Raw genomic sequence first — 922746 nt, forward strand, 5'->3', positions numbered from 1 at the left:
GGGCCAGACCGGCATCGGCGGACGCTCCTCCTCGGGCAGATCACCGAGGAAGACCCAGACAAAACCATATTTTTCCCGTACGGGATAGGAGTCCACCCGAGCCTTGCGCGGGATGGCCCGTCCCGGCAGGTTGGCCGGGATCCGCGTGCACTGACCGTCCGGCTCGTACTCCCAGCCGTGGTACGGGCAGACGATCTTGTCGTCCTTGAGGGTGCCGCCGGAGAGTGCGGCGCCCCGGTGCACGCACAGGTCGCTGAGCACGACGACCCGGCCCTGCTTCGGGGTGCGGTAGATCGCCAGGTACTGCCCGAGCACGGTGATCCGGGCCGGTTTCGTGGTGACCCGGTCGGAGAACTCCACCGCGTACCAGAAGTTCTTGAGCATGGCTTACCTCCGCCGGATCGCGGCGATGTCGGATGACTGGAGTGCCTTGTCGAGCGCGTCGCCGGTGGCGTCGCGCAGGTGGACGTCGAGGAACGCGGCCAGCACGTCGGTCAGCGCCGCGCGGGTCACCGCCGGGTCGGTCGACGCGGGCCGGTCGAGGAACGCGCGGGCGGCCGTCTCGTCGACCGGGTGCACGATGCCGAAGTGGTTCGCCCCGGCGAAGGTGACCTGCAGGTTCGCCCCGTCGAGATCTGGAAGAGCCTCATCGAACGTACGGGAGATGGGGTCTTTTCGGGTTTCCGCGTCCTCGCCGTAGCGGTCGGCCGATCCGTTGATCACGCCGTCCTGCGACCCGGCCATGAGCAGCACCGGCGAGTCGACCTGGGCCGGCAGGACGGTCCCGGCCGGCCAGCCGAGCATCGTCGCCACCATGGTGTGCGTGCCGTAGGCGGCCACCGCTCTGACGGTCGGGAAGAATCGCGCACTCTGCAGGACGACCGTGCCGCCGGCCGAGTGACCGACAAGTCCGACCTTGTCGAGATCCATCACCTCGGCCAGCGGCGAGGCGGCGAGTGCTTCCAGGACCGCGGGCACCGACGGTGTGGTCGGCCGGGTGCCGTAGGAGTCCGGTTTGGCCGCGTCGAGGATGACTCCCGGCGTGATCCCTTTCAGCCCGCCGAACAGCTCGCCGACCCAGTCGTAGGTGACCGCGATGAAGCCGCGCCCGGCCAGTTCGGTCGCCAGCCAGCGGTAGGCCTCCTGGCCGACGTTGACGCCGGAGACGATCAGCGCGACCGGGTAGGGCGCCTGGGCCGGGTCGGCGGCGAAGACCCCGGTGAGCCGTTCCTGATCCGAACCGGTCGCGACGGCCGGGTAGTAGATCCGGATGTGCGCGGTGCCGAACGGCTCGGCCGCGCCGGGGATCGTGGCCGCCCACCAGATCGAGCGGATCATCCCGCCACCCCGGGCCGGGGCAGCTCGCGGTCCCCGCCCCACAGGGCCCGGACCAGCTTGTTCGTGGTCTCCTCGCCGAAGAACCGGACGCCCATCACGTTGGCCGGGTCCCGCTCGGCGATGTTGCGCCGGATCGTCAGGTCGGTCTCGGCCAGCGCGGCCCGCTCGTCCTCGGGGACCGGTGACGCCTCGTCGACCCAGCGCAGCCAGCGGTCGACGTGCGCGTGCGCCCGGGCCGCGACGATCTCCAGGTTGCGCTCGTTGCGCTCGAACGAGTAGCAGTACGCGGTCGGGGACAGGCTGGCCCGGATGAAACCGGCCCGGCTCACGAAGTACTCGAACGCGGGGTCGGCCCGCAGCGCCAGCCACTCCTCGTCGAGCGGGGCGTAGTACTTGTCGAAGTACTCGCCGTTCTCGACCAGGTTGGTCCGCGGCACCGAGTCCAGGTAGAACCAGCCGCCCGGCCAGACCAGCAGCGCGATGCCCAGGTGCGGCACCTTCACCTGCGGGCCGAGCCAGCAGGTCAGGTGCAGGTTGGCGAAGCTCGCGCCCGGGTTGCCGAGCCAGGAGTGGACCATCCAGTCGACCTCGGGACCGGAGTAGGCCTCCAGCGAACCGCCGGGACCGTCCGGGTACCCGCCGTACGTCTGCAGCTCCAGCGTGGACGGGTCGCGGGTGGTCTCGAACCGGGCGTCGATCTTCGCCTTCAGGTCGGCGAGCAGTTGCCGGTAGAAGTTGAACGTGTCGTGCACGTCGACAACCGGTGAGTTGTCGACCATGTCCTCCACGTGCTGCAGGGTCTCCGCCATCAGGACTTCCTTGTCTTATCGAGTTAACGCGCCGGCCAGGCGCCAGGGCCGGCCGTCGACGAGATCGGTCTGCCGCGACACCATCCGGTTCGCGGCCTGGGCGGGAGCGACGGTCGCCGTGCCCACGGGCACGCCGGCCGGGACGTCGGTGCGGACCGGCGTGGAGATGCGGCCGGTGAACGGGCCCTGCCACGCGGTCCACAGGGTGAAGTCGGGACTCATCGCCAGGATCGCCGCGGGCTGGTCGAGCGGGGTCGCGACGACCACGTTGAGCCGGTTCTCGGCGGCGCGTTCGGGCAGCCCGAGCGCCATCTCCCACGGCTCGCCGGCCCGGTAGGGGACGGCGACCACGTCCACGTCGGCCAGTGCGGCCAGCCGGAACGTCTCCGGGTAGAGCGCGTCGTCACCGACGACGACGGCCAGCCGGCCCCACTCCAGATCGATCGGCGCGATCCGTTTCCCGGCGCGGCCTCCGGCGTGCAGCTGTGGCTGCCGCGCCACGACGCCGCTCTCCGAGATGACCAGGCCGAGGTGTACGTCGTTCTCCACCACCGTGGTGACGACGTGGCTCCCGGTGTCCTTCACCGCGGCCGACAGTTCCGCCGGATCGCCGGTGAGCTCGGGCAGGACGATCAGCCGCGCGCCCTGCTCGGCCGCCACGCGGATCAGGGCCGGATCGCGGACCACGGCGACCGGCAGCTCGGCGGCGCCCGGCGGCCGCTGCCGGCCCACCGGCGGGTCGGTGATCGGCGTGTACAGCTCGGGACGGCGGGTGGCCAGGATGTCGGTGCCGTCCGGGCGGCGCTTGTCGTCGGCCCGGTCCGGTTCGATGTCGGCGACGATCACGTGCTCGCCGGTGCGCGGGGCCTTGGCCACGACCGTGCCGTCCGGGGCGACGATCTGCGACTCGCCGGCCCCGTGCAGCCACTCCGGCGGAACACCCAGCCGCTCGGCGATGGCCGGCAGCTCGGCCCGGGGCAGCAGCGGGCCGACCTTGTTGGCGGCGACCACCCACACCTTGTTCTCCGCGGCGCGGACCGGGATGTGCAGGTCGGCCTCGTCCAGGGCGAAACTGTTCAGGCTGTTGAGCAGTACCTGGGCGCCGCGCAGGGTGAGCCCGCGGGCGACCTCGCTGATCACGCCCTCCATGCACGCGTACATGCCGAGGCGGCCGAGCGGGGTCCCGACGACCGGGCCGATGTGCGTGGCCGGCTCCAGGAAGTCGTTCTCGGCGCCCATCAGGGTCTGTTTGTCGCACTGGGCGACGATCGCGCCGGTGGGGTCGAACAGCAGATTCGTGCCCCCGGTGCGGCCGTCGCCGTACGCGAAAGTGACGTTGATCTTGATCCAGATCCGGTGCTCGGCGGCCCGCGTCGCGATCGCGGTCAGGAACGGGTCGCCCGGGCGGGTGGCCAGCTCACGCGCCTGCGCGCGCGAGGAGTACCAGGACAGGTGATTGCAGAACTCCGGCAGGACGACCAGCTCGGCCCCCAGCGCCGCGGCGGCGTCGATGACGCGCAGGCAGGCGGCGAGGTTGGCGGCCACGTCCTGGCCGGCTTCGATCTGGGCGGCGGCCACACGTACGGCTCCGGGCATCCGGTTCCCCCTAGCGAAACGGCGTTTCCCAAAACTACACTCGGGTGCCACATTCGCAACAGAGGTTTCGTCTGCGGTTTTGTCACTTCTCCAGGAGGATCGATTGCTGGTCCATGTCGTACTCATGAAATTCGCCGATGCCGGCGATGCTGCCAAGGCCAAGTTGCGTCTGGAAGACCTGGCCGATGTCGTTCCGGCGATCCGATCCATCGAGGTCGCCGTCGACGAGCTCGCCACCGAAGTCTCCTGGCACCTGCATATGCGCACCACCCACCGAGACGTCGAGGATCTGCTGGCCTATCAGTCCGATCCGGCGCACAAGGAGTTCGGCGCCTGGGTTCGTCCCCTACTCGTTTCCCGCGCGGTCGTCGACTACACCGCCTGACGACAAAAAAGCCGCGGACCGTGCGGAATGTGGCGGCCGCCCTCTCACCGGCGCCGGACATGCCGCACGGTCCGCGGCGTCCTATCCGGGCGGGTAGGCCGACGGGCCGGCGGCGGGGGCCTCGGCGCCGGGCCGGAACGCCGCCGGGGCGTGGATCACGCAGGTCTGCACGTATTCGAGCAGGCCCTCGCCGGCGTACTCACGACCCCAGCCGGAACGCTTCACGCCACCGAACGGCGCCCGCAGCGACATCCCGGTCCGGTTGTGGGTGTTCACGAACGTGAAACCGGCCTCGAACCGCCGGGCCAGCGCGAACGCCCGATCCTCGTCGGCACTCCACACCGAGGCGCCCAGGCCCAGCTCACCGGCGTTGGCCGCGGCCAGCACGGACTCCTCGTCGCGGTAGCCGAGGACCGGGACGACCGGCCCGAACTGCTCGGTGACGACCAGCGGCGAACCCGGGTCGGGGGAGACGACCAGGCCCGGCCGGACGAAGTAGCCGATCTCCGGGTCCGCCTCGAACCGCCCCAGGTCGAGGACGTCGCCGTCGCGGAACGCGTTCGCCGACCGCTGCGCGCCGGCCGAGATGACCGGGCCCATGCTCACGCCCGGGGTCAGCGGATCGCCGGTCACCAGGACACGGCCGGCGGCGGCGCGATAGGCGGCGACGAAGTCGTCGAGGCGGGACCGCGGGACGTAGAGCCGTTTCGCGGCCATGCAGACCTGGCCGCTCGTCGCGAACGTGGCCATGACCAGGCGGTCCATCGACGCGTCGTCGAACGGGGCGTCGTCCAGGAACACCGCCGGGTCGTTGCCGCCGAGCTCCAGGACCGACGGGGTCAGGCGGTCGCCGGCCAGGGCGGCCACCGCGCGCCCGCCGGCCGGGCCGCCGGTGAAGGCGACCTTGCGGATCAGGTCGTGACCGACCAGGGCGGCGCCGGTCCCGGCATCGCCGTGGACCACGGTCAGCGGTGCCTCCAACAGTGCGGCGACCGCGGTGATGGTCAGCGGGGCCAGCGGGGACGGCTTGACCACGACGGCGTTGCCGGCCGCCAGGGCCGGGCCGATCTTCAGCAGGGCCAGGATGATCGGGGCGTTCCAGGGGGTGATCGCCGCGACGACGCCGTACGGTTTGCGGACCAGGACGAGACGGCCGAGATCGTCGTCGACGGTGCTGTCGCCGTACGCGGAAATCGCCTTGTCGATGACCCATCGCAGGAATCGGACGGCGAAGCCCAGCTCGCCGCGGCAGTCCGGGAGGACCTTGCCGGACTCGCGGGCCAGCAGCGTCGCGAGGTCCTCGGCGGCGTCCTCGATCGCGGTCGCGGCGCGGGCCAGCACGGCGAGCCGGTCCGGCAGCGGGGTCGCCGCCCAGGTGCGCTGCTCGGCGTCGGCCCGGCGGACGACCGCGTCCACCTCGTCCGGTGTGGTCGCCGGGACCTCGCCGACGATCTCGGCGAAGCGGGCCGGGTTCTCCCGCCGGATCATGCGCCGACCGGCCGCAACGACGCGATCATCGAGCTGCGCAGCAGCGACGCGCGGGCCCGGGCCGGGTCGGCGGCGACCGCGCGCAGCGAGTCCAGGTGGGCGGCGCGGGCGGCCGGGTCGGTGGCCCGCAGACGTTCGTAGTTCTGGTGCGAGACGCTCTGCACGTAGTCCAGGGCGACCCGCCGCCGGTGCGTGGCGGCCGCCTCGACCGCGGCCGGATCGCCGGTGGCCAGGGCGTCGGCGTAGGCGACGGCGTCGTGGATCCCGGAGTTCATGCCGAGCCCGCCGAGCGGATTGTTCACGTGCGCGGCGTCCCCGGCCAGCAGGACGCGTCCGGCCCGGAAGGATGCGGCGACGCGTTGGTGGACGCGATACATCGAGGCGTGGGCGATCCGCCAGGGACGACCCGGGTCGAAGACGCCGCGCAGCCGGGCGTCGAGCCGCGCGTACTCCACGTCGTCGGGTGTCTCGGACGGCGTCGGCAGCAGGACCCGCCAGTGGTCCGGGGTGCGGAGCAGGACACACCATTCGACCGGGTCGAAGACGTAGTTGACCGAGGCCAGGTCCGGCAGCCAGCCGGTCAGCTCCTCGTCGACCGAGGCGACCAGGAACCGTTCGGGATAGGTGATGCCCTCGAACTCGACGCCGATCGCGCGGCGTGTCGAGGAGTGCGCGCCGTCCGCGCCGATCAGCCAGGACCCCTCGGCGACCTGGCCGTCCGAGGACCGCGCGGTCACCGTGTCGCCGATCTGCGTGACCGCGGCCAGATGCCAGTCGTAGCGGATCTCGCAGCCGTCGTGCCGCAGCAGGTGCTCGCGCAGGATCGGGGTGAGCTTGGACTGCTCGCACTGCAGGCGGTACGGGAACCGGGTGTCACCGGCCAGGACCGCCAGGTCGAGCCGCGCGACCAGGCCCTCGGCGCGGTCACGGTAGGCGAACGTGGGCGACAGCAGCCCGCGCTCGTGCAGCTCACCGCCGACGCCGAGCTCGTCGAGCATCTCCAGCGTCGGCGGATGGAACGTCGAGGCCCGCGACTCCGCGGCCAGGTCCGCCCCGGACTCCAGGACGGTGACCCGGAAACCTCTGCGGGCCAGCGCCAGGGCGGCGGTCAGACCGACCGGCCCGGCACCGGCGACAAGCACGTGGATCACGTCTGCAACCTCCCAGGGACGTAACGGGCGTCCAGGTCGAGGGCCTCGTCCTGGCCGACCAGCGCGGTGAACGCGGCCCACGGCATCCGCTCGACGTCGTCGGCGGCGCCGGTCTCGGCGATCGCGCGGTAGGTCACCGACGCGGCGCGCATGGCGGCCAGCAGAGCCGCCACCGGGTGCAGGACCAGGCGCACACCGACCTCCGCCAGCTCCGCGTCGGTCCAGGTGGGCGTCTTGGCGGCGGCTTCGCTGCGATTGACCACCAGGGGTACGCCGGGGAGTGCGCGCTGGATCGCGGCGAGCTCCTCGATCTCCTGCACCCCCTCGGGGAACACGGCGTCCGCACCCGCCTCGGCGTAGGCGACACAGCGGGCGATCGTGTCGGCGAGACCGTTGACCGCGTACGCGTCGGTCCGGGCGATCACCGCGAGCTCCGGCACCTGATCGGCCAGCGCCTGGACTTTCGCGGCGGCCAGACCGGTCTCGATCACTTCCTTGCCGGCCAGGTGCCCGCAGCGCTTCGGACTGACCTGATCCTCCAGGTGCAGCCCGGAGATCCCGGCCCGGCTGTAGGCCAGCCCGGTCCACACCGCGTGCACCGGGTTGCCGTACCCGGTGTCGGCGTCGGCCAGCAGCGGCGTCCCCTGCAGCGCCGGGACCAGCGTGGCGGCCCGGTCGGCGATCTGCGTGGCGTGCACGAAACCGAGGTCGGGACGGCCCAGCATGGTCGCCGAGACGGCCGCGCCGGACAGGTGGACGGCCTTGTGACCGGCCGCGACGGCGAGCGCCGCGGTCACCGGGTCGTAGACGCCGGGCACGTGGGTGACCCGGCCGGAGGCGAGGAGCGCGCGGAGCGCGGAAGCGGTCATGAGGGATTGTGCAACGCGAATCCGTTTTCCACACCGACCACACGCGGGTTGGTGAAGAACAGCAACGTCTCGGCCGTGCCCTCCACCGAGTGGCCGGAGATTCCCCAGGCCGGGCGCGGGGTGAACAGGTGCAGGCTCATCACCGAGGAACCGTTGACCTTGACCTCGCCGGCCCGCACCCGCCGGGCGACGGCGAGGGCGGCCGGCTCGTCGGTGCCGATCACGTAGCCCTCCAGGCCGTAGCGGGTGCCGTTGGCCAGGGCGATCGCCTCGTCGACGGTGGTGTACCCGTGCACGGCGGCGACCGGGCCGAAGATCTCCTCGGTCGTGCGGGCCGGGTCGGCCCCGGTGACCAGCGAGGGCGCCAGGAAGTTGCCGTCACCGGACAGCTTCGCGGTGTGCACCTCGCCGCCGAGTCCGTCGCGGGCGCGCTCGACCAGGGCCCGGTGCCCGGAATGGATCAGCGGGCCGTAGTCGGTGGCCGGGTCCGCGGGATCACCGGTGCGCAGGTCCGCGATCCGGGCCAGGACGGCGTCGGTGATCGCCTGCTCGCGGCCGGCCGGGACGATCAGGCGGCCCAGGGCGCGGCACCACTGGCCGTTCAGCGTGGTCAGCAGGTCGGCGGCGGCCCGGACGGCGACCGACTCGTCCGCGTCCGGGAGCACGATCAGCGGGTTGTTGCCGCCGAGTTCGAGCTGCACCGGCTTGATGTCGTAGGCGCAGGCCGACGCCACCGCACGACCGCCGCCCAGGCCGCCGGTGAACGACACCGCCCGGATGCGGGCGTCGCCGACCAGGTGGGCGCCGGTCGACGCACCGCCCTGCAACAGCTGGAACAGCGCCGTGGGGGCGCCGGCGGCACGCAGGGCGGAGTCGATGGCGACCGCCAGGCGTTCGGTGCCCGGGGACGCGTACTCGGACGGCTTGAGGATCGTGGGGCAACCGGCGGCGAGAGCGTTGGCGACCTTGTGGGCCGCCATCGGGGCGGGGGCGTTCCACGGGACCAGGCAGGCGGCGGGACCCCAGGGTAGGCGTTCGACCAGGACCTCGTGGCCGTCGTCGCGGGTGACCGTCGAGGTGAGCAGGCCGGTGCGGAGCTGGGCGGCGGCCAGGGCGAACGCACCGGAGAGAATCATGCCGAGCGGCGTGGTCTGGCGGATCGGGACGCCGGTGGCCCTGGCCTCCAGCAGCACGATCTCGTCGGCCGCGTCGGCGACCGCGGCGGCGATCGTGTCCAGGATGTCGGCTCGGTGGGCGGCCGGGAGATCCCATGACCCCAGCTCGTCGGCGGCCGCGATCGCCGACGACACCGCCGCCGGGGAGGAGCCCAGGGCCGGGCCGAGGACACGCCCGGTCGCGGGATCCTCCAGGTCGACGCCGACCGGGGTGGCGCAGTCGGCCCAGACGCCGTTGACGAGGTCCCTCACTTGACACTCGCGAAGAGCTCGTTGGCCTTGCTCGACGTGATCACCGACGCCGCCTCCAGACGGCCGCGCTCCGGCGGGAACGTCATGACCAGGCCCATCGACAGATCGCGCAGCGCCCGGCCGACGACCCCGTTCATCGTCGCGTTGGACGTGCCGGACGCCTTGAGCGCGTTCACCGCCACGTCGAACGCGGCCTGGCAGATCGACCCCTTGGCGATCCGCCACTGCGCGTACACCTCGGACTTCGTCGCGATCGGCGGCTCGCACGTCTCCAGCAGCAGCTGGCGGCGCAACCACAGGTACGCCGTCTCCAGGTTCTCGGTCATGTTCCCGATGATCACCTGGTGCATCGGCGACTCCGCGATGGACCGGCCGGTGTCCGCGAACGTCTTGCCGGTGAGCCGTTCCAAGGTGTCGTCGTAGACGCCCTGCGCCGCGCCGACGTAGACCGCGGTGATCGCCAGCTGGTTGCCGACGAAACTGCCCCGGCTGCACTGCAGCATCTTCACGAACGCGCCCGGCACGGTCAGCGCGTCCTCCTCCGGGATGAAAACCCGGTCCAGCTTGATGCCGTGGTTGGCGCTGCCACGCATGCCCAGCCCGTCCCAGAACGGGCGCTCGGTGACCCCCGGCGCGTCCCGCGGCACCAGGAACATGACCAGGCCGTCGGCCGTCTCGGTGCCGTCGAGCCGGGCCGTGACCAGGTAGTGGTCGGCGATGCCGGTGGCGCAGCCGAACGACTTCTCGCCGGTCAGCTCCCAGCCCCCGTCGACGGCGACCGCGGTCGTGGCGATGGCGATGTTGGCGCTGCTCGACTTCACCGACTCGCTGGCGAAGTTGGCCAGCCACGTGCCGCCCGACATCAGCCGCAGCACCTTCTCGGCGAACGCCCTCACCACCGGCACCTCGTCGTCGGCGAACAGCCCCGACTCGATCGCCTCCAGGGGCAGCAGGCCGCGGGAGGCCGACGTGTTGTGGAAGAAGAAGGCCAGCGCGGTCGAGGGACAGGCACTGCCCATCGCGTACGTGGCGGCGGCCAGGTCCCGCAGCGTGCCGCCGAGACCGCCGTACTCCTCGGGGACGATCAGCCCGAGCAGGCCGGCCTCGCGCAGGGTGTCGATGTGCTCGCGCGGGAACGCGCCGTCCCGGTCGGCCTGCTCGGCCTTGGCACGCAGCGCGGGCAGCACCTGCTCGACGAGGGCGGCGCGGGCCTTCTCCTCGACGGTCATGTCGTCGACGAGCTTCTCGCCGGTGAGTCGGTCGGCCATCGGTGTCACTCCCTGAGCTGGGCGAGGTCGGTTCGAGATTGCACAAGTTCGCTGCGGAGCCGGTCCGCTTCCGGCCGGTGGTGCGCTTCCGGCCGGCGGCCGGCCGCCGCCCCTGGGGAGCGGCCGGTCTCCGCCTCCAACTGGTGGTCAACCTCCAGCTGGTGGGCCAGGTGGAGCAGGTCGTCGATCGGCAGGCCGGCCAGGCCCGAGTCCGCGGTGACCACGTCGAAGCGCGAGACGCCGCTCTTCATCGCGACCAACGCGTTGACCAGGGCGAGGCGGTTGCGGCCGTTGAGACGTACGCGCAAATGGTTGGGCCGGACCCGGACCACCGCATCCTGGAGCACCCGGCGGACCTGGAGCGGGCTGGCGGCCGTGGTCTCCGACTCGACGCAGACGATCTCGTCGAGGCCGAGCGCGGCCAGCCGGCCGATGGTGTCGAGGACGTCGTCCTCGCGGTCCGGGTCGAACGCGTCGGGCACGCAGCCGGCATGATCCGGCGGCGGGGCGTCGACGGCCAGCCGGATGGTGGCCGGCAGCGGGTCGGCCAGCTGCCCCCAGTTGCGCGAGTGGAACAGCAGCGGCGAGATGACCCGGGGCGTCGCCGCGCCGGTCACCTCGCCCACGAAGATCGTGTGGTCGCCGCCCGGGTAGGCGTGCGCGACCCTGCAGTCCAGCCAGGCGACGGCGTCGGCCAGCACCGGGCAGCCGTTCGGCGTGGTGATCCACTCCAGGCCGGCGAACCGGTCGGTGATCTCCCGGTCCTGACCGGCGAAGCGGCGGCCGATGTGCGCCTGGTCCTTGCCGAGGAAGCTGATCGCGAACCGGCCGGCCGCGCCGAGCAGGGCGTGGCTGGGCAGGTGGTTGCCGAGGCAGACGGAGACCATCGGCGGATCCAGGCTGACCGAGGAGAATGAACTGGCGGTCATGCCGTGCACCCCGTGGGGACCGATCGTGGTCACCACGCACACGCCGCTCGGCCATTGACCGAGCACGGATCGGAACGTCGTGCTGTCCACCGGCACCTCTACAAGCTCCGTTTCGCCTTGGGAAACAGCGTTACCGCGAAGGTAACGAGGTGGCCGGGGGCCTGTCAATGCCGGATCGGTACAGCGTTTCGCGGTGCGAAATGGCAGGCTAGGCTTCGGCAAGGTTTGTTCCGTTCCTGTTCCGGGGGAGTTTCGCGATGCCAGGCCGAACCGCTTCGACGCCGTCGTCCACACCGTCCGCGCCGGCGGCTTCCTCCAGGTCGGCCGCTTCCTCCGCTTCCTCTCCGCGGGGTGCGTCCTCGGCGCCGGTCGTCGCGTCGGAGGACGAGGGGCAGTCCCGGTCCATCGCCGCGGTCGAGCGGGCCATGGACGTGCTGCTCTACTTCGGCCGGGCCGAACAGCCCGACCTCGGTGTGACCGAGATCGCCACCGCGCTCGGCCTGACCAAGGCTGCCGTGCACCGCATCCTCACCGCGCTGCGCAGCCGCGAGCTGATCACCGTCGACCCGTCCACCCGGCGGTATGCACTGGGCCACGCCGCTGTCGCCCTCGGCCGCGCCTACCTGGCCCGCACCGACGTGCGCGCGATGGCCGCGCCCGAGCTCAAGCTGCTCTCCGAACGCACCAACGAGACCGCCACGCTGTCCCTGCGCCGCGGCGACACCCGGCTCTACGTCGACCAGGTCGTCCCCGACCAGGAGCTACGCCTCGAAGTCAGCCTCGGCATCCCGTTCCCGCTGAACGCCGGCGCGTCGTCCAAGGCGTTCCTGGCCTTCCTGCCCGACTTCGAGCTGGAGGCATACATCACACGCCACCCGCTCGAAGCGGTGACCGACAAGACGATCACCGACCCGGCCAAACTGCGCAAGGACCTCGCCGCCGTCCGCAAACGCGGCTTCTCCACCTCGAACGGCGAACGCCAGGCCGGCGCCTCCTCGATCGCCGCCCCGATCTTCGACCACGACGGCCGTGCGGTCGCGGTGATCAGCGTCGCCGGCCCGGCCCTCCGCTTCAAGCCCGACGCCGACTCCACCATCGTCGCCGACTTGCTCGGCTGCGCCGCCCGCATCAGCGCCCAGCTGGGCTACGTCCCCGCCTGACCGCCACCCCTCCCGCGCGCGGCACCCGCTCACGCCTGGTTCCCGCGCGCGGGACCCCGCTCATGCCTCGTTCCTGCGCGCCGCACTTCGCCCACGCCTCGTTCCCGCGCGCCACACCCCGCTCATGCCTCGCTCCCGCGCGTGGCACTTCGCTCACCCCCGTTCCGGCGCGCGGCGCTTCGCTCACGCCTCGATCTGCCCGCGGCGGTCGCGGCGGTCTGCTCGCTCAGAGGTTGGCGAACGGCTTGGCCACGCCGAGCAGACCCGCGATCAAAACCGAGATCCAGATCATCCACACGTACGGGAGGCAGCCGTTGACACTCCTGGTCAGCGCCACCTCGGTAGCCTCGTCGGACTGCCCGGCCATCACTTTCCCGAACGCCGCCCCGAACGGCCGGAGCGTGCGCCGGATGCCCAGCCCGGCCGCGATCGCGAGGGAGTAGAACAGCACCTTCGTTCCCAGCCACTTCGGATTGGTGTCCACGCCGAACGGATGCGCGGCGACAAGGGTGTAGACGCCGGTCACCGCCATCCCGGCGATCACCGCGACCCGGATCGCCCAGTCCACCCGACGGACCAGCGGATGCTTCCCGGGCTCGTGGTGATCCAGGTACATCAGCCGCAACCAGACGAATGCCCCGATCCACGCCGGCACGAGCAGCCACCACGGCAGCAGGTGGACCCCGAGCAGCGACCCGCCGTGCTCGTCGAGCGAGATCAGCGTCAGCCCGCTCGGCAGGAAGAGGATCAGGCAGATCTTCGGCCCCAGATCCAAACCGGACATGATCTTCAGTGCGGTCAGGCGCGCGGCCGGGGTCAGCTCGGGGTTGATCACATACCGGCTGGAGTAGAAGACGCCGAGGTCGCCGCCGAGCCAGAAGACCATGAGCACGATGTGCAGGAAGAGGAACGCAGCCAACATCGCTAGATGGAAACATCTTTCCGCTGTGCGAAACAAGTGCTAGCTTCGCGGCATGCTCGGCCGCTATTACGAAGACTTCACCGTCGGTGACAACTACCGCCACCCGCTCGGCCGCACCATCTCCGAGGCCGACAACACGTGGTTCACCCTCCTGACGCTGAACACCAATCAGTCGCACTTCAACGCCGATTACGCGGCCGGGACGCCGTACAAGAAACTGCTGGTCAACTCCACTCTCACGGTCGCTGTCGTCACCGGCCTCTCGGTGCCCGACGTCAGCCAGCACGCTTTCGCGAACCTGGGCTGGGAGGAGATCCGCATGCCCAGCCCGGTCTTCGTCGGCGACACCATCTACGCCCGCTCCACGGTCCTCGACCTGCGCGAGTCGAAGTCCCGTCCGTACGCCGGCATCGTGAAGGTCTTCACCACCGGCTTCAACCAGGACAACGTCGACGTGATCACCTGGACCCGTTCCATGCTGGTGTACAAACGCGGCCACGGACCGTCCGCCACATGACCACCCCCACCCCTTCATCGCCACCCCTCGCCCGGTCGCACCTCGCGTCGCCGCGCCATTGCTGGTCGCGCCTCGTTCGGCCACGTCCCGCCCGGCTGCTGGCTTCCGCGTGGACCGGTTCGGCGTGTGACCGGCCGTCGGGTCTCGCATGATGCGCCTCGACGTGCAGCCGTGGGGCGAGACGATGGCCGAGCTGCGCCTCGCCGCCAAGGACGCCGAAGAAGCCGGCGCCGGTGTGGTCTGGGCCCCTGAATTGCATCGGAGCGCGTTCACCACGGCGGCCGCGCTGGCCACCGCGACCTCGTCCGTCGGGGTCGCCACCGGCATCGCGCTCGCCTTCGCCCGCAGCCCGATGCTGACCGCGCTCGCCGCTGCCGACCTGGACGAACTCTCCGAGGGCCGGTTCCGCCTCGGCCTCGGCACCGGCGTCGCCCGCCTCAACGAGGACTGGCACGGCGTCCCGTTCGAGCGCCCGGTACCGCGCCTGAGGGACACCGTCGCGATCGTCCGCGCTGTCCTGGCCGGCGGTGATCCGATCCTCCACAAAGGCGTCAGATCCATTCGCGTACGAGGGTGGCGCCGCCCGTACCCACCCTTGCGCCCCCGGATCCCGATCTACCTGGCCGGCGTCGGCCCGGCGATGATCGCGCTGGCCGCCGAGGTGGCGGACGGCTGGATCGCCCACGAACTGTGCCCGCCGAGCGAGATTCCCCCGCTGCGCCGGCCGGGGTTCGACGTGGTGGCCGCGGCGTGCTGCTCGGTCGACCCGGATCCCGCGGTGGCCCGGCGCCGGGCGGCCAACGTCGTCGGTTTCTACGCATCGGTGAAGTCCTACGCCGGAGGATTTGTCCGAGCCGGGTTCGGCCAGGTAGCCGCGGCCGCGGGGGAGGCTCTGCGCGCCGGTCGATCGGCCGACGATCTCGGATTCCTGATCCCGGACGAGATGATCGACTACTACACGGTCTCCGGGACACCCGCGCAGTGTGTCGCTCGCCTGTCCGATTTCGCCGACCGATCAGACGCCGTGAAACTCTCCCCGCCCTCCTACGGCCTGCCCGCCGAGGAGACGCGGGTGGCCCAGAAAAGCCTGCTCGAACTGGTGGGGGCGATGCATGAGACCTCTTGAGGACATCCGGATCGTCGCGGTCGAACAGTACGGCGCCGGCCCGTTCGGATCGGTGCACCTGGCCGACCTCGGCGCCGACGTCATCAAGATCGAGGAGCCGGGCACCGGCGGCGACGTCGGCCGTTACGTGCCGCCTTACCAGCACGGCGAGGACTCGCTCTTCTTCGAGACCTTCAACCGCGGCAAACGGTCGCTCTCGCTGGATCTCTCCAGCCCGGCCGGCCGCCAGGTCTTCGAGGATCTGGTACGGCACGCCGACGCCGTCTACTCCAACCTCCGCGGCGACGTGCCCGCCAAGATCGGGATCACGTATGACCAGCTCAAGCACGTGAACCCGAGCATCGTGTGCTGCTCGCTGACCGGTTTCGGCATGACCGGGCCACGGGCCCGCCAGCCCGGCTACGACTACATCCTGCAGGGCCTGGCCGGCTGGATGGACCTGACCGGTGAGCCCGGCGGCCCGCCGACCAAGTCCGGCCTGTCGATCGTCGACTACTCGGGCGGTTTCGTCGCGGCGATCTCCCTGCTGGCCGGCGTCCACGCGGCCCGCCGCGACGGCTACGGCATGGACTGCGACCTGAGTCTGTTCGACACCGCGATCGGCATGCTCACCTACCCGGCGGCGTGGCACCTCAACGCCGGCTTCACCCCGGTTCGCACCCATCATTCGGCCCACCCCTCGCTGGTTCCGTTCCAGTTGTTCCCGGCCGCCGACGGCTGGATCGTGGTCGGCTGCGCCAAGGAGAAGTTCTGGCAGCGCCTCGTCAGCGTCCTCGGCGATCCGGTCTTGAAGGAGCCCCGGTTCGCCACCTTCGCGGACCGACGCGAACACGCATCGTCGCTGCTCCCCATCCTCGAATCGATCTTCACCACCCGCCCGGTCGCGGACTGGCTGGCCGAGCTGGAACCGGCCGGAGTGCCGTGCGGACCGGTCAACGATGTGGAAGCGGCACTCCAGGACCCGCACACGCTCGCGCGCGGCCTGGTGGTCGAGACCGAACACCCGCATTACGGAACCGTGCGGCAAGTCGCCTCCCCGGTCCGGGTCGGCGCGCAGACACCGGAGTACCGCCGCGCGCCGCATCGCGGCGAGGACCTGCCGTACGTCGCCGACCTGCTCGGATACTCCCCGTCGGACGTCGAGACCCTGCGCCGAGCCGGCGCCTTCGGCACTCCGCCGGAAGCACATCCCGAACCCGCTTCCGGCGCTGCCGCTGGCCCCGAAGCTGCCGCTGGTCCTGAGGCCGTCGCTGGCGCCGAGGTCGTTGCTGGCCCCGAAGCTGCTGCTGGCCCCGAGGCCGAGGCGTGACCGAGCCGGCCGCTCTCGTCCTGGCCCGCTGGGCGGCCGGGCTGGACTTCGCGGCGTTGCCGGCGCCGGTGGTGGACGCGGCCCGCCGACACCTGGTGGACGCGGTCGGCTGTGCGGTCGCCGGGATCCGGCGAGACGCGGCCGGCCCGGCGCTGGTCGTGGCCGAGGGACTGGGCGGACCGCCCGAGGCCCGGCTGTTCACCGGGCAGCGGGTGGGCGCCGTCGCCGCCGCTTACGGCAACGCGGTCGCGGTACACGCCCTCGACTACGACGACACCCACGCGGATGGGCTGGTGCACGCGAGTGCCGTGTCCGTACCCCCCGCCTTGGCCGTCGGCGAGCAGACCGGAAGCCGCGGCAGCGACCTGATCACCGCCCTCGTCGCGGGTCTTGAGGTCGTCTGCCGACTCGGCGCGGCGGTACCCCACGGCTTCCACGCGCGTGGCCTGCACGCGACGTCGATGTGCGGCCCGGTCGCGGCCGCCGTCACCGCGGGAAAGCTGCTGGGGCTCTCCACCGCCGAGCTGGCCCACGCGATCGGGATCGCCGCGAGCGGGGCCAGCGGTCTGCTCGAATTCCTGCACAGCCCGGCCGGCACCAAGCAGCTGCACCCGGGCACGGCGGTGGCCAACGGCATCCTCGCCGCCCGCCTCGCCGCAGCCGGCGCGACCGGCCCGGCCGGTGCCCTCGACGGATCGTTCGGCCTGTTCCGCGCCCTGACCGGCCGCGAACCGGATATGTCGGTCCTGGTGTGCGGCCTCGGCGAGCGCTGGGAGACCACCCGGATCGCGGTGAAGCTGTATCCCGCGTGCCAACTCGTTCACGCCTCCATCGACGCGGCCAGAACGTTCGCTCACAACTCCTCCTTCTCGACCGCCTCCTCGCCCTGCGCGCCGGCCTCTGAAACCGGCGCGCAGGCGGGGAATGCGGCTCTTGCGGGCACCGTCGTCGTGACGCTGCACCCGGATGCCGTGCCGATCGTCGCCGGGACGGAGAAGCGCCGGCCGCGCAGCCCGTACGAGGCGAAGTTCAGCGTTTACTGGTGTGTCGCGGCAGCGATCGTGGACGGCCGGATCGGCCTCGACACCTTCGACCGGCTGGACCGGCCGGACGTCCTCGCTCTCGCGAACCGGATCGTGGTGAGAGTCGGTGCGTCGGACGGGCCGGCCGCCTCCGCACCCGGCATCGTCACCGCCGCCGGTCGCCAGTCCATAGTGCCCGCGCCGGGCGCTCCCGCCTCGGTACTTCCGGCCGGGTCACCCCTACTTTCGGCCGGGGTCGGCGCCGCCGCGGCGAGAGACATTCGTGCCAAGGCCATCGCCAACCTCGGACCGGCCGCGGAGGGAGTCCTCACCGCGGTGGATTCGGGAGCGAGCCCGGCCGACCTGCTCGATGCTATCGAAAGGTGCCTCAAGTGACCGTCCACCTGCCGGCCGTGCCCGGCTATCCGCAGCTCGCCAGCGCGCTCGCCGCCGCCGGTCTGACCAGTGCGGACGTGGTGCACCTGACGGAGTATGCGACCGATTTCACCGGCCTGGACGCCGCACGCGACGCCGCGCTGCCGGGTCACGCCGTGCCCGTCTCCCGGGTGCCGGTCGAGGCGATCGTGAGTCCGGCACCCTCTGTTCCGTACGCGATAGGCGTCACCGCCCATCCCGGTGGCGGCGCCCTGTTCCGTGACGGCGGCGACGTGCTGCGAGTCGCCGACGGGGTGGTCTATCTGCCCAGCGTCCACACCTCCGAGGGCGATTTCCGCGAGCAGTATCGATGGTGTCTCGACCGGATCGCCGCCCTGCTCGCCGTCGCCGGACTGGGCACCGACGCCCTGGTCCGCACGGTCGACTACACCGCCACCGCGACCCGGGCGGAGTATCCGCGCTGCGGTCGCCCGCGGAAAGAGGTGCTCGGCACCGGCCCGATCGACCCCGGCGCGGCCGGGATCCTGGTCGACGTCCCGGTCGCGCCCGGCGCCGAGGTCGCCCTCGACGCGCTGGCCCTGGCCGGGCCCCTTGAGGTGCTCAATCCCGGCTGGGCGCGGTACGACACGCTCACCTACAAGCCCGCGGTCCGTGGTGGCGACAAGATCTTCATGGCCGGGTTCGGTGCCCTCGACCCGGTGAGTCAGCTGGCCCTGCACGACGGGGACCTCGCGGCGCAGACGGCTTACGTCTACCGCAGCATCGAGACCGTCCTGGCCGAGGCCGGCGCAACCGGTCAGCACGTCACCCACCTGGTCGAATATCTGACCCCGGCCGCCGTCGCGGACTATCCGGCGACCGCTGTCCTGCGAAAACAGCACTTCCCGAACGCGGTGGTCGACGCCGTCGTGTGCTCCGCGCTGCTGCGACCGGAGTTCCTCATCGAGACCGTGCCGACGGCGGTCCTGCGGTGACCGGCGTGATCGGGACCGGTGCCGGTGCCGCGGCGACCGGCCTCGCCGGGATCCGGCCGACGGCGGCGCTGCGGTGACCGGCCTGCTGACGCCGGCCCTGGCCGCGCGGATCGGGGAGGAGATGACGTATACGGCGCCGGAGCCGCTGGGCCGGGCGTCGATCCGCTACTTCGCGCTGGCCACCGGCGACACCGATCCGGCCCACCTCGCCGGGGACGTCGCACCGCCCACCTTGATCTGCGAGACCAATCAGTACGCGGGTCTGCCCCGGGACGTCGACGGCTATGCCGGGCACGGCTGGCACCTGGAGGTGCCGGGCACCCGGCTGGTCCGTGGCGGGAACTCGTACCGGTTCGTCCGGCCGGTCGAGCCGGACACCGTGGTCACCGCCCGATGGCGGCTCGACGACATCGTCGAGCGGGTCACCGGCGGCGGGAAGCGGATGCTCGTCGTGACCTCGATCGCCGAGTACACCGACCAGCAGCGCCGGCTGCTAGCCGTGAACAAGGAGACCCTGATCTATGTATCGGTTTGAGCGAACGATCGAGCTGCCGGACATGATCGCGTATGCCGGGGCGACCTGGGATTGGCACAAGCTGCACTACGACGCCGACTACCTGGCCGAACGGGGACTGAAGAGACCGGTCGTCGACGGGCAGGTGTTCGGGGCCTACCTGGCGATCGCCCTGCGGGAGTGGTTCCCGGGCGTGACGATCTCCGAGCTGTCGTTCCGGTTCAAGAACCTGGTCTTCGCCGGCGAGACGATCCGCTGCGTCGGCTCGGTCGTCGCGGCGAAGGACGGATTCGCCCAGGTCGACCTGCGCGTGGAGGTCGTGGAGGACGGGCGGGTCGCCGTCGCTCCGGCCTCGGCGACGCTGAAACTGCCCTTCGACGCCGACGCCGACGCCGACGCCGACGCCGACGCCGACGCCGACGCCGACGCCGACGCCGACGCCGACGCCGACGCCGGTTCCGGAGGGGCGGCGACGTCATGACGGTGGCTATTGCCGGGGCGGCGGAGTGCGACCTCGGCAAGACCGGGAAGACGATCCTGGAGCTGCAGACCCAGGCGGTGACCAGAGCGCTGGCCGACGCCGGGCTGACGCTCGCCGACGTGGACGGGATCGCGACGAACGGCATCTCCCGCTTCTCGGCCACCCAGCTCGCCGACTACCTGGGGATCCAGCCGTCGTGGTGCGACTCGACGTTCGAGGGTGGCGCGGTCTTCGAGATGTATGTCGCGCGCGCCGTGCAGGCGATCAGTTCCGGTCAGTGCGAGACGGTCGTCATCTCGTACGCGAGCAATCAGCGATCTGCCCGCAGCCGCCGGCTGACCGGGGTCTACACCGACGGGACGCCGGAGGCGGAGTTCGAGGCGCCCTACCGGCCGCTGTACCCGATCTCGTACTACGCGATGGTCGCCCAGCGATACCTGCACGTGCACGGCCTGGACCGCGCGGACCTGGCGACGGTCGCGGTCGCGGCCCGGGCCCGGGCGCTGCGGAATCCCCAGGCTTGGACGTACGACCGCGGCCCGCTCACCGTCGATGACGTCCTCGCCGCCGAGATGATCTCGTCCCCGCTCGGCGCCCTGGACTGTTGCCTGGTCACCGACGGGGGCGGGGCGATCGTGATGACGTCGCTCGACCGCGCGCGGGACCTTCCGCGCCCGCCCGTGACCGTGCTCGGCCACGGCGAGGCGCTCACCCACACGTCGATGACCTCCGCGCCCGACCTGCTGCGGACCGGCGCGATCGATTCCGGACAGCGAGCGTTCGCGCGGGCCGGCCTCACGCCGGCCGACATCGACGTGGTCGAGCTGTACGACTCGTTCACGATCTCGGTGCCGGTCGGGCTGGAGGCACTGGGGTTCGCGGCGCCGGGGGAGGGGCTCGGCGCGACGATCCCGCACAACACCGGAGGCGGCGGGCTGGCCTACTGCCATCCCGGCCAGTTCGGGGTGTTGCTGCTGGTCGAGGCCGTGCGCCAGTTGCGCGGCGAGTGCGGCCAACGGCAGGTCCCGTCCGCCGCCACCGCCCTGGTCCACGGCACCGGCGGGATCTTCTCCAGCCACGCCACGGTGATCCTGGGGGTGGACCGCTGATGCGCACGATCCAGAAGTGTCTGGCCTGCGGGCGACTGCAGCACCCGGCCCGATCGATCTGCTTGACCTGCGGAAGCGCCGACCATCTCGAGAACGTGTCGACCAGCGGCAACGGGATCGTGGACAGCTTCACGGTCGTGCACCGGGCGGACGAGCCGTATGTGCTGGCCCGGATCCGGCTCGACGAGGGCCCGATCGTTCTCAGCCATCTCGTCGACGATCCGGATCCCCGGTGCGATCAGCGGGTTCACCTGATCCCGACGGAGCCACCGGTCTTCGCCCCCGGCCGCCATGTCCCGCCAGCCCACCGGAGTGAGTGATGGACTTCGAGCTCAGCGACGAGCAGCGGATGTTCCGCGACGTGCTGCGCGATTTCGTGGATCGGGAGATCCGCCCGGTCGCGCAGGAGTGGGAGGCCTCGGGGCGCTATCCCACCGAGATCGTCGAGACCATGCGGCAGATGGGCCTTTTCGGTCTCACGATCCCTGAGGCGTACGGCGGTCTGGGCGCCGACATGATCAGTTTCGCGCTGGTCTTCGAGGAGATCGCCAAGGGCTGGATGGGGATCGCCGGCATCCTCGGCAGCCACTCGCTGTCCTGCTGGCTGATCGCCCGGCACGGTACCGAGGAGCAGAAGGCGCGATACCTGCCGGACCTGGCCACCGGCAAGCGGCGTACCGGAATCGCCCTGACCGAGCCGGACGCCGGCACCGACCTGCAGGGCATCAGCACGACCGCGGTCCGGGACGGCGACTGCTACGTGCTGAACGGCCGCAAGACGTGGATCACCAACGCGCGGCACGCCGACCCGCTGCCGGTTCTCTGCAAGACCGATCCGGCCGCGGATCCGGCGCACCGGGGCATGTCGGTGATCCTCGTCGAGGCCGGGACACCCGGCTTCACGGTCGAACGGGACCTGCCGAAACTCGGCTACAAGGGCACCGAGTCGTGCGAGGTGCTCCTCGACGACGTCCGGGTTCCGGCCGCCCAGTTGCTCGGCGGGGTCGAGGGTCGCGGTATGCAGCAGGTCCTGTCCGGGCTGGAGACCGGCCGGATCAACGTCGCCGCCCGGGCGCTGGGGATCGCCCAGGCCGCCTACGACGAGGCGCTGGGGTATGCCCGGTCCCGGCACGCGTTCGGCCAGCCGATCGGCGACTTCCAGGCCGTCCAGCTGAAGATCGCCGAGATGGCGGCGCAGGTCCAGGCCGCGCGGCTGCTCGTCTACTGGGCCGCGGCCCGTTCGGACGGCGGTCACCGGGTCGACATGGAGGCCGGGATGGCCAAGGCCTTCGCTTCCGAGGCCGCGGTCGGCTGCGCGCTGAACGCCATGCAGATCCACGGCGGCTACGGCTATTCGAAGGAGTTCGTCGTCGAACGCCTCTACCGGGACGCCCCGCTGATGATGATCGGCGAGGGCACCAACGACATCCAGCGGGTCGTCATCGCCCGTTCCCTGCTCGCCGGAAAGGCGTCGATCGGATGAGGTCGTTCCTCTACGTTCCCGGCAATCGTCCGTCGATGCTGGCCACGGCCCTGACCCGGGGTGCCGACGCCCTGATCGTCGACCTGGAGGACGCCGTCCCTCCGGCGGAGAAGACTGCCACGCGGGCGGCCGTCGCCGCGTGGTTGCGCACCCTGCCACCTGGCGCCCCGGTCTGGGTACGGATCAACGCCGGCCCCGCCGGCCTCGACGACACCCGATCGCTGGTGGCCGAGCCCGGCGTGCGGGAACCTGCAGCAACACCGGGGCTGCGGGAAACTGCAGCAACACCGGGGCAGCGCGAGCACTCGGCCACACCGGGTCCGCGGCAACCGATGGCCACACCGGGTCCGCGGCAACCGATGGCCACGCCGGGTCCGCGGGGGCGGGCGGCCACATCGGGGTCGCCTACGTCGGTGACGGCATCCGGGTTGCGGGGGCTGGTGGTGGCCAAGGCCACCCTGGAGCAGGTCACCGCCCTGGGCGCGCTGCTGGACGAGTCCGATCCGGCGGGCCGGCTCGGCCTCGTACCCCTGCTGGAGACGCCGCAGGCGATCCTCGCCGCGGCCGGGATCGCCGCCGCGCCCCGGGTGACCAGGATGCAGATCGGCGAGGCCGATCTCGCCGCCGAGCTGGGCGTCAGCCCGGGCGAGGACGAGCGTGAGCTGCTGTTCGCCCGATCCGCGGTGGTGCTGGCCTCGGCCGCCGCCGGCATCGAACCTCCCGCTGCCGCCGTCACCACCGACTTCCGCGACCTGGACGCCCTGCGCCGTTCGACCCGGGCCCTGAAACGGCTCGGTTTCCGCGGTCGCGCCTGCATTCATCCGGCCCAGATCCCGATCGTCCACGAGGTCTTCACCCCGTCCGAACCGGAGGTCGCCGCCGCCCGGGATCTGGTCGCGCGCTTCGAGGCCGCCGGCGGTGGGGTCTGCCTCGACGCCCGGGGCCGCATGGTCGACCTGGCCGTGGTCCGCGACGCCCGCCGCACCCTCACCTATGCCAATTCCCCCTGATCAATGAACTGTTCCGCGGTCCACGGGGTTATCCCTGATCGAGACAATCCACTCTCGACACGGGGAGATGCGGGATGGGGGACGAACTGCACGTCGACCCGGCTGCGCTGGACCACGCGCGGCAGGTCTGCGACGACCTGGGTACGGCCTGGGCCCGCGACGAACACGGCGTCGAACCGGCCACCGAGGACGCAGCCCAGGGCCTGCCCGGCTGGGCGACCGGCGGCGAACTGGCCGACTTCGTCTGGTACTGGCAGGACGACGTCAAGAAACTCACCGGATACCTGGAACGGTTCGGCGGCGCGCTGCACCAGGCCGCGCTCACCTACGAGCACGCCGACCACGCCGGTGCCGACCTGTTCGACCTCCGGGGACGTTGACGTGGTCACGTTCGCGGAGTTGCGGGACGCGCGCATCGACCGGCTCGTCGACGCCGCCGACGTGTGGCGGCAGTTGGCCGGCAAGTGCGCCGCATTGGAGGACCGCGCCGAACTGGAACTCTCCAAGCCGCTGCGCAACGGCGCCTGGACCGGTGCGGCCGGCGTCGAGGCGCTGCGGCGGATGACGTCCCTGGAGGACGAGTTCCACCTGTACGGCCTGCGGGCCCGCGGCATCGGCCTGCTGTTCGAACGGATCGCCACCGACTTCGCCGGGCTGCAGAACCGGCTGCTGGCCACGATCGGCGCCGCGAAGCAGGTCGGGCTGCGGGTCACCGGGGACGGGCGCCTCCTGGTCGACGAGGTGCCGCTGTCCGCGCTGTCGGACCCGGGAGCGTTGGAGGCCAACCGGCTCGCCAACCAGAACGCCGAGATCTACTCCGGGCTGATCGCCACCGTTCTCAAGGAGGCCGAGCACGCCGATCTCACCTACGCCGGGATGCTGCGTGACTTCGGTCCGGACGTGCAGGGTCCGAACGAGTTCAGCTGGCAGCACACGACCGACGCCGCCCGCGAGGTCGCCGGGCTCAACGGCCTCGACGCCGGCGACATCCCGTTCGCGGGCACCGACCCGGCCACGGCCGCCGCATGGTGGCGCGCCTTGACCGCGGATCAAAGGGATCTGCTGGCCACGGCATTTCCGGCCGAGATCGGACGGCTGAACGGTCTGCCCGCGGCCGACCGGGACGCAGCGAACCGCCTGGCGTTGCACGAGCTGATCGGCGACAGCCTGAACCACGGCACCAACCCGGCCGACCCCAACCACCAGCGCCTGGTCACCCTGATGAACCGGCTCGACGATTCGGACTATCAGCACCGCAAACCGCTCTTCTTGTTGAACATCGACAACAAGGGAACCGGGCACGCGGCGGTGGCGGTGGGGGACCCCGACACGGCCCGGCACACCGCGATGCTGATCCCGGGGGTGAGCACCGACCTCGGCAGCATGACCGGCCAGATCGGCCGCGCCGATCAGATTCGCAGGGCGGCCGGCCGGATCGCCGGCGACGAGGTCTCCGTCATCGCCTGGCTCGGGTACGACCCTCCGCAACTGGACAGCACGGTCGTCACCGCTGCCGGCTCGGCGCGGGCGCAAGAGGGCGCAACGAACCTGAGCTCCTTTGTCAACGGGCTTCGCGCCAGTCACGACGCCGGGCCGGTGCACATGACTGCGATCGGTCACAGCTACGGGTCCGTAGTCGTCGGTGATGCGACCAGCGGCGGCCACCGACTGGCCGTTGACGACGTCGTCGCTGTCGGCAGTCCCGGAATGGATGTGCAGCGCGCCTCGGACCTGAGTGTCGGCGCGGGCCACGTCTGGGCGGGCGCGGCCGAGGACGATCCGATCGCCAGCCCGGACACGGCGATTCCCCGGGTGGGAAAGGACATGGAAATACTCATTGCGTTGGCGCACGGCGTCGAGCCGCACCAGGAGGCGTTCGGCGCGAACGTTTTCGTCACCGACACACCGGGGCACACTTCTTACTGGCAGGAGGGCTCCCAGAGCCTGAACAACCAGGCCAGTGTCGTCGCCGGTGACTATCAGAGTGTCACGCCACGATACGGAGAGTTCCCGCCATGACGCGTCGGTTGCTGGCCCTGCTTCTGTTCGGTGCGATTCTGCCGCTGTCGGCGTGCAGCGGCGGTGATGAGTCGGCACCCGGCGGCACGCCTTCATCCGGTCCGGCCGCGAGCGCGCGTGAAGGAGACGAACAGGTGCAGGTCATGAAGCGGCGTGATGCCGAGAAGATGCTCAGGGAACTGGCTGATCAGGCCGCCGGTGTCGTGGGGCGGCCACTCAATGACTGGGATGTGGGGGCAGCGCCGTGCGAGAACGCTGCCGGGGTCCTCGCCACCGACGGTCACTGGGTGCTCAGCGGCGCGGGCGGCGTCGGTGAGGTTGCACCCGAGAAGCAGATCGCGATGCTCAACCGGCTGCGCGACAGCTGGATCGGGTTCGGCTACGAGATCGACGAATTCCGTCTGCTGCCCGACGGCGGCACCGGTGGGCGGGTTTCCGCGCGGGTTCCCGGATCCGATCTGAGTGTCACCGTCCAGTCCACGGTCAAGCGCACCGGTATGGCGGTCCTCGTCGGATCGCCCTGCTACCTGCCCGCGCCGGGGGAGGATCCGGCAAACGATGGCTGACGAAGCCGTACGGGAAGGGGGGTTTGATCTTGGGGTTTGCGGGGGTTGCGGGAGATCGGCGGGACGGTAGGCTCACGCGATGTTCGACGAGGCGGTTGTGGTGGGGGTCACGGCGTTCTGTGAGAGCGCGCAGCCCGTGGCCGGTGACGAGATCAAGGGGAAGCTGCTCAGTGGGGGTCTTGAGCCCTGGCTGGCGGACCGGCTCGTCTACTTCCTGCCGCTGGCGTTCGGGCGCCGGGTGATCGCCGGGGTGGCCGTCGACGAGACCTTCCTGGACGGTGAGACGCGGCGGCGCCTCGATCGGGATCCGGTCTATCGGGCTGCCGCGCAGCGCGCGATGATCGCCGAGGAGGGGGAGGTCGCGCGGATCGCCGGGTACAGCAGTGAGGTCGCCGCGGTCAGCCAGGCCATGCAGGGCGGTGCGGAGCTGGAGAAGCTGAGGCTCGGGCCGATCGCGCTGGAACCACCGCTGCCGCCGGTCGGGAGCGGCAGCGGTGGCGTGCCGTCGCCGGCGACCGTTTTCGCACACTGGATGGCTGCGTACGGTGTGTCGCTCGGCGACGACCTCAAGCTGGGTGACGCCGAGTTCCGGGCGACCCTGGCCGCGCATCCGAGGCCGGCCCCGGAGCTGGTCGTGGCCCAGGTCAACTTCGCCGTGAACCATCCGGCGCTGGCCCGCCCGTGGATGGTGGAGAGTTGCGTGGGTGTGGCCGCGACCTGGAAAGAGGCGATCTTCCAGACTCTCGCGATGTTCGAGCGCGCCGTGGCCTACCCGATGATCGCCGCCCTGATCGACCGGAAGGCGGCCGCCGAGCACGTGCACGTGGAGCGCTACCGGCACCCGGCCGGCGAGTTCGAGCTGCTCCTGGGCGCGCAGGTGGATCTTTTCGCGGCCGAGCCGGTGCCGTCGGCGGAGTCGCTGTTCGACCGGTTGCTGGTGGCGCTGCAGGATGTGCCGCTGAGCCGGGCGGTGCACGCGCTGCGATTCTTCACCGCGCACCAGGACGGGCGGATGCTGACGAACGAGGTTTTTCTGGACGGTGAGCCGTGGGAGGCCGGGATGAAGGTCACCGGGTCGGCGCCGGCGCCGCTGCCCAACGGCCCGGTCGGCGTGCGGGTGTTCGCGTTCCTGGTCCCGGCCTGACCAGCGCTCGGCCTGACCGACGCCCGGCCTGACCGACGCCCGGCCTGACCGACGCCCGGCCTGACCGACGCCCGGCCTGACCGACGCCCGGCCTGACCGATGCCCGGCCCGGCCAAGGCCCGGCCTGACCGCGGTGCCGCCGGGAGGGTAGCTTCCGGGGATGGTTGAAGATCTACTCGCCGACTTCGTGCGCGCGGACCAGGAGAAGGGCCTCGGAAGCTACGGCATCCACGTGCACCGGGAGGGCGCCGAGCCGCTGAGTCACCGTTTCCGCTCCGACGATCGGGTCAACGTCTACTCGGTGGCGAAGACGTTCACCGCGGTCGCGGCCGGGCTGGCCGAGGCCGAGGGCCGCTTCGACCTGGACGATCTGTTCCTGGACCACTTCCCGGAGCTGCGCGGGCTTGCCGCCGGCGGTTTCGAGCGGGTCCGGCTGCGGCATCTGATCACGATGACCAGCGGTTCGACCCACAAGTGGCACGCGAACGAGCGGATCGACGCCGCCGACCTGCTCCACGAGTTCGTCGCCGCCCCGCTCGACGCCGAGCCGGGGACCCGGTTCGCGTACACCGGCTCGGGCCCGTACGCGATCGGTCGCCTGCTGGCCCGGACGACCGGCGCCGACGTCCGCGCCTATCTCACGCCGCGCCTGTTCCAGCCCCTTGACCTGCACAATCCGGCCTGGCACACGTGTCCGCTGGGGTTCCCGTTCGCGGAGAGCGACCTGTTCCTGCGCACCGAGGAGTTGTCCCGGTTCGCCGAGCTCCTGCTGCAGGACGGGGTGTGGGAGGGGCGCCGGGTGGTTCCGTCCGAGTTCGTGCGCCGGATGCCCGCCGAGTCCGTCGACACGACGTCGGTGACCGATTATGGTCCGGCTTTCACGCATGGGTACGGCCTCGGCGTCTGGCTCAGCGGCGACGGCACGTTCCGGATGGACGGCGCCTACGGCCAGTACGCGATCGTCGACCCGGGCCGCCGCGCCACCGTCACGGTCACCGCCCACAGCACGGATGACGTCGCCCTGCTCGACGCCATCGACACCCTCGTCCTGCAGCGCCTGTGACCTCCGGGCGCCCCTGACCGGGGCGCCGGCGAGGCACGTGTTCCGACCGGCTGCCGCCGCCCGGCCCCGAGCCGCGCGCTCCTGACCGGCCGCGGCCGCGCTCGCTGCGAGATGAGTTGAGCGCGGGCCGGCGGTCAGGGCGTCCCGCGTCGCGGCGTGACGACGCGGGACCGGGTGCCATGTCCGTACCTAATCGGCGGTTTTGGTGTGGGATTCCCAGGTGGCATACATGGTGGCGTAGCGGTTGCCGGCCGCGACCAGCGCGTCGTGCGAACCGGATTCGAGGATGCCGCCGTTGTCGACGACGATGACGCGGTCGGCGCGACGCGCGGTCGAGAGGCGATGCGCGACCAGGATCGCGGTCCGGCCTTCGAGGAGGCGCTGGATCGCGGCCTCCACCCGGAGCTCGGAGCGCAGGTCCAGGCTGGACGTCGCCTCGTCGAGGACGACGACGCGCGGTGCCGCGACGAACACGCGGGCCAGGGCGATCAGCTGGCGTTCGCCCGAGGAGACCGATTGGCCGCGTTCGTGCAGGATCGTGTCGAGGCCGTCGGGGGAGCGGTCGACCAGGTCGCGGAGTCCGACGGCGTCGACCGCGGCATCGACCTCCTCGTCCGAGGCGTCCGGCCGGGCGAAGGCGATGTTGTCGCGCAGCGTCCCGGCGAACAGGAACGGTTCCTGCGGCACCACGCCGACCTGCCGGTGCAGCGAGTCGAGCGTCACGTCGCGTAGATCGTGCCCGTCGATCAGGACGACCCCATGATCCGGGTCGTAGAGCCGCGCGACCAGCTTGGCCAGCGTCGACTTCCCGGCTCCGGTCGGCCCGACACAGGCGACGGTTTCGCCCGGAGCGATACTCAGGGTGACGTCGTGCAGGACGGGACGGTCGGCGTCGTACCCGAAGGAGACGTTGCGCAGATCGATGCCACCGCGGGCCGGCGGAAGATCAAGAGCATCAATTCTTTCCGGTACGCCGGGAGCGGTCCCCAGCAAACCGCGGAGCTTTCCGAGGGCGGCCCGGGCCTGCTGATAGTTGGTGTAGAGCTGCACGAGCTGCTGGACCGGCTGGAAGAACGCGTTGATGTAGAGCACGAACGCGGTCAGCTCGCCGATCGTCAGCTCGCCGCGCAGCACCATGCGCCCGCCGATGAGCAGCAGCGCGGCCAGCCCGAGCAGGCCGATCACCGAGCTGCCGGGTCCGTAGACGGCGTTGATCCGCCCGGTGTAGTCGTTGGCGTCGCGATACGCGCCGACCACCTCGCGATGCTCGACGACACTGCGCCGCTGCTGGTTGTGGGCGGTGATCACCCGTACCCCGTAGAGGCTCTCGGAAAGGTGCGAGAAGAGCCCGGCGATGGCGTCGCGCTGCCGGTTGTACCCCTGGTCGGCGGCGCGCCGGAACCAGATGGACAGCAGCGCGAGCGGCGGCACGACCAGCAGTAATGTGATCGCGGCGAGCTCGACGTCGTAGTGCACGAGCACGGCGGTCACCACGATCATGGTGATGCCCTGGATCAGGAACTGGGCGAAACCGTCCTGGAGCAGTTGCTGGATCGACTCGACGTCCGAGGTCATCCGGGTCATCGTGACCCCGGCCTTTTCCTTGGTGTAGAAGTCCAGGCTGAGCCGTTGCAGATGGCTGAAGACGCGGACACGAAGATCTCTGGTGACGTACGCGGCCAGCCGCCCGCTCTGCCGGATCCGCACCCCGGACGCCACCGCGGTGAGCCCGACCGCCGCCAGGAACGCCACCGAGGCCATGACCAGCACCGGGACGTTGCGCGCGACGATGCCGTGGTCGATGCCGATCTGCACGAGCAGCGGACCGGCCTGCAGCAGCAGCGCCTCGGCGAGCACCGCGACGGCGGCCGTGACCAGCACCGCGGGCCGGTTGGCGAGCAGCGTCCACAGGGTGAGTTTGCGGTTGTCGGGTTGCTGGTGGAACGGCTCGTGCGGCGGTTTCTGCACCGGCTCGGACGCTTCCAGCCGGGCGACGCCGGCCGCGAGCTCGTCCGGGATGCCGGCGAACGGTGCGCCGCCCGGCCGGTCGCGCCGGGCGCCGCTCATCCCGCCCGGCATCGCCCCGCCGGGCCCGCCGAACCCGCCTCCGAACATGCTCATGCGGCCGCCTCCGGTCGGTGTCGGCTGGCGTTCGACTCGCTCATGCCACGACCTCTTCCTCGGTGGACGCGGCCAGGACCTGCGCGTATCGCGGCTCGGTGGCCAGCAGCGACGCGTGGGTGCCGTCGGCGACCACCCGGCCGCCGTCGATCAGGACGACCCGGTCGGCCAGGCCGATCGTGGCCAGCCGGTGCGCCACCATGATCGTGGTGCGGCCGACCATCAGGGTGCGCAGCGACTCGTGGATCTCGTGCTCGACCCGGACGTCGACCGCGCTGGTCGCGTCGTCGAGGATCAGCACGGGCGGGTTGACCAGCAGCGCCCGGGCGATCGCGACGCGCTGGCGCTGACCGCCGGAGAGGGTGTAGCCGCGCTCGCCGACCACCGCGTCGTAGCCTTCGGGTAGTTCGCGGATGAACTCGTCGGCGCCGGCCGCGCTCGCCGCGTCGATCACCTGCTCACGGGTGGCGCCGGGGCGGCCGAAGGCGATGTTGTCGTGCAGCGAGACCGAGAACAGGAACGGCTCGTCCGGGACGATGCCGACGCGGTCGCGGAGCGTTTCCAGGGGATAGTCGCGGACGTCGACGCCGTCGAGCAGCACCTGGCCGTCGGTGACGTCGTAGAAGCGGGCGGCCAGGCGGCCGATCGTCGACTTCCCGGATCCGGTGGCGCCGACCAGGGCAACGGTCTCGCCGGGACGGATGTGCAGGTCCAGACCATCGAGCGCGGTGGTGCCGTCCGGATAGGCAAAGCGGACATTTCGCAACGCGAGTTCGCCGCGCGGGGCCGGGCTCATGGTGTCGGATTTGTCGATTATCTCCGCGGGTGTGTCCAGAATGTCGTAGATGCGCTGCGAGGAGGCGGCCGCCCGCTGGCCCATCATGATGATCATGCCGAGCATCCGGAACGGCGGCTGCAGCATCAGCACGTAGGAGTTGAACGCCACCACCGTCCCCACGGTCGCGTGTCCACGCAGCACCATCAGGCCGCCGACCAGCAGCACGAGCGCCAGCCCGAGCCGTGGCATGTTGTCCATCACCGGGATCCACCGGCTGCGCAGCCGCGCGTCCGTCGTGTAGGCCCAGCGGACCCGGTCGGCCGCGCTCGCCAGGGTGTCGACCTGACGCTGCTCGGCCGCGAACGCCTTCACGATCCGTACACCCTGGATGTTCTCGTCGACGACGGTGGCGATGCCGGCCAGGCGCGCCTGGATCAGCCAGGAGACCGGGAAGATCGCTTTGCGCATGCGTACGCCGAGGACCGCGATCGCCGGCATGGTCAGCATCGCGACCACGGCCAGCAGCGGGTTGATCGACACCATCAGGATGAACGCGATCACCGCGATCATGCACTGGACCAGGATCGACGGGCCGAACGTGAGGTACATCTGCACGGCCCGGATGTCCGAGGTCGCCCGGGACATCAGCTCGCCGGACTGGACGCGGTCGTAGAAGCCGTAGGACATCCGCATGAAGTGGCTGAACACGATGCTGCGCAGGTCGTACTCCAGCTCGTAGGCCGTGCGCAGCAGGTAGAGCCGGGCCAGGTAGTTGATCACGCCCTGGGCCAGGGCGAGGCCGGCGATCAGCCACACGTACCGGGCGAGCCCGGCGGTGTGGGCGACCAGGGCCCGGTCGATGCCGACCCGGACCAGGTTGGGGATCTGCACCTGGACGATCAGCCCGATGAACGAGAGCACGAGCGAGGTGATCAGCAGGGTCCGGTGGGACTTGAGCAGCGGCCAGGCGCGGCGCAGCCAGCTCTTCGTCGGATCGGGGTGGATGCCCGCCCGAGGGGCGCGGCGTGGAACGTGGGACAAGCGGCGCTCCTTACTTAGGTGCTTAGCTTAGCTAACGACCTTGGTGGAACGAAACCGCTGTGACGGGTATGAACTAGTTGTCACGAGTTCCTTGCTCACCGTGCCGTGGGCGAGCACGATGATCGGCGTGACGACCGCCGCCGAGCTCGACGACCTGGAGGACTGGGTCGGGCGCGATCCGGCCGGTCGGGCCGCCCGGGCCGCCGAGATCGAGCGGGACACGACCGACGAGGTCGCCCGGATGCGCGCCCGCCTGATCCGGGCCGACGTGGCCGAGCGCTCCGGCGAACTGCGGGCCGCCGCCGAGGCGATGTGGCTGATCAACGAATGGGCGCACGGCCACGGCAACCGCTACCTGATCGCTCGCAGTCACCTGCTGCTCGGCCGGACCTACCGCAACCTGGGCGACGTGGCCGCCCTGCTGGAGCACGCGGTGGCCGCCGTGGAGGCCCTGGAGGAGACCGTCGAGCCCCGGCGCCGGTTACCCTACGTGGTCAAATATGCCGACGCGCTCACCGAGACCGGCTCGATCGACGCCGCCCGGGAACGCTACCGGCAGGCCGAGGAGCTGGCCCGGAACAGCGCCAACGTCCGTGACCGGATCATGGTGCTGAACAATCACGCCTACGCGGAGTATCTGGCGGGCGAGCCGGAACGCGCCTGGACCGTGGTCCGCCGGATGCGCGCCATCGCCGTCGCCCACGGTCAGCGGCTCGAACCGAACGACCTCGACACGGTGGCCAGCATCCAGATCGCTCTCGGACACTACGAGGACGCCGAGGAGACCATCCTCGCCGCCGTCGTCGGCTACCCGGACGCGCCCCTGGAAGCCGACGCGCTGCCGGAATTCCTGCTCACGCTCGCGATCACCCGCCGGCTGCGCGACGACCTCACCAACGCGCAGCAGACCCTGGACGCCTGCCGCGAGCAGTGTGAGGCCCACGGCCACGGCGAGATCCTGGTCCGGGTCATGCAGGAGCAGGCCGAGCTGTACGCCGCGACCGGCGCCTTCGAGCAGGCGTTCGCCGAGCACAAGCGCTTCCACGCGGCCGAGAAGGAGGTGCTCTCGGCCGCCCGCGAGGCGCAGGCCCGCAACCGGCAGGCGCTGTTCGAGGTCAACGAGGCCCGCCAGGAGGCCGAGCAGTTCCGCGAGCAGGCCCGGCGCGACCCGCTGACCGGCCTGCGCAACCGTCGCTACGTCGACGAACAGCTCCCCGGCCTGATCGAGCAGGCCAACCGGACCGGGGTCCCGTTGTGGGCCGCGTTGCTCGACCTCGACCATTTCAAACAAATAAACGATTTGTGTACGCACGAAGCCGGCGACCGTGTCCTGGTGGAAGTCGCCCGTCTGCTCGTGGCCTCCGAGCCGGCCGGCGGCTTCGCGGCCCGTCTCGGCGGCGAGGAGTTCCTGCTCGTCGTCAACGGGCTGGACGGCGCCCGGGCCATGACGTTCCTGGACCGGGTCCGGGAGACGATCGCCGGCCACCCCTGGCGGATGGTGACCGGCGACCTGCCGGTGACGGTGAGCATCGGTGTGTCCCCGGCCCGGCCCGAGGACACCCAGTCCGAACTGCTGGCGCGGGCCGACGCCGGTCTCTACGCGGCCAAGCGCGGCGGCCGCAACCGGGTCTGCCACGGTTCGTCGGCGGCGCCGGACCCTGTCGGCTCGGGTTCGACCGGCTCGGGTTCGGCCGGCTCCTCAGCGGCGGCGCCGGCTGCTGTCGGTGACTGACGGGGGCAGGTAGCCGGCGTCGGCCGGGTTCAGGTTCGTGCCGGGCGGGACGATCTCGTCGATCCGGTCCAGCACGTCCGCGCTCAGCGTGACCTTCGCGGCTTCCAGCTGCGACTCCAGATGCTCCATGGTCCGAGGGCCGATGATCGCCGAGGTGATCGCCGGATGGTTCAGCACGAACGCCAACGCCATGTGGATCAGCGACAGCCCGGCCTCGTCGGCCAGCGCCTGCAACTTCCGGACCGCCTCGACCTTCGGCAGGTTGGCCGGGGCCGACGTGTCGTACCGGCCCGGGATCCGCTCCGCCCGCAACGACTTCCAGGCCTCCAGCCGCTGCCCGGACAGGTAGCCGCCGGCCAGCGGGCTCCACGGGATGACGGCCAGACCGTAGCGCTCGGCCACCGGCAGCATCTCGCGTTCGACACCACGAACCAGCATCGAGTACGGCGGTTGCTCGGCGACCACGCGCTCCCGGCCCCGGCGCTCGGCCAGCCACTGCCCCTCGACGATCGCCGACGGCTCGTACGTCGAAGTCCCGATGTATCTGATCTTCCCGGCCCGGACCAGGTCACTCAGCGCGCCCAGGGTCTCGTCGAAATCGGTGGCCGGATCCGGGCGGTGCACCTGATACAGGTCGATCCAGTCGGTGCGCAGACGGCGCAGGCTGCGCTCGACCTCGGTGACGATCCAGCGCCGGGAGTTGCCGCCCTGGTTGAGCTTCGTACCCATCTGCCCGTGCACCTTGGTGGCCAGGAACACGTCGTCGCGCCGGCCGTCGAGGGCCTCGCCGACGATCTCCTCGCTCTCGCCCTGCGAATAGACGTCGGCCGTGTCGATCACGTTGATGCCGGCGTCGAGAGCGCGGTGGATGATCCGGATGCCGTCCTCATGATCCGGGTTCCCGGTGCGACCGAAGTTCATCGCGCCGAGCGTGAGGTTGCTGACCTGCACGCCGGTGCGGCCGAAGGGGCGGTACTCGACCATGTCTGCGGATTCCTTCCGAACTGCCGGGCGTCTCGTGCCGCGCGGCTTTCTCTGCTCGTGCGCTTCTGCTGGGCGTTTCGTGTTCGTGCGCTTCTGATAGGCGTTTCGGTCGCGTTTGCTTCCGTCGGGCGTTTCATTCTCGTACGCCGAAATCTGCCCCTGTTTGACGAGTGCCGCAACCGGGCCGCATCCCGACCGAACTCAAACCGCGACCGGAATGTCCCGATCGTGCAGGCATGCTGCGCCGTCTCGCCTCCCTCGTCGCCTCCGTCGCCCTGATGGTCGGCGGCACGCCCGCGCCGGCGTCGGCCGCGACCGTCGCCTGCCGGCCCGGCGCCGGGAGCCCGCGCTGCTCGGTGTGGACCGGCAAGGTCGCCTGGGTGCCGGACGGCGACACGCTGATCGTGCGGGTGGGCAAGGGGAAGGCGCGGTCCATCCGGTTGATCGGGGTGCAGGCCATGGAACAGCACCGATACTCGCCGAACCCGGCCCGGCGCCGCGGCGAATGCCACGCGCTGGAGGCCACCGCGAGAGTGGAACAGCTGGTCCGGGCCGGTAACGGCGTCGTACGGCTGACCGCGGAACACGCGTCCAGTGCCAGCCGCGGGCGACCACTGCGATCCGTCGCGGTGAAGATCGGCGGACGCTGGGTGGACATCGGCTCCGACCTGGTGCGACGCGGCCATGCGCTGGCGCTGTCGTTCCCGGGGGAGGGCGCGTGGGACCTGGCCTATGAACGGGGATCGGCGGCCGCGGCACGCGAACGTCACGGGATGTGGGACGACGACTACTGCGGGTCTGGGCCGGCGGTGGGCGCGAAGCTCACCGTGACAGCCAACAGCATCGGCGACGAATGGATCCGGGTCGGGAACGGCGGGACCCGGGCGGTGAACCTGAGCGGATGGTGGGTCCGCGACTCGGGGCTGCGGCGGTACACGTTCAAGGCGGGGACCGTGGTGCCGGCCGGTGGGCGGATCTACGTGCACGTGGGGAAGGGGCGAGACAGCGCGACCGACAAGTACTGGGGACTACCGGCGCAGATCCTCACCGATGTGGACCCGGTCCACCCCGGGACCGGAGACGGGGCGTACCTCTTCGATCCGCAGGGTGACCTGCGGAAATCGTTCGTGTACCCGTGCGTGTCCGGATGCGGGAGCCCGCTGACCGGCAAGATCGAACTGAAGGTGAAGTACGGCGGGATCGAACGGATCACCCTGGTCAACATCAGCGACCGGCCGGTGGATCTGCAAGGTCACGTGGTGATCGGCGGGCGGCATCAGCACCGCTTCGACGAGCCGGCGATCCTGGCGGCGGGCGCGTCGATCGACGTGCCACTCGGTGGTGGGCGGGCGGTGCTGGACGACAGCGGTGGCTCGGTGCGGTTGCAGACCGCCGACATGTGGACCGTCACGTGCCGGTGGTGGGGGACGGGCACGTGCTAACGGTCAGGCCGGCCCGCCGTTGCGTGGCGGACCCAGGCCCGCGGTCGCGTCAGCGGCGGCTTCTCGGCCCGCGGTCTCGGGCTCGCAGTTGTGTTTTCCGAGCTTGCGGTGGCGTTTCTCGGACCGGGCGGGGCTCGCGGTGGCGTTTCTCAGACCGGGCCGGGCTCGCCGTTGCGCCAGTGGCGGCGGCACAGCACACGGTAGGAGACCGCGGACGTCTCCGTCGTGTCGCCGACCGCGACCTGCTCGCCCGCCCGGGCCACCTGGCCGTCGACGATCCGCGCATTCTGCCGTCCGGGACGTCCGCACCAGCAGGTCACCTCGACCTGCAGGGGGACGATCACGTCGGCCAGCTCGACCAGGCGCTGCGCACCCGGGAACAGCCGCGACAGGAAGTCCGTGGTGATCGCGTAGCAGTCGATGTCCACCGCCAGCTCGTCCGCGGCCCAGGCCAGCTGCTCCACCTGATCCGGACTGAGGAACTGAGCCTCGTCGGCGATCACGAACCCGCTGGCCGGCACCCGCTCGGCGACCAGCGCGGCCAGATCCATCTCCGGGTTGACCTCGATCGCGTCGGCGGTCACCCCGAGCCGCGACGACAGTATTCCCTCACCGGCCCGATCCTGGCTGGTCAGTAACACCCCGGGCCGCCCGGCCTGGCGACGGTTGAACGCGTTCTGCAGCGCCAGGGTGCTCTTGCCCGACCCCATCCGCCCGGTGAACAGGGTGAGGGTCCCGAAGACCGGGGCCAGCGCCGGTTGCCGTGGGGCCATAGCGGTCTCGGCGGTGACCGGCATCAATCGGGGCCTCTTTCCTGCGGTTGCGTGCGCTCCCCCCTTTTCCGGGCGGGGCCGGTACACGCTACCTGGTGAACGAACACCGGGTTACCGCCGGTCGACGGTCAGGTTCGAGACACCCGAGGTGAGACAGCTGCCGGAACGGCCGGTAGCGGCCCACCATCCAGCCCGTCCCACCAGCTGCGCCGCCGCCAGAAAGAAACCAACCGGCTGCGCCGCCGCCAGAGGAACCCCACCGGCTGTGCAGCCGGCAGGCGAGCCTCGCCGGCTGCACAGCCAGCAGAGGATCCTCGCCGGCTCGCTGCCAGTGGAGCGGATCCGAGCGATCGGCGCATATCGCCCTCCGTGCTGCGATGGAGCACAATCCCTGCGCCGACCCTCGTCTCGACCCGCGCCTCTACTCCCGGACGCCCGAGCGTTCCCGCTCCCGCTCGTGCTCAACCGTCCCGGCCGGGTCCAGGGCAACCCCGTCGCCTTCGTGTGTCGCCGTGCCGTCGTCTGCCTGGGCCGCCGTGCCGTCGGCCGGCTGGGCCGTCGCGGTTTCGGCCGGCTGGGCCGCCGCAGGCTCGTTCGGGTTGGGGACTGCCGATGCCGATGCCGATGCCGCTGCCGGTTCGGCCGGTTTCGTGGCGGCGGCGTTGTCGGCGAGCTCCTTCTTGTGGGCGGTGACGGCCTCCGCGCGCTCACGCTCGAACGGATCGCCATACGCCCGGATGGCCCGCCGCGCGAACGCCTGCTGCTGCGTGGCCACCCGCTCCGAGCGCCCGCGACCGATGAAGCTGACCGCCCAGTGCAGCACCGCGGTCACCCGGTTCTTGAACCCGACCAGGTAGAACAGGTGCACCGCAACCCACACCACCCAGGCCGGGAAGCCGGACAGGTGCACCTTGCCGATGCTGGCCACCGCCGAGAATCGGGAGATCGTCGCCAGGCTGCCCTTGTCGAAGTACTTGAACGGCTGACCGGTCTCCTTACCGCTGAGCCGCCGCTTGATCTGGTCGGCGGCGTGCCGGCCGCTCTGGATGGCAACCTGCGCCACCCCGGGCAGCGGCTTCCCGTCCGCGCCGGCCAGGTTCATCATGTCGCCGAGCACGAAGATCTCCGGGTGCCCGGGCAGCGTGGTGTCCTTCTCCACGAACACCCGCCCGGCCCGGTCGGTCGTCGCCCCAGCCGACTCGGCCAGCTTGCGGGCCAGCGGCGGCGCGGCGACACCGGCCGCCCAGACCTTGGTGATCGACGGGATGGTGTGCCGGCCGTTCGCGTCCTCGACCTCGATCCCGGTCGAGTCGACACCGACGACCTTGGTGTTCAGCTTCACCTCGACGCCGAGTTTCTCCAGCTGCCGCTCGGCACCGGCCGACAGGTGGTCGCCGAACGTGTTGAGCACCGCCCCGATCGCGTCGACCAGGATGATCCGGGCCTTCCGCGGGTCGATGTGCTTGTACTGCCCGGGCAGCGTGCGGTGGGCCAGCTCGGCGATCTGCCCGGCGAGCTCGGTCCCGGTCGGGCCGGCGCCGACGACCACGAAGGTCAGCCAGCGCTGGATCGTCTCCGGGTCGGTGTGCAGGTCGGCGACCTCGAACGCGCCGAAGATCCGGGCCCGCAGTTCGAGCGCGTCATCGATGCTCTTCATGCCGGGCGCGTGATCGGCGAACTGATCATTTCCGAAGTACGACTGTGAGGCGCCCGCCGCCACGATCAGCGTGTCGTACTCCACGGTGTAGTCGATGCCCGGGCCGGACACCGAGACGACCTTCTTCTCGATGTCGATGTCGGAGACCCAGCCGAGGCGTACGTCGACGTTGTCCTGCTTCTTCAACACCTCACGGATCGGCGGGGCGATCTCACCCTCGGACAGGATCCCGGTCGCCACCTGGTACAACAGCGGCTGGAAGAGGTGGTACGCCGTACCGTTGATCAGGGTGATGTCCACCGGAGCCTTGCGCAGCGCCTTGATCGCGAAGAGTCCACCGAAACCGGCCCCCACCACGACCACGCGTTGGCGGTGACTTGCTTGAGTCATTGCCTGCTCCCGTCCCAGTCTGTCCGCTTAGTACAGCGCACTTCCGCATACCCGTATGCCGTGAAAATGACCACTCACGTGCGGATTCTCACCAGGGGCCCCGGAGAACACTGTGCGCGAGTGCCGCTGAGGGGCAGCTGAGCGGGCGCTGCGAGGGTCTATCGCGACCATCGATGCCCTCCAAGATTCAGACCTGGTCGGAGTCACGATGGTCGCCGTCGTGATCTACGCGTTCAAGTCGGCGATGCTCTGGACGAAGGTCTACCACCCACTCCTACTCGTGGTCGTCTTCGCTGCTGTGGTGGCCGTCTGGACAACGACCGTCTACGCCAACCGGTACCGCCACCGCCGCCGAATGTTGCAGCGAGCCGCCGCGGCCGGACGGAGGCCACTGCACGTGCCTGGCTTGAAGTGGTCGTGGGGCGGACTCCTCCACCAGGGAAAGACCCAGGTCGAGGCGGCCTGGACCGCCGTGGTCGACGGCTTCCCGATGATCGTGGGCCGGGTCAGCCGGTCCGGCGACTGGCGCTGGTCATGAGGGCGGTCGCCAGGGGAGGACGGCACCGTCACGGACCAGCTCGCCGTAGTGTTCGGGCTTGATCGGGTCCAGTGCCAGGGACAACAGCGGACCGGCGGCCTGATCGGGCGTCGGGGCGTCGCTGACGTCCCACCACAGGGCTGAGGTCGGCGTGTTCATCATCCCCGGGCAGACCGACGCCAGCAGAATGCCGCGCTCGGCGTCGCCGTCGCGACGCTCGGCGGCCAGGGCGCGGACGGCCGCGACCTGAGCGATCTTGGACGGGATGTTCACGAAGCCGGGCCAGGCGCCGGAGCGGGCGCTGCCGTCACGGACCTGGTCACGCCAGGCCGCGGTCGCGGCGTCCACGGCGTCCAGCGAGGTCAGGTCGTCGAAGCGACTGTGCAGCACCGGGGCCAGGAACGTGAGGGTGCCGAGCGAGCTGGCCACGACGAGCAGCCGGCCGCCGTCGCGCAGCAGCGGGGTGAAGGCGCGCATCACTCGGGTGGTGCCGAAGTTGTTGACCTCCGTGTACTCCTGCACGACGGCGCGCGGGTCGTCTTCCGGGCCGACGCGCATCACCGCGTTGTTGATGACGATGTCGACCCCGCCGTGCCGGTCACTGATCTCCTCGGCGAGACGGGTGACCGAACCAGGGTCGGAAACGTCGAGCACCTCACCCCGTACCTCAGCTGAAGTGACCGGAAGGTCGGCGACCACCGTGCCCACCCGGGCCGCGTCGCGGCCCGTCAGGTAGACGATGTCGGTGGGTGCCAGACGTTGGGCCAGGCCGGCGACCAGCGCCGTACCGAGCCCCTGGGTAGCCCCGGTGACCAGGGCGATTCGCGAAGTCATGCGCCCAAGTTAGGCACGCCGGGGCCATGCGGCCAACGAGATTTACTCATACCTGGTATGAGTAGAAGTCATGGCGATCACCGATGCCTCGCTGGTAGCTTTGCGGGTGTTCCGGGAGGTGGCGGAACGCGGCACGTTCACCGCAGCCGCCGTCGCCCTGGGCTATACGCAATCGGCTGTGTCCCGGCAGATTGCGACGCTTGAGCGGGCCGTGGGGACTGACCTGCTGGAGCGGCGGCACGAGGGGGTTCGTCTCACCCCCGCTGGACGGATCGTGCTGCGCCGTGCGGTCGCGGTGGCCGAGCAGGTCGACGCGGCGGCACGGGAGCTGGCCGGGCTGCCGGGCGCGGGTGGCCGGGTTCGGCTCGGATGGTTCACCAGTGCCGGGGCTGGGCTGGTGCCATGGGCGTTGAGTGAGTTGCGGCGTACGCATCCAGCGGTGACCGTGACCAGTCGTGAGGGGTCTACGCCGGCGCTGATCCGTGCCCTGCGCGCGGGCAGCGTGGACCTGGCGGTGATCGCTACTGAGCCGCCGCATCGGCCGCCGGACACCGACGGTCCGCCGTTGCGGACACGGGTGCTGACCGACCGCAGCCTGTTGGTTGCCGTGCCGGTCACGCATCCGCTGGCCGGTGGCTCGTTCGTGGACGTGGCTGACCTGCGAGGACAGGAGTGGATCGCAGGTCAGAGCTCCGGGAACGAGCGGCTGATGGGGGTGTGGCCGGGTCTCGACGAACGGCCGGTGATCGCCCACGTCGCCCGGGACTGGCTGGCGAAACTGCACTTGGTTGCCGCCGGGTGCGGGCTCACCACGATCCCGCCGGTGCTGGCCGGGGTGGCGCCGGACGGCGTGCGGGTCCTGCCGGTGCGCGGCGGCCCGGACGAGGGGCGCCGGATGACCCTGGCCTGGCTGCACGACCCGCTGCCGGCTCCGGCTGCCCGGCTCGCGGAGGCACTCCAGGCTGCTGCCGGCCGAGAAGACTGACTGCACCAGGCTGCCGCTGCGGAAAGTCTGCCGAGCAGGCATCCGACGGCCAGGGAAATTGACCGCGGTCTGGGTCGCTTCTCGTCGAGAATGGCCGTTTACACAGAGGGGGGAGCGATGGACGCGGTTGGCAGTGACGGCTCGGTGGAGACGGCCGAGGTCCCGGAGGAGGGGAAGCAACGCTTCCTGGTGGTGCACGACTACGGGATGGGCGGCAGCTGGTGGTGGATCCGGGCGAGGTCCGTGCGGGAGATCCGGGAGACGTTCCGCGAGGTCGAGGTGGTTCATGACGCCGAGACGATGAGCCGGGCCGAGGCGGATCCCGACATCGAGGAGGCGGACGTCGACGCCGCGGTGATGCCCGACGGGCTCGACGAGTTGCGGGATGATCGGGACGCGCAGCGGGGCCGGAGCGGGTTCGGCGCGTTCGCCGAGCGCGACGTCCTGTACCTGCGGCGCCGGTGGGACGAGGACATGCCGGAGATGTTCCTGTTCGAGGTGGGCGCCGACGGGCGCCGTCGGCGGGAGGTGCTGCTCGCCGAGGACGGTCCGTGGCTGAAGAACGATGCCGACGATTGGGCGATCAACGCGCCGATCGTCGACTTCTACGATCCGGAGCTGGTCGAGCAGGAGATCGGGCGGGACGAGTTCGAGGCGGCCTGGGCGCGCGCCGAGTGGGATCCCGACCGGCAGGTATGAGAGGGGACGAGGATGGCGGAATCGCCGACGGTTCTCGCCGTGGCCTGGGGGAAGATGCAGGTCGAGGGGCTGCCCGAGGGTAAGGATTTCAAGCTGTGGCCCGGCGGCGGCCGGCCCTGGAACTGGAACGAGACCGGGACGCAGCACGACCCCGGCATCCAGCCCGCCGACGTCGCCGAGCTGCTGGACAACGGGGCTACGACGGTGGTGCTGTCGCGCGGGATGGACCTGGTGCTCCAGGTCGATCCGGCGACGCTGGCGCTGCTTCGGGAGCGGGACGTGGAGGTGCACGTCGCCGGGACGGAGGATGCGGTGCGGATCTACAACGAGCTGGCCGCGACGACTCAGGTGGGAGGTCTGTTCCACTCCACCTGCTGACTGATACGTTTCACGAGGTGACCCACGTCTGTTTCACGCTCCAGGTCGATCCCGGCAAGTTGGACGCCTACCGGGAGGCGCACGCCGCTGTCTGGCCGGACATGCTGCGCGCGCTCCACGAGACCGGCTGGCGTAACTATCGGCTGTTCCTGCGGCCGGACGGTCTGCTCGTCGGCACCCTGGAGACCGACGATTTCGCCGGCATCCAGGCGGCGATGGCCCGCACCGAGGTCAACGCCCGCTGGCAGGCCGCGATGGCCGAGTTCTTCCCGGTCCTGGGCGAACTCCGCCCCGACGAGGGCATGCTCGTCCTCGACCAGATCTTCCACCTCGAAGAACAATTGACGGCTCTGGGCTGACGCCCGGCAGACCGGAAAAATCGGGCCACGCAGGCCGGAAACAACGGGCGGGCCGGGCTGGCAACAAGGGTCCGGCCGAAAACAAAGGGCCGGCCGGAAACCACGGGCCGGCCGGAAACAACGGCGGCCGTCAGGCCACCGGGAACATCGGTGGCTCCTGCTCCGGACGCAGCGCAGTCGCCCCGAAAAGCCAATCCACATACGAGTAGTCGTAGACGTCCCGCCCCCGAAGGACCGAGTTACGCCACTCCCGCTTCGCCCCGTCGTGATGCCAGAACTCGCCCCAGGCCCGAGCCGTCGTCATCACTCGCCGGCAGTGTTCGGGCCGCACCGCGTTGTAGGCCGCGAGCGTCGCATCCCAGTCCCCGTCATGCGCCCCGAGCACCCACGCGTCCTCGATCGCCATGACCGCCCCTTGCGCCAGATACTGCAGTGGCGCGTGCGCGGCGTCCCCGGCCAGCGCCAGCCGCCCGTCGACCCAGTTCATGATCGGCTCACGGTCGTACATCCGCCACCAGCGATCCCGCCACATCAGCGGCAATCCGGCCCGCACCTGCGCACACGTGCCCTGGAAGGCGGCATCGAGTTCGTCCGGCCCGAGCACGGCCCCGGGTGATTCGAAGACGGCCACCTGATTGAACATCTCGCCGTGCCGCAACGGGTACTGCACCAGATGACATCGAGGACCGACAAAAACCACAACATCCTTGAGATGTACGTCCATCGCCGCCACCCGATCGATCGGCACGGCGCCCCGATACGCGACGTAGGCCGAGCTCACCGGTTCGTCCTCGCTGAACCGCCGCCGCGCCGTCGAGCGCAACCCGTCGGCGGCGATCACCACGTCCCCGGCGTACGAGCCGCCGCCGTGAAGTGCCGCCGCCCCCACCCCCGACGTCGAGTACCCGGTCACCGTCACGTCCGTGACCAGCGAGACCCCGGCCCGTTCGCAGGCCCGCAGCAGGACCCCGTGCAGATCACTGCGATGGATCACCAGGTAGGGGAACCCGTACCGCCGTTCCACGTCGTGCAGGTCGAGCGAGCTGAGCACACTCCCGTCCACCGCGTCCTTCATGACGATCTTCTCGGGTCGCACTCCGAGCGACATCACCTCGTCGAGCAGTCCCCATGCGTCGAGGATCCGCGTGCAGTTGGGCGCGATCTGCATCCCGGCCCCGACCTCGCCGAAGTGTGACGTCTGTTCCAGCACGATGACCTGTTGCCCGGCCCGGCTCAGCGCCAGCGCACCGGCCAGTCCGCCGATGCCCCCGCCCACCACGACCACGTTCGACGTCATGCCCGCCCTTCCGTCCGGCTGTGACCGCGCGACAAGGAGATGAAGGAAGACGGGTCACGCCAGCAGGTGACACCACGAGTCGGTCATCGCGGTCAGCGCGGCCCCGCGATCGAACGTCCAGCCGGTCCGCAACCACCGCCGGGCCAGGAACTCGAACTGCCCGAAGGCCAGCACGCAGCGGATGTTCCGGGTTTCCGGGTCGAACCGCCCGGCCCGGTCCAGCCCTTCCCGCATCGCCCCGGTGGTCGTCTTGAACCAGGCCTCCAGGGCCGCGGCGATCTCCGGTTCCATGGCCGACGCCTGGTAGGCCGCCACCAGGTACGCCCGGATCGACGCCCACTGCTCGAACTTCCGGCTGATCCACTGCTCGATCAGTTCGCGCTCGCCGCGTTCGACGACTTCGGCCAGCGACGGGTCGTCGGCGCCGGTCAGGATGTCGTCGACCTCGGTGATCAACGCCTGCATGAGCTGCGATTTCGACGGGAAGTGCAGGTAGAACGTGGTCCGGGTGGTTCCGGCGGCGGCCGCGATCTCGTCGATCGTGGTCGACGCGTACCCCTTCTCCTGGAAGAGCGTCAGCCCGTGATCCAGAAGCAGCCGCCGCGTCATCAGCTTCTGGGTTTCCCGCAGGTTCGCCACGGCAGACACCCTAGCGGCCGCTGCCGAACTGCCGCGTTTATCCGTTGTCCACAGGGTTGCGATGGGATCGAACCATGTAACAGGGGCGATGTAAGTTACGGTCGCCCGGTTCTATCTGAGGGGGATTCGTGACAACGTCCGTCGAACGGCCGCAGCCGACCGAGGCCGCGCCCGGCGTCCGCGCGTTCGCCGCGCGGGAGCGCTGGGTGCTGCTGGTCGCGAGCGCCTGGCTGGTCATCGGCCTGCAGCTGGATGCGTACGCGCATGCCACCACGCCCGAGCTCGAGACGTTCTGGACGCCGTGGCACGCGGTGCTCTACTCGGGCATCGCGGCGTCCGGCTTCACGCTGCTCTGGATCATGCGGCCGCGACTGCCGCAGATCCCGACCTATCGGAGCCTGATCGCGCTGCCCAACGCCCTGCGTATCCCGATCGCGGGCATGGCGTTCCTGCTGGTCGGCGGCGGTGTGGACACGCTCTGGCACAACATCTTCGGCATCGAGAAGAACCTTGAGATCTTCGTCAGCCCGAGCCACGAGTTCATCATTCTGGGCATGGTGCTGGTCGCGATGGGCCCGGCGCTGATGACGGCGACCCTGCCCGGGCGGGTCCTCGGTGTCGGCGGCGCGTTCCTGGTCGCGATCTCGGCGCTCTTCTCGGCCCTGCCGCTGCACATCTACTCCCTGCATGCCAGCGCGCTCGGTTTCCGCCACCTGGGCTCCGGCGCCGGCGTGCCGAACGTGTTCTCCAGCGACGGCCAGCTCGTCCACGGTTACCTGTTCAGCACGGTTCTGCTGCTGGTCCCGATCCTGATGATCGGCCGTCGCTGGCGTCTGCCGATCGGCCTGCCGACCGCGCTCGTCTCGATCCCGGCGCTGCTCATGCACCTGATGTTCGACTCCGAGGCGTCCTGGTGGCCGCAGCTGACCGTCGCCCTGGCCGCACCGGCCGTGGAACTCGTGCTGCGTGTGGCCGATCGCCTGGTCAGCCTGCCGGTGACCGGCCGCTGGATCGCTCTGGGCCTGATCGCGCCGCCGGCCGTCTGGGGTGCCGTGCTCATCGTCGGCCAGATCCGGACCGGGACCGTGGGGTGGAACATTCACATGGTCAGCGGCCTGCTCACGCTCACCGCGTTCACCGGCGCGGCGACGGTGCTGGTCACCCGCAGCGTCCAGTTCCTGCAGCCCGAGTGAGACTGCTCCAGGTGCTCCGGTGGCCGGCGTTGTTCACGCTGGTCGCCGGGGCGATCGTGCTCGGCGCCGCCTCGCCGGCGTCCGCGCACGCCGGTGGGCTCGTCGCTTCCGACGCACGCAGCCGGGTGGTGGCTGTCACACCTGAGATTCCGGGTCTCACCGTGGTCGCGATCGAGGACGGCGCCAAGCTGCGTCTCACCAACGACACCGGCGGTCCGGTCACGGTCAGCGGGATCAACCGGACCGTTGCCTCCGGTGCGGCGTTGACCTGGGCCGATGCAAGATCAACACCGGAGAACAGAAAGATCGATTTCCGACGTACGGCGGACTGGGCGCTCACCCTGGACGCCGCCGGCACCACCGTGACCGTCACCGGCGTCCTCACCGGCGAGCGCCGTCCGGACCCGCTGGTGTGGTGGGGGCTGGCTATCGTGACGGCCGTGGCCGTACCCGTGATCGCCCGCCGCCTGCACCGCGCCGACCTGCTGCTCGCCGTGGCCGGTGTCGTCGCGATGGCCGCGTCGGTCGCGCACGTCACCGGCTCCACCCTCGCCGTCGAGTCGGCGCCCCCGGTCGGCACGTTCCTCAACGCGGCCGGGATCAACCTGCTGAGCTGGCCCCTGCTGGCCGGCGGGGCCTGGGTCGCGCTCCGCGGCCGGCCCGCCGGGCTGCTCGCGGTGTGCGCGGGGGCGGCCCTGACCGCGGTCTTCGTCTTCCCGGACGTGACGTCGTTCCATCGAGCCGTCCTGCCGTTCGCCGGGCCCCCGTCGCTGGAGCGCGTCCTGGTCGTGCTCGCCCTCGGCCTGGGCGCCGGGGTGGCCGTGGCCGGCGCGTCGGTGCTGCGGACCCTCGCCCAGCGGGCCGAGGTCGCCGAGGAGGGGGTGTGAGGATGCTGGTCGGCCTCCTGCTGCTGGTGTCATCGGTCTTTCTGCTGGTGCCGGCGCTGATCGGGGTGCAGACGCTGCTGTCGGCGTCCAGCCTGCTCTCGGTCCCGTCACTGTTCGCGTCGTTCGTGCTGCTGGTGTCGTCGGCCTCGATCGCGGTCTTCCTGCAGCTGGCGGTGCTGTCCCTGACCCGCTGGTGGGAGCGTCGCCCCGGCCCGGGCACTCCCACGCTCTCGCGGACATCGCCCGCGCCCCTCCCGATCGCCTCAGCATCCGCGCCCGCCGGTCCCGCCGGTCCCGCCGCGTCGCCGCCGTCCGCGCCCGTTCTGCCGCTGTCCTCGGTGTTCGGCGGACCGCTGCCAACCGTGCCGGCACCTACCAATGCGCAGTTGGCCGTCGGGCTGGCGCCTACCAATGCGCAGCCGGCCGTCGGGCTGGCGCCTACCAATGCGCAGCCGGCCGTCGTGCCGGCCCCGGCCGGAGCCTCGGTGCCCGGTCTCTCCGGCCCTCCAGCAGGCACCCCGCGGACCGCCGATCCCCGCATTTCGGACGCGGCGGCTTCCGGCGGGTGGGGTAAGCGGTCGTTGCGGTTGATGCCGTTCGTGCTGGCCGCGCTCGCCCTGCTGCCCGGGTGCACGCAGGCGCCGGCCGCGCAGGCCGCCACCCCGGCCACGTGCGGGTCGGCCGCGCCGGACCAGGTCGTCGCGACCGCCGCCCTGCAGGACGGCAAGGCCTCGCCGGCCCCGCACCGGGTGAGCGTTCCGCTCGGCAGCCAGGTGCGTCTGGGTGTCTCGGTCGACACCGCCGCGGAGATCCACGTCCACGGCTACGACTTGGAGTACCAGGTGGCGCCCGGCCAGCCCACGTGCATCGTATTCGTCGCCTCGCAGTCCGGGCTGTTCGACGTCGAGGCTCACCCGGACACGCTGTTGCTGCAGCTCGAAGTGAAGTGACGCCGCTCGCTCACGGAGTCGGCCGCTCCTCCGACCTGCCGTTGCCCCTCGACCTGGTCCTGCAGGCGGGCGCGGCCACTGTCGTGTTGTCGTTCCTGATCGCGGCCGTGTTGTGGACCCGGCCGCGGCTGGGCGGCGGACGGATCCGGCCGGTCCGGGGCGCGGGCTGGTTGCCGGTGGCGCGTGTCGCCGTACTGCTGCTGTCGCTCTATGTGGTGGGAAACGCGCTGCTCGGGCCGCGGGACTCGACGAATCCGGCGGCTCATGCGCTGTTCGTGTGGCTGTGGGTCGGGATCGTGCCGCTCAGCGTGCTTCTCGGGCCGGTGTGGCGGGCGGTCAATCCGTTGCGGACACTGTTCCGGCTGCTGCGGCTTCCGCGGGCCGGGCTGCGGCCGGGGGACGGGCTCGGCGTGTGGCCGGGCGTGCTGTGGCTGCTGGCGTTCGTCTGGTTCGAGCTGGTGGCCCGGGATCGGACCGATCCGCTGGTGATCGGGTGCTGCCTGCTCGGCTATGCGATCGTCCAGCTCGGGACGGCGGCGCTGCGGGGTGAGTCGTGGTTCGCCCGGGGTGACTGCTTCGAGGTGTACTCCGAGCTTGCCGGCCGCCTCAGTCCTCTCCGTCACCGTCCGCTGCTGAGTGGACTGGCCGCCCCGCTCCCGGCGTCGTTCGCGGTCACACCGGTCATTCCGGCCCTGGTCCACGCCGGTCCGCCGGCCGCCCCGTCTCCCGCCGGCTCCTCGGTGGCGGCGCCAGGGTGGCGTGTGACGATCACCCGGGCGGGATTCGCAGCTTTTGTCGCCGTGTGGTGGGGGTCCACGGTCTTCGACAGTGCTTCCGGGTCGCCCGCGTGGGCCGGGTTCGTGCAGCGCGCCGGGCACCCCGGGCTCTACGCGACCGGCGCACTGGTCCTGATCTGCCTCGGCGTACTGCTCGCCGTGCGCAAGGCCGCGGGCCGGCTGGACGTGACCGCTTCGCTGATCCCGATCGCGGTCGGCTACACGCTGGCCCACTACCTGTCGCTGCTGATCGTCGAGGCCCCGCGCGGGTTCCTCCTGATGATCCAGCAGTGGGGTCTGGCCCCGGGCGTGACCTGGAACGTCGTCCCGATCCCGGCGGCGATCGCCACCGCCCAGGTCACGCTGATCCTGCTCGGACACGTTCTCGGCGTGATCGTCGCCCACGACGCCGCCCTGACCGCGGCCGCCGGTGAGGTCGAACGCCCGGTGCTGGCGGTGCTGGCCGACGAACTCCCGCTGGTCCTCTTCATGATCGGCTGCACCTGGGCCGGTCTGTTCCTGCTCTTCGTGCGCTGAGCGCCGTCGGCCCGGTCGCGACCGGGGTCCCCCGAACGTGCGGTTCCGGTCACGATTCGTACATCTGATCTAATCATGGGGTAAGGTGCGGCCATGAGCGTCGATGTCGGGGACAGCGGATCGCAGCCGCGGATCACCGCGAAGCAGGAGCGCATTCTCGCGGTCATCCGCGATTCGGTGCGGGAGCGGGGCTTCCCGCCCACCGTGCGGGAGATCGGCGCGGCGGTCGGGCTCGTGTCGCCGTCGTCGGTCGCGCATCACCTCAAGGTCCTGGAGCGGCACGGGTTGCTGCGCCGGCAGCCGCACGGGTCGCGGGCGGTCGACGTCCGTGAGCCGGCCGTGTCCGATCCGGCGGTCACCATCCCGGTCCTCGGCCAGATCGCGGCCGGCGCCCCGATCCTCGCCGACGAGCACGTGCTCGACCACCTGACCGTCTCCACCGGCATGGTCGGTCACGGCAGCCTGTTCGCGCTGAACGTCAAGGGCGACTCGATGATCGAGGCCGCCATCTGCGACGGCGACGTGGTCGTGGTCCGCCAGCAGCCGGTCGCCGAGAACGGTGAGATCGTCGCCGCCATGATCGACGGCGAGGCCACGGTGAAGACCCTCCGCCTTCGCGGCGACCACATCGAGCTGGTCCCGCAGAACCCGGCCTACCCGGTCATCCCCGGCGACAACGCCACCATCCTCGGCAAGGTCGTCTCGGTCATCCGCCGCCTCTGACGACCCACCCCTCACCCCAGCCACCGGCCCCGGCCGGCACCCCGGAGGGCCGGCCGGTGGGGCGGAGGTTGTGACTGCGGCGGGCGGGCGCCGGCTCACCGCCGTACGGGAAAATCGGGTTCAGGCTCCCCAGCCGGCCTGGGTGCCGCCGATGCGCTCGGCGGAGATCTTCTCCAGGTAGCCGGAGCGGCGGAACGCGCCCATCGGGTCCGGGTCCAGGCCGTTCTCGGTTCGGAGGTCGGCGAGCAGCGGCCGCACGTCGGAGTTGAACGCGTCCATCAGCGCGGCGTTGGCGGCCAGGACGTCGCCGTCCCGCTGGGCCGCGCCGAGCGCCTCCCGGTCCACCAGCAGCGCCTTCGCGGTCGCCTCCTGGACGTTGAGCACGGACCGGATGATCGCCGGGATCTTGGCCTCGATGTTGTGGCACTGGTCGAGCATGAAGTTGATCCCGTAGGCCGGGTTCAGCGCGTCGCCCCGGACGATCTCGTACATGATCCGGAACAGCTGGAACGGGTCGGCCGCGCCGGCCATCAGGTCGTCGTCGGCGTAGAAGCGCGAGTTGAAGTCGAACGCGCCGAGCTTCCCCTGCCGCAGCAGGAACGCGACGATGAACTCGATGTTGGTCCCGGGCGCGTGGTGACCGGTATCGATCACGACCTGGGCCTTCGGGCCTAGTTCCAGGCAGTGCGCGTAGGCGGTGCCCCAGTCGGGCAGGTCGGTGGTGTAGAACGCGGGCTCGAACAGCTTGTACTCCACCAGCATGCGCTGGTCGTCGCCGAGCCGCCCGTAGACCTCGCGCAGGGCCGTCGCGAGCCGGTCCTGCCGGTCGCGAATATCGTCCTGACCAGGGTAGTTCGTGCCGTCGGAGAACCACAGCTTGATGTCGCGGGAGCCGGTCGCGTCCATCACGTCCACGCACTGCAGCAGGTGGTCGGTGGCCTTGCGGCGCACGCGCGGGTCGGGGTTGGTGACCGATCCGAGCTTGTAGTCCTCGTCCTGGAAGACGTTCGAGTTGACCGCGCCCAGCGTGACGCCCTGCTCCTGGGCGAATTCGGCCAGCTTGGTGAAGTCGTCGACCCGGTCCCACGGGATGTGCAGGGAGACCGTGGGGGCGATTCCGGTCAGGCGGTGGACGACGGCGGCGTCGGCGATCTTCTCGTACGGGTCGCGGGGCACGCCGGGCTGCGGGAAGACCTTGAATCGGGTGCCGGAGTTCGCGTACGCCCAGGAGGGGGTCTCGATGCGCTGGGCGCGCAGCGTCTCCTTGATCTGGTCCAGGGGGAGGCTCATCGGGCGGCCCGCTTTCTCGGTTCGTGAAACGTTTCAGGCACGGTTCAGGCTACGGACGCGGCTACTCACTCGTCAACAGTTGAAACGATCTGGCACTCCGGGAAACCGACCGGGCGGCCGGCCCCGACACTCCGGTAGGCTGCGAGACGTGACCCCTCAGGACGCCGTAGCCGCCGCGTACGCGGCCTGGGTCACGCCTGATCTCCCGCTCTACGGCCTCGACCACGATCGGGCCGACTTCGCTCCCTGAGTTGCCCGTCCGGCCGGTCTCCCCGCACGAACGCTCCGCGATCCAATGGTGTCGCGCCGGTGCGTCGTGTCCGGAACCGACCATGGTCCCCTGTTCGGAGCGAAGAGAACGAGAGAGCGCATGTCCGCACTCACGCAACTGTTGAGAACGCCGTACGTCGCCAGGCTTCTGATCGCGAGCCAGACGGGACGCCTGCCGATGGCGTCGGCCCCGCTGGCGCTGCTGCTCTTCGCCCGCGAGGCGCACAGCCTCGTCGTCGCCGGCCTGGTCGTCGGCGCGTACACCGCGGGGATGGCGGTCAGCGCGCCGATCCTGGCCCGGATCGTCGACCGCTGGCGGCAACCACCCGTGCTCTGGGCCTCGGCGGCGCTCTCCGGACTCGGGTTCCTGCTGGTCGCGGTCAGTGGGCACACGCTCGCGGCGACGGTGATCGGCGCGGTGCTGGGCGGCCTCGGCACGCCGCCGCTGGAGGCCTGCCTCCGCGCGCTCTGGCCGAATCTGGTCAGCCCGGACGCGGTCGCCGCGGCCTACTCGCTGGACATCGCCGTCCAGGAGATCATCTATGTCACGGGCCCTCTGGTAACCCTGCTCGCGGTGGCGATCGCCGGACCGCCCGCCGGACTCGTCGCCGCCGCGTTGCTGCAGCTCGCAGGCGTGGCCCTGTTCGCCTCGACGCCGGTCGTGCGGGTCTGGCGCGGCGTCGCGGCGACCCGGCACTGGGCCGGACCACTGCGCGTGGCCCGTTTCGTCGTGATCCTCCTCGGCGTCGTCTGCGCGGGCGCGGCGATCGGCAGCCTCCCGGTGGTCGTCACCGGCTACGCCGAGGCCGCCGGCAACCGCTCCCTGAGCGGCTGGCTCCTCGCCGGCCAGGCCGCCGGCGCGCTCATCGGCGGCCTCGCCTACATGCGCGTCCGCCCCGGCGGCCCGTGGCGGCTGCCGCTGGTCACCGCGATGCTGGCCGTCGGTTTTGTCCCGTTGCTCCTGGTTCCCGCGCCGGCCCCGATGGCGATCCTCCTCGCGATCGCCGGCATCTCCCTGCCGCCCGTCCTGACCGCGGTCTTCCTCACCGCCGACCGCCTCACCCCACCCGGCACCGCGGTCGAAGCATTCGCCTGGATCATCACCGCGTTCACCGTCGGCAGCGCCGCCGGCGCGGCCATCACCGGCCCGCTGGTCGGCGACTCCATCCGCGCCGGCTTCGCCTTCGCCCCGCTGGCCGGCCTCCTCGCGGTGGCCGCCATGTCCGCAGCCTCGTTCCCCCGCCGCCCGGCCCTGGTCTGACCCCTTTCAACCCCAAGATCAAATTCTTCATTGCCTCGGTCCGCAGTGGTCCCGATCGTCGCTCCCGCGGGGACCCTTCCGGGCTTCGCAGGCCGCTGGCGCGGCCAGAACGCAAAGCCCTCCAGGGCGACGTCCGCCGTTGGTCACGGTCAGAGCAAAAACCGCAAACCCGCCCCACTCCACCCCCAGCCCCGCCGCGCGGCCAGCTCTCGAGGTGTCTCGGGAGGACTGAGGCACCCCCGAAGCCCCAGCCGCGCGGCCGGAGCTGGTGCTCAGGGTTGTCTCGGGAGGGGCTGAGGCGCCCCGAGAGCCAGCCGCACGGCCCGAGCTGGTGCTCAGGGTCGTAACGGCGGGCCGGAGGCAGCCGTCAGCGCCAGCCGGCCACCGCGAGTCGCGCGGTGACCTGGTCCGGCGACAGACGCCGCGAAGGTGCTGCCACGTCGGGTGGCACGCGCCGGGAAGGTGCTCCCACGTCGGGTGGCACGCGCCGGGAAGGTGCTGCCACGTCGGGCGGCAAGCACCGCGTAGGTGCTGCCACGTCGGGCGCCGAACGCCGCGTAGGCGCTGCCACTCAAGGTCTGCAGCGGCCTCAGCCGGCTCGCGCAGCACTCAGCGCCAGCTGAAGCCCGAAAGCTGGCGTTGAGTGCTGTTCCCGGGGCTGGTGGCGACCGTGAGTGCCAGCTGGGCGTTGGTGGCTGGTGCTGGGGGCTGGGTTGGGGTGTGTGGGGGAGCCGTGGGTGCCAGCTGGGGGCTGAGGGGGCTGGGGCTGGTGGGACGGGTGGTGCGGGAGGGGCGGTTGGTTGCCGTACGGGAAAGGGGTGGGGTTGAGGGGTTGGGGTTGGGGTTGGGGGTGAGGGGCGGGTTGGCGGTGGGGAGGGCTGATTTGGGTGGGGGTCGTTCGGCGTATTCGTGGATGTCATGTCGGGGCTGCCCGGGGCTGCGAATGTCGGGGTAGCGGGAGGTGGCGATGGTGTCGCAGTACGTCGATCTGGTGGCCACCAGCCGCTGGGTGCTGGTGATCGTTCTGGCCGCGGCGATGTTCGACGTCGTGCTGCCGTTCATCCCCAGCGAGACGATCATCGTGGCGGTGAGTGTGGGGGTGGCCGAGGCCGGTCATCCGATGCTGATCTGGGTGATCCTCGCGGCGGCGAGCGGGGTGCTGGTCGGGGACGGGCTGGCGTATCTGGTCGGGCGCCGGAGCGGGCCCGCGGTGACCCGGCGCCTGCGGCGGAGCGGGCGTGGGGCGGCGATCCACGACTGGGTTCTGTCGGTGATGCGGCGACACGGGGCTCCGCTGATCGTTCTCGGACGGTATGTGCCGGGGGTGCGGTCGGCTACGGCGTTCACGGCCGGGGCGGTGGGGTATCCGGCTCGGCGGTATGCCGGGTTCACCCTGATCGGGGCGAGTGTCTGGGCGACCCAGAGTGCGCTGCTCGGCTACGCCGGTGGGGAAGTGTTCGCCAGTCGGCCGCTGCTGGGGTTCGCGGTGGCCTGGCTCGGTGCGGGCGTGGTGACCCTCGGCGCGATGCTGGTGCAGCGGCACGCGACCGCGGTGTGGGGTGCGCTGGCGCGGAGGGCAACCGGCAAGCGGTCACGGGCAGAGACCCGTCGCTGACCAGGCATCTGGCGGACGGGTATGTCGTCAACCCGTGCGGAGGCGCTTCGTTTGGTTGAGTGGTGGGCCGCATACCGGATGGTGACCCATTTATGGTGATATGGGGCGGAGGCGGCGGGAAAGGGATACCCCACCCCCGTGTCGGGTGGGGCGGGTGCGGCTAACGTTCCGGTGTGGCAAAGGGATCTCTGGCGGTGCTGGTCGGCATTCTCGTGCTCGCGTTGCACGTCGGTCTCGGGCTGTTCTCGGCGAACTGGTTGTGGAGCGACACCGACGACCCGCACCAGTGGATGTACTTCTACGGCACCGGCGGGGTCTGCATCGCGCCGGTCACCGCGACGATCGGGGCGGTGCTGTTCAACAACCCGCGATTCAAGATCATCGGGGCGGGGGCGCTGGCCGGGCTCGCGCTGGCCATGATCGGCGCCGTGGTGGCGTGGGGGGTCGGCTTCACCCCGTCCTGGGTGGCCGGCTGAGCGTCCGCCGAAGCCGGCCGCCGACGGTGAAAACACGGCGGCCGGAGGCGACCGGCCCCACCGGCGAGAACGGCGGCGGCGGACCTGATCGACGAGTGCAGCGGGGCCCCGGCCGGCGAGGACGGCGGTTTCGGCAGCGAGGCGGCGAGGCGGCGGAGTTCCGGATTCGGCAACCGGGGCGGGCTAGCATGGCGGACGTCGAGCCGAACGCATTCCCCCTGGTGCCGGTCCGTATGGGTGGTGGGGGATGCTTGCCGAGAATCGCGCCGTTCTGCTCTCCGGGCCCGACGTCGGGCCTCTGGAGCAGGAGTATGTTCTGGCCGCCCTGCGTTCCGGTTGGATCGCCCCGGCCGGCCCGGATCTCGACCTGTTCGAGCGTGAGATCGCCGACCGCACCGGTGTCCCGCACGCGGTCGCCGTCACCTCCGGGACCGCCGCGCTGCACCTGGCCCTGCTCGGGGTGGGCGCCGGCCCGGGTGACGTCGTCGTGGTGCCGACCCTGACGTTCGTGGCGACGGCGAACGCAGTCGTCTACACCGGGGCCACTCCGGTCTTCGCCGACTGTGATCCGGCCACCGGCAATCTCGACCCCGGACTGCTCGACGAGTTGCTGGGCGAGTTGAGCGCCGAGGGCACGCCGGTCCGGGCGGTCCTGACCGTGGACCTTTACGGGTCGTGCGCGGACTACGAGCGGATCCTGCCGATCTGCGAACGGTACGGCGTCCCGGTCGTCGAGGACGCCGCCGAGTCGCTCGGTGCCACCCGTGGGAGCCGGGCGGCCGGCTCGTTCGGGCGGGCGGCGGCGCTGTCGTTCAACGGCAACAAGATCATGACGACCTCGGGCGGGGGGATGCTGCTGACCCGGGACGGGGATCTGGCCGTACGCGCACGGTATCTGGCCGGTCAGGCGCGGTTGCCGGTCGAGCACTACGAGCACTCGGAGATCGGCTACAACTACCGCCTGAGCAATGTTCTGGCCGCGCTCGGCCGGGCCCAGCTGCTCCGGCTGGACGAGATGATCGAAAAACGGCGGCGCGTACGGGACGTGTACGCGAAAGTCTTCGCCCACGTCGACGGTGTGACCCTTCCGGGCGGCGACGACCCGGCCGCGAACTGCTGGCTCACCGCCGTCGTGGCCGACCCCGGCCGGACCGGCTGGCACGTCCGTGACCTGGCCGCGCATCTGGCCGCCGGGGGTGTGGAGACGCGTCCGATCTTCAAGCCGATGCATCTGCAGCCGGTTTTCGCGGGCGCCCGGACGGCCCTGAGCGGCGCCGCCGAGCACCTGTTCCGCAACGGCCTGGTCCTGCCCAGCGGCTCGGCCCTCACCGACAGCGAGGTTCAGCGGGTGCACGATGCCATCGCCGAGTTCGTGGAGGATCACCGGTGAGGCGCCGGACCACCGACGCCGTGCAGCGGGCGATCGACATCGCGGTCGCCGGCACCGGTCTGGTCGTTCTCGCGCCGGTCATCCCGGTGGTCGCCGCCGCGGTGGCGGTCGGGGTGGGTCGTCCGGTGATGTTCCGTCAGCGGCGGCCGGGGCTGCACGGGCGGCCGTTCACCCTGATCAAGTTCCGTTCGATGCGGGACGTGGACGAGCGGCGGGGTCTGGTCACCGACGCCGACCGGCTCACCCGGGTGGGCCGGGTGGTGCGCGCGTTCAGCCTGGACGAGTTGCCGACCCTGTGGAACGTCTTCCGCGGGGAGATGAGCCTGATCGGGCCGCGGCCGCTGCTCATGCACTATCTCGACCTGTACACGCCGGAGCAGGCCCGTCGCCATGACGTCCGGCCCGGGATCACCGGGCTCGCGCAGGTCAGCGGCCGGAATGCCCTGGACTGGGACGAGCGCCTGGCGGTCGACGTCTGGTACGTGGACCACCGCTCGATCGGCCTGAACCTGAAGATCTTCGCGCGGACGTTCCTGGTCCTGCTACGCCGGACCGGCATCACCGCCCCCGGCGAGGAGACGATGCACCTGTTCACCGGCTCGGTGAAGAGTGGGCCGGCGAGGGGCGTGCAGGTGATGGGCACGGACGGTGCCTGAGCCGATCGTCGTCGTCGGCTGCGGGGGCCACGGCCGGGAGATCTTCGGGATCATCGCCGCGGTCAACGACGCCGGCGGCGCCTGGAAGGTTCTCGGTTTCCTGGACGACGCCCCGGCCGAGCCGAACCTGCGTGGCCTGGACCGCCTCGGCACGGCCTGGCTGGGCCCGAATGCCCTGCTGGCCGACCTCGACACGGCGTTCGTCATCGGTATCGGCGACCCGCGGATCCGCGCCCGGGTCGCCGCCGAGCTGGATCCGCTCGGCCGCCCGGCGGCCCGGCTGGTCCACCCGGCGGCCACCGTCGGCTTGGACAGCGAGCTGGCCGGCGGGGTGGTGCTGTTCGCCGGTGCCCGGATCACCACGAACGTGACGCTGGGCCGGCACGTGCACGTGAATCAGAACGCGACGGTCGGGCATGACGCCGTGCTGGCCGATTTCGTCCAGGTCAACCCGCAGGCGGCGGTCTCCGGTGGGTGCCGGATCGGCCGGGAGGTGCTGGTCGGGACGAACGCCGCGATCCTGCAGGGCCGGACCGTGGGGGACAGTTCGACGGTGGGCGCGGGCGCCTGCGTGGTCCGCGAGGTGCCCGCCGGAAGGACCGTGAAGGGCGTTCCCGCCGCGTAGAGTGCATTTAGTGCGAATTACGTATATACATCAGTATTTCAAGACGCCGGGGATGGCCGGTGGCACACGGTCGTACGAGTTCGCCCGGCGCCTGGTCGAGCGCGGCCACGAGGTCCACGTGATCACCGGTGACCCGTCCGGTCACCACACGCGCACCAGCACCGAGGCCGGCGTCGTGGTGCACTGGTTGCCCGTTCCCTACGACAACGCCATGTCGTACCGTCGCCGCCTCTGGGCCTTTCTCGGTTTTGTCGGCCGAGCGTCGGTCGAGGCCGGTCGCCTGCGGCACGACCTGGTCTTCGCGACCAGCACGCCGCTGACCGTGGCCGTTCCCGGTGCCTACGCGGCCTGGCGCCGGCACGTCCCGATGGTGTTCGAGGTCCGTGACCTGTGGCCGGAGGTGCCGATTGCGATGGGCGCGCTGCGCTCGCCGGCCATGCGCTGGGCCGCCCGCCGGCTGGAGGCGTGGGCCTACCACCGCTCGGCGCACGTCGTCGCGCTCTCCCAGGGGATGGCCGACAGCATCCGGCGGCGGTTCCCGCAGGTGCCGGTCACCGTGGTGCCGAACAGCTCCGATCGGGCGCTGTTCGGGAACGCCGACCGGGCCGGGGCCGCGCTGCGCCGATCCCTGCCCTGGCTGCAGGACCGGCCGCTGATCCTCTACGCCGGCACCCTCGGGGTGGTCAACGGCGTCGACTACCTGGTCCGGGCGGCGGCTCATCTTTCACAAACCGATCCAGAGGTACGGATCCTGATCCTGGGCGACGGACGTATGCGGGAACAGCTCCGGAGCCTCGCCGGCGAACTGGGCGTGCTGGACCGCAACCTGTTCCTGCTCGGGCCGGTCGCCAAGGCCGAGGTGCCGGCCTACTTCGCGGCCTGCGACCTGGCCGTGGGACTGACCATCAACCGTCCCGAGCTGGGCAGCGACGCGTCGAACAAGCTGTTCGACGCGTTCGCGGCCGGACGGCCGGTCGCGGTCAACCACGGCGGGTGGATCGCCGGTCTGATCGCCGGGGCCGGGGCCGGGGTGCTGCTGCCGCCGGACGACCCGGCGGGCGCGGCCCGGGTGGCGGCCGCGTTCCTGCGCGACCCGGCGGCGGGCGCGGCGGCCCGGGCGGCGTCGGCCACGCTGGCCCGCGACCGCTTCGACCGCGACCGGCTGTTCCAGGATTTTGAGAGGGTCCTGATGAACGCGGCCGGGTCAGTGGGAGATCGGGATCCGCGCCCGCGCCGGGTGCACAGCCGCGAGTAACAGCAGGATCCACATCAGCCGGGCGTCGTAGTAGTCACCGGAGAACAGCGACGTCCCCCCGATGAAGATCCCGCAGTAGGCCGCCGTCCGCGCCTCCAGCCCCCGCTCGGCCACCGGCAGCCCGACGTACGCGTGCCACAGGATCAGCCACGCCCCGACCAGCAGCAGCAGCCCGACCGCCCCGCCCTCGGCGGCCACCGACAGGGGCAGGTTGTGCACGTACAGGTCGGGGTCGAGGCCACTGACCGAGTTGAAGCCGTTCAGTCCGGTCCCCAGCAGCGGATGCTGCATGAAGATCCGCAACGCCATCCGGAACAGCACGTCACGGTCGGACGCGTAGCCCTGCCCGACGGTCGCCTGGACGAACCGCTGCTGCACGAACCCGGCGATCACCGGCCCGCCGACGACACCCACGGCGAGGCCGACCACGACGAGCAGGCCGAGCGGCTTGCCGACCCGTTCCAGGTCGATCCTCGGCCGGATGGCGAGCAGCGCGATCACGATGGTGATGCCGAGCGCGACGAGACCACCCCGGGAGCCGGAGGCGATCGCGCCGAACAGGAACGCCGGGATCGGCACCAGCCAGATCAGTTTCTCGCCGTGGCGCAGGTACAGGTAGAGCGAGGTGATCACGCCGAGGATCATCAGGCGGACGAAGACGTTCGGGCCGCCGCCCAGGGCCGACCACCGGCCGTTGGCCTGCCGGCCCAGCCCGGCCGCGGCGGCCAGGAAGTAGACCCAGGCGGCGATGTGGAACAGCGTCAGGGTCGTCGCGGTCACCCGGTCGCGGTCCCAGGCGGCCAGGTTGAAGTAGACGACGAGCAGTCCGGCGATCGCGCACAGGTCGCCCAGCATCGGTCCGGTGACCGCCCCGGGCGGCGTCCACAGCACGGAGATCCCCTGGTAGCCGAGCAGGGCCAGGATGCCGATCAGGGCGTGGCCGCCCTCGGCGGGCTGATGCCCGGCGTGATGCGACTCCAGGGCCAGGCTCAGGATCAGAGCGAAGAACAACGGTACGCGTACGTCGTTGACCACCGGGATGTCCACGCCGGCGCGGGTCAGGGTGAACCGGCCGGCCAGCGCGACCACGAACGCGAGCACGACGACCAGTCCGGGCCGGACGGCGGGCGGCGCGATCATGGGCGGGGCAGCCGGACCGCGTACGCGGCCAGCCCGACCGCGTCGAACCCGAGCGCCGTGGCCGCCGCGGCCAGTCCCAGCACCGCGGCGTAGGCCGGCGCCAGGAACACCGTGCCGATCGCGGTCACCACGATCTCCAGGGCCAGGCACCCGAGCAGCAGCCGGCTCATGAACTTCGGTTCCAGCAGCGTGTCCATGGTGGGCCGGGCCGCGTAGAACATGGCGAGGGGGATCGCCGCGAACACCCCGAGCCGCAGCATCGGGATGGCACCGGTGAACTCGTCGCCGAGGAACCCGTGCACCAGCAGCGGCGCGAACAGGAAGATCACCAGCGTGGGCACCGCGGCCAGCACCCCGGCGACCACCGGCAGCACGGTGAGCAGCTGACGCACGACCGCGTCCTCGCCGGCCCGGTGGAACAGGCGGCTGAGCCGGGGCAGCAGCACCGGTGTGAGCATCGCGAACAGCGAGCAGATGAGCGTGACGGCCGACGTGACGAACCCGACGTAGCCGGCCTCCGGGTGACCGGGCATGGTGACCGCCACGGCGAAGGTGGGGAACGTGTACAGCGTGGGCAGCGCCACCTCACCGGGCATGCGACGTATGCCGTACGCGATAAGCGTCTTGAGGTTCGGCTCTTGATCCTCGGTCGGGAAAGCCGGGCGCCGGCGGACGACCAGGGTGCCCCAGACGCCGACCGCGGCGGCGCCGATCCCCTGGATGACCAGGAACTCCTCGATGCCGTCGGCCGAGACGAACGCGACCAGCGGGATCAGCCCGAGTCCGAGCCCGGAGATCAGGTTCGAGTCGACGACCTGGTGATTGCCGCGCAGCGCGGCCAGCCCGCAGGTGCACAGGCAGTTGCCGCCCAGCATGATCATGATGGCGGCGATCGCGTCCCGCCCGCCGTCGAGTCCGAGCCGCCCGGCGATCCACGTCCCGGCGCCGACGCCGGTCAGTCCGACGACCGTGACCAGGGCGGCCTCGACGTAGAGGGCGTGCCGCGCGAGCAGTCGCGTGGTGTGCTCGGTGCGCGGGAGATAGCGTTGCAGGCCCAGTCCGAGTCCGAGCATCAGCGCGGGCTGGAACGAGCTGACCGTGCCCCGCGCGATCTGGTAGTAGGCGAATCCGGACACGCTGCCCCGCCGCGCGACCAGGTGGAACAGGAACAGCCCGGTGCCCAGCACGAACCACTGGACGAGCAGGGTGGAGACATAGTCGCGCCGCACCGCTGCGGGCACGCTCCGCAGCAGTGAGGTCAGGCCCAGGCGTTCACCGGTGGGCATGCAGTCGGCAGTCAGACATGGCCCTTCGCCTTCAGCCTCTCGAACAGCCGCAGGGCGCGATGCACGTCGGCCGGCCGCAGGCTGCTCCGGATCGGCAGGGTGACCAGGTGATTCGCGGCCCACTCGGCGTTCGGGCAGGACCCCTTCACATACTGCGAGCGAGGCATGCGGGAGCGTCCGCCGAGCTCGACGCCGGCCTCGGCCGCCTCGCGCAGCACGGACTCCTTGCCGAAGACCGGCACCGGCAGACACAGCGGGACCGCGTCCGGGCCGGGCCGCGGGTGGTGCCGCACCCCGATCCGGTCCAGGCCTTTCTCGTACGCGGTCAGGACCTTGCGGCGTACGCCGAGGTCGCGCCGGGCCGCCGCGATCCGGCCCGGGAGCCGCAGCAGCGCGGTCCGGCTCATCCGGCGGCCGTAGTCGGTGCTCGCGGCCGGCCCGCGGCAGCGCCCCCGCCACCGCGACGGCACGGCCAGGTCGGCGGCGATCAGCAGCGCCGTCGTCAGCTCCCGATCCACCGGCGGATCGGCGTAGAGCGGATACCGGGTCTGCATCTCGGCGGCCAGCGCCGGATCGTGGACCACGGCCGCCCCGCCGGAGCCGGCCACCACCGGCTCGCCCCAGCCGTAGGAGTAGATCGCGGCCACCCCGGCCGTCCCGGCCTCGATCGAGCCCGGCCCGATGTGCGAGCAGTCCTCGACGACCGGGACCCCGGGCACGTCGGTGCGCGCCGGATAGCCGAACGTGTGCTGCGCGATCACGGCCCGGGTACGGGCGGTGACGTGCACGACCGGGTCGACCGGGCTCAGCGTCACCCGGTCGATGTCGGCCCAGACCGGCGTGACCCCGAGCCGCAGCAGCGGGTCGACCACGGCCGCGCGGGTGTAGGCGGGCACCACGACCTCGTCCCCGGCCGACACGTGCAGGGCCCGCAGCGTCGCGTGCAGCGCCACCCGCCCCCGGTCGTAGTGCAGGATCGTGCTCATCCGCGCCGCGCCGCCGGGTCGAGCACGCCCCAGATCGAGCCGATCCCGTAGGCGACGTGCGTGGTCGCGAAGACGATCGGGAGGGTCACCAGCAGCGCCGGGTCGCGGTGGCGCCAGGCCAGGCGGCCGGCCGAGGCCAGCGCGGCGGCGCCGTAGAGGCCGACGATCCCGGCCGCCGCCCAGCGCGCGTAACGGCTCTTCGGGGCCGCCGCGGCCGAGCCGCCGAGCAGGACGACGAAGCCGACCGGTACGACGTTGCGGAACGACCCGATCCAGCGGCCGACCGACCGGGACGCCCGGAACGGCCAGTACCCGGCCTCGAACGTCCACGCGCAGAACTCGCGGAAGTCGCTGCGCGCGTAGTACGTACTGCTGATGTCCGGCAGCAGCAGGACCTTGCCGCCCGCGGCCCGCAGGCGCTGGTTGAACTCGCGGTCCTGGGCGCTGGCCAGCTGCTCGTCGAAGACGCCGACCCGGTCGAACACCGTGCGCCGGTAGCAGCCGCCGTAGACGGTGTCGACCCACTGCGGGCCGCCGGCGCCGGTCCGGTACCGGGCGCCGCCCGCGCCGAACATGTCCGTGGTGGAGACCGCGATGGCCCGGCCCAGCGCGGTGTCGTCGCGCGGCAGCGGCCGCCGGATCCCGCCGACGTTGTCCGCCTCCGGGTTGCGCAGCAGCCCGTGCACGCACTTGAGCAGGTAGTCCGGCTCGTACTCGGCGTGCACGTCGAGCCGGACGACCACGTCGCCGCGGGCCTCGGCGATGCCCCGGTTCAGCGCGGCCGGTTTGCTGTGCCCGGGATTGTCGAGCAGCCGCAGATTCGGCTCGCGCAGCGCGTGATCGCGGACGATCGCGCGGGTGCCGTCGTCGCTCATCCCGTCGACCAGCAGGATCTCGACCCGGTCGGCCGGATAGGTCTGCGCCTTCACCGAGTCCAGGAAGGCGGAGACGAACCGGGCCTCGTTCCAGCACGGGATGACGATCGAGACGTAGGGCAGTTCCATCAGGGTGCTCCGATCATCAGGCCGCCGCCTGGGTCTTCCAGCCGTCCCACCGGCGCTGCGACGGCTTCGGCCCGGACAGGTAGGTGTCGTAGCTCGGCACCGCGTCCGGGCCCTTGCGGGTGACCATGTTCAGCACGCAGCCGAGCAGCGTCGCGTTGACCGCGTGCAGCGCCCGGACCGCCTGCGTGACCTGCGCCGACGTCGTCCGCCGGGCGCGCACCACGAGCAGTGTCCCGTCGGCCCGGGCAGCCACCACGGCCGCGTCGGTCACCGGCAGCAGTGGTGGGCAATCAAAGATCACAACATCAAATCTGCGGCGTACGTCGTCGACCAGCTCGGTCATCCGCGGGGAGCTGAGCAGCTCGCTCGGGTTGGGTGGGGTACGACCGCTGGCCAGCAGCCAGAGCCCGGCCCCCCACGGCTGCAGCACCTGCTCCAGCCCGGCGCTGCCGTCCAGGACCGTGCTCAGCCCGGCCGAGTCCTCCCGGCCCAGGAACGCGGCCAGCCGGGGATGGCGCAGCTCGGCGTCGACGACCAGGACCCGCTGACCGGCCTCGGCGAAGAGCAGGGCCAGCCCGCAGGCCGTGGCCGACCGGCCCTCGCCCGGGACCGCACTGGTCACGGCCAGGGTCTTCACCGAGTTGGCGGCGGCCGCGCACTGCACCTGCGTACGGACCTCGCGCAGCGCCTCGGTCCGGGCCGACGTGCTGGCCGAGACGAACGGGCCGCCCGGGTCCATCGGCACCCGGGCCAGCACCGGCGCCGAGGCGAGCACCTGCAGCGCCTCGGCCGTGCGGACGGTGTGGTCGGCCACCTCCCGGCCGACCGAGCCGGCCGCGCCCACCACCAGGCCGGCCACCGAGGCCAGGGCGAAGTTGTTGATCGTGTTCGGGGCCACCGGGTCCGGGTCCAGGGCCGGTCCGGACACGACGGTGACCTTGACCGTCGACGCCTCGGTCGGTGCCGGCCGCTCCAGCTCCTCGACCGCGTTCTCGAAGCGCTTGGTGACCCGGGTGAGCAGCAGCAACGCCCGGTTGCGGTCCCGGTCCTGCACGCTCACCTCCATCATCACCGTGTCCGCGACCGTCTCGGCCGAGATCGCGTCGCGCACCTGCTGCGGATCCAGGTCGATGCCGGGCGTACCGGCCAGCGGGGTGGCGACCTCGTCGCTGGTCAGCAGCTTGGCGTAGGTGGACAGGCGGCTGACGTTGAACATGCTGGCCGGGTACAGGTCGGTGGCGCCGACGACCGGCGTGGAGAAGAAGAACGTGACCCGGGCCGCGTACACCGGTGTGGTGTTCAGGTTCACGATCAGGGCCACGCCGAGCGCGACGATCACCGAGGCCAGCAGCAACCACCAGTGCCTTCTGGCGACACGGAGGTAATCGCGCAGGCCCACGCGGTAACGATAGGACCGGGTTCGGGGGCCTTTGCCGGTATCGAAATAGTCCGCTTTAATCCGTATTTGTCCTGCTAGAGTGCCGGACATGAGGGCCCCTCGCCTGCTGCCGCTGCTCGTCGACGGCACCGCGTGGATGGCCGGCCTGCTCGCCGCCGTCCTGGCCCGGTACGACTTCGCACCCACCCGCCGCCAGCTGGCCGGCTCCCTCGCCGTGATGCTCCTGGCCGTCGCGCTCCAGGCCACCCTCGGGCACACCCGCGGGCTGTACCGCGGGCGCTACCGGTTCGCCGGCTTCGACGACGTCCGCGCCGTCGCCTTCACCACCGTGCTGGTCACGATCGGGGTGACCGCGGTCGTGGTGCTGCTCTCCCGGCACCCGATCCCGCCCGGACTGCCGCCGATCGCCGGGGCGGTCGCGCTGGTGCTGATGCTCGGGGTCCGCTACGCGCGGCGGGTCCGGCTCTCCCGGCGCCGGCGGCCGCGCGGCGCGTCCCCGGTCATCCTGTTCGGCGCCGGATCCGCGGCCGAACTGCTCGTCGACTCGATGATGCACGACCGGTCCGGCCGGTACGTGCCGGTCGGGCTGATCGACGACGACCCCCGCAAACGCCGCCTGCGCATCCTCGGGGTGCCGGTGCTGGGCGCCCGGGACGACATCGGCGCCGTGCTCGCCCGTACGGGAGTGGAGCTCCTGGTCTTCGCGGTGGCCAACGCGGACGCCGTCCTGGTCCGGGAGATCCGCGACCGGACCCTGGCCGCCGGGGCGGCGTTCAAGGTCGTGCCGTCGGTCAGCGAGCTGATGGACTCCCCGGTCGAGGTCGGGCACATCCGCGAGGTGCAGGTCACCGACCTGCTCGGACGCCACCAGATCGACACCGACCTGTCCTCGATCGGCGGCTACCTGACCGGCAAACGGATCCTGGTGACCGGGGCCGGCGGGTCGATCGGATCCGAACTGTGCCGCCAGATCCACCACTTCCAGCCGGCCGAGCTGATGATGCTCGACCGGGACGAGACGTCCCTGCTGGCGGTCCAGCTCTCCATCGACCCCCGGGCCCACCTCGACGACCCCCGGGTGATCCTGGCCGACCTGCGCGACGGCCCGCGGATCCGGGAGATCTTCCGGACGCGACGCCCGCAGGTGGTGTTCCACGCGGCCGCCCTCAAGCACCTGGCGCTGCTGCAAAGGCACCCGGCCGAGGCGGTCAAGACCAACGTCCTGGGCACCCTCAACGTGCTGGAGGCGGCCGAGTCGGTCGAACGGTTCGTCAACATCTCGACCGACAAGGCGGCCGACCCGTCCAGCGTCCTCGGCTTCTCGAAACGGATCACCGAACGGCTCACGGCGTGGACCGCCCGGCGCCGGCCCGGCACGTTCCTCAGCGTGCGCTTCGGCAACGTGCTGGGCAGCCGCGGATCGGTGTTCACGACGTTCAGCACCCAGATCGCCGAAGGGGGACCGGTCACCGTCACCCACGCCGACGTGACCCGCTACTTCATGACCACCCAGGAGGCCGTGCACCTGGTGATCCAGGCGGCGGCGATCGGGCTGGACGGGGAGGCGCTGGTCCTGGAGATGGGCGCGCCGGTGCGGATCGCCGAAGTGGCGCGGCAGATGGTCGCGCTGTCCCGCAAGCCGATCCCGATCGAGTTCACCGGGCTGCGGCCGGGGGAGAAGCTGGCCGAGACGCTGTTCGGAGCCGGGGAGACCGACCGCCGGCCCTTCCACCCGCTGATCTCGCACGTCGAGGTGCCGCCGCTCGACCCCGTCCACCTGCGCCCCCTGTCGGCACCGGCCGACACCGCGGTCCTGATCGCCCGCCTCTCCGAAACCTGCGACACCCCCGCCCCGGCCCCCGCCCTCCACTGACCCACCGCCCGCACCCGCCTGCCCGCGAGCCCGCCCGGCTCGCTGCCGCAGCCGCGCCCGCGGAGGCCAGCTGGTGCTGAGGGCTGTCCCGAGGGCCTTGAAACAGCACTGAGCGCCAGCCGGGGGGCCGGAGCGCGGGAGCGGCGGTCGCGGGGGTCAGCTGGTGCTGAGGGCTGTCCCGAGGGCCTTGAAACAGCACTGAGCGCCAGCCGGGGAGCGGGAGCGCGGGGCGGGCTTGCGGTGGGTGGAGGTCGCGGACGGGTGGCGGCGGGCGGGGGCCATGGCCGTACGCGAAATCGGGGTTGGGTTTGGGAAAGCGACAAAGACGAAGAATGCCGTTTTCCAGCGCGAAAGGCTTTCGCACTGCTGCAATCGGGGCATGGGACCCCGCCTTGACGATGACCGGCCCGAGCCGAGGCCGGCGCGGGCCGGCGTGCACGCGGCGCTCCGGGCCTGGCGGGAGAGCCTGGTCGATCTGGGCGACGGCAACCGGCTGATCAACTTCGCCGCCGGGAACGCCGATCTGCTGGAGATCACCTCGCCGGAGCCGGACCAGATCGTCACCGCGCTGACCCGCGGCGAGCGGGCCCGTCTGGCCGGGCCGGGCGGCCGGCCGGTGACGGGACCGGGCGGCCGGGCGGCCGGCGACGGGACCGAGAGCGTCTTCCGGACCGAGGTCGCCGAGCGCTCGCTGGGACCGCTGCTGCGCCGGATGCAACGCCGTGGCCAGCAGGAATACCTCGATCGCGGGGTCTCCGTGCTGCACCTGGCGCTGGGTCTGCTGCACTGGCGGCTGGCCGCCGACGACGAGGACGCGGAGAGCGAGAGCACCAGCTACGCGAGTCCGCTGCTGCTGCTCCCGGCCGAGCTGGTCACCGGTGAACTGGGCGAACTCCCCGAGCTGCGGCTGCGTGACGAGGAACCGGTGCTGAACCCGGCGCTCGCGCTGCGGCTGCGCCAGGCCGGGATCGCGGTGAAGGGTCTGGAGCCGGGCGCCGAGGTGAACGTCGACCGATTCTGGTCAGACTTCACCGACACCGTGGCACGGCGGCACGGCTGGCACATCGAACGGTCGGTGATCCTGACCTGCCTGACCTTCCACAAGGAGGCGATCTACCGGGACCTGCAGGAGAACGAGGAACGCATCCTGGCCCACCCGGTGATCCGCGCCCTGGCCACTACTGATCATCGCCGGCAGACCGAGCAGTTCCGGTTCGTCCCGATCCGGCCGGAGGAGGTGGACCGGCTCGCGCCGCCGGAGGACGTGCCGCTGGTCCTGGATGCCGACTCGTCGCAGCGGGCCTGCGTGGCCGCCGCCCTGGCCGGGCAGAGTTTCGTGATGGACGGCCCGCCCGGCACCGGCAAGTCGCAGACCGTGGCCAACATGATCGGCGCGTTGTTGCACGCCGGGAAGCGGGTGCTGTTCGTCTCCGAGAAGGTCGCCGCGCTCGACGTCGTCCGCAACCGCCTGGCCGAGGCCGGGCTGGACCGCTACATCCTGGAGCTGCACGGGCAGCAGGCCGGGCGGCGCGAGGTGGCGACGCTGCTGGCCGCCGCGGTCGACGAGACCCCGGAGATCCCCGGCGAGGGCCCGGTGGTCGACCGCGGCTCGCTTCGCGAGCGACGCGAGAGACTGACTTCTTTCGCGTACGCGATGAACGAGACCCGCCAACCACTCGACGCCAGCCTGCACGAGGTGATCGGCCGCTGCGCCGAACTGTCCGAGGCGCCCGCCGCGCCGGTCCCCACGATCACCCCCGGCTCGCTCACGCCCGACGTCACCCGCCGGGTCCGGGAGGCCACCGACCAGCTGTCCCGGTCGTGGCGGGCGATGGTCGACGGCGACGGCCTGCTCTGGCGGGACGTGATCACCCGGGAGCCGCTCGACCCGGCCCTGAGCCGCGCCGAGAAGGCCCTGGCCGCGCTGGCCCGCTCGGCCCGGATCGCCGACGCCGCGGCCCGCGCGTTCGGGCTGACCGCGCCGGACGACGCGACGACCCTGGCCCGGCTGGCCGACCACGCCGGGAAGCGGCCGGACGGTGTGGCCGACTCCTGGCTGGCCGCGACCGACCTGGCCCCGGTGCGCAAGGCGGCCGACCGCCGCTCCGGCGAGCTGGCCGCCGCCGCGAGCGCGGCCGACGCGGTCAAGCAGCGCGCCGGGGTGCCCTGGACCGCGCTGCCGTCCGCGGCCGACCTGCCGATGCCCCCCGAACTGGACACCATGGTGGCACCGGTGCAGCTGGACACGCTCACCGCGGCCGACGCCGACGAGCTGGCCCGGTCCTTCACCAAGGCGGCCGAGCAGCTGGACAAGCATCGCCGCGCGGTCAACCGGGTCACCGCCAAGCTGGGCCTGCCGCAGGCCACCACGATCCGCGACATCTCGCGGGTGGCCGCCGTCGCCGAGCTGGGGACGCGGACGCACAAGCCGGAACGGTTCTGGTTCGGCCCGGGCGCCCTGGCCGGCGTGCAGACCGGGGCGGGCGCGCTCCGCCGGGCCCTGGAACTGCTGGTCGGGGCCGAGATCCAGGCCCGGCCGTACTTCTCCGAGGCGATCCTGGCCCAGCCGGTGGAGGAGATGGCCGAACGGTTCGCGACGACCCACCGGGGGTTCGGGCGGCTGCGCGCGGCGTACCGGCGGGACAAACGCGCGCTGGCCGGGTTCGTGCTGCCGACCGCCCACATCCGGGACGCCGTCGACCGGCTGAGCACGGCCGTCGCCTGGAAACGGGCGCGGCAGGAACTGGCCGCGGCCGAACACGCGTACGCGACCGCGCTCGGCCGCTACTGGCAGGGCCGGGGCACCGACTTCGCGGCCCTCGACGAGGCGATCTCGGTGGCCACGGCCGCGCTCGCGTCGGCCCCGCAGGCCGGGATCGAGGCGGTGCTGGCCTACGTGTGTGCGCCCGCCCCCGACCCGGAACCGATCCAGGTCGTCACCGAGGCCCGGGACACGCTGCTGCGCTGGCAGGCGACGCTGCGGCCGGCGCCCTATCCGGCGGCCCGCCCGGAACTGGTCTCGGGACCGATCGAGGACGCCATCACCTGGCTCAACGAGCACGTCACGGCGTTGCACGCGACGTCCGACACGGTACGGGCGTTCGACGCCGCCACCGGTCGCACGCTCGATTACGCCGAGGCCGGGAAGCTGGCCGGGCTGCGCGCGGCGGCGGCCGAGGCGGAGGCCGCGGTCGACGGCCGTACCGAAGAAATCGATCTTCCTTCCGGAGGGGAGGCGGTCGACTGGGCCGCCGAGACGCGCCGGCTCGCCGACGGACCGCTCAACGATGCCCAGGTCACCGCGTTGCGGGACCTGCGGCCGATCACCGGGTTGGCCGAGCGGGCCCAGGAGTGGGCCGAGGCGAGCCGGGCCGTCCTGGCCGGATTCGGCCCGTCCCGCCAGCCCGACCTGCGCGAACGGTTCGCCGACTACCGGCGCGCGGCCGCGTTCCTGCGCGACGTCCGGGACGACAGCAGCGGCCAGGAGGAGTGGTTCGCCTGCCTGGACGCCCGGGACGTGCTCACCTTCCACGGCCTCGACGCGGCCGTCGAGTTCTGCGCCGACCAGCGCGTGGACAGCGCCGACGTGCCCGCGGTGATCGAACGCGCGCTGCTGCACGGCTGGGTCGACGCGGTCGTCCGGGCCGACAACCGGCTGCGGCCGTGGCGGGCCGAGGACCGGGACCGTCTGGTCGCCGAATTCCGGTCGGCCGACGAGAAACTGGCCGCGGTCGCGGCGCGCGAGATCATCGCCGCGGTCGAGGCCCGCCGGCCTCCGGCCGACAGCACGGCGGCCGGCCTGCTGCGGCGTGAGGCAATGAAAGCCGACCGCCAATTGCCCGTACGGGAGCTGATCGCCCGCGCCCGGGACGTCGTGCTAGCCCTGCGGCCGTGCGTCCTGGCCAGCCCGCTGACCGTGAGCCAGTCGCTGCCCCCGGACATCGGCTTCGACGCCGTCATCTTCGACGAGGCCTCGCAGATCACGCCGGCCGACGCGATCAACTGCATCTACCGCGGCCAGTCCCTGATCACCGCGGGTGACGACCGGCAGCTGCCGCCGACCTCGTTCTTCGACCGGGCGTTCAGCGCCGATGCGACCGCGGACACCGAGGTGCTCGACTACCAGTCGGTGCTGGAGCTGGCCAAGGCGTGCGGCGCGTTCCCCGGGATGGGGCTGACCTGGCACTACCGCAGCCGTCACCAGGCCCTCGTGGCGTTCGCCAACGACGCGTTCTACCAGGGCCGGCTCAGCACGTTCCCGGCCCCGGGCAACGGCGGGCCGGACACCGGGGTCGAGCTGTTCCCGGTGGCCGGCGTCTACCGGCGCGCGACCAGCCGGGACAACCCGGTCGAGGCCGACCGCGTCGCCGAGCGGATCGTGCACCACTTCACCACCCGCACCGACCGTACGCTGGGCGTGGTCACGTTCTCGGTGGCGCAGGCGGAGGCGATCGAACGGGCGCTGGAGAAGATCGCGGCCGGGCATCCGGCGCTGGAACGGGCGGTCGCCGACGACCGGCTGCACGGCTTCTTCGTCAAGAGCCTGGAGTCGGTGCAGGGCGACGAGCGCGACGTGATGATCTTCTCGATCGGCTACGGGTACGACGAGTCGGGGAAGATCAGCGCCAACTTCGGCGCGCTGAACCGGCCCAACGGGTGGCGGCGGCTGAACGTGGCCATCACCCGGGCCCGGCACCGGGTCGAGCTGGTCACCTCGATCCTGTCCCGGGACGTGCCGGAGTCCGAGAACGAGGGCGTCCGGCAGCTCGCGGCCTACCTGGACTACGTCGAGCGCGGCGCCGGCGACACCAGCCTGGACCTGAACGAGGGGACCGGGGAGTTCGTCGAGTCGCTGCTGGAGACCGTCCGGTCCTGGGGTTATCCGGCGCGCACCGGACTGGGCACCGCGGGCGGGCGGGTCGACATCGCGATCCGGCACCCGAGCGACCCGGCCGGGGACTATCTGCTCGGCATCCGCTGCGACGGGCCCGGATATCGGGACTGCCCGGCCGCGCGGGACCGGGACCGGCTGACCGACCAGGTGCTCATCGACCTCGGATGGCGGCTGCACCGGGCGTGGGCGCTGGCCTGGTACCGCGATCGGGCCGGGGAGGAGGGGCGGCTACGGGCGGCGCTCGAACAGGCGGCGGGGGCGCGGCCGGGCCGTACCGGAGCGGTCGAGGGACCGGCACCGAACGCCCGGCCCCGGGTCGCGCGATACGGATCGGCCGACGCAATGGTTGCCTCCGACCGTAAAAAGTGAGCTTTTCCACGCTCATCACCCAAAAACGATCCCGGCTCGCGTCTTTGCTCTCAGACGCGGGGCGATGTGGCCACCGCATCGCGAGGGGAGAGCCGCATGCCATGGAGTCCCCGTCACCGGCTGCCCGGGCGACGATGGCTGCGGCGCCCGGTCGCGTGGGTGCGGCGGTGGCCCCGGTGGTTGCGCCGGGTCACCGCGGCCCTGATCGCGGTGCAGGTCGTGCTGATCCTCGCCGCCGCCGGGTATGTCTGGAGCGTCGACCTGCCCGGCGACCCGACCCCGCCGCAGGCGTCGGTGCTCTACTACCGCGACGGCAAGACGGTGCTCGCGCGGATCGGCACGACCGACCGCACCGACGTCCACCTGGACCGGGTGCCGCTCGGCGTGCGGCAGGCGTTCCTGGCCGCCGAGGACCGCGGCTTCTACGACCACTACGGCGTCTCGGTGCGCGGGCTGCTGCGGGCGGTGTGGTCGAACATCGTGCGCGACTCCGGCCAGGGCGCCTCCACGATCACCCAGCAGTATGTGCGTAACGCCTACCTCACCCAGGAGCGCACGGTCAGCCGCAAGGCCAAGGAGGCCGCGCTCGCGCTCAAGGTCGAGGACCGGTTCAGCAAGGACGAGATCCTTGAGCGGTATCTGAACACGATCTACTTCGGCCGCGGCGCCTACGGCATCGAGGCCGCGGCCCAGGCCTTCTTCGGCACGTCGGTGGACCACCTGAGCGCGTATCAGGGCGCGGTCCTGGCCGCGATGGTCAAGGACCCGACCCGCGGCGACCCGGCCGTCGACCCCCGCTGGACGCTGAACCGCTGGAAGTGGATCGTGCGGGCGATGAGCGAGGCCGGCTGGCTGCCGCCCGGGGCCGTCGACACCACGCCCTACCCGGCGGTCGCCCCGGCGTCGGTCACCGCCAGCACCATCGGCGGCCCGATCGGGCTGATCACCGACCGGGTCGAGGACGAGCTGGTCACGGCCGGCATCAGCCGCCAGCAGATCCGCACCGGCGGCCTGAAGGTCACCACCACGCTCGACGCGACGGTGCAGCGGGCGGCCACCACCAGCATCGAGAAGGCGCTCAAGGGCCAGCCCGACGAGCTGCGGTCGGCGCTGGTGGCGATCGACCCGCACGACGGCGGCGTGCGGGCATGGTACGGGGGCGACCGCGGCCGCGGCTTCTACGACGACGCGCTGGCCGCCCGGCCACCCGCCTCGACGTTCAAGCCACTCGTGCTGGCCGCGGCCGAGGAGCACGACATCAACTACCGGTCGTACTACAACGGGTCGTCGCCGCGCGTCTTCGCCGACCGGGGCGGGGCACCGCTGTTCAACCTGGACAACCTGCAGTGCCCGATCTGCCCGCTGGACACCGCGATGGTGTATTCGCTGAACACGCCGTTCTACGCCCTCACCGAGCAGATCGGCCCGGCCAGCGTGCGGGACGTCGCCGTCCGGCTCGGCGTCCCGGACCGCTATGACGAGCAGACCACCATGGTCGACCTCAAGGGCGAGCTGGCGCCCGGCAGGACGCGCGCCGACATCGCCATCGGGCGGTACCCGGTCACCCCGGCCGACCTGGCCGGCGTCTACTCCACCCTGGCCAACGGCGGCGAGCGGAACAACCGGCACTTCGTCGCATCGGTCGCCGGTCTCTACCGGGCCAAGGTCAAACCGGTCCGGTCGCTCGACCGCGGCATCGCCGCCGACGTCGGGGCCGTGCTGGCCGGGGTGGTCGAGCACGACGGCCGGATCCCCGGGGTGCCGGCCGCGGCCAAGACCGGCTCCCAGCAGTACGGGAACACCAGCGACTCGTCCGACGCCTGGACCGCCGGATGGGCCTCCGGCCTGGCCGCGGCGGTCTGGATCGGACGGGAGACCGCCGGCCCGATCCGGACCAGGGACGGCAAGGCGATCAACGGCGACGGCATGCCGTACGCGGTGTTCCGGGCCTTCCTGTCCGGTGCGCTCGCCGGGGAGCCGGCCCGCGCCCTGCCCGCGGCGGCGAACGTCGGCACCATGGGCAAGGGCGACCTGGAGACGCTCACCAGCGGGGCCAAGGCCGGCCCGGGGCAGGTCTTCCCCGGCCCGCAGAAGGGTGACCGGGTCGACCGGTCACTGGCCAAGGGCAGCTGGGACGAACGCGTCACGCGGCTCACCGGCGTCCTGAGCAAAATCACCACCGGCGGCCAGGATTTCTCGGTCTCGTTCGTCGATCGCAAGACCGGCCGACGGTACGACTATCAGGGCGACCGCCCGTTCGAGACCGCCAGCGTCGTCAAGGTCGAACTGCTCGCCGCGCAACTGCTCCAGGCGCAGGATGCCGGCCGCGCGCTGACCGCGGCCGAGAAGGAGCGCGCCCGCAAGATGATCGTGGCCAGCGACAACGACGCGGCCGAACAGATCTACGACGCGATCGGCGGGGCCGGCGGCCTGCGCCCGGCCCTGAAACGGCTCGGGCTGAACGACACCGTCCCGGCAGCCAACTTCGGGCTGACCACGACCACCGCCGACGACCAGACCCGGATGGTCACCGACCTGCTGGCGACCGGCAGCCCGCTCGACCTGGCCTCCCGCCAGCAGATCCTGGCCCTGATGTCCTCGGTCAACGCCGACCAGACGTGGGGGATCAGCGCCGCCTCCTTCAGCGGGGAACAGGTCGCCCTGAAGAACGGCTGGCTGGCCCGCTCCACCGAGGACAACCACTGGATCATCAACAGCACCGGGCGGATCAGCAACGACAAGGTCGACGTCGCGCTGTCGGTGCTCTCCCACGGCCACCACAGCCAGCCGGAGGGCATCGCCGCCGTCGAACAGATCGCGGCACTCACCCGCAGCTATCTGGGCTGGTGAAAAACCCGTGGCCACGCACGGCGGCGGGGGATAGCTTGACGGCCGACGACGATCTGTGGGGGATGGGACATGCCGCACCTCAACGTGCACGCGCCGGAGAACGACCTGGCCGGCAACGAGGTCGCGCTGATCGCCGGGCTGACCGAGGCGGTCGTCGCGGTCTACGGCGAGTGGGCGCGTGAGCTGGTCGTCGTCCGGCTGATCGGGCTGCCGCCGCACCGCTGGGGTGTGGGCGGCGTGCCGGCGGCGGAACCCGCGCCGGCGGTCCGGTTCGGGATCAAGGAGGGCGCGTTCCACCGGCCCGACTCGGCCGAGCTGATCGGGCGGCTGGCCGCCGGGGTGACGGACGTGCTGGCCGCGGTGATCGGGGAGCGGGTCCGCCCGGGCGCGACGATCGAGTTCGTCGCCACCCTGCCCGGCCGCACCGCCACCGGCGGCGCCCTCGACCCGGTCTAGCCGCCGGCCCCGCTGTCGCCCGGCGGTGGGTCAGGCGCTGACGCCGCGGAGGAGGGCGTCGACCAGGCGGGTCGGGAAGTCCTCCTCGGTGACGCCGGTGGCGTCGCCGAACATGCCCAGCATCATCGACGGGCCGGAGATCATCAGGACGGTCAGGTTGACGTCCAGGTCGGCGCGGAACTCGCCGGTGGCGATGCCGCGGCGCAGGATCTCGCGCATGCGTTCGCGCCGGGGCTCCATGACCGCGTGGTGCATCCGGTTCAGCTCGGGGTCGCGCTGCAGCTCGGGCAGGATGCAGGCGGTGACGATGCCGAACTCCCGGGCCCGCGACGAACGGTTCGCGGTGACCAGGGCGATCAGATCCTCCCGGGCCGAGGCACCGCCGAGTTCCGGCAGCGGGCCCTTCATGCTGCGGACCGCGTCGATGAGCAGGGCTTCCTTGTTCGGCCACCGGCGGTAGATCGTGGCCTTGCCGACGCCCGCCTTCGCGGCGACCGACTCGATGGAGACGGCCGCCGCGCTGGTTCCCTCGGCGAGCAGTGTGAGCACCGCGTCGAGGATGGCCTCGTCGGCCTGGGCGTTGCGGGGCCGGCCAGGAGCCTTGCGCTCCTGGCCGGTCGAGGTGGTGCTGGTCATGGGGTTCATTGTTACTGCTGGGTTACGCCTCGACCAGGGCCACGCCCTGCTCCTCGGCGAGAACCGGTGTGTGCTGGCCCTCCGGGCGCTTGCCCGGGAGGAACAGCGCGGCGACCAGGGCGCCGAGCAGCGCGAAGATGAGCGAGCCGCCGGCCGCCCAGTGCATCGCGGTGACGAACGACTCGTTCGCGGTGTGGATCAGGTTCCCCGCGGACGGGCCGGCCTGGGCCGCGACCGCGTAGGCGCCGGAGATCGACTCGCGGGCCGTGTCGGCCGCCGCGCCGGGCAGGCCGTCGGTGGCCGAACCCAGGTGGTCGCGGTAGACCGAGGAGAGGATGGCGCCGAGCACCGCGACGCCGAGGGCGCCGCCGAGCTGCCGGATCGTGTTGCTGACGGCCGAGCCGACGCCGGCCTTCTCCCGGGGGAGCGCCGCCATGATCGACTCGGTGGCCGGGGGCATCACGTTGGCCATGCCGACGCCCTGGACGAAGAACGCGAGGGCGACGACCACGATCGGGGTGTCCGAGCCGATGAACAGCCAGGTGGCCAGGCCGAGCGTGACCAGCAGCAGGCCGGCGGTGCTGACCAGCTTCGGGCCGAACTTCTTGACCATGTTCGAGCTGATCGGGGCGAAGACCATCTGGCCGACCGCGAACGGGACGAACAGCGCGCCGGAGGCGAGCGGACCGTAGCCACGGACCAGCTGCAGGTAGAACGCGCCGAAGAACATCGCGCCCATGGCCGCGAAGAAGACCAGGCCGATCATGCCGGTCGAGGCCGAGAACTGACGGTTGGTGAACAGCCGGACGTCGAGCGACGGGAACTCGATGCGACGCTCGTAGAGCACGAACCCGGTCAGCACCAGCACCGAACCCACGATCGGGCCCCAGGCCAGCACGTCGCCGAAACCGTCCTCGCCGCCCTTGATGACGCCGTAGGTCAGCAGGGTCAGGCCGACGATGGAGAGCAGCACGCCGACCACGTCGATGCGGCCCGGCTTCGGGTCACGCGACTCGGGGACCAGGGTGAAGACCAGCGCGATGCCGACGATCACGATCGGGACGTTGATCAGGAAGACCGAACCCCACCAGAAGTGCTCCAGCAGGAAGCCGCCCAGGATCGGGCCGAGGGCGACCGCGAGGCCGACCGCGCCGGCCCAGACGCCGATGGCGCGTCCGCGCTCCTTCGGCTCGAAGACGTTGGCGATGATCGACAGGGTGGACGGCATGACCGCCGCCGCGCCCAGGCCCATCAGCGCGCGGGCGCCGATGAGTTGATCCGGGCTGCTCGCGTAGGCCGAGACCAGCGAGGCGATGCCGAACAGGGCCAGGCCGGTGGCCAGGGTGATCCGGCGGCCGATCCGGTCGGCCAGGATGCCGGCGGTGAAGAGCAGGCCGGCGAAGACCAGTGTGTACGAGTTGATGGCCCACTCGAGCTCGCTCTGAGTGGCGCCGAGGCCGTGCTGCGGGTCGGCGATGATCCGCAGAGCCACGTTCAGCACGGTGTTGTCGAGAACCACCACGAGCAGGCTGATGACCAGCACACCCAGGATGGCCCAGCGTCGGGGGTGCCCGGCGTTCTGGGGTGTTTCTTGCGCGTTCATCCGGCGTTACTCCCCGGTTTTCGAAACGGAACTGTCTCGTATCTCAATAGGGGACAGTAGTACTCCCGGATAGGAAACGGAACGCTCTCGTATCGAAAGTGTGTTCCGTCACTGAGATGGTTGACCTGGAGCGCGCTCCAGGTCATAGCGTCGAGTCATGGAAATGATCGAACTGGGGCAAACCGGCACCCGCGTCAGCCACCTCGCGCTCGGCGCCATGCAGATGGGCAACGCCACGAGCGAGCCCGACGCGATCCGCATCCTGGACCGCTTCCGCGACGCCGGCGGCACGTTCCTGGACACCGCGGACTGCTACGAGTGGTGGGCCCGGCGCGGCAGCCGGGGCGGGGAGAGCGAGGAACTGCTCGGCCGTTACCTGAAGGGGCGGCGTGACCAGGTCTTCCTCGCGACGAAGGGCACCGCCGTCCCGGCGTACTCGGAAGAGCTCTGGAACGCCGACGGCAGCGCGAACTGGGAACTGGCACGCCGGACCTTCGCCGGGGCCGGCGGGGACACGCTGCGGCATGCGCTCGACGGCAGCCTGCGGCGGCTCGGCACCGACCACGTCGACCTCTACTACGTGCACGTCGACGACCTGGCGACGCCGCTGGAGGAGACCCTGGAAGCGCTCGACGGGCTGGTCAAGGCCGGTAAGACCCGGTACCTGGGCTGGTCCAACGTGCGCACGTGGCGGCTGGAGGCGATCCGGCAGCTGTGCGACCGGCACGGCTGGGCGGCGCCCGTCGCGCTCCAGCAGCAGCACTCCTACCTGCGGGCCAAGGCCGGCAACGCGTCCGCGTCGATCGTCGGGGCCGAGCAGCTGGACTACCTGGACGGGCATCGTGACCTGCAGCTGGTCGCGTACTCGCCGATCCTCAAGGGCGTCTACGACGACCCGGCGGCCGAGCGGACCGGCGCCTGGGCCCTGGAGAGCTACGCCGGGCCGGACACGGACGCGCGTCTCGCCGTACTCAAAGAGGTTGCCCTTGAAGTTGGTTCGACGCCGAATCGCACGGTGCTGGCCTGGCTGCTGCACCAGACCGCGCCGTCGGTGGTCCCGCTGATCGGGCCGAGGACCCCCGCGCAGCTAGACGACCTGCTCCCGGCCCTCGACGTCAAGCTCGACGCCGGTCAGCTCGCCCGCCTCGACGCGGCCGGGGCGTAACTCGACCGACTCGCGCGGCTCGACCTGGGCCAGCTCCAGGATGCCGTCGGCCGCGACCGGGTGCGACAGCAGGTAACCCTGCGCGAACTCGCAGCCCAGCCGCGCGAGAACCTGCAGGTCGGCGGCGTTGTCGACGCCCTCGGCGACGGTCACCATGCCGAGGGCGTGCGCCATCTTGACCATCGCGTCGGCCAGCGACGTGCGAGCCTGGTCCCGGTGGATGCCGGCCACGAACGCCCGGTCGATCTTCACCACGTCCCAGCCGTGGTCGGCGACCCGGGCCATCGACGAGTAGCCGGTGCCGAAGTCGTCCACGGCGATCTTCACCCCGGCCCGGCGCAGCGGGCCGAGTGCGCCCTCGACCGTCTCCGGCTCGGCCATCCCGGTCTCGGTCAGTTCCAGGGTGAGCATGTCCGGCGGCGTGCCGGTGCGTTCGAGCGCGGTCAGCACGAACTGGGCGGTGGACTGGTCGAGCTGGCGCGGCGACAGGTTGACCGCGACCGGGATCCACCGGCCGGTCCGGTCGAACCAGCCGCGCTGCTCGGTCAGGGACTGTTCGAGCACCACCGCGAAGACCTGCGCGATCGTGCCGGCCGCCTCGGCGATCGGGACGAACACCACCGGCGGCAGGACCCCGTCGACCGGGTGCTGCCAGCGGACCAGCGCCTCGACCGAGCTCAACCGGCCGTCGTCGACCCGGAACACCGGCTGGTAGACGCAGAACAGCTCGCCCGGGTGGGTCAGCGCGCGGCGCAGATCGGCGTCCAGGCGCAGCCGCTGGGCCGCCTCGGCCCGGATCTCCGCGTCGAAGCGCACCATCCGGCCCCGGCCGGCCGCCTTGGCCTGGTACATCGCCGTGTCGGCGTCCTGCACCAGGGCGTCCGGGTCGGCGTCGCGGTCGCCGGTGGTGCGTAGCCCGATCGACAGCGACGCGAAGAACTCGGTGCCGTCGGAGAGCCGCATCGGCCGGCCCAGATTGTCGGCGACCCGCCCGGCGATCTCGGCCGCCTGCTCCTCGGTCGTCTCCGGCATCAGGATCACGAACTCGTCGCCGCCGAGCCGGCACACCACGTCGGTGTCCCGGACCGCGTCCCGCAACCGGGTGCTGATCTCGGTCAGCAGCTGGTCACCGGCGTCATGACCGAGACTGTCGTTGACGTCCTTGAAGTGGTCGAGGTCGCAGAAGAGCAGCCCGACCCGGGCGTTCGGCTCGGTGTGCATCGAGCTGAGCGCCAGCGCCAGCCGGTCCATCAGCAGGCTGCGGTTGACCAGCCCGGTCAGCGGATCGTGCCCGGCCCGCCAGGACAGCTCGTGGATCGGGGCGGCCAGCCGGAACGCGACAAGCGCCATCGACATGGCCGAGCCGAGCACCAGCGGGGTGTCCGACGGCGGCTCCCAGAGCAGGTGCACGCACGGCAGCAGCAGCGCGGCGCCGAACAGGATCAGCGCCCGGGTCAGGGTCAGGGTCGTCACCGCGGAACGCCGCGGCGTGGTCGCCACCATCGACGGGTGCAGGGCGGCCGTGCCGAGCAGAATCGGCATCGCCATCCAGCCCAGATCGATCAGACCGCCTTCCTTGTACGTACCGGTCAGGCCCTGATGCGTGTAGAAGGCGTCCGACACGAACCAGGCCACCAGCCCCGACAGCAGCCAGCGCACGCCCGGGGTGCGCAGTTCCACACCGAGGGCCAGGGCGAGCGCGCAGTAGACCACGATCAGCGTGTTGACCGGGGCCGACATGGCGAAGAACCGGGCGCTCAGGCTGCCGCCGACGGTCACCGTCGGGTCCACCACCAGGATCCAGGCGAGGCTGGCCAGCGGGGACAGGATCACCGCGGCGTCGACGAAAGCGGTCCGGCCGGCGCGGGAGGCGAGCATCGCCGTACCGGCCGCGATGGTCAGGTGACCGAACAGGTACAGCACGTCGGCGCCGGACGGGAACGCCGGCTGGGCGCCCCGGGCGGTGTGCAGCGCGAAGATCACGTCGCCGCCGGCCGAGAAGGCCAGTCCGAGACCGATCACCAGCCAGCCGCCCCGGCGCTGCGGGACGTGACCGCGCAGGCCGACCCAGGTGGCGATCGGCGCGGTGCTGTTCACCACGACGTAGATCCACCGCGTCCCGGCGTTGAACGGCACGGTGACGTAGACGACCGCGAGCGCGGACGTCGTCAGCAGGTAGATCCACCACAGATGGCGTATTCCGCCCGTGGCACGACCGATCATGCGCCGTCACCGGCTTCGGGTCCGCGGGTCTGCACGCCGCTCCTATCGGCCGCGACCCGGCCGGGCGGAGAACTCCTGGTAGTGACGTGCTCGCCGTAAGGTGATCTCTCGTGGGCAACGCGGAGAACCGGCGCTGGCTCCGGCGCGCCGGACAGGCACGGCTGGAGTACGGCGCCGACTACAACCCCGAGCAGTGGCCACGAGAGGTCTGGCCCGAGGACGTACGGGCGATGCGCGCGGCCGGCGTGACCATCGTCTCGGTCGGCATCTTCTCCTGGGCACGCCTGCAACCCGGGCCCGACCGGTGGGACTTCGCCTGGCTCGACGAGGTGATGGACCTGCTGCACGGCGGGGGCATCCTGGCCGACCTGGCCACCGCGACCGCTTCGCCACCGCCGTGGCTGACCACCGCGTACCCGGAAATTCTCTTGATCGATCAGCGGGGGAACACCGTGTGGCCCGGCGGGCGGCAGCACTGGCGGCCGACCTCGCCGATCTTCCGCGAGCACGCCCTGCGCCTGGTCCGTGAGCTGGCCCTGCGCTACGCGGGGCACCCGGCGCTGGCCGCCTGGCACGTCGGCAACGAGCTCGGCGCGCACAACGGCCACGACTTCTCCGACGACGCGGCCGCGGCCTTCCGGCACTGGCTGCGCCACCGGTACGGCACCCTGACCGCCCTCAACGAGGCGTGGGGCACCGACTTCTGGTCGCAGCGCTACACCGACTGGGCGCAGATCATCCCGCCCCGGCAGGCCGCCGCCCAGATCAACCCGACCTGTCTGCTCGACTTCCAGCGGTTCTCCGACTACGCGCTGCGCGAGTACTACCGGGCCGAGCGGGCCGTGCTGCGCAAGTTCACCCCGGACGTGCCGGTGACCACGAACTTCATGGTCATGCCGGGCGTGCGACGGATGGACTACGCGGCCTGGGCCGGCGAGGTCGACTTCGTGGCCAACGACCACTACGTGGTGCCCGGCCCGCAGGCCCGCGACGAACTGTCCTTCTCCGCGAACCTGACCGGTCACCTCGCCGGCGGGCAGCCCTGGTTCCTCATGGAACACAGCACCAGCGCGGTCAACTGGCAGCCGGTCAACCCGGCCAAGAAACCCGGAGAGCTGGCCCGCGACTCGCTGACCCACGTCGCCCACGGTGCCGACGCGGTCTGCTTCTTCCAGTGGCGGCAGTCGCGCGCCGGAGCGGAGAAGTACCACTCAGCGATGCTGCCCCACGCGGGCGAGCAGAGTGCGGTCTTTCGCGCAGTGGCCGAGCTCGGTGCGCGACTTGCCGCCCTCTCCTCGGTGGCCGGGAGCGCCCGGGTGCCGGCCGACGTGGCGATCCTCTTCGACTGGGAGTCGTGGTGGGTGGCCGAGCAGGACTCGCATCCGACCGACCGGCTGCGCTACCACCAGGAGGCCCTGGACTGGTACACCGCGCTGCTCGACCTGGGGATCCGGGCCGACGTGGTACCGGTCGGAGACCCCCTCCGGCACCGGATGGTCATCGCGCCGATCCTGCACATGGTCCCGGGGAGCCTGGCCGACCGGCTCGGCGCGTACGTGGCCGAGGGCGGGCATCTCGTCACCACCTACTTCTCCGGGATCGTGGACCAGAACGACCACATCTGGCCGGGTGGATACCCCGGAGCGCTGCGGGACCTGCTCGGGATCCGGATCGAGGAATTCGGGCCGCTGCTCGACGGGGAGACGGTCGAACTGTCGAACGGGACGGTCGGGACGCTCTGGACGGATCACCTCGACGTGACCGATCCGGCGACCGAGGTGCTCGCCGAATATCGGAGCGGGGATCAGGCCGGGCGGGCGGCGATCACGCGGCGTGCGATCGGGTCAGGATCTGCGGCGTACGTCTCCACGCGTCTCGGGCCGCGCGGGTTGAGTGTGCTCCTGCCCGACCTGTTGGAGCGGGCTGCCGTCTCCAGCGAACTGGCCCCTGAGCTGCGGGGACGGGTCGAGCTGGCGATCCGGTCGGGCCACCGCTTCCTGATCAACCGCACCGACGAGCCGGTCGACCTGGGCGTCGACGGCCTCCTCCCACCCCGCGGCGTCCAGATCATCCCCCGCTGACCACCCCCACCCGGCCCAGCCGGGCTCGGCGTCCCCAGCTGGTGCTCACGGCTGTTTTTTGGCCCGGGTACAGCCGTGAGCACCAGCCGGCGTGCCGGTGGCGCGGGGCGGCCTGGTGTGGCCGCGGCGTTGCGTGCGGTCTCGGCTGGTGCTGAGGGCTGTTCTGGGGCCCCAGAACAGCCCTCAGCACCAGCCGGTGTGCTGCGGCGGCGGCGTTGCGGGCGGTTGGGGTGGGTGGTTTTTCGTCTTCTGTGACGGACTATCCGGGTGGGCGCTAACAGGTGAACAACAGGTAGCTGGGTGCGGCGTTAAACGTTGATTTCCAGGATTGACAATTTACTGCCTTGAGACGACTCTGAGACCGTCGCCACAGCCGGTGAGCCCGCAGGTCGCCGGCCCGTGGTCCCCGCGGCGATCCGGTGGTGCGCGCCTTCCCGTGCCCTAGTCCAGGGAGATACATAGATGATCATCAAAAGAGCGTTGGCGGCGTCAGCCCTGGCCATGAGCGTCGCGGTGGCCGGCTGCGGCGGCGGATCGGGCTCGGGTTCCGGGGCCACCCCGGCCGGGAAGATCGAGCTGACCGAGACCACGCCGGCCGCGACCGGGGACGTGGACAGCGTCACCTGGGCGCTGCCGTCGGGTGAGCCGGCGTCGCTCGACCCGGCCCGGACCGGCGACTACTCGGCCAACACGGTCGAGACGAACCTCTGCGAGAGCCTGCTGCGGCTGAACACCGACTACTCGACCTCGCCGGGCCTGGCCGCCGCGGTCACGCAGAAGGACGCCACCACCGTGGTGATCACGCTGCAGGACGGGGTGACGTTCTGGGACGGGTCGGCGCTGACCGCCGAGGACGTGGTCTACAGCCTCAAGCGCAACCAGGACCCGAAGCTGGCCTCCTACTCGGCGCACGTGTTCGCGAACGTCAGCTCGATCGACAAGACCGGCCCGCTCGAGGTCACGGTCACGTTCAAGGCGCCGGACATGCAGTTCATCCCCGACCTGGCCGGGGTGCCGGGCGCGATCATCCAGGAGAAGTACGCGACCAAGGCCGGCCAGGCGTTCGGCACGGCCGGTGGCGGCCTGATGTGCACCGGACCGTTCCGGCTGGACACCTGGCAGAGCGGGCAGAAGATCACCCTCAAGCGCAACGACGCGTACTGGGACACCGCGAACAAGGCCAGGGCGGCCACTTTCCAGTTCGTCTTCCTGACCGACAGCAGCACGCTGACCAGTGCACTTCTCTCCGGGGAGGTGGACGGGGTCTACGGCGCCCCGGCCGGCAGCATCGCCGCGCTGCAGAAGACCGCGGCCGGCAAGTTGTACTTCGGGCCGAGCACCGAGACGTTCAGCCTGGGCGCGGTCGCCGCCGACGGCCCGGCCGCCGACCCGCGGATCCGGCAGGCGCTCGACCTGGCGATCGACAAGACCAGCTTCGTGACCAGTGTGCTCAAGGGCGCCGGCGGTCCGCTCAAGACGTTCACCCCGCCGCTGGCCTGGGCCGGGAGCCCGGCCAAGAGCGTGTACGACGCCGGTTACGCCGCGCTGCCGGACACCTCGAAGGCCGACCTGGCCAAGGCCGAGCAGCTGGTCGCCGAGGCCGCGCCGAGCCGCAAGGACCTGGTCATCGCCCTGCCCGCCGGCGACCAGTCGCTGCTGCAGACGGCGACGATCGCGCAGGCCGCGGCCCAGCAGATCGGGCTCACCATGACGATCAAGCAGTTGCAGGCGGCCGAGTTCTCCGGACTGTTCTACGACCCCACGCTGCGCAAGGGCATCGACTTCATCGCGACCACCGGATACCTCGAAGTGCCGGGCGCCCTCTACTACGCGCCGGGGTTCGTGCTCAAGGGCGAGCTGTTCAACTGGACGAACTACGAGGACGCCGAGGTCACCAAGAACATCGTGACCGCCGTGTCGGCGACCGACCCGACCGCGTCGGCGACCGCGTTCGTGGCCGCGCAGGCGATCTTCGGGCCGGCCAAGCTGCAGATCACCCTGGCCGAGTCCTACAACCGGCTGTTCCTGAACAAGCGGATCACCGGGGCGCCCGCCTCGTTCAGCTACATCTCCTCGGCGTGGGCCGCGCGGGTCGGCAAGCCGTGATCGGGTTCGTCGCGCGCAAGGTCGGCGGCATGCTGGCCACCGTCGCGGTCGCCAGCGTGGTGATCTTCGGGGCGTTGTACCTGGCGCCCGGTGACCCGGCCAGCCTGCTGGCCGGTGGGCACCAGGTCACCCCCGAGACGATGGCCGCGATCCGCGCGCAGTACCACCTGGACGACCCGTTCTGGGCGCAGTACGGGCACTGGCTGGCCGGCCTGCTCGGCGGTGATCCGGGGACCTCGATGATCCTCAAGGAGCCGGTGACCGCGCTCATCTCGGCGCGGATCGGGACGACGGCGCTGCTGGTCGCGTACGCCTCAATTCTGATTTTGATCTTCGGGGTGGCCTTCGGGGTGCTCGCCGGGGTGGCCGGCAAGATCGTGGACGGCGTGCTGACCGTGACGACCACGGTGCTGATGGCCGCGCCGGCGTTCGTGGCCGCGATCCTGCTGATCTGGATCTTCGCGACGAAGCTGTCCTGGTTCCCGGTTTTCGGGACGGGCGACGGCGGATTCTGGGATCGGATCCACCACCTGACGCTGCCGGCACTGGCCCTGAGCGGCGGATATCTGGCCTACGTCAGCCGGATCACGCGCACCGAGGTGCGGGCCGAGCTCGCCGCCGATCACGTGGCGGCGGCCCGGGCTCGCGGGCTGCCGGGCCGGGCCGTGCTGCGCCGGCACGTGCTGCGCAACGCGGCGCCGCCGATCCTCGCGGTCTCCGGGGTGACCGTGGCCGGGCTGTTCGCCGGGACGGCGGTCGCGGAACAGGCGTTCGGCGTGAGTGGGCTCGGGTCGCTGCTGGTGCAGAGCGCGGCCCGCCAGGACCTGGTCGTCGTGCAGGTGTTGTCGTTGCTGCTGGTCAGCGCATTCGTGGTGGTGAACATGCTGGTTGATCTGCTCAACGCCGTTCTCGATCCCCGGTTGGTGAAGGCGTGACCGCTCTCGTCATGACCGGCCGGGCCTTCTCCTTGAAGATCGGGAAAATCCGATTTGTGTACGTCGGAGCGTTGCTGATCTGCGGGTCGGCCGTGCTGATCGCGCTGTTCGCACCCTGGCTCACGCCGCACGATCCGAACGCGGTCGACCCGCTCGACGCGTACGCGGCGTTCTCCGGCGCCCACCCGCTGGGCACCGACGATCTCGGGCGTGACCTGCTGTCCCGGCTGATCTCCGGCACCCGGACGAGCCTGGCCGGCCCGCTGATCGTGGTCGTCGCCGCCGGAACCATGGGCACCGTGCTCGCGGTGTCCGCGGCCTGGTTCGGCGGCTGGTTCGACGCGGCCGTGTCCCGGCTGCTCGACATCCTGTTCGCGTTCCCCGGGCTGGTCCTGGCGATCACCGTCGCCGCGATCTTCGGGGCCGGGTTCGTGGCGCCGGTGGTGGCGTTGTCACTCGCGTTCGTGCCGATGATCGCCCGGGTGATGCGGGCGGCGGCGCTGCGCGAGCGGCACCTGCCGTACATCGAAGCCCTCAAGGTCCAAGGTTTTTCGGCCTGGCACATCTGTCTCAGGCATCTCTTGCCGAACCTCGCACCCCTGCTGATGGTCCAGGCGGCCATCGGCTTCGGGTACGCCATGATCGACCTGGCCTCGATCTCGTTCCTCGGTCTGGGGCAGCAGCCCCCGGCCGCCGACTGGGGGCTCATGATCGCCAACGGTCAGCCGTCCATCCTGGCCGGATTCCCGCAACAGTCCATCGAGGCCGCGGTGGCGGTGGTGATCACCGTGGTGGCGTTCACCGTGGTCGCCGAGCGGCTGGCCCAGCGATTCGGCGGTGGTGCGTCATGACCCTTCTGTCCTTCGACAAGCTGCGGATTCAGCTCGGCGAGCGGGTGATCCTGCGCGACGTCACCCTCTCGGTGGCCGAGGGGGAGGCGGTCGGACTGGTCGGCGAGTCCGGCTCGGGCAAGTCGATGACGGTCAGGTCGGTGCTGCGCATGCTGCCGGCCGGCGCCGAGGTCACCGGCTCGATCCGCTTCGGCGGCACCGAGGTCAACGGCCTGACCGGCGCCGGGCTGCGACGCCTCCGGTCCCGTGACGTGGCGATGGTCTTTCAAGATCCAAGAGCGACCACCAATCCGGTACGGACGATCGGCGACTTCCTGACCGAGGTGCTGCGCGACCAGGGGGTCTCCCGCGCGGACGCGAACCGCCGCGCGACCGGTCTGCTCGCCGACGTCGGCGTCGACCACGTGGAACGGCGGATGCGGCAGCGCCCGCACGAACTCTCCGGCGGCCTGCTGCAGCGGGTCGTGATCGCGGCCGCGCTGGCCACCGAGCCGAAACTGATCCTGGCCGACGAGCCGACCACCGCGCTCGACGTGACCACCCAGGAGGAGGTGGTGGCCATCCTGAACGAGCAGCGGCACAAGCGCGGCACCGCCCTGCTGTTCATCTCGCACGACCTGGAACTGGCGGCCGCGGTGTGCGACCGGATCGCGGTCATGTACGCCGGGGAGATCGTCGAGATCCTGCCCGCGGACCGGCTGCACGAGGACGCCCGGCACCCGTACACGCGGGCGCTGCTGCGGTCCCGGCCGGGAGCGGTCGAGCCGGGCTCGCGGCTGGAGACCGTTCCCGGGTCGCCGCAGTCGGCGTCCGACGTGCCGGCCGGGTGCGTCTTCGCGGATCGCTGCGCCCATGTCGCCTCGCCGTGCCGGGACGAACGTCCGGTGCTGTTGCCGCTGGACACCGGGCTGGCCGCCTGCCACCTGCTCGCGAAGGAGACGCCGCATGTTGCTTGAGGTTCGTGACCTGCGCAAAGTCTTCAAGGGCGGGTTCGTGGCGGTGGACGGGGTGAGTTTCGAGATCCCGTACGGCGGGTCCCTCGCGGTGGTGGGGGAGTCGGGGTCGGGCAAGACGACGTGCGCGCGGATCGTCACCGGCCTGGAGAGGGCGACGTCCGGGTCGGTGCTGGTGGATCGCGGCGCCGTGCAGATGGTGTTCCAGGATCCCTATCAGTCGCTGGACCGTCGTCAGACGATCGCCGGCTGCCTGAACGAAGTGCTGGCGCATCACACCGATCTATCGCGGGAACAGCGAAATGTCCGTATCGCCGAGCTTCTCGCTCTTGTCGGGCTCGACGAACGGCACGCGACCGCCCTGCCCCGGGCGCTCTCCGGCGGCCAGCGCCAGCGCGTCGCCATCGCCCGGGCCCTCGCGGCCAACCCGCGGCTGCTCGTCCTCGACGAGGCGGTGGCCGCGCTCGACGTCTCGATCCAGGCCCAGATCCTGAACCTGCTGGTCGACGCCCGGGCCGCCACCGGCATCGCCTACCTGTTCATCACCCATGACCTGTCGGTCGTCCGGCACGTCTGCGACGACGTCGTGGTGATGAACCGCGGCCGGGTCGTCGAGTCCGGCAAGGTGGAACGGGTGCTCTCCGAGCCGGCCCACGACTACACGAAACGCCTGATCGCGTCCGTCCCGCGGCCCGGCTGGGTGCCCGCCCGAGGGGTCAGTCGTGCCGGCTGAGCCTCTCGATCAGCGCCTCGGCGGCCGCCCGGACCAGCCCGCCGGACGCGACCGGCAGCTGCAGCTCGGCCATCATCGAGTTGCCCATGGCCAGACACCACAATCCGTACGCGACCGAGCGTCGCGCCGCGGGCGTGGCCACCGGATACTCGGCCGCGAGCGCGTCCTCGACCGACTGGATCGCCTGCGTGTAGTGGGTCTGCATGGTGACCCGGATCCGCTCGTCGGCGATCCCGGCCGTGATCAGCTCGCGGATCACCGTGTCGTCGTCGCTGATCGGCAGGAAGCCGGTGCTGAACAGATAGTCCATCGCGATCGGCAGCTTCTCCCGGCCCGGTGCCCCGGCGATCTTGCCGATGAAGTCGGCCTCGTAACCGGTGTAGAGCCAGTCGGCGAACCGGCGCAGCAGATCGTCCCGGTTCCCGACGTAGTGCCGGACGTGGCTGCGGCTCAGCCCGGACTCCTCGGAGACGCGCTCCAGCGTCGTCCCGGCCAGACCGTTCTTCTGCAGGCAACGTGCGGTGGCCTGCATGATCTGCTCGGTCCGTTCCGCGGCCATGCTCGGGCGCCCCATCCCGGCTCCTCTCTGCCACCCATCAGCTTAATTGATTGTCATTTCAGCAAAGAAAACGAGGACCGTCATGCCTGAACTGCCCGATCCTCGGCTCGTCTTCTCCTTCGAAGCACGGGTCGACGTCGCCGAGACGCTGCACGTCGGCCGCGGTCCGGACGAGGTCCTGATGTTCACCCCGATCACCGGCGGCACGGTCTCCGGCCCCCGGCTCAACGGCGTCGTGCTGGCCGGCGGCGGCGACTGGTCGACCACCCGGGGACAGGTGACCACGCTCGAAGCCCGCTACCTGCTGCGCGCCGACGACGGCACGGTCATCGACATCCTGAACCGCGGCTTCTGGCGGGCCACGCCCGAGATCGACGCGCGGGTCGAAGCGGGCGAGGACATCCCGGAGACCGAGTACTACTACCGCACCAGCCCGGTCTTCAGCACCGACGCCCCGGCCCACCGCTGGCTGCAGGAGTCGGTCTTCGTCGGGCTGGCCCGCGGCGAGGCCGGCCAGGTGTGCATCCGCTTCTTCGAGGTGCTCTGATGACGCTCTCCGTGCACCGGACCGGGCCCGGCCCGATCTCGCCGGCCGCGACACAGCACATGGTGCGCATGCGCGACGGCGTGCGGCTGGCCACCGACGTCTACCTGCCCCGGGACCTTTCCGGACCCGGGCCGGTGATCCTGACCCGCCTTCCGTACGACAAGTGCGGCGAGTACACGTTCATGCCGCGCATCGCCGAGTACTTCACCACGCGCGGCTACACCATGGTCGTCCAGGACGTCCGCGGGAAGTTCCGCTCCGAGGGCGAGACGCTGCTCTTCGTCAACGAGGCCTACGACGGCCACGACACCCTCGACTGGATCATCCAGCAGGAGTGGTCGGACGGTGTCGTCGGGATGTGGGGCGACTCGTACTACGGCTACACCCAGTGGGCCGCCGTCTCCACCGGCCACCCGGCGCTGCGGGCCATCGCGCCGCGCGTCACCGGCACCCGCCTCGGCGAACTGCCCGGACCGATCCCCGGGCAGCGCACGCACGACGTGGAGATGGGCGTTGCCCGCTTCTATCCGCTCAGCATGTTCCACGATCAGGACATGCTGGAGTGGGAACTCGACTGGTCCCGGCGCCCGTTCGCGGCCCAGGTCGAGGAGTTCTTCGAGGCGGTCGGCAGCCGCTCGGCCTCCTACGACGTCTGGTTCCCGCACCCGGTCAACCTGCGCCGCTTCCCGGCCGGGCACCCGTTCGACGCGCCGGCCGTCCCGGTCCTGATGACGATCGGCTGGTGGGACAACTGCGCCCCCTGGTCCTGGGACGACCACCGCGAACTGCGGCGACGGCCGGCGTGGGCGCGCAACGAATACCTCCTGCTCGAAGCGATCGACCATGAGAACAACAGCCACTTCCTTCCCCGTACGGGCAACGGGGACCCGTCGTTCCTCCCGCGCTACCTCGACCCGGCGGTCGAGTTCTTCGACGTGTTCCTGAAGGGTGTGGAGAAGGAAATACCGCGTGTCCGCTGGCAGTTGGCCGGCTCCGGGGACGCCGGTCATCGGGCCGACGCCGCGTGGCCGCCGCTCACCTCGTACCAGATCGATTTCGGTCTTTCGGGTGATCGGCTGGGTGTTTCAGCTGCCCCGGGCGAGGTCGTGACCTGGACGCATGACGCCGCTGACCCGGTGCCGTCGCCGGTCGGGGACGCCTTCTCGTTCCTCGCCGAGTACCCGGACGAGCGGCACCTCGCCGACCGCCCCGACGTGCTGGTCTTCACCGGCGCGCCGGTCGGGGAACCGCTCGACCTGGCCGGGCCGATCACGCTCAGCACCGTGTTCGGCTCGGACGGGCCGGAGGCCGACCTGTTCGCCCGGCTGACCGACGTCGCGCCGGACGGCAGCGCGCGGCTGATCGCTCGCGGACAGCAGACCGTTCTCGCCCCCGGGGACGGGGTCGCGGTGACGGTCGACCTCGGGCACACCGGGTACCGCCTCGCGCCCGGTCACGCGCTGCGGCTGACGCTGGCCGGCAGTGACGCGCCCGAGTTCGTGCCCGCTCCCGGCACCGGCGAGCACCGCTGGCTGGCCGTCAAGACCATCCCCAACCAGCAGCGGATCCACCTCGCCGACACCAGCCTGACCTGCACCGTCCTCCCCGCATCGTGAAAGGCCGACCGATGACCAACCTGACCGCTGCTGAGATCGCCGACGGGGTACGGGCCGGCAAGATGACCGCCCGGTCCGTGGTGAACGACCACCTGGCCCGCATCGACGAAGTGAACCCGCAGGTCAACGCGGTGACCGTGGTCCTCGCGGACCGGGCCCGGGAAGCCGCCTCTGCGCTGGACGAGCGGATCGCCCGCGGGGAGGACCCGGGCCCGCTCGCCGGCGTACCGATCTCGGTCAAGGAGAACATCGACCTGACCTGGTCGGCGACCACCTCCGGCCTGCCGTTCGCGGCCGGCAACGTGCCGCCGGCCAACGCCACCTTCGTCGACAAGCTCCTCGCGGCCGGCGCGATCCCGGTCGCCCGCGGGAACATGCCCGACATCGGACTGCGCTGGGACACCGACAACGACCTGTTCGGGCGCACGCTGAACCCGTGGGACGCCACTCGCGTACCCGGCGGTTCCAGCGGCGGTGACGCCGTCGCGGTCGCCACCGGCATGGTCGCGGCCGGGCTCGGCAACGACTACGGCGGCTCGCTGCGCCTGCCCGCGCACGCCGCCGGGATCACCGCGCTGCGCCCGTCGGCCGGCCGGGTGCCCGGCCCGTCGCGCGGCGTCGAACCGCTGCCCCTCTCCATCCAGCACATGGCCGTGAACGGCCCGCTGGCCCGCTCGGTCGCCGACCTGGACCTGCTCTTCGGCGTGATGCACGGCGCCGACGACTTCGACCCGCTCAGCGTGACGGTCCCGCACCCGTCCGGGTACGACGGCCCGCGCCGCGTCGCGGTCACCGCCGACCCGTGCGGCTGGGGCGTCGACCCGCTCGTCGCCTCCGCCGTCCGGGACGCCGCCGCCGCACTGGCCGCCGCCGGCTGGGAGGTCGAGGAGGTCGAACCGCCCTCGATCGACCGGTGCGCGACGATCTGGCGGCAGCTCTCCTCGACCGAGAACGCGCCGATGCTGCTCACCCCGGGCGTGTTCCCCGGGCCGCTGTCGGCCGGCACGGTCCGGTACTTCAAGGACAACATCGTGGACGTCGACCTCCTCGACACGTCCGCGGCCTACCAGGGCGCGTGGGCCGAACGCTTCGTCCACGCCGCCGCCTGGCGCGCGTTCCACGCCCGCTACCCGATCGTGCTCGGACCGGTCACCACGCAGCCGATGCCGGTGATCGGCTACGACCTGTCCGGCCCGGAGGCCACCACCGAACTGTGGAAAGCCCACCGCCTGCTCGTCACGGCCAACTTCCTCGGCCTGCCCGCCGTCGCGGTGCCCACCGGGGTCTCCGGGAGCCGGCCGCTGGGCGTGCAGGTGATCGCCCGCCAGCACGGCGAGCACATCGCGCTCGCCGCGGCCCGCGACATCGAGACCGCCTTCCCGCCGATCACGCCGGTCAGGACAGGGACTGCCAGGCGCTGACCAGGCTCTGCCGGAGCTCGTCGGTCTGCGTCCCGGTCAGTTTCGCGGTCATCCGGGCCTCCAACTCCTGGACCGGATCGGCCACCGCGGCCAGCAGCGCCCGCCCTTCCTCGGTCAGGTGGATCAGCAGTTCGCGCCGGTTGCCGCGGTTGCGTTCGCGCCGGATGAGTCCGCGGGTTTCCAAGGCCCGGACCATGTCGGCGATGGATTGGGCGGTGACGAACGAGTCGCGGGCGAGTTGGGCCGCGGACAGGCCGTCGTGGCGTTCGAGGACGGTCAGGGCCGTGTATTGCAGCGCGGTGATGCCGTGGCCGCGGACCAGTTCGTCGAGGCGGGCGCGGACCGCCAGTTCGAGCTGTTTGACCAGGTAGAGCAGCGACGGCATGGGGCCCTCCGAGGTTCCGGTGAAGATGCCGCGACATTACCCCATTGACAGGAAACCTGATCGTCATCAAGACTCGGGATCAACAGGAATCCTGTTAATCGTGGGTGGCGCGCCGAGTTCGACGGGCTGCGGGGCCCGAACCCGTCGCGCCACCCACCATCTTCGTGAGAGGTTGAAACACATGGATCTGAGCGGCAAGGTCGCCGTCGTCACCGGTAGCGGCCGGGGCCTCGGCCTCGCCTACGCCACCGCGCTGGCCGCGGCCGGCGCGTCCGTCGTCGTCAACGACGTGGACCGGGCCGCGGTCGACGCGGCGGTGGCTCAGGTGCCCGGATCCGTCGGTGTCGCGGCGGCGGTCGGCGACACCGCGAGCGCCGAGCAGCTGGTCGCGGCCGCGGTGGAGGCGTTCGGCAAGCTCGACGTGCTGATCACGAACGCCGGCATCCTGCGCGACCGGGTGCTGTGGAAGATGACCGACGACGACTTCGACGCGGTGATCCGGACGCACCTGCGGGGCACGTTCACCTGCGCCCGGGCCGCCGCGATCCGGATGCGCGAGCAGGGCACGGGCGGGCGGATCATCCTGATCGGGTCGCCGGCCGGGCAGCGCGGGAACTTCGGGCAGACGAACTACGCGGCGGCCAAGGCCGGTATCGCGGCGATGGCCCGGACCTGGGCATTGGAACTGGCCCGCAGCGAGATCACGGTGAACGCGGTGGTACCGATCGCGGCCACCGAGATGACCAAGACGATCCCGGCCTTCGCGCCGGTGATCGAGGAGGCCGAGCGCACCGGCCGGCCGTATCCGGCCTGGCTGCGCCGCGACGAGGGCCTCGGAACGGTCGAGGACGTCACCGGGCTGATCACGTTCCTGGCCTCGGACGCGTCCAAGGGCATCACCGGGCAGGCGATCGGCATCGGCGGCGACAAGCTGGCGCTCTGGTCGCACCCGGCCGAGAGGGAGATCATCTACCGGGACGGCGGATGGCCGGCCGACGACATCGCCGGGTCCTGGAACTTCCAGGCGGAGACCTACGGCATCCCGGCCCCCGCCGCCCCGGGCAACTGATCATGGACACCTCGCAACTGACCGCGATCGACGTGCACACGCACGCCGAGGTGAGCCGGGACGGTCACAGTTCCCTGAGTCCCGAGCTGCTCGGCAGATCCGCGGACTACTTCAAGGCGCATGATCACCGGCAGCCGACCATCGACGAGATGGCCGCCTACTACCGCGAGCGGAAGATGGCCGCGGTCGTCTTCACCGTCGACGCCGAGCACGCCACCGGTCACCCGCGCATCGCCAACGAGGAGATCGCCGAGAGCTGCGCGGCGCACCCGGACACGCTGATCCCGTTCGCCGGCATCGACCCGCACAAGGGGAAGGCCGGCGTCCGCGAGGCCCGCCGGCTGGTCGAGCAGCACGGGGTGCGGGGCTTCAAGTTCCACCCCAGCATCCAGGGGTTCGCGCCGGACGACCGGCTCGCGTACCCGCTGTACGAGGCGATCGAGGAGCTCGGCGCGGTCGCCCTGTTCCACACCGGCCAGACCGGGATCGGCGCCGGCGTGCGCGGCGGCGGCGGGATCCGGCTCAAGTACTCCAACCCGATGCTCGTCGACGACGTGGCCGTGGACTTCCCGGATCTGCGGATCATCCTGGCCCACCCGTCGTTCCCGTGGCAGGACGAGGCACTGGCTGTCGCCACGCACAAGGAGCACGTGTACATCGACCTGTCCGGCTGGTCCCCGAAGTATTTCCCGCCCCAGCTCGTCCGCTACGCGAACAGCCTGCTGCAGGACAAGGTGCTGTTCGGCTCGGACTATCCGGTCATCACCCCGGATCGCTGGCTGGCGGACTTCGCGAAGCTGGAGCTCAAGGACGCCGTACGGGAAAAGATTTTGAAGTTGAATGCCGCTGGTCTGTTTTTTGGAGAGGACGCGAAATGACGACTGTGGTGAACGGGCTCGACGAGCTCAAGGCCCTCGCGGGCAAGGACCTCGGCGCCAGCGAGTGGCTGGAGATCACCCAGGAGCGGGTGAACACGTTCGCCGACGCGACCGGCGACCACCAGTGGATCCACGTGGACCCCGAGCGCGCCCAGGGCGGGCCGTTCGGCGGGCCGATCGCGCACGGCTACCTGACGCTGTCGCTGGTCATTCCCCTGTTCGGGGATCTCCTGAGGATCGAGGGGACCAAGATGGGCGTCAACTACGGCCTGGAGAAGGTGCGTTTCCCGCACCCGGTCCGGGTCGGCTCGAAGATCCGCCTGGCCGCCAAGGTGGTCAGCGTCGAGGACGTGCCCGGCGGCACGCAGAGCGTGTTCGACTTCACCGTGCAGATCGACGGCGTCGAGAAGCCGGCCTGCGTCGCCCGCACCGTCTACCGCCAGTACGCCTGAGGACCCACCATGCACAACGCAGGGCTGGGCTCCTGGCCGGCGCGCCGGGCGGCGATGTCGCCCGGGCGCACCGCGCTGATCTTCGGGGAGCGGCGGGTGACCTACGCCGAGCTGCACCGGCGGATCGCCCGGCTCGCCGCCGCACTCCGCGACGCCGGGGTGCGGCGGGGTGATCGGGTGGCGTATCTCGGCCCGAATCATCCGGCTTTCGTGGAGACGATGTTCGCCGCGTGGACGCTCGGGGCGATCTTCGTGCCGCTGAACTTCCGTCTCACCGCGACCGAGATTGATTACCAGTTGGCGCACAGCGGGGCGTCGGTGCTGATCCACGCGCCGGGCATGCCTCCGGTTGCCGCGCCGGTGACCTGGTCGATCGATGAACTGCCGTTTTTTGAGGCGATTTATCCGGATGAGTCAGTCGGTTTGGATGACGTCGCGGTCATCCTCTACACCTCGGGGACCACCGGCCACCCCAAGGGCGCCACGCTCACCCACGGCAACCTGATCTGGAACTGCTACAACCTGCTGGTCTGCGTCGACGTCGCCGGCGACGAGGTCACCCTGGTCAGCGCCCCGCTCTTCCACGTCGCGGCCCTCGACCAGTGCCTGCTGCCGACGTTCCTCAAGGGCGGCACCTCGGTGATCATGCCGAGCTGGGACGTCGACGGCTGTTTCGACCTGATCGCCGAGCACCGCGTCACCTGGATGTTCGGCGTTTCCACGATGTACGCCGGACTCAGCCAGTCCCCGCGGTGGGCCGACGCCGACCTCGGCTCGATCCGCAGCCTGATGACCGGCGGCGCGTCCGTCCCGGAGGCGCTGATCCACACCTACCAGGAGCGTGGCCTGCTGTTCTGTCAGGGCTACGGGATGACCGAGACGGCGCCCGGCGCGACGTTCCTGGAGGCCCGGGAGAGCCGGGAGCACGCCGGGTCGGCCGGACTGCCGGTGTTCTTCGCCGACGTGCGCTGCGTACGCCCGGATCTGACCGAAACCGATCTGGGGGAGCCCGGTGAGGTGCTGGTCCGCGGGCCGAACGTGACCCCCGGTTACTGGAACGATCCGCAGGCCACCGCGGCGGCGTTCGCCGACGGCGGCTGGTTCCGCTCCGGGGACGTCGCGGTCGTCGACGAACACGGCCACTTCCGCATCGTCGACCGGACCAAGGACATGTTCATCTCGGGCGGCGAGAACGTCTACCCGGCCGAGGTCGAGGCCGCGATCTTCGAACATCCCGAGGTCGCCGAGGTGGCCGTCGTCGGCGTGCCCGACCCGAAATGGGGCGAGGTCGGACGGGCGTTCGTCGTGCCGCGCCAGGGCTCGTCGCTCGCGCCCGGCGACGTCCCCGCGTTCCTGCGGGACCGCCTGGCCAAGTACAAGATCCCGGTCTACGTCGACGTCGTCGGCGACCTGCCCAAGACCGGCTCGAACAAGGTGCGCAAGGGACCGCTGCGGAACCTTCCGCTCCCGGGATAAACCCTCAGGCCGCGCTCACCAGGACCGATGGTCGCCGTCATGCGTCTGATCCCGGCTGCCGCGGCGGCCATCGTGCTCCTGGCCCCCGGCGCCGCATTCGCGGCAACCCCCAAAACCACCACTTCCCGCGCGTACGGCGTATCCGGCGAGGACTTCGCGAACCCGGGGCGCGGATTCTTCACCTGGTCGGAGTCCCACCTGCGGGCCGACGGCAGCGGGTGGGCGGCGCTGGACGCGGGAGCGCTGGCCGACGCCCGTACCTCACTATCGCGAAGCGTCGTCTATCGCATCATCTACCTGGAGAAATACCGCGACCTGGACACCCTGTCGGCCGCCGACCGGAAACTGATCGCGGCCGACTTCACCGCGGCCCGGCAGGCCGGGGTGAAACTGGTGCTGCGGTTCGCCTACACCGCGGACGACTCGGCCGACGCGCCGGTCACCCGGGTGGTGAAACACATCAGGCAGCTGAGTCCGATTCTGACCACCAACGCCGACCTGCTCGCGGCCGTGCAGGCGGGCTTCGTCGGGCGCTGGGGCGAGTGGTACTACACGGACAACTTCACCAGGGCCGACTGGTCCGACCGTCGCCAGGTGATCGCCGCGCTGCTGGCCGCGACCCCGGCGCCGATCCAGGTCCGCACCCCGGAGATCCGCCGGCGCCTGGTGCCCGCGGGGTCGGCCGCCCGGGTCGGCATCCACGACGACTGCTTCCTGGCCGGCACCGACGACTACGGGACGTTCCCGACCGCCGCGGACTTCTCGTGGATGGCCTCGCAGAGCGCATCGATGCTGGTCGGCGGGGAGACGTGCGATCCGTCGGCGCGGTCCGGGTGGACGTCGGCGTCGGCCGAACTGGCGGCCTACCACTGGACCTACCTGAACCCGGCGTTCAACGCCGACGTGCTCGACTCGTGGGGCGCGGACGGGCGGGCCGAGGCGTCGCGGCGGCTCGGCTACCGCCTCCGGCTCGCCGCGGCGACCGCACCGGCGACGGTCGGACCGGGCGGCTCGGTCACCGTCCGGCTGACGATCGCCAACGACGGGTACGCGGCGCCGACCCAGAGCCGGCCGGTCCGTCTCGTGCTGTCCGGCCCGTCCGCGACAACCGTCCCGATCACCACCGACGTCCGGAACTGGTCACCGTCGGCGTCGACCGCGCTGACCGTGACGTTCACGGCGCCGCGCAAGGCCGGCACGTATGCGCTGGCACTGTCACTGCCGGACCCGTCCGCGCGCCTGGCCACGACCCCGGCCTACGCCGTCCGCCTGGCCAACCCCGGCGTGTGGGACCCAGCGACCGGGACCAACGGGCTCGGGATCAGCCTGACGGTCAAGTAGCGCTCGCCTCGAGGTGGCCGAGCCCCATCCTCTCGCCCCACTTCACCTCGCCGACCGCCGGCAGCGGTCGCCGGTTGTCGCCGTCCAGGCCGAACACCACGACGTCGACCTCGTGAGAGGTGCAGTTGGCCGGGTCGTTGACGGTGCCGCTGCCCGACTTCGTCGGGGTAGTCAGCGAAGTCTCTGCATGTCGGCGGTCCGTGCGAGGCTGGTCAAGACGGATTCCTTCGCACGAGTGCGGTCGTGAGTCGCGCCCGGTCAGCCCCAGGCGGTGGTGACCAGGGCGGGGAGGATCTCGGCGGCCGGGCCGACCAGGTTGGCGGTGGCGATCGGGTCCAGCGGGGTCGGCCGGGGGTTGACCTGGATGACCGAGGCACCCGAGCGGGCGGCCAGCCGGGGAATCTCCGCCGCCGGGTAGACCAGGCCCGACGTGCCGATCGTGAGCAGGACGTCGCACTCGGAGGCGGCGCGGGCGGCGGACTCCAGGGCGGCCTCCGGGAGCTGCTCGCCGAACCAGACGACCCCGGGGCGGACCGGTCCGCCGCAGTGGACGCAGCGCGGGGGTGCGACGCGCTGACCCTCGTCCGGCTGATCCTCGGTCTCCGGGAGCGGCGCCGGGCGTGAGCAGGTGGCGCAGCGCGGGGCGAACAGGCTGCCGTGCAGGTGGACGACCGACGTCGAGCCCGCGCGTTCGTGCAGGTCGTCGACGTTCTGGGTGATCACGGTCAGCTGCGGGACGTGGGCCGCGAGTTGGGCGACAGCCCGATGGCCGTCGTTCGGGCCGACCCGCCGGACCAGCTGGCGGCGCCACTCGTACCAGCCCCAGACCAGCTCCGGATCCTCCTGGAACGCCTGCGGGGTGGCCAGCGACTGCGCGTCGAACCGGGACCAGAGGCCGGTCAGCGCGTCGCGGAACGTGGGCACGCCGCTCTCCGCGGAGATCCCGGCGCCGGTGAAGACCACGACGTGGCGGGCCTGACCCAGCAGTTTCGCGGCGTCGTTCAGGGCCATTTTCAGCGCGCTCCTCATCCGGGGCGGGAGGTTCTCGTGGTGACCAGGACCGATCAGAAGTGTGGCAGCCGGGACGGGCGGGCCGCATCACCGTTCCCGCCGTGGGTCGTTTGAGCATCAGACGGGTGTGGTGGAGGTTCGGTGATTCGAGGGCGAAACCTCTTGGTGGCCGCGGTTCTGGCCGGGATGACGCTGTCCGGCTGCGGCGAATCCGTCGAGGAGCGGGGGCTCACCCCGGTGGCCGACCGGCTGCCGGCGGTCTCGGGGAGTCCGTCGCCGGACGCTGCCCCGGGGGCCGCGCCGACCGGACGGACGGTGCTGGCGCCGGAGGATCCGATGCCGGAAGGTCCGATTCGGACCATCCTGCCGGGGGACGAGATGGTGCCGTCCGAGGACGTTCCGGAGCCCGATCCGACGGCTCGGGCGGAAGAACCGGTCGCCGGAGATGTCGGGCATGCGGCCACCCGGGCCCCGGACCCGGCGCCGGCGTCGCGACCGCGGGACGCTCACCGCCGTACGCGCAAATCGGTTCTGCCGGGAAGAACGAACCCGCCGGCGACCGTCGCCCCGGCTGCACCATCAGCGAAGCCGATCAAGAAGAAACCGAAGAAGACGCAGGTCCCGGCCCCGGCGACCGAGCCCGCGCAGACGGATCCGGGCGCGGCGGCGACGCCCGAACCGGTCCCGGAGAGAGCGTGCGGCGCCGCGGAGTGCCGTTGACACCGGCCCGGACCGCCGCGGACTGGCGCCGACGGATCGATCAGCTCGGAACCCGGGCGATGACCTCCGTCGGCGACTGGATCTCGCCCGCGCCGCGGCCCGGGCCATCCGAACCGCGGATCAGCGCCCTGGTCGCGCTCGTCGCGCTGCTCGGTGGGGTGCTTCCGATTCTGATCATGGTGATCACGTGGGCCTCCCGGCCCGAACCGGCGCACCGGGACTGCCCGGAAGCGGCGACCGCACGGTCCGGATACGTGCTCGCCGACCGGCCCGGTGAGGAGCACTACCAGCCCGCCGGGCAATGCAATTCGGCCGGATCAGAAAACCGCGTCGAGCGTACGGGCGTGGGCCGCTACCGGGTGACCTTCGGCCGGCTGGGTGCGGACGGCGGTGCCGCCGAAGTCACGCCGGTGACCGAAGACGATCGCATCTGCACGCTGCCCGACTGGCGGCCGGACGGTGACGACGAGCGGGTGGAGGTGGCCTGCTTCGACCGGTCCGGGGCGGCCGCGGACACCGGGTTCTCGGCCCGGTACTGGTATCGGCGCGGCGGCGACGAGACCGCGGCCTACCTGCGGCTGGGGGATCCGGGGCGGAGCAGTCAGGCGGTCGAGGACGCGTACAGCTACAACTCGGCCGGCGGGATCAACTCGGCGGACCGGGACGACGTCGGGTCCTACGTGATCTATCTCGGTCGTCTGGAACAGGCGTCCGGCGGAACCGTGAAGGTGACGGCGGTTGGGGACGCGGCAGCCGTGTGCGGTGTGGAGCAGTGGTTCGCGTATCCCGAAGGGAACTATCTCGTCGTGCGGGTCCGGTGCCGGGACGGGGGCGGACAGGCGGTGGACTCGCGGTTCGCGGTGTCGTTCGCGGTGGGGCTCGGGGACGGGGCGCGGGGGGCCTATCTGCGGGCGGATCGGGCTTCGGAGGCGGGGTATACCGCTACCGGGGTCTATTCGTTCAACAGCGCTGGGCAATCGAATTCGGTCACGCGGTCGGCGGTGGGGGATTATCGCGTGAGTCTGCCGGGGGTGCTCGGGGATGGCGGGAACGTGCAGGTCACGTCGTATGGCGGCGATGCCGTTTGTGTGACTACACCCCGGGATCAGAATTCTGGCGTACGGGTGGTGTGCCGTGGGCCGGGTGGGATGCCGGTTGATGCGCCGTTCGTGCTGATCTTCCGGCAGTGACCGGGAGGGATCGGCGCTCGGTGGTGACAGCGATTCGGGGCCGGCGTTGAAAGGGACTCGCGCTCGGCGTTGACCGAACGGGATTCGCGCTCTGCGGTGAGAGAGCCCCGCGTTCGGTCGTTGGCCGAAATGGATCTGTGGTGCGGTGGCCGGGTCCTGGCGTGGTCGCTCGTGGGGTCGGGCGGGTTCGAAAATTTCTGGGGGTGTGGCTTGACTCGGCCCCTGGGGCGGACCTGAGGCTTGATTCAGCGGCGCGGAGGTCACGCCGCAGCGGGGTGGTCACGTCACGGCACGGTGGTCACGTCACGGCACGGCGGGGTGGAGGAGCAGGTCGGCGCAGCGTCGAGGGGCGTCGGGGAAGGGGAGATGGCCGCAGCCCGGCAAGGGGACGTGGCGGGCGGCGGGCAGGGTGGTGCGGGCGCGGAGGGCCTGATTGCGATAGGGGAGGACGGCATCCCGGGTGCCCCAGGCGACGGTGACCGGGATGTGGGGCAGGGCGCCGAGGTCGGCCGATGACCACGGGGTGAGGTGGCGGAATGCGATGCGGGAGGCGGTGAAACCGGGGGCGTTGCCGAGCGCCCGGGCGTCGGCCAGGCAGTCGGTGGGGTCCAGGCTGCCCGGGTGGGCGTAGAAGGCCGAGCACAGAGCCGCGCGGCCGGCGCGGGAGCTCATCAGGCGTGGGAGACGGGCGTCGAGGGCGGTGGAGCCGGCCCGGGCCGCGCCCACGACGAAACGGCCCCAGCGGCCGCCGCCGGACGGCCAGAAGCCGACCGGGGAGAACGCGGTGACCGCGCTTGCCCGGCCGCGGCGGCCGAGTTCGAGGGCGATGCCGCCGCCCATCGAGCTGCCGCCCGCCTCCACCTGGTCGAGGCCGAGCGAGTCCAGGAACGACTCGACGAGGTCGGCCAGGTGCGCCACCGACCCGGGCATCGGGCTCGCGCTGGGCGCGGGGCCGGGTTTCGGCTCGCGGCCTTTGCTGGGCACAGGGCCGGACGTCGGCTCGCGGCCTGCGCTGGGCGTGGGGCCGGGCGCTGGCTCATGGTCTGTGCTGGGCGCGGTGCCGGGCGCCGGCTCATGGTCTGTGCCGGGCGTGGGAGTCGGGTGGCCGGAAGGGGTGGGTGGCGACCACATCGGGGAGGTGCCGAAGCCGGGGAGGTCGATGGCGATGACGTCTCGGTGCGGGGACAGGAGATCGAGGAGGGGGGTCCAGACCTGCCAGCGGCTGCCGATGCCGTGGATCAGGAGCAGCGGCGGGCCGGAGCCGCGGCGGTCGTGGGTGAGCGACGTCATCCGAGCACCATGCCCTGAACTGCGCGGAAAGGGGACCGCCGCACGGGTGGATTCGCGGGTTGAGCGATACCGGGAAACACGTTGTTGACATGTTGCCAATAAGGAAGTGATGCTACGGCGATGTCGTACGACTACGACGTCCTGGTGATCGGCTCCGGGTTTGGGGGCAGCGTGACCGCGCTGCGCCTGACGGAGAAGGGCTACCGTGTGGGCGTTCTCGAGGCCGGCCGCCGGTTCGCCGACGAGCAGTTCGCCAAGACGTCCTGGCGGCTGCGGGACTATGTGTACGCCCCGGCGCTCGGGTGCTACGGGATCCTGCGCCTCACCCTGCTCAAGAACGTGCTGATCATGTCCGGGGCGGGGGTCGGCGGCGGGTCGCTGGGCTACGCGAACACGCTGTACGAGCCGCCGGACGCGTTCTACGCCGATCCGCAGTGGGCCGGGATCACGGACTGGAAGTCCGAGCTCGCGCCCTACTACGACCAGGCCAAGCGGATGCTCGGTGTGACCGTCAACCCGGTGGAGACGGACTCCGACCGGGCGCTGCGGGCCGTCGCGGAGGACCTCGGGGTCGGGGACACCTATCGCCGTACGCCGGTGGGGGTCCTGTTCGGAGACGAGCCCGGCGCCGAGACGGCCGACCCGTTCTTCGGCGGGGCCGGCCCCGCTCGGCGGACGTGCACGCTGTGCGGGTCGTGCATGACCGGCTGCCGCAACAACGCCAAGAACACGCTGGTCAAGAACTATCTGTACCTGGCCGAGCGGGCCGGCGCGACAGTTCATCCGCTGACCACGGTCCGCGACGTCCGGCCGCGGCCCGGCGGTGGGTACACGGTCGACACCCGCCGGACGGGCGGCCTGGCTCGCAGGAGCTTCACCGCCGAGCAGGTGGTGTTCGCGGCCGGGGCGCTCGGCACCCAGCGCCTGCTGCACCGCCTGCGCGACCGCGGGAGCCTGCCGGGCGTCTCGCCGCGGCTGGGCGAGCTGAGCCGCACCAACTCGGAGTCGATCCTCGGCGCGCGCACCCGCCGGAAGGACCGCGACTACAGTCACGGCGTCGCGATCACCTCGTCGATCCACCCGGACGCGGTCACGCACGTCGAGCCGGTCCGCTACGGGCCGGGCAGCAACCTGCTGGCGCTGCTCTCCACGGTCATGGTCGACGACGCGGGGCGGGGTCCGCGCTGGTGGGCCGGGCTCAAACAGCTCGCGCGGGCGGGCCGTGACCTGCGGCTCTACCTGTCCCCGCGGGACTGGTCGCGGCAGACCGTGGTGCTGCTGGCGATGCAGCCGCTGGACAACTCGATCACCGTGTTCCGCAAGCGCGGGCGGCTGACCAGCCGGCCGGGGATCGGCGAGCCGAACCCGGAATGGGTGCCGGCCGCGCACGACGTGGCCCGGCGGACCGCGGAGAAGGTGGACGGGGTGCCGCTCGGGTCGTACACGGAGCTGGTCGGCAAGCCGGTGACCGGCCACTTCATCGGCGGGTGCGCGATCGGGGCGGTGGTCGATCCGTATCACCGGCTCTACGGGCATGCCGGCCTGCACGTGATCGACGGCTCGGTCGTCGCCGCGAACCTCGGGGTCAACCCGTCGCTGACCATCACGGCTCTGGCCGAGCGGGCGGTCGCGCTGTGGCCGAATGCGGGCGATGCCGAGGCCCGGCCCGAGGTTGGCGCCGACTATATCGTGATGAGTCCGATTCCTCCGCGCACTCCCGCGGTCCCGGCAACCGCCCCGGCCGCCCTCACGCTCAGCCGCCACCCGCTGGGCCCGCTGGGTCCGCTGGGCCCGGAGGCGTCCTGCGGCGTAGACCCGGCGGCGCCCGGCGACGCGGGTCCGGCGTCGGTCGGGGAGGCGGGCTCGGGGGCGAGCGCGGGTCCGGAGGCGAATGCGGGTCCCGGGGCGGTCCGTGGGGCGAGCCGGGAGACGAGCAGATGACGAGGATTCTGATCATCGGGACCGGGTTCGGCGGGGTCGCGGTGGCGAACTCGCTGGTCAAGGCCGGCTTCACCGACATCACGATGCTGGAGAAGGCGGACCGGGTCGGCGGCGTCTGGCGGGACAACCTCTATCCCGGGTGCGCGTGCGACATCCCGGCGCCGCTGTACTCGTACTCGTACGCGCAGAATCCGCTCTGGTCGCGCCGTTTCCCGCCGCAGCGGGAGATCCTGACCTACCTGGAGGACTGCGTCGCCGCATTCGGGCTTTCCGGAAAAATCCGATTCGGTACGGAGGTGGCCTCCGCGCAATGGGCCGGCACCCACTGGCGCGTCACCACCACGACCGGCGAGACCCTGGAGGCGGACGTCCTGATCCCGGCCGTGGGTCAACTGTCCCGCCCGATCGTCCCGCAGTTGCCCGGAACGTTCGACGGCCCGGCGATGCACACCGCCGACTGGGATCCGGCCGTCCCGATCGAGGGCCGCCGGGTCGCCGTCGTCGGCACCGGCGCGAGCGCGATCCAGCTGGTCCCGGCGATCGCGGGTGTCGCCGCGCACGTGACCGTCTTCCAGCGGGCCGCGCCGTGGACGCTGCCCAAACCGGACCGCCGCTACGGCCGTATCCGCAAGGGTCTCTACCGATCGATCCCCGCGCTGATGGCCCCGGCGCGCGCCGGCACCTGGCTGATGACGATCGTCACCGGCCTCGCGGTGACCGGCAACCGGGCCGCCGGCGCCCTGCTGCGGACCGTTTCGACCGTCCAGCGGCGCCTGCAGGTCCGCGATCCCGAGCTGCGCCGCAAGGTCACCCCGGACGAGCCGATGGGCTGCAAGCGGGTCCTGTTCACCAACGCGTGGCTGCCCACGCTGGCCCGGCCCGACGTCGAACTGGTCACCGAGAAGATCACCGCGGTCACCCCGGGTGGCGTCCGGACCGCCGACGGCACCGAGCATCCGATCGACGTCCTGGTCTGGGGCACCGGCTTCGCGGCCACCGAGTTCCTGGTCCCGATCAAGGTGACCGGCCGTGACGGTGAGTCCCTGGAGGAGGCCTGGGAGCACGGCGCGCACGCCTACCTCGGCCTGGCGGTGCCCGGTTTTCCCAACATGTTCCTGGTCTACGGCCCGAACACCAACACCGGCAACACCTCGGTCGTCTACTTCCACGAGTCCCAGGCCGAGTGGATCACCCAGGCCGTCCGTCATCTCGATCAACATCAAGACCCGCTTGAGGTACGACCGGAGGTCGCGGCCGCCTACGACCAGGAGCTGCAGTCCCGCCTGGCCGGCAGCGTGTGGACGTCCTGCCGGAGCTGGTACCGCACGGCCGCCGGCCGCGTGGTCACCAACTGGCCGGGCATGGCCGCCGAGTACCGCCGCCGAACCGCCCGCCTCAACCCCGCCGACTTCCTCCCCACCCACCCCCACCAGCCCAAACAGCCATAACCCCAGCCCAAGCCGCCCCTGAGAACCGTGAGCGCCAGCCGTGCCCCGGACAGCGACAACGACCATGAGCGCCAGCCGGGCCAGGGGCAGGCCGCCGCCGTGGGTGCCGCCCGGGCCTCAGCTGGCGCTCAGGGCTGTTTTTCTGCTCGGGAACGACCGTGAGTGCCAGCTGGGCCAGGGGGTGGGCCGCGGGGCGGGGCTCGGCTGGTGCTCAGGGTTGTTTTTCTGCTCGGGAACGACCGTGAGGGCCAGCCGGGCCGAGGGGTGGGGCGCGGCTGGAGGGGGAGTGGGCTGGGGGTTGCGGAGGGAGGCGTGGGGGCGGGCGGCTCACCGCCGTACCCCCGGGAAGTCAGGCGGCCGGGACCAGGGAGCCCACCGGGAGAAGCGGGACCGCCTCGGGTGGGGTCGGGCGGTTGAGGTGGTAGCCCTGCAGGAGGTCGACCCCGGCCCGGGCCAGGTCGGCCGCGGTCGGCTCGTCCTCCACGCCTTCGGCGACCACCTTCATGCCCAGGGATTTGGCGATCGCGATGACCGAGTCGATGATCGTCGCGTGGGCGGCCGACTCGTGCATCTGAACCACGAACGAGCGGTCGATCTTGAGTTCGTCGATGGGCAGGCGGGGGAGCAGGCCGAGTGAGGTGTACCCGGTCCCGAAGTCGTCGATGGCCACCCGCACGCCGCGCAGTCGCAGCTCGGAGAGCTGGGCGGCGACCTCGTCGGGCCGGGTGAGCACCGCGGTCTCGGTGATCTCGACGGTGAGCAGTTCGGCCGGTACCTGTTCCAGCTGCAGCATGGTCAGGATGGTCGGCACGGCCCGGGGCTGGGCCAGGTAGGCGGCGGGCAGGTTGACCGAGACGGGCACGTGGTGACCGGCCCGTTTCCAGACCGCGGCCTGGTGCAGGGCCTCGGCCAGCACCCAGTCGGTGAGTTCGAGGATGACGTCGGAGCGTTCCGCGTCGGGCAGGAACACGCCGGGCGGGAGCAGGCCGCGCTGCGGGTGCTGCCAGCGGACGAGCGCCTCGACGCCGTTCATCTCGCGGGTCACCGCGTCGTGCAGCGGCTGGTAGTGCAGGCGCAGGTGGCCACTCTTCAGGCCGGTGCGCAGTTCGGTGAGCTGGCGCAGGTCGACCCGCTGGGTGGTGTCCAGGCCGGGCGTCCATTCGACGACGCCGGTGCGTTCCTGTTTGGCGCGGCGCATGGCGGCGGCCGCGCGGCGCTGGATGACCTGGATGTCGTGGTGGTCGGCCGGGCTGACCCCGATGCTGACCTCGACGCCGATGGGCAGGCCGTCGATCTGGTGGGGTCCGCGGATGCCGGCGGCGATCTGCCGGCCCATGCTCTGCGCGGTGTGCCCGCCGGGCAGGTCGGTGATCAGCACCAGGAACTGGTCGCCGTCGAGCCGGGCGGCCAGGTTGCCGGTGCCGTGGGCGGCCGTCAGCGCGACCGCGACCCGGTGCAGCAGCAGGTCGGCGCCGTGGTGGCCGAGCACGTCGTTGGCGTCCTGGAACTGGTCCAGGCCGAGGTGCAGCACCGCGACCAGGTCACCGTTGTCGAGGTGACGCTGGCCCTCGGCGGCGATCATGCCGCGGTTGGGCAGGCCGGTGAGCTGGTCGGTGCGGGACAGTTTGGCGTAACGGCCGGCCATGGCGGCCAGCAGGTCCATGATCGGGGCGATGCCGCAGCGGCCGTCCGGCCACAGGACCAGGACCGGTTCCTCGCGTTCGCCGGCCGGCCGGGCCAGGGCCGCCTCGGCGGCGACGTCGATGTCGGTGTCGGCCGGCAGGGCCAGCGATCCGTCGATGACAAGATCCTTGACGGTACGGCGGACGCCCACCGGCGCCGTCGGCATCCGTTCCAGGCGGGCCCGGCTGAGCAGCCGGTGACCGGCCGCGGTCACCACGATCACGGCCGGGGTGTGTTCGTCGCGCCGCAGGATCGTCTCCGCGTCGTGCACGGTCGTGTCGCCGGCCAGCGGCGCGGTCGGCACGGCGAGTTCGCCCAGCTTGCGGGGCAGGCGCGGCGCGTTCACAGCGGCCCGCCGACGGTCCGGTCGAGCAGGATGCCGTCCCACACGGTCGCACCTCCGGGTTCGCGGTGCGGCCGGGCCATGCCGTGCAGCACTCGCCGTCCGCCGTCGCGGCGGATGATGGTGCCTCGCCAGTCCCACGGTTCCAGCGTTTCGGCCGAGTGCCGCACCGACGCCAGGTAGGACTCGCGTTCCTCCTCGGCGATCCGGTCCACGATCTCCCCGGCGGCGGCGGTGACCTCGTCCGGTTCGACGCCGTAGATGTCGCGGCAGGCGTCCGAGACGAACGTGAACCGCGAGCCCTCGGCGTCGATCCGGAACTGGTAGAGCATGCCGGGCGCGTTGTTCACGGTGTTGCGGAAGCGTTCCTCGCCGGCCGCGAGGGCGGCCTCGGTGCGGCGGCGCTCGGTGTCGTCGATGGCGATCGTGCACACGCCGTAGACCGAGCCGTCGGGGTCGGCGAGGGGGACGCGCGTGACGATGTACTCCCGGATCTCGTCGCCGAACGGCAGCTGTTCGAGGACCGTGCGCGCGTTGCCGGTGCCGGTCACCTCGACGTCGTGGGCGCGGCTGCCGGCGGCGATCGCGGCCGGCATCACGTCGTCCTCGCCGCGCCCGACCATGTCGGCCGCGCTGACGTGGAAGACCCGCTCGTACTCGCCGTTGACGAACAGGTAGCGCCCGTCCAGGTCCTTGGCCGAGATCACCGCGGTGGTGTGCTGCAGGATCGCGCTGATCAGCTGGTTGCTGCGCTGCAGGTCCTGCCGGGCCTGATGCCATTCGGTCTGGTCGGAGATGAACGCGGCGAAGCCGGACGGGCCGAGCGAGTCCAGGTTCATGGTGATGTTCAGTTCGGTGCCGTCGCGGTGCACGGCCGGCACCTCGAAACGGTGACCCATGTCCGGCCCGTCGCCGATGGCGACGCGGCGCGCGAATCCGGCGTTGTGCCCGGAGCGCAGTGACGGCGGGACGATGGTGTCGGCCAGCGAGCGGCCGATCACCTCGTCCCGCGGCCAGCCGAACAGGCGCTCGGCGGCCGGGTTCCAGTCCTGGATCAGTCCGGCGCGGTCGACCTGGACGTACGCCAGGGAGCTCGCGTCGACGGCCCGGAACCGGTCGTCGCCGGCCACCGGCTGCTCGCTGATCTGAGGGGCGCTCAACACCCCCGTTTCATCGGGCCGCCGGTGGCCGACCTGAGTGTTAGCTCAGCGTGAACACCGTCCCGCTGGTGCCGGTAGTCACCACGCCGGCCGCGACCCGCAGGTGCACGGCCGGGTCGGCGACCGTGCGGATGGTTACGCCACCACGGGCCGGTACCCGGCGGACCGGCGTGCCGGTCGGGTCGAGGACCACCGAGGTGCCGTCGATCCGTACGAAAAGTGAAGGTTGATCGACCGACTGGATGAGCCCGTCGTCGGTGAAGCGGAACTGGGTGGCCCCCAGATCCCGCGGCGCCGGAGCGACCTGGACGGCCGCGCCCACGTGGTGCACGAAGGCGTTTCCGCTGCTGAGACGCACGATTGGGCCACCGTCGCCGACCGGGACGCCGAACAGCGGGGTCCCGTCCGGGTGCCAGTAGAGCTTCTGCACCCGGGTGTGCCGGTTCGGGTCGTAGAGCGGGTCGCCGGTGATCTGCTTGTAGTCGCGGGCGTGGTAGACCAGCACGTCGGTCTTCCCGTCCTCGGCCACCGTGAACGAGTTGTGCCCGGGACCCCACCGCTTGGTGGCGTCGTTGCTGACGAAGATCGGGTCGGGGCTCTTCACCCAGCTCGCCCGGTCCAGCAGGTCCGACCCGGCGTCGGCGGTCAACAGGCCCATGCAGTAGTTGGCGTCGGTCGCGCTGGCCGAGAAGGTCAGGAACACCCGCCCGTTGCGGATGATCACGGCCGGGCCCTCGTTGACCCGGTAGCCCTGGACCTCCCAGCTCCTGGTGGGCGTGGTGAGCCGGGTCGGCTTGCTCTTGAGCGTCCACGGGTTGGCCAGCTCGGCGATGTAGACGCTGGAGTTGGCCACGATCTCCGGCTCGCTCTGCGCCCACAGCAGGTACTGCCGCCCACGATGGCTGAACACGGTGGCGTCCAGCGCGAAGCTGTCCCACTCCAGGGCGATCTCACCCTTCACCGACCAGCCGGCGGGGTCCATCGGATCATCAAGAGCCGATTCGAGTACGAACGGACGGATGTGCCAGATGTCGTTCGCGTCGCTGTTGGTGAAGTAGATGTACCACTTCCCGCCGATGCGGTGGATCTCCGGCGCCCAGACGAAGCCGCCCATCTTGCCGCTCGACGGGCGCGTCCAGACGGTGGTCTCGGCGGCGTCGGTCAGCCCGGCCAGGGTCGGCGAGCTGCGCAGCACGATCCGGTCGTACTCCGGGACCGACCCGGTGAAGTAGTACTTCCCGTTGTGGCGCTGACTGATGAACGGGTCCGCCCGCTGACTGACCAGCGGCTGGGTGGTCGGCACGCCGTAGATCTCGGCGTCGCTGCGCACCGGGTCGGCGTGCGGGGCGCCCTCGGCGCCGGCGGGCAGGACGACGGCGAGCGTGCCCAGGGCGGCGCCGCCGGTCAGCAAAGTCCGACGATTCATGATCGGGCTCCTCATCGGGTCCGGATGCGCAGGAAGGTGATCGAGTTCGCCGGGAACTCGCGGGTGAAGCTCGACGAGACGCCCTTGATCGTGCTGGTCACGGGCAGGATCGGCTCGGCCGTACGGGTGTTCTGCTCGCCCGGGTCACCGGCCAGGACGGTCATCCTCGCGGTGCTCGCGACCTTGCGCTTACCGAGGTCGATCTTCGTGACCGCGGCGGTGTCCTGCGCGTTCACGACCTTGACGATCAGCTCGCCGGTCTTCGTGTCGGTGGTCACGACCTGCGCGAACGGCTCGGTCACGGCGTTGTCGTCGAAACTGCCCCACTCGGCGCCGTCCAGGTACAGGGTGACCTTGGTGCCACGGACGGAGACCTTCAGGTCGTACGTCTGACCGGTTTTGATCGTGTTGGGTTTGGTCAGGATCTGCTCCTTGGCCGACGTGATGCCCTTCTCGACCGCACCCTGCGTGTTGTTCCAGCCGCCCAGGTTCCACCAGTAGAAGTTGCCGGTGTCCTGGATGCCGAACGCCACCAGGAAGCCCTCGGCGCCGGCCTGCTTGGTCGCCTTGAGCGTGTAGTCGTAGTCGGTGTCGGTGATAGTCGCCGCCTTGACCATGGTGTCCTCGGTGTCGGTGGTCGTCTGGGCGTAGCCACCGTTGCTGACCGTCCAGTTGCCGCGCGGCTGCACCGCGGTCCAGCCGTCGGCGTTGCCGTCGCCGAAGTCGTCGGCGAAGATCGTCGAGCCGTCCGGCCGGGTCACCTTGACGTCGTCGTAGGTGGCCGCGGTCCGCCAGGTCGAGAGCCCGATCGCGCCGGTGATCGGCTTGGGCTGGACCACGCCGCCGCCGCTGACCGTGCTCGGCACGACCCGGTCGCCGACGTTGGTCATGAACAGCTTCTGCGTCTGGTAGCTGGTCGAACCCCACGACTCGTCGTTGTCGAACCAGATCATGTCCGGTTTCCACTGGACGTTGTCGATGTTGGCCAGCAGCGGCGCGTAGGACGCCATCTTCACGACGTCGGCGTTGCGCTCCAGGCCCGTCATGTAGGCGGCCTCGGCCAGCGAGTTGGCGAACTTGGCGTCCAGAGAGGCATATTCGCCGAGGAAAACCTTCGGACCATTTCTGTCGTACGAGTCGTAACGCGCGTTGTTCTGCAGGAACCAGGACGGGCTGTTGTAGTAGTGCTCGTCCACCATGTCCGTACCGTTGGCCTTGTTCTTGGCCCACAGGTTGTCGAACGTGGTGCCCTGGTCATCCGGGCCGGAGTTGCTGACGACGGTGAAGTCCGGGTACTTCGCCTTGATCGCGGCCTCGAACTTCACGAAGTTGGCCCAGTACTGGTCGGGCAGGTTCTCCTCGTTGCCGACGGCGACCGTGGTCAGCCCGAACGGCTTCGGGTGGCCCATCTGCGCGCGGACCTTGCCCCAGGTCGAGGTGACCGGCCCGTTGGCGAACTCGATCAGGTCGAGCGCGTCCTGGACGTGCCGCTGCAGCAGCGCGTCGTCCACCGTGGCCCGGTTCTGCCCACAACCCGTGACCAGGGCGGGCAGCACCGGTAGGGGCATCGCGCCGATGTCCTCGGCGAACTGGAAGTACTCGTAGTAGCCCAGACCGTAGGACTGGTTGTAGCCCCAGAAGTTCTTGTTCGTCGCGCGGGTCTCGACCGGCCCGACGGTGTCCTTCCACTGGTAGGCCCGGGCGCGCGGGTAGTTGTCGGCCGCGTCGTAGGAGTACATGCTGCCGGTGTTGACCAGGCAGCCGCCGGGGAAGCGGACGAAGCCCGGCTTCAGGGCGGCGATCTTCTCGGCCAGGTCGTCGCGCAGGCCGTTGGCGCGGCCCTTGTAGGTGTCGCGGGGGAACAGCGAGACCTCGTCGATCTTGACCGGCGCGGCGCTCGTGACGGTGAGCCGGCCCTTGTCGGTGGTGGTGGTCGCCTTGAGGACGCCGGTGTATTTCTTCCAGGCGTCGCCGGTGGCGGCGATCGTGATCGGCTGCGCGCCGGTCAGCGTGACCGCCAGCGACGCGGTGCCCCGGATCCACACCGAGAAGTCGTATCGGTCGCCCTTCCTGGTGGCGATACCGCTGTTGTAGCCGGCGTTGGTCACGCTGCCGTTCAGCGACAGGTAGTTGCGGTTGCGGTCGTTGAGCCGCTGGTCGTCGTTCACGACGGTGGCGCTGCCGCCGGCGGTCCAGGCGGTGAGACCGGTGAAGCCGGTCGCGTCGGTGGCGTTGAACTCGAACGAGCGGTTGCGGACCAGTTCGGCGTAGAGACCGCCGTCGGCCGCGTAGTTGATGTCCTCGAAGAAGACGCCGTACTGCTGTTTCGACAGCTGGGCGCCGGTCGCGGCCGGACCGACGTTGATCGTGTAGTCCGGTTCGACGGCCTGCGCCGAGACCGGCGGCGCGACCGCCAGCGGCAGGGAGACCAGGACGGCTACCGCGCCGACCAGGCGTGATCTGTTTTTGGGCATGCGGGGTCCTCCGGTGCGGGGTGGAGACGCAACGTGGATGTATCGGGGATGTTTCGTTACGGGGCGGTAGGCAATGTGTACGCAAACATCGATAGCGCTGTCAAGAGCGCGCCGTCGATGTCCTGCCAGGCGAAACTTGAGGCCTGGTGCTCATGCCGGTCTCTTGTTAGCGTTAACGCAAGCCGTCGGCGATCGATCTATTAGGACGGTTTCCTGTCGAAGATCAGCGCTGCGCCGGAGCCGCTTTCAAGATCCGTTCCCGGCGTACGAGATCCGGGTATCGCGCCGTCCGCAGCAGCACCGTGACCTCGTCGCGCACGCGCTCGGCCCGCGCGTGGTCGCCCGCCTCGACCAGGATCGAGTAGAGCACGATCAGCGGATCGATCCGCAGGTCGTGGGAGGTGCCGTACAGCTCGGTGGCCTTCTCGCAGAGCTCGGTCGCGGCGGCCAGCTCGCCGCACGCCTGATGGAAGAGCGCCAGCTGCAGCACCGCGGTCGCCTCGCCCTGCGCGTTACCGGCCCGCCGGTGCAGCTCGGCGCTCTCCTCGAAATAGCGGCGCGCGGTCGCCCGCCCGTCCGGCTGGAAGAAGTGGTACCAGGCGATCGGGTGCAGCGCGTTGGCCAGCTCGATCCGCGCCGACACGTGCTCGACCAGGCGGTAGTTCTCCACCGCCTCCCGGGCGAACGGATACGCCAGCAGCGCGTGCTCCCGGGTCGGTATCTCGGTCGTGGAGACGTACGTGGTGGCCAGCCCGAGCAGCCCGTGCGCCAGCCGATGCCGGTCACCGGTCTCCCGGCCCACCTCGACCGTCCGCTCCAGGTAGGGCCGCGCCCGTTCGGCCTGGTTGAGCCGCAGGTACCCCCGGCCGACCAGGAACGTGAGGAAACCGACCCACCAGCGCTCGCCGGCCTGCTCGGCCCACTCCAGGGCGTACGAGCAGAGGGTGAACGAGTCCTCCACATACGACCGGACGTCCTGCTGGTAAGGGGCCACGGTCCAGATCAGCGGGCCGAGATAGCGCTGCCGGGACGCCGCCCGGCAGGTCTCGGCCAGTGCCATGATGTTCTCGTACTCGGCGTCCATCCAGGCCAGGGCGCGCTCGCCGTCCGGGAACCGGTCGACGACGACGTCCGGCGGCTTCGGGCCGACCCGGTCCGGCCGCCGGTACGACAGATACGCCTGCATCACGTGATCGGCCGTGTGCAGGTGGTACTCGACCAGCTTGCGCAGCACCGCGTCCCGCGCGGCCGGGGAATCGGCGATCCCGGCCAGCTCGACCGCGTAGCCCCGCAGCAGGTCGTGGTACGCGAACCGGCCCGGCCGCCGCTCGTTGAGCAGATGCGCGTCACACAGCTCGTGCAGCAGCGATCGCGTCACCGCCCGGTCGCGGCCGGCCACGTTCACGGCCGCGGCCAGGGCGACCTCCGGGCCCGGGTGCAGCGCCAGATGCCGGAACAACTCGGCCGCCGGGGCGGTCAGACGGCGGTACGACCAGGAGAAGATCGCCCGCACGTACGCGTCCAGGCCGTCCTCCTCGGACAGCTCCTCGGCGACCGTGGCCAGGGTGAACCCGGGCCGGCCGGCGATCCGCCCGCACACCACGGCCAGCGCCAGCGGCAGACCGCCGCAGCGGGCCACGATCGCGTCCCGGGCATCCGGCTCGCCGTCGGTCAGCTCCGCGCCCAGCCGCCGGGACAGGTAGGCCCGGGCCTCGTCGTCGCTGAACCCGTCCAGCGGCACGGCCAGCGCGCCGTCCTCGACGACCAGGCCGCCGAGCCGATGACGGCTGGTCACCACGACCACGCAACCGTCCGCGCCGGGCAGCAGCGGGCGGACCTGACCGGCATCCCGGGCGTTGTCCAGCACCAGCAGCATCCGCCGGCCGGCCAGCACACTGCGGAACAGCGCGGTGCGGTCGGGCTCGCCCGGCGGGATCTGATGATCCGGCACACCCAGCGCCCCGAGGAAGCCGAGCAGCACGTCACCGGGCGGGACCGGGGCGTCCTCCGGGCCGTAACCCCGCAGATCGGCGTAGAGCTGACCGTCCGGGTAACGGTCCGCGACCTGGTGGGCCCAGCGCACGGCCAGGGTCGTCTTGCCGACCCCGCCGACCCCGCTGATCACCACCAGCGGCGTCCCGTCCGGAGCGGCGGCGTGCCGGCCCAACTCGGCCAGCTCGGCCTCACGCGCGGCGAACGTCGCCGGGGACCGGGGAAGCTGCGCCGGACGTACGGGAAAATGGTCCTGATCGGTCTCGGGCAGACCGAAGCGCAACTCCTCGGCCAGGCGCTCGTGACACTGCTCCAGGATGGCGCGCTCCAGACCGGCCAGCGCGGGCTCCGGCTCCAGCCCCAGCTCGTCGGCGAGATGCCGGCGGTGACGGCGCAGCACGTCGAGCGCCTCGGCCGACCGCTGCGCCGCCCACAACGCCACCGCCCACAACCGCCACGCCTGCCCGCGCAACGGATCGGACTCGGCCAGCGCCTGCGCCGACGGCACCGCCTCACCGAGCCGGCCCAGCACCAGCAGACACACCACGATCCGCTGGGACAGCACGATCCGGGCCTCGGCCAGCCGGGCCGTCACCGGCCGCACCCACTGCTCGTCGGCGAACTGCTCGTACGGCGTCCCGCGCCAGACCGCGTCGGCCTCCCGCAACAACCGCAGCGCCGACTCGGCCCCCGCCCGGGACAGGCCCTGCGGGCGCATGTCCTGGATCTGCCGCAGGATCCGCTCGGCCCGCCACGCGTCGACCGACCGGGGATCCAGCCGCAGCGCATAACCGGCACCCTCACTGACCAGGACCCGGGCGGCGGCGCGAGGCGGACGGTCCGGCTCCAGGAGGCGGCGCAGCCGCGAGACGTACGCCTGCAACGAGGCCAGCGGGCGTGGCGGCGGATTGTCGCCCCACAACTGATCGACGAGCCGATCGACCGGCACGACCTGGCCCTCGGCGGCCACCAGCATGGCCAGGACGGCCTGCTGCTGATGCCCGCCCAGCGCGATCGGGCGGTCGCCGTCGAAGGCTTCCACCGGGCCGAGCACGCGGATCTCGATCATGCGAGCTGGTTTCTGTGCACGGGATCGATCACTCCACGTAATCAGTGAGCTCCCGCCTCCGGGGTGCCGGGGAAGCGCTCGGGCGGAGTTCCGGAACTGACGCAGGGTTACCGCGTTCCGGCGATCTTAAGCGTTTACCTGAGTCGAATTCGTTTCGCGGGCGGGTGTCGTCGGCAACGCGACAGACTTCCGGCCCCGGCGTTTGGCCGCCGTCAATCACCTGTCGAGGGCCATGACCGGTAATCAGGGCGAGTCTTCCGGATCGAACGGGGAGTGACGGAACAGTGGCATGGACGATGGCGCTCGCCGCCGTGGCGGCCGGGGCGTGGGGCTGCTCCGACTTCCTGGCCGGGTGGGGAGCGCGGCGATTTCCGGTACGGACCGTGCTCATCGGATCGAAGGTGACCGGGCTCGTGCTGGGGCTGTCGTTCCTGGTGTTCGCCGGATTCGGGGCCGACCGGCGGCTGCTGGGGGTCACCGCGGTGGCCGGGATCGTGGGGATTCCGGCGATGGGGCTGCTCTACTGGGCGATGCGGGACGGAACCCTGGCCGTGGTGGCGCCGGTCGCGGCCGGGGCGGCGCTGGTGCCGGTGGGGTGGGGGCTGGCGCACGGGGAACATCTGGGGGCCGGGGGAGTGGTCGGGGCGGTGGCGGCGCTGGCCGGGATCACGCTGGTGAGCTGGCCGGCCCCTCGACCCCGGCCGGCCCTCATCGGCTCACCGTCGGTCGGGGGTGGGGTGGCGGTGGTGGAACGGGCACCGGTTCGGTCGGAGAAGTCCGGGCGGGGTGCGGCGAGGTGGTGTGCGGCCGGGGCCGCCGTCGGATTCGGGGCCTATTTCGTGCTGCTCCATGAAGCGTCGGCTGCGGAACCGTATGTCGCGACGGCCTACTGCCGGGTTTTCGGTGGGCTCGCGGCCCTGGTCCTGGCCCTGCTCTGGCGCGGAACCGGGCCGGCGGCCGGGCGGGTCGCGCTCGGTGGCCGGCTTGCCGTCCCGATCGCCGTGGGCACACTGGAGAGCCTGGCCGACGGGGCATTCGCGCTGGCCGCGTCGGTCGGGGCGCTCGGGGCGGCTGCGGTGCTGGCCTCGCTCTACCCGGCGGTCACCGTGCTGCTGAACACCGCGATCCTGCGCGAACGCCTCCCGGCCGTCCACCTCTGCGGAGTCCTGAGCGCCCTGGCCGGTGTCGCCTGCCTCGCCACCTGACCCGCCCACAGCGCCCAGCCGGCACCAAGAGCCGCCTCGAACCCCCTTGAGCCACCCTCAGCCCCAGCCGCCAGGTCGCAGCTGGCGCCGAGGGTTGTCCCGGCGGCTCGGGGCAGCCGTGAGTGCCAGCTGCCAGGTCGCGGCTGGTGCTGAGGGTTGTTCCGGCGGCTTGGAGTAGCCGTGAGTGCCAGCTGCCAGGTCGCGGCTGGTGCTGAGGGTTGTTCCGGCCGCTCGGAGTAGTCGTGAGCGCCAGCTGAGACCCGTCGGCTGGTGCTGAGGGTTGTCTTCGGGGCGTTGAAACGACCCTCAGCGCCAGCCGGGAGCCGGCGGCGGGGCGCGGCCTTGGGTGGCGCGGCCTTGGGTGGCGCGGCCTCGGGTGGCGCGGCGCGGGACGGGGTGGCGCGGCCTCGGGACGGGGTGGCGCGGCGTCGGGGTGGGGTGGTGTGGTGCGGGGCTGGGTTGCGGATGCGCGGAAGGCCGGCACCGGGTGGGGCCGGCCTTCCGCGGTCGGGGTGGGGAGGTGTGCGGGGCTTCCGCGGTCGGGGGTTGGTGGGGACGGGGCGGGGGTTAGTCGCGGTCGCTCCGCTGCGCGAAGCGGAACTGATCGGGAGTAAGCAGGTCCACTTCCGGGTCAGGCGGGGACGGGGGCGCCGAGGAGGATGCGCTGGTGGAGGTGGCGGAGCTCCGGGGTGGGGTCGACGCCCAGCTCGTCGGCGAGCAGGCGGCGGACCTGGCGGTAGTGCGCCAGCGCGTCGGCCGTGCGCCCGCTGCGGTACAGGGCGGTCATCAGCAGGGCGTGGCAGCGCTCCCGCAACGGGTCCTCGGCGACCAGCGCGCGCAGTTCGGCGATGGCCTCGGCGTAGCCGCCCAGGTCGACGGTGAGGGCGACCAGGTCGAGCGTGGCACCGCGGCAGAGTTCCAGGAGGCGGGCGCGCTGGCCTTCGACGTAGCCGCCGGCCGCGCCGGCCAGCGGGGTGCCCCGGTGCAGGCCGACCGCCGCCCGTAACGCGGATGCCGCCGCCCGTTTGTCGCCGCGGCGCAATGCTTCGGTGGCGGTCACCGCGTACTGCTGGAAGATCTGCACGTCGACGGAGCCGGGCGGCGCGGTGAGCACGTATCCGCCGCCGATCCAGTCGATGCGGACGCCGTCGCGGAAGCAGAGCAGGCGGCGCAGGCGGGACAGGTACGTGCGCACGGTCGCGACCGCCGAGCTCGGCGGGTCGACCGGCCAGATCGCGTCGACGAGCTCGTCGACGGTGGTCAGCAGGCCTTCGCGGAGCAGCAGGACGGTGAGCGCGGTGCGCTGCTGCGGTGAGCCGAGCGGCACCTCACGGTCGTCGCGCCAGGCGCGGACCGGGCCCAGCAGGGCGAACGCGACCGTCACGCGGCCACCCCGCGGACCGACGCGCGCCAGTTGCGGTACTGCCTGGCGCCGATCAGTTTCCAGGCGATCCGGCCGGCCAGGGGAACCTTCTTCATGAACTCGGTGCGTTCCTCCGGGGTGGCCTCCTCGAGGATCGCGCCGAGGGCCAGGAACACCCGGTCCTTGGGCAGGCCCTCCAGGCCGTTCTTGCCGACCAGTTCCCACTCGGGAAGGCTGAGGTGCTCCTCGACCAGGGGCATGACCAGGGTTTCCTCGTCGGCCAGGTGATCCTGCAGGACCCGCTGGTGTTCGGCGAACGCGATGACCAGGTCGTCCCGGTCGACCTCGCCGGCGCCGTGCTCCCAGCGGGCCAGCAGTTCCTGGATCACGCTCAGCGTGCCGTCCAGGGCTTCGTGCTGCTTCTCCATCGTGGTCACCAGGTCGTCGTGGACCCGGGCGCGTTCGTGCAGCAGCGGCCAGATCAGTTCGTCCTCGCCGCTGTGGTGGTGATGCAGGCCGCCGATGTACTCGCGCACGACGCCGGCCAGTTGCCGCGCCCGGGCGACGTCTCCGGTCCGGACCGCGCCGACGTACTGCTGCAACTGGGCCGCTTCGCGCCGGAACACCCGATGAATCATGACCATTTCCCGGGTGTACGGCGTGCTCGTGCCAGGCAAGAGGTGCTCCTTGATCAGACTGGTGGAATGTTGCGCACGCAGTCTCCGCCCGAGCACTTGACTGTCACTTGCATCGAGATTGCCGGCCGACCCATCACAAACGTCATTGACATTCCCTGCCGAGACGAGCCGCCGTGGTGTGATCCGGGCCGCCGGCGGTCATCGTGACCTGGCGCGCCGACGGCGGCCCGGTCGGCAGTTGATCTGGCCGCTTTAATGGGCGGATGAAGGTTCTGCTGCCCGACTCCGTGGAACTCGACGTCGCGTTGCCGGCCGGCGTCACCGGTGTCACCTACGCGATCGGCGTGCCCGTCCCCGACGAGCACGCCGACGCGGAGGTGCTGGTCGTCTGGGGCAACCCGCCGGACCAGCTCGCCGACGCGGCGCGGCGACTGACCCGGCTGCGCTGGGTGCAGTCGCTGGCCGCCGGGCCGGACGCGGTGCTGCAGGCCGGCTTCGATCCGGGGATCGTGGTCACGGCCGGGCTCGGGCTGCACGACAAGACGGTCGCCGAGCACACCCTGGCCCTGCTGCTGGCCGCCGCCCGCCGGCTCAACCTGCTGGTCCGGGCCCAGATCGGGCATCGCTGGGCGGGCGAGCTGGGCGGCCTGCAACCGGTCAAGGACAACAATTGCTTCCGTACGTTGCGGGACGCGCACGTCGTGATCTGGGGCTTCGGCGGGATCGCGGCGACCCTGGCGCCGCTGTTGACGGCGCTCGGCGCTCGCGTCACCGGCGTGGCCCGCAGCGCCGGGGAGCGGCACGGCTTCCCGGTCGTGACCGACACGGAACTGCCGGAGCTGCTGCCGACCGCCGATGTGCTCGTCTCGATCCTCCCGGCGACCGCTGAGACCGTACGGAAATTGAATGAATCTGTTCTTGATCTTCTGCCGTCGCACGCCTGGGTCGTGAACGTCGGCCGGGGCAGCACGCTCGACGAGGATGCCCTGCTCAGGGCGCTGCGGTCGGGGCGGATCGCCGGGGCCGCGCTCGATGTCTTCGAGACCGAGCCGCTCCCGGCGACGTCCGGACTGTGGGACGAGGCCAACGTGATCATCACGCCGCACGCGGCCGGCGGACGTCCGCTGGGGGCGGCTGCGCTGATCGAGGAAAACCTGGCCGCGTTCCGTGAGGGTCGCTCCCTGCGGAACCGGGTCGCCTAGTTTGACCATGTAAAACAGATCGGACCTACGCGGCTGATGGGGACCGGGCCACGCGCGGCGGCCCGGCAGTCCGGCGTGCTGCTGAGCCTGGCCGCGGCGCTGGCCCTGCTGGGCATTCTGAACAGTCCGGACATGGTCCGGCGGCTGTTGCTGGTCGCCGCCTGCGACGCGGCGCTGGCTCTGGTGGCGTTCCTGTTGCCGTGGCAGCGGACCGGACGATACTCCCCGGCGGTGCTCGGGCTGGCCGGGTTCGCGGTGCTCGGGCTCTCGACCTGGTCGTTCGGTGGGGTGGCGGCCGGGACCGGGCCGTTCCTGGTGCTGCTGTACGCGTGGGCGGCGCTGCACTTCCCGCGGTGGATCCTGCTGGCCTACGTGGCGCCGGCGACGCTGGCCTACCTGCTGCCGCTGATCATTACCGGGCAGCCGCCGCTGATCCTCGGGAGCGCGGCGATCCTCATGCCGGTGGCCCTGGCGGTGGCCCTGCTGATCGAGGCGCAGGCCCGGCATCTGCGGGACGACCGGGAACGGCTGGCCCGGATCGAGCGGTGGCGGTCGGCGATGGTGAACACGCTGGCGCACGACGTGCGGGGGCCGTTGAGCTCGGTGCAGATCGTGCTGGACGAGCTGCGGGAGGATGCGTCCGGGGTGGAGGCCGGGATGCTGGACATGGCGTTGCGGCAGACGGCGCGGATCAATCGGCTGGCCGATGCGCTGCTGGACGCGCAGCGGATCGACAGTTCGGGGCGGTTGAAGCTGGATCGGCAGGAGCATCCGGCCGGGGTGCTGGTGCGGGACGCGTTGACGTATCTGCGGCCGGACGAGGACATCCGGGTCGAGGTGGATCCGTCCTTGACGATTTACGTCGACAAGCAACGCTTTGAGCAGATCTTGCTCAATTTATGCACCAACGCCCTACGGTACGGGAAAGCGCCGGTGGTGATCAGAATCGGGCGGGACGGCGGGGTCGATCGGCTCGAGGTCCGTGATCACGGGGCGGGGATCCCGGAAGGGTTGCGGGACTCGCTGTTCGGGCAGTTCGCGGTGGGCGGGCCAGAAGGGGTAGGCCTCGGCCTGTGGATCGTGCGGCAGTTCGCCCTGGCCCACGGGGGTGAGGCGGTGGCCGAACACCGCGATCCCGGGGTGGCGATGGTGGTGACCTTCCCCGTGCTCACTCGTCCTTGAAGACGGGACTGCGGCGGGCGAGGCTGGCCGCGATGCCCTCGGCCGCGTCCTTCGACGCCCAGTGCACCTTCTGCTCGGCCAGCTCATGATCGAGCGCCGCCCGCACCCGCCCGGCCAGATCCCCGCGCAGCGTCGCCCGGATCGACCGCACCGCCGCCGGTGCCGAAGCCGCGACCTCCAGCGCGAGCGCCCGTGCCGTCTCCCGGACCCGCCCCGGCTCGGCCAGCCGATCGGCCAGCCCGATCCGGAACGCCTCCTCGCCACCCACCCGCCGCGCGGTCAGCAGCATGTCGGTCGCCCGCTGCCGCCCGACCAGCTCCGGAAGCGTCACGCTGAGCCCGAACCCCTGATGGAACCCGAGCTTCGCGAAATTCGCCACGAACCGCGAACCCGCCTCGGCCACCCGGAAATCCGCCGCACAGGCCAGCCCGAGCCCACCCCCGACCGCCGTCCCCTGCACCGCCGCCACGATCGGTTTCCGCACGTCGAACAGTTGGACGGCCCGCCGGTACAGCCGCGCCGCCGCATCCACATGATCCGCCGCGAAATCCCCGCCGCCGAAATCCGCCCCGGCACAGAAATGCTTCCCCTCCGACGCCAGCAGAATCACGCGGCAGCCCGGATCCGCGTCGAACGCCCGCGCCGCATCGACGATCCCGCCGATCAGCGCCTCGTCGAAGTGGTTGGCCGGTGGCCGCCGCATCTCCAGCAGCGCCACCCCGTCGTCAACCGTCACAGAAAGATCCACAAAACCGAACCCTAAACCCCTTTGCCGTACGTGGTGAGCCCGCCGTCGCGCCGCCCGTCGCCTGTTGCCGCCCGCCGTCGCCCGCTGCCACCTGTTGCCGCCCGCCGTCGCCCGCTGCCACCTGTTGCCGCCCGCCATCGCCCGCTGCTGCCTGTTGCCGTCTGCCGCCCGCTGCCGCCCGGTCCGCCGCTGCTCCGCCGTGCTGCCCGTCGCCCGGCCCCGCGCCGCCCGCTGCCTTGGCTCGCGCTCGCGCTGCCCGCCGTCCGGGCCTGCACAACCCGGTCCGGACTCCGAGCCGTGCCGCGCCTCGCGGGCGCCCGGCTGGTGCTCACGGTTGTCGGCGGGCCCGGGCAGCGACCGTGAGCGCCAGCTGAGGCCCGCCCGTCGAGGCCCCACACACTCAAAACCCACCGCCCAAAGGGGGGCCACCTCCACGCCGATCATTCTTGCGCGGAAGGCCAAGATCATGCTGGCGGGCTGTGGATAACCGGCCACTGTGGATAACCCGAATCGGGCCTCGACGAGCCCTACGCTTTGGGTCGGGCCCGGACGTGCACCCGCTCACCCTGCGGCCCGAACAGGCTGATGATCTCGGCCGGCTCCGGACCGGGATTCAGGATCAGATGGGGGACCCGCGTGTCGAACTCAGCCGCCTCACCCGGCGTCAGGACGATGTCGTGCTCGCCGAGCCGAAGACGGATCCGCCCGCTCAGCACGTAGAGCCATTCGTACCCCTCATGGGTTTGTTGTTCGAATCCGCAGTCCGGCGCGGTCGCCGGGATGATCTGCTTGAACGCCTGCACACCACCGGGCCGGCGGGTCAGCGGGATGTACGTGTGCCCGTTGCGTTCGATCGGTCGCTGCCGCACCCGCGGGTCGCCGGTCTCCGGCGCGTCGACCAGTTCGTCGAGCGTGACCTGGTAGGCCTCGGCGAGCGGCAGCAGCAGCTCCAGGGTCGGCTTGCGGTCGCCGGATTCGAGGCGGGAGAGCGTGCTGACCGAGATCCCGGTCGTCTCGGCGAGCTGGGTGAGCGTGATGTCGCGTTTCTGCCGCAGCTCCCGCAGTCGCGGGCCGACCGAGGCCAGGGTTTTTGCCATAACAGCAAACATACTTGCCGTTCCGGGGTCGGCCGAGCGACGGTGGCGGCGACGGCGAGGAAAGGACGAGGACCATGGAGCTTACGTACGACGTGCTGGTGATCGGTGGCGGCGCGGCCGGCCTGAGCGGGGCCGTGACCCTGGCCCGCTCCCGCCGGTCGGTCCTGGTGATCGACCGTGGTGACCCGCGCAACGCCCCGGCCGGGCACGTGCACAACCTGCTGGGGCGCGAGGGCGTCCCGCCGGCCGAGCTGTACAAGGCGGGCCGGGCCGAGCTGGGGGAGTACGGCGGTGAGGTGCTCGACGGCACCGCCGAGCGGGCCGAGCGCACGGCCGACGGTTTCGTGGTGACCCTGGCCGGCGGCGAGCGGGTTCGCGGGCGGCGGCTGCTGGTCACGACCGGCCTGGTCGACGAACTGCCGGACATCCCGGGGCTGGCCGCGCGCTGGGGCGACGACGTGGCCCACTGTCCGTACTGTCACGGCTGGGAACTGCGCGGCCGGCGGATCGGGGTGCTGGCCACGGGTGCGCTCAGCCTGCACCAGGCGCAGATGTGGCGGCAGCTCAGCGACGACGTGGTGTACCTGCTCAACGGCGGGCCGGAGCCGTCGCCCGAGCAGGCCGAGCAGCTGGCGGCCCGGAAGATCCCGCTGGTGCGGGAGCCGGTCGAGGAGGTGGTGGCCGAGGACGGGCGGATCACCGCCGTACGTCTGAAGGGTGGCCGTTCTCTCGGTCTGGAGGTGATCGTGGTCGGCCCGCGGTTCGTGGCCCGGTCGGAGTTCCTCGGGTCGCTCGGGCTCGAACCGGTCCCGATGGAGATGAACGGGCACGTCATGGGCGTGCGGATCCCGGCCGAGGAGACCGGCGCGACGTCGGTGCCCGGCGTGTGGGTGGCCGGCAACGTCACCAACCTGGGCGCGACCGTGGCGGTCGCGGCGGCGGCCGGGCAGACCGCCGGCGCGATGATCAACATGGATCTGATCGCCGAGGAGACCGGGGCCGCGGTCGCCGAGTACCGCCGGCAGCAGGAGACGTTGTTCGAGGCCGACGCCTGGGAGGAACGCTACCGGGCCAAGGACTCGATCTGGAGCGGTAAGCCCAACGTGCAGCTGGTGGCCGAGGCGGCCGGGCTGCCGGCCGGGCGGGCGCTGGACGTCGGCTGCGGCGAGGGAGCCGACGCGGTCTGGCTGGCCGAGCGCGGCTGGCGGGTCACCGGGGTGGACATCTCATCGGTGGCGCTGCTGCGGGCGGCCGGGCACGCGGCGTCCGCCGGGCTGGCCGACCGGATCACGTTCACCCAGGCCGACCTGCGGGAACAGGCGCCCGAGAGGCGGGCCTACGACCTGGTGTCGGCGCACTTCATGCACCTGCCGGCGGAACCGCGGCGGGAGTTGTACGCGCGGCTGGCGGGTGCGGTCAAGCTCGGCGGGACCCTGCTGATCGTCGGGCATCACCCGGACGACCTGGCCACCGCACCGCGGCCGATGCACTTTCCGGACATGATGTTCACCGCCGAGGAGTTGGCGGCCGAACTGGACCCGGCCGAGTGGGAGGTGACGACCACCGCCAAGCGGGCGCGCGAGGGCCACGACGGCATCATCCACGACACGGTGCTGGTGGCCCGCCGCAAGTGGTGACCCCGTGAGGGGCGCCGCCCAGGACCCGGCCCGCGCCCGGAGCGAGCCGCGACCGGCGCCGAGGTGCGGTGCAGGGTTGGTCGCGCGTGGGCGGGGCCGAACGGCGGGTGAGGGCTGGGCTGCGAGTGAGGGCTGGGCCGTAGCGGGGCCGGGCCGTAGGCGATAAGGCGCAAACGCGGGTGTCTTTCGGACGAATCGCCAGCAAGGGATCGGTTGCCTTGCTGCAATGGGCACATGCGGCCGGAAGATGCAGAAGGACAGAGCGGGCCGGGCGACGACGCTCGCGCGGCCCTCGCCGGCTGGCGTGACGGGATCGCCGACCCCAGCGCCGCCGACCGGCTCATCGACCTGCCGCGGGCCGGGGCCGACCTGGTGGAGATCACCGGGCCGGGCCCCGAGGTCGTCCTCGACCGCCTGCGTCAGGGACGTGACTGGTCCTTCGGGGGCGGCGGTGACTCGCTGCGGACCGAGCCGGCCGCCGATGCGCTGCAGACCCTGCTGCGGCACCTGCGACGGCATTCGCACCAGGAGAGCCTGGACCGCGGCGAGGACGTGCTGCACCTGGCCACCGGCCTGCTGCACTGGCAGGACGCGGCCGGGGCCGCGCACGCCAGCCCGGTGCTGCTCACCCCGGTCGACCTGGTGGCGCTCGGCCCGGGCGACGTGCCGCGGCTGCGTGCCGCCACCGGCGACCCGGTGCTCAACCCGGCCCTGGCCCGCCGCCTGCGCGAACTCGGCGTCGAGCTGACCGGCGACCTCGACGCCCTGCGCGAGCTGATCGCAGGCGACCGCCCGGCAAATGCGGGCGGCGCACATCAGCGGCCGGCAAACGCGGGCGGCGCACATCAGCGGCCGGCGAGCGAGGGCGGCGCGCATCAGAAGCCCGCGAGCGCGGGCGGCGCACATCAACGGCCGGCGAGCGAGCGGATCACCAAGGGCTGGCGGGTGGCCGACACGGTGGTGCTGGCCACCTTCGACCTGGCCGCGGAGGCGATCCGGCAGGATCTGGCCGAGCATGAGGCGGAGATCCTGGAGCATCCGGTGGTGCGGGCGCTGGCCGCCGAGGACGGGAACTTCGGGTTCGAGCCGGGTGGCATCGACGACGACGTGCCGCTGCTGCTGGACGCGGACGCCGACCAGCGGGTGTGTGTCACCGCCGCGCTGGCCGGGCACAGTTTTGTGATCGACGGGCCGCCCGGGACCGGGAAGTCGCAGACCGTGGCCAACATGATCGGGGCGCTGACCCACGCCGGGAAGCGGGTGCTGTTCGTCTCCGAGACGGCGTCCGCGCTCGACGTGGTGCAGCACCGGCTGGCCGCCGCCGGGCTCGGGAACTACCTGCTCGACCTGCACGGGCGGCGGGCCGGTCGGCGTCAGGTGGCGTCGGCGCTGGCCGCGGCCCTGGAGGCGGTTCCGCTGCCGTCGCCCGGGATGGACGAACTGGACCGGGAGACGCTGCGGGAACGCCGGGAGCGGCTCACCTCGTACGCGCAGGCCTTGAACGAAATCAGGGAACCTCTGGGGCAGAGCCTCCATACGATCCTGGGTCGCCATGCTCTTCTCGACGGTGTGCCGGAGAGCCCGGCGGCGGCGCCGGCGGCGCTCGGCCTGACCGAGAATGCGCTGGAACGGATCCGGGACGCGGCCGAGCGGCTGCGGAACGCCTGGCGGCCGGCGACCGAGCGCAGCGGTTTCCGCTGGCGCGAGGTGATGGAGAGAGGTCCGCTGGACGCCGCGCTGGAGGAGGCGCAGCTCGCGCTGGACGTGCTGACCGAGGCGACCGACGCGTTCGGGCCGCTCGCGACCGCGTTCCACGTGCGGCTGCCGGTCGACGCGGCCGACCTGTCGGAGCTGGCCAAGCATGCCGCGACCCGCCCCGAGGCGGCCGCCGACCACTGGCTGACCGTGGCCACGCTGCGTCCGATCCGGGAGGCCGCGGAGACCCTGACCCGGCTGATCGACGACGTCCGGCAGGCCGAGGAGCAGGCCCGGTCCCGCACCGGGCTGAGCGCCGCCGAACTCGCCCAGCAGCAGGTCGCCGCGCTGCCCGAGCAGCCCGAGCTGGATCCGCCCGCGGTGGCGCTGGCCCCGCTGACCGCGGCCGCGGCCAAGGCCACGGCCGGGCGGTTCGCCGCCGACGCGGACGACCTGGAGCATCAGCAGAAGGCGCTGGACCGGATCACCGGCCGGCTCGGCCTGCCCGACGTGGTCACGTTCTCCGACGTCGAGTTGGTCACCGTGGTCGCCGAGCTGGGCGCCCGGGCCGACAAGCCGGAGGCGGCCTGGTTCGGGCCGGGGGCGCAGGCCAACGTGCACGCGGCGGCGGGCGCGCTGCGGCGGCACGTCGAGGCGGTCGCCGCGGCCCGGGCGCAGGCCCGCGAGTACTTCACCGAGGCCGTCCTGCACGAGCCGGTCGAGGATCTGGCCGAGCGGTTCGCAACCGTGCACCGGGGTGTGCGGAAACTGCTGGCCGGGCACCGCTGGGACAAGGAGACCGTAGTCGCGCTGGCCGAGCCGGGGGTCAGCGCCGACGAGGCGGTCGCCCACCTGCCGCTCGCGGTCGCCTGGCGGCGGGCCAACGAGGGACTGACCGCGGCCGAACGGCAGAACGCGCCGCTGCTCGGCCGCTACTGGCGGCGGCTGGACACCGACTTCCTGGCGATCGGCCGGGCGCTGGAGACGGTCGGCGAGGTGCTGCGGGTGACACCGCCCGAGGCACTCGCCGCGGTGATCGACTACGTCTGCAACCGCAGCGACACCGAGCTGTCGCGGGTGGTCGGCGAGGCCCGGGACGTGTTCCGGCACTGGCGGTCCTCGCTGCGGCCGGTGCCCGAGGCGGCGGCCCGGCCCGAGCTCGCGCACGGTCCGGTCACGGCCGCCGTCGAGTGGCTGCGGGCCCAGGTCGGACCGCTGCGGGCGGTGGCCGAGACGGTCGGTCAGCTCACCACGGTCGCGGGCCGCGAACTGGACCTGGCCACGGCGGCCGAGATCGCCGCGGCCCGGAAACGGGTGGTGGACACCGCGCGGGCGCTGGACGAGGCGTCGCCCGGACTGCAGGCGGCGCTCGGGGAGATGTTCCGCGGTCGCGACACCGACCTGCGGGCGATCGACCGGGCCCTGGACTGGGTGGCGCAGGCCCGCGCGCTGCGGACCGGCACCGACGCGGCCCTCACGGCCGACCAGGCGGCGGCGCTGCGCTGCACCCGCAACCCCGACCTGTCGGACTTCATCGAGCTGTGGCAGGAGGCCCGCCGGCGGATCATCGACGCGTTCGGGCCGGCCCGGCAGGTCCGGCTCGGCACCAGCCTGGACCGCTACGAGACCGCCCGTGACCTGCTGCGCGACCTGCGCGACGACGACACCGGCCAGCGTGAGTGGTTCGAGTACCTGGCCGCGCGTGAGGTGCTGGCCGAGCACGGCCTGGACACGGTCATCGACTACTGCGCCGACCACGGCATCCCGGCCGGCCGGCTCGGTGCGGTGATCGAGCGGACCGTGTACCGGGCCTGGGCCGACGCGGTCATCGCGGGCGACGAACGCCTGGAACCGCCGGCCGCGATCGAACGCAACGAGATGGTCGAGGAGTTCCGCCGGCTCGACGCCGACCTGGCCCAGGACGCGGCCGGCACCATCATCGAGGCCCTCAACGCGCGCCGCCCCGCGGTCACCGCCGACGGTGCGCCCGCGCTCATCCGCGCCGAGGGGTTGCGCCAGGACGGCCATCTTCCGGTCAAAGACCTTCTTGAGCGTACGTGGGAGGCCACCGCCGCTCTCAAACCGTGCTTCGTGATGCCGCCCGCCGCGGTCAGCCGCTACCTGCCGGCCGGCCGCCGGTTCGACGTCGTGATCATCGACGAGGCGTCCCGGATGACCCCGGCCGCGGCGGTCGCCTGCGCCTACCGCGGCGAGTCGCTGATCGTCATCGGCGACGACGCGCAGCTGGCCCCGGCCAACGGGCGCGAGTCGGTGCTGGTGGCCGCCAACGACTCGGCCGCGTTCACCCGGCTCGCCCTGACCCGGCACTACCGCAGCCGGCACGAGTCGCTCATCGGCTTCGCCAACCACACCTTCTACCAGGACCGGCTGGTCACGTTCCCGAGCGCGCACCCGGCCGGCCCCGACCTCGGCCTGGAACTGCTGCCGGCGGTCGACGCGCCGGTGGAGGCGGCCCTGGTCGCCGAGCGGGTCGCGCATCACTTCAGCACCCGGCCGACGTTGTCCCTGGGCGTGGTCACGCTGACCACGGGCCAGGCCGACGCGGTCGCCGACGCCGTCGAGACGGTGCTCGGCGCCCGGCCCGACCTGGAACGTTTCCTCGGCGACGACCCGCTGACCGGGTTCTTCGTCAAGCCCGCGGACGCCGTCCAGGGCGACGAGCGCGACGTGATCATCCTGTCCACCGGGCCGGACCTGGCCGCGGCCGGCGGTCCGGCCGGCGCCCGCCGCCTCGACGTGGCGATCACCCGGGCCCGCCAGCGGGTGGAGGTCGTCACCGCGATCGCCGAGGCGCGACGCGAGGAACCGGCCGACGAGGGCGAACGCCGCCTCGCCGCCTACCTGGACCTGGCCGGCGCCCCGCAGGACCCGGCCGAGCTGTCCCCGCTGGCCGCCTCGGTCGCCGCCGTCGCCGAGAAGTGGGGCTACACGGTCACGCGCCAGGTCGGCACGGGGCGATGCCGCATCGAGATCGGTGTCCGGCACGCCGGCGTCGACGCGTACGCGCTCGGGGTGCAGTGCGACGGCCCCGGCTACGCCGCGCTCGCGACCGCGCGTGACCGCGACCGGCTGCAGGAGCAGGTGCTGCACGGACTCGGCTGGCACCTGCACCGCGTCTGGAGCGTCGCCTGGTTCCGCGACCGCGCCGAGGAGGAGGGCCGGCTGCGGGCCGCCGTCGAGAACGCCCTCGCGGTCCCCGACGTGTTCGCCGAACCCGACCTCGACCTGGTCACCCGGCCCGCGCAGCCACCCGAGTGGGCGCTGCCCTACCGGCACGCGACGCTGGAGCCGCTGCCACCGGCCGCGCGGGTCAACGACGCCGTGGTGCGGGCGTTGCTCGTCCGTACCGTCGAACGAATCGCCGAGGTGGAAGGGCCCGTCCACATCGCCGTGCTGGTCCGCGGGATCCGCGAGGCGTGGGGCATCAGCCGCGTCACGCAGGCGGTCCGGCAGGCCATCGAATCGGCCGTCCAAGAATCAACGGCTTCCTTCGACGGTACGTTCGTGACGGCGGCCGACGCACCGATCCCGGCCGTGCGCGTGCCCGGCGACGGCGTGGCCCGCAAACCGGAACAGGTCGCCGAGTCCGAGCTGCAGCTGGCCCTGGAATACCTGGTGCTCGACGCCGGGCTGGTCGAGAGCGACGACCTGATCGCGGCGGCGGCGCGACTGTTCGGGTGGAGCTCGAACAAGGCCGGGTCCGCACGGCTCGCCGCGATGCTCGACGACCTGGTGGCCGGCGGGCGGCTCATCGCCCACCGCAACGGGCTGATCGCCGCCCCGGAGAACGACCTGCTCGACCTGCCCGACCCGGCCACCCTGCCCCGCCGCGAGGACACCACCCCGGTCGGCCTGGACACCCCGGAGGACGCGGCCCGCCGCTGACCCGCCCGGATCCGGGAGCGGTCAGCGGGGCAGGTCGCGGGTGACGACCTTGCCGGTGGCGTTGCGGGGCAGCGCGTCCAGGAAGATCACGTCGCGAGGGACGCTGAAACGGGCCCGGTGGTGGCGCACGTGCTCACGCACGGCCTCCGGGTCCAGGGTCTCCTCGTCGCGCAGGACCAGGTAGGCGGCGAGGCGCTGCCCGTACTCCTGGTCGGGGACGCCGATCACCGCGCACTCGCGCACCTGGGGGAGGTCGGCCAGCAGGCCCTCGACCTCGGCCGGGTACACGTTCTCACCGCCCGAGACGATCATGTCGTCCTCGCGGCCGTCCACGTAGACCCGGCCGGCGGCGTCGACGTGCCCGAGGTCGCCGGTGGCCAGAAGACCCTCGTGCATGGTTTTCGAGGCGCCGTTCGTGTAACCCTCGAAAAGCATCTCGTTGCCGACGAAAAGGCGCCCGACCGCACCGGCGGGAACCGGTTTCCCGTCGTCGCCGAGCACCGCCACCCGCGTACCGTAAGGCGGTTTTCCGGCGGTGTTCGGCGCGTGACGCAGATCGGCCGGAGTGGCGATGGACGCCCACGACGCCTCGGTCGAACCGTAGAGGTTGTAGAGAACGTCGCCGTAACGGTCCATGAAACGCGTGGCCAGGCCGCCCGGCAGTGCCGAACCGCTGACCGCGACCACCCGCAACGCCGGTTTCCGGTCCGGGTCGGGCAATTCCATGAACTGCTGGACCATGACCGGGACGGCGATCATCGCGGTGCAGGAATGGCGCACCAGATCGTCCAGAACGGCGGCCGGTTCGAACCTGCGGCGCAGAACGATCGTGGCGCGCAGGGCGAGAGCGATCTGCAGCCCGGCGAAACCCCACGTGTGGAACAGCGGGGCGGCGATCAGGACGCGTTCCCGGGCGCGCAGCGGAATGCGATCGATCACCGAGCAGAGCGGGCGGAATCCACCGGGCGTCGGGCGTCGGGCGCCTTTCGGGACGCCGGTGGTCCCGGACGTGAGCACAATGGTGCGGCCCGGCCGTTCCGGCGGTGCCGAACGCGCCACCGGCGCGCCCGCGATCAATTCCTCGAAACGGGCCTCGTCGATCTTCTCGACGCCCTCGACCAGGGCGACCCGCCCGGCGAACTCGTCGTCGAAGAGCAGCGCCCGCAAGCCCTGATCCGCGGCCGCGGTCGCCAGCTGGTTCGGCGAGAGACCGGTGTTCATCAGGACCGGATCGGCGCCGAGCGTGGTCACCCCGATCAGCGCCTCGATCATCCGGGCCGAGTTCCGGCACAGAAGACCGACCCGTTCCCCCGGCTTCACCGGAAGGCCACGGGCCAGCCTCTCGGCCCGGGCCAACAATTGCGCGTACGTGATCTGCCGCTGATCGTCGACGACCGCGATCTGCCGCGGACTGCGGGCGGCGGCCTGCCGCAATTCGCCGGCCAGCCCGAAACCCCACCGGCCGAGCGCGGCGAACTGCTGAACGATCCGGACCGGACTACCGGGGTTCAGCAGTCCGCGCCGCAGCATCGTGCCGCCGACGAAAACGGCGTCCATCAGCGGATCTGCATGCCGGAGATGGCGCGGGAGATGACCAGTCGCTGAATCTCCGAGGTGCCCTCGAAAATGGTGTAGATCTTGGCGTCCCGGAACATCCGCTCGACCGGGTGCTCGCGCAGATAACCGGCGCCGCCGAGAATCTGCACCGCTTTCTCGGTGACCGCGACCGCGACCTCGCCCGCCTTCAGTTTCGACATCGAACCCTCACCGGCGGTGAACGGCTTGTCGTTACGGCCCATCCACGCGGCCCGCCAGACGAGCAGCCGGGCGGCGTCGATCTCCATCCGCATGTCCGCGAGGGCGAACGCGATCGCCTGGTTCTCGATGATCGGACGGCCGAACGCGACCCGGTTCTTCGCGTATTCGAGCGCGTACTCATAGGCGGCGCGAGCGATGCCGATGGCCTGCGCACCGACCGCCGGGCGCGACAGTTCGAACGTACGCATAGCGGCATTCTTGTTCTTGGGAGCGGCGTTGCGAGCGCGGTCCAACCGCTCGTCGAGGGCGTCCTTGCCGCCGAGCAGGCAACTTCCCGGGATACGGACGTCGTCGAGGAAGACGTCGGCGGTGTGCGAGGCGCGCAGGCCCAGCTTCTTCAACTTCTTGGTGCCGGCCAGGCCCTTCGTGCCCGGCGGGACGACGAACGCGGCCTGGCCGCGCGAGCCCAGCGCCGGATCCACACTGGCGGTGACGACGTGGACGTCGGCGATGCCGCCGTTCGTCGCATACGCCTTCTGGCCGGTGAGCACCCACTCGTCGGTGGCCTCGTGGTAGACGGCGCGGGACTTCATGGCCGAGACGTCCGAACCGGCCTCCGGCTCGGTCGAGCAGAACGCGGCCACCTTCGGATCGTCGGCGTCCCCGAAACACTGCGGCACCCACTCGACCAGCTGCTCCGGCGTGCCCGACCCGTAGATCGCGGCCACCGCCAGCGACGTGCCCGAGATGGCCATGCCGATGCCGCCGTCACCCCAGAAGAGCTCCTCGTTGGCGATCGGCAGGGAGAGCCCGGTGTTGTCGGACCAGGTGTTGATCAGGAACTCGAAGCCGTAGAGCCCGATCTTGGCGGCCTCCTGCAGCACCGGCCAGGGCGTTTCCTCACGCTCGTCCCACTCGGCGGCGGCCGGGCGGATGACCTGCTCGGCGAAGCCGTGCACCCAGTCGCGCAGGTCCGATTGTTCCTCGTTGAGATCGAGCCAGAACTCCACAGCGGTGCCCATTCTCTTCCGGTGTGACGCTTACTTAACTCGCCAGTAACTCTATGGGCGCGTAACCCGCATCACAACCCCCCGGGGTTTTCCACTGCGGTGTCGAGGTGGAGCCGCTCGCCCGGATGTTCCAAGTAGTGCTTGAGTGCCTGATACGCCGGCAGTGCGTCGGGCCGGAGCCACTGCGCGCGAATGATCATGAGGGGGAGACCTTCGGCTTTGGGGCCGAGCGGGCCGCCATGCCGGCGTATCCGGGTTGCGCCGGCCGGGCCGGCCACAACCGCGATCCAGGGCGATGGTCCGGGTACGGGCCGAACCCCGCTGATCGCCTCCCACGGCACGAAGTGCTCGACATACAGCGACCGGTGGTAGACCCCGGTGGACGTCAGCACGACCGTGCCCGGCGCCAGACGCAGCATGACGATGAGGAGCCAGGCGAGATAGATCCCCGGGGCGGCGAAGAGCGCGGCCACCGCCCAGCCGGACGAGGTGCCGCCGAGGGCGGACGCGGACGCGGCGCCCGCGAGCCCGAGAACGGTCAGGGCGAGCGTGACCGCCAGGCAGTAGTACAACCATCGGGAGTAGGTGAAGGCCAGACCTCGTTCGCCCCGGTCGTTGACGCCCTCCACGGAGGGCCGGGCTGACGGTTCCGGCCGGCGCATGGTCATGATGCCCGGGACGGCGAGGTGAGCGAGGAGCAGGGCGCCACCTCCGAAGGCCACCGCTTCGGTGACCCCACCGTCGAGGGCGCTGCCCACCGCGAGGAATGCCGCGGTGAGTCCGAGGAGGACACACCCGGCGAGCGAGAGAATCCGGCCGACGCTCCGTCGCGCCCGAGGCCACCCGTCCGGCGGATCTTGAATCGGCAACATGTCGCATTCGCCTCTGCTGTGTCGACTAGAAGATAGAGTCCCAGACTTTCCTGGCGCTGTGCGCGACGGCGCCGCCCGCATCGGTGAGGCCATGCCCGACGGCCGCGAAACCGTCCTCGATCGCGTCCTTCGTGCCCTGCGAAAGATCGTCGTAGACAGCGTCGGCGGCCCCACTGGCCAGCATTCCCCCGACGACCCCAATGGCGGCGCCGGCCACCGTTCCGACGCCGGGGAAGACCGAACCCAGTGCCGCGCCCGCGGCCGCGGCTCCCAGCAGGCCGCTCGTACCGCTGATGATCGCCTTGCCGACCGGCTTACCGGTCTTGATGTCGTAGCCGACGTCGACCGCGGTGACGGCCAGTCCGATGAGCGGCAGTCGGGCTTCGACCTTGCTGCCCGCCCTCAGCGCGGACCGCTGCCACGTGTCCGACTCCAGGTACCTGGTCCAGGAGAGAGCATTCAGCGCCTTCGCCTCGGCACTACCACCCGGCGCCTTCAGGTATCGCGCGGCGGCCGTCCGGGATTCCTCCATCATCGCGGCACCCTGCGCCTTCAGGACGCTGACGTGCTTCTGCGCGAGTGCGCCGACGATCCCGTCGTTGACGAAGCCGGCGGCCACGAGCACGGGCTTCGACCGGAGGTCCCCGAGTACGTTCGTCAGCGTGGCCCTGGCCAGGTCAAGGCCGTTCCGGGCCCAGGCGGCCTGCTCCTCGGCCTGTGCGTAGGTCGTTAGCCTCGCCTGATGATCCTCGGTGCCGGTGGACTCCGCTTCCGCCGGCGCTTCGGCCCGGGCGGGGCCGGGGTCGAGGATCGTGTCGCCGTCGAGGTGCAGGCCGCCGTCACGCGCGATCTCCCGGGCCTGCTCCATACCGCTCCGCGCGGTGACCAGCCCATCCGCGTATGCGTGAAAGGCTGTTGCCACTCGATCGACGTCACCGCGGAGCGCGTCGGCGTCGCGCCCGCCGGTGTCCATGCGGTCGCGGAAGACCGGGCCGGCGTCGCCCCGCCAGCCTGATTCCGCTTCGTCGCGGGCCGCGAACAGACCGGTGACCGCGTTGTCGACCGCGGTCGACAACTGGCGGCCGAGCCAGTCGGCCGACGCCCGGATGCTGACGGGATCGCCCTCGACGCGGGTGTCGATCGGCATCATGGCCCCCAGAACGACTGTGCTGCGGCCTCGTCCTGGTTCTCGAACTTGCGCCGGGCCTCGGAGGCTTCCTCTCCGGCGACTTTCATGCCGAGCACGAGGTTTCCGGCGCCCTCCGTCAGATGAGCGAGAGCCGCGGCCATGAGACCGGAGACCTCGCCGGCGTCCGGTGGACCGGGCGACGCCTTGCCCACGGCGTCCAGGGCGTCGGCCACCCTGCTCAGCTGCCCGGCGATCTGCTCCAGAGTGGGCAGGTCGACCGAGGTCACCTCGGCCATCAGCGCTCCTCCTCGGTCCGGCGCAACTCCTCGGGGATGTCGACGTCGAGCAGGACGAGTGCGAAACCGGTGGCCGAGCGGACCCGATCCAGGTCGGAGGTGAGCAGGACCGTCCAGGGCTGGGCGGCTCCGCAATGCTCGATCAGCCGGTCCATCGCCGAGTAGACGAGCAGCGCGAGCAGTCCGTCGCCGGTCGCCCGCAGGTCGATCGTCAGTTCGTCCGTGTCCTGCGCCGGCGCGCAGGGCACATACACCACGGGTGGGAACATCGGCATCTCGAACCTCCCTGCTGCTCGTATCCCCGTTCGTGGATACGCCGGCAGGCCCGGTTCGGTTCGGCCCGGTCAGCCGTGGCCGAGCCGGGAACTCGGCCTGTTCCGGTCGGCCGGCGGCGGCCCGCCGGTCCACCCGATGCGCATGCCGACCACCTTGAGCCGCTGCGCAGCCTTGCTCGATCCCGTCGAGAGCTGTTCGTTCGTCCTCAACCGAGAAATAATCTTCCGAAAGTTTCGGAGGCTGCCAACTGCGGATTTGCCGGCTGAACCGGTTGAGGTTTCCGATACATGTCGGTAACGTTTCGAGCGGCTTCGATAAGGGTCGATGCCTCCAGATCCCCGACTGGAGCTTCCGATGAGACGAAAGCACGCCATCCTCACCGTCCTGACGACCGGCGCTCTCGCCGCGGCGGCCGTCCTCACCGTCACGCCCAGCGCGAATGCGGCGACCACGCTGGGCTCGGCCGCCTCGGCCAAGGGCAAGTATTTCGGCACGGCCGCCGCGGCCTACAAGTTCAGCGATTCGGTCTACACCGGGATCCTGGACCGCGAGTTCACCATGGTCACGCCCGAGAACGAGATGAAGTGGGACGCGACCGAGCCGTCGCAGAACTCGTTCAGCTACTCCAGCGCCGACACCATCGTGAACCGGGCCAAGGCCAACGGGCAGCGGGTCCGCGGGCACGCCCTGGCCTGGCACTCGCAGCAGCCGGGCTGGGTGTCGTCGCTCTCCGGCACCGCACTGCGCAACGCGATGATCAACCACATCACCAACGTCGCCACCCACTACAAGGGTCAGTTGTACGCCTGGGACGTGGTCAACGAGGCCTTCTCCGACAACGGGGACGGCTCCCGCCGCAGCTCCAACCTGCAGAACACCGGCAACGACTGGATCGAGGTCGCGTTCAAGACGGCGCGGGCGGCCGACTCCACGGCCAAGCTCTGCTACAACGACTACAACACCGACGGGGTCAACGCGAAGAGCACGGCCGTCTACAACATGGTCAAGGACTTCCTGGCCCGGGGCGTGCCGATCGACTGCGTGGGTTTCCAGTCGCACATCAACTCGGCGTCGCCGCTGCCCAGCGACTACCAGGCGAACCTGCAGCGCTTCGCCGACCTGGGCGTCGAGGTGCAGATCACCGAGCTGGACATCGCCGGGTCGGGCAGCGCGCAGGCCACCACGTACGCGAATGTGGTCAAGGCTTGTCTCGCGGTCACCAAGTGTGCCGGGATCACGGTGTGGGGGATCCGCGACTCGGACTCGTGGCGGTCCGGTGACACCCCGCTGCTCTTCGACAACAGCGGGAACCCGAAGGCCGCCTACAACTCGGTGATCTCCGCGTTCGGCGCGACCACGAGCAGCCCGTCGGCGAGCGTCAGCCCGTCGGTCAGCGTCAGCCCGTCGACCAGCACCTCACCGGGCACCGGCGGCGCCTGCACGGCGACCTTCAGCAACAACGCCTGGACCGGCGGCTTCGTCACCACGGTCACGGTCAAGGCCGGATCCAGCGTGTTGAACGGCTGGCGGGTCGGCATCACGCTGCCCTCCGGCGCCGCGATCACCAACTCGTGGAGCACCACGGCGAGCGGGTCCAGCGGCGCGGTGACGTTCAGCAACGTCAACTACAACGGGAGTGTCGCGGCCGGCGCCAGCACCAGCTTCGGCTTCCAAGGCACAGGATCAGCCCCTTCCGGTACGGCGTCCTGCAGCGCCTGACCGTCGTCCAGCGCCTGGCCGGATGCTCCCGGTCCGGCCAGGCGCGCGCCGGGTCAGCGTTCCAGGATCGCCACCACGCCCTGACCGCCCGCGGCGCAGATCGAGATCAGCCCGCGGCCCGAACCCCTGGTCGCCAGCAGCTTGGCCAGGGTCGCGACGATCCGGCCGCCGGTCGCCGCGAACGGGTGCCCGGCGGCCAGGGACGAGCCGTTGACGTTCAGCCTGCTCCGGTCGATCGAGCCCAGCGGCGCGTCCAGACCCAGCTTCTCCTTGCAGAACTGCGGCGACTCCCACGCGGCCAGCGTGGACAACACCTGCGAGGCGAACGCCTCGTGGATCTCGTAGTAGTCGAAATCCTGCAGCGTGAGCCCGTTGCGGGCGAGCATCCGGGGCACCGCGTAGGCCGGCGCCATCAGCAGACCCTCGTCACCGTGCACGTAGTCCACGGCCGCCGCCTCGGAGTCGGCGAACCAGGCCAGCACCGGCAGCGAGTGCGCCGCCGCCCACTCCTCGGAGGCCAGCAGCACCGTCGACGCGCCGTCGGTCAGCGGCGTCGAGTTGCCCGCCGTCATCGTCGCGTTCTCCTTGCCGTACACCGGCTTGAGCTTGGCCAGCTTCTCCAGGGAGCTGTCGGCCCGCAGGTTCTGATCACGGGTCAGTCCCAGATAGGGCGTCAGAAGATCATCGAAAAAGCCGCTCTCGTACGCCGCGGCCAGGTGCTGATGCGAGGCCAGCGCCAATTCGTCCTGCGCCTCGCGGCTCACGTTCCAGGTCACGGCGGTGAGCGCGGCGTGCTCGCCCATCGACAGCCCGGTGCGCGGCTCGGCGTTGCGCGGGATCTCCGGCTTGAGCGCCTGCTGCGGGCGCAGCTTGGCCACCGCCTTGAGCCGCTGCCCGAGGGTCCGGGCCCGGTTCAGCTCCAGCAGCGCCTGGCGCATGTCCTCGTTGACCTGCAGCGGCGCGTCCGAAGTGGTGTCCACGCCGCCGGCCACACCCACGTCGATCTGACCGAGCGCGATCTTGTTGGCGACCAGGATCGCCGCTTCCAGGCCGGTGCCGCAGGCCTGCTGGATGTCGTACGCCGGCGTCCGCGGGTCGAGGCGCGAACCCAGCACCACCTCGCGGGTCAGGTTGAAGTCCCGCGAGTGCTTGAGGACGGCGCCGGCCACGACCTCGCCGAGACGCTCGCCGGCCAGCCCGAACCGGGCGATCAACCCGTCCAGCGCGGCGGTCAGCATGTCCTGGTTCGAGGCGGCGGCATATTTACTGTTGGACCGGGCGAACGGGATACGGTTACCGCCCAGGACGGCGACGCGGCGCACGGTCGGCACAGCGATCCTCCACACATTGACGTCTGATTTTGTCTACAACCCTGAAGCTACTGACCGGTAGGGTACTCGCATGGCTGACAGGTACGCGAACTTCGCCAACTCCGGACTCGGCCGGACCGTGGTCAAGCGCCTCGGGCTGCCCGACCCGCCCCGGCTGCGACGCTACCGTGCCGGAGATCCGGTCGTCGCCGGTCCGGTGCTGCTCGGGGCCGCGCCCGGCGGACGCCTCGCCGCCCCCGTCGGCAAGCTGCTGGAGAGCATCGGCGCGGACGTGACCGAGACCGGCACGGCCGGCGCGAGGTACGCCGCCCTGGTCTTCGACGCGACCGGGATCACCGACTCCACCGGGCTTCGCGCCCTGTTCGACTTCTTCCATCCGTACGCGCGCAGTCTGGATCTTTCCGGAAGGGTGATCGTGCTGGGGTCGCCGCCGGAAGCGGCGGCCGGCCCGAAGGAGGCGACCGCGCAGCGGAGCCTTGAGGGTCTGACGCGCAGCATCGGCAAGGAGTTCGGCCGCGGCGTCACCGCCCAGCTCGTCTACGTGGCGCCGGGCGGCGAGCAGGCCGTCGAGTCGACGCTGCGATTCCTGCTCAGCGGGCGCTCGGCCTACGTGTCCGGTCAGGTCGTCCGGGTCGGCGCCGGCACCGCGCCCGCGCCCGCCGACTGGGAGAAACCCCTCGCCGGCAAGCTCGCCCTGGTCACCGGCGCGGCCCGGGGCATCGGCGCGTCGATCGCGGCGACCCTGGCCCGCGACGGCGCCGAGGTGATCGCGCTGGACGTGCCCGGCGCCGGCGACGCGCTGGCCGACGTGGCCAACCGGGCCCGCGGACGCGCCCTGCAACTGGACCTGACCGCCGAGGACGCGCCGTCCCGGCTGGCCGGATACCTCGCTACCGGCCCGCACGGCGGTGTCGACATCGTCGTGCACAACGCGGGCATCACCCGCGACAAGACGATCTTCAAGATGGACGAGAGTCGCTGGGACTCGGTGATCGGGGTCAACCTGACCGCGCCCGAACGGGTCAACGACCTGCTCCTCGAACAGCGGCTGATCAAACGCGGCGGCCGGATCGTCGGCGTCGCCTCGATCGCCGGCATCGCCGGGAACCGGGGACAGACCAACTACGCGACCAGCAAAGCCGGCGTGATCGGGCTCGTCCGGTCCACCGCCCCCACGCTGCTCGACCGCGACATCACGATCAACGCGGTGGCGCCCGGCTTCATCGAGACCGCGATGACCGCCAAGATGCCGATCGGGCTGCGCGAGGCCGGCCGCCGGCTCAACAGCATGTCCCAGGGCGGCCTGCCGATCGACGTGGCCGAGACGATCGCCTGGTTCGCGTCACCCGGCTCGGCGACCATCACCGGGAACGTCGTCCGGGTGTGCGGCCAGAGCCTGCTGGGAGCCTGACATGGTGGCGGTGGTCGAACTGAGCGAGGGCCCGGGCGTCGGTGCGGCGTACGCCAAAGCCGCCCTCGGCGTGCTGCGCCGCGGCGGGACGACCCTGCCGGACGTAGAACTGGTGCACCGCGGGGTGACCGTCGCCCGCACCCACCTGGCTCGGTACGACCGGGTGTGCGGGCTGCGGCTGACCGACACGCTGCCGGCCACCTACCCGCACATCCTGGCGTTCCCCCTGGCGATGCGACTCATGTCGGCGGCCGACTTCCCGCTGCCGATGATCGGGCTGGTCCACGTCACCAACCGGATCACCGTGCACCGGCCGATCGACGCGGGGGAGCGGCTCGACCTCACCGTCCGGGCCGTGGACCTGCGGGAACACCCTCGGGGGCGGCAGTTCGACATGCTCGCCGTGGCCTCGGTGGGCGGGGACGAGGTGTGGCGCGGGGTGTCGACGTACCTTCGCAAGGAAGCCGCACCCCGGCACGCCGCCGGCTCCGCCCCTAGGGCCGAACTCGCCCCGGCACCGGTCACCCCGGAGCCGGCCTCGTCCGGTGCCGCCGTCTGGCGCCTGCCGGCCCGCACCGGCACCGACTACGCCGCCGTCTCCGGCGACCGCAACCCGATCCACACCACCCGGCTGGGCGCGAAACTCTTCGGCTTTCCCCGCCCGATCGCCCACGGCATGTGGACGAAAGCCCGCTGCCTGGCCGCCCTCGAAGGGCGGCTGCCGGCGGCGTACACGGTGGAGGTCGCCTTCAAACAGCCCATCCTGCTGCCGTCGACGGTCCGCTTCACCTCGGCCCCGACCACCACCGGCCGCGACTTCGCGGTGGCGTCCAAACGCCCCCACCTGACCGGCTCGATCACCGCCGGTTAGGTCGCCGCCCGCAGGACGTCGGCCACGGCGGCAGCGGCATCCGGGGCGTCGTCGCCGGTGGCCTGGACGGTGACGGTGGCGCCTGCCGGGGCGCTCAACGACATCAGTTTGAGGGCGCTCTTGGCCGGGGCGGTGCGCTGCTCATGCCGTACCTCAACGGTGGCCCGGAAGCGGGCAGCGGCCCGGACCACCTCCCCGGCCGGCCGGGCGTGCAACGCCGCCGGCAGCACCACCGTGATCTCAGAACTTGGGGACATCGCGGGCCTCCCGCGCCGCCTCGGCGACCTCTTCGAGGCCGGCCCCGGTGGAGGCGGTGACCGCGGCCGCGACGGCGCCCTCCACGAACGGCGCGTCGACCAGCAGCGGGCCCGGCGCCTCCTCCAGGACGGCCCGGGCGGTCAGCACGGCGCTGCCCAGGTCGGCCAGGATGATCACCCCGTCGCCCGAGTCGGCGGCGGCGATGGCCTCGGCGAGGCGGTCCGGGCTGGTGCCCAGATCGCCGTCGGGAGTGCCGCCGGCCGCGATGATCGGCACCTCCGGGGTGGCCACCTGCCGCAACAGGTCGCGCAGACCTGACGCCAACTGCTCGGAGTGCGAAACCAGCACGATTCCCACGAGCCCCATGGATCTCGACTCTAGACCGCGCGAGGATGCAGTAGGTGTCGGAGAAATGGAGGCGGCCGTGAAGAAGTTCATCAACGATCCTGCCGACGTGGTGGTGCAGTCCCTGAGGGGGCTGGCCGCCGCTCACCCTGAGCTGCGGGTGGATTTCGAGGAGCAGTACATCGTCCGGGCCGATGCGCCCCGTCCCGGGAAGGTGGGTCTGGTCTCGGGCGGTGGTTCCGGGCACGAGCCGCTGCACGGCGGTTTTGTCGGGCCGGGCATGCTCGACGCGGCCGTCCCGGGTGAGGTTTTCACCTCGCCGGTGCCGGATCAGATCCTGGCCGCGACGAAGGCGGTCGACGGCGGCGCCGGGGTGGTGCACGTCGTCAAGAACTACACCGGTGACGTGATGAACTTCCAGATCGCCGCCGAGCTGGCCGCCGACGAGGGCGTCGGGGTCGAGACGGTGCTGGTGGACGACGACGTCGCGGTGGAGGACTCGACCTGGACGGCCGGCCGCCGGGGGACCGGGGCCACGCTGCTGGTCGAGAAGATCGCCGGCGCCCTCGCCGAGGAGGGCGGCAAGCTCGGCGAGATCGCCGCCCTGGGGCGCGAGGTCAATGCCGCCTCCGGCAGTTTCGCGTACGCGTTGACCGCCGGGACCACGCCGGCCGCCGGCCGCCCCGGCTTCGACCTGCCGGCCGACGAGATCGAGGCCGGTGTCGGCATTCACGGCGAGCCGGGCCGCCGCCGGGAGAAGTTGCGCCCGGCCCGTGAGCTGGTCCGGTCGGCGCTGGACGCGATCCTGGACGCGAAGTCGTTCCCGGGCCCGGTGATCGTGCTGGTCAACGGTCTCGGCGGCACGCCGCTGATCGAGCTGTACCTGATCTACGGCGAGGTCGCGACCTACCTGCAGGAGCGTGGTGTCACGATCGCCCGGCAACTCGTCGGCAACTACGTGACGAGTCTGGACATGGCCGGCATGTCGCTGACCCTGTGCGCGGCGACCGACGAGATGATCCGCCTGTGGGACGCCCCGGTGCGTACTCCCGGCCTGTGCTGGGGTGCCGGCCGGTGAACGCCACGCTCGCCCGGGACTGGATGCGGGCCGCCGCCGCCGCGATCGCGGCCGACGCCGACCGGTTGACCCGGCTCGACTCGGCGATCGGCGACGGCGACCACGGGGTGAACCTGAACCGTGGTTTCACCGCGGTCGTCGCCGTCCTGGACCAGGAGCTGCCCGGGACCGCGGCCGAGGTGCTGGTGAAGACCGGGTCGACGCTGATGTCCCGGGTGGGCGGCGCGTCCGGCCCGCTCTACGGCATGGCCCTGCGCGCGGCCGGCAAGGCGTTGCCGGCCACCCCCGAGGTGTCACCGGCCGACCTGGCAGTCGGGTTGCGGGCCGGGCTGGAGGCGGTCGGCAAGCTGGGCGGTGCCTCTCCCGGGGACAAAACCCTGATTGATGCGTACGGCCCGGCCCTGGACGCTTTCGAGAAGGCGGTCGCCGAGGGGGCCGATCTGGCCACGGCCGCCGGTGCCGCGGCGAGCGCCGCCGAGGCGGGTGCGCAGGCCACCGTGCCCTTGCGGGCGCGAAAAGGCCGCGCCTCCTACCTGGGCGAACGTAGCATCGGTCATCAGGACCCGGGGGCTGCCTCGACGAGTCTGATCTTTCGAGCGCTGGCGGAGGTTGCTTAACCGGCAGCAAGCCGTGCCGATTCAGCGGGTGTCAGACACTGTTGAGGAGAGGTACGGCCATGGGCTTGAGTGGGGCGTTCGACAATCGTTCGCTGCGGACGAAGATCGGCGCGGCAGCCCTGACCGCGACGATCGGCGGTGTTGTCGTCGGCGGAATGGCCATCTACCGCGTGCACGACCTGAACCAGAAGGCGGCCGACGCGCAGCACCACACGATCGCGATCGGCGCGGGCGTCACCGAGTTCAGCAAGAACATCGAGTCGTACTCCGGCAACAACTCGGCGCTGGCGCTCTACCCGGCCATCGCCGACTCGATCGCCACGGCCATGAAAGCCAACAAGCAGGCCGTCGACGACGCGCTGACGCTGCTCTCCCAGCAACTCCCCGGTGACCCGCTGGTCGCGAAGGCGCAGGAGGACTGGGCGGCCTACCTGAAGTTCATGGCCATCGACTGGAGCAAGGCGACCAAGGCCCAGCTGGACGGTGCACTGACCGACTACAACAAGCTGCACAATGCGCTCGGTGACGACGCGAACGCCCTACAGGCCCAGGCCGCCCAGGCGGCCGAGGCCCAGATCACCGCCGCCGATGCGGCCGCGACCCGGGCGACCTGGGCGATCAGCCTGGTGCTGGCCGCCGGCGTGCTGCTCAGCCTGCTGATCGGCTTCCGGGTGGCCGGCAACGTCCGCAAGTCGGTCCGCGGGGTGTCCCAGCTGGCCGAGGGCCTGGCCGAGGGCGACCTGACCCGCACCTCGGGCGTGACCAGCCAGGACGAGGTCGGTCAGATGGCCGCCGCCCTGGACAAGGGCATCGCCCGGCTCCGCGAGGACGTGGTGCAGCTGGCCGGCAGCGCGGCCACCCTGCAGCACGCGGCCGGGCAGCTGACCTCGGTCTCGACCGCGGTCGACGCGGCCGCCACCGAGGCGTCGGCGCAGGCCGGCACGGTCTCCGCGGCGGCCGACTCGGTCTCGCACAACCTGCAGTTCGTCTCGGCCGGCGCGCAGGAGATGGGCTCGGCCATCCGCGACATCAGCGTCTCCACCTCGGAGGCGACCCAGGTGGTGGAGCAGGCGGTGCGGGCGGCCGCGGCCACCAACCAGATCGTCGCCCGGCTCGGCGAGTCGTCGGCCGAGATCTTCACCGTGGTCAAGGTGATCACCAGCATCGCCGAGCAGACCAACCTGCTCGCGCTGAACGCCACCATCGAGGCGGCCCGCGCCGGCGAGCTGGGCAAGGGCTTCGCGGTCGTGGCCGGCGAGGTCAAGGACCTGGCCCAGGAGACCGCCAAGGCGACCGAGGACATCTCCCGGCGGGTGCAGTCGATCCAGGCCGACACCAGCGGCGCGGTCAGCGCGATCGAGGAGATCAGCGAGATCATCGAGCGGATCAACGGCCTGCAGCTGACCATCGCGTCGGCGGTCGAGGAGCAGACCGCGACCACCAACGAGATGAACCGGACGCTCACCGAGGCGGCCGGGGGCGCCGGCGACATCGCGGCGACCATCACCAGCGTCTCCAACGCGACCCGGCGCACCACCGACACGGTCGGCGACACCCGGCGGGCGGCCGACGAGCTGACCACCACCTCGGCGCAACTGCAGAGCGTGGTCTCCCGCTTCCGTTACTGACGTATCGATGCCAGTCTTAGGTCATGTACCCGCCTGAGCCCTGGCACCTGCGCGGACAGATGTATCTGTCGGTGTTCCTGGTCCCGATGCGCGCCGTGCCCCCGCTGCCCGAGGTTCTGGGCGCGGCGGTGCGGCCGCTGTCGTTCGGCGGCCGGGCGGCGATCGGCGCGGCCTGGGTCGACTACCAGCCCGGGGGTGTCCTTCACTACCGGGAGCTGCTCAGCGCGGTGCTCACGCACGAGCGCGGCCGGCCCCGGATCAGCATCACCGACATCTGGGTGGACAGTGTCGCCTCGCGCGAGGGCGGGCGCCGGCTCTGGGGCATCCCCAAGGAGCTGGCCGAGTTCACCCTCGACGCCGACGAGGACCTGGTGGACGCGACGGCCGCGGCGCCGGACGGTGCTCCGATCGCGTCCGCGCTGGTCCGGCTCAAGCGCCGGGTTCCGGGCCGCTTCCCGCTGGGCTTCACCGTCGCCCAGGAGCTGAGCGGGCACGTCAAACGGACCCCGGTGCGAGGTCGCGCCGACGTGCGTACGGCGAACGCGGCCTGGCGCCCCGACCCGCACGGCCCCCTGGCGTATCTGGCCGGGCGTCGTCCCGTACTCAATCTGGCAATTTCCGATTTCTGGTTGGTTTTCGGACGTACGGCGGAGGATCGCGCCACCACCAGAACCATGCGAGGCCCCGCCGGTTAGGGTTCGGCATGCCCGAACCGCACAGCCACAGCCATGGCCACGCGCACGGCTCGGACCTGCTCCCGCGGGCCCGCCGGCTCACGCTTCTCCTGCTCATCCCCGCGGTGCTGCTGACCGCGCTCGGCATGCTGCTGCTCTGGCCGCACGACGCGCCCAAGGCCGACTCGGCGGCCGGCCCGCCGCAGTCCAAGGCGGTGGTGCAGAGCGTCACCCGCGCCGAGTGCGCGCCCGTGCCGGCCGGGGAGACCCAGCCCACCGGCTGCGGCACCGCCGTGCTGAAACTGGCGTCGGGCGAGGTGGTGACCACCGAGCTGCCGTACGGTCCGGGCGCCCCGGAGATCGGCCAGGGCGACCGGGTGATCGTGCTGGGCCTGGAGAACGAGACCGGCGGCCTGACCTGGTCCATCTCCGATCACCAGCGCTCGCGCGAGCTGTGGCTGCTCGGCATCGCGTTCGCCCTGGCCGTGGTCGCGTTCGGCCGGTGGCGGGGGCTGACCGCGCTGGCCGGGCTGGCGGTGACGTTCGGGGTGCTGCTGTTCTTCATCGTCCCGGCCATCCTCGACGGCCGGTCCCCGATGCTGGTCGCCGTGGTCGGCTCGGCCGCGATCATGCTGACCGTGCTCTACCTGACCCACGGGTTGAACATCACCACCACCATCGCGGTCGCCGGCACCCTGGCCAGCCTGGTCATCACGACCGTGCTGGCCGAGATCAGCGTCGCCGCGGTGCACCTGACCGGCGTCGCCGACGACACCTCGAACTTCCTGTCGATCACCCAGGGCGAGGTCAACATGCAGGGCCTGCTGCTGGCCAGCATCGTGATCGGCTCGCTCGGCGTGCTCGACGACGTCACGGTCACCCAGTCGGCGACCGTCACCGAGCTGGCGATCGCCAACCCGGCGTACGGGTTCCGCCGGCTCTACGGCGCGGCCACCCGCATCGGCCGGGCCCACATCGCCTCGGTGATCAACACGATCGTGCTCGCGTACGCGGGCGCGTCCCTGCCCCTGATGCTGCTCTTCGCGACCGGTGGCACGCCGGTCGGGGAACTGCTCACCGGCCAGCTGATCGCTCAGGAGCTGGTCCGCAGCGCGGTCGGCACGATCGGCCTGATCGCCGCGGTGCCGATCACCACCGCGCTGGCCTCGTTCTTCGCCCACCGGTCCCTGCAGTCACCGGCGGCGGCGGAGCCGGCCGTCGAGGAGACGGCCGGCCGCCATCGCCCACCCGCTGAGAGCAAGTGGGCCGCATACGACAACTAGCCGCACTTGCGCCAGGCGACGTGGTAAACGGTGTTGATCGCCGCGTCGGTCGAGTCCATCGAGATGAAGCTGGTCCTGGTGCGGTCCGACGTGCCGCGGTTGACCCGCAGGTCGGTGTTGATGTTCAGGTAGCGCCGCTCGCCGCACGGCAGGTAGCTCAGCGAGGCGATGCCGATCCGGTCCCCGCGCTGCCAGTCGTCGTCGAACGGGCCCCTCAGGTTGTGCTCGGAACGGGTCGTGGTGGAATGGCCCTGGAAATAGTAGTTGGCCGATTCCTGGGCCCAGGCCCCGCGGGCCAGGCTGGCATATCCGCGGTAATCGGCGCTGGCGATCGCGAACGTGAATCCGGTCGGCACCTTCACGTCCAGGGCCAGTTGGCAATTCTTCCGGAAATCGAGCGGCGAGGCCGTCGGGCCGACCTGGGCCGTGTAATCCGAGTAGGTGACCGTGAACGCGGTGTTGTCCGGCGAGACCGTGATCTTCGCGGTCTTGTCCGGGCAGCCCGAGCCGTTGGCGTTGACCACCCGGATGGTCATCTGTTGGTCCGGTCCGGGTGCCGGCCGGGCCTGGGCCGGAACGGCCACGGCGACGGCGGCGAGCGCGGCGGCGCCGGCGGTGAGCAGACGGAACATTCGAGGTACCCCCGTTGGTTGTTGACGGAACTGCGACGGGGAAAGACTATTTCGCATTCACGGCGTGACCATTGTTTTCGACTCACCGTGTTTACCGTAATTGGCTGCCCGGCCGTCTTCCGGTGACGGCTGTTCGGCCGGTATCCGCGCATTTCCGCAACGCGCCCGCGGTATTGCTGCTAGTTCACTTCCGGGTGACCGTTTCTCAGCCCAGGCGCTCGGTCAGGGCGGTGTGCCGGCGGCCGGCGCTGACCGTGCGGACCGCCGCCGCCAGCGCTCTGCGGGAACCGACCAGGACGACGAGTTTCTTGGCCCGGGTGATCGCGGTGTAGAGCAGATTCCGTTGCAGCATCATCCACGCGCTCGTGGTGAGCGGGATGACGACGGCCGGGTACTCCGAGCCCTGCGAACGGTGGATGGTGATCGCATACGCGTGGGCCAGCTCGTCCAGCTCGTCGAAGTCGTAGTCGATGACTTCGTCCTCGTCCGTCCGTACCGTAAGCGTCTGCTCTTCGGGCGAAAGCCCGGTGACGACACCGACGGTGCCGTTGAAGACCCCGGCCACACCCTTGTCGTAGTTGTTGCGGATCTGGGTGACCTTGTCGCCGACGCGGAACACCCGGCCGCCGACCCGTCGTTCCGGGAGACCCTCCCGGCCGGGGGTGAGTTCCTGCTGCAGGAGCGTGTTGAGCGCGCCGGCGCCGGCCGGGCCGCGGTGCATCGGGGTGAGGATCTGCACGTCGCGGCGCGGGTCGAGGCCGAACTTGCGGGGGATCCGGTGGCACGCGACGTCGACCGTGAGGCCGGCCGTGGCCTCGGTGTCGTCGCACGGGAACAGGAAGAAGTCCCGCATGCCGTCGAGCAGCGGCGGCCGGCCCTGGTTGACGCGGTGCGCGTTGGTGACGACGCCGCTCTCGGCGGCCTGGCGGAAGATCTGGGTGAGGCGGACGCGTGGGATGACGTCGGCGGCCAGCAGGTCGCGCAGGACCTCGCCGGCGCCGACCGACGGGAGCTGGTCGACGTCGCCGACCAGGAGCAGGTGCGCGCCCGGCGGGATGGCCTTGACCAGCTTGTTGGCCAGGATCAGGTCGAGCATCGAGGACTCGTCGACGACCAGCAGATCGGCGTCCAGCGGGTTGTCGCGGTCGTAGGTGGCGTCGCCGCCGGGCTGGAGTTTGAGCAGGCGGTGGACGGTGGCGGCCGGGTGGCCGGTGAGCTCGGCCAGGCGTTTGGCGGCGCGGCCGGTCGGGGCGACCAGCTGGATCTTGGCTTTCTTGGCGGCGGCGAGTTCGACGATGGAACGGACGGTGAAGCTCTTCCCGCAGCCGGGGCCGCCGGTGAGGACCGCTACCTTCTCGGTCAGCGCGAGCTTGACGGCCTGTTCCTGCTCGGGCGCCAGGGTGGAGCCGGTGCGCTTGTGCAGCCAGTCGAGCGCCTTCGGCCAGTTCACGTCGTGGAAGGCCGGCATCCTGTCCGACTTGTCGCGCAACAAACTGACGAGCGACGAGGCGAGCGACATCTCCGCCCGGTGGAACGGCACGAGGTAGACGTTGTCCCCCTCGCGCACGACGCCCTCCTCGTCGACCAGATCCGCCAGACATGTCGGGATAAGCCCGGCGGGCACTTCCAGGATCTTGGCCGCGTCCTCGGTCAGCTCGGGAACCGGCAGGAAGCAGTGACCGTTGTCGGTCGCCTGCGACAACGTGTACTGCAGCCCGGCCTTCACCCGTTCGGGACTGTCGTGCGGGATCCCGACCGCCTGCGCGATCGTGTCGGCGGTCTTGAACCCGATGCCCCACACGTCCGACGCCAGCTTGTAGGGACTGTTCTTGACCACCGAGATGGACGCGTCCCCGTACTTCTTGTAGATCCGTACCGCGATCGAGGTGGAGACGCCGACCCCCTGCAGGAACAGCATCACCTCCTTGATCGCCTTCTGCTCGGCCCAGGCCGCGGTGATCTTCGCGGTGCGTTTCGGGCCGAGCCCGGTGACCTCGATCAGCCGCCCCGGCGACCCCTCGATGATGTCCAGGGTCTCCAGGCCGAAGTGGTCCACGATGCGTTCCGCGAACACCGGCCCGATGCCCTTGACCAGGCCCGATCCCAGATAACGGCGGATGCCCTGCACGGTCGCGGGCAGCACCGTGGTGTACGAGACGACCTCGAACTGCCGCCCGTACTGCGGATGCGACGACCACCAGCCGGACAGCCGCAGACTCTCCCCGGGCTGCGCGCCGAGCAGCGCGCCGACGACCGTGAGCAGGTCGGAGCCGCTCTTCGCGGTGGCCACCCGGGCCACCGTGTAGCCGGTCTCCTCGTTCACATAGGTCAGCCGTTCCAGCACCGCTTCCAGGACGTGCGGCGCCGGGCGGGAGGTCGGGGTCGCACCGGGCATGGCGACCATCGTGCACGCCGTGGTGGTTTCCGCAAACCTGAACCCCTACCGTGTCGGGCATGGCGCTTTTTGATCTCCCTCTGCCCGAACTGCGCGCGTACCGCACGGCCACCCCCGAACCGGCCGGGTTCGGCGACTTCTGGACCCGCACGCTCGACGAGGCCCGCGCGGCCGCCAAGCCGGTCGAACTCGTCCCGGTCGACTCCCCGCTGCGCGGCGTCACCACCTACGACGTGACCTTCACCGGCTTCGCCGGCCAGCCGATCAAGGCGTGGCTCAACGTCCCGGCCGGCGCCTCCGGGCCGCTGCCGATCGCGGTCGAGTTCATCGGGTACGGCGGTGGGCGCGGCCTCCCGATCGACTGGCTGATCTGGAGCGCGGCCGGCTACGCGCACCTGGTGATGGACACCCGCGGCCAGGGCGGCGGCTGGCGCGGGGGCGACACGCCCGACCGGGACCTCGACGGCGCCGGCCCGTCCACGCCGGGCCAGATGACCCGCGGCGCCCGGTCCCCGGAGACGCACTACTACCGGCGGCTGTTCACCGACGCCGCCCGGGCCGTCGAGACCGCCGCCGAACTGCCCGGGGTCGACGCGTCGAAGCTGGTCACGACCGGCAAGAGCCAGGGCGGCGCGCTGTCGATCGCGGCCGCCGGCCTGGTGCCGGACCGGGTCGCGGCCGTGGTCGCCGGGGTGCCGTTCCTGTGCGACATCCGGCGGGCGGTCACCATCTCGGACAGCTTCCCGTTCCAGGAGATCGTCCAGTTCCTGCGGGCCAACCCGTCCCGGGCGGCCGAGACGTTCGCGACGCTCGACCACTTCGACGTGGTCAACCTGGCCCGCCGGATCACCGCGCCGGCCCTGTTCTCGACCGCGCTGATGGACACGACGTGCCCGCCGTCCGGGGTCTTCGCGGCCTTCAACGAACTGGCCGGGCCCCGCGAGATCGAGATCTACGAGTGGGACGGTCACGACGGCGGCCGTACCTACTTCGACGTCAAGGCGCTGGAGTTCGCCGCCGGGCACGTCTTGTCGGACGACGGCGGCCTGTAGAACGATGGCGGCATGGTCGAGCCGGTCCGGGCCACCGCGGCGGTACGACGGGTGCTGTCCGCGTTCCTGCAGGACCCGGCGGCCGAACGGTACGGCCTCGACCTGATGCGGGCCGGCGGCTGTCCGAGCGGGACGCTCTACCCGATCCTGACCCGGCTGGAGACGGCCGGCTGGATCTCGGCCCGGTGGGAGGACCTGGACCCGGCGGTGGCCGGGCGGCCGGCGCGGCGGTACTACCGGCTCACCCCGGGTGGGCTGGCCGCCGCGCGTTCGCTCCCCGGCCCCGCCTAGCTCCCGTGCCGACCCGGGTTGCCCGCGGCCGGTTGCCGTTCTCATCCGGGGGCGGCGATTCCTCAACCGGTGCCCTCCGGAACCGACGGGACTCCTCGAACCGTCGTACCGGAGGGATCCCCCCATGCAGCCGACCCCCCGTCGTGCCCTGCGGCTGACCGCCGTGCTCGCCTCGGCGTCCGCCCTGACCGGGTGCGCCGCGTTCGCCTCGACCACCACGGCGACGCCCACCACGACCGCCACACCCGGTCCGACCAGCACGTTCGTCCAGACCGCGCCACCGGCCAACAGCTCCGCGCCCGGCCTGTCGAACACCGGCAGCACGCTGCCCACGATCGTCGCCTCGCTGATCAAGTACGGACAGTGGCTGGTCACCAACCCGGACCCGGACAAGGTCGCCATGATCGCGGCACCGGGCTGCGCGGCCAGCAACGACTTGATCCGGCAGACCCGGTCCCTGGTCGACCAGGGTGCCTACGTGACGACGACCACCCCGACCGTGACCGGCGTCCAATGGCCGTCACCGTCCCCGTCGGCCGGCGCGACCCCGCTCGGCGACCAGGCCGTGGTCAGCATCCAGGTGAGCCGCCCGGCCGAGGCGCTGACCATGCGCACCGTCGGCAAGAAGACGACCGTCCTCTCCTACCTGCCGGAACTCAAGGCCACCACGGTCCGGATCACCCTGTTCCGCGGCACCGACAAGAAGTGGCGCTTCTGCGAGGTCACCACCCCGGCCGACACCGGCCTGGCCGACTCCGTCACGGCCCTGCTCTGAAGTAGTCGCGCAGGCGAGCGATCAGCCCGTCGCGGACGCGGAAGATCTGCACCAGCGCCACCGGCACGCCGTCCACCACCGAGTCGATCTCGGCGATGAAGACGTCCGGGTCGGCGGTCTCGTGCAGCACGTACCCGGTGCGCTGCGGATCGGCCTCGCCCGGATTGTCCCGCTGGATCGCGGCGACCCCGGCCCGGATCTCCGCCCGCCCGGACCAGCGGGCCGGCATCAGCGGCGCCTCGTACACACCGTCCGGGGTGAACAGCGCGGCCACCGCATCCGGATCCCGGCTGATCGCGCCCGCGTACACGTACCGAAGGAAAATGCTCTTCTGAGAATCGGTCACTCATTCAAGTCTATGAACAAGAAGGCCGCGCACCCTCGGGGTGCGCGGCCTCTGTCGGGAGTCGGTCAGATCAGGAGATGATCTCGCGGAGGATCGTGACCGCGAAGAACACCACGATGAACGAGAGGTCGATCGACATGCCGCCCGCCCGCAACGGCGGGATCAGCCGCCGGACCGGCGCCAGGATCGGCTCGGTCACCGCGAACACACCACCGGACACCCGGGACCGGAACGACCCGGGCATCGCCGGGCCGGCCAGCACGACGCTCCAGTCCAGCACCGCCCGCGCGATCAGCAGGAACTGCACGATCAGCAGGGCCAGGCCGAGAATGCCGAGAAGACCCATCACTTACCTCCAGGGTGCGGGGGATGTGTACCTACTGTGACGCGCCTGGTTGTGAGGTTGCTGAGGGCCGTCTGTGAGCTGACTCGCGGTGCGTGACAGGTCGATTGCCGCCGGTCGCGTGCGCGGCCACGGCCACGCCTGCGCCCGGCTCGACCGGCCACCTGCTCAAAGCTGGGACGTCACGGTGCCGGCCACACCTATCGGCAGCCGCAATGGCTTTCCTCGAAGATGTGACCGACCGAAGCGCGTCCCCGCGACAACAGGGCGGAAAGTCAGTTGAAGAAGTCGGGGTGGGGGCCGGTGCGGCCGTCGCTCTCCAGCCCGTCGATCGCCGCCAGCTGATCCGCGGACAGTTCGAAGTCGAAGAGGTCCAGGTTCTCCCGGATGCGGGACGGCGTGACCGACTTCGGGATGATCACCCGGCCCTGCTGCAGGTGCCAGCGGAGCACGACCTGCGCCGGGGTGCGCCCGAGGGCGGCGGCGATCCCGGTGACGGCCGGGTCGTCGAGGACGCCGGCCTGGGCGAGCGGGCTCCACGCCTCGGTGACCACGCCCAGCGCCCGGTTGGCCTCCTGGGCGTCGCGCTGCTGCAGCGCCGGGTGGACCTCGATCTGGTTGACCGCCGGGACGGTGCCGCCGAGGCCGGCGACGGCGCGCAGGTGTTCGGGCAGGAAGTTGGAGACACCGATGGCCCGGACCTGCCCGGATTCGAGGATCTTCTCCAGGGCGCGCCAGGTGTCGAGGTACTTCTCGTGCTTCGGCGTGGGCCAGTGGATCAGGTAGAGGTCGAGGTGGTCGAGGCCGAGCCGGCCGAGGCTGGCGTCGAAGGCGCGCAGCGTGCTGTCGTACCCCTGGTCGCTGTTCCACAGCTTGGTGGTGATGAACAGCTCGTCGCGGGCGATCCCGGAGGCCTTCAGGGCGGCGCCGACGCCGGTCTCGTTGCCGTAGGCGGCCGCGGTGTCGATGCTGCGGTACCCGGCTTCGAGGGCGTTGGTCACGGCCTCGGTGGTCTCGGCCTCCGGGATCTGGAACACGCCGTAGCCGACCTGCGGCATGGCGATCCCGTTGTTCAGCTCGATGGTGGGAATGGCGGGCATGGGTCCCCCTGGAGTCGGCGTTTGCCCCAGCCTTTACCCGCGGAACCCCCGTCGCCAACCAAAGTCGATCTTGCTCACAGCGGGGAATGCGGCCGGGAACGCGATGGTGGTGGGCGGGCCGCGGCGTCCGCCGTGCGCCCGGGAGGCGGCGCGGCGCGGACCGCGCTTGCGGTTTCGCGATTTTTTGATGCGGTACGTCGGTGGCCCGGCCCCGGCGGCAGCAGGCCCGTCGTGGCGCGCGCGGGGGCGGGGGGCTCCTGGGCCGGCGCGGCAGCGGGGGTCACCCGGGCGCGGGCCGGAGCCGGTTCTTCCCGGGGCCGGGCGGTTGTCGCCGGGCCGGCGGGGGCGGTGCGGGGGGTGCGCCGGCTCGTCGGCCGGGTCGGATCGGTGCGGTTGCGGGGGCCGGGCTGGGGGTTCCGGCGTCGGGCGGGGGTTCTGCGACCGGCTGCTGGGTGGGCCACCGCGTTCATGGCGTCACCCGCCGGGCCGGGGCCGGTGGACAGGTCTCGTCGGGTGGGCGGGGTTGCGCCGCGGGGTGTGACTTGGGGCCGCGGGCTCCGCTGTCGGCGCTTCTCATGGCGCTCATTATTGATGAGTGTGCATGGATGGCAAGGCTTCCGGGCGGATGGTAACGAGCCCGAAACCACCTTCTCGGACCGGCCGACCGGTTCCGCTGGATATCTGACTATCCCTGGGCGAGACCGCGGCCCGGTACGGCGGTAGCCTGCGCCCGTGACGCACGAGATCCAGATCACCGAGCCGGTCGACCTGTGCCTGCCGGACGGCCGTCTGAACCCGGCGGCGGTCGGCTGGAGTCGCAAGCCGTTGCACCGGGCGAACCTGCGCGGCTGGGGCCGCAACAAGCGCTGGGAGTACTGGGGCGTGGTCACCCCGGCGCACATCGCCGGCGTGCTCGTCTCCCATCTCGACTATGCCGGCGTGCACGGTCTCTACCTGCTCGACCGGGTCAGCGGCCGGGAGACCGTGGTCGACGCGACGGTCCCGCTGGCCCGCGGCGCGATCCTGCCCGACCGCAGCGGCTCGGGTCGCGTCACGGCGTCCGGCGGCGGCCTGAGCATCGAGATCGATCAGAATCCGGACGGTACGGCGTTGCGCGCCCACGCCCGTGACGTCGCGCTCGACCTCACCATGCCGGCCGTCGAGGACCGGGACTCGCTGGGCGTCGTGGTCGCGTGGAGCCGCACCCGGTTCCAGTACACGGTGAAGGACGTCGGCCGCCCGGTCCACGGCACGATCACGGTCGGCGGGGTCGAGCACACCGTCCCGGCCGGCTCCCACGCGACGCTGGACCACGGGCGCGGCCGATGGCCGTACTCGGCGACCTGGAACTGGGCGGCCGGCGCCGGCCCGGGCCGGGCCGTCCAGCTCGGCGGCCAGTGGACCGACGGCACCGGCACCACCGAGAACGCGGTCTTCGAGGACGGCCGGCTTCACAAGATCGGCGCCGACCTGCGCTGGGAGTACGACCGCACCGACTGGCTCAAGCCGTGGCGGATCACCGGGCCCGGGGTCGACGTCACGTTCGAGCCGTTCCACGAGCGCGTGTCCCGGACCAACCTGGGCGTGCTGGCCGGCGAGACCCACCAGTGCTTCGGCCGGTTCTCCGGCTGGGCCCGGGGCAGCGACGGTCAGAAGATCGACGTGGACGGTCTCACCGGCTGGGCCGAGGAGGCCAGGAACCGTTGGTGAGCCCGGCGAGGGTCGTCTCGATCCGGGCGCGGTGAGCCCGCTCCCAGTCGTCCAGCGACTCCGCCGCCTCCTTGGCCAGCTTGGCCTCGGCCGCGGCCAGCACCTCGTCGTGCCGGTCGGCGGGCACCACCACGATGCCCTCCTCGTCGGCGACGACCACGTCACCGGCCCCGACCGTGACGCCGCCGCAGCGCACCGGCTCGCCGTGCGTACCCAGCCTGCTCTTCGTGCCCGGGATCGGGATGACGCCGCGGGCGAACACCGGGAAGCCGAGGTCGCGCACCTCGCCCAGGTCGCGGATCAGACCGTCGAGCACGAACGCGGCCACGCCGCGCCGGTGCGCGACCGCGCACACGTTGCCGCCGGCCAGCGCGTAGTCGAGGTCGCCGGACTCGACGACGATCACCGAACCGGGCTCGGCCCGGTAGATCGCGGCGTGCAGCATCAGGTTGTCGCCGGGCTCGCAGCGCACCGTGAACGCCGGGCCGGCCACGCGCGGGACCGGCCCCCAGAGCGGCCGGATCCCGATGTCCATCACCCGGTCGCGCCCGAGGACGTCAGCGAGGGTGGTCGGCGGGATCTCCCGGAAAGCGCTCATGGTCGCCGATCTTAACGGTCGTCCAGGCGCTCCCACGGCGGTGGAACGCGGACGCAGGCCATCCCGGCCGCCTCGGCCGCCTGGACGCCGAGCACGGTGTCCTCGAAGGCCAGGCACTTCGCCGGGTCGACGCCGAGCAGGCGGGCCCCGGTCAGGTACGGCTCCGGGTCCGGCTTGGGCCGGGCATACTCCCCGGCGCAGACCAGGACCGGGAAGTGGTCCAGCAGGCCGAGCGCCTTGAGCGACTCGACGACGGCCGGCCGGGTGCTGCCGGAGACGACGGCGAACGGGACCCGCCCGTACGCCTCAAGGATGTGGGCGAGAACCCCGGGGACCGCCTTCATCGTGGCCAGCCCGGCCCGGAACAGCGACTCCTGGCGCTCGGCGACCGCCGTGACCGGCATGTCCAGGCCCTGCTGCCGGTTCAGATCGGCCACGATGTCGACCACCGGACGGCCGCCCCACGCGTAGAACAGCTCCTCCGGGTACTCGCCGCCCCACTCGGCCAGCGCGTCCAGCCAGGCCCGGTAGTGCACCGGCATGGAGTCGGTGATGGTCCCGTCGCAGTCGAACAGGTAGGCCTGGAAGTCGCCCGGAGGAAGCGGTAGAAGCACGCCCGAACGTTACCCGGCAGCCTCCTGAGCCGGGACAATGCTGTTATGCAGATCGCTTCGGAGACCGGCGGCTGGCTGTCCATGCGGCCGTTGCGCTACGAGTTCGACGACGAGCCGGACGGCCCGCTGGACGACTGGCTCGTCGTGTCGGTCGCCGCCGCCGATCACCACGGGCACACCTGGCAGTCCGAGTCGCCGTGCCTGACCGTGGCCGAGACGATCGAGCTGGCCGACTGGCTGCGCGGCCACCGGGCGGCCGGCGAACTGGGCTTCATCGAGCCCAACGTGGCGTTCCGCCAGTTCCCGTCCGACGACGGCCAGCACCTGCTGGAGGTCGCGTTCTCGCACGAGAACCTGCCGCCCTGGCTGCCCGGGAGCGGCCTGGGCCGGGTCCACCGGATCCGCCTGGAGGTCACCGAGGGGGTGCTCAACCGGGCCGGCGTCGACTGGGCGGCCGAGATCGCGGCCTTCCCTCCGCGGGCCGACCTGGCAGATTGGTGACATGGACTTTCGTCGCACCTACCGATCGGCCGCGATCGCGTACGCCGGCCTCGTCGCCGCCATCCCCCTGGAGCGCCTGGACGAGCCCGGCCTCGGCGAGTGGACCCTGCGGGAACTGCTCGGCCACACGGTGAGTTCCGCGCTCCGGCAGGTCCCCGACGTGCTCGCCACCCGGGCCCCGGTCATCGAGGTCGCGACCCCCGAAGGCTATTTCGCGTACGCCCGGTCGGCGCCCGCCGACCTGGTCGCGGCCGCCCACGAGGCGTCGACCGAGGATGCCCGGGCCACCGCCGAGGACCTGGGGGAGCGGCCGGCCGACGAGGTCAGCACGCTGATCGGCCGGGCCACCGAGGCGCTGTCCCGGGTGGCCGACGACGACGTGATCATCAGTGCGGCCGGCGGCATGCGGGTCCGGGACTGGATCCCGACCCGCACCTTCGAGCTGGTCGTGCACGGCCTGGACGCGGCCACGGCGATCGGCCTGCCCTACGACGACCTGCCGATCGAGACCCTGGCCGAGTCCCTGGCGATGGCCTCCCGTACCGCCCTCGGCGTCGGCTCCGGAGTCCCGCTCCTGCGCGCCCTGACCGGGCGGGACGCTCTCCCGCCCGGTTTCTCGGTCGTCTAGAGGACCTCGGCGGCCATCGGGAGCGGGTTGCCGAAGCGGTGCGCGGTGATGCTGACGGCCTGCTCGTGCAGGAACGGCAGCAGCTCGACCCGACCGGCCTCGACCACCGGGCCGGCCCAGACCGCGAGGTCCGGGCGCCCGCCGGTGGCCGCCGCCAGCTCGGCCGCCGACCCGCCGATCAGACGGACCCGGTGGGCCGCGTCGAGGCCGGCCGCGAACTCGGCGTCGGACTCGACGACCGCGTCCGGGGCGAGACCCGCGGGCAGCGCGGTCGCCGACGAGACGTGGACCGGGGCGCCGGCCAGCAGGCCCGCGGCCAGGACCCGGACCAGGTCGGCGAGCGGGGCACCCTCGGACAGCCGGACGGTCACCGGGGTGGGCCGGTAACGGAGCACGTTGCGTTCGACGCCGAGCGCGGAGACGTCGGCGGCGGTGCCGAACGAGTCGGCCCAGGCGGCCGCGTCGCTGCCGGCGGCCCGGGTGACCGAGGCGATCTGCTCCTCGGTCAGGTGGCCGGCGGCGGACGCGAGCAACGACCGTACGCGCAAGTCTTTGATCTCGGCCGTGACCACCGCCGGAGCCGGCGCCCAACCGCTCAGGCCGACCAGGTAGTTGGGGCCGCCCGCCTTGGTGCCGGCGCCGACCGCGGAAAGCTTCCAGCCGCCGAACGGCTGCCGGCGCACGATCGCGCCGGTGATGCCCCGGTTGACGTAGAGATTGCCCGCCTGGACCTGGTCGAGCCAGGTGCGGACCTCGCCCGCGTCGAGCGAGTGCAGGCCCGAGGTGAGCCCGTAGTCGACGTCGTTGACCAGGTCGATCGCCTCGTCCAGGCTGTCTGCGGTCATGATCCCGAGGATCGGGCCGAAGTACTCGGTCCTGTGGTAGGCCGAGCCGCGGCGCACGCCGTCGCGGATGCCCGGGCTCCACAGCCGGCCGGCCTCGTCGAGCTTCTCGGGCTTGAGCAGCCAGCTCTCGCCGGCGCCGAGCGTGGTCAGGCCCTCCAGCAGCTTGCCGGCGGCCGGCTCGATCAGCGGGCCGACCTGGGTGCGCGGCGCGGTCGGGAGGCCGACCTCGAGCGACGACACCGCGTCGAGCAACTGGGTACGGAAACGCTCGGAGCGGGCGACCGATCCGACCAGCACGACCAGGGATGCGGCCGAGCACTTCTGGCCGGCGTGGCCGAACGCCGAGGAGACCACGTCCTTGACGGCCAGGTCGAGGTCGGCGCTCGGGGTCACGATGATCGCGTTCTTGCCGCTGGTCTCGGCCAGCAGCGGCAGGTCGGTGCGGAACGACCGGAACAGCTCGGCCGTCTCGTACGCGCCGGTCAGGATCACCCGGTCGACCAGCGGGTGGGCGATCAGCTGCTCGCCCAGCGTGCCCTCGTCGACCTGCAGCGGCGTGACCAGGCCGGGGTCGGCGCCGGCGGCGGCCAGGGCGTCGCGGACGATGCCGGCCAGCACGGTCCCGCAGCGTTCGGCCGGGCCGGCCGGCTTGATCACGACGGCCGAGCCGGCGGCCAGGGCGGCCAGCATCGAGCCGGCCGGGATGGCCACCGGGAAGTTCCACGGCGGCGTGACCAGGGTCAGCCGGGCCGGGACCGGGGTCGCGCCGTCCGGGGTTTCCGCGGACAGCTCCGCGTAGTAGTGGGCGAAGTCGATCGCCTCGGAGACCTCGGGGTCGGCCTGGTCGATGGTCTTGCCGGCCTCGGCGGCCATCACTTCGAGCAGAACGTCGCGGTTCTTCTCCAGGGCCTCGCCGACCTTGTGCAGGACCGCCCGGCGGTCCGCGCCACCCCAGGTCGCGGCCGCGGCCTTCTCCAGGGTGGTGTTGAGCTCGTCCAGCGATTCGATCTTGCGGAGGTCGGTGCCGAGAGTGGAGGCGGGCACGCGGGCGAGGAGCTCGCGCATCCGGTCGCGGTTCGCGGTGACCGCCGGGTCGGTGTCCGGGGTATTGGCGAAATGTCCGACTGTGGAGGGCTGGGTCGCGGCAAATCGGTCGACCACCCGGTTCGGCAGCGGAACGGCGTCGTCCAGGTCGCGCAGGGAGGCGAGGAAACGCTCCTTCTCCCGCTCGAACAGCGCGGCGTTGTCGTTCAGCTCGAACACCGCCGACATGAAGTTGTCCGAGCTGGCGCCCTCTTCGAGCCGCCGGATCAGGTACGCGATGGCCACGTCGAACTGCTCGGGCCGCACCACCGGCGTGTACAGCAGCAGCCCGCCGACCTCGCGCCGGACCGCCTCGGCCTGCCCCTCGGCCATGCCCAGCAGCATCTCGAACTCGATGCCGTCGCGCACCCCGCGCTGCCCGGCCAGGGTCCACGCGTAGGCGACGTCGAACAGGTTGTGCCCGGCCACCCCGAGCCGCACGTTGCGGATCCGGTCCGGGTCGAGCGCGTAGTTCAGCACCCGCTTGTAGTTGGTGTCGGTCGCCTGCTTGCTGTCACAGGTCGCGAGCGGCCAGCCGTGCAGCGCCGACTCGACCCGTTCCATCGGCAGGTTGGCCCCCTTGACCAGGCGCACCTTGATGCCGGCGCCCCCGCGCTCGCGGCGCGAGGCCGACCACACCTGCAGGCGGGTCATGGCGCTGAGCGCGTCCGGCAGGTAGGCCTGCAGCACGATGCCGGCTTCGAGGCCGAGCAGGTCGGGCCGGTCCAGCAGGCGGGTGAAGACCGCGATGGTCAGGTCGAGGTCCTTGTACTCCTCCATGTCCAGGTTCACGAACTTGCGCGTCTTGGCGGCGTGCGTGAACAGGGGGAGCAGCTTCTCGACGATGTCGTCGACGGCCTCGTCGAATGCCCACGCGTTGTGCGGGGCCACGGTCGACGACACCTTGATCGACACGTAGTCGACGTCGGCGCGGGCCAGCAGGCGTTCGGTGTCGCCGAGCCGGCGCGACGCCTCGCCGCGGCCCAGGACGGCCTCGCCCAGGAGGTTGACGTTGAGACGTACGCCGCGCTTCTTGATTTTTCGGATGGCGCGACCCAGACGGGCGTCGGTGGCATCCACGATGAGGTGGCCGACCATGTGCCGCAGCGCGCGCCGGGCCACCGGGACCACCACGCCGGGCATGATCGGGGCGAGCGCGCCGCCGACCTTGACCGCGGCCTTCAGGTGGGCCGGCAGGAAGCTCGGCACGTCGCCGGCCAGCGCGTTCAGGGCGCGGGCGCTGACCCGGCGGTCCTCCGGCCGGACCACGCCGTCCACGAAGCCGACCGCGAACGCCAGCCCCTTCGGGTCGCGCAGCAGGCCGGCCAGTTGGGCGGCGGAACCGCCGACCGGGACCGTCGACGCCTCACTCAGCCAGCGACGCACGAGAGTGATCGTCTCGTCGGCGATCTCAGACATCGGGATGCTCCTTCCGTTATGAGCGCCAGTCTGCGTCCGGTTGTCGGGTAAGGAAAAGCGAAGCTTTGTGACCGGTAATCTTCAGTTCGGCTAACGTATGCGGATGCTGGAGATCCGCCGTCTCATCCTGCTGCGCGAGCTCGCCGTCCGCGGCACCCTGGCCGCCGTCGCCGAGGCGCTGAACTTCACCCCGTCCGCGGTCAGCCAGCAGCTCAGCCAGCTGGAACGCGAGACCGGCACGGTCCTGCTGCGCAAGGCCGGCCGCCGCGTCCAGCTCACCCCGCAGGCCGAGGTCCTGGTCGCCTCGGTCGACGAGGTCCTCGACACCCTGGAACGCGCCGAGACCCGGCTGAAAGCGGCCGCGACCCGGGTCACCGGGACCGTCCGGCTCGCCGTCTTCCAGTCCGCGGCACTGGCGTTCATGCCGGCCGCCCTGCGCGCCACGGCCGCTCGCTTTCCCGACGTACGCGTCGAGATGGTCCAGCGGGAACCGGAAGAGGCCCTGCGGGAGACCTGGGCGCGCGACTTCGACATGGTTATCGCAGAGCAGTACCCGGCCCACGCCGCGCCACACCACCCCGGCCTGGATCGGCGCGACCTGACCACCGACGCGATCCGGCTGGCCCTGCCCCCGGAATCGGAGTCGTTGCACCCGGTCGACTCGCTCGACTCGGCCCGGCGGATGCCCTGGGTGATGGAGCCCCGCGGGGCGGCGTCCCGGCACTTCGCCGAGCAGCTGTGCCGGCGGGCCGGCTTCGAGCCGGACGTCCGCTACGAGACGGCCGACCTGCAGGCGCACATCCGCCTGGTCGAGACCGGGAACGCGGTGGCGCTGATCCCGGACCTGGTGTGGGCCGGGCGGTCCACCTCGTGCCGGCTGCTGGAGCTGCCCGACGCGCCGCGCCGCACGATCTTCACCGCCCAGCGGGTCGCCGGCGCGGAGTCCCCGGCCGCCCGGGCCCTCCGCGAGATCCTCGGCGAGGTCGTCTGACTACATGCGGGGCGGGGCCGGCGGCGCCGCCGTCTTCGCCGGGCACGGGGCGGCGGCGTAGTTCGGGTGGGCGCCGTCGGTGAAGCGGCAGCCGAACGAGTCGTCGGCGACCGCGCGGCGGTTCAGGATCGCGTCGCCGGCCGGGCGCCGCCCGGTGTGGACCCAGGTCGTCAGGTCGTCGAAGGCGGTGGTCAGCTCGGCCTCGGTGAAGTCGCAGTGGCCGACGCCGCGGATGGCGCGGGAGACGAACAGGTTGCCCCGGCCGTGGGCCAGGGTGCGGCGGGCGTACTCCTGCTCCATCGAGAACGGGACGAACAGGTCGCCGACGTCGTGCAGGGACAGCACCGGGATGGACGGGGTGCCGTTGACCTTCGGGATGCCGGCCAGGCCCGGGTCGGCCGTCGCGGTGTGCCGGACGCGCAGCACCTCGGCGTTGAGCCGCAGCTCGCCCAGGGTGGGCAGCGGGCGGTCGGAGAGCCGGTAGTACGTGTACTGGTTGTCGGTGACGTTGCCGGCCGCGATCCCGCCGGTGCCGCCGGTCAGGCCGGGGTAGAGGCCGAACAGGAACGGCAGGTCGTTGAGCGGGGCCAGGGAGGGCACCGCGTTCCAGTAGGCGAACGCCGACGCGAAGCCGGGACGGTCCCCGCCGGTGCGCCGCTCGACCGCCTCCGACCAGGTCTTCCCGGCCGCGGTGAGGACCGGCGCGCTGCCCGCCTTGACCCCGAGCGCGGCCGTGATCCGAGCGGTCTGGGCCCGCCACTGGGCCTGGTAGTCGGCCGGCGGCGTCAGCGGGAAGTCGATCTTCACGTCGGCCAGGGCGGCGGCGGTCACGTTGGCGTCGAGGAAGTAGTCGTAGAGCTTCGTGTCGCCGAGGACCCCGCAGTACGGCATCGCCGCGTCGAAGGCCCGCGGGAAACGCTCGATCGCGACGGCCGTGACCTGGCCGCCCATCGATGCCCCGCTCATGATCACCGAACGGGCCTTGACGCCGGTGACCTGCCGGAACGTGTCGATCATGGCGTACGAGTCGCGGACGCCCTGCCCGACGTCGTACCCGTTGGTGGCGTAGCTGGAGGCGGCCCACGCGTACCCGGTCGCGATGTAGTGCGCGCGCAGCGCCGGATTGTCGACGTAGACCACGTTGCCGGTGCCGCGGTAGCCGTGCGCGTAGACGACCAGCTTGCCGTTCCACTTCGCCGGCACCTCGACCCGATAGGCGGCGCCGTCCCGGATCCCGGTGTAGATCCGCGCGCCGGTCAGCGGCGTGAAGACCGCACCGGAGACGTCGCAGGCCGGGTCGAAGACGAGGTAACCGGGGTGGGTCGTGCTGGGCACCGGCGCGGCGCAGGTCACGGGCGCGGCCGACGCGGGTGCGCTCACCACGGTGACCAGGGCCAGTGCTGCGGCGAACACGGCGAGGCACTTGCGGCGCATGGTCATCGTGTTACCTCCCGGACACATGAAATGGCCGGGCATCGACGTTTGTCAAGGAAAACTCAACTTTATGGACAGTGCCGGACCAGCCGGCACCGCCCACAAAGTCAAGATCAAAACACGATTCAGAGGGTACGGAGACGAATCGCGACCGTGTCCCCGGACGTCACCAGCTCGGCCCGGTAACCGGGCGTGGTCACGACCACCTCGGCGAACCTTCCGCGCAGGCGACGGGCCTTGAGCACGGTGATCCGCTCGTCGCAGTGACCCTTGCGGGCCGGGTCGACCGTGACCGACAGCGTCACGTTCGCGCCCAGGGTCGCCTCCTCGACGGTCAGGGCGGTCTTGCCCTTCGGGTCGACCGTGACGGCGAGGGTGCCCGCGCTCTGCCGGTAGTCGCCGCGGACCTTCACGCCGTCCACGGCCAGGCTCAGCGTGCCGCCGGTGACGGTCACGTCGCCGGTGCCGAGCGCGGTCGGCGACGCCGCGACCAGGGTGCCCTGGGCCACGGTGGTGCCGCCGCGGTAGTCGTTGTCGCCGGACAGGGTCAGCGCGCCGCTGCCGAGCTTGACCAGACCGCCCCGGCCGTCGATGTCGTTGCGCCACGCGTCGGCCGCGTGGAAGCCGCCCCGCGCGGCGTCGAACGTGACCGCGACGGTCGCGTCGAACGCGCCGAAGCCGTCGGCCGCCGCGAACAGGTTGAGCCGGCCCCACTGCTCCGGGCCGTCCAGGATCGGGTGACCCGAGGTCAGGCCGGTGGTGCGCAGGACCTCACGGCGCTGCGCGGCGTCCAGGTAGGGCTGGCGGGTCTCCAGCAGCACCTCGGCCCCGGCCGGGACCGTCACCGGGACGCGCTTGCCGTGCGCCGGGAGGTCGTACGTGTGCTTGGGCCGGACGATCGCGGCGTTGACCTTGCGGTCGGCGGGATCGTGGACGTACGCGAAAAGGTCCTTGGTCCCGGTCTTCTCCTGGAAGAACGCGAGCGCCTGGGCCCGGGCGTCGGCCTTGACCGTGGCGTTGGCCGGGTCGCGCAGGATGGCGGCGGCGAGCGCGGTCGCCAGGATGCGGCCACCGATCACGTCGGCCGGGGAGTGCATGCCGGCCACGATCCGGGTGTGGGCCAGGTCGTAGGCGGTGGTGACCATCTCCTGGAAGCGTTCCGGCACCGCGTAGGCGTAGGCCAGCGAGGCCAGGAACAGCGCGTTCGTGTGCCCGCTGACGTAGCCGGCGTCGTCGACCGGGCTGGTGCTGCGCTGACGCAGCAGCGCCGGGGCGACGACGACCTCGGAGTCGTAGATCGGGAAGCCGAACGCGTCGACCCGGCCGGTGTCGACGACGGTGCTGTCGACGGTCGAACGCCACGGGCGCGGGTACTGGAACGAGTACTTGGCCGGGTTGCCGGACGAGTAGTTGCCGCGCAGCGTGTTGACCAGCGTCGCCACCTTGCCCAGGGCCGAGGTGGTGGAGCCGGGGCCGTTGGCCGCGCCGGCGGGCGAACCGGCCGGGACGCTGTCGTTGATCGTGGTCGCCGGGGTGGTCGCCGGGGCCGAGGTGATGCTGGTGACCGCGAGCGCGCCCGCCTTGTACAGGTCGGCGAGCGGACCCAGGCCGGCGATGACCGAGTAGCTCTGGTGCTGCCGGTCGACCAGGAACGCCTTGGCCGCCTCGGCGTCGGTGCGGTGCGTGGTGACCCTGATCGCGTACCTGATGTTGGCGCGCAGGAAGGCCTGGTCCAGCACGGTGCCGGTGTTCCAGCTGGTGCCGGTGGCCCAGACCTTCTGGAAGCCGGAGAGGATCCGGACCGCGGCGTTGGTGTCGACGGTCAGGTTGGCGATGACGTTGGTCTGGTACGCGTCGACGAAGTCGACGGTCGTCGCCGCCTTCTCCGCGGCGCCGGCCGGGGCGGCGAACAGGCTCGGACCGGCGGCGAGCCCGGCGGCTCCGGCGGCGGACGCCTTGAGCATGGTGCGGCGGGAGATCGAGGGCATGGGGACTCCGCGGGGCATGTGGGGGCAAGATCGCGGATCAGCCTTCGTGCGGGTTTCCAACTCTTCGTCAACACCCGCGGATGTGAGCGTGAACATTATGCTACTTGCGAGTAACCGACGTTCCGTTCGCCCGGTTCTGGGCCTAGCGTCCGGGTCGTGCTGACAACACGAATCCCCCTCGCGATCGCGGCCCTGACCGCCGCGCTGATCGCCGTCCCCGCATCCCCCGCGGCCGCCGCCACGAGCGGCACTTTCAAGGTTCTTTCCTATAATGTTGCCGGACTCCCGGACATCCTGTCCAGTGCCGACACCGACCGGGCCACCGCGACCACCGCGATCGGCCGGCGGATCGGCGGCTACGACCTGATCCAGGTCCAGGAGGACTTCAACTACCACGCGTACCTGTACGCCTCCGACACCCACGCCTACCGCACCCCCACCAGCGGCGGCGCCGGCATCGGCTCCGGGCTCAACACCCTTTCCGGGTACGCCTACGACACCGACGACTTCGAGCGCACCCGCTGGAACTCGTGCCAGATCGACTCCGGCGACTGCCTGACCCCCAAGGGCTTCACGTTCATGCGGGTCCGGCTGGCCGAGGGCGTCTACGTCGACTTCTACAACCTGCACACCAACGCCGGCACCAACGCCGGTGACCTGACGTCGCGGGCCGACAACCTGAGCCAGCTGACCACGTTCATCGGCAGCCACTCGAACGGCAACGCGGTCGTCGTGATGGGCGACACCAACACCCGCTACACCCGCAGCGGCGACACGATCGCCGACTTCGTGGCCGCCAACGGGCTCACCGACACGTGGGTCGAGCTGAAGCGCGGGGGAGTCGCCCCGGTCAAGGGCACCGACGCGCTGCTCTGCGACGAGTCGGCGATCACCGACACCTGCGAGGTCGTGGACAAGGTCCTCTACCGCAGCAGCAAGTTCGTCACGCTCGACGCCACCTCGTACCACAACGAGCACGCGTCGTTCCTGACCGGCGACGGCCTGATGCTCAGCGACCACGATCCGATCAGCGCCGGATTCTCCTGGACGACCAACGCCGCGTACCAGTTCAGCGAGCAGTTCGGCGGCCCGCACGGCAACTACTTCAACGACGTCGACACGGTCACCACCCCGTCCTCGTTCAGCCTGCGGGCCGGCTCGCGGGTCGACCGCGTCGGCACGCACGGCGGCACCGGCGGCACCCTCAAGACCCTGACCCTGGGCACCGGCGAGTACGTGACCAGCGCGTATCTGTGCCGCGGAAGCTACAACTCGCAAACGCGGATCTTCTACACCAAGTTCACCACCAATCTGGGCAACACCCTCGCCGGCGGCACCACCACCTCGGACTGCGTGACCCGGACCGCCCCGGCCGGCTGGCAGATCGCCGGCTTCCACGGGCGCTCGGGCGACGAGGTGGACAAACTCGGATTCATCTACACCAAGCGCTGAGCGTCACGGTTTCGGCGGCATCGGGGTCCGGGTACCCGGTGCCGTCGGCATCCGCTCGGGGCTGCGTGAACCGCGCGGCCGGGCTACTGTCCGTAGCGGACCTGCGAGGTGGGCGCATGAGTGACCGGACCGAGAAAGACCAATCAGGCATCGCGTACGGCTTCGGCCGGCACCGCGGGCTCCTCGTCGACCGCAACGGCATCGAGGAGATCGTCTACGGCCGTGTCCTGCTCTACCTCGAAAAACCCGACACCGACCTGATCCGTGGGCTGGCCCCGCGGCTGTCCGGGGTGATCGTCGAGGAACCGGTCACCCCCTACGCCCCCGAGGCACGGGCCCTCTGGTCGCTGCCGATCCCGGTGCTCACCGGCGTCCGCGTCGACGACAGCTGGCTCGGCCACGAGGTGATCGTCGACTTCGACGCCGCGACCACCGCGCCCCCGCCCTCGGCCGCCACCGAACTGCGCCTGCACGCCGAGGTCTCCAGCCTGGCCGAGGCCCACGAGGCCGGTCACCTGGCCGACGGCTGGTCCCCGCTGCGCGCCGAGGACCTGCGCGCCCTGCCCGCCTCGGAACGCGCCGAGCTCTGGCACTTCTTCGCCGAGTCGGGCCGCCCGCTCCCGGCCGTCCGCTACTTCGACGAGCCGGCCGGCGGCCCACCGGCGGCGTCCTTCGGCCGGCGCGGGGTCCGCGTGCTGCTCCCGGACGCCATCGACTATTTCCGTACGGTCGTGGCCGAGTCCCCCGACGACAACCCGCTGGTCGTCCTGCCGATGGTATCGGTGCGCGCGGAGATCGCCGCCTTCGCCGCCGCCACCGGCGCCCGATGGCGGCTGGGCCTGGACATCGCCACCCCGGCCGCCGCGCTCGGCGTCGCCGACCTGGTCGAGGGCTGTCACCTGCTGCACGTCAGCACCGGTGACCTGGCCCAGCACATCCTGGTCTGGGACCGCACCGTCCGCAACGACCTGCTCCTGCCCCCGGACCGCCTACCGCCCGTCGTCACCCAGCTCGTCGAATGGTCGGCGTCGGTCGCCGCCGCCCGGTCCATCCCGTGCCGGGTCGCCGTCGACCTGCGCCCCAGCCCCCAGCTGCACGAACAGCTGGTCACCGCCGGCGTCCGCGAGATCTCCTGCCCGGCCCCGCTGATCCGTCACTGGCGCCACCTCCTCGACCGCGCGCAGTGAGTCAACCCCGCTGGGCCCGGCCCACCAGATCGGCCGCCACCTCGCGCAGCTTGCGGTTGGACTCCTGAGAGGCGCGGGACAGGATGGCGAACGCCTCGTCGGGCGAACAGTGCCGCTGGCCCATGATGATGCCCTTGGCCTGCTCGATCACCGCACGGCTCTCCATGGCCGCCTGCATGTGGTTGGCCAGGGTGACCGTGGTGTCGTAGAGATGGGCGTTGGCCAGGGCCACCGCGGCGTAACTGGCGAACGTCTCGGCGAGCACGATCGCGTCGTCGTCGAAGTTGCTGATCGACGTGGCGTAGATGTTGAGCGCCCCCGCGACCCGCTCGCGGATGGGCAGGCCGACGCTCAGGGCGCTGTTGATGCCGACGGCCCCGGCGACCGCCTCCCAGCCGGGCCAGCGGCGTTCCGCGCCGACGTCGTCGACGAGCAGGGTGCTGCGTTCGCGGCAGGCGTCCAGGCAGGGGCCGGAGCCGCGCTCGTACTGCCACTTGTCGATGTGGTCGGCGGCCGTGCCGGTGCTGGCCACGGTGTGCGGGCCGCGGTCGCGGATCAGGGTGACCGAGACCTCGTGGGCACCGGGGACGGTCCGCTGGGCGAGGTCGGCGACGGTGGCCAGGACACCCTCCAGATCGGTCTCCCCGAGGTTGATCCGGCCGAGCTCGCGGAAGGCGGCGGTGGGGTCCATCGGCTCTGTCGTCATGTCCCTCTCATACCCCGTTCCGCGAGGTATTAGGGTCGAGACGGGTCAAGCCACGTGCCCGAACCTTCGCTCGCCGAACGGTTGGGATACCACTGTGCCCGATGGCCCTCCGCTGACCGTGTATTTCCGGCAGCTCACCCCCGAGTCGGCGCTCGTCTGCGCCCAGGGCGAGGTGGACGTCGACACGGCGGACGTGCTGGCCTCGGCGCTGGAGCACGCGATCCGGGCCTACCCGCTGGTCACCTGCGATCTGGGCGGGGTGACGTTCTTCGGCGCGGCCGGGGCCAACGTGATCGCGATCGCCCGGGACCGGGGTGACGCGCGCGGGCATCGGCTGGAGCTCGTCGGGGTGACCGGCGCGGCCCGGGACGTCCTGCTGATCGCCGGACTCGGCACCGTGCTGCGAGGGTCCGGCTGAGTTTGGGTATTATCGGCGTCCTGCGGCCGATGTCCGAGTGACAGAGGTCTGCCGGCGTCAAGCAGCGGCGCGGGTCCGAGAGCCGTCCGGCTCTCCGGGCAGCACCACCGGCAAACCACGTGCGAGTCGCCCCGAGGGCGGCCCGTGCTCCGCTGCGGGGACATTACCGACGTTGATGGCGCACGACCCGGCCGGCTCTGCCGCGGCTCTCGCGGAGCTCGGTCGTATCAAGCTCGGCGAGACCGATCTGAACGGCGTCCTGGCCACCGTCGCCGGCCTGGCCCGGCGGACCCTGCCGGGGGCCGCGCAGGTCTCCATCACCCTGATCCGGGACGGCGCCGCCTGCACGCCGGCGCACACCGGGGAGATCGCGCTGCGCCTCGACGAGCGGCAGTACGCGCGGGACGCCGGCCCGGGCCTGGAGGCCGCCGCCGAGACGACCACGGTCCACGTGACCGACACCGCGGCCGACGAGCGCTGGGACGGCTGGCCGGCCGCGGCCGCCGAGGCCGGGATGGGCAGCATGCTCTCGGTGGGGCTGCCGATCGTGGAGAACGTGAGCGGGGCGCTCAACATCTACGGGACGGCGGCGCACGCGTTCGACGACGCGGCGATCGCGCTGGCGCAGACGTTCGTCCGGTACGCCGCGGTCGCCCTGGCCAACGCGCACCTCTACGACACCACCGCCACGCTGGCCGGTCACATGCAGGCGGCGATGGAGAGCCGCGCGGTGATCGAGCAGGCCAAGGGCATCATCATGGGGGAGCGGCGGTGCACCGCGGACGAGGCGTTCGCGATTCTCACCCGGGTCTCCCAGGACACCAACCGCAAGTTGCGGGACGTCGCGGCCGCCCTGGTCGAGCGCACCCAGCGCGGCTAGGCGGTCACGTCGAGGCGGTTGCCGTCGCCGCGCTGGGAGAGATAACGCAGGGCCGGTTCGAGGTATCCGGCCACCGGGTTGCGGCCCGGCGCGGCCTGCTCCCACCGCCGGGAGAGATCCTTGAGGTACGCCGGTGTCACCTCCTGCCCGGGTGCGAGCCGCCCGGCGGTCCGGTCGGCCGCGATGGCCGCCGCGAGCGAGTTGATCCAGCCGGCGTTCGGCTGGCCGTCGCCGATCCGCTGGCCGGTGGCCTGGTAGATCAGTTCTCGGTCGCGGTCGGTCAGGGACGCGGCGTCGTCCCGGGCGTTCTGCTGGCGTTCGCGGGCGGACGGGCGGACCGGCGTCACCGAGTACGCCTGCTGGGCGCGATTCAACCGGGAAACGGACATCGGGGTTAAACCTCCTGGCACTCGTCCTACTCCCGATCGGCCACCCTCCGGAGCAACTGAGGGAGCGACCGCCGGACGCGTACGGTGGAGTTCGTCTCCCCGGAATGCACGCCCCGACATGGCCGAGCAGAAAGGGATGGACGTGACCACCTGGACCACAACGGAACGCATCGAACTGGGCGAGGTACGCCTGGAGGGCGACCTCACTCTCGCCGAGCACGCCTCGGGGGTGGTCCTGTTCGCCCACGGCAGCGGCAGCTCCCGGCACAGCCCGCGGAACCAGGCCGTGGCCCGTGAACTGAACCGGCGCGGGTTCGCCACGCTGCTGGCCGATCTGCTCGCGCCCGACGAGGACACCCGGCAGCACCGGTTCGACATCGGACTGCTGGCCGACCGGCTGGTCGGGATCGTCGACTGGCTGCGCGCCCACCCGGCGACCGCCGGGCTGCCGCTGGGGTTGTTCGGCGCCAGCACGGGCGGCGCGGCGGCGCTGGTCGCGGCCGCGGCCCGGCCCGAGGAGGTCCGGACGGTGGTGTCCCGCGGCGGCCGCCCCGACCTGGCCGGTCCGGCCCTGATCGACGTGCGCGTGCCCACGCTGCTGATCGTCGGCGAGCGCGACGACGCCGTGCTCGACCTCAACGAACAGGCCCGCAACACCATGCGGGTGCACGCCGAGCTGCGGATCATCCCGGACGCCACGCACCTGTTCGAGGAGCCGGGCGCCCTTGAGGCCGTGGCCGAGCAGGCCGGGGACTGGTTCTGGTCGTTCCTCACGCAGGTGCCGATCAAGCGGCACCCGGCTCTGGAGCATCTGGCCACCGCTCGACTCTGGGGGTAATTTGTCATGCTTTTTCGTGACCGGGCGCAGGCCGGCGCGCTGCTGGCCGAGCGGGTCGCGGAGATCGGCGGCGACGTGTCGCTGGTGCTGGCCCTGCCGCGTGGCGGGCTCCCGGTCGCGGCGCCGGTCGCCGCCCGGCTCGGCGCCGCCCTGGACATCGTGGTCGCCCGCAAGCTGGGTGCGCCGGGCCGTCCCGAGTTCGGCGTGGGCGCCATCGCCGAGGACGGGCCGCCCGTCTACGACCGGGAGAACCTGCGGTACGCCGGCGCCACCGAGGAGAGCATGGCGGCCACCCTCGCGGCCGAGCGTGACGAGCTCGGCCGCCGGGTGCGCCGTTATCGGGGCGATCGCCCCACCCCACCGGTCACCGGCCGGGCCGTCGTCCTGGTCGACGACGGCCTGGCCACCGGGGTGACCGCGCACGCCGCCCTGCGCTGGATCCGGGGCCGGCACCCGGCCCGGCTGCTGCTGGCCGTCCCGGTCGGTGCGCCGCAGGCCCGGGACCTGCTCGCGCCCGAGACCGACGGGGTGGTCTGCCTGAGCGCGCCGCCCGAGTTCGGCGCGGTCGGACGCTGGTACGAGGACTTCGAGCAGCTCACCGACGAGGACGTGGACGTCGTGATGAAGAGATTTCACCATGCGATGAAATAGTCTCTCGACTCCTCTCCGGAATTCACCTACTGTTGATTTCAACAGATGATGAGTTCTGGGGAGGAACCATGGACACCGCGATCGAGGTCACCGACCTCGTCGTCCGCCGCGGGAAGAGAGCCGTTCTCGACCGCTTCAACTGCGCCGTCGCCCGCGGCAGCGTCACCGGGCTGCTCGGCCCGAGCGGCAGCGGCAAGACCACACTGATGCGCACCGTCGTCGGCGTGCAGGTCGTCGCGTCCGGCACGGTCACCGTGCTCGGCCACCCGGCCGGCGCGCCCGCGCTGCGCAGCAAGCTGGGATACCTGACCCAGGCCCCCAGCGTCTACGCCGACCTGACCGTCCGGGAGAACGCACGCTACTTCGCCTCCCTCTACCGCCTCGGCCCGGACGCGGCCGACCGGGCCGTCGAGACCGTCGGCCTGACCCGGGCGGCCGGGCAACTCGTCGCCGACCTCTCCGGCGGCCAGCGCAGCCGCGCGTCGCTGGCCTGCGCGATCGTCAGCCGCCCGGAGGTTCTCGTCCTCGACGAGCCGACCGTCGGGCAGGACCCGGTGCTCCGCGACGAGCTGTGGGCGCACTTCCGCCGGATGGCCGCCGACGGTGCCACCGTGCTCGTGTCCAGCCACGTCATGGACGAGGCGAACCGCTGCGACCGGCTCCTGCTGATCCGCGAGGGCGTGCTGATCGCCGACGACACCCCGGCCGCGGTCAAGAAATCGGCCGGCTCCGACGACCTCGACCAGGCGTTCCTCAACCTGATCCGCGCGCACGAGAAGGTGACGGCATGATCCTGCTGAGCACGATCCGGCGGATCCTCACCCAGCTGCGCCACGACCCGCGGACCATCGCGCTGATCGTGGTCGTGCCGACGCTCCTGATCACGCTGATCTATTTCATGTACGACGGCCAGCCGCGCGTCTTCGACCGCGTCGCGCTGACCATGCTCGGCATCTTCCCGTTCATCGTGATGTTCCTGATCACCTCGATCGCCATGCTCCGGGAGCGCACCAACGGCACGCTCGAGCGTCTGTTCACCACCCCGGTCGCCAAGATGGACCTTCTCTTCGGGTACGGCATAGCGTTCGGTGCCGCCGCGGCGGTGCAGGCGGCGGTCGCGGCCGGGTTCGCGTACTGGGCGCTGGGCATGGACGCGGCCGGCGGCCTCGGCCTGGTCGTGCTCATCGCGGTCGCCAACGCCGTGCTCGGGGTCGCGCTCGGGCTGCTGTGCAGTGCCTTCGCCCGCACCGAGTTCCAGGCCGTGCAGTTCATGCCGCTCGTCGTCGCACCCCAACTGCTGCTCTGCGGGCTCTTCGTGCCGCGCGAACGCATGGTCGGCTGGCTGCAGGGGATCAGCGACGTGCTGCCGATGTCCTACTCGGTGCAGGCGCTGACCGAGGTCGGAACCCATGCCGAACCGACCGGCACGATGTGGCGTGACCTGGGGATCGTCCTCGGCGCGATCATCATCGCGCTCGCGGTGGGTGCCGCGACCCTGCGCCGCCGCACCCGATGACGATCATGGGGTACGGCCGATAGCGTTCGGTGCGTGACCGCCGTACGCGAAAGGGGTTTTTCTTGATGGCACGACGGACCGGCCGCAGACCCGGCAACCCGGAGACCCGGGAGGCGATTCTCGCCGCGTCGCGAGAGGCGTTCGCCGACAAGGGGTACGACGGCGCCTCGATCCGTGCCATCGCCGCCGGCGCCGGGGTCGACCCGGCGCTGGTGCACCACTACTTCGGCACCAAGGACAAGCTGTTCCTGGCCGCCATGCAGGCCCCGATGGACCCGGCCGAGATCATCGACGCCCTCGGCGAGGGCGACCGGGACGAGGTCGGCGCCCGCTTCGTCCGGCTCTTCCTGCGCATCTGGGACGGGCCCGGCGGCGCGGCCGGGGTGGCGCTGCTGCGCTCGGCGGTCGGCACCGAGTGGACGACCAAGCTGTTCCGGGAGTTCGTGGTCACCCAGATCCTGCGGCGGGCCGTGCCCCGGCTCGGTCTCGACGAGGACGAGCAGGGGCCGCTGCGGGTCACCCTGGCCGCCAGCCACATGGTCGGGATCGCCATGGCGCGGTACGTGATCAAGGTGGAGCCGCTGGCCTCGGTGCCGTCCGAGGTGATCGTGGCGGCGGTGGGGCCGGCCGTGCAGCGATACCTCACCGGCGACCTGTCCGTCGCGCCCGAGCCGGTCGCCTCCGCTACGCCCGAGCCGGTCGCCGAATCGCCGGAAAGTGCCGGGCCCCCGGCGTAGCGTCCGGGGCGTGATGGATGAGGACGCCTTCTGGCGTCTGGCCGGCCGGCTCGGGCGGGATCCCGCCGACGAGGACTTCGACGCACTCGTCGACCGGCTCGCCCGGCTGACCGAGCCGGAGATCACCGGGTTCGCCGACCGGCTGGCCTGGGTGCTGTGGCGCATCGACACGCCGGAGCACTACGAGGCCTCGGCAGCGGCCGGCGGCGACTGGTTCCTCTACGTCCGATGTGCCGTGGTGGCGGCCGGCCACAAGGCGTACGAGAAGGTCCTCCGAAAACCGTCGGCGCTGGCGCGCTTCGCCGACGAGGAGGCCGAACTGCTGCTCGGGGTCGCCGAGCGGGCGTTCGAACGGGCCACCGGGCGGCTGTGGGAGCACGAGACACCGGTCGGCTGGGAGATGGGCAGCAACGCCGCCGCGTGGGGGACACCGGCCCGGACCGTTCGCGAGTCGCCGTGGCTGACCCTGGTGTTCGGGTCGGCCCTGGTCGAACCCGAGGCCTACGCGGTGCTGCTGCACGACGTGGTCGCCCGGGCGGCGGCCGACCCGGTGTGGCAGCGGTGGTGGGCCGGTTCCGGGCTGCGGCAGTGCGAACTGTCGCTGGTGCTGGACACCGAGCCGGTGGCGTCGTTCCAGGCCGGGCGGGTCCGGGCCCGGCTGCACCTGACCCACGACTCCGGGCCGTTCCCGCTGCACGATCCGGCCGGACTGGCCGAGCACGCGGCCGTGGAGATCCAGAACATGCTGGCCGAGATCCGGGTGCGACTGTCGCTGCCGGAACTGCCGCCGCTGTCCTACCCGTCGGTCGACGGCCTGGACGGGGAGATGTTCGGCCCGCCCCGGCCCGGCGTGGACCTTCCGCGGGGTGTGCTCGACGAGATCTTCGACCGCGGCTATTCGTCCGGGCTCGACCCGAGCCGGGTCAGGTAGGTGTCGATCTGATTGCGGGTGACCGTCGGCAGATCCTGGAACTGCAGACCGATCTCGATCAGCCCGTCCCGCGGGGTCCGCCGCATCACCTTGGCCTCGGCCGCGCCGGCCAGCCCGTCGAACGTGAACTCGGCCCGGATCACGTCACCCACCGCCACCGGCACGTCGGCCGCCAGCGTGCAGCCCATGCCGTCCGAGCTGAGATCCACCATCCGGGCGGTGACCGGCTGCGGACGGGACACCACCCGCAGCGTCACCGTCCCCTCGATGGCCAGCCGGTCACTGCGGCGGCGCTCCAGACGTTCGGCCACGTCGGACAGATCGCCGATCTGGGCCATCGTCGCGTCCACACTGCGGTGCAGCCGCATCACGATGTCGTGCTGCTGATCGGCGATCCCGCCGAGCTGACGCATCGCGTCCTCGATGTCCCCGACGTCGTGGATGATCGCGCTGAGCGTCTGACCCATCTGCGCGACGTCGGCCTCCAACGCGGCGATCGTACTGGTGATCTGCTCGGTCGAGTGCGCGGTCGTGTCGGCCAGACTCTTCACCTCGTCCGCGACCACCGCGAAGCCGCTCCCGGCATCCCCGGCCCGGACCGCCTCGATCGTCGCGTTCAACGCCAGCAGCCGGGTCTGCGACGCGATCCCGGAGATCACACTGGCGATCCCGGCGACCTGATGCAGGCTGGTGTTGAGCGCGTTGGCCGCCTCGTCGGCGCTGTGCGCCCGCCGGACCAGCGCGTCGGCCGCGTCGTTGGTCACGGTGACCCGCTCGTGAGTCGCCGCGGCCGCGTCCCGGGCCGCGCCCACCTGCACCACGACGTCCTCCAGCTTGCCGCCGATCACCGCCGCGGTGCTGTCGATCGCCTCCTTGGCCCGGCGCCGCAACGTCTGCTGCTGCTGTTTCTGCTGCAAGGCGGTCGCCTGCACCTGAGCGACGCGGTCGGCCTGAAGGTGCTCCAGCTCGGCGTCGCGTTCCCGCAACGTCTCCTGAAGCTCGGCGATCACCCGGCGGGCCGCGGCCAGACTCCCCGGACCACCGTCGTCGGCGACGGCCTCGGCCCGGGCGCCCCGCTGCCGGAACACCACGAAGCCGGCGCCGGCCAGGACCAGGACACCGATCAGAACGACCCACACGGGCATCACGCCACGGCGTCAGCGCCGCTTTGGGCCCACCCGGGGGACGCCGACAGATTCACGGCCCCTCCCGACAAGGCTCGGTATTCGCAGATGATCTGACTTTATCGGAAATATCCCTCCGACGTACGCGGTTCGCCCCGCGCCTGCCCGGCCCCGCCGTCCCGGCGCCTGCCCAGCCCTGGTGTCCCGCGCCTGCCCGGCCCCGCTCCGCCGCGCCCGCTCCGCCGCGCCCGCCATCGGCTCCGCGTGGGCCGCACTCGCCGCGGGCCCCGGGCGGGCCGCCGCCCGCCGCCGCCCGCCGCCGCCCGCCGCCGCCCGCCGCCGCGCGGCGCTGCCTCGGCCGTCGGTTGCGGAACCGGAGCGAAAAGTGATGTGGCGAAGTCCTCAGATCGGAGATCGGCAGCCGATGGTCGGGGCCTTCACGAAGATCAAGGAGATCGAGATGAGCATCAGCATCGGCACGTCGACCCCGTCCTCGGCCTGGGAGACGCACGCCGCCTGGCTGCGGTTGCGTGGCGACTGCCAGCAGCTTTTCGACCACGTGCTGGAGGGCGCGGATCACCGCGAGCTGCACGGCGACAAGGTCGCGGTCATGGAGAGCCGCGACGTGATCGCCCGCATGGAGCAGGGCAGCGGCGTCAACATCCTGGTGTGAGCGGGGGTCAGACCGATGAGAGGTGGGGATGGGTGACGGCCGCGGGCAGCGAGAACGTGAAGCATGACCCTCCGCCGGGATCGTCCGCGGCCGAGATGTCGCCCCCGTGGCGTTCCACGATGCGTTTGCAGATGGCCAGCCCCAGCCCGGTCCCGAGGTATCCGCCGCTGGTGTGGGCCCGATGGAAGTTGCCGAAGATGGCGTCGTGCTGCCCTTCCGGGATGCCGATGCCGTTGTCGACGATCCGGACCGTGACCATCCCGCCCGACGTGTCGGCGGAGATGGCGACCCGCGGCACGACTCCGGGTGCGGTGTACTTGACGGCGTTGCCGACCAGGTTGTCCACCAGCTGCCGGACCAGCACCGGATCCGCCTGCACGGCCGGCAGCCCGGTAATGGTGAACCGCGGTTCGGGTTTCCCGGCCGCCACGGCCGAGTCCGAGCGGGCCTGCGTGATGTCGGCGACCACCTCGGCCAGGTCCACCCGGGCCGGAGCGACTGTCGCCTCCCGCGCCGTGGTGTAGGCGAGCAGCCCGTCGATGAGCCCACGCATCCGGGCCGAGGCCCGGGTCAGCCGGGCCAGGTCGGCGTGCGCCTGGTCCAGGTTGGGATGGGCGGGTACGCCGTCGAGCGAGTCCAGGGCCGCCGCCGTCCACCCTTCGATGCTGGCCAGCGGGTTGAGCAGGTCGTGGGCGACGACCCCGGCGAAGTTGGTCAGTTCGTCGCGGTGCCGGCGTTCGGCGGTGACGTCGTGGAACAGTACGACCGCGCTGCTGGTGCCGTCCGGGTGGGGCAGGGCGGTGGCGGTGACCCGCAGGATCCGGCCTTCGGGCACGCCCGGGTTGCGGACCAGCATGTCGACCCCGCGCACGTCCTCACCGGCGAGCGCCCGCAGGTGGGCCAGTTCGTCGTCGGCGTACCGGCTCCCGTCGACGCGGTAGAGCCCGTACCAGTCGGTGCCGGCCAGCACGTCGTCCGGGCTGCAGCGCCCGCCCAGCAGTTCGGTCACCGCCGGGTTGCGCATCGTGATGCGGCTGTCCGAATCGATCACCGCCAGTCCGTCCGCCATGGAGTCGATCACGGCGGTGAGCAGGTTCTTCTGGGTGTCGAGTTCGGCTTTCTCCTCGGCCAGGGCGGTGAGCAGGGTGGTCCGTTCGTCGCGGCCGAGGGCCAGGGCCAGCCCGACCAGGGCGACCAGGATGCAGAAGAGCTGCACGATCACGGCGCGCCGGCCGACGTCGTCGATGTGCGCGAACGGCCCGGTGCCGTGCAGCGTGTACTGCACCGCGATCGTGCTGATGACCGAGTTGTGCAGCAGCACCCAGGGGGTGCTCAGCCGGGTGCCGACCAGGACGGTCAGTCCCAGCAGCGCGAAGGACAGCGGCAGGCCGTGTTCGTAGGCGAACGCGCCGACGTGACCGGCGACGCTGAGCGTGAAGATCCCGGCGATCTCGGCGGTCCGCCAGAACGAGAGCCGTCGCCGCGGGGGCCGGGCCCGCCAGCGGTTCAGCCCGGCGCCGATGTAGATCCCGGCCGCCCCGATGATCAGGATGCTGGCGATGTGCCGGGCCAGCGCCATGACCGAGAACGCGATCGGGAAGGAGTGGGTGACCAGGCCGCGCCCGACCAGGCTGACGACGTGCGTGCCGACGCAGGTGAGGATCGTCACGGCGAACAGGGCCCACAGGTCCCGGGGCGAGCGCAGGGTGCCGGTGCCGCCGGCGCCCCACAGGTTCGGCCGCCATCGGCGCAGGCCCCAGAGGAACAGCCAGACCTGGACCAGGCCGGCGACCGCGGCGACCACGGCGACCGCCGGTGACGTGTCGGTGAGCCAGTTGCCCAGGCCGAGGATGACCGCGAGCAGGATCATGTCGAGGTGGCGGGTGGGTGCGTCGCGGTTCGCGCAGAACCAGACGACGCCGACTCCGGCGGCCGGCCAGACCAGGCTGACACCGTCCGCGACCATGGCGGTGCGCCGGCCGGCGTAGACGGCGGCGGCGTACACGAGGGCGAAGAGCAGAGTCCGGACCGGTGAGGACCGGTAGCCAGTCGTCACCGCCACCTCCAGCCCGACGTCCGACCTACTCCTATCGGCCGGTTCCCGTCCGCACTGAGCCCGTTCCTTGCCGGCCGACAATCAAAAGACGATTACGGTACGGACACAGCGGCCTCGATCGAGGCGAAGACCGGCCCCACCCGCAGGATGCCGTCGTCGAGCGGGACACACCGGACGCCGCCCCGCCCGCGCAGCGCCTTGAACGCGCCCGCTCCGATGCTCACGTCCATCCAGGCGCACGGGTTGGCCCGCCGCCGCACGGCCAGCCGGATCGGCCCGTCCCCGGAGTCCAGTGTGAGCGTCGACCCGACCAGGTCGTCGAGGGTCCGCTCGCCGAACCGCAGCCCGGCGACCAGGATGTTCCGCCGTGCCTGGGCGAGCCCGGCCCCGTCCGGAAGGGACTCGCGGGCGATGATCGTGATCGACGCGTCCCGGTGGGCGGCGTGGTTGAAGTACCGGTCGCCGACGATGCCGAGCCCGGCGCGGATCCGGACCTCAGGCACGAGTTCGCCGTCGGGCGCGGGGGCCGGCCCGTCGGCGGGCCGCCCCTCGAAACGGTGGATCGGCGAGGCGAGCAGTTCCACGATCTCCACCGGCCCACTCTACGAGCGCCGGTGGACGGGTCTGTTGCTCTGACCGCGACCACCCGACCACGTCGCCCTTGCGGGCTGAGCGTTCTGGGCGCGCCAGCGCCCTGCTCAGACCGGAAGGGTCCCCGCGGGAGCGACGATCTGGACCACGGCGGACCGAGGCAATGAAGAATGTGATCTTTTCAGTGAATGGTTGCGAGCGCGGAAGCCAGCGCGTCCTTGGCGTCCTGGACGTCGACCTCGAGGTTCTGCAGCGGGCCGCCGGGCTCGGTGAGGCGCGCGGCCTCGGGACCGCCGGCGAAGAACGGCGCGAAGCCGAGTTCCTGGATGATCCGGCAGGCGGCCTCGCGGGCATCGCGCTGGTTGGTGCACACGTACTCCGCGAGCAGGGGATCGTGGCCGCGGCGGCGGTCGAGGACGTCGGTCGAGATGGTGTTGAACGCCTTCACCCAGTGGGCCTCGGGGGCCCACTCGATGAGTTTCTCGAAGCCGCTGCGGGCGGTCGCGCCGAACTCGCGGGTCGTGCCGGGCGCCTCGGGGACGCGGACGAACGACGGGATGTCGAGGGCCGACGGGAAGCCCGGCGCGAACGAGCCGAGGCCGCCGGGACCGGGCGCGCCGGGTGTCATGCCGGTGATCGGCACGCTGATCTCGGCCGGGTTGGTGGCGTCGATCACCACCTTGCCGGCCATCGCGTCGTGCGCCAGCTCGATCGCCTCGCGGGCGGACTCCCAGTTCGGGGCGAAGAACAGCACCTCGCCGAAGGTCGCCGCCTCCGGGACCGTGAGCGCGCGGATGTGCCCGTCGCCGAGCTCGACCAGGTCGGTCAGCCGGTCCGGATGGCGGGACGTGACCGCGACCTCGTGTCCACTCTCGGCACACCACGTCGCGAGAGTGCCGCCGAGCTGCCCTGCTCCAATGACACCGATACGCATGCTTTTCAGGGTGCCCGGCCGATCACCCGGGCGAGTGGTGAACCGGGAAATCGCCGTAGAGCATCCGTTGCTCGACCGTGACCAGGTCGTCGACCAGGCCCTCGGGGTCGCCGGCCGAGGCGAACGCGGCCGTCCGCAGGTCGTCGATCAGGGCGGCCAGCACATGCGGGGCCGGGCCGTCCGGGGCCAGGCCGGCCGCGCGGTCGCGGGTGATCCGGGCGGCCAGGCGGTCGACGTGGGCCTCGCGCAGACCGGCCCGCCACTTCGCGATGGGCGGGCAGCCGGGGGCCGCGGCCAGCGCGCCGGCGAGCAGTCGTCCCTGGTCACGCCAGAGGGCGGCCAGCGCGGCGAGGGACTGCCGCAGGGCCGGCTCGTCCGGGCCGGTGCCGTCGAGCCACGGGCCGGAGTCGCGGCCGAGCTCGCCGGCCAGCCCGTGCAGCAGCGCGACGACGACCGCGAGCTTCGAGTCGAAGTAGAAGTAGAAGCTGCTGCGGGAGATCTCCGCGCCGGCCGCCAGCTCGTCGATGGTGATCTCGGCCAGCGGCTTGCGGCCGAGCAGCGTCCGGGCGGTGTCGAGGATCGCGCGTTCGCGCAGGTCGCCCTTGCTGGGTCCGCGTCGCCTCTGGCTCATGACGTTCACGGTAACGCGATTAACAGGGCGGAGTCGACGCGCTGTCGAGTTTTTCGACGTACTGTCGAGTAACTGTTCCGCTTCGTCCCCGGGAGTGACCCCATGCAGGAGATCCGTCTCGCCAGCCGTCCCAGCGGATGGCCGACCGCCGACAACTTCGAGCTCGTCGAGCTGCCGACCCCGGCTCCCGGGCCGGGGCAGGTGCTGGTGCGCAACCAGTTCATGTCGGTCGATCCGTACATGCGCGGGCGGATGAACGACACCGAGTCCTACGTCGCTCCGTTCGAGGTGGGCAAGGTCCTCGACGGTGCCGCGATCGGCGAGGTCGTCGCCTCCGAGGCGGCCGGCGTGCCGGTCGGCGCGACCGTGCTGCACGGGCTGGGCTGGCGCGACGTCGCCGTCCTGGACGCCGCACACGTGCGGGTCGTCGACCCGGCCGCCGCGCCCACCCCGTCGGCCTACCTCGGGCTGCTGGGCATGACCGGCCTGACCGCGTATGTGGGGCTGCTCGACATCGCCCAGTTCCGTGAGGGCGACGTGGTCTTCGTCTCCGGTGCCGCCGGTGCCGTCGGCAGCGTCGTCGGCCAGATCGCCAAGCTGCGCGGGGCCAAGCGCGTGATCGGCAGCGCCGGCTCGGCCGCGAAGGTCCGGCACCTCGTCGACGACCTGGGCTTCGACGCCGCATTCAACTACAAGGACGCTTCGGTACGAGGTCAGCTGCGCGACGCGGCGCCCGAGGGGATCGACGTGTACTTCGACAACGTCGGCGGCGACCACCTGGAGGCGGCGATCAAGTCGCTCAACAAGTACGGGCGGGTCGCCCTGTGCGGCGCGATCTCGCAGTACAACGAGACGTCCGCGCCCGCCGCCCCGCGCAACCTGGCGCTCGCCATCGGCAAGGAGCTGAACCTGCGCGGCTTCATCGTCTCCAACCACCGCGACCGGATGGCCGACTTCGTGACCGAGGTCGGCGGGTGGCTGCGCGAGGGCAAGATCTCCGCCCAGGAGACGATCGTCGACGGGCTCGCCAACGCGCCCGAGGCGTTCCTCGGCCTGATGCGCGGTGAGAACACCGGCAAGATGGTCATCAAGCTCGGCTAACGGGAGTCCGGAGGGCAAAAGCCCCGGAAGGTTGCCGGGGCTTTTCCTGAACGCTGCTTAGAGTTGATCATTCAGATACGGACCGTCCGGCTAGCGGTAGTCATCCGTACGGACGACGTGACTGACGGAAAGCAGACACTAACGTTCCCGTGTGGCAAATCGGTTCCAACTCTGGGGACAAGCGGGCTGGGCAAGCGCCGAGGTCGTCGGCGAGACGCACTACGCCAAGGCGATACGTGCGCTGTTCGGAAACGACTTCAACCCGCAGGGAACCGACATAACCGTCCCGGTCCAGCTGATACCCGACCGCAGCAACCGCCACGATCGCAACGCGGTCGGGGTCTGGGCCGACAACGCGCTGCTCGGGCACCTGCCGCGACCCGAAGCCGTCCGCTACATCGGGGTGATCACCAACCTCGCCAAGCGCAACCTGATCCCCGAGGTCAACGCCCAGATCCACGGACGCGAGTGGGGCGAGTACGACGGCCGGCCGCCGGCCTTCGTCGGCACCATCCGCCTCGACCTGGCCGAACCGCACATGCTGGTCCCGGCCAACGAGCCGCCCGTGCACGACCACCGGCTGCTCCCGACCGGCTCGGCGCTGCAGGTCAACGGACAGGAGAACCACCTCGACGCCCTCGCGCCGTTCCAGCGGCCGGAAGGCGAGTGCTGGGCGTACGTGACACTCCACGAGATGGCCGACCACCTCGTCGAGGTCCGCATCGGTGACGCCCGGGTCGGCGACCTCAGCCCGAAGATGAGCTTCGAACTGACCCCGATCCTGCGCTACCAGGCGGAGCGCGGCCTGGTGGTCGCCGCCCGCGCCATCGTCAAGAGCAATGCCAACAAGACCGAGGTTCTCCTGTACGTGGTCCGCGTCCAGGACCTCCCGGAGAGCTGGACCGGCCCGGCCGCCCGCAGCGCCGCCAGCGGTCGCGTCGCCCCGGTCTCCCCGCCGGCGGGCAACGCCCCGCCCGCCAACGTCCCGGTCTCCTCACCCGGTTCCCTGTCCGCCTCGTCGCAGGCCTTCCTGTCGGGCGCTTCGCAGGGCTCGCTGGCCGCCTCCGCGCAGGGTTCGGGTTCCCTTTCCGGGTCCGCTTCGGGCTCGCTGTCGGGCATGCCGCAGGGCTCGCCGTCAGGCATGCCGCCGGGATCCTCGGCCGGCCTGTCGCAGGGGTCCTCGGCGGGATTGTCGTCGGGTTCGTTCTCGGGCTCGCTCACGGGTCCGTCGCAGGGCTCGCAGCCGGGAACCTCGTCGGGTTCGCCGACCACCCCGGTCGTCCCCACCACGAGCGGCCCCGAACTCCCGGCCGCCGGCACCTCCGCCGTCCCCAGCTGGATGACCGGCAGCGACGCCGTGCCGAGCTGGGCCTCCACCCCCAGCGACGCCCAGCCCACCTGGATGGACCGCAGCGAACTCGTCCCCACCTGGGTCCAGCCGAGCGGCCCGGTCCCGAGCTGGGCCGCGTCGGTCAGCGGCCCGGTCCCGACCATCGCCGGCCGCCCCCAGCCCGACGACCCGATCTCACCCCCCGGCCCCGGCGCCGGCCCCGGCGGCGGCGCAGGCCTGGGCGGCGGTTTGGGCGGTGGCGCAGGCCTGGGCGGCGGCTCGGGCTTGGGCGGTGGCGCGGGCTCGGGTCTGGGTTCCTCGACCGGCTCCATCCCGGGCAGGTCGACCGGCTCGATTCCGGGCCGCCCCACCAGCGGCGCCCCCGGCCTGTCGACCGGCTCCATCTCCGGCATCCCGACCAGCGGCGTACCCGTTCCCGGCGTCCCGGCTCACCAGATCCCGGGCATCGGCACCGCCCCGCTCCCCGGCACCGTCAGCGGCATCCCGACCAGCCCCGGCCCGGCCGCCTTCGACGGCTCCCCGTCGGCCGGCTCGTTCAACGGCCCCGGCTCCTTCAACGGGACCAGCTCCCTCGACACCCCCAACTCGTTCGACCCCGGCTCGCCCCACCCCGGTTCGTTCGACGGTCCGGGTTCGTCGACGGGTTCGTTCGCGGCCGGTTCGTTCGATGGTCCCGGTTCGTCGACGGGCTCGTTCGCCGCAGGTTCGTTCGACGGTCCGGGTTCGTCGACCGGCTCGTTCACCGCCGGCTCGTTCGACAGCTCGGACTCCTCGACCGGCTCGTTCAGCAGCGCTGGTTCCTCGACCGGCTCGTTCAGCAGCACCGGCTCACCCGCCGGCCTGTTCGGCGGCGCCGGCGAGATCGCCGAGACCACGGTCATCCCGGCCCTCTCCGCCGTAGTGATGAACAAGCACCAGGCCGCCACCGCGACCGGCTCCGCCCCGGTCTCCCCGGCCCCCGAGACGAACCACCACCCGACGATCCCCCCAGCCCCCACCGGCATCAAGTTCGTGGTCCCGCCGGGCTGGCCCACCCCGCCGGACGGCTGGTACCCCCCGGAAGGCTGGCACCCGGACGCCGGCTGGCCCCTCGCCCCCGCCGGCTGGCAGTGGTGGGTCCCGACCTGGGACTGACCCCTCCCGTTCTCCCACAAACGGCCGCTCCTCCCCGGAGCGGCCGTTTCACGTCCACCCCATCGCCCCATCGCCGTCACCCGCCCCGCCGCCCCCTGCCGCAAACACCCAGCCCCGCGCCTCACCCCCGGCCGCAGCCCGCAGCCCGCAGCCCGCAGCCCGCAGCCCGCAGCCCGCAGCCCGCAGCCCGCAGCCCGCAGCCCGCAGCCCGCAGCCCGCAGCCCGCAGCCCGCAGCCCGCAGCCCGCAGCCCGCAGCCCGCAGCCCGCAGCCCGCAGCCCGCAGCCCGCAGCCCGCAGCCCGCAGCCGTCGACTCTTTGCTGCCTCGTCTTTGACCGTCCGGGGCAGGCCCCGGCGGTCCGGCTCGGTGGGCTTCTGGCCCGGCCCGCCCGGCGAGGGCCGTCGTCGGTGTCGCTGGTGGGGCTGGTGTTGCTGGTGGGATCGCCAAGTGGTCCGATCCGTGCGGAACGTCGGATTAACCCGAAAAAACGCCACCATGCGGCCCGTCGCCTTGCTGGAATGGAAAAATGCGGTGGGATCAATCGGATGGGTTGACCGGGCGGCCTGATGCCCGTGTGCGGGCGACGCTGGAAGAGTGGCGGGACGGGCTGCTCGACCTCACTGGCGCCAATCCGCTGATCGACGTGCGGACCACGGCGCCCGGGGTGGTCGAGATCGTCAGCCCGTCGCCGCGAAGTATCGTCGAGGCCCTTCAGCAGGGCCGGGAGTGCGGCTTCCTGGGCATCGAGGAACAGGCGGAGGGCCCGCGACCGCGGGCCTCCCACGTGTTCCAGACCGCGATGGCCGACGCCGAGATGGACGCGACCCTGCGGGCGTTGCGTCAGACGGCCCATCGTGACCTGCTCGAACAGGGCGTTGCCACGCTCTACCTGGGTCTCGGGACGGTCCGCTGGACGGACGGCGGGAGCGAGCACGTCAGCCCGATCCTGCTGATCCCGGTGGACCTGGTCACCCCGGACCCGCAGGACTACCCACGGCTGCGGGCCCGTGCCGAGGATCCGATCGTCAACCCGGCGCTGGACATCTGCCTGCGCCGGCACAACATCGAGCTGCCGGCCGTGGACAGCCTGGGTGCCCTGGACGTCACCGTCTTCTGGGCCCGCCTGGACGCCGCGCTCGGCGATCACCCGGACTGGCATTCGGACGAGGCGGTGATGCTCACCCGATTCGCCGTGCACCGCGAGGTGATGTACACCGACCTGCTCGACCACGAGCGGCGCATCCTCGCCCACCCGGTCGTCCGGGCCCTGGCCACCGAGCCGGAGGCGCAGCCGGACGCGTTCAAGTTCGAGGTGATCGCCGGCCGCCGGATCGACGAGGTCGCGACCCCGGACGACGTCCCGCTCGTGCTGGACGCCGACGCCGCGCAGCGGGCCTGTGTCACCGCGGCCCTGCACGGGCGCACGTTCGTGATGCGCGGCGCGCCCGGCACCGGCAAGTCGCAGACCATCGCCAACATGATCGGCGGGCTGATGCATGCCGGCCGCCGAGTGCTGCTGGTCGCCGAGAAGGCCGCCGCCCTGGACACCGTCCTCGACCGGCTCGAACCCACCGGCCTGCACGACTACCTGCTCCAGCTGCACAGCGGCCGGACCGGCCGGGACCAGGTGGCGGCGACCCTGGCCGCGGCCCTGGACTTCATCCCGCTGCCGCCGCCGGACCTCTCCACCGACGAACGTGAGGCGTTGCGCGAGCACCGCCGCCGGCTGAACGCTTACGCCGAGGCGATGAACGAGGTGCGCGAGCCGCTCGGCCATCGCCTGCACGACGTGCTCGGCATGTGCGCGCAGATGACCGATGTGGCGCAGGCGCCGGCCCCGGCCGAGCTGCCGATCCCGCTCACCACCCAGTCGCTGCAACGGGTCCGGGACGCCGCCGAGCGTCTGGGCCGGGCCTGGCGTCCGGCCCGCGAGGGCGACGACTTCCTGTGGCGTGACGTGATCGACCGCAACCGCCTGGACGCCCGGCTGCACCAGGCCCAGACCGCCCTGGACCACCTGGTCGACGCGATCGAGCGGGACCCGCTGGCCGAGGCGTTCCTGATCGGCTCGATCGGCGAGGCGATCACCCTGACCACGCTGGTCGGGCACGCCACCCGGCGCCCGCCGGAGGCCGCCGACGAGTGGCTGACCATGGCCAGCCTGGAACCGGTGGCCCGGGCCGCCGAGGGCCTGCTGCGCCATCTGAAGGCCCTGCACCAGGCCGAGGACGCGGTCCGCGCCAAGGCCGGGGTGACCTGGAGCGCGCTGCCCTCGCCGGGCAAGCTGCCGCTCATCCCGAGCCTGGCCCATCTGAAGCCGCCCGCGGTCGAGCTGCTGCCGCTCACCGCCGCGCAGGCCCGCGGGCTCGCCCGGCGCTTCGCCGACGAGGCCGACCGGATCGAACAGCACCAGCACAGCCTGGACCGGGTCACCGCCCGGCTCGGCCTGCCCAACGTGGTCGCGTTCACCGACCTGCCGCGGCTGGCCGCCATCGTCGACCTGCTGTCGCGCCCGGACAAGCCGGAGCCCGCCTGGTTCGACAGCATGGGCACGCACGCCGCGCACGCCGCGATGCGCAACCTCCGCCGCGTCGTCAGTGTGGTCAAGGCCGCCGAGGCCCGGGCCCGCGAGCACTTCAGCGAGAATGCGCTGGCCGAGCCGGTGGACGAGCTCGCCGAGCGGTTCGCCCGCCAGCACAAGGGCATCGGCAAGCTGCGGGCGCCCTACCGGCGGGACAAGAAGGCGGCCGCGGAGATCGCCCGCCCGGACGTCAAGGGTTCCCAGGCGGTCGCCAACCTGAACGCCGCCGCCGCCTGGAAACGCGCCCTGGAGGACCTGGACGAGGCCGAGCGTGAGTACGCCGGGATCCTCGGCCGGCACTGGCAACGGCAGGACACCGACTTCGAGGCGATCGAACGGGCGCTGCAGACCGCCGAGGAAACCCTGCGGGTCACCCCGCCGGAGGCGCTGCCCTCGCTGATCGAGCGGATCTGCGCCCCGACCCCGAACAGCGCGATCATCCGGATCGTCGGCGAGGCCGGCCGGGAGTTCGAACGCTGGACCGCCGCCCTGCGCCCGGCGCCCGAGCCCGCGCCCCGGCCGCAGCTCGCCAACGGCCCGATCCACGACGCGGTCACCTGGCTGCGCGCCCATGTCGAGCCGTTCACCGCCGTCGCCGAGCTGGTGCAGGCCTACAGCGTGGCCGCCGGACGGGACTTCACCCTGGCCGAGGCGGCCGCGATCGGCCTGCTGCGGGAGAGCGCGTCGGAGGCCGCCGCGGCGCTGTCCTCCAACGCCCGTGACTACGCCAAGGTCCTGGGCAACGCCTACCGCGGCACCCAGACCGACGTGGAGGCCCTGGCCACCGCGATGGCCTGGACGTCCGAGGCCCGGCGGATCCGCAACGGCGGCGACATCGCCTTCACCGCCGAGCAGGCCGAGGTGGTCGCCCGGACCCGGCCCAGTGACACCCTGCCGGCCCGGGTCGCCGAATGGCAGTCCGCCCGGGACTGGATCCTGCGTGCTTTCGCGCCCAGCCGGCACCCCGCGCTCAGCGCCGCCCTGGACGAGCGCGACACCGCCCGTGAGCTGCTCCGCGAACTTCTCGACGACAACCGGGGCCAGCAGGAGTGGTTCGACTACCAGGCCGCGCGGGTGGTGCTGGCCGAGCACGGCCTGGACGCCGTGGTCGACTTCTGCACCCGCGAGGACCTGCCGGTCGAGCAGATCCTGCCGGTGCTCGGCCGGGCCCTCTTCCAGTCCTGGGCCGACGCGATCATCCGGGAGGACGACCGGCTCGCCCCGCTGGACGCGGTCTCCCGGGACCGCCTGGTCGACGAGTTCCGGCTCTGGGACGTCCGTCTGCAGCGGGCCGCCGCGGCCGAGGTGATGAACGCGGTCGACGCGCTCCAGCCGGCCGAGGCCGCCGCCGGGGAGGCCGCATTGCTCCGCGCCTCCGCCGCCCACCTGGGCCGCCGCCTGGCGGTCCGGGATCTCTTCGCCCGCACCGCCCACGCCGCGATGGCGGTCAAGCCGTGTCTGGTGATGTCCCCGGCCGACGTGAGCCGGCTGCTCCCGGCCGACCTGCACTTCGACGTGGTGATCATCGACGAGGCGTCCCGGGTGCCGGTGCCGGACGCGATCACCTGCGCCTACCGCGGCAATGCCGTGGTGATCTGCGGTGACGACCGGCAGCTGCCGGTCGCCCCGACTCCCGGCGGCGCGACGCCGTCGATCCTGGACCTGGCCCTGAGCTGCGGCGCCTTCCGGGTCCTGGACCTGGCCACGCACTACCGCAGCCGGGACGAGTCGCTCATCGCCTTCGCCAACCACGCCTTCTACCAGGGACGGCTCAACACGTTCCCGGCGTTCGCACCGCCCGGCCCGGACGGCGGGGTGCAGCTCTACCCGGCCGGCGGCGAGATGCCGATGGCCGACCTGGTCGCCACCCGGGTCGCGCACCACCTGGTCACCCGGCCCGAGCTCAGCCTCGGGGTGGTGGTCTGCTCGGCCCAGGACGCCTACGACGTCGAGGCGGCCGTCGCGGACATGGTCGTCCCGCCCGAGGACGATCGGCTGCGCGGCTTCTTCGTCAAGAACCTGGACGCGGTCCAGGGCGACGAGCGCGACGTGGTGATCTTCGCGATCGGCCGTGAGCTGGGCGGCCTCGAGGGCCGGGACGGCTGGCGTCGCCTCAACGTGGCGACCACCCGCGCCCGTCGCCGCCTCGAAGTGATCTCCGAGGTCCGGGGCCGGGACCTGTCGGAGACCGACGAGAGCCTGCGCCACCTGGCCCACTTCCTGGAGTACGCGGCCCGGGGCATCCCCGCGCTCGACCTGGAGGAGCCGGAGGCCGGCGAGTCGCAGACCCCGTTCGAGGACTCGGTCCGCGACGTCATCCGCGGTTGGGGCTACCGGGTGCAGACCCGGGTCGGCACCGGCGCCTTCCGGATCGATCTCGGGGTCCGTCGCTCGGCCCGGCGCAACGCCCCGTTCGCGCTCGGCATCGAGTGCGACGGCACCAGTTACGACTCGGCGCCCACCGCCCGCGACCGGGACCGGATCCGTGCGCAGGTGCTCGACGCGCTGGGCTGGAAGCTGCACCGGGTCTGGGGCACCTCCTGGTACCTGGACCGGGAACGCGAGGAGACCCGGCTGCGCACCGCGATCGAGGACGCGTTCGCCGCGCTCCCCGACGAGGACCTGCCCGAACTCGCCGTCGCCCAGGTGTCCCCGGCCCCCGAGGGTGCCGCCGACCAGCTGATCGCGGACGCCGCCGAGGGATACGCCGCCGGTTACCAGGCGACGTTCACCGAGCCCGAGGTCGCCACCACCGCGCCCGAGGTCAGCGTCACCCACACCTACGCGACCGCTGAGACCGAACGGGTCGAGCGCGAGCCGCTCTCGGTCGACGATCTCGCCGCCGCGGTCGCGACCGGCACCTTCACGGCATCCGCGTTCGCCCACGTCGCGCCGGCGGCCGAAACCGTGGCCGTCCACGCCCACGCCGCACCGGCGGCCGAGTCCGTGGCCGCCTACGCCCACGCCGCGCCCGCGGCCACCGCGTTCGCTGCCGGCACGGGGTTCGCTGCTGCAGCCGAGACAGGTGAAGGGTTCGCTTCCACGACGGAGGCGAGCACCGCGTTCGCCCCCGAGAGCGAGCACACCTTCGTCGCGCCGGACGACGAGATCCCTGCGACCTTCGTCGACCCGGAGATCATCGAGCAGGAGCACCTGTACGCCTGGACGGACGCCGACGACATCGGCCTGGCCGAGGTCGAAGCCGCCGCCGAGGCCGACCTCGCCGCGGCCCACGAGACCGACGGCCTCGTCCACCACACCGCGTCCGAATCCGATCAGGACGAGGAACTCTTCGCCGAGATCGTCGAGGAGGAGTCCACCTCGCAGCCCGGGCCCCGCCACGTCATGGGACACGGCTCGCCGGTCGCGGCCTCGGTGGAGCACGGTCCGCTGTCCGGAATCGCCGCCCAGTTCGCCTTCGCTCAGGCCGGCGCCGAGGAACTCGCCGCCGCCGAGGCTTACCTCGGCGCCAACCTCGACACCGCGATCGCCCAGCTCCGGGTCGACCACGCCACCGCGGGCCGGCCGGCCGGAGCCGATGTGAAGAGTGCCGACCTGAAGCACGAACCGGCCGACCGGTCCGACGAGGCCCCGGACCTCACCGACCACCTGGCCGCCGACGGGCAACCAGACGTCGATCTGTCCACCACCGATCACGCACCTGACCTCCACGAGCCGGCCGCGACCCACGAGGACGCCGCACAGATCGGCCGGCCCTCGGCCCTGGAGGACACCGCGACGACCCGTGCAGACCGGCCCTCCGCGAGTCGCGTGGTCGAGTGGCCTCCCGCCGAGGAGGAGCCCCGTGTCAAAGCGGTGAAGTGGCCCACCACGGACGAGGAGTCCCGGGTCAAATCCGTCGAGTGGCCCACCTCCGACAAGAAGCCGGGATCCGGGGAGCCCCGGGTCAGGGCGGTCGAGTGGCCCACCGCCACCCGCGACGAGACCGGCGAGTGGGACGAGGAGGACGACCTCACCGACTGGCCCGCCGCCCCGCAGAAGTCGGTCAGCACGGTCAAGTGGCCGATCGCCGACCGCGAGCAGTCCACCACGGCCAAGCCCGCCGACCGGTCGGCCTCGGCCGTGAAGTGGCCCTCGGCCGGCCGGGAGGAACAGTCCGAACTCGCCAAGCGCCTCGTCACCCCGGCCGAGCGGCCGACCGCCAGGGCGAGCGAGGCCGCCGAACGGCGCGTCTCCCCGATCACATGGCCTTCCGCCACTCACACCGACCGGCAGGCTGCCGAGGAGATCGAGCCCGCCGAGGACTCGCCGACGGTCAGTGCCGTCGACCGGTCGCCGGCCGGCATCGACGAGCCGGTGGCGTGGACGGCCGGGACCGGCGCCGACGACACCACGGCCAGCCGTGAGGACCTGGCCGAGGTCGCCGCCCGCTTCGGCGTCGGCACCGAGGAACTCGCCGCGGCCGCGGCCCAGTTCCTGGTCGGGCTGGACGAGACGGTGGAGCCCGTGGACCGCCTGGGCGCCATCTCGCAGATCCGCGACGAGCTGACCGGGACCACCCACATCGACCCGGATCTGGCCGAGGCCGCGGCCGCAGTGGCCGAGCAGTCGATCCGCGCGGAGTCGGTCGGGCGGCACGCGTGGCGCGCCGAGATGGAGGGGCAGCCGGACTTCGCCACGGCGATCGCCGAGTTCGAGGAGACGATGGCCGCCCCGCCCGGCTGGACACACACCGAGGCGGAGACCCAGCGGGAGCTGGCGACCCGGGCGACGGAGACGGCGGCCGAGGTGGTGGCGCACACCGACGAGTGGCTCCGCCCCTACCGCAAAGCGGACCTGGCCCCGCTGCCGGACGGCGCCACGCTCACCGACCCGGCCCTGCGCGACGACCTGATCGCGGCCGTGCGGCGGCTGGCCGAGATCGAGGGCCCGGTGCACATCAGCATCGCCCTGCAGCGCATGCGGGAGGAGTGGGGCCTGGCCCGGATCACCCGCCCGGCCCGCGCCGCGATCGAAGCGGTGATCGAGGAGGCCGGGGTGGCCTGGGACGGCACCTTCCTCGGCGACCCGGACCAGGTGATCCCGCCGGTGCGGCACCGCGCCGACGGCGTGGCCCGCAAGGCCGACCAGGTCTCCGACGCGGAGCTCGCGATCGCGCTGGAGAACCTGGTGGTCGACGGGGGAGTCCTGCCGGTGGACGATCTGCTCGCCGCCGTGACCGGTCTTTACGGCTGGTCGGCACGCCGCTCGACCGAATTCGACGCCCGCCTGACCGGCCTGCTGGCCGACCTGGTCGCCGAAGGACACCTGCTGCAGCAGCCCAACGGGCTCGCCGCCGCGCACGGGCTGCCGGACGCCATCCAGCTTCCGCGTCACGACTCCGCTCGCCGCCACGCCCATCACCCCTCCCACCGCTGACGATCCGTTCCCAGCCGACCGGCCGCCCTGCCCACGCGGGGCGGCCGGTCTGTCGCTGAGCCCACCCTGAGGTCCGCCCCAGGGGCCGAGTCAAGCCGGGATCCGGCCGGATCCCGGGCCGCCTTCGGCCGGATCGCTTTTTGTCGGTGCCGCGGCGTACCTTCGCTGGCACCGACGAATCGGGGAGGGCGACATGCGGATCCACCACCTCAACTGCGGCACCATGCGAGCGCCGGGCGGCGACCTGGTCTGCCACGTGCTGCTGGCCGAGAGCGACGCGGGTCTGGTGCTCGTCGACACCGGGTTCGGCCTGGCCGACGTGGCCGATCCGAAGACCCGGCTCGGCCCGCCGCGACATGTGTTACGCCCGGCGTTGGACCGGGAGGAGACCGCCGTGGCCCAGGTCCAGCGGTTGGGTTTTCACCCTTCCGACGTACGGCATGTGATCGTGACCCACTTCGACCTGGATCACATCGGTGGGCTGGCCGACTTCCCGCACGCCCGGGTCCACGTCACCGCCGCCGAGGCCGACGGCGCCCTGCGCGCCCCGACCCGTGGCGAGCGGCGCCGTTTCCGCAGCGTGCAGTGGTCGCACGGCCCCGACGTGGTCGAGCACGGCCCGGGCGGGGAGAGCTGGCGTGGCTTCGCCGCGGCGCGGGAGCTGACCGAGATCGGTCCCGGCTTCGTGCTGGTCCCGCTGCCGGGCCATACGCGTGGTCACGCCTGCGTGGCGGTCGACGCCGGCTCGCGCTGGCTGCTGCACTGCGGTGACGCGTTCTACCACCGCGGCACCCTGACCGGCGACCGTGTGCCGCTCGGCCTGCGTCTGGCCGAGTTCGGTGTCGCCTACGACCGGGCGCTGGTCCGGGCCAACCACGCCCGTCTCGCGGCCCTCCACCAGCGCGCCGAGCCCGATCTGACGCTGCTCTCCGCGCATGATCCGGTCATCTTCGCGGCGTTGAGCGAGCCGCTCTAGAAATCAATTCCGCGGACGTGAAGGAATGATCAGCGCAAATCGTCTACCTGCGGAAATGTCTATTCGGGAAACGTCGGGTTAACGGTGAACGCGATGCTTTCAGAATTGCGGGAATGGATTACCGTGGCGGCGTGCCAGCGGTCATGGAAGCGACCAGAACCACCGCCCGTAACCTGGTCCGGAACGAAACGCCCGCCCGCCTTCGTCTGTGGTCGGCGCTGGTGGTCCTGGCGGCCACCGCCCTGCTCGTGGCGACGAGTCTGGTGATGGCCCGCGTGCAGGACCAGGTCCGGATCATCGGCCGGGAGGCGGCGCCCCAGGCGGCCACCGCGGCCGATCTCTACTTCGCCCTCAGTGACATGGACGCCCAGGTCACCCGGCTGCTGCTGACCGGTGACTCGGACGCGCTGGCCGGCACCCGGGTCGACGCGCAGGGGCAGTATCAGGCGCGTTCCCGCCAGGTCGACGCCGACCTTCAGCGTTCGCTGACGACCGCGGCGGGGGAGTCGGAGCGGGCGGTCGCGCTCGACCTGCTCGACGGCCTGGCCGTCTACCACCAGCGCGTCGGCCAGACGATCACCGCGGCCGGCAAAACCAACGGCCAGGGCACCGCAGCGAGCCAACCGGCGGCAGGCCAAACGGCAGCGAGCCAACCGGCGGCAGGCCAAACGCCAGCGAGCCAACCGGCGGCAGGCCAAACGCCAGCGAGCCAACCCGCGGCGGGCCAACCGGCAGCGGGTCAAACAGCCCCGGGCCAAACGGCTGCCACCGGACAGGGCAGCGCCGGCAAGCTCCCCCCGGACGCCCTCGGCTACTACACCCAGGCCACCAACGTCCTGCACCTGCGCCTTCTCCCGGCCGCCCAGCAGCTGCGCGACGCCGCGACGACCCGGCTCGACCAGGCCTATGCCGACAAACGCGCGAGCGAGTCCACCGGCTACACCCTGGCCGTCCTGTTCGGCGGTGCCCTCCTGTTGCTCCTGGTGTTCCTGCAGGTCTGGATGGCCCGCCGGTTCCGCCGCTCGTGGAATCCGGCGCTGCTCGCGGCCACCGCCCTCAGCCTGGTGCTGGTCTTCGCCTCGATGATCGTGCTGGGCAGTCAGGCCGGGCGGATGTCCAGCGCCCGCTCCGACGACCTGAACCCCTATCTGGCGCTGTCCCGGCTGCGCGCGGTCGGCTACGACGCCGCCGCCGACACCAGTCGTTACCTGGTCAGCGCGAACCTGGCGTTCTACAAGGACGATTTCACCGCCAAGTCGGCCTGCCTGATGTCGGGCAGTTGCGGCCCGGGCATCGATGATCTCGCCGGCCCCGAGGCGCTCCAGCGCTGGCAGGCCTACCGGCGGGACCACGAGAAGGTGGTGTCCCTGGCCGACACCGGGCGTTCCGACGCGGCTGTGGAAGCGCTGACCGGTATCCGGCGCGGCGACGCGGCGTTCGACTTCGCCTACTTCGACGCCGCGGTGGGCACCGTCACCGACGTACGCAAGCAGGGTTTTGATCGTGCCCTCAGCGGTGCGGAACGCACGCTGCGAGGCTGGGTCGTCATCCCGATCGTGGTCCTCGGGTTGATCATCCTGCTGGTTCCGATCGGCGTGCGCCGCCGCCTGGCCGAATACCGCTGAGAGGGTTGCGATGAAGAAGCTCACGGCGGCCGTCGCGATCGCCGCGCTCCTGGTCCTCACCGCCTGCGACGAGCCGGAGAAGAAGGCCGGCCCGGTCGCGTGCGCGTCCGGCTCGGCGGCCGGTCAGGGTTCGTCGGCGCAGGCCAACGCGGTCAACGAGTGGATCAAGCAGTATCAGATCGCCTGTGCCCAGGCGGCGGTGGCCTATGCGAGCGTCGGTTCCGGCGCCGGCGTGCGGTCGTTCCTGACCGGCACGGGCGATTTCGCCGGCACCGATGCCGCGCTCGGCGACGCCGATCAGGCCGCCGCGGCGACTCGGTGCGGTGGCGCCCCGGCCGTGCACCTGCCGATGGTGATCGGCCCGATCGCGCTCGCCTTCAACGTGGCCGGCGTCGGTGACCTGCGGCTCGCACCGGCCACCATCGCCAAGATCTTCAACGGCGGGATCACCGTCTGGAACGACAAGGCGATCGCCGCCGACAATCCGAACGTGGTGTTGCCGGCCACCCGGATCCAGGCCGTCCATCGCCAGGACAACTCGGGCACCACCAACAATTTCACCCGGTTCCTGGCCGGGACCGCGAAGGCGGACTGGCCCTACCCGGCGGCCAGCGCCTGGCCCGCCCCGGGCGGTGTCGCGGTGACCGGAAGTGATCGGCTGGCCTCGGCGATCGCCCGGACGGACGGGGCGATCGGTTACGTCGAGGCCTCCTATGCGCGGGTCAACGAGCTGACCACGGCCCGGGTCGGCGACTCGCGCGGTGACTTCGTGGCGCCGACCGATGCGGCGGCGGCCGATGCGGTGGCCGCGGCGAAACCGTCGTCCGGCGACGACCTGCGGCTCGACCTGAATTACGACGACTTGTACGGTGGTGCGTACCCGCTCGTGCAGGTTACCTATGAGGTGGTCTGCCGGTCGGGGGCGTCCGCGGTGGCGCGCGGCTTCCTGGCCTACGCGGCGAGTCCGCAGGGGCAGGCGGCGGCCGGCGCGGCGGGGTACGCGCCGTTGCCCGAGACTCTGCGGGAGCAGGTCTACGCGGCGGTCGCCGGACTACGCTGAGCTCGGCGTTCGCGCTGGTGGATCCGCACGCGCGGGTCTTGGTGTTTGCGCTCACAAGTGGCAAGCTCCAGCATGACGTCGGAGCTTGGGATCAAGTATGGTGAGCGCTAACATTTCGAGTGAAGGATGGGCGGCGAAGTGACGATCGGGTCGGAAGCCCTGCGCCAGGACGTCTGGCTGGCCAACCAGGTGATCCCGAAAGCCGGGCTCGCGCAGCTCACCTGGGGCAACGTCAGCGGCGTGGATCGCGACGGCGGCTACTTCCTGATCAAGCCGTCCGGCGTCTCCTACGACGACCTCACGCCCGACATGCTCGTCCCGGTCGACCTGGAGACCGGCAAGGTGCTCGGCGGCGACCTGCGCCCCTCGGTCGACACCGAGTCGCACCGCGCGTTCTACCTGGCCTGGCCCTCGATCGGCGGCATCACCCACACGCACTCGACCAACGCGGTCGCGTTCGCCCAGGCCAACCGGGACATTCCGGTCCTCGGCACGACGCACGCGGACACGTTCAACGGCCCGGTGCCGGTGACCCGCGGGCTCACCCCCGAGGAGTGCGCGACCGACTACGAGTTCAATACCGGTCAGGTGATCATCGAGCTGATCGGTGACGACGAGGCCGCGGCCGGGATGCCGGGCGCGCTGGTCGCCAATCATGGCCCGTTCACCTGGGGCGCCGGCCCGAAGAAATCGGTCGAGCACGCGATCATCGTCGAGGCCGTCGCCGAGATGGCGATCAAGACCCTGGCGTTGAATCCGGACGCGTTCACCCCGCGCCATTTGCAGGAGCGTCACTTCAAGCGCAAGCACGGCCCGGGCGCCTATTACGGAAATCCCGGCGCCACCAAGTCCTGACCTCGTAAGAACGGCGCCTGATTCACACGAATCCGGTGCCGTCGAGTCGACCCGTCCAGGGCGCATCCGTAGCCGATCGTCGCGGCAGCGAACGATCGGCACCGAACAGTACGTGATGTGTCATCGGGCGGGCCCTCTCGGGCCGCTGTTGCTCCGCCATCGCTGAGTGTGGTGGAGAAACGCGTGGCCCGCCGGCCCGGGCGTGGCTGGGAGCATCGCCCGGGCCGGCAGACTTCCCCTGCCGGCCCGTCACCTTTCCGGGTCACTTCTCCGGGCGTACGCCGTGAGGCCGCCGGACAGCGCGTCGAATGCGATCTCGGCCGTGCGGCGCGTTTCCGCCCGTACCGAATCGGGATTCTGTCCTTCGAGAACGCGTCGCCGGATTCCCGCGTGCAGTGCGGAATCCGTCGCGGTCAGCATCGCGGCGGCGATGCGCGGCATGGGGTCGTCCGCGTCCGCACCGGTCTCCTTCCGCAGCGTCTCGGCCAGAACCTCTTCGGTCCGATCCCGCATGTGACGCAGTCGTGCCTGTAATGCCGCGCTCTCGTCGACCACCCGCCAGAACGCCGCCATTCCCGAATGCAGCCCGAGCGTCGCCTCGCCCTGATCGATCTCGGCCAGGAAAGCCCGTCGCACCGCCGCCACGGCCGACTCGGTCTCCGCACGCGCCCGGACCGCCGACGGTAGCCGCTGGACCACCTCCTCCTGCCGGTCGAAGAAAAGGTCCTCCTTGGTCGGGAAGTAGTTGAAAACCGTGTTCACCGAGACCCGGACCAGCCGCGCGACATCGGCCACGGTCACCCGGTCGAACCCCCGCTCCAGGAACAACCCGAGCGCCGCGTCCGCGATCGCGGCCCGCGTGGCCTGCTTCTTCTCCTCGCGCAATCCCACGCCCGGATCATAGCGTCACTCAAAAATTGGTGTGACACCAAAATTATGCCTATGCTCGGGCCATGACGCTCACCTTCGGCATCTACCCGGGCGGCCTCGGTGTCACCGACGACGACAACGTCACCCAAGGCCCGCCCGAGGACCCCGAAAAGATCAAGATCGCGCTTGACGCGCTTCACCCCTTGCTCGTACGGGGTTACGTCCACTACGACGACGCCACGTACCGCCGCCTGACCGAAAATGCCCAGCCCCCGGCGTCGTCGGGGTCGCCGCGCGGCCCGCAAACCGACGGGGCGGCGTCACCCCGGCCGCCCTCGGAGTCCGCGCCGGCCCGGGCTGCGCGGATGGTCGAGGCGCCGCCCGATCCCTGTCAGTACGCGACCGCGGGCCGCCGCCTCGACCTCGTCGCCTGTTTCCGCGAACCCGGCCACGACCTCACCGGCTGGCTCCACTTCCTCCGCGAACAACTCCGCACACATGGCCCACGGATGGCGTCACTGCAGGTCACCGAGGAGGCCAACCATGCCGGTCCGGGCGGCGACGGGCGTTCCCCGGCGGTCCGGGAGGCGCTGGTCACCGGCGTGATCGAGGCCAAACGCGAGGCCCGGCGACTCGGCCTGGACGTGCGGATCGGCTGCAACTCGACCCTCGACTTCACCCCGGAGCAGGAGTTCTGGACCGACCTCGGCCGCCGCGGTGGCGACGAGTTCCGGGAGGCGCTCGACTACGTCGGCCTGGACTTCTTCCCGGACGTCTTCAGTCCGCTCCCGCCCGCCCGGCTGCCCGCGATCGTCGCCGGCGCCCTCACCGGTTTCCGCACGCAGAGCCTGGCCGCGGCCGGGATCCCGGACTCGGTCCCGCTGCACATCACCGAGCACGGCTGGGCCACCGGCCCGGAACGCCCCTACGAGCGGCAGGCCGAGGTGCTCGAACTGGTCGTCGGCATCATCGACGAGCATTCAAAAATCTTGAACATCTGCGCGTACGAACATTTCGCCCTGCGCGACGCCGACTCCGACAATCCGAACCCGGTCTTCCAACTCGGACTGCTCCGCTCCGACTACACCCCGAAGCCGGCCTTCGAAACCTACCGCCGCCTGATCGCCACCCTCGGCCACCCGAGCTAGACAGCGGCCACCCAGTGCGGTGGCCGCCCAGTGCGGTGCCCGCCCAGTGCGGTGCCCGCCCAGCGCCCATCCGCCCGCCCCGCCAATGCCGGCGGCCCGCGCATCGAAGTTGGCCCGGTATCGCCGACGTTTGACGCAGCCACGAGCACGAGCCACTCCCGACGCGGGCGCCACTTTCAGGTGCCAGCCCCGAGTGCCAGCCCCGAGTGCCGGGGCCGGTGCTGGCCGGGGTGAGGGGGCGCGGACCCGTGAGGGGAGGGGCTTGGTGGGCGGACTGGCTCAGCGGCGTGGGGGAAGGGCCGGGTCAGTGGCGCGGGGGGAAGGGCTGGGTCAGTGGCGTGGGGGATGGGTGATGTCGCGGACGATGGCCTGGACCCGCTGGCGGAGGTTGGGGGTTGCCGGGTGGGCGTTGGGTGCCGCCCGGGGCCGTGGCGTGCGACTGTTCCGGATCGGCCCGGGGTCACGGCCGGCTGACGGGGCGCTGTTGCCGGGCCCCCGGGGTGTGGCCGCAGTGCTCTCGCCGGTGCGGGGGTGCGGGATCTCGACCGTGGACGGTGTGGCCGCGGCCGTTGTCGGGCAGTGCCAGGTGAAGCTGGCGCCGGACAGGGTGACGGTGGCGCCGGCCGGGCAGAGGCCGGACTCGCGGTCGTCCGGGGACTCGGTGTGGCCATAGATGATCATCAGGCTGACCACCGTGGCGTCCGGGTCGGTGTGGACCGCCCAGACTTCGCCGTGGCCGGTCAGGCCGGTGCCGCCGGTGGTGAGCACGGCGGCCCGGCCGCGCAGGGGGATCGTCATGTCGTGGCCGAGGGCGTCACGGATGTGCAGGGTTCCGGAGAGGCGGGGGTTCCGGCGGCGTAGCCATCCGGGAAGACCTCCGAAGAGGCCGGAATCCGATCCCATTCTGCTCACCTGTCCTTTCAGCGACAGTTCCAGCACACAGCAAATATCATGAAATTTCCGTTTCGGGAGGGCGGCCGGTGCCACGCCGGCCCACGCGACAGCAACCAGTGCCACAACGGCCAGCGCGCGCCACACCGACCAGCGCCAGGCGTGACGGCCGCAAACATCCGGCAGCTGTGGGTAAGCCGGCCCCGGCTCGGCCACAGCCGCGACGACAGCGAAGAAAAAGCCGCTTGACCAGCAGATAATCGAGCCGCGCCACGGGCGGACGGCGCGAACGATCGACCCGCCGGCAGGAACTCCCGCGGGAAGTTGACCGTGTGTCGCCGTCGAACACCCCTCGGACTGTAACGGGCGTGAAGCCTGAGGTGCGGGTTCATTCACCGTTCAGGGTGAGTGGCCCTCACCTCACCCGCGCGCCGGCCCGGTGCTGGCCCGCAGTACCACTTCGGGTACGACCAGGACGCTCGACGGCGGCGCGATCCCGTCCTCCCGCGACATGTGGTGCAGCAGCAGTGACAGTGCCCGCCGTCCCAGTTCTCCGAAGTCCTGGTGCATGGTGGTCAGTGGCGGCAGGAAGTATCCGGAGTCCGGCATGTCGTCGAAGCCGACGACGCTGACGTCGTCCGGCACCCGGCGCCCGGCCTCGTGCAGCGCCCGCAGCACGCCCAGCGCGATCCGGTCGTTGGCGCAGAAGATCGCGGTGACCGCGTGGTCGGCGGCGAGGCGCCGGCCCTGTTCGTAGCCGGCCGCGGCGTCCCACCAGCCGGGGGAGATCGGCGGTACGACGGCCCCGGCGGCGTAGAGGGTTTCGCGCCATCCGTCGACCCGGGCCTGGGCTTCCGGCCAGTCCGGCGGGCCGGCCGCGTGGTGCACGGTGGCGTGCCCGAGGTCGAGCAGGTGCTGGGTGGCGAGGCGGGCGCCGGTGGCGTTGTCCACCCGTACCGTCGGAAATGGATCTGATCCGGAACCGGCGCCACCGACCGCGACACAGGTCAGGCCGGCCGGGGCGTGGGTGAGGGCATTGGCCACCGCGGGTTTGGGGGCGATCGCGATGATGCCGTCGACGTCGTGCTGGGCCAGCCGGTCGACCGCTTCGAGGACCGGGCGGTGGGCGAGTTCGCGCACGGTGGCGACGCTGACCAGGTATCCGGCGGCGCGGGCGGCGCTCTCGATGCCGTAGAGCATCGATTCGGGTCCGAAGAGGGTGGTCTCGAAGCCGATGATGCCGAGGGTGCGCGACTCGCGGGTGGCCAGGGTCCGGGCGGCCAGGTTGCGGCGGTAGTTGAGTGAGCGCATCGCGGCGAGCACGCGCTCGCGGGTCTCGGCCCGAACGTTGGGATGGTCGTTGATGACCCGCGAGACCGTTTGGTGGGAGACCCCGGCCAGCTTGGCGACGTCGCGCATGACGCTTCCCCGCTCCTTGCCGGATCGCGGCCGGGAGACGGCAAAGGGCGTCTGGGCAGCCGGTTCGGTGTCCGGCGCGGGGTCTGAGGTCGGCATTGGACGATGTCTACCAGGTAACCGCGTGGTGGCCGCGCGTGACATCGGACTTCTTGCAATCTGCCTGAAACAACGATCCTGATCTCTTGACGAGCACGATGAGAACGGTAACACTCACGAAACGCAAGCTGTGACGCCGGTCGCAGCGGTTCGAAGATCTCCCCGGTGCAGGCCTATGCGCGCCTGTCGCTGGTCGGTTTGTTAACGGTAACAAGTTTCTGGAGGTTATGGTGCGCGTGAAGATGATGGCGGCGGCGCTGACGGGCCTGCTGGCCGTGTCGGCACTCGCCGGTTGTGGCGGCGACAAGGACTCCGGCTCGGGTAGCTCGGGGGACGGCAAGCTCGTCCTCGGCTTCTCTCAGGTCGGTGCGGAGAGCGGTTGGCGTACGGCCAACACCAAGTCGATCCAGGACGCGGCCGCGGCCGCCGGATACGAGTTGAAGTTCTCCGATGCTCAGGGCAAGCAGGAGAAGCAGATCGAGGCGATCCGCAGCTTCATCACCCAGAAGGTCGACGTCATCGCGTTCTCGCCGGTGGTCACCTCGGGGTGGGACGCCGTGCTCAAGGAGGCCAAGGACGCCGACATCCCGGTGATCCTGACCGACCGCGCGGTGGACTCGCAGGACAAGTCGCTCTACAAGACGTTCCTCGGCTCCGACTTCGTCAAGGAGGGCAAGGAGGCCGGCGACTGGCTGGTCAAGCAGTACGAGGGCAAGACCGACCCGGTCAACGTCGTCGAGCTGCAGGGCACGGTCGGCGCGGCGCCGGCGATCGACCGGCAGAAGGGCTTCGCCGACGCCATCGCGGCCAACCCGAACATCAAGATCGTCAAGTCGCAGTCCGGTAACTTCACCCGGGCCGAGGGCAAGACGGTGATGGAGGGCATCCTCCAGTCCACGCCGAAGATCGACGTGCTCTACGCCCACAACGACGACATGGGCCTGGGTGCCATCGAGGCGATCGAGGCGGCCGGCAAGAAGCCCGGCGTCGACATCAAGATCATCACCGTCGACGCGGTCAAGGACGGCATGACCGCCCTGTCCGAGGGCAAGATCAACTACATCGTGGAGTGCAGCCCGCTCCTCGGCCCGCAGCTGATGGACCTGGCCAAGAAGGTCAAGGCCGGCGAGGCGGTCGACCCTCGGATCCTCACCGTGGAGACCACGTTCACCCAGGAGCAGGCCAAGGCCGCTCTGCCGGACCGCAAGTACTGAGTTGAGCAGGTGCGGACCACCCCGGCAGCCCGGGGTGGTCCGCACCGCGCGGAACGGAGTTCATGATGGGCGAACCCGCCACAAACCCGGTCCTCGAGATGACCGGCATTCGCAAGGTATTCCCCGGCGTCGTCGCCCTGGACGGCGTCGACTTCCGTTTGTTCCCCGGCGAGGTGCACGCCCTCATGGGCGAGAACGGCGCCGGCAAGTCAACCCTGATCAAGGTGCTCACCGGCGTCTACGAGATCGACGGCGGCGACATCCGGCTCAACGGCGAGGTGGTCCGGATCGCCGGCCCGCTCGCCGCCCAGAAGGCCGGCATCAGCACCGTGTACCAGGAGGTCAACCTCTGCACCAACCTGACGGTCGCGGAGAACATCTTCATCGGCCGGGAGCCGCGGACGTTCGGCAAGATCCGCTGGGGCGTGATGCGCAAGCGGGCGGCCGAGCTGCTCAAGCGGCTCGACCTGGACATCGACGTGTCCGAACCGCTGAGCACCTACTCGCTGGCCATCCAGCAGATGGTGGCGATCGCCCGCGCGATCGACATCAAGGCCCACGTCCTGATCCTGGACGAGCCGACCTCCAGCCTGGACGCCTCCGAGGTGGAGCAGCTGTTCCGGGTCATGCGCCGGCTCAAGGCCGACGGGGTGGCGATCCTGTTCGTGTCGCACTTCCTCGACCAGATCTACGAGATCTCCGACCGGCTCACCGTGCTGCGCAACGGCCAGCTGATCGGTGAGTACCGGACGGCTGAGCTGCCTCAGGTCCAGCTCGTCGAGAAGATGATCGGCAAAGAACTGGCCACGCTGGAGGGCCTTGAGGACAAGGCACTGCGATCCCGTACGAAATCGGCCGCCGCCGAACCGATCCTGCAGGCCAAGGGTGTGGGCCGGACGGGCGCGATCGCCCCGTTCGACCTGACCATCCACCAGGGCGAGGTCGTCGGCCTGGCCGGGCTGCTCGGTTCGGGCCGCACCGAGCTGGCCCGCCTGCTCTTCGGCGCGGACAAGGCCGACCAGGGTGAGCTGAGCATCGACGGCAAGCCGGTCTCGCTGCGTGATCCACAGGTGGCGATGAAGCGGGGGATCGCCTTCTCCTCGGAGAACCGCCGCACCGAGGGCATCATCGGCGACCTCAGTGTCCGGGAGAACATCATCCTGGCGCTGCAGGCCTCCCGCGGCTGGACCCGCCCGATCCCGCGCCGCAAGCAGGACGAGATCGTCGACAAGTACATCAAGGCGCTGTCCATCCGCCCGGCCGACCCGGAGCGCCCGGTGCGCAACCTGTCCGGCGGCAACCAGCAGAAGGTCCTGCTGGCCCGCTGGCTGATCACCGAGCCGCGGCTGCTCATCATCGACGAGCCGACCCGCGGCATCGACGTCGGCGCCAAGGCCGAGATCCAGAAGCTGGTCGCCGAGCTCTCCGACGGCGGCATGGCGGTGCTCTTCGTCAGCGCCGAGCTGGAGGAGGTGCTCCGGCTCAGCCACAAGATCGCGGTCCTGCGGGATCGTCGCCTGGTCGAGGAGCTGGACAACAGCGCCGGGGTCGACGCCGAACGCATCATGCAGACCATCGCCAGCGGAGCAACCTCATGAGCATCCTCAAGAACCGGCTGTTCTGGCCGGCCGCCATCCTGTTGGCGCTGCTGATCGTCAACGTGTTCACGTCCAACCAGTTCGTCACCCTGAAGGACGGGCACCTCTTCGGGACGCTCATCGACATCCTCCGGGGCAGCGCGCCGCTGGTCCTGGTCGCGCTCGGCATGACCCTGGTCATCTCGACCGGCGGCATCGACCTGTCGGTCGGCTCGGTGATGGCGATCTCCGGCGCGGTGGCCTGCCTGCTGATCCGGGACCTGGGCGACCAGAACGCGGTCGGCTCGGTGCTGCTGATCATGGCGATCGCGATCGCCGTCTCGGCCGCACTCGGATTGTGGAACGGGTCGCTGGTCGCGATCGTCGGCATTCAACCGATCATCGCGACCCTGATCCTGATGGTGGCCGGGCGTGGTCTGGCCCAGTTGGTCACCGACGGGCAGATCATCAACGTGCAGTCCAGCCCGTACGCGACGATCGCCACCGGCTTCTTCCTCACCCTGCCGGTCGCGTTCCTGATCGCCATGGCCGCGGTCGCCCTGATCACCGTGCTGACCCGCAGGACCGCACTCGGCCTGCTGCTCGAATCGGTCGGCGGCAGCCCGAGCGCCAGCCGGCTGGCCGGCATCCGGGCCCGGCGTCTCACGATCATGGTGTACGTCGTCTCCGGTGCCTTCTCCGGTCTGGCCGGCCTGATCTACAGCGCCAACATCAAGAGCGCGGACAGCATCTACGCCGGCAACCTGATCGAGCTCGACGCCATCCTGGCCGTCGTGATCGGCGGGACCGCGCTGATCGGTGGCCGCTTCTCGATCCTGGGCACCGTGCTCGGCGCCGTCCTGATCCAGACCCTGCAGGTCACCGTGGTCAGCGTCGGCGTCCCGTCCGACGCGACGATGCTCTTCAAGGCGGTCGTCGTCGTGGTGCTCTGCCTGTCCCAGTCCGCGACCTTCCGGGAGAAGGTCTTCGGCCGCCTCAAGCCGCGTCCCGCCCGGGCGGAGGTTCCCGCATGACCACCATCGACGCCACGCCGCCGGCCGCCGACGAGAAGGGGACGGCGGTCAACCCGCGCCGCCGCGTCTACCGGCCGAACACCAAGTACATCCCGATCCTGGCCACCCTGGCGCTGCTGATCGCCATGTACATCAGCGGTGTCGCCAACTACCGCAACTTCGACCAGCCCAGCGTCGTGGTCAACCTGTTCCGGGACAACGCGGTGCTGCTGGTGGTCGCGGTCGGGATGACCTTCGTGATCCTGACCGGCGGCATCGACCTGTCGGTCGGCGCGGTCATCTCGCTCACCACCACGCTCACCGCCACCCTGTTGCAGGGCGGCTGGCCGCCGCTGGTGGTGCTGCCGCTGGTGCTGCTCCTGGGCGCGCTGCTCGGCGCCGGGATGGGCGCGGCCATCCACTACTTCAAGGTGGAGCCGTTCATCGCCACCCTGGCCGGGCTGTTCCTGGCCCGGGGCCTGGCGCTGTTCATCAACCAGGAGTCGATCCCGATCCGGGACAAGCTCTGGACGACGCTCTCGGACATGCGCATCCCGCTCGGCGAGCACACCAAAACCACCCCGACCGCGATCGTGGCGGTCTCGGCCGTGCTCATCGCGGCCGCGATCCTGGCCTGGACCCGGTTCGGCCGCAACGTCTACGCGATCGGCGGCAGCGCCGACTCGGCCCTGCTGATGGGTCTGCCGGTGGCCCGTACCCGGATCGCCGTCTACACCGTCAGCGGGTTCTGCGCCGCGCTCGGCGGCGTGCTCTACACGATCAACTCCACGTCGGGGCACGCGCTGCAGGGCAGCGGCACCGAGCTGGACGCGATCGCCTCCTGTGTCATCGGTGGCATCCTGCTCACTGGCGGCTCCGGATACGTCATCGGAAGCCTGCTCGGCGTGCTGGTCTACGGCATGATCGGCACGATCATCAACTTCCAGGGTGACCTGAACTCGGCGTGGACCCGGATCGTCGTCGGCGTCCTGCTGTTCGGCTTCATTGTTCTGCAGCGACTGGTCACGCGGAGGGCACGATGAGCAACGGGGAAATCTGGTTCCTGACCGGCAGTCAGGGGCTGTACGGTCCGGAGACCCTGGACCAGGTCGCGGCGCAGTCCAAGGAGATCGCGGACTCCTTGAACAGGAGCCTGGACGCGGACGTGGTCTGGCAGCCGGTGCTGACCAGCCCGGAGCAGATCCTGGACGTGTGCCGCCGGGCGTCGTCCACCCCGGGCGTCCTCGGCGTGATCACCTGGATGCACACGTTCTCACCGGCCAAGATGTGGATCGCCGGCCTGGACGCGCTGCGGGCGCCGCTGCTGCACCTGCACACGCAGCACAACGTGGCCCTGCCCTGGTCCGAGATCGACATGGACTTCATGAACCTGAACCAGGCCGCGCACGGCGACCGTGAGTTCGGGTTCATCGAGGCCCGGCTCGGCGTGCCCCGCAAGACGGTGGCCGGGCACGTCAGCAACCCGGCCGTGGTCGCGCGGATCGCGACCTGGGTTCGGGCGGCCCGCGGGTATGCGGCGATGCGGTCGCTCAAGCTGGCCCGCTTCGGCGACAACATGCGGGACGTGGCGGTCACCGAGGGGGACAAGGTCGAGGCGCAGCTGCGGTTCGGCGTCTCGGTCAACACGTACGGCGTCAATGATCTGGTCGCCGTGGTTGATCAAGTGACCGACACCGAGATCGACAAGCTGGTCGTGGAGTACTCCGACGTCTACGAGATCTCGGAGCCGCTGCTCAACGAACGCCGTGACTCCCTCCGCTACGGCGCGAGGATCGAGATCGGACTCCGCCAGTTCCTGACCGAGGGCGGCTTCAAGGCGTTCACCAGCAACTTCGAGGACCTCGGGGGTCTGCGGCAGCTGCCCGGCCTGGCCGTGCAACGGCTGATGGCCGACGGGTACGGCTTCGGCGGCGAGGGCGACTGGAAGACGTCGGTCCTGGTCCACACGCTGAAGGCGATGGTCCCGGGCGGTGGCACCTCCTTCATGGAGGACTACACCTACGACCTGACTCCGGGCAACGAGGTCATCCTGGGTGCGCACATGCTGGAGGTGTGCCCGTCGATCGCCGCGTCGACGCCGAAGCTGGAGATCCACCCGCTCGGCATCGGCGGCCGGGAGGACCCGGTCCGCCTGGTCTTCGACGCCGCCCCGGGTAAGGCGATCGTGCTCGGCCTGGCCGACCTGGGGGAGCGGTTCCGCCTGGTGGCCAACGAGATCGAGGTCGTGCCGCCGACCGAGCCGCTGCCGAAGCTGCCGGTCGCGCGGGCGGTCTGGAAGCCGGCGCCGTCACTGTCCACCTCGGCCGAGTGCTGGCTGACCGCGGGGGGCCCGCACCACACCGTGCTCTCGTCGGCGGTCGGCGCCGAGGAGTTGGCCGACCTGGCCGACATGGTGGGCACCGAGTTGCTGCTCATCGACTCGGAGACCACGACCCGGCAGTTCGCCAAGGAGGTCCGCTGGAACCAGGCCTACCACCGCCTGGCCCGCGGCTTCCGCTGACCTGAAGGAAAAGGCCGGCCCGCGCAACCGCGAGCCGGCCTTTCCGCACCACGGGCGACGTCAGTTGGTCGACACGAACTTCGGGTGACTCAGCAGGAAGTTGTCGATCTCGTCCTTCTTGATCGACTTCAGCAGGTCCATCGTGTCGTCACTCAGCTTCTCGACGCTCTTCCCGTCGATGGTCGCCGAGTTCAGCCGGCCCTCGTTGGTCTTGATGGTGACCAGCTTCTCCGGCTTGAGGTTGCGCATGGCCAGCGCCCAGTCGATGAGCTCGTGCCCGCGCTTGTCCACGGTCATCGCCTTGCCGAACGCGCCGAGGATCTTCGGCAGCTTGGTCGGCGAGTCCAGCCCGTCCTTGATCGCCTGGTTGATGATCGCCTTGAAGAACTGCTGCTGGTGCCGCTGACGCCCGTAGTCCAGCGAGTGGTCCTCCAGCAGGTCGCGCTGCCGCACGAAGTCGAGCGCCTGGCTCGGGTTGAAGCAGTGGTTGCCCTTGGTGTAGACGTTCGGCTTCACGCCGCTGATCGCGTGGTTGACCGTGCCCGTCTTGTTGATCACGAACGGCTTGGCCGTCTTGCCGTCCTTGGTCTTGCCCAGGTGGATCGAGGTGGTCGTGGTGTCGACATACATACAGACCTTGCCGAGCACGTTGACCACGTCGCGGAAGCCCTGGAAGTCGATGATCGCGCCGGCGTCCGGGGTGATCCCGGTGAGCTCCTTGATCGTCATGGTGAGCAGCTCGAAGCCGTGCTGCAGCGCCTTGTCCCCGGTGAGGCCCCAGGTCCCGTACGCGAAAGCGGCGTTGATCTTGTCCTTGCCGGAGTTCCGGCTCTGCTTGCCGTTGTCGTAGGCCGGGATGGTCACGTAGCTGTCGCGCGGCAGCGAGATCATGTAACCGCTGCTGTGGTCCTTGTTGATGTGCAGCAGGATGATCGAGTCGGAGCGCAGCGGCTCACCGTTGGTCTGGTCGGGGCGCTGGTCGATGCCGACGAGCAGAATGTTCTTCGCCCCGTTGAGACTGGTGTCGACCTTTTCCGTGGGGTGCGGCTCGGCCGGGCCGATGAGGTCGACCTGGTCGATCGACTTGGTGGCCGCCTGCAGCGTCACCTTCAGGCCGATCGCTCCGCCACCGCCGGCCACCAGCAGAACCGCCCCCAGGATCGCTGTCCAGAGGGCCCAGCGGGGCGTGCGTCGTCGCTTACCGGTCGTAGCCAAGGGGGTCCCCGTTCAGTGAAGGTGTTTCCACCCTCAAAGACGGGGTCCGGACGGCAAAATGTTGAGTGAGTGCCGATGGAATATAGATGACTTTCAGATGAACGTAAGGTGAATCTCAAGCGGAGTTGATCTCGGTGTAGTCGATGTCCCCCGCGTAGTAGTCGCAGCCCACCGTCCGCTGGTCGCAGTCGAGCTTCCCGCCGATGGTCAAGGGCCAGTTGTTGCGGATGGTGCCGGTCCAGCCCTGCCGCCCGGCCACCCGCTGCCCGTCGATGGCCAGCGCGACCCCGGTGCTCACCCGGACACAGGTGACCACGTGCCAGTCCCCGTCGTTGATCGCGTACGGCGCGTCGGCCTCCAGTACCCCGTGATCGCCGCGGAACGAGCACTGCACCTTCCCGTTCGGGATCTGCAGCTTGAAGTTGCCGCCCTCGGTCGTGGACTGGCCTTTCTGGATGATGTTGCCGAAGTGGCCGGTGGTGCGCAGCCGCAGCGTCACCGCGAAGTCCCGATCGCCGGGATTCAGGGCCGGATCGTCCGGAACCACGACCAGATGGCCGGGGTGGGGTGGCGGAGTGTCCGGTTCGAGCCGGTCGAACCGGTACCCGGTCGAGCCCTGAGCGGTGACCCCGGCGCCGACCTCGTCACCGATCTGTCCGTCAAGTCCGTTCCCGCTGCTGTCGGACATCACGGTGGCCCCGGCCGGCTCGTTCATGGGCCAGTAGGCGACCGAGGTGACCTCCGACGCGCGCGCCGCCATCGGCGTACCGGTCAGCAGAATCGTCGTGACCAGCAGGGGAAACCAGCGTCGCATGGCGGTCCTCGCGGGGTGTCGGAACGGAATCCTTACGAGACTAATGGTGCGTAAGCCTATATATGTGAACAACCAGGCAAATCCCCATCCACGGGGTGCTCGCCGACCCTGGCTGAGTGCCGGTTCAGCTTGGTAGCATCCCGCCGATCATGACTGACACCCCTCGGCGGTCATGACGCTCCCGTGGGAGCGGAGACACGGACATTTCAGATAAGGATCGTGGCGAAGTGCTGCTGAACGGGACCGACGGTGAGACCTCGGAGCACAAGTTGATCGCACCCAACCCCGGCCTGCCCAATCAGGCCCTCCAGGTGCTCGCACTCGCGCAGCGCACCGCGGAGGAGCACGTCGCCAGTGCTCAGCACCACGCGGACAAGATCCGGACCGACGCGCTCGCGGCCGCCGAGCAGATCGCCCGGGACGCCCAGGCCCACGCCAACAACGTGCGCCAGGAGGCCGACCGGGTGGTCGCCGAGGCCCGCGCCGCGGCCGAGCAGATGGCCCGCGAGGCGCAGACCCGCGCCGAGGAGGCCCGCCGGGCCGCCGACAAGATCGTCGCGGACGCCCGCCAGCGGGCCGAGTCCATCGGCGCCGACGCGATGCACGGCGCCGAGCAGCTCAAGCTGCAGGCCCAGCAGCGGTACGACGACGTGGTCGGCAGCCTGGGCGCCAAGCGCGAGGCCCTCCAGCAGCAGATCGAGGCGCTGGAGAACTTCGACCGGGAGTACCGGGGCCGCCTGACCCAGTTCATGCAGGGCCAGCTGCGTGCCCTGTGGGCCGACGCGCCGCAGGTCACGGCCGAGGTCATCGACGAGGAGCCGATCGCCGAGGAGATCGAGGCCGGCCCGCGGCACGGCCACCACGCGCACCCGGCGGCCGACGAGGCTGAGGTCGCGGAGCACGACGAAGACCGCTGAGCTCAAGGTGAGCGGGAAACGGCCCGGACCGCTGTGGTCCGGGCCGTTTCGCTTGCCGGGGTACGGAGATGAACGTTCAGTGGAAGCGCTGGCGGATCTCCCCGATCCCGTCCACCCGGCTCACGAGCAGTTCACCGGGCTGCAGGTACCGCGGGGGCTCCCGCCGGTTCCCGACGCCGGCCGGCGTCCCGGTGAAGATCAGGTCCCCGGGCAGCAACGGGCACACCGCCGAGATCCGGGCCACGAGGTCGTCCACCGGGAAGATCATCTCGCTGGTCCGGCCGTACTGCACCCTCTCGTCCCCGAGGAAGCACTCGAACCCGAGGTCGTCGCGGTCCTCGAACTCGTCCGGGGTGACCGCCACCGGCCCGGTCGGCCCGAAACCGGGGAACGACTTGCCGAGCGAGAACTGCGCCGGCTTGCCCTGCAGCTGCACCGCCCGCTCGGACAGGTCCTGGCCCACGGTCAGCCCGGCCACCGCATCCCACGCGCGCTCGCGGGGGATCCGGTGCCCGCCGGTGCCGATCACCGCGACCACCTCGATCTCCCAGTCCGGCTTGCCCGGCGGCAGGGTGACCTCGGTGATCGGCCCGGTCACGCAGGACGGGAACTTGGTGAACAGCAGCGGCTCGTCCGGCGGCTGGAAACCGGCCTCGGCGGCGTGCGGGCGGTAGTTCAGTGCCACCGCGAAGACCTGCCGGGGCCGCGGTGACGGCGCGCCCAGCTCGGCCTCGGTGAACGGTTCGGCCTCGGCGAGATCCGCGCCGGCCGCCCACGCCGAGAACTCGGCGAAGTGGGCCAGGGTCGTGTTCGCGTCGGCCGAGAACCGGCCGCCGCTGTGCTTCTCGACGTCGAGCGCCCGGTCGCCGTCGACGACGACCAGCCGCCCGGCCAGGGTCCCGAACCGCATCAGCTGTTGTAGATCGAGCTGGAGTACGGCTCGGTGTCGTGCGCCGACTTCCACGGCACGACCGTGTTGCGCAGCAGGCCGACGCCCTGGATCTCGGCCTCGACCACGTCGCCCGGCTTGAGGTAGAAGTCGAACGGGTTCGGCTGCACGGCGGCCACCCCGGAGATCGTGCCGGTGGTGATGATGTCGCCCGCCGAGTAACCCTGCGGCGAGTGGAACGCGACCAGGTCCCGCAGCTTGAGCACCATGTCCGAGGTGTTGCCGGACTGCCGGACCTGCCCGTTGACCCGCAGCTCCATGCCCAGGTCGTGCGGGTCGGCGATCTCGTCGGCGGTGACGATCCACGGGCCGATCGGGCAGAACGTGTCGATGCCCTTGGAGAACGAGAACACCCCGGACTCCATCTCGCGCCGCTGGATGTCGCGGGCGGTGATGTCGTTGAACACCGTGTACCCGGCGATGTAGTCGTCGGCCTCGTCGGGCCCGAACCAGCGGCCGGACCTGCCGATGATCACGGCCAGCTCCAGCTCGTAGTCCAGCTCCTTGGTCAGCCCCTCCGGGTAGACGATGTCGTCCTCCGGGCCGATGATGGCGTCCACGTTCTGGAAGAACACGATGCCCTTGTGCACCGGGTGCGACCAGTTCACCTTGGCCAGTTCCTGGTGATGCACGGCGAAGTTGCCGGCGGTGTGGAAGAACTTCTTCGGCTGGATCGGCGCCCGCAGCCGCACACCGTCCAGGGGAAAGACCTGACGTGTCTCGTCGACCGAGCCCATGGTGCCGCCACGCTCGAAGAACTCCCGGGTCGAGCCGACCGCCAGCTCGACGACCTCGTCGCCCTCGATCCGGCCGACCCGTCCCTCGTCGAATGTCACCAGTCGCATGCTCGCCTCGTTTTCGCTCTGCTTGTTTTCACTCTGTGAAAGCTTGTTTCATTCATGAAAAATCCTCCGTCGCGGAAGCCCCACTGTCAAGGGACGCGGGTGCCTCGACGCGGAAGACCCGCAGCTGCAACGCGAGCGTGGAGTAGTAGCCGATCAGGGTCGTGAGCTCGAACAACACCGGCATCCCGAGCGCCTCCCGGGCGGCGTCGAATTCGTCGTCGGTCAGGTCGCCGCGCTCGGCCAGAGCGGTCGACAGGTCCAGGATCAAGCGATCCGCCGGGTCGGGGAAGGCCACCCCGTCGCCGGTGCGCAACGCTCGCAACTCGGAGGCGCGGAAACCGGCCACGGCGGCGACGGCCTCATGGGCGTACCTCTCGAAATCGGAACCCCAGACACGAGCGACCGTGAGAATCGCGATCTCCCGGGCCCGGGTGGTCATCGCGGTGCGGTAGCGCACCGCGCTGCCGAGTTCCTGGAGCGCGCCGCCCAGCCCGGGTTGCAGCAGCATCGCGTTGAACGGCCCCTCCAGCCCGCCGTCCGCGTCCACGAGCCGGAAGGCCGAGCCGGACGCCCGCGGGCCCCCGGCGATCGCGTCGTAGACCGCGCGCTGCTCGGCGTCGAGCTGCTCCGGAAGCAGCTTGCCGAGCCTCACCCCTGGTGTCCCAGCAGCGCCGAGATGTCCCGGCAGGCCTCGCTGACCAGCGGCTTCAGCTCCCGCACGATCCGCTGCGTCGACCAGTCGCGCGACTGCACGGCCAGGTTCGCCCCGGCGATGACGGCACCCTGGGCGTTGCGGACCGGCGCCGCCACCGAACGCAGCCCGTAGGCCAGCTCCTCGTCCTGCATCGCCCACCCGTCGGCCCGGATCTTGGTGAACTCGTCCCGCAGCTCGTCCAGGTTGACCTTGGCGTTCGGCCCGTGCAGCCGCGCGAACGAACCCTCGGTGACCCGCGACTTCAGGTCGTCCTCGTCGAGGTGGGCCAGCAGCAGCTTGCCGATCGACGTGTGCACGGCCGGCAGTGTCGAACCGACCTGGATGTTGGCCGTGACCAGGTCCGAGTTGCGCAGCCGGACCAGGTAGAGCACCTGGTCGACGGTGAGCACGGCCAGGTTCACGGTCTCGCCGGTGGCCTGCGCCAGCTGCTGCAGGCGGGGCGTGGCCAGCTCGACCAGATCCAGGCTGCGCAGCGCCGCGGTGCCGAGGGTCAGAACCCGTACCCCTGGTCGGTAGTCGCCGTTGGGCAGGTGATCCAGATAACCCTCCGCGGTCAGGGTCATCACCACCCGGTAGACCGTCGGCAGGGGCATGCCGACCGCGGGCGCGATGTCACTGACCCGCCAGGTTGGTCGCTGCTCGCTGAACAGCGAGAGGATCCGCAGGCCCTTGGCCAGGGCCTCCACCCGGTACTCGGGCTTCTCGGCGTCCTTCTTCGGGGGCATGGGCGTCCTCGTCTCCGTCCCGCGCGGCTGGACAGAGGTCCTTGCCGCGGTCTAGCGTTGGCGCAAGAAACCTACTTTCATCTAGTGAAAGTTGGCAAGTGCTTCCCGGAATGGTGAGGGCCCATGACCGACTGGTTGCAACTACGTGAGCGTCCCACCCTGGTGGTCGGCGCGGGCGGTCTTGGCGGTGCCGGCGTGCAGGCACTCGCCCTGGCCGGGGCGCGCGTGCTGCTGGCCGACGTCGACGAGGATCACCTCGAGGCGGTCCGGCTCAAGGTCAAGGAGTCCGGGGCGGAAATTCACACCATTCAAGCCGATTTGCGTACGGCGGCAGCCTGCCGCACGTTGGTCGGCGAGGCCGTGTCGCTCCTGGGCGGCCTCGACATCTTCCTCCACGCCGTCGGCCGCAACGTGCGCAAGCCGCTCGTCGAGCTGGACGACGACGACTGGGAGTCGGTGGTGAACCTGAACCTGTCGACGGCGTACTGGACCGGTCAGGCCGTCGGCCGGACGATGGTCGCCCAGGGTTACGGGCGGATGGTCTTCTGCTCGTCGGTCTCCGGGCTGCTCGCGCACGCCAACCACGCGCCCTACGCGGCCACCAAGGGCGGGCTCAACCAGCTCCTGCGGGTGATGGCCCGGGAATGGGCGCCGCACGGGGTGACCGTGAACGGGGTCGCGCCCGGCTACATCGAGACCAACCTGACCAAGGCGTACCTCGACCAGGACGGGAACCGGGAGAAACTCGAATCCCTGGTCCCGGCCGGTCGGCTCGGCCGCCCGGCCGAGGTCGCCGACGCGGTCACGTTCCTCGCCTCCGACCGCGCCGCGTTCGTCACCGGCCAGGTCCTGTACATCGACGGCGGCCGCACCCTCGTCTAGTTCCTCTTCCTAGGAGACCTCTCGTGACCAACCCTGTCATCACCCAGCGCTTCCCCGGCCGTTCCGTGCTGGTCACCGGCGCCGGAACCGGCTTCGGCGCCGAGATCGCGTTCCGCGCCGCCCAGGAGGGCGCCCGCGTCGGCGTCCACTACCGCAGCTCCAAGGACGGCGCCGAGCGGACTGCCGAGCGGATCCGCGCGATCGGCGGCGAAGCCGTCCTGTTCCAGGCCGACATCACCAGCTGGGACGACATCAAGCGGATGGCCGACGAGACGTTCGAGGCCTTCGGCGGCCTGGACGTCCTGATCAATAACGTCGGTGACGTCGCCCGCGACCAGATGTCCTGGAAGGACATCACCGAGGACTCCATCGACCACGTCCTCGAGGTCGACATCAAGGGCACGCTGCTCTGCGTCCACGAGTTCGGCGCCCGCATGCTGGAACAGGGCCACGGCAACATCGTCAACATCGGCTCCACCGTCGTGGTCCGGGGCAGTGCTCGCGCTCCGCAGTACGCGGCGGCCAAGTACGGCATCATCGGCCTCACCAAGTCCTACGCCGCCGCCTTCGCCCCGACCGTCCGCGTCAACGTCTTCGCCCCCGGCTTCATCGAGACCGAGGCGACCCTCAAGCGCGACGACTGGAAGTCCGGCCGCGGCGACAAGCTGCGCTCCATGACCCCGATGGCCCGCATCCCCGGCCCCGCCGAACTCGCCGGCGCCGCCCTGTTCCTGGCCACCGACGACGCCGCCCACATGACCGGTTCCTTCATGCTGGCCGACGGCGGCTACAACATGGTCGGCGCCTGACCCACCCCCCTCGGACTCCGCCGAACTCCGCCGCCGCAGCCCGATCCTGCTCGGCTCAGCCCTGCACGTCGGCGGCCCGGCTGGGCCGGGCTCGGCCTCTCCCCTTCGCGGCTCGGCCCGCGCACTCTGTCGCACGCCACGTCATACCTGTGAGGACCAGCCGAACTCGCGCGGCTGGTCCTCACAGGCGTTTCCGACCTGCTGAGAGGCCCCTGAGGCCCAGCCGGATCCGGCATGCGGTCGGGTCGCGGTGGCCGGCTGGTGCTGAGGGTTGTCTTTGACGGCCGGAAGCAGCCGTCAGCACCAGCTGGGACCGCGAGCTGACCGGATTGCCGAAGCCGAGGCGGCAGCCCGACAACCGGGGATGTCTTTCGGGCGGGGAACCTCGTAGGGGCCGGCGCCTGTCACGGCGTCGGCCCCTACGAGGTTCGCAATTCAGTGGAAAACGATTCGGTTCTGGCGCATCCGGCCTGGAAGTGGACCGCTTCCCGGCCGGCGGGGAGCGAACCGGCCGGCGGGGAGGGCGGGGAGTGAACCGGCGGGCGGGGAAGCGTGGGGGTCAGCGGATGCGGCGGACGAACAGGATGGTGGCGGCGGAGAGGAGGCCGAGCACGGCCAGGACCGCGAAGAACGCCGGATAGTTGCTGGAACCGCTCGCGGCCAGGACGGCGACCGCGACGATCGGAGCGCCCACGTTCGGGAGGAGGGTGGCGACCTGGTAGACGCTCATGGCCTTGCCGGCGTGGGCCTGGTCCGGCACTACTTCGGCGGCGATGGCGATGTCGACGGTCAGGTAGATGGCCTGGCCGACCGAGAGGATCAGCCACGCGGCCAGGAAGCCGTTGAGGGACTGGGTGACCGAGGCGACGACCAGACCAAGAGCCAGGATGATCGCGCCGACCGTGACGAACGCCTTGCGGCGGCCGAGCCGGTCGGACAGGTAGCCGGAGAGCAGGAAGCAGACGACCGAGACGGGCGTCGAGATGGCGGTGAACGTCGCGTACCGGGCGGTGGCGTCGTCGATCGACAGGCCGACGGTGTCGGTCAGGTAGTACGTGGCATACGTCTGCACGCCCACGTAGGCCAGCCCGATCAGGAAGCGGCTGACCCAGTTCCACGCGAAGTCGCGGTCGCCGCCGGTGCGGATCCAGTAGCTGGCGGCGAATTCCCGTACGCCGAAAGCCGGAAATTCGCCGGATGCGGGACGGTCGAGGTGGCGGATGACGTGGGCCAGGGCCAGCGCGGCGGCGACCGCGACGACGCCGGGCACGGCCAGCATGAGCAGCTGCTGGTGGACCAGTTCGGCGCCGAGGAAGACGCCGCTGAGCACGGAGAGCGCGACGACGAAACCGATCAGGCCGGAGAGCCGGGCCCGCAACCGGTCGGGGACGAATTCGGGGATCAGTGGGAGGAAGCCGGAGAACGCCGCGCTGGCCCCGAGCGACCCGATCGCCCAGCCCGCGGCCACGCCGGCGAGCGTCGGGACGCTGCCGGCGACGATCAGGCCGAGCAGAGCGGTGACCGCACCGCCGACCAGCCACGGGCGGCGACGGCCGAAACGTGACCGGGTCCGATCACTGAGCGCACCGAACAGCGGCAGCGACAGGATCGACATGATCGCGCCGACCAGGATCACGGTGGAGAGCGCGACGGTCTTGCCGTCCGGGTCGATCTCGGTGATCCGGACCGCGAGCGTGACGATCTGCGGGGTCAGGCTCGCGAAGTAGAGACCGAACGCGGCCAGGACGAGCGCCGGGACGAGGAGTTTCGTCTCAAGCCGGGCCGCGGGCGGCCGAACGTCATCGTCAGGTGGGACCACCGAAGCGGACACGAAGGCCTCCCAGCACCACTTTCACTGTGTGAAAGCGAGTTTCAATGTGATTGCCGCGACATTAAGCCCGCCGGCCGCCCGTGTCCACCGACGGGCGGCCGGTGACTTAAAGATCTTGTGGCGGTTGACACATCCGCGCGGACCGAGAAACACTCGGGTAACACACACTGGAAAGTAGTTCTCACCTAGTGAAAGTGGCAGGGACATGGCGCGCACGGTTTTCACCAACGGACTGGTCTTCGACGGCTCGGGTTCGGCCCCGGCCCCCGGTGAGGTCGTCGTCGAGGGCGACCGGGTGACCGAGGTGCGGGCCGGCTGGCGGGAAACCCACGAACCGGACGACGTGATCGTCGACGCGACCGGCTGCACCGTCATGCCCGGCATGATCGAGTCGCACTGCCACCTGACGTTCCCGTCCGCGGTCGGGCACATCGACCCCAGCTTCAACCCGCCGCTCGACGTCAGCTTCTTCCACCACATCGAGGGCCTGGAGTCCGAGCTGGCGCGGGCCGAGCGCAACGCGAAGATCCTGCTCGACCACGGGTTCACGTCGGCCTACTCGGCCGGGTCGATCCTGCCCATGCCGGTCGAGGTGATCCTGCGCGACAAGATCAAGGCGGGCGTCGTGCCCGGCCCGCGGATGCGCGCGGCCAGCATGGAGCGCGACAACCACCCGGTCCGCCCGGACGGTCACGTCGAGCCCGACTGGCAGGGCCCGGACGCGTGCCGGCGCTGGGTCCGCGACATGGCCGCGCAGGGCTACGACAGTGTGAAGTTCCTGCTCAGCAACGACGACGTGTTCGTGCCCGGCGGTTCGCAGATCACCCAGTACACGGCCGAGGAGGCGGCGGCGGCCGGCGAGCAGGCCCGCGAGTCCGGTGTCTGGCTCAACTGCCACGCGCAGTCGGCCGAATCCGTGAAGATCGCGGTGCGATCCGGGTTCCGGTCGATCTACCACTGCACGTACGCCGACGAGGAAGCCCTCGACCTGCTCGAATCGGTCAAGGACACGGTCTTCGTCTCGCCCGCGCCGGGCATCATCTACGCCAACGTGTACGAGGGCGAGGAGTTCGGCATCACCCGCGAGGTGGCCGAGAAGATGGGCTCGGTCGACGCGCTCGAAGGCATGGCCCGCGTGTACCCGGAGATCCGCAAGCGCGGCATCCGCGCGCTTCCCGGCGGCGACTACGGCTTCCCGAACAACCCGATCGGCCGCAACGCCCGCGACCTGCAGCTCTTCGTCGACGTCCTGGGCTACACCCCGATCGAGATGCTGGTCGCCGCGACCAAACTCGGCGGCGAACTCGTCGATTTCGGTGATCTGGGCATGCTCAGGCCGGGCTGGATCGCCGACGTCCTGGTGGTCCGCGGCAACCCGGCCGAGGACCTGCGGCTGCTGCAGGACACCGACAACCTGGTCGCCATCATGCAGAACGGCACGTTCCACAAGACCCCGGTTCCCGCATGACCGCCGAACCCGGCACGAGTCAGGCGGTCACGGAACATCGCGGCATCGTCTTCGCGCGGCGGCCGGGTTTCCGGCCGCTCACACTGGACCTCTACGTCCCGGAGAACCCGAAGGCCCTCTGCGTCTACCTGCACGGCGGCGGCTGGCGCCTCGGCACCCGCACCGAGGGCCCCGGCAACGTCAAAACCTGGAAACCCAACTTCTTCGCGTACGTCGCAACGACCGGCCTGGCCATCGCCACCGTCGACTATCGCCTCTCCGGCGAGGCCACCTTCCCGGCCCAGCCCGACGACGTCGCGGCGGCTCTCGACTTCCTCGCCGTGCACCGAGGCGACTTCGGCGTCACCACCGACCGCACCGTCATCTGGGGTGTCTCCGCCGGCGGCCACCTCGCCGCCCTGGCCGCCCTCACCCCACCCGCCGCCGGCGAAACCACCGGCCCCGCGGATCGCCGCCGGATCGCCGGCGAAACCATCGGGCCCGCGGATCGGCCGGATCGCCGTCGGATCGCCGCCGAGACCACCGGGCCCGCGGACCGGCCCGATCGCCGTCGGATCGCCGCCGCCGTCTGCTGGTACCCGGTCACCGACCTGGACGCCCTCTCCCAGGACATCGCAGAAGCCGGCGGTCACCCCGACCGCAGCGCCGCGTCCCGCGAGGGTGGCCTGCTCGGCGCGGACCTCGACGACGTCCCCGACCTGGTCGCCGCCGCGAGCCCGGTCAACCACGTCGGCCCGGGCGCACCCCCGTTCCTGTTCCTGCACGGCGGCGCCGACCGGGCTGTCCCGCACCGCCAGAGCGAACGCCTCGCCGACGCCCTGCGCTCGGCGGGCACCGAAGCGACGCTCGAACTGGTCCCGGGTGCCGGCCACATGTTCCCGGAGCTGGACGAGTCGGCCACCCGGGCGGTTGTCGACCGCTCCGTGCACTTCCTGCTGGATCACGCGGAGTAGACGCACCTCCCGTCGACGAAGGTCAGGTCGACCGAAGCGTCCCCGATCTCGCCGGGCGGCCCGGCGAACAGGTCGCGGTCGAGCACGACCAGGTCGGCCCGGAACCCGGGCCGGATGCTGCCGCTGTCGTCGCGCCGGTTCACGAACGCCGACCCCGCCGTGTACGCCGTCAGCGCCGTGGCGAGGTCCAGCTTCTGCCCGGGCAGGAAGGCGTCATACCCACTCCCGTGATGGGCCCGGTTCACCGCGACGTGGATGGCCTGCAGCGGGTCCGGGGTGGTCACCGGCCAGTCGCTGCCCGCGGCCAGGTGGGTGCCGGCCCGCCAGAGGTCGCCGAACGGATACTGCCGCGCGGCCAGCTCGGACGACAGGAACGGGATGGTCAGATCGTCCATCTGCGGCTCGTGCGACGCCCAATACGCCTGCAGGTTGGCCGTCGCCCCGAGCGCCCGGAACCGCGGGACGTCGTCGGGGTGGACGACCTGCAGGTGGGCCAGGTGCGGCCGGGTGTCGCGGAACCCGTTGGCCGCGCGGGCCGCCGCGACCGCGTCGAGTGCCTCGCGCACGGCCCGGTCGCCGAGCGCGTGGAAGTGCACCTGGAAGCCGTGCGCGTCGAGCGCGGTCACATGCTCCCGCAGGGCCGTCGGGTCGATGAACGACAACCCGGCGTTGGTCGTCGAGCAGCCGCACGAGTCCCGGTAGGGCTGGGTCATGGCGGCCGTGAAGTTCTCGGCGACGCCGTCCAGCATCAGTTTCACGCTGTCGGCGCGCAACCGGCCGACGGTGTGCCGCTCGCGCTTGGCCAGCAGGTCGGGGATCTGCTCGGCGCCGCGGTCACGGTCCCACCAGAGGGCGCCGACCACGCTCGCGGTGAGCTGCCCGGTGGCGGCGGCCTCGAGATAGGCGTCGGAGACGTCGGGGTAGCCGTTGGTGGCGCAGAGCATCGCGTCCTGCCAGGCGGTCACGCCCAGCGAGTGCAGCAGGGTCTGCGCGCGCAGCAGCCCGGCCAGCCGCTCGGCCGGTGTGACCTCGGGCAGCAGTTTCGCGACCAGTTGCATCGCACCCTCCTGCAGCCCGCCGGCCGGGGTGCCGTCAGGGCGGCGGTCGATGCGCCCGTCGGCCGGGTCGGGTGTGCCGGGGCCGATGCCGGCGATCTCCAGTGCGCGACTGTTCACCCAGGCGCCGTGGTGGTCGCGGTTGATCAGGTGGACCGGGCGGTCGGGGACGACGCGGTCGAGCAGCTCACGGCCGGGGACGCCGCCGGGGAAGACCTCCATGGCCCAGCCGCCGCCGTTGATCCACTCCAGGTCGGGGTGCGCGTCCGCGTAGGCCCGGACGCGGCGCAGGTATTCGTCGAGATCGGTGGTGCCGGTCAGGTCGCACTGGTTGAGCTCGACGCCGCCGAACACGGCGTGGACGTGCGCGTCCTGAAAACCGGGCAGCAGCAGCCGCCCGGCCAGGTCGATCGTCGTCGTGCCGGGGCCGGCCAGCTCCCGCACCTCGTCGGTGCCGACCGCGAGGACCCGCCCCTGCGCGACCGCCACCGTGGTGGCCGGGCCGCGCAGCGGGTCGGCGGTGAAGACGGAACCGTTGGTGAACATCAGATCGGCGACCATGCGCCCACCTAATCACGCCGCCGGTGTCACCACGGTGTCACCCGGGACCGGAACCGCCGGCCGCCGGATCTCCCCGGCGACCAGCAGCGCGACCAGCGCCACCAGGCCGGCCGCCGCGCCGGGGACCTGCCGGGTGGACAGGCCGCCGAGGACCACCAGGTAGCCCAGCAGCAGCGCGAACATCTGCCGCCGGGGCCGCTCGTCGTCGCCGAGCAGTGCGAACACCAGCACCGTGGCGACCGCGATCGGCGTCCAGTAGTAGCGCAGGCTGACCGGGTCGGTGAACAGCCGGGTCAGGCTCGCCGCGGCCGGCGCCGCCGCCCAGACGATCCGCTGCCGCCGGAAGAACCACGCGACCGCGGCGCAGGCACCCGCGACCAGCACCGCCTGGACCAGCCGCAACGGCCAGGTCACGGTCGTCAGGCCGGGCAGGAGCAGCCCGATCAGGGTGTCGTCGTCGACCGGCCACACGTGGCCGAACATGTGGAAGTTCCCGGCCAGCACGAACGGCAGGTAGAAGGCCACACCGACGGTCCCGCCGAGCACCCACGTCCGCAGTGCCGCGCGCGGCCCGGCCACCGCCAGCAGCCCGGGAAAACCCAGGATCGCCCAGGGGGCGATCGCCACCGACACCCCGAGGAGGGCGGCGGCGGTCCCGGTCCGCTTCCGGCTCTGACAAACTATTGCGTACGTCCACAGCAGCGGAACCAGGAGCTCGGCCGGGTGCCCGTCCCAGGGGACCGGTCCGGCCAGCCAGAGGATGACCAGCAGTCCCGTGGCGCTCTCGCGCAGCGCCGCCACCGGTCCGCGGCCGGTCCCGAAACGGCGGCACAGCGCCATCGCGCCCAGCGTCAGACCGGTGTTCACGGCGACCCGGGCCGCGGCGGCGGGCACACCGGTCGATCCGCCGATCATGAGCAGCCAGGTGATCACCAGCTGGACCGGCCCGGCCTGGGTCCAGCCGTCGGCGTAGACGCCGCTCAGCTGCCCGTCGAGGATCTGCCGCCCGTAGGCCGCGAAGTCGGCCATGTCGAACGGCATGTCGGTGCTGAGCAGGGCGAGCAGGGCCGCGCCGAGCGCCGCGACGACCCACCGGCCGCGCAGCATCGGTTCCACCCAGCCCGGAAGTTTCCGTTCCACCCCGGTTAGATCGGCAGCGGGCCGGCCCGGCCCGGTGTGGGTCAGGTGCCGGTCAGGTGCGGGTAGTGGCGGTCCAGGGACGCGCGGGAGTCGGGGAAGAGCGCGGCCAGCCGGTCCAGGTTGCAGTGGACCGGGCCGGACGGCTCGGTGCCGGGCGACGACGGTGGTGGCGAGGCGGCGTCCAGCGCGGTCCAGAAGCCCTCGTCGTCGCCGGTCAGCCGCTCGTACGCCTCCAGGGGCGCGAACTGGAAGGCTTCGGTCATCAGCGTGTCGCGGGGGATCGCGCCGGCCGCGATGGCGTGTACCGCCGGGTGGTCGGCCAGCTGATCAGGATCGGTCAGGACGCGGTCGTACCAATCGCGGCCGAGACCGACCAGCCCGGCCCGGAAATCGGTGAACGGATCGTCGCCGCAGCCGTTGCCGATCAGGTATGCGGCGAGGTAGACGTCCGGCCGGTCGAGCCGGCGCTGCAGCTCGGCGAAGCGGACCTCGAACGCGATCAGCTCCGGCACCGGAAGCCGCACGAGCCGCTCGACCAGCGCGTTCTCGAGGCGGTGGTCCAGGTCGGGCCAGCCCGGACCGGCTCGCTCCCGAGCCGCCTCGACGAGCTCCCAGCAGCGCGCGGTGTCCATGGCCCTCCTTCCGGCGCGGGCAGGGGGGCGGCCCGCTTTGCGGCACATCTGATCACACGACTTGCGGCGGCGGGGTGCACCCGGAGTCCGGGACCGTCCTGTTTCCCCCGGGACGACTCCCGCGACACCGGGCCTTTCCGGTCACGCCACTCCCGCGTCGGGTGACTCGCTCTGGCCCGCCCGGACCGCCGGCCACTAAGGTGGGTGGATGGCGTCGATGCCTGTCGATCTCGATCGTCGTGTGCGCAACACGCCGACCGCGGATGCCGAGCGCCTCGGCGCGGCGCTGGCCGGGACGATCCGGGCCGGCGGGGCCGGCGAGCGCGAACAGCGGGAGGCCGTGCTGCGCCTGCGCTCCGGGATGGGTGCGAATCCGGGGCTGCTCGCGTGGCTGAGCGGAGCCGAGTCCGTACGCGAAATCGATCTTCTGTTTGAAGCCGAAGGCGCCGGGCGGGCCCGGGCCGTCGCCGAGGTCGCGCGGTGTGCGGCCGATCGTGGTGAGCGGGTGCTGATCGCGGCGCCGAGCCGGGCGGCGGCCGACGCGGCCGTGGCATGCCTGCCCGGGGAGCTGACCGTGATCCGCCTGGAGGAGCCCGGTGCCGGCCCGTGCACTCTCGCGGGAGTCGCCGCTGAGCTGCGCGAACGCGCGCTTGCCGAGGCCGGGGAGGCCGGCGATCCGCTGCTGGCCGACTGGCGGGAGCGGATGGCCCGCCCGCCCGCGCAGTTGTACGGCGAACTGCTGCGGAACGCCGACGTGATCGCCGCGACCTGGCTCGGTTGCGGACGCCCGGAGTTCGCCGACCTGGAGTACGACCTGGTCGTGGTCGACGGCGCCGACCGGATGCCCCGGCCGGTGGCGCTGGTGCCGCTGGTGCGGGCCCGGCGCGCGGTCCTGATCGGGCGCCGGGGCGGGCCGGCGCGCGGGTGAGCCCGGCGCCACAGGTTCCGCTGCGTGTGATCGTGGCCCGGGTCGCCGCGCTGCCCGACGTGCGGCCGCGCCGGATCCGCCCGCTGCTGCTGCCGATGTGGCAGGTCGAGGTGGTGGCGACGGTCCGCGACGGGCAGCCCTACGACGTGCTCGACCGGTTCCTGGCCCGCGCGCTCGCCGGGACCCCGTTGCGCGGCCCGGAACGGCTGGCCGCGTACTTCGGCCTCCCGGTCGCCCTGGTGCGGCGGATCCTGGCCGGGCTGGCCGCGATCGGGCACGTCGGGCCGGACGGCGCGCTCACCGAGCTGGGCCGGCGGTCGGTCGAGGACGGGCGGCGCTACCGGGACCGGCCCGGGCGCCGGATGACGCTGTGGTTCGACGGCCTGGTCCTGGCGCCGGTGCCGCGCACGCACGGGACCGGGTCGATCTGGCTGGCCGGGCCCGAGCTGACGCTGGGGGACGGGACCCGGTTCGCGGCCGTGCCGGGGCCGGGCGTGCTGCCCGTGACCGCGGTCGGTGATCTGCTGGAACGGGCCGACGTGGCCGACTTCGCCGGGCCGGCGCGGCCGGTGCGGGCCGAGATCGCCGCGCTGCGGGCGGTGTGGCTGCCGGTCTACCTGGTCGAATGCGACGAGGAGCCGGTGCTGTTCGCGCGGGCGGTGGACGGGCCCGACCCGTACCTCAGCAAGCTTCTTGCAAAGATTCGACTCTAAACCCTTGGCAGATGTGGGGACCGCCACGGTCCCCGACGGACCAGTCTGGTCCAGAAAGGTCTACGGTGGTCCCATGCCCCGCCCCACCAAGCAGCAGATCGACGACGAGATCCTCGACGCCGCCGCCAGTCTGTTCGCGCGGCACGGCTTCAAGGAGACGTCGCTGCAGCGCATCGCCGACGCGGTGGGTTACTCGAAGACCGGGCTGCTGCACCGCTTCCCGACCAAGGAAGCCCTGCAGGAATCGGTCATCGAGCGCTGCGTGGGGCAGGTCCGGGAGGTGGCCGCGCAAGCCGCGTCACTGCCGCCCGGCCCGGAGCGCGACCGGATGGTGATCAGCGGCGTGGCCCAGCTGGCGCTGGAACAGCCCGGCGCGGTCGCGCTGCTGCTGTCCTGCCTGCTGGCCGATCGGGAGAGCGAGTTCGGGGCCGCCCTGGAGCTGATCGGTGAGGAGGTCGCGGCCGCGTTCGGCGACCAGCCGTTCACCGGGGCGGCCTTCGGCACGGCCGGTTCGCTGGCTGATCCGATCCGGTCATGCCGGGTCGTCGGGGCGCTCGGCGCGCTGGCCGTCGCCAGCGTCGCCCTGCGGGACTGCTTCACCCCCGACGCGCTCACCACCCTCGTCGACGTCGCCTACGACGCGCTCGGGCATCACCCCACCCACTGAACAAGGGAAATCTCCCATGGCAACGCTGCTGCACCGCCTCGGCCTCGGCGCCGTCCGGCATCGCATCATCGTCACCGTCGTCTGGTTGCTCGCCCTGCTGGCCGTCGCCTTCGGCGCGGTCAAGCTCTCCGGCGAGACCGTCAACACGTTCCGGATCCCCGGCCAGGAGTCGACGATCGCGCTGGACCTGATGAAGGACCGGTTCGGCGACGCGTCGGCCGGTGCGACGGTGCAGGTGGTGTTCGAAGCTCCGGCCGGGCAGAAGATCACCGACCAGGCGCTGGCCGGGACGGTCGGGCAGTCCGTGGCCGCGTTCGGCCGGCTGCCCGGCGTCGTCAAGGTGAGCAACCCGTTCGACAAGCAGAACCCGTCGGTCTCGCGCGACCTGAGCACGGCATTGACCACGATCACGTACGGGGTGCAGCCGTCCGAGGTCACCGACGACGAACGCACCGCCATCACCGACGCGCTGGCCCGGGCGCACACCGGCGGCCTGACCGTCGAAGCCCGCGGTGAGGCGCTCAGCAACCCGGCCGACATCGGCGGCGCGTCCGAACTCATCGGTGTCGTGGTCGCGCTGATCGTGCTCGCGCTCAGCTACGGTTCGCTCGTCGCCGCCGGGATGAACCTGGTGACCGCGATCGTCGGCGTCGGCATCGGCGTCGCCGGCATCACCACGCTCTCCGGCTTCGTGCAGCTGCAGTCGACCACGCCGATCCTGGCGGTGATGCTCGGCCTGGCCGTCGGCATCGACTACGCGCTGTTCATCGTCACCCGCTTCCGGCACGAACTGCGCGCCGGCAAGGACGTCGAGTCCGCCGCGGCGTACGCGGTCGGCACCGCCGGCTCCGCGGTCGTGACCGCCGGCCTGACCGTCTTCATCGCGCTGGCCGGCCTGTCCGTGGTCGGCATCCCGTTCCTCACCGAGATGGGCCTGGCCGCCTCGGCCACCATCGTCGTCGCCGTGCTGGTCGCGATCACCCTGGTCCCGGCCATCCTCGGCTTCATCGGCAAGCGGGCGCTGCCCCGCAAACTGCGCAACGCCCCGCCGACCGACAACCTGGTCGAGGACGGGCGCGGCTTCATCAAGGGCTGGGCCACCACCGTCACCCAGAAGCGCGTCACCAGCCTGATCCTGGCCGTGCTGGCGCTCGCCGTGATCGCGTTGCCGTTCTTCAAGATGGAGACCACCCTGGCCCAGCGCTCGCCCGAGGGCAGCACCCAGGCCAAGGCCGACGCGATCATCGACGAGCGGTTCGGGCCCGGCGTCAGCGGTCCGCTGCTGATCCTGGTCGACGGGCCGAACGCGGTCACCTACGCGGCCACCGTGCAGAAGCAGATCGCCACCCTGCCCGACGTCGCCCTGGCCACCCCGCCGCAGCCCGACCAGAAGCAGAGCGCCGCACTGATCACGGTCATCCCGGGCTCCGGCGCCGAGGACCAGAAGACGGTCGACCTGGTCCACAACATCCGGGACACGGTCGCCGACAGCGACGGCGCGAAGGTGTACGTCACCGGCCAGACCGCGATCAGCATCGACGTGTCGCAGAAGCTGAACGCGGCCCTCCCGGTCTACCTGGCACTCGTCGTCGGCCTGGCCTTCGTGCTGCTCGTGCTCGTGTTCCGGTCGCTGCTGGTGCCCGTCGTCGGCGTGCTCGGCTTCCTGCTCACCATCGGCGCGTCGTTCGGCGCGACCGTCGCGGTCTTCCAATGGGGCTGGCTGTCCCAGCTGGTCAACGCCGGCTCGACCGGGCCGATCATCAGCCTGGCGCCGGTCATCATCGTCGGCATCCTGTTCGGCCTGGCCATGGACTACCAGGTGTTCCTGGTGTCGCGGATGCACGAGGCGCACGCCCACGGCGCGTCCCCGCGCGACGCCATCGTCAACGGCTTCCGCCAGGCCGCCCCGGTCGTCCTGGCCGCCGCGGCGATCATGTTCGCGGTCTTCGCCGCGTTCGTCCCGCAGGGCAACGACACGGTCAAGCCGATCGCGTTCGCCCTGGCCGTGGGCATCGCCTTCGACGCGTTCGTGATCCGCATGATCGCCGTGCCGGCGGCGCTGTCGCTGCTCGGCCGCTCCGCGTGGTGGCTGCCCAGCTGGCTGCGCTGGCTCCCCGAGCTCGACGTCGAGGGCGCCGCCCTCGAACGCAAGCAGTCCCTCCCCGAGCCGGAGCCCGCCTCCGTCTGACCCCGTTCCTGACCGCGCCGCGGACCTCCCGAGGTCCGCGGCGCTTCCCATTCCCGGCCCACCCACACCCCTCCCACGCCGCCGGCCCCGTCGACTCGCGCCGCTGCCCGCACCGCTTCCGTCCGGCGGACCACCGCACCGCTTCCGTCCGCCGGACCCGCCACTCACTCCGCCGGCCGCGCCCATTTCCCGCCGCCGACCTGCCCGCGGCCGCCCGCCACGCCTCCCCGCTCCGGCCCGCGACGCGCGTCGCGCCCCCGGCTGGCGCTCACGGCTGTAAAACGGGCTGGGAGCAGCCGTCAGCGCCAGCTGGTCAGCGTGACGCCCTGGTCGGGGGCGCGAGCGGTGTGCGGTGCCGGCCCGCGACGCGCGTCGCGCCCCCGGCTGGCGCTCACGGCTGTAAAACGGGCTGGGAGCAGCCGTCAGTGCCAGCTGGTCAGCGTGACGCCCTGGTCGGGGGCGCGAGCGGTGTGCGGTGCCGGGTTGCGGTGCGGGTTCCGGGTCCGGCTGGTGCTCACGGCTGTAAAACCGGCTGGGAACAACCATGAGCGCCAGCTGGCGGGCGGGGGCGCGGCTGGGGCTGGAGTGGCAGCGGCGTCGCGTGGGGGTGTGGGCGGGGCCGGAGTGTGGGCGGGGCCGGGGTGGGGGCTGGGCCGGAGTGGGGCGGCGTCGCGTGGGGGTGGGGCTGGGGTGGGGGCGGCGTCGCCGTGGGAGGCGGGGCCGGGGAGTCTGGGGGTGGTGTGGGTGGGGTTTTTGGTTTGAGCGTGCCCAGCCGACCACGTCGCCCTGGAGGGCTGAGCGTTCTGGGCGCGCCAGCGCCCTGCTCGGCCCGGAAGGGTCCCCGCGGGAGCGACGGTCCGGACCACCGCCTACCTGGGACATGAAGAATTTGATCTTGGGTTGGAGGAACGGACCGGCCCGGCGTCGGGGAAACGCCGGGCCGGGTGTTGCCGGGGATGGGGTCAGGCGGTCCACTTGACGTTGGAGTTGAACTTGCCGGTGGCGTCGAACGTGGCCATGTTGTCCCAGCCGTCGCCCGTGCCGTTGATGTTGGCCGGGTCCCAGCCGTTGCCGGTGATGGCGTACCAGGTCGGTTCCCAGTAGAAGACGCCGATGGCGCCGGCGTTGCGGGCCGTGTTCTGGATCCAGGTGAACTCGGTGCCTTGGCCGGCCTTGGTTGCCGCCTGGCCGTCGCAGGTGGTGGTGCCGGGGATCGAGTTGGATTGGCTGTCGGCGTTGGCGGTCGTGTACATGTACGCGGTTTCGACGATCACGACCGGCTTGGCGTAGCGGGACTTGACGTCGGCGATCACGTTGTACAGGTTCGCGAGCGTGCCGTGCCACATGCAGTAGTAGGAGAGCGCGGTGATGTCCCAGGTCACACCCTGGGCCTTGATGCCGTCGTAGAACCAGCGCGCGTTGGCGTCACTGTCCGCGTCGGCCGTGTGGATCATGACCTGGGTGCTGCTGTTGCAGGCCTTGGTCGCGTTGTAGCCCTGCTTGAGCAGGCTGGCCAGCGGCGCGAAGTTCGAGGACACGACCTGGCCCTGCGGCCACAGCATGCCGACGTTGATCTCGTTGCCGATCTGGACGCTGTCCGGGGTGGTGCCCTGGGCCTTGAGCGCGGTGCAGACGTCGTAGGTGTAGTTGTAGACGTCGGTCTGCAGCGTCGCGAGCGAGTGCGAGGCCCAGGCCACCGGCGGGTACTGCTTGCCGGGGTCGGCCCAGGTGTCCGAGTAGTGGAAGTCGATCAGGAGCTTCAGGCCCTTGGCCTTGATCGACTTCGCCTGCTGGAGAACCTTGGCCTTGTTGTTGTAGCCGCTGGCCGGGTTGTTCCAGACGCGCAGGCGCATGTAGTTGGCGCCGGCGCCGGACAGGATGTCGTAGGGGTCGGCCTGCGTCCCGGCGGCGGTGTAGTACTTGCCGCCGAGGTCGAGCGTGCGCTGCAGCGACGACACGTCGGCGCCGAGCATGGTCAGGGAGGCGGCCTGTGCGGGGTTGGGGGTGAAGGCCAGCATCAGGAGGACGGCTCCGATGACGGCCACTAGGGATTTACGCATTTCGCTCCTCGGGGATAGGAACGTTACCGGCGCGGGGTTGCGCCGGAGCTTTTAGATCAAGATCAACGGCGCCAGGTGACGTACGGGTTGATCCGCCCGTTGTCGTCGAAGGTCGCCATGTTCTCCCAGGCGTTGCCCGAGTTGGCGATGTCCTCGGTGTCCCACCCGTTGCCGTCGATCGCCGTCCAGGTCGGCTCCCAGTAGAAGACGCCCAGCCCACCGGCGTTGCGCACGGTGTCCTGGACCTGCTTGAACTCGGTGGCCTGACCCTGCGGGGTGGCCGGGATCCCGTCGCACGGGGCGGCCGCCGTGATGATGTTCTCCAGGCCGTCGTAGTTGTCCGTGGTGTACGGGTACGCGGTCTCGGCGATCACGGCCGGCTTGCCGTAGCGGGTCTGCACGTCGGTGAGGACGGTCGACAGGTTGGTCAGGTCGCCGTGCCACATGCAGTAGTAGGACAGTGCGGTGATGTCCCACTTGACGCCCTGGGCGGCGATGCCGTCGTAGAACCACTGGGCCGCGCCGAGGCTGCCGGCGTCGGCGGTGTGGATCAGGACCTGGGTCTTCCGGTTGCAGGCCTTCGCCGCGTTGTACCCGGACTTGAGCAGACCGGCCAGCGGCCCGAAGTCGCTGTTGTTGACCTGACCCACGGGCCACAGCATCCCGGTGTTGATCTCGTTGCCGATCTGCACGCTGTCAGGGTTGGTGGCCTGGCAGACGTCGTAGGTGTAGTTGTAGACGTCCTTCTGCAGCTGAGCCAGGTCATGACCGGCCCAGGCGGCGGGGATGAACTGCTTGCCCGGGTCGGCCCAGGTGTCGGAGTAGTGGAAGTCGATCAGCACCTTGAGGCCGTGCCTCTTCGCCTCCCGGGCCTGCTTCACGACCTCGGCCTTGTTGTTGTAACCGCTGGTCGGGTTGTTCCAGACGCGCAGCCGGACGTAGTTGACGCCGGCCTTCTTCAGGATCTCGTACGGGTCGGCGCGGTGCCCTTTGGCGTCGTAGAACTTGGCGCCGAGGTCGAGCGCGCGCGGGAGGGTGGACACGTCGGCGCCGCGCATGTCGAGGCCTTTGGAGTGCGCGGCGGCGGGGGCGGCCGGCACCAGGAGGAGGCCGGCGGCGATCAATGCAGCTAACTTCATGATGCTCCTTTGTGGACAAAAAGGACGCACTTCGATGCCGGAGACCCCGTGCCCGGGGCCCGACAGAAATCAGGCGGGGGAGGAGCTGCGCAGGACGAGGCTGGTGGGAACGGTGATGGAGAGCGGCGTACGGCCGTTGATCACGTCCACGAGGAGCCGGACCATCTCCTCGCTGATGCGTTCCAGCGGCTGGCGAACCGTGCTCAGCGGCGGCTCGGTCGTCGCCGCCAGGCCGGAGTCGTCGAAGCCGACGACCCGCACGTCACCGGGCACGCTGCGCCCGGCGTCACGCAGCACCGGCAGGACGGCCGCGGCCATCGAGTCGGAGGCGACGAAGACCGCGTCGACGTCCGGCGCGCGTTCCAGCAGGGTGCGCATCCGGGGCGCCCCGGTCTCCCGGGTCCAGTCGCCGTGAATGATGAGGTCCTGGTCGATCGGCAGGCCGTGCGCCATCAGCGCGTCGGTGTACCCGGCCAGCCGGTCGACGCCGCCCGAGGTGTCGAGCGGCCCGGTGATCGTGGCGATCCGCCGGCGGCCGGCGGCGATCAGATGCTCGGTGGCCGATCGCGCCCCGGCCCGGTCGTCGGCCGAGACCGAACTCATCAGGTCCTCCAGGCCGAGGACCCGGCCGCAGGCCACGATCGGCACCTGGGCCTGGACCAGCTGCTGGAGCAGCGGGTCACCGGAGTGCGGGGAGACCAGCAGGACGCCGTCGACGTGGCCGCCGTTGAGGAACGCGATCGTCCGGCTGCGTTCCTCGGGCGTCGACGCGATCATCAGGATCAGGGTCAGCTCCCGGTCGGAGAGCGCCTGGGCCACACCGCGCAGCAGCACCGAGAAGTTCGGGTCCTCGAAGAGCAGGTGCTGCGGCTCGGTCAGCAGGAACGCGATCGACCCGGAGCGCCCGGTGGCCAGGGACCGGGCGTGCTGGTTGGTGGTGTACCCGGTCCGGGAGATCGCGTCCCGGACCGAGCGCACGGCTTCCGGGCTGACCCAGTCGCGCCCGTTGAGGACCCGCGAGACGGTCGCGTACGACACCCCGGCCTCGCGAGCGACGTCGCGGATCGTGGGGCGTTTGCGCGACGACACGTTCGGGATCATAGTCTTTACGCCTTCACGCCACCGGCGGCCAGGTCGACCTGCCAGTACCGCTGGAGGGTCAGGAACAGGGCGATCAGCGGGACGATCGACACCAGCGCGCCGGTCACCACCGCGGTGTACATCGAGGGCTGGCTGGCCCCCTGGTTGAGCAGGCCGTTGAGCCCCACGGTCAGTGGGTAGAGCTTGTCGTTGCCGAGCATGATGTACGGGAGCATAAAGTTGTTCCAGATCGCCACGAACTGGAACAGGAAGACGGTCACGAGGCCGGTGCGCATCATCGGGACGACGACCCGGGCGAAGGTGCGCCAGTCGCCGGCCCCGTCGATCCGGGACGCCTCCAGGATCTCCGACGGCACCGCGGCGGCCGCGAAGATGCGGGCCAGGTAGATGCCGTACGGGCTGATGAAGCTCGGCAGCAGCACCGCCCAGTACGTGTTGGTCAGGCCGATCTTGGCCAGCAGCAGGTACTGCGGGATGGCCAGGATGACGCCGGGCACCAGCACGCCGGCCAGGATCACGTTGAACACGAAACCCTTGCCCGGGAAGTCGAACTTGGCCAGGGCGTAGCCGCTCATCGCCGAGACGAACGTGGAGACGGCCGCGCCGACGCCGGCGTAGAGCGCCGTGTTGACCATCCACCGCCAGTACAGGCCGTCCCGGTAGTTGCTCAGGTCGGCCAGGTTGTCGAACAGGTGAGTGCTGGGCGCGAGCGTGAACGTGGAGAACAGCTCGCCCGAGCTCTTGCTCGACGCGATCAGCACCCAGACCACCGGGAGCAGGCAGTACGCCGCCCCCAGGAGCAGCAGGGTCGTAGCGATCTTGGAGTTTTTCATGAGTCTTCCTGATTGAACGCGCGGCGGCCCACGAGCTTCAGGAAGCCGAAGGACAGGATGAACGTCGCCACCGCGATGACCACCGAGGTCGCGGCGGCCGAGTAGATGTCGTTACGGACGAACGCGTCCCGGTAGACCTTCATCAGCGGGGTCCAGGTGAACGAGATCGTGTTGCTGAGCGGCTTGAGCGTCATCGGCTCGGCGAACACCTGCAGCGTGGCGATCATCGAGAAGACGAACGTCATGACCAGCGAGGGCATCACGATCGGGATCTTGATGCGCCAGGCGATGGCCAGCTCGGACGCGCCGTCGATCCGGGCCGACTCGTACAGGCTGGTCGGCACCGACTTCAGCGCGGTGTAGATGACGATCATGTTGAAGCCGGTACCGCCCCAGACCGCGACGTTGGCCACCGCGTAGAGCACCCACGACGAGGAGAGGAGCTCGGGCGAGCCGACCCCGAGCTTGTCCAGCACGTAGACGAACGGGCTGACCCGGGGCAGGTAGAGGAAGCCCCAGAGCAGCGAGGCGACCACGGCCGGCACCGCGTACGGCAGGAAGATCGAGATCCGGGCGAAGCCGGCCAGCCCCGGGCGGGTCCGGTTGGCGTCCAGCAGCAGGGCCATCAGCAGCGCCAGGCCGAGCATGGCCGGGACCACGACCAGGCCGTAGCCGAGGATCCGGTAGACGCTGGGCAGCCACTCCGGGTCGGTCATCGAGCGGGCGTAGTTGCTGAACCCGGCCCACACCTCGGTGCGGGACTTCGAGCCCAGGCCGAGACCGCTGACCTTCACCTTGCGCAGGCTCAGGTAGCCCGCGTAGACGATCGGAGCGGCCAGGAAGAGCGTGAACAGCAGCAGGCCGGGGGCGAGGAAGGCGTACGGGACGCCGCCGCGCCGGCTTTTCTTGACAACCGGCGCCTTGACGGCGATGGTGCCGGGTCTTGTGGTGGTCAGCGTCATCGCCGAAACCTTCCTGGGAGGAGGGCCGGGTGGGGCGGCATGAAGCCCCACCCGGCACCCGGTCATCCGGCGACGGTGAACCCGTTGTTCTTCATGTCATCCACGGTGGCCTTCTGGATGGTCGCGAGCGACTCCGTGAAGGCGGCCGCCTTCTTCGACTCCGCGGCCTTGCCGAACGCGTCGTTGAAGGCGCTGTAGGCGACGTTGACGTTCGGGCCGTACGTGAAGGACTTGGTCTCCTTGCCGGCCTCGGCGGCGATGCTGTAGAAGTCGCTCTGGTCCGAGAAGAACGCCGGCGGCGTGGTCAGCACGCTGGTCGCGTCGTTGGCGGCCGGGTACACGTTGGCCGTGCCGGCCAGCAGCTTGAGCGCGGCCGGGTCGCTGTTGAGCCACGTGATGAACTCGGCGGCCTCCTTCGGGTGCTTGCTCTGGCTGGTGACGCTGGTCGCCGAGCCACCCCAGTTGCCGGTCGCCGGGGACGCGGTGTCCCACTGCGGCATCGGCGCGGCCTTCCACTTGCCCTTGGTGTCCTTGGCGCTGCCCTCCAGCACGCCCGGCGCCCAGACGGCGGAGACCCAGCCGACCTGCGAGCCGTCGTTGAGCGCGGCGTTCCACTCCGGGGTGTACATCGGCTTGTTGTCGATGGTCCCCTTCTCCACCAGACCGCCCCAGTACGAGGCCACCTTCTGGGTCGCGGCGTCGTTGATGTTGACGGTCCACGAGTCGCCGTTCACGCCCCACCAGGACGCGCCGGCCTGCTGCGCGAGGCCCACGAACAGGCCCGCGTCGGAGGCCGAGAACGTACCCAGGTACTGCTTCGGGTCGGCCTTGTGGATCTTCTCGGCCGCCGCCGCGTAGTCGTCCCAGGTCTTCGGCGCCTGCAGGCCGTTCTTCTCGAAGACGTCGGAGCGGTAGAAGAACATCAGCGGGCCGGAGTCCTGCGGGACGCCGTAGAGCGCGTCACCGCCCAGGGTCACGCTGTTCCAGGCCGCGGCCGGGAACTTGTCCTTGAGCGAGCCGGCTTCCTTGGAGATGTCGGCGAGCGCGTCGGCGGAGACCAGAGTGGGGATCTTCTGGTACTCGGCCTGCATCACGTCCGGCGCACCGGAGCCGGCCTTGATCGCGGTGAGCAGCTTGGTGACGGCCGGGTCGCCGCCGTCCTGCTTGTTGACCGTGACCTGGATGTTCGGGTGCGTCGAGTTCCAGCCCTCGACGACCTTGTCCATGTTCGGCGCCCAGCTCCAGTAGTTCAGCGCGACCTTCTCGTTGCTGGTCGTGCTGCCGCTGTCCGTCTTGTCGTCGGAGCTGCTGCTGCAGGCGGTCATGAACAAGGTGGCGGCGGTGAGGGTCGCCAGCACAGGGGCGAATTTTTTATACATATCGATCCTCCTTGATCGCATTGATCGGGGGAGAAGAAGCAGGGGAACGGGCGCAGACTCAAGTCGGTGCCTGTGACCGGTTACAGTGCTGCTGTTACGGCCGTGTGTCAAGCCCTTGCGTCCGACCCGTTAAGCCTGTGTATCGTTCGGGCCTGCCGGCCTGTGACCGGTTACAGTCCTAACGGAAAGAGGGGTTCTCGTGCCCAACCAAACGGAGCCACTCTCCGTCCGCCACCAGCCGTGGACGACGCCGCTGCGCAGGCCGCGGATGAGCAACGCCGAGGACGTCCGGCCGGGCCTGTCGCTGACGAACCGGTACCTGACCCGGAACGGAACGCCGGTCATCCCGGTCTCCGGGGAGATGCACTACAGCCGCGTCCCGCGGCACCGCTGGGCCGAACGCCTGCGCCAGATGAAGGCCGGCGGCGTCACCGTCGTGGCCAGCTACGTCTTCTGGCTGCACCACTCGCCCGAGCCGGGCGAATACCACTTCGACGGCAACCTCGACGTCGGCGCGTTCGTCGATCTGGTCGTCGAGACCGGCCTGGACATCGTGCTGCGGATCGGCCCCTGGGTGCACGCCGAGAGCCGCAACGGCGGCTTCCCGGACTGGGTGCAGCACGCCCCGGTCCGGCACCGCACCGACGACCCCGACTACCTGCGCATGGTCGGCGAGTGGTTCGCCGAGCTCGGCGCCGCCGTCGGCGACCGGTTCGACCGCGTGCTGGGCATCCAGATCGAGAACGAGCTCTACACCCAGCCCGAGCACCTGCGCACCCTCAAGCGGATGGCCCGCGAGAACGGCATGCACGCGCCGATCTGGACCGCCACCGCCTGGGACAGCGCCGAGCTGCCCGAGGAGGAGGTCCTCCCGCTCTACGGCGGCTACGGCGACGGCTTCTGGGTCGACGCCGACGCGCCCTGGGCGCCGAACTTCCGCGACCACTACTTCTTCTCGCACGTCTGGGACGACCCGGGCATCGGCGCCGACGTGCGGCGCGCGCAGAACATCGAGGCGGCCAAGGGCGGCCCGCGGGTCCCGTCCGACGAGTTCCCGGCCGCGACCTGCGAACTCGCCGGCGGGATGGCCACCGCCTACCACCGCCGGCCGCGGCCCTCGGCGCTCGACGTCGCCACCATCGCGCACTGCAAGATCGGCAACGGGTCGGCCTGGCAGGGCTACTACATGTACACCGGCGGCACGAACCCGCGCGGCGAGTTCCAGGAGTCGCACGCCACCGGGTACCCGAATGACCTGCCGCGCCTCGGCTACGACTTCCACGCCCCGGTCGGCGAGGCCGGCGCGCTCGCCGCGAGCCACGCCGAGCTGCGCCGCCAGCACGCGTTCCTGTCCGCTTTCGGCGATCGTCTGGCCGAGATGCCGTCCAGCCTGCCCGACGTACGCCCCAACGGCGTCGAGGACAGTGAAACGTTGCGATGGGCGCTGCGCAGCGACGGGACCAGCGGATTCGTGTTCATCGCGTGGCACCAGCCGCACTTCCCGCTGGACACGTACCGCGGCGCCCGGTTCCGCCTGGTCCTGGACGGTCAGGAGACCGAGTTCCCGGCCCGGCCGGTGGACGTCCCGGCCGGCACCCTGGCCCGCTGGCCGGTCAACCTGACCGTCGGTGGCGTGCGCCTGGCCTGGGCCACCGCCTCGGCGCTGACCCTGCTGCCGGGTGCGGTCCCGACCCTGGTGCTGCTGGCCGAGGCGGGCATCCAGCCCTCGCTCCTGCTGGCCGATTCCGATCAGGGGCCGCAGGACGTCGTGCCCGGCTTCCAGCCGGTCCGCCTGGAGACCGCGAACGGCAAGCTCGACGTGCTCGTGCTCCCGGCCGACACCGCGGCGTCGGTCTGGATCTGCGAGGAGGCCGGCCGCCGGCTCCTCCTCAGCGACGACGAGCTTCAATGGGACGGTTCCGGTCGCATCCTGGTCAAGGCCGCTTCGATTGCTTCGGTACGGGTGTACGACCCGGCCGTCCGTGACTTCACCGACCTCCCGGTCGCCCCGGCCCACGCCGCGCTCACCGTCGACGTCCGCGCCGTCGAACGGCGCGCCGCCACCGCCGTCCCGGCCGAGTACGGCAAGCACGACGGCCGCCCGTCGGCCCCCGGCCGGGCCGCGTTCGACGAGCACGCCGCGGTGTGGAGCCTGGACCTGCCCGAGTGGGCGGCCGACCCCGGCCACGACGCGCTGCTGAGCATCGACTGGGCCGGTGACGCCGGTGAGCTGCGCGTCGACGGCGTCACCGTGACCGACCGGTTCTGGGACGGCTCGCAGTGGCTGGTCAACCTGGTCGACGCCGGGTACCGGACCGGCGCCGAGGTCACCCTGCACCTGCTGCCGCTGGCCACCGTCTCCCGGGTCTCGGTGCCCGAGGACGCCCGGGACCGCCTGGTCGACGCCGGTTCGCAACTGCTGGCGATCGACGCCGTCCGGGTCACCGGGCGCAGCTCCACCGCCGAACCCGCGCCGGAACACCGGGTGCGCAAGACGTCCCGGCGGATGGCCGACGGGCGGGAGATCATCTACTTCGACGACACCGAGCCGTACGTGTCCGGCGCGGCGACCCGCCAGGCCGAGGACACCCGGCCGCTGCCGCCGGCCGAGGAGGTGCTCAAGGGCGGGGCGCAGGTCCGGTACGACCCGCTGACCGGCGAGTGGATCGCCATGGCGTCGCACCGCAACGACCGCACGTTCATGCCGCCGGCCGACCAGGATCCCCTGGCCCCGACCGTGCCCGGCGGCTTCCCGACCGAGATCGCCGAGGCCGGGTACGACGTGGTGGTCTTCGAGAACCGCTTCCCGTCGTTCTCGCCCCGCAACGGGGGTTCGCCGTCCCTGGTCGACGGCGATCCGCTGTGGCCGACGGTGCCGGCCAACGGCCGTACCGAAGTGGTGTGTTTCTCGTCGGCCCCGCAGGGGTCGTTCGGCAGCCTCTCCGCGCACCGCGCGCGGACAGTGCTCGAAGCCTGGGCCGATCGCACGGTCGAGCTGGGCAAACAGACCGGCGTCGAACACGTCTTCGTGTTCGAGAACCGTGGCCAGGAGATCGGCGTGACCCTGCCCCACCCGCACGGGCAGATCTACGCGTTCCCGTTCGTCCCGCCGAAGGCCGCCCGGATGCTCACGCAGGCGCGTCTGCACCGGGAGAAGACCGGCGGCAACCTGTTCCGCGACATCCTCGACGCCGAACGCCGCGCCGGAACCCGGATCGTCGCGTCCTCACGGCACTGGACCGCCTACGTCCCGGCCGCCGCCCGCTGGCCGGTCGAGGTGCACCTGGCCCCGCACCGCGACGTCCCCGACCTGCCCGCGCTGACCGGCGCCGAACGCGACGACCTGGCCCGGATCTACCTGGACGTGCTCGGCCGCCTCGACCGGTACTTCCCCGGGCCGGAACCGCTGCCCTACATCGCCGGCGTCCACCAGGCCCCGGTCCGCGAGGGCCGCGACCTGTTCCGCCTGCACCTGCAGGTGTTCAGCGTGCTCCGGGCCCCGGGCAAGCTGAAATACCTGGCCGGGGTCGAGTCGGCGATGGCCGCCTGGATCAGCGACACCACGCCGGAGCGGATCGCCGCGCGCCTGCGCACCTGCTGACCGCATTCCGGCCGGGTCCTCGGACCCGGCCGGACCGGCACGCCGGCGGTCAGCCGATGGTGAACGTCACCTCGGCCGTCGAGCTGTTGTCGATGATGTCCTGGTCGCAGCTGAGCCGCGACGACGTGTCGCACGAGAACACGTTCGGCGAGTCGACCGGGTTGGACCAGGTGATGGTGAACTGGCCGCCGTTGGCCGTCTTGAACGTGATGTTTCCGGCGGTGCCGCCACCGTCCTCGTCCGAGACGGTCTGGAACCAGTCCGAGCTGTTGGCCTCGATGGCGTCGAACGGCCGGGTATCCCAGCCGCCCTCGGTCACTCGGTACCGTGTCCGGCTGAAGTCCCAGCTGCTGTCGTTCACGACAGTGATCCTGACCGAGTTGTCACCGGCCTGAGCGTGCGCGACGCCCGGCAGCCCGGCGGCGAGTCCCGCGGTGGCCAGCACGGCAGCGGTCGCGGTGCGCGCGATATTCATGTGTTTCTCCCATATTCCCCGTTGAATAGGTACGACGATTCGGGGCGAAACTGGGCAACCCCGGACGTACTCGTCGAGTATCGCGTACCTGAAATCTCCCACCCCGAAAACGTTTGAAACGGATCCGATGGGTTGATGGCCCCCGGGCTGAGCGGCGGATGCCCCCTACCGCGGACACTTCTTCGCGACGGTCACCGTGGACTTCTCGTCCAGCGCCAGCGACAGCGCCAGCCCGTCCTTGAGCGGCACACACGACACCTCGGCCCCGCGGCGCACCACCAGATAGTCGGTCTGCTCCGATCTCGGCACGAACCAGGTCAGCCCGACCGCCACCACCAGCGCCCCCATCGCGGCCACCACGAAGACCTTCGACCGGTTCAGCAGGATCGTCGCCGTCCTCTCCTGCTCCCGGAAAGAATCACGAACCTGCGCGTACGTCGTGAGCACCGACCCGATGCTGCCCTGCGCGGCCGCCGCGGCACACCACGTCGCGTACCCCGCGCAGCCGATCGCCGCCAGCACGCCGATCCCGGCCACCACCCGCCACCCGACCGGCAGCTGATCCACGCCTCTCGGCCCGGCCACCAGCGCGACCAGGCCCAGCAGCCCGGTCAGCGACCCGACCGTGGCCGCCCACCGCCCGGCCACCGCCCGCACGTCGTACAGCGAGTCCAGCGACAGCCGGCCGGCCCGGGACTGCCACTCCCGGTCCTCCGCGCTCACCGTCCCGGCCACCGCCCGCAGCTTCACGGCGCCACCTCCAGGTAGGCCGCGCGCCCGCAGCCGAGCTTCCCGGCCGGTCGGCCCTCGTGCTCGGCCCCGCACCGGCAGATGATCAGGACCGGGATCGGGTCCATCGGATCGGCCGTCGTCCGGCCGGGAACGGCCAGGGTCGCGTCCTCGACCCGGGTCTCGCTCGGATGCCGGCACGTCGGGCAGTCGCCGGACAACCGCAGGCCGCCCGCGACGGACTCGAGATTCCAGCCCTCGGCCACCGCCTCGGACCAGCCGGCCGGCGTCTCCTCGCGGTACGGAACGGTCATGTGACTCCCCAGGTAGTGACGACTGTGCGTCATGTTAGGCGGGGCGCTCCATTGTCGACATCGGGCCGCGCCCACCATCGAATGATCGGCGGCTTCGGGCGGGCCTCGGCATAGTAAGGTCCATTCATGGGCGACGATCGATCTCTGAGTGTCGATGATCCCGCCGCGGTTCACTATGACGATGAGGAGCGGCCGGCCCGTGAGCTGGGCGGCCGGGTCGGAATGGGCGTGGCCGTGGTCGCCGCGGGGGCCGGGGTGTTCACGCTCTGGCAGGTGTTCCGGCCGCTCGCCCAGGGCAGTCAGTTCTACCTGATCATCTTTCTGGCGGTGACGCTGCCGCTGATTTTCATTGCGTACAGAAGCAGAGGTAGGAGCAAGCCGGAGCCCACCTGGAGCGACTGGATTCTTTGCGGGGCGGCCGTCGTCGCGTGCCTTTACCCGATCAATCCGTTCGGCGGCGGATACGACGGATTCCTCGATCGGCAGGCCCTTCTCGCACCGGCCGACGTCGCCTTCGGCGCCGTCCTTCTCATCCTGGTGGTCGAGGCGGCCCGACGAACGACCGGGCTCGCTCTGCCCATTGTTTGCATCGCATTTCTGGCGTACGGATATTACGGCGGGCTGCTTCCGCAGAACTGGCCGATCGCGCACGCCGGGCTCGACTTCGCGCAGATCGTCGACGCGCTCTACAACTCGGGGAGCGGGTTCTACGGCACGCCGCTGGACGTCGCCGCGTCGTACATCGTGCTGTTCACCATCTACGGCGCGGTGCTGGACCTGTCCGGGGCGAGCCGTTTCTTCGTCGACCTGTCGGTGGCCGCGTTCCGGAAGTCGCGCAGCGCCGCCGGGCGGACCGCGGTGGCCGCCGGCTTCCTGCTCGGGACGGTCTCCGGTTCGGGGACCGCGACCGCGGTCAGCGTGGGCGCGGTGACCTGGCCGATGCTGCGGCGGGCGGGCTACCCGCCGGAGCAGGCCGGCGGCATGCTCGCCGCGGCCGGGGTCGGGGCGATCCTGTCCCCGCCGACGCTGGGCGCGGCCGCGTTCATCGTCGCCGAGTATCTCGACGTCTCCTACCTGACCGTGCTCGGCTGGGCGATGATCCCGACCCTGCTCTACTACCTGGGGATCCTGCTGGCGGTGGAGATCGACGTGCGCCGGTTCGGGGTCCGCGCCGTCGACATGCCGGCGACCAGCGCATGGCGGCTGCTGTCCCGGTTCGGGTACCACTTCTCGTCGCTGATCCTGATCGTGGTCCTGCTCGCGATCGGCGAGAGCGCGACCCGGTCGGTGGTCTGGGCGACCCTGCTCGCGGTCGCGTTGTCGTTCCTGGACCGGCGGGCCCGGCTGACCCCGGCCCGGCTGTTCAGCGCGCTCGCGGCCGGGGTGCGCGGGGTCCTGCCGGTGGTCGCGGTGTGTGCCGCGGCCGGTGTGATCACCGCGATCACGACCAAGACCGGTCTCGGCGCGCAACTGGCGTCGTTGCTGGTCAACGGCGCGCAGGCGGTCACCGGCAATCCGCGGGCGGTGCTCGCGCTGACCGTGGTGCTGGCCGCCGTCGCGCTCTCCGTGCTCGGGCTCGCGGTACCGGTCACGGCCAGTTTCATCATCGGCTGGGTGATCATCGGGCCGGCGCTGCTCGGGCTCGGCGTGGGCGCCCCGGCCGCGGCGATGTTCGTCTTCTACTACTCGGTGCTCTCCGAGGTGACGCCGCCGACCGCGCTGGCCGCGGTCGGGGCGAGCGCCATCACCGGCGGGCGGACCATCCCGACGATGTGGCAGGCCTTGAAGTACGCGCTGCCGGCGTTCCTGGCCCCGATCGCGTTCGTACTCACCGACCGCGGCGAGTACCTGCTGGCCCGCGGCCCGGTCGGCGGGATCGTGTGGACGACCGTGTCGGCCGGTCTGGCCGTTCTCGGTCTGGCCGTGGCGACCGGCGGCTGGGTGCCGGGCGTCGGACGGGCCGGCGTCGCCAGCCGGGTGCTGGGCGCGGTCGCGGGGCTGGCGTTGCTCTACCTCGACCCGGTCGCGTTCGGGATCGGTGTGGCCGCGCTCGTCGTCGCCGCGCTGCTCGCGGCCCTCTCGGGCCGGGGAAAAGGATCTGAAGAACGACCCACAGTGACCGGAGGACTTGCATGCGACGAATCCTGACCGTCACCACCATCACCGGGCTGGCCCTGGCCGCCGGAGCGTGCGGCGGCCGGCAGAACACCGCCGCCACCGACACCGGCGGCGACGTCACCTGCCAGGTCGGCTCGGACACCCGGATCGGCATCGCCACCGGGAATGCCACCGGCGTCTACTTCGCCCTCGGCAACGCCTACGCCGAGCAGGTCAACGCCTCCGGCACGAAAGTGCAGGCAACGGCGGCCGAGACCGGCGCCTCGGTGCAGAACATCCAGCAACTCGTCGCCGGCACCTACGACGTCGCGTTCTCGCTGGCCGACACCGCCGCCGACGCGATCAACGGCACGAACAGCTTCAGTACGAAACAGCCGATCGCCGCCCTGGCCCGGATCCACACCAATTACACGCAGGTGATCGTCCGCAAGGCCGCCGGCATCAAGGACGTCCCCGGCATGAAGGGCAAACGGGTCTCCACCGGCTCACCGAAATCCGGCACCGAGGTGATCGCGAACCGCGTCCTGAAAGCCGCCGGCCTGGACGCGGCCAAGGACGTCAGCGCGCAGAAACTCGACCTCACCAAAACGGTCGACGGCATCAAGGACGGCACGATCGACGCCCTGTTCTGGTCCGGCGGCCTGCCCACCCCGGGAATCACCGACCTGCTGACCACTGCGAAGGACCAGGTCGAATTCCTCGACATCACCCCACTCCTGTCCGAGATGCAGAAGATCAACGAGGTCTACCAGGAAGGAACGATCCCGGCGGCGGCCTACCGACAGCCGGCCGACGTGAGGACGATCGTCGTCCCGAACGTCCTGCTGGTCCGCGCCGACCTGGACCCGAACGTCGCCTGCGTCCTGACCCGCACCTTGTTCGACCGCAAGGCCCAGCTGGAACAGGCCAACGCCGCCGCCAAGGAGATCTCCCTGCAAACCGCCCGGAAGACCACCCCGGTCCTACTGCACCGCGGCGCGGAAAAAGCCCTGGACGATCTGAAGGCCCCGAAATGAAAACCAACCTCGACCCGGCCGAAGCCCCGGCGCATCGGACGACCTCGGACGCCGATTCACCTGCTCCTCGCCGAAATTCAGCGACTCCGCGCGAGGTAGGACTCCGGGGGCGCGGTCCAGGAAATAGTGGTGAAGGTGATGGCGTTCAAGCATTTGCGTGCGGCGGAAGCGAGCGCCGGCGCGGAAGAGGGCGCGTCATGAAGGTTCGTAACTCCCTGCGGTCGCTGAAGAGCAAGCCGGGCAGTGTTGTCACCCGGCGTCGCGGTCGTCAGGTCGTGATCAACAAGAAGAATCCTCGGTGGGGCGGCCGGCAGGGCTGATCGCCGTACCAGCATGTTCTTGAGGAAGGCCGGAGCGTCCGTCACCACGGGCTCCGGCCTTTCTCGTGAGATCGTCTTCCGGTAATCAGGTGTGGAGTACCTGAGGTGACAGGCGGCGCCGGGTCGATCGGGGCAGTGGTGGCCGAGGCGCGTCGGTGAGGATCAGGCGGTGGCGCCACCGTCGATGACCAGGTCGTGGCCGACCGTGAAGGTGGAGTCGTCCGAGGCCAGCCACAGGATCGCGTTGGTGATCTCGTCCAGGGAGCCGACGCGGCCGATCGGGAGGCCGTCGGCCAGGCGGGCCGCGCGGTCGTCCGGGGTCTCGCCCGGGTGCAGGGACATCGTGGTGTCGGCCGGCCCGGGGGAGACGGCGTTGATGCGGATGCCGTCGCGGATGTATTCGAGGGCGGTGTTGCGTGTCAGCACGCTGACCGCGGCTTTCGTCGCGGCGTAGGCGCCCAGGCCCGGGCGTCGGCCGTGCGCGCCGATGTTGGAGGCGACGTTGACGATGGTGCCGCCGCCGGACGTACGCATCAGGGCGATCTCCTGCTTCATGGCCAGGAAGACGCCGGTCAGGTTGGTGGCGACCAGGCGGTCCCATTCCGGGGTGGGCATCTCGGCCAGGGGCATGCCGCCGGCGACGACACCGGCGTTGTTGATCGCGACGTCGAGGCGGCCGAAGCGGTCGCGGATCGTGTCGATCAGGGCGGTGACGTCCTGTTCGGAGGTCACGTCGGTGACGATCGGGATGCCGCCGGTCTCGTCCAGGGCGGCCTTGTCGCGGCCGGCGACGATCACCGTGGCGCCTTCGGCGGTCAGCGCCCGGGCGGTGTTGCGTCCGATCCCGGACCCGCCACCGGTGACCAGAGCGACCCGCCCCGAGAAACGATCAGTCATCGTCATCCTCCGGATTTCTAGAACGTACGGTCGTGAATTGCTGGATGAGCGTGATCGCCTGCCCGGCCGCCCCGGTCGCCCGCCCGCTGCCGGGCCGCCCCCGGCCGATCACCCGCAGGCCCTGGAGCAGGACCAGGACGAGTCGGGCCAGCCCGGCCGGATCGGCGTCGGTGGACAGTTCGCCGCCGGCCCGCGCCCGGCTGAACGCCGCGGTGAGCGCCGCCTCCAGCGCCGACCAGCTGGCCTCGACGGTCAGTGCGGCCTGCGGATCGTCGGGCAGGCGCTCGATCGCCGCGTTGACGACGAAACAGCCGGCCCGGGCCTCGTCCGGACTGGCATACGCGTTGATCAGGGCGAACACCGCGGGCAGGGCCGGCCCGGGGACCGCCAGGCGGGCGACCACCGCCGGGTCGCGCCGGGTCGCGTACGCATCGAGGGCTTTGAGATAAAGCTCGTGCTTGCCGCCGAATGTCGCGTAGAGCCCCGCTCGGGCCACGCCGGTCGCCTCGACCAGATCGGACATCGAGGTCGCCTCGTAGCCCTTGGCCCAAAAGAGCCGCATCGCGCGGTCCAGCGCGACCTCGACATCGAACTCCTTGGTCCGTCCCACGGAAGCCACCCTACCGATTCAAGAACGCTCGATCCAGAAAAGTGAGCCATGCAACCCTGGCGGGCGGTGACCCCGTGTTTGCCGCGACCGATGAACCGATGGGGGACGGCATGAGCGATCGCGACGAGGCGTTTGCGGAGTATTTCGCGGCCCGGTCGGGGAGCATGCGCGCCACGGCCTACCTGCTCTGCGGGGACTGGCATCGTGCGCAGGACCTGGTCCAGACGACGTTCACCAAGCTCTACCTGCGGTGGGGCCGGGTGAACCGCCAGGAGTCGCTGGATCCGTACGTCCGTCAGGTGATGCTCCGCACCTTCATCGACGAGGGTCGGTGGGGCTGGTGGCGGCGGGAACGTCCGCACGAGCACGCGATCGAGGCTCCGGCGGCGCCCGGTGCCCCGATCGAGGACCGGCTCGTGCTGCTCCGGGCGCTGGCCGAGGTTCCGCCCCGGCAGCGCGCGGTGCTGGTGCTGCGCTACTGGCAGGACCTGAGCGTCGAGGAGACGGCGGCGGCGCTCGGCACCACCACCGGCACGGTCAAGAGCCAGGCCGCCCGCGGGCTGGCCACGTTGCGCGCGGTGATCGGCGTGCCGGTACCGGCCGAATGAGGGGGAACATCATGGAGGAGAACGAGTTCCGCGACGCTCTGCGCACCGTAGTGGCGCAGAGCCCCGAGCCACCGCCGATGGAGTCGGCGACGGCGGTCGCCGCCGGGAAGCGGGCCCAGCGACGACGGACGGTCCTGGCCTGCACCGGCGCGGTGGCGGCGCTGGCGGTGGTGACGATCGTCCCGGCCCGCTACCTGGGTTCCGGGCCGTCGAACGTGGGTGACATCCAGGTCGCCGCGCCGGTGGCGAGCGCCTTCACGCCGCCGCCCCCGGCGAAGGGGATCCCGCAGCCCAGCGACACCAAGCCGTCCTGGCCGGCCGAGGCGAACGGCGACGCCACGGCCGACACCGGCCCGCGCTACCAGAAAGGGAAGAAGCTGCTCGGCGACCTGCTGAAGGTGGTGCCGAGCGGCTACGGGACACCGACCGGCAAGGACGCGGACGGCGCCGAGTTCCAGGCGCACCAGGCGGCGATCGAGTATCCGGAGTGGTCCTACCTGTCCAGCGTGACGATCACCAAGGACGGGACGGCCGGGCAGATCTACGTCGAGGTGCACGAGCCGGACAACACGCTGCCGACCGAGCCGTGCGCGCTGGCCCGGTCGTTCTGGACCATCGGCGGGCCGTGCCAGGTGGTCGAGGTCGGCTCGGCCGAGGTGGGCGTCGTGACGCCGGTCGGCCGGAAACAGCGGCCCGACCAGATCGCCGCCTACCGGTACGCCGACGGGACGGTGGTCTTCGTGGCGCAGTCCAAGCAGTCCATCTTCGCGCAGCCGCCGCTCGCCGCCGACCCGTTCACCGCATCGGAGCTGGCCGCGCTGACCCTGAAGGAAGCGTTCCACGTGCGGGCGTAAATGCGTTGCCGGTCCGGGGTCGAGCGATTAGGTTCGTGCACAGCTCAAGCGATCAGGGAGATCACGAACATGCTGTGTACGAACCTTTATCTCGCCCCGGACCGGTGGCGCGGCTGACGAGTCGCCTGTGCACTTGCGCCGCCTTTCCCGCCGTACGGGAAATGGCGGTTTTTCTTTTTCTTCGGTCGGTGAAGCCCTCGTAGCCCAATTGGCAGAGGCCTGGCGTTGAGGACGCCAGTGGTGCGCGTTCGAGTCGCGCCGAGGGCACGCAAGGAAATGCGCCACGCGGGCGCGCCGACGTGGGAGAGTCGGGCCCGGCTGTAAACCGGGTGCTTCGCTGAGCAGGTTCGAATCCTGCCGCCCGCACGCTTCGACAAGCACGATCGCATGCCCGAGTGGCCAGGGGGCTGCCTGCAAAGCAGTAGACGCCGGTTCGAATCCGGCTGCGATCTCGTTGAACCGGCCCGTCCCGGCCGCGGTACACCCCGGCAACAGCAGCTCCCAGCCGGGGAGGAGATCGGGATGACCGCCGTGACCCAGCCACGAGTCCTCACCTTCCGACACTCCGTCCGCGTCGCGCGCGCCGCGATCGTGGCATTCATCGTGCTCAATTTGATGGCCGTCCAGCTCATGTTTGTCGCCGCCGGACCGGGAAAGAATTTCGCCGGTACGGTGGGACGCCTGCTCGGTCTCTACCTGGCGCTCGTGATGGCGCTGCAACTGCTGCTGGTGGCCCGCCTTTCGGCGGTCGACCGCGCGTTCGGCATGGACCGCCTCACCACGTGGCACCGCTGGACCGGGATGGCGATCTTCTGGCTGGTCCTGGCCCACCCGGCGTTCGTGCTGCTCGGCTTCGCGCAGCTGGACGGCATCTCGTTCCGGGCCGAGACGGTCAACCTGGCCAAGCAGCCTCCCGTTCTGCTCGGCATGATCGCGGCCGGCCTGATCCTGGTGATCGTCGTCCTGTCGATCCGGGTCGCCCGCCGCCGTCTGTCCTACGAGACCTGGCACGCCATCCACCTGCTGCTCTACGTGGTCGTGCTGCTCGGCGTGCTGCACCAGGTGTACGAGGGCACCGCGTTCAAGGTGAACCTGTTCACCCAGATCTACTGGTGGGGGCTGTGGGCGTTCGCCCTCGGCGCCCTGATCACCGGCCGGCTGATCGTCCCGATGATCCGCAACTCGCGGCACCGGCTGCGGGTCGCCGCGGTCGTCGAGGAATCCGACGACACCGTCTCCGTGCACGTCACCGGCCGCTCGCTCGAACGCCTGCACGCCCGGGCCGGGCAGTTCTTCCTCTGGCGTTTCCCCGGCCACAACGGATGGTGGCAGGTGAACCCGTTCTCCCTGTCGGCCGCGCCGAACAATCGCTCGCTGCGACTCACCGCGAAAGGGGTCGGGGCGACCAGCGCCGGGCTGCGCGAGCTGGCGATCGGGGCCCGGGTCTACGCGGAGGGACCCTACGGTGCGTTCACCGCCGCGCACCGCGTCCGCGCGGCGACCGTGCTGGTCGCGGGCGGGATCGGCGTCACCCCGATCCGGGCCCTGCTCGAAGACCCGGAGCTGACCGGGCACGTGGTCGTCCTCTATCGGGTGCGCGACGCGCATGACGCGGTCCTTCTGGGGGAATTGAAGAACCTTGCTGACGTACGGCATGCGCGCCTGCACCTGCTGACCGGGCGCAGCGGGCCCGACCACCGTCCGTTCGCGCCGGAACGGCTGCTGGCGCTGGTGCCGGACATCACGGCGCGCGACGTCTACGTCTGCGGCCCGGAGGCGATGACGTCGGCCGTGCTGGACAGCCTGCGGCGCCTGCGGGTGCCCGGGCGTCAGGTGCACGCCGAGCGATTCCGGCTCGCCGGGTAGAGCTGGGGTCATCCGGACGATGCCCCCGGATGATCCCTGGTAGAGGGTTCCGGGCGCTGCCTCCGTATGGGGGAGGCAGCGCCCGGAACCCCTCAATAGTTCTCGACCGCCCAGACGGCGAGCGCGTTCAGCGGGGCCAGCAGGCTCTCGCCGGTCGTCGTCAACCGGTACTCCACCTGCGGCGGGACTGTCGGACGGACGGTCCGGGCGACCAGGCCGTCGGCCTCCAGCAGCCGGAGTGTGCGGGTGAGGATCCGCTGGCTGATGCCCTCGATGCCGCGGTGCAACTCGTTGAAACGGTGCGGGCCGCGGCCGAGCATCGTGATCACCAGCAGGGTCCACTTCTCGCCCAGCCGGTGGATCGCGCGGGTGGCGGGGCAGGCGTCGTACTCGTGCGCGGGGACGGGCACATTCATGTGCGTTCTTCCCTGGTGACGGGTGGACGGGGTTGGGTCAAGGCTATGGCAGTCGTGGTTATCAGCGGTGGAAGTGATGGGATGGGGCGGGCGCTCGCCGTGGCTCTTGCCGCGCGGGGCGACACCGTGGTGGCGATCGGGCGGCGATCCACCGTTCCGGAGATCTCCGGAATAACGTATCTGCGCGCGGATCTGAGCAGCGTGGCCGAGGTGCGGCGGGTGATCGCGGAGATCGGGTCGCGGTGGCCCGTTGTGGATGCGCTGCTGTTGTTCGCCAACGCGCAGTCGCCTCGGCGCATGGAGACCGCGGAGGGTCTGGAGGCGACGTTCGCGCTCTACTACCTGAGTCGCTACCTGCTCAGTTACGGCCTTACGGAATTGATGGACCGGGCCGACCATCCGTTGATCGTCAACGTGGCCGGTGTGGGGGTGACCCGTGGTGGGGTGCACTGGGACGATCCGCAGTTGACCGGGAAGTACTCGATGATCACCGCGCAGCTTCAGGCCGGGCGCGCGAATGATCTGCTCGGCGCCGGGTTTGTCGGAAAATCTCGTTACGTCTTGTATCACCCCGGTTTCACCCGCAGTGGCAACCTCGCGCCGCTGCCGTTCCTCGTGCGCACCCTGATCCGTGTCGCCGCCCGGTTCGCCGCGCAGCCCGTCGCCGACGCGATCGGCCCGATCAGAGGCTGGATCGACAACCCGCCGAGCGCCCAGCTGACCGCGATCGATCGCGGCCGTGAACTGCCCCTGGACCTGCCGACCCTCGACCCGGCGGCGGCCGCCCGCCTGACCGAACTCACCACGACGATGCTGCGAGACATCCCCCGGCCAGGCCCGGAATCATCTCCGTGACCTTCCCGGGCACCGCGATCGACCCGGCGAGACGACCGTGGTGCCGCTCACGTCAGCGAGGCAACCGCGGTGCCGCTCACGTCAGCGAGATGACCGCGGCGATCGCCGTGGCCAGCACATACAGCCAGGTGGCGAGCCGGACCGCCCGATAACGCCGAGCCTCCTCCCAGCCGAGCCCGCGCAGTACCACGGCCAGCAGTGGAAGGACCAGGACGGCGTGCAGCGCCACCCCGTGGACCGGCTTCAGTGAACCCGCCGTCTCGTAGGCCACCTGTGGACTCTCGGTCCGGTACAGGATCGACCCCTTCGCGACCATCGCCACCCCGGTCGCGAGGGTGAGCAGCAGCAGCGCCCACCCGGCCCGCAGCCCGAGCCGCAGGTCGGACGGCCCCCGCACCCGCCCCCGGAGCGCGACGACGGCGAAGCTGACGAGCACCACCACCAGCACCGCGCCTCCGAAGGCCAGGGCCATGGCGATCACCCGGGACACCGGCGTCTCGGTGTTGAAGTGGGACGGCACCCGCCGCCAGGCCTGCACGGTGATCCCGGCGACCTCCAGAACGCAGTCGGCGGTGAAGACGCCCAGCAGCCATCCCCGGACCCGCGGGCTCATCACCAGGTAACTCGTCACCCAGGCGACCGTGATCAGGGTGAGCCCGAACGACAGCCCGAACGTCGCCGGCTTCCGCCACGAGACCGGACCCTCCCACGGCCCGCCGTCGACCAGGAAAACCCCGAGATGGAAGACGCCGGAGAGCATCAGCAGCGCCCCGACCAGGTGGGCGGCCCGCTCCACCGGCCGCAGCGCGCCGACACGGACGGCGCCGAGAACCTGCGTCATGCCGACGATCCTGCCGCGCCCGCCCGCCGCTGTCGTCGGACCAGGGGAGTACATACCAGCGACGTACGCCGAAGCCGCACCCCGGCCGTCCTCAACTTCGCCTCGGCCCGCAACCCCGGCGGCGGTTTCCGCAACGGCGCCCAGGCGCAGGAGGAGAGCCTGGCCCGAGCCTCGGCCATGTACCCGTGCCTGCTCAAGGCCGGCGCCTTCTACGACCACCACCGCGCCGATCCGAACCTGCTCTACACCGACCGGATCATCTACGCCCCGGCCGTCCCGGTCTTCCGCGACGACAAGGGCCGTCTACTCCCTACGGCGTATCCGGCCTCGTTCCTGGTCTCCGCGGCCCCGAATCGTTCCGCGATCACCCTCAACCAGCCCGAGCATCTCCCGGAGATCCGCGCGACCCTGGCCCGCCGCGCCGCCCGGGTCCTCCGGGTCGCGGCTGCTCACGACCACCGCGAGCTGGTCCTGGGCGCCTGGGGCTGCGGTGTCTTCGGCAACGACCCGGCCGAGGTCGCCCGGGTCTTCGCCGAGGCCCTGGCCGCCGGCCCACGGTTCGACCTGGTCGTTTTCGCCGTCCTGGATCGCACCGGCCACACCCGCAAAGCCTTCGAGGACGCCTTGGCCGGATGAGAGGACGCCCTAGGGTGGGGAGGCGTGGCCGACTTCGACGATCCGCTGTTCCGGCTCGGGCGCTGGGCGCTCGCCAAGGTGTGGTTCGGCTGTGTGGTCTCGGGCGGCTACACGCTGGGCCGTCACTACCACTGGCCGCAGGCCTTCCTCACGTCGGCCGCCGTGCTGGGCGCGGTCGCACTGGCGCTGGCCTGCTCTTTTCTGCCGATCTGGACCAGGCAACGCCCGAGCGGCATTCCGGTCGTCGACGTGGGTCTGCGCGTGATGGTCTGGGGCGGCCTGGTCGCGACGGTGATCGCGCTGCTGATCGGCACACCGGCGGTCGGGATGGTGGCCGCCGCGCTGTTGTTCAGCACGGCCGCCCGTACGTTCAAGGATCCTTTTGTTCCGTTCATCCGGCGCCTCCCGATCACTCCGCGGGTGAACCGGCAGCAAAAAACCAGCTAGTAAATATCCGTTTACTTAGCCATGGCGCAACCGTCGCTTCAACCGCATGCAATGCACCGGTGAAGTTGATCAACGCCTGCCTGGCCTGCGCCGTCGCCCTGAGCGCCGGCCTCACCGCCGCCCCCGCGTCCGCCCACGACCGGACCGGGCATCACGCCTCCCACCAGGACCAGTCCCAGCACCGGATCCCGTTCACCGCGGCCACGGTGACCCAGAACGCCGACGGCACGTTCACGATCACCTGGTCGGCCCCGGGTGCCCGGAACGTGACGATCTACGCCGGTAAGGCGCAGGATCGTATCGAGCACCACAAGCCGGTCGCCCGCGGCGGCGAGAAGGCCACCGTCACCGTCAAGAACCTCGGCGAGGCCGACCGCTGGTGGTTCGAGCTGGTCCCGGACCGCGGCGAGTCGCTGACCCTGGCCGACCGCTCGCTGCACCTGGCCTCGGCGCCCAACTTCCGTGACGCCGGCGGCTACCGGACCGCGGACGGCCGCTGGGTGCGGATGGGCGTCATCTACCGCTCCAACTCGCTCGCCGCGCTGACCGGCGCCGACGTGGCCGAGCTCCGGCGTCTCGGGATCAGGACCGACATCGATTTCCGTACGCCGTCGGAGATCGCGACGGGTGCCGATCGGATCCCCGCGGGCGTCACCTACCTCAACCTGAACGTGATCGGCACCAGCGACGCGAGCGGCGGCCTGGGCACGATCGATCTCACCACCGAGGCCGGTGGCGTCGCGATGATGGTGGCCGGTGAGAAGGCGTTCGTCTCCTCCGACTCCGGCCGCGCGTCGTACCGGACGCTGTTCACGACCGTGGCCGACCGCACGGCCGCCGACGTGCTCTACCACTGCACGGCCGGCAAGGACCGGACCGGCTGGGCCAGTGCCGCGCTCCTGACCGCGCTCGGTGTGCCGCGCGACACGGTGCTGCGGGACTATCTGCTCAGCAACGACTACAACGCCGCCGCCAACGCGGCCACGCTGGCCCAGGTCCCGGCCGTCATCCGGCCCGGCTACAAGGCGGTGCTCGACGTCCGCGAGGAGTACCTGCAGTCCGGGTTCGACGAGGTCAGCGCGAAGTACGGCAGCTTCGACGGCTATCTTCGCACGGGCCTGGGCCTGAGCGCCCGGGACCTCCGCGCGCTGCGCACCCAGCTGCTGGTCGGCTGAGGCACCAACCCCGGAAGATCACCACCTTCAAGATCAAGGGCCCTTTCCCGTACGGCGGGGAAGGGCCCTGGGAATGTCGACGCGAAACCGGATGGTGCGGTCGTGCGCGGTGCACCGGCACCCACACTCAGCAGTTCGTCCCCGGTGCCGACCTTTCTAGTACAGGGGTGGCACCGGGCGCGGGAGAAGACGGACGATGAAGCGGTTCTGGGCGGATCTCAGCGTGAACATCAAGGTCATGACCGCGATCTCGGTCGCCGCGGTGGTGGCGCTGGTGATCGGGGCGAACGGTCTGCGCTCGCTCAGTGAGGCCAGCGCGTCGGCCAACGAGATCTTCGAGGACAACGTGACCAGCGTCGCCGTGCTCGGCGAGGTGGAGAACGCGATCACCCAGTCCCGTCTCGACCTGACCAACCACGCCGTCTACTCGGACGCGACCAACAAGGCCAAGTACGAGAAGGAGTTCACCACCGACCTGGCCGACGTGAGCACCACCTTCAAGAACTACATCGCCACCGGCCCGGCCGGGTCGGCCACCACCATCCAGACGCTCGAGACCGACTGGGCCAAGTACGTCGACGTGGCCCGGAACCAGCTCCTCCCGCTCTCCCGGGCCAACAACCTGGCCAAGTGGCAGGAGGTCCGCACCGCCCAGATCCAGCCGCTGGTGACCACCATCAAGGCCGGCCTGGCCGAGCTCGGCGAGGCGGAGCGCGCCGACGCCGCCGCGGCCGCGGGCGAGGCCCGGTCGAGCTACCACCAGAGCCGTCTCGAGTCGGTCGTGGTCCTGGTGATCGGCATCCTGGCCGCGCTCGGCCTCGGCTTCGTGGTCGCCCGGGGCATCGTCCGATCGCTGCGCCGGGTCACCACGGTCTGCGAGGGCCTGGCGGCCGGCGACCTGACCCAGAGCACCGGCATCACCTCGGCCGACGAGCCGGGCCGGATGAGTCGCGCCCTGGACGCCGCGGTGCTGCGCCTGCGCGAGACGGTCACCACCATCGGCGATTCGGCGGTCACCCTGGCCAGCGCGTCCGAGGAGCTCAACACGGTCAGCTCACAGCTGCAGAGCGGTGCCGGGGACGTCGCCGAACAGGCCGGCTCGGCCAGCGCGGCCAGCGAGGAGGTCAACGTCGGGGTGCAGTCGATCGCGGCCGGCGCCGAGCAGATGAGCGCCTCGATCACCGAGATCGCGGCCAACGCGGCCGAGGCGGCCCGGGTCGCCAACGAGGGCATGAACGTCGCCGAGCGCACCACCCGCCAGGTCGCCGAACTGGGCACGGCCAGCGCCGAGATCAGCGACGTGGTCAAGCTGATCACCACCATCGCCGAGCAGACCAACCTGCTGGCCCTGAACGCGACCATCGAGGCGGCCCGGGCCGGCGAGCTCGGCAAGGGCTTCGCGGTGGTGGCCGGCGAGGTCAAGGAGCTGTCCCAGCAGACCGCGAAGGCGACCGAGGAGATCACCGCGCGGATCGGTGCGATCCAGGCGTCGAGCACGTCGGCGACCGCGGCGATCGGCGAGATCACCGACGTCATCCAGCGGATCGGCGACTACACCACCACCATCGCGTCGGCCGTCGAGGAGCAGACCGCGACGACCGGGGAGATGAGCCGCTCGGTGGCCGAGGCGGCGTCGAGCAGCGGCGAGGTGGCCCGTACGGTGACCGGTGTGGCGGAAGTCGCGGCCGCGACGGCCGAGGGAGCGCGCACCACACAGCAGGCCGCGGCAGACTTGACCCGGTTGGCGGGTGACCTCACCAATCTCGTCGGTGGTTTCCGTCACTGATCCTCAACTCGCGCCCTGTCGTGTCGTCGTTCCTGGTGACGGCGCTTCATCCCCCGGGGAGGTACCGATGAAGACCGATTTCTACGACCGCCTGGCCGAGCCGGCCCGGCTGACCGAGCTGGCCCGCTACGACCTCGCCGATCCCACGCTGCGCGCCGCCCTCGACGAGGTGGCCAAGCGCAGCGCCAAGCTCCTGGAGACACCGGTCTCGCTGGTGTCGGTGCTCGGCGCCGACGCTCAGCAGATCGTCGGGTCCTACGGTCTGCGCGACTGGGTCGCCACCCCGCAGGGCGCGCCGGCCGAGTGGGCGGTGTGCAGCCGCACGGTGCTCAACGGCGAGCCGTACTGCGTGGCCGACTTCAGCGACGACCCGGTGCACGCGGCCAACCCGTTCCTGGCCACCACCGGACTGCGCAGCTACCTGGGCGTCCCGCTGGTCGCACCGGGCGGCGTCATGCTCGGGGCGCACTGCGTGGTCGACAGCAAACGGCGCATCTACACCGACGTCGACCTGGCCGTGCTGTCGGACAGCGCCGACGAGGCGATGGAGGCGCTGATCCGGCACCGCCGTTAGGCGTACCAGCGCCATTTCTCCTGGCGCGGATGCCCGGGCAGCTCGGCCCGGCCGGTCGCCCAGAGCAGCGTCGGCCACGGCTCGTGACCGGCCGGCGCGTCCGGGAACAGGCGGCCGAGCACGCGGGCGCACACGTCCGGATCCGGCGACCAGGGGAACTTCAGCGTCCCGGCGACGTCGTGCAGGTGGGCCACGACCTCGACGATGCCCATCGCGGCGAAACCGGAGGCGTCCGAGACCCCGAACGGGTGATAGCCCCGCCGATCGGCCGGGCTGACCCGCACGACCGCGGCGAGCAGGCCGCCGGCCGCTTCGAGGGCCCGCAGGAGACCCGCGGTGCCGTGCTCGGGGTCCACGTGGACGGTGAGCGCGGGCGCGCCCGGACGGCTGCGCCGGTAACCCCACGGCACGTACTCGTCGGTGGGTGGACGGTCGGCGGCCAGCTGACCCGCGTACGCGAAAAGGTCGTCGGCGACGTGCTCGACCGTCTCCCAGCAGGACCAGTCCAGCCCGCCGGCCGGCACCTGCCAGTCCTGCTCGCCGACCGATCGCAGGGCGGCCACGGCCTGCTCGACCACGCTGTGCACGTCCCCGGAATCCACAAGTGAGTCGGCCATGGCGCGGAAGCTATCGCAAAACTGTCGTACCCCGCGCGCATTATCGGCGGCATGGGAGAAGCAGCCATGCCGATCCGCCGCCGGATCGAGTTGTCCATCGCCGAGACCCGCCTGCGTTTCCAGCAGCTGGTCCGTCTCACCGGGCTGACCGGCCAGGTCGTCGTCGTGGTCGACGGCGGCCGCCCGATCGCCGCGATCGTCCCCGCCGCCGACGTCCTCGACCCACCGCCGCCCCCTCCGCCGCCGGCGCCGCCCCGGGCCGGCCCGGAGAACAGCGCCGGCTGGCTGCGCCGGATCGAGAAGGTGCGGGAGGACGTGCGCCGCCAGCACGCCGGCCGGGTCACCGAGCTGTCCCAGGCTCTGGACGAGGCGTGGCAGATGCTGGACCGGCTGCACCCGCCGGGCACCGATCGTCACGTCGACACGCTGCGTGCGGCCCACGGAGACGTGCGCCGCACTCGGTGATCAATCTCCACTTGACCTATCGGGACGGAGGTAAGATCGGCCAATGGCGCGCCAGCTCGATCTGTTCGTACCCGGGGTGGTGTTCCTCGACGTCATCTTCACCGGGCTGCGTGAGCTGCCCGGGCCCGGCACCGAGGTCCGGGCCTCCGGGATGGGGTCCTGCCCGGGCGGGGTGGCCAACCTCGCCGTCGCGGCCGGCCGGCTCGGCCTGCGCACCGGTCTCGGCACGGCACTGAGCACGGACGCCTACGGCGAATTCTGCCACCAGGTGCTCAGCGGCCAGGAGGGAATCGATCTCTCCGCGTCCCGCCGGCTCGACGGCTGGCACTCGCCGGTCACCGTCTCGCTGGCCTACGACCGCGACCGCAGCATGATCACCCACGGGCATCCGCTCCCCACCGACGACGAGGGCCTGGTCAACGGGCTTCCGGCGGCCCGCGCGGCGGCCGTGAGCCTGGGCGGCTCGGGCACCGGCTGGGTGCCCCGGGCCAGCCGCAACGGCACCCTGATCTTCGCCGACGTCGGCTGGGACGAGACCGATCAATGGGACTTCGACGCGCTCTCGGTGCTGCCCGACTGCCACGCCTTCCTGCCCAACGCCGTCGAGGCGATGCGATACACGCGCACCGGCACCCCGTCGGCCGCGCTCGACAAACTGGCCGGCCTGGTCCCGATCGTGGTGGTCACCGACGGCGGTGACGGCGCCCTGGCCATCGACTCGGCGACCGGCGAGGTGGCGACCGTCCCGGGCGTGCCGGTGGAGGCGCTCGACCCGACCGGCGCCGGTGACGTGTTCACGGCCGGGTTCATCGCCGGGACTCTGGGCGGGTGGCCGCTGGCCGACCGGGTCGCCTTCGCGAATCTGGTGGCCGCGCTCTCCGTGCAGCACTTCGGCGGGTCGCTCTCCGCGCCCGGCTGGGGCGACATCGCCGACTGGTGGCAGGCCACGCTGCGCGCGGCCGAGGCACGACATCCCGAGTCCAGCGAGGGCGAGCTGGCCCGCCGGTTCGCGTTCCTGCCCGACGTGATCCCGCCCGGCAAGCGCAACGCGGTGCACCGTGCGACCGCCACGATCGCTCGCCTGTCCGACGCCCACGCCGAGCCGTGAGGGGAGGGCCGCCCACCACCGCGACGCACATGAAGAGTGGCGGGGGCGGTGAGGCGGTGACGGCGGCGCCGGGCCGTGCGCGGGCGGGCCGGCGGGACACCGCGGTGGGGTTGGCGTTTCTGGCGCCCAGCCTGGTCGGGGTCGGCGGGTTTCTGCTGGTCCCGGTCGTGGTGGTGGCCGGGATCAGCCTGTTCCGGTGGGATCTGCTCAGCCCCGCCCGCTGGGCCGGGCTGGACAATTACCGGTCGATCCTGACCGATCCCGGGTTCGGCCGTTCGCTGGCCGTCACCGCGGTCTTCGTGCTGCTGGTCATTCCGGTGCAGACCGTGCTCGGCCTGGCCGCCGCCCTGCTGCTCGACCAGCGGCTGCCGGGCGCCACCTGGTTCCGGGCGATTCTGGTGCTGCCGTGGATCAGCGCCCCGCTGGCGCTCGGCGTTGTCTGGCGTTGGCTGCTCGATCCGTCCGACGGTGCCGTCAATCAGGTGCTCGGTCAGCGCGTCGAGTGGCTGACCAGTCCGGTTCTGGCCTTGCCGTCGGTCGCCGCGGTGACCGTCTGGACCAATGTGGGTTATGTGGCGCTGTTCTTCCTGGCCGGGCTGGCCGGCGTTCCGCCGCAGTTCTCGGAGGCGGCCCGGGTCGACGGGGCCGGCCCGTGGCAGGGCCTGTGGCGGATCACGTTGCCGCTGTTGCGCCCGACCACGTTCTTCGTGCTGGCCACCGGCGTGATCAGCAGTTTCCAGGTGTTCGACACCGTGTACGCGATGACCCGGGGTGGTCCGGCCGGCCGGACCCAGGTGGTGGCCTACGCGATCTACCGCGAGGCGTTCGTCGAGTTCCGGATGGGCCGGGCCGCGGCCATGTCCGTGGCGCTGTTCCTGCTGTTGATCACGGTGACGGTCGCGCAGCAGGCCTTCTTCCGCCGCCGGTCGACGTACGAGATGGGGTGAGCCATGCGTCGTGCCGTGCTCACCTATCTCGCGCTGGGCCTCGGCGCGCTCGTGATCCTCGCGCCCTATCTGATGAGCCTGCAGACGTCGCTGAAGACGGCGCGGCAGTTCGCACAACAGCCGCCGCTGGCCCGGCCCGCCCCGCCGACCGGGGCCAACTACGCCGAGCTGATCGCCGGTGGCCACAGCCTGTTCCCGCCGCTGGTGATCACCGTGCAGGTCGTCCTGGTGGTCGTTCTCGGTCAGCTGATCTGTTCGGTGCTGGCCGCCTACGCGTTCGCGCGGCTCGATTTCCCCGGGCGGGACGCGATTTTCCGGGTCTACCTGGCGACCCTGACGGTGCCGGTGGTGGCCGTGCTCGTGCCCCGGTTCGTGCTGCTCAGCCAGGTCGGACTGGTGAACACGTTCTGGGGGATCGTGCTGCCGTCGATGTTCGGCTCGCCGTATGCGATCTTCCTGCTGCGCCAGTTCTTCCGGGCCGTCCCGCAGGAGCTTCTGGACGCCGCGCGTCTCGACGGCGCCGGCCACCTGCGGGTGCTGCGGCACGTGGTCCTGCCGTTGAGCCGTCCGGTTCTGGCCACTCTGCTGATCATCACGGCGGTCAGCCACTGGAACGACCTGCTGTGGCCGCTGGTGGTCACCAGCGGGGTGCGCTGGCAGGTGCTGACCGTGGCGGTCGCCGGCTTGCAGAGCCAGTACCAGGGCAATTGGACGCTGGTGATGGCCGCGACGACGCTCGCCACGATGCCGCTGCTCGTGCTCTTCGTGGTCTTCCAGAAGCACATCGTCCGGTCGATCGCCCTGACCGGGATGCGGTGAGCGCCCGTGCGACGACTGGTTCTGAGCATCGTGGCGGTGCTGTTGAGCGCGGGTTGCTCGATCGCCGGCGGCGACGACGTGGACGGGCGGACGACGGTGACGTTCCGCCTCTGGGACGAGCGGGTGGCTTCGGCGTACGCGCAATCTTTTTCGGTCTTCGAGAAAGCGCACCCGAAGATCCACGTCGACGTGCAGGTGGTGCCCTGGGCCGACTACTGGACCAAGCTGCCGGCCGACGTGGTCGCGGGCACGGCCGCCGACGTCTTCTGGACGAACACGTCCAACCTGGGTCTCTACGCGGACAACGGCAAGCTGCTGCCGGTCGACTTCACCGGCGACTGGACGACATCGGTCGTGGGCCTCTACACGCGCGGCGGCCGGCTGTGGGGCGTGCCGCAGCTGTGGGACTCGATCGCGCTCTTCTACAACAAGGACCTGGTCGAGCGGGCCGGGGTGGATCCGGCCGCGCTCAGCTGGGACCCGGCCGCCGCCGACGATCCGCTGCGCGCGGCGTTGCGGAAACTCACCGAGGACGGCGCGGGCCGGCACCCCGGTCAGGCCGGCTTCGACCCGGGGAACATCACGACGTACGGGTTCAACGCCGCCCTCGACCAGCAGGCCGTCCTCTGGGATTTCGTCGGCTCGAACGGCGGCACCTGGCAGTCCGGCGACACCTTCGACTTCGCCGACCGGCCGCGGACCGTGCAGGCCACGCGGTACGTCGTCGACCTGATCAATGCCGGTCACGTGGCGCCCTCGGCGGCCGACACGAACACCAACGCCGAGAAGGCGCTGCAGCTGTTCACCCGGGGCCGGCTCGCACTGTTCCAGTCGGGCCCGTTCTCGTTGACGAGCGTCCAGGACGGCGCCGGCTTCCGGTGGGGGATCGCGCCGCTGCTCCGGGGCCCGGCCGGGCGGATCGGCGTGGTGCACGGCGTGGCCGCCGTCGCCTCGGCCCGGACCCGGCATCGGGCCGCGACGGTCGAGGTGCTGAAGTGGGTCGGCTCGGCCGACGGGCAACGGCCGATCGCCGCCGGCGGGTTCGCGTTCCCGGGCGTCACCGCGGTCCAGCCGGCGTTCGTCGACTACTGGAAGCGGCGGGGCGTCGACGTGCGGCCGTTCCTCGACTCGGCCGCCGGGACGACGTTCCCGGCGCCGGTCGGTCCCCGGGTCGGCGCCGGTGGGACGGCCTACGAGCCGATCCTGCAGCAGGTGTTCCTCGGGCAGTTGGGCGTTGCGGAAGGATTGCGGAAGGCGCAGGCCGCCGGCAACGAGGCGATGAAGGGCTGATCATGCGGTTGACCATCCTGGGCGGCGGCGGTTTCCGCGTTCCGCTCGTGTACAAGGCCCTGCTCGCGGACCCGGAGTGGACCATCACCGAGGTCGTCCTGTACGACGTGGACGCGGCCCGGCTGGACGCGATCGGCCGGGTCCTGGCCGCGCTCGGCTCGCTGCCGGTGCGGACCACGACCGACCTCGACGAGGCGCTGACCGGGGCCGCGTTCGTCTTCAGCGCGATCCGCGTCGGCGGGCTGCGCGGCCGTGTCGTCGACGAGCGGGTCGCCCTGGCGGCCGGCGTGCTCGGGCAGGAGACGGTCGGGGCGGGCGGGATCGCCTACGGGCTCCGCTCGGTCCCGGAGTCGCTGCGCATCGCGGCCCGGGCCGCCGAGCTGGCGCCGGACGCCTGGCTGATCAACTTCACCAATCCGGCCGGGCTGGTCACCGAGGCGATGGCCGGGGTGCTCGGCGACCGGGTGATCGGGATCTGCGACTCGCCGACCGGCCTGGTCGACCGGGTGCTGCGGGCGCTGTCGGTCGAGGCCGGGGACGTGCGGATCGACTACGCCGGGCTCAACCACCTGGGCTGGCTCTACGGGGTGCACGACGCGACCGGGCGGGACCTGTTGCCCGGGCTGCTCGCCGACGACGAGCGGCTGCGGACGTTCGAGGAGGGGCGGATCTTCGGGAACCTGCGGGAGCTCGGGGCGGTCCCGAACGAGTACCTGCACTACTACTACGACCCGGCCGGAACCCTCGACGCCGTGCGGTCGGCGCCCCGGACGCGCGGTGCCTTCCTGCGTGAGCAGCAGGACCGCACCTATCACGAGATCGCCTCGCGGGATCCGCTGCAGGCCTGGACAGATGCGTGGCGCGAGCGCGAGGCGACCTACATGGCCGAGAACCGGGACCTGACCGGGGCCGGCGAGCGGGAGCAGGACGAGTCCCGGCCGGCCGGCTACGAGGGGGTCGCGCTGGCCGTCATGCGGGCCGTGGCCCGGGACGAGCCGGCGTCGCTGATCCTCAACGTCGCCAATCGGGGCACGCTGGAGATCCTGGACGACGCGGCGGTGGTGGAGGTGCCGTGCGCGGTCGATGCGCGCGGTGCGAAACCCCGGCCGGTCGCGGCCCTGCCCGGGCACGCCGTTGATCTCGTACGGGCGGTGAAGGCGACCGACCGCCTGATCCTGGAGGCGGTGGCCACCGGATCACGGGACACCGCCGTGCGCGCGATGGCCACCCATCCGCTGGTGGGTGACCCGGCGCTGGCCGCGCGGCTGATCGACGCCTACCGCGCGGAACTGCCCGAGCTGGCCTACCTGTCCTGAGCCCCGGCCTGCGTGACCAGGGCGTAGACCTGACTGGCGACCGCGGCGCCGAGCAGGGCCCGGATCACGTGGCCGGCCACTCCGGCGTCGGGCAGCGGGACCGTGCCGAGCCACACGACCAGGGCGGCCACCACGGCGGCGGCCCCGGCGATCCGGGCGTGCCGGTCCGGTCCGCTGTAGAGCGCGACCACGGCCCAGAGCAGGATGGTCGCGTCCACGAAGTCGCCGACCTCGTGGCCCATCAGGCTGACCAGGACACATGCCGCGCCGGCGAGCACCGCGCCGATGGCGGCCCGGCGCAGGGCCATCCCTCCGGACACGGCGGCGGTGGCCGGGGCGACATCGGAAACCATCGGTTGATCTTGGGTCCTGCGTGTTTCCGTCAGGTGACCGGAAGTTGAACAGCGCTCGCGGATGTCGCGGCGGGCTCGGCCACTGTGCTTCCGGGGGTGGGCTTGACGCCGTACGCGCACATTGCTCTTGATGTTGGCAGTTACCCCTGGCGCACGGGCGATACCGGCAAGTAACCTGCGGGGACCTTGGTGGTCGTCGATGGGCAGGGGGTGGGCCGGGTGCCGCACGTCGGGGTGTCCGCCGGGACCGTCGTCATGATGCTCGGCATGATCCTGCTGATCGTCCAGCCCGGGGCGATCCCATTCGCGTACGCGATGACCACCCGCCACGTGCGGCGCGGCGGGCAGCGGCCGACGTTCGTCGCCGTCGGGACCTACCTGCTCGGCTGCCTGTTCACGCTGATCTGCGTGAGCGCGTTCTTCTGCGCCGACTTCCCGATGATGTGGGCGGTGGTGCTCGGTTACGGGCCGATGTGGCTCTACGGATACCTGCTGTTGAGGCAGCCGGAGGCGCGCCCGGCCGGGCGGCACCTCCGGAGCTGACCCGTCAGACCGTGGCCGGCTCGGCGACCGGCATGCGCGGCGGACGCGAGTGGTCCGGCGCCGCGGTCGGCTTGCGGTTCGGGAAGGACAGGCGGATGACCTTGGCCCACGCCGACGCCACCTGGACCGGGAGCGGACCGGTCACGTAGGGCAGGTCGTACTTCTCGAAGAGCGCCCGCACCTTGACCGCGACCTCGGCATAACGGCTGCTCGGCAGGTCCGGGAAGAGGTGGTGCTCGATCTGGTGGGACAGGTTGCCGGTCATGATGTGCATCAGCTTGCTGCCTGAGATGTTGGCCGAGCCGAGCATCTGCCGCAGGTACCACTCGCCGCGGGTCTCACCCTTGATCGAGGTGCGCTCGAAGGTGGAGACGCCGTTCGGGAAGTGACCGCACATGATCACCGAGTGGCTCCACAGGTTCCGCACGATGTTGGCGGTGAAGTTCGCGGCGATCGTGTGCAGGAAGGACGGGCCGGACAGGGCCGGGTGGATGATGTAGTCCTTCAGCATCTGGCGGCGGATCTTGCGGCCGACCGCCTTGACGTTGGCCTTGAACTCGGGGTCGTTGCGGCGCTTCTTGGACTTCAGGTTGCGGCCCAGGTTCAGGTCGTAAGCCGCGATCCCGTACTCGAAGAAGAGCGCGTTGATGAAGTTCCACAACGGCTGGGCCAGGAAGAACGGGTGCCACTTCTGGTTCTCGTCGACCCGCATGATGCCGTAACCGAGGTCGTTGTCCTTGCCGACCACGTTCGTGTACTTGTGGTGGATCTCGTTGTGCGAGTGCTTCCACTGGTCGGCCGGGGTGACGTGGTCCCACTCCCAGGTCGTGGAGTGGATCTTCGGGTCACGCATGAAGTCGTACTGCCCGTGCAGGATGTTGTGGCCGACCTCCATGTTCTCCAGGATCTTGGCCACCGACAGGCCGGCCGTGCCGACGATCCAGGCCGGCGGGAAGAGCGAGAACAGCAGCACGGCCCGGCTGCCCATCTCCAGGCTGCGCTGCACCTTGATCACCTTGCGGATGTAGGCGGCGTCGCGTTCCCCCCGGACGGCGAGCACCTCATCCCGGATCGCGTCCAGCTCACGGCCGATCGCCTCGATGTCCTCGGCGGTCAGGTGGCCGATCGGGTTGACTTCCTGGCGTTGCAGCGTCGTCACGAGTTCCTCTGTTCTGTGCTCTTTTTTGGGGGGTCGTTTCTCAGCTTCGGGGGGTTTCCGGGGAAAAGTCAGGCGTCCAGGTGGCAGGGGCCGGCGGCGGCCGAGATGCAGGTCTGGACCAGGACGTTGTCGCCCTCCACGGCCGTGGTGACGGTGCCGTCACGCATGTCGCGGACGATGCCCTCGCGCATCGGCAGCACGCACGAGTAGCAGATGCCCATCCGGCAACCGGACGGCATCAGCTGCCCGGCGGCCTCGCCGGCTTCCAGGATCGACGAACCACCCGGGGCCTCGACCACGGTTCCGGATTTCTCGAACGTCACGGTGCCGCCCTCGCCGGCGACCAGCACGGTCGGCCGGAAACGCTCGACGTGCAGCCGCTCGGACGCGCCCGCCTCGGACCAGTGGTCGGCCAGCGCGTCCAGCATGTCGCCCGGGCCGCAGGCCCACGTCTCGCGCTCGAACAGATCAGGGACCAGCGTGTCCAGCTCGGCCGGCTTCAGCCGACCGTCGGCCGCGGTGTGCCGCTCGATCAGCGTGATCCGGCCCTGCTCGGCCAGCGCGCGCAGGTCGGCGCCGAAGACGACGTCCTCGCTCGACCGGGCCGAATGCACCACGATCACGTCGCTGAGCTCGTGGACCAGGCTGCGCAGGATGCCCATGACCGGCGTGATCCCGCTGCCCGCGGTCAGGAACAGGCTCTTCGCCGGCCGCTGACGCGGCACGACGAAATCGCCGGCCGGCAGATCGAGGTTCACCACCAGGCCGCGGCGGGCATGCTTCAGAAGATAAGAACTGACGACCCCATCGCGTACGGCGTTGACGGTCACGTGGATGCGCCCGGAAGGGTGACCGGCCGGGCTGCTCACCGAGTAGGAGCGCCACAGGCGGATGCCGTCCACGTCGACACCGAGACGAACATACTGCCCCGGCTCGTGGGGGCGCCACCCGCGGCCCGGCCGCAGCTCGAGGGTGACCGCGTTCGCGGTCTCCCGGTGAACCGCCTCGACACGGGCGCGCAGTACGTTCGGATTGCGCAGGGGAGCGATCACGTCGAGGTAATCGGTCGGCACCACCGGAGTGGTGATCAACTCGACGACACGCCACGCGCCGTTGCGCAATGTCTGTGTAACAGCCACCTGAACAAGACTGCTGGTTCCGGCAAACGAAAGCATGACCAGGGGAAGTGAATCGGGGGGACCATAATTGTTCGGCGGGGACAAGGGTCGGACCGAAGACGAGGGAGTTTTGTGTGATCGAGCCGCTGCGTGACGTTCGGTCGTACCGTCTGCCGCTTGAGGTCGTCAGCCCGTTGCGACACGGGCTCCCCGAGGTTGCCGTGCAGACGGTGACGGCGATCATCATGGAGGTGCCGGCGTACGCGGAGCCGTTCGCGGGCGAGCTCGGCCACAAGATCGAACGGGCCGTGCAGGCCGCCCTCGGCACCTTCCTCAGCCTGGTCTCCCGGCCCGGCACCGACCCCGGCACCCCCCTCGCCGCCGCCCTCGAAGCGGCGTACGCGCTCGGGCGCGGCGAAGCCCGGTCCGGTCGCAGCCTGGACGCGCTGCTCTCGGCGTACCGGGTGGGCGCCCGCGTCGCCTGGCGCGAACTGGCCGCGATCAGCGTCCGCTCCGGGCAGCCGGCCGGAACCATCGCCGACTTCGCCGAACTGGTCTTCGCCTACATCGACGAACTCTCCGCGGCCAGCGTCGCCGGGCACGCCGACGAACTGGCCACGACCGGCCGGCTGCGGCTGCGCTACCTGCAACAACTCGCCCAGGCGCTGGTCGCCGGCGAGCCCGCGCACGTGCTCCAGGCGGCCGCCGAGCGGGCCGAGTGGACACCGCCGCAGACGCTCACCGCGGTGCTGCTGCCGGAACGCTCGTCGCGGTCGCTGATCGACCTGCTCGACCCGCGGACACTGCCGCTGGCCGGGGCCCTGCCCGACCTCCCGGGCACGGCCGTGCTGCTCGTGCCCGACCCGCAAGGAACCTCCCGAGCGCATCTGATCAGGCTGCTGACCGGGCACAACGCGGTGATCGGGCCGGCCCGCCCGTGGCTGCGGGCGCAGTGCTCGGTCGAACGGGCGGTTCGCGTCCATCAGCTGCACACGCCGGTCAAAGGCGCGGTCGTGGACACCGAGGAGCACCTGGCCGAGCTGGTGGTGTCGGCCGACTCCGGGGCACTGGCCGACCTGCGGGACCGGGCCCTCGCACCCCTCGCCGGGGAGAAGGGGACGGCCGCCGCGAAGCTGGTGGAGACGCTGCGCAGCTGGCTGGTGCACCACGGTCGGCGGGAGGACGTGGCGGCCGAGCTGTTCGTGCATCCGCAGACGGTTCGCTATCGGATGGCGCGGCTGCGGGAGCTGTACGGGGAGAAGCTGAAGGATCCGCAGTGGGTGCTGGCATTGACGATCGCCCTCGCCGTGCCGCTGCCGGAGGCGTAGTCCGGCCCCGCCTAGACCAAAGTTTCCCGTCCCCTACTTTCGGCCGGTGGCAGCGGTTCCGGGGCGGGCTAGCGTCGGGGCATGACCAGGGAGCTCGGCTTCTCGCCACCGGATCGGGTGCTCGTCGCGGCCGGTCCGGCGGCGGTCGGGCTGCTGCTCACGGCCGTGCTGCCGATCGTCGCGCGGTGGGCGCTCGGGCTGGGCATCGCGTTGCCGTTCCGGGCGGTCATCCGGGTCATCGGGGCGGTCGACCGGCCGTGGGAGCTGGCCGTTCAGGGGGCGATCCTGGTCGCGGCGGGGCTCTTCGTGACCCTGGTGAGTCATGAGCGGCTCGTCACGATCACGGTCGGGCCCGGGGAGGCCCGGTTCGGGGAGGTGAGCGTGGCGCGGGGCGACATGGCGGCGCTCTACCTGGACGGCGAGACGCTGATCGTGCTGGACCGGGAGTCCCGGCAGGCCGCGCGATGCCTCCCACGGGCGCGGCGCAAGGTTCTGGAGGCGGCGTTCCGCGAGTGGGGGTTCCCGTGGCGCGACTCCGATCCGTACGCGGCGCTCTATCGACCCTGGAATCCCGGCGAGGACGGCCTCCCGCCGGCCGTCGACGCGGTCCTGTCGGCCCGGGCCGTCGCGGTGCGGCGCAAGGCCGCGCAGGAGGCCGGCGAGATGCTGACCACCCTGGAGAAGCTGGGATATTCGGTCCGCGACGACGGGGACAAACAGCTCTGGCGTCCCCTGGTCCGATCATGAACCGGCTCGAACGGACCCTGGCCGCGTCCGGCGAGCGGGTGTTCGACCTGGTGGCGATCGCCGCGTCCGGGTTCGCCGCGCTGGTGATCGCGTCCGAGGCCGAGGGCAGCGGGCGGATCGGCGGGGACGCGACGTTCTTCAGCCTGGTGCTGGCCATGGCCGCGGCGCTGACGCTGTGGTGGCGGCGCGCGCATCCGGTGGCCGTCGCCGCCCTGTTCGTGCCCGTCTCGGTGGTGACCGACTTCGCCGGGCTGGCCGGGGTGATCGCGCTCTACACACTGATCACCCGGCGCCGCGGGTGGGTGATCCCGGTGATGCTGGGGCTGCACCTGCTGGCCGCGGTGGCCTACAGCCTGCTCCGCCCCGACCCGGACCTGCCACCGCCCCTGGAGTTCCTGTTCACGCTGGCGTTCCTGACCGCGACCGTCGCCATCGCGATCGCCATGCGGGCCCGCCGGGATCTGGTCGACGTGCTGCGGGAACGGGCGGCCCGGGCCGAGGAGGACGCCCGGATCCGGGCCGATCGGCTGCGGGCACTCGAACGGGAACGGATCGCCCGGGAGATGCACGACGCGCTCGCCCACCGGATCTCGATGGTCAGCCTGCACGCCGGGGCGCTGGTCATCCGGCCCGACCTGACGCCGGAGGAGGTCGGCAAGGCCGCGACGACCATCCGGGACAGCGCCCACCAGGCGCTGGAGGATCTGCGGGAGATCCTCGGGGTGCTGCGGGCCGACGACGGGGACGGGTTGCGCCCGCAACCCGGCATCGAGCGCCTGGGCGAGTTGATCGACGACGCCCGCGCCGCCGGCCTGCGCGTCGAGCTGGCCGGTGACCTGGGCACGCCGGGCGGGGCCCTGGGCCGGACGGTGTATCGATTGGTTCAGGAGGGCCTGACCAATGCCTCAAAACACGCTTCGGGTACGCCGGTGAGCGTCGCGTTGACCCGGACCGGCGACGACGAGGTGCACGTCCTGATCGCCAACCCGTTGCCGAGCGGCGGAGAGGGTTCGAGTCCCCCTCCGGGCGCGGGGGCCGGGCTGGTCGGTCTCACCGAGCGGGTCGAGCTGGCCGGCGGTCGTTTCCGGCACGGGATCCACCGGGACGGGGGCGGCGCGCTCACCTTCCGGCTGGAGGCGTGGCTCCCGTGGCGGGCGTCGTGACAGGCCCGCCGGGTCCTCGCCGGGTCGGCAGAAGGTCCTCGCTGGGCTCTCGCCGGGTCCTCGCCGGGCTCTCGCCGTCGGAAGGTCCTCGCCGGGTCCTTTCCGTGGTGACGGGTGTCGTCGGGTGGAGGGGCTAGCGTGGCCGGGGTGATTCGGGTGCTGGTCGTGGATGATGACCCGCTGGTGCGGGTCGGGCTCGGGCTGGTCCTCGGGGCCGGGCCGGACCTGCAGATCGTCGGCGAGGCCGGGGACGGCGCCGAAGGCGTCGAGCTGACCCGGCGGCTGCGGCCCGACGTGGTGCTGATGGACATCCGGATGCCGCGGATGGACGGGCTCGCCGCCACCCGGGAGATCCGGCGCGACGGCCCGGAACCGGCGGTGATCGTGCTGACCACCTTCGACACCGACGAACACCTGCTCGGCGCGCTGCGGCTCGGCGCCAACGGATTCCTGCTCAAGGACATCGCGCCCGAGGCGATCCTGGACGCGGTGCGGCGGGCGGCGGCCGGGGAGTCGATCCTCGCCCCGGCGGTGGTGCCCCGCCTGATCGGCTACGCGGTCGGGCGCGAGGAAGATCCGGCGCCGCGCGGAAGCGAGACGGCCGAACGGGCCCGGGCCGCACTGGAACGGCTCAGCGAACGGGAACGAGCCGTCGCCGAAGCGGTGGCGACCGGCGGGTCGAACGCGGAGATCAGCGCGGAACTGCACATGAGCGTGGCGACCGTGAAGGCGTACGTGTCGCGGCTGCTGGAGAAACTGGGCTGCGCCAACCGGGTGCAGGTCGCGATCCTGGTGCACGAGGCGCGCTGGTGACACGATGGTGGCCATGGAAGACGAACCGATGACGGCGGAAGAGGCCGAGCTGTCCCGGGTCGCGCGCTTCGGGAAGCTGCCCGCGCGGGTGCGGCCGGACGAACTGGTGGAGCTGGCGGAGACTCGCAACGCTCAGGACGTCCCGGTCTCCGCGTTGAACGAGACCGAGCGGGCCATCCTCTACTCGGCGGGCTGACTTCTCGCGGCCGGACGGTGGGGCGGCGGGCCATCGTCATACTCGGCGGGCTGACCTCTCGCGGCCGGACGGTGGGGTGGCGACGGAGTGGCACGAAGGTGTGACGTACCGTCCTCGGAAGATTCATAGAGTCCTCGTCAGACGGGCCGCGACGGACGGCCGCGAAACAGCTCACGGGGACTGCCATCATGCGTAGCAAAATCTTTGTCTTTGCCGGTGCTGCCGCGATCGCCCTGCTCGCCACGGGTTGCACCGACAAGGGTGGTCCGGCCGCGGCTCCCGCCACTCCCGGATCGGCGCCGGTCACCGAGTCCACCACGGCCCCGGCCGGGACGCCGAGCGCCGCGCCGGTGACCTCGAAGCCGATCGTGACCCCGGTGAAGACCGTGAAGCCGACCCCGGCCGGCGACCCCGGCGACGGCGGCAACTGGTTCGCCGCGCTGGCGCCCTGCCCGAACAAGGGGCAGAAGGTCGAGGTCGAGAAGATGACGACCGGCGACCTCACCGGCGACGGCGTCGACGACGTCGCGGTGGCCCGCACCTGCACGGCGATCACGTCGTACTGGCCGAGCACCGTGGAGATCTTCGACGGTGCGGCCGGGGGCGAGAAGCCGAAGCGGATCGCGACCCTGCTCGGCGACCTCGGCTCGGCCGACGTCCCGGCGGTTCAGTCCCTGAAGGTCAACGGGCGGGTGCTGACGATCACCGCCTACGGGGTGAGTGCGAAGGCTCCGACCGCGTGCCCCGACCTGAAGTTGACCTACGAGTACAAGTACAGCGCCGGGACGGTCGCCCGGACCAGCCGCAAGGCCGTGACGTCCAAGGACTGCCTGCCCATCCAGTGACGGAACCGCGGCGGGGCCGGCGGCGCGGGGAGCGGGGCGCGGGGAGCGGGGCGCGGGGCGCGGGGAGCGGCCGAAACGAGGCGCGGTGACCTGTGGCGCGGGGCGCGGGAACGTGGCGCGGGGCGCGGGAACGTGGCGCGGGAACGTGGCGCGGGGCGCGGGAACGTGGCGCGGGAACGTGGCGCGTGGCGCGGGGCGTGGGAACGTGGCGCGGTGGCCTGGGGCGCGGGGTGCGGGAACGAGGCGCGCCCTCCGCCGCGATCACGGAGATCGATCGCGAGGGCGGAGGGCGCGCGGAACGCCGGATCAGGCCGCGAGGACCGAGCTGACGGACTCGGTGGGGAGGCCGAGCGCTGAACCGACGAGGTCGTTGATGAGGCTGCCGGCGTGCACGTTCAGGCCGAGCGCGAGCGCCGGGTCGGCCCGCAGCGCGTCCTTCCAGCCCAGGTCGGCCAGGCGCAGCACGTACGGCAGGGTGGCGTTGGTCAATGCGTACGTGGACGTGTTCGGCACCGCGCCGGGCATGTTGGCCACGCAGTAGAAGACCGAGTCGTGGACCTGGTAGACCGGGTCCTGGTGGGTCGTCGGGTGCGAGTCCTCGAAGCAGCCGCCCTGGTCGATGGCGATGTCGACGAGCACCGAGCCGGGCTTCATCCGCTTCACGAGGGCGTTGCTGACCAGGGTCGGGGCCTTCGCGCCGGGCACCAGCACGGCGCCGATCACCATGTCGGCCTCGAGAACGGACTGCTCGATCGCGTACGAGCTGGAGACGAGCGTCCGGATCCGGCCGCCGAACTGGGCGTCGATCTGCCGCAGCCGCGGGATGCTCAGATCGAGAACGGTCACCTCGGCGCCGAGGCCGAGTGCGATGGTCGCCGCGTTCACGCCGGAGACGCCGCCGCCGATCACCGTGATCTTGGCCGGGGCCACGCCGGGCACACCGCCCGGGAGGACGCCGCGGCCGCCGCTGTTACGCATCAGGCTGTACGCGCCGACCTGCGGGGCGAGCCGGCCGGCGACCTCCGACATGGGGGCCAGCAGCGGCAGCGAACCGTCGGCGAGCTGCACCGTCTCGTACGCGATGGCGGTCGTCCCGCTGTGCATCAGCGCCTTGGTGCCTTCGGCGTCGGCGGCCAGGTGCAGGTAGGTGAAGAGGACCTGCCCGGCGCGCAGCCGGTGGTACTCCTCGGCGATCGGTTCCTTCACCTTGAGGATCATGTCGGCGGCGTCCCAGACGGCGTCGGCGTCGGGCAGGATCCGGGCGCCGGCCGCCACGTAGTCGTCGTCGCTGATCGCCGAGCCCACCCCGGCGCCGGCCTGCACGAGAACCTCGTGCCCGTGGCGCACGGCCTCCACCACGCCCGCGGGCGTGATCGCCACACGGTATTCGTGGTTCTTGACCTCTTTAGGCACACCGATGTGCATGGGGATTTCCTCTCGCTCGGCGCCGAGGGGAATGACGCCGTATGCGGTTAGAGTGAAACGATGTGCAGTGAGCGGGCAAGTCGAGCGAACAAGATTCTGTTCGCAACATCCCCGGCGCATTTTCTTCAGCGGAACGGTGTGTCATGACGGATCTGCCGAAGGATGTTCGAGGCCTGGATCACATCGATCTGGAGCTGCTGAGCCTGCTCCGCGCCGACGGCCGGATGCCGAACAACGCGCTGGCCGAGCGGGTCGGCATCGCGCCGTCAACCTGTCTGACCCGGATTCGCAGGCTACGGGAGATGGGGGCGATCCGCGGCTTTCATGCCGATGTCGACCCGGCCTGGATCGGCCGCCCCATCCAGGCGATGATCGCCGTCCGCATCCGGTCGGACGCACGCGACGCGATCGGCAAGTTCGCGGAATCGCTGGCCGGCATTCCCGCGGTCCGCGACGTCTACTTCGTCTCCGGCAACTACGACTTCCTGCTGCACATCGAGGCGGCCGACGTCGACGACCTGCGCACGGTCATCACCGAACGCCTCAGCGGCACCCGCCTCATCGCCGGCACCGAGACCTACCTGATCTTCGAACACCGCCGCGGCAGCTGACGGCGCCGGGCCGCTGGGCGACTCGCGCTTTCCGGGCGCTTCGCGATTTTCCCGTACGGCGTGAAGCCGCGCTACCGAGGCCCGCCCGGCTGCCGCAGCAGTGGCCGGGACGCCCGCTTCGTCATGCCGGCCCGGGGCGGTGGACGTTGGCCAGGGTGAGGTCGCCGCCGTAGTGGGCCAGCACCCGCCTGTCCATCACGCGCCGCCACAACGGTGGGAAGAGCGCGAGCAGCAGCATCGTCGCGTACCCGGCCGGCAGTTGCGGTGACACGTCGAAGCTGCGCAGCGTCTGGTACCGCCGCAACGGGTTGGCGTGGTGGTCGCTGTGCCGCTGCAGCTGGAAGAGGAACACGTTGGTGGTGAGCCGGTCGCTGTTCCAGCTGTGCCGCGGGTCGACCTTCTCGTACCGGCCGGCCGCGTTGCGCTGCCGCAGCAGCCCGTAGTGCTCCAGGTAGTTGACCGCCTCCAGCACGGTGAACCCGACGACGGCCTGCAGGACCAGGAACGGCAGGACCACCGGCCCGAACGCGACGGTCAGCGCGGCGAACAGGATCACGGTCATCGCCCACGAGGTGAGGACGTCGTTGCGGGGGTGCCACGGGCTGCGCCCGCGCAACCGGTGCCGGCTGGTCTCCAGGTGCCAGGCCGACCGCAGGCTGCCGGCGACGGTGCGCGGCCAGAACTGCCAGAACGACTCGCCGAGCCGGGAGCTGGCCGGGTCCTCGGGGGTGGCGACCCGGACGTGGTGTCCCCGGTTGTGTTCGACGAAGAAGTGCCCGTACCCGGTCGGGGCGAGCGCGATCCGGGACAGCCGGCGCTCGGCCGATTCGCGTTTGTGGCCCAGCTCGTGGGCGGTGTTGATGGCGATGCCGTTGACCAGTCCGGCGGTCAGGACCAGTCCGGCGCCGGGGTGCGTGCGCCAGGCGGCGCAGGTGACGACCAGGGCGGCGTACTGCGCGGGCAGGAAGAGGTAGGTGATCCACCGGTAGTAGGGGGAGGCCTGCAGGGCGGGGACCGCCTCGTCGGGCGGGTTGGCGTGGTCGTCGCCGATCAGGACGTCGACGGCCGGGATGACGCCGAGGATGACGACGGGCGTGAGCCACCAGGCCCACGACGATCCGGTGGCGGTGGCGAGCAGGAGCGCGGCGAAGGGGAGGGCGGGTACGACGAGCGCGAGCGGCCAGAGCGGCCGTTTCGGGTCACGCCAGACCGCTGCGGTGACATCCATGAATGAATGCTTTACATGGGACGCCGCAGTGTCAAGAGTTTTGCTTTACATTGATGGCTCGTGTGTAAAGACGAGGAGGCGGACGAAGATGTCGGCCAGGGCCGTGGCCGACTCCTCGGGGGAGGCCGCCGGCAGCATGACGTGGCTGATGGTGAGCCGCACGACGGCGTCCGCTGCCTGGGCCAGCGCGACCGGCTCGGCCTCCGGGACGAACCGGGCGGCCCACTCCTCGATCACCGCGCCGGCGGTGGTGAGCACCGCGCCGGAGCGGGTCGTCAGGAACGGGAGCAGTTCGTCGGCCTCGGCGGTGGGCCCGGCCAGGATGGCGTGCACGAGCGGGTTGCCGGCGGCCTCCCGCAGGGTGTGCCGGATCGCCGCGTGCGCGGCCGCGCGGACGTCGCCACCCTGGGCGAACAGCTCGGTCCGGACGTCGGCGACGAAACGTTCGACCTCGTGCAGGACCAGGGCCCCGGCCAGCCCGGCGCGGCCGTCGAACTCGTTGTAGACGGTCTGCCGGCTGACGCCCGCGGCCCGCGCGACCTGGGCCATGCCGACGTTCTTCCACCCGTGCGCGACGGTCAGCTCACGGGCGGCGGCGATCAGGGCCGCGCGGAGCCGGGCCCGCCCGGTCTCCCGGTTCGTTGCGGTGGATTCCATCGGGGGCAGATTAGCCGAGCGGCGCCAGACGGTCGGTGAGCATGTGGACGGCGAACAGGTGGAAGCCGACGACCAGCGGGACGGTGACCGGGACGGCCAGGGCCAGGAAGAACGCGATCACGTTGATCAGGGCCAGGACCGCGGCGCATCTCGGCTGGTCCCAGGCCCAGCGGGCGGCCGCACGCCAGGGGAGTCCGGGGGAGCGGCCGAGGGCGGCCAGGGTCAGGGCGGCCACCCCGGAGAGCCCGATGACGACCAGCGCGGTGAGCGCGAGCAGCGGCGGCCCGCCGGGGACCCAGCCGCCGCGGACGGCGGCCAGGTCCAGCCCGAGGGCGGCGACGGCGAGCAGGATCGGGAGACCGGGCAGCAGCCCACGGCGATAGATCCGCAGCAGCGGACGCCAACCCGGGAAGCGGCCGTCGAGGTAGCGCCCGCGGACCGCCGCCGAGCCGGTGACCAGCGCCGCGGGGGCGGTGATCACCGGCAGGGCGAGGACCGTCACGGCGATGCCGATCAGGGCCAGGTCGGTGCCGAGCGCCAGCCGCTCCCGCCAGTCCACCCGGGCCGGCGGCGCGTCCTCCGCGGGCCAGGCGGGCGGGGCTTCCTCCGTACGGGAAAGGGAAGGTTTTGATCGGGAGGAGAGGGAGGACATGGTCATCCCTTCAGGCCGGTGGTGTTGATGCCCTCGACCAGCAGGCGCTGGAAGGCGACGAAGAACAGGAAGACCGGGGCCAGGGACAGCACCGACATGGCGAACATCGGGCCGACCGCGGACTGGCCGGTCGAGTCGATGAACAGGGTCAGCGCCACCGGTGCGGTGTATTTCTCCAGGTCGGAGAGGTAGACCAGCTGGCGGAAGAAGTCGTTCCAGGTCCAGATGAACGAGAAGATCGCGGTGGAGACCAGGGCCGGGCGGGACAGCGGCAGCACCACGTAACGGAAGATCGAGTAGGGGCTGCAGCCGTCGATCTTCGCCGCGTCGTCGAGTTCGCGGGGGATGCCGCGCATGAACTGGACCATGAGGAAGACGAAGAACGCGTCGGTGGCCAGCAGGTGGGGCACGATCAGCGGAAGGTACGGCCACGGGCCGCCGACCCAGCCGAACGACCGGAACATCACGAACTGCGGCACGATCAGCACGTGGCTGGGGAGCAGCAGCGTCCCGATCATGATGGCGAACCAGAAGCCGCGCATGCGGAAGCGCAGGCGGGCGAACGCATACGCCGCGAGCAGGCAGGACGTGCAGTTCGCGAGGACGGTCAGGCCGGCCACCATGAAGCTGTTCAGGAAGTACCGCCCGAAGGCGACGTCGAAGTGCGTCCAGCCGTCCGGATAGTTGGCCGGCGTCCAGTCCCGCGGCCAGATCGAGACGTTGTTGAGCACCTCGTCGGGCGCCTTGAACGAGCTGCCCAGCATCCACACCAGCGGATAGAGCACGATCCCGGTGAGGATCAGCAGGATGATCGCGCGCGGGGTGATGAACGGCCTGCGGCCGGCGGTCACGGTGACCATCAGTCGTCTCCGTCCGAGTAGTGGACCCAGAACCGGCCGGTGCGGAACAGCACCAGCGTGACCAGGCCGATCGTGAGCAGGAAGACCCAGGCCATCGCCGACGCGTAGCCCATCTCGAAGTTGGCGAAGCCGCGCAGGTACAGCTGCAACGTGTACATCAGCGTGGAGTCGACCGGGCCGCCGGTGCCGCCGGAGAGCACGAACGCCGACGTGAAGCCCTGGAAGCCGTGGATCGTCTCCAGCACCAGGTTGAAGAAGATGACCGGCGAGAGCATCGGCAGCGTGACGCTGAGGAACTTGCGGAAGTTGCCCGCGCCGTCCACCTCGGCCGCCTCGTAGAGCTCGGCCGGCACCTGCTTGAGCCCGGCCAGGAAGATCACCATCGGGGCGCCGAACTGCCAGACGGCCAGCAGGATCAGCGTGCCGAGCGCCGTGGACGGGTCGTTGACCCAGGCCTTGCCCTCGATGCCGAACCAGCCGAGGAACGCGTTGAGCGCGCCCGTCCGGTCGAAGATGCTGCGCCAGATCATCGCCACGGCGACGCTGCCGCCGAGCAGCGACGGCAGGTAGAACAGGCCGCGGAACAGCCCGGCGCCGCGGAACGACCGGTTCAGCAGCAGGGCCACGCCGAGGGCGGCGCCCAGCTTGAGGGGGGTGGCGATGAACGCGAAGATCAGCGTGACGCGGACCGCGTGCCAGTACGCCGGATCGTCGGTGAACATCTTGCGATAGTTCTCCAGTCCGATCCAGTCCACATCGGACCACGGACTGAGAATGTCGTAGTTCGTGAAGCTGAGGTACAGCGACACCAGCATCGGGATCGCCGTGACCAGCGCGAGCCCGAGCAGCCAGGGCGAGAGGAAGACGTATCCGGCGCGCCCGTCGTCGCGGTGCCGGGCGGGCCGGCCCCGCCGCTGGTGAGCGGCGGGACCGGACTGCGGCCGGGGTTGGGCCGGCCGGGTGGTGACGGACACGTCGCTCACCCGGAGACCGCGGCCTGGGCGGCGCTGAAGAACTGCTCGGCCGCCGCGGCCGGGGTGGCGGTGCCGAACTGGGCGGCCTCGGCGGCCTTGATCAGCTCGGTCTTGACCTTGCTGTGGCCCTTGGGCGGCACGCTCGGCGACGGGCCGAACTTCTTGACCAGCTCGTCCTCGAGGGCGATGGACGCCTTCATGGCCGGGTCGGTCGTGGTCGCCGCGACCTGCGCCCGGATGTCCAGGTTGGACGGCAGGCCGCGGTCGGTGCCGAGGATCTTGCCGGCCTCCGGGTCGTTGGCCAGGAAGTTGATGACGTCGACGGCGGCGTCCTTGTGCTTGCTGCCGCGGTAGACCGAGAAGTACATCGAGGCGCGGGCCCACTGCGCCGACGGGTCACCCGGGTAGGCGACCACGCCCAGCTCGTCCTTGGTGTTCTTCTGGATGTCGGGCATCTGGTTGGCCCAGACCCACGAGGTGAGCGCCTTGCCGGTGACCACCGTCTGCTTGGTGATGTCGGTGGCGTTGCCCTCGTGGATGATGTCCGCGGTCGGGGTCGCCTTCGCGTCGCGGGCGCCCTTCCACAGCTCGAACCACTTCTGCACGTCGTCCTTGGTGAAGCCGAGCTGGTTGCCGTTGTAGAACTGCTTGCCGTTCTGCCGCAGCCACACCCAGAACGCCTTGTAGTCGGCGCTCGGGTCCATGGTGCCCGGGATCTTGGTGGCGGCCCCGGCCTTCTGCGCCCAGGCGATCAGGTCTTCCCAGCTCATGCCCGTCTTCGGCAGCTCCTGCTTGGCCGCTTCCAGTTTGGTCTTGTTGAAGACCAGACCCTGGGTGTTCTCGCCGAACGCGAGGCCGGCCAGCTTGTCGTTGACGACACCGTACTTCCAGAGGCTCTCCGGGAACTTCGTGACGTCCAGCTTGCCCGAGTCCTTGTAGCTGGTGAGGTCCTCGGTGACGTTGCGGGTCGCGTACTCGGCCAGGTAGTTGTCGTCGATCTGGAAGATGTCCGGCGCGTCCGAGCCCGCGGTCAGGGTCGCGAGCTTGTCGAAGTAACCCTGGTTGGCCTGCCACGTCGTCTTGAACGTGACGTCCGGGTGCTTCGAGTGGTAGAGGTCGAGGGCCTGCTGGGTCAGCTTGGCCCGGGCCTCGCCGCCCCACCAGAAGAAGGTGAGCTCGGTCTTGCCGTCCTTGCTGCCGGAGTCGTCACCGCCGCAACCGGCCAGGGCCAGCGGCAGGACAAGGGCGGCGGCCATCAGGCCGCGCAGCAATCGGGGTGCGGTCATGGGGATGGGTCACTCCTTGGCGTATGCGGCGACCGGTCGGACGGTCGCGCCGGCCGGGGCGTACGGCCCGGGCCCGGTGGAGTTACGGATGACCAGATCGGTCCGGAGCGTGACCTGTCCGGTGGCGCCGTCGTCGCCCTGTTGAAGCAGCATGTCGACGGCGGCGCGCCCGGCGGCCGCGGTCGGGTTCGCCACGGTGGTGAGCGTGGGGCGGACCAGCGCGCTGGTCGCGATGTCGTCGAAACCGACGACGCTGATCTGCTCGGGGACGGCGACCCCGCGGTCCTGCAACGACTGGAGCAGGCCGATGGCCATCAGGTCGTTGTAGGCGAGCACCGCGGTGGCGCCGGTGGCGAGCACCGCCTCGGCCGCGTTCGCGCCGGCGTCGGAGACCGGGACGTGCGGTCCGAGGACGGTGAGTTCCGCGCCGCCGGCCCGGGCGGCAGCCCCGGCGGCTTTGCGGATCTCCCGGTTGGTCCACGACCCGCGCGGACCGGACAGGTAGACGAGCTGGCGGTGGCCCAGGTCGACGAGATGGCGGACGGCCGAGCGCGCGCCCGTGCCGACGTCCATCACCACCGCCGGAAGCCCTTCGATCAAGCGGTTCACGACGACCAGGGGCACCTCGCGGCGCATCAGTTCTATCTGGTCGTCGCTCATCCGGGGACTGCAGAGCAGGATCCCGTCGACCTGCTTGGCCAGGGCCCGGACGAGGTCGGTCTCGACGACCGGGTCCTCGTCGGTGTCGGCGACGAACACGTGGTAGTCACGACGCCGCGCGTGGGTCTCGGCCGCCTTGATCATGGGCGGGAAGAAGGGGTTGGCGATGTCGGCCACGATCAGGCCGATGTTGTGGGTCCGCCCGGTGATGAGTGCCCGTGCGGCCCGGTTCGGGCGGTAGCCCAGTTCCTCCGCGGTGGCCAGCACCCGCGTTCGAGTCTCGGGGTTGACCAGGTGCGGCGCCGAGAAGGTGCGCGACACCGTGGAGATGTGCACTCCGGACGCCTTGGCGACGTCCCGGATGGTCACAGCCACTGTGCCTCCCCCGTCTCGGAATGTGATCCGGCTCTCTCTGGTGGAGCCATTAATGCAAACGGTTGCGGTCGTGTCAACGCCCTTCGATGTCCCTTCTGTTGCCGGCGCATGACGTAGATGGGGCAAAAATGGACATTCTTGGGTCATGCATTGACTTGCATCGTCATCTGATCCCTAATCTGTTGCAAACGTTTGCCGAATGGAGGCGCCTTGACTCGCTACGCCCTCGTGGGGGCCGGCGCCCGGGCCGGGATGTTCATCCGGGCGCTCACCACCGACCACGCCGACGTCGCGGAGCTGGTGGCCCTGGCCGACACCAACCCGGCGCGACCGGCGGTCTACAAAAAACGCTTCGATCTGGACATTCCCGTGTACGACGCGAGCGACTTCACCGCGATGCTCAAGCGTGAGCGCGTCGACGTCGTGCTGGTCACCACCGTGGACCGCTATCACGAGAAGTACCTGGTCGCGGCCCTGGAAGCCGGTTGTGACGCGGTCACCGAGAAGCCCATGACGACGGACGCTCTTTCCTGTCGGCGGATCTTGGAGGCGGTGCGGAAGACCGGGCGAAATGTCCGGGTCACCTTCAACTACCGCTACAACCCGTTGCACGAAGCGGTGAAGTCCGTCCTGAAGAGCGGCGAGATCGGCGAGATCGGCTCGGTGCACTTCGAGTGGCTGCTCGACGTCCGGCACGGCGCCGACTACTTCCGCCGGTGGCACCGCGAGAAGGAGAACTCCGGCGGCCTGCTCGTGCACAAGGCCGGCCACCACTTCGACCTGGTCAACTGGTGGCTCGACGACATCCCGGACACCGTCTTCGCGGCCGGGCGGCTGTTCTTCTACGGCGATCAGGGCCGGCGCCACGGCTACGCCCGGGACTACGACCGGGCCCACGGGGCGCCCGAGGCCGAGGGCGACCCGTTCGCGCTGCGGATGGCCGACGAGCCGGCCATGCGCGAGCTGTACCTCGACGCCGAGCGGCACGACGGCTACCACCGCGATCGCAACGTGTTCGCGCCCGGCGTGACCATCGAGGACGACATGGCGGTGCTCGTCCGCTACGCCCGGGGCGCCTCGATGAGTTACCACCTCACGGCGTACGCGCCCTGGGAGGGTTACCGGGTGATGTTCAACGGCAGCCGGGGCCGTCTCGAACTGGAGGTCGTCGAGACCGACCACGTCGCGCCGTCGGCCGCCGCCGGCGTGAAGGGCGAGCCCGGCTCGGTGTCGACCGCCGAGCGCGGCTGGCGCCGCCTGCTGGTCCGCCCGTTCTGGGCGCCGCCGCGTGAGATCGAGGTGGACGGGTACTCCCGGCAGGGGCACGGTGGAGCCGATGTGCGCATGCTCGCCGACCTCATCCGGCCGGATGCGCCCGCCGATCCGCTCGGGCGCACCGCGAACGCCGTGGACGGCGCCCGTGCCCTGCTCACCGGCCTGGCCGCCAACGAAAGCCTGGCAACCGGACAGGCCGTCCGCGTGCAAGACCTCCTAGATCCCGAGGAGATCAAGTGACACTGTTCCCCGCTGAGGCGACCCAGCGAGAGATCGCGCGTGAGCTCTACGCCCACGCCCGAGATCTGCCGATCATCAGCCCCCACGGTCACGTCGACCCGGCGCTGCTCGCCGACGACCAGCCGTTCCCGGACCCGGCCCGCCTGTTCGTGGTGCCCGACCACTACGTCACCCGGATGCTGGCCAGCCAGGGCATCCCGCCGGCCCGGCTGGGCGTGCCGAGCGTCGACGGCAGTGCGGTGGAGACCGACGGGCGGGCCATCTGGCGGCTGCTCGCGGCGAACTGGCACCTGTTCCGCGGCACGCCCTCCCGGCTGTGGACGGAGAAGGTCTTCGCCGACGTCTTCGGCATCGACGACCGTTTCACCGCCGGGACCGCCGACGCGATCTACGACCGGATCTCGGCCCGGCTGGCCGAACCGGAGTACCGGCCGCGGGCACTGTTCACCCGGTTCAACATCGAGGTCCTGGCCACCACCGAGAGCCCGATCGACGACCTCGGGGTGCACGCGAAACTGGCCGCCGACGGCTGGGGCGGCCCGGGCGGACGGGTGATCACCACGTTCCGGCCGGACAACCTGGTCGACCTGGAGTGGGCCGGCTGGGCCGAACGGGTCGCCGCCCTCGGCGAGCTGACCGGCCAGGACGTGGGCACCTACGCCGGGTTCCTGTCCGCGCTGCGGGCCCGCCGCGAACTGTTCGTCGCGGCCGGCGCGACCAGCTCCGACCACGGGCATCCGACCGCGGCCACGGCCGACCTGTCCGATGCCGACGCGGCGCTGCTCTACCGCAAGGGGCTGGGCGGCGCGGCCGACGCGGGCGACGCCGAGACGTTCCGGGCGCACATGCTCGTCGAGTTCGCCCGGATGTCCCTGGACGACGGCCTGGTCATGCAGCTGCACCCGGGTTCGGTGCGCAACCACAACCGGGCCCTGCACGAGCGGCACGGACGCGACGTGGGCGGCGACATCCCGTCGGCGACCGAATACGTCCGGGCGCTGCGGCCGCTGCTGGACCGCTACGGCGACGACCCGCGCCTGCGGATCGTGCTCTACACGCTCGACGAGACCGCGTTCACCCGCGAGCTCGCCCCGCTGGCCGGTGGCTACGCCGCCCTCTACCTGGGCGCGCCCTGGTGGTTCCTGGACAGCCCGGAGGGTCTGCGCCGGTTCCGCGAGACGGTGACCGAGACGGCCGGCTTCTACAACACGGCCGGGTTCGTCGACGACACCCGCGCGTTCTGCTCGATCCCGGCCCGGCACGACGTGGCCCGGCGCATCGACGCCGGCTACTTGGCCCGGCTGGTCGCCGAGGGGCGGCTGCCGTTCGACGAGGCCGCCGAGACCATCGCCGACCTGGCCTACCACCTGCCCAAGAAGGTCTTCCGCCTGGACGGATCGGCATGACCGTGACCACCACGCTCGGCCTGGCCGCCCTGAACGGCCTCGCCCCCGAATGCCGGCCCGCGGTGCGCCCGGGCGACGTCCGGCCCGGGATCCTGCACCTCGGGCTCGGCGCCTTCCACCGCGCTCACCAGGCCGTCTACACCGAGACCGCGGTCGCGGCGGCCGGCGGGGACTGGGGGATCGTCGGCGTCGCGCCGCGCTCCCGGGACGTCGTCGACAAGCTGCGCGCGCAGGACCGGCTCTACAGCGTGCTCACCGTCGGCGGCGAGGGCGGCGACCACGCCCGCGCGGTCGGCATCCTGTCCGATCTGGGTCATGTGGCCGGGGACCCGTACGGCGTCCTGGCCGCGATCGCCGACCCCGGGATCCGGGTCGTCTCGCTGACCGTGACCGAGAAGGCCTACCGGATGGGCCCGGACGGGAAACTGCTGCTCGACGACGACCTGCGTGCGCAACTGACCGGGTCGGCGGCACCGACCAGCATCCCGGCGCTGCTGGCCCGGGCGCTGCTCGTCCGGGAGGCGCCGCTGACCGTGCTGTGCTGCGACAACCTGCAGGGCAACGGGCCGCGCATCCAGGGCATGGTCACCCAGGCCCTGGAAGTGGCCGGCGCGTCCCTTCCGGAGCACGTCGCCTTCCCGGCCACCATGGTCGACCGGATCGTGCCGGCCACCAGCGCCGATCACCTCCGGCGGGCGGCCGCCGCGCTCGGCGCCGTGGACAGCGTGCCGGTGGTGGCCGAACCGTTCCACCAGTGGGTGATCGAGGACCGCTTCCCGGGGGGCCGGCCGGACTGGGCCGCCGCCGGGGCGATCATGACCACCGACGTCGCCCCGTGGGAGAAGCTCAAGCTGCGGGCGCTGAACTCGGTGCACTCGGCCTGCGCGTACCTCGGAGCGCTGGCCGGCCGCGAGATGATCGCCGAGGCGCTCGAACTGCCCGGCATGGTGGCGTTCCTGCGCCGCTTCCTGGCCGACGACATCGCGCCCACCTTCGAACCGCCGGCCGGCGTGACGGTGCGGGACTACGGCGAGACCGCCCTGGAACGCTTCGCCAACCCGGACCTCGGGCACCGCACCATCCAGGTGGCCATGGACGGCACGCAGAAACTTCCGCACCGGCTGCTCGGCACGATCGCCGACCGCCGCCGGGCCGGGGACGTGCCGGTCTGGGCGGCGCTGGTGCTGGCCGGATGGATGCGCTTCGCCCGCGGCCAGGCCGACGACGGGTCCGTTCTGCCGCTCGACGATCCGCTGGCCGGGCGCATCCGGGAGGTCGTCGCCGGGGCCCCGGACACTCCGGAAGGGCTGGTGGACGCGCTGCTCGGACTCTCCGAGGTGTTCCCGCCGGAACTCGCCTCGGACGCCGAACTGCGGAAAGAACTGATCCGCTGGTCGGGCGAGTTGGCCCGGCACGGAGCGGCGGGGACCATCGCGGCGGTCGGGCGATGACTGCCCGGGTCGCGCTGGTCGGGGCTGGTGGGCACGGGCTGTCGCACCGCCGTACGCTCAAGGATCTTGCCGGTCGTGGGGTTCTGGAGATCGCGGCGTTCTGCGATCGCGGCCCGGTCGAGCCCGAGCCCGGTGTTCCGTTCTTCGATGATCATCAAAAGATGCTTGCCGACGTACGGCCGGACGCGGTGATCATCTGCACGCCGCCGCACACCCACCTCGGGATCGCCCTCGACTGCCTGTCCGCCGGGGCCGACCTGCTCCTGGAGAAGCCGCCGGTCACCACGCTGGCCGAGCACGCGCGGCTGCTGGAAGCGGCGAGCGGGCGCCGGGTCCAGGTCGGATTCCAGGCGCTCGGATCGGCGGCGCTCACCGCGTTCCGGGCGGCCGTCCCGTCCGGCGCGGCGCTCGTCTCCGCAGCCGGGGCGTGGTGGCGGCCGGACACCTACTATCGGCGGGCGCCGTGGGCCGGGAAGCAGGCGGCGTTCGACGGGGCGCTCGTGAACCCGTTCGCGCACGCGCTGATGCAGGCCCTGGCCGTGGCCGACGGGTTCGAGCCGGCGCTCATGGAGCTGGAGCGCTATCGGACTCGGGACATTCAGACCGACGACTGTACGTTCATGCGGCTGACCGATTCCGACGGTCGCCGGGTGGTGGCCGCGGTGTCCCTCGCGTCGGTCGTCTTCGTGGCCGGGGAGATCCGGGTCGGGGACGCGGTTCTGGAGTACCCCACGGATCGGGTTCGCTGGCCGGGGGCATCGCTGTACACCGAGATCTCCGGACGGATCGGTCTCCTCGGCAACCTCCTGAGCGACGAACCACTGATCGTCCCCCTGGAACGGACCCGAACCTTCACCGCCGTTGCCGAAGCGATCGTCGCCTCCCCGCCACCGGCCACGATCCACATCGACACCCCACACCCCGACGGCGGCGGCGCGATCCTGCCCGGCGTCGACGAACTCGTCCGGCAGGTCGCCGCCACCGGCCTCCTGCCGTCCGAAAGTGACATTCCCTGGGCGGTCCCGCCGCACCGGGTGCCCATGAAAGAGGTGACCCATGCGCAAACTGAGCATCGCCGACCTTGACGCCCACCACCGCGGGCCGACCTTCACCAGCGTTCTGCCCGGTCACGTCGTACAGAAGGGCGGTTTCCGGGTTTACGCGGAGCCGAACTTCCGAACCCATGACGAACCGGGGCGGCACGTGCACACCGTCCCCGAGATCTTCGTGATCGTGCAGGGCAGCGGTGCGATCGAGGTCGACGGGGCCGAGGTGGAGACGTTCCGCGCGGGCGAGGCGGTGCTCTTCGAACCGGGTGAGGACCACCACCTGATCAGCCGCGGTGACCAGCCGCTGATCTTCGTCTGGATGCACCTGGAACCCACTGATTCCTGAGCCCTTTGTCGCTTTTTTTGGAGTGACTCATGCCCCGAAGAACCGCTCTCGCGGTGACGTTCGGCCTCCTCCTCGCCGGCGTCGCCACCGTCCCCGCCTCCGCCGCCGTCCCCACCACACCCGCCGTCGCCCGCGAGGTCCTCCCCGCGAACGACGGCTGGGGCGACGGCACCACCGGCGGTTCGGCCGCCGCCACCGACCACGTCTACGTCGTCCGGACCCGCGACGAACTCGCCACCGCGCTCGCCCCGACCGACACCGCACCCAGGATCGTGCTGGTCAGCGGCACCCTGCGCCCCGACGGCGACTGCGCCTCGTACACCGACCCGGCCTACACGCTCACCGACTACCTGGCCGCGTACGACCCGGCCACCTGGGGCCGCACGACCAAACCGAGCGGCCCGCTGGAGGACGCCCGGGTCCGCTCGGCCAAGAACCAGGCCGCCGACGTCGCCCTGAAAGTCCCGTCCAACACCACGATCCTCGGCCTGTCGAACGCCCGCCTGGTCGGCCTCAACCTGCTCGTCTCCGCGGCCGACAACGTCATCATCCGCAACGTACGGTTCGAGGACGCGGCCGACTGCTTCCCGGTCTGGGACCCGACCGACGGCACCACCGGAAACTGGAACTCCGCCTACGACCTGATCACGCTCACCGGCGGCACCCACGTCTGGGCCGACCACAACACGTTCAGCGACGGCAACAACGTCGACGCGCTGCAGCCGCTCTACTTCGGCCGCCCCTATCAGGTGCACGACGGCGCACTCGACGTCATCCGCGCCTCCGACCTGGTGACGATCTCGTACAACGTCTTCCAGGAACACGACAAGACGATGCTGATCGGCTCCACCAACACGGTCGGCGCCGACGTCGGCAAACTGCGCGTCACCGTCCACCACAACAAGTTCGCCAACGTCGGCCAGCGCGCGCCGCGCGTCCGCTTCGGCCAGGTCGACGTCTACGACAACTACTACTACGAGACCGACGAGGACTTCTACCAGTACTCCTGGGGCGTCGGCGTCTACTCGGCCATCTACGCCGAGAACAACTTCCTCCTCCGCAGCGCCGACATCCCCCTGGATGCGGTCGTCTACAACTGGGGCGGCACCGCCATGACCGAAAAGGGCACCCTGACCCGCATCGGAACCGGCAAGACCACCGCGGTCAACCTCCTGGCCGAGTACAACGCCACCCACGACCCCGACCTCGGCACCGACGCAGGCTGGACACCCACCCTGCGCCCCGGCCCGCTGACCCCCACCGCCCAGGTCCCCACCGTGGTCAACGCCTCCTCCGGGGCCGGCCACCTCTGCCTCTCCTGACACCCCGCCCGCCCGACACCCCCACCACCAGCCACCGCGTTTCAGCTGGCACTGAGGGGTGCGTCGAGCCCGCGAAACAGCACTGAGCGCCAGCCGCGCAGCCCGCGCTGGCCCTCAGTGCTGCCTCGCGGCCGTTTTCGAGCCGCCAGCCCCAGCCGAGCAAGCCAAGCTGGTGCTCACGGCTGCCTCACGGCCGTTTTCGAGCCGCCAGCACCAGCCGGGCAGGCCGAGCTGGTGCTGGCGTCTGCCTTGCGGCCGGTTTTGAGCCGTGAGTGCCAGCTGGGCAGGCCGAGCTGGCGTTCACGGCTGTTTCGGGGCCGGTTTTGAGCCGTCTGCGCCAGCTGGGCAAGCCGGGCTGGTGCTGGTGGCTGTTTTGGGGCTGGTTTTGAGCCGTGAGTGCCAGCTGGGCGAGTCGAGCTGGTGCTCACGGCTGCGTCGGGGTCGTCGAGCGCCAGCCGGCTGGGTCCGTCACGACGGCCGCAACGGTGAGGAGAAGCGCGCGTCGTCTGGCGAGCTGGGTGAGGGAGGGCGGGTCGTGAGTGGCGGCCGTAGTGGTGAGGGGCGGCGGGGGTGGCTTGGTGAGCTGGGTGAGGGAGGGCGGGCCGTGAGTGGCGGCCGTAGTGGTGAGGGGCGGCGGGGGTGGCTTGGTGAGCCGGGTGAGGGAGAGCGAGCCGTGAACGGCCGCCGCAGCGGTGAGGGAAAGCGAGTGTTGCCTGGTGAGCCCGGCGGGGGAGAGCCGGCCGTGGGTGCCGGCCACGCGGAGGATCAGGCGACCTCGTAGGTGCGGCGCACGTTGGTCAGGATGCCGGCTCGCAGATCGGGTTCGGTGATCCAGAACGTGACGCTCACGACCTCGCCCCAGGCCGTCCCCTCCTCGGCCTGCAACTGCAGCAACGGCACATGCCCACCCACATGCGGCACATCATGATCGGGATGCCCGAGCAGTCGATGCCGCGGCGCCGGCAGCAGCGGCGCCAGGTCCTCCCACAGATCGATCATCGTCACGGTCTCCAGTCCGAGAGCGTCCCCCACCCCGGTGGTCCAGCTGGGCAGCCCGGCCAGCGGCGTCGGTACCAGCGGAAGCGGCGGGATGGTCCGCCGCCGCCCCGGCAGCGGGCTGACCGGCGAGTTCGCCACGTGCAGAACCCGGCACCCGTCATCCCCGGCCTCCCCGGAGTACGGCGCCGTGAAGTCCTCGTCGTGGAAGAACAGCAGCCGCCCTTCGTCGGTGAACGGCCACGCACCTCCGAGGATCTCGGCCGCTTCGGCGCAGTCGATCTGGGCCAGCATCAGCATCGGTTCGCCCTGGTAGGTGGGCCAGTCGAAGGCCGCCACGGACGGGTCGCCGCCGAATGCGCTCCAGCCTTCGTCGGCGGTCGCCCATCCGATCGAGGGGCGGGCCGTGTCCAGGTAGGCCGTCGCGGTTTCCTCGGCGAGACGGGTTCGGACGATCGCGCGGACCTCGGCAGGGAGATTCATGGTCGACGAGTCTGACACATAACGGCGGGAAGAAACCACGCCCGTACGGGAAAGGGTGTTAATTGATTTAAAATTGTGTTTTCCCAGCTCAGCATAGTTACCAGTGGTGCCGGTGATAAGTGGGACCTTAAGACCGCAGCCCCTTGATCCTTAAGTTTTCCTTTAGTTCGATCCGCCCTGGGAGCGTTCCCGTAAGGACGAGTTGAGAAAGGCGATCGAGCAGGAAGGCACATACAATGAAGCGCTACCGGAGCTACCGGAGTAACGCGGGCGGATCCAACGTGCGGCGCTGGCGAGTGGCCGGCATCGCGGGCGTCGCGGTGGCCCTGGTCGGTGTCGGGCTGGGTGTGGCGAACGCCGCGACCTCGTCGGCCGTGCCCACCGTGAACTGCCCGCAGGTCGCCCCCCAGCTGCCGGCGATCCCGGCCTCGGCCAAGGCCGAGGTCGAGCGGAACCTGGCGTTGCTGAACACGCAGATCCAGGAGGCCAACAAGCGTCTGGCCACCAGCCAGGGCGAGGGCGGCGCGAACTTCATCCAGAACGCGATCCTCGGCCCGCTGAAGGACAAGCGCGCCTCGACGATCGACCGGATCGTGATCTCGATCGGCCGGTCCGCGGCCAAGCCGAACCTGCCGGTCGACTCGCTCGCGACCTGCGGCCTGAACCAGAACGGCGGCGGCAACGCGGCTCCCGAGCCGACCGCTGTCGCCCAGGCGACCGCGACCGCCGCGGCCGGTGGTTCGACCGGCGCCGCGACCGGCGTCCCGACCGTGAACTGCCCGACCGTCGGGGACAAGCTCCCGGCCGTCCCGGCCTCGGCCCAGGCCGAGATCGAGCGCAACCTGGCCCTGCTCAACACCCAGATCCAGGAGGCCAACAAGCGCCTGGTCACCAGCCAGGGCGAGGGTGGCGCGAACTTCATCCAGAACGCGATCCTCGGCCCGCTGAAGGACAAGCGGTTCGCGACGATCAACCGCATGGAGACCGCGATCGGCCGGGCCGCCGCGAAGCCGGACCTGAACGCCGAGGGCCTCTCGACCTGTTCCCTGAACGCGAACGGCGGCGGTAACGCGGCGCCGGAGCAGACCTCGGTGGCGACCCAGGACCCGGCCGCCGCCGCGTCGGCCGCCGCGGCCGCCGTCGGTAAGATCGTCTGCCCGGACGTGAAGATCAACGTTGCGATCCCGGCGTCGGCCCAGGCCGAGATCGACCGCAACCTGGCCCTGCTCCAGACCCAGATCGACGAGGCCAACAAGCGCCTGGTCAGCACCGTCGGCCAGGGCGGCATCAACTTCGTGCAGAACGCGATCCTCGGCCCGCTGAAGGACAAGCGGTTCGCGACGATCAACCGCATGGAGACCGCAATCGGCCGCACCGCGGCCAAGCCGAACCTGAACGCCGAGGGCCTCTCCACCTGCACCCAGGTCAAGTAACGCAGCACTGATGGAAGGGGCCCTTCGGGGCCCCTTTTTTCATGGGCTCCGGCCGGTGGGAGCCATCGTGGACATCCTGTCCGTCGGTGAGCGCACGTATGCGGATAGCTATCGGATAGCACTGTGGCCGCGCGCCTTTTCGCGTGCGACCCCGGATACGTGATAGAAATCCGCGTTCGCAAGAATGCTCCGACGACGAGGAGGGCCCGCCGTGCCAGGCAGCACGCGCACGATCACCGGCAGCAGCGTGATCGTGTACCTCGCCGTCAGTGTGCGATCCCGGCTCCGGGCTCACGCCGCCGCGACCGGCCGCTCGCACACCCAGATCGTTTTCGATGCACTCAACGACACGCACACCCGTCTGGCCGAACTCACCGGCACCCCCATGCCCGAGGACGGCCTCTTCGTGGCCCAGCGTTCCGGCCGGCGTCAGCACCTGGAGGACCAGGTGCAGGTGTCGATCCGGCCGAACCCGGAGAACCTCGCCGTGATCGACGGACTGGCCGGACGGCACACCACCGGCAACCGGTCCGCGCTGATCGCGGCCGCACTCGACGCGTACCTTCCGGTTCCGATGAAGGGCCTCCCCGCATGAAGCAGTTGAACGAACAGATCGCCAACTTCTGGACGGACTACGCGGCCATCGCGTCGCTGGCCGGCGGTCTGCTCGGCGTCCTCCTCCTGATCAGCTTCGGGATCTGGGCGAAACGATCGGGCAAGCCGCTACGGCCGCTCGCACTGTCGTTCAGCATGAACCTGGCGCTGCTGCTCAACGCCGAGGGCATGTGGGTGATCGCCACCGAGCAGCTGCACCTGCCCCGGCTCTTCGCCGTGCTGGTCTTCGCGGTCTTCGAGATCTGCTTCCTGACCGCCACCTCGCTCGCCGCCGAGCAGTACCGGAACACCACCGTGTACGGACCCGACGGCAAGATCGAGTCGCCCGGTCACCCCGGCCCGATGCTGTGGATCGCCGCGCTCATCGCCGCGGTCTCCGGCATCATCGTGGCCAGCAACGCGGTCACCGGCACCGAGAAGCTGCTGCGTCTCGCCGTGCCCTGCGTGATCTTCCTGATGTGGTGGGCGGCGCTGACCGCGGCCGGGCAGCGGGTGCGTCGCGGCCGGTTCGCCTACAGCCCGCGGCGTCTCGCCGAGCGGTGGGGCTGGCTCATCCCGGACGACGACCCGGACCTGGAGCGGATGGCGTCCGAGCGGCAGCTGCGGCGCATGGTCGTGAACCACCACCGGGTCAGCTCCGGCCGCTGGCCGAAGTCGTGGTGGCGCAACCGGCTGCTCAAGGACGCGCGGACCGCGGGCGAGCCCGTTGTGGACGACGTGATCCAGCAGCTGGCCCGGATCCAGCGGGTCATGGACCTGCTCGTTCCCGGCACCCGGCTGGCGGTCTCACCCGCGGTGGACGCGGCTATCGCTCTGCAGGCGGCGTCGGCCGGCCCGGCCGCGATCACCGCCGGTGCCGCCGACCCGGTTGCCGCTGCCAACCCGGCCTCCGCTGCCGCGGTCGCCGCCAACGGCCGCCCGGCTGTTGCCAACGGTGTCCCGGTGGCGGCCGACGGCGAGCCCCTGGCCCGGCCGGCGCAGCCCGTGCAGCCCGTCCAGTTCGTCCCGCCGGCAACCGCTCCGGCGGCACCGGCGGCACCGGCGGCTCCCGCCGCGGCCGAGATGCCGGTCTCGCCGACGGTGGCCCAGCTCGCGGCCTGGGTGAACTCGACCGCGGAGTCGCCGGTGGTCGCCCACGGTTCGCTCGGGGAGCGCCTGGCGGCGGCGGTGACGCCGGAGGAGATGCTCGGCATGCCGGTGGCCGAGGTGCCGTCGCAGCGCCGCTCGGCCGAGGACGGTGTGGCCGCCCAGCCCGCAGGCCCGGCCAACGGCCAGCCGGCAGTGATCGCAAACGGTCAGCCCGCCGCGAACGGGAACTATTCCGCGCCCGCGAACGGCGCTCAGAACCCGGCCGCGGTGGCCGGGGCGGTCCCGGCGGTGCTCGGCTCGATCGGCGGCGTCCCCGCCCCGCGCCCGTTCATCTCGACCGCCCAGGTCCCGCAGACCCCGGGCACGCCCAACGGCGGCCAGGGAAACAACGGCATCCAGGCAACCAACGGCGCCCACGCGGCGCAGCCCAACGTCCCGTCCTGGGCGGCCACTCCCACCGGCGCCCAGCGTGCCGTCAACATCGTCGGCTCCCCGTGGTGGCGCCTGGCCGTCGAGCGCCTGGCCCGCCTGGTCGCCGCCGAGATCACCCCGGACAACCTGTCCGAGATGACCTATTCGCGGACGGCCGAGCTGGTCAAGAACCTCGCGCCGCGCGTGCCGGACCTCGGCGAGGGCGTGGTCCGCTCGTTCGTCAACGACTACGTCCGGGAGATGAACGGTGAGCCCGGCGACGCCGCCTACCCGTGGCGTGACCTGCTGCCGCTGCCGGTGACCGTGCCGATCGGGACGGCCGCCTGGATGCAGGAGATCGAGGACCTGCGGGCCGCGCTGGTCGAGGAGATGGAGAGCAGCGACGAGACGGACCCGCGGGAGCTGGCGGTGATGCTGTCGCCGAGCGTTCCGCGCCTGGACGACGAGACGATCCGCGAGTTCGTCAACGACTACGTCTCCGCGCTGGGCGGGCAGCCGACCGGGGCCGACCAGCCGTGGCAGCACCTGCTGCCCCGGCCGCAGGGCGGTCGCGGCCCGAGCGACGAGGAGATCCTCGAACAGTTCGGTCCGCAGCTGCACGAGCACCTGCGCACCAACGGGAAGTTGACCCGCTACCGGGTCACCGCGGTGACCGGCGTGAAGAGTCCGGCGCGGGCGGACCGGATCAAGGCGATCATCGAGGACCAGGCCGCCGAGATCACTCCGGCCTGACGATTCCGTACGCGAAAAGCGGTCCTGGAGAATGCTTCCGGGGCCGCTTTTCTCAATCCAGGAGCCACCGCGTCAGGTCCTCGCCGTAGGGCGTGACCGCGACGATGATCAGAATCAGCCAGATCGCGGTGAGAACGGCGAGCCGACTGAACGTGCGCCGATCGCCCAGCCGCCATGCGCGCACCAGCGTCGCGCCGCCGAAGAGCAGCATCGCGATCCCCAGTGGGTAGATGAACCAGGCGATCAGCCGGCAGATCCCGACGATCCAGACGAGGGGATTCCACACCGAGTCGGGCCCGAGGTTCATCGAGTCCTTCGGATCGCCGAGCCGTTCGAGCCCGGGATGCAGGATCGCTCCCGCGTCACCGGCGTGCGCGGCGGCCAGGATCAAAATCCCGAAACTGCCGATTACGTACGCGATGAGCAGCGCGAGTTGCGTCCAGACCACGGCCCGTCCGGTCGCCGAGGTCCGGTGCACGTGGTCGACGTCGGTCATCCGCGCAATGTACCCGCACTCCACCGATCGATGGAGTCCGTGCTCCACCGCCCGCTCGGTGGATCGGGCGAGCCGCGCGGCCCGGTCCCGCTGCGAGGCTGAGTCCTGTCAGCGGGACAACAGCGAGTGAGGTGGGCGAGATGCGCAACGTGGTTCGGTTGATCGGCCTGTACGTGGCCCTGAGCTTCTCCACCCTGGGCGCGATCGTCGCCCTGCGGGACAACGCCGCCCTGGTCACCGACGCGGTCTGGGTGCGCGGGACGATCGTCGCGGCGGCGTCGCTGCTGTCGCTGCTCTTCGCGGTGAAGGCGTTGCGCGGCAACCGCAAGGCGCTGCTGCGGTTGCGGATCGTGACCGCGATCATGTTGGTGGCGATCGTGGTGATCGTCGCCATCCCGGGGATGTTCCCGCTCTGGTTCAAGCTCGAACAGGTCGCGTGCGGCCTGCTCCTGCTGCCCGCGGTGATCCGGATCAACCGCAAGCCGGCACCGGTCCCGGCCGGGGTGTGAAGAGCCGACGTGCGAAGAGCCGGGGTGTGAAGCGCCGGGGTGTGAAGCGCCGGGCCGGGCGTGAGGAGCGGCCCGGTCAGGCCGGTGCGGCGCAGCTCTCGCGCCAGATCAGGTCGGCCGTGGCCGGCTCGCTGGCCGGGACCGCGTCGTCGCCGAGGGCGAGGGCCATCGCGCGCTCGCCCATGCCGACCAGCGGCAGCCGGACCGTGGTGAGGGTCGGGGTCATGTCCCGGGCGATCGGCATGTCGTCGAAACCGGTCACCGAGATCTGCCCGGGCACGGCGATCCCGCGTTCGCGCAGGGTGGCGAGTGTGCCGACGGCCATCGAGTCGTTGAGGGCCAGGATCGCCGTCAGGTCCGGGGCGGCGGCGAGCAGCCCGGCCGCCGCGGCGGCGCCCCCGTCGCGGGTGAAGTCGGCGTAGACGATCCGTTCCGGCGGCAGCGGAACATCCAGCTCGGCGGCGGCCCGGCGGATCCCGGAGAGACGGTCGGTGGTGGTGGTCAGGGCGCGCGGGCCGGCGATCACGCCGACCTGGCGGTGGCCCAGGCTCAGGACGCGGCAGCCCAGCTCGTACGCCCCGAGCTCGTTGGCCGGCAGGACGGCGCTGCCGACCAGCTCGTGCCGGCCGATCACCGCGACCCGGCCGCCGGCCTGCTGGTACGCGTTCAGCTCGCCGTTGAGCCGGGCGGTGAACTCGTCGTCGTGATAGCCGGAGCCGGCCAGGATCAGCGCGTGCACCTGCTGGGCGCGCAGCAGCGCGACGTAGGCCAGCTCGCGTTCGGGCTCGCGGTAGCTGTTGCAGATCACCAGCAGCCGGTCGTGGGCGGCCGCCTGCCGTTGCAGGCCCCGGGTGATCTCGGCGAAGTACGGGTCGGAGACGTCGTGCACGATCACGCCGACCGCGGACTTGCGCGGGCGGGCGACGTTCTGCGCGTGCGCGTTCGGCACGTAGTGCAACTGGGCGACGGCGGCCAGCACGCGCTCCCGGAGCTCGGGCGCGACCTTCTTCGCACTGTCGTTGATCACGCGGGAGACCGTGGCGGGGGAGACCCCGGCCAATCGGGCCACGTCTGCCAGGGTGACCGCCATCCGCACAGCATAGAGAACCGTGCAGGCGGTGACGATCTTTTCTTCGGTGCGGCGGTTCGGCCGCTGACGCCGTACGGCGAAATCGTCTTTTTATGGGGGAAAGCGCAGCCGGCGCGGCCGGGACCCCCGGGACCCGGCCGCGACGTCGCGGAAGTCAGCGGCCGAGCAGCGACAGTGTGTCGACGACCCGGTTGGCGAATCCCCACTCGTTGTCGTACCAGGCGACGACCTTGACCAGGCGCCCACTGGCGCTGGTCAGCAGTGAGTCGAAGATGGACGACGACCGGTTGCCGGTGATGTCGGAGCTGACCAGCGGATCGGCCGAGAACTCCAGGACGCCGCGCAGCGGACCGGCCGCGGCCGCCTCGAACGCGCTGTTGATCTCCTCGACCGTGACCGGTCGCTCGACGATCGCGTTCAGTTCGACCAGCGAGCCGACCGGGACCGGGACGCGCACCGCGTAACCGGTCAGCTTGCCGGCCAGGCGGGGCAGGACCAGGCCGATCGCGTTGGCCGCGCCGGTGGTCGTCGGCGCGATGTTGACCGCGGCGGCGCGGGCCCGGCGCAGGTCGCGGTGCGGGCCGTCCTGCAGGTTCTGCTCCTGGGTGTAGGCGTGGATCGTGGTCATCGAGCCGGTCTCGATCGTGGCCAGGTCGTCCAGGACCGAGGCGATCGGGGCCAGCCCGTTGGTCGTGCAGGACGCGTTGGAGACCACGTCGTGCGCGGCCGGGTCGTAGTCACCGTGGTTGAGACCGTAGGCGATGGTGATGTCGGCGCCCTTGGAGGGCGCGCTGACCAGCACCTTCCGGGCCCCGGCGGCCAGATGGGCGCGGGCGTCGGCGGCCGCGGTGAAGCGACCGGTCGACTCCAGCGCGACATCCACACCGAGATCTTTCCAGGGCAGATCCTGCGGCGTACGGACGGCGGTGACCTCGATCCGGCGGCCGTCCACGATCAGGTGGTCGTCGTGGGCCTCGACCGTCCCGGCGAACCGGCCCAGCGTGCTGTCGTAGCGCAGCAGGTGGGCCAGGGTGCCGGAATCGGTCAGGTCGTTGATCGCGACGATCTCGACGTCGCTGCCGGCGGCCGCGCGCAGGACGTTGCGGCCGATGCGTCCGAAACCGTTGATGGCGACTCTTGTTGTCATGCCTCTAGCCTGCGGTTTTGATCAGATCCCGAGCAGGTGGCTGAGCGTCAGGTTCCGCAAGCTTGCCGCCAAACGTCTTGCGGTACTCGCTCGGCGGCGTGCCCAGGATCCGCTGGAAGTGCATGCGCAGGTTCGCGCCGGTGCCCACCCCGACCCGGGCGGCGATCTGCTCGATCCCCAGATCGGTGCGCTCCAGCATCTCCCGGGCCAGGTCGACGCGGGCCCGCAGCACCCACTGCATCGGCGTGTACCCGGTGTCCTCGACGAACCGGCGCCCGAACGTGCGGGCCGACACGCCCGCGTGCCGGGCCATCGTGGTCACGGTCAGCGGCTCCTCCAGGTGGGCGAGGGCCCATTCCCGGGTCGCCGCGAAGACGTCGCCGAGCGGCTCCGGGATCGTGCGCGGCACGTACTGGGACTGGCCGCCGCTGCGGTACGGCGCCGCGACCATCACCCGGGCGATCGCGTTGGACGCCTGCACCCCGTGGTCGCGCCGGACGATGTGCAGGCACAGGTCGATGCCGGCGGCCACCCCGGCCGACGTCAGCACCTGACCCTCGTCGACGAAGAGCACCCGGCCCTCGACGGTCACCTTCGGGTGATCCCGGGCCAGCTTGGCCGCCAGCTGCCAGTGCGTGGTGGCCCGCCGGCCGTCCAGCAGACCGGCCTGGGCCAGCGCGAACGCGCCCCCGCAGATGGAGACCATGCGCGCGCCGCGGAACGCCGCCTCGCGCAGCGCGTCCAGGACCACCGGATCGATCGGGGCGCTGGAGTTCCGGAAGCCCGGCACGATGATCGTGTCGGCCGTCTCCAGGGCCTCCAGGCCCGCCTCGACGTGGAAGCCCAGGCCGTCGCCGCCCGGGACGATGCCGGCCCGGGTCGCGCACGGGACGAAGGTGTAGTTCAGGCCGTGCCGCCGGGCGAAGACCTGTGCCGGAATCCCGACATCCAGGGGAGAGGCCCCCGGCATGAGAAGCATTGCCACCGTATGTCCCCGCATAGGACCACTCTGACGGGCGCCGCGGGCCCCCGGAAGTGGCGGTCGGGCCCATGACCGCAAGGATTCAGCCATTCGTCCGGACCGAGAGCGCTCCCGCGGTCCGAAAGAGGACCACTAGAATCACTGGCCCGGCGGCTTGGCGGTTGTACCTTGTCTCCAGCCGGTGACCGTGGAAAGGACGGCTGGCGATGAGGGACAACAGCAACCGCTCGGCCGGGCGGCCGACCTTGGAGGAGGTCGCGGCCCGGGCCGGCGTCGGCCGGGGCACGGTTTCCCGGGTCGTGAACGGGTCGGCCCAGGTCAGCCCCAAGGCTCGCAAGGTGGTACAGGACGCGATCGACGAGCTTGGTTACGTTCCCAATCGGGCCGCGCGGGCGCTCGTCACCCAGCGCACCGACTCGATCGCACTCGTCGTGTTCGAGTCCGGGGAGCGTTTCTTCGCCGAGCCGTTCTTCGGCCGCATCGTCCAGTCCGTGTCGTCGGTGCTGGTCGCGCGGAACCTGCAGATGGTTCTGATGATCGCGCAGGCCCCGGAGGAGCGCCGCCAGTTGGAGGGCTATCTGACCCGCCAGCACGTGGACGGCGCTCTGCTGCTCTCGCTGCACGGGGACGACCCGCTGCCGGCGGTGCTGGAGGAGCGCGGCGTGCCGACCGTGCGGGCCGGGCGGCCGGCCCACCCCGGGCCGTCGAGCCTGGTCGACGCCGACAACCGGGGCGGGGCCCGGGCCGCCGTGACCTACCTGCAGGAGCAGGGACGGCGGTGCATCGCGACCATCACCGGGCCGATGGACACGGCGCCGGGCCTGGCGCGGTACCAGGGATATCGGGACATCGTCGGCGACGGCCCGGCCGCCACCGGGGACTTCGGTGAGATCAGCGGGGCCATGGCGATGGAGTGGCTGCTGACCAACTATCCGCAGATCGACGCGGTGTTCGCGGCGTCCGACATGATGGCGGCCGGGGCGCTGCGGGTCCTGCGCCGTTCGGGGCGCCGGGTGCCGGAGGACGTGGCCGTGGTCGGGTTCGACGACTCGGTCATCGCGCGGCACACCGATCCGCCGCTGACCAGCGTCTACCAGCCGGTCGAGCAGATGGGCCAGGAGATGGTCCGGCTGCTGCTGGCCAAGCTCGACGGCGACGAGCCGGTCGAGCACGAGACGGTCCTGCCGACCCGCCTGATCCTGCGCGGTTCGGCCTAGGCGTCGGCGCGGCTCAGGTCGGTCAGGCGGTTCTGCAGGATGGTCGCCTGGCCGGCGGTGAGGCCGCCCTCGCTGAGCCGCTGGCGGACCTTCTTGCGCAGCAGGTCCACCTGACGCCGGATGTCGGGATTGTCCTGTGTGGCCAGCTGTCCGAGGATGTTCCGGAAATCGGTGGCCACGTCCGAGCGGATCTCCCCGGACCTGGCGCCCTTGTCGATCGCGCTCCGCAGCCGGGTCAGAGCCACGTCCACGGTCAGCGTCGGCGCCGGCGGGGTGGTCGCCTTCTCCAGCGCCGGCGGCGCCGAGCTGGGCGCCACCGTCGTCGGCGCCGGACTGCTGGGCGCGATCGACGGCACCACCGGCGGCTGCGCGAGATCGTCCCCGGACTGCGAGACCACGTGCACCAGCGCCAGGAACGCGATCCCGGTCGCCCCGACCGCCGCCCCGATCGCGATCTTCCGGCTCCGGGTGTTCCGCTTCTGCGTCCCCAGGGTCGGCACCCGCGCCAGCCCGGCCGGGCGGGCCCCGGGCAGCGGCACGGTCGGTGCCTTCTTCTCCTCGGCCGACGGTGAGAGCTCGGCCAGCACCTTCCAGGCCTCGGCGGCCGACGGCCGGCGTTCCGGGTCGTCGTCCAGGCAGCGGTGGATCAGGCCGGCGAGCGGCCCGGGCAGCCCGGCCGGCAGAGGAGTGGGCCCGGACTGGCGGGCGACGGCCAGCTCCTCCCAGGTGTCCACGCTGTACGGCGGCTCCCCGGCCACCATCTCGAACAGGAGCACGCCGAGCCCGTACAGGTCGGTCGCGGGTTCGGCCGGCTTGCCGTCCAGACGTTCCGGGGCCGCGTAGGCCGGCGTCCCGAACGTCGCCCCGGTGTCGTCGTCGTCCGGCTCGCCGACGCCGGCGCTGATCCCGAAGTCGAGCAGCTTCACGCCGCCCTGGCAGAGCATCACGTTGCCGGGCTTGATGTCGCGGTGCACCACCCCGGCGGCGTGCGCGGCGGCCAGGGCCCCGGCGACGGCGGCGCCGACCGCGGCGGCGGCCGGCCACGGGATCGGCCCGTCGCAGAGCCGGGCGGCCACGGTCTCCCCGGCGAGCAGTTCCATCACGACGAACGGGACCACCGAGCCGTCCGGGCGGACCGCCTCCCGGTAGTCGTGGACGGCCGCGATGCCGGGGTGCGAGAGCCGGGCCGCCAGGCGCGCCTCCCGCCAGGCCAGGTGCGCGGCCCGGATGTCACCGGCCGGGAGCTTGACCGCGACCGGGCGGTCGAGCAGCTCGTCGGTCGCCTGCCAGACCTGCGCCATGCCGCCGGTCTCCAGCAGGGTGACGAGGCGGTACCGCGATACCAGAAGGGCACCGGGCGCCGGCCAGACATCGTGCATGCCGGAACATTCGCCCAGTGCGCCCCCGCCTGTCAACCGGAGGGGACGGCGGCGGCCGTCCCCCGGTTCCACTGTGAGCTAGTCGACGGTCCGGGGCAGAGTCTCCGCGGCCTGGCGCAGGGCGGCCGCGGCGACGGCGTACCCGTTGCTGACGTACGTCCGCGACAGTGTCCCGGGCACGGTGAAGTAGGCCTCCGACAGCTTCGCCGGGTCGGTCGCCAGTTCCCCGCGGGCCGGTACGTCGTTCCCGTCGTCCCACCCCCACGGCGCGTTGGCCGAGTTGGTCCCGCACCCGAACGTCCCGGTGCCGCAGCCCCCCGTGGTGTCCCCGGCGAACGTGCCGAGCGACGCGAACAGTGCCGGGTTGGCGCGCTGGGCCCACATCCCGCCCGCGGCGAAGATGTCGATCAGCTTGTACTGCACGTCCCGGTCGTCGGCGTTCGACGGCGCCTCGGCCACGGTCGACGGGTAGTAGACGATCCCGTCACCGACGATGTTGTACTGCGGGTACGCCTTCAGCCCGTGCCCCTTGGCCTCCTGCGCGGTGACCGGGTGGGACAGCCCGTCGTGCGGGTTGTTCTGCAGTTGCAGCGTTCCGTCGATCGTCTCGCCGCCGTTGGTCCAGGTGCTGCCGGTCGGCGTGTACGAGTAGAAGTCGCTGTGCGCCACGGTCACGGCGGCGCGCAGTTTGCCGTAGTCGGTCCCGTCCTTCTCGATCACCTCCAGGAGCCCCTCGCCGTCGTTCTCGTGCTCGGTCTCGAAGAACGGGTGGTCGACCCAGTCCCGCGGGTGGAAGAAGAAGTACGTCACGAACCAGTGGCTGCCGGTCTCGACCACCGAGTAGTACGCGTACGCGGTCACGTCCTTGCCCGCGTCGTCCCAGTTGTTGCGCCCGGTGAGGTCCCCGTCGAAGTCGTACCGGGTGATGTAGTCGGACTTGCCGCCCAGCGCGTGGTCACCGGTCTGGTCCACGTCCTGGTAGTGGATCGGCGCCCAGCGCAGCGCCAGGTCGGCGTTGCTGACCGCGGCCCGGGCCGGTGTGGTCAGGGCCGTCGCCGTCAGCACCCCGGCGAGGATCGCACCCGTACGTCGCATCGACTGTCCCCTTTGTTTAGAGATTCAGATACGTGAATCTAAGGGGCGGTTGATGACCGGCGGGCGAAGTTCTCTTCAAGGGCGGACGCGGAAACCCTAAACGCGCGGATCTCCGCGCCGAACAATGCTCGGACGGATCGCGGATCGGGAACGGCGGGGGAGGTGCGGATGACCTGGCGCGACCGGGTTCTCGCCCCGCTGATCCTGCTCGCCGTGGTGCTCTGCGGTGTCTTCGCCCTGAACCTCGGCGATGACCGGTTCCGCCTGGTCCTCTGCTGGGTCGTCGCCCCGCTCACCGACCTGGGCACCTACCTGCTGAGCCGCCCGCTGTTCCGCGACCCCGGGCTGGCCCCGGCCAACCGCCGGTTCTGGCGGGCGATGGGCGTGGCCGGCGTGCTCTTCACCGTCGGCGACGGGTTCCAGCTCGGCTGGGTGCTGAGCCACCCGCACCGGACCGACTTCGCCCTGCAGCCGGTGCAGAGCGTGCTCGGGGTGCTCGGCGTGATCCTGGTCTGCGTCGTCGGCATGCTGCACCCCAGCCGGCTGTGGTCCCGCGACACCCGCATCCGGGTCGCCCTGGACAGCGCCATCATCCTGAGCGCGGCCGGTGTGGCGATCTGGTGCCTGCTGACCCGCCCGAGCATGGCCCACTCCGGTCCGGCCGGTTACGCGGCCTCGATCTTCGGGTGCGGGATCCTGCTGATCGGGGGTTTCCTGGCCGTACGTCTCGGTCTGAGTGGTTCGAGCCCGATCGCCTGGCAGGCCGCCGTGCCCCTGATCGCCTGCTGCATGGTCCAGGCGATCGGCAACGCCCTGCTGCCCAACATGACCCTGCACGGCCTGACCGCGCCGTCCCTGCTGATCCTGATCCCGTGCCTGCTCACGGTCGTCGCGCCGCGCCTGCAGACGGTGGCCGGCCGCTCCCGCGCGGCCACGCCGGGCCGGCGCGCGGCCGCCGGTCGCCGCTACAGCCTGCTGCCCTACCTGGGCACCGTCATCTGCGTGATCGCCCTGGTCACGGTGCTGGCCACCCAGGGCCTGGGCGTCTCCGCCTGGGGTGCCCTGATCGGCCTGCTGCTCAACGTGGCGCTGGTGGTCGGGCGGCAGATGCTGGCGCTGGCCGAGAACAACACGCTGCTCGACCAGCTCGACGAGAGCCTGGCCGAGATCCGCCGCCGGGAACGCCGTCAGGAGGCGCTGCTGCGGCACGCCTCCGACATCACCGCCATCGTCGGGCCCGGCGGCATCGTCAAGTACATGAACCCGGCCGTCGAGCGGGTCATCGGCGGCACGCTCGACGAGTTCCTGAACCGCAGCATGTTCGACATGATCCACCCGGGGGACGTGGACCGGGCCGTCGCCGAGATGGACAAGGTCTTCGCCGAGCCGGGCGCCAAGGCGGCGTTCGAACTGCGCGCGCAGCACGAGGACGAGAGCTGGCGCTGGCTGTCCGTGGTCGCGGTCAACCTGGTCGAGGAGCGCGGCATCGGCGGCGTGGTGATCAACGCGCGGGACATGACCGAGGAGCGGGAGCTGCGCGAGCGGCTGCGCTTCCAGGCCGGCCACGACACGCTGACCGGGCTGGCCAACCGCCGGCAGTTCAACGACCGGGTCCGGGCGGCCGGGACCGCCGAGGTGGCGGTGCTGCTGGTCGACCTGAACGGATTCAAGCAGATCAACGACACGTACGGGCACGCCACCGGCGACGCCGTGCTCTGCCACGTCGCCGAGCAGTTGCTGGCCTGCACCGGCGCCGGGGACGTCCCGGCCCGGCTGGGCGGCGACGAGTTCGCGGTTCTGGTCGGATCCGGCGCCGACGAGGCGCGGGCCATCGCCGAGCGGCTACGCTCGGCCCTGGCCCGGCCCGCCCCGATCGGCGGGCAGAGTCTCGCGGTCGGCGCCAGCGTCGGTGTCGCCTCCGGGCGCGCGGACCAGCCGGACAACCTGCTCCACCTCGCCGACCTGCGGATGTACGCCGACAAGCAGCGCTCCCGGGAGTTCGCCTCATGACCAGGCCGTCGCGTCATGTCGTGCTCACCGGGGTGATCGTCCTGGTCAGCATCCTGTGGTACGTGATGTGGGTGGTCACCGGCCTCGGCTCGGTCGCGGTCGGCTACGTGTTCATGCCGCTGGCCACCGGCGTCGCCGTGTTCGCGGCGCGCGCCCTGCGCCGCGAGACGCCGCAGGACCCGATCGGCCGCCGGTTCTGGCGTGCCCTCGAGATCGGCTGCCTGCTGGTCACCGTCGGGTTCGCGTTCCTGGCCGGCGCGGCCGTGCTCTCGGCGCCGATCCTGCCCGACATGCCGCTGGCCGGTGCCGTGTTCGCCGGGTCCGGGCTGCTCACCGCGATCTGGGCGGTGGCCCGCGTGCCGCTCGGTGTGCAGAGCCGCCAGGAGCGGATCCGTCAGTGGCTGGACCGCACCATCGCCTTCCTCGGCTGCGTCGCCGTGCTCTGGCACTTCGGACTGCTCCCGATGGTCACCTCGGGCGAGCAGTGGACCCCGGCCGGTCTGATCATCCTGATCCTGGCGTTCGCGTTCGCCGCCGGGGCGGTCACCAAGGTCTCGTACATCGTCGGCGGCCCGGTCGACCGGATCGCGGTCCGCGCGGTCGCCTCGATGGGCCTGGCCGTGGGTGCGAACGCGCTGCTCGACGGCAAGTACGGCTACAACGGCATCCTCCCCGGGCAGACGCTGTTCCTGCCGATGGTGGCGCTGACCGTGTCGGTCGCCGCGTACCGGCAGCGCCGGGCCGCCGCGCGCCCGCCGCGCCGCCGCGCCAACGTGTGGCTGCCGTACCTGGCCGTCCTGGCCGTCGACGTCCCCCTCGCCGACGTGCTGTTCCGCCCGCCCGGCGCCGACGGCATCCCGGAGGGCCGGATCGTCGTCCTGACCGCGGCCGCCGTCACCGGCCTGGTCCTGGCCCGCCAGTTCCTGGTCAACCGGGACAACGTCCGGTTGCTGCGCGAGCGCGAGGCCTCCGAGGCCCGCCTGCAGTACGAGGCCACCCACGACGCCCTGACCGGCCTCGGCAACCGGGTCCTGTTCAAGCAGCGCCTGGAGAACGTCCTGGCCGACGGCCCGGCGACCGTGCTCCTGGTCGACCTGGACGACTTCAACACGGTCAACGACTCGCTCGGCCACGACGTCGGCGACGAACTGCTCATCGCGTTCGCCGACACGCTGCGGATCGCCACCGGCGACGACGGCGAACCGGCCCGGCTGGCCGGCGACGAGTTCGCCGTGCTGGTCACCACCCCCGGGCAGGACCGCGCGGTCGCCGAACGCATCATGACCGCGATCGCCGCCCCGATCAGCGCGCACCGGCTGCTCGTGCACGCCAGCGCCGGCATCGCGTCGGCCCCGGCCGGCACCCCGGCCAGCCACCTGCTGCGCGACGCCGACGCCGCCATGTACACGGCCAAGCAGCGCGGCAAGGCCAACTGGGTGCGCTACGCGGCCGGCATGGAGAAGCCGGCCCAGGCCCACGCCCAGCTCGGCGGTGATCTGCGCCGCGCCCTCGACGCGGGCGAGTTCAAGCTCGTCTACCAGCCGATCGTGCACCTGCGCACCGGCCGGGTGGTCGGCGTCGAGGCGCTCGTGCGCTGGTTCCACCCGGAGCGCGGCATGGTGTCCCCGATCGACTTCATCCCGGCCGCCGAACGCACCGGCCTCATCGTGCCCCTCGGCCGCTGGGTGCTGCGCGAGACGTGCCGCCAGGCCGCCGAGTGGCTGGCCGAGTTCGGCCCCGACGTCCTGGAGAAGGCCGCCCCGAACGTCTCGGTCCGCCAGCTCCACGACCCGGACTTCGTCGACGACGTCCGCGCCGCCCTGGCCGACAGCGGCCTGCCCGCCGGCCGGCTCGTCCTGGAACTCACCGAATCCGCCGTCCTGCGCGGCCACCAGGTCCTGCGCGTCCTGCACGAGGTCCACGACATGGGCGTCCGCCTCGCCCTCGACGACTTCGGCACCGGCGAGTCCTCCCTCAGCCTGCTCCGCGCCTTCCCGGCCGCCATCGTCAAACTCGACAAGTCGTTCGTCGACAACATCGAACTCGACGAACAGGGCAGCGCCCCGGCCAACGCCCGCCAGGCCGTCGCCCGCGCGGTCGCCCAGCTCGCCGACGCCCTCGGCCTGGACACGGTCGCCGAAGGCATCGAGAACCAGGAACAGGCCGACCGCCTGCTCAAACTCGGCTACACGGTCGGCCAGGGCTACCACCTGGGCCGCCCGGTCACCGCCGCCGAACTCACCGCCCGCCTCGCCGCCCAGCAGCACTCACTCCCGGCTGCCGCCTGAACCCCAAAATCACATTCTTCATTGCCCCGGTCCGCCGGGGTCCAGACCGTCGCTCCCGCGGGGACCCTTCCGACCCTCGCAGGGCGCCGGCGCGCCCAGAACGCGAGGCCCGCAAGGGCGACCTGGTCGGTTGGTCGCGGTCAACCCAACAAACCCACCCACACCGCAACCACCCACCCCGGCCCCGCCCGCCCCCGCCACGCAAAGCCGCTGCCACTCCACCCCCAGCCGCGCCCCCGCCCGCCGGCTGGCGCTCACGGCTGCAAAATCCCCGAAAAACAACCATGAGCACCAGCCGAACCCCGCGAGCGCCGCCGGGCACCGGCCCACCCCGCGGCTCGCGTTCCCAGCTGGTGCTCACGGTCGTTCAGCGGGTGTTTTGCGACCGTGAGTGCCAGCTGGGTTCTGCGAGCGCTGCCGGGCGCCGGGCGGCCGCGCGGGTCGCGGGACTCGGCTGGTGCTCATGGTTGTTCTGGGGGTGTTTTGCAGCCGTGAGCACCAGCCGGGGGGTGTGCGTGTGGCGGGGCTGGTGCGGGGGTGGGGGCGAAAGGGCCGATAGGGTGGCGGGGATGGACACCGCGGACGACGGGACGAGCACGGCGAGGTCACTGGGTGACTGGCTGGAGCAGGTGACGTTCGCGGACCTGACCGAGGCCGAGGCGACGACCCGGATCGTGGACGCGATCGAGGAGTGGGCGACCGCCCAGCAGTGGCGGGTCTACCGGCGGGCGCCGAGCGTCTTTCCGCTGCCGCCGCCGCTGCGGGGGAACTCCGTGCTGGACGTGGCCTGCGCCCGGCCGGCCGGGGCGGCGCCGATCGCGATCGAGGTGGACCGCAGCGACCGGCAGCGTACGGTCGACAAGCTCCTCGCCGAGGCCGCGGCCGGGCGGCTGGCGATCTGGGTGCGCTGGGGCGCCGGGCCCTTCCCGCCTCCGCCGCTGCCGGTGCACATGGTGACCCGGGAGGCGGCGCGGCGGTCGGGGAGGTGGCATACGGTGTCCGGGCGGCCCGCGCCCGAGCATTCCGGCTCCGCGCCCGTAGTCGCCGAAGCCGAGGAGCTGCCGTGGGAACCGTGACCGTCACCGAGAACCGCCCGTGACCGCCGCCGGGACCGAGAGCCCGTCGCGGCTGGCCTGGCGGGTGACCGAGCCGCTGCACGCGCTGGTCTACCTGGTTCCGGAGGCGTCGGAGATCTATGCGGCGGCCGGGCTCGATCCGATGGCCGGGTATTTCGCCGCGCGGGGCGCCGCGTTCGGCCGGACCGGGCCGGCGCTGGTGTCGGCGACGTTCTACAACTTCAACCCGGCCCTGGTGGCCCGGGCTCTGCCGGCCGCCTGGGACCTGGTCACGCCGGAGCGGATGATCGACGTCCGGCTGGAGATCGCCGACGCCGCGCTGACCCGGGCGCTGGGCGCGGAGAACCTGGCCACCCGGGAGATCACCGAGGCGGCCGAGCTGGCCGAGACGGCGGCGCGGCACGCGGCGACGGTGCCGCACGGCCGGCCGTTGTTCGCCGCGCACACCGAGCTGCCCTGGCCCGACGCGCCGCACCTGCGACTGTTCCACGCGCAGACGCTGCTGCGGGAGTTCCGGGGTGACGGGCACATCGCGACCCTGGTCGAGGCCGGGATCAGCGGCCTGGAGGCGATCATCCTGCACGTGGCGACCGGCGCCATCGACGGGCGGTTCCTGCGGGTCACCCGGGGCTGGCGGCGCGAGCAGTGGGCAACCGCCACCGAGGGGCTGCGGGAGCGTGGTCTGATGACCGGGGACGAGTTGTCCGAGGAGGGCCGCCGGTTGCGCGAGTCGTTGGAGGCGGCGACCGACCGGCTGGCCGAGCCGGCGTACCGGGTTCTCGGCGACGAGGGCTGCCTTCGGCTGGCCGAACTGACCCGTCCGCTGAGTCGCATCGTCGTCAAGGCCGGGATGTTGAACCCGGCCGGTCTGACCGATGCGGCCAGCGAGCGTAAACACCCAGGGTGATGCCGGAATCACTTGTTGTTGGTTAGCGGGTGGGTCACTCTTGGTTGCGTGATGCGACAGCAGCGGCACCCAGCGTCGTGGTGGGACCAGTTCCAGCAGGCCTCGGAGAAGTTCGATCTCGGCATTCTCACCGAGGGCCTGGGCGACGAGATCGTTCCGAAGATCCCGTCGCCGCTGCTGCGCCGGGAGGCCGAGATCGCCCTCGACGTGCAGGTCCGGCACCTGAACAAGCCGGCCAGCGAGGAGCTGGCCGAGCGGGCCCGCAAGGGCGTCGAGCGGCTGATCTCCACGGTCGCCCGGCTGCAGGAGCGTTCCGGTGACGGCTTCGAGCTGCGCGAGGCGCACGCCCTGATCCACCTGTTGGAGGGCAAGACGGGCGAGGCCGCGCACGAGGCCGAGGAGTTCGTGAAGACGCAGCCGATCCTGCGCTGTTTCGTCAGCGCGCTGCGGCTGGAGCGGTTCGACACGAATCTGGCCGTCAAGCTGCTGGCCGCCGGTCAGGATCCGGCGGTGGCGCTGCACTCGGGTCAGGTGATCGGGAAGTATGCGTGGTGGCCGAGCTGGCTGCTGAAGGTCGTCACCGAGCGTGCCCTGGCCGGCCGGCTGGATCAGGAGACGGTGGCCGCCCTCGACCGGTGCGCGTACGCGGAGTTGAGCCCGGCCCAGGCCCGGATCGCCCGGCGCCTGCTCGACGGGGAGGAGGCGCTGATCGACGCCTCGGCCGTGCGCCTGGAGGGCCTGGGTGAGGCCGACTCGGCGGAGAAGCTGCGTAACGGTGATCTGACGACGGTCGCGCTGGCCGCCCGCCTGATTCCGATCTGAGCGGCCGGACGGACGTACGGGAAACCGGTGTTGACCCTGGGTCTGGTTGTGAAGAACCAGACCCAGGGACCGATCAGGCGCCGCCCTCGGTCAGGGTGACGGTGGTGGGCTGGAAGCCGGAGCCGTTGACGTCGACACCGCCCGCCTTGGCCGCCGTGATCGCCTGGTTGATGTAGTCGTTGGTGTAGGCCAGCCCCTCGGGCGCCTTCTTCAGGACGGTGTCGCCGGTCTGGTTCTTGGTGGTCTGCGAGATGTCGACGGTCTGCTTCCAGGCCGCGTCGTCGATCACGCCGATCCCGCCGGTGGACGGCCAGATCAGCTTGTTGACCTCGTTCATCTGCCACAGCTGGTGGCTCTTGCCGAGCTTGGAGCCCTTGGCGACGACCAGGTCACGGCACTTCTCGGCGTTGTCGCGGCAGAACGCCCAGCCCTTGATGGTGGCGGTCAGGAACTTCACGGTCTGCTGCTGGTAGGCCGGGTCGCTGAGCTTGTCGGTGTTGGCCCAGACGGCGTCCTGCAGCATCGACGACCCTTCGGTCTTCCAGTCGATGATCGAGAAGTCGTCGGCCGTGTAGAGCTTGCCGGTGGCCGGGTTCTTGGCCTCCAGCAGCTGGGCGTATTCGTTGTAGCTCATCGCCTGGGCGGCGTCGATCTCCTTCTTGAGCAGCGCCTGCATGTCGAATTGCTGCTGGACCAGCGTGACGTCCTTGCCCGGGTCGATCCCGGCCTTGGTCATGCCCGCGAACAGTTCGAACTCGTTGCCGAAGCCCCAGTTGCCGACCTTCTTGCCCTTGAGGTCGGCGGCGGTCTTGATGCCGCTGTCCTTCCAGGCGACCTGGTACGTGCCGGAGCGCGCGAAGATCTGCCCGACGTCGGTGATCCCGGCGCCCTGCTCGCGCGAGGCCAGGGCTTTCGGCACCCAGGCGACCGCGTAGTCGGCCTTGCCCTGCGCGAGCACGGTCTGCGGAACGATGTCCACGCCGCCTTCGAGGAGCTGCACGTCGAGGCCCTGCTCCTTGTAGAAGCCCTGGTCGACGGCGGCGATGTAGCCGGCGAACTGGGCCTGGAAGAACCACTGCAGCTGCAGCTTGATCGGGGTCAGTGCGCCGCTGGCGCCGGGGGCGGGGGTGCTGGGGGAGTCCGCGGTGCCGCACGCGGTGAGCACAAGTACAGAAGCGGCAGCAATAGAGGCAAATATCCGGTTACGTCGCATTTTGTTCTCCGAGGTGGTGATGGGCGAACGGTGAGCGAGGACGAATCAGGAGCGGGCGGGGAACTCAGGCGATCAGCCGCTGACGCCACGGCATCGCCAGACGCTCCAGCAGGAGCGTCACGAGATAGAAGGTCAGCCCCAGAAGGCAGGCCCCAAAGACAAAGGCCCAGGCGCGGGGGTACGCCGTGAAGGCCGCCGCCGACGTGATCCTCGACCCGAGCCCGTCCTGCAGCCCGCCGAAGTACTCGGCCACCACGGCCGCGATCACGGCCAGGGACGACGCCTGCCGTAGCCCGGTGAACAGGTGCGACAGCGCGCCCGGCAGCCGCACCTTGACCGCGAACGTCCAGCCGCCGGCCGCGTACGTCCGCATCAGTTCCTGGTGCACCGGGTTGACCTCGCGGAGCCCGCGCAGCGTGTTCAGGAAGACCGGGAAGAACACCACGATCGCGGTGACCAGCCGGCGCGGGATGCTGCTGGTGGTCTCGAACATGTTGTTGAGGATCGGGGCCAGCGCGATGATCGGCAGCGCGTTGATCAGGGCCGCGAACGGCACCGAGATCTCGCCGAGGGCCCGGAACCGGCTGGCCGCGAGCGCCGCCAGCACCGCGGCCAGGGTGCCGCCGATCAGGCCGGTGAGCGCGTTGGCCCCGCTGGCCAGGGCTGCGTCCCAGACGTTGCCGCGCTGCTCGACCAGTTGCGCCCAGATCGCCGAGGGGGCCGGCAGGATGAACGGCGCGACCCGGCCGAGCTTGACGAACAGCTCCCAGAGGACCAGGGCGAGGATTCCCGTGATCAGCGGCGGCAGCAGGCGCCTCATCCGCGCAGCGCCTTCCGGACCTCGGTGATCTTCTCGAAGAACGCGGGGGACTGACGGCCGGTGTCGTCCCGGGAGGGGAGGTCGACGTCGATCGACGCGGTGATCCGGCCGGGGCGGGCCGACATCACCACCACCCGGTCCGAGAGGAACACCGCTTCCGAGATCGAGTGGGTGACGAAGACCGTGCTGGTCCCGGTCGTGGCGCAGATCGACAGCAGCTCGGACTGCAGGCGTTCCCGGGTCATCTCGTCGAGCGCGCCGAACGGCTCGTCCATCAGCAGCAGCGGCGGCTGTACGGCCAGGGCGCGGGCGATGGCGACGCGCTGCTGCATGCCGCCGGAGAGCTGACCGGGGTAGTGGCCGGCGAAGTCGGCCAGCCCGACCAGGGCCAGCATCTGTTCGGCGCGGGCCTTGCGCTCGGACTTGGCGACACCGCGCAGTTCCAGGGGGAGTTCGACGTTCTTGCGGACGGTGCGCCACTCGAAGAGGCCGGCCTGCTGGAAGGCGAGACCGTAGGCCTGTTCGCGCCGGGCCTGGTCGGCCGGCTTCCCGGCGACCGTGACGGTGCCGGTCGAGGCCGGGATCAGGTCGGCGATCAGCCGCAGCAGGGTGCTCTTACCGCATCCGGACGGGCCGATCAGCGACACGAACTCGCCGTCGGCGATCGTGAGGTCGACATCGGACAACGCCCGTACCTCATCGGATCTGCCTTGATTGAAGATCTTGTTGACACTGCTGATCTCAACCGCACTCACAGGGTGACCACCTCCACGTGGCGGCGGTGGCGCATCAGCGGCACCTCCAGCAGACTGACGGCGCCCGCGACGAGCAGGCCGAGCAGCGCCGCCCCGAGCATGGCCGTGTAGACCTTGGCGGGATCCGAGGTGGCCTCCCGGGAGTACTCGATGATCAGCCGGCCGATCCCGCCCCGGGTGCCGGTCGAGATCTCGCCGACCACCGCGCCGACCACGGCCGCCGCCCCGGCCAGGCGCAGCGCCGGGAACAGGTACGGCAGCGCGGCCGGGAAGCGGAGTTTGACCAGCGTGCGCCACCAGCCGGCGGCGTAGCTGCGCATCAGCTCCTCGCCACTGGCCGACGGTGACTGCAGGCCGCGCAGCATGCCGACGGCGATCGGGAAGAACGCCAGGTACGCGGCGATCACCGCGACGGTCGCCCACGGCGGCATGATGCTGCCGCCCCAGCCGGCCACCAGCGGCGCGAGCGCCACCAGCGGCACGGTCTGGGACAGAATGACGTACGGCAGAAGCCCGCGCTCGACGATCCGGAACCGCTGCATGGCCACGGCCAGGAGCAGTCCGACCACCGCACCGGCCAGGAAACCGGCGGCCGTGATGCCGAGCGTGAACAGGCAGGCGCGCAGCACCACCAGCCACACCGGGTCACCGCCGGTCAGTTCCGGACGGCTCAGGCGTTGCGCGATGGTCCACAGGTGTGGCATCGACAGGTCGTCGGCGCGCGGCAGGACCCGTACGCCGAAGAGAACCGTGCCCTCCGGGTTGCCGACCGCCTTGTAGCCCTCCCACAGCGCCGCCGCGACGAGGAGACCGGTCAGGATCGCGAGCGCGCGCCTCATGCGAACGCCGGAATGATCTTCTCGCCGTACGCGGCGAGGGTCTCCTCTTTTCCGTCGTGCTGCAGGTAGACGCCGAACTGGTCGACGCCCAGCTGCTTGAGCTCCGCCAGGCGCTTGACGTGGTTCTCGACCGGCCCGAGCACGCAGAACCGGTCGACGATCTCGTCCGGCACGAACGTGGTGTGGCTGTTGCCGGCCCGCCCGTGCTCGGCGTAGTCGTAGCTCTGCCGCGCCTTGATGTAGTCGGTCAGCGCCTGCGGCACCGCACCGGACGATCCGTAGCGGGCCACGATGTCGGCCACATGGTTGCCGACCATGCCGCCGAACCACCGGGTCTGGTCCCGTTGATGTTCCAGGTCGTCACCGACGTAGGCCGGCGCCGCGACGCAGAACTTGATGCTGTCGGGATCCCGGCCCTTCTCGGAGGCCGCCCTGCGGACCGCCTTGATCATCCACTCGGCGATGTCCGGGTCGGCCAGCTGCAGGATGTACCCGTCGCCGACCTCGCCGGTCAGGGCCAGAGCCTTCGGCCCGTACGCCGCGACCCACACCTCCAGGCGGCTCTCGGAGGCCCAGGCCAGCTGGATCTCGTTGCCGCGGACGTTCATCTTCTCACCGTTGGCCAGGCCCTTGATCACCTGCACGCTCTCGCGCAGCTGGCCCAGGGTCTGCGGGGTGAGCCCGAGGACGCGCAGCGCCGAGTCGCCGCGGCCGATGCCGCAGACGGTCCGGTTGCCGTACATCTCGTTGAGGGTCGCGAAGGTGGAGGCGGTGACCGTCCAGTCCCGGGTGCCCGGGTTGGTCACCATCGGGCCGACCACGATCCGTTCGGTCGCGGCCAGGATCGCCGAGTAGACGACGTACGGCTCCTGCCAGAGCACGTGCGAGTCGAACGTCCAGAAGTGGCTGAACCCGGCCGCCTCGGCCTTTTTGGCCCACTCGACCAGCGCGAGGGCGGGCGGGTCGTTCTGCATCACCACACCGATGTCCATGTGCGCCCCCTCTCAGAGCAGGTAGTCGGAGAGGCCGCGCGGGACGTACTTCCCGCGGCCGGGACGGCCGGTGTACTCGCCGTCCCGGGAGATGACCTCGCCACGGGACAGGACGGTGTCGACCTTGCCGTCGATCTCCCAGCCCTCCCAGGCCGAGTAGTCCATGTTCATGTGGTGCGTCTCGACGCTGATCCGGGTCCGCCCGTTCGGGTCGTAGAGCACGATGTCGGCGTCCGAGCCGGGCGCGATGATGCCCTTCTTCGGGTACATGCCGAACATCCGGGCCGGCGTGGTCGCGATCGTCTCCACCCAGCGGGCCAGGGACAGCTTGCCGTCGACGACACCCTGGTAGAGCAGGTCCACCCGGTGCTCGACGCTGCCGATGCCGTTCGGGATCTTGGAGAAGTCGCCGATGCCCATCTCCTTCTGATCCTTCATGCAGAACGGGCAGTGGTCGGTCGACACCACCGACAGGTCGTTGGTGCGCAGGCCCTGCCACAGGTCGGCCCGGTGGCTCTCCTTACCGCTGCGCAGCGGCGTCGAGCAGACCCACTTGGCGCCGTCGAAACCGGGCGCGCCGAGCTGGTCCTCCAGGGTCAGGTACAGGTACTGCGGGCAGGTCTCGGCGAACACGTTGCGGCCCAGGTCACGGGCGTTGCGGACCTGCTCCAGGGCCTTCGACGCGCTCAGGTGCACGATGTAGAGCGGACAGTCGGCGGCGACGCTGGCCAGCCAGATGGCCCGGCTGGTGGCTTCCGCCTCCAGCTCCTGAGGGCGCGTCAGACCGTGGAAGACCGGATCCGTCTCGCCACGTTCAAGAGCCTGCTTGACCAGTACGTCGATGGCCGGACCGTTCTCGGCATGCATCATGATCATGGCGCCGTTGTCGCGCGCCTTCTGCATCGCCCGCAGGATCTGCCCGTCGTCCGAGTAGAAGACGCCCGGGTAGGCCATGAACAGCTTGAAGCTGGTGATCCCCTCGCCGGCCACGAGCTGGTCCATGGCCTTGAGCGACTCGTCGTCGACCCCACCGACGATCATGTGGAAGCCGTAGTCGATGTGGCACTGGTCGGCCGTCTTGCCGTGCCAGGCGGCCAGCCCGTCCTGCACGACCTCGCCGTACCGCTGGATGGCGAAGTCGATGATCGTGGTGGTGCCGCCGATCGCCGCCGCCCTGGTGCCGGTGTCGAACGTGTCGCTGGCCTCGGTGCCGCCGAACGGCATCTGCATGTGGGTGTGCGCGTCGATCGCGCCCGGGATCACGTACTTCCCGGTCGCGTCGATGATCTCGGGCCCGTCCGGCGCCTGGCCGGGCGCGAAGAGCGCCACGATCGTCTCGCCGTCGATCAGCACGTCGGCGAGGGACGCGCCGGTCGGCCCGACGACCGTCCCGCCCTTGATCAGAATGCTCATGGTTGCACCAGCCCGTTGTAGCTGTCGGGCCGGCGGTCGCGGTAGAACTGCCAGCGCTCGCGGACCGTCTTGAGCAGGCTCAGGTCCAGGTCACGGACGATCAGCTCGGGGTTGTGGGTGTCACCGACCTCGCCCACGAACTTGCCCTCGGGGTCGACGAAGTACGTCTGCCCGTAGAAGTCGTTGTCCCCGAGATCCTCGACGCCGACCCGGTTGATCGCGCCGATGAAGTACTCGTTGGCCACCGCGCTGGCCGGCTGCTCCAGCTGCCAGAGGTACGACGACAGGCCGCGGCTGGTGGCCGACGGGTTGAAGACGATCTGCGCGCCGTTGAGGCCGAGCGCCCGCCAGCCCTCCGGGAAATGCCGGTCGTAGCAGATGTAGACGCCGACGCGGCCGACCGCGGTGTCGAAGACCGGGTAGCCGAGGTTGCCGGGACGGAAGTAGAACTTCTCCCAGAAGCCCTTGACCTGCGGGATGTGGTTCTTGCGGTACTTGCCGAGGTAGGTGCCGTCGGCGTCCAGGACGGCGGCCGTGTTGTAGAGGACGCCCTCCTGCTCCTTCTCGTACATCGGCAGGACCATCACCATGCCGAGCTCGGCGGCGAGGGCCTGGAAACGTTCGGTCGTCGGGCCGGGGATCGACTCGGCGTACTCGTAGAACTCGGCGTCCTGGACCTGGCAGAAGTACGGCCCGTAGAACAGCTCCTGGAAGCAGATGACCTTCGCGCCCTGGGCGGCGGCCTCACGGGCATAAGCCTCGTGCGCCTTGATCATGGATTCCTTGTCGCCCGTCCAATTGGTTTGGACGAGGGCGGCGCGGACGACATCGGTCGTCATTTGCGGCCCCTCTCATAGTCGATCTTGAGCACGCGCAGTGCGCCTTGAGCGCCTGTGATCGTGTGTCTACTCCCTGCAGTATCCCCAGCGCTAGAGCTAGCTGGCTCCGCTTCGCTCCGCGGCGATCGCCTTGTAACCGATGAGGAGGCAGGCGATTTCCCGCCACCCGCAAACCCCGCGTGCGTCGAAAAATCACCTGCCGCCTCATCGGCGGCGATCGCGGGGCTTGCTTCGTTGCGCCTGATGCCGTAGGACCTTAACGACACACATTCAGGCGAACAATTGCTGATACGTAACCGATTGTTTCGGAGAGGTAATTTGCTTCCGCTGATCACCGGGGCGGTCGAGGACCGCAGCGCCCGGGGAATCGCCGCGGCCGTGAGCCGATTGATCACCGCCGGTCGATTGCCGGCGGGCGAGCGGCTGCCCACCGTGCGCGCCGTCGCCGGGTCCCTCGGCGTCAGCCCGACGACGGTCAGCGAGGCCTGGCGCAACCTCACTCTGGCCGGGGCCATTCAAACCCGGGGAAGATCCGGGACGTACGTGTCCGGGCCCGCCCCGCCGCGCTTCACCCGCCTCGGCCGCGCGCCCGTCGCCCTCGCGCTGGACCTGTCCACCGGGGTCCCCGACCCGGCCCTGCTGCCCGATCTGAGCGACGCGCTGCGCGGGATCGGCGACGGCCGGTGGGCCGGCAGCTACCTCGACGAGCCGGTGCTGCCCGGGCTGGAGGAGGTGCTGCGCGAGCGGTGGCCGTTCCCGCCCGAGCGGCTCACCGTGGTCGACGGCGCCCTGGACGCGCTGGACCGGATCGTCGCCACCACCCTGCGCTACGGCGACCACGTGCTCGTCGAGAACCCGGCCTTCCCGCCCCTGCTCGACCTGCTCCAGGCCGTCGGCGCGACGGTCATCGGGGTGCCGCTGGACGACACCGGGCTCGACCCCGAGGTGCTGCGCCAGCTGGTCGCCGAGCGCCGGCCGGCCGCCCTGTTCCTGCAGCCCCGGGCCCAGAACCCGACCGGCGCCAGCATGACCGCGAAACGGGCCGCGACGATCGCCCGGATCCTGCGGGACGCGCCGCACCTGCTCGTGGTCGAGGACGACCACGCCGGGGACATCGCCGGTGCACCACCGGTCAGCCTCGGGACGTACCTGCCCAAGCGGGTCGTGCACGTGGCCGGCTTCGCCAAGTCGCACGGGCCGGACCTGCGCCTGGCCGCGATCGGGGGACCGGCCGCGGTCGTCGAGCAGGTGATCGAGCGGCGGCTGCTCGGGCCCGGCTGGTCCAGCCGGCTCCTGCAGGCCGTCCTGCTGGACCTGCTGACCTCGGAGAAGGCCGTCGACCAGGTCGCCGCGGCCCGCCGGATCTACGCGGAGCGACGGACCGCCCTGCTCGGCGCGCTGCGGGAGCGCGGGGTGACGGCGTCCGCGGCCGACGGCATCAACCTGTGGATGTCCGTTCCTGATCAGCAGAACGCGATGGTGGCGCTGGCCGCGCACGGGATCGGGGCCGCCCCCGGAGCACCGTTCTGCGTCACCCCGCTCGGCGGCGATCACCTGCGGCTCACCGCCGGGCTGGTCGCCGGCGGACACGACGACCTGGCCGACGCGCTCGCCTCGGCCGCCTTCCAGACCAGCCGCGGCAGCGGTCCCCGAGGACGCGGCCACCCCCGAGGTCTCATGTAAGGAGCTCCGATGTCTCTTCTCGACCGTCACCGCGCTGTCATGCCGGCCTGGATGCCGGTGTACTACGGCGACGACGCGCTGGAGATCGTCTCCGGCTCCGGCCGGCGGGTCACCGACGCGAACGGGCGCTCCTATCTGGACTTCTTCGGCGGCGTGCTGACCACGATGGTCGGTTACGACATCGCCGAGATCAGCGATGCCGTACGGGAGCAGCTCGGCACCGGCGTGGCCCACACCTCGACGCTCTACCTGATCCGGCGGCAGGTCGAGCTGGCCGAGAAGATCGCCCGGGTCTCCGGCATCCCGGACGCGCGGGTCTTCCTGACCAACTCCGGTTCCGAGGCCAACGAGTGCGCGCTGCTGTTCGCCACCAACGCGCGCCGGTCCAACCAGATCCTGGCGATCAAGAACGGATACCACGGACGTACGTTCGCGACGATGGCCGTCACCGGGCACCGCGGCTGGTCGTCGAGCTCGCTCAGCCCGCTCGTCGTGCACTGGCTCGCCTCGGGCGACCGGCTGCGCGGACGCATGGCCGGGATGTCCGATCAGGATCTGCTCGACGCGGCCGTCGACGACCTGCGCGAGGTGCTCGCCACGGTCACCGCGGGTGACGTGGCCGGGCTGATCGCCGAACCGATCCAGGGTGTCGGCGGGTTCGTCCGCGGCCCCGACGGGCTCCTCGGGGCGTACCGGAAAGTCCTGGCCGAACACGGCATCCTGCTCATCGCCGACGAGGTGCAGACCGGCTGGGGCCGGACCGGCGATCACTTCTGGGGCTATCAGGCCCACGGCGTGACCCCGGACCTGATCACGTTCGCCAAGGGGATCGGCAACGGCTTCGCGCTCGGCGGCGTGGTCGGCCGGGCCGAGATCATGAACGCGGTGCCGGCGACCAGCTTCTCCACGTTCGGGGGCAACCCGATCAGCGCGGCCGCCGGGAACGCGGTCCTCGACTACGTCCTCTCGCACGACCTCCAGGAGAACGCGCGGCGGGTCGGTTCCCTGCTCCTCGACGGCTTGCGCCGGCTCTCGTACGGCGTCCTGGCCGACGTCCGGGGCCGCGGCCTGATGATCGGCCTGGAGTTCGTCCGCCCGGGCACGATCGAACCCGACCCGGTGACCACCACGCGGGTCTTCGACCTGTGCCGGGTCGGCGGGCTGCTGGTCGGCAAGGGCGGCCTCTACGGCAACGTGCTGCGGCTCGGGCCGCCGCTGACCCTGACCGAGGCCGAGGCCCGCGAGGGCCTGGCCATCCTGACCGACGCCGTCGCCACCGCCGACGCCGAGTCCCGCATCGCCTGACCCTCCCGCTCCAGCTGGTGCTGAGGGCTGCCTCGCGGGGCCCGGGACAGCCGTCAGTGCCAGCCGGCCGGCTCGCGCCGGCCGGATGCCCGCGCCGGGCCTGGTGTTCAGCGCTTTCGTGGCGGCCTCGATCAAGTTTTGTCGGCGGCTCGCGAACTTTTGCTTGTTCTGAAGAAACTTGGCTTCACTCCGGACGAAACTTCTCGGTAACGTCGCTCGCGCATATCGATTTATCGATAGAGGGGGCCGCAATGAAGCCGTCACTCAGCCGCCGCCAACTTCTCGGTGCCGCCGCCGCGGCGGGCGCCGCCACGACGATCGCCGTTCCGTCCGCCGCCACCGCCCACGGGGGCGGCGCGATCCACCGAGTTCCCCAGGACCGGATCAGCGTGCAGCTCTACACGCTGCGCGACCAGCTCGGCATCAACCTGGAGGCGAGCCTCGCCGAGCTCGCCGCGATCGGCTACACCCGGGTGGAGCACGCCGGGTTCGTCGGCCGCACCGCCGCGCAGTTCCGCGCCGCCCTGGACGCGGCCGGCATCCGCGCCACCTCCGGCCACGTCGGCATCCCGCAGCCGTTCGACGCCGCCACCTGGCAGCGCGCACTGCAGGACGCCGCCGTCGTCGGCAACAAGTTCATCGTCCACCCGTTCTTCGGGCAGGGCGCCAACGGCCCGATCCGGGACGCCGCCGTCTACCGGGCGTTCGCCCGCGACCTCAACAAGGCCGGTGAGCTGGCCCGCCGGGCCGGGCTCAGCTTCGGCTACCACAACCACCAGGCCGAGTTCCTCCGTCAGGACGGGACGAACCTGACCGGCTTCGACATCCTGACCTCCGAGACCGACCCGCGGCTGGTGCACCTCGAGGTGGACCTGTTCTGGGCGTTCCGGGGCGCGCACGACCCGGTCGACCTGATCGCCGAGCACCGCGGGCGGATCAAGCAGGTGCACGTCAAGGACCTGAACGTGGCCGGCAGTTTCGCCGACCCGGGCGACGGCCTGATCGACTTCGGCCGGATCTTCCAGCGGTCCCGCGAGGCCGGCCTGGTCGAGTACATCGTGGAACGGGACGACGCCGGGACGCCCCCGCGGACTCCGGCGGAGGCGCTGGTCACGGCTCGGCGCGGATACACGTACCTCGCGGGATTGAGATTCTGATGTCTTCTTTCACCAGGAAGCTGATCGGCATTGCCGGAGTGGCCGTGCTGGCCACCCCGGCCGTGGCCGTGGCCCACCCGGGTCACGAGTTGCCGCCCTCGTCCGATTTCCAGAAGGTCACCCTGGACGACTTCCCGGGTGAGCCGATCGCGCTCGCCGTGCTGCCCGACCGCCGGGTGCTGCACACCGCCCGCTCCGGCGAGGTGCGCATCCACGAGCCGTCGACCGGCCGCAACGTGCTCGCCGCGAAGATCCCGGTCTACCTGCACGACGAGGAGGGCGTGCAGGGCGTCGCGATCGATTCCGACTTCGAGCACAACAAATGGGTCTACATCTACTACTCGCCGGTGCTGAACACGCCGGTCGACGACCCCACCACGCCGACGGTCAACGAGGGCGACGCGCCCTCGGAGGGCACCGCGGCCGACTTCGCGCCGTTCAAGGGCGTGATGCGGCTGTCCCGGTTCAAGCTGAGCGGCAACACGCTGCGGCTGACCACCGAGCAGAAGATCATCGAGGTCGCCACCGACCGCGGCATGTGCTGCCACGTCGGCGGCAAGATCGACTTCGATCGCTCGGGGAACCTGTTCCTGTCGACCGGCGACGACACCAACCCGTTCTTCTCCAGCGGGTACGCGCCGCTCGACGAACGGGCGAACCGCAACCCGGCCTTCGACTCCCAGCGGACCGCCGGCAACACCAACGACCTGCGCGGCAAACTGCTGCGGATCAAGGTCGGCAGCCACGGCGGGTACACGATCCCGCGCGGGAACCTGTTCCGGCCGGGCACCCCGAAGACCCGGCCCGAGATCTACGCGATGGGCCTGCGCAACCCGTTCCGGTTCACCCTCGCGCCCGACTCCGACACGGTCTACCTGGCCGACTACTCGCCGGACGCGCAGGCCGCCGATCCGTTGCGCGGACCGGCCGGGCAGGGGCGCTGGATGGCCATCGACAAACCGGCCAACTACGGCTGGCCGTACTGCGTGGCGCCGGACCAGCCCTACGTCGACTACGACTTCGCCACCGGCGTCTCCGGCGCGCCGTTCAACTGCGCCGCCCCGGTCAACGAATCGCCGCACAACACCGGCCTGCGCCGTCTGCCGCCGGTGGAGAAGGCCGAGATCATTTACTCGTACGGCGCCAGCTCCGCCTGGCCTGAGCTGGGCACGGGCGGCATCGGGCCGATGGGCGGGCCGGCCTACGACTACGACGCCCGTTCGCGGTCGCGGGTCAAGTGGCCGTCCTCGTTCGACGGGCTGCCGCTGTTCGCCGAGTGGACGCGCGACTACGTCAAGGCGTTCCACCTCGACCGGCGTAACCAGGTCACGCAGATCGACCCGGTGCTGCCCGAGATCGTCTTCGACAACCCGATGGACCTGGAGTTCGGGCCGGACGGCGCGCTCTACGTCCTGGAGTACGGCGACGGCTACTTCAGCGAGAACCCGGACGCCCAGCTGGCCCGGATCGACTACGTGCGCGGCAACCGCACGCCGATCCCGCGGGCCAGCGCCAACCCCGGCAACGGGCAGGCGCCGCTGACCGTGCGGTTCTCCAGCGCCGGAACCGTGGACCCGGACGGGGACGCGCTGCGGTACGCGTGGGACTTCGACGCCGACGGGCGGGTGGACTCGACCGAGCTGAACCCGGTCCACACGTACACGGTGAACGGCAATTATCGTCCGACGCTGAAGGTCACCGACAGCACCGGGCGCTCGGCCTCGGCCGAGGTGATCCTGCCCGTCGGAACGGCGGCGCCGCAGGTCACGTTCGTGACACCGGTGGCCGGGCAGCCGTTCGCGTTCGGCCAGACGGTGAACTACGAGGTCACCGTCGCCGATGACGCGCCGGTGGACTGCGCCCGGGTCACCGTGACCTACATCCTCGGTCACGACCAGCACGGGCATCCACTGTCGACGTCGTCCGGCTGCACCGGCTCGATCACCACGTTCGTCGACGCCGGTCACGCCGGGGCCGACAACCTGACGGCGGTGTTCGTCGCGTCCTACACGGACACCGGCACACCGCCCCAGACCGGATCGGCCACGGTCGTGCTCACCCCGAGCGCCTGAGATCGCCCGTCACCGGGAGGCACCGGCCGGTGTCTCCCGGTGACATGGGCGGCTACCTTGTCCTTCATGGACGTAGGGGATCTGACCGAGACCGAACGTCTGGTCTGGGACGCGTTCGCGGCCGGGGAGCGGATCGATCTCGCCGCCCGTCCGGACCGCCGGGTCCGGGCCGAGGTGCTGCGCGCGCTGGCGCTGGGCGCGCGACCGGCCGAGCCCGGGCACCTGCCGGCCCTGCGGATCGCGGGCGCCGTGGTCACCGGGTCGCTGCGGCTCACCTACGCCGACATCGGCGTCCCGATCACCATCTGCGACTCCCGGGTCGAGGAGCCGATCCTGGTCTACGGCGCCCGGCTGCGACGACTGACCCTGCACGGCACCGAGCTGCCCGGGCTGGAGGCCCAGGGCGTCACGGTGGAGAACGGGATCGACCTGAGCAGCGCCGTCGTGACCGGCCCGATCTCCCTGGTCGGCGCCCACATCGACGGTGTCCTGCTGCTCGACGGCGCCCGGGTCACCGGCGGCCCGATCGCGCTCGACGCCACCCACCTCACGGTCGACCGGTCGATCTTGGCCCGCAAGGGCTTCGAGTGCCACGGCGAGCTGCGCCTGGGCGGGGCCGAGGTCACCGGCTCGGTCCGGTTCGACGGCGCCTTCCTGGACAACCCCGGCGAGTGGGCCGTGCAGGCACAGGGCCTGCGGGTCGGCGCGGTGCTCGACTTCTCGTCCGGGGCCCGGGTGGCCGGCGGCATCCGGCTGAGCAACGCGGTGGTCGGCAGCGTCCTGGCGCTGCGGGGCACCGTGCTGACCGATCCCCGGCACGGCGAGTCCTTCGACCTGCGCAACCTGGAGGCGGCCGAGGCGATCCTGCACTTCGGTGCGCCGGTGCCGGGCCGGGTCGACCTGCGGTATGCGCGGATCGGCCTGCTCCGCGACGAACCGTCGTCCTGGCCGGCCGAGATGAACCTGGACGGCTTCCGCTACGAGATCATCGCCGGATCGGTGCCGGTCACCGAACGTCTGCGCTGGCTGCGGCTCGACCCGGGCGGTTTCCGGCCCCAGGTCTACGGCCGGTTGGCCGCCGTCTACCAGGCCGCCGGGCGCGACGACGACGCCCGGATCGTCCGGCTGGCCGGCGAGCGCCGCCGCCGCGAGTCGCTGCCCCGGACCGGCCGGCTGTGGAGCTGGCTGCAGGACCTGACCGTCGGCTACGGCTACCGGCCCCGCCGGGCCGGCGCCTGGCTGCTCGCGCTGCTCGCCCTCGGCTGGGCCGTCTTCGCGGCCGTGCCGCCCCGGGCCGCCGAGGCACCCAAGGCGCCCGAGTTCCACGCCCTGGCCTACGCCGCCGACCTGCTGATTCCCGTGGTGGACCTGGGGCAGCAGTCGGCCTACCTGCCGGTCGGCTGGACCGCGTGGATCGCCTACCTGCTGATCGGGGCCGGACTGCTCTTCGCGACCACGGCCGCGACCGGCATCGCTCGCCGCCTCCGCCGCGACTGACCTCTTTCATGACCTCGATCACAGGTGCGTTGTCGGTCAGAGTTCATGATCCCTTGGTTGACACCAACGCTCCGTAATCATTTGATTACTCAAACGGTTGTTTTAGGAAACACGGGGTTAACGAAAGCGGAAGCTTGTACACGTTGCGTTTGCTGTCTGGCCCCAGGGTGGTCCGACCATTCACGATCAGGCCGTGACTGAAACATCCGTGATCCTCGCGCTGGTGGTCGTGACGGCACTCGCCTTCGACTTCACCAACGGGTTCCACGACACGGCCAACGCGATGGCCACCTCCATCGCCACCAAGGCCCTGCGGCCACGAACCGCTGTCGCCCTCTCCGGAATCCTGAATCTGGTCGGCGCGTTCCTCTCGGTCGAGGTCGCCCTCACCGTCACCAACGCGGTCGTGAAGATCCAGGACAAGTCCGGCGCCCCCAAGGCCGAACTGCTCGCCCACGGCGGGTCCGGGCTACTGCTGATCGTGCTCGCCGGCCTGGTCGGCGGCATCGTCTGGAACCTGCTGACCTGGCTGGTCGGCCTGCCCTCGAGCTCCTCCCACGCGCTGTTCGGCGGCCTGATCGGCGCCACGGTGGCCGGGCTCGGCTGGGCCGGGGTCAACTGGAACGGCGACGGATCCAAGCTCGACGGGGTCGTCGGCAAAGTGCTGCTGCCCGCCGTGCTGTCACCGGTCATCGCCGCCCTCGTCGCGGCCGCCGGCACCTGGCTGATCTTCAAGGTCACCAACGGGATCGCGGCCCGATTCACCGACCGCGGCTTCCGCTGGGGCCAGATCGGCTCGGCGTCACTCGTCTCGCTCGCCCACGGCACCAACGACGCGCAGAAGACCATGGGCGTCATCACGCTCGCCCTGATCGCCAGCGGCGACTGGAGCGACACCAAGAACATCCCGCTCTGGGTGAAAGTGGCCTGCGCGCTGGCCATCGCCCTCGGCACCTACCTCGGCGGCTGGCGGATCATCCGCACCCTGGGCAAGGGCCTCACCGACATCAACCCGCCGCAGGGCACCGCCGCGCAGTCCGGCGCGGCCGCGGTCATCCTGGCCTCCAGCCAGCTCGGCTTCGCGCTCTCCACCACGCACGTCGCCACCGGCTCGGTGCTCGGCTCCGGCCTCGGCCGGCCCGGCGCCACCGTGCGCTGGGCGGTCGCCGGGCGGATGGTCGCCGCCTGGCTGATCACCCTGCCCGCGGCCGGCCTGATCGGCGCGGCGATGTGGTGGATCGGACACCTGATCGGCGGCCTGGCCGGGGCGATCGTGGTGTTCCTGCTGCTGGTCGCCGCGTCCGGGGCGATGTGGCTGCGCTCGCGCACCCAGCAGGTCTCGGCCGACAACGTCAACGACGACTGGGAGGCCACGCCGTCGGCGTCGACCGCCACGGCCAGCCCGGGCGTGCTGGTCACCGCGGCGGACTCCCCGGGGCACAGCGTGGACACGACGCTCCCGGAAACAGCGGACAGCAACCCGGCCCCTGTGGCCACGGCGAACTGAGCGGGGACCAGAGATGCACAACCTCGGATTCGCGCTGGACGGCGCGTGGCGGGTCCTGCTCGCCGGACTGATCCTCGGCGCCGGGCTGCCGGTGCTGTTCGCCCTCGGCATCCGGTCGCTGGCCTGGGGTGCCGGGGAGGCCTCGGTCAACACCTCCGGCGTCACGCCGGGGACCCGGCGGCCGATCGGCACGGCGGTGGGCTACCTGCTGTTCGCGGTGGTCGTGGTGGGCGTTCTGCTCGGGCTGACCTTCATCGTGGCGTCCGGCTTCGGGAACAAGCTCAGCTTCGAACACATCTACCCGACGATCGTCCCCAAGTAGGGGGTTCGGGCCGGCGGCGTCGCGGGGCCGGGCGTCCATTGTTTGAGGCGCGGGCATCTGCCGTACCCAAATCGGCATTTGACTTTGATCGTGCGACGGCCCGGCGGCGAACCGCCGGGCCGTCTCTATGTCGGATCCCGTGGGATCCGTGGCGGACGAGGAACGCCGGGGCCTCAGGCGAGGCTGCGAGCCAGCACGCCGATGTCGGACTGGTCGGTGAACAGGCCGTCGATGCCGGTGCGGAGGAAGGTGATCTGCTCGTCGATCGCCTTGCCGTACCCGTTCGGGTCGGTGCCGACCCTCAGCTCGGCCGGGAGGAACGTGTTCTCGGCGCGGAACGTGTACGGGATGACCTTGAGGCCGGCCTTGTGCGCGTCCTTGACCAGGCTGGTCGCGGTGGCCAGGGTGCCGTCCGCGTTGCGCGGGATGATCTGGCTCTTGTCCGGGCCGAGCCCGTCCACGTACTCCGACAGCTCCTTGAGACCGGCCGGGGTCAGGTAGTCGGCGTAGGTGCGGGAGTCGTTGAACGGCGTGCCGGCCGCGCTGCTCAGGAACACCAGCGGAACCTCGACCCGGTAGTGGTCGGCCAGGTTCTTCAGGTTCTTCGCCTCGAACGACTGGATGAAGACCTTCGCGCCGCGGCGGTCCAGGCCGTTACGGCGCAGGATCTTCACCAGCGGGGTCTCCAGTTCGAGCCCGATGTTGCGGAAGAACGTGGGGTGCTTCGTCTCCGGGAAGACGCCGATGTCCCGGCCCAGCTCCTTGACCAGGCGCTTACGCAGGTCCAGCAGCTCCTGGAAGGTCGGCACCTCGAACAGGCCGTCGAACAGGGTGTTGTGCTGGCGGGTGCCCGGGATCCGCTCGACGGCCCGCAGCGTCTTCAACTCGGCCAGCGTGAAATCCTGCGTCCACCAGCCGGTGACGCTGACCCCGTCGAGAACCACCGTGCGCTTGCGGTCGGCGAACTCCGGGTGCGACGCGACGTTCGTGGTGCCGCCGATCTCCGGCTCGTGGCGGCAGACCAGGACACCGTCCTTGGTGCTGACCAGGTCCGGCTCCATGTAGTCGGCGCCCATGCGGGCGGCCAGCTCGTACGACGCCAGGGTGTGCTCGGGGCGGTAACCGGACGCGCCCCGGTGGCCGACGACCAGCGTCTGCTTCGAGGAGTGGTTGCCCGGCTTGTCGTGCGCGAACGCGGGAGAGGCGACGGCCCCACCCAGCGCCGGCGCGGCGGCGGCCACCGCGCCGAAGCGCAGCACCTGACGGCGATCTGCCACGTTCTTCCTCCACGGATTCCTGATCCCGGCCCTGGTGGCCGGGCGCTTGGCGCCGGCCTGCACGGCCGGCTTCGGCACCGGCCCGAGTGGCCGGCTTGATTTCGGCCTGGCTGGCCGGCTTTGGCTTCGGCCTGGCTGGCCGGGGTTGCCCTTCCGGCCTGGATGACCGGATTCACCGAGAGGCAGTCCAGATGACGGATTCGTCGCCCGAGCGACGATCTCGTGGCGTGTCCGCGAACGCCCGGCCAATGCTGTTCACCGGGTGTCCGACATCGGCAGGTGTATATCGGTCGGCCGGTTTGTGCGGTCGTTCAGGACATGAGGACCTCGCTCAGTCGGCGGGCCTCGCGGACCAGGCGCGAACCGTTCTTCCGGCCCGCGACGGCGGCCAGTCCCGGCAGCTCGACGTGGGCTCGGGGCCCGGTGCCGGCCGGCTCCGGCAGTCCGGCGTGGGCTCGGATCGTGGCGGCGGCCCCGGTGGCGACCTCCAGCAGGTCGGGCAGGCCGCGCGGGGCGACCGGGAGCAGGATCGGCAGCGCGGCCGCGAGCACCTCCCACACCGCGGCCGCGGCGCCGGCCCGGTGCGCGTCGGCGAGCGCGGCCGCGACCCGGGGCACCTTGATGACGGCGTCCCGGCCCAGCGCGCCCAGCTCGGCGCCGACCGCCCCGGCGAACGGCTCCGGCCGCGCGGCCAGGGTCAGGAACGCGTCGACGGCCGCGACCCGGTCCGCCTCGAAGCGGGCGGCCAGCCCGTAGACCACGGCGAGCGCCATCGCCGGGCCGAACGGGCCGCCCGCCTCGGCCAGCATCGGCAGCAGGGACGCGTCCCGGTCGTCCTGGTCGGCGAGCGCGGCCAGGTCGGGCAGCGCCCAGGCCGCGGTCACCTCCCGGTGGTGCGGCAGCGTCATGACCAGGACGTCGCGCCGGTAGCCGCCGCCGGAACCCCACTGCGGCCGCGGGGAGTGGGACAGCGTGGTCAGCGGAGCCTCCAGGACCAGGCCGGGGCCGTCCGACCGGGTGGGGTCGAGGTTCGCCATCACCCGGTCGACGGCCAGGCCCTTCTGCTGGAAGCGGGTGCTGACCGGCGCGGGCAGGCCGCCCGTGGCCAGCCACTCGGCCAGCTGGCGGCCCCGCGACGAGGTCAGACGTCCGGCCCGGGGCAGCGCCGACCGGTCGATCACGACCCGCAGCAGCGCCTGCTCGAAGTCGATCGGCCACGGCTCCCAGCCCTCCGCCTCGGCCCGGGCCAGCCGGTCGGTCAGCACCGCCGCGTCCAGGCTGCCGTCGACCCGGGTCGGCGTGGCCAGCACCAGCGGAACCGGGCCGGCCGGCCAGCGCTCGGCCGCCTCGGCCAGCCGCAGGGCCAGCACGTCGCCGGGCGTGTGGATCAGGGAGGCGTCGGTGCCGTCGTAGATCGCCGCCCAGCGGACTCGGGCCGCCATCGGGGCGTCGGCGCCGTCCAGGATCGCCCGGACCGTCTCGCCGAGGAAGACCCGTCTGGTCCAGCCGAAGCCGGTCGACAGCTGGGGCAGCACCGGCCGCAGGCCCGTGGCCAGGGCCGCCCGGTCGCCCGCGCCGAAGGTGATCAGTGCGGCCAGCACCCGCTCCCAGCCGACCGAGGTCTCCTCGTGGAGCAGCCCGATGATCTCCTCGGCCAGCTCGGCCGGGCTCCCGATGGGCGGCGGCATCGGCACCGCCTCCCCGGCGACCGCGGGCAGGACCGGGACAGCACCCCCGAGCGATGCCGCGACGGCACCTCCGAGCAGGCCTGCGGCAGAACTCCCGGGCCGGGCCGTGGCGGCGGCCCCGGGCCGGGCCGGATCGGGCGTCGTTGCCGGGGTCAGGCGGCCGATCGCCGCCCGGGCCAGCTCGCGCACATCGAGCGACGGATGCCAAAGCCCGGCCGCGACCGCCTCGGCGATCTCGGCGGCGTGGGCCGGCTCGCGCCCGGCGACCCGCTCCAACCAGGAGAGTTGGGCCTGGGCCAGGGCTTTCTCCTTACGGACGAGAACCCCCGGGCTGGCCTCCAGCAGGATCGACAGGTCGAGCCGCCCGGCGTCGTCGACCGCCCGCAGCGCCCGCTGGGCCAGGCCGGCCACCGGCGACGGCGCGCCCGGCAGCAGCAGGCCGTAGTCGACGGCGTGGCCGGCCATCTCGGCCTCGGTCGGCGCCAGCTCGTCGTGCAGCAGCGCGAAGGTCCGCAGGTAGGCCGGCTTGTCGCCGTGCCTTAGCCGGTCGATCGTCGCGTCGAGAACGGTCCCGCGGTCGAGCCGGCCCTCCGCGACCAGCCGTGCGACCGCCGGGACGAACATGGGGACGGAGCCGAAGCCCTCCCCGGCCCGCCACTCGCGCCTGAGCTCGGAGGCGAGGCCGTCGAACGCGAACACGGCGGGCAGCAGATCGTCCAGCCACGGATCGTCCCGCAGCCGGTCGGTGAGCCCGGCCCCGCCGTCGTGCAACGCCCCCAGCCAGCCGCGGAGCACGCCCTCGGTGACCGGTGGCCGGACCGCGGCCTCGTGCAGCAGGGCGGCGACGAACTGCCACTCGGTGCGTTCCGGCCCGGACGGACGGATCCGCCCGGCCAGGCGCAGGCCGAGGTCGCCGAGCCAGGGGAGCTGCCGGGCGCGGGCGATGCCGAGGAACTCGGCGATCGGGACGCCCGGCCAGTCCAGCACGCCGGGGCGGCCGATCACCGTGGCGGCCCGGGCGGCGGTCGGCTGGCAGGCGATCGCGGCCAGCGCGACGACCTGGCCCGGGCGGGGCGAATCCCACCAGTCGTCCTGCTTCAACGCCTTGACCGCGGTGGTCAGGGCGGGGGCGAACGCCAGCCGATCCGCCTCCGGCGTGGCCAGCAGTAGCGGCACCAGACCGGCCGGCCGGTCGGCGTGCTCCAGGATCAGCGCCCAGTTCAATGCGGACATGCGGCCACCCTAGATTCGGGGTCCGACAAAATCCGGGGCGCCCGTACGATCGGGGCGTGCCCGGCTCCCTGAGTTCGCTTCTGGCGGAACCGCGTCCTCCCGGCGCCCCACCGGTAGGCCCGCGGGACTGGACACTGGTCGTGGTGTGCGCGCTCACCGCCGTACTGGAAGGGGTCTTTCGTCCGGATCTTCCGGGTGGGGTGGTCGCGCCGATTCTCGCCGTGGCGCTGACTCCGGCGCTGCTGATCCGGCGTGGTCGCCCGCTGCTCGCGGTGACCGTCGCGTTCGGGGCGACGCTTGTCGCGCCGATCTTCACCGGCAACGTCCCGCCGGAGGAGTATTCGCTGGTCTACCTGCTTTTCCTGCTCTACTCGCTGTTCCGCTGGGGTTCCGGTCGCGAGGCTGCGCTGGGGCTGGCCGTGATCGTCGTCAAGCAGGTCGTGTCGTTCGGGTTCGGCCAGGTCAACGCGAGTGACACGGTGGGCGGGACGGCGCTGTCGCTCGCTGTCCTGGCGATCGGTGCCGCCGTCCGTTTCCGCGGCGGCGCCCGGGCCCGCCAACTGGAGCAGGTGCGGCTGAAGGAGCGCGAGCGTCTGGCCCGTGACCTGCACGACACGGTGGCGCACCACGTCTCCGCGATGGCCATCCGCGCGCAGGCCGGCCTGGCCACGGCCGCCGCCAATCCGGAGGCGGCGATGGATGCCCTGCGCCTGATCGAGAGCGAGGCCAAGGAGGCGCTGACCGAGATGCGTACGGTGATCCGCGCGCTGCGCACCGACGATCCGGACGCGCCGAAGCTGGCCGACCTGCCCGGTCTGTCGGCCGGCGCCGGGCCCGAGGTCGCCGTCGAGGTCGGCGATGACCTGGGCACTGTTGCTCCGGCGGTGGGCGCCGCGATCTACCGGATCGCCCAGGAGGCGGTCACCAACGCGCGGCGGCACGCTCGGGGCGCCACCCGCATCCTGGTTCGCGTGATGGCCGAAAAGGATCAGGTTCGTCTGTTGGTCACCGACGACGGTGCTCCGGCCAAGGACAAACCGATCGAGGGGTACGGCGTCAGCGGCATGCACGAGCGCGCCGAACTGCTCGGCGGCACGTGCACGGCCGGCCCGGGACCCGAGCGCGGCTGGCACGTGGAGGCGGTGCTTCCGGCGTGACCGTCCGTGTGCTGGTCGCGGACGATCAGGAGATCGTCCGTACCGGATTGGCCATGATCTTGAATGCCCATCCGGACATCCGGGTGATCGGCGAGGCCGCGAACGGTCACCAGGCGGTCGAACTGGCTCGCCGCCTGCGCCCGGACGTGTGCCTGCTGGACATCCGGATGCCCGGCGTCGACGGCATCCAGGCCACCCGTGAGCTGGCCGGACCCGGCGTGACCGACCCGATCGCGGTCGTCGTGATCACCACGTTCGATCTGGACGAGCACGTGTACGCGGCGTTGCGCGCCGGGGCCCGGGGCTTCCTGCTCAAGGAGGCGGGCTCCGAGCTGCTCGGGCAGGCCGTCCGGGCGGCCGCCGCGGGGGACGCGCTGATCGCCCCGGCGGTGACCGCGCGACTGCTGCGGGCCTTCGCGCGCGCGGGGCAGGGTGGTGTGCTGCGGCAGCCGCCGGACGGCCTGACCGAGCGGGAGGAGGAGGTGCTGATGGCCGTGGCCGCCGGGCGGACCAACAGCGAGATCGCGGCCGACCTCTACATCGGCCTCAGCACCGTGAAGTCGCACGTGGCCAGCCTGATGGCCAAGCTCAAGGCCCGGAACCGGGTCGAGATCGCCATGTGGGCATACGAGACCGGGCGGCGGTAACCGGCCGAAAGTACGGTTCGGATCCCCTTCCAAAGAAGGGTGGGTACCCGTCTTCGGACCGGTGTCGCGGGCCTCGGCGGCGGCCACCATCGACGCATGACGACGAATACGGGAGCCTGGCGCATTCCGGCGGCGCTGATCGCGCTCAGCCTGGTGCCCTCGATCGCCGGGGTGTACCGATTGGACCAGCTGGCCACGAACGCACCGGTCACCACGGAGAACGCACGCTTCTTCGACATGCCGGGGCCAGTCGTCGCGCACATCCTCGCCGCGATTCTGTACTGCGTGCTCGGTGCGTTCCAGTTCCAGCCGGCGTTCCGGCGACGACGGCCCGGTTGGCATCGGGCCGCCGGGCGGATCCTGGTGGCGGCCGGGCTGATCGTGGCGGTCAGCGGTCTGTGGATGGCGGTCTTCTACGACCTGCCGCCGGTCGACGGCGTGATCGTGGAGGTCACCCGGCTGATCGTCGGGAGCGTGATGATCGTGGCGCTGGTGCTGGCCGTGGTGACGATCCGGCGGCGTGACGTCGCGAGCCATCGGGCCTGGATGATCCGGGCCTACGCGCTCGCCCAGGGCGCGGGCACGCAGGTCTTCACCCATCTGCCGTTCGCCTTCGCCGGGGTGGCGCCCGGCGTGGGCGGTCGGGCGGTCGCGATGGCCGCCGGGTGGGTCCTCAACATCGTCGTCGCCGAGTGGATCATTCGTGGCCGGCCGGGTTTCCGTGTGCTCCGCCCGGCCTGATCACGTGGGGGTCTCCGCGCGGCGGGTCCGCCCGGGAGGCTCCGCCCGGCCTGATCGCTCGGGCCGGGCGGAGCGCAGCCGGTCAGAGTCGCAGCTGGGGCCAGTCCAGGAGGCCGTCGCCGAGGTCGCGGACGGCCACCAGCAGCCCGAGCCGGGCCGCCCGGATCGCCGGGTCGTCGGCCATCACCAGCACGTCGTCGAAGAACGTGTTGACCGGCTCGACCAGCCCGCGGGTGGCGGCCACGAACTGGGTGAGGTCCGGCTCGGAGGGGAGCACGACCGCGGTGACGGCCTCGTGCAGCGCCAGCTCGGCCGGCTCCTTGAGCACGCCCACGTCATAACCGGCCGGGGTCCCGTCCGGCACGATGCGCCGCGCCCGCTGGATCGCCGCCGCCACCGCGGCGAACGCCTCGTCCTCGACCGCCACGTCGAGCTGGGCCAGCAGCGTGTCCGCGACCGACGGCCGGGCGAAGTGCGGCAGCACCGCCCGTACCCGGTCCACCGGCTGGCCCTCCTCGGTCAGCGCCTGCTCCAGGCGCTTGGCCAGGAAGTCGCCGACGGCCGCGAGCACCTCGGGCGAGACCGGCACCGGCTGGGCGGCCAGCGCCAGCGCGTCCAGCAGCGACAGGGAGGCCAGCTCGGGCGTCGACCGGTGCACCGCGAGCAGGCCGAGCACGGCCCGGCGGACGGCGAACGGGTCGCTCGACCCGGTCGGCAGCCCGACCGTCGCGGCCAGGCCGGCCACCAGGTCGAGCCGGTCGGCCAGGGACAGCAGCGCGCCCGGGACCGTGCGCGGCAGCGAGTCGCCCGTGTTGCGCGGCAGCTCGGCCTCGAACACCGCCTCGGCCACCGCCCGCGACTCGCCGGCGTGCGACGCGTACTCCCGCGCCATGACCCCGGCCAGGCTGGTCATCTCGGTCACCAGCTGGGAGCCGAGGTCGAACTTGACCAGTTCCGCGGCCCGCGCCAGGACGGGGGAGCCGAGCCCGAGCCGCTCGCCCAGCGTGATCGCCAGCGAGCCGATCCGGCCGGCCCGGTCGGCCATCGAGCCCAGCTTGTCGGTGAACGTGAGCCGGTCCAGCCGCGCCTTCATGTCGGCGAGCGGCGTGTCCAGGTCGGCGCGGTAGAAGAAGCGCGCGTCCTCGTAGCGGGCTCGCAGCACGGCCTCGTTCCCGGTGCGGACCAGCTCGACGTCGACCGGCCCGTTGGCCACCGTGACGAACATCGGCAGCAGCTTGCCGTCCTCGTCGCGCACCGGCAGGTATCGCTGGTGCTTGCGCATGACCGTGGTCAGCACCGCGTCGGGCAGCGTCAGGTAACCCTCGTCGAACGTGCCGAGCAGCGGCAGCGGCTGCTCCACCAGGTCGGTGATCTGGTCGATCAGCGCGGCCTCGCCGGTCACGTCGACCCTCCCGTCGGGGTAGACGAGATCCTGCGCGCCGACCACGATCAGCTCGCGGCGGTCCTCGTGGTCGGCGACGATGCCGTTGACCCCGAGCGTCTCCACGAACGTCTCGGCCGACGCGATGTCGACGACCGGCGGGTTCGCGGTGCGCAGCAGCCGGGTCCGGCGGCCGGCGGCCAGCGTGGAGACCGCGACCGGCACCACGTCGTCACCCCACAGCGCGGTCAGCCAGCGCAGCGGGCGGCTGAAGGCCAGCTTCGGATCGTTCCACCGCATGTTCTTGGCCGAGCGCAGGCCGCCCGTGACCTTGGCCAGCACCTCGGCCAGCACCTGGGGCGCGGGCTGCCCGGTCTCCTCCTTGTGCAGCACGTAGTGCTCCACCCCGTTGAACTCCTCGGTGGCCAGAGCACCGGGGTCGACGCCGTGGCCACGGGCGAAGCCCTCGACGGCCTTGGCCGGCGCCTGGGTCTTGGGCCCGCGCACGGTCCGCACGTGATCGTCCTCGCGGGCCGCGACCTCCGGCACCACGGCGATCAGGCGCCGCGGCGTCCCGAACACCCGGACGTCCCCGTGGGCCAGACGCGTACCGGCCAGACCCTCGGTGACCAGGCGCTGCAGCTGCTCGCGGGCGTTACGCAGCTCGGCCGGCGGCAACTCCTCGGTGCCGATCTCGAAGACCAGCGTGCGCGGCCCGTCACCGGTCTGCACGGTCGCCGGGACCGGTGCCGGCTCACGGTCCACGACCAGGCCCAGAGGGTGTTCGAGCTCGGCCCGGCGGGCCACCCACAGCTTCGCGACCTCACCGGCCAGCCGCCGCATCCTCCCGAACTCGGCGGCCCGCTCGGCGGTGGAGACCGCGCCGCGCGAGTCGAGCACGTTGAACGCCTGCGAGCACTTCAACACGTAGCTGTGCGCGGGCACCGGCAGCCCGGCGTCGATCATCCGCTGGGCCTCGCCGGCGTAGATGTCGAGCAGCTTGCGGTTGGCCTCGATGTCGGCGTCGTCGAGGTAGTAGCGGGACATCTCGTACTCGGACTGGCCGAACACCTCGCCGTAACTGACGCCCGGCGCGTACTCGATCTCCTTGAAGTGCTGCTTGTCCTGCAGCGCCATGATGATCCGCTCGATGCCGTAGGTGATCTCCACCGACACCGGGTCCAGGTTGATCCCGCCGGCCTGCTGGAAGTAGGTGAACTGGGTGATCTCCAACCCGTCCAGCCACACCTCCCAGCCCAGCCCCCAGGCGCCGAGCGCGGGCGAGGCCCAGTTGTCCTCGACGAAACGCACGTCGTGCGCGGCCACGTCGATGCCGATCGCGGCCAGGCTGCCGAGGTAGAGCTCCTGCGGGTTGCCCGGGTCCGGCTTCAGGATCACCTGCAGCTGGGTGTGCGTCTGCAGCCGGTTCGGGTTCTCGCCGTATCGCGAGTCGTCCGGCCGCACCGACGGCTCGACGTAGACGACCCGCCACGGCTCGGGACCGAGCACGCGCAGGAAGGTGGCCGGGTTCAAGGTGCCCGCTCCGACCTCGGTGTTCATCGGCTGGACGATAAGAGCGCCGTGCTCCGTCCAGTAAGCCGTCAACCGGGCCAGAGCCTCCTGCATGGTGAGCATGCCGGGAAGTCTAGGGGGCGCCCCTCGACGCAGGGTAAGCGATTACTTCCGGCGAGTCCGGAGCCACATCAAGATCTTTATTGCCTATCTCCGCCGTGGTCCCGATCGTCGCTCCCGCGGGGACCCTTCCGACCCTCGCAGGCCGCTGGCGCGGCCAGAACGCGAGGCCCGCAAGGGCGACGTGGTCGGGTGGGCACGGTTACCCCAAGATCAAGATCAGGAGCCTTAACTTTCCGCCTTCCGGGGAATGTAGGCGGTCATGCTCGCCGGAGATCTTTACGCGTTTCAGGGACTGCTGTCCGAGGACGAGGCCGCGACCGTGCACCGGGTCCGCGACTTCCTGCAGGCCGAGGTCGTGCCGATCGCCAACGACCACTGGGCCCGGGCCGAGTTCCCGGCGCACCTGATCAAGGGGTTCGCCGGGCTCGGACTGGCCGGGCGCGAACGATCGGCCCTGCTCAACGGCTGGCTCGCCCTGGAGATGGCGCGCGCCGACGCGTCGATGGCGACGTTCTACGGTGTGCACGCCGGGCTGGCCATGGGCAGCATCCAGTCCTGCGGCTCACCCGAGCAGCGGGAACGCTGGCTGCCGGCGATGACCGCGTTCGATCAGATCGGAGCGTTCGCGCTGACCGAGCCGACCGGCGGGTCCGACGTCGCCGCCGGCCTGCGCACCACCGCCCGCCGCGACGGCGACACCTGGATCCTCGACGGCCAGAAACGCTGGATCGGCAACGCCACCTTCGCCGACCTGATCGTCGTCTGGGCCCGGGACGTTGCGGACGACCAGGTCAAGGGCTTCGTGGTGCCCGGGGGCACCCCCGGCTTCACCGCCACCAAGATCGAGAACAAGATCGCGCTGCGGATCGTGCAGAACGCCGACATCACACTCACCGGCGTTCGCGTCCCCGAGTCGGACCGGCTGCAGAACGCGAACTCGTTCAAGGACACCGCCCGCATCCTGCGCCAGACCCGCAGCGGCGTGGCCTGGGAGGCGGTCGGGGTGATGCTCGCGGCCTACGAGATCGCACTGAAGTACGCCGGGGAGCGCGAACAGTTCGGCCGCCCGATCGCCAAGTTCCAGCTGGTCCAGGACCTGCTGGTGCGCATGCTGGGCAACGTCACCGGCTCGCTCGGCATGTGCGTGCGCCTGGCCCAGCTGCAGGACGACGGCCAGTACCGCGACGAGCACTCCGCGCTGGCCAAGGCCTACTGCACCACCCGCATGCGCGAGGTGGTCGGCTGGGCCCGTGAACTCCTGGCCGGCAACGGCATCGTCCTCGACTACGACATCGGCCGCTTCGTGGCCGACGCCGAAGCCCTCTACTCCTACGAGGGCACCCGCGAGATCAACACCATGATCGTCGGCCGGGCCATCACCGGCCACAGCGCCTTCGTCTGACCCACCCCACCCATCGCCGCGCACCCCAGCTCGCCCTCCCGCGGCGTGAGGGCACCCCAGGTCGCCCTCTCGCCGCGCACCCCAGCTCGCATCGTCGGCGGCCCCGGCTCGCCCTCACGCCGCGCACCTCGGCGCGGGCTGTCGGGGGCCTGGCCGGCTCCCGGCTCAGCCCGCTCGTGCGCCGTGCACCCGGGCGCGGGCCGTCGGGGCCTGGCCGGCTCACGGCCCAGCCCACCCGTTCGCCGCGCATGCGGGCTCGGGCCGTCCGGGCCCCGGGCTGACTCGCGGATCGGCCCACCTGCACGCCGTGAACGGCCGATGGACCCGGTACTGCTGACGGCCCCGGCACCGGCAGTCCGCGGCGCGAGCCGACGGCTGCTCCCGCTCATCTCGCGGCGCGCCGCTCAGCTGGCGCTGAGGGCTGTCTCGCGGGCGTTTCAACAGCCCTCAGCGCCAGCCGGCTTGGGTGAGTCGCGGGTGGGGGCTGAGTGGGCTGCTGCCTTGCGTGGGTCTTGGGTGTGGGGGTTTGTTCTGAGCTGGACCAGCGGCGGACGTCGCCCTGGAGGGGGTCGCGTTCTGGGCGCGCCAGCGCCCTGCGGGCCCCGGAAGGGTCCCCGCGGGAGCGACGGCCCGGACCACGGCGGACGTGGGACATCAGGATCTTGAATGTGATCTTGATCGGGAGGCTCGGGCGAGGACTTCGGTGAGGATCGTGGTGGCGGCGCTGGGGAAGAGGGCGTCGGCGTGGGCGTAGCGGGATTCCGGGGTGAACGGGTTGGGGATGGCTACGCAGCGTAGGCCCGCGGCCTGGGCGGCGGTGACGCCGTGCGGGCTGTCCTCGAAGGCGATCGCCTGGGACGGGGCGAGGTCGAGGCGAGCGAGGGCCAGGTGGTAGACGGCCGGGTCGGGTTTGTGGGTGGGGACCTCGTCGCCGCAGGCCAGGACTTCGAAGCGGGGGAGGTCGCCGGTTCGGGCGAGATTGGAGCGGACCCAGGCGGTGGCCGAGCTGCTGGCCACCGCGAGACGCAGGTCCCGGCGGGCGGCCTCGTCGAGCCAGCCGGCGATGCCCGAGTTGAGGCCCAGCCGGGTGTGGATCTCGGCGCGGTGGGCGGTGCGGCGGGCGTGGCTGGCGGCGCGGTCGAAGGTGGGGCCGACCGCGGCGGCCAGGGCGGCGTAGCGGGATTCGCTGGTGTCGCCGCCGTGGTCGGCGAAGAAGCCGGTTTCGTCGAGGGTGAGGCCGTGCTGCTGCCACTCCCAGCGCCAGCTCTGCAGCAGCGTGGTCTCGGTGTCCATGAGCAGACCGTCGAAGTCGAAGATCAGTGCCTCGATCGCCACCGGAGAAGTATCGCGGAGCGGATCGGGCCGGCGGGCCGGTGGGGTGGGTCGGGCCGGTGGCCCGGTGGGGTGGGTCGAGGCCGGCGGGTCAGCGGGGTGGGTCGAGGCGGCGGGGGACGCAGTGGGCGGCCGGGACGGTGGCGCACCAGGCGGTGACCGCGGCCGGGTCCGGGAAGTCACCCAGGGCGACGGTCAGCCAGGTGCCGGCGTCGCCGCTCGGGTGGTCCAGGTCGGTGCTGCGGAGCAGGATCACCGGGTGCTCGTCGCTGGCCAGGGTGCGGCGTAACCGCTGGTGTTCGGCGAGGATCGTGGCCGCGTCGGCGTGGGCGCCGGCCGAGGCCAGCTCGGCGGCGTACTGGCTGGTCAGGTTCAGGCCGGCCAGGTCGTCCCGGTGGGTGAAATCCAGTTCGGCCCGGGGGTCGGCCTCGTCGGGGTAGGCCTCCGGGCGCTGACCGAACCCGGTGTCGGGCCGGGCGGCCGGGGCGAGCGACGCGGCGGCCGGCTCGCGGTCGAACCGGGACAGGACGACGGCGGCCATGGCGGCCGAGAAGAAGAGCGCGACCGCGGCGACGGTCACGGTTTTCCGGTACGCGTACACAGGCCCTCCGGCTGCTCAGCGCGCGGGTCGCCCCTGACGGTAACCGCCCAGAAAGTCGATGACCAGGACATACGGCGTTTTCAGCCATCCGGGAAGTGGCGCCGCACCCGAACTGCGACCGCGCACACCGTCGCCGTGGCTCAACCCCGCCCCGGAGTTGCCGACCCTACAGCCATGAGCGTGGGCAGCGGATTGCACACAGCCGGACCTCTGGTGGAGGCCCCCGGTATGACGGGCGTGGAGCCGGACCGGCAGGTCCTGCTGCTGGCCGAGCTGGTCGGCTTCATGACCAAGGACACCCCTTCGGTGCAGCATGTGCTCGACCTGATGACCCCGCACCTGCGGGAGATCGCCGGGTTGACCGCGGCGACCGTTTTCGAACTGGACTCGGAGAGCGGCATGATGGCCGCGACCGCCCAGTTCGGCGAGCCGGGCCGGCGGGACCAGATGGTCGCCGGCAAGGTGTTCCGGGCCGCGGCCGGTGGCCCGCCCGTGGTCAGCGGCCAGCAGATGGCGATCCGGCTGCGCATCGGCGGCCAGACCGTCGGGGTGCTGCTGCTGACCGGGGACGCGCTGGCCGAGCTGCGGCTGGACACCATCTCGACGGTGGCGCTGCACTTCGCGACCACGCTGCAGGGGCTGTTCGCGGAGAAGGCCCGGCAGTTCGTGGCCCACACCAGCTCGACGATCCAGGAGCTGTTCGAGAAGGGCATGACCGCGGGCAGTGTCGAGGAGGCGGCCGAGCTGCTGACCCACTCGTGTGCGACGGCGTTCCGGACCGAGCACGCCAGCCTGCACCTGATCGACGGGGACGGGCGGATCCGGTACGTCTACGGCGTCGGCTGCCCCGACGAACGGCTCGACCAGCTGCGGACGAACCTGATCGGCAAGTCCGCGATCGAGTCGCCGATCTGGCGCAACACCGTCGAGTCGGGCGAGCCGATGCTGATCAGCAACGTGGCCACGGCCAAGACCCGGCCCGGCGGCATGGCCCAGACGCTCGAGCTGGCCTCGTTCATCGCGATGCCGTTGATGACCGGTTTCGGCCCGGCCGGCATGGTGATGTGCGGTGACTCGTCCGGCGCCCGGGAGTGGAGTGCCCGCGACCGCATCCTGGCCCAGCAGCTGGCCGCCGAGGGCGCGCTGATCATGGACAGTGCCCGGATGCGTGAGGCCAACCGCCAGCACATGCAGGAGCTGACCCGGCAGGCGTTCCACGACTCGCTGACCGGCCTGCCCAACCGCAAGCACCTGCTGGACCGGGGTGAGGAGGCGGTCGAGATCGCGATGGCCACCGGTACCCGGATGGGGCTGCTGATGCTCGACCTGAACGGGTTCAAGCAGGTCAACGACACGATCGGCCACCACGCCGGCGACGTGCTGCTGCAGCTGGTCGGCAAACGGCTGAGCGGGCTGATCCGGCACCCGGACATGGTGGCCCGGCTCGGCGGTGACGAGTTCTCGGTGCTGGTCACCGCCAACCCGGACGACGAGGCCGCGGTCGGCGTCGGCGAGCGGATCTGTGAGCTGCTGCGGGAGCCGTTCGAGATCGACGGCCGCGAGGTCCGGATCGGCGCGAGCATCGGGGTGGCCCTGTTCCCGCGCCACGCGATCGAGTTCGGCACGCTGATGAAGGACGCCGACGCCGCGATGTACCAGGCCAAACGCGGCGGCGGCGGTGTCCGTCTGACGTCGTAGCCGGTCAGTGACCCCAGGGCTCGGCCGGTGGCACTTCCCGGCCGGCCCGGGGTTACTCGGATCGGACAGAGGATCGCGCAGTGTGCTGACCAGCCCGACCAGGCTCATCCGAGCCGGGTCGGGCTGCGTTCGTCGGCCGAGGTGCCGTTCATCAGGACCGGCACCTCGGGGATGTCGGCCTCGGTGGGGTGGGCGACCATCGCGGCTCGCTGGGCGATGCAGTGGTCGGCGACCGCTTCCGGGGTGGGCGAGAGCTGACCCGGGCATGGTCACATGCCGTCCATGGCCGCCCCGGGGCGCGTTGTTGCACCATGAACGCCCCATTGCCCTTCTGTTTCGGGATCATTGCGCTGGGAGCGCTCCCATGTAATGCTGTCCGCGTCGGCACAACGATCCCCACCGATGCGTTGGTCGTCGCTCCCATTGGCGCTGTTCTTCGGCGTTGTCGTACGTATCGAGGAGTCCTGATGAGACCCATCCCCACTCGGGCCCGCGCCCTCACGGCAGCCGCCGTCGTGAGTGTCATGGCCGGCGCCGGCGCGGTCGCCATGTCGACCGAAGCCAGCGCGGCGGCCGGCTGTCGTGTCGACTATTCGGTCAACCAGTGGTCGACCGGCTTCACCGGCAATGTGACCGTCACCAACCTCGGCGACCCGATCTCCAGTGGCTGGAACGTCACCTGGGCCTGGTCCGGCAACCAGACGATCACCCAGGGCTGGAGTGCCACGATCACTCAGTCCGGGACGAACGTCACCGCGGCCAACCCGTCGTGGGCGGCCTCGCTCGGCACCAACGGAACGGCCAACTTCGGCTTCAACGCGAACTACTCGGGTACGAACACCGCGCCCGCCACGTTCAAGCTGAACGGCACCGCCTGCACGGGCACCGTCCCGACCGGCTCGGCGTCCCCGTCGGCCAGCACCTCGCCGTCGACCAGCACGTCCCCGTCGTCGAGCCCGTCGGCCAGCCCGTCGACCTCGACCAACCCGGGCACCAAGGCCGACAACCCGTACGCCGGGGCCAAGGGCTACGTCAACCCGGAGTGGAAGGCCAAGGCCGACGCCGAGGCCGGCGGCAGCCGCGTCTCCAACAACCCGACCGCGGTCTGGCTGGACCGGATCGCCGCCATCGAGGGCACCGACAGCAGCAGCTCGAACGGTTCGATGGGCGTCCGCGACCACCTGGACGCGGCCCTGGCCCAAGGCGCCGGTTACATCCAGTTCGTGATCTACAACCTGCCCGGCCGGGACTGCTCCGCGCTCGCCTCCAACGGTGAGCTCGGGCCGAACGACCTGCCGCGCTACAAGAGCGAGTACATCGACCCGATCGCGGCGATCGAGGGCGACGCGAAGTACAAGAACCTGCGGATCATCAACATCGTCGAGATCGACTCGCTGCCGAACATCGTCACCAACACCTCCGGCCAGGCCGGCGGCACGGCGATGTGCGACACGATGAAGGCCAACGGCGGGTACGTCCAGGGCGTCGGCTACGCGCTGAACAAGCTCGGTGCACTGAGCAACAGCTACAACTACGTGGACGCCGCCCACCACGGCTGGATCGGCTGGGACTCGAACTTCGGCCCGACCGCCGACATCATGCTCCAGGCGGCGCAGGCGTCCGGCAGCGTCAACAACGTCACCGGCTTCATCACCAACACGGCGAACTACTCGGCGCTGCAGGAGCCGTACATCCAGCCCACCGTCACCGTCGGCGGCCAGAACATCCGGCAGTCCAAGTGGCTGGACTGGAACCAGTACTCCGACGAGCTGACGTTCGCCCAGGCGTTCCGGACCAAGCTGGTCTCGATCGGCTTCAACAGCAACATCGGCATGCTGATCGACACCTCCCGCAACGGCTGGGGCGGTTCGGCCCGCCCGACCAAGGCGAGCACCTCTACGAACGTGGACACCTACGTCAACGAGTCCCGGATCGACCGTCGCATCCACGCCGGTAACTGGTGCAACCAGTCCGGTGCGGGCCTCGGCGAGCGCCCGAAGGCCGCCCCGGCGGCGGGCATCGACGCCTACGTCTGGGTCAAGCCCCCGGGCGAGTCGGACGGCTCCTCCTCGCTCATCCCGAACGACGAGGGCAAGGGCTTCGACCGGATGTGCGACCCGACCTACACCGGCAACGCCCGCAACGGCAACAGCCTGAGCGGCGCCCTGCCGAACGCGCCGATCTCCGGTGCCTGGTTCTCGGCCCAGTTCCAGCAGCTGATGGCGAACGCCTACCCGGCGCTCTGATCAGCCTCGGTTCTCGGTTCTGAAAGACCGGACCCCCGCCCCGTTCATGCCCGGGGCGGGGGTTCCTTTTTCTGCACCTGATGCTGCCGTGGGACGGGATCCGGCTGACCGCTCAGGCCCGTCCGGGCATCCGGGCCGATTTTGTCTAGGCTGGCGGCGTCTCGTTCGAGTCGGCGGCGCATTGTTCGGGCGGTAAGGGGGCGGGCGTGGACGGTGAGGTCGTCTGGCGGATCGGTGAGCGCATCGTGCGGGGCGCGGCCGGGAGCGTGACCGGCAACCACTACGACCGCAACTACGACGTGGTGCACCTCGACCCGGACCGGTCGCTCGCGATCGTCGCCGATGGGATGGGCGCGGGGGAGGGCAGCGCGGCCGCCGGTCGTCTCGCCGTCGAAACCTTCGCGAGGGAATGCGGTGGTCCCTCCCCGGCCGCGCTCCGGGCCGCTGTCGATCAAGTGCATTTCGCCGTACGGCAGGAAGCCCGCACCCTGCGTGGTCTGACCGGATGCACCCTGACCGCGCTGACCGCCGCCCCCGACGGCTCCGTGCGGATCGTGCAGCTCGGCGACTCCCGGGCGTACCGCCTCCGGGCCGGCCTCCTGGAACTGCTCACGGTCGATCACACGCTGGCCTGGCTCGGGCTGATCCACGGCTGGTACGCCGCGACCGACGCCCGCGCGCACGCCGACGGCTACCGCCTGACCCGTTACGCCGGCCACCCGGACCACCCCGATCCGGACGTCCTCGACGTCCCGCTGCGCGCCGGTGACCGTCTGCTCCTGTGTACGGACGGGGTGTCGGGTCAGCTCGACTACGAAACCCTGACCCGGCTGCTGGCCGCCCCCACCCCGGTGCCGGCCCTGCTCGACGCCACCCTCACCGCCGGCGGCCACGACAACGCCACCGCCCTAGTCCTCACCGTCACCTAGCTGGTGGTGAGGGGTGTGTCGCGGCTCCCTCGGCGCCGGCTCGCGGTGTCCGACCGGCCCCCTACGGTGTCTCAGGGAGCGGGAGGCACCTCGGGGAGCCGACCGGGGGCTCAGGGTCGTGGGGCGGGCGCCGTGGTGGGGTTTTGGGGTAACCGTGACCAACCGCGGACGTCGCCCTGGAGGGGGTCGCGTTCTGGGCGCGCCAGCGCCCTGCGGGCCCCGGAAGGGTCCCCGCGGGAGCGACGGTCTGTACCCCGGCGGAGATAGGCAATGAAAGATTTTAGGGCTATTTTTTCGTGAAAAATCGGTACACGGCGTGGTAGGGGATGGCGACCGGGTCGTCGCCGCCGCACGACGTGGCCGGGGCGGCGCCGCCCTGGGTGGCGATGCGCTGGATGTAGGTGACCGCGCCGAACAGGCCGCCGCCGCGGTTGCCGGTGGCCTTGTAGAGCAGTTGCGGGGCGTCGGCGGCGCCGGCCGACGGGGCGGTGACCGGGTCGAGGCCCTGGACCATGGAGCCGTCCTGGTCGGAGACCCAGGCCGGGCCGCGGAAGTGGACGGCGGTGACCTTCTTGACCGGGCTCATCGTGACCCCGGTGAGGGAGGCGGCCGGTTCGAGGGCCTGCCAGGTGCTGCGTCTGCACTGGTAGATCTGGACGCCGCGGGCCTTGAGCACGGCGTGCAGCTCGTTGCCGGCCGGTGGGCGCAGCGCGTCCGGGACCTGGGGGACGCCGCCCAGGAAGCTCTCCTCCTGGGTGGTGGCCGGGCGGGCCGGTGACTCGGTGGCCGGGCGGGCGGTGCCGGCGAAGGGGCCGGTGCCGGCGAAGGGGCCGGTGCCGGCGAAGGAGACGCCGGCGGGTACGGCGATGGAGGCGAGGGCGAGCGCGCCGACCGCTCCGGCGATCTTCGTGGTGCGGGTCACGGATTCCTCCCCTGTGGCGTTGTGGATCACGGTAGGAGCACCGTAGACCCCAAAGCCCCCAAAAGGGCGCAAACCACCCCGGAAATAGGCGAATAACCGGACGGATTACGGCATCGTGTAGAAACCGGTCGGCAACGTCCGGGCCTGTCGGCGCGCCTCCTTCGTCCGGGCCCGCAGGCGCAGTAGCAGCAACAGGCCGAGGAGGAAGAAGACTCCACCGACGATCAGGCCGGGGCCGAGCAGGTTGCTCTGGTCGGTGGAGGCCGGGACGAGCGCCGTCGCGCTGGTGCGGTTGATCGGCGGCTCGACGGTCGCGTCGATCGGCTCGTCCTCGTCGGTCTCGGTGGCCGACGGCTTCGGGCTGGGTGAGGCCGTGGTGCGGGTCGGCGTGGGCGACGGGGTCGGTGCGGTGGTGGCGACCTTGGTGGTCACCTCGGTGGTCGCGCTGCCGGTGGTGAGCCGCGTGTTCTGCGCGTCGTCGGCCCGGACCTCGAAGCGGACCTCGCCGCCGGTGTTGCCGCTGAACTGGACCTGCCACTTGCCGGTGACCGTACGGTTGCGGCACAGGTTGCCCGGGTCGAGCTGCTGGTCGACGATGGTCGCGGTGTCGCCCTGGACGCTGACCCGGGTCGGGAAGTCGCCGCTGTCCTCGAAGCGGGCGACCCGGATCTGGTTCAGCGCGACGTCACCGCCACGGACGACGAGCGTCCAGCGGACCTTGCGGCAGCGCGCCTGATCCGAGGTGGCGACCGCGGTCACGGTCTTCGCGCCACCGCCGGCCTGGAACGTGGCGGGCGTGGTGATGGCAACACTGAACCCCGGCACGTCGGCCCGGGCCGGCGCGGTCAGGCCGCCGGCGCCCAGTGCCGCACCGGCCAGCGTCGCCCCGAGCAGCGCGGTGAGATGCCGCACGTCGATCCCCCTTCTCGTACGTCCCCTTCACCTACTAAGTTCGCCGAGCCGGGCCGAATGGTTCACCGGGTGGCGGCGGTCACTCCATCGCGCACCTTATTTCTTGCTTAAGAACCCCGGAAAACCGTCATTCCCGCAGGTCAAGTGGCATGTGCGAAAAGTAGTGAGGCGATCACTAAAAAGAGTCGCCCAGAAATTTCGCACGCGTTCATCCGAAGCCCCGCCCGGCACGTAATCCGGGGAGGACACGGCCGGGGCAACGCAGGGGAAAGCACGCCACGGACGGGTCCGGAACAACTTGAGCACGGGGCGTTCCCCACGGACGCCGGCGTCCCACCGCCCATGGGACGTGACCGTTGCGGAAAACGAGGAGTCAATGGCCCGGTCGAAGAACAAAGAAGGCGCCGCGAGTAGGGTCGCGGTCGACATCGGCTCCACCGGCAGCCGTAACGTGCCCACAGGCGCGGTCATCCTGCTGGTGGTAAGCGTCCTGGCGGCAATCTGGGCGGTCGCGATGATGACCGCACCCGGCCGTGTGGGATACGTCTACTTCTTCATGTACGCGGAGTTCTACATGGGTGTTCTCACCCTTGTATCGCTCTCGATCACCATCATGGTCGGCCTGGTCTCCACCGACCGCCTGGTCCTCTCCATCAGGCAGCGCGTGTTCCTGCAGTCGACCCACCGGACCACCGGCGTGATGGCGATCGCGTCACTCGCGTTCCACCTGTGGACCAAGACCGTCGAGTCGCACATCCGCGTGATCGACATCTTCATCCCGTTCATCACGCCGACCAACACGCTGTTCATCGGTTTCGGTCAGATCTCCGGCTACATCATGGTGCTGGTGATGTGGAGCGGACTGGCCCGCGCCCGGTTCATCGGCCGCGGCAAGCCGTGGATGTGGCGCGCGATCCACTCGGTGTCCTACCTGATGTGGCCGATCGCCCTGGTCCACGGCCTGAGCGCCGGTCGCGCGGCGAAGACCTACGTCATCGTCAGCTATGTCATCTGCGTCCTGCTCGTGCTCATCGGCCTGGCCGTGCGGCTCTCGGTCAGCCTCAACCGCCGCAAGGACTTCTCGTCCGCGGCCGGTGTCGGCGCGGCCAAGCCGGCCACCAGCGCGGTCGTGCCGACCACGGCCGCGCCCCGCAACCGGTGGGGTGGTGGTCGTGAGCAGGCCGGCGGCGAACTGGTCCAGGCCGCCCCGGCCGTGAACAACTGGGTCCCGGCGGCGCCCCCGGCCCCGCCGGCCGCCGCTCCGGTCAGCCCGGCCGTCGCCCCGATGATCCCCGAGCCGGTCGCCGACCGCCGCGAGCTGGAGGCGCCCGCCCCGCGCCAGCGCCGGTCGGACGAGGACCGCTTCGACGAGCCGACCCGGGCCGTGTCCCGCCGCGAGTTCGAGGACGACCGGTACGAGGAGCCGGCCCCGCGGGCCCGCCGCCGCGACGACGACTACTACGACGACGGCCCGCGCCCACGCAGCCGCCGCTTCGCCGACGACGAGGAGGAGCCGCGCCCCCGCCGGTCCCGCACGTCGATGGAGGACACCGGCACCCGGCTGCGGCCCGACGAGACCGGGACCCGGATGCGCCGCGACGACCTGTCCGAGACCGGCACCCGGATGCGCCGGGACGACCCGTCCGAGACCGGCACCCGGATGCGCCGGGACGACCTGAGCGAGACCGGCACGCGGATGCGGCTGGAGGACACCCAGACCCGCATGCGCCGGTACGCCGAGGACGACGTCTACGAGGACGACCGGTCCCGGGGCCGTCGCCGCGCCGACGACGAGCCGCGCTACGAGGACGTGCCCCGCCAGCGCGCCCCGCGCTACGAGGACGACGACGAGCCCCGCAGCGGTGGCCGTCGCCGGGCCGACGACGGGCGGCACAGCCGCAGCCAGTTCGTCGACCTGGCCGAAGGGCAGTACGCGGACGACGACACCCTGGTCGACGCCCGCCGCTCCCGCCGGGCGCCGGCCGACCCGGGCGGCGCTGCCGCCCCCCGCGGCCGGGGTCGCGACGACGACGAGTCGTACTTCTCGCAGCTGCGTGGTGACCGGAATTGAGCACCGCACAGGTTCCCCCGGTCACGTCGATCGGCGTCCCGCGGATCACCGCGGGCTACGACGAGTACGGCCGTCTCGACCTGCAGGCGCACCAGGAGGTGCACGGCGGGTTCGCGGCCCTGTCCTCCGGTGAGCTGATCGGTCTCACCGACCGCATCGAGCTGCGCGGACGTGGCGGCGCGGGCTTCCCGTTCGCCCGCAAGGTGCGCGCCGTCATCGACTCCTGCAAGCGCCAGGACCTGCCCCCGGTGATCGTGGTCAACGCCACCGAGGGCGAGCCGCCGTCCTGGAAGGACAAGGCGATCCTGACCCGCAGCCCGCACCTCATCCTGGACGGCGCCGCGCTCGCGGCCGCCGCCCTGGACGCGGAGGAGATCGTCATCGGCGTGGCCGACGACGGCATCGGGCAGAACTCGCTGATGGCCGCCCTGGCCGAGCGCAAGATGCCCTGCCCGACCCGGATCGTCACGGTCCCGCACCGGTTCATCTCCGGCGAGGGCGGCGCGCTGGTCCGCGGCATCAACGGCGAGGCGCACATCCCGCCCGGCCGCAAGGTCCGGTCCAGCGACAACGGCGTGATGGGGCTGCCGACCCTGCTCTCCAACGCCGAGACGTACTCGCAGCTGGCGATCGCGGCCCGGCTCGGGCCGTGGGAGTACAACTCGGTCGGCATCCCCGAGGAGCCGGGCACGGTCATGCTCACCGTCGGCGGCGCGTCCAGCGCCCCCGCGGTGGTCGAGGCACCCAGCGGCACCCCGCTGATGGACGTGCTGACCATGTGCGGCGCCGACATCGGCCCGGGCCTGCTGGTCGGCGGTTACCACGGCAAATGGATCACCGCCGAGCAGGCGCAGACCGTGACGATCTCCCGCAAGGGGTTCGCCAAGGTCGGCGGCACGCTCGGCGCCGGCATGCTGATCCCGATCGGCTCCAAGACGTGCGCGCTCGGCGAGGTCGCCCAGGTCGTGCAGTACCTGGCCGGCGAGTCGGCCGGCCAGTGCGGCCCGTGCCGGCTCGGCCTTCCCGACCTGGCCCGCGCGGTCACCCTGGTGTCGCTCGGCGGCTCCGCCCTGGAACAGGTGCGGCAGGCGGCCGGCCTGGTCAAGGGCCGGGGCGCGTGCAGCCACCCGGACGGCACGTCGCGGTTCGCGCTGTCCGCGCTCGAGGTGTTCCACAAGGACGTCGAGGCGCACGCCAACGGCGAGGGCTGCGGCAAGCAGACCAAGGGCATCCTGCCGCTGCCGTACACGGCCGAGAAGGGCGCCAGGAAGCTGGCCCTGGACTGGTCGCGGTGCGACGGGCACGGACTCTGCTCGGCGGTCGCCCCGGAGATCATCCGGCTCGACCACAACGGCTTCCCGGCGTTCCCGCAGACGCCGCTGCCGCCGTGGCTCGAGGACGGCGCCCGCAAGGCGGTCAACGTGTGCCCGGCGCTGGCCCTGCGCCTGATCGACCCGGCGACGTCGGCGCACTGATGACGACGACCCGGCGCGGCCTGCTGACGCTCCCGTTCGCCCTGGCACTGGCCGCGTGCGGCTCGTCGCCGGCGGCGACAAGGCAGCCGGCCGCCGCCGGGTCCGCCTCGGTTCCGGATTCGCTGAATTTCTCCGGTACGACGTTGGCGGGCGCCCCCTACGACGCCTCACAGCTGGCCGGGAAGCCGGCGGTCCTCTGGTTCTGGGCTCCCTGGTGCGCGACCTGCGCCGGGGAGGCGCAGTCGGTCCGGGACTTCGAGGACGAGTACGCCGGGCGGATCGCGTTCCTGGGCATCGCCGGGATGGGCACGGCGAAGGCGATGCGCGAGTTCGTGTCGGACATGGAGGTGGGCAACGTGACCCACCTCAACGATCCGGAACTGACGATCTGGAAGAAGTTCACGATCCTCGAACAGAGCACGTACGTGCTGCTGGACGCCGCGGGCAAGATCGTCACCCGCAGCTATCTGGACGATCTGGCGCTCACCGGGGCGCTGAAGAAGCTGGTCGGCTAGAGGGGCGCCTCGACGAGGTGCAGCTTGCCGGCGGCGTCCCGCTCGACCCGGACGTGGGTGGTCAGGCCCGGCCCGAGCCGGACCGGCAACGCCGGGCCGCCGCCCGCCTGGATCGTGTGCGAGCCCGGCGCGAGCGCCAGCGTGAGCCGTTTCCCGGCCCGGACCTGGCCCTTGACCGCGCCGTCGACCGAGATCGGGACGGCGCGGGCGAGCGTGGCGAGGGACCGTGGGGGTCCCTCGACGACGAGAGTGCCGACGATCGTCATGATGCCGGGGTCACCAGGTGGTCGGCGGGGCCGGCGCGCTGTAGACGGCTTCCTCGGCCGGCATCAGGACCCAGAGCAGCGGGTAGACCAGGATCTGGCTGCCCGGGATGACGAACAGGATCAGCACGAAGAGCAGGCGGGCGATCCACGGGTCGAGCCCGAATCGGCGGCCCAGGCCCGCGCAGACGCCACCGAGCATGCGGCCGTCACGGGGGCGGACCAGGCCTTGGCGAGCCATCGTGTCGTGCACGGCGTTCATGGCGGGTCTCCCACTTTCTTGGGTCGTCCCCCTCGTCGTGAGGAGGTGATGTCCTAAGAGTGCTACCCGGGTGCCACGGTTTCCATCCGGCAAGGCCCGGATCGATCCCCGACCCCGATCTCAGGGTTGTCCATGACGGTTCGGTCGCAAGCAGGCACCGGGACTGCTGAAGAGTGAGCCGCCCCGATACAGTTCTGCGAGCGAGAACCTGGGGGGCAGGAAAAGCATGGTCGACAGCACGGTGCCGGGCGAGAGGACGCAACCGTTGCGTCCGCACGATCCGCGCGAGCTCGGCGACTACGAGGTCCTCGGGCGGCTCGGCGAGGGCGGCATGGGGACCGTCTACCTCGGCCGGAAGAAGAACAGCGAGATCCTGGTCGCGGTCAAGGTCGTGCGCGTCGACCTGGCCCACGACGACGAGTTCCGCCGCCGCTTCCGCAGCGAGGTGGAGCGGGTCCGGCAGGTGCCGCCGTTCTGCACCGCCGAGGTGCTCGATGCCGACCCGGATCACGAGCAGCCCTACCTGGTGGTCGAGTTCGTCGACGGGCCCACCCTGGCCGAGGTGGTCGAGCAGCGCGGTCCGCTGACCTCGGCCAACCTGCACAGTGTGGCGATCGGGGTGGCCACCGCGCTGACCGCGATCCACGGCGCCGGCGTGATCCACCGTGACCTCAAGCCGCGCAACGTGCTGCTCGCGCCCGGCAGCCCCAAGGTGATCGACTTCGGGATCGCCCGGGCCATGTCGGCGACCAGCGGCAACACCCGGCCGGACCAGATGGTCGGCACGGTCGCCTACATGGCCCCCGAGCGCTTCGACACCGACGCCGACGTGCCGGTGGTCACCCCGGCCGCCGACGTGTTCGCCTGGGGCGGCGTGGTGACGTACGCGGGAACCGGCCGGACCCCGTTCTACGCCGACTCGCCGACCGCCACGGCCGCCCGCATCCTGACCAAGCCGCCCCGCCTGGACGGCCTCTCCCAGCCGCTGCGCGACCTGGTCGCGCACGCCCTGGAGAAGGACCCGGCGAACCGGCCCAGCGCCCGTGAGCTGCTCGACCTGCTGATCTCCGGTGACCGCCCGGTGGCCGTCGCGGCGGCCCTGGCCGACCAGCCCGACCTGCGCGCGGCCGCGGCCGAGGCGCAGGCCGTGACCGGTTTCGCGCTGCCCTCGGACACCGGCGCCCCGTCGACCCGGGTGGCCGCCGCCGCGCTCGCGCCCGCGTCGACCCTGGACATCCCGCCCGGCCTGGTCGGCTACAGCGAGAACTCGATCGTCACCGTGCCGATCGAGGCGGTGACCGACCTCACATCGACGGGTGTGCCGGTGATCGGCCGCCCCCGCCGGCGGATCCTGCCGACACTGCTGGTCGTGCTGACCGTCCTGATCATCGCCGCCGGTGTGGCGATGATCGGCTTCCTGCTGCGCGACCGGTTCGGCGAGACGAGTGCCTCGCCGTCGGGCGGCCCGTCGGCGGTGTCGCCCTCCCTGGAGCCGACGAGCACGGCACCGGTGCCGAGGATCGCCGACAAGCTGTCCGCGGCCGGGCTCTGGCAGCCGACCTCGCTCGCCGGTGAGCAGGCCAGCTGCGCCTTCGCCCCGGATCGGCTGGTCGCCCGGCGGGAGACCGCGGGCACGTTCCGCTGCAAGGGGCCGAAGGACGTGTCGGGCGACATGAACGTCGAGGTCGGCGTGCGCCTGGACATCGCGCACAGCTGCGCCGCGATCTGGTTCCACTTCGCCGACAAGGCGTTCGACGGGCAGCCGGGCGGCTATCAGATGCGGATCTGCGAGAAGTCCGCCTACCTGAGCGTGCACACCAACGACGACCTGGTCCTCAAGGACACCCTGCAGCTGAGCAAGCCGATCGGGATCTACGCGGCGACCCCGGCCCGGATCGGGCTGCGGGTGACCGGCAACGCGGTCGAGGTGAGCCAGGACGGGCAGCGGATCGGGACGCTGGCGCTGACCGAGCCGACGCTGACCAAGGGGCGGATCGTGCTGGGCGTCTCGGACGACGAGACCGGTGGGACCGGGCCGTTCGAGGTCGCGTTCTCGGACGTCAAGATCTGGTGGTGAGGGCGGTTCCGCCCCCACCACCGATCACGCTCGTCTAGTCCTTGGCCAGGCCCGCGCGGCGCAGGGCGTCGGCCATGGCGCTGTTGCCGAAGCTGTTGCCGCCCCCGCCGCTGCCGCCGCCACGCTGGCCGCCGCCCTGACGCGGCTGGCCGCCCTGGCCACCGCCGCGCTGGCCGCCGCCACCACCCTGACCGCGCTGGCCGCCACCCTGACCGCCCCGCGGACCACCGCGCTGGCCGCCCTGGCCACCGCCCGGGCCACCCTGACCGGCCTGGCCGCCGCGCTCCTCGCGGGGCGGGCGGTTACGGTTCGGCTCGTCGGAGAGCCGCATGGTCAGCGAGATCCGCTTGCGGACCGGGTCGACCTCGAGGACGCGGACCTTCACCACGTCACCGGACTTCACGACCTCGCGCGGGTCCTGCACGAACTTCTCGGAGAGGGCCGAGACGTGGACCAGGCCGTCCTGGTGCACGCCGATGTCGACGAACGCGCCGAACGCGGCCACGTTGGTGACCTGGCCCTCCAGGATCATGCCGGGCTTGAGGTCGGCGATCTTCTCCACGCCCTCGGCGAACGTGGCCGTGGTGAACGCCGGACGCGGGTCACGACCCGGCTTCTCCAGCTCCTTGAGGATGTCGGTGATCGTCGGCAGGCCGACCGTGTCGGTGACGAACTTGTCCGGCCGGATGCCCTTGAGCAGCGGGCTGTTGCCGATCAGGGCCTTGATGTCGGCGCCGGCGTCGGCCGCGATCGTGCGGACCAGCGCGTACGACTCCGGGTGGACGCTGGAGAAGTCGAGCGGGTCCTCGCCGTCCCGGATCCGCAGGAAGCCGGCGCACTGCTCGAACGCCTTCGGGCCGAGCCGGGCGACCTTCTTGATCTCGTTGCGGTTCTTGAACGGGCCGTTCTGGTCGCGGTGCATCACGATGTTCTCGGCCAGGCCGGCGGTGATGCCGGAGACCCGGGTCAGCAGCGGGGCCGAGGCGGTGTTGACGTCGACGCCGACACCGTTCACACAGTCCTCGACGACCGCGTCGAGGGAGCGGGCCAGCTTCACCTCGGAGAGGTCGTGCTGGTACTGCCCGACACCGATCGACTTCGGGTCGATCTTGACGAGCTCGGCCAGCGGGTCCTGCAGGCGGCGGGCGATCGAGACCGCGCCGCGCAGCGACACGTCCATGCCCGGGAGCTCCTGCGACGCGTACGCCGAGGCGGAGTAGACCGAGGCACCGGCCTCGGAGACCACGACCTTGGTCAGCTTCGCGTCCGGGTGCTTCTTGATCAGCTCGGTGGCGAGCTTGTCGGTCTCCCGGGACGCGGTGCCGTTGCCGATCGCGATCAGCTCGACGTTGTGTTTGGAGGCCAGCGCGGCCAGCTTGTGGATCGACTCGTCCCACTTGTTCTGGGGCACGTGCGGGTAGATCACCGCGGTGTCGACGCACTTGCCGGTGGCGTCGACGACGGCGACCTTCACGCCCGTACGGAATCCGGGGTCCAGCCCCATCGTGGCGCGAGTCCCGGCCGGAGCCGCGAGCAGCAGGTCCCGGAGGTTGGCGGCGAACACGCGAACCGCCTCCTCCTCGGCCGACTCGCGCAGCCGGACCCGCAGGTCGGCGCCGAGGTGGATGAGGATCCGGGTGCGCCACGCCCAGCGGACCGTGTCGACCAGCCACTTGTCGCCGGGCCGCTTCAGATCGGTGATGTTGTTGCGCCCGGCGATGCGGCCCTCGAAGTAGCCCTCGTCCTCCTCCGGGTGCGGCTCCATGGTGAGGTCGAGGACCTCCTCCTTCTCGCCGCGGAGCATGGCCAGGATGCGGTGCGAGGGCAGCTTCGAGTACGGCTCACCGAACTCGAAGTAGTCCGAGAACTTCGCGCCGTCGGTCTGCTTGCCGTCGCGCACCTTGGCGACCAGCCGGCCCCGCGTCCACATCTGCTCGCGCAGTTCACCGATCAGGTCGGCGTCCTCCGCGAACCGCTCGATCAGGATGGCCCGGGCGCCGTCCAGGGCGGCCTGCCCGTCGGCGACCCCCTTCTCGGCGTCCACGAACGCCTCAGCGGCCGCTTTCGGGTCGACCGTGGGGTCGCCCAGCAGACCGTCGGCCAGCGGCTCCAGGCCGGCCTCACGGGCGATCTGCGCCTTCGTGCGGCGTTTCGGCTTGAACGGGAGGTAGATGTCCTCCAGCCGGGCCTTGGTGTCGGCCTCGAGGATCTGCTGCCGCAGCGCGTCGTCCAGCTTGCCCTGGGCCCCGATCGACTCCAGCACCGCGGCGCGGCGCTCCTCCAGCTCGCGCAGGTAACCCAGGCGCTCCTCGAGCGTGCGCAGCTGGGCGTCGTCGAGCGTGCCGGTCACCTCCTTGCGGTAGCGGGCGATGAACGGCACGGTGGCGCCGCCGTCGAGCAGTTCGACCGCGGCGGTGACCTGCCCTTCGCGGACCCCGAGCTCGGAGGCAATGCGCTGATGGATCGCTGTCGTCACGCCGACGATTGTTACCGAGGCGGCCGGGCCTTGTCGCGCCGCCCCGCACACACCGCGCCCGATGATCACTCGTAGGGCGGCCGCGACGCGCCCAGCCCCCGCGCGAACCGCCCGGCCGGGTGCACCGTCGCGACCTGCGGAAACGCTTTTGGATCAGACGCCGCACGCGTGGAGGTGGGCGTTTACTAGAGACAACCCTTTACGGCTTTGGCATTGTTGCTACATGACGCTTGCTGTCCGGGCGGTCGCCGCCACTGATCAGGGCCTGGTCCGGTCCAACAACGAAGACTCGGTTTTCGTCGGAAATCGCCTCTTCGTTGTCGCGGACGGCATGGGTGGATTGCCCGCCGGTGAACTGGCGAGCGACATCCTGGTCCAGGTCCTCGGCGAGGTCGACCAGAAGCCGGACACCGGCGAACCGTTGCAGGATCTGATCGAGGCCCTCCAGGTCGCGAACAAGCAGATCGAGAAGTCGGTCGCCGAGGACGACGCCCGCGACGGCATGGGCACGACGGTGACCGCGCTGCTGCTCTCCGGCGAGCGGCTGGCCGCCCTCAACGTCGGCGACTCCCGGTGCTACCTGCTCCGCGACGGCGAGTTCCAGCAGCTCACGCGCGATGACACGTACGTTCAGGCCTTGGTTGATCAGGGTGTTCTGACGCCCGACGACGCCCGGCGGCACCCGCAGCGGGCCCTGGTCACCCAGGCCGTGCAGGGTGGCCCGTTCCGCCCGGCCGGGCGGATGATCCCGGCCCGCGTCGCCGATCGGTACCTGCTCTGCAGCGACGGCCTCTCCGACTACGTGGAGGACGCGGTGATCGCCCAGACCCTCCGGGACAACCCCGATCGGCGTACGTGCGCGGCCGAGCTGATCAACCGGACGCTGGAGAACGGCGCCCCGGACAACGTCACCGTGATCATCGCCGATGTGGTCGAGGTCTGAGTGACCGCTGCTTGATCGACTCCCGTAGATTCTGCTCATGTCACGCAGAATCACGGGAGCTCTGACTGCCGGGGTCGTCGCGGCGGTGTCCGGCTGGATGACCTTGTCACCCGGCCCGGCCCAGGCGGCGACCTCGAACGACACGACCTGCAAGACCCCTGTCAACAGTTCGCCCACCACCGACGTCGGGCCCAGCGCCACCGGCTATGTGCTCAACGTCGGCGACCTCGGCACGGTGTTCAGCGACGGTGCCCAGGCCGCGTTCCCCAAGGTCAGCGCCCGCGACACGGTGAACGCCGACGGCAGCCCGCGCCGGACGGTGACCACCACGTTCGCCCGCGGGCAGGACGTCGGCTCCGACCGCACCCCGCCGGCCCAGGTCACCTCGGTCGACGGCGGCCAGACCTTCCCGGCCGCGACCCTGACCGGCACGCCGGGCGTGCCCACCACCCAGCTGCGCGACGGGACGCTGCTCGGCATCGACTTCATCCCGACGTCGACCACCACGAGCTCGGCGACCTTCCAGATGTACCGGTCCACCGACGGCGGCACGAACTGGGTCACCTCGCCGACCATCATCCAGCTGAGCATCCCGCTCGACGGCGGCATCCGCACCCACGGCGCCCCGTTCCAGCTCGGCGACGGCACGGTGCTGGTCAGCTACTACATCCAGTTCGGCGCGAGCCACCCCGCGCCCGGCCGCTACCAGCAGATCTCGTCGTACGTGGCGGCCAGCACCGACGGCGGTGGGAGCTTCACCACCCGGGGCACGATCGCGTACGACAGCACCGGCGCCAACAGCTACCCGGAGGCTGCCGTCGCCGCCCTGCCCAGCGGCAAACTGCTCTCGGTCGTCCGCCACCACGTGTGGAACGGCACGAACTTCAACGAACTCGACACCCCGCGCTGGACCACCTCCACCGACGGCGGCGCCACCTGGGCGGCCCTGCAGAACCTGGCCGTCTCCTTCCCGAACGGCTACGACCAGTACGACGACGCCAAGCCCAAACTGCTCGGCGTCTTCCCGCAACTGCAGCTGATGCCCAACGGTGTCATGGTGCTCAGCGCCGGCCGGCCGGACAACTGGGTGGCGATCTCCACCAACGGGCTGGGCACCGGCTGGGTCGGCCAGCTCACCTACCGCAACTGCCCGACCGACGGGTACCGCCTGCACGGCTCCACCGGCAACACCGCGCTCGCCTCGGTCGAGAGCAACCGCGTGCTGCAGGTCGGCGACAACTGCGACATCACCTGGTCCTGCCCGGTCGGGGACAGCGGCTACACCGTCGACGACGGCCGCCGGATCTGGCGCCGGTTCGCCGACGTGCTCACCCCGGACGTCGGCAAGATCGACCTGGCCACCAAGTACCGCCTCGGCCAGATCCAGGTCAGCACCGACATGGAGGCCCACCCGGACGGCCGGCCGCGCACCGGCCCGGCCGGCGCGTTCGACGGCAGCACCGACTACTGGTCCAGCGCCGTCCGGACCGACGGGCCGGGCACGTACACGATCACCCTCGACCGGGAGTACCAGCTGACCCGGCTCGGCCTGAGCCTGCGCAACGGGACACTCGCCTCCGGCCGGGTCTACGCCTCGACCGACGGCGTGAACTGGGGCACCCCGATCGTCGACGCGGCCGACCGGACCCACCTGGCGCTGGAGTACTTCACGGTCACGGCCAAGGCCCGCTACCTGAAGGTGGTCGTCGACGCCGGCGCCGACGGGGCCGCGTTCCTCAACGAGCTGGAGCTGTACTCGACCGTCAACTCGTTCGAGAACGACCCGGTCAACAACCGCCCGCGCGGCTTCACCCAGCTCTCCCAGACCTGGGTGACCCGTAGCGGCGTCGACGGCAGCAGCCGGGCCCTGCGCCTGAACGACACCGCGGCCGACGCCATGGCCAAGGCGGTGTGGCCGGTGACGGCGACCAGCCCGACCCGGACCCTGGAATTCCGGGCCGAACCGGTCACCCTGACCAACGCGTTCCTCTTCGACATCCAGGGCAAGGCCTCCGACGGTACGACCGTGGACGCCTACCACTTCGCGTCCCGCGCCGACGGCAGCCTGGCCCGCTACACCGGCTCGGCCTGGGTCGCGCTCACCGGGGCGGGCGTCGTCCCGGTCGGCAAGTGGAGCACGATCAAGGTGCAGGCGAGCACGACCAGCGCCACGGTCAGCGTCGGCGGCACCGTGATCGCCACGTCCGTCCCGCCGACCAAGGCCGGCACGACCGGGCTGCTCGGCTACTCGTTCGCCAGCAGCGGCACCGCCACCGTCGGCGACCAGATCGTCTTCGACGACGTCCTGCTCAGTTCCTGACCGATACCGATCACCTGCGGCCGGGGCGTTCGCGCCCCGGCCGCAGGCCGGTCGGGGTGAGCGGTCACGGTAGGTCGAGGAACTCGCGGACGGCCTCCTCGACGGCGGTCATGGTCGAGTGCGAGACGTAGCCGTGATTGTCGCGGAGCGCGGATCGGTCGAGGATCTGCACCACGCTGTGGATCCGCACGAAAGCGCCGGCGAGCGGATCGCCGGGTTCGAGCCGGACCGCGAGATGATTCGGGTGCGGGACCTCCCGGACCACCGCGAGTGCCCAGATCGCCAGCTCCTCGACGCTGTTGTACTCGTCGTTGCTGATCACCAGCACGCGATGCTGCGCGCCGCCGCGCAGCAGGGTCCAGATCTGGCCGCGGTTCACCACGCGGCGTCGCGCAACGCGATGTCGTTGCTGCTCTCGATCAGATCCCGGTCGGCCGCGGCCTGCTCCGGGGTGCGGGACCGGACGAACTCGCCGAAGGCCCGGGCCGCGGCCCGCCGACGGTGACGCCGGGCGTCGGGCAGCACGCGCCGGACCGCCTCGGTCACCGTCGCCGAGGCGTTTCCGCTGCTCTGCAGGTAGGCGGCCACGTCGTCGGGGACGCTGATGCTCAGCTTCACGGTCATACTTTGATCCTACCGAGGAACCTCGTATCCTCGGCAGGTGCTGTTGGCGACGGAACGACTGGTGCTGCGGCGATTCCGGGCCTCCGACGCGGCGACGCTGGCGGAGTACCGGTCGGATCCGGAGGTGGCGCGCTACCAGTCCTGGGACGCGCCCTTCCCCCTGGAGAAGGCCGAGCTCGCCGTACGGAACTTCGCCGCGAGCTCACCCGACGAGCCGGGCTGGTTCCAGTACGCGATCGAGCTGGCCGCCGAGCGCACCCTGGTCGGGGACGTGGCGGTCCGGCTGCACGACAACCTCAAGCAGGCCGAGATCGGGTTCACGCTGGCCACGCCGTACCAGAAGATGGGTTTGGCGACGGAGGCGGTGAGCGCCGTCCTGGACCGTCTGTTCCGTCTGCAGGGGTTGCACCGGGTGATGGGCGAGTGCGACGCGCGGAACACGCCGTCGGCGGCCCTGATGACGCGGCTGGGGTTCACACGCGAGGGTCTGCTGCGGCAGCAGACGTTCATCAAGGGCGAGTGGACCGACGACCTGCTCTTCGGCCTCCTCGCCCCGGAGTGGCTGTCCCGGGAGATGTCGTAGCCCCGTGACGGGATGCGCGCCATTCCGGTGACGAGGACGGCGAGGTGCCGGCCGCGGCGCTGGAGGAGCGAGGTTTCCGGCGGCGTCACGATCCGCGCCCGCCGGACTGGTCGCGGGCGGGGGAGCACCCACGGCTGCGGGTGTTGTTTCCGCGCAGCCGTGGGTGATCAGGTCACTTCTCGAGTTTGAGCCAGAGGGCGCCGAGCGGGGGGACCCGCAGGGCGGCCGAGTGGTCGAAGCCGTGCCAGGGGATGTCCTCGGCCTGGACGACGCCCATGTTGCCGACGCCCGAGCCGCCGTACAGTTCGCTGTCGGTGTTGACGGCTTCCTGCCAGCGGCCGGCGCGGGGCAGGCCGATGCGGTAGTTCTCGTGCGGGACGGCGGCGAAGTTGACGATGCAGGCCATCGGGTCGCCGTTCGGGGCGAAGCGCAGGAACGAGAACGTGTTGTGCTGCGAGTCGTCGCTGGTGATCCAGCGGAAGCCGGACGGGCTGGTGTCCTGCGTCCAGATCGCCGGCGTCTCCTTGTAGACCCGGTTCAGGTCGGTGATCAGGCCTTTGATCCCGCCGAACTGGGGGTCTTCGAGCAGCGCCCAGTCGAGGCCGCGCTCCTCGCTCCACTCGCGCAGGTCGCCCATCTCGGCGCCCATGAACAGCAGCTGTTTGCCGGTGAAGGCCCACATGAAACCGAGCAGGGCCCGGGTGTTGGCCAGTTTCTGCCACAGGTCGCCGGGCATCTTGCCGGTGAGCGAACCCTTGCCGTGCACGACCTCGTCGTGGCTGATCGGCAGGATGTAGTTCTCGCTCCAGGCGTAGACGGTCGCGAACGTCATCTGGTGGTGGTGCCACTGGCGGTAGATCGGCTCCTTGACCATGTAGTTCAAGGTGTCGTTCATCCAGCCCATGTTCCACTTGAAGCCGAACCCGAGGCCGCCCAGGTGGGTGGGGCGGGTGACGCCGGGCCAGGCGGTGGACTCCTCGGCGATGGTGACGACGCCGGGGTGGTTCTTGTAGACGGTCGCGTTCATCTCCTGCAGGAAGCTGATCGCGTCCAGGTTCTCCCGGCCGCCGTACTGGTTCGGGGTCCACTCGCCGTCCTTGCGGGAGTAGTCCAGGTACAGCATGGACGCGACGGCGTCGACGCGCAGGCCGTCGGCGTGGAACTCCTCGCACCAGTAGAGCGCGTTGGCGACCAGGAAGTTCCGGACCTCCTTGCGGCCGAAGTCGAAGACGTACGTGCCCCAGTCGGGGTGTTCGCCGCGCCGCCAGTCGCCGTGCTCGTAGAGCGGGGTGCCGTCGAAACGGGCCAGGCCCCACTCGTCCTTGGGGAAGTGGGCGGGCACCCAGTCGAGGATCACGCCGATCCCGGCTTGGTGCAGCTTGTCGACCAGGTACCGGAACTCGTCGGGGTTGCCGAACCGGGAGGTGGGGGCGAAGTACCCCGTCACCTGGTAGCCCCACGACCCGCCGAACGGGTGCTCCATCACCGGCATCAGCTCGACGTGGGTGAAGCCGGTCTCGACGACGTAGTCGACCAGCTGTTCGGCGAGCTCGACGTAGGAGAGTCCCGGGCGCCACGAGCCGAGGTGCACCTCGTAGCAGCTGACCGGCTCCTGGTGCCACGCCTTGGTCGCGCGGTCGCGCAGCCACTGCTCGTCCTGCCACTGGTATTCGGTCTGGAACACCACGGACGCGGTCGCCGGCGGGATCTCGGTGTGCTGGGCGAGCGGGTCGGCGTGCTCGCGCCACTGCCCGTCCCGGCCCAGGATCTTGAACTTGTACTTGGTGCCGGTGTGCGCGGCCGGGACGTAGATCTCCCACACCCCGCTGGAGCCGAGCGACCGCATCGGCCACCCGTCGTACGGGCCCCAGCCGGAGAAGTCGCCGACGACCTGCACGCCGCGGGCGCTCGGCGCCCACACCGCGAACGCCACCCCGGTGCCGCGCGGCTGCGCGCCCAGCACCTTCCACAGCTTCTCGTGCCGGCCCTCGCCGATCAGGTGCAGGTCCAGCTCGCCCAGGGTGGGCAGGTGACGGTACGGGTCGTCGAACTGGGTCCCGTCCACGTCGAGGCGGTAGTCGAGGACGGTCCCGGGCAGCTCGGCCGCGAAGATCCCGTCCGGGTGGACCTGGGTCGTCTCGTACCGCTGGTCCTCGTGCAGGACGGTCACCTGCTTGGCGCCCTTGCGCAGGGTACGGATGACGGTGTGCCCCCCGCCGGGGTGCGCCCCGAGGACGGCGTGCGGATCGTGCGTGTCGCCGGCGATCACGGCGTTCATGGCCCGCTCGTCGGCGGCCAGGCGAGAGGTGGTGTGCCCGATCATCTTCGCTTCCTCTGACATTAGGGGGTCAGCCGACCAGCCGGGCGATGGAGCGGAGGGGGATCCGCAGCCACCCGGGCCGATGCCGGGCTTCGTAGGCGGCCTCGTAGACCGCCTTGTCCAGTTCGTACGCCGCGAGCAGCGTCTCCTCGGCGCGGGGGTCGACGCCGGCCGCGTGCGCGTACCCGTCGCAGAAGGCGGCCCGGTTGCGGTCCACCCATTCGCGGGCGCGGGCGGCCAGGTGCTCGTCGTCGTCCTGGTCGACGAGCAGCTGGTACGCCGCGTACTCGTACGAGCGCAGCACCCCGGCCACGTCGCGCAGCGGGGAGTCGGGCAGCCGGCGCTCGTCCAGCGGCTGGCCCGGCTCGCCCTCGAAGTCGATGAGCAGCCAGGCCTCGGGGGTGCGCAGCACCTGGCCGAGGTGCAGGTCACCGTGTACGCGCTGGACGGTCACCTCCCGCCCGGTCAGGCTCTCGAACCGGGCGGTGATGGCCGGCACGTACTGCTGCAGTTCGGGCACCGCGTTGGCCGCCGTGCGCAGCCGGGCCAGTACGGCGTCGAGCGGGAACGGCGACGGGCCGGCCCCCAGTTCCTCGGCCAGGGTCAGGTGCACCGACGCGACCGCCTCGCCGAGCCGGTACGACTCGCCCTGGAAGTCCCCGCCGGCCTCGTCGGCGCGGAACTCGGCGTCGGCGAACAGGTCCCGGGCCGACGCGGTGGCCATCGCCCAGCCCTCGGCCGAGTTGGCCGCGTAGGCGGTGACCATGCCGAGCGAGCACTGCCCGGCGTCGTCGGTGGTCTCGAACGAGCCGAGCAGCTTGGCCACGTGCGGGTTCTGCGCGCGGCCGAGCACCCGGTTCAGTTCGATGTCGGGGTTGATGCCGCAGGTGACCCGGCGGAACACCTTGAGGATGGCGTCCTGCTCGAAGATCACGCTGGTGTTGCTCTGCTCGGCGTCGAACACCCGCGGCCAGAGGTCCAGCGGCAGTTCGGCGCCCGGTTCCTTCTGGAAGGTGAGGTCACCGACCGGCTCGGACGCGTCGACCAGGCCCAGCAGGTACCGGGCGGCCTCGGGGGAGTAGAGGGCGTCGTACGCCGGCCGGCCCTGCTCGTCGGTGCCGATGGTGGCCACGCTCGCGTACTCGGGCAGCAGCTCGGCGCCCCGGCCGACGATCAGTTGGTACCGCTCGGAACTGCCGTCGGTGTACGAGACGTCGAGCAGCACCAGTTCGAGATCCTCGCCCAGCGGGGTGCTGGACGCTTCTTTCAGGGAGGCGAGCACGCGACTGCGGCCCGCGTACCAGCGTTGTTTCGGTAACCACTCTGAGTAGGGCAGCGTCATTGCTTCTCCTCGGACCCGCACAACTGGAACCAATAGAAGCCGTGGCCCGGAAGGGTGAGCAGGTACGGCAACTGACCGATCCGCGGGAAGTTCACGTGGCCGGTCAGCTCCACCGGGGTGTACCCGTTCCAGTGCTGCAGATTGAGCTCGATGGGCTGCGGGAACCGCGACAGGTTGTTGACGCAGAGGACCACGTCGTCGCCGTACTCCCGCAGGTAGGCCAGCACCGAGGGGTTGGAGCCGCCGAGCTCGCGGAACGTCCCGACGGCGAACGCCTCGTGCCGCCGGCGCACCGCCAGCATCGTCCGGGTCCAGTTGAGCAGCGACGTCGCGCTGTCGCGCTGGGCCTCGACGTTGACCGCCTGGTATCCGTACACCGGATCCTGGTTGACCGGGAGGTAGAGGCGGCCGGGAGTCGCGGTCGAGAAGCCGGCGTTGCGGTCCGGCGTCCACTGCATCGGGGTGCGCACGCCGTCCCGGTCGCCCAGCCAGATGTTGTCGCCCATGCCGATCTCGTCGCCGTAGTAGAGCACCGGCGAACCGGGCAGCGACAGCAGCAGGGCGGTGAACAGCTCGATCTGGTTCCGGTCGTTCTCCAGCAGCGGGGCCAGCCGGCGGCGGATGCCGACGTTGGCCTTCATCCGCGGATCCTTGGCGTACTCCGAGTACATGTAGTCGCGCTCTTCGTCGGTGACCATCTCGAGCGTGAGCTCGTCATGGTTACGCAGGAAGATGCCCCATTGGGTGTTCTCCGGGATGGCCGGCGTCTGAGCCAGGATCTCCGAGATCGGAAAACGGGATTCCCGGCGTACGGCCATGAAGATGCGCGGCATCAGCGGGAAGTGGAACGCCATGTGGCACTCGTCGCCGCCCGACTTGGCGTCGCCGAAGTACTCCACCACGTCGGCCGGCCACTGGTTCGCCTCGGCCAGCAGCACCCGGCCCGGGAACTCGTCGTCGATCACCTTGCGGCAGTGCTTGAGGAACGCGTGCGTCTGCGGCAGGTTCTCGCAGTTGGTGCCCTCCTCCTCGAAGAGGTAGGGGACCGCGTCCAGCCGGAAGCCGTCGATGCCCAGGTCCAGCCAGAACCGGAGCACGTCCAGCATGGCCTCCTGCACCTTGGGGTTCTCGTAGTTGAGATCCGGCTGGTGCGAGAAGAACCGGTGCCAGTAGAACTGCCGCCGCACCGGGTCGAACGTCCAGTTCGACTCCTCGGTGTCGACGAAGATGATCCGCGCGTCCTGGTACTTCTCGCTGGTGTCGTTCCAGACGTAGAAGTCGCCGTACGGCCCGTCCGGCTCGTGGCGCGACGCCTGGAACCACGGGTGCGAGTCCGAGGTGTGGTTCATGACCAGGTCGGTGATGACCCGGATGCCGCGCTTGTGGGCCGCGTCGAGCAGCGCCACGAAGTCGTCGACCGTGCCGAACTCGGGCAGGACCTTGTAGAAGTCGCGGATGTCGTAGCCGCCGTCGCGCAGCGGCGAGTCGTAGAACGGCGGCAGCCACAGGCAGTCGACGCCGAGCCACTGCAGGTAGTCCAGGCGCTCGATCAGACCGCGCAGGTCGCCGCCGCCGTCCGAGCCCGAGTCGTAGAACGCGCGGACCAGCACCTCGTAGAAGACCGCGCGCTGGAACCAGGTGCGATCGGCCGGCAGTGCCCGGGCGTGACCGAAGTCGGAGGACTCCGGGTGTTCGACCACCCCGTCCTCGGTGTGACTTCCCTCGGCCGGGTCGTGCTCGCTCGTCAAGTCCATCAGGTGTTCCCCCTACCCCGCCTGCACCACGAAGATGTGCGCCGGCTCGACGTACGGGTCGATCCGGACCGCGTTGTACTGCCCCCACTCGTACGTGGCACCGCTGATCTGGTCGACCACGGTGAACTTCTCGTGCCAGTCCAGGCCCAGGGCCGGCATGTCGAGAGTGGTGTTGCCCCACTGCACGTTGGTGGAGTCGAACGAGACGATCACCAGCACGGTGTTGCCGGTGTCGGCGTCGCGCTTGGAGAAGCACAGCAGCGCGCCGTTGTCGATCTCGTGGAAGCGCAGGTTGCGGAGCCAGTGCAGGGCGGGATTCTGCTCGCGGATCCGGTTCAGCTTGGTCAGGTACGGCGCCAGGGACCGGCCGGCCCGCTCGGCGGCCGCGTAGTCGCGGGGCTTGAGCTCGAACTTCTCGTTGTCGATGTACTCCTCCGAGCCCGGCCGCGGCACGTGCTCGAACAGTTCGTACCCCGAGTACATGCCCCAGGACGGGGTGAGCATGGCGGCCAGCACCGCGCGGATCTTGAACATCGGCGGGCCGCCGTGCTGCAGCGACTCGTGCAGGATGTCCGGGGTGTTGGGCCAGAAGTTCGGCCGCATCCAGTCGATCGTGGTCAGCAGCGTCTCCATGTACTCACGCATCTCGGCCGCACTGGTGCGCCAGGTGAAGTACGTGTACGACTGCGTGAAGCCGATCTTGCCGAGCCCGTTCATCATGGCCGGCCGGGTGAACGCCTCGGCCAGGAACAGCACGTCCGGGTGGGTCTCCTTGACCTTGGGGATCAGCCACTGCCAGAAGTTGACCGCCTTGGTGTGCGGGTTGTCGACCCGGAAGATCCGCACGCCGTTGTTCACCCAGTGCATGACCACGCGGTAGACCTCGTCGCGCAGCGTGCGGTAGTCGTTGTCCCAGTTGATCGGGTAGATGTCCTGGTACTTCTTGGGCGGGTTCTCGGCGTAGGCGATCGTGCCGTCGGCCTTGGTGGTGAAGAACTCCGGGTGTTCCTTCACCCACGGGTGGTCGGGCGCGGCCTGCAGCGCGAGGTCGAGCGCGACCTCCATGCCGAGCTCCTCGGCCCGCTCGCGGAACGCGACGAAGTCCTCCAGGGTGCCCAGCTGCGGGTGGATCGCGTCGTGCCCGCCCTCGTCCGAGCCGATCGCCCAGGGCGAGCCGACGTCCTCGGGCCGGGCCACGAGCGTGTTGTTCCGGCCCTTGCGGTTGATCTTGCCGATCGGGTGGATCGGCGGCAGGTAGACGACGTTGAAGCCCATCTCGGCGACGGCCGGGAGCCGGTTCATCGCCGTACGGAAATTGCCGTGTTTGATCGGTGTGGCGTCCGGTCCGATCTCGGCGCCCTCGGAGCGCGGGAAGAACTCGTACCACGCCGAGTACAGGGCGCGCGCCCGGTCGGCCCAGACGGCGAACGAGCGGGTGGTGGTGACCAGCTGGCGCACCGGGTTGTGCCAGAGCAGCTCCTCGAGATCGAGGGCCGGGGTGACCCGGGAGAACAGTGACCGTTGCTGATCACGCAGCGCGGCGGCCGCGTCGCGGACCCGCTCCTCGTGCTCGGCCGGCACGATCTTGGTCGCCAGGTCGAGCACGTCGGCGCCCTCGGCGAGATCGTTGGCCAGGTCCTCGGCCCCCTGCCCGGCGCCGATCTTCTTCACCACGGCGTCGCGCCACGTCCGGTACGGATCGTCGAAGGCCTCCACCGTGAACGTCCAGCGGCCCACGTGGTCGGGCCGGATCGTCGCGTGCCACTGGTCCAGCCCCGGCGCGCCGGGCGTCATGCGGGTGAACGGCTGGGTCTCGCCGTCCGGGCCGCGCCATACCACGTTCACACCCAGCGCGTGGTGACCTTCGCGATAGGACACCGCGGAAACCGGTACTAGTTCGCCGACCACCGCCTTGGCGGGGTAGCGGCCACCGGACACGGCCGGCGTCACGTCTTCGATGGGGAAGCGACCGGTCATGATCTCCACCGTAGTCAGAGGGGCTCAGTAGGACCCGGCGACCGGAAAAACCACCGCCGTCGTCCTATGACTTCTCCGGAGTGGAGATTCTGAAACTTGGGGGTGCCGCGAAAACGGCCGATCGCCGATGCCTTTTCAACCTACCGGACCCGACCTATGCCTTCGCATCCGTACGGGGCCGCGCGCCGCTGGAAAACACGACAAGTTCACCTTCCCGCAACAGGCGCTCGCCGCGGCTCACCCGCAGCGAGGGAACGGCTCCGGCGAGCAAGATCAGATTGCCGGCGCGGCGTCCCTTCAGCACCGGGACCTCACCGATCAGTCCTACCTCGTCGAACGCGGCGGCCACGGTGGCCACCTGGATCCTCGTGAAGGCCATCGGGGGCACGTCGGTCACGTTCATCACGAGCAGGCCCTGCGGCCTCAGGACCCGCCGCAGATGCCGCGAGAACTCCACCGTACCGAGATGCGGCGGCATCGCGGCGCCGTCGAAAACATCCGCGACGATCACGTCATACACCCGATCGGGGGTGGCCTCGACCGCCTCCCGCGCGTCCCCGACGACGATCTCGGCCACCGGCCGCGCCGGCGGGATCGTCCGCAGGACCAGATCGACCAGATCCCGGTTGATCTCGACCACGGTCTGCGCGGCCTCCGGCCACCACCGGGCCGCCAGGCGCGGCACGGTCAGCCCGCCCCCACCCAGATGCAAAATGCTTTCCGGTACGGCGTTCCGGGCCCTCAGCGCCCGCGCGATCACCCGGACGTAGGCGAGTTCCAGGTGCTCCGGATCGGCCACGTCGACATATGACTGCGGGACGCCGTCCACCATCAGCGTCCAGCCCGTCGGCCGGGCCGGGTCGGGAACCAGCTCCACGCTCTCGGGAGTGCGTCGGTTGCCGTGCGTTGCCATCGAGGAACCCTACTCAAGGGCCCGTCCGGGCGACCGAGTTATCCCCTCGAAGCGAGCCGAACACCGGCAGCGCCTTTTCGATGAGGAGTACGTCGTGGCCGGACCGTCGACCGCACTGTCCCCGGTGATCGCCGCCAGCACCCACTGGCTGGCGCGGGCGTACCCGGGTGGGGAGTCGAACACGGTCGCGCACACGCTCTCCGAACTGCAGGCCCGGCAGGCGATCACGGTCGCCGCCTGGCTGCGCTACCCGACCGAGATCGACGCGGCGCTGGTCGCCATCGCCGGTCCGGGCGGCTCGGCGCTGCTCGACTGGAAGGCCGGCAGCGAGCCCGAGGACGAGTTCGCCGAGGGCGAGGGCTGGCGCACCTGGGTCGACGAGGTGGTCGTCAGCTGGGCCGCGTGCCTGCTGGCCGACCCGATGCTGGCCCGCCGTGGCGTGGACGCGGTGATCGCCGCGATGCCGGTGCCCGAGCCCCGCCCACGCCCGCACGCCCGCCGCCCGGGCGGCCTGCCCAGCGAGTTCCGCCGCCTGCTGCAGCCGGACGTCCGCGACCGTGAGGCCGCGACCCTGCTGCGCCACCCGGACCTGCTGGAGCCGATCGCGGCCATGCACCGCGACACGCTTCTCTACCTGCTCGACGCCGAGGTCGTCGCCGACGGCCTGGCCCCGCTGGGCGGCGACCGCGCCGCCTGAGGCGTAAGAGACCCCTCACCCACCCTCGTCGCTCGGCGTGCTGGGGCGTTCCTCGCGCCCGCCGGACAGTGCGCCTGACCCCCTGCGACAAGGGTTGGAACCGCAGGGCCGGCATCCCCTTTTCCTCCTGGGGGGATGCCGGCCCTGTGGCCTTTGCCAGTCTTTATCCGCTTTGCCGGTTGACCGTCTCGGGTCAGCTGTCGGCCAGGCGGGCCGGGAAACCGCCCGTGGCGATCGGGCCCCACGAGTCGATCGTGACGCGGATCAGGCACTTGCCCTGGTCGACCATGGCCTGCCGGTACTCGTCCCAGTTCGAGTGCTCACCGGAGATGACCCGGAAATACTCCACCAGGGGCTCGACCGCGTCGGGCAGGTCGATCACCTCGGCCGTCCCGTCGACCTGGACCCACGGGCCGTTCCACTCGTCCGAGAGCACGCAGATGGTGACCCGCGGATCCCGCCGGAGGTTGGCGACCTTGGCCCGCTCCGGATAACTGGAGATCACGATCCGGCCCTCGGTGTCGACGCCGCACGTGTTCGGCGACGACTGCGGGCGCCCGTCCTTGCGGACCGTCATCAGGATCGCGTGATGCCGCGGGCGCAGGAACTCGACCAGCTCGGCCCGGCTCGCCCGGGTGTTGGTGGCGATCGTGCGGGCCATCAGTGCGCCTCCGCCGCGTTCACCGTGTGCGCCTCGGCCGCCCCCGGCTCGCCCGCCCGGCCGGCGTCCACCGGGACCGCGCCCGGGTGCTGCCCGCCGTGACCGGTCGTGGCCTGCTCGGCCGAGACCGCCGCGCCGATGATGCCGGCGTTGTTCAGCAGCGTGGCCGCGACGACCGGGGTGTTGATGTCCAGCAGCGGGAAATACCGGTCGGCCTTCTTGCTCACGCCGCCGCCGATGATGAACAGCCGCGGGGAGAGCAGCATCTCGACGTGACGCAGGTACTTGCTGACCCGGTGCGCGTACTTCTCCCAGCTCATGTCCTCGGCCTCACGGATCCGGTCGGACGCGATCAGCTCCGCGTCCTTCCCGTCGATCTCCAGGTGGCCGAGCTCGGTGTTCGGCAGGAGCACGCCGTCCAGGAACAGGGCGGTGCCGATGCCCGTGCCCAGCGTCACCATCATGATCAGGCCGGACTGGTCGCGGCCGGCGCCGAACGCGACCTCGGCCGCCCCGGCCGCGTCGGCGTCGTTGAGCACCGTGACCGGCTTGCCCAGCCGCTCGGTGAACAGCTGCGCGGCCGGCGCGTCGATCCAGGACTTGTGCACATTCGCCGCCGTGCGGGTCACGCCGTCGACGACCACGCCGGGGAACGTGACGCCGACGCTGTCGTAGCCCTCGAACGTGGCCGCCACCTCGGCGACCGCGTCCACCACGCTCTCCACGTCGGCCGGCTGGGGGGTGGGCACGCGGAAACGCTCGGCGAGCAACTCGCCGCGCACCGTGTCGACCGGCGCCCCCTTGACGCCTGAGCCGCCGATGTCGATGCCGAGGATGGTCATCCGTGTCTTCCCGTCTTCATGCTGGTCACTCAACCGTGCTGTTTACCACGAAGGCGCGACCCCGAATCCTGCGCGCCCCGGCTCGTTCCTCCGAGTGAATCCCGCGCGTAGTTCCCTATTCACGCTGAGTCACTCATACTTTCGGCTAGGCAGAGCTAGTCTTGTCGGCTAGCGTTGCTCTTCAGGGCTGATTTACCGATAGAAGCCGGCCCTGTTGAACGGTCGCCGCGTGCGGGCACGGCTCTCTGCCCGCTGATGGAGGACCACCATGACAGTGATCGAGGTTCATGACGAGCAGCCGCTCCGCACCACCGAGACCACCGCAACCGATCTGCTGGCCGCGATGGCGGTGACCGCGCCGGGCCGGGACCGGGCGCGGCTGCGGGACCGGGCGATCGAGGCCTGGCTGCCTCTCGCGCGACACCTGGCCAACCGCTACTCCGGCCGTGGCGAACCCACCGACGACCTGGTCCAGACCGCCACCGTCGGGCTGATCAAGGCGGTCGACAAATTCGACCCCGACCGCGGCGTCGACTTCGCCGGCTACGCGATCCCGACGATCATCGGCGAGATCAAAAGACACTTCCGCGACCGTACGTGGTCCGTGCGCGTGCCCCGTCGCCTGCAGGAACTTCGCCTGGCCATCACCGAGGCCAACAGCACGCTCACGCACAAACTCGGCCGATCCCCGACCGTCCCGGACATCGCCCGGCACCTCGGCATCAGCGAGGAGGACGTGCTCGAAGGCCTGGAAGGCGCCCGCGCCTACAACGCGACGTCGCTGTCCACCCCGATCAGCGCCGACGGCTCCACCGAGCTGGGCGACACCCTCGGCGGCGAGGACCACGAATACGAGCTGGCCGAGACCCGGGTCGCCCTCGGGCCCGCCCTGGCCACCCTCGGCGACCGGGAGCAGCGCATCCTCACCCTGCGCTTCTACGGCAACCTGACCCAGTCGCAGATCGCCGACCAGATCGGCATCTCCCAGATGCACGTCTCCCGGCTGCTCACCAAGGCCCTCGCCAAGCTGCGCTCCCAGCTCGCCGCCGACCTCTGACCCACCCGCCGCCGCTCTCCCCAGCCCCGCCGGTCGGCCGCCGCGGCCTCAGCCACCGGCGCCGGCTGATCCCCGCGCCCGCCCGCCTCGCGGCGCGAGCTCTCAGCTGGCGCTGAGGGCTGTTTCCCGGCTCTTATGCAGCCGTCAGCACCAGCTGATCCCCGCTCCCGCCCACCGACGCGGCGCGCGCTCTCAGCTGGCGCTGACGGCTGTTTTCCGGCCCCTGATACAGCCGTGAGCGCCAGCTGGGGGCGTGGGTCGCGGGTGGGGGCGGGCTCGCGGGGGTGGACGCACGGAACGTGGGGTGTGGCTTCGGCTGGGGGTGGGTTTGTTGCTCTGAGCGTGACCAGAAGACCACGTCGCCCTTGCGGGCCTCGCGTTCTGGCCGCGCCAGCGGCCTGCGAGGGTCGGAAGGGTCCCCGCGGGAGCGACGGTCTGGACCACGGCGGACCGGGGCAATGAAGAAGTTGATCTTTGGGGTGGATCTTCCGGAAAGGGGAACGGGCAGACGCGGCCGGACCTGTCGGCGGCGTCTGCCCGTTCGGCCGGGGATTACTGGGCGCCGCTGGCCTGCCAGTTGAGGCGGATCAGGAGGGTTTTGGCTTCGTCGGCGACGTCGGCGTCGGCGAGGACGGCGTACTGGGCGGCCTGCAGGGAGCTGCGGGAGGTGAAGTCCCGGCGGCCGCCGGTGGCAGCGTGGGCGATGGCGCCGAAGACGGCACCCCAGACCGCGCCGATCAGGACCGTGGTGAGGATGACGGCGAACCAGTTGGAGTCGCTGAACAGGCCGAACAGGACGCCGATGAACAGGCCGAACCAGGCGCCGCTGGCGGCGCCGGCGCCGGCCGCGCGGCCGACGGTGAGGCGGCCGAGGACGTTCTCGACCAGGCGGAGGTCGGTGCCGATGATCGAGGTGCGTTCGACCGGGAACTTGTTGTCGGAGAGGTAGTCGACGGCCTGCTGGGCCAGCGCGTACTCCGGGTAGGAGCCGACGACGACCGTGGGGCCGGTGGCCCGGGCGCCGGCGCCGAGAGTCTGCGCCGGGAGCTGGGGGACGCCGGCCGGGCCGGGCGGGACGGAACCGCCGGCCGAGGGCGCGGCGGCGGCCGGGTCGTCGAGCGGCGGGGTGACGGCCGGGGTGACCGGCGCGGTCGCCGGCGCCGGGGTGAGGTCGGAGTTGTCGGGGGTGGTCATGTGGTCTTGCCTCCCTGTTCGGGCAACGGGTCACCGGTGGTGAGCCGCACCCAGAAATAGAACGTTCCGGCCGTGGCGGCCATGATCGCCGCCACACCGGTCAGGAACGCGAAACGGCCGGAAACCAGATCCGGCATCACACGCTCGGACATGGCGACCGAGGCGAGGCCGAACAGGCAAGCCGCGGTGCAGATGATGCCAACCAGGGCGAGCGGGAGCGTGGCCACCCGGGCCGGGGTCTTCGAGGCGCGTTCGCCGCCGGCGCGGCGCAGCCGGATCACCCACATGATCAGGGAACCGCAGGCCAGGACGATGAGCAGCGCCGCGATGGTGTCGCTCGGGCGGTGCCATTCGGCCCAGACGGTGGCGACCGCGACGACCGCGACGTAGGCGGCGCCGAGCAGGCCCATCGCGCCCCGCAGGGCCCGCGGGAACGCCATGACCAGGACGAACGCGACCGAGGCGGCGGCCGCCGTGTGCCCGCTGGGGAACGAGTTGGGCATACCCGCGCCGTCCAGGTCGGGGCGGTCCAGATGGGCCTTGAGCTGCTGCACGGCCAGGTTGGCGGAGACCACGAGCAGGACGACACCGATCGAGAGATCGAGGCGTTTGCGCAGTATGCCGACGATGACGGCGATCAGGCAGACGATGCCGAGGACGACGAACTGGGTGGCGTTGAGGGTGCGGCTCAGCACCTCGCTGACCTGAGGGTGGCGTATATCACCACCGTTCAGCGCGGCGCTATCTACCGTCTGGCCGAGCCCCGTACGAATGAAGACGCGATAGACCAGGAACGATCCACCGATCGCCAGAAGTGCGATGACCAGCGGGGATATCGCGTGCCATCCTCCGGTCGCCGATGAGTCCCGGACCCGTGTCCGACGTGTCGCGACCGCCGTCATCGCCTCTCCCTGATCTTGAGCGTTTCACCGAGTGTGGACACGCCCTTTCCCCGTCCCGCGATTTTCCAAGCGCGTCGGTCATCACAACCGCGCCGCAACCGCTTGTGCCCCGGATGCGCAACGGTCGGACCGCACCTTCGTACGGACGCCGACCGGAACGAAGGGGACGTTTACATGAGGCACAGCTCCCGACGACTGCTCACCGGCACCTTGCTGGTGCTTGCCGCCGGGGCCGGGCTGGGCGCTGCCCCGTCGGCCGCCCAGGCGGCCGGCGTGACCGCCGTCGTCGACGTGAACAGCCAGCTCAAGGTCCGGGCCAGGCCGTCGCTGGCGTCCGAGATCAAGGGGACTCTGCTCGACGGGCAGAAGATCGCCGTGGCTTGCTCGGTGACCGGCCAGAACGTGCGCGGCAAGCTGCGCACGACCGCGACCTGGGACCGGCTGACCAACGGCTACTACGTGTCCGACTCGTACATCACGAGCGCGACCCGGATCCCGTCCTGCGGGTCGGCCCCGGTGGCCGAGAAGGTCAAGGCCAAACCGGCGACCTCGGCGTACGTGGCCGGCAAGGTGCGGACCGCGGACGGGCCGGTGAACGTGCGGACCACGCCGTCCGCGGCCGGGGTGCCGGTGCGCAAGGTCGTCAACGGGGGAGCGGTGCAGCTGGCCTGCTCCGTGCCCGGGTCGAACGTCAAGGGTACGGTCCGGACCACCAACCTGTGGGACCAGTTGAGCGACGGGCGGTACATCTCGCACGCGTACGTCGTCTCGGCCGCGCTCCCGCCGTGCGCGCCCTCGTCGACCACCGCGCCGGCCACCCCGAGCCCGACCCAGGCCCAGTTCATCGCCGCCGCGGTGGCCGGCGCGCAGCTCGGCTGGCGCCAGTACGGCGTCCCGCCGTCAGTGACGATCGCCCAGGCCATCCTCGAGTCGGGGTGGGGGAGGAGCGGGCTGGCGGCGGCCGACCGGAACTACTTCGGGATCAAGTGCCAGAACGGCGCGTACGGGACCCTGGCCAACGGCTGCCACGTGTACGCCACGACCGAGTGCGACAAGGCCGGGAACTGCTTCCCGATGTCGGACGCGTTCCGGACGTACGCCACGATGGCCCACTCGTTCCGCGACCACGGCAACTTCCTGAAGGTCAACAAGCGGTACACGCCGGCGTTCGCGTACACGAAGGACGCGAACAACTTCATCTGGCAGGTGTGGAAGGCCGGGTACGCGACCGACCCGAACTACTACACCAAGGTCACCGGGATCATGACCGCTTACAACCTGTACCGGTACGACACCTGGAAGTGAGCACCCGGGTCCGTTTCGCGGCTTACGCTGCTTATGGTGAAGAGGTGGGACGCCCGATACACCGGCCCGGTCCTGGCGGCCGCGGTCGTGCTCTGCGGCGTGCTCGCCACCGTGCTGACCGTGGTCGGCCTCCGCGCCGGCCAGGGTGACAGCGCCCGCCGGGTGATGGACCAGCGCGCCGACATGGCGCTGGCCGCGGTCCGCTCCGAGACCGACCGCTACCGGACCCTGCTCGAGACGGTCGCGGCCGGTCTGGCCACCGACGAGCAGATCACCTGGGCCGATTTCGATCAGGCGACGTCCCCGCTGGAGACGGCCGGGCTGCTCGGCGCGGTCGCGGTCGCCTACGTCGTCCCGGTCACCACCGCGGACGTGCCCGCCGCCCAGCAGCGGTGGCGGGCGGCCGGCTCGAACGGGCTGACCCTGTCGCCCGGGCCCGGCCCGGACGAGCATTACTTCCCGGTCTTCGCCCGATCGCTGGACGACCGGGACAACCCGGGCGGCGCCGACCTGGCCACGGTGGCGCAGCCGGCCGCGGCGCTGAAGACCGCGCGGCAGACCTCGGGCGTGACCGTCTCCGACACGTACGTGCTGCTGCGCGACCGGAACCGGCCGGCCGGCGAGCGCCAGCAGTCGTTCGTCTTCGCCGCCCCGGTCCTGACCCGGGCCAACGATCCGGTGTTCCGCGGCTGGGTCGTGCTCGGACTGCGCGGCGGCGACTTCCTCTCCGGGGTGCTGGCGACGTTCAGCCAGGGCCAGCTCGACGGCAGCCTGGTCGCGGTCAACAGCGACGGCAGCCGGGCCGAGGTCGCCCAGCTGCACGTGCCCGGCGAGCCGGACCTGACCCGGCCGATGACCATCCGGGTCGCCGACCACGTGTGGGAGCTGGGTCTGCGGGCCGACTCGGACCGGCTCCCGGGCGCCGGCGGGCACCTGTGGGTGATCGTGCTGGCCGGCGGCCTGATCCTCACCGGACTGCTCGCCTGGCTGGTGTTCGTGCTGGCCACCGGCCGGACCCGGGCCCGCGACCGGGTGCTGGAGGCCACCGCCGAGCTGCGCGACGCCGAGGCCGAGAGTCGCCGGCAGGCCGGGCTGCTCGGCGCGATCATGGCCACGATCGGGGACGGGGTCAGCGTCGTCGACGCCGACGGCCGGGTGCTGATGGAGAACCCGGCCGCGAAACGGCTGATGGGCGTGGCCGAGGCCAGCCACGACCCGCAGGACTGGCAGCGGCACTACGGCGCGTTCCGGCCCGACGGGGTCACCCCGATGCCGCTGGAGGAGATGCCACTGATCCGGGCCATGCGTGGCGAGTGCGCCACCGGCGAGATGCTGCTCCGCAACGCCGGGCGTCCGGACGGGGTGCTGCTCGGCGTCGACGCGCGACCGCTGGACCCGAGCGGTGGGCTGCGCGGCGCCGTCGCGGTCACCCGGGACGTCACCGACCTGCGGCAGTACGAGAAGGACCTGGCCATCTTCGCCGGGGTGGTCGCCCACGACCTGAAGTCCCCGCTGGCCATCGCGCGCGGGCACTGCGAGCTGGCCATCGACGACCCCGGCGACGAGATCGCGGTTCAGCTCGCCCTGGACCGGATCATGCGCGCGGTGGACCGGATGGACGCGCTCATCGAGACGCTGCTGGCCTACAGCACCGCCCGGGACGCCCCGCTGAGCATCGTCGACCTGCCGCTGGAACCGCTGGTCCGGGAGGTGCTGCAGGAACGGGCGGCCGGGCTGCGGGGCACCGGCGGCCCGGCCCCGCAGTGGTCGGTCGGCCCGCTGCCCACGGTCCGGGCCGACCCGGCGATGCTGCGGCACGTGCTGGACAACCTGATCGGCAACGCCTTCAAGTACGTGCGCCCGGGCACCGTGCCGCGCGCCGACGTCACCGCCACCGAGGCCGGGCCGGGCTGTACGCGGATCCGGGTGGCCGACGCCGGCATCGGCATCCCGGAGCCGGACAAGGCCCGGGTCTTCGACTCGTTCCATCGTGCGCCGGGCTCGGCCGGATACGCCGGCACCGGTCTGGGCCTGGCCATCTGCCGTCGCGTCGTGGAGCGGCACGGCGGCGAGATCGGCGTCGAGGACAACCCGGGCGGGGGCACCCGCTTCCACTTCACCCTGCCGGCCGCCATCAACCAGGAGGAACCCGAGATGAGGCACATCCCGACCGAGCCCGCCGAGGAGGAGGACGCCCGCGTGCGCGCCGCCCTGGACCGGGCGCTGGCCGAACGGGCCGCGATGCTGGACAGCCGGCTGCCCGGGCTGACGGCGCTGCCGGCCGCCGAGCCGTCTGCCCACGACCCGGCGGCGGCGCGCCTGCGTGCCCCGGTGCCGGATCACCAGCACCAGGACTGAGTCCTACTTCTTGACGCCGTCGGCGGCGCTGTCCTGCGGCAGCAGCGCCGCCACCAGGTCGAGCAGCTGGGCCGGCACGAACGGCTTGAGCAGCGTCGCCGACGCGCCGGCGTCGCTGGCCTGCCGGTCCCCGGGCATCAGCGAGCCGCTGGCCACCACGATCGGGATGTGCCGGAGGTCGTCGTCGGCGCGGATCGCCCGGCACAGGTCGAGGCCGGTCATCTGCGGCATGTCGACGTCCGTGACCACCAGGTCCGGCCGATGCTCCCGGATCGCGGCGAGGGCGCTCGCCCCGTCGGCGGCCACCACCACCCGGTGCCCGGCGCGTTCCAGGGAACGCTTCAGCACGTACCGGATGTCGTCGTGGTCCTCTGCGACAACGATCACCCTCGACCTCGATTCGGTTATTCGTATCCCGTCATCCGGGATATCGATTCAGCCGTCGTGAGGACACGGGGTCGTGACCGTCCATCCCGCCCGCTCGGTTTGATCCGTTCGGATGATCTGTCCATCTTGACCGTTCGGCACAGTGAGCCTGGTGGATGACGAACATCAGGATCCCGCCGGGACCGAGCCTCGTGGGTGGTTCAAACGGCGGAGCGGCTGGCAGAAAGCCCTGATCATGCTCGGGGTGCTGGTGCTGATCCTGGCGTCCGGTGTGGCCGGTGGCGGCTACTACCTGGTGAGCCGCTACGAGAACAAGGTCGACCGGGCCACGCTGCTGCCCTCGGCCGCGCCCGAGGAAGCCGCGCAGAGCAAGGAGAACTGGGCTTCCGGGCCGCTGAACCTGCTGCTGCTCGGCTCCGACTCGCGGGCGCCCGAGGCGGGCGGGAAGAGTCCGATCGGCGAGCGCTCGGACACCATCATGCTGGTGCACATCGCGCGCGGCCGGGACAAGGCGACGATCATCTCGATCCCGCGCGACAGCTACGTCGAGGTGCCCGCCGGCGGACCCTGGAAGGGCGGAAAGAACAAGATCAACGCCGCTTTCGCGTACGGCGGAGCAGCGCTCACCGCCACGACGGTGAAGAAGCTGACCGGTGTCCCGCTCGACGGCGCCATGATCGCCAACTTCGCCAGCATCCGGGATCTGGTCGACGCCGTGGACGGGGTGAACGTCTGCGTGCCCTACGACGTCCGGTCCACCTTCTCCGACCGGGTGTGGAAGCAGGGCTGCCACGACATGAACGGCGACATCGCCGAGGAGTTCATGCGGCAGCGCTACGACGTGCCCGGCGGCGACTTCGGCCGGATCAAGAACCAGCAGCTCGTGGTCCAGTCCGTGATCAGGAAGGTGGCCGAGAAGAACCTGCTCTACAAGCCGCTCGAACTGGACACGCTGCTCGGCATCGCGGCCGACTCGCTGACCGTCGACCAGAACCTCGACCTGCGGGACCTGGTGCTGGCCGTGCGCGACATCCGGCCGGGCGACATCGGGTACGCGACCGTGCCGTACACGTCGGCCGACCTGAAGACCCCGGCCGGCGCGGCCGTGCAGCTGGACACCGCGGCCGCGGCCCAGATGTTCGCCGCGGTGAAGAGCGACACCATCGACCAGTGGCTGGCCGCCCACCCGCAGCACCAGCCGGGCGGCTGAGCGGCGTTAATCACCAGGCGATTCCGGCCGGATCCGCCTATCCTTGTCGGCGCCATGTCGACATCGCCTTCATCAGAGCTCCGCAGCCGGATCTCCCAGCTCCTGCCCCGTGACGAACACCGGCTCGGCCGCCGGCTCGAAGGCACCAGACGGATCCGCGACGACGACGCCAAGAGCGCCGCCCTCGCCGAGATCACCTCCGAGGTGGAGGCCGCCGAGCTGCGCCGCGAGAGCCGGGCCGCCGCCGTGCCTCCGATCACCTACCCCCAGGCCCTGCCGGTCAGCGCCCGCAAGGACGACATCGCCGCCGCGATCCGCGACCATCAGGTCGTGGTCGTGGCCGGCGAGACCGGTTCCGGCAAGACCACCCAGATCCCGAAGATCTGCCTCGAACTGGGCCGCGGCGTGCGCGGCCAGATCGGGCACACCCAGCCGCGCCGGATCGCCGCCCGCACGGTCGCCGAACGCATCGCCGAGGAGCTGGACCGGCCGCTCGGCTCCACGGTCGGCTACAAGGTGCGGTTCACCGACCAGGTCGGCGACGACACGCTGGTCAAGGTGATGACCGACGGCATCCTGCTGGCCGAGATCCAGACCGACCGGATGCTGCGGCGCTACGACACGCTGATCATCGACGAGGCCCACGAGCGCAGCCTCAACATCGATTTCATCCTGGGGTACCTGCGGGACCTGCTGCCCAAGCGGCCCGACCTCAAGCTGATCATCACGTCGGCGACGATCGAGACGCAGCGGTTCGCCGAGCACTTCGCCGACGCCCAGGGCAAGCCGGCCCCGGTGATCGAGGTCTCCGGCCGGACGTATCCGGTCGAGGTCCGCTACCGCCCGCTGGTCACCACCAGCGTGATCGACGACGACGAGATCCGCGAGGAGCCGATCGACCAGACCGAGGGCATCTCGGCCGCGGTCGACGAGCTGCCCCGCGACGGCGACATCCTGGTCTTCCTCTCCGGCGAGCGCGACATCCGCGACACCGCGGACGCGCTGGAGAAGAAGAACCTGCGCAACACCGAGATCGTCCCGCTCTACGGCCGGCTGAGCGCGGCCGAGCAGCACAAGGTCTTCGAACGGCACACCGGCCGGCGCATCGTGCTGGCCACCAACGTCGCCGAGACCTCGCTGACCGTGCCCGGCATCCGGTACGTGATCGACCCCGGCACCGCCCGCATCAGCCGGTACTCGCACCGGCTCAAGGTGCAGCGCCTGCCGATCGAGGCGGTCTCGCAGGCCAGCGCCAACCAGCGCAAGGGCCGCTGCGGGCGCACGTCCGACGGCATCTGCATCCGGCTCTACTCGGAGGAGGACTTCGAGGGCCGCCCCGAGTTCACCGAGCCGGAGATCCTGCGCACCAACCTGGCCTCGGTCATCCTGCAGATGACCAACCTGGGCCTGGGCGACCTGGCCAAGTTCCCGTTCATCGACCCGCCAGACAAGCGCAACATCACCGACGGCGTCAAGCTCCTGGAGGAGCTCGGCGCGCTCGCCGACCGCAAACTCACCCCGATGGGCCGCCAGCTGGCCCAGCTCCCGGTCGACCCGCGCCTGGCCCGCATGGTCATCGAGGCCGACAAGCAGGACTGTGTCGCCGAGGTCATGGTGATCACGGCCGCGCTGTCGATCCAGGACCCGCGCGAGCGCCCGTCCGAGAAACAGCAGCAGGCCGACGAGAAGCACGCCCGGTTCGTCGACAAGGAATCGGACTTCTTCACGTACCTGAATCTGTGGCGCTATCTGCGGGAGAAACAGAAGGAGCTGTCCGGGAACCAGTTCCGCCGGCTGTGCCGGTCCGAATTCCTGAACTACCTGCGGGTGCGGGAATGGCAGGACATCTACACGCAGTTGCGGTCGGTCGTCCGTACGCTCAATTTGTCCTTGAAAGAGGACTGGGAAGCCGGAGTCGCGCCGCAACCGGTGCACACCGCCCTGCTCGCGGGTCTTCTCAGCCACATCGGTTTCAAGGATCCGGAGAAGCGGGAGTATCTGGGTGCCCGCGGCGCCAAGTTCGCCGTCTTCCCCGGGTCGGTGCTGTTCAAGCGCCAGCCGAAATGGATGATGTCGGCCGAACTGGTCGAGACCAGCCGGCTCTGGGCCCGGGTGAATGCGCGGATCGAGCCCGAATGGGCCGAGAAACTCGCCCCGCACCTGGTCAAGAGCTCGTACAGCGAGCCCCACTGGGATCGCAAGATGGGCGCCGTGATGGCGTTCGAGAAGGTCATGCTGTACGGCCTGCCGATCGTCCCGCGGCGGCGCGTGCAGTACGGCCGGATCGACCCGGTGGTCGCGCGGGAACTGTTCATCCGGCACGCGCTGGTCGAGGGCGACTGGGAGACCCACCACAAGTTCTTCGACGCCAATCGGCGGTTGCTGCGGCAGATCACCGAGATCGAGAACCGGGCCCGGCGGCGCGACATCGCCGTCGACGACGAGACGGTGTACGCGCTCTACGACGCGCGAATACCGGCCGACGTCGTCTCCTCCCGCCATTTCGACGGGTGGTGGAAGAAAGCCGGCCGGGAGAATCCGGAACTGCTGCACTTCACCCGTGAGGACCTCGTCAACGCGGGCCGGGACACGATCGACCCGAACAATTTCCCGGACGCGTGGCTCTCCGGCGGGGTCAAACTCCCGCTGCTCTACGAGTTCGAGCCGACCTCGCACGCCGACGGCGTGACCGTCCGCGTCCCGCTCGACCTGATCAACAAGGTCGACGCCGACGACTTCGGCTGGTCCGTCCCCGGTTTCCGCAAGGACGTGGTGATCGCGCTGATCCGGGCGCTGCCCAAGGCGCTGCGCACCAGCTTCGTCCCGGTCCCGGACTGGGCCGAGGCGGTGCTGGCCCGGGTGCCGGCCCGGCGCGGCGCGCTGCCCGACGCCATCGGCGACGAACTGCGCCGGCTCACCGGCACGATCGTGCCGCGCGACACCTGGCGGCCCGATCAGGTCCCCGAGCACCTGCGGATGAACTTCCGGATCGTCAACGAGGCCGGCGAGGTGGTCGGCGAGGGCCGCGACCTGGAGGTGCTGCGCCGCCAGCTCGCCCCCAAGGTGCAGGCCACCATCTCGCGGGCGGCCGGCTCCCTGGAACGCACCGGCATCACCACCAACGACTTCGGGGCGATCCCGCACCGGGTCGTGCAGAACCGCGGCGGCTACGAGGTCAACGTCTGGCCCGCCCTGGTCGACGAAGGCACCAGCGTCGGCGTCAAGGTGTTCGAGACCGAGATCGAGCAGCGGATCGCCATGCGCGCCGGCACCCGCCGGCTCCTGCTGCTCACCCTGCCGCCGGCCGCCCGGTTCCTGCAGGGGCGCCTGGACAACCGGGCCAAGCTGGAACTGTCCCGGGCCAACCCGTACCGGTCGATCGCCGACCTGCTCGACGACTGCGCCGGCGCCGCCGTGGACAAACTGGTCGCGGACGCCGGCGGGCCGGTCTGGTCGTCGGTCGAGTTCGCCTCGCTGCGCGACACCGTCCGGGAGGACCTGGTCGACGCCGTGGCCAACGTCGTCACCCAGGTGCAGGCGGTGCTGGCCACCACGTACGACGTGGACCAGCGCCTACGGGCGTACAAGGACCCGATGCTGCTGGCCTCCCTGTCCGACATCCGCGTGCAACTCAAGGGTCTGGTCTACCCGGGGTTCGTGACCGAGACCGGGTTCAAGCAGCTGCACCACCTGCCGCGCTACCTGCGCGGCATCGCCTACCGGCTGGACCGGCTGGGCGGCGGCCTGGGCCGCGACCGGCAGCTGACCACCCAGATCCACGAGATCGAGACCGAGTACAAGGAACTGAAGGCCGAGGCGCCCGCGGGCGGTCCGGCCGCCGAGGGGCTGCGGGAGATCCGCTGGATGATCGAGGAACTGCGGGTCAACTTCTTCGCGCAGACCCTCGGCACCGCCTATCCGGTTTCCGACAAGCGCATCTTCAAGGCCATGGACGCGCTCCCGCTCTAGCAAAGTTGCAGGTCGGTGTGCCTGCGGTGCCGTTGGGTCACACCTCTGTCGTGGCCCGGCGGCGCCGTTTAGGTTTCTCCGCATGACGAACGAGAGCACCGCCTTCGCCACCGTTTCCGCCGACCTGTTCCTCGACGAGATCATGGCCAGTGTGGGTGTGGACGGCCTGACGGCCGCGTTCGCCGCCCCGGGGCTGCTGGCCCTGGTCGACCAGCACGCCGCCGCGGTCCGGGAGGCGCTGCTCGGCGCCGGGCGCCGGATCGACGTGGAGGGGCTGGCCGCGTACGCCCGCAGCATCGCGGCCGGGTCGGTCCGGATGGGCCGCCCGCTCCCGTCGCCCGGCTCGGCGCCGACCACCGTGGCCGGTTGGGCCGGGGCCGGGTGGACGCTGCTGCGACTGGTCGCGGTGTGCCTGATCGCCGAATCGGCGGGACTTCTCTGACCCGTACGATCTACTTGTCCGGGTTTAATACCCCCCAAACTGTTATTTTCAGGCATCTTCTATGACATGAGGATGTTCAAAGTCTCTGTTCTGGCTCTCCTGACGGTTCCGGTGATGGCCGCCCCCGCGGCCGCCGCACCCGCGTCACCGGGAGAGGCCCCGCCGCCGGCACTGGTGGCGCGCTACAACTTCGACGGCGGCGCGACCGCCGGAAAGATCTCCGACCTGTCCGGCAAGGGCTCCAGCCTGACCGTCCGCGGCGCCGACAACGGCACCGTCGCGATCACCACCGAGGGCGCCGGCCGCTACGCCGCGTTCCCGGTCGCGTGCGCCGCGCCGACCCCCTGCGCCCGGGCGATCCTCGAAGCGCCCAACTCGCCCGACCTCAACCCGGGCGTCCGCAACTTCCGCTGGGCGGCCACCGTGCGTGTCACCGCCGCCCAGATGAAGGGCAAGGCCAACATCATGCAGAAAGGCCTGGCCGGCACCGAAAGCGCCTGGAAGCTGCAGCTCACCGGCAAGACCGGCCGCGCCCAGTGCGCGATGACCGGCAAGGGCACGACCGAGACGTACACGGCGACGTCCAGCCGCCCGATCGCCGACGGCGCCTGGCACAAGATCGTCTGCGAGCGCTCGGCGACCAGCCTCGGCGTCTCGGTCGACGGCATCGCCGGCTCGAAGGCGACCCTGCCGGCGACCCTGTCCGTGGACAACACCATGCCGCTGCGCATCGGCGGGCCCAACTTCGGGGCGTCCAGCGACATGTACCACGGGCAGCTCGACGACGTTTACATTCAGGTGGGCTGAGGTCGCTTCGACGTTGCGGGTCGGCTTCCCTGCCGGCCCGCTTCGATTTATTTGGTACGGGGGTAGCCCGCGCTTCCCGTCCGCGCCCGGCTTCCCGCTCGCGCCCGCTTTACCTGCCTCCGCCCGCGCCTGCCTCTTCTTGCGCCGCTTTTGTCCGGCTGTGCCACCTTTTGGCCCGGCTGCTCACATCTCTGGGCCCGTCTGCCGCGCCTTCGACGCGGGTGCGGTTTATTCGGTGGCGCGGCTGTCGGCCCGGGCATAGGTTGGGTCCATGCTGTGATCCGCACCCGGGCAAACCCCGCGTCCGCCCGCCTGACATCGCTGTTTCCCCGCGATGCCCCGGGCTCCCGGCCGGTCTTCGTCGGCCTCTCGCAGGGTGTGCCTTTCCGCGCCGGTCTCCGGTCCGCCGACCGAGTCCCGCGCCGGGTGCCGACGCTTCTCCACGCGTCTCCTGGTCCGGTCCGACTCCTGTGGCGTGCCCGTTCGCCGGCTGTCCAGCCCGGTCCCCGAGCCGGGCGCCCGGAACCGAACTCACCGGAGGCACCATGCCTGCCCAGCCTTTCTCGATCCACCCGAACCTCGACGAACTGGCCCGCCAGTCCATCGCCGCGGCCCTGTCCCAGCCGGCCCGCACCGACGGCGACCCGGACCAGTCCGGTACCGCTGACACCACGCACCACGGCGCCCGCGACACCCGGCAGGCCGCCCGCCTCAACTCCGAGCGGGCCCGCTCGGGCAAGGCCGCCTCCAGTGCCGGCGGCCGCACCTACGCCTTCCGCCGCAGCTGACCCCCCACCGCGGCGCGCGGCGGTCCCACCCCGCCCGCGTCGCGCCCACCCCGCGCCCGCCCCGCCCACCCCGCGCCCGCCCCGCCCGCGTCGCGCCCACCCCGCCCGCGCCCGCCCCGCCCGCGCCCGCCCCGCCCACCCCGCGCCCACCCCGCCCGCGCCCGCCCCGCCCACCCCGCGCCCGCCCCGCCCGCGTCGCGCCCACCCCGCCCGCGCCCGCCCCGCTCGCGCCGCGCCCACCCCGCTCGCGCCCGCCCCGCTCGCGCCGCGCCCGCCGCCGGCGGCTCTCGGCTGGTGCTGAGGGCTGGTTTTTGGCTCGGGAGCAGCCGTGAGTGCCAGCTGGGGGCTGGGGCTGCTCGCCGGCCCGGGCTCGGTCTTCGGCTGGTGCTGAGGGCTGGTTTTTGGCTCGGGAACAGCCGTGAGTGCCAGCTGGGGCCGGGCTGCTTGGCGGGCCGGGGTCAGTGGGTGGTGGGGGGTGGGGGGACTGCCGGGGAGGTCAGGTCGGTGAGGGCTTCGTCGAGGGTGGTGGTGGCCTTGGGGAAGTCGATCAGTTGGTCGCGGATCAGGCGTAGGCCTGCCTTCAGGGCCGAGACCGGGACCGATCGGGACGTGAGGACGGACGCGGTCCAGGCGGTGAAGTCGCGGAAGACCTGCGGTTCGTCAATGTAGAGGGACGCGGCCAGGAAGTCGGCGATGTGGCCGAAGTCCTCCATCGTGGCTTCCCGTTGATGCTCGCTGTAGTGGTGGACGGCCGGGTAGGCCGCGGCCAGGCGCTGCATCGCGGTGTCGATCAGCTGGGGACGGGAGCGGACCAGGTGGGTGTACTCCTCGTCGCCCAGGAACTCGGTGGGGAACTCCGGGGCCGGGGGTGGGGGCCAGTCGGAGGCCAGCCGGGTGACCGCTTCCTCGGCGGTCGAGGCCCAGGCGTCGGCGCCGAGGCGTTCGGCGTAGCGGCTGCCGGGGCCGAAGCCGCGGCCGCCGGCGATGACCGGGATGCCGGCCGCGTGGCAGGCGGTGATCGCGGCGTGGGCGCGGGGGAGCCGGGTCGGGATCATGCAGCTCAGGGCGACCGCGTCCGGGCCGGTCTGGTGCAGGTGGGTGATCAGGTGCGGGCCGGGGACGCTGGCGCCGAGGAAGTCGACACGCCAGCCGTCCATGCGCAGGAGTTCGGCCAGGATGCGGGCGGGCAGTCCGTGCCATTCGCCGTCGACGCAGGCCAGGGTGATGCGGCCACGGGTCGGGCGGCTGCGGACGCGACCGGCGAGGGTGGCCAGGACCCGCTCGTTGACCGCGGTGGCGGCGTGCTCGCGGGCGATCGACCATTCGTTGGCGGCCCACAGCTCGCCGACCCGGCCTTGAGCGCCGCCGATCAGGTCCACCATGATCCGCTGGGCGGGGACCCCCTCGTCGAGCAGCGCCTCCGCGAAGTCGGTGGCGCCGTCCTCGTCACCGTCGCCGACCAGGAAAAGGTACTCCTCGATCAGGTCGGGATCGTGGAGTGAACGGTAGGCGGTCGACGAGCTCACAGGGCGGTGCACTCCTCGACCGGGTGGAGGTCGCGGAGGCGGCGGGAAGCGGTGGATGCGGTCATGCGCGCGGGCGGATCCTCCGGTCGCGACGGGCCGCCGTCAGGTACGGCGACTGGTTGGGTGCGCCGCCGCCGCGCAGGCTGAGCGGGGGCCGGGTGTGGGCGCGGATGGCCAGCATGGCGATGTCGTCGCCGGGGCCGCCGCGCACCCAGTCGGAGACGAGCTGGCGCAGGCGTTCCAGGGTGACCGCGCCGGGCAGCCCGGCGCACTCGCCGAGCGCGCGCCGCAGCCGGGCCTCGCCGAACTGCTCGGCGCCGGCCGGCCCGCCCCGGGCCTCGGTCAGCCCGTCGCTGTAGAGCAGGCACAACTCGCCGGGCGCGAGCTCGACGGTGGCCGGCCGCACGGACGTCCGGGCCATCACCCCGATCAGGGTCCCGCTGGCCGGCACCTCCTCGACCGTCCCGTCGGCCCGCAGCACCAGCGGCGGCGGGTGGCCGCCGCTGACCAGTTCGAGACGCAGACGCCCGTGGTCGGCCCGCATGATCGAGCCGATCACCAGGGTGACGAACCGCTGGCGCCGGCCGGCCTCGGTGAGCGCCTGGTTGAGCACCCGCAGCATCGTCTCCGGCCCGGCCTTGACCAGGCGCAACGCGCGCAGCGTCTGGCGCACCTTGCCGGTCATCACGGCCGCCTCGGGCCCGGTGCCGCACACGTCGCCGAGCGCGACCACCGTGTCCGCGCCGGCCTCGGACGGGCCGAACACCTCGTAGAAGTCGCCGCCGACGAGCATCGACTCGCGGGCCGCCTGATAGGACCCGGCCAGCTCGAAGCCGTCGGTCTCGGGCAGTTCGGGCGGCAGCAGGTCGGCCCGGAGCACGGCGGCGGTGTCGACCTGCTCCTGGTAGAGCATGGCGGCGGCCAGGGCGGCGCCGGCCCGGGTGGCGAAGACACGGGTGAGCGCCTCGTCCTCCGGGCTGAAGCCGGCCGTGCCGAAGGCCGAGGACGGGGTGCCGGGGCTGAAGGCGCCGGACGAGGCGTCGACGCGGGCCAGGATCAGGGCGCCGGCCGGCTCGGCGTTGCCGGGCAGCGGGGTGACCAGCAGCGCGCTGACCGGCCCGAGCGCGGCCGGGAAGAGCCAGCCGGGCACCTGGGACGCGTCCAGCCAGCGGCTCGGGATGGGCGGGAAACCGTCGATCACCTCGCGCAGGCCGGGCACCTCGGCCAGCTGGTGCTCGGCGAGCGTGCCCTCCTCGATCGCGTGGCCGGGCAGTGCGCGGGTGAAGGCGCTGTGCCGTTTCTCCGGCGGGAGGATCACCACGGCGGCGTCGGCCAGGTGCTCGGCGGCCAGCTGCACGGTGGTACGGCGTACCCGTCGCAGGTGCAACGACGCGGACAGCCGCCGACCGGCCTCGGCCAGGAACGCGGCCCGGGCCCGCTCGGCCTCCAGCGCGGTCGTCCGGTCCCGCTCGCCCGTGTCGTCGCGGACGAACCACGCGTAGTGGTCGTCGTCGAGGGGGCGGCGCAGACCGTACAGAAATCGGCCTTGATGGTGGGAGCGGAAGGAATCGCCGCCGGAAGCCGCGGCCGCCGCCAGCTCGGGAAGCGGCGCCGCGGTCAGCGGATCGCCCGGGCGCAGGCCCGGGACGAGCGCGCCGGCGGCCGGATTGGCCAGCAGAACGGTGTCGTCCGCGGTGGAGCAGAGCACCATGGCCTCACTCGCGGCCTCGAAGGCCGCGTGCATGAGCAGCGGCGAGGCCACCGGCACACGTGACACCATCGTTCCTCCCGTCCCCCCGCCGAGTCGTGCGAAACACGACCAGCCTACGGGGTCGATCGGCGGATCGGGTGGGGCGAGGGCCCGCCGGCCCCGTGATCAGCGCGTCAGGTCGACCACGACGGGCGCGTGATCGGACGGGCCCTTGCCCTTGCGCGCCTCGCGATCGACCACGGCATCCGTCACGGCGGAGGCCAGATCGGCGCTCGCGTAGACATGATCGATCCGCATCCCTTTGTTCTGGTGGAACATGCCGGCGCGGTAATCCCAATAGGTGAACGGGTGGTCGCCCTTCATGGCCCGGGCCGGTACGTCGGTGAGGCCGAGCTCGCGCAGCGCAGCGATCGCCTCCCGTTCCGGGGGCGTGACGTGCGTCGACCCGGCGAAGACGGACGGATCCCACACGTCGGCGTCGGTCGGCGCGACGTTGAAGTCACCGGCGACGACCAGGGGGCCGGCGGCCAGATCGGCGGCGAGCGTCAGGCGCAGGGCGCGCAGCCACTCCAGCTTGTAGGTGTAGTGCGGATCGTCCGGGGTCCGGCCGTTGGGTACGTACACCGAAATGAATTTGATCTTGTCGCAGACGGCGGCGATCGCGCGCGCCTCGGGATCGGGGTAGCCGGGCTCGCCGGGGAATCCGCGGCGGATCTCCTCGACACCGACCCGGGACAGGATCGCGACACCGTTCCAGCGGCCCTGACCGTAGGCGGCGGTCTCGTAGCCCAGCTCGCCGACCTCGGCCGACGGGAAACCGTCCTCGCCGACCTTGGTCTCCTGAAGGCAGACCACGTCGGGGGCGGTGTTCTCCAGCCAGTCGAGCAGGCGGGGGAGCCGGGCCTTGACCGAGTTGACGTTCCAGGTGGCGAAGCGCATCAGCCCATTATCGGCGCGGCGGCATCCCGCCGCGGGATGCGGCGAACAGCGCCGCGGCGAGGCCGGCGACCAGGGCCAGCAGGAGGGCGGCGAGCCAGAGGGCCCGGCCCTCGGCCCCGAGCAACTCGGACACGCTCTACCTCCCCGGGTCGGCCCGTGAGCGAATAATGCCGGAGTTGCCCGCGTCGCACCAGTGGGGCTGAGAGGTTTGTCGGGGAGCGGTACGACTCGACGGGGGCGCGCGATGCGGGTGGAGGTCATGCCGGTCATGCCGGTCGAGCTGCTGGACCGGGCCTGGGGTTTCTACCGCGACACGTTCGCCGAGCTCGCCGTGCTGGCGGTGAACCGGCACGTGCTGCACCAGCACGAGTTCGACGAGCTGATGGGCGACGCGCGGGCCGAGAAGTACGTGGCCCTGGACCCGGACGGCGACGTGGTCGGGCTGGCCGCGATGACCACCGAACTCAGCGCGGTGTCGCTGATCTCGCCGGAGTACTTCGAGCACCACTGGCCCGAGCTCTACGCCCAGCACCGCATCTTCTACGTCCTGTTCGTCGGCGCGGCCCGCGGCTCCCGGGGCGCCGGCGTCTTCGTCGAACTGCTGCGGGCGCTGTACCAGCCGATCGGGGCGGTCAACGGCAAGGTGTTCGTGGACATCTGCACCTACAACGAGGACCGGCACCAGATGCCCCGGCTGATCGGGGTGATCCTCAGCCGGGTCTCCGGCAAGGCCGTGCCGACCCGGCTGGACGCGCAGTCGTTCTGGCTCTACGAGTTCCCGAACAACGGCTAGTCCTCGCCGTCGCGGCGGCGATGCTTTCCGCTGGAGATCGCCGCCACCGGCAGCGGGATGTCCGGCAGCGCCGCGGTCAGGTGCCAGCGCTCGGCGAACTCGTGCGCCGGGACCGCCTTGCCCCACAACCAGCCCTGCCCGTTGACGACCCCGACGTGGTAGAGCGCCTCGCGCTGCAGCGGCGTCTCGACACCCTCGGCGATCACGCTCAGGCCGAGGGCGTGGCTCATGGCGACGACCGCCCGTACGATCTCGTCGTCCTGATCGTTCTTGCCGAGACCGGTCACGAAGGAGCGGTCGATCTTGACGCCGGTGACCGGGAACTGCCGCAGGTAGCCGAGCGCCGAGAATCCGGTGCCGAAGTCGTCGACCAGCAGTTTCGCCCCGAGCTGGCGCAGCTCGTGCAGGACCCGGGCGGTGACGCTGGAACCGTCGACCATCACCGACTCGGTCATCTCCAGGGCCACGCACTGGGCCGGGACGCCGTACCGGAAAAGTTCGCCGGAGATCACCAGCGGCAGCTCGGGTTCGCTCAGCTGGCGCGGCGACACGTTGATGGACAGGTAGAAACTCTCCGACACGATGCCCTGCGAGCGCCAGACGCCGAGCTGGCGCAGCGCCTCGGTACGGACGAACGTGCCGATCTCCGAGATCATCCCGGAGTCCTCGGCAATCGGGATGAACAGCATCGGCGGGATCGAGCCGCGCTCCGGGTGCTCCCAGCGGACCAGCGCCTCGGCGCCCACCGGCATCCCGGTCTCCAGCCGCACGATCGGCTGGTAGGCCACGTGCAGCTGGTTGTCGCCGAGCGCCTGGCGCAGTGCCACCTCCAGCTCGATGCGCTCGCGCACCTGGTCGTGCATGGAGGTGTCGAAGATGGTGGACCGGCCCGGGCCCTCGCCCTTGGCCCGGTACATGGCGGTGTCGGCGTCACGCATCAGCGCCTCGGCGGTCACCGCCGACCGGGCCGGGTCGCCGCCGGCGTGCGCGATGCCGATCGACGCGCTGATCACCACCTCGGTGTCGCGGACCGGCAGCGGCCGGGCGAAACAGCCGCGGATGTCGTCGACCAGCCGCAGCGCCCCGGCCTTGTCACCGACGAAGGCCAGCAGGAACTCGTCGCCGCCGACCCGGGCCACCGGCACCGCCTCCGGCATCGAGGCCCGCAGCCGGCGCCCGACCTCGATCACCAGCTGGTCACCGGTGTCGTGCCCCCACGAGTCGTTGACCCACTTGAAACCGTCCAGATCGAGCATGTAGACCCAGACGCGCTCCGGGCCGTGCGAGTCGACCGTGGTGACGAGACGTTCGATCGCGTACGAGATGGACTGTCGATTCGGCAGTGAGGTGAGCGGATCGTGGGTCGCCTGATGCTCGGAGTGCAACTGGGCGGCGACCTGCGCCTGCACCGCGGAGATGGCCCGGAACAGCAGCAGCACCACCATCAGCGCGCCGGACACCGCGACCAGCAGCCGGTGCGAGGCCTCGCTCGTGCCGGTGGTCAGCAGCAGCCCGAACGGCAGGAACAGGGCGGGCACGAGCACGGCCAGGCGCTGCCAGGACCAGGCCTGCACGGGCAGCCGGTCGGCCCGGCTCATCTCCACCACCGACGGATGCAGCGCGGCGACACCCAGGGCCGTGTAGGCCGGGACGTAGGGCAGGTTGAGCAGCGGGGACGCGTAGATCTGGCCACTGACGCCGACGATCGCGTACGCGGTGTCGCCGATGAACAGCCCGACCATCATCACCAGCAGCCCGATCATGCTGACCGGCCACGTCTTCGTGGTGAAGGCCAGGTTGATCACGAGCAGAGCGAGCACCACGTCGAACAGCGGGTACGTGCCCTGGATGATCGAGAGCAGCGCGGGCCGCCCGGCGATGGCCGCGGCCGGCGCGGCCAGCAGCAGTGTGCTGGTGACCCCGGCGGCGACGCAGACGATCAGCCCGTCCAGCACCGCGTGCCGTTCCAGGCTCTGGCGGGCCCGCAGCAGCATGAACAGGAACGTGCCGAGCAGCACGTAGCCGCTGAACGTGGCGACGTCGGCCAGCAGCGGCAGCGGCATCGCCAGGTTGGTGACGGTCGGCCGGATCACCAGCCCGACCAGGAAGAGCAGCGCGGCCAGGGCCATCATCAGCCAGGCGGCCGGCGGTTCGGCGCCCCAGCGCCGGGGTCCGAGGAAGCAGGCCGCCACGGTGAGCACGCCGAGCACCACCAGGCTGACCGACGCCATGTCGGACGACGAGTAGGCCGTGTAGATCGCGGTGACGACGACCCCGATCGCGGCCATGATCTGCCATTGGCGGCGGGCGATGGCGGGCGGGAGCACGGATCGCACCGGGCATTCCTCCCGTTTTGCCCTAAGACTGATCTTTTGCCCACCGTAGCAATGTGCGGGTGCTCGGGTGGCCGGGTTCCGACTTCCCGACCGGTTGCTTACGGCTGTGCGCGTAGACCACCGGGCATCCGGCGTTACGCAGCAACTCGTAGGCCACCGAGCCGAACCGGGCGGCGCCCCCGGTCCCGCGCGGCCCGAGCGCGATCAGGGCCGACCCCCGCGACGCCCGGATCAGCGCCTCGGCCGGCGCACCGGTGAGCAGCCGCCGGCGCAGCGGCGGCAGATCCGGCACGGCCGCGATCGCCTCGTCGAGCACCTGCCGCGCCCGGTAGGTGCCGCCCGCGCCGATCACGTAGGCCACGTCCAGCGGGCGGGCCCGGCGCCGGGCCATCTCGGCGGCGAACCGCAGGGCCAGCAGGGACGGCCCGGACCCGTCGACGGCGGCCAGCACCCGGCCGGCCGGTGGACGCGGCCCGCGGGCGACGATCACCGGGCACCAGGCCTGGGTCACGACCTCGAGCAGGGCCGGCCCGGCCAGGTCGGCGCCGCCGACGACCAGGACCGAGGCGGTCCGGCTGAACCGGCGCAGCACGCTCCCGGGTGGTCCATCCACGAGTTGACCACGCACGCCGACGCCGGGTATGGAACGCTTGGCGGTGGTGACCGCCTCCTCGACGAAGCGTGAGGCGGCCTGCCGGGCCTCCGCATCGTCCCAGGTGAAGGCATGTACGACCGACAGGAGAGTGCCGCGGGAGACCGCCTCGCGCGCGCCCAGGCGCACGGCGGCCAGGCCGGCCGCGGTCCCGTTGACCCCGACCACCACGGGCGGTCGATTCGGGATCAGCATCGGTTCGACCTCCGCTCCCGTAACGTTCTCGCAATATACCGATCATTATCTATGGCGCAACGGTCCATAGGGACTGGTGACCAATGCCTCAACGGGTGGCCACCTGATGACCCATTCAGGTTGAGGGTTTACGGTGAACGGCAAAATCTTTGGGACATCTGCCGGTGAAGTGAGGGAAATACATGACGGATGTCAAGCTCGACCACCCTGGTGGCCAATTGTCGATGGGTGTACGCGAGGCCGTCGACGGGCCGGGCGGCATCGACGTCAGTGCTCTGCTGAAGGAGACCGGTTTCGTCACACTCGACGTCGGTTTCGTCAACACCGCGTCGACCACGTCGGCGATCACCTACATCGATGGTGACGCCGGAATTCTCCGCTACCGCGGATATCCGATCGAGCAGCTGGCCGAGAAGTCGTCGTTCCTGGAGGTCTCGTACCTCCTGATGAACGGCGAGCTCCCGACCGCGGCCCAGCTGCGCGACTTCGGCGACAAGATCCGCGTCCACACCCTCCTGCAGGAGGAGATGCGGACGTTCTTCTCGGGCTTCCCGCGGGACGCGCACCCGATGGCGGTGCTGTCCTCGGCCGTCACCGCGCTGTCCACCTTCTACCAGGACGCGCTCGACCCGCTCGACGACGAGCAGGTGGACATCTCCGCGATCCGGCTGATGGCGAAACTTCCGACGATCGCGGCGTACGCGTACAAGAAGTCGATCGGTCACCCGCTGCCGTACCCGGACAACTCGCTCGACTACGTGGAGAACTTCCTGCGTCTGACGTTCGGCCTGCCGACCGTCAACTACGACGTCGACCCCAAGGTCGCGAAGATCCTCGACATGCTGTTCGTCCTGCACGCCGACCACGAGCAGAACTGCTCCACGTCGAGCGTCCGGATGGTCGGCTCCGCGCAGGCCAACCTGTTCGCGTCGGTCTCGGCCGGCATCAACGCCCTCTCCGGCCCGCTGCACGGCGGCGCCAACGCGGCGGTGCTCGAGATGCTCGAGCAGATCCGCAAGGACGGCGGCGACGTCAACTCCTTCGTCACGCGAGTGAAGAACAAGGAGAAGGGCGTCAAGCTGATGGGCTTCGGCCACCGGGTCTACAAGAACTACGACCCGCGCGCCGCCATCGTCAAGAAGGCCGCCCAGGAGATGCTGGCGACCCTCGACAACCCGGACCCGCTGCTGGAGATCGCGTTCAAGCTGGAGGAGATCGCCCTCCACGACGACTACTTCGTCTCCCGCAAGCTGTACCCGAACGTCGACTTCTACACCGGCCTGATCTACAAGGCCATGGGCTTCCCGACCAAGATGTTCACGGTGCTGTTCGCCATCGGACGTCTTCCCGGCTGGATCGCTCAGTACCGCGAGATGATGCACGACCCGGCCAACAAGATCGGTCGCCCGCGGCAGATCTACACCGGTGCTCCGGTTCGCGACTTCGTTCCGATGTCGCAGCGCTGAGAATTATCTGAAAGACCCGGCGCGGACTCAGAGGCGGAGTGCAAGTCGGTACTGGCGGAAAGACTTTTAAAAATTCGCCCCACCGGAATTTCCCGGTGGGGCGTTTTCCGGTTCGTAACATGCCTTGACGGTTATATAACCGGCGTAGCATGGTGGGGTCGTGGACGCCCTCGAAGTGCTGGCCGAGCCGGCCCGCCGCCGCATCGTCGATGCGCTCCTCACCCGTGAGGCGAGCGTCGGCGACCTGGTCGGCCTGCTCGGCATGAGTCAGCCGGCCGTCTCCAAACACCTGCGCGTGCTCCGCGAGGCCGGGCTGGTGACCGCCCGGGCGCAGGCTCAACAGCGGATCTATCGGCTTGAGCCGGGGCCGTTCCGGGAGCTCGACGCCTGGCTGACGCCGTACCGGAAACTGTGGAACCGCCATCTGGACGCCCTCGAAAAGCATCTGGACTCGTCGCCCACGACGCCGGATCCGTTGCTGTCGGGGTCGGATTCATCGCTTTTGCCGCACGAGGGGGAGTCATGATCGAACCGCAGGCCTCGGTGGTTGCCGACGGCGACCGCTGGACCCTGATCTTCATCCGTGAGCTGCGGCAACCGCCCGCCGAAGTGTGGCCGGCGCTGGTCGACCCGGCCCGACTCGATCGATGGGCGCCGTTCTCCGCGTCCCGGCCGCTCACCGAGCCCGGCGAGGCGACCCTGACGATGGTGGACGGCGAGGAGCGGACCGCGCTGCCCGCCGTCGTGCACCGGGTCGAGGCGCCCCACCTGCTGGAATACAGCTGGGGCGAGGACCTGCTGCGGTGGGAGCTGACCCCGTCCGGGACAGGGACGCGCCTCACCCTGCGGCACACGCTGACCGACCGGGACATGGACGCGATGGTGGCGGCCGGCTGGCACCTCTGTGCTGACGTGCTGCAACGCCTCCTCGACGGGGAGGATGTGGCGGCGATCCGGGGCCGGGACGCGATGAACCACGGATGGGAGTCGCTGCGGGATCGATACGCTGCGGCTTTTATTCGTATTTAAGACATTTTTTGCCTATCTCCGCTGGGGTACAGACCGTCGCTCCCGCGGGGACCCTTGCGGGCTTCGCAGGGCGCTGGCGCGCCCAGAACGCGAAACCCACAAGGGCGGCCTGCGTGGCGGGTCAAGGTTTACCCCAAAAACCGGCCCGTCGCGGGTTATCCACACCGGCGCTCTGTCCACAGGCCCCCGACATGATCTTGGGATTCCGAGCCACAATGACGGCAGAGGCGGTGGCCCCCCTTGGGAGCGGTGGGTTCTGTCCACCCACGCCCGGTGGGTAGGGTCGGATCATGGTCGTTGTCGGACTTCAGCGCATCATCATCTCGGTCGCGGACCTCACCCGGTCACTCGTGCTCTACCGGGACGCCCTGGGTCTCACCGTGACGAGCCGGTTCGGGGAGGTCGCCCGGCTCGACGTGCCCGGCACCACCACCGAGCTGCTGCTGCACCAGCGGCCACCGACCTCCGGGCCGGCCGGCGTCGCGGTGAGTTTCCGGGTCGACGACGTGGACGCGGCGACGGCGGCGGCCGAGAAGGCCGGGGCGGCGGTCGTGGACGCGCCGGAAGATCAGCCGTGGGGTGAGCGGCAGGCCGTGCTCACCGATCCCGACGGGCATGTGATCTGCCTGATCGCTGTTTGACGGGCGGACCGGCGGTAGGAAAGAGTGACCGTCGAGCGGTAGCGGAGGAACCCGGTGCGAGTCCGGGACGGTCCCGCCACTGTGACCGGGGAGCGATCGGCCGGAAGGCGAGCGGCGATCCGGGAGTCAGGAGACTCCGGCCGCTCGTGACGACCGACGCGCGGGCGTGGACACCCGCCGGGAGGGAACACCCTGTGACGACTCCGTACCCGTTCTCGGCCGTGGTCGGCCTGGACGACCTGCGCCTGGCCCTGCTGCTGACCTCCGTGTCGCCGGCCGTCGGCGGGGTTCTGGTCCGCGGCGAGAAGGGCACCGCCAAGAGCACCGTGGTGCGGGCGCTGGCCAGTCTGCTGCCGCCGGTGACCGTGGTCCGGGGCTGCCGGTTCGCGTGCGACCCGGCCGCGCCCGACCCGGAGTGCCCGGACGGGCCGCACCCCGCCGACACGCCGGCCGCGCATCGCCCGGCGTCGCTGGTCGAGCTGCCGGTCGGGGCGACCGAGGACCGGGTCGTCGGGACCCTCGACATCCAGCGGGCGCTGGCCGAGGGCATCAAGGCGTACGAGCCGGGGCTGCTCGCGGCCGCGCATCGGGGCGTCCTCTACGTCGACGAGGTCAACCTGCTGCCCGACCATCTCGTGGACCTGCTGCTGGACGCGGCCGCGATGGGCCGGGCGCACGTCGAACGCGACGGTGTGTCGGTCAAGCACGCGGCGCGGTTCCTGCTCGTCGGGACGATGAACCCGGAGGAGGGCGAGCCCCGGCCGCAGCTGGTGGACCGGTTCGGCCTGGTGGTCACCGTGGCCGCGCCCCGCGACGCCCGGCTGCGGGCCGAGGTGGTCCGGCGGCGGCTGGCCTACGAGCTGGACCCGGCGGCGTTCGCGACGCGTTTCGCGGCCGACGAGCGGGAGATCGCGGCGCGGATCGCGGCTGCCCGGGCCGTCCTGCCGACGGTCGTTCTGCCCGACGACGAGCTCGACCGCATCGCCCGGATCTGCTTGGCGTACGGGGTCGACGGCATGCGGGCCGACATCGTGGTCGCGCGATGCGCGGTGGCGATGGCCGCCTGGCACGGGCGTGACCGGGTGACCGCCACCGACGTCGCCGACGCCGCCCGCCTCGCGTTGCCGCACCGGCGCCGGACCGATCCGCTGGACCCGCCCGGGACCGACGAGGAGAAACTGGACCAGGCGCTGGGGGAGGCCGAGCGGCAGGCCCAGGAGGATGCCGAGCGGCAGGATCCCGACGGGGACGACGAACCGGACGGTGACGGCCCCGGTGGGGGCGGTTCCGGTCCGGTGGACGGGCCGCCGCCGACCGGTCCCCAGGGCGGTGAGCAGCCGTCCGTGGACGACAGCGCGCCCGAGGAGGCTGGGCGGGGCGGTCAGACGGCGGCGCCGGCGCGGCCCGGGGCGGCGTTCCGACCCCGTACCCTCCGGATCTCGGCCCGAGGCGAGGGTGGGCACACCGGGAAGCGCTCGCCGGCCTATGCCCGCCGGGGGCGGGTCGTCGGCTCCCGCAAGCCGGTCGGCAAGCTGGCCGGGGCGCCGCATCTCCCGGCGACGCTGCGGGCCGCGCTGCACCGCAACGCCGTGCACACCGGGACCCGGTCGACGGGCGTGGAGCCGCGCGACCTGCGCGAGGCCATCCACGTCGGACGCGAGGCCAACCTGGTGCTGTTCGTGGTGGACGCGTCCGGGTCGATGGCCGCGCGCAAGCGGATGACCCTGGTCAAGACCGCCGTGCTGTCGCTGCTGCGGGACGCCTACCAGCGGCGGGACCGGATCGGGATGATCACGTTCCGGGGCAGTGACGCCGACGTGGTGCTGCCGCCGACCTCCAGCCACGAGGTGGGGGTCATGCGCCTGGCCGCGCTGCGGACCGGTGGGCGCACGCCGCTGGCCGCCGGGCTGCGCGCCGCCGCCCGGACGATCGCGACCGAGCGCCGTCGTGACCCGCGGCGGCGTCCGCTGCTGATCGTGGTGACCGACGGGCGGGCGACCAGCGGGCCGGACCCGCTGCAGCTGGTTCCGGCGCTGGCCGGGGTGGCGAGCGTGGTCGTGGACTGCGAGTCCGGGCCGATCCGGCTGGGGCTGGCGGGGCGGCTGGCCCGGGCCCTGGGAGCCGATCTCATGCCGCTCGACCAGCTGGAAGCCGCGGCCGGGCGGGCGCGGCCGGTCGCCGCGGCCGACTCCGCGGACCGGTCCTACCGCCGGGCGGCGTGATCCGCGCTACAGCGCCGGTGCGTGCTTGACTCTGCCCCCGGGGCAGAGCCGAAGGTTGATCCAGCGGCGTTGACCGCACAGCGGGACTTCGGACGAGGGGCGGGTCCGGCCCACGTACGGGAGAGGGGTTTGGTTATGCCGCAGGGGAAAGTGACGACCGTGCCCGACGACGGCCTGACGACGCGGCAGCGACGGCGGCAGGCGGTCTTCGCCGTGCACACCGGGCCCGGCAAGGGGAAGTCGACGGCCGCATTCGGGATGGCGTTGCGCGCGTGGAGTGCGGGCTGGCCGATCGGCGTGTTCCAGTTCGTCAAGTCGCAGAAGTGGAAGGTCGGGGAGGAAACCGCCCTCAAGGCGCTCGACGGCGTCAACGGCACCCCGGTGACCTGGCACAAGATGGGCGAGGGCTGGTCCTGGATCCAGCGGGCCGGCACCGAGCGGGATCACGCCGCCGAGGCCGCCGAGGGCTGGGCGCAGATCAAGCGCGACCTGGCCGCGGAGACGTTCCGGTTCTACGTGCTGGACGAGTTCACGTACCCGATGAAGTGGGGCTGGGTCGACGTCGCCGACGTCGTCGAGACCCTGCAGAGCCGGCCCGGCACGCAGCACGTCGTGATCACCGGCCGCGACGCTCACCCCGATCTGATCGAGGCGGCCGACCTGGTCACCGAGATGACCAAGGTCAAGCATCCGATGGACGCGGGCCGCAAGGGACAGCAGGGCATCGAATGGTGACGATCCCGCGGGTGGTCATCGCCGCGCCCGCCTCCGGGCACGGCAAGACGACCGTGGCCACCGGGCTGCTGGCCGCGTTCGCCCGCCGGGGCGTGCCGGTGGCGCCGTTCAAGGTCGGGCCCGACTACATCGACCCCGGCTATCACGCGCTCGCCGCCGGGCGGCCGGGCCGGAATCTGGACCCGGTGCTGGTCGGCGAGCACCTGATCGGGCCGCTCTTCGCGCACGGCTCGCAGGGCGCCGAGCTGGCCGTCGTCGAGGGCGTCATGGGGCTCTACGACGGGCGGACGGGCGCCGGCGAGGCCGGCTCCACCGCGCAGGTCGCCGAGCTGCTGCAGGCCCCGGTGATCCTGGTCGTGGACGCCGCCGCGCAGGGGCGCTCGATCGCCGCCGTCGTCCACGGGTTCCGCAGCTTCGGCACCGTCCGGCTGGCCGGGGTGATCCTCAACCGGGTCGGCTCGGATCGGCACGAGCAGATCCTGCGCGACGCCTGCGAGGAGGTGGGCACGCCGGTGCTGGGCGCGCTGCGCCGCGCCGACGCGGTCGCCGCGCCGAGCCGCCACCTCGGGCTGGTGCCGGCCGCCGAGCGCCGCGCCGAAGCTCTGGCCTCGGTGGACGCGCTGGCCGCCCTGATCGCCGCCTCGGTCGACCTGGACGCGGTGGCCGCGGTCGCGCGGACGGCACCGCCACTGGCGGCCGACCCGTGGACCCCGGAGGAACCGGATCCGGTGCCGGGCCGGCCGATCGTCGCGCTCGCCGGTGGTCCGGCGTTCTCGTTCGCCTATGCGGAGACGGCCGAGCTGCTGACCGGCGCCGGCGCCGAGGTGGTCATCGTGGACCCGTTGCGCGACGAGTCCCTGCCCGAGGGTGCCCGCGCGCTGGTCGTCGGCGGCGGATTCCCGGAGGTGTACGCCGCCGAGCTGTCGGCCAACGAGCCGCTGCGCAAATCCGTGCTGGAGCTGGCCACGGCCGGGCATCCGATCGCCGCCGAGTGCGCCGGGCTGCTGTGGTTGTGCCGGACGCTGGACGGCGCTCCGATGTGCGGGGTCCTGGACGCGGAGGCGGCGATGACGCCGACGCTGACCCTGGGCTATCGGGACGCGGTCGCGCTGTCGGACAGTCCGCTCGCGCCGGCCGGCACCCGGGTGACCGGTCACGAGTTCCACCGGACGACCGTGCACCCGCGGTCCGGGGTGCTGCTGTCACCGGCTTCCGGCGCGGCCTGGGCCTGGCGCGGGGGTGACCCGGAGGGTTTCGCATCGGCGGGCGTCCACGCGTCGTATCTGCATCTGCACTGGGCCGGCCATCGTGGACTCGCGTCCCGGCTGGTGCGCACGGCCGCAGCGTGACCGCGGCCGGGTTCGACGCGTGATCGTCGGGTCCTGCGTGACCGCGGCCGGGTTCTGCGCGTGATCGTCGGGTTCCGGGGCGTGACAGTCGGGTTCGGGGCTCGGCCGGGCGTCGGGGCGGCGGATCTGGGCGCCGCGATCGAGGCCGCGCTGGACCTGGCCGGGGCCGACCGGTCGCTGGTCACCGCGGTGGCCACGCTGGACCGGCGGGCCGCCGAGCCGGGCCCGCGGGCTCTGGCCGCGGCGGCCGGGTGGCGCCTGCTGGCGTTCTCCGGCGAGGAGCTCGCGGCGTCCACCGCCGCGCGGCTCGCGTCGTGCACGGCTGCGCGGCTTGCATCGTGCACGACCGCGGGGCTCGCGTCGTGCACGGTCGCTCGGCTCGCGCCCGGCCCGGAGGCTGCGGCCCGGGGGCCGGCTGAGGCCCGGGTGCTGGCCGCGGTGGGGACGCCGAGTGTGGCCGAGGCGGCGGCTCTGCTCGCGGCCGGGGACGGGGCTGAGCTGATGCTGGCGAAGAGAATCATCAATGGCGTGACCGTGGCGATAGCGCGACCACTGTCGAATTCTTGCTGCCGAGCAAATTAGCAGAAAATTGTCCTGAGGCAAGTTCCAGCAGCTCAGAGCCATGGAAAACGATTTGTTCGGACAATCCGGGAAGTGAGGTTTTTTCGCTGTCCGGGTGCTGAAAATTGGCTTCGTGGTTTCTGTGCGCCCAGTCCTGGGAAAAAGAGTCTTCGCTCTGATCGTGGTAGTGGTCCTGGCCTTCACGCTCGGCGCCCACCCGTTCTCGGCGGCCGCGATCGGCAGCCTGAGCACCTCCGCGCAGGGGTTGCGGGTCGAGGTGAGCGCACTGAGCAACCTGATCCTTGCGCCGTTGAGCATCAAACGCCCCACCAGCAACACCCAGGACTGGGCGGACGGCAGCACCACGACCACGAGCCAGACCACCGCGAGTGTCAGCGCCAACCTGGGGTTGCTGCCGATCGCCGGCACCGGCGCGATCATGTCGCAGGCGGGCCCGGCGGCCAGCGGTGGTGGCCGGGCCTTCGCGAGCGTGGCCGGGCTGGGCCTGCTCGGCGCGAACGGGGTCAGCGCCGACACGGTCTCGACGACCTGCATCATCAACGCGTCCGGCATCTCCGGTTCGACCACCGTCGCGAACCTGAAGGTCGCCGGCCAGCCGGTCGTCAACCCGACCGTGAACCTGGGTCTGACTGTCCCGCAGGTGGCGAGCGTGGCGATCAACAAGCGCATCGGCCACTGGAATCCGAACACCTTCCAGTACGACTACACCGTCCGGGCGGTCGACGTGAGCCTGCTCAACGGCGGCCTGTCGGTGATCGCGAACGGCAGTGTGGTGGTCGCCGAGTCGACCTGCTCCGGCAAGATCAAGCTCGGCACGGTGACGGTGGGTCAGGTGCAGCTCGCGCCCGGGCAGTCGGGCACGCCGACGGTGACGGTGACGAACACCGGGGACGCGGCCGCGCCCGGCACCACCATCAAGATTCCGCTGCCCGGTTCGCAGTACGTGCTGGACCAGCCCACCGTCACCGGCGGCGGCACCTGCACCACGGACGCCAGCAACGTGGTCTGCACCGGCGTGACCGTCCCGGGTGGCGGCAACGTGAAGGTGTCGCTCCCGGTCAAGCTCAAGGCGTCGGCGCCGAGCAACGCGCCCGACTGGGGGCAGGCGATCGGGGACATCAAGGCCGACAGCATCCCGGTCGCCGAGGTGCCGGGCGAGACGATGGGCATCAACAACACCACCGCGACGGTGCTGGTGGACGCGGTGGGCCGCAAGTCCGACAGCGGTTCGGTCACGGTCAACCAGGTGACGCTGCCGGCCGGTAAGACGGCGACGGCCGGGGTGCGGATCACCAACGACGGCCCGTCGGACGCGAGCGCGCGGATCACCGTCCCGATCGGTAACCGGCCGGCCGGGGTCAGCGTCGACTCGGCCGACGTGGGCGGCAACCCGTGCACGGTCGACGCGGCGAGCATCGTCTGTGATCCGGTGACGGTTCCCGGGAACGACAACGTGACGGTCAACGTCCGTACGTCGGCAATCGCCTCGACCCCGGTCGGCACCAATTGGGATGTCAGCGGTATCACCGCCCCCCTGAACGGCACGGCGGTCACCGGCGGGCAGGGCCGGCTGCTGACCATCGGCAGCCCGGACGTGAACCTGGCCGGCGGCCTCACGATCACCCCGGCCACCGCCATCCCGGGTGGCGCCCAGGCCACGGCCACGGTCCAGGTGACCAACTCGGGCGCCGCGGTCGCGGGCACGACCACGATCACCGTCCCGGCCCCACCGACCGGCTACACCCTCGGGCCGGTGGTGACCACCGGCGGCGGCACCTGTGCGCCCGGCGCGACGACGATCACCTGCTCGAACGTCAGCATCGGCGCGGGCCGCTCGATCACGGTGTCGCTGCCGGTCACGGTCGGCGCCGCGGTCACTGCGCCGTGGACGGTCGGGTCGGGTACACCGATCACCGCCACCTTCGGGAACTCCACCGGCACGACCAGCGGCACCCTGGTCACCCTGACCCCGCGGCACACCCTGGGGGTCACCGCGACCGGCCCGGCCGACGGCACGGTCAGCCCCGGCCAGAGCACGACGATCACCGCGACCGTCTACAACCAGGGCCCGTCCGACGCCCGCGGTGACACGTTCAAGGTGATCGCCCCGGCCGGCACCACGTTCGGTGCGATCACCGGTACGCCCACCGGGCAGATCTGCACCGTCGCCCCGCTCAACCCGCAGCAGCTCAACTGCACCGCGGACGTGCCGGCCGGCGGCGCCGGGCTGGCGCTGACCCTGCCGCTGGCCGTCTCGCTGCTGGCCAACCCGAACACCCCGGTCACCGGCGGCTGCGTGAGCCTGGACAACGACAGCACCTGCACCGGCCCGGACGATCAGGCGCTGCCGACGATCGTGCTGCGCAGCGCGCTGTCGTCCCGGCTGACCGCGACGTTCACCCCGGCGACGATCTCCCCGGGCGCGTCCGGCACCGGCAAGCTGACGCTGAAGTCGACCCAGAACGAGACCGGCGTCGCGGTCAGCATCCCCACCTCGCAGCTGCCCACCGGGTTCACCCTGGGCCCGCCGACGGTGCCGAGCCCGGGCAGTTGCACGACCGGGGCGAGTTCGATCGACTGCACCGGCATCGCGCTGACCGCGAACACCGCCAAGGACATCTCGGTGCCGGTCACCATCGCCGGTTCGGTGCTGCCGCCCAAGGTCTGGTCGGTCACCGGCGCCACGATCACCGCCGGCAACGAGACCGCGGCCGCGTCCGGTGTGCTGGCCGGCACCGGCACCGTCTCGTACAACCTGAGCGCGACCGCCACCGCCCCGGCCGGTGGCAGCGTCGAGCCGGGCGACCCCACCTCGATGACGTTCACCGTCACCAACGGCGGGCCGTCGAACGCCCCGTCGGCCACGTTCAGCCTGATCGCGCCGACCGGCGTGAGCTTCGAGGCCCCCGCGCCCGGCATCTGCCCGATCCTCACCGCGAAGCTGATGACGTGCACGACCAGCCTGAACGGCAGCAACCCGGGCCGGTCGACCGGAACCCTGACCGTGCCGCTGCGCATCGATGCCGGCGCCGACCCGGATCAGCCGGTCACCGGCGGGTGCGTGGACGTGGACGGCATCCCGGGCTGCGGCGCCGCCCCGGACTACCCGATCCCGGCGTTCAGCCTGCGCGTGCCGTTCGCGTCCCAGGTCAGCGTCGCTGCCGACCGGGCCGACGTCGTACCCGGGCAGTCGGCGACCGCGACCCTGAAGATCACCGCGACCCACAACGATCTCTCCGGGGTGACCGTCAGCATCCCGACCGCCGGCCTGACCGTGGGGCAGCTCAGCGTCTCGGGCGTGACCTCGGCCAGTGCCACCTGTACGCCCGGCTCCGGCACGTACGACTGCACCGGCCTGAGCGTCCGCAACGGTGACACCGCGAGCATCCTGCTGACCGTCGCCGCCCCGGCCGCGGCCACCGCCGGCCATCCGTGGACCCCGGCCGTCCTGGTGTCGAACGGCACCCAGCAGCTCACGGCCAACCCGGAGCTGGCCCGGGTCGCCGCCGCCCAGCCGGTCCTGGGTGCCACCGCGGCCCTGAGCGCCGGGCAGGCGATGCCCGGCGGTGCCCTGACGCTGAACCTGAGCATCACCAACGCCGGCCCGTCGGACGCGGTCAACACCCCGATCACGGTGTACGCCCCGGCCGGCGCGACCTTCGGCGACCTGAGCAGCACCGTCTGCACGGCCGGCATCGACGCGACCAAGGCCACCTGCCGGATCACGCTCGCCGCCGGCGCGCCCGCGCTCGCCGTCAACCTGCCCCTGCAGATCAGTACGAACGTGGTGCCGGGCAAGGCCGTCGTCGGCGGCTGCGTCGACCTGAACTCGTCCTCCACCTGCACCTCGGCCGACGCGTCGATCCCGTCGATCACCGTCGGCACCCCGCTGCAGCAGCGGCTCACCATCGCCACCGCGCCGGCCCGGATCGTGCCCGGTCAGGCCGCCGACGCCACGATCACGCTGACCTCGAAGACCGGCGAGTCGAACCTGACCGTCTCCATCCCGCTGGACACCGCGCCGGGCGGGGCGAGCATCACCTCGACGCTCAAGCCGGGGGGCGGCTCGTGCTCCGGTACGACCACGCTCACCTGTGGCCCGTTCGCGCTGGGGGTCAACCAGGCGGACACCATCACCCTGCACGTGGTGTCGGCGTCCGGCGGTGCGGCCGGCACGTGGACCGCCACCGGGATCCAGGCCGCGGCCGGCGCCGAGACCGGGCGGGCCACCGCGAACGGGACCGTCGCGGTGGTCGGCCCGCCGCGCAGCACCCTCGCGGCGACGGCGACCATCGCGAGCGGGGGCGGGGGCACGCTCGTACCTCCAGGACCGGCGACGGTGAACGTGACGGTGACCAACAGTGGCCCGTCGGACGCCGCCCCGGCCGTCTTCACGGTCAGCGCGCCGAGCGGCACCACCTTCGGCACCCTGCCCGCGAACTGCATCGGCAACTCGGCCGGGACGGTCGCGACCTGCTCGTACTCGATCCTCGCGGCGCAGGGCACGGGCATCCTGGTCTTCCCGGTGAACGTGCCGGCCGGCGCCGACCCGTTCCGGCCGGTCACCGGCGGCTGCGTCGACCTGGACGGTCTGCCCGGCTGCACCGGCACCGGCGACCAGCCGATCCCGGACATCACGCTGAAGGCGTCGTTCGACCGTACGGTGTCGGTCAGCAGCACCCCGGCGACGATCGTGCCGGGCCGCACCGCCACGGCGACCCTGACCCTGACCGCGGAGAACAACACCGCGCTGAGCAATCTCACCGTGACGATCCCGCAGACCTCGCCGCCGACCGGCCTGTCCATCACGTCGGTCATCCCGGCCGTCGGCAACCCCTGCACCGCGGCCGGCGGCACCTTCACCTGCCTCGGGGTCGGGGTCAGCGCGACCACCCCGCTGACGATCGCCGTCAATCTGACCGCCACCGCCCTGGCCACCCCGGGCGCGACCTGGACACCGGCCGACCTGCGGGTGGAGCAGACCGCGAGCGACTTCGTGGTCGTCGCCCGGAAGCTGGCCACGGTCGGCGCGGCCGACGTCTCGCTCGGCGCGTCGGTCGCCCCGATCGCCTCGATCGAACCGGGCCGGACCGGCCCCGCGACGGTCACCGTGACCAACAACGGCGTCTCGAACGCGGCGAGCGTGACCTACCAGATCATCCCGCCGGCCGGAGCGACCCTGAGCCCGATCGCCGGCTGCCCCGCCATTCCCAACACCAACCGATTGACCTGTACGGCCACGAACCTGCTCCCCGGCGGCACCAGCGTCGTGGCGGTGCCGGTGACGGTCGACGCCGGAGCCACCCCGAACGCGACCCTGACCGGCGGCTGCGTCGACCTGGACAACGACGGCACCTGCCGCTACGGCCCGGATGTGCCGCTCGGCTCGATCCTGGTGGCCGTCCCGTTCAGCCGGCAGATCACCGTCGGTGTCGTCCCGGCCACCATGACCACCCCGTCCGGGACCGGCACCGCACAGATCCAGGTCGCGCTGAGCCCGGCCCCGGCCGCCCCGCTGACCGTGACCGTCACCGTCCCGGTCGGCAACCTGCCCGGCGGCTGGACCCTGGGCGCCGCCACCGCCGACCACGGCGGCGGGTCCTGCACCGGACCTACCGCAGGCGTGCTGACCTGCAGCAACATCACGTTCAGCGCGGCCGGCACGGCGATCGTGTCGCTGCCGCTCACGCTGGGCGCGAACACCCCGTCCGGTGAGGTCTGGACGATCACCGGCATCCAGGTGAAGAACAGCGCGAACGAGACGGTCAGCGGCGGCGGCGTCGCGGGTGTGGCCGGTGCGCTGCCGTACACGCTCACCGCGTCGGTCGCGCTCCCGCCCACCGACTCGGTGCTGCCCGGCACGACCGCGACGACGACCGTGACCGTCACCAACACCGGCGGCGGCACGGCGACCGCGATCCCGGTCAGCGTGATCGCCCCGACCGGCACCACCTTCGCCGACACCGGGCTGCCGGGCGCCTGCACCAAACAGTCGGTCACCTCGATCACCGTGCTGAGCTGTGTCGTCACCCTCGGGCCGGCTGGCCGGGTCGACCTGGTCCTGCCCGTGGTCGTGCCCTCGCCGGCACCGGCCAGCCCGCTCACCGGCGGGTTCGTCGACCTCAACGGCAACGGCACCCGCGACGGCAGCGAACCGTCGCTCGGCGGGCTCGCCCTGCGCACGCCGCTGGCCGGGGTCCTCAACGCCACCAGCAGCCCGGTCACCGTCGCCCCGGGCCGCTCGGGCACGGCCACCGTGACCCTCGGCGCCACCGCGACCCGCGACCACCTGGGGCTGGCGATCGGCGGGGCCGGCCGCCCGGCCGGTCTGTCGATCACCGCGGCGGCCGTCGCGGGCACGCCCTGCACGATCAACGGCGCGGCCGTGACCTGCGCGGACGTGGCCATCACGAGCGGCGGCACGGTACCGGTGAGCCTGACCGTGGCCGCCGACCCGTTCGCCAACCCGACCGACACCTGGACCCCGGCCATCGTGGTGACCCAGGGCGCCTCGGACAGCACGACCCTGGCCAAGCCGATCGCCACGGTCGGGCCGGCCGACAACGGGACCGGCGTGACCGTGACGGTGACCGTGCCGGCCAACGGCGCGGTACTGCCCGGCGGCAGCAACGTGCTGCGGGTGACCATGACCAACCCCGGCCCGTCGGCCAAGCTGAACGCCAAGGTCGCCTTCCGCGCGCCGGACGGCACCACCTTCGGCACCCTGGACACGCCCGCCTCGGACTACTGCGTGAAGGCCTCGCTGACCCTGGTGACCTGCGCGCTCGACCTGGGCGTGGAGTCCCGCCAGTTCCGGCTCCCGATCGACGTGCCGGTCACCGCCACCCCGGGCGCCACGATCGACACGGGCGGCTGCGTCGACCTGGGCAGCGACGGCCTGTGCGGCGCCGGGGACACCAGCCTCACCGCGTTCACGCTGGGCAAACCGTTCAGCTCGCAGGCCGTGCTGACCCTGGCTCCGGCGACCATCGTTCCCGGTTCGACCGGCACCAGCCAGGTCCGGGTCACCGCCGACCGCGCCCTGACCGGCCTGACCGCGACGATCCCGCTCGACCTGCCGACCGGCGTCACCCTGATCGGCGCGGCCGGCCCGCAGGGTTCGTCCTGCACGCTGACCGGCACGATCGTCTGCACCGGCGTCTCGGCCTCGACCGGGACGGCCGACCTGATCGGGGTCACCCTGAAAGCCGGCCCGGGGGTGGCCGCCGGAACCACCTGGACGCCCGGGCAGCCCATCACCCTGACCAACTCGGCCAACGCGTCCTCCCAGGTCAGCGGGGTGATGGCCCGGGTCGGCGCGCCGAGTTCGGGCATCACCTTCGCGGCGTCGGTCCCGGCCACGGTCGCGCCCGGCACGGACGCGCCGGTGACCGTCACCGTGGCCAACCCGGGACCGTCCGACGCGACCGCCGTCGTCTACCGGATCAAGGCGCCGACCGGTACGACCTTCGGCACGCCGCTGACCGGGACGGCCCTGAACGACTGCGTCACGGTCGGCGACGACCAGCTCGACTGCAAGGTCACCCTGGCCGTCGGCGCGGTGCCGGGCCAGTGGACCCTGCCGGTCCGGGTGCCGGCCAACGCCGACCCGGACACCGACCTGACCGGCGGCTGCGTCGACACCAACCACGACAACGGCTGCACGGGCGCTGACACCCCGCTGCCGGCGATCCACCTGACGCCGACGCTCACCCAGGGCGTCACCATCAACGCCACCTCGGTGGCGATCGTGCCCGGCCGCACCGGTGTCCTCACCGTCTCCCTGGCCGCCACCCGGGCCCGCACCGGCCTGGACGTCACCATCCCGCTGGCCGGCCTGCCCACCGGGCTGACGATCACCCAGGCCCAGGTGCCGGGCGGGCACTGCGACGTGCTGGCCGACTCGGTGACCTGCAGCGGCGTCGACCTCGCGGCCAACGGCACGAAGGCGATCACGCTGAACGCGGCCGTGCACGGCGCCGCCCGCCAGAACGACTCCTGGAGTCCGACGGTGACCGTCGCCCAGGGCGCCCAGTCGACGTTCCGGACCGTGCAACTGGCCAGCGTCGGCGCCCCGAACACCGTGCTCAGCGTGGGCGTCGAGGTGCCGGCGACCGGCACCCTCAAGCCGGGCGACCCCGGGACGCTGACCGCGACGATCACCAACTCGGGCAGCTCGGTGGCGCGGAACGCGACGTACACGTTCCGGGCGCCGGGCGGCGTCACCTTCCAGGCCCCGACCGGCACACTGGTCGGCAAGTGCACGCTCGGGGCGGCCGGCGCGACGATGACCTGTGTCACCGACGTCAACGGCAACGCCCGGACCCAGCTCGCGCTGCCGATCAAGGTGGCCGACAACCTGGACGTGCACACCCCGCTGACCGGCGGCTGCGTCGACACCGACAGCAGCGGCACCTGCACCGGCGTGGACGTCCCGATCGACCCGATCCGGCTGGCGCTGCCGCTGGCCGAGCGGGTGACCGTCACCACCGCGCCGGCGACGGTCACCCCGGGCGGGAGCGGCATCGCCGTCGTACATCTCCAGGCTCTCGGCCCGGTGTCGGCCGGAACCGTGACCCTACCGCTGGCCGGGCTGCCGGCCGGGGTGGCCGTCACGTCGATCGCCGGGCCGGGCGGCGCACCCTGCCTCAACAACGGCACGCAGATCGTCTGCACCCCGGCCAACCTGGTCGTCGGCGACAACCCGCTGTCGGTGACCCTGCAGGTCGGCGGCGCGGCCGCGGCCGGCGCCACGTGGACGGCGACCGGGGTCACCCTGACCGCCGGCGGCGAGACCGCGACCGGTGCCGGGAAGCTGCTCACCGTCGGCAGCGCCACCGCCCAGGTCACCTGGGACGTCACCACGCCCGGGGGTGGCACGGTCAAGCCGGGGGCCGGCCGCACGGTCACCATGACCGCGACCAACCACGGCCCGGCCAGCGCCCGCAACGGCACCGCGTCGCTGATCGCCCACCCGCACACCACCATCGGCGACCTGACCGGAACCGTCGCCCGGGATTGCCGGGTGATCGGCGACACCATCCTGACCTGCGGCTACGACCTGGAAGCGAACGAGACGGTGACCTGGACCGTGCCGCTGATCGTGGACCGCACGGTGACCGAGGGCACGGTCCTGACCGGTGGTTGCGTCTCGGCCGACGGGAACACCTCGTGCGGTGGGGGCGGCGACGTGCGGCTCACGGACTGGACCGTGGACCAGCCGCTGCGCGACAACGGCACCATCGTCCTGGGCGGCGCGGTCGTCGCGCCCGGCGCGTCCGGGACCGCCGAGGTGACGATCCAGACCACCACCGCGTTCTCCGGCCTGACCCTGACCGTCCCGCTCGGTGGCCTGCCGGACGAGATCGAGGTGACCACCGCGAGCCTCGGCGACACCCCCTGCACGGTCGGCTCCAGCTCCGTGACCTGCACCGGGATCGCCCTGACGGCGGGTACCGGGCGCACCCTGAAGCTCGGCGTGACCGTGGCCGCCTCGGCGACCGCTAGCACGGTCTGGCGGGCGGCCGGCATCACCCTGGCCGACCCGGACGACGCCGAGGACCAGATCACCGTCTCCGGGCAGCTGGTGAGCACGGTCGCGACCGGGTCGTCGGTGAGCGTCGCGGTCGGCGCCTGGTCGATCCTGGAACCGGCCCGCACCCAGACCACGCTGCTGCCGGTGACGCTGCACAACGCCGGGCCGGACAAGGCCGACCCGTACCGGTTCACCGTGGTGCTGCCCACCGACACCGCCCAGGGCCGGCCGCCGGCCGGCTGCGAGCGCGGCGCGACCTCGCGGATCCTCACCTGCGCGGTCACCCTGGCCGTCGGTGCCACCACCAGGCTGCAGTTCCCGGCGGTGGTCGACGCCGCCGCGACGCCCGGCGCGACGCTCACCGGCGGCTGCCTGCACCAGGCGGTCAGTGCGGCCCTGACCTGCGACGGCGACACCGACCTGGACGTCGCCGACCTGATCGTGGGCCGCTGGGAGGTGGACCTGGACGTGCAGTACCGCGGCGGCACGGTCGCCGCCAAGCCCGGCGCCGGCCCGGTGATCCGGCTGCCCTACCGCAACCGGGGCTCGCAGACCGCCGACAACGTGCGGTTCACCATCGTGCCGCCGGCCGGGGTCACGGTGACCAAGGCCGAGATCGTCGTCGACGCGGTGAGCAACCGGATCCGCACGGCCGCCGAGCAGACGACCATCGCGACGGTCTGCACCGCCGCCCCGGAGGTCGCCGACAACGCGTCGATCTGCGATGCGCCCGACTCGGCGGCCGACTCCGGCAGCGATCTGCTGGTCACCCTCAAGGTCGGTGGCACCGCGAAGAACGGGACGCGGGCGATGCGGGTCACGATCAGCACGACGGACCAGGACGGCTACGTCGACGACAACACGGTGGCGGTGCCGCTCAAGATCACCGGGGCGTCGTCCGGCAACGGCGGCAACGGCGGGGACGGCGACGACGGCAATGACGATCCGTCGACCATGCCGGTGACGGGTGCGCAGGTCACGGGCATGGTGCTGCTGTCCACCGTGATGATCGGGACCGGTGCCGTGCTGGTCGTCATGACCCGCAACGGCAAGCCGCTCGGCGTGGCCGGCACGGTCGTGCGACGGGAGCCGATCCGCATCAACGAGGACTTCACGACGGATCGGCCGACACGGCGGTCGATCCGCCGGCCGCGAATCCGCCGGGGTCGCTGACGTTTTCCTTCAAAGACGATTTCGCCGTACGGGAGGGAAGCGCGCTTCTCGCCGTACGGCGAAATCGTCTTGTGAATGGGGGTTTTTCACGCCCCCACGGGCCACTCGTGAACCGGAATGTTCTCGTGCATCAACGGCAGGTAGCGGCGCAGCATCTCGTGCAGCGCCCGCTGTCGGTCAGCACCCTGTTTCTCCAGCTCGTGCAGCGTGTCCACCTGCCACGAGGCGCCGTTCTGCTGGCGCAGGCAGCGCTGCTCGATGATGCCCATCAGGCGGTCGCGCTGGGCCGGCGAGACGCCCCAGCGGTCCAGCCCGTCGGCCGCCTGGGGCAGCAGCCGGCGCAGCACCAGCTCGGTCACCGGGACCGTGCCCACACCCGGCCAGAACACACTGGCGTCGATGCCGTGCCGGGCGCAGGCGTGGAAATTCTCCTCGGCCGCGCGGAAACTCAGCTGGGTCCAGACCGGTCGCTCGGCCTCGGCCAGGCTGCGCGCCAGCCCGTAGTAGAACGCCGCGTTGGCGATCGTGTCGGCCACCGTCGGACCGGCCGGCATGACCCGGTTCTCCACGCGCAGATGTGGTCGGCCGTTGACCACGTCGTAGATCGGCCGGTTCCACCGGTAGACCGTCCCGTTGTGCAGCCGCAACTCGCTCAGCGTGGGGATCTCGCCCCGTTCCAGCAGGTCGGCCGGGTCGTCCTCGTCGCAGATGGGCAACAGCGCCGGGAAGTAGCGGACGTTCTCCTCGAACAGGTCGAAGACGCTGGTGATCCAGCGCTCCCCGAACCACACCCGCGGGCGTACGCCCTGGGCCCGGATCTCCTCCGAGCGGGTGTCGGTGGCCTGCTCGAACAGCGGGATCCGGGTCTCGCGCCACAGCTCACGCCCGAACAGCAGCGGCGAGTTCGCCCCCAGCGCCACCTGGATCCCGGAGATCACCTGGGACGCGTTCCAGTACGCCGCGAACTGCGCCGGACTGACCTGCAGGTGGAACTGCGTGCTGGTGCACGCCGCCTCGGGCGCGATCGTGTCGGTGGTGACCGCCAACCGGTCCACCCCGTCGATCCGGATGTCCAGATCCTCACCCCGGGCCGCGAAGATCTGCTCGTTGAGCAGCGAATACCGCGGGTTCGCGGAGAGCGAGTCACCGGTCAGGTGCTCCCGGCGCAGCGTCGGCAGGATCCCCACCGTCACCATGTGCACGCCGACCGTGCGGGCCTTGCCCTCGGCGTGGTTGAGACTGGCCCGCAACGCCTTCTCCAGATCGGCGATGTCGTCACCGCCGAGCCGCCGGGGCGGCAGATTGATCTCGATGTTGAACTGGCCCAGTTCGGTCTGGAAGTCCGGATCGGCGATCGCGCCGAGCACCTCGGCGTTGCGGAACGCCGGGTCGGCATTGCCGTCGATCAGGTTGAGCTCGATCTCCATACCGGTCATCGGCCGCTCGAAGTCGAAACGGGACTCGCGCAACATCGTCGCGAACACGTCAAGACTGCGGCGGACCTTCTGCCGGTACCGGGACCGGTCCTCGCGGGAAAATTCGGTCTTCTCGACTTTCTCGCCCACCGGGCACCACCTTCCAGCCGTCAGCGGTGAGGGGGAACGGGCGTCGTCGCAGCGGTCCCCCCGGACTCATGATTACCGCTGTCTATGCCTGTTCTCATCCCGGCGGGGCAGCATTTACGGGTGGTGGCTAACGGTGCGTCGAACATGGACGCCCCGGTACCCGATCGTCTCGTTTCCTACGCGTTCAGTGGAAGAGAACGAACATCAGGGCGGCGACCACGACGAGACCGGCGGTGGCCTGCAGCAGCATCGCCGGACCCATGTGCGACCAGCGGGTCGGGATGCGCGGGGTGAGCGGCTGCATCGTGGTCAGATTGACCACCTGCATCAGCTTCACCGGCAGGGTACGGTCACGCTGCGGCTCGGTGCGCACCTGCACGAGATCCCCCCGGTGCAGCGCCGACTGCGGCAGCTGCCCGTGCATCTCGATCTCATAGGTCTGCCCGAGATCGTCGCGCAACCGGACCGGGGTGACCAGGAACTCCGGGCCCTTGCGCAGATCCTTCAGACTTCGCCGGGCCGGTTTCATCCGCAGCAGCGAGGCCAGCAGCTGGGCGATCCCGGCGGTCAGGAAGACCGCGATCGCCAAGGGCCGCCCGACCCGCACCTCGCGGGTGTACGAGGCCTGGTAGCCGATGAACCGGCCGGTGATGATCGGACTGACGTGCCGGAGGATCCGCTCGCGCTGCAGCTCGGTGTCGTCCATGGGGGGTCACCTCCTGGATGTTCCTCAATGTTACGGAGTGGGCTCGGATGCGCACCGTGAGTGAATCGTGAAATCTTGATCACCCTTTCCCTACCAACCCGTGACCCGGCCCGCGCCGGATACCGCCCAATTCCCGCCGACAACCCACCGATCTGCGGAAACTCGCCCTTCCGGGGTACCCGCCGGGGTGAACTGGACGACGAGTCGCGCGAAACGTGCGGGCGGGGGGCGGGGACCAGTGGCACCGACGAACTACGTCAATCCGGACAGTGTGCTGGCACGCACCGCCCGCGAGATGATCGCCGCGCACACCGTCGAAGAAGGCGTCACCCGCTGCCCGGCCTGCGGAGAAACCCCGCCGTGCCGCGCCGGGCAGGCCGCCGCCGAAGTCCTGGCCGCGGCCGGGCTGATGGAGGCGTCCGGGCTGATCGCGGCGACCCGGGTGGCCTTCGGGCCGTCATCGGACGAGCCGCCGGCCTGGTCAGCCGCATCGCCCGGGGAGTCGTGGACGGACTCGCGGCTCGGCGGTCTGCTGCGGAACTCCGGGCCCGGTTTTATTTCGCAAACAGCGAGCAATGGTACGAACGGGGCGCCGGCTGCGGGTGGATTGTCGTCGCCGGCCGGGCGCCACGCCGGGCCTGAGGTCAACGGGGCGGGCGGGGTGAACGGGGCCGGGCCGGCCTCGTTCAGCGGTGCCGCCCACTCCCTCGGCGAGCAGCCCCTCAGCGGCCTGCCCTCGTCCGACCAGCCTTTCAGCGGCCTGCCTTCGCTCGACCCGCCTTTGAGTGGCCTGCCTTCGCTCGACCAGCCTTTTAGCGGCCTGCCCTCACTCGACCAGGCTGCCGGTGGTCGGTCCTCCACGGATCAGAACTACGCGGATCAGGCCGCCGCGGACCAGTTCTTTGCCGGCCGGTCCTTCGCCGACCAGCCGGAACCGGGCAGCAGCCCGCGCCGGGGTGCCCACGCGGCGCCGTCCTCGCCTGCCCCGTGGGCGGCCGGCGCGGCGTCGAACGACTCGCGCCCCTGGTCCGCGACCGGCGCCGAAACCGACGCCCAGCCGTGGTCCGCGACAGGCAGCGCCCCCGATGCGGGCGCCCAGCGATCGTGGCCCACGGCCGGAACCAGCCCCGACGCGAGCAGCGGGCCGCTCTCCTGGTCGTCACCCGGGACTGACGCGGTCGGCGAGCGGTCGTGGTCCACCTCCGAACCCGGCGCTGAACAGCGTTCCTGGCCCCCGGCCGAGCCCTCCGGCGCCGGGTCGGCCGGCGAGAGCGCGGACGGCAGCGGCCTGCGCGCCTGGCCGCCCGCCGAAGCGCCCGCCGCATCCGGAAGCGGCCGGAAGACCTGGCCCCCGGCCGAATCGGAATCCGCCCCGGCCGGCCCTGCCGCTCCCGCCGCGCCTGCCGGTCCTGCCGCGCCTGCCGGTCTTGCCCAGGCCTGGCCGGCGACCACCGGTGAGCCACCGGCCGCGAGCGGCCTCAAGCCGTGGCCCGCCTCGGACCCGGCCCTCGGCGAACCGCCCGCCGCGAGCGGCCTCAAGCCCTGGCCGGCCGCGGAACCCACCGTCACCGAACCGCCCGCCGCGAGTGCGCTCAAGCCGTGGACGGTCACCGAGCCGCCGGCCGCGAGTGGCCTGAAGCCCTGGTCTGCGGCTGAGCCGTCAGCGGCCGAGCCGCCGGCCGCGAGTGGCTTGAAGCCGTGGCCCGCAGCCGAGCCCACCGTTACCGAACCGCCCGCCGCGAGCGGTCTCAAGGCGTGGCCGCCGGCCGACAACGCGCAAGGTGACTTCTCGGGCGGCGGGCAGCCGGGCTTTGCCGCCGGCCCAACCGGTATCGCCGGGCCGGCCGGGCCCGGCTCCCACCCGGGGATGGCGCCCGGCGTATCCGGTTTCCCCGGCCACGCCGAAGCCGTGGGCATGTCCGGACTCGCCGGCCAGCCTGCGTCCGGACTCTCACCCGCCGGACCGAGCGGCTTCGGCGACCAGCCGGGCTCGGGCCTTTCGCCCGCCGGCCCGTCCGCGGCGCCGGGTTTCACCGGTCAGGCCGGCGTCTCGCCGGCTGGTCCGAGCGGAGCTCAGGGTTTCGCGGGTCAGGCGGGTGGCTCGCCGGCTGGTCCGAGCGGAGCTCAGGGTTTCGCGGGTCAGGCGGGTGTCTCGCCGGCTGGTCCGAGCGGAGCTCAGGGTTTCGCGGGTCAGGCGGGTGTCTCGCCGGCCGGTCCGAGCGGAGTTCAAGGCTTCACCGGCCAGGTCGGTTCCGGCCTTTCGAGCGGCGGGGTGGCTGGTGCTCAGGGCTTCGCCGCCCAGGGGGAGTCGGGCCTGCCGCCCGCAGCCTTCGGCCCTCCGCCGGGGCCCGCCGGGGCCGGCATGGCGGCTGCTCCGGGCGCTGCACCGTGGCCTCCGGCCGACAGCACCCCAGGTCAGCCGGCAGGAGCCGTCCCGCCCGGCGGAGCAAGCCAGCCCAGTGGGTTCGGCCCGGCCGCTGGAGTCGGTCAGCCGGGCGAGGGGATGCCGGGTTCTCCGCCGTGGGCGGCCTCCGCCCCTGCCGAGCCCCCGGCGAATCCGGTCTGGCCGGCGCCGGGAAACGATCCGATGGTGCCGGGACCGGCCGGGCCCGGCGGGTTCGGGCAGATCCCGGAAGTACCGTCGATGACCACCCCGCCCACCGACCTCAGCGAGGGTTCCACCCCGCCGTGGGCCGCACCGCCCGCCGCGGCCGTGCCGGTCCCGGCAGCCACGTCTCCGGCCGGGCCGGTTCCGCAGATGGGCGACGCTGCTGCCGCGCCTTCGGCCGGTTCCGGTTACAGCCAGCAGAACAGCCCGCTCGACGCCCCGCGCTTCACCCGTTCCGCACGTTCGGCCGCGGGCAACCTTGCCGGGATGGCCGCGCCGGTTCCCGGGATGGCCCCGCCGGGCTACCCCGGATCGGACCAGACCCAGGTCGCCGGAGTTCCCGTCGTTCCGGGGATGGCCCCGCCGATGACCCCGGGATCCGCGCCGAGTGGCGACTTCCTGCCCTCAGCGGCCGCGATGACCGGCGCCGCACCGCAGGCTCCCGCCGGTCAGTACCCGCCCGGCCAGGCCTCTGGAATGAACCAGGCGATGCCTGGGCAAAACCCAGGTATGGCACAGGCCCAGGGTGTGGGCGGCCAGATGCCGGGTCAGGCCGCAGCTATGGGCCAGGCTCCGGGGACGGGCCAGAACCGCCCGGGCCTGCAGCCGCCCGACATGGGCCAGCACAACCCGCCGGCCGGAGCGCCGCCCACGCGTCCCGGTCTGCAGCCACCGGACATGGGCCAGCACAACCCGCCGCCCGGAACCCGTCCCGGTCTGCAGCCACCGGACATGGGCCAGCACAACCCACCGGCCGGAGCACCGCCCACGCGTCCCGGCCTGCAGCCGCCGGACATGGGCCAGCACAACCCGCCGTCCGCCCACCTGAACGCCCCGGCCGAACCCACCGGCGCCCCGGTCGACGAGACGAATGCTCCCTCCGGGCTCCCGGGACGCGGTTCCGTCCCGGTCGCCCCGCCGACGCTTCCCGCCGACAATTCCGTCCCGGACGACCACACCAACGCGCCCAGCGGCCTGCCCCACCGCCAGTAGCCGTCCCGGCGAGGGCCGTGCGAATCCCGTACGGGAAAAAGAAAGCCGCCTCAGGGGAGGGCGGGGATCAGGTGGGTCCAGACGATCTTGCCGTCGCTGACCGGGAGCACGCCCCACGTCTCGGACAGCTCCCGGACCAGCCGCAATCCGCGGCCGCCGGCGTCGGTCAGGCCGGGGTCGAGGGCTCGCGGCATGGTGCGGCTGCCGTCGCGGACGGCCATGGTGATGCGGCCGTCGCGCTGGCCGAGGGTGAATTCCATGGTCGTGTGGGCGTGGCGGACGACGTTGGCGACGAGTTCGGTGGCGATCAGCGCGGCGGTCGAGGTGAAGTCGGCCCGTTGCCAGCGGGCGCAGGCCTGGTCGACGAGGTGGCGGACCTGGCGGCAGGCTTCGGGGACCGGGCGCAGGCGGACCCGGACGCGGTCCGGCATCGGCTGGCGGCCGGCTTCGGCCAGGGCGGACGCGCAGTCGTCGGCCATCTCGACGCCGGCGCAGTCGGGGGTGGCGGCCAGGGCGGCCGTCGTGCCCGGATCGGCCCCGCAGACGACGATCGGCACGTTCGGGAATTCCGCGGTCTGGCAGACGACGGATCCGAACGTGCCGAAGGCGAACGGGTCGGCCACCTTTAATCGGGTCACGTCGAGCAGAAGTTTCACGGGTTGCACGGCCAGGCTTCGGCGTACGGCGACCCCGAGCGCGTCGCCGGTGAGGTGGTCCAGGGTGCCGGTGACGGTGAGGACGGCCACCGGGAGGTCCCGTTCCGGCCGGCAGACGAGCTGGCTGGACATCGGGTGCCTCCTTCCGGCGCGGTGGGTCGTGACAGCAGGTGCCCGGCGCCGTGGGCGGGCAAACCAACACCTGTGGGCGAATCTCGTGCGGGCGGCGCGCGGGAGTCCGGCGGATGGGCAACAGCGAAATAAAGTACCGTTGCGCGCCATGGGTGTGTCGCAGCGTTTGAAGAACCGATTCCGCAAGTTTTTGCAGCGTCCCGGCACGACTGTGGACCTCGGCCCGCTGTCGAAGCGCCTGGACGCGATCGAGGCCCGTGAGGAAGCTCTGCAGGAGCTGGACGACGCGGCGCTGACCGACGCCGCGCGCGAGGCGTCCGATTTCACGGAGATCTGCGCGGTGGGCCGGGAGGCCGCCCGCCGTGCGATCAGTCAGCGGCCGTACGACGTCCAGCTGCTCGGCGCGATGGCGCTGCTCTCCGGCCGGGTCGCCGAGATGGCCACCGGTGAGGGCAAGACGCTCACCGCCACGATCGCGGCGTACGGGCACACCCGCCTGGGCAACGGCCCGGTGCACGTGCTCACCGTCAACGACTACCTGGCCAAGCGCGACGCCGAGTGGATGGAGCCGATCTACACGCTCCTCGGCCTGACCGTCGGCTCGGTGACCGAGGCGATGACCCCGGAGGAGCGCCGGGAGGCGTACGCGGCCGACGTCACCTACGTGTCGGTCTCCGAGGCCGGCTTCGACTACCTGCGGGACCAGCTGGTCACCGACGTGGCCGACCGGGTGCAGCGCGAGCTGGCCACCGCGATCGTCGACGAGGCCGACTCGATCCTGATCGACGAGGCCCGGGTGCCGATGGTGCTGGCCGGTTCGACGGCGACCGAGAGCGACCCGGTCCACGAGGCCGCCGAGCTGGTCAAGGGCCTGCGCAACGGCAAGGACTACGAGGTCGCGGAGGACGGGCGCAGCGTCGCCTTCACCGAGACCGGCCTGAAGAACGTCGAGGAGCTGCTCGGCGGCATCGACCTGTACGCCGACGACCAGGTCGAGCACCTGTCGGCGGTGAACGTCGCGCTGCACGCGCACGCCCTGCTGCGCCGCGACGTGGACTACATCGTCCGTAACGGCGGGGTCGAGCTGATCGACGAGATGCGCGGCCGGGTGGCCCAGCGCCGCCGCTGGCCGGACGGTCTGCAGGCGGCCGTGGAGGCCAAGGAGGGCCTGTCCGCGACCGCCGAGGGCGAGGTGCTGAACACCATCACGGTGCAGGCGTACATCGCGCTGTACAAGACGGTGTGCGGCATGACCGCGACCGCGGTGCACGTCGGCGAGCAGCTCCGGGAGTACTTCAACCTCGAGGTCGCGGTCGTCCCGTCGAACACGCCGAACATCCGTGAGGACGACCCGGACCGGATCTACTCGGCGCACGACACCCGCGACGAGGCGCTGGTCGAAGAGATCAAGATCGCGCACGACAAGGGCCGCCCGGTGCTGATCGGCACCCTGGACGTGAAGGCGTCCGAGCGGCTGGCCGAGCAGCTCGAGGCCGCCGGTGTGCCGTGCCACGTGCTGAACGCGAAGAACGACGCCGAGGAGGCGACGATCATCGCCGAGGCCGGCGCGGTCGGCGCGGTCACCGTCTCCACCCAGATGGCCGGCCGTGGTGTCGACATCCGCCTGGGCGGCAGCGACGAGAAGGACCGCGATCGGGTCGTCGAGCTGGGCGGGCTGTACGTGATCGGCGCGGGCCGCCACGACAGCCGTCGTGTCGACGACCAGCTGCGGGGCCGCGCCGGTCGTCAGGGTGACCCGGGTGCCTCGGTGTTCTTCGTCAGCCTGGAGGACGAGCTGGTGACCCGGCACGCCGGCGAGATCCTGCCGGCCTCGCCGCGGATGGACATGGACGGCGTCGTGCACGACTCGCAGGTGGACTACGCGGTCGAGCACGCCCAGCGGGTCGCCGAGGGCGTCAACCACGAGATCCACCGCAACACCTGGCGCTACAGCGTCGTGATCGAGCAGCAGCGCCTGCTGATGGCCGAGCGGCGCGAGCGCCTGCTCACCTCCGAGGTGGCCGCGATCATGCTGCTGGAGAGGTCGCCCGAGAAGGCCAAGGAGACCGACGAGGACGTGCTGTCGGACTCGGCCCGGGCGATCGCGCTGTACCACCTGGACCGGCTCTGGGCCGACCACCTGGCCTACCTGTCCGAGGTCCGCGAGGGTGTGCACCTGCGGGCGCTGGGCAAGCTGGACCCGCTGGACGAGTTCCACCGGTCGGCCGTTCCGGCCTTCCAGGACCTGCTGACCAAGGTCGAGGAGCGGACCATCGAGACGTTCGACGAGGTCGACCTCACCGACGGCTGGCAGCCGGACCGGGCCGAGATCGTCCGGCCGAGCGCCACGTGGACGTACCTGGTGCACGACAACCCGTTCGGCTCGGAGCTGGACCGGCTGATCGCGGCCGTCGGCCGTCGTCTCACCTCGGGTGGCTGATTTCACTTCTGTTTACGTGAAGGGGGTGTCGCGCGAGCCGCGGCACCCCCTTCACGCTGTTCCGGCCCTGCTCAGACGCATGGGGTTCGGCAATGCTTAATGCGGCTGACAGAAAGCGTTCCCGGAATGCATTCGTGTTACCGGGAACAATATGGAACGTCTTTCTCACACTGTGGATGGAGACTTGACCAGCAAAGCGACCGACCGGAAATATCAGGCCCGCTTTAACGCACAGTGATCACTCATATTCGCTTGCCGCAACAAATTTTTGGGGGATCAATCAATGCCGGTCAGCGCATTGTCGCCGCGAGCCGATCGTCGTTCTGCCGGACCGGGCCGGGGTCCGGCCAACCGGCGCTCCGAACCGGCGCTGACCGTGACGCTCGCCATTCCGCTCACCGGGGACGCGGTCTCGCCACAGGCGCACCGCCTGCTCGCCGCCGTCCGTGAGCTGGTCGAGCTGAGCCGGGGCACGGTCACCGTGGAGTCGGCCTCGGTGCCGGCCGAGCCGGAGCCCGAGCCCCTCCCCAGCGGTCCCGAGGTGCGTCTGCTGACCGGGTCCCGCCAGGTGCTCCTGGAGGGCGAGGTGGTCCCGCTCACCCGTCTTGAGTTCGACCTGATGCTCTACCTGGCCGAGCGGCCGCGCCGGGTGTTCAGCCGGGCCCAGCTGCTGGCCGGTGTGTGGGGCTACGAGCGGGCCGGGGAGCGCACGGTCGACGTGCACGTCCGCCGGCTGCGGCTCAAGCTGGGCGCGGCGGTGCCGGCCGTCACCACCGTCTACGGGGTGGGCTACCGGCTGGCCGACGACGCCCGGATCACGATCATGCCGCACGATTGAGGTCATGCGCGTTGTTCCGATCTCGTTCGAGGTCCTCGTCCAAGATCTGACGGATCGGCTGGCCAGTCGGGAATCCGACAGTAGGATCCGGGTGGCCGTGGACGGGGCGGACGCGGCCGGACCGGGTCGTCTCGCCGATGCCCTGGTCGGCCCGCTGCGGGTGCTCGGCCGACCGGCCGTACGCATCGACACCAGGGATTTCTTGCGTCCGGCGTCGGTCCGGCTGGAGTTCGGGCGGGCGAATCCGGACTCGTTCTACAGCGGCTGGTTCGACGAGGCCGGCCTGATCCGCGAGGTGCTCGACCCGGCCGGCCCCGGCGGCTCCGGGCGCATCGTCACGCGTCTGTGGAACGCCGATGCCGACCGGGCCGCCCGGGAGCCCTACCGCGACCTCCCGGAGAACGCGATCGTGCTGGTCAGTGGGCCTCTGCTGCTCGGTTCGGGGCTGCCCTTCGACTTCACCGTCCACCTTGAGGTGTCGGCTGCGGCACTGGACCGGCGCACCCCGGCCGAGGAACGCTGGACCCTGCCGGCCTTCGCCCGATATGTGGACGAGGTCGCCCCGGAGACGTTCGCGGACGTGGTCGTTCGCCTGGACGATCCGCGGCGCCCGGCCCTGGTCACGGCCGCGGGCGGACCGGAGGGGTGATCGTCGGCACAAGACCCGTGTGCCGAGTCCGTGGCGGAACCCACCACTGACAGTTATGCTCCGGTTACTTTTTCGCGGGGGTCTCGTTTGGGACTTCCGGCGGTGGGTATCAGGCGGCTCCACGAGCCGGATCCGAGACCCGCCGGCTGGGGCTGAGGGAAGGGCAGGGGGACTGCATGCTCGTCAACGGAGCGGTTGTGGCCGGTAAGGGCGCTAGCGCGGTTAATCGACGTTCGACCGAGGAGGTCGAGCAGATCCGGGTGCTCCTGCGGACCAGGTTCGAGGAGCTCGACGCGGAGTACGAGGACGCGGTCGCGGCGAGCCACCGCCTGCGTCTGGTCGAGATCGGTGACTCGGCCGGCGACGACCAGGCGGACAGCGGGTCCAAGACGGCCGAGCGGGATGCGGCCGGGTCTCTGCTGCGGACGCTGCTCGACCGGCGGACCCAGGCGGAGTACGCGATGCAGCGGCTCGAGGACGGGACGTACGGGAACTGTGAGGGCTGTTCGAACCCGATCCCGGTGGAGCGGCTCGAAGTGTTCCCGTCGGCGACCACGTGTGTGAACTGCAAGCAGGTGCGGGAGCGTCGCGCCAGCTGAGGTCTCGGGGTGCCCGTTTCCGTGGGGGCGGGGGCGGGCACATCAGTGGGTCCAACAAGGAATGCCGGCCGGAGGTTACGGCCCGGCGACAAGTGGACGAGTGGCGACATCCAAGAGAAGTTCGGCTATCGCTATTCGTACGAGAAATCTGCAGAGCGGGTGCCGAAACCGCCGCGCCGGCGAACAATTCTCCCGGCGTTTCCGCCCGGCCGGGCGCGACGACCCGCATCGATCTGCTCGGTGACCCGGGCGTCTGACCCCGCCCGGCGCGGGAATCCCGCACGACGGGCTCCGGAAATTCGCCGGCCCTCCCTCCCGCGGGGGAGACGAAACCCTCTCGCGAGGGATCAACCGACATCGAACTCGGACGAGTCTTGACCTCGAAGGCGCCGCCACCCGGGTGGCGCCCACGGGGAAGGACCACGATGAGAAAATCGGTTCGAGGGATTGCCGCCGCGGCGACCGCGATCACGCTCGCCACCTGGGCAATTCCGGCCTCCGCGCACGACCGGGTCGCCCGGGTCGGCGGGAGCGCCGAGTTCACCCTCCCGTTCTCGCCCGACAATGACGTACGCCGATTCAGTTTCGATGTCCGGGCGGCGCCCTTCACCCGTCCGCTGCCGGGCCGCCCCCAGGGTCTGCCCATGGACGCCACCGGCACGGTCAAGGTCTCGCACTACGTCGCCGCCACCGGCGCCACGGTCACCTTGGAGGCCGCCGTCGACTGCCTGATCACCAGCCCCGGCTACGCGGCCATGACCGGCATCGTCACCCGCGCCGACAGCGACGTGCGGGACTGGATCGGCACCCGGGTCGGGTTCAGTGTCCGCGACGGCGGCCGCGACGGTCACGGCGACCGCGCCGGCTACACCTGGAACATGAGCGGCGACCAGGACGAGAACGGCACGTGGGGTCCGGCCAAGGTCGGCACCTGCCTGGCCCCGGCACCGTTCGGCCCGGTCACCCGCGGCGACTTCACCGTCCACCACGTCGACCTGCCGCTGGACCGGCCCGCAGCCGGCTGACCCGGATCCGGGCGGGGCCGCCACACAGAAGGCGGCCCGGCCCCCGAACCGGGCGGGGCCGCGACACGGGGGAGCGGCCCCGCCCCGGGCCGGCCGGGGTGAATCCTCGATGAACGGCGGTTCCGGCCCTGTTCAGGGGGTAGAACTCCAGGTATGACCGACGAGCCCGAAGCCCGCCTGCCCCAGCCGGGCGACCAGTCCGGCCCCGAGTTCAATCCCGCCGGCGATTTCGAGTACGACGAGGCCCACGGCGCCGGCGACCACCAGGACGTCCCGGAGGCCTTGGTCGAGGAGGCCGAGCGCCGCCGCGCCATGGCCACGCCGCGCTGACCGATCACCGGCGCGCGGGGGTCAGCCCCCCGCGTACTGAACGGCGGTGAACAGCAGCATCGCCGTGACCAGCCCGGTCCCCAGCACGGTGACCACGGTGCTGGTGTCCAGCCCGACCTTCCGCCGATCAGCCACCAGTTTCGCGCCCACGACGGACAGCACCGGGCAGGCCAGCAGCACGAGCAGCGCCACCACCGGCGCGGCCTGCCGCCAGTCCCCGGCCGCGGCCGAGCCGGTCTCCCGGACGACCTGGTTGCCGATCGCCCCGAGGATCCCCCCGGCCAGCCCGAAGATCGTGAACAGCACCTTGATGCCGAACGTGATCGGCCGGGCCGGCGGCGTCCACTTGACCCGTTTCTCCACCTCGGCCAGGTATTCGGCCGGGGCCCGCTCGTCCGCCCGCTGCCGGGGGATGCTGGCCGGCGGCAGTTTGCCGAACCGTTCGGCCACCGATCCGACCCGGTGCACGTACTCGGCCCAGAGCCCGGCCGCCCGCGCGTCGACCTCCTCCAACTCGCGCCGGGCGTCGCGGACCGCGCGCCGGGCGTCGCGCACCCGGTTCTCGGCCTCGCGCACCGCCTCGTCGGCCGCGGTCCGCTGGTCGGCGTGCCACTGTTCGGCCTCGGCCCGCAGCCGGGCGGCCCGCTGGTCCAGCGTGGTCAGCCGGCGCAGGACGGTCCGGTAGTCGGCCCGTTCCATGTCGGCGCGTTCCAGATCGCTCATGTGCCACCGTACGGAATGATCACTTCGGCGCCTCGGTGCACCGACCGGTCGAAGTGCAGCGCCCGCCAGGGCCGCGGATACCAGTTCGGCGCACCAGCGCCCGGGTAGTACGGCGCCAGCTCGCTCCCGTGCACGTCCAGCGCGACCCAGGCGCCGATCGGGTCGGTGCGGGCGGCCGGCCCGCCGAGCGTGTCGCGCAGCAGCCCGGCCCCGCGCCACCAGCCGAGCACGTGCAGCCGCCGTTCCGGTCCCTGCCGCAGCACGGTCCGCAGGTGATCGGCGGTCTCCTTGCCGCCGGGGAGCGCGTCGGCCGCGTACAGGAAGATGAAGTGCGGCCGGTCGGCCGGCCAGGCCGCGGTGGACTCGGCTGCCGCGTCCTCCAGGAGCCAGTCGACGTTCGACGCGTCGTACCATCCGCAGTCCGGGATCCGGGCGTGCAGCGCCTCGGCGGCGGCCCGCGCGTCCGGGTCGAAGCAGGCGATCGAGAAGCGCGCGCCGTCCCGGCTGAACTGGGCCGACAGGGACCGGCCGGCGGTGGCCAGCACCGAGCAGGCCTCCTCGACCCGGGTGCCGAGCACGGCCAGGTTGCGCCCGGGCGCGCGGCGCAGCACGGTCCGCGCCGACCGGGACATCACGTCGATCGTCTCGCCGAGCATCGCCACCGGGGCCGGCGAGTCCTCGGCGACCAGGGTCCGGAAGTCGGGGCTGTCGGCCAGTTTGGGTTGCGTGTCGCCGTCGAACAGCCGCGGCGGCAGCTCGCCCGGGGGCAGCCGGCGCCACAGCCGGTGCTGCAACGCGCTCCACTGCTCGCGGTCACCGGCGGCCGGCACCCGGACGACCTGGTTGGCCTCGGTCGCCCCGGAGTCGGAGTTGACCACCGCGTGGTACCGGGGCAGCGTCTCGGCCGCGTTGTTCTGCTCGGCCAGGATGCGCCGGGCCCGGGGCAGCGCGATGCGCAGCGTGAACTGGGCGACCAGGGCCGGCCGGCCCCACAGCGCCTCGATGCCGGAGACGTCCTGGCTGGCCAGGATCAGGTGGATGCCCTGCGAGCGGCCCCGGCGGGCCAGGTCCTCGAGCAGGTCGACGGCCTCGTTGGTGACCGCGTCCCGCCCGGCCAGCAGCACCTGGAACTCGTCGACCACGGCGACGATCCGCGGCCAGACGCCGTCCGGGTCCTCGGCGCGCAGCTCGGCCAGGTTGGTGACCTCGTGCTGTTTGGCCGCCTCGGCCCGCCGCCGCAGCTCGCCGCCGAGGAAGCGCAGCAGGGCCAGACCGAACTCGCGGTCGGTGTTGACGTTCACCCCGACCAGCCGCACGTGGGGCAGCCAGCTCTGATCCCGGCGGCCCGGCGCGAACCGCGCGAAGGACACCCCCTCCTTGAAGTCGAGCAGGTAGAACGCCAGCTCGGCGGGGGAGTAACGGGCGGCCAGGGCCCCCATCCACGCGTAGATCAGGTTGGTCTTGCCGGTGCCGGACGGCCCGGCGATGAGCGCGTGCGGCGGGTAGTCGCTGAGCGTCACCTGCACCCGGGTGCCCTGCGGGCTGTCGCCGAGCGGCGCGGTCAGCCCGGTCGCCGAGCTCTCCCGCCACTCCTGGTTCGGGTCGGGCAGCAGGCTGTCCAGCGCGATCGGGGCCGGACCGGCGGCGACCGCCTCGGCGATCTGCCGGCAGGTGGCGCTCAGCACGGTCGGCGGCGGGCCGGGGTCGAGCCGGACCGGAAGGTCGCCGCCGCTGCTCATCCGGGCGTCCTCGCCGGGCCGGGCGGTGACGCACTCGATGCCGGGCCCGGGGTCCACGCTCAGCCCGTGCACGATCAGGTGCACGCCGCAGGCGGCGCCGGTGCGCAGCAGACGTTCCAGCTGGGTGCGCTCGTGCCGGTTCAGCTCGCCGGCGCCGAGCAGCACGGCGACCCGCCACGGCTCGGGCCGCCGCTTGGTCGCCGCGTGCAGCTCGCGCAGCGAGGAATACTCCCCGGCCAGCACCGTCTCGTTGATCCGCCGCACGTGCCCGACCAGGTCGTCCAGGAGTGCGGTCAGCCCGTTGGGGGCGACGAACGTGAGCACCCGGGCCGGGGCGAGCGCGGCGAACCCGGCCAGCCCGCCGCCCAGATGCTCCGGGTCGTACCCGATGACCTGCACCGCCCCGGGCTGGCTGCTGCCGAGCGCGCGCAGCAGCAGGCCGGCCACCACGTCGTCGCCGAGCTTGCGGTCGCCCTGGACCACGACGTGCCCGTGGTCGAGCAGCTGCACCAGGGCCGGCACCTCGGGCGCGTCCTCGGCCGGGGCCGGCGGCTCCTCGTCCCACGACCAGGGGCGGGCCGGTTCGGCCGGGGCGGCCACCGGGGCCGAGGGCAGCAGCAGCTGCCCGATCCGCAGTTCGGCCGCGGCCGGCAGCGGGGTCGCCTCCCACGAGTGCCAGGGCTCGCCGGCCGGACCGGGGGCGGCCCGGTCGGCCGCGCCCGCCGCCGCCCCGGCCAGCGCGCCGAGCTCGGTGTCGTGCCACTCGTCGACCGACCGCAGGCGCTCGTCACGGGCGGCGACCAGCTTGCGCTGCCGGGTGTCGGCCGCGGCCCGGATCCGCTCCCACCGCCCGGACGCGGCGCTCTGCTCGCGCTCGGCGTCACCGAGAGCGTTCTCCGCGGCCCCGAGCGCGTGCGACAGCCCGGCCCGGATCTCCATGACCTGCTGTTTCGTGGACTCAGTCATGGCCTGCCGGAATCGTCGTCGTCATGATGGCCGCTCACCCTCGCGCGGGCGCACCGGTTCCGGCGCGGCCGGGTCGAGCGCGCCGGCGTCACGGCCCAGCCGGGCCAGCAGCACCCCGGTCAGCACGCTCGCGGTCACCGCGTTGTCGGCCGGATGCCCGGCCGGGCGGTTCCCCTGATCCTTGGCCGGGACCCGGCAGATCCGGTCCAGGAGCGTGTCCAGCACGGCCGGTGAGGTGCCCGGCAGCAGTGCCTTGACCCGGCCCTCGGCGGCCGTGCGCAGCCGGGGCACGTCCTCCGGCCGGGGCTCGTGACCGAGCAGGTCGGCGGCGAGCCGGTGCAGCACCGGCGGGGTCACCGCGGACAGCCCGAGCCCGGTCGACGCGTTCACGCCGTGCAGGTCACGGCCGAGCCGGGCGCGGTCACCGGACCGGACCCCGGCCGCGACCCGCCGCAGCAGCTCGGCCGTGTCGGTCGTCTCCGGCCGCCGGCCCTCGGCCTTGTCCGGCGCGGGCTCGCCGGTGAGCTCGGCGACGCGCGCCTGCCACCACGGGCCGAGCCGCTCCGGCGTCTCCGGGGCCGCGCCCGGCTGCTCGGCCGGAGGCCGCGGCTCGTCCGGTTTCAGCGCCTCGCGCCACTCCTGGTCACGCTGCGCGCCGGGCACCCCGCCGAGGCCGAGCACGGCCAGGTAGGACTCGATCGCGTCCTCGGCCAGGCGCAGCGCCGCGGCCGCCCGCTCGGCGTGCTCGGTCGCGTTGCCCAGCTCGGGGACGCCCATCTTCTGCTCCGAGGCCTCGCGCACCCAGTTCAGCAGCTCGGTGGCGGTGCGGAGCTTCTCCATCGCCTTGACGACCAGCCCGTCGGGCAGCTCGTCGGAGGCGGCCCGGAGCCGGGCGCCGAGATCTTCCAGGACTGACATCGCGTCAGAGCATCGCCGTGTAGTTCTGGGCGGCCTCGATCGCGACCTGGGTGGCGCTGAAGCACTCCTCGAGCTGCTGGTCGGCCTGCGACAGCGAGGCGTGCGCGGTGCCGACGGCCTCATGGGCGCCACCGTCCAGCGCCGCGGCCAGGCTCTGCTGGGCCTCCCCGAGCTTCTCCCGAGCCGCCTGTATCGCCGCCTGCCCCTCGTTCACCTGCTGGACAGCGGCATCCACGGCCGCTCTGAGCTCGGCGACACTGGCCACTCGTTCGGCCTCCTGTAACTCAACCCACTTGCGGCTCCAGCGTAACGCCAAGCCCGGTTCGTGCTTGCCTCGGCCGCGCCTTTTCGCACAACAGGGAGTAAAAAGACGCACCAGGAGTCCGACGATCGACAAGGGTGATCGCCCTGGTAGCAACCGATTTCCGGCGCGGTCCATTGTGGATCATGCCACTTTCCGGCCCGTCGCCGACCCCCACACCCCAAATCAAGATCAAATTCTTCATTGCCTCGGTCCGCCGTGGTCCCGATCGTCGCTCCCGCGGGGACCCTTCCGGTCTGAGCAGGGCGCTGGCGCGCCCAGAACGCTCAGCCCGCAAGGGCGATGTGGTCGGGTGGTTGCGGTCAGAGCAACAAACCCGTCGACACCCGAGACCGCTTCACCCGACTCCACCCCTTCACCCGCCGCCACCCCGTCACTTGCCCCACCCCTTACCCGCTGCCACCTCTTTACCCGCCGCCAAACCTTTACCCGCCGCCACACCGCAAAACCGACGCCGCCCCGAAAACCCGCCGGTGGCCCTGGCGCCTCCGGTCGGCGCTCGCGGCCCGGTCGGCGTTCGCGCGGCCCGGGGCGAGACGCGGGGGCGGGCGCGAGGTGCGGAGCGGGGGCGAGGTGCGGGGCGGCGCGGCGAGGCGCGGCGAGGTGCGGCGCGGGGCGGGCGAGGTGCGGCGCGGGGCGGGCGAGGTGCGGCGCGGGGCGGGCGAGGTGCGGCGCGGCGCGGCGTGGCGTGGCGCGGGCGAGGCGAGGCGACGTGCGGGCGGGTGAGACGCGGGGCGGGCGTGGTGCGGGTCAGCGCGGCACCGAGGACGGGCCGCGGATCTCCGCGCCCAAGGCCACGGCGCGGTCCCGCAGGCCACGGTCGGCGGTCACGACCACGATGCGGCGGGGGCGGGGCTCATCCCGTACCAAATCGATGATTTTGTCGTCGCCGGAGCCGGTGGCGCGCTCGATGCGCACGCCGGGCGGACCTTGCGGAATGTTCCGGGCCTGGCCCTCGACGACGAGGACCACCTCGACCGGCGCCGGGATCCCGGTCAGCCCGGCCGCCGGCACCGCGGCCAGGTTGTCGCGGAGGCGGACCGCGGCGCCCGCACGATCGCGCCACCAGCCGTCCGGAACCGAGCCGACCACGTTGGCGCCGTCGACGATGATCAAAGGCGGCCCGGACGCAGAGGTCGGAGGCGTGGCCGCGGTGTCGCCGGATGTCGAGGCCGGAGGCGTGGCCGCGGGATGGCCGGACGCGGAGATCAGAGGCGGAGACTCCGGTTCGCCGGACACGGCCGCCTGTGATGTGGCTCCCTGAAACGGGGACTCCGGAGACGCGGGCGCGGGTTCGGGGAAAGCGGGTTCCCGGAAGAGCGGCGCCAGAGGTTCGGAGGGGTCGGCCATGAAGTTGAGTCTACCCCTGTCAACTTTTTGCGGAAAACGGGAATCACCGTCCCGCCTCACGCGCTTCTAACCGGTGGCGGCGGGTGATTCGGCCGTCGTGGAGTACCAGGGGAAGAGAGACTGATGAGCATCGGACCGTTGGGGCCGGGTGGCCCCGGTCAGTGGGACGACCTGTTCGCGCGCTTCTTCGGTGCGGCCGAGCCGCGCCGGTCGGCGCAGCGGATCGATATCGCGCGCTACATGAGCAACGACGCACGCCAGGTGCTGGCCGACGCCGCGCGGCGGGCCGCCGACCTGGGTGCCGGTGACGGCGGCCTGGCCGACCTGGACACCGACCACCTGCTCTGGGCCGTGCTGCAGCAGGAGCCGATGAAGCAGACCGTGCGCCGGGCCGGCGTGGACCCGCAGGTCCTGATCAGCGAGCTGGACGGGCGGCTGGGCGACGACGCGTCGCGGACCGCCGCGGCCAACCGGCGTGCCGACATGGGCGCCGACCGGGACACGCCGGAGCAGGTCGCGCTGACCCCGGCGGCCAAGCGCGCGCTGCTGGACAGCCTGCAGATCTCCCGCGCGGTCAGCGCCTCCTACATCGGGCCGGAGCACATCCTGATGGCGCTCGGCCTGAACACCGACTCGGTGGCCGGGCGGCTGCTGGCCGGTCGTCTCGACCCGCGGCAGATCCCGAACCCGGAGACCCCGTCCGGCCCGGCCGGTGACGGCCGGGGCGGCTCCCGCGGTGGCGGGCGCGGCGCCGGTGCGACGCCGACGCTGGAGCAGTTCGGCGTGGACCTGACCGAGGTGGCCCGGCGCGGTGAGATCGACCCGGTGATCGGCCGGGCCGACGAGATCGAGCAGGCCGTGGAGATCCTGTCCCGGCGCACCAAGAACAACCCGGTCCTGATCGGTGAGGCCGGCGTCGGCAAGACCGCGATCGTCGAGGGCCTGGCCCAGCGGATCGTGGACGGCGACGTGCCGCTCACCCTGCAGGACAAGCGGGTCGTGCAGCTGGACCTGGCCGGTCTGGTCGCCGGCACGCGCTACCGCGGCGACTTCGAGGAGCGCATGCGGAAGATCATCGACGAGATCCAGGCATCCGGGGACGGCCTGATCGTCTTCATGGACGAGATCCACACCCTGGTCGGCGCCGGTGGCGGCGGCGAGGGCGGCGGGATGGACGCCGGCAACATGCTCAAGCCGGCCCTGGCCCGCGGGCAGCTGCGGGTGATCGGCGCGACCACCCTGGACGAGTACCGCAAGCACATCGAGAAGGACGCGGCCCTGGCCCGGCGCTTCCAGCCGGTGCTGGTCGGCGAGCCCAGCGTCGAGGACGCGGTGGCGATCCTGCGCGGGCTGCGCGACAACTACGAGGCGCACCACCAGGTGCGGATCACCGACGAGGCCCTGGACGCGGCGGCCGAGCTGTCGGACCGCTACATCACCGACCGGTTCCTGCCGGACAAGGCGATCGACCTGATCGACCAGGCCGGCGCCCGGGTGCGGCTGCGCGTCAAGACACCCGACGCGAACCTGCGCGAGCGGGAGCGGCAGCTGGAGCAGCTGTCCCGGGACCGGGACCAGGCCGTGCACGCGGAGAACTACGAGGTCGCGTCCCAGCTGCGGGACCGGATCAACGAGCTCAAGGCTCAGATCGCCGGGGCCGGGGCGGGCGCCGACGGTGTCCCGCGGGTCACCGCCGACGACATCGCCGAGGTGGTGTCCCGCGCGACCGGCATCCCGGTGGCGCAGCTGACCGAGGCCGAGCGGGACCGTCTGCTCCGGCTCGAACAGCACCTGCACGAGCACGTGATCGGCCAGGAGGACGCGGTCGCCGCGGTCGCCGAGGCGGTCCGCCGTTCGCGGGCCGGGCTGGGTGACCCGGACCGGCCGGTGGGCAGCTTCCTGTTCCTCGGGCCGACCGGTGTCGGCAAGACCGAGCTGGCCCGGTCCCTCGCCGAGGCGCTGTTCGGGGAGCCGGACCGGATGATCCGGCTCGACATGAGCGAGTTCCAGGAGCGGCACACCGTGTCGCGGCTGGTCGGGGCGCCGCCCGGATACGTCGGCTACGACGAGGCGGGGCAGCTGACCGAGGCGGTGCGGCGGCGGCCGTACAGCGTGGTCCTGCTCGACGAGATCGAGAAGGCCCACCCGGACGTGTTCAACATCCTGCTCCAGGTGCTCGACGACGGGCGGCTGACCGACAGTCAGGGCCGCACGGTGAGCTTCAAGAACACCGTGCTGATCATGACCAGCAACCTGGGGTCGGACCTGATCAACGGGTCGACCCGCAGCGTCGGGTTCGGCGGCGGGGAGGCCGGGGACGATCTGCACGACCGGATCGAGCGGCGGCTCAAGGAGCAGCTGCGGCCCGAGTTCATCAACCGCATCGACGAGATCATCGTCTTCCGGCAGCTGGAGACCGACCAGCTCCGGAAGATCACCGAGATGCTGCTGGAGTCGACCCGGCGCCGGCTGCACGCCCAGGACGTCACGCTGGAGATCACGACGGCGGCGGTGGACTGGCTCGCCGATCGGGGCTACCAGCCCGAGTTCGGGGCCCGGCCGCTGCGCCGGACGATCCAGCGGGAGCTGGACAACCGGCTGTCCAAGATGCTGCTCGCGGCCGATCTGGCGCCCGGCCAGACGGTGCGGGTGGACGCCCGGGAGGGCGCGCTGACCTTCGACGTCGAGTCGGCGTCGCTGAGCACGCGCTGACGGAGGTCACGAGAACGGCGCCGGATCCTGGTCCGGCGCCGTTTCCGCGTCTCGCCCCTCCGCGGAGAGGATGAGCTCCGGAACCCGGCCGCGGGGTTTTGTGGTTTGACCGCAACCACCCGACCACGTCGCCCTTGCGGGCCTCGCGTTCTGGGCGCGCCAGCGCCCTGCGAGGACCGGAAGGGTCCCCGCGGGAGCGACGGTCTGTACCCCGGCGGACCGAGGCAAAGAAGAATGTGATCTTTATGGGTCGGTCAGGCGGCGGCCAGGTGGGTGCGGCCGAGGTTCGGGTGGTCCTGGGTCCAGGCCACGTAGTCCTCGTTGCGGGAGATGACGTCGTGGTAGGCCTCGCGGGCCAGCTCCAGGACCTTCGGCGCCGAGCGGGCGGCCGGGGACTCCGGGTGCCAGCCCAGGATCAGGCGCCACCGCAGCGGCGCACCCTTGAGTGGTCGGGTGGTCAGGCCGGCCGGCGGCCGGAACGTGGGCTGGCACAGGCCGATCGCGACGCCCAGCTCGACCATGTCGATGCAGGCGCGCACGTCGGTCTCCAGAACCCGGCGCGGCGCGAAGCCGGCCCGGGCGCAGGCGGCGGCGAAGCAGGTCTCGAAGCAGCCGTCGCCCGGGGCGGCCGACCACTGCTCGTCGGCCAGCTCGGCCAGGTCGACCTCGGCGCCCTTGGCCTGCGGATGGTCCTCGGGCATGAGCACGCAGACCGCGTCGACCGAGATGGTGTCCCAGACCAGGCCGAAGTCGGCCGAGGGCAGGGCGTCCCCGCACACGCCGACCTGGACGAAGTCCAGCTTGCCGTTGAAGGCCATGGTGGCCAGCTCGTCGACCGAGTAGGAGGCGTAGGTCGAGATCTGCGACTCCGGCTGGGCGGCCGAGAGCCGGTGCAGCAGATGCGCGAAGACCGGCCCGCCGATCGCGCCCATCCGGTACCGCGTCATGCGCGACGATCCGCCGGATGCGAGCCGTAGGGCCTCGTCCTGCAGGCCTTTCATCGCCGGAAGCAGCACCCGGGCCCGGGACAGCACCAGCTCGCCGAGCGCCGTGGGACGGGCACCGCGCCGGTCCCGGTCGAACAGCGGGCCGCCGAGCGTGCGCTCGATCCGCTGCAGTTGGGCGGTGAGCGCTGGTTGGGCCAGGCCGAGTTGTGACGCGGCCTTGGTGACGCTGCCGGTCTCCGCGATGGCGCAGACCACCTTCAGATGCCGCAGCTCCAGGTTCATAGCGTGACGTTAGGACTAGAAAGGGATCGAAGGCTAGCCCTGAAACACGTGGGAAGATCGGTAGTTTGTGACAAACCGGTTAAGTAACGGGATCATCCGGTCTAAACGGTCGTTAAGTAAACGCACGTTTACAGATTGTGCGTGTACGTCGTCCGCCCGGTCGCCACATCACGAAGCTTGTCGATCACTCCGACGAGCGGGTCGACCACTTTGTTCCACGGCGGCGTGACCGGAGTCGACAGGTGCGGCCGGGTCGGCGCGGCCTCCTGGGCGGTCTCCACCCGGTTGCCCAGCCGGATCATGTCATCGGCCGGGACCATCTGCATCAGCAGCGGGAACAGCTCGCCCCGGTCGGCCTCGACGTGCCGGCGCACGGCCGCGGTCAGCTCGTCCAGGCGCGACCGGTCCTGCATGAGCTTGAGCAGCTCGCGGTCCTCGGCCAGCTCGCGGTCGGCGATCCGCTCGCCGTCCGGGACGGCGGTGCGGACGGCCGGGTAGAGGTACTGCTCCTCGGCCGAGAGGTGACGGGCGAGAGTGGCAATAAGGACGTCGTACGCTTTACCCGACATATCGTGGTTCAGTAGGCCGAGGATCTCCCGGTGCTGCTCGTCCAGGACATCGACGACGTTGCGTCCGGAAAGGGCGCCCTCGACCGGCGGGAGCGGGGGAAGATTCACGTCAGACATGTCCGCGGCGGTACCCGGTATGCCATTGCCCTCAAACACCGTTGACAACTTGCTGGTAAGAAGGGCGGATGAACTCCTCCGCCGTGGACGAGGTCGTCGGCCTCTGCCAGGACCTGTTGCGCATCGACACCACCAACACCGGGGACCCGCGGACCACCGTGGGTGAGCGGGTCGCCGCCGAGTACGTCGCCGGGAAACTGGCCGACGCCGGCATCGAGTCGCGCCTGCTGGAGTCGGCCCCCAAGCGCGCCAACCTGGTCGCCCGCATCCCCGGCGCCGACCGCTCGCGCGGCGCGCTGCTGGTGCACGGGCACCTCGACGTGGTGCCGGCCGACAAGAGCGAATGGTCGGTCGACCCGTTCTCCGGGGAGATCAAGGACGGCTACCTGTGGGGCCGCGGCGCGGTCGACATGAAGGACTTCGACGCCATGGTGCTCGCCGTCGTCCGCGACTGGCAGCGCACCGGCTACGTCCCGCCGCGCGACATCATCCTGGCCTACACGGCCGACGAAGAGGCCGGGATGGAGTACGGCTCCCAGTGGCTGGTGCAGAAGCACCCGGAGCTGTTCGAAGGCGCGACCGAGGCGATCGGCGAGGTCGGCGGGTACTCGTACACCGTCAACAAGGATCTGCGCCTCTACCTGGTGCAGACCGCCGAGAAGGGGCTCGACTGGCTGCGCCTGCACGCCACCGGCCGGCCCGGCCACGGCTCGTTCATCCACGACGACAACGCGGTGACCGCCCTGGCCGAGGCCGTCGCGGCCGTCGGCCGGCACCGGTTCCCGGTCGTCGTCACCCCGACCGTGCGCACCTTCCTGGAGCAGGTCGGCGAGGCGCTCGGCATCGACATCGACCCGGCCGACCCGGAACTGGCCATCGCCAAACTCGGCCCGATCGCCAACCTGATCGGCGCCACCATCCGCAACACCGCCAACCCGACCCGCCTCGAAGCCGGCTACAAGGACAACGTCATCCCCGGCCGCGCGTCCGCCACCGTGGACTGCCGCACCCTTCCCGGCCAGGCGGAGTCGTTCCTGGCCGAGCTCCGTGAGATCATCGGGCCGGACGTGGAGATCGAGCACGTGCACCAGCAACCGGCCGTGGAGACCGAGTTCGGCGGGCCGCTGGTGAACGCGATGGGCGCGGCGCTGCGGGCCGAGGACCCCGGTGCGCGTACCGTGCCGTACCTGATGTCCGGCGGAACGGACGCCAAGGCGTTCAGCACCCTCGGCATCCGATGCTTCGGGTTCGCCCCGTTGCAACTTCCGCCCGACCTGAACTTCGCCGCCCTGTTCCACGGCATCGACGAGCGGGTGCCCGTCGAGGGTCTAAAGTTCGGCGTGCGTGTTCTCGACCGATTGCTTCGGAACAGTTAGATGATTCGGGCTACAGCTTGGAAGGACCCCCAGACAGATGAGTGACCAGAACGCGGAGCTCGACGCCGCCCTCGAGCGGGTGGTAGAGGCAGCGCGGGCGCACCTCACGGCCGTCAAGGCGGCCGCGGGTCGCATTGACGACGACGACGTCTGGCAGGCGTACGTCGACCTCAACAACGCCTCCTTCGCGTACGACGAGAAGCTGCTCGACGCATTCGGCGAGGTCACGCCGTGGGACGTCGAGTCGATCGACCCGGACGAGGCCGACCAGCGCTTCCTGGCCGGCGAGGCCGGGGACACCGGCGCCGGCGACCCGTACCCGCAGGTCATCTCCGTCCGGCAGCGCCGCGACTACCGGGTGCCCAGCGTCTCCGCCCTGCTCAAGGTCGCGGAGAACGCCCGCCGCGGCTCCGTCCCGGAGGACGAGGAGGTCGGCCCGGTCGAGTCCGTCGGCGAAGCCGTGCTGGAACTCCTCCAGGCCGGCGACGGCTCGCTCGCGTCCCTCGACGTGCCCGAGCTGGAGCCGCTGGACGGCCTGCTCACGGTCACCGAGGTCGACGAGCCCCTGGACCTGGAGGCCTTCGACGACGCCGACGGCTCCGGCCCGTTCGCGCCGGTCGAGGGCGACCAGCTGGTCGGCCGCCTCGACGAGCACCCGTTCCTCCCGGACGAGGAAGACGACCACGCGGGCCACAACCACTGAACCGGAAAACCCGCTCGGCTCAGGCCGGGCGGGTTTTTTATAGGCTGAGTCCGGGCTGGGGAGTCGGCTGGATCCGCCGGCGGAGCATCACCTTGCGGCTGCCGTCCGCGAACAGCTGAACCCGGGCCAGCTCCCACCCGGAGAACTCCGCCTGTATGGCGAGCTGCGCCGCCGCGGTCAGACGATCGACATTCGAAGGCAACCGGAGCGGCGCGTATTCGTAGTCCATGCCGCCTAGAATGCCTCTCCAGCCCGATCCTCGACAAGCTCTGACCAGGGGCTATTCACTTCGAGCGGCGAGCGGAGCGAAGTGTTCGTGCGTGTACTACCGGATCTCGCCTGGTCAAGCTGCCTCCGAGCCTTGAGTCTCAAGAGGCGGGCTGCTCGCGGCGGCCCGTGATGGTGACTACACCCGCCGGGCGTTGACCGGCGGGCGACGCGTTCTGCCTCGGTGGCCTAGACCACGGTCCGGACCCAGGCGACGCCCGTCGTGAGAGCGATGAACAGCGTCACGGCGCCCATCCGTGCCCACGGCACGGCCCGGATCCGGCTGTCGGCGCCGATCGAGATGCTGATCCCGACGGCGATCGCCAGCATCAGGCACATGAATCCGGTGAGCGCACGCCGGGCGGGGTTGTCGACATCCCAGTAGAGCCAGAGCCCGCCGGCGGTGGCCGCCAGCAGCAGCAGCGTGAAAACGACGAACGGAAATGCGATCCGCCAGCGCTGAAGGACGCTCACGCCCGCTCGATCTCCCGGATCCGCAGCGCGTCCGACTCGAAGCTGCGACGCTCGTCGGACGGAAGGCCTCGACGTTCCTCTTCGGCTTTGCTCGCGGCCTCGGCCAGCCCGTTCCCGTGCCAGCTGAACGACGCTGCGGCCCGGAGCGAGGCCTCGCCGTTGAGAACGGTGCGCGCGAAGGATCCGACCGGGTCGTCCTTGCCGGGTCGGCTGTCCGCGAGATGATGCAGTAGTGCTTGCGCCAGTGGCTGGTGGAGTGTCGAACTGCTCATAAGCCTGACCTTCGATCACGAGACGGGATGCGAGTGGCGCTAGCCTAAAGCCGGATGATGATAGGCATCGATTCCTGGGAGATCCTTGACGCCGAAGTTGGCCTGGATTCCGGTGACCGTAGCGGATATGGCCTTGACCGCGTCTTCTGCAGCGCCGTAGAAATCGCTGATGACCTGGTAGAGGTCCAATGCGATCCAGCTGTAATAGGCGGCGACGCCGTACCCTGCCACCGCTCCGAAGGCTGTTTCGATGAGTGCGGTGCCCGCTGCCATTCCGCCGCTGACCATGATGAGCGCGTCGTAGAGATCCATGATCAGGCCGGCTGTCAGGTCGTACAGTTTCTTGACCACCTCAGCGGTGTCCATATACGCCTGCGAATACCTCTGGGCGGCGCCGGCGAGGCCGGCGGCATTGAGTGCCAGATTTACCTCGAAATTCTGGAAGCCTTCCGAAGCATTGCCCTGCCAGGCCGTGGGGACGTCCGTGGCACTCCCGCCGAGATTGTGGGCTATGGCATCCGCCGCGGCTCCGGCCTGTGCGACCGCGTTGCCGGCGTAGACGAACGCCTGCCATTCGCCGGCGAGTTTACTGGTCCAGAACTCGAAGGGATCCTTACCGAAAAGGCTGATGCAGACCTGGCGCAGCCAGGCCGTGGGGGACACCAGGTCGGCGAGCGGGTTCAGGCTCCACATCTCGATGGGCACCGCATACTCAGGGCTCCGAAGACAGGTCACCGGCTCCTCGACGTCGGCGAAGGCGGCTCGGGAGCTCTCCACGTCCCCGCGTGTCGGTGACGTCAGCGCTCGCAGCGCCGCCGGGTCGCTGACGCCGTTGCCGATGGTGTCGATCGCGGCGGCCGCGGCCTGATCGGTGTGCTGATACATGATCTGAGCCTTGTTGATCTCGGTTCCCGCCGATCCGGAAAGGTCACGAAGTCTCGTCAACGCGGTTTCGACCTGGTCGAGGATGTGATCCTGCGGCCCGGCGAAATACATGATCAGTCCAGCCCCCGTGAAACTGATGTGGCAGTTACTTTGCGTGTAGGCGAGCGCGTCCGAGGCGTCGGAAGATGCGCGCTGCAGTTGGTTGTACAGGCGATTCATGCCGTCTGGATCAACGTGAAGCTCAGTCATCTCTCCCCGTTTCCGGCACTGCCGCCGACAGGCTCCATAGGCAACGGTCACCGAGTGGTACAGCCGGCCGGGGAGAAAGGTTCAGATCCGGGATTGTTCGGGAAATGCGCGGTGGCCCGTCCCGCGGCTACCGTGTCAGCGCCGTGTTTCGTCGTGCCGGGCCGATCACGGGAGCTAGTGCCTCGTCATGCGGCCTTGAACGGGTAATCCGGGTGGCGGATCTTGGACTCGGTCGCGTATCCGGTTTTCGGACGGGCTCGCTGGTTGTGCCAGCGGATGTAGTCACCGATCGCCGTGTCCTGCTCGGCGTGGGTGCGGTGGTCGGTGCCGTTGAGGGCGAAGTAGCGCAGGGCGGCGAACTCGGCCTCGATCCAGTTCAGCCACGAGCTGTAGGTCGGCAGGAAGACAAGGTCGATGTCGTTGGCCTGGCACCAGGCCCGGACGGTCGGATGCTTGTGCGGGGAGAAGTTGTCCAGGATCAGGTGCAGCGTCTGTCCTGGCCAGCGGCGTCGCAGGCTCTTGAGGAAGGCGAGGAACTCGCCCGAGCGTTTCCGGTCCCTGATCCGGTAGTGGATCTTCCCGGTGGCCAGGTCGAGGCTGGCGATCATGTGCCGGACCCCGTGGTCACGGTGGTAAGTCGCCCGTAGCCGGACCGGCTTGCCCGGTGGTTTCCAGGCTTTGCCCGGCCGGGGCTGCAGGTTCAGCGGCCCGAACTCATCGACGCAGACGACCCGCCCGCCGGCCGGTGGATGGTCGTAGAGGTCGAGGACCCGGCGCATCTTGGCGGTGAAGTCCGGGTCGTTGCTGGCCTTCCACGTCTTCGACTGCTGCCAGGTCACGCCGCGTTCGTGCAGGATCCGCCGGACCGTCTCGATACTGATCGTGGCGACCCGGCCGCTCTCGATCAGGTAGTCACGCAGCTTCGACAGCGACCAGCAGGAGAACGGCTGGCCCAGGAATCGGGGGTCACATCGGGCGATCACGCAGATCCAGTCGCGGACCGGCTCACTGATCTTGTTCGGTGTGCCCCCTCTCCATTTTGGGTCCAGCGCGTCGAACCCCCGCTCGTTGAACGCGTGGATCACGTCGCGGACGTAGTCCTCGGTGGCCTTGAGCAGGTACGCGATGTCCGGCGCCGGCTGGCCCTGGCCGGACATCAGCACGACGATCGCCCGGCGCAGCTTGACCGGGTTTTTCGCAGTCCGCGTGATCTTCTGCAGCCGTTGACCTTCGGCCATCGACAGTGCCCGCACGAACACTTCCGGGCGTCGTCCCACCCGGCATCACCTCCCACACCACAACGCGAGAGGAACAGCCTGCCCGAAACGGCCTCAGAACCGACGGATTACACGGCCAACGTTCAAAGACGAGGCACTAGGGGGAGACGAAACCGGATCGGTAGGCGACGACCACCGCCTGCGTACGGTCCCTGACCCCGAGCTTGCCGAGCACATTCCCCACATACGTCTTGATCGTCTCCACCCCCAGCACGAGCCGCTCGGCGATCTCCGCGTTGGACAGCCCGTCGGCCATCAGCGCCAGCACCTCGGCCTCCCGCGCGGTCAGTCCCGCGGCTTTCAGGCTTCCGTCCGGTCGCGAGTAGGCCGCCGCCAGCTTCTTGATCGCCGCCGGGAACAGCAGGGAGTCGCCGCGTGCGACGACTCGGACGGCTTCCACGATCTGTTCCGGCCGGGCCCGTTTGAGCAGGAATCCGCTGGCCCCGGCGTGCAGCGCCTCGTACACGTACTCGTCGTTGGCGAATGTCGTCACGACGAGCACTTTCGGCGCGTCGGCCGGGAACTTGGCGAGGACCAGGCGCGTCGCCTGAATGCCGTCGAGCTTCGGCATCCGTACGTCCATGAGAATGACATCGGGCCGGAGCCGGACCGCCGCCGGGACCACGTCGCTGCCGTCCCCGACCTCGCCGAGAACGGTGAGGTCGGGCTGGGCGCCGAGGACGGCCCGCAGCCCGGCCCGCACGAGTTCGTCGTCGTCCACGATCAGCAGGCCGGTCATCGGCCCACCGGAAGACGGGCGGTGACCTGCCAGTTCTCGCCGGCCGGCCCGGCTTCGAGGGTGCCGCCGAGCAGGCGTACGCGTTCCCGCATGCCCTCGATCCCGTGCCCGCCGCCGCGCCGCCGGCCCGCCTCGGCCCGCCGGTTGATCACGTCGATCACCAGGTCCTCCTCCTGCCGGATGCGCAGCGTGACCGGCCCGGTGCCGTGCCGCGCGGCGTTGGTCAGCGATTCCTGCACGATCCGGTACGCCTCCCGGGACACGTGCGGCGGGAGGTCGATGGGCGATATATCCGCATCAATCCGGTCGGACAGAAGTCCGTTCACCGCGTCGAGCGTCGGCCCGGCCACCTCGTCCCGCAGGATGCCGAGAACCGCGTCGAGCTCACCGGCGGCCGCCCGCCCGGTCTCCTCGATCGCGGACAGCGCCCTCAACGCGAAATCGGGATCGTTCCCGAAGACCGCCCGAGCCGCCCCGGCCTGCAACGTCATCGCCGTCAACGCATGCCCGACGGAATCGTGCAGTTCCCGCGCCAGCCGATTGCGCTCGGCGAGCAACCGTTCCCGCTCGGTCTCCGACGGCCCCAGCAGCACCGGCGCCATCGTCGCGGCCAGCGACCCCAGCCCGGCCACCGCGTAGATCGCCCCGGCCAGGATCACCGGCGCGGCCGGCAGCCACCACCAGCCGCCGGTGCCCGGCACGAGCGTCTCACCGCCGGTCAGGGCGAGAATGCCGACCGGCACGACGACGAGCAGCACCGCCCCGATTGCCACCCCGGTGACCAGGTGCAATCCGAACCAGAGGGCCGCCCGCAGCCGGGTCTCGCGGGCCATCCGATGGCCACGATCATGCCCGGGCAGGTCGACCCCGAGCAGCGAGCGCGCGGCCGCGATCTCCAGCTCCCGGGTGCCGGCCAGAAACGGCGGGACCAGCGCGATCCCGGCGGCGGCGAGCACGGCCCACAGATTGCTCGGCCAGTGCTCCGGATCCTCGGCGACAGATCCGATCACCAGACCCAGACCCAGCGCGTACGGCAGAGCCAGCACCGACCCGAGCAGCAGGAACACCGCCCGCCGGTACGTGGCGGCCGTGACCAGCGGACGCAGCATCGCGTCAGAGCACCCCGTGCGGGTCGCCGGTGCCCTCGCGTTCCGGATAGCCGACGTCGATGGCCGACACGTCCTCCAGCGCGAACGCTATCTCGGCCGGCAGCGTCAGCTCCTCGCTGCGCAGCGCGCCCTGCAACTGCCCGGCGGTCCGGGCGCCCAGGATCACCGCGGCCAGTCCGGGCCGATCCCTTATCCAGGCCAGCGCCACCTCGAGCGGCGACACGCCGAGACCGCCGGCCGCGATGACCACCGCCTCGACGATGCTGGAGCTGCGCGGCTCCAGATAGGTCTGCACGAACGGCGCGTAGTGCTCGGACGCGGCCCGCGAGTCGAGCGGGCGCCCGTTGCGGTACTTCCCGGTCAGCACACCCCGCCCCAGCGGCGACCAGGCCAGCACCCCGAAGCCGAGCGCCGCCGCGGCCGGCAGCAACTCCCGCTCGATACCGCGCTCCAGCAGCGAATACTCCATCTGGGCGGCCACGATCGGCGCCCGGTTCGGGTAGGCCGACTGCCAGGTCGCGGCGCGCGCGGTCTGCCAGGCGGCGAAGTTCGACACGCCGACGTAGCGCACCTTCCCGCTGTGCACCGCGTGATCGAGAGCGGACAGCGTCTCCTCGAACGGGGTCTGCCCGTCGTAGCCGTGCACCTGCCACAGATCGACGTAGTCGGTGCCGAGCCGGCGCAGCGACGCGTCCAGGGATCGCAGCAGGTTGCCGCGCGACCCGTCCCGCGCCCGCCAGCCGTGCGGGGTCAGCCCGGCCTTGGTGGCGATCACCACCTCGTCGCGCGGGACCAGGTGATCGAGCAGGGAGCCGATCACCGCCTCGGCGTCGCCGTTGCCGTACACGTCGGCGGTGTCGATCAGAGTGCCGCCCGCCTCGAGGAACAGCTTCATCTGCTCGGCCGCGTCATCGGGGTCGGTGTCCCGTCCCCAGGTCATGGTGCCGAGGGCGAGCCGCGAGACCGCTAGCCCGCTTCGGCCGAGCGGTCGCTGGTGCATGTAGTGAACCTTATTCAGACCTGGTCGACAAAGAAATCCTCCGGCTCGACAGGGTGCGTCGGTTACCGGACGGAAACGTGACGGGTTCCCATCAGTAGGCTTGCGAGCGGATCGCCAAGATCTAGGTCTCGTCAGTGACGGAGGGCAGGGCAGTGCGGCTCGGACTCAGCCTCGGTTATCAGACGGCGTGGAGCACGCCGGCCGACCATCTCGCCATGGCCCAGGAGGCCGATCGGCTCGGCTACTCGGTGGTCTGGGCCGCCGAGGCCTACGGGTCGGACACGGTCAGCATGCTGGCCTGGCTCGCCGGGCAGACGGAGAGGATCGACATCGGCTCGGCCGTGCTGCAGATACCGGCGCGCACCCCGGCCATGACCGCGATGACCGCGGCCACCCTGGACACGCTCTCCGGCAGCCGCTTCCGGCTCGGCCTGGGCGTCTCCGGCCCGCAGGTCTCCGAGGGCTGGCACGGCGTCAAGTTCGCCAAGCCGCTCGCCCGTACCCGGGAATATGTCGACATCGTCAAGATGGCGCTGCGCCGCGACCGCGTGCAGTACGACGGCGAGCACTACCAGCTGCCGCTGCCCGGCGGCGCCGGCAAGGCGATCAAGCTCGGCTTCCACCCGCCGCGCGCCGAGGTCCCGATCTACCTGGCCGCCGTCGGCCCGAAGAACCTGGAACTGGCCGGCGAGATCGCCGACGGCTGGCTGGCCATCTTCTTCGCCCCCGACGCGGCCGACGACCAGCTGCGGCACATCGCCGCCGGCCGGGCCAAGCACGGTCAGGGGCTGGCCGGCTTCGACGTCGCCCCCAGCGTGCCGGTCGTGGTCGGTGACGACGTCGCCGCCTGCGCCGACGTCGTGCGGTGGTATGCGGCGCTCTACATCGGCGGCATGGGCAGCCGGGAGCAGAATTTCTACAACCAGTTGGCCGTACGGATGGGATACGCCGACGAGGCCAAGAAGGTCCAGGACCTGTACCTCAACAAGCAGGTCGCCGAGGCCGCCGAGGCGGTGCCGCAGGAGTTCATCGAGCGCACCTCGATCATCGGTGACAAGGCCCGCATCACCAAGCGGATCAAGGAGTACGCGGCGGCCGGCGTCGGCACCCTGTCGATCAGCCCGTACGTCGGCGACCTGGAGTCCGGCCTGGAGACGCTCCGCGTCGTCGCGAGCGCGTACGAAGAGTCCGGCGTGGCCCGCTAGTGGCAACCGTCCTCCTCCTGCGGCACGGCCGCACCACCGCGAACGCGACCGGCGAGCTGGCCGGTCGCCGTCCCGTCGAACTCGACGACACCGGGCGCACCCAGGCCGGCCGGGTCGCCGAGCGCCTGCGCGGGATCCCGCTGGCCGCCGTCGTCTCCAGCCCGCTGATCCGCTGCCGGCAGACCGTCGGACTGGCCCTGCCCGGGACCGAGCCGGCCCTCGACGACGGACTGATCGAGTGCGGGTACGGCGAATGGGAGGGCCGCCCGCTGAAAGAGCTGGCCAAGGAGCCGCTCTGGCCGGTCGTCCAGCAGCACCCGAGCGCCGTGACCTTCCCCGGCGGCGAGTCCATGGCGGCCATGTCCGCGCGCGGCATCGCGGCCGTCCGCGCCTGGGACGAGAAGGTGACCGCCGAGCACGGGCCGGAGGCCATCTGGCTCGCCTGCAGCCACGGCGATGTGATCAAGGCCATCGTCGCCGATGCCATGGGCCTGCACCTCGACCAGTTCCAGCGGATCGTCGCCGACCCGGCATCGATCACCGTGATCCGGTACACGCCGACCAGGCCGTTCCTGGTGCGCGTGAACGACACGGGTGAACTGGCCTCGCTCGTACCGAAGAAAACCGATGGTGACAAGCCCGCCGAGAGCAGCGACGCGGCCGTCGGCGGCGGCGCCGGAGGCGGCGTCTGACGACCCTCCGTGATCGGGCGATAGTCGCTGCGTGCACCCAGTTGCGCCCAGGGCGAACCGGGGTCGTCGGGCCGCGCGATGACGGCTGTGGGTGGATAGTGTTGGCTCCATGACCCACCAAGTGCATGCCTTCGAGCCGCCCGAGCGGTTCGTCGCCGGGACGGTGGGCGAGCCCGGGGACCGGACGTTCTTCCTCCAGGCGCGCGGCGGCGGCCGGGTGGTCAGCGTTGCCCTGGAGAAGGTCCAGGTGTCGTTGCTCGCCGAGAAGCTCGAAGAGCTCCTCCTGGAGGCGAACAAACGGTTCGGTGTCACGCTGCCGGAAGTCCCCCTGCTGCCCGTGCACGACAACGAGCCGCTCGACACCCCCGTCGACGAGGAGTTCCGGGTCGGCACGCTGGGGCTGGCCTTCGACGTCGACACCGCCACGGTCGTCATCGAGGCGATCGAGGCCGGCGAGGCCGAGGTCGAGATCTCCGGCGACCCGCTCGCCGAGGACGAGGACGAGACCGAGGACGACGACGAGGAGCCGGACGACGACCTCGACCGCCTCCGGGTCCGCCTGACCCCGGAGGCGACCAGGGCATTCATCGACCGGGCCCGTCGCGTGGTGGCCGCCGGCCGCCCGCCGTGCCCGCTCTGCGGCCAGCCGCTCGACCCCGGCGGCCACCTCTGTCCCCGGCACAACGGTTACCACCGGTGACGGCCGAGCCGACCGAGGTGCTCGCCGAGGCCGACGCCCTGGAGCTGCTCGGCTGCGGCCAGATCGAGATCGAGGGCCGCCTGGTCGACGCCTCGAACACGACGCTGCGCGCCGAGATCAGCCTCAACGGCGTGACCCGCCGCTGCGTCTACAAGCCGGTCCGCGGCGAGCGCCCCCTGTGGGACTTCCCGGACGGCACGCTCGCCGGCCGCGAGGTGTCGGCCTACCTGGTGTCCCGCGCCACCGGCTGGGGCCTGGTCCCCCCGACGATCCTGCGGGACGGCCCGCTCGGCCCGGGTGCGCTCCAGCTGTGGATCGACGAGCCGGAGGCCGCCGAGTCCCTGATCGGCTTCGTCCCGGCCTACGACGTCCCCCCGGGCTGGTTCCCGGTCGCCGCCGCCCGCGACGACGACGGCGACGCCTTCGCCCTGGCCCACGCCGACGACCCCCGCCTGGCCCGCCTGGCCGTCTTCGACGCCGTCATCAACAACGCCGACCGCAAGGGCGGCCACGTGCTCTACCCCGCCACCGGCTCGATCCACGGGGTGGACCACGGCGTCAGCTTCCACGTGGAGAACAAGCTCCGCACCGTCCTGTGGGGCTGGACCGGGAAGCCCTTGCCCGACGAGGCGGTCGACGTGCTCAGCGCCCTGCGGGCCGACCTCGACGGGGCGTTGGGCGAGGCCTTGGACGAGCACCTGACCATCTCCGAGGTGCAGCACGTCGGCTTGCGGGTGAAGCGGTTGCTGCGGGCGGGCCGGTTCCCCAAGCCCCCGACCGACTGGCCGGCCATTCCCTGGCCCCCTGTCTGACCCCTCCTCCGCCGTCTGGCCTCGCCCCTCCACGCTTGTTTCGGTGGCCCCTTGGGCCCTCAATGGCCTCCCGGCCCGCTTTCCCCCGGCCCGCTTTCCCCCGGCCCGCTTTCCCCCGGCCCGCTTTCCCCCGGCCCGCTTTCCCTGGCCCGTCGGCCTGCCCGCGCTCTCCTGCGCCCCTCGGCCCTCCTGGCCCGCCTCGGCCGTGTGCACTCCCGGCCCGCCTCGCTCGCCCCTCCAGCTACCTCTTCCGGCCCGCCTCGCTCGCCCCTCCAGCTATCTCTTCCGGCCCGCCTCGCCCGCCCCTCCACCTACCTCTTTCGGCCGCTTCACCCCGCCGGTGGAATCAGCCTGAGGTCTGCCCCAGGGGCCGAGTCAAGCCCGCCGGGCAGGCTTTTTCGCCGCTCGGCGATCAGCCTGACGGTCTTTCCGCGGCCTGTTACCAGAGGTTTAGGTCACGCCCCGGAGCCTCTGTGACAAGTGCTGGATAGGCTCCGAGCATGGACGCTTGGACCGGGCATGACGTGCCGACCCTGCCGGGGGACGCCCCCACGCTGAAGCTCTACGACTCGGCGCGCCGGTCGGTGCATCCGGTCACGGCGGGGGAGACCGCGACGATGTATGTCTGCGGCATCACCCCCTACGACGCGACCCATCTCGGTCACGCCGCCACGATGATCGCCTTCGACCTGGTCAACCGCCTGTGGCGGGACGCCGGCCACGGGGTGAGCTATGTGCAGAACGTGACCGACATCGACGACCCGCTGCTGGAGCGCGCCGAGCGCGACGGTGAGGACTGGGTGGTCCTGGCCATGCGCGAGACGGCCCTGTTCCGGGAGGACATGGAGGCGCTGCGGATCATCCCGCCGGCGCACTACGTGGGTGCCGTCGAGTCGATCCCGTCGATCGCCGAGCACGTCTCCACGCTCGTCGCCCGCGGTGCCGCCTACCGTCTTGAGGACGGGACGGGCGACGTCTACTTCGACATCACCGCCGCGCCGAACTGGGGCTACGAGTCGAACCTGTCCCGCCCGGAGATGACCGAGCTCTCCGCCGAGCGCGGCGGCGACCCGACCCGCGAGGGCAAGCGCGACCCGCTCGACCCGCTGCTGTGGCGCGGCGCCCGGGAGGGCGAGCCGGTGTGGGACGGCGGCGACCTGGGTCCGGGCCGTCCCGGCTGGCACATCGAGTGCGCGACCATCGCGCTGAACCTGCTCGGCGACACGATCGACGTCCAGGGCGGCGGCAGCGACCTGCTCTACCCGCATCACGAGTGCTCGGCGGCTCACGCCGAGGTCCTGACCGGCGCGGCGCCGTTCGCGGGGCACTACGTGCACGCCGGCATGATCGGTCTGCAGGGCGAGAAGATGTCGAAGTCCAAGGGCAACCTGGTCTTCGTGTCCCGCCTGCGCGCCGACGGGATCGACCCGATGGCGGTCCGGCTGGGTCTGCTGTCCGGCCACTACCGGGCCGACCGGGAGTGGACCGACGAGGTTCGCAAGGCCGGAGAGCAGCGCCTGGCCCGCTGGCGTGAGGCTGCGGCCGCGCCGTCCGGCCCATCCGGTGCCGGCTTGCTCGATGCCGTACGGGAGGCCTTGACCAGTGATCTGGACGCTCCCGCGGCTCTCGCGGTCGTGGACGCCTGGGCCGAGGCGACGCTCTCCGGTGCCGGCGATGACGAGGCCGCGCCGGCCCTGATGGCGCAGACGGTCGATGCCCTTCTCGGCGTGCGTCTCTGACCTGTAGTTCCTCAGCAGGGCGGTCCCGTCTCGGGGCCGCCCTGCTGGCGTTCGCTGTTCCGATCGGGGATTCGGCTTCGAGCGGGCGTCACGCCGTACGTCGGCAATGGTGTGGGTTTTAGGGGTCTTTGCGGCCGATTGTCGGGTGGCCGGGGGGAATCGTCGAGGCGCAGACAGCTCGCCGCTCGGAACCCTAGCCCCTGGTCAGCGGGCCTGTAGGCAATTTGCCGAAATAACGCGCCTTCCGGTGTTATTCGGTGGAAATGCGTGCATTTTGGGCGTCGGCGCGACATGCTTTCGGAGGTCAAACCAAACGTTCGAAAGGAACCAACATGCGTCGTCCGGCTATGTACGCTGCCGGCCTGTTCCTGGCCACCGGCGCGAGCCTCGCCCTCGCCGCCGGCCCGGCCGCTGCGGCCGGCACCCACTGCAAGAAGCACGCCAGTGCTGCGGCCGTCCACGCCACCGGGCACGCCTCCGGCTACGGCCACGGTGCCGCGGTCGCCGGCGACACCTGGTACCCGGTGCCGGTTCCGGTCGGCTACGGCTACGGGGGCTACCCGGGGTACGTCGGTGGCTACGGTGGCTTCGGTGGCTGCAGCACGAACATCGCGCAGCAGAACACCCAGGTCGGCCTGATCAACCTGAACGGAATCGCCGGCGGCAACAGCGGCCTCTTCGGCGGTTGCTGAACGGCTGTTCCCGCGGTAACCGCTCACCGGCCCTGACGGGCTGAGCGGTAGCAAGCCACAGGCCCGAGGTGCCATCCGGCTCCTCGGGTCTGAGCTTTTCCAGCACCTCGACGCTCGCGCGCGGGGCGCTCCAGCGATCCGCCGGCGGATCACCCGTGCACGTGGCTCAGGCCCGGCTCGGGAACCGGCATCGCGGACTCCCGCCGACCGGGCCTCAGGCCTCGACGCCGACCGGTGCGAACTCCCGCAGATACGTCTGCCCGACCAGGTCCGCCCCGAACGCCCGTTGCGGTTCCTCCTTCACCAGCTCGAACCCTCGCCGCAGGTACAGCTGCCGGGCCGCCACCAGTGGATTCGTGGTCCACAACCGCATCCGCTCATACCCGGCGTCCACCGCGAACCCGATGCACGTGTCGACCAGCCGCCGGCCCAGCCCCAGCCCGCGTCCCGACGGGTGCACCAGCAGGACTCGCAGCACCGCCGTGCCCGGCTCGTCCCCGGCCACGCAGAGCACGCACCCGACCCGCCGCCCGTCAGCCTCCGCGATCCATCCCGCCTCCCGCTCCGGATCGTGCCCGGCCGCGTAGCCGGCGACGATCCGCGCGACCATCGCCTCGAAGCTGGTGTCCCACCCGTACTCCTCGGCGTAGATCTCGCCGTGCGCCTGCACCACCCAGCCCAGGTCTCCCGGCTGCCCGAGTTGCCGAATCGTCGCCTCCATCACGCCGCCTCCGTAACTGAAACACTCGTTTCAGTCGGATACTAACCCGATGGTCGACACCACGGCAGCACCCTCGGCCCGCCGGACCGAACTCCTCGAACTCGCCTACGCTTACGTGAGCCGCCACGGCCTGACCGAGCTGTCGCTGCGCCCGCTCGCCGCCGAGATCGGCTCCAGCCCGCGGGTCCTGCTGTTCCTCTTCGGCAGCAAGGACGGCCTGGTCCGCGCTCTGCTGGCCCGCGCCCGGGAGGAGGAGCTGGCCCTGCTCCGCCACCTGCGCGAGGGGACGCCGCGGCCCGCCGGCCTGCCGGACGCCGGCGAGCGCATCTGGTCCTGGCTGAGCGATCCCGCCCATCGCCAGGTGCTGATCCTGTGGCTGGAGGCCTACGCCCGTTCGCTGGTCGACCCCGCGGGCCCGTGGTCCGACTTCGCCGCCGGCACGGTCGCCGACTGGCTCGACGTGCTGGCCGCGGCCCAGCCGGAGTCCGAGCGCGACACCCCGGACGGTCTGGCCCGCCGCACGGCCCTGCTCGCCGTCCTCCGCGGCGCGCTGATCGACCTCCTGGCCACGGCCGACGAGCCGCGAACCACCGCCGCCGTACGCCGGCACCTCCAGGACTGACCCGCCGGGATCATCGATCGCACCGCAACGGGCCGCCGCACCCGCCCGCAGTGCCGCCACCGGAGCTGTGATGCGGGGTTGACGGGAACGGCGAGCCCCCACCCAGAACATGATCATCGGAATCCCTGGCCCTCACAACAACTCGGCGTCGTGGACGAGCAGGGCGATCTGGACCCGGTTGTTCAGGCCCATCTTGGTCAGCAGCCGCGAGACGTGCCCCTTCGCCGTCGGCAGGCTCATCGTCAGCTCGGCGGCGATCTCCGCGTTCGAATGCCCCCGGCCGACCAGCACCGCCACTTCGGTCTCCCGGTCGGTGAGAGTGGCCAGCCGCGTCTTCGCCCGCGCCCGGCGGGTGCCCGCGGCCGGGTCGGCGACGTGGTCGATCAGCCGCCGGATCGCACGGGGGGAGAGGATCGCCTTGCCCGAGGCGACCGTCCGCACCGCCGCCAGGATCTCCAGCGGCGGTGTGTCCTTGAGCAGGTAGCCACTGGCCCCGCCGCGCAGCGCCTCCAGCACGTAGTCGTCCGCGTCGAACGTGGTCAGCACGATCACCTGCGGCGCGCTCGCCCGCTCCCGGATCCGCCGCGTGGCTGCCAGCCCGTCCACTCGTGGCATCCGGATGTCCATCAGCATCACGTCCGGCCAGTGCGCCTCGGCGACCCGGACCGCCTCGTCGCCGTCCCCGGCCTCGGCCACCACCTCGATGTCCGGCGAACCGCCAACCAGGATCCGCAACCCCGCCCGCACCAGCGCATCGTCGTCCACGATGGCCAGCCGGACGGGCCGCCCCGAGACCGGCCCGGCCGGGTCGCCGCCCGCCCCGAGCCGCTCGGCAACGCCCCCGCCCGCATCGCTGCCGGCCGGGCCGGGGTTGCTCGCACTCACGCCGGCCACGGCAACTCCGCCTCCAACCGGAAGACGCCGCCGTCCGCCCCGTAGCGGAAACTCCCGCCGGCCATACCGACCCGCTCCCCGATGCCGACCAGGCCGAGCCCGCTGCCGGGCGGGGCACCCGCCCTCGTACCCCGGAAGGGGTTACTGATCGTGATGCGCACGCCGTGGCCCGCGGCGCCCTCCAGAAGGACCGTGGCCGCCGCGTCCGAACCGTGCTTCCGCGCGTTGGTCAGGCCCTCCTGCACGATCCGATACACCGTCCGGCCCAGCATCACCGGTGGCCCGTCCGGCGGCAGCGCACTGTCGAACCCGATGCTCATCCCGGCCGCCCGCACGCTCGCGACCAGCTCACCCACGTCGGCGAGACCGGGCTGGGGCGGCTCGGGGCGCCCCCGCGGCACCCCGACCACCGACCGCAACTCCTCCAGCGCCTCGTGCGCACTCGTCCGGATGGCGCCGGCGGCCAGCGACAACTCCTCCGGCGGCAGCGAGCCGCGCACCTCCAGCGCCCCGGCGTGCAGGCTGATCAGCGACATCCGGTGGGCCAGCACGTCGTGCATCTCCCGGGCGATCCGTGCCCGCTCGGCGAGTCTCGCCTGGTCCTCCCGCAGGTGCTGCTCGGCCTCCAGCCGCGCCGCGTGATCACGCAGCGAGGTGGTCAATCGTCTGTAGGCCCGCACGAACGATCCCCAGCCCAGCGCGGCCGCGGTGATCACGCCCCGAACCACGAAGTCGACCCACACGTCGTAGGCCGGCCGGTCCTGCAGCAGGTAATAAACGCCTCCGGTCGCGACGTTGACCGTGCCGAGCAGCAGCAACAGCGGGAAGCGCAGCCTGATCGCGGCGGTGAACAACGCCACCAGGATCGGCCCGGTCGCGGCCACCGAGACCACCCCGAACGGCAGCAACGCCACCAGGACGGCCAGCGGATGTCGCCGGCGGACCAGCAGCGCGGCGGCACCGGCCCCGCCCAGCGCCAGATCGACCGGCCAGGGGATCGCCGCGCCCGGGCGGGTGGCGTCGCCGACCAGCATCATCGTCGTCCCGTAGAGCAGTGCGAGGACGATCGCAATGGCGTCGGCCAGCCGGTCCCGGACAGCGGCCCGGCGGCTGCCGGGCTCGGGCACCAGCAGATGGAAAAGCATGCCGCCGAGCCTAGGTCGCGGCCGGACGCCGCCGCACCCTTCCAAAGTAGGGGTCGAATCTGGTTCTCCGGACCGATGCGGCCGGCCTCCCTCATGGACCAATCTCGGCGGCATGGCGATTCCCGCACCGACCCACCCGTCACCGAACTTCCGTCTGCGCCTGGCCGCCGTGCTCCTGCTCGCCGCGGCCTGGGGCGCCGCCGCCGCGTTCTGGACCCCACGCGGCCCACTGACCAATACGCAGGCGCTCTGGTCCATCGCGATGAGCGCCGGCGTCGGCTTCGCCGCCGGGCGCCTGCTGCGCTCCCGCTGGGCAATTCCGACAACCTCGATTGCGTACGTCGTGAGCCTGGAGATCTTCCGCATGACCGTCTCCGGCCCGTCGGTCGATCCGCCGCACCCCAGCGTGCTCGGCGTCGTCGCCCTGGTCGCCGGTCGCGGCGTGCACGGCCTGCTCGCGCTGCTCCCGATGGCGCTCGCGGCAGCCTACGGGTGCGGTTTCCGTCGCCGCCGTGGCCGCGTCCTGGCCGCCGTCTGGACAGCCGTGCTCGCCCTGGTCACAGCCGCAGTTGCCGTCCCGGCCCGCACCGACGCGATCCCCGGCGGCGTCGCCGAGCTGACTCACGTCGACACCGGCGGCCATCGCCTGGGCCTGATGATCCGCGGCCGGGATCTGACCGAGCCGGTGCTGCTCTTCGTCCCGGGCGCGCCCGGCGGCTCGGAGACCGGCGCGATGCGCGCCCATCTCGCCGGCCTGGAGTCCCACTTCATCGTGGCCACACTGGACCGCCGAGGCGGCGGCGCGTCCTACGCGGCCCTCGATCCGACGTCCACGATGACACCGGAGCAGAACGTGGCCGACATCCTGGCGGTCACCGACTACCTGCGGTCCCGCTTCCGGCGCGACCGGATCGTGCTGCTGGCGCACTCCGGGGGCTCCCTGCTCGGCGCCCTGGCCGCATATCGGCATCCGGAGAAGTATTCGGCTTATGTCGGCACCGGCCAGGCCGTCGACGTCGAGGCCAGTGACCAGGTCTTCTACGACGACATCCTGGCCTGGGCCCGCCGCACCGGGAAGGCGGATGTGGTGCGCACGCTGGAGAGACAGGGCCGGCCGCCGTATCGGGGTTTCTGGCCCTACGAGACGTTCATGCTGCACGAGAACGAGGCGTATGCCCAGCGGTCCGCCCCGCTGGAGATCGCCGGATCGGAGTACACACTGCTGGAGAAGGCGCACACGCTGAACGCGATCATGGACAGCTGGGACGCCTTGTATCCCCGGGAGCAGGCCATCGACCTGCGACGGGACGTGACCGAGTTGAAGGTGCCGGCCTACTTCATCCAGGGCGGCAACGAGATGCGCGGCCTGAGCGTGCTGTTCACCGAGTGGTATGCGGGGTTGCGGGCGCCCGCCAAACAGCTGGTGACGATCCCGGGGGGAGGCCACCGCGCGATGTTCGAGGAGCCGGACCGTTTCACCGCCGCGCTCACCGATCTCCTCAGCCCGTGATGGAGACCAGTCTGTGGCAGGGATCGGCCGGTGGTGGGGGTCGGCCGGTGGCGGGGGTCGGCCGGACCGCCCGCTTCGGCCGGTGGCGAGGGCCGGCCGGTGGCGAGGGCCGGCCGGTGGCGAGGGCCGGCCCGTCATGGGGCCGGACTGTGGTGGAGGCCGGCCTGCGGCGGGGACGGCCCGTGGCGGGGGATCGGACAGTGACGGAGGTCGACCCGCGACGGGGAGAGGAGAAGCCCGGGCCGCGGCGGCTCAGGCGAGGGCGAGCCCGGGATCGGGATCGGGCTCCGGGCCGGGCCCCGGGATCTTGTACTCCTCGGTCAACGTCGTCATCGGGCCGGGCCAGGTCGCCTGGGCCACCTCGATCGGCTTGCGGGTCTCGTCGAAGGCGACGTGCAGCAGATGCAGGACGGGCGTGTCCGGCCGGATCTGCAGGATCTCCGCCTCCTCGCGGCTCGGCTGCCGGGCGGTGATCGTGTCGGTCGCGCTGGCGTAGCGGCGGCCGAGCACCTCCTCGGCCTCCTGGTACAGCGGCCGGCCGAACGACTCGGCCCGCTCCAGGCTGGTGCCGTTGGCGTCGGTCACCCGGAACCAGGAGGCGCCCAGCTCGACGGTCGCGTCGTCGGTGCGCACGATGTGCCGCCGCACCAGCATCTCGGTGCCGTCCCGGACCCCGAAGGCGTCGGTCACCTCAGGTGGCGCCGCCTCCCGGCCCACGCCGACGAGCTGCTGGCGATACCGGGCGGCCAGGTCGGCGTGGTAGCCGCGATGCGCGCCGTACCGCCCCCGCGACAGGCGGTTCAGGCGACGGCGGGTGCCGCGCACGTACGTACCGGATCCGGGTTTGGTGATCAGAACGCCCTCGACCCGGAGTTGATCGACGGCCCGCTGAACGGTCTGCTTCGCGACCCCGAACATCTCGGCGATGGCCGGGATGGAGGGCAGACGTTCCCCCGGCTGCCACTCTCCACGCCGGACACGTTCCCGCAGTTGCCCCGCGATCTGCCGATGCGGGAACTCGGCCGCACCCGGGTTGATAGTCATGGCACCTCCATAGGTTCCTAGGATGCCGCACGCGCCGTGCTCGTTCACGCATCGACACGCCGTTGTCTTCCGGCTTGCCGCCGCATGGCGGTTGACCTGCGAACAAGTGGCCGCCGGCCCCGGCCGTGACCGGGACGTGCAGGTCCGGGCGTTCCCGGCCGGCGTGAGTGAATAGGGCTATCAGCTGTACCGCAGATAGATGTCTAGCGTGTACGTCCCTTTCGGCCCATACTGGCGTCAGAAACGCGAGTCATGGGGGCTGACAAAACGAAAAGGCGGCACCCAGTTCCAGCTGAGTGCCGCCCTAGGCCTCCGTCCCACAGGGAGGGGAGGACCTTGCCATCTGTCATCTTTCGCCACATCCCCTCCCTCCTGTCAACCCCGGGAGGAGGGGAGTGTCATGCCGGTCTTCTATCGAGGGCCGCGCGCGTTGATCACCCATCGGATGATCGAGGTGCCGAGCCGTCAGAGGCAGGCCTTCGCGCTGCGGCAGTTGAGCCGGATCCAGGCCGTCGAGGAGGGGCGGGACGCCGGTACGACGAGGTACAGGGCGGTCGGCGTCTCGGCCGTGTTCACCGTCGTCTGGGCCGTGCCGGTTCTCGGGCGGACGTCGTTGCTGCTGGCCGGGGTGGTCGCGATCGCCCTGGTGGTGTGTGCCGGCGCCTGTCTGCGGGTGCGTCCCCGGTCGGCGTTCCGTCTGCTGGCGCTGGCCGGAGGGGAGTTGGTGATTCTGGTGGAAACCGACGACCGGGTGGAGTTCGATCAGATAGTGCGAGGTTTGATGCGTGCCCTGGACTACCGTGCCAACGGTTGAGGGTGTTGCGCACTTCTGATCACGTCCGAGGTGTAGAGTCCGTGCGGCTGACGGCGACAAGTCGGCCAGCCGCACCGCTATCAGCTATATAGCAGTCAGCATGCAGAGCAGCCAGGTTGAGTGCAGCCAGGATCGATCGGGGACAGGAAGCCATGCCCAGCGGGCCGGGAGAGTCACCCGCCGTCGCGCGCCGACGGGTCAGGGTGGCGCTACGCAAGGCTCGCCTGGCCACCGATCCCGGTCTCAGCCAGGGCGATGTGGCCGAGCGGCTGGGCTGGAGCCTGTCCAAGATGCAGCGCATCGAGGCCGGTGAGGTCACGGTCTCGGGCACCGACCTGCGCGCGCTGCTCGACGTCTACGGGTCGTTCTCGGCCGACGAGATCGACGATCTGATCGAGGATGCCCGGATCTCCCGCCGGCAGCGGTGGTGGACCAAGCCGGAGTTCCGGGAGCATCTCACGCCGTCGGTGCTGAAGCTGATGGCGTTCGAGGCCGAGGCCGCCGAGATCCGGGTCTTCCAGCCGGGTGTGGTGCCGGCGGTCATGCAGACGGAGGGCACCGCCGGGTTCATCGTCGACGGCTGGAACGTGAGCGGTTCGCCCGAGGCGCGGAAGGTTCGTCACGAGGTCCGCCGGCAGCGCCGGGCCGAGATCGTCGAGCGTTCGGACGGTCCGCAGTTCTATCTGATCATCGACGAGTCGGTGCTGTTGCGGGACGTGGGCGGCACGGCGCTCGCCGCCGAGCAGCTGGCGGCGCTGGCGGCCGACGCCCGGCGCCCGTCGATCCGGGTGCGGGTGCTGCCGCTGGACCGGGGGGCGATCCTGTCGCTGGTCGGCCCGTTCTTCATCATCGATCTGAACGAGCACGAGGGCCGGGACCCGCTCGACGAGAGCGATGACGACGACGCGGTTCTCTATCGGGAGAGCTGGGACGCGGACGAGCTCACCGACGACGGTAAGCAGGTGCGCCGCTTCCGTGAGTACTTCGAGGCCATGTGGAGTCAGAGTCTCGACGAAGATGTCAGCTTGTCGCTGATCACCGCCCGAGCGGCGGTGCTGCGGTCCGAGGTGGATCGCGGAAAACCCTGATTGCGCCACGGCGGTGGCGTTCGGGCGCCTCTCGTCGTTGCGTGCCGTCTCCCTTTTGGAGGGTGAGTCGATCATGAACGACACCACGACGGGGTGGTACAAGAGCAGCTTCTGCGAGTCCAGCTCGTGTCTGGAGGCTGCGTCGGCCGGTGAGCACATCCTGGTTCGTAACAACACGCAACCGGGGGAACGCCATCTGCAGATCGATCGTGGCGGTTGGAATGTTTTTTTGGACGACATCGTGAAGGGGCGCTTCAGTAACCTGTGACCGCCGTCGCGCGAGTGACAGTGAGGACTGGCGGCCGTACGCTGGGTAGCTAATCGCTCGGGAGGTGCCCACAGATGAACGAGTTCGACGATCGAGATCTGATTTGGCAGCGAAGCAGCTACTGCGACACCAGCACCTGCCTGGAGGTCGCGTTCCGCGGCGACGAGGTGCTGATCCGCACCACCGAGCGTCCCGGTGACGTCATCGTCGCCACGCGTGGTGAATGGCAGATTTTGGTCGCCGGCATCCGTGATGCCGGCGACTTCTCCCTGTAGGACTTACCAGGATCCGGCCGTCGGACCGGCCGAGCCGCCCCGCCGCCGCAGGTACTTCTCGAACTCGCTGGCGATCTCATCCCCGGTCAGCGGCGTTATCCCGGCGTCGCCGACCCGCTCCTCCAGCTCCCGCACGTATTCGCCGAGCTCGGCGTCCTGCTCGGCCGCGGCCCGCACCCGCTTCTCCCACTCGTCGGCCTGCTCGGCCAGGTCAGCCATGGGCACCGGCAGGTCGAGCACGTCCTCGATGCGGCTGAGCAGCGCGAGGGTGGCCTTGGGACAGGGCGGGTTGTTGGCGTAGTGCGGCACGTGCACCCAGAACGACAGCACGTCCAGCTCGGCGCGGCTGCCCGCCTCCTGCAGGACGCCGACGATGCCGGTCGGCCCGTCGTAGCGGGTCGGGACCACGTTGTACTTCTCGGCGATGGTGGTGTCCGAGGCGCTGCCGCTGATCGGCAGGGGCCGCGTGTACGGCACGTCGGCCAGCAGCGCGCCCAGCAGCACGATCCGGTTGACCTCGAGGCTGTGACAGATCTCCAGGACCGACTCGCAGAACGTGCGCCACCGCATGCTGGGCTCGATGCCGCGGATCAGCACCACGTCCCGGTCGCTGCCGGGCGGGCTGGCCACCATGAACCGGGTGGTCGGCCACTCGATCTTGCGGGTCTCGCCCTCGGCCATCGTTATGGTGGGGCGGCTCACCTGGAAGTCGTAGAAGTCCTCGGGGTCGATGCTGGTCACCTCACGGGCTTCCCAGACCTGCTCGAGGTGTTCCACGGCCGCGGTGGAAGCGTCCGCAGCATCGTTCCAGCCCTCGAAGGCAGCGATGGCCACGGGGGAGCGGAGCAGCGGTAGGCCGTCGAACTCAGTCATGACAGACAGCCTACGTGCGGGGCCGGAAGCGCACTCGGTGGCCGCGCCGTGGCCCTCCCCAGGTCGTGAGCGGTTTTCGCCATGAACCAGTGCATAACCCAGCATAATTTTCTGCGTGACCAGCCACGTGGATCAGGTGCTCGGGCCGTCCGACGACACCGTCCTGTTCATGCAGCCGCGCGCGATGTTCTACGTGACCGTGCTGTGGGTCGTCGCCGCCGCCTGGGTCGCGATGCTCGCCCTCTACCTGCTGTTCTCGGTGGTTTTCGGGGCGCGGCCGGGCGCCGCCGACATCGTCGTCTACGCCGAGGTGGCGATGATCGTGCCGGTGATCGCGTCCGCGGTCGTCCTGCTCGTGCTCTACCGCCGGCTGGGCTGGTTGCACACGTCCGTGCACGGCATCGACTTCGCCGCGACCGGTCGCCGGGCCGTGCATCTGCCCTGGTCGGGGATCGCCTCGGTCGGCCTGCACGGGTGGGGGCCGTTCACCGAGCTCGTCGTGACGCCGATCGGCGCCGACTACGCGCAGGTCCTGGACGGGCCGGGCTTCGCGCCGCGGACGCGCCGCCGGGGCGAGGAGCTGTCGTACGTCGTCGATGTGGGTCTGATGTCGCCCGGGCCGGACGTCCTGCTGGCTGAACTGCACCGCAGGATTCCGTCGAAGGTTTGACGTCGGCGCCACGGAAAGCTACGGTCTTAACCGCTCCGTTAATTAACGGGAGGGTTAAATGACCGACCGGCTCAGCGTGATCTTCGCGGCCCTCGCCGACCCCACGCGCCGCGCCATCCTGGCCCGGCTCGCCGAGGGCGAGGCGACCGTGACCGAGCTCGCCGAGCCGTTCGACATCAGCCTCCCGGCGATCTCCCGTCACCTCAAGGTCCTGGAGAACGCCGGCCTCATCTCACGCAGCCGATCGGCGCAGTGGCGTTCCAGCCGCCTCGAGGCGGGGCCGTTGCGCGAGGCCACCGCGTGGATGGAGCGGTACCGCCGGTTCTGGGACGAGAACTTCGCACGCCTCGACGCCCACCTCAAGCGCCTGCAGGAGGACAAACCATGACCGACCTCGTCATCACCCGCATCTTCGACGCGCCCCGCGCCCTCGTCTACCGCGCCTTCACCGACCCCGACCAGATCTCCCAGTGGTTCGGCCCGGTCGGCTGGTCGGTGCCGCGTGACACGATCGAGATCGACGCGCGCCCCGGCGGTAAGCAGGTGTTCACCATGGTCAACGACGACGACCCGTCGATGGCGTCTCCGGTCAACGCCACCTTCGTCGAGGTCGTCGAGAACGAACTGCTCGTCGGCGAGGAGGACGTCAGCCACATCCCCGCCTTCGGCGCCGACAAGCTGGTCATGCGCATCGAGCTGTTCGACGAGGAGGGCGGCCGCACCCGTCTGGTCCTGACACAGAGCCCCTTCCCGGCCGACATGGAGACCGGCGCTCGCGAAGGCTGGGGCTCCAGCTTCACCAAGCTCGACAAAATCCTCGGCGCATAGGTAAAGACGCTGCCGCCGGCCATGCGGTTCTCTCCCGCTCAAACAATTCGGCAGTACGTCCTAGCAACGCCCCGGAAGCACAGCCCACGCCCTGGTCCGATCACGCGGCCTCCGCTCCCCACCGGGCCGCCCAGCGACCGTCCGGGCTGAATCCCGGGGAGAAAACCCGAATGGGCACCGGCCAGGAGCGGCCGGTGCCCATCTCGTTCCACGGGTCAGTCGTGGGCGATCGCACCCAGCACGTTCAGCCGCGCCGCGCGGATCGCCGGGACGACCGCCGCCACGACACCGACCAGGGCGGCCAGCGCCAGATAGGTCCCCATCCGGCCCCACGGCAGGATCAGCTCGGTGATGCCGTCGTTCTTCAGGGCGCGGGTCACGGCCGTACCGATGCCGGCCCCGACGACGACGCCGAGCAGCGCGCCGAAGACCGAGATCACCACCGCCTCCACCGTGATCATGCGCATGGTCTGCGCCCGGCCCAGCCCGACGGCCCGCAGCAGCCCCAGCTCACGGGTGCGTTCGAGGACGGACAGGGCGAGCGTGTTGACCACGCCCAGGACCGCGATCAGGATGGCCAGCCCGAGCAGGATCTGGATCATCGTGATCACCTGGTCGAACTGTGCGGCCTGATCGTTGGCGAACGTCGCCGAGTCGGTCGCCGTGACCTCCGGGCTGTCCGCGACCAGCTGCTTGACCTGCGGCAGCACCGAGGAGACGGCGACACCGTCGTCGAGCCGGACGAACCCGAAGCTCGGCTGGGTGACCCCGAAGTCCTTGATCGCCGCGTTCGGCAGGACCACGCTGCCGGGCAGCGCGTTCTCGGCGAAGATCTGGCTCACGGTGTACGTGTGCGGGTCGCCCCGCGCTCCCTGGATCGTCACCGTCCGGCCGACGGTCCAGTGCTGCTCGTCGGCTTTCGCCTGGTCGACCGCGATCTGGTTGTCGGTCAGCGGTGCCGCGGTCGTCCCGTACGCCTCGGCGAGCACGCTCAGGTCCTTGGCCGCGGTCACGTACGCCGTCTTGCCGTCGATCATGACCATGTCGCTCCACAGCCCGGCCGCGGCCCGCACGCCCGGCAGGGCCGTCGCCTTGTCGATCACCGCCGGGTCGAAGGTCGGCGGCCGCGACGAGGTCTGATCCCCACTGATCAGGATCTGGGCCTTGATGGTCTCCGCGACCTGCGCCTTGAGGCTGCTCTTGGCCGAGTCCATGACCACGGTCACGCCGGTGACCAGGGCGATGCCGACCATCAGGGCGGCCGCGGTGATCGCTGTCCGCCGCGGGTTGCGGCCCGAGTTGAGCCGGCCCAGCCGGCCCGGCAGCGACCACGAGAAGAGCCGCCCGAGCAGGCTGATCACCGGCTTGCTGATCAGCGGGGTGAGCAGCGCGACGCCGATGAACGAGACGAGCACGCCGCCGAGGATCAGCCACAGCGTCGCGTTGCCGCTCAGATCGGCGAACAGGCCGGTGCCGAGCATCGCCGCGCCGGCCGACAGCACCGCGCCGCCGAACACGCTGAGCTTGGTGAGCGGCCGGTCCGGGATGCTGACCTCCTGCATCGCGGCGACCGGGGCGATCCGGGAGGCGCGCAGCGCGGGCAGCACCGCGGCGACCACGGTGACGACCAGGCCGACGACGAACGCGCTGATCACGGCCGAGAGCGGAACCCCGATCGAGGCGAGCGTCAGGTCGGCGAAGCTGCCGAACAGCGCGGCCAGGCCGGCGCCCGCGCCGACGCCCGCGGCCAGGCCCAGCACGGCCGCGATCAGGCCGATCATCACGGCCTCGACCAGCACCGAGCCGATCACCTGGCGGCGGCTGGCACCCATGGCGCGCAGCAGGGCCAGTTCCTTGGTCCGCTGGGCCACGATGATCGAGAACGTGTTGAGGATCAGGAAGATGCCGACGAACAGCGCCACCCCGGCGAAGCCGAGCAGGATCTGGTTGAAGAAGGCGAGCCCGGCCTGGATGCTGTCGGCGCTCTCCTCGGCGAGCTGCTCACCGGTCTTGACCTCGTAGTCGGCGCCGAGCGCGGCGGCCACCCGGTCGCGCAGCGCGGCCGGGGTCACCCCGTCGGGGGCCTCGACGGTCACCGACGAGAACGAGTCGGCCTGGCCGAGCATCAGCTGCTGCGCCACCGGGGTGGTGAACGCGACCTCCTGGACGCCGCCGATGCTGTCCCGGCCGCCGGTGTAGCCCCAGATGCCGACCAGCGTGAACTGCTTCTTCGGCTCCAGGGTGAGCACGCTCACCGTGTCGCCGAGCTTGAGACCGGCCAGCTCGGCGGTGTTCGCGTTCACGGCGATCTCGCCGGCCGCGGACGGGCCCCGGCCGGACCGGAGCTCCATCAGGCTGTCCGTTCCGGTCCAGTTCTCGCCCAGTCGCGGCGGGCCCTGTGAGGTGAGGACCTTGCCGTCGCTGCCGATCACGCGGGCGCCGTCGACGTCGATGCGGCCGGTCGCCGCCCGTACGCCGGAAATTGTCTTGATCTTGTCAACCGCCGAGGCGGGAAGCGGCGTCGCCACTTCCTCGCCCTCCATCTCGGACACCTCGATCTTCGGCTTGGCGCTGACCGAGACGTCGGTGGCCCCGAACGCGTCGGCGAAGATCGAGTCGAAGGTGCGGTTGAGCGTGTCGGTGACCACGAAGGACCCGGACACGAACATCACGCCCAGCACCACCGCCAGACCGGAAAGGATCAGCCGGAGCTTGCGCGCGAGCAGGCTCTTCAGCGTGGCCCGCAACATCAGAGCATCACCGGATCGCCGTGCTTGTCGAGACGCTTCATGGTGTCCAGCACCGTCTCGGCGGTCGGGTTGTGCAGCTCGTCGACGATGCTGCCGTCGGCCAGGAAGATCACCCGGTCGGCGTAGCTGGCGGCGACCGGGTCGTGGGTCACCATGACGATGGTCTGGCCGTGCTCACGCACCGACGAGCGCAGGAAACCCAGCACCTCGGCGCCCGACCGCGAGTCCAGGTTGCCGGTCGGCTCGTCCGCGAAGATCACGTCGGGGCGGCCGACCAGCGCGCGGGCACACGCGACCCGCTGCTGCTGGCCGCCGGAGAGCTGGCTGGGGCGATGGCTGAGCCGATCTCGCAGACCGACCGTGTCGATCACGACGTCCCACCACTGCGGGTCCGCCTTGCGGCCGGCGATGTCCAGCGGCAGACGGATGTTCTCGGCCGCGCTCAGCGTCGGCAGCAGGTTGAACTGCTGGAAGATGAAACCGATCCGGTCCCGCCGCAGACGGGTCAGCGCCTTGTCACCGAGCTTGCTGATCTCGGTGCCACCGATGTGCGCGGTGCCCTTGTCGACCGTGTCCAGACCGGCCAGGCAGTGCATGAGCGTCGACTTGCCGCTGCCGGACGGCCCCATGATCGCCGTGAACCGGCCCCGGCCGAACTCGGCCGTCACCCCGGCCAGCGCGGTCACCCGCGCCTCGCCGGTGCCGTAGACCTTCCAGATCTCGTCCGCGCGCGCCGCTACCGGCCCGCCGGCATTCGTCGCAGTCACCGTTCGTCTCCCCCTGAAGATGGTCTGCCGGTGCTCCGGCAGGCCAGCTCAGTGTGTCGGCGGGACCGGCGTCCGGCGTCCGTCCTGTGGAGTAGCTGAACGCTGAGATTTCGCTGGGGGAGGCCACTTAGGGATCGTCAGGGTTGCCCCTGAGTGATAGAGGGAAATGAGTTGGTCGCCGACGCCGTCTACGGTGGAACTCCCGGCCCCTCAGGAGGACCGTCATGCGTGCCCGACTCGCCGCCGTCCTGACCCTGTTGCTGATTGCCGGCTGCGGTGCGCTGCCGCCCCCGGCCGAGCCGGCCGACCCCACGACGGCCGTGACCGACTCGTCGTCGGGCCCCGAGGGCACCGACACCCCGGAAGAGTTCGCCGCCGACATAAAATCGGCCCAGACCGTCGCCGAGCGGTACTGGCAGAAGGTCTTCGACCAGCAGGGCAAACGGTTCCAGCCGGTCAGCGAGGTGTTTCCGTACGAGCGGGACGGCGAGGTGAAATGCGGGCGGGACGGGCTGCCGCGCAACAACGCCGCCTACTGCTCGGCGGGAGACTTCATCGCGTACGACGTGAATTGGGCCTTCGGGGTCTTCCAGCAGATCGGTGACGCCTTCATCTACTACCTGCTCGGCCACGAATACGCCCACGGCATCCAGGCCCGGCTCGGCATCCAGAAGGAATTCACGATCCAGCAGGAACTGCAGGCCGACTGCATGGCCGGCGCCTTCATCGGCGACTCGGCGCGCTCCCGGGACCTCAGCCTGGACAAGGGCGACACCGACGAGCTGGCCCGGGGCCTGGAGTCGGTCGGCGACGACCCCGGTCAGCCGTGGTTCGCCGAAGGGGCGCACGGGACCGCGGACCAGCGGATCAACGCGTTCGCCAACGGATACCAGGACTCCCTCCAGGCCTGTGACCTCTGAGACATTCGGTCGGCTCCGGCCGTGCGGTCGCCGGACAATGGGGTTTTGCCGCACTGACCTGGGGAGATTCTGCTGAGCGCGACACGACCGGCCGCGGTGCTCTTCGACATGGACGGCACCCTGGTCGACAGCGAGAAGTTGTGGGGGGTCGCGCTGGAGGACCTCGCGGTCCGCGCCGGAGGCCGGCTGTCGGCCGACGCCCGGCTGGCCATGGTCGGCACGAGCATGCCGGTCAGCATGGCCATCTTCCGGGAGGACATGGCCCAGCCCGACCGGCCCTCGGAACCCGACGTCGCCTGGATCACCGAACGGGTCGCCGACCTGTTCGCGGACGGGCTCGCCTGGCGTCCCGGCGCTCAGGAACTGCTGCTCGCGGTGCGCGCCGCCGGGGTGCCCACGGCACTGGTCACCTCCACCGCGCGGCGGCTGGCCGAGGTGGCACTGAAAACCCTCGGCGCGGAGAACTTCGACGTGCTCGTGTGCGGGGACGAGGTCGGGCGGCCCAAACCGGACCCGGAGCCCTACCTGACCGCGGCCGGGCTGCTCGGGGTGCCGATCGGCGAATGCGTGGCCATCGAGGACTCGCCCAGTGGGGTGGCCAGCGCGGTCGCGGCCGGGGCGCGGGTGCTCGCGGTGCCGGCCGACGTGGCGTTGCCGTCGCAGGACGGGATCCTTGTGCGATCGTCGCTGGTCGGGGTCGACCTGGCGTTCCTGGGCGCTTTGCGTTAGGCGACGGCTTATTCGGTACGGCGTTCAGCGGCGTTCCGTGGACGGCCCTCCTCGTCGCGCCCGGCGGCCGCGGACTCGGGCGGCGGTGGCCCCGGCCGGAGCTCGCCCCGCGGCTGGGTGCGTGGTGGCCTCGGCCGGGGCTCGCCCCGCGGCTGGGTGGGCGGTGGCCTCGGCCGGGGCTCGCCCCGCGGCTGGGTGGGCGGTGGCCTCGGCCCGGGCTCGCCCCGCTGCGGGGTGCGTGGTGGCCTCGGCCCGGACTTGCCCCGCTGCCGGGTGCGTGGTGGGAGAAGTGGACGGGCCAGGGCCGGCAGGAGCCGGCGGGCCACCGTGACACCGGACATCAGGCGGCGGCCGGGCCGCTGAGGTCAGAATCGGTCATGTTCGTGGACGGGCCCGGCTCTCCCGGAGCCACGACGGTCGGGCCGGCCGCCCGGTGGACGCGGATGTCGCCGCTGGCCGTGCGAACCCGGACCTCCAACGTCGCCGTGACCGGGGCACTGTCACCGTGGGACGTCAGATCGGTGACGCTGCGGCCGCTGGCCGTGTTCAGATCCAGCCAGACGCCGGTGCCGGCCGCCACGCCGACCGTGACGTGGCCGGACGCCGTACGGAATCGTGCCTTGCCCTGCGACAGCGAACCGACCGCGAGGTCACCGCTGGCGCTGCCGGCCTCCAGCGAACCGCCGACCGAACCGATGCTGATCCCACCGCTGGCCGTGCTGGCCGTGACGTCACCACTGACGTCACCGGCGCGGATCTTGCCGGAGGCACTCTTCAGGTACGCCGAGCCGGCCACCCGGCCGGTCGACAGATCCCCGCTGGCCGAACTCAGGTGCAGATTCCCGAGCACGTCACCGATGTGGGCGTCGGCCGAGGAGAGCTTGAGGTGAACATCCCGGTACAGCCCGCCGGCCCGCACCCCGGCGGCCGCGCTCTCGCCGCTCAGCGTGCTGCCCTCCGGAATCCGGACGGTGATCCGCACCGCCGGGTTACGACGCCAGAGCCAGCGCTCCGGGTTCGGCACGGCCACGACCAGGGTGTCACCGTCCAGGACGACCCGGGTGCCGTCGGCCGTCTGCTGTGCGGCCGGGTTGTCGTGCAGCGGCGTCACCTGCACCTGAATCGTCTCGTGGGGGCCGGCGTCGATCTCCACGGTGCCGGAGATGGCGCGCAGCGAGAGGGTGACCGGGTCGGTGCGTTCGAACTCGTACATCATGATTCCTCCGTGTGATTCGAGGCCGTCGCGGCCTTCAGAGTTCTGGCCTTTTCGAGCCTTTTGTCCAGGCGGCGATCGCGTTCGCCTCAGGGTTGGTCGGGTCAGGCCTGGAAGTAGCCGGTGACCCGCTTCCCGGGTCGGCCAGCACTGCCGGGCAGGGGCGGGAGCGGCGGCGGAGGCGGAGGCGGCGGCATGGGCATCCCGGACCGGCCGCTGACCGCGACCATCACCGCCCGGACCAGCCAGGCGTTGACCGAGATCCCCTCGGCCGCGGCGGTCTGCTCGACATGCGTCTTGAGCGCCTCCGGCATGCGGAGCGTGAGCCGGGCCAGATCCCCGCCGTCGACCGCCGGAGGCGGCAGGGCGGCCGTGACCGGCTCGGGCGAGGCGAACTGCGTGACCACAAGATCGGCTTCCCGCCCGCGAAGCCGGACTTCGACGGTCGCGTCACTCAGCCCGGTAGTGATCTCCGCGGCGGCGTCGGAGAGCGCCTCCAGCAGCGCCAGCCGCGCGGACGGTTCGAGGGAGTTGCTGAGCAACTCCGCGGCCCGGATGATCTCCGGCCCGCCGGGGGCTGCCGCGGACGCCAGGTCCGCTCGCAGCCCTTCGAGATACGGCGTCAGGTCCATGCCATCACTATGACGTCATTAGTGACGTCGCGCAAGGCCAATCTGACGCCAGTGGGTTGACCTGATGTTTGTCCGCTTTCGGATCGCTGGGGCTTTTCCACACTGCCGGCCTGTCCACAGGGCCCGACATGATCTTCCGTTTTCCCGCGAGAATGTCCTTGAGGCGGTCTGCCCCCTCGGGAGGGTGGGGCCCTACTCACCCACCTGCCACCGACTCAGCCGCCCGCCGCCGCCTGGCCGCCTGCCTGCCGCCGCCAGCTTGTCGCTTGACCGCCGCCAACCTGCTGCTCGGCCGCGACAGCGCGGCCGCATGCCTGTTGCTCGGCCGCCTGCCGCCGCTTGCCTGCCGCCCGCGTATTGCTGCCCGCCGGCTGTGTCGGGCCGGCGGCAGGGGCGTAGTTCGGCCGGGCCGGGTCGGGTCGGTGGTTGCCGGGTCAGTCGCCGGGTTTGACCAGGCCGGTCTCGTAGGCCAGGACCACCGCCTGGGTGCGGTCGCGCAGGCGGAGTTTGGCCAGCATGTGACCGACGTGGGTTTTCACCGTGGTGTCGCTGACCTGTAGCGCTTCGGCGATCTCGGCGTTGGTGTGGCCCCGGGCGACGTGGATCAGGACTTCGCGTTCGCGGCCGGTCAGGGCGCTCAGGTCGGCGGTGACTCCGGTGACCGGGGCGGAGGCCGCCGCCACGAAGCGGGGGAGTGCCCGGGCCAGGGCCTGCGGGGTGATCACCGCGCCGCCGGCCGCGACCGCGCGGATCGTGGCGATCAGTTCGTCCTGCGGGGTGTCCTTGCACAGGTATCCGGTGGCGCCCGCGCCGATCATCTCGATCAGTTCGTCGTCGCTGTCCTGGGCCGTCATGATCAGCACCCGGACCGGTAGGCGCGCGGTGGTGATCGCCCGGGCGACCGCGGCGCCGTCCATGCGGGGCAGGGTCGCGTCGGCGATCAGGACGTCCGGGAGCAGGCGGCGGGCCAGCTCGACGGCCTCGCCGCCGTCCCCGGTCTCGCCGGCGATGATCAGGTCGGCGCCGGCGTTCTCGGACAGGACCGCTCGCAGCCCGGCCCGCTGCAGCGCCGACGCGTCCGCGATCAACAACCGCACCGGCCTCATCGCACCCGGCCCTCACCCGCGGATTGCGGTGCGCACACCTGACGCGTGGCCGGGCGCAGGGGGCGGGCCATTGGCCGGCGGGTGCCGAGAGGGCTGGGCCGAGGGAGCGCCGGGCTGTCGGGCCGGGCAAGCGCAGCGCCGGCCCGGCGAGGGCCGGGTGAGCTGGCCGGGGCCGAGGGCGCCGGGATGTCGGGCCAGGCGTGTGCGGAGACAGCCGGGGGCGGGGTGGGTGAGCTGGCCGGTGCCGGTGCCGGTGCCGGTGCCGGTGGCAGTGCCGAGGGCAGGGGTGGTGCCGCGGCCGGGGCCGGGGGCGGCGGGTGGTCAGGCAACGGCGTCGTCCCGGACCGGAGTGGCCAGGCGGTCCGGCTCGGAGTCGGTGGGGAGGCCGGCGGTGGGGGAGGTGGGGAACGGCGGCGGGGTGCCGCCGAACTCCGGGCACAGGGCCTGGTGGCTGCACCAACCGCAGAGGCGGCTGGGCTTGGGGCGGAAGTCCTGGTCGCGCTTGGCGCGTTCGACGGCGTTGGAGAGGGCGATCAGGGTGCGTTCGAAGCGTTCCAGCTCGCCGGCGTCCGGGCTGTAGTCGAGGACCTCGGCGTCCTTCAGGTAGAGCAGGCGCAGGACCCGGGGGACGACGCCGCGGGTGCGCCACAGGACCAGGGCGTAAAACTTGAGCTGGAACAGGGCCCGGCCCTCGAAGGCCTCGCGCGGGGCGCCGCCGGTCTTGTAGTCGACGACGCGCAGGTCGCCGGCCGGGGAGATGTCGAGGCGGTCGATGTAGCCGCGGATCAGCAGCTCGTCGTCGATCATCGTGGAGATCAGGGTTTCGCGTTCGGCCGGCTCCAGGCGCTGCGGGTCCTCGACCGCGAAGTAGCCGCCGAGCAGATCCCGGGCGCTGGTGAGGAAAGCGGCCAGCCGGGCGGCCTCGGCCGCGCCCGCCGGGGCGTCGACCAGGGCGATCTGCCCGGCCGCGTCGGCCTCGGCGGCCACCGCGGCCGGGTCACGGACCAGCTCAGTGGCGTGTCCCACACCCGCGTCCTCGCCGGCCGCCCCGCCCCCGGGGACGGCTGCTGACGACGTACGCGAAAGGGGGTCGGAAGAAGACGGCGACGCGGGGACCGGGGTCGCGAAGAGAGTGCCCAGGTCGGGCTCGTTGGCGAGCAGGCGTTCCCACTCGGGCGTGACCAGGGCCACCGCCGACTCAGGGGTCCGCTCCGCGGCCGGCAGGTCGAACAGCCGCTCCAGCACCGCGTGCACCAGCGTGCCCCGCACCTGATCGGCCGACGGCTGCTCGGGCAGCTTGTCGATGGTCCGGAAGCGGAACAGCAGCGGGCAGGTCTTGAAGTCGGCGGCGCGCGACGGTGACAGCGAGGGCCCGGCCGGCCGGTCACCGAGGCCGGGGCGCCCGGCGGAGGTGGCGGGGGACGCGGAGGCACCGGGCCGGGGCTGCGGGGGAGAGAACGCCGTCATGCCAGCCAGGCTAGGCCAGGGGTACGACGAAAACGCCGGGGACACCCGCAGCGGGGAATCAAGATCCACGCGGATCCCGGCGGGTCCGTAGCATCGAAGGGATGGAGGACAGCGCGACGCGGAGGCCGGGCGGGCGCCCGGTGGGGCATGTGCTCGGCATCCCGGTGCATGCGAACGGTTCCATGGTGCTGCTCGCGCTGCTGGTCACGGTCGTCTACGGCAATTATGCGAGCGCCGAGCTGGGCTTGGGGCAGCCTTGGGCGTACTTGATCGGGTTGGGTTTCGTGGTGTGCCTGCTCGGTTCGGTGCTGCTGCACGAGCTGGGGCACGCGGTGGTGGCCCGCCGCAACGGGATCGGCGTGCGCCGCATCACTCTGGAGCTGCTCAGCGGGTGGACCGAGATGGAGCGCGACGCGCCGACCCCGCGGGTGGACGCGGCCGTCTCGCTGGCCGGGCCGCTGGTGTCGCTGCTGCTGGGCGGGGTGGCGACCGGGGCCGCGCTGGTGCTGCCGGAGGACACCGTGCCCGGGCAGATCGCCTTCCAGCTGGCGGTCAGCAACGTGCTGGTGGCGGTCTTCAACGTGCTGCCGGGTCTGCCGCTGGACGGCGGGCGGGCGTTGCGCGCGGCGATGTGGGCGCTGCTGAAGGATCGGAACCGGGCGACCGTGGTGGCCGGCTGGGCCGGTCGGGTGCTGGCCTTCGCGACCGCGTGTGCCGTGCTGGGCGCCTATCAGCTGGGTCTGCTGACGCTGTTCGGGATGTTCTTCGTGCTGCTGATCACGCTGACGTTGTGGCACGGCGCCGGGCAGTCGATCCGGCTGGGGCGGATGACCGGGCGGTTCCCGCTGATCGATCTGGGGATGCTGGCCCGTCCGCTGCTGAAGGTGCCGGCCGGTACACCGCTGGGTGAGGCGCAGCGCCGCCGCGCCGAGGACCCGCGGCCGGACGTGGTGCTGGCCGTTGCCGACTCGGGGGGTACCCTCACCGCTCTGGTCGATCCGGTCGCCGCCGAGCGGGTGCCGGTCGACCGGCGGCCCTGGGTGAGCGTGGAGAGCGTGTCCCGCTCCCGGGACGCGCTGACCAGCCTGCCGGTGAGTCTGACCGGCGAGCAGGTGGTGCGTGCGCTGCAGGCCCACCCGGGTGCGCAGTACCTGGTGACGGCAGGCGAGGATGTCGTTGGCGTCCTGCGGGTCGCCGACGTCGCGGCGGTTCTCGAGCCGCGGCGGGCGCAACGGACCTGACGTAGACCCGAAGTGAGAGAAGAGTTAGTGACCACGACCCCGGCCCCCGCTGTCGAAGAGGCTGTCGCAGAGCTCGTCCCGGCCCACCGCGGCCCGTTCCGGGTGGGTGACCGTGTCCAGCTCACCGACCCCAAGGGCCGGATGCACACGATCGTGCTGGAGCCCGGCAAGGCGTTCCACACCCACCGCGGCGCGCTGGAGCACGACGCCCTGATCGGCCTGCCGGACGGCAGCGTGATCACCGCCACCAGCGGCACGCAGTACCTGGCGCTGCGCCCGCTGCTCAGCGACTACGTGCTGTCGATGCCGCGCGGCGCGCAGGTGATCTACCCGAAGGACGCGGCGCAGATCGTCGCCATGGGTGACGTCTTCCCCGGGGCCAAGGTGCTGGAGGCGGGCGCCGGTTCGGGCGCGCTGACCTGCTCGCTGCTGCGCGCGGTGGGCGAGACCGGCGAGGTGCACAGCTACGAGCTGCGGCCGGATTTCGCGGCGATCGCCCGCAAGAACGTGGAGGCGTTCTTCGGCGGCCCGCACCCGGCCTGGCACCTGCACGAGGGTGACGTCGCCGGCAACGGCATCGACGGTTTCGACCGGATCGTGCTGGACATGCTGACCCCGTGGGAGGCGCTCGACATGGTCGAGAAGTCGCTGATCCCCGGCGGTGTCTTCATCGGGTACGTGGCCACCACGCCCCAGCTGTCCGAGCTGGTCGAGGCGCTGCGCGAGCGGGGCGGCTGGACCGAGCCGCGCGCCTGGGAGTCGCTGATCCGCGACTGGCACGCCGACGGCCTGGCCGTGCGCCCGGATCACCGGATGATCGCGCACACCGCGTTCCTGGTGTCCTCCCGCAAGCTCGCGCCCGGGGTCACCGCGCCGGCGCGCCGGCGCAAACCCAGCAAGGGCGCCGAGGCGTACGCGTTGAAGCGCGCGGCCCAGGCGGCGCTGGCCGCCCAGCACGAGGAGCAGGAGGACCCCTCCGGGGAGTGACCGTGGTCGTCGCGTCCGGTAGTTTTTCGCAGGGGCATCGAGCAGCGGCGTCGATGGGAGGACAAGGGGAGTGGGCGCGATGAGTTCTCCGCCGTTCGGCGGCAGCAACGAGATGCCGGCGGTGTTCCCGGACTGGTCGCCCTATCCGGATCTGGACTCGGCCGCCCGCGCCTACCTGCGGGATCCCGAGGTGGCCCTGGAGGCGCTGTTCGGTGTGCTGCGTGGCGCCTCGGTGCTCTGCTTCACCCTGGAGCGTTTCGTCAACGAGGTGAACGGGGTCTGGCAGGAGGTCGTCGTCTGCGACGGCAGCCGGCTGGTGCTCTGGCACGGCGAGGACGTGGCGCCCGGTGACGGCCCGGTCGGTTCGATGACCTCGTCGCTGCGGGTGGTGCCGCTCTCCACGATCACCGAGGTGGGTTGCCGGCGGCGGCTCACCCGGACCACCACCGGGCAGGCCCGGGTCGACAGCATCGACGTCTACCTGCTGCTGAGCTCGGTGGACGACGCGGTGCCGCCGCCGGGTCTGGCCGAGGAGGAGGGGCGTTCGCCGATGCGGCACGACGCGCTGCGCTTCGGCAAGACCCTGGACGACGGCGGGCCGGGTCAGATCGCCCGCCTGGAGGAATTCTCCCGGGTGGTCGCGTCGCTGGTCGGCCGGCCCACCCTGTGAGCTGAGACGAACGGTGAAGGCCGGTGCCCCGAGGGGTGCCGGCCTTCATTCATGTTCAGTCGCCGGCGTCGGGGCCGGCCACTTCGACGTCATCCTGAGTTCTCACGACGTGGATACAGTCGCCGGGACACTCCTTCGCGGAGTCGATGACCTCGAGGAGCAGATTTTTCGGCACGTAAGCACGAACGCCCGGATTTTGCAGTAACTCGCCCGAATTGTCCTTGACGTACGCGAGGCCGTCGATGTCCAGCTCGAAGACCTCCGGCGCGTATTGCACACAGAGTCCGTCACCGGTGCACAAGTCCTGATCGATCCAGACCTGCAGCTCATCAGTGTCTGACGACACCACTACCTCCCACAACTAAGTGGCGCCGACGGTACCCGAACCCTGTCCGACCGGCTCATGGGTGGTCGCACCAATCGATCAAGAGTCGGTGACGAGGGTGTTGCATGGGATGAAATCCGCCCCGCAGCCGCTAATGTTGAGCCAGGACGTTCAAGCCCCCCGGGGAGGTGGGACGTGGCACGTAGCGACGAAGCGGACTCCCGCGCCGCACGATGGGAGAAAGAGGCCAACGATCTCTCCAGTCAGGTCGCGTTCCTGCAAGAGGAACTCGCTCTGGTGCGGAGGAAGTTGACCGAGAGCCCCCGACACGTCCGGCAGCTCGAGGAACGGCTTGCGGCAACGCAGGCGCAGCTCTCCCGAGTGACCGAGAACAATGAGCGGCTCGTGGCGACCTTGAAGGAAGCCCGCGCCCAGATCGTCACTCTCAAGGAAGAGATTGACCGCCTTGCCCAGCCGCCCAGCGGCTACGGCGTTTTCCTGGCAGCCCACGAGGACGGCACGGTGGACGTGTTCACCGGCGGCCGTAAGTTGCGGGTGGCGGTCTCGCCGTCGCTCGCCGTGGAGGAGCTTCAGCGGGGCCAGGAGGTCCTGCTGAACGACGCGCTCAACGTCGTCGACGCGTTCGGGTTCGAGCGCACCGGCGAGGTCGTCCTGCTCAAGGAGGTGCTGGACAACCCGTCCGGCGGCCCCCGCGATCGGGCACTGGTGGTGTCGCACGCCGACGAGGAGCGCATCGTGTTCCTCGCCGACTCGCTGGAGATCACCAAGCTGCGCGCCGGTGACTCGCTCATGATCGAGCCCCGCTCGGCCTATGCCTACGAGCGGATCCCGAAGAGTGAGGTCGAGGAGCTCGTCCTCGAGGAGGTCCCCGACGTCGACTACACCGACATCGGCGGCCTGCACTCGCAGATCGAGCAGATCCGCGACGCGGTGGAGCTGCCCTTCCTGCACGCCGACCTGTTCCGGGAGCACCAGCTGCGCCCGCCGAAGGGCATCCTGCTCTACGGCCCGCCCGGCTGCGGCAAGACCCTGATCGCCAAGGCGGTGGCCAACTCGCTGGCCAAGAAGATCGCCGAGCGGCGTGGTGAGGAGAAGCACACCAGCTACTTCCTCAACATCAAGGGCCCGGAACTGCTGAACAAGTATGTGGGTGAGACCGAGCGGCACATCCGCCTGGTCTTCCAGCGGGCCCGGGAGAAGGCCGGCGAGGGCACTCCGGTGATCGTGTTCTTCGACGAGATGGACTCGATCTTCCGGACCCGTGGCTCGGGTGTCTCCTCCGACGTGGAGAACACGATCGTTCCTCAGCTCCTCAGCGAGATCGACGGCGTCGAGGGCCTGGAGAACGTGATCGTCATCGGCGCGTCGAACCGGGAAGACATGATCGACCCGGCGATCCTGCGCCCCGGCCGTCTCGACGTGAAGATCAAGATCGAGCGTCCGGACGCCGAGGCGGCGAAGGACATCTTCGCCAAGTACATCCTGTCCGAGCTGCCGCTCTCCGAGGACGATCTCGGCGAGCACGGTGGTAACCGGGACGCGACGGTCGCCGCGATGATCGAGGCGGTCGTCCTGCGGATGTACACGGAGTCCGAGGAGAACCGTTTCCTCGAGGTCACCTACGCCAACGGTGACAAGGAGGTCCTGTACTTCAAGGACTTCAACTCCGGCGCGATGATCCAGAACATCGTCGACCGCGGCAAGAAGATGGCGATCAAGGAGTTCCTCACCTCCGGGACGAAGGGCCTGCGACTCCAGCACCTGCTGGACAGCTGCGTCGACGAGTTCCGGGAGAACGAGGACCTGCCGAACACCACCAACCCGGACGACTGGGCCCGCATCTCCGGCAAGAAGGGTGAGCGGATCGTCTACATCCGCACGCTCGTCTCCGGTGGCAAGGGCGCCGAGGCCGGCCGGTCCATCGAGACCGCGTCGAACACCGGTCAGTACCTGTAAGCGGTCGTAGGGCGAGGGTGGCGGGGTTTCCCCGTCGCCCTCGCGCTCGTTCTGCCCTGTGTGACCCGATCCCGCCTGGCCTGGCTCGACGCGCTCCGGGGGTTCGCCGCCGCGGTGGTCGCCCTCTTCCACCTCAGCCCGACCCTGATCGGCTCGGAGCGGCACCTGGCGATCTACCGGCACTTCGACCTCGGCCGGTACGGCGTCCTGCTCTTCTTCCTGGTCAGCGGCTACGTCATCCCGATGTCGCTGGAACGGCACGGCTCGCTGCGCCGTTTCTGGGTCGGCCGGATCTTCCGGATCTACCCGGCCTACCTGCTGGCCACCGCGGCCGGCCTGCTGCTGGTCGCGACCGGCTGGCAGCGCTGGGAGAACGGCGACCCGGTCGCGGTGGTGCTGGGCCACGTCACGATGCTGCAGGACCTGCTCGGGCTCAGCGGCGTGGTCCGTCCGTTCTGGACGCTCACCTACGAGATGACGTTCTACCTGATCGTGGCCGGGCTGTTCGTGTGGCGGCGCCACCACGACAGCGCGTGGTGGGCGGGCGGTCTGGCGCTGGTCGCGCTCGTGGGCGGCCGTCATCTGCCGGACGCCCTGCTCGGCGGTTCCCGGCTGCTCGCCGTGGGGCTGGCGGTGCTGGTGGGGGGCGGCTTCATGGCGTACGTCATCGGCCGTCGGATCTTGATCTTTGGTTGTGGTCTGGCCGGGATCGGCACGGTGCTGCTGCCGATGCTCAACGGCCAGGCCGGCCGGTACGCGATGCCGGGCAGTTCGAGCTGCGCGGTGCTGCTGCTGGCGGCCATGTTCGCCGGCACGGTCGTGTTCCGCGTCCAGCACCATCAGATCCGTCCGGGCGTCGCCGTCCCGGTGCTCCTGCTGGTCCTGACCGCCACCGGGGTGAACCAGTGGCTGCTCGACGGCACCCGGCTGCTGCGTGACGTCAGCGTCGCCGTCGCGGTGGCCGGCACGTTCGCGGTGGCGTTCCTGATGCGACGGCGGGCCGTCCCGGGACTGATGACCCGGCTCGGCGAGATCAGTTTCTCGGTGTACCTCTTGCACATTCCGGTGTTGATGGTGACCGCCCGGCTGCTGCGCGGGCATCCCGCGGCGATCGGCGTGTCGTTCGTGGCCGGCACCCTGGCGGTCGCCTGGATGAGCTTTCACCTGGTGGAACGGCCCGGGCAGCGGCTCGGCGCCCGGGTGCTGGCCCGCCTCGACGCCCGATTCGGCCCGGACACGCCGGTGATCATCCCCACCACGGAAGGTGGCACGCCGCGTACGGGCAGCTTCGGAAGCGTCGTGAGAGCGTCTAGGCTCGATGCATGAGCAGGCTTGGCTTCGTGGCGGACAGGGTGGTCGCATGAGCGTTCGACGGATTATGGGGACCGAGGTCGAGTACGGCATTTCGGTTCCCGGCCAGCCCGGTGCCAATCCGATGGTGACGTCCTCCCAGGTGGTCAACGCCTATGGCGCCCGCCCCGAGCTCAACCGTAACGGCCGCGCCCGCTGGGATTACGAGGAGGAGTCCCCGCTGCGCGACGCGCGCGGGTTCACCTACTCGGGCGCCGCCTACGACCCGGCCGAGGCCCTGGCCGACGAGGATCTGGGCCTGGCCAACGTGATACTGACCAACGGCGCTCGACTCTACGTCGATCACGCGCACCCGGAGTACAGCACTCCCGAGTGCACCAACCCGCTCGACGTCGTCAAGTGGGACAAGGCCGGCGAGCGGGTGATGGCCGAGGCGTCGCGCCGGGCCGCCTCGATCCCCGGCACCCACCGCATCCAGCTCTACAAGAACAACACCGACAACAAAGGTGCCTCGTACGGGTCCCACGAGAACTATCTGATGCGCCGGCAGACCCCGTTCGCGGACATCGTCGCGCACCTCACCCCGTTCTTCGTCACCCGGCAGATCTTCACCGGGGTCGGCCGGGTCGGGCTCGGGCAGGACGGTTCCGGTTCGGGCTTCCAGATGTCCTCGCGGGCCGACTTCTTCGAGGTCGAGGTCGGGCTGGAGACCACGCTCAAGCGGCCGATCATCAACACCCGCGACGAGCCCCACGCCGACGCCGACAAGTACCGTCGCCTGCACGTCATCATCGGCGACGCCAACCTGTCGGAGATCGCGTCGTACCTGAAGATGGGCACCACCGCCCTGGTCCTCAACATGATCGAGGAGAAGGTGTTCACCGGTGAGCTCGGCATCGCCGACCCGGTGAGCGAGCTCAAGTCGGTCAGCCACGACCCCTCCCTCACGCACCTGATGCGGCTGCGCGACGGCCGCCGGCTCACCGCACTCGACCTGCAGTGGGCGTACTACGAGCGGGCCAAGGCGTTCGTCGACGAGCGCTACGGTGCGGACGCCGACGAGCAGACCACCGACGTGCTGGCCCGCTGGGAGGACGTGCTCGACAAGCTCGGGCGCGACCCGATGGTCCTCTCCGACACCCTGGACTGGGTGGCCAAGCTGCGGCTGCTGGAGGGTTACCGCGAGCGGGAGAACCTGAACTGGTCCTCGCCCAAGCTCCAGCTGGTCGATCTGCAGTATGCCGACGTCCGGCCGGAGAAGGGCCTCTACCACCGCCTGGTCGCCCGCGGGTCGATGAAGACCCTGCTCGACCCGGACGAGACCCAGCGCGCCATGTACGAGCCGCCGGACGACACCCGGGCCTACTTCCGTGGCCGCTGCCTCGCGCAGTACGCCTCCGAAGTGGTCGCCGCCAGCTGGGACTCGGTGATCTTCGACGTCGGGCGCGAGTCCCTCGTCCGGGTGCCGATGATGGAGCCCGAGCGCGGCACGAAGAAGCACGTCGGCGCCCTCTTCGACACCTGTGAGAGTGCGAAGGACCTCCTGGAAGTGATCACGAGTCGGTAATAAAACACCCGTTGCGGCGGGGTGTTTCGTCACAGGGGCGAGGTAGGTTTTTCGTACCCGATGTTGCTTCAGACTTCGGGTGGCTGAGAAGGGGGACATCCATGGCAACCCGAGACACAGGTGGTCAGTCGCAGAGCGGCCGGAGCTCCAGCGATCAGGAGATCGAGGACGTCACCGTCGAGGCCAACCCTGAGGTAGCCGAGCGGCACGCGGAGATCACCGAGGACGTCGACGATCTGCTGGACGAGATCGACTCGGTCCTGGAGGAGAACGCGGAGGAGTTCGTCCGCGGCTACGTCCAAAAGGGCGGAGAATAGACCTAATTGTCCGATTCTGAATAAGGTCGGACGATGATCTGCCGGGCGCCCATTGCGGGCGCCCGGCTCTCATAGAGGCCGGAACGACAAGAATCGGCGACACGGAAATCTAAGATCATCGCACTGGATGGGTGTGCGGGATATGGTGCATCAACCGCAGCGGCGGCCCTTCCGCGCCGGTGCGATCACGTATCTGAAAGGAACCACGTGGCGACGGGCTTTGATCCATCCGGGCGACTTCCGGATTTCTTTCTCAACACGGGGACGTCCTCCTTCACGCAGTTCCTGAGCGCGGCGCACCCCGAACTGCTGCCGGGCCGGCGCCCGCTGCCGCCCGGCCTTCACGCCGGTGACGTCGCGCCGCACGGCACCACGATCGTCGCCATCGCGACGGCCGAGGGTGTCGTGATGGCCGGTGACCGCCGGGCGACCATGGGCAACCTGATCGCCAGCCGGGACATCAAGAAGGTCCACCCCGCGGACGCCTACTCCCTGATCGGCATCGCCGGCACCGCCGGGATCGGCATCGAGCTGATCCGGCTGTTCCAGGTGGAGCTGGAGCACTACGAGAAGACCGAGGGCGCCATGCTCTCGCTCGACGGCAAGGCGAACCGGCTGGCCGCCATGGTCCGCGGCAACCTCGGCGCGGCGATGCAGGGCCTGGCCGTGGTCCCGCTCTTCGCCGGCTTCGACCTGGCTCCGGCCGAGGGCGTGCACGCCGGGCGCATCTTCAGCTTCGACGTGGCCGGCGGCCTCTACGAGGAGACCGGCTACGAGGCGATCGGCTCCGGATCGCTGTTCGCCAAGTCGGCGCTGAAGAAGAAGTACCGCATCGGCGTGAGCACCGAGGACGCCGTCCGGCTCGCCGTCGAGGCGCTCTACGACGCCGCCGACGACGACACCGCGACCGGTGGCCCCGACCTCACCCGCAAGATCTTCCCGGTGGTGATGACCGCGACGGTGAACGGCACCACCCGGCTCAGCGACGCGGACATCACTACGGTGGCCGAGCAGGTCGTCTCCGGACGCATGGAGAACCCGGGCGGTTGATCCGCACCACTGAGGCAAAGGAGTAGCCACCCGTGGCCATGCAGTTCTACGCATCGCCCGAGCAGGTCCAGCGCGACCGCTCGGAGTACGCCCGCAAGGGCATCGCCCGCGGCCGCTCGGCCGTGGTCCTGTCGTACGAGGGCGGCATCCTGCTCGTCGCCGAGAACATCACCACCCTGCGCAAGATCAGCGAGATCTACGACCGGATCGCGTTCGCCGCCGTCGGGCGGTACAACGAGTTCGAGAGCCTGCGGCGGGCCGGCGTGCGGATGGCCGACACCATCGGCCTGACCTACGACCGGCGTGACGTCACCGGGCGGGCGCTGGCCAATGCGTACACGCAGACGCTCGGCGCGATCTTCTCGGAGACCCAGAAGCCGTACGAGGTGGAGATCTGCATCGCGCAGGTCGGCGCCACCCCGGAACAGGACGAGCTGTACCGGATCATGTACGACGGCTCGGCCCTGGACGAGCCCGGCTTCATGGCCATGGGCGGCCAGGCCGAGGCGATCGCCAACGTCCTGAAGGAACGGCACGACGTCAACGCCGACCTGCCCACCGCGCTCGCCCTGGCCGCCGAGGCCCTGGGCAGCGTCGGCGGGGAGAACGGGCAGACCCGCACCCTCGCGGCCAAGCAGCTCGAGGTCGCGGTGCTGGACCGCAAGCGCACCGGGCGCACGTTCCGCCGGCTCGCCGACGCGACGCTGACGTCCCTGCTCGGTCACCAGTCGGTGGCCGACGCGGACCTCGGCGAGACCGACGCGGCCCCGCCCGCGCCGGCCGACAGCAAGCCCACCGAGTCGGCCGCCTCGGAGGACACCGAAGGCTGACGCCGACGGCAGCGGGCGCGGCTTTTGGCCGCGCCCGCTAAAAACATGTCGCGGTGTGACGATCAGCCCCGAAAAGCCGGATTACTAGGCCCCCTTGGTGGCTCCCCATGGGCCTCGGATCCGGCTAGTGTTCATTCATGGAACGGCGAATTTTCGGCCTCGAGACCGAGTACGGAGTTACGTGCACCTATCGGGGACAGCGGCGGCTGTCGCCGGACGAGGTGGCCCGCTACCTGTTCCGCCGAGTGGTGTCGTGGGGACGCAGCAGCAACGTCTTCCTCCGTAACGGCGCCCGTCTGTACCTGGATGTCGGTTCCCACCCGGAATACGCGACTCCCGAATGTGACTCCGTCACCGACCTGGTCGCCCACGACCGCGCCGGCGAACGGATTCTCGAGGGCCTGCTCGTCGACGCGGAGAAACGTCTGCACGACGAGGGCATCGCGGGGGAGATCTACCTCTTCAAGAACAACACCGACTCCGCCGGCAACTCCTACGGCTGCCACGAGAACTATCTGGTCAGCCGGCACGGTGAGTTCGGCCGCCTGGCCGACGTGCTCATTCCGTTCCTGGTCACCCGGCAACTGATCTGCGGCGCCGGCAAGGTGCTGCAGACCCCGCGCGGCGCCGTCTTCTGCCTCTCGCAGCGCGCCGAGCACATCTGGGAGGGCGTCTCCAGCGCCACCACGCGCAGCCGCCCGATCATCAACACCCGCGATGAGCCGCACGCCGACGCCGAGCGGTACCGGCGCCTGCACGTCATCGTCGGCGACTCGAACATGAACGAGGTCACCACGCTGCTGAAGGTCGGCAGTGCGGACATCGTGCTGCGCATGATCGAGGCCGGCGTCGTCATGCGCGACCTGTCGCTGGAGAACCCGATCCGCGCGATCCGTGAGGTCAGCCACGACATCACCGGCCGCCGCAAGATCCGCCTGGCCAACAACAAAGAGGTCTCCGCGCTCGAGATCCAGCGGGAGTACCTGGCCAAGGCCATCGAGTTCGTCGAGCGCCGCGGCGGCGACCCGGTCGCCAAGCGCGTCGTCGAGCTGTGGGGCCGCGTCCTCGACGCGATCGAGAGCGAGAACCTGGACCCGGTCTCCCGCGAGATCGACTGGGTCTCGAAGTACAAGCTGATCGAGCGCTACCAGGCCAAACACGAGATCCCGATGTCCCACCCGCGGATCGCCCAGCTCGACCTGGCGTACCACGACGTTCGCCGCGGCCGCGGCCTCTACGCCCTCATGGAGAAGCGCAAGCAGGTCGACCGCATCGCCAACGACCTGCAGATCTTCGAGGCCAAGGAGACCCCGCCGCAGACCACGCGGGCCCGCCTGCGCGGCGAGTTCATCAAGCACGCCCAGGAGAAGCGCCGCGACTTCACCGTCGACTGGGTCCACCTCAAGCTCAACGACCAGGCGCAGCGCACGGTCCTCTGCAAGGACCCGTTCCGCGCCTACGACGAGCGCGTGGAGAGGCTCATCGCCAGCATGTAATGGCGTCGGGGGTAGGCTGGCCGGGCTATGACGATCCATTCCGGCCAGCCCGATCCCGAAGAAGTCCGGCGGTTGAACCGCGCCGACCGCCGCCGCGAACGGATCCGCCAACAGGTCCACAACGCCCGCCACGGCCGGCAGGTGGTCCCGACCTGGCTGATGGCGACGATCCTCGGCCTGATCGTGGCCGGCTGGCTCTACCTGATCATCACGAAGTAGCGGTCACCCCCGAAGATCACCATCAAGATCTTCATTGCCTATCTCCGCGGTGGTCCAGATCGTCGCTCCCGCGGGGACCCTTCCGGGGCCCGCAGGGCGCTGGCGCGCCCAGAACGCGACCCCCTCCAGGGCGACGTCCGCCGTTGGTCCCGCTCAGAGCAACAACCCCGTCGTCGCCCGCAAGCCACCCGCCCACGCCCGGGTCTCAGCTGGTCCTGAGGGCTGTAAAAACGCCCGGACACAGCCGTGAGCACCAGCCGGGTTGCCGGCGCCGCGCTTGCCGTCGGAACTCGCGCGGTGCTGGCGTCGTGCACGGCCCGGCCGCGGCTCCGGGCTCCGGCTGGTGCTGAGGGCTGTAAAAACGCCCGAATGCAGCCGTGAGTGCCAGCTGGGATGCCGGCGCCGCGCTTGCCGGCGGAACTCGCGTGAAGTCCGCGTCACGCACGGCCGGGATCGGGGCGGCGGCGAGTGTGCGCGTCCGGTTGTCGATGACCTGGCGGATCTCGGTCGCGGCGGCGGGGCAGCATGAGGGGTGGCGTAATCCTGGCGATCCCGCCGGGTTTGGTGCAGGCTGCGTGGTATGACGGAGATTCTTGGGCCGGGTATCGAGGACTACCTGCTGGCGCACAGCGAGCCCGCGGACGACGTGCTGCGGGAGCTGGCCGCCGAGACCCGGGCCTCGCTGCCCCCGGAGTATGCCGGGATGCAGGTCGGCGCCGACGAGGGCGCCCTGCTCACGCTGCTGGTCAAGCTGACCGGGGTGCGGTACGCGGTCGAGGTCGGCGTCTTCACCGGCTATTCGTCGATCTGCATCGCCCGCGGGCTGCAGCCCGGCGGCCGGCTGCTGGCCTGTGACGTCTCGCCGGAGTGGACCAAGGTCGCCCGGGAGTACTGGGTGAAGGCGGAGCTGGCCGACCGGATCGAGCTGCGCCTGGCGCCGGCGATCGAGACGTTGCGCGCGCTCGCCCCCGACCCGGTGATCGACTTCGCGTTCGTCGACGCCGACAAGATCGGCTACCCGCAGTACTACGAGGAGCTGGTGACGCGCCTGCGCCCGGGTGGGCTGCTGGCGCTGGACAACGTGCTGCGCCGTGGCCGGGTGCTGACCCCGACCGAGCCGGCCGACCGGGCGATCGCGGAGCTCAACGACCGGATCGTCCGCGACGCCCGGGTCGAGTCGGTGATGCTGCCGGTGCGGGACGGGGTCACTCTCGTACGGAAGCGGGATTGATCCTTTTCTGCAACCGAACTGGCGTCTGCTGGATCGGTGACAAAGGGACGGTTCGCCGCGCTGGTGGCCATCGCGCTCGTGGTGTACCAGTTCCTGCCGGACTCCGGCTGGCTGATGGTCGGCTGGCAGGTGGGGATCGGCTGGTCGGCCGCGGCGGCGGTGGTGCTCGGCGCGAGCCGCCAGCCGCGCCGCGACCGGGCGCCCTGGTGGTTCCTCGCCGCCGGGGTCTTCAGCAACGCCACCGGCATCCTGGTCGCCCAGATCACCGAGGTGATGGGTGGCCGGGTCGCCCTGCCGAGCCCGGCCGACGGGTTCTGGCTGCTGCTCTACCCGGCCTGCGCGGTCGGTCTGGCCCTGCTGATCCGGCGCCGGGACGAGTGGCGTAACTGGACGGCGCTGATCGACGCGGCCACGATCACCCTCGGCTTCGGGCTGCTGGCCTGGGTCTACGTGATCGAGCCGGCACACCACGGCACGTCGATGGACCGGATGGCGTATGCCACGCAGGTCTCCTACCCGATCGGTGACCTGCTCCTGCTGGCCATGATGACCCGGCTGCTGCGCGGCGGCGGAAGCCGCGGCGCGGCGCTCTGGACGGTCGCCGCCGCCCTGATCAGCCTGCTGATCGGGGACAGCTCCTGGGTGATCCTGGACAACCTGGGTGGCGCCACGGTGTGGCTGGAGCGGCTGCCGTGGCTCGGCCATGCCCTGGAGTCGGTCTTCCTGGTGGCATTCTCGTTGTTCGGCCTGGCGGCGCTGGATCCCGGCGCGGCCCGGATGGCGCAGGCGGCCGAGCAGCGAGCCGCCCGCCCGCTCAGTCCGGGGCTTCTCGCGCTGCTCACCGGCGCCTCACTGATCGCGCCCGGCCTGCTCGCGGCCGAGCTGCACCGCGGTGCGGTGGTCAACGGCTGGAGCATCGTGCTCTGCTCGACGACGCTGTTCCTGCTGGTCGTGATGCGGATGGCCGGTCTGGTCCGGGAGGTCGAGCGGCAGGCCCGGCAGGTCCGGGAGCTGGCCCGCTCGGACGAGTTGACCGGGCTGCCGAACCGGCGGGCCTGGAACGACGAGGTGCCGCGCGCCCTGGAACGGGCCCGCCGCGATCACGAGCCGATCGCCGTGGCGATCGTCGACCTGGATCATTTCAAGCGCTTCAACGACACGTACGGGCATCCGGCCGGGGATCGCCTGCTCAAGGCCGCCAGTGCGGCCTGGCACGGGACGTTGCGCGCGGTCGATCTGATCGCCCGTTACGGCGGGGAGGAGTTCGTGGTGCTGCTGCCGGGGGCCGACGCGGCGCACGGGTACGGCGCGCTGACCCGGATGCTGGCGGCGACCCCGGAGGAGCAGACGTTCTCGGCCGGGCTGGCCGTCTGGGACGGCGAGGAGACCTCGGACGAGCTGCTGCAGCGGGCCGACCGGGCGCTCTACTCGGCCAAGGCGCGCGGGCGGAACCGGATCGAGATGCCCGACCTCACAGCAGGCTGACGGCGTGCCGCCCGGCCGCCGCCGCGGACAGGAAGTAGTTGTAGTCCTGATCCAGCTTGCGGCCCATCGTCGACAGCGGCACCGGGCAGGCCCGCAACGCCTCGTCGAGCCCGTCCACCGCGACCGGCACGACGCGATGGCGATCGCTGAGGAAGTCGAGATCGGCGGCCAGGGCCGCCTGAAGACCGTCCGGCACCGGCAGATCGGCCCGGGCCAGGGCAATTCTTCCGTACGCGGTCAGGCTGTGATGGGAAACCCCGCGGTGCCGAGCCCGCCCGTCCCCGTCGGAGATCCGCAACGACCCCACCGGACGCCCGCCGAGCACCCCGATCGCGTTGACCACCTCACCGAGCGCCACCCCGGAGAACCCCCAGGTCGTCCCGGTGCCGAGGTTGCCCGGCCCCTGCGCGACGATCGTCACGTCGGCGTGGAGCACGTGCCGGGCCGCGAGCAGCCCGGTGTGCACGGTGCCGGCCTCCAGGTCGCCGCCGAACGCCTGACCGGTCGTGACCGTCCCGGCCAGGATCCCCGCCAGCCCGTCGAGGGTGCGGGAGAACCAGGCCGGCAGCGCTCCGCCGTCGGTCATCACGTAGGCCACCCGGGCGCTGGGCCGGTCGGCGTGGATCCCGGCCAGGATCGCCGGCAGTGCCGAGTGCAGGTCGGCCGTGACCACCGGCATCCCGTCGAGCGACTCGGCCGCCTCCATCACGGCCCGGTGCGGCGACGCCTCCTCGTCGACCCCGAGCAGGATCGGCTGCAGCGGCGTGTACCGGGCCTTGACCAGGTGACCGGCGTCACGGTTGGTGCCGTCGTCGGCCGGGTCGGCCGGGAGCCGGTCGGGCAGGGCCACCACCAATGCGTACCCGCCGGTGCCGAGGCCCATCACGAGCGCGCCGACGTTGAGCAGCACCCGGTCGCCGGGGACCGGGTCGCCGACCAGCTCCGGGTAGGCCAGCGCCCGGGTCAGGCCGTCACCGGTCTCCACGTCCAGCTCGACGGCGCCGCGCCAGCCACGTCGTACCGACAGAACCGTCCCGGACCGCCACCGCACCATGAACCGGACACTATCGGTCCAGGCCACCGTCGATGTGATCGCGTCCCGGCTCGCCCCGGGTGGGGTCCAGGAACACGTACCGGATCTCCGGGAACCGCTCCCGCAGCCGCTTCTCGGCGTCGTCCGAGGCCGACTCGATCTGCTTGCCGTTCGCCTCGTCGTCGAAGTCGACCTTGGCCGCGACCAGGATGTCGCCCGGCCCGATCTGCATGGTCAGCAGCGTCGGCACCCCGGTCACGACCGGGATCGAGCGCAGGTCGGCGGCGATCTGGTTGTGGATGCGGCGCGGCACCGCCCGGCCGACCAGCAGCGTCACGTTGCTACGGGCCAGCACGAACGCGACCACCAGCAGCAGCGCGCCGATCACGATGGAGGCCAGCCCGTCCCACAGCTCCTGCCCGGTCAGCTGGGTCAGGCCGAGCCCGGCAGCGGCCACGACCAGGCCGATCAGGGCGGCCGCGTCCTCGAAGAACACCGCCTTGACGGTGGTGTCCGGGGTGAGCCGCAGGAAGCGTGAGGCCGTGATGTTCCACCGGCGCGACTGGTCGTGGACCTGGCGGCGGGCCCGCATGAACGAGGTGCCCTCGGCGACGAACGAGACGGCCAGGACGATGTACGACCACAGGTACTCACCGGCACCCTCACCGCTGATGATCGTCGCGATCCCGTGGTAGATCGAGAATCCGGCACCGCCGACGAACGTGAACAGGGCGGCGATGAACGCCCAGACGTAACTCTCCTTGCCGTACCCGAACGGGTGTTCCTCGTCCGCCGGTTTTCCCCCTCGGCGCAAGGCGATGTACAGGAAGACCTCGGTCACGGTGTCGGCGAACGAGTGGGCGGCCTCGGACAGCATGGCCGCCGAACCCGAGAGCAGGCCGGCGAAGAGCTTGGCCACGGCGATGACCAGGTTCGCGAGCAGCGCCAGGATCACCGTGCCGACGCTCTCGGTCTCGGCGCGGGGTCCGGTGTCGGGCAGACCGGTGGGCGCGGTCTCGGGCTCGGGTGCGATCGTCACGACGGCCATCGTTCCCCACGAGCGGTCACGAATAACGGTCGGGACACCCGGGCTGCTAGGTTTCCTGTCGTGTCGCGCACTCGTACCGAGCGCCTGGTGAACCTGGTGATCTGCCTGCTGTCCACGCGACGGTTCCTGACCGCCGCGCAGATCGCCCTGACCGTGCCCGGTTACGAGCACGACCCCGAGGATCCCCGGGACCACGAAGCCTTCCAGCGTAAGTTCGAGCGGGACAAGGCCGAGCTCCGTGAGCTGGGCGTTCCGCTGGAGACCGGAACCGCCAGCATCTTCGACCAGGAGCCGGGCTACCGCATCGCCCAGCGGGAGTACGCGCTGCCCGACATCCTCCTGGAACCGGACGAGGCGGCCGCGGTCGGCATCGCCGCCCGGCTCTGGCAGCACGCTGGCCTGGCCGCCGCCGCGTCCTCCGGGCTGGCCAAGTTGCGGGCCGCCGGGGTCGAGGTCGATCCGCAGGCCACCCTCGGGGTCGAGCCGGTGGTCACCGTCGACCCGGCGTTCGGCCCGCTCACCTCGGCCGCGCGGGAGCGTCGCGCGGTCAACTTCAAGTACCGGGTGCCCGAGGTCGACGAGCCCAGCGCCCGCCGCCTGGAGCCGTGGGGCGTGGTCTGCTGGCGCGGCCGGTGGTATGTGGTCGGTCACGACAAGGACCGCAACGCCACCCGCTGCTTCCGCCTGTCCCGGATCGTCGGTGACGTCCGCGCGGTCGGCCGCCCGGAGGCGTTCACCCCGCCCGAGGACGTGGACCTGATCAGTCACGTCGCCAACACGTCGGGCCCGATCGCCCGCAACGGCCGCGCCACGGTTCTCGTCCGTCATGGCCGGGCCGCCGGGCTGCGGCGACTGGCGCGCGAGGTCATCCCCGGCGAGGAAACCGACAAACTGCTTATCTCGTACGGCGATCCGGAGTGGCTCGCCTCGCGGATCGCCGGTTACGGGCCGGACGCCTTCGCGGAAGGTCCCCCGGAGCTGCGCGAGGCGGTCATCCAGCAGCTCAAGGAACTGGTCGCGCGGCACGAGCCGGCCACCCCGGCGGTGGCGTCGTGACCACGCCCCGCACCTCGGCCGACCGGCTCGGCCGCCTGCTCAACCTGGTGCCGTACCTGCTGGCCCGTCCGGGGATCCTGGTCGCCGAGGCCGCGGCCGACCTGGCCGTCACCGAGAAACAGCTGCGCGAGGACCTGGAGCTGCTCTGGGTGTGCGGCCTGCCCGGGTACGGTCCGGGCGACCTGATCGACATGGCGTTCGACGGCGACCGGGTGACGATCAGCCACGACGCCGGCATCGACAAGCCGCTACGCCTCAACCCGGACGAGGCGCTCGCCCTGGTGGTGGCCCTGCGGATGCTGGCCGAGACCCCCGGCATCGGCTCGCGGGACTCGATCGAGCGGGCCCTCGCCAAGATCGAGAGCGCGGCCGGTGACCTGGCCGGCGCCCCGGTCGCCGTGAAACTCCCGGCCAACCAGGAGAAGCTGACCAAGGTCCGGGCGGCGGTGGACTCCGGGCACGCGCTGCGGCTGACGTACTACACGGCGGCGCGGGACGAGACCACCGACCGCGTCGTCGACCCGATGCGGATGCTCACCGTCGGCACGTTCGCGTACCTGGAGGCGTGGTGCCGCCGGGCCGAGGGCACCCGCCTGTTCCGGATCGACCGGATCGACGCGTTCACCGAGCTCGACGAGCCGTCCCGGCCGCCGGTCGAGGCGGTGCCGCACGACGTCAGCGACGGCGTCTTCCGCCCCGGCCCGGAGTTGCCCCTGGTCACCCTCCGGGTCGGACGTGGCGGCCGGTGGATCACCGAGTACTACCCGGTCGAGCAGGTGGTCAAGGAACCGGGGGAGTGGCTGGTGACCATGCGGGTGACCGATCTCGTCTGGGCGCGCCGATTCCTGGTCGGCCGTCCGGACGTCACCGTGGTCGGGCCGCCCGAGCTGGTCGACCAGATCCGGGCCGCCGCGCACGCCGCGCTGGACCAGTACGCGGCGCCGTGACCGGTGTTTGGATAGGGTGACGCGGTGCTGATGTGGGTCTGGATCGCCGTCGCCGCGATCGCGCTGATCATCCTGGTGACGGCCGCCGTGCGGCTGCTGGGCCGGTTGCCCGAGCTGCGTCGTGCGGCCGGGCGGCTGCAACGCCGGCAGGAGGAGGCGATGCGCCTGCAGGCCGGCGCCGCCAAGCTCGAACAGACCCTGCTCGGCCTGCAGGAACGTGCGGAAAAAGCCCAGGAGCAGGTGGAACGGATCCAAGCGGGCCTCGTCAAGTGAACTACGTCGTTCATGCTGCGTTGTCCGGGATGTAATGGCGATCCATCAGAATCTCGCAGCTTCCTGGGTGCTACATCGCCGGAATTGACACGTACGATGGACCCCGCAACCTGATCCGACCGACTGGAGTCTCCCCATGGGCGCCCTCAAGCCATGGCACATCATCTTGCTCGTCGTTGTCCTCGTGCTGCTGTTCGGCGCGAAGCGGCTGCCTGACGCGGCGCGTTCCCTCGGGCGCTCGCTGCGGATCATCAAGGCCGAGACCAAGGGTCTCGTCGACGACAACAAGGACGACAACCTCGCGGAGAAGGCCGAGGCTCAGTACGGGCACCAGCCGCTCCAGGGTGAGGTCCAGCCCGGCGGTTACCAGCAGGGCTACCAGCAGCCCCCGCAGGGCTACCAGCCCCAGCCGGGCTACCAGCCGCAGCCGCAGCCGGGCTACCAGCAGCCGCAGCAGCCGCCGGCCCAGCCCTACGTCGACCCGGTGCAGCGCACCAACGACCGCTGACCCGGATCGATGGCACTGACCCTGCGCCGTAATCGAGGGCCGAGCAAGTTCGAGCAGGCCTCCGACGGTTCGATGACGCTCATCGAGCACGTCAGAGAGCTGCGCAACCGGCTGTTCGTCGCCTCACTGGGCGTCGTCGTCGGCCTGATCGTCGGCTTCATCATCTCGCAGTGGGTCTTCGGCATCCTGAAGGCGCCGTATTGTGCTCTGCCCAGCTCGATCAACGACACCACCGGCAGCTGTGAGTTCATCACGCTCGCGGTGACCGACCAGCTGATGCTGCGCCTGAAGATCGCGCTGTGGGTCGGCCTGCTCGTCGGTGCCCCGGTCTGGCTGTACCAGTTGTGGGCGTTCGTCGCCCCCGGCCTGCACCGCCACGAACGCAAGTGGGCGTACGTGTTCGTCGGCCTCGCGGTCCCGCTGTTCTCCGGCGGCGTCGTGCTGGCCTACCTGGTGATCGGCCACAGCCTCGCCTTCATCATGGACGCCGGTGTGCTCGGCGCGCCGACGAAACTCGAAGTCACGTCCTACGTCGGCTTCGTGATGAACATGCTGTTGCTGTTCGGCGCGGCCTTCGAGTTCCCGCTGCTGCTGCTGATGCTGAACTTCACCGGGGTCGTCACCGGCCGGCGCCTGCTCAGCTGGTGGCGGGCCGTGGTGTTCCTGGCGTTCGCGTTCGCCGCGGTCGCCACCCCCGACCCGGGCCCGTTCGGCATGGCCCTGCTCGCGGCCTGCATCAGTGCGCTGTACTTCATGGCCGTCGGCGTGGCGATCATCAACGACCGGCGCAAGGGCCGCGGCAAGGAGATCTACGCCGGCCTGTCGGACGACCAGATCTCGACGCTGGAGGAGGAGCGGGTCCCGGTCGGCGCCTCCGACCCGATCGCCGCACCGGCTCCGGTGGAGAGCCCGTCCCCGGTCGAGGCCCCGAGGCCCATCGAGCGGCGCTTCGACGACATGACTTAGCCGGATTGCTCCGCTTCGCTCCGCGGCGAAACGCCTGGTAACCGGTGAGGAGTCAGTTGATTTTCCGCCGCCCGCACACCCCGCGGGCGTCGAAAAATCAGCTGCCTCCTCACCGGCGGCGTTTCGCGGGGATGTGGTGAACGCGGGGTGCGCGGCGGGTTGAGCCGCGCGGGACGTAGGTGCGGGCGGACAGGTACCGTCTGCGGCTGTGACGACGGACTTCATCGCGGTGCTGGCCAATCCCCGGGCGGGGCGCGGCCGGCACCGCGGTTTGCTTCCCGGGGTGTTGCAGGTGCTCGGGGAGTCCGGGCGGGCGGTCCGGCTGCTGGAGGCGGACAGCGGGGTGGCCGCCGAGCAGGCCTGCCACCGGGCCGTCGACGAGGGGGCCGTCGCGCTGGTCGCGGTCGGCGGGGACGGGACCGTGCACCGGGTGCTGCAGGCCGTGGCCGGGCGGGCGGTCGGGTTCGGGGTGATCGCGGCCGGTACCGGGAACGACTTCGCGGCCGCTGTGGCCGTACCGGAAAATCCTCTGGAAGCCGCCGCCGGGATCACCGCGGCCCTGGAAGCGGACCGGGACCACCGGATCGATGCTGTTCTGGCGGCGGATGCCGCCGGACGTGAACGCTGGTTCTGCGCGGTCCTCGCGGCCGGCTTCGACGCCCTGGTCAACGAGCGCGCCAACCGGATGGTGTGGCCGCGCGGCCCGCGCCGCTACGACCTGGCGATCGGGCTGGAACTGGCCCGGCTGCGGGTCCGCACGTACACACTGGAGATCGACGGGGAGACCCGGACCGTCCCGGCCGAGATCGTCGCCGTCGGCAACGCGGCCAGCTACGGCGGCGGGATGCGCATCCTGCCCGACGCGGATCCGGCCGACGGCTTACTCGACGTGATCTACGCGGGCGGGCTCGGGCGCGGCGGACTGGCCCGGCTCAAGCCCCGGCTGAGGCACGGCACGCACGTCACCGATCCGCGGGTGCACGTGCTGCGGGCCCGGCACGTGCGGGTGCACGCCGAGGGGATCATCGGCTACGCCGACGGGGAGCGGCTCGGCCCCCTCCCGCTCGACTTGAAAATTGTGCCGGGTGCGATCCGGTTGCTCCGCTGAGCCGGCTATCAGTTTCCCCGGGAACGGCCCGAACCTGAGGGCATGGCGATGAACACGGTCTCGGCGAACACGTCCTCGGTCGCTTCCCTGGCCACCTCGGTCTTCGGTAACGCCCGCGAGGCGTTCAAGGCGATTGCCGACGCGGCCACCAACAACGCGAACGACACCATCTCGGCGAACCCGCCCGCCGCCGGCAAGGGCGCCCGCCGCGGCACCGTCCTCGACCGCTACCTGTGACCCCGCCGCCCGTCAGCGGCGTTCGCGTCCAGCCGACCCCCGCCCGTCAGCGGCGGTCGTCCCGCCCCCGGACGCCGAGAGGCCTCAGCTGGCGCTGAGGGTCGTTCCGGCGGCCCGGAGCAGCCCTGAGCGCCAGCCGAGAGGTCCCAGCTGGTGCTGAGGGTTGTCCCGGCGGTCCGGAGCAGCCCTGAGTGCCAGCTGAGACGTTTCGGCTGGTGTTGAGGGTTGTTTCGGCGGTCCGGAGCAGCCCTGAGTGCCAGCTGAGACGTTTCGGCTGGTGGTGAGGGTTGTTCTGGAGGGGTGGAGGCAGCCCTGAGCGCCAGCTGGGCGCGTGGGGCGCGGGGCGGCCTGGAGTTGAAGCGGACCTCGCGGCCGGTGGCGGCGGGACGTGGCCGGTCACGTACCGCCGAAGGGTTTCAGATGCAACCGGCCAGCGCGAGGGAAGCGCCGAGGCCGTTGGTGCGGCCCGGGTCGGCGGCGGGCAGGACGAGGGCGGCGCAGCCGGCCTTGACCGCGCCGGCGTCGGCCGGTGAGTCACCGACCATCAGTGTCCGTTCCGGATCAGCGCCGATCATGCCGCAGGCGCGCAGGAAGATCGCCGGATCGGGTTTGGTCCGGCCCACCTCGTAGCTCAGCGCGAACGCGTCGACCAGCCCGTCCAGCCCCCAGTGGGCGAAGTGCGGCCGGATGTCGAACCCGATGTTGCTGACCACCGCGATCTTGATCCCGGCGTCGTGGAGCTTGCGCAGCGTGGGCTCGGTGTCCGGATACGGCACCCAGCCGTCCGGCCGCAGCACCCGGTCGTAGAGCGCGTCGGCCAGCCCGTCGACGTCGGTGTGCACGCTCGCGGCGAGCCCGGTGTAGGCGGCGCGGTGACTGTGCTCGTACAGATCACGGTCGGCCCAGTGCTCGGCCAGCTGCGGCGGCACCCGGTGCGGAAGCGGACCACCGGCGCGACCGGCGGTGACCAGGCGATCGGCCAGAATCGTGGCCTTGCCCCGGTCGAGCTGGGCGCCGCAGGCCGCGGCGGCCGCCACGACCCAGGTCAGCGGGTCCTCGACCTGGGCCAGAGTGCCGTGGAAGTCGAACAGGACGGCTTCCACGAGCCGCGCGGACTGGGGAGGTTCGGTGGCATGCGGCACTCGTGCACCTTACCGATGCCCCGTTCGCCTCCTGACGGCCACTACCGTGTCGCAAATTGTCACACCCGCGAACTAGTCTTCTGTTCATGACTAGTCCCGCCGAACGGTATGCGGAATCCCAGCGGCGGGCGGCGCGGGTCGCCACGTTCCCGGCGCTCGACGACTTCATGCTCGACGTGGGCTTCGATCTGGACGATTTCCAGCGTGCGGCCTGCGAGGTGCTGGAGCGGGGCAACGGCGTGCTGGTCTGCGCCCCGACCGGCGCCGGCAAGACCGTGGTCGGCGAGTTCGCGGTGCACCTGGCGTTGCGTTCGGGGGAGCGCAAGTGCTTCTACACGACGCCGATCAAGGCGCTGTCCAACCAGAAGTTCCACGATCTCGTCGCTCGGTACGGTCCGGACAAGGTCGGCCTGCTCACCGGCGACAACGTGATCAACGCGGACGCTCCCGTGGTGGTGATGACCACCGAGGTCCTGCGCAACATGCTCTACTCCGGGTCCACCCAGCTGAAGAACCTCGCCTACGTGGTGATGGACGAGGTGCACTACCTGGCCGACCGCTTCCGCGGCGCGGTCTGGGAAGAGGTGATCATCCACCTCCCGGCCTCGGTGACCCTGGTCTCGCTCTCGGCCACGGTGAGCAACTACGAGGAGTTCGCCGACTGGCTGGTCACCGTCCGCGGCGAGACCGAGGTCGTGGTCAGCGAGCACCGGCCGGTCCCGCTCTGGCAGCACATGCTGGTCGGGCGGCGGATGTTCGACCTGTTCCACGACGCCGACGCGGCCAAGAAGCACGACGTCCACCCCGAGCTGCTGCGCTACTCGCGGGAGATGGAACGCCGCCTGGAGATGGGCGCGAGCGCCGGCGGGTGGAACCAGCGCGGTGGCCGCGGCAAGCGCTGGCAGCCGCCGCCGCGCGCCGAGGTGGTCGACCGGCTGGAGCGGGCCGGGCTGCTGCCGGCGATCCTGTTCATCTTCAGCCGCGCCGGGTGTGACGCCGCCGTTCAGCAGTGCCTCGGCGCCGGCCTGCGCCTGACCGACCCGGAGGAGCGCGCCGAGATCCGGCGGATCGCCCAGGCCAAGGTCGCCGGCATCCCGGCCGAGGACCTGTCCGTGCTGGGGTATTGGGAGTGGCTCGACGGCCTGGAGCGGGGCGTCGCCGCGCATCACGCCGGCATGCTGCCCGCCTTCAAGGAGGCGGTCGAGGAGTGCTTCGTCAACGGCCTGGTCAAGGCCGTCTTCGCGACCGAGACGCTGGCGCTGGGCATCAACATGCCGGCCCGGTGCGTGGTCCTGGAGCGCCTGGTCAAGTTCAACGGCGAGGCCCACGTCGACCTCACCCCGGGGGAGTACACACAGCTCACCGGCCGGGCCGGCCGCCGCGGCATCGACATCGAGGGTCACGCCGTGGTCCTCTGGAGCCCCGACGTCGACCCGCGCCACGTCGCCGGCCTGGCCTCCACGCGCACCTATCCGCTGCGGTCGTCGTTCCGGCCGTCGTACAACATGGCCGTGAACCTCGTCGGTTCGGTCGGCGCGGAGAAGTCCCGCGAGCTGCTGGAGTCCTCGTTCGCCCAGTTCCAGGCCGACCGTTCCGTCGTCGGCCTGGCGCGACAGGTCCAGCGCAACGTCGAAACCATGCAGGGGTACGGGGATGACGCCGCCTGCCACCACGGCGACTTCGACGAGTACTTCGCGATTCGCGTCTCCATCGCCGACCGGGAGAAGTCCCTGGCCCGGCAGGGGGTGGCGCAGCGTCGCTCGGCCGCCAACGACTCCCTGGCCAAGCTCCGCGTCGGCGACGTGATCCGCGTCCCGCAGGGCCGCCGGGCCGGTCTGGCCGTCGTGCTCGAACCGGCCGCCGGCGGGTTCGGCGAGCCGCGCCCGCTCGTCCTCACCCAGGACCGGTGGGCCGGCCGGGTCAGCCCGGCCGACTTCGGCGGCGACGTCGAGGTGCTCACCCGCCTGCGCGTCCCGAAGAACTTCAACCACCGTTCCCCGGGCGCCCGCCGCGACCTGGCCGCCCAGGTCAGCGGCACCGGGCTGGACCGCCACCCGGACCGTCGCCGCGGCGGGCGCAGCAAGGCCGCCCCGGGCGAGGACGCCGAGATCGCCCTGCTCAAGGTGCAGCTGCGGCAGCACCCGTGCCACGCCTGCCCGGAGCGGGAGGATCACGCCCGCTGGGCCGAGCGCCGGCACCGGCTGCAGCGCGACACGGACACGCTGCGGGACAAGGTGGCCGGGCGCACCGGGTCCCTCGCGCGCACGTTCGACCAGGTCTGCTCGGTGCTGACCGGGCGGGGCTACCTGTCCAACGACGGCGAGGTCACCGGGGCCGGCCGGATGCTCGGGCGGATCTGGTCCGAGGCCGACCTGCTGGTCACCGAGTGCGTCCGGCAGGGCGTGTGGGACGGGCTCGACCCGGAGGAGCTGGCCGCCGCGGTGTCCATGGTGCTCTACGAGTCCCGCCGCGAGGGGGAGGACCGGGCGTCGGTGCCGAAGGGCGCGATCACCGCGGCCGTCGACGCCTGCGCCAAACTGTGGGGCGAGATCGCCGCCGACGAGGCCGAGAACGGGTTGACGCTGACCCGCGAACCCGACCCGGGCTTCGTCTGGCCGATGTACCGCTGGGCCCGAGGGGAGCCGCTGGCCAAGGTCCTGGCGAGCGGGCACAACTACGACGCCGACATGCCGGCCGGAGACTTCGTCCGCTGGGCGCGGCAGGTCCTCGACCTGCTCGGCCAGATCCGCGAGGCCTCGGCGGCGTCGCCGAGCGTGAAGGAGACGGCCCGCAAGGCGATCACCGCGGTCAACCGGGGTGTGCTCGCCTACCAGGGCAGTCTGTGAGCCGTTTCGTCCACCTGACCCCGGCCCGGTTGACCGCCAAGGTCCGCCGGGCCGGGCTCGGTTCGCCGGTCTTCTGCTTCCCGGTGCTGCCCTCGCACACGCTGACCTACCAGTGGGCGCGGGAGCTGCGCCGGCGCGGGCCGCGCAATTTCGTCGCGGTGACGTTCGCGCTGCCCGACGACGAACCGGTGCAGATCGGGCACTACGGTAAGGAGCGCGAGGCGGTCACGGCGGCGCGAGCGGTCGCCATGCTGAGAAGCATGGAAAACCCGATGGGGTACGAGGTGATCGTCCCGCGCCGGGTCACCGCCCGCGATGTGCGCACGATCCGCCCCGCGCCGCGCATCACCGGCTGGCGGTACATGCCGGCCGCGCACGGGCGGAAGCCGTGCGCCTGCCCGGGCTGCCTGGGGCGCGGCGAGTTCGGCGCGGCCCGGTTGCGCCGGCGCTTCGACGAGGAGATCCAGCGGACGCCGTACGCGGAGGTGCTGGCGACCCTGCGGTCCGAGGACGAAGACGACGTCTACATGGCAGTAACGAATCTGCGGGGTCGTGGGGAGGTCGCCGATTTCGCGTTCCTGGCCGAGCATCCCGATCCTGACGTGCGTGAGGCACTCGCGGAGGCCCTGGAAAGTTACCGCGGCCCGGCGGCCCGAGTGCTGAGGGAGCGGCTGGGGCTCCAGGCTTCCCCGGAGCGGCCGGCGCCCTGAGCGAGGGGCGGCGGCCCACCGGCGCACCGGGGGCTGCGCGTTGTCCGCTGTCGGCTGAGCGGCGGCCGGCCGTCACGCTGCGCGACGACGGGGGTGGCTCGCCGGGCGATCATCGGCGCATGGTGAATCTGCGTTGACGGTGTCTTTGGGACAATTCAAGAATAGCGGGCGACAGCGATTGATGTCGTTGAGTGTGTCAGCCGGAAGAAGAGGACATGGCCGCGGACTCGCCGCATCTGATCGGGTGGTCCGGCGACGCACTGGATGAGTCGGTGATGGCCGTCATCGACCCGGATACCGCGATCATCGAAGTTACCCTGTGCGGGCCCTGGGACCGCCCGCTCTCCTGGCGTGCCCGGACCGTGCTCGACAAATGCCTGGCCGAGCACCCGACCGGCCTGATCGTCGACCTGCACCGGCTGGACGATCCGCAGGCGGTGAGCGCCCCGCTCTGGCTCACCCTGTGCGCGCAGGGCGCCGCCATGCAGCCGCCGATCGCGATCGGGGTGTGCCTGCCCGCGCCGGTCCCGCTGGCCCGCCGGTTGCGGCGGCTCGGCGCCCGGGACTGGCTGGTCATGTACGCGTCGGTCCCGCAGGCCCGGACCGCGCTCGCGCATCGCCGCCCGCTCGTCGACCGGATGCACCTGGCCCTGCCGCCCGATCCGGCCGCCGCGACCCTGGCCCGTTCGCTGGTCACCGACGCGTGCCGGGGCTGGGATCTGCCGCACCTGCTGCAACGCGGCCGGCTGGTCGCGTCCGAGCTGGTGGTGAACGCGGCCGAGCACGCCGGCACCGACATCGAGGTGATCGTGTCGCCGCGCGGCGAGGGCGCCGGCGCCGCCCTGCACCTGGCCGTCTACGACGGTGATCCGGCGCCGCCGCTGGTGCGTGATCCGGTGCCCGGACCGTTGGGGCCGTCGCTCACCGACCGCGGTCTGGGTTTGCGGATCGTGGGGGCGGCAGCCTCCGCCTGGGGTGCACTCCCGGCGCGAGGCGGGAAACTGGTATGGGCGATCGTGCGCAACCGGCCGGAGGTGCCGACATGACCCCAGACCCGACCTTCGCGGGTACGAGGATCGCCGGTGTGCGCACCGGCGACCGGCTGATGATCCGGCTGCAGGGCAGCCTGGACGCGATGTCGGTGACCGCCCTGCAGACCCAGCTCTACGATCTGACCCGGGTGTACGACGTGCTCGGCCTGGTCGTGCCGGTCCGGCAGATCCACATCGACGTGGCCGAGGTGGACTTCTGCGACGCGGCCGGGCTGCGGATGCTCGTCGCGGCGCGGTGCGTGGCCGATGCGCGGGACGCGACGTGTCATCTGCGGAATCCGCAGCCGCACCTGCGCTGGCTGCTGCGCGCGACGCGGGCCGTGGACCTGTTCCGGGTGGACTGAAGGCTCATCCCGTACCAAATCGGGATCTTGATCTTGATCTGGAGAGGCGGCCGGGGGCGAGTCGCACACCCGACGGCGGCGGGGGCGCCGTGGATCTCGCCGGGCTCCTACGGTGGGGTGATGGCGGCTTCGCAGGAACACATCACCGCCGGACTTCCGCGCGGTGCGACCCTGGTGGACGGTGGCGTGGCGTTCCGGTTCTGGGCGCCGGCCGCGCGACGGGTGTACGTCGCTCTCGACGGCGTGTTCACCTACCTTCCCGACCCGGACGACGAGCTGGTGCTCGATCCGGCGACCGGGGACTGGACCGGGTTCTTCCCCGGTGTGGAGGCGGGCACGAAGTACCGCTTCTACGTGATCGGGGCCGGCGGTGAGGGCTTCAAACGCGACCCGCAGGCCCGTGAGCTGGAACTTTACGGCTATCCGGAGTGTGACGCGCTGGTCGTGGACGAGAGCGCCTACCCGTGGCACGACGAGGACTGGACACCGCCCGCGGCCGCCGATCTGATCGTCTACCAGTTCCACGTCGGCGTGTTCGCGGCCACCGACGCGATGAGCCACGACCGGCGCCCGCACCGGACGGCGAAACTGCTCGACGCCGTGCAACGGGTGCCCTATCTGGCCGAGCTCGGAGTTACCGCCGTGCAGCCGTTGCCGGTGGTCGAATTCCAGGGGGAATGGAGTCTCGGATACAACGGGACGGATCTGTTCTCGCCCGAGATGGACTACTGCGTGGATCCTCGGGCTCTGCCGCCGTACCTCGACATCGTGAATGATCTTCTGGCCGGGAAAGGGGCCGGGCCGCTCAAATTCGAGCAGCTGGCCGGGCAGGCCAATCAGTTGCGGGCTTTCGTCGACATCTGCCACCGGTACGGGATCGCCGTCGTTTTCGACGTCGTCTACAACCATGCCGGTGGTGGGCTCGACCCGCAGAGTCTCGACTACGTCGACCTGCCCGAGCAGCCCGGACCCTACAACAATCCGTATTTCTCGGCCGAGGGATGGGCCGGTGGCCGGGTGTTCGCGTTCGACCGGGCGCCCGTGCGCGAATATCTGACCGCCAACGCGCTGATGTTCCTGCGTGAATATCATGCCGACGGGCTGCGATTCGACGAGGTCAGCGTCATCGACGCCAAGGGCGGATGGACGTTCTGCCAGGAATTGACGACGACACTGCGAGCGGCCGCACCGGAAGCCGTGCTGATCGCCGAGTACTGGGCCGAGATCCCGCGGCTGGCGGTCGAACCGCCGCCGATCGGAATGGGATTCACGCTCGCCTATTCCGACCGGCTCCGCGACGTCGTCCGCGCGGTGATCGCCGACCGCGGTGCCGGGGTCGGGCGGATCGTCGACGGGCTGAACGCCCCGAGCTGGTCCTACCACTGCCTGGAGAATCACGATCTCGTCCTCGACATGGACGATCACCGGGCGCCGAGGATCGCGCAGCTGGCCGACCCGTCGAACCCGCGCTCCTGGTACGCGCGCAGCCGCTCCCGGGTGGCGACCGGCCTCCTGCTCACCGCGCCCGGCGTGCCGATGATCTTCATGGGCCAGGAGTTCCTGGAGGACAAGCTCTGGTCCGACAGCCCCGGCCGCACCGACCGTCTGATCTGGTGGGACGGCGCCCTCGGCGGCGACCCGCACATGGCCGACTTCCTGCGCTTCAGCCGGGACCTGATCCGGATGCGCCGCGCCCTGCCCGCCCTGCGCGGCGGCGCCGTCAGCATCATCTCCGTCGACGAGACCAACCGGGTCGTCGCGTTCCACCGCTGGGTTCCCGGCGTGGGCGAGGACGTCGTGGTGGTCCTCACGTTCAGCGAATCCACCCTGCACGACTACCGGCTCGGGCTGCCGCGGCCGGGCCGGTGGCGGGAGGCCTTCAACAGCGACTACTACGACCACTTCCCGAACCCTCAGGTCTCCGGGAATGCCGGCGCGGTCGTCGCCGACGGGTCGCCGATGCACGGCCTCGGGCAGTCCGGCGCGCTGACCGTTCCGGCCAACGGCCTGATCGTTCTCCGCCTGTAGCCCGCGTCCTGGGTCAGAGCCAGGTGCCGCCGGCCGTGACGGCGAGGTCGGGGCCGAACGCGGCGGCCGGGGTGAACGCGCCCGGCTTGCCCTCACCGTTCAGCAGTCGGACGGCGACCTCGGTCTGCGGCAGTTTCCGGAACGCCTTCGCGCAATGGCGGGAGACCCGGACACCCTTCCCGGAAGCGCTGGGGTCGACCACCGCCGCCATGCGCGAAGCCCTCGCCGACCACGCCCGCCAGGCTCCGCGAGCGGGTGTGTCAGGGCCAGCTCGCGGCCTCCCGGTCGAACAGTTCCGGCGGGCTCTGCACCGGCACCACGCAGAGCAGATGCCCACCGGGTGCCCGCAGCACCTGGTGCCCGCCGTGGTCGGTGACCACGCTCGCCCCGAGGCCCAGCAGCCGATCGGTTTCCGCCGGCACGTCGTCGGTCTCGATGTCCAGGTGGTATCGCGGCTGATCGTCCACGGACTGCACGATCATCGGGAAGCCGGCCACCGGCTCGGCCACCCGCGTGTATTCCGGCTCGTCGGGTGACTGCCGGGCGACTCCGCCGAGCGCGGCCGACCAGAATTCGGCCGACTCCGACGCCGATCCGGCCGGGGTGTCGATGAGCATTCCGAACAACCGGCTTCGATGCATGGGGCCGACTTTACGCGTAGAGATCGTCCAGCACCGGACGGTAACGCTCCTCGATCACCCGCCGGCGCAGCTTCATCGACGTCGTCAGTTCGCCGTTCTCGATGCTCAGCGGTTCTTCGAGGACCGCGAACTTCTTGATCGTCTCCCAGGAGTTGAGCGTCGCGTTCAATCGATCGATATCGGACTGCAGCGCTGATCGGAGGGCGTCCGAGCCGGCGACCGACGAGACGTCCAGGCCGTGGGCCGACGCGAATGTCGCGGCCTCGTCGGGATCGAGGTCGATCAGTGCCGTGATGTACTTGCGCTTCTCCCCGTGGACCACCAGCTGCCCGGCCAGCGGACAGATCGCCTTGAACCGGGACTCGATCGCCTGCGGCGCCACGTACTTGCCGTTCGACGTCTTGATCAGGTCTTTCTTCCGGTCGGTGATCCGCAGCGACCCGCGCTCGGTGATCTCCCCGATGTCCCCGGTGTGCAGCCACCCGTCGACCAGCACCGAGCCCGAGTCGATCCCGTGGTACCCCTGCATCAGCCCGGGCCCGCGCAGCAGGATCTCGCCGTCGTCGGCGATCCGGACCGACGTGCCCGGCAGGGGCCGGCCGACCGTTCCGTACTCGGGCCGGTCCGGCCGGTTGAAGATCGTCGTCGCGCACGACTCGGTGAGCCCGTAGCCCTCCGCGATCGGCAGCCCGACGGCCCCGAACCAGCGGGCGATGTCCGGGGACAGGGCGGCCGCCCCGGAGATGAAGAACCGCATCCGCCCGCCGAACCGCGCCCGCACCCGGGCCAGCACGAGCCGGTCGGCGATCCGGAACCGCAGGCCGGATCGGCGCTGCTCAGCCACCTCAACTGCCCAATTCAGGAGCCGCTTCTGTACGCCGGTGGAGGCGCTCACCGCGGCGTAGACCTTCTCGAAGATCCGGGGCACGGCCGGCATGATCGTCGGCCGGACCTCGCCCAGCCGTTGCACGATCCGGCTCACGTCGCCGTCCACCGCGAACGGGAAGCCGACCGAGAGCTGGCAGCTCAGCAGCGCCTTGCCGAACGCGTGCGAGAGCGGCAGCCACAGGTAGCCCAGGTCCTCGGGGTGCACGATCCCCATGGCCCGGATGGCCAGGCCCTGATAGATCCAGGCGCGGTGCGCGACCCGCACGCCCTTGGGCAGTCCGGTCGTCCCGGAGGTGTAGATCAGGGTGGCCAGGTCGTCCGGGCCGACGGCGGCGACGGCCGCCTCGACGGCCTCGGGCGAGCCCGTCCCGCGCAGTTCGGCGACGGTGAGGACGCGCGGGTCGTCCGAGGTTCCGGTGAGCAGGATCGCGCGTTCCACCGCCGTACCCGGAAAGAAGATCTTGGAAAGGAGATCGGGGCTCTCGACGATCGCGAAGCGGCTGCCGGAATCGGTCAGGATGTGGGCGACCTCGTCGGCCGAGGACGATGGGTAGACGGTGGTGGTGGCGCCGCCGGCGCACATCACGCCGAAGTCGGCCTCGATCCACTCGACGCGCGTGCCGCTCGCGATGGCCACCCGGTCCTGCGGCCGCAGGCCGAGCGCGAGCAGCCCGGCGGCGATCTCGGTGACCGCCGTCGCGGTCTGCCGCCAGCTCTGGCCGACCCAGCCGTCGGGGCCGGGCCGCAGGTAGGCGACGGACTGCGGCTGCTCGGCCGCCCGCTGCAGGAACATGGCCCCGAAGGACGCCGGTTCGTGCTCCTGGAGCTTCGCCAGCGTCGCGTTCTCGGCCGCCGGGGCGGTGCAGGTCTGCGTCATGGACACCTCGATGAACCGGTTGTGAGCCGGGTGGACCCAGGCGTTGTTCGGCCAACCTTTCCACGCCGTTCCGCGTCACCGGACAAGTCCTCGCCCGGGAACCGGCAGGATGGTCGTGGTCGGCCGCGCCCGCCGCCGGGTGCGGGACACGACGGGAAGGCCGCGCCCGGCGAAGGGTGCGGGGCAAGACGGGAAGGCCGCGCCCGGCGAAGGGTGCGGGGACATGACGAGGAAGCCGCGCCCGCCGCCGGGCGCGGAGCACGACGAGGAAGGCACCGACCGTGGAGACCGATCTGGAACTGGCCCAGCGGGCCGCACTCACCGGCGCGGCCGAGGCGCTGCGCCACTTCGCGGTCATCGCCGACCTGCCGCAGGAGAGGAAGAAGGACGGCTCGGTGGTGACCGTCGCCGATCGCGCGGTCGAGCACGCGATCCGCGACGTGCTGACCGCGGCCCGGCCGGACGACGCGATCCTCGGCGAGGAGCACGGCGAGACCGCGAGCGGCAACGGCCGGCGGTGGATCATCGACCCGATCGACGGGACCGCGCTGTTCGTCCGGGGCGACAACCGGTGGCTGGTTCTGATCGCCCTCGAAGTGGACAGCCTCGTGACCGTGGGCGTGCAACTCGTCCCGGCCCAGGGGCTGGGCTGGTGGGCCGAGCGCGGCCAGGGGGCGTACACGGGAAGGGTGGTGAATGATCGTCTGGTCGGCGCCGAGCGGATCCACGTGGCGAGCGCGCGACCCGCGGTGGGTGAGGCGCGGCTCGGCGTCGTGCCGATCGACTGGGGGCGCGAGGTGGCCGAACCGCTGATCGCGGTCGCCGCCGAGGAGCCCTGGCCGGTGCATCCGCCGCTGCTGGTGGCCCAGGGCGATCTGGACGTGGCGGTGCAGACCAGCGGGCAGATCTGGGACTTCGCGGCCAGTTCGGTGATCATCCCGGAGGCCGGTGGGGTGTTCCGCGGGCTCGACGGTCAGAAGCGGCCGGGGGCGGGGCCGTTCGCGTTCGCCAGCAACGAGGTGTTGCTCGACCAGGCGTTGAGCATCCTTCGCGGACGGAACGCTCAAATCACTCTTTAAGTCGAAAAATCGGACGTACGGTGGGGCGGATTGTCATCCAGCGTGAATGGAGTGATCCGTGATCCCCTCGCCCACCCGCCGTCGCCTTCGCCGGCTCGGCGTCGTCGGCGCCGCCGTCCTGCTCCTGGGCGGGACGGCCGCCTGCGGCGACGACAAGAGCGACGAGACCGCCACCCCGGCGGTGTCGGCGACCGTCACGTCGTACGAGAAGAGCGTCGCCGGTGTCGTCGCGGCCGCCAACGCCTTCCTCGGCACGCTGACCAGCGACGAGAAGGCGGTCGCGCAGCTCGACCTCACGCAGGAGAAGGCCGTCGCGTGGTCCAACCTGCCCTGTGGGTCGAGCTGCCGGCCCGGCGTGATGTTCGGCGACCTGACCGACCTGCAGGTGGCGGCCGGCAAGAGCGTGCTGATGACGGCGCTCGGGACCGGATCGGGGACCGGGTACCAGCGGGTTCTGCAGATCTTCGCCGCCGACGGATACCTGGGTGGGGTGCAGGCGAGCCAGGGGACCGGGAGCGGTCCGGGCGGGGGCATGTCGGGCTTTCCCGGCGGCTCGGGCGGGCCTCCCGGCGGGATGCCGGGTTCCGGTGGTCCTGACGGTGGCGGGATGCCGGGGGCCTCGGGAGACAGCTCCGGCGGCGGTGGCCTGGGCGGATACGACTCCGGCAACTACTACCTGGCGTTTCTCGGCACGCCCAGCACGACCGGCACCTGGCAGCTGCACTTCGGCGGCCACCACCTGGCGGTCAACCTGACCTACAAGGACGGCAAGGTCGAGGGCGCGTCCCCGTTCCACGTCGGCGTCGAACCGACCAGCTGGACCGACACCGACGGCACCAGGCATGAGCCGCTCGTCGACATGAAGAACGCGATGGTCGCCATGCTGGCCGGCTTGAGCAGCGCCGAGCAGACCAGGGCGAAGATCTCCGGGACGTACTCCGACATCGTGCTCGGCCCCGGCGCGGACGGCAGGTTCCCGGCCACCAGGCAGGGCCTGGTCGCGAGCGGTCTGAGCGCCGGCCAGAAGACCCTGATCCTCAACGCGATCAAGCCGTGGGTGGTCAACGCCGACGACGCGACCGCGACCACGCTGATGAGCACCTACGAGTCGGAGATGGACAGGACCTACGTGGGTTGGTCCGGCCACACCACGATGACCGATCATGCCGATTACGTACGGATCGACGGGCCCAGCGTCTGGGTCGAGTTCGTCTGCCAGAACGGCGTCGTGATCCAGAACCAGATCCACTACCACACGGTCTACCGGGACCACACCCGCGACTACGGCGGCGAGTTCACGTTCTCATGACCCGTCTCGTCCTCGCGGTGACTCTGCTGGCGGCGCTCCTGACCGGGACGCCGGCGTCCGCCCATCCGATGCCGCACAGCGTTGTCATCCTCGACGTGCACGCGTCCACGGTGACGGCGACCCTGCGGGTCCCGGCGACGGACGACTTCGTCCTGGCCGGCGGCCTCGACCCGGCCGTCTCCACGGACGGGGTGCGCGACTACGTCTCGGCCCATTTCCGCCCGGCCGCGCTGGACGGGCGGCCGTGGAAGGTGGCCGTGGGGACGGTCCGTCTCGAAGGGGCCGAGCAGACCGAGACCGGCCCGTACCGCGAACTGCTCGTCACCGCCACCCTCACCCCGCCCGCGGGGGGCGACCTCCGGCATTTCCGGCTGGGCTACGACGTGGTCGTGCACCAGGTCGTCACCCACACCGTCCTGGTCTCGGTCCGGGAGGACTGGGCGGCCGGGCGCGCTCCGGAATCGGCGGCCACCCAGGTCGGGGTGATCGCGCTCGACACCCGCACGATGACCGTTCCCGATCTGACCGTCGACCTCGGCCCGGGCAGCGCGTGGCGAGGTTTCGTGGCCATGGTCCGGCTCGGCGGCCGGCACATCCTGGAGGGCACCGACCATCTGCTGTTCCTGCTGGTGCTGCTGCTCCCGGTCGCCGTGCGGGCTCGGGGCGGGCGCTGGCGCGGGTCCGTCGGAGCGCGTTCCGCGGTCCGGCGCATCGCGGGGGTGACCTGCGCGTTCACGGCCGGGCACTCGGTGGCGCTGGCCGCCTCGGCGCTCGGCCGGGTCGCCCTTCCGTCCCGGCCGGTGGAGGCCTTCATCGCCGCCAGCATCCTGGTCGGGGCGCTGCACGCGATCCGGCCGCTGTTCCCGTGCCGGGAAGCGCTGGTGGCCGCCCTGTTCGGGCTGGGACACGGCTTGGCGTTCTCGTTCACGCTGGCCGGGATGGGGTTGTCCGGGAGCCGGCTGGCGGTGAGCCTGCTCGGGTTCAACCTGGGCATCGAGGCCGTTCAGCTGCTGCTCGTCGCGGTGGCACTGCCCGCCCTGGTCGTCGCGGCCCGGCTCCCGGTTCAGCCCTACCTCCGGGTGACCGGGGCCGCCCTCGCCGCGATCGCCTCGGGCGGCTGGCTCGTGGCACGCCTCGGCCGGCCCAACCCGGTGGCGGCTCTGGCCGACCGGATCGGCGCCCACACGGTTCTGCTGCTGGCCGGGTTGACGCTGGTGGCGGTGGTGTCCGGGGCGTGGGCCGTCCTGGTGAGCCCCGGCCGGGCGCGACCGGGGCCAGGGCGCTTTCAGGGGCGGCTCACCGCCGTACGCGACATGGTGTCGGCCCGGGAAAGCGGCCGCCAGGCCGCGGCAACCACCGTGAGCATCGCGAAGGCCGCGAGCCAGAACGGTGTCGTCACGGACCAGAACTGAGTGAGGGCCGCACCGAGCAGCCAGCCGATCGCCGCCCCGCCGGTCTCCAGGAGGCCGAAGGCGCTTCCGACCCGGCCCCGGAGCTGATCGGGAACGGTCCGCTGCCGGATGCTCGCCACGAGGACACCCCACACCGTCGTGTGCACGCCGAAGATCACGATGACACTGCCGGCGACGATCGGGTTCGTCGTGACGGCGAGTGTCAGATGGGTGATGACCTCGACGATCAGGCCGGCCCGGAGAACCCGGGCGGTTCCGAAGCGGTGGGCCAGGCGGGCGGCGGAACCGGCGCCGACCAGACCGCCCACGGCGAACGTGGTCAGCAGGAAGCCGTAGCCGACATCGGACAGGCCCAGGCGCTCCCGCGCGTAGAGCACGAACACCGCGAAGGCCGCGCAGAAGGCGATGTTGGCGACGCCCATCCCCGTCGCGAGGGTCCGCAACAGTCGGTGCCGCCCGAGCCAGCGCAACCCCTCGCCGATCTCCACCCGCAGATCACGCCGATCGTGAACCGCGGGAACCGGCGGGCCGAGCCGGAGGCTCGCGATCAACCCGGCCGCGACCACGAAACTCACCGCGTCCACCCCGAAGGGAACCGCGGCCGCCACCCCGTAGAGCCAGGCCCCGACCGGTTTCCCGGCGAACTGATCGGCGATGGTGAAGGTCGCGGCGAGCCGGCCGTTGGCCCGCTCCAGATCCTGCGGCGCCACCGCGGCCGGAAGCAGGGCCCCGTAGGCGGTGTCGGCCAGCGTCTCCCCGACCCCGAGCAGGAACACCGCCGCATAGATCACCGGCACCGACACGTGTCCGGAGGCGATCACCGCGGCCAGCCCGGCCAGCACCCCGGCCCGCGCCAGGTTCACCACGACGACCACCCGGCGCCGGTCCAGGCGGTCCACGAAGGCGCCGCTGACCAGCGAGAACAACAACCAGGGAAGCTGCCCGGCGAAGGCGCCGCCGGCGATCAGCGCGGGTGAGTCGCTGACGGTGGCGAGCAGCAGGGGACCGGCCACCATGGTGACCCCGTCGCCCAGGTTCGAGACCGCGGCCGCGGTCCACAGACGTACAAAATTGGAATGGGCAGGCACAACGGCTCCTCAAGCCAAGGATGAACGGTCGATGAGGGACCGCTCGCGGCGAGGAGCTGACCGCCGGGAAATCTCAGACGGCGCGCTCTCGCGGCGAGGCGGCGACCGTGTCCAGGTGAAGGCGCATGCCCGTCCTTTCCTCGAAAAGGGAACGTGTCCCCGAAAAAGGAATGTGCGGGGAAGCTTAACGCTTCCCCGCACCGAGGAGAATCAGGCGGCGTACGTGTTCAGGAACGCCAGCAGGTCCTCGCCCAGCTGCACCTTGTGCGTCTCGGTGATGCCGTGCGGCGCACCGGCGTACACCTTCAGCTCGGCGCCCTTGATCAGCGCGGCCGACGCCTTGCCGCCGACCTCGAACGGTACGACCTGGTCGTCGTCGCCGTGGATGACCAGGGTCGGGACGTCGAACTTGGCCAGGTCACCGCGGAAGTCGGTGGCCGAGAAGGCGGCGATGCTCTCGTACGTGTTGTGGTGCCCGCCGGTCAGGCCCTGCAGCCAGAACGCGTCCTTGGCGGCCTGCGAGACCTCGATGCCGTGGTTGGCGCCGAAGAACGGGCCGGCCGCGAAGTCCTGGTAGAGCTGGCCGCGGTCCTTCAGGGAGCCCTCGCGGATGCCGTCGAAGACGGACAGCGGCAGGCCGCCCGGGTTGTCCTCGGTCTGCAGCATGAGCGGCGGCACCGAGGAGACGAGCACGGCCTGCGCGACGCGGGCGGTGCCGTAGTTGCCGATGTAGCGGGAGATCTCGCCGCCACCGGTGGAGAAACCGATCAGGGTGATGTCACGCAGGTCGAGGGTCTCGATCACGGCGGCCAGGTCGGCGGCGTACGTGTCCATCTCGTTGCCGGTCCACGTCTGGTCCGACCGGCCGTGACCGCGACGGTCGTGGGCGATGACCCGGTAGCCGTTCTGCGCCAGGAACAGCTGCTGCGCCTCCCAGCTGTCCGAGTTCAGCGGCCATCCGTGGCTGAGGACGACCGGACGGCCGGTGCCCCAGTCCTTGAAGTAGATGTTGGTGCCGTCGGACGTGGTCACGTAGCCCATGGGGTTCCTTTCGGGGAGCCGCGCCGGGTGGCGCGGCCGTACTCCCATGCAATCAGCGCGGCCGGGTCCGGACCATGCAGAACAATACGCAGAACCATTTCCGCGTACGGCGGTGTCAGGCCAGCACCTGCAGGGTCTCCCGGGCCAGGTTCTGCAGCCGGCTGTGCGGGAAGTCCTCCAGCAGCTTGTTGGCGATGTGGACGGACGGGCGAGCCGCCTCGCGGGAGCCCAGCGCGAGCCGGGCCCGGCCGATGATCAGGTGCGCCTCGGCCCGGTACCCGGGGTAGCCGAACTCGTCGGTGTCCGGCAGCAGTTCCTCCGCCTCCCGCAGCGCCTCGGCCCAGCGCCCGAGCGTGGTCAGGGCCTCGGCCCGGGTGAGGTGCGCGTTGATCCGCGCGCCGAGTTCGGGCCGGTGCGCCACCGGCCGCCGGGCGATCTCGCGCAGCACGGCCGTGCTCTCGGCGATCGCCTCCTCGATGCGGCCCAGCTCGTTGAGGGCCCGGCCGATCCCGGAGCGCAGCATGACGTAGCCGTCGTGGTCGTCGACGGAATCGGCGAGACCGGCGGCCTGCAGGTACACCGGGTAGGCCTTCTCGGGGACGCCGGCGTGCCGCCACGCGTCGCCCGCGTAGCGCAGCGCCCAGGCCTGTTCCTTGACGTCGCCCAGCTCGACGGCGACCCGGTGGGCGTCCATGGCGATCCGGGCGCCCTCGTCCGGCCGCCGGGCGCACTGGGTGGCCGCCCAGGAGAAGTAGTTGATGTGCGTGACCTCCTGCCGCCGGTCCGGCAGTTTCGCGGCGGCGGCGGCCGACAGGGCGTACACGTCGTACCAGTAGCCGGCCCGGACGTACTTGTCCGAGTACCAGTGCATCGCCTCGGCCACGTCGACGACCAGTTGGTACTGCCCGCCGCGGAAGGCCGCGTTCAGGGCGCCCAGCCAGTTGCGCCGTTCGGCCTGCAGCCAGGTGTCGGCCTCCTCGGCGGTGGCCAGCGGGATCAGCCCGGACCAGTTCTCCGGAAGGCAGCCGTAGCCGGGCTCGAACCAGCGGCCGGCGACGACCGCGGTCTCCAGCAGCCAGTCGCTCATCTTCTTGGCCGTCGCGGAGCGGGTCCCGGCCGGTTCCTCGATCCGGAGCCGTTCCTCGGCGAACAGCCGGATCAGGTCGTGGAAGCGGTACCGGTCCGGTCCGGACTGCTGCAGCAGCCCGAGGTCGACCAGTTCGTCCAGGCCGTCGGCGGCGTCGTCGGGGTGGGCGCCGGTGAGCACCGCGGCCAGGGTGGCCGCGAAGTCCACGCCGGGCGCGTGCGCGAGCCGCCGGAACAGCTCGCGGGCCGGCTTGGTGAGCTGTGCGTGCGAGAGCGCGAACGCGGTGGCCACCCCGAGGTCGCCGGTGGTCAGGTTGGCCAGCCGCCGGTCGGCGTCGGCCAGCCGGGTGACCAGGTGCTCGACCGTCCAGGCGGGGCGGGTGGCGAGGCGGGTGCCGGCGATCCGCAGGGCCAGCGGCAGGTGCCCGCAGAGCCGGGCCACGGCCTCCACCTCGGCCGCCGCACGCGGGTCGGCGGCCTGCACGGCGGTCGCCCGCAGCAGCGCGGCCGACTCGTGCGGGGCGAGCGGGGCCAGGGCGATCCGTTCCACGCCGGCCAGCCCGCCCAGGACCCGCCGGCTGGTGACCACGGCCAGGCTCTCGCCGTCGCCGGGCAGCAGTGGCCGGACCTGGGCCTCGCTGCCGGCGTTGTCGAGCACGAGCAGGCAGCGGCGTTCGCCGAGCACGGCCCGGAGCTGGCTGGACCGTTCGTCGTCGCTCTCGCCGATCTTCCGGGAGTTCACCTCGAGCACGCGCAGCAGCCGGACCAGCGCGTCGCCGACCGGCATCGGTTCCGCGTCGGTGCCCCGCAGGTCGAGGTAGAACAGGCCGTCCGGGTAGCGGTCGCGCAGCTGCTCGGCCAGCCGCACGGCCAGCGCGGTCTTGCCCAGGCCGGGCTGTCCGTGGACCACGGCCACCGGGGCCCCGCCGAGGCCGGCCAGGGCGTGCCGGCGCAGCCGGTCGAGCTCGTCGGCCCGGCCGACGAAGTCGTTGATCGCGCGGGGCAGCTCGCACAGGCGGGGCCGGCCGGCGGATCGGGTGCGCTGCTGGCGGGCGGTGTCCTCCAGGCCGGGGCCGAGCACGTCGGTGAGGGCGACCAGGGTCCGGGCCTGGGGGGCCCGGCTGTGGCCGCGTTCCATGTCGCTGATGGCCCGGGCGCTGACGCCGGACGCCTCGGCGAGCTGTTCCATGGTCAGTCCCGCGGCGCGCCGCAGTTCCCGCAGTCTGCTTCCGAACTCCGACACGGCCACACCCAAACACACCCGCACGGAAGTGCGCAGCGGCGGACATCACGTGAGTCGTAGGCATCAATCGGTATGACTCTATACATCGATATCGATCGTTGTCTTTCGTAGGGTCGGGGCATGCTGATGAAGAGAGTCGCCGCCGCCCTGGCCTTCCTGTTCGTGCTGGCCTGGGCCGTTCCGGCGCAGGCCGCGGTCCGGGTCCTGTACTACGACGCCAGCCAGGCCCAGGAGTTCGTCGCCGTCGTCAACCAGGGCGCACAGATCTGGAACAGCAAGGTCACCAACGTGCGCCTGGAACCCGTCCCGGCCGGGAAGACCCCCAACATCCGGGTGTACGCGGACAACGGCTGGCCGCGCACGTACACCTCGACGCTCGGCAACGGGTACTGGTACATGGGCCGCGAAGCGGTGAACGACGGCTACTACAAGCCGCGGATCGCCGCGCACGAGTTCGGTCACATCCTCGGGCTGCCGGACCGCCGCACCGGGCTCTGCAGTGACCTGATGTCGGGCAGCAGCGCCCCGGTGAGCTGCACGAACGCGAATCCGAGCAGCACCGAGGCGTCCACCGTCAACCGTCTGTTCGGCACCTCGGTGTCGGTGCCGGCCGCCTACTTCACGGAGCAGGCGGGGCGTGCAGCGTAAGGGTCGTCCAGACACCGACGTGGACCTGGTCGCCGTCCTTGAGGGCACGTGACTGCCCGGCGGTCAGCGGCTGGTCCTCGTCGTTGATGTACGTCCCGTTGGTCGACCCCAGGTCGGTGACCAGCCACTCCCCGTCGATGTTCAGGGTCAGCAGCGCGTGGTTGTGCGAGGCCCCGGGGTCGGAGTCGGCCAGGTCGATCTCCGGGCTGGTGCCCTTGGTCGCGCTCTTGCGCCCGATCCGCACCTGCGGCGGGGTCAGCGTGACGATCCGCTCGCCGGTGTCGGCCGGGAACGTCACACCCTCGACCTCGTTGAGCGCGAAGTAGGCGGCGTCGGCGAACATCGTCGCCGTCCACTCCCCGGCCGGGGTCTCCACCGGGGCCGGCAGCACCTCGGTGAGCTGCGGCATCTTGCCGGTGGTGTGGTCGTACCCGCAGTCCTCGCAGAACCGGGCCTGACCGGCGCGAGGGGTGCCGCAGTGCGGGCACTCCTCGCCCTTCGGCGTCGACACCGGCGGGGTGTCGACCAGGGTCGGCGCCTCGGCGGGAGCCGCGCCGCTGATGCGGGCCCCGCACGTGTCGCAGTAGTCCGCCTCGGCCGAGGCGTGCCCGTTCGGGCAGGTGAAAGTGCTCACTGCGACCGCCCGACGCGAACCGTCTTGGTGCTCTGGGTGTCCAGGGCCATCTCGTCCTCGGCGTTGACCTTGCGCCGCAGCCGGACCGTCCCGGTCGCCGCGTCCTCGATCTCCACCACCTTGGCCAGCAGTTCCTCGGTGGCGGTGTTGCCGCTGGCGTGGGCGAGCTGCGCGGCCCGGCCGAACTTGATCGTCGCGGTGGCGTCGTCGCCGGCCTCGCGGGCGACGATGCCCTCCTGGATCGCGTCGGCCAGCTCAGCCTGCCCGGTGTAGTGCGCGACCTGCCGGTTGATCCGGGTGGAGAGCGCCGTGTCCTCGGTCCACACCGCCCGGACCAGGCTCTGCGCGTGCACGGTGTCACCCTCGACCACGGAGATCCGGGCGGCCAGCATCTCGTCACCGGACTTGCCGGCCGGCACGTCGATGCAGACGTGGTAGTCGCGGCTCTCCTGACCCCACGAGCCGAGCGGGTAACGGGCCGCGCGGGGGCCGTCCTCGACCCGCTTGCCGGTCAGGTCCAGCACCTGCGGCTCGACCTGCTTGACGAACCGGACCGAGGCGTTCACCGGCGTCCAGACCTTGAGCTGCACGTCGGCGCTGGTCTTGCCCATCGCGTTGGTGATCATCTGCTCGAACGCGGCGGTCAGCCCCTCCGGGCGGGCCACGATGTCGACCGTGCCCAGCATCGCCGTGGCGATCTTGCGGAGCTCGGAGACCTTCCAGTTCGTGCCGACGCCCCGGCAGTCGCAGGCGAACCGGCCGGCGATCTGCTGGAGCACGCTCTCCAGGTAGCCGTACCGCTCGCCGTTGTCGCCGTCGGTGAGCAGGATGGCGTGCTTGATGTCGCCCGGCCGCTGGTCGAACAGCTGGTTGGCGAGCAGCAGCCAGGCCCCCATCGCGGTGCCGCCGCTGGCCTGCAGCCGGTCGACGGCCCGGATCGCGTCGGCCCGTGACTGCGGCGACGAGACGGCGAGCTCGCCCGGGGACGGGAACAGCTGCTGGGCGGTGCTGACCCCGGCGATGATGGCGAACCGGACGCCGTCGTCGATCGCGTTCACCGCCGCCTTGGCCGCCTGCCGGGCGTTCACCATCCGGCCCTCGGCCTGCATCGACCCGGACGCGTCCACGATGATGATCTCGGTGGCCTCGGCGGTCCGGCGACCGCCCTCTCCACCCGACGAGGTGACCGTGACGATCGCGTTCACCTCGCTCGCCCCCATGGCGAGATACTCGTTCTGGAAAGCCTCGGCGCTGTAGGACACAGAAGACTCCTTATGCTTCGCTGGGCTCGTCGTTCTCGGCGTCGCCGTCGGCGTCCGCCTCGGTCTGCGGTGAAACGGGCACGATGGCCACGGTGATGTTGTCGGCGCCGCCGGCCGAGTTGGCGTAGGTGACGAGCGCGCGGGCCGCCTCGAGCAACGGCCGCGACCCGGTCGCCAGTCCCAGCGCCGAACGCACGGCCTCGCCGAAGTCGACCGGGTCGGTCAGGTAGTTCCACAGTCCGTCGCTGCAGAGCACCAGGTGGCCGGGGGTGCGCGCGGTGAACGCGCCGATGTGCGGCAGGATCGGCCCGGCGTCCGCGCCCAGCCATGCGGTGATCGCGTGCGCCTTCGGGTCGTTCATCGCCACCCGCGGGTCGGCGCCCATCGCGATCACGTGCCGGGCCCACGAGTCGTCCTCGGTGAGCTGCTCGGCCGGACCGTTCTTGGTCACCCAGTAGGCGCGGCTGTCGCCGACCCAGCCGAATCCGACGTGCGGGCCGCGCACCGCGGCGGCGACGATCGTGCACGCCGGGTTGGAGGCCGTCCGCCGCGGGTCGCCGCTCTTCACCAGCTCGGCCACCGCCTGCCCGGCGCCCTGGATGGCCATCCCGACCACCTCGGCGATCGGCCGGGCCGGATCCGGCGGCTGCGCCGCATCACGATCAAGACCGGTTTCCCGTACGGGCGTGAGCCGCTCGGTCGCGTCCGCGTCGTCCCCCGCGTCCGCCTCCGGCGTCACGTCCACCGTCGTCTCGTCCGGCGCCGGCGCGGCATCCTCCGGGGCCGGCTCCTCGCGCGCGGGCCGGTCGCCCGGGTGCTGGGCGCGGGCGAGCAGCTCACCGGCCGTCTTGGCGGCGATGTCGGAGGCCACGTCCGGGTCGAACGAGGACGAGACGCCGTCGCAGACCACCACGTCGGCCGCATCCGCCCCGACGGCCAGCCACATCGCGTCCTCGTTGCGGTGGTGCCGGCGGCCCCGGTCGCTGACCGCGGCGGCCACCACGTCACCGTCGGCCTCGGTGTGGTCGCGGGGCCGGCCGGCCAGCAGGCCGCACTCCTCGCAGTACCCGTCCGGGTCGACGGCGCCGGTCGCACCGCAGTGCGGGCAGTCCCGGCCCGGGCGGCGGCCGGTTTCCGGCGCGGGGGCGGGGGCCTCGTCCGTACCGTCGATCGGGTCGGCCTCGCCCGAGGCGGAGTCGGCACCGGACGGCGCACCGTCACCGGCGGAGAATTCATCGGCGGAGCCGATGGCAGCGGTCTCGTTCAGCGGGCGCCCGCACGCCTCGCAGAACGAGGCGCCGGAGGCGCGCCCCTCGGCACAGGAGTCGCACTCGGTCAGAATCAACTTGCCTTCTCTCGGGACGGTCCCATCAGGTGCTCTTCGACTCAGGTCCGGGTCCGCGGCCGGGCCGTGTTGGCCAGGTCGACGAGACGGATCTTGTCCGGCCCGTGCGCGGCGCGGGCCATCTCCCGGTACGCGTCCTCGAGCGCGAACCGCACGTCCTTCTCCCCGGTGTCACCGGCCTGCGTACCCCCGAGCACCGCCGCCGGAATCCTCGCACCACCGCGCAACGACGCCAGCGCCTGCTCCAGCAGCTCGGCCCGGAGCTCGGCCAGCTGCGCCCGCTCCACCTCGAGACGCTCGATCAGCGCGGCCGCGTCGGTCAGCGACTTCACGTCCACCTGCGCCACCGGATGCGCCCGGACCAGCGCCCGCACGGCACCGACCTGCGAGATCGCGTACGCCGAGGAGGTGCCGGGCACCCGCTGGTAGGCCTCCACCGCACCGGCCCGGTCACCGTTGGCGAGCCGGCAACGGGCCAGCCCGGCCGCCGCCGTCGTGTACGCCGGATCGGTGCGGCTGACCACGTCGTAGTAACCGGTCGCGACCGGGTGCTTCCCGTCCAGCTCCTCGGCGAACCCGAGCGCGAGCTGCGGCGCCAGCTCGCCCGGCAGGGCCGCCCAGACCGCGTCGAACCGGGCCCGCGCGGCCGCGAAGTCCTGACCGGCCAGCGCGAGCAGCCCGTCGTACCAGGCCAGACGCCAGTCCTGACCTTCGAGGGCGGCGAACCGGTCGCGCGCCTTCCGCGCCTCGTCGAAGCTCTGGGTGCGAGCGCCCAGGTCGATCTGTGCCCGGATCGCCCGCAGCCGCACCTCGGTGGTCTCCTGCGGCGCGTGCTTGAGCAGGGCCAGCACCTCGGCCGGCTCGGTCACCGTGATCGAGGCGAGGAAACCGGCGGCCGGATCGGTCAGGTCGATCAGCGGGGTCGGCAGGTCCTGCCAGCGCGGCGCGTCCGACTTCAGATCGGTGCGCAGCTCGCCGGTGAACACCTTGGAGGCGGCCGGCTTGGGCGTGCCCTGCTCGGCCACGACCTGGCGCAGCACGCCGAGCATCTGCTCCTGCATCTCGGCCGAGTCGACGAACCGGTCGTCCGGGTGCGGGCGGGTCGCGCGGTCGACCAGCCGGTAGAACGACTCGTGCCGCTTGTAGACCTCGAACGAGTCGCGGTCGGGCAGGCTCTCCTTGAACGTGCTCTGGTAGCCGCGGAAGTCGGTGGTCAGCACGGCCAGGGTGCGGCCGATCGTGTACAGGTCGGAGGCGATCGACGGGCCGTCGGTGGCCATCTCCGGCGCCTGGAAGCCGACCGTGCCGTAGAGCGCGGCCTCCTCGTCGTCGATGTGTACGACCCCGCCGAGGTCGATCAGCTTCATCTGGTCACCGGACTGGATCACGTTGTCCGGCTTGAAGTCGCAGAAGATCAGGCCACGCTCGTGCAGGTAGGCGAAGGCCGGCATGATCTCGATCAGGTACTCCAGGGCCTGGTCGAGCGGCAGCGGATCGGCGTCCCCGCCGTTGGCGTCACGGCGCTGCTTGAGCATGTCCTTGAGCGACTTGCCGCCGACGTACTCCATCACGATGTAGCCGGCGCCGTCGTGCTCGCAGAAGTTGTAGATCTTGACGATGTTCGGGTGCTCGACCTCGGCCAGGAACCGCTGCTCGGCCAGGGCAGCGGCCAGCGCGTCCTCGTCGGCCGAGTTCAGCAGACCCTTCAGGACCACCCAGCGCTTGGACACGTTCAGGTCGATGGCCAGGTAGACCCAGCCCAGGCCGCCGTGGGCCAGGGCGCCGGCCACCTCGTACTGCCCGCCGACGATGTCGCCCTTGACCAGCTTGGGCGTGAAGTTGAAACCCTCGCCGCAGTGCGGGCAGAAACCGGAGGTGCGGCCCGGGCGGTCACCGCGGGACCGGCCGACCGGGTTGTTGCACTTGGCGCAGTAGCGCTTCGACTCCGGAACCTCCGGATCGGCCATCAGGGTGCTGGCCGGGTCGACCTTGGCGATCGGGGCGATCTCGACCAGGCCGCTGCCGAAGCGACGACTTGAGCCCGTGCGGCCGCTTCCGCGGCGACTTCCACCGGTACGGGTGGACAACGCGCCGGTGCCGGTGGTGCGCGACGAGCTCTGGGTGTTGGTCGTGTCGGTCCGCTGCTTCGGGATCGGGGCGTTGCTCGTGCTCACCGGCGTGCTGTTCCGGTTGGCCGGGGCCAGCCCGCAGGTGTCGCAGTAGCCGTCCTCGATCGTGCCGTCGCAGCCGTCGCGTCGGCAATCGGTGGTGGCGGCGATCGGCGGCGTACTTGTCGGTTGCGCGTTCTGCGCCGGTTGCGCGGCCTTGGCCGGGGCGAGCCCGCAGGTGTCGCAGTAGCCGTCTTCGATGGTCCCGGGACAGTTCCGCTGGCATTTCATGACCGGGCATCCCTTGCGATCGTGGCGGTCAGCATTTCCTGGTACGCGTTCACGGCCGCGCGAGCCTGCTCCAGCTCGCACGGCGCGGTGTGCAGAAGAGCGCGGGCCCGGTCGGCGAGCGGGGTCAGGCTCGGGTGCTCGCTCAGCCCGTGCCGCAGCGCCTTGGCCTGGTAGGCGCTCAGCCGGCCGCGCAGCTCGCCGCGGTCGGCCAGCAGCCGCTCGTTGTGGGCGCGGACGACCGCGAGCGCGGCCAGCCGCTCCTGCGCCTCCCGGCTCCAGCGGGCCAGCGGCGGACTGACCAGCGCCCACTGCCCGGCCAGGGCCAGCGCCTCGACCGCGGCCAGGTCGGGGCGCAGATTCAGCTTGCGGACACCGGCGATCTGCGACGGCGGGAAACGGCCGTCCACCCGCTCGCGGGCCTCACTGGCGGCGCGTTCGGCCTTGTCCAGCTCGTCGGCCCGGGCGCGGGCCTCGGCCAGCCGCCGGGTCAGCGAGTCGCGCAGCTCCACGGCCGAGGTGCGTTCGGCGTCGGCCCGGTCGATCAGGGCCCGGACGCGGTCGAGCACCGACGGGTCGGCGCCGAGCGGATCGCCCGCGAGAGTGCCGGTCAGGTCGCCGAGCAGCCGGTCGGCCTGATTCAGCAGCGCGGCCGGGGCGCCCGCGTCCCGGGCCCGCTTCAGCGCGGCGGCCACGTCGCCGGCCGCCGGCAACAGCCGCTGCCAGGCGTCGGCGGCCCGGGTCGCGACGTCGATGGCGACGGTGAACGAGCGCTCCATCGCGGCCAGCAACTCGGCCGGCGAGCAGGTGGTGGTCACCTGGCCGGCGCCGAGCAGCCCGCGCTGGGCCAGCGGCACGGTGGTGGTGGAGAGCAGGATCGACGGGCCGAGCACCTCGTGCACGAACTTGGCCCGGTCGCTGTCGCTGAGCCGCCGCTGGCCGCGCAACGACTGGGCCCGCGCGATCGACTCGGAGAGCAGGCGGAACCCGTCCCAGAGCGTGGCCAGCGCCGCGCTCGCGTCCGCCCACTCGGTCGCGGTGCGCCCGGTCAGCGTCTTGCTGTCCAGGTCGTGGCGGGCCGGCAGCTGGTCGAGCTCGACCAGGTTGCGCGACATCGCCTCGACCGCGGTCTCGAGGCGGGCCAGCTCGGCGTCGGCGGGGGCTACCGAGGGGGCCGTCATTGGTACTGCGCCGCCGGTGGCTTCGGGGCCGTGCCGCCCAGCCACTTCTCGTAGGTCTTCGCCCAGGTGCCGTCCTGCTGGGCCTTGGCCAGCACGGCGTTGACGAACTGGGTGAACTCCCGATGCTGCTTGTTGATGGCCATACCGTACGGCTCCTGGGTGAACCGGTCGCCGATCACCTTCGCGTACGGATCCTGGGCGGCCATCCCGGCCAGGATGGTGTCGTCGGTGGAGATGGCGTCCACCTCGTTCTGCTGGAACGCCACCAGACAGTCGCCGAAACTCGCCTTGGCCACCGCGACCGGGGGCGGATCGCTCTTCACCTCGCCGATGTTGTCGTACGACGTCGAGCCGGCCGCCGAGCAGACCTTCTGCCCGCCCAGGTCGGTGATGCTCTTGGCCGGCGAGTCCTTCTTGACCAGCGCCTTCTGGCCGGCCTCATAGTAGATCGCGGAGAAGTCGACGTCCTTCCAGCGGACGCAGTTCGCGGTCATCGTGTCGGCGACCAGGTCGACGTCGCCCTTGAGCACGGCGTTGACCCGCTGGTCGTACCCGATGACCTTGATCTGAAGTTTGTCCGGGTCGCCGAAGATCGCCTGGGCGATCATCCGGCCCATGTCGACGTCGAAACCCTCGACCTTGCCGGTGAACGGATTGCGCGAACTGAACAGCAGGGTGTCCTGGCTGGTGCCGAGGATGACCCGGCCGCGCTTCTGGATCTCGGCCATCCAGGTGCCCGCGGGCATCTTCCCGGCCGCCGGCAGCGCGCCGGTCGGACGGATGCTGGCCCGCGGATTGCAGTTGGCCGGGGTGGCCTGCGGGGTGGGGGACTGGCCCGGCGCGGCACCGGTCGCGCCCGTGGTGGGCTGGGCGTCGTAGCGCTGGGAGGAATCGCCCGAGCAGGCGGCCGTGCCGAGCAGGAGGGTCACGACGGCCGCGACCGGGACCAGGCGGCTCTTGAAGCGGGCGCTCATCGGTACTCCTCCAGGCGGGCGCGGATGCCGATCACGGCGAGGGCGCAGGCCCCCAGGGCGAGGAGCGGGCCCATCAGGGTCAGCAGGTCCAGCCAATCGCCGGCCGCCCCGATCTCCTCGGTGAAAGCGGCCTTGCGGTTGTCGATCGCGCTGTCCAGCGTCGTCGTCACCTGATTGAACTGCTGGGCCGCGTCGTCGCTGATCGCCTTGGCGACCGCGCCGTCGTAGTCACCGTCCTGGTCCAGCTTGCGCACCCCGGCGTGGATGTCCAGGTAGGCCCGGTGCTGGCCGTCGGCCCGATCGGCGAAGGACCGCACCTGGGCCAGCCGCGCGTCGTCGAAGTCGATGGCGTCACTGGCCCGCTGGAAGTCGGCCTCTTTGTCGTTCGACCCGTGCGCGGCCAGCGTCAACGCCTCGTCGGCCCGCTCGGTCAGCACCAGGATGCGGATCTCGGCCAGCGCCTCGACCGGCCGGGAACCCTTGATCGCGGCGTCGTCCAGATGGCTGCGCTGGTTGGCGAAGACCGACACGGTCATCAGGGCCAGCAGCGCGAACAGGCCGGTCGCGGCGACCAGCGGGACGTTGAACGTGCGGTGCGTGGTGCGGCTCAGATAACCCTGACTCCACAGCAGCGCGACACCCAGCGAGACGACCAGCACCAGCAACAGGATCAGCCACCAGGTGCCGCGGGCCGCGTCGTACCCCGAGTCGATCTCGTCGGAGGCGATCCGGAACAGCGCCTGCGCCTGCGGCTGCAACGTCTCCCGGTTCAGCTGGGAGGCGGCCGACAGGTACGACGCGCCGAGCGGCAGCCCCTGACGGTTGTCGGCCCGGGCGGTGGCGACCAGCGCCGCATACTTGGCCAGGCCAGTGGCGAGCGCCTCGACCGCGTGACTCGCCTCGCTATCGTCCGGGACCAGCCGGGCCGCGCTGGTCAGCGACGTGCCGGCGCGGGCCAGATCCGCGTTGTAGCGATCGGTCAGCTTCGTCGGCTCCAGGCCGCCGGCCAGGAACGCCTGAGCGGCCGTGGTGTCGGCGTCGGCCAGCGCCGAATAGATCGTCTCGGCCTCGGCCAGCAGCGGCTGGGAACGGTTGCCGAGCTCGGCCGTGCCGGTGCTCGCGGCGTGCGCCGTCAGACCGGTGACCAGGCCGGTGAGCAGGCCCAGGACGAGCAGGACGGCCAGGATCAGCTGCAGGCGGCCGGGGGAGGTGTGCCGCAGGCCGGCAACCCGGTGCAGGACGCCGCTCGGGGGCGGCGCATAGGCCGCGGCCGGTGGGGTCCTCTGCGCCAGGGCTGTGGTCACGCGTGCCTCCTGTACGCCGGGGGTGCCTGCCCGTCCACTGTGCGTCACGGACGCAAGTGATCTCGGTCGGCTCTCGGTGATCCCGCCGGACTTTCGTGGGTGCGAGTCTAAAGACCAGGGACGCCCGGCGGGATAACCGCCGGGCGTCGCTTTCGCTGCCTTTCGGGTGCTGATCAGCTCAGCTCGCGTTTGAGCAGCTTGCCGGTCGCGGTCATCGGCAGCGCCTCGACGATCTTGACGATCCGCGGGTACTTGTACGAGGCCATCTGCTCCTTGCCCCACGCGACCAGTTCGTCCTCGGTGACCGTGGCGCCCGGATTCAGGATCACGAACGCCTTGACCTCCTCGCCGTGGCTGGCGTGCGGCACCCCGATCACCGCGGCCAGCGACACCGCCTCGTGGGTGATCAGAACCTCCTCGATCTCCCGCGGGTAGACGTTGAAGCCACCCCGGATGATCATGTCCTTGGCCCGGTCGACGATGTAGTAGAAGCCGTCCTTGTCCCGTCGGGCCAGGTCACCGGTGCGGAACCAGCCGTTGCGCATCACCTCGGCGGTCGCCTCGGGCCGGTTGTAGTAGCCGTTCATGATGTTGTGCCCGCGCACCGCGACCTCGCCGATCTCGTCGACGCCGCCGACCGTGTTCCACTCCGGGTCGATCAGCTTCACCTCGACACCCCAGATCGGGATACCGATCGAACCCGGGCGCGGCTCGCCGTCCGGATCGCTGAACGTGGCCACCGGGGACGTCTCGGACAGGCCGTACCCCTCGAGAATCGTGACCCCGAAGCGCTCCTTGACCGCTTTGATGATCTCGACCGGCAGGCTCGAACCGCCGGAGACCGCGACCCGCATGTTGGCCGCGATCCGCTCCACGTCGACGTTCTCGTTCGTGCCGAGCGCGTTCAGCAGACCCCAGTACATGGTCGGGACGCCGGCGAAGAACGTCACGTTCTCGCTCTGCAACAGCTGCACGGCCGCGTTCGCGTCGAAACGCGGCAGCAGCACCAGCGTCGCCGCGACCGAGAAACCGGCGTTCATGTTGACCGTCGAACCGAACGAGTGGAACAACGGCAGCACCAGCAGATGCGTGTCGGTGGCCGGCTGCGAACTGAACAGCCGGTTGCAGGTCAGCGCGTTGAGCACCAGATTCGAGTGGGACAGCTCGGCGCCCTTGGCCTGACCGGTCGTGCCACTGGTGTACAGGATCACGGCGGCGTCCGTCTCGGCGCGCAGCACGGTCTCGAACACCGGGCCGTGACCGGCCAGCGCCTGCCCGAGCGTCTCCGCCCCGGCGATCGGGGAAACGGCCGCCGGGTCGGCGGTGACCAGGAAGAAATGCTCGCAGCCGGCCGCGCCCTCGAAACCCGCATGCCCCTCGGCGCCCATCGGCAGCTCGGGGGTGCCCTGGAAACAGAAGTACGCCTTCGCCTCGGAATCGTTCAGGTGATACGTGATCTCGCGGGCCTTGAGCAGCACGTTCAGCGGGACGACGACCGCGCCGGCCTTCAGGATCCCGTAGTAGATCACCGGGAAGTACGGCAGGTTCGGGCAGGACAACGCGACCTTGTCGCCGGGCTGGATGCCCCGGGCCACCAGCATGGCCGCCACCTGGTTCGCCGCCGCGTCCACCTGCGCGTAGGTGAGGCGCTGCGGGCCGAGCACCACCGCGGCGCGGTCCGGGTAGCGGCGGGCGCTGTCCTCCAGCAGGACGGAGAGGTTGAGCATCCGGTGGAATCCCTTCGAATGATGCCTGTGGCGGCGCTTGTCGCTCTGCTCGCGCGCTTCCGCGCACGCGCGCTGTGACGGTGGTCTCATCCCAACACGTGTTCGGGTCCGGCGGAACCCACCGTTTCGTCATCGTTTCTTCGAAGCGACAGACTGTTTTCCTGCCCGGATTCGTCAGGTCGCCGGGTTTCGCGCCGATGGCTCCGACGTGGGAATTCCGGTGATGGATGCGGTGCACGTCGGTCGTCAACCGATCTTTGACGCCTCGGGCGCCGTCGTCGCGTACGAGCTGCTCTTCCGCGGCCGCATGGACGATGTCGCGTCCGGCCGGCAGGACACATATGCCACCAGTACGGTCATGATCAACGCGTTCACCGAGTTCGGCATCGCCGAGGTGGCCGGGAATCGGCCGTGCTTCATCAACCTCACCCGCGAGTTCGTGACCGGACGGCTGCCCTTGCCGTTCGGCCCCGAGCAGGTGGTCCTCGAGGTTCTGGAAACCGTCACGGTGGACGACGAGGTGATCGAAGGGATCACCTCGCTGGCCGAGGCCGGATACCGGATCGCCCTGGACGACTTCGTCTGGGGATCCGGGCACGAGCAGCTGCTCGGGCTGGCCTCCTACGTCAAGCTCGACCTCCTCGACGGCGACCTGAGCCGGCTCGACGAGATCGTCGCCGCGTGCCGCCAGTTCGCCGGCATCCAACTGGTCGCCGAACGGCTGGAGACCGACGTCCAGATCGCGATCGCCGACAAGTACGGCATGGAACTTCGCCAGGGGTACGCGCTGAGCCGCCCCCAGGTGCTGACCGCGCCCAGCCTGTCGCCGTCCCGGCTGCGCCGCCTCGAACTGGTCGCCGCCCTGATGTCCCCGGACGTCCAACTCGAGAAGATCACCTCGATCATCGTCAGCGACCCGGCCCTGGCCATGCGGGTCCTCCGCGTCAGCAACTCGGTCGCGGCCGGCGTGGTCAGCCGCATCTCCTCGGTCCGCCAGGCCGTCATGCTGGTCGGCCTGACCCGGATCCGCCGCTGGGCCACCCTCATGGTGGTCGACGACGTCGCCGAGGCCCCGGAGGAGCAGCTGCTCACCGCCCTCACCCAGGCCCGCCTCTGCGAGAACCTGGCCGCCCGCTTCGGCGCCGACCCGGGCGCCGCCTTCGTGGCCGGCCTGGTCACCGGCATGGGCCGCCTGATGGGCTTCACGTCGGAGCAGATGGTCGAGCACCTGCCGTTGACCGCGGACGTCTCGGACGCCCTCACCCACGGCACCGGCCGCCTCGGCCAGGTCCTGAACGCGGTCCGCGCCTACGAAGCCGGCGAACCCGGTTCCGAAGACCTCGCGGTACCGGCCCTCGACGCCATGCGCTGGTCCACCCGCACCCTCACCGCCGCCCACCGCTTCAACCCCAAACGCCGCCGCTGACCCACCCCCAACCCACTCGGCCCAGCCCAGCCCAGTTCGTGCCCGGCCCAGTTCGTGCCCGGCCCAGTTCGTGCCCGGCCCGGCTCAGCCCGGCCCGGCCCGGCTCAGCCCGGCCCGGCCCGGCTCAGCCCGGCCCGGCTCAGCCCGGCCGGCCCAGCTCGCGGCCGGCCCAGCCGGGCCCAGCCAGCTTGTGCCCGTCCAGCCCCGGCCAGCCCCGGCCAGCCCCGGCCCGGCCGGTCTGTGCTCGGCTAGGCTCGTGCCAGGCCCCGCACGTCCTCAGCGTGGCCCGTGCCAGGCCCAACCCCGGCCCCGGCTCGGCCCGATCCGAGCTGCGCCGAGGGCCGGCCGTGTTCGATCCGGCCTGCCGTTATCCACCTGCCCGGTTTCGGTGAGGCGGTTCAGTGCGCCAGGGCGGTGCGGCGCAGCACCGGCACCGCCGTCGCGGCCACGGCGAGCAGCGCGCACAACGCGGCCACCCCGAGCGCCGCGCTCCACGGGATGATCAATGCCACCTCCCTCCCGAGCTCGTCCTCGACCGCGGCGCGCACCCCGAACAGCGAGAACCCGCCGACCGCGCCACCCAGCAGCGCCCCCACGAGCGTCGCGAGCAGCGCCTCCGCCGTGGTGACACGCAGCACCTGCCCGAGCCCGGCGCCGGCCAGCCGCAGCGCCCGGAACTCGGGCCGCCGCGCCGCCGTGGCCATCAGCAGCGTGTTCGACACCGCGATCGCCGTGTACCCCGCGGTCAGCCCGATCAGCACCCAGAGGAACAGGTCGACCAGATCGCCCTCCTCGGCCACCTGCTCGCGCCCGTAGTCCCGCGCCGTCATCACCCGGGCCCCGGCCACCGCCCGCGGCTCCCCGTCGAGCACGACGAGATCGGTCAGAGCGTCAGGATCGTGGCGCCGCACGAGATCCCGTGGAAGAACCACGGGTGCCGCGGCATCAGCGTCGATCTTCCGTACCTCAAGCGAAGTGACCGTGCCGTCAGCGAACCGCAATGTGATCGGCGACCCGGCCGAGGCACCGACCGTCTCGGCGGCCTCCGGTGTGAGCGTGACCAGCGCGCCGTCGACACCCACAGCCTCCTCACCGGTGATCCTCGCCCCGTCCCGGCCCAGCCCCGGTTCGCCCAGCCCCGGTTCGCCCAGCCCCCGTTCGCCCAGACCCGAATCGTCCAGCCCAGGATCGCCCAGCCCAGGATCGACCGGACCTGGCTCGCCCCGACCGTGCTCGACCAGGATGTGGGTGGACAGCCGCGAACTGCCGTGCTGAGCGCGAACGGCGGCCTCGCCCAGCCCAGGCGTGCCGTCCGGTGCCAGCACGGTCGCGGCCGGGATCGCCGCGGCCTCGTCGATCCCCTCCGCCTCGTCGATCGTCGCGGTCATCCCGGTCAGAAGTACCGTCATCCCGACTGTGACCAGCACCGGCGCCGCCGTCGAAGCGACCCGCCGAACACCGGTCAACGTGCCCTCCCGAACCACCATCCCGGTCGCCGAACCCCGCCACGGCCCGGTCACCATCCGCACCAGCGGCCCGATCACCACCGGTGCGAGCAATGCTCCCGCGGTCAGCAGCAGCATCGCGGCGCCCAGCCCGGCGGTGGTCTTGGACGCCGTCGCCATCGACGGCATCGCGGCCAGCAGCGCTGCCCCGAGCGCGACGCTGATCAGCCCGAACACCCACCGTGCGGGCGTCATCGCCCGGGTCTCGGCCGCCGCGTCCCGCAGGGCCGCCAACGGCGGAACCCGGCTGGCCCGGCGGGCCGCCACCGCCACTCCGACCAGCGCGACCACCAGGCCGAGCAGAACAGCGCCTCCGGCCGCGAGCGGTTGCCAGGTCACCTCGAACCCGGGCGGCTCCAGGCCGAGGTCGGTCATCGGCCCGGCCAGCAACGGAGCCAGCGCGGTACCCAGCGGCGCACCGACCAACCCCGCCAGCAGCGCCACGAGCGCGGTCTCGGCGTACATCATCCGGCGCACCTGCCCCGGCGTCGCACCCGCCGCCCGCAGAAGACCCAGCTCACGCCGTCGCTGCGCGGCGGTCAGCGCACACGTCGAGGCGACCACGAACACCGTGGCAAAGGCACCCAGAGTGACCATCGCGATCAGCAACTGCGCCCCGAGCCACCGGATCCGGGTGACCGCCGCCGGCTCCAGAACGGCCCGATCCGACCCGGCACGGACCGTTCCGGCCGCGCCGATCAGGGCTTGCGCCGCGTCCGCCACTTGCGCTTGATCCCCGGTCACGGTCAGACCCATGGCGCGTACGCCGGAGGCCCGCGCCAAGGCATCGCCGTCCGTCACGTAATAACCGGGGCCGTCGGTCGTCCCGGTGATCCTCCACGTCTCCGGCCCGGCCGCGGTCAGCACCGCGACGGTGTCGCCGGGGGCCAGGCCGGTCCCGGTCACGCTGAGGACCACCTCACCCCTTCTGGCGGGGGCGGTGCCCGAGGTCAGCCGGTAACCGCCGAGTGCCGCCGACGACCAGGCGTGGCCGTCCAGCCGCGCCGACCCGTGATCCTCGGTGCCCTGTCGCTGCACGTAGAAGAACGGATCGGGGATCGCAGCGGTGATCCGTGGATCCTGCCGGAGTTTCGCCGACACCTCGGCCAGCTCGGCCGGGGTCCACGAACGGATCTCCGGCTCGCCGTAGTCGTTCGTGCCCACCGACGGCGCCTGCACCGCGATCGGGGACGCCCGGTACCGCTCGGGCGGTCGAGGCTGCGAGGAGAGGTACAGCGTCACCGAGCCGGCCACCACGGCCACTCCCAGCGCAATCGCCACGAACGTGCCGGCGAAGCTCGCGAACCGGTGCCGGACCATCGCCCAGGCCGTCATCGGGCCGACTCCTCGAGCCGGGCGGTGTGGACCGCGATCTTCTCCGCCCCGACCGGGCCGGTCAGGTCGTCGACCACCCGGCCGTCGGCCAGGAACAACACCCGATCGGCGTGCGCCGCGGCCACCGGGTCATGGGTGACCATCACGATGGTCTGGCCGTGCCGGTCGACCGCGGACCGCAGCAGGCGCAGCACCTCGGCCCCGGACCGAGCGTCGAGCGCGCCGGTCGGCTCGTCTGCGAAGATCACCGCGGGCCGGGTGACCAGGGCACGGGCGATCGCCACCCGCTGCTGCTGGCCGCCGGAGAGCTCCGAGGGTCGATGGCCGGCCCGCTCGGCGAGACCCACCTCACCCAGCATCGCGGCCACCTCGCCCGGACGCGGTCTCCGGCCGGCCAGGCGCAGCGGAAGCACCACGTTCTGGGCCGCGGTCAGGGCCGGGATCAGGTTGAACGCCTGGAAGACGAAGCCGACCCGGCTGCGCCGCAACCTGGTGAGCGCCCGCTCGCCCAGGCTCCCGATCGGCACGCCGTCGATCAGAACCTCGCCGGCCGTCACCCGGTCGAGCCCGGCCGCGCAGTGAAGAAAGGTGGACTTGCCGGAGCCGGACGGGCCCATCACGGCGGTGAACGTGCCCGGGGAGAACCGTGCGTCCACGCCGTCGAGCGCGGTCACCGCGCTGTCGGCCTGGCCGTAGCGTTTGGTGACCGCACGCATCTCCACGGCGGCTGTGTCTGCTCGCGTCGTCATGGGCATCAGCCAACCGGTTCGCGAGGCCCGGCACATTCACGCAGGGGTGAGGTTCGAAGGTAACGCCAGCACTACTGTCGGCGGCCCGCCGCGGCGGTACCGTGCCCCACATGCCGGTTCGCAACCCGCTCGATGCGCTCACTCTCCGGCCGACCGAGTTCCTGCGCTCGGCCTGGCCGTGGCGCTCACTTGTCTATCTCAGCGGTGGTGCCGTCCTCGGGTTCGCCACCGTACTCGCTGCCCTCGCGCTCATCCTGGTCGGCGCGGTGCTGTCGATCGTCGCGATCGGCCTGGCCTGCTATGTGGCGATGATCCTCTCCGGCGTCGTGGTGGCCCGGATGGAGCGTCGTCGCCTGCGCCTGGTCGATCTGGACGAGCTGCCCGACCCGCATCGGCCGGTTCCCGAGCCCGGTGTCCGGGCCTGGCTGAGGACACGGCTGCGGGAGCAGGCCACCTGGCGCGAGCTGGGCTACGCGACAGTGTCGGCCGGTCTGCTCTGCTGGATGGACTCGTTGGTCGTCGGTGCCGTTTTCTACGTGGTGGGTGCGACCTTCGGGGCGCCGTTCTACATGACCGACGAACCGATGGCCAACCGGCTCGCGCTGGCCGTGGCCGGCGTGCCGCTGACGCTGGTGCTGGCCTGGCCGGTGACCGCGTGGGCCGGGGCTCGGGCCGCGATGGCCCGGGCGATCCTGGCCCCGCGGGCGCACGACGCCGCCGAGAGGCTGATCGAGGTGACCCGGTCCCGGGCCCGCCTGGTCGACGCGTTCGAGGTGGAGAGACGCCGGATCGAGCGCGATCTCCACGACGGCGCCCAGCAGCGGATGGTGGCGATGAACATCCAGCTCGGCATGGCCAGACTGGAGCTGCCACCCGGTAGTCCGGCGGAGAAATACCTGGTCGAGGCGCAGAGCTTGGCCAAACAGGCGCTGACCGAGATCCGCGAGCTGATCCGGGGTGTGCATCCCAAGGTGCTCACCGACCGGGGCCTGGCCGCGGCGGCCGGTGAGGTGGCCTCGACCGTGCCGTTGCCGGTCGACCTGACGTTCACGCTGCCCGGGCGCCTGTCGGCGGCGCTGGAGGTCACCGCGTACTTCGTGATCGTGGAGGCTCTGACGAACGTGACGAAACACAGCGGCGCCACCCGGGCGAGCGTGTCCGGCCGGGTCGACCAGGGTCGCCTGATCGTCGAGGTCCGCGACGACGGCCGTGGCGGCGCCGATCCGGCCGGGGGCTCGGGGCTGCTCGGCCTGGCTGATCGCGTTGCCGTCCTCGACGGCACGGTCGCGATCGCCAGCCCACCCGGCGGCCCCACAGCCCTGCGGGTCGAGATCCCCGTCCCACCGGACGAGTCGCCGCCGCTGACGTCGGTCCGCGCCGGCCAGACCGCAGGGGCACGCGCATGAGCAGCGAATACCGCACCCACGGACTGGGCCGGCCGGATTCCCGGCTTCCGTTCCGCGCTGATGCCAACGCCGACGCCGACGCCGACGCCGACGCCAACGCCGACGCCAACGCCCGCGCCCGCGCAGACGCCCGCGCCCGCGCAGACGCCCGCGTCGGCGTCGGCGCCCGCGAGGGCCAGATCTTGGGGGTGGGCGCATGAGCGGCGAATACGGCGCTTGGAAACCGGGTTCGGCGGATTCCGGATCTCCGGTCGGCGGGGCGGCCGGATCTCCGGCTTGGACTCCGGCCGGTGGTGCGGGCGCTGCCGATGGTGCCGGTGTGGGCGCTGCCGGTGGTGCGGGTGGTGCCGGGGTGGGCGCTGCCGGTGTGGGCGCTGCTGGTGTGGGCGCTGCTGGTGGTGCGGGGAGTGCCGTGGTGGGCGTTGCGGGCGGTGCCGGGGCGGGCGCTGCTGGTGGTGCGGGTGGTGCCGGGGCGGGCGTTGCTGGACCGGCGGGCATTGCCGGCGGGGGTCTGCGGGTGGTCATCGCGGAGGACGGGGTGATTTTCCGGGAGGGTGTCGCGGGGGTGCTGCAGCGGTTCGGGCATGAGGCGGTGGCGGCGGTCGGTGACGCCGACGAGCTGGTGAAGGCGGTCGCCGAGCACAAGCCCGACGTGGTGGTCACCGACGTGCGGATGCCGCCGGGGTACAGCGACGAGGGGCTTCAGGCGGCGCTCGCGCTGCGGACCGAGAATCCGCGGCTGCCGGTGCTGGTGCTGAGTCAGTACGTCGAGCAGACCTATGCGCGTGAGCTGCTCGACTCCGGGCAGTCGGGCGGGCTCGGATATCTGCTCAAGGACCGGGTCGGTGAGGTGACCGAGTTCATCGACGCGCTGATTGCGGTGGCGGGCGGGCGGACGGTGGTGGACCCGGAAGTGGTCCGGCAGCTGTTGTCCCGGCGGCGGGATCCGCTGAACCGGCTCACCGTTCGCGAACGGGAGGTGCTGGGGCTGATGGCCGAGGGCCGGTCGAACGCGGCGATCGCCCGGGAGCTCAGGGTCACCGACGCGGCGGTGGCCAAGCACATCAACAGCCTGCTGACCAAACTGGACCTGCCACCCGACGCGGACGATCACCGGCGGGTCCGGGCGGTTCTGGCCTACCTACGCGGTTGAGGGGGTGCTCCGGTTCACGGCTGTTTCGAGAAGACCGCCAGTTCAGGATGGCTTGTTAATTGAACAGTGACTATTGATTACGGCGGTGACGCCGGGCAGGCTGAGCCCGTTCGTTACTCGCGGGTAGGCCGCCGCGGTGTGCGGGGGAGTGTTTGCGCAGCGTTGATCCGGGCGCTGCCTGATGGCCCCTCGGGCACCGGACGGGGATGCGGAAATCCCTCGTAACGATCATCCCCGATCGATGTACGAAGGAGTTCGGCCCATGGTTTCCCCGACCAATCCCCCCGAGCCCACCCCCACCCGGTCCGGCCGGTGGGCCTTCGGCCGGGCCGCGCGGCGGTCGGCGATCGTCGCCGGCAGTGCGCTCGCCCTGGTTGTTGCCGCGGCCACGCCGGCGCTCGCCGCGCCGCCGACCAAGCTGCCCGGTAACGCCGAGGCGATCGAGACGAAGTGGCAGCCGGCGTACGACTACGACACCGACGGCTGCTACCCGACGCCGGCGATCGGACCGACCGGCACGGTCAACGGCGGGCTCAAGCCGACCGGCTCGCTCAGCGGTGACTGCCACGACACGGCCGACCTGGACAACACCAACGGCTACTCGCGGTACAAGTGCAACAACGGGTGGTGCGCCATCGCGTACGGGCTCTACTTCGAGAAGGACCAGGCCCTGGCCAACAGCTCGATCGGCGGGCACCGCCACGACTGGGAGCACGTCGTCGTCTGGACCCAGAACGACGTCGCGAAGTACGTGTCGACCTCGAATCACGGGGACTTCACGATCTACGCGGCGAGCAGCGTGATCTGGACCGGCAACCACCCGAAGATCGTCTATCACAAGGACGGCGCGAGTACGCACTGCTTCCGGCTCGCCAACTCCGGCGACGAGCCGCCGGAGAATGCGTACCACACCTGGCAGTATCCGACGCTTGTCGGCTGGAACGGGTTCCCGTCGGCGGGGATCCGCACCACGCTCAGTGACTACGACTTCGGCAGCGCCAACTTCGGACTCAAGGATGCGAACTTCGTCGGCCTGATCACCGAGGCGATGCCCTCCGGCATCACCTTCAACCCGGCGGCCTGACGAGAACGACGGGTGCGGGGCGGGCCGGACGACTCCGGCCCGCCCCGGCTTCAGGCGGTGATACTTCGGGCCGCCATGTCTGACCTGGCGACCCTTCGGGCGGTGGCGCTTGAGTTGGCGGTGGCGCCGATCGCGGTAGGGGCGTCTGAGCGGCGCTGGTCAAGGCAGCGCGCCGGTCAAGGCAGCGCGCCGGTCAAGGCAGCGCGCCGGTCAAGGTGTGAGCGCTGATCGCGGTAGGGGGTCCGGGCGGCGCGGCTCGGGGCCGGGTTTGCGTGGGGGCTTCAGGCGACGTCGGCGGTGTGCAGGGCATCGGCCTGTTCGCCGAGGAGGGTGTTGCGGCCGTTGCGCTTGGCGGCGTACATGATGCGGTCGGCCAGGGCGACCAACCGCTCGCCGGAGGCGGGCGGGTCGAGGAAGGCCACCGCGCCCACGCTGAAGCCGACCCGCGGGGAGTCGGTGGCGGTCGCCGACAGCAGCGCGGCGTGCAGGCGGCGTAGGCGGTCCATGGCGTCGTCGAGTCCGGTTCCGGGCAGGAGCACGGCGAACTCGTCGCCGCCGAGGCGGGCGACCCGGTCGGCCGGGTGCAGCGTTTCCGACATCACCCGGCCGACGGCGGCCAGGATCGCGTCGCCGGCCGCGTGGCCGTGGGCGTCGTTGACCGCTTTGAAGCCGTCGACGTCCAGGTAGGCCGCGGTCAGCGGTTCCCCGGAGTGCCACATCCGCTCGATCTCCTCGTTGGTCGCCTCGCGGAACGCGCGGCCGTTCGGCAGACCGGTCAGCGGGTCGGTGCGGGACAGGTCGCGTTCCTCGGCGAGCCGCGCCGACAGGTGACTGACCAGCGCGCCGATGACCCAGAGCACGATGAATCGGGCGATCAAATTCCAGACCGGAATAAAGGCATGGACGTACGGGCCGTGGGGGATGACCTCGATCAACGTCCACGCGGCGGCGGCCAGGGCGGCGAACGTGGTGCTGGCCCGCCGCCCGGCGGTCGCGGCCACGAACACCGGCAGCAGGTAGCCGACCGCGATCGACACGTCCTTGCCGGTCACGTAGTCGACCACGCCGATCACGGCGATCAACAGCAGCGCGCTCGTCGTCAGCCACCGCCCGGGCAGCCGGGCGAGCCGCTCGACGATCGACGCCAATGACGCCCCGCCGGGCGAGGCGCCCCGTCCCTGGTCAGGCACTCTGCTCTGCACGCCGGAAGTCATCGGCCGCACCCCGACCCACCTGAGACGGCCCTGAGTTGGCAAACGGTGAGCATCGGCCGGCCCCCGCCGTGCTCGTCTTGGCGAGCGCAGGGTCAGCGCGTCTCGGTGCAGGGCCCCGGCATGGGCCGGCATGGGGCGGCATGGGCCGGCATGGGGCGGCATGGGCCGGCATGGGCCGGCATGGGCGGGGCGGCGGATCGGCTATCGCTCGGTGACGGCGGTGATGGTGGCCAGGAGACCGGCGACCAGGTCGTAGCGGTCGCGGGGGACAACCCGCACGATCCCGGCCGGTTCCGGCGGCGGCCCCAGGGGAGCAGGGTTTCCGTGGTACGGAGGCAGGGCCGCGACCTGGGTCATCACCGGCGCGGGGAAGTGGAACCGCCCGGTGTCCCGCGAACCGGCCAGGTACAGCGTGGCGTCGATGCCGGCCGGTGTGTCCGGGGACCAGCCCGGGAACACGGTCTTGAACTCGGCGTACCCGTGCGGGTCGGTGACCTGGGCCCCGCAGACCAGCGGATCGGACGGGTCCGGCGCCAGATGGGAGATCTCCAGGACGGCACCGGGTAACGGCCGGTCGACCGCGTCCAGCATACGGATCCGCAGCATCATCGGAACGCCCGCCTCCGCGGGCGCCAACTCTCGCCGCACCGCGAAGCGCCTCTCCACCGGGCGCCCGTCCGAGCCCAGAGCCGAAGCCGAGCCTGAGCCCAGAGCCGAAGCCGAGCCCGAGATCGAGCCCGGAGCTGAGCCGGCCGAAGCCGATGCCGAGCCGGATACCGGACCCGAGGCTGCCACCGGGTCGGACGGAACCAGCGTGCAGATCGCCGGCACCGTTCCCGGAAAATCAAGCGTGATGATGGTGCGCCGGCTCATCACCGGCGCGGTGGAGCGCTCCTCGAATCCCATTTTTTGTCCCACCGTCCCCCGACACTTACGTCCCCGTAAATGATCATTCCAGGACGGAAAGGCTTTGATGCACTATTTGCCGGAAATTGTGGCGGCTCGGAGTTGGGCCAGTACCAGAGGGTCGATCGCGCCCGGAACAATCCGCATCTCCAGGTTCTCGATCCCGGCCCACGACTCCAGCGCCGCGTCCAGGTCGGCGTCCTGATGACCCAGATCGGACAGGCGCTGGAACACCTCGGCGGCCAGCGGACCCGTCAACGGCATGAGCAGGGCCGGGTCGGGCCGCTCGAAGTACAGCGAATGCATGGTGAGCAGCCGGGACAATTCGGCGACCGGATCCGGGTGATCGTCCACCCGCAGGTCGACGAGTACGTCGCTGGTGCCGCCGTACCCCAATCCCTTGGCGACCACCAGCAAGGCCGCGCTCTGCCGCCCACGCCGATCGCCGCCGGCCTGATCTCCGGCGCGCAGCGCCGTGACCAGCCTGTAGGCCAGGCGTGATTCGTCGGTGGAGCCCAGCCACGCGCTCGCCATGTCGTCGACCACGGCCGCCCCGGCGAGCATGTTGCCCTGGATCGCGTAGCCGTCACCGGCCGTCCCGCCGGCCCACGGGTGGCAGTCGTCGCCGGTGAACGTCGCGCCGTCGCCGGTCGCGCCGACGACCCCGACCTGCCGGTGCCCGACCGGGCCGTCGTCGCCCGCGACCAGTGCCTTGACGGCGTAGCCGGCCGGCACCCCGGAGGAGAGCAGCGCGAGACCTTGCGGCCGGTAGGCGAGATTCGCGTACGACTGGGTGGCGATCGCCCCCACGTCGGCCAGGGCCGCCGGCACGGCCGCGCCGACGCCGAGGAACTTGCTGGCCACCGCCACGCCCAGGGCCTTGCCGTCGGCCGAACGGCCCACGATCGAGAACGTCATGCGCGCACGCTATCGGACACCCGCCGCCCCGCACCGCGCCACCGGAAGGAATGCCCGCGACGAAGGCGGCGCCGTGGAGAGGACGGACGAAGGCGGAGCGGTGGGAAAGGACGAGCGCCGCCCCAGGGCTGAGTGCCGCCAGGACAAAGAGGCGCCGAAGGATCGGAAGCCTGCTGGTAACACCGCCGGTGCACACTGCGCCGATGGAGTGGATACCGATCGCCCGGGATGCCGAGGTCAGCACCCGCCCGCTCGCCGTGACGGCCCAGGGCGTACCTCTGATCGTGTTTCGGCCGGAACCCGGAGCGGACCCGGTCGTGTTCGCGGACCGCTGCCCGCATCGTCTGGTTCCGCTCTCGGCCGCGACGCTGGAGGCGGGACGGTTGCGGTGTGCCTATCACGGGTGGGAATTCGACGCGTCGGGCGCGTGTGTGGAATTGCCGTCGCAGGAATCGGCGCCGCCCCGGGCCAGCCTGGAACCCGGCCCACCCACAAGAATCGAAAACGGATATATCCTAGTAAAAGCGGACAAACTGCCCGGAAATGACCCGACTGAACTGCTCACCAACGAGGATCCGGCGCTACGGAAAGCGTGGCACCCGGTCGGTCTCGCCACCGAGAACCTCGACGAGGTGCGACTGCTCGGCGAGACGTTCCGGATCGCCGACAGCCGGACGCGGGAACGCTGGGGGATGATCTGGCTCGCCCCGGACGAGCCCCGCGTCGACCTGTTCCCCGACCCGGATCCGGACGACCGCGACTACGTCGGTGCCTGGCTGCCCCCGGCCCGCACGAAGGCCTCGGCCGGCCTGGTCGCCGACAACTTCCTGGACGTCGCCCACTTCCCGTTCGTGCACGCGAAGACCTTCGGCGCCGCCGAGGAGAAGATCGTCGACCGGTACGAGGTGACCGCCGAGCCGTACGGCTGCCGCAGCATCCAGGAGCAGTGGTTCGACAACCCGGAGGATCCCGGGGTGCTCGCCGGCCTGCGCCCGCTGCGCCAGCGCCGCCGCGCCACCTACGTCTACCGCGCGCCGTTCCAGCTCATGCTCCGTCTGGAGGAGGTGGACGCGGGCGCGGTCAAGACGATCCTGTTCTTCGCTCAGCCCGAGTCGGCCGAGAGCACCCGCATCTACACGAAGATGCTGTTCCACGGCATCGGCGGCGTGCCCGACCCGTCGCCCGAGGTGATCGCCCGCGAGGTCGCCTTCGAGGAGGCGGTGCTGGCCGAGGACCTGGAGCTGCAGCAGAAGTTGCGGATCACCGGCCTGCCGCTGCGGATGCGCGACGAGTTGCACGTCCGCGCCGACCTGCTCGGCGTGCACCTGCGGCGGGTCCTGGCCGCCTTCCGGGACTGAATTTCGGCGACTCCGCTTGCGGTCGGCACAGCTCACGACTAACGTACAACCACATGGTTGTAGGTGAGGGCGGCGCGGACCGGGTGTTCCACGCGCTCGCCGACGCGACCCGGCGCGACATCCTGGCCCACGTGTTCCGGGCCGGGACGTCCGTCTCCGCGCTGGCCAGGCTTTACCCGATGAGCTTCGCGGCGGTACAGAAGCACGTGGCCGTCCTGGAGCAGGCCGGCCTGGTCACCAAGGAACGGCGTGGGCGCGAGCAGATCGTCCACGGCGACCCGGTCGCGCTGCGCGGTGCGATCGACGGCCTGATGAGCGTGTACGAGCAGGTCTGGCGGCAGCGGGCCGGCCGGATCAGCGCGATCCTGGAAGAGGAGTCATGACAGTCACCGACACGATCAGGAACCTCGAAGAGTTGACCCTGACCTTCGTCACCGAGTTCGACGCGAAGGCCGAGCAGGTCTGGAAGGTCTGGGAGGACCCGCGCAAGCTGGAGCGCTGGTGGGGCCCGCCGACCTGGCCGGCCACGTTCGACCGCCACGAGTTCGTGCCGACCGGCTCCGTGCGCTACCACATGACCGGCCCGGACGGGACGAAGGCGCACGGCTGGTGGACGATCACGACGATCGAGGCGCCGTACCGGCTGGAGTTCGACGACGGCTTCGCCGACGACCAGGGCGAGCCGATCGACGCCGACCGCCCGGTGCACATCGTCGTCACCCTCGACGAGACCGGCGGGAAGACCCGGATGACCGTGATCAATCACTTCCCGGACGCGGACACGCTCGAACGGATGATCAAGATGGGCATGCAGGAGGGCATGGGACTGGCCCTGGGTCAGATCGACCAGGTTCTTTCCAACAGCTGACCCAGGGTGTTGAGTGGGGGGATGACGCCACCGTTCCGGGCGGATCATGTCGGCAGCCTGCTCCGCCCGCCCCACCTGCTCGAAGCCCGCACCAAGCGCGCGACCGGCGAGATCACCGCCGAGCAGCTGCGCGCGATCGAGGACGACGCGATCCGCGACGTCGTCCGCATGCAACGCGACGTCGGCCTGCGATCGGCGACCGACGGCGAGTTCCGCCGAACCGCCTGGCACATGGACTTCATCTACCGGCTGGGCGGGATCCGGCCGACCGACGAGAAGATCCAGGTCCATTTCCGCAACGCGGACGGCGAGCTGGACTTCGAGTCGGCGGCCCTCGCGGTCGACGCACCGATCCGTCTCACCGAGACCATTTTCGGCCAGGACTTCGCGTTCCTCGCGGAGGCCACGGATCCGGAGGTCACCGCCAAACTGACCATTCCGTCACCCAGCATGGTCCACTACCGGGGCGGCCGGGCCGCCATCGATCCGGCCGTCTACCCGGACGAGGAGCAGTTCTGGGCCGACCTGAGCGCCGCCTACGCCGACCAGGTCCGCCGGGTCGCCGCCCTGGGCTGCCGGTACCTGCAGCTCGACGACACCAGCCTGGCCTACCTCAACGACCCGGACCAGCGCCGGCAGCTCACCGAGCGCGGCGACGACGCCGACCACCAGCACCTGCGCTACATCCGCCAGATCAACGCGGCGATCGCGAACCGCCCGGCCGAGCTGCGGGTCACCACCCACATGTGCCGCGGAAACTTCCGCTCGTCCTGGGCCGCCGAGGGCGGTTACGACTTCGTCGCCGAGGCGCTGTTCAGTGAACTCGCCGTCGACGGCTTCTTCCTGGAGTACGACGACGACCGCTCCGGCGGCTTCGCCCCACTCCGCTTCGTCCCGCCCGGCAAGATGGTCGTTCTCGGTCTGGTCACCACGAAACGCGGCGATCTCGAATCGAAGGACACCCTCAAACGGCGCATCGACGAGGCCGCCCGATATGTCCCGCTGGACCAGATATGCCTGTCCCCGCAGTGCGGCTTCTCGTCAACCGTCGAGGGCAACGTCCTCACCTACGACGAACAGGTCGCCAAACTCGACCTCATCGTCGAGACCGCCGCCGAGGTCTGGGGATGAGCGCGGAGCCGGCCACACCCGGCTGACCGAAAAAGATCAAAGTCACATTCTTCATTGCCTCGGTCCGCCGGGGTACAGACCGTCGCTCCCGCGGGGACCCTTGCGGTCCTCGCAGGGCGCTGGCGCGCCCAGGACGCGAGGCCCGCAAGGGCGACGTGGTCGGGTGGTCGCGGTCAGAGCAACAAACCCGTCGACGCCTGGACCGGGAACGGGCCGCGCGGTCAGGGGAGCAGCGCGGCGTCCATGATCGACTCCAGGTGGGCCATGGGGTCGGGGAGGACGCCGCGCAGGCAGTCCTCGTACCAGACGCGGAACGCGGCGGTGGCGCAGCCGACCAGCAGGCGCCGCCGCCAGTCGTCCGGGTCCGCCCCCGGATGCCGCGCGCCGAGCAGCGCCGCGATGTTCGGGTCGGAGTCGGTCCGCACCACCACCTGTGACACCCGCAGGTGGGTCGACTGCTGCGCCACCGTCCGCAGCGCGGTGAGCAGTTCCCGCCGCTCGACCACGTACCGCGCGACCCGGGTCATCGCCTCCCGCATCACCGCCCGGTCGTCGGCTCCGGCCGGCGCCCCGCCGCTGATGTACTCGGTGACGATCGTGGTCATCTGCCGCACCGGTTCCGCGACCACGTCCTCCTTGCTGGCGAAGTACCGGTGGAACGTCCGCGGCGCGATGTCGGCCTTGGCGCAGATGTCGCTGACCGTCACGTGGTCGTAGCCACGCTCGATGAACAGCTCCCAGGCCGCCCGCACGGTCGCGATCCGGTTCTGCTCACGCTTGCGGTCCCGAAGACTGTTGATCCCCATCCGACGCATTCTCCCGTGTCGCCCGACGCCCGCGCACACCGCTCTCCTGGGGTAATTCCGGGCGCCGGGCCAAGGTCGACTTTCGGGAACGGTCCGGGATGAGTACGGTCATGCCTCGCGGGAAATCGATGCGGCCGGCGGCCAAGCGCCGGTCGCATCACCCGAGTTCCGGGGCGGGCCCGTCACGACGTACGCGAAAGGGTCTGGCCGGAAGCGGAAGCCGGCGCCGCCGCGGTGACCAACCGCCCGCGACCGAACACGAAGGCGCGTTGAATCGCGAAACCGGCGGCGAACAGGGTCAGCTCGGTGACCAGTTTCCCGGCGATCATCGAGTCGAACATTCCGCTCAGCCACCGCAGGAGCAGCACGTTCGCGCTCAACGACAGCAGCGCCAGGGCGGCGTAACGCGGCGCCGCCTGCCGATGCGGAACCCGCTCGAAGACCATCCCCCGGTTGACCGCGTAGTTCAGTGTCGCGCTCACGGTCCGGGCCAGTGTCGCCGACAGCGCCAGATGACCGGTGACGGTCATCAGGATCGCCAGCAGTCCCGCGTCGACGGCGAACGCGAGCAGCGACGACGCCGCGAACGCCAGCAGCGGCCCGTAGATCCGCGCCGAGTCGCGCAGCGGCCGGAAGTGCGACGACCGGTTCCCGTCGAGGTAGACGGTGGCGATCCCGACCTCCTCGATCGGCATCCGCTCGCGCGCGGCTCGCAGCAGCAGGCGCAGCTCGTACTCGAACCGGTCCCCGGGCACGGTCGCCAGAAAACCCAGCATCCGCGCCGGATAGCCGCGCAGCCCGGTCTGCGTGTCGGTCACCGCAACCCCGGTGACCAGCCGGAACAGCATCCGCGTGACGGTGTTGCCGAACCGGCTGCGGGCCGGCACCGGCCCGGTGAAACGCCGCACGCCGAGCACCATCGAAGCCGCGCTGACCCCGACCCGGGCCGCGACCGCCTCGATGTCGGCCGGCCGGTGCTGCCCGTCGCTGTCCGCGCAGACCACGTCGTGCCCGGGGTAGCGGGCGGCCGCGTGCGCGAACCCGGTGCGCAGGGCGAACCCCTTCCCCCGGTTGTGGACCAGGGTGATCACCTCGGCGCCGGCCATCCGGGCGTCGTCGAACATCTCCGCGTACGCGGGTCCGCTCCCGTCGTCGACCACCAGCACGTGATGCCGGCCGAGCGCCCGGACCAGGTCGGCCAGGCGGTGATCGGGCTGGTAGGCGGGGATCAGCACGAGCACGGCTCAGCCCGCCACGTAGAGGATGTCGCTGGTGCCGCGTTCCTCGCCCCGGCCGAGCGGATTGTTGACCAGCCGGTCGCGGAACACCATGGCCGACGAGCCGCCGCCGTCGATGTTGTACGCGACCGACGCGCCCCGATCCGCGAAGATCTGGGCGAACTCGGTCATCGTCACGCCGCGGCTGTATCCGCTGCTGCGCCCGTCGACGACGATCCAGAGCAGGTGATTTGCGGCGATCAGACCCACGCCCGTACGCGGCTGGTTGCCCTGAATGGAATGGTTGCCGAAATTCGTGTCCACCTCGACCTGGTCGATGCCGCTGAGAACCTTGCCGTTCTCGACGAGTCCCGGGCCGAACGACAGCGTGTTCCAGACACCGGCCGCGAGCAGTTCGTCGGCGCCGGTCGTGGTCTCGTCGTACAGTTTCGCGGTCCCGTCGGCGTAGAACGCGAGTCCCGTCCGCGCGCCGGAGTCGCGGAACTTCACCCCGTTGCGGATGACGATCCCGGTGTCCCGGAAACCGTAGTAGTCGCCGTTGATCGCCAGCACGGCATTCACGCTCTTCGCGATCGTGGACGGATTCGCGGTGATGTTCTCGCCGAACTCGTCGTTCGCGAACGCCGACCGTACGATCGTCGCGTCCTTGACCTTGATCTCCGCGACGAAGTAGGTGACCTTGTCGCTGCCGGAGCCGGTGGCGACGGTGTCGATCGCGATCGTCGCCGTGTCGCTGGTGTAGGAGGTCGCCGTCGCGGTCCCGTCGCTCGCGGCCTCGGCGGCGACGACGTTGGCGGCGGCCAGGCCGGAGGTCCTGGTGACCTCGACGTGGTCGATCACGTAGCGGTCGAGGGCCCATGCGCTCGCGCCGCCGGCGGCGGCCAGGACGCCCAGGCCACCGGCCAGGAACCCCCGTCGGGAAAGCCTGCGTTTTGGTGTGTTGTCACTGGTCACACCGCGAGTGAAGCCACCGTTGCTGTTCCGGTTCTGTGATCCGGCCGTCGAATGTCTGTTGGCACGAAAGCGGTATGTAACCAAGATCCCGGCCTTGTTACGGTCGCCCGGCACAGTGACGTATTGAGATTGAGGAATGCAGTGCGAACCATTCACGGGGTAGCAGTTATGTCATCGGTTCTGATCCTCAGCGCCCTCACGGCGTGTGACCCGGCACCCAAGACCGAGGCCGCGCCGACCGCGGCCACGGCCACGTCCGCTCCGGCGGCCACCACCGCCGCGACCTCCGCGGCGCCGACCACCGACACGGCGACCAAGAAGGCCTGCGACAAGCTGATCAAGGCGGTCGCCGACACGGCCGCGCAGGCCGCCGCGTCCGAGAAGATCGGCCCGCCGGCCGGCTACATCGCGGTGTCGACCCAGTACATCGCCGGCTCGGCCGCGATGGCCGAGTACGCCATCGGCACCAGCCCGGAGGTGAGCGCCGCGGCCAAGAAGGTCGGCGACGCCATGCACGGCCTGGACGAGGCCTGGAACGCCAACCCGAAGAAGGCGCCGAGCAAGGCGAAGCTGGACGACGCGGTCAAGGAGCTCAAGACCGCCTGCGCCGCCTGATCGATCCCGGTGCGGCCGGCCCGTCCGCGGGTCGGCCGCACCGGCGTATCCGGGGGAGGGCAGAATCGGGGCATGCAGCGGGCGCGGGTCGATCATGGTGTGGTCAGTGGGACGTTCAGCCTCGACGGGCAGACCTTCGACGTCGACAACAACGTGTGGGTGGTCGGGGACGACGCCGAGTGCGTGGTGATCGACGCACCGCACGACGTCGACGCGATCCTGGCGATCGTCGGCGACCGGCGGGTCACCGCCATCGTCTGCACCCACGCGCACGACGACCACGTCCGCGTCGCCCCGGCCCTGCGCGAGCGCACCGGCGCGCCGATCCTGCTGCACCCGGCCGAGCGGCCGCTCTGGGAACTCACCCACGGCGACGCGGTGAGCTGGGACAAGGACCTCGCCGACGGGGACCGGGTCGAGGTGGGCGGTGTCACGCTGAACGTTCTGCACACGCCGGGCCACGCGCCCGGGGGCGGTCTGCCTCTACGCGCCCGACCTGAACAGCGTCTTCACCGGTGACACCCTGTTCCAGGGCGGTCCGGGCGCGACCGGCCGCTCCTACTCCGACGCCGACCTGATCGTGGCCTCGATCCGGGCCAAGCTGTTCCCGCTGCCCGGCGCGACCGTCGTCCACACCGGCCACGGCCCGGACACCACCGTCGAGGCCGAGCGCACCGCTCTCGGCGACTGACCGTCCCTCGGCGCCGCCCGCCGGTGGTCATTTCGTAAAAGCGCCCATCGGTCCCGTTTCCGCACGTAACTTCAGTGAGCGGAAATTCGGGGCAGAGGAGGCCGCGGTGGGACGACGGGCATGGGCGTGGTTCGCGGCGGTACTGGGGTGCCTGCTGCTGGCCCCGGGCGCCCTGGCGGTCAAGCAGGCCGTGGCCGCCACGGCGATCGGCGGCCCGCTGAACCTGTTGCTGGTCGGCATCGATCCGCGCAACGACTGGACGGCCCCGCTGGCCGACTCGATCATCGTGGCCCACATCCCGGCCGACCGCAGCGGCGCCTACCTGTTCTCCGTCCCGCGCGACCTGGTCGTGCAGATCCCGGCGTTCGCCAAGTCGGGCAGTCCGACGCAGCGCACGAAGATCAACGCGGCGATGGCGCTGGGCAGCCGGATCGGGGAGCGCCGGTACGACCCGGCCCAGGGCTTCGAGCTGCTGGCGCAGGCGGTCGGGGACGTGACCGGCATCCGGCGGTTCGACGCCGGGGCGGTCCTCAACTTCGGCGGGTTCCGCAAACTGGTCGACGCGATCGGCGGGGTCAGCCTCCCGGTCGACCAGGACGTCGTCTCCGAGCACCTCAAGCCCGACGGCCACGGCCGAGACCGGCTGCCCGAGTGCCCCGGCCACGACAACTGCCACCGGCCGTACATCGGGGTGCAGAAGACGTATCCCAAGAGCGAGCAGCCGGTGCACTTCAAGGGCTGGGAGGCGCTGGACTTCTGCCGGCAGCGCTACGGGTTGCCGCACTCCGACTACGACCGGCAGCGGCACCAGCGCCAGTTCGTGGCCGCCCTGGCCAAGAAGCTGAAGCGCACGATCATCGGCGACCCGGCCAAGCTGGTGCAGGTCACGACCGCGCTCGGGAGTTCGCTGACGTTCATCGGCGGCGGGCGCGGCGTCGCCGAGTGGGCGCAGGCGCTCAAGGTCCTGCGGATCAAGGACATGACCGGGGTGGGTCTGCCCGGCTCGGCGCTCTTCGAGGGCGGTCTTTACCAGGGCGAGCAACTTCCGCGTACGGTCGGCCCGTTCTTCACCGCCGTCGTCCAGGACAGCATCCCGGCGTACCTGCGGGCCAACCCCGGCGTGGTCACCGTCGACCACTGACGCCGAACTTCCCGGCTGGTTCTCCGGGTGCCTCGGACCGCTTGAGGCACCCCGGAGAACCGGCCGACGGCGTCAGCGGGGGCCGCGACCTCCGCCTCCGCCGAAGCCGCTGCCGGCCGCGGCCTGGTCGGCGGTGACCGTGGCGACCTTGGTGGCCGAGCCGAGCGCGCCGGTCGCGGCCAGCCCACCGGTGCTGGTGCCGCTCGCGGTGCCGCCGGTGTAGATCGTGTAGGTCGCCCCGCTCGTGATCTTCGAGCTGGAGAAGACCACGTTCTGGATGGACTTGCTGCTCACGTACGTGGCGATCAGGTTCCCGTCGGCGTCGGCGATCTGGATCGTCGTGCCGGCCGCGACCGCGCCGGTCAGTGTCGCCGACAGCCAGCCCTGCGCCGAGTCGCTGCCCGGGGACACGACCATGCCGGCGCTGCCGGCCGCCAGGAGCGTCCCGCCGCTGATCGTGAACGTGCCGTTGACGTCGAGCGCGCCGTTCCCGTTGCCCTCGGGCCCGTTGACCACGACGGTCCCGCCGGTGATCTCCGCGGTCCCGTTGGAGTCGAGTCCGTCGCCGCCGGCGTCGACGACCAGCGTCCCGCCGTTCACCGTGATCTTGTACGGGCCGACCTGCTCGCCGCCGCCGCGCCCCTGATTCTCGGTGGACGTCGAGGCGCCCGAGCCGTTGACGCCGTCGTCGCTGGACACGACGTGCACGGTCCCGGAGTTGAGCACGATGTCGGCCGCCTCCAGACCCTCGTTCGACGTCGTGACGTCGACCGTGCCGCCGTCGATGACCTGCTGACCCTCGGCGTGCACGCCGTCGTCGCCGCTGGCCACGCTCACCGTCGCACCGTTCAGATGGACCGCGCCGTCACTGTGGATCGCGTCGTCGGAGGCGTCGATCGTCGCCGTGCCGCCCTCCAGGACCGTGATCACGCCGGACTTCAGGCCCTTGGCCGACTTGTCGTCCGAGGGCTGTACGGTGTGGCCGCCGCCGGCCTTCACCACCAGGTCGCCGCCGGTGACGACGATGTCGGTGGCCGCGTCGACGCCGTCCCCGGTGGTGGTCAGCGCCACGGCACCGGCGGTGATCGCGACGTACCCGGCATCGGTGTCCTCGTCGTTGTCGGCCTTCAGGCCGTCGCCGCCCGCGGTGACCGTGATCGTGCCGCCGTTGACGACGACGAAGTCCTTGCCGCGGATCCCGTCGTCCTTGGCGGTCACCGCGATCGTCCCGGACTCGACGACCAGGCCGTCCTTGCTGGTGATGCCGTCGTTGCCGGTGCCGGTCACCTTCAGCGCGCCGCTGCCGCCGATCGTCAGGTCGCCGGCGCTGAACAGGGCCGCGTTGACGTCGGCGTCCTCGGCGTAGGTCCCGGTGTCGGCGAGCGTGTTGGTGGTGCCGTCGGCCAGCACCACGACCAGCGAGTCGGCCTCGGTGGCGGCGATCGCGGCGGTGGTGGAACTGCTGATCGAGGCCTTGTCGAGGACCAGCGTGACGGTGGCGTCCGGGGCGTTCACGACGATCTGGCCGTCGCTGAGCGTGCCGGTGATCCGGTAGGTCCCGGCCGCGGTGATCGTGATCGTCGAACCGTCCACGGTGACACCCTTGGCGTCGGTGCTCGCCGACGTCCCGGACAGGGTGATCGTCGAGGCGCCGTCGGTGGAGGCGGTGACCGACGTGGCGGTCTTGTTCGCGGCCAGCACGGTCTTCGCGTCCTGGGTGCCGTCGATCGAGGTGGCGGCCACGGTGGTGGTGGCGGCCTCGGCGGCGGTGTCCCCGCTCGAACCGGAGCAGCCGGCCAGCAGGGCCGCGACCAGGGCAGCCGAACTCACGGCGGCGACGAACCTCTTGCGCAGTCTCATGGCGAACTCCTCTCAGGAGGGGAAATGGCGTCGGAGAACGGGATGCCAGCGATTCGCCGGGAGTTCCGGGCGCAGCGCGGCCAGGCCGGTGGCGTATTTGGAGATCGAGCACGGGCGGTGGTGCAGCTGCCGGAGAACGCGGTCCATCTCGGAGGCGGAACCGGACGACTTCGTCTCGACGATCACGTGATCGGGCAGCCGGATGGACGGGCCGTCCGGCAATTCCCAGCGCAGATCGCTGTCGACGGTGACGCGACTTCCGGTCGAGGGGAGAAAGAGCGTGTGGCGCCGGTAGTCGGTCGACAGGACCGGCCGGAAAGCGCGGCTGTCGGCATCGATACCGGCTGCCGACAGCAGCTCGGCCAGGGCGGTCACGTGGTCGGGACCTTTTCCCTCGTACGCGGATCGGGTCTTGATGGTCTGTCCGCGGGAACCGCGGGTCTTGATCTCGAGGAATCGCGTTGCGGAATCCAGGTAGGTCCGCAGGCGCACCTTGAATCGGCGCCGTCGCCGATGGGCCGCGCCGCGGAAGCAGTCGAGGCGGTCGTTGTCGAAATAGAGGGATCGGTAGGAGAAATCGCGCCGACCGTCGATCTCGAGTGCCCGCGTGTCGGCCGGGAGCCGGTCCAGAACCTCCGGAAGAAGCGACGCCGGCAGCAGATATTTCCGGTCGACGCGGGTGAGCAGTTCGGCCGACGCGACCAGCTCGTCCAGGGAGATCGGGGCGATCACGCGGCGGTCGGGCACGGTCGGCGCGATCATCCGGCCGTCACCCGCTCGTCCGCCGGGGCGCCCGTCGTGGCCGGCGCGAGATAGCGGACCTCGACCAGCGTGCTGTCGTTGACCAGGTCGACCTGCTTGATCGACAGGTTCACGACGGTGCCGCCGAGGAGTCGCTCGATGTGTGCGCGCAACGCCGTCTCGTCGGTGTGCGCGGCGTCGAGGCGGACGATCTGATGCCGGTAGCGTTTGAACAGGCCGGGGTGGTCGGCGAACCAGAGCGCGGCCACGATCAGCGCCATCAGCGCCCCGGTGATCACGTCGAGGCCGCCCAGGCCGGTGATCAGGCCGAGCGCGAGCGCCGCGAAGTAGTACGCGACCTCGTGCTGGGCGATCTCGTCGGAGCGCAACCGGATGATCGACAGCACGCCGAACAGTCCGAGCCCGAGGCCGGCGCCCACGTTCTCCGCACCGAGCACGGTGGAGACCGCGAGGACGCCGATGTTCACGCCCAGGAACGCGGCGACCAGGTCGCGGCGGTGATGCCGGGGAAAGTAGACGCCGAAGACCAGAACGGCGAGCGCGAGCAGGTCCGCGGCGGCGGCGAGGAGTGCGTTCACAAGGTTTCCTTCAGGCCGTGTTCACTTGGTGTTTCCCATTGAGGGTGGTGAGCCTGAGTGCGACCTGTGCGTCGTCTGTCCTGATTCTGGGAGATCGGCGTTCTTAGAGAACCCTTACGTTTCGCCTGGTCCTGGTCTTAAGGGCGATCCGGATTCTGTACGTCATGACCGCAACCGCCGTTCGCCCGCCGACCGTTTCGCCCCGGACGACCCCGCGCTGGTACGCCGATGTGGGTGGCGTCGCCGCCGGGGTCAGCCTGCTGATCGTCGTGGCGCTCTGGGTGAGCAACGGTGGCCTGCAGCAGTTCGGGATGTCCTCGCTCGGCCGGCTCACCGGACTGCTCGCCTCCGACCTGCTGCTCCTGCAGGTGCTGTTGATGGCCCGGATCCCGATGGTCGAGCGGGCGTTCGGGCAGGACCGGCTGGCGCGCTGGCACCGGTGGACCGGGTTCACGTCGTTCTGGCTGATGGTCGTGCACATCGTGACGATCACGCTCGGGTACGCGTCGGCGTCGAACGCCGACGTGTTCGCCGAGCTGTGGGACATGATCTGGACGTACCCGGGCATGCTGCTGGCCACGGCCGCGACATTGCTGCTGGTCCTGGTCGTGGTGACGTCGATCCGGGCGGCGCGGCGCAAACTCCGGTACGAGTCCTGGCACCTGCTGCACCTCTACGCGTACCTCGGCGTCGGGCTCGCCCTGCCGCACCAGATCTGGACCGGCACCGACTTCACCGGGTCGGCGGCGGCGCGGGCCTACTGGTGGACGCTCTACCTGGTGTCGGCGGGAGCAGTCCTGGCGTACCGGATCGGGCTTCCGGCCTGGCGCAACTGGCGGCACCGCCTCGTCGTCACCGCCGTCGTCCCCGAAGGGCCGGGGCTGACCTCGGTCTACCTCACCGGGCAGCGCCTCGGCGAGCTGCCGGTGCGGGCCGGGCAGTTCTTCCAATGGCGATTCCTGGACGGTACGGGGTGGACGCGGGCCAACCCGTACTCGCTCTCCTCGACACCGCACGGCGACCGGCTGCGGATCACCGTGAAGAACCTGGGCGACGGCAGCTCGCGGGTCGCCGGCCTCAAGCCGGGAACAAAAGTGCTGGTCGAGGGGCCGTACGGGAAGTTGACCGGGGAGACCTACACCGGCGGGCCGGTCGTGCTGATGGCCTGCGGGATCGGCGTCACGCCACTGCTGTCACTGCTCGGCGAACTGCCCTACGGGCCGGGTGAGGCGACCCTGATCTACCGCGCCCGCACCGAGGCCGAACTGGCCTTCCGCGACGAGCTGGAATGGTTCGCCACACACCGCGGGGTGCGCGTGGTGACCCTGCTCGGGCCGCGCGGCGAGCAGGCGTCCTGGCTGCCCGGTGAACTCGCCGGCCACCCCGACCCGCTCCGGCGCATCGTGCCCGAGATCGCCGGCGCCCACGTCTACCTGTGCGGGCCGGAGGACTGGACCGGATCGGCGCGCGCCGCCGCGCTGGCCGCCGGGGTCCGGGCCGACCGCGTGCACACCGAACTCTTCGCCTGGTGAAAGGACTCTGATGCGCCGCATCACCCTGTGGATGCTCTCCACCGTCGCCGTGCTGGTGCTGCTGTTCAGCTACCGGACCAGCACCAACAGCTCGGCCGCGGCAGCCACGACAGCCGCCGTCGCCACCGGCACCGGGGGCGGGACGACCTACACCGGGGACACCGCGTCGACCCGGTGGGGCGACGTGCAGGTGCAGATCACCGTGGCCGACGGCAAGATCACCTCGGTCTCGGTGCCGGTCTACCCGAACGAGAACGGCCGGGACCAGGAGATCAACGCCACGGCCATCCCGACCCTGGTCCAGGAAACCCTGTCGGCGCAGAGCGCGAAGATCGACACCGTCTCCGGCGCGACCGTGACCAGCGACGGATACCTGCAGTCGCTGCAGTCCGCGCTCGACGCCGCCCACCTGAGCTGACTGTCAGGGGGTGCTGGCAGGGTGGAGGGCATGCGGATTCTGGTGGTGGAGGACGACGCCGCGGTGCGTGACTCGCTCGCACGCACACTGCGCTTCGAGGGATACCAGGTGGAGATCGCCGGCGACGGGCTGCAGGCCCTCGACGCGGTCCGCGCCGGCGAGCCCGACGCGCTGATCCTCGACGTCAGCATGCCGCGGATGGACGGCCTGGAAGCCTGCCGGCGGCTGCGCGCCGACGGCGTCCTGCTGCCGGTCCTCATGCTCACCGCCCGGGACAGCGTCGGTGACCGGGTCGCCGGGCTCGACGCCGGCGCCGACGACTACCTGATCAAGCCGTTCGCGCTGCAGGAACTCCTGGCTCGCATCCGTGCGCTGCTGCGCCGGTCGGCGCTGACCGCGCCGGCCGACGCGCCGGCCGAGACCGAATGGCTGACCTTCTCCGACGTACGACTCAATCCCCGCACGCGCGAGGCCCAGCGCGGCGGGCGGTCCTTGAAATTGACGCGTACGGAGTTCGACATCCTCGAAGCGTTCCTCCGGCACCCCCGGCAGGTGTTGACCCGGGCGGCGCTGTTCGAGCAGGTGTGGGGCTACGACTTCGGCGAGCAGTCGAACAGCCTGCACGTCTACCTCGGCTACCTCCGGCGCAAGCTGGAGGCCGAGGGGGAACGGCGACTGCTGCACACCGTGCGCGGGGTCGGGTTCGTGCTGCGTGAGGAGCCGTTGTGACTTTCCTTCCGGGGCGGTGGTGGCGGGCCCGCACACTCCACGCCCGGCTGTCGCTGCTGGTCACCGGGGCGGTCGGGGCAGCCGTGCTGCTCGTCGCGGCCGGCGCCTGGATCGCCGTGCGCGAGATCCAGCAGCACCAGGTCACCCTGGAACTGAGCAGCGACGCGGCGTCGATCGCGGCCAACCCCGACCAGTGGCTGGCCACCGAGTCGTCCCGCACCCGCGGCGGCGGCGAGCACCCGGGCCCCGGATGGGGCAAGGGCGGGCCCGGCGGCCACGGGCGCGAGATCGGGCCGTGCTGGCAGATCCTCGACGCGACCGGGGCCGCGGCCGGGGGCAGCCGGACCACACTGCCGGTCACCGACACCGCCAAGAACATCGCCGCCGGCACCCTGCAACAGGCCGTGCAGGAGAAGGTGACGCTCGGCCCGGACTCGTACGTGATGCTCACCCTCCCGCTCTCCGGCGGCGGCGCGGTCCAGGTCGGCATGGACGAGAACTCCAGCTCACGGGTGCTGGGCGCGTTCGCCGTGCTGCTCGCCCTGGGCTGCGCGGCCGGCATCGCCGGGGCGGCGTTCCTCGGGCGCACTGTCGCGCGGGCCGGGCTGGCCCCGGTCGAACGGCTCACCTCGTCCGTCGAGGACGTCGCCGTCACCCAGGACCTGGACCATCCGATCGAAGTGCAGGGCGACGACGAGATCGCCCGGCTCGGCCGCTCGGTCAACGCGATGCTCGCCGCCATCGACGCGTCCCGCCGGGCCCAGCGCACCCTCGTCGAAGACGCCGGGCACGAACTGCGGACACCGCTGACCAGCATCCGGACCAACGTGGAACTGCTGCTGGAACTGGAACGCCGGCCCGAACTGGCCCACCGGCTCCCGCCCGAGGAACGCGCCAAGCTCCTCGCCGACCTCGACGCCCAGGTGCAGGAGCTGGCGACCCTCACCACCGAACTCGTCGAACTGGCCCGGGAAGAAGCCACCCGCGAGGCGGTCGAACCCGTCGACCTGTCGGACGTGGTCTCGGCGGCGCTGGACCGGGTGCGGATCCGGGCACCCGGACTGACGTACGACACCTCGCTCGACCCGGTGACCGTCTCCGGCCGGCCCGGCGAGCTGGAGCGCATGGTCGTGAACGTCCTCGACAACGCGGCCAAGTGGAGCCCGGCCGGCGGTACGGTCCAGGTCCGGCTGACGGCTTCAGAACCCGGCTGGGCGCAGCTGACCGTGACCGATCATGGCCCGGGGATCGCGGCGGAGGACCTGCCCCACGTGTTCGACCGCTTCTACCGGGCGACGGCGGCCCGCTCGATGCCCGGCTCCGGCCTCGGCCTCGCCATCGTCGCCCAGACGGCGGCCCAGCACGGCGGCACAGTCACCGCCACCCCCACCGCTACCACCCCCACCAATGCCGTCCCCACCGGCACCACCCCCACCGGCACCGCCACTCCCACCGGCACCACTCCCACCGACGCCATCTCCACTGGCACCGTCCTCACCATCCGCCTCCCTACCTGACCCCCGCGGGGTTTCGCTGGTGGGTCCGGCTTGGGTTGCGCGGCGTGCGGTGCCCGGCTGGTCCTCACGGCTGTATCCGGGCCCCGGATACAGCCGTGAGGACCAGCCGAGGGCGTGACGCGGGGCTGGGTCGTGCGTGGGGTTGGGCCCTGCGTGGGGTTAGGTCTTGCGTGGGGTTGGGCCCTGCGTGGGGTTGGGGTGGGTGCAGGGTTGGATGGTTGCGCGGGGTGGGTGGGTTTGTTGCTCTGAGCGCAACCAGAAGATCACGTCGCCCTTGCGGGCCTCGCGTTTTGGCCGCGCCAGCGGCCTGCGAGGGTCGGAAGGGTCCCCGCGGGAGCGACGGTCTGTACCCCGGCGGACATAGGCAATGAAGAATTTGATCTTGGGGTTGAGGAGCCCGGGTCACCGAAGCGATGCACGCCGTCAAAAGCGACGCCGGCCACCGAATCGGCGTGAGTCACCGAATTGGCGTGAGTGACCGAATCGGCGCAGGACGATCGGGCGGCGGGCCGTCAGGCGGGGCCGAGGTAGTCCATCGAGCGGAGGGCTTCGATGACGCTGGCGATGTGGTCGCGCATGGCGGCCTCGGCGGTCTTGCCGTCGTGGTCGCGGATGGCGGCGATGATGCGTTCGTGCTGGGGGAGGGACGTCTGGGGGCGGCCCGGGAGCAGGGACAGCATGTATTGGTGGCGGACCAGCTGACCGCGGAGGGTTTCGACGATGCGGTCGGCGGTCTGGTGGCCGGCGATGACGCGGATCAGGGCGTGGAGACGGACGTTGAGGTCGCTGTAGCGCCGGTACTCCCCGGCTTCGACGGCTCGGCGCATCAGGACGCCGATCTCGTCGAGTTCGGTGGCCTGTTCGGGGGAGACGCGTTCGGCGGCGCGGGCGGCGATGAGGCCTTCGACGACCATGCGGACCTCGGTGATCTCGACGGCCTCGGCCATCGACACCTTGCGGACCTGGGCGCCGCGGTTGCGCTGGACCTCGACCAGGCCTTCGGCCGACAGGTCCTGCAGGGCGGCGCGGACGTTGAAGCGGCTCGCCTGCAGGCGTTCGCAGAGTTGGGCCTCGACCAGGCGTTCGCCGGGCAGGTATTCGCCACGGAGGATGGCGTCACGCAGCGTGTCGCGGGCCTGGGCCGCCGTGGTCGGGGCGGACACGCGGGCCGCGCGCCGGTCGGTGTCGTGCTCGGACGCCATCTGTACTCGTCGTCTTCCTGTCGATGCCTGTTCCGGACCACTCATCATGCCTGAGCGCCGCTAGTTCTCGCAGCTCCGGGGTGGATCGATGTCCAGAAGTCTTCCCATCGCTCACAAGATTGTCAACAATCACCTCGACGGGTAACACGGGCGTGAGGGGAGTCGACATGCATGTCGCGTACGGGTCCCGGTGCTGGTGATGCGGGCCGGGGCCGCGAAGTGTGCGTACTTCCTGGCCGGGGACCTGCCCGCCGAGCCGGCGGCGTCAGCGGCGGTCGTCGACCGGTGGGAGCGCGTGGCGGTGGTCGACCGGTCCGCGGACCCCGGCATCGACGTGGACTGCCTGGTCGTGCGCGGCGACGACGCGTGGCTGGAGCTGCTCGCGGGGGTGGGGGCGTTCGCGGTGGAGCGGGACCTCGTCGGGGCGCGGGCCGGGGTGGTCCCGGTACGGGTCCGCATCCGCTTCGAGCACGGGGTCCGGGAGGCGGCCGTCCACGTGCCGGTGCGGGACGGGCGGGCCGAATATGCAGGGGACACCGCGATCACCGGGGTGCCGGGGACCGGGGCCCGGGTGCTGATCGAGTTCGCGCATGGTGCGGATTCCGTCCTGCTGCCGACCGGCCGGGTGGCCGACGACCTGGGTGGGATCCCGGCGACCCTGATCGGCGACGGCACGCCCGTGGTGGTGATCGCGGCGGAGGCGGTGGGGATCAGCGGGTACGAGACGCCGGCGCGACTGGAGTACGACGAACGGTTGTTGGCTCGGATCGGGATGCTGCGCCTGAGGGCCGGGGTGCTGCTCGGGCTCGGCGACGTGTCCGGACGGGGCGTTCCGGAGGTCTGTCTGGTCGCGCCGCCCGGGGCCGGTGGGGGACTGTGCGTCCGGGTCTTCGGGCGGGACCGGGTGGATCCGGCGATCGGGGCGTTCACGGCGATGAGCCTGGCCGCGGCGACCGGGCTGCCCGGCAGTGTCGCGGCCCGGGTCCGGCGCCCGGCGGCGGTGGGCGTGCCGCGGGACGTCCTGCGGGTGGAGCATCCGAGCGGCTTCCTCGACGTCCAGGCGGAGGTGACCGGGCGGGCCGGCGCGATCCGGAGGGGCCGGTCGGCGGTGGTGAGTACGGCCCGACTGCTGCTGGAGGGCCTCGCCTACGCGTAAAAGAGCTGCTCAGAGCCCGCACGGCAATAGTGTCGGCGTTTTTGTTGACATTATTGGCAGCTATTCGTAACGTGCCGGTTACGCCTGGCGGGCGGCACCTCGGCCGGGCCACATCTGGATCGTCGCGGCCTCGCCGGGCCGCCGGGCGGAAGTGAGGTCCGGGATGTCAGTCCTCGACCATCTGGTCCTGCGGCGAGAGGTGCTCGACCGTGACCCCGGTCTCGGTGAACGTCCGCGTGACGTGCCCGGAGCTGTAGACCCACAGGATCCGCAGGGGCGTGTCCCCCACGTTGCGGAACAGATGGGGGATCGGCGACGGGATGTACGTCGTGTCGTACCGGCTCAGCCGCGTCACCGTCCCGTCGACCACGACCTCCGCGAACCCGTCCAGGATCGTCACGTGCTCGTCGCAGTTGTGCGAGTGCATCGGCGCCCCGGTCCCGGCCGGGTAGACGCTGATCCCGCTGGTGATCCGGTTCTCGCCGCCGGCCGACGTCGTGGTGATCAGCGGCGTGGTGGCGACCGCCCCACCGCGGTCGAGCACCGGGACGAGCGCGGATTTGATGATCACGGTCATGGCCCGACTGTAGGCCGGGCCGGGCCACGCGAGATGCAGCCTTACCTTGCACTCGACGACATGTGAGGCAGTAACACCACGTTGTTACGTTCTTGCGAAACACCCAGCCCGAGTGTTCGGGATCACAAGCAACAGAGGGGTTGGTCGTCGATGAGACTTCCCGTTATTTCGCCGGATGAGATGTCCCCGCGGCAGCGGGAGGTGGCCGGACGCATCGCCGGCCGCCGGGGCGCCGTGCGGGGACCGTTCCGTGTGTGGTTGCAGAGCCCCGAGCTCTGCGACCGGGTGGAGTCGCTCGGCGCGTTCCTCCGGTTCGACTCCAGCCTGCCGCTGCGTCTGCGGGAGTTGTCGCTGCTCATCGCCGCTCGCCATTTCGACGCGCAGTACTCCTGGAACGCGCACGTCGAAAAGGCGATTCAGGAAGGCATTCCGTACGAGGCGGTCCGCGCGATCGCCGAGCGCCGGGAGCCATCCTTCGTGAACGAGGAGGACACCGCGTTCTACGAGTTCTGCACGGAGCTGCTGCGGAACCACTTCATCGCGCCGGAGACGTACAAAAAAGCGCAGGCCTTCTTCGGCGACCAGGGGCTGGTCGACACGGTCGGCTCGCTCGGCAACTTCAGCATGCTGGCGATGTGCCTGAACGCGTTCGAGGTGGACCTGCAGGCCGACCGCGAGCCGCCGTTCCCCGACATCCGTGGATACGCCCGGGTCGAGGCATGACCGCCCCGGTTCTGACCGTCCGGGACGTGACCAAGAGTTTCGGCGGCGCCGCGGCCCTGCGGGGTGTCTCGGTCGACTTCTTCCCGGGCGAGGTTCACGCCCTGATGGGGATGAACGGCGCCGGCAAGTCCACCCTGGTCCAGATCATCTGCGGGGTGCTGCACCCGGACGACGGCGCCTGCGAGATCGGCGGGGGCACGCCGCGGAACCCGCGCCAGGCCCGCAAGCTCGGCGTCTCGATCGTGCCGCAGCGCCGCGAACTGGTCATGACCCTGACCGTGGCCGAGAACATCATGCTCGGGAACCTGCCTTCCCGGGGCTCGGTGGTCCGCCGGCGGACGATCCGGGAGACCGCCGGGCAGGCGCTGCACGCGCTCGGGCTGGACATCGACGTGGACGCGGTCGCCGGCGACCTGACCGTGGCCGAGCAGACCATGGTCGAGGTGGCCCGCGAGGTGCGCCGGGGCGGCAAGGTGCTGATCCTGGACGAGCCGACCGCGTGCCTCGGCCCGGAGGCCGCCCAGCAGATCCGTGACCTGGTCGGCCGGCTGCGCGACAGCGGGGTGGCGGTGGTGTTCATCTCGCACCACATCTCCGAGGTGCTGGCCCTGGCCGACCGGATCACCGTGCTGCGCGACGGGCGGGTGACCTGGACCGGCCTCGGTAAGGAGACCGACGAGCGGGGGCTCGTGCGGGACATGGTCGGGCGGGACGTGGTGTCGCGGCGGCCGGAGCGGAACGCCGTACCCTCGCAGATCGGTCTCGACATCAAGGCGCTGCACGACGGACGCTTCCTCCAGGACTTCGATATATCCGTTAGATCCGGTGAGATCGTCGCGGTGCTCGGACCGGCCGGGGATGCGCAGTCGCGGCTCTTCGACCTGCTCTCCGGGCGGCGACGCGCCGAGCGCGGGTCGATCATCGTCGGCAAAAACACCCTCAAATCCGGAAAAATCGCGCATTCGATCAGCAGCGGCCTGCGCTGCGTCACCGGAGACCGCCGCCGACTGGGGTTGATCCCGGGCCTGACCATCGACGAGAACATCCTGCTGGCCCAGGACCGGATCGACCGCCGCAAGATGCACCGCTGGGGCCTCCTCGCCAAGCGCGCCGCCCCGCTGCGCGACAACTACCGCGTCGTCTCGCTGGTCCGCAACCCGCCGGTCGAGCAGCTCTCCGGCGGCAACCAGCAGAAGGTGCTCCTGGCGAAGTGGCTGGGCACCGGCCCGGCCGCGGTCCTGCTGGAGGACCCGACGAACGGTGTCGACGTCGCCGCCATGGCCGAGATCCACACCCTGGTCGACGCGCTGGCCGCCGAGGGTGTCGCCGTACTGCTCGCGTCCTCGTCGGCCGAGGAGGTGATGCGCCTCGCCGACCGGGTCGTGGTGGTCCGGGGCGGGCGGCGCATCGCCGAGTACGAGGTGGACGCCATCACCCGCGACGACCTGATCGCCGCCACGTTGGGGGGGACGCTGTAATGGCTGCCGACACCGCGGTCCGGCCGCTGCCGAAAGTGACGCTGCGAGGATTCCAGCATGCCGGCCTGCTCGCCGTCCTCGCCCTGATCGTCATCTACGCCGGCGTGCAGACCGACGCCTTCCTCAGCGCGAACAACCTGCTCAACGTCCTGCGTCAGGTGAGCGTCGTCGCGGTCATCGCGGCCGGGCTGACCCTGCTGATGACCGCCGGCGGCATGGACTTCTCGATGGGCGGCAACGTCGCCGTGACCACCGCGGTCGCCGCCCAGATGCTCGCGCACGGTCGGCCCACCTGGCTGACGATCCTCGCCTCGATCGGGCTGGCCGTCGTGTTCGGCCTGGTCAACGGCGCGGTGGTGACGTTCACGAGCGTGGCGCCGTTCGTGGCGACGCTGGCCACGGCGACCCTGCTGGACGGGGTGGCGCTGCTGGTGATCAACGGGATGAGCGTGTCGATCGGCGATCACCTGTCCGCGCTCGGCAACGGGCGGACGTTCGGCCTGCCCAATCTGGTCTTCGTGGCCGCACTCGTGCTCGTGCTGACCGCGCTGGTCATGCGCAGCACCACGTTCGGGCGGGACGCGTTCGCGATCGGCGGCAACGAGGACGTCGCGCGGCTGAGCGGTATCAACGTCGTACGCGACAAGCTTGTTCTCTATGGTCTCGCCGGAGCGCTCTCCGGGCTGGCCGGGATCATGCTCCTCTCCCGGCTGGCCGCCAGCAGCCCCGGCACCGGTGGCCTGCAACTGCAGCTCACGGCCGTCGCCGCGGTCGTCATCGGCGGCACGTCGCTGGCCGGCGGACGCGGCACGGTCGGCGGCACGGTCCTCGGCGTCCTGCTGCTCGGCGTGGTCGCCAACGTCCTGAACCTGCTCCAGATCTCGTCGTACTACCAGCAGATCTCGGTCGGCGCGGTGCTGCTCATCGCCGCCGTCGCCAACCTTCTCCAGCGACGCCGCTGATCTTTGCCCGCGCATCTCCGCAATTTTCGCACCCCTCGGATGGAGATATAACATGAAAAAAAGGATTTCCCGTACGGCGATAGCCGCGCTCTGCGTGATCTCCCTGGCCGCCTGCGACAAGAGCGAGGCCGCCGGTGGCGGTGACAGCGTCACCCTCGGATTCGTGAACGGCGCGACCACCGAGTTCCACACCTGCCTGGAGAAGGCGATCACCAGCGAGGCCGCGGCCGGCGGCGCCAAGGTCGTCTCGGCCAACTCGAAGCAGGACCCGGCGGCCGAGCTCAGCAACATCGAGGACATGATCTCGCGCAACGTCAGCGCCCTGATCGTGCAGACGGTGAACTCCGACGCGCTCAAGAACGACGTCGCCAAGGCCAGGTCGGCCGGCATCCCGATCTTCCTGACCTCGGTGATCACCGAGGACACCAGCGACATCCTGGGCGCCGTGGTGGTCGACCTCAAGGGCGTCGGCAAGCTCGACGCGGACTGGATCGCCCAGGACGCCGGTACCACGGCGGCCGAGGTCGGCATCATCGCCGGTGCTCCCGGCGCCGCGTCCGACCAGATGGTCGCCGGATTCACCGGCGCGCTGCCGGCCACCCTGACCGTGGTCGGCAACCAGCCGGGCATGTTCAACCGGCAGAAGGCCCAGGACGTCGCCGAGAACCTGATCCAGGCCCACCCGGACCTCAAGTACGCGTTCGTCGCCAACGAGGACATGGCGTTCGGCGCCTACCAGGCGTTCCAGGCGGCCGGCAAGGACGTCAGGATCGTGACCGTCAACGGGACCGACGAGGGTCTGGCCGCGGTCAAGGACGGCACGTTCGCCGCGACCGTGGCCAACTCGGCCAACGACATGGGCCAGTTGGCCGTGAAGAACGCGCTCGCCCTGCTCAAGTCCGGCAGCGGCGCCACGAAGATCGCGAACGTGCCCATCGCGCTCATCACCAAGGACAACCTGGACAAGGCGCCGCAGTACTGCCTGAAGGGCTGACGGCCGTACCGATCGTGGGGGAGCGGGGCCCCGTTCCCCCACGGATTTGCTGGAGGATCCATGGATCGCATTCTGGTCATGCGCAGTTTCGTGACGGTCGCGAAGGTCGGCAGTTTCAGCGGCGCCGCCAAACAGCTCGGCACCTCCGGGTCGCTGATCTCCCGGCACGTCGCCGACCTGGAGAAACAGCTCGGCGTCCACCTGGTCAACCGCACCGCGCGCTCGGTCAGCCTGACCGAGCCGGGCGTGCGGTACAGCGAGTTCGCGCAGCGCATCCTCGACGAGATCGACGCCGAGGACGCGAAGATCGCCGAGGCGCACGACCGCCCCGAGGGCCCGCTGTCGATCATCTGTCCCAAGTGGATCGGGGGGATGGACCTCGGTGACGCGATCGCCGAGTTCGCGGTCAGCCATCCGAGGATCGCCGTGCGGTACGAGCTCGGCGGCATGTCCGACCGCACGTACGACTTCCTCGACTCGGGCTTCGACGTCGCGTTCCACACCCGCGACCTGCGCGACTCCAGCGTCCGGCTCAAACGCATCGCGTCGCTGCCGTTCGTGCTCTGCGCGTCGCCCGGCTACGTCGAGAGGCACGGCCTGCTCACCGACCCCAACGACCTGGGCGACCACGACTGCCTGGTGCACGTCAACGACCCGGTCTGGCGGATCGGGCACGGCCACGCCAGCACGCTGCACAAGATCCGCAACATCGCGTTCCAGTCCAACTCGTACATCGCGCTGCTGAAGGCGGCCGTGCACGGGCGCGGCATCGCGTTGCTGCCCAGCCGGTCGGCCTACGACGATCTGGTCGACGGCCGGCTACGGGTGCTGCTGCCCGAGCTGCCGGTGCCGAGCCGTTCGCTGTACGCCATCTACGGCCCGTCGGCTCAGGTGCCCCGCAAGGTCGAGGTGTTCCTGGGCTTCCTCACGAAATGGTTCGCCGAGAATCCACTCCCGGTATTCGAGCAATGAAGGCTTGCGAATTTCGTGGGGTCGGGCGACGGAACGCGCTCCTAGGATCGATTTCGGCACACGAGAAAGGCAGGCGACGGTGGGAGTCCAGCGCATCGAGTCGGTGATTTACACCGTCGACGATCTCGCCACTAACGTTCGATTCTTCGATGATTTCGGCCTCACGCTGGAATCGGCCGACGACGTGACCGCGGTGTTCCGCACCCGGATCGGCCAGTCCCTGGTCCTGCACGCGGGCGACCGGGCCGATCTGCCACCGGCGGTCGAGCGGGGGCCGACCGCGCGGGAGATCGTCTGGGGCGTCGACACCGTTGACGAGTTGGTGCGGCTGTCGGCCAGGATCGGCGCCTCTCGCAGCGAGGACGGCGTCTTCCGCACAGTGGATCGGACAGGGTTCGGGGTCGGTCTGACGATAGCCGGCATCTCCGATTTTTCGCCCGGGCCGCCGCGGCCGGCGAACACGTCCGGCGCGGTCACGCGCGTCAACCAGGCCCTGAGCTCGGTCGGCCGGGTCCGCCCGATCCGGATGTGCCACGTCGCGCTGAACATCCCCAAGGCCGGCCAGGAGGAGGCCGTCGCGTTCTACGTCGACGGACTGGAGTTCATCCCGACCGACGTGGTCAAGCCGATGGGCACGTTCATGCGCGTCGAGGGCGACGCCGACCAGCACAACTTCCTGCTCTGCCACCGGCCCGACAAGGCCGGGATCAACCACGTCTCGTACGAGGTGGCCGGCTTCGACGACGTCATCGAGGGCGGCAACCACATGATCGAGAAGGGCTGGCCGGAGGCCCGCAAGCTCGGCCGGCACACGGTCGGCTCGAACGTCTTCCGCTTCGTCCACGCCCCCTGCGGCGGACGCGTGGAACTCGCCGCCGACATGGACCGGATCGACGACACGTACGGCACCCGCGTGCACGAGACCACGCCGCCGCACCACATCTGGACCCTGCGTAGTTCCCGGGAGACCTCATGACGGATCTGTCCCTCTACATCGACGGCGAGTGGGTGGCCACGGCGGACACCGCGCCGGTCCTCAACCCGGCGACCGAGGAGGTGATCGCCCGGGTCGCGCTGGCCACCACCGAGCACCTCGACCGGGCCATCGCCGCGGCCGAGAAGGGCTTCGCAGTCTGGAAGTCCGCCGACCGCACCTCAATCCTGCTCAAGGCCGCCGCGCTGCTCACCGAAAGGGCCGACCGCATTGGCCGCGTGATGACCCTTGAGCAGGGAAAACCGTTCGCGGAGGCGCGCGGCGAGGTCCTGCGCGTGGCCGGCGCGCTGCGCTGGGACGCCGAGGACGCCCGCCGCGCCTACGGCCGGATCATCCCCTCGGCCGCCGACACGGTGCTGAGCGTGCGCCAGGAACCGATCGGCCCGGTCGCCGCGTTCACCCCGTGGAACTTCCCGGCCGGCTCCCCGATGCGCAAGATGGCCGGCGCCCTCGCGGCCGGCTGCTCGATCGTCATCAAGGCGTCCGAGGAGACCCCGGGCACCGCCGTCGAACTGGTCCGCTGCTTCGCCGACGCCGGACTCCCGCCCGGCGTGCTCAACCTGGTCTTCGGCGACCCGGCCGAGGTGTCGAAGCACCTGATCGCCGACCCGCGGATCCGCCTGGTCGCCTTCACCGGCTCGATCCCGGTCGGCAAACTGCTGGCCGCGCAGGCCGGCGCCGCGATGAAACCGTCCCTGATGGAGCTCGGCGGCCACGCCCCGGTGATCGTCGCCGCCGACGCCGACCCGGTGCAGGCCGCCCGCAAGGCGGTCTTCGCCAAGTTCGTCAACGCGGGCCAGGTCTGCACGTCACCCAGCCGCTTCCTCGTGCACTCCTCCCTGTACGACGCGTTCGTGGCGGCGTTCGTCGAGGCCACCGACCGGGTGGTGGTCGGCGACGGCCTGGACGAGGGTGTGACCATGGGGCCCCTGGCCAACCCGCGCCGGCTCAAGGCGATGGAGGAGCTGGTGGCCGACGCGGTCAGCCGCGGCGCCACGGTCGAGCGCGGCGGCGGGCGCCTGGACCGGCCCGGATTCTTCTTCGCGCCGACCGTTCTCACCGGCGTCCCGGAGGACGCGCGCGTGATGGTCGAGGAACCGTTCGGGCCGATCGCGCCGATCGTCGCCGTCGACGATCTCGACGACGCCCTGCGGATCGCCAATTCTCTGCCGTACGGGCTCGCCGCCTACGGATTCACCCGGTCGTCGGCGACCGCCGAGAAGCTGATCCGCGGTTTCGAGGCCGGCATCCTGTCGATCAACCACTGTGGTGGGTCGGTGCCCGAGGCGCCCTCGGGCGGCGTGAAGTCCAGCGGTTTCGGCCGCGAGGGCGGGCCCGAGGGCCTGGACGCCTACCTGGTCACCAAGCGCGTCTCGCACCTGCTGGTGGACTGAGATGCGCTACAGCCGGATCAACCTGCACGGGCGGGCGGTCTTCGCGGAGATCGCCGACGGCCTGGCGCACGTCCTCGACGGCGACCCCCTCTCCGGGCCGGCGCATCGGACAGGAAGCCGTGTGCCGACGGCGAGTGTCGACTTCCTGCCGCCGGTCGTCCCCGGCGTCTTCTACGCGGTCGGCTACAACTACCGCTCGCACGTCGAGCACTACGGTGCCCGGGCCCCCGAGCGCCCCGAGGTCGGCTACCGCGCCAACAACGCCCTGACCGGTCACCGTTCGCCGATCGTCCGGCCGGCCGGGGTGACGGGTCGCTTCGAGGCCGAGGGTGAAGTGGTCGCGGTCATCGGTCGTACGCTCAAAAAGGCTTCCAGGAACGAGGCCCAGGAATCGATTTTCGGCTGGACGATCGGGAACGACGTCTCGGCCCGCGAATGGCAGCACGCCGACCGCACGTTCTGGCGCAGCAAGAACAGCGACACGTTCAAGCCGATGGGCCCCTGGATCGAGACCGGCGTCGATCCCCTCGCGCAGACCACCACGGTCCGGGTCGACGGCACGGTGAAAGCCCGGTTCGCCACCGGCGACATGATTTTCGACCCGTTCGATTTCATCGTCGAGACCAGCAAATACATCACCCTGCGCCCCGGCGACGTGCTCTGGATGGGCGCCGACAGCAACGTCCAGCTGGAACCGGGCCGCACGGTCGAGATCGAGATCAGCGGCATCGGCACGTTGTCGAACCCCGTCCTGGAGGAAAAATGAGCAACGCCCCGAAATACATCCACCACGTGAACTTCCCGACCACCGATCCCGAACGCACCAAGGAGTGGTACTCCAAGGTCTTCGGCCTCAAGGCGATCACGCCGAAGAGCAACACCAGGGTGGTCCTGATGACCCGGGGCAATTTCGACCTGCACTTCACGCCGGTCGAGGAGATGGACCGGATGGCGCCGTACCACTTCGCCATCGAAGTCGAGGACTGGGACGGCTTCCTGAAGCACCTCGCCGACCTGGGCATCCGGCACACCCGGCCGATCGAGCGGCCGGAGAACCAGTCGAAATTCTGCTACATCCACGACCCCGACCACACCATGATCGAACTGGTCTTCCACGGAAAGCGGCCCGCCTGATGCCCTTCACCACCTCCCCCGACGGGGCCAGGATCTACTACGAGCGTCACGGCGACGGCCCCGCGATCCTCTTCGTGCACGGGTCCGGCGGGCACCACGCGGCCTGGTGGCAGCAGGTCACCGCGCTGCGCGACCGCTACACGGTGGTCACCGTCGACCTGCGCGGCTTCGGCCGGTCCGACTCCTCGATGCCGGAGTTCGACGGGCAGGACTTCCCCGGTGACCTGATCGCCGTCCTCGACGCCGAGGACCTGCGCGACGTGCTGCTGGTCGGCCAGTCGATCGGCTCGGTCGCCGCGCTGCGCGCCGCCCTCCAACGCCCCGACCGGGTGGCCGGTGTCGCCCTCGGCCACTCGCTCGGCGGCCTCGACCACCCGGAACTCTCCGAGCTGGTCGCGGCCGACCGGGCCGAAGCGGTCACACTGCCGGTGATCGACCGGCTGATGAGCAAGAAGTTCCAGGCCGAGGAGCCCGCGAAGACGTTCCTCTTCCAGCAGATGGGCACGTTCAACGTGGCCAAGATGGCCGACCTGCGCAACCTGTCGACCGGCGGGCCGACCATCGAGGAGATCGTCGCCTCGGGCGTTCAGCTCTGGTTCCTGGCCGGCGAGACCGACGCGGTCCTCAGCGTCGCGACCGTGAAGCGTGCGCACGAACTGGTCAAGGGCTCGCACCTGTCGATCGTGCCGGGCGCCCCGCACTCCATGTACTGGGAGTCGCCCGACCTCTACAACGCCGCCGTCGCGGAGATCCGGGAGGCCCTCGTATGACCAGGTTGACTCTGGCCGAGGCAGAAGAAATTCTTGCGGGTACGTTGCGGCGCGGCACCGGCCTGGGCAAAGCGCTCAGCGTCGCGATCGTCGACGCCGGCGGCCACCTGATCTCGGTCAAGCGCTCGGACGGCGCCCGCGCGCTGACCCCGAGCATCGCGATCGCCAAGGCCTACAGCTCGGCGATCATGGAACGGCCCACGAACATGCTCTACGACTGGGCCACCAGCAACCCCGGCTTCTTCGCCCAGCTCTCGACCATGGCCGCGCACCCGATCGTGGCCACCGAGGGCGGCGTGACGATCAAGCGCGACGGGGAGATCCTCGGCGGACTCGGCGTCTCCGGCGGCACGCCGGCCGAGGACCAGAAGGTCTGCGAGGAGGTGCTGACCGAGCTCGGCTACGAGCTGACGTTCGCAGCCTGGGGGAAGAACCGTGGCTGACACCTTCAAGTTCCGCATCGACCACCACGGCAGCCTGGTCCGCCCGCCCGAACTGCTCGCCGCCCGCGCCGCCGACGCACCCGACCGGCGCGCGATCGAGGACGCGGCGATCGCCGAGGCCGTGCGCCGGCAGCGCCGGATCAGCCTGACCGTGGTCACCGACGGCGAGTTCCGGCGGGCCGACTTCCGCAGCGTGATCCTCGACGCGGTCGACGGGTTCGACCGCGGCGAGCTGAAGCCGCACCGGTCGCCGGTCGCCGAGGACGCGGCCGCGCTGACCACGTTGACCCGGATCCCGGCCAAGGCCACGCTGCCGTCACCGGCCTGTCTCGCGGCCGAGCTGTACACGCCCGGCGGCGCCTGGGGGAGTGCCCGCGAGCTGGGCCTGGCTCTCGCGAAGATCATCAACGACGAGATCGCGGCGATCATCGCCCGGGGCGTTCGCTATGTCCAGATCGACAATCCGGGCTACACCGGGCCGTTGACCGGTTCGGCGGCGGAAACCCTGTCGCTGGACGACGCGATCGAGATCGATGCGCTGGCCGTCACCCTGAAGGACAAGCCTTTCAACGTACGTATCGGATTGTGTCCCGTTCTTTCCGCGCCGGAGATCGTGCCCGCCGTGGCGGAGAAGCTGTTCGCGGAGATCCCCGTCGACCGCTGGAGTCTTCCGTTCGACAAGGGCACCCCGGGTGAGATCGCCCTGCTCCGGGCCGTCCCCGCGGACCGGGACGTCTGCCTCGGCATCGTCGACCCCACGATCGCCGAGCTGGAGGACATCGACACGATCATGGATCGGATGGACGTCGCCGGTGCCATCCGCGACCTGGAGGACGTCGCGGTCAGCCCGAGCGCCGGTTTCTCCCCGACCGCCGGCGGCGCCACGATCGGCGTCGAGGACCAGTGGCGCAAGCTGATCCACGTCGAGACCATCGCCCGCATGTGCTGGGGCAACGAGCTCTGACCTCGGGCCGGCCTTTGGTAAGGCCGGCCCGACAACTACAGGACCTCGGCGAACGTGACCTGACGAGCGGTCAGCAGCGGCCGCACGATTTCCACGATGTACTCGGCGAAATGGTCACTCGCCGCGTGCGCGTCGAATCCGGCCCGGTCCGCGTACACCTCGTACAGCAGGAATCCGTCCTCGGTCCGGTGCACCACGTACTCGAGGTTCCCGGGCTCCTCCCGGGTGTGCTCGCGCATCTTCAGCAGTGAATCCCGGATCAGCGACGCGTCCGACGGCTCGCACCGGTAGTGCGCGAAGACGGCGTATGCCACGAGCTTCCTCCCACGGTTTGTCAGTGCGGAGATTCCAGCAAAGAAATGGATGCGCCGGGCGCAACCAATGCATCCGCCGCAGCGCATGGTCCCACCCATTCGACGGTTCTTAACATTCGCGATACCAAGCGTTCTGGAGGGGTGGAGATGTCCGTTCGCACCATGGAGACCCTGGCCGGGGGCCGGTGGATCGGCGCCGAGAGCTGGGTCGACGTCTTCGACCCGAGTGACGTGCGAGCGCCTTTCGTCCGCGTCCCGGCGCTGACCGCCGAGCAGGTCACCGAGATCTACACGGCCGCCGAGGCCGGTTTCCAGGTCTGGCGGGCGACCTCGGCGATCGAGCGCTCGAAGATCCTCACCAAGGCGTCGGTGCTGCTGCGGGTGCGGGCGGCCGAGATCGCCGAGGCGATCACCCGGGAGAACGGCAAGACCCCGGCCGAGGCGCGCGGCGAGGCCGAGAAGGTCGCCGACTTCTTCGAGTACTACGCGGCGGCCGGCCGGGAGGAGTACGGCGGGCTGATCCACGACGCCCGCCCGGACACCCGGGCCGGTTACCAGCGCGAACCGCTCGGCGTGGTCCTGGCCGTCACCCCGTGGAACGACCCGATGATCACCCCGGCCCGCAAGCTCGCCCCGGCCCTGGCCGCCGGCAACGCGGTCGTGCTCAAGCCGGCCACCGAGACGCCGACGTCGGCGCTGCACCTGGCCCGGGCGCTGCACGACGCGGGTGTCCCGGCCGGCGTGGTCAACGTCGTCACCGGCCGTACGTCGGAAATCTCTGATGCTCTTCTCGACGACCCCCGGATCGCGGCGGTCACGTTCACCGGCGGCAACGAGGTCGGCGAGGCACTACGGGCGCGGCTGGCCGCGCGAGGCGTGCGGTTCCAGTCCGAGCTCGGCGGCAAGAACGCGTCGGTCGTCCTGGCCGACGCGCGGCTGGACCGGGCCGCGACCGCGGTCGTCGCCGCGTCGTTCGGGCAGGCCGGGCAGCGCTGCACCGCGACCAGCCGGGTGCTGGTGGATCGCGCGGTCCACGACGACTTCCTGGCCCGGCTGCGCGCGAAGGTGGCCGAACTGACGACCGGGCCGCTGGTCAGCAAGACGCATCAGAGCAGCGTGCTCGCGCACATCGCGGGCGCGGTCGAGCAGGGCGCCCGGGTCGAGCTGGGCGGCACCGAGGTGCCCGGCCACGGCTGCGGGGTCGAGCCGACGATCCTGGTCGACGTCACGCCGGACATGGACGTGTGGCGCGACGAGGTTTTCGGGCCGGTCATCGCCGTACGTCGAATCGATGGTCTTGATGAGGCGATCGAGGCGGTGAACGACTCACGGTTCGGGCTCGCCGCGGCCGTCTTCACCGAGAGCCTTGCGGCGGCGCACCGTTTCATCGCCGACGCCGATTGTGGACAGATCGCCGTCAACACCACGACGAGTGGCTGGGACGTGCATCAGCCGTTCGGTGGCTTCCGCGACTCCGGCTCGCCTTTCAAGGAGCAGGGCGCCGAGGCGGTGCGGTTCTATACCAAGGTCAAGACGTTCGCCGTCCACTTCGGCTGAACGCGCGACCTAGCGAAAGAGGCGGGACATTGATGGCTGACGAGACCATCGGCATCGTCGGGGCGGGCATCGTCGGGCTGGCGATCGGCCGGGAGATCACCCTCCGGCGACCGGGTACCCGGGTCGTGGTGCTGGAGAAGGAGAACGACGTCGCACTGCACCAGACCGGGCACAACTCCGGGGTGGTGCACGCCGGCATCTACTACACGCCGGGCAGCCTGAAAGCGGAACTCTGCACGCGCGGGCGGTCGCTGCTCAAGGAGTACTGCCAGGAACGGCAGATCGCCTACGACGAATGCGGCAAACTTGTCGTCGCGGTGCGGGCCGACGAGTTGGGGCGGCTCGACAATCTGGAGAAACGGGCGCGGGAGAACGCCGTACCCGGATTGCGTCGTGTCGATCCCGCCGGGATCCGTGAGATCGAGCCGCATGCCGCCGGGCTGGCCGCGCTGCATTCCCCGGAAACCGCGATCACCGATTTCCCCGGCGTCGCCCGCGCCTTCGCCGACGACATCATCGCGGCCGGGGGAGAGGTCCGTTTCGGCTGGCCGGTCGACGGGATCACCGACCGGTCCGGTCGCACCGAAGTCACCTCGGGGGAGAACCGGCTGGTCGTGGACCGGTTGATCATCTGCGCCGGGATCTATTCGGATCGGGTTGCCAGGCTGGCCGGCGATCAGCAAGAGCCGATCATCATCCCGTTCCGGGGCGAATACATGCGAGTCAACGACGATAAGGCGGACATGGTCCGCGGCATGATCTACCCGGTTCCGGACCCGCGCTACCCCTTCCTCGGCGTGCATTTCACGCGCCGCGTGACCGGGATCGTGGAGGTCGGCCCGAACGCGGTGCTCGCCACCGCGAAAGAGGGCTACAAGCGCTCGAACTTCTCCGTTCCGGACCTCGCCGCGCTCGCCGCGTGGCCGGGCGCCTGGCGGATGGCGAAACAGCACTGGCGCACCGGTGTCAAAGAGGTGCGCGGCTCACTGTCCAAGAGCCGTTACATGGCCGAGGCGATGCAGTACGTCCCGGAGATCGGCGCGGCCGACGTGGTCCGGGCCGGGGCGGGCGTGCGGGCCCAGGCACTCGACCGCGACGGCAGTCTCGTCGACGACTTCCGCATTCACCGGATGGGTCCGATCACGGCCGTCCGGAATGCGCCCTCACCGGCGGCGACGTCCTCTCTGGCGATCGCCGGGCACGTGGTCGGCGCGGTATTCGACTGACGCATTCATGCAAGAACCGATTGCACGCTACGGACTCCGCACCACCGGATTTGTTCCCTAGCGTCTTTCACAACCGGCTCGAAAGGAAACTCATATGTTCGTCGTCGACTCCCAGGTGCACATCTGGAAGGAAGAGACCCCGGACCGGCCCTGGGTTCCGGGCGCTCGCGAGCGGATCCGGCTCAACGGCCACCGGGAGGACCCCTTCTCGTACGAGGAGTGCCTGGCGCTGATGGACGAGGCCGGCGTCAACCGCGCCTTGATCCTGCCGCCGTCCTGGGAGGGCGACCGCATCGACTACGCGCTGGAGGCGTGCGAGGCCCACCCCGACCGGTTCGGGATCATGGCGCGGATCCCGCAGAACAAGCCGGTCGAGGGCGCGGCCATGCTGCGGGACTTCGCGCAGAACCCGTACATCAAGGGCACCCGCCTGACCTTCCACCGGCCGATCGACCGCAACTGGATGATCGACGGCACCAACGACTGGTACTGGCCGCTGGCCGAGGAGCTGAGCATCCCGACCATGGTGCACGCCCCGATCTGGAAGGCCGAGCTGGGCGCGATCGCCGGCCGGCACCCCGGCCTGAAGATCATCATCGACCACATGGGGATCATGGCCCGCTGCGTCGACGACGCCATCGGCTACTGGGTGTCGGAGACCGCCGAGCTGCACAGATACCCGAACATCTACGTGAAGGTGTCGGCGCTGCCCGGTTACTCGACGCAGCCGTTCCCGAACCTGAACATCGAGAAGTACGTCCGTGAGATGGTGGACAAGATGGGCCCGGAACGCTGCTTCTGGGGCACCGACATCACCCGCCTGCTGGGCCACGGCCTCAGCTACGTGGAGACCATCGAGCAGTTCACCAAGCACTACGACCTCACCGCCGAAGAGCTTGAGTGGATCATGGGCCGGGGCATCTGCGAGGTCCTCGGCTGGCCGATCACGCCGAACCCGACCGGGAACTGACATGGCCTCACACTCCGATGGCGGCGACGCGGTCATCAGCGCGTTCAACGCGGTCGGGGCGGACTACATCTTCTCCTCACCGGGGTCCGAATGGGCCCCGGTGTGGGAGTCGCTGGCCCGCCGCCACCGCGACGGACTGCCCTGCCCCCGGTACCTGGACCTGCTTCACGAGACCGTCGCGGTCGGGATGGCCACCGGGTACGCCCTGGTCACCCGCCGCGCCCAGGGTGTTCTCCTGCACGCCGGCCCGGGCCTGCTCCAGGGCTCGATGGCGATCCACGGCGCCCTGCTGGCCGGCGCGCCCATGGTGGTGGCCTCCTCCGAATCCATCACGTACGGCGACGGGCCGGGCCCCGACCCGGGCGGCCAGTGGTACCGCAACCTGTCGGTGGTCGGCGGCCCGCACATGATGGCCGCACCGTTCACCACATGGTCGTCGCAGGCGGCCAGCGTCCACACGCTGCCCACCATGATCACCCGGGCCTTCGAAATGGCCGGGCGCTCGCCGGCCGGCCCGGTCTACCTGAACATCCCCCTGGAGGTGCTGCTCGACCCGTGGGAAGCCGGGGAGCTCAAGCCGGTCGCGCCGCGAGGCACCACGGTCAGCACCGCCGAGGACATGCAGGCCGTTCTGTCGCTCCTGGCCGACGCGGCAAATCCGGTGATCATCACCGAGACGACCGGCCGTGAACCCGGCGGGCTGGAAGCGCTCGTCGAATTCGCCGAGACGCTGCGCATCCCGGTCGTCGAACCCAACTCGGCGGTCTGCGCGAACTTCCCGCGCGACCACGAACTGCACGTCGGCGGCGACATCGCACCGTTCGTCGACACCGCCGACGTGATCATCCTGCTCAACTGCCGCGCGCCGTTCTACCCGCCGTCGCGCCGGCCGGCCCACGCCAAGATCGTCGTGATCGACGAGCAGCCGCAGCGGCCGCACATCGTCTACCAGGTCCTCAACGCCGATCACTACCTTGAGGGCGGGGTTGCGGCGACGCTGCGGGAGCTTGCGGTTCGATTCACAGAGCAAGGCTTTCCCGTACGGCCGTCGGACCCGTCCCGCCACGACGCGGAGATCGCGGCGGTTGCTGCTGCCGAGGAACGCTTTTTTGATGGTGCGGCGATCGACCCGGTTCTGGTGGTGGCTTCGCTGCGCTCGGCTCTGGGCGATGATGCGATCGTGGTCGACGAGACGATCACGCACAGCCGCGTCGTCCAGCGCCACCTGCAGGCGACCCGGCCCGACTCGTACTTCTACGTGCAGGGCGGTCTCGGCCAGGGCATCGCGGTCGCGCTCGGCGTGAAACTGGCGGCCCCGTCCGCCCTCGTCGCGCTGACCATCGGCGACGGCGCGTTCCTCTACAACCCGATCGTCCAGTCCCTGCAGGCCGCCCGGGCCAACCGGCTCCCGCTGCTGATCGTGGTCTTCAACAACACCGAATACCGGTCGATGAAGATGAACCACCTGCGCTTCTACCCGCAGGGCGCGGCCGTCGACACCGGCGAGTTCCTCGGCCACGACCTCGCCGACCAGCCCGACCTGGCCTCGTTCGCCGAACCGTTCGGCATGCACGGCGAGACCGTCGCCGCCCCGGCCGAACTGCGGCCCGCCCTGGAACGGGCGCTCAAGGCCGTACGGTCCGGCACCACCGCGATCCTCAACGTCCGCGTCTCCCGTTAGGACCCCCGCCCATGCCCGCACCCAAGGTCCTCGTCCCCGCCGACGACCTGCGCACCTTCACCACCGCCCTGTTCACCGCGGCCGGCGTGACCGCGGACCACGCCGCCACCATCGCCGACGTCCTGACCTGGGCCAGCCTGCGCGGCGTCGACTCGCACGGAGCGTCCCGGGTCCCCCGCTACCTCGAACTGCTCGACTCCGGCGAAGCCAACCGCACACCACACCTCCGTTTCGCCTCCACCACCGCGGCCGTCGCCGTCCTCGACGCCGACCGCGCCCCCGGCCCGGTCGCCCTCAGCCTCGCCGCCGCCGAAGCCGTGACCCGCGCCCACGCCAACGGCGCCGGCATCGTCGGCGTCCGCCACACCGTCCACACCGGAGCGATCGGCTACTACACCTCCTCGATCGCCGACCGGGGACTCATCGGGATCGCCTTCGTCGCCGGAATGCCCAACATGGCCTACCCCGGCGTCAAAGGCGCCGCCGTAGCCACCAGCCCCCTGTCGATCGCCGTCCCCACCCCCGGCCACGCCCCGGCCCTGCTCGACATGGCCACCGCCGGCATCGCCCTCGGCAAGATCGCCCAGTTCCGCAACGCCGGCAAACAACTCCCACCCGGCACCGCCGCCACCGCCGACGGCACCCCCACCACCGACCCCGAACTGGCCAAACTCCCGCTACCCCTCGGCGGCATCAAAGGCGCCGGCATGTCCCTGGTCTTCGAACTCCTCACCAGCGTCCTGGTCGGCGCCCCGATCCTCAGCTCATTCCACTCAACCGACCCAGCCGGCAAGATCCACCGCCAGAACGCCTTGATCATCGCCCTCGACCCGGCCGCCTTCACCCCTGACGAGTCCCCCGCCCCGCCCGAAGCCGTCCCTCCTGGCACCGCTCCCGGCGCGGCTGCCCCCGGCGTGGCCGCCTTCGGCCAGGCCGTCGGCGCCACCCTGGACGCACTCAAGGCCCTGCCCCGAGCCGACAATGACACGGAGATCCGCTATCCAGGCGAGAACAGCGCGGCAGTCGCCGCATCCCGAGCCGCCAACGGCATCCCGGTAGCCGCCAAGGTATGGGCAGAACTACAGCTAGCGGCCGAAAAACTCGGCGTCCCTCAGCCCTCTACAGCCTGACCCGAGTTATCCACACTGACGGGTTGTCCACAGCCCATCCCACGACCCCCTCGCTTTCCCGCGATAATGGCCTGGTGGGTACGGCTTTCCCCCTCAGTGGAGGGTGGGGTCGCTCCCAGCCATGATCTTGGCGAACGGGACTCCCGACCCGCACGGCTCGGGAGCCCCTTCCCCTCCCTCTTCCCGCCGAGCCTCACCTCCCGGCCGACCTACCACCGTGCGTCGCTCACCGTGCGTCGCGCGCGATGTGGGCCCGGGCCTATTACGCCGTCATGGGCCGCAGCCGCGCCACCTGCCGCGCCACCGCCCAGCGCGCCGCGGCCCCGCCGGCCCCGCCGCCGCGCCGTGCGGGTGAGGCACCGCGGGTCGCGTATCCGCGCCGCGCTGGTCAGGCACTGCGGGCCGGGTTCCGTCACCGCGTGCCCCAGCTGGCGCTCACGGTTGTCTCGCCCAACGTGCGGCAGCCTTCAGCGCCAGCCGAGACCGTGCGGCTGGTGCTGAGGGCTGCTTCGCCCGGCGTGTTGCAGCCGTGAGCGCCAGCTGGTTGGTCCGGGCTGGTGCTGGGGGCTGTCTCGCCCGGCGTGTTGCAGCCGTGAGCGCCAGCTGGCTGATCTCGGCTGGTGCTGAGGGCTGTTTCGGGCGACTGTTGCAGCCGTGAGCGCCAGCTGGCTGGTCTGGGCTGGTGCTGAGGGTTCTTGTGACAGCTCTCAGCGCCAGCCGGCGAACTCGGGCAGGTTGCGAAGGGTTGTTGTTGCACCTCTGGGCGCCAGCCGCATGATGTCGGCTAGTGGTGAGGGGTGTGTCCGGGGACCGGAGGCATCCCTGAGGGCCAGCTGGGAGAGGGCGCGCGGCTGGGGCTTGGGTGGGGCTGGGCTCGCGGGGGCGAACGTTGCGGAACGTGTGGGGTGCGGGAAGAGCGTGGCGGGTGCGGGGGAACGCTGAGAAAAGCCCGCGCCGTCCGAAAGTGATCGGAGCGACGCGGGCCGGAGACGATCAGGCGAGCTTCTTGGACTTCTTGATCGCGGCGGTGAGGGCTTCGAGCAGCGGCGCCGCACCGTTCCAGGAGTAGATCGGGACGGCCTGCCACGGGAAGACCTGGTTGGCCTTGACCGCGGGCAGCGCGTTCCACGTCGGCTTGGCGGCCAGGTCCTTCGGCTGGAGGGTGCCGGTCCGCGCGTCCAGGAAGATGATGTCGGCCTGGTACTTGTCCGCGTTCTCCCAGCTCAGCGACTCGTAGTAGTCCTGCCCCTTGACCTCGGGCATGATCAGGTCGACGCCGAGTTCTTTGAAGTACATGAGGTCGGAGCTGACCGCGGCGCTGGAGACGTAGAAGACGTCGGCGGCGCCGGAGCCGAACAGGACCTTGATGCCGCCGGACGCCTTGGCGGCGTCGGTCAGGTCTTGCGCGGCCTTCTCGAAGCGGGCCTTGGCCGCGGCGACCGTGGGCGCGTTCAGGTCGGCGCCGAGGGACTTGGCGAATTCGGCGTAGCGCTCGATCGGCTTGTTCAGCGGGACGCGACCGACGCTGATCAGGGCGTTGTTCGGGGCGACGGCGAGGATCTTGTCCTTCGACTCGTCCGGCACGTACCACCACGCGCCCGGGTCGAACTGGTGGGTGATCAGCAGGTCGGGGGTGAGCGCGGCGTACTTCTCGACGGAGAATTCGCCCCACGCGTTGCCGACGATCTGGACTTTGTTGATGTCCAGGGAGCCGGCCTGGGCCTCGGCGGTGCCGTCGGCCTTCTTGGTCTCGCCGAAGACGCCGACGATCTTGTCCTGGAGGCCGAGGTCGACCAGGGCGGCGGCGGTGCCGGTGAACGCGACGATCTTGGTCGGCGTCTTGTCGGCCTTCAGTTCCTTGGGCTGGTCGTCGGTGAAGCTCCACGGGCCGGTGGCGGCGGCGGACGAGGCCGGCGAGGACGTGTCGTCCTCCTTACCGCCACACGCGGTCAGCATCGCGCCGGCGACGGCGGCGCCACCGGCGGCGAGCAGGCCACGCCGGGACAGGGGGAGGGAGGAAAAAGACATGCTCACATCTTTCGCAGACAACAGGCCGGTCACTCGACCGTGTAAATGGTTAGGCTAACCTAACGAGCCGAACGCGCGTCAACAGGATCCGCCGGAAGCGAACGGGAGTTCACCACTGTCCACCATCGACACCCTCTCCGAGCAGCGGGTTCGCCACGGCACGGTCCGCGCGGCCGGGCTGGTGGCCGCGCTCGTGGTGCTCGCCGTCGTGCTGATGCTGGGCATCGGCTTCGGCGCGCGCTTCCTGTCGCCCGCCGAGGTCTGGTCCGGCCTGGTCGACCCCGATTCGCAGTACTACCGGATCGTTCACGAGATGCGGCTCCCGCGGACCCTGCTGGGCCTGGTGGTGGGCCTGGCGCTGGGGCTGGCCGGCGCGATCATGCAGGCGTTGACCCGCAACCCGCTGGCCGACCCGGGTCTGCTCGGGATCAACGCCGGGGCGTCGGCCGCGGTGGCCACGTCGGCCGCGTTCCTGGGTGTGGCGACCTTCTCCGGGTACGTGTGGTTCGCGCTGGCCGGCGCCGCCGCGGTCACCGCACTGGTGTACGCGGTCGGTGGCGGTCGCGCGGCCACGCCGGCCCGGCTCGCACTGGCCGGTGCGGCTCTGAACGCGGCGCTCTACTCGTACGTGAGCGCGATTTTGCTGGCCAATACCGAATCAATCCAGAAGGTACGATTCTGGACGGTCGGATCGCTGGCCAGCGCGGACTTCGACACCCTCAGGCGGCTGACCCCGTTCATCGCGGCGGGCCTGATCATCGCCATCCTGGCCGCCCGCCCGCTGAACGCGCTCTCGCTCGGTGACGACGCGGCCCGCGCGCTCGGCGCCCGGCCCGGGCTGATCCGCGTCATGGTGATCGTGGCGGTCACCCTGCTGTGCGGCTCGGCGACCGCGGCCTGCGGCCCGATCGTCTTCGTCGGCCTGCTGATCCCGCACCTGGTCCGCCCGATCACCGGGCCCGACCTGCGCTGGATGCTGCCGTACACCGCGGTGCTGGCCCCGGTCCTGCTGGTCGGCTCGGACGTGCTCGGCCGGATCGTCGGCAGCCCCGGTGAGCTGCAGGTCGGCGTGGTCACCGCGGTGCTCGGCGGCCCTCTCTTCCTCTACCTGGTGCGAGTCGCGAAATGATCACCATCCGCTCCCGCTCGGTGGTCATCGGGACCGTCGCGCTGATCGCCATGGCCGCGACGGCCGTGCTCACGCTGGGCACCGGCGAGTTCCCGATCGCACCCGCCGACGTGGTCAAGACCCTGGTCGGCCAGGGCAACGCCGCGCAGGCGTTCATCATCAACGAGCTGCGCCTGCCCCGGGTGATCACCGCGATCCTGGTCGGCACGGCCCTGGCCGCCGGTGGTGCGGTCTTCCAGTCGATCACCCGCAACCCGCTGGGCAGCCCGGACGTGCTGGGCATCACCAGCGGCGCCGGGACCGCGGCCCTGGCCGTGGTGATCCTCGGCGGCAGCAGCACGCAGCTGTCGCTGGCCGCGGTGGCCGGCGGTCTGGCCACCGCCCTGCTGATCCAGCTGATCGGCGGGCGCCGGGGTCTGCAGGGCTACCGGTTCATCCTGATCGGCGTCGGCATGACCGCGATCCTCAACGGGATCTCCGGCTGGCTGCTGACCAAGGGCGTCCAGATGGAGAACGCGCGGGCCATGCTCTGGCTCACCGGCAGCTTCGACGGCCGGGGCTGGGAGGAGGCGCTGCCGCTGCTCGGCGTGCTGATCGTCACCGTCCCGATCCTCGCGATCGCCTGCGGGCCGGGCCTGCGGATGCTGGAGATGGGTGACGACGTCGCGGCCGGGCTGGGCGTGCCGGTCAAGCGGCTGCGCAACGGCGCGCTGCTTGTCGCGTCCCTGGTCGTGGCGTGTGCGGCCGCCGCGGCCGGCCCGGTCGCCTTCGTCGCGCTGATCGCGCCCAACATCGCGCGGCGGCTGACCCGGGCGCCGGGGCCGAACCTGCTGCCCTCGATGGCGATCGGCGCGCTGCTGACCGTCGCCGCCGACTGGCTGGCCATGCACTCCGGCTATCCGCTGCCGGTGGGCGTGGTGACCGGCGCGCTGGGCGGCGGCTACCTGGTCCGGCTGTTGATCAGCGAACGCAGGGCCGGTCGAATCTGATGATCACGACAAATTCGGGAGTACGAGAATGAGCCGTCTGAGCGGTACCGGGATGACCCTGGCGTACGACAAGCGGGTCATCGCGGAGGAGCTGAGCGTCGAGATCCCGGACGGCTCGTTCACCGTGATCATCGGCCCCAACGCGTGCGGCAAGTCCACCCTGCTGCGGGCGCTGTCCCGCCTGCTCAAGCCCACCGTCGGGACGGTCCTGCTGGACGGCGCGGACGTGCACTCGATGCCGACCCGTACCGTCGCCAAGACGCTCGGCCTACTGCCGCAGTCGTCGACCGCGCCCGACGGCATCACCGTGACCGAGCTGGTGGCCCGCGGGCGCTACCCGCACCAGGGCCTGCTGCGCCGTTGGTCGGCCGAGGACGAGCAGATCGTCACCGAGTCGATGGCCGCGACCGGCGTCGGCGACCTGGCCGACCGTAACGTCGACGAGCTCTCCGGCGGACAGCGCCAGCGCGTCTGGATCGCCATGGCCCTGGCCCAGCAGACCCCGCTGCTGCTGCTCGACGAGCCGACCACGTACCTGGACATCGCCCACCAGATCGAGGTGCTCGACCTCTGCGCCGACCTGCACGAGCAGCAGGGCCGGACCCTGGTGGCGGTGCTGCACGACCTGAACCACGCGGCCCGCTACGCGACCCACCTGATCGCCATGCGCGACGGCAAGGTCGCCAGGTCCGGGCCGCCCGCCGAGGTGCTCACGGCCGCGCTGGTCGAGGACGTCTTCGGCCTGCCCTGCCGGGTGATCGACGACCCGGAGACCGGGACACCGCTGGTCGTTCCGGCCGCACGACGGAAAACCTCAGCAACCGCTGAAGTCTGACGAAAGGGGGAGCACACCCCCCATTCGCGGACTTGGGAGCCCACCGATGTCCTCCGCAGCCGAAGCAGCCGAAGCAGCCGAAGCATCCGAACTGACCCCGACCGGTAACGTTCTGGCCCGGTGGTTCACCGACCTCCGGGTCCGGACCAAGATCCTCACCTCGGTGCTGCTCATCGCCGTGGTCGTCACCGGTGCCTGTGTGCTGGCGATCATGCGGATGGGCGACATGGACGAGCGGATGTCCACCGTCCGCAGCCAGAACATGACCAACATCGACCTGCTCGGCAAGATCCGGGGCGCGCAGGCCGAGATCGCCCATTACGCCGCGATGTCCGGATCGGCGGCGACCGATGCCGAGCGGGCCACCGCCGGGCAGGGCACGGCCAAGGCCGTGCAGGGGCTCGACGAGACGCTCAAGCAGTATCAGGCGCAGCCCAAGAGCGCCGAGGCGGCCGCCGAGACCGAGAAGCTCACCGAGTTCGTCACCACGTTCGAGCAGGCGCTCACCGACGCCCGGTCGGGCAAGCCGGTCCCCGCGGCGACCTTCAACACCTCGGTCGGCGGCATGTCGGAATCGGTCGGCGCGCTGGCCCGGGTCGAGACCGTCGGCGCGGTCGAGGCGCTGAACCAGGCGCACGACAACTACATCTCGGCCCGCCGGGACGTGGTCATCACGCTCAGCGTGGCGCTGCTCGCCGGCATCGGGTTCGCGCTGCTCATCTCCGGTTCCATCACCCGGCGGCTGCACCCGGTGGCCGAGGCGATGGAGGCGATGGCGGCCGGCAACCTCAACCAGAACGTGCCCGCCTCCGGACGCGACGAGATCGGCGCGATGGCCCGCTCGGTGAACCGGGCGACCACCTCCGTACGGGAAACGGTCTCGGCCCTCGCCGAAGGCGCGGAAATGCTCGCGCACAGCTCGAAGGAGCTGGCCCGGGTCAACGATCAGACGGTTTCCGGTTCGCGGGCCGTCACCGAGCAGGCCGAGGCGGCCAACGGGTCGGCCGCCGAGGTGTCGTTCAACCTGCAGACCGTCGCCACCGGCGCCGACGAGATGGCGATGGCCATCCAGGAGATCTCGCAGAGCGCGTCGGCCAGCGCGGGCGTCACCATGGAAGCGGTCACGGTCGTCGCCGAGACCACCGAGACCGTCAGCAAACTGGGCGCGAGCTCGCAGGAGATCGGGGCGGTGGTCAAGGTGATCACGTCGATCGCGGAGCAGACCAACCTGCTCGCCCTGAACGCGACGATCGAGGCGGCCCGGGCCGGCGAGTCCGGCAAGGGGTTCGCGGTGGTCGCCGGTGAGGTCAAGGAGTTGGCGCAGGAGACGGCCAAGGCCACCGAGGACATCTCGCAGCGGGTGCAGGCCATTCAGGCCGACACCGAGAGCGCGGTCGCCGCGATCGTCCGGATCGGCGAGGTCATCGAGAAGATCAACCAGTTCCAGACGACCATCGCGTCGGCCGTCGAGGAGCAGACCGCGACCACCGCCGAGATGAACCGGAACGTGGCCACCGCCGCGGCCGGCGCGTCCGAGATCGCCCGCAACATCAACGGCGTGTCCAGCGCGGCCGAGCAGAGCACCATGACCGTGGCGGCCGGACAGCAGGCGGCCTCCGAGCTGGCGGCGCTCGCCCACGACCTGAACCAGCTGGTGAGCCGCTTCACCTACCGCTGAGGGGCGGCCGTCACCACGTCACCGGACCAGGTCAGGGCGCCCCGGTCGGCCAGATAGCGCACGTGGGCCATGGTCTCGGCGACCGCGCCGACCCGCATCGGGCCGATCTCCTCCCACGGCCGGGACCAGGTCAGCTGCGACGCCAGCTCCCACACCCCGGGCGTGCCCAGCCGCTCGACCGTCGCCACGATCTCCTCGCAGCGGCGGTCGTGGTGCGCCCGCAGCTGCCGGGCGCGGGCCGCGATGCCCCGGAACCGGTACTCGTGGGCGGGCAGCGCCTCCAGCTCGTCGTGGGCGGCGACCTGCTCCAGGGACTCCAGGAACGCCTCCAGCGGGGACGAGCCGGGCCGCTGCAACCCGATGTTCGGACTGATCCGCGGCAGCAGGTGATCACCGGTGAGCAGCACCCCGGCCTCGGGCTCGACCAGGCAGATGTGCCCCGGCGTGTGCCCCGGGGTCCACACCGTGCGCAGGGTGCGCCCCTTGACCGGCACCGCGTCACCGTCCTCGAGCAGCACGTCGGGCCGGGCCGGCTCGGACAGCCGATGCTGCCCGATGGTGCCGGCCAGCGCCGCGATCTCCTGCTCGGGCACGTCGTGGGCCCGCAGCCAGTCGGCCGGCGAGCCGCTCGGGTTCAGCGCGTCGAGCTCGGCCGGGTGCATCGCGACCCAGGCGCCGGTCTCCTGCAGCCGCTTCGAGAGGCCGTGATGGTCGGAGTGCACGTGCGTGACGACGACCCCGAGCACGTCGCCGGGCGCGGCGCCGGCCGCTCGCAGCCCGCTCTCCAGCGCCGCCCAGCCCTCGTCGCTGTCCCAGCCCGGGTCGATGACGACCAGGCCGTCGTCGGCCGGGATCAGGTAGGACAACGTGTATCGCAGCGGGCTGCGCGGGATCGGCACCGGCACCGACCAGATCCCGCCGGCCAGCCGCTCGACCGGCGGCAGCACGCGCGCCTGCCACGCCTCGCGCTGCGCGACACCGGTCACGACGATCGCGTCGCCGGCCGCACGGGTCACCGGTGCCATCCGTACCCCACTTCCTAGACGACTCTGGTCTAGGAAACCTAGACTGATGCGCGTCCCGGCGGCAACGGAAGGCGACCCGATGTCGGCAACCCCACAAGGCCGCCCCCGTGATCCCGAGGTCGACGACCGGATCACCCGGGCCGCCGCCGAGGTCTTCGGCGAGAACGGCTGGCACCGCTTCACGGTCGACTCGGTGGCCCGCCGCGCCGGCGTCGGCAAGGCCTCGATCTACCTGCGCTGGCCCAACAAGGAGGCGCTGCTCGCGGCCGCCCTCGCCGCCCGGCTCAACGGCATCGAGGACATCGACACCGGCACCGTCCGCGACGACCTGGTCAGCCTGGCCCGGCAGATCCAGCGTTCCTACCTGGGCGAGTCCGGCCGGGCCGCCCTCCAACTGCGGGTCGACGCCCAGCGGGTCCCCGAGGTCCGCGACCACCTCCACCGCCACCAGCAGTCCCAGGTCCTGGCCGCCCGCGCGATCGTGCGCCGGGCCATCGACCGGGGTGAGCTGCGCCCCGACACCAGCGTGACCCTGCTGCTGGACTGCGTGTGCGGCGGCGTGATGAATCATGTCCTGGCCACCCCGCCGCACCTGCGCGACCGGGTGGCGGCCGGCGCCGACGAGTACGCCGGCGCCCTGGTCGACTTCGTCCTCTCCTCGACCCGCGCCTGATCACTGCGGGGCCGGGCGGTCCTTGCGGGGCAGGGCCGCGACGATCGTCTCGTACGAGGCGTCGACCGCCTCCAGGATCTCGTCCTCCGGGATCGCACCCTGCAGCCGCAGCGTGTTCCAGCCGTGCCGCCCGATGTAGGCGCTGGCCGACGCGTCCTCCGGGTACCGGGCCAGCCACTCGTCGGCCAGGTCTCGGCCCTTGCCGCACTTCACGCCGACGGTGGTGCCGGTGCTCCCGAGAAAAGCGAAGATCTTCGGGCCGACCTTGATCACGAGGTCGCCTTCCCAGGGCTCGTCCGGCCAGGCGCCGGGCTTCGCGAGACAGTGCCGCCGCAGTTTCTCCCCGTCCATACCGCCCGGCTTACGCCATCCGCCCCTCGGAAGCAACCAGCGACACGAGAACGGATCAGGCGGCCCCGGTGTAGGCCGCATACGTCGCCGCCGCCTGCTTCCCGGCCACCGCCGGGTCGGCCCCCGCGGCGACGTCCGCCCCGGCCCACGCCTCGCTGCTGAGCTTCATGAAACGTCGCCCGTCCTCGGACACCATCCACGCCATGATCGCGTCGTTGTCGCGCGGTGCGTCCGGCGCCGACAGGTGCATGGCCAGCCCGAGCAGCCCGGAGTCCCAGCCCACGCCCACCGCGCCGGGCCCGAACTGCTGCCAGTGCTCGTCGCCGTCGGCGATCAGCGCCACATGCTCCAGCGTGAACCGCGTGCGTTCCGCACCCTCGGCGGTGAGCCGGACCGTGATCCAGCTGACCTGCCCGCCGAACTCCCACGTGGCGTCGAACGAGCGCGGCCGGTCGCATGCGGTGATCGTCCCGCCGGCATTGCCCTCGAACTGGTACTTCCCGCCCTCCCGGAGCTCGCCGGAGATCGGCAGGAACCAGCGCTCGATGCGGTCGGCGACGGTCACCACGTCCCACATGTCGTCGATGCCGGTGTCGTAGACCTGGCTGATGGTCAGCACCCGGGCCTCGCCGGCCTCCACGGTCCGCCCGGCGAGCTCCCGCCGCACGCTGGTGATCTGCTCGGTCGCGTCAATCATCGAAGCTCCTCCACGTCATCGGCCGCGGCCAGTCGCCGCAGTCTTTTCCCGCGGGCCACCTCGGTGGCCATCGCGGCGAGGTGCGGCGTCCAGAACCGGCGGAACCGCCCCAGCCACTCGTCGGCCTGCCGCAGTGCGGTGTCGTCGACCGCGTAGAGCCGCCGGGCACCGACCGGCCGCACGGTGGCGAAACCGTTGTCCCGCAGCACCTTCAGATGCTGCGACACGGCGGGCTGGGAGATCCCGAACTCGGCCCGGATCACCGCGGTCACGTCGCCGGAACTCAGCTCACCGTCGGCGAGCAGTTCCAGGATGCGGCGCCGGACCGGGTCGCCGAGCACGTCGAACGCATGCACGATGAGCACCTTATCAGAGATGACTTATATAACTGGGAACTTAGAGAACCTTCAAAAGCTTTTCATTGCCTATCTCCGCCGGGGTACAGACCGTCGCTCCCGCGGGGACCCTTCCGGTCCTCGCAGGGCGCTGGCGCGCCCAGGACGCGAGGCCCGCAAGGGCGACGTGGTCGGGTGGTTGCGGTCAGAGCAACAAACCCGGCCACAGCTCCCCGCCCCGGCTTCGAGGCGGGCGTGGGGCACGGCCGAGAGTGGGTTCGGGGCGGGCCGGGGTGTAGGGCCCCGGCCCGCGGTCGACGGCCCGCGCAGGGGAGAGCAGGCCGCCGGCGTCTCATGGGTGAGCCGATCTAGAAGTCGTCGGCGGTGCGGATACGGGACCGGATCAACTGCCCGGATTCGGTGAGGACGCTCGTGCCCGCGAACGTCCCGGCCGCGCACGCGCCCGGCTTCAGGATCGAACTGCCCTCGCTCTTGTCGGCGAAGTTCCAGTTCGCGTAACTGATCTTCAACCGGTCGAGCAGATCGAGCCACGCGTTCGTGCCGGCCGTGTCCACCGCGCCGTCCCCGCTGGCGCTGACCGTACCGAACTCGGTGACGAACAGGGGCAGCGACGCGGCCGCGGTCGTGACCTCGGCCCGGTAGTTGTCCTTGTGCGACGCCGCGTAGAAGTGGAACGCGTACATGATGTTCGTCGCGTTCACCGGGTTGCTGATGATCTCGGCCGACGACGAGCCCTCGGAGACGCCGAGCGACGACCAGCCGCGGGTCCCGACCACCACGATGCCGTCCGGGTCGTTGGCGCGGATCACCGGGATGACCTGCTCGGCGTAGCTCTTGATGCCGGCCCAGCCGACCCCGTTGGGCTCGTTGGCGATCTCGTAGATCACGTTCTTCTTGGTGGCGTTGCGCGCGGCCACCGCGGCGAAGAACTCCTTGGCCCGGGCCAGGTTGTAGTTCGGGTCACCGGGGTTGAGGACGTGGAAGTCGATCAGCGCGTACATCCCGCGCGCCTCGGCCATGTCGACCAGCTGGTTGACCTGGCCGGTCAGTCCACTCGGGTCGGACTCGTAGCCGCCCTCCTGGACGTACATGGCGATCCGGAACAGGTCGGCGTTCCAGTCGGTGGCCAGCGCGTCCAACGCCGTCCCGGTGTAGCAGCTGGGGAACCAGTGGATGCCGTGACTGCTCACCCCGCGCAGCTGGATCTTCTTGCCGGCCGCGTTGCACAGGTTCGTCCCGCACACCTTGAGCTGCCCGTTGATCGCCAGCGGGGTGGTCCCGGCCGGCGCGGAGGGCGTGGGGGAAGCGGTGGCCGTGGGTGAAGCCGTAGCCGTGGCCGAGGGGGAGGGCGATGCGGTGGTGGCGGACGGCGAGGCCCCGGCCGGGGCCGCGGCACTGGTCGGAGCGCTGCCGGCCGCGCTGGTGGCGGGCGAGCCGGTGACACCCGTGCACGCCTGCCCGTTCACCGTGCACGATGTAGGCCGCCCGGCCCCGTTCACGATGAACCCGAAGCTGGTCGACGCCCCACCGGCGATCGAGGCGTTCCACCCGGCCGGCGTGAACGTGACGTTCTGCCCGGCCGTGGCCAGGGTCGCGTTCCACGCCTGGCCGACGGTGGATCCGGTGGGCAGCGTCAGCTCCACCTTCCACGTGCTGATGGCCGACGATGCCGGGTTGCTGACGGTGATCTCGGCCTGGTAGCCGGAGCTCCACGAGTTGGTCACGGTGAACGAGGCGGCCTCCGCGCCGGCCGGCAGGGCGAAGAGCGCCGCCGCAGAAACGGTGGCGACGGCGAACGCCGAGGCCAGAACGACTTTGAGGCTACGCTTCAACGCTTCGTCACCTTTGGGGATGGGCTATGGGAGCGCTCCCATGCGAGGGTGACGACTGTAACCCGCCCCGGAATACGTGTAAACAGCGGCCCCTGGATCAATCACAGCGCCACGGCCGGCGCGGCCGTGGCTGATGGGGAGCGGCGGGCACGGCGAGAGCCGCCGCGGCGAGGGCCGCGGCGGCCACTTCGGCATCCTTGAGGTCGGCCGGATCCCGGGTCACCTGGTGGCGCAGCAGCAACGACTGCCACTGCCGCCGCCAGGCCCGTACGGCCAGTTCGGTCCCGGTGTCGGCGACCAGGACCATGCAGCCGGCCGCGTCCACCAGCGCATCCCAGTCGGCGAGGTCCCCGGTGGCCTCGGCCCGTTCCTGGAGCAGGTCGAAGAGAACTCCCCACCCGATGACGAGATCGGGATGGCCCGCCGGGGCCTCGTGCAACAGCCGGTAGATCTCGTCAATGGCGTACTCGAGGCCCCGGGGGTGACCCGAGTCCGCCGTGAACGCCACGACGAGGGCCGTGTGGATGAACTCCTCGCCGTCCATAACCGAAACGGTAGACGTGGATACGCCCGGGTCAAGCCCTATGTAGATTTATTCCGTGGCGACCGGGACCGGACGCAGCTCCAGGCGCACCGCGCTGCCCGGGGTCAGCTCGGGCAGTTCGGACCCGGAGACCTGGGCCACCACCACATGATCACCGACGGTGACCGTGACCCGGCTGGTCGGGCCGAGGAAGCTGGCCGTCAGCACCCGTCCGGAACCGTCCGGATCAGGCACGACGCCCACCGACTCGGGCCGGACCAGCGCCGTGACCGGCCCACCGGCGTGCGGCGCGACCAGGGGGAGCCGGTTGCCGAGCACGTCGACCACGTCGCCCTCGACGGTGCCGGGCAGGCGGTTGCTGAGCCCGACGAAATCGGCCACGAACGCCGTCGCGGGACGCAGGTAGACCTCGGCCGGGGCGGCCAGCTGCTCCAATGTGCCGGACTTCATCACGCCGACCCGGTCGGCGACCGCGAGGGCCTCCTCCTGGTCGTGGGTGACGAACAGGGTGGTGGTGCCCACCTCGGTCTGGATCCGGCGGATCTCGTCGCGCAGCTGCACCCGCACCTTGGCGTCCAGGGCGGACAGCGGCTCGTCGAGCAACAGCACGGTCGGCTCGATGGCCAGGGCCCGGGCCAGCGCGACCCGCTGCTGCTGGCCGCCGGAGAGCTGGTTGGCGTACCGGCCGGCGTGCGTGCTGAGCCCGACCAGGTCGAGCATCTCCTGCGCGCGCCCGGCCGCCTTCTTCCGGCCGCGCAGGCGCAGCCCGAACTCGACGTTCTGCAGCGCGGTCAGGTGCGGGAACAGGCTGTAGGCCTGGAACACCATGCCCATGTCACGCTTGTTGGCCGGCAGCCGGGTGACGTCCTTGCCGTCGACCAGCACCTGCCCCTGGTCGGCCTCCTCCAGCCCGGCGAGCACCCGCAGCGCGGTGGTCTTGCCGCAGCCGGAGGGGCCGAGCAGCGCGATGAACTCGCCCGGCGCGATCTCCAGGTCGAGGTCGTCGAGGGCGTGCACGGTGCCGAACGTACGGCGAAGGCCTTTGAGGTGGACGGCGACGCCGCTCATTTCTTTCCCCTTCGGGAGGAGCCGACCAGAGACAGCAGGAGCAGGAGTACGAATGCGAGCAGCAGCGCGGTCAGCGACACCGCGACCGACATGGTGGCGCTGCTCTTGCCCAGGAACTCGATGGCGACCTGCAGGTTGGTGCGGTGCAGCAGCGACGCGATGGTGAACTCGCCGAGCACCAGCGCCACGGTCAGGAACGCCGCCGACAGCACCGCCGAGCGGATGTTCGGCAGCACGACCCGCCACATCACCGTGAACCAGCCGGATCCGAGCCCGCGGGCGGCCTCGGCCAGCGTCTTCACGTCGATGGCGGACAGTCCCGCGTCGATCGCGCGATAGGCATAGGGCAGAACCAGGATGGTGTACGCGAAGACGAGCGTCAGTGAGGATCCACCGACGAAGTAGTTGACCCAGGCGTACACCGGCGCGAGCCCGACGACCAGCACGATCGCCGGGATCGTCAGGGGCAGCAGGCACAGGAACTCGATGAGTCGCCGGATCCGGGGCAGCCGCAGCCGCACCCAGATCGCGGTCGGCACCAGCAGCACGAGCATCAGCAGCGCGGTCAGCGCGGCCTGCTCCAGCGAGGCGACGATGCCGTCGGCCAGGGCCGGGTACGTCTCGGTCAGCCGCGACCAGTTCACCAGCAACGACCAGGTGCCCGGCGTGCGGGTGCTGAACTCGACCATGGCCACCATGGGCAGCGCGAAGAAGACACCGAGCAGGGTCAGCACGATCCAGCGGAAGGCGCGCTGCTTGCGGGCCCGGCGGGCGATCACCCCAGCCACTTGGCCGTCCTTTTCTGAAGCAGGGCGTAGAGCGCCATGACGACGGCGACGATGATGACCATGCCGAGCGCCATCGCCTTGCCGAGGTTGGCCTGACCGAGCACGACCTCGCTGGTCAGGGCGCCGCGGATCTGCAGCGGGATGATCGGGCTGCCCTGGCTGACCAGGGCGGCCGCCGTCGCGTACGCGGAGAAGGCGTTGGCGAACAGCAGCAGCGCCGAACCGAGGAACGCGGGCGCGAGGAGCGGCCCGGCCACCCGGGTCCAGTACTCCCAGGTGGTGCCGCCGAGGCTCTCGGTCGCCTCACGCCACTGTGGACGGATGCCGTCCAGGGCGGGCAGGAACACGATCACCATCAGCGGGATCTGGAAGTACGTGTAGATCAGCACCAGTCCGGGCAGCTCGAACAGCCACACGCCGTTCTCGAAGATGTAGAACCCGGTGTGGTCCTGGAGCCAGACCGTGACGAAGCCGGAAAGGCCGATCGTGGCCAGGAACGCGAAGGCCAGCGTGACCCCGCCGAACTGCGCGAGCACGCCGGACAACGCGGTCACCACGCGACGCAGCACGCCGTCGGGCCGGGCGGTGCTCACGGCGTACGCCAGCAGGCCGCCCAGCACCGCGCCGAACAGGGCGCTGAGCGCGGAGAGCAGCACACTGCGGCCGAAGGCGGCGATGATGTACTCGTCGGCCAGCGCGCGCACGTTGTCCAGGGTGAAGCCGTGGCCGCCGTCGCCGGTGAACGCCCCGATCGCCACCACCAGGGTGGGGATGATCAGGAAGATCGCCACGTACGCGAAGAAGGGGACCGTGCCCAGCAGGGACGCGGCGCCCCGCAGGCGCGGCCCGGAGGCCACGCGCTGCGGAGCGGCTTCAGCGATCTCAGCCAACAGTCTTGGCCCAGCTCGCGGCCAGCTGGTCCTTCGCCTTCTTGGTCTGGTCCTCGGTCGGGAAGACCGGGGTGCCGGTGACCGCGGGCAGGGCCGCGTAGGCGGTCTTGTCGACCGTGCCGGCCTTCACCATGGCGTCGGCGCGGACCGGGCGGGCGCCACCCTTGAGCCACAGGTTCTGGCCCTCGTCGGAGTAGAGGAACTCCTCCCACAGACGCGCGGCGGCCGGGTGCGGGGCCCCCTTGTTGATCGCCTGGTTGTAGTACGAGCCGAGCACGGCGTTGGCCGGGACGACGACCTTCCAGGTCGGGACCTTGGCGGTCTGCGCGGCGTTCAGGTAGTCCCAGTCGAAGACGACCGGGGTCTGGCCGGACTGGATGGTGGCGTCGGTCGGGTCGACCGGCAGGAAGTTGCCGGCCTTCTTCAGCTGGCCGAAGAAGTCGAGCGCCTTGGTGATGTCGTCGACGGTGCCGCCCTGGGCGATCGAGACGGCCTGCACGGCGCCGAACGCGGAACCGGCCTGGGTCGGGTCGCCGTTCAGCGCGACCTTGCCCTTGTAGTCGGGCTTGAGCAGGTCGGCGACGCTCGTCGGGGCCGGGACCTTGGCGCTGTCGTAGCCGATCGACATGTAGCCGCCGTAGTCGTTCACGTAGAGGCCGGTCGCCTCCTTCTGGCCGTCGGCGATGTCACCCCAGGTCGCGACCTTGTACGGCGCGAACTTGGCGGTGTTCGCGGTGGCCACCGAGCCGCCCAGGTCGAACACGTCGGGGGCGCTGTCCTGACCCTTGAGCTGGTCGGCGGCGTTGATCTCGTCCTGGCTGGACCCGTCCGGCTGGGCCGAGTTGACCTTGATGCCGTACTTGTCGCCGAACGCCTTGATGATCTCGCCGTAGTTCGCCCATGTCGGGGGCAGCGCGATCACGTTCAGCGCACCCTCCTTCTTGGCCGCGGCGACCAGGGCGTCCAGTCCACCCAGGTCCTGGGCGCTGGTCGCGGTGGCGGCACTGGCTCCGCCGTCCGCGGTCGCGTCCGACTTCTTCTCGGGCGGCGAGCAGGCGGTGACCGCGGTTATGGTGACGGCCGCCACGGCGACGACGACCGAACGATTGAGCTTGCGCACTGTGTTCCTCCTTCTGCGGTGCCGTCATCCGGCACACGCTGGTGGATCATGAAAGTGCTTGGTGGAGGCCAGGCGTACGTCAGGAAGCCGGAGAGCGACATCTTCGCTGCTCCGGAGTCTCCTTGCGACCCCCGTCACGTCGAAGGGTTTCCCTGCACCTTCGCATGCCGAATTGCTGATCGAAAGCGGTCTTCTATTACAAGAGAGGAACGTCCATACTGTGGCCGCGCTGATCGACCTGTGACATGGGGAAACATAAAAGTGAACGAGCACGACGACCTCGACCCGCTCGCCGGCCTGCAGGACTGGGCCCGGAAAACCGAGCGGAAGGTGAGGCGCCAGCGGCGGTTCGGCGGATTCGTGTCGAAACTCCGCTATGTCGTGATGGCCGGGGTGGCCACCGCCCTGATCGTGGCCGCGGTGCCGCTGATCCGCTCGGCCTGGCCCGACCACACCGAGGCGGCGCCGGCCGCCGTCGACGGGGTGACCGCGACCACCTCGGCCAGTGCCCGGCCGACCTCGCCGTTCGAGGGGACCGCGGCCGCGACCTATCCGGTCGGGGAGAAGGGGATCACGCTGCCGCCGGCGAAGGCGGTGACCGGCTTCAGCGCGGCGGAGGTCACGGCGTCGTTGAACCAGGTGCGCAAGGCGCTCGTGGCCGCGCACCTCGACCCCGACATGACGATCCGGCACAAGCCGGACCGCTTCCTGGCCCTGCTGTCGCCGACCATGCGGGCCTCGACCGCGGGCTGGTTCAAGGACGGGACGGGACGAGCGGTCGCCACCTGGATCGACCCGGCCGTCAAGCTGGACGCGCGGAACCCGCCCCGGGTCAGCGGGCGGGTGACCTACGCGTCGGTGGCCGACGGCAGCTACCGGACGCTGCGGGTCACGACCAACTTCGTCTGGGTGTACGCGTTCGAGGGCGACTTCGCCTACAAGCCGCTGGCGGTGTCGCACAGCGAGATCGTCTGGGACTTCCCCAAGGCCGAGAACATGCGGGCCGAGGACAAGGGCATGTGGATCCAGAGCAACAACGGGTACAACGCCTGGGTCGACTGCGCCGCGATCAAGAAGGGCCTGCTGGCGCCCACCCCGAAGGGCGGGGGCGGCGGCCGGCCCGACCTCGAGGACGAGGCGGCGATGGCGAAGGCGGACCACTCCCTGGACGTCCCCGACGACTGCCCCTGAACCTCGGTACTTCCGGTGGGAAGCGTTTCCGGGTGTAATGGGAAAGGTGACTGACGGTACAGAGTGGACGGACGTCCGGCGGGGCGGCGCCGACGACGTCCCGGCCGTGATGGCGCTGCTCGACGGCGCGGTGCAGTGGCTCACCGCCCGCGGCCGGCACGGTCAGTGGGGCACCGAGCCGCTCTCCGGGAGCCGCCGCCTGACAACACTCATCTCCGAGATCGCGGCCGACGGCGGCCTGCACCTGGCCGTGCGCGGCGACACGGTGGTCGGCGCGCTCGGGGTCGGTCAGCCGCCGGCCTACGTCGGCCCGGCGCCCGAGCACGAGCTCTACGTCGTACTGCTGGTGACCGACCGGCGGCATCCGGGCGAGGGCCTCGGGCGGCGGCTGCTGTCCTACGCCCGCCGGCTCGCGGTCGCCTCCGGCGCCGGGCTGCTGCGGGTGGACTGCTACGCCGGCGACGACCGGGCGCTGGTGCGCTACTACGAGAGTCAGGGCTTCACCGCGACCCAGGCGTTCACCGTCCCGCAGGGCGAGAAGCAGTGGCCCGGCCAGGTCCTGGAGCAGCGCCTAGGCTGACGCCTCCAGGATCTGCTTGAGCGTCGCCAGGTCGGTGGCCACGGCGGCGGCGTCCCGGTCGAACTCGTCGTCGGTCATCCCGGCCGCACGGCGCACGGTCAGCACCACCTCCGCGTTCTCGCCGTCGGCGATCACCCGTACGGGGATGTAGACGATCCCGCCGTCCGGCAGGTGCACCTCGTGATCGAGCACGCCCAGGTCGTTGCGCGCGACGAAGGCCACCTCGGCCCGGCCGCCCTGGGGCACGTCGACGAACCAGCGGCCGTCCTCCCGCCGGATCGAACTGCCCAGGCCGGCGGCCCAGTGCGCGAGGTTGGCGGGCTCGGCGGCGTACTCGTACACCACCCGGGCCGGGCGGTCGATGTACTCGGTCACATGCCGGGATTCGGTAGCCATCGCCCCATCCTGCCACTTGACGGGACCCGTTCCCGCCGACATCATCCGTATCCATGAATGTGACGCTGTTCCGTTCTTGGAAACGCATCATGTCGGTGGCCGTGGTCACCGCACTCGCCGGGGTGCTCGTCGCGCCGGCTACCGCCCAGGCCGCCACCACGGCCGTCGCCAGTTACCCGACGACGATCAACGGCGACAGCGCCGACGTCTACTACCCGGTCAAGGGCAGCCGGCTTCCGGTGGCGCTGCTGCTGCAGGGCGCGAACGTCGACAAGTCGAACTACTCGGTCTACGCGTCGACGCTCGCCTCGTACGGCTTCGTCGTCGCCGTCCCCAACCACACCCGCTCGCTGTTCGGCACGAGCGGCCTCTACCCCGAGGGCGCCCAGGCCGGGTGGACGGTCAGCTGGGCCGACGCCGAGGACGACAACGCGGCGTCCCCGCTGTACAAGCGCATCGACGAGAACACCCTGGTCCTGGCCGGGCACTCGTTCGGCGCGGCCACCGCGCTCAGCCTCAGCACCGGCCTCTGCGTGATCCCGTTCTGCGCCATCGCCAACACGGCGCCGAGCGAACTGGAAGCCGTGGTCACCTACGGCGGGAACAACACGCTGTACGGCACGTCGCTGGTCCTGCCGGTGCTCAACACCGTGCCGGTCGGCTACGTCCAGGGCTCGGCCGACGGGATCGCCTCCCCGAGCGAGGGCCGGACCACCTACAACCTGACCACCGGCACGCCCAAGGCGTTCATCGAGGTGGCCGGGACCAACCACTACGGCGTCACCGACGGGCAGAACCCGGCCGGGGCGATTCCCGACACCTCCGCGCAGACCCTGAACCAGGCGACCGGCGTCGAGACGATCGCCCGCTGGTCGGCCCAGTGGCTGCTCGCGCAGCTGGGCGACTCGGCCGCCAAGAAGTACGTCTACACGACCGGCGACGCGGCCGACGCGAATGTCACGGTCACGTACGTGAAGTGAACGACGGGCGGCCGGAGCACGTCCGGTCGCCCGGTTCCCTACTCACGGGTTGGGTGCGAGGATGCGGTCATGCACGTCGTGTTCATCCGCGGCTCCACCGGATCGACCGTCGCCACCGTGCACCGCGCCGACGGCGTGTCCCTGCTCCTGCCCGGCTACGACCGTAAATATCGAGTGCCGCACGACCTCGCCCACTACGCCACCGAACTCGCGCTGGAGATGTCCGGCGGCGTCTTCGGGGCCATCGCCGGCGGGGGCGTCTTCGACAACATGCGGGTGGTCGGCGGCCGGCCCCGGCACGACGCCGCCGCGCGCAGCAAACGCCTGCTCGACGCGCACCGGCAGACCCTGGGCACGGCCGAACTGCTGGCCGGGGTCGTCCACCGCGCGGTCGAGGACGGCGCCGCCGAGCAGACCCCGGTCCTGGTCCGGCACGCCTGGGACAGCTTCGGCACCGGGCCGTTCCCGTGGACCGACGACCACGTCCAGCGGGCCGTCACCACCCTGACCGACCTGACCACCGAGTGGGAGGCGCAGGGCACCGTGAAGGTGACCTGGCCGGCCCACCTGATCGCCCAGGTCCCGGAGCCACGGGGGATCAAACGCGGTCGCCGCGGCCGGACCTAGGTGTGATGTCCGGGGACCCGGCCCGGCCACGACGCCGCCCGGCCGCATCACCGAACCCGACGGCCTAGGCGGCCCGGGTGCCGATCGCCAGCAGGTGGGCGCTGACACCGGCCACGTCCGGCTCGGCGCTGTAGACCCGGGCCAGCTCCAGCGCCGCGTCGAAGATCCGCTCGGCGTCCGGACCGGACTGCGCCGCCTCGGCGGCCGGCCACGCCGGACCCTCGACGCCGTGGATCACGACACCGGCCAGCCCGGCCTCGCGGCACTCGTCACGCAGCTCGGACACCCGATGGAAGTACGCCTGGGTGAAGCCGATCGACGTGTCGTTGACACCGTCGGTGACCAGACGCCGGGCCTCGGCCACCGTACGATCGTCGAACCGCGCGGTCGCCACGAAGTCGATCGGACCGGCGAACCGGCCGATCGCCGCGACCACGATCGGACCGCCGGGCCGGGTCACCCGGATCGCCTCCCGGATCGCGCGCACCCGATCGGCGCGTTCGTGCAGGTGGTAGAGCGGGCCGAGGAGCAGGGTGGCGTCGTGGGCGGCGTCCGGCTCGGGCAGCTCGCGGGCGTCACCGACCACCGCGTCGATCGGCGGCACACCGGCGCGGGCCTGCTCGACGTGGCTCGGCACGATGTCGATCAGCCGGACGTGGTGACCGTCGGTGATCAGCTCGCGGGCGTAGGCGCCGGGACCGCCGCCGACGTCGAGCACCCGGGCCGGGGCGGGCGGCAGCAACTCCCGCAGCAGCTCCAGCGTGCGGATCCGCTCCAGCCGGGACTGCGGCCGGCGCTGCAGGCGCGTGGCCTCCTCGTACCGATGCTCGTAGTAGCTCACGATCTCGTTGGTCACCTGGTCCATTCCGGAATCCTGGCGGTCGACCCGGCCTCCCGGCGACCGAATTAGGAGCTGGGACACGTTTCCGCTGGTCGGAAGAAACCCGGGGCTCGGCCGACGGGACGGGCCTATCGTCCGTACGGGATGAAGATCTTGAACTTGATGCCGGTGCCGGTGCGCGCGGCGGGCCCGGCCGCGCTCCGGGCCGGGGTGAGCGTCGCGGTTCCGCTGCTCGTCGTGTTCCTGGCCGGCCGGCCGGAATGGTCGATGTACGCGGCGTTCGGCGCGTTCACCTCGCTCTACGGGCGCACCCGGACCGGGCGGGCCCGGCTGGTCATGCAGGGGAGCGCGGCCGCCGCCCTGGTCGGTGCCGTGCTGCTCGGGGTGCTGGTCGGCTCGATGCCGATGCGGAACTGGCCCGCCGTCGTGGTGGTGGGCCTGGTCGCCGCGGCCGGGACGGCGATCGCGTCGGCCGAACAGTGGCATCCGCCGGGGGCGCTGTTCCTGACGTTCGCGTTCGGGGCGGTCGCCTCCGTCCCGCATCACGCCGGTGACCTGCCCGTGGCGGCCGGCGTGGTCCTGGCCAGTGCGGCGTTCTCCCTGCTGGTCGGCAACGCGTGGTGGCGACCGGCGCCGTCGGTCGCCGGGCCCCAGACGGTCGACGTGGGTCAGGCGGTCTGGTGCGGGGTGGCGGCCTCGACGGCCGGTGCCCTGGCCACGGCGATCGGAATCGGACACCCCTATTGGGCGACCGTTGCCGCGGTGGCGCCGCTGAGCGTGGCCGGCCGGTCGGCTCGGCTCCGGCGGGCCGCTCATCGGATCGGGGGAACCCTCGTCGGGCTGGCGGTCGCGGCCGCTGTTCTCGTGCTCGATCTGGATCCGTACCCGGCAATTCTGGTTCTTGCTCTTCTGCAGATCGCGACGGAACTGGTCATCGGGCGGCACTACGGCCTGGCGATGGTGTTCATCACGCCGCTCGCGCTGCTGATGAACCAGGTGGCGGCGCCGCGGGCGATCGGCGGGCTGCTCTGGGACCGAGGCGTGGAAACCGTCGTCGGTGCGGCCGTCGCCTGTGCGGTGATCCTGCTGGCGGCCGGCCCTCGCCGGGTGGGGCGAGGGCCGGGGTAGACGGACCGGGTCAGCTCGCCCGAGGATCGCCCGGGAAGGCGACGGCCGACGGGGCGGCCCGGCGGCTGCCGTCGGGGTAGAAGCCGGTCCTGGTCAGGGCCAGGGTCAGCACCGCGTGCGCGGCCCCGTCCCCCAACTCGGCCAGAGCCTTCGGGTTGAGGTTGCCGATGTCGTCGCAGGCCTGGTGGTAACACGAGTCGTACGGCGCACCGGCCACCCCGCCGTACACCGTCGCCTGCTCCGGGGTCTTCTCGCCCTCGGCGCCGCTGAACAGACCACCGGCCGGAATGCCGGCCAGGATGAACGGACCGTAGTCGCTGCGCCCGTTGAACGGGGTCGGGTCGGTGGCCAGGCCCTGACCGGCGAAGTACCCGGTGAACAGCGCCTCGATCTGGTCGGAACCGTAAGGCCCGGACGCGCCGGTGGCCGAGCCGTCACCGTCGTAGACGAAACGGACGTAGTTCGGCGAGCCCAGCATGTCGAAGTTCAGGTTCGCGAAGATCTTCGCGAGCTGCGCGTCCGGCAGGGTGGCCACGTAGTGCTCGGAGCCGAGCAGCCCGGCCTCCTCGGCCCCCCAGAACGCGAACCGCACCTTCTGCCGCGGCTTGATCTTCAGTTTGGCCAGCTGGACGGCGATCTCCAGGTCGGTGGCGGTGCCGCTGCCGTCGTCGTTGATGCCGGGACCGGCCACCACCGAGTCCAGGTGCGAGCCCACGACCAGCACCTTGTCCGGGTCGCCGCCGGGCGAGTCGGCGATGATGTTGCTGGTCACGGCGTTCGCGTTGACCTCGGTGATGGTCTGCAGCCGCACCGTCACCACCCTGGCCGAGGCGGCGTCGTCGAGCGCGCTGCCGTCCGCGAAGCTGATCCCGACGACCGGGATCGCCGACGGCCCGCCGAGAGTGCCCTGGAACACCTCGGTCCGGCCGACCTGACCCTCGTTGAAGATGATCGCCGCGTCGTACCCGGCCGCGGCCGCGTTGGCCGCCTTCACCGCGAAGTCGCAGCCACCCCGCTGGATCAGCGCGATCTGCGGCGCCGAGGCCGAGGCGGGCGTGAAGTCGCCCGCGGCGCAACCGGCGGTCGAACTCGGCGCCGGCGTCGGCGGCAGCACATTGTTCAGCGCGGGCACGACCTGGCCGGTCACATCACCGGCGGCCGAATAATCGTAGGTGACCGTCTCGTAGGCCGGGCCGGCCGGCGAGACCCGGGTGAGCTGCGCCGGAGCGAGCTCGCGGTAGAACGGGAACGTGAATTTCTGCTCGGTCACCCGGTAGCCGGCATTTTTCAAGACGCCTGAGACGTACGAGGCACTGGCCGCGAAACCCGGCGTACCCGACGCCCGGGTCCCGCCGTTCTGGGTCGCGATCCGCTGCAGCACACGCTCGTGCCCGAGAATCCCGGCGACCGTGACCGCGTCACGCAGCTTCTTCGTGCTGACCTCGTCCACCGCGCGAGCCGGCTGTGGAACCAGCGCGACGATCAGAGCGGCAGCGAGTGGGACGGCAAGTATCCGTTTCGACAACGTTCTTCCTCCACTTTCGACGACTGCGACGGCCGTGAGCCGCCGCCGGGGTCGCCGGCCGCGCCCACGGCATCGAGGGCGATCAGCGCCAGCAGATTAACCGAGATGAATGTCAGGGTGGAAGCGCCGACGTGTCACTCTGGGGAAAGTCGGAAAGCGGAGGAAATCCATGCACGACGAGAATTTTGAGTACGGCGGAGCCACCGTAACCCTCATCGACGCGTCCACCATCCTGGCCGCGGCCCGCGTCAACCCGGTCGACCTCGTACACCACGCCGACTGGCCGTCCCCGGTCCAGCGCGTCGAAGTGACCGTGACGAGCGTCGACACCACGACCGGCCCGGCCCACGTGTTCGTCGCCCGCATCCACGCCGGCGCCGAACCGATGACCACCGAGCGGATGCGGAAAATGGTGCTCGGCCGCGACCCGATCGGCGTGCTCCTGTCCAAACGCATCGCGGACGGCGACCCGGTGGCGACCCGGATCGTCGACGGTGTCGGCTCGGCGGCCGCCGCGGCGTACCGGAAACTGGGTTTCGACAAACCCGGCGGCCCGGCGGCCAACCGCGGACCCGGAGTGTTCGCCGACGCCGGCGTCGGCCTGCAGGCCGAAGTCGACTACGAGGCCGACGGCGATGTCATCCGGTTGCGCTCCGAAGTGCCGCGCGACGAGGTCACCGCCAACCACTTGCGCGCCTTCGTCACGCTGACCCTGCAGGCGGTCGCCGAACTGGCCGAACCGCAGGCCCTGGCCGGCCGTCGGTACGTCTTCAGCCGCGAAGCCACCCCGCCGCCCGCCCCGGTCACCACCCAGCAGGTCACCCTCGACATGGTCGGCGGCCTGGCCGACCTGGTCGGTGAACTGCGCCAGATCGCCGTGTCGTTCCGCCACCCCGAAGCCATGGCCCGATGGGGCGCGCGGCGCCCGCAGGGCATCCTGATGTACGGGCCGCCCGGCACCGGCAAGACGATGCTGTCCCGCGCACTGGCCAACGAGATCGGAGCCGACTTCCGGGAGATCCGCACCCCGGAGATCCTCGACAAATGGCTCGGCGGCTCCGAACGCAACATCAAACAGATCTTCCGCGACGCCCGGCGCTACCGGGTGCCCACGCTGATGCTCTTCGACGAATTCGACTCCATCGTCAGCTACGCGGGCGCGGGCGGGGACGCGGCGAGTCAGGCGCTCAACGCGGTCGCCGGCATCTTCAAGCAGGAGATGAACGACCTGTTCGAGGCCAACCCGAACGTGATCGTCGTGGCCACGACGAACTTTCCGCAACGGGTCGACGAGTCACTGATCCGATCCGGGCGCTTCGACATCAAGATCAGCGTGCCGCGGCCGGACGAAGTGAGCCGATCGGAAATCTTCCGCAAAATGATCGAAGGACTGGCGGCCGCCCACGAACGAGACGGATTCCGGATGTTCGCGCCGGAACTGGACCTGGCGGCACTCGGCGTGGCCAGCACCGGGATGACCGGGGCGGACATCAAAGAAGTACTGCGCCGCGTGCAGATGACCAAGGCGATGCAGGAGGCCCGCACGGGCGCGGCCGAGCCGATCTCCCAGCAGGAACTGCTGACCGCGGTGCGTGAGCTGCGCGGACATGTCTGAGGGGAGCTGTCAAGCTTGTCCACACTGGCGGCCTGTCCACAGGCCCCCAGCCAGATCTCGTCATTCCACGAGACAATCGACTTGGGGGGGCGCCCCATAGCCGAAGATCATCGCCAAATCCCTTTCAGTAGCTTTAGCGTCTTTCGCGGACAATTGTCGGTTCCACTCGTTGGCGCCGGCTGAATCCGGCCGGCCGGTTCCCGGGTGCTGCCTCGGGCGGTCGGGCACAACCCTGAGAACCAGCCGGACCCGATGAGCTGGTGCTGAGTGTTGTTTCCCGGCGTTTTTGCAGCCCTGAGCGCCAGCTCGGCGTGCTCGGCTGGTTCTCAGGGTCGTCTCGGGGCTTCGTTTCAGCCGTCAGCGCCAGCTCGGTGGGTGCGGCTGGCGCTGACGGCTGCTGTCCGAGCTCGGATCAGCCGTGAGCACCAGCTGGGGGAGTGCGGCCGGCGGAAACGGTCGGCCGGCGGACATGGTCCTCGGCCTGCTCGGGTTGCGGACGCGGGGCGTGGCCGGGCCGGGCCGGCTGATTCGGTTGAGCAGAGTGGGGCGGGTCGGCGCCGCCGCGTATGGCTGCGCTGGGCTGCGCTGGGCCGCGCTGGGCTGCGCTGGGCCGCGCTGGGCTGCGCTGGGCCGCGCTGGGCTGGGCTGGGCCGCATTGGGTCGCGCCGCGCCGCGCTGGGCTGGGCCGCATTGGGTCGCGCCGCGCCGCGCTGGGCTGGGCCGCGCTGGGCTGGGCCGCGCTGGGCTGGGCCGCGCTGGGCTGGGCCGCGCTGGGCTGGGCCGCGCTGGACCGCGCCGCGTCGCGCTGGACCGCGCTGCGCCGGGCTGGGTCGGGTCGGGTTGGGCGGGTGGGGTGGGTTAGGCGGTGGCGGGGTGGGGGAGGGCGGCGAACGGGTCGGGGACGGGGCGGCCGAAGTGGTAGCCCTGGGCCCGGCGGTAGCCGAGTCGGTGCAGCTCGGCGGCCTGTTCCGGGGTCTCCACGCCCTCGGCCACGGCGATCAGGCCGAGGCCGGAGGTGAGCTGGATCAGGGACGAGGCGATCACCGAGTGGCGGTCGGAGACGGTGACGTTCTCGACGAAGGACTTGTCGACTTTGAGGATTTTCACCGGGACGGTCTGGAGGACGCCGAGGGAGGAGTGGCCGGTGCCGAAGTCGTCCAGGGCGATGGCGATGCCCAGTTCGTGGAGTTCGTGGACGGCCCGGACGGCTACGCCGCCGCCGAAGACGGTGGTTTCGGTGATTTCGACGACCAGGTGGTGGGGGCTCATGCCGGTTTCGGAGAGGATCGCGGCGACCGAGTCGACGAAGCCCGGTTCGGCCAGTTGGCGGGCGGAGACGTTGACGCCGACGTGTTTGGGGGCGACCCCGCGGGACTGCCACGTGCGGTACTGGGCGCAGGCCGTACGCAAAATCCATTGACCTAATTCGATGATCAGGCCGTTGCGCTCGGCGACCGGGATGAAGTCGATCGGGCTGACGAGACCGCGGTCGGGGTGCTGCCAGCGGATCAGGCTCTCGACGGCCAGGACGGTGCCGGTCGGCAGTTCGACGATCGGCTGGTAGACCAGGTGGAACTGTCCGCCGGTGAGGGCTACGCGCAGGTCGGCGCCGAGGCGGGCCTCCTCGCCGGCCTGGGTGTCGAGGTCGGGGGCGTACCAGCGGTGGTGCCGGCCGCCGTCGGCCTTGGCCGCGTACATCGCCACGTCGGCGCGGCGCAGCATCTCGCCCTGGTCGAGGACCTGGTCGAGCGTGCGGTCGAGCGGGTCGTCGCTGCCGGCGATGCCGATGCTGGCGCCGACCAGCAGGTCCTGGCCGCCGGCGTGGACCGGGAACCGGATGGCGGTGTGCAACCGCTCGGCCAGTTGATCACAGCGGTCACGAGCCGCGGGAAGCACATCGTGGGCGCGGGCCGGGAGCAGGACGGCGAACTCGTCGCCGCCCATCCGGGCCACCAGCGCGCCTTCCGGCAGCGTGTCGGCGACCCGGTGCGCGATCACCACCAGCAACTCGTCGCCGACCGCGTGACCGAACCGGTCGTTGACCGCTTTGAAGCCGTTGAGGTCGAGCAGCAGCACGTGCGGCGCCCCGGTGGCGAGTGCGGTGGTGAGCTGCCGTTCGAAGCCGCGCCGGTTGGCCAGCCCGGTCAGTTCGTCGTGCATGGCCAGGTCTTCGAGCTTGCCCGCCTGCCGCTGCACCTGCTTGACGAAACCCCAGGTGCGGGACAGTACGAGCAGGAACAGGACGACCGCGCCGGTGCCGATGCCGGCCCAGGCGATGTCGGCCGGGTCCTTGGCGCCCTGCAGGAACAGCAGGCCGGGGGCGAGCAGCGTGCACGCGGCGAGCACGGTCAGGCGCCGGCCGCCGACCCGGTGCGGGTCGATGCCGGTCTGCGGGCGTTGCCGCATGCTCGGGTGCAGGGCCGAGGCACCCCAGCAGATGTACGCCATCAGGAATCCCGAGTCCACGAACCCGCCGGTGTACTCGGCCGTGCTGGACGCCGCCGTGTAGATCAGGTCGCAGGTCAGCATGATGCACGAGCCGAGCCCGAGCAGGCGCAGGCTCGGGGTGCGGTTCTCCGGGCGGGTGAACATCCGGGCCGCCGCCGCGGTGAGCATCACGTCGCACAGCGGGTAGCCGATCGTGACGAACCGTTCCAGGATCGGGGTGCCGGCGTCGCCCAGGGTCGGGCCGACCACGAACACCCAGTAGATCAGGCCGATCCCGGTGGAGATCACGGCCGCGTCGATGAGGCCGCCGCGGTCGCGGTCCCGGTTGCCCCGGCTGAGCCGGATCATGCCGGGGACCAGCAGGAACGGGTAGGCGCAGAGGTACATGGCGTCGGCCCAGGACGGGTACGGGTACTCGCCCAGCCGCAGTTCGGTGATGTCGTACGTGATGTCGCCGGAGACCAGCAACGCCATGCCGCACGCGAACAGCAGCCACGGCCCGCGGTGTTCGGGTCTGTTCCGGAAGATCCCGAGGAACGTCATCAGGACCGACGAGACGCCGACCGTGTTGACGTAGATCTTGGCGGGCAGCGTGTCGTCGGGGACGAGCGGGAAGCACAGGGCAGCGATGACGGCCAGGATCAGCCACACCGCCCACAGCTGGAGCCGCTTGTTCCGCACGGACCTGTGATCGGTCCGACCGGCGCCGAATTTAGGGGGCCGCGCGCTCGACGATCGCCGCGAGGTCGGTTCCGGCCGGCAGTGTCCCGAACGTGTGGCCCCAGTCGCCGTCCAGCCGGCTGGCGCAGAACGCGTCGGCGACCAGGGCCGGGGCGTGACGGACCAGCAGCGACGCCTGCAGGACGACGGCCATGCGTTCGACGACGCGCCTCGCCCGTACCTCCCAGTTGTCTTTGTCGTTGAACTGGGTTTTGAGATCGAGGACCGCGCGGTCGAGGCGCGGCTCGGAGCCGACCTCGGCGAAGAACGCCTCCAGACTTTCCGGCGCCCGCTGGACGGCGCGGAGCACGTCGAGCGCCTGCACGTTGCCCGAGCCCTCCCAGATCGAGTTGAGCGGCGCGTCCCGGTAGAGGCGCGGCAGCCCCGAGTCCTCGACGTAGCCGTTGCCGCCCAGGCATTCGAGGGCCTCACCGACCACGGCCGGCTGCCGCTTGCACACCCAGAACTTGCCGACCGGGATGGCCAGCCGGCGGAACGCCTGCTCGGTGGCGTCGCCGCGCACGGCCCGGTCGACCGACCCGGCCAGCCGCATCGCCAGCACGGTGGCCGCCTCGGACTCGATCGCCAGGTCGGCCAGGACGTTGAGCATGGCCGGCTTGGTGATCAGCGGCCCGCCGAACGCCGACCGGTGCCGCGCGTGGTGGATCGCCTGGGTGAGCGCGGCCCGCATCCCGGCCGCGGAACCGGTCACGCAGTCGAGGCGGGTCATCGACACCATCTCGATGATCGTCCGGACGCCCTGGCCCTCGCCGCCGACCAGCCAGGCGACCGTGCCGTCGAACTCGGGTTCGCTGGACGCGTTGCTCCGATTGCCGAGCTTGTCCTTGAGGCGCTGGATGCGGAACGGGTTGCGGGTGCCGTCGGGCAGCACGCGGGGGACCAGGAAGCACGACAGACCGCCCGGGGCCTGCGCCAGGACCAGGAAGACGTCGCACATCGGGGCGCTGGTGAACCACTTGTGACCGGTGAGGCGCCAGGTGCCGTCACTCTGCTCGACGGCCGCCGTCGTGTTGGCCCGGACGTCGGAGCCGCCCTGCTTCTCGGTCATGCCCATGCCGGCCAGCAGGCCGCGCTTCTCGCCGGGGGTGCGCAGGCCGGGATCGTACGAGCGGCTGGTCAGCAGCGGCTCGTAGTGGGCGGCCAGTTCCGGGTTGCCGCGCAGGGCCGGGACCACCGCGTACGTCATCGAGATCGGACATCCGTGCCCGGCCTCGGGCTGCGTCCAGACGTAGAAGCCGGCCGCCCGGGCCACGTGCGCGCCCGGCCGCGGATCGGCCCACGCGGCCCCGGCCAGGCCCTCACTCACCGCGACGTCCATGAGCCGGTGCCAGGACGGGTGGAAGTCGACCTCGTCCAGGCGGTGGCCGTACCGGTCGTGGGTGAGCAGGCGCGGCTCGTGCCGGTTCGCCTCCTCGGCCCAGCGCTGCGTCTCCTCGGAACCCGCCCGGAGTCCGAGTTTGTGCAGGTCACCGGTCGCCCAGCCGGCGCCCTCGTGCTCGACCGCGGCGAGCAGCGCGGCGTCGGCGGCGACGTCGAATCCGGCCAGTGGGGGCACCTGGTTGAACACGTCGTGGGTCACGCCCGCACCCTACTCTTCGGTAACCACATAACGTAAGGTCGTGGTGGGCTGGCTGAGGGTGCCCGGGCGACTGCCGATGTTCGGGCTGATCGTCCTGATCCTGGGCATCACGTTCCCGCCGGTCTGGGTGATCACCATCCGCGCCTTCGACAACCTGGAGCAGCGGGAGAACGTCGGCGAGGCCGAGGAGTTGCGGGTCGCGCTCGGCGCCCACTTCCAGCGGCTCGGCGACTTCGGCATGACCAACTCGATCTGGAGCAGCTCCCGCGACGACATCCGCAACGGCGACCAGAAACGGTTCGAGATCGACCTGCCGGCCCAGGTCCTCGGCCCGCGCTACGGCATCACCACGGTCATCGGCATCGACGCGAACGGCCAGGTCAAAGTCGGAGGATCAATAGCCAATTCGGCGTACGGAGATCTGCCCGCGGCCCTGCGTGACCCCGCGGCCCTGCGCGACCTGTTCACCGCGGGCGCCGGCCCGGGGGACGCGAAGTGCGGCCTGACCAGCGTGACCGGCACCCCGAACGAGTTCTGCGGCTTCATCGCCTACCCCGACCAGGGTGCACCCGGCGGCCCGGGCGGCGCGCTGCTGCTGTTCCGCGCGCTGGACGCGGCCGGGCTGGCCGACATCTCCGCGCTCGTCGCCGACCCGCTGACCCTGCGGGCCGAACCGCGCGAGGGCAAGCGGCACCCGGCGCTGCCCGGCCGCTACGGCGACATCGCGGTGACCACCGCCGTGGTCGGCGACAAGGTCGCGGTGAACGGCACGATGGTCGGCGTCGACGGCGTCCCGGTCACCCTGGAGGTGCTCGTCGACCGGCCGATCCGGGCCCTGGCCCAGCAGACGCTGCTGCTCATCGGCCTGATCCTGCTGGTCGCCATGGTCGTGCTCAAGCTGGCCTCCGGGTTCCTCATCCGGGGCGGGATCGGTGACCACGTACGGCCGTTGCAACGCGCCATGGAACGCGTCATGAAGTCCCGTGACCTGCAACTGCGCATGCCCCGCTCGGCCAACCGGGACATCGACGAGCTGGGCGGCTCGATCAACGACATGCTGGCCGCGCTGGAACGGGGCGAGCACGAACTGGCCGACTCCCGGCTGCGCCAGGAACGGGAACGCGCCGATCAACTCGCCGCCAAGGAGCGCGAGCGGGAGGAGACCCGCCGGGAGGCCCAGGCCGAGTCCGACCAGATCATCGGGAGTGTCCGGCACCAGCTCAGCGGTGCCGTCCGCGAGGTCGACGCGGTGCGCGCGTCGGTGCAGGACATCAACGCCGGGGCGGTCGCCGCGCACGGCGCCACCGAGCAGATGGCCGAGCACGCCACCCAGGCCGACACCGCGGCCGAGGCGCTCAGCGTCAGCCTGCCGGCGACCAGCGAGATGGTGAAACTCATCGCCGCGATCGCCGGGGAGACCCGGATGCTGGCCCTCAACGCGACGATCGAGGCGGCCCGGGCCGGGGAGGCCGGTCTCGGTTTCGCGGTCGTCGCCGACGAGGTGCGGAAACTGGCCGACAACACGGCCGAGAGCACCGAGCGGATCACCGCCACGCTGGGCGCGCTGACCGCGTCGGCGACCGAGGTATCCCGGGCGGTGGCGACGATGACCGACACCATCGACAACGTGCGGGTGGCGATCGGGCAGGTGCGGTCGGTGGCCGACGGTCAGCAGCACACCATCAGCGACCTGGTGAACCAGGTGCAGAACGCCATCACCCAGATCGAGAACCTGAGCTCCTAGCAGGGGCTCTTGCCCTGCTCGCCCAGGCACGGCTCGGCACCGATGGCGTCGTTGACCCGGTCGCTGATCTGCCGCAACTGCTTGAACTGGGCCTGGGTGAGCGCGTCGAACAGGACCCGGCGGACCTCGGCGACGTGCCCGGGGGCGGTGGCCACCACCTTGTCCCACCCGGCGTCGGTGAGCACGGCGAGGGTGTACCGCCCGTCGGTGGGGTCGGGTGTGCGGTAGAGCCAGCCCTTGGCCTCCAGGCGGCGGGCGGTGTGCGAGAGGCGGGACAGCGAGCTGGCGCTGAACTCGGCCAGGTCGCTCATCCGGATCTTGCGGTCGGGTTTCATGGAGAGGCCGGCGAGCACCTGATACTCGAAGAAGGAGAGGTCGGCGTGACGCTGCAGATCGGCGTCGAGCGCCGCGGGGAGCCGCGTCAACATGCGGTGCAGGGCCAGCCAGCTGGCTGACTCGTCCGCGTTCAGCCAGCGGGGCTCCTCGGTGTTCATGGCGACAACCTTAGCCTGATCGCGCCATCGTCCCGGTGATCTATTCAACTTGAATCGTCAACTCAGGCGACTTGACGCTTCAAGTCATGGCGGCCTACCTTGAGTTGACGGTTCAAGTTCGAAAGCAACGGGAGCAGTACCGATGGCTATTCTTCGTATCGACGCCAGCATCCTCGGCCCGAACTCCGCGAGCAGCGCCCTCGCCGACATCGCTGAGACCGCGTGGCTCGAGACCGCGCCGGACACCAAGATCGTCCGCCGGCACATCGGCAACGAGCCGCTGCCCTCCAACGCGTGGCAGCTCGCCGCCACCGCCGGCTGGGTCCCGGAGGCCGACCGCACCGACGCCCAGAAGCAGGCCGTCGCCCTGGCCGCCGAGCTCGCCGCCGAACTCCGCGACGCCGACGGCGCCATCCTCGCCCTGCCGTTCTACAACTACGGCGTCTCCCAGCACGTCAAGACCTGGTTCGACCTGGCCATGGCCGGCGGCGAGAACGGCGAGAAGTACCTCGACGGCAAGCCCGTCGTCGTCCTCACCACCCGCGGCGGCTCCTACGGCCCGGGCACCCCGCGCGAAGGCTGGGACCACAACACCGACTACCTGCGCCGCGTCGTCGGCGACATCTGGGGCGCCGACCTCACCCTGGTCGAGCGCGAGTTCACCCTGGTCGGCCAGAACCCGGCCCTCGACCAGTTCACCGACATCGCCGCCGGCATGAAGGACGCCGCCCACAAGGCGGCCGACGAGGCGGCCCGCAAGCACGCCGCCCGCTGACCGTCGCCCGACACCCGAGCCAGGCGGCGGCCAGCGCCGCCGCCTGACCGGCGAACTCCAGAACGTCCAGGAAAGCACTCATGCCACTGACCGTGGCGGGACGTGCGGGTTTCTCGATACGCTCGGGAAACTCGCGGAAACGTCACGGTCGGGGGCCGCCCATGCCGGGAGGACGCCCGCCGCGCGCGGTTTCCCAACCACACCCGGAGCTGGCCGAGATCGCGTCCTGGTTCCGGGACGCCCTGGCCGAGGCCGGCTATCCCAGCGTGCACGCCTTCGTGCAGCGACATTCCTTCGACAAGAACAAGGTGTACGGATTCCTCGGGGGAACCCGATTCCTGACCCTGGAATCCTGCCGGGCCCTGGCCGTCGCGCTGCGCCGTGACCCGGCCGAGGCCGACCGGCTGTGGTGGCGGGCCAAACAGGCGTCGGACCGGCAGGCGGCCGCCGAGCGGGACCGGGTCGGCAACGGGACCCCGGCCTGGGAGACCGTTCCGTGGCCGTCGGCCGCCCTCCAGGACATCCTCGAAGCACAGGCCCAGGCCGTCGAGACGTTGCCGTACCGGCTGCTCGGGGTCGAACCGCCCCCGCTGTCCGCCGTCTACGTCCGCCAGCAGGTGCGCACCCGGACAGCCGAACACGGCACCGACACCCGGCCGGAGAACCCGGACCGGGAACGCGTCGAGAGCGCGGGCGCCGAGAAACCGATCCCGGTCGTCGATGCCCTGGACCGGCACGAACATCTGGTGATCACCGGAGAGCCGGGCGCCGGGAAATCCACCTTCGGGCAGTACCTCGTGCTGCAACTGTCCCGGCTATGGCTGCGCGAATGGAACGGCGACCGGCCGCCCGTCGAGGAACCCGTGGTCCCGCTGCGGATACCGGCGCGGGCGCTGCTCGGAGCCCGGTCCTGGGCGTCCGGGCTGGCCGCGGCCACCCGTACGGCCCTCGGGCTGCGACTCGTGTCCGAACCGGCCGCGTCACTGTTCGAACACCGGATCGCCGGAGTGCGCTGGCTGGTCGTGGTCGACGGACTCGACGAGATCGTGGACCGGGCGGCCCGGACCGAGGTGATCCAGGCGCTCGCCGCCCGCTGCCGGCCCGGCGGCGACTACCGGATCGTGGTGACGACCCGGGAACTGCCCGAGGTGGAGTTCGCGCCGCTGCGCACCCAGCACGTCGGGGCGTACTCGATGGAGCCGTTCGGGCGGGAGGAACTGGGGACGTTCGCGACGCAGTGGTTCACCGCGCAGGGCAAGCCCGACCCGTCGCGCGACGCCGCCCGCTTCCTGCACCAGTCGGCCGACGGGCGGTTGCGGGAACTCGTCCGCAACCCGCTGCTGGCCACGATCGCGGCGATCACCGGGACCCTCGGGCCGGACCGGCCGCTGCCGGCCAGCCGGCTCGACCTCTACGAACGCTTCCTCGAACACCTCCTCGACGGGCGGGACACCGTCGCCGAGCTGCGCCGGGCCCACGCCGGACGGCCCGAACGCCTCCGCTTCGCCGCATGGCTGGTCGCCGAACGGCGCCCCCTGCTGCGCGAACTCGGCGTGGTCCGGCTCGCCGGTGAACAGCCGCTCCTGGACGCCGCGCAGGCCTGGGTCGTGGCCAACCTGCCGCCGAGCACGTCGTGCCCGGGCGGCTGGGAGGCGGATCTGCGCGAGGTGCTCTCCGGGACGGGCCTGCTCTCGTACGAGGGTGACCGGCTCCGCTTCCTGCATCACTCCTTCGCCGAGTACCTGGCCGCGGAGGAACACGCCGAGCGGGTCGGCCCCGAGTTCACCGATCTCGAGGACTGGATCGCCCGGGGACTGAAACCGGCCGAGCGCGAGTTCGTCCTGTTCGTCTTCGCCCGCTGGGCCCGCCGGCCCGGCCACGACCTGTCCCGGATCGTCGAACCGCTCCTGCTCGGCAATCCGCAACGAGCCCTACTGGCCGGCCGCCTGCTGGCCGACCTGCCCATCGCACCGCCACGACTCAAACGACGAGTGATCGATCGGCTGCGTGCGCTCGCGGTCTATCACTCCATCCGATCCGATCTGACCCTGACGGTCGACCAGTTGGCGGCCGACGATCTCGTTGAGACGGAACCGGACCTGGTGATGGAGGTACTCGGGGGATTCACCGACGATCCGGAGGTCGCCGAGCGGCTGACGGCACTGGCCGAGGATCCTCGGACGTACCCGAGTCTGCGGGTCAGCTCGGCTCGGGTGCTCGGCCGGGTGAGTGGACCCGAGGCGGCGCTGGCGCGACTCGAATCCTTGGCCGCCGAGCTGCGCGGCTACTGGCTTCTGCTGGCGGCGCGCGCCGCGCACGAGGTCGCACCGGCCGCACCGCTCGCCCGCCGGCTGTTCGAACAGATCTGCCGGGGGAAGGACGGTTTTTTCCAGGCGGTTCGAGCCGATGCGGCGGCCGAACTGGCTCTGCTGGGCGAGACGACGCTTGCGGGTGCTACGGCGCGCGAGGTCGTGCTCGGCGGCCGGCTCGCGGATGAAGGTCTCCGAACGGCGGTGCAGACGTGGTTCGAGTCCCTCCCGGAGGAAGCCGCGCGCGGGTCCGCCCTGATGGAGCTCCGGGACATCGCGTTGACTCCCGGTCAACGTGCCGGCGTGGCTGAGGGCCTGGTGAATGTCGGATTACGGGAGGAAGCGACGCCTTTCGTGATGGCCGCACTGAGCCGGTTGTCCGATGTGGGCCTTCCGGCGCATTCGATGGTGGCGGCCTGGGCGCGGCCCGGCGACGAGCGGTTGCCCGAGGCCATGGAACTGATCCGTCGATGCCCCCGATCGCGGGCCAGGTCGTTCGCCGCTCTCGGGATGGCCGACGCGGGCTGCCGGGATGGGGCCGTCGAACTCGCCACGGCCATCCTGGCCGATGCGCGATCCGACGGCTACACGCTCGGTTCGGCGGTGGTTGCATGGCTGACGGCCGCTCCGGAACACCTCCCGCAGGTGCTTGATGCTGTCCGGCGCTGGGATCCCCGGCGGGCGGTGTGGTTCTGGGCGGTCGTGTCCGCCCTGGCCGAAACGGGTTTCGCCGACGAGGCGGCTGACGTTGCCCGGACGAGTTTCGAGGCGGCGGTCCCGGACGTGTGGCCCCACGCGGCCGGGCAGATGGTCTCGGCATGGCTGAATGCCGGTGGACGCCGGGCAGCACCGGCGATCATGGCGCAGATCGACGAGATCGGAGGATTCGCCGTCCAGTCCCGGGCGAAGATGGCTGCGGCATTCGCCGAGAACGGCTGCCTGTCCGAGGCCGCATCGCTGCTCGGAGACGTCGTCGGCTGGCCGGGCCTGAGCGTGTGGGAGCTGATTCCCGCGGTCAAGGTGGTGGTCCTGACGCGTGGGGAATCCGGCGCGGACGAGGTGGTCCGGACAGTCACCGAGGGGGAACGGGACACGATCGTGCGGTTGGTGGCGGCCGAACATCTCGCCGCGGCCGGATATCTCGACCGGGCGCATCGAGTCTGGTTGTTCGCCCTGACCTGGCAACCGGCGCCCTACAGCTGTCAGGTGACCGCCGCGGAGCGGCTGGTCTCGACCGGTGGGGCGGAAACGGCGATCGAGGTGCTGGCCGGGCACCCGGATCCGGTGGTGGCGGGACGGCGAAGGTTGCTGTCATAAGATCCGCGACGGCGGGTAGTAGCTGCTGGTGCGGCATGAGCGGGAGATCGCCCTAGGGATCAGGACCACCGAGGCGGCGGGGTTGGCGGTGGGGCTGCTGGTGCCGTTCGGGGGGATTGCGGCGCTGGTGGCCGGGAAGGCGCGCGGGCTCCGGGGGTTGGACACCCACGTCGCGGATCGGCTGCACGAGATGGCGGCCGGTCACCCGGAGCTGGTGGACGCGATGCTGTGGTGGAGTTTCTGGTTGCATCCGAACACCTGGCGGATCGCGGCCGTGGTGCTGGCGATCTGGCTGGCCCGGCGGCGGGAGACGATGCTGGCCTGGTGGGCGGTGGCGACGATGACTGCCGGGGGAGTGCTCGGGGGTGTGCTCAAATTGTTGTTCGGGCGGCACCGGCCGGATTTTCTCGACCCGGTGGCGCGGGCGACCGGGTATTCGTTCCCGTCCGGGCACGCACTGAACGCGGCTCTCGGGGCGGCCGTGTTTCTGCTGGTCCTGCTGCCGCGGACGCGAGGGCGGGTCAAGCGGGCCGGGCTGGTCGCGGCGGCTGTGGGGCTGCCGCTGGTCACCGCGTACGCGCGAATTGCTCTTGGTGTTCATTGGACCAGTGACGTCGTCGCCGGGCTGTTGCTGGGCGTGGCGGTGCCGGCGGTGACCGTCGCGGTGTTCCAGGGACGCCGTGTTGGGGTAGAAAGCGGCGGTGTCCACATTCGTTAAGCCCGCGTTCACGCGGATCATTCTTCCGGTCGCCGGGATCCTGGTGCTGATGATCGGCATCGGGCTGCTGGTGACGCACGTGCTGGAGCACGACTGGCCGTTCAGTGTGGAGGACGGTGTGAACCGGTACTTCGCCGGCCACCGCACCCCGGACGAGACCGGTGTCTCCTGGTGGTTCAGTTTCATCGGGAACACGTCGTCGGTCATCACGGTGACCGCGGTGATGGCGGTCGTGCTGCGGCTGACCCTGCACCGCTGGCGTGAGTCGATCTTCCTGTGCCTCGTGGTGATCGCGCAGGCGCTGGTCTTCTTCTTCACCACCCTGGCCATCGACCGGCAGCGTCCGGACGTGCAGCGGCTCGACGCGTCCCCGCCGACGTCGAGTTTCCCGTCCGGGCACACCTCGGCGTCGTTCGCGCTGTACGTCGGACTGGCCGTGCTGCTCGCGTCGCTGGCCCGGCCGGGCTGGTTGAAGGCGTTGTGCTGGCTGCTGGTGCTCGTCCCGGTCGCGGTCGCGCTGGGGCGGCTCTACCGTGGCATGCACCATCCGAGCGACGTGATCTCGTCGTTCCTGAACGGGACGCTGTGCCTGATCGTGATGGTGCGGGGCGTGCTGTCCCCCCGCGAGCCGTGGAAGATCCGTAGGCTGGGGCCATGGTCCCCTTCGCATTCGTCGGCGAACCCTCGCCTAACGGGTACAGCAACGTCGTGACCATCGACTCGGGCGACCGCCTGGTGTGGACGTCCGGGCAGGTGGGCTCCGGGCCGGACGGCGTGGTGCCGTCCGGCTGGGAGGAACAGACCCGTCAGGTGTTCCGCAATCTCGAATCGGCCCTGGACAGTGCCGGGGCGGCCTGGGCCGACGTGGTGAAGCTGACGTTCTACGTGGTGGACACCGACGAGTTGCCGACGGTCCGGGCGGTGCGGGACGAGTTCGTGAACGTCGCCGCCCCGCCGACCAGCACCCTGATCAGGGTGGCCGGCCTGGTCCGCCCGGAGTTCCTCATCGAGGTGGAAGCGGTCGCCGCGATCTAGTACTGCACCTGCGGGGCGGCGATCCGCTCCCACGCGGTGCGCAGCTCGGCGACCAGCTCGGGGTGCTTGGCGGCCAGGTTGGCCTGCTCGCGCGGGTCGGCGTCCAGGTCGAAGAGCAGGTCCGCCCCGCCGGCCTGCAGATATTTCCACTTGCCGCGGCGCAGGGCGCGGGCTGCGCGGGTGCGCCAGAACAGGTCGCGTTCCGGGGCGTCCGAGCCGCGCAGCAGGTAGCCGGCGAGGCTGGCGCCGTCCAGCGGGTAGTCCGGGTGCGGCTCGGCCCCGCCGATCTCCAGCAGCGTCGCCGTCCAGTCGTGGGTGATCAGCGGTTCGTGACTGACCTGGCCGCCGCGGATCCGGGCCGGCCAGCGCACGATGTTGGGCACCCGGATGCCGCCCTCGTTCAGGCTGGCCTTGTTGCCGGAGAGCGGCCACTGGTAGGAGAAACGTTCGCCACCGTTGTCGCTGGAGAAGATCACCAGGGTGTTCTCCTCCTGGCCGGTCTGGCGGAGCACGGTCAGGACCTGGCCGATCCGGGTGTCCAGATTCTCGACCATTTTCCGGTACGTCTCCAGCGAGCCCCCGTCGGTGTGGAACAGCGCGGACGCGTCGCCGGCCTTCACCCGGGCCGTGATCTCGGCGCTGACCGCCCGGTCGCCGGGCGCCTCCCACGGCCAGTGCGGGCTGGTGAAGTTCAGGTTCAGCAGCCACGGCCGGTCGTGCTTGCGGCGCAGGTACTCCTCGGCGCGGTCGGCGATCGTGTCGGTGTAGTACTCGTCGGAGCTGACCTGGGTCTCGCCCTCGTAGAGGTCCACGCCCAGGCCGGTGATCTTCGAGTAGTAGTCGACCGCCCCGGAGTAGTTGCCGAAGAACTCGTCCCAGCCCGACTTCAGCGGGCCGAACCAGGGCAGGAAGCCGTTGTGCCACTTGCCGAACATCGCCGTGGTGTAGCCGGCCTGGCGCAGCAGCGAACCGAGCGTCGGATGCTCGGGCGGCAGGCCGTTGACCGGGCTGGGCGCGGCGATCGGCTCGGGCAGACCGCCCGGCAGTCGTCCCGGGTAGCGTCCGGTGTAGAGGGCCATCCGGGTGGGCGAGCAGACCGCGCCGGCCGAGTAGGCCTGGGTGAACCGCACACCGGCCCGGGCCAGGCGGTCCAGGTTCGGGGTCCTGATGTCCGGCGAGCCGTAGCTGCTCAGGTCGGCCCAGCCGAGGTCGTCCGCGAAGATGAACAGGATGTTCGGCCGCCGGCCCGGCCGGGTGGCCAGCGTGGCCCGGAACTCCTGCTCGGCGGCGTGCGCCTCGGCCGGCAGGGTGGTCGCGGCGGCGGCGCCGGCGAGCGCCCCGAACACCCCGCGCCGGGTGGTGCCACGGTTCGTCACATCATCTCCTATGGATCCGTCGTCGAGCGCGACATTATCCATAGGGCAGATAGGAGTAAAGGGCTATCCCGCGCCGTGGTCCCGGTCCGCCGGCCACTCACGCATGCCGATTTTTGCTTCGGTACGGCGTCAGCGGGCGATCACCGTGAACGCCGTGCTCGGCGGCGGCGGAGTGGCCCGGTGAACCGGACGGCCGCAGGCGGAGACGGCGAGCAGCAGTACGGCGAGAGCGGTGAGCAGGGTCAGGGGACGTCGTGACATCGGTGCGGCCTTCCGGGGGTGCGAGGCCCTTGACGTCGGCCGGATCGTGGCGAGGCTGAGCGGTTCGCCGGTGCGGTCGTGGTGCGGGACGGGTGCCGGGCACGACAGCATGGGGGCATGACGAAGCTGAGTGGGCGGGAGATCGCCGAGCAGGCGCCGGCCGGGTGGACATATCTGGTCGGTGGGCTGCAGACGCGGCTGCGGACCGGGGACTTCGCGACCGGGCTGGCGCTGGTGAACGCGATCGGGGCGGCCGCCGAGGAGATGGATCATCATCCGGATCTTGATCTGCGGTACGGGTTCGTGGACGTGCGCACGCGCAGTCATGACGTCGGGGCGGTGACCGGGCGGGATCTGCGGCTGGCGCGGACGATCACCGACCTCGCGGCCGAGGCCGGGGTCACGCCGGAGACGGCGGGGGTGGCGCGGATCGAGTTCGGGCTGGACACGCCGGGGGCGGCCGGGATCCGGCCGTTCTGGGCGGCGGTGCTCGGGATGCGGGCCCACGGTGACGACGAGGTGCTGGATCCGGCCGATCAGCTGCCGGCCGTGTGGTTCCAGCGGTCCGGGGACGAGGAGCCGCGGCAGCGCTGGCACCCCGATCTGTGGGTGGATCCGTCGGAGGTCCAGCCCCGGATCGACGCGGCTGTGGCGGCCGGGGGAGTGCTGGTCACCGAGGAGTACGCGCCGCGTTTCTGGGTGCTGGCCGATCCCGAGGGCAACAAGGTCTGCCTGTGCACGTGGCAGGAGCGCGGCTGATCCCGGGCGGGTGAGCGCCCCTCGCGCGGATGGAGGGGGAACCGCTCTTTGCTCTGACCGCGACCACCCGACCACGTCGCCCTTGCGGGCCTCGCGTCCTGGGCGCGCCAGCGCCCTGCGAGGGTCGCAAGGGTCCCCGCGGGAGCGACGGTCTGTACCCCGGCGGACCTGGGCAATGAAGAATGTGATCTTGATCTGGACAGCCGTCAGCCGGCGCCCCTGAGGAAGACGCCGGCTGACGGAGGATCTTGCGGTGAAGCCGGGGCAGGTCGGAGGGCTGCCCCGGCTTCACCTCACCGGATCAGGCCGCGACAGTAGCCTGAGCGATGACCGGAGCCGACCCTCCCGACAGGTGCCGTAGGTATGCCGGCAGGGTGAGGAACTCCGGGCACGTCCGTTCCGTGAGCAGGACCGTGAGCAGCGTGCGGGCCTGACCGAAGAGCAGCGCCGACTCCTCGTCGAGCGCGCCCGTCTCGCTGAGCACGTTCAGCTCCTCGCGGAGCATCCGGGTGACCATGGCCGCCGTGATCGGCACGCCGTAGTCGGTGGGGGTACCCGACGAGATCCACTGCCAGAGCTGGGCCCGGCAGATCTCGGCGGTGGCGGCGTCCTCCATGAGGCCGCCGAGCGCGACGGCGCCACGACCGCCCAGCCAGCTCGCGATGTAGCGGAGCGAGACGCTGACGTTGGTGCGCAGCGCGACCTCGCTCACCGACACCTCGGTGGCCTTGACGTCGAGCAGTTCGGCGGCACCGACCCGCACGTCGTCCCGCTTGCGGACGATCTGGTGGGGCTCGTCGCCGAGCCACTGGTCGAAGACCTCACGGCACGTCTCGACCAGGCCCGGGTGCGCCACCCAGGAACCGTCGAAGCCGTCGCCGACCTCGCGCCGCTTGTCCTGGCGGACCTGGTTGAGGGCGCGCTTGGCGGCGACCGGGTCCCGGCTGGGGACGACCGCGGCCATCCCGCCGATCGCGTGAGCGCCGCGCCGGTGGCAGGTCTTGACCAGCAGCTCGGTGTAGGCCCGCATGAACGGCGCGGTCATCGTGACCTGGGACCGCTCGGGCAGGACCACGTCCGGCCGGTTCTTGATCATGCTGAACAGGTAGTCCCAGCGGCCCGCGTTCAGGCCGGCCGAGTGCTCGCGCAGCTCGTAGAGGATCTCGTCCATCTCGAACGCCGCGTTGATCGTCTCGATCAGGACCGTGGCCCGGATCGTGCCGCGCGGGATGCCGAGCAGTTCCTGGGCGAAGACGAAGACGTCGTTCCAGAGGCGGGCCTCCAGGTGCGACTCCAGCTTCGGCAGGTAGAAGTACGGGCCGGAACCGCGGTCGATCTGCTTCTGCCCGCAGTGAAACAGGTACAGACCGAAGTCGAACAGCGAGGCCGAGACCGCGCGTCCGCCGATCCGCAGGTGGCATTCCGGCAGGTGCCAGCCGCGCGGACGGACCATGACGGTCGGCAGGTTCTCGCCGACCTTGTACTCACGGCCGTCCGGCGCGGTCCAGCCCAGGGTGCCGTCCAGCGCGTCCTTCAGGTTGACCTGGCCGAGGATCACGTTCTCCCAGGTGGGGGACGTGGAGTCCTCGAAGTCGGCCATCCAGACCTTGGCGCCGGAGTTGAGCGCGTTGATGGTCATCTTGCGCTCGGGCGGCCCGGTGATCTCGACGCGCCGGTCCATCAGGTCGGGCCGCGGGGGCGCGACCTGCCAGGTCCGGTCGTCGCGGACGTGCTCGGTGGAGGGCAGGAAGTCCAGGTCGGTGGTGCGGGTGGCCCGGCGGCGCCGGCGGCGCTCCAGCAGCTGCACCCGGCGTGCGCCGAACTCCCGGTCCAGTGCCACCACGAACGCGACAGCTTCGGGGGTCAGGATTTCGGAGTATCGGTCGGCGGTGGTTCCGGTGATGGTGATCTCTTCGGCACCCATGATCAGATCTCCCTGCCCAATCTCTTATGTGGCGCTGCGCTGGATCAGAACTGCTCGGCCTCGGTGCTGCCGGACAGCGCCGTGGTGGAGGAATCGGGGTTCAGGGCGGTGGAGACGGCGTCGAAGTAACCGGTGCCGACCTCGGCCTGGTGCTTGGTCGCGGTGTAGCCGTCGGACTCGGCCGCGAACTCGGCCTCCTGCAGCTTCACGTACGCCGTCATGCCGGACTCGGCGTAGCCCTTGGCCAGCTCGAACATCGAGTGGTTGAGAGCGTGGAAACCGGCCAGGGTGACGAACTGGAACTTGTAGCCCATCGCACCGAGCTCCTTCTGGAAGCGGGCGATGTCGCTGTCGTCCAGGTGCTTCTTCCAGTTGAACGACGGCGAGCAGTTGTAGGAGAGCAGCTTGCCCGGGTGCACCGCGTGCACGGCCTCGGCGAACTTGCGGGCGAAGTCCAGGTCCGGCTTGCCGGTCTCGACCCAGAGCATGTCGGCGTAGTCGGCGTAGGCGACACCGCGGGCGATCGCCGCGTCGTCACCCGGGGTGACCCGGAAGAAGCCCTCGGAGGTGCGCTCACCGGTCAGGAACGGCTGGTCGCGCTCGTCCACGTCGGTGGTCAGCAGGTCGGCCGCCAGGGCGTCGGTGCGGGCGATGACCAGGGTCGGGACGCCGGCCACGTCGGCCGCCAGGCGGGCCGCGTTCAGGGTGCGGATGTGCTGCTGGGTCGGGATGAGAACCTTGCCGCCCAGGTGACCGCACTTCTTCTCGGACGCGAGCTGGTCCTCCCAGTGCACGCCGGCCGCGCCGGCCGCGATCATGGCCTTCATCAGCTCGAACGCGTTGAGCGGGCCACCGAAGCCGGCCTCCGCGTCGGCGACGATCGGGGCGAACCAGTCACGCTCGTACTTGCCGTTCGAGGTGTCGATCTGGTCGGCCCGCAGCAGCGCGTTGTTGATCCGCCGGACCACCGCGGGAACCGAGTTCGCCGGGTAGAGCGACTGGTCCGGGTAGGTGTGCCCGGACAGGTTGGCGTCGGCCGCGACCTGCCAGCCGGACAGGTAGATCGCCTTCAGGCCGGCGCGCACCATCTGGGTCGCCTGGCCACCGGTCAGCGAACCGAGCGCGTTGATGTAGTCCTCGGTGTGCAGCAGCTCCCACAGCTTCGCGGCACCCCGCTCGGCCAGGGTGTGCCGCTCCTGCAGGGTGCCCCGCAGTCGGACGACGTCCTCGGCGGTGTAGGTGCGCTTCACACCCGCCCAACGAGGGTCGCTGGCCCACGCCTGAGTGAGGTCCGCAGCGGTACCGCCCCTGGTTTCGGCAAGCTCAGTCATCAGAAAATCCCTTTCGTGCCCTGTCGCGTTCTTCCGCTTGGAAGAACTTCACTCTCAGGGATCGCACCAGCCCCTCAGAAGGTGTTTGTGACAAGAAGAAACGCAAAAATTCTGTTAACGTGAAACCCGTGACCGCTTCATCTTCGGACTCTGTCGATCTCGTGACCCTTGGGCAGCGTCTGCGGCATTTGCGCCGCACCCGGGGCATGACGCTGGACCAGCTCAGCGAAGCGGTGGGCCGGGCCCCCTCCCAGCTCTCGCTCATCGAGAACGGGAAGCGGGAACCCAAGCTCTCGGTGTTGCAGGCGATCGCCGCCGCCCTCGGCGTGACGATGCAGGACCTCTTGCGGGCCGAGGCGCCGTCCCGGCGGGCCGCCCAGGAGATCGAGTTGACCCATCTGCAGAAGAACGCCGCTTATTCCGCTCTCGGTCTGCCGGTGGTCAAGGGCGGGCGGCGGCTCCCGGCCGACGCCCTGGAGTCGCTGATCGGGCTGCACCGCGAACTCAACCGGGTGCTCACCGAACAGAGCGCCACCCCCGAAGTCGCCCGCCGAGCCAACGCGCAACTGCGGGCCGACATGCGCAAACGCGACAACTACTTCGCCGAGATCGAAGCCGCGGCCAACAAGATCCTGCTTTCCGTACGGCATGCCACCGGCCCGCTCTCGCAGCGCGGCATCCTGGACATCGCGGCCCAGGTCGGGTTCAGCCTGCACTACGTGAACGACCTGCCCACCTCCACCCGGTCGGTCACCGACCTGAAGAACCGCCGAATTTATCTGCCACAGGTGGCCAGCGGTAAGGGACACGACCCGCGCGGCGTCGTCCTGCAGACGCTCGGGCACTTCGTGCTCGGGCACAACGACCCGGCCGACTACGGGGACTTCCTGCGCCAGCGGGTCGAGGTCAACTACTTCGCGGCGGCGCTGCTCATGCCCGAGAAGTTCGCCGTCGACTTCCTGACCGCCGCCAAAGCCGACCGGGCCCTGGCCATCGACGACTTCCGGGACGCGTTCGGGGTGTCCTACGAGACCGCGGCCCACCGGTTCACCAACCTCGCCACCCAGCACTTCGGGATCCCGGTGCACTTCGCGCGGGTGCACGAGAGCGGGATCGTCTACAAGGCGTACGAGAACGACAACGTCCGCTTCCCGTCGGACGTCACCGGGGCGATCGAGGGACAACCGGTGTGCCGCAAGTGGGCGTCGCGGACGGTGTTCGAGGCCGAGGACCCGTACTCGTCGTTCTACCAGTTCACCGACACCGGCGCCGGGACGTACTGGTGCACCGTGCACGTGGAGTCGACCCGGTCCGGGGAGTTCTCGGTGACGGTGGGGACGCCGTACGAGCACGCCCGCTGGTTCCGCGGCGGCGACGTCACCGGACGCACCGTCTCCACCTGCCCCGACCCGGACTGCTGCCGCCGCCCGCCGGCGCAACTGGTCGACGCGTGGGCCGGGAACGCCTGGCCGTCCGCCCGGGTCCACTCCCACCTGCTGGCCGCCCTGCCGCCGGGCACGTTCCCCGGCGTCGACAACCGCGACGTGTACGACTTCCTGGAGCGCCGAGCCTGAGACTTCTCCCAGGATCCTGGCCCGGTTCGTCATCGGCTACTGGCCGACCGCGGCCGGGCTGCGGATCCTCGCGACGGTCCCGGACCCGGCGATGCTCGACCCGTGGCCCGGCTTCACCATCCTGGCCGTGACCACGGCGGCCCTCCTGGTCGCGGCCTTCGCCGCCTTCCAAAGGCGCGATCTCTACTTCGCGGCCGACGGCGAGATCTGGTGGGACCTGGCCGGAAGAACCGAGGTCAACGGGGAGCCGCTGCGGCCGGCCCACCGGTGAGATCGGCGGGGAGCGTTCCGGCGGCCGGGCCGGTCTTCGGGGCGGTCTTCGGGGCGGTCTTCGGGGTGGGGATGAGGTCGGCGGACTGGGCGGCCAGGAGGCGGCCCCAGAGCTGGTAGGCCGGTGGGGCCGGGTGGAAGCCGTCCGGTGCGAACAGGCCCGGGTGGTCCAGCGGCAGGGTGCCGACCGGCAGGTGGTGGACATCCGGGAGGTGGGTGGCGAGGCGGGCCAGGCGGTGGTCCAGGCGGCGGGCGTGGGCGCCCAGGATCTGCCGGACCGGGGTGGGGATGGCCGGGAAACGCCCGACCGGCGGGAGGCCGGCCAGCAGGATCGGGACCGGGTGGCCGAGGTGGGCACGGACCGCGGCGATCAGGGTGGCGACGGCGCGCTGGTAGGTGGGTGGCCACCGCAGGCGGGTGGTGTCGTTGACGCCGACGACGAGCAGGACCACCTCGGGCGTTTCCAGGGCGCTGACCAGGTCGAGCGCGGTGCCGGCGGTGGCGCCGCCGCGGGCGCTGACCCGCCAGGAGACACGGCGGCCGAGGAGGGCGGCCAGGGCGGTGGCGAACTGGCCGGCCAGGGCGGAGGCGTGGTCGGGGGCGCCGAAACCGGCGGCCGACGAGTCACCGAGGACGGCCAGCCGCAGCGGCGGGCCCTCGGCGTGGACCTCGCCGGAGGTGGGACCGGGAGCGGCCGTGAGCTTCATGACGCCTCCATAACAGTTGTTATGAATAACACCCGTTATGGTAGGCGCGTGACGAACCGGAGTCGAGACCCACGGGCTGAGCTTGTCGAGGCCGGCGCGCGAGTGCTGGCCGAGCAGGGCCCGGGTGCGCTGTCGGCGCGCTCGCTGGCCAGAGCGGCCGGGACGTCCACGATGGGGGTGTACACGCATTTCGGCGGCATGCCGGCGGTCGTCCGCGCGATCATTCAGGAGGGCTTCGGGCGGTTGGCCGACGAGCTGGCCACCGTGGGGCGCACCGACGACCCGGTCGCCGACAGCGTCGCGTTGTCGCTGGCCTACCGGCGGGCGGCGCACCGGAATCCGCACCTGTACCGGGTCATGTTCGGGGCGACCGAGCCTGCCGACCGGCAGATCGGGCTCTACACGCTGCGCGTGGCGCGGGATCTCGTGCCGCGGTGCGTGGCCGCCGGGCGGTATCGGGAGACCGATCCGTGGGTGCTGACCCGGCAGGGCTGGTGCCTGATCCACGGCCTGGTCAGTCTGGAACTGGCCGGCTTCTACGACGACCTGCCGGCCGCCGACGCCGAGTTCCGGCGTTACTTCGAGAACTTCGCGATCGGCGCCGGCGACACCCCCGACCGGGCCCGCGCCTCGGTCGCGGCCGCCTTCGGCGCGAGCAGCCGGTAGCGCGGGTCGAGCCCCGCCGGCGGTGCCACCACCGAGAATTGCAGGCGGTGGCCCCGTAGTCTCGCTGGGTGAGCGACAGCGATGACTACGTGCGGCTGCGGGAAACTTTCGACGAGGACGCTGAACGGTATGACCGTGCCCGGCCCCGGTATCCGGCGCAGACGTTCGATGATCTCGCTGCGGCCGGCGCCGCGCCCGGGGCGAGGGTGTTGGAGATCGGCTGTGGCACCGGGCAGGCGACCGTGTCGCTGGCGGAACGGGGCTACCGGATCGTGGCCGTCGAGTTGGGCGCGGACCTGGCCGCTGTGGCGCGGCGAAATCTCGCCGGATTCGACTCGGTGGAGGTCGCGACGGCGGCGTTCGAGGAGTGGCCCTTGCCGGAGGAGCCGTTCGACGTGGTCTTCTCCGCGACGGCGTTTCATTGGATCGATCCGGCCGTGCGGGTGTCGAAGTCTGCTGACGCCCTGCGTCTCGGTGGTCTGCTGGCCACCGTGGGAACCCGTCACATCGCCGGTGGCTCCTGGACCGAGGCGTTCTTCGTCGAGATTCAGAAGCTTTACGAGCGCTTCGATCCGTCGACCCCGCCGGGCCTGCGACTTGAGGGTGCTCGGGACATTCCGGAGGACGATCGGGAACTGACCTCGTCGGGGCGGTTCGGGCCGGCGAGCTTCTACCGGTACGAGTGGGAGTTGTCGTACTCGACAGCGGACTACCTGGATCTGCTGTTGACCTACTCCGGCCACCGTGCGTTGCCGGACGCGCAGCAGAGCGCCTTGCTGAGCTCCATCGCCCGGCTCATCGACGTCGACTGCGGTGGCCGGGTCGTCAAGCGCTACCTGACTGAGCTGCGGCTCGCCCGGCGCGTCCGGTGAGCGCCCCGGGCGGGGGACGCCGGCCTCGACGCACAGCGCCGGGATGCGGCGGCGGATCCCCTCGGCGCGGCTGACGACCGTACGGGAAAAGTGGTTTTTGCTGGGTTTTGGGGATTGCCCTAAAGAATCCTTAACAGTGTTTACTGTTAAGACGATTTCATTTACGTTGGTGAACACGTCGTCCCCTCGTTCTCAGCAAGGAGTCCCTGATGAGACGTCGTTTCACCCTGCCCGCGCTGACCGTCGCGGCGGTCCTCGGATCGCTCTTCGTGGCGGCCAGCCCGGCATTCGCGCACGGCTACATCTCGTCCCCGCCCAGCCGTCAGGCCAACTGCGCCAGCGGCGCGGTCGCGAACTGCGGCGACATCGTCTACGAACCGCAGAGCGTCGAAGCCCCGAAGGGGTCCACGCAGTGCAACGGTGGCGGCAGCCGTTTCACTGTGCTCAACGACAACAGCAAGAGCTGGCCGGCGGCCACCGTCGGTCAATCGGTCACCTTCAACTGGGTGATCACCGCGCGGCACTCGACCGCCACCTGGGAATACTTCATCGGGAACACGCTGCTGGCGTCGTTCAACGACGGTGGGGCGCAGCCGGGGGCGACCAAGTCGCACACCGTGAGCATGAAAGGGTTCGCCGGGCGGCAGACCGTGCTCGCGCGGTGGAACATCGCGGACACGGTGAACGCGTTCTACTCGTGCGTGGACCTGAACATCACCGGCGGGTCGACGACCTCGCCGACCCCCACACCGACGGTGACCACGTCGCCGACGCCGTCACCGACCGTGACAACGCCGCCTCCGACGTCCGGGAGCACCACCTGGGCGGCCGGGGTGACCTACAAGGTCGGGGACGTCGTGACCTACGCCGGGAAGTCGTACAAGTGCCGGCAGCCGCACACCGCGCTCAACGGGTGGGAGCCGCCCAACGTGCCCGCTCTGTGGACGGCGCTGTAACAGATGTTTCCTCTGGGAAATCCGGGCGGTCCGGTTCGCCGGGCCGCTTCGGCCTTCGTGCTTTCCGCGCTGCTCGTGGTCGGTTGTTCTGCCTGCTCCTCGGGTGCTGCTTCGTCAGGCACTGTTTCTTCGGGCGACAAATCGGAAATGTCGGTTTCGGCGACCGCGGCGGTCAACGACGTGGACATCATGTTCCTGCAGATGGGGCTGACTCAGATCGCCGAAGGAGAACGGCTGGCCACGCTCGCCGGGGAACGCGCCGGAGGCGCCGAGATCCGCGAGATCGCCGGCGAACTCCGGGATCAGTGGAAGGACGAGAGCGGCACCATGCAGCGGTGGCTGCTGGCCTGGGCCGCCCCGGTCACCGCGGATCCGTCGGCCGGGGCGCACGAGGGCCACGGCGAACTGCACGCGCTGCGTGACTCGGACTTCGCCGAGCTCGAGGCCGCTCAGGGCGCCGACTTCGACCGTACGGTGGTGAGTCTGCTGCTGGGCAACCTGCACAACGGCATGGAGACCTTGCGGATGGAGTCCGCGTCCGGCGCCTACCCGCCGGCGAAGAGTCTGGCCGCGAAGATGGTCGAGACCCGGCAGGCCCAGATCCAGCGGTTGCTGAGGCTGGCCGCCTGACCGGCCCTCGTGCCCGGCCGCCGCGGATCGTGTGCGGGCGGCGCCGAGACGGGCCCACCGGTGCGGCGCCGGTTCGATAGGGTCGCGGGATGGCTGAGCTGATCGTGCCTACGACGCGACTCCGGGAGAGCTGGCTGGAGTCGCGTGAGGAGTGGGGAAAGGGCGTTCACCAGGACGGGGCCGGGCTGCGACCCGGGCTCGAACTGGACACGCAGGAGGGTTTCGCCGCCTGGGTGGACGGGCTGATCGCGGCCGAGGACCGGTCACTGCCGGCGCCCGAGGGCTGGGTGCACTGCACGTTCCGGTGGATCGTCGAGGACGATCGGTACCTGGGCGCGATCGCGCTGCGGCACGAGCTCAACGATTTCCTGCTGCGGGCCGGCGGCCACATCGGCTACGGCGTGCGACCCTCGGCCCGGCGTCGCGGGCTGGCGTCGTTCGCGCTCGGGGAGATGCTGAAGGAGGCCCGCGGGCTGGGGCTCGACCGGGTGCTGATCACCTGCAACGTGGACAACGAGGCGTCCGCCCGCACGATCGAGGGCGGCGGCGGGGTCCTCGAGGACATCCGGGACACCGAGATCGGCAAGCTCAAGCGTTACTGGACAACCCTTTAAAAGCCGATTCGGACGTACGGGTCAACGCCCGGTCAACGGGTTCGGGGGCAGGTCGGCCACCGCCTCCTGCAGCGTGCGGACGAGGGCCGTGGCCAGCGCCGACGGGCGACGCCGCGGGGTGACCACCCCGACGTAGCGGCACGGCCCCGGCGGCCGCATCGGCACCGCGACCAGCCCGGCCGGATCCGTGGTCAGCGCCACCTCGGGGATCGAGCTGATGCCGACACCGGCCCGGACCAGCGACTGCGCGAACTGGTAATCGGTCCCGCGGCAGGCGGCCCGCAGCTCGACCCCGGCCAGCGCCGCGTAATGCTCCATCATGTCGCTCTGGCCGACGCAGCCGTGCACCCAGCGTTCCCCGCCCAGCTCGCCGATCCCCAGCGAGGACGACCCGGCGAGTGGGTGATCGGCGGGCATCACGATGTACATCGGATCCTCGCGGATCGGCGTCCACACCAGACCGGAACGGTCACCCTCGGTGATCGGCGGCGGGCCGGTGAAGTGATACGCCAGCGCCAGCTCGGCCGCGCCCGAACGCACCAGCGGCAGGCTCTCCTCCGGCTCGCTCTCGATCACGGTCAGCTCGACACCCGGGTAGGCGACGGTGAACCGGGTCAGCGCGGCCGGCAGCAGCCGCTGGCCGCCACTGGTGAACGTGGCCACGGTCAGCCTCTCGGTGCGCGCGGTGGCCAGCCGGTCGATCTCGCGCTGGGCGGTGAGCAGCTCGGCACTGATCGCCTCGGCGGCGTCGATCAGGACCAGGCCGGCCTCGGTCAGCTCGACCCCGCGGGTGCTGCGCCGGACCACGGGCGTGCCCAGGCTCCGCTCCAGGGCGCTGATCTGCTGGCTGACCGCGGACGGGGTGAGACGCAGCTCGGCGGCGGCCCGGTTGAAGCTCCCGTGCCGGGCGACCTGGGAGAGCACCTGCAAACGCCGTGAGTCGATCATTAGATTCCCTTACTACGTCTTCACCAAGTCAGCACTACCGCTAACTACCGTACGCGGGAATTCTGGTGGTTGTGAATCGTCGTGCCTGGCTTCTCTTCGTCCTGGTGTCCGTGCTCTGGGGCATCCCGTACTTCCTGATCAAGATCGCCATCGACGACCTCTCGCCGCTGTTCGTGGTCGCCGGCCGGCTCGCCATCGGCGCGGCCGTCCTGCTGCCGGTCGCCGCGATCCGCGGCACGCTCACCGCCCTGCGGGGCCGGATCGGGGTGGTCATCGGGCTGGCCATGGTGCACATGGTCGGGCCGTTCCTGCTGATCACGTACGGCGAGGCGCACATCAGCTCGTCGCTCACCGGCATCCTGATCGCGATCGAACCGGTGGTCATCGCGCTGCTGATGTCCGGTTCCGAGCCGATCACCGGCATCCGCACGGCCGGCCTGATCACCGGCTTCCTCGGCGTGGTCGTACTGGTCGGGCTGGACGTCTCCGGCGACCACTGGGGGCTGATCGGCGCCGGGATGGTGCTGCTGGCCGCGCTCAGCTACGCCTTCGCGACCAAGCTCGTCCAGGACCGCCTCTCCGACGTGCCGCCGGACGCGCTGACCGCGGCCACGACCAGTGTCAGCACCCTCGTGCTGGTCCCGTTCGCCCTGTTCCGGCTCCCGTCGTCGCCGTCCACGGTCGGCGCCGACTCGTGGCTCGCGCTCGCCGGCCTCGGCCTGCTCTGCACCGCCCTGGCGATGCTGGCCTTCTACCGGCTGATCGCCCTGGCCGGCTCCAACCGCGCCGGCCTGGTCACCTACGTCAACCCGGTGGTGGCCGCGCTCCTGGGAGTGGCCCTGCTGCACGAGCCCCTCGGCGTCGCCACGGTCGCGGGCTTCCTCCTGATCGTCGCCGGTTGCTGGCTCTCCACCCGCCCCACCCGCAAACCCGCCCCCACCCTGGTCAACGCCGCCTGACACGCCCCCCGGCCGGCCCTGAGGGGTGGCTCGCCCGCTCCGGCACACCCCGGAGAGCCGACCGGCCTCCGCGAGCCCCGCGTCACCCCGGCCCCGCGGCGCGACCCGGGCTTTCGGCTGGTCCTCACGGCTGTCTCCGGGCCCCGGAGACAGCCGTGAGGACCAGCCGGGGGCGTGACGCGCGGCTGGGTCGGGCGAGGGCCGGGGCCTTGCGTGGGGTTGGGGTGGGTGCGGGGTTGGATGGTTGCGTGGGTGGGTGGGTTTGTTGCTCTGAGCGCAACCAGAAGATCACGTCGCCCTTGCGGGCCTCGCGTTCTGGCCGCGCCAGCGGCCTGCGAGGGTCGGAAGGGTCCCCGCGGGAGCGGCGGTCCGGACCCCGGCGGACGTAGGCAATGAAGAATTTGATCTTCAAGGTTTTGCGGCACAACGGTCTGCCCGCGCAGGTTCGCGGGTGAGGGGTTGTGGGGGAGAGCGACGAGCGGGCGCGGGTCAGCTGATCAGGCGGTTTTCCCAGGCCCAGGCGGCGACCTCGACGCGGTTGCGGAGGTTGATCTTGGATTGGACGCTGCCCAGGTGGGTCTTGACCGTGCCGACCGAGATGAAGAGTTCGGTGGCGATCTCGGCGTTGGTGCGGCCGCGGGCGATCAGGCGGACGACCTCGAGTTCGCGGGGGGAGAGGCCGCCGTCGTCGCCGCGAGGGGCCGGCTGGGAGAGGTGTTCGAGGAGGCGGACGGTGATGGACGGGCTGATCAGGGCGTCGCCGGAGTAGGCGGCGCGGACCGCTTCGATCAGCAGGGCCGGGCCCGAGTCCTTGAGCAGGAAGCCGGCCGCGCCGTTGCGCAGCGCCTGGTGGACGTATTCGTCGAGGTCGAACGTGGTGACCACGACGACGCGGATCGGGTCGGCGACGCCGGGGCCGGCGAGCAGGCGCAGCGCCTGGAGGCCGTCCATCTTCGGCATGCGGATGTCGAGCAGGGCGACGTCCGGGCGCAGGCGGCGCGCGGCCTCGACGGCTTCGACGCCGTCGGCCGCCTCGCCGACGACCTCCATGTCCGGCTGGGCGCCGATGATCATGCCGAAGCCGGTGCGGACCATGGCCTGATCGTCCGCGACGAGGACACGTATCACGGTGGGTGACTCCTAGGAGAGTGGGAAGACCGCGTCGACGACCCAGCCGCCGTCGACGCCCGGCCCGGACGAGATCCGGCCGCCGGCGGCGCGGACCCGCTCGGTGAGGCCGACCAGACCGTACCCCGGCCGGTCCAGCGACGGGCGCGGTGCCGGACCGTCGTTGGCGACCCGGATGAGCAGCTGATCCTTGGCCCGGCGGACCCAGACGTCGACGGCCGTGGCCTGCGGGGCGTGCTGGCGGACGTTGGTCAGCGCCTCCATCACCACCCGGAACGCCGACGTCGACACCTCGACCGGCAGCCCGTACGGGTCGCCCTCCAGGTGCAGCCGGGCCGGCGGCCCACCGGCGGCGGTGAACTGCTCGGCCAGCGGGAACAGCTCGGGCACGCCGGAGACCGGGGCGAGCGGGGCGTCCGGGCTCGACTCGGGGTCGCGCAGCACACCGACCATGCGGCGCATCGACGCCATCGTCTCCGAACCGGCCTGTTCGATCTGTTCCAGGGCGAGCAGCACCCGCTTCGGGTCCTGCTCGGCGATGAACCGGGCGCCCTGCGCCTGCACGACGATCCCGGTCACGTGGTGGGCGATGAAGTCGTGCAGGTCGCGGGCGAACTCGGCGCGCTGCTCGTGCCGGACCGAGTCGAGGGCACGCTGCCGGTTGGCCGCCATGATCCGCAGGGTGACGCCGAGCCCGATCGCGGCCGCCGCGGCCAGGGCCTGGATCAGGCAGAACGTGCCGTAGATGGTGCTGTGGCCGGCCCGCAACGGCATCACGCTGGCCGCTGCGCCGAGCGCCACCAGCGCCAGCACCGCCCAGTCGGGCCGGGCCGTACGGGCGACCACGGCCAGCAGGATCAGCAGGGCGGCCGACTCGGCGATGCCCCACAGGCCCCCGTACGGGTCGACGACCGCCAGCATCGCGGTGACCAGCAGCGACACCCCGGCGACGGCGGTGGCGACGAGCGGCAGCACGGTCGAGCCGAGCCGGTAGTGCGGGATCCAGACCGCGGCGACGGCGACGGCCAGCGCCACCTGCACGGCGAACAGGGGGCTGGAAGTCATACCGGCGGACACGTCGATCATGCCGAGCAGGGCCATCGCGCCCAGCCCGGCGACCTGCAGGACCCCCACGAGAATGCGGTTCATCGTCACCCAGCGTAGGTGCCCGGGGACCGATCTCCATCGGCCGAAAGTTAGAGGACGCGGAACCTGAACCCTGCCTGTGAGCCGATGTGCCGGCCATTGCCGATCGCACAGGATTCTGGCGTCCGATTCGCAGCTTCCTTGGAGCTTTCCATGCAGACGCAGTCCCCGCCGTCCCCCGGCCACGACGCCCTCGCGGCGGTCGCGGCCGTCGACCTGGTGAAGGTGTACGGCTCCGGCGACACCGCGGTACGCGCTCTCGACGGCGTCACGGTCGGCTTCGAGCGCGGCCGGTTCACCGCGATCATGGGCCCGTCCGGGTCCGGCAAGTCCACCCTGATGCACTGCCTGGCCGGCCTGGACACGGCCACCGGTGGCCAGGTGCTGCTCGGCGGCAGCGACCTGACCAAGCAGTCCGACAAGGTCCTGACCAAGGTACGCCGGGAGCGGATCGGCTTCGTCTTCCAGTCGTTCAACCTGCTGCCGCAGCTGACCGCGCTGCGCAACATCACCCTGCCGCTGGACCTGGGCGGCAAGAAGCCCGACGCCGAACTGCTGGACCGGCTGGTCACCACCCTCGGGCTGGCCGGCCGGCTCGGGCACCTGCCCAGCGAGCTCTCCGGTGGCCAGCAGCAGCGGGTCGCGCTGGCCCGGGCGCTGGTCTCCCGGCCCGAGGTGCTCTTCGCCGACGAGCCGACCGGCAACCTGGACTCCCGTTCCGGCGCCGAGGTGCTCGGCCTGCTGCGCGACTCGGCCCGCAACCTCGGGCAGACGATCGTGATGGTCACCCACGACGCGGGCGCGGCCGCCTACGCCGACCGGGTCGTGCTGCTGGCCGACGGCCGGCTCGCCGGGGAGATCCACAACCCGGACATCGCGTCGGTCACCGACGCACTTCAGTCACTGGCGGCGGCCCGATGAACACCGTTCTGCGTACGCAGCTGGCCGGGGTCGCCCGTCGCCCGTCGCGCCTGCTCCTCACCGGCCTGGCCGTGCTCGTCGCGTCGTTCGTGGTCTTCGCGACCGTGCTGGCCCAGCAGATCACCGAGCGCAGCGTCCTGGCCGGGCTCAGCGGCACCCCGGAGGCGGCCGACCTGGTCATCCGCAACGGGGCCATCGACGACAAGCAGCTGGCCGCGATCAACGCGATCCCCGGGGTGTCGCGCACCGCGGCCCGGCTCGGGATCGGCTCGCAGATGGGCGGGCAGTACCTGAACGTCACCTCCGACCCCGGAAGCGGGCCGCTCGCGCTGGTCAGCGTCACCGAGGGCCGCTATCCGGCCGCGAACGGGGAGATCGCGGTGACCCCGCGTACCGTCCAGCTGCTCGGGCTGAGCGTGGGCTCGACCGCGACCATTGACCCCGGCACCGGGAAGAAGGTGGCGCTCAAGGTGGTCGGCGTGGTCACACCGCCGGAGGACTTCGGGTACGACGCGTACGCCCCGGCCGCCGGCGTGCTCGCGCTGAGCACCGACCCGTACATCCAGCAGGTCGACGTCGACGTGGACGCCGGCACCGACGCCGGTCCGGTCCGCGATCGGATCACCGCGGTGTTCGCCGCCAACAAGGCGGACGAGCGGCCGGAGGTGGCCACGGGGGCCGACGTCCGGCTCGACGAGGCCCGCCGGGCCGCCACCCAGATCGACCAGCTGTTCGCCGTCGTCGGCATGTTCGTCGCGATCGCCGTCGCCGCGGCCGGGCTGATCGCCGCCAGCACCTTCCGGATCGTGTTCGCCCAGCGCATGCGGCAGCTCGCGCTGCTCCGCGCGGTCGGCGCCGGGCGGGGCGCGACGTTCCGGGCGCTGGCCGCCGAGGGTGCGCTGACCGGGCTGGTCACCGGCGTGACCGGGGTCCTGGCCGCGCTCGGGGTGGGTCATCTCGTACCGGCGGTGGCGCGGGCCTTCGGGTTCACGAGTGTGCTGAGCCCGGGCGTGCCGGTGCTGCCGGCGGTCGGCACGGTGCTGCTGGCCGTGGTGATCTCGGTGGTCGCGGTGCTCGCCCCGGCCGTCTCGGCCTCCCGCGTCGCACCCCTGGAAGCGCTGCGGACCGCGGCCGGCACCGGCGCGCGGACCGGGATCGGCGCGCTGCGCTGGATCGCCGGGCTGCTGCCGCTGGCCGCGGCGCTGGCCCTGGCCGGGTACGTGTTCGTCAACCTGCCCACCCCGAACGAGGAGAACTACGACGCCCAGACGATGCTGCTGGCCGTGGTCGCCTCCGGCGCGCTCGCCTTCGTGGCGCTGATCGCGCTCGGCCCGGTGCTGGTCCGGCCGGTGCTCGTGGTGGCCGGCTGGCCGCTGCGCCGGCTCGGCCCGGTCGGCCGGCTCGCGGTCGGCGGTGTCGGTGGCAGCGCGCGCCGGGCCGCCGCGGTGTCGGTGGTCGTCGCGCTCGGCGTCACCCTGGTCGCCGGGGTGCTGGTCGGCGGCGCGTCGATCCGGGCACTGGGCAACCGGGAACTGGCCGCGTCGGCCCCGGCCGACTTCGAGATGACCGGCAGCGAGGGCACGGTCCTGCCGGACGAGTTCATCGACCGGGCCAAGGGCAGCAAGGAACTGACCCGGGTGACGCCGTACCGGCGGCTCGGCACCGCCAAGGTCGGGCAGTTCGAGCAGGTGGCGATCACCGACCTGGACGTGAGCGCGCTGCCCCGGCTGCGTGACCTGGACGTGCGGTCCGGTTCGGTGGACGACCTGCGCCCGGGCGGCGCGGTCCTCGCCCGCTACCTGGCCGAGATGGGCAACCTCGGGGTCGGCGACAGCGTCGAGGTGCAGAACGGGAAGAAGTCGGTGAGCCTGACCGTGGTCGCGGTGCTCGGCGACGACGCCCCGCTGCACGCCGGGCTGCTGGTGAAGCCGGCCGACCTGACCGCCATGGGGGCGGGCGCGGGCTGGTCCGGGATGCTGGCCGACGCGTCGGCCGACGGGGCGAGCGCGCGGACCGAGGCGCTGCGGGCGATGCGCGCGATCAGCGGCGGCAACGGCGACTTCACCGTGAACGTGCTGGCCGACCAGCGCGACGAGCTCAACTCGGAACTGGCCGTCGTGCTGGCCATCGCGCTCGGCCTGATCGGGCTGACCGTGCTGATCGCCGTGGTCGGGGTCGGCGCCACCACCGCGCTGTCGGTGGTCGAGCGGGTCCGCGAGTCCGGTCTGCTGCGGGCGATCGGGATGTCCCGGGGCGGGCTGCGCGCCATGCTCACCTCCGAGTCGGCCCTGTACGGCGTGATCGGCGCGATCCTCGGCCTGGCCCTCGGCGTTCCCTACGCCTGGCTGGCTCTGCAGGCGATCGGCGTCAATGCCCCGCTGTCGGTCCCGGTGTGGCAGCTGGCCGGTGCGTTCCTGGTCCTGGTGGCGCTGACCGCCCTGGCCGGAGTGCTCCCGGCGCGGCGGGCGGCCAAGGTCAGTCCGGTTATCGCCCTGGGTACCGAATAGCGACATCGGTACGGTACCGTCACCGCCGCCAGATCGAAGATCATGCGGGGGTATGTGATGAATCGGCGACAGTCGTTGGTGGCGGGTACGGCGGTCGCCGTGCTCGCCGCCGCCGGGGGCGTGACCGCCCTGCTCTGGCCTGATCAGGGCGGACCACCGGCGGCCGAGGTGACCATCTCCAGCATCCCGCCGGACCCGGACGCCAAGCAGCCCGAACTGCACGCCGAGCTCGACTCGCTGGACCTGAGCGCCACTCCCGGCGGCGCCGAGCTGTCCCAGCGCACCACCCGCAAGTTCAGCATGGTCAGCGTCTCCTGGAACGACCCGGCCGACGCGCCCGCCGGCGCCATCCAGGTGCAGTCGCGCAACGCGAAGACCGGCAAGTGGTCGGCCTGGCAGACCCTGGAGGTCGCCGAGGCCGCCGCCGACCGGGCCGAGGCCGCCCGCGTGCACGGCGCCACCGACGCGATCTGGACCGGCCTGTCCGACGGGGTGGCGGCCCGGATCGCCGGCGGCGCCAAGCTGCCCGCCGCGCTCAAGCTCAACCTGATCGACCCCGACGTCAAGGGCGGCCAGGGCGGTGGCGCGGAGGACCCGAGCGCGTCGCCGTCGGTCGAGCCGTCCGAGTCGGAGAGCGCGGCCCCGGTCGACGACGACCCGATCGAGCCGAGCAACCCGGCCGTCTCCGACGTCCCGACCGAGCCGACCACCGAGCCGGTCCCGGACGAGTCGGCCGTGGCCCCGACCACCTCGGTCCCGCCGGTCACCACCACGACCAGCGCGGCCCCGGTGGCGACCAGCCCGGTGCCGGTGCCGACCTCCACCGTCCCGGTCAAGGCGCAACTGCCCGCCTACGTCTCCCGGGCCGGCTGGAACGCCGACGAGACCCTGGTCAAGTACGCCATCGACGTCGCCAGTGAGGCCAAGATGGTGTGGGTGCACCACACCGGTTTCGGCAGCGACTACACCTGCGCCCAGTCGGCCTCGGTGGTCCGCGGCATCCAGGTCAACGACGTCAAGGTCAAGGGCCTGTCCGACATGGGGTACAACTTCCTGGTCGACCAGTGCGGCACCCTCTACGAGGGCCGTAAGGGCGGCGTGACCAAGGCCGTCATCGGCGCCCACACGGTCGGCTTCAACACCGCCTCGATCGGTGTCGCGCTGCTCGGCAACTACATGGACATCAAGCCGTCGGACGCCTCGCTGACCACGATCGCCCAGGTCGCGGCCGCCCGGCTCGGGGCCTACAACTACAGCCCGACCAGCACCGCGCAGATGACCGAGGGCGTCGCCGACCGGTACTGGAAGCCGGGCTCGCTGGTCAGCTTCCCGCGGATCTCCGGCCACAAGGACGGCGAGAAGGGCACCTCGGGCGCGTTCCTGACCGAGTGCCCCGGCACCAACCTCTACTCGCAGCTCAACACCATCCGGGCCCGCTCGGTGCAGCAGATCACCGGCCTGAACGGCAAGTCACTGGCCGGTGGCCTGTCGGTCGGCGGCATCTTCTACGTCCGCACCGCGGTCACCTTCGACTGGGTGGTGTCGACACCGTCGGCCCAGATCGCCAAGTTCGAGGTGCTGCGCGACGGCAAGGTGGCCGCCACGCTGCCCGGCACCGCGCGGACCAGCGGCAGCATCGCCCTCACCCCGGGCAACCACACCATTCAGGTACGGGCCACCCACACCGCCGGGGGCACGGCGTTGACCGCTGCGTACAAGGTGACGGCGGACGTGACCGCGCCCACCCTGAGCGGCCCGACGGTCGTGCTGCGCACCGGCACCGCCTCGGCCACCTCGCTGCCGATCACGGTCGGCTACAAGGCGGCCGACAACGCCAAGCTCTACACGGTCGTCGCGACCAAGCCGCTGCGGGCGAACCTGCCGCCGACCGGCACGACCTGGTACTGGACGGCCAAGCCGGGGGCGAGCATCACGTACACGGTCACCGCCCGGGACGTGGCCGGCAACAGCCGCGTCGGCACGGTGGCCCGCAAGGTGCCGCTGGTCGCCGAGAGCTCGGCCAAGAAGACCGGCACCTGGACGACCCGCAAGTCGAGCAGCTATCTCGGTGGGCGGGCCCTGGCCGCGACGAAGAAGAACACCAAGCTGACGTACGCGTTCACCGGGCGCTCGGCGGCGCTGATGTTCTCCCGCGGGACGGCCACCGGCAAGGCCGACATCTACCTGGACGGCAAGAAGGTCGCCACCGTGGACACCAGGTCCAGCTCGACCAAGTACCGCCAGGTGCTGTGGGCCAGGTCGCTCACCGCGGGCAAGCACACCGTGGTGGTCGTGGTCGCCGGCACCAGCGGCCGGCCGACCGTGGTCGCCGACGGTCTCGCGTACGTCGCCTGACCGGTCCTATCCGGAGCGGCGGGGCTGACCTCGCCGCTCCGGCCCGGTGAACGAGTCGGCGCCGGGCAGGGTGAACCAGAACGTGGCGCCCTGCCCCTCCTCACCCTCGGCGCGGATCTCCCCGCCGTGCCGCTCGACCGCCCGGTGCACGGTGGTCAGGCCGATGCCGGTGCCCGGGAAGTCGCGGGCGTCGTGCAGCCGCGCGAACGGCCGGAACAGTTCGCCCGCCTTGCCCGCGGGGAATCCGGCGCCGTTGTCCCGTACGAAATAATCGCCCTTGTCGTTGCCGACGGTGATCACCGGTTGCTCGACCTTGCGGGTGAACTTCACCGCGTTGTTGATCAGATTCTCCAGGATGACCCGGACCAGGCCCTCGTCGGCGTCGGCGGACATGCCCTCCTGCACCCGGAACTCCACCTTGTGCCGCGGATCGCGGGCGGCCACCTCGGCGCACACCTGACGGGCCGTGTCGGACAGGTCGAACGTGGCCCGGCGCAGCTCACCCCGGCTGGCCCGGGCCAGGATCAGCAGCGACTCGACCAGGTCGGCCATCCGCAGCGCGGCCGCGTGGATCCGGGTGATCCGGTGCCGCGTCTGCTCGCCCAGGTCCTCGTCGTCGGCCTGGTCCAGCATGTGCTCGGCGAAACTGCTGATCACCTGCAGCGGGCCGCGCAGGTCGTGCGAGACCGAACCGGAGAACGCCTCCAGCTCCCGGTTGCGCCACTCCAGCTCCTCGACCATCGCGGCCCGGGTCTCGGCCAGCATCCGGGCCGCCCGCTCCTCGGCCGCGTCCAGCTCGCGGCGCATCAGCTCCTCGCGGATCCGGCGCGACTCGTCGTGCGTCTGCTTGCGGCGGATCTGCGCGCGCACGTGCACGCGCAGGCCCTCGGGGACGTCGGCGGTCTTCACGTAGTCGTCGGCGCCGGCCGCCAGGCATTCCAGCATCGCGTCCTCACCACCGGCGACGATCAGCGGCACCTCACCGACCTGCGGCACCTCCTTGATCCGCCGGCACGCCTCACGGATGTCGGGCAGGTCGAGGCCGAGAACGACGCAGTCGGCGCTCTGCTCGGCCAGCAGTTCCAGCGCGTCGCCGACGCCGGTGCAGGCGACGATGTCGTACCCGTCGGCGCGCAGCGCGTCGGCCCACTCCTCCAGCTCGTCGCGGACCGGGCTGACGGTCAGCACCTTGCCCGGCCCGTGCAGGCTCCCGATCGCCTCGATCGGCAGCTGCTCGGCCGACTGCCGCAGCACCGCGGCCAGCTTGGCCAGCACCACGGCCAGATCCTGCTGCTTACGGACGAACGCGTCGGCGCCGGCGTCGAGCATCTGCATCTCGGTCGCGTAGTCGTCGGCCGCGGTCATCAACAGGCACGGGGTGTCGCGCAGGGCCGGGTCGAGCCGGATCCGGCGGATCACCGTGGCCCCGTCGATACCCGGCATCACCCCGTCCACGATCACCGCCTGCGGGCGCCGGTCGGCCGCCATCCGCAGGCCCTCCTCGCCGCTGGCGGCCATGAGCACCGCGTACCCCTCGGGTTCCAGCAGCTCACGCAGCTGCTCCCGGAACGTCATGCTGTCGTCGATCACCAGGATCGTCGGGGTGTCCCCGGTCCGGGAGCTGTGCCGGTCACCGAGCAGCTGCCGGGTGCGGGCGACCACGTACCCGGCGTCGTACGGCTTGCCCACGTACTCGTCGGCGCCGATCCGCAGCCCGGCCAGCCGGTCGGCGACCTCGCTCTCCACCGACAGCAGCATGGTCACCACCCCGGCGTGCCCGGCCGAACCACGCAACTCGGTGAGCAGCTCCAGGCCGTCCGCGTCGGGCAGCAGCACGTCCAGGATCGCCGCGTCGAACTCGGCCGACGCGAACGCCGTCCGGGCCTCGGCGCCGGTCGCGCACAGGATCGTGGTGAACCCGTCGTCGGAGAACGCGTCGTTGAGATCCATCCGCACGGTCAGGCTGTCGTCGACGATCAGCACGGTCGGGCTCATCGGCGGGTCACCACCGGGTTCAGCTCGCCCAGCCGCTGCGCGATCCGGCCCGGCGGCAGCACGTGCACGGCCGCGCCGAGCAGCACCGCCTCCCGCGGCATCCCGTAGACCGTGCAGGTCAGCTCGTCCTGGGCGAACGTGGTGGCGCCGCGCGTGCGCATCTGCAGCAGCCCGGCCGCGCCGTCGCGGCCCATGCCGGTGAGCAGGCAGCCGGCCGCCGACCCGCCGTACTCGGCGGCGACCGACTCGAACAGCACGTCGACCGACGGCCGGCAGGAGTGCCGGGGCGGGCCGTCCGAGAGCCGCAGCACGTGGTCCCGGATGTACAGGTGCCGGTCCGGCGGGGCCAGCAGGACCTGGCCGGAGAGGGTGCGCACCGGGATGCCGTCGGTCGCGTAGCGCACGTTGCGCCCGGTCTGCCCGGCCAGCCAGTCCGAGAACGCCACCGCGAACTGCTCGCTGGCCGCGATGTGCTGCACGCACAGCACCGGGGTGCGGAAGTTCGGCGGCAGCTCCCGCAGCAGCTCGGTCAGCGCCGCCGGTCCACCCGTGGACGAGCCGACCGCGACCAGCGCCAACCCGTTCGCCGGTTCTTTCACCGGCGGGGGAGCGACCGGGGCCGGTGGCGGCGGCGCGGCCGGCCGGGCCCGGCCGTCGAGTCGAGCCCGTGGATGGGTGATCACCCGGATCCTCGAGACCATCCGGAGGGTACGGCGTAACCGGGGCGACCAGTCCGCGTCCGAGTCGTCCCCGCGCGGCTTCTCCAGCACGTCCACCGCCCCCGCGGCCAGGGCGTTGTACGTGCTGAACAGCTCCTGCCGGTCAGCCGACGAGACCACCAGGATCGGGGTCGGATGCTCGGCCATGATGTGCTCGGTCGCCTGCAACCCGCTGATCCCGGGCAGCATCATGTCCATCGTGATCACGTCCGGCCGCAGCCGCCCGGTCAATTCGACCGCCTGCTCCCCGGTCACCGCCTCACCGACGACCTGCAACTCCGGGTCCTCGGTGAGCGCGTCACGCAGGTAGTAGCGCATGGTCGCGGAGTCCTCGACCACCAGCACCCGGATCATGCGCGGACCACCAGACCGCGGATGTGGGCGAGCAACTGCTCCTGATCGAACTCGCCCTTCACGACGTACGCGCTGGCCCCGGCCCGCAGGCCGCGATCACGGTCCTCGGCGCTGGCCCGCGAGCTGACCAGGATCGCCGGCACCCCGGCCAGATCCGGATCGGCCCGGGTGCGCTCGACGAAGGTGAAGCCGTCGATGCCCGGCATGTCGATGTCGGTGAGGAACAGCCCGTACCGCCGGGACCGGGCCCGTTCCAGGCCCTCCTCACCGGACGCGGCCAGGTCGACCTGGTAGCCGGCCGACTCCAGGATGCTGCGCTCCAGCATCCGCGTGGTCAGCGAGTCGTCCACGACCAGGATCGGCAGCGGCGGCGCCATCGACGCGACCGCGGCCCGCGGACTGTCGGCGTCACCGCGCAGCATCTCCCCGGCCAGTCCCTCCGGGTCGAGCACCAGCCGCGGATTGCCGTCGGCGTCCACCGAGACACTGCCGATCGCCCGGGTCGACGGCGCCAGGTCCGGCAACGGGCGGGCGACCAGCGCGTGGGTCCCGCACAGCCGGTCCACGCCGACCGCCACCGTGCCCACCCCGGCCTCCAGCATCACCGCCGCGCCCGGCCCGGCCGTGTCCGGCACCGACCGCCCGGTGTAGAGCGTCTCCACCAGCGGCCGGAACGGCGCGGCGGTGTCCTGGTAGACCAGCTTGCCGGTGGCCGCCGCGGTCGCCGCCTCGGTCGCGCTCAGGCGCACGCACGCGCGCACCGAGTCCAGCGGCAGCGAGGCGACCGTGTCCCCGGCCTCGACCAGCAGCCCGGTCATGCTCAGCAGGGCCAGCGGCACGATCAGCTCGACCAGCGCCCCGGCCCCGGCCGTACTGCGGATCTTCACCTCGCCGTGCAGCTGGGCCGCGATGTCGCGCAGCACGTCCATCCCGATCGCCCGCCCGGACACCTCGGTCACCGCCTTCGAGGTGCTCAGCCCGCCGTGCATCACCAGCTCCAGGACCTCGGCCTCGCCGGTCGCGGTCAGACCCCGGGCCTGCGCCTTGGCCCGCAACTCGGCCACGTCGAACCCGCGCCCGTCGTCCCGGCACCGGAACGCGGCGAACCGCCCGCGCCGCTCCACCTCGAACGTGACGGTCCCCTCGACCGGCTTGCCCACGGCCCGCCGCTCCGCCTCCGGCTCGATACCGTGCACCACCGCGTTGCGGACCACGTGCAGGAACGCCGCGCTGACCGGGCCGAGCAGGTGCGAGCCCATCTTCACCTCGGCGCCCACGGTGGCGAACCGGACCCGCTTGCCGTCGCCGTCAGCCGCGTCCCGGACCGCCCGGCGCAACGCCGTGAAGATCGAACCGGCCGGCACCAGGCGCAGGCTCTCGGCCTTGGCCCGCACGTCCTCCAACTCCCGCTCGATCCGGTCGACGGCGTCGATCAGCCGCCGACCGGCCGTGCCCAGCTCGCCGGCCAGCCGCTGGGCCGACGCGCGGGTCAGGGTCGCCGAGGCCCGGCCGATCCGCATCTGCTCGGCCAGCGACTCGGCCTGCCGGTGCAGCTTCTCCAGGGTGTGAGCGCCCAGACGCAGCGGCGCCATCCGCGCGTTGGCCTCGCCGATCGAGTCCAGCAGCTCGTCCAGATCCTCGGTCGAGGCCCGCGGGGCGATCTGCTCCGACTCCTCCTCCTGCGGTGCCGCCGCGGGGGTCTCGGGCGCCGGGGGCGGCGGCTGGGAGAGCGCGGCGACCTGCGCGCTGATCTCGTCGTTGAGCCGCAGCAGCTCCCGCATCTCGTCGGCGGCCAGCCCGGCCGGGTCGTCCCGGTGCGGGACCAGGATCTCCTCGAACTCGTGGGCCCGGTCGGCGATGTCCTTCTGCCGCACCACCCGGGCCGCGCCCTTGAGCGTGTGCGCCACCCGCAGCAGCTTGGCCACCGGCTCCGGGCCGGGCCGCTGGTCCAGGTCGAGCACCCCGGAGCTGATCTGCTCGACCAGCTCCTGCGCCTCGACCCGGAAGTAGCGCAGAGGATCCCGGTTCTCCGGCATCTCAGTGGCTCCGCGTCCCGACCATGTCCAGCAGCTCGCCGGAGAGAGTGCTCAGGTGCGCCGCCGTCTGCTTGGTCTGCACCGCGCTGCTCTCGGTCTCCCGCGACACCCGGGCGGTGTCCGAGACGGCCACGTTGACCTGCTCGACCGCGGTGGTCTGCTGCTTGGTGGAGAGCTCGATCTCCCGGGTCGCGTCGTTGGTGGTGGACACCAGCTGCGCGATCTCCCGGAACGAACTGGTCGCGGCGTCGAACTGCCGGGAACCGGCGTCGACCGCCTTGGCCCCGATCTCGGTGGCCATCACCGTGGTGTTCACCGCGCCCCGGACGTCGTCGATCAGCGCCCGGATCTCCTTGGCCGACGCCGCCGTCCGGTCGGCCAGCTTCCGGATCTCCTCGGCCACCACCGCGAACCGGCGACCCCACTCACCGGCCCCACTGGCCTCGATGGTCGCGTTGATGGCCAGGATGTTCGTCTGCTCGGCGAGCTCCGACACCAGATCGACCACGCCGCCGATCTGCTGCGACTTCTCACCCAGGGCCAGCATGTGCTGCACGATCTGGTCGACCTGGGAGCGGATGGCGGTGATCGACGCCCGGGTCTCGTCGATGGTCTGGTCGCCGTTGCGGGCGGCGGCCTCGGTGTCCTCGGCAATCTTGGAAACCCGCTGGGCGCTGTCGGCGATCTGCCGGGACGTGATCAGCAGCTCGTTGATCGTGGTGGTGATCTCGTTCATCGCACTGGCCTGGTCCCGCCCGCCGTTGGCCTGCTGCGCGGCCGCGGCCTCGAGCTGCGCCGACGAACTCTGGATGTGCCCGACCGCGGCCCCCACCTCACGCCGCAGATCCCGGCTCAGCCGCCAGGCCACCAGCACCGCACTGGCCGTGGTCAGCGCACCCAGCACCACGATCACCGCGATCGCGATGTTCGCCTGCCGCGACGAATGGTTCCGGTCGGCCATCACGTCGGCCTTGACCCGGGTGATCAGGTCGGCCAGCGCGGCCTGCACCTCCTTGCGCAGCGGCACCGCCTGGGCGCTGTTCATCGTCGCCGCGACCAGGGGATTCTTGGTGCGGGCCCGCTCGGCCATCACCTTGTCGACCCACTCGGCGTGCTTGTCCTCGGCCGTCGACACCCGGTCGAGCAGGCTCCGGACCACCGCGTCGGGATTGCTCCGCAGATCGCTCAGCTGGTTGCGGAACTCGGTGCGGTCCTGCGCCGTCGCGTCGGAGAACTCCGTCGTCCCGTACAGCATGTAGGCCCGGTAGTCGCTGAGCCGCTTGTCCATCAGCCCGTTGAGGTTGACCGCGCCGGTCAGCTGCGTGGTCGCCGCCGAGATCACCCGATCCTTGGCGTGCACCACGAACAGCATGCAGACCACGGCCACGACGACCGAGAGCAGCGTCAGCAGACCGGTGATACCGACGCCGGCCGCCATCTTCCGGCCGAAAGTGTGCCCCTCCATCATGTGGTCCCCTCCAAGAGTTCGTGCCCGGCCAGCCGGTGGGCCAGGGCGCGGGTGGCCGGCACGTCGACGATCGGCCGATCCCCGCCGGGCAGCCGGACCATGCCGCGCAGACAGCCCCGCGGCGTCGACGCCGCCGCGGAACCGCTCACCACGTCGGCGGCCTGCACCCGTACGTGGTGATCGAGCTGGTGGAAAGCGAGCGCCAGCGGCGGCGAACCGGTCGCCAGCACCAGCCAGCGGGGCTCGTCGGCGATCGGATGCCCGAGCAGAGCAGCCAGGTCGTAGACCGGCACCACCACCCCGACGAAGCCGGCCAGCCCGCGCAGCGCCGCGACCGACGTCGGCAGCGGTGTCACCGGCCGGTCCGGGTAGAGCCCCGAGGTCTGCGACAACCTCAGCGCGTACGAGCGCCCGCCCACCCCGATCGCCAGCAGCTCCACCGCCTCGTCGTCGAGCGTGCGCAACGGCACCGCGAACGACTGATCGAAATCGGCCCGCAGCCGTTCGACCCGGGACCGGATACGGTCGGTCATCGCCGGCTGCCCCGCGACAACGCCGCGTCCAGCTCGGTCCGGCACAGCGAACTCAGCGTGAGCCGGCCGAACCCGCCGCCGAACATCGTGATCCGCTCCTCCGACTCACGCGGCAACAGCTCCAGCGCCGCCGACAGGTCATCGGCGGCCGCCCGCGCGTCCCCGCGCCGCCGCGCGATCAGACCCATCCGCAGCCGCGGCATGGCGAACGCCGGATCCAGAAACGCGGCCAGCCGGTACTGCCCGTGCGCCCGCTCCGGCTCGTCGACCTCCCGGCAGACACCCAGCAGCTGATGCGCGTCCGCGCTCGGGCGACCGGAATCGATCAGCCGCTGCGCCGCCTCGCGGGCCTCGTCGATCTGCCCCATCTGGGCGAGCAGAACCCCGCGGAGCAGCAGGTCGTCCCCGCCCGTGACCGCCAGCGCCTCGGCGAAACGCTCGTCGCGCAGCAACTCCAGAGTGCGGGCGCGAGGATCGGCCACCGGCTCGGACCTGACCGGATTCACCGGGCGGCTCACCGGCCGCACCGGCTTCGGCTCGGGCACCACAGCCGACCGCCGGTAGTAGACCGTGTCCCCGAAATGCTCCACCACGAACCCGGCCGGATCACTGCCCAGCGTGTCCGTGTGCCCCAGGAACAGCGCGCCGCCCTCGGCCAGCGAATCGGTGATCCGCCCCAGCAGCACGGCGACGGTCGCCCTGGTCAGATACATCAACAGGTTCCGGCAGAAGATCACGTCGTAGCGCCCCGGATGCCAGATGCGCGGCTCGTCCGGCCCGGCCACGTTGTGCTCCGAGAACTGCACCGACGCGAGCACCTCAGGGACGATCTCAAAGCCTGCTTCGGTACGGCGGAACCACCGTTCCCGTACCTCGGAAGGGGTCTCCCGCAGCGACCACTCGGAGTATTCCGCCCGCCGAGCGCGGCGCAACATCTCCTGATTCGCGTCGATCCCCAGCACCGACACGATCCAGTCCCGCGCCGGACAGGCCCGCAACGCGGCCACCGCCAGCGAATACGCCTCCTCGCCGGACGAACAGGCCACCGACAGCATCCGCAACACCCGCTGCCCGGCCCGCGCCTGAATCCGCTCCGGAAGCACCCGCTCGGACAACGCCCGGAACTGGTCACCGTGCCGGAAAAAATACGTCTCGGTGATGCTCAACCGTTCGGCCAGCACCGCCGTCTCCTCCGGCCAATCCCGCCCGGCCAGCCGATTGAGGTAATCACTCTCGGACAGGTGCCGGGCGGCGGCCCGCTCGGCGAGCACCGGCAGGATCGGCACCGCCTCGGTGTCCGAGGTGGTCCACCCGAGGCGCTGCTCCAGAATCCCCCGGAACCGTACGAGGGGCAGATCCGGCCTCACACCGCCGCCCTCGTCCCCGGCGCCGCGTCCTCGTCCGCTGCGGAAGTCCCACCCGGCCAGGTCTCCGGCGCCGCGCTCCTGGTCTCCCGGGCCGCGGCCTCCCACACCTCGTCCGGCACCGTGCGAATACTGCGCAACACCAGCAGCGGCTCCGTCCCGAACCGGCCCACCGCCGCCACCAACGACCTCGACGCCCCGGTGAACATCGTGCTCGGCCCGTCCGGCGGCATCGCGTGCACATCCTGCACCCCCAGCACCGGCCCGGTCGCGCACGCCACCGGGCCACGCCCGGCCCGCACCGCGATATACCGATCGACCTCCGAGGTCACCCCGGTCAACAGCCGCGTCACGTCGATCACCGGCGACGGCTCACCCCGCAGAATCGTCAGCCCCCGGACATAATGCGGCGTACCCGCCAACGGCCGCGTCGGCAACGGCCGCATCGACTCGATCACCTCGGCAAGGGGGAGCGCGCAGAAGAGCGGCCCGGCCCGGAAGACCAGCGCGACCACCCCAGCCCCTTGCTGCCCCACAGGATCAGGCTAGCCACCGATCTCGTCCCTTCAGCGAGCTTTGCTCGCTTTTACCAGGGCTTTTGCGGTACGACAATGACCCGGCGGTTATCCACACCGGCGCGCTGTCCACAGCCCACCCCCACGCCACCCCCGCCCCACGAGACAATCAACTTGGGGGGCGCCCCAAAGCCAAGGTCAACTTCAAACCCCCGCCCCGGGCCGGCCCCGAACCGCGCAGCAGGCGCCGCCCCGAACCCGCGCTACCCGGACCTCCTGGGCACCCCCGCCCGGGCCCACCGCCACCCGCTACCGACCGCTGCCCGTCACCCGCTACCTACCGCTGCCCGCTGCCCGCTGGCCCACCGCTGGCCACTGCCGCCCGCGCCAGCCGACGCCCGCCGCCTGCGCTCGCCGCAATCCGTTCCCGCGTGCTCCGTTCACGCCGCCCACCCTGTGCGCACCCGTCGGGTTGGCGCTGGAGGTCACTTCGAGGCCCTCGGACCTATCCCTCAGTGCCAGCTGGGCAGCGTGAGCTGGTGCTGAGCGTCGCTTTCGGGCTCCGAGACAGCCCGCATCACCAGCCGAGCTGACTGAGCTGGTGCTGACGGCTGTCTTGAGGGGTGCGAAGCAGCCGTGGGTGCCAGCTGGGCGGTGTGAGCTGGTGTTGAGGGCTGTCTTGAGGGGTGCGAAGCGACCGTCAGCGCCAGCTGGGGGGTGTGAGCTGGTGGTCAGGGTTGCTTCGGGCGGGTGGGGGGTGTGGTGGCTGGAGCGTGGTGGCGGGGCGGGGTGGGGCCGGCTCCGGCGGGCGGCCGCCCACCGCTCGCCGGAGCCGACCGGCTGAGGGGTTACTCCTTCGAGGCCCACCAGGTGGGGATCAGGGAGTTCTCGTCGCGCTTCTTGGGTTTGCCGGTCGGGGGGAGTTCCAGCTTCTCGGTAGGGGAGGAGGCCGTCTCGGTGCGGTGGCGGGCCGTGGGTGCGGGCTGGCGGCCGGCGATGGGTGAGCCTTCGCGGCCGGCTTCGCCCCAGCCGGCGTGGGGCTGGCCGTCGGGGGTCAGTTCGGGCCAGCCGGCCGGCATCGCACCGGCCGGGTCCGAGCCCGGCCACCCGGAGGGCCCGGCGTCGCGCGACCCACGCATCCCGTCGGATCCGTTGCCGCCCGGGCCGGCCGGCCAACTGTTGCCCGGGCCGCCCGGCCCGCCGCCGCCCGGCCCGCCGCCGCCGGGGCCGACGGGCCCGCGGCCGCCCGGGGCGGCGGGTTGTCCAGAGGGGTCGATGCCGGTCGTGGAGCTGGGCCAGCCGATGGTGGGGTCGGCCTCCCCGGCGCGGCCCGATGACGCGGCGCCCCCGGGCGAGCCGACGGTGCCCTGTTGGCCGGCGAAGCCGTGTGGTCCGGGGGCGCCGGGTCGGGTGGGAGTGGTTCGGGGGGTGGGTGGGGTGGTGGTGTCGGGCCAGAGTTGGGGGCGGCGGCGGGCGGCCACGTCCTCCACCCAGCCGAAGGCGACGACGGCGAGGGCGGTCAGGACCAGGGTCAGGGTGAGGGTGACCGGCTTCTCCAGGTGGCCGAGGTCGTCGACGGTGAGGAAGGTCAGGACGGGCCAGACTGCGGCGATGGCCAGGTTGTGCCAGAGGTAGACGGTGACGGCGCGGGCGTTGAGCAGGGTGACCGCGCGGTCGAGCAGGCGTAGTTGGCCGAGCCAGGCCATGCTCGGCTGCCAGCGCAGGAACAGCAGGACGAACGCGAGCGAGTACAGCGACTGGGATTCGGACACGTCGTTGAGGTCCCAGGCGTCCTCGCCCTGGTGGCCGTTCTGGTAGTAGAGGGCGGCGCCGGCCAGGACCGCGGCCAGGAAGACGACGGTGGCCGGGGCGAGTTTGCGCAGGCGGCCGTCGCGGTGCGCGAAGCCGGTGACCCAGCATGCGCCGTAGGTGACGAAGTCCCACATGACGACGTCGGCGGTCTCCGGCAGTTCGAAGCCGGACTTGTCGAGCATGGCGATGGCGACGAACGGCGCGAGCACCAGCAGCCAGCAGGCCGGCCCCATTCTCTTCCAGAGGAACCACATCACCGGGGAGAGAACGATGAACCAGACGTACGCCCGGATGTACCAGAGTGGTTCCCAGGCGTCGACGCCGAGCTCGCTGCCGGGCGGGTCCCCGAGGGGCAGGATCCAGAAGGCCAGTTTCCACACGGCGAACGGGTGCTCGCCGTCCTTCTCGGCGGCCCAGCCCAGGACGATCATCGTCGGGACGGCGAGGAGTCCGAGCAGCCACAGCGGGGGGAGCAGCCGGCGCAGTCGGGACGTCACCACCCCGGTGGCCGGGCGTTTCTCCAGCGACGCGGCGGTCAGTGACCCGGCCAGGGCGAACATGACGCCCATGGCGGGCATCACGATGGACAGCCAGGACCAGCCGAACAGGTGGTAGATGATCACCCGGACGATGGCCGCGGCACGAAGCAGGTCCAGGTATCGGTTACGCACCGAGGAACCGTAGCCACGGGGTGTGCCCCTTTGGCACGGTCAGTCGGTTTACAAGACCGCCGTACCGGATTACCCCGATAGGTAGAAGTCTGCCGGAATCCGGTGCGATTGTGCGACGCGTGTGCTGGGGCGGGTTCGACCTTTGCGCTGCTCATGCCGTACGTATAAATGGTCTTCGAATTAATGGTGGGCCGGGATCGATGCGATCGCGAAGTGACCCGCCCGCGTCTGTGACGTTGGTCAACCCCGGGAGCGTTCCGGAAGGCGGGGCGCGCGAAGGATGGGGATCGACGAAGTTATGCGTAAGTCTCTGGTTGTGCTCGGCGTCACCGCCACCGCCCTGATGGCGGGTGGGGTGGTCGCGACGCGCGCGATGGCGCAGGAGCCACCGGACGAATTCGTCGGCTTCAACATCTTCGGGATGCCGCTGGATGACGGTTCCGACGTCGAGGAGCCGTCATTCGACCCAGAAATGCCGGATATTTCGGACAGCGAGCCGGCGGTGCCAGCAACGCCGACTGCGCCGACCACGGAAACGCCCGCGGCCGAAGAACCGATGGAGAAGCCCGCCGAGAAGCCGATCGAAAAGCCCGGGAAGCCGACCGAAAAACCCACCCCGCTCACCCGCATCAAGGCCGCCCCCCAGAAACGCAGCATCGACATGGCCGCCGCGGCCGACCCGATCGCCGCCTCCCGCACCACGGTCACCGCCGACAGCGTCTCCTCCAGCCCGTCCGCCCCGTTCCAGCAGCAGATTCTCGCCCTGGTCAACCGTTTCCGGGCGAAGTCCGGCTGTTCCCCGGTGACCCTCGACCGCCGGTTGATCGACGCCGCGAACGGCCACGCCGCCGACATGGCCCGCCGTGACTATTTCCGGCACGAGTCGCCGAACGGTGAGAAGGCCGGCGAGCGGGTCAGTGACACGGGTTACCAGTGGCGCCTGTACGGCGAGAACATCGCTCGCGGCCAGGGCAGCCCGTGGGAGGCGATGGACGGCTGGATGAACAGCCCCGAGCACCGCTCCAACATCCTCGACTGCAAGCTGAACCAGATGGGTGTCGGTCTGGCGATCGACGGCGAGCGCACGCCGTACTGGGTCCAGGACTTCGCCACCCCGAAGTGAAGCGACCCCGAAGTTAAGCGACCCCGAAATGAAGCGACCCCGAAATGAAGCGACCCCGAGGTGAAGCAACCTCGCGGTAACTGACTCACAACTCCCCGGAGCGGGACAACACATCAAGCAGACAACCGGGATGCCGATCGGCATCCCGGTTTCATGTCACGGTCCCTCCCTCGATCGTTTTCGCGGGACGGTTGTGCTTCGATGTGCGGACGACACTCCTGGGGAGGATGTGATTTGGCAGTGAAACGTGTTACCGCACGCTTCGCGACGGCGGTCATGGCCGCTGTGGTGGGCGGCGGTCTCGGTGCGTTCGCATTGACGCCGGCGAGTGCCGGCGCCGCCGTGCGGACCGCGCCGGTGGCCACCACGGTGGTCACGAAGGCGGCCGCCGCGTCCTGTGCGACCGGTAAGTACCAGAAGCAGGTCGAGACGTACCTCAAGAAGATCGGTGGGTACGGGACGATCACGGTCGACGGCAAGCAGTCGGCTGCCGACTGTGCCGCGATCATCAAGTTCCAGAAGCGGTTCGGCATCCAGCCGGCCCAGGGTCTGGCCGGTCCGACCACCGTTGATGTCGCCAAGCGCCTCGCGGCGTCGAGCGTGTCCCGGTGCAAGGCCAACAAGAAGGGCCTCACCTTCTGCGTCGATCTGACCAACCAGACGACGTGGGTGATGAAGGACGGCAAGGTCTACCTCAAGCCGACGGTCACCCGCACCGGCATGGACCGGTACGAGACGCCGGCCGGCACCTTCAAGATCAACAAGCGGACGCGCAAGGAATGGTCCGACCCGTACCACGTCTGGCTGCCCTACTGGCAGCGGTTCATCGGCGGCCGCGGGTTCCACCAGACCACCACCTACATCCACGACAAGTGGCGTGGTTCGCACGGTTGCGTCAACCTGCTCCAGCAGGACGCGGCCAAGTACTACAGCATCGGCAAGATCGGTTCGACCGTGAAGGTGTTCGGGCGTCGTCCCGGCACCTGATCCATCGACGCCAGGCCCGGGCCGTCCCCCATCGGGGGCGGCCCGTTCCGCTTTTCCCGACATAGAGTGTCCTCTGTGTCTCGCATCCGCGACCGGGGCGCGCTGATCCTCGGCGGCTCCCTGGCGCTTCTCCTGCTGACCGCCGCTTCGTGCGATGAGAACGATTCGGGGGTACGGGTCGGCGCCGCGACCGTCGGCACCGTCGACGAGATCGTCGAGGCGCCCGGCTCGGTCACCGCCCGCACCGCCGCGGCCGTCTCCTCGCCCGCCGCCGGCACCGTCGACGAGTTGCGGGTCGAGCCCGGTGACCGGGTGTCCAAGGGCGACGTGCTCGCCGTCGTCGACTCGCCCGAGCTGCGGCAGCGCCGCGACGCCGCACTCAAGGCCCTGGACGCGATCCCGTCCGGGTCGTCCTTCGGCGGCGGCGCGTCCGGGTTCAGCCAGGTCAAGAACACGACCGACAAGCAGGCCACGAAGGCGTTCGAGCAGGCCGCCGACGCCGCCGAGAAGATCACCGACCCGGTGTTGCGGACGGCGTTGCAGCAGCAGATCGGCGCCGCCCGCGAGCAGTACCGGGCCGCCTCGGACGCGGCCGCCGCCGCGGTGAGCGCGGTTCAGCGCGGTGTCTCCTCGCTCGGCCAGGCGGTCTCGTCACTGTCGCGGGCCCAGCGGATCCAGGCCCAGCAGGCGTTCGACCTGGCCGATGCGGCCGTCGACGCGCTGACGCTGCGCGCCCCGGTCGCCGGGGTCGTCCAGTTCGGCGGCCCGGCCCCGGCCGCCGCCCCGGCCGACCTGTCCGCCCTGGTCGGCTCGGGCCCGACGACGACCAGTTCGGACGGGGTGGACACGTCGATCTTCAAGGGCGCCTACGTCACCCCGGGCACCGCCCTGCTGACCGTGGTCGACGTCGGCCGGCTCGGGTTGTCGGCCGAGGTCGACGAGACCGACGTGCTGCTGGTCAAGCCCGGTGTGAAGGCCGACGTCGAGCTGGACGCGGCCACCGGCGCCGCCTATCCGGCGACCGTGCGCTCGGTGGACCTGCTGCCGACGACCTCGGCCCGGGGCGGGGTGTCCTACCGGGTGCGGCTCGACCTGGGCAAGGGTGAGTACACGGACGGGAGCGGGGCGGCGCCGGTGCCCCGGCCCGGGATGAGCGCGGTGATCCGGCTCCGGGTGCGCCAGGCCGCGGACGCGGTCACCGTGCCGGCGTCGGCCGTGGTCAGCGCGGACGGGCGGGACAGCGTCTGGGCGGTGCGGGACGGGCGCTATGAGGCGGTGCCGGTGCGGCTGGGCGTGCAGGGTGAGGACACCGTACAGATAATTTCTGGTGTTTCTGCCGGTCAGCCGATCGTCGTGGCCGGCACCGACCGGGTCAAGCCCGGCGACGAGGTGCCGTGACCGCCGCGGCGATCGTCGCCACCGAGGTGACCCGCACCTATCAGCTCGACGGTTTCGCCGTGCCGGCGCTGCGCGGGGTGTCGCTCACCGTCGAGCCGGCTGACTACGTGGCCATCGTCGGCACCTCCGGCTCGGGCAAGTCGACGCTGATGCACCTGCTCGGCGGGCTGGACCGGCCGACCACCGGCACGCTGCTGATCGGTGGCCGGGACGTCGGCGCGCTCACCCCGAACGAGCTGGCCGAGCTGCGCAACACCACGATCGGTTTCGTCTTCCAGTCGTTCCACCTGCTGGCCCGGACCACCGCGCAGGACAACGTCGGCCTCCCGCTGGTCTACCGCGGGATCGGCCGCAAGGAGCGCCGGGCCCGGGCCGCCGCCATGCTCGAACGGGTCGGCCTGGCGCACCGGATCACCCACCGGCCCAACCAGCTCTCCGGCGGCGAGCAGCAGCGGGTGGCGATCGCCCGGGCGCTGGTCACCGGCCCGTCGCTGCTGCTGGCCGACGAGCCCACCGGCAACCTGGACTCGGCCACCGGCCGGTCCATCCTCGCGCTGCTCGAATCGCTCAACGACGAGGGCGTCGCGGTCGTGCTGGTCACCCACGACCGGGAGGTGGCCGCACGGGCCCGGCGGCAGATCGTGATGAGCGACGGGCTGATCGTGACGTGAGCGCCGCATGAGGGTCGCCGAGGCCTGGCGCGTCGCCCTCGACGCGCTGCGCGCCAACCGCCTGCGCAGCCTGCTCACCATGCTCGGCGTCGTCATCGGCGTCGCCGCCGTGGTCGCCCTGGTCGCGATCGGCACCGGCACCAAACAGCAGATCGAACGGCAGGTCGAGGGCCTCGGCAGCAACCTGCTGATCGTCGTGCCGGGCAAGCTGACCGCCGGCGCCGCGCCGACCAGCTCCCCGATGACCCTGGACGACGCCGACGCGGTCAGCCGGGTCGTCGGCGACCGGTCGCGGGTCGCCGTGACGATCGCCTCGGGCGAGACCGTCCGGGCCGGCAAGCAGTCGGCCTTCGCCAGCATGCAGGGTGTCCTCGAGACCACGCCGTCGGTCTTCGTCCGCAAACTGAACCGCGGCACCTACCTGACCCGCACCGACGTCAGCACCGGCCGCCGGGTCGCGGTGCTCGGCGCGGGCGTGGCCCGGGCGCTCTTCGGCGACCGGGACCCGATCGGGCGGCAGATCACCATCGGCGGCGTACGGTTCCGGGTGATCGGCACGTTCGAGCCGCTCGGGCAGAGCCTCGGCGTGGACCGGGACGGTGAGGTCCACGTACCCGTGACGGCCGCGCAGCGGCTCCTCGGCACCGACCGCATCGACGGCCTGGCGATCCGCGCGCCCGACCGCGACACCATCGACCAGCTCGGCCGCGACGTCGTCGCCACGCTCACCGACCGGCACCCGGACACCGACTTCAGTGCGGTCACCCAGGAGCAGATCCTCGGCGTGCTCGGCGACATCCTCGGCGTGCTGACCGGGGTCCTGGCCGCGATCGCCGGGATCAGCCTGCTCGTCGGCGGCGTCGGGGTGTCCAACATCATGCTGGTGTCGGTGCGCGAGCGGACCAAGGAGATCGGCCTGCGCAAGGCGGTCGGCGCCCGCCCGCGCGACATCGGCGTCCAGTTCCTGCTCGAAGCGGTGCTTCTGACCACGACCGGGGGAGTGCTCGGCATGCTCCTGGGCGCGAGCGCGGCACTGTTGGTGGACGGGCTCAGCCCGGTCCCGGCCGCGCTCACCTGGTGGTCGATGGCCCTGGCCTTCGGGGTGTCGGCCGCGGTCGGCATTATCTTCGGCGTCGTCCCAGCACAGCGGGCCGGTCGCCTGGATCCGGTGGTGGCCCTGCGAACGGAGTAACAGCATGAAACGGGTACCCGCGCCGCTCCTCGTCCTGACCGCGATCGCCTCGGTCCAGTTCGGCAGCGCGATCGCCCGTACCCTCTTCGACGACCTGGGCGCGGCCGGCGTCACGTTCCTCCGGTTGTCCCTGGCCGCCCTGATCCTCGGCCTGCTCACCCGGCCCCAGGTGTGGACCTGGTCGCTCGCCGCCTGGCGGGCCGCGGCGCTGCTCGGCCTGTTCATGGCCGGCATGAACCTGGTCTTCTACTACGCCATCCAGCGCGTCCCGCTCGGCACCGCGGTCACCGTCGAGTTCATCGGCCCGCTGCTGCTCGCCCTGGTGCAGACCCGCCGCCTGACCGACCTGTTCTGGGCGGCCACGGCCGCGACCGGCGTGGTGCTGCTCGGGTTGCACTCGGGCGGGTCGGCGCCGCTCGGCGGGCTGCTGCTGGCGCTGGCGGCCGGGCTGTGCTGGGCCGGGTACATCGTGTTCAGCGCCCGGGTCGGCGCGCTCATCCCCGGCGTCGGCGGCCTCACCGTCTCCCTGGCGATCGCCGCGCTGCTCGTCGCCCCGTTCGGGCTGGGCGGGGCGAGCGCGGTCCTCGACCACCCGCACCTGCTGATCGGGGCGGCCGGGGTCGCGCTGCTGTCGTCGGTCATCTCGTACGGCCTCGAACTGAACGCTCTTCGTCGCATCCCCACGCGCGTCTTCGGCATCCTGATGAGCCTGGAACCGGCCGGGGCCGCCCTGGCCGGTCTGCTCGTGCTCGGGCAGCGACTCGGCCCGGTCGAACTGGCCGCGCTGCTGCTGGTGACGCTGGCCAGCGTCGGCGTGACGCTCGCGCGCCGACCCACCCCGGAGCGCGAACCGGCGACGGTCTGAACACTCAGGTCTCGCCGGGCCGCGCCGAAAAGATGCGGACCCGGAGGAGATCGCTGTGCCGTTCCAGTTGCGCGACAAGCACGGTGCCACCCGTGCCGTCGCCTATCTGATGCTGGCCGGGGCGCCCTACAACGTGATCACCGGCGTCCTGATGCAGCTCGGCGCCCCACCGGCCGAACTGGTCGCGCTCGTCGTCACCTCGGTGTCGCTGTTCGTCATCGGCGTCGTCTGCTGGCGCCGCCCGGACGCCCTGCCCGAACAGTTCTGGCTGGTCGTGCCGCTGCTGGCCATCGCGGTGGTGACCGGCCTGAACTTCGCCACCCAGGACGCCACCACCGCCGCCCAGCTGTTCTACCTGTGGCCGCTGCTCTACGCCGCGACCTTCCTGAGCCGCACCATGGGATACCTCACCGCCGCGAGCATCTCCGCCGGTCATGCCGCCGTCGTGTTCAACTACGCGCCGATGAGCCAGGCGCCGACCGACTGGATCGCGATGACCGTCGCCATGGCGATGACCGCCTGGGTCGTGATCAACCTCAACGAGCGCAACGACCGGCTCCGCGCCGTCCTCGAAGTGCAGGCGAGCTCCGACTCGCTGACCGGTGCGGCCAACCGGCGGGCCTTCGACGAGGCCTTGCAGCACGCCGTGCACCAGGCCGTGGACGACGGCGACCCGGCCGCCCTGGTGCTCATCGACGTCGACCACTTCAAGGCGATCAACGACACCTGGGGGCACGCCACCGGCGACCTGGCCCTGCGGGCCGTCGCCGACGCGCTGCGCGCCGCCGGGAAAGACACCCAACATCTGGTGGCCAGGCTGGGCGGCGACGAATTCGCGGTCCTTCTCCGCTGCGGTCCGGAACAGGCTTTCGCGTACGCCGAGAGCGCGCGAGCCCGGCTCGGCGCCACCGGAGGACTGCCCGGCGGGCCGCCCGCCCTCAGCATCGGCATCGGCGTCGCGCCGCATCACGCGCACGCCGCCGAAGAACTGCAACGGGTCGCGGACGCGGCGCTCTACCAGGCCAAAGAGAACGGCCGAGGACGTACGTCGGTGGTCAGTTCCGCTTCCTGACCACCTTCTGCTCGGCGGTCGGCTCGTCGAACGCGTCCGGACCGTCCCGCTTCTCCTCGACCGGCTCCTCGTCCTTGCGACCACTCAGCGGCGCCAGGATCTCCTCCGGCCGCCGCGGATACGGACCCCAGCCGTCGCGCAGCACGTGGATGTAGACCGCCTCGAGACACACCCCGACCCGCTCCACCAGATCCGAGTCGTCCGAGGCGCCGAGCCGGATCGCCCGCGCGAAATGATCCAGCGCCTCCATGTGCCGGCCCTGATCGAACGCGCTGCGACCGGCGTTCTCGTGCACGACACTGCGCACCGCCGCCGAGACGTCCGAGTCCACCGCCCGCTGGAACAGCCGGTCGGCCTCCATCCAGTCACCGCGCAGCCGCAACACGTGCGCCAGCTCGGCCTGGGCGATCACCATCGACTGCTCGTCCTTGGCCGACTCGGCGTGCGCCAGCGCCAGCCGGCTCGCCGCCGCGGCCATACCCAGCTCACCGAGGAGCCGGTAGACCTCCGCGCGAACACTCAGCAGACCCGCCTTGACGATGTTGTCGGCCTCGTCGGCCAGCGGCCCGTCCAGGCGTTCGCCCAGCTCACGCAGCGCGTCCCGGTCATCCACGACCTCCCGCAGCGTGCCGCCGTCCAGGCGCCAGCGGATCGCGTCCAGATCCGCCGCGGACAGCGGCAGATGCTTCCCGAGATCGACCGGTTCCGGCTCCGGCGATTTTTCCTCGACCCCATTTCCCGTACGGGCGGTGTCCGGCTCCTCGGCGTCGCCCTCCTCCTCGGCCGGATTCTTGGCGACGAACCAGCCGCTGCCGAACGCGTTGTCGTTGTAGCGCCGCGGCTCCTGATCCGGACCGGACACGGCCAGGCGGCCGATCGGCTTCAGGTTGTGCAGGGTGCCGTCCGGGTCCATGTACGGGACGGGCTCGCCGTCCGGGCCCAGCGACGGCTCGTCGGCCGGGGGCCGCTGGGTGGGGACGGCGTTGGCGCCCGCGGGGCGGCCGGTCGGTCCGGCGCTGCCGCCGCCGTTGACCGGCAGGTTCGGGACCGCCGGGCTGATCGGGGCGGCTGGGCTGATCGGGACTGCCGGGCGGATCGGGGCGGCTGGGCTGATCGGGACTGCCGGGCTGATCGGGGCGGCCGGACTCGTCGGGGTGGCCGGGCCGTTCGCGATGGGCCGGGCGGGGGCGCCGCCGCTGACGGGGTGGTCGCCGGCCGGGCCGAAGCCGTGGCCGCCGGTGGCCGGGTAGCTGTCCTGCGACCGGCCGCCACCGGCCGCAGGAGCATTCGCCGAATGCGTCGGCTCGCTGCTGCCCGGGCGCGGTGCCGGAAGCCAGGTCCTCCCGGAGGAAGGCTGCCCGGAGGTGGGCGCCGCCGGATTCTGCCCTGGGGGGATTTGTCCGGCGAGGTTCGATTCCGACTTGTTTTGTCCCGGCGCGGGGGAGACCGGCCGATGCCCGGCCCGCGGACCCCAACCGTCATCCGGCTGCGCCAGCTGCGGCAACTCGCCGGTCGGCGCATCGCCACCCGGCACCGCCGGGGCGGCCTGCGCCGGGGCGCCCTGAACGTGCGCGGGGTGAGGCTGAGCCGGACGCTGCATGGGCTGGGTCGGCTGCTCGCTGAGCGGCAGAGACCCGGCGGGAGCACCCCCCGAAGTCGGTCCGGCTGCCCACGGCTCGTTCGCCGAAGGCTGGACCGGCTCCGGCCGCTCGTGCCGTCCCGGCGCCGCCGGCGGAGCCGCGACCCAGGACGGTCCGGGCGGCATCGGCGGCGGCGAACCCGGTGCCGTAGGTCCGTTGCCGGCCTGACCCGGTCCGCCCAGGTTCGCGAGCGATTCCGGACGGCCGGACGCGGGGGCCTGCGGACCCCACTGCGCCGCAGGCGAGGAAACCGGTCGCGCTGACGGCTGGCCGGCGTTCCACTGTTCCGCCGGCGCGGAGACCGGCCGCGCGGCGTCGGGCACCGGCGGCTGTCCCGGTCCCCACTGACCTCCGGGCGCGGACACCGGCCGCGCCGCGTCGGGCGCCGGTGGCTGGACCGGAGCCCACTGCGCCGCGGGCGAGACCGGACGCGCGGCGTCCGGGTGAGGTGCTGCCGGGCCCGGCACCGGACCGGCGGACTGAGCTGCCGGCTGAACCTGGCCGGGTCGCTGCCCCGGCGTGAGCTGGATCGGCCCGGACCGGTGCCCGGGAGCCGGCCGAACCGGGTCGTCGTGCTGCCCGGGCACGGGCTGAGCCGGGCCGGAGTGCTGCCCGGGAGTGGGCTGGACCGGGCCGGAGTGCTGCCCAGGGGTGGGCTGAGCGGGCTGGACCGGGTGTCCGGCGCCGGGCTGTACCGGCGCCCACTGGGCGGCGGGCGAGACAGGCCGGGTACCGGGAGCTTCGCCGGGCGCCGGGGCGGGCGCGATCGGCTGGCCCGGCGACCACCGCGGAGCGGCCGTGGGCTGGGCGGCTTCCGGCTGACCGGCACCGGCCGGCGGAACCGTCCGGCCATCGGGCACGTTCGGACCGGCCTGCGGCGTGACCGGCTGGGACGCGACCAGCCCGGGCGGCGGCGCGGCCGGCTGGGGCGGTACCCGGCCGGGCGGCGGCGTGACCGGCGACTGCTTGACCGGCTGCGGCACACCCGACTGCGGCGGTACCAGGCCGGGCGGCGGCATGACCGGCTGACCCACGGTGGGCGCAGGCGCCTGACCGGCACCGGCACCGGCACCGGCACCGGCACCCGGGATGGTCGGCCGGTCAACCGGCACGGGCCCACGCCCGTCGACCGGAACCGGACCGCGTGTGTCAACGGGAACCGGGCCGCGGCCGTCGACCGGCACGGGCCCACGGCCGTCGACCGGAACCGGGCCACGAGTGTCGATCGGAACCGGGCCGCGTGCGTCGGCCGGGACCGGGCCGCGGGGCGGGACTGCCGGGCGGGCGGTGGCCGGGGTGGGCATCGGCGGGACGTCGTCCGGGATGATCGACCACGGGCCGTCGCCGTCCGCCAGGAAGACGTGCGCGGTGCGAGGGCTGCGTCCGCCACGCTGCTGCGGGACGTTCTGAGCCGTCCCGGGTGCGCCGGCCGACCAGGGATTGCCGGTACCGGCCTGCTGGGGATCGGGGGCCTGCGGAACACCCTGCCCCTGGGGGCCGGGGGTCTGCGGGACGCCCTGTCCTTGGGGGCCTGAGACCTGCGGGACGCCGTGTCCTTGAGGGGCAGGGGCCTGGGAGGCGGCGGAGCCGGGGCGGTTCGGGCCGACCGGCGGGATGCCCGGGGGGATCTGGCCGGACTCGTTGCGGGCCGCTGAGACCGTACCCGAATCGGGGGAAAGGCCGGCCACCAGCGGCGCCGAACCGGCCGGAGGGGCCGAGGCCGACGGAGTCGGCGAGGCCGAAGCGGCCGGGACCTGCGGCGCGCCCGCACCGATGACCCGCGCCGGCGCGGTCGGCTGCGGAGCGGCGACGATCCGCGGCGCCACCGGTGGCTCGCTCTTGATGACGCGAGGCGCGGGCGGCGGCGTGGTCCGGCTCACCACCTTCGGCTGTACGGGCGGGTCGGCCCGCCGGAGCACCCGCGGCTTCTTGCCGTCGGGCGTGTCGGTCGCCTCGTCCGGCGTCTCGTAGTACTCGCCGTCCAGCACGAGCGGGTGCTCGTCCCGACCGGCGGAACGCTCGTCCCGCGACTCGGAACGCTCGTCGGCGGCCCAGTCCCCGGCGGCGCGGTCGTCGCCCGTCCAGTCCGCGTTCGCGGGCCGTTTGTGCAGGTCAACGGGCTCGTCGTCCCAGGCCTGACGCTCGTCGCGGCCCTTGACCAGCTCGTCGTCCCGGACCCGCCTCGCGGCCAGTTCGTCCCGTCCCCGGCCCGCGCCGAGCTGGCCGCGTCCGGCGGCCAGCTCTTCGCGTCCCCGGCCCGCGGCGAGTTCGTCCCGGCCCCGAGCCGTGGCCTGCTCGTCCCGGTCGAAGTCGTCGCGGACCCGCCCGTTGCCCCGGACCAGGTCCTCGTCGCGGACGCGCCCGTTGCCTCGCACCAGGTCCTCGTCGCGGACCCGGCCGTCGCCGCGCACGAGCTCGTCGTCGCGCAGTCGTCCGTTTCCGCGTGCCGCCGGTGCGTCCTGCGGCCGTCCGCGGCCGTCGAAACGCTCGTCGAAGCGCTCCTCGTCGCCCGGAACCTGGGCCCGCCCGGCCGCCGCCGGACGCGCCGGACCACGCCGCAGGTCCTCGTCCTCCCGCCGCGGCCGGCGACCGCCGACGGGACGGATCGGACCGAAGTCCTCCTCTTCCGGCCAGGACTGCGGACCGCGCTCGTCCACGTAGTCGCGCCGGGCGGCCGGCCGCTCGACGGGACCGCTGCCCCGCCGTTCCCCGGGCCGGCCACGATCGTCCTCGGCCCAGCGCCGGTCCGGCCCGATGTCAGCGGGTCGCCGATCGGGTCCGAGTTCGGAAGGCCGGCGGTCAGTTCCGAGTTCGGAGGGTCGGCGCTCGGGTCCGAGTTCCGAGGGGCGGCGCTGCGGGCCGCCTTCGGAGGGGCGTCGGCGCGGCTCGGCGCCGTCGCGACGCCGGTCGTCCTCCCAGCGGTCGTCCCGCCCGGGCCGCCGGTCCCGCAGATCGTCCCGTTCGCGCAGGTCGTCCCGCTCGCGGGGCACCTCCCGGCGACGGTCGTCGGCGTAGCTCTCCTCGCGGCGCCGCGAGGCGTACCGGTCGGGGCGCGCGTCGCCCTGCGCCCGGCGCCGCTGGCGCTCCGGGTTCTGCAGGGCGGCCGGGTCCACGATCGGGAAGTCCGGCTTGTCGAAGTCCATCCCGAGCTCGGGACGGTTGAAGTCGATGTCGTCGAAGTAGTCCCCGGACAGGTTCTCGACCGAGGTGTCGATCGGGACGAAGTTCGGGTCGTCGAGCCAGCTCGGACGCTTGTCGTCGAAGGTGGCGGCCGGGCCTCGGCGGGCACGCCGCGAATTCGGTCCGTCACTCTCCGGGGAACGGCGCGTGGGAATGACCGGATCCGGGGTTTCCCGTTTCTCGAAATGGCGTTCCTGGGCCACCGCGTACTTCGGCATGAAGGAGTATTCGTTGTACTCCTCGTCCCAGTACTCGTCGTCCTCGAAGCTCATGACGCGGCTCCGTTACGGCTGGGGAACGTCCCACTGCCCCGTCGCCGCATCTGTGCCACCGTCCTCACCTGGACCACCTCCGCGCCCCCCGGTGCCCGCCCCTCGCACACCCGGATCAACCGCCGCCACGTGGTGGATGTGGAAGGTTAATCACGGATTCGCATGGTGCGCCACCGCCCTGCGGGTCCCCCGGACCGGACTCGCGTAGGCGCCGCGGCCGGTGACCGACCCGGCGCCGCAGCCCGCCGGGTGTACTCGGTCGAACAGGGATACGTCCGCCAGTCGCTCCCGGTTCAATGTTGTGAGCAGTCACTATGCCGAGATTTCGGCGGCCGTCCAGAGGGCGCGCCGGAACATGTTCCCATCAACCCGGATGATTGCTTTCCGGTTACGCCGGGCCGCGCGATTTAAGCATTACTTAAGGTCCTTTTCAGGAGACCTAGAAACTTGCGGGTGACCCTGAACAGGTGACGGAACGTGGCGAAGGACACCCTTGCGTTCTGCGGATCATGGAGGTTGGACCTGGCACGGTTGGTGTGCGGCCGGGTCCACAGCGGACACGGCCCCGGTGAGTGAGGGCTCCGGGGCCGGGTTCGGGACGGACCGGCCGTCCTGCTGCGGAGGATGAGGTCCGCGGCAGGGGAACGGCCCACGAGCTCCCCGGCCGAGCGGTCGCCGCCCCCCCCCAGTTATTGGCGGCCGCTATCCGGTGCCCATGGACGACCCGCCCGGGGAACCGCCCCCCGACTTCCCGGGCGCTTGGCGGATCAGGGCCCACCAGGCCGGGACGAGAGGCGGCGGCGGGAGAAATCCCGCCGCCGCACTTGGGCCGCCCCAGAGCAAGCCGCTCCGGCGAGGCGCTCCCGCGCGGCGAGGCGTCCGCGCGCCGCAACCTCCCAGCGTGGCGCGGCGCTTCGGTTCAGCGCGCCGTAACCTTCCTCGCGGGCGTGGCGTGGCGTTTCGGTTCAGCGCGCCGAGACCTCCCAGCGCGGCGTGGCGTGGCGTTCCGGCGTGGCGTGGCGCTTCCGTGCCGTGACGTGGGCCGGTGAGTGCGTCGTCAGATGCGCCCGTCCGAGGTGAACGGGCAGGCGCGCGCCGGGAGGACCAGGCCGGCTGCGGCGAGGTCGGTCAGAAGGGCCGACAATTGGGTACGGGTGAGCAGCCCGCTCCCGTCCGGCCGGGGATGCGGGACGCCGAGCGCGGTCGCCGCTTCGACCGCCCGCGCGCCGATGGCGGCTTCCACCGCCCAGACCCGGTGTGCGCAGAGCGCGGGACGGGCCGAAACGGTCAGCTCTCCGTGCAACCGCAGGAGCCGGCGCAGGTCGGCCGCGAGCCGTTCGATCGGTAGCCCGTAGGGTCGCGGTTCCTCCGGCCGATGCTCCTCGACCCGGTTCGCGAGCGCGCGCCACCACCCCGGCGCCCGCTGGACGGCGACGATGACCAGCGGTGGGGTGGCGATGATCAGAGCGATCCGGCTGGCGTCCAAGAGGGTCACGGCACACTCCGTGGCGGGCTGTCCTTTCCTCGACCTTCCGCCCGAATTGGCACCTCGTCAACACCGGTTTGTGCGACTGCCACCCACCGAAATTCCCGGACCCCGGGCTGCCGCCTACCGCGTTCCGAGGACCGCGGCCACGACTACGGGCGGCGGCGCGGTCGAGGGCACGTCCAGCGGGCGGGTCACTCGCCGCCCCGGTGAGTTGATCAGCAGCAGATACCAGCCGCCGGTCTCCGACCAGCCGAGTCCGGCCTGGTCGTAGTCCCAGGTCAGCACGGACGGCCGGGCGCGGTCGAAGGGGATCCAGCCCTCACCGGGGTCGGCCCGCCAGTCGGCCACCGCCACCCCGGCCGCTTCCAGAGCCTCCGCGACGGCCCGCAGATAACTCCCGTGCGTCGTCATCGCTCAAGGGGACCACGCCCCCGGCACCGCGCAAACCACCACCACGTCCCCGGCACCGCGCAAACCACCACCATGCGGCCAGCGGCGCGCATGCCACCTCCACGTGGCCGGTGGCGCATGTCGGAGCGCGAAGCGGGCGGCGGCGGTGCGCTCGGATGTCCGCGCGGCCGGCGGTGTGTCGGATCGCCGCACGGGCCGACGGCGTCAGATGACGACGCGACGGGCGACCTCGAACAGGCCGTTGCGGTCGCCGAACGTGCGGCGAACAGCGGTGCCCATCGTCTCGAAGAGCGCCTCGCCGGCGAAGTCGCAGCCCTCGGCCTCACCGAGCAGCAGGTGAACGGCGAGTTCGTCTTCGGGCCCGCGGGGCTGGTAGCCCTCGCCGGGCAGGTCCATGCCGAACACGCGGGCGGCGACGGCCGCGTCGCCTTCGGCGGTGTCCGGTTCGGCCGAGTGCAGGTAGAGCAGCGCCGCGGTCCACGGCCGGAGCACCCGCTGGAAGACGCACGGTTCGAGGTCGGGCACGTCGGCCAACGCTCCGCCCCAGAAGTGCTCACCCACAGTGAACCCGCCGGCCGCGAGGGCCTTGGCTGCGGTCCACCCGGACGGCCCGTCGTCCCAGGTCACCGTGGGTGGAAACGCGTTGTCGGCGCGTGGGGCGAGTTCCGGAACAGCACCCAGAGTGGCCAGCAGGCGCAGGGTTCCGGGCGTCGGCGTCACCGGAGGATCATGACGATCGACGGTTCCGCAAGTAAAGCTCCGGCCGGGCGCCCGGCCCCGATTCACAGCATTTTCCCGGCAATCCGCAAGAAATGGTCCGGGCGCGCTGCGAATAGAGTCCGGTGGATGAACGATCGGCACCTCGACTGGCCCGGCTGCCTCAACGTCCGAGACCTGGGCGGCCTCCCTCTCAGTAAGGAGGCGGGCGGCAGCGGCCGCACCCGCCGCGGCGCCGTCGTCCGCGCCGACAGCCTCGACCGCCTCACCTCGCAAGGCTGGGCCGCGCTCCACGACCACGGCATCCGCACCGTCGTCGACCTGCGCGAGGACGACGAACGGGAGGCCGTGGTCACCCGTCCGCCCGGTCTCACCGTGGTCACCGTCGCGCTGGACGACAACGCCGACAGCGCGTTCTGGTACGGCGTGATCGACGACGACATCGACGGCACCCCGCTCTACTACCGCCCGTTCCTGGATCGCAAGGCGGCTCGCTGCGTCGAGGCGCTTCGCGCGGTCGCCCGGGCCGAGCCCGGCGGCGTGGTGATCCACTGTGGCATCGGCCGGGACCGTACCGGCCTGATCGCCCTGCTCCTGCTCGCTCTGGCCGGGGTGCCGGCGGACGCGATCGCCGCCGATTACGCCCTGAGCGGTGACCGTCTGCGCCGCCACTTCGGCGATGTCGACCCGGTCGTGACCCGTCTGGCCGAGCGGGGCACCACGATCGCCGAGGTCGTGACCGAGCTGTTGAACGACGACGTCGAGGCGCGTCTGCGCGCGGCCGGCCTGGGTTCCGGGGACGTCGACGCGCTGCGGACCCGCCTCCGTGAGAGCGTTCAGGAACCTTTCAGCTAAGCGCACGCAACGCAGAGACGAACATCAGTGATGTCAGCCACACTTAAACCGCGCGTCATGGGAGCGTTGCCCGCCGGTCCGGGCCTGACCTTCCCCTAGGGGGCATGCGCATCGCGCTGGTCACAGAGTCATTCATGCCGGACGTCAACGGCGTCGCCCACTCGGTGGTACGGACCGCGGAGCACCTCATCCGCACCGGCCACGAACCGATCGTCATCGCCCCGGTGCCCGCGCCGGGGCCGATGCCCCTCACGCTGCCGTATCCGGTCGTGCGGATCCCGTCGATCCCCATGCCCGGGTATCCGCAGATCCGGCTCGGCCTGCCGGTTCCCGCGCTGCGCGCGGCGATCCGGGAGCACCGGGCCGACGTGGTGCACCTGGCCAGCCCGTTCTTCCTGGGCGCCTGGGGACGCAGCGCGGCGACCTCGCTCGACCTGCCGACGGTGGCGGTCTTCCAGACGGACGTGGCCGCCTACGCCCGCGTCCGCAACCTGGGGGTGGCCGAGCAGCTGTCCTGGCAGTGGATCCGGCGCCTGCACAACGGTGCCTCGCGCACCCTGGCGCCGTCCACCGAGTCGATGGAGGCGCTGCGGATGCACGGGGTCGAGCGGGTGCACCTGTGGCGGCGCGGGGTCGACGACGTCCGGTTCCAGCCGGGCCGGCGCAGCGCCGGGGTCCGGCGCGCGCTCTGCCGCGACGGTGAGGTGCTCGTCGGGTTCGTCGGGCGGCTCGCCGTGGAGAAGGAGGTCGACCTGCTGGCCGGCGTGTCCAGGCTGCCCAACGTGCGCCTGGTGATCGTCGGGAACGGGCCGGCCGAGGCGCAGCTGCGCAAGGCGCTGCCGCAGGCCACGTTCCTCGGGGCGCGGCACGGCAGCCAGCTCGCCCGGATCTACGCCAGCCTGGACGTCTTCGCGCACACCGGGCCGTTCGAGACGTTCGGCCAGACGCTGCAGGAGGCGATGGCCAGCGGCGTCCCGGTGGTCGCGCCGGCCAAGGGCGGCCCGCGTGACCTGGTGCGCGACGGGCAGACCGGCTTCCTGGTGCCGCCGCACGAGTCGGCCGGGTTCACCGACGCGGTAGCCCGTCTCGCCGAGGACCCCGTGCTGCGGCGCCGGATGGGTGTCGCCGGCCGGGCCGCGATCGGCGGCCGGAGCTGGGCGGCGGTCGGTGACCAGTTGCTCGGCCACTACGCGGAGGTGCTGGGCGGGACGCTCACCGCCGTACCGGAAATCAATCGGCCGCGAGCCAAAGCGGCCTGAAACCGGCGGGAAAAGCAAAATTCCCGAATTCCTTTTCCCGTACGGCCGTCTCCCGCGCCACCGAAGCAGCGCGGCGCGGGAGAGGTACGCCACGCGTGGCGGTGGCCAGGCGCACCCGATCGGCCGGTCGAGGTTGACCACCACCCGGAGGTCCTTGGTAACGTGCGCGTCCGGTTCCAGGGTGGTCATCCCGATCCCGCCCCGGTGGGCCTGGAGATCGAAAGTTTCGCTGGTGGTGATGCCCGGGTACGGCGGTGAGGGTGGCGGCGAGCGCGATGCCCGCCGGCCCGGCTTGCAGTGCCATGGCAACCTCCATTCGTTGCACTCGATCCGAACCGGAGACGCTGACGGGGGCATGAGGCCAGGATGAACATTGACCGAACCGGATCGCCCCATCGCCTGTTGGACGCCTCCCGTTTCCCCCGACTCGGCCTTCTGCTCACCCGCTGCCGGGACCATCTGGCGGTGTTGAGTTCCCGGGCCCTGCGCTGGGTCGGTTTCGGCGGTTCCGTCCTGCTCCTCGTCGCGGGCCTTCTCGGTGGGGCGCTGCCTGCCAAGGGCAACCACAACATCGCGGTCACCTCGCTCTGGCTGGTGGGTACGGCGCTGATGGGGTACGCGTGGTGGACCGGCCGGGATCGCGAGTTCAGCCCCCGGTGGGCGCTCGGCACGATCGCGCTGTGGACGGCCCCGTTCCTGTTCCTGCCGCCGGTCGGCAGCCGGGACTTCTACTCCTACAGCTGCCAGGGCGAGCTGTACACGAACGGCCTGAGCCCGTACACGTCGACCGCGGAGACGCTGCCCTGCACCTGGGTCGGCGCGGTGCCGCCGATCTGGCGGGACACGGTGGCGCCCTACGGCCCGTTGTTCATCCTGCTGGCCGCCGCGATCATCGCCGTCGGGCACGCGCTGCCGCTGGCCCCGTCGGTCGTCGACGCGCTGCCCCCGCACCTCGGCTCGCTGGTCCTGCCGCTGGTGCTGTTCCGGCTGGTCGCGCTGGCCGGGGTGCTGGGCATGGCGGCCGGTCTGCCGGTGCTGGCCCGCCGGTGCGGGGTGCCGCCGGCGCGGGCGTTGTGGCTGGCGCTGGCCGGCCCGCTGATCGGGGCGCACCTGATCGGTGGCCCGCACAACGACGCCGCGATGCTCGGCCTGCTGGTCGCCGGGCTGGCCGTGATCACCCGGTTCCCGCGGCACTGGGCCGCGATCCTGGGCGGCGGCGCGCTGCTCGGCGCGTCGGTCGCGGTGAAGGCGACGTCGCTGATCGCGTTGCCGTTCGCGGTGCTGATCGTCGCCGCGGCGTACGGGAAGAACCGCACGGTCGACTTCCGTGGCCTGGTGATCGGGACGGCCGGCGTGTTCGGCGCGGCCGCCGCGACGCTGGCCGGGATCACCGTGGCCGGCGGGCTGGACTTCGGGTGGATCGCCGGGCTGCAGGACAGCGGCGAGCTGGTCCAGTTCAGCTCGATGCCGACCGCGGTCGGGATGACCTTCACGTACGTCGGGCAGCTGTTCGACCCGGACTTCGACGCGGTCCCGGCGGTCCGCGCGGTCGCCTACGGCGTGCTGGCGGTCGCGCTGGTCGTCATCTGGGTGCGGGCACTGCGGGAGCGGGTCGACCCGACCAGGGCGGCGCTGTTCGGGGCGGCGGCCGCCGTCGTCGCCACGGTCGCCCTGGCCCCGGTGTTCCTGCCCTGGTACACGCTGTGGCCGTTGACGCTGCTGGCGGCGACGAGTTTCCGGACCAAGGTGGTCATGGTGATCACCATCGTGGCGTCGTTCTCGGTGCTGCCGGACGGCTCCGGCCTGGTCCGCTCGCTCAAGTTCCCGGGCGCCCCGCTGGTCACCATCTACCTGATCTACCTGGGTGTGCGGTACCTGCGGCGGCGGCGCTCGGAGCGCGAGCTTCAGGCGATGATCGAGGCCGAGCCGAGTACCCGGGTCACCTTGACCTCGATGACCACGCGGGTCGGGTTGGGCCGGGGCGTGCGGTAACGCTCGGCGTAACGACGTTCCGCCTCGGCCACCGCGTCCGGATCGTCCCGGACGATCGCCAGGCCCTCCACGGTGCTCCAGCGCCGGCCCTCGACCTGGCAGATCGCCACCCGCTGCTGCCCGGCGAGGACGTGCCGGACCTTGGCCGACTCGCTGGACGCGATGACCCGGGCCAGCCCGGCCGCCGGGTCGAGGGTGGCGCCGACCGCGACCACGTGCGGCGAGCCGTCGGCCCGCAGCGTGGTCAGGGTGCACAGGTGACGTTCGGTCCAGAACTCGCGCAGCGCCGCGGATTCCAGGGGGACGATGCCGCTCACTCGGTCTCTCCAGTCGTGACACGCCCGGTTACGGGATCCATACGAGAATTTCTCAGGCCGATTCGGCGGCCAGGCGGCCGTCGCGGACCGCGGCCACCAGCGCCGCGTGGTCCTTCTCGACCTGGTCGGCGTAGAGGCGGGCGAATCGGGCCAGGGAGTCGTCCAGCTTGTCGCTGCCGCCGCAGTAACCCGCGATCATCGAGGCGCCGCTGGTCCGCGCGTGGGACTTGGCCAGCAGGTAACCGCAGATGCCGGCGTAGTCGGCCAGCGCGCCGGCGTTGATGTCCTCGACGAGGATCGCGCCCTTCATGTCGCGGAACTGCCGCACGTAGTACTGATGCTCGCCGATGGTCGTCCAGCCCAGCAGCGGGTCGCTGACCGTCTGCAGCGCCTGCTGGTACTCCACCACCCGCTGGCCCTGGTGCCGGTGCCAGGCCAGGTCGCCGTGCTGATGCTTGGCGATGACCGAGCGGCGGGCCTGCTTGAGCTGCAGGAACACCACGTCCTCGGGGTCGGAGCCCTCGCACAGCGCCACGTACGCCCGCAGGCCGACCGAGCCGACGCCGACGACCTTGTGGGCGACGTCGACGATCCGGTACCCACCGAGGATGCGGGCCCAGTGCGGCTTGAGCGTGTTCAGGTACCCGTCCAGGGCCTCCTCCAGCAGCTCCCGGTCGTCGGCCGAGGGCCGGGTGATCACCGGCGGCTCCTCGACCAGTCGCCGGGTGCCGTCGCGCCGCTCGGTGAACCGGGGAAGCGCCCGGTCACTGGTGCGCCGCCGCGCCCGCCGCGCCGCCCGCTCGATCTCGTCCCGGAAGCTCGCCTTGCTGGCCGCGCTGCGCATCGCGTCGACGTTGAGCTGGTCGAACGAGCGGGCCAGCAGCGGCCGGGCGGCCAGCTGGGCGATCTGCTCCCGGTACTCCTCGACGCAGTGCTGGACCGCGCCGGCGCACGCGTTCTCCCGGAAGCCGTTGACCCGGCCGGCCACGTAGACGCTGACCACCAGGCGGCGCAGGTCCCACTCCCACGGTCCGGGGTGCGCCTCGTCGAAGTCGTTGAGGTCGAAGACCAGCTCCCGCTCGGGGGAGGCGTAGAAGCCGAAATTCCCCAGGTGGGCGTCGCCGCAGATCACCGGGGTGATGCCGGTGTGCGGGAGGCGGGCGAAGTCGTCGGCCATCAGACCGGCGGTGCCGCGCAGGAACGCGTACGGACTGGTGATCATCCGGCCGATGCGGACCGGGACGAGCCAGGGGAGCCGGCCCTCGTGGGACGCGATCACCTGGTCCACCGGATCCGGACGTTCCGGACCCGGACGCCAGTGCGCCATGTCCGAACGGGGGGACCGCTCGCGCAACGAGCGGCCTATCTCGTATCGTTCGCCCCGCGGCCGTGCGGGCCGGCGCAGGGAGGTGAAGCCCTCGTCGCCCGCTGAGCCGAGCATGACGTGGCTGCTGACCGTGGGTGTCGCGTCCATCGCTGCCGAGAGTACGGGGCTTGAGGCAACCCCCGCCGCGGGGCTCGCGGCGCGGGCATTGTTATCGATAACATTTCCCATTACGGGAGACGCGCGGCCTGCCGCTACGCTCCATCAGATCCGGACCTGGCGAGGTGCGCAAGTGGAGACCAAGGGATCCCGTTCCCCGGCGATGACGGACGTGGCACGACTGGCCGGTGTTTCCCACCAGACCGTCTCCCGCGTCCTCAACGACCATCCGAACGTCAAGGAGCAGACCCGGCTCCGTGTCCGGGCCGCCATCGCCGAGCTCGGCTACCGGCCCAACCGGGCGGCCCGCGCCCTGGTCACCGGCCGGTCCCAGCTGATCGGGGTGGTTGCCCGCAACAGCATGCTCTACGGCCCGGCCTCCATGCTGACCGAGTTCGAGCAGGCCGCGGCCGACGCCGGCTTCGCGGTCAGCGTCGGCAGCGTCCGCGAGCTCGACCGTGACTCGATCTCCGCGGTGGTCGAGCGTCATCTGGACCAGCGGGTGGCCGGCCTGGTGGTGATCGCCCAGGTCGCCTCGGCCACCGAGGCCCTGGCCGAGATCCCGGCCGAGGTGCCGGTGGTCTTCATCGACGGTGACCCGGCGGCCGGGCGCTCCCTGGTCACGGTCGACCAGGTGGCCGGCGCGCGGGCAGCGGTCCGGCACCTGCTGGAGGCCGGGCACGAGACGGTCTGGCACGTCTCCGGGCCGACCGAGTGGTTCGACTCGGCCGGGCGCATCCAGGGCTGGCGACAGACGCTGCAGGAGGCCGGCCGCGAGGTGCCGCCGCTGCTGAGCGCCGACTGGTCGGCCGCCGAGGGCTATCGCGCCGGTCAGATGCTGGCCCGGATGCCGGAGGTGACCGCCATCTTCACGGCCAACGACCACCTGGCCCTGGGCGTGCTGCGGGCACTGCACGAGCGCGGCCGGCGGGTGCCGCACGACGTGAGCATCGTCGGTTTCGACGACGTGCCCGAGGCGTCGTACTTCATCCCGCCGCTGACCACGGTGCGTCAGTCCTTCGGCGACGTGGCCCGGGCCGCTCTCACGCTTCTGCTGGGCCAGATGAAGGCGGAGCCCGGGGCGGCGGACACCGTGATCGTTCCGGCACACTTGGTGGTGCGTGAGAGCGTGGCACCACCCGCCTGAGACCCTGCCAGGGCTCGGTTAAGCGGCCGTTACTTTGTTGTTGCCAAGAGCCGTTGACAGCGCAATTGTTAGCGATAACACTGGGTTTCTCCCCGCTGGGTGTGGCGCCTGCCACCACCTGGCTCCCCCTGTGGAGGTAACCCGGATGTCCGTCGAGCCGCACGTGATTCCCGCCATCGGCGAGGAACGCGAGAGCCTGAGCGGTTCCTCCGAAGCATCCTTAAGCGGTCAAGATCTACGACCGGCTCTTCGCCGGTCGCTTGGTGCTGCACGATTACTACCAGTGACGCCTGACCGGGACCGCTGAAAAAAGCACCACCATCGAGACACCCTAAGGAAACACCATGAAACCGCAGATCTGGTTTCTGACCGGCAGCCAGCACCTGTACGGGCCGGAGACGCTCCAGCAGGTGGCCGACCAGTCCGCTGAGATCCAGCGCACCCTGGCCGCCGGCCTCGGCGCCGAGCTGCTCACCCGCCCGGTGCTGACCGACTCGGGCGCGATCAAGCAGGTGATGCTCGACGCGAACGCCGACCCGAACGTCATCGGCGTGATCGCCTGGATGCACACGTTCTCGCCGGCCAAGATGTGGATCTCCGGCCTGGACGCGCTGCGCAAGCCGCTGCTGCACCTGCACACCCAGCACAACACGTCGCTGCCCTGGGAGTCCATCGACATGGACTTCATGAACCTCAACCAGGCCGCCCACGGCGACCGGGAGTTCGGGTTCATCCAGGCGCGGCTGGGCGTGCCCCGCAAGACGGTCGCCGGCCACGTGTCCGACCCGACGGTGGTGACCCGGATCAACGGCTGGGCCAAGGCCGCGGCCGGCCTGCAGCGCCTGCGCACCCTGCGGCTGGCGCGCTTCGGCGACAACATGCGCGACGTGGCCGTGACCGAGGGCGACAAGGTCGAGGCCGAGCTGCGGTTCGGCGTCTCGGTCAACACGTACGGGGTGAACGACCTGGTCGCCGTCGTCGACGCGGTCGACGAGAAGGCGATCGACGACCTGGTCGGGGAGTACGCGGAGCTCTACGAGCTGGCCCCCGAGCTGGCCGTGGGCGGCGAGCGGCACGACTCGCTGCGCTACGGCGCGCGGATCGAGGCCGGTCTGCGCCAGTTCCTCACCGAGGGCGGCTTCGGCGCCTTCACCACGAACTTCGAGGACCTCGGCGGCCTGCGGCAGCTGCCCGGCCTGGCCGTGCAGCGCCTGATGGCCGACGGCTACGGCTTCGGCGGCGAGGGCGACTGGAAGACCTCGGCCCTGCTGGCCACCGTGAAGGCGATGGGCGCGGGCGACGACCGCGGCACCTCGTTCATGGAGGACTACACGTACCACTTCGGTCCGGGCGAGCCGAAGATCCTCGGGGCACATATGCTCGAGGTCTGCCCGACCATCGCGTCCTCGCGGCCCCGGGTCGAGATCCACCCGCTCGGCATCGGCGGGCGGGAAGACCCCGTGCGTCTGGTTTTCGACGCCGCGCCCGGACCCGGCGTGGTCGTCGGTCTCGCCGACCTCGGTGACCGGTTCCGCCTGGTGGCGAACGTGATCGACGTGGTCCCGCCGGACGCGCCGCTGCCCAACTTGCCAGTGGCCCGTGCGGTGTGGAAGCCTGCGCCGTCGCTGTCGACATCGGCCGAGTGCTGGCTCACCGCTGGAGGACCGCACCACACCGTCCTCACCCAGGCCGTCGGCGCCGAGGTCCTCCGGGACTTCGCGACGATGGCCCAGACCGAGCTCCTGCTCATCGATGACCGCACCACGACCGACGACTTCGCCGATCGAGTGCGGTGGAACCAGGCGTACTACCGCCTGGCCCGCCCCCTGTAACACCGCTCTCAAAGAGGAGAACCACCGTGAAATACACCCGGCTCATGGCGGCCCTGAGCGCCGCCACGCTGGTCACGACCATGGCCGCCTGTGGCTCTTCGGAGAAGACCACGGACAAGGCGGCGACCAGCGGTGACACCGCCGGCGCGCTGATCGGCATCACGATGCCGACCAAGTCGTCGGAGCGCTGGATCCACGACGGCGACAACCTCAAGTCGCAGCTCGAGGGCCTGGGCTACAAGGTCGACCTGCAGTACGCGGAGAACGACATCCCGACGCAGACCCAGCAGCTGGACTCCCAGATCACCAAGGGTGCCAAGCTCCTGATCATCGCGTCGATCGACGGCACCGCGCTCTCCACCCAGCTGGACAACGCGAAGGCCGCGAACATCCCGGTCATCGCGTACGACCGCCTGATCCGTGACAACGCGAACGTGGACTACTACACCACGTTCGACAACTTCAAGGTCGGTGTGCAGCAGGCCACCTCGCTGCTGACCGGTCTGGGTGTGCTCAAGGCCGACGGCAGCAAGGGTGACGCCAAGGGCCCGTTCAACATCGAGCTGTTCGCCGGCTCGCCGGACGACAACAACGCGACGTTCTTCTTCAACGGGGCCAAGAGCATCCTGGACCCGTACATCAAGGACGGCACCCTGGTCGTGCAGTCCAAGCAGACCGACTTCAAGACGGTCGCCACGCTGCGCTGGGACCCGGAGACGGCTCAGAAGCGCATGGAGAACATCCTGACCGCCAACTACAAGGGCGCGGTCAAGGTCCAGGGCGTGCTCTCCCCGTACGACGGCATCTCGATCGGTATCCTCTCCGCGCTGAAGTCGGCCGGTTACGGCACCGACGGCAAGTACCCGGTCGTCACCGGCCAGGACGCCGAGCTCGCCTCGGTCAAGTCGATCATCAAGGGTGAGCAGTACAGCACCATCTACAAGGACACCCGTCAGCTGGCCAAGGTCACCGGCGAGATGGCCGATGCCATCCTGAAGGGCCAGACCCCGCAGACGAACAACACCACCGACTACGACAACGGCAAGAAGGTCGTCCCGGCCCAGCTGCTGCAGTCGGTCATCGTCGACAAGGACAACTACCAGAAGGTCATCGTCGACGGTGGTTACTACACCGCTGACCAGCTGAAGTGATCTGAGCTCCGCGCCCCGCCCGCCTCCGCGGGCGGGGCGCGGACTTCATCGGCCCATAGGAGGGTCTTCATGACCGACACGATCCTGCGGATGAGCGGCATAACCAAGACGTTCCCGGGCGTCAAGGCGCTGCAGGACGTCGACATCGAGGTGAGCAGAGGCGAGATCCACGCCATCTGCGGGGAGAACGGGGCCGGAAAGTCGACCCTGATGAAGGTGCTGTCGGGCGTCTACCCGCACGGCACCTACGAGGGCGACATCGAGTTCGAGGGTCAGCCCTGCAACTTCTCCGGTATCCGCGACAGCGAGCACCGGGGCATCGTCATCATCCACCAGGAGTTGGCGCTCGCCTCGAACCTCTCGATCGCGGAGAACATCTTTCTCGGCAACGAGCGCAGCAAGCGCGGCTGGATCAACTGGAACGAGACGAACGCGGCGGCCGACGAGCTGCTGCGCCGGGTCGGTCTGCAGGAGAAGGCTGTCACGCCGGTGGTCGAGCTCGGCGTCGGCAAGCAGCAGCTGGTGGAGATCGCCAAGGCGCTCTCCAAGGATGTGAAGCTGCTCATCCTCGACGAGCCGACGGCCGCGCTCAACGACGACGACTCGGCGCACCTGCTCAACCTGCTCCGAGGCCTGCGTGACGAGGGCATCACCTGCGTCATCATCTCGCACAAGCTGAACGAGGTGATGGGAATCTCCGATCGCGTCACCATTCTGCGTGACGGCAAGACCATCTGGACCAACGAGATCGAGAACCTCACCGAGGACAAGATCATCTCCGGCATGGTGGGCCGGGACCTCGAGCACCGGTACCCGGAGCACGAGCCGACCATCGGCGAGGAGGCGCTCCGGATCGAGGACTGGACGGTCTACAGCCCCACCCAGCCCGACCGGGCGTTGGTCCGCAAGGCGAACCTGACGCTGCGCCGCGGCGAGATCGTCGGGCTGGCCGGGCTGATGGGTGCCGGCCGCACCGAGCTCGCGATGAGCGTCTTCGGCCGCTCGTACGGGGTCAACATCTCCGGCCGCCTGATCAAGGACGGCAAGGAGATCCAGGTGCGGTCCGTGCGCGAGGCGATCGACCACGGCATCGCCTACGCCACCGAGGACCGCAAGCGGTACGGCCTGAACCTCATCGAGGACATCAAGCGCAACATCTCCGCGGCCGCGCTGCCCAAGCTGGCCAAGGGCGGCTGGGTGGACGGCAACGAGGAGTTCAAGGTCGCCAACGAGTTCCGCGCCAGCATGAACATCAAGGCGCCGGACGTCGGGGCGGTTGTCGGCAAGCTCTCCGGCGGCAACCAGCAGAAGGTCGTACTGTCCAAGTGGATCTTCACGGATCCGGACGTGCTGATCCTCGACGAGCCGACGCGGGGTATCGACGTCGGCGCGAAGTACGAGATCTACACGATCATCAACCGGCTCGCCGACGAGGGGAAGGCCGTCCTGGTCATCTCCTCGGAACTCCCGGAACTGCTCGGGATCTGCGACCGTATCTACACCCTCTCGGCCGGCCGGATCACCGGTGAGGTGCCACGCGCCGAAGCCACTCAGGAGAGCCTGATGACTCTCATGACGAAGGAAGAACAGGAGGTGGCGCCGTGACCGTCGCACCCACGAATGCCGATCTGTCACTCGACAAGGGACCGGCCGGTGCCCAGAACAAGGTGACGCGCAAGGTCAACTTCGACATCAAGTCGAGTGGCATCTACATCGCGCTGGCCCTGCTCGTGGTGGGTTTCACCGTGGCGACCGGTGGCGACCTGCTCGCGCCGCAGAACCTCAGCAACATCATCGTGCAGTACTCGTACATCCTGGTGCTCGCGATCGGCATGGTGCTGATCATCATCGCCGGCCACATCGACCTGTCGGTCGGCTCGGTCGTCGCCGCGACCGGCGCGTTCGCGGCCGTCATGATGGTCGACTGGCACCTGGCCTGGCCCCTCGCGGTGATCATCACGCTGATCTTCGGCGCGGTCATCGGCGCCTGGCAGGGTTACTGGGTTGCCTACTTCGGCATCCCCGCGTTCATCGTCACGCTGGCCGGCATGCTGCTGTTCCGGGCGATCACCTACATGATCCTCGGTAACAAGGGCATCGGCCCGTTCCCGGACGAGATCCGCACCCTGGCCAACGGCTTCACCCCCGGTTTCATGGGCAACATCGGACTCGGCGCCCTCGGCGGCGCGGACCTGTTCAGCATCATCGTCGGTGTCGTCGTCGTGGTCGCCATGGTCTTCACGCAGTGGCGGGCCCGGGCCGGCCGCGTGCGCTACAACCAGGCCGTCGACCCGATGTGGCTGTTCGTCCTCAAGGTCGCCGCCCCGGCCGCGCTGGTCATCTTCCTGGTCGTGCAGCTCGCCCGGTTCCGCAACCTGCCGTGGGTGCTCGTCCTGCTCGCCGTCCTGGTCGTGGGTTACACCTTCGTCACCAACCGGGCGGTCTTCGGCCGCCAGATCTACGCGGTCGGTGGCAACCTGCAGGCCGCGACGCTCTCCGGCGTCAAGGTCAAGTCGGTCGTGTTCTGGCTGTTCGTCAACATGGGCGTGCTGTCGGCCGTCGCCGGCGTCATCTTCGCCGGCCGGCTGAACCTGGCCGGCCCGACCGCCGGTAACAGCTTCGAGCTGGACGCCATCGCGGCCGCCTTCATCGGTGGCGCCGCGGTCCAGGGCGGTGTCGGCAAGGTCGTCGGCGCGATCACCGGTGGCCTCATCATGGGTGTCATCAACAACGGCGCCGGCCTGCTCGGCTGGGAGACCGAGAAGGTCATGCTGGCCAAGGGCGCCGTGCTCCTGGCCGCGGTCGCCTTCGACGTGTGGAGCAAGCGCCGCACCGCGGGCGCGAAGTAAGGTCGGATCACGGGGCCGCCACGTCGAGTGGCGGCCCCGTTTTCTTGTTCACCGGGCCGTGGCCAGGCCGAACCGGGTCGGCCTGACGCCCGGGAAGACGCCGCTCAGATCCCCGAAACCGCAGCGCTTCTGCAGCAACTCGCCGATCACCGAGCGGTAGTCGCTGGTCGCGGCCAGATCCCCGGCCACCAGGGCACCGGGAGAGAGGCCGGGCCAGTTCGCGTAGACCCGGCCGCCGCGGATCCCGCCGCCGAGCAGCAGCATCGCGTTGCCGTGCCCGTGGTCGGTGCCGTGCGACCCGTTCTCCTGGACCCGGCGGCCGAACTCACTGATCGTCAGCACGGTCACGTTGCGCATCGCGTCGCCCAGATCGGTCGCGAACGCGGCCAGCGCGGACGCCAGCTCGGCCAGGTTGTCGTACATCCGCTGGCCCTCGACGGCGGCGCCGAGCCCCTCGTGCAGGTCCCAGTCGCCGCAGTCCACCGCGGCCGTGACCAGACCGGCCCGGGCCTTGATGAGCCGCGCGACGTCCCGCAGGGCGGCACCCAGCTCGGTCTCGGGATAGGTGGCCCCGGCCACGTACGCCGCCTCCTTGACCGTGCCCACCGCCGAGAGTGCCCGATCGGCGGACCGCGCCGGAGCGGCCAGCGCCGCCGGCGCGTCCGCGTACATCGCCCGCAGCGCCGCCGCGATCGGCCGCCTCCCGTCGCCGGCCAGGGTGAACCCGTCGATCCCGGCCATCGACACGTCGTCGGCCGGGCCGGCCAGGATCCGCGCCGGCATCGCGTGCCCCAGCGCCACCCCGGCCAGCGGCGCGCTCGCCCCGGTCAGGCCGAGCATCCGATCCAGCCAGCCGGTGCGGACCGACGTGCCGGGCGCGGCGTTCTCCAGGGTCTCCATGGCCGCGAAGTGCGACCGCGTCGGATTCGGCTGCCCGACGGCGTGCACGGCGGCCAGCTTCCCGGACCGCCAGAACGGAAGAAGCGGTGCGAGCGCCGGATGCAGCCCGAAAGTCCCGTCCCCGGCCAGAATTCTTTCCTTGGGTACGGCGATGGCCGGGCGCGACGAGTAATACGCCGGATCGCCGACCGGGGCGATCGCCGACAGCCCGTCGAAGCCGCCGTGCAACGAGACCACGACGAGCGTGTCCCCGGAGTAGGCCTTCCTCTCGGCCGCGAACGCCATCCGGGTACTCAGCATCGACCCGCCCAGCCCGGCGAGCGCGCCGCCCAGCAGCGTCCGGCGGGAGGGGCCGCGGCAGGTTTCGGTTTCTTCCATGATCACCTCAGCTGGAAGGAGGGCGCGTCGAGGACGAGCGCGATCAGGTACGGGGCGTGCCCGGTGAGCTGCCTGTCGACAGGAGAGTTCGGCTGCTTGTCCGCGACACTGAGCACGGCCGCGGTGTGCGCGGCCGGCAGCGGGGCGCCGATCAGCCGGATCGCCAGGGCGTCGACCAGGCCGCCGTACGTCCCCGGCAGCACCGGCACCAGCGAACCCAGCAGGTCGGCCGGGCGGGTCAGCTGCTTCGGATACCAGCCGGTGGCCAGGTTCAGGTGCAGGTTGCAGCGCATCAGGAACGCCGACGGGGACGCCCAGACCGCGGCGACGTCCGGGAAGCCGTTCGGCGGGGCCCAGCGGAACGGGGCGTTGCCGGCCTGGACCAGGGCGTCGTGCAGGGCGTCCAGGCCCTTCACGCCGGAGCGGTCCGGGCCCAGGCCCAACGTCCGTACCGTCGCAATGAGGTCTTCGAAGGGAGTGCGGATCTTCTGGTGGACCGAGGCGGCGAACTCGGCCGACGTGAAGAGCGCCCGCAGGACCGGGACGATCGCGGTGTCGTTGTCCAGGTAGACCTGGGCCAGACGGGTGATCAGGGATGCCGGGGGCTCGTCGGCGACAAAACGGACACACAGCTTGCGGGCGATGGTCCGGGCGGTCGCCGGGTGCTTGGCCAGGTGATCGACGAACGCCATAGCCGCCGACTCGCCGTCCGGGCGGTCGTTGGCGTGCCGGAAACCGAGGATGTCGACCCGGCCGGTGGCGTGCCGCGAGGCGTCGTACGCGTAATTGCCCGACCGTCCGACGGTCAGGCCGGTCAGCAGCCGGGCCGCGTCCTGCACGTCCGACTCGTCGTAGACCAGGCCGACCGTGTGCAGCTCCATCAGCTCACGGGCGTAGTTCTCGTTCGGATGGGCCTTGGTCGACGACCGCTGATCCAGGTAGGTGAGCATGGCCGGGTGCCGGGCCGAGTCGCGGAGCATGTCGGCGAAACGACCGAACGTGTGCTTACGGATCACCTGGGCGTCGTAGTCGCCCCGGCTGTCCCAGACCCCGCTCGACGGCACGGCGACGTGCAGGTGGTTGGCCCAGAACGCGGCCACCGTCTCGAACAGCTGACGCTCGCTCCAGGCGGCCCGGGCGATCGTGGCCTTGGCCAGCTGGCGGAAACCCTCGTACGAGTGCTTCGCGAGCTGGGCCCGGACCGTCGCCGGGGTGGCGTTGGCCAGCGGAAGACGCCGGAGCAGGCCGTCACACGCGGCGTCGTCGATCCGGGCCGGGGCGAGCTGGCGGTCCAGCCAGGCGGCCGGGCCGAGACGGCGGGCCTCGGCCAGCGAACGCGGGGTGGCGCCGAACGTGGCGCGGCGCAGCAGATGCGCGATCGGGTCGCCCGGCGCGACCCGGGGCGTCGCCGCGGCCGGCGCCTCCACGATCAACCCGGCGGTCACGGCGGCGGCGGTTCCGGCGATGAGAGTACGTCGGGTGAGCGTCATGCACTCTGCTTCGACCCCTCCGGCCGAGGCGATCGCCGCAGCAACCATGACTAACCCGCCCGCAATCCGCGTGCACCCGTGACCGGACACCGGTGACGGACGTAGGCTTCGGATCGTGGATCAGGCTGAAGCGGTACGTACCCCGTCGTCCTGGGTCGTGGTCGGTCTCGACAATGGCGGGACCTGCAACAACGCCACCGTGCTGGACGCCACGGGGCAGTTCCTGGTGAACAACCTGGTGGAGAACCCGTCCCGGGTCCTCGACGGGCCCGAATCGGCCGTCGAGTCACTGGCCGACGCGTTCGCCAACATCCTGGAACTGACCAGCACACCGCTGTCCCTGGTCCGCGCGGTCGGCCTGGACACCCCCGGCCCGGCCAGCGCCGGCGGCGTCATCTCGTCCAAAGGCGCGACCAACTTCAACCAGGTCTCCTGGCACGGCTTCGACATCCGCGGGGCGCTCGAAGCCCGGCTCGGCCTGCCGGTGATCTACAACAACGACGCCAACGCGGCCGCGCTCTACGCCCACCACCGGCACTTCGGCGCCGCCGCACTGGAGATGTCCTCGGTCGCGGCGATCGTCGGCACCGGACTCGGCGGGGGAGTCGTCGAGAACGGTCGCGTCGTCAAAGGCACCGCCGGGATGGCGGGCGAACTCGGACACGTGCAGATCCCGCTGCACGGCGTCCTCGAGGACGATCAGCCCGTCCCCATGTGCAACTGCGGCTTCGCCGGCGACGTCGAATCCATCGCGTCGCTCACCGGGATCAAGAACAACCTGCTGCCGTACTGGATGAAGCGTTTCCCCGACCACCCACTCGCCTCGGAACCGGTCGCCAAGGCGGCCAAACTGCTGCGAGGGTACGGGGAGAAGGAGGACCCGCTGGCCATCGCGGTCTTCGGGCAGCAGGCGCGGGCCATCGGCAAACTGTTCACGATCGCGGCCAACTTCACCGACCCGGCGGCGTACTTCCTCGGCGGCGGTGTGGTCGAGGCCGCGCCGCACTTCCGGCAGTGGTTCCTCAACACGGTCCGCGAATCGACCGACCTGCGGGACGAACAGGCCAAGGCGGCGACGTTCGCCCTGGTCGCGGACCTGGACATGGCCGGCGCCCGCGGCGCGGCGGTCGCCGCCCTCGACGCCGTCTCCGCCACCCCCCGCTGACCCACCCGCCACCCCAGCTCACCCCACGAGCCAGCCCCCACCACCAGCTCGCGTCAGCCAGCTGGCGTTGAGGGCTGTATCCGGCCTGCGAAGCAGCCCTGAGCACCAGCTCGCTCGGGTCGGCTGGCGCTGGGGGCTGTGTGCGGGGCTGCGAAGCAGCCGTGAGTGCCAGCTCGCTCGGGTCGGCTGGCGTTGAGGGCTGTGTCCGGGCCTGCGAAGCAGCCCTGAGCACCAGCTCGCTCGGGCGAGCTGGCGTTGAGGGCTGTGTCCGGGCCCGCGAAGCAGCCCTGAGCACCAGCTCGCTCGGGCGAGCTGGCCCTGAGGGCTGTGTGCGGGGCTGCGAAGCAGCCGTCAGCACCAGCCGAGACCCGGACCCGCGCTGCCGGCCGGACCGAAACGCACCTCGCGTACCCGCCCGCGAGCCCCGCCGGCCACGCCAGGCCCGGCCGCGACGCACGGCTCCGGCTGGTGCTCAGGGCTGCTTTTCGGGCCTGCAACGACCGTGAGCGCCAGCTGAGGGCGGGACCGCGGCGCTGGATCGGGCGGCGCGGGGGCTCGGCGGGGGCCATGATCGACTGCTACTACCGACCCCACCCGCCACTGGGGGGGCTGACCCACGAGCAGTATGACGGGATCGGGCGTGGAGGCGTTCGGGGGCTGTGGACAACCCCCTGGTGTGGATAACGCGGATCGGTGCTGGGCTGGGTGGACGGGGGTGAGCTCAGCCAGCCGACCACGTCGCCCTGGAGGGGTTCGCGTTCTGGGCGCGCCAGCGCCCTGCGAAGCCCGGAAGGGTCCCCGCGGGAGCGACGGTCTGTACCCCGGCGGAGATAGGCAATGAAAGGTTTTCAGACCGGGACCACCCGCTCGGTCCGCAGCGCGTCGATGATCTCGTGTTCGACGCGGGCGGATTCGTCGTGGGGGACCTGGCAGGTGCCGGCGGCGATGTGGCCGCCGCCGCCGTAGCGGAGCATGACCTCGCCGATGTCGACCGGGGAGGTGCGGTCGAGAATCGATTTGCCGCAGGCGAAGACCGTGTTCAGTTTCTGGCGGCCCCAGATGATGTGGACCGAGACGCGGGCCTCGGGGTAGAGGGCGTAGACCATGAAGCGGTTGCCGGCCTCGATGACGTCCTCGTCGCGCAGGTCGACGATGATGACGTCGCCTTCGAGGTGGCTGACGCGGCGCAGTTGTTCGACGAAGCGGGCCGAGCAGTCGTGGAAGAGCTGGGCGCGTTCGGCGACGTCGGGCAGGGCGAGGATGTCGTGGACGTCGGTGTGGATGATGCAGGCGTCGATGAGCTGCATCATCAGCTGGTAGTTGGAGATCCTGAAGTTGCGGAAACGGCCGAGGCCGGTGCGGCTGTCCATCAGGAAGTTGAGCAGCGTCCAGCCGGTGGGGCTGAGGATGTCGGTGAGCGAGTAGTCGGCCGAGTCGGCCTGGTCGACGGCGAACATCAGGTCGTCGGCGACCTTCGGGAAGCGGGCTTTGCCGCCGAAGTGGTCGTATATCACCCGCGCGGCCGACGGTGCGTCGGCGTCGATGACGTGGTTGCTGCGATCGCCCTCGTTGCGCAGGGTCTCCGAGTGGTGATGGTCGTAGACCTGGTAGGCGCGGGCGTCGTACGGCAGGTTGGTGAGAATGTCCCGGTCGGTGATGTCGACGACGCCGTCCTGCACGTCCTTGGGGTGCACGAACATGATGTCGTCGATCATGTCGAGGTGCCGCAGGAGTACGGCGCAGACCAGGCCGTCGAAGTCGCTGCGGGTCACGAGCCGGTACTTCACGGGGTCCCCCTCGGTTGCCAGACCTTTGCGCCCATTTTGCCACTTTTATCGGTTAGGTCTTTGTCGCATCGAGAGAAGCGGTCGCATTGTGCTCGGCGGCACACGTAGTGATGAACCATGGAGGGGGGCCGCTGCGTAAGGTTCAAACGGACGGTAACAACCCGGTCGGAGGACACGGACAAAGATGGACCAACCTCAGCTCATCCAGGAGCGCAGCGCGCCGCCGGCCACTTTGGTGATCTTCGGCGCCTCCGGTGACCTCACCCGTCGCAAGCTGCTGCCGGCGGTCGAGAGCCTGGCCCGGCACAACCGGCTCCCCGACCAGTTCGCCCTGGTCGGCGTCGCCCGCACCCCGATGTCGGACGACCAGTTCGCGGACAGCGCACTCGGCGGCCGCAGCCTCAGCGAGAAGCGACAGCTCGCCGGCGGCGTCCGCTACGTCTCGGGCGGCTACGACGACCCGGACACCTACAAGCGTCTGGCCGAGACGCTCGACGAGCTGGACGCGCAGCGCGGCACGGCCGGTAACCGGCTGTTCTACCTGTCGACGCCGGCCAACGCGTTCGAGCCGGTCATCTGCGGCCTGGCCGACGCCGGGCTGAACCAGGCCCGCGAGGGCTCGTTCTCCCGCCTGGTGATCGAGAAGCCGTACGGGCGGGACCTGGCCACCGCTCGCGAGCTCGACGGCGTCGTGCACGCCGCGTTCGACGAGTCCAGCGTCTTCCGCATCGACCACTACCTGGGCAAGGACACGGTTCAGAACGTTCTGGCCCTGCGCTTCGCCAATTCGATCTTCCAGCCCATCTGGGACCGCTCGTGGGTCGACCACGTGCAGATCACGGTCGCCGAGACGCTCGGCGTCGGCACCCGCGGCGGGTTCTACGAGTCGGCCGGCGCGATGCGCGACATCGTGCAGAACCACGTTCTCCAGGTCCTCGCGCTCGCGCTGATGGAGCCGCCGGCCTCGTTCGAGTCCGAGGGGCTGCGCAACGAGAAGGTGAAGCTGCTCCAGGCGATCCGGCTCCCCACCGACCGCGACATCGCCGACGCCGCCGTCCGGGGTCAGTACACGCGCGGTGGCACCCGCGAGGAGCTGATGGCCGGGTACCGGGAGGAGGTCGGCGTCGACCCGCTGTCGCGCACCGAGACGTACGCGGCGCTGCGCCTCAACGTCGACAACTGGCGCTGGGCGGGCGTGCCGTTCTACGTGCGCACCGGCAAGCGGCTGCCGGCCCGGGTGACCGAAGTCGCGCTGCAGTTCCAGCGGCCCCCGCACCTGCCGATCCCGACCAGCCAGCTCACCGAGCTCGACGCCGACGCCCTGGTCCTGCGCATCCAGCCGAACGAGGGCATCTCGCTGCGCTTCGGCGCGAAGGTGCCCGGCCACTCGTTCCGGGTGCGGACGGCCAGCATGGACTTCTCCTACGACCAGACGTTCGTCGAGGAGTCCCCGGAGGCGTATGAGCGACTGCTCCTCGACGCGCTCGTCGGCGACGCGTCCCTGTTCATCCGCAGTGACGAGGTCGAGCAGTCGTGGCGGGTCGTCGACCCGATCATCGAGCACTGGACGAACGACCGGTCGCCGATCCCGACGTACGAGGCGGCCTCCTGGGGCCCGTCCGACGCCGACCGGCTGATCGGACGCAACGGCCGGAAGTGGCGCAACTCGATCTGAGTGAACTGCGGTGGTGGGCGGGCTCGCATAGGGTTACTTCAACGAGTCCGCCCCCCGACCCGAAGGTTCACAGCACAATGCAGGTATCGGTCGCGCACCATCCACCCAACACGGCCGTCCTCGTCCTGCGCGGTTCCCTCGACATCGACACCGCGCCCGCGCTCAAGGCCAACCTCGGCCGCCTGGTCGAACGCCCCGCGCCCCGCGTCGTCGTCGACGTCGCCGGCCTCGATTTCTGCGACTCCATGGGTGTCGGCGTGCTGGTCACCGCCCACGGCCGCGCCATGGAACGCGGCGGCTGGGTCCGCCTGGCGGCCCCCTCGGGTTTCCTGCGGCGCCTCTTCGACACGCTGGGCCTCAGCGACTATCTCCCGATGTTCGCCGATGTCGCGACGGCCATAAAAGACGATTAAACCCCCGATTCGGTACGTCCAAAGCAGTCCCGCCCCCACCCTCCGCCCCACACAAGCGCGTGGTCATTTGCGGCGCCCGCGCCGCGTCAGTCCCGGCTCGGGTTCGGCGGCGTAGCGTCCAGTTGGTGCTGAGGGCTGTTTTCGGCCTGCCGGACGACCGTGAGTGCCAGCCGGGACCGTGAGTCGCGGGCGGGCCGGTGCGGGCAGCTCGGCTGGTGCTGAGGGCTGTTTTTCGCCCGCGGGACGACCGTGAGTGCCAGCCGGGACCGTGAGTCGCGGGCGGGCCGGTGCGTGCAGCTCGGCTGGCGCTGAGGGCTGGAATGGGGCTCGAAAACAGCCGTGAATGCCAGCCGGCCGGCCGGGCGCATACAGACGGGTGGGGAGTCGACGACTCCCCACCCGTCCGCCGTGCGGATCACGGGCCTTGCCCGGGGCCCCACCCGCCTGTCGTGATCGGCGCCCCACGCGCCTCACACGACTGCCTCACGCCCACCCGCGTGAGGTTTCCCGCTGCAAGGACCCTGCCCTGCGTGGGAGTCTTGGTTCAGCCCTTGAGGCTCCAGCGGCCGGCGGCCACGGGCTCCTTCTCGGGGTCGGTCTCCGCGGTCGCGGTGGTCTCGTCCTCGGGGGCCGGGGATTCGTCCGGTTCCTCGGTGGCGCGGTGCCGGTTGCGCAGGACCATCCAGCCGGCGCCGGCCAGGGCCAGGGCGGCGATGACCCAACCGGCGATGCTGAACACCGATCCGCCGCGGGAGTCGTCCCGGGCCTCGGCGACGGCCTGCTGGAAGAGCGCGTCCTCGTCGGTGGCGGTGTCCGTGCCGGTCCCGGTGCCGTGGGCGGCGTGTTCGGCCGCGGCGGCGGTTCCGTCCGGGTCCGGGGTGAGGGCCAGGGTCGCGGTCATCGCGGGGGCTTCCTTGCCGTCCGGGTATTTTCCGGTCAGCGTGAACTTCAGCGAGCTGAGCGTGGGGAGCGGGCCCAGCGCGACGCTGAGGTCGGCCGCGGCGCCCGGCTGGATGGCCTTGCCGGGCATGGCGATCCAGGTGATCGACTTCGGCGCCTCGGTGACCGGGGTGCCGCCGTGGATCGTCTTCAGCGGCTCGGTGAGCTTCTGGTAGTCGATCTTCGGGGCCCAGTCGTCGACCGAGAGCGGGTACACCTCGGCGATCGGGCTGTCGGCCGGAATCTGCAGGGTGACCTGCGACAACGGCTGGGCGCCGTCGTTGACGACGTGGTAGGTCAGGTTCTGCCCACTGCCCTGCGGCACGCTGGCCGGGTTGACGGTGACATCGGCGAACGCCGGGCCGGCCGTCACGCCGAGCACCCCGGCGGCCGTCACGAGAGTGAGCGCTGTTCCCAAATACCTCACGGGAATTAGTTCGGATCACGCGCCCCGATGGTTCAACCCGTCCCAGAAAGTTTTCCAGTTCTTTTCGAGGGGCGAGGGGTGGAGGCGCGGGCGGCCCTGCTGATCGGGGGTGGCCGGCCGTGCCGGATGATGTGCCGATGCGTGACGTGCCGATCGACGGCGACATGATCCGGCTGGGACAGTTCCTGAAGCTGGCCGACCTCATCGAGACCGGGGGCGAGGGCAAGGTCCTGATCGCCTCGGGCGACGTCACCGTGAACGGTGAGGTCGACACGCGGCGGGGCCGGCAGCTGCACCCCGGCGATGTGGTCGCGGTGCTCGGCCGGGCGGCCCGGGTCGTACCGTAAGCGGATCTTGATCTTGATCTTGATCTTCTGAACAAGATCCATCCTTTCGGCGGGTTTCTGGCGGTGGCGCGGAACCGGCGGGCGGGGCGTCTCGTCGAACCGGTATGACCCGAACCCGCGGATTTCTGACCGCCGCCGCCATCCCCCTGATCATGCTGGCCGGGTGTGCCCGCCCGGGCGAGGCCGGATCGGCCGCCGAGCCGGTCACCGAGAGCGCGTCCGCCCCCGCGGCCGATCCCACCGTGCTGGTCCGGATCGGTCAGGAGGGCGGCTTCGTCCCCACCAACTTCGCCTACGGCCGGCTGCCGGACATCACCGTCTACGCCGACGGCCGGGTGATCAGCAACGGTCCGGTGACGATGATCTATCCCGGTCCGGCGCTGCCCAACCTGCTCATCTCGAAGATCACGCCGGCGCGGGCCCAGCAGTGGGCCGCCGACGCCGTCGCGGCGGGCGTGCGGACCGGCGCCGACCTCGGCATGCCCGGCGTCGCCGACATCCCGGACACGGTGATCACCGCCACCTCCGGTGGCACGACCCGGACGGTACGGGTGACCGCCCTGCACCAGGCGCAGCCCAACGACCCGAACCTGACCGCCGCGCAGCAGGCCGCCCGTAAGAAGCTGGCCGCCTACGCCGACGCGCTCACCGGTTTCGCCGCCGAGACCGGTTCCCCGGCGCCGGACGCCTACCGTCCCGCGAGCCTGGCCGCGCTGGTCGAGGAGTACGTGGCCGGCGACGTCAAGCAGCCGGAGAAGGCCTGGCCCGGCCCCGCTCTCCCGGGCGCCGAGCTCAGCCCGGGCACCAACCTGCACTGCGTCGCGCTCTCCGGCGCCGAGAAGGACACGGTCTGGGCCGCCGCCGAGAAGGCGAACCAGCTCACCCCGTGGACCTCGGGCGGCAAACAGTGGAAGGTCACCTTCCGGCCGCTGCTGCCCGACGAGACCGAGGGTTGCGCGTCCCTGAAGGGGGCCCGGTGATCCCGATCGACGAACCGTGGCCACCGTCACCTCAACCCGAGCCCGGCGACGAGCCCCCGATGTGCGTTTGATTCACGTTCGTACTAGCGTCGAGCTACGTGAGTGGAACGGGGATCGAGGCAGCGCAGATCTCGCTGGCGCTGCTGTTGTTCGCCGTGCTGGCCCTCGGCGGGATGGCCGTTTTCGCCGGCCGTCGCGCGCCCGCTCCTCCGGCGCCCGAGGTGGCGCCGGAGGTCGTGGAGCTGGAGAGCGGCGCGGGTGAGGTGTGGGCGGCGGCCCAGCGAGCGGTGGAGGCGGCCGACGCGGCGCGTGAGCGGGTGACCGAGGCGAGCGACGTGCGCGACGAGGCCGAGGAGCGTTATCAGCAGGCCCGCTGGGATGCGTGGACCGGCCCGAAGGACGAGTCGCGCACGCTCGTGGAACGGGCGGCCCTGGAGGCGTACCGGCGCGGGGACCTCTCGGTCGACCAGCTGAACCGGATCTGGCAGCACACGCGGCCCGACGAGGCCGAGGTCGAGCAGATGGACCAGGAGATCGCCCAGGCCAAGCTTCAGTACGAGCAAGCCCTGGTCCGCGGCGTCGAGGAGCGGCGCGCGGCGCACGTGGCCGAGGTGGCCGCCGAGGTGCTGGCCGAGGAGGCCCGGATCGCCGAGGACGAGGCGCTGGCCGCGCGCCTGGAGGCCGAGGCGGCCGAGGGACTGTCCGGGTTGTTGCAGAGCGAGGGGCCCGGGAGTGACCCCGGGCCCGCGCCACATCAGTGAACCTCGACCAGATCCACGACGAAGATCAGGGTCTCGTGCGGCTTGATCACGCCACCGGCACCGGCCGCACCGTAACCCAGGTGCGGCGGGATGGTGAGCTTGCGACGGCCGCCCACCTTCATGCCGGCCACGCCCTGGTCCCAGCCGGCGATGACCTGCTGGCCACCGACGCGGAAACCGAGCGCCTCGCCCCGGTTGTAGGAGGCGTCGAACTCCTTGCCCGTGGACTGGGCCACACCCACGTAGTGGACGCTGACGTACTCGCCGGGCTTGGCCTCCGGGCCGGTGCCCTCGACGATGTCCTCGATCACGAGATCGGCGGGCGCTTCGTCGGGGATGTGACCGACGTCGGGCTTGTTCATGGATCCTCCCGATTGGTGTTACCGGACCTGGTCATGCAATCACAGCCGGTCAGTGGCTGAACGAGCGGTGCCGGATCTCCGTATCCACGGGTGACCGGGAGCGTCCCGGTCGTGTGACCCGCTGGGGGATTCCCGTGTCCGTCCGCCGCCTATGCGCCGCCGCTCTGCTCACCGCGGCCGCCACAGTAGCCGTACCGGCCGCGCCCGCCTCGGCGCACGGCGCGCCGATCACGCCGATCAGTCGTTCGGCGGCGTGTGCCGGCAACGGCACCAAGACCTCCACGGCGGCGTGCAAGGCGGCCAAGGCGGCCACCAACGGGTTCATCGGCGCGTTCGACAACCTGCGGATCGCCAACGTGAACGGCGACGACCGGAACGTCGTGCCCGACGGGAAGCTCTGCAGCGGCGGTCTCGACAACTACAAGGGACTCGACCTGCCGCGCGACGACTTCCCGTCCACGACCGTCAAATCCGGACAAAAACTTCCCATTGTGTACGAGGGCACGATCCCGCACAAAGGCCAGTTCCGCATCTTCATCAGCAAGCCCACGTACGACTCGTCGAAGCGGCTGACCTGGGACGACCTCGGGTCCAAGCCGATCGGCACGTTCACCGACCCGCCGCTGACCGGCGGTTCCTACCGGATGTCGGTGACGCTGCCGCAGCGGACCGGGCGGCAGATGCTGTACGTGGTGTGGGAGACGTCGAGCACGCCGGACACCTACTACTCCTGCTCGGATCTCGTCTTCCCGGCCGCGCCCGTGGCCTCGTCGGCGCCGGCCGTCACCAAGAAGGCCGCTCCGGCGACGTCGAGCGTCCCGGTCGCCACGAAGAGCACGGCAGCCGCGCCGGTCGCCGAGGCCACCACCGGGGCGCCGGAGGAGACGACCGCCGCCGCCGTGCTCGCCGCGGCCACCTCGCCCGAGGAGAAGTCATCGATCACGGTGGGTCACTGGCTGATCGGCGGAGCGCTCATCGGGGGTGTGATCGCCCTTCTGGCCGCGCTCATCGGCCGTCGTCGTCGTTCCGGGCTCTGAGCTGCGGATAACGCCCCGATAGCGGGCCCCTGGGAAGTACCTGGAAAAAAGTTTTGAACTCCTAGATCTCGATCCACGTAATCACGGGCGTCGGCAATGAGGGTTGTTCAGGGCCTCCCTTGACCGGCGGAATGCCGCAGCAAAGCAGCAGGATCCCCACCGCCCTGAACAACGCTCATTTGCAACGCCCGTCCGGCCCCCAACAGACGAAAGGCCCAGCATGAGTCGTAGTCGCTACCGTTCCCAGGCGTTCCCGCGGTTCAACCGCCGGCGTTTGCTGGCGCTCACCGCCGCCGGCGTCGGGGTATCGGCCGTCTCCGTCGCCGGGCTGAGCCTCGCCGGTGAGAACGAGACCACGTCGTCCTCCGACAATTCCCCGCTGGTCATTTCCGTGCGCGACGCCAAGAAGGGCACGATCGACGTCTTCTCCGGCGGATCGAAGAAGACCGTGACCGACAAGAAACTCGTTGCCCAGCTGCTCAAGGCCGCTCGCTGACCCGGAGGAACGTAAAACAATGTCTTCTCACCGCGAAGCCCCGGAAATCAGCAAGGACCCGGTTGCCGACAGTTCCGACCTGTACGCGTTCGTCAGCCCCGACGATCCGGACACGGTCACGATCATCGCGAACTACGTTCCCCTGCAGATCCCGGCGAGCGGCCCGAACTTCTTCGAGTTCGGCGACGACGTGCTCTACGAAATCCACATCGACGCGAACGGTGACGCCCGCCCGGACATCACCTATCAGTTCCGCTTCGTGACCGAACTGCGCAACGACCGCACGTTCCTCTACAACACCGGCCAGATCGAATCGCTGGACAGCGAGAACTGGAACCGGCGGCAGTTCTTCTCGGTGACCAAGGTCGACAGCCACGGCAAGCAGACCGTGCTGGCCAAGAAGCTGCCGTGCCCGCCCTGCAACGTCGGCAAGATCTCCATCCCCGACTACGAGGGTCTGGCCGCCGACGCGGTGCACAAGCTGAAGAGCCGCGAGACGGTCTTCGCCGGGCAGCGCGCCGACGCGTTCTTCGTCGACCTGGGCTCGATCTTCGACCTGGGCACGCTGCGCCCGTTCCAGAACAAGCACCTGGTCGGCCAGAAGCTGTTCAACTACGCCGGCAAGGCGGTCAACGCGACCGACCAGACCAACGTGCACAGCATCGCCATCAAGATCCCGCTGGACATGGTCCGGCGCGACGGCAAGAAGCGGGTCAAGGCCGACGACGCGGCCGCCGTGATCGGCGTCTGGACCTCGGCCAGCCGCCGCCAGGTGCAGGTGCGCAACGGCGACGACAAGAACGCCGACGTGTACGTGGGCCCGCAGGTCCAGGTCTCCCGGCTCGGCAACCCGCTGTTCAACGAGGTCATCGTCCCGATGGCCCAGAAGGACAAGTGGAACAGCCTGCCGCCGAGCGAGGACAAGCGGTTCGCCGAGTTCGTCGCCACCCCGGAGCTCGGCGGCCTGCTGCCGGTGCTCTACCCGGGCCTGTTCGACAACCTGGCCGCGCAGAACAAGCTCAAGAAGGACCGGGCCGACCTGCTGGCGATCCTGCTCACCGGCATCCCGTCCGGCCTGATCGACGGCTTCCAGAACAACACCGGCAAGGTGCAGGCCGACGTGCTGCGGCTGAACACGGCGATCCCGCCGACGGCCAAGCCGAACGCGTTCGGTGTGGTCGGCGGTGACATCCAGGGCTTCCCGAACGGCCGCCGGATCGCCGACGACGTGGTCTCCATCTCGCTGCGCGCGATCGCCGGCGTCACCCTGCCGCTGGTCGACAAGGCGTTCAAGCCGGACGCCGCCGCGGCCCTCGTCGAGCAGGGCCTGAGCATCAAGGACGTCAGCTCGGGTCTGCTCAAGAAGTTCCCCTACCTGGGTACTCCCTTCGACGGATTCTCGGTGCCCTCATGAGCCACGCGCACGACCACGGTCACCCCCATCACCACCACACCCTGGCCCCCTCCGGGCAGGGCACGGTGATGCTCAACATCGGCGGCGGGATCGGCGCGCTGATCATCGACACCTCGGCCCGGTTCCACGGGCACGAGATCGAGATCAGCCCGGCCGACGCCCGTGATCAGCGGCAGCACGCCGCGGTCCGGGCCCGGTACGTGCGGGGCGGCGTCACCTACTGCGTCGTCATCGACGGTCTGGCCGAGGGGCGGTACGCGATCTGGGCCGACGGCCCGGAGCCGCTGACCGAGGTGGACGTCCGCGGTGGCGCGGTCGCCCAGTACACCTGGCCGGAGAACGCCGTACCCGGAAGGACGCTGCTCACGGTCTAGGGTGGAACGATGGCGGGTCTCCCGGTCGATGTCCCGGTTCACGTCGCACTGCGCACCACCGACGTGGAGGAGGCCCGCGCGTTCTGCCGCAAGCTCTACTACGCCCCGCTGCGGATCGAACCGGTCGGTGACCCCGGCCGGTTCGACTTCAGTGCCGACGTGGTCGAGCTCGGGCCGATCACGGTCGGCGAGGTCGGGTACGGCACCGACATAAGGGTCTCCATCGGCGGCCTGGAGACGGCGTACCACGTGCTGGTGCCGTTGACCGGGGTGCTGCGCTCCCGGCACCGCGGCACCATGGTGCTGGCCGACCCGACCCGGGCCGCCGTCTTCCGGCCCACCGGGGACATCGAACTGGAGTGGCCCGGCACGTGCCGGCTGCTCAGCGTGAAGATCGAACGTGGCGCCCTCGAACGTGAGCTGGACGCCGCCCTGGACCAGCGTGTCGTCTCCCCGCTGCTGCTCGGCGCCAGTTTCGACCTGGTCGACGGCCCCGGGCGTACCTGGGTGGCCCTGGTCCGCCTGCTCCTGGCCGAACTCCGCGGGGCCGAGGGTCTGGCCAGCCAGCCCCGGATGGCCGCCCGCTGGCGGGACATGGTGGTCAGCGGGCTGGCGTTGACGGTCGAGCATCCGTACGGGGAGGAACCGGCCGGTCTGCAGGGGCCGTACCGTCCGCGGACCCTGAAACGGGCGCTCGACGCGATGCACGCCGAGCCGTGGCGGCCGTACACGGCCGGTGATCTGGCCGGGATCGCCGGGGTCGGCGTCCGGGTCCTGCAGGACGCGTTCCGCCAGCACGTCGGCATGTCCCCGATGACGTACCTGCGGCGGTTGCGCCTCGACGGCGTGCACACCGAGCTGGCCCGTTCCGACCCGGGCACCGCCAGTGTCAGCGAGGTCGCCTACCGGTGGGGGTTCACCCACCTGGGCCGTTTCGCCGGTGCCTACCGGGCCCGCTTCGGCGTCTCCCCGTCGGCCACCCTGCGCGACCGCTCCTGACCACCCGCCACCCCCGGCCCACCCGAGCCCCCGTCGCGCGTCCGGAACTCGGCTGGTCACCAGGGGTGGGTCAACGCCCGGTCGGCCGGCGGCTTCGGGTGGTGAAGCCCGGGGTGCCTCGTGGATGGTGAGGCACCCCGCCCGGACCGGCCGGCGGCGCGGTGTCGGCCCGGAGCGGAGCGGCGTCGCGGACTGCGGGGACGGGACTTCTCCCGTCCCGTACTTATATATGGTTTAAAGCTCGACCTTCTGGCCCTTGCCGATGACGACCACGCCGTTGTCGCTGACCGTGTAGAGCTTGCGGTCGCGATCCAGGTCGACGCCGATCTGGGCGCCCTCCGGGATCGTCACGTTCTTGTCGATGATCGCGTTGCGGATGACCGCGCGGCGGCCGACCGAGACGCCCTCCATCAGGACCGCGCCGTCGACGTGGGCCCAGGAGTTGACGCGGACGTTGGGGGAGATGACCGAGCGCTCGACCAGCGCGCCGGAGACGACGACGCCGGGGGAGATCATCGAGTCGATGGCGCGGCCCTGGCGGTCGTCGTAGCCGTGGACGAACTTGGCCGGCGGCCACGAACCGTAGTTGGTGAAGATCGGCCACTCGTGGTTGTACAGGTTGAAGATCGGCAGGGTGGCGATCAGGTCCATGTGGGCCTCGTAGAACGAGTCGAGCGTGCCCACGTCACGCCAGTAGCCGAGGTCGCGCTCGGTGCTGCCGGGCACGTCGTTGTCGCGGAAGTCGTAGACGTTGGCCTCGCCGCGCTCGACCAGCATCGGGATGATGTTGCCGCCCATGTCGTGCTTGCTGTCCGGGTTCAGCGCGTCGAGCGAGACCGCCTCGCACAGGGCCCGGGTGGTGAAGACGTAGTTGCCCATCGAGGCGTAGACCTCGTCGGGGGAGTCGGGCAGGCCGACGGCATCGCGTGGCTTCTCCCGGAACGCCTTGATCCGCTTGCCGTCCTGGTCGACGTCGATCACGCCGAACTGGTCGGCCAGCGACAGCGGCTGCCGGATGCCGGCCACGGTGACCGAGGCGCCCGAGGCGATGTGGTCGTTGACCATCTGCTTCGGGTCCATGCGGTAGATGTGGTCGGCGCCGAAGACGATCACGTAGTCCGGCGACTCGTCGTTGATCAGGTTGAGGCTCTGGTAGATCGCGTCGGCCGAGCCGGCGAACCAGCGCGGGCCGAGCCGCTGCTGGGCCGGCACGGGGGTGACGTAGTTGCCGAGCAGGGTCGACATCCGCCACGTCTTGGAGATGTGCCGGTCGAGCGAGTGCGACTTGTACTGCGTCAGCACGACGATCTTGAGATAGCCGGCGTTGGCGAGGTTGGAGAGGACGAAATCGATCATCCGGTAGATGCCGCCGAACGGCACTCCGGGCTTTGCTCGGTCCGCAGTCAGGGGCATCAGGCGCTTGCCTTCTCCACCGGCCAGAACGATCGCAAGCACCTTGACAGCCATGGGAAGGACGCTAATATCCGGGCCGCTCGTTCGCCACCCAAAGTGTGGCGAAGTTTGGTTAAGCCGCCGTGGCGCTGCTCTCTCGAATCAGTGTCTCGATGACCTCCGGGTCGGCCGGCCGCCCGAAATAGTAGCCCTGCACGAGGTCGCAGCGCAGCTGCCTGAGCTGGCCCGCCTGGGCCGTCGTCTCCACGCCCTCGGCCACCGTGACCAGGCCCTGGCTGTGCGCGAGCTCCAGGATCGCCCGGGTGAAACTGACGTCGTCGATGAACGAACGGTCGATCTTGAGGATGTCGACCGGGAGGCTGCGCAGGTAGGCCAGCGACGAGTAGCCGGTGCCGAAGTCGTCGATCGCGATCCGGATCCCGTGCTCGCGCAACCGGCCGAGCACCGGGGTGTCGGCCGCGTCGATGAGCACCGACTCGGTGATCTCCAGGACCAGGCCGGCCGCCGGCATCCCGGTCTCGGCCAGGATGGCGAACACCGTGTCGGCGAACGAGGGGTCACGCAGCTGGTAGGTGGAGACGTTCACGGTCACGTAGACGCCGTCGCGCCGGAACCAGTCGCTCGCCCGGGTGCAGGCCAGCCGCAGGGCCAGGGTGCCGAGTTCGCCGATCAGGCCGGTCTGCTCGGCGACCGGGATGAACACCGCGGGCGGCACCAGCTCGCCGTCACGGCGCCAGCGCATCAGCGCCTCGACCCCGGTCATCCGGCCGCTCTCCGGGTCCACCACCGGCTGGTAGTGCAGGAACAGCGTGCCGCCGGAGAGCGCCTGGCGCAGGCCGGCGGCGATCCGGGCGCGCTCGTTCTGCTCGGCCCGCAGGGAGTCGTCGAAGATCGCGAGCCGGGCTCCGCCCGCTCGCTTGGCCTTGCGCAGCGCCAGGTCGGCGTCACCGAGCACGGCCGAGGGAGGATTTCCGGGTACGGCGTCGGCCAGTCCCGCGCTGCCGGTGAGGTGGATGCGGCGGTCGTCGACGGTGACCGGCACCCTGGCGACCGTGTCCAGAACCCGGGCGGCGAGCTCGGCCGCCCCCGCCGTGTCGGTGATCAGGATGCCGAACTCGTCGCCGCCGAGGCGCGACACCAGCACCGCCTCGGGCGCGAACAGCAGCAGCCGCCCGGCCAGCTGGCGCAGCACCTCGTCGCCCACCGGATGCCCGTACGCGTCGTTGACCTCCTTGAACCCGTCCAGCGAGCACAGGATCAGGCAGTGCGCCCGATCCCGTACGCCCGGCCCGGCCAGCTGTTCCAGCAGCAGCTCCCGGTTGGCCAGACCGGTCAGCGCGTCGTGCCCGGCCCGGTACTGCAGCCGCCGCTGCAGGGTGGCCTGCTCGTCGACGGCGACGCGCAGCTCGGCGGCCCGCCGGTCGGCGTCCCGGGCGTGCCGGCGGGCGATCCGGGCCAGCAGCCAGATCCGCAGGACCAGCAGGCCGCAGAGCGTGCAGGTGAGCGCGGCCGGGACCACCGTCGCGGCGCTGCGGACCCCGGTGAGCAGGGGAAGGATCGGGGCGAGCATCGCGATGGCCACGATCCCGGCCAGCCGGACCCGGCTGACCCGGCCGCCGGCCGCGGTACCGGTGCCCAGCCGGCCGGCCGCCGGGTGCAGCGCGGACGCGGTGGCCAGCACCCCGGCCAGCTGGAAGATCAGGAACGGGACACCGCCGGGCAGGAACGGGGCGGTCCCGGCGCTGTTCGACGCCGCGTAGACCAGGTGCGCGCCCAGCAGGCTCGCGCCGGACGCGCTGAGCAGCCACGACGGCGTACGCGCGGGGCCGGTCAGACCGCGCAGGACGGTCGCCAGAACGGTCAGGTCGAGCACCGAGAACAGGGCCGCCACCGCGTTGTCGACCTGCGCGTAGCCGGGCGAGTCCAGGTACGGCAGCACCACGAACGACCAGGCCACCATGGCCAGGCCGAGCGCGACCGCGCCCGCCTCGACGCCGACCTCGGCCAGGCTCGCGGCCCGGCGCCGCCGGGTGAGCAGTGCGGCAGCGACACCGAACAGCGCGTACTGCGGGGCCAGGCTCAGGCTGGCCTGCAGATTCGACGCCGGATAGGGCCCGAGGGCCCACCAGGCGGTCCAGACCACGCCGGCCGCCTGCGACGCGGCCAGCAGCCGCCAGGCCACACCCGGGCGGGCCCGCAGCGTGAACGCGAGCCCGGCGGTCTGGATCGCCACGAACAGCGGGCCACCGTCGACACCGGCCAGCAGGTGGGTGGCGACCACCGCCAGAACCCCGATGATCAGGGTGTACTGCCACGCCGGTCGCCTGTTCTGCACCCGGACAGTGCAGCGCGCGAGAGTTGCCGTCCGGGTGCGGGTCGAGGCCGGACGGGGTTGCGGTGGGCTATTGTGCGGGGCGTGGCTCTCCGTGTGGATCTCCTGACCCGTGAATACCCGCCGGAGGTGTACGGCGGCGCCGGTGTGCACCTGGAATACCTGACCAGGGACCTGCGCCGGCTCACCGACGTGCGGGTGCACTGCTTCGGCGCACCGCGCTCGGAGCCGGGCGTGACGGCCTACCCGGAGCCGGCCGAGCTGGCCGGTGCGAACGCCGCGCTGCGCACCATGGGGGTGAACCTGGCCATGGCCGACGGCTGCGCCGGGTCGAGCATCGTGCACAGCCACACCTGGTACGCGAACTTCGCCGGCCACACCGCGAAACTGCTGCACGGCATCCCGCACGTGCTGACCACACACAGCCTGGAGCCGCTGCGGCCGTGGAAGGCCGAGCAGCTCGGCGGTGGGTACGCGCTGTCGTCCTACTGCGAGCGTACGGCGATCGAGCACGCCGACGCGATCATCGCGGTCAGCGCCGGGATGCGGCGGGACGTGCTGAAGGCGTACCCCTCGGTGAATCCCGACAAGGTGCAGGTCGTCTACAACGGGATCGACACCGCACTCTACGCCCCTGACCACGGGACCGACGTGGTGGATCGTCTCGGTATCGACCGCGGCCGGCCGAGTGTCGTCTTCGTCGGCCGGATCACGCGCCAGAAGGGGTTGCCCTATCTGATGCGCGCGTGTCGGGATCTGCCGCCCGAGACGCAGATCATCCTCCTGGCCGGCGCGCCGGACACTCCGGAGATCGCCGCCGAGGTCGCCGGCCTGGCGAAGGAGCTGCGGGACGTCCGGGATCCGAACGGCGTCATCTGGGTGCAGGACATGCTGCCCAAGAACGAGGTCATCCAGGTCCTCACGCACGCCACGGTCTTCGTCTGCCCGTCGATCTACGAGCCGATGGGCATCGTCAACCTGGAGGCGATGGCCTGCGAGACCGCGGTCGTCGCCACCGCCACCGGCGGCATCCCCGAGGTCGTGGCCGACGGCGAGACCGGCCTGCTGGTCCCGATCGAGCAGGTCGAGGACGGCACCGGCACCCCGGTCGACCCGGAGAAGTTCGTCGCCGACCTGACCGCCACGCTCACCCGGGTCCTCAACGACCCGCAGCTGGCCGAGCGGATGGGCCAGGCCGGCCGCCGCCGCGCGGTCGAGCACTTCAGCTGGGCCCGGATAGCCGAGGACACCCTCGACGTCTACCGGTCGGTGCTGTGACCGGGGTTCAACGTCTCCGCCTCGGACTGCTCCTGTCGGTCGTGCTGATCGCCGCGCTGGCGATCGGGGCGGGACTGGTCCGGGCGGCGTTCTACCAGGCCAGCGCGGCCCCGGTGATCCAGGGCGGTGCGCCGGCGGCGGCTCTCGCGCCGGCCGGGAGCCTCGGGCAGTGCGCCGGGCAGCCCGCCCGGGCGACGCGTGAGCTGCGCGGCATGTGGCTCACCACGGTCTACAACCTGGACTTCCCGAGCCGACCGGGACTCAGCGAGGACCAGGTCAAGGCCGAGTACGAACGGTGGCTCGACCTCGCCGTCGCGCAGAACCACAACGCGATCTTCGTGCACGTACGGCCCAGCGGCGACGCGTTCTGGCCGTCGGCCTACGCGCCCTGGTCGAACTGGCTCACCGGCCGCTTCGACGGGAAATCGCCCGGATGGGACCCGATGGCGTTCATGGTCTCCGAGGCCCACGCGCGGGGGCTGGAATTCCATGCCTGGTTCAATCCGTACCGGGGCACGCAGCCGGCCCCGAGCGGCGTCGGCACCGACGCCACCAAACTCGCGCCGAACCACCCTCTTCGCCTGCACCCGGAATGGCGGATCGCCTACCCGACCGGCAAGACCGGCCGTTTCTACTTCGACCCGGGAATCCCCGAGGCCCGCAAGTTCGTCGAGGACTCGATGCTCGAAGCCGTGCAGAAGTACGACGTCGACGGCGTTCACTTCGACGACTTCTTCTATCCGTACCCGGAAGGCAGCGACGAGGATTTCCCGGACGCCGCCTCCTTCAAGAAGTACGGTGCCGGGCAGTCGAAGGCCGACTGGCGCCGCGAGAACGTGAACACCCTGGTCCGCGAGATGCACGACCGCATTCAGCAGATCAAGCCGTGGGTGAAGTTCGGGATCAGCCCGTTCGGCATCTGGCGCAACCGCACCACCGATCCGAAAGGCTCGGCCTCCAGCGGCCTGGAGAGTTACGACGCCATCTTCGCCGACACCCGGAAATGGGTGCAGAACGGCTGGCTCGACTACATCGCGCCGCAGCTGTACTGGACGATCGGATTCGACAAGGCCGACTACACCACCCTGCTGAAATGGTGGACGTCGCTGGTCAAGGGCACGAAAGTCCAGCTCTACATCGGCATGGCCGACTATCGGGTCGGCGAATCGGGCGACTGGAGCAAACCGGCGATGCTCGATCGGGAGATGACCCTGAATCGACAGTACGGCGTCCAGGGCGAGATCCATTTCAGTGCCGCCCAGGTGCGCGGCGACAAACTCGGCGCCGTCACCCGGTACCGCAAGGCGCACTACGCGTCCCCGGCCCTGCTGCCCCGCCTCGACCGGCTCGCCGCGGCCGCCCCGCCGACCCCGCAGCTGACCACGGTCCGTAAGGACGCGTCGGGCAAACTGATCTTCGCGCAGAGCGGGCTGGAGAGCACGAACTGGGCGCTCTACCGCACCACCGGCGGGCCGGCCGAGCTCGTCGCCACCGGCCGCACCGGCACCGAGATCACCGACGCCCACCCGGCCGCCACCGGCACCTACTGCCTGAGCGCGGTCGACCGCAACGGCAACGAGAGCCCGCTCAGCCCGGGGTTGACCACGCCGGTAGCTTGATCGGATGTTCGGACGCACCGTAGTCAAATACGCTGACGATCTGGTCGCGGCGCACGCCGCCCGCGACGGCGACCGCTTCGCCAAAGCCGGTCAGGGCCTGGCCCGCACCGCCGCCAAGGCCGGCCCGGAGCAACTCGCCCAGGCCGTGAACCGGCTCGCGCCGCTGCTCGCCGAGATCAAGACCGGGGTGGGCGGCAACCTCGCCGGTCTGGTGGGCGGCCTGGTCGGCCTGGACGGCGACTTCCGCCCGGTCCTGCCGGTACTCACCGACCGGGCGATCGCCGTCCTCGGCGACGCCCTGCGATTCCCCGACGTGCTCGGCGCCGAGCCGCCCGACCCCGAGGACGAGTCCGCCATCGGCCCGGTCCTGGAAGGCCTCGCCCCCGAGAACCGGCCACTGGCCGAGGCGTGGTTCACCGCCGACGACTGGGTGCAGCCGGTCCTCTTCCTCAACCAGCGCAAAGACGTCCGCGCGGCTCAGCCCCGGCGCGACGAACTGACCGCGGCGGTCGCGGCGGCCGAAGAGGTGATCGGCGCCGCGCAGTGGCTGCACGGCCTGCTCCAGGTCCTCGACGACGAGACGCTGCTGGTCGTCGACCGGGCCTCCGGGCGCGCCTTCCGCGTCGTCATCTCCGGCCTCGGCGACAACTTCCAGCTGCACACCCTGCTCGCGGCCGGCCTGCCGCCCGAGATCCTGCCCGGTGCGGCGCCCAGCCCGGTGGAGATCGCCGCCGCGACGACCGGCAACCCGCAACCGCCCGGCGGCATCAGCGGCAACGTCAACCTGGTCGACGCGTTCGGCGCGTGGATCTGGAACGAGGGGCGCCCGGCCGACATCCCCCACCTCGACGGCGTCCGCGTCGTGGTGATCGACCCGCCGCCGTACGCCCGCAGCTGGAACACCGGGCGCGGCTACCCGCTGATGGTGCCGTCGCTCCAGGTCACCGGCGAACTCCCGCCGGCCGAGGCGGCCGAGCTGGCCGCGAAGATCAAACCTTCCGGTCGCTGAGGGTGCTCAGGGCTTGAGGCCCACGGCGCAGTACACGTCGAGGGCCTCCGGTTCGGGTCCGGGCTCGGGCCGCCAGCGCGAGGTCGGGACCAGGCCGGGATCGAGCAGCTCCAGGCCCTCGAAGTAGCCGCCGATCTGCTCCGGCGTGCGAAGTTTGTACGGGTGGCCGCCCTCGTCGGCCACCCGCTGACTCTCCACACTCCGCACGCTGGTGCTCGTGCCGTCGCTCACCACCAGGTAACTGCCCGACGGCACGGCGGCGAGCAACCGCCCGACGATCGAGCGTGCCTCCGCGTAGTCGGCGACATTGCCCAGGATGCCGATCATCGTCAGCGCGACCGGCCGGCCCAGATCGAGCGTCCGGGCGGCCTCGGTCAGGATGCGTTCCGGATTTTCGACATCGGCATCGACGTACGAGGTTGTGCCCTCGGGCGAACTGGTCAGCAGCGCCCGGGCGTGGGCGAGAACGAGCGGGTCGTTGTCCACGTAGACGACCCGGGCGTCGGGCGCGGCCCGCTGCGCGACCTGGTGCGTGTTGTCGGCGGTGGGCAGGCCGGTGCCGATGTCCAGGAACTGCCGGACACCCCGCTCGGCGGCCAGCAGCGTGACCGCCTGAGCGAGAAACCTCCGCTGGGCCTGCGCGACCGCGGCGATGGCCGGGTTCGCCGAGCGGAGCGCCTCCCCCAACTCCCGATCGACGTCGAAGTTGTCCTTGCCGCCGAGCAGGTAGTTCCACACCCGGGCACTGCTCGGCCGGGTCGTGTCGATCGCAGGCTCAGTCATCGGTGTTCTCCTCACACGAGGCAGCCGTCAGCCGGTGATCCTAGAGAACATCCATCTACTTCCATGGGGTGTCGCGGTGCCGACACGCCTGCCGTCCGGCGTTGACCGTTGATCCCGGCCCGCGGTCCCTGATCTTGACGCGGCTGCGGCGATGCCGATCGCGCTGCCTCATGCGGCGGTCGCGAGAAATTCAGCGCTCGTGCAGATCGTCCAGGTAGATGGCGGTGGCGTCGTCGTGGGGTTTGGCTCGGGGCCAGCGTTCGCCGGTCGGGTCGGAGAGTTCGGCGGCGCGGGTGCGGCGCAGGACCTCCTCCGGCCCGCCCGACGCAAGCCCGCCCGACGCAAGCCCGCCCGACGCAAGCCCGCCCGACGCAAGCCCGCCCGACGCAAGCCCGCCCGACGCATGCCTGCCCTGAGCAAGGCTGGGGGAAGCAACTGTGGCCGGGTCGTGCTGGGTCGCGGCGGGGCCGGTCGAGGCGAGGGTGGCCCAGAGGCTCGACCAGGTTTCCAGGCCGAACGTGTCGACCAGGCGGGTGGCGCCGTCGCTGAGCAGGGCGATCGAGCGGGCCACGGCCGAGCCGGTGATCGCTTCGGTGGCCACTGACGGGTCGGCGGACGCCACCCAGTAGCGGCCGGGGCGGTTGCGGTGCTCCAGGGTGGCGCGGACGAACGCGCGCCGGGCCTCGGCATGTTCCGGGGTGCCGTTGCGCAGGCTGTCCATGGTGGCGCGGTAGCGGTTGCCGACGGCCTCGACGCGCGGATCGGTGAGGACTTGCGGGGACCCTGATGCCGTACTCAACAGAAGCACCGAATCGGCCAGGATCAGGTATTCCACGGCGGGACCGGTGAACCTGGTGATGATCACGGTGGCGCTGGGGGAGCCGGGATCGGTCAGGTCGCAGGTGTCCCGGTGGGCGTCGGCGGTCGCGGTGATGGCCGACGCGAGCACCGCGGGCAGCGGGTCGTCGGCCAGGCGGGCGAGGATCGCGGTGCCGAGGTGGCGGGTGAACCAGGCCACGCCGTGGCGGCAGCCGTTGGCCAGGTCGGCCGCGCCGGCGCCGTCGAGCAGCACCGCCGCGTCCGGGGTGACCGCCGCGAAGTCCTCGTTCGGGCGGTCCGGTGACGCCGGGAGCGTGGCCAGCCGCGCCCGCATGGACGGTCAGGCGACCTGGCAGTAGAGCTTGCGCCGCGACCGGGCCAGCCCCGCGACCGCGTCCAGGATTTTGCGGGCCTGGGCCGGGTCGAGGGTTTCGCCGTCCTTGGCGCGGGCGGCGACCCAGCGGCGGGTGATGTCGGCCAGACCGGCCGGGTCGGTCGCGGCCAGGGCTTTGGTCAGGGCCGGCAGGAAGCTGAGGATGATCGGCGATTCCTCGTCGTTGACCTGCTCGGGCCCGTCGATGTCGTCGAGTGATCGGTCGAGGAGCAGCGATTCCCATTCCTCGAGGGACGCGAAGACGTCGAAGTTCCCGAACTCGGCCTTGTCCCGGCCGGGCCCCTGGTCTTCCGCGGCGTCGTCGTTGGCGGCGGTGTAGAACGTGATGATCGTGCTCATGCTTCAGCCGGTGACCTTGCCGTCGGCCACCTCGAGGTGGCGGTTCGTGGCGACCGCGGACAGCATCCGGCGGTCGTGGGTGACCAGGAGCAGGGTACCGGTGTACGACGTGAGCGCCGACTCCAGCTGTTCGATCGCCACCAGGTCGAGGTGGTTGGTGGGTTCGTCGAGGACGAGCAGGTTCACCCCGCGGGCCTGGAGCAGGGCCAGCGCGGCCCGGGTGCGTTCGCCCGGGGAGAGGGATTCGGCCGGGCGGGTCACGTGGCCGGACTTGAGGCCGAACTTGGCCAGCAACGTCCGTACGTCCGCGTCGTTCCACGTCGGCACGGCGTCGCCGAACGCCCGGGCCAGCGACGACGTCCCGAGGAAGAGCCCGCGCGCCTGGTCGACCTCGCCGACCACGACGCCCGGCCCGAGGTGCTGCGAGCCGGAGTCCACCGGGAGCCGGCCGAGCAGGGCCGCGAGCAGCGTGGACTTGCCGGAGCCGTTGGCGCCGGTGATGGCCACCCGGTCACCCCAGTCGATCTGCAGGGTGACCGGCCCGAGGGTGAACGAGCCCCGGCTGATCCGCGCGTCCCGCAAGGTTGCCACGACCGCGCCGGCGCGCGGCGCGGCGGCGATCTCCATGCGCAGTTCCCACTCCTTGCGGGGTTCCTCGACCACGTCGAGGCGCTCGATCATCTTCTCGGTCTGCCGGGCCTTGGCCGCCTGCTTCTCACTGGTCTCGCCGCGCTGCGCCTTGGCGATCTTGTCGTTGTCGGGTGCTTTGCGGCGGGCGTTGCGCACGCCCTTCTCCATCCAGGCGCGCTGCATCCGGGCCCGTTCGAGCAGGTCGTCCTTCTTGTCGGCATACTCCTCGAACTGCTCGCGCGCGTGGGTTCGCGCCCGCTCCCGTTCCTCGAGGTAGGAGTCGTAGCCACCGCCGTACAGATGGATCTGTTGTTGATGAAGATCCAATTCAAGGACCTTGCTGACGGTACGGGCGAGGAACTCCCGATCGTGGCTGACCACGACGACGCCGGCGCGCAGCCCGTCGACGAACGTCTCCAGACGGGCCAGGCCGTCCAGGTCGAGATCGTTCGTCGGCTCGTCCAGCAGGTAGATGTCGTAGCGGCTGAGCAGCAGCGACGCCATGCCGGCGCGCGCCGCCTGGCCGCCGGAGAGCGCGGTCATCGGCAGGTCGAGGTCGAGCTTGAACTCGGTGGCCAGCGGCGCGGCCCGTTCGTCGAGGTCGGCGCCGCCCAGGTCGAGCCAGCGTTCCAGCGCCACCGCGTACCGGTCGTCGGCGCCCGCGGCCCCGGCCGCCAGCTCCTCGGCGGCCGCGTCCATGGCGGTCTGGGCTGCGGCGACACCGGTGCGCCGGGCCAGGAACTCCCGCACCGACTCGCCCGCGCGCCGCTCGCGTTCCTGCGGCAGGTAACCGATGTTGGCGGTGGGCGGGCTGAGCGCGACGCTTCCGCTCTCCGCCGGCAGAACCCCCGCCAAGGTACGGAGGAGCGTGGTCTTCCCGGCCCCGTTCACCCCCACCAGGCCGATCACGTCACCGGGCGCGACCACCAGGTCGAGACCGGTGAAGAGGCTGCGGTCGCCGTGCCCAGCGGCGAGTTCCCGGGCGATCAGTGTGGCGCTCATCAGGGCGCCATCCTACGCAGTGCACACACGGGAACCTTCATGACGGGCGGTCACCGGCCGATCACTCGTTCGTGACGAGGATGGCGTACGGGCGAGAGGCCGCATCCGCGATTCGCCGTGACTGGGCCATGCTCGCCGCGATCGCGGCGTTTCTGCTCTCCGGCGTGCTGCTTTTCGTCCTCGACGACCCCAACGCGCAGGTACGGATCTTCTGGCTGGCCCAGCCCCCGCTGGACCTGCTCCTGTGCTATTCGTCGTGGCGCGTCTTCCGGGTCGCCAAGCACCCGGTCCGGCGTTTCTGGCGGCTGATGGGCATCGGCTCGTCGCTGTTCCTGTTCGGCGACACCGCGCAGGCCGCGATCTCGATGACCCGTCACGACCAGTGGTCGACGGCCGGCGGCACGATCCAGTCCACCTGCTTCGCGAGCGGCCTGGCCCTGATCATCATCGGGATGCTGATCCACCCGCACCCGAGCCGCACCCGGCGCGAGTCGCTGGCGTTCTGGCTGGACTCGGCCACGGTCCTGGTCGGTGGCGTCGTGGTCGCCTGGTGTTTCCTGGTCAACCCGGCCGACACGGACCAGAGCGCCAGCCTGATCGGCGCGCTCGCCGGCGGCGCGGTCGCGCTCACCTCGTCGTTCGCGACGGTGAAGATGGTCCTGTCCGGCAACGCGCCGATGAACAAGGCGGCCGCCGCCCCGATGATCATCTCGGCCATCGCCAGCAGCCTCGGCCTGTTCGTGGCCCCGCCCGGCGCCGACGGCTCGCTGCCCGCGTTCGTCTACCTGATCCGGTTGTCCCCGTCGCTGCTGATCGCGCTCGGCCCGCGGATCCAGGAACTCATCGCCCGGTTCGACGACGCGCCGTTCGGGTCGCGGCGGCGCAAGCCGTACAGCCTGCTGCCGTACGGCTCGATCGTGGTGGTCTTCCTGACCCTGGTCTACGCACTGCCCCACGAGTCCGGCGGCCCGGGCATGAACGCGCAGCTGTGGGGCGTCGTCGCCGGCTTCGGGGCGATCATCGCGCTGGTCGTGGCCCGCCAGCTGGCCGCGTTCCACGACAACACCCGCCTGATCGACCAGCTCGACACCACGCTGACCGAGCTGCGCGAGCACGAGCAGCGGCTGCGCCACCAGGCGCTCTTCGACGAGCTGACCGGACTGGCCAACCGCACGCACTTCCGCGAGGAGACCACCTCCGCGCTGGAGGCCGCCGAGGCCCACCCGGGCAGCGTCGCGCTGCTGCTGGTCGACCTCGACGGGTTCAAGGCGGTCAACGACACCCACGGCCACCAGGCCGGTGACCTGCTGCTGGCCGGGGTCGCCGAGAAGCTGCGCCAGTCGGTGCGCTCGGGTGACCTGGTGGCCCGGCTCGGCGGCGACGAGTTCGCCGTGCTGCTGCGCGAGTGCACGGTCCGCGACGCCGAGCAGACCGCCCAGCGCATCCTGCGGTCGATGGCCGACCCGATCGACGTGGGCGGCGTCCAGGTCCGGGCCGGCGCCAGCATCGGCATCGCCTGCGCCGAGGAGCGCGACGACGTGCGCACCCTGCTGCACGACGCCGACATGGCCATGTACGCGTCCAAGCACCAGGGCAAGGGCACCTGGAACCGCTTCGAGGCCGGGATGGTCCTCAGCCCATCGGCACCGCCCGGCCGCTGACCCGGACCCCGGGCGAACCGGCGACCAGCCGCACCGTGATCCGGCTCGGGCGGCCCATGTCGTCGCCCTGCCGCAGGTGCAGCACGGCGTCGTCGGCGACCAGGCCGAGCCCGCGCAGATAGCCGCCGAACGCCGCGGCCGCCGCGCCGGTGGCCGGATCCTCGTAGACGCCGCCGACCGGGAACGGGTTCCGCACGTCGAACGTGTCCGGCCCGTCACGGAACACCAGCTGGACCGTGGTCCACCCGCGCCCGGTCATCAGGGCCTTCAACGCCGGCACGTCGTAGTCCAGGCCGGCCAGGCGCTCGCGGCTCGTCACGGCCAGCACCGGATGGTACGCACCGGCGTAGGCCACCCGCGGCGGAAGCTCCGGGTCCAGCTCGCCGGCGTCCCAGCGCAGCGCGCCCAGCAGCGCGGCCAGATCGGCCTCGGGCAGCTCCGCGACGGCCGGCGGGACACTGGTCAGCGTGGCCGTCCCGGACGTGTCGACCGTCACCGGCACCTCGCCCGCGTTGGTGACGAACAGGTGATCACCCGGGCCGAGCGCGACCGCCGTCGCCACCGTGGCGTGCCCGCAGAACGGTACCTCGGCCAGCGGGCTGAAATACCGCACCCGATACCGGTCACCGTCCCGCTCGGTGACGAACGCGGTCTCGGAGTAGCCCAGCTCAGCGGCGATCTCCAGCATGCGCGGGTCGGTCAGCTCGGAGGCGTCCAGGACCACACCGGCCGGGTTGCCTCCGGCCGGGGAATCGGTGAATGCCGCGTACCTCTCAATCATGGAACTCAGCGTGCCGCGCGGCCGCGACCGCGGGCAAAAGCCAATCTCGCGGCCCTGGCCGCGTTCCCGATCACAGTCGCCGGTTGTCACCTCCGCGGAGTAGCGTTCCAGCGGTGACAGAGGGTCCTACCGCGATCATCTTCGAACCTCCCGCCGACCTGCCGCGCACCCTGGGCGAGCTGCGAGCCTCCGGGCACGAGTTCCGCACCGTCAAGGAGGAGCTGCGCGACAACCTGCTCCAGAAGTTACGCACCGGCGAGACCCGCTTCCCCGGGATCGTCGGCTACGACGACACCGTCCTGCCCGAGGTCGAGCGGGCCCTGCTCGCCGGCCACGACATGGTCCTGCTCGGTGAGCGCGGCCAGGGCAAGACCCGCCTGATCCGCGCCCTGACCGGGCTGCTGGACGAGTGGACGCCGTTCATCACCGGGTCCGAGCTGCACGAACATCCGTACCATCCGCTCACCCCGGCCATCCGCCGGCTGGCCGCCGAGACCGGCGACCTGCTGCCGATCTCCTGGCTGCACCGCTCGGAGCGGTATGGCGAGAAGCTGGCCACCCCGGACACCAGCGTCGGCGACCTGATCGGCGACGTCGACCCGATCAAGGTGGCCGAGGGCCGGGCCCTGGGCGACCCCGAGACGATCCATTTCGGTCTCGTCCCGCGCACCAACCGGGGCATCTTCGCCGTCAACGAGCTGCCCGACCTGGCCGAGCGCATCCAGGTGTCGCTGCTCAACGTCCTGGAGGAGCGCGACATCCAGGTCCGCGGCTACCAGCTGCGCCTGCCGCTCGACATCCTCCTGGTGGCCTCGGCCAACCCGGAGGACTACACCAACCGGGGCCGGATCATCACCCCGCTCAAGGACCGTTTCGGCGCCGAGATCCGCACCCACTACCCGGTCGACCTGGAGCTGGAGACGGCCCTGGTCCGGCAGGAGGCGGCGCTCGTCGCGGCCGTCCCCGAGCACCTGATCGACGTGATCGCGCGGTACACCCGGGCCGTCCGCGAGTCGTCGTCGGTCGACTCGCGCTCGGGCGTCTCGGCCCGGTTCTCGATCGCCGCCGCCGAGACCGTGGCCGCGTCCGCGCTGCGCCGGTCCGGGCTGCGCGGCGAGCGCGAGGCGGTCGCCCGGATCTGCGACACCGTCTCGGTCACCTCCACCCTGCGCGGCAAGGTCGAGTTCGAGAGCGGGGAGGAGGGACGGGAGACCGAGGTCCTCGGGCACCTGCTGCGGGTCGCCACCGCGGAGACGTTCCGGGCCCGGCTGGCCGGCCTCGACCTGTCCGGGTTCACCGACCTGGTCGCCGAGGGCGCCATCATCGAGACCGGTGACCTGGTCAGCGCCGACGAGCTGCTGGCCCAGATCGGCACCGTGCCCGGGCTGGCCAAGGTGCTCGAACGGCTCGGGCTCGGCGACGCGCCCAGCCCCGGGCAGGCCGCCTCCGGCATCGAGTTCGTGCTGGAAGGACTGCATCTGACGCGACGGCTCGCGAAGGAGCTGACCGACGACGGCCGCACCATCTACGGGAGCTGAGAATGGCTCGTAACGTCTTCCGGTACGGCGCGTGGCGGGACGGGCCCGACCCGCTCGCGCCTCCCTACGACGTACGCGCGGCCGTCGACGAGATGGGGGAGCGGGTCATGCAGGGCGACAGCCTGCGTGACGCGCTCCGCGACCTCATCCGGCGTGGGCCGCGGGACGGGCACGGGCTCGACAGCCTGCGGGACCGGGCCCGGCGGATGCGGCGGGACGCTCTGCGCCGCGGCAATCTGGACGGGGCCGTCACGCGGGCCCAGCAGATGCTCGACCAGGCCCTGGCCACCGAGCGGGACACCCTCGCGGCCCGGGACGACATGGACGCCCGCTTCAACGAGTCCGTCCTGGACAACCTGCCCCGGTCCACCTCGCAGGCCATTTCGGAACTGTCCGAGTACAACTGGGCCTCGCCGGAAGCCCGCGACATCTACCAGCAGATCCTCGACGGCTTGAAACGCGAAGTCGTCGAGCAGCGTTTCGCCGGCATGCGCAACGCGCTGCAGAACGGTGACTTCTCGGACGTGTCGGCGATGGTCGGTGACCTCAACCAGCTGCTGGAGAAACACGCCCGCGGCGAGGACACCGACGACGCGTTCCGCGACTTCATGGACAAGCACGGCCGCTTCTTCCCGGACAACCCGCAGAACATCGACGAGCTGATCGACTCCCTGGCCCGCCAGGCCGCCGCGGCCGAACGACTGATGCGGTCCCTGAGCCCGCAGCAGCGCGAGGAACTGCAGAACCTGATGGACCAGGCCCTCGGCGACGGCCCGCTCCGGGGTCAGCTGTCCGAGCTCACCGACAATCTCAAGGCGCTGCGGCCGGGCATGAACTGGGGCCGCGGCGAGCGCATGCGCGGCGGCGAGAATCTCGGCTACGGCGATGCCGCCGAGGCACTCGGCGAGATCGGCGACCTGGACGAACTGATCGACCAGCTCGGCCAGGAACACCCGGGCGCCACCCTGGACGACGTCGACGTGGAAGCGGTGGAGCGCCAGCTCGGCCGGTCCGCCGCCGACGACCTGCGCCGGCTGCGCGAGCTGGAGCGGGAGTTGCGCCGCGAGGGCTGGGTGGAGCGCGACGACGACGGGCTCACCCTGTCGCCCAAAGCGCTGCGCCGGCTCGGCCAGACCGCCCTGTCGAGGATCTTCCACGACATCGCCGGCAAACGCGGCGAGCACGACATGCGCGACGCGGGCGCGGCCGGCGACCTGATCGGGTCGTCCCGGCGCTGGGAGTTCGGCGACGACCAGCCCCTGGACGTGGTCCGCACGCTCGGCAACGCGGTCCGCCGCCGCGCCGGCACCCCGGGCACGGCCACCCTTCCGGTGCGGCTGGCCCCGGAGGACTTCGAGGTCGCCGAGACCGAGCGGCGCGCGTCGGCGGTCGTCGCGCTCTGCGTCGACCTGTCCTACTCGATGTACGCCGACGGCCGCTGGGGCCCGATGAAACAGACCGCCCTGGCCCTGTCGCACCTGGTCGCCACCAAGTATCCGCAGGACGCGCTGCAGATCATCGGCTTCGGGAAGTACGCGGTGTCGCTCTCCCAGGGCGAACTCGCGGCGATCGAACCGACCATGGAGAAGGGCACGAACCTGCAGCACGCCCTGAAACTGGCCGGCCGGCACCTGCGCCGGCACCCCGGCGCCGAGCCGGTCGTCCTGGTCGTCACCGACGGTGAGCCGACGGCCCACCTGGAGGACGGCGGCGAGGCGATGTTCTGGTGGCCGCCGCTGCCGGAGACGGTCCAGGCCACGGTCCGCGAGGTCGACCTGCTCACCCGGTACGGCGCCACGATGAACGTGTTCATGCTCGGCGACGACCCGGGCCTGCAACGCTTCATGGACGCCGTGGCCCGGCGCAACGGCGGCCGGGTGTTCAGCCCGGACGCCGCCGAGCTCGGTCGTTACGTGATCGACGACTACGTCCGGGCCCGCCGCGGCCGGCGCTGAGTAGTCACCCCCGCAGCGTCTCCGACGGCGAGACGTTGTACCGCTCCCGGTAGGCGGCGGCGAACCGGCCCAGGTGCGTGAACCCGTAGCGGTACGCCACCTGGGCCACCGTCGTCGCCCCCGGATCAGCGGCCCGCAGACTGTCGTGGACCATCGACAGTCGCAACTGCTTGAGGTATGTCATCGGCGGCATACCGACGTACCGGGCAAAGCTCTGCTGCAGTGCCCGCGAACCCACCCCGGCGATGTCGGCCAGATCAGCCACCGTGAACGGGCGACCCGGCTGCGCGCGCATCGCATCCACCACCCGCCGGATCGCCCCCGGCGCGGCCAGCGCCGGACTCTGCCGGTCGAGCGGCCCCCGATACCGATGATCGGTCGACAGCAGCAGGCCCGTGACCAGCGCCTCCTTCATCCGGGCGCCGATCATCGGATGCGCGGTCAACCCCTCCGGCCCGCTGACGTCGTCGGTGATCAGCCGGGCCAGCCGAGCCCAGCTCGCCCCGGGACCGCGCCGGATGTCCAGCTCCGGCCCCAGATCGACCGGGCCGCGCACCGGCCGGTCCAGCAGCCGTTCCAGCTGCGTCTCCAACTCGGCCCGGCCGATCTTGACAGCCAGGATCCGGCAGTCACCGTCCCAACTGTCCACCACCGTGTCGCCGACCGGCCCGAACACCGCCGCGCTGCGCCCGGCCCGGACCCGATGCGGCTTGTCCCGCCCCTGATGGAAGGCGAGCGCGCCGGTCAGCGGCAGGTTCACGTGATAGGCGCCGAGCTCGCCGGCCCGCACCCGCACGTCCACCCCGAAATCGAGGTCGCCGAGCATGACCGCCTTGCAACCGCCGACCGCGAACCGCGCCGTCCAGCCCGGGGCCGGGCGTAACACCTCGACGTCGAGCGCGTAGAAGGCCTTCCGCAGAATGTCCCGCGCCGCGTCCACGTCGCTGATCTGATGAGTCTTCGCGTGCACGCTCAACAGCTTGACCCGTCAGTTGACACTGCGCCAACCCGTGTTGAATGTGCCTCACCGTGCCCGGCCGGGCGATTTGTCCACCGTCAAGCGGTGTATCGGGCCGCGGCCGCACCACTGAGCAGACCGGCCGGCAACCGGCGTCCACAGACCACCATCAGCAGGTCCTGGGCCCGGCCACGCACCGGCTCACCCTCACCGAACGCCCACTCCAGGTCGGTCGCCACCAGCCGTACGCCGGATAGATCGGTGCCGAAATAGCCGATGCTGCGTGGGGACATGCCGCCGAGCACCACCGACATCCGGCCGGTCGGAACCAACCGTTCCGGGAACAACGCAAGGGTGATGTCCAGGCCGTGGATCACATCGTGCGACAGCGCCCCGGCCGCCCCACCACCCGGCGGCGACCACGGATGCCCCACGTTGTCCCGCACCGCCGCGACCAGCTCGTCCCCACCCAAGCGGGCCGCATCCCGCCGCGCCGCCCGATCCGCCAGCCGATCGAAGTTCCCCCGCGCCCGCACCAACTCCAGGAAGAACCGCGGCGCCGGCGTGCGGAACGGATAGGTGATGTGCGCGACCACCTCACGCACCCGCCACCCCGCACACAACGTCCCGGCGTCCCACTGCTCCGGCGCCAGGCCGGCCAGCAGCTCACCCAACTCGGTCCGCTGGGCCTCGATCTCCGCACGCACGTCCGTCTCCATCGTCGTCCCTCCTCAGGCGCCTGCGGCGCACTTCGCAAGGAGATACGGCGCCGGGTCCGCCGATTAATCGGTCCCTTTCCCCGGTACGGCGATTCCTTCGCGCCCGCCGAGCCGCCCGCGACCCCCGGCCCACTCCCGCCGGCCCCGCGCCTCGCCCCCTCAGCTGGTGCTCACGGCTGTCCCGAGGCCTCTCAACCAGCCCTCAGCACCAGCCCACCCCGGCGACCGTCCCCTCCGGGCCGTCGTGCCCCCAGCCGCTTCCGACCGGCGGCTGCTTCCGGGCGCGGGGGCATGTGTGTCGCGGGCGGGCCGCCGTACGGGAAAGGCGGTCTTGATGGTTAGGGTCGTCGCGTGGAGGACGCGCTGGCGGGGCTGCGGACGGAGCTGACCGGCTACTGCTACCGGATGCTGGGCTCGGGCAGTGACGCCGAGGACGCCGTCCAGGAGACGTTCGAGCGGGCCTTGCGCGCCTCGGAGCGCTACGACGCCGCCCGCGGTTCGGTGCGCACGTGGGTGTACCGGATTGCCACCAATGTCTGTGTCGATCTGCTGCGTGGCGCGGCGCGTCGGGCGTTGCCGATCGATCTGACCGTCCCGGGCCGGGCCGGGACGCCGTTCGGGGAGTTGTTGCCGCCGGGGGCGGAGGTGCGCCCGGTCCCGGATCAGTTGGTGCTGGATCTCGCGCAGGATCCGGCGGCGCTGGTCGTGCAGCGGGAGAGTGTGCGCCTGGCGTTCGTCGCGGCGTTGCAGCACCTGCCGGCGCGGCAGCGGTCGGTGCTGATCCTGCGGGACGTGTTGTGCTGGCCGGCGGCCGAGGTCGCGACGTTGCTGGAGACGTCGTCGGCGTCGGTGACCAGCGCGTTGCAGCGGGCCCGGGCGACGTTGCGCACGGTGGGTCCGAGGCCCGGGGACGTGCTGGATCCGGCCGACGCGGGGCAGCGGGTTCTGCTGGCGCGGTATTGCGCGGCGTTCGAGAGTCACGACGTGGCCGGGCTGGTCGCGTTGTTGCACGAGGACGCCACCACGTCGATGCCGCCGTTCGCGTGGGGCCTGCGCGGGCGGGATCAGATCGGGCTGGCGATGGGTGCGCCGGGCGCGGCGTGTGTGGGTCACCGGATGGTGCCGGTGGCGGCGTCGGGGCAGCCGGCGTTCTGGCAGATGCGGCCGGACGGGGACGGGTTCGCACCGTTCGCCCTGGTGATGCTCGACATCGTGGACGGCCGGGTGGCCAACACCACGACCTGGCTGGAGGGGGAGTGGCCGTCGTTGTGGCCGCTGTTCACCCCGGAAACCTAGCCTCCTAGGACACATTAGCGGGTGTGGCGAGCGTGACTGCGCGGCGGCGGCCGGTAGGCAGATGGTTATAGTGCTCGGCGAGCGGCTGCGACAGGCATGTCGCACCACAGGGGGAGAGGAAGTCGTGGCGATGTCGCAGCAGCCTGCGCCGTCCATCGAGACCTCCGACCGGATCTTCACGATTCCGAACGTGATCAGTTTCATCCGGCTGCTCGGGGTCCCGCTCTTCCTCTACCTGCTGCTGGGCCCGCATCACGACGTCGCCGCGGTGATCGTTCTGGCCGTCGGTGGCACCACCGACTGGGTGGACGGCTACATCGCCCGCCGGATGAATTCGGTGTCCCGGCTGGGTGAGCTGCTCGACCCGTTCGCGGATCGGCTCTACATCCTGGCCACGCTCATCGGGTTCACCATCCGTGACGTCGTGCCGTGGTGGCTGACCGGTGCGTTGCTGCTGCGTGAGGTCGTGCTGGGCGTCGCCCTGCTGGTGCTGCGCCGGCACGGCTACGGTCCGCCGCCGGTGCACTACGTCGGCAAGACCGGCACGTTCGTGCTGCTCGCCGCGTTCCCGGTGATTCTGCTGGCCGCGGCCGTGCCGTCGATCGACGGTTGGGCGCAGCCGATCGGCTGGGGTCTGGCCTGGTGGGCGCTGGGGCTGTACTGGGCGGCGGGCGCGCTCTACCTGGCGCAGACCGCGCGCCTGCTGCGTGCCGATCGGGCCGGCCCGGGCACGCCCCGAGCGGTCGCGCCGTGAGCGCGGCGGCACCCGACGACAACCTCGAAACCGAAAAAACCGAAAAATCCGGATTTGGTACGGCGGTGACGGCGCAACCGGTGGAGTCGCAGTCCGAGAGCGCCCAGTCCGAGAGCGCGCAGTCCCAGACCGCGCAGCCGGTGACGGCGCAGCCCGTGAAGGCACAGCCGGTGACCCCGCCGACGTCCGGCGCGGGCGGCCCGGACCCGGACGGCACCGCGGCCGGCAAGCGCACCTACGGCCCCGACTTCCTCACCGCCCTGTTCCAGAACCCCCTGGATCCCGGGTACGCCGACGCCGCCGCCCGCCGGGCCACCGGTTACCGCCGCACCGGCACCCGCCGCACCGTGACCAAGGGTTTCGCCGCGCTCACCCTCATCGCGATCGGCTTCCTGCTGGTCATCGGCTACCAGCAGACGGTCGCCGACGAGCCCGGTCGCACCCAGGCCAAGGACGCCCTGATCAAGCAGGTCGAGTCCCGCCGCGAGCAGACCGAGCAGCTGCAGGTCCGGGCCGACGCGCTCGCCGACCAGGTCGACAAGCTGCGCGAGCAGGAGCTCGGCGGCGCCGCGATGGCCGGGATCGACAACCTGGAGGCGGCCGCCGGTCTGGCCGCGGTGCACGGTTCCGGTGCGCGGGTCCGGCTGGTCGACGGTCCGACGTCGGTGGACGCGGTGACCGGGGAGCGCAGCACGGAGGGCCGGGTCAAGGACACCGACCTGCAGCTGGCGGCGAACGCCTTGTGGGCGGCCGGGGCGGAGGCGATCGCGATCAACGGGCAGCGTCTGACCGCGACGTCGACGATCCGGCAGGCCGGTGAGGCGATCCTGGTCGACACGCGGCCGGTGACGACGCCGTACGAGGTGATCGCGCTCGGCCCGGATCATCTGGCCGACGATTTCCGTACGGGCTATGCCGGGAAGTTCTTCGAGAGTCTGGCGCAGACGTACGGCATGCAGTTCGATTCGGCCAAGGTCCGCAACGTCACCCTGGACGCGGCGCCGGAGCTGAAGCTGCGGTCGGCGTCGCCCAGCACCCCTCCGCCCGCTCCGTCGGGCGCCTCGTCCGTGGCCGGTTCCGGTGGGCCCTCGGGTCCGCCGTCGGCCGTCTCGTCGTCGGAAGGCGGCCGATGATCGCCGTTCTCGCCCTTGTCGCCGGTGTCCTGCTGGGCATCGTGTTCCACCCGTCGGTGCCGTTGGAGCTGGTGCCGTACCTGCCGATCGCGGTGATCGCCGCGCTGGACGCGGTCTTCGGTGGTCTGCGCGCGAAGTTGGACGGCATCTTCGACGACAAGCAGTTCGTGGTGTCGTTCATCTCGAACGTGCTGGTGTCGGCGCTGATCGTGTACGTCGGCGACCAGCTCGGCGTCGGCAGTCAGCTCTCGGTCGGTGTGGTGGTCGTGCTCGGCGTCCGGATCTTCGGTAACGTCGCCGCGATTCGCCGGCATCTGTTCCGGGCGTGACCGCCGGTACCGAGGGGCGCGGACGCTCGATTCGACCAGCCGGGCCGGACTACATGGGGACTCGATGACCGATCGCGAGGACAACGGCCGCGACCAGACGCCGCCGGGCTTCGAGCTGCCGACCGCCGGCCGCAAGCCGCCGGCCATCGACGTACCGGAGAAGGACGACAGCGGCCCGGAGGCGGACCGCCCGCGTCTGGACGCGGAGGACACTCGCCCGGGTGAAGCGGTCGTAAAGGAGATTTCGCCCACGTCACCCGTTCCGTCGATGCCCGACACGCCCGAGCCTGCTAGCCAAGATAGTGATCTTGACCGCAGCGGTGAAGAAGGCGGCGAGCCGGAGCCCAGGCCGGCCCGCAAGCGCCCGGCGCCCGCCGGCACGCTGATCTGGGTGCTGCTCGCGCTGCTCGGATTCACCCTCGTCGTGCAGCTACGCAGCAACGACGCGGACAGCGGCCTGTCCACCATGCGTCAGGAGGATCTGGTCCAGATCCTGAGTGACCTGGAGGCCCGGGACAGCCGCCTCAACACCGACATCGAAGGCCTTGAGCGTACGCGTCAGCAGCTCACGTCCGGTGTCGAAGGGCGCCAGGCGGCGCTGGAGGAGGCCGGCAAGCGCAGCCAGGAGCTGGGTCTGCTGGCCGGGACGATCGCCGGCCGCGGCCCCGGTCTGGACATCGCGCTGGACAAGGTGAAGGCGTCCGACGTGCTGAACACGGTGCAGGAGCTGCGCGGTTCGGGCGGTGAGGTGATGCAGATCAGCGGGTCGAACGGGACGTCGGTGCGGATCGTCGCGTCCACCTACTTCGTCGATGCGGCCGGTGGTGGCATCATCGCCGACGGTGACCGGCTGGCCGGGCCGTTCCGCCTGCTCGTGATCGGTTCTCCGGAGACGATGAGGACGGCGCTGCAGATCCCGGGCGGGGTGGTGGCGTCGGTGAAGAGCGACGGCGGTAGCGTGACCATGGACTCGCAAGCCATGGTCGAGGTGACCGCGGTGCGTAAGGCGACTGCGCTGCAGTACGCACGTCCGGTTTCGTGACTACGGAGGAAGTGTTGATTCCTGAGGATCTGCGGTACACCGCGGAGCACGAGTGGGTGGCCGGCGACGGCAGCGGCCCCGTGCGGGTGGGGATCACCCACTTCGCGCAGGATGCGCTCGGTGACATCGTCTACGTGCAGCTGCCCGAGGCGGGGACCGAGCTCGCCGCCGGTGAGTCGATGGGTGAGGTGGAGTCGACCAAGAGCGTGTCGGAGATCTACGCGCCGATCGCCGGCACCGTGGTCGCCGTCAACGACACGCTGGGTGACGAGCCCGAGCTGATCAACGCCGAGCCGTACGCGGCCGGCTGGCTGATCGAGATCGCCCCGGCCGACCCGGCCGCTGTCGAGGGACTCCTGGACGCCGCGGCGTACCAGGCGCTCACCGAGAGCTGAGGGCATCGACCCGGATCTTCCGGCTCACCCGCGAGTCTGGTTGCCCTGCGATATTGGCGCTGACTAGGCTCGCGGGGCACATGTAGAACTGTTATTCCTTTGAAACCGTCCAACCAACCAAGATAGTCGTGCGTCGGGCCTTATGGCCTCGGCGAGGTCGTGACATCACGACCTTGCCGGTCGAGGCGACGACCAACTGATCCGTGAGGTGGTCCGATGACGCGCCCAGACGACGAGTTCCCCCCACTCGACGTCACGTCCACGCTGAACCTTGGCGCCCTTGACGAGGTGCTCGAGGGGCCCGAGACCGACGTGGTGCCTGCCCGGATGTCCGGCAACCTGCCGCCCGGCATGGCTCTGCTGGTGGTCCGCCGCGGGCCGAACGCCGGTGCCCGGTTCCTGCTGGACCACGACGTGACGACCAGCGGACGGCACCCGGACAGTGACATCTTCCTGGATGACGTGACGGTTTCCCGCCGCCACGCCGAGTTCCACCGCGACGGGGGCGTGTTCACCGTGCGCGACGTCGGTTCGCTCAACGGTACGTACGTGAACCGTGAGCGGGTCGAGGCGGCGACGCTGAGCAACGGCGACGAGGTCCAGATCGGCAAGTTCCGTCTGGTGTTCATCGCCGGCCCGCGGCCGGAGGGCGAGGGCGGCCGGGCGTGAACCCGTCGGGGGCGGCCGCACACGACCCGGGGGCTTCGCGTCCCCAGGCCGGGCGCGAGGGTGCGCTGATGAGCATCGGGGAGGTGCTGGCCCATCTGCGCACCGAGTTCCCCGACACCACGATCTCGAAGTTGCGGTTCCTGGAGGCGGAGGGTCTGGTCGACCCGCAACGCACCGCCTCCGGGTACCGCAAGTACTCGTGGAACGACGTGGCCCGGCTGCGGTTCGTGCTGACCGCCCAGCGGGATCAGTACCTCCCCCTGCGGGTGATCCGCGAGCAGCTGGACCGGATGGAGCAGGAGCCGGTGGTTCCGCAGCGCCCGACGCTGGTGGCGGTGGGCTCGCAGCGGGCCGCCGATCCGGCCGACGCCCGTATTCCGAAGGACGATCTGGTCGAGCGGACCGGTATCGACGAGGCGCTGCTGGCCGAGCTGGAGCAGATCGGCCTGGTCGTGGCCCGTCCACCGGGCTGGTACGACCCGGATGCGGTGATCATCGTGGAGGCCGTGGTGGGTCTCACCCAGTTCGGTCTGGAGGTGCGTCACCTGCGCGCCTTCAAGAACGCGTCGGACCGTGAGGTGGGCTTGTTCACCCAGCTTCTGGCGCCGATGGTCCGCCAGCAGGACCCGGCGGCCCGGGCGCGGGCCAGCGATACGGCCCGTGAGCTGCAGGCACTGTCGCAGCGGCTGCACGCGGCGCTGGTTCGCACCGGATTGCGCGGCGAACTCGGGCGTTGAAGCCGGTCCGGCCTACCCTGTGCGGGGTGTCCCGCGCGAGGCAGCCGGGCGGGGAGTGCGTGTACCGTGCAGGGTAAGGGGCGGGCCGTCTGGGGGCGGCGACAACAACGAACACGGAGGCGGCGGTGCGCGAGCTGAGCGTGGTCGGGGTCCGGGTGGAGCTGCCCAGTAACCAGCCGATCGTGTTGCTGCGAGAGGTCGACGGCGACCGGTATCTGCCGATCTGGATCGGCGCGGTGGAGGCGACCGCGATCGCCTACGAGCAGCAGGGTGTGAAGCCGGCCCGGCCGCTTACCCACGACCTGCTGCGCGACATCCTGGCGGCGCTGCAGCAGCCGCTCAAGGCGGTCGAGATCACCGAGCTGAAGGACAACGTCTTCTACGCCGACCTGCTGATCGGGGACAACCTGCGGGTGTCGGCGCGGCCGAGCGATTCGATCGCGCTGGCGTTGCGGGTGGGTGCGCCGATCCGGTGTGCCGACCAGGTGCTCACCGAGGCCGGCATCGTCATCCCGGACGAGCAGGAGGACGAGGTCGAGAAGTTCCGCGAGTTCCTCGACCAGGTGCGTCCCGAGGACTTCGCGGGCTGAAGCAGGACCGAAGCAGGGCCGAAGCAAGGCTGAGGCAGGACCGAAGCAGGGCTGGAGCAATTTCGGGGGTTTCCGTCCCCGGCGCCGGGTTCGTGGCGTGTGCCGCGCTCGAAGACCGGCGCGCGACGCGGCAGAAGTGTCGAAAGAGGCGGAAAACCCCCGGACGCGCCGGAGAGTAACGGCGTGTCGGCGTGTCGCTCGTCCGAACGCGGCGTGTCGTGCCGTTACCTCCATGTTTCACCCGTGACTGAGATATACGCTCGTGAAGTCCAGGTGAACCGGCACCGCCCAGATTAGTTGATCATGGGCAGCGGGGAGGTAGTCGCGTGCACGAGCAGCCTCTTGAAGGCCCACTCGTCGGCGAGGACGGCTCGGTCGGCTATCGCGGAGTGACGGCTTGTCAGGCGGTGGGGATCTCCTACCGTCAACTCGACTACTGGGCGCGCACCACCCTCGTGGTCCCCAGCGTGCGGGACGCCTCCGGCTCCGGCACGTCGCGTCTCTACTCCTTCCGCGACCTGGTCGTTCTCAAGGTCGTCAAGCGACTCCTGGACGCCGGGGTCTCGCTGCAGAACATTCGCCGCGCCATCGACACGCTGCGCTCGCACGGTGTCGAGGACCTGGCCGGGATCACCCTGATCTCGGACGGCACCACGGTCTACGAGTGCCGCTCCCCGGAGGAGGTCGTCGATCTGCTGCAGGGCGGCCAGGGTGTGTTCGGCATCGCCATCGGTGGCGCGTTCAAGGAGATCCAGGGTTCGCTGTCGCACCTGCCGGGCGAGCCGGCCGCGCCGCAGCCGGTGGACGAGCAGCCCGAGGAGCCCGCGGCCGGCGACGAGCTGGCGGCCCGCCGGGCCCGGAGACGAGCCGGCTGATCCTGACCCCGGAACGACGGCCGGCGCGATCCACGAGGAACAGGCAAGGCGAGAACTGACCAGCATGCTTGCAGATCCTGATCAACACGAGGTCATCCAGGTCCGCGGGGCCCGCGAGAACAACCTTCGCGACGTCTCGCTGGACATTCCGAAGCATCAGCTCACGGTGTTCACCGGGGTCTCCGGGTCGGGCAAGTCGTCGCTGGTCTTCGGGACCATCGCGGCCGAGTCCCAGCGGCTGATCAACGAGACGTATTCGACGTTCGTCCAGTCGTTCATGGGCAGTCCGGCCCGGCCGGACGTGGACGCGCTGCACAACCTGAGCGCGGCGATCGTGGTCGACCAGGAACGGATGGGCGCCAACGCCCGTTCGACGCTGGGAACGGTCACCGACGCGTACACCATGTTGCGGATCTTGTTCTCTCGTCTTGGTCTTCCGAGTGCCGGCAGCGCGCTGGCCTACTCGTTCAACGCCGAGGGCATGTGCCCGGCGTGCGAGGGCCTGGGCCGGGTGTCCAGCATCGACGTCGACGGCCTGGTGGACCGGGACAAGTCGATCAACCAGGGCGCGATCACCGTCCCGAACTTCACCGTCGGCGGCTGGTACGTGCGCGGCTTCGCCGACTCCGGGATGTTCGACCCGGACAAGCCGCTGCGCGAGTTCACCGACCAGGAGTGGGACGACTTCCTGTACAAACCCGCGGTCAAGTTGCGGATCGCCGGGGTCAACACGACGTACGAGGGTCTGGTCCTCAAGGTCCAGCGAATGTACCTGTCGAAGGAGCGGGAGTCGGCCCAGCCACACATCCGCGCGTTCATCGACCGGATCGCCACGTTCACCACCTGCCCGGAGTGCGGCGGCGCCCGCCTCAAACCGGAGGTGCTGGAGTCCCGGGTGGCCGGGCGCAACATCGCCGAGTGCGCCGCGATGCAGGTCAGCGACCTGGTCGAGTTCCTGGCCGGTATCACGCAGCCGTCGGTGGCGCCGGTCGTGCGCAGCCTGCGGCACACCCTCGACTCGCTGGTCGAGATCGGGCTGGGCTACCTGTCCCTGGATCGCGAGTCGGCCACCCTGTCGGGTGGGGAGGCGCAGCGCGTCAAGATGGTGCGACACCTCGGGTCGTCGCTCACCGACATCACGTACGTGTTCGACGAACCGACCGTGGGCCTGCACCCGCACGACATCCAGCGGATGAACCGGCTGTTGCTGCGCCTGCGCGACAAGGGCAACACGGTCCTGGTCGTCGAGCACAAACCGGAGACGATCGCGATCGCCGACCACGTGGTCGATCTCGGTCCCGGCGCGGGGCCGGCCGGTGGCACGATCGAGTTCGAGGGCAAGCTGCAGGATCTGCGCGCGTCGGGCACGTTGACCGGCCGCTATCTGGCCCACAAGATCGGACTCAAGGCAACCTGTCGCGATAAATCCAGCACGCTGGCCATCCGCGGCGCCAACGCCCACAACCTGCGCGACGTCGACGTCGACATCCCGCTCGGCGTCCTCACCGTGGTCACCGGGGTGGCCGGCTCGGGCAAGAGCTCACTGATCTACGGCTCCCTGCCGAAACGCGACGGCGTCGTCATCGTCGACCAGTCCGCGATCCGCGGCTCCCGGCGCAGCAACCCGGCCACCTACACCGGCCTGCTCGACGCCGTCCGCACCGCGTTCGCCAAGGCCAACAAGGTCAAGCCCGCCCTGTTCAGCGCGAACTCGGAGGGCGCCTGCCCGAACTGCAAGGGCATCGGCCTGGTCTACATGGACCTGGCGATGATGGCCGGCGTCGCCAGCGTCTGCGAGGAGTGCGAGGGCCGCCGCTTCACCGCCCGCGTCCTGGAGTACGAACTGCGCGGCCGCGACATCAGCGAGGTCCTGGCCATGCCGGTCACCGAGGCCCTCGACTTCTTCACCGAGAAGACCGCGCGGACCATCCTGGACCGGCTCGCCGCGGTCGGGCTCGGCTACCTGACACTCGGGCAGCCGCTCAACACGCTCTCCGGTGGCGAGCGGCAACGTCTCAAACTGGCCGTGCGGATGGGCGGCGCCCCGGCCACCTACCTGCTGGACGAGCCGACCAGCGGCCTGCACCTGGCCGACGTCGACCAGCTGCTGTCACTGCTGGACCGGCTGGTCGACACCGGCAACACGGTGGTGGTGATCGAGCATCACCTGGCCGTGATGGCCCACGCCGACTGGATCATCGACCTCGGGCCGGGCGCCGGCCAGGACGGTGGTCAGGTCGTGTTCACCGGCACGCCGCACGAGTTGGTGGCCAAGGCGGACACCCTTACCGCGCAGCATCTCCGGGAGTACGTGAGCTGACCGTTTCCCCGGAGCCGGAGCCGGAGCCGGAGCCGGCGTCGGGACCGGGAATGCCGGCGGCTGAGTCGGCGTCGGGGCCGGGCAGCGGCGGCGCTTTCCGCACGGCCCGGCTCGCCGTTCCGGCCACGGCGGTGAGCAGCATGAACGCCGACAACGCCCAGATCGCCCCGATCGGCCCGACCCCGTCGAGCAGATACCCGGCGGCCAGCGAGCCGAGCGGCAGCACACCCCAGGACAGCGCCATGCCCGCGCTGTTCACCCGCCCCAGCAGCTCGTTCGGCACCAGGGTGACCGCGTAGGCGCCGATCACCACGTTCCACAGCGGCCCGACGAACGCGGTCGCGGCACCGATCAGACCGAGCTGCCAGGGCGCGCCGGCGACCGCGAACAGCGGCAGCAGCGCCGCCCACACCCAGTTCACCCCGATGATCACGGTGCGCGGCCGGACGTACTTGTGCAGGCGCCCGGCGGCGATCGCCCCGAGCAGCCCGCCGGTGCTGTAGACGCCCAGCATCAGGCCGATCGTCGCCGAGTCGGCGCCGCGCCGCGTGGCGAGGACCACCAGGACCAGGATGAGCGCCTGGAAGACCAGGTTGCTGGCGGCGACCAGCAGGATCCCGGCCCGGATCAGCGGAAAACGCCACACCCACCGCAGCCCTTCGGCGGCCGAACGCCACAGCGGTTCCCGCGGCGGGTTCTCGCTGTTCAGATCCCGGCGCACCCAGAGCAGCGCGACCGCCGACACCAGGTAGGTGACGGTGTCGATCAGAAACGGCCACGCGCGCCCGGCCGCGAACAGCAGGCCGCCCAGTGGGGGCCCGGCCAGGGTGGCGCCGCGGCTGCGGGCCTCGTTGTGCGCCATGGCGGTCGCCCGCTGCTCGGCCGGCACCACCCGGGGAAGGGCGGCCCGTTCGGCCAGACTGAAAAAGGCGAAGCACATTCCCTGTACGAACGTGACCGCGCACATCTGCGCCACGCTCAACCGTCCGAGCCAGATCGCCACCGGCACCGTGACCACGGCCAGGGCGGCGAGCAGTTCGCTGACGATCAGGATCCGGTGCCGGTTCCACCGGTCGACCAGTGCTCCCGCGGGCAGATTCCCGACCAGGAACGGCAGCGTCCCGGCGGCACCGACCAGTCCGGCGTCCCGGGCCGAGCCGGTCGTCGCGAGCACCAGCAGGGGCATGGCGGTGCTGGTGATCGAGGCCCCGAGCGCGGACACCATCTGCCCGGCCCACAGTGCGGTGAAGTCCCGGTTGCGCCACAGCGACACGCTCATCACCGCACCCCCGGGTTGGGGAACGCGTGGAACAGCACGGTGACGTACCGCGAGCCGGGGGAGCCCTCGCCCGGGCCGCGCTGCCACCGTTTCAGGAACTCGATGTACTCCTCGCCGAACTGCCGCAGCTCGTCCGGGGTCAGGTGCGTGCCGCCGTACGAGTGCATGACCGCCCGGCCCCACTCGCCGGACGACTCCCGGTCGCGCAGGTAGTCGTCCAGCTCCTGCCGCCCGCGGTCGAGCCACTGCCGGCCGAACTCCTCGGCGGCCGCGGCGACCGCGGGATCGTCGGTGCCGCGGGGCAGTCGCAGGTCCTGCGGGACGTCCCGCCAGAACCGGCGGCGCCCGGCCGAGCGGTCGGTGTCCTCCTCGATGAACCCGAACCGGGCCAGTTGCCGCAGGTGATAGCTGGTCGCGCCCCGGTCGGCGCCGAACTCGGCGGCCAGCTCGGCCGAGGTCGCCGGGCCCTCCCGCTGCAGCCGCGTCAGCATCTGCTGCCGCAGCGGGTGCGCGAGGGCCTTGAGCGAGTCCACGTCGAGAACCCGCGGTTTGTTCTCCGTCATACATGAGAAGATATCAATGCAAAGACTTCTTCTCAATACCGGTGTCGATATGAACGGCACCGGCGAGGGGCCGCGGGGCGGGAAAAAAGCGGCGCCGCCCGTCGGGGAGGGGGCGACGCCGCGGCTTCAGAAGGCCACCGGGATCGGCGCCGGTCGCGGGACGGTGATCGTCCGCTCCACGTTGATCGCGTGCCACAGGCAGAACATCGCCACCGTCCACACCTTGCGCGACCGGTCGGCCGTCCCGGCACGGTGCTCGGCCAGGAGGCCCCGCGCATATTCCAGGTCGAGCAGGTGGCCGGTCTGGGAGGTGGCCAGCAGATGATCCACCCAGTCGCCGATGGGGCCGCGGAGCCACAGCCGGGTCGGGGTCGGGAAGCCCAGCTTGGCCCGGTCGCGCACCGACTCGGGGACGATCCCGCGCATCGCCTCGCGCAGCGCCACCTTGGTCGACTTGGTGCCGTGCGGCAGTTTCAGCTCGGTCGCCAGGCCGGCCGCGGCCGCGTAGACCTGCTGGTCGAGGAAGGGCACTCGGAGTTCCAGGCTGTGCGCCATCGACATCCGGTCGGCCTTGACCAGGATGTCGCCGGTCAGCCAGGTGTGCAGGTCCACGTACTGCATCGAGGCGACCTCGTCCACGTCGGCGGTCTCCGCGTACAGGTGGGCGGTGATCGCGGTGTGCGGCTCGGCGGTGAAGCGCATCAGCCGCGCCTTCTCCTCCGGGTCGAAGATCCGCGCATTGCCGTAGTAGCGCTGCTCGATCGGGGTGGTGCCGCGCTCCAGGAACGAGCGGCCCTTGACCCCCTCGGGCAGCACGTGCGCGAGGTGTTTGAGGCCGCGCTTGACGCCGTCGGGCAGGCGTTCGACGCCGGCCAGCGACAGCGGCTCGCGATAGATCGTGTACCCGCCGAACAGCTCGTCGGCGCCCTCGCCGGAGAGCACCACGGTCACGAACCGGGACGCCGTGCGGGCCAGGAAGTAGAGCGGGATCAGCGACGGGTCGGCCACCGGGTCGTCGAGCAGCTGCACGATCCGCGGCAGCTCGGCCAGCACCTGCTCGTCGGTGACCACGGTCGGGGTCAGCGGGATGCCCAGCTGGTTCGCGGTGTCCTGGGCGATGTCGATCTCGGAATACCCGTCGGCGGCGAACCCGGCGGTGAACGCGTGGATGCCGGGCTGCGCCTCGGCGGCCAGTGCGGCGACCGCGGACGAGTCGACGCCGCTGGACAGGAACGTGCCGACCGGCACGTCGGCGTGCAGGTGCTTGCGGACGCTGGCCCGCAGCGCGTCCTGGATGGCCTGGTGCGCGACCTCCGGCTGCAGGCGCAGCGGCCGCAGCGACGGCCGGAACCAGCGGTGCTCGCGGACCCCGCCGCCCGGCGTCCAGATCAGCCGGTGGCCCGGCGGCAGCCGCCGGATGTGCCGGTGCAGGGTGAGCGGGTCGGGCACGTACTGAAACGTCAGGTAGTGCCCGACGGCGTCCCGGTTCAGCGCGGCGCCGGCCGGTGCGGCGAACGGGTCCAGGGCCTTGCGCTCGCTGGCCAGCCACAACCCGTCGGCGGTCTCCAGCAGGTAGAGCGGCTTGATGCCGAACGCGTCGCGGGCCGCGTGCACGGTGCCGGTCCGGTGGTCGTAGGCGACGAACGCGAACATGCCGCGCAGCCGGGGCAGCGCCGCCTCACCCCAGTAGTGGAACGCGGCGGCCAGCACCTCGGAGTCACCGTCGGTGGCGAACGTCGCGCCGTGCTCGCGGATCAGCTCGGCCCGCAGCTCCCGGTAGTTGTAGATCTCACCGTTGAACACCACCGACCAGCGGTCGGCGTAGTGCAGCGGCTGGACCGAGTGGTCACGGTCGATGATCGCGAGCCGGTTGAAGCCGAGCGCGTAACCGTCGCCGTACTCGATCTGGGTGTCGTCCGGACCCCGGTGCCGCATGCTCTCCAGCGCCGCGGCGAACGCCGCGGCCATCGACTCGTCCACCGGTCCGGCATTGGACCGGCTGCTGAAGTACGCACTCAGACCACACATCGCGGGCCCCCTCGTTCTCTGTTCGAGGAGGCGACCGTAGGTTCAGCTTGTGAAGAACCTGTGCGGATCCTGCGGGCTTCCGTTCCCGCACCGAATTCCCTGAGACTTCTTCACAAGTTCCGCATATTCGATCGAGCAAGGATCACCGAGAGTCACCGGAATTTGCTCAGGAAGCCATCTCCATAACTACCTTGTGCACGTGCAGCGACCACTCCAGATCGGCCGCGAACAGGGTCGGCGACTTCTCGGCCAGCTGGTGACGGATGGTGAGCGCCTCCTCGATCGCGCTCAGCGCCGGCGGCTTCTCGCCCAGCACCGCGTGCCGGACGGCCAGATCGGTCAGCGCCGCCGCGAGTCCGGGCAGGTGAGCGTCCGGACGCTGCTCGGCCAGCTGCCGGCGGATGGCCGCGGCCTCCTCGGCCGCCATGCGACTCTGCTCGTCCCGGTCCAGGCTGCCCAGGCTGATCCCGAGCACGCTCAGCGACGCGGCCAGGTCGGGCAGGAAGGTGTCCGGCCGCTGCCCGGCCAGGTGACCGTAGATGGCCACCGACTCCTCGATCGCGGCCAGCGCGTGCGGGAACTCCTCCAGCGCGCCGAAGCCGAGCGACACGCTCATCAGCGCCTTGGCCAGCTCCGGGAGGTACGTGCCGGGATCCCGCTCGGCCAGCCGGCGGTAGAACCCGGCCGACTCCTCGGCGGCGGTCAGCGCCGGCCCGGGCTGCTCCAGCTCACCGAGCCGGACCGACAGGTTGCCCAGCGACCGGGCCAGCTCGGACTCGAACAGCTCGGGCGCCTCGGCCGCGAGCCGGCGGTGGATCAGCACCGCCTCCTCGATCGCGGCCAGCGCCGGCCCGTGGCGCCCCAGGTCACCGAGGCGGATCGACAGGTTGTTGAGCGCGAGGGCCAGCTCCGGCATCCGGCCCGAGCGCCGGTGCCGGTCGGCGATACGCTGGGCGATCTCCATGGCCAGCGGACTGAGCCGGGGCAGCCGGTCGGCGATCAGCCCGAGGCGTTCGACCGGCACGTCCGGGTCGGCGCTGATCCGCTGCAGCGCGGTCAGCAGCGGTTCCGGCCGGGCCACGCTGATCGCGGTCTCGACCGTGGCCTGGGTGAGCCGGTCGGCGTTGCGCACGCACAGATCGGTCAGCGACGCGGCCAGCCCGGCCGCGCGGGCGTAAACGGTCAGCATGCGGCGGCGCTGGCTCTCGGTGACGACCGGTATCAACGGCTCGGGCAGGACCGGCGACTCGGCCAGTCGCCGCCCGGCGAAACGCTCGGCCAGCCGCTCCGGCTGCAGCGTGCCCCAGGGGCGGCCGCCGGCGCCCGGGTAGAGGTCGGCCAGCCAGGCGCGGACCGCGTCGCGCAGCTCACGGGGCTGCCCGGCCAGCGCCGGGACCCCGCTGAGCAGCCGGTCGGCCTGATCCGGCCCGGTCGGGCCGAACAGCGCCGCGACCGCGAGCACGTCCTGCTGGGCCGGCTCGTCCAGGGCCAGGCCGTGCCAGGCCGCGGTGAACGACCAGTAGCGCTGCTCGTGGGCCAGCACCCGGTCCTCGGGGGCCTTGCGGGCCGCCGTGGACGGGCCCGGCCAGATCGTGTCCAGCAGATCGGCCAGCGCCTGGGTGAGCACGGTCAGCGCCGACCCGCCGGTCTCGCGGGGCTCGGCGGCCAGCCGCTCGGCGACCGCCGGCCAGTTGTGCACGGCGTACCCGGGCACGTGCGGCAGCGCGGCGGCCAGCGCACGGACCGCCGCCGGGTAGAAGCCGTCGTCGTCCAGCGGCGGCAGCTCGGCCACGGTGGCGCCGTCGAGCAGCCGCTCGGCGACCGCGTCGGAACGCAGCAGCCGCCACCAGTCGCCGGCCGTACGGGCCAGCATCAGCACCCGCAGCGGCCGGGCCCCGTCGTGCCGCGCGCACGCCTGCAGCAGTGCGCGCAACTGCTCGGGGCGGCTCTCGGCGGCGTCGACCACGATCAGCAGCGGCGCCACCACGTCGGCGACCGCGGCCACCACCACGTCGGGCGCGGTCTCGTCGAGCCACAGCGTCGCCCAGCCGCCCGCGGTCAGGCGCCCGGCCAGCTCGTGGCCGATCCGGGACTTGCCCTGACCGGCCGGCCCGTGCAGCAGCAGCGCCGCGAACCCGGCCCCGGAACACCAGGCGCCCAGCTCGTCCATCAGCTCGTGCCGGCCGCGGAAACCGACCACCCGGGCGCCGGCGCGCAGCAGGCCGATCGGGGAGCGCGGCTGATCAGGTTCGGTCAGCTGGGCCTCGGCCAGCTCGACCGGCCACAGCGCCGGGCCACCGGCCGCGGCGACGAAGCCCGGCTCCCGGCACAGCGCGCCGACCGGGATCACCTCGGAGTTGTCCGCGACCACCCCGACCAGCAGATCGTGGCCGAACACGGCGGCGCCGGGCGCACCCTCGACGTCGAGCAGCAGCCGATCACCGTCGGCGGTCAGCGAACCGGTCAGCTTCCCGGTCTCGGCCGGCAGGTTCGGACGGCCGGTCACCAGGCGCCCGAACACCGGGGCGGGGCCGCCGACCGCCATCCACGCCGGATCGTCGACCCGGACCAGGGCGGCCGATCCCCGCCAGGTCACGACCCCGGTGAACGGGCGTCCCGAGGAGGCCGGGCGCACCGTCACCTCGTCGCCGACCGCGGACGCCGCGCCGGCCGAGGTCAGCACCACCCGCCCGCCGATCAGCAGGCCCGCACTCCGGCGCCCGGGCGCCTCCACACTCACCACACGTCCGGCTCGCACGTCGTCAGCGCCCCAGGTCCGCGGCCACGACAGCATGACCCAGCTCGATCTTCACGCGCTCACTGTTCCATGCCGCGGCCTTCGCCCGCACCCGCCTACCGGCCGACCTTTTCCCGGATCGGCCGCCGGGTCAGATCGTGTCCCGGGGCCCGACCTGCGCCGGCAGCCGGATGGTGAACGTCGACCCCAGCCCCGGCCGGCTGGTCGCGCTCACACTCCCGCCGTGGTCCTCCACGATCCGCCGGGTGATGGTCAGCCCCAGCCCGGACCCGCCGGTGGCCCGCTGCCGGGCCGGGTCGGCCCGCCAGAACCGGTCGAACACCCGGGACACCTCGGCCGCGCTCATCCCCACCCCGGTGTCGGTCACGGTCAGGATCGCGGTCAGCGGATCCCGGGCGACCCGCACCTCGATCTTCCCGCCGGCGTCGGTGTACCGGATCGCGTTGCTGAGCAGGTTCCCCAGGGCCTGCCGGATGCGCCCGGGGTCGGCGTGCACCTGGATCGGGCCGGGCGCGTCGACGACGATCTCCAGCCCGGCGTTGGCGGCGTTGGCCCGGTGCGCGGTGACCGCGGTGTCGGCCAGCTCGGACAGGTCCAGCGGCTCCGGGTGGTACGCCAGGTCACCGGCCTCGGCCTGCGCCAGGTACTGCAGGTCGTCGAGGATCCGGCGGGTCAGCAGCGTCTCCTCGTGCAGGGAGGCGAACAGTTCCGGGCTCGGCTCGATCACCCCGTCGGCCAGGCCCTCCAGATAACCGCGCAGGTTCGACAGCGGTGTCCGCAGCTCGTGCGCGACGTCGGCCACCAGCCGGCGCTGCCGTTCCTCGCTGCGCTGCATCGCCTCGGCCATCGCGTTGAACGACGACGACAGGAACGCCAGCTCGTCCTTGCCCCGGGTGGCCACCCGCACGTCCAGCTGACCGGCCGCCAGCTGCAGCGACGCCCCGGTCAGGGCCCGGACCGGGCGGCTGATGCGCCGGGCGATCCAGGCCGTGCCGATCGCGGCGGCCAGCAGCAGCCCGGCCGCGCCGACCACGGCCGGCTGCCCGAGCACGGTCAGGTCGGTCTGGCCGGCGCCGAAGAACACCCGCACCGGCAGCGCGGCCGTGCTCGACGAGGCCTGGACGAACTCGGAGGGCAGACACTGGCTGAAGTACACGATCGGCTGGACCCGGCACTGGGCGATCGCCTGCCACCACTGGTCCAGCCAATCGGTGTCGGCGTAGACCTTGGCCCGGCCGGCCTCGGCGCACTGCGGCGCCGCCGCGATCTGCGCCGGCGTCAGGTACGGCGAGGTCAGCGACCCCATCGCCGGCGTGCGCAGCAGTTGCCGCTCGAAGCCGCAGCGCGACGCGACCAGGGCGGCCCGGTACTGCGCGACCTGGAACAGCGCCCGCGCCTCGGGCGTCTTCAGCTCGGCCCGGACGGCGGTGCCGCCGAAGATGTCCGACGGCAGCTTCGGCCGGGCCGGCAGCCGCGGCGACGGGCCGAACAGTTTCTTCGGGTCCTTGCGCCAGACGTCGGCCTGCTTCAGGACGGCCGGGTCGCGCGACGCGCCCGCCGAGACCTCACTGGCCTGCCGCCCGATCTCCGGTTCGAGCTCCGGGTACGGGTCGATCGTCGTGTAACTGGTCTGGATCGGCCCGACCGCCTTGTTGTGCAGCGCGTCGGAATCGGTCAGCACCTCACCGTCGGTCTCCACCCGGATGTGCAGGCCGGTGCGCCGGGACAGGTCGTCGACGACCCGGTCGATGCCGTTCCACCGGCCGTTGGTGACGCCGAACGTCCAGATGGCGTCGGTGATCTCGGCCTCGTGCCGCTGCCGGGCGGTGTCCAGCCGCGACACCTCCCGCGAGGTCAGGCTGAGCGTGAGCCAGGCGGTGGCGCCGATCGCCGTGCCGGCCACGATCAGGACCAGCAGGAAGATCCGCAGCCGGAAACTCACCGCTCGCCCATCCGGTACCCACGCCCGTACACCGTCTGCACGTACCGCGGCTCGGCCGGATTCTCCTCGATCTTGCGGCGCAGGTTGACCACGTGCGCGTCGACCGTGCGCTCGGAGACGTCGTTCTCGAACCCGAACGTCTTGTCGATGATCTGCCCGCGCGTGAAGACCCGGCCCGGCTCGCGGGCCAGCAGTTCCAGGATCGCGAACTCCTTGGCGGTCAGCCGCACCGGGCTGCCGCCGACCCGCACCTCGAACCGCGGCGCGTCCACCTCCAGGTCGCCGACGCGCAGCACCTCACGGTTCTCGGCGCCGAGCACCCGCCGCAGCAGGGCGCGGACCCGGGCGGTCAGCTCGCGCGGGCTGACCGGCTTGCTCAGGTAGTCGTCGGCGCCGATGTCCAGCCCGAGCAGCATGTCACTCTCGGCCGACCGGGCCGTGACCAGCAGGATCGCCACCCCGGCCAGGCCCGGGTCCGGGTCGGCGCGCAGGATCCGGCACACGTCGAGGCCGTCGACCAGCGGCATCATCACGTCCAGGACCAGCAGGTCGGGACGCCGCGCCCGGGTCTGCTCCAGCGCCGCGCGGCCGTCGCCGACGGTGAGCACCTGATGCCCCTCCCGCTCCAGGTAGAGCCGGATGAGCTGGGCGTGCTTCGGGTCGTCGTCGGCGACAAGGATACGGGCGGTCACGGCTCGCATTCTGGCTCAGCGAGTCCAGGACCCTCAATAAATGTGCGAATCCGATGAAGCCGACGGGCAAAACCCATCAAAAACAGCAAACCACGATTTCCGTACGTCGAAAGCGGCCCCTTCAGTCAGGTCAGCGCCTTGACGAGGCTCTCCAGCTCGGGAATCCGCTCGGCCTGGGTGAGTGACGCCTCCAGGACCCAGTCGTGGGTCGGTCGCGCCGCGGCCAGCAGCGCCTGCCCGGCCGGGGTCAGCCCGGTGTAGATGCCGCGGCGGTCGTCGGCGCAGAGCACGCGGGTCAGCAGCCCCCGATCCTCCAGGCGGGTCACCAGGCGGGTGGTGGCGCTGCTGGACAGGGCGGCCGCGCGGGCCAGCTGCTGCATGCGCATGTGCCAGCCGTCCTGCCGGCTGAGCGCGTCGAGCACCGTGAACTCGACCACCGACAGTTTGCAGGCGGTCTGCAGCTCCTTCTCCAGAGCCGTCTCGATCAGGCCGTGCAGCGCGGCGAGGCGGCGCCAGCCCTGGGCGCGGATCTCCACCGCGTCGTTGCTGATCCCCATGTGAGGTGACTCTACACCGGCTTGCGCGGGTATAGCGCGCGTGCAACTATCTTTTAGTTGCACGCGCTGGATATTGCATACGCTGGAGGAGTTCCGTGCCCATCGCTCTGTACGCGCTGGCGATCGGCGGTTTCGGCATCGGCCTGACCGAGTTCGTCATCGCCGGCCTGCTGCCCGAGGTCGCCGCCGACTTCCACGTCACCGAGGCCGTCGCCGGCGGGCTGATCTCCGGATACGCCCTGGCCGTGGCCGTCGGCGCGATCGCCCTGACCGCCGCCCTGACCCGGGTCGACCGCCGCCGCGCGCTGCTCGCCCTGATGATCCTGTTCATCGCCGGCAACGTGCTCTCCGCGCTCGCCCCGAACTACGGCCTCATGCTGCTCGGCCGCATCCTGGCCGCGCTCTGCCACGGCGCGTTCTTCGGCATCGGCTCGGTCGTCGCCACCGACCTGGTCCCGGCCGAGAAGAAGGCCGCCGCCATCTCGGTCATGTTCACCGGCCTGACCGTCGCCAACGTCCTCGGCGTCCCGCTCGGCACCTTCCTGGGCCAGGCCGCGGGCTGGCGCTCCACGTTCTGGGCGATCGCCGCCGTCGGCGTCCTCGCGTTCGCCGGCATCGCCGCGCTCACCCCGGCCACCCCGGCCGCCGCCGGTGCCGACCCGCTGCGCGAGTTCCGGGTCTTCGCCAACGTCCAGGTGTGGCTGTCGATCCTGGTCACTGTCCTCGGGTTCGGCGGCATGTTCGGCGCGTTCAGCTACCTGGCCTACACCCTGACCGGCGTCAGCGGCTTCCCGTCGGGCGCCGTACCGTGGCTGCTGATCATCTTCGGCGTCGGCCTGTTCGCCGGCAACATCCTCGGTGGCCGCGCCGCCGACCGGAACCTTCCCCGCACCCTGATCGTCCTGCTGGCCGGGCTGGCCGCGGTCCTCGCCCTGTTCGCGCTGACCGCGGGCCACCAGATCGCCGCGATCGCCGGGCTGCTGCTGATGGGCGGCTTCGGCTTCGGCACGGTCCCCGGCCTGCAGATGCGCATCCTCGGTCACGCCGAGCAGGCCCCCACCCTGGCCTCGGGCGCCAACATCGCCGCCTTCAACGTCGGCAACGCCTTCGGCGCCTACCTGGGCGGCCTGACCATCAGTGCCGGCCTCGGCTACCGCTCCCCGCTGTGGGCCGGCGCCGCCGTCACCCTCGCCGCCCTGCTCGTCTACCTGCTGGCCACCCGCCTCCCGGCCGGCGAGTTCGCCCGCCCCGCCCGGGTCCCGGCCCCCACCGGCCACTGACACCCGCCCGAACCCTGCCGCCCGTCTGGACCTTGCGCCCGTCTGAACCCTGCGCCCGGCCGAGCCCTGCGCCCGCCCGGCTCCCGGCCGGCCGGGCGTCAGGCGTTCGTGGTGAGCCGGTGCAGGGTGCCGCGGCCGAGGCGGGCCATCGGCCGGTTGGTCTCGTCGTAGTACCAGATCAGGCCCATGACCTGCTGGAACGCCCAGGCGCGGCTGCGCTCCCAGGTCAGGTCCGGGACGTCGAGCTCCCGGCGCAGGACCTCCCGGGTGTCGCGGTCGAACAGGTGCCAGGCGCAGATCAGATCGAGCGCCGGGTCGGCCGCCCCGAGGTTGCCGACGTCGATGACCCCGGTCAGCCGCTCGCCCGCGACGAGCAGGTTGCCCGGGATCAGGTCGCCGTGGCACATCACGTCGGGTGACTCGCGGGGCAGTTCACGCAGCTCGGCCCAGAGCCGCCGCAGGGGAGCGACGTCGAGCAGGCCCTCGCTCTCCCGGAAGCACGTCTGCAGCCACTCGTCGTGGGCCGGCAGATCACCACCGCGCCCGCGGCCCCGGAACGAGCGCCCCCGGGTGGGCCGGGCGCTGACCCCGCCGATGAACTCGGCCAGGTCCCGCGCCAGCGACGCGCTGCCCGCGTGCGAGTCGCCGTCCGGCGTCGCGCCCGGCAGCCAGGTGTGCACCGCCCACCGGCGCGGGAAACCGAGATCGGGCAGGCCCACGGCGACCGGCGCCGGGGTGGCGAACCGGGTCACGCCGATCAACTCCCAGGCCGACGCCGCCTCGGTGTCCACGTCCTCGTCCCGCATCGGGAACCGCACGGAGAACCGATCACCCAGGCGGAACACGGCGTTGACCGTGCCGTGCGCGCCGACCCGCTCCAGCGCGAGCTCCCGCCACTGCGGGAACTGCGAGTCGACCAGCGCCCGGGCGAGCTCGGCCGGCACGGGCACCGGACGGCTCCCGCGCCGGCGATGAGCTCGGGTCACGACAGACGTCCGTACCGTCGCATCGTGTCTTGATCTTGGCGGGTGGCCTCGGCCAGCTCGTCGGCCATCATCACCCGGATCGCGGTCGGCGCCGACGGGCCGAACGGGTCGAAGCGCGGCGGATCGCCCTGCTTCCCGCCGGCCTGCCAGGCGAGCCACGCCTCGTCGAGACTCCGGTCGCCCGAGCCGGACCGCAGCGCCCGGCCGACGAACGCGAACGCCGCCTCCAGGGAGTCCAGCGCCTCCGGCCCGAGGTGATCCGCGCCCCGGACCAGGTGATAGTCGTGAGCGATGTCGAGATCCCACAGGTCGCGGTGCAGGCGCTCGGCGCCGTCCTGCATGGCGAACACGTCGGAGTCCCCGCAGCGCAGCAGGATCGGCAGCCCGCTCGCGCGGACCGCGTCGGCGTTCGCCCGCAACCGGTGCCCGATCGTGTCCTCCGGGCGCATCGCGGCCGCGAACTCGGCCAGGACACCCAGCGTGGTGCGCGGTCGCGGGTTCTCGGTGAGCAGCGCCGGCGAGACCGCGGCGACGGCGGTGAAGCGCCCCGGGTCGGCGAACGCGATCCGCAACGCGCCGTAGCCGCCCATCGAACTGCCGAGCAGCGCGATCGGGCCGGTGTTGAACTCCGCGGCCAGCAACGCCGGGAACTCCTCGGCGACCAGGCGCTCCCACCGCCCCAGGTAGAACCCGCCCACGGTCGGGGTCGAGACGCAGGCCACCACCGTACGCGGAAGGTCGCTCCTCTCGATCGTCGGCTGCATCATCGTGAGCACGTCGGCCGATGAATTCGCCCCGTGGAGCACCAGAATCAGGGGCAGCCGTTCCTCGCGGGTCCAGCCGTCCGGCGTCAGCACGGTCCAGCGATGATCGTCGAGGGCGCCACGAACGAGGTCCATTCCGGGAGCCTTCCAGTTGCGCATCGGGCCGGGCGAGCGAATAAAATCCGCCGGATGTGGCTGAGGCGGTTGTGGGAAAAGCATCACGAAGCGGCGAAATTCCTGGTAGTCGGAGGCGTCTGCTTCGTCGCCACGATCGCCGTGAACTACCTGCTCAAGCTCACCGTGCTGCACGACAAGCCGGTCACCGCCCTGGCCTTCGCCACCATCGTCGCCACGATTTTGTCGTACGTGCTGAACCGCGAATGGTCGTTCCGCAGCCGCGGCGGCCGTGAGCAACACCACGAGGCCGCGCTGTTCTTCGCGGTCAGCGCGATCGGCGTCGGACTCAACCTCGTTCCGCTGGCGCTCTCCCGGTACGTGCTCGACCTGCAGGTGCCGGACGTCACCCGCACCGTTCAGGAGGTCGCCGACTTCGTCAGCGGCAACCTGCTCGGCACCCTGGTCGCGATGGTCTTCCGGTTGTGGGCGTTCAAGCGGTTCGTCTTCCCGCACGCGGACGCCCGCCCGGCCCGCTCGTCCCGTCGCGGCCCCCGCAGCCGCCTCCTGCGCCACGAGCCCCGCCCCACCTCCCACAACCGCCCCTGACCCCCCCGCGGCCGCCCCCGCCCGGGCCCCCGAGCCAGCCCTCAGCACCAGCCGAAACCGCTCAGCTGGCGCTGAGGGTCGTTCCGGGCCGCCGGGTCAGCCCTCAGTGCCAGCTGAGACCGCTCAGCTGGTCCTGAGGGTCGTTCCGGGCCGCCGGGTCAGCCCTCAGTGCCAGCTGAGACCGCTCAGCTGGTGCTGAGGGTCGTTCCGGGACTCCCGGCCGACCGTCAGTGCCAGCTGGGGTCGTGCGGCTGGCTTTCGGGGCTGTGTGAGGCTGGGTTCAGCTGGGGGTGGGGCCGCAGGCGGTGAGGCCGTGGGCGAGCAGGACCCGGTGGGCGTGCTCGACCGCGGGACGGCCACCGACCGCGATCGGGTAGGTGCCGACGCGGCCGGTGTAGAGCGCGAGCCGGACGGCCTGGGCCAGGGGGATGCCGGGCAGCGCGGACCAGATCGCGGTGACCGTGGAGTCGAGAGTCTGGTTCCGGTCGGCGCCCAGGTAGAGGGCGGCGTCGGGGGAGCTGTCGTCGAGCCGGTGCGCGGTGGGCGGCGGCGGATCCTCGGCCTGCAACTCCGGCCACAGTTCGTCGACCAGGTGGGGGATGTCCACGTCGGGCCGGAAGTCGCGGCCGCCCGGGCGCTGCGGGGTCACCGGGGACTCGTCCGAGGCGAACGGTTCCGCGCAGTTCGGGCAGCGGCCGAACAGGTGGTTCGCCTGCCGGGCCAGTTCGCCGCGGCGCTCGGCGGTGTGCACCAGGTTCGCGAACGGGCCGTTGGCATACCGGGAGCGGATCACCCGTTTGACCCGGCGGGCCGCCTCGAACGCGTCCGGGCCGGTCAGCAGCAGCACCTCGGAGGGCGCGCGACACAGGTAGCGGTCCAGGAACGCGCGCATCAGCGGATGCGCGTCGTCGGTGTACTCCGACCACAGGACCCGGACGTCATTTTCGGTCAGCGTGATCGGATGGCGGCAGGCCACCCGAAGGCGCTCGGCGGTGACGGCGGCCTCGACGGCGCGGCTCCGATCCGTACGGAAGCAATCGGGTTTGAGAAGAATGAACGCGCGGTCCATCGACGGCGGGCTCAAGCCGGGATCCGGCGCTCGACCAGCGAGATCACGTCGTCGAGGTTGGCGCGGAACTCGGCCTCCCAGTCGACCGGCGCGTCCAGCTCGGCGGCGAGCGCGTGGTGGGCGGGCAGTTCCTCGGGCGCGAGCTGCGCCCGGCGGGCCGCCGGATCCAGACTGCCCAGGCTGAACCGGCCGCTGACCTCGGACAGCACGTGCCCGATGACGAACGTGCTGAGGGACCGTTCGAGGCGCGGCACCTCGGCCGGCGGCACCCCGGCGTCCAGCAGGGCCCGGTAGATCCGGTCGATCAGGCGCAGCGTGCCCGGGCTGACGCCGGGGCGGGTCAGGATCAGCGGCGCGACGGTGGGGCGCCGCTGAGCCAGCGAACGCATCCCGTAGGCCAGGTGGATCATCACTTCCCGCCAGTCGCGCCCCGGCGGCGGGGGCGGGATCTCCTCCAGCAGCCGGCCCAGAACCGCGTCGAGAAGCTCCTCCTTGCTGCGGAAATAGCCGTAGAGGGCCATCGGCGTGAGGCCGAGCCGCTGCGCCACCGAGCGCATCGAGATCCCGTCGAGGCCACGCTCGGTGACGATGTCGAGGGTGGCGTCGACGATTTCCGGCCTCCGGGCGTCCTTGAGTTTCCGCACCCGTGCAGTCTACGGTGTAGACCGTCAGTCTACGGCGTAGACCGGAGGCCGGGATGCTCCACGCCACGAACGTGATCAAGAGGTACGGCACGGTCCGCGCCCTGGACGGATTCACCCTCGACATCGCCCCGGGCGAGATCACCGGGCTGGTCGGGCACAACGGCGCCGGCAAATCGACGTTCGCCGACGTGCTGGCCGGGCTGATCAGGCCCGACGCCGGGACGGTGCTCGTCGACGGCCGCCCGCCCGGAGCCGACCGCGGCGCCGTCGGCGTCGCGCCGCAACACCTCGCGCTGTATCCGAGCGCGACCGCCCGCGAACACCTGCGCCTGTTCGGGCGCCTCGCCGGGCTGCGCCGCCGGGCCCTGGCCGAGGCATCCGCGCAGGTCATCGCCGATCTGATGCTCGACGAATTCCTGGATCGGCGGGTCGGGCTGCTCTCCGGCGGGCAGCAGCGGCGGGTCCAGGCCGCGGTCGCGCTGCTGCACCGGCCCCAGCTGCTGGTCATGGACGAGCCGACCGCGGGCGCCGACCCGCAGACACGGCAATCCCTGCTGGCGGCGTTGCGCCGCCGGGCCGCGGACGGCTGCGCCGTCCTCTACACCACCCACTACCTGCCGGAGGTGGCTGAGCTGGGCGCTACGGTCGCGGTCGCCCGTGCGGGCCGGATCACTGCCCGGGGTACGGCATCAGAGCTGCTCAACGGCCTGCCGAGCGAGGTGCGGGTCCGGGCCGGGGCCACCCCCGAGGTCACGGTCCGGACCGTCGACCCGGCGGCCACCCTGATCGACCTGCTCGGCGCGGCCGGCGGCCCGGTCCACGAAGTCGACGTCCGGCGTCCCTCCCTGGATGACCTCTACCGTTCCCTGGCCGCCTGACCGGCCTCATCGGAAAGGCTCGCCATGATCGACTCGCTGTCGCGGATCGCCGCGCTGGCCGGGCACAACGCGCTGCTGCGGCTGCGCGACCCCGGCCCGTTCCTGAGCTACCTGCTGATGCCGATGCTGGGGATGTTCGCGCTCAAACCGCTCTACCTGCGCGCCGTCCCCGGCGGAACAACGCAGGTCGCGACCGGTCTGCTGGTGATGTTCTCGGCCCTGGCCCTGCACATCGTCGGCGCCTCCACCCTGACCGAGCGCGGCTGGCACACCTGGGATCGCCTCCGGGCCACCCGAGCCACGACCGTCGAACTCCTCCTGGGCAAAGCCATTCCGGTGTACGGCGTCCTCCTCCTGCAACAGACAATCCTCACTGTCTTCGGCGTCGTGGCGGTCGGCCTGCACCCCACCGGCGCGGCCTGGCTCCTCGCCGTGGCCATCGCCACCTGGGGCGTGGCCCTCCTGGCGATCGGCTCGGCCCTGGCCGCAGTGGTCCGCAGCCACGGCGAACTCCACGCCATCTGCGACATCGGCGCCCTGGTCGTCACCACGATCGGCGGCGCCCTGGTCCCGGTCGCCCTGTTCCCGCACTGGCTGCAGGCGGTGGCCCCGTTCTCCCCGGGCTACTGGGGCCTGACCATGCTCCAGGCCGCCGTCCGCGGCGACACCACCCGCACCCTGACCGCCGCCGCCCTTCTCCTGGCGGTAGCCCTCACGGCCGGCAGTTTCGCCTGCTGGCGCCTCGCCCGAGGCTGGGGCCGAGCCACCCTGCTGTAAGCCCCGCCCGCACCCGTGCCGTGCCCGCGCTCGTCCCGCACCGAGTCCGCGCCCGCGCCCGTGTCGAGTTCGCACTGTGACGTCAGGCGGCTCCGGCGGTTCGGTTGTCGGTCAGGGTGCGGGACAGGCGAGCGGCCTCAGCGACCAGCCGGTTCCGCCCCGCACAGCCGGCCACCGAGGCCACCTCCGGGATGTCGTCGGTCGCCCGGACCACGGCCGCCGCGGCCTCGGCGGCGGCCAGCAGATCCGGTGTGCCCGGCCCCGGCGTGGTCAGTGCGGCGGGCAGCAGTTCGCGGACCGCGGCCCACACCTCGGCGGCCAGCCCCGCACGCAGCAGCTCGGTGAGGCACCACGCCACCCGCTTGGCGGCGACCCGGCCGTCGCGTTGCAGGTTCGCCAGTTCGCGGCCGATCAGCGCCGCGTCCAGTTTGCCCCGGCCCGCCAGCTCGACGAACGCGTCGATCGCGGCGACCCGCCCGGCCGGCTGGTCCGCTGTGCGCGAACCGGACCAGCCCGTCCAGCGCCTGCTCGACCAGCCGGGTGGATCCGGTGGTCCGCAGCCAGGTGACCACCTTCGAGGCGCCGGTCAGGCAACCGGCGCCGGCCACCGCCTTCGCGGCGTTGCGGCGATCCATGAGGCGCCGCCACTCGTGCGGGGACACCTGGGCGCCGGGCATCCGCACCGTGGTCAGGTTCGGCAACCGGCGGCCCAGGGCGCGGCGGGCCGGCTCGTCCGTCGCGATCAGGGCATCGGTGATCGACTCCAGGTCACCCTGCTCGATCAGGGTGACGAGCTGCTCGAACGACAGATCGGCGGTCATGCCCGGGAAACTAGCGGGACCCCCCGACAAAAAATCCGGACCGGTTTCCCGTACGGAAAAATCGCCCCGATACAAACGCATCGCCGGAGCTCTATTTTCGAGTCGGCGGCCGACGTCATCGGGTGACCAGGGGCTGAGTAAAGTTTCGTGGCATGTATCGCCCGGTTCCGGCTCAGGTCGACCTACCCGCCCTTGACCACGACGTCCTGCGCTTCTGGCAGGAGCACGACGTCTTCGGACAGAGCCTGCGGCAGTCCGCGGGCCGCCCGGAGTGGGTCTTCTACGAGGGGCCGCCCACCGCGAACGGCATGCCCGGCGCGCACCACATCGAGGCGCGCGTGTTCAAGGACGTGTTCCCGCGGTATCGGACGATGAAGGGCTTCCACGTCGCCCGCAAGGCCGGGTGGGACTGTCACGGACTTCCGGTCGAGCTGGCCGTCGAGAAGGAGCTCGGCTTCACCGGCAAGCAGGACATCGAGGCGTACGGTATTGCCGAGTTCAACGCCCGGTGCCGCGACTCGGTGACCCGCCACACCGACGCGTTCGCCCAGCTCACCCAGCGGATGGGCTACTGGGTCGACATGGACGACGCCTACCGGACGATGGACCCGGAGTACATCGACTCGGTCTGGTGGTCGCTCAAGCAGATCTTCGACAAGGGCCTGCTCGTCGAGGATTTCCGGGTCGCCCCCTGGTGCCCGCGGGACCAGACGACGCTCTCCGACCACGAGCTCGACCAGGGATATGAGATCGACGTCGACCCGTCGGTCTACGTGCGCTTCCCGCTGACCTCGGGCCCGCTCGCCGGCACCACGTCGCTGCTGGTCTGGACGACCACGCCGTGGACGCTCGTCTCCAACACCGCGGTCGCCGTCCACCCCACGGTGACGTATGTGGTGGTCACCGACGGCAAGGAGCGCCTGGTCGTCGCCGAGCAGCTGATCCCGGAGGGCTTCACGCCGACCGGTGAGTCGTTCCTCGGCAAGGAACTGGAGCGCTGGACCTATCAGCGCCCGTTCGCGCTGGTCGAGATCCCGGACGCGCACATCGTCATCCTGGCCAATTATGTGACCACCGACAGCGGCACCGGCCTGGTCCACCAGTCGCCCGCGTTCGGCGCGGACGACCTGGCCAGCTGCCGGGCCTACGGGCTGCCGATGGTCAACCCGGTGCGCCGCGACGGCACCTTCGAGGCGCAGATCGAGCTGGTCGGCGGCATGTTCTTCCGCGAGGCCAACGCGCCGCTGATGGAGGAGCTGCGGGAGAGCGGCCTGCTGTTCAAGCACGAGCCGTACGAGCACAAGTATCCGCACTGCTGGCGCTGCCACACCGCACTGATCTACTACGCGCAGCCGTCGTGGTACGTGCGGACCACCGCGGTGCGGGACGCGCTGCTGCGGGAGAACGAGAAGACGAACTGGCAGCCGGAGAGCATCAAGCGCGGACGGTACGGCGACTGGCTGAACAACAACGTCGACTGGGCGCTGTCCCGCAACCGTTACTGGGGGACGCCGCTGCCGATCTGGCGCTGCGCCAACGACCACCTCACGTGCGTCGGAAGCCGGGCCGAGCTGAGCGCCCTGACCCATCGCGACCTGTCGGACATCGACCCGCACCGGCCGTTCATCGACGACGTGACGCTCGACTGCCCGGAGTGTGCGGAAACGGCCACCCGCGTCCCCGAGGTCATCGACGCCTGGTACGACTCCGGTTCCATGCCGTTCGCCCAGTTCGGATACCCGTACAAGAACAAGGAGCTCTTCGAGCAGCGCTTCCCCGCGCAGTTCATCTCCGAGGCGATCGACCAGACCCGCGGCTGGTTCTACACGCTGATGGCGATCAGCACGCTGGTCTTCGACCGCAACTCGTACGAGAACGTGGTCTGTCTCGGTCACATCCTGGCCGAGGACGGCCGCAAGATGTCCAAGCACTTCGGCAACATCCTTGAGCCGATCCCGCTGATGGACCAGCACGGCGCCGACGCGGTCCGCTGGTTCATGGCCGCCGTCGGCTCGCCCTGGTCGGCCCGCCGGGTCGGTCACAACGCGTTGCAGGAAGTCGTCCGCAAGGTCCTGCTGACCTACTGGAACACCGTCGCCTTCCAGGCCCTCTACGGCCGCACCTCGAACTGGACGCCGTCCGACGAGCCGGTGCAGCGCACCGCGCTCGACCGCTGGGTCCTCTCCGAGTTGCAGCTGCTCATCCAGAGGGTCGACGCCGCGCTGGCCGCGTTCGACCCGCACGAGACCGGCAAGCTGATCGCCGCGTTTATCGACGATCTTTCCAACTGGTACGTGCGTCGCAGTCGCCGCCGATTCTGGCGGGGCGACCCGGCCGCCCTCGCGACCCTGCACGAGGCGCTCCGCACGGTGACGCTGCTGATGGCGCCGCTGACACCGTTCGTCACCGAGCAGGTCTGGCAGGATCTGATCGTCCCGGTCGACCCGCAGGCGCCGTCCTCGGTGCACCTGGCGGCGTTCCCGGTGGCCGACGTGTCGCTCATCGACCACGACCTCTCGGTGCAGATGGCGACCACGCGCCGCCTGGTCGAGCTGGGCCGCACCGCCCGGGCCGAGTCCGGCCTCAAGATCCGTCAGCCGCTGTCCCGGGCCCTGGTCTCGGGCGGCGCCGACCTGCCGGCCGAGTTGTTGGCCGAGATCTCGGCCGAGCTCAACGTCATCGCGGTCGAAGGCCTGGCCGGCTCGTTCGTCGACACCACGGCCAAGGCCAACTTCCGCGCGCTCGGCAAGCGCTTCGGCAAGGCGGTGCAGCAGGTCGCGGCCGCGATCCAGGCCACCGACGCCGCCGCCCTGAAGAACGATCTGCGGACGAAGGGGACAGCCACCCTGACCGTCGGCGACGAGCAGATCGAACTCGTCCCGGACGAGGTCGTGATCACCGAGACCCCCCGCGAGGGCTGGGCGGTCGCCTCCGACTCGGGCGCGACCCTCGCGCTCGACCTGCACCTGACGCCCGAACTGCGCCGCGCCGGCGTGGCCCGGGACGCGATCCGGCAGATCCAGGAGGCCCGCAAGGCCAGTGGCCTGGAGGTCTCCGACCGGATCCGGTTGCGGTTCCGGGCCGACGGGGACACCGCGCTGGCCCTGACCGAGCACGGCGAGCTGGTCGCCGACGAGGTGCTGGCTACCGACTTCGCCGCCGGGGAACCGGAGTGGGCCGAGCCGCGCGAGTTCACCGACGAGTCCATCGGCCTGGTGTTCTGGCTCGCCCGTACCTGAAAAAGCGGTTGATCGGTGGTCGGGTCCGACGCCCGGCCACCGAAACTGTGGATCGGGGCACAGGAACCGCGGGTAATTTGCCCGGATGGCTCGTGTGCCCCTGTGGTCCCTGCTCGCCGCCGTCGTCACCCTGACGCTGGCGACCCTGACCTGGCCGGGAACGCAGCGGCCGGCGATCGCGTCGGCCCCGGCCCCGCCGATGGGCTTCAACGACTGGAACGCGTTCGGCTGCGACGTCGACGACCAGCTCATCCGCGAAACCGCGGACGCCATGGTGGCCGACGGGATGGCGGCCGCCGGCTACCGCTACGTCAACATCGACGACTGCTGGTCCTTGAAGGACCGCGACGCGTCCGGTCGTCTGATTCCAGACCCCACCCGATTTCCGTACGGGATGAAAGCGCTCGCCGACTACGTCCACGCCCGCGGCCTGAAGCTGGGGATCTACGGTGACGCCGGCACGCAGACCTGCGCCGGATATCCGGGCAGTCTCGGCCACGAACGGATCGACGCGCAGACCTGGGCCCGGTGGGGGATCGACTACCTCAAGTACGACAACTGCTTCAACAACTCGGACGGCTCCCGCGCCGACTACACCCGCCGCTACACCACGATGGCGTCGGCCCTGCGCGCGACCGGACGACCGATCCTGTACTCCATCTGCGAGTGGGGCACCGCCCAGCCGTGGACCTGGGCGGCCGGCGTCGGCCAGCTCTGGCGCACCACCGACGACATCACCGACACCTGGTCATCCGTGAAGTCGATCATCGACCTGAACACGCAGGTGCTCGCCTGGGCCGGCCCCGGCCACTGGAACGACCCCGACATGCTCGAAGTCGGCAACGGCGGCATGACCGAAACCGAATACCGCACCCACATGGGCATGTGGGCGATGATGGCCGCCCCGCTGATCGCCGGCACCGACCTCCGGTCCCTCTCGGCGTCCGCCCTGGCCATCCTCACCGACCGCGACGTGATCGCCATCGACCAGGACCCGCTCGGCGCCCCGGCCGTGCTGATCGGCCCGGGCGTCTACGCCCGGCCGCTGACCGGTGGGGATCAGGCCGTCGCGCTCTACAACAGCTCGGACACGCCGGCCGTGATGACCGCGCCGATCACCCTGCCGGCGGCCCCGGCCTACCGTCTCCATGACGTCTGGACCGGCCTCGACACCACCGTGACCGGCCCGATCACGGTCACCGTCCCGGCCCACGGCGCCGCCGTCCTCCGCGTCCACCCGTTGCTGGGCCCGATGGCATGACGCCCCGCGACGGCGCTGTCCGTGCGGGCCCGGTCGTCTGGCGAGCGAATTGCGCGAGCGCCCGCGCCGCAGGTGTCCGCGGCCCGCGCCCGGTGGCCGAGCGCAGCGCGACAATCCGCGGCCTCCGCGTCCATCCGGGCCTGTGACCGCAGCCGGTTGACGCGGCCGAGGCTGAGACCGGCTGTCCGCTGGTGAGGCGGCCGAGGCCGGGACCGGCTGTCCGTCGGTGCCGCGCCCGATCCTAGGCGTGTCCTGCCGATCATCCGGGTTGTCCACACTGACGGTCTGTCCACAGGGCGTCCCGGGACCTCCGCGATTTGCGCGATAATGGTCGTGGGATCGCCCCCCCTGAGGTGCGGTGGGGTTTGTCCGGTGATCGGCAGGACTTGCCTTGGCGGGCAAGCGCGCAGGTCAGACGCGTTCGACCTCGGGTGCCGGCGCCACCTGGGCCCGCCGTCCGGCGATCAGTTCGTCCACCGACCACGCTCCCGCCCCGAATGCCGCGATCAGCAGGAACGTCCACGAGTACAGAGCCGGCGTCACCCCGCCGTTCTCGATCGGCATGAGTCCGTTGGGCTGGTGCACGGTGAAGTAGGCGTAGGCCATGGATCCGGATGCGAGGATCGCGGCGGGCCGGGTGAACAGGCCGAACAGGACGAGCAGGCCGCATACGAGTTGGATGACGGCCGCGTACCAGCCGGGCCAGGTGCCGACGGGGACGGAGGCTCCGGTGCCGCCTTTGCCGCCGAACAGGCCGAACAGGCTGGACAGGCCGTGGCAGGTGAACAGCAGGCCGACGACTATGCGGAACAGCGGCCAGACGATGTGGGTGTAGCGGGGGGAAGACAATCGACGCTCCTCTGCCTGATTGGGGCTAATCAGGCACCGAACGCTAGGGGCGGGTTCTTGGAGAATTCTCAGAGCGACCAGGTGGTCACGCCCCGCTGTGATTCATGTCGCTCTATTTCTTCCAAACCGACACGTGGCTTCCGCTGTCCGAGGTGAACGGTGTGCCGGTCCAGTCGGCGTGGCGCTGCTCCAGCCGCAGGCCGGCGAGGCGGGCCATCAGGTCGCATTCGGCCGGCCAGATGTAGCGGAAGTTGCTGAAGCCGTAGCTGATGCGGCCGTCGGCCGCGCGGCGGTAATGATGCGAGGTGCCCTGCTGGGTCACCATGTCGAAGGTGTCGAATCCGGTGTGCTGGTCGCCGACCACGAACGGGACGGCGGTCTGGCCCGGCGGGAACCGGCGGATGTCGGGCACCCAGAGTTCGACGACGAACCGGCCGCCGGGTGCGAGGTGGCGGGCCGCGTTGCGGAAGCACTCGACCTGCTCGTCCTGGGTGCGCAGGTTGCCGATGCTGTTCCATACGACGTAAACCAGGGAGTACTCGCCGGGGACGCGGGTCGTCGCCATATCTCCGACGGTGACCGGGATCCGTTCCGCGGGATCCTTGCTCCGCAGCGCGGCGGCCATCGACGGGGACAGTTCGATCCCGCTGACCGCGACGCCTCGATCGGCCAGGGGGATCGCCACCCGCCCGGTGCCGATGGCGAACTCCAGCGCCGGCCCGTCCCCGGCCAGCCGGGCCAGCCGGTCCACGGCCGGCCCGAGCACGTCGGGGGCGAACATCTCGGCCGATTCCACGTCGTAGTCCCGCGCGGTGTCGGCGGTCCACAGGTCGCTGCTGGGCATCCGGGGCGTCTCGGGCGTCTGATCGTCAGATGAGGTCATGCGGGCGATTATTCGGATTTGTTGGCGGAATCGCCTCCTAGTTCTGAATGTGGTCGCCGTTAGTCTCGATTTCTTCTGGCGGAAACGGTGCATGACAGATGGCATATCGATAAGTCGGACCGATCGGCGTAGCGTCACGACGAGGTGCCAGAAGGGGACGCGGGATGGGCATGTTCGGCTTTACCGACAACTATCAGGACCGCTCGACGCAGGAGGGCTATCAGTTCGAGTTCTACTGCGAGCGGTGCGGGAACGGCTACACCTCGTCGTTCAAGAGGTCGGTGACGAACTTCGGCGGCAAGCTGCTGCGCATGGGCGGCGACCTGATCGGCGGCGAGTGGGGCCGCCGGGCCTCCGAGCTGGGCTGGGACGCGAACTGGATGCGCGACGGCACCCGCGGGCCGGCCTGGGACAAGGCTCTGCAGGGCGCGGTCGAGGAGATCCGCCCGCACTTCCACCAGTGTCATCGCTGCGGCGAGTGGGTCTGCGGCCCGGTCTGCTGGAACGACGAGCGCGGGGTCTGCGTCAACTGTGCGCCCAAGCTCGACCAGGAGATCGTCGGCATGCAGGCCCGGGCCCAGGTCCAGCAGCTCGACGAGAAGATCCGCCAGGTCGACTGGACGCAGGGCACGGTCTACGGCCAGACCGCGGTCGGGCGTTGCCCGTCGTGTGCCAACGACACCGGCGGCGGCAAGTACTGCCAGCACTGCGGCACTCCGCTGGCCGCCGCGACCGAGGCGAGCCGGTTCTGCGGGCAGTGCGGCACCAAGGTGTCGCCGAACGGGATGTTCTGCACCGGCTGCGGCTCGGCCACGACCTGACCCCGGGTCACTTGAGGGCGTCGGTGATTCAGGACGGGTTTCACGGTTGACGCCCGAGAACGCGGCGGGTGTTGGTGACGGCCATCGTCCGTACGTCATCGTCGGTGAATGTCGCTTCTAAAAGGCGATCGGCCAGCAGCGCCAATCCGTCCTCCACCGGCGGATTGAAAGGTTGCCCGAGGTCGCTGGAGAGCAGCGAATGCTCCGGGCCGACCTCGCGGATGTGCTCGAAGAGCAATTCCCAAGAGACTTTCTTCGTGTACGCGGTGGTGAAGCACCGTTCCAGCAGCGCGCCCCGGGCGGCCAGATGCCGCTGGGTGTCCACGTCGAGCTGCTGGGACGTGAACTCGGGGTGCGTGACGATGATCCGCCGCACCCCGGCGTCGGCCGCCGCGTCCACCGCGGCGACGATCTCCGGCCCGCTCAGGTGGCCGGTGGCCAGGACCATGTCGTGCTTGGCGATCACCGCGAACACCTCGTGCAGCGCCGGAACGATCTTCCCGCCCGCGTCCACCACGTCGATCGCCGGCGCGACGATGCCCTGCTCGGCCAGCTCGGACTGCAGCGCCGCCCACATCGGCCGGGTCGCGCCCGGCGGCAGCGAGGAGACGCTCGCCCGCTCGTTCGCGCAGTCCACGGTCGGCAGCCAGACGACCCGCGCGCCCTGCCGCCCGGCGATCTCCACGGCGACCGGGTTGAGGCCGCCGACCGAGCCGTTGAGCGTCAGCGCCCCCAGCGCCTCGACCTCGGGGACGACACCGCGCACGACTTCCGCCCGCTCGGCGGTCGGGACATAATGCGATTTGAGCACGAAACCCGCCAGCCCCACCTCGGCGAACCGGCGGGCCAGGGTGACGTCGTCGATCCGCCGTTCCATCACGTCCGGCGCGACGTGCACGTGGGTGTCGTAGGCGCCGATCACGAGGGCGCGGGCCCGGTCGCTGGGGGTCGGATGATCAGCAGTCATGCGTCATCTCCCGTGGGGTGCGGGGTGCTCGTCCCGACCTTGGCAGTGATTGACATCATCGTCAACAAATAGGTGGTTGTCGACCTGGTTGACCTGAAGCCCGGTTCATGGGGAAAGCTGACGGCGTGGATTTCCCCGCATATCTCAACCGGATCGGACAACCACGACCGGCCGTCGCCGACGACGCGGCGCTGCGCGAACTGAGCTGGGCGCACCAGACCGCCGTACCCTTCGAGAACCTCAGCATCCACCTCGGTGAACCGATCTCCCTGGAACCGGGCGACCTGTTCGACAAGGTGGTGACCCGGCGCCGCGGCGGGTTCTGCTACGAGCTCAACGGGCTGTTCGCGCTGCTCCTTGAGGAGCTCGGGTACTCGGTGGACCGGGTCGCCTCGCGGGTGCACCGCGGGGACGGGCGGTTCGGGCCGCTCTTCGACCACCTGGCGCTGATCGTGGACGGGCGGTGGGTCGTCGACGTCGGGTTCGGTCGCCACTCGTCGTACCCGCTGCGGCTGGACACGCCCGGCGAACAGGCGGACCCCGGCGGGCGGTTCGCGGTGATCCCGGCCGACGACGGTGACCTGGACATCTACCGGGACGGCGAGCCGCAGTACCGGCTCGAACGCCGGGCCCGGCCGCTCACCGACTTCGAGCCGGCCTGCTGGTGGCAGCAGACCTGGCCCGAGTCGAACTTCCGGAGGAAACCGGTGTGCTCGCGGCTGGACGGCGACAGCCGGATCACGCTGAGCGGGCGGTCCCTGCTCCGGGACGGGACGGAGACGGCCCTCGGCTCGGACGCCGAGGTCCTGGCCGCCTACAAGAGCCACTTCGGCATCGAGCTGGACCGCGTCCCCGCGCTCTGATCAGCTCGACCAGGTCAGGTCGAGGCGGTGCTGGAAGGTTTCGTAGCCGGCCCGGGCGAAGGCCGCGGCCATCGGCGTGTTGGTGACGTCGGTGGCGGCGCGGATCCGCGGGGCGTCCTGGTCGGCGAGAACGCGGGTGCCGGCGGCCAGGACGTCGTCGATGTAGCCGTGGCCGCGGTGGGCCGGGACGACGCCGAGGTAGGCGATGATCGCGTGGTAGCCGTTGTGGGCCGGCACCACGAAGCCGACCGGGTCGCCGTCGCCGGGCCGGGTCGCGATCCGCCACCAGTCCCGCGGGCCGGCGTACCGCGCGAGTTCCTCCTCGAACTGCTGCTCGGCCGCCTCGCGCGGGGTCATCCGGGTCAGGTCGTCCCGGCTGTACGCGTCCAGCGTCCCGTCCAGGACCAGCTCCATCAGGTCGATCAGCTCGCCGGCGTCCCGCGGTGGGCGGAACTCCAGGCGGCCGGACGGGGCCCGCAGCGGTGTGCCGGGCCGCCACTCCCAGCGCAGCCGTTCGACGAACAGCCGGGCCCCGGTCTCCCCGAGCAGCGCGAGGCACGACTCGGTCTCCCGGCGGGCCCGCTCGTCGCCCTTCCAGTCCGGCGGCAGGAAGCGGATGTAGTGCGGCGGGACCGCGTCGCCGGAGACGGCCGGCAGCGCCGCCCGCAGCAGTTCACGGCCGTCGCCGGGGTCGGGCGCGTCGAAGATGTCCATGGTCGACGGCCGGGCGTCGCCGGGGCGTGACCACCAGGCGGCACGGGCGGTCACGCGGTCTCCGCGCAGCGCCACCCAGAGCCACTCCGGTCGCCGCCGCCCGGCGTCCAGATCACCGGTGATCTCGTCGTTGAGCAGGTACGGAAGGGTGTTGAACAGGTCTACCTCGTCGGGGCCGGTGATCGGGCGGACGACGAGGCCGGGGGCTGAAGGCATCAAGGGCCAAGTTCTATCCATTGCCCGTACGCGAAGCAACGGAATTTGAGATTGCGGACAGGAACTGGCCGCATCGGGGGAGATGCTCGGCGCATGAGGATTCCCGGTGGCAAGTCGAGCGTGACCCCCTACGTGGCCGCGAAGGGGGCCGACCGGTTTCTCGACTTCGTCGAGGCGGTGTTCGCGACCGGGAAGGCCGGCCGCGTGCGCAACCCGGACGGCACGATCGGGCACGCCGAGGTCCGGATCGGGGACTCGGTGATCATGGCGTTCGACGCGCGCCCCGAGTGGCCGGACACACCGAGCCTGCTCAGCGTGTACGTGGACGACGCCGACGCGGTGGTGGCCCGCGCCATCGAGGCCGGCGCCACACTGGTCACGCCGGTGTTCACCTCCGGGATCGTCGGTGATCGGGGCGGCCGGATCAAGGATCCGGCCGGCAACATCTGGTGGGTGCAGACGCACCTGGAGGACGTGGACGAGGCGACCATGCTGGAGCGTTTCGCCGACCCGGCCGAGCTGGCCGTGATGCGCGAGGCCCAGCGGTCGTTCGACGAGGAGATGCGCGGCCGGGCCTAGCGGCTCGGGGCCGGTTTGACCAGGCCGCGGGCTATCCGGACGCCGGCGATGAACAACACCATGGTCAGGCCGATCAGGCCGGCGATCACCGGTTCCTGGTTCTGCAGGGAGACGAAGACGCCGGCGACGAAGGCGCTCATCATCGCGCTGATCAGGTACTGCTGGCGTTTGGTCGGGGTGGCCAGCGGGCGTGGGGAGCGCGCCGGCGCCGGCGCCGGGACGGCCGGCGACGGGGTCGGCACCCGGGACGGGTCGCGGGGCGGCTGGTCGACGCGGACGGCCGGGGACACGCCCCGGTCCAGCCAGCCGATGATCTCGGCGCCGCCGCGGTACAGGGTGGGCTCGACCGAGATGCCGATGCCGTCGGTGCCGAGGAGCGCGCGGGCGCCGTCCGGCCACGCTCGCATGATCACGCAGTCGGCGAAGCGGACGGTGCGGTCGCCGACGCTGACCCCGTCCGGGCCGATGATCAGGTTCTCGTCGGGATCCTCCAGGGACTCGTACGCGGTGCCGGTCACCGTCGTCGTCGACGAGTTCGGCGCGGGGGTGAAGCCGGCCCAGTCGCCGTACGTGCCGGACGGCGCCATCAGCAGTCCGGCCGCGCTCGCGGCGGCGGCCACCGCGGCGATCTCGGTGACGGTGACCGCCTCGTACGCGCGGAACTCGGCCTCGGCCGACCGCACCGGCAGCCCGGCCAGGTAGTCGCGGGCCACCCCGGCGAGCCGGTCACCGGACTGCTCGGCCTCCCACAGCGCCTGCCCGCGCCGGCGGACCACGGTGGCCAGGTCGTCCGGGTCGACGATCCCGGCCCGCAGCCGGGCCAGCACGTCCACGAAACCGCCGAGCACGGCGCCCTGCTTCTCCGGCAGCGCGTCGGCGAACGCGACGACCAGGGCCCGGTCGCGGCCGATCGGACGCCAGCGGGCGCCGGCCGTGTAGGACAGCCCGCTCTCCTGGCGCAGCTCCCGGAACATCGCGCGTTCCAGCAGGTCGGCGAAGACCTCGGTGGCGGCGCCGCGGGCGACGAGCGCGTCCCACGCGACCACGCCCGGCCCGCCCCGGAACCAGGCCGGCGTGACCGGCAGCGCACTGGCCGGTGCCGGCGACGGCTCGCGACGGCCCGGCGGCAGGGTCAGGCGCAGCCCGGCCGGGATCTGCTCGCCGGTCACCCAGAGAACCGCGTTGTCCCTGGTGAAGTACCGGGCCGCCCAGGCCCGCAGATCGTCCTCGGTGATCGCCGGAAGACCCCATTCCGGGTACGACACGGTGCCGTGCCCGACCGCACCGTGCCGCCACAGCGGCATCGGGTCGGTGCCGCCGCGCGCGCTCGCCTCGGCCCGCAGCACGTCCTTCTCGATCGGCAGCCGGTGCATCGGCAGGTCGTGCAGGGCCGCGCTGACCCGGGTCAGGAACGTGGCCACCTCGGACGGCGAACCGGTCAGGTGGAAGCCGGTGTGCTCGACCCCGGTCTCGCCGTTGAAGTGGTACTCGGCCATCCCGAGCGAGTGCAGCGCGAGATGTTCGAGCAGGTGGGTGATGCCGTGGCGGGCCAGTGGCTCGTCGGCGAAACCGACCCGGAAGACGAGACCGGCCCGCATCGGCCCGGTGGCGGGCGAGTGCAGCGTGGGGACGCCGTCGACGTCGTACATCGACATCATCGGACCCCTCCCACAGCGGACAGTGACCGGGCCCGCATGTCCTTGACGACGGCGGCGGTATCGCCGGCGAGATATCGCCACGGGAACTCGCTCGCCAGCGGGCCGAGCAGGGCGAACACCGACCCGGCGGCCGGACGCTCGTCCATCAGGCTGAACGCCATCGCGAACGTGCTCGCGGCCTGGACCCAGCCCGGCTCACGCCGGAAACCCTCGTTCCAGACCGAGCGGTGGGCGGCCTGGGCGATCCCGTCGCGGACCACATCGCCTTTGAGGTACGCCGTGGCCTGCTCCCCGTCCAGTTCCAGCCACTTCTCCAGGTGCGCCATCGCGACCAGCGCGCCCTGCGGAGCGCCGAGCGGTGCCGCCGTCATCGCCGCCGCGGCCCAGGCGTGCACCTCCGGCCACGTGCCGCCCCACTTCGGGCACAGACTCTGCAGGTACTGGCACTGGCCGGCGTAGTCGTGCGGGTTGACCGCGAGCAGCCGGTCGTGGCGTCGCCGCGTCTCGGCCGGCCCGAGTTCGAGGCCGCGGGCGGTGACCAGCCGGGCCGCCCACAGCGCCGGATCCTGCGGCACCCGCGCGGCCGCGTCGATGAGCACCGCCTCGGCCCGGCGCAGCCAGCCGTGGAAGACCTCGAACTGTTCCGCGCTCACGTGCGCGGCGTCGGCCCGGCTGCGGACCGCCCAGCCGACGTCGATCAGGTGCCAGGCGAGCAGCGCGGCGGCCGTGCTGTCGGACGGATCCTGATGCAGCACGTACCGCAGGCCCTCCTCGATGCCGGGCTCGTCGGAGGCCCACACCATCAGCCAGGTCCGGCCGGTGAGCGTGGCCGCGCCGAGGACCGCGCGGCAGGCCGCCCAGTCGCGCCGGCGCAGGGCGGCCCGCAAAGTGGCCAGCTCCGGATGCGCGGCGGCCGGGTCGAGGAGGACGTCGTCGAAGGGCACGCGGGAAGGATCCGTCCGCACGGTTGCGAAACGGGAGCGATCGATGGATTCCCCGGTTGCCCGCTCGCTCTATGTTGACCACGTGGTCACGATCGCGACGATCGGCTTCTGTCTCGGCGGATTCCTGCTCGCCGGCGCCGGCATCTTCCTGCTGCTGCACATCGGCAGCCACCTCGAGGCTCGTACACTGCGCCGCGTCCTCCCGGTGCCGATCGGTTCGTGGGGCCGCGGGCCGGTCGCCGCCGAGGCCCGGATCGAGTACGGTGCGGCCGGTCCGCAGGTCGGCCCGGTCAGCGGCGAGGACTGTGTCTGGTACCACGTCCGGCTGACCCGTTCGCCGAGTCGCCGCGACTCCGACGTGGGCGAGGACCTGCTGCTCGACGTCGGCTCGCCGGGCTGGCCGGCCATCGCCGACCCGAGCGGCCGGGTGCCGGTCGACCCGCGGAAACTGGGCGGGAGCCTGCGCACCGACCCGTCCCCGGCCGAGTCGATCCGGCTCTACTACCGCAGCGCGGCGCCGGTGCCGCTGCCCCCGATCGTCCCGCCGGACATCGTGGCCGGGCTGAAGAAACACGAGAGCCTGGAGCTGACCGAGGCCCGGATGTCCCGCGGCGTCCCGGTGTTCGCGCTGGGCCGCGCGACGAGCAACGGCCTGGTCCCGAGCTTCTTCACCACCCGTACCCGGGACGAGGCGCTCGCGGCGCGCGTCGAGGACATCGGCGTGGGCCGCGGCATGATCATCTGGTTCGGGCTGATCGGACTGCTCCTGGCCGGTGGATCGGCCGCGTTTCTGGGCACCCTGTCCTAGTGGAACATGTGCCGGTGGTGATCGTCGGGGCCGGCCCGACCGGGCTCACGGCCGCGATCATGCTGGCCCGGCGCGGCGTCGAATGCCTGGTCCTGGAGCGGTTCCCGGAGCCGTACCCGCTGCCCCGCGCGGTCCACTTCGACGACGAGGTGTTCCGGATCCTCGCCGGCCTCGGGCTGGCCGACGAGCTGCGGAAGATCTCACGACCGGCGCCGGGCATGCAGCTGGTCGACCCGGCGCTGCGGCCACTGGCCACGTTCACCCGCGACCCGGTCGGGCCGCACGGATTCCCGCAGGCCAACATGTTCGACCAACCCGATCTGGAACGCCTGCTGCGCTCCGAGTTGCGCTCGCTGCCGCGCGCCCGGCTTCGCCAACCGATTGAGGTGTACGGCGTTTCGCAGCCTCCCTCGGGAGGCCCCGTCCATGTCCGTTACCGATCAGCCGACGGCGAGGGCGCGCTGACCGCCGACGTGGTGCTCGGCTGCGACGGCGCCAACAGCGCGGTCCGAGCGTCGATCGGGGGCGGCTGGGAAGACCTCGGGTTCACGCAGAACTGGCTGGTCGTGGACGCGGTCGCGCCCGAGCCCCTGGACGTCTACGACGGTGTGCAGCAGGTGTGCGACCCGGTGCGGGCAGCCACGTTCATGATGGTCACGCCGGGCCGCTATCGCTGGGAGTTCCTGCTCCGGGAGCCGGTCGACGCCCGGGCCCGGATGCGGCCGTGGCTCGGCGGGGCCGAACCGGAGATCCTGCGCGAGGCCGAGTACACGTTCCGCGGGGCGGTCGCCGACCGGTGGCGGGATCGGCGCGTCTTCCTGCTCGGGGACGCCGCGCACCTGACACCGCCGTTCATCGGGCAGGGCCTGTGCGCCGGGATCCGGGACGCCGCGAACCTGGCCTGGAAGGTGGCGTTCGTGCTGGCCGGGGACGCCGACGAGCGGCTGCTGGGAACCTACGAGACCGAGCGGAAGCCGTACGCGAGAAGCATGATCCGGATGGCGATGCTGGTCGGACGTCTGATGACCGGTGGCCGAGCCGCACGCACGCTGCTACGGACCGTGACGAGACTGCCCGGCATCGAACGCCGCGCCACGACGATCGTGTGGCCCGCCCTCGGTCGCGGCCCGCTCGTCGGTCGCGGCGGCGGCCGGCTCTGCCCGGCCGCGCTCGACCCGACGCTCGGCCCCGGGTTCGATCTTGTTGATCCCGGTACCGCCCGAGCCCTGCTGATCCGTCCGGACCGGATCGTGGCGGCGACCGGCCGGCGGGCCGACCCGCGGATGCTGGGCGCCGCCGGAATTCGAATTTCGGGGCTCTGAACTGCTTATACGCTCGCCCCGGCCAGATCGGGGCGGGATCCGCCGAAGTTTTTGTCGTACCGCTCCGATAGAACTACCTCCACTCGAAGGACGAGGGAGGGACTGTTGTGACGACTGATCGCGCCGCCTACGAGCGACGCAGCTCAGCGCCCGTGATCGCACCGGTGGAGCCACGCAAACTGGCCAAGGTGCCGTTCGTGGAGCTGGCCGACGGCCGACTTCAGGGGGTGGTGTCCAGCGGCTCCGACGTCGAGCGCGTCTACGTCTCCTCGATCACGGCGGGTGACCACGGGCTGAGCTGCAACACCAACAACAACCGCCCGTGCGGCGGCCTCGCCGGCGGTTCCCGCGCCTGCAACCACATCCGCGCGCTGGCCGACGCGGCTGTCGCGCAGTACGGATTGGACCGCGTCGCCCGCTACCTGAAGGCCGACCTCTCCGACGGCGGCGACGATCTCTGGGCCGGCCTGCACACCACCACCGCGCCGAACCGGGCGGCCGAGGTGTTCGCCAGTTTCCTGCGCCACCTGGCCTACCTCGAGGTCGAGCCGACCACCGACCCGCTGCCCGAGCTGCAGTGGTTCCCGGCCGCGGCGGCGGTGCGCTGATGCTGGCCGACGCCCTCCGGTCCACCCCCGACGGTCTCCCCGAGGCCCTCGCCCTGGTCGACGGTCTGGACGACGCGCTGGTCCACGGCCTGGCCCGGATCGACGAGGAACGCGCCGCCGCCCTGGAGACGCTGGCCGCCGCGTTCGGCGGATCGCCGCTGGGCGACCGGGTCACCGACGCCATCGGCAAGATCATCGCCGGGACGGTCACCGACGACCACCTGGCCACCCTGGCCGGGGCTCGGGCCGCGCTGCTCGGCGCCACCCACGACGCCCTGCTGTCCGGCCTCGACACCGCACTCGGCCGATCCCGCGCCGAGGCCTCGGCCGCACCGGCCGTGACCGATTCCGGTCAGCTGCTGGCCGCCGGCCGCTCCTGGCTGCGGGAGCTGGCCATCGCCGGCTGGCGCGGCGTCGACCACGAACTGGCCGGTGGCGCCGCCCAGGCCGTGCAGTCGCTGCTGACCGACCCGTCCAGCCGCCGCCTCGCGGTGCTGCTCGACGGGTTCGCCGCCGAACTGCGCTCGGCCGCGCCGGTCTCCACGCTGCCCCGGGTGCCGGTGCGCCGCTGGGCCGACCTGTGGACGCGGGCGCTGCTGCTGTCCCAGGCGGGCTACCCGAGCGCCGAGGCCGCCCCGGTCGACGGACGGCTGGTGATCCTCGGCGTCGACCTGCACGAGCACCCGACGGTGTTCCAGGCCCAGGCCCACGGGCTCCTGGAGACGTCCGACGGCGCGGTCCGGCTGGTCCGCACCGGCGTCGCCGCCGCCAAGGTCGACACGATCAGCGGCGCCTCCGCATGGCGGCTGCTCAGCCCGTTCCCGATCTTCCGGGGCGTGGTCGCCGAGCACCGCACGGTCGAGGTCACCGGCATGGGCCTCACCCCGGGCGGCGACCTGATCTGGGACGAGACGAAGGCCGCGGCCGGGGAGCCGGCCGAGCCGTTCGCCGCCGCCCGGGTCCGGCTCGGCCCGGCCGCCGCGCCGCCGGTCGCGCCGCTCGACCGGCACCCGGCCGCGCTCGCCGAGCCGGTGCTCCTGGAGGGGTACGGGCACGCCGACGGCGCGTTCGACCTCGGCGGCGGTGTGACCCTCGCCCTCGACCTGGACCGGCTGCCCGCGGCCGGGCCGCTCACGCCCGCACTGGTCGCCGCGTCGGCCGCGTGCCTGGGACTGCTCCGGTGGGACGGGCAGTGGCTGCTGCAGCCGCTCGCCGTGCAGACCCTGGTGAAGAAGAAACCGGTGACGGTTCACGGTGGGGACTGGGCGCTCGGGCCGACCGAGGCCAAGGCGGCCAAGGCCGAGGCGGCGGCCGGGACGGCGGTCGACGTGCTGCGCGAGCGCGCGGGAAGGTTGCTGCGCAAATGAGCACATCACCGGCGCCCGGCGCTTCCGCTTCTGAAGGTGAGGCCGCTTCTGAGGGCGGGGTGGCTTTCGGGGGCGCGGCTGCTTCTGAGGGCGGGACGGCGGAGACCCAGCGGCAGATCCTGTACTGGCGGCTGCTCGCGCGGCTCTTCGACCCGGAGGAGCAGGCGGCGCTGGAGTCCGCGAGCATGGCCATCGTCGGCGATCAGGGGCTGCCCGCCGCGCTGCTCGACCCGTCCGTCTCGGTGGACACGCTGGTGCAGCGGTTCCCGCAGTTGGAGGGCGAGTTCGACGGCCTGATCAGCGATCCCGGCGACGACCGGGACGGCGAGGTCCGCCGGGCCGCGCTCGCGTCGAAACTGCTGCTCAACGTGTTCGCGACCGGCTCCGGCAACGTCACCGCCGAGCAGTTGCAGCGCTGGCAGGCCGACGCCGGCTGGTTCGAGCGGGCGATGGGCTGCGAGCCGGGCGGGCTGCGCGGGCGGGCCGCGGGCGCGGGTGCGGGCACCGGTGCCGGCAACGGCGCGGGCTCCGGGGCGGGGCTCGGCGCCACCCTGGCCGGGATCGAGGGCGACCTGGTCAGCCGGATGCGACTGCGCGAGGTGCTGGCCGACAACCGGCTGGCCAAGCAGCTCACGCCCAGCATGTCCCTGATCGAGCAGCTGCTGCGCGACAAGGACAACCTGGACGGCGTCGCGCTGGCCAACGCCAAGGCGCTGATCCGGCGCTTCGTCGACGAGGTGGCCGAGGTGCTGCGCACGCAGGTGGCGCAGGCCAGCACCGGGACGATCGACCGGTCCGTACCCCCGAAGCGGATCTTCCGGAATCTCGATCTGGACCGGACGATCTGGAAGAACCTGCCGAACTGGAGCCCGGAGGACGAGCGCCTCTACGTCGACCGGCTCTACTACAAGCAGACCGCGAAACGGATCGAGCCGGCCCGCCTCATCGTGGTCGTCGACCAGTCCGGCTCGATGGTCGACGCGATGGTCAACTGCACCATCCTCGCCTCGATCTTCGCCGGGCTGCCCAAGGTCGACGTGCACCTGGTCGCCTACGACACCCGGGCGCTCGACCTGACCCCGTGGGTGCACGACCCGTTCGAGGTGCTGCTGCACACCAAGCTCGGCGGCGGCACCGACGGCACGGTCGCGCTCGACCTGACCCGCCCCAAGATCACCGACCCGCGGAACACCGTCGTCGTCTGGATCTCCGACTTCTACGAGTGGAACGAGCAGGGCGTCTGGGACGGCATGCAGGCCATCCACCGTACGGGGGTGAAGTTCATCCCGGTCGGCTCGGTCAGCAGCGGCGGCCACCAGAGCGTCAACCCGTGGTTCCGCCAGCGCTTCAAGGACCAGGGCACCCCGGTCCTCTCCGGACACATCAAGAAGCTCGTCACCGAGCTCAAGAACTTCCTCGTCTGAGAACAACAGGAGACTACTGATGAGTGACATGCTGCGCGCCCCGGCCGAGGTCAAGTACGCGGAGGAGCTGGACTGGCTGGAGTCGATCGACGACGGCCCCAAGCCGTTCTCGTGGCGGCTCAGCCCCAAGATGGTGCGCCTGTTCATCCTCGGCTCCGAGCGCGCCGACGGCCTGGACCGCGAGATCGAGCAGAAGTGGTACGGCGACCGCAGCTTCGTCGAGCGCTCCATCGTCACCCTCGCCTCCGACCGCGGCCTGCTGCTGATCGGCGACCCCGGCACCGGCAAGAGCTGGCTGGCCGAGCTGCTCTCGGCCGCGATCAGCCGCAACTCGACGCTCGTCGTGCAGGGCACCGCCGGCACCACCGAGGACCACATCAAGTACTCGTGGAACGTCTCGATGGTCATCGCCAAGGGCCAGTCCCGGGCCTCGATGATCCCGTCGCCGATCATGACCGCGATGGAGAACGGCGTGATCGGCCGCTTCGAGGAGCTGACCCGCTCCACCAGCGACGTCCAGGACGCGCTGATCTCGATCCTGTCCGAGAAGTATGTGTCGATCCCGGAACTGGACGACGACAACATCGTCTTCGCCAAGCCCGGCTTCAGCATCATCGCCACCGCCAACAGCCGCGACCGGGGCGTCAACGACCTGTCCTCGGCGCTCAAGCGGCGCTTCAACTTCGTCCGCATCCCGGTCGTGACGAACAAGAAGAGCGAGGCCGAGATCGTCCGCTTCCGCACCGAGGAGCTGCTGCGCCGGCACAACATCGAGCTGGAGGTGCCGCCCACCCTGCTCGACGTGCTGCTGCAGAGCTTCGCCGACCTGCGCGCCGCGTCCGCGTCGGCGACCAGCGACGACGAGCGCCTGGAGTCGGCCCTGTCCACCGCCGAGCAGATCGGCGTCCTGGAGGACGCGATCCTGCACAGCAACTTCTTCGGCGCCAGCGCCCTCACCTCGCAGACCCTGGCCTCGTCACTGGTCGGCTCGCTGGCCCGGCGCAGCCCGGAGGACCTGGCGATCCTGAACAAGTACTGGCACGGTGTCGTCGAGCCGCGCAGCAAGGAGCACAGCGGCGAGTGGACCGGCTTCCTGGAGGGCGGTCGGCAGGCGATCGCGACCCTGTCATGACGTTCGACTCCCTGCGTGAGCAGTTGCTGGGCGCGGCCGAGGCGCTCGGCGGCGGCCCGGCCGCGCTGCCCGAGATCCTGGCCGGCATCGTCGACGACGTCGGCCACGCCCTGAACGAGCCGCTGGAGATCTTCCCGGTCTGCCACCACTCGCCGGCCTCGGCGCTGGCCATGCTCCGGCGACTGCGCGAGAAACAACCCAAGGTCGTCTACCTGGAACTCTGTGAGGATCTGCAGCCGCTGCTCACCGAGCTGCGCAACTGCCGGCTGCCGGTCGCCGTGCAGGCCTTCGCCTCCCAGCTCGACGGGTTCCCGAAGGAGTCGGCGCCGCTCTCGGTGATCGCCCCGATCACCGAGGCGTCCGCGGAGTACCAGGCCATCTCGTACGCGCTGGACACGCCCGGCGTCGAACTCGTCCTGGTCGACCGGTCCACCGACCACGTCTTCCAGTGGCAGCCCGACCCCGAGCAGCCCGGCCAGGCCCCGGAGGCCGAGGAGGACCTGCACGGCGACGCGGTCGGCGTGGAGATCGGCGACCTGCGGCCCCGCTTCGCCGAGCTGGAGGAGCACCTGCTGCACCACGGGCGGGTGCGGCACTGGTCCGAGTGGTGGGACCAGTACGTCGAGCAGCCCCTGGCCGGGGCCGACCACGACACGTACCGGCAGGTCATGACCATGGTCGGCAGCCTGTTCCGGCGGCTCGCCCCGCACGACACCAAGCGGTACGAGAGCGACGAGGACCGGGAACGCTACATGTGGACCCGGATCCGCGAGCACCTCGCGGCCACCGGCGCCGACCCGGCCGACTGCCTGTACATCTGCGGCGCCTTCCACGCGGCCAGCCGGGTCCCCGAGGCCGGCTCGGCGCCCGGCACGCCGGACTTCGCGATCACCCCGCGGACGGCGACGACCTGGCTCTACGGGCTCATCCCGTCCAGCCATTCGGCCATCGAGGCCCAGTTCGGCCTGGCCCCCGGCTCGGTGTCGATCGCGGCCACCACCTGGCAGAAACAGCTCAAGAAGTTCCGCCTCACCCCGTTCCAGCTCGACGGGCAGAAGGGCGGGAAGAAGACGACCAAGGCGCTGCCCTTGCCTACAGCCGGCGACGCGCCGGTCGCCGATCACCTGACCGGCTACCTCTCCGGGCCGCCCGCGCTCGACGGCCTCGACGAGGAGGAGCTGCGCGGCTGGTGCGTCGACATCGTCCGGCTGGCCCGCCGCAACGGGTACCTGGCCAGCACCGCCGACGCGATCGCCGTCTTCGAGACGTCTATCCTGCTGGCCGGGATGCGGGGGCGGGCCCGGCCGACGCCGTACGACTTCCAGGACGCGGCCGTCACCTGCATCGAGAAGGACACCGTGCCCGGCCGCCGCGACGTGCGGCGGCTGTGCGAGATCCTGCTCGGCGGCGACCGGATCGGCCAGGTCGGCTACGACGCGCTGCCACCCCTGGCCCGCGACGTCTACGACCGGCTGGCCCCGCTCGGGCTCAACCTCGAACAGCGCAGCATCCAGCGCGCGCTGCTCGACCTGGCCGCCCGGCCCGAGCTGGCGCCCTGCTCCCAGCTGCTGTGGATGCTGCGCTACCTGCTGCCCGACCAGGCGGTCCGCCCGATCATGGGCAGCCGCAAGCTCGGCGAGAAACACATCCAGGAGAGCTGGGACCTCGACCTGGGCCGCCACCAGCGGACCATCATCGAGCTCGGCTACGAGGGCGTCACCGTCGAACAGGTCCTCGAACAACGGCTGCGCCGCGACGCGTGGGACCCGAAGGCGACCGCGGCCACCGCGTTGCGGGCGGTCGAGAACTCCCTGCTGTTCCTGACGAGCCCGCGCCTGACCGACGAGCTCGGCGCCCGCGCGGTCGAGCTGCTGGCGGCCGAACGTACGGTCGACGACGCGCCCGAGGTGCTCGGGCGCATCCGGCGGCTGCTCGCCTACTACCGGGCGACCACGCCGGCGCTGCCGTCCTGGTGCGAGCGGTTCGTGACCGCGGGCTACGCGCACTACTGCACGCTGCTGCCGACCGCGTTCGTCGAGGAGGAGACCGGCGTACGGCAGGTCGGGGCCATGCTCGGCTTCCTGTTCGGCATGGAGAGCCTGGCCCTGTCCCTGGGCTGCGACCGCACCCAGCTGGAGATCGCCGTCCGGCAGTCGCACCCGGAGAGCCCGGCCAAGCTCGCCCTGCTCTGGGCCGCCCGGCACCAGCTCGGCGACCTGTCCCTGGCCGAGCTGCGCGCGCTGGTCGACGACCTGCTCGGCAACCCCCTGGTGGTGCCCGCCGTCCCGCAGTACGTGAGCGGGTTCGTCCAGGCCCTCGAACCGGTCCCGCGGCTGGCCCCGTTCGTCGTGGAGACGCTGTCCAAGGCGTTCGGGCGGCTGCCCGACCCGGTGCTGCTGCCGTGGCTGCCGACCCTGATCACCGCGCTGAAGCAGCAGGCGGCCGAGCTGGTTCCGGTGCTGACCCGGGAGGCCGGACGCACGTTCCCGGCGACGCTGGCCGCGATCGACGGGTGGACACCGCCGTGGCTGGCCCGCCGGGCCCCGGCCACCTCGGGTGTCGCCCGGCCGCCGTCGGCCGGGCCGGTCGGGGCGTTCCTGGCCGCGCATCCCGCGAGCACCGACGCGGTGGCCGGGCTGCTGGGCTGTTCCGGGGAGTGGGTGGTGGCCGAGGCCGTACCGGAAAGCGGGTTTTCCAGGCCTTTGCCGTTGTTGACGGCTTTTCCGGCGACCGCGGAGGCGGTGGCGTCACTGATCGGTTCCTGAACGTCGTCACACCGCCGGCCCGATCGACGTCGGGCCGGCGGTGGAGTCGGCTCCTCCGACGGCCGCGGCCGCCCGTGACGGCGGCCACGGCGGCCGGCCGCCCGTGACGGTGGCTGCTGCGGCGTTCCTCAGCTCGGGCCGGTGGTGGCCCCCTCGCTTCGGGCCGGTGGTGGCCTTTCGCCTCGGGGCGGCGGCGGCTTCCTCAACTCGGTCGCGTGGCGGCCGACAAGCCTGGACGGTGAGGGAGGAAGCCTTGAACGTTGACCGGCACGATGACCCGAGCGTGAGCCCGGTCCCCGCGAACGCGGCAGCGGCTTCCGCTTCGTGGTCGGCGGGGGCGCCCTCACCGAAGCCGGACGACGCGCCGGCCGCGCGATGGCGCCGGGGCGCGCTCGCGGCGTACTACGTGGCGTTCCTCGTCGCGAACCTGATCATGCTGGACGGGCCGGCCCGGATCATCCTGACCGTGCTCACCGGCACGACCGTGCTGCTGCTGGCCCTCTCCGCGCTGCGCGGCTCGCGCAGCGGCCGGGGCTGGGAACGCCTGGCCTACCTGCCGGTCCTCGACAGTGTCGCCCAGGTCGGCGTGACCGGGCAGCTGCACTACACCACCGCCCTGATGCTGACCCTGGTCGGTGTGGGCGGCGCGGTGCCGGCCCGGCGGACCGCGGTGCTCTGCGGGCTGCTCGGGATCACCGGCTGGGTCACCGCGGTCCTGCTCGAACCGGATCTGCGCACCGGTGAGCTCGGCTACTACGCGGTGCAGCTCGGCATGGCCGCGCTGCTCGGGGCGATCCTGCACGAGGCCATGCGCCGCCGCCAGGCCGACCTGAAGGTCGCCCGTGACCAGGTCGCGGTCGTGCTGCAGCGCTTCCAGAGCCTGTTCCACGCCTCACCGGCCGGCGTCGGGATCACCGACGAGCACGGCGTGTTCGTCGCGGTCAATCCGGCGTTCTGCGATCTCGTCGGCAAACCGGCCGAGGAGCTGATCGGCACGAGCAGCCACGCCTACGTCGACCTGAGTGTCCAGGACGAGCCGGCCGGGCAGCAGATGCGTTACGTGCGCCCGGACGGCTCGGTGCGCTGGGTCTGGCTGACCGTCGGCCGTACCGAGGCCCAGCACTGGATGCTCGTCCACCTGCACGACGTCACCGACCGGCACCTGGCCGAGCGCGCCGTCCGCGAGTCGGACCGGCTGCTGGCCGCCGTCTCGGTCGCCGCGCGCCGCATCCGCACCGGTGAGGACGCCCGCGGCACGATCATCCAGGCGGTCCGCGAACTGGCCGAGGCCGACTCGGTGAGCCTGCTCGAATCCGACGGCGACGACCTGGTCGTCACCGGCTGGGTCGGCGCCGAGGTGATGGGCACCCGGGTCCCCACCAACAGCGGCTCGATGATCGCCAACGTCTACCGGGACGGCCGCCCGGTCTTCCTGGCCGACCCGGGCGAGGACCCGCGTGTCTCGGCGGCGCTGCTCAAGCTCGTCGGTGCGCGCTCGATGATGTGGCAGCCGGTGATCGCCGACGGCCGTGTCGTCGCGCTGCTCGCCGTCGGCTGGAAGCAGCGGGTCGCCTCGGTCAGTGACCTGCGCGCCCGCGCGGTCGCGCTGCTGGCCGACGAGACGGCGCTCGCGCTGGAACACGAGCGGCTGCTGTCCCGGCTGGAGCAGATGGCCTACACCGACACGCTGACCGGGCTGTCCAACCGGCGGGCCTGGCAGTCCCGCTTCGCCGAGCTGCTTCTCGGGTCGCGGGCCGAGGGGCTGCCGCTGACCGTGGCGATCGCCGACCTGGACCGGTTCAAGCGGTACAACGACACGCACGGCCACCTGGCCGGGGACGATCTGCTGACCGCGACGGCGACCGCTTTCCGCGGCCAGTTGCGCGAGGGTGACCTGATCGCCCGGTGGGGTGGCGAGGAGTTCGTGGTGGCGCTGCCGGACTGCGGGGACGCCGAGGCGGCCGAGATCCTGGACCGGCTGCGGGCGGCGACGCCCGGGGTCGAGACGTGCAGCATCGGGTACGCGGTGTGGAACGGTTCGGAATCGGCCGAGCGGCTGCTGGAGCGGGCCGATGCCGCGCTTTACGCCGCGAAGGCGGCCGGCCGGGACATGGTCCTCGGCGCGGCCGCCATCACGGTGGCCTCCTGAGCGGCCGTTCTCGAACGCTGAGCCGCCTGTCTCACCTATCGGCCCCGGGCAGGCGGCGGCGCCCGGCGATGCCCAGGTCCGGGCGGTGGTACCAGATCAGCTCGGCCTCGCCCTCCAGCCAGCAGAGCAGCACCGGCAGGCCGTCGAGGTCGGCCGGGAAGTCGATGAGCAGCGGCGCGACGCCCTTCAGTTCGGCGCCGGACTCCTGCACGAACGTCATCAGTTCGTTCAGCCGGGCCTCGGCCGCCTTCCGCTCCGGAAGACCGCCCAGCCGTGTCGGTTCACCGCCCGGGACCAGCGCGGCGGACAGTTCGACCATGTCCGCCCGGACCTCGACGATCTCCTCCAGCACCGGTCGCAGCCGCTCCAGCTCCGCCCGGGCCTCCTCCAGCGTGAACAGACCCATGGCGACAGTTAACCAATGCCGCAGGAGGAGGCCCGCGACCGGCCCTCAGTCGTTGCTCTTCAGTCGTTGTCCGGGGGATCGGCCGCCGACGGCGCGGTGCGTTGTTCGAAGATCCACGCTTCGATGTCGGCTTTCAACCAGACCCGGCCCATGGCGAGCTCGTCGAAGGGTTCGGGCCAATCGTCACGTTCGGCGAGTTGTTGCACGCGCTGCCGGCTGAGCCCGAGTCGTTTGGCGATCTCGCCCGCTCCCATGAGATGTCTTGGCACGGCTCAAACTATAGTCACGCGTCACCGTGTCGCGCGACACCTAGTCATGCGTTAGGACCCGCATTGCTATTCATCGATGCATTTAGCTGTGCCGCTCCGGGCCGGGTGGCGACGAACATGAAGCAGCCGTAGGCGATGTTGCGGCTGTGCACCTGGACCACCTCCGGATCGGCGAACACCGCGGCGAGCGCACCCTCCGGATCGGTGCCGTCGTGGACCCGGGTGTTCGGGTGGATCCAGCCGCGGCTGTCGTAGGCGCGCAACGCCTGCGGGCGGCCCCGCCAATCCTCCGGATACCCGTCGCCGGCCGGGCCCTCGCAGGTCGTGGCATGAGCAAAAACGGCACCCATTTCCCGGTACGGGCTGGACGGCACCGGCGGTTCGTAGTTGAACAGGAGCAGCTCCTCGCCGGGCCGCGCGCCGCGCAGACAGCAGCGCAGCGCCTCGTCGCCCTCGGCGGTCATCCGCGCGAAGTCCGTCCGGCGCTCGTCGGCGCCGTCCTTACGAGCCCGGTCCAGAACGTCCTCGGGGAGTGCGTGTACCTCGAAATCCATGCGCTCATCCTCGGGCCGTCCCGGGGCCGGGGTCTCGCGGAAATCAGACGTCGCGCCCGGCCGTCACGGGCGGGCGTGGTGGTCCGGTCAGGCGAGGTTCTCCAGGGCGGGGACGACCGTGGCCGGGGACGGCATCGCGGCGATCTCGGCCGCCACCTCCTGGGCCGCGGCTCGCAGCGTCGTGTCGGTGAGCAGGCGGGTCAGGTCGGCCGCGGTGATCGACCCGGCCTCGACGGACAGGCCGGCGCCCCGCCGGGCCAGCAGGGCCGCATTGTGTCGGCGGTCGCCCGCGCCCGGCGTGGTCAGCTGGGGCACACCCGCGGCCAGGCCGCCGAGGACACTTCCGGCGCCGGAGTGGTGCACGAACGCGGCGGCGTGGGGCAGGGCGGCGTCGAGCGGGATGCGGTCGACCGACCGTACGTTAGCAGGCAGTTTGTGGGTTTTTGCCGGACGGACCAGGACGAATTCCGCGTCCACTTGCGAGGCCGCGGCGATGACGGCGGGGCCCGGATCGCCGTCGTTGGGGCCGTCGAGTGTGCTGCGACTGACCAGCACGCGGGGGCGGTCGCCGGGCGTGAGCAGCCACTCCGGGGCCGTGCCGCCGCCGGAGAACGGGACCGGGCGCATCGAGACCCCGTCCGGCGCGGGGGAATCGCGCAGGCTCGGCGGCCGGACCGTGATGGTCAGGGCCGGCGCGGGAATCGAGTGGTGGCGCAGGACCGTGCTGGTCGTGACCGCCCGGAAGAGTTCCGTGGCCGGCCACAGCGTGTTCTCCTGCAGCACCGACGGGATCGACAGCCGCCCGGCGACGATCGCGCCGGCCTCGGTCAGCGGCTCGTAGACGATCAGGTCCGGCCGTTCGCGCTCGGCGAGGGCCAGCAGCGGTGCGATCAGCGCGAGGTTGGCCCGGCCGAACAGCTCGCCGACCATGCCGACGCCGGCCGTGCCCCGCATCTCGGCCCGGGCCAGCCCCGGATGCCGCAGCGCGACCCGGATCGCGCTGCGCGGCAGGCTGAACCGGGCGCCGATCCCGGCCGTCCGCAGGCCGAGCACGTCCTGCGGAAAGTTGCCGGCGGCCAGGACGACGTCGTGCCCGGCGTCGCGACAGGCCGCGGCGAGCGGGACGAGCGGCAGCAGATGCCCTTGGAGCGGCGCCGCGACGAAGAGGATCCGCATGGTTCTCCGATCGGTCGGGTCAACGCTGCCGGGTGATGTCGAGGAGATGGTGGACGGTCTCGTGGACGGTGTGCCGGCCCACCCACAGCATGTTCCGGGCGGCCGTGACCGGCCAGTTGTAGGTGCCGGTCCGGGCCAGCTCGGCCGCGGTCATCGACGCGAAGGCGGCGGCCAGGGACTCCGCGGCCTGATCAAGATCCGACAGCACGACGTACGGGTCCTGACCGTTGTAGTCGTCCCGCAACGGTCGCTCGTCCCGGCCCATCGGGGTGAACGCCGGACCGTCGACGGCCAGCGCCAGGGCGACACGCTCGCGCTGGACCCGGAGCATGTCGCGGACGTGGCAGGTGTACTCCAGCGGGGACCAGACCTCCGGGGACGGACGTCGTCGCAGGTCGGGGGTAGCCAGTAGGGCGGACGCGTAGAGCGCGCCGGCCGAACGGAGCCGGGCGGGCAGGTCGGCGGCGGAGACCGAGCCGTAGGTGAAGCCGCACTCCGCGCAGTGGTCGGTGGACAGAGCCGCGATCAGCGCGTCGTGCGAGGTCGAGGACAGTTCGGGCCGGGCGGTCACGAAGTGCAGCGGGCCGGACGGGGCGTCGACCAGGCCTCGGCCCGGCTGATGCTCGGGGACGGTGGCGGCTGCCGCGGGGCTGATCGCGGACTCGGCCGGGTCGGCCAGCCGCAGCTCCAGGCGGGACGCGAAATGGTCGGTCAGTCGGGGATCGAAATCGGACCAGTGGGTGGCGGTGGCGACCAGGTGGACGCCGCGGGACGGGCCTCGGCGGGCGATCTCGGCGAGCAGGTCGTGCCAGTGCGGGTGGGTGGCCCAGAACTCCGGCCAGTCGTCGACGAGCACGACGGTGTCGCCGGACGGGACGTCCAGTCGGGCGTAGAGGTCGCGCATCGTGTCGGGGCGGCCGAGCCGGCCGTGAACCAAGGGGATCCGCTGGTAAGGAGCCTGCTCGGCGAGGACGAGCCGAGTGTTCGGGGCGGAGTGGGAGAGCGCCAGCGCGGCTGTGACCGTACGTAAGAAGGTGGTCCGGCCGCTGCCCGGACCACCGACGACCGCGACATTTCCGGGGAGCGGGAGCCAGATGGTGTCGCGGCGGTGTTCGCGGGGCTTGTCGAGGAGTGCGACCGGGAGTTGCAGGGTTCCGTGCAAGGTCTCGTCGGCGAAGCGTGGGGTGTGATCGGAATCGGTCACGATGGGCCCGGCCAGGTCGTCGAGGGTGGGGGAGTCGTCGAGGGGCGGGAGCCAGATGCGGTGGGTGGGCGGCGAAGCGTCGAATCCGTCGGCGTCGATCATCCGAGGATGGAACGGGATCGGGGTCCGGTCGGGGCTGGGCTGGAGGAGGCCGTTGCCCTGGGCGTCGAGGGAGATCCGGTACGAGAGGTAGCCGGCGAGGTCGTGGGCTTCGCCGGTCAGCAGGAGGTGGATGCCTCGGGCGCGGCCGAGCCGGCCGATGCGGCGGAACAGTTCGAGCAGGCCGGGATGGTGGGCGGCGTGACCGATCACGATCAGGGCGGACATGGGTGGCCGGGAATCCGCGTGGCGGAGGTACTGGCTGTGACTTGAGCAGCCGGCGGCGACCAGGAGACGTTTGCGGCGGATCAGTTCGCCCTCGAGGACCTCGATGAGGCGGGGGATCCGGGTGGTGTCGACGACCGCTTCCGTGTGCGGGAGTCGCCCCAGGTCGGTGGGGACGGAAACGTTCAGGAACACGAACGAGACTTCGTCGGCGGTGTGGGTGGCGGCCAGATTGTGGACGATCGTCCGGATCGCGGTGGGGGTGGCGAGGCCGTGCGGGCCCATGCCGTTGTCCACAGCCTCCTTCAGGTCGAGGTGGATCGGCGTACCGTCGGGGGCCAGGCCGATCAGCGTTCGCAGGCGGTCGCCCGGGGCGTTCCGCCGGGTGATCTGCTGCGAATCGGCGGCCGACGCCGGGCCGGCGGGCGGTTGTGCAGCAAAGGGAATGGGCCGCTCGGGGTGCACCACCGCACGGTATTACACCCGATGCCGGGTCGGGCGAACGGTTGAACGGGGATGCCGGATCCGGGCCGGATCGGCTACGCTCCCTCGCGATGCTGACCTCGAACCTCGGAGAGGGGGCCATGTCCACAAGAAGTGAGTGCTGATGCGCTCCTCTGTGGACGGCGACCCCCGTCTCCTCGCCTGGCGGCGCGTGCGCGAATTCGCCGTACCGCCCACCATGATCGAAACTGCCACCGCGCGCCGGCTCGCCGGCGACTGGGCCGGTGCGTGCGCCGCGGCCCGGGTGGATCTCGAATGCGACCTGCGTGCGGTCGGCCCCGAATTCGCCGCCGCGGTTCGCGCCGACCTCCTTCATCTCGCTCCTGACCTGTTGCGCTGGCACTTCCCGCGGGCCGAGGCGGGGCGGTTGCGGCCGGGCCTGACGGTGGCGCTGGCGTCCTATGACGCGCGGTTGCACCTGGTGGCGCGTACTGCTCCGGCCTGGGCCGACGCCGATCAGCGGATCACGCTGGCGCTGTGGGACGGCGAGACGGCCGGGGTGCATCCGCATCCGCGGCCTCATCGCCGGTTCCGTTTCGACCTGCATCGCCATCTCTGGGATGTTCGTCGCGCGGCTGAGCTGCGGGAACGTTCGGGCGCCGCGACCTGGCCGGGCGGCACCGCCGAGGCCCGCCATCGGTGGCCGGCCGAGGCGGAGATCCTCCGGCAGGCTGACGAAAAACCTCACGAGCCGGTTTTCGTACGGATAAATTCCGGCGACTACCGCGAATTGCCCGCGCCCTCGGGAGCCGCCGAGCGGAACCGCACCCGGCCGCGGCATGCGCTGGTGCTCCCCGACGCGGCCACCCGGGTGCCACCCGACCTGGAGCTGCTCCGGGCCGGCCTGATCGAACCCGGTCAGCTGCACCCCCTGGTAGCCGAAGCGCTGGCCCCCGGTCACTCCCGCCCGCCCGACGTCGGCGACTCCGGACCGCGGATCGTCGAGTGCCGCGGCGAGCAGCACCGCCTCGCCCTCATCGACGGCGTGCTCTCGGCGCCGGACCACCACCCCGACGAGTTGCGCCGCGAGGAGATCCTGGTCGCGTTCGGCGGCACCCCGCTGCCCTGCCTGCAGGTCATCGACGATGCCATGCGGCGCCCGGAGTCCCTGGACGACATCCGCGCCCGGCTCGACCACGGCGATCTGCCCGGCGCGCTGCGGGCCGTCGAGGCGCTGCTCGGGCCGCACGCCGCCCTGCGCGACGGCCCGCTGCGCGACGCGCTCGAACGGGCCGAGCAGCGGCACCACACGTATCAGCTCTACCTGGCCGGGCTCGCCGGCCCGGGCCCGACCAAACCGCCCCGACGCCGCACCAAGGTGACCGCATGACTCTTGATATCGCCGCGGACCTGATCGGTCTGCTCGCCGACACGACTACCGAACCGCGCCCGGACACCCAGCTGGAGGCGCTCACCCTGGCCGTCGCCGCCGACCTTCCGGTGCTGCTCTGGGGTGAGCCGGGTATCGGCAAGACGGCCGCGCTCACCCAGCTCGCGGCCAGCCTCGATCTGCCGCTGACCACGGTGATCGCGAGCGTGCACGAGCCGACCGACTTCTCCGGTCTGCCGGTGATCGGCGCCGATCCGGCCGTGCACGGTGTGCCGATGGCCCCGCCGGACTGGGCTGTCCGGCTCGCCAACAGCGGCCGGGGCCTGCTCTTTCTCGACGAGTTGTCGACCGCGCCGCCCGCCGTGCAGGCCGCGCTGCTGCGGCTGGTCCTGGAGCGGCGGGTGGGTGCGCTCACCCTGCCGCCGGGGGTGCGGATCGTCGCGGCGGCCAACCCGCGCGGGTCGGCCGCCGACGGCTGGGACCTGAGTGCGCCGCTGGCCAACCGGTTCGTGCACCTGCAGTGGACCTACGACCACGCGGTGGTGGTGCGGGGGCTGGGCGGGACGTGGCCGCGGGCCGCGCTGCCGAGTCTCGATCCGGCCCGGCTGACCGAGGCGGTCGCGTACGCCCGGGGCGGTGTGACCCGGTTGCTCGACGCCCGCCCGAAGCTGGTGCACCAGCTGCCGCCGTCCGAGACCAAGCGCGGCGGTCCGTGGCCGTCCCCGCGGACCTGGGAGATGGCGGTGCGGCTGATCGCGTTCGCGACCGCGGCCGGCACGTCCCGCGACGTGCTCGCCATGCTGGTCCGCGGGGTGGTCGGCGACGGGCCGGGGCTGGAGTTGCTGGCCGTGCTCGACCGGATGGACCTGCCCGATCCGGAGCGGCTGCTGGCCGACCCGGACGCGGCCGAGCTGCCCGTTCGCGGTGACCTCCGGCAGGCCGTACTGGAAGGAATTGTCGAAGCGGTCCGGTGCCGGGCGGACCGTGACCGGTGGGATGCGGCCTGGGCCCTGCTGGTCAAGGCGTTGGACGGCGGTGCGCCGGACCTGCTGGTGGTGCCCGCCGGGGATCTGGCGCGGCTGCGGCGCGACGACTGGCCGATGCCGGCCGGCATCGAACGGCTGGCCGGCGCGGTCAGCGTGTCCGGGCTGGCCGCGTGAGCATGGACGAGGAGAAGCTGTACGCGGCCCGCCTGCGAGCCGTCCGGGCCCGCCCCTACCTGGCCTCGGCCCTGTTCGCCCTGCACGTCGTCGAGTCCGCGCGGGCCCGGACGATGGCCGTCGACCGGCACTGGCGCTGCTACGTCGCGCCGGCGTTCGTGGCCTCCACCCCGATCGAGGAGCTGGCCTCGGTCTGGGTGCACGAGGTCTCCCACCTGCTGCGCGACCACCACGGGCGCGGTGACCGCTACGCCGCCGAGCACGGTCTGACCGGCCCGGGCGAGCGCCTGCGGATGAACATCGCGGCCGACTGCGAGATCAACGACGACGTGTACGGCGACGGCCTGCCGGTCCCGTCCGGGGCGGTGCTGCCGACGAACCTGCGGATGGCGCCCGGCCAGTTGATGGAGGACTACCTGGCGCTGTTCACGCTCGGCCCGTGGACCGACGGCTACGCGTGGCTGGACTGCGGCAGCGGCGCCGACGGCGGCCGGCGCGAGTGGGATCTCGGTGCGGACGGGGCTCACGGGCTGACCGAGCACGAGCGTGACGCGGTCCGGTTCCGGGTCGCCGAGGCGATCAACGGGCATCCGGGGGACGTGCCCCGGGGCTGGCGGCGCTGGGCCGAGGAGGCGTTCCATCCGCCGCAGCCGTGGCGGGAGCTGCTCGGTGCAGCGGTGCGGGCGGCCGCCGGTTCGTCCGGGCCGGGCGGCGATTACACGTACGGGAAACCGGCCCGGAGGGCCACGGCACTTCCGGGAGTGATCCTGCCGGCCCTGCGCCGCAGCCCGCCCCGGGTCTGCGTGGTGATCGACACGTCGCGCTCGGTCAGCGACGAGGAGCTGGGCACCGCGCTGCTGGAGGTGACCGCTATCGGACGCGCGGCCGGTGGCCGGTCCCGGGTCAGCGTGGTCTCGTGCGACGCGGCGGCCGGGATCGCCCACCCGCTGTGCCGGGCCGAGGGGATCACCCTGATCGGCGGCGGTGGCACCGACCTGCGGGCCGGGTTCGCGCAGGCCCGGCGGATGCGGCCGGACGTGTTCGTGGTGCTGACGGACGGCTGGACGCCGTGGCCGGCGGCGCCGCCGGGCCGGACCGTGGTCGGGCTGTTCCGCCGCCGCGCCCAGGACGACGGCGAGTACTGCTTCCCGCCGGACTGGGCCCGTACGGTCAGGATCGGATAAACGCGAAAATCATCCGCATTCGGACACTAGATTGCGACTCGTGGTCCTACGACGCTACGCGCCGCACCTGGTGGCCCTGTTTCTGCTGGCGGTGTGTTTCCTGGTCGCGCCGGCCCTGCGGGAGAATCCGGCGCGAGCGGCCCAGACCACGTGCTCGGCGCCGGTGTCGTTGATCAACGGCGACTACGAGCTGCCGGTGATCGCCGCCAACTCGATGTCGCTGATCAACGAGGGCCCGGACATGCCCGGGTGGAAGACGACCGCGCCGGACCGCGAGTTCGAACTGTGGCACGAGGTCCGGCAGGGCTTCAACGCCGGGTCCGGGGTGCAGTTCGTCGAGCTCAACGCCAACTACGTCTCCACGCTCTACCAGGACGTGGCCACGCCGACCGGCGGGCAGGTGCTGCGCTGGGAGCTCAAGCACCGCGGCCGGCTCGGCACCGACGTCATGGCGGTGAAGATCGGGCCGGCCGGTGGCACGCTGGCGCAGCAGGGCGGCCAGATCTCGGACGTCAACACCGTGTGGGGCACCAGTTCGGGCGCCTACACGGTGCCGAACGGGCAGACCATGACCCGGTTCGCGTTCGAGTCGATCTCGGCCGCGCAGAACAAGCCGACCTACGGAAACTTCCTCGACGGCATCTCGTTCGGCACCGCGGCCTGCTTGTTCACCGGCACGGCGGTCAGCGCGGCGTCGGCCAACGTCGGCGACGTGCTGACCTACACGGTCAACACCGAGAACCGCGGCGGCAACCCGGCCAAGTCGGCCCTGCTCAGCGACACCATCCCGGCCGGGACGACATTCGTGCCGGGCTCGATCCGGTCGATCACCGGCTCCAGCAGCACGGTGGTCAGCGATGCGGCCGACAGCGACACCGGTGAATACGACGCGGCGACCCGGACGGTCCGGGTGCGGACCGGGACCGGCGCCGGCGCGAGCGCCGGCGGGACGATCCCGGTCGGCGAATCACGATCAATTACCTATCAGGTACGGGTGAACACCGCGGCCGCCGAGACCACCCTGAGCACCGAGGGCGCCGCGACGTTCGACGAACCGGTGTCGGCCACGAGCGTCACCTCGACCGGCAACACCGTCACCAGCACCGTGAATCCGGCCACCGACCTGCGGATCACCGCGGCGATCACGGCCGGCGGGGTGGTCGCCGGGCGTACTGCCACGACCAACCTGACCGTCGTCAACGGCGGCCCGAGCACCGCCAACGGGGTGTCGGTGACCGCCACCGTGCCGGCCGGCATCGTCAACGTGGCGGCGAGCATGACCGGCGCGACGTGCACGGTGACCGGTCAGAGCGCGCGCTGCGACCTGCCGTCGATGGCGTCCGGCGCGACCGGGGTCATGGTGGTCACCGGCGACGTGCTGGCCGCGGCGACCCCCGGAGCGCAGGCGACGCTCACGTCGTCGGTGACCAGCACGACGTACGAGGTGAATCAGGCCGACAACGCCGCCTCGGTCAGCGGCGCGGTGGCCACGCTGGCCGACGTCGGCGTGACCATGACCAACACGCCCGGGGTGGCCGGGGCGCCGATCACCTACACCGCGACGATCACCAACGCCGGCCCGTCGGTGGCCCGCGGCCTGATCCTGTCCGACGCGCTGGCGCTGAACTCGACCTACTCCAGCGGGACGGTCCCCGGCGGCAGTTGCGCCCTGAGCGGCACCGGCACCGTCGAGTGCCAGGTGCCGGACCTGGCGCCCGGGGCCAGCACCACGGTCACCGTCGACATGGTGCTCGACAGCGCCGGCAGCGGGGACGTCAACAACGCGGTCTCGGTCACGTCCAGCACCCCGGACCCGTCGGCCGCCAACAACAACTTCTCGGTCCAGTCGGCCGGCAGCGCGGTGGCCGACGTCGGCGTGAAACTCGGGTTGAGCGCGCTCAGCGCGTACGCCGGCGACACCGTCACCTACACCCTCACCGTGGTGAACCACGGGCCGGCGTACGCCCGGAACGTCACCTTCAACACCGTCGTCCCGCCCGGCGTGACCATCGTGCGCTCCGACCCGCGCTGCACCGCGACCGCCTGCACGCTCCCCGCGCTGCCCCCGAACTACCCGATCGTGCTGACCGGCACGGCCACCCTCGGCCCGAACGCCGCCGCCGGGCCCGGGTTCGCCAGCACCACCGTCATCTCGCCGACCACCGACAACAACGCCGCCAACGACACCGACACGATCAACTTCACCGTGCTGCTCAAGGGTGACCTGTCGATCGCGCAGACCCTGGCCAACCCGTCCGACCCGAGCACGCTGGTCGCCGGGCAGACCGTGACCGGCGTCGTGACGGTCACCAACGGCGGGCCGACCCGCGCCGAGGGCGTCGTGATGAGCCAGGCCGTCCCGGCCGGATGGCCCGTGCCGGCCGCCACCACGACCGGCGCCACCTGCACGTTCCAGGGCACGATCACGGCCGGCGTGACCCCGGACGGCGGCAGCTACGTCTGCAACCGGCCGACCCTGGCCGCGTCCGCGACCTGGCAGATCACGTTCGCCGCCGTGCTGCTGCCGGCCGGGTACGGCAGCCCGTCCTACGCGAGAACGGCGACCGTGTCGGCCAGCACACCCGACCCGGACTCCACCAACGACGCGGTCACCACCACCGGCGCCGTCCAGCAGCGCGCCGACGTCGAGGTCACCAAGGCCGTGATCGGCTCGGCCACACCGGTGCAGACCGAGGAGGTCCGCTACCGGGTCACCGTGATCAACCGAGGCCCGTCCGATGCCACCGATGTCGTGCTGCGCGAGACCCCGGACGCCGGACTGAGTCTCACCTCAGGAACAACCAGCACCGGCGCGTACGACGTCAACTCGCTGAACTGGACGATCCAGCGGCTCACCCCGGGCGCCGGGCCGGGCGTCACCCTCGACCTGACCGGCACCGTGCTCGGCACCGGCACGCTGCGCGACGACACCCAGGTGGTGTCCGCCGACGGCACCGACCCGGACAGCACCAACAACCGGGCGACCGCGACGATCACCGCGGTGGCCGCCGCACCCGGGCTGAGCATCCGCTCGACCAGCACCGTCTCGTCGACCCCGCCCGGGGTGGGGGACACCATCGCGTACTCGTACGAGGTCACCAACACCGGCAACCTGCCGATGACCACGCTGACGCTGGGCGGGGGCGCGCTCAGTCTGACCATCACCTGCGGGGCGACCACCCTGGCGGTCGGCGCGATGACCACCTGCACCGGCGCCACCCACACCGTGACCTCAGGCGACGTCGGTCTCAACCAGCCGCTCACCGACGTCGTGACCGCGCAGGCGCTGAACACCGCGACCGTGCTGCCGGCCACCTACGCCCAGCTCAGCACGAGCGTGCCGGTCGCCGTCCCGCGCCCCTCGCTCACCGTGGTGATCACCCCGACGGTCGACGTCGCGAGCCGGCAGAACGCGGCCGCGGCCGGCGACACGATCTCCTACAGCTACCGGGTCACCAACAACGGCAACGTGCAGATGGACACCATCGCGCTCACCGACTCCCGGGCCAACACGATCACCTGCGGCCAGGTCTCGCTGATGCCGAACGCGTGGACGACCTGCACGCACTCCGGGCCGGGCTACACCGTGACCCAGGCCGACGTCGACGCCGGGGTCGCGGTCACCGACGTCGCCACGGCCACGACCGTCGAGAACACGCTGAACACGCCGTTCACGTTCACCTCGCCGGCCAGTGGGATCCAGGTGGCGGCGGCGGCACCGGCGATGACGATCCACACCGCCGCGACCGCGTCCCCGCCGGTGCGCCGGGGGGACACGATCACGTACACGTACACGATCAAGAACACCGGCAACGTCACGCTCGACACGGTCACCGTGACCGACATCAACGCGGCCTCGATCAGCTGCCCGGCCTTCACGACGCTCGCGCCGCTGGACCCGGCGGTCGTCTGCCACTCGGCCGGGACGCCGTACACGGTCGGTCAGAATGATGTCGACGCGGGCGGGCCCGTGATCAACGACGCGATCGCCGATGCCCGCAGCGTCGCGCCCGGTCATCTGCCGGTCAGCGACGAGAGCTCGGCCTCGGTCGCGGTGATCGGCTCCACGGTCGCGCTCACGGTGACCAGCACCGCGCACGTCAACCCGGCCCCGCACGCCGCCGCGGCCGCGCCCGGCGACCAGATCTACCTCGACTACCTGGTCCGCAACGGCGGCAACGTCACGATGACCGACGTCGGCGTGAACGACTCGCTGACCGGGGCGGCGACCTGCCCGGCCGTCCCGGTCCCGCCCGGCGGCACGATGACGTGCACCGGGGGGCCGTCCTACACGGTCACCCAGGACGACTACGACACCGCCGTCCCGCTCGCGGCGACCGCCGACGTCTCCGGGCGCCGGCCCGGCGCGGCCACGGCCGTCCGCTACGGCAGCGACACGGTGAGCGTGCCGCTCGGCTCCGGCACCGGGCTGCTCACCATCGTGACCTCGGCCGTCCGGGTCTTCCCGGCCGCGCACACGACCGCGGCCGAGGCCGGCGACATCGTCGGCTTCGAGTTCACCGTCACCAACACCGGCACGCTCACCGTTCGCGACATCGCGATCAACGATTCCCGTACGGGCGTGGCCACGTGCCCCGGCAGCATGCTGCGCCCGGGCGCCTCGATGAAGTGCGGCAGCGGCGGCTACACCGTCACCCAGGCCGACGTCGACGCCGGCAACCCGCTGATCAGCACGGCGACCCTGAGCGGCAGGCCCGGTGACGGCAGCGGACCGCGCAAGACGTTCGGCACGGCACCGACCTGGGTGCCGGTCGTGATCGCGGCGCCCTCGCTCGGCGTGCAGGTGATCGGCACGGTCACCCCGGCCGCGCACCAGTCGGCAGCCGTCGCCGGGGACACGATCAGGTGGACGTTCCTGGTGGTGAACAACGGCAACCAGACCATCATCGGAATCAGCGCCGGCCCCGGGATCAGCTGCCCGCGGACCGGGCTGGCCGTGCGCGAGTCGATGACCTGCACCGCCACCGCCGAGCACACCGTCACCCAGGACGAGGTCGACGCCGGGTCGCCGATCGGCACCGAGATCACCGTGACCGGGACCGCGCCGGACGGGCCGCACACGTTCGGCCCGTTCAGCGGCGGCGTGCCGGTGGTGCCGGCCGCGCCCGTCCTGGAGATCGGGCTGACCACGAAGGTGGCGCAGGACGATCGGGCCACGGTGGCGGCGGTCTTCGGGGTGTCGGCCGGGGACTTCCTGACCTACGCCTACAAGGTCTACAACCGGGGCAACGTCACGGTGTCCGACCTGACCGTGGCCCACACCCGGGCGCCGCGGGTGACCTGCGCCGCGACCCGGCTCGCGCCGGGAGCGGGGACGGACTGCGCGGCCGACGACCCGTACCGGGTCACCCAGACCGATGTGGACGCGGCGACCCCGATCGTCGACCGGGCCACCGCCGAAGGGGTCGTGCCGGGAGCCGGGACCAGGGTGACCTCGAACGAGGCGACCACGTCGGTGCCGCTCGCACCGCCCAGCCCACGGCTAGAGGGCAAGCAGACCGCGGTCTGGACCGACACCGACGGGGACGGGCACTTCGGGCCGGACGACGACGTGGTCTCGACCATCCTGGTCACCAACACCGGCAACGTCACCCTGATCAACCTGCGGGTGACCGGGCTGCCGGCCGCGGTGACGTGCGCGGCCCGGGAGATCGCGCCGGGCGCGACGGTCGTCTGCAAGTCGGCCAAATATCACCTGACGCCCAAGCAGATCGCCTCCGGCCAGCAGACGTTCGAGGCGCACATCGCGGGCGACCTGGTGGACCCGGCGGCCGACGACGTCACGGCCGAGGCGCCGTCGACCGTCGCGGTGCCCGCCCGCAGGCCGCCGCCCCGGGTGCCGGCCGAACCCGGCTCGGGCCCGGGCAGCTCGCCGGTGACCGGCGACGCGACCGCGCTGGTCGCCCTGGCCGGCTTCGCCCTGATCCTGGCCGGTGGCGTCGTCCTCTTCGCCACCCGGCGCCGGCCGGCCCACCGTTACACGGCGATGCACATCCGCCGCTGACCCCGCTCGTGCCTGCTCGGGTGGGGAACGACCGAGGGGCCTCGCCGCTCCCCACCCGGGATCAGGAGGCGGTGCTGGGCGGGGCACCACCCGGGGCACCGGACGGCGGGGCCCCACCCGGACCGCCGCCACCGGGAGCACCCGACGGCGGGGTGCCGCCCGGGCCGCCGCCACCGGGAGCGCCGGAGGGCGGGGTGCCCCCGCCACCCGGGGCCGCGCCGCCGCTGGGCTTGGTCGTGGTGTCCACGCCGACCGACAGCGCGACCGCATAGCCGCCGGCCACGTCGCCGGTCACGGTGGCCAGCTGGGAGACGCCGCCGTCGTCGCCGAAGACGTTGTCGTTCTGCAGGGTGACCTGGGCCAGGTTGGTGACCGAAGCCTCGTACCCCTTCTGCTTGTAGACCGTGTCGCAGATGTCCTTGGGCAGCGCCACCTGCGAGGTCGCGATCGCCTTGGTCGAGTCCGTGATGTCGGCCTGGCCGGAATACACCTCGAAGTGGATGTGCGGCCACCGCCCGGTGTAACAGGCCGGGAAGATGCTGGTGAACGTGACCTTCCCGTCGGCGTCGGCGATCTGCACGCCGCGCAGATAGTTCTCCTTGGTCAGCCCGTCCGAGTACAGCGAGTAGCCGCCGGCCCGGTCGCAGTGCCAGACGTAGACCGCCACCCCGGCGAACGCCTTCGCGCCGACCAGGTCCTTGATCGTCAGCTCCAGCGTCATCGGCACGCCCTCGGCGGTGGTCGTCGACTCGCCGAAGCTGGACCGGATGTCGCTGCGGACGATGCCGCTCTCCGCCAGGACGTCCGGCCCGTTCGAGCCGTCACCCGGGTACGGCCCCGCGGTCTCGTCCGGGATCTCGCCCGACGAGGTCGTGGACGTCGACGAGGCCGGCGTGGCCGACGACGACGTGTCGTCGCTGCAGGCCGCGAGCCCGAGGGTCACGGCGCCGATGCCGAACGCGCGCAATATCTGACGACGGCCCATCAGGGTGCCGAGGTCGAATCCCAGACCCTGGTCGAACACCTCCTCGTCGGGATGCGGAAGGCGCCGCCCTTGGTATGACGAAGAAACCACTGATCCTCCTGTCGATTGCCGGTTCCCGGCGGCCCTGGGACGGCATCTACCCTGGTCCGCCGGGAACCTTTGATGCTTGGCGGCAATAGAAACATTGGAGCCTATGAAAGACCTGTGGCTTGATCGTTGACAATTCTGCCGACAACAATTCCGAAATGGCGAATGCCATTCATGCGGCCACGCAGAACTCGTTCCCCTCCGGATCGGCCATCACCACGTGGTGCCCCTCGAACGTCGCCCGGACCTGCCCGCCGATCGCCCGCAACTCCTCGACCTTGGCCAGGATCCGCGGCCACGGCTCACCGTGCTTACCCACCCGGACGTCGATGTGCAGCCGATTCTTCGCCACCTTGGACTCGGGCACGTCGAGGAAGGTCAGCCGCGGCCCGACCCCCGCCGGATCGCGCAGCCAGGCGCCACCACCCGAATCCTCCTCGGGCTCGCCGAACGACGCGACCCACTCGGCCCGGGTCGCGAACGGGGCCGGGGGCGGCTCGTCCTCATAACCCAGCGCGACCTTCCAGAACTCGGCCAGCTCCTCCGCGTGCGCGGTGTCGAACGTCAGATCCACCCGCAATGCCATCGCAATCCCTCCAGATCTCGCCGGACCCCGTCATCCTGCACCCGGGGTCTGACAAGAACCGGGCGCACGGGGAGTGTGATAGACATCCGTGGGTGGCGATCGGGGTGGTGGCACGGCCGGGGCGGTCCAGCCTCGGGACCCTGCTGCACCACGTGCACGTCGGCGGGCCGCTGTCGCGGGCCGTGCTCGCCACCCGGATGGGTGTGAACCGGAGCACGATCCTGGCGCTGACCGCCGAGTTGACCGCGGCCGGGTTGATCCGGGAGGAACATCCGGCCGGTACGAGCGGTGCCGGCCGCCCGTCGCTCGTGGTCGTGCCCGAGTCCGAGCGGTTCTGGGTGCTCGCCTTCGACGTGGCCGTGGACCGGCTGGTCGCGGCCCGGGTCGGTCTCGGCGGCGCCGTGCTGGCGCGGAGCTCGGCCGACCGTCCGCGCGCCGGTGTCGACCTGGACGCGGTGGTCGGCAAGCTGGCCGAGCTGGGTCGGGACCTGGTCGCCGCGGCCCCCGCGGAGACGACGTGCGTCGGCGTCGGCGCCTCGTACTGCGGAATGATCCGCCCCGGCGACGGCATGGTCCGCTACGGTCCCGAGCTGGGCTGGGTCGACCAGGCGTTCGGCGCCGAGCTGGCGCTGGCGCTGGGGATCGGCCTGCCGGTCGCGGTCGGCAACGAGGCGCATCTCGGTGCGCTGGCCGAGTTCCAGCGTGGTGCCGGCGTCGGCTCGCCGGACCTCATCTACCTGCACGGGGACGTCGGCGTGGGTGGCGGGATCCTGGTCGGCGGCACCCTGCTGGGCGGCGAGAGCGGGTACGGCTGCGAGGTCGGGCACATGCTGGTCAACCCGTTCGACGGCCGGCCCTGCCTGTGCGGCTCGCGGGGCTGCCTGGAGGCCGAGACGGGGGAGTCCGCGCTGCTCGACGCGGCCGGGCGGGCCGGCCGGGCGATCGGCGCCGGCGCGGTCCGGGCGGTGGTCGCCGACGCGGCGGCCGGCGACGCCCGGGCCGCCGGTGCGGTCGCCACGATCGGGGACTGGCTCGGCATCGGCGTGGCCAACCTGATCAACCTGTTCAACCCGGGCGTGGTGATCTTCGGGGGCATGCTGCGGGACGTCTACCGCGGGGCAGCGCCCCAGGTCGCGGCCCGGATCGCCCAGCACGCCATGCCGGTCTCCCGCGAGCGGGCCCGGCTGCGCCTGTCCGCGCTGGCCGGGGACACGACGCTGATGGGCGCGGCCGAGCTGGGCTTCGCGACGCTGCTGGCCGATCCGCTGGGGGTAAAGGTTCCATAAGGAGATCGCTGACGCGCACCTCATGATCCGTTCCACAGGATGTCGGCCATGCAGAACTCCGCAGGCAAGATCCGGGTGGCGGTCCTCTTCGGCGGGCGCAGCGCCGAGCACGACGTCTCCTGCCGCTCGGCGGCGTCGGTGTTCCGGTTCCTCGACCGCGATCGCTACGAGGTGCTGCCGATCCGGATCACGCGGGCCGGCGTCTGGCAGGCCGGCACCGACACCGGCACGGCCGCGGCCTTCCCGGCCGCGCCGCCGGCCACCGCGCCGCTGGCCAGTATCATCGCCGCGCTCGGGGTGCTGCGGACGGCCGACGTAGCGTTCCCGGTCCTGCACGGGCCGTTCGGGGAGGACGGCACGCTGCAGGCGGTCCTGGAGACGGCCGGGATCCCGTACGTCGGCAGTGGGGTTCTGGCCAGCGCGGCCGCCATGGACAAACAGTTCACCAAGACGCTCGTGGCGGCCGAGGGCATCGCCGTGGCCGACGGTGTCGTGCTGCGCGACGGCGACGACGACGTGACCGTTTCTGATCGGCAACGGCTGGGTCTGCCGGTCTTCGTGAAACCGGCCCGCAGCGGCTCCAGCGTCGGCGTCTCCCGCGTCGACGACTGGGACGATCTCGGGCAGGCGATCGCCTCGGCCCGCAAACACGACACGAAAGTCCTGGTCGAAGCTGCGGTGGTCGGCCGGGAGGTGGACATCGCGGTGCTGCAGGGCGAGGACGGGACGCTCGACGTCGGGCCGGCCCTGGAGATCACCCACACCGCACGGTTCTTCGACTTCGACGCCAAGTACACGCCGGGGGCCGCCGAGTTCGTCATCCCGGCCGCGCTCCGGACGACGGAACGGGAACTGCTGGAGGACGCGGCGCGGCGGGTCTTCACGGCGCTGGGCTGCGCCGGGCTGCTCCGCGTGGACTTCTTCCTGACCGCGACCGGGGTGGTGATGAACGAGGTCAACACCATGCCCGGGATGACCGAGCTGTCGCAGTTCCCGCAGATCTGGCGGGCGGCCGGGGTGCCGTACGCCGAAATTCTTGACCGTCTGCTGAGCACCGCGCGATGCTGACCCGCGCGCTCGTCGACCCGGAGGCGATCGAGCGGAACACGGCGCTGCTGCTCCGAGCCGCCGGGGGTGCGGCCCTCATGGCCGTCGTCAAGGCGAACGGTTTCGGTCACGGCGCGGTCGAGGTGGCTCGCGCCGCGGTGGCCGGGGGCGCGTCCTGGCTGGGGGTGACGTCGGCGGCCGAGGCCCGGGAGCTGCGGGCGGCCGGGATTCGGGCGCCGATCCTGATGTGGTTGTGGGCGCCGGACGACGTACCCGATCTCGCCGACGTCGACGTCTCGGTCAGCTCGGCCGAAGCGCTGGAGGCCCTGGCCAGGATCGGTCGTCCGGTGTCGGTGCACCTCAAGGCCGATACCGGACTCTCGCGCGGCGGCGCCACCGCCGCCGAATGGCCGCATCTGCTCACGGTCGCCGCCAAACTCCAGGCCGCCGGTTTCATTACGGTACGGGGGATCTGGTCGCACCTGGCGAACGCCGAGAACCCGGATGACCCCGCACTGCATCGCCAGCTGATCGCCTTCGGTCACGCCCGCGCCGAGGCGGCCGCGGCCGGCATCGTCGACCCGCTGATCCATCTGGCCAACTCGGCCGCCGCCCTGCACCTGCCGCCGGCCCGGTTCGACCTGGTCCGGGCCGGTATCGCGCTGTACGGCGTCGAGCCGGTGCCCGGCCGCGTGTTCGGCCTGCGCCCGGCGATGACCCTGGAATCCACCGTGATCCTGACCAAGCGGGTCGGCCCCGGCACCGGCGTCTCCTACGGTCACGACCACGTCGCCGACCGGGAGACCACGCTCGCCCTGGTCCCGGCCGGATACGCGGACGGCGTCCCGCGCCGGGTCGCCGGCCGGGCCGAGGTGCTGATCCACGGTCGCCGCCGTCCGATCGTCGGCCGGATCGCCATGGACCAGGTGGTCGTGGACGCCGGCGACCTGCCGGTACGGGCCGGCGACCGGGCGGTCCTTTTCGGACCCGGTGACGCCGGGGAACCGACGGTCGCCGAGTGGGCCGACTGGGCCGGGACCAACCCGCACGAGATCCTGACCGGAATCGGACCCCGGGTTCCGCGCTGCCCTCGACCCGGTGGTGCATGCTAGGCACCGTCGGTGACGGACGGGGGCGTGAACGGTGGCGGCGACTTCTCGGATGGCGGTCGCGACCCTGGCCTCACGGGCCGCCGGGTTCGTGCGGGTGCTGGTGCTGACCGCGGCGCTCGGGCTCGGCACCCGGCTGCTGGACGCCTACAACGTGGCCAACACGCTGCCCAACGCGGTCTACGAACTGCTCATCGGCGGGGCGATGGCGAGCGTGATCGTGCCGCTGCTGACCCGGGCCGCGCTGACCGATCCTGATCAGGGTGTGCTCTATACCCAGCGGCTGCTGTCGCTGATGGTCTACGGGCTGAGCGCGGTCACGCTGCTGGCGCTGGGGATCGCGCCGTGCCTGGTCGACCTCGTGGCCCCCGGCTTCACCCCGGAACAGCGCGAGATGGCGATCGTCCTCAGCCGCTACTTCCTGCCGCAGATCCTGTTCTACGGGGTCAGCGCGACCGCGGGCGCGGTGCTGAACATCCGCGGCCGGTTCGCCGTCGCGGCGTGGGCGCCGCTGGTCAACAGCCTGGTGGTGATCGCGGTCGGGCTGCTCTACGTGGCCTCGCGGAACTTCACGCTGCTGGCGATCGGGACCAGCGCCGGCGTTCTCGCGCAGATGGCGCTGGTGGTGTGGGGACTGTCCCGGTCCGGGTTCCCCGTCCGGTTGCACCTCGACCCGCGCGGCATCGCCATCCGGCGGATCGGCGCGCTGGCCGGCTGGGTGCTGCTGTCCGTGCTCGGTGCGCAGGCGTTCCTCGTCGCCGCCACCCGCGCGGCATCGCTGAGCGGGCAGGGCGGGGTGACGGCGTACCAGAACGCCCTGGCCGTCTTCCAGGTGCCGTTCGCGGTGATCGCGCTGTCGGTCATGACCACGATGCTGCCCCGGCTCAGTCGCAGCGCGGCCCGGCGGGACCACGACCGGATCGTGCGCGACCTGTCGCTCGCGGTGCGCGTCGCGGTGGCCGTGATGGCCCCCGTCGCCGTCGCGATGCTGCTGCTGGGGCGGCCGATCGCGACGGTGCTGTTCGACCACGGGAACAGCGCGCCGGCGACGGTGCGGACGCTCGGGGCGGTGCTGGCCGCGTTCGGGTCGGCGCTGGTGCCGTTCAGTGCGTACTCGATCCTGCAGCGCGGCTTCTACGCGATGCAGGACACCCGGACGCCGGCGCTGATCACGGCCGGGGTCGCGGTCACCGGGATCGCCGGCTGCGCGGTGGCCGGCCTCGCGCTGCCGGCCGCCTCGATCGTGGTCGGTGTGCCGGTCGCGTACGCCGTTGCCTACACGTTCGGCCTGGTGGCGACGATCGTCGTGCTGCGGCGCCGGCTCGGCTGGATCGACGGACGGCGCCTGATCCGTACGCACGTGCGGGTCGCGCTGGCGGCGTCGGCCGGTGCGGTCTGCGCCTTCGGCATGACCTGTCTGACGGGTACGGCGGTGCCCCTGCTCACCGTGGTGGCCCCGGCCGGGGTGGGTGCGCTCGCCTACCTGGGTGTCGCGCGACTGCTCCACATCGGCGAGCTGCGCCTGCTGGTCGCCACCGCCGTCGGCGGCCTGCGCACCGGCTGACCCGGTCGGCCGCGCCCCCGTCGGCCGCGCCGCTGTCGGCCGCGCCCCCGTCGGCCGGGGCCTCGGCGTCCGCGCCCCCGTCGGCCGCGTCCCGGTCGGGCGTTGTCGCGGAGACGCGCCGGGTTTCGGGGTTATCCGCGGGGGCGGGCCGGAGCCTCGGCGTCCTTCGAGTTCAGGGCGCTGACCAGGCGGTCCACCTGGGCGCGGATCTCCGGGACGGCGGTGGTCTCCCACGAGTGGCCGCGGCGCAGCGGCCCGGCCAGCCACAGGCCGGGCCGGACGGCGCCGTCCGGATCGGTGTCGACGCCCAGCCCGTACGGGCCGGGGCGCACCACACCGTCCCGGAACAGCGCGGCGAGGAACGGATTGGCCGAGCCGGGCAGCGCGCCCGGCCCGGTACAGCTGATCACCGCGCCGAACCGGCGGGGCTCCCGGCCGGCGATCCGCACCGTGAGGCCGCCCCGCGGATCGGGCTCGACCGACTCCAGGCGACCGGCGGCGAAGCTCAACGTGCCCTGGTCCCGCAGCTCGGCGATGCGGGCGGCGATCGGCGGGGCCATCCGGTGCCGGTGCACGTCCCAGAACCGGACCACGTGCCGCAGGAAACGCTGCCGGTCGCCGTCGCTGAAGTCGTCCCACAACCGGTCGGCCTGGTGACGCAGCGTGTCGATCACCGCGACCCAGTCAGCGCCGGACGCGATCGCCGTACGGACCCGGCGCAGCAACTGCCGCAGCGTCAGGCCGCCGTCCAGGATCAGGTCGGGGTGCGCCGACGACGGCGGCAACTCGGGGTGCGCCAGCGGCAGCAGCCCGCGCCGGGAGATCGCCTCGATCGGGCCGCGGTGACCGGCCTCGGTCAGGGTCAGCGCGACGTCCACCGCGGTCAGGCCGGTGCCGAGCAGCAGAACCGGCTCGTCCACGTCCGGTTTCGGGTAGGCCGACCACGGGTCGGTGACCAGGTGCGGGCTCGCGTGGGCGGCGTCGCCGATGCCGGGCAGCCGCTGCTGCTCCGGGTTGCCGACGGCCAGGATCACCTGGTCGGCGCGGACCGGCCCGGCGTCGGTGAACACCGCATAACCCTCCCGGTCCTGACGCAACGCGGTCGCCGTCGCGACGTGGTGCCGCAGCCGGCCGCCCGAGGTGGCCAGAATCTCCGCGAACTGGTCGGCCAGATAGTCCCCGTAGAGCGCGCGCGGCAGAAAATCGGTGCCCTCGATCGCGTGCCCGTGCGCGCGGGCCCAGCGGACCAGGTGCATCGGGTCGTCCGGGCAGATGCTCATCGAACCGGCCCGCGCGTTCAGGATGTGCCATGGCCTCGCGGCGCCGTAGGCCACCCCACGTCCCGGGGAAGGATCAGGAGAGATCAAGACCACTTCCCGATCCGTACGGAGGATCAGCGCCCGCGCCAGCAGAGCGCCGGTGGCGCCCCCGCCGATGATCGCCACGGTCCGGCCGTTCACGGCGTCCCGGCTGGCGGGCGCTACCAATTCGACGAGGCTCGACATCTTACTCTCCCGCAGGTCGACGCTGCGCTTAGCCAACCACATAACCCACCGGATTTGTAGGGTAAAGCGGCGCGCGCCGCCGAGTCTACGGCCTCTGGTTCCACCGAGTTAACGCCCTCGGCACCTCCCGGAACGGCCCCCGTCGATGCCCACGCCCGCCCGCGCCACCCTCGCCGCCCGCGCCCGCCCGCGCCGCCCGCGCCACCCGCGCCCGCCCGCGCCACCCGCGCCCGCCGCCCCGGCCCTCTCCGGCGCGCCGTGATCAGCCTGCCCGCCATCTCGACCGCGCGCCGGGCCTGGAATGGCAACGGCGTTGCGGGGTCCGGGGCACGGGCACCTGCGGAATCGGTGTCGGGTGTGGGTGGGTTTGTTGCTCTGACCGTGCCCACCCGACCACGTCGCCCTGGAGGGTTTCGCGTTCTGGGCGCGCCAGCGCCCTGCGAAGCCCGGAAGGGTCCCCGCGGGAGCGACGGTCTGTACCCCGGCGGACCGAGGCAATGAAGAATTTGATCAGGTTCTGACCGATACCGATAGGCGGACAGCGAGCGGCGGGCGGTTGTCTGCGGCTGATCAGGCGGGGGTGAACAGAAGGGAGACGTTCTGGCCGCCGAAGCCGAACGAATTGCTGATGGCGGCGCGGATCTCCTGGTGGCGGGGTTTGCCGGTGATCACGTCGAGTTCGACCTCGGGCGCCTTGTCGTCCAGGTTGAGGGTGTGAGGGATGACGCCGTTGCGGATCGAGAGCAGGGTGACGATGCCCTCGACCGCGCCGGCCGCGCCGACCAGGTGGCCGAAACTGGACTTCGAGGCGGTGAGGACGACGTGGTCACCGAGGGCGGACCGGACCGCCTTGGCCTCGCCGATGTCGCCGACCACCGTGGACGTGGCGTGGCAGTTGACGTGGTCGACGTCGTCGGGGGACAGGTCGGCGGTGCGCAGGGCGGCGCGGATGGCGCGGATCTGGCCGGCGCCGGTCGGGTCGGGGCCGGTGATGTGGTGGGCGTCGGCGGTCACGCCGTAACCGGCCAGTTTGCCGAGGACGCGGGCTCCGCGGGCGGCGGCGAAGTCGGCGCGTTCCAGGATCAGCACGCCGGCGCCCTCGCCGAGGACGAAACCGTCGCGGGCGGTGTCGAACGGGCGGGAGGCGCGTTCCGGGTCGTCGTTGCGTTTCGACAGCGTGCGGGCCTGGGCGAAACCGGCGATGGTGAGCGGGGCGATGCACGCCTCGGCACCGCCGGCGATCACCACGTCGACCTCGCCGGCCCGGATCAGGCGGGCGGCCAGAGCCAGCGCCTCGGCGCCGGACGCGCAGGCCGACACCGTGGCGTAGGCGCCCGCCTTCGCGCCGAACTCGATGCTCACCCAGCCGGCCGGGCCGTTCGGCATCATCATGGGTACGACCAGCGGGGAAACCTTGAGCGGACCCTTCTCCTCGATCAGGTCGTCCTGGCCGAGGATCGTCGAGACACCGCCGATGCCGGAGCCGATCACCGCGGCCAGACGTTCGCCGTCGACCTGTGGGGAACCCGCGTCCTCCCAGGCCTGGCGGGCCGCGACCAGGGCGGCCTGCTCACAGCGGTCCAGGCGGCGGGCCTGAACCCGGGGGAGGACGGTGTCCGGCTCGACGGCCATCGGCGCGCCGATCAGGGTGGGCAGCTGATCCCGGTGCGGGTAGTCCTCGAATCGCTCGTCGATCCGGCGGACCCCGGACCGGCCGGCGAGCATGTTGGTCCAGAGGGTCTCCACGTCCCCACCCAACGGGGTGGTCACACCCATTCCGGTGATCACGACATCGGTGGCACTCATCCGGCTCCCCCTCACAGCTGCGGCGACCTCACCCGTAGTGGAACGCATATAAATCCATCGTGTCCACGGTCGAGGCCGACAAACCCCCACATAGTGGGAAGCGGTAATTTTTCGGAAGATCAGCACGCCGGGCATAGATGGGCGTTTGTTTCCAGTATCTGGCCTGGTGGCTGTCGGGGTGGGAGGGATTTGAGCAGCTCAGGAATACTGGGTCCGGCATCCGGGCGGTCCGGGGCCATGGAGGGGGCGCACTGATGACGCAGGCGGGGGAGCCGAACGACGGGGCCGGCCGGGAGGCACCGGCGGCGGGGTCGGCGCGGGTTCCCGGGCCGCGACCTGGGGAGAGCGGGGTGCCGTGGCCCGGGGAGAACGCGGTGCAGCACAGTCCGCCCGTGCCCGGGCGCGCCTCGGTGCCGCAGGCCTTCGGGACAAATCCGGCAGCCGGTGGGCGGGCGTCGGTTCCCGTGCCTCAGCAGCCACTCCAGCCCGGGCGTGCGTCGGTTCCGGTGCCCGCGCCCGCCGGCTCGGCTTACGATCCGTTCACCTCGCCCGTGACGAATCAGCCGCCCTTTCCTCAGCAGCCGCCCGTGCCGCCGCAACCGCAGGCACCGGGCCCGACGACGTACGGTGGCGGCGGCCAGACCGTCACCCCCAAAAAGGGCCGGACGAAGCTGGTCGCGATCGTCGTCGCGATCCTCCTGATCGTCGGCGTGCTCGGCGGCGGCGCCGCCGTGCAGCTCACCCGCGACCTGCCGAACGCGACCCTGAGCACCACGGTCGCCGCGACCCTGAAGATCCCGGGCGCGCTCCCGAAGCTGCCGTGGCCGGCTCAGGGTTCGGCCGAGCTGATGATCGAGGGGCTGGGCCGGATCGGTGGTTCGGGCGGCAGGAGCACCGAGCCGATCGGCAGTGTCGCCAAGGTCATGACCGCGTACGTCATTCTCAAGAACCACCCCCTGGAGGGCGACGACGAGGGTCCGGACCTGACCGTCACCGCCGCCGACGTGGCCGATTACAACTCGCGCATCCCCAGCGGCCAGTCCCTGGTGAAGGTGGTCGCGGGGGAGAAGCTGACCGAACGGGACGCCCTTGAGGCGCTGATGCTGCCGTCCGCGAACAACATCGCGCACCAGCTGGCGATCTGGGACGCCGACACGCTCGACGGCTTCCTGGAGAAGATGAACGCCGCCGCCGACGAGCTCGGCATGACCGACACCGAGTACACCGACCCGTCGGGCTTCCTGCCGAGCACCACCAGCACCGCCGCCGACCAGGTCAAACTGGCCCGGGCGGCGTTGAAGTTCGACGCGTTCGCGGAGATCGTCGAGCTGCGGGACGCGCAGATCCCGGTCGTCGGGAAGATCCAGAACTACAACGCGCTGCTCGGCGTCGACGGCGTCTTCGGGATCAAGACCGGGTCGACCGATCAGGCCGGCGGCAACCTGGTCTTCGCGGCCCGGCAGAAGGTCGGCGCGAAAACCCTGGTGATCGTCGGCGCGGTCTTCAACCAGCCCGGCGCGAACACGCCCGAGCAGCTCGCCGCGGTCAACAAGGTGGTCCGCGCGCTGCTCGCCTCGGTCCGCAAGACCGTCAAGGAGTATCAGCTGCTCGCCGCCGATCCGGTCGGCAGCGTGAAGACGGCGTGGGGCGCGACCTCCCAGGTCTCCCCGGCGAGCGCCCTGAAGGTGATCGGCTGGCCCGGCCTCGCCGTCAAGGTCACCACCACGACGACGAAACCCGGGCCGCTGGTCAGCGCCGGCCAGGCGGTGGGCGAGGTTCAGGCTTCGGGTGTACGTGTCGAGTTGCGCGCCGACAGTGCCACGAGCGAGCCGTCGCTCTGGTGGAAGCTCACCCGCAAGCCCTGACGGGCCCGCTGGGTCAGCACCACGCAGCCCAGCACGACGACCGCCGCCCCGATCGACGCGGGCGTGACCGGCTCGCCCAGCAGCAGTGCCGACCAGGCCAGGGTCAGCACGGGCTGGGCGAGCTGGATCTGCCCGACCTTGGCGATGCCGCCCTTGGCCAGTCCCGCGTACCAGGCGAAGAACCCGAGGAACATCGAGACCACGGTCAGGTAGCCGAACGCCGCCCAGCTGGGGAGGCCGGCCCGCGAGGGCAGCGTGACCAGGGCGATCGGCAGGGTGGCGGGCAGTGCGACGAGCAGCGCCCAGCAGATGGTCCGGGCCCCGCCGATCTCCCGGGCGAGCGCCCCGCCCTCGGCGTAGCCGAGCCCGCACAGCACCACGGCGGCCAGCAGATACAGGTCCGCCGGAGTTGGCCCACCGTGCACGGCCCCGCTCGCGACCAGGAAGAACAGCACCGCGACGAGGCCGCCACCGCCGGCCAGCCAGAAGATCAGCGGCGGCCGTTCGTGGGCCCGCAGTGCGGCGAACACCGCGGTCATCGCCGGCAGGACGGTGATCACGACGGCGCCGTGGGCCGACGTCGAGCTGGTCAGCGCCAGCGACGTGAACAGCGGGAACCCGACGACGACGCCGAGCGCGACCACCGGCAGGCGCCGCCACTGGGCCCGGGTCGGGGCCGGCGAGCGGGTCAGGAACAGGTACGCCGCGGCCAGCGCGGCGGCGCCGACGGCCCGGCCGAACGCCACGAACCACGGGTCGAGATCGTGCACGGCGACCCGGGTGGCCGGCAGCGACATGCTGAACGCCAGCACACCCAGCGCGCCCAGGGCCCGGCCGGCCGTTATCGTGTCGCGGTCAGTAGCGCTACTCTTGTCTCTCATGAATGACGGTAACGCAGCCTCCCGTGTTATCCAAGATCTTCGGGCCCGCGTCACCGGCGCCACCCCGGGAACGCGGCTGCCGTCGGTCCGCGAGCTGACCGCCCACCACGGCGCCTCGCCGGTCACCGTCGCCGAGGCGATCCGGGCCCTGGTCGCGCAGGGTCTGGTCGAGGCCCGCCCGGGGAAGGGGACGTTCGTGGCGGCGCGACCGGAGCCGGTCCGGGCGCCCGACCTCTCCTGGCAGACGGTCGCGCTGGGCCCGGGCCGCTTCGGGGAGAGCGAGATGCAGGCGTTACTGGCGTTACCGCCGGACGGCGCGATCCCGCTCTCCGGCGGCTACCTGCACGCCGACCTGCAACCGGCCACGGCCCTCGGCACCGCCCTGGCCCGGGTCGCCCGCCAGCCGGCCGCCTGGCAGCGCGGCCCGGCCGAGGGGCGCGAAGACCTGCGCGACTGGTTCGCCCGTGACGCGGGCGCCTACCTGAGGGCCCGTGACCTGGTCATCTGCCCCGGCGGGCAGGCCGCGCTGTCGTCCGCGTTCCGCGCGCTGGCCGCGCCCGGCGACACCCTGCTGGTCGAGTCGCCGACCTACCTGGGTGCGCTCGCCGCCGCCCACGCGAGCGGGCTGCGCGTGGTCCCGGTGCCGGCCGACGAGAACGGGGTGCTGCCGGATCAGCTGGCGGCGGCGTTCGCTCGGACCGGGGCGCGGCTCTTCTACTGCCAGCCGCTCTACGCCAACCCGTCCGGCGCGACGCTCGCGGCCGATCGGCGGGCCGCCGTGATGACCGCGGTGCGGGCCAACGGCGCGTTCCTGATCGAGGACGACTACGCGCGGGACCTGGTCATCGACGGCGCGGCCCCGCCCCCGCTGGCCGCCGACGACCCGGACGGGCACGTCGTCCACCTGCGCTCCCTGACCAAATCGGCGGCGCCCGGCCTGCGGATCGCCGCGATCGGGGCGCGCGGGCCGGCCGGGGCGCGGCTGCGATCGGCGCGACTGCTCGACGACTTCTTCGTGGCCGGGCCGTTGCAGCAGGCCGCACTGGAGTTCGTCACCGGGCCGGGGTGGGCGCGTCATCTCCGTACGCTCCATCGGGAATTGAAAAATCGACGGGAAGCGCTGCTCGGCGCCCTGGAACGCCACCTGCCGGCCCTGGTCCCGGCGGCGATCCCACGCGGTGGCCTGCACCTGTGGGTCCGTCTGGCCGACGGTGTCGACGACGTCGCGCTGGCCGCGAACGCCGCCGCGCAGGGCGTCATCGTCTTCCCCGGCCGGCCCTGGTTCGCCGCCGAACCGCCCGCCGCGCACCTGCGACTCACCTACGCCGCGGCGCCGCCGGACCTGATGGACGAGGCCGTCCGCCGGCTCGCGCGGGCCTTTCGTAAATGACACGCCGATAGATTTACAAGTTTGCGATACATAGCCCCTACGATGCGCGCGTGCAACCGAATTTCGGCCTGGGGGCCGGCATGCGACTGGGCGATCGATACCGCCTGGAGAACCGGCTCGGCGCCGGCGGGATGGGCGAGGTCTGGCGGGCGTTCGACGAGGCCCTGAACAGGTTCGTCGCCGTGAAGACGATGCTGCCGGGGGCGGCTCAGGACCCCGATTTCGTACGGCGTTTCGCCGCCGAGGCGCACGCCATGGCCCGGGTCAACCACCCGAGCGTGGCCGCGATCCACGACGTCGGGCAGTCCGGCGGATACACGTACCTCGTCATGGAATTCATCGACGGCGAATCCTTGGCGCAGCGGCTGGCCCGGGAGGGACGACTCGACCCGGCCGAGACCAGGCGGATCATCGTGGCCGCCGCCGAGGGCCTGCAGGCCGTCCACGACCAGGGCATCCTGCACCGCGACATCAAACCGGCCAACATCATGCTCCGCCAGGACGGCGGGGTGCTGATCACCGACTTCGGGATCGCCCGGCACGAGGACTCGACCGGGGTCACCGCCACCGGCGCGGTACTCGGCACCCCCAGCTACCTCTCGCCCGAGCAGGTCATGGGTCGGCCCGCGGACCGGCGCAGCGACGTCTACTCGCTCGGCCTGGTCGCCTACGAATGCCTGGCCGGGGAGAAACCGTTCGTCGGCGACAACCCGTACGCGGTGGCGCTGCAACGCATCCAGGAACAGCCGAAGACACTCGGCTCGAACCTGCCGCCGGCCATGCTGGCCCTGGTCGAGCGGGCGCTGCAGAGCGACCCGGAACGACGCTTCCCGACCGCGCTGGCGATGGCCGAGGTCGCCCGGCAGGCCGACCTGACCGCGGGCGCCGGCGACGTCCGTACCGAAGGAAAGAAATCCCCGCGGGCCCTGATCGGCATCGCCGCCGCGGTGGTGGTCGTCGCCCTGATCATCGCCGGGATCACCCTGCGCGGCGGCGGTGACCAGCCGGACGGCGCGGCGGCGGCCGGCAAGCCGAGCGCGGCCACGGCCGCCGGCGGCGCACCGGACGGGTTCAGCGCCTGCGGTGACGGCTTCTGCCCGAGCCAGCCGATGTGCTGGGGTGGCGTGGTCGCGATCTCCGGCCAGGCCCGCCCGCCGGTGTCGGCGTACTGCCCCGGCACCCACGTGTGGGAGACGTTCGCCGCGATCCGGCTGCCCGCCGGCGAACCGCTGCTCGACGCCGCATCACCGCTGATGAAGAAACCCGACGTGGCCAAAGCCTGCTCGGCCACCGTCCTGGCCGCTCAGAGCATCGACCCGGCCGCGACCAAGGGCTGGCGGCGCGACGCCTGGCCCATGCAGGGCGCCGACGGCTGGCTGCTGCACTGCATCGCCCAGCCCACCAAGGGCTCGTCGGTGGGTGCCGCCTTCAAACCCTGACCGTTCGTTGTGTGGCCGGCGTTCACTCGCACGCCGCCTGGCGCCGATAGCGTCCGGCCACATGTCCCTCACCGTCGGCGGTCACCGCGAACTGCTGGCCGGCAAACGGCCACTGCCCGCGCACGTCACCGTCTACATCTTCGTGATCGTGCCGTTCCTGGCCGTCCTCGCCGCGATCCCGTTCGCCTGGGGCCGGGGCCTCACCTGGCTCGACCTGGCCCTGGCGACCGGCTGGTACCTGGTGACCATCCTCGGGACGACCGCCGGCTACCACCGCTACTTCACCCACGGCTCCTACAAGGCGAAACGCCCCCTCCGGATCGGCCTCGCGGTCGCCGGCAGCCTGGCCGTGCAAGGCCCCATCCTGCACTGGGTCGCCGACCACCGGCGGCACCACGCCTTCGCCGACAAGGAAGGCGACCCGCACTCGCCGTGGCTGTACGGCACCACCCCGGCCGCCCTGGCCCGCGGCTTCTGGCACGCCCACCTCGGCTGGATCCTCGACCGCGACCTCAGCAACCAGCGCCGCTTCTGCCCCGACCTGCTGGCCGACCGCGACATGCGCGTGATCCACCGCCTCTTCGGCCCCCTCACCCTGATCACCCTGCTCGGCCCGGCCACCATGGGCGGCCTGATCACCGGCACCTGGCACGGCGCGCTGACCGCATTCTTCTGGGCCGGGCTGGTGCGGGTCGCCCTCCTGCACCACGTGACCTGGTCGGTGAACTCGGTCTGCCACATGATCGGCGACCGGCCGTTCACCGCCCGCGACAAATCGGCCAACTTCTGGCCCCTGGCCGTCCTCAGCATGGGCGAGTCCTGGCACAACCTGCACCACGCCGATCCGACCCAGGCCCGGCACGGCGTCCGGCCGGGACAGATCGACGTGACCGCGCGGGTGATCTGGCTGTTCGAGAGGGTGGGGTGGGCTTATGACGTGCACTGGCCCACCCCGGAACGCCTTGCCCGGATCACCCGGGCCGCTTAGCGCGGCCCGATCCAACCAGTTCTTCACGGCCCGGCCGGCAGCGCGCGGGTCTGGAATCCGCCGCTTTCCGGTCGGGCGGCCTGGTCGAGTGCGCTACCGGCTGGGCGAGGGCGGCCGGCCGGGTCAGCCGCGGGGATCGGCTACTGGACGGGGTTCCAGCCGTCGGCGCCGGCCAGGTATTTCTGGGACGTGTAGTTCGCGGCCGTCGCCGCGCTCATCTGGGGCCGGTCACCGGTCCCGTTGGTGACGCCGCTACCGGTGTTGTTGTATTCGTTGAACCGGCACGTCCTCCACGAGAACCCGCCCATGTCCTGCCACGCCCCGGCCTGCCGGATGTGCGCCCCGAGGGTCGAGTCCCGGACGAGGACCTGTCCGATGGCGTCGGCCGCGTTCCCGGCGTGCCAGCAGCGTCCCAGTGCGACGGTCTGCGCGGCGGCCGAGCTTTTCAGGACCGAGCGGGTGATCAGGAACCCGTACGGATTGCTGTCGTCGGTCGCCGCGGCGGTGATGTAGCCGTTGTTGGAGCTGTTGATGTTGGTCGATTCGATGGTGGTGCTGTCGATGACCACGGCCCCGTTACCGTAGATGAAATCGGTAACACCCGAGATGTACGACTTGTAGACGTAGGCGCGGATCTGGGAACTCCCGGTGCCGCCCCAGACCAGGAACGTGTCCTGATATCCCTTGAGCTGCACGTTCCGATAGACCTGACGATCCCCGGCCGCGTAGAGCGCCAGCGCCTGACTCCCCGCGCCGTACGTATTCTGCATGGTCAGGCCTTTGATGGTGCTGTTCGGGGCGAGGTTGTAGACGGTCGCGCTGCCGGCCGTGCCCGCCGTCGACTGCGGCTTGTTGCCGGTGATGATCACGTCGCCGGACGTGCCGGTGGCGCCCTGCAGCGTGATCCCGGACTTGCTCGCGGGGATCTGGACCTGCCCCTGGTAGGTCCCGGCTTTGATGGTGATCACGCCGCCCGAGGACGACGCGGCGACCGCGGCCTGGATGGTGGTGTAGTTGCCGCTGCCGTCGAGCGCGACCGTGAACGAGGTCGCGGCCCGCGCGGCGGTGGGGGTGGCGGCGAGGAGGACGCCCGTCACGAGAGCGCCGATGAGGATCTTCATGGGGGACTCCGGGGGAAATGGTGACGGCGCCCGCCTGGGGATGGTGGGGCGGGCGCCGTCAGGTGCGGGAACGTCAGATCTTGCCGGTGCCGGCCCCGGCGGTGACGGTGGCCTTGACCGTGCTGTTCGCCTCGGGCGTGTACGAGTACGGGATCGCCGCGACACTGGCGCCGTTGCGGACCTGCTCGGTGCCCGAGTTGACCTTGTAGTTGTTCAGCACCTTGAGGTTGCCGGAGTCCGAGTCGCCGGTCTGGGTGACCGTGGGGTTGGCGACGTTCTCGAAGTAGTTGCGTTCGACGAAGACGCCCGCGTTCTCGGTCGAGGCCACGCCGTACGAGCCGATGTTGCTGTAGTAGTTGTTGAGCACGTGGACCGGGTTGGCGAACCGGACCCGCGGGTGCCGCTGGTTCGTCCCGTCGAACCAGTTGTGGACGTAGGTGACGCGCAGGTGCCCGAGGTCCTGGGCACTGTTGTCGTCGCTGTGCCCGAGCAGCATGGACTTGTCGTGGTTGTGCAGGTGGTTCCACGACACGGTGATGAAGTCCGAGCCGCGTTTGATGTCGATCAGACCGTCGTACCCGTTGGACAGGTCGTTGTGGTCGATCCAGACGTTCGTGGTGCCTTCCTGCACGTTGATCGAGTCGTCGGCGGCGTTCTTGAACACCAGGTTCCGGATGATCACGTTCTTGACGCCGGACAGGTTGAGGCCGCCGCCGGTGACGCCCGAGGCGGAGCCGACGCCGATGACCGTCTTGTTGGAGGCGACGCTGTACATGCCGGAGATCGTGATCAGGCCGGAGATCCGGACGGTCTGTGACGTGCCGGAGCTGAGCGCCGATTTCAGGGCGGACGCCGTGGTCACGGTGACGACGGTGCTCGACGAGCCGCCGGTGGTGCCGCCGTTGAGGCCGGCGAATCCGACCGGGCTGGACTCGGCGGCGAACGCCGGGCCGGCGCCGGCGGTGACCAGGCCGCCGGCTCCGGCGAGGACGCCGGCGGTCGCGGCGAGGACGGTGCGACGTGACGGGGACATGGGGATTTACCTCCGTTGGGGGACGGGGTCAGGGGATCCACGTGCAGGTAAGCGCTTTCCTCGGGCTGAAGCTAGGCCTGGCATCCAGCTCTGTCAATGATTGATTTCCGGGATGTTTCCGGCCCGGGCTGAACCGGTTCACGCTGACCTGGGCGTTCATCACCGAGCATCATTCGCGTACGGCGTGCAGCATCTGTAGAAAACCGGCGCCCCGAATGCGAATCGGACGACCCGGAGATCCGACAACCACCCGGACGCGCGCCTCGGCAAGCAGGGCCGTCCGCCCCCACCCCGAGAGAATCGGTGATGTTCACCGTCTGTATCGAGGAGCTCACTTGAACCGCACGTCATCGGCCGTTGCCGGCGTACTCGCCGCGGCCGCGACCCTGGCCCTGGGTGCTCCGGCCCGGGCCGCCACCCCCACCCTGCGGTTCTCCGCCGTGCAGTACGACTCGCCCGGCCAGGACACCCGATCCGCCCAGTCCCTGAACGCCGAATGGATCCAGCTGGTCAACACCGGCACCACCGCGGTCGGCCTCAAGGGCTGGAAGATCGTCGACCGGTCCCGCACGTACACGTTCGGCAGCGTCACCGTCCCGGGCCAGGGTGGCAAGGTCACCCTGCACACCGGCCGGGGCACGGACACGACGACGAACCTCTACTGGAACTCCGGCAACTACGTCTGGAACAACACCGGCGACACCGCGACGCTGCGAACCGGCACCGGCCAGGTCCACGACACCTGCACCTGGGAGCAGAAGGCGGGCCGCACCCAGGTCGCCTGCTGATCCGCGGCCCGGGTGCGCGTCCGGCTCAGTGGGCGTGCACCCGGTTGCGGCCGGCCCGTTTGGCCTCGTAGAGCCGCTGATCGGCCAGCCCCAGCCCGAGGTCGGGGCCGGCCGCCTCGGCCACGCCGAAGCTGATCGTCACGCTCAGCCCGGCGGCGATCTGCTCCCACGGGTACGTGGCCACGCGCGCCCGCAGCAGGTCGCAGGTCGCCCGGGCGTCGGCCAGCGACGAACCGCTGAGCGCGATCAGGAACTCCTCGCCGCCGAGCCGCGCCACCAGGTCGGTGTCGCGCACGCTGTCCAGGAAGACGGCCGCGATCCGGCGCAGCACCTCGTCGCCGATCGGATGCCCGAACCGGTCGTTGACCTGCTTGAACAGGTCCACGTCGGCGAGCGCCACGCACACCGGGGTCGCGCCCGCGGCCAGCGCCGGGAGCCGTTCGTCGACCGAGCGCCGGTTCGGCAGCCCGGTCAGCGCGTCCTCGGTGGCCTGCCGCTGCCAGACCGCGTTGGCCGCGACCAGCTCCATGTTGGACGTCCGGTGCAGCTCGGCCTCGAGGCGCGCGTTCTCGGCCTCCAGGCGGGCGTTGTCCAGCTCGAAGTAGTGCGCGGCCATCCGGGCCCGGGCGGCCGCGACCTGGTTGTGCAGCTCCCGTTCGAGGTCGTGGAAACCCCGGTAGCAGAGCAGGGCCTCCCGGTAGTCGCCGCACTGCTCGTACGCCTCGGACAGCTCCCGCAGGATCTCCATGACCATCGGCTTCTCGCCGGCCTGCCGCGCCCGGTCCAGCGCGAGCAGCAGCCCCTCGACGGCCTCGGTGTGCTCGCCGCGCAACAGCCGCACCCGCGCCTGATGTTGCAGCGCGGCCGACTCCAGGGACCAGTACCCGGCATCGACCGCGATCGCCCGCGACTGCTCCAGGTGCCCGGCCGCACCGTCCAGATCCCCGGCCAGCGCCAGCAACACCCCGTAGTTGTCCAGGCTCAGCGACTCCCGGAACGGGTTCCCGGCGACCCGGGCCAGCCGCAGCGCCTCGCCGATCCAGCCCAGCGCGTCGGCCAGCATCCGCTCGGCCCGGTCGCCCTCGCCGAGCCGGCGCAGGCGCGGCACCTCGTACGTCGCGTTGTCGCCGATGTTGTTGAGAATGCAGAACCGGGCCTCGTCGTCCATCCCGGTGGCCATGGTCAGCGCCTGCGACAGATACGAGTTGCTCAGCTCGTGATCGCCCATGCTGCCGTGCACCACGCCGGTCCGGTTGTGCACCCAGTAGAGCAGGTCCCGGTTCCCGAGCGACTGCGCGATGTCCCGCGCCCGGGCCAGAACCTCCAGGGCCTCCTCGTGCATGCCCAGGTCCCGCAGCGGCATCGCCTGCAGGGTCAGCACCTGGCAGATCCCGGCGCCGTCGTTCAGGGTCTCCAGCTCGGCGACCGCCTGGCGGCACGCGGTGACCGCCTCCTCCTGCCGGCCGATCCGCAGCAGCTGGTTGGCCAGCGATCGCAGCGCCTCGGCCTGCCCGGCACCGTCACCGATCGACCGGGCCAGCTCGGCCGCCCGCTGCGCGGTCTCGCACCCGGCCCGGTAATCCCCGGCCGTGCGCAGCTGTTCGGCCCTGGCCAGCAGGCGCTCGACGGTCTCGGGTATCTGGCCGACGGTCATCTGCTCCCCCTCCTGCAAGCTGGGATGCCCATCGGTCCGACCCCCACGATCCTGAGAACAACCGGATGCTAACCGTCGATCAACCCCACAACCACAACCCCCGACCCCCTTCCCACGTACGTCATCAGCCCCCGCCCGCCCAGCCCTCCGCGACCCCGCCCCCACTCCGGCGTGAAGCGCGACTCACGCCCGCCGGCTGGCGCTGAGGGTCGTCCCGGGGACAAAAAACAGCCGTGAGCGCCGGCCGGGACCCGCCGGCCCGTCCGCGCCGTGCGCCCCGGCTGGTTCTCCGGGGTGCCTCAGGGCAGAGGCTGGTCGAGGGTGATGAGGACCTTGCCGGTGATGCCCTGTTCGACGGCGTCGTGGGCGGCGGCCGTCTCGGACAGCGGGAAGTGGTGCAGGGGCAGGCCGTGTTCCTCGCCGATCGGCAGTGCGCCGTCGCGCAGCGCCGTCCCGACGTCCTCGGCCGCGGCCTGCAGCGCTTCTTCACCGACGGTGTACAGGATCAGGAACTGGATGCGGGCGTTGATCATCATGTGGGGCCGGATGTCGAACGCCGCGGTGTCCCCGCCGTTGTTCGCGTAGATCGCGATGGTCGCGTGGTTCGCCGCCACCGCTTGATTCAGCGCGGCGTTCTGGGCCACGGCCACCTCGACGATGATGTCCACCCCGTTCGGCGCGATCGCCCGGATCTCGGCCGCCGCGTCACCGCGCTTGTAGTCCACCACGTGGTGCGCGCCGGCCGCCGTGGCCAGGGCCGCTTTGGCCGGGCTGCTGACCGTCGTCACCACCGTCGCGCCGGCCCACCGGGCCAGCTGGATGGCCGCGTGCCCGACCGCCCCGGCGCCGCCGGCGACCAGCACGGTGCGCCCGTCGAGGGCGCCCGGGCCGAGCCGTTTCGGACCGGCTTCGGCGACCGTGAGCGCCCGGTGGGCGGTGACGGCCGGTACGCCGAGGGCGGCGCCCACGTCGTACGGGAAAGGCTCGGGAAGTGGAAATGCGTGCGCGGCGGGAACGATCGTGAACTCGGCGGCCGTGCCGTGCGGGCCGGTGTGGGCGGCCAGCATGACCCAGACGCGGTCACCGGCGTGGTGGGACAGCACGCCCGGCCCGACCGCGTCGACGACCCCGGCGCCGTCCATGTTCGGGACGGCGCCCGCCTCGCCGGCCGACCGCCGTTTCCAGTCGGTCGGGTTGACGCCGGAGCGCAGCACCCGGACCCGGATCTCGCCGTCACCCGGCTCGGGGATTTCCTTCTCCACGAGTTCCAGGCCGGTGCTGGTGATGGTGATCGCCTTCATGCTGACGACTCTACGAGCGCAGGACCTCGTCCATGCCGCCGTCGGCCCGCCAGCGGCGCAGCAGGTCGTGGAAGACGACCGGGCCGGGCCCGAACGAGTTGTTCACCGGGCGCGGCTTGCCCTCGCCGTTGTAGTAGCCCGGCGTGCACTCGGCCTGGAAGTTGAAGGTGACCGGGGCGGTCTCCCGGATGGTGTCGACCCAGCCCTGCTCGGCCTCGGCGGTCGGCTCGATCCGCTGGGCGCCGCGCTCGGTCGCCTCGCCGATCAGCGCGCCGATGTGGGTGGCCTGTTCCTGCAGCACGTGGGTGAAGTTGACCGCGGCGGCGTTCTGCAGGGAGCCGAGGTGGAACAGGTTCGGGAAGCCGTGGCTGTAGAAGCCGTGCAGCGTGCGCGGGCCCTTGGCCCAGTGCCCGAGCAGCGGCAGGCCGCCGCGGCCGTAGACCGGCAGCGTCCCGGAGACGACACCGGAGATGCCGACCTCGAAGCCGGTCGCGAAGATGACGCAGTCGACCGCGTACTCGTCGTCGCCGACCTTGATCCCGCCGGCGGTCATCGCGGTGATCCCGCCGAAGTCGGCCGTGTCGACCAGGGTCACGTCGGGCCGGTTGAACGTCTCCAGGTAGAGGTCGCTGAACGCGGGCCGCTTGCACATGTACCGGTACCAGGGCTTGAGGATCGCCGCGGTCGCCGGGTCGGTGACCGTCGCGTCGATGCGCCAGCGCAGCTCGTCCATCTTGCGGGCGTCGGCCAGCTCGTCGAGGTGCTCGCGCTCCTCGGCCGTCAGGTTCTCGTCGACCGTGCCGGTGAGCATCTGCCGCTGCAGCTTGGCGGTCGCGGTCCAGCCGTCGTCGATCAGGTCCTCGGCGACGTGCCCGCCGGTGACCAGGGTCAGGAAGTTCTCCATCCGCTCCCGCTGCCAGCCCGGCTGCAGCGACGCGGCCCACTCGGGGTCGGTCGGCCGGTTGGCGCGGACGTCGACCGAGGACGGCGTGCGCTGGAAGACGAAGAGGTGGTCGACCTCGGGCGCGATCGCCGGAACGATCTGGATCGCGCTGGCGCCGGTGCCGACGACGGCCACCCGCTTGCCGCTCAGGTCGTAGTCGTGGTCCCACCGGCTGCTGTGGAAGGTGTGGCCGGTGAACTCGTCCAGGCCGGGGATGCCGGGCAGTTTCGGCTGGGTCAGCGTACCCGAGGAGATCACCACGTACCGGCTCTGGTACTCGTCGCCGCGGTCGGTCCTCACCGTCCACTCGGCCGCCTCGTCGTCCCAGCGCAGCTCGACGACCCGGGTGTGGAACATGGTGTCGGCGTACAGGTCGAACTTCTCGGCGATGGCGACCGCGTGCGCGCGGATCTCCTCGCCCGGGGCGTAGCGCCACTGCGGGACGTGCCCGACCTCTTCGAGCAGCGGCATGTAGACCGTGGCCTCGATGTCGCAGTGCACGCCGGGGTACCGGTTCCAGTACCAGGTGCCGCCGAAGTCGCCGCCCTCGTCGACCATCCGCAGGCTCTTGACGCCGGCCTGACGCAGTTTCGCCCCGGTGACCAGGCCGCCGAAGCCACCGCCGATGACGGTCGCGTCGACCCGGTCGGTGACCGGCGCCCGCTCGGCCCACGCGGTGTACGGATCGGCGGCGTAGGAGCTGAGCTCACCGGCCGCGCGCCGGTACTGGGCGGTGCCCTCCGGGCGGATGCGGCGGTCACGTTCCGCCTGGTACTTCGCGCGCAGCTCGGCGAGTAGCTGGGTGGAGTACCGCCGCGGCTGATAGGTGGGGGACATGGTGGTCCTTATGGGTGGAACCGGAGGGGCCGGATCAGCTAAGCCGCGTGACCTTTTTAAGTCAAGTGATTGCCCAATGAATGTTGATCACTGTGGACTGGCGGGCGCCTGATACAGACCCTCGATCGCGTCGATCAGCCCGAGCGCGGTCGCCGACCACACCTCGGCCGCCGCCGCGTCGTCCTCCGGCAGGCCGCGTTCGCGCTGCGCGCACAGGTGCGTGATCAGCGTGTGGGCCATGTCGTCGCGTTCGACCCGCACCGACGGCGGCAGCCCGGGCAGGCAGCGGTGCAACCCCTCGGTCACCTCGATCAGGTGCGACGACCCGGCGAACTCCAGCGCGGCCAGCTCCCGCAGCTGCGGCTCGGTGATCAGTTGCGCGGCCAGCCGGGCATAACGGCACGGCGAGCCCAGGGCGGCCAGATGATCCGTGTACGGCCGGACGACGCACGTCACCCAGTCCCGCAGATCGGTGCTGCCGCGGTGTCGGTCCAGCAGCTCGCCGCGGATCTGTTCCATCGGCTCGGCGTGCCGCTTGATGATCGCCCGGACCAGGTCGGCCTTGGTGCCGAAGTGATAGTTCACGGCGGCGTTGTTGCCCTGCCCGGCGGCCTCGCTGACCTGCCGGTTCGACACCGAGAAGACGCCGTGCTCGGCGAAGAGCCGCTCGGCGGCCACGATGATCCGCAGGCGGGTGTGCTCCACCTGCTCATGCCGTCGACTGCTCTGGTGCGCGGTGACTCCCATGTCCCGGCCAGGATAACGGTTTGCCCGGCGCCCGCGACCGGCCGAGGATGGCCTCGTGCGATCGCCGTTGCAGGGCGGCCTCCCGCCGACCGGCGCGGTGGCCGGTGACGTGGTGGAGATCGCCTGCGACGAGTCCGGTTTCTCCGGCACCAACCTGCTCCGTTCGGGCGCCCCGGTGATCACTCACGCCGGTGTGGACCTGACCCGGGACGAGGCGGCCGATCTGATCGCCGGGCTGGGCCGTGCCTCGCCGCACGAGTTCAAATCCGGTCAGTTGCTGCGCCGGCCGGGTGTCGCGCCGGCCCGGTTCCTGGCCGCGCTGACCGGTCGCGCCCATGTGCACCGGATCGACAAGGAGCGCTTCCTGACCGGCCGGATCGTGGACCTGCTGCTGGCCGAGCCGTCCTACGCGGCCGGGACGAGTCTGGCGCCCGACCCGCGGATCGAGGCGCTCGCGCGTCATCCCACCGGTCCGGCCTGGGACGCGTTCCTGGCCGCCTTCGCCGAGCTGGCCCGGACCAAGCGCCCCGGGCCGATCGGTCCCCGGGTCGACAATTTCTTTCACCAACGGGATCTGCTCGTACGGGGAACGCCGGCCGACCCGGTCCTCGACGCGCTCGACCCCATCCACGTCCGAGCCGTGGTGACCAGGCTGGACGCCGAGGACCGGTCGATCCCGCCACCGCTCGAACCACTGCTCCCGGCCCTGGCCGAGACGGTCCTGTTCTGGGCCGGCGGCCGGCGGCGCGTGCTGGTGGTCCACGATGAGCAGAGCGCGCTCACCGCCGACCGCCTGACCCGGCTGCAGCGCGCGCTGGCCGGCCCGGACGGCGTGTCCCCGCTGGCCGGCCTGGTGATGGCCGACTCCCGCGACGACCCGCGCGTGCAGGTCGCCGATCTGCTGGCCGGCCTGGCCCGCCGCTCAGTGCCCGACGCCCTGGTAGAAGCGCAGCTGATGACGCCAGAAACGGTGGGCCAGGGCGAACAGTCCGATGCCGACCAGCGGTGACAGCAGGCCGAGCCAGGCCGGCACGGCGAGCTGATCGGTGCGGCCGAGGATCACCGAGGCGGGCAGGAACGCGATGAACGCGATCGGCAGCACGTACGTCAGCAGTCGCTGCACCCCGGAGCCGAAGACGCTGAGCGGGTACGAGCCGAGCGTGTCGATGGTGTCGAGCATCAGCATCCGGTACGCCCAGGTGTCCAGCACGCGCACCGACAGCCCGGCGATCACGACCACCACCGACGCCTCCAGGAACGCCCCGCCGACGACGGCCAGGACCAGGAACACGATCGACCCGGGCGACCAGTCGACGTCGGCCACGGTCAGGGCGACGCCGAAGACCAGGATCGCCATGGTCAGGTCCCCGAACGGCAGGACCGAGCGGGTGTACGTGCCCATCTGCGCCAGCAGGTCGGCCGGGCGCAGCAGCATCCGGTCGAGCTGACCCTCGCGGATCAGGAAGTCGGTCTGCCCGACGCCGTCGATGGTGACGAGCCACAGCGCGTGGGAGAGCAGCCTCATGCCGTACAGGAAAGCGATTTGTCCTAATCCCCAGCCGGCCACAGTGCCGAACGTGTGCAGCAGCGCCCAGACGAAGGCAAACCCGCTTCCCTGGTACGCGGCCCCGGCCAGCACCATCATCAGCAGGTTGCCGCGGTACTGGAGCACGCCGCGCAGCGACGCCCCGCGCAGCATGAGGTAGATGCGGAGTTCCCGTCGCAGGTCAGCCACCGTGCACCACGATCTTCCGCAGGGATCGCTGCCAGACGAGCGCCAGCAGCCCGGACAGGACGACGATCCAGACCAGCGCCAGACCGAACCCGGAGAACGCCTCGGCCGGACGGATCTGACCGATATAGATCGCGGCCGGCTGGTAGACGACGAAGCGGAACGGCAACGCCTCGGCGATCGCCCGCAACGGCCCCGGGAAGAAGATCAGCGGCACGCTGGCCCCGGCCAGGAACGCGGCCACGAACCGGTACAGCACGGCGATCCCGAGGTTGTCCACGGTCCAGAACGCGGTCATCCCGATCAGGAGCGTGAGCAGCGCGTTCAGCACCCAGCCGAGCAGCAGCGCGACCGGGTAGAGCAGCCCGGCCGCGGCCCCGGCCGGCGCCGACAGCCCGCCGAGCAGCCCGGCCACCGGCGCGACGATCAGCAGCACCACGATCTGGATCAGCGACTGGCCGGTCTGCAGGGCCAGCATCTGACCGGGATAGCCCAGCGGCCGGCTCACGTCGAAGAGCACCTCGCCGGACCGGACCCGGCTCGCCATGATCCAGGTGACCGGCGTGTTGATCACCGCGGCCTGCAGGTTGGCCAGGGTCAGGTAGACGACCGTGCTCTCCAGCGTCAGCCCGGCGACCGTGTCGCGACCCCGGTAGGCGGCCGTCCACACGTGCGTGACCAGCACGATCCAGAGCAGAGTGACCCCGAGCGAGGCGAAGACCGTGCTGCGGTACTGCATCCGGATCGCGATCGCCGTCCGCACGTACGAGGAAAAGCCCCGCAGGGTGCGCCTCACGCGCTTCGCCGCTCGCGGTAGAGCTCCTTGACGACGCTCTCCAGGTTCGACTCCTCCACCGCCAGGTCGCGGATCTGATGCCCGGCCGAGGCCGCGGTCAGCAGCCGGTGCACCGGCTCGTCCCGGCCGACCCGGAACCGCCACCGCCCGTCGTGCTCGCGCTCACCGACGAACCCGCCCAGGTCCAGACGCTCCCCGGGCTGCTCGCCGTCCAGCCGGACCAGCACGTCCTGGTACGGCGCGTACCGCGCGATCAACCCGTCGACCGCCCCGTCGTAGAGCACCCGTCCGTGATCGATCAGCAGGATCCGCCGGCACAACCGCTCCACGTCGGCCAGGTCGTGCGTGGTCAGCAGCACCGTCGTGCGGCCGCTGCGGTTGGCCTCGGCGACGAACCCGCGCACCGTCTCCTTGGCCAGCACGTCCAGCCCGACCGTGGGTTCGTCCAGGTAGAGCAGCGGCGGGTCGTAGAGCAGGGCCGCGGCCAGGTCGCCGCGCATCCGCTGGCCCAGGCTCAGCTGCCGCACCGGCGTCCGCAGGAACTCGTCCAGGTCCAGAAGCTTCCTCAGACGCGCGAGATTCGTCCGATAACGATTATCCGGTACGTCATAGAGCGCCCCGATCAGCCGGAACGACTCGATCAGCGGCAGGTCCCACCACAACTGGCTGCGCTGCCCGAACACCACGCCGATCCGGTACGCCAGCCGCCGCCGGTCCCGCCACGGCACCACCGGCCCGTCCGGCCCGGCCACCTCGACCGTCCCGCTCGTCGGCCACAGCACCCCGGTGAGCAGCTTGATCGTGGTCGACTTGCCGGCCCCGTTCGGCCCGAGATAGCCGACGATCTCGCCCTCGTCGATGCTGAAGTCGATGTGGTCGACCGCGAGCGTGCGCTCCTTCTCCCGCGTGAACAGCGTCCGCACCGTGCCGAACCGGCCCGGCACCGGTTTCGTCCGGACATATTCCTTGGTCAATTCCCGGACGCTGATGAGGGGCATGGGACCGGTCTACCGATTCGCCCGAATCCGGGTCAACCGGATTACCACCCGGCGATGATCAGATCATGAACGTGATCGACGCGGTGTGGAAGCGGGCCTGCGCCCACCGGGGCGGCGGCCCGGGCGACCGGCACCTGAGCGCCCTGCTGCTGGTCCACGGCACGATGCTGAACGGCGGGGCGGCGGCCGCGGCGGTCGGCTTCGAACCCGAGGACCTACGGGCGGCCGTCGAGGCCTGCGAGTACTACGGCCTCAACGGCCTGGCCGGCCTGATCCGGGAGCTCCCGGCCGCGGCCGACTCCGAGTACGACGAGCGGCGCCTCGACCTGTCGTTCCAGGACATGGACCCGGAAGGACTGATGCTGCCGGCCGCGTTCGAGGACCGCTACCGGGCGACACCGGAGGACTTCGACCCGGTGGAACGCCGGCGCGGCGTGATCGCGGCCCTGACCTCACGGCGATGGTCGGTCCACCAGTAGAGGTACGCGCCGCGCGTGGTGAACAGGTGATCGCACGAGGTGTCCCCGGCGTCGTAGTGCCGCTTGAGCGGCCAGGTCTCGGTGGCCAGCTCCCACCAGCGGCGCTCGGCGGCGTCGGCCAGCTGCTCGTCGGTGATCGGGACCCGCTCACGGTAGCCGCGGACGAACCCGGCGATCCGTTCCAGGTCGTCGCCGAACAGGATCGTGGCGGTGCGGACGACCTCCCGACCGTACGGGCGGACGTCCAGACGGTCCCAGTCGAGCAGCCCGTTGATCCGCCCGTCGTCGCCGATCAGCAGGTTGAGCCGGTTCAGGTCCCCGTGCGTCCAGCCGCACGGGGCCAGGTCGGCCTCCGGCGGGCGGCGGTCCGCAATCGTCCGCAACAGGTCGAGCCGCCGTGGGATCTCCCGCCCGGCGAAACGATCGAAGTCGTCGCGGGACTCCGCGGCCCGAGCGGCGAACCGCGCCAACTCGGCCCGCGCCCGGTCGACCGTCGCGGGGGAGTCGCGCATCCGGCCGGGCGCGGCCGGACAGAGGTCGGCCAGCTCGACGTGAAGCCGTCCGACGAGGTCACCCAGGGCCTCGGCGTCCAGGTCGTCGCCGTTCGGGTGCCGACCGAGGATCCAGTCGTTCACGGCGTACGCGAAATCGCCGATCCTGAGAATGCTGTCGCCGTCCGCGGTCGTCCACGGCGCGGCCACCGGAAATCCCCGCCCGGCCAGACGCGGCAGCAGCGTCTGCCCGGCCCGCACCACCTCGGGCGACCGGTCGGTCAGCCGCTTCACCGCGAACACCCCACGATCGGTGCTGAGCTGCCAGTTCAGGTTCATCACCCCGGTCTGCACCGGCTGACACGCCACCACTCGCCCCAGCCCGAACGCCGCCGCGACCGCCACCTGAACCTCCGGCGCCAGCGGCGGCACCCTCGAATTCCCCATGCTCCGATCCTGCCCGCTTGCGATGATCGTCCGCGATGAACGATCAGGAGAGTCTGCGGCGCCGCCTGGAGGTGCTGCGCCTGCCGGTGGCCCCGCTGCGACGGCTCGGGACCACACACCGGCCCGATCCCGGCCGGCTGGCCCGGGACCCCGAGGCCGTGGGCGTCGGCCCGGACGGCCTGGCCTACGCGGTGTGGCCGCATCGGACCGAACCGGCCGGTCGGACGGTGGCCTGGTACCGCCCGGGCGAACGCCACCCGGCCGGGTCGGTGGAGATCACAACCGAGATCCGGCCGACCTTCGTGCAGCCCCTGCCCGGCGGGCGGATCCTGCTGGTGGCGGCCCGGACCGGCCGGCACGACCCGGACAACGCCGAGGTGTGGAGCGTGGACGGCGAACTCCTGCGCCGGGCCGGCGTCGGCGACGCGGCCGAGGACGTCCTCACCACCCCGGACGGGCTGATCTGGGTGAGCTACTTCGACGAGGCGATGGGCGGCGCCGGCCCGGAAGGCCACGGCCTGGCCCGTTTCCGCGACGACCTGAGCGTCGACTGGCTTTATCCCCACGACGCGGGTGTTCCGAGCATCTTCGACTGCTACGCGCTGAACGTGGACCGGGAGACCGCGCACTTCTGCGCGTACACCGAGTTCCGGATCTGTTCGGTGCGGGGTTCCCGGGTGACTGATCTCGGCCGGTCGCCGTTCGAGTACGCGCACTTCCTGCTCGTGGCCGGCCCGGACGCCGCCCTCATCGGCCGGCCCGGCGCCGACTACGACGTGGTCTCGCTGCTGCGGCTCGGCCGCGATCAGCGGATCACCGAGACCGGCCGGTGCCGGCTGGTTCTCCCGGACGGGCTGGAGGCCCGCGACCTGCGCATGGTCGGCCGGGGCGGGCAGCTGCACGCGTTCGGGCGGGCACAGTGGCTCGGCATCGACCTCGGTGATCTGATCGGTGTCGCCGGGCCGCCGCCCCCGTGAGGGGTCAGACCTGCTGCTGGGCGGCGAGGACGCGTTCGGTGGGGTCGACGCCGTGGGGGGTGCGGAACCGGTCGGTGAGGACGAAGCCGGGGAGGCGGAAGCGGTCGACGTGCTGCAGCTCGGACAGGGCGTACGTGCCGCCGCGGCGGGCCGGGTCCCAGCCGTTGCCCACCGCGTACTCGATCAGGGCGCGGACGTCGGCCGGGGTGGGGTAGGACTCGTCGCTCGCGCAGCCCCACGGGCCGACGAACAGCGACAGCAGGTCGGCCTGCAGGGCCTGCCCGGTCTTGCCGGTGCCCCAGGCCCGGACGCGGATGCAGCGGTGCCAGTCGCGGTCGCCGCGGACATGATGAATTTCGGCCGACCAGGTGAAGACCCGGGAGCCGTGACGCAGGTGCCGTAGCCGAGTCCTCATCCACCTCACCTCTTCCCGACGATCCTGCCACAAGCCGCCGCGCCGGGTCCGCCCTCCTCCGGGTCCCACCCGGGAGAGGGCGATGCTGGTGGGTGATGAACACCGCATGGGTCGAGAAGACGGCGCTGCCCGGACGACGCGTGATCGAGACGCGTGAGTTGTCCGGCGGCTACAGCAACCACAATGTCCACCTCACCACCGACGACGGGAACTCCTACGTCCTGCGCCGTTTCCTGGGTGACGACCGCGGCGAGGTCGAGGCCGCCCTGGCCCGCCGCCTGGCCGGGATCGTCGCGGTGCCCGAGGTGATCGCGACCGCTCCCGGCGTTCTCCTGGCCCGTTTCCGGCCGGGCCGGATGATGAGTGACGCGTTGACCGACAGCACCGACATCGTCGAACTCGGTCACTCGGCCGGGGAGACATTGGCACGTATCGGCACCGTCACTTTCGATGCGCCGGGCTTTTTCAGCGACGGCGCTCTGCGGCCCGGCCCGGAGGGCATCGAGCCGGCCAGTGGCCTTGATCAGTGGGTCGACCGGTGCCTCACCGAGGGCAACGCGGACGGGCACCTGAGCGGCGACGAGCAGCGCGCCCTGCGGGCCTACGCCGCCCGGATGACGCCGCGGCTGGCCGTGCTGCACGGGTCCCGGCAGCTCGTGCACAGCGACTTCAATCCGAAGAATCTGCTCGTCGTACACAATCGGGTTTCCTCGGTTCTGGATTGGGAGTTCGCGTTCAGCGGGCCGCCGCTGGCCGATGTCGGCAACATGCTGCGCGATCCGCGGACGCCCGGCTTCGCCGAGGCGTTCATCGACGGATTCCGGGGCGCGGGAGGCTTTCTGCCGCCGGGTTGGCGTGACCTGAGCCGGGCAATTGATCTGTACGCGTTGGCGGACTTCTTGCGGCGCCCACCGGCCCACCGCTATTTCCAGCGGTCGATCACGCGGATCCGTGACCTGCTGGCTGCTCATGGCTGAGCGGCCGGGGTCACTGGATCTACTTTCGGACAGCTCGGGGTGAATGTGGACGTCTGTCGATAGGCTCGGCTCGTTTCAGTGGCGGCTGGGTGGGCAGGGATATCGATGTCTGGCAACGGTGTGGCCGTGGTGGCGATCGCCGTTCTCCTGCTCGCGGCCTGCGCCGACGGGCGGTCCGAGCCGGCTGCGACGGCGGCCACGGTGGCGCCGGGCGCGTGCGGGGTGGTGACGTCGCTCCCGGACGGGGCGACGCTGCGGGCCGAGGACGTGGGGGCCCGGGGCGGGACGAACGCCCGCTACGCGGTGCTCGGCGGGGAGGCCTGCGGGGCCGGGGTGGCGCGGCGGCCGGAGCACTGCGAGACGTTTCCGTGGGCGACGGAGATGAACCTGTACGCGCTCGGCGCGCGCGGCTGGCTCGTGGTGGGGCTGGGCTCGTCCGTACGGGAGCAGATCGTCTTTTACGCGAAGGACAGCTCCTTCGCCGACACCTATGTGCAGGCCGCTCAGGATTGTGGGTTCACGCCGCTCACCGTGATCGACGGCGAACCGGCCACTCTGGAGCGGAACCGGCCCGGGCGGGTCGAGATCGTCCACATGACGGCGCGGTCGGTGATCTGGTTGTCCAGCACCGATCCGGGCGTCACCGAGGCCGACCTGGTGCGGCTGTCCGGCATCGCCGAGGACCGATCGGCGCAGGTCAACCCGCCGTCCTGATTTTTGTCAGACCCCTTCGCTACGGTTCCGAGCATCTTCCGACCGAGCCCATGGCGAAGGGTGGCTGTGATGCCTGCCGACACGACGTACCTCGAACTCTCCGAAGACAGCGGGAGCGCGCACAAGTTCTACGAGGTGACCGTCGACGGCACCGATCTGACCGTCCGTTACGGGCGGATCGGCGACCGCGGCCAGGTCAAGCTGTCGTCGTTCACCACGCCGGAGAAGGCGAAGGCCGAGGCGTCGAAGAAGATCGGGGAGAAGGTCCGCAAGGGGTACGCCCCGGCGGTCGCCGGCGGCCGGGCGAAACGCTCGGTGTCACGCCGTCAGATCGTCAGCACGCGATCGACGGCGACCCGCGCGCCGATCCTGTGGCGCTACGCGTCGGGCAGCCCCGCGTTCGGCATCTTCGTCGACGACGACGTCTGCATGGTCGGCAACGAGAGCGGCCTGATCACCACGCTCGGGCACGACGCCACCGTGCGCCGGCAGTTCCGCCTGCCCGACGGCGTGAAGTGCATCGTCGCCGACGACGGCTGGATCTACGCGGGCTGCGACGACGGGAACGTGTACGACCTGTCCGGCAAGATCCCGCGCCTGGCCTACCGGATCGCCCCGGAGATCGACATCTACTGGCTGGACATCCACGACGGCGTGCTCGGCGTCTCGGACGCCAACGGCGGCATCTCGGCCATCGACCACGAGGACGAGTTCCTGTGGCAGCGTCCCGGCTGCGGCCGGGCGGCGTGGATGGTCCGCTGCGACGCCGACGCCGTGCATCACGGCCACTCGGCCGGCGTGACCAGCTACGACTGGCGCACCGGGCGCGAGCTGTGGCACACCAAGACCGGCCCGGTCCTGTTCGGCTGGCAGGAACGCGACACGCTGTACGCCGGCACGGCCACCCGCCAGGTCGTCGAGCTGGGCAAGGACGGTCGCGAGCGCCAGGTCTACCGCTGCGACGCCGCGGTGTACTCGTGCGCCACCGCCGAGGACGGGCGGTACGTGTTCGCCGGCGACAACTCGTCGTCCATCTACTGCTTCGACACCAACGGCACCCGGCTGTGGAAGCTCTCCACCGGCTGCGGCTCGGCCTTCTCGATGCAGTACCGCAACGAGCGTCTCTACATCGTCACCACCGACGGCTCGCTCGCCTGCATCGACGCCAGTGAGGCGGCCATCCAGGCGGCTGTCGACGGCACGATTCCGGAGGCCGTCGACGTCAAGGCGCCGCCGCGCATCCAGGCGGTCGTGCCGTCGACCACCGTCGAGGTGATCCACGAGGCGACCGACGGCGTGCTCGTCGAGTGCGTCGACGTCGGCGGCCGGCTGCGGATCCGGGTGCTGTCGTCGGGCTACCACGACGACTGGGTCGTCCAGTTCCCGAAGGGGATCCGTGAGCCGGGCAGCCGCTTCGTCGTCACCGGCGTGCGCGAGGCCGCCCGCGGCGGCTTCTACCGGGCGTACGGGGAGATCCGCCGCCTCCTGTGAGAACCGGTCAGGACGCGGCCTGGAGGCTGAACGTGCTCTCGGCCTCGAACGAGTCGTCACCGGTGGGCTTGTCGATGTAGAGGTCCGTGCCCCGCCGGTGCAGGAAGAAGTCGGGGTAGTTGATCGACCGGACCCGGAACGACCCGGCCGGTTGATCGTCCTCGGCGCAGAAGGTCGCGTCCTTGCGGAACAGCTCGGAGTCGTCCTTGGCGTCGAACCGCAGCCGGTAGTCGAAGTGCCGCAGATACTTCCCGTCCTCGTCCCGGAACGTGAAGCACGAGTCGTCGGCCAGCCCGGCCACCACCGTCAGCGGCTCCGGCACCTCGGCGATCCGCGCGTACTCCCCGGTGACGGTCAGATACCGGTCCTTCGCGTCGGCCGGCGAGACCAGCCACGTCCCGGTGGCCAGGCCGTCCGGCGCCGGGGCGGCGGCGGGCGAGGCCGCGGCCGAGGAGACGACCGGTGCGGCGGCCACGGAGGAGGCGCTCGCCACGGGTTCGGTGGCCGGATCGCGCATCACCACGTACGCGCCGGCGGCCACGACTATCACCGCGGCCGCGCCCACCAGGGTCAGCACGCCGGGGTGCAGACGGCGGCGTTCCCGGGTGCCGGCGCCGCCAGGGCCGTAGATCGTCATCGCTGTTCCTCCTGGTACGGGTGCGACCGATCACTTTACGAGGCGGCCGCCCGCGGGTGAGGCATCCGGGGGGATGCCCCACCCCAGGGGGTTCAGCTGGCGTCGGCCAGGGCGGCGAGCGCCTGGGCGGCCCGGAAGTACTTGTTGCGGCCGAGCTCACCGATGGTCTTGACGCCGAGCGCGTCGCGAATCAGCTTGCCGCCGTTCTCGCTGACGCCGGCCAGCGCCTCCACGGGCGCGTCCAGGATCTCCTCCAGGGACTTGTCCTGCCACGACTTGTCGAGAACCTTGCTCAGGTCGGCGGTGACTGCCACTTTTCCTCCGCATTGGTCGAATCGACCCGTACCGGATGGTTCCGGAGTGGATCTTCGGCCGCGAAGCCTAGCCGATCCGCGTGAACCGGAGGCAGAGGGCTGCTGGGTTGCATATGGCCAGCTCAAGCACGGTTTTCCCGCCGTCCCGGGGCGGTCGTGACGGTGCGACCTGGGCACGTCACGACCCGTGACTCCGGTTTCTTGGGCATCGGTGCCGATGCCGCGACTGCTCCCGGTCACCACCGTGGAGATATGAGAAGAGCAGTAGCCGCGGTCGTCGCCGCACTGACCGTCCTGTCCCTGGCCGTGGCGGCCCGGGCGGCGGTCGCCGAACCCGGGGCCGATCACTACATCGTCGTCCTGCGTCAGCCGTCCGCCGTGTCGAAGCGGCTCGGTCTGCACGCCGACCGGGAATTCCACTACGCGCTCACCGGGTTCGCCGCCGCGCTGTCCGATTCCGATCTGGCCGCGCTGCGTGCCGACCCGGCCGTCAGGTACGTCGAACCGGACGGGACGGTCGTGCCCGACGCCGGCGGGCCGTACCGCGCCGACGTCGGCGCGAGCACGTCGACCGGGGCCGGGGTCACCGCGTACACGGTCGACTGCGGTGCCCACGGCGACGAGGCGTCCGCCGTTCTGCGGTACTGGGCGCCCGGAGTCCGCGAGTACGGGGTGCAGGCGTGCGGCACGACGTCCGCGGTCCTCGCCGCCGTCGACGCGATCACGGCCGAACGGGTCGGGCCGACGGTGGTCGCTCTCGGACTCAGCGGCTCACCGTCGCGCGCCCTGGACGACGCGGTGGCCGCCTCGGTCCGCAGCGGCGTCGTCTACACGGTCACGGCCGGCGGCCGCGGCCACGACACCTGCGGATATTCGCCGTCCCGGTCGTCGGCGGTGATCACCGTCGGCGCGAACCCGCGGCTCGATCTCGGCCCGTGCGTCACCCTCTTCGCCGGCACCCCGGTCGTGGCCGCCGCGGCCGCGCGCTACCTGGAGAATCATCCGGCCGCGCACCCGGCCGCCGTGAAGAACTGGCTGATCGGCAACGCGGCCAAGGGCATCCTGCACAACCTGCACGGCGACACCCCGAACCGTCTGCTGCAGCTCGGCGAGCCGACCGGCTGAAAAGCGGCCGGCCGGTTCCGGGTTTTCCACCGGACCGGCTTTCGCCGCGCGCCCGCCCGCGTCCGGCGAGTACGGTCGTTCGGGTGACGGCGGTGATGCGTTCCCTGTTGACCGGAACCCTGGTTCTCACCCTGATCGGGTGCTCGGCCACCGGCGAGAAGTCGGAGGCCGCGCCCCCGGTCCCGGAGGCTGCGGCGTCGATGGCCGACGTCCCCGTGCGCCCCCTCCCGGGCACCGGCGCGGCCCCGTTCGACCGGCCCCGGTCGATGCGCGCCCCGGCCGGCTGGTCGATCGAGGTCTGGGCCCGGGTCCCGGCCGCCCGCCTGCTGGCCTGGACCCCGGACGGCCGGTTGCTGGTCTCCCGGCCCAAGATCGGCGACGTCGTCGAGCTGACCCCGGGCGCCACCCCGCAGCAGACCACCCTGGTCAGTGGCCTGAACCAGCCGCACGGCCTGGCGTTCCAGGGCGACACCCTCTACGTGGCCGAGAGCGATCAGGTCGACACCTTCTCCTACGCCGGCGGGGCGGTGAGCGGGAGGAAGGTCGTGATCGACGGCCTGCCCGACGCGAAGAGTCCCGAGCTCGGCGGCGCCTACGCCCACGCGCTGAAGAGTGTGGCGGTGGGCCGTGACGGCACGATCTACGTCTCGGTCGGTTCGACCGGCAACGTCTCGGCCGAGGATCGGGCGGCCACTCCGGAGCGGGCGACCATCCTCAAGGCCCCGCCCGGCGGTGGTTCGCCCACGGTGTTCGCCCGGGGTGTCCGCAACGGGACGGGGCTGGCCGTCGCCCCGGACGGCGCGGTCTGGACCGCGGTCAACAACCGGGACAACGTCGCCGACCCGGCCGACGGCCAGGTCAAGCAGACGTATGTGAACGACCACCCCTTGGAGCCGCTGGCGAAGTTGACGCAGGGGCGGGACCTCGGTTGGCCGTACTGTAATCCCGATCTTGATCGTAGTTGGGACCGCGATTACCAGCTGAACCGCGACGGCGCCAAGCTCGACTGCTCGCGGCTTCCGGAGATCGAGCAGGGGATGGGCGCGCACTCGGCGCCGCTGGGTCTGAGCTTCGCGACGCTGCCGGCGCCGTTCGGAGCGGGCGCTCTCGTCGGTGTCCACGGCTCGTGGAACCGGAATCCGCCCCGCGCGCCCGAGGTGTCGTTCTTCGCCTACGCGGACGGGAATCTCGGCCCGCAGCGCACCCTGCTGGGCGGCTTCCAGGACGCCGACGGCAACCGCTGGGGTCGCCCGGTCATGGCCGTGCAGGGCCCGGACCAGGCCATTTACGTCAGCGACGATCAGGCCGGCGCGATCTATCGGGTCAGTCAGGACATCGCGACGTCGTCGAAGTAGACGATGCCGCTGTTGTCGGCCGACTTCAGGTGCAGCTGCACACTGGCCGCGCCGGCCGGTGCGACCGTGTCCACCAGCAGCTTGGTCCAGGTGGTGTTGCCGACCGGTAGCCGGTTCGAGGTGCTCTCGCTGATCCACTTGCCGTTGGCGTCGAACCAGCTCAGCGAGATCTCGGTGATGCCCGTGGCGTTGAAGCCGCGGGCGTAGGCCTCGGCCCGCCACTTGTAGCCGGCCTGCACCGGCGTGATCGGCGCGGTCCGCATCGACGGCAGCCCGGCGGTGGTGCGGCTCGTGCCGGCGAATTTCAGCGAGTAGGTGCCGGTGCGCGCCATCCCGGTGACGACCGTGCCCACGCCCGCCTCGGGCTGGTTCGCCTTCCACACCAGTTCGTTGGCCGGCGCCTCGAAGCCCAGGTTGAGGTACGTGTTCGGCATGGTCCCGGTCGTCCATGCGGTCCTGACCACGGACGCGGCGAGCTTGGCCGTCCCGTCGGCCCGGTACAGGCCGAACGTGTACTGCCCGGGGATCGTCGACACGTTGGACTGCGCCGGGATCGCACCGTTGGAGAAGTCGTTGAGCGTCCACGGCGCCACCGACCCGACGCCGGCCTCGGCGGCCGCGCGGTACACCCGGGCCAGGTAGGCGGCCTGCTCGCCCTCACTGGTGGCGCCGCTGCTGAGCCCGGTCTCGCCGATCACGATCGGGCTGGGGGAGACGGCGGCCTGCGCCTTGCGGATCTCGGCCAGTGACCGTTCCGAGTTCCCGTAGAAGTGGAAGTCGTAGTAGTCGAGCGGCGACCCGGTCAGCGCCGCCTTGATCTTCGCCATGCCGCCGGCGCCGGTGCCGCCGTCGACCGACAGGGTCAGCGGCATGGCCGGGGCGATCGCGCGGACGGCCGGGATGATCTGTTTGACCCAGGCGACCGCGGCGGTGTCGTCCGGCTGGAACTCGTTCTTCAGCTCGACCGCGATCACCCGCGGGTCGTCCTTGTACGGGTCGAGGATCGCCTTGGCCCAGGCCACGCTCTTGGCCACCTCGCTGTAACCCTCCCACCAGTCGAAGAGGGTCAGCTTGACGGTCAGCCCGTAGGAGTCGGCGATGCTGACGAACTTGCGCAGCTTCTCCAGGTAGTCGGCCTTCGGCGTCGGGTAGCCGAACGCGTCCGGGAACACGATGATCCGCACGTTGTTGGCCCCGAGGCTCGCGGCCTTGGCCAGGTCGGCGTCGGTCGCGACCGGGTTGAAGTTCATCCACATGGCCGACCAGCCGGCGTCCGACGGGTAGTAGTTGATCGTCTTCGCGATCTTGACCGTGGCCAGCCGCCCGGCCAGGGTCGGCGCCGCGGCCGTGGTCGCCCCGGTCGCGGCCTGCGCCGGTGAGGCCGTCCCGATCGTGCCCATCAGCATCGAGGAGACCACAAGTGAGGAGGTCAGGAGGATGCTGCGGCGTCGGATACTCATCGGGGGGACCTCTCACCGGGTTGCTTTTCGGGGGCGCCCCTTTCGATCGGCGGGTATCACCCGGGTTGCAGGCCTTGACTGATGGCAAAGAAGTTGCAGCTCGGTAGCATGGATCAAGATCAAAATCCGCTTACGGTACGACCGTGACCGGCCATTTCCCGCAGCGGACGAGTTTGATCGGCAGCGATCCGGTGATCCGGTGCAGCAGGCTCGCCGAGCGCCCCACGATGACCGCGTCGGCGTGCGCCTCGCAGGCCGCGGCGGTCAGCTCCGCGAACGGCTCGCCGGTGCGCACCACCAGTTCCGCGGTCACGCCGAGCTGCGGAAGGTATGCGTCGAAGGTGGACCGCAGCTCCTTCTCGACCGCGTCCTGCGCATCGATGGCGGTGACCGCGGCGCACCCGCCGGCGTCGGCCAGCGGCAGCAACGTCGGTGGATTCGCCCGCACGTAGACGGCGATCAGCCGGCACCGCTGCCGCCGGGCCAGGCCCACCGCGTAGGCCGCCGCCCGCAGCGACGACGTCGATCCGTCGATGCCCACCAGGATCGCGCCCGGTCCGTCCGTACCCATAGCCGGCCACCCATTAAGTGAACGTGCAGCGTTCAGTTAAGCCGACTGTATCCCGACGGCAACCGTTCAGCAATGAACGTCCTCAGTCGGCCCGGTACCCGGCCGCCTGCAGCGTGAAGAGCTGCGCATACGTCCCCCCGGCGGCCATCAGCTCGTGATGCGTCCCCGACTCGATCAGCTGCCCGCGGTCCAGCACGAAGATCCGGTTGGCGTGGGTGATGTTGGCCAGCCGGTGCGTGATCAGGATCGTCGTGTGCGTGCCCTGCCGGTCCCGCAACGCCTGGAACAGGGCGTCCTCGGCCCGCGGATCGAGCGCCGACGACGGCTCGTCCATGATCAGCAGCGGTGCGTCGCGCAGGAACGCGCGGGCCGCCGTGATCCGCTGCCACTGCCCGCCGCTGAGGTCCTGCCCCTCCTTGAACGTGCGGTCCAGCAGCGTGTCGTACCCGTGCGGCAACTCCTGGATCATCTCGTGGGCCGCCGCCCGCAGCGCCGCCGCCTCGATGCGTTCCGGGTCGGCGGCGGCGTCGACGTCACCCATCGCGATGTTGGTGGCCGCGCTGAACGGCCACTTGTGATGCTCCTGCAGCGCCACGCCGATCTGCCCGCGCAGCCCGGCCACGTCCCACTCCGGATAGGACCGCCCGTTCCAGCTGATCGTCCCGGACGACGGCTCGCGCAGTCCGGCGATCATCGCGGCCAGGGTGGACTTCCCGGATCCGTTCTCGCCGACCAGCGCGATCGTCTCACCGGCCCGGATCGTGAGGCTGACCCGGTCCACGGCCGGGCGGTCCCGGTCCGGGTATTCGAGGGTCACCTCGTGGACGGTCAGCTCCCGCAGCCGCCCCGGCACCGGCCGGTCCGGACCGATCGGCGGCAGGTGCTCCCGGGCCGCGCCGAGGAACCGTACGTACTCGTTGAAGAACTGCCCGCTGGCGTAGACCCGATCCACCTGGAACGTCACCAGCGACAGCGCCCGCTGAGCCGCCTGCACCGCGATCACGCAGGTCGCCGCCGCCGCGAGGGGGATCTGCCCGTCCAGCAGCAGCGTCCCGAGCAGCGCGTAGACCCCGGCCAGCGCGATCCCGCCGATCGACGCGCCGACGCTGGTCGTGGTGGTGACCCGCTGCGCGACGGCCAGTTCGACGGTGATCTGCGCGCCCATCACCCGGTCGTAGAGTCCGAGCAGGAACCCGCGAAGTCCGTACGAGCGCAACTCGGCCGCCGACACGCGCTCGGCCATCAACTGCTGCAGCACCCACTGCCGCCGCCGGCGCGTCGAGCTGGCCAGGTAGCTCTGGAACCGCACGTGCCCGGCCCGCAGCGCCGCGTACCCGGTCGGCACGGTCGCCACCAGCAGCGCCAGCAGCAGCAACGGGTGCACGGCGACCACCGCGATCATCACCGCGAGCAGGCTGACCACCCCGGCGAACAGGTTCATGGCGTTCTGCACGAGCTCGATCGCGGCCTCGGTGCCCCGGGTCGCCCGTTCCATCCCCTCGGCGAACGTGTCGTCGTCGAACGCCTCCAGCTCGACCGCCGAGGTGTGCTCGAACAGCTCCCGCTCGACGACCAGCCGCACCCGGGGCGTCAGCCCGTTCAGCGCGTAGCCGACCGCCATGCCCAGCCCGCCCCGGATCGCCGTGGCCGCGGCCAGCCAGATCAGCGCCGGCAGCGCGGCCCGGACCCGGTCCGGCGTGGGCCCGCCGGAGAACAGCTGGATCAGCACCTGCTGGGTGGCGAGCAGCCCGAACGCGGCCATCGCGCCGCTGCCGACGGTCGAGACCGCGACCAGCAGGGTGCGCATCCGGTCGGCCCGCCAGGCGACCCGGACGGCCTTGCCGATCAGGCCGGGCAGTTCGGCGAAGACGCCCAGGATGCCGGCGTCGGCGCGGGCCCGCACCCCGGTCTCCCACCAGCTCGGGCGAAGCTCGGGGAGGACGGCCTGGGTGGTTTGCTGAGGAATGGTGTGATCGGGACGGACGGTCGTGGGCGTCACACGAGTCATGCTTATACCGCTATCCGACCGCACCCGGACAGGCTGTCGGGCTTCCGCCAAACGTGGCCCGCTGTCCTTCGCGTCACGCTCGCGGCTCCGCCGTTCGTCACCCGATCAACGGCGGCCTAGCCTGGGGGTGAACCGAACGCCAGGAGGAAGCATGGAGTCACGCACCGACCTCGTCGAGGACTTGATGAGCCGGTTCCCGCACGTCCCGCGGGAAGCCGTGATCAAGGAGGATCTGCTGCGTGGCGGCCTGGCGTTCGACGACTCGGCGCTGACCGACAACGAGAACGGCGACGTCAAACCCAAGTCGTACTTCATCTTCTCGTTCGACCTGCGCACCCTGCCCGAGCTGGGCCAGGCCGCCCTGCAGCGCCCGCCGGAGGAGATCGTCCTCACCGGCGGCCCCTATGACCTGCGTCGCACGGTCGTCTCGGTGCGGATCAACCCGGCTTCGCCGTACCGGGTGAAACCGGACGCCGACGGCCGGCTCACCCTCTTCCTGGAGGACCGCCCGATCGCCGAGGTCGGCCTCCCGCCGATGCCCGAGTACTACCGGCACACCCTGGCCAACGGCAAGCAGGTGATGGAGGTCGCACCCACCATCCAGTGGGGCTACCTCGTCTACCTCACGGTCTTCCGCGTCTGTCAGTACTTCGGCGCCAAGGAGGAGTGCCAGTACTGCGACATCAACCACAACTGGCGCCAGCACAAGGCCGCCGGCCGCCCGTACACCGGTGTCAAACCGATCGACGAGGTCCTCGAAGCCCTCGCGATCATCGACAAGTACGACACGCTCAAGACGTCCACGGCGTACACGCTGACCGGCGGCAGCATCACCTCGCAGGTCGGCGGCAAGGCCGAGGCCGACTTCTACGGGCAGTACGCGCAGGCCATCGAGGAGGCGTTCCCCGGCCGCTGGATCGGCAAGGTCGTCGCCCAGGCCCTGCCCAAGCCCGACGTGCAGCGCTTCAAGGACTACGGCATCCAGATCTACCACCCGAACTACGAGGTCTGGGACAAGCGCCTGTTCGAGCTGCACTGTCCCGGCAAGGAGCGTTACGTCGGCCGCGAGGAGTGGCACCGCCGCATCCTCGACTCGGCCGAGATCTTCGGCCCGCGCAACGTCATCCCGAACTTCGTCGCCGGCATCGAGATGGCCGAGCCGTTCGGTTTCCGCACCGTCGACGAGGCGATCGAGTCGACGACCGAGGGTTTGCAGTACTTCATGTCCCGCGGCATCACCCCGCGTTTCACCACGTGGTGCCCGGAACCGACGACCCCGCTGGGCAAGACCAACCCGAACGGCGCTCCGCTGGAATACCACATCCGCCTCCTGGAGGCGTACCGCGCCACCATGGAGGCCAACGGCCTGACCAGCCCGCCCGGCTACGGCCCGGCCGGCGCCGGCAACGCCGTCTTCTCGGTCAGCTCGTTCATGGACAGCCTCCCGGCCGAGGAAAAATAGAAGATCACATTCTTTATTGCCTCGGTCCGCCGGGGTACAGACCGTCGCTCCCGCGGGGACCCTTGCGGTCCTCGCAGGGCGCTGGCGCGCCCAGGACGCGAGGCCCGCAAGGGCGACGTGGCCGGGTGGTTGCGGTCAGAGCAACACACCCGTCCACGGGCCCGGCATGATGGCGGCGTGAGCGACGACATCATCTGGTCCGAGGCCCGCCGCTGGCGGGCCCACCTGGACGCGAACAACGGCACCGACCGGGCCGAGCTGACCCTGCGCATCCTCAAGATCACCGAGGAGGCGGGCGAGGCGGCCCAGGCCTGGATCGGCGTCCAGGGCCAGAACCCGCGCAAGGGCGTCACCCACACGGTCGACGACGTGGTCGCCGAACTGGCCGACGTCGTCTTCACCGCCCTGGTCGCGATCGCCAGCCTCGACGCCGACCCCCACCGGGCCGTCACCGCCGTCGCCGAGAAGGCCGCCGCCTACATCCCGCCCGGCCGCCCCTGAGCCGTCCCGCCCCGGCCTCGCCGGCCCGGCCGCGCCCGGTACGGTGCCTGCATGGGTGTCCCGGAAGATCTAGCGTTCGCCAAGCATCTGGTCCCGTTCACCGGGAGGCTGGAGCGCGACGAGGACTACACCGGCGCCCACCTGGACGGCGGCGAGTTCGACGACCTGGCGGCCACCGGCGCCCGCTTCGACGAGTGCGCGTTCACCGGGGTCACGTTCACCGGCGGCGACCTGTCCGGCGCCCGCCTCAGCGACGTCGGCATGGCCCGCACCCGCTGGATCGGCACCGCCTGGTCGGAGACCGACCTGCTCGACGTCACCATCGCCGACAGCGTCCTGGCCGGCGTCCAGGCCCACGGCGGCACCTGGCGCCGCGTCGTCCTGCAGGGCTGCAAGCTGGACAGCCTCAACCTGCGCGCCACCCGCCTGTACCAGGTCGAGTTCCGCGACTGCGACCTGACCGAGGTCGACTTCGGCTCGGCCACCCTGACCGGCGTCACGTTCCCGGGTTCCAGCATCTCCCGGGCCCGTTTCACCCGCACCACGGTCAAGAAGCTGGACTTCCGCAAGGCCCGCTCCCTGGACGTCGCCGAGGGCTGGGACTTCCTGCGCGGCGCGATCATCGACCACGACCAGCTCCAGGAGTCGGCCCAGGCCTTCGCCCAGACCCTCGGCATCCAGGTCCGCTGAACCCGGCGAGCGCCCGGCTGCGATCATCATCGATGTGATCAGATGGCGGCGCCCGTATCCCTGGACCTTCATGGACATCGTCGGCGCGATCTTTACCGTGGTCGGCACCGGCTTCGCGATCGTCCTGGCCGTCGCGGTGGTGACCACCGCGCCCCGGCTCGAGGAACTCTCCGGGGTGCTGGCCGCCGCCGTGTTCCTGGCCGTCTGGCTGACCGCCGTCAACCGCCTGACCAGGGCCGGCATCTACCTCAGCGACCACGGCGTCCGCCTGCGCGGCGTCTTCCGCACCCGCACGTTCGTCCGTGCCGAGATCGCCGAGGCGGTGTCGGCCCCGGCCGAGCTGTTCGGCCGCCCCACCGCCCGCCAGGCCATCTGGCTCGTTCTGCGCGACGGCACCCGCATCGAGGCCCCGGTCCAGGAGCGCACGTTCTACCGCAGCACGCCCCTCACCAAGAACAGCGGCGCCGTCCTCGCCCCGTCCCGCTTCGCCGAAACCCTGACCGCCGTCAACCAGCACGTGGCCTAGGCGTTCAAGCGGGCTTCGAGGTCGTACCGCTGAAGTCGACGACGTCGGCCGGTGCCGGCGCCCGGATCTCCGGGGTGGCCCCGCCGAACTCGGCGAAGGTGAGCACCTCCAGCTGCGATCGGTCCATGCGCAGCGGGTAGGGCTCCCCGCTGGTGGCCACGTAGACGGTGACCGCGCCCATGCTCACCGCGATCGCCGGCACCCCGTTGACCACCTTGGCTTCACCCCTGGTCGCGTTGCCACCCGGCGGGAGCAGCAGGTTGACGACGAACTCGGTGGTGACGAAGTCCCCGAAGACCTCTTCGTCCGGGGCGACAGCGGTCCACCGGCCCTTCATCGCCCCGTAGAACCGGCGGGCCGGTTCGCCGCCCATGGTCTGGGCCAGGATCTGTTCGCTCGGCCGGATCCAGTGCTTGCCGCCGACGGTCACCGTCTCCTGCTTCGACGCGCCGATGGCGGTCCACCCGCCGGCGTCGGCCCCGGCGAGTCGCATGTCGAACGACCACAGTTGCGGATCGGTGCCCGGCCGGTTGTACAGCGTGCCGTGGTACAGGGCTCCGCGGACCCGGAACGATGTGGCGGCCTTGAGCGCGTCCTGCGCCCGGGACATGATCTCCCAGGCGGCCAGGTCGGCGACGCCGTTGGCCGGTGACGCCTCCGGCGCCGGTTTTCCGAGGTGGACGCCGCACCCGCCGAGCAGGGCGGCCACGGCCACGAAAACCACGACGATCTTCACTTCTTCGATCCCCCGTAGATCTGCTGCCGGGCGACCCTACGTGAGGATCACGACGGGGGAGGGGCCGGGGTCGTACGCGGTGAAGTGCTTTTCCGGGTTCTGCCGCCGGAATTGCTGGGGGCTGACGCCGCGCTCGCGCTTGAACGCCGCGCTCAACGCGAAAGCGCTGCCGTAACCCACCTGCCGCGCCACCGCCTCGATGGTCGTGTCGGGGGAGCGCAGCAGGTCGGCCGCGAGGGTGAGCCGCCAGCCGGTCAGGTACGCCATCGGCGGCTCCCCGACCAGTTCGGTGAACCGCCGGGCGAGCAGCGACCGGGACACTCCGGCCCGCGCGGCCAGGGTCGCCACCGTCCACGGCCCGTCCGGCGCCGAGTGCAGCAGGCGCAGCGCCGGTCCGACGATCGGGTCCGACCCGGCCCGGTGCCAGGCCGGGACGCCGGTGTCGGCGCTGGCCAGCCAGGCCCGCAGCACGGAGACGAGCAGCAGGTCGAGCAGCCGGTCCAGCACCAGTTCCTGCCCCGGGTCGTTGCCGGTCATCTCGGCGGCGAGCAGTCCGACCAGGGTGCGGTCGGTCGCGGCGGCCGGTTGCACGAGCACGGTCGGCAGCGCGCCGAGCAGGCGGCGGCTGATCTCGCTCTCCAGCTGGTACGTCCCGGTGATCATCTCGGTGCCGCCGTGGACCGGGTCGCCCCAGCTGCGCACCCCGAGGTGTTCCCGGGGCACGCCGTCCACGGTGGTGCACAACTGGCCCGGGTGGATGATCGTCTGCCACGGTGTGGCCGGGTCGTCGGCCACCGTGTACGGCTGCGGGCCCCGGATCACCGCCACGTCCCCCGGATGCAGGGTCACCGCCGTGTCGTGGACGATCTGGGCCGACCCGCGCACGAGCGTGACCAGGGTCAACGGCGCCTCGTCCTGGATCCGCAGCGCGAACGGCGGCTCCAGCACGGTGCGCAGCAGGAAGGCGCCCCGGGCGCGTGGCCCGTCGAGCAGCCCGGTCAGCGTGTCCACCCCGCAACCATGCCACGCCCGAGGCAGGCCAGCGCGATCGTGCTCAGCACCGTGCGGAGGTCGTTGACCGGCACCCACGTACCCTCGAAATCGTTCCTGGCCCTCGCCGCGTCGGCCAGGGAGGCGGCGGCGAGCTGGTCGTTGAGCGGCACCTCGACGCCCATCGTGAGGACGAGCACGACCAGGTAGAGGGCGGCCGCGGCGACGATCCAGCGGTAGGGGCGCCCGGCCCGCGCCAGCAGCACCGCCGCGATCACCGGCAACACCAGCGCGCCGGCGAACACCACGAAGAACAGCCCGTTCTGGATGGCCGCGTTGAACTGCTGCATCGCGGCCACGAACGTGCGGTCGTCGGTGGCGTGCAGGCCGGGCATGACCGACGTGGTGAACGCGAAGAAGACCCCGGCCATCAGACCCAGGCACGCCAGCGCGGCCGTGAGCAGGGCTTTCACTCGACGTCCCAGACACCGGTGGCGGCCGCGGCCCGCGCGTAGTCACGGAAGTCGCGGGGGTCCCGTCCCAGGGCTTCCCGCACGCCGTACCCCACCTTGGCGTTTCTTCCGTCGGTGACCAGCTCGAACAGGTCGGCGAACTCCTCCGGCAGCCCCTCAGCCCGCAGCGCCGCGACATAGTCGGCCCGGCTCACCGGGGTGAATCGGATCTCGCGGCCGGTCGCCGCGGAGATCTCGGCCGCGACCTCGCGGAAGCTGATCAGTTTCGGTCCGGTCACGTCATAGGTACGGCCGTGGTGCCGCCCGTCGGTGAGCGCCGCGGCGGCCACCTCGGCGATGTCGCCGGCGTCCACGAACGGCTCGGGCGCCTCCCCGACCGGGAGCACGATCTCCCCGGCCACGACCGCGGGCCGGAAGAACGCCTCGCTGAAGTTCTGCGCGAAGAAGCTCGCCCGCACGATCGTCCATTCGACCCCCGATTCGCGTACGGCGTCCTCGGTCGCCTCAGCCGCAGGTTCCCCCCGCCCGGCCAGCATCACGATCCGCCGCACCCCCTGCCCCACGGCCTGCCCCACGAACCCCCGCACGGACTCCACCGCCCCGGGAAACGCCAGGTCAGGCTGGTAGCACAGGTAGACCGCCCGGATCCCGTCGAGCGCCGCCGCCCACGTGTCCGGCTTCTCCCAGTCGAACGGCGGCGTCCCCGCCCGTGATCCGATCCGGACATCGGGCAGCAGCCGCGCCACCCGTCGCCCGGTCTTGCCCGTCCCGCCGGTCACCAGTGTCTTCATCGTCTCTGTCATGCCCCCAGTCCACCGCCGAACCGGTGGAGGAACCATGGCCACGAATCCTCGATGCATACGCGAGCGTCCACGCGGCTACGCGGCGGCGGACTCCCGCTCGCGTCGCCCGGCGAGAACGTCGGCGGTGGCGGCGATCAGCGCGGCCACCACGAACGCGATCGTCACCGACAGTGATGTCCGGAAGGCCAGCCCCCAGTCACCACCGTGATGCGCGAGCCGGTTGAAGAAGACCGCACCCACCCCGGCGATGCCGAGCGCGGTGCCGATGCGCTGCCCGGTCTGCAGGACCGCGGCCGCGCTGCCGGCCCGCCGCACCGGCACCTCGCCGAGCGTCAGCGTCTGGTTGGGGCTGATCACCAGACCGCTGCCCAGCCCGGCGACCAGCAGTGGAAGCACCGTGGCCCACCCGGCGGCGCTGCCCGTGACGACGTGCAGGACCGCCACCGTGCCGCCCAGCCCGAGCGCGACGACGACCAGACCGGCGACCACGAGGGTACGGCCGGTCCGGTCCACCGTGCGCCCGCCGATCGCCGCCGTGACCGCCGACCCCAGTGCGAACGGCGTGATCGCCAGCCCGGCCTGTAACGCCGAGTAGTGCAACCCGTTCTGCAGGAACAGTGTGTACGTGAAGAAGATCGACGTGAACCCGCCGAAGTAGAGGATCCCGACGAGCGCGCCCAGCGCGTACGACCGCACCCGGAACAGTCCGAGATCGACCACCGGCGTGGACCGGCGCCCGAACCGCCGTTCCCAGGCCCAGAACCCGGCCAGCACCGCGGCGGCGGCCACCACGAGCAGCCACTTGGCCGAACCGGCCCACTCCCGCTCCTGCACCAGCGGCAACAGCAGCAGGAACACGCCCACGCCGAGCAGGCCCACGCCGACCGGGTCGAGGCTGTCGTGGTCGCGCTCCTCGGGCGGCCGGGCCGGGATCCAGCGGTGCCCGAGCGCGATCGCGGCCAGCCCGATCGGCACGTTGATGTAGAAGATCCACCGCCAGCCCTGCTCGGCCCCGAACCCCTGGATGAGCAGCCCGCCGAGCAGCGGCCCGACCGCCGTGGACACCCCGATCGTGGCGCCCAGCAGCCCGAACGGCTTGCCGCGCTCGTGCGGCTCGAACAGCTGCTGGATCAGCCCGGAGACCTGCGGGTTCACCACGCCGGCGGCGGCGCCCTGGACGAGTCGCGCCACGATCAGCCACAGCGCGCTGGTGGCCAGCCCGGCCGCCGCGCTGGCCAGGGTGAACAGCGCCAGGCCGAGGATGAAGACGTTCCGGCGGCCGCGGGCGTCGCCGTACCGCCCGGCCGGAACCAGCAGCAGCCCGAACGTGAGGGCGTAACCGGACAGCACCCACTGCAGCTCACCCGAGCCGAGGTGCAGGTCGGCGCGGATCGACGGCAGCGCCACGTTGACGATGCTGACGTCGAGCAGGGTCATGAAGCCGGCGACCAGGGCGACACTCATCGCCTGCCAGCGGTTTTGCGATGTCACGACCGGCAGGTTTCCCGCCGCCCACCCCGGCAAACGGATATCAGATTTGCTCGATATCACTAGGGTGGCGCGCATGACCTCGAACGCGCTGCGGCGATGCGTGACGACCCTCGTCGCCCTGGTGATCGCCGGGATCGGGTGGCTGATCGTGGACGGCCACTCGTCGTCGCCGGACGCGCTGAACCGGGAGTCACAACGCCTGATCCAGGCGTACCAGCCGGAGTGCGACGGCAAGCTGATGCACCCCGGCGACACGTGCATCGCCTTCGGGAGCGGCTCCGACGACGTCCGTGGCACCTACTCGGAGCGGATGGAGCGCTACCGGGACCAGAACCAGCCGGAGGACCTGGCCCGCGGCGACCGGCGCTGGCGGTGGGCCGGTTACGTGCTGTTCGGCCTGGCCGCGCTGCTGCTGCTCGTCGTGGTGCGCCGGCAGTGGGTGGTGTGGCGCACCCCGGCCGGGAGGCGCGCGCTCGCCGCCGAGCACAACTGGATCTACGCCGGGTCCGATCCGATGGGCGCGTCCAGCGCGGGCCTGCCGGCCTACCTCCCGGCCGGCCCGGCGAGCCGGGACATCGTCACCGGGCACCGGAACGCCGTACGCTTCCAGATCTTCTCCTATGTGCGGACCGGTCGCGAGGAGCAGGAGGCGTGCGTGGTCACGCTGCCCGTCGCGGTCCCGCGCATGGTCGTGATCCCCGGCCTGGAAAGCCCGTTCAGCGACGACACCGGCCCCGAGGCGCGGGCGCTGCTGGTCGCCCGGTTCGGGATCAAGCCGAAGGACTACTCGGTGCCGGCGTTCGCGGCCGAGGGCACCCGGCTCGTCCGGGCCCGGTCCCCGCAGGCGTCCCCGGCCCGGATCGAGAAGTTCGTCGACGAGACCATCGACCTGAGCCGGCGCCTGGTCACCGCGCTCACCACCGAGGACGCCGCCGCCGAGCAGGCCCGGGTCGACGACTTCCGCCGCGTGGCCGGCTACACCGTGCCCGCCCCGGTGCCCGCGCCTCTCGGCGGCACCGAACCGAAGGCACCGATCACGGCCCGGATCGTCTGCGCGGTGATCGGCGCTGCGATCTCCTACGGCGGGGTCAGCCTGTTCCGCTCGGGCCATCCGGTCTGGGGCACCCTGGTCTCGCTGCTGGGCGCGCTGTTCCTGTTCGGCGGCCTGGCGATGCTCGTCTCCAGTCTCCGGGTGCGCCGCGGCCGCCCGCGCTTGGCCGCCGCGCAGTCGGCCACGTTCCAGCGCCGCGACGCCGACCTGATCACCCGGCTCGGCCTGCCGATCCTCGACGCGGGTTCGCCGGGCGCCGCCTACCTCGTCTCCGGTCATCGCAACAGCCGCGAATTCCATGTCTTCGAGTACGCGGACAAGGGCGGCACCGCCGGGACGGCGTTCGCGGTCCGTCATCCCACGGCCGGGCTGCCGCTGCTGTCCCTGCGCGCGCTCGGCGACCGCCGCAAGGAGAGCTCCGAGGACGGGCGGCGGCTGCTGAGCGACGAACTGCTGGCCCGGCTGGACCAGGTGAAGGCCGGCACGTTCTACGCCTCCGGGGACTGGATCGTCGGCAAGAACGACGACGCCCTGGCCCCCACCGGGGAGAGGACGCTGGCCCGGCTGGACTCCCTGGCCCGCGCGGCCGACCTGCTCACCGCCGAGTCCCGCCGCGTCCTCGGCTGACCCCGGTCCGGTGTGATCATGCCGGCCGTGGCGCTCGCGGCCGGCTCCCGGTTCGGTGAAGTACCCGACAGTCCCGTTTGGAGGGGATTTCCGCGGGTACCCGGGTGCGCCCCGGCACGCGACGGCCGACGCCGGGGCGCGAGGAGGCGCCACCCATGGACCAGCACGATCTGCTGACCCGTATCCAGAGAAGCGGTCGCCTGCACGGCCGCAACGAGAGCCGCCGGGTCACCGCCACGGTGCTCGGCGTACTGAGCGAGCTGCTGCCCGCATCGGCGTACCGTCGCCTGACCGCCCACCTGCCGGAAGACCTCCGGCGTACGCTGCCCCGGCCCGAGTCCGACCGGATCGTCGAGATCGTGGACTGCCGCCGGTTCCTGGACCGGGTCGCCGACCGCCTCTACACCGACGGCGGGGACGCGGCGTTCCTGGTCCGCGCGGTGCTGTCCGAGCTGAACGCGACGGCCGACTCCGCCCACCTGCTGCCGCGCCCGGTCGCGCCGTACCCGGTGCCGCGTGCGGTGTCGCCGGCCGAGGTCGCGCACCTCGTGCCGACGGACCTGCGCGCGCTGTTCCGGTCCCGGCCGCTGGAGCCGTGGACCGTGGACGCCGGTGCCTCCGGGATGGAGGCCCTGCTGCGGGGCACGAGCCGGCCGCTGATCGCGGAGCGCCCGACCCGGGCCGTGCCGGCCGAACGCCCGATCCGGGTCGCGGTGAACGAGCGGCCGACCCGCATCCCGACCGCCGATGCGAAGGTGTGAGCCCGCCCGCTATCTCCGGACCAGGCCGGCGCTGCCCATCGGGCTGAACAAGCCCCGGCAGCGCGGCCTCACTCGGCGGTGAGCCGCCCGAAGGCCGACCGGTGGAACACCAGCGGCCCGAGCTCCTCCGCCTGATCGGCCGGGTGATCCACCCCGTGCAACCGGAGCAGGATGATCGTGTGGTCCCCGGCCTCGACCTCGCGATAGATCGTGGTGTCGAACCGCGCCAGCCCGTCGTCGATGGTCACGGCCCCGTCTTCGCTGACGGACGCCTGGATGCCTTCGAAGCGATGCGCCACCGGCCCGGCCAGCTGCCGGCAGATTGCGCTGTGGTGCGCGGCGAGCACGGTCACCCCGAGGTGGTCGGCGCGTCGCAGGTCGGGCCAGGTCTTGGACGTGTTCGCGATGGAGAACGAGACCAGTGGCGGGTCGAGGCTGACCGAGGTGAACGAGCTGGCGGCAAGCCCGACGAGCCGGCCGTCGACGGAGGCCGCGACGGCGACGACTCCACTGGGAAAGACACCGAAGGCCCGCCGCAGGCGGATCGGGTCCAGGTCCTGGTTGGTCACGAAGGCCGCGGGGGTCTGCGAGATGGTCATGTGAGGGTGTCCTTTCCGACGACCGACCCCAATCTATATCGGGCCTATAGGTTTTCGGAAGTATTGGAGACGTCACACAACGCATCGGTCATGCTGACTGGCGGCTCACCAGGGTGGGCTCGTATATGACCGAACTTACCCGGGCCGCCGGATCCTCCACCCGGGCCAGGAGAAGTTTGGCAGCCTCGGCGGCCATGTCCTCCAGCGGATGGCGCACGGTCGTCAGCGTCGGCCGCGCGGCCAGGGCGGCGCTGCTGTCGTCGAAACCGACCACCGCCACGTCCTCCGGCACCCGTTTCCCGGCGTCCCGCAGCACCAGCAGCGCACCGAGCGCCATCAGGTCGTTGGCCACGAACACGCCGTCCAGTTGCTCCGGCATGAGAGCCCGCATCGCCCGCTCGCCGCTGTCCTGGGTGAAGTTCCCGGCCGCGGACGGAACCCAGGCGTGCCCGTGCCGGGCCATCGCCCGCTGGAAACCGGTGATCCGGTCCTGACTGGCCGGCACGTCGGCCGGCCCGGAGATCATGCCGACCCGCTGGCAGCCCCGGGCGACCAGGCGCTCGGCGGCCAGCGCGGCGCCGGTCTCGTTGGCCAGGTCGACGTAGCTGATCGGCACCGGTTCGGCCGGCCGCCCGATCAGCACGGCCGGGATCCGGGCGTCGGCCAGCAGCCCGGGCAGCGGGTCACGGGCGGGCAGCGACAGCACCACGGCGCCGTCGGCCTGCCCGTTGCGCAGGTCGCCGATCAGGCGCTTGTGCCCGTCGGCCCCGACCATCTGCAACGCCAGCTGCACCCCGGCCGGCCGCAGCACGCTCATCAGGCCGCCGACGACCCGCCCGAAGTACGGATCCGCGAAGAACCGGCTCATGAAAGGATCGTCGTCGTGCGTCTCCGAGTCGGAGACGACGAGCGCCACCGTGCCGGTGCGCCGGGTGACCAGGGAGCGGGCCAGCCGGTTGGGCACGTAACCGGTCTGCTCGACGGCGGTCCAGACCAGCTGATGCAGCTGCGGGTCGACGTTGCGGACGCCGTTGACGACCCGCGAGACGGTGGCCCGCGAGACGCCGGCCACGCGGGCTACGTCCTCGAGCGTCGGTAGCCGGTGGCTCTGCATGCCCGTGTTTATAGCACGCGACGGAGAGCGCTTTCCGCCCCGCCGGTCGTGCCGGCCGATTCGCCGCCGGCTGGGCGGTTCGCGATGTTCCGGAACCCCAAACCATTGACGTACGTGGTCAGCCGCTCGAAAACTGGAAAGCGCTCTCCAAGCGTTCCGTCCTCCAAGCCTTGGGAGATCCCCCGTGCACCTGAAGAAACTGCTGGCGCCGTTGGCGGCGCTCGCACTGGTCAGCGCCACGCTGACCGTCACGCAGTCCGCCTATGCCGCGGACACCCTGCTCTCACAGGGCAAGCCGGCCCTCGCCTCCTCCACCGAGAACGGCGAGTCCCCGGCCATCGCCGCCGTCGACGGCCGCTCCGACACCCGCTGGGGCAGCCTCTGGGCCGACCCGCAGTGGCTGCGCGTCGATCTGGGCGCCACCGCCACGATCACGCAGGTCAAGCTGCAGTGGGAGGCGGCGTACGCCAAGTCGTACCAGATCCAGACCTCGCCCGACGGGAACACCTGGACCACCGTCTACAGCACGACGACGGGCGCCGGCGGCAACCAGACGCTGTCGGTCAACGGCTCCGGCCGGTACGTCCGGATGTACGGCACCCAGCGCGGCACCGGCTACGGCTACTCGCTGTACGAGTTCCAGGTCTACGGAACGTCGTCGGTCACGCCGCCGGCCTCCGACGGCCCGGGCTACGTGATGGCGAACCCGCCGGTCACCGGTGTCGTCCCGTCCACCAAGGTCCCGCCCGCCCAGAACCCGCCGGTCACCCACCGCGAGTTCCAGGCCAACTGCTCGGTCAGCCGCACGAACCTGAACGACGACCCGATCGTCTTCCCCGGCCTGCCCGGCGCCTCGCACTCGCACACGTTCATGGGCAACCGCACCACGAACGCCAACACCACCCTCGCCTCGCTGCAGGCCGGCACCACCTCGTGCATCACCCCCGGTGACCGCACCGGTTACTGGATGCCGACCCTGCTCAACGGCGACACCGCCGTCCAGCCGGACGGACCGCAGGTCATCTACTACAAGAGCGGCGTGATCGACTACACCAGCGTCCGCCCGTTCCCGCCGGGCCTGCGCTACGTCGTCGGCAGCCCCACCTCCACCCTCGACGAGTTCCGCAACCACCCGGGCGCGGTCGAGGGCTTCGAGTGCGGCGACCTCACCCGCCAGTGGGACATCCCGGCCAACTGCGTCGCCGGCTCCCAGCTCAACGTCCGCTTCCAGGCCCCGAGCTGCTGGGACGGCCTGCACCTGGACACCCCCGACCACAAGAGCCACATGGCGTACCCGATCGTCGGGGTCTGCCCGGCCTCACACCCGGTCGCCGTCCCGATGATCGAGTTCAAGATGGCCTGGCCGGTCTCCGGCAACATGGCCAACGTCCACTTCTCCAGCGGCCGCGGCTACTCGTTCCACTACGACGTCTACAACGCCTGGGACCCGGCCGTCCTCGCCGCCCTCACCACCCACTGCATCAACGGCGGCCTGCAGTGCAACCCGCGCGGCTTCGACCAGTACAAGCCCGACCGCGGTGCCGCCCTCAACGAGAACTACGAACTTCCCTAAACCCCCTATCGGGTACGCGATGAGCGCCCCCACCGACAGCCCCCGGCCGGGGCGCCAGCACAGCCTGCCCCCGGCCGGGGCGCTCCCATTCTTTGGATAACACTTTTCCGCGAAATATCTCAGGAATCTTTCTGGAGATCCTTCAGGGTCGCCTCACGTGTTTCGATAATGCGGCCCGCCAGCTCCTTCGTGCGCGTTTCGGCCCCCGCCGACTGCTCGCTCAGGGCCAGCTTGTGGCCCTGCTCCAGGTGTTCCCGGACGCTCGTGGCCAGCACCTCGTCGAATGCCGCCCCGCTCAGCCCCGTCGCCCGGGTCAGCAGCTCCGGGGTCACCATCCCCGGCATCGGCATCCCCTTGTGCTGGTTCTCGGCCGGCATCCCGGCCTCGTCGTGCAGCTGCCGCAGTTCGGCCAGCTCGGCGTTCGTGAACGTCTTGACCTGCTCGGACGTCGCCTTCAGGGCCCCTGAACGGCCGTGGCTGGGTGCGAGGTCGAGCAGCGGCAGCAACTCCTCGTCCATCGCGATGTTGATCTCGATCCAGGCCAGGTCGGTGCCGCCGAAGGCCGGTGGGCCGGGGGACGGCGGGACCGGCGGGACGGTGGGGGAGCCGCACGCGGCGAGTCCGAGGGCGAGGGCCGCGACGAGCAGGCGGGGATTCGCATTCACGAGCCGGAGCTTGCAGTTCCGGAACCGTGGATGTCAATGGGAAGTATTGACCTCCGGCAACATGAGCGAAACAATCGCGTTCGCTTGGAGAGCGCTTTCCCTGTTCCGGAACTAATCGTCCCCCATGGGGTGTGATCATGAGTCAGCTACCCGTGCACGGTCGGCGTAGACCTGTCGTCGCGGCAGTCCTCGCCCTGTTGCTCGGCCTCGCCGCGGTCGCCGTCACGACCGCCGCCAGCGCCGCCGACACCCTGCTCTCGCAGGGCAAACCGGCCACCGCCTCGTCGCAGGAGGGCGCTGACGTCGGCCCGGCCAACGCGTTCGACGGCAACGACGGCACCCGCTGGTCGAGCCAGTTCGCCGACCCTCAGTGGATCCGCGTCGACCTGGGCGCCACCGCCACGGTCACGAAGGTCGTGCTGCAGTGGGAGGGCGCGTACGCCAAGTCGTACCAAATTCAGACGAGTCCGGATGGCAATACCTGGACCAACGTCTACACCACCACAACCGGCCCCGGCGGCACCGAGACCCTGACGGTGAACGGCAGCGGGCGATATGTCCGGCTGTACGGAACTGCCCGCAGCAGCGGCTACGGCTACTCGCTGTACGAGTTCAAGGTCTACGGCTCCACCGGCTCGACCACCTCGACCGGCGACTGCACGACCAACGCCGCTCAGGGCAGGCCGGCCACCGCCTCCTCGGCCGAGGGTGCGGACGTGGGCGCCGACAAGGCCTTCGACGGCAACACCGGAACGCGCTGGTCCAGCCTGTTCGCCGACCCGCAGTGGATCCGCGTCGACCTGGGCGCGACCACGGCGATCTGCGGCGTGGCGCTCCAGTGGGAGAGCGCCTACGGAAAGTCGTACCAAATCCAGACGAGTCCGGATGGCAACACCTGGACCAACGTCTACACCACGACGACCGGCCCCGGCGGCACGGAAAATCTCAATATTTCGGGTAATGGGCGATACGTCCGGCTGTACGGCACCGTGCGAAGCGGCGGCTACGGCTACTCGCTCTACGAGTTCAAGGTCCTGACCACCGGCGGAACCACCCCCACGAGCCAGCCGCCCCAGGACCCCAACTACACCACGGTGTGGCAGGAGAACTTCGACGGCACCGCCGGCACCTCCCCGAGCACCGCGAACTGGCTGCTCCGCACCGGCACCCAGTATCCCGGCGGCGCCGCCAACTGGGGCACCGGTTCGGTCGAGACCGCCAGCGACTCCACCACGAACGTCGCCCTCGACGGCGCCGGCAAGCTGAGCATCAAGGCGGTCCGTGACGGCGCCGGCAAGTGGACCTCGGGCCGCATCGAGACCCAGCGCACCGACTTCAACCCGCAGCCGGGCGAGCTCCTCAAGTTCAGCGCCGTGCTCAAGCAGCCCGGTGTCACCAGCGGCCTGGGTTACTGGCCCGGTTTCCGCGCCACCGGCGCCGCCTACCGCGGAAACTTCACCAACTGGCCGTCGGTCGGTGAGACCGACATCATGACCGACGTCAACGGCCGCGACCAGCTCGCGCAGACCCTGCACTGCGGGACGGCCCCGGACGGCCCGTGCGCCGAGTACACCGGACGATCCTCGGGCTTCGCCTCCTGCGTCGGCTGCCAGGCCGGCTACCACGAGTATTCGCAGGTCATCGACCGGACGAAGACCGACGAGGAGATCCGCTTCTACCTCGACGGCCGGCAGACCTGGGTGGTCCGCGAGTCGCAGGTCGGCGTCACCGCGTGGGACGCCGCCGTGCACCACGGCTTCTACCTGCGGCTGGACCTGGCGATCGGCGGCTCCCTGCCGAACGCGATCGCCGGCGTGACCACGCCGACGGCCGACACGACGAGTGGAGGCGTGCTCAGCGTCGACTCGGTGACCGTGTCCAAGCAGACCGGTACGGCCGCGGCGGCGATGACCGACCCGGCGATCCCGGCCGGCCCGAGCGTCGTCAAGGTCACCGGCACCCAGGGCAACTGGACGCTGACGGTCAACGGCACGCCGTGGACGGTCAAGGGCATGACCTACGGCCCGCCGCAGGCCGCCGCCGACGGGTACATGCGCGACCTGAAGAACATGGGCGTCAACACGATCCGCATCTGGGGTCCGGACGCGAACACGCCACTGCTGCTCGACACCGCGGCCCGCTTCGGGATCAAGGTGATCGTCGGATTGTGGCTCAACCACGGCGCCGACTACGTGAACGACACCGCCTACAGGACGGCGGCCAAGGCCGACGTGCTGAACTGGGTGAACCAGCTCAAGGGCCGGCAGGGCGTGCTGCTCTGGGACGTCGGCAACGAGGTCATCCTGGAGATGCAGAACTACGGGCTGTCCGCGGCCGAGGTCGAGGCGCGACGGGTGGGTTACGCGAAGTTCGTCAACGAGCTGGCCGACGCCATCCACGGCGCCGACCCGAACCACCCGGTGACCTCGACCGACGCCTACACGTACGCGTGGACGTACTACAAGCAGTACTCGCCCTCGCTCGATCTCCTCGCCGTCAACTCGTACGGCGCGATCGACACCGTCAAGCGGGACTGGATCGCCGGCGGCTACACCAAGCCGTACATCCTCACCGAGGGCGGCCCGGCCGGCGAGTGGGAGGTGCCCAACGACGCCAACGGGGTGCCGACCGAACCGTCCGACCTGCAGAAGAAGGCCGGTTACGCGTACAGCTGGAATGCCATCAAGGGACATGCGGGCGTGGCGCTCGGCGCGACCGAGTTCCACTACGGCCTGGAGAACGACTTCGGCGGGGTGTGGCTGAACACCACGACCGGCGGCTGGCGACGGCTCGGCTATGCCGCGCTGCGCGAGGCGTACACCGGTCAGCCGGTGCCGAACACGGCGCCGGAGATCTCGGCGATGACGGTCAGCACGCCGACCGCGGTGCCGGCCGGCGGGACGTTCACCGTGAGCACGACCACGACCGACCCGCAGGGCGACACCATCCGCTACAACCTGATGGCCAGTGACAAACACATCAACGGCAACAAGGGCCTGCGGTACCTGACCTACACCCAGACCGGGGACGGCCAGTTCACTGTACGGGCCCCGGAGACCCTCGGCGTCTGGAAGGTCTACGTCTACGCCTACGACGGCCAGGGCAACGTGGGCATCGAGCAGCGCTCGTTCAAGGTCGTCCCGCCGGTGATCGCCGGCACGAACCTGGCCCGCGGCAGGACCGTCACGGCGTCGACGTACCAGCCGACCGGTACGAACGGGCCGCAGCTGCCGTCGTACGCGGTCGACGGCGACTACGGCACGCGCTGGGCCAGCGAGTGGGTCGACACGTCCTGGCTGCAGGTCGACCTGGGGTCGGTGCAGTCGTTCGACAAGGTCGCGCTGGCCTGGGAGGCGGCGTACGCGACGTCGTACCAGATCCAGACCTCGAACGACGGCAACAGCTGGACCAACGTCTATGCGACGACCGCGGGTGACGGCGGGTTCGACACGCTCTCGGTCAGCGGATCCGGACGATATGTCCGGGTGAACAACACGGCCCGCGCCACGGCGTACGGCTATTCGCTCTACGAGTTCGGCGTGTATCGCTCCTGATCTATCTACAGCACTAGGTGAGGCGCGTCCAGGGCTCGGTCGGGCGCGTCTCACCCTGCTTTATGGATGCGGAGGTCAGGTCATGCTGCGAGGCAGCACGAACCACCTTCAACCAGCTCATCGTTTGGGAGGACAGGACTGGGCCGAATGCGCGGCAAAATGCCGGAACAGCCAGAAATCACCTCCAAGGGTGCTTGGGAGCGGCGATTTGTCGTACCGGCCCGCTACGGTGTCCCAACCTGAGGTATGGAGGCTGTCATGGCGGAGCGGCTGTGTCCCGACTGCAAGATCGCGATGAGCGCGAATCGTGCTGGAGCGCCAGGCCGATGCCTTGCCTGTATCGATGAAACCTACCTACGGCTGGGCTGGCGACCGCATGGACCGCATCGAGATTCCCGAGCCCCGCGGCGTTGTGAGTGCACGACTTGCGGATCGTTCCAGCAAATTCCATATTCGGACGTTCGCAATAGTGCTACGCGGCACTGTAATACTTGTTCCCTTGCTCTGGCACTGGCTGCGGATCCATCGATTTCAACTACTTTGAAGATCGAGGCCGCGCGTTTGGCGCTCACCGGTGGCTACGTCGCTCGGAATCAACATGGTGAGCCGGTGACTGCTGAGGAGTTGGCCGATCAGATGGATCATTCCGGGTCGCTGATCCGGCGGGAGTGCGTGACCTGTGGCACCACGAGCGAATGGAGCCTGGCAATGCAGCCACGGACCAGGCGCGGTGAAGATCCGGCGGTCAATACATGTGGTACTTGCCTTGCGGCTCCGTTGGCCGAGGAGCAGACGGCCTTGTTTGCTGCCTACAACCTGCGGCGGATCCACGATGGGTATGCCGCTTACGGGATGAAGGTCGCTGCACACTGTCTGTCGTGCGGAGCTGAACGACTGATCTCGGCGACGGACCTACTTCGCGGCGTCGCACCCTGCCTCAGATGCGTTACCCCGGTGGATCCCGAGGCGCCGTACTTCGTATATCTGATGCATTTTCCGCGTTTGCGAGCTTTTAAAGTCGGAATTACCAACTCCGAGACCAGGAGCTGCCGGATCTCCGCTCATGCGGCGCACGGCGGTAATCTTATCGAAATGCATGAGGTTTCAAACGGGGTGTCTGCCAGAACCGTAGAGGATGCGGCGCTCGAATTGGTTCGAGAATTCCCGAGCGGGTGCGGGCCGCGGGACTTTCCACAGGGAGGACACACCGAGACCTGGGGTGAGGAAGGTGGATATATCGATCTCAAGGACATTATTGCTGACCTCGAGCGCCGCCGTGCGCCGGGCTTCGACCTCATCCATCAGCTTACGGAGTACTTCGCAGAAGAGCCGGTGACGATCGCTGAGCTTCGCGATTTTACACAGATTACGGTGGAGGAGTTTGACGGCGTTCAGGTCCATCGAGTCGATCTCAGCATGCCACAGGAGCAGATGCTCAGGCGGATTCGTGCCCAGCGCAATATCGCACCAAGCTCATAAGATTATGAAGTTGTGAGCCAGTTGCTGGATATCCGCCGCATCTACGTCGAACCGGCCGCCGCCCAGCTGCAACGCGGCCGGGAGATCCTGGCCCGTTTTCCCGACGCGGAACTCGTCGAGGTCGAGAGCCACAACCGGATTCCCGAGCTCTACGGCGACGAGACGAACGTCAATCGCTGGGTCCGCATCAAACGGGAAGCGCTCGTCCTCGGCGTCAAGAAGACGCTGACCGCCCGGCCGAACGGGCGCTCGGCCGACTTCATCGCCCCGTCCACCGCCAACGGTTGCGCGATGGCCTGCGCCTATTGCTACGTCCCGCGCCACAAGGGTTACAGCAACCCGATCACGGTCTTTTCCAACATCGAAAGAATCATCGGGTACGTCGGTAAGCACGCCAGCCGTCAGGGCGAGAAGGCCACCCCGAACGAGTGCGATCCGGCCGCCTGGGTCTACGACATCGGCGAGAACTCGGACTGCAGTGTCGACGCCCGCATCAGCGACAACGTCCACGACCTGGTCGAGCTGTTCCGGTGGCTGCCGCACGCGAAGGCGTCGTTCGCGACCAAGCACGTGAACCGCGACATGCTGTCGTGGGACCCGCACGGCCGTACGCGAATCAGGTTTTCGTTGATGCCTGTCGCCGACGCCAAAGTCCTGGACATCCGCACGTCGCCGGTGGCCGAACGGATCGCCGCGATCGACGATTTCGTCGAGGCCGGCTACGAGGTCCACGTCAATTTCAGCCCGGTCGTGGTCCGGGACGGCTGGCTCGACGACTGGGCGCTGCTGCTGGATCAGCTCGACGCCGGGATCGGCCCGGCCGCGAAGAGACAACTGGCGGCCGAGGTCATTTTCCTCACCCACAACCGCGATCTGCACGAGGTGAATCTCGGCTGGCATCCGAAGGCCGAGGAACTGATCTGGCGGCCCGATCTCCAGCAGCCGAAACGTTCCCAGAACGGTTCCTGGAACGTCCGCTATCGCACCGGCGAGAAGGGTCGTCACGTGGCCGCCCTGCTCGACCTGATCGCCGCCCGCACGCCCTACCTGCACGTGCGTTACGCGTTCTGAGAACGAGAATCGGGCGGCGATCGAGTGATCGCCGCCCGTTCCCGCCTGCCGTGACCGGAACCGCGGTTACGCGGTCTGCATCTCCGCCTCGGCCGCCGCCACCTCCGGCTTCGGAGCGTCGGCGAACCCGCGCAGCGGCACGTGCTTGATGAACAGCGCCACGACGATGCCCACCGCGGCCGCGATCGCGCCCCACATGAAGGCGGCCTGGATCCCGTCGCTGACCCCCACCGCGAACGCGTGCTGGATCGGCTCCGGCAGCGCCCGCAGCATGGCCGGCGTCATCGCGGCGGCCGAGCCGGAGCCCGCGCCGGTCGCCCCGGCCGCGGCGGCCCCGGCGTTGGCGCTGAACGAGTCGAGCAGCCGGTTGATGTAGAGCGTGCTCAGCAGCGAGACACCGAGCGAGCCGCCCATGTTGCGCAGGAAGGTGGCCGCGCCGGTCGCCGCACCGATCGCGTTGAGCGGCGAACTGTTCTGCGCGATCAGCATGGTGGTCTGCATCAGGCAGCCCATGCCGGCGCCCAGCACGACCATGAACACGCTGGTCATGAGCCGCGAGGTGCCGGTGTCCATGGTGGCGAACAGGGCCAGGCCGCCGGTCATCAGCACGGTCCCGATGATCGGGAGCGCCCGGTAGTGCCCGGTGCGGGTGATCACCTGGCCGCCGACCAGGGAGACGGTCATCGCGGCGAGCATCATCGGCATCAGCAGCAGACCGCTGTTGGTGGCCGAGGCGCCCTGCACGTACTGCTGGAACTGCGGCAGCAGGGTGATGCCGCCGAACATCGCGAAGCCGACGATCAGGCTGAGCGCACCGGCCAGCGCGAAGTTACGGTTGGCGAAGACCGACAGCGGCATGATCGGCTCCTTGACGCGCCGCTCGACCATGACGAACGCGACGAACGCGACGACGGTCAGCGCGAGCAGGCCGAGGATCTGCGGGGAGGCCCAGTCGTACTGGCTGCCGCCCCACGTGGTGATCAGGACCAGCGCGGTGATCCAGACGCTGAGCAGCGCCGCACCGAGCCAGTCGATGGTCGCCTTGCCGGCGCCGCGCGGCAGCTTGGCCAGCACGACCCAGCAGACGCCGAGGGCGACGATGCCGAGCGGCAGGTTGACGTAGAACGCCCAGCGCCAGTTCAGGTTGTCGGTGATGAAGCCGCCGACCAGGGGACCGCCGATCATCGCGACCGGCATGACGGCCATCATGACGCCCTGGTACTTGCCGCGCTCCCGGGGCGGCACGATGTCCGCGAGGACCGACATGACACCGACCATCAGGCCGCCGGCGCCGAGGCCCTGCACCGCGCGGAACGCGACCAGCTCGCCCATGTTCTGTGCCATGCCGCACAGCGCCGAGCCGACCAGGAAGATCGCGATCGAGGTGAGGAACGTGATGCGGCGCCCGAGCAGGTCGCCGAGCTTGCCCCAGATCGGGGTGGCGACGGTCGAGGCCAGCACGTACCCGGTGGTCACCCAGGCCAGATGGTTCAGACCGTGCAGTTCGCCGACGATCGTGGGCAGCGCGGGCGCCACGATCATGTTGTCGAGCATGGCGAGCAGCATGGCGATCACGAGACCGCTCATCGTCACCATGATCTCGCGATGAGTGAATCGGGTGGGTTGTGGTGGAGTCACGGCAGACTTCTTTCGGTATTCTTGCTTACCGGCCGGTTAGTAGCCTACTTGCCGCACGGTAAGTTAGCAAACGGCGTGATGCATCGGGAGGATGAACAGCCATGACGGCAGGGCAGCGGCGAGGCGCCGACACGAAGGCGGAGATCCGCAAGGTGGCCATCGAGCTGTTCACCGAACGCGGCTACGAAGCCACGTCCCTTCGCGAGATCGCCGAACGCCTCGGCATCACCAAAGCCGCGCTGTACTACCACTACAGCAGCAAGGAAAGCATCGTCCGCTCGATCTTCGACGCCCACCTCGACGCGATCGACGGCCTGGTCACCTGGGCCCGCGAGCAGCCGCCCGGCCCCGACCTGCTCCCGCAGACCATCGACCGGATGGTCGAGCTCAGCGCCGGCAGCGGCATGGCCGCCATGAAATTCGCCATGGCCAACCAGCACGTCGTCCGCGAACTGCACCAGGAACACGGCCGCGAGAGCGCGTTCGGCAAACTCAACGAACTCTTCGCGATCCTGGTCGGCCCCGACGCCCCCATCGACGAGGCCCTGCGCATCCGATCCGCCCTGCTCAGCGTCAACATCGTCCTCATGGCAGCCCGCGGCCTGGACGCCTCCCAGGCCGACATCACCAAGGTCGCGCGCGACATCGCCCACACGCTGATCGCCTGACGTTTCCCCAATCCCATTTGCGCGTACGGCCATAGCCCCCGCCCGTCGCCAAACCAGTAGCGCGACCGGGTGCCCCCGTTGATACCGTGCGGCCATGTCGATCAAGGTCAGGCTGCTCGGGTCCGCGGTGTCACACTGGGCCACCGATCCGTGGGCCCGCGGATCGTGGAGCCTGATCGGTCGCCACGGCACCCCGCAGGACCGGGTCGCCCTCGGCACCCCGATCGGCGACCGCCTGCGCATCGCCGGCGAGGCCACCCACCCGACCCGCGCCGGCATGACCCACGGCGCCTACGAGCAAGGCGTCGCCGCGGCCACCGGGGCGATCGAACTCGGTCACACCTCGGTCGCCGTGGTCGGCGCGGGCATGGCCGGGCTGGGCGCCGCCCGCACGCTGCACGACCACGGCGTGCAGGTTCAGATCTGGGAGGCCCGCGACCGGATCGGCGGCCGCACGGCCGGCGTCGACGTCGCCAGTGGCGCTTTCGACCTGGGCGCCAACTGGCTCCAGCAGTACGACGACAACGTCCTGGCCCGCCTCGCCGAGAAACTGAACCTCACCACGATCCCCACCGACTTCGGCAACCCGCTCGTCCCCGGCGCCGGGCCGGTCCCCGATGCCTTGGAGGACGAGCTGCGGAAACGCCTCGCCTCGGCGGCGCCGCAGGCCGGCGTCGCCGAGGTCCTCGACGACTGGCTGCGCGACCCCGCACCGTGGACCGCCGCCGAGATCACCCGCTTCGTCGACGCCGAGATCGTGATGGACGCGGGCGCGCCCCTGGACTGGCTCAGCGCCCGTCACGGCTTCGAACCGGGCGTGGGGGAGGGCGACCGTTGGATCGTCGGCGGCTACCGCCTGCTCACCACCCACCTCGCCACCGGCCTCGACATCCACCTGAACCATCCGGTCGACCGGATCCGCGTCGACCCCGACCGCGTGACCCTCCACGCCGGATCCGCCCCGGGCGGCAACACGACGCTGGAAGCCGACGCGGTGATCGTGACCGTCCCGCTACCGGTCCTGGCGGCCGGCGCGATCACCTTCGACCCCCCGCTCCCGCCGGATCATCAGGCCGCCCTGACCCACCTCGGCGCCGGCCGCGTCGAGAAGGTCATCCTCCGCTTCGACAGGCGATTCTGGCCCGAACACGGCTACTACCGGGTCCACGGCCCGGCCCCGAGGTGCGTCAGCGAATGGCTCGACGCCACCGCCGCCGACGGCACCCCCACCCTGGTCGGCCTCTTCGCCGGCCCCTGGCTCGACACCCTCTGGGCCGGCCCCGACGACGCCATCGCCACCCGATGCGCCGCGGTCATCCAAGAGGCTCTCGGATGACCGCCTGATCGTCCCGGGAGGCGCCGTCCGCCCGGCGAACCCACCACCATCCCAGGCCGCCGACCACCGCCGGCGCCATCACCAGCGCAACCGGCTGAGTCTCGCGGGACAACAGCGCCCCGGGCAGCACCCCGAACGTCTCCCGATACCTCAGCTGAACCACGACGAGCACGGCTGTTCCGGCCGCGAGCAGCACAACCGCGCGCGGCCGGACTCCCGGGTCGACCGCCAGGGCCGTCATCACCGTCAGGACAGCCACCACACCGACCGTGACACCCAAGGTTGACCAGGCCACGAGTTCCGAGACCACCGCAGCGGGGTAGAAACCCGAGTCGAACCCGTCCGCGGCCGACGGCAGATCAGGCGCGTCGGAATACTCGGCGAACAGCGGTATCAGCGCCGCGGTCGACGCGACCGCCACAGCGGTGGCCGCCAGCAGCCCGCGACCACGACGCCCGAGGTGATCAAACGCCGCACCGAGCGGCCCGGACACGCTCACCAGCAGCGCCGGCAGAACGGCGACCAGGACCGGCCACCACCGCGGACTGCCCACCATGCTCCCCAGGGAGTCACCCCCAGTGCCCCGCCGGGCCACGACGACCTCGAACACCACACCGCCCCACACGGCCGCCACCGCCGGCACCCGCCGCCGCGACAGCACGACCGCGCCCACCGTCAGCCAGACCGCCGCCCGTGCCCACACGGAGTCCGCCACCGTCAACTCCAAGATCGGGGATCGGGCGGCCCACGTCGCCTCCGCGATGATCGGACGCAGCGCCCCGGCGGCCACACCGGCGGCGCCGGCCACCGCGAGAACGGCCGCGGCCGCCCGCCACCGACCCACCGACTCCGGAAAGATCCCCACGAAACGCCCTCCCACCAGCAGGAACGAGCGCTCAAGATAGCCGATCAGAACGGCATCGGACGCCCGAAGACCTTCGCGAACTACTTTCCTCGCCGGGACCTGGGACGTGAAGAAGTCCTCCCGCCCGCCGTTCGCGTGCCACCCGGCGGCGGCGTCGATCGGCACCGGCAGCAGCGGTGTGATCCATTCCAGGCCGGTCGCCGGCCAGCGGCCCGTCCACGACACCCCCGACCCCACCGCGAAGGGCTCACCGCAGCACGACTGCTCCCAGCCCTCCATGAACAAGTTGATCTCCATCCACCCGGCATGACGGTCATTCGTCGGCGGGGATCGTTTCCAGCAGGGTGGCCGCGATCTCCGCCGCCGGGGTGGCGAGCCGGTTGTTCAGGCTGAAGAACAACTCCTGGGCCGCTGCGGCCGGCCAGTCCGAGGGCAGGTGCGGGATGGGCAGCCGCGGATCCCGCCGGATGATCTGCAGCCAGTCGGTGACCAGGTGCAGTTTGGCCGCGAGCGGATCCCCCGGGAAGACCGGCGACGCCCATCGCGCACCGAAGTCGGTGTAGCGGGCGGCGACGGCCGGCAGGTCGTACGCGTGGGAGATCATCTCCCCGATGTCGGTGACCGGGTCGGCCTGTGCGCGGAACACCCGGATGTGCGGCCCGAGTTCGAGGTCGGCCAGTCCGGCCGGTCGCCCGGGGGCGATCCACAGTCCGCCCTGCACCGGCCCGAACCCGGCCCACCCCAGTTGGGCCCGCAGGTCATGGCGTTCCCGCTGTGACGAGGCGGGCAGCGAGAAGGCCAGCAGCGTCCATGTCCCGTCCCAGTCGTCGTTGACGGCCCCGGTCTTCCAGAGCCGCACCGCGCCGTCGCGCAGTATCCGGGTCGACCGTGGGGTCAGGCCGAAGTGCATCCGTCGTCCCTGCCGCTGCCGGCGCAGGAGCCCGCGCGCGGTCAGCCGGGTCAGCGCCGACCGGGCCGCTTCCGAGGAGACGCCGGTCCGGCCCAGGACCTCGATGACGCTGCCGGAGTAGACGCACACGCCCCGGTCGAGCAGGTGGTCGCCCAGGAACGTGAGCAGAAGCGAGGTTGAACGCATGTCGGGCAGTTTATTGACCAGCGTCAGATCTGCGCCTAACTTGACGGACATGTAAACGAAATCGGCCGTGATCAATGCAGAAAGCGGGCGACATGAAACCACTCCTGTCCTCTCTCGCCGCGCTCCTCCTCCTGACGACCGCCGCCTGTGGCGACACCGCGAGCAGCGACGACAGCACCCTCAAGGTCGGCGCGATCCTGTCCCTGACCGGCAACTACGCCCCGCTGGGCAGCGAGGACAAGAAAGCCGTCGAGCTCGCCGTCCAGCAGATCAACAGCGCCGGTGGGCTGCTCGGCCGGCAGATCGAGCTGCTCACCCGGGACGACAAGAGCCAGCCCGAGCAGTCCGTGCTCAGCTTCAACGAGCTGCGCGGCAGCGATGTCGTCGCGGTGATCGGCTCGCCCTTCTCCAACTCCGCGCTCGCGACGCTTCCGCAGGTGGACCGCGGGAAGATTCCCTACGTCTCGCTCACGCCGGCCGACGAGCAGGTCAATCCCGTACATCCGAATGTCTTTGTCGTTCCGGCGACGTCGGCGACCTATGCCGATCGGATCCTGCAGTACTACCAGGCGCAGGGCTTTACCAAGATCGCGGTGGCGCACGACTCGCGCAGCTCCTACGCGAACGCCGGCACGGCGGGTATGAAGAGCAAAGCCGCGCAGTACGGCGTGACGCTCGTCGCCGACGAGGAGTTCCAGACGACGACCACCGAGTTCAGCGCCGTCCTCAACCACGTGAAGGCGTCCGGCGCGCAGGCGCTGACCGTCTGGTCGACCGGCGCGCCCGCGGTCGCCTTCGCCAAGCAGTACGCGACGGCCGGTGTCGGCCTCCCGCTGATGTTCACCGGCTCGCAGGCCAGCACGCTCTGGCTCAAACCGACCGGCGCCGCGGCCGAGGGTGTCTTCGTCGCCAGTTCGATCGCGGTGGTCGGTGACGCGCTGCCCGCCGGACCGCAGAAGTCCGCGATCGAGGAGCTCTCCAAGCCATTCACTTCACAGTACGGATATCCGCCGCCCCAGTTCGCCGCGGACGGCTACACCGGCGTGAAACTCCTGGCCGCGGCCGTCACGAAGGCGAACAGCGCCGACCCCGAGAAGATCCGCGCCGCCTTCGAGGGCCTGGAACTGGTCACCCCGAACGGCTCCTACAAGTACACCGCCACCGATCATGCCGGCCTGACCGCCGACCACATCTCGATCAACGTCGTGAAGGGCGGTCAGTTCGTCGCCACCGACTGGGCCAAGTCGAAGCTGGCCAAGTGACCACGCTGCTACGGGTCGAGGGCGCCACCCGCCGGTTCGGTGGCGTCCACGCCCTGCGCGACGTCGGCCTCGACGTGCGCGAGGGCGAGACGCACGCGGTGATCGGCCCGAACGGGGCCGGCAAGTCCACCCTGTTCAAGCTGATCGGCGGCCAGCTGGCGGCCACCTCGGGCACGATCACCTACGCGGGCCGCCGCATCGACCGCCTTCCACCGCACCGCCGCGCGCGGCAGGGCATCGCCATCGCGTTCCAGGACGCCCCGGTCTTCCGGGGCATGACCGTCGCCGAGAACGCCATGGTCGGCGCCCACGCGGTCACCTCGGCCGGCCCCCTCTCGGCGATCCTGCGGCTGCCTCGCCATGTCAAGGACGAGGCCTTCATCCGTACGACGGCAGCAGCCGCCCTGCGGCGGGTGGCCCTCGACGACTGGGCCGATCGTCCGGCCGAGGACCTGCCGCTCGGGCTGCAGCGCGCACTGCAGATCGCCCGCGCGCTCTGCGGCCGGCCCCGGCTGCTGCTGCTCGACGAGCCGGCGTCCGGCCTGCGCGGTCCGGAACGGTCGGCGCTGGCCGAGCTGATCGAGGATCTGCGCGGCGAGGGGATGTCGATCCTGCTGGTCGAGCACGACGTCGCGTTCGTGGCCCGGCTGGCCGACCGGGTGACCGTTCTTGATCTGGGCCGGGTGATCGCCACCGGCTCGTACCAGTCGGTCCGCACCGATCCCGCGGTGATCACGGCGTACCTGGGCGGCCACGGATGATCGCCACCGTGCGTGACCTGACCGTCCGTTACGACGCCGCGACCGCGGTCGACGGCGTGAGCCTCGACGTCGGCCCGGGCGAACTGGTGGCGCTGATCGGACCCAACGGCGCGGGGAAGTCCACCCTGGTCAACGCACTGTGCGGGCTCCTGCGCCCGGCGAGCGGTACCATCGCCGTACGCGGAGATCTGGCTCTTGTCCCGGAAGGCCGCCATCTTTTCCCGTCGCTGACCGTCGACGACAATCTGCGGCTCGGAGCGTGGCGGCGCAAGGATCGGGACACGGCGCACATCTACGCCCTGCTGCCCGAGCTGGTCGTGCTCCGGGATCGCCCGGCCGGTCGGCTGTCCGGTGGTGAGCAGCAGATGGTCGCGCTCGGCCGGGCGCTGATGGCCCGGCCCGATCTGCTGGTCATCGACGAGATGTCGCTCGGCCTGGCCCCCAAGATCGTCGACGGTCTCGCCGCTCACCTGCGCGAACGCAACGCCGCCGACGGCCTCGCGGTGCTGCTGATCGAGCAGAACGCGCGGCTCGCCCTGCAACTGTGCGCCCGCGCGTACGTCCTGGAGGCCGGACGCGTCGTCGCCGCCGGCCCGTCCGAGCAGCTGCGCAACGACGCGAGCGTCGCCGCCGCCTACCTGGGACTGGAGGCGTGATGACCGAACTCGGCCAGTACCTGATCAGCGGGATCGGCGTCGGCTGCGCCTATGCGCTGCTCGGCAGCGGTCTCGTGGTCATCTACCGGGTCACCCGGGTGGTCAATTTCGCCCAGGGCAGCTTTGCCGTGCTGGCCGCGCTGACCGTCACGACCCTGCTCGCGGCCGGTCTGCCGCACGGGCTCGCGGAAGGCCTGGCCGTGCTCCTGGCCGGCGCGATCGGCCTGCTCACCGGGTTCGTCGCCACCGGCCGGCCGGGCACCACGCCCCAGTCGGCGCTCATCGTGACGCTGGGTCTGGGCGTGTTCGCGTACGCGATAGAAATTCTCTTCTGGGGTGATCAGCCGCGGTCGTTCGCCGGGTTGCCCGGCACCACCGCCGGCGTCCAGCGGCACTATCTGCTCATCGCCGCCGTGACCGCCCTGGTCCTGGGCGCGACCGCGCTGCTGTTCGCCCGCACCGACCTCGGCCGGGCACTGACCGCGACCGCCGAGGATCCCTACGCCGCGCGGGTCGTCGGGATCAACGTGGCGCGGATGGGGCTGCTCGCGTTCGCGGTCGGTGGCGCGCTCGGCGGCCTGGCCGGGGTGCTGGTCACGCCGGTGCAGCAGGTCACCTTCGACAGTGACGTGGCGCTGGTCGTCAACGGATTCTCGGCGGCGATCCTGGGCAACCTGACCCGGCCCGGTCTGACCCTGGCCGGCGGGCTGCTGCTCGGCGTCGTGCAGGCCCTGGTCGGCGGGTACGGCAGCACCGCGTACCAGACCGAGGTGGCCCTGATCTTCATGCTGGCCGTGCTGATCGTCCGCGCCGGCTCGTCCCGGACGGAGCCCGCATGAGATGGATCCCGGTGCTGATCGTCGCCGCAGTCGTGCCGGCCTTCCTGACGCCGGCCCAGCTCACCGTCTACGTCCTGCTCGGCCTCGCGGCGATCGCGGTGGTCGGGTTGTCGCTGCTCATGGGCTATGCCGGACAGGTCTCGCTGGGGCAGGCGTCGTTCACCGCGATCGGCGCGTACACGGCCGGGCTGCTCGCCACGCACGGCGTCCCGCCCCTGGTCGGGCTGATCGCCGCGCCGGTTTCCGCAGCCCTCGCGGCGGTCGTCGTCGGCGTGCCCATCCTGCGGCTGCGCGGGCACCAACTGGCCTTCGCCACGCTCGCGCTGCAGCTCATCCTGCTGTCGGTGCTGGGCGACGGCGACTGGGCCGGCGGCGCCATCGGGCTGCAGGGCCTGCCCTACCTCACCATCGGCGGCTTCGAACTGGATCAAGACCGTCATTTCGCATACGTCGTCCTGATCGGTGTCGCCACGACCGCGCTGATCGCATCGTTCCTGGTCCGGTCGCGCGTCGGCCGCGGACTGCGGGCGCTGGCCACCGCGCCGGTCGCGGCCGAGGCCGGCGGGGTCCCGGTCGGCGCGTACCGGCTGCTGGTCTTCGCCGTGTCGGCCGCCTTCGCCGGGCTGGCCGGCGGCGTCTACGCGTTCTACGTCGGTTACCTCGCGCCGGGCTCGTTCCCGGTGCTGCTCTCCATCGAGTACGTCGTGATGGCCGTCGTCGGCGGCCTCGGCAGCATCGCCGGGGCGATCCTCGGCGCCACCCTGATCACCCTGGTCGTCCAGGCCCTGACCAGCCTCGCGACCCAGCCCGGCATGCCCAGTTACGCGCCCGGCGTGCTGTCCTACGCGGTCTACGCCGTCCTGCTGATCGTGGTCGTCCTCTTCGTCCCCCGCGGCATCGTCCCCGCCCTGAGCCGCCGGTTCCGCCGCGAGGCATCCGCGCCGATCAGTCGCGGACCGGCCGCCCGCGTCGGTCGTTCGTGACCCGGCGGGGTCATTGCGCCTTTAGCCCGTCGGAGCAGATCGCGGCAATTCAGTCTGGCGACCACAGAGCGGTCATCGGGCACCGGGACGGCACGGCTCCCGTCCGAGACCTTCAGAACGACGCGCTCGCCCCGAAACGGGGCGATACCCCGGCGTTTACCGGCTTCCGGGACGATCCACTGGCGAGCCATCGTCGACTGTGGATCGAATGAACAGGTCCGGACGGGTGGGCGAACCGGCGCCTACATCACAAGGCGAGGGCTATTCACCTGCAACAATCTCCCCCTACAGTGTCGCCGTGGCAATGATGGACATCAAGAACAGCGGCACCGGATGGCTCGTGATGTGGCTTGAGCCGCTCGGCGAGGACCGCTGGCTGCAACCCGGCGAGAAGTTCCGGGTCCAGGACGACTACGACGGCAAGGAGTCGCCGTTCACCGTCGACTTCTGGGCCGACACCGACGACCGCGCCGCCGGCATCGAGCACGTCTCGGTCTGGATCGAGTACGGCGACTGCTACGCCAAGGTCACCGACGAGGCCGGTGCCGTGATCGAATCCGGCCACCAGCGCCCGGCGCACGTCGATCACAAGTGGGCCGACGCCCGGGAGCGGTGAAGCAGACTGTCGGTATGCCCTTCGACGTCACCGCCCTGCGCTCCCACTTCCCCTCCCTCGACCACGGCCTCGCGTTCTTCGACGGTCCCGGCGGCAGCCAGACCCCACGGGTAGTCGCCGAGGCGATCGCCGCCACGATGATCTCGCCACTCTCCAACCGCGGCACGATCAGCACGTCCGAGCTCAACGCCGAGCGGGCCGTCGCCGAGTTCCGGTCCGCCTACGCCGACCTGCTCGGCGTGCCCACCACCGGGATCGTGCACGGGCGCAGCGCGACCCAGCTCACCTACGACTTCTCCCGCCACCTGGCCCGGACGTGGCGGCCCGGGGACGAGATCATCGTCAGCCGGCTCGACCACGACAGCAACGTCCGCCCGTGGATCCAGGCGGCCGAACGCGCCGGGGTCACGGTCCGCTGGATCGACCTGGACGGCGCGTCCCTCGACCTGGACACGTACCAGCCGTCCGAACGCACCCGCCTGGTCGCGGTCACCGCGGCGTCGAACGTGCTCGGCACCATCCCGCCCCTGCGTGAGATCGTCGACCGGGCGCACGAGGTGGGCGCGCTGGTCTACGTCGACGGGGTGCACTACGCGGCCCACCACCTGGCCGACGTGCCGGCCGACTTCTTCGTGTGCTCGCCGTACAAGTTCTTCGGCCCGCACTGCGGGGTCCTGGCCGCATCCCCGGAGCTGCTGGAGACCCTGCAGCCGGACAAACTGGTGCCGTCGTCGAACGCCGTGCCGGAGCGTTTCGAGTTCGGCACCCTGCCCTACGAGATGCTGGCCGGCGCCACCGCCGCCGTCGACTTCATCGCCGCCATCGCCCCCGGCGGCTCGGGGACCCGCCGTGAGCGTCTGGCCGGCTCCTTCGCGGCGATCCACGAACACGAGCTGGCCCTGCGCGCCCAGCTGGAAGCGGGCCTGCGCGAACTCGGCGACGCCATCACCGTCCACTCGACGGCGCCCGACCGCACCCCGACCACCCTGCTCACCCTCGAAGGCCGCGACGCCCGCGAAGCCCAGATCCACCTGGCCGGCCTCGGCGTGCTGGCCCCGGCCGGCTCGTTCTACGCCTACGAACCGTTCCGCGCCCTCGACCTCACCGACCCGGCACTCCGGGTCGGCCTCGCGCCCTACAACACCCCCGAGGAGATCGACCGACTCCTCACCGGCCTGGCCGCTTTCCTCAAGCTCTGACCCATTTTTTCGTACGCCGATGAACCGCCCGCCCGCAGGATCGGATACCCGCGGGCGGGTCGCCGGCATATATTGACCGGCATGGTGTCGGCGGCCGGCGGTGAGCACGCCGATGAATGGGCGACGATCCTTGACCGGGCCGGGCGGGCCGAAACCGGCGCCCTGGCTCGACTGGTGGACGCGGCCGGTCGCAGCCCGCTGGCCCGGTTCCGGCCGTACACAAGCATGTTTTTGCTTCGTTTCGACGGAACTCTCTGCGACGGTCTGCCGCCACCGGTGAGCATCGGCCTCGCCACCGCCCCCGACCGCTATCTGGTGTGGTGGGGGCAGCCGTTCAGCCCCCTGGAACGCGCGACGATCGTGGAGGAGACCACCTCCGCGCGCGAGGCGGTGGCCCTCGCCGCGCTCCTGCTCCGCAACTGGCCGTTCCGCTACGAGCTGCGGCGGCCCCCGGCATGTGCGCATTTTTGAGCAGGTCCGATCGGAGGCGCTGAGTTGCTCGTTTCGGTGATCGTTCCTACCTACAACCGGGCGGATCTGCTGCGGCGGACTCTTCAGGAGTTCCGGCGGCAGACGCTGCGGCCCGAGCAGTTCGAAGTAATCGTTGCCGACGACGGGTCCTCGGACGGGAGCCGCGATGTCGTGCGTGAGTTCGAACAAGAGCTGCAAATGGGCTATCACTTCCAGGAGGACCTGGGGTTTCGGGCTGCGGCGGCCCGCAACGGCGGGGCTCGGCTCGCGCGGTCGCCGATTCTCGCGTTCGCGGACACCGGTGTGCTCGTCGGCCCCGGCTGGGTTGAGGCGCACCATCGAGCGGCGGGTTCCTTGAACGCCGTGGTGGGATACACGTACGGCTACAACCCGCACGACCCGTCACCGATTCTTCAGGGGCTCGACGCCGGGTCGGCCGCCGAGCTGAAGTCGTCCCTGTCCGAGCTGCCGTCCTTCCGGGATTCCCGTCACGACGCCTACGAGGAGACGGGTTTCCGGCTCGACCGGCTGACGGCGCCCTGGTATCACTTCTTCACCCTTAACGTGTCGGTTTCCGCGACCGCCTTCTGGAGGGTCGGCGGTTTCGACGAGGAGTTCCGCGGGTGGGGCGTCGAGGACATGGACTTCGGCTATCGGCTCACTCAGGCGGGCGTTCGGATGACCTTGAGCAGGGATGCCTGGGCGATCGAGCTGCCCCACGACAGGGACCCGAACCGGCGGGTCAGCCAGCGCCGCAACATGGCCTTGTTCGCGAGCAAGGCGCAGGGCCCGCTGCCCGAGCTTTACTGGCGGATCCACGGCCGGGAATCGGACTTCTTGTTCGAGAAGGAAGCCGCGGCCTTCATGGCCTGGTCGAGTGAGGCACGAGGGTTGGACGTGACCGCCGAGATCGTGCGGGCGCATCGCCGCCTCGACGCTCCGCGGGTCGCCATTTTCGGGTCGGGGAGCACTCAGTTGATCGAGGAGGCGCTTCCCGGCGAGGAACTCACGCTGTGCGATTTCGACGAAACGCTGCTGTTCGACAAGGGGAAACGCGAACATCTCGTGCACACGGCCTGTTTCCGTGTCCCTTTCGCGGATCAGTCCTTCGATGCCGTCGTCATCACGTCGCGCATGGCCGGGCTGTGGGCGACCTGGGGTGAGGACATCCTGGCCGAGGCTCGCCGGATCGCACCGATCGTGCACGAGGCCCGCGAGTAAAGGCATCGATCCTTGGCTATGGTCGAGGCATGTCGCTGGACGGGGTGGTGCCGTTTCCGGAGGAGTTCGCGCGACGCTACCGGCAGGCCGGCTACTGGGTGGACCGGGCGCTCGGCGACGTGCTGGACGAGGCCTGCCGCACGCACGGCGACCGGGTCGCGCTGCACTCCGGGGGCGTCGACGTCACGTACGCGGAGCTGCTCGAACGCTCCGAACGCCTGGCGGCGAACCTCACCGAGCTGGGGTTGCGGCCCGGCGACCGGGTCGTCGTCCAGCTCCCCAACGTGGCCGAGTTCGCCTACCTGCACCTGGCCCTGCAGCGCATCGCCGTCATCCCGGTGATGGCCCTGCCGACCCACCGTTTCCGGGAGATCTCCCAGTTCGTCGAGCTGTCCGGCGCGGTCGCCTGCTTCTTCCCGGACCGTTTCCGCGACTTCGACTTCCAGGAGATGGCCGCCCGCATCGGGGGCCTGCGTTGGCGGATCGGGCTGAGCGCCCTGCGTGAGCTGGTCACGCGAAGCCCCGGGCGACCCGTCGAGGCGCACGCGCCCGACCCGATGGATCCGGCGTTGTTCCTGCTCTCCGGCGGCACCACCGGCATCCCGAAGCTGATTCCGCGCCTGCACAACGACTACGTCTACAACACGCGCATGGCCGCCTCGGTCTGCGGCATCCGCCCCGGCGACTGCCTGCTCGACGTGCTGCCGATCGGGCACAACCTGCCGCTCGGCTGCCCCGGCCTGCAGGGTTTCCTGTTCGCCGGGGCGCGGACCGTGCTGCATCCGAGCACTCGCGGGCGTGAGGTGTTCGCGCTGATCGAGAAGCATCGGGTGACGCACATCCACCTCGTTCCGGCGCTGCTGATCCGGTGGCTGCACGACCCGGCGCTGTCCGAGTTCGACCTGTCGTCGGTGCGGGTGGTGCAGAGCGGCGGGCAGCGTCTGCAGCCGGAGACGCGGCTGCTGGCCGAGCGTCGGCTGCCGAACTGCACGGTGCAGGAGAACTTCGGGATGGCCGAGGGGCTGCTCATGTTCGTCCGGCTCGACGACCCGGCCGAGGTGCGGCTGGAGACGGTGGGGCGGCCGGTCTGCCCGGACGACGAGGTGCGCCTGGTCGACGAGGACGGACGGGTCGTCGCGGACGGTGAGGTGGGGGAGTTGCTGGCGCGGGGGGCCGTACACGCTGCGCGGATACTTCCGGTCGCCGGAGCACAACGCGCGGGCGTTCACGCCGGACGGCTTCTACCGGTCCGGGGATCTGATGCGCCGGCACCCGACCGGCAACTACGTGGTCGAGGGCCGGGTCAAGGACCTGATCAACCGGGGCGGGGAGAAGATCAGCGCCGAGGAGGTCGAGAACCTGCTGCTCGCGCACCCCGCCGTGCAGAACGTGGCCTGCGTCCCGGTGCCCGACGAGGTGCTCGGCGAGCGGATGTGCGCGTGCGTCCAGCTCCGCGCCGGGGTCACCGCGCCGACGCTCGACGACCTGGTCGCGTTTCTGCGCCGGGAGGAGATCGCGTCGTTCAAGCTGCCCGAGCGCCTGGAGTTCTTCGACGAGCTTCCGCTGTCCGCGCTCGGCAAGGTGTCCAAGAAGGCGCTGATCAGTCAGCTCGTCGCCGTGTAACCGCCGTCGATCACCAGGGTTTCGCCGGTCATGAACGGGTGCGCGGTGGCGAGCGCGAAGATGCTCTCGGCCACATCCGCTTCGCGGACATTGCGACCCATCGGCGTACGGGCGGCCCGCCGCCCCATCAGCGAGGTGTACCCGTCCCCGAGGGTCCGCTCCATCCACTCGCCCTCGATCCACCCGGGCGCCACCGCGTTCACCCGCACCTCGGGCGCGAGCACCCGCGACAGTGTCCGGGTCAGGCTGACCACGGCCGCCTTGCTCGCCGCGTACGCCAGGGGTTGCGGCCCGGGTCGCAGCCCGACGATGCTGGCCACGTTGACGACGCTGCCGCGGGCCGCCCGCAGCAGCGGCGCACAGGCCCGGGTGACCTGGAACAGGCCGCGCACGTTGACCGCGAACACCCGATCCCAGTCGGCCGGGTCGACGCCGTCCAGGTCGTCCGGGGGAGTGGCCGAGGTGGTGCCGGCGTTGTTCACGAGCACGTCCAGATGTCCGTACGCGCCAATGATCGAAGCTGTCATGGAGCGGACCGCGACGTCATCGCTCACGTCTCCCCGCAGGGCCCGGTGATGTCCTGGGCCGAGCTCGGCCACGACGCCGGCCGCACGTTCGGCCGAGCGGCTGAAATTGATCACGACGTCGTAGCCGGCGGCGGCGAAGCGCAGCGCCGCCGCCCGGCCGATCCCGCTGGACGACCCGGTGATGAACGCGACCGGCACGGCGCACCCCTTTCAGAGGCCGAGGACGCGTTCGGCGTTGCCGTGGAAGACGGCGTCGAGCACGTCCTGGTGGTAGCCGAGCTCGTCCCATTCGCGCAGCAGCCGCTCGAACGGGATGCTCGGGTGATCGCTGCCGAACATGATCTTGTCGCGGAGCCGGCCGCGGATGTCGGAGCGCAGCTGCGGCGGGAAGTATTTCGGGGCCCACCCGGACAGCTCCCAGAACACGTTGCCCTTGTGCAGCGCGACCGCGGTCATCTCGTCCACCCACGGCCAGCCGGGATGCGAGGCGATGATGGTGAGCTGCGGAAACGTCGCCGCGAGGACGTCGATGGCGAGCGGGTGCGCGTGGTCGATCCGGGTGCCGAGGCCGCCCGGCAGCCCGGCGCCCATCCCGGTCGTCCCGACGTCGATCATGACGGGCACGCCCAGCCCGGTGATCGTCTCGAACAGCGGCCGCAGTGCCGGATCGTCGACCCGGAACCGTCCCATGATCGGGTGGAAGTGGAAGCCGAGCACGCCGTGCTCCCGGACGGCGGCCTCGGCCTCGGCCGGCGCCGCCGGTCCCCGGAGCGGGTCGACCGCGCCCCACGCGCCCAGGAAGACCGACGGGTGCCGGTCGCGCATCCCCGCCACGTACGCGTTGTCGCAGGCCGGGGCCCCGGTGTGGGCCGAGATGTCGAACGCGACGAGCAGCGCCTCGAAGCCGGCGGCGGCGATGTCGGCGACCACGTCGGCCTCGGGCCGCCCGGCCCAGGGCTTCTTCCAGTACGCGGCGAGGGCCTCCGCGAACGGGCCCTGCGAGGCGACCCACTCCGGCGTACCGGGGTAGCAGTGCAGATCGATCCGGCGCACCCGCCCAAACTGATCGATGGGCACCGATCTTGCAAGCACTCTGACGTCTATCGATAGATATGGGTTGATCTCTTGAGTCCGGCTACCTACCGGAGTAGGGAGGGACCCATGAGCTTCCCGCGCGTATCCGTGGCCGTGGTGGCGATCGCAGCGCTGATCGCGGCCGGCTGCGGCTCATCCGACGACGAGGAACAGTCCGGGCCACCCCGGGTGCGCGTCGCGACCATCGGCGTGTCCGGGGCGGCCGCCATGGTCCTCGGCGTCAGCAAGGGCATCTTCACCGAGGCCGGCCTGGACGTGCAGGTCGTCCCGGCCGAGGCGCCCGCGGTGGTCCCGTCCGTGGTCGGCGGCCAGGCCGAGATCGGGTTCCTGAACGCACCCGCGGTGCTGCTCGCCCGCTCGAACGGCGTGCCGGTCACGGTGGTCAGCAACACGTCGAGCAACCCGGCCGACCCGGCCGCCAACTTCATCCAGCTGCAGGTCGCCGCCGACAGCCCGATCAAGACACCGAAGGACCTCGAAGGTCGGACGATCGCGGTCGACACCCTGTACCAGCTGCCGCATGTGTCGATCCGCAACGCGCTGCAGGCGTCCGGCGTGGACGTCGCCAAGGTCAAGTTCACCGAGCTGCCGTTCGCGTCGATGGCCGACGCGCTCAGGACCGGCAAGGTCGACGCGACCAACCCGGCCGAACCGTTCGTCGCGCTCGGACTGGCCGGCGGCGCCCGCAACCTGCTCTCCGACAGCGTCGGGCAGACCGCGACGATGCCGCAGTCGGTCTTCCTCGCCTCCGAGAAGTACGTGGCGTCGAACCGGGCCACGATCGACAAGTTCCGGACCGCGCTGACCAAGGCCTGCGAGTACGCCCAGGCCCACCCCGACGAGCTGCGCGCGGTGCTGCCCACGTACACGAAGGTGCCGGCCGCCCTGGCCGGGCAGATCAAGCTGCCGGTCTACACGACCGCGGCCGACGAGGCCGGCTGGCAGCAGTGGGCCGACATCCTGACCGGGCAGCAGATCGCCAAGAAGAAGATCGACCTCGACGGCGCGTATCTGCGGTGAAGGGACTGGCCGGGTTCGCCGTGCTGATCCTGCTCTGGGAGCTGGGCCGGTTCGCGCACGTCCTGCCGCCGGACTCGGCCCCGGCGACCTGGCAGATCGCCCATGCGACGGCCGATCCGGAACTGGCCGCCGCGGCCGGGCACACCCTGCTCGCCTGGGCCGGTGGACTGCTGATCGCTGCCGGTCTGGGGATCACCGGCGGGGTGCTCCTGGGCGTGTCCCGGTGGGCCGATGCGTCGGCCTCGGTGGTGATCGACTTCCTCCGGCCGATCCCGGCCGTCGCGTTGATCCCGATCGCCATCGTGGTCATCGGTCTCGGCGCGGGCATGCAGGCGGTCCTGGTGGGCTTCGCGTGTCTCTGGCCGCTTCTGATCGCCACAAGATTCGGCGTACGCGACATCGACCCCCTCCTCGTCGAAACCGGCCGGGTCTTCGGCGCGAGCGGCCTGCGCCTGGCCGCCACGGTCACCGCGCCCGCCGCCTGGCCGTCCATCCGCACCGGCCTGCGCACCGCCGCCTCCCTGGGTCTGGTCGTCGCCGTCGCCACCGAGCTGGCCGCCGGCAGCCCCGGCCTGGGCTGGTTCATCGCCCAGGAGCAGCAGGCCGGCCAGATCCCGGCCGCGTACGCCGGCATCGTCGTCGCCGGGCTGCTCGGCTACCTCGTCCACCTGGTCACGTCGTGAAACGGCTGGCCGGCTACCTGGTGGCCGCGCTGCTCCTGCTCGTCTGGGAGCTCGCCGGCCGCGCCGGCGACACCGGGCTGTTCCCGCCGGTCAGCGACGCGATCGCCGAGCTCGCCTCGATCGACCCGTGGACCGACGTGCTGCCCTCGGCCGGTCGCGCCCTGGCCGGCTTCGCCGTCGGGTCCGTGCTCGGCGCCCTGCTCGGGGTGACCATCGGCTGGTTCCGGGGCCTGGAGCCGTGGATCCGCCCGGCCCTGGAGTTCCTGCGCGCGATCCCGCCCCCGGCCGTCCTGCCGGTCGCCGTGCTGGCCCTCGGCGCGACCGGCGGGATGCGGATCACGGTGATCGCCGCCGCCGCGATGTGGCCGGTTCTGATCGCCGGGGTGGACGCCACCCGCGCGGTCGAGCCCGGATACCTCGACGTGGCCCGGATCAGTCACGCCCGGCCGGCCTCGGTGATCCTGCCCGCGGTGCTCCCGGCCCTGATCGCGGGCGCCCGGATCGCCCTGGGCCTGGCACTGATCATGATGGTGATCAGCGAGATGATCGCCGCCACGTCGGGCCTGGGCTACCTGATCCTGCAGGCGCAACGGACGTACGCGATCGCCCAGATGTACGCCGGGATCATCGTCCTCGGACTGCTCGGCTGGCTCGTCACCACCGCGTTCGCGCTGGTCGAGCGCCGGGTTCTCGGCTGGTACCGGGATCAGAAGGGCCTGGCCCGTGGCTGAGACCCCGCTGGTGCGCGCGATCGGCGTCGGCAAGAGCTTCCGCCGGAAGAAGACGGTCACCCGGGCCATCGGTGACATCAACTTCGACCAGGCCGAAGGGGAGTTCCTCGGCGTCGTCGGTCCGTCCGGGTGCGGCAAGACCACGCTGCTGCGCTGCCTGGCCGGCCTGGAACGCCCGGACACCGGCACGGTCGAGTTCGACGGCCGCCCGGTCACCGGCATCCCGGCCGCCGTCTCGGTCGTCTTCCAGGAGTACAACCGCAGCCTGTTCCCGTGGCTGAGCGCCCTGGAGAACGTCCGCTTCCCGATCCGTGATCTGGGCCGGGCGGCCGGGCGGGACCGGGCCCGGGAGGCGCTGGGCCGGGTCGGGCTGGCCGACTTCGCCGACCACCACCCGTTCCAGCTCTCCGGCGGCATGCAGCAGCGGGTGGCGATCGCCCGGGCCGTCGTGTCGCGGCCACGGTTCCTGCTGATGGACGAGCCGTTCGCGTCGGTCGACGCGCAGACCCGGGCCGTCCTGGAACAGCTGACCGTGACCATCACCGCCGAGCTGGGACTCACCGTCCTGCTGATCACCCACGACATCGACGAGGCGATCTTCATGGCCGACCGGGTGCTGGTGCTGTCGGGCCGGCCCAGCCGGGTGCTGCGCGAGGTGCCGGTCGACCTCGATCGGCCCCGGGACGAGGTCGAGACCCGGGCGCTGCCGCTGTTCCAGGACTACCGGCGGGAGATCCACGGACTGATCGGACACGGTCATGGCTGATGACCTGGCCGGGCTCCTGGGCGAGCTGGGGTTCACCGGCTACGAGGCGCGCTGCTACGTGGGCCTGGCCGGGGGAGAACCCCGTACCGGATATGCGGTTTCCATGATCAGCGGAGTGCCGCAACCCAAGGTGTACGAGGCCCTGCGGCGGCTCGTCGCCCGGGGCGCGGCGGTGCGACTGGCCGGGGAACCGGCCCGATTCGTCGCGGTGCCGGCCGGGGTGCTCCTGGATCGGATGGAGGAGACGTACGCCGGGCGGATCGCCGCCGCCCGACGCGCCGCCGAGTCGGCCGCGGACGCCCCCGCCGACGGGTCGATGGAACTGCTGCCGCTGCTCACCGGGCATCCGGCCGTGATCGAGGCGGCGTCCGCGCTGCTCGCCACGGCCGACCGCCGGGTCTACCTGTCCGGCACCGCGCCCGACCTCGGCGCGCTGGCCGGCCCGCTGCGGGCGGCCGGGGCCCGGGGCGTGGACCTGGTCATCCTGCACTTCCGGGAGTTGACGTTCACCGTGGACGGGGCCCGGACGTACCGCCACGAGAGCACCGAGAAGGCGATCTACCGCCACCACCAGGCCCGGCACCTCGCGCTGGTCGCGGACTCGCGGGAGGTGATCTGGGCGCTGGCGCGGGACGGGACACAGTGGCACGGGCTGCGCAGCGGCAACGATCTGCTGGTCGCGGCCGTCAAGGGCTACGTCCGGCACGACATCGACCTGCAGCAGATCTACGCCGACTTCGGGCCGGAACTGGAGCGGGTCTACGGGGCGGGGCTCCAGGGGCTGGAGCACTATCGGCGACCGGTGGACCGGCGGCGTTCGGCCGGCTGACCCGGTTCGCGGCGGGCGCCGCCGGATCACCGCTGCAGCATCAACGCCATGGTGGTCTGCTCGATCAGCCGGAGCAGCACGGCCGGCGTGTCGTAGCCGTGGTAGATGTCGCGCAGGCTGGTCGCGGCCTCGTGGAACGACGGGTCGCCGAGGATCCGGCCGACCGCCCGGCCGATCCGGCGCGGCGTGGCCCGGCGCAGGTGCAGGCCGCTCCCGGTCCAGGCCAGCCGGTCCGCCACCTCCAGGTCGCCGCTGGTCAGCAGCACCGGGATGCCGTGCGCGAGGGCGGTCTGCACGGTGGTGAACCCCTGATCGGTCACCAGGATGCCGCCGTGCAGGCAACCGGTCAGGGTGAGCGCGCCGACGTGCTGGACCTGCGGCGGCAGTTCGCGCGGCGGGTCGAGGGCGGGCACGCCGTTCTGCAGGTGCAGCAGCGGGGAGATCACCGCCGGGGCGGTCCGTGGGCGGAACATCTCCCGCCGGCTCAGCGGCAGCGGGTCGAGGCCGACCGAGATCCACGGCTCCCCGGTCCGCTCGGCGTGCCGGGCCGCCGCCGTGAAGTCGGTGCTGGCGATCAGCGCGTCCGGGATCAGACGGTTGCTGAGCCCGGCCAGCTCATGGCCCTGAACGACCGGGTCGCCGGTTTTGTCCATCGGCACGAGAGTGGCGCCGGCCGCCTCGATCGTCGCGCGGAACTCCCGGTCGCCGTACCAGTGGACACGATGGCCGGCGCCGGTCAGGGTGCGGGCGACCGGGACCATCGCGCTGACGTGGGTCGTGGTCGGCACGGTCGCCATCAGATACGTGGACATCGATCGTCAGTGTCGCCCGGCCCACTTGACGACGACTTGCAAACGGGCGCTCAGCCGATCGTGATGCCGCTGCGGAGCTGGGCGAACGCTCGGTTCGCGGCCTCGATAGCGGTCGGGAGCAGCGCGTCGGCCGACGCGCCGGCGGTCAGCCGCCGCCAGTTCTCCCGGGCCAGGACCCGCTGGACGGCCAGGATCTGCGCCGCCGCCAGACGCGCGGTGAGTGCGTCCGCGACGGCCGGGATCAGCGCCTCGGCCAGGCTCTCCTCGTCGCGCGCCTGATACTCGTGCACCCGCGTGGCCAGGCTGGGCGTCGAAAATACAAGATCATGAAAAGCCAGGATCTCCGGTACGTCGTTGAGCCCGGTCACCGGATCGCGGGCGTCCAGGCCGTCCAGGAAGCGGCGATGCAACGCGTCGACCGGTGACCGGCCCGCGGGCCGGGCGGTGACGACGCGCGCCGGCTCGCCCGCGTGGTCGGCGATCCGGTGCAGGACCAGGTCCTCCTTGGACGGGAAGTACCGGAACAGGGTGGGCTTGGAGATCTCGGCGGCGGCCGCGATGTCGTTCACCGACACCCGGTCGAAGCCCTGGGCCAGGAACATGGCGATGGCGATCTCGGAGACGGTGTCGAACGTCCGCTGCTTCTTCAGCTCCCGCAGTCCCTGTTCGCCCACCCGACGACTCTATCACCTGGTTAAACTTGTAACCCGGTAACGTTTTCGGCCGGGTCGCGGTGCCGATGTCCGGCGAACCTAGAGCCGTGGATCCGCCTGGAACTTGGGGCCGGTACCCGAACCGGCCGGGCGCTTGCCGGCCAGCACGTCGACGATCTCCTCCAGGCTCACCACCCCGGCGACCAGCGCGCGCGGGTCGGCCGCACCCTCCGCGTACGCCGCGATCGCCCCGGCCAGGCCGGCCGACGCCCCGAGAATCCCGACCGTGGTCACGTCCTTCAGCACGATCGCGCGCGTGTCGACCATGCTCGGCGCCCCGGACAGTCCGATATAGACCACTGTGCGCCCCGGCTCCACCAGCTCGACGGCGAGACCGGGCATGATCGCCGCGTTCGTCGCGTCGACGATCCCGTCCCAGGCCAGCCCGGGAAGCGTGTCCCGGGTCCAGACCGGCGCACCGGCCAGCGGCTCCGGGGTGAGCCCGAGCAGGTGCACCTCGGCGCCCTGGGCCTGACCGAACATGGCCGCGAGCAGCCCGATCGTGCCCGTGCCGAGGATCAGCAGCCGCTCGCCCGGTGCCACCGCAGCGGCCCGGACCGCCCGCAGCGCGTTCCCGCCCGGCTCGACCAGCGCGCCCAGCGTCGCGTCGACCGTGTCGGGCAGCGCGTGCAGATACGCCGCCGGGAACGCCAGCCGCTCGGCCAGGGCGCCCGGCAACCCGTCGCGGCAGCCCAACTCGTGCCGGGTCGGGCAGACGTGGTGCCGGCCCGCGCGGCAGCGCGCGCACGCACCGCAGCCGATCATCGTGTCGCCGGTGACCCGCCGCCCGAGCCAGCTCCGGTCGGCGCCGTGACCGGTGGCGATCACCGTGCCGGACCACTCGTGGCCGGGCCGCAGCGGATAGGAGGCCACCCCGGTGTGCAGGTAGCTCATGTCGCCGGTGAACAACTCGACGTCGGTGCCGCACACCCCGACCCGCTCCACCTCGACGATCACCTGGCCGGGGCCCGCCTCCGGCTCCGGTACGTCCTGGACCTCGGCCCGGCCGGGTCCGGTCAAGACCAGTGCGCGCATGGTGGGCCTCCGTTGTCAGGGATCGGCCACCAGCGTAGAACGGGGATCATGACGAGTATCGACAGCACTCCGTTCGGTGAACTGCCCGACGGCACCGTGATCGAGAAGTGGACGCTCACCAACGCGGGCGGGGCGTCGGTGTCGATCCTCACCTGGGGCGCGACGATCCAGTCGGTGTCGGTCCCGGACCGGGACGGGAACCTCGGCAACGTGACGCTCGGCTTCACCGACCTGGCCGGATACACCGACCCGGCCAACCCGTACTTCGGCTCGACGATCGGCCGGTACGGCAACCGGATCGCCGACGGGACGTTCACGCTCGACGGGCAGGCCTGGAAGGTGACCCAGAACGAGGGGTCGACCACGCTGCACGGCGGGGCGCGCGGGCTCGACAAGCGCGTCTGGTCCGCCTCGGCCGCCGGGGACGGGGTCCGCTTCGCGTACGTCTCGCCGGATGGTGAAGAAGGCTTCCCGGGCACGGTCGACGTGGCCGTGACCTTCACCTTCGACGACGAGTACCGGCTGCGGATCGACTACACGGCGACCACCGACCAGGTCACCGTGCTCAACCTGACCAACCACGCCTACTGGAACCTGGCCGGCGAGGGCAGCGGCACGATCAACGACCATGAGCTGCGGATCAACGCGGAGCACTACCTGCCGGTCGACGGCGCGCTGATCCCGACCGGTGAGCCGGCGCCGGTGGCCGGCACGCCGTTCGACTTCCGGACGTTCCACACCATCGGCGAGCGCCTGCGCGACGACGACCCGCAGCTGGCCGTCGGTCTCGGGTACGACCACAACTACGTGCTGGCCGGCTCGGAGGCGGCCGAGGTGCGTGACCCGCGGACCGGTCGCCGGCTGACCATCGAGACGACCGAGCCGGGCCTGCAGTTCTACTCCGGCAACTTCCTCGACGGGAAGCTGCGCGGCCCGTCCGGTCGCCGGTACCGCCAGAGCGACGCGTTCGCCCTGGAGACACAGCATTTCCCGGACAGCCCCAACCGGCCCGACTTCCCGTCCACCGTCCTGCGCCCGGGCGAGACGTATGCGTCCACCACCACGCACACGTTCTCGATCGTGGAGTGACCCCGGCCCGGAGACTGGGACCGGCAGGGCCAGGCGGATCGGCCGGGAGCGGCCTAACGTCGGAAGCATGACCGACGAGATCAACGCCCTCGGCGCCTACCTGCGGGCCCGTCGTGAGCTCGTCAGCCCGGAATCGGCCGGTCTGACGAGCTCCGGGCAGCGCCGCGTCCGGGGCCTGCGCCGTGAGGAGGTCGCGCTGCTCGCCGGCATCAGCGCCGACTACTACCTGCGCCTGGAGCAGGGGCGCGACCGGCACCCGTCGGCCCAGGTCCTCCAGTCGCTGGCCCGCGTGCTCCAGCTGGACGACACCGGCACCGACTACCTGCTGAGCCTCGGTACCGAACGCCCCCGGCGGGCCGCCCGGCGCCCGCGCCGCGAGACCGCCCCGGCCGGCATCCGCAAACTGCTGGCCACGCTGCCCCTGCCGGCCTTCGTCGAGGGGCGGTACTTCGACGTCCTGGCGGTGAACCCGCTGGCCACCGCCCTGTCACCACGCCTGGTCCCGGGCCGTAACCGCCTGCGGGACGTCTTCCTCGACCCGGCCGAGCAGGCCCTCTACCCCGGCTGGGAAGAGGCCGGTCGCCGCCTGGTCGCCGGCTTCCGGGAATCCGTCGGCACCGGCACCACCGATCCGCGCTGCATCGAGCTGGTCGGCGAGCTCTCCCTGGCCAGTGACCGATTCCGGCAGCTCTGGGCCCGGCACGACGTGCAGACCCGCGAGGGCGCCACGGTCACCATGGACCACCCGTCGGTCGGCGCCCTGACCCTCAACCGCGAGAAACTCATGATCGGCGGTGCCGGCGGGCAGCTCCTGGTCGTCTACCACCCCGACACGGGCACCGACGCCGCCGAGAAACTGCAGCTCCTGGCTTCGTTGTCGGCCCCCGAGCCGGCCCCTCGGAGCACCCGATCGGCCGAGGAAGAGGCCGAGCGGCGATGACCCCGCAAGAACGCTTCGCGAGCGTACGGGTGGCCCGCCTGGCCACGGTCACCCCGGACGGCGCCCCGCATCTGGTGCCCATCGTGTTCGCGCTGGCCGGCGACGTGATCCACACCGCCGTGGACGGCAAGCCGAAACGCCACCGCAACCTTCAGCGCCTGGCCAACATCGCCCACGAGCCGCGCGTCAGCGTCCTCGCCGACTTCTACGACGACGACTGGACCCAGCTCTGGTGGGTCCGCGCCGACGGCCACGCCACGATCGGCGACGAGCCCGAGCCGGCCCTGCTGGCCCGCTACCCGCAGTACACGGTGCAGCCGCCACCCGGCCCGTTCCTGCGCATCACGGTCACCGCCTGGCACGCCTGGGCCGCCGGCCCGGCCCAGCCGGGAGGCGGCGGCTCCGGTGTCCGGCTCAGGTCGGGTTCACGGTGACGGCCGGGTAGGTCGGCGACCGAGCCCGGGCCCTTCGGTGACCGGAATCGGTCACCGAAGTAGCCTTCCGCGCGGTCGCCGACGCTTACTCGGAAAGACGGTGAGAACGGCCGGGGGTCAGCCGACGACCGAGCGCAACGGGATTCCGGTGCTCTTCAGGGCAGAGACCAGATCCCGGAGGTACGGGTGTTCGTCCGCCTGCAGCCCCTCCGGGTTCGGGATCGTGAGGTACGCCGAATCGCCCACGACCGCGGACGTCGCCGTGGTCGTGTACCGGCTGATCACGGACCGGGTGCGGGCCAGATCAGCGGTCGCGACCTGGATACGGATGGGCCGCCACTCGCCACCCAGGTCGGGCGCGACCGGCTGGGCCGCGGCGGCCGCGCGGGCCGCGTCCGGACTCGCCGAACGCTGGAGCGCGGCGGGACCGGCCGGGTGGAGCAGGGCGTTGGCGACCAGCTCGATGCCGTTCTCGTTGTACGCCCGGAACAGCGGGTTGAACGCGAACAGCACCGCGTGCCCGGCCCCGGTCGGCTCGTCGACCACGACCGACGAGCCCTTGAGCGTGTCGGCCTGCACCGTGTAGCCGTTGTGCCAGAACGTGTCGTCGCTCGGGTACGTGACCACGTTCGTCCCGGTCGTGCTCGGCGTCAGGATCGGGTCGCCGTTGTTGAACTGGAAGTCCTCGGCCGGGCGGCCGGTCGCGACCGGGCTGGTGGTGTCCACGTCGACCCGCAGGTGCGAGCCGATCACCAGGTAGTCGGCCGGTTTCGCCTTCTCCGTGGTCGAGGTCAGGCCGGCGGCGCGGGCCAGGCGCGTGCCCTCGTTGCGCAGCCCGACGTACGTGTGCCCCTGCGCGATCCAGTTCCGCAGGTTGGCCTGCCCGGCGGCGGTGAGACCCCCGGTCGCGTTGCTGCCGTCCGGCACCAGCAGCACGGTGCGGGCGGTGAACGCGGGCGTGTTGTCGTTGATGTCGGCGGTGGTGACCGGGGTCAGGTTCAGCCCCCACTGGTTGCCGAGCACGAACCGGGCCTCACCGTAGGACCCGGACGTGGTGGTGATGCCGGTGCCGCGGAACAGTCCGACGTCGGGGCGGGCCACCGCCGTACCCGAAGCGGGTTTTGATGATGGGGACAGCGTGACGCCCAGGGATCGCGCGAGCCGGTCGACGGCCGGGGTGACGGCGGCCGGGGGGACGCGGACCAGGCCGTTGTCGCGCACGATCGCGGCGCCCAGACCGAGCAGGCGGAACGTGAGCTGCGCGGCCGACGCCGAGTCCAGGGGATAGGTGTACGAGCCGCCGCGCCTCGCGGTCCCGGAACGCCCACCCTCGATGTTCCGGACAGGATCGGCCTTCGGGCGTACGGCGTCACCGGTGTAGATCGTGTCGATGCCCATCAGGAGCGGGTTGCTCCACGAGGAGACGTCGTAGAAGTACGGGAACGGCACGTACGGGTCCTCGCCCAGGGTCGCCTGGATCCAGTGCTTCTGCGGCTGCTCCATCGGGATCCAGTACGCCCCGGCCGGCACGGCGACGTTCCTGGCGGTCCGGCCGCCGAAGACGTGCGCGTTCCGTACCGTGATCGGCTTCTTGATCTCATAGACCTCGACGTCCATCTTCCGCAGACGCTCGACCAGGCGCCGGACGTCGCCGACCTGGCGGTTCGGCATCAGGAAGTAGGACTTGATCGTGATGTCGGGCACCGGGAACTGGACCGTGTTCTCCGGCTGCACGACCTCGTTCGGTTCGAGCGTGCCGGCCCGGCCCTCCTTCAGCGCATCCGTCCAGGTCTTGTAATACCCGGTCAACACCTCGCGCTTGTTGGCCGCGGCCCACCCGAGCGTCGCCCACTGGGTGGTGAACTGCTGCTGGACCCGGTCCTGAACGGCCGAGGCACTGCCCTTCTCGTACGTCATCCCGGCCGCCCCGAACCCGGTCGCCGGAACCGTGTCGCCATAACCCATGTAGAACAGGTCGTAGGTGTCGTAGTTGAAATAGCACTCGGTCGAGACCGTGTCCGAGCAGGCGCCGTTGTAACCGAACGCGGCCTTGTTGGCCGCACCGATCCGGTTGATCCAGTCGACCGGGGCATCCGCGATCTCGTGGTGGATCGGGTCGGCGTTGGGCGGGAAGAAATACCGCTGGCCGCCCATCTCGTGGGCGTCGATGAACACCTGCGGCGGGAACCGGCGCAACAGATCGAGCTTGCTGTCCGTCTCCGGCTGGGTGCGCGCGAACCAGTCACGGTTCAGGTCGAAGCCGTACTCGTTCTGCCGTCGCAGCGCGTCCCGCCCGTCCGGGTTCTGCGTCGGCAGAATGACCGTGACCAGGTTGTCGTTGCGCTGCTGAACCGCGCAGGACAGGCCCGCGGCCAACTCGTACAAGGTCTTCAGGGACGCGTCGGCGCCGCTCGTCTCACCGCCGTGCACATTGCCGGCGATCCAGACGATGGCCGGCTTCCCGGCCGCGATCCGGCGAGCCCGGTCGGCCGACAACGTCCGCGGATCCCGCAGGCTGCGGATCTCGGCCGCGACCTCGTCCACGTCGGTCCGCTGCTTCGCGACCACGGCGTAATTCAACGGCTGGCCGAGCACGCTGGTGCCCATCGTGCCGGTGACCACCCGGTCGGAGGCCTTGTCGACCGCGTTCAGATAGCCGCGGATCTCGGTGTTGGTGACCACCCGCTGCTGGCCCAGGCCGAGCGGGAAACCGAGGAACGTCTCCGGACTCGGCACCGTGCTCATATGGGCGGTCGGGTCGCTGCTGCAATCGGGGTGGGCCGGATGGGCGCCCGCGGGCACCGGAGTCAGGACGGTGATCAAGGTGATCGCCAGGTACAGGGGTCTCGGAATTCGCATCGTGTGCTCGTCCTCTTCCCGGGAAGAACGCAAGAAATGATCAGCAGCCTATGGTCGTCCATTTGCGACGGTCAACGCCGGGAAATTGATCGAGGCGAATGTGGTGGTCTGCCGGGATTTCGGATCCGGGGTGGGCCGGGCGCCGTCTGCGCTCCGGGGTCGAGTTGCCCTGGGCCGGCTCCGGCGGATCGCCGTACCGGGGCAAAAGGAAACGGTCCGGCGGGAGGACCGCCGGACCGTGACCGGAAGGGATCAGGAGTCGAAGGAGAAGCCGAGCAGGTTGGCCGTCTTGAGGATCACGCCGTCCCGGCCGCCGTTGCGGTCGGCGCGGGCGATGGCCCGCCGGATCACCTGGACGGCGGGGTAGGCGATGGGTTCCGGCGGGATGGGCAGCGGGCGTCTGGTGGCCATCTGCAGGCGGGTGCGGGGGTTGTCCAACCCGGCCAGCAGGTCCAGCATGACCGTGCCGGCGAAGCGGGTGGCGGCCACCCCGAGGCCGGTGAAACCGCTGCTGTAGGCGACCTTGCCGCCCATGGCCAGGCCCTGGAACGCGGCCAGCTGGGTCGACATGTCGATCATGCCGCCCCACGCGTGGGTGAACTTGATGTCGCCGAGCTGCGGGAACGTGCGCAGGAAGTGGTCGGCCAGGCGGGCGAACGTCTCCGGGTTCTGGTCGAACTCGGGGCGGATGCCACCGCCGCGGTGGTAGACCGCGTCCCAGCCGCCCCACAGGATCCGGTTGTCGGCGGTCTTGCGGTAGTAGTGGAACTGCCGCGAGCTGTCGCCGATGCCGAAGTTGCCGTGCCAGCCGATCTCGTCGAGCTGGGCGGCGGTGAGCGGCTCGGACATCAGGGCGTAGTCGTAGATCGGGATGGTCAGGTACCGGTTGCGGCGCAGCAGCGACGGGAAGCCGTTGGTGGCCAGCACCACCTTGCGGGCCCGGATGGTGCCCATGTCGGTGGTGGCGCGGACCGTGCGGCCCCGATCGGCGAGGCGGGTCACCGGGGTGTGCTCGTAGATGCGTACGCCCAGTTTGCGGCACGCCTCCTTGAGGCCCCAGGCCAGTTTGGCCGGGTGCACCAGCGCGGCGCCGGTCTCGCGGAGCACACCGGCCCGGTACAGCGGCGACCGGACGAGTGAGGCGAGTTCGTCCTGGTCGTAGAAGCGACCCGGGATCTCGCGCAGCTCGTCGATCTGGTGACGTTCGGTGGCGACGTCGAGGGCGCCCTCCTCGTGCCACTCGGCGTCGATGCCGTGTTTGATCAGCGAGTCGCGGAAGCCGGCGAAGTTCTCCTCGGCCAGGGCGTCGAGCACGCCGACGTCACCGGCGAAGTTGCGGGCGCCGTTCTCCGGGCCGTGGGTGAGGCTGGCCTCGACGAATCCGCCGTTGCGGCCGCTGGCCGCCCAGCCGATCTCCTTGCCCTCGACGAGGACGACGTCGCGGCCGGGGTCGTTCTCCTTGGCCTGCAGCGCGGTCCACAACCCGCAGTAACCGCCGCCGATGATCAGGAGATCGGTGTCGATGGCGCCGATGAGGGCGGGCTGCGGGGTGGGACGACCGGGATCCTCGAGCCAGAACGGGGTCCGGGCGGCGTCGTTGAGCGCGGCACGGATCCGCTTCTCGTCGGTCCGGATGTCTAGGTCGTAGGCCGGTGTGTCCGCCTGCATGCTGATCCTCCCTGGTCAGGGCCATAGGTAACCGTGTCCGGTACGCTTAGGTCAATGCGTTGACATAAGTAGGTCAACGCGTTGACATAAGGAGGCTCGAAGTGACGACGACGCGAGGCGGTTCCGACCGGGTCCGGCGACGGCCCACGCGCAGCGGCGTGGTCCTGGAATCCTCGATGATCATCGATGTCGCGTTGCGGCTGATCGAGGCGCCCGGCGGCAACGCGCTCACGGTGCGTCGCCTCGGGGTCGAACTGGGGGCCGACCCTTCGGCCATCTATCGGTACTTCCGGGACATGGACGCGCTACTGATCGCGATCGCCGACCGGCTGATCAGCGAGACCCTGGCCGACTTCGACACCGGGTCGGACTGGCAGGAGGCGCTGCGCGAGATGGGCCGCGGCGTGCACGACTCGATGCTGCGGCACCCGCGCCTGGCCCAGCTGCGGGCCATCCGGTTCACCGCCGGGCCCAACGAGCTGCGCGCCGACGACATCGGCATCGGCCTGCTGCTGCGCGCCGGGTTCCCGCCGGCCGAGGCCGTCCAGAACTTCCGGGACTTCATCGATGCGGTCCTCGCGCTGGCCGCGATGGACGCGATCGAGCTCGCGCCCGGTCAGGAGGAGGCCGACATGGAGGCGCTGGCCGAGACGTATGCGACGTTCCCGGCCAAGGAATACCCCAACCTGGCCGCCGTCCGTGATCACCTGACGCAGATCACCGCGTCCCCGTTCCCCGGTGTGCTCGACAAATTGATCGAGGCCCTGGCCGCTCGGGCCGAGCAATTCCGGCCGAAGGCCCGCAAGCCGAAGAGGAAGAAATCATCCGCCACTGATCATTGACGGACGCGAATCGCTGGCCTACTTTGCGGGAAACCGACGAATGGGGTTCCCGAAATGCCTCGATTCCGGCTGACCGCGGCGTTGACCGCGACGATTCTTCTGCTCGCCGCCTGCGGTGATCCCGGCGATCCCGCGCCCGGCGCCTCCGGGCCGCCCGACAAGGTGAAAGCCGGGGTCATCGCCATCGTCGACGTCGCGCCGATCTACGTCGGCCGGCTGAAGGGCTTCTTCCGGGAGGAGAACATCGACCTCGAACTGACCACCGCCCAGGGCGGCGCGGCGATCGTGCCGGCCGTGCTCGGCGGGGAGTACCAGTTCGGCTTCAGCAATACGATCTCGCTGCTGCTCGCCGCGTCGAAGAAACTGCCGATCAAGGTCGTCGCCAACGGTAACAATTCGACCGGGGTCGACGGCCAGGATTTCGCCGGCCTGTTCGTCAAGGCCGACAGCCCGATCAGGTCTCCGAAAGATCTCGCGGGTCGCAAGGTCGCCGCGAACACGTTGAAGAACATCGTCGAGACGACGGTACGGGCGTCGGTGCGCAAGGACGGCGGCGACGCGGCCGCGGTCCGGTTCACCGAGCTGGCCTTCCCCGATCAGGTCCCGGCGCTGGAGTCCGGCCAGGTCGACGCGATCTTCGTGGTCGAGCCGTTCCAGCAGGCCGCGGTCCTGGCCGGTGCCCGCAGGATCGCGTCGAGCTACGTGGACGCCGCGCCGGACCTGACCGTCGCCATGTACTTCACCTCGAATCAGCTGGCGTCGGCCGACCCGGATCTCGTCCGGCGGTTCACCGCGGCCATGAAGAAATCCCTGGCGTACGCGGACGGGCACCCCGACGAGGTGCGGGAGGCGATCGGCACGTACACGAAGATCGATCCGACCGTGCGAGCGGCGCTGATCCTGCCCAAGTGGCCGGCCGAGGTGAACCGCGCGTCCGTCGAGGCGCTGGCCGGCCTGGCCGTCACCGACGGCCTGCTCACCGGCAAGCCCGACCTGAACGCGCTGCTGCCCTGAGAGGAAGGGCGACCCGCCGACAAAGCGACCGGGGCGCACGGTCGCACGCCCCGGTCTCCTCGCGCGGGTCAGGTGATGGGTGGATCGCCTGCCCCACTGCTGTAGACGAGGCCGGCCCGCCTCTTGTGTAACCGGTTACCGACAAGTCTCCGAGGGCCGACGCCGATGGCGACGCCGAGAGCGGTGAGCAGCCCGATCAGGACGATGATCCGCCCCGGAACCCCGCTGCCGGGCAGCTCGGGGGTCGGGTATTCGATGTACTTCGCCGCGGTCCGGGCGGTGGCCCGGCCGTCGGTGCGGGCGATGTCACGCAGGATCGGGTCGAACGCCGAGTCGCCCGGCCGGGCGGCGGCCCGCGGCAGGAAGAGCGGGGCGCCGCCGAGCGTGGTCGACGTCACCCCGGGGACGACGAGACGGTCCAGGCCGGAGACCGTGCCGATCGGGTGCGCGACCAGCCGCAACCCGTGCGCGGTGGTCACGATCGGGGTGGCGGCGACCGGGACGACGTGGGCGGTGAACGCCACGCCGCCGTACAGTTCCGCGGCCGCCGCGATGTCGATCTCGGTCACGCCGTCGGTGAGGCCGAGCCCGTAGGTGGGCTGGAACCAGGGCAGGACCGCGTTCAGCGCGTACGGGTAGTCGCCGGCCGACACCCGCCGCTCCGGGATCGTCGTGGACGTCTGGTCCGGGTAGTTGATCCGGTCGGCGATCCGGGTCGCCTCGGCCGGGCCGGCGAACCGCTCGACCAGGTGCAACGCCCCGAGGATGCCGGAGCTCACCCCGGCCGTGGTCAGCACGTCGCCGTCCTCGACCCAGCGGGTGCCGGCCAGCCAGGTGGTTTCCCGGTGCGACGTGCGCAGGCCCGGGATGTCCGACCAGAACGAGGTGGCGCGGCGCCCGTCGAGAACGTCGGTCGCGGCCAGGACGCGGGCGCCCGCGCAGACGCTGACGACCAGGCCGCCGGTGTCGTGGACGTGCTCGATCAGGGCGCGCAGCGGGGCCTCGTCGGCACCGCCGGGATCGGTCCAGGCCGGGACCACGACGATGTCCGGGGTGGGGGCGGTCGTCACCGTGAAGTCGGGGAGGGCGGTGAGGCCGCCGGACAGGGCGACCGGATCCGTAGAGGTGGAGACCGTGTAGACGTCGAATCGGGAGGAGTCGGCGAGGACGTCGTAGGGGCCGAGGACGTCGGTGGCGACCGAGCCGTTCGGGCTGAGAAGGATTGCCACCTTGAGTTGATTCATCCGGGCATCTCGAACGCCGGAGGGCTCCGCCGCGGCGCCCAGCGGCGAGAAGTCTCGGCTCATGGTGACCATGAACCCGGCGCCGAGCAGCGCGGACGGCACCGCGAGAGCCAGCAGAACGCGCAGGAGGAGGCGCATCATCGGCTCCGGAACGAGCGCGGCGGAACCCCGTGCCGATGGGTGAACAGCCGCCGGAAATGCCGGGCATCGGCATACCCGCAGTCCCGGGCGATCTCCTCGACCGGCCGCGACGTCGTCGTCAGCAGCATCTCCGCGTGCCCCATCCGCAGATCCTGCTGGTACTGCAGCGGTGTCACCCCGGTCGCCGCCACGAACGCGCTGGTCAACGTCCGCACCGACACGTGCGCGGCCCGGGCCAGGTCGGTCAGCGTGTGCGCGGCGGCGAAGTCCTCGGCCAGCAACTGCTGAACCCGGTGCACGACCGGATCCAGATGATCACGGCGATCCAGGAACGGGCTCAGCGGCGCCGACGAACCGTTGCGCCGGGCGTAGACCACCAGTTCCCGGGCCACCGCCGCGGCCACGGCGGGGCCCAGGTCCTCCTCGACGACGGCCAGGGCCAGATCGATGCCGGACGCGATCCCGGCGCTGGTCGACACCGGACCGTCCCGGACGAACAGGACCGATTCGTCGACCTTGGCCGACGGGTACCGCAGCCGCATCGGCTCGATGACGCTCCAGTGACTCGTGCAGTGCCGGCCGTCGAGCAGCCCGGCGTCGCCGAGCACGATCGCGCCCGTGCAGATCGAGACGAGATCGGCCCCGGCCGCGGCGGATTTCCGTACCCAATCAATTGTCTCTTGATTTATCTCTGATTGCCGGGTGAGGTCCGGGCCGGGAATGAGCACGAGATCGCCGGCGGCGACCGGCGGCAGCGGCCCGAGACCGGCCAGAGCGAGGCCCTGCGCCGACTGCTCGCCGGCGTTCGGGGCCACGAAACCGATCTCGTACCGACCGCCGTGCAGATTCGCGGTGTGCAGAACCTGCACCGGACCGGACAGATCCAGCAGATTGACCGCGGGCAGTACGAGGACGTGAACAGCTGGCATGCCGCCACACTACGAACGCACCCGCGGTCGCCGACAGAGGTGATCGGGCGAGGAAACCGGACGGATCAGGAAGCCTCGAACGCGCCCAGGTCGGGGGCCGATCCGCTGTAGGGCAGGCCGACGTTCGTGCCCTTGTCGATCAGGGTGCTGCCGGTCGCCAGGCGCAGATAGGGCAGGACGGGCAGGCTGCCGTCCGATTGCCGGGAGACGTTCCAGCCGGTCGTGGCGACGCTCTGGAATTGCGAGTTCGACATGGTGACGCTCAGATTCCACGAGTTGTAGGACGCGCTCGTGCCGCTCAGGTTCGCGGTGAGCGTCCCGCCGTACGCGATGTTGTTCCGGAGATTTCCGAGCCCGACCCCGGCACCGCTGGAATTGATGCCGAGCATGTCGTAATCGACGCCGTTGCTGTAACTGGTGTTGTTGAAATAATCGTTGGCCACCGTGTGGTGGTTGGCGTAGAAGCCCTGCCCCCGATTGAGGAACGCCACCGACGTACGCACGGTGTGCTTCACCCCGCCGGAGACGTAGACCCCGCCGTACCCGCCGGCCTTGAACCCCGCGCCGTTCCCGGCCGCCGTCGTGGTCTGCGGCAGGTAACCGTTGCGCCACGCCCACGAGTTCTCGATCGTCACCGGCGAATACGCGTTGATCAGGTCGAACCCGTCGTCCGAGTTCCACCACGACCGGCAGCCCCGGAAAACGTTCCCGGATCGTCCGGCGCCGATGTGCGCGCCGAACCCGTCGGCGTTCTCCCCGGCCCCGTTGGAGCTGTACGGGTCGTAGTTGTCGTGCGAGTCGGAGTTCAGCACGAGATTGTTCGAGCCACTGGCGATGAACAGCCCGGGGCCCATGTTGTTGTGCGTGTTCAGCTTCTCGAACGTGTTGGAACTCCCGGAGATCCAGACGCCCCACGACTCGTGGTTGAGGCTGTTGTTCTGCCGCACCCCGCTGATCTCGAAACCGCGCAGGTACAGGTAGCTGCCGGTGACGTCGAAGCCCTTGATCCGGCAATTGCTGGTCATTCCGGAGAAGTCGAAGAGCACTTTCTCGGCCGGATAGTTGGCGTAGGTGATCGGCGCTCCCGACGTGCCGCTCTTGCTCAGCGTGATCGCATCGACGGTCGCGGTCTGGCTGGAGCAGCTGGTCGTGCCGCTGGTGTAGCTGTAGGTGCCGGCCCGGAAATACACGGTGTCACCGGCCGCGACGACGGTCTGCGCTTTCGCGATCGTCTTCCACGGCGCCGCCGACGTGCCGGCCGCGCTGTCGCTGCCGCTCGGGGAGACGTAGTACACGGAGGCGGCGAGGGCGGCGGCGGGGACCGCGAGCCCGGCGGCCACGACGGCCGTGGCCAGGAGGCCTGCGCGCATGAGGGGACGGTTCATGCTCGTCACTCCTTGCTGTGCTGGGGATATTTAGTTCGGTCGATGCACAATAGGCCCTTGGATAGCCGAATGTGAATGGAGGGGAATCGGGCCGTCCGAGGGGCCGTCGCATGGCAAGCTCACGTCAGGCATCAGCCGCCGGCATCCGAACGGGGGAGAATCGTGCACCTCAGTCCACCTCTGCGGCACTGGCATCCGGTTCGTGGCGGGCGGCGGTTGATCGCCGAGATGAGTCACACACCCAGCGAGTTGACCGTTCTCGCCGGCGTCTGGCTCACCGCCGGGCCGCTGCTGTTCGACCACCACGCGGCCACCGCGGTGTATGCGGGCTGGAGCGAGGTCATCGCCGGGCTCAGCCTGGTCGCGCTCGGCTACGGCCGGGCCGTGCACAAGGCCGGCACCCTGCGACTGATTCCGATCACCGCCGTGGTCGGGGCCTGGGTGATGCTGTCGCCGTTCGCCGGGGGCTACGCCGACGCGGCCACCGCGATGTGGAACGACCTGATCACCGGCGCCGCGGTGATCGCGTTCAGCGCCGCCAGCTGGTGGACCAGCCGCGCGCAGCGCGATTCCGAACGCTGGATCCGCGAGATCGAGAAGGCCCGCGCCCGCCGGAGCCAGCGCGGATATCGCTGATTCGGCCAAGTCGGCGTGACTGCAACGGGCCGCCCGTAACGTCCACGGCCGTCGGACCACCATCGCGAACCCGGAGTGCATCCATGATCCGCATCGGCATCATCCTCGGCAGTACCCGCCCCAACCGCAACGGCGAGCAGGTCGCGGCCTGGGTCCTCGACCACGCCAAGCAGCGCGGCGACGCCGCGTACGACCTGGTCGACCTGCGCGACTACCCGCTGCCGCACCTCGACGAGCCGGTCCCGCCGTCGATGGGCCAGTACCAGAACGACCACACCAAGCAGTGGGCCGCCAAGATCGCCTCGTTCGACGGTTTCGTGATCGTCACCCCGGAGTACAACCACAGCACGTCCGGGGTGCTCAAGAACGCCATCGACTACCTGTTCGCCGAGTGGAACAACAAGGCGGTCGGCTTCGTCTCCTACGGCTCGGTCGGTGGCGCGCGGGCGGTCGAGCACCTGCGGCTGGTCGCCGGCGAGCTGAAGATGGCCGACGTGCGCCAGCAGGTCACGCTCGCGCTGAACACCGAGTTCGAGAACTACAGCGTCTTCAAGCCCGGCGACTACCAGATCCCGCAGCTCACGACCCTGCTCGACGAGGTCGTGGCCTGGAGCACCGCCCTGGCCGGCCTGCGCAAGGGCTAGTCCAGCTGCATCGCGACGGCGCGCACGGGCGCGCCGTCGGCGTTCTCCAGGGCGATCGGCAGGCACGAGACCAGGGGATCGGGGAAGTCGATCAACTCCAGGTTGCGGAAGTTCTCCCCGATCACCCCGCCCGCCGCGGCGATCAGGTGATGCACCGGGTAACCCACCCCGGGGTGCGTCTCGTCCGGCGTCTCGTCGATGTTGATCGCGTCCACGCAGAACGTCCGCACCCCGAGGCCGAGCATCCGCCGGCAGGCGTCCGCGTCCAGGTAGGGGTGGTCGAAGTAGGCGTCCGTGCCGTAGTGCTCCGACCACCCGGTGCAGATCAACACCACCACCCCGGGACCAAGACGATTCGCGTACGGATCGAAGCGCTCCCACCCGATCGGCTCCCGGGCGCCTACGCCCCGGACATCGACCACCACGCCCGTCCCGGCGAACAGCCCCAGGTCGAGCTCGTGCAGCCGGGGCGCATCGTCCCGGAAGTGGTAGGGCGCGTCCACGTGCGTGCCGGTCTGTGACCCCATGTCCAGCCGCAGCAGGTTGAACCCGTCCCGCCGCACGGTCGCGTGCACGGCCGCGCGCGGGACCGGGTCGCCGGGATAGACCTGGGTGTCCGGCCCGACCGGAACGGAGAGGTCGACGATACGGCGTACGCGCATGATGTCTTGATCCTCAGGGTTGTCCTCGGCTCACTCCACTACGGTGATGATCCGCCGTCGCCGCGCGGTCCGGAACAGGAACAGGCCAACCAGCAGCAGGGCCACGCCGCCCCCGGCCAGCAGCCCGGCCGACGGACCGGTCAGCGGCAGGCTGTCCCCGGCCTCCACGGTCAGCATCGCCTTGTCGTCGCTGCTCACCGTGTCCTGGACGTTGCCCTCGGTCTGCACGAAGCCGGTGTCGTGGTCGGCGTCCTGGATCTTGCCGGTGAAGGCGAACAGGGACTTGCCGCCCTTGGGGATCTGGTCGAACACCAGGCACACCCAGTCCCGGCTGGCCAGGTCGGCGTCGGTGCCGGTCACCGAGTCGGTGTCGGTGAGCGAGGCGCCCGGCAGGCAGAAGTCGTCGACCGAGGTCAGCTTGAACCCGGACGGGATCCGGACGTGCACGTACCCGATCGAGCTGAGCGACAGCGGGACCGTCGCGAACGGGCCCAGGTTCTGCGTGCCGACCTTGACCGTGACCTCGTCGCCGACGTTGCCGCTGATCACCGCGCCGACGGCCGAGCTGTCGGCCGGCGCGGTCGGTGCCGTGACCCAGAACAGGGCGGCGTTGTCGTCCTCGTTGAGGTCGCCGTCGATGTCGCCGTCGGTCAGGTTCGCGGCCGACACGGTGCTGGTCATCTTCAGGGTGGCGCCGGCGCGGCCCGCGTTGCGTTTGGTGAAGCCGGCCACGTACTTGTCGGTGAGACCGACGGCGACGACGCCCGCGAAGTACCGGGCCGGGCCGGGCGCGTCGTCCCGCAGCTTGACCGTCACCGGGGTGTCGGCGGCGGTGGTGACGGTCTGGCCCGGGGCCAGGGTCTGGTCGGTCACGCAGACCACGCCGCCGACCTCGACGTCCTTCTCACAGTTGCGGTAGCGGCTCATGTCCGGCTCGACGCCGTCCAGGGTCACCATGACCAGGCCGAGCGTGGCCGACTTGGTGTTGCCGGTGTTCTTGACGGTCACCGGCATGTCGGCCGACTTGCCGCGACCCAGCTTCAGGTCCTTGAGGTCGCCGATCTCCAGGTCCACGCCGGCCTTGGTGGTGCGGACCACCTGCACGGTGGTGTTGCCGAACTCGACGTCGTCGGCCGAGGCGCCGATGGTGAAGGACGAGGTCAGGTTGGCCGCGGTGGTGTCCGGCTTCACCGTGAGGCTGTAGTGGCGCCGCTCGCCGCCGGCCAACTTGTCGATCTTGCAAGCGGTGGGCGTGCAGCCGGCGGGCGGCGTGAAGCCGAGGCCGATGGCCGCGTTGAAGGTGATCACCGTGTTCACGGCGGCCCCGCCACCGATGTTCTGGACGTCGAAGCCGATGGTCTTCGACTGCCCGTCGATCACCGTGACGCTGTCGGTGATGTTCACGACCAGCAGCGGGAATTCGGGGAGCGAATCCGCCCGGGCCGGAAGGGCCAGGCCGGTCACGGCCAGACCCGCGGCGAGCGGGGGCAGCACGAGGCGGCGGAGAAAGGCACGCAGGCGCATGATCACCATATCTGTGAGAAAGCTGGTAGTCGTGAAGCTTGCGCAGCGTAAGCGGCCACTCTCGCATGATCAACACCCGAAACGGCAGACCGCGACGGCCGGAAGTCCGGCCGCCGCGGCGGTTGACCGCAAACCGGTCAGGCGGTGCTGCAGGAGACCGACGGCCAGGTCCAGTTCCCGTTGGTCTGGACGGTCAGGCCGAAGTTGTTGCCACTGCCGTTCGGTTTGGCCACCAGCGTCTGGGCGTTCGGGTAACTCGCCGTGATGTTCCAGGTGGCGATCACCTTCGCCGGTGACGGAATGGTCAGCGTCACCGTCCAGGCACTGGACCCCGAGACCGCCACATTCAGGTTGTAGCGGTCACTCCACGACGAGCCGGCCGACAGTGTCGCCGTGCACGACCCGTTCTGCGGGGGATTGGTGGTGGTGCCGGTGGTCGGGGTGGTGCCGCCCGAGGGCGCCACCGCCCGGCCGGTCGACGGCGAGATCATGCCGGCGCACAGGTTGCGACTGGCCAGGCCCTGGGCGATGCGCGGGATGGCGGCGACCGTGTTGGCCGGCCAGTCGTGCATCAGGATGATCTGACCGTTGGTGAGCCGGCCGGCGGCCGACACGATCGCGTCGGTGCTGGCGCCGTTCCAGTCCTGCGAGTCGACATCCCAGATGATCTCGGTCAGGCCGTACTTCTGCTCGACCGATTTCAGCGTGGCGTTCGTCTCCCCGTACGGCGGCCGGAACAATTTCGGCGTTCCGCCGCTGGCATTCGCGATCGCCGTCTGCGTCCGCGAGATCTCCGAGTCGATGGAGGCCTGGCTCTGCTGGGTCAGGTGCGGGTGCGTGTAGCTGTGGTTGCCCACCCACATCCCGGCGTCCACCTGCGCCCGGACCAGCGAGGGGTTCGACGCGGCGTACTGCCCCTCGTTGAACATCGTGGCCCGCAGCCCGTTGGCCTTGAGCGTGTTCAGCAGGTTCTGCGTGTTCCCGGCGGTCGGGCCGTCGTCATAGGTCAGACCCACGTAGCCGTTGCACGTGGCGGCCTGCGACTGGGCGGTGACGTTGATGGCCACGAAGCTGGTGACGGCGGTCAGCGCGGCCAGTCCGGCGACAACGATTCTTCGCATGTCAGCTCGCCGCGCAGGACACGGAGGGCCAGGTCCAGTTGCCGTTGGTCTGGATGGTCACCCCGAAGTTGTTGCCGCTGCCGTTCGGCTTGGCGACAAGCGTCTGCGCGCTCGGGTAACTGGCCGTGGTGTTCCAGGTGGCGATGCTCTTGGCCGGCGACGGGATGTTCATCGTCACCGTCCAGTTGCTGGAACCGCTGACCGAGACGTTCAGGTTGTACCGGTCACTCCACTGCTGACCGGCCGAGAGCGTCGCGGTGCAACCGCCGCTACCACCGCCGCCGGTCGGCGGAGTGGTCGTTCCGCCGCCCCCGCTGCTGGTACCGCCGACCGTGATGTTCGAGTTGCCGCTGCTCTGGTAGCCCTCGGTGGCCAGGATCTGGTAGTTGAACGTGCCCAGGTTCATGCCGTGGCTGGCCCACGCGTCGAAGTGGTTGCCGGTCGTGATCGTGCCACCGGTCCGCTTCGACTGGCGCACGCTCCAGTACTGGTAGAACGTCGCCGTGCCCTGAATCGACGGCTGGTTGACCCGCTGGGTGCGGTAGATGTCGTACGTCCCGCCGTCGCTGCTCACCGTGCCCATGAACGAGCCGGTCGGGCGGTAGGTGCCCCAGTTGTCGACGATGTAGTACTCGATCAGGGGGCTGGTCGTCCAGCCGTACAGGGTCAGGTAGGCGTTGCCGCTCGGGTTGAACGACCCGGAGTAGGTGACCGCCCGGCGCGCACCGGTCGACCAGCCCTTGCCGGCGACGAAGTTGTTGATGCCGCTCCACTGGGTGCTGTACTGACCACCGGAGCCCATGGTCATGCTGACGTTGCCGCTGTCCTTCCAGAACGAGTAGTAGTAGCCGTTGTTCGTGCCGGTCTGGTTGCTGGTGATCGTCGTGTCGGCCTGCGCCGGGCCGGCCATCAGCGTGCCGGCCACGGCGGTGATCAGGGCGCAGGCGGCGCCGACGGCGATGCGGAGTCGGGTCCGTTTACCGGGTCGTGCGGGAGCGTCGGACATGGCGATTTCCTTCGGCAGAGGGACAAACGCTGAGGGGATCGACGGTGGGCGATCCCTCCCGGCAGCGTGAGTATTTGCCCGCTCGCTCACCGGTGTCAACAACTTCCGGAAACATACCGGTAGTGAATTTCGGCCGTAAAAGCAAACTGGCCCGGCATACGCCCAGGCCAGATGCTTGTTGATCAGATTACGTTGCGGAATGGCTTCGTAACATTATCGAAGTTGCGGAAGGTCACTCCGTAAGTTTCGGAACCGTGCGAATCATCGCGGTGGTGTCGCTGTTCCACGGCACCGAACCACTCATCTGCGGCGACGCGGCGACCGAGACCGGCAACTCCCCGCCGGTCAGCGCGGCCGGCCGCCGGAACGCGAACGAGTACCGGGCACTGCCGCCCGGGCGCGGCGCGGCGACCGTCACGGTGAACGAGTCGGGCCGGCCGGTCACCCTCGGCCACGCGTCACCGGTGCGGACCAGACCCTCCGGCGGATAGAACGTCAGCGTGACCCGCGACGGGTGCGCGCCCGAACGGTGCGTGACCGTCACGTCCAGCGTGCCGGTCCGGAACCCGCCGGCCGCCGGGCCCAGCGCCAGGTCCCCGGTCGTGATGCGCAGGTCGGTCACGTGCGGGTTCACCGGCATCCGGGCCGGCCCGTCGACCTGCTGGAACCGGCCGTCGCGCCGGGCGTAACCACGCGTCTGCCAGATCTGCGGGGTCCGGTCGTCGCAGCAGCGCTGATAGTCGCCGACCAGCACCGACACGACCCCGGCGGCGCCGACCCGGGCGCTGCCGTCGCGCAGGTCGCGGATCGGGCCGGTGGTCGCGGTGATCCGGCCGAGGCTGACGATGTGCCCGGCGCCGTCCCGGTCGTAGGCGACGAGCTGCTTGCTGCCGCCCTCGATCATGCAGGCGAGCTCGACGATCGTCTCGTCCGCGCCGTCATGATCGATGTCACCGTAGGTCACTGACAAGATCAGGACCTGGTCACCGTACGGGGGTTGACCCTCGGGCACGGTCTTCGGCTCGATCGGCACGACGCCGTCGTGGAACTGCAGCGGCCCGGACGGTCCCCGCACGTTGTCGTCCGGCCAGGCCGGGACGTCCAGGAGGGCTTCCCGCAGCTCGGCCATCGGGATGCGGCCGTCGGGCGCCGGCTGCGCGCCGTCGTCCCGGCTCGCGGCCGCGGCCGGCGATCCCAGGTAGGGGGCCAGGCCGCCCAGGGGGAGCGACACCGCCGCGGTGAGCACGGCGCTCAGGACCGCGGGCCAGACCCGCCGCTTCGAGCCGTGGGGCGCCGGCTCGCGCTGTTCCGAAGTCCGGTCGGGCATCGCGCGCCTCCAGTGCCGCATCAGCCGGACCGTCCGGCAGCAGACATTCTGGACCAAACGCTACGCGAAAGCCGCGTTTGGGACGCCCGTTCACCCGATCGGGCGCCCCTTAATTCACGGTGAAGGTGAACGCGTACGGCCTCTGGATCGGCACCCCGTCGGAGACCGCGCTGGTCACCTGCGTGACCGTCGCCGAGTAGGTCCCGGCCGGCAGGGGCGTCGCCGGCGTCCAGACCAGCGTGCCCGGTTCGGTCTCGGCGACCGTACCGGCCACACCGTCCACCACGATCGTCCCGGACCAGTCGGCCCCGGTCGGCTGGACGTCCCGCTCGAACCGCACGGTCACGGCGGTCGCGGCCGCCGTGGTCGAGACGACCAGGGGATCCCGCCAGAACTGGATCGCCTTGTGACTGTCCGGGACACTCGCGTCGCCCCAGGCGGTCGACGTGTCGTCGACCAGCATGGTGTGGGTGATCCCGCCGTCCACGGTCACACCGCGATTGTTGGTCCCGGTGATCGACCCCCACTCCTCGACCGTGTCCCAGCTGCCGCGGGTGTACTTGTACTGCAGGTCCGTCCCGTCCAGGATCGACACCGTCGCCTCCCAGATCCCGTCGCCGCGGTTCGTCATCGGCTGCCGGGCCGGATCCCAGGGCCCGAGCTGGGCGATGCTGCCCGGCACGTAGAGCGTCGCGTCGGGCGGCGTGCCCGGCGGCGCCAGCACCCGGAACGTCACCGCGACCGGTTTCAGAGGCACGGTCAGCGCGGCCGGCACACTCGCGGCGGTGCCGTCCGGATTCCGGTACGCGATGCGCGCGGTCACCGCCTGCGCCCGCGGCGACGCCCCGACCGGCGTCGCGTCGTAACTCGCCGTGAACGTCGCCCCCGGCGCCAGGCTCGCGGCGGTGGTCGGCGTCCGCGGCGTGACCACCCACCCGGCCGGCGCCGTGACCGTCGCCGACACCCCGGTGATCGTCCCCGGCCCGTGGTTGGTCGCCGTCACCACCACGGTGCTGGTCGCCCCCGACTGCAGTCCGTCGGGCGCGACGAACGTCGCGTCCACGGCCGGCCGCTGCCCCACGGTCAGCGGGGTTCCGTCGTGCTCGACGGTCACCGCCCGCCCGGACGCGGTCGGCGGAACGGTCACGGTGAGCAACCGCTTTCCGGCGTCGTACGTCCACGGCGCGGGCCGTCCACCGGCCGTGACGTGCTGCGGGCGGGACACGTCGGCGAACGCCACGGTGTAGCGGCGCGTGGCCGGAGCGCCCGGATAACTCCCGGTGACCGGCCCGACGGTGAGCGCGGAGCGCCGGCCCTCGGTGTAGCGGACCGGGATCCGGGCCGACTGCCCGGTGCGGTAGCCGAGCCCGTCACCGGCGTCCTCGTACACCGAAATCGTGGTTGAATCGTGCGGATAGGCGGTGAGCGTGAGCCGATCCTTGGCCTGCTCGGCGACGTTCACGTCACCGGCGCGCTGCGCCAGGATCCCGCCCGCCCGCACGTAGACCGGCATGTGATCGGGCGTCGCGCCGACCGTCCGGGTCGCCGGCCCGCGGAACGTCTCCCCGGTGAAAAAATCGGTCCAGGTGCCCGGCGGGAACCAGACCGGCGCGGTCGTGCTCAGCCCGGGCGTGGTCACCGGCGCGACCAGCAGCGAGTCACCCAGCATGTACTCGGTGTCGTGCTCGTAGGCGGCCGCCTGCTCCGGCCAGTTCAGGTAGAGCGCCCGGGCCATCGGCATCCCGGTGTCGTAGTTCTGCCGGGCCGCCGTGTACAGGTAGGGCACCAGCGACTCGCGCAGCCGCAGGAAATCGGCGGCCGGCCCGCTCACCGCGTCGTCGTACTCCCAGGGCAGCCGGTCGCCGTGATCCGAGTGCAGCCGCAGGATCGGCTGGAACGCGCCCAGCTGCACCCAGCGCAGGTAGAGATCGTCGCTCAGGTGCTTGCCGGCGAAGCTGCCGATGTCGTGACTCACGTAGGACTGCCCGATGCTCGCCCCCTCGGCCGGCGTCATCGCCGCCGCAAACTTCAGGGTGTCGAAAGTCGCCTCGGTGTCCCCGGTGAAATGCACGGTGCTGCGATGTTCGGCCCAAGGACCGGAAGAGCCGACCATTTGGTACGAGGGGAAAGCCGACCCGATCCGCGAAAGCGCGAACCCGCGCAGCCCGCGGGCGTCGCCGTCCCGCCGGTACAACTCGTTGACCCAGCTGTCCGGGGTGACACCGGGCGTGCTCACGGTGCTGTCGTCGCAGCAGTAGTCCAGCCACCACTGACGTACACCCTGCTGTTCGAAAGGCAGGTGCAGCTGCGCGAACGCGGCCGCCTGATCGGGGTCACCCCAGTCGAAGCGGAACGGGTTCGGCGCGAAACTGTTGGCCGACGGCTGCAGCCGGCCCTTGGCCGTGGCCTGCGCCTGCGCGAACCTCGGATCATCCCCGCTGATCGCCGCGTGCACGTTCAGCGTCGCGTTGATCCCCTCGGACCTCAGACGCGCCAGGAACGCGGCCGGATCCGGGAACAGCGCGGAATTCCAGTTCCAGCCGGCCCACTGATTCGGCGCCTTCCAATCCGTGTCCATGACCAGCGAGTCGAGCGGCACCCGGTTGCTCCTGAACGCCGGCAGCAGCTGGTTCTCGTAGTCGGCGACGCTGTACGCCTGATACTTGGAGAACCACGTGCCGAACGCCCACTCCGGCGGCAGCACCGACGGACCGGTCAACGTCCGCAGGTCGGCCAGCGCACGGGGGTAGTCATGGCCGTACCCGAAAAGATATCCGTCCTGGTAGGAGCCGGTGCGAGCCGGGCGCGCGACAAGCTGATCGCCGCTCTTCAGCGCGGTCGCGGTGTCGTCCAGCAGGTACCAGCCGCGCCTGTCGAGCAGGCCGGGGTGCAGGCTGAGCTGGTCCACCGGCCCGGCCTGCCCGGCGTAGTAGTCGAGCCCCCGGTACCAGCCGCCGAGCGGCTCACCCGGCTCCGCGCCGAACGCCGGATGCGCGCTGCCGCCGCGAAAATCCAAGGCGGTGTTGGCCGCGGCGACCGGGCCGCTGTTCAGGCGGTAGCGCAGGGTCACGGCGCTGGTCCGCACCAGCAGCTCCCCGCGGCTCGTGCTCGCGTGGAACCAGGTGCGCCCCGGATCGCGGTCCACGGCGTTGAACGTGGGCCGGTCCTCGAAACGGTCGTCGGCCGCGTACTCCAGACGCAGCAGCGTCGGGCTGAGCACCTGGACCCGCAGATGGCCGGCGCGCACCGTCTGCCCGCGTACGTCCGCCCGCTTCGGGGCCGAAAGCGCCGCCCCCGGCGTTGCGAAGAGTGTGAGCAGCACCGCGAGAACCGCGGCCACCCGTGCGAAGAGTCTGCGGCTCGCCATGACGCCCCCCTGGTTGCGACCGCCATCCACCCTTCGCCCGCTCGCCCGACAGTGTCAATAGGTGACCGTCGATCCCGCCCGTTCGGCCACCCGGTTCCGTTCCCACCCTGCCGGGCGAGGCGTCGGTCCTCCGGGCGGCGCCGTCCGCAGCCGACAGCGCAGGAACAGGACCATGCACACCGGTCGAGATAGTCGATCGACGAAACACACCGCGCGCGGATCGTGGCAGATCCGTGCGTTCACTGTGCGCTGCTCGGCCAAGCGATCAAGGCTCGATTTTGCCACCAGCAAAGCGCGAGAAGTTTTCAATATCGTCATCAATGACGCCTCGCAGAACACTCCGAAACCTTTTGTCAGAGGCTCCCAGTACCCTGACCTGGCCTGCTCGACCAAGCAAGATGATCAAGAAATGGGGCCACCAGGTTGGGGCTGGAAGAAAAGCTGGCTGGTTGGACGGTGCCGTCCAGCTCAACGGAGCAAGACAAGCAAGAACGCACCGAACGAATGATCCGCGAGGCGATCAAAGAGCACGCGGCCTTCGACTCCTGTGACCTTCGGATCTATGCCAAAGGCTCGTACGCCAACAACACGAATGTCAAGACAGACAGCGACGTCGACATCGCCGTTCAATGCCGAGACGTCATGTACTGGGACCAGGCAAAGCCCGGGATCCACACCTCGTTGCCCTACCAGGGGATCTGGACTCCCGCCAAACTACGCTCCGAGCTGCGGACCGCGCTGTTGAATAAATTCCCCGGCCAGGTCGATACATCCGGTTCAACCGCCTTCCGCATCCACTCCGGTAGTGCCCGCGTGGACGCCGACGTCGTGCCCTGCTTCAACTACCGGTACTACTTCGCCGGCGGCGGCCACCGCGACGGCACCAAGGTATTCAAAAAAGACGGCTCCAACTTGATCAACTATCCCGATCAGCAGCTCGCGAACGGCCGGGACAAGAACAATCGCACCAGCCAGTATTACAAGAAGACCGTCCGGATCATGAAGCGCGTCGAGAATGCCATGCTCCACGACGGCAGGCACCGGGAGGTGCCGTCCTTCTTCGTCGAATGCCTCGTCTACCACTGCCCGGACGACATCCTCCTCCGGTCGACCTGGGAACAAACCGTGCGCGGCGTCATCAGCCACATCTTCCATGGCCTTGAAGGGGCCGAACCCGAGGACAACTCTAAGCGCTGGCTCGAAGTCAGCGGATGCAAGTTTCTCTTCCAACCCGGCCAGGCATGGACCCGGGCAGACGGACGGGCATTCGCCAAGGCCGCCTGGAACTACCTGGGGCTGGCGTCGTGAAACGCAGCATCACTATCCGGGTGGTCGCCGCGGTGGTCGTCATCGTCCTCGCCGCAGGCACCTGGATCACCAGCGGCAAGGTCGACGCCGGCTGGATGCGGTTCTTCTCCGCCGCCGTCCTGATTGCCACTCTGATTCTGGCGGCCTGGGATCTCTGGCTCTGGCGACTCGGCCTCGTCCAGCGCATCCCGGGCGTACCTCGCTGCCTGCGCGGAACCTGGCAGGGCACCCTCACCTCCTTCTGGATCGATCCCGCGACCGGGAAATCACCACCACCCAAGACCGTCTACCTAGTCGTCCACCAGACCGCTACCTTGGTCACGGTTAAGCTCTTCACCAACGAATCGCGGTCAACCTCCACGCTTGCCGCCGTATCCGCTGTGGACAGCGCTTGGACCTTGGCCTATCTCTATCTCAACCGTCCCGATATGCACGCCGAACCCCGCAGCAGGATGCACCACGGCTCGACGGTCTTCGACGTATCCGGAAGTCCCGCAATGCGTCTGACCGGCCGCTACTGGACCGACCGTGACAGCAAAGGCCAGCTTGAATTCACCCGGCATCACCACAAACTGGCAGACGACTTCCTCGAAGCAGCCACCTATTTCGCGTAGTCGGCGAAAATCGATGCTGCCGGCGCCACGAGAGGGCGGTTGCCGACTGGCGGGTCGTATGCGGGCCTATCCGAACGTGCCAGCGCGGATGGACCGTCGCGGTCGGCCGTCCGGTCGGTGATCTTCACCGTCGGCCAATAGGGCCGACCTTGGCGACGCAGCGCAGCGCTCACTTCGGCCGGGTAGCGACGGCGCATTGCTGCGCCGCCGCCCCCTCAGAACCGGACGTGCACGATTTCCATGCATCCGGCTCAAGCAAGCCCTATGGCGTGCTGGCGTGCAGTTTGCTGGTCTGCCTATTGCCTATTGCTTATTGCCCGGCGGTGGCAGTGGGTGTGGAGCAGACGGAGTCGCGGATCGTTGTGGCTGCCGTCCTGTCGTAGGCTGATGGCGTTGTGGTCCATCGCCTTCCGCAGGCCGCCATACCACTTCTCCCATTCTTGCGGGTTTGTGGCGGGCGGTCGGCGTGCAAGAGAAGCTGCCCGCAGTAGGTGCACCGGCCTTGCTGGCTGTCGAGCAGCCGCTGGGTAGTGCGATCGACTGGGGGTTGCATTCTCGGGCGTCGCCGACGGGTGTCCCAATAGTCGGCCAGTGCCGCGTCGTCGGGCGATGCGGTGCCGGGGACCAGTGAGTGCCGCACGATCCTGGTCCAGGTGAATTTCTGCAGGTAGGCGCCGCTGTCGCGATCACCGAAGACCCATCGATCTCGTCTGGACTTGTTGAACATGCCGAAGTAGCGGGCGACGACCCAGCTGGTCGGCTTGTTCGGGTGGCTGTGTCTGGCCCATTTGTAGACCAGTCTCCACAGATAATGATCCAGCGCGTTGAAGATCTCGCTGGATACCACCGTCCGGTAATAGGCTGCCCAGCCCCGGATGATCGGGTTGAGCCGGGCGATCACTGCGGCGGCATTGCTGCCGCGTAGTGCCCGCACCTCGGTGCGGAGCCGTTTCCGGATCCGTCTGACCGCCGTCTTGCTCGGTTTGATCAGCAGCAAGCCGTGATAGCGGCGAACGTTGAACCCGAGCAAGTCGAAGCCGTCATCGAGGTCGACCACCCGGGTCTTGTCCTCGTTGAACGCTAATCCTCGCGGTGTCAGCCACGCGGCCAGCCGTGCTTTGACCTGTATCGCCTCGTCCCTGGTGCGGCACAAAGCAACGAAGTCATCGGCATATCTGATCAGTACCGGGCTGCCCGGGGCGCTGGCCGCGCCATCATGTCCGATGGTGCGGTAGCGGACCCCGGCGGCGTTTTCCATCCCGTGCAGCGCGACGTTCAACAGCAGCGGGCTGACCACCCCGCCCTGGGGAGTTCCCTCCTCGGTCGGGGTGAACCGGCCCTGCTCGACCACCCCCGCGGTCAGCCAGCCCTCGACCTGTTCCCTGGCCGGGAACCCGCCGAGCTGGCCGAGCAGATGATGGTGGTCGATGCGGTCGAACGCCGCTTTCCGGTCCGCGTCCAGCACCCACCGCCGGACCGGATGACGGCCCTTGACGGTGCTGAAGATGGCCTGGACCGCGTCCTGACAGCTGCGTCCGGGCCGAAATCCATACGATCTCGGCTCGAACCGGGCTTCCCATTCCGGCTCCAACGCCGCCGTCACCCGGGCCTGCAAGACCCGATCGACGATCACGGGAATGCCCAGCGGCCGGCGTCGGCCGTCCGCTTTCGGGATATACACCCGTTTGACCGGACGGGCTTGCCAGGGCTGCTGCCGACGCTGGACAGCATCTGCCAGCGCGGCTTTGTCCTGGCCGTCGAGGACGATCCTGCCGTCCACGCCCGCCGTCAAACGCCCAGCGTTGATTTCCGTGACCCGCCGGACCGCCAACAGCGTGTTCGCCCGAGACCGGAGCATCAACTTCTGCAGGTTCCGGACCCGTTTGTGGTCCTGCGCCTGCGACGCCGTGAAGATCCGTTGACGCAGACGCCGTACGTGATCCTCGCAGGCACGCCAATCGATCGCGTGCCAGTCAAGAACGCCCTCCGGTCCGTTCACCACCCCGGCCGAGGCCACAGCGATGTCCAACTTATCCTTCGGTTCCAGCCTCGTCGTCATCATCGCTTTCACGGGCTCACCTGACCCGCGTCAGCCCGCTTGTCGCGGCCGGGTACCCAGGCCCGGTATCCGGCCAGTTATCCAAGAACCGCTGGTAGAAGGGCCAGCACCATGTCTCGGTTTCCTGTCGCCTTTCGGCCACCGGCGTTCGCTTCTCGGGTCATCCTGTTCCCGCCGGAGAATTGAGCTTTCCTCACGGTCGGCTTACCGCACGCCATAAAGCGGGCGGACCCCGTCGGGGTTTCCACGTTCCACACTTACGAGTTACGACCGGGGTGGGTGCCCTCTCTACTCCGGGGACCAGCGGTGCTCTCCTGACCAAATGCCGTGCCTGGCCAGCGCCTGCCGCCTCTCGACGGCCCGTCCCAACACCCCGCCCGAACATCCCATCGCGCGGAGCCACTATTCACGGAGCATCAACGAAGGTTCACGCAATTCACCCGTCCGGTCTGCCCCTCACCCGTGACCTCCACGATGGGATGGAGATCCTTCGGCTTTCCCCCGGGCTTCGCACCCCGCCGTTACCAGCGACGCACGCCAAGGAAGGGGCCAGGCAGCGAGCACGCGCCCGGGACTACACCACCGACATCACGCCGGTCCTCCTAACTGCGAGTCCACTCGCAAAGTGCGACCTCGTGTCGCAACGGCAAATGAGTGCAGTCAATCTTGGAGCGCGGGCTCTCTCTAGACAGACCATGGTGAGGAAGCTTAGATTCCATTGTGCTCTCTGACAGGCTCCGAAAGTACTTTCCATCATCCGAAGGCGGACAAAAGCGGTTGAGTAATAGCTCCCGATCACGTGAGTGGCTCACGTGGCTAGCTGTTGCCCTCTTGGTCGTCAGTGCCATTGTCCTATATATTGGGCCATTGGCTTGGCTTATTGGCGGAACGACCGTCAGCAAGATAGCCGATCCAGTGCAGCGTGCCGCTGCAATCGGTAGCGTCCGGCAAACCCTGCTCGTCGCGGCCGCCGGCGCCGTAGGAATTGTTAGCCTCGCCTTTACTGCACGTACCTATCAGCTCGCCCGCCGAGGTCAGTTGTCGGACCGCTACACAAAAGCCATTGGTCAGCTTGCCTCCGACAAAGTTGAGGAGCGCCTTGGTGCCATATATGCCCTTGAGGCGCTTCTACGTGAGTCTTCAGTGGATCACAATTCCGTGATATGGATCCTTGCGGCCTTCATTAGGAAGGAGGCTCCTATATCGGAGACTCCCAGCGAGGAAGACGATGTCTCACCGAAACCTTTACCTACCCGGGAGAATTACGGTGATCGCAGACATCTTCGAGAAGATTTGCAGGCGGCACTAAATGTTATAGGTCGACGACCGCCGCGAGGGGAAGCTTTCACCGTGTTCTTGGCCAACACGGATCTGAGAGGTGCAAATCTTGCAAATCTAAGATTTGACAACGCACTTTTCACGGGCAGCAACATGCAACAGTCTCACATGTCGGGCGCCTCGCTGACTAATGCGATATTCCATCGTGCCGACTTGCGCGGCGTTAGATTCAACGGAGCCAACCTGGCGGGGGCGAGCCTGAAACTGGCAAAGTGTGGAGGAATGCAGCTAAAGAATGCGGATATTAGGGGCGCCACCCTGGCGCAAACAAGCGGGCTTACTCAAACTGAGCTAAAAGGTGCGATCAGCGATGCGGCCACAAAAATTCCGGGCAACTTGCTGTAAGCCGTGGGCTCGGCCATCAGAAACACGCATTCACATCGGCATTTTAGCGAGAGGTGAGTAGTTAGCTGCTATCTGCGCAGGCTTTCGCCGGGGGTGGTGGCGAGGCTTTGTCTCGGGCCTGGCTGGGTGGGGGCCGGTGCTCGGTAGGGTGCGGGGGTGGGCACCTGGGGGAGTGGGAATTTCGACGACGACTCGGCTGCGGATCATCTGTCTGTGCTGACAGCGCGGCTGGTGCGGGAAGTCGAGGAGGCGATGGCGGGCGATCCGGTGGAGTTGGAGCCCGACGAGTATTGGGGGGTTGCCGTGCCCTGCAATCTCGAGATTCTGCATCTGCTGGCGAGCCGGCCCTGGGCTGGTGTCGTGCTGCCCGAGGCCGGAACCGTGGAGGGGTGGAAACGGACCTTCATGGCCGTGTGGGAGGCGAGCATCGATGGGCTGGAGCCGGGCCCGGAGCACAAGGTGCGGCGGCGGGAGGTGCTGGAGCGGACGTTCGACCAGCTTGCCGAGGTGATCCGGGCTTGGTGAGCGGGGGGTCAGTCGCCGGTGAGGTCGCGGCGTAGGGCTACGGCGGCTACGGCCAGGGAGGCGATGGCCCAGATGAGGAAGATCTCGATGTCGAAGGCGTCGCCGTGGGCGGCGCCCAGGTAGGCGGTCATCGGGAGGGGCCACTGGAACTGGGTGGCGATGCCTTCGACGATGACGAACCAGATGCCGAAGCCGCTGATCAGCCAGGCTGAGCGGCGGACGGTGGCGGCCAGGCCGGCGCCGAACGTGGCCATGATGGGGACGACGGCGAGGGTTTCGAAGTAGCTGTGGCCGCCCCATCGGGTCAGGGCGGGCAGGCCGGTGAGGGCGGCCAGTGCCTCGGCGACCACGATGGTGGTGAGGACCTGGGCCAGCAGCACCTGGAAGCGTTGCGGGCGGGACAGGTAGAGCAGGGCGGCCGTGCGGTGCTGGTAGTGCTGGGTGATCGTGAGGACCGAGATGCCGAACGCGCCGATGCCGGCGAACAGGGCCCACCACGTGTCGTCGATGATGCCGGAGGCGGCGGCGACCGCGCCGAACAGGGCGAGGGAGACCCAGCTGGAGCGGATCGTGGCCATGCGGTAGAGCTCGCTGCGGACGAGAGTGATCATCGGGTGGCCGCCAGTTCCAGGAAGATCTGTTCGAGGCTCGGGGCGTCGGTGGACAGTTCGTACAGCGGGACGCCGGCCGCGAAGGCGATCTCGCCCGCGTCCTCGGCGGACAACCCGTACACCTCAAGGGTTTGGTCGTCGGCGTTGACCTTGCCGCCGGCCTCCTCGAACGCGCGCCACAACCGGACCGGGTCGCGGCCCCGGATGCGCAGGCGCACGCTCTCGGCGCCGGCCAGTTCGGCCAGGGTGGTCTCGCGCCGGACCCGGCCGTTCGCGATGATCACGACGTCGTCGATGAGCTGGGCCAGCTCGGCCAGCAGATGGCTGGAGATCAGGACGGTGCCGCCGGCGTCGGCGTGGGCGCGCAGCAGTTCGCGCAGCCAGACGATGCCCTCCGGGTCGAGGCCGTTGGCCGGCTCGTCGAGGACCAGCACCTGCGGTTCGCCGAGCAGTGCGGTGGCCATCGCGAGGCGCTGCCGCATGCCGAGCGAGTAGTCGCCGGTGCGCTGCCGGTCGGCGCCGGCCAGCCCGACCGCCTCCAGCAGCATGTTCACCCGGGCGCGGCTCGCGCCGGCCAGCATGGCCTGACCGATCAGGTGGGCCCGGCCGCTCTGGCCCGGGTGGGCGATGCCCTGCTCCAGGACCGCGCCGACCTCGCGCAGCGGGTTCTTCAGTTCGCCGAACGGCCGCCCGTTGATCAGCGCGGTGCCGGACGTCGGCCGGGTCAGGCCGAGCAGCATGCGCAGCGTCGTCGTCTTGCCCGAACCGTTCAGCCCGAGGAAGCCGGTCACCCGGCCGGGCCTCGCGGTGAACGTGACGCCGTCGACCGCGCGGACCCGGCGGTACGCCTTGGTCAGATCAATGGTCTCGATCATGGTCGGGAACTATCCCACACGCCCACAGGATTCCGCGCTCCGTGAGCGTCCGGGTCTGGGGAACCTGCAGGTCGGCGGGGCTGTGCCCGAGTGTGCAGACGAAGACGCGGCCGGACCCGAAGCGGCGGGTCCAGGCGACCGGCATCACCGCGCCGGCGGTCTCGGGGGCACCGTGATCACCGGTGAAGGCGGTGGTGGCCAGGACGTCGAGGGTGGGATCGACGTGCATGAAGTACTGCTCGGTGTGGACGTCGAAGGTGCTCAGTCCGTACCCGAGCGGATGTTTGGTGTTGATCTTGATGGTGTGGTCGACGAAACCGCCGGGGTGGCAGAGGAATCGGCCGCCGACCATGAATTGGTACGTGGGGGCCTCGTAACCGGTCGCGACGACGCCACCGTGCCAGCCGGCGAACCCGGCGCCGGCCCGGACGCGCTCGACCAGGGCGCTCTCCTGCCGCTCGGTGAAGCGCGCCCCGGTCCAGCACTGGATGATCAGGTCGTAGGGGTCCGGATCGAGATAGGCGTCGAGAGTTTCCGCAACCCGCAGCGTGAAACCGTTGTCCTCGAGGAAGCCACGGAACAACTCGGTGCAGGCGACCGGCTCGTGTCCGTCCCAGCCGCCACGCACGATCAACGCCCTCATGACCGCGATCCTAGGGTCAGGCGCGGCCCCGCGGGAGGCAGCACTTCTTGTACTTGAGACCGGAACCGCACCAGCAGGAACCGTTGCGCTCCGGCGGCCAGACGATCTTCGTCGTCAGCTGGCGGGTGTAGCCGGCGCGGGTCTTCGCGTCGGCCGGATCGTTCTCCAGACCAGCGAACGTCGAGAGGCCGGCGGCGGTGCCGGAGACCGGCGCCGGGTTCGACGCGGCCAGGCGGACCAGCTCACGCTCGACCCTGCCGCGGTGCTCGTCCCAGGTCGAGCCGTAGGCGCTGGTCAGCGCCGGCCACTTGGCGATCACCCGGTCAAACTCGGCCTGCGGCCAGAACAGAAGCTCGTCGCCGACCGCGGTGGTGCCGGCGTTGGCCAGGCGACGCTCCAGCCGGTCGGCCAGGTTGTCGTGCGCGTCGTGCGTCAGGTTCAGCGCGTGGCGGATCCCGTGCCGCTGCTGGAGCAGGAAGAACAGCAGGCCGGCGTCCTCCGCGCTGGACGGCTCGCCGGTGCGCTCGGCCAGGGCGGCCTGCACCGCCTCGGTCAGCCACTCCTCGGCGACCCGGTGCCGGCCGCCGACCGCGAGCGCGGCGGCGATGTAGGCCGGGGCGTCGTTGTGCTTGCCGAGCAGCGGGCGCAGCGGCTCCAGCTCGGCCATCGCCTCGTCGGCGCGGCCGGAGCGGAACAGCAGCCGGGCGTGCAGGGCACGGGCGGTGATCGCCTTGCCGTCGTCGCTCGTCCCGTACGCCTCGACGGCGCGATCCGCGTACCGCACCGCGGCGTCGAGCTTCGACCGGCTCTCGGCGATCTCCGCCGCGAGGATGAGCGCTTCCCCGGCGAGCTCCGGGTCGGCCAGCCGCCCGTTGTCCACCGCTTCGGCCAGGCCGGCCGCGATACCGAGCGGATCAGCCTCGCCGAGCGCGGTCTTCCGGATCTCGTCGAGGTCGGCGCTGGTCAGGTCCGTGAGTGTCAACACGCCGCGAGGATACTTCGCCCGAAACCTCCCCGACTGTTGATCTGGATCTCAATTCTCGAACGTGTCCCCGGGAATATCGAGGAAGATGAGCCCGTGCCACACTCTCGGCCATGTCACCCAAGATCCACAGGTCTGCCGGTTCCCACTCGCCGCTCGAGAAGTGGCTCGACCGGGCCGGCATCAAGCGCCGTGACCCGGCCCGCGACGTCGAGGCGTTCGGCCAGGGGCAGGCCTTCAAGGTGTTCTGCCTGGTGTGGACGCTCGGCCAGGTCCGCAAGCGGCGCGTCGGTGCGGCCGAGGTCGTGATGCCGAAGGGCGGCTGGCTGATCGTCGTGCCGGGCGGGGAGACCACCTGGAAGAGCGCGTCCACCGGCGAGACCGTGGCCATCCCGCCGCAGGCCGCGCTCGCCCCGTCGCCGCGGCCTCTCTACTACCGGAACCAGGCCGCGTTCACCGTGGTGACGGCCGACGGCGAGCATGACATCGCGATCCGCCGGATCGACGAGGCCCTGGTGCGGCTGGCGCTGGTGACCAGCGTCGCCGCCTGATCGGTCAGGCGGCGGCCAGCAGGGAGGCGTCGATGTCGTGGGCCGGCAGCGGCCGCGCGAAGTGGAATCCCTGCGCGAACCGGTACCCGAGCACGTGCAGCCGATCCGCCTGGTCCTGGGTCTCCACGCCCTCGGCCACCGCCCGCAGCCCGAGCGTCGACGCGATCCCGCTCAGCGACGCCGCGATCGCCTCCTGTTCCGGGCCGCCGTTCAGCTCGTCGATGAACGACTTGTCGACCTTGAGGGTGGTGACCGGGCAGGTGCGCAGCAGGGTCAGCGACGAGTGTCCGGTGCCGAAGTCGTCCAGGGCGATGCCGACGCCGAGGCCGCGCAGTGCCCGGACGGTGTGCAGGGCCGGCCCGCCGGCGAACACCGCGGTCTCGGTGATCTCCAGGGTGACCTGGTGCGGCGGCAGCGCGTAGCGGTGCAGCACGCCGGCCACCAGGGCGGGCAGTTCCGGGTCGAGCAGTTGCCGGGCCGAGACGTTGACGCTGATCCGGGGTGCGGCCTCGCCGTGCCGGTGACGCCAGGCGGCCGCGTCGGCGCAGGCGGTCTCCAGGATCCAGGCGCCCAGGTCGACGATCATGCCGGTCTGCTCGGCGACCGGGATGAACTCGGCCGGTGACACCGGCGCCCCGCCGTCCGGGTGCCAGCGGACCAGCGCCTCGACCGAGTGCAGGGTGCCCAGCGGCAGTTCGACGATGGGCTGGTAGACGAGCCGGAACTCGCCCAGTTCCAGGCCGCGGCGCAGGGCCGCGGCCAGGTCGGCGTGGTGCTGCGCGGACGCGTCGAGGTCGTCGGTGTGCTGCTGGTGACGGTTGGCGCCGACGCGCTGGGCGGCCTGCAGGGCGAGCTCGGCCCGGCGCAGCAGATCCGGCACCACCTCGTCCCGCCCGGCCGCCGTCCCGACGGTCACGGTGACCAGCAGGTCGTGGTCGCCCACGGACAGCGGCGCCTGGAACGCGTGGACCAGCGCCTCGGCCAACCGGCTGCCCCCGGCGAGCGGGTGCTCGGCCGGCAGCAGCACGCCGAACTCGTCGCCGAGCAGCCGCGCCACCTGCGCCGATCCGCCCACGGTGAGCGCGATCCGGTCGGCTGCCTGCCGCAGGATCTCGTCGCCGGTGTCGTCGCCCAGCCGGTCGTTGAGCGCGGTGAAGTCGTCCAGGTCGCAGACCGCGACGGTGGTGTCGTCGGTGCGCCGGTGCAGGGTGTCGGTGAAGAACCGGCGGTTCGGCAGCGCGGTCAGGTCGTCGTAGCGGGCCTGGTCGGCGAGCCGGTCGGCCAGCATCCCGTTGTCCCGCAGCGCGGCGTGCTGCCGGACCAGGACGAGCAGGATCAGCACGACGCTGCCGGCGGCGAGACCGCCCGGCAGGTAGCCGCCGTGCACGGTCACGGCGATCAGCATGATCGCGGTGGCGCCGACCGAGACGTACGGCACCCGGCTGATCCCGCTCCGGCGCACGTCCCCGGCCCGCACCGACTGGGTGACCGTGCCGCCGGCGACGTCGGCCCGCACCTGGGCCAGCGTGGCCAGCGACAGCAGCACCGCGAACATCGGCAGCACCATGACCGTGGCGTTCAGGTGCGGCCACCGGTGGAACGCGGTCGCCAGACCCATGGCGAGCGGCCCGAACAGGCCGACCGGGCTCAGGATCCACAGGGCGCGGCCGTGCACCGGCCCGGAGCCGCTCATGCCGACCTTGACGATCGCGACGACGGCCGCGCAGGCGGCGGCCACGATGGTGAAGCGCAGCACGCCGGTGAGCAACCCGCCGGTGGCCGGGATCGGGATGACCGATACGACCTCCATCGTCACCAGGCCGGCGGCGACCCCGACGATGGCCACGTCCATGGCCAGGGTCGTCCGGGCCCGCCCGGCGAGGCCGCGGCCGGGCAGGCGCAGCAGGGCGAACACGGCCAGGACGACCGCGACGAAGTAGATCAGGGCGGTGACCGCGCTCATCGCCACCGCGTCGGCCGGGTGCCGCAGGGTGTCGACGGACTGGCTGATCGAGCCCACCCCGAGCAGGCCGACCGCGAGGCCGAGCCGCCGCCAGAAGGCCCGGGCGGCCCCGGCTCCGGTGCGCGCGGCCAGCCGGCAGCCCGCGGCCGACGTGAGGACCGCGCCCCACGCGAGCGGCCACATCGCCCAGGCCGGGACCGCGGTGACGGTGCCGAGCACGCCGACGACCACGGCGGCCAGCGTCCATGCGCACACGGCGACGACGATCAGGCCCGCCGCGTGGACGGGTCGAGTCAGTGATCGCATCGAGCCTGGTGGCCTTCCGGTCGGGGGAGTACAGCAGCCCCTATCGGCCGGGACGCGGGCCGGAACAGGAAAACGGCCGGGGCTCATCCGGCCCGGCCGTCCGCCGATAGGAGTGCCCGTGCGAATCGCGGGCTGGCAGAAGTGCCTCGCGGCCGGAGTGGCCGTGTCGGCGGGCTATGCCCTGTTGCCGGTCGGCAGCGTGGTGCGGACCGTCGCGTACGCGCTCAGTGGTTTTGCCTGTGTGATTCTGATCGTCCACGGCATCCGGCTGAGGCGTCCGCGTCACCCGTCGACCTGGTACGCGATCGCCGCGGGCTCGGCGATGTGGGTGCTCAGCACCACCATCTACCGCAGCACCGAGGCGCAGCCGTGGCCGCTGATCGCCGGGCTGCTGTCGGCCGCCGGATACCCGCTGCTCTGCTGGACGCTCATCGGCATGATCCGTGGGCGGGCCCGCGCCGACGGCCGGACCGTGCTGATCGACGCCGGGATCATCGGGGCCGGTCTGGCCCTGCTCTACTGGACGTTCGTGGTCGGCGCGACGATGACCGACGCGACCGTGCTCGGCGGCGAGCGGCTGCTGGCCCTGCTCTTCGCGGTCGGCGACATCAGCGTCATCGTGCTGGTGTCGCTGCTGGTCACGACGCCGGGCGCGCGGACCGCGAGCTATCGGCTGATGCTGGGCGCGCTGTTCTGCACCGGGGTGTCGGACGTGCTGGTGATCGCCGCGCCGAGCGGGCAAATGTACGACGGCGGCGTGTCCGACGCCGCGCTGGTCTTCGGCAGCTTCCTGATCGCGGCGGGCGCGCTGCACCCGTCGATGCGCCGGCTCACCGTGCCGCTGGAACGGCCGCCGGCGTTCGTCCGCCCCCGCCTGGCCCTGCTCGCCGTCGCCATCCTGCTCGCCCCGGCGGTGAGCCTCTACCAGGGCGCGGCCGGCACGATCGGCCGCGACTGGCTACCCACCGGGCTCTTCTCGATCGTGCTGTTCGTGCTGGTCACGCTGCGGATGGTCGGTCTCGTGGCCCGGGTCGAGAGCCAGAGCCACCGGCTGTCGGTGCTGGTCAACCAGGATCCGCTGACCGGGCTGGCCAACCGGCGCCGCTGGGACGAACGGCTCGGCGCCGCCCTCGCGCACAGCGAGCTGACCGGGGAACCGCTGCTGGTGGCCCTGTTCGACCTCGACCATTTCAAGCACTACAACGACACGTACGGGCACCAGGCCGGCGACGAACTGCTGCGGGACGCGGCCGGGGCGTGGCGGGCCGGGCTGCGGCAGGAGGATCTGCTCGCCCGTTACGGCGGGGAGGAGTTCTGCCTGCTGCTCACCGGCTACTCGACGGCCGACGCACGGGTGATCGTCGAGCGGTTGCAGGCGGCGACGCCGTACGCGCAAAGCTTTTCCGCGGGTCTTGCCCGCTGGGACGGCGCGCAGTCGGCCCAGGAACTTCTTCAAGAGGCAGACCGATTGATGTACGAGGCCAAGCGCGCCGGCCGAGCCCGCGTCACCACCACGAATGTCCCTGATCTCCACCTGGAGCCGGTCCGGCATGGCTGACGCGCACATGTGGGTCACCGCCACCCGGGCCGTAGGGTGGCGCACATGTCGCGGGGACTCGAATACCTGGACCTGCTCGCGCGCGAGGCCGCCCTGGTGGAGTTCGAGCGCCCGCTGATCGCGGCCCGGGCCGCCGGTGCCGCCGCGCCCGAGCTGGACGAGCTGGAGCAGGCCAAACTGCTCGCGCTCAAGACGCGGGCGCTGCTCGAACGCCGGCGCCGGCGCGAGGAGGAGCTGTCCGCGCTCTACGACACCGCCGGTGACCTGGCCGGGCTGCGGGACGTCGACGCGGTGCTGCGGGCGATCGTGCACCGGGCGCGGACACTGCTCAACGCCGACGTGTCGTACATGACGCTGAACGACGCCGAGCGCGGCGACACGTACATGCGGATCACCGACGGTTCGGTCGCGGCCAGCTTCCAGAAGCTGCGGCTGCCGCCCGGTGCCGGACTGGGCGGGCTGGTCGCGCTGACCGGGACGCCGTACGCGACCGCCAACTACCCGGCCGACGCCCGCTTCGCGCACACCAGCGACATCGACCACGGTGTCGGCGACGAGGGCCTGATCGCCATCCTGGGCGTGCCGATGCGGCTCGGCTCGGCGGTGATCGGCGTGCTGTTCGCGGCCAACCGGGCCGAGCGGCCGTTCGCCCGCGAGGAGGTCGCGCTGCTGCTGTCGCTGGCCGCGCACGCCGCGGTCGCGCTGGACACCGCGCGGCTGCTCACCGAGACCCAGACCGCCCTGGCCGAGCTGTCCGCGGCGAACTCCACGATCCAGGCGCACAGCGAGTCGGTGGAGCGCGCGGCCAACGCCCACGACCGGATGACCGCCCTGGTGCTGCGCGGCGGGGGAGTCGACGACGTCGCCGCCGACCTGGTCGACGTGCTCAACGGCGCGCTGCTGGTGATCGACGCGCAGGGCCGCACCCTGGCCACCGCCCGCACGCCGGGCAGCACCGTCCTGCTGCCCGAGCCCGAGGAGACCACGGTCGGCGAGGCGGTCGCCGCGTCCCGCGGGGAGGGCCGCAGCGTCCGCCGCAACGACCTGATCATCGCCGCCGTGGTGGCCGGCGCCGACAACCTGGGCGCGCTGGTCTTCCGGCCAGACACCCCGCTCGCCCCGGCCGACCAGCGCATCCTGGAACGGGCCGCGCAGGTCACCGCCCTGCTGCTGCTCTTCCGCCGGACCGTGGCCGAGGCCGAGGCCCAGGTCCGCGGCGACCTGCTCGACGACCTGATCAGCCGCCCGGTGCGGGACGCCGACGCGGTGCGCGACCGGGCCGCCCGGCTCGGGCTGGACCTGGACGGGCCGTACGTGATCGTGGCGGCCGGCGACGACACCGGCGACGGCCTGCGCCAGCGCGCGGTCTCCTGGGCCCGCAGCTTCGCGGCCGGGCGCCGTGGCCTGGCCATGACCCGCGACGGCCGGGTCACGCTGCTGCTGCCCGGGGAGGATCCGGCCGGGACTGCCCGGCAGGTGGCCAAGGAGCTCAGCCGGGCGCTGGGGCGGCCGGTCACGGCCGGTGGCGCCGGTCCGGCCCGGGGCGCGGCGGCGGTCGCGCCCGCCTACCGTGAGGCCGACCAGTGCCTCAGTGCGCTGATCACTCTCGGTCGCTCGGGCTCCGGGGCCGGGACCGAGGAGCTGGGGTACGTCGGTCTGCTGCTCGGCGAGCGGCGCGACGTCACCGGGTTCGTGCGCGGCATCCTCGGCCCGGTGATCGACTACGACGCCCGCCGCGGCACCGCCCTGGTCACCACCCTGGAGGTCTACTTCGACCAGGGCGGCGGGCTGGCCAAGGCGGCCGAGGCGCTGCACGTGCACGTCAACACGGTCACCCAGCGCCTGGACCGGGTCGCCCAGCTGCTCGGCGACGACTGGCAGCACCCGCGCCGGGTTCTGGACCTCCAGCTGGCCCTGCGGCTGAACCGGCTCTCTCTGGGGGTTGACCCCATATAGCGGCAGTTGGATGTGTGGATCGGATCCATGGGCTTCGTGACCTGCGTGGACGTAGCGTCCCCGTAACCTACGTCACACCTTTGGAGAGGATGCACATGTCGACCACCGCACGTGCCCCGATCGTCAAGGTCGTCTTCGCTTCCCTGGTCGGTACCGCCGTGGAGTGGTACGACTTCTTCCTTTACGGCTCCGCCGCCGCCCTGGTCTTCGGCACGCTGTTCTTCCCGAAGTCGGATCCGGTCACCGGCACGCTCCTCGCCTTCGGCACCTACGCCCTCGGGTTCGTCGCCCGCCCGCTCGGCGGGGTGGTCTTCGGCCACTTCGGCGACCGGGTCGGCCGCAAGAAGATGCTCATCGTCTCGCTCATGCTGATGGGTCTGGCCACGGTCGCGATCGGACTGCTGCCGACGTACGCGTCGATCGGCGTCGGCGCCCCGATCCTGCTCCTGGTCTGCCGGCTCCTGCAGGGCTTCGCGGTCGGCGGCGAATGGGGCGGCGCGGTGCTGATGGCCGCCGAGCACGGCGACGACGCGCGCCGCGGCTTCTGGTCGTCGTGGCCGCAGGCCGGCGTCGCGCTCGGCAACATGCTGGCCACCGGGGTGCTGTGGCTGCTCGCGCTGGTCCAGTCCGACGAGGCGTTCAAGTCCTGGGGCTGGCGCATCCCGTTCCTGCTCAGCGCGGTGCTCGTGCTGGTCGGGCTCTGGGTGCGGCTCTCCGTCGAGGAATCGCCGGTCTTCCAGGAGGCGCGGGCGTCGCTGGCCTCGCGGTCGTCGAAAGAGCACCAGCCGCTGCTCGAAGTGATCAGGCGTTACCCGCGGGAGGTCATCCTGGCGATGGGCATGCGGCTGGCCGAGAACATCGCGTACTACCTGGTCACGGTCATCTCCATCACCTACCTGACGACGTTCGCGGGGACCAGTGCGGACAAGAGCAAGATCCTGACCGCGCTGCTGATCGGCTCGGCCGTGCAGTTCGTCCTGGTGCCGATCCTCGGGGCGTTGTCGGACCGGGTCGGCCGGCGCCCGCTCTACCTGGCCGGTGCGGTCGGGATCGCCCTGTGGTCGTACGTCTTCTTCGGTCTGATCGGCAGCCGGTCGGAGCCGAAGATCATTCTGGCGGTGCTCGTCGGTCTGATCCTGCATTCCCTGATGTACGCGCCGCAGGCCGCGTTCTTCGCCGAGCTGTTCGGGACGTCGGTGCGGTACACGGGCGCGTCGGTCGGCTACCAGCTCGCCTCGATCCTGGCCGGCGCGCTGGCGCCGATCATCGCGCTCAAGCTGCTCGGGGACGTGCATCATCCGAACACCACGGCCGTGGCGATCTACATGACGGTGGCGTCGGTGCTGACGATCCTGGCCGTGCTGGCGGCGCGGGAGACGGCGCGGTCCTCGCTGCGCCACGACCGGGTGCCGGCCGCTTCGGCCTCCCCGACCTCCCCGGCCTCCCCGGTCGACGAACCGGTGAGCTGAATCGGTCACAGCGCCGTCCTGCTCCGGGCGGCGCTGTGATCGTCGTCATGATCAACATGTGCAGGTCTGACGACTTCTGCCCTTGGCAGCTGGACACTTTGACCAGATCAAGGCCGATCAGTTGCACAGATTGTGTGGCACCCCTGAGGGTGTCGGCATGATGATCACCCTGGCCGAGTACCTCGGGCGCCGTCTCACCCAGGCCGGAGTCGGACACCTCTTCGGTGTGCCCGGCGACTTCAACCTCACCCTGCTCGACCACCTCACCACCGTGCCGGGGCTGCGCTGGGTGGGCTCGCCGAACGAGCTCGGAGCCGGGTATGCGGCCGATGCCTACGCGCGGGCGCGTGGCCTCTCGGTGATCGTCTCGACGTACGGCGTCGGCGAGCTGAGCTGCATCAACGCGATCGCCGGAAGCGCGGCCGAGGACGTGCCGGTCGTCCACGTCGTCGGTGCGCCGGCGACCGCGGCGGTGGTCGGGCGCCGCAAGGTCCACCACACTCTCGCCGACGGGGTCTTCGATCGGTTCGAGATGGCGTACGCGCAGGTCACCGTGCACCAGGAGAGCGTGATCGCGGAGCGGGCGACCGAGCAGGTCGACGCCGTGCTGCTGGCCGCGATGACGCACCGCAAACCGGCGTACCTGAGCATCCCGCAGGACCTGGCGACGCTGCTGGTCGACCCGGCACCGCTGGACCGTCCCCTGACCCCCGCGATGCCCACCTTCCCGGTGTCCCTGAGCGATCGGTTCGCGGCCGCGTCCCGCCCGGTGATCGTCGTCGGTCACCTGGTCGCGCGCTTCGGCCTCGGCGAGGCGGTCCTGGCGGCCGCCCGGCAGGCGAACATCCCGTTCGTGACGACTCTCGCGGCCAAGGGCGTGATCGACGAGTCCGAGCCGCTGTTCCGCGGCACGTACGCGGGGACGATGGTGGACACCGGCGCCTTCGAACAGGTCGCCGGGGCCGACCTCGTGATCGAGCTGGGCGTCGTGCACAGCGATGTCCTCTCCGGCTTCTTCACCCACCGCCAGCCCGATGACCAGGTGATCCAGGTCGGGGCGGAACTGCTGCCCGCGGCGGTCCGGGCCCTCGGGGAGCTGTCCGCGCGACACCGCTTCGCCTCCGTGGCCGCCGCTCCCGCCGCTTGCGTTCCCGCCGCCGTCGTCGATCCGCACGAGCCGCTGACCCAGGACGGGCTCTGGGCGACCGTGCAGGACTGGCTGCCGTCCGGGACCGCCGTACTGGCCGACACCGGGACCTCGTTCTGGGGCGCGGCGTCGCTGCGGCTGCCCGACGACACGGTCATGGTCGGTCAGCCGATCTGGAACTCCATCGGGTACGCGCTGCCCGCCGTGCTCGGGCAGGGCCTGGCCGACCCGGGACGCCGTCCGATCCTGTTCATCGGGGACGGTGCCGCGCAGATGACCGTGCAGGAGCTGAGCACGATCGCGGCGCACGGGCTGACGCCGATCATCGTGCTGCTTAACAACCGGGGCTACACGATCGAGCGGGCGCTGCAGAGCCCCGACGCCGGGTACAACGACGTGGCGTCGTGGGACTGGAGCTACCTGGCGTCGGCGCTGACCGGGGACAAGGTGGAGTACCGGGCCGCCCGGACCGCGGCTGAGCTGCGGCACTCACTGGAGGTCGCGGCGTCGGCGACCGACTCGCTGGTGCTCATCGAGGCGGAACTCGGACGGTACGACGTACCGCCGTTGTTGCGGGTGCTCGCCGAGCGCAACGAGGTTCTCAAGGGGTAGCCGCGGCTGAATCTCCCCTCGGATTAAAAAAGTTAAGATCGACTTGTTGAAAGTTAATACCTGACCGGTCTATAACTTGAGTTATGACAGAGCGGGTGTTGGACTGGCAGGAGCTGACGAACCTGACCAGGGGCCGGCCGTTCGTCGTCGAACGGGTGCGCCTGGCTGACAGCGGCGTCGCCATCGAGGGTGGGTTCGAGCCGCCGCAGTTGGCTCAGCTCAGCGTCGAGGACCAGGTGTTCGTGACGGCGTTCGTGCGGTGCCACGGCTCCATCAAGGAGATGGAGCGGATCTTCGGGGTCAGCTACCCGACGATCAAGTCACGGCTGAATCGGGTTTCTCAGCTGCTCGACTTCGTCGACACCGACCCGGCGCCGCCGCGGTCGGAGGTCATCGACCGGCTGCGGCGCGGCGAGATCACCGCGCAGCAGGCCCTCCAGGAGCTGAACGGCGGTGGCGCGTCATGATGCCGCAGCTGTTCACCGTCCTGGTGCGGCGGCCGGAACACCGGCCGATCCGGATCTGGGTCCCGGTCCTCCCGGTGGCGCTGGTGTTCTCGCCGCTCCTGGTCCTGGCCGCGCTGGTCGCGGTCGTCGCGTGCGTGATCTACCGGATCTCGGTGCCGCTCGCGTTCAGCTCGGGCTGGCGGTTCTTCTGCGCCCTGTCCGGCACCCGGGTCGACGTCCACGAGGGACGCTCGACCGTGCTCGTCAGCATCCGATAGGGGAGCGAAAATCATGAACGAACAGCGCAAGGACATCCTCGACATGCTCGCCGAGGGCAAGATCACCGCGGACGAGGCGGAGCAACTGATCGCCGCCCTCGACCGCGACCGCCCGGCCAACGTGACCCCGTCCGACCTCCGCCCGGCCGGCAAACCGAAATACCTGCGGGTCGAGGTCGACACCATGGAAGGCGGCGAGCCGGGCCGCGTCAACGTCCGCGTCCCGCTCCAGCTGCTGCGGGCCGGCGTCCGGCTGGCCGCGCTGATCCCGCCGCAGGCGCTCGGCAAGGCCAACGAGGAACTCAGCAAGAACGGCATCCCGTTCGACCTGACCCAGCTCAAGCCCGAGCAGCTGGAAGAGCTGGTCGAGCTGCTGGACGACATGACGGTCGAGGTCGACCAGCCCGACGCCAAGGTCCGGGTGTTCTGTGACTGACCCCCTGTCCGTTCCACGGACAGAGCCCCGAGAAGGTGCTGCAACACCCTCCCGAGGCCGCGCCGCGATCCCTCGCGTCGCACAGTTGAACTGCCACCCCGAAGTCTAACGACCCCGAGGGGCTTCGCCCCACCGCGAAGCCCCTCACCCCCGGCCCGCTGCGCGACTCGCGCCAGCCGGCTGGTCCTGAGGGTCGTGTCCGACCCCGGGAAACAACCCTGAGCGCCAGCCGAGCCCCCGCGCCGCCCGATCCAGCGCCGCGGTCCCGCCCTCAGCTGGCGCTCACGGTCGTTGCGGGCCCGAAAAGCAGCCCTGAGCACCAGCCGGGGCCGTGCGTCGCGGCCGGGCCTGGCGTGGCCGGCGGGGCTCGCGGACGGGTACGCGAGGTGCGTTTTCGGTCCGGCCGGCGGCGCGGGTCCGGGTCTCGGCTGGTGCTCATGGCTGTTTTCGAGCTCGAAAACAGCCATGAGCACCAGCCGGGCACCACCAGCCATGAGCACCAGCCGGGCACCACCAGCCGGGCACCACCAGCCGGGCAGTACCGGCCGGGGTGCGCCAGCTGGGCAGCACCAGCCGGGCAGTACCGGCCGGGGTGCGCCAGCTGGGCAGCACCAGCCGGGGTGCGCCAGCTGGGCAGCACCAGCCGGGCAGTGTCAGCCGCGGAGCGCTGGCGGGGGTGCGGCTGGTGCTGGGTGGGAGTGTCCGGGGTGGGGGAGGTGTGGGCGGGTTTTGGTTTGAGCGGGACCACCCACGCAGATCGCCCTTCCGGGCTGAGCGTTCTGGCCGCGCCAGCGGCCTGCTCAGCCCGGAAGGGTCCCCGCGGGAGCGACGGTCCGGACCACAGCGGAGCTAGGACATCATGAATGTGATCTGGATTTTCAGCTGCTCAGGCTGCCGGTGTAGAGCAGGCGGTTGGGGGAGCCGGAGCCGGCGCTGGTGACGACGCCGGTGGTGGCGGCGGCGATGACGGCGGCGTTGACGGTGGCGACCGAGGCGCCGGGGTGGGCGGTGAGGTAGAGGGCGGCGGCGCCGGCGACGTGCGGGGAGGAGAACGAGGTGCCGCTGCCGGTGTAGGTGGCGGTGTTGCTGGTGCGCCAGGCCGAGGTGATGTCGACGCCGGGCGCGAACAGGTCGAGCACGGAACCGTAGTTGGACCAGGAGGCCTTCGCGTCGGTCTTGCCGGTGGCGCCGACCGTCAGCGCCTCGGTGACGCGGGCCGGGGAGCTGGTGCCGGCGTTGGCGCCGGAGTTGCCGGCGGCGATCGCATACGGAATCCCGGCCGTGATCGACCGGCGCACCGCGGCGTCGAGTGTGCTGCTGGTGCCGCCGCCCAGGCTCAGGTTGGCCACGGAGCGACCGGCGACGGCGTGGGCGGTGACCCAGTCGATGCCGGCGATGACGCCCGCCGTGGTGCCCGAGCCGTTGTTGTCCAGCACGCGGACGCCGACCACGTTGGCGCTCTTGGCGACGCCGTACGTACTCCCGACCGCGACCGCCGACACGAACGTCCCGTGCCCGTTGCCGTCCTGCGCGACGCTGTCCCCGTCGACCGCGTCGTAACCGTAGCTCGCCCGGCCGCCGAAGTCCTGGTGCGTGACGGTGATCCCGGTGTCGATCACGTAGACGGTGGTGCCGCTGCTCGGGCCGTAGGTGTAGGTGCCGCTCAGCGGCAACGCCCGCTGGTCGATGCGGTCCAGGCCCCACGGCGCGGAGCTCTGGGTGTCGGTGATCCGCACCGTCTGGTCGGCCTCCACGCTCGCCACCGACGGATCGGCGGCCAGTCGCGCGGCCTGGCGGGCGGTCAGGTGGGCCGTGTAGCCCTCGACGGCGTGCCCGAAGATCCGGTCGACCGTTCCGCCGTAGCGGGCGGCCAGCCGGTCGGCGCGGGCCTTGTCGACGTCGGACGTCAGGGTGACCAGGTAGGTGCCGTCGATCGCGGTGACGCTGTCCGCGTTGAGGACCGTTCCGGTCGCCTCGGCCGCGTAGGCCGGTGACGTCGCCACGACGGCGAGGGTGATGCCGGTGAGGACGGCGGCGGCTTGGTGTCGCATGGTGTTCCTCCCGATTCCGGCGCCGGTGTCGACGCCTGAACATCAGGCTAGGAACCAATTTTTGATTGACGATCAACGATTTATTAGCAGGTCGTCATGGTTCTGATGCCACATTGCAAACGACAATCTTCGATGTACGGCGGGCGCTATGATCCTCGATCGTCCACGCCGGACGATCTACGGGGGGATCGGGTTGAGGCTTCGTGCCTGGTTGAGTGTGGCGGCGGGCGTGCTGCTCGTCGCCGTGATCGCGGTCGTGGTGCGGCCGGATCCGCCGTCGCCCGAGCCGGCCGGGGCGCCGCCCGCGGTGTCGTCGCCGGCGCCGCGACCGGTGCCGTCGGAGCTGTACGCGAGCGACGGCACCACGCTGATCGCCCGTTTCGACACCGGTGACCCGCACGCGGCCTGCGCCGGTTCGGCCTACGGCTTCTACTGCGACTACGTGGCCACGTGGTGGGAGCAGCACAAGGGCCTCACTAGCCTGAGCTCCGGCGGCTACCGGATCGTCGGTTCGCTGGACGTCGCGCTGCAGCGGGTCGCGCAGAAGCGGGCCGGCGGGGTGCTGCCGGAGGCCAGTCCCAAGGCGTTCGCGGCGGCGACGGTGGAGCCGGGTTCGGGGCTGGTCCGGGTGATGGTCGCCGACCGGGTGTTCGGGACGCCGTCCGCGTCGCCGAGCCCGTTCCAGTGGCAGGGGACCGTGCCCGGCCCGATCGGTCAGCCGCTCGCCTCGGAGGGCGGGGCCTACTTCAACGGCGGCATGACGTTCGGGATGTTCACGCTGGTGGCGGCGTTGGAGCAGGGGATGTCGCCGAGCGACACGATCGACACCGAGGCGCGGTTCACGTCGCGGTACCGGACCTGGCCGTCCGACCCGAGCGCCTGCGAGGGCGACCACTGGTGCCCGCGGAACCTCGATGACCCGGCCTACCGGTCGGGGAAGCGGACGATGTGGGAGGGGTTCGGGCACTCGGTGGTGACCTATCTCGTGGCGCTGGAGGAGAAGGTCGGGGCGGACAGGGTCGTGGACGTGGCCCGTCGGCTCGGCATCCGGTTCTACGAGCAGGACGAGAGCATGGCCGGGCCGGACATCGCGCCGAACTGGGGCGCGTTCACGCTCGGGATCTCCCGGACCAGCCCGCTCGACCTGGCCACGGCGTACGCGACGCTGGCCGCCGACGGGAAGCACTGTGAGCCGCTGCCGGTCGTGCGGGTCGTCTCCGCCGACGGGCAGGCCGTGCCCAGCCCCGGCCCGGAGTGCTCCCAGGTGGTGGCGGCCGAGGTGGCCCGCGCGGCGCTGGACGCCGGCCGTTGCGGGGTCGGCGACCGGCCCGCGTCCGGGGATCGGTGCGGATCGGGGAAGGTGCCCGCGGACGCCGTGCGCGGCCTGGTCGGGCGGCCGGTCTCGGGGCAGCTCGGTGTCACCGACCGTCAGTCGGCGGCTCTGGTCGTGGCCGGGCCGCAACTGGTCACGGCCGGGATCGCCGCGGGCGGGTCGAAGCGGCTGCCGACCGGCATCGAGGGGCGCGTGGTGGCGGCGGTGAGCGAGGTCGAGCGGTCCGGTCTGGCGCCGCTGCCGAGCCTCGGCTTCACCCCGCCGGCCTAGGCCGCCCAGTCGGCTGTGGAGTAACGCAGCGTCATCTCGGTCTTGGTCAGCTGCGGCTCGGACGGTGACACGCCGTGCGCGCTGAGGATCGCGGTGAGCCGGGTCGCCACCTCGGGCGCCTGGCCGACCGGGCAGCGCGTGGACAGCTCCAGCACGGTCGAGCCGTCCGGGAAGGCCCACTTCTCGGCGGCCAGCTGACGGTCGAAGCCGGCCGGCTGGAACTTGTGCTTGTGGACCTCGACCGGCCCGAACACGGCCAGCTCGCCGAGGTCGAGGCCGCCGGGCGCGCACGCCGCGAGCAGCCGCCGCTGCGGCTGGGCGAGGAGTTTGGCCAGCGGGCGGCCGGCCGCCCGGGTGCGGGCGACGACGCCGCGGCCCAGGCGCACCTTCAGCGAGCCGGAGCAGACGCGCTGCCCGGGCATCGCGTCGATCTCGACTTCCAGGGTGTTCTGCCGGCGCAGCCATTTCGGCACGGTGTGCGAGTCGATCGGGCGCAGCTTGACGACCGCGTCGTCCGGGCGGTCGCCCAGGTCGCGGATCCGTACGACCAGGCCGTGGCGGTAGAGCGCCAGGTCCGGCGTGTCGAGGAAGAACACCCGGCGGGTCTGCGCGGCGGCGCGCTCGATCTTCAGCGAGCGGCACTGCCGTTCACTCGAGACGACCTTCAGCTCGACGCGTTCGGCCTGGCCGGTGAGTTTGGGCCGGCCCGCCGGGGGCACCCAGTAGCCCCATTTGCCGAGGTTCTTGGCGTGGTGACGGGAGGCGGGTCGCCGGGCGCGCGATGCCGTGAGCTCGTTGCCTTGCACCCTTGACGACTCCCCGTTCCTTTTGCGATCAACTTCCGTTCACCTTCTGGTAACCCTAGCCCATCCCTCCCTCAAGATCACTGTGGTGTTCGTCAACGGGGACGCTGACCTTAGGAAATGCGCCGGCGGACGTCGTCGACGGTGGCCGGGCCGGGCTGCCAGGCGGCCACCCAGGCCGCGTCCGAGGCCGGATTGACGACACCCTCCTCCAGGAACGCGTACCGCCCGTCGAGCACCCGCCGGGCCGCTTTCGCGTCCAGGCTGTCGGTGTTGTCCCAGAGGGCGGCGAACAGCGCCTCGGTGCGGATCCGGGCCTGCCGGCAGAACAGGTCGGCCAGCTCCAGCTCGGGCGCGTTCTGCGACGCGTGGGCGCGCACGCACGCGGCCGACATGGCGAACAGTTCCGCGCCGATGTCCACGATCCGGCCCAGGAAGCCCTGCTTGCGTTCGAGTTTCCCCTGCCAGCGCGACATCGCGTAGAACGTGGAACGGGCCAGTTTGCGGGACGCGCGTTCGACGTACCGCAGATGCGCGGCCAGGGGCCCGAACCGGCCGAACTCGGCCGGATTCTGCCCGCGGCCGACCGCGAGCGTCGGCAGCCATGTCGCGTAGAACTTCCCGGCGCGCGCACCGGCCCGGGCCTTGGTGGCCAGGCCGGCGTCGGGGTCGATGATGTCGCCGGCCACCGACAGGTGCGCGTCCACCGCCTCCCGGGCGATCAGCAGGTGCATGATCTCGGTCGAGCCCTCGAAGATCCGGTTGATCCGCATGTCGCGCAGCATCTGCTCGGCCTCGGCGGTGCGCTCGCCGCGCGCCCGCAGCGAGTCGTTGGTCTCGTAGCCGCGCCCGCCCCGGATCTGGATCAGCTCGTCGGCGATCTTCCAGCCCATCTCGCTGGCGAACAGTTTCACCAGCGCCGCCTCGATCCGGATGTCGTTGCGCGCGTCGTCGGCGATCAGGCAACAGAGATCGAGCATCGATTCCATCGCGTACGTCGTAGCCGCGATGAACGAGATCTTGGCCGCGACCGCCTCGTGGGCGCCGACCGGCCGCCCCCACTGCACGCGATCGGCCGACCATTCGCGGGCGATCGCCAGCGCCCGCTTGCCCGCGCCCACGCACATCGCCGGCAGTGACAGCCGTCCGGTGTTCAGCGTGGTCAGCGCGATGCGCAGCCCCTTGCCGAGGCCGCCGATCACGTTCTCGGCCGGCACGAACACGTCGTGGAAGCGGGTCACGCTGTTCTCCAGGCCGCGCAGCCCGAGGAACGCGTTGCGCCGCTCGACGGTGATGCCGGGGGAGTCGCCCTCGACGACGAACGCGGTGATCCCCTTCTCGGGCACGCGCGCCATCACCACCAGCAGCGTCGCCACCGTGCCGTTGGTCGCCCACAGTTTCACGCCGTTGAGCCGGAAACCCCCGTCGACCGGCTCGGCGACGGTGCCGAGCCGCGCCGGGTCCGACCCGACGTCCGGCTCGGTGAGCAGGAACGCGGAAACCTCCCCACCGGCCAGACGAGGCAGAAACGCCTGCTTCTGTACGGCGGAGCCGAACAGTTTCAGCGGCTGGGGCACCCCGATCGACTGATGGGCCGAGAGCAGCGCGGCGGTCGAGGCGCTCACGGAGCCGATCATCGTCAGCGCCTTGCAGTAGTGCAGGTTGGACAGGCCGAGCCCGCCGTACTCCTTGTCGATCTTCATGCCGAACGCCCCGAGCCGCGCCAGCTCCCGGAACGCCTCGTCGGGGATGCGGGCGTCGCGCTCGATCTGCTCGCCGTCGAGGTCGTCACGCACGTACGCGCGAAGTTTGTGCAGGAAATCGTCGGCGTCGGGGCTCTGCGGCGCCTGGGGCCACGGATCGATCAGGTCCAGGCGGAACTTGCCGAGGAAGAGTTCCTTCCCGAAGCTCGGTTTTCGCCACTCGGACTCGCGGGCGGCCTCGGCCACCTGGCGGGCCTGCTTCTCCGAGACGTCTGCCGGTTTCCCGTGCGTCGTGGTCATCGGTTCACACCCCTCCGACGTCGGACGTGCCTTGGCCGTGACGCTACGCCGGGGTGTTACCGGGTGGTAGCCCTCAGCAATGATCGACAGTCGTCGGTCAGGGCAGCCGGACGCGGACCTGGACCGGTAGGTGGTCGCTCGGGTACTGCCCGTGGTCGCGGTAGGTGTTCATCAGGATCGCCGACGCGGTGACGTCCGGCGTGGTGAGGATCCAGTCGTCGCGCTCGCCGTCCGGGACCAGGGCTTGATAGTTGTGGATGGTCGCCCAGGCCGGCCCGCGGATCGGCGCGGTCGTCCACGTGTCGCGCAGCCCGGCCCGGCCGGTCAGCAGCCGATGGACCTGGCTGGTCCCGTCGCCCGGGCTGTTGAAGTCCCCGGTCAGCACCACCGGCAGCTTCTCGAACCCGGCCAGCGTCGTCATGATCAGCTCGGCGGCGTGGCGGCGGGCGTTCTCGCTGACGTTGTCCAGGTGGGTGTTGACGGCGAAGAACCGGTGCCCGCTCGACCGGTCGGTGAACAGCGCCCAGGTCACCATGCGCACGTGCGCCGAACCCCAGCTGATCGACCCCGGGACCTGCGGTGTCGCGGAGAGCCAGAAGTCCCCCGACCGCAGCACGCGCAGCCGGGCCGTGTTGTAGAAGATCGCCATGTGCTCGCCGTTGTCGCCACCCTCACGGCCGAGCCCGAAGTGCGCGTAGCCCTCGCCCAGGTCGGCGGCCACGTCCCGTACCTGATCGGGAAGCCCCTCCTGGGTGCCGATCAGATCCGGTTGTTCCAGCGTGAGCAACGTCCGCATCACCGGACGGCGCTGCGCCCACGTGTTCGCGCCCGCACTGCCGGCATACCGCAGGTTGAACGTCATCACGTCCAGATCGGACGGCCGCGCGGGCCCGGCCAGCACCTCCATCGCGGACATCGGCGGCCCGAACACGGGCGACGGCGGCCCGGCCGCACCGGCCGGTGGCGGCGGCCCGGTCGACGGCGGGACCACGTCGCCGCCCACGCCGGGAACACAGGCCAGCACGAGCACCAGAAGACCGAGCGAACGTGCTGCCCGGACGTGATTCGGCACGCCCGGACCATAGCAACCGCGCCTGTGTCGGCAGTCGACTCGGTGTCCGTCATCCGGCTCGGGCCCGCTGTCGACCCGGAACCGCGGGGCCGGGGCGGAGCGGGTCAGCCCGTCAGCCGGGCGGCGACCGCGTCCAGCAACAGGTCCAAAGCCGACGGATAGGCGCTGCGCACCATCTCGGCGGCCAGCAGGGGAGCCGCCGCCGCGATGTTCGGGTGCGAGGCCGCCGGCAGGTGCCCGTACGTCGATCGCCAGACCTCGTCCTCGGCCCGCAGGGCCGCGTTCGGCAGCGCCAGCGACGCCGCGTCCAGGGCGGCGAAGGCCAGGGTCTGGTCGATGAACGCGTGATAGACCCGCACCGCCTCGCCCACCGGCAGCCCCGCCGCCCGCAGCACCCCGAGCACGGCCTCGTCGGCCGCGAGTTCGTTGGCCCGCCCGGTCACCCGGCTGGTCGTCAGGACCGCGGCCTGCGGATGGGCCACGTAGGCCGCATGGATCCGCATCCCGAGCCGCCGCAGGTCGTCGCGCCAGGAGTCGCTGGGCCGCCACCCGTCGAGCGCCTGCCCGATGAGTGTGTCCCCGATCGCCAATGTCAGGTCGTCCATGCCGCGGAAATATCGATAGAGCGCACTGGGGTCGCAGTCCAGCGCGAGCCCCAGCCGGCGGGCGCTCAGACCGGTGCTCCCGTGCTCTCTGAGCAGGCGTAACGCCGTATCGATGATCAGATGTTCGGACAGCACCCGGCCGCTGCGGGTGGGCCGGCGACGGCGCCGTTTCTCCTCGCTGACCACTGCCTTCGGCATCGCTCACCTCGAACTTCTTATGCCAACACAGTTGACCTTACGCCCCGGAAGAAAGTTTGATCTGTGCGGGGCCCCGGAAAGTTTTGTCGTGAAAGGCAATGAAAGGAGCAGGTCATGCGTGTCCTGCTGGTGGGTGCGGGCGGCGTCGGCACGGCGATCACCCGGATCGCGGCGCGGCGGCCGTTCTTCGACGAGATGGTGGTGGCCGACTACGACCTGGGCCGGGCCCAGGCCGCGGTGGCGTCGGTCGGTGACCCCCGCTTCCGGGCCGAGCGGGTGGACGCGTCCGACCCGGCGGCCGTCGTCGCGCTGCTCGGCCGGTCCGGCTGTGACGTGCTGCTCAACGCGACCGACCCGCGCTTCGTGGTGTCGCTGTTCGAGGCGGCGCAGGAAGCCGGGGTGACCTACCTGGACATGGCGATGTCACTGTCCCGGCCGCACCCGGACGCGCCGTACTCCAAGACCGGCGTGAAGCTGGGCGACGCCCAGTTCGCCGAGCAGACCGTGTGGGAGAGCAAGGGCGCGCTGGCCCTGGTCGGCATGGGCGTCGAGCCGGGGCTGTCGGACGTGTTCGCCCGCTACGCGGCCGACGAACTGTTCGACGAGATCGACGAGATCGGCGTACGTGACGGTGGGAATCTGACCGTCGACGGTTACGAGTTCGCGCCGTCGTTCAACATCTGGACGACGATCGAGGAGTGCCTGAACCCGCCGGTGGTGTGGGAGGCCGGCCGTGGCTGGTTCACCACGGCGCCGTTCAGCGAGCCCGAGGTGTTCGACTTCCCCGAGGGGATCGGCCCGGTGCAGTGCGTCAACGTGGAGCACGAGGAGGTGCTGCTCATCCCGCGCTGGGTGGGCGCGCGCCGGGTGACGTTCAAGTACGGGCTGGGCGAGGACTTCATCCGTACGCTCCGGACCCTGCACCAGATCGGACTCGACAAGACCGACGGGGTGATCGTGCCCGGCCCGAACGGCCCGGTGACCGTCTCCCCGCGGGACGTGGTCGCGGCCAGCCTGCCCGACCCGGCCCAGCTGGGCGAGCGGATGCGCGGCAAGACGTGCGCCGGCACCTGGGTGCGCGGCGCCAAGGACGGCGCACCGCGCGAGGTCTACCTCTACCACGTGGTCGACAACGAGTGGTCGATGAAGGAGTACGGCAGTCAGGCCGTGGTCTGGCAGACCGCGATCAACCCGGTCGTCGCCTGCGAGTTGCTCGCGACCGGGGTGTGGACCGGCGCCGGCGTGCTCGGCCCGGAGGCGTTCCCGCCGCGGCCGTTCCTCGACCTGCTCACCGAGTACGGCTCGCCGTGGGCCATGCGGGAGCAGAACGCATTGATCGCTGCCTGATGTTGGTGGCAGGATCACGGCATGAGGCGGCGTTCCTTGGCCGACGTCTTCAGCCGGCGTTACGACGAATTCTTCCGTGACCGCACCCCGATTCCCTTCGAGATCCTGACTCGCGAGGGCAAGACGCTCTCGTACGGTGTCAGCGAGTCCACTCCGTCCAGATTCTGCTTCGTGGTCCGCGACGACGCGGGCCACGACGCACTGGCGTCGCTCGATCAGCTGCAGGTCGCGGTGGCGTACCTGCGAGGGCATCTCGACGTCGAGGGTGACCTCGGCGCCGCACTGAACATGCGCAGGTTCTTCTCCGACATCCATCCCGTCGCGTTCGTGGGCCGGTGGGCGCCGTCGTTGTGGCACGGCAAGACCGACCACGACCGGCGCGCCATCTCGCAGCACTACGACGAGGAGTCCGACTTCTTCCTCACCTTCCTCGACGAGCGGCACCGCTGTTACACCCAGGGGGTCTTCGCCGGCGACGACGAGCCGCTGGAGGACGCGGTCACCCGCAAGCTCGACATCGCCCTGGACGACCTCGGGGTGAAACCGGGTGACCGGGTCCTCGAGGTCGGCGGTGGCTGGGGCGCGTTCTCCGAGCACGCCGCCCGCCGGGGCATCGACGTCACCACGGTCACCCTGGCCGTGGAGTCCGAGAAGTTCCTGAACGAGCTGTTCACGCGGGAGAAGCTGCCGGTCACCGTGGTGCGCGAGCACATCTTCAGGTACGAGTCGCCCGAGGCGTTCGACGCGATCGTCAACATGGGCGTGACCGAGCACCTGCCCGACTACGCGACGACCCTGAAGACGTACGCGCGACTGCTCAAGCCCGGCGGACGCGTCTATCTCGACGCGCTCGCGATGCGGCGCAAGCACACCGCGTCGACGTTCTTCAAGCAGTACGTGTATCCGGGCCGCTCGGCACCGCTGCTGCTCCACCAGTATCTGCACCAGGTCGCCCGCTCGCCGTTCGACCTGCTCAGCGTCCAGGACGACCGGCACAACTACTACCTGACGTGCCGGGAGTGGGCGAAACGCCTGGACTCCCGGCGCGAGGAGATCGTGGCCCGCTGGGGCGAGGAGCTCTATCGGCGCTTCCGGATCTTCCTGTGGGGGTCGGCGTCCGGATTCGACACCCGGCTGGTGCAGGCGTACCGCTGGACGTTGCAGTACAACCCCGGCACCACGGCCTGACCGGAACTGATCGAGGCCGGCCCGCACCCGGACGGGTCATGTGTGACCACGTCGTGGGGTGTGGGCCGGTCCGGTCGCGTACTGTCGGGGCCAGCCGTTCTGTGCCCGGGCGCGGCCCTCATGACAGGAGCGTGCCGTGCCGAGGCTTTCCGGAACTTCGCTTGCCCGTTTTCTCACCTCCGGTTCCGGCGACTACGACGGCCTGCGGCTCGTGCGCTTACCGTTCGTGCCGGAGCTGCGTCTCTACCTGGCCGACGACGCGATCGTGCTCCAGGCGCGCCTGGAGATCGAGGCTGATACGACGTTCCACCCGTTCTGGACGAACGCGTGGGCCGGCGGCCAGGCCCTCGCCCGATATCTGCTGGATCATCCCGACCTGGTGGCCGGTCGCCGGGTGCTCGACGTGGCGTGCGGCGGCGGTGTGGCCGGGATCGCCGCGGCCCGGGCCGGGGCGGGTGCGGTGACGGCCAACGACATCGATCCGTACGCGTGCGCCGCCGCGGCCATGAACGCCGACGTCAACGCCGTGAACCTGCGCCTGCTCGAAGGTGATCTGCTCGGCGGTGACGGCGGGGACGCCGAGGTGGTTCTGGTCGGGGACGCCTTCTACGACCGTGACCTGGCGACCCGGATGACCGGTTTCCTGCGCCGGGCGACCGCGCGCGGCGCGACGGTCCTGGTCGGAGACCCGGGACGGGGTCACGTGCCCGAACAGTGGCTGCAGGTGTTGCGCAGTTATCGCATCACCGGACTCGGTGCCGCCGAGGACTCGGGGATCACCGAGGTTTCCGTCCTCGGGTCCGTTCGTTGACCCCGCGTCGTGCTACGGTGACGGCGTTGCAGGTTCTAGTTTCCTGAGACGTACTTCAAACGCCTGATGGGCATCTCGGCCCGCCAGGCGTTTTTTGTTTGTCGAACCTCAACGATCACGTGTCGAATCAGCAGGGAGAGATCATGGCCACCGGCACCGTCAAGTGGTTCAACAGCGACAAGGGCTTCGGCTTCATCACCCAGGACGACGGCGGCCCGGACGTGTTCGCGCACTTCTCCGCGATCGCGACCTCCGGCTTCCGCAGCCTTGAGGAGAACCAGCGGGTGGAGTTCCAGGTCACCCAGGGCCAGAAGGGCCTCCAGGCGGAGAACATCCGCCCGCTCTGAGATGAAAAACTGGCCGGCGACCCGGTTCGGGTTGCCGGCCTAGGTGGCGGCCGATCGGCCACGGTTGAGATCCGCTACAACAGCGTGAGCTCCCGGGGCGGTCGGCCGCCTTCCTGCACGGTGCCTGACCTAGTCGTTGCTGATGCCGGTCATCTCGTCCCGGGGGACTACCTTCACGCGCTTGCGGCCCTGCGCCTCGCCGAGCGCGACCTCGTGGGCGTCCAGCTTCTGCCAGCCCGCCCACGTGGTGTACGGGATCCCGCGCTGCTCGAGGTAGGAGATCACCTCGGCCGGGTCGTGCTGCGGCGCCTGGGTCAGCTTGTCCAGGTCGGCCAGCAGGCTGGTGACGGTCTCGCCCGAGCAGCCCTTGGTGTGACCGATAAGGCCCACCGGACCGCGCTTGATCCAGCCGGCCACGTACATGCCCGGGATGTGCTCGCCGTCGAGGTCCAGGACCCGTCCGGCCGCGTGCGGGATGGTGCCGGTCTTGGTGTCGAACGGCAGGTCCGGCAGCGCGCTGCTCAGGTAGCCGACGGCCCGGTAGACGGCCTGCACGTTCCAGTCGGTGAACTCGCCGGTGCCGCGGACCCAGCCGTCACCGGTCAGCTCCTGCGTCTCGGTGCGCAGGCCGACGACCTTGCCGTCCTCGCCCAGCACCTCGACCGGGGCCTGCAGGAAGTACAGGTGCAGGCGGCGCGGCCGGTCCCGCGGGTCGCGCACGGCCCAGTTCTGCAGGATGTCCACGCACATCTTGACGTGCCGGGTCTGGCGCATCGCCTCCAGGCTGCCCTCGTCGAACTCGATGCCCTCGGGGTGCACGATGACCTCGACGTTGGGCGAGTGGTCGAGCTCGCGCAGCTCCTGCGGGGTGAACTTGACCTGGGCCGGGCCGCGCCGGGAGAACAGGTGCACGTCGGTGACCGGGCTCTGCTTGAGCGCCTGGTAGACGTTGTCCGGGATCTCGGTGACGAGCAGCTCGTCGGCGGTCTTGGCCAGGATCCGGGCGACGTCGATGGCGACGTTGCCGGCGCCGATCACGGCGACCTCGGTGGCCTCCAGGGGCCACTCGCGGGACACGTCCGGGTGGCCGTTGTACCAGGACGCGAAGTCGGCGCCGCCGAAGCTGCCCTGCAGGTCGATGCCGGGGATGTCCAGGGCCCGGTCCTTCTCGGCGCCGGTCGAGATGATCGTGGCGTCGTAGAAGCGGCTCAGCTCCTCCGGCTTGACGTCGACGCCGTACGCGACGTTGCCGATGAACCGGATGCGCGGGTTGTCGAGGACCCGGAACAGCGCGTTGATGATCTCCTTGATCCGCGGGTGGTCGGGGGCCACGCCGTAGCGGATCAGGCCGTAGGGGGTGGGCAGCTTGTCGAGGATGTCGACGGTGACGTCCGGGTTGGCTTTGATGAGGTGGTCGGCGGCGTAGATGCCGGCCGGGCCGGCTCCGATGACGGCAACCCTCAGGGGGCGGTCCATGGCGCTTCCCTCACACTCAACTCGTAGCGACGAATCCAGCCCAAGCCAAGATCGACCTCCGGGCGAAGACGAACTGTAAAACTTCAACCTAGGTTCAGATCAAGTTTCGTCTTACCTGCCGGAAACCTGCCTGGGAGCTGTTTTCGCAGCTAGATGGCCTGATAAGGCTCACCTAACTTCTACGGAGGGTGAGGCGTTTCACGATTCTCTGTCCCCCGGAAGGACAGCGGTCTCGTTGTAGAAGCGCTTGATCTTGAGAACGGCCGCCTCGAACCCGTCGAGATCCATCGGCTTGGTCACGAACGCGTTGGCGTGCCGCGTGTAGCTCGCGGTGATGTCCGGCAGCGCGGTCGACGTGGTCAGCACCACCACCGGGATGCTCTTGAGCTGCTCGTCGTTCTTCACCTCGGCCAGGACCTCGTGTCCGCTCATCCGTGGCATGTTCAGGTCCAGCAGGATCAGGTCCGGCCGGTTGGCGTCGGTGTAGCGGCCCTGCCGGCGCAGGTACTCGATCGCCTCGCTGCCGTCGGCGACCCGGTGCACCGCCGGTGGGGGCGAGGCGGCCATCAGCGCTTCCTCGATCATCAGGGTGTCGGCGTCGTCGTCGTCGACGATCAGGACATCCAGGACGCGCTCGGTGTTTGCCATCGCGCAAATATATGGCACCCCTATCGAGCCGGTGGGGCGGCGTGCCGGAACGGGCCGCTCAGCGCCGCCCACTGCAGCAGCATGATCGTCTTGGCGTCGGCGATCTCGCCGCTCTCGATCTGCTTCAGGGTCTCGGCGAACGGCAGCTCGACCGCCGCGATGTCCTCCCCGTCGTCGGCCAGCCCACCGCCCGGCCCGACCCGGGACTCGGCCGTGTAGGGCGCCGCGAAACAGTGAACCCTTTCGGTCACCGAGCCCGGACTGGTCCATACCGCGAAAACCGGCTCCAGCTCACCGATCACCACGCCCAGCTCCTCGCTCGCCTCGCGCCGGATCGCCGCCGCCGGGTCGTCCCCGTCCAGCAGCCCGGCCGCCGTCTCCAGGAACATGCCGTCGGGGTGGCCGTTCACGTACACCGGATAGCGGAACTGCCGCGTGAGCAGCACCGTCTCCCGCTCCACGTCGTAGAGCAGGACGGTCGCGCCGTCGCCCCGGTCGTAGGTCTCCCGCTGCTCCCGGCCGACCGTGCCGTCCCGGCGCCGGAAGTCGTAGGTCGTCCGTCGCAGCACGTGCCACGCGGTCGCCAGCAGCTCCACGTCGAGAACGGTCACATCCGGATTGCCGGTGAGCTCGCGCCCGGCCTGGTCGAGGCCGGTGCGCCCCCGCGCGTCAGGGATGTCGATACCGGGTCGTGAGGTCATGGCGCTAATGTAGGCGAGAAAACGCGCAAGAGTCGACAGCAATGAGGAGAAACACGGATGCTGGCCGCGGAGCGTCGCGACGTCCTGCTGTCCCGCCTGCAGACCGACGGCAAAGTGATCGCCAAGGAGATCGCCGGCTCCCTCGGCGTCACCGAGGACATGATCCGCCGCGACCTGCGCGAACTCGCCGCCGCCGGCCTCTGCCAGCGCGTCTACGGCGGCGCGCTGCCGGTCTCACCGGCCGTCGCCGACTACGCCACGCGCACGACGGTCGCGATCGCCGGCAAGGAACGCGTCGCCGCCGCGGCCGCCGCGCTGATCCGCCCCGGCGCCACGGTCCTGCTCGACGGCGGCACCACCGCCCTGGCCGTCACTGCCGCCCTCCCGCCGGCCCTGACCGCCACGATCGTCACGCACAGTCCCACCGTCGCCGCCGCGCTCGTCGCCCACCCCACGGTCGACGTCTACGTCCTGGGCGGCCGTCTCTTCAAGCACTCGGCCGTGACCTGCGGCGCCGCGACCGCCGAAGCCGCCCGGGGCATCACCGCCGACATCTTCCTGCTCGGCGTGACCGGGGTGCACCACGAGGCCGGCCTCACCACCGGTGACGCCGACGAGGCCGCGATGAAACGAACCCTGGCCGGCCGGGCCGCGGAAACCTACGTGCTGGCCAGCGCCGAGAAGATCGGTACCGCTTCGCCCTTCACGGTCCTGCCGCCCAGCGCGATCACCGGCCTCGTCACCGACGCCGACCCGGCTCACCCCACGTTGCGGGCCCTGCACTCGGCCGGCGTCGCCATCATCCCAGCTTAAGATCAAATTCATTTTTGCCTATCTCTGCGGGGGTACAGACCGTCGCTCCCGCGGGGACCCTTCCGACCCTCGCAGGGCGCTGGCGCGCCCAGAACGCGAGGCCCGCAAGGGCGACGTGATCGGTTGGTCGCGGTCAAACCACAAAACCCCGTAACCAGGTCTCAGCCCTCTTCCGGTCCGCGGGCGGCCCCGGCCGGCGCAACAAACTCGCCCGCATCCGAACCGTGCGCCCCGCCCGCGAGCCCGCCGCCACTCGCTCTCGAGGGTGTCCCCGGCCCCGAGGGACCCGCGAGAAGCGCCCGCCGCGGTCGCTGGGTGGGGTGGTGTGACCGTGCGGTGGGGGTGGGCCGGGTGGTCGTTATGCTGGCGCGGAGCTGGTTACGGGGGCGGGGGACCGGGTGTGATGCGCACGACCGTGCAGGACGTCGCGCGTGAGGCCGGCGTCTCGGTGTCGACCGTTTCGCGGGCGCTGACCGGCGGCACCGTGAGCGCCGCGACCCGGGAGACCGTGGTGGAGGCGGCCACCCGGCTGGGCTATCGGGTGAACCGGGCGGCCCGGGGACTGATCACCGGCCGTACGGGAAATCTGGGGTTGATCGTCCCTGATCTTCGCAATCCGTTCTTCGCGGACGTGGCCAAGGGCGTGAGCGCGCGGGCGCGGGCCGTCGACTGCGGCGTCTTCATCACGGACACGGACGAGGATCCGGTCGCCGAGCTGGAGGCGATCGCCACGCTCGGGCGCAACACGGACGGGTTGTTGCTGTGCTCGCCGCGGGCGTCCGACGCGGAGATCCTGGCCGCCGCCGACCCGGAGACCACGGTGCTGCTGCACCGGCAGGTGCCCGGAATGTCGTCGGTGGTCGCGGACATCGCCGACGGGATCCGGCAGGCCGTCGGGCATCTGCGGGCACTCGGGCACACCGAGATCGCCTACGTCTCGGGCCCGGAAGGGTCGTGGGCGACCCGGCAGCGGGTCGAGGCGCTGGCCGGTCTGTCGATACTGGCGCTCGGATCGGTGTCGCCGACCTTCGACGGCGGGCTCCTCGCCGGTGACCTGGTGCTGGCCAGTCCGGCGACGGCCGTGCTGGCCTACAACGACCTGGTCGCGCTCGGGTTGCTGCACCGGCTGGCCGCGCGCGGCGCCTCGGTGCCGGGGCGGGTCAGCGTGGTCGGGTTCGACGACGTGAGCCTGGCCGCGATGACCCATCCGCCGCTGACCAGTGTCTCCGTGCCGAAGGACCGGGCCGGGGCGGTCGGGCTGGATCTGCTGCTGGGCCGGACCGGGGTGGCCGTCGGCGAGGTGGTCCTGCCGACGAGCCTGGTCGTCCGAGCCTCGTCCGGCGTGGCCCCCACTTGATCTTTTCGAACCGCTAGCATCGCCCGGTGCGAAATCGACGGGGACTGGTGGCCGGGCTGTTGACCCTGCTCATGGTGGGTGCGTGCTCCTCCACGGACAAGGGTGAGGATCCGGTCGATTTCGTCGCCGCGCCCGCCTCGGCCGCCGCCGAGGCCCCGGCCGGGTCGGCGTCGGCCTCGACGGTCCCGTCCGCCGCGCCGTCCGCGTCGGTGACGCCGACTCCGAAGAAGACGGTCAAGGAGACGTTCCTCCCCAAACCCGGCAACGCCGCGGGCAAAGCCACCGTCCCGTCGGCGGCAAAACCCGTTAAAACCGGCAAACCGGACCGCACGGTCGGCACCGGCACCCCGGCCAGCTGCACCTCCGCCGCGGTCGTGAAAGCGGTCGCGGCCGGCGGCATCATCACGTTCGACTGCGGCCCGGCGCCGGTCACGATCACCATGACGGCCACCGCCAAGGTGAAGAACGCGCACACCACGCTGGTGCTCGACGGCGGCAACAAGGTCACGCTCAGCGGTGGCGGCAAACGCCGGATCCTCTACATGAACACGTGTGACCAGGCGCAGGGCTGGACCACCTCGCACTGCCAGGACCAGGACACACCCCGCCTGACCGTCCAGAACATGGCGTTCACCGGCGGCAACAGCACCGGCGAGGCCACCGAGGGCGGCGGCGGTGGCGCGATCTTCGTCCGCGGCGGCCACCTCAAGGTGGTCAATGCGAGATTCACCGACAACAAATGCGAGCGTACGGGCCCGGACCTGGGCGGCGCGGCGATCCGCGTCCTGGACCAGGGCGGCGACACGCCGGTCTACGTCGTCGGTAGCACGTTCACCGGCGGGGTGTGCTCCAACGGTTCCGCGCTCAGCAGCATCGGCGTGTCCTGGACGGTCCTGAACAGCTACTTCTCCGGCAACTCGGCGGTCGGCAAGGGCGCCAACCCGGCACGTTCGGGCACCCCGGGCGGGGGCAGCGGCGGCGCCATCTACAACGACGGCAACAAGATGACGCTGACCGTGGACGGCACGATCATCGAGGGCAACAAGGCCGTCGAGGGCGGCGGCGCGATCTTCTTCGTCAGCAACGACCGCACCGGGACCGTGGTCATCCGCAACTCGAAACTGCGGAAGAACCCGAGTGCCGGCTTCGAGACGGCCGGGCTGCCCGGCATCTTCTACCTGGGCGCGGGCAACCCGAAGGTCAGCGGTTCCAGCCTGTCCTGAGGTTCAGGCCGGGGCGGATCCGCTGCGCCGGAGCACCTCGGCGGCGGCATCGGCGACCCACTGATCGGGGTCGCCGGTCACGGCCGGCAGGGCGTCGAGCGGCTCACCGAGCAGCCCGATCCCGCGCACGGCCCCGGCCCGGACCGTCGAGTCGGTGTCGGCGAGCAGCTCCCGCAGCGCGGCGGCGGCCGCCGGCACTCGATCGGACCCCTTGGCCATGCGGCCGATCGCCTCACCCACCGCCGACCGGGCGTGCACGTGGAAGTTCACCTCGCCCAGCATCGCGATCAGATGGTCGACCACACTGGGCGGCGACGACCAGGCCAGCAGCAGCACGGCCTCCCGCTGAACCCACCCGTCCGGATCGTGCAGCGCCGCCACCACGATCTGATAGACCTCCGGGTTGTCCGCCACGGTCGGCAGCGACCCGAGCGCGGCGAACCGGACCCACGGATCCGGGTCGGCCAGCCCCGCGCGCACCACTCCCAGGTCGGACGGCTCGAAGACGTACTCGAGCACGCGCAGCGCGGCCCGGCGAACCGGCTGGTCAGGATCGGTCACCCGGGCCAGGATGGTCGCCCGGGCGCTGTCCCGGCCGGCTCGCGCCGCGGTGCCCAGCGCCCGGGTCAGCGTGTCCAGGTCGTCCACGCCGTCGTGGCGCAGCTCCTCCGTGTACACGTCCAGGAGCAGCGGGAACGACTCGACCGCGTCCAGCCCGGCCAGGACGAGGGCCATCAGGTCACGGCCGAGCCCGTTGCGCCGGGCGACGTCGCGTTCCAGGGCCTCCCGGGCCGGCCCGACCACCGACCGGTCACCGGACGCGACCAGCTCCCGGACGAGGTCGTAGTAGTCCAGGTCCAGATTGCCGCCGGCGGCCTCGCGGATATCGGCGAACGTCATTCCGTCATTATCAGGTCACCGCGCCCAGTTGCCAGGGCACGAATTCGTCGCGGCCCAGGTCCAGATCCTCGCTCGCGGTTACCCGGCCCGACGCCACGGCCAGGATCGTCTCGAAGATGTCCTCGCCCACGGCCGTGATCGTGGTGTCCCCGGTGACGATGCCGCCCGCGTCGAGATCCATGTCGTCCCGCATCCGCCCGAAGATCTCCGAGTTCGTGGCGATCTTGATGACCGGGGCCGGTTTGCCGCCCAGGACCGAGCCGCGCCCGGTGGTGAAACAGACGACCGTCGCCCCGCCCGCGACCAGGCCGGTCACCGACACCGGGTCGTACCCGGGCGTGTCCATGAACGCGAAACCGGGCTCGGTGATCCGCTCGGCGTACTCGTACACCGCGGACAGCGGGGCCGCGCCGCCCTTGGCCACCGCCCCGAGCGACTTCTCCAGGATCGTGGTCAGCCCGCCCGCCTTGTTGCCCGGCGACGGATTGTTGTCCAGGGTGCCGCCGCCGGCCTCCACATACTTGTGCCACCAGGCGATCCGGTCCAGCAGCCGCTGCCCGACCTCCCGGCTGACCGCGCGCCGGGTCAACAGGTGCTCGGCGCCGAACACCTCGGGCGTCTCGGCCAGCACCGACCGGCCGCCCTGAGCGACCAGCAGATCGGAGGCGTGCCCGAGGGCCGGGTTGGCGGTGATCCCCGAATAGCCGTCGGAACCGCCGCAGTTCAGCCCCAGGATCAGCTCGGACGCCGGAACGGTCTCCCGCCGGCGCTCGTTCAGCCGGTCCAGCATGCCCCGGACCACCGTCGTGCCCGCGCGGACGGTGGCGCGGATCCCGCCGGTGTCCTGGATGGTCATCCGCTCGATGAGCGTGTCGGCCGGCGCGTCCAGATCGGCGAGCAGTGTCTCCACGCCGAGCATCTCGCAGCCGAGACCAAGAACGATCAGGCCGCCGATGTTCGGATGAGTTGCGAACCCCCGCAGGGTCCGCCGCAGGATCTGCCCGCCCTCACTGGCCGGGACCATCCCGCAACCCGAGTCGTGGGCGAGCGCGACCACGCCGTCCACCTGCGGATACATGTCCATGACGGGCCCGCGGAACTGGTCGGCGATCATCCGGGCGGTCGAGGCCGAACAGTTGACCGAGGTGACGATGCCGACGAAGTTGCGCGTGCCGACCCGGCCGTCAGCCCGGCGAAACCCTTCGAAGGTACGGGTCGTCGCCGCCGGCGGGATCGTGACCAGCCCGGTCCCGAACTCGTAGTCGTGCTCGACCGCGTCCATCCCGAGGTTCTGCGCGTGCACGTGCTCCCCGGCCCGGACGGGAGCGGTCGCCCGGCCGATCACCTGTCCGTACTTGTGGATCTGGGCCCCCGTGGCCAGATCCCGCAGAGCGATCTTGTGCCCGCGCGGCACCGCCCCCGCCACAATCAGCCCGCCGCCGTCGTGCCGCAGCACCCGCCCCTCGGCCAGATCCTCGGTCGCGACGGCCACGTCATCGCCGTCCCGCAGCAGCAGCGCCACTTCCCGCAGCTCAGCGGTCTCGGCACGATCCACCATGAGGCGCCCCTACGATCCGTCGGAATTTCCTGGAAACGTTTGCAACGCCATCCTGACACGCCCGCCACACCCCTGAAAACCCATCCCACCCCCGCAAGCCCACACCCCCCACCCCGCCCACGCCTCCTGTCCGCCCGGCCCGCCGGCCCGCGTCGACCGCCCGGCCCTCGGCCCGCGCAGCCCGCCCGGCCAGCCCGACCCGCCCGGCCAGCCGGCCTCGCGCCGCACGTGCTCGGCTCCGGCCCTGCGCGGCTGGTCCTCAGGGGCCTCAACCTCCGCGAGACACCCCTGCACACCAGCCGAGAAGCGTGGCGCGCGGCTGGTCGCGAGGTCGCGTCGCCGCGAGGCGCGAGGCGCAAGGCGCAAGGCGCAAGGCGCGGTGCCGGGTTTCCGGCTGGTGCTGAGGGCTGTCTCATCATCGGCGAGGCAGCCCTGGACGCCAGCTGAGCGCGGTCGGCTGGTCGTGAGGGTTGTGCCAGGGGTGTTGAGGCAGCCCTGAACGCCAGCCGAGGAGCGCGGCGGGCGGCGGGTGGTCGCGAGGTCGCGTCGCCGCGAGGCGGGAGGCGGGGGGCGCGGGGCGCGGGGCGCGGGGCGCGGGGCGCGGGGCGCGGGGCGCGGGGCGCGGGGCGCGGGGCGCGGGGCGCGGTGCGCGGGGCGCGGTGCGCGGTGCGCGGTGCGCGGTGCGCGGTGCGCGGGGCGCGGTGCCGGGTTTCCGGCTGGTGCTGAGGGTTGTCTCACCGTCGGCGAGGCAGCCCTGGACGCCAGCTGAGCGCGGTCGGCTGGTGGTGAGGGTTGTGCCAGGGGTGTTGAGGCAGCCCTGAACGCCGGCCGAGGAGCGTGGCGCGCGGCTGGGCGGTAGGGGCGTGGTCTTGGCGGGAAGGCGCCGAGAGGGAGGGGCGGGTTTGCGGGGGAGGGGCGGGCGGGGGCTGATGACGTACGCGGGAAGGGTTTAACGAATTTTGGGGGTGCTGTTGCGGACGATGACCGACGTGGGGACGGTGATCGTCTCGGTGGTGTCGGCGGTGAGGGCCAGGTGGAGGGCCCGCCGGCCGAGGTCGTGGAGGGGGACGCGGACCGTGGTGAGGGTCGGGGTGACGTCCTGGGCCGGCGCGATGTCGTCGAAGCCGGCGACCCCGACGTCGCGGCCGGGGGCCAGGCCGGCGGCGCGGAGTGCGGACTGGACGCCGATGGCCATGACGTCGGTGACGGCGACGATCGCTTCGACGCCGTGCAGACCGGTTTCGATCAGGCGGCGGGTGGCTTCTTCGCCGCCGTCGCGGCTGAAGGTGGTCGGGACCGGGAGCGGGGCGTCGAGGCCGGCCGCGTGGACGGCGTCGGTGAAGCCGAGGCGGCGTTCGCGGGAGGTGAGCAGGCGGTCGTCGCCGTGGACCAGGGCGAATCGGCGGTAGCCGAGCCCGATCAGAGCTTCGGCGAGTTGGCCGGCGCCACCGTAGTTGTCGACGGCGAGCGTGGCGAACGGCAGTTCGGGCTGGGTGAGCAGGGTGATCCGGCCGCCGGCGGTCCGGTAGGCGGCCAGTTCGGCGATCAGGTCGGGGGCGGTCGGTGCGCCGGCGACGCGGGTGCCGGCGATCAGGATGGCGCGGGGCCGCTGGCCGCGGAGTGTGCGGACGATCTGCAGTTCGAGCTCGGGCGAGTGATCGGAAACGGCCAGCGTCAGGATGATCCCGGCTTCTTCGGCGGCCGCGGTGGCCCCGGCTGCGATGGTCACGAAGTACGGGTCGTCGATGCCGTTGACGACCAGCGCGGCCGTGCCGTTGGAGCCTTTGGCGATGGCCTGTGCGGGGAGGTCGGGCAGGTAGCCGAGGCGGGCGGCGGCTTCGCGGACCCGGTCGGCGTTCTCCCGGCGTACGCTCCGATCGCTGCCGTTGAGGGCGCGGGACGCGGTGGCGTAGGAGACGCCGGCCTCGCGCGCGACGTCGTGCAACGTCACCCGCCGATGTTCCGGAACCTGCTCCACACCGGGGATTGTGCCAGCCGGACCGTATTCTCGGGTCGGCCCGACAGGCAGCAAGCCGCGGCCGACAAGGGCCGAGAGGGGGAGTGGTGCCGCATCCGGCCAGGCCTACGGTGACCCTCCACGATGTCGCCCGCGCAGCCGGCGTGTCCCTGGCCACCGCCTCCCGGGTGCTCGGCGGCAGCGCCCGCAAGGTCGCCGCCGAGTACGAACGCAAGGTGCTGGCCGCCGCCGCCGAGCTGAACTACACCCCCGACCTGTCGGCGCGGGCGATGCGCGGCCGGACCGACACCGTGGCGCTGGTCGCGGACGATCTCACCACGCCGTCGATCGCGCTGGTCGTGGCCGCGATGGAGCGTCAGGCCCGCACGGTCGGCGCGTTCGTGAGTGTGGCGCAGACCCGTGGTGTTCCGGAACGGCAATTCGCTACGGTACGGACATTGTGCGCGTTCCGCCCCCGGGCGCTGGTCCTGACGTCCACCCGGGTCGAGGGCACCGCGCGGAACCTCCGTCTGGTCGAGGAGCTGCGCGCCTACCAGCGCAACGGCGGCCGGGTGGTGATCTACGGAAGTGTGGACCTGCCGTTCGACTCGGTCCGGTTCGACGACCGCGCGTCGGCCCGCAAGGTGGGGGAGCACCTGGGCGCGACCGGTCACCGGCGTGTGCTGATCCTCTCCGGAACTCCTGATCGGGCGTTCGCGGCCGAGCGGGTCACCGGTTTCACCGAGGGCCTGACCGCCCACGGTGTCACGCCGCGAGACATCGGCACTGCCGAGTGCGAAGTCAGCCGTCAGGGCGGCTACGGCGCGGTGTTCGACGCGCTCGCGGCCGGGCGGCTGGACGGGGTGGACGCGATCGTCGCGGTCAACGATGTGGTGGCGATCGGCGCGCTCTCGGCCTGCCGCGACGCCGGGATCGACGTGCCGGGCCGGCTGTCGGTGACCGGTTTCGACGACGTCCCGCTGGCCTCCGACGTGACTCCCCGGCTGGCCACGCTGGCCCTGCCCCACGCGGCCGGCGGCGCCCGGGCGGTCGAGATGGCGCTCTCGGACGCGGTCGGGCGGGATCCGTTCCACGAGGTCGTCGTCGGCGAGTTCCGCGCCCGGGAGAGCTGCGCGCCCCGCTGAACGTCTGATCCATCGATCAGTTTTCATGTGATCTCGCGGAAACACTTGACGGTGGCGGGCGACACACCCAGACTTTGGAATACGTTTTCCCGCTTGCGAAGGAGGGTGCATGAGCAGCCTCGACGAACTCCGGCGCCCGCCGTCCAAGCGGGACAACAGGGCCGCGTTCCTCTTCCTGTCACCCTGGTTCGCCGGCCTGATCCTGATCACCGCGGGACCGGTCGCGGCGTCGTTCGTGCTCGGCTTCACCGACTACAACCTGATCCAGCCGCCCGAGTTCAACGGCCTGGAGAACCTGCAGCGGATGCTCCACGACGAGCGCCTGCACCACGCACTCGGCGTCACTTTCACGTACGTCTTCGTCTCGGTCCCGTTGCAGCTCGCGTTCGCGCTCGGCCTCGCGTTGCTGCTGGATCGCGGGATGCGCGGGCTGGCCTTCTACCGCTCGGTGTTCTACCTGCCCAGCCTGCTCGGCTCCAGCGTCGCCATCGCGGTGCTGTGGCGGCAGATCTTCGGCGCCGACGGCCTGGTCAACCAGGCGCTGAGCGTGGTCGGCGTGCACGGGCAGAGCTGGATCTCGGACCCGGGCACCGCGCTGTCGACGCTGATCGTGCTGAACGTGTGGACGTTCGGCGCCCCGATGGTGATCTTCCTGGCCGGGCTGCGGCAGATCCCGGCGATGTACTACGAGGCCGCCGCGGTCGACGGCGCGTCCAGGGGGCGGCAGTTCCGCAGCATCACGTTGCCGCTGCTGTCGCCGATCATCTTCTTCAACCTGGTGCTGCAGATCATCCACGCGTTCCAGGCGTTCACCCAGGCGTTCGTGGTCTCCGGCGGCACCGGCGGGCCGTCCGACTCGACCATGTTCTACACGCTCTACCTGTACCAGCGCGGGTTCCACAGCTTCGACATGGGCTACGCGTCGGCCCTGGCCTGGCTGCTGCTGGTGATCATCGCGATCTTCACCGCGATCAACTTCTGGGCCTCGAAGCGATGGGTCTTCTACGATGACTGACCTCAAGGAACGGGTGCCCAGCCGGACGACACCACCGCCGGTCCGGACGAGAGCGACGAGCCCCGCGCGCGCCGTCCTCAAGCACGCCGCGCTGATCCTGCTCGCGCTGGTCATGCTCTACCCGGTGCTGTGGATGGTGGTCAGTTCCCTGCGGCCGAACAACGAGATCTTCCGCTCGCCCGGCCTGGCCCTGTCCGGCCTGCGGATCGAGAACTACTCGGAGGGCTGGAACGCCCTGTCCTCCCCGTTCGGCCACTACCTGATCAACTCGGCGATCGTGGTGCTCGGCTGCGTGATCGGGAACCTGGTGTCCTGCTCGCTGGCCGCCTACGCGTTCGCGCGCCTGGAGTTCACCGGTAAGAAGGTGTTCTTCGCGGTCATGCTCGGCACGATCATGCTGCCGATCCACGTGATCATCGTGCCTCAGTACATCCTGTTCTCCCAGCTCGGCTGGATCAACACGTTCCTGCCCCTGATCGTGCCGAAGTTCCTGGCCACCGACGCGTTCTTCGTGTTCCTGATGGTCCAGTTCATCCGCGGGCTGCCCCGCGAGCTGGACGAGGCGGCCCGGATCGACGGGGCCGGCCATCGGGTGATCTTCCTGCGGGTGGTCCTGCCGCTGATGGTCCCGGCGCTGGCCACCACCGCGATCTTCACGTTCATCTGGACCTGGAACGACTTCTTCAGTCAGCTGATCTATCTGACCGATCCGGACAAGTACACCGTGCCGGTGGCGCTGCGCTCGTACGTGGACGCGACCGTGTCGACGAGTTGGGGCTCGATGTTCGCGATGAGCGTCGTGTCGCTGCTCCCGGTCTTCCTCGCGTTCCTGCTGGGCCAGCGATTCCTGGTCAAGGGCATAGCGACGACCGGCATCAAGTAACGGACGGACCGACGTACGCCCAAGGAGTTGATCTTGATTATGAATCGATTCACGCGTAGAGAAGCCCTGGTCATGCTCGGTGCCGGCGCGGCCCTCGCGGCCTGTGGCGGCAGCGGCGGCGGCAACGCCAACGGCGAGATATCCGATAAGTCGGTGACGCTGCGGTTCACCTGGTGGGGCTCGGACGCCCGGCACAAGCGCACCCAGCAGGTCATCGACGCCTTCACCAAGGCCCACCCCACCATCACGATCAAGGGCGAGTTCAAGGACTGGAACGGATACTGGGACG

At 71.1% G+C, this 922746-nt stretch carries 805 protein-coding genes, 3 tRNA genes, 5 pseudogenes and 1 riboswitch (2 of these 814 cut by a window edge); of the genes and pseudogenes, 461 read left to right on the top strand and 352 right to left on the bottom strand.

From position 1 onward, the window contains the following. The 4 genes in view from ACSHV8_RS03835 to ACSHV8_RS03850 are tightly spaced (at most 15 nt apart) and all read right to left on the bottom strand, a layout consistent with a single transcriptional unit that may run on beyond the window. A protein-coding gene (locus tag ACSHV8_RS03835; protein WP_436529409.1) for an aromatic ring-hydroxylating dioxygenase subunit alpha crosses the window boundary here: on the bottom strand, window positions 1-384 show its start. It extends 819 nt beyond the left edge of the window; the window shows 384 of its 1203 coding nt (coding positions 1-384); the start codon lies at window positions 382-384; the stop codon falls past the left edge of the window. A gap of 3 nt (window positions 385-387) precedes the next feature. Next, window positions 388-1338 carry an alpha/beta hydrolase family protein gene (locus ACSHV8_RS03840; RefSeq protein ID WP_436529411.1) on the bottom strand — a complete coding sequence of 317 codons (951 nt, stop codon included), beginning with the start codon at window positions 1336-1338 and terminating at the stop codon, window positions 388-390. Further along, window positions 1335-2147, bottom strand: a complete 813-nt coding sequence (locus ACSHV8_RS03845) for an oxidoreductase (protein ID WP_436529413.1) — start codon at window positions 2145-2147, stop codon at window positions 1335-1337. Before ACSHV8_RS03845 ends, ACSHV8_RS03840 begins: the two co-directional genes overlap by 4 nt. Before the next feature lie 15 nt (window positions 2148-2162). After that, on the bottom strand, window positions 2163-3725 hold the full coding sequence (locus ACSHV8_RS03850) for a nitrilase-related carbon-nitrogen hydrolase (protein WP_436529415.1): 1563 nt from the start codon (window positions 3723-3725) through the stop codon (window positions 2163-2165). A gap of 121 nt (window positions 3726-3846) precedes the next feature. On the opposite strand from ACSHV8_RS03850, the gene ACSHV8_RS03855 reads away from it, so the two are divergent. After that, window positions 3847-4128 carry a Dabb family protein gene (locus tag ACSHV8_RS03855; protein ID WP_436529416.1) on the top strand — a complete coding sequence of 94 codons (282 nt, stop codon included), beginning with the start codon at window positions 3847-3849 and terminating at the stop codon, window positions 4126-4128. An 81-nt stretch (window positions 4129-4209) separates the two neighbouring features. Here the strand turns inward: ACSHV8_RS03855 and ACSHV8_RS03860 are convergent, their stop codons facing one another. The 6 genes from ACSHV8_RS03860 to ACSHV8_RS03885 are packed head-to-tail and all read right to left on the bottom strand — an operon-like array spanning window position 4210 to window position 11554. After that, the gene (locus tag ACSHV8_RS03860) at window positions 4210-5616 is read right to left on the bottom strand and encodes an aldehyde dehydrogenase family protein (RefSeq protein ID WP_436529418.1); all 1407 of its coding nucleotides are present in this window, start codon (window positions 5614-5616) and stop codon (window positions 4210-4212) included. Beyond that, complete coding sequence (locus ACSHV8_RS03865; protein WP_436529420.1) at window positions 5613-6767, bottom strand: FAD-dependent oxidoreductase; 1155 nt, start codon at window positions 6765-6767, stop codon at window positions 5613-5615. Before ACSHV8_RS03865 ends, ACSHV8_RS03860 begins: the two co-directional genes overlap by 4 nt. Further along, on the bottom strand, window positions 6764-7636 hold the full coding sequence (locus ACSHV8_RS03870) for an isocitrate lyase/PEP mutase family protein (RefSeq protein WP_436529422.1): 873 nt from the start codon (window positions 7634-7636) through the stop codon (window positions 6764-6766). The genes ACSHV8_RS03865 and ACSHV8_RS03870 overlap by 4 nt, the downstream gene beginning before the upstream one ends. After that, window positions 7633-9063 (bottom strand): aldehyde dehydrogenase family protein, encoded by a 1431-nt coding sequence (locus ACSHV8_RS03875; RefSeq protein ID WP_436529424.1) that lies wholly within the window; start codon window positions 9061-9063, stop codon window positions 7633-7635. The genes ACSHV8_RS03870 and ACSHV8_RS03875 overlap by 4 nt, the downstream gene beginning before the upstream one ends. Then, complete coding sequence (locus ACSHV8_RS03880) at window positions 9060-10331, bottom strand: acyl-CoA dehydrogenase family protein (protein WP_436529426.1); 1272 nt, start codon at window positions 10329-10331, stop codon at window positions 9060-9062. Before ACSHV8_RS03880 ends, ACSHV8_RS03875 begins: the two co-directional genes overlap by 4 nt. A 5-nt stretch (window positions 10332-10336) precedes the next feature. Then, on the bottom strand, window positions 10337-11554 hold the full coding sequence (locus ACSHV8_RS03885) for a flavin reductase (protein WP_436529428.1): 1218 nt from the start codon (window positions 11552-11554) through the stop codon (window positions 10337-10339). Here ACSHV8_RS03885 and ACSHV8_RS03890 point away from each other — a divergent pair. Next, window positions 11518-12420: an IclR family transcriptional regulator gene (locus ACSHV8_RS03890; RefSeq protein WP_436529430.1), complete on the top strand. Its 903-nt coding sequence runs from the start codon at window positions 11518-11520 to the stop codon at window positions 12418-12420. The two genes, ACSHV8_RS03885 and ACSHV8_RS03890, sit on opposite strands and share 37 nt — an antisense overlap. A gap of 226 nt (window positions 12421-12646) precedes the next feature. On the opposite strand, the gene ACSHV8_RS03895 is transcribed toward ACSHV8_RS03890, so the two are convergent. After that, window positions 12647-13342, bottom strand: coding sequence for a hypothetical protein (locus ACSHV8_RS03895; protein ID WP_436529432.1), 696 nt, complete (start codon window positions 13340-13342; stop codon window positions 12647-12649). Between the two features lie 52 nt (window positions 13343-13394). Here ACSHV8_RS03895 and ACSHV8_RS03900 point away from each other — a divergent pair, with 52 nt between their 5' ends. The 16 genes from ACSHV8_RS03900 to ACSHV8_RS03975 all read left to right on the top strand — a co-directional run bounded on the left by ACSHV8_RS03900 (window position 13395) and on the right by ACSHV8_RS03975 (window position 28075). Next, window positions 13395-13859, top strand: coding sequence for a MaoC family dehydratase (locus tag ACSHV8_RS03900; RefSeq protein ID WP_436529434.1), 465 nt, complete (start codon window positions 13395-13397; stop codon window positions 13857-13859). A gap of 148 nt (window positions 13860-14007) precedes the next feature. After that, the gene (locus ACSHV8_RS03905) at window positions 14008-14985 is read left to right on the top strand and encodes an LLM class flavin-dependent oxidoreductase (RefSeq protein ID WP_436529436.1); all 978 of its coding nucleotides are present in this window, start codon (window positions 14008-14010) and stop codon (window positions 14983-14985) included. After that, entirely contained in the window at window positions 14972-16294 is a 1323-nt protein-coding gene (locus tag ACSHV8_RS03910) for a CaiB/BaiF CoA transferase family protein (RefSeq protein ID WP_436529438.1), read from the top strand. The genes ACSHV8_RS03905 and ACSHV8_RS03910 overlap by 14 nt, the downstream gene beginning before the upstream one ends. Then, window positions 16291-17712 (top strand): MmgE/PrpD family protein, encoded by a 1422-nt coding sequence (locus ACSHV8_RS03915; protein WP_436529440.1) that lies wholly within the window; start codon window positions 16291-16293, stop codon window positions 17710-17712. Before ACSHV8_RS03910 ends, ACSHV8_RS03915 begins: the two co-directional genes overlap by 4 nt. Continuing rightward, entirely contained in the window at window positions 17709-18686 is a 978-nt protein-coding gene (locus ACSHV8_RS03920) for a RidA family protein (protein ID WP_436529442.1), read from the top strand. The genes ACSHV8_RS03915 and ACSHV8_RS03920 overlap by 4 nt, the downstream gene beginning before the upstream one ends. Before the next feature lie 73 nt (window positions 18687-18759). Further along, window positions 18760-19221, top strand: coding sequence for an FAS1-like dehydratase domain-containing protein (locus ACSHV8_RS03925; protein WP_436529444.1), 462 nt, complete (start codon window positions 18760-18762; stop codon window positions 19219-19221). Then, a complete protein-coding gene (locus ACSHV8_RS03930; RefSeq protein ID WP_436529446.1) occupies window positions 19208-19681 on the top strand; it encodes a MaoC family dehydratase in 474 nt (157 codons plus the stop codon). Before ACSHV8_RS03925 ends, ACSHV8_RS03930 begins: the two co-directional genes overlap by 14 nt. Then, window positions 19678-20790: an acetyl-CoA acetyltransferase gene (locus tag ACSHV8_RS03935; protein WP_436529448.1), complete on the top strand. Its 1113-nt coding sequence runs from the start codon at window positions 19678-19680 to the stop codon at window positions 20788-20790. The genes ACSHV8_RS03930 and ACSHV8_RS03935 overlap by 4 nt, the downstream gene beginning before the upstream one ends. Continuing rightward, the gene (locus ACSHV8_RS03940) at window positions 20790-21110 is read left to right on the top strand and encodes a Zn-ribbon domain-containing OB-fold protein (RefSeq protein ID WP_436529450.1); all 321 of its coding nucleotides are present in this window, start codon (window positions 20790-20792) and stop codon (window positions 21108-21110) included. The genes ACSHV8_RS03935 and ACSHV8_RS03940 overlap by 1 nt, the downstream gene beginning before the upstream one ends. Further along, on the top strand, window positions 21110-22273 hold the full coding sequence (locus ACSHV8_RS03945) for an acyl-CoA dehydrogenase family protein (protein WP_436529452.1): 1164 nt from the start codon (window positions 21110-21112) through the stop codon (window positions 22271-22273). The genes ACSHV8_RS03940 and ACSHV8_RS03945 overlap by 1 nt, the downstream gene beginning before the upstream one ends. Next, window positions 22270-23283 (top strand): aldolase/citrate lyase family protein, encoded by a 1014-nt coding sequence (locus ACSHV8_RS03950; protein WP_436529454.1) that lies wholly within the window; start codon window positions 22270-22272, stop codon window positions 23281-23283. Before ACSHV8_RS03945 ends, ACSHV8_RS03950 begins: the two co-directional genes overlap by 4 nt. A gap of 74 nt (window positions 23284-23357) precedes the next feature. Beyond that, the gene (locus ACSHV8_RS03955; protein WP_436529456.1) at window positions 23358-23663 is read left to right on the top strand and encodes a hypothetical protein; all 306 of its coding nucleotides are present in this window, start codon (window positions 23358-23360) and stop codon (window positions 23661-23663) included. 1 nt (window position 23664) lies between these two features. Then, window positions 23665-25302, top strand: coding sequence for an alpha/beta hydrolase (locus ACSHV8_RS03960; RefSeq protein ID WP_436529458.1), 1638 nt, complete (start codon window positions 23665-23667; stop codon window positions 25300-25302). Next, window positions 25299-25868, top strand: coding sequence for a hypothetical protein (locus ACSHV8_RS03965; RefSeq protein ID WP_436529460.1), 570 nt, complete (start codon window positions 25299-25301; stop codon window positions 25866-25868). The genes ACSHV8_RS03960 and ACSHV8_RS03965 overlap by 4 nt, the downstream gene beginning before the upstream one ends. Window positions 25869-25947: 79 nt before the next feature. Further along, the gene (locus tag ACSHV8_RS03970) at window positions 25948-27012 is read left to right on the top strand and encodes a DUF6348 family protein (RefSeq protein WP_436529462.1); all 1065 of its coding nucleotides are present in this window, start codon (window positions 25948-25950) and stop codon (window positions 27010-27012) included. Between the two features lie 160 nt (window positions 27013-27172). Next, window positions 27173-28075, top strand: a complete 903-nt coding sequence (locus ACSHV8_RS03975) for a serine hydrolase domain-containing protein (protein ID WP_436529464.1) — start codon at window positions 27173-27175, stop codon at window positions 28073-28075. A 189-nt stretch (window positions 28076-28264) separates the two neighbouring features. Here ACSHV8_RS03975 and ACSHV8_RS03980 read toward each other — a convergent pair whose 3' ends face one another. Further along, on the bottom strand, window positions 28265-30196 hold the full coding sequence (locus ACSHV8_RS03980) for an ABC transporter ATP-binding protein (RefSeq protein ID WP_436529466.1): 1932 nt from the start codon (window positions 30194-30196) through the stop codon (window positions 28265-28267). Between the two features lie 40 nt (window positions 30197-30236). Next, window positions 30237-32015: an ABC transporter ATP-binding protein gene (locus ACSHV8_RS03985; protein WP_436529468.1), complete on the bottom strand. Its 1779-nt coding sequence runs from the start codon at window positions 32013-32015 to the stop codon at window positions 30237-30239. A gap of 127 nt (window positions 32016-32142) precedes the next feature. Here ACSHV8_RS03985 and ACSHV8_RS03990 point away from each other — a divergent pair, with 127 nt between their 5' ends. Beyond that, window positions 32143-33747, top strand: a complete 1605-nt coding sequence (locus tag ACSHV8_RS03990; protein ID WP_436529470.1) for a diguanylate cyclase — start codon at window positions 32143-32145, stop codon at window positions 33745-33747. On the opposite strand, the gene ACSHV8_RS03995 is transcribed toward ACSHV8_RS03990, so the two are convergent. Beyond that, window positions 33715-34731 carry an aldo/keto reductase gene (locus ACSHV8_RS03995; RefSeq protein ID WP_436529472.1) on the bottom strand — a complete coding sequence of 339 codons (1017 nt, stop codon included), beginning with the start codon at window positions 34729-34731 and terminating at the stop codon, window positions 33715-33717. The two genes, ACSHV8_RS03990 and ACSHV8_RS03995, sit on opposite strands and share 33 nt — an antisense overlap. A 236-nt stretch (window positions 34732-34967) precedes the next feature. On the opposite strand from ACSHV8_RS03995, the gene ACSHV8_RS04000 reads away from it, so the two are divergent. Further along, on the top strand, window positions 34968-36173 hold the full coding sequence (locus tag ACSHV8_RS04000) for a lamin tail domain-containing protein (RefSeq protein WP_436529474.1): 1206 nt from the start codon (window positions 34968-34970) through the stop codon (window positions 36171-36173). A gap of 149 nt (window positions 36174-36322) precedes the next feature. Here ACSHV8_RS04000 and ACSHV8_RS04005 read toward each other — a convergent pair whose 3' ends face one another. Then, window positions 36323-36970 (bottom strand): thymidine kinase, encoded by a 648-nt coding sequence (locus ACSHV8_RS04005; protein WP_436529476.1) that lies wholly within the window; start codon window positions 36968-36970, stop codon window positions 36323-36325. Window positions 36971-37367: 397 nt separating this feature from the next. Next, complete coding sequence (locus tag ACSHV8_RS04010; RefSeq protein ID WP_436529478.1) at window positions 37368-38993, bottom strand: NAD(P)/FAD-dependent oxidoreductase; 1626 nt, start codon at window positions 38991-38993, stop codon at window positions 37368-37370. 208 nt (window positions 38994-39201) lie between these two features. Here ACSHV8_RS04010 and ACSHV8_RS04015 point away from each other — a divergent pair, with 208 nt between their 5' ends. Beyond that, window positions 39202-39531: a hypothetical protein gene (locus tag ACSHV8_RS04015; RefSeq protein ID WP_436529480.1), complete on the top strand. Its 330-nt coding sequence runs from the start codon at window positions 39202-39204 to the stop codon at window positions 39529-39531. Here the strand turns inward: ACSHV8_RS04015 and ACSHV8_RS04020 are convergent. Next, entirely contained in the window at window positions 39526-40365 is an 840-nt protein-coding gene (locus ACSHV8_RS04020; RefSeq protein WP_436529482.1) for an SDR family NAD(P)-dependent oxidoreductase, read from the bottom strand. The two genes, ACSHV8_RS04015 and ACSHV8_RS04020, sit on opposite strands and share 6 nt — an antisense overlap. Before the next feature lie 70 nt (window positions 40366-40435). Here ACSHV8_RS04020 and ACSHV8_RS04025 point away from each other — a divergent pair, with 70 nt between their 5' ends. The 4 genes from ACSHV8_RS04025 (at window position 40436) to ACSHV8_RS04040 (ending at window position 42786) form a co-directional block, all read left to right on the top strand. Further along, window positions 40436-41350, top strand: a complete 915-nt coding sequence (locus ACSHV8_RS04025; RefSeq protein ID WP_436529484.1) for a LysR family transcriptional regulator — start codon at window positions 40436-40438, stop codon at window positions 41348-41350. 117 nt (window positions 41351-41467) lie between these two features. Next, the gene (locus ACSHV8_RS04030) at window positions 41468-42049 is read left to right on the top strand and encodes a hypothetical protein (protein WP_436529485.1); all 582 of its coding nucleotides are present in this window, start codon (window positions 41468-41470) and stop codon (window positions 42047-42049) included. A 12-nt stretch (window positions 42050-42061) separates the two neighbouring features. Continuing rightward, complete coding sequence (locus ACSHV8_RS04035) at window positions 42062-42427, top strand: Mth938-like domain-containing protein (protein ID WP_436529487.1); 366 nt, start codon at window positions 42062-42064, stop codon at window positions 42425-42427. Window positions 42428-42444: 17 nt separating this feature from the next. Then, window positions 42445-42786, top strand: coding sequence for an L-rhamnose mutarotase (locus ACSHV8_RS04040; RefSeq protein WP_436529489.1), 342 nt, complete (start codon window positions 42445-42447; stop codon window positions 42784-42786). A gap of 130 nt (window positions 42787-42916) precedes the next feature. On the opposite strand, the gene ACSHV8_RS04045 is transcribed toward ACSHV8_RS04040, so the two are convergent. Together ACSHV8_RS04045 and ACSHV8_RS04050 are read right to left on the bottom strand one after the other, a co-directional pair. Beyond that, window positions 42917-44083 (bottom strand): FAD-dependent monooxygenase, encoded by a 1167-nt coding sequence (locus tag ACSHV8_RS04045; RefSeq protein WP_436529490.1) that lies wholly within the window; start codon window positions 44081-44083, stop codon window positions 42917-42919. Window positions 44084-44137: 54 nt separating this feature from the next. Beyond that, window positions 44138-44722, bottom strand: a complete 585-nt coding sequence (locus ACSHV8_RS04050; RefSeq protein WP_436529492.1) for a TetR/AcrR family transcriptional regulator — start codon at window positions 44720-44722, stop codon at window positions 44138-44140. Window positions 44723-44850: 128 nt separating this feature from the next. Here ACSHV8_RS04050 and ACSHV8_RS04055 point away from each other — a divergent pair, with 128 nt between their 5' ends. The 5 genes from ACSHV8_RS04055 to lexA all read left to right on the top strand — a co-directional run bounded on the left by ACSHV8_RS04055 (window position 44851) and on the right by lexA (window position 49788). Then, complete coding sequence (locus ACSHV8_RS04055; protein WP_436529494.1) at window positions 44851-45915, top strand: hypothetical protein; 1065 nt, start codon at window positions 44851-44853, stop codon at window positions 45913-45915. Between the two features lie 11 nt (window positions 45916-45926). Next, window positions 45927-46802, top strand: coding sequence for a hypothetical protein (locus tag ACSHV8_RS04060; RefSeq protein ID WP_436529496.1), 876 nt, complete (start codon window positions 45927-45929; stop codon window positions 46800-46802). Next, window positions 46799-47752 (top strand): hypothetical protein, encoded by a 954-nt coding sequence (locus ACSHV8_RS04065; protein ID WP_436529498.1) that lies wholly within the window; start codon window positions 46799-46801, stop codon window positions 47750-47752. Before ACSHV8_RS04060 ends, ACSHV8_RS04065 begins: the two co-directional genes overlap by 4 nt. After that, window positions 47749-49065 (top strand): hypothetical protein, encoded by a 1317-nt coding sequence (locus ACSHV8_RS04070; RefSeq protein WP_436529500.1) that lies wholly within the window; start codon window positions 47749-47751, stop codon window positions 49063-49065. The genes ACSHV8_RS04065 and ACSHV8_RS04070 overlap by 4 nt, the downstream gene beginning before the upstream one ends. Window positions 49066-49158: 93 nt before the next feature. Then, on the top strand, window positions 49159-49788 hold the full coding sequence (lexA, locus tag ACSHV8_RS04075) for a transcriptional repressor LexA (RefSeq protein WP_436529502.1): 630 nt from the start codon (window positions 49159-49161) through the stop codon (window positions 49786-49788). 120 nt (window positions 49789-49908) lie between these two features. Here lexA and rhaI read toward each other — a convergent pair whose 3' ends face one another. Then, window positions 49909-51078 (bottom strand): L-rhamnose isomerase, encoded by a 1170-nt coding sequence (gene rhaI / locus ACSHV8_RS04080; protein ID WP_436529504.1) that lies wholly within the window; start codon window positions 51076-51078, stop codon window positions 49909-49911. Between the two features lie 370 nt (window positions 51079-51448). On the opposite strand from rhaI, the gene ACSHV8_RS04085 reads away from it, so the two are divergent. The 7 genes from ACSHV8_RS04085 (at window position 51449) to ACSHV8_RS04115 (ending at window position 58626) form a co-directional block, all read left to right on the top strand. Further along, the gene (locus tag ACSHV8_RS04085) at window positions 51449-52609 is read left to right on the top strand and encodes an MFS transporter (RefSeq protein ID WP_436529506.1); all 1161 of its coding nucleotides are present in this window, start codon (window positions 51449-51451) and stop codon (window positions 52607-52609) included. A 970-nt stretch (window positions 52610-53579) separates the two neighbouring features. Next, on the top strand, window positions 53580-54224 hold the full coding sequence (locus ACSHV8_RS04090; RefSeq protein ID WP_436529508.1) for a DedA family protein: 645 nt from the start codon (window positions 53580-53582) through the stop codon (window positions 54222-54224). Window positions 54225-54397: 173 nt separating this feature from the next. Further along, complete coding sequence (locus ACSHV8_RS04095; RefSeq protein ID WP_436529510.1) at window positions 54398-54700, top strand: hypothetical protein; 303 nt, start codon at window positions 54398-54400, stop codon at window positions 54698-54700. A 247-nt stretch (window positions 54701-54947) separates the two neighbouring features. Next, on the top strand, window positions 54948-56090 hold the full coding sequence (locus tag ACSHV8_RS04100; protein WP_436529512.1) for a DegT/DnrJ/EryC1/StrS family aminotransferase: 1143 nt from the start codon (window positions 54948-54950) through the stop codon (window positions 56088-56090). Continuing rightward, window positions 56087-56746, top strand: coding sequence for a sugar transferase (locus ACSHV8_RS04105; RefSeq protein ID WP_436529514.1), 660 nt, complete (start codon window positions 56087-56089; stop codon window positions 56744-56746). The genes ACSHV8_RS04100 and ACSHV8_RS04105 overlap by 4 nt, the downstream gene beginning before the upstream one ends. Then, window positions 56739-57371 carry an acetyltransferase gene (locus ACSHV8_RS04110; protein WP_436529516.1) on the top strand — a complete coding sequence of 211 codons (633 nt, stop codon included), beginning with the start codon at window positions 56739-56741 and terminating at the stop codon, window positions 57369-57371. The genes ACSHV8_RS04105 and ACSHV8_RS04110 overlap by 8 nt, the downstream gene beginning before the upstream one ends. Before the next feature lie 10 nt (window positions 57372-57381). After that, window positions 57382-58626: a glycosyltransferase family 4 protein gene (locus ACSHV8_RS04115; RefSeq protein WP_436529518.1), complete on the top strand. Its 1245-nt coding sequence runs from the start codon at window positions 57382-57384 to the stop codon at window positions 58624-58626. Here the strand turns inward: ACSHV8_RS04115 and ACSHV8_RS04120 are convergent. From ACSHV8_RS04120 to ACSHV8_RS04140, 5 genes are read right to left on the bottom strand one after another with little or no spacing between them, the layout of a single operon-like run. Beyond that, window positions 58576-59766 (bottom strand): O-antigen ligase family protein, encoded by a 1191-nt coding sequence (locus ACSHV8_RS04120; RefSeq protein WP_436529520.1) that lies wholly within the window; start codon window positions 59764-59766, stop codon window positions 58576-58578. The genes ACSHV8_RS04115 and ACSHV8_RS04120 overlap by 51 nt on opposite strands. Then, the gene (locus ACSHV8_RS04125; protein WP_436529521.1) at window positions 59763-61052 is read right to left on the bottom strand and encodes a lipopolysaccharide biosynthesis protein; all 1290 of its coding nucleotides are present in this window, start codon (window positions 61050-61052) and stop codon (window positions 59763-59765) included. The genes ACSHV8_RS04120 and ACSHV8_RS04125 overlap by 4 nt, the downstream gene beginning before the upstream one ends. A gap of 11 nt (window positions 61053-61063) precedes the next feature. Continuing rightward, complete coding sequence (locus ACSHV8_RS04130; RefSeq protein WP_436529523.1) at window positions 61064-62038, bottom strand: DegT/DnrJ/EryC1/StrS family aminotransferase; 975 nt, start codon at window positions 62036-62038, stop codon at window positions 61064-61066. After that, window positions 62035-63042 carry a glycosyltransferase family 2 protein gene (locus ACSHV8_RS04135; RefSeq protein WP_436529525.1) on the bottom strand — a complete coding sequence of 336 codons (1008 nt, stop codon included), beginning with the start codon at window positions 63040-63042 and terminating at the stop codon, window positions 62035-62037. The genes ACSHV8_RS04130 and ACSHV8_RS04135 overlap by 4 nt, the downstream gene beginning before the upstream one ends. Before the next feature lie 16 nt (window positions 63043-63058). Continuing rightward, entirely contained in the window at window positions 63059-64441 is a 1383-nt protein-coding gene (locus ACSHV8_RS04140; RefSeq protein WP_436529527.1) for a polysaccharide biosynthesis tyrosine autokinase, read from the bottom strand. An 88-nt stretch (window positions 64442-64529) separates the two neighbouring features. Between ACSHV8_RS04140 and ACSHV8_RS04145 the strand changes: the two genes are divergently transcribed. The 4 genes from ACSHV8_RS04145 to ACSHV8_RS04160 all read left to right on the top strand — a co-directional run bounded on the left by ACSHV8_RS04145 (window position 64530) and on the right by ACSHV8_RS04160 (window position 74883). Next, window positions 64530-66314: a polysaccharide biosynthesis protein gene (locus ACSHV8_RS04145; protein ID WP_436529529.1), complete on the top strand. Its 1785-nt coding sequence runs from the start codon at window positions 64530-64532 to the stop codon at window positions 66312-66314. A gap of 379 nt (window positions 66315-66693) precedes the next feature. Further along, entirely contained in the window at window positions 66694-71577 is a 4884-nt protein-coding gene (locus ACSHV8_RS04150; protein WP_436529531.1) for a DUF4011 domain-containing protein, read from the top strand. Between the two features lie 96 nt (window positions 71578-71673). Then, a complete protein-coding gene (locus ACSHV8_RS04155) occupies window positions 71674-74427 on the top strand; it encodes a transglycosylase domain-containing protein (RefSeq protein WP_436529532.1) in 2754 nt (917 codons plus the stop codon). A gap of 69 nt (window positions 74428-74496) precedes the next feature. Further along, entirely contained in the window at window positions 74497-74883 is a 387-nt protein-coding gene (locus tag ACSHV8_RS04160) for a tautomerase family protein (RefSeq protein WP_436529533.1), read from the top strand. A 30-nt stretch (window positions 74884-74913) separates the two neighbouring features. On the opposite strand, the gene ACSHV8_RS04165 is transcribed toward ACSHV8_RS04160, so the two are convergent. Together ACSHV8_RS04165 and ACSHV8_RS04170 are read right to left on the bottom strand one after the other, a co-directional pair. Beyond that, complete coding sequence (locus tag ACSHV8_RS04165; protein ID WP_436529535.1) at window positions 74914-75519, bottom strand: TetR/AcrR family transcriptional regulator; 606 nt, start codon at window positions 75517-75519, stop codon at window positions 74914-74916. Between the two features lie 22 nt (window positions 75520-75541). Next, a complete protein-coding gene (locus ACSHV8_RS04170) occupies window positions 75542-77122 on the bottom strand; it encodes an MFS transporter (RefSeq protein WP_436529537.1) in 1581 nt (526 codons plus the stop codon). Window positions 77123-77279: 157 nt separating this feature from the next. On the opposite strand from ACSHV8_RS04170, the gene ACSHV8_RS04175 reads away from it, so the two are divergent. Beyond that, complete coding sequence (locus ACSHV8_RS04175) at window positions 77280-78287, top strand: aldo/keto reductase (RefSeq protein ID WP_436529538.1); 1008 nt, start codon at window positions 77280-77282, stop codon at window positions 78285-78287. Here ACSHV8_RS04175 and ACSHV8_RS04180 read toward each other — a convergent pair. Continuing rightward, the gene (locus tag ACSHV8_RS04180) at window positions 78210-80510 is read right to left on the bottom strand and encodes a putative bifunctional diguanylate cyclase/phosphodiesterase (protein WP_436529540.1); all 2301 of its coding nucleotides are present in this window, start codon (window positions 80508-80510) and stop codon (window positions 78210-78212) included. The two genes, ACSHV8_RS04175 and ACSHV8_RS04180, sit on opposite strands and share 78 nt — an antisense overlap. Before the next feature lie 110 nt (window positions 80511-80620). On the opposite strand from ACSHV8_RS04180, the gene ACSHV8_RS04185 reads away from it, so the two are divergent. From ACSHV8_RS04185 to ACSHV8_RS04210, 6 genes are all read left to right on the top strand, one after another. Further along, window positions 80621-82591, top strand: a complete 1971-nt coding sequence (locus tag ACSHV8_RS04185) for a beta-galactosidase (RefSeq protein WP_436529542.1) — start codon at window positions 80621-80623, stop codon at window positions 82589-82591. A gap of 462 nt (window positions 82592-83053) precedes the next feature. After that, window positions 83054-84697, top strand: a complete 1644-nt coding sequence (locus ACSHV8_RS04190; RefSeq protein ID WP_436529544.1) for an ABC transporter substrate-binding protein — start codon at window positions 83054-83056, stop codon at window positions 84695-84697. After that, the gene (locus ACSHV8_RS04195; RefSeq protein ID WP_436529546.1) at window positions 84694-85632 is read left to right on the top strand and encodes an ABC transporter permease; all 939 of its coding nucleotides are present in this window, start codon (window positions 84694-84696) and stop codon (window positions 85630-85632) included. Before ACSHV8_RS04190 ends, ACSHV8_RS04195 begins: the two co-directional genes overlap by 4 nt. Further along, window positions 85629-86483 carry an ABC transporter permease gene (locus ACSHV8_RS04200; protein ID WP_436529548.1) on the top strand — a complete coding sequence of 285 codons (855 nt, stop codon included), beginning with the start codon at window positions 85629-85631 and terminating at the stop codon, window positions 86481-86483. The genes ACSHV8_RS04195 and ACSHV8_RS04200 overlap by 4 nt, the downstream gene beginning before the upstream one ends. Next, window positions 86480-87439, top strand: a complete 960-nt coding sequence (locus tag ACSHV8_RS04205) for an ABC transporter ATP-binding protein (protein WP_436529550.1) — start codon at window positions 86480-86482, stop codon at window positions 87437-87439. Before ACSHV8_RS04200 ends, ACSHV8_RS04205 begins: the two co-directional genes overlap by 4 nt. Continuing rightward, window positions 87429-88169: an ABC transporter ATP-binding protein gene (locus ACSHV8_RS04210; RefSeq protein ID WP_436529552.1), complete on the top strand. Its 741-nt coding sequence runs from the start codon at window positions 87429-87431 to the stop codon at window positions 88167-88169. The genes ACSHV8_RS04205 and ACSHV8_RS04210 overlap by 11 nt, the downstream gene beginning before the upstream one ends. Here the strand turns inward: ACSHV8_RS04210 and ACSHV8_RS04215 are convergent. Beyond that, window positions 88153-88743, bottom strand: coding sequence for a TetR/AcrR family transcriptional regulator (locus ACSHV8_RS04215; RefSeq protein ID WP_436529554.1), 591 nt, complete (start codon window positions 88741-88743; stop codon window positions 88153-88155). The two genes, ACSHV8_RS04210 and ACSHV8_RS04215, sit on opposite strands and share 17 nt — an antisense overlap. Window positions 88744-88810: 67 nt before the next feature. On the opposite strand from ACSHV8_RS04215, the gene ACSHV8_RS04220 reads away from it, so the two are divergent. From ACSHV8_RS04220 to ACSHV8_RS04230, 3 genes are read left to right on the top strand one after another with little or no spacing between them, the layout of a single operon-like run. After that, window positions 88811-89275 carry a DUF3237 domain-containing protein gene (locus tag ACSHV8_RS04220; protein ID WP_436529556.1) on the top strand — a complete coding sequence of 155 codons (465 nt, stop codon included), beginning with the start codon at window positions 88811-88813 and terminating at the stop codon, window positions 89273-89275. Next, window positions 89275-90891, top strand: coding sequence for a CocE/NonD family hydrolase (locus tag ACSHV8_RS04225; RefSeq protein ID WP_436529558.1), 1617 nt, complete (start codon window positions 89275-89277; stop codon window positions 90889-90891). The genes ACSHV8_RS04220 and ACSHV8_RS04225 overlap by 1 nt, the downstream gene beginning before the upstream one ends. 11 nt (window positions 90892-90902) lie before the next feature. Continuing rightward, on the top strand, window positions 90903-92312 hold the full coding sequence (locus ACSHV8_RS04230; protein WP_436529559.1) for an amidase: 1410 nt from the start codon (window positions 90903-90905) through the stop codon (window positions 92310-92312). On the opposite strand, the gene ACSHV8_RS04235 is transcribed toward ACSHV8_RS04230, so the two are convergent. Beyond that, window positions 92287-92697 carry a MarR family winged helix-turn-helix transcriptional regulator gene (locus tag ACSHV8_RS04235; protein ID WP_436529561.1) on the bottom strand — a complete coding sequence of 137 codons (411 nt, stop codon included), beginning with the start codon at window positions 92695-92697 and terminating at the stop codon, window positions 92287-92289. The genes ACSHV8_RS04230 and ACSHV8_RS04235 overlap by 26 nt on opposite strands. A gap of 181 nt (window positions 92698-92878) precedes the next feature. Between ACSHV8_RS04235 and ACSHV8_RS04240 the strand changes: the two genes are divergently transcribed. From ACSHV8_RS04240 to ACSHV8_RS04260, 5 genes are read left to right on the top strand one after another with little or no spacing between them, the layout of a single operon-like run. Continuing rightward, window positions 92879-93766: an SDR family oxidoreductase gene (locus tag ACSHV8_RS04240; protein WP_436529563.1), complete on the top strand. Its 888-nt coding sequence runs from the start codon at window positions 92879-92881 to the stop codon at window positions 93764-93766. Window positions 93767-93768: 2 nt separating this feature from the next. Next, on the top strand, window positions 93769-94644 hold the full coding sequence (locus ACSHV8_RS04245; RefSeq protein WP_436529565.1) for an amidohydrolase family protein: 876 nt from the start codon (window positions 93769-93771) through the stop codon (window positions 94642-94644). Further along, a complete protein-coding gene (locus ACSHV8_RS04250; RefSeq protein ID WP_436529567.1) occupies window positions 94641-95096 on the top strand; it encodes a MaoC family dehydratase in 456 nt (151 codons plus the stop codon). Before ACSHV8_RS04245 ends, ACSHV8_RS04250 begins: the two co-directional genes overlap by 4 nt. A 9-nt stretch (window positions 95097-95105) precedes the next feature. Further along, window positions 95106-96572, top strand: a complete 1467-nt coding sequence (locus ACSHV8_RS04255) for an acyl-CoA synthetase (RefSeq protein WP_436529569.1) — start codon at window positions 95106-95108, stop codon at window positions 96570-96572. A gap of 39 nt (window positions 96573-96611) precedes the next feature. Then, window positions 96612-97913 (top strand): DUF4832 domain-containing protein, encoded by a 1302-nt coding sequence (locus ACSHV8_RS04260; protein WP_436529571.1) that lies wholly within the window; start codon window positions 96612-96614, stop codon window positions 97911-97913. A 258-nt stretch (window positions 97914-98171) separates the two neighbouring features. Here the strand turns inward: ACSHV8_RS04260 and ACSHV8_RS04265 are convergent, their stop codons facing one another. Beyond that, window positions 98172-98924 (bottom strand): SIR2 family NAD-dependent protein deacylase, encoded by a 753-nt coding sequence (locus ACSHV8_RS04265; RefSeq protein WP_436529573.1) that lies wholly within the window; start codon window positions 98922-98924, stop codon window positions 98172-98174. 165 nt (window positions 98925-99089) lie between these two features. Here ACSHV8_RS04265 and ACSHV8_RS04270 point away from each other — a divergent pair, with 165 nt between their 5' ends. Further along, entirely contained in the window at window positions 99090-99644 is a 555-nt protein-coding gene (locus ACSHV8_RS04270) for a hypothetical protein (RefSeq protein ID WP_436529575.1), read from the top strand. A gap of 40 nt (window positions 99645-99684) precedes the next feature. Here the strand turns inward: ACSHV8_RS04270 and ACSHV8_RS04275 are convergent, their stop codons facing one another. Then, the gene (locus ACSHV8_RS04275) at window positions 99685-99822 is read right to left on the bottom strand and encodes a hypothetical protein (RefSeq protein ID WP_436529577.1); all 138 of its coding nucleotides are present in this window, start codon (window positions 99820-99822) and stop codon (window positions 99685-99687) included. 76 nt (window positions 99823-99898) lie between these two features. Between ACSHV8_RS04275 and ACSHV8_RS04280 the strand changes: the two genes are divergently transcribed. After that, window positions 99899-100834 (top strand): hypothetical protein, encoded by a 936-nt coding sequence (locus ACSHV8_RS04280; protein WP_436529579.1) that lies wholly within the window; start codon window positions 99899-99901, stop codon window positions 100832-100834. A gap of 303 nt (window positions 100835-101137) precedes the next feature. Here ACSHV8_RS04280 and ACSHV8_RS04285 read toward each other — a convergent pair whose 3' ends face one another. Further along, window positions 101138-102124: an alpha/beta fold hydrolase gene (locus ACSHV8_RS04285; RefSeq protein WP_436529581.1), complete on the bottom strand. Its 987-nt coding sequence runs from the start codon at window positions 102122-102124 to the stop codon at window positions 101138-101140. Window positions 102125-102244: 120 nt separating this feature from the next. On the opposite strand from ACSHV8_RS04285, the pseudogene ACSHV8_RS04290 reads away from it, so the two are divergent. Together ACSHV8_RS04290 and ACSHV8_RS04295 are read left to right on the top strand one after the other, a co-directional pair. Beyond that, window positions 102245-103876 (top strand): annotated as a pseudogene (locus ACSHV8_RS04290) (GMC oxidoreductase); the annotation flags it as partial. 185 nt (window positions 103877-104061) lie between these two features. Continuing rightward, window positions 104062-105513, top strand: a complete 1452-nt coding sequence (locus ACSHV8_RS04295; RefSeq protein WP_436529583.1) for a flavin-containing monooxygenase — start codon at window positions 104062-104064, stop codon at window positions 105511-105513. 349 nt (window positions 105514-105862) lie between these two features. Here ACSHV8_RS04295 and ACSHV8_RS04300 read toward each other — a convergent pair whose 3' ends face one another. The 5 genes from ACSHV8_RS04300 to ACSHV8_RS04320 all read right to left on the bottom strand — a co-directional run bounded on the left by ACSHV8_RS04300 (window position 105863) and on the right by ACSHV8_RS04320 (window position 115660). Beyond that, window positions 105863-107542, bottom strand: coding sequence for a putative bifunctional diguanylate cyclase/phosphodiesterase (locus ACSHV8_RS04300; RefSeq protein WP_436529585.1), 1680 nt, complete (start codon window positions 107540-107542; stop codon window positions 105863-105865). Continuing rightward, window positions 107539-108702 (bottom strand): PAS domain S-box protein, encoded by a 1164-nt coding sequence (locus tag ACSHV8_RS04305; protein ID WP_436529587.1) that lies wholly within the window; start codon window positions 108700-108702, stop codon window positions 107539-107541. The genes ACSHV8_RS04300 and ACSHV8_RS04305 overlap by 4 nt, the downstream gene beginning before the upstream one ends. A 37-nt stretch (window positions 108703-108739) precedes the next feature. Further along, entirely contained in the window at window positions 108740-110125 is a 1386-nt protein-coding gene (locus ACSHV8_RS04310) for a family 43 glycosylhydrolase (protein WP_436529589.1), read from the bottom strand. Between the two features lie 11 nt (window positions 110126-110136). Continuing rightward, window positions 110137-112599 (bottom strand): alpha-L-arabinofuranosidase C-terminal domain-containing protein, encoded by a 2463-nt coding sequence (locus ACSHV8_RS04315; protein WP_436529591.1) that lies wholly within the window; start codon window positions 112597-112599, stop codon window positions 110137-110139. A gap of 223 nt (window positions 112600-112822) precedes the next feature. After that, window positions 112823-115660 carry an AfsR/SARP family transcriptional regulator gene (locus ACSHV8_RS04320; protein ID WP_436529593.1) on the bottom strand — a complete coding sequence of 946 codons (2838 nt, stop codon included), beginning with the start codon at window positions 115658-115660 and terminating at the stop codon, window positions 112823-112825. Between the two features lie 284 nt (window positions 115661-115944). On the opposite strand from ACSHV8_RS04320, the gene ACSHV8_RS04325 reads away from it, so the two are divergent. Beyond that, on the top strand, window positions 115945-116865 hold the full coding sequence (locus ACSHV8_RS04325) for an EamA family transporter (protein ID WP_436529595.1): 921 nt from the start codon (window positions 115945-115947) through the stop codon (window positions 116863-116865). Between the two features lie 631 nt (window positions 116866-117496). Here ACSHV8_RS04325 and ACSHV8_RS04330 read toward each other — a convergent pair. Both ACSHV8_RS04330 and ACSHV8_RS04335 read right to left on the bottom strand, forming a co-directional pair. Continuing rightward, a complete protein-coding gene (locus ACSHV8_RS04330; RefSeq protein WP_436529597.1) occupies window positions 117497-118249 on the bottom strand; it encodes an AfsR/SARP family transcriptional regulator in 753 nt (250 codons plus the stop codon). Continuing rightward, the gene (locus ACSHV8_RS04335) at window positions 118246-118905 is read right to left on the bottom strand and encodes a hemerythrin domain-containing protein (RefSeq protein ID WP_436529599.1); all 660 of its coding nucleotides are present in this window, start codon (window positions 118903-118905) and stop codon (window positions 118246-118248) included. Before ACSHV8_RS04335 ends, ACSHV8_RS04330 begins: the two co-directional genes overlap by 4 nt. 224 nt (window positions 118906-119129) lie before the next feature. Between ACSHV8_RS04335 and ACSHV8_RS04340 the strand changes: the two genes are divergently transcribed. Both ACSHV8_RS04340 and ACSHV8_RS04345 read left to right on the top strand, forming a co-directional pair. Beyond that, complete coding sequence (locus ACSHV8_RS04340) at window positions 119130-120068, top strand: phosphoglycerate dehydrogenase (protein ID WP_436529601.1); 939 nt, start codon at window positions 119130-119132, stop codon at window positions 120066-120068. 36 nt (window positions 120069-120104) lie between these two features. After that, window positions 120105-121250: a sensor histidine kinase gene (locus ACSHV8_RS04345; RefSeq protein ID WP_436529603.1), complete on the top strand. Its 1146-nt coding sequence runs from the start codon at window positions 120105-120107 to the stop codon at window positions 121248-121250. Here ACSHV8_RS04345 and ACSHV8_RS04350 read toward each other — a convergent pair. Together ACSHV8_RS04350 and ACSHV8_RS04355 are read right to left on the bottom strand one after the other, a co-directional pair. Beyond that, window positions 121237-121986 (bottom strand): enoyl-CoA hydratase/isomerase family protein, encoded by a 750-nt coding sequence (locus ACSHV8_RS04350; RefSeq protein ID WP_436529605.1) that lies wholly within the window; start codon window positions 121984-121986, stop codon window positions 121237-121239. The two genes, ACSHV8_RS04345 and ACSHV8_RS04350, sit on opposite strands and share 14 nt — an antisense overlap. Before the next feature lie 539 nt (window positions 121987-122525). Next, window positions 122526-123095, bottom strand: coding sequence for a helix-turn-helix domain-containing protein (locus ACSHV8_RS04355; RefSeq protein ID WP_436529607.1), 570 nt, complete (start codon window positions 123093-123095; stop codon window positions 122526-122528). Window positions 123096-123169: 74 nt separating this feature from the next. Between ACSHV8_RS04355 and ACSHV8_RS04360 the strand changes: the two genes are divergently transcribed. Together ACSHV8_RS04360 and ACSHV8_RS04365 are read left to right on the top strand one after the other, a co-directional pair. Continuing rightward, window positions 123170-124732, top strand: a complete 1563-nt coding sequence (locus tag ACSHV8_RS04360; protein ID WP_436529609.1) for an FAD-dependent oxidoreductase — start codon at window positions 123170-123172, stop codon at window positions 124730-124732. A 234-nt stretch (window positions 124733-124966) separates the two neighbouring features. Further along, window positions 124967-130333, top strand: a complete 5367-nt coding sequence (locus tag ACSHV8_RS04365) for a DUF3320 domain-containing protein (protein WP_436529610.1) — start codon at window positions 124967-124969, stop codon at window positions 130331-130333. 21 nt (window positions 130334-130354) lie between these two features. On the opposite strand, the gene ACSHV8_RS04370 is transcribed toward ACSHV8_RS04365, so the two are convergent. From ACSHV8_RS04370 to ACSHV8_RS04400, 7 genes are all read right to left on the bottom strand, one after another. Then, window positions 130355-131890 (bottom strand): AMP-binding protein, encoded by a 1536-nt coding sequence (locus ACSHV8_RS04370; RefSeq protein WP_436529612.1) that lies wholly within the window; start codon window positions 131888-131890, stop codon window positions 130355-130357. After that, window positions 131890-133113, bottom strand: coding sequence for an acyl-CoA dehydrogenase family protein (locus tag ACSHV8_RS04375; protein WP_436529614.1), 1224 nt, complete (start codon window positions 133111-133113; stop codon window positions 131890-131892). Before ACSHV8_RS04375 ends, ACSHV8_RS04370 begins: the two co-directional genes overlap by 1 nt. 59 nt (window positions 133114-133172) lie before the next feature. Next, entirely contained in the window at window positions 133173-133973 is an 801-nt protein-coding gene (locus ACSHV8_RS04380) for a hypothetical protein (RefSeq protein WP_436529615.1), read from the bottom strand. 25 nt (window positions 133974-133998) lie between these two features. Further along, window positions 133999-135123 carry a hypothetical protein gene (locus ACSHV8_RS04385; protein ID WP_436529617.1) on the bottom strand — a complete coding sequence of 375 codons (1125 nt, stop codon included), beginning with the start codon at window positions 135121-135123 and terminating at the stop codon, window positions 133999-134001. Then, a complete protein-coding gene (locus ACSHV8_RS04390) occupies window positions 135120-135398 on the bottom strand; it encodes a hypothetical protein (RefSeq protein ID WP_436529619.1) in 279 nt (92 codons plus the stop codon). Before ACSHV8_RS04390 ends, ACSHV8_RS04385 begins: the two co-directional genes overlap by 4 nt. Further along, a complete protein-coding gene (locus tag ACSHV8_RS04395; protein ID WP_436529620.1) occupies window positions 135398-135673 on the bottom strand; it encodes an SAV_915 family protein in 276 nt (91 codons plus the stop codon). Before ACSHV8_RS04395 ends, ACSHV8_RS04390 begins: the two co-directional genes overlap by 1 nt. A 69-nt stretch (window positions 135674-135742) precedes the next feature. Further along, window positions 135743-135883, bottom strand: coding sequence for a hypothetical protein (locus tag ACSHV8_RS04400; RefSeq protein ID WP_436529621.1), 141 nt, complete (start codon window positions 135881-135883; stop codon window positions 135743-135745). A 145-nt stretch (window positions 135884-136028) separates the two neighbouring features. Here ACSHV8_RS04400 and ACSHV8_RS04405 point away from each other — a divergent pair, with 145 nt between their 5' ends. Continuing rightward, on the top strand, window positions 136029-137393 hold the full coding sequence (locus tag ACSHV8_RS04405) for an endo-1,4-beta-xylanase (RefSeq protein WP_436529623.1): 1365 nt from the start codon (window positions 136029-136031) through the stop codon (window positions 137391-137393). Between the two features lie 53 nt (window positions 137394-137446). On the opposite strand, the gene ACSHV8_RS04410 is transcribed toward ACSHV8_RS04405, so the two are convergent. After that, window positions 137447-138724, bottom strand: coding sequence for an acetyl-CoA C-acetyltransferase (locus ACSHV8_RS04410; protein WP_436529625.1), 1278 nt, complete (start codon window positions 138722-138724; stop codon window positions 137447-137449). 70 nt (window positions 138725-138794) lie between these two features. Here ACSHV8_RS04410 and ACSHV8_RS04415 point away from each other — a divergent pair, with 70 nt between their 5' ends. Both ACSHV8_RS04415 and ACSHV8_RS04420 read left to right on the top strand, forming a co-directional pair. Beyond that, on the top strand, window positions 138795-140135 hold the full coding sequence (locus tag ACSHV8_RS04415; RefSeq protein ID WP_436529626.1) for a 3-oxoacyl-ACP reductase: 1341 nt from the start codon (window positions 138795-138797) through the stop codon (window positions 140133-140135). A 1-nt stretch (window position 140136) separates the two neighbouring features. Beyond that, a complete protein-coding gene (locus ACSHV8_RS04420) occupies window positions 140137-141006 on the top strand; it encodes a MaoC/PaaZ C-terminal domain-containing protein (RefSeq protein ID WP_436529628.1) in 870 nt (289 codons plus the stop codon). On the opposite strand, the gene ACSHV8_RS04425 is transcribed toward ACSHV8_RS04420, so the two are convergent. Continuing rightward, entirely contained in the window at window positions 141003-141263 is a 261-nt protein-coding gene (locus tag ACSHV8_RS04425; RefSeq protein WP_436529630.1) for an HPr family phosphocarrier protein, read from the bottom strand. The two genes, ACSHV8_RS04420 and ACSHV8_RS04425, sit on opposite strands and share 4 nt — an antisense overlap. Then, window positions 141247-141630 carry a dihydroxyacetone kinase phosphoryl donor subunit DhaM gene (gene dhaM, locus ACSHV8_RS04430; protein ID WP_436529632.1) on the bottom strand — a complete coding sequence of 128 codons (384 nt, stop codon included), beginning with the start codon at window positions 141628-141630 and terminating at the stop codon, window positions 141247-141249. Before dhaM ends, ACSHV8_RS04425 begins: the two co-directional genes overlap by 17 nt. A 58-nt stretch (window positions 141631-141688) precedes the next feature. Between dhaM and dhaK the strand changes: the two genes are divergently transcribed. From dhaK to ACSHV8_RS04455, 5 genes are read left to right on the top strand one after another with little or no spacing between them, the layout of a single operon-like run. Beyond that, window positions 141689-142687: a dihydroxyacetone kinase subunit DhaK gene (gene dhaK, locus ACSHV8_RS04435; protein ID WP_436529633.1), complete on the top strand. Its 999-nt coding sequence runs from the start codon at window positions 141689-141691 to the stop codon at window positions 142685-142687. After that, window positions 142684-143304 (top strand): dihydroxyacetone kinase subunit DhaL, encoded by a 621-nt coding sequence (gene dhaL / locus ACSHV8_RS04440; RefSeq protein WP_436529635.1) that lies wholly within the window; start codon window positions 142684-142686, stop codon window positions 143302-143304. The genes dhaK and dhaL overlap by 4 nt, the downstream gene beginning before the upstream one ends. Window positions 143305-143363: 59 nt before the next feature. Further along, complete coding sequence (locus tag ACSHV8_RS04445) at window positions 143364-144932, top strand: methyl-accepting chemotaxis protein (protein WP_436529637.1); 1569 nt, start codon at window positions 143364-143366, stop codon at window positions 144930-144932. 23 nt (window positions 144933-144955) lie between these two features. Further along, the gene (locus ACSHV8_RS04450; protein WP_436529639.1) at window positions 144956-145627 is read left to right on the top strand and encodes an acetoacetate decarboxylase family protein; all 672 of its coding nucleotides are present in this window, start codon (window positions 144956-144958) and stop codon (window positions 145625-145627) included. A gap of 8 nt (window positions 145628-145635) precedes the next feature. Continuing rightward, window positions 145636-146889 carry a YibE/F family protein gene (locus ACSHV8_RS04455; protein WP_436529640.1) on the top strand — a complete coding sequence of 418 codons (1254 nt, stop codon included), beginning with the start codon at window positions 145636-145638 and terminating at the stop codon, window positions 146887-146889. On the opposite strand, the gene ACSHV8_RS04460 is transcribed toward ACSHV8_RS04455, so the two are convergent. Both ACSHV8_RS04460 and recD2 read right to left on the bottom strand, forming a co-directional pair. Further along, window positions 146886-147521 carry a DUF4360 domain-containing protein gene (locus ACSHV8_RS04460; RefSeq protein WP_436529642.1) on the bottom strand — a complete coding sequence of 212 codons (636 nt, stop codon included), beginning with the start codon at window positions 147519-147521 and terminating at the stop codon, window positions 146886-146888. The genes ACSHV8_RS04455 and ACSHV8_RS04460 overlap by 4 nt on opposite strands. A 205-nt stretch (window positions 147522-147726) precedes the next feature. Continuing rightward, window positions 147727-149916 (bottom strand): SF1B family DNA helicase RecD2, encoded by a 2190-nt coding sequence (recD2, locus tag ACSHV8_RS04465; protein WP_436529644.1) that lies wholly within the window; start codon window positions 149914-149916, stop codon window positions 147727-147729. A gap of 59 nt (window positions 149917-149975) precedes the next feature. Between recD2 and ACSHV8_RS04470 the strand changes: the two genes are divergently transcribed. The 3 genes from ACSHV8_RS04470 to ACSHV8_RS04480 all read left to right on the top strand — a co-directional run bounded on the left by ACSHV8_RS04470 (window position 149976) and on the right by ACSHV8_RS04480 (window position 152034). Beyond that, window positions 149976-150968: an acetylxylan esterase gene (locus tag ACSHV8_RS04470; RefSeq protein WP_436529645.1), complete on the top strand. Its 993-nt coding sequence runs from the start codon at window positions 149976-149978 to the stop codon at window positions 150966-150968. Window positions 150969-150980: 12 nt separating this feature from the next. Further along, window positions 150981-151259, top strand: coding sequence for a PadR family transcriptional regulator (locus tag ACSHV8_RS04475; protein ID WP_436529646.1), 279 nt, complete (start codon window positions 150981-150983; stop codon window positions 151257-151259). 124 nt (window positions 151260-151383) lie between these two features. Further along, entirely contained in the window at window positions 151384-152034 is a 651-nt protein-coding gene (locus ACSHV8_RS04480; protein WP_436529648.1) for a hypothetical protein, read from the top strand. On the opposite strand, the gene ACSHV8_RS04485 is transcribed toward ACSHV8_RS04480, so the two are convergent. The 3 genes from ACSHV8_RS04485 to ACSHV8_RS04495 all read right to left on the bottom strand — a co-directional run bounded on the left by ACSHV8_RS04485 (window position 152018) and on the right by ACSHV8_RS04495 (window position 153823). After that, window positions 152018-152380: a nuclear transport factor 2 family protein gene (locus ACSHV8_RS04485; RefSeq protein WP_436529649.1), complete on the bottom strand. Its 363-nt coding sequence runs from the start codon at window positions 152378-152380 to the stop codon at window positions 152018-152020. The genes ACSHV8_RS04480 and ACSHV8_RS04485 overlap by 17 nt on opposite strands. 70 nt (window positions 152381-152450) lie before the next feature. Beyond that, complete coding sequence (locus ACSHV8_RS04490) at window positions 152451-152726, bottom strand: YggT family protein (protein ID WP_436529651.1); 276 nt, start codon at window positions 152724-152726, stop codon at window positions 152451-152453. A 272-nt stretch (window positions 152727-152998) separates the two neighbouring features. Continuing rightward, the gene (locus ACSHV8_RS04495) at window positions 152999-153823 is read right to left on the bottom strand and encodes an aldo/keto reductase (protein ID WP_436529653.1); all 825 of its coding nucleotides are present in this window, start codon (window positions 153821-153823) and stop codon (window positions 152999-153001) included. A gap of 732 nt (window positions 153824-154555) precedes the next feature. Here ACSHV8_RS04495 and ACSHV8_RS04500 point away from each other — a divergent pair. After that, on the top strand, window positions 154556-155533 hold the full coding sequence (locus tag ACSHV8_RS04500) for a DUF2804 domain-containing protein (protein WP_436529654.1): 978 nt from the start codon (window positions 154556-154558) through the stop codon (window positions 155531-155533). On the opposite strand, the gene ACSHV8_RS04505 is transcribed toward ACSHV8_RS04500, so the two are convergent. Continuing rightward, window positions 155496-156131: an RraA family protein gene (locus tag ACSHV8_RS04505; RefSeq protein WP_436529656.1), complete on the bottom strand. Its 636-nt coding sequence runs from the start codon at window positions 156129-156131 to the stop codon at window positions 155496-155498. The two genes, ACSHV8_RS04500 and ACSHV8_RS04505, sit on opposite strands and share 38 nt — an antisense overlap. Before the next feature lie 11 nt (window positions 156132-156142). Next, the gene (locus ACSHV8_RS04510) at window positions 156143-156745 is read right to left on the bottom strand and encodes an HAD family hydrolase (protein ID WP_436529658.1); all 603 of its coding nucleotides are present in this window, start codon (window positions 156743-156745) and stop codon (window positions 156143-156145) included. 45 nt (window positions 156746-156790) lie between these two features. Here ACSHV8_RS04510 and ACSHV8_RS04515 point away from each other — a divergent pair, with 45 nt between their 5' ends. Both ACSHV8_RS04515 and ACSHV8_RS04520 read left to right on the top strand, forming a co-directional pair. Then, window positions 156791-157246, top strand: a complete 456-nt coding sequence (locus tag ACSHV8_RS04515) for a WapI family immunity protein (protein ID WP_436529659.1) — start codon at window positions 156791-156793, stop codon at window positions 157244-157246. A 1-nt stretch (window position 157247) separates the two neighbouring features. Continuing rightward, the gene (locus tag ACSHV8_RS04520; protein WP_436529661.1) at window positions 157248-157874 is read left to right on the top strand and encodes a maleylpyruvate isomerase N-terminal domain-containing protein; all 627 of its coding nucleotides are present in this window, start codon (window positions 157248-157250) and stop codon (window positions 157872-157874) included. On the opposite strand, the gene ACSHV8_RS04525 is transcribed toward ACSHV8_RS04520, so the two are convergent. Next, the gene (locus ACSHV8_RS04525) at window positions 157871-161221 is read right to left on the bottom strand and encodes a bifunctional proline dehydrogenase/L-glutamate gamma-semialdehyde dehydrogenase (protein WP_436529663.1); all 3351 of its coding nucleotides are present in this window, start codon (window positions 161219-161221) and stop codon (window positions 157871-157873) included. The genes ACSHV8_RS04520 and ACSHV8_RS04525 overlap by 4 nt on opposite strands. 103 nt (window positions 161222-161324) lie before the next feature. Between ACSHV8_RS04525 and ACSHV8_RS04530 the strand changes: the two genes are divergently transcribed. Beyond that, window positions 161325-162212, top strand: a complete 888-nt coding sequence (locus ACSHV8_RS04530; protein WP_436529665.1) for a LysR family transcriptional regulator — start codon at window positions 161325-161327, stop codon at window positions 162210-162212. On the opposite strand, the gene ACSHV8_RS04535 is transcribed toward ACSHV8_RS04530, so the two are convergent. Both ACSHV8_RS04535 and ACSHV8_RS04540 read right to left on the bottom strand, forming a co-directional pair. Further along, a complete protein-coding gene (locus ACSHV8_RS04535; RefSeq protein ID WP_436529667.1) occupies window positions 162213-163652 on the bottom strand; it encodes an alpha/beta hydrolase family protein in 1440 nt (479 codons plus the stop codon). A 119-nt stretch (window positions 163653-163771) separates the two neighbouring features. After that, on the bottom strand, window positions 163772-165634 hold the full coding sequence (locus ACSHV8_RS04540; RefSeq protein ID WP_436529669.1) for a phosphatase PAP2 family protein: 1863 nt from the start codon (window positions 165632-165634) through the stop codon (window positions 163772-163774). Window positions 165635-165790: 156 nt separating this feature from the next. On the opposite strand from ACSHV8_RS04540, the gene ACSHV8_RS04545 reads away from it, so the two are divergent. Then, window positions 165791-167086, top strand: a complete 1296-nt coding sequence (locus ACSHV8_RS04545) for a jacalin-like lectin (protein WP_436529671.1) — start codon at window positions 165791-165793, stop codon at window positions 167084-167086. Between the two features lie 116 nt (window positions 167087-167202). After that, entirely contained in the window at window positions 167203-168273 is a 1071-nt protein-coding gene (locus ACSHV8_RS04550; protein ID WP_436529673.1) for a putative PEP-binding protein, read from the top strand. Window position 168274: 1 nt separating this feature from the next. Here ACSHV8_RS04550 and ACSHV8_RS04555 read toward each other — a convergent pair whose 3' ends face one another. Continuing rightward, window positions 168275-168979, bottom strand: coding sequence for a GAF and ANTAR domain-containing protein (locus ACSHV8_RS04555; protein ID WP_436529675.1), 705 nt, complete (start codon window positions 168977-168979; stop codon window positions 168275-168277). 94 nt (window positions 168980-169073) lie between these two features. Here ACSHV8_RS04555 and ACSHV8_RS04560 point away from each other — a divergent pair, with 94 nt between their 5' ends. Both ACSHV8_RS04560 and ACSHV8_RS04565 read left to right on the top strand, forming a co-directional pair. Next, window positions 169074-169397: an STAS domain-containing protein gene (locus tag ACSHV8_RS04560; RefSeq protein WP_436529677.1), complete on the top strand. Its 324-nt coding sequence runs from the start codon at window positions 169074-169076 to the stop codon at window positions 169395-169397. Window positions 169398-169572: 175 nt separating this feature from the next. Further along, entirely contained in the window at window positions 169573-170277 is a 705-nt protein-coding gene (locus ACSHV8_RS04565; protein WP_436529679.1) for a GAF and ANTAR domain-containing protein, read from the top strand. Here the strand turns inward: ACSHV8_RS04565 and ACSHV8_RS04570 are convergent. Beyond that, window positions 170274-170666, bottom strand: coding sequence for a hypothetical protein (locus ACSHV8_RS04570; RefSeq protein ID WP_436529681.1), 393 nt, complete (start codon window positions 170664-170666; stop codon window positions 170274-170276). The genes ACSHV8_RS04565 and ACSHV8_RS04570 overlap by 4 nt on opposite strands. A gap of 118 nt (window positions 170667-170784) precedes the next feature. Here ACSHV8_RS04570 and ACSHV8_RS04575 point away from each other — a divergent pair, with 118 nt between their 5' ends. From ACSHV8_RS04575 to ACSHV8_RS04600, 6 genes are all read left to right on the top strand, one after another. Further along, window positions 170785-171504: a dienelactone hydrolase family protein gene (locus tag ACSHV8_RS04575; RefSeq protein ID WP_436529683.1), complete on the top strand. Its 720-nt coding sequence runs from the start codon at window positions 170785-170787 to the stop codon at window positions 171502-171504. A gap of 6 nt (window positions 171505-171510) precedes the next feature. After that, on the top strand, window positions 171511-172155 hold the full coding sequence (locus ACSHV8_RS04580; protein WP_436529685.1) for a phosphoribosyltransferase: 645 nt from the start codon (window positions 171511-171513) through the stop codon (window positions 172153-172155). Window positions 172156-172223: 68 nt separating this feature from the next. Beyond that, window positions 172224-172946, top strand: a complete 723-nt coding sequence (locus ACSHV8_RS04585) for an ABC transporter ATP-binding protein (protein ID WP_436529687.1) — start codon at window positions 172224-172226, stop codon at window positions 172944-172946. Continuing rightward, window positions 172943-173671, top strand: coding sequence for an ABC transporter permease (locus ACSHV8_RS04590; protein WP_436529688.1), 729 nt, complete (start codon window positions 172943-172945; stop codon window positions 173669-173671). The genes ACSHV8_RS04585 and ACSHV8_RS04590 overlap by 4 nt, the downstream gene beginning before the upstream one ends. A gap of 65 nt (window positions 173672-173736) precedes the next feature. Beyond that, window positions 173737-174408 (top strand): TetR family transcriptional regulator, encoded by a 672-nt coding sequence (locus tag ACSHV8_RS04595; protein WP_436529690.1) that lies wholly within the window; start codon window positions 173737-173739, stop codon window positions 174406-174408. Window positions 174409-174421: 13 nt separating this feature from the next. After that, window positions 174422-175339, top strand: a complete 918-nt coding sequence (locus tag ACSHV8_RS04600; protein WP_436536683.1) for a DUF4240 domain-containing protein — start codon at window positions 174422-174424, stop codon at window positions 175337-175339. On the opposite strand, the gene ACSHV8_RS04605 is transcribed toward ACSHV8_RS04600, so the two are convergent. Then, the gene (locus ACSHV8_RS04605) at window positions 175303-176478 is read right to left on the bottom strand and encodes a methyl-accepting chemotaxis protein (protein ID WP_436529692.1); all 1176 of its coding nucleotides are present in this window, start codon (window positions 176476-176478) and stop codon (window positions 175303-175305) included. The genes ACSHV8_RS04600 and ACSHV8_RS04605 overlap by 37 nt on opposite strands. A gap of 445 nt (window positions 176479-176923) precedes the next feature. On the opposite strand from ACSHV8_RS04605, the gene ACSHV8_RS04610 reads away from it, so the two are divergent. Continuing rightward, window positions 176924-177136, top strand: a complete 213-nt coding sequence (locus tag ACSHV8_RS04610) for a hypothetical protein (protein ID WP_436529694.1) — start codon at window positions 176924-176926, stop codon at window positions 177134-177136. A gap of 7 nt (window positions 177137-177143) precedes the next feature. On the opposite strand, the gene ACSHV8_RS04615 is transcribed toward ACSHV8_RS04610, so the two are convergent. The 4 genes from ACSHV8_RS04615 to ACSHV8_RS04630 all read right to left on the bottom strand — a co-directional run bounded on the left by ACSHV8_RS04615 (window position 177144) and on the right by ACSHV8_RS04630 (window position 181348). After that, window positions 177144-179192, bottom strand: coding sequence for a sensor histidine kinase (locus ACSHV8_RS04615; protein WP_436529696.1), 2049 nt, complete (start codon window positions 179190-179192; stop codon window positions 177144-177146). Window positions 179193-179284: 92 nt separating this feature from the next. Continuing rightward, on the bottom strand, window positions 179285-179785 hold the full coding sequence (locus tag ACSHV8_RS04620; protein WP_436529698.1) for a molybdenum cofactor biosysynthesis protein: 501 nt from the start codon (window positions 179783-179785) through the stop codon (window positions 179285-179287). 179 nt (window positions 179786-179964) lie between these two features. After that, on the bottom strand, window positions 179965-180717 hold the full coding sequence (locus tag ACSHV8_RS04625) for an NADPH-dependent F420 reductase (protein ID WP_436529700.1): 753 nt from the start codon (window positions 180715-180717) through the stop codon (window positions 179965-179967). A 22-nt stretch (window positions 180718-180739) separates the two neighbouring features. Further along, entirely contained in the window at window positions 180740-181348 is a 609-nt protein-coding gene (locus tag ACSHV8_RS04630) for a TetR/AcrR family transcriptional regulator (RefSeq protein WP_436529702.1), read from the bottom strand. 102 nt (window positions 181349-181450) lie between these two features. On the opposite strand from ACSHV8_RS04630, the gene ACSHV8_RS04635 reads away from it, so the two are divergent. The 7 genes from ACSHV8_RS04635 to araD all read left to right on the top strand — a co-directional run bounded on the left by ACSHV8_RS04635 (window position 181451) and on the right by araD (window position 197410). After that, window positions 181451-182449, top strand: coding sequence for an NADP-dependent oxidoreductase (locus ACSHV8_RS04635; protein WP_436529704.1), 999 nt, complete (start codon window positions 181451-181453; stop codon window positions 182447-182449). 151 nt (window positions 182450-182600) lie between these two features. Then, window positions 182601-184934, top strand: coding sequence for a hypothetical protein (locus ACSHV8_RS04640; protein ID WP_436529705.1), 2334 nt, complete (start codon window positions 182601-182603; stop codon window positions 184932-184934). A gap of 574 nt (window positions 184935-185508) precedes the next feature. Continuing rightward, window positions 185509-192894 (top strand): DUF4011 domain-containing protein, encoded by a 7386-nt coding sequence (locus ACSHV8_RS04645; protein WP_436529707.1) that lies wholly within the window; start codon window positions 185509-185511, stop codon window positions 192892-192894. Between the two features lie 193 nt (window positions 192895-193087). Continuing rightward, window positions 193088-193870 carry an MBL fold metallo-hydrolase gene (locus ACSHV8_RS04650; RefSeq protein WP_436529708.1) on the top strand — a complete coding sequence of 261 codons (783 nt, stop codon included), beginning with the start codon at window positions 193088-193090 and terminating at the stop codon, window positions 193868-193870. A gap of 131 nt (window positions 193871-194001) precedes the next feature. Then, window positions 194002-195495: a hypothetical protein gene (locus tag ACSHV8_RS04655; protein WP_436529709.1), complete on the top strand. Its 1494-nt coding sequence runs from the start codon at window positions 194002-194004 to the stop codon at window positions 195493-195495. 10 nt (window positions 195496-195505) lie between these two features. Continuing rightward, entirely contained in the window at window positions 195506-196555 is a 1050-nt protein-coding gene (pstS, locus tag ACSHV8_RS04660) for a phosphate ABC transporter substrate-binding protein PstS (RefSeq protein WP_436529711.1), read from the top strand. A 138-nt stretch (window positions 196556-196693) separates the two neighbouring features. After that, a complete protein-coding gene (gene araD / locus ACSHV8_RS04665; protein ID WP_436529712.1) occupies window positions 196694-197410 on the top strand; it encodes an L-ribulose-5-phosphate 4-epimerase AraD in 717 nt (238 codons plus the stop codon). Between the two features lie 249 nt (window positions 197411-197659). Here araD and ACSHV8_RS04670 read toward each other — a convergent pair whose 3' ends face one another. Further along, window positions 197660-198301 (bottom strand): TetR/AcrR family transcriptional regulator, encoded by a 642-nt coding sequence (locus tag ACSHV8_RS04670; RefSeq protein ID WP_436529714.1) that lies wholly within the window; start codon window positions 198299-198301, stop codon window positions 197660-197662. Between the two features lie 62 nt (window positions 198302-198363). On the opposite strand from ACSHV8_RS04670, the gene ACSHV8_RS04675 reads away from it, so the two are divergent. Continuing rightward, complete coding sequence (locus ACSHV8_RS04675; protein WP_436529716.1) at window positions 198364-199428, top strand: hypothetical protein; 1065 nt, start codon at window positions 198364-198366, stop codon at window positions 199426-199428. A gap of 330 nt (window positions 199429-199758) precedes the next feature. Here ACSHV8_RS04675 and ACSHV8_RS04680 read toward each other — a convergent pair whose 3' ends face one another. After that, window positions 199759-200331 (bottom strand): hypothetical protein, encoded by a 573-nt coding sequence (locus ACSHV8_RS04680; RefSeq protein ID WP_436529718.1) that lies wholly within the window; start codon window positions 200329-200331, stop codon window positions 199759-199761. 408 nt (window positions 200332-200739) lie between these two features. Further along, entirely contained in the window at window positions 200740-201738 is a 999-nt protein-coding gene (locus ACSHV8_RS04685; RefSeq protein ID WP_436529719.1) for a LacI family DNA-binding transcriptional regulator, read from the bottom strand. Window positions 201739-202061: 323 nt separating this feature from the next. On the opposite strand from ACSHV8_RS04685, the gene ACSHV8_RS04690 reads away from it, so the two are divergent. The 5 genes from ACSHV8_RS04690 (at window position 202062) to araA (ACSHV8_RS04710) (ending at window position 208159) form a co-directional block, all read left to right on the top strand. Continuing rightward, window positions 202062-203048, top strand: a complete 987-nt coding sequence (locus ACSHV8_RS04690) for an ABC transporter substrate-binding protein (protein WP_436529721.1) — start codon at window positions 202062-202064, stop codon at window positions 203046-203048. A 65-nt stretch (window positions 203049-203113) separates the two neighbouring features. Next, the gene (locus tag ACSHV8_RS04695; protein WP_436529723.1) at window positions 203114-204646 is read left to right on the top strand and encodes a sugar ABC transporter ATP-binding protein; all 1533 of its coding nucleotides are present in this window, start codon (window positions 203114-203116) and stop codon (window positions 204644-204646) included. Continuing rightward, window positions 204643-205659: an ABC transporter permease gene (locus ACSHV8_RS04700; RefSeq protein ID WP_436529725.1), complete on the top strand. Its 1017-nt coding sequence runs from the start codon at window positions 204643-204645 to the stop codon at window positions 205657-205659. The genes ACSHV8_RS04695 and ACSHV8_RS04700 overlap by 4 nt, the downstream gene beginning before the upstream one ends. Further along, on the top strand, window positions 205656-206681 hold the full coding sequence (gene yjfF, locus ACSHV8_RS04705) for a galactofuranose ABC transporter, permease protein YjfF (RefSeq protein WP_436529727.1): 1026 nt from the start codon (window positions 205656-205658) through the stop codon (window positions 206679-206681). Before ACSHV8_RS04700 ends, yjfF begins: the two co-directional genes overlap by 4 nt. Then, complete coding sequence (araA, locus tag ACSHV8_RS04710) at window positions 206678-208159, top strand: L-arabinose isomerase (RefSeq protein ID WP_436529729.1); 1482 nt, start codon at window positions 206678-206680, stop codon at window positions 208157-208159. The genes yjfF and araA (ACSHV8_RS04710) overlap by 4 nt, the downstream gene beginning before the upstream one ends. 60 nt (window positions 208160-208219) lie before the next feature. Here the strand turns inward: araA (ACSHV8_RS04710) and ACSHV8_RS04715 are convergent, their stop codons facing one another. Continuing rightward, a complete protein-coding gene (locus tag ACSHV8_RS04715) occupies window positions 208220-209374 on the bottom strand; it encodes an LCP family protein (RefSeq protein ID WP_436529731.1) in 1155 nt (384 codons plus the stop codon). A 115-nt stretch (window positions 209375-209489) separates the two neighbouring features. Further along, complete coding sequence (locus tag ACSHV8_RS04720) at window positions 209490-210188, bottom strand: laminin G domain-containing protein (RefSeq protein WP_436529733.1); 699 nt, start codon at window positions 210186-210188, stop codon at window positions 209490-209492. A 227-nt stretch (window positions 210189-210415) separates the two neighbouring features. Between ACSHV8_RS04720 and ACSHV8_RS04725 the strand changes: the two genes are divergently transcribed. Further along, window positions 210416-211105 carry a hypothetical protein gene (locus ACSHV8_RS04725; protein WP_436529735.1) on the top strand — a complete coding sequence of 230 codons (690 nt, stop codon included), beginning with the start codon at window positions 210416-210418 and terminating at the stop codon, window positions 211103-211105. A 76-nt stretch (window positions 211106-211181) separates the two neighbouring features. Here ACSHV8_RS04725 and ACSHV8_RS04730 read toward each other — a convergent pair whose 3' ends face one another. Genes ACSHV8_RS04730 through ACSHV8_RS04745 form a run of 4 tightly spaced genes read right to left on the bottom strand, consistent with a single transcriptional unit; the run spans window position 211182 to window position 214339 of the window. Beyond that, complete coding sequence (locus ACSHV8_RS04730) at window positions 211182-212015, bottom strand: fumarylacetoacetate hydrolase family protein (protein WP_436529737.1); 834 nt, start codon at window positions 212013-212015, stop codon at window positions 211182-211184. After that, window positions 212015-212899 (bottom strand): fumarylacetoacetate hydrolase family protein, encoded by an 885-nt coding sequence (locus ACSHV8_RS04735; RefSeq protein WP_436529739.1) that lies wholly within the window; start codon window positions 212897-212899, stop codon window positions 212015-212017. Before ACSHV8_RS04735 ends, ACSHV8_RS04730 begins: the two co-directional genes overlap by 1 nt. A gap of 52 nt (window positions 212900-212951) precedes the next feature. After that, a complete protein-coding gene (locus tag ACSHV8_RS04740; RefSeq protein ID WP_436529741.1) occupies window positions 212952-213551 on the bottom strand; it encodes a carboxymuconolactone decarboxylase family protein in 600 nt (199 codons plus the stop codon). Continuing rightward, entirely contained in the window at window positions 213548-214339 is a 792-nt protein-coding gene (locus tag ACSHV8_RS04745; protein WP_436529743.1) for an IclR family transcriptional regulator, read from the bottom strand. The genes ACSHV8_RS04740 and ACSHV8_RS04745 overlap by 4 nt, the downstream gene beginning before the upstream one ends. Window positions 214340-214462: 123 nt before the next feature. Between ACSHV8_RS04745 and ACSHV8_RS04750 the strand changes: the two genes are divergently transcribed. Both ACSHV8_RS04750 and ACSHV8_RS04755 read left to right on the top strand, forming a co-directional pair. Beyond that, on the top strand, window positions 214463-215221 hold the full coding sequence (locus ACSHV8_RS04750) for an SDR family NAD(P)-dependent oxidoreductase (RefSeq protein ID WP_436529745.1): 759 nt from the start codon (window positions 214463-214465) through the stop codon (window positions 215219-215221). A gap of 23 nt (window positions 215222-215244) precedes the next feature. After that, the gene (locus ACSHV8_RS04755; protein WP_436529747.1) at window positions 215245-216030 is read left to right on the top strand and encodes an SDR family NAD(P)-dependent oxidoreductase; all 786 of its coding nucleotides are present in this window, start codon (window positions 215245-215247) and stop codon (window positions 216028-216030) included. Window positions 216031-216589: 559 nt separating this feature from the next. Here the strand turns inward: ACSHV8_RS04755 and ACSHV8_RS04760 are convergent. After that, entirely contained in the window at window positions 216590-217861 is a 1272-nt protein-coding gene (locus ACSHV8_RS04760; RefSeq protein ID WP_436529748.1) for an MFS transporter, read from the bottom strand. 205 nt (window positions 217862-218066) lie between these two features. Between ACSHV8_RS04760 and ACSHV8_RS04765 the strand changes: the two genes are divergently transcribed. Both ACSHV8_RS04765 and ACSHV8_RS04770 read left to right on the top strand, forming a co-directional pair. Further along, the gene (locus ACSHV8_RS04765) at window positions 218067-219329 is read left to right on the top strand and encodes an amidohydrolase family protein (protein ID WP_436529750.1); all 1263 of its coding nucleotides are present in this window, start codon (window positions 218067-218069) and stop codon (window positions 219327-219329) included. Continuing rightward, window positions 219326-220282 carry an alpha/beta hydrolase fold domain-containing protein gene (locus tag ACSHV8_RS04770; RefSeq protein ID WP_436529752.1) on the top strand — a complete coding sequence of 319 codons (957 nt, stop codon included), beginning with the start codon at window positions 219326-219328 and terminating at the stop codon, window positions 220280-220282. The genes ACSHV8_RS04765 and ACSHV8_RS04770 overlap by 4 nt, the downstream gene beginning before the upstream one ends. Here ACSHV8_RS04770 and ACSHV8_RS04775 read toward each other — a convergent pair. The 3 genes from ACSHV8_RS04775 to ACSHV8_RS04785 form a co-directional block, all read right to left on the bottom strand. Then, window positions 220270-221898, bottom strand: coding sequence for an amidohydrolase (locus tag ACSHV8_RS04775; protein WP_436529754.1), 1629 nt, complete (start codon window positions 221896-221898; stop codon window positions 220270-220272). The genes ACSHV8_RS04770 and ACSHV8_RS04775 overlap by 13 nt on opposite strands. A gap of 12 nt (window positions 221899-221910) precedes the next feature. Further along, window positions 221911-223005, bottom strand: coding sequence for a hypothetical protein (locus ACSHV8_RS04780; protein ID WP_436529755.1), 1095 nt, complete (start codon window positions 223003-223005; stop codon window positions 221911-221913). A gap of 74 nt (window positions 223006-223079) precedes the next feature. Next, window positions 223080-223670 (bottom strand): DUF4240 domain-containing protein, encoded by a 591-nt coding sequence (locus tag ACSHV8_RS04785; protein WP_436529757.1) that lies wholly within the window; start codon window positions 223668-223670, stop codon window positions 223080-223082. 208 nt (window positions 223671-223878) lie between these two features. On the opposite strand from ACSHV8_RS04785, the gene ACSHV8_RS04790 reads away from it, so the two are divergent. From ACSHV8_RS04790 to ACSHV8_RS04805, 4 genes are all read left to right on the top strand, one after another. Further along, window positions 223879-224598: an AAA domain-containing protein gene (locus tag ACSHV8_RS04790; protein ID WP_436529759.1), complete on the top strand. Its 720-nt coding sequence runs from the start codon at window positions 223879-223881 to the stop codon at window positions 224596-224598. A gap of 26 nt (window positions 224599-224624) precedes the next feature. Next, the gene (locus ACSHV8_RS04795; RefSeq protein ID WP_436529761.1) at window positions 224625-225311 is read left to right on the top strand and encodes a hypothetical protein; all 687 of its coding nucleotides are present in this window, start codon (window positions 224625-224627) and stop codon (window positions 225309-225311) included. 73 nt (window positions 225312-225384) lie between these two features. Continuing rightward, the gene (locus ACSHV8_RS04800) at window positions 225385-225978 is read left to right on the top strand and encodes a TetR/AcrR family transcriptional regulator (RefSeq protein WP_436529763.1); all 594 of its coding nucleotides are present in this window, start codon (window positions 225385-225387) and stop codon (window positions 225976-225978) included. Window positions 225979-225994: 16 nt separating this feature from the next. Continuing rightward, the gene (locus ACSHV8_RS04805) at window positions 225995-228166 is read left to right on the top strand and encodes an MMPL family transporter (RefSeq protein ID WP_436529765.1); all 2172 of its coding nucleotides are present in this window, start codon (window positions 225995-225997) and stop codon (window positions 228164-228166) included. 962 nt (window positions 228167-229128) lie between these two features. Here ACSHV8_RS04805 and ACSHV8_RS04810 read toward each other — a convergent pair. From ACSHV8_RS04810 to ACSHV8_RS04835, 6 genes are all read right to left on the bottom strand, one after another. Then, window positions 229129-230226 carry a glycoside hydrolase family 53 protein gene (locus ACSHV8_RS04810; protein ID WP_436529766.1) on the bottom strand — a complete coding sequence of 366 codons (1098 nt, stop codon included), beginning with the start codon at window positions 230224-230226 and terminating at the stop codon, window positions 229129-229131. 62 nt (window positions 230227-230288) lie between these two features. After that, window positions 230289-231365: a glycoside hydrolase family 53 protein gene (locus ACSHV8_RS04815; protein ID WP_436529768.1), complete on the bottom strand. Its 1077-nt coding sequence runs from the start codon at window positions 231363-231365 to the stop codon at window positions 230289-230291. Between the two features lie 69 nt (window positions 231366-231434). Then, window positions 231435-232454, bottom strand: a complete 1020-nt coding sequence (locus ACSHV8_RS04820; RefSeq protein WP_436529769.1) for a LacI family DNA-binding transcriptional regulator — start codon at window positions 232452-232454, stop codon at window positions 231435-231437. A 17-nt stretch (window positions 232455-232471) separates the two neighbouring features. Continuing rightward, the gene (locus ACSHV8_RS04825; RefSeq protein ID WP_436529771.1) at window positions 232472-233299 is read right to left on the bottom strand and encodes a carbohydrate ABC transporter permease; all 828 of its coding nucleotides are present in this window, start codon (window positions 233297-233299) and stop codon (window positions 232472-232474) included. Continuing rightward, on the bottom strand, window positions 233296-234261 hold the full coding sequence (locus ACSHV8_RS04830; RefSeq protein WP_436529773.1) for a carbohydrate ABC transporter permease: 966 nt from the start codon (window positions 234259-234261) through the stop codon (window positions 233296-233298). The genes ACSHV8_RS04825 and ACSHV8_RS04830 overlap by 4 nt, the downstream gene beginning before the upstream one ends. A gap of 62 nt (window positions 234262-234323) precedes the next feature. After that, the gene (locus ACSHV8_RS04835) at window positions 234324-235640 is read right to left on the bottom strand and encodes an ABC transporter substrate-binding protein (protein ID WP_436529775.1); all 1317 of its coding nucleotides are present in this window, start codon (window positions 235638-235640) and stop codon (window positions 234324-234326) included. 199 nt (window positions 235641-235839) lie between these two features. Between ACSHV8_RS04835 and galT the strand changes: the two genes are divergently transcribed. Next, the gene (galT, locus tag ACSHV8_RS04840; protein ID WP_436529777.1) at window positions 235840-239241 is read left to right on the top strand and encodes a galactose-1-phosphate uridylyltransferase; all 3402 of its coding nucleotides are present in this window, start codon (window positions 235840-235842) and stop codon (window positions 239239-239241) included. A gap of 49 nt (window positions 239242-239290) precedes the next feature. Here the strand turns inward: galT and ACSHV8_RS04845 are convergent, their stop codons facing one another. From ACSHV8_RS04845 to ACSHV8_RS04855, 3 genes are all read right to left on the bottom strand, one after another. Further along, the gene (locus tag ACSHV8_RS04845) at window positions 239291-239716 is read right to left on the bottom strand and encodes a hypothetical protein (RefSeq protein ID WP_436529779.1); all 426 of its coding nucleotides are present in this window, start codon (window positions 239714-239716) and stop codon (window positions 239291-239293) included. A gap of 165 nt (window positions 239717-239881) precedes the next feature. Next, a complete protein-coding gene (locus tag ACSHV8_RS04850; protein ID WP_436529780.1) occupies window positions 239882-240466 on the bottom strand; it encodes a hypothetical protein in 585 nt (194 codons plus the stop codon). Beyond that, on the bottom strand, window positions 240463-240792 hold the full coding sequence (locus tag ACSHV8_RS04855; protein WP_436529782.1) for a hypothetical protein: 330 nt from the start codon (window positions 240790-240792) through the stop codon (window positions 240463-240465). Before ACSHV8_RS04855 ends, ACSHV8_RS04850 begins: the two co-directional genes overlap by 4 nt. A gap of 93 nt (window positions 240793-240885) precedes the next feature. Between ACSHV8_RS04855 and ACSHV8_RS04860 the strand changes: the two genes are divergently transcribed. The 3 genes from ACSHV8_RS04860 (at window position 240886) to ACSHV8_RS04870 (ending at window position 244213) form a co-directional block, all read left to right on the top strand. Continuing rightward, complete coding sequence (locus tag ACSHV8_RS04860; RefSeq protein WP_436529784.1) at window positions 240886-242907, top strand: TRAP transporter permease; 2022 nt, start codon at window positions 240886-240888, stop codon at window positions 242905-242907. Next, window positions 242892-243893 (top strand): TAXI family TRAP transporter solute-binding subunit, encoded by a 1002-nt coding sequence (locus tag ACSHV8_RS04865; protein ID WP_436529786.1) that lies wholly within the window; start codon window positions 242892-242894, stop codon window positions 243891-243893. Before ACSHV8_RS04860 ends, ACSHV8_RS04865 begins: the two co-directional genes overlap by 16 nt. Window positions 243894-244090: 197 nt before the next feature. Then, window positions 244091-244213: a ribosomal protein bL36 gene (locus tag ACSHV8_RS04870; protein WP_436529788.1), complete on the top strand. Its 123-nt coding sequence runs from the start codon at window positions 244091-244093 to the stop codon at window positions 244211-244213. Window positions 244214-244375: 162 nt separating this feature from the next. Here ACSHV8_RS04870 and ACSHV8_RS04875 read toward each other — a convergent pair whose 3' ends face one another. After that, entirely contained in the window at window positions 244376-245110 is a 735-nt protein-coding gene (locus ACSHV8_RS04875; protein ID WP_436529790.1) for an SDR family NAD(P)-dependent oxidoreductase, read from the bottom strand. After that, entirely contained in the window at window positions 245103-245720 is a 618-nt protein-coding gene (locus ACSHV8_RS04880) for a TetR/AcrR family transcriptional regulator (protein ID WP_436529792.1), read from the bottom strand. Before ACSHV8_RS04880 ends, ACSHV8_RS04875 begins: the two co-directional genes overlap by 8 nt. 110 nt (window positions 245721-245830) lie before the next feature. On the opposite strand from ACSHV8_RS04880, the gene ACSHV8_RS04885 reads away from it, so the two are divergent. From ACSHV8_RS04885 to ACSHV8_RS04910, 6 genes are all read left to right on the top strand, one after another. Beyond that, entirely contained in the window at window positions 245831-246328 is a 498-nt protein-coding gene (locus ACSHV8_RS04885) for a SigE family RNA polymerase sigma factor (protein WP_436529794.1), read from the top strand. A gap of 11 nt (window positions 246329-246339) precedes the next feature. Beyond that, a complete protein-coding gene (locus ACSHV8_RS04890; RefSeq protein WP_436529796.1) occupies window positions 246340-247182 on the top strand; it encodes a hypothetical protein in 843 nt (280 codons plus the stop codon). A 193-nt stretch (window positions 247183-247375) separates the two neighbouring features. Further along, window positions 247376-247449, top strand: a tRNA-Leu gene (locus ACSHV8_RS04895). 18 nt (window positions 247450-247467) lie between these two features. Beyond that, window positions 247468-247548 (top strand) — tRNA-Tyr (locus ACSHV8_RS04900). Between the two features lie 15 nt (window positions 247549-247563). Beyond that, window positions 247564-247634, top strand: a tRNA-Cys gene (locus tag ACSHV8_RS04905). A 70-nt stretch (window positions 247635-247704) separates the two neighbouring features. Next, complete coding sequence (locus ACSHV8_RS04910) at window positions 247705-249048, top strand: ferredoxin reductase family protein (RefSeq protein WP_436529798.1); 1344 nt, start codon at window positions 247705-247707, stop codon at window positions 249046-249048. 92 nt (window positions 249049-249140) lie between these two features. Here ACSHV8_RS04910 and ACSHV8_RS04915 read toward each other — a convergent pair whose 3' ends face one another. Continuing rightward, window positions 249141-249464 (bottom strand): winged helix-turn-helix transcriptional regulator, encoded by a 324-nt coding sequence (locus ACSHV8_RS04915; RefSeq protein WP_436529800.1) that lies wholly within the window; start codon window positions 249462-249464, stop codon window positions 249141-249143. 45 nt (window positions 249465-249509) lie between these two features. On the opposite strand from ACSHV8_RS04915, the gene ACSHV8_RS04920 reads away from it, so the two are divergent. Next, on the top strand, window positions 249510-250319 hold the full coding sequence (locus ACSHV8_RS04920; protein ID WP_436529802.1) for an SDR family NAD(P)-dependent oxidoreductase: 810 nt from the start codon (window positions 249510-249512) through the stop codon (window positions 250317-250319). A 76-nt stretch (window positions 250320-250395) separates the two neighbouring features. Here ACSHV8_RS04920 and ACSHV8_RS04925 read toward each other — a convergent pair whose 3' ends face one another. Continuing rightward, entirely contained in the window at window positions 250396-251160 is a 765-nt protein-coding gene (locus ACSHV8_RS04925; RefSeq protein ID WP_436529804.1) for a hypothetical protein, read from the bottom strand. Here ACSHV8_RS04925 and ACSHV8_RS04930 point away from each other — a divergent pair. The 5 genes from ACSHV8_RS04930 to ACSHV8_RS04950 all read left to right on the top strand — a co-directional run bounded on the left by ACSHV8_RS04930 (window position 251098) and on the right by ACSHV8_RS04950 (window position 255778). Further along, window positions 251098-251796, top strand: a complete 699-nt coding sequence (locus tag ACSHV8_RS04930) for a TIGR02452 family protein (protein ID WP_436529806.1) — start codon at window positions 251098-251100, stop codon at window positions 251794-251796. The genes ACSHV8_RS04925 and ACSHV8_RS04930 overlap by 63 nt on opposite strands. A gap of 24 nt (window positions 251797-251820) precedes the next feature. Beyond that, complete coding sequence (locus ACSHV8_RS04935; RefSeq protein WP_436529808.1) at window positions 251821-252243, top strand: hypothetical protein; 423 nt, start codon at window positions 251821-251823, stop codon at window positions 252241-252243. Window positions 252244-252302: 59 nt separating this feature from the next. Next, a complete protein-coding gene (locus ACSHV8_RS04940) occupies window positions 252303-253418 on the top strand; it encodes a tyrosine-protein phosphatase (protein ID WP_436529810.1) in 1116 nt (371 codons plus the stop codon). Window positions 253419-253614: 196 nt separating this feature from the next. Then, a complete protein-coding gene (locus ACSHV8_RS04945) occupies window positions 253615-255204 on the top strand; it encodes a methyl-accepting chemotaxis protein (RefSeq protein WP_436529812.1) in 1590 nt (529 codons plus the stop codon). A gap of 67 nt (window positions 255205-255271) precedes the next feature. Continuing rightward, on the top strand, window positions 255272-255778 hold the full coding sequence (locus ACSHV8_RS04950; protein WP_436529814.1) for a GAF domain-containing protein: 507 nt from the start codon (window positions 255272-255274) through the stop codon (window positions 255776-255778). Here ACSHV8_RS04950 and ACSHV8_RS04955 read toward each other — a convergent pair. Continuing rightward, window positions 255775-256395 (bottom strand): DinB family protein, encoded by a 621-nt coding sequence (locus ACSHV8_RS04955; protein WP_436529816.1) that lies wholly within the window; start codon window positions 256393-256395, stop codon window positions 255775-255777. The genes ACSHV8_RS04950 and ACSHV8_RS04955 overlap by 4 nt on opposite strands. Before the next feature lie 51 nt (window positions 256396-256446). On the opposite strand from ACSHV8_RS04955, the gene ACSHV8_RS04960 reads away from it, so the two are divergent. The 6 genes from ACSHV8_RS04960 to ACSHV8_RS04985 are packed head-to-tail and all read left to right on the top strand — an operon-like array spanning window position 256447 to window position 262340. Continuing rightward, complete coding sequence (locus ACSHV8_RS04960; RefSeq protein WP_436529818.1) at window positions 256447-256860, top strand: hypothetical protein; 414 nt, start codon at window positions 256447-256449, stop codon at window positions 256858-256860. Window positions 256861-256903: 43 nt separating this feature from the next. Beyond that, the gene (locus tag ACSHV8_RS04965) at window positions 256904-257968 is read left to right on the top strand and encodes a PfkB family carbohydrate kinase (RefSeq protein WP_436529819.1); all 1065 of its coding nucleotides are present in this window, start codon (window positions 256904-256906) and stop codon (window positions 257966-257968) included. Window positions 257969-257997: 29 nt separating this feature from the next. After that, window positions 257998-258915, top strand: coding sequence for a carbohydrate ABC transporter permease (locus ACSHV8_RS04970; RefSeq protein WP_436529821.1), 918 nt, complete (start codon window positions 257998-258000; stop codon window positions 258913-258915). A gap of 3 nt (window positions 258916-258918) precedes the next feature. Further along, window positions 258919-259734 (top strand): carbohydrate ABC transporter permease, encoded by an 816-nt coding sequence (locus ACSHV8_RS04975; RefSeq protein ID WP_436529823.1) that lies wholly within the window; start codon window positions 258919-258921, stop codon window positions 259732-259734. Between the two features lie 6 nt (window positions 259735-259740). After that, window positions 259741-261024 carry an ABC transporter substrate-binding protein gene (locus ACSHV8_RS04980; RefSeq protein ID WP_436529825.1) on the top strand — a complete coding sequence of 428 codons (1284 nt, stop codon included), beginning with the start codon at window positions 259741-259743 and terminating at the stop codon, window positions 261022-261024. A gap of 2 nt (window positions 261025-261026) precedes the next feature. Further along, on the top strand, window positions 261027-262340 hold the full coding sequence (locus tag ACSHV8_RS04985) for a 6-phospho-beta-glucosidase (RefSeq protein ID WP_436529827.1): 1314 nt from the start codon (window positions 261027-261029) through the stop codon (window positions 262338-262340). On the opposite strand, the gene ACSHV8_RS04990 is transcribed toward ACSHV8_RS04985, so the two are convergent. Then, window positions 262328-262693: a hypothetical protein gene (locus ACSHV8_RS04990; RefSeq protein WP_436529829.1), complete on the bottom strand. Its 366-nt coding sequence runs from the start codon at window positions 262691-262693 to the stop codon at window positions 262328-262330. The genes ACSHV8_RS04985 and ACSHV8_RS04990 overlap by 13 nt on opposite strands. 186 nt (window positions 262694-262879) lie before the next feature. Here ACSHV8_RS04990 and ACSHV8_RS04995 point away from each other — a divergent pair, with 186 nt between their 5' ends. Beyond that, complete coding sequence (locus ACSHV8_RS04995; RefSeq protein WP_436529831.1) at window positions 262880-263236, top strand: hypothetical protein; 357 nt, start codon at window positions 262880-262882, stop codon at window positions 263234-263236. Between the two features lie 4 nt (window positions 263237-263240). On the opposite strand, the gene ACSHV8_RS05000 is transcribed toward ACSHV8_RS04995, so the two are convergent. Both ACSHV8_RS05000 and ACSHV8_RS05005 read right to left on the bottom strand, forming a co-directional pair. Then, the gene (locus ACSHV8_RS05000) at window positions 263241-264395 is read right to left on the bottom strand and encodes a fatty acid desaturase family protein (protein ID WP_436529832.1); all 1155 of its coding nucleotides are present in this window, start codon (window positions 264393-264395) and stop codon (window positions 263241-263243) included. A gap of 68 nt (window positions 264396-264463) precedes the next feature. Further along, complete coding sequence (locus tag ACSHV8_RS05005) at window positions 264464-265570, bottom strand: ferredoxin reductase (protein ID WP_436529834.1); 1107 nt, start codon at window positions 265568-265570, stop codon at window positions 264464-264466. A gap of 77 nt (window positions 265571-265647) precedes the next feature. On the opposite strand from ACSHV8_RS05005, the gene ACSHV8_RS05010 reads away from it, so the two are divergent. The 6 genes from ACSHV8_RS05010 to ACSHV8_RS05035 all read left to right on the top strand — a co-directional run bounded on the left by ACSHV8_RS05010 (window position 265648) and on the right by ACSHV8_RS05035 (window position 270605). Next, window positions 265648-266841, top strand: a complete 1194-nt coding sequence (locus tag ACSHV8_RS05010; RefSeq protein ID WP_436529836.1) for a PucR family transcriptional regulator — start codon at window positions 265648-265650, stop codon at window positions 266839-266841. An 81-nt stretch (window positions 266842-266922) separates the two neighbouring features. Next, complete coding sequence (locus ACSHV8_RS05015) at window positions 266923-267588, top strand: YqeB family protein (RefSeq protein ID WP_436529838.1); 666 nt, start codon at window positions 266923-266925, stop codon at window positions 267586-267588. Next, complete coding sequence (locus tag ACSHV8_RS05020; protein WP_436529839.1) at window positions 267585-268751, top strand: sensor histidine kinase; 1167 nt, start codon at window positions 267585-267587, stop codon at window positions 268749-268751. The genes ACSHV8_RS05015 and ACSHV8_RS05020 overlap by 4 nt, the downstream gene beginning before the upstream one ends. 138 nt (window positions 268752-268889) lie before the next feature. Further along, the gene (locus tag ACSHV8_RS05025) at window positions 268890-269564 is read left to right on the top strand and encodes a response regulator (RefSeq protein WP_436529840.1); all 675 of its coding nucleotides are present in this window, start codon (window positions 268890-268892) and stop codon (window positions 269562-269564) included. 13 nt (window positions 269565-269577) lie between these two features. Beyond that, on the top strand, window positions 269578-269760 hold the full coding sequence (locus ACSHV8_RS05030) for a hypothetical protein (RefSeq protein ID WP_436529842.1): 183 nt from the start codon (window positions 269578-269580) through the stop codon (window positions 269758-269760). A 188-nt stretch (window positions 269761-269948) separates the two neighbouring features. Next, complete coding sequence (locus ACSHV8_RS05035; protein ID WP_436529844.1) at window positions 269949-270605, top strand: hypothetical protein; 657 nt, start codon at window positions 269949-269951, stop codon at window positions 270603-270605. Window positions 270606-270911: 306 nt separating this feature from the next. Here the strand turns inward: ACSHV8_RS05035 and ald are convergent, their stop codons facing one another. Next, entirely contained in the window at window positions 270912-272030 is a 1119-nt protein-coding gene (gene ald / locus ACSHV8_RS05040) for an alanine dehydrogenase (RefSeq protein ID WP_436529846.1), read from the bottom strand. A gap of 143 nt (window positions 272031-272173) precedes the next feature. Here ald and ACSHV8_RS05045 point away from each other — a divergent pair, with 143 nt between their 5' ends. Next, window positions 272174-272641 carry an Lrp/AsnC family transcriptional regulator gene (locus ACSHV8_RS05045; RefSeq protein WP_436529848.1) on the top strand — a complete coding sequence of 156 codons (468 nt, stop codon included), beginning with the start codon at window positions 272174-272176 and terminating at the stop codon, window positions 272639-272641. 121 nt (window positions 272642-272762) lie between these two features. Here ACSHV8_RS05045 and ACSHV8_RS05050 read toward each other — a convergent pair whose 3' ends face one another. Genes ACSHV8_RS05050 through ACSHV8_RS05080 form a run of 7 tightly spaced genes read right to left on the bottom strand, consistent with a single transcriptional unit; the run spans window position 272763 to window position 279333 of the window. After that, complete coding sequence (locus ACSHV8_RS05050; RefSeq protein WP_436529850.1) at window positions 272763-273869, bottom strand: alkane 1-monooxygenase; 1107 nt, start codon at window positions 273867-273869, stop codon at window positions 272763-272765. 45 nt (window positions 273870-273914) lie between these two features. Further along, window positions 273915-274526, bottom strand: coding sequence for a TetR family transcriptional regulator (locus ACSHV8_RS05055; RefSeq protein WP_436529852.1), 612 nt, complete (start codon window positions 274524-274526; stop codon window positions 273915-273917). A 10-nt stretch (window positions 274527-274536) separates the two neighbouring features. Continuing rightward, window positions 274537-275178 (bottom strand): hypothetical protein, encoded by a 642-nt coding sequence (locus ACSHV8_RS05060; RefSeq protein ID WP_436529854.1) that lies wholly within the window; start codon window positions 275176-275178, stop codon window positions 274537-274539. Window positions 275179-275180: 2 nt separating this feature from the next. After that, on the bottom strand, window positions 275181-276038 hold the full coding sequence (locus ACSHV8_RS05065; RefSeq protein ID WP_436529856.1) for a carbohydrate ABC transporter permease: 858 nt from the start codon (window positions 276036-276038) through the stop codon (window positions 275181-275183). After that, entirely contained in the window at window positions 276038-277012 is a 975-nt protein-coding gene (locus ACSHV8_RS05070; protein WP_436536685.1) for a carbohydrate ABC transporter permease, read from the bottom strand. Before ACSHV8_RS05070 ends, ACSHV8_RS05065 begins: the two co-directional genes overlap by 1 nt. 5 nt (window positions 277013-277017) lie before the next feature. Next, window positions 277018-278298, bottom strand: coding sequence for an ABC transporter substrate-binding protein (locus ACSHV8_RS05075; RefSeq protein WP_436529858.1), 1281 nt, complete (start codon window positions 278296-278298; stop codon window positions 277018-277020). A gap of 9 nt (window positions 278299-278307) precedes the next feature. Then, a complete protein-coding gene (locus ACSHV8_RS05080; protein WP_436529860.1) occupies window positions 278308-279333 on the bottom strand; it encodes a LacI family DNA-binding transcriptional regulator in 1026 nt (341 codons plus the stop codon). 210 nt (window positions 279334-279543) lie between these two features. Between ACSHV8_RS05080 and ACSHV8_RS05085 the strand changes: the two genes are divergently transcribed. Genes ACSHV8_RS05085 through ACSHV8_RS05110 form a run of 6 tightly spaced genes read left to right on the top strand, consistent with a single transcriptional unit; the run spans window position 279544 to window position 286422 of the window. Further along, window positions 279544-280848: a Gfo/Idh/MocA family protein gene (locus tag ACSHV8_RS05085; protein WP_436529862.1), complete on the top strand. Its 1305-nt coding sequence runs from the start codon at window positions 279544-279546 to the stop codon at window positions 280846-280848. After that, entirely contained in the window at window positions 280845-282254 is a 1410-nt protein-coding gene (uxaC, locus tag ACSHV8_RS05090; RefSeq protein ID WP_436529864.1) for a glucuronate isomerase, read from the top strand. The genes ACSHV8_RS05085 and uxaC overlap by 4 nt, the downstream gene beginning before the upstream one ends. Continuing rightward, window positions 282251-283705 carry a mannitol dehydrogenase family protein gene (locus tag ACSHV8_RS05095; RefSeq protein WP_436529866.1) on the top strand — a complete coding sequence of 485 codons (1455 nt, stop codon included), beginning with the start codon at window positions 282251-282253 and terminating at the stop codon, window positions 283703-283705. Before uxaC ends, ACSHV8_RS05095 begins: the two co-directional genes overlap by 4 nt. Beyond that, window positions 283702-284790, top strand: a complete 1089-nt coding sequence (locus ACSHV8_RS05100; RefSeq protein WP_436529868.1) for a Gfo/Idh/MocA family protein — start codon at window positions 283702-283704, stop codon at window positions 284788-284790. Before ACSHV8_RS05095 ends, ACSHV8_RS05100 begins: the two co-directional genes overlap by 4 nt. Next, window positions 284762-285100 (top strand): cupin domain-containing protein, encoded by a 339-nt coding sequence (locus ACSHV8_RS05105; protein WP_436529870.1) that lies wholly within the window; start codon window positions 284762-284764, stop codon window positions 285098-285100. Before ACSHV8_RS05100 ends, ACSHV8_RS05105 begins: the two co-directional genes overlap by 29 nt. A gap of 29 nt (window positions 285101-285129) precedes the next feature. Beyond that, window positions 285130-286422: a pectate lyase family protein gene (locus ACSHV8_RS05110; protein WP_436529872.1), complete on the top strand. Its 1293-nt coding sequence runs from the start codon at window positions 285130-285132 to the stop codon at window positions 286420-286422. 765 nt (window positions 286423-287187) lie between these two features. Here the strand turns inward: ACSHV8_RS05110 and ACSHV8_RS05115 are convergent. Further along, on the bottom strand, window positions 287188-287901 hold the full coding sequence (locus ACSHV8_RS05115) for a DUF1963 domain-containing protein (protein WP_436529874.1): 714 nt from the start codon (window positions 287899-287901) through the stop codon (window positions 287188-287190). 281 nt (window positions 287902-288182) lie between these two features. Here ACSHV8_RS05115 and ACSHV8_RS05120 point away from each other — a divergent pair, with 281 nt between their 5' ends. From ACSHV8_RS05120 to ACSHV8_RS05130, 3 genes are all read left to right on the top strand, one after another. Then, entirely contained in the window at window positions 288183-289334 is a 1152-nt protein-coding gene (locus ACSHV8_RS05120; protein ID WP_436529876.1) for a hypothetical protein, read from the top strand. A gap of 211 nt (window positions 289335-289545) precedes the next feature. Beyond that, entirely contained in the window at window positions 289546-289929 is a 384-nt protein-coding gene (locus tag ACSHV8_RS05125; protein WP_436529878.1) for a hypothetical protein, read from the top strand. Continuing rightward, window positions 289926-292202, top strand: coding sequence for an MFS transporter (locus ACSHV8_RS05130; RefSeq protein WP_436529880.1), 2277 nt, complete (start codon window positions 289926-289928; stop codon window positions 292200-292202). The genes ACSHV8_RS05125 and ACSHV8_RS05130 overlap by 4 nt, the downstream gene beginning before the upstream one ends. Before the next feature lie 52 nt (window positions 292203-292254). Here ACSHV8_RS05130 and ACSHV8_RS05135 read toward each other — a convergent pair whose 3' ends face one another. Then, window positions 292255-292698 (bottom strand): hypothetical protein, encoded by a 444-nt coding sequence (locus ACSHV8_RS05135; protein WP_436529882.1) that lies wholly within the window; start codon window positions 292696-292698, stop codon window positions 292255-292257. A gap of 140 nt (window positions 292699-292838) precedes the next feature. Here ACSHV8_RS05135 and ACSHV8_RS05140 point away from each other — a divergent pair, with 140 nt between their 5' ends. Further along, window positions 292839-293207 carry a hypothetical protein gene (locus ACSHV8_RS05140; protein ID WP_436529883.1) on the top strand — a complete coding sequence of 123 codons (369 nt, stop codon included), beginning with the start codon at window positions 292839-292841 and terminating at the stop codon, window positions 293205-293207. Window positions 293208-293283: 76 nt separating this feature from the next. On the opposite strand, the gene ACSHV8_RS05145 is transcribed toward ACSHV8_RS05140, so the two are convergent. The 3 genes from ACSHV8_RS05145 to ACSHV8_RS05155 form a co-directional block, all read right to left on the bottom strand. Beyond that, a complete protein-coding gene (locus ACSHV8_RS05145; RefSeq protein WP_436529885.1) occupies window positions 293284-294297 on the bottom strand; it encodes a LacI family DNA-binding transcriptional regulator in 1014 nt (337 codons plus the stop codon). Between the two features lie 154 nt (window positions 294298-294451). Further along, on the bottom strand, window positions 294452-295444 hold the full coding sequence (gene gap, locus ACSHV8_RS05150; protein ID WP_436529886.1) for a type I glyceraldehyde-3-phosphate dehydrogenase: 993 nt from the start codon (window positions 295442-295444) through the stop codon (window positions 294452-294454). A gap of 4 nt (window positions 295445-295448) precedes the next feature. After that, on the bottom strand, window positions 295449-296423 hold the full coding sequence (locus ACSHV8_RS05155; protein WP_436536687.1) for a GlxA family transcriptional regulator: 975 nt from the start codon (window positions 296421-296423) through the stop codon (window positions 295449-295451). Window positions 296424-296632: 209 nt separating this feature from the next. Between ACSHV8_RS05155 and ACSHV8_RS05160 the strand changes: the two genes are divergently transcribed. Then, window positions 296633-297643 (top strand): LacI family DNA-binding transcriptional regulator, encoded by a 1011-nt coding sequence (locus tag ACSHV8_RS05160; RefSeq protein WP_436529888.1) that lies wholly within the window; start codon window positions 296633-296635, stop codon window positions 297641-297643. Here ACSHV8_RS05160 and ACSHV8_RS05165 read toward each other — a convergent pair. Next, a complete protein-coding gene (locus ACSHV8_RS05165) occupies window positions 297640-299022 on the bottom strand; it encodes a protein kinase domain-containing protein (RefSeq protein ID WP_436529890.1) in 1383 nt (460 codons plus the stop codon). The genes ACSHV8_RS05160 and ACSHV8_RS05165 overlap by 4 nt on opposite strands. Window positions 299023-299100: 78 nt before the next feature. After that, window positions 299101-300117 carry a hypothetical protein gene (locus ACSHV8_RS05170; RefSeq protein ID WP_436529892.1) on the bottom strand — a complete coding sequence of 339 codons (1017 nt, stop codon included), beginning with the start codon at window positions 300115-300117 and terminating at the stop codon, window positions 299101-299103. A gap of 168 nt (window positions 300118-300285) precedes the next feature. On the opposite strand from ACSHV8_RS05170, the gene ACSHV8_RS05175 reads away from it, so the two are divergent. The 5 genes from ACSHV8_RS05175 to ACSHV8_RS05195 all read left to right on the top strand — a co-directional run bounded on the left by ACSHV8_RS05175 (window position 300286) and on the right by ACSHV8_RS05195 (window position 307220). Next, window positions 300286-302127, top strand: a complete 1842-nt coding sequence (locus tag ACSHV8_RS05175) for a diguanylate cyclase domain-containing protein (protein ID WP_436529894.1) — start codon at window positions 300286-300288, stop codon at window positions 302125-302127. Continuing rightward, complete coding sequence (locus ACSHV8_RS05180) at window positions 302124-304415, top strand: putative bifunctional diguanylate cyclase/phosphodiesterase (RefSeq protein WP_436529896.1); 2292 nt, start codon at window positions 302124-302126, stop codon at window positions 304413-304415. The genes ACSHV8_RS05175 and ACSHV8_RS05180 overlap by 4 nt, the downstream gene beginning before the upstream one ends. A 569-nt stretch (window positions 304416-304984) precedes the next feature. Continuing rightward, the gene (locus ACSHV8_RS05185) at window positions 304985-305491 is read left to right on the top strand and encodes a hypothetical protein (RefSeq protein WP_436529898.1); all 507 of its coding nucleotides are present in this window, start codon (window positions 304985-304987) and stop codon (window positions 305489-305491) included. Between the two features lie 19 nt (window positions 305492-305510). After that, window positions 305511-306398: an SCO6745 family protein gene (locus ACSHV8_RS05190; RefSeq protein WP_436529899.1), complete on the top strand. Its 888-nt coding sequence runs from the start codon at window positions 305511-305513 to the stop codon at window positions 306396-306398. A gap of 51 nt (window positions 306399-306449) precedes the next feature. Next, a complete protein-coding gene (locus tag ACSHV8_RS05195) occupies window positions 306450-307220 on the top strand; it encodes a hypothetical protein (RefSeq protein WP_436529901.1) in 771 nt (256 codons plus the stop codon). Window positions 307221-307293: 73 nt separating this feature from the next. On the opposite strand, the gene ACSHV8_RS05200 is transcribed toward ACSHV8_RS05195, so the two are convergent. From ACSHV8_RS05200 to ACSHV8_RS05230, 7 genes are all read right to left on the bottom strand, one after another. Beyond that, complete coding sequence (locus tag ACSHV8_RS05200) at window positions 307294-308385, bottom strand: ABC transporter substrate-binding protein (RefSeq protein ID WP_436529903.1); 1092 nt, start codon at window positions 308383-308385, stop codon at window positions 307294-307296. Between the two features lie 112 nt (window positions 308386-308497). Continuing rightward, window positions 308498-309253, bottom strand: a complete 756-nt coding sequence (locus tag ACSHV8_RS05205; protein ID WP_436529905.1) for an ABC transporter permease — start codon at window positions 309251-309253, stop codon at window positions 308498-308500. Then, window positions 309250-309939, bottom strand: a complete 690-nt coding sequence (locus ACSHV8_RS05210; protein WP_436529907.1) for an ABC transporter ATP-binding protein — start codon at window positions 309937-309939, stop codon at window positions 309250-309252. Before ACSHV8_RS05210 ends, ACSHV8_RS05205 begins: the two co-directional genes overlap by 4 nt. 65 nt (window positions 309940-310004) lie before the next feature. Then, complete coding sequence (locus ACSHV8_RS05215; protein ID WP_436529909.1) at window positions 310005-310847, bottom strand: ABC transporter permease; 843 nt, start codon at window positions 310845-310847, stop codon at window positions 310005-310007. Beyond that, window positions 310844-311839: a TIGR03842 family LLM class F420-dependent oxidoreductase gene (locus ACSHV8_RS05220; protein ID WP_436529911.1), complete on the bottom strand. Its 996-nt coding sequence runs from the start codon at window positions 311837-311839 to the stop codon at window positions 310844-310846. The genes ACSHV8_RS05215 and ACSHV8_RS05220 overlap by 4 nt, the downstream gene beginning before the upstream one ends. Window positions 311840-311851: 12 nt before the next feature. Continuing rightward, window positions 311852-313252 (bottom strand): dihydropyrimidinase, encoded by a 1401-nt coding sequence (gene hydA, locus ACSHV8_RS05225; RefSeq protein WP_436529913.1) that lies wholly within the window; start codon window positions 313250-313252, stop codon window positions 311852-311854. Further along, window positions 313249-314091: a nitrilase-related carbon-nitrogen hydrolase gene (locus ACSHV8_RS05230; protein ID WP_436529915.1), complete on the bottom strand. Its 843-nt coding sequence runs from the start codon at window positions 314089-314091 to the stop codon at window positions 313249-313251. The genes hydA and ACSHV8_RS05230 overlap by 4 nt, the downstream gene beginning before the upstream one ends. A 318-nt stretch (window positions 314092-314409) precedes the next feature. On the opposite strand from ACSHV8_RS05230, the gene ACSHV8_RS05235 reads away from it, so the two are divergent. From ACSHV8_RS05235 to ACSHV8_RS05265, 7 genes are all read left to right on the top strand, one after another. Further along, the gene (locus ACSHV8_RS05235) at window positions 314410-315774 is read left to right on the top strand and encodes a PLP-dependent aminotransferase family protein (protein ID WP_436529917.1); all 1365 of its coding nucleotides are present in this window, start codon (window positions 314410-314412) and stop codon (window positions 315772-315774) included. A gap of 9 nt (window positions 315775-315783) precedes the next feature. Then, window positions 315784-317079: an aspartate aminotransferase family protein gene (locus ACSHV8_RS05240; RefSeq protein ID WP_436529919.1), complete on the top strand. Its 1296-nt coding sequence runs from the start codon at window positions 315784-315786 to the stop codon at window positions 317077-317079. 251 nt (window positions 317080-317330) lie between these two features. Beyond that, window positions 317331-318236: a sugar phosphate isomerase/epimerase family protein gene (locus tag ACSHV8_RS05245; protein ID WP_436529921.1), complete on the top strand. Its 906-nt coding sequence runs from the start codon at window positions 317331-317333 to the stop codon at window positions 318234-318236. Continuing rightward, window positions 318236-320308: a PQQ-dependent sugar dehydrogenase gene (locus tag ACSHV8_RS05250; RefSeq protein WP_436529923.1), complete on the top strand. Its 2073-nt coding sequence runs from the start codon at window positions 318236-318238 to the stop codon at window positions 320306-320308. The genes ACSHV8_RS05245 and ACSHV8_RS05250 overlap by 1 nt, the downstream gene beginning before the upstream one ends. 66 nt (window positions 320309-320374) lie before the next feature. Next, window positions 320375-321805: a hypothetical protein gene (locus tag ACSHV8_RS05255; RefSeq protein WP_436529925.1), complete on the top strand. Its 1431-nt coding sequence runs from the start codon at window positions 320375-320377 to the stop codon at window positions 321803-321805. Window positions 321806-321998: 193 nt separating this feature from the next. Next, complete coding sequence (locus ACSHV8_RS05260; RefSeq protein WP_436529927.1) at window positions 321999-323312, top strand: anion permease; 1314 nt, start codon at window positions 321999-322001, stop codon at window positions 323310-323312. A gap of 13 nt (window positions 323313-323325) precedes the next feature. Continuing rightward, complete coding sequence (locus tag ACSHV8_RS05265) at window positions 323326-323634, top strand: hypothetical protein (protein ID WP_436529929.1); 309 nt, start codon at window positions 323326-323328, stop codon at window positions 323632-323634. Window positions 323635-323807: 173 nt separating this feature from the next. On the opposite strand, the gene ACSHV8_RS05270 is transcribed toward ACSHV8_RS05265, so the two are convergent. Continuing rightward, window positions 323808-324911, bottom strand: a complete 1104-nt coding sequence (locus tag ACSHV8_RS05270; protein WP_436529931.1) for a glycerophosphodiester phosphodiesterase — start codon at window positions 324909-324911, stop codon at window positions 323808-323810. Between the two features lie 311 nt (window positions 324912-325222). Further along, window positions 325223-327832: a hypothetical protein gene (locus ACSHV8_RS05275; protein ID WP_436529933.1), complete on the bottom strand. Its 2610-nt coding sequence runs from the start codon at window positions 327830-327832 to the stop codon at window positions 325223-325225. A 56-nt stretch (window positions 327833-327888) separates the two neighbouring features. Here ACSHV8_RS05275 and ACSHV8_RS05280 point away from each other — a divergent pair, with 56 nt between their 5' ends. The 3 genes from ACSHV8_RS05280 (at window position 327889) to ACSHV8_RS05290 (ending at window position 330377) form a co-directional block, all read left to right on the top strand. Next, entirely contained in the window at window positions 327889-328989 is a 1101-nt protein-coding gene (locus tag ACSHV8_RS05280) for a sensor histidine kinase (RefSeq protein WP_436529935.1), read from the top strand. Next, complete coding sequence (locus ACSHV8_RS05285) at window positions 328986-329636, top strand: response regulator (protein ID WP_436529937.1); 651 nt, start codon at window positions 328986-328988, stop codon at window positions 329634-329636. The genes ACSHV8_RS05280 and ACSHV8_RS05285 overlap by 4 nt, the downstream gene beginning before the upstream one ends. 96 nt (window positions 329637-329732) lie before the next feature. Then, the gene (locus ACSHV8_RS05290) at window positions 329733-330377 is read left to right on the top strand and encodes a DUF2306 domain-containing protein (protein WP_436529938.1); all 645 of its coding nucleotides are present in this window, start codon (window positions 329733-329735) and stop codon (window positions 330375-330377) included. 82 nt (window positions 330378-330459) lie between these two features. Here ACSHV8_RS05290 and ACSHV8_RS05295 read toward each other — a convergent pair whose 3' ends face one another. Then, on the bottom strand, window positions 330460-333393 hold the full coding sequence (locus ACSHV8_RS05295; RefSeq protein ID WP_436529940.1) for a glycine--tRNA ligase: 2934 nt from the start codon (window positions 333391-333393) through the stop codon (window positions 330460-330462). A gap of 259 nt (window positions 333394-333652) precedes the next feature. On the opposite strand from ACSHV8_RS05295, the gene ACSHV8_RS05300 reads away from it, so the two are divergent. Then, window positions 333653-334795, top strand: a complete 1143-nt coding sequence (locus ACSHV8_RS05300) for an acyl-CoA dehydrogenase family protein (RefSeq protein ID WP_436529942.1) — start codon at window positions 333653-333655, stop codon at window positions 334793-334795. A gap of 654 nt (window positions 334796-335449) precedes the next feature. Here the strand turns inward: ACSHV8_RS05300 and ACSHV8_RS05305 are convergent. After that, the gene (locus ACSHV8_RS05305) at window positions 335450-336130 is read right to left on the bottom strand and encodes an HAD family hydrolase (protein ID WP_436529944.1); all 681 of its coding nucleotides are present in this window, start codon (window positions 336128-336130) and stop codon (window positions 335450-335452) included. An 88-nt stretch (window positions 336131-336218) separates the two neighbouring features. Further along, the gene (locus ACSHV8_RS05310) at window positions 336219-336707 is read right to left on the bottom strand and encodes a hypothetical protein (RefSeq protein ID WP_436529946.1); all 489 of its coding nucleotides are present in this window, start codon (window positions 336705-336707) and stop codon (window positions 336219-336221) included. Between the two features lie 249 nt (window positions 336708-336956). Between ACSHV8_RS05310 and ACSHV8_RS05315 the strand changes: the two genes are divergently transcribed. The 3 genes from ACSHV8_RS05315 (at window position 336957) to ACSHV8_RS05325 (ending at window position 341601) form a co-directional block, all read left to right on the top strand. Beyond that, a complete protein-coding gene (locus ACSHV8_RS05315) occupies window positions 336957-338426 on the top strand; it encodes a diguanylate cyclase domain-containing protein (RefSeq protein WP_436529948.1) in 1470 nt (489 codons plus the stop codon). 467 nt (window positions 338427-338893) lie between these two features. Then, complete coding sequence (locus tag ACSHV8_RS05320) at window positions 338894-340672, top strand: glycoside hydrolase family 6 protein (protein WP_436529950.1); 1779 nt, start codon at window positions 338894-338896, stop codon at window positions 340670-340672. Between the two features lie 206 nt (window positions 340673-340878). Further along, window positions 340879-341601 carry a PP2C family protein-serine/threonine phosphatase gene (locus tag ACSHV8_RS05325; RefSeq protein WP_436529952.1) on the top strand — a complete coding sequence of 241 codons (723 nt, stop codon included), beginning with the start codon at window positions 340879-340881 and terminating at the stop codon, window positions 341599-341601. Window positions 341602-341887: 286 nt separating this feature from the next. Here ACSHV8_RS05325 and ACSHV8_RS05330 read toward each other — a convergent pair whose 3' ends face one another. Then, complete coding sequence (locus ACSHV8_RS05330) at window positions 341888-342523, bottom strand: DUF3455 domain-containing protein (protein ID WP_436529954.1); 636 nt, start codon at window positions 342521-342523, stop codon at window positions 341888-341890. Window positions 342524-342628: 105 nt separating this feature from the next. Then, window positions 342629-343435 (bottom strand): hypothetical protein, encoded by an 807-nt coding sequence (locus ACSHV8_RS05335; RefSeq protein ID WP_436529956.1) that lies wholly within the window; start codon window positions 343433-343435, stop codon window positions 342629-342631. Window positions 343436-343811: 376 nt separating this feature from the next. On the opposite strand from ACSHV8_RS05335, the gene ACSHV8_RS05340 reads away from it, so the two are divergent. From ACSHV8_RS05340 to ACSHV8_RS05350, 3 genes are read left to right on the top strand one after another with little or no spacing between them, the layout of a single operon-like run. Next, entirely contained in the window at window positions 343812-345506 is a 1695-nt protein-coding gene (locus ACSHV8_RS05340; protein WP_436529958.1) for a translation initiation factor III, read from the top strand. After that, on the top strand, window positions 345503-346981 hold the full coding sequence (locus tag ACSHV8_RS05345; protein WP_436529960.1) for an NADH-ubiquinone oxidoreductase-F iron-sulfur binding region domain-containing protein: 1479 nt from the start codon (window positions 345503-345505) through the stop codon (window positions 346979-346981). Before ACSHV8_RS05340 ends, ACSHV8_RS05345 begins: the two co-directional genes overlap by 4 nt. Further along, a complete protein-coding gene (locus ACSHV8_RS05350; RefSeq protein WP_436529962.1) occupies window positions 346981-347496 on the top strand; it encodes a redoxin domain-containing protein in 516 nt (171 codons plus the stop codon). Before ACSHV8_RS05345 ends, ACSHV8_RS05350 begins: the two co-directional genes overlap by 1 nt. Here the strand turns inward: ACSHV8_RS05350 and ACSHV8_RS05355 are convergent. Both ACSHV8_RS05355 and ACSHV8_RS05360 read right to left on the bottom strand, forming a co-directional pair. Next, complete coding sequence (locus tag ACSHV8_RS05355) at window positions 347493-347762, bottom strand: hypothetical protein (protein WP_436529964.1); 270 nt, start codon at window positions 347760-347762, stop codon at window positions 347493-347495. The genes ACSHV8_RS05350 and ACSHV8_RS05355 overlap by 4 nt on opposite strands. 10 nt (window positions 347763-347772) lie before the next feature. Then, window positions 347773-348021, bottom strand: a complete 249-nt coding sequence (locus ACSHV8_RS05360; protein WP_436529966.1) for a PspC domain-containing protein — start codon at window positions 348019-348021, stop codon at window positions 347773-347775. A 226-nt stretch (window positions 348022-348247) separates the two neighbouring features. Here ACSHV8_RS05360 and ACSHV8_RS05365 point away from each other — a divergent pair, with 226 nt between their 5' ends. Then, entirely contained in the window at window positions 348248-350098 is a 1851-nt protein-coding gene (locus ACSHV8_RS05365) for a serine/threonine protein kinase (RefSeq protein WP_436529968.1), read from the top strand. 34 nt (window positions 350099-350132) lie between these two features. Here ACSHV8_RS05365 and ACSHV8_RS05370 read toward each other — a convergent pair whose 3' ends face one another. Next, window positions 350133-352574, bottom strand: coding sequence for a Tex family protein (locus ACSHV8_RS05370; protein ID WP_436529970.1), 2442 nt, complete (start codon window positions 352572-352574; stop codon window positions 350133-350135). A gap of 223 nt (window positions 352575-352797) precedes the next feature. Here ACSHV8_RS05370 and ACSHV8_RS05375 point away from each other — a divergent pair, with 223 nt between their 5' ends. Both ACSHV8_RS05375 and ACSHV8_RS05380 read left to right on the top strand, forming a co-directional pair. Beyond that, a complete protein-coding gene (locus tag ACSHV8_RS05375; protein ID WP_436529972.1) occupies window positions 352798-353517 on the top strand; it encodes a PP2C family protein-serine/threonine phosphatase in 720 nt (239 codons plus the stop codon). 37 nt (window positions 353518-353554) lie between these two features. Further along, window positions 353555-355837 carry a discoidin domain-containing protein gene (locus tag ACSHV8_RS05380; protein ID WP_436529973.1) on the top strand — a complete coding sequence of 761 codons (2283 nt, stop codon included), beginning with the start codon at window positions 353555-353557 and terminating at the stop codon, window positions 355835-355837. A gap of 64 nt (window positions 355838-355901) precedes the next feature. On the opposite strand, the gene ACSHV8_RS05385 is transcribed toward ACSHV8_RS05380, so the two are convergent. Together ACSHV8_RS05385 and ACSHV8_RS05390 are read right to left on the bottom strand one after the other, a co-directional pair. Beyond that, window positions 355902-356219: a type II toxin-antitoxin system PemK/MazF family toxin gene (locus ACSHV8_RS05385; RefSeq protein ID WP_436529975.1), complete on the bottom strand. Its 318-nt coding sequence runs from the start codon at window positions 356217-356219 to the stop codon at window positions 355902-355904. After that, window positions 356213-356461, bottom strand: coding sequence for a hypothetical protein (locus tag ACSHV8_RS05390; RefSeq protein WP_436529977.1), 249 nt, complete (start codon window positions 356459-356461; stop codon window positions 356213-356215). Before ACSHV8_RS05390 ends, ACSHV8_RS05385 begins: the two co-directional genes overlap by 7 nt. Window positions 356462-356498: 37 nt before the next feature. Between ACSHV8_RS05390 and ACSHV8_RS05395 the strand changes: the two genes are divergently transcribed. Beyond that, window positions 356499-357044 (top strand): GNAT family N-acetyltransferase, encoded by a 546-nt coding sequence (locus ACSHV8_RS05395; RefSeq protein ID WP_436529979.1) that lies wholly within the window; start codon window positions 356499-356501, stop codon window positions 357042-357044. A 172-nt stretch (window positions 357045-357216) separates the two neighbouring features. Here the strand turns inward: ACSHV8_RS05395 and glgB are convergent, their stop codons facing one another. The 5 genes from glgB to ACSHV8_RS05420 form a co-directional block, all read right to left on the bottom strand. Beyond that, the gene (glgB, locus tag ACSHV8_RS05400; RefSeq protein ID WP_436536689.1) at window positions 357217-359322 is read right to left on the bottom strand and encodes a 1,4-alpha-glucan branching protein GlgB; all 2106 of its coding nucleotides are present in this window, start codon (window positions 359320-359322) and stop codon (window positions 357217-357219) included. 70 nt (window positions 359323-359392) lie between these two features. After that, a complete protein-coding gene (locus ACSHV8_RS05405; RefSeq protein ID WP_436529981.1) occupies window positions 359393-360706 on the bottom strand; it encodes a maltokinase N-terminal cap-like domain-containing protein in 1314 nt (437 codons plus the stop codon). Continuing rightward, window positions 360703-362460, bottom strand: coding sequence for a maltose alpha-D-glucosyltransferase (treS, locus tag ACSHV8_RS05410; protein ID WP_436529982.1), 1758 nt, complete (start codon window positions 362458-362460; stop codon window positions 360703-360705). Before treS ends, ACSHV8_RS05405 begins: the two co-directional genes overlap by 4 nt. A gap of 12 nt (window positions 362461-362472) precedes the next feature. Then, on the bottom strand, window positions 362473-364437 hold the full coding sequence (locus ACSHV8_RS05415) for an alpha-1,4-glucan--maltose-1-phosphate maltosyltransferase (protein WP_436529984.1): 1965 nt from the start codon (window positions 364435-364437) through the stop codon (window positions 362473-362475). A gap of 154 nt (window positions 364438-364591) precedes the next feature. After that, on the bottom strand, window positions 364592-365350 hold the full coding sequence (locus tag ACSHV8_RS05420; RefSeq protein WP_436529986.1) for a spermidine synthase: 759 nt from the start codon (window positions 365348-365350) through the stop codon (window positions 364592-364594). Between the two features lie 94 nt (window positions 365351-365444). On the opposite strand from ACSHV8_RS05420, the gene ACSHV8_RS05425 reads away from it, so the two are divergent. Continuing rightward, complete coding sequence (locus ACSHV8_RS05425; protein ID WP_436529988.1) at window positions 365445-366047, top strand: hypothetical protein; 603 nt, start codon at window positions 365445-365447, stop codon at window positions 366045-366047. Between the two features lie 193 nt (window positions 366048-366240). On the opposite strand, the gene ACSHV8_RS05430 is transcribed toward ACSHV8_RS05425, so the two are convergent. Then, window positions 366241-366708: a PPOX class F420-dependent oxidoreductase gene (locus ACSHV8_RS05430; RefSeq protein WP_436529990.1), complete on the bottom strand. Its 468-nt coding sequence runs from the start codon at window positions 366706-366708 to the stop codon at window positions 366241-366243. Further along, on the bottom strand, window positions 366708-367550 hold the full coding sequence (gene ppgK, locus ACSHV8_RS05435) for a polyphosphate--glucose phosphotransferase (protein WP_436529991.1): 843 nt from the start codon (window positions 367548-367550) through the stop codon (window positions 366708-366710). The genes ACSHV8_RS05430 and ppgK overlap by 1 nt, the downstream gene beginning before the upstream one ends. Window positions 367551-367818: 268 nt before the next feature. On the opposite strand from ppgK, the gene ACSHV8_RS05440 reads away from it, so the two are divergent. Next, window positions 367819-368607 carry an RNA polymerase sigma factor SigF gene (locus ACSHV8_RS05440; RefSeq protein ID WP_436529993.1) on the top strand — a complete coding sequence of 263 codons (789 nt, stop codon included), beginning with the start codon at window positions 367819-367821 and terminating at the stop codon, window positions 368605-368607. Window positions 368608-369159: 552 nt separating this feature from the next. Here ACSHV8_RS05440 and ACSHV8_RS05445 read toward each other — a convergent pair. Both ACSHV8_RS05445 and ACSHV8_RS05450 read right to left on the bottom strand, forming a co-directional pair. Further along, window positions 369160-369801 (bottom strand): general stress protein, encoded by a 642-nt coding sequence (locus tag ACSHV8_RS05445; protein WP_436529994.1) that lies wholly within the window; start codon window positions 369799-369801, stop codon window positions 369160-369162. Next, a complete protein-coding gene (locus tag ACSHV8_RS05450) occupies window positions 369798-370703 on the bottom strand; it encodes a phosphatase PAP2 family protein (RefSeq protein WP_436529996.1) in 906 nt (301 codons plus the stop codon). The genes ACSHV8_RS05445 and ACSHV8_RS05450 overlap by 4 nt, the downstream gene beginning before the upstream one ends. A gap of 174 nt (window positions 370704-370877) precedes the next feature. On the opposite strand from ACSHV8_RS05450, the gene gsmA reads away from it, so the two are divergent. Next, complete coding sequence (gsmA, locus tag ACSHV8_RS05455) at window positions 370878-372008, top strand: sporangiospore maturation cell wall hydrolase GsmA (RefSeq protein ID WP_436529998.1); 1131 nt, start codon at window positions 370878-370880, stop codon at window positions 372006-372008. A 36-nt stretch (window positions 372009-372044) separates the two neighbouring features. Continuing rightward, a complete protein-coding gene (locus ACSHV8_RS05460; RefSeq protein ID WP_436530000.1) occupies window positions 372045-374366 on the top strand; it encodes an ATP-binding protein in 2322 nt (773 codons plus the stop codon). A gap of 3 nt (window positions 374367-374369) precedes the next feature. Here ACSHV8_RS05460 and ACSHV8_RS05465 read toward each other — a convergent pair whose 3' ends face one another. Next, entirely contained in the window at window positions 374370-374753 is a 384-nt protein-coding gene (locus tag ACSHV8_RS05465) for a response regulator (protein ID WP_436530002.1), read from the bottom strand. A 151-nt stretch (window positions 374754-374904) separates the two neighbouring features. Here ACSHV8_RS05465 and ACSHV8_RS05470 point away from each other — a divergent pair, with 151 nt between their 5' ends. From ACSHV8_RS05470 to ACSHV8_RS05490, 5 genes are all read left to right on the top strand, one after another. Continuing rightward, window positions 374905-375963 carry an LCP family protein gene (locus ACSHV8_RS05470; protein WP_436530004.1) on the top strand — a complete coding sequence of 353 codons (1059 nt, stop codon included), beginning with the start codon at window positions 374905-374907 and terminating at the stop codon, window positions 375961-375963. A 54-nt stretch (window positions 375964-376017) separates the two neighbouring features. Beyond that, window positions 376018-379932, top strand: coding sequence for an ATP-dependent RNA helicase HrpA (gene hrpA / locus ACSHV8_RS05475; RefSeq protein ID WP_436530005.1), 3915 nt, complete (start codon window positions 376018-376020; stop codon window positions 379930-379932). 82 nt (window positions 379933-380014) lie between these two features. Next, on the top strand, window positions 380015-380374 hold the full coding sequence (locus tag ACSHV8_RS05480; RefSeq protein ID WP_436530007.1) for a DUF6401 family natural product biosynthesis protein: 360 nt from the start codon (window positions 380015-380017) through the stop codon (window positions 380372-380374). A 66-nt stretch (window positions 380375-380440) separates the two neighbouring features. Beyond that, the gene (locus ACSHV8_RS05485; protein ID WP_436530009.1) at window positions 380441-381181 is read left to right on the top strand and encodes a LamG-like jellyroll fold domain-containing protein; all 741 of its coding nucleotides are present in this window, start codon (window positions 380441-380443) and stop codon (window positions 381179-381181) included. Between the two features lie 545 nt (window positions 381182-381726). Beyond that, complete coding sequence (locus tag ACSHV8_RS05490; RefSeq protein WP_436530011.1) at window positions 381727-381969, top strand: hypothetical protein; 243 nt, start codon at window positions 381727-381729, stop codon at window positions 381967-381969. A gap of 458 nt (window positions 381970-382427) precedes the next feature. Here ACSHV8_RS05490 and ACSHV8_RS05495 read toward each other — a convergent pair whose 3' ends face one another. The 4 genes from ACSHV8_RS05495 to ACSHV8_RS05510 form a co-directional block, all read right to left on the bottom strand. Next, on the bottom strand, window positions 382428-383495 hold the full coding sequence (locus ACSHV8_RS05495) for a cobalamin B12-binding domain-containing protein (RefSeq protein WP_436530013.1): 1068 nt from the start codon (window positions 383493-383495) through the stop codon (window positions 382428-382430). A gap of 61 nt (window positions 383496-383556) precedes the next feature. Continuing rightward, entirely contained in the window at window positions 383557-385275 is a 1719-nt protein-coding gene (locus ACSHV8_RS05500) for a PP2C family protein-serine/threonine phosphatase (protein ID WP_436530015.1), read from the bottom strand. 96 nt (window positions 385276-385371) lie between these two features. After that, window positions 385372-386145 (bottom strand): exodeoxyribonuclease III, encoded by a 774-nt coding sequence (locus tag ACSHV8_RS05505; RefSeq protein WP_436530017.1) that lies wholly within the window; start codon window positions 386143-386145, stop codon window positions 385372-385374. 7 nt (window positions 386146-386152) lie between these two features. After that, window positions 386153-386278 carry a hypothetical protein gene (locus tag ACSHV8_RS05510; RefSeq protein ID WP_436530019.1) on the bottom strand — a complete coding sequence of 42 codons (126 nt, stop codon included), beginning with the start codon at window positions 386276-386278 and terminating at the stop codon, window positions 386153-386155. Window positions 386279-386389: 111 nt separating this feature from the next. On the opposite strand from ACSHV8_RS05510, the gene ACSHV8_RS05515 reads away from it, so the two are divergent. After that, the gene (locus tag ACSHV8_RS05515) at window positions 386390-386938 is read left to right on the top strand and encodes a hypothetical protein (protein ID WP_436530021.1); all 549 of its coding nucleotides are present in this window, start codon (window positions 386390-386392) and stop codon (window positions 386936-386938) included. Here the strand turns inward: ACSHV8_RS05515 and ACSHV8_RS05520 are convergent. After that, window positions 386935-389274, bottom strand: coding sequence for a putative bifunctional diguanylate cyclase/phosphodiesterase (locus ACSHV8_RS05520; RefSeq protein WP_436530023.1), 2340 nt, complete (start codon window positions 389272-389274; stop codon window positions 386935-386937). The two genes, ACSHV8_RS05515 and ACSHV8_RS05520, sit on opposite strands and share 4 nt — an antisense overlap. Window positions 389275-389296: 22 nt before the next feature. Further along, entirely contained in the window at window positions 389297-390121 is an 825-nt protein-coding gene (locus tag ACSHV8_RS05525) for a universal stress protein (RefSeq protein ID WP_436530025.1), read from the bottom strand. A 182-nt stretch (window positions 390122-390303) separates the two neighbouring features. On the opposite strand from ACSHV8_RS05525, the gene ACSHV8_RS05530 reads away from it, so the two are divergent. The 9 genes from ACSHV8_RS05530 to ACSHV8_RS05570 all read left to right on the top strand — a co-directional run bounded on the left by ACSHV8_RS05530 (window position 390304) and on the right by ACSHV8_RS05570 (window position 408853). Then, a complete protein-coding gene (locus ACSHV8_RS05530; RefSeq protein WP_436530027.1) occupies window positions 390304-391587 on the top strand; it encodes a citrate synthase in 1284 nt (427 codons plus the stop codon). A gap of 160 nt (window positions 391588-391747) precedes the next feature. Next, window positions 391748-392113: an ArsR/SmtB family transcription factor gene (locus ACSHV8_RS05535; RefSeq protein ID WP_436530028.1), complete on the top strand. Its 366-nt coding sequence runs from the start codon at window positions 391748-391750 to the stop codon at window positions 392111-392113. Continuing rightward, the gene (locus ACSHV8_RS05540; protein ID WP_436530029.1) at window positions 392110-392616 is read left to right on the top strand and encodes an SRPBCC family protein; all 507 of its coding nucleotides are present in this window, start codon (window positions 392110-392112) and stop codon (window positions 392614-392616) included. The genes ACSHV8_RS05535 and ACSHV8_RS05540 overlap by 4 nt, the downstream gene beginning before the upstream one ends. Window positions 392617-392906: 290 nt before the next feature. Beyond that, a complete protein-coding gene (locus ACSHV8_RS05545) occupies window positions 392907-393257 on the top strand; it encodes a VOC family protein (RefSeq protein WP_436530030.1) in 351 nt (116 codons plus the stop codon). Window positions 393258-393301: 44 nt separating this feature from the next. Further along, window positions 393302-393394, top strand: a riboswitch (cobalamin riboswitch). Window positions 393395-393403: 9 nt separating this feature from the next. Next, window positions 393404-395479, top strand: a complete 2076-nt coding sequence (locus tag ACSHV8_RS05550; protein ID WP_436530031.1) for a VWA domain-containing protein — start codon at window positions 393404-393406, stop codon at window positions 395477-395479. A 135-nt stretch (window positions 395480-395614) separates the two neighbouring features. Then, on the top strand, window positions 395615-396214 hold the full coding sequence (gene cobO / locus ACSHV8_RS05555) for a cob(I)yrinic acid a,c-diamide adenosyltransferase (protein ID WP_436530033.1): 600 nt from the start codon (window positions 395615-395617) through the stop codon (window positions 396212-396214). Further along, entirely contained in the window at window positions 396208-397563 is a 1356-nt protein-coding gene (locus tag ACSHV8_RS05560) for a cobyrinate a,c-diamide synthase (RefSeq protein ID WP_436530035.1), read from the top strand. Before cobO ends, ACSHV8_RS05560 begins: the two co-directional genes overlap by 7 nt. Before the next feature lie 81 nt (window positions 397564-397644). Continuing rightward, window positions 397645-398145, top strand: coding sequence for a cobalamin biosynthesis protein (locus ACSHV8_RS05565; RefSeq protein ID WP_436530037.1), 501 nt, complete (start codon window positions 397645-397647; stop codon window positions 398143-398145). Between the two features lie 160 nt (window positions 398146-398305). Beyond that, a complete protein-coding gene (locus ACSHV8_RS05570; protein ID WP_436530038.1) occupies window positions 398306-408853 on the top strand; it encodes a hypothetical protein in 10548 nt (3515 codons plus the stop codon). A gap of 86 nt (window positions 408854-408939) precedes the next feature. Here ACSHV8_RS05570 and ACSHV8_RS05575 read toward each other — a convergent pair whose 3' ends face one another. The 3 genes from ACSHV8_RS05575 to ACSHV8_RS05585 form a co-directional block, all read right to left on the bottom strand. Continuing rightward, window positions 408940-410418 carry a glutamate--cysteine ligase gene (locus tag ACSHV8_RS05575; RefSeq protein ID WP_436530040.1) on the bottom strand — a complete coding sequence of 493 codons (1479 nt, stop codon included), beginning with the start codon at window positions 410416-410418 and terminating at the stop codon, window positions 408940-408942. 184 nt (window positions 410419-410602) lie between these two features. After that, complete coding sequence (locus ACSHV8_RS05580) at window positions 410603-411124, bottom strand: hypothetical protein (RefSeq protein ID WP_436530042.1); 522 nt, start codon at window positions 411122-411124, stop codon at window positions 410603-410605. A gap of 879 nt (window positions 411125-412003) precedes the next feature. Next, complete coding sequence (locus ACSHV8_RS05585) at window positions 412004-412324, bottom strand: hypothetical protein (protein WP_436530044.1); 321 nt, start codon at window positions 412322-412324, stop codon at window positions 412004-412006. Window positions 412325-413711: 1387 nt separating this feature from the next. On the opposite strand from ACSHV8_RS05585, the gene ACSHV8_RS05590 reads away from it, so the two are divergent. Further along, window positions 413712-414725: a hypothetical protein gene (locus ACSHV8_RS05590; RefSeq protein WP_436530045.1), complete on the top strand. Its 1014-nt coding sequence runs from the start codon at window positions 413712-413714 to the stop codon at window positions 414723-414725. A 50-nt stretch (window positions 414726-414775) separates the two neighbouring features. Here the strand turns inward: ACSHV8_RS05590 and ACSHV8_RS05595 are convergent, their stop codons facing one another. Next, window positions 414776-415513 (bottom strand): ATP-binding protein, encoded by a 738-nt coding sequence (locus tag ACSHV8_RS05595; protein WP_436530047.1) that lies wholly within the window; start codon window positions 415511-415513, stop codon window positions 414776-414778. A gap of 148 nt (window positions 415514-415661) precedes the next feature. On the opposite strand from ACSHV8_RS05595, the gene secA2 reads away from it, so the two are divergent. The 6 genes from secA2 (at window position 415662) to ACSHV8_RS05625 (ending at window position 421394) form a co-directional block, all read left to right on the top strand. Then, window positions 415662-417953, top strand: coding sequence for an accessory Sec system translocase SecA2 (secA2, locus tag ACSHV8_RS05600; RefSeq protein ID WP_436530049.1), 2292 nt, complete (start codon window positions 415662-415664; stop codon window positions 417951-417953). A 376-nt stretch (window positions 417954-418329) separates the two neighbouring features. Beyond that, window positions 418330-418791: a winged helix-turn-helix domain-containing protein gene (locus tag ACSHV8_RS05605; protein WP_436530051.1), complete on the top strand. Its 462-nt coding sequence runs from the start codon at window positions 418330-418332 to the stop codon at window positions 418789-418791. A 4-nt stretch (window positions 418792-418795) separates the two neighbouring features. Beyond that, window positions 418796-419440, top strand: a complete 645-nt coding sequence (locus ACSHV8_RS05610; protein ID WP_436530053.1) for a uridine kinase — start codon at window positions 418796-418798, stop codon at window positions 419438-419440. Window positions 419441-419616: 176 nt separating this feature from the next. After that, a complete protein-coding gene (locus ACSHV8_RS05615; protein ID WP_436530054.1) occupies window positions 419617-420039 on the top strand; it encodes a TraR/DksA family transcriptional regulator in 423 nt (140 codons plus the stop codon). 425 nt (window positions 420040-420464) lie between these two features. Beyond that, window positions 420465-421064: a hypothetical protein gene (locus ACSHV8_RS05620; protein WP_436530056.1), complete on the top strand. Its 600-nt coding sequence runs from the start codon at window positions 420465-420467 to the stop codon at window positions 421062-421064. A gap of 153 nt (window positions 421065-421217) precedes the next feature. Then, the gene (locus ACSHV8_RS05625) at window positions 421218-421394 is read left to right on the top strand and encodes a hypothetical protein (protein WP_436530058.1); all 177 of its coding nucleotides are present in this window, start codon (window positions 421218-421220) and stop codon (window positions 421392-421394) included. 21 nt (window positions 421395-421415) lie between these two features. Here ACSHV8_RS05625 and ACSHV8_RS05630 read toward each other — a convergent pair whose 3' ends face one another. From ACSHV8_RS05630 to ACSHV8_RS05650, 5 genes are all read right to left on the bottom strand, one after another. Next, window positions 421416-422117 carry a hypothetical protein gene (locus ACSHV8_RS05630; RefSeq protein ID WP_436530060.1) on the bottom strand — a complete coding sequence of 234 codons (702 nt, stop codon included), beginning with the start codon at window positions 422115-422117 and terminating at the stop codon, window positions 421416-421418. Continuing rightward, the gene (locus ACSHV8_RS05635) at window positions 422114-424822 is read right to left on the bottom strand and encodes an FtsK/SpoIIIE domain-containing protein (RefSeq protein ID WP_436530061.1); all 2709 of its coding nucleotides are present in this window, start codon (window positions 424820-424822) and stop codon (window positions 422114-422116) included. The genes ACSHV8_RS05630 and ACSHV8_RS05635 overlap by 4 nt, the downstream gene beginning before the upstream one ends. 21 nt (window positions 424823-424843) lie before the next feature. After that, complete coding sequence (locus tag ACSHV8_RS05640; protein WP_436530062.1) at window positions 424844-425740, bottom strand: hypothetical protein; 897 nt, start codon at window positions 425738-425740, stop codon at window positions 424844-424846. Between the two features lie 4 nt (window positions 425741-425744). Further along, complete coding sequence (locus ACSHV8_RS05645) at window positions 425745-426005, bottom strand: hypothetical protein (protein ID WP_436530063.1); 261 nt, start codon at window positions 426003-426005, stop codon at window positions 425745-425747. 807 nt (window positions 426006-426812) lie between these two features. Then, window positions 426813-427178 (bottom strand): hypothetical protein, encoded by a 366-nt coding sequence (locus tag ACSHV8_RS05650; RefSeq protein ID WP_436530065.1) that lies wholly within the window; start codon window positions 427176-427178, stop codon window positions 426813-426815. Window positions 427179-427535: 357 nt separating this feature from the next. On the opposite strand from ACSHV8_RS05650, the gene ACSHV8_RS05655 reads away from it, so the two are divergent. Continuing rightward, window positions 427536-430124, top strand: a complete 2589-nt coding sequence (locus tag ACSHV8_RS05655; RefSeq protein ID WP_436530067.1) for an ATP-dependent Clp protease ATP-binding subunit — start codon at window positions 427536-427538, stop codon at window positions 430122-430124. A 254-nt stretch (window positions 430125-430378) separates the two neighbouring features. Here ACSHV8_RS05655 and ACSHV8_RS05660 read toward each other — a convergent pair whose 3' ends face one another. Continuing rightward, the gene (locus ACSHV8_RS05660) at window positions 430379-431353 is read right to left on the bottom strand and encodes a LysR family transcriptional regulator (protein WP_436530068.1); all 975 of its coding nucleotides are present in this window, start codon (window positions 431351-431353) and stop codon (window positions 430379-430381) included. A 128-nt stretch (window positions 431354-431481) separates the two neighbouring features. Then, window positions 431482-432039 (bottom strand): hemerythrin domain-containing protein, encoded by a 558-nt coding sequence (locus tag ACSHV8_RS05665; protein WP_436530070.1) that lies wholly within the window; start codon window positions 432037-432039, stop codon window positions 431482-431484. A gap of 68 nt (window positions 432040-432107) precedes the next feature. Between ACSHV8_RS05665 and ACSHV8_RS05670 the strand changes: the two genes are divergently transcribed. Together ACSHV8_RS05670 and ACSHV8_RS05675 are read left to right on the top strand one after the other, a co-directional pair. Then, window positions 432108-433415 carry a M20/M25/M40 family metallo-hydrolase gene (locus ACSHV8_RS05670; protein WP_436530072.1) on the top strand — a complete coding sequence of 436 codons (1308 nt, stop codon included), beginning with the start codon at window positions 432108-432110 and terminating at the stop codon, window positions 433413-433415. Window positions 433416-433452: 37 nt separating this feature from the next. Beyond that, window positions 433453-434118 carry a hypothetical protein gene (locus ACSHV8_RS05675; RefSeq protein ID WP_436530074.1) on the top strand — a complete coding sequence of 222 codons (666 nt, stop codon included), beginning with the start codon at window positions 433453-433455 and terminating at the stop codon, window positions 434116-434118. 37 nt (window positions 434119-434155) lie between these two features. Here the strand turns inward: ACSHV8_RS05675 and ACSHV8_RS05680 are convergent, their stop codons facing one another. The 8 genes from ACSHV8_RS05680 to ACSHV8_RS05715 form a co-directional block, all read right to left on the bottom strand. Further along, window positions 434156-434347 carry a DUF5703 family protein gene (locus tag ACSHV8_RS05680; protein WP_436530075.1) on the bottom strand — a complete coding sequence of 64 codons (192 nt, stop codon included), beginning with the start codon at window positions 434345-434347 and terminating at the stop codon, window positions 434156-434158. A gap of 227 nt (window positions 434348-434574) precedes the next feature. Beyond that, a complete protein-coding gene (locus tag ACSHV8_RS05685; protein WP_436530077.1) occupies window positions 434575-434859 on the bottom strand; it encodes a hypothetical protein in 285 nt (94 codons plus the stop codon). Next, window positions 434856-435131, bottom strand: a complete 276-nt coding sequence (locus ACSHV8_RS05690; protein ID WP_436530079.1) for a hypothetical protein — start codon at window positions 435129-435131, stop codon at window positions 434856-434858. The genes ACSHV8_RS05685 and ACSHV8_RS05690 overlap by 4 nt, the downstream gene beginning before the upstream one ends. Window positions 435132-435170: 39 nt before the next feature. After that, entirely contained in the window at window positions 435171-436235 is a 1065-nt protein-coding gene (locus ACSHV8_RS05695; RefSeq protein ID WP_436530081.1) for a hypothetical protein, read from the bottom strand. A 215-nt stretch (window positions 436236-436450) separates the two neighbouring features. Then, window positions 436451-437542, bottom strand: a complete 1092-nt coding sequence (locus ACSHV8_RS05700; protein ID WP_436525318.1) for an IS630 family transposase — start codon at window positions 437540-437542, stop codon at window positions 436451-436453. Between the two features lie 97 nt (window positions 437543-437639). Then, window positions 437640-438281, bottom strand: coding sequence for a response regulator transcription factor (locus tag ACSHV8_RS05705; RefSeq protein WP_436530083.1), 642 nt, complete (start codon window positions 438279-438281; stop codon window positions 437640-437642). Further along, entirely contained in the window at window positions 438278-439390 is a 1113-nt protein-coding gene (locus ACSHV8_RS05710) for a sensor histidine kinase (RefSeq protein WP_436530085.1), read from the bottom strand. Before ACSHV8_RS05710 ends, ACSHV8_RS05705 begins: the two co-directional genes overlap by 4 nt. 4 nt (window positions 439391-439394) lie before the next feature. After that, a complete protein-coding gene (locus ACSHV8_RS05715; protein ID WP_436530087.1) occupies window positions 439395-440390 on the bottom strand; it encodes an aldo/keto reductase in 996 nt (331 codons plus the stop codon). 152 nt (window positions 440391-440542) lie between these two features. Between ACSHV8_RS05715 and ACSHV8_RS05720 the strand changes: the two genes are divergently transcribed. The 6 genes from ACSHV8_RS05720 (at window position 440543) to ACSHV8_RS05745 (ending at window position 446230) form a co-directional block, all read left to right on the top strand. Continuing rightward, complete coding sequence (locus ACSHV8_RS05720; RefSeq protein ID WP_436530089.1) at window positions 440543-441595, top strand: LLM class F420-dependent oxidoreductase; 1053 nt, start codon at window positions 440543-440545, stop codon at window positions 441593-441595. Next, the gene (locus tag ACSHV8_RS05725; RefSeq protein ID WP_436530091.1) at window positions 441595-442287 is read left to right on the top strand and encodes a histidine phosphatase family protein; all 693 of its coding nucleotides are present in this window, start codon (window positions 441595-441597) and stop codon (window positions 442285-442287) included. The genes ACSHV8_RS05720 and ACSHV8_RS05725 overlap by 1 nt, the downstream gene beginning before the upstream one ends. A gap of 109 nt (window positions 442288-442396) precedes the next feature. Further along, window positions 442397-442987 (top strand): DUF3090 domain-containing protein, encoded by a 591-nt coding sequence (locus ACSHV8_RS05730; protein WP_436530093.1) that lies wholly within the window; start codon window positions 442397-442399, stop codon window positions 442985-442987. Beyond that, on the top strand, window positions 442984-443799 hold the full coding sequence (locus tag ACSHV8_RS05735) for an SCO1664 family protein (RefSeq protein WP_436530095.1): 816 nt from the start codon (window positions 442984-442986) through the stop codon (window positions 443797-443799). Before ACSHV8_RS05730 ends, ACSHV8_RS05735 begins: the two co-directional genes overlap by 4 nt. A gap of 500 nt (window positions 443800-444299) precedes the next feature. Beyond that, window positions 444300-445538: a cysteine--1-D-myo-inosityl 2-amino-2-deoxy-alpha-D-glucopyranoside ligase gene (gene mshC / locus ACSHV8_RS05740; protein ID WP_436530097.1), complete on the top strand. Its 1239-nt coding sequence runs from the start codon at window positions 444300-444302 to the stop codon at window positions 445536-445538. A gap of 332 nt (window positions 445539-445870) precedes the next feature. After that, window positions 445871-446230 carry a hypothetical protein gene (locus ACSHV8_RS05745; RefSeq protein ID WP_436530098.1) on the top strand — a complete coding sequence of 120 codons (360 nt, stop codon included), beginning with the start codon at window positions 445871-445873 and terminating at the stop codon, window positions 446228-446230. 214 nt (window positions 446231-446444) lie between these two features. On the opposite strand, the gene ACSHV8_RS05750 is transcribed toward ACSHV8_RS05745, so the two are convergent. Beyond that, on the bottom strand, window positions 446445-446951 hold the full coding sequence (locus tag ACSHV8_RS05750) for a GNAT family N-acetyltransferase (protein WP_436530100.1): 507 nt from the start codon (window positions 446949-446951) through the stop codon (window positions 446445-446447). Between the two features lie 49 nt (window positions 446952-447000). Between ACSHV8_RS05750 and ACSHV8_RS05755 the strand changes: the two genes are divergently transcribed. Further along, the gene (locus ACSHV8_RS05755) at window positions 447001-447573 is read left to right on the top strand and encodes a TetR family transcriptional regulator (RefSeq protein WP_436530102.1); all 573 of its coding nucleotides are present in this window, start codon (window positions 447001-447003) and stop codon (window positions 447571-447573) included. Between the two features lie 132 nt (window positions 447574-447705). On the opposite strand, the gene ACSHV8_RS05760 is transcribed toward ACSHV8_RS05755, so the two are convergent. Further along, on the bottom strand, window positions 447706-448458 hold the full coding sequence (locus tag ACSHV8_RS05760) for a response regulator (RefSeq protein ID WP_436530104.1): 753 nt from the start codon (window positions 448456-448458) through the stop codon (window positions 447706-447708). Further along, the gene (locus tag ACSHV8_RS05765; RefSeq protein ID WP_436530105.1) at window positions 448455-449612 is read right to left on the bottom strand and encodes a sensor histidine kinase; all 1158 of its coding nucleotides are present in this window, start codon (window positions 449610-449612) and stop codon (window positions 448455-448457) included. The genes ACSHV8_RS05760 and ACSHV8_RS05765 overlap by 4 nt, the downstream gene beginning before the upstream one ends. A gap of 112 nt (window positions 449613-449724) precedes the next feature. Here ACSHV8_RS05765 and ACSHV8_RS05770 point away from each other — a divergent pair, with 112 nt between their 5' ends. Further along, window positions 449725-451122: an alpha/beta fold hydrolase gene (locus tag ACSHV8_RS05770; protein WP_436530107.1), complete on the top strand. Its 1398-nt coding sequence runs from the start codon at window positions 449725-449727 to the stop codon at window positions 451120-451122. Between the two features lie 252 nt (window positions 451123-451374). Here ACSHV8_RS05770 and ACSHV8_RS05775 read toward each other — a convergent pair whose 3' ends face one another. Next, a complete protein-coding gene (locus tag ACSHV8_RS05775) occupies window positions 451375-452166 on the bottom strand; it encodes a GntR family transcriptional regulator (RefSeq protein WP_436530109.1) in 792 nt (263 codons plus the stop codon). A gap of 400 nt (window positions 452167-452566) precedes the next feature. Between ACSHV8_RS05775 and ACSHV8_RS05780 the strand changes: the two genes are divergently transcribed. From ACSHV8_RS05780 to ACSHV8_RS05795, 4 genes are all read left to right on the top strand, one after another. Beyond that, window positions 452567-452980, top strand: a complete 414-nt coding sequence (locus tag ACSHV8_RS05780; protein ID WP_436530111.1) for a DUF6232 family protein — start codon at window positions 452567-452569, stop codon at window positions 452978-452980. Between the two features lie 203 nt (window positions 452981-453183). Next, a complete protein-coding gene (locus tag ACSHV8_RS05785) occupies window positions 453184-454068 on the top strand; it encodes a helix-turn-helix domain-containing protein (RefSeq protein WP_436530113.1) in 885 nt (294 codons plus the stop codon). Window positions 454069-454141: 73 nt separating this feature from the next. Beyond that, entirely contained in the window at window positions 454142-454336 is a 195-nt protein-coding gene (locus tag ACSHV8_RS05790) for a DUF397 domain-containing protein (protein ID WP_436530114.1), read from the top strand. 74 nt (window positions 454337-454410) lie between these two features. Continuing rightward, the gene (locus ACSHV8_RS05795) at window positions 454411-454611 is read left to right on the top strand and encodes a DUF397 domain-containing protein (RefSeq protein ID WP_436530116.1); all 201 of its coding nucleotides are present in this window, start codon (window positions 454411-454413) and stop codon (window positions 454609-454611) included. Between the two features lie 3 nt (window positions 454612-454614). On the opposite strand, the gene ACSHV8_RS05800 is transcribed toward ACSHV8_RS05795, so the two are convergent. Then, entirely contained in the window at window positions 454615-455484 is an 870-nt protein-coding gene (locus tag ACSHV8_RS05800) for a PAC2 family protein (protein WP_436530118.1), read from the bottom strand. 115 nt (window positions 455485-455599) lie between these two features. On the opposite strand from ACSHV8_RS05800, the gene ACSHV8_RS05805 reads away from it, so the two are divergent. Genes ACSHV8_RS05805 through ACSHV8_RS05815 form a run of 3 tightly spaced genes read left to right on the top strand, consistent with a single transcriptional unit; the run spans window position 455600 to window position 456982 of the window. Then, window positions 455600-456154: a hypothetical protein gene (locus tag ACSHV8_RS05805; protein WP_436530120.1), complete on the top strand. Its 555-nt coding sequence runs from the start codon at window positions 455600-455602 to the stop codon at window positions 456152-456154. A gap of 58 nt (window positions 456155-456212) precedes the next feature. After that, complete coding sequence (locus ACSHV8_RS05810; protein ID WP_436530121.1) at window positions 456213-456542, top strand: ArsR/SmtB family transcription factor; 330 nt, start codon at window positions 456213-456215, stop codon at window positions 456540-456542. Beyond that, window positions 456539-456982 (top strand): SRPBCC family protein, encoded by a 444-nt coding sequence (locus ACSHV8_RS05815; protein ID WP_436530122.1) that lies wholly within the window; start codon window positions 456539-456541, stop codon window positions 456980-456982. The genes ACSHV8_RS05810 and ACSHV8_RS05815 overlap by 4 nt, the downstream gene beginning before the upstream one ends. A gap of 215 nt (window positions 456983-457197) precedes the next feature. Here ACSHV8_RS05815 and ACSHV8_RS05820 read toward each other — a convergent pair whose 3' ends face one another. Together ACSHV8_RS05820 and ACSHV8_RS05825 are read right to left on the bottom strand one after the other, a co-directional pair. Further along, on the bottom strand, window positions 457198-459732 hold the full coding sequence (locus ACSHV8_RS05820; RefSeq protein ID WP_436530124.1) for an ABC transporter permease: 2535 nt from the start codon (window positions 459730-459732) through the stop codon (window positions 457198-457200). Then, the gene (locus ACSHV8_RS05825; protein WP_436530126.1) at window positions 459732-460499 is read right to left on the bottom strand and encodes an ABC transporter ATP-binding protein; all 768 of its coding nucleotides are present in this window, start codon (window positions 460497-460499) and stop codon (window positions 459732-459734) included. Before ACSHV8_RS05825 ends, ACSHV8_RS05820 begins: the two co-directional genes overlap by 1 nt. A 224-nt stretch (window positions 460500-460723) precedes the next feature. On the opposite strand from ACSHV8_RS05825, the gene ACSHV8_RS05830 reads away from it, so the two are divergent. Both ACSHV8_RS05830 and ACSHV8_RS05835 read left to right on the top strand, forming a co-directional pair. Then, complete coding sequence (locus ACSHV8_RS05830; protein ID WP_436530128.1) at window positions 460724-461419, top strand: neutral zinc metallopeptidase; 696 nt, start codon at window positions 460724-460726, stop codon at window positions 461417-461419. A 96-nt stretch (window positions 461420-461515) separates the two neighbouring features. Further along, on the top strand, window positions 461516-462148 hold the full coding sequence (locus tag ACSHV8_RS05835) for an HAD family hydrolase (protein WP_436530130.1): 633 nt from the start codon (window positions 461516-461518) through the stop codon (window positions 462146-462148). A gap of 340 nt (window positions 462149-462488) precedes the next feature. On the opposite strand, the gene ACSHV8_RS05840 is transcribed toward ACSHV8_RS05835, so the two are convergent. The 4 genes from ACSHV8_RS05840 to ACSHV8_RS05855 form a co-directional block, all read right to left on the bottom strand. Continuing rightward, complete coding sequence (locus ACSHV8_RS05840) at window positions 462489-463364, bottom strand: DUF4097 family beta strand repeat-containing protein (RefSeq protein ID WP_436530132.1); 876 nt, start codon at window positions 463362-463364, stop codon at window positions 462489-462491. 101 nt (window positions 463365-463465) lie between these two features. Continuing rightward, a complete protein-coding gene (locus ACSHV8_RS05845; RefSeq protein WP_436530134.1) occupies window positions 463466-463993 on the bottom strand; it encodes a hypothetical protein in 528 nt (175 codons plus the stop codon). Window positions 463994-464427: 434 nt separating this feature from the next. After that, window positions 464428-465099: a response regulator gene (locus ACSHV8_RS05850; RefSeq protein ID WP_436530136.1), complete on the bottom strand. Its 672-nt coding sequence runs from the start codon at window positions 465097-465099 to the stop codon at window positions 464428-464430. 321 nt (window positions 465100-465420) lie between these two features. Then, complete coding sequence (locus tag ACSHV8_RS05855) at window positions 465421-466566, bottom strand: RecB family exonuclease (RefSeq protein WP_436530138.1); 1146 nt, start codon at window positions 466564-466566, stop codon at window positions 465421-465423. A 101-nt stretch (window positions 466567-466667) separates the two neighbouring features. Here ACSHV8_RS05855 and ACSHV8_RS05860 point away from each other — a divergent pair, with 101 nt between their 5' ends. The 3 genes from ACSHV8_RS05860 (at window position 466668) to ACSHV8_RS05870 (ending at window position 469464) form a co-directional block, all read left to right on the top strand. After that, a complete protein-coding gene (locus tag ACSHV8_RS05860) occupies window positions 466668-467807 on the top strand; it encodes a site-2 protease family protein (protein WP_436530140.1) in 1140 nt (379 codons plus the stop codon). 27 nt (window positions 467808-467834) lie between these two features. Further along, the gene (locus tag ACSHV8_RS05865; RefSeq protein ID WP_436530142.1) at window positions 467835-468794 is read left to right on the top strand and encodes a tRNA (adenine-N1)-methyltransferase; all 960 of its coding nucleotides are present in this window, start codon (window positions 467835-467837) and stop codon (window positions 468792-468794) included. Window positions 468795-468873: 79 nt separating this feature from the next. Then, on the top strand, window positions 468874-469464 hold the full coding sequence (locus ACSHV8_RS05870; RefSeq protein WP_436530144.1) for a hypothetical protein: 591 nt from the start codon (window positions 468874-468876) through the stop codon (window positions 469462-469464). A 55-nt stretch (window positions 469465-469519) separates the two neighbouring features. Here ACSHV8_RS05870 and ACSHV8_RS05875 read toward each other — a convergent pair whose 3' ends face one another. Then, window positions 469520-469810, bottom strand: coding sequence for a ferredoxin (locus ACSHV8_RS05875; protein ID WP_436530146.1), 291 nt, complete (start codon window positions 469808-469810; stop codon window positions 469520-469522). Between the two features lie 174 nt (window positions 469811-469984). Between ACSHV8_RS05875 and arc the strand changes: the two genes are divergently transcribed. From arc to ACSHV8_RS05925, 10 genes are all read left to right on the top strand, one after another. Next, the gene (gene arc, locus ACSHV8_RS05880) at window positions 469985-471766 is read left to right on the top strand and encodes a proteasome ATPase (RefSeq protein WP_436530148.1); all 1782 of its coding nucleotides are present in this window, start codon (window positions 469985-469987) and stop codon (window positions 471764-471766) included. A 60-nt stretch (window positions 471767-471826) separates the two neighbouring features. Next, window positions 471827-473092, top strand: a complete 1266-nt coding sequence (locus ACSHV8_RS05885) for an acyltransferase family protein (RefSeq protein ID WP_436530150.1) — start codon at window positions 471827-471829, stop codon at window positions 473090-473092. 34 nt (window positions 473093-473126) lie between these two features. After that, window positions 473127-474644, top strand: coding sequence for a depupylase/deamidase Dop (gene dop / locus ACSHV8_RS05890; protein WP_436530152.1), 1518 nt, complete (start codon window positions 473127-473129; stop codon window positions 474642-474644). A 101-nt stretch (window positions 474645-474745) separates the two neighbouring features. Next, window positions 474746-474961 carry a ubiquitin-like protein Pup gene (locus ACSHV8_RS05895; protein ID WP_185044631.1) on the top strand — a complete coding sequence of 72 codons (216 nt, stop codon included), beginning with the start codon at window positions 474746-474748 and terminating at the stop codon, window positions 474959-474961. Between the two features lie 207 nt (window positions 474962-475168). Further along, window positions 475169-476011 (top strand): proteasome subunit beta, encoded by an 843-nt coding sequence (prcB, locus tag ACSHV8_RS05900; RefSeq protein ID WP_436530154.1) that lies wholly within the window; start codon window positions 475169-475171, stop codon window positions 476009-476011. Between the two features lie 32 nt (window positions 476012-476043). Beyond that, a complete protein-coding gene (prcA, locus tag ACSHV8_RS05905) occupies window positions 476044-476841 on the top strand; it encodes a proteasome subunit alpha (protein ID WP_436530156.1) in 798 nt (265 codons plus the stop codon). A gap of 137 nt (window positions 476842-476978) precedes the next feature. Further along, window positions 476979-478337 carry a Pup--protein ligase gene (pafA, locus tag ACSHV8_RS05910; RefSeq protein ID WP_436530158.1) on the top strand — a complete coding sequence of 453 codons (1359 nt, stop codon included), beginning with the start codon at window positions 476979-476981 and terminating at the stop codon, window positions 478335-478337. A 27-nt stretch (window positions 478338-478364) separates the two neighbouring features. After that, the gene (locus tag ACSHV8_RS05915) at window positions 478365-478556 is read left to right on the top strand and encodes a hypothetical protein (RefSeq protein ID WP_436530160.1); all 192 of its coding nucleotides are present in this window, start codon (window positions 478365-478367) and stop codon (window positions 478554-478556) included. A 580-nt stretch (window positions 478557-479136) separates the two neighbouring features. Then, window positions 479137-479787, top strand: a complete 651-nt coding sequence (locus tag ACSHV8_RS05920) for an O-methyltransferase (protein ID WP_436530162.1) — start codon at window positions 479137-479139, stop codon at window positions 479785-479787. Window positions 479788-479823: 36 nt separating this feature from the next. Further along, window positions 479824-481272 (top strand): GGDEF domain-containing protein, encoded by a 1449-nt coding sequence (locus tag ACSHV8_RS05925; RefSeq protein WP_436530163.1) that lies wholly within the window; start codon window positions 479824-479826, stop codon window positions 481270-481272. Here ACSHV8_RS05925 and ACSHV8_RS05930 read toward each other — a convergent pair. After that, window positions 481259-482326: a DUF3866 family protein gene (locus ACSHV8_RS05930; protein ID WP_436530165.1), complete on the bottom strand. Its 1068-nt coding sequence runs from the start codon at window positions 482324-482326 to the stop codon at window positions 481259-481261. The two genes, ACSHV8_RS05925 and ACSHV8_RS05930, sit on opposite strands and share 14 nt — an antisense overlap. A 10-nt stretch (window positions 482327-482336) precedes the next feature. After that, on the bottom strand, window positions 482337-483344 hold the full coding sequence (locus tag ACSHV8_RS05935; protein WP_436530167.1) for a cation diffusion facilitator family transporter: 1008 nt from the start codon (window positions 483342-483344) through the stop codon (window positions 482337-482339). Window positions 483345-483413: 69 nt separating this feature from the next. Here ACSHV8_RS05935 and ACSHV8_RS05940 point away from each other — a divergent pair, with 69 nt between their 5' ends. The 7 genes from ACSHV8_RS05940 to ACSHV8_RS05970 all read left to right on the top strand — a co-directional run bounded on the left by ACSHV8_RS05940 (window position 483414) and on the right by ACSHV8_RS05970 (window position 488448). Further along, entirely contained in the window at window positions 483414-484409 is a 996-nt protein-coding gene (locus tag ACSHV8_RS05940; protein ID WP_436530169.1) for a helix-turn-helix transcriptional regulator, read from the top strand. Further along, window positions 484406-485356 carry a helix-turn-helix transcriptional regulator gene (locus ACSHV8_RS05945; protein ID WP_436530171.1) on the top strand — a complete coding sequence of 317 codons (951 nt, stop codon included), beginning with the start codon at window positions 484406-484408 and terminating at the stop codon, window positions 485354-485356. The genes ACSHV8_RS05940 and ACSHV8_RS05945 overlap by 4 nt, the downstream gene beginning before the upstream one ends. A 30-nt stretch (window positions 485357-485386) precedes the next feature. After that, window positions 485387-485629, top strand: coding sequence for a hypothetical protein (locus tag ACSHV8_RS05950; RefSeq protein ID WP_436536691.1), 243 nt, complete (start codon window positions 485387-485389; stop codon window positions 485627-485629). Between the two features lie 136 nt (window positions 485630-485765). Continuing rightward, window positions 485766-486137: a Sec-independent protein translocase subunit TatA gene (gene tatA, locus ACSHV8_RS05955; protein WP_436530173.1), complete on the top strand. Its 372-nt coding sequence runs from the start codon at window positions 485766-485768 to the stop codon at window positions 486135-486137. A 9-nt stretch (window positions 486138-486146) separates the two neighbouring features. Beyond that, on the top strand, window positions 486147-487103 hold the full coding sequence (tatC, locus tag ACSHV8_RS05960) for a twin-arginine translocase subunit TatC (protein ID WP_436530175.1): 957 nt from the start codon (window positions 486147-486149) through the stop codon (window positions 487101-487103). 208 nt (window positions 487104-487311) lie between these two features. Then, window positions 487312-488211: a diacylglycerol/lipid kinase family protein gene (locus ACSHV8_RS05965; protein WP_436530177.1), complete on the top strand. Its 900-nt coding sequence runs from the start codon at window positions 487312-487314 to the stop codon at window positions 488209-488211. 42 nt (window positions 488212-488253) lie between these two features. After that, on the top strand, window positions 488254-488448 hold the full coding sequence (locus ACSHV8_RS05970; RefSeq protein WP_436530179.1) for a hypothetical protein: 195 nt from the start codon (window positions 488254-488256) through the stop codon (window positions 488446-488448). 416 nt (window positions 488449-488864) lie between these two features. On the opposite strand, the gene ACSHV8_RS05975 is transcribed toward ACSHV8_RS05970, so the two are convergent. Next, window positions 488865-489590: an HAD family hydrolase gene (locus tag ACSHV8_RS05975; RefSeq protein ID WP_436530181.1), complete on the bottom strand. Its 726-nt coding sequence runs from the start codon at window positions 489588-489590 to the stop codon at window positions 488865-488867. 86 nt (window positions 489591-489676) lie between these two features. On the opposite strand from ACSHV8_RS05975, the gene ACSHV8_RS05980 reads away from it, so the two are divergent. The 5 genes from ACSHV8_RS05980 to ACSHV8_RS06000 all read left to right on the top strand — a co-directional run bounded on the left by ACSHV8_RS05980 (window position 489677) and on the right by ACSHV8_RS06000 (window position 496570). After that, a complete protein-coding gene (locus tag ACSHV8_RS05980; RefSeq protein WP_436530183.1) occupies window positions 489677-492436 on the top strand; it encodes a DEAD/DEAH box helicase in 2760 nt (919 codons plus the stop codon). Beyond that, window positions 492433-493146 (top strand): HEAT repeat domain-containing protein, encoded by a 714-nt coding sequence (locus tag ACSHV8_RS05985; protein ID WP_436530185.1) that lies wholly within the window; start codon window positions 492433-492435, stop codon window positions 493144-493146. Before ACSHV8_RS05980 ends, ACSHV8_RS05985 begins: the two co-directional genes overlap by 4 nt. 215 nt (window positions 493147-493361) lie before the next feature. Next, a complete protein-coding gene (locus ACSHV8_RS05990; RefSeq protein ID WP_436530186.1) occupies window positions 493362-494192 on the top strand; it encodes an ATP-binding protein in 831 nt (276 codons plus the stop codon). Next, window positions 494189-494542, top strand: coding sequence for an STAS domain-containing protein (locus ACSHV8_RS05995; RefSeq protein ID WP_436530188.1), 354 nt, complete (start codon window positions 494189-494191; stop codon window positions 494540-494542). Before ACSHV8_RS05990 ends, ACSHV8_RS05995 begins: the two co-directional genes overlap by 4 nt. 120 nt (window positions 494543-494662) lie before the next feature. Then, entirely contained in the window at window positions 494663-496570 is a 1908-nt protein-coding gene (locus ACSHV8_RS06000; RefSeq protein WP_436530190.1) for an alpha amylase C-terminal domain-containing protein, read from the top strand. 13 nt (window positions 496571-496583) lie between these two features. On the opposite strand, the gene ACSHV8_RS06005 is transcribed toward ACSHV8_RS06000, so the two are convergent. Genes ACSHV8_RS06005 through ACSHV8_RS06015 form a run of 3 tightly spaced genes read right to left on the bottom strand, consistent with a single transcriptional unit; the run spans window position 496584 to window position 498976 of the window. Beyond that, window positions 496584-496781 (bottom strand): hypothetical protein, encoded by a 198-nt coding sequence (locus ACSHV8_RS06005; protein ID WP_436530192.1) that lies wholly within the window; start codon window positions 496779-496781, stop codon window positions 496584-496586. Window positions 496782-496830: 49 nt separating this feature from the next. Beyond that, on the bottom strand, window positions 496831-497211 hold the full coding sequence (locus ACSHV8_RS06010) for a VOC family protein (RefSeq protein WP_436530194.1): 381 nt from the start codon (window positions 497209-497211) through the stop codon (window positions 496831-496833). A gap of 10 nt (window positions 497212-497221) precedes the next feature. Next, window positions 497222-498976 (bottom strand): AMP-dependent synthetase/ligase, encoded by a 1755-nt coding sequence (locus ACSHV8_RS06015; protein WP_436530196.1) that lies wholly within the window; start codon window positions 498974-498976, stop codon window positions 497222-497224. 281 nt (window positions 498977-499257) lie between these two features. Here ACSHV8_RS06015 and ACSHV8_RS06020 point away from each other — a divergent pair, with 281 nt between their 5' ends. The 3 genes and pseudogenes from ACSHV8_RS06020 to ACSHV8_RS06030 form a co-directional block, all read left to right on the top strand. Next, window positions 499258-500055 (top strand): inositol monophosphatase family protein, encoded by a 798-nt coding sequence (locus ACSHV8_RS06020; protein ID WP_436530198.1) that lies wholly within the window; start codon window positions 499258-499260, stop codon window positions 500053-500055. 58 nt (window positions 500056-500113) lie between these two features. Further along, window positions 500114-501364 (top strand): DUF3500 domain-containing protein, encoded by a 1251-nt coding sequence (locus ACSHV8_RS06025; RefSeq protein ID WP_436530200.1) that lies wholly within the window; start codon window positions 500114-500116, stop codon window positions 501362-501364. Between the two features lie 569 nt (window positions 501365-501933). Then, a pseudogene (locus tag ACSHV8_RS06030) lies at window positions 501934-502404 on the top strand (HupE/UreJ family protein); the annotation flags it as partial. Window positions 502405-502649: 245 nt separating this feature from the next. Here the strand turns inward: ACSHV8_RS06030 and ACSHV8_RS06035 are convergent. The 3 genes from ACSHV8_RS06035 to ACSHV8_RS06045 form a co-directional block, all read right to left on the bottom strand. Continuing rightward, window positions 502650-503864 (bottom strand): MFS transporter, encoded by a 1215-nt coding sequence (locus tag ACSHV8_RS06035; protein ID WP_436530202.1) that lies wholly within the window; start codon window positions 503862-503864, stop codon window positions 502650-502652. 210 nt (window positions 503865-504074) lie between these two features. Further along, window positions 504075-504905, bottom strand: coding sequence for an alpha/beta fold hydrolase (locus tag ACSHV8_RS06040; protein WP_436530204.1), 831 nt, complete (start codon window positions 504903-504905; stop codon window positions 504075-504077). A gap of 115 nt (window positions 504906-505020) precedes the next feature. Next, window positions 505021-507234, bottom strand: coding sequence for an ATP-binding protein (locus ACSHV8_RS06045; protein ID WP_436530205.1), 2214 nt, complete (start codon window positions 507232-507234; stop codon window positions 505021-505023). Window positions 507235-507354: 120 nt separating this feature from the next. Between ACSHV8_RS06045 and ACSHV8_RS06050 the strand changes: the two genes are divergently transcribed. Continuing rightward, window positions 507355-507882: a snapalysin family zinc-dependent metalloprotease gene (locus ACSHV8_RS06050; protein WP_436530207.1), complete on the top strand. Its 528-nt coding sequence runs from the start codon at window positions 507355-507357 to the stop codon at window positions 507880-507882. Here the strand turns inward: ACSHV8_RS06050 and ACSHV8_RS06055 are convergent. The 8 genes from ACSHV8_RS06055 to ACSHV8_RS06090 all read right to left on the bottom strand — a co-directional run bounded on the left by ACSHV8_RS06055 (window position 507854) and on the right by ACSHV8_RS06090 (window position 518705). Further along, window positions 507854-508516: an FHA domain-containing protein gene (locus ACSHV8_RS06055; RefSeq protein WP_436530209.1), complete on the bottom strand. Its 663-nt coding sequence runs from the start codon at window positions 508514-508516 to the stop codon at window positions 507854-507856. The genes ACSHV8_RS06050 and ACSHV8_RS06055 overlap by 29 nt on opposite strands. Continuing rightward, the gene (locus ACSHV8_RS06060) at window positions 508513-509778 is read right to left on the bottom strand and encodes a vWA domain-containing protein (RefSeq protein ID WP_436530211.1); all 1266 of its coding nucleotides are present in this window, start codon (window positions 509776-509778) and stop codon (window positions 508513-508515) included. The genes ACSHV8_RS06055 and ACSHV8_RS06060 overlap by 4 nt, the downstream gene beginning before the upstream one ends. A gap of 10 nt (window positions 509779-509788) precedes the next feature. Next, complete coding sequence (locus tag ACSHV8_RS06065; RefSeq protein WP_436530213.1) at window positions 509789-511123, bottom strand: PP2C family protein-serine/threonine phosphatase; 1335 nt, start codon at window positions 511121-511123, stop codon at window positions 509789-509791. Between the two features lie 41 nt (window positions 511124-511164). After that, window positions 511165-513522 (bottom strand): tetratricopeptide repeat protein, encoded by a 2358-nt coding sequence (locus tag ACSHV8_RS06070; RefSeq protein WP_436530215.1) that lies wholly within the window; start codon window positions 513520-513522, stop codon window positions 511165-511167. Continuing rightward, a complete protein-coding gene (locus ACSHV8_RS06075; RefSeq protein ID WP_436530217.1) occupies window positions 513519-514700 on the bottom strand; it encodes a hypothetical protein in 1182 nt (393 codons plus the stop codon). The genes ACSHV8_RS06070 and ACSHV8_RS06075 overlap by 4 nt, the downstream gene beginning before the upstream one ends. Then, on the bottom strand, window positions 514697-515674 hold the full coding sequence (locus tag ACSHV8_RS06080; protein WP_436530219.1) for a glutamate ABC transporter substrate-binding protein: 978 nt from the start codon (window positions 515672-515674) through the stop codon (window positions 514697-514699). Before ACSHV8_RS06080 ends, ACSHV8_RS06075 begins: the two co-directional genes overlap by 4 nt. Continuing rightward, the gene (locus ACSHV8_RS06085) at window positions 515671-516978 is read right to left on the bottom strand and encodes a hypothetical protein (RefSeq protein WP_436530221.1); all 1308 of its coding nucleotides are present in this window, start codon (window positions 516976-516978) and stop codon (window positions 515671-515673) included. The genes ACSHV8_RS06080 and ACSHV8_RS06085 overlap by 4 nt, the downstream gene beginning before the upstream one ends. Window positions 516979-517151: 173 nt before the next feature. Next, complete coding sequence (locus tag ACSHV8_RS06090) at window positions 517152-518705, bottom strand: long-chain-fatty-acid--CoA ligase (RefSeq protein WP_436530223.1); 1554 nt, start codon at window positions 518703-518705, stop codon at window positions 517152-517154. A gap of 208 nt (window positions 518706-518913) precedes the next feature. Here ACSHV8_RS06090 and ACSHV8_RS06095 point away from each other — a divergent pair, with 208 nt between their 5' ends. Then, window positions 518914-520131, top strand: a complete 1218-nt coding sequence (locus ACSHV8_RS06095) for an EAL and HDOD domain-containing protein (protein WP_436530225.1) — start codon at window positions 518914-518916, stop codon at window positions 520129-520131. A gap of 398 nt (window positions 520132-520529) precedes the next feature. On the opposite strand, the gene ACSHV8_RS06100 is transcribed toward ACSHV8_RS06095, so the two are convergent. Next, window positions 520530-522971 (bottom strand): ABC transporter permease, encoded by a 2442-nt coding sequence (locus ACSHV8_RS06100; protein ID WP_436530227.1) that lies wholly within the window; start codon window positions 522969-522971, stop codon window positions 520530-520532. Further along, window positions 522968-523726, bottom strand: coding sequence for an ABC transporter ATP-binding protein (locus ACSHV8_RS06105; protein WP_436530229.1), 759 nt, complete (start codon window positions 523724-523726; stop codon window positions 522968-522970). The genes ACSHV8_RS06100 and ACSHV8_RS06105 overlap by 4 nt, the downstream gene beginning before the upstream one ends. Before the next feature lie 104 nt (window positions 523727-523830). Between ACSHV8_RS06105 and ACSHV8_RS06110 the strand changes: the two genes are divergently transcribed. The 5 genes from ACSHV8_RS06110 (at window position 523831) to ACSHV8_RS06130 (ending at window position 527363) form a co-directional block, all read left to right on the top strand. Continuing rightward, entirely contained in the window at window positions 523831-525126 is a 1296-nt protein-coding gene (locus tag ACSHV8_RS06110; RefSeq protein WP_436530231.1) for a sensor histidine kinase, read from the top strand. Beyond that, the gene (locus tag ACSHV8_RS06115; RefSeq protein WP_436530233.1) at window positions 525123-525326 is read left to right on the top strand and encodes a hypothetical protein; all 204 of its coding nucleotides are present in this window, start codon (window positions 525123-525125) and stop codon (window positions 525324-525326) included. Before ACSHV8_RS06110 ends, ACSHV8_RS06115 begins: the two co-directional genes overlap by 4 nt. 108 nt (window positions 525327-525434) lie before the next feature. Beyond that, on the top strand, window positions 525435-525668 hold the full coding sequence (locus ACSHV8_RS06120; RefSeq protein WP_436537376.1) for a hypothetical protein: 234 nt from the start codon (window positions 525435-525437) through the stop codon (window positions 525666-525668). Then, window positions 525638-526279: a response regulator transcription factor gene (locus tag ACSHV8_RS06125; RefSeq protein WP_436536693.1), complete on the top strand. Its 642-nt coding sequence runs from the start codon at window positions 525638-525640 to the stop codon at window positions 526277-526279. Before ACSHV8_RS06120 ends, ACSHV8_RS06125 begins: the two co-directional genes overlap by 31 nt. Before the next feature lie 262 nt (window positions 526280-526541). Further along, window positions 526542-527363 carry an NPP1 family protein gene (locus tag ACSHV8_RS06130; RefSeq protein ID WP_436530235.1) on the top strand — a complete coding sequence of 274 codons (822 nt, stop codon included), beginning with the start codon at window positions 526542-526544 and terminating at the stop codon, window positions 527361-527363. 281 nt (window positions 527364-527644) lie between these two features. Here ACSHV8_RS06130 and ACSHV8_RS06135 read toward each other — a convergent pair whose 3' ends face one another. The 3 genes from ACSHV8_RS06135 to ACSHV8_RS06145 form a co-directional block, all read right to left on the bottom strand. Further along, window positions 527645-528553 carry a GGDEF domain-containing protein gene (locus ACSHV8_RS06135; protein WP_436530236.1) on the bottom strand — a complete coding sequence of 303 codons (909 nt, stop codon included), beginning with the start codon at window positions 528551-528553 and terminating at the stop codon, window positions 527645-527647. 225 nt (window positions 528554-528778) lie between these two features. After that, window positions 528779-529183, bottom strand: a complete 405-nt coding sequence (locus ACSHV8_RS06140) for a hypothetical protein (RefSeq protein WP_436530238.1) — start codon at window positions 529181-529183, stop codon at window positions 528779-528781. 372 nt (window positions 529184-529555) lie between these two features. Further along, window positions 529556-530401: a DUF1028 domain-containing protein gene (locus tag ACSHV8_RS06145; RefSeq protein ID WP_436530240.1), complete on the bottom strand. Its 846-nt coding sequence runs from the start codon at window positions 530399-530401 to the stop codon at window positions 529556-529558. A gap of 203 nt (window positions 530402-530604) precedes the next feature. Between ACSHV8_RS06145 and ACSHV8_RS06150 the strand changes: the two are divergent. From ACSHV8_RS06150 to ACSHV8_RS06170, 5 genes and pseudogenes are all read left to right on the top strand, one after another. Next, a pseudogene (locus ACSHV8_RS06150) lies at window positions 530605-530844 on the top strand (Rieske 2Fe-2S domain-containing protein); the annotation flags it as partial. Window positions 530845-531033: 189 nt separating this feature from the next. Further along, window positions 531034-531759: a hypothetical protein gene (locus tag ACSHV8_RS06155; RefSeq protein ID WP_436536695.1), complete on the top strand. Its 726-nt coding sequence runs from the start codon at window positions 531034-531036 to the stop codon at window positions 531757-531759. A gap of 53 nt (window positions 531760-531812) precedes the next feature. Continuing rightward, entirely contained in the window at window positions 531813-532142 is a 330-nt protein-coding gene (locus ACSHV8_RS06160; protein ID WP_436530242.1) for an ArsR/SmtB family transcription factor, read from the top strand. Then, window positions 532139-532627, top strand: coding sequence for an SRPBCC family protein (locus ACSHV8_RS06165; protein ID WP_436530243.1), 489 nt, complete (start codon window positions 532139-532141; stop codon window positions 532625-532627). Before ACSHV8_RS06160 ends, ACSHV8_RS06165 begins: the two co-directional genes overlap by 4 nt. Before the next feature lie 21 nt (window positions 532628-532648). Continuing rightward, on the top strand, window positions 532649-533758 hold the full coding sequence (locus ACSHV8_RS06170) for a 5-methyltetrahydropteroyltriglutamate--homocysteine S-methyltransferase (protein ID WP_436530245.1): 1110 nt from the start codon (window positions 532649-532651) through the stop codon (window positions 533756-533758). 221 nt (window positions 533759-533979) lie between these two features. Here the strand turns inward: ACSHV8_RS06170 and ACSHV8_RS06175 are convergent, their stop codons facing one another. The 3 genes from ACSHV8_RS06175 to ACSHV8_RS06185 all read right to left on the bottom strand — a co-directional run bounded on the left by ACSHV8_RS06175 (window position 533980) and on the right by ACSHV8_RS06185 (window position 536756). Beyond that, entirely contained in the window at window positions 533980-534564 is a 585-nt protein-coding gene (locus ACSHV8_RS06175) for a TetR/AcrR family transcriptional regulator (protein ID WP_436530246.1), read from the bottom strand. A gap of 182 nt (window positions 534565-534746) precedes the next feature. Beyond that, window positions 534747-535805, bottom strand: a complete 1059-nt coding sequence (locus tag ACSHV8_RS06180; protein WP_436530248.1) for a glycosyltransferase — start codon at window positions 535803-535805, stop codon at window positions 534747-534749. 3 nt (window positions 535806-535808) lie between these two features. After that, window positions 535809-536756, bottom strand: a complete 948-nt coding sequence (locus tag ACSHV8_RS06185; protein WP_436530250.1) for a phosphodiester glycosidase family protein — start codon at window positions 536754-536756, stop codon at window positions 535809-535811. A 168-nt stretch (window positions 536757-536924) separates the two neighbouring features. On the opposite strand from ACSHV8_RS06185, the gene ACSHV8_RS06190 reads away from it, so the two are divergent. The 3 genes and pseudogenes from ACSHV8_RS06190 to ACSHV8_RS06200 all read left to right on the top strand — a co-directional run bounded on the left by ACSHV8_RS06190 (window position 536925) and on the right by ACSHV8_RS06200 (window position 539203). Continuing rightward, on the top strand, window positions 536925-537371 hold the full coding sequence (locus ACSHV8_RS06190; protein ID WP_436530252.1) for a hypothetical protein: 447 nt from the start codon (window positions 536925-536927) through the stop codon (window positions 537369-537371). 72 nt (window positions 537372-537443) lie between these two features. Then, window positions 537444-538062: pseudogene (locus ACSHV8_RS06195) on the top strand (MBL fold metallo-hydrolase). Between the two features lie 106 nt (window positions 538063-538168). Continuing rightward, window positions 538169-539203: an LCP family protein gene (locus tag ACSHV8_RS06200; protein ID WP_436530254.1), complete on the top strand. Its 1035-nt coding sequence runs from the start codon at window positions 538169-538171 to the stop codon at window positions 539201-539203. Between the two features lie 72 nt (window positions 539204-539275). Here the strand turns inward: ACSHV8_RS06200 and ACSHV8_RS06205 are convergent, their stop codons facing one another. Genes ACSHV8_RS06205 through ACSHV8_RS06215 form a run of 3 tightly spaced genes read right to left on the bottom strand, consistent with a single transcriptional unit; the run spans window position 539276 to window position 542403 of the window. After that, entirely contained in the window at window positions 539276-541063 is a 1788-nt protein-coding gene (locus ACSHV8_RS06205) for a carbohydrate-binding domain-containing protein (protein ID WP_436530255.1), read from the bottom strand. Between the two features lie 12 nt (window positions 541064-541075). Next, window positions 541076-541825, bottom strand: a complete 750-nt coding sequence (locus ACSHV8_RS06210) for a polyphosphate polymerase domain-containing protein (RefSeq protein WP_436530257.1) — start codon at window positions 541823-541825, stop codon at window positions 541076-541078. Continuing rightward, on the bottom strand, window positions 541822-542403 hold the full coding sequence (locus ACSHV8_RS06215; protein ID WP_436530259.1) for a DUF4956 domain-containing protein: 582 nt from the start codon (window positions 542401-542403) through the stop codon (window positions 541822-541824). The genes ACSHV8_RS06210 and ACSHV8_RS06215 overlap by 4 nt, the downstream gene beginning before the upstream one ends. Before the next feature lie 164 nt (window positions 542404-542567). Between ACSHV8_RS06215 and ACSHV8_RS06220 the strand changes: the two genes are divergently transcribed. Genes ACSHV8_RS06220 through ACSHV8_RS06235 form a run of 4 tightly spaced genes read left to right on the top strand, consistent with a single transcriptional unit; the run spans window position 542568 to window position 546599 of the window. After that, window positions 542568-543935 carry a ferredoxin reductase family protein gene (locus ACSHV8_RS06220; RefSeq protein ID WP_436530261.1) on the top strand — a complete coding sequence of 456 codons (1368 nt, stop codon included), beginning with the start codon at window positions 542568-542570 and terminating at the stop codon, window positions 543933-543935. Window positions 543936-543945: 10 nt separating this feature from the next. Then, on the top strand, window positions 543946-544353 hold the full coding sequence (locus tag ACSHV8_RS06225) for an FMN-binding protein (RefSeq protein WP_436530262.1): 408 nt from the start codon (window positions 543946-543948) through the stop codon (window positions 544351-544353). 30 nt (window positions 544354-544383) lie between these two features. Beyond that, entirely contained in the window at window positions 544384-545082 is a 699-nt protein-coding gene (locus ACSHV8_RS06230; RefSeq protein ID WP_436530264.1) for a response regulator transcription factor, read from the top strand. Continuing rightward, window positions 545079-546599, top strand: coding sequence for a sensor histidine kinase (locus ACSHV8_RS06235; protein WP_436530266.1), 1521 nt, complete (start codon window positions 545079-545081; stop codon window positions 546597-546599). The genes ACSHV8_RS06230 and ACSHV8_RS06235 overlap by 4 nt, the downstream gene beginning before the upstream one ends. 512 nt (window positions 546600-547111) lie before the next feature. Here the strand turns inward: ACSHV8_RS06235 and ACSHV8_RS06240 are convergent. Continuing rightward, on the bottom strand, window positions 547112-547801 hold the full coding sequence (locus tag ACSHV8_RS06240; protein ID WP_436530268.1) for a GntR family transcriptional regulator: 690 nt from the start codon (window positions 547799-547801) through the stop codon (window positions 547112-547114). A gap of 199 nt (window positions 547802-548000) precedes the next feature. Here ACSHV8_RS06240 and ACSHV8_RS06245 point away from each other — a divergent pair, with 199 nt between their 5' ends. Continuing rightward, window positions 548001-548957, top strand: coding sequence for a PrpF domain-containing protein (locus ACSHV8_RS06245; protein WP_436536697.1), 957 nt, complete (start codon window positions 548001-548003; stop codon window positions 548955-548957). A gap of 166 nt (window positions 548958-549123) precedes the next feature. Here ACSHV8_RS06245 and ACSHV8_RS06250 read toward each other — a convergent pair whose 3' ends face one another. Next, on the bottom strand, window positions 549124-549534 hold the full coding sequence (locus ACSHV8_RS06250) for a cupin domain-containing protein (RefSeq protein ID WP_436530269.1): 411 nt from the start codon (window positions 549532-549534) through the stop codon (window positions 549124-549126). 150 nt (window positions 549535-549684) lie between these two features. Here ACSHV8_RS06250 and ACSHV8_RS06255 point away from each other — a divergent pair, with 150 nt between their 5' ends. The 12 genes from ACSHV8_RS06255 (at window position 549685) to ACSHV8_RS06310 (ending at window position 560362) form a co-directional block, all read left to right on the top strand. Continuing rightward, complete coding sequence (locus ACSHV8_RS06255; protein ID WP_436530271.1) at window positions 549685-550257, top strand: carboxymuconolactone decarboxylase family protein; 573 nt, start codon at window positions 549685-549687, stop codon at window positions 550255-550257. 26 nt (window positions 550258-550283) lie between these two features. Further along, on the top strand, window positions 550284-551735 hold the full coding sequence (locus ACSHV8_RS06260; protein WP_436530273.1) for a sugar ABC transporter ATP-binding protein: 1452 nt from the start codon (window positions 550284-550286) through the stop codon (window positions 551733-551735). Continuing rightward, window positions 551735-552697, top strand: coding sequence for an ABC transporter permease (locus ACSHV8_RS06265; protein WP_436530275.1), 963 nt, complete (start codon window positions 551735-551737; stop codon window positions 552695-552697). Before ACSHV8_RS06260 ends, ACSHV8_RS06265 begins: the two co-directional genes overlap by 1 nt. A gap of 52 nt (window positions 552698-552749) precedes the next feature. Then, window positions 552750-553691 (top strand): sugar ABC transporter substrate-binding protein, encoded by a 942-nt coding sequence (locus tag ACSHV8_RS06270; protein WP_436530277.1) that lies wholly within the window; start codon window positions 552750-552752, stop codon window positions 553689-553691. A gap of 60 nt (window positions 553692-553751) precedes the next feature. After that, window positions 553752-554663 carry a LysR family transcriptional regulator gene (locus ACSHV8_RS06275; protein WP_436530279.1) on the top strand — a complete coding sequence of 304 codons (912 nt, stop codon included), beginning with the start codon at window positions 553752-553754 and terminating at the stop codon, window positions 554661-554663. A gap of 79 nt (window positions 554664-554742) precedes the next feature. Then, the gene (locus ACSHV8_RS06280) at window positions 554743-555639 is read left to right on the top strand and encodes a VOC family protein (RefSeq protein WP_436530281.1); all 897 of its coding nucleotides are present in this window, start codon (window positions 554743-554745) and stop codon (window positions 555637-555639) included. Beyond that, entirely contained in the window at window positions 555636-557051 is a 1416-nt protein-coding gene (locus ACSHV8_RS06285) for an NAD-dependent succinate-semialdehyde dehydrogenase (protein ID WP_436530285.1), read from the top strand. Before ACSHV8_RS06280 ends, ACSHV8_RS06285 begins: the two co-directional genes overlap by 4 nt. A gap of 1 nt (window position 557052) precedes the next feature. After that, window positions 557053-557817, top strand: a complete 765-nt coding sequence (locus ACSHV8_RS06290) for a fumarylacetoacetate hydrolase family protein (RefSeq protein ID WP_436530287.1) — start codon at window positions 557053-557055, stop codon at window positions 557815-557817. Next, the gene (locus ACSHV8_RS06295; RefSeq protein ID WP_436530288.1) at window positions 557814-558185 is read left to right on the top strand and encodes a VOC family protein; all 372 of its coding nucleotides are present in this window, start codon (window positions 557814-557816) and stop codon (window positions 558183-558185) included. The genes ACSHV8_RS06290 and ACSHV8_RS06295 overlap by 4 nt, the downstream gene beginning before the upstream one ends. Next, a complete protein-coding gene (locus ACSHV8_RS06300; RefSeq protein ID WP_436530290.1) occupies window positions 558185-558955 on the top strand; it encodes an alpha/beta fold hydrolase in 771 nt (256 codons plus the stop codon). Before ACSHV8_RS06295 ends, ACSHV8_RS06300 begins: the two co-directional genes overlap by 1 nt. Further along, window positions 558952-559398: a GlcG/HbpS family heme-binding protein gene (locus ACSHV8_RS06305; protein WP_436530292.1), complete on the top strand. Its 447-nt coding sequence runs from the start codon at window positions 558952-558954 to the stop codon at window positions 559396-559398. Before ACSHV8_RS06300 ends, ACSHV8_RS06305 begins: the two co-directional genes overlap by 4 nt. Continuing rightward, window positions 559391-560362 (top strand): hypothetical protein, encoded by a 972-nt coding sequence (locus ACSHV8_RS06310; RefSeq protein ID WP_436530294.1) that lies wholly within the window; start codon window positions 559391-559393, stop codon window positions 560360-560362. Before ACSHV8_RS06305 ends, ACSHV8_RS06310 begins: the two co-directional genes overlap by 8 nt. A 35-nt stretch (window positions 560363-560397) precedes the next feature. On the opposite strand, the gene ACSHV8_RS06315 is transcribed toward ACSHV8_RS06310, so the two are convergent. Continuing rightward, window positions 560398-560676, bottom strand: coding sequence for a putative quinol monooxygenase (locus ACSHV8_RS06315; RefSeq protein ID WP_436530296.1), 279 nt, complete (start codon window positions 560674-560676; stop codon window positions 560398-560400). A gap of 147 nt (window positions 560677-560823) precedes the next feature. Between ACSHV8_RS06315 and ACSHV8_RS06320 the strand changes: the two genes are divergently transcribed. The 5 genes from ACSHV8_RS06320 to ACSHV8_RS06340 all read left to right on the top strand — a co-directional run bounded on the left by ACSHV8_RS06320 (window position 560824) and on the right by ACSHV8_RS06340 (window position 567240). Then, window positions 560824-562233, top strand: a complete 1410-nt coding sequence (locus ACSHV8_RS06320; RefSeq protein ID WP_436530298.1) for an aldehyde dehydrogenase family protein — start codon at window positions 560824-560826, stop codon at window positions 562231-562233. Window positions 562234-562265: 32 nt separating this feature from the next. Further along, window positions 562266-563459, top strand: a complete 1194-nt coding sequence (gene lhgO, locus ACSHV8_RS06325; RefSeq protein WP_436530299.1) for an L-2-hydroxyglutarate oxidase — start codon at window positions 562266-562268, stop codon at window positions 563457-563459. Window positions 563460-563553: 94 nt separating this feature from the next. Continuing rightward, window positions 563554-564429, top strand: a complete 876-nt coding sequence (locus ACSHV8_RS06330; protein WP_436530301.1) for an amidohydrolase family protein — start codon at window positions 563554-563556, stop codon at window positions 564427-564429. A gap of 1 nt (window position 564430) precedes the next feature. Next, window positions 564431-566110, top strand: a complete 1680-nt coding sequence (locus ACSHV8_RS06335; protein WP_436530303.1) for a thiamine pyrophosphate-dependent enzyme — start codon at window positions 564431-564433, stop codon at window positions 566108-566110. An 11-nt stretch (window positions 566111-566121) separates the two neighbouring features. Next, window positions 566122-567240: an Ldh family oxidoreductase gene (locus ACSHV8_RS06340; protein ID WP_436530304.1), complete on the top strand. Its 1119-nt coding sequence runs from the start codon at window positions 566122-566124 to the stop codon at window positions 567238-567240. 993 nt (window positions 567241-568233) lie between these two features. On the opposite strand, the gene ACSHV8_RS06345 is transcribed toward ACSHV8_RS06340, so the two are convergent. Next, entirely contained in the window at window positions 568234-569274 is a 1041-nt protein-coding gene (locus ACSHV8_RS06345; protein ID WP_436530305.1) for an ABC transporter substrate-binding protein, read from the bottom strand. A 208-nt stretch (window positions 569275-569482) separates the two neighbouring features. Between ACSHV8_RS06345 and ACSHV8_RS06350 the strand changes: the two genes are divergently transcribed. The 4 genes from ACSHV8_RS06350 to ACSHV8_RS06365 are packed head-to-tail and all read left to right on the top strand — an operon-like array spanning window position 569483 to window position 573899. Then, complete coding sequence (locus tag ACSHV8_RS06350; protein WP_436536699.1) at window positions 569483-570397, top strand: FecCD family ABC transporter permease; 915 nt, start codon at window positions 569483-569485, stop codon at window positions 570395-570397. Then, complete coding sequence (locus tag ACSHV8_RS06355) at window positions 570394-571386, top strand: FecCD family ABC transporter permease (protein WP_436530307.1); 993 nt, start codon at window positions 570394-570396, stop codon at window positions 571384-571386. Before ACSHV8_RS06350 ends, ACSHV8_RS06355 begins: the two co-directional genes overlap by 4 nt. Window positions 571387-571414: 28 nt before the next feature. Next, window positions 571415-572221 carry an ABC transporter ATP-binding protein gene (locus ACSHV8_RS06360; RefSeq protein ID WP_436530309.1) on the top strand — a complete coding sequence of 269 codons (807 nt, stop codon included), beginning with the start codon at window positions 571415-571417 and terminating at the stop codon, window positions 572219-572221. Window positions 572222-572267: 46 nt separating this feature from the next. Next, entirely contained in the window at window positions 572268-573899 is a 1632-nt protein-coding gene (locus tag ACSHV8_RS06365) for a methyl-accepting chemotaxis protein (protein WP_436530311.1), read from the top strand. Here the strand turns inward: ACSHV8_RS06365 and ACSHV8_RS06370 are convergent. Beyond that, window positions 573890-574915, bottom strand: coding sequence for an MBL fold metallo-hydrolase (locus ACSHV8_RS06370; RefSeq protein WP_436530313.1), 1026 nt, complete (start codon window positions 574913-574915; stop codon window positions 573890-573892). The two genes, ACSHV8_RS06365 and ACSHV8_RS06370, sit on opposite strands and share 10 nt — an antisense overlap. Window positions 574916-575003: 88 nt before the next feature. On the opposite strand from ACSHV8_RS06370, the gene ACSHV8_RS06375 reads away from it, so the two are divergent. Next, complete coding sequence (locus ACSHV8_RS06375; RefSeq protein ID WP_436530315.1) at window positions 575004-575597, top strand: TetR/AcrR family transcriptional regulator; 594 nt, start codon at window positions 575004-575006, stop codon at window positions 575595-575597. On the opposite strand, the gene ACSHV8_RS06380 is transcribed toward ACSHV8_RS06375, so the two are convergent. The 9 genes from ACSHV8_RS06380 to ACSHV8_RS06420 all read right to left on the bottom strand — a co-directional run bounded on the left by ACSHV8_RS06380 (window position 575598) and on the right by ACSHV8_RS06420 (window position 583243). Beyond that, a complete protein-coding gene (locus ACSHV8_RS06380) occupies window positions 575598-575948 on the bottom strand; it encodes an MmcQ/YjbR family DNA-binding protein (protein WP_436530317.1) in 351 nt (116 codons plus the stop codon). Between the two features lie 55 nt (window positions 575949-576003). Then, the gene (locus tag ACSHV8_RS06385; protein WP_436530319.1) at window positions 576004-576645 is read right to left on the bottom strand and encodes an SRPBCC family protein; all 642 of its coding nucleotides are present in this window, start codon (window positions 576643-576645) and stop codon (window positions 576004-576006) included. After that, window positions 576642-577001 (bottom strand): ArsR/SmtB family transcription factor, encoded by a 360-nt coding sequence (locus ACSHV8_RS06390; RefSeq protein ID WP_436530321.1) that lies wholly within the window; start codon window positions 576999-577001, stop codon window positions 576642-576644. Before ACSHV8_RS06390 ends, ACSHV8_RS06385 begins: the two co-directional genes overlap by 4 nt. 347 nt (window positions 577002-577348) lie before the next feature. Further along, on the bottom strand, window positions 577349-578833 hold the full coding sequence (locus ACSHV8_RS06395) for a cellulase family glycosylhydrolase (RefSeq protein WP_436530323.1): 1485 nt from the start codon (window positions 578831-578833) through the stop codon (window positions 577349-577351). A 97-nt stretch (window positions 578834-578930) separates the two neighbouring features. Then, complete coding sequence (locus tag ACSHV8_RS06400) at window positions 578931-579377, bottom strand: hypothetical protein (protein WP_436530325.1); 447 nt, start codon at window positions 579375-579377, stop codon at window positions 578931-578933. A gap of 48 nt (window positions 579378-579425) precedes the next feature. Continuing rightward, window positions 579426-580445 (bottom strand): ABC transporter ATP-binding protein, encoded by a 1020-nt coding sequence (locus ACSHV8_RS06405; RefSeq protein WP_436530327.1) that lies wholly within the window; start codon window positions 580443-580445, stop codon window positions 579426-579428. Then, entirely contained in the window at window positions 580442-581233 is a 792-nt protein-coding gene (locus ACSHV8_RS06410; RefSeq protein ID WP_436530329.1) for an ABC transporter permease, read from the bottom strand. The genes ACSHV8_RS06405 and ACSHV8_RS06410 overlap by 4 nt, the downstream gene beginning before the upstream one ends. Beyond that, complete coding sequence (locus tag ACSHV8_RS06415; RefSeq protein WP_436530331.1) at window positions 581221-582123, bottom strand: ABC transporter permease; 903 nt, start codon at window positions 582121-582123, stop codon at window positions 581221-581223. The genes ACSHV8_RS06410 and ACSHV8_RS06415 overlap by 13 nt, the downstream gene beginning before the upstream one ends. Then, the gene (locus ACSHV8_RS06420) at window positions 582116-583243 is read right to left on the bottom strand and encodes an ABC transporter substrate-binding protein (RefSeq protein ID WP_436530333.1); all 1128 of its coding nucleotides are present in this window, start codon (window positions 583241-583243) and stop codon (window positions 582116-582118) included. Before ACSHV8_RS06420 ends, ACSHV8_RS06415 begins: the two co-directional genes overlap by 8 nt. Before the next feature lie 261 nt (window positions 583244-583504). On the opposite strand from ACSHV8_RS06420, the gene ACSHV8_RS06425 reads away from it, so the two are divergent. Together ACSHV8_RS06425 and ACSHV8_RS06430 are read left to right on the top strand one after the other, a co-directional pair. Next, the gene (locus ACSHV8_RS06425) at window positions 583505-584434 is read left to right on the top strand and encodes a hypothetical protein (protein ID WP_436530335.1); all 930 of its coding nucleotides are present in this window, start codon (window positions 583505-583507) and stop codon (window positions 584432-584434) included. Between the two features lie 37 nt (window positions 584435-584471). Next, a complete protein-coding gene (locus tag ACSHV8_RS06430; RefSeq protein ID WP_436530337.1) occupies window positions 584472-585014 on the top strand; it encodes a GNAT family N-acetyltransferase in 543 nt (180 codons plus the stop codon). Here the strand turns inward: ACSHV8_RS06430 and ACSHV8_RS06435 are convergent. Next, a complete protein-coding gene (locus ACSHV8_RS06435; protein ID WP_436530339.1) occupies window positions 585006-585410 on the bottom strand; it encodes an SRPBCC family protein in 405 nt (134 codons plus the stop codon). The two genes, ACSHV8_RS06430 and ACSHV8_RS06435, sit on opposite strands and share 9 nt — an antisense overlap. Window positions 585411-585463: 53 nt before the next feature. On the opposite strand from ACSHV8_RS06435, the gene ACSHV8_RS06440 reads away from it, so the two are divergent. Then, the gene (locus ACSHV8_RS06440) at window positions 585464-586390 is read left to right on the top strand and encodes an alpha/beta hydrolase family protein (protein ID WP_436530341.1); all 927 of its coding nucleotides are present in this window, start codon (window positions 585464-585466) and stop codon (window positions 586388-586390) included. 69 nt (window positions 586391-586459) lie between these two features. Next, entirely contained in the window at window positions 586460-587017 is a 558-nt protein-coding gene (locus ACSHV8_RS06445) for a hypothetical protein (protein WP_436530342.1), read from the top strand. 64 nt (window positions 587018-587081) lie between these two features. On the opposite strand, the gene ACSHV8_RS06450 is transcribed toward ACSHV8_RS06445, so the two are convergent. Next, window positions 587082-587882, bottom strand: a complete 801-nt coding sequence (locus ACSHV8_RS06450; RefSeq protein ID WP_436530344.1) for a class I SAM-dependent methyltransferase — start codon at window positions 587880-587882, stop codon at window positions 587082-587084. Window positions 587883-588002: 120 nt separating this feature from the next. On the opposite strand from ACSHV8_RS06450, the gene ACSHV8_RS06455 reads away from it, so the two are divergent. Continuing rightward, the gene (locus ACSHV8_RS06455) at window positions 588003-588986 is read left to right on the top strand and encodes an FUSC family protein (RefSeq protein WP_436530345.1); all 984 of its coding nucleotides are present in this window, start codon (window positions 588003-588005) and stop codon (window positions 588984-588986) included. Window positions 588987-588996: 10 nt separating this feature from the next. Here ACSHV8_RS06455 and ACSHV8_RS06460 read toward each other — a convergent pair whose 3' ends face one another. After that, on the bottom strand, window positions 588997-590511 hold the full coding sequence (locus ACSHV8_RS06460; protein ID WP_436530346.1) for a M28 family metallopeptidase: 1515 nt from the start codon (window positions 590509-590511) through the stop codon (window positions 588997-588999). Between the two features lie 169 nt (window positions 590512-590680). Between ACSHV8_RS06460 and ACSHV8_RS06465 the strand changes: the two genes are divergently transcribed. Next, window positions 590681-592126, top strand: a complete 1446-nt coding sequence (locus tag ACSHV8_RS06465) for an ATP-binding protein (RefSeq protein ID WP_436530348.1) — start codon at window positions 590681-590683, stop codon at window positions 592124-592126. Between the two features lie 858 nt (window positions 592127-592984). Here ACSHV8_RS06465 and ACSHV8_RS06470 read toward each other — a convergent pair. Beyond that, window positions 592985-595255 (bottom strand): putative bifunctional diguanylate cyclase/phosphodiesterase, encoded by a 2271-nt coding sequence (locus ACSHV8_RS06470; protein WP_436530349.1) that lies wholly within the window; start codon window positions 595253-595255, stop codon window positions 592985-592987. Window positions 595256-595286: 31 nt separating this feature from the next. After that, a complete protein-coding gene (locus ACSHV8_RS06475; RefSeq protein ID WP_436530351.1) occupies window positions 595287-596894 on the bottom strand; it encodes an acyl-CoA dehydrogenase family protein in 1608 nt (535 codons plus the stop codon). 40 nt (window positions 596895-596934) lie between these two features. Here ACSHV8_RS06475 and ACSHV8_RS06480 point away from each other — a divergent pair, with 40 nt between their 5' ends. After that, on the top strand, window positions 596935-598638 hold the full coding sequence (locus ACSHV8_RS06480) for a methyl-accepting chemotaxis protein (protein ID WP_436530353.1): 1704 nt from the start codon (window positions 596935-596937) through the stop codon (window positions 598636-598638). Here the strand turns inward: ACSHV8_RS06480 and ACSHV8_RS06485 are convergent. Continuing rightward, complete coding sequence (locus ACSHV8_RS06485) at window positions 598635-599132, bottom strand: MarR family winged helix-turn-helix transcriptional regulator (RefSeq protein WP_436530355.1); 498 nt, start codon at window positions 599130-599132, stop codon at window positions 598635-598637. The genes ACSHV8_RS06480 and ACSHV8_RS06485 overlap by 4 nt on opposite strands. Window positions 599133-599274: 142 nt before the next feature. Between ACSHV8_RS06485 and ACSHV8_RS06490 the strand changes: the two genes are divergently transcribed. The 5 genes from ACSHV8_RS06490 to ACSHV8_RS06510 all read left to right on the top strand — a co-directional run bounded on the left by ACSHV8_RS06490 (window position 599275) and on the right by ACSHV8_RS06510 (window position 605286). Continuing rightward, on the top strand, window positions 599275-599907 hold the full coding sequence (locus ACSHV8_RS06490; RefSeq protein WP_436530356.1) for an FMN-dependent NADH-azoreductase: 633 nt from the start codon (window positions 599275-599277) through the stop codon (window positions 599905-599907). Between the two features lie 161 nt (window positions 599908-600068). Continuing rightward, window positions 600069-603533 carry an NACHT domain-containing protein gene (locus ACSHV8_RS06495; protein ID WP_436530358.1) on the top strand — a complete coding sequence of 1155 codons (3465 nt, stop codon included), beginning with the start codon at window positions 600069-600071 and terminating at the stop codon, window positions 603531-603533. A gap of 28 nt (window positions 603534-603561) precedes the next feature. Then, window positions 603562-604251 carry a phosphatase PAP2 family protein gene (locus ACSHV8_RS06500; protein WP_436530360.1) on the top strand — a complete coding sequence of 230 codons (690 nt, stop codon included), beginning with the start codon at window positions 603562-603564 and terminating at the stop codon, window positions 604249-604251. Continuing rightward, window positions 604235-604963 (top strand): phosphatase PAP2 family protein, encoded by a 729-nt coding sequence (locus ACSHV8_RS06505; RefSeq protein ID WP_436530362.1) that lies wholly within the window; start codon window positions 604235-604237, stop codon window positions 604961-604963. Before ACSHV8_RS06500 ends, ACSHV8_RS06505 begins: the two co-directional genes overlap by 17 nt. Further along, window positions 604960-605286 carry a RidA family protein gene (locus tag ACSHV8_RS06510; protein WP_436530364.1) on the top strand — a complete coding sequence of 109 codons (327 nt, stop codon included), beginning with the start codon at window positions 604960-604962 and terminating at the stop codon, window positions 605284-605286. The genes ACSHV8_RS06505 and ACSHV8_RS06510 overlap by 4 nt, the downstream gene beginning before the upstream one ends. On the opposite strand, the gene ACSHV8_RS06515 is transcribed toward ACSHV8_RS06510, so the two are convergent. Beyond that, window positions 605283-606662, bottom strand: a complete 1380-nt coding sequence (locus ACSHV8_RS06515) for a sulfatase-like hydrolase/transferase (protein ID WP_436530366.1) — start codon at window positions 606660-606662, stop codon at window positions 605283-605285. The genes ACSHV8_RS06510 and ACSHV8_RS06515 overlap by 4 nt on opposite strands. A 129-nt stretch (window positions 606663-606791) precedes the next feature. After that, the gene (locus ACSHV8_RS06520) at window positions 606792-606923 is read right to left on the bottom strand and encodes a hypothetical protein (protein WP_436530368.1); all 132 of its coding nucleotides are present in this window, start codon (window positions 606921-606923) and stop codon (window positions 606792-606794) included. A gap of 117 nt (window positions 606924-607040) precedes the next feature. Between ACSHV8_RS06520 and ACSHV8_RS06525 the strand changes: the two genes are divergently transcribed. Beyond that, complete coding sequence (locus ACSHV8_RS06525; protein WP_436530369.1) at window positions 607041-607682, top strand: 4a-hydroxytetrahydrobiopterin dehydratase; 642 nt, start codon at window positions 607041-607043, stop codon at window positions 607680-607682. 301 nt (window positions 607683-607983) lie between these two features. Here ACSHV8_RS06525 and aceB read toward each other — a convergent pair whose 3' ends face one another. Next, window positions 607984-609606, bottom strand: coding sequence for a malate synthase A (aceB, locus tag ACSHV8_RS06530; protein ID WP_436530371.1), 1623 nt, complete (start codon window positions 609604-609606; stop codon window positions 607984-607986). A gap of 44 nt (window positions 609607-609650) precedes the next feature. After that, window positions 609651-610937, bottom strand: a complete 1287-nt coding sequence (gene aceA / locus ACSHV8_RS06535) for an isocitrate lyase (RefSeq protein WP_436530373.1) — start codon at window positions 610935-610937, stop codon at window positions 609651-609653. A gap of 128 nt (window positions 610938-611065) precedes the next feature. On the opposite strand from aceA, the gene ACSHV8_RS06540 reads away from it, so the two are divergent. Both ACSHV8_RS06540 and ACSHV8_RS06545 read left to right on the top strand, forming a co-directional pair. Further along, window positions 611066-612511 carry a helix-turn-helix domain-containing protein gene (locus ACSHV8_RS06540; RefSeq protein ID WP_436530375.1) on the top strand — a complete coding sequence of 482 codons (1446 nt, stop codon included), beginning with the start codon at window positions 611066-611068 and terminating at the stop codon, window positions 612509-612511. 91 nt (window positions 612512-612602) lie between these two features. Continuing rightward, window positions 612603-612782 carry a hypothetical protein gene (locus tag ACSHV8_RS06545; protein WP_436530377.1) on the top strand — a complete coding sequence of 60 codons (180 nt, stop codon included), beginning with the start codon at window positions 612603-612605 and terminating at the stop codon, window positions 612780-612782. Here ACSHV8_RS06545 and ACSHV8_RS06550 read toward each other — a convergent pair. Next, window positions 612748-613488 (bottom strand): SGNH/GDSL hydrolase family protein, encoded by a 741-nt coding sequence (locus ACSHV8_RS06550; RefSeq protein WP_436530379.1) that lies wholly within the window; start codon window positions 613486-613488, stop codon window positions 612748-612750. The two genes, ACSHV8_RS06545 and ACSHV8_RS06550, sit on opposite strands and share 35 nt — an antisense overlap. Before the next feature lie 48 nt (window positions 613489-613536). Between ACSHV8_RS06550 and ACSHV8_RS06555 the strand changes: the two genes are divergently transcribed. The 5 genes from ACSHV8_RS06555 to ACSHV8_RS06575 all read left to right on the top strand — a co-directional run bounded on the left by ACSHV8_RS06555 (window position 613537) and on the right by ACSHV8_RS06575 (window position 617226). Beyond that, the gene (locus ACSHV8_RS06555) at window positions 613537-614154 is read left to right on the top strand and encodes a TetR/AcrR family transcriptional regulator (RefSeq protein WP_436530381.1); all 618 of its coding nucleotides are present in this window, start codon (window positions 613537-613539) and stop codon (window positions 614152-614154) included. Window positions 614155-614222: 68 nt separating this feature from the next. Beyond that, window positions 614223-615026: a class I SAM-dependent methyltransferase gene (locus ACSHV8_RS06560; RefSeq protein WP_436530383.1), complete on the top strand. Its 804-nt coding sequence runs from the start codon at window positions 614223-614225 to the stop codon at window positions 615024-615026. A 209-nt stretch (window positions 615027-615235) separates the two neighbouring features. Next, the gene (locus ACSHV8_RS06565; RefSeq protein WP_436530385.1) at window positions 615236-615982 is read left to right on the top strand and encodes a lytic polysaccharide monooxygenase; all 747 of its coding nucleotides are present in this window, start codon (window positions 615236-615238) and stop codon (window positions 615980-615982) included. Window positions 615983-616129: 147 nt separating this feature from the next. Further along, a complete protein-coding gene (locus ACSHV8_RS06570) occupies window positions 616130-616612 on the top strand; it encodes a DUF305 domain-containing protein (RefSeq protein ID WP_436530387.1) in 483 nt (160 codons plus the stop codon). A gap of 89 nt (window positions 616613-616701) precedes the next feature. Next, the gene (locus tag ACSHV8_RS06575; protein ID WP_436530389.1) at window positions 616702-617226 is read left to right on the top strand and encodes a GNAT family N-acetyltransferase; all 525 of its coding nucleotides are present in this window, start codon (window positions 616702-616704) and stop codon (window positions 617224-617226) included. A 21-nt stretch (window positions 617227-617247) separates the two neighbouring features. Here the strand turns inward: ACSHV8_RS06575 and ACSHV8_RS06580 are convergent, their stop codons facing one another. Continuing rightward, window positions 617248-618174 carry a LysR family transcriptional regulator gene (locus ACSHV8_RS06580; RefSeq protein ID WP_436530391.1) on the bottom strand — a complete coding sequence of 309 codons (927 nt, stop codon included), beginning with the start codon at window positions 618172-618174 and terminating at the stop codon, window positions 617248-617250. 71 nt (window positions 618175-618245) lie between these two features. Here ACSHV8_RS06580 and ACSHV8_RS06585 point away from each other — a divergent pair, with 71 nt between their 5' ends. Further along, on the top strand, window positions 618246-619133 hold the full coding sequence (locus ACSHV8_RS06585; RefSeq protein ID WP_436530393.1) for a DMT family transporter: 888 nt from the start codon (window positions 618246-618248) through the stop codon (window positions 619131-619133). A gap of 489 nt (window positions 619134-619622) precedes the next feature. Here ACSHV8_RS06585 and ACSHV8_RS06590 read toward each other — a convergent pair whose 3' ends face one another. Then, the gene (locus tag ACSHV8_RS06590) at window positions 619623-620261 is read right to left on the bottom strand and encodes a response regulator (RefSeq protein ID WP_436530395.1); all 639 of its coding nucleotides are present in this window, start codon (window positions 620259-620261) and stop codon (window positions 619623-619625) included. 12 nt (window positions 620262-620273) lie between these two features. After that, window positions 620274-621410 carry a sensor histidine kinase gene (locus ACSHV8_RS06595; protein ID WP_436530397.1) on the bottom strand — a complete coding sequence of 379 codons (1137 nt, stop codon included), beginning with the start codon at window positions 621408-621410 and terminating at the stop codon, window positions 620274-620276. 150 nt (window positions 621411-621560) lie between these two features. On the opposite strand from ACSHV8_RS06595, the gene ACSHV8_RS06600 reads away from it, so the two are divergent. Genes ACSHV8_RS06600 through ACSHV8_RS06610 form a run of 3 tightly spaced genes read left to right on the top strand, consistent with a single transcriptional unit; the run spans window position 621561 to window position 627190 of the window. Continuing rightward, the gene (locus ACSHV8_RS06600) at window positions 621561-622328 is read left to right on the top strand and encodes an ABC transporter ATP-binding protein (protein ID WP_436530398.1); all 768 of its coding nucleotides are present in this window, start codon (window positions 621561-621563) and stop codon (window positions 622326-622328) included. After that, complete coding sequence (locus tag ACSHV8_RS06605) at window positions 622325-624835, top strand: FtsX-like permease family protein (protein ID WP_436530400.1); 2511 nt, start codon at window positions 622325-622327, stop codon at window positions 624833-624835. Before ACSHV8_RS06600 ends, ACSHV8_RS06605 begins: the two co-directional genes overlap by 4 nt. 57 nt (window positions 624836-624892) lie before the next feature. Continuing rightward, complete coding sequence (locus ACSHV8_RS06610; RefSeq protein ID WP_436530402.1) at window positions 624893-627190, top strand: N-acetylmuramoyl-L-alanine amidase; 2298 nt, start codon at window positions 624893-624895, stop codon at window positions 627188-627190. Between the two features lie 6 nt (window positions 627191-627196). Here ACSHV8_RS06610 and ACSHV8_RS06615 read toward each other — a convergent pair whose 3' ends face one another. From ACSHV8_RS06615 to ACSHV8_RS06650, 8 genes are all read right to left on the bottom strand, one after another. Continuing rightward, window positions 627197-629185: a response regulator gene (locus ACSHV8_RS06615; protein WP_436530404.1), complete on the bottom strand. Its 1989-nt coding sequence runs from the start codon at window positions 629183-629185 to the stop codon at window positions 627197-627199. Continuing rightward, complete coding sequence (gene cheB / locus ACSHV8_RS06620; protein ID WP_436530406.1) at window positions 629182-630258, bottom strand: chemotaxis-specific protein-glutamate methyltransferase CheB; 1077 nt, start codon at window positions 630256-630258, stop codon at window positions 629182-629184. The genes ACSHV8_RS06615 and cheB overlap by 4 nt, the downstream gene beginning before the upstream one ends. Then, window positions 630255-632294 carry a hybrid sensor histidine kinase/response regulator gene (locus tag ACSHV8_RS06625; RefSeq protein ID WP_436530408.1) on the bottom strand — a complete coding sequence of 680 codons (2040 nt, stop codon included), beginning with the start codon at window positions 632292-632294 and terminating at the stop codon, window positions 630255-630257. The genes cheB and ACSHV8_RS06625 overlap by 4 nt, the downstream gene beginning before the upstream one ends. 1 nt (window position 632295) lies before the next feature. Beyond that, window positions 632296-633762, bottom strand: coding sequence for a methyl-accepting chemotaxis protein (locus ACSHV8_RS06630; protein WP_436530410.1), 1467 nt, complete (start codon window positions 633760-633762; stop codon window positions 632296-632298). Then, a complete protein-coding gene (locus ACSHV8_RS06635) occupies window positions 633759-634295 on the bottom strand; it encodes a chemotaxis protein CheW (protein WP_436530412.1) in 537 nt (178 codons plus the stop codon). The genes ACSHV8_RS06630 and ACSHV8_RS06635 overlap by 4 nt, the downstream gene beginning before the upstream one ends. Beyond that, window positions 634292-635662 (bottom strand): CheR family methyltransferase, encoded by a 1371-nt coding sequence (locus tag ACSHV8_RS06640; protein WP_436530414.1) that lies wholly within the window; start codon window positions 635660-635662, stop codon window positions 634292-634294. Before ACSHV8_RS06640 ends, ACSHV8_RS06635 begins: the two co-directional genes overlap by 4 nt. Next, a complete protein-coding gene (locus ACSHV8_RS06645; RefSeq protein WP_436530416.1) occupies window positions 635659-636195 on the bottom strand; it encodes a chemotaxis protein CheW in 537 nt (178 codons plus the stop codon). Before ACSHV8_RS06645 ends, ACSHV8_RS06640 begins: the two co-directional genes overlap by 4 nt. An 827-nt stretch (window positions 636196-637022) precedes the next feature. After that, complete coding sequence (locus ACSHV8_RS06650) at window positions 637023-638657, bottom strand: acyltransferase family protein (RefSeq protein ID WP_436530418.1); 1635 nt, start codon at window positions 638655-638657, stop codon at window positions 637023-637025. A gap of 298 nt (window positions 638658-638955) precedes the next feature. Here ACSHV8_RS06650 and ACSHV8_RS06655 point away from each other — a divergent pair, with 298 nt between their 5' ends. The 7 genes from ACSHV8_RS06655 (at window position 638956) to ACSHV8_RS06685 (ending at window position 645965) form a co-directional block, all read left to right on the top strand. Beyond that, window positions 638956-639780: a CAP domain-containing protein gene (locus ACSHV8_RS06655; protein ID WP_436530420.1), complete on the top strand. Its 825-nt coding sequence runs from the start codon at window positions 638956-638958 to the stop codon at window positions 639778-639780. Window positions 639781-640056: 276 nt separating this feature from the next. After that, the gene (locus tag ACSHV8_RS06660) at window positions 640057-640767 is read left to right on the top strand and encodes a L,D-transpeptidase family protein (RefSeq protein ID WP_436536701.1); all 711 of its coding nucleotides are present in this window, start codon (window positions 640057-640059) and stop codon (window positions 640765-640767) included. A gap of 75 nt (window positions 640768-640842) precedes the next feature. Then, complete coding sequence (locus ACSHV8_RS06665; protein ID WP_436530422.1) at window positions 640843-642165, top strand: efflux RND transporter periplasmic adaptor subunit; 1323 nt, start codon at window positions 640843-640845, stop codon at window positions 642163-642165. Further along, complete coding sequence (locus tag ACSHV8_RS06670; protein WP_436530424.1) at window positions 642162-642836, top strand: ABC transporter ATP-binding protein; 675 nt, start codon at window positions 642162-642164, stop codon at window positions 642834-642836. The genes ACSHV8_RS06665 and ACSHV8_RS06670 overlap by 4 nt, the downstream gene beginning before the upstream one ends. A gap of 7 nt (window positions 642837-642843) precedes the next feature. Then, window positions 642844-644028, top strand: coding sequence for an ABC transporter permease (locus ACSHV8_RS06675; RefSeq protein WP_436530426.1), 1185 nt, complete (start codon window positions 642844-642846; stop codon window positions 644026-644028). A 4-nt stretch (window positions 644029-644032) separates the two neighbouring features. Next, window positions 644033-644893 (top strand): EamA family transporter, encoded by an 861-nt coding sequence (locus ACSHV8_RS06680; RefSeq protein ID WP_436530428.1) that lies wholly within the window; start codon window positions 644033-644035, stop codon window positions 644891-644893. A gap of 55 nt (window positions 644894-644948) precedes the next feature. Beyond that, complete coding sequence (locus ACSHV8_RS06685; protein ID WP_436530430.1) at window positions 644949-645965, top strand: diguanylate cyclase domain-containing protein; 1017 nt, start codon at window positions 644949-644951, stop codon at window positions 645963-645965. Here ACSHV8_RS06685 and ACSHV8_RS06690 read toward each other — a convergent pair. From ACSHV8_RS06690 to ACSHV8_RS06705, 4 genes are all read right to left on the bottom strand, one after another. Next, a complete protein-coding gene (locus ACSHV8_RS06690; protein ID WP_436530432.1) occupies window positions 645949-651057 on the bottom strand; it encodes a hypothetical protein in 5109 nt (1702 codons plus the stop codon). The genes ACSHV8_RS06685 and ACSHV8_RS06690 overlap by 17 nt on opposite strands. Before the next feature lie 1057 nt (window positions 651058-652114). Continuing rightward, window positions 652115-652552, bottom strand: a complete 438-nt coding sequence (locus tag ACSHV8_RS06695; protein WP_436530434.1) for a hypothetical protein — start codon at window positions 652550-652552, stop codon at window positions 652115-652117. A 114-nt stretch (window positions 652553-652666) separates the two neighbouring features. After that, window positions 652667-652957: a DUF6292 family protein gene (locus tag ACSHV8_RS06700; RefSeq protein ID WP_436530436.1), complete on the bottom strand. Its 291-nt coding sequence runs from the start codon at window positions 652955-652957 to the stop codon at window positions 652667-652669. Between the two features lie 204 nt (window positions 652958-653161). Next, window positions 653162-653677, bottom strand: coding sequence for a hypothetical protein (locus ACSHV8_RS06705; protein WP_436530438.1), 516 nt, complete (start codon window positions 653675-653677; stop codon window positions 653162-653164). Window positions 653678-653803: 126 nt separating this feature from the next. On the opposite strand from ACSHV8_RS06705, the gene ACSHV8_RS06710 reads away from it, so the two are divergent. The 3 genes from ACSHV8_RS06710 (at window position 653804) to mptB (ending at window position 657780) form a co-directional block, all read left to right on the top strand. Then, entirely contained in the window at window positions 653804-654529 is a 726-nt protein-coding gene (locus ACSHV8_RS06710; RefSeq protein ID WP_436530440.1) for a tyrosine-protein phosphatase, read from the top strand. Between the two features lie 104 nt (window positions 654530-654633). Continuing rightward, window positions 654634-655788, top strand: a complete 1155-nt coding sequence (locus ACSHV8_RS06715; RefSeq protein ID WP_436530441.1) for a glycosyltransferase family 4 protein — start codon at window positions 654634-654636, stop codon at window positions 655786-655788. 465 nt (window positions 655789-656253) lie between these two features. Beyond that, complete coding sequence (mptB, locus tag ACSHV8_RS06720) at window positions 656254-657780, top strand: polyprenol phosphomannose-dependent alpha 1,6 mannosyltransferase MptB (protein WP_436530443.1); 1527 nt, start codon at window positions 656254-656256, stop codon at window positions 657778-657780. Here mptB and ACSHV8_RS06725 read toward each other — a convergent pair. Further along, window positions 657693-658097, bottom strand: coding sequence for a TIGR03618 family F420-dependent PPOX class oxidoreductase (locus ACSHV8_RS06725; RefSeq protein WP_436530445.1), 405 nt, complete (start codon window positions 658095-658097; stop codon window positions 657693-657695). The two genes, mptB and ACSHV8_RS06725, sit on opposite strands and share 88 nt — an antisense overlap. A 52-nt stretch (window positions 658098-658149) precedes the next feature. Further along, window positions 658150-659571 carry a DUF2252 domain-containing protein gene (locus ACSHV8_RS06730; protein ID WP_436530447.1) on the bottom strand — a complete coding sequence of 474 codons (1422 nt, stop codon included), beginning with the start codon at window positions 659569-659571 and terminating at the stop codon, window positions 658150-658152. A gap of 172 nt (window positions 659572-659743) precedes the next feature. Here ACSHV8_RS06730 and ACSHV8_RS06735 point away from each other — a divergent pair, with 172 nt between their 5' ends. The 5 genes from ACSHV8_RS06735 (at window position 659744) to mmsB (ending at window position 666559) form a co-directional block, all read left to right on the top strand. Then, window positions 659744-660727, top strand: coding sequence for a LacI family DNA-binding transcriptional regulator (locus tag ACSHV8_RS06735; protein WP_436536703.1), 984 nt, complete (start codon window positions 659744-659746; stop codon window positions 660725-660727). A 344-nt stretch (window positions 660728-661071) separates the two neighbouring features. Then, window positions 661072-662559 (top strand): L-arabinose isomerase, encoded by a 1488-nt coding sequence (gene araA, locus ACSHV8_RS06740; RefSeq protein ID WP_436530449.1) that lies wholly within the window; start codon window positions 661072-661074, stop codon window positions 662557-662559. A 26-nt stretch (window positions 662560-662585) separates the two neighbouring features. Continuing rightward, window positions 662586-663710 (top strand): multiple monosaccharide ABC transporter substrate-binding protein, encoded by a 1125-nt coding sequence (gene chvE, locus ACSHV8_RS06745; RefSeq protein ID WP_436530451.1) that lies wholly within the window; start codon window positions 662586-662588, stop codon window positions 663708-663710. A 69-nt stretch (window positions 663711-663779) separates the two neighbouring features. Then, on the top strand, window positions 663780-665315 hold the full coding sequence (gene mmsA / locus ACSHV8_RS06750) for a multiple monosaccharide ABC transporter ATP-binding protein (protein WP_436530453.1): 1536 nt from the start codon (window positions 663780-663782) through the stop codon (window positions 665313-665315). Continuing rightward, the gene (gene mmsB / locus ACSHV8_RS06755) at window positions 665312-666559 is read left to right on the top strand and encodes a multiple monosaccharide ABC transporter permease (RefSeq protein ID WP_436530455.1); all 1248 of its coding nucleotides are present in this window, start codon (window positions 665312-665314) and stop codon (window positions 666557-666559) included. Before mmsA ends, mmsB begins: the two co-directional genes overlap by 4 nt. Before the next feature lie 48 nt (window positions 666560-666607). Here the strand turns inward: mmsB and ACSHV8_RS06760 are convergent, their stop codons facing one another. Both ACSHV8_RS06760 and ACSHV8_RS06765 read right to left on the bottom strand, forming a co-directional pair. Then, complete coding sequence (locus tag ACSHV8_RS06760) at window positions 666608-667837, bottom strand: DUF1501 domain-containing protein (protein ID WP_436530457.1); 1230 nt, start codon at window positions 667835-667837, stop codon at window positions 666608-666610. A 2-nt stretch (window positions 667838-667839) separates the two neighbouring features. Next, window positions 667840-669327 (bottom strand): DUF1800 domain-containing protein, encoded by a 1488-nt coding sequence (locus ACSHV8_RS06765; protein WP_436530459.1) that lies wholly within the window; start codon window positions 669325-669327, stop codon window positions 667840-667842. A gap of 115 nt (window positions 669328-669442) precedes the next feature. Between ACSHV8_RS06765 and ACSHV8_RS06770 the strand changes: the two genes are divergently transcribed. After that, on the top strand, window positions 669443-670492 hold the full coding sequence (locus ACSHV8_RS06770) for an ROK family protein (protein ID WP_436530461.1): 1050 nt from the start codon (window positions 669443-669445) through the stop codon (window positions 670490-670492). Window positions 670493-671340: 848 nt separating this feature from the next. Here the strand turns inward: ACSHV8_RS06770 and ACSHV8_RS06775 are convergent. Continuing rightward, complete coding sequence (locus ACSHV8_RS06775; protein WP_436530463.1) at window positions 671341-672279, bottom strand: exopolyphosphatase; 939 nt, start codon at window positions 672277-672279, stop codon at window positions 671341-671343. 184 nt (window positions 672280-672463) lie between these two features. Here ACSHV8_RS06775 and zwf point away from each other — a divergent pair, with 184 nt between their 5' ends. Both zwf and ACSHV8_RS06785 read left to right on the top strand, forming a co-directional pair. Continuing rightward, on the top strand, window positions 672464-673954 hold the full coding sequence (gene zwf / locus ACSHV8_RS06780; protein ID WP_436530465.1) for a glucose-6-phosphate dehydrogenase: 1491 nt from the start codon (window positions 672464-672466) through the stop codon (window positions 673952-673954). Between the two features lie 77 nt (window positions 673955-674031). After that, window positions 674032-674367 (top strand): STAS domain-containing protein, encoded by a 336-nt coding sequence (locus tag ACSHV8_RS06785; protein WP_436530466.1) that lies wholly within the window; start codon window positions 674032-674034, stop codon window positions 674365-674367. Window positions 674368-674911: 544 nt separating this feature from the next. Here the strand turns inward: ACSHV8_RS06785 and ACSHV8_RS06790 are convergent. Then, window positions 674912-675724, bottom strand: coding sequence for a DUF1775 domain-containing protein (locus ACSHV8_RS06790; RefSeq protein WP_436530468.1), 813 nt, complete (start codon window positions 675722-675724; stop codon window positions 674912-674914). Between the two features lie 146 nt (window positions 675725-675870). On the opposite strand from ACSHV8_RS06790, the gene ACSHV8_RS06795 reads away from it, so the two are divergent. From ACSHV8_RS06795 to ACSHV8_RS06805, 3 genes are all read left to right on the top strand, one after another. Beyond that, a complete protein-coding gene (locus tag ACSHV8_RS06795) occupies window positions 675871-676080 on the top strand; it encodes an RNA-binding S4 domain-containing protein (protein ID WP_436530470.1) in 210 nt (69 codons plus the stop codon). Between the two features lie 104 nt (window positions 676081-676184). Continuing rightward, window positions 676185-677060: a hypothetical protein gene (locus tag ACSHV8_RS06800; RefSeq protein ID WP_436530472.1), complete on the top strand. Its 876-nt coding sequence runs from the start codon at window positions 676185-676187 to the stop codon at window positions 677058-677060. 98 nt (window positions 677061-677158) lie between these two features. After that, window positions 677159-677821, top strand: a complete 663-nt coding sequence (locus tag ACSHV8_RS06805) for a hypothetical protein (RefSeq protein ID WP_436530474.1) — start codon at window positions 677159-677161, stop codon at window positions 677819-677821. Here ACSHV8_RS06805 and ACSHV8_RS06810 read toward each other — a convergent pair. Then, window positions 677815-678183 (bottom strand): FKBP-type peptidyl-prolyl cis-trans isomerase, encoded by a 369-nt coding sequence (locus tag ACSHV8_RS06810; RefSeq protein WP_436530476.1) that lies wholly within the window; start codon window positions 678181-678183, stop codon window positions 677815-677817. The genes ACSHV8_RS06805 and ACSHV8_RS06810 overlap by 7 nt on opposite strands. A gap of 134 nt (window positions 678184-678317) precedes the next feature. Here ACSHV8_RS06810 and ACSHV8_RS06815 point away from each other — a divergent pair, with 134 nt between their 5' ends. From ACSHV8_RS06815 to ACSHV8_RS06835, 5 genes are all read left to right on the top strand, one after another. Beyond that, a complete protein-coding gene (locus ACSHV8_RS06815; protein ID WP_436530478.1) occupies window positions 678318-679220 on the top strand; it encodes a lytic polysaccharide monooxygenase in 903 nt (300 codons plus the stop codon). A 220-nt stretch (window positions 679221-679440) separates the two neighbouring features. Next, complete coding sequence (locus ACSHV8_RS06820) at window positions 679441-679716, top strand: hypothetical protein (RefSeq protein ID WP_436530480.1); 276 nt, start codon at window positions 679441-679443, stop codon at window positions 679714-679716. Between the two features lie 19 nt (window positions 679717-679735). Then, entirely contained in the window at window positions 679736-681130 is a 1395-nt protein-coding gene (locus ACSHV8_RS06825) for a DUF4331 domain-containing protein (protein ID WP_436530482.1), read from the top strand. Next, window positions 681127-681504 carry a phospholipase gene (locus tag ACSHV8_RS06830; protein WP_436530484.1) on the top strand — a complete coding sequence of 126 codons (378 nt, stop codon included), beginning with the start codon at window positions 681127-681129 and terminating at the stop codon, window positions 681502-681504. Before ACSHV8_RS06825 ends, ACSHV8_RS06830 begins: the two co-directional genes overlap by 4 nt. Before the next feature lie 9 nt (window positions 681505-681513). Beyond that, the gene (locus ACSHV8_RS06835; protein WP_436530486.1) at window positions 681514-682503 is read left to right on the top strand and encodes an AraC family transcriptional regulator; all 990 of its coding nucleotides are present in this window, start codon (window positions 681514-681516) and stop codon (window positions 682501-682503) included. 234 nt (window positions 682504-682737) lie between these two features. Here the strand turns inward: ACSHV8_RS06835 and glgC are convergent, their stop codons facing one another. Further along, the gene (gene glgC / locus ACSHV8_RS06840) at window positions 682738-683970 is read right to left on the bottom strand and encodes a glucose-1-phosphate adenylyltransferase (RefSeq protein WP_436530488.1); all 1233 of its coding nucleotides are present in this window, start codon (window positions 683968-683970) and stop codon (window positions 682738-682740) included. A gap of 58 nt (window positions 683971-684028) precedes the next feature. Continuing rightward, window positions 684029-686251, bottom strand: a complete 2223-nt coding sequence (locus tag ACSHV8_RS06845) for a putative bifunctional diguanylate cyclase/phosphodiesterase (protein WP_436530490.1) — start codon at window positions 686249-686251, stop codon at window positions 684029-684031. Window positions 686252-686332: 81 nt separating this feature from the next. Here ACSHV8_RS06845 and glgA point away from each other — a divergent pair, with 81 nt between their 5' ends. From glgA to ACSHV8_RS06860, 3 genes are read left to right on the top strand one after another with little or no spacing between them, the layout of a single operon-like run. Continuing rightward, the gene (gene glgA / locus ACSHV8_RS06850) at window positions 686333-687526 is read left to right on the top strand and encodes a glycogen synthase (RefSeq protein ID WP_436530492.1); all 1194 of its coding nucleotides are present in this window, start codon (window positions 686333-686335) and stop codon (window positions 687524-687526) included. After that, on the top strand, window positions 687523-689145 hold the full coding sequence (locus ACSHV8_RS06855) for a family 10 glycosylhydrolase (RefSeq protein ID WP_436530494.1): 1623 nt from the start codon (window positions 687523-687525) through the stop codon (window positions 689143-689145). Before glgA ends, ACSHV8_RS06855 begins: the two co-directional genes overlap by 4 nt. 4 nt (window positions 689146-689149) lie before the next feature. Continuing rightward, the gene (locus ACSHV8_RS06860; RefSeq protein ID WP_436530496.1) at window positions 689150-690154 is read left to right on the top strand and encodes a hypothetical protein; all 1005 of its coding nucleotides are present in this window, start codon (window positions 689150-689152) and stop codon (window positions 690152-690154) included. A 6-nt stretch (window positions 690155-690160) separates the two neighbouring features. Here ACSHV8_RS06860 and ACSHV8_RS06865 read toward each other — a convergent pair whose 3' ends face one another. The 4 genes from ACSHV8_RS06865 to ACSHV8_RS06880 all read right to left on the bottom strand — a co-directional run bounded on the left by ACSHV8_RS06865 (window position 690161) and on the right by ACSHV8_RS06880 (window position 694121). Next, window positions 690161-690937 (bottom strand): SAM-dependent methyltransferase, encoded by a 777-nt coding sequence (locus ACSHV8_RS06865; protein WP_436530498.1) that lies wholly within the window; start codon window positions 690935-690937, stop codon window positions 690161-690163. Between the two features lie 190 nt (window positions 690938-691127). Then, entirely contained in the window at window positions 691128-692090 is a 963-nt protein-coding gene (locus ACSHV8_RS06870; protein WP_436530500.1) for a protein phosphatase 2C domain-containing protein, read from the bottom strand. 6 nt (window positions 692091-692096) lie between these two features. Then, window positions 692097-692489 carry a hypothetical protein gene (locus ACSHV8_RS06875; protein WP_436530502.1) on the bottom strand — a complete coding sequence of 131 codons (393 nt, stop codon included), beginning with the start codon at window positions 692487-692489 and terminating at the stop codon, window positions 692097-692099. A 3-nt stretch (window positions 692490-692492) separates the two neighbouring features. Beyond that, entirely contained in the window at window positions 692493-694121 is a 1629-nt protein-coding gene (locus ACSHV8_RS06880; RefSeq protein ID WP_436530504.1) for an ABC-F family ATP-binding cassette domain-containing protein, read from the bottom strand. A gap of 80 nt (window positions 694122-694201) precedes the next feature. Here ACSHV8_RS06880 and ACSHV8_RS06885 point away from each other — a divergent pair, with 80 nt between their 5' ends. Continuing rightward, a complete protein-coding gene (locus ACSHV8_RS06885; RefSeq protein ID WP_436530506.1) occupies window positions 694202-695782 on the top strand; it encodes a diguanylate cyclase domain-containing protein in 1581 nt (526 codons plus the stop codon). Here ACSHV8_RS06885 and ACSHV8_RS06890 read toward each other — a convergent pair. After that, window positions 695754-696563, bottom strand: coding sequence for a PhzF family phenazine biosynthesis protein (locus ACSHV8_RS06890; protein ID WP_436530508.1), 810 nt, complete (start codon window positions 696561-696563; stop codon window positions 695754-695756). The two genes, ACSHV8_RS06885 and ACSHV8_RS06890, sit on opposite strands and share 29 nt — an antisense overlap. 113 nt (window positions 696564-696676) lie before the next feature. Here ACSHV8_RS06890 and ACSHV8_RS06895 point away from each other — a divergent pair, with 113 nt between their 5' ends. Together ACSHV8_RS06895 and ACSHV8_RS06900 are read left to right on the top strand one after the other, a co-directional pair. Next, a complete protein-coding gene (locus ACSHV8_RS06895) occupies window positions 696677-698101 on the top strand; it encodes a sigma 54-interacting transcriptional regulator (RefSeq protein WP_436530510.1) in 1425 nt (474 codons plus the stop codon). 2 nt (window positions 698102-698103) lie between these two features. Further along, window positions 698104-700056, top strand: a complete 1953-nt coding sequence (locus ACSHV8_RS06900; RefSeq protein WP_436530512.1) for a vWA domain-containing protein — start codon at window positions 698104-698106, stop codon at window positions 700054-700056. 4 nt (window positions 700057-700060) lie between these two features. Here ACSHV8_RS06900 and ACSHV8_RS06905 read toward each other — a convergent pair whose 3' ends face one another. Then, a complete protein-coding gene (locus tag ACSHV8_RS06905) occupies window positions 700061-701026 on the bottom strand; it encodes an AraC family transcriptional regulator (RefSeq protein WP_436530514.1) in 966 nt (321 codons plus the stop codon). 86 nt (window positions 701027-701112) lie between these two features. Then, on the bottom strand, window positions 701113-701733 hold the full coding sequence (locus ACSHV8_RS06910; protein WP_436530516.1) for a maleylpyruvate isomerase family mycothiol-dependent enzyme: 621 nt from the start codon (window positions 701731-701733) through the stop codon (window positions 701113-701115). 351 nt (window positions 701734-702084) lie between these two features. On the opposite strand from ACSHV8_RS06910, the gene ACSHV8_RS06915 reads away from it, so the two are divergent. From ACSHV8_RS06915 to ACSHV8_RS06965, 11 genes are all read left to right on the top strand, one after another. Then, complete coding sequence (locus ACSHV8_RS06915; RefSeq protein WP_436530518.1) at window positions 702085-703029, top strand: RNA polymerase subunit sigma-70; 945 nt, start codon at window positions 702085-702087, stop codon at window positions 703027-703029. Window positions 703030-703159: 130 nt separating this feature from the next. Beyond that, window positions 703160-703783, top strand: a complete 624-nt coding sequence (locus ACSHV8_RS06920; protein WP_436530520.1) for a CDP-alcohol phosphatidyltransferase family protein — start codon at window positions 703160-703162, stop codon at window positions 703781-703783. 65 nt (window positions 703784-703848) lie between these two features. Beyond that, the gene (locus ACSHV8_RS06925; protein WP_436530522.1) at window positions 703849-704916 is read left to right on the top strand and encodes a DUF881 domain-containing protein; all 1068 of its coding nucleotides are present in this window, start codon (window positions 703849-703851) and stop codon (window positions 704914-704916) included. Then, complete coding sequence (locus ACSHV8_RS06930; RefSeq protein ID WP_436530524.1) at window positions 704913-705245, top strand: small basic family protein; 333 nt, start codon at window positions 704913-704915, stop codon at window positions 705243-705245. Before ACSHV8_RS06925 ends, ACSHV8_RS06930 begins: the two co-directional genes overlap by 4 nt. A gap of 64 nt (window positions 705246-705309) precedes the next feature. Continuing rightward, on the top strand, window positions 705310-706287 hold the full coding sequence (locus ACSHV8_RS06935) for a DUF881 domain-containing protein (protein ID WP_436530526.1): 978 nt from the start codon (window positions 705310-705312) through the stop codon (window positions 706285-706287). A 14-nt stretch (window positions 706288-706301) separates the two neighbouring features. Further along, a complete protein-coding gene (gcvH, locus tag ACSHV8_RS06940; protein WP_436530528.1) occupies window positions 706302-706682 on the top strand; it encodes a glycine cleavage system protein GcvH in 381 nt (126 codons plus the stop codon). A gap of 216 nt (window positions 706683-706898) precedes the next feature. Further along, complete coding sequence (gene odhI / locus ACSHV8_RS06945) at window positions 706899-707351, top strand: oxoglutarate dehydrogenase inhibitor Odhl (RefSeq protein WP_436530529.1); 453 nt, start codon at window positions 706899-706901, stop codon at window positions 707349-707351. Window positions 707352-707419: 68 nt separating this feature from the next. Next, a complete protein-coding gene (gene ftsR / locus ACSHV8_RS06950) occupies window positions 707420-708088 on the top strand; it encodes a transcriptional regulator FtsR (protein ID WP_436530531.1) in 669 nt (222 codons plus the stop codon). A gap of 125 nt (window positions 708089-708213) precedes the next feature. Next, on the top strand, window positions 708214-708678 hold the full coding sequence (locus ACSHV8_RS06955) for a bifunctional nuclease family protein (RefSeq protein ID WP_189330985.1): 465 nt from the start codon (window positions 708214-708216) through the stop codon (window positions 708676-708678). Between the two features lie 326 nt (window positions 708679-709004). Next, window positions 709005-709553: a MerR family transcriptional regulator gene (locus tag ACSHV8_RS06960; protein WP_436530534.1), complete on the top strand. Its 549-nt coding sequence runs from the start codon at window positions 709005-709007 to the stop codon at window positions 709551-709553. 64 nt (window positions 709554-709617) lie between these two features. Beyond that, the gene (locus ACSHV8_RS06965; RefSeq protein ID WP_436530536.1) at window positions 709618-711873 is read left to right on the top strand and encodes an ATP-binding cassette domain-containing protein; all 2256 of its coding nucleotides are present in this window, start codon (window positions 709618-709620) and stop codon (window positions 711871-711873) included. On the opposite strand, the gene ACSHV8_RS06970 is transcribed toward ACSHV8_RS06965, so the two are convergent. From ACSHV8_RS06970 to ACSHV8_RS07000, 7 genes are all read right to left on the bottom strand, one after another. Further along, window positions 711839-713152 (bottom strand): MFS transporter, encoded by a 1314-nt coding sequence (locus ACSHV8_RS06970; RefSeq protein WP_436530538.1) that lies wholly within the window; start codon window positions 713150-713152, stop codon window positions 711839-711841. The two genes, ACSHV8_RS06965 and ACSHV8_RS06970, sit on opposite strands and share 35 nt — an antisense overlap. Next, the gene (locus ACSHV8_RS06975) at window positions 713152-713715 is read right to left on the bottom strand and encodes an ArsR/SmtB family transcription factor (protein ID WP_436530540.1); all 564 of its coding nucleotides are present in this window, start codon (window positions 713713-713715) and stop codon (window positions 713152-713154) included. Before ACSHV8_RS06975 ends, ACSHV8_RS06970 begins: the two co-directional genes overlap by 1 nt. Before the next feature lie 126 nt (window positions 713716-713841). Continuing rightward, a complete protein-coding gene (gene asnB, locus ACSHV8_RS06980; protein WP_436530542.1) occupies window positions 713842-715743 on the bottom strand; it encodes an asparagine synthase (glutamine-hydrolyzing) in 1902 nt (633 codons plus the stop codon). Window positions 715744-715909: 166 nt separating this feature from the next. Then, entirely contained in the window at window positions 715910-718501 is a 2592-nt protein-coding gene (locus tag ACSHV8_RS06985) for a tetratricopeptide repeat protein (protein WP_436530543.1), read from the bottom strand. Window positions 718502-718631: 130 nt separating this feature from the next. Continuing rightward, a complete protein-coding gene (locus ACSHV8_RS06990) occupies window positions 718632-720443 on the bottom strand; it encodes a HAMP domain-containing sensor histidine kinase (protein ID WP_436530545.1) in 1812 nt (603 codons plus the stop codon). Continuing rightward, entirely contained in the window at window positions 720440-721144 is a 705-nt protein-coding gene (locus tag ACSHV8_RS06995; RefSeq protein ID WP_436530546.1) for a response regulator transcription factor, read from the bottom strand. Before ACSHV8_RS06995 ends, ACSHV8_RS06990 begins: the two co-directional genes overlap by 4 nt. A gap of 116 nt (window positions 721145-721260) precedes the next feature. Next, on the bottom strand, window positions 721261-721692 hold the full coding sequence (locus ACSHV8_RS07000; protein WP_436530547.1) for a MarR family winged helix-turn-helix transcriptional regulator: 432 nt from the start codon (window positions 721690-721692) through the stop codon (window positions 721261-721263). A 95-nt stretch (window positions 721693-721787) separates the two neighbouring features. On the opposite strand from ACSHV8_RS07000, the gene ACSHV8_RS07005 reads away from it, so the two are divergent. Then, window positions 721788-722972, top strand: a complete 1185-nt coding sequence (locus ACSHV8_RS07005) for an MFS transporter (protein ID WP_436530548.1) — start codon at window positions 721788-721790, stop codon at window positions 722970-722972. A 98-nt stretch (window positions 722973-723070) separates the two neighbouring features. Here ACSHV8_RS07005 and ACSHV8_RS07010 read toward each other — a convergent pair whose 3' ends face one another. Next, window positions 723071-723922, bottom strand: coding sequence for a phosphotransferase (locus ACSHV8_RS07010; RefSeq protein ID WP_436530550.1), 852 nt, complete (start codon window positions 723920-723922; stop codon window positions 723071-723073). Window positions 723923-723954: 32 nt separating this feature from the next. Continuing rightward, complete coding sequence (locus ACSHV8_RS07015) at window positions 723955-724857, bottom strand: alpha/beta hydrolase (protein WP_436530552.1); 903 nt, start codon at window positions 724855-724857, stop codon at window positions 723955-723957. 54 nt (window positions 724858-724911) lie between these two features. On the opposite strand from ACSHV8_RS07015, the gene ACSHV8_RS07020 reads away from it, so the two are divergent. Continuing rightward, window positions 724912-725445 (top strand): GtrA family protein, encoded by a 534-nt coding sequence (locus ACSHV8_RS07020; RefSeq protein WP_436530554.1) that lies wholly within the window; start codon window positions 724912-724914, stop codon window positions 725443-725445. Between the two features lie 280 nt (window positions 725446-725725). Here ACSHV8_RS07020 and ACSHV8_RS07025 read toward each other — a convergent pair whose 3' ends face one another. Next, window positions 725726-726514, bottom strand: a complete 789-nt coding sequence (locus tag ACSHV8_RS07025) for a hypothetical protein (RefSeq protein WP_436530556.1) — start codon at window positions 726512-726514, stop codon at window positions 725726-725728. A gap of 11 nt (window positions 726515-726525) precedes the next feature. Further along, a complete protein-coding gene (locus ACSHV8_RS07030) occupies window positions 726526-727158 on the bottom strand; it encodes a TetR/AcrR family transcriptional regulator (RefSeq protein WP_436530558.1) in 633 nt (210 codons plus the stop codon). Between the two features lie 53 nt (window positions 727159-727211). On the opposite strand from ACSHV8_RS07030, the gene ACSHV8_RS07035 reads away from it, so the two are divergent. After that, a complete protein-coding gene (locus ACSHV8_RS07035) occupies window positions 727212-728036 on the top strand; it encodes an ABC transporter ATP-binding protein (protein ID WP_436530560.1) in 825 nt (274 codons plus the stop codon). A gap of 24 nt (window positions 728037-728060) precedes the next feature. Next, on the top strand, window positions 728061-728813 hold the full coding sequence (locus ACSHV8_RS07040) for an ABC transporter permease (protein WP_436530562.1): 753 nt from the start codon (window positions 728061-728063) through the stop codon (window positions 728811-728813). Between the two features lie 82 nt (window positions 728814-728895). Here ACSHV8_RS07040 and ACSHV8_RS07045 read toward each other — a convergent pair whose 3' ends face one another. Continuing rightward, entirely contained in the window at window positions 728896-729171 is a 276-nt protein-coding gene (locus ACSHV8_RS07045; protein ID WP_436530564.1) for a hypothetical protein, read from the bottom strand. A gap of 136 nt (window positions 729172-729307) precedes the next feature. On the opposite strand from ACSHV8_RS07045, the gene ACSHV8_RS07050 reads away from it, so the two are divergent. The 3 genes from ACSHV8_RS07050 to ACSHV8_RS07060 all read left to right on the top strand — a co-directional run bounded on the left by ACSHV8_RS07050 (window position 729308) and on the right by ACSHV8_RS07060 (window position 734134). Then, window positions 729308-729760 carry a hypothetical protein gene (locus ACSHV8_RS07050; protein WP_436530566.1) on the top strand — a complete coding sequence of 151 codons (453 nt, stop codon included), beginning with the start codon at window positions 729308-729310 and terminating at the stop codon, window positions 729758-729760. Between the two features lie 26 nt (window positions 729761-729786). Next, the gene (ileS, locus tag ACSHV8_RS07055; RefSeq protein WP_436530568.1) at window positions 729787-732873 is read left to right on the top strand and encodes an isoleucine--tRNA ligase; all 3087 of its coding nucleotides are present in this window, start codon (window positions 729787-729789) and stop codon (window positions 732871-732873) included. A gap of 85 nt (window positions 732874-732958) precedes the next feature. Beyond that, window positions 732959-734134 (top strand): glycoside hydrolase family 27 protein, encoded by a 1176-nt coding sequence (locus ACSHV8_RS07060; RefSeq protein WP_436530570.1) that lies wholly within the window; start codon window positions 732959-732961, stop codon window positions 734132-734134. Between the two features lie 411 nt (window positions 734135-734545). On the opposite strand, the gene ACSHV8_RS07065 is transcribed toward ACSHV8_RS07060, so the two are convergent. Next, a complete protein-coding gene (locus ACSHV8_RS07065; protein WP_436530572.1) occupies window positions 734546-734983 on the bottom strand; it encodes a DoxX family protein in 438 nt (145 codons plus the stop codon). A gap of 112 nt (window positions 734984-735095) precedes the next feature. After that, window positions 735096-735866 carry a class I SAM-dependent DNA methyltransferase gene (locus tag ACSHV8_RS07070; protein ID WP_436530573.1) on the bottom strand — a complete coding sequence of 257 codons (771 nt, stop codon included), beginning with the start codon at window positions 735864-735866 and terminating at the stop codon, window positions 735096-735098. A gap of 170 nt (window positions 735867-736036) precedes the next feature. Here ACSHV8_RS07070 and ACSHV8_RS07075 point away from each other — a divergent pair, with 170 nt between their 5' ends. Further along, entirely contained in the window at window positions 736037-736687 is a 651-nt protein-coding gene (locus ACSHV8_RS07075; RefSeq protein WP_436530575.1) for a double zinc ribbon domain-containing protein, read from the top strand. A gap of 40 nt (window positions 736688-736727) precedes the next feature. Here ACSHV8_RS07075 and ACSHV8_RS07080 read toward each other — a convergent pair whose 3' ends face one another. After that, window positions 736728-737654 carry a DUF6282 family protein gene (locus ACSHV8_RS07080; protein ID WP_436530577.1) on the bottom strand — a complete coding sequence of 309 codons (927 nt, stop codon included), beginning with the start codon at window positions 737652-737654 and terminating at the stop codon, window positions 736728-736730. 125 nt (window positions 737655-737779) lie between these two features. Here ACSHV8_RS07080 and ACSHV8_RS07085 point away from each other — a divergent pair, with 125 nt between their 5' ends. Next, window positions 737780-738517, top strand: coding sequence for an arylamine N-acetyltransferase family protein (locus ACSHV8_RS07085; protein ID WP_436530579.1), 738 nt, complete (start codon window positions 737780-737782; stop codon window positions 738515-738517). Here the strand turns inward: ACSHV8_RS07085 and ACSHV8_RS07090 are convergent, their stop codons facing one another. Next, window positions 738518-739447 (bottom strand): GNAT family N-acetyltransferase, encoded by a 930-nt coding sequence (locus tag ACSHV8_RS07090; protein ID WP_436530581.1) that lies wholly within the window; start codon window positions 739445-739447, stop codon window positions 738518-738520. It lies immediately after the preceding gene. 93 nt (window positions 739448-739540) lie between these two features. Between ACSHV8_RS07090 and ACSHV8_RS07095 the strand changes: the two genes are divergently transcribed. After that, window positions 739541-740026, top strand: a complete 486-nt coding sequence (locus ACSHV8_RS07095) for a VOC family protein (RefSeq protein WP_436530583.1) — start codon at window positions 739541-739543, stop codon at window positions 740024-740026. Here ACSHV8_RS07095 and ACSHV8_RS07100 read toward each other — a convergent pair. Both ACSHV8_RS07100 and ACSHV8_RS07105 read right to left on the bottom strand, forming a co-directional pair. After that, a complete protein-coding gene (locus ACSHV8_RS07100) occupies window positions 740023-741684 on the bottom strand; it encodes a M16 family metallopeptidase (RefSeq protein WP_436530584.1) in 1662 nt (553 codons plus the stop codon). The genes ACSHV8_RS07095 and ACSHV8_RS07100 overlap by 4 nt on opposite strands. Next, window positions 741681-742628 carry a hypothetical protein gene (locus tag ACSHV8_RS07105; protein WP_436530586.1) on the bottom strand — a complete coding sequence of 316 codons (948 nt, stop codon included), beginning with the start codon at window positions 742626-742628 and terminating at the stop codon, window positions 741681-741683. Before ACSHV8_RS07105 ends, ACSHV8_RS07100 begins: the two co-directional genes overlap by 4 nt. 43 nt (window positions 742629-742671) lie before the next feature. Between ACSHV8_RS07105 and ACSHV8_RS07110 the strand changes: the two genes are divergently transcribed. The 8 genes from ACSHV8_RS07110 to ACSHV8_RS07145 all read left to right on the top strand — a co-directional run bounded on the left by ACSHV8_RS07110 (window position 742672) and on the right by ACSHV8_RS07145 (window position 754203). Continuing rightward, the gene (locus ACSHV8_RS07110; protein WP_436530588.1) at window positions 742672-743436 is read left to right on the top strand and encodes a hypothetical protein; all 765 of its coding nucleotides are present in this window, start codon (window positions 742672-742674) and stop codon (window positions 743434-743436) included. Beyond that, on the top strand, window positions 743436-744758 hold the full coding sequence (locus ACSHV8_RS07115) for a bifunctional 3-(3-hydroxy-phenyl)propionate/3-hydroxycinnamic acid hydroxylase (RefSeq protein ID WP_436530589.1): 1323 nt from the start codon (window positions 743436-743438) through the stop codon (window positions 744756-744758). The genes ACSHV8_RS07110 and ACSHV8_RS07115 overlap by 1 nt, the downstream gene beginning before the upstream one ends. Window positions 744759-744865: 107 nt before the next feature. Next, window positions 744866-745366, top strand: coding sequence for a hypothetical protein (locus tag ACSHV8_RS07120; protein WP_436530591.1), 501 nt, complete (start codon window positions 744866-744868; stop codon window positions 745364-745366). Next, window positions 745366-746733, top strand: coding sequence for a hypothetical protein (locus ACSHV8_RS07125; protein ID WP_436530593.1), 1368 nt, complete (start codon window positions 745366-745368; stop codon window positions 746731-746733). Before ACSHV8_RS07120 ends, ACSHV8_RS07125 begins: the two co-directional genes overlap by 1 nt. Continuing rightward, window positions 746730-748157 (top strand): vWA domain-containing protein, encoded by a 1428-nt coding sequence (locus ACSHV8_RS07130; protein ID WP_436530595.1) that lies wholly within the window; start codon window positions 746730-746732, stop codon window positions 748155-748157. Before ACSHV8_RS07125 ends, ACSHV8_RS07130 begins: the two co-directional genes overlap by 4 nt. A 19-nt stretch (window positions 748158-748176) precedes the next feature. Continuing rightward, on the top strand, window positions 748177-749289 hold the full coding sequence (locus ACSHV8_RS07135) for an ATP-binding protein (protein WP_436530597.1): 1113 nt from the start codon (window positions 748177-748179) through the stop codon (window positions 749287-749289). Continuing rightward, window positions 749286-752054: a DUF5682 family protein gene (locus ACSHV8_RS07140; RefSeq protein WP_436530599.1), complete on the top strand. Its 2769-nt coding sequence runs from the start codon at window positions 749286-749288 to the stop codon at window positions 752052-752054. Before ACSHV8_RS07135 ends, ACSHV8_RS07140 begins: the two co-directional genes overlap by 4 nt. 253 nt (window positions 752055-752307) lie before the next feature. Further along, on the top strand, window positions 752308-754203 hold the full coding sequence (locus ACSHV8_RS07145) for a sensor domain-containing diguanylate cyclase (protein ID WP_436530601.1): 1896 nt from the start codon (window positions 752308-752310) through the stop codon (window positions 754201-754203). A gap of 31 nt (window positions 754204-754234) precedes the next feature. Here ACSHV8_RS07145 and ACSHV8_RS07150 read toward each other — a convergent pair whose 3' ends face one another. The 5 genes from ACSHV8_RS07150 to ACSHV8_RS07170 all read right to left on the bottom strand — a co-directional run bounded on the left by ACSHV8_RS07150 (window position 754235) and on the right by ACSHV8_RS07170 (window position 758601). After that, complete coding sequence (locus ACSHV8_RS07150) at window positions 754235-754609, bottom strand: DUF2203 domain-containing protein (protein WP_436530603.1); 375 nt, start codon at window positions 754607-754609, stop codon at window positions 754235-754237. A 59-nt stretch (window positions 754610-754668) separates the two neighbouring features. Next, on the bottom strand, window positions 754669-754878 hold the full coding sequence (locus tag ACSHV8_RS07155) for a helix-turn-helix transcriptional regulator (protein WP_436530605.1): 210 nt from the start codon (window positions 754876-754878) through the stop codon (window positions 754669-754671). Between the two features lie 44 nt (window positions 754879-754922). Continuing rightward, window positions 754923-755432, bottom strand: coding sequence for a DUF1203 domain-containing protein (locus tag ACSHV8_RS07160; RefSeq protein ID WP_436530607.1), 510 nt, complete (start codon window positions 755430-755432; stop codon window positions 754923-754925). Between the two features lie 87 nt (window positions 755433-755519). Beyond that, window positions 755520-756608 carry a glycosyltransferase gene (locus ACSHV8_RS07165; protein ID WP_436530609.1) on the bottom strand — a complete coding sequence of 363 codons (1089 nt, stop codon included), beginning with the start codon at window positions 756606-756608 and terminating at the stop codon, window positions 755520-755522. 19 nt (window positions 756609-756627) lie between these two features. Beyond that, complete coding sequence (locus ACSHV8_RS07170) at window positions 756628-758601, bottom strand: FtsK/SpoIIIE domain-containing protein (protein ID WP_436530611.1); 1974 nt, start codon at window positions 758599-758601, stop codon at window positions 756628-756630. Window positions 758602-758743: 142 nt separating this feature from the next. Here ACSHV8_RS07170 and ACSHV8_RS07175 point away from each other — a divergent pair, with 142 nt between their 5' ends. Genes ACSHV8_RS07175 through ACSHV8_RS07190 form a run of 4 tightly spaced genes read left to right on the top strand, consistent with a single transcriptional unit; the run spans window position 758744 to window position 768339 of the window. Then, window positions 758744-759970 carry a hypothetical protein gene (locus ACSHV8_RS07175; RefSeq protein WP_436530613.1) on the top strand — a complete coding sequence of 409 codons (1227 nt, stop codon included), beginning with the start codon at window positions 758744-758746 and terminating at the stop codon, window positions 759968-759970. Further along, on the top strand, window positions 759967-761130 hold the full coding sequence (locus ACSHV8_RS07180; RefSeq protein WP_436530615.1) for an AAA family ATPase: 1164 nt from the start codon (window positions 759967-759969) through the stop codon (window positions 761128-761130). The genes ACSHV8_RS07175 and ACSHV8_RS07180 overlap by 4 nt, the downstream gene beginning before the upstream one ends. Window positions 761131-761132: 2 nt before the next feature. After that, window positions 761133-762314 (top strand): vWA domain-containing protein, encoded by a 1182-nt coding sequence (locus tag ACSHV8_RS07185; RefSeq protein ID WP_436536705.1) that lies wholly within the window; start codon window positions 761133-761135, stop codon window positions 762312-762314. Window positions 762315-762354: 40 nt separating this feature from the next. Next, the gene (locus tag ACSHV8_RS07190) at window positions 762355-768339 is read left to right on the top strand and encodes a DUF7507 domain-containing protein (RefSeq protein WP_436530617.1); all 5985 of its coding nucleotides are present in this window, start codon (window positions 762355-762357) and stop codon (window positions 768337-768339) included. Between the two features lie 61 nt (window positions 768340-768400). On the opposite strand, the gene ACSHV8_RS07195 is transcribed toward ACSHV8_RS07190, so the two are convergent. Continuing rightward, window positions 768401-769414 (bottom strand): intradiol ring-cleavage dioxygenase, encoded by a 1014-nt coding sequence (locus ACSHV8_RS07195; protein ID WP_436530619.1) that lies wholly within the window; start codon window positions 769412-769414, stop codon window positions 768401-768403. Window positions 769415-769583: 169 nt separating this feature from the next. Beyond that, window positions 769584-769997, bottom strand: a complete 414-nt coding sequence (locus tag ACSHV8_RS07200) for a VOC family protein (protein WP_436530621.1) — start codon at window positions 769995-769997, stop codon at window positions 769584-769586. A 92-nt stretch (window positions 769998-770089) separates the two neighbouring features. On the opposite strand from ACSHV8_RS07200, the gene ACSHV8_RS07205 reads away from it, so the two are divergent. The 4 genes from ACSHV8_RS07205 to murJ are packed head-to-tail and all read left to right on the top strand — an operon-like array spanning window position 770090 to window position 775003. After that, entirely contained in the window at window positions 770090-771283 is a 1194-nt protein-coding gene (locus tag ACSHV8_RS07205; RefSeq protein ID WP_436530623.1) for an ROK family transcriptional regulator, read from the top strand. Between the two features lie 48 nt (window positions 771284-771331). Next, on the top strand, window positions 771332-772351 hold the full coding sequence (locus ACSHV8_RS07210; RefSeq protein WP_436530625.1) for a D-alanine--D-alanine ligase family protein: 1020 nt from the start codon (window positions 771332-771334) through the stop codon (window positions 772349-772351). After that, a complete protein-coding gene (gene alr / locus ACSHV8_RS07215) occupies window positions 772345-773442 on the top strand; it encodes an alanine racemase (protein ID WP_436530627.1) in 1098 nt (365 codons plus the stop codon). The genes ACSHV8_RS07210 and alr overlap by 7 nt, the downstream gene beginning before the upstream one ends. A gap of 31 nt (window positions 773443-773473) precedes the next feature. Next, window positions 773474-775003 carry a murein biosynthesis integral membrane protein MurJ gene (gene murJ, locus ACSHV8_RS07220; protein WP_436530629.1) on the top strand — a complete coding sequence of 510 codons (1530 nt, stop codon included), beginning with the start codon at window positions 773474-773476 and terminating at the stop codon, window positions 775001-775003. A gap of 131 nt (window positions 775004-775134) precedes the next feature. Here the strand turns inward: murJ and ACSHV8_RS07225 are convergent, their stop codons facing one another. Continuing rightward, window positions 775135-776508 (bottom strand): FAD/NAD(P)-binding protein, encoded by a 1374-nt coding sequence (locus ACSHV8_RS07225; protein WP_436530631.1) that lies wholly within the window; start codon window positions 776506-776508, stop codon window positions 775135-775137. Window positions 776509-777078: 570 nt separating this feature from the next. Further along, on the bottom strand, window positions 777079-778314 hold the full coding sequence (locus ACSHV8_RS07230; protein WP_436530633.1) for a beta-ketoacyl-[acyl-carrier-protein] synthase family protein: 1236 nt from the start codon (window positions 778312-778314) through the stop codon (window positions 777079-777081). Window positions 778315-778901: 587 nt separating this feature from the next. Here ACSHV8_RS07230 and ACSHV8_RS07235 point away from each other — a divergent pair. Beyond that, complete coding sequence (locus ACSHV8_RS07235) at window positions 778902-780179, top strand: D-alanyl-D-alanine carboxypeptidase family protein (protein ID WP_436530635.1); 1278 nt, start codon at window positions 778902-778904, stop codon at window positions 780177-780179. Here the strand turns inward: ACSHV8_RS07235 and ACSHV8_RS07240 are convergent. Beyond that, window positions 780092-781060 carry a DMT family transporter gene (locus ACSHV8_RS07240; RefSeq protein ID WP_436530637.1) on the bottom strand — a complete coding sequence of 323 codons (969 nt, stop codon included), beginning with the start codon at window positions 781058-781060 and terminating at the stop codon, window positions 780092-780094. The genes ACSHV8_RS07235 and ACSHV8_RS07240 overlap by 88 nt on opposite strands. Here ACSHV8_RS07240 and ACSHV8_RS07245 point away from each other — a divergent pair. The 3 genes from ACSHV8_RS07245 to ACSHV8_RS07255 all read left to right on the top strand — a co-directional run bounded on the left by ACSHV8_RS07245 (window position 781059) and on the right by ACSHV8_RS07255 (window position 784877). Next, window positions 781059-782450, top strand: coding sequence for a PLP-dependent aminotransferase family protein (locus ACSHV8_RS07245; protein ID WP_436530639.1), 1392 nt, complete (start codon window positions 781059-781061; stop codon window positions 782448-782450). The genes ACSHV8_RS07240 and ACSHV8_RS07245 overlap by 2 nt on opposite strands. A gap of 50 nt (window positions 782451-782500) precedes the next feature. Beyond that, window positions 782501-783889, top strand: coding sequence for a serine/threonine-protein kinase (locus ACSHV8_RS07250; RefSeq protein WP_436530641.1), 1389 nt, complete (start codon window positions 782501-782503; stop codon window positions 783887-783889). 61 nt (window positions 783890-783950) lie between these two features. Then, the gene (locus tag ACSHV8_RS07255) at window positions 783951-784877 is read left to right on the top strand and encodes an acyl-CoA desaturase (protein WP_436530643.1); all 927 of its coding nucleotides are present in this window, start codon (window positions 783951-783953) and stop codon (window positions 784875-784877) included. A gap of 140 nt (window positions 784878-785017) precedes the next feature. On the opposite strand, the gene ACSHV8_RS07260 is transcribed toward ACSHV8_RS07255, so the two are convergent. After that, on the bottom strand, window positions 785018-785998 hold the full coding sequence (locus ACSHV8_RS07260; RefSeq protein ID WP_436530645.1) for a pectinesterase family protein: 981 nt from the start codon (window positions 785996-785998) through the stop codon (window positions 785018-785020). Between the two features lie 73 nt (window positions 785999-786071). Next, window positions 786072-787031, bottom strand: a complete 960-nt coding sequence (locus ACSHV8_RS07265; protein WP_436530647.1) for a pectate lyase family protein — start codon at window positions 787029-787031, stop codon at window positions 786072-786074. 335 nt (window positions 787032-787366) lie between these two features. Between ACSHV8_RS07265 and ACSHV8_RS07270 the strand changes: the two genes are divergently transcribed. Beyond that, the gene (locus tag ACSHV8_RS07270; RefSeq protein ID WP_436530649.1) at window positions 787367-787819 is read left to right on the top strand and encodes a lamin tail domain-containing protein; all 453 of its coding nucleotides are present in this window, start codon (window positions 787367-787369) and stop codon (window positions 787817-787819) included. 25 nt (window positions 787820-787844) lie between these two features. Here the strand turns inward: ACSHV8_RS07270 and ACSHV8_RS07275 are convergent, their stop codons facing one another. The 4 genes from ACSHV8_RS07275 to ACSHV8_RS07290 form a co-directional block, all read right to left on the bottom strand. Continuing rightward, complete coding sequence (locus ACSHV8_RS07275; protein ID WP_436530651.1) at window positions 787845-789473, bottom strand: diguanylate cyclase; 1629 nt, start codon at window positions 789471-789473, stop codon at window positions 787845-787847. A 299-nt stretch (window positions 789474-789772) separates the two neighbouring features. Continuing rightward, window positions 789773-790774 (bottom strand): NADPH:quinone reductase, encoded by a 1002-nt coding sequence (locus ACSHV8_RS07280; protein ID WP_436530653.1) that lies wholly within the window; start codon window positions 790772-790774, stop codon window positions 789773-789775. 10 nt (window positions 790775-790784) lie between these two features. After that, window positions 790785-792554, bottom strand: a complete 1770-nt coding sequence (locus tag ACSHV8_RS07285; protein WP_436530655.1) for a flavin-containing monooxygenase — start codon at window positions 792552-792554, stop codon at window positions 790785-790787. Window positions 792555-792641: 87 nt separating this feature from the next. Further along, window positions 792642-793301: a TetR/AcrR family transcriptional regulator gene (locus tag ACSHV8_RS07290; protein ID WP_436530657.1), complete on the bottom strand. Its 660-nt coding sequence runs from the start codon at window positions 793299-793301 to the stop codon at window positions 792642-792644. A 55-nt stretch (window positions 793302-793356) separates the two neighbouring features. On the opposite strand from ACSHV8_RS07290, the gene ACSHV8_RS07295 reads away from it, so the two are divergent. Next, window positions 793357-794310, top strand: coding sequence for a DUF3800 domain-containing protein (locus ACSHV8_RS07295; RefSeq protein WP_436530658.1), 954 nt, complete (start codon window positions 793357-793359; stop codon window positions 794308-794310). Here ACSHV8_RS07295 and ACSHV8_RS07300 read toward each other — a convergent pair. From ACSHV8_RS07300 to ACSHV8_RS07310, 3 genes are read right to left on the bottom strand one after another with little or no spacing between them, the layout of a single operon-like run. Further along, a complete protein-coding gene (locus ACSHV8_RS07300) occupies window positions 794224-795036 on the bottom strand; it encodes an ABC transporter permease (RefSeq protein ID WP_436530660.1) in 813 nt (270 codons plus the stop codon). The genes ACSHV8_RS07295 and ACSHV8_RS07300 overlap by 87 nt on opposite strands. Beyond that, window positions 795029-795829 carry an ABC transporter permease gene (locus ACSHV8_RS07305; protein WP_436530662.1) on the bottom strand — a complete coding sequence of 267 codons (801 nt, stop codon included), beginning with the start codon at window positions 795827-795829 and terminating at the stop codon, window positions 795029-795031. The genes ACSHV8_RS07300 and ACSHV8_RS07305 overlap by 8 nt, the downstream gene beginning before the upstream one ends. Further along, complete coding sequence (locus tag ACSHV8_RS07310; protein ID WP_436530663.1) at window positions 795826-796827, bottom strand: ABC transporter ATP-binding protein; 1002 nt, start codon at window positions 796825-796827, stop codon at window positions 795826-795828. The genes ACSHV8_RS07305 and ACSHV8_RS07310 overlap by 4 nt, the downstream gene beginning before the upstream one ends. A 65-nt stretch (window positions 796828-796892) precedes the next feature. Here ACSHV8_RS07310 and ACSHV8_RS07315 point away from each other — a divergent pair, with 65 nt between their 5' ends. After that, complete coding sequence (locus ACSHV8_RS07315; protein WP_436530666.1) at window positions 796893-797306, top strand: hypothetical protein; 414 nt, start codon at window positions 796893-796895, stop codon at window positions 797304-797306. Here ACSHV8_RS07315 and ACSHV8_RS07320 read toward each other — a convergent pair. Next, window positions 797213-798244 carry a phosphotransferase gene (locus ACSHV8_RS07320; protein WP_436530668.1) on the bottom strand — a complete coding sequence of 344 codons (1032 nt, stop codon included), beginning with the start codon at window positions 798242-798244 and terminating at the stop codon, window positions 797213-797215. The two genes, ACSHV8_RS07315 and ACSHV8_RS07320, sit on opposite strands and share 94 nt — an antisense overlap. Before the next feature lie 35 nt (window positions 798245-798279). Between ACSHV8_RS07320 and ACSHV8_RS07325 the strand changes: the two genes are divergently transcribed. Beyond that, a complete protein-coding gene (locus ACSHV8_RS07325; protein ID WP_436530670.1) occupies window positions 798280-799221 on the top strand; it encodes a hypothetical protein in 942 nt (313 codons plus the stop codon). 4 nt (window positions 799222-799225) lie between these two features. On the opposite strand, the gene ACSHV8_RS07330 is transcribed toward ACSHV8_RS07325, so the two are convergent. After that, entirely contained in the window at window positions 799226-799636 is a 411-nt protein-coding gene (locus ACSHV8_RS07330; RefSeq protein WP_436530672.1) for an integrase, read from the bottom strand. Window positions 799637-799731: 95 nt separating this feature from the next. On the opposite strand from ACSHV8_RS07330, the gene ACSHV8_RS07335 reads away from it, so the two are divergent. The 3 genes from ACSHV8_RS07335 to ACSHV8_RS07345 all read left to right on the top strand — a co-directional run bounded on the left by ACSHV8_RS07335 (window position 799732) and on the right by ACSHV8_RS07345 (window position 802818). Next, a complete protein-coding gene (locus ACSHV8_RS07335) occupies window positions 799732-800613 on the top strand; it encodes a phosphotransferase family protein (protein ID WP_436530674.1) in 882 nt (293 codons plus the stop codon). A gap of 105 nt (window positions 800614-800718) precedes the next feature. Then, window positions 800719-801327 (top strand): hypothetical protein, encoded by a 609-nt coding sequence (locus ACSHV8_RS07340; protein ID WP_436530676.1) that lies wholly within the window; start codon window positions 800719-800721, stop codon window positions 801325-801327. A 69-nt stretch (window positions 801328-801396) separates the two neighbouring features. Continuing rightward, window positions 801397-802818 (top strand): WGR domain-containing protein, encoded by a 1422-nt coding sequence (locus ACSHV8_RS07345; protein ID WP_436530678.1) that lies wholly within the window; start codon window positions 801397-801399, stop codon window positions 802816-802818. A 7-nt stretch (window positions 802819-802825) separates the two neighbouring features. Here the strand turns inward: ACSHV8_RS07345 and ACSHV8_RS07350 are convergent, their stop codons facing one another. Together ACSHV8_RS07350 and ACSHV8_RS07355 are read right to left on the bottom strand one after the other, a co-directional pair. Then, complete coding sequence (locus tag ACSHV8_RS07350) at window positions 802826-803455, bottom strand: AbfB domain-containing protein (RefSeq protein ID WP_436530680.1); 630 nt, start codon at window positions 803453-803455, stop codon at window positions 802826-802828. Between the two features lie 92 nt (window positions 803456-803547). Then, window positions 803548-803769, bottom strand: coding sequence for a hypothetical protein (locus ACSHV8_RS07355; RefSeq protein WP_436530682.1), 222 nt, complete (start codon window positions 803767-803769; stop codon window positions 803548-803550). 252 nt (window positions 803770-804021) lie between these two features. On the opposite strand from ACSHV8_RS07355, the gene ACSHV8_RS07360 reads away from it, so the two are divergent. Together ACSHV8_RS07360 and ACSHV8_RS07365 are read left to right on the top strand one after the other, a co-directional pair. Next, window positions 804022-804894 (top strand): S8 family serine peptidase, encoded by an 873-nt coding sequence (locus ACSHV8_RS07360; protein WP_436530684.1) that lies wholly within the window; start codon window positions 804022-804024, stop codon window positions 804892-804894. A gap of 83 nt (window positions 804895-804977) precedes the next feature. Continuing rightward, window positions 804978-806249: a PQQ-dependent sugar dehydrogenase gene (locus ACSHV8_RS07365; RefSeq protein WP_436530686.1), complete on the top strand. Its 1272-nt coding sequence runs from the start codon at window positions 804978-804980 to the stop codon at window positions 806247-806249. Here ACSHV8_RS07365 and ACSHV8_RS07370 read toward each other — a convergent pair. The 3 genes from ACSHV8_RS07370 to ACSHV8_RS07380 form a co-directional block, all read right to left on the bottom strand. After that, window positions 806222-807709 (bottom strand): cellulase family glycosylhydrolase, encoded by a 1488-nt coding sequence (locus ACSHV8_RS07370; RefSeq protein WP_436530688.1) that lies wholly within the window; start codon window positions 807707-807709, stop codon window positions 806222-806224. The two genes, ACSHV8_RS07365 and ACSHV8_RS07370, sit on opposite strands and share 28 nt — an antisense overlap. A gap of 130 nt (window positions 807710-807839) precedes the next feature. Then, a complete protein-coding gene (locus ACSHV8_RS07375; protein ID WP_436530690.1) occupies window positions 807840-808280 on the bottom strand; it encodes a universal stress protein in 441 nt (146 codons plus the stop codon). Between the two features lie 82 nt (window positions 808281-808362). Beyond that, window positions 808363-810288 carry an ABC transporter ATP-binding protein gene (locus ACSHV8_RS07380; RefSeq protein ID WP_436530692.1) on the bottom strand — a complete coding sequence of 642 codons (1926 nt, stop codon included), beginning with the start codon at window positions 810286-810288 and terminating at the stop codon, window positions 808363-808365. A gap of 151 nt (window positions 810289-810439) precedes the next feature. Here ACSHV8_RS07380 and ACSHV8_RS07385 point away from each other — a divergent pair, with 151 nt between their 5' ends. The 4 genes from ACSHV8_RS07385 to ACSHV8_RS07400 all read left to right on the top strand — a co-directional run bounded on the left by ACSHV8_RS07385 (window position 810440) and on the right by ACSHV8_RS07400 (window position 813467). Next, window positions 810440-811750, top strand: coding sequence for a radical SAM protein (locus ACSHV8_RS07385; protein WP_436530694.1), 1311 nt, complete (start codon window positions 810440-810442; stop codon window positions 811748-811750). A 177-nt stretch (window positions 811751-811927) separates the two neighbouring features. Continuing rightward, complete coding sequence (locus ACSHV8_RS07390; RefSeq protein WP_436530696.1) at window positions 811928-812251, top strand: MazG-like family protein; 324 nt, start codon at window positions 811928-811930, stop codon at window positions 812249-812251. A gap of 51 nt (window positions 812252-812302) precedes the next feature. Continuing rightward, window positions 812303-812941, top strand: a complete 639-nt coding sequence (locus ACSHV8_RS07395; protein WP_436530698.1) for a pentapeptide repeat-containing protein — start codon at window positions 812303-812305, stop codon at window positions 812939-812941. A 34-nt stretch (window positions 812942-812975) separates the two neighbouring features. Continuing rightward, window positions 812976-813467 (top strand): hypothetical protein, encoded by a 492-nt coding sequence (locus tag ACSHV8_RS07400; RefSeq protein ID WP_436530699.1) that lies wholly within the window; start codon window positions 812976-812978, stop codon window positions 813465-813467. A gap of 4 nt (window positions 813468-813471) precedes the next feature. Here the strand turns inward: ACSHV8_RS07400 and ACSHV8_RS07405 are convergent, their stop codons facing one another. The 5 genes from ACSHV8_RS07405 to ACSHV8_RS07425 all read right to left on the bottom strand — a co-directional run bounded on the left by ACSHV8_RS07405 (window position 813472) and on the right by ACSHV8_RS07425 (window position 817933). After that, window positions 813472-814203, bottom strand: a complete 732-nt coding sequence (locus ACSHV8_RS07405; RefSeq protein WP_436530701.1) for a hypothetical protein — start codon at window positions 814201-814203, stop codon at window positions 813472-813474. 36 nt (window positions 814204-814239) lie between these two features. Then, window positions 814240-815214: an AraC family transcriptional regulator gene (locus tag ACSHV8_RS07410; protein WP_436530703.1), complete on the bottom strand. Its 975-nt coding sequence runs from the start codon at window positions 815212-815214 to the stop codon at window positions 814240-814242. Then, window positions 815202-815666 (bottom strand): DUF1772 domain-containing protein, encoded by a 465-nt coding sequence (locus ACSHV8_RS07415; RefSeq protein ID WP_436530704.1) that lies wholly within the window; start codon window positions 815664-815666, stop codon window positions 815202-815204. The genes ACSHV8_RS07410 and ACSHV8_RS07415 overlap by 13 nt, the downstream gene beginning before the upstream one ends. Beyond that, window positions 815663-816469, bottom strand: a complete 807-nt coding sequence (locus ACSHV8_RS07420; protein WP_436530706.1) for an NmrA family NAD(P)-binding protein — start codon at window positions 816467-816469, stop codon at window positions 815663-815665. Before ACSHV8_RS07420 ends, ACSHV8_RS07415 begins: the two co-directional genes overlap by 4 nt. Window positions 816470-816544: 75 nt before the next feature. Continuing rightward, on the bottom strand, window positions 816545-817933 hold the full coding sequence (locus ACSHV8_RS07425) for an MFS transporter (RefSeq protein ID WP_436536707.1): 1389 nt from the start codon (window positions 817931-817933) through the stop codon (window positions 816545-816547). Between the two features lie 100 nt (window positions 817934-818033). Between ACSHV8_RS07425 and ACSHV8_RS07430 the strand changes: the two genes are divergently transcribed. Beyond that, a complete protein-coding gene (locus ACSHV8_RS07430; protein ID WP_436530707.1) occupies window positions 818034-819638 on the top strand; it encodes a hypothetical protein in 1605 nt (534 codons plus the stop codon). A 155-nt stretch (window positions 819639-819793) separates the two neighbouring features. Further along, window positions 819794-820399 carry a DUF2267 domain-containing protein gene (locus ACSHV8_RS07435; RefSeq protein WP_436530709.1) on the top strand — a complete coding sequence of 202 codons (606 nt, stop codon included), beginning with the start codon at window positions 819794-819796 and terminating at the stop codon, window positions 820397-820399. Window positions 820400-820467: 68 nt separating this feature from the next. On the opposite strand, the gene ACSHV8_RS07440 is transcribed toward ACSHV8_RS07435, so the two are convergent. Further along, on the bottom strand, window positions 820468-820998 hold the full coding sequence (locus ACSHV8_RS07440) for a flavin reductase family protein (protein WP_436530711.1): 531 nt from the start codon (window positions 820996-820998) through the stop codon (window positions 820468-820470). A gap of 88 nt (window positions 820999-821086) precedes the next feature. Beyond that, entirely contained in the window at window positions 821087-822112 is a 1026-nt protein-coding gene (locus ACSHV8_RS07445; protein ID WP_436530713.1) for a LacI family DNA-binding transcriptional regulator, read from the bottom strand. A 184-nt stretch (window positions 822113-822296) separates the two neighbouring features. Between ACSHV8_RS07445 and ACSHV8_RS07450 the strand changes: the two genes are divergently transcribed. Further along, on the top strand, window positions 822297-823685 hold the full coding sequence (locus ACSHV8_RS07450; RefSeq protein WP_436530715.1) for a DUF1996 domain-containing protein: 1389 nt from the start codon (window positions 822297-822299) through the stop codon (window positions 823683-823685). Window positions 823686-823804: 119 nt separating this feature from the next. Here the strand turns inward: ACSHV8_RS07450 and ACSHV8_RS07455 are convergent, their stop codons facing one another. Further along, window positions 823805-824350, bottom strand: coding sequence for a DUF305 domain-containing protein (locus ACSHV8_RS07455; protein ID WP_436530717.1), 546 nt, complete (start codon window positions 824348-824350; stop codon window positions 823805-823807). Between the two features lie 152 nt (window positions 824351-824502). Between ACSHV8_RS07455 and ACSHV8_RS07460 the strand changes: the two genes are divergently transcribed. The 3 genes from ACSHV8_RS07460 (at window position 824503) to ACSHV8_RS07470 (ending at window position 830454) form a co-directional block, all read left to right on the top strand. Next, window positions 824503-827904 carry a discoidin domain-containing protein gene (locus ACSHV8_RS07460; protein ID WP_436530719.1) on the top strand — a complete coding sequence of 1134 codons (3402 nt, stop codon included), beginning with the start codon at window positions 824503-824505 and terminating at the stop codon, window positions 827902-827904. A gap of 609 nt (window positions 827905-828513) precedes the next feature. Beyond that, on the top strand, window positions 828514-829383 hold the full coding sequence (locus ACSHV8_RS07465; protein ID WP_436530721.1) for a hypothetical protein: 870 nt from the start codon (window positions 828514-828516) through the stop codon (window positions 829381-829383). Between the two features lie 12 nt (window positions 829384-829395). Continuing rightward, on the top strand, window positions 829396-830454 hold the full coding sequence (locus ACSHV8_RS07470) for a spore photoproduct lyase family protein (RefSeq protein ID WP_436530723.1): 1059 nt from the start codon (window positions 829396-829398) through the stop codon (window positions 830452-830454). 66 nt (window positions 830455-830520) lie between these two features. Here the strand turns inward: ACSHV8_RS07470 and ACSHV8_RS07475 are convergent, their stop codons facing one another. Further along, window positions 830521-832041, bottom strand: coding sequence for an MDR family MFS transporter (locus tag ACSHV8_RS07475; RefSeq protein ID WP_436530725.1), 1521 nt, complete (start codon window positions 832039-832041; stop codon window positions 830521-830523). A 152-nt stretch (window positions 832042-832193) separates the two neighbouring features. Between ACSHV8_RS07475 and ACSHV8_RS07480 the strand changes: the two genes are divergently transcribed. Together ACSHV8_RS07480 and ACSHV8_RS07485 are read left to right on the top strand one after the other, a co-directional pair. Then, window positions 832194-832760, top strand: coding sequence for a TetR/AcrR family transcriptional regulator (locus ACSHV8_RS07480; protein ID WP_436530727.1), 567 nt, complete (start codon window positions 832194-832196; stop codon window positions 832758-832760). Window positions 832761-832854: 94 nt separating this feature from the next. Further along, window positions 832855-834096, top strand: a complete 1242-nt coding sequence (locus tag ACSHV8_RS07485; RefSeq protein WP_436530728.1) for an FAD-dependent oxidoreductase — start codon at window positions 832855-832857, stop codon at window positions 834094-834096. Here ACSHV8_RS07485 and ACSHV8_RS07490 read toward each other — a convergent pair. Together ACSHV8_RS07490 and ACSHV8_RS07495 are read right to left on the bottom strand one after the other, a co-directional pair. Then, window positions 834074-835258, bottom strand: coding sequence for a DUF6578 domain-containing protein (locus ACSHV8_RS07490; protein WP_436530730.1), 1185 nt, complete (start codon window positions 835256-835258; stop codon window positions 834074-834076). The genes ACSHV8_RS07485 and ACSHV8_RS07490 overlap by 23 nt on opposite strands. Before the next feature lie 16 nt (window positions 835259-835274). After that, a complete protein-coding gene (locus ACSHV8_RS07495; RefSeq protein WP_436530732.1) occupies window positions 835275-836057 on the bottom strand; it encodes a PaaX family transcriptional regulator in 783 nt (260 codons plus the stop codon). 92 nt (window positions 836058-836149) lie between these two features. Here ACSHV8_RS07495 and ACSHV8_RS07500 point away from each other — a divergent pair, with 92 nt between their 5' ends. From ACSHV8_RS07500 to ACSHV8_RS07550, 11 genes and pseudogenes are all read left to right on the top strand, one after another. Then, window positions 836150-837319 carry an ABC transporter substrate-binding protein gene (locus tag ACSHV8_RS07500; protein ID WP_436530734.1) on the top strand — a complete coding sequence of 390 codons (1170 nt, stop codon included), beginning with the start codon at window positions 836150-836152 and terminating at the stop codon, window positions 837317-837319. Continuing rightward, the gene (locus ACSHV8_RS07505) at window positions 837316-838080 is read left to right on the top strand and encodes an ABC transporter ATP-binding protein (RefSeq protein WP_436530736.1); all 765 of its coding nucleotides are present in this window, start codon (window positions 837316-837318) and stop codon (window positions 838078-838080) included. Before ACSHV8_RS07500 ends, ACSHV8_RS07505 begins: the two co-directional genes overlap by 4 nt. 8 nt (window positions 838081-838088) lie before the next feature. Then, window positions 838089-838736 (top strand): ABC transporter ATP-binding protein, encoded by a 648-nt coding sequence (locus tag ACSHV8_RS07510; protein ID WP_436530738.1) that lies wholly within the window; start codon window positions 838089-838091, stop codon window positions 838734-838736. Beyond that, on the top strand, window positions 838736-839575 hold the full coding sequence (locus tag ACSHV8_RS07515) for a branched-chain amino acid ABC transporter permease (protein ID WP_436530739.1): 840 nt from the start codon (window positions 838736-838738) through the stop codon (window positions 839573-839575). The genes ACSHV8_RS07510 and ACSHV8_RS07515 overlap by 1 nt, the downstream gene beginning before the upstream one ends. Further along, window positions 839572-840558 (top strand): branched-chain amino acid ABC transporter permease, encoded by a 987-nt coding sequence (locus tag ACSHV8_RS07520; protein ID WP_436530741.1) that lies wholly within the window; start codon window positions 839572-839574, stop codon window positions 840556-840558. Before ACSHV8_RS07515 ends, ACSHV8_RS07520 begins: the two co-directional genes overlap by 4 nt. A gap of 298 nt (window positions 840559-840856) precedes the next feature. After that, entirely contained in the window at window positions 840857-841174 is a 318-nt protein-coding gene (locus tag ACSHV8_RS07525; RefSeq protein ID WP_436530743.1) for a hypothetical protein, read from the top strand. A 14-nt stretch (window positions 841175-841188) separates the two neighbouring features. Beyond that, window positions 841189-842373, top strand: coding sequence for a cysteine desulfurase-like protein (locus ACSHV8_RS07530; RefSeq protein WP_436530744.1), 1185 nt, complete (start codon window positions 841189-841191; stop codon window positions 842371-842373). Between the two features lie 81 nt (window positions 842374-842454). After that, on the top strand, window positions 842455-842844 hold the full coding sequence (locus ACSHV8_RS07535; RefSeq protein ID WP_436530746.1) for a hypothetical protein: 390 nt from the start codon (window positions 842455-842457) through the stop codon (window positions 842842-842844). 24 nt (window positions 842845-842868) lie between these two features. Next, complete coding sequence (locus ACSHV8_RS07540; RefSeq protein ID WP_436530748.1) at window positions 842869-844065, top strand: glycosyltransferase; 1197 nt, start codon at window positions 842869-842871, stop codon at window positions 844063-844065. A 29-nt stretch (window positions 844066-844094) separates the two neighbouring features. Further along, window positions 844095-845180, top strand: a pseudogene (locus tag ACSHV8_RS07545) (AMP-binding protein); the annotation flags it as partial. A 145-nt stretch (window positions 845181-845325) separates the two neighbouring features. Beyond that, window positions 845326-845688, top strand: coding sequence for an AMP-binding enzyme (locus ACSHV8_RS07550; protein ID WP_436530750.1), 363 nt, complete (start codon window positions 845326-845328; stop codon window positions 845686-845688). Here the strand turns inward: ACSHV8_RS07550 and ACSHV8_RS07555 are convergent. After that, window positions 845670-846413, bottom strand: a complete 744-nt coding sequence (locus ACSHV8_RS07555) for an SDR family NAD(P)-dependent oxidoreductase (RefSeq protein WP_436530751.1) — start codon at window positions 846411-846413, stop codon at window positions 845670-845672. The genes ACSHV8_RS07550 and ACSHV8_RS07555 overlap by 19 nt on opposite strands. Before the next feature lie 12 nt (window positions 846414-846425). Beyond that, the gene (locus ACSHV8_RS07560; protein WP_436530753.1) at window positions 846426-847268 is read right to left on the bottom strand and encodes an amidohydrolase family protein; all 843 of its coding nucleotides are present in this window, start codon (window positions 847266-847268) and stop codon (window positions 846426-846428) included. A 108-nt stretch (window positions 847269-847376) separates the two neighbouring features. Between ACSHV8_RS07560 and ACSHV8_RS07565 the strand changes: the two genes are divergently transcribed. The 5 genes from ACSHV8_RS07565 to ACSHV8_RS07585 are packed head-to-tail and all read left to right on the top strand — an operon-like array spanning window position 847377 to window position 851339. Continuing rightward, the gene (locus ACSHV8_RS07565) at window positions 847377-848330 is read left to right on the top strand and encodes an ABC transporter substrate-binding protein (protein WP_436530755.1); all 954 of its coding nucleotides are present in this window, start codon (window positions 847377-847379) and stop codon (window positions 848328-848330) included. Next, window positions 848327-849013: an ABC transporter permease gene (locus ACSHV8_RS07570; protein ID WP_436530756.1), complete on the top strand. Its 687-nt coding sequence runs from the start codon at window positions 848327-848329 to the stop codon at window positions 849011-849013. Before ACSHV8_RS07565 ends, ACSHV8_RS07570 begins: the two co-directional genes overlap by 4 nt. Continuing rightward, a complete protein-coding gene (locus ACSHV8_RS07575; RefSeq protein ID WP_436530758.1) occupies window positions 849010-849744 on the top strand; it encodes an ABC transporter permease in 735 nt (244 codons plus the stop codon). Before ACSHV8_RS07570 ends, ACSHV8_RS07575 begins: the two co-directional genes overlap by 4 nt. Further along, complete coding sequence (locus ACSHV8_RS07580) at window positions 849737-850510, top strand: ABC transporter ATP-binding protein (RefSeq protein WP_436530760.1); 774 nt, start codon at window positions 849737-849739, stop codon at window positions 850508-850510. The genes ACSHV8_RS07575 and ACSHV8_RS07580 overlap by 8 nt, the downstream gene beginning before the upstream one ends. Beyond that, window positions 850503-851339: a TrmB family transcriptional regulator gene (locus ACSHV8_RS07585; RefSeq protein WP_436530762.1), complete on the top strand. Its 837-nt coding sequence runs from the start codon at window positions 850503-850505 to the stop codon at window positions 851337-851339. The genes ACSHV8_RS07580 and ACSHV8_RS07585 overlap by 8 nt, the downstream gene beginning before the upstream one ends. A 26-nt stretch (window positions 851340-851365) precedes the next feature. Here ACSHV8_RS07585 and ACSHV8_RS07590 read toward each other — a convergent pair whose 3' ends face one another. The 3 genes from ACSHV8_RS07590 to ACSHV8_RS07600 form a co-directional block, all read right to left on the bottom strand. Next, entirely contained in the window at window positions 851366-852151 is a 786-nt protein-coding gene (locus ACSHV8_RS07590) for a glycosyltransferase (protein WP_436530764.1), read from the bottom strand. Window positions 852152-852201: 50 nt separating this feature from the next. Next, window positions 852202-852825, bottom strand: a complete 624-nt coding sequence (locus ACSHV8_RS07595; RefSeq protein WP_436530766.1) for a TetR family transcriptional regulator — start codon at window positions 852823-852825, stop codon at window positions 852202-852204. A gap of 78 nt (window positions 852826-852903) precedes the next feature. Next, window positions 852904-853899 (bottom strand): zinc-dependent alcohol dehydrogenase, encoded by a 996-nt coding sequence (locus tag ACSHV8_RS07600; RefSeq protein WP_436530768.1) that lies wholly within the window; start codon window positions 853897-853899, stop codon window positions 852904-852906. Between the two features lie 48 nt (window positions 853900-853947). Here ACSHV8_RS07600 and ACSHV8_RS07605 point away from each other — a divergent pair, with 48 nt between their 5' ends. The 3 genes from ACSHV8_RS07605 (at window position 853948) to ACSHV8_RS07615 (ending at window position 856362) form a co-directional block, all read left to right on the top strand. Next, window positions 853948-854988, top strand: coding sequence for an aldose epimerase family protein (locus tag ACSHV8_RS07605; protein WP_436530770.1), 1041 nt, complete (start codon window positions 853948-853950; stop codon window positions 854986-854988). A gap of 67 nt (window positions 854989-855055) precedes the next feature. Then, a complete protein-coding gene (locus tag ACSHV8_RS07610) occupies window positions 855056-855928 on the top strand; it encodes a helix-turn-helix domain-containing protein (protein ID WP_436530772.1) in 873 nt (290 codons plus the stop codon). Then, the gene (locus tag ACSHV8_RS07615; protein ID WP_436530774.1) at window positions 855925-856362 is read left to right on the top strand and encodes a TIGR03668 family PPOX class F420-dependent oxidoreductase; all 438 of its coding nucleotides are present in this window, start codon (window positions 855925-855927) and stop codon (window positions 856360-856362) included. The genes ACSHV8_RS07610 and ACSHV8_RS07615 overlap by 4 nt, the downstream gene beginning before the upstream one ends. 117 nt (window positions 856363-856479) lie before the next feature. On the opposite strand, the gene ACSHV8_RS07620 is transcribed toward ACSHV8_RS07615, so the two are convergent. Continuing rightward, complete coding sequence (locus tag ACSHV8_RS07620; protein ID WP_436530776.1) at window positions 856480-859221, bottom strand: M14 family zinc carboxypeptidase; 2742 nt, start codon at window positions 859219-859221, stop codon at window positions 856480-856482. Window positions 859222-859473: 252 nt separating this feature from the next. Next, window positions 859474-860889: an NAD(P)/FAD-dependent oxidoreductase gene (locus ACSHV8_RS07625; RefSeq protein WP_436530778.1), complete on the bottom strand. Its 1416-nt coding sequence runs from the start codon at window positions 860887-860889 to the stop codon at window positions 859474-859476. 101 nt (window positions 860890-860990) lie between these two features. Between ACSHV8_RS07625 and ACSHV8_RS07630 the strand changes: the two genes are divergently transcribed. Continuing rightward, a complete protein-coding gene (locus tag ACSHV8_RS07630; RefSeq protein WP_436530780.1) occupies window positions 860991-861731 on the top strand; it encodes a TetR/AcrR family transcriptional regulator in 741 nt (246 codons plus the stop codon). Between the two features lie 54 nt (window positions 861732-861785). Continuing rightward, window positions 861786-862745, top strand: coding sequence for an ABC transporter substrate-binding protein (locus tag ACSHV8_RS07635; protein WP_436530781.1), 960 nt, complete (start codon window positions 861786-861788; stop codon window positions 862743-862745). A 68-nt stretch (window positions 862746-862813) separates the two neighbouring features. On the opposite strand, the gene ACSHV8_RS07640 is transcribed toward ACSHV8_RS07635, so the two are convergent. The 3 genes from ACSHV8_RS07640 to ACSHV8_RS07650 form a co-directional block, all read right to left on the bottom strand. Next, window positions 862814-864130, bottom strand: coding sequence for a DJ-1/PfpI family protein (locus tag ACSHV8_RS07640; RefSeq protein WP_436530783.1), 1317 nt, complete (start codon window positions 864128-864130; stop codon window positions 862814-862816). Next, on the bottom strand, window positions 864127-865059 hold the full coding sequence (locus ACSHV8_RS07645) for a GlxA family transcriptional regulator (protein ID WP_436530785.1): 933 nt from the start codon (window positions 865057-865059) through the stop codon (window positions 864127-864129). Before ACSHV8_RS07645 ends, ACSHV8_RS07640 begins: the two co-directional genes overlap by 4 nt. A 65-nt stretch (window positions 865060-865124) precedes the next feature. Further along, on the bottom strand, window positions 865125-866444 hold the full coding sequence (locus ACSHV8_RS07650) for a right-handed parallel beta-helix repeat-containing protein (protein ID WP_436530787.1): 1320 nt from the start codon (window positions 866442-866444) through the stop codon (window positions 865125-865127). 228 nt (window positions 866445-866672) lie between these two features. Between ACSHV8_RS07650 and ACSHV8_RS07655 the strand changes: the two genes are divergently transcribed. Together ACSHV8_RS07655 and ACSHV8_RS07660 are read left to right on the top strand one after the other, a co-directional pair. Further along, window positions 866673-867080: an SPW repeat protein gene (locus tag ACSHV8_RS07655; protein WP_436530789.1), complete on the top strand. Its 408-nt coding sequence runs from the start codon at window positions 866673-866675 to the stop codon at window positions 867078-867080. A gap of 83 nt (window positions 867081-867163) precedes the next feature. Then, on the top strand, window positions 867164-867724 hold the full coding sequence (locus ACSHV8_RS07660) for an NADPH-dependent FMN reductase (protein ID WP_436530790.1): 561 nt from the start codon (window positions 867164-867166) through the stop codon (window positions 867722-867724). Here the strand turns inward: ACSHV8_RS07660 and ACSHV8_RS07665 are convergent. The 6 genes from ACSHV8_RS07665 to ACSHV8_RS07690 form a co-directional block, all read right to left on the bottom strand. After that, window positions 867721-868386, bottom strand: coding sequence for a cyclase family protein (locus tag ACSHV8_RS07665; RefSeq protein WP_436530792.1), 666 nt, complete (start codon window positions 868384-868386; stop codon window positions 867721-867723). The genes ACSHV8_RS07660 and ACSHV8_RS07665 overlap by 4 nt on opposite strands. A gap of 30 nt (window positions 868387-868416) precedes the next feature. Beyond that, window positions 868417-869910 carry a hypothetical protein gene (locus tag ACSHV8_RS07670; protein WP_436530794.1) on the bottom strand — a complete coding sequence of 498 codons (1494 nt, stop codon included), beginning with the start codon at window positions 869908-869910 and terminating at the stop codon, window positions 868417-868419. Between the two features lie 137 nt (window positions 869911-870047). Beyond that, window positions 870048-871031, bottom strand: a complete 984-nt coding sequence (locus ACSHV8_RS07675; RefSeq protein WP_436530796.1) for a polysaccharide deacetylase family protein — start codon at window positions 871029-871031, stop codon at window positions 870048-870050. A 1-nt stretch (window position 871032) separates the two neighbouring features. Further along, on the bottom strand, window positions 871033-872037 hold the full coding sequence (locus ACSHV8_RS07680; RefSeq protein ID WP_436530798.1) for a glycoside hydrolase family 11 protein: 1005 nt from the start codon (window positions 872035-872037) through the stop codon (window positions 871033-871035). 232 nt (window positions 872038-872269) lie between these two features. Further along, window positions 872270-873364 (bottom strand): hypothetical protein, encoded by a 1095-nt coding sequence (locus tag ACSHV8_RS07685; RefSeq protein ID WP_436530800.1) that lies wholly within the window; start codon window positions 873362-873364, stop codon window positions 872270-872272. 109 nt (window positions 873365-873473) lie between these two features. Then, the gene (locus tag ACSHV8_RS07690) at window positions 873474-876731 is read right to left on the bottom strand and encodes a TIM-barrel domain-containing protein (RefSeq protein ID WP_436530801.1); all 3258 of its coding nucleotides are present in this window, start codon (window positions 876729-876731) and stop codon (window positions 873474-873476) included. Window positions 876732-877154: 423 nt separating this feature from the next. On the opposite strand from ACSHV8_RS07690, the gene ACSHV8_RS07695 reads away from it, so the two are divergent. Together ACSHV8_RS07695 and ACSHV8_RS07700 are read left to right on the top strand one after the other, a co-directional pair. Further along, window positions 877155-878039 carry a nucleotidyltransferase domain-containing protein gene (locus ACSHV8_RS07695; RefSeq protein WP_436530803.1) on the top strand — a complete coding sequence of 295 codons (885 nt, stop codon included), beginning with the start codon at window positions 877155-877157 and terminating at the stop codon, window positions 878037-878039. Next, window positions 878036-878653, top strand: a complete 618-nt coding sequence (locus tag ACSHV8_RS07700; protein ID WP_436530805.1) for a hypothetical protein — start codon at window positions 878036-878038, stop codon at window positions 878651-878653. Before ACSHV8_RS07695 ends, ACSHV8_RS07700 begins: the two co-directional genes overlap by 4 nt. Before the next feature lie 310 nt (window positions 878654-878963). On the opposite strand, the gene ltrA is transcribed toward ACSHV8_RS07700, so the two are convergent. Next, window positions 878964-880715, bottom strand: a complete 1752-nt coding sequence (gene ltrA / locus ACSHV8_RS07705) for a group II intron reverse transcriptase/maturase (RefSeq protein WP_436536709.1) — start codon at window positions 880713-880715, stop codon at window positions 878964-878966. 864 nt (window positions 880716-881579) lie between these two features. Between ltrA and ACSHV8_RS07710 the strand changes: the two genes are divergently transcribed. Both ACSHV8_RS07710 and ACSHV8_RS07715 read left to right on the top strand, forming a co-directional pair. Then, on the top strand, window positions 881580-882395 hold the full coding sequence (locus tag ACSHV8_RS07710; protein ID WP_436530807.1) for a pentapeptide repeat-containing protein: 816 nt from the start codon (window positions 881580-881582) through the stop codon (window positions 882393-882395). A gap of 156 nt (window positions 882396-882551) precedes the next feature. Further along, on the top strand, window positions 882552-882920 hold the full coding sequence (locus ACSHV8_RS07715) for a DUF4259 domain-containing protein (RefSeq protein ID WP_436530809.1): 369 nt from the start codon (window positions 882552-882554) through the stop codon (window positions 882918-882920). 8 nt (window positions 882921-882928) lie between these two features. Here ACSHV8_RS07715 and ACSHV8_RS07720 read toward each other — a convergent pair whose 3' ends face one another. The 4 genes from ACSHV8_RS07720 to ACSHV8_RS07735 are packed head-to-tail and all read right to left on the bottom strand — an operon-like array spanning window position 882929 to window position 886034. Then, window positions 882929-883531: a hypothetical protein gene (locus ACSHV8_RS07720; RefSeq protein WP_436530811.1), complete on the bottom strand. Its 603-nt coding sequence runs from the start codon at window positions 883529-883531 to the stop codon at window positions 882929-882931. Next, window positions 883528-884406 carry an ABC transporter ATP-binding protein gene (locus ACSHV8_RS07725; protein WP_436530813.1) on the bottom strand — a complete coding sequence of 293 codons (879 nt, stop codon included), beginning with the start codon at window positions 884404-884406 and terminating at the stop codon, window positions 883528-883530. The genes ACSHV8_RS07720 and ACSHV8_RS07725 overlap by 4 nt, the downstream gene beginning before the upstream one ends. Next, window positions 884390-885049, bottom strand: coding sequence for a ThuA domain-containing protein (locus ACSHV8_RS07730; protein WP_436530815.1), 660 nt, complete (start codon window positions 885047-885049; stop codon window positions 884390-884392). The genes ACSHV8_RS07725 and ACSHV8_RS07730 overlap by 17 nt, the downstream gene beginning before the upstream one ends. Before the next feature lie 16 nt (window positions 885050-885065). Further along, window positions 885066-886034, bottom strand: a complete 969-nt coding sequence (locus tag ACSHV8_RS07735) for an SEC-C metal-binding domain-containing protein (RefSeq protein ID WP_436530817.1) — start codon at window positions 886032-886034, stop codon at window positions 885066-885068. A 110-nt stretch (window positions 886035-886144) separates the two neighbouring features. Here ACSHV8_RS07735 and ACSHV8_RS07740 point away from each other — a divergent pair, with 110 nt between their 5' ends. Continuing rightward, window positions 886145-886582 carry a hypothetical protein gene (locus tag ACSHV8_RS07740; RefSeq protein ID WP_436530819.1) on the top strand — a complete coding sequence of 146 codons (438 nt, stop codon included), beginning with the start codon at window positions 886145-886147 and terminating at the stop codon, window positions 886580-886582. A gap of 4 nt (window positions 886583-886586) precedes the next feature. Here ACSHV8_RS07740 and ACSHV8_RS07745 read toward each other — a convergent pair whose 3' ends face one another. Then, the gene (locus tag ACSHV8_RS07745; RefSeq protein ID WP_436530821.1) at window positions 886587-888851 is read right to left on the bottom strand and encodes a putative bifunctional diguanylate cyclase/phosphodiesterase; all 2265 of its coding nucleotides are present in this window, start codon (window positions 888849-888851) and stop codon (window positions 886587-886589) included. Between the two features lie 118 nt (window positions 888852-888969). Here ACSHV8_RS07745 and ACSHV8_RS07750 point away from each other — a divergent pair, with 118 nt between their 5' ends. The 7 genes from ACSHV8_RS07750 (at window position 888970) to ACSHV8_RS07780 (ending at window position 896753) form a co-directional block, all read left to right on the top strand. Further along, window positions 888970-890409, top strand: a complete 1440-nt coding sequence (locus ACSHV8_RS07750; protein ID WP_436530823.1) for a diguanylate cyclase domain-containing protein — start codon at window positions 888970-888972, stop codon at window positions 890407-890409. Window positions 890410-890454: 45 nt separating this feature from the next. After that, entirely contained in the window at window positions 890455-892365 is a 1911-nt protein-coding gene (locus ACSHV8_RS07755) for a helix-turn-helix domain-containing protein (RefSeq protein ID WP_436530825.1), read from the top strand. Between the two features lie 95 nt (window positions 892366-892460). Further along, on the top strand, window positions 892461-893834 hold the full coding sequence (locus tag ACSHV8_RS07760; protein WP_436530827.1) for an MFS transporter: 1374 nt from the start codon (window positions 892461-892463) through the stop codon (window positions 893832-893834). 157 nt (window positions 893835-893991) lie between these two features. Beyond that, window positions 893992-895593: an alpha-keto acid decarboxylase family protein gene (locus ACSHV8_RS07765; protein ID WP_436530829.1), complete on the top strand. Its 1602-nt coding sequence runs from the start codon at window positions 893992-893994 to the stop codon at window positions 895591-895593. Between the two features lie 83 nt (window positions 895594-895676). After that, window positions 895677-896060, top strand: a complete 384-nt coding sequence (locus ACSHV8_RS07770; RefSeq protein WP_436530831.1) for a DUF2089 domain-containing protein — start codon at window positions 895677-895679, stop codon at window positions 896058-896060. After that, window positions 896057-896317 carry a hypothetical protein gene (locus ACSHV8_RS07775; protein WP_436530833.1) on the top strand — a complete coding sequence of 87 codons (261 nt, stop codon included), beginning with the start codon at window positions 896057-896059 and terminating at the stop codon, window positions 896315-896317. The genes ACSHV8_RS07770 and ACSHV8_RS07775 overlap by 4 nt, the downstream gene beginning before the upstream one ends. A 13-nt stretch (window positions 896318-896330) precedes the next feature. After that, window positions 896331-896753: an SHOCT-like domain-containing protein gene (locus tag ACSHV8_RS07780; RefSeq protein ID WP_436530835.1), complete on the top strand. Its 423-nt coding sequence runs from the start codon at window positions 896331-896333 to the stop codon at window positions 896751-896753. A gap of 878 nt (window positions 896754-897631) precedes the next feature. On the opposite strand, the gene ACSHV8_RS07785 is transcribed toward ACSHV8_RS07780, so the two are convergent. After that, window positions 897632-898804, bottom strand: coding sequence for a S8 family peptidase (locus tag ACSHV8_RS07785; RefSeq protein WP_436530837.1), 1173 nt, complete (start codon window positions 898802-898804; stop codon window positions 897632-897634). Window positions 898805-898952: 148 nt separating this feature from the next. On the opposite strand from ACSHV8_RS07785, the gene ACSHV8_RS07790 reads away from it, so the two are divergent. Then, window positions 898953-900407 (top strand): penicillin-binding transpeptidase domain-containing protein, encoded by a 1455-nt coding sequence (locus tag ACSHV8_RS07790; RefSeq protein WP_436530839.1) that lies wholly within the window; start codon window positions 898953-898955, stop codon window positions 900405-900407. On the opposite strand, the gene ACSHV8_RS07795 is transcribed toward ACSHV8_RS07790, so the two are convergent. The 4 genes from ACSHV8_RS07795 to ACSHV8_RS07810 all read right to left on the bottom strand — a co-directional run bounded on the left by ACSHV8_RS07795 (window position 900404) and on the right by ACSHV8_RS07810 (window position 905088). Continuing rightward, complete coding sequence (locus ACSHV8_RS07795) at window positions 900404-901213, bottom strand: hypothetical protein (RefSeq protein ID WP_436530841.1); 810 nt, start codon at window positions 901211-901213, stop codon at window positions 900404-900406. The two genes, ACSHV8_RS07790 and ACSHV8_RS07795, sit on opposite strands and share 4 nt — an antisense overlap. Window positions 901214-901323: 110 nt before the next feature. Beyond that, a complete protein-coding gene (locus tag ACSHV8_RS07800) occupies window positions 901324-903213 on the bottom strand; it encodes an acyl-CoA dehydrogenase family protein (RefSeq protein WP_436530843.1) in 1890 nt (629 codons plus the stop codon). 97 nt (window positions 903214-903310) lie between these two features. Then, a complete protein-coding gene (locus ACSHV8_RS07805) occupies window positions 903311-904285 on the bottom strand; it encodes an endonuclease/exonuclease/phosphatase family protein (RefSeq protein ID WP_436530845.1) in 975 nt (324 codons plus the stop codon). A 104-nt stretch (window positions 904286-904389) separates the two neighbouring features. Beyond that, window positions 904390-905088: a TetR/AcrR family transcriptional regulator gene (locus ACSHV8_RS07810; protein WP_436530847.1), complete on the bottom strand. Its 699-nt coding sequence runs from the start codon at window positions 905086-905088 to the stop codon at window positions 904390-904392. 114 nt (window positions 905089-905202) lie between these two features. Between ACSHV8_RS07810 and ACSHV8_RS07815 the strand changes: the two genes are divergently transcribed. The 4 genes from ACSHV8_RS07815 to ACSHV8_RS07830 all read left to right on the top strand — a co-directional run bounded on the left by ACSHV8_RS07815 (window position 905203) and on the right by ACSHV8_RS07830 (window position 908781). Continuing rightward, window positions 905203-906435, top strand: a complete 1233-nt coding sequence (locus tag ACSHV8_RS07815; RefSeq protein ID WP_436530849.1) for a saccharopine dehydrogenase family protein — start codon at window positions 905203-905205, stop codon at window positions 906433-906435. Between the two features lie 21 nt (window positions 906436-906456). Further along, window positions 906457-907623 carry a class I SAM-dependent methyltransferase gene (locus tag ACSHV8_RS07820; protein ID WP_436530850.1) on the top strand — a complete coding sequence of 389 codons (1167 nt, stop codon included), beginning with the start codon at window positions 906457-906459 and terminating at the stop codon, window positions 907621-907623. Window positions 907624-907759: 136 nt separating this feature from the next. Continuing rightward, window positions 907760-908434 (top strand): class I SAM-dependent methyltransferase, encoded by a 675-nt coding sequence (locus ACSHV8_RS07825; protein ID WP_436530852.1) that lies wholly within the window; start codon window positions 907760-907762, stop codon window positions 908432-908434. Between the two features lie 143 nt (window positions 908435-908577). Continuing rightward, window positions 908578-908781 carry a cold-shock protein gene (locus tag ACSHV8_RS07830; protein WP_203683803.1) on the top strand — a complete coding sequence of 68 codons (204 nt, stop codon included), beginning with the start codon at window positions 908578-908580 and terminating at the stop codon, window positions 908779-908781. A gap of 129 nt (window positions 908782-908910) precedes the next feature. Here the strand turns inward: ACSHV8_RS07830 and ACSHV8_RS07835 are convergent, their stop codons facing one another. The 3 genes from ACSHV8_RS07835 to ACSHV8_RS07845 form a co-directional block, all read right to left on the bottom strand. Continuing rightward, entirely contained in the window at window positions 908911-910257 is a 1347-nt protein-coding gene (locus ACSHV8_RS07835; RefSeq protein WP_436530854.1) for an FAD-dependent oxidoreductase, read from the bottom strand. A gap of 198 nt (window positions 910258-910455) precedes the next feature. Continuing rightward, on the bottom strand, window positions 910456-910905 hold the full coding sequence (locus ACSHV8_RS07840; RefSeq protein ID WP_436530856.1) for a response regulator: 450 nt from the start codon (window positions 910903-910905) through the stop codon (window positions 910456-910458). Window positions 910906-910925: 20 nt separating this feature from the next. Next, window positions 910926-911606, bottom strand: coding sequence for an NUDIX domain-containing protein (locus ACSHV8_RS07845; protein WP_436530858.1), 681 nt, complete (start codon window positions 911604-911606; stop codon window positions 910926-910928). A 57-nt stretch (window positions 911607-911663) separates the two neighbouring features. Between ACSHV8_RS07845 and ACSHV8_RS07850 the strand changes: the two genes are divergently transcribed. The 3 genes from ACSHV8_RS07850 to ACSHV8_RS07860 all read left to right on the top strand — a co-directional run bounded on the left by ACSHV8_RS07850 (window position 911664) and on the right by ACSHV8_RS07860 (window position 914999). Further along, on the top strand, window positions 911664-912419 hold the full coding sequence (locus tag ACSHV8_RS07850) for a DeoR/GlpR family DNA-binding transcription regulator (protein ID WP_436530859.1): 756 nt from the start codon (window positions 911664-911666) through the stop codon (window positions 912417-912419). Between the two features lie 403 nt (window positions 912420-912822). Further along, on the top strand, window positions 912823-913776 hold the full coding sequence (locus ACSHV8_RS07855) for a LacI family DNA-binding transcriptional regulator (protein WP_436530861.1): 954 nt from the start codon (window positions 912823-912825) through the stop codon (window positions 913774-913776). A 71-nt stretch (window positions 913777-913847) separates the two neighbouring features. Next, the gene (locus tag ACSHV8_RS07860) at window positions 913848-914999 is read left to right on the top strand and encodes a hypothetical protein (RefSeq protein WP_436536711.1); all 1152 of its coding nucleotides are present in this window, start codon (window positions 913848-913850) and stop codon (window positions 914997-914999) included. A gap of 3 nt (window positions 915000-915002) precedes the next feature. On the opposite strand, the gene ACSHV8_RS07865 is transcribed toward ACSHV8_RS07860, so the two are convergent. From ACSHV8_RS07865 to ACSHV8_RS07875, 3 genes are all read right to left on the bottom strand, one after another. Next, complete coding sequence (locus ACSHV8_RS07865; protein ID WP_436530863.1) at window positions 915003-915899, bottom strand: HEAT repeat domain-containing protein; 897 nt, start codon at window positions 915897-915899, stop codon at window positions 915003-915005. Window positions 915900-915909: 10 nt separating this feature from the next. Further along, entirely contained in the window at window positions 915910-917457 is a 1548-nt protein-coding gene (locus ACSHV8_RS07870; RefSeq protein WP_436530865.1) for a UxaA family hydrolase, read from the bottom strand. Window positions 917458-918406: 949 nt separating this feature from the next. Beyond that, window positions 918407-919435 (bottom strand): LacI family DNA-binding transcriptional regulator, encoded by a 1029-nt coding sequence (locus tag ACSHV8_RS07875; RefSeq protein WP_436530866.1) that lies wholly within the window; start codon window positions 919433-919435, stop codon window positions 918407-918409. 110 nt (window positions 919436-919545) lie between these two features. On the opposite strand from ACSHV8_RS07875, the gene ACSHV8_RS07880 reads away from it, so the two are divergent. From ACSHV8_RS07880 to ACSHV8_RS07895, 4 genes are all read left to right on the top strand, one after another. Further along, the gene (locus ACSHV8_RS07880) at window positions 919546-920559 is read left to right on the top strand and encodes a LacI family DNA-binding transcriptional regulator (protein WP_436530868.1); all 1014 of its coding nucleotides are present in this window, start codon (window positions 919546-919548) and stop codon (window positions 920557-920559) included. Window positions 920560-920668: 109 nt separating this feature from the next. Beyond that, a complete protein-coding gene (locus ACSHV8_RS07885) occupies window positions 920669-921574 on the top strand; it encodes a carbohydrate ABC transporter permease (RefSeq protein ID WP_436530870.1) in 906 nt (301 codons plus the stop codon). Further along, a complete protein-coding gene (locus tag ACSHV8_RS07890) occupies window positions 921567-922457 on the top strand; it encodes a carbohydrate ABC transporter permease (RefSeq protein WP_436530871.1) in 891 nt (296 codons plus the stop codon). The genes ACSHV8_RS07885 and ACSHV8_RS07890 overlap by 8 nt, the downstream gene beginning before the upstream one ends. A gap of 72 nt (window positions 922458-922529) precedes the next feature. Next, window positions 922530-922746: the 5' end (the start) of an ABC transporter substrate-binding protein gene (locus tag ACSHV8_RS07895; RefSeq protein WP_436530873.1), read on the top strand. The gene runs 1046 nt beyond the window's last position; only the first 217 of its 1263 coding nucleotides appear in the window; its start codon is at window positions 922530-922532; its stop codon lies off the right edge, out of view.

This window comes from Actinoplanes sp. HUAS TT8, from assembly GCF_051380535.1.
Classification (GTDB): Bacteria; Actinomycetota; Actinomycetes; order Mycobacteriales; family Micromonosporaceae; genus Actinoplanes.

Bases quoted from the DNA above. Each gene is read 5' to 3' on its own strand.
- ACSHV8_RS07690 (WP_436530801.1), bottom strand. From the start codon at position 876,731: ATGGCGAGCCGCAGACTCTTCGCACGGGTGGCCGCGGTTCTCGCGGTG.
- ACSHV8_RS04100 (WP_436529512.1), top strand. From the start codon at position 54,948: ATGCTTGCCGAGAATCGCGCCGTTCTGCTCTCCGGGCCCGACGTCGGG.
- ACSHV8_RS04570 (WP_436529681.1), bottom strand. From the start codon at position 170,666: ATGTCCGTTTCCCGGTTGAATCGCGCCCAGCAGGCGTACTCGGTGACG.
- asnB (WP_436530542.1), bottom strand. From the start codon at position 715,743: ATGTGTGGTCTGAGTGCGTACTTCAGCAGCCGGTCCAATGCCGGACCG.
- ACSHV8_RS07680 (WP_436530798.1), bottom strand. From the start codon at position 872,037: ATGTCCGACGCTCCCGCACGACCCGGTAAACGGACCCGACTCCGCATC.
- ACSHV8_RS04495 (WP_436529653.1), bottom strand. From the start codon at position 153,823: ATGCCCGCCATTCCCACCATCGAGCTGAACAACGGGATCGCCATGCCG.
- ACSHV8_RS05105 (WP_436529870.1), top strand. From the start codon at position 284,762: ATGCGCAAACTGAGCATCGCCGACCTTGACGCCCACCACCGCGGGCCG.
- ACSHV8_RS04695 (WP_436529723.1), top strand. From the start codon at position 203,114: ATGGGCGAACCCGCCACAAACCCGGTCCTCGAGATGACCGGCATTCGC.
- ACSHV8_RS06290 (WP_436530287.1), top strand. From the start codon at position 557,053: ATGCGCTACAGCCGGATCAACCTGCACGGGCGGGCGGTCTTCGCGGAG.
- ACSHV8_RS06455 (WP_436530345.1), top strand. From the start codon at position 588,003: ATGAAGATCTTGAACTTGATGCCGGTGCCGGTGCGCGCGGCGGGCCCG.
- ACSHV8_RS04920 (WP_436529802.1), top strand. From the start codon at position 249,510: ATGGCAGTCGTGGTTATCAGCGGTGGAAGTGATGGGATGGGGCGGGCG.
- ACSHV8_RS07175 (WP_436530613.1), top strand. From the start codon at position 758,744: ATGCGCTCCTCTGTGGACGGCGACCCCCGTCTCCTCGCCTGGCGGCGC.
- ACSHV8_RS07255 (WP_436530643.1), top strand. From the start codon at position 783,951: ATGTCCCTCACCGTCGGCGGTCACCGCGAACTGCTGGCCGGCAAACGG.
- ACSHV8_RS07675 (WP_436530796.1), bottom strand. From the start codon at position 871,031: ATGCGAAGAATCGTTGTCGCCGGACTGGCCGCGCTGACCGCCGTCACC.
- ACSHV8_RS04030 (WP_436529485.1), top strand. From the start codon at position 41,468: ATGGACGCGGTTGGCAGTGACGGCTCGGTGGAGACGGCCGAGGTCCCG.
- ACSHV8_RS06050 (WP_436530207.1), top strand. From the start codon at position 507,355: ATGCTGATGAAGAGAGTCGCCGCCGCCCTGGCCTTCCTGTTCGTGCTG.
- ACSHV8_RS07650 (WP_436530787.1), bottom strand. From the start codon at position 866,444: ATGAACCGTCCCCTCATGCGCGCAGGCCTCCTGGCCACGGCCGTCGTG.
- ACSHV8_RS05675 (WP_436530074.1), top strand. From the start codon at position 433,453: ATGAGTGACCAGAACGCGGAGCTCGACGCCGCCCTCGAGCGGGTGGTA.
- ACSHV8_RS07500 (WP_436530734.1), top strand. From the start codon at position 836,150: ATGAAACCACTCCTGTCCTCTCTCGCCGCGCTCCTCCTCCTGACGACC.
- ACSHV8_RS04260 (WP_436529571.1), top strand. From the start codon at position 96,612: ATGCGTCTGATCCCGGCTGCCGCGGCGGCCATCGTGCTCCTGGCCCCC.
- ACSHV8_RS06210 (WP_436530257.1), bottom strand. From the start codon at position 541,825: ATGATCGCGCCGACCGTGCCCGACCGCCGCGTGATCGCCCCGATCTCC.
- ACSHV8_RS04870 (WP_436529788.1), top strand. From the start codon at position 244,091: ATGAAGGTTCGTAACTCCCTGCGGTCGCTGAAGAGCAAGCCGGGCAGT.
- ACSHV8_RS07095 (WP_436530583.1), top strand. From the start codon at position 739,541: ATGAGGATTCCCGGTGGCAAGTCGAGCGTGACCCCCTACGTGGCCGCG.
- ACSHV8_RS05855 (WP_436530138.1), bottom strand. From the start codon at position 466,566: ATGACGGCGTTCTCTCCCCCGCAGCCCCGGCCCGGTGCCTCCGCGTCC.
- ACSHV8_RS04785 (WP_436529757.1), bottom strand. From the start codon at position 223,670: ATGGACACCGCGCGCTGCTGGGAGCTCGTCGAGGCGGCTCGGGAGCGA.
- ACSHV8_RS07610 (WP_436530772.1), top strand. From the start codon at position 855,056: ATGACCGACGAGATCAACGCCCTCGGCGCCTACCTGCGGGCCCGTCGT.
- ACSHV8_RS06070 (WP_436530215.1), bottom strand. From the start codon at position 513,522: ATGAAATGCCAGCGGAACTGTCCCGGGACCATCGAAGACGGCTACTGC.
- ACSHV8_RS06630 (WP_436530410.1), bottom strand. From the start codon at position 633,762: ATGATGGAGGGGCACACTTTCGGCCGGAAGATGGCGGCCGGCGTCGGT.
- ACSHV8_RS05915 (WP_436530160.1), top strand. From the start codon at position 478,365: ATGACGATCCATTCCGGCCAGCCCGATCCCGAAGAAGTCCGGCGGTTG.
- ACSHV8_RS04975 (WP_436529823.1), top strand. From the start codon at position 258,919: ATGCGTCGTGCCGTGCTCACCTATCTCGCGCTGGGCCTCGGCGCGCTC.
- ACSHV8_RS04265 (WP_436529573.1), bottom strand. From the start codon at position 98,924: ATGGCCCTGAACGACGCCGCGAAACTGCTGGGTCAGGCCCGCCACGTC.
- ACSHV8_RS03945 (WP_436529452.1), top strand. From the start codon at position 21,110: ATGGACTTCGAGCTCAGCGACGAGCAGCGGATGTTCCGCGACGTGCTG.
- ACSHV8_RS04415 (WP_436529626.1), top strand. From the start codon at position 138,795: ATGGCTGACAGGTACGCGAACTTCGCCAACTCCGGACTCGGCCGGACC.
- ACSHV8_RS05415 (WP_436529984.1), bottom strand. From the start codon at position 364,437: ATGACCGGTCGCTTCCCCATCGAAGACGTGACGCCGGCCGTGTCCGGT.
- ACSHV8_RS07225 (WP_436530631.1), bottom strand. From the start codon at position 776,508: ATGTCGAGCCTCGTCGAATTGGTAGCGCCCGCCAGCCGGGACGCCGTG.
- ACSHV8_RS03930 (WP_436529446.1), top strand. From the start codon at position 19,208: ATGTATCGGTTTGAGCGAACGATCGAGCTGCCGGACATGATCGCGTAT.
- ACSHV8_RS05860 (WP_436530140.1), top strand. From the start codon at position 466,668: ATGGAGGACAGCGCGACGCGGAGGCCGGGCGGGCGCCCGGTGGGGCAT.
- ACSHV8_RS05015 (WP_436529838.1), top strand. From the start codon at position 266,923: ATGACCAGGGAGCTCGGCTTCTCGCCACCGGATCGGGTGCTCGTCGCG.
- ACSHV8_RS03935 (WP_436529448.1), top strand. From the start codon at position 19,678: ATGACGGTGGCTATTGCCGGGGCGGCGGAGTGCGACCTCGGCAAGACC.
- ACSHV8_RS04025 (WP_436529484.1), top strand. From the start codon at position 40,436: ATGGCGATCACCGATGCCTCGCTGGTAGCTTTGCGGGTGTTCCGGGAG.
- ACSHV8_RS04800 (WP_436529763.1), top strand. From the start codon at position 225,385: ATGCCCCGCCCCACCAAGCAGCAGATCGACGACGAGATCCTCGACGCC.
- ACSHV8_RS07330 (WP_436530672.1), bottom strand. From the start codon at position 799,636: ATGAGGACTCGGCTACGGCACCTGCGTCACGGCTCCCGGGTCTTCACC.
- treS (WP_436529982.1), bottom strand. From the start codon at position 362,460: ATGGACTTGACGAGCGAGCACGACCCGGCCGAGGGAAGTCACACCGAG.
- ACSHV8_RS07625 (WP_436530778.1), bottom strand. From the start codon at position 860,889: ATGCAGGCGGACACACCGGCCTACGACCTAGACATCCGGACCGACGAG.
- ACSHV8_RS07385 (WP_436530694.1), top strand. From the start codon at position 810,440: ATGGAGTCACGCACCGACCTCGTCGAGGACTTGATGAGCCGGTTCCCG.
- ACSHV8_RS07375 (WP_436530690.1), bottom strand. From the start codon at position 808,280: ATGGGTACGGACGGACCGGGCGCGATCCTGGTGGGCATCGACGGATCG.
- ACSHV8_RS04540 (WP_436529669.1), bottom strand. From the start codon at position 165,634: ATGCCCTCGATCTCCCGCCGCACCATGCTCAAGGCGTCCGCCGCCGGA.
- ACSHV8_RS04170 (WP_436529537.1), bottom strand. From the start codon at position 77,122: ATGAACGCGCAAGAAACACCCCAGAACGCCGGGCACCCCCGACGCTGG.
- ACSHV8_RS04555 (WP_436529675.1), bottom strand. From the start codon at position 168,979: ATGACGACAGAGCCGATGGACCCCACCGCCGCCTTCCGCGAGCTCGGC.
- ACSHV8_RS04745 (WP_436529743.1), bottom strand. From the start codon at position 214,339: ATGCCCCCGAAGAAGGACGCCGAGAAGCCCGAGTACCGGGTGGAGGCC.
- ACSHV8_RS04360 (WP_436529609.1), top strand. From the start codon at position 123,170: ATGGAGCTTACGTACGACGTGCTGGTGATCGGTGGCGGCGCGGCCGGC.
- ACSHV8_RS06330 (WP_436530301.1), top strand. From the start codon at position 563,554: ATGTTCGTCGTCGACTCCCAGGTGCACATCTGGAAGGAAGAGACCCCG.
- ACSHV8_RS03940 (WP_436529450.1), top strand. From the start codon at position 20,790: ATGCGCACGATCCAGAAGTGTCTGGCCTGCGGGCGACTGCAGCACCCG.
- ACSHV8_RS05680 (WP_436530075.1), bottom strand. From the start codon at position 434,347: ATGGACTACGAATACGCGCCGCTCCGGTTGCCTTCGAATGTCGATCGT.
- araA (WP_436530449.1), top strand. From the start codon at position 661,072: ATGAAACCGCAGATCTGGTTTCTGACCGGCAGCCAGCACCTGTACGGG.
- ACSHV8_RS04750 (WP_436529745.1), top strand. From the start codon at position 214,463: ATGACCGACTGGTTGCAACTACGTGAGCGTCCCACCCTGGTGGTCGGC.
- ACSHV8_RS05230 (WP_436529915.1), bottom strand. From the start codon at position 314,091: ATGACGACCGATGTCGTCCGCGCCGCCCTCGTCCAAACCAATTGGACG.
- ACSHV8_RS04455 (WP_436529640.1), top strand. From the start codon at position 145,636: ATGCCCGAACCGCACAGCCACAGCCATGGCCACGCGCACGGCTCGGAC.
- ACSHV8_RS07425 (WP_436536707.1), bottom strand. From the start codon at position 817,933: ATGAGTGTCGCCCTGGTCGCCGGCTTCATGACCCTGCTCGACGTCAGC.
- ACSHV8_RS05390 (WP_436529977.1), bottom strand. From the start codon at position 356,461: ATGACCGTGAAGCTGAGCATCAGCGTCCCCGACGACGTGGCCGCCTAC.
- ACSHV8_RS05615 (WP_436530054.1), top strand. From the start codon at position 419,617: ATGCTCGTCAACGGAGCGGTTGTGGCCGGTAAGGGCGCTAGCGCGGTT.
- ACSHV8_RS04275 (WP_436529577.1), bottom strand. From the start codon at position 99,822: ATGATCAGAATCGGAAGCACCCCACCGAGCAGCGCGACGAGCGCGACC.
- ACSHV8_RS04575 (WP_436529683.1), top strand. From the start codon at position 170,785: ATGGCCGAGCAGAAAGGGATGGACGTGACCACCTGGACCACAACGGAA.
- ACSHV8_RS05445 (WP_436529994.1), bottom strand. From the start codon at position 369,801: ATGACCACCCCCGACAACTCCGACCTCACCCCGGCGCCGGCGACCGCG.
- ACSHV8_RS06385 (WP_436530319.1), bottom strand. From the start codon at position 576,645: ATGATTGACGCGACCGAGCAGATCACCAGCGTGCGGCGGGAGCTCGCC.
- ACSHV8_RS04395 (WP_436529620.1), bottom strand. From the start codon at position 135,673: ATGCCGATGTTCCCACCCGTGGTGTATGTGCCCTGCGCGCCGGCGCAG.
- ACSHV8_RS05045 (WP_436529848.1), top strand. From the start codon at position 272,174: ATGACGGATCTGCCGAAGGATGTTCGAGGCCTGGATCACATCGATCTG.
- ACSHV8_RS04480 (WP_436529648.1), top strand. From the start codon at position 151,384: ATGCAGCCGACCCCCCGTCGTGCCCTGCGGCTGACCGCCGTGCTCGCC.
- ACSHV8_RS07310 (WP_436530663.1), bottom strand. From the start codon at position 796,827: ATGCCCCTCATCAGCGTCCGGGAATTGACCAAGGAATATGTCCGGACG.
- ACSHV8_RS05505 (WP_436530017.1), bottom strand. From the start codon at position 386,145: ATGCGCTTCGCCACCTGGAACGTCAACTCGGTCAAGGCCCGGCTCCCC.
- ACSHV8_RS06225 (WP_436530262.1), top strand. From the start codon at position 543,946: ATGCGCCGCATCACCCTGTGGATGCTCTCCACCGTCGCCGTGCTGGTG.
- ACSHV8_RS06230 (WP_436530264.1), top strand. From the start codon at position 544,384: ATGCGGATTCTGGTGGTGGAGGACGACGCCGCGGTGCGTGACTCGCTC.
- ACSHV8_RS07475 (WP_436530725.1), bottom strand. From the start codon at position 832,041: ATGAGCGGTCTCGTGATCGCCATGCTGCTCGCCATGCTCGACAACATG.
- ACSHV8_RS05430 (WP_436529990.1), bottom strand. From the start codon at position 366,708: ATGGCCCGCACGATCGCCACCAACACCCGGGCGAGCCGGGCCGAGCTG.
- ACSHV8_RS04135 (WP_436529525.1), bottom strand. From the start codon at position 63,042: ATGGAACTGCCCTACGTCTCGATCGTCATCCCGTGCTGGAACGAGGCC.
- ACSHV8_RS06680 (WP_436530428.1), top strand. From the start codon at position 644,033: ATGAAACGGGTACCCGCGCCGCTCCTCGTCCTGACCGCGATCGCCTCG.
- ACSHV8_RS06340 (WP_436530304.1), top strand. From the start codon at position 566,122: ATGCCCGCACCCAAGGTCCTCGTCCCCGCCGACGACCTGCGCACCTTC.
- ACSHV8_RS06335 (WP_436530303.1), top strand. From the start codon at position 564,431: ATGGCCTCACACTCCGATGGCGGCGACGCGGTCATCAGCGCGTTCAAC.
- ACSHV8_RS04985 (WP_436529827.1), top strand. From the start codon at position 261,027: ATGCGGTTGACCATCCTGGGCGGCGGCGGTTTCCGCGTTCCGCTCGTG.
- ACSHV8_RS07110 (WP_436530588.1), top strand. From the start codon at position 742,672: ATGGATTCCCCGGTTGCCCGCTCGCTCTATGTTGACCACGTGGTCACG.
- ACSHV8_RS06220 (WP_436530261.1), top strand. From the start codon at position 542,568: ATGACCGCAACCGCCGTTCGCCCGCCGACCGTTTCGCCCCGGACGACC.
- ACSHV8_RS04970 (WP_436529821.1), top strand. From the start codon at position 257,998: ATGAAGAGTGGCGGGGGCGGTGAGGCGGTGACGGCGGCGCCGGGCCGT.
- ACSHV8_RS05780 (WP_436530111.1), top strand. From the start codon at position 452,567: ATGCCGGTCTTCTATCGAGGGCCGCGCGCGTTGATCACCCATCGGATG.
- ACSHV8_RS04005 (WP_436529476.1), bottom strand. From the start codon at position 36,970: ATGCCGGTCACCGCCGAGACCGCTATGGCCCCACGGCAACCGGCGCTG.
- ACSHV8_RS04010 (WP_436529478.1), bottom strand. From the start codon at position 38,993: ATGACTCAAGCAAGTCACCGCCAACGCGTGGTCGTGGTGGGGGCCGGT.
- ACSHV8_RS06430 (WP_436530337.1), top strand. From the start codon at position 584,472: ATGGGAAAGGTGACTGACGGTACAGAGTGGACGGACGTCCGGCGGGGC.
- ACSHV8_RS07125 (WP_436530593.1), top strand. From the start codon at position 745,366: ATGCTGGCCGACGCCCTCCGGTCCACCCCCGACGGTCTCCCCGAGGCC.
- ACSHV8_RS04580 (WP_436529685.1), top strand. From the start codon at position 171,511: ATGCTTTTTCGTGACCGGGCGCAGGCCGGCGCGCTGCTGGCCGAGCGG.
- ACSHV8_RS07670 (WP_436530794.1), bottom strand. From the start codon at position 869,910: ATGCGCCTGCGTGCCTTTCTCCGCCGCCTCGTGCTGCCCCCGCTCGCC.
- ACSHV8_RS07320 (WP_436530668.1), bottom strand. From the start codon at position 798,244: ATGGGGAATTCGAGGGTGCCGCCGCTGGCGCCGGAGGTTCAGGTGGCG.
- ACSHV8_RS04530 (WP_436529665.1), top strand. From the start codon at position 161,325: ATGCTGGAGATCCGCCGTCTCATCCTGCTGCGCGAGCTCGCCGTCCGC.
- ACSHV8_RS03965 (WP_436529460.1), top strand. From the start codon at position 25,299: ATGACGCGTCGGTTGCTGGCCCTGCTTCTGTTCGGTGCGATTCTGCCG.
- ACSHV8_RS05320 (WP_436529950.1), top strand. From the start codon at position 338,894: ATGAGACCCATCCCCACTCGGGCCCGCGCCCTCACGGCAGCCGCCGTC.
- ftsR (WP_436530531.1), top strand. From the start codon at position 707,420: ATGAGCATCGGGGAGGTGCTGGCCCATCTGCGCACCGAGTTCCCCGAC.
- ACSHV8_RS05640 (WP_436530062.1), bottom strand. From the start codon at position 425,740: ATGTCAGTCCTGGAAGATCTCGGCGCCCGGCTCCGGGCCGCCTCCGAC.
- ACSHV8_RS05625 (WP_436530058.1), top strand. From the start codon at position 421,218: ATGACCGACGAGCCCGAAGCCCGCCTGCCCCAGCCGGGCGACCAGTCC.
- ACSHV8_RS04245 (WP_436529565.1), top strand. From the start codon at position 93,769: ATGGACACCTCGCAACTGACCGCGATCGACGTGCACACGCACGCCGAG.
- ACSHV8_RS03955 (WP_436529456.1), top strand. From the start codon at position 23,358: ATGGGGGACGAACTGCACGTCGACCCGGCTGCGCTGGACCACGCGCGG.
- ACSHV8_RS04690 (WP_436529721.1), top strand. From the start codon at position 202,062: ATGGTGCGCGTGAAGATGATGGCGGCGGCGCTGACGGGCCTGCTGGCC.
- hrpA (WP_436530005.1), top strand. From the start codon at position 376,018: ATGTCGACATCGCCTTCATCAGAGCTCCGCAGCCGGATCTCCCAGCTC.
- ACSHV8_RS04130 (WP_436529523.1), bottom strand. From the start codon at position 62,038: ATGAGCACGATCCTGCACTACGACCGGGGGCGGGTGGCGCTGCACGCG.
- ACSHV8_RS04780 (WP_436529755.1), bottom strand. From the start codon at position 223,005: ATGCTGCGCGGCCGGTGGGTCGTCGCGGCGCTCGGCGCGGCCCTGCTC.
- ACSHV8_RS06800 (WP_436530472.1), top strand. From the start codon at position 676,185: ATGACCCGAACCCGCGGATTTCTGACCGCCGCCGCCATCCCCCTGATC.
- ACSHV8_RS06600 (WP_436530398.1), top strand. From the start codon at position 621,561: ATGCAGACGCAGTCCCCGCCGTCCCCCGGCCACGACGCCCTCGCGGCG.
- aceA (WP_436530373.1), bottom strand. From the start codon at position 610,937: ATGACTGAGCTTGCCGAAACCAGGGGCGGTACCGCTGCGGACCTCACT.
- glgC (WP_436530488.1), bottom strand. From the start codon at position 683,970: ATGGCTGTCAAGGTGCTTGCGATCGTTCTGGCCGGTGGAGAAGGCAAG.
- ACSHV8_RS05745 (WP_436530098.1), top strand. From the start codon at position 445,871: ATGCGTCGTCCGGCTATGTACGCTGCCGGCCTGTTCCTGGCCACCGGC.
- ACSHV8_RS06005 (WP_436530192.1), bottom strand. From the start codon at position 496,781: ATGGCGGCGGTGGTCGACCCCAGCGCTTCCGGGAAGGGTGTCCGGGTC.
- ACSHV8_RS07530 (WP_436530744.1), top strand. From the start codon at position 841,189: ATGCCCTTCGACGTCACCGCCCTGCGCTCCCACTTCCCCTCCCTCGAC.
- ACSHV8_RS03845 (WP_436529413.1), bottom strand. From the start codon at position 2,147: ATGGCGGAGACCCTGCAGCACGTGGAGGACATGGTCGACAACTCACCG.
- ACSHV8_RS06365 (WP_436530311.1), top strand. From the start codon at position 572,268: ATGTCCTCCGCAGCCGAAGCAGCCGAAGCAGCCGAAGCATCCGAACTG.
- ACSHV8_RS04735 (WP_436529739.1), bottom strand. From the start codon at position 212,899: ATGCGACTGGTGACATTCGACGAGGGACGGGTCGGCCGGATCGAGGGC.
- ACSHV8_RS05250 (WP_436529923.1), top strand. From the start codon at position 318,236: ATGTCTTCTTTCACCAGGAAGCTGATCGGCATTGCCGGAGTGGCCGTG.
- ACSHV8_RS04960 (WP_436529818.1), top strand. From the start codon at position 256,447: ATGGGAGAAGCAGCCATGCCGATCCGCCGCCGGATCGAGTTGTCCATC.
- ACSHV8_RS05440 (WP_436529993.1), top strand. From the start codon at position 367,819: ATGACAGTGATCGAGGTTCATGACGAGCAGCCGCTCCGCACCACCGAG.
- ACSHV8_RS07040 (WP_436530562.1), top strand. From the start codon at position 728,061: ATGATCGACTCGCTGTCGCGGATCGCCGCGCTGGCCGGGCACAACGCG.
- ACSHV8_RS04345 (WP_436529603.1), top strand. From the start codon at position 120,105: ATGGGGACCGGGCCACGCGCGGCGGCCCGGCAGTCCGGCGTGCTGCTG.
- ACSHV8_RS05775 (WP_436530109.1), bottom strand. From the start codon at position 452,166: ATGACTATCAACCCGGGTGCGGCCGAGTTCCCGCATCGGCAGATCGCG.
- ACSHV8_RS06675 (WP_436530426.1), top strand. From the start codon at position 642,844: ATGAGGGTCGCCGAGGCCTGGCGCGTCGCCCTCGACGCGCTGCGCGCC.
- ACSHV8_RS04220 (WP_436529556.1), top strand. From the start codon at position 88,811: ATGCCTGAACTGCCCGATCCTCGGCTCGTCTTCTCCTTCGAAGCACGG.
- ACSHV8_RS07535 (WP_436530746.1), top strand. From the start codon at position 842,455: ATGGTGTCGGCGGCCGGCGGTGAGCACGCCGATGAATGGGCGACGATC.
- ACSHV8_RS05275 (WP_436529933.1), bottom strand. From the start codon at position 327,832: ATGTCCGCATTGAACTGGGCGCTGATCCTGGAGCACGCCGACCGGCCG.
- ACSHV8_RS04165 (WP_436529535.1), bottom strand. From the start codon at position 75,519: ATGACCAGCACCACCTCGACCGGCCAGGAGCGCAAGGCTCCTGGCCGG.
- ACSHV8_RS06440 (WP_436530341.1), top strand. From the start codon at position 585,464: ATGAATGTGACGCTGTTCCGTTCTTGGAAACGCATCATGTCGGTGGCC.
- ACSHV8_RS05770 (WP_436530107.1), top strand. From the start codon at position 449,725: ATGGCGATTCCCGCACCGACCCACCCGTCACCGAACTTCCGTCTGCGC.
- ACSHV8_RS06090 (WP_436530223.1), bottom strand. From the start codon at position 518,705: ATGCTCAACCTCTCCGTCCTGCTGGAGGACAGCGCCCGCCGCTACCCG.
- ACSHV8_RS06610 (WP_436530402.1), top strand. From the start codon at position 624,893: ATGAATCGGCGACAGTCGTTGGTGGCGGGTACGGCGGTCGCCGTGCTC.
- ACSHV8_RS05155 (WP_436536687.1), bottom strand. From the start codon at position 296,423: ATGCTTCTCATGCCGGGGGCCTCTCCCCTGGATGTCGGGATTCCGGCA.
- ACSHV8_RS07800 (WP_436530843.1), bottom strand. From the start codon at position 903,213: ATGACCACGACGCACGGGAAACCGGCAGACGTCTCGGAGAAGCAGGCC.
- ACSHV8_RS07635 (WP_436530781.1), top strand. From the start codon at position 861,786: ATGCCTCGATTCCGGCTGACCGCGGCGTTGACCGCGACGATTCTTCTG.
- ACSHV8_RS07885 (WP_436530870.1), top strand. From the start codon at position 920,669: ATGAGCAGCCTCGACGAACTCCGGCGCCCGCCGTCCAAGCGGGACAAC.
- ACSHV8_RS07015 (WP_436530552.1), bottom strand. From the start codon at position 724,857: ATGGACCTCGTTCGTGGCGCCCTCGACGATCATCGCTGGACCGTGCTG.
- ACSHV8_RS05005 (WP_436529834.1), bottom strand. From the start codon at position 265,570: ATGCTTTCGTTTGCCGGAACCAGCAGTCTTGTTCAGGTGGCTGTTACA.
- ACSHV8_RS06350 (WP_436536699.1), top strand. From the start codon at position 569,483: ATGCTGGGCATCGGCTTCGGCGCGCGCTTCCTGTCGCCCGCCGAGGTC.
- ACSHV8_RS04450 (WP_436529639.1), top strand. From the start codon at position 144,956: ATGTACCCGCCTGAGCCCTGGCACCTGCGCGGACAGATGTATCTGTCG.
- ACSHV8_RS06295 (WP_436530288.1), top strand. From the start codon at position 557,814: ATGAGCAACGCCCCGAAATACATCCACCACGTGAACTTCCCGACCACC.
- ACSHV8_RS07550 (WP_436530750.1), top strand. From the start codon at position 845,326: ATGCGCCGGCACCCGACCGGCAACTACGTGGTCGAGGGCCGGGTCAAG.
- ACSHV8_RS07020 (WP_436530554.1), top strand. From the start codon at position 724,912: ATGTGGCTGAGGCGGTTGTGGGAAAAGCATCACGAAGCGGCGAAATTC.
- ACSHV8_RS07350 (WP_436530680.1), bottom strand. From the start codon at position 803,455: ATGACGATCTACGGCCCTGGCGGCGCCGGCACCCGGGAACGCCGCCGT.
- ACSHV8_RS07325 (WP_436530670.1), top strand. From the start codon at position 798,280: ATGAACGATCAGGAGAGTCTGCGGCGCCGCCTGGAGGTGCTGCGCCTG.
- ACSHV8_RS05800 (WP_436530118.1), bottom strand. From the start codon at position 455,484: ATGACTGAGTTCGACGGCCTACCGCTGCTCCGCTCCCCCGTGGCCATC.
- ACSHV8_RS07075 (WP_436530575.1), top strand. From the start codon at position 736,037: ATGTTCGGCTTTACCGACAACTATCAGGACCGCTCGACGCAGGAGGGC.
- ACSHV8_RS05620 (WP_436530056.1), top strand. From the start codon at position 420,465: ATGAGAAAATCGGTTCGAGGGATTGCCGCCGCGGCGACCGCGATCACG.
- ACSHV8_RS07420 (WP_436530706.1), bottom strand. From the start codon at position 816,469: ATGACAGAGACGATGAAGACACTGGTGACCGGCGGGACGGGCAAGACC.
- ACSHV8_RS06240 (WP_436530268.1), bottom strand. From the start codon at position 547,801: ATGGCGTCCGAGCACGACACCGACCGGCGCGCGGCCCGCGTGTCCGCC.
- ACSHV8_RS03870 (WP_436529422.1), bottom strand. From the start codon at position 7,636: ATGACCGCTTCCGCGCTCCGCGCGCTCCTCGCCTCCGGCCGGGTCACC.
- ACSHV8_RS04815 (WP_436529768.1), bottom strand. From the start codon at position 231,365: ATGAAGTTAGCTGCATTGATCGCCGCCGGCCTCCTCCTGGTGCCGGCC.
- ACSHV8_RS07645 (WP_436530785.1), bottom strand. From the start codon at position 865,059: ATGCCAGCTGTTCACGTCCTCGTACTGCCCGCGGTCAATCTGCTGGAT.
- lexA (WP_436529502.1), top strand. From the start codon at position 49,159: ATGAGCGTCGATGTCGGGGACAGCGGATCGCAGCCGCGGATCACCGCG.
- ACSHV8_RS04825 (WP_436529771.1), bottom strand. From the start codon at position 233,299: ATGAAAAACTCCAAGATCGCTACGACCCTGCTGCTCCTGGGGGCGGCG.
- ACSHV8_RS05295 (WP_436529940.1), bottom strand. From the start codon at position 333,393: ATGCTCACCATGCAGGAGGCTCTGGCCCGGTTGACGGCTTACTGGACG.
- mmsA (WP_436530453.1), top strand. From the start codon at position 663,780: ATGACCGACACGATCCTGCGGATGAGCGGCATAACCAAGACGTTCCCG.
- ACSHV8_RS05020 (WP_436529839.1), top strand. From the start codon at position 267,585: ATGAACCGGCTCGAACGGACCCTGGCCGCGTCCGGCGAGCGGGTGTTC.
- ACSHV8_RS04210 (WP_436529552.1), top strand. From the start codon at position 87,429: ATGTTGCTTGAGGTTCGTGACCTGCGCAAAGTCTTCAAGGGCGGGTTC.
- ACSHV8_RS05145 (WP_436529885.1), bottom strand. From the start codon at position 294,297: ATGGCGGTCACCCTGGCAGACGTGGCCCGATTGGCCGGGGTCTCCCCC.
- araA (WP_436529729.1), top strand. From the start codon at position 206,678: ATGAGCAACGGGGAAATCTGGTTCCTGACCGGCAGTCAGGGGCTGTAC.
- ACSHV8_RS05075 (WP_436529858.1), bottom strand. From the start codon at position 278,298: ATGACCGCACCCCGATTGCTGCGCGGCCTGATGGCCGCCGCCCTTGTC.
- alr (WP_436530627.1), top strand. From the start codon at position 772,345: ATGCTGACCCGCGCGCTCGTCGACCCGGAGGCGATCGAGCGGAACACG.
- ACSHV8_RS07640 (WP_436530783.1), bottom strand. From the start codon at position 864,130: ATGATGCGCCTCCTCCTGCGCGTTCTGCTGGCTCTCGCGGTGCCGTCC.
- ACSHV8_RS05660 (WP_436530068.1), bottom strand. From the start codon at position 431,353: ATGAACCTGGAGCTGCGGCATCTGAAGGTGGTCTGCGCCATCGCGGAG.
- ACSHV8_RS05485 (WP_436530009.1), top strand. From the start codon at position 380,441: ATGAGGATGTTCAAAGTCTCTGTTCTGGCTCTCCTGACGGTTCCGGTG.
- ACSHV8_RS05990 (WP_436530186.1), top strand. From the start codon at position 493,362: ATGGCCGCGGACTCGCCGCATCTGATCGGGTGGTCCGGCGACGCACTG.
- ACSHV8_RS04240 (WP_436529563.1), top strand. From the start codon at position 92,879: ATGGATCTGAGCGGCAAGGTCGCCGTCGTCACCGGTAGCGGCCGGGGC.
- ACSHV8_RS07775 (WP_436530833.1), top strand. From the start codon at position 896,057: ATGATGCCGCAGCTGTTCACCGTCCTGGTGCGGCGGCCGGAACACCGG.
- ACSHV8_RS04925 (WP_436529804.1), bottom strand. From the start codon at position 251,160: ATGACGCAGGTTCTCGGCGCCGTCCGTGTCGGCGCGCTGCGGCCGGTG.
- ACSHV8_RS05515 (WP_436530021.1), top strand. From the start codon at position 386,390: ATGCGGGTGGAGGTCATGCCGGTCATGCCGGTCGAGCTGCTGGACCGG.
- ACSHV8_RS06995 (WP_436530546.1), bottom strand. From the start codon at position 721,144: ATGCGAGCCGTGACCGCCCGTATCCTTGTCGCCGACGACGACCCGAAG.
- ACSHV8_RS07430 (WP_436530707.1), top strand. From the start codon at position 818,034: ATGACCTCGAACGCGCTGCGGCGATGCGTGACGACCCTCGTCGCCCTG.
- ACSHV8_RS07245 (WP_436530639.1), top strand. From the start codon at position 781,059: ATGAATGACGGTAACGCAGCCTCCCGTGTTATCCAAGATCTTCGGGCC.
- ACSHV8_RS05110 (WP_436529872.1), top strand. From the start codon at position 285,130: ATGCCCCGAAGAACCGCTCTCGCGGTGACGTTCGGCCTCCTCCTCGCC.
- ACSHV8_RS07345 (WP_436530678.1), top strand. From the start codon at position 801,397: ATGCCTGCCGACACGACGTACCTCGAACTCTCCGAAGACAGCGGGAGC.
- ACSHV8_RS07660 (WP_436530790.1), top strand. From the start codon at position 867,164: ATGATCCGCATCGGCATCATCCTCGGCAGTACCCGCCCCAACCGCAAC.
- ACSHV8_RS07370 (WP_436530688.1), bottom strand. From the start codon at position 807,709: ATGAGTATCCGACGCCGCAGCATCCTCCTGACCTCCTCACTTGTGGTC.
- ACSHV8_RS06490 (WP_436530356.1), top strand. From the start codon at position 599,275: ATGGCTATTCTTCGTATCGACGCCAGCATCCTCGGCCCGAACTCCGCG.
- ACSHV8_RS06730 (WP_436530447.1), bottom strand. From the start codon at position 659,571: ATGGACGCGACACCCACGGTCAGCAGCCACGTCATGCTCGGCTCAGCG.
- ACSHV8_RS06550 (WP_436530379.1), bottom strand. From the start codon at position 613,488: ATGAAGCTCACGGCCGCTCCCGGTCCCACCTCCGGCGAGGTCCACGCC.
- ACSHV8_RS05580 (WP_436530042.1), bottom strand. From the start codon at position 411,124: ATGGACGACACCGAGCTGCAGCGCGAGCGGATCCTCCGGCACGTCAGT.
- ACSHV8_RS07490 (WP_436530730.1), bottom strand. From the start codon at position 835,258: ATGGAGATCAACTTGTTCATGGAGGGCTGGGAGCAGTCGTGCTGCGGT.
- ACSHV8_RS07740 (WP_436530819.1), top strand. From the start codon at position 886,145: ATGTCACCCAAGATCCACAGGTCTGCCGGTTCCCACTCGCCGCTCGAG.
- ACSHV8_RS04520 (WP_436529661.1), top strand. From the start codon at position 157,248: ATGGACTTTCGTCGCACCTACCGATCGGCCGCGATCGCGTACGCCGGC.
- ACSHV8_RS04630 (WP_436529702.1), bottom strand. From the start codon at position 181,348: ATGAGCCAGAGGCGACGCGGACCCAGCAAGGGCGACCTGCGCGAACGC.
- ACSHV8_RS06450 (WP_436530344.1), bottom strand. From the start codon at position 587,882: ATGGACCAGGTGACCAACGAGATCGTGAGCTACTACGAGCATCGGTAC.
- ACSHV8_RS04525 (WP_436529663.1), bottom strand. From the start codon at position 161,221: ATGTCTGAGATCGCCGACGAGACGATCACTCTCGTGCGTCGCTGGCTG.
- ACSHV8_RS05065 (WP_436529856.1), bottom strand. From the start codon at position 276,038: ATGGTCACCGTGACCGCCGGCCGCAGGCCGTTCATCACCCCGCGCGCG.
- ACSHV8_RS06545 (WP_436530377.1), top strand. From the start codon at position 612,603: ATGCTCGACCCGTGGCCCGGCTTCACCATCCTGGCCGTGACCACGGCG.
- ACSHV8_RS06785 (WP_436530466.1), top strand. From the start codon at position 674,032: ATGCAGGTATCGGTCGCGCACCATCCACCCAACACGGCCGTCCTCGTC.
- ACSHV8_RS06975 (WP_436530540.1), bottom strand. From the start codon at position 713,715: ATGACGGAGAACAAACCGCGGGTTCTCGACGTGGACTCGCTCAAGGCC.
- ACSHV8_RS05185 (WP_436529898.1), top strand. From the start codon at position 304,985: ATGGACACCGCGGACGACGGGACGAGCACGGCGAGGTCACTGGGTGAC.
- ACSHV8_RS07890 (WP_436530871.1), top strand. From the start codon at position 921,567: ATGACTGACCTCAAGGAACGGGTGCCCAGCCGGACGACACCACCGCCG.
- ACSHV8_RS05525 (WP_436530025.1), bottom strand. From the start codon at position 390,121: ATGCTGATCCCGAATCGACCGCCCGTGGTGGTCGGGGTCAACGGGACC.
- ACSHV8_RS05710 (WP_436530085.1), bottom strand. From the start codon at position 439,390: ATGCTGCGTCCGCTGGTCACGGCCGCCACGTACCGGCGGGCGGTGTTC.
- ACSHV8_RS04180 (WP_436529540.1), bottom strand. From the start codon at position 80,510: ATGATCGGTCGTGCCACGGGCGGAATACGCCATCTGTGGTGGATCTAC.
- ACSHV8_RS04595 (WP_436529690.1), top strand. From the start codon at position 173,737: ATGGCACGACGGACCGGCCGCAGACCCGGCAACCCGGAGACCCGGGAG.
- ACSHV8_RS05610 (WP_436530053.1), top strand. From the start codon at position 418,796: ATGCGCGTTGTTCCGATCTCGTTCGAGGTCCTCGTCCAAGATCTGACG.
- ACSHV8_RS06570 (WP_436530387.1), top strand. From the start codon at position 616,130: ATGTCGGTTTCGGCGACCGCGGCGGTCAACGACGTGGACATCATGTTC.
- ACSHV8_RS04150 (WP_436529531.1), top strand. From the start codon at position 66,694: ATGGGACCCCGCCTTGACGATGACCGGCCCGAGCCGAGGCCGGCGCGG.
- ACSHV8_RS03975 (WP_436529464.1), top strand. From the start codon at position 27,173: ATGGTTGAAGATCTACTCGCCGACTTCGTGCGCGCGGACCAGGAGAAG.
- ACSHV8_RS05635 (WP_436530061.1), bottom strand. From the start codon at position 424,822: ATGACTGAGTCCACGAAACAGCAGGTCATGGAGATCCGGGCCGGGCTG.
- ACSHV8_RS05795 (WP_436530116.1), top strand. From the start codon at position 454,411: ATGAACGAGTTCGACGATCGAGATCTGATTTGGCAGCGAAGCAGCTAC.
- ACSHV8_RS06930 (WP_436530524.1), top strand. From the start codon at position 704,913: ATGATCGCCGTTCTCGCCCTTGTCGCCGGTGTCCTGCTGGGCATCGTG.
- ACSHV8_RS06190 (WP_436530252.1), top strand. From the start codon at position 536,925: ATGTCATCGGTTCTGATCCTCAGCGCCCTCACGGCGTGTGACCCGGCA.
- ACSHV8_RS05380 (WP_436529973.1), top strand. From the start codon at position 353,555: ATGTCACGCAGAATCACGGGAGCTCTGACTGCCGGGGTCGTCGCGGCG.
- ACSHV8_RS05450 (WP_436529996.1), bottom strand. From the start codon at position 370,703: ATGACGGCGGTCGCGACACGTCGGACACGGGTCCGGGACTCATCGGCG.
- ACSHV8_RS04680 (WP_436529718.1), bottom strand. From the start codon at position 200,331: ATGGGATCGGATTCCGGCCTCTTCGGAGGTCTTCCCGGATGGCTACGC.
- ACSHV8_RS07130 (WP_436530595.1), top strand. From the start codon at position 746,730: ATGAGCACATCACCGGCGCCCGGCGCTTCCGCTTCTGAAGGTGAGGCC.
- ACSHV8_RS04845 (WP_436529779.1), bottom strand. From the start codon at position 239,716: ATGAATATCGCGCGCACCGCGACCGCTGCCGTGCTGGCCACCGCGGGA.
- ACSHV8_RS05695 (WP_436530081.1), bottom strand. From the start codon at position 436,235: ATGAATCGCCTGTACAACCAACTGCAGCGCGCATCTTCCGACGCCTCG.
- ACSHV8_RS07730 (WP_436530815.1), bottom strand. From the start codon at position 885,049: ATGAGGGCGTTGATCGTGCGTGGCGGCTGGGACGGACACGAGCCGGTC.
- ACSHV8_RS06275 (WP_436530279.1), top strand. From the start codon at position 553,752: ATGGATCGCATTCTGGTCATGCGCAGTTTCGTGACGGTCGCGAAGGTC.
- ACSHV8_RS07790 (WP_436530839.1), top strand. From the start codon at position 898,953: ATGATCCTCGATCGTCCACGCCGGACGATCTACGGGGGGATCGGGTTG.
- gap (WP_436529886.1), bottom strand. From the start codon at position 295,444: ATGACAACAAGAGTCGCCATCAACGGTTTCGGACGCATCGGCCGCAAC.
- ACSHV8_RS05340 (WP_436529958.1), top strand. From the start codon at position 343,812: ATGGCCCGGTCGAAGAACAAAGAAGGCGCCGCGAGTAGGGTCGCGGTC.
- ACSHV8_RS07260 (WP_436530645.1), bottom strand. From the start codon at position 785,998: ATGAAGATCCTCATCGGCGCTCTCGTGACGGGCGTCCTCCTCGCCGCC.
- ACSHV8_RS07815 (WP_436530849.1), top strand. From the start codon at position 905,203: ATGCGTGTCCTGCTGGTGGGTGCGGGCGGCGTCGGCACGGCGATCACC.
- ACSHV8_RS04890 (WP_436529796.1), top strand. From the start codon at position 246,340: ATGGAGGAGAACGAGTTCCGCGACGCTCTGCGCACCGTAGTGGCGCAG.
- ACSHV8_RS04965 (WP_436529819.1), top strand. From the start codon at position 256,904: ATGGCGCGCCAGCTCGATCTGTTCGTACCCGGGGTGGTGTTCCTCGAC.
- ACSHV8_RS03905 (WP_436529436.1), top strand. From the start codon at position 14,008: ATGATGCGCCTCGACGTGCAGCCGTGGGGCGAGACGATGGCCGAGCTG.
- ACSHV8_RS06690 (WP_436530432.1), bottom strand. From the start codon at position 651,057: ATGAGCTTCGAGGACGACGAGTACTGGGACGAGGAGTACAACGAATAC.
- ACSHV8_RS07725 (WP_436530813.1), bottom strand. From the start codon at position 884,406: ATGATCGAGACCATTGATCTGACCAAGGCGTACCGCCGGGTCCGCGCG.
- ACSHV8_RS05790 (WP_436530114.1), top strand. From the start codon at position 454,142: ATGAACGACACCACGACGGGGTGGTACAAGAGCAGCTTCTGCGAGTCC.
- ACSHV8_RS06445 (WP_436530342.1), top strand. From the start codon at position 586,460: ATGCACGTCGTGTTCATCCGCGGCTCCACCGGATCGACCGTCGCCACC.
- ACSHV8_RS06860 (WP_436530496.1), top strand. From the start codon at position 689,150: ATGTTCGGACGCACCGTAGTCAAATACGCTGACGATCTGGTCGCGGCG.
- ACSHV8_RS06715 (WP_436530441.1), top strand. From the start codon at position 654,634: ATGCGCATCGCGCTGGTCACAGAGTCATTCATGCCGGACGTCAACGGC.
- ACSHV8_RS04015 (WP_436529480.1), top strand. From the start codon at position 39,202: ATGGTCGCCGTCGTGATCTACGCGTTCAAGTCGGCGATGCTCTGGACG.
- ACSHV8_RS05130 (WP_436529880.1), top strand. From the start codon at position 289,926: ATGAAGCAGTTGAACGAACAGATCGCCAACTTCTGGACGGACTACGCG.
- ACSHV8_RS04955 (WP_436529816.1), bottom strand. From the start codon at position 256,395: ATGGCCGACTCACTTGTGGATTCCGGGGACGTGCACAGCGTGGTCGAG.
- ACSHV8_RS06580 (WP_436530391.1), bottom strand. From the start codon at position 618,174: ATGATCGACTCACGGCGTTTGCAGGTGCTCTCCCAGGTCGCCCGGCAC.
- ACSHV8_RS07760 (WP_436530827.1), top strand. From the start codon at position 892,461: ATGTCGACCACCGCACGTGCCCCGATCGTCAAGGTCGTCTTCGCTTCC.
- ACSHV8_RS07230 (WP_436530633.1), bottom strand. From the start codon at position 778,314: ATGAGTGCCACCGATGTCGTGATCACCGGAATGGGTGTGACCACCCCG.
- ltrA (WP_436536709.1), bottom strand. From the start codon at position 880,715: ATGATGACGACGAGGCTGGAACCGAAGGATAAGTTGGACATCGCTGTG.
- ACSHV8_RS05830 (WP_436530128.1), top strand. From the start codon at position 460,724: ATGCGTGCCCGACTCGCCGCCGTCCTGACCCTGTTGCTGATTGCCGGC.
- ACSHV8_RS05315 (WP_436529948.1), top strand. From the start codon at position 336,957: ATGACGGGCGTGGAGCCGGACCGGCAGGTCCTGCTGCTGGCCGAGCTG.
- ACSHV8_RS03995 (WP_436529472.1), bottom strand. From the start codon at position 34,731: ATGGTCGAGTACCGCCCCTTCGGCCGCACCGGCGTGCAGGTCAGCAAC.
- ACSHV8_RS04730 (WP_436529737.1), bottom strand. From the start codon at position 212,015: ATGCGGTTCGGGACCCTGGCCGGGCGGCTGGTCGTCGTCGACGGCGAC.
- ACSHV8_RS05035 (WP_436529844.1), top strand. From the start codon at position 269,949: ATGCGTAGCAAAATCTTTGTCTTTGCCGGTGCTGCCGCGATCGCCCTG.
- ACSHV8_RS06830 (WP_436530484.1), top strand. From the start codon at position 681,127: ATGAGCCACGCGCACGACCACGGTCACCCCCATCACCACCACACCCTG.
- ACSHV8_RS06885 (WP_436530506.1), top strand. From the start codon at position 694,202: ATGGCGTACGGGCGAGAGGCCGCATCCGCGATTCGCCGTGACTGGGCC.
- ACSHV8_RS05750 (WP_436530100.1), bottom strand. From the start codon at position 446,951: ATGGAGGCGACGATTCGGCAACTCGGGCAGCCGGGAGACCTGGGCTGG.
- ACSHV8_RS04810 (WP_436529766.1), bottom strand. From the start codon at position 230,226: ATGCGTAAATCCCTAGTGGCCGTCATCGGAGCCGTCCTCCTGATGCTG.
- ACSHV8_RS07520 (WP_436530741.1), top strand. From the start codon at position 839,572: ATGAGATGGATCCCGGTGCTGATCGTCGCCGCAGTCGTGCCGGCCTTC.
- ACSHV8_RS05195 (WP_436529901.1), top strand. From the start codon at position 306,450: ATGCGACAGCAGCGGCACCCAGCGTCGTGGTGGGACCAGTTCCAGCAG.
- ACSHV8_RS07340 (WP_436530676.1), top strand. From the start codon at position 800,719: ATGTCTGGCAACGGTGTGGCCGTGGTGGCGATCGCCGTTCTCCTGCTC.
- ACSHV8_RS07605 (WP_436530770.1), top strand. From the start codon at position 853,948: ATGACGAGTATCGACAGCACTCCGTTCGGTGAACTGCCCGACGGCACC.
- ACSHV8_RS05095 (WP_436529866.1), top strand. From the start codon at position 282,251: ATGACCGTGACCACCACGCTCGGCCTGGCCGCCCTGAACGGCCTCGCC.
- ACSHV8_RS07720 (WP_436530811.1), bottom strand. From the start codon at position 883,531: ATGATCACTCTCGTCCGCAGCGAGCTCTACCGCATGGCCACGATCCGC.
- ACSHV8_RS04770 (WP_436529752.1), top strand. From the start codon at position 219,326: ATGACCGCCGAACCCGGCACGAGTCAGGCGGTCACGGAACATCGCGGC.
- ACSHV8_RS04420 (WP_436529628.1), top strand. From the start codon at position 140,137: ATGGTGGCGGTGGTCGAACTGAGCGAGGGCCCGGGCGTCGGTGCGGCG.
- ACSHV8_RS07060 (WP_436530570.1), top strand. From the start codon at position 732,959: ATGGCTCGTGTGCCCCTGTGGTCCCTGCTCGCCGCCGTCGTCACCCTG.
- zwf (WP_436530465.1), top strand. From the start codon at position 672,464: ATGGACCAACCTCAGCTCATCCAGGAGCGCAGCGCGCCGCCGGCCACT.
- ACSHV8_RS06120 (WP_436537376.1), top strand. From the start codon at position 525,435: ATGGTGCCGGTGTGGGCGCTGCCGGTGGTGCGGGTGGTGCCGGGGTGG.
- ACSHV8_RS03890 (WP_436529430.1), top strand. From the start codon at position 11,518: ATGCCAGGCCGAACCGCTTCGACGCCGTCGTCCACACCGTCCGCGCCG.
- ACSHV8_RS04610 (WP_436529694.1), top strand. From the start codon at position 176,924: ATGAGCATCAGCATCGGCACGTCGACCCCGTCCTCGGCCTGGGAGACG.
- ACSHV8_RS05180 (WP_436529896.1), top strand. From the start codon at position 302,124: ATGACCAGGCCGTCGCGTCATGTCGTGCTCACCGGGGTGATCGTCCTG.
- ACSHV8_RS04915 (WP_436529800.1), bottom strand. From the start codon at position 249,464: ATGAATGTGCCCGTCCCCGCGCACGAGTACGACGCCTGCCCCGCCACC.
- ACSHV8_RS05850 (WP_436530136.1), bottom strand. From the start codon at position 465,099: ATGAGGCCGGTGCGGTTGTTGATCGCGGACGCGTCGGCGCTGCAGCGG.
- ACSHV8_RS04085 (WP_436529506.1), top strand. From the start codon at position 51,449: ATGTCCGCACTCACGCAACTGTTGAGAACGCCGTACGTCGCCAGGCTT.
- ACSHV8_RS06635 (WP_436530412.1), bottom strand. From the start codon at position 634,295: ATGACCGACCGTATCCGGTCCCGGGTCGAACGGCTGCGGGCCGATTTC.
- ACSHV8_RS05170 (WP_436529892.1), bottom strand. From the start codon at position 300,117: ATGCGACGTACGGGTGCGATCCTCGCCGGGGTGCTGACGGCGACGGCC.
- ACSHV8_RS06170 (WP_436530245.1), top strand. From the start codon at position 532,649: ATGACGCCACCGTTCCGGGCGGATCATGTCGGCAGCCTGCTCCGCCCG.
- ACSHV8_RS06825 (WP_436530482.1), top strand. From the start codon at position 679,736: ATGTCTTCTCACCGCGAAGCCCCGGAAATCAGCAAGGACCCGGTTGCC.
- ACSHV8_RS07000 (WP_436530547.1), bottom strand. From the start codon at position 721,692: ATGGGGATCAGCAACGACGCGGTGGAGATCCGCGCCCAGGGCTGGCGC.
- ACSHV8_RS04295 (WP_436529583.1), top strand. From the start codon at position 104,062: ATGACGAGGATTCTGATCATCGGGACCGGGTTCGGCGGGGTCGCGGTG.
- ACSHV8_RS05140 (WP_436529883.1), top strand. From the start codon at position 292,839: ATGCGCAACGTGGTTCGGTTGATCGGCCTGTACGTGGCCCTGAGCTTC.
- ACSHV8_RS04285 (WP_436529581.1), bottom strand. From the start codon at position 102,124: ATGACGTCGCTCACCCACGACCGCCGCGGCTCCGGCCCGCCGCTGCTC.
- ACSHV8_RS03900 (WP_436529434.1), top strand. From the start codon at position 13,395: ATGCTCGGCCGCTATTACGAAGACTTCACCGTCGGTGACAACTACCGC.
- ACSHV8_RS07850 (WP_436530859.1), top strand. From the start codon at position 911,664: ATGCTGGCCGCGGAGCGTCGCGACGTCCTGCTGTCCCGCCTGCAGACC.
- ACSHV8_RS05360 (WP_436529966.1), bottom strand. From the start codon at position 348,021: ATGAACGCCGTGCACGACACGATGGCTCGCCAAGGCCTGGTCCGCCCC.
- ACSHV8_RS06625 (WP_436530408.1), bottom strand. From the start codon at position 632,294: ATGCCGGAGAACCGGGATCCTCTGCGCTACTTCCGGGTCGAGGCGCAG.
- ACSHV8_RS06115 (WP_436530233.1), top strand. From the start codon at position 525,123: ATGAGCAGCGAATACCGCACCCACGGACTGGGCCGGCCGGATTCCCGG.
- ACSHV8_RS05630 (WP_436530060.1), bottom strand. From the start codon at position 422,117: ATGAGCGATCTGGAACGCGCCGACATGGAACGGGCCGACTACCGGACC.
- ACSHV8_RS05820 (WP_436530124.1), bottom strand. From the start codon at position 459,732: ATGTTGCGGGCCACGCTGAAGAGCCTGCTCGCGCGCAAGCTCCGGCTG.
- ACSHV8_RS07445 (WP_436530713.1), bottom strand. From the start codon at position 822,112: ATGCAGAGCCACCGGCTACCGACGCTCGAGGACGTAGCCCGCGTGGCC.
- ACSHV8_RS07565 (WP_436530755.1), top strand. From the start codon at position 847,377: ATGAGCTTCCCGCGCGTATCCGTGGCCGTGGTGGCGATCGCAGCGCTG.
- ACSHV8_RS06595 (WP_436530397.1), bottom strand. From the start codon at position 621,410: ATGAACCGCATTCTCGTGGGGGTCCTGCAGGTCGCCGGGCTGGGCGCG.
- ACSHV8_RS06160 (WP_436530242.1), top strand. From the start codon at position 531,813: ATGGTTGTAGGTGAGGGCGGCGCGGACCGGGTGTTCCACGCGCTCGCC.
- ACSHV8_RS07315 (WP_436530666.1), top strand. From the start codon at position 796,893: ATGAACGTGATCGACGCGGTGTGGAAGCGGGCCTGCGCCCACCGGGGC.
- ACSHV8_RS05115 (WP_436529874.1), bottom strand. From the start codon at position 287,901: ATGAATCTCCCTGCCGAGGTCCGCGCGATCGTCCGAACCCGTCTCGCC.
- ACSHV8_RS05135 (WP_436529882.1), bottom strand. From the start codon at position 292,698: ATGACCGACGTCGACCACGTGCACCGGACCTCGGCGACCGGACGGGCC.
- ACSHV8_RS07440 (WP_436530711.1), bottom strand. From the start codon at position 820,998: ATGACCATCTCGCAGACCCCCGCGGCCTTCGTGACCAACCAGGACCTG.
- ACSHV8_RS07515 (WP_436530739.1), top strand. From the start codon at position 838,736: ATGACCGAACTCGGCCAGTACCTGATCAGCGGGATCGGCGTCGGCTGC.
- ACSHV8_RS05540 (WP_436530029.1), top strand. From the start codon at position 392,110: ATGATCGAACCGCAGGCCTCGGTGGTTGCCGACGGCGACCGCTGGACC.
- ACSHV8_RS06360 (WP_436530309.1), top strand. From the start codon at position 571,415: ATGAGCCGTCTGAGCGGTACCGGGATGACCCTGGCGTACGACAAGCGG.
- ACSHV8_RS05500 (WP_436530015.1), bottom strand. From the start codon at position 385,275: ATGGTGTCACGTGTGCCGGTGGCCTCGCCGCTGCTCATGCACGCGGCC.
- ACSHV8_RS07620 (WP_436530776.1), bottom strand. From the start codon at position 859,221: ATGCGAATTCCGAGACCCCTGTACCTGGCGATCACCTTGATCACCGTC.
- ACSHV8_RS06145 (WP_436530240.1), bottom strand. From the start codon at position 530,401: ATGACGTTCTCGATCGTGGGCCGTTCGGCCGACGGCAAGGCCCTGGGC.
- ACSHV8_RS06795 (WP_436530470.1), top strand. From the start codon at position 675,871: ATGCGTGACGTGCCGATCGACGGCGACATGATCCGGCTGGGACAGTTC.
- ACSHV8_RS05420 (WP_436529986.1), bottom strand. From the start codon at position 365,350: ATGGCAACGCACGGCAACCGACGCACTCCCGAGAGCGTGGAGCTGGTT.
- ACSHV8_RS07290 (WP_436530657.1), bottom strand. From the start codon at position 793,301: ATGGGAGTCACCGCGCACCAGAGCAGTCGACGGCATGAGCAGGTGGAG.
- ileS (WP_436530568.1), top strand. From the start codon at position 729,787: ATGTATCGCCCGGTTCCGGCTCAGGTCGACCTACCCGCCCTTGACCAC.
- ACSHV8_RS04515 (WP_436529659.1), top strand. From the start codon at position 156,791: ATGCAGATCGCTTCGGAGACCGGCGGCTGGCTGTCCATGCGGCCGTTG.
- ACSHV8_RS06300 (WP_436530290.1), top strand. From the start codon at position 558,185: ATGCCCTTCACCACCTCCCCCGACGGGGCCAGGATCTACTACGAGCGT.
- ACSHV8_RS05160 (WP_436529888.1), top strand. From the start codon at position 296,633: ATGAGGGACAACAGCAACCGCTCGGCCGGGCGGCCGACCTTGGAGGAG.
- ACSHV8_RS07655 (WP_436530789.1), top strand. From the start codon at position 866,673: ATGAGTCACACACCCAGCGAGTTGACCGTTCTCGCCGGCGTCTGGCTC.
- ACSHV8_RS04320 (WP_436529593.1), bottom strand. From the start codon at position 115,660: ATGATCGAGATCCGCGTGCTCGGCCCGGTGGAAGCCTTCGACGGCGAC.
- ACSHV8_RS06920 (WP_436530520.1), top strand. From the start codon at position 703,160: ATGTCGCAGCAGCCTGCGCCGTCCATCGAGACCTCCGACCGGATCTTC.
- ACSHV8_RS07745 (WP_436530821.1), bottom strand. From the start codon at position 888,851: ATGCGATCACTGACTCGACCCGTCCACGCGGCGGGCCTGATCGTCGTC.
- ACSHV8_RS03880 (WP_436529426.1), bottom strand. From the start codon at position 10,331: ATGGCCGACCGACTCACCGGCGAGAAGCTCGTCGACGACATGACCGTC.
- ACSHV8_RS06735 (WP_436536703.1), top strand. From the start codon at position 659,744: ATGACGGACGTGGCACGACTGGCCGGTGTTTCCCACCAGACCGTCTCC.
- ACSHV8_RS04365 (WP_436529610.1), top strand. From the start codon at position 124,967: ATGCGGCCGGAAGATGCAGAAGGACAGAGCGGGCCGGGCGACGACGCT.
- ACSHV8_RS04585 (WP_436529687.1), top strand. From the start codon at position 172,224: ATGGACACCGCGATCGAGGTCACCGACCTCGTCGTCCGCCGCGGGAAG.
- ACSHV8_RS04910 (WP_436529798.1), top strand. From the start codon at position 247,705: ATGACCGCCGTGACCCAGCCACGAGTCCTCACCTTCCGACACTCCGTC.
- cobO (WP_436530033.1), top strand. From the start codon at position 395,615: ATGCCGCAGGGGAAAGTGACGACCGTGCCCGACGACGGCCTGACGACG.
- ACSHV8_RS06205 (WP_436530255.1), bottom strand. From the start codon at position 541,063: ATGAGACTGCGCAAGAGGTTCGTCGCCGCCGTGAGTTCGGCTGCCCTG.
- ACSHV8_RS04425 (WP_436529630.1), bottom strand. From the start codon at position 141,263: ATGTCCCCAAGTTCTGAGATCACGGTGGTGCTGCCGGCGGCGTTGCAC.
- ACSHV8_RS07180 (WP_436530615.1), top strand. From the start codon at position 759,967: ATGACTCTTGATATCGCCGCGGACCTGATCGGTCTGCTCGCCGACACG.
- ACSHV8_RS07025 (WP_436530556.1), bottom strand. From the start codon at position 726,514: ATGGACCGCGCGTTCATTCTTCTCAAACCCGATTGCTTCCGTACGGAT.
- ACSHV8_RS06375 (WP_436530315.1), top strand. From the start codon at position 575,004: ATGTCGGCAACCCCACAAGGCCGCCCCCGTGATCCCGAGGTCGACGAC.
- ACSHV8_RS04990 (WP_436529829.1), bottom strand. From the start codon at position 262,693: ATGGTTTCCGATGTCGCCCCGGCCACCGCCGCCGTGTCCGGAGGGATG.
- ACSHV8_RS03980 (WP_436529466.1), bottom strand. From the start codon at position 30,196: ATGAGCATGTTCGGAGGCGGGTTCGGCGGGCCCGGCGGGGCGATGCCG.
- ACSHV8_RS06875 (WP_436530502.1), bottom strand. From the start codon at position 692,489: ATGAGCACGATCATCACGTTCTACACCGCCGCCAACGACGACGCCGCG.
- ACSHV8_RS07240 (WP_436530637.1), bottom strand. From the start codon at position 781,060: ATGAGAGACAAGAGTAGCGCTACTGACCGCGACACGATAACGGCCGGC.
- ACSHV8_RS03910 (WP_436529438.1), top strand. From the start codon at position 14,972: ATGAGACCTCTTGAGGACATCCGGATCGTCGCGGTCGAACAGTACGGC.
- ACSHV8_RS06040 (WP_436530204.1), bottom strand. From the start codon at position 504,905: ATGGGCTACGTGACCACGTCCGACGGCACCAACATCTACTTCAAGGAC.
- ACSHV8_RS04045 (WP_436529490.1), bottom strand. From the start codon at position 44,083: ATGACGTCGAACGTGGTCGTGGTGGGCGGGGGCATCGGCGGACTGGCC.
- ACSHV8_RS07380 (WP_436530692.1), bottom strand. From the start codon at position 810,288: ATGACTCGTGTGACGCCCACGACCGTCCGTCCCGATCACACCATTCCT.
- ACSHV8_RS04445 (WP_436529637.1), top strand. From the start codon at position 143,364: ATGGGCTTGAGTGGGGCGTTCGACAATCGTTCGCTGCGGACGAAGATC.
- tatA (WP_436530173.1), top strand. From the start codon at position 485,766: ATGGGCGCCCTCAAGCCATGGCACATCATCTTGCTCGTCGTTGTCCTC.
- ACSHV8_RS06485 (WP_436530355.1), bottom strand. From the start codon at position 599,132: ATGAACACCGAGGAGCCCCGCTGGCTGAACGCGGACGAGTCAGCCAGC.
- tatC (WP_436530175.1), top strand. From the start codon at position 486,147: ATGGCACTGACCCTGCGCCGTAATCGAGGGCCGAGCAAGTTCGAGCAG.
- ACSHV8_RS06700 (WP_436530436.1), bottom strand. From the start codon at position 652,957: ATGACGACGCACGGGAGTTATCTGCGGGCCGTCGCGGAGGCTCTGGAA.
- ACSHV8_RS05290 (WP_436529938.1), top strand. From the start codon at position 329,733: ATGACGACGAATACGGGAGCCTGGCGCATTCCGGCGGCGCTGATCGCG.
- ACSHV8_RS07860 (WP_436536711.1), top strand. From the start codon at position 913,848: ATGGTGGGTGCGTGCTCCTCCACGGACAAGGGTGAGGATCCGGTCGAT.
- ACSHV8_RS06380 (WP_436530317.1), bottom strand. From the start codon at position 575,948: ATGGACGGGGAGAAACTGCGGCGGCACTGTCTCGCGAAGCCCGGCGCC.
- ACSHV8_RS04550 (WP_436529673.1), top strand. From the start codon at position 167,203: ATGAGTGACCGGACCGAGAAAGACCAATCAGGCATCGCGTACGGCTTC.
- ACSHV8_RS05245 (WP_436529921.1), top strand. From the start codon at position 317,331: ATGAAGCCGTCACTCAGCCGCCGCCAACTTCTCGGTGCCGCCGCCGCG.
- ACSHV8_RS06165 (WP_436530243.1), top strand. From the start codon at position 532,139: ATGACAGTCACCGACACGATCAGGAACCTCGAAGAGTTGACCCTGACC.
- ACSHV8_RS04505 (WP_436529656.1), bottom strand. From the start codon at position 156,131: ATGAGCGCTTTCCGGGAGATCCCGCCGACCACCCTCGCTGACGTCCTC.
- ACSHV8_RS04490 (WP_436529651.1), bottom strand. From the start codon at position 152,726: ATGGGTCTTCTCGGCATTCTCGGCCTGGCCCTGCTGATCGTGCAGTTC.
- ACSHV8_RS04160 (WP_436529533.1), top strand. From the start codon at position 74,497: ATGCCGCACCTCAACGTGCACGCGCCGGAGAACGACCTGGCCGGCAAC.
- ACSHV8_RS04700 (WP_436529725.1), top strand. From the start codon at position 204,643: ATGAGCATCCTCAAGAACCGGCTGTTCTGGCCGGCCGCCATCCTGTTG.
- ACSHV8_RS07335 (WP_436530674.1), top strand. From the start codon at position 799,732: ATGAACACCGCATGGGTCGAGAAGACGGCGCTGCCCGGACGACGCGTG.
- ACSHV8_RS06910 (WP_436530516.1), bottom strand. From the start codon at position 701,733: ATGGAGACGGACGTGCGTGCGGAGATCGAGGCCCAGCGGACCGAGTTG.
- ACSHV8_RS05670 (WP_436530072.1), top strand. From the start codon at position 432,108: ATGAACTCCTCCGCCGTGGACGAGGTCGTCGGCCTCTGCCAGGACCTG.
- ACSHV8_RS04235 (WP_436529561.1), bottom strand. From the start codon at position 92,697: ATGCCGTCGCTGCTCTACCTGGTCAAACAGCTCGAACTGGCGGTCCGC.
- secA2 (WP_436530049.1), top strand. From the start codon at position 415,662: ATGGGTGTGTCGCAGCGTTTGAAGAACCGATTCCGCAAGTTTTTGCAG.
- ACSHV8_RS07765 (WP_436530829.1), top strand. From the start codon at position 893,992: ATGATGATCACCCTGGCCGAGTACCTCGGGCGCCGTCTCACCCAGGCC.
- ACSHV8_RS06655 (WP_436530420.1), top strand. From the start codon at position 638,956: ATGCGTAAGTCTCTGGTTGTGCTCGGCGTCACCGCCACCGCCCTGATG.
- ACSHV8_RS07585 (WP_436530762.1), top strand. From the start codon at position 850,503: ATGGCTGATGACCTGGCCGGGCTCCTGGGCGAGCTGGGGTTCACCGGC.
- ACSHV8_RS05595 (WP_436530047.1), bottom strand. From the start codon at position 415,513: ATGTCCAGCCAGCTCGTCTGCCGGCCGGAACGGGACCTCCCGGTGGCC.
- ACSHV8_RS06465 (WP_436530348.1), top strand. From the start codon at position 590,681: ATGCACGACGAGAATTTTGAGTACGGCGGAGCCACCGTAACCCTCATC.
- ACSHV8_RS05050 (WP_436529850.1), bottom strand. From the start codon at position 273,869: ATGGATGTCACCGCAGCGGTCTGGCGTGACCCGAAACGGCCGCTCTGG.
- ACSHV8_RS07845 (WP_436530858.1), bottom strand. From the start codon at position 911,606: ATGACCTCACGACCCGGTATCGACATCCCTGACGCGCGGGGGCGCACC.
- ACSHV8_RS06245 (WP_436536697.1), top strand. From the start codon at position 548,001: ATGCGGGCCGGGGCCGCGAAGTGTGCGTACTTCCTGGCCGGGGACCTG.
- ACSHV8_RS06615 (WP_436530404.1), bottom strand. From the start codon at position 629,185: ATGAGCCCGACCGTGCTGATCGTCGACGACAGCCTGACCGTGCGGATG.
- ACSHV8_RS04315 (WP_436529591.1), bottom strand. From the start codon at position 112,599: ATGCCCAAAAACAGATCACGCCTGGTCGGCGCGGTAGCCGTCCTGGTC.
- ACSHV8_RS05220 (WP_436529911.1), bottom strand. From the start codon at position 311,839: ATGGACATCGGTGTGGTGATGCAGAACGACCCGCCCGCCCTCGCGCTG.
- ACSHV8_RS05765 (WP_436530105.1), bottom strand. From the start codon at position 449,612: ATGCTTTTCCATCTGCTGGTGCCCGAGCCCGGCAGCCGCCGGGCCGCT.
- ACSHV8_RS05930 (WP_436530165.1), bottom strand. From the start codon at position 482,326: ATGGTGCGGTGGCGGTCCGGGACGGTTCTGTCGGTACGACGTGGCTGG.
- ACSHV8_RS07615 (WP_436530774.1), top strand. From the start codon at position 855,925: ATGACCCCGCAAGAACGCTTCGCGAGCGTACGGGTGGCCCGCCTGGCC.
- ACSHV8_RS04475 (WP_436529646.1), top strand. From the start codon at position 150,981: ATGGTCGAGCCGGTCCGGGCCACCGCGGCGGTACGACGGGTGCTGTCC.
- ACSHV8_RS03895 (WP_436529432.1), bottom strand. From the start codon at position 13,342: ATGTTGGCTGCGTTCCTCTTCCTGCACATCGTGCTCATGGTCTTCTGG.
- ACSHV8_RS05755 (WP_436530102.1), top strand. From the start codon at position 447,001: ATGGTCGACACCACGGCAGCACCCTCGGCCCGCCGGACCGAACTCCTC.
- ACSHV8_RS04340 (WP_436529601.1), top strand. From the start codon at position 119,130: ATGAAGGTTCTGCTGCCCGACTCCGTGGAACTCGACGTCGCGTTGCCG.
- ACSHV8_RS05175 (WP_436529894.1), top strand. From the start codon at position 300,286: ATGACCTGGCGCGACCGGGTTCTCGCCCCGCTGATCCTGCTCGCCGTG.
- ACSHV8_RS07160 (WP_436530607.1), bottom strand. From the start codon at position 755,432: ATGGATTTCGAGGTACACGCACTCCCCGAGGACGTTCTGGACCGGGCT.
- glgB (WP_436536689.1), bottom strand. From the start codon at position 359,322: ATGAACGCCGTGATCGCCGGCGACACGCACGATCCGCACGCCGTCCTC.
- ACSHV8_RS06605 (WP_436530400.1), top strand. From the start codon at position 622,325: ATGAACACCGTTCTGCGTACGCAGCTGGCCGGGGTCGCCCGTCGCCCG.
- ACSHV8_RS07100 (WP_436530584.1), bottom strand. From the start codon at position 741,684: ATGATGTCGATGTACGACGTCGACGGCGTCCCCACGCTGCACTCGCCC.
- pafA (WP_436530158.1), top strand. From the start codon at position 476,979: ATGGAACGGCGAATTTTCGGCCTCGAGACCGAGTACGGAGTTACGTGC.
- ACSHV8_RS04790 (WP_436529759.1), top strand. From the start codon at position 223,879: ATGGCGTCGATGCCTGTCGATCTCGATCGTCGTGTGCGCAACACGCCG.
- ACSHV8_RS07820 (WP_436530850.1), top strand. From the start codon at position 906,457: ATGAGGCGGCGTTCCTTGGCCGACGTCTTCAGCCGGCGTTACGACGAA.
- ACSHV8_RS04650 (WP_436529708.1), top strand. From the start codon at position 193,088: ATGCGGATCCACCACCTCAACTGCGGCACCATGCGAGCGCCGGGCGGC.
- ACSHV8_RS05255 (WP_436529925.1), top strand. From the start codon at position 320,375: ATGGACGTAGGGGATCTGACCGAGACCGAACGTCTGGTCTGGGACGCG.
- ACSHV8_RS05205 (WP_436529905.1), bottom strand. From the start codon at position 309,253: ATGAGGCGCCTGCTGCCGCCGCTGATCACGGGAATCCTCGCCCTGGTC.
- ACSHV8_RS06520 (WP_436530368.1), bottom strand. From the start codon at position 606,923: ATGTCACGACGTCCCCTGACCCTGCTCACCGCTCTCGCCGTACTGCTG.
- ACSHV8_RS06075 (WP_436530217.1), bottom strand. From the start codon at position 514,700: ATGACGGCCCCCTCGGTAGCCCCCGCCGACGCCGAGCTGGCCCGCCTC.
- ACSHV8_RS06565 (WP_436530385.1), top strand. From the start codon at position 615,236: ATGAGACGTCGTTTCACCCTGCCCGCGCTGACCGTCGCGGCGGTCCTC.
- ACSHV8_RS06495 (WP_436530358.1), top strand. From the start codon at position 600,069: ATGCCGGGAGGACGCCCGCCGCGCGCGGTTTCCCAACCACACCCGGAG.
- ACSHV8_RS04020 (WP_436529482.1), bottom strand. From the start codon at position 40,365: ATGACTTCGCGAATCGCCCTGGTCACCGGGGCTACCCAGGGGCTCGGT.
- ACSHV8_RS04355 (WP_436529607.1), bottom strand. From the start codon at position 123,095: ATGGCAAAAACCCTGGCCTCGGTCGGCCCGCGACTGCGGGAGCTGCGG.
- ACSHV8_RS05995 (WP_436530188.1), top strand. From the start codon at position 494,189: ATGACCCCAGACCCGACCTTCGCGGGTACGAGGATCGCCGGTGTGCGC.
- ACSHV8_RS07830 (WP_203683803.1), top strand. From the start codon at position 908,578: ATGGCCACCGGCACCGTCAAGTGGTTCAACAGCGACAAGGGCTTCGGC.
- ACSHV8_RS06880 (WP_436530504.1), bottom strand. From the start codon at position 694,121: ATGAGCGCCACACTGATCGCCCGGGAACTCGCCGCTGGGCACGGCGAC.
- ACSHV8_RS04860 (WP_436529784.1), top strand. From the start codon at position 240,886: ATGGGCGACGATCGATCTCTGAGTGTCGATGATCCCGCCGCGGTTCAC.
- ACSHV8_RS05265 (WP_436529929.1), top strand. From the start codon at position 323,326: ATGCACAACCTCGGATTCGCGCTGGACGGCGCGTGGCGGGTCCTGCTC.
- ACSHV8_RS04175 (WP_436529538.1), top strand. From the start codon at position 77,280: ATGGAAATGATCGAACTGGGGCAAACCGGCACCCGCGTCAGCCACCTC.
- ACSHV8_RS05705 (WP_436530083.1), bottom strand. From the start codon at position 438,281: ATGACCGGCCTGCTGATCGTGGACGACGACGAACTCGTGCGGGCCGGG.
- ACSHV8_RS05815 (WP_436530122.1), top strand. From the start codon at position 456,539: ATGACCGACCTCGTCATCACCCGCATCTTCGACGCGCCCCGCGCCCTC.
- ACSHV8_RS04035 (WP_436529487.1), top strand. From the start codon at position 42,062: ATGGCGGAATCGCCGACGGTTCTCGCCGTGGCCTGGGGGAAGATGCAG.
- ald (WP_436529846.1), bottom strand. From the start codon at position 272,030: ATGCACATCGGTGTGCCTAAAGAGGTCAAGAACCACGAATACCGTGTG.
- ACSHV8_RS04470 (WP_436529645.1), top strand. From the start codon at position 149,976: ATGGCGCTTTTTGATCTCCCTCTGCCCGAACTGCGCGCGTACCGCACG.
- ACSHV8_RS04625 (WP_436529700.1), bottom strand. From the start codon at position 180,717: ATGCGTATCGGTGTCATTGGAGCAGGGCAGCTCGGCGGCACTCTCGCG.
- ACSHV8_RS06015 (WP_436530196.1), bottom strand. From the start codon at position 498,976: ATGACGCAGACCTGCACCGCCCCGGCGGCCGAGAACGCGACGCTGGCG.
- ACSHV8_RS07070 (WP_436530573.1), bottom strand. From the start codon at position 735,866: ATGACCTCATCTGACGATCAGACGCCCGAGACGCCCCGGATGCCCAGC.
- ACSHV8_RS05165 (WP_436529890.1), bottom strand. From the start codon at position 299,022: ATGCACGATGTCTGGCCGGCGCCCGGTGCCCTTCTGGTATCGCGGTAC.
- pstS (WP_436529711.1), top strand. From the start codon at position 195,506: ATGAAGAAGCTCACGGCGGCCGTCGCGATCGCCGCGCTCCTGGTCCTC.
- ACSHV8_RS06525 (WP_436530369.1), top strand. From the start codon at position 607,041: ATGACGAAGCTGAGTGGGCGGGAGATCGCCGAGCAGGCGCCGGCCGGG.
- ACSHV8_RS06810 (WP_436530476.1), bottom strand. From the start codon at position 678,183: ATGAACAAGCCCGACGTCGGTCACATCCCCGACGAAGCGCCCGCCGAT.
- ACSHV8_RS07165 (WP_436530609.1), bottom strand. From the start codon at position 756,608: ATGCGGATCCTCTTCGTCGCGGCGCCGCTCCAAGGGCATCTGCTGCCG.
- ACSHV8_RS05895 (WP_185044631.1), top strand. From the start codon at position 474,746: ATGGCAACCCGAGACACAGGTGGTCAGTCGCAGAGCGGCCGGAGCTCC.
- ACSHV8_RS05100 (WP_436529868.1), top strand. From the start codon at position 283,702: ATGACTGCCCGGGTCGCGCTGGTCGGGGCTGGTGGGCACGGGCTGTCG.
- ACSHV8_RS04885 (WP_436529794.1), top strand. From the start codon at position 245,831: ATGAGCGATCGCGACGAGGCGTTTGCGGAGTATTTCGCGGCCCGGTCG.
- ACSHV8_RS06080 (WP_436530219.1), bottom strand. From the start codon at position 515,674: ATGAGCGCCCGCTTCAAGAGCCGCCTGGTCCCGGTCGCGGCCGTCGTG.
- ACSHV8_RS07600 (WP_436530768.1), bottom strand. From the start codon at position 853,899: ATGCGCGCACTGGTCTTGACCGGACCCGGCCGGGCCGAGGTCCAGGAC.
- ACSHV8_RS06660 (WP_436536701.1), top strand. From the start codon at position 640,057: ATGGCCGCTGTGGTGGGCGGCGGTCTCGGTGCGTTCGCATTGACGCCG.
- ACSHV8_RS07685 (WP_436530800.1), bottom strand. From the start codon at position 873,364: ATGCCCGACCGGACTTCGGAACAGCGCGAGCCGGCGCCCCACGGCTCG.
- lhgO (WP_436530299.1), top strand. From the start codon at position 562,266: ATGGCTGACGAGACCATCGGCATCGTCGGGGCGGGCATCGTCGGGCTG.
- ACSHV8_RS05480 (WP_436530007.1), top strand. From the start codon at position 380,015: ATGACGAACGAGAGCACCGCCTTCGCCACCGTTTCCGCCGACCTGTTC.
- ACSHV8_RS07865 (WP_436530863.1), bottom strand. From the start codon at position 915,899: ATGACGTTCGCCGATATCCGCGAGGCCGCCGGCGGCAATCTGGACCTG.
- ACSHV8_RS07185 (WP_436536705.1), top strand. From the start codon at position 761,133: ATGGACGAGGAGAAGCTGTACGCGGCCCGCCTGCGAGCCGTCCGGGCC.
- ACSHV8_RS04460 (WP_436529642.1), bottom strand. From the start codon at position 147,521: ATGTTCCGTCTGCTCACCGCCGGCGCCGCCGCGCTCGCCGCCGTCGCC.
- ACSHV8_RS04945 (WP_436529812.1), top strand. From the start codon at position 253,615: ATGAAGCGGTTCTGGGCGGATCTCAGCGTGAACATCAAGGTCATGACC.
- ACSHV8_RS06820 (WP_436530480.1), top strand. From the start codon at position 679,441: ATGAGTCGTAGTCGCTACCGTTCCCAGGCGTTCCCGCGGTTCAACCGC.
- ACSHV8_RS06270 (WP_436530277.1), top strand. From the start codon at position 552,750: ATGAAAAAAAGGATTTCCCGTACGGCGATAGCCGCGCTCTGCGTGATC.
- ACSHV8_RS05355 (WP_436529964.1), bottom strand. From the start codon at position 347,762: ATGACGATCGTCGGCACTCTCGTCGTCGAGGGACCCCCACGGTCCCTC.
- ACSHV8_RS03860 (WP_436529418.1), bottom strand. From the start codon at position 5,616: ATGATCCGGCGGGAGAACCCGGCCCGCTTCGCCGAGATCGTCGGCGAG.
- ACSHV8_RS04250 (WP_436529567.1), top strand. From the start codon at position 94,641: ATGACGACTGTGGTGAACGGGCTCGACGAGCTCAAGGCCCTCGCGGGC.
- dop (WP_436530152.1), top strand. From the start codon at position 473,127: ATGAGCGTTCGACGGATTATGGGGACCGAGGTCGAGTACGGCATTTCG.
- ACSHV8_RS05690 (WP_436530079.1), bottom strand. From the start codon at position 435,131: ATGAGCAGTTCGACACTCCACCAGCCACTGGCGCAAGCACTACTGCAT.
- rhaI (WP_436529504.1), bottom strand. From the start codon at position 51,078: ATGAGCCTCCCCCTGGACCAGATCAAGGAGACGCTGCGCGCCCAGCGC.
- ACSHV8_RS04225 (WP_436529558.1), top strand. From the start codon at position 89,275: ATGACGCTCTCCGTGCACCGGACCGGGCCCGGCCCGATCTCGCCGGCC.
- ACSHV8_RS05845 (WP_436530134.1), bottom strand. From the start codon at position 463,993: ATGGACCTGACGCCGTATCTCGAAGGGCTGCGAGCGGACCTGGCGTCC.
- ACSHV8_RS04380 (WP_436529615.1), bottom strand. From the start codon at position 133,973: ATGTTGCCGATTCAAGATCCGCCGGACGGGTGGCCTCGGGCGCGACGG.
- odhI (WP_436530529.1), top strand. From the start codon at position 706,899: ATGACGCGCCCAGACGACGAGTTCCCCCCACTCGACGTCACGTCCACG.
- ACSHV8_RS04370 (WP_436529612.1), bottom strand. From the start codon at position 131,890: ATGGACGCCGTTTTCGTCGGCGGCACGATGCTGCGGCGCGGACTGCTG.
- ppgK (WP_436529991.1), bottom strand. From the start codon at position 367,550: ATGACCATCCTCGGCATCGACATCGGCGGCTCAGGCGTCAAGGGGGCG.
- mshC (WP_436530097.1), top strand. From the start codon at position 444,300: ATGGACGCTTGGACCGGGCATGACGTGCCGACCCTGCCGGGGGACGCC.
- ACSHV8_RS05970 (WP_436530179.1), top strand. From the start codon at position 488,254: ATGGCGATGAACACGGTCTCGGCGAACACGTCCTCGGTCGCTTCCCTG.
- ACSHV8_RS06130 (WP_436530235.1), top strand. From the start codon at position 526,542: ATGGTTTCCCCGACCAATCCCCCCGAGCCCACCCCCACCCGGTCCGGC.
- ACSHV8_RS06900 (WP_436530512.1), top strand. From the start codon at position 698,104: ATGGCTCGTAACGTCTTCCGGTACGGCGCGTGGCGGGACGGGCCCGAC.
- ACSHV8_RS05240 (WP_436529919.1), top strand. From the start codon at position 315,784: ATGTCTCTTCTCGACCGTCACCGCGCTGTCATGCCGGCCTGGATGCCG.
- ACSHV8_RS06435 (WP_436530339.1), bottom strand. From the start codon at position 585,410: ATGGCTACCGAATCCCGGCATGTGACCGAGTACATCGACCGCCCGGCC.
- ACSHV8_RS04775 (WP_436529754.1), bottom strand. From the start codon at position 221,898: ATGGTCGCCGATCTGATGTTCACCAACGGTTCCGTCTTCACCGCCGAC.
- ACSHV8_RS07200 (WP_436530621.1), bottom strand. From the start codon at position 769,997: ATGGCATTGCGGGTGGATCTGACGTTCGACACCGCGCACGCGGAGGAG.
- ACSHV8_RS06890 (WP_436530508.1), bottom strand. From the start codon at position 696,563: ATGATTGAGAGGTACGCGGCATTCACCGATTCCCCGGCCGGAGGCAAC.
- yjfF (WP_436529727.1), top strand. From the start codon at position 205,656: ATGACCACCATCGACGCCACGCCGCCGGCCGCCGACGAGAAGGGGACG.
- ACSHV8_RS06305 (WP_436530292.1), top strand. From the start codon at position 558,952: ATGACCAGGTTGACTCTGGCCGAGGCAGAAGAAATTCTTGCGGGTACG.
- ACSHV8_RS07395 (WP_436530698.1), top strand. From the start codon at position 812,303: ATGGGTGTCCCGGAAGATCTAGCGTTCGCCAAGCATCTGGTCCCGTTC.
- ACSHV8_RS06320 (WP_436530298.1), top strand. From the start codon at position 560,824: ATGTCCGTTCGCACCATGGAGACCCTGGCCGGGGGCCGGTGGATCGGC.
- ACSHV8_RS06110 (WP_436530231.1), top strand. From the start codon at position 523,831: ATGCCGGTTCGCAACCCGCTCGATGCGCTCACTCTCCGGCCGACCGAG.
- ACSHV8_RS05300 (WP_436529942.1), top strand. From the start codon at position 333,653: ATGCTCGCCGGAGATCTTTACGCGTTTCAGGGACTGCTGTCCGAGGAC.
- ACSHV8_RS07080 (WP_436530577.1), bottom strand. From the start codon at position 737,654: ATGACTGCTGATCATCCGACCCCCAGCGACCGGGCCCGCGCCCTCGTG.
- ACSHV8_RS05590 (WP_436530045.1), top strand. From the start codon at position 413,712: ATGGTGCCGGGACCGGCCGGGCCCGGCGGGTTCGGGCAGATCCCGGAA.
- ACSHV8_RS04190 (WP_436529544.1), top strand. From the start codon at position 83,054: ATGATCATCAAAAGAGCGTTGGCGGCGTCAGCCCTGGCCATGAGCGTC.
- ACSHV8_RS04125 (WP_436529521.1), bottom strand. From the start codon at position 61,052: ATGCCCACCGGTGAACGCCTGGGCCTGACCTCACTGCTGCGGAGCGTG.
- ACSHV8_RS07780 (WP_436530835.1), top strand. From the start codon at position 896,331: ATGAACGAACAGCGCAAGGACATCCTCGACATGCTCGCCGAGGGCAAG.
- ACSHV8_RS03950 (WP_436529454.1), top strand. From the start codon at position 22,270: ATGAGGTCGTTCCTCTACGTTCCCGGCAATCGTCCGTCGATGCTGGCC.
- ACSHV8_RS04000 (WP_436529474.1), top strand. From the start codon at position 34,968: ATGCTGCGCCGTCTCGCCTCCCTCGTCGCCTCCGTCGCCCTGATGGTC.
- ACSHV8_RS06175 (WP_436530246.1), bottom strand. From the start codon at position 534,564: ATGGGGATCAACAGTCTTCGGGACCGCAAGCGTGAGCAGAACCGGATC.
- ACSHV8_RS07785 (WP_436530837.1), bottom strand. From the start codon at position 898,804: ATGCGACACCAAGCCGCCGCCGTCCTCACCGGCATCACCCTCGCCGTC.
- ACSHV8_RS05375 (WP_436529972.1), top strand. From the start codon at position 352,798: ATGACGCTTGCTGTCCGGGCGGTCGCCGCCACTGATCAGGGCCTGGTC.
- ACSHV8_RS06285 (WP_436530285.1), top strand. From the start codon at position 555,636: ATGACGGATCTGTCCCTCTACATCGACGGCGAGTGGGTGGCCACGGCG.
- ACSHV8_RS05060 (WP_436529854.1), bottom strand. From the start codon at position 275,178: ATGTCCTCCCTCTCCTCCCGATCAAAACCTTCCCTTTCCCGTACGGAG.
- ACSHV8_RS06970 (WP_436530538.1), bottom strand. From the start codon at position 713,152: ATGAGCGTGTCGCTGTGGCGCAACCGGGACTTCACCGCACTGTGGGCC.
- ACSHV8_RS05980 (WP_436530183.1), top strand. From the start codon at position 489,677: ATGACTAGTCCCGCCGAACGGTATGCGGAATCCCAGCGGCGGGCGGCG.
- ACSHV8_RS06575 (WP_436530389.1), top strand. From the start codon at position 616,702: ATGGCTGAGCTGATCGTGCCTACGACGCGACTCCGGGAGAGCTGGCTG.
- ACSHV8_RS05490 (WP_436530011.1), top strand. From the start codon at position 381,727: ATGCCTGCCCAGCCTTTCTCGATCCACCCGAACCTCGACGAACTGGCC.
- ACSHV8_RS04865 (WP_436529786.1), top strand. From the start codon at position 242,892: ATGCGACGAATCCTGACCGTCACCACCATCACCGGGCTGGCCCTGGCC.
- ACSHV8_RS06935 (WP_436530526.1), top strand. From the start codon at position 705,310: ATGACCGATCGCGAGGACAACGGCCGCGACCAGACGCCGCCGGGCTTC.
- ACSHV8_RS07280 (WP_436530653.1), bottom strand. From the start codon at position 790,774: ATGAAGGCGATCACCATCACCAGCACCGGCCTGGAACTCGTGGAGAAG.
- ACSHV8_RS04675 (WP_436529716.1), top strand. From the start codon at position 198,364: ATGACGCTCACCTTCGGCATCTACCCGGGCGGCCTCGGTGTCACCGAC.
- ACSHV8_RS06100 (WP_436530227.1), bottom strand. From the start codon at position 522,971: ATGACGGCCTGGGCGATGGTCCGGCACCGGTTCGCGAGCTTCGCCGGC.
- hydA (WP_436529913.1), bottom strand. From the start codon at position 313,252: ATGAGCATTCTGATCAAGGGCGGGACGGTCGTCGGGCCGACCGGCGCG.
- ACSHV8_RS06760 (WP_436530457.1), bottom strand. From the start codon at position 667,837: ATGGAAGAAACCGAAACCTGCCGCGGCCCCTCCCGCCGGACGCTGCTG.
- ACSHV8_RS07810 (WP_436530847.1), bottom strand. From the start codon at position 905,088: ATGCCGAAGGCAGTGGTCAGCGAGGAGAAACGGCGCCGTCGCCGGCCC.
- ACSHV8_RS07265 (WP_436530647.1), bottom strand. From the start codon at position 787,031: ATGTCCCCGTCACGTCGCACCGTCCTCGCCGCGACCGCCGGCGTCCTC.
- ACSHV8_RS06355 (WP_436530307.1), top strand. From the start codon at position 570,394: ATGATCACCATCCGCTCCCGCTCGGTGGTCATCGGGACCGTCGCGCTG.
- ACSHV8_RS05560 (WP_436530035.1), top strand. From the start codon at position 396,208: ATGGTGACGATCCCGCGGGTGGTCATCGCCGCGCCCGCCTCCGGGCAC.
- ACSHV8_RS07035 (WP_436530560.1), top strand. From the start codon at position 727,212: ATGCTCCACGCCACGAACGTGATCAAGAGGTACGGCACGGTCCGCGCC.
- ACSHV8_RS04405 (WP_436529623.1), top strand. From the start codon at position 136,029: ATGAGACGAAAGCACGCCATCCTCACCGTCCTGACGACCGGCGCTCTC.
- ACSHV8_RS06865 (WP_436530498.1), bottom strand. From the start codon at position 690,937: ATGACTGAGCCTGCGATCGACACGACCCGGCCGAGCAGTGCCCGGGTG.
- ACSHV8_RS04120 (WP_436529520.1), bottom strand. From the start codon at position 59,766: ATGATCGCGCCGCCCGCCGTCCGGCCCGGACTGGTCGTCGTGCTCGCG.
- ACSHV8_RS05655 (WP_436530067.1), top strand. From the start codon at position 427,536: ATGAGCATCGGACCGTTGGGGCCGGGTGGCCCCGGTCAGTGGGACGAC.
- ACSHV8_RS03970 (WP_436529462.1), top strand. From the start codon at position 25,948: ATGTTCGACGAGGCGGTTGTGGTGGGGGTCACGGCGTTCTGTGAGAGC.
- ACSHV8_RS06265 (WP_436530275.1), top strand. From the start codon at position 551,735: ATGGCTGCCGACACCGCGGTCCGGCCGCTGCCGAAAGTGACGCTGCGA.
- ACSHV8_RS07090 (WP_436530581.1), bottom strand. From the start codon at position 739,447: ATGCCTTCAGCCCCCGGCCTCGTCGTCCGCCCGATCACCGGCCCCGAC.
- ACSHV8_RS04720 (WP_436529733.1), bottom strand. From the start codon at position 210,188: ATGCGACGCTGGTTTCCCCTGCTGGTCACGACGATTCTGCTGACCGGT.
- ACSHV8_RS06710 (WP_436530440.1), top strand. From the start codon at position 653,804: ATGAACGATCGGCACCTCGACTGGCCCGGCTGCCTCAACGTCCGAGAC.
- ACSHV8_RS07210 (WP_436530625.1), top strand. From the start codon at position 771,332: ATGCAGAACTCCGCAGGCAAGATCCGGGTGGCGGTCCTCTTCGGCGGG.
- ACSHV8_RS05840 (WP_436530132.1), bottom strand. From the start codon at position 463,364: ATGATGTACGAGTTCGAACGCACCGACCCGGTCACCCTCTCGCTGCGC.
- ACSHV8_RS04155 (WP_436529532.1), top strand. From the start codon at position 71,674: ATGCCATGGAGTCCCCGTCACCGGCTGCCCGGGCGACGATGGCTGCGG.
- ACSHV8_RS04875 (WP_436529790.1), bottom strand. From the start codon at position 245,110: ATGACTGATCGTTTCTCGGGGCGGGTCGCTCTGGTCACCGGTGGCGGG.
- ACSHV8_RS06000 (WP_436530190.1), top strand. From the start codon at position 494,663: ATGGCGGCTTCGCAGGAACACATCACCGCCGGACTTCCGCGCGGTGCG.
- ACSHV8_RS05405 (WP_436529981.1), bottom strand. From the start codon at position 360,706: ATGACGCTGCCCTACTCAGAGTGGTTACCGAAACAACGCTGGTACGCG.
- ACSHV8_RS05810 (WP_436530121.1), top strand. From the start codon at position 456,213: ATGACCGACCGGCTCAGCGTGATCTTCGCGGCCCTCGCCGACCCCACG.
- ACSHV8_RS05950 (WP_436536691.1), top strand. From the start codon at position 485,387: ATGTGGGTCTGGATCGCCGTCGCCGCGATCGCGCTGATCATCCTGGTG.
- ACSHV8_RS06765 (WP_436530459.1), bottom strand. From the start codon at position 669,327: ATGACGCTCACCCGACGTACTCTCATCGCCGGAACCGCCGCCGCCGTG.
- ACSHV8_RS04590 (WP_436529688.1), top strand. From the start codon at position 172,943: ATGATCCTGCTGAGCACGATCCGGCGGATCCTCACCCAGCTGCGCCAC.
- ACSHV8_RS07140 (WP_436530599.1), top strand. From the start codon at position 749,286: ATGACGTTCGACTCCCTGCGTGAGCAGTTGCTGGGCGCGGCCGAGGCG.
- ACSHV8_RS06105 (WP_436530229.1), bottom strand. From the start codon at position 523,726: ATGCCCATGACGACGCGAGCAGACACAGCCGCCGTGGAGATGCGTGCG.
- ACSHV8_RS07150 (WP_436530603.1), bottom strand. From the start codon at position 754,609: ATGGGTCTGTTCACGCTGGAGGAGGCCCGGGCGGAGCTGGAGCGGCTG.
- ACSHV8_RS05920 (WP_436530162.1), top strand. From the start codon at position 479,137: ATGACGGAGATTCTTGGGCCGGGTATCGAGGACTACCTGCTGGCGCAC.
- ACSHV8_RS04145 (WP_436529529.1), top strand. From the start codon at position 64,530: ATGAGGGCCCCTCGCCTGCTGCCGCTGCTCGTCGACGGCACCGCGTGG.
- ACSHV8_RS06400 (WP_436530325.1), bottom strand. From the start codon at position 579,377: ATGGACGGCGAGGAGTTCATCCACACGGCCCTCGTCGTGGCGTTCACG.
- ACSHV8_RS06965 (WP_436530536.1), top strand. From the start codon at position 709,618: ATGCTTGCAGATCCTGATCAACACGAGGTCATCCAGGTCCGCGGGGCC.
- ACSHV8_RS07755 (WP_436530825.1), top strand. From the start codon at position 890,455: ATGTCGCGGGGACTCGAATACCTGGACCTGCTCGCGCGCGAGGCCGCC.
- dhaM (WP_436529632.1), bottom strand. From the start codon at position 141,630: ATGGGGCTCGTGGGAATCGTGCTGGTTTCGCACTCCGAGCAGTTGGCG.
- ACSHV8_RS04205 (WP_436529550.1), top strand. From the start codon at position 86,480: ATGACCCTTCTGTCCTTCGACAAGCTGCGGATTCAGCTCGGCGAGCGG.
- gsmA (WP_436529998.1), top strand. From the start codon at position 370,878: ATGAGGCACAGCTCCCGACGACTGCTCACCGGCACCTTGCTGGTGCTT.
- ACSHV8_RS07275 (WP_436530651.1), bottom strand. From the start codon at position 789,473: ATGACCGTCGGCCAGATACCCGAGACCGTCGAGCGCCTGCTGGCCAGG.
- ACSHV8_RS07435 (WP_436530709.1), top strand. From the start codon at position 819,794: ATGGACCAGCACGATCTGCTGACCCGTATCCAGAGAAGCGGTCGCCTG.
- ACSHV8_RS05545 (WP_436530030.1), top strand. From the start codon at position 392,907: ATGGTCGTTGTCGGACTTCAGCGCATCATCATCTCGGTCGCGGACCTC.
- ACSHV8_RS04565 (WP_436529679.1), top strand. From the start codon at position 169,573: ATGGCGCACGACCCGGCCGGCTCTGCCGCGGCTCTCGCGGAGCTCGGT.
- ACSHV8_RS07855 (WP_436530861.1), top strand. From the start codon at position 912,823: ATGCGCACGACCGTGCAGGACGTCGCGCGTGAGGCCGGCGTCTCGGTG.
- ACSHV8_RS07770 (WP_436530831.1), top strand. From the start codon at position 895,677: ATGACAGAGCGGGTGTTGGACTGGCAGGAGCTGACGAACCTGACCAGG.
- ACSHV8_RS06140 (WP_436530238.1), bottom strand. From the start codon at position 529,183: ATGCTGCGGATCCGTATGCTGGACGCGGTCGACCGGCCGTTACCCGGT.
- ACSHV8_RS05030 (WP_436529842.1), top strand. From the start codon at position 269,578: ATGGAAGACGAACCGATGACGGCGGAAGAGGCCGAGCTGTCCCGGGTC.
- aceB (WP_436530371.1), bottom strand. From the start codon at position 609,606: ATGGGTGCCGAAGAGATCACCATCACCGGAACCACCGCCGACCGATAC.
- ACSHV8_RS04805 (WP_436529765.1), top strand. From the start codon at position 225,995: ATGGCAACGCTGCTGCACCGCCTCGGCCTCGGCGCCGTCCGGCATCGC.
- ACSHV8_RS06250 (WP_436530269.1), bottom strand. From the start codon at position 549,534: ATGACCGTGATCATCAAATCCGCGCTCGTCCCGGTGCTCGACCGCGGT.
- ACSHV8_RS06010 (WP_436530194.1), bottom strand. From the start codon at position 497,211: ATGCATCGAAGCCGGTTGTTCGGAATGCTCATCGACACCCCGGCCGGA.
- ACSHV8_RS06835 (WP_436530486.1), top strand. From the start codon at position 681,514: ATGGCGGGTCTCCCGGTCGATGTCCCGGTTCACGTCGCACTGCGCACC.
- ACSHV8_RS06255 (WP_436530271.1), top strand. From the start codon at position 549,685: ATGAGACTTCCCGTTATTTCGCCGGATGAGATGTCCCCGCGGCAGCGG.
- ACSHV8_RS05715 (WP_436530087.1), bottom strand. From the start codon at position 440,390: ATGCACCAGCGACCGCTCGGCCGAAGCGGGCTAGCGGTCTCGCGGCTC.
- ACSHV8_RS05530 (WP_436530027.1), top strand. From the start codon at position 390,304: ATGACGGATGTCAAGCTCGACCACCCTGGTGGCCAATTGTCGATGGGT.
- ACSHV8_RS07840 (WP_436530856.1), bottom strand. From the start codon at position 910,905: ATGGCAAACACCGAGCGCGTCCTGGATGTCCTGATCGTCGACGACGAC.
- ACSHV8_RS06870 (WP_436530500.1), bottom strand. From the start codon at position 692,090: ATGCGGGCGCGGCTGGCCACGCTCCCGGCGTCACCGGACCGCCCGAAC.
- ACSHV8_RS04600 (WP_436536683.1), top strand. From the start codon at position 174,422: ATGGATGAGGACGCCTTCTGGCGTCTGGCCGGCCGGCTCGGGCGGGAT.
- ACSHV8_RS07135 (WP_436530597.1), top strand. From the start codon at position 748,177: ATGAGTGACATGCTGCGCGCCCCGGCCGAGGTCAAGTACGCGGAGGAG.
- ACSHV8_RS05055 (WP_436529852.1), bottom strand. From the start codon at position 274,526: ATGGAATCCACCGCAACGAACCGGGAGACCGGGCGGGCCCGGCTCCGC.
- ACSHV8_RS06405 (WP_436530327.1), bottom strand. From the start codon at position 580,445: ATGAGCGGCGTCGCCGTCCACCTCAAAGGCCTTCGCCGTACGTTCGGC.
- ACSHV8_RS07870 (WP_436530865.1), bottom strand. From the start codon at position 917,457: ATGGTGGATCGTGCCGAGACCGCTGAGCTGCGGGAAGTGGCGCTGCTG.
- ACSHV8_RS07285 (WP_436530655.1), bottom strand. From the start codon at position 792,554: ATGTCCCCCACCTATCAGCCGCGGCGGTACTCCACCCAGCTACTCGCC.
- ACSHV8_RS04635 (WP_436529704.1), top strand. From the start codon at position 181,451: ATGCAGGAGATCCGTCTCGCCAGCCGTCCCAGCGGATGGCCGACCGCC.
- ACSHV8_RS04855 (WP_436529782.1), bottom strand. From the start codon at position 240,792: ATGACGCACAGTCGTCACTACCTGGGGAGTCACATGACCGTTCCGTAC.
- ACSHV8_RS04830 (WP_436529773.1), bottom strand. From the start codon at position 234,261: ATGACGCTGACCACCACAAGACCCGGCACCATCGCCGTCAAGGCGCCG.
- ACSHV8_RS07485 (WP_436530728.1), top strand. From the start codon at position 832,855: ATGTCGATCAAGGTCAGGCTGCTCGGGTCCGCGGTGTCACACTGGGCC.
- ACSHV8_RS07665 (WP_436530792.1), bottom strand. From the start codon at position 868,386: ATGCGCGTACGCCGTATCGTCGACCTCTCCGTTCCGGTCGGGCCGGAC.
- ACSHV8_RS04375 (WP_436529614.1), bottom strand. From the start codon at position 133,113: ATGGGCACCGCTGTGGAGTTCTGGCTCGATCTCAACGAGGAACAATCG.
- ACSHV8_RS04685 (WP_436529719.1), bottom strand. From the start codon at position 201,738: ATGCGCGACGTCGCCAAGCTGGCCGGGGTCTCCCACCAAACGGTCTCG.
- ACSHV8_RS07480 (WP_436530727.1), top strand. From the start codon at position 832,194: ATGACGGCAGGGCAGCGGCGAGGCGCCGACACGAAGGCGGAGATCCGC.
- ACSHV8_RS04385 (WP_436529617.1), bottom strand. From the start codon at position 135,123: ATGATGCCGATCGACACCCGCGTCGAGGGCGATCCCGTCAGCATCCGG.
- ACSHV8_RS04215 (WP_436529554.1), bottom strand. From the start codon at position 88,743: ATGGGGCGCCCGAGCATGGCCGCGGAACGGACCGAGCAGATCATGCAG.
- ACSHV8_RS05365 (WP_436529968.1), top strand. From the start codon at position 348,248: ATGGTCGACAGCACGGTGCCGGGCGAGAGGACGCAACCGTTGCGTCCG.
- ACSHV8_RS05870 (WP_436530144.1), top strand. From the start codon at position 468,874: ATGAGTTCTCCGCCGTTCGGCGGCAGCAACGAGATGCCGGCGGTGTTC.
- ACSHV8_RS05215 (WP_436529909.1), bottom strand. From the start codon at position 310,847: ATGAGGCGCGCGCTCGCGATCCTGACCGGTCTCCTCGTCGCGGCGGCG.
- ACSHV8_RS04230 (WP_436529559.1), top strand. From the start codon at position 90,903: ATGACCAACCTGACCGCTGCTGAGATCGCCGACGGGGTACGGGCCGGC.
- ACSHV8_RS04535 (WP_436529667.1), bottom strand. From the start codon at position 163,652: ATGACCATGCGCCGCAAGTGCCTCGCCGTGTTCGCCGCAGCACTGGCC.
- ACSHV8_RS03840 (WP_436529411.1), bottom strand. From the start codon at position 1,338: ATGATCCGCTCGATCTGGTGGGCGGCCACGATCCCCGGCGCGGCCGAG.
- ACSHV8_RS07835 (WP_436530854.1), bottom strand. From the start codon at position 910,257: ATGGACCGCCCCCTGAGGGTTGCCGTCATCGGAGCCGGCCCGGCCGGC.
- recD2 (WP_436529644.1), bottom strand. From the start codon at position 149,916: ATGCCCGGTGCGACCCCGACCTCCCGCCCGGCGCCGCACGTCCTGGAA.
- ACSHV8_RS05730 (WP_436530093.1), top strand. From the start codon at position 442,397: ATGACCCACCAAGTGCATGCCTTCGAGCCGCCCGAGCGGTTCGTCGCC.
- ACSHV8_RS07495 (WP_436530732.1), bottom strand. From the start codon at position 836,057: ATGCGTTCAACCTCGCTTCTGCTCACGTTCCTGGGCGACCACCTGCTC.
- ACSHV8_RS04255 (WP_436529569.1), top strand. From the start codon at position 95,106: ATGCACAACGCAGGGCTGGGCTCCTGGCCGGCGCGCCGGGCGGCGATG.
- ACSHV8_RS04390 (WP_436529619.1), bottom strand. From the start codon at position 135,398: ATGGCCGAGGTGACCTCGGTCGACCTGCCCACTCTGGAGCAGATCGCC.
- ACSHV8_RS07360 (WP_436530684.1), top strand. From the start codon at position 804,022: ATGAGAAGAGCAGTAGCCGCGGTCGTCGCCGCACTGACCGTCCTGTCC.
- ACSHV8_RS04765 (WP_436529750.1), top strand. From the start codon at position 218,067: ATGGCGCGCACGGTTTTCACCAACGGACTGGTCTTCGACGGCTCGGGT.
- ACSHV8_RS05350 (WP_436529962.1), top strand. From the start codon at position 346,981: ATGACGACGACCCGGCGCGGCCTGCTGACGCTCCCGTTCGCCCTGGCA.
- ACSHV8_RS04835 (WP_436529775.1), bottom strand. From the start codon at position 235,640: ATGTATAAAAAATTCGCCCCTGTGCTGGCGACCCTCACCGCCGCCACC.
- ACSHV8_RS04950 (WP_436529814.1), top strand. From the start codon at position 255,272: ATGAAGACCGATTTCTACGACCGCCTGGCCGAGCCGGCCCGGCTGACC.
- ACSHV8_RS07590 (WP_436530764.1), bottom strand. From the start codon at position 852,151: ATGTCCACGTATCTGATGGCGACCGTGCCGACCACGACCCACGTCAGC.
- cheB (WP_436530406.1), bottom strand. From the start codon at position 630,258: ATGATCCGGGTGCTGGTGGTCGAGGACTCCGCGACCATGCGCTACTAC.
- ACSHV8_RS05665 (WP_436530070.1), bottom strand. From the start codon at position 432,039: ATGTCTGACGTGAATCTTCCCCCGCTCCCGCCGGTCGAGGGCGCCCTT.
- ACSHV8_RS04310 (WP_436529589.1), bottom strand. From the start codon at position 110,125: ATGAATCGTCGGACTTTGCTGACCGGCGGCGCCGCCCTGGGCACGCTC.